We start from the raw sequence: 898,077 nt of genomic DNA, 5'->3' as shown, positions 1-898,077 counted from the left end.
CGCATTGCAGGGCGCCAGCCAGAAGCTCGACGGCATGCAGGGGCTCAACCCTTACATGCAGCGTGTCCGCGACGGCCTACAGGCGGTGCTCGGCTTCCAGTTCGGCGCCGCAGGGGAGAGGGTGCGTTCGGCTCGCAACGCCGCGGCAAACCTATCCGCAAAACCAACGCCCGCCTATTTCGAGCCCGGCGGAGCGCCGCAAGCGATCGATGGCCTGCCCAATCTTCGGATCTATGTGCTCGGGCCGCCGCGCGACAAGGCGGCGCTCCGGCTGGAGGAAAAGGCGAGCGAGATGTTCCCGCTCGCCAGCGGCGGGCCGTTCGCGCGGGCGCTCGCATCCGGGCTAAAGATGAACCAGGCCGACGATCCGACCTACATCGACGAGCTCAGCCCCTTCGAACGCAATATCGGCACGCCGCTCTCGACGGCGCTGAACGGCGACAAGGGCAGCGACACGGCCGTCGATATCGGCGCCTTTACCCGCAAGCACTATTCCGGACCGGTCTCCGGCGCGGCCCCCCTGGAGGACCGCGACCAGTCATGGCGCCGCATCGACGCGGACTGGATGGGGATCGCCGCCGACCTCGCGCTGCAGCTCGACCGCGGCGTCAACAACACCAGCCTGGTGCTCGCCTTCGAACTCATCGACAGCGGCAGGGTGTTCCTGTTCCCGGGCGACGCCCAGATCGGCAACTGGCTGAGCTGGAAGGACCTGAAATGGCCGGTCGGGCAGGGAACCGTCGCCACAACCGATCTCTTGGCGCGCACCGTCTATCTGAAAGTCGCCCACCACGGCAGCCAGAACGCCACGCCGCAGAAACAGGGGCTCGACCTGATGACGAGCCCGGACCTGTCGGCGTTCATTCCGACCAACAAGCTGGATGCGGTGAAGGTGCATTGGGGCGAGATGCCCTATGACGCGATCCTGACCGCGCTCGAAGCAAAGACCAAGGGCCGCGTCATCCGCGCCGACGATCCGTGGCTGGCCAATGCGGATGGAAAACCGGCTTTCGCTTCGCCGTCGGGTTCCATCCTGGCCGTACGCAGCGCGCAGCGTGATCCTGCCCGGGGACCGGGCGGGCTATGGGTGGAAGTGGATCTGGCCTGACAAGTTCGCCACCGAGTCGATTGCGGAAAATCGAAAACCGCTCTATGGAGCGAGCGGCTGAGTGAGGGCGGCCATCCATCTTATGTGATAGGTCGCCCCATGCCCGATGCCTTCTCTCGCGTCATCGCCTTCCTTGCCGTGGTCATGGCTCTGCTGTTTGCCGGGTTGCATTTCCATCAAGGCCACATCATCGCCACGCTCTATTTCATGACCGGGGCCATACTAGTGACGGCGGTGACGCATCTGATCGTGCGCAGAGGGCTGATTTAGGCGCCGGCGGCGTCGAGATTTTCAGAAGTTTCATGGGGCCAAGTCATCCAACATTCTCAGGAAGTTGGATGGTGGGCGATGCAGGGATTGAACCTGCGACCCCACCCGTGTGAAGGGTGTGCTCTCCCGCTGAGCTAATCGCCCGCCTGTGGCCCGAAGGCCGAAGCGAGCCGCGATATAAGGGAGGCGGGTGCGCGAAGTCAAGGCAGTGTGCCGACGATCTGCGACGATCGAATTTGCCGGGACTCGGCAGCCTTGAAAAGCCGGGACTCAGCGCGCCGCTGCGATCAGCCGTTCGGCCAGATCCGGCGTCAGCGTGTCGAAATGCGAGATCACCTGCGTCGGCTCGAACTCGCGCACATGGCGGTCCGTATAGCCGAAATCGACCGCCACCACCGGAATGCCGGCCGCCTTGGCGGTGTCGATGTCGGTCTGCGAATCGCCGACCATCAAGGCGTTGTGCGGATCGCCGCCGGCTAGGCGGATCGTCTCGGTGAGATGGCGCGGGTCGGGCTTGCGGAAGGCGAAGGTGTCCTGGCCGCAGATCGCGGCAAAATAGTTCGACATGCCAAGCGCGCCGATCAGCGTCGCGGAATTCGCTTCGTATTTGTTGGTGCAGACCGCCATCAGGTAGCCGGCGGCCTGGAACCGATCGAGCGCGGCGATGACGCCGGGGTAGGGGCGGGACTTGCCGGGAATGTTCAGCGTGTAATGGTCGAGGAAGAGTTTCAGCAGCCGGTCGTGTTCTTCCGCCATGAGCGATTTGTTCTGCGCCGCATGCGCGCGCTCGATCATGACGCGGCCGCCATGGCCGACGAAACGCCTGAAGCCGGCCTCGTCGACTGCAGCAAGTTCTCCGGCCGCCAGGCTGTGGTTGAGGCTGTCGAGCAGGTCCGGCGCGGTATCGATCAGCGTCCCGTCGAGGTCGAACACGATTATCGGTCGGGTCATGGCCAGTCCTGCAGCGGTTGAAATGCCGCAGCCGATACAAGCTGCGCGCTGGTCAAGCAAGCAGCCTCTATCGGTCCACAGGCGGAGCCTTTGACGGGACAGGCAAAAATGCTAGGACGCGCGCGAAACCAGAGAAATCGGGGCAAAAGCGTGGATGCAAGACAGCTGAAGGTCGAAGCCGCGCGGGCAGCGCTCGTCCACGTCAGTGACGGCATGCGGCTCGGCATCGGCACCGGCACGACCGCCGACGCGTTCGTGCGGCTTCTCGCCGAAAAGGTCGCAACCGGCCTCACCGTCATCGGCGTGCCCACATCCGAGCGCACTGCGGCACTCTGCCGCGAGCTCGGTGTGCCACTGTCGACACTGGAGGAGACGCCTGAGCTCGACCTCACGATCGACGGCGCCGACGAGATCGACCCGGCGCTGACGCTGATCAAGGGCGGCGGCGGGGCGCTGTTGCGCGAAAAGATCGTCGCGGCGGCATCCAAGCGCATGATCGTCATTGCCGACCAATCCAAGATGGTCGAGACCCTCGGCCGCTTCCCGCTGCCGATCGAAGTCAACAAGTTCGGCCTGCGCGCCACCGAGATCGCGGTTCGCGCGGCCGCGACGGGCCTCGGCCTTGCCGGCCCGGTTACATTGAGGATGACGGGGGGACAGCCATTTGTTACAGACGGCGGCCACTTTATCCTCGATGCATCTTTTGGCCGCATTCCGGATACAAGAGCGCTTTCGAATGCTCTCTTCGCCATTCCAGGCGTTGTCGAGCACGGTCTATTCATCGGGCTGGCGTCAACGGCCATCATCGCCGGCGGCGACGGCATCCAAACCGTCCATGCCGCCCGAAAACCAGGGAGTTCTATCGACCATGATGTTGCATAAACGGGTTCGCCGCCTTTCGATGTTTCTGGCGGCCTCAGCCGTCCTTGCGCTGTCCTCGCCGGCGTTTTCGCAGGATATCAGCGAATCGCATCTCAAGGCCGCGCGGGCCGCAGTTGTGGCTATCCACGCCACCGACCCGTTCGACAACATACTGCCGCAGGCGGCGGCCGCGCTCGAGAACCAGCTGATCCAGAAGAACCCCGACATGCAGGAGCTGATCGGAAAGACCGTCACCGAGAAGGCGATCGGCCTCGCTTCGCGGCGCGCCGACCTCGAGAAGGAAGCGGCGCTTGCCTACGCCAAGGTGTTCTCCGAAAAGGACCTCAACGATATCGCCACCTTCTACAGCTCGGATGCCGGCAAGAAGCTGCTCGACAGCGGCCCGGCGGTGACGCGCGATCTCGTGAAGGCGGCCGACATCTGGCAGAACGGAGTCGCCCGCGATCTCGCCCAGCAGGTCGGCGAGACGCTCGCCGCCGCCGCCAAGGCCGCGGCCCCGGCCAAGCCTGCGCAGGATGCGACTGCCCCGGCCGACAACTCGGCTCCTGCCGACGGTTCGGCTCCTGCCGACAACTCGCAGAACTGATCCGCCCAGTCATTTCGGCGGTCACCGCCGCTGGACCAGAAGAGCCCGGGTTTCCCGGGCTTTTCTTTTGGCGCTTGGCAGCCTACCTCTGGCGAACCCTTTTCACTTCCAGGAGCCCATCCGATGGCCGGTTACGACTATGATCTTTTCGTCATCGGCGGCGGCTCCGGCGGGGTGAGGGCGGCCCGTATGGCGGCGTCCCTCGGCAAGCGCGTCGCCATCGCCGAGGAATATCGTTACGGCGGCACCTGCGTCATCCGCGGCTGCGTGCCGAAGAAGCTCTATGTCTATGCCTCGCAGTTTCCCGAGCATTTCGCCGACGCCGCCGGCTATGGCTGGACGGTGCCCGAAGCAAGCTTCGACTGGCCGACTCTGGTCGCCAACAAGGACAAGGAGATCGCCAGGCTGGAGGCGATCTACAAGAAGAATGTCGAGGGCGCGGGCGGCGAGACCTTTCACTCGCGCGCCGTGCTCGTCGATCCGCATTCTGTTTATCTCACTGCCGAAGACCGCACCGTCAGCGCCGATCAGATCCTGATCGCCACCGGCGGCCGTCCGGCGCCGCATCCTGCGCTTTCCGGCCACGAATACTGCATCTTCTCCAACGAGGCCTTCGACCTCAAGGAATTGCCGAAGGCGATCATGATCGAGGGCGGCGGCTACATCGCCGTCGAATTCGCAAACATCTTTCATGGGCTCGGCGTCGACACCACGCTTGTCTACCGTGGCCAGGAGATACTCAGCCGCTTTGACATGGACCTTCGCCGCTCGCTGCACGAGACGATGGAGAAAAAGGGGATCAGGATCCTCTGCCACGCGGTTTCCGAACGGGTGCGGAAGAATCGCGAAGGCAGGCTGGACGTGCTGCTCTCCAGCGGCCAGACGCTGACGGTCGACCAGGTCATGCTGGCGATCGGCCGCATTCCCAATACGGAGAATATGGGGCTCGAGGGCGTCGGCGTGGAACTCGGCAAGACGGGCGCGATCGTCGTCGATGAATATTCCCGCACCAATATCGAGAACATCTGGGCGATCGGCGACGTCACCCATCGCGTGCAACTGACGCCGGTGGCCATTCACGAGGCGATGTGCTTCATCGAAACCGCCTTCAAGGATAATCCGACCTCGCCGGACCACGACACCATCGCGACGGCCGTGTTCTCGCAGCCTGAAATCGGCACCGTCGGTCTGTCCGAGGACGAGGCGGTCAAGCGCTTCCCGGAAATCGAGGTCTATCGCGCTTCCTTCCGTCCGATGCGGCACACGCTGTCGGGCCGCGACGAGAAGATGCTGATGAAACTGGTGGTCGACGGCGTATCGAGAAAAGTGCTCGGAGCCCATATTCTCGGCCCCGACGCCGGCGAGATGGCGCAACTGCTCGGCATTCCGTTGAAAGCCGGGCTGACCAAGGACGATTTCGACCGCACCATGGCCGTCCACCCGACCGCGGCCGAGGAACTGGTCACCATGTACAAGCCGACCTATCGCGTGAAGAATGGCGTGCGAGTCTAAAGCGCGTCGCGCTGAAGCGGATTCAGGCGACGCGCTTTAGGTCTTTGTTTTGATGCATGTCGTTCTCCCAAAACCGCTGCACACTTTTGGGCGACATGCAATAAGCTGTGGCTTGTGAGCCGCCGCCGGCAGAGCCGGCGACGGTGATGCCCAAGTTCAAAGCAGGGTGCCGCGCAGGATTACCAGCGCCACCGAGAAGTAGATCACCAGCCCGGTGACGTCGACCAGCGTGGCGACGAATGGCGCCGAGGCGCTCGCAGGATCGAAGCCGATGCGCTTCAACACGAAAGGCAGCATCGATCCCGACAGCGACCCGAAGGTGACGATACCGACCAGCGCGGCGCCCACCGTTGCCGCGATCAGCATCCAGTGCGGGCCGTAGTCGTAGAGGCCGAGATACTGCCAGAGCATGATGCGGCAGATGCCGACGATGCCGAGGATGGAGCCCAGCGCCAGCCCGGTCGGCAGCTCGCGCAGCGCCACGCGCCACCAGTCGCGCAGGCCGATCTCGCGCAGCGCCAGCGCTCGGATGACCAGCGAGGTCGCCTGCGAGCCGGAATTGCCGCCCGAGCTCATGATCAGCGGGATGAAGAGCGTGAGCACGATCGCCTTCTCCAACTCGCCTTCGTAGCTTTGCATGGCGTTGGCCGTCAGCATCTCGCTGAGGAACAGCGCGCAGAGCCAGCCGGCTCGCTTCTGGATCATCGCGAGGAAGCTCATCTTCATGTATGGCTCATCCAGCGCCTCCATGCCGCCGAAACGGTGCACGTCCTCGGTCGTCTCCTCGACCATCGTGTCGATGATGTCGTCGACGGTGACGATGCCAAGGATTTTGCCGTGATCCACAACCGGCAAGGCAAGCAGGTCGTATTTGGAGATCGTCTGCGCGAGCGTCTCGCGATCGGTGAGCGGCGTGACCGTCACCGGCATGCGATCCGGCGCCACCGACAGGATCGAGTCCTCCGGCTCGCCGGTGATCAGCCGGCGCAGGCCGGTCGCCCGCAGCAGGAGCTGCGTTTCCGGATCGGTGATGTAGATCGCATAGACCGTCTCGCGCGTCCGCTCGACCTTGCGGATGTAGTCGAGCGTGCGGCCGACGGTCCAGTCCGAAGGAACGCTGACGAACTCCGTCGTCATGATCGAGGCGGCGCTGTCCTCCGGATAGCCGAGGATGGAAAGCAGCGTCGCGCGCAGCGGCGGGGCAAGCGCGCCGAGCAGCTCGGAACGGGCCGGCTCGTAGAGCTCGCGCAGGATGTCGGCCGCGCGGTCGACCGACATGGCGGTCAAAAGCTTGCTCGCCTTGGAACGCGGCAAGGCTTCGGCGAGCTCCGGCGCGTTTTCGAGCTCGGGCTGGTCGAAGATTTCGACCAGCCGCTCGAACGGGACCGCGCAGAGCAGCTCGACGGCCGTCTCATGGGGTTCGTGGTTGAGGGCTTCGACGACGTCGGCGACGTGATCGTTGGCAAGAACACGGACGACGGCGATCGCTTCGTCGTCCAATACGGGTGCGAATTCGTTCATGGCTCACTCCTTGCCGTCCGGCAGGACGTGAGCCGTCAGGTCACGTCAAGGCGGACGGCGGTTGCGTTCGACTGTGACTGTCGCCAGGCATGGCGGGTTGACCTTTCTGCTCGCGGGTTAGCGCATGACCCCGAAAATCGGTTTCGATTTTCGGAAAGGATCATGCGCAAATTCTAAGTTTCTACAGCGTCCTTTGCGCGTCGAAGTGACGCGCGGCGCTGTAGGTTGAGAATTCTGCGAGCGGGCGCAACATAGGAGCGCGTTTTGCCAAGTCAATTGCGGAAAGCTCGGAAAATGAGCGGAGGGACGCCGGCTCGCGAGACTGTGATCGATCGCAGCGATCGCCGCGGCCGATGGGCGGGTCAAGGGCTTGGTATGATTGCTATTTCTGCTTCAACCGGCGGAAGCGCAGCCATTTGTCCTCGGCCGGCCGCGGCGGCTGGACGAGGATGGTCGTGAGCTCGCGCGGCAGGGTGGGGACCAGCGGCTTCTTGGTCGCCACGCCGTCGGTGATCGCGACGACGCTGTGGTAGAATTCCTCACCGGAGAGCGACCGCGGCGGCACGGCCTCGTGCATCACGCTGATCACCGTGACATCCGGGCAGTTGGCCTTGATCGCCTCGTGGAAGGCGATCTTGCCTTCAGGGTCGAGCGCGCCGGTCGCTTCGTCGAGGAACAGCAGCCCAGGCTGCCGCAGGATGATGCGGGCGACCACCAGCTTCTGCTTCTGGCCGCCGGACAGGACCTGATCCCAGATCTTGCCCTCGCGGCTCTCATCGGCAATGTGCTCGATGAATTCGCCGAGACCGGCCTTGTGCAAGGCCGCCGCGACCTGCATGTCGCTGTGGTCGTTCTCGGAACCCGGCAGGCAGACCAATTGCTTCAGCGAGACCTGCTGCAGCTTCACTTCCTGGGCGGCGTAAAAGCTCATCACCCCTTCCGGGAACACGATGGTGCCGCGGCCATAGGGCCACAGGCCGTTGATCGCCTTGATCAGCGAGGTCTTGCCGCAACCGGACTCGCCTTTGAGGAAAGTCCACTCGCCGCGGCGGAAGCGCAGATTGGCGGCGCTGAGGAAGGGCGTTGCGTCCTCGCCCTGATGCGCCAGCTCGAGCTTCTGGATGGTCAGGCCGAAGACGGGATTCTGGCTGGCGTAGCTGAAATCCGAACGACCGGTCTGGCGATAGAATTCCTGCGGCTGCTGCACGTTCTCGACCGCGTTGGCAAGCTCGGTCACGCGCTGGCTGTTGGCCCGGAGCGTCGCGATCGCCGGCATGACATGGATGAACCATGAGCACTGGCTGATCAGCTGGGCGACCATCTCGGAGCCGGTGATGTAACCCTTGAGGTCGAAGCCGTTGTGGATGAACGGCACGAGACCGGGTCCGTAGGCGACGATACGGGCGCCGATGAAATTGTAGATCAGCTCGAATGATGTGTAGCTGGTGTTGACGACGTTCAGCCGGCCCCAGGTCTTGTCGATGTCGACATAGAGCCTGTCGTGCATGGTCTTCTGCACATCCTCGCCATGCGAGGCGGCGACGTGGAAGCTGCGGCGCAGGAACGTCGTCAGCTCGGCGCGATAGCTGCCCTCGGCCTGCTGCATGCGTATGTTGAGGCGCTCGAGCATGCCGCCGAGCTTGACCGCAATCCAGGTGTTGAGCGGCACGTAGGTGGCGACCGCCAGAAAGGCGAGCACGGCGCTGCCATAGCTGCCGAGAAACTCCAGCCCTTTGACCTCCACGGAGGCTCCGACGAGATTCTCGCCGACGAAGTAGAGTGAGGTCGCGACACCCAGCACGCCCATGGCGAGGCCGATCGCGCCGCCAGTCATGTCCTTGATCGATTCCTGGATGCGCTGGTCGATGTTGTCGGGGGCGACGATGCCGCCGGCCACCGAACCATGTTGGGCATGGAAATGGGTATGGTTGCCGTCGAGCAGCGCCTGGTTGAACTGGCTGTTCAGCCAGCCGCGCCATTTGCGGTGCAACGTCGTCGAAACGAGGTTGCGCACGCCGGTAAAGCCGGCATCCTTGAGCACGACCAGCACCACCAATATGCCGGCATTGGTGAGAAGCGCCTGCAACGGATTGGTATTGGCGGCGTCGTGGAAAAAGGCGATCGAATTCACCAACTCGCCGGACGCCATGGCAAACCAGACGCCTGCCTTGCTGGAGAGCGCGGTGAGCAGCGCAATCACGAGGGTAAGGGTCCAGGCTTCCTTCCAGCGGTCGGAGAACCAGTAGGCTCGCATCAGCCCCCAGAAGGTACGCATCGACGATACCGGCGTCAGGCGCGAGGGCTTTGCCGCCTCGCCAGGTAGTTTTGCCGGTACTGTACGTCGCGGTCTGCCGACCCGAATCACGATCCCGCCCAAACCTTTCTTGTTTTGTTACACATGGTAACACCAATTGATCATTTTCCATTAATTTTCTGCCCCCGAATGTGAACAGGGTTACCCGCAGTGGCATGAGGGCAACAGGAGAGCATCGACGGCTGGGTGCCCTCAGCAGGGATTTTGTGTTTTATTCCAGAAGGTTGACGGAAACGGTCCAAGCGCCGCCGACTTTCCCCTAGGGAAACTAAAAACACGGCTTTGTGAACGGAAAAACGTGCCGGCCGGCCCGGTTTCGCTATTGGGCGGCAACTGGAATGCTCGAAAACCGCCGCCCTCGATTCGCTCCAACCGTCATTTTCGGAAGCCCAAGACGGGCAGCAGCCACGGCTTCTCGTCAGCAAAGCGAAGGTGACGGCAAAATAAATTTCAGCCCGCCGTTTCCAGTTCGCCGCGCGCCTTGGCCTGGGCGACCTGGCGGATGGCATCGGCAAGCGTGTCGGCGTCCTGCGCGCCCATCACGGCATATTTGCCTTCGAGCAGGAAGCAGGGCACGCCGGTGATGCCCATGCGCGAGGCGGTGGCGATCTCGTTGCGGACGGCGTCGACATCGGCGTCCGTCGGCAACAGCGTCTCGACCACCGAAGCGTCCATGCCTGCCTCGCGCGCGGCCTCGGCCAGCACGGCATAATCGCCGAGATCGGCGCCTTCCTCGAAATTCAGCTGGAAGAGGCGGCGCACCAGCCGGTTCTGCACATCCTCGTCGGCGGCTCCCGCCCAGCGGATGACGCGGTGCGCGTCCAGCGTGTTCGGCGCGACCTTGATGGCGCCGAAGGCGAAATGGATGCCTTCCGCTTCGCCGAGCGGTTCGATGCGCGTATGGATCTGGCGAATGCGCTCCTCGCTGCCGAATTTGCCCAGCATGTATTGGCGGCGATCCATGCCTCCTTGCGGAATGGTCGGATCGAGCTGGAAGGGCCGCCAGCGCACATGCACCCCGACGTCGCCGACAGCGGCAATCGCCTTATCCAGCCGCTTCTGGCCGATGAAACACCAGGGGCAGACGACATCGGACACCACATCGACGGTGATCGAGTTCTTGGCACTCATGGTCGTCTCCGCGTTTTGCGTCGGTCGGGGTTTGCGTCAGTTGGGCTTTCGCCACCATGCCGGCAGCTGATAGCCGAATATGGGGGTCTTCTGTGGATGTTCCAGGTAGCTCCAGTAAGCCAGCCACTGCTGCGTGTTGTATTGCATGGGCACGATGTAGTTGCCGGAGATCAGCAGCCGGTCGAGGACGCGCACCGCGGCGACGTAGTCCTCCTTGGCGCGGGCATTCAGCAGGGCGTTGATCGCGGCGTCGACCGCTGGGTCGGCGACACCGGCGAGGTTGAACGAACCTTCCTGCTTGGCCGCGACGGATCCCCAGCGCCCGACCTGCTCGCTGCCGGGCGAAAGCGAATTGTTGAAGCCGCTCGTGCCAATCAGAACCTCGAAGTCGAACCGCTGCTTGCGCGACTGGATCTGGTCGCCGTCGAGGCTGCGGATGGTAACATCGATGCCGATCTTCTCCAGCGTGCGCTGATAGAGCGCCGCAAGCCGCTCCTCATCCTGCGATGACGTTAGGATTTCGAAGCCGAAGGAGGCCCCTTGGGGATCGACCATTCTGCCGTCTTCTACGTGATAGCCGGCGCCTTTCAGCATCTCGAAAGCCGCTCGCAGCACCTTGCGGTCCTGGCCGGAGCCGTCGGTGACCGGCGGCCGCCAGCTGCCGTCCATGACCTCAGCAGGCACACGGCCGGGGTAGGGGGCGAGCAGCGCCTTCTCCCGCTCGTCGGCCGGATGGCCGAGCGCCGACAGCTCGGAGTTCTGCCAAAAGCTCATCGTGCGGTTGAACTTGCCGGCGAAGAGGTTCTTGTTCGCCCACTCGAAGTCGTAGAGCATGCCGAGCGCGCGCCGCACGACCGGATCGGCAAATTTCGGCAGCCTGGTGTTGAACAGGAAGCCCGTCACGACAGGCGGAATGCCGGTGTCGAAATATTCCTGCTTCACTTCACCCTTGCGAAAGGCCGGGAAGTCGACATCGCGGTCGCGCTTGACCGGATCGGTCTCGTCGTCGAGGGCGCAGATGCCCTTCTTGAAGGCTTCCGTCTTGGCGTTGGCGTTGAGGAAATATTCGATGGTGATCCGGTCGAAATTGTCGAAGCCGCGCTTCGAGGGGATGTCCTTGCCCCAGTAATCGGGATTGCGCTTGAAGACGATGCGCTGGCCGGGCTGCACCTTGTCCACCGTGTAGGGGCCACTGCCGATCAGCGGCTTCAGCGTGGTCTTGTCGAAGCTGTCCTTGTCGAAAGCGTGCTTGGGGATGATCGGCGTCAGCCCGACGATCAGCGGAAATTCGCGATTGGCCTTGTCGTTGAAGGTGAATTTCACGCTGTGGTCGCCGGTCTTCTCCAGCTTGGCGATCATGCTCATGCGGTCGCTGTAAGGCGGGCGGCCCTTGTCGGTGAAGACATCGTAGGTGAACAGCACGTCTTCCGGCGTCACCGGCTGGCCATCCGACCATTTGGCATTGGGGTTGAGATGGAACTCGATGCTCTTGCGCTCCGAGTCCATGTCGGCGCTGTCGGCGAGAAGGCCGTAGAGGCTGAAAGGCTCGTTGTAATTGCGCTGCATCAACGGCTCGAAGACGAGATTGCCGTAGACCGTGTCGATCATGCCGCGCGCGGTGGTGCGCAGGCTCTTGAGGATGAAGGGGTTGAGGTTGTCGAAGCTGCCGACGACGCAATAGGTGACGCTGCCGCCTTTCGGCGCATCGGGATTGACGTAGTCGAAATGCTGATAGCCCGCAGGCAGCGCCGGCTCGCCCTGCATAGCGATGGCGTGCTTCGGCTCCGACAAAGCCGGAAGCAGCGAGAAGGCCAGAAACGAGGTCGCGGCGATCAGCCGAACGAGAACGCGGTCCATGACCGTCTCCTTACCGGGCGGCTTTGTGATTCGACACGCACCCTAGAGCATTTCGCCCCCCGATTGAATCGGTGCGCCAATCGGAATTGGGTTCGGCCAGTCCATCGCCAATCGGGGGTTCGTGGTGTGGCTTCAAACCAAGAAGAAATCGCGGAAACCGGGCTGGATTCGGCGCCGCTGGCAGTGTAACACGCGCTCCGAAGTCATGCTGTTGCCTCATTTGGGCAACAGGTAGCGGGACCGCACGGCACGAAGAAGCCGGTCCCCGGGATCATTTGAGAGGAAAGTGCACCATATGACGAGCAATGCGTATCGCCTTTCGGTGCTGGCCGCAGGCGTGGTCGGCGTCCTGGGCGCCGGGCTTTTCACCGCCTCGGCCCAGCAGCAGCCGCAGATTCCGCAGGGTTGGTTCAAGGCCTGCACCAAGCAGGAAGACGTCGACATCTGCAATGTCCAGAACATCGTCACCGCCGGCAATGGCCAGCTCGTCACCGGCGTCAGCCTGATCGAGCTCAAGGGCAAGGTGAACCGCAAGGTGTTCCAGGTCACGGTGCCGACCGGGCGCCTTATTCCCCCGGGCATCGGCTTGCAGATCGACGCGGGCAAGGCGCAGAAGCTCGACTATGTGATCTGCTTCCCCGATCGTTGCGTGGCCGAAGTGCCGCTGACCGACCAGCTCGTCGCGTCCTTCAAGAAGGGCCAGGCGATCTCGCTCACTTCGATCAATTTCCAGAACCAGCCGAACCCGATCAAGGTCGCGCTGACGGGCTTCAGCGGCGCCTATGACGGCCCGCCGCTGCAGCAGTCGGACATCGAGGACCGGCAGAAGAAGCTGCAGGACTTCGTCGCCAAGAACAACCAGGACTTCGCCAAGAAGCTCAAGGAAGAGCAGGACAAGGCGAAGACCGCCAACTGATCGCCGGAGCATTTCTCCAGCATGCAAAAAGCGGGGCAAGCGCCCCGCTTTTTTTGTTGCCGCCTGTCGAGCCTTCAGTGCTTCGAGTGGCGTTTCGGTTCGTAGCGTCCATCGGGTAGTTTGTCGAACATCTCGCCGATCTGCGGATGCCGCACCGGCTCGCCCGACCGGTCCTCGAGCAGGTTCTGCTCGGATACGTAGGCGATGTACTCGGTCTCGGAATTCTCGGCGAGAAGGTGGTAGAAGGGCTGGTCCTTGTGCGGACGCATGTCCGCGGGAATGGCTTCGTACCATTCCTCGCTGTTGGCGAACTGCGGATCGACATCGAAGATCACGCCACGGAACGGAAACAGCCGATGGCGAACCACTTGCCCGATCGCGAATTTGGCCGTCTTCATCGCACTCACCACCTACAGCGCCGCGCGTCCGTTCGGACGCGCAAAGGACGCTGTAGCACCTTCATTTTGCGCATGATCCTTTCCGAAAATCGATTTCGATTTTCGGGGTCATGCGATGGACCCCGAGGCGCCCGTCAGTGGCTTGCGCACAAGGCGCCTAAGGTGTTGAATTTACACATCACGCAGCCAAAAATCGACCCCGACTTTCGGCTTGGTACCATTGGCGTAGACATTGCCGCAATTCCATGCCGGAGCGCTGTCGGTGAATGCAATGGTTTCGGAAAGCGCAAGGTCCAAATGTATCGCTCAGCGCGCGGCCTGTTTCCTGAAGCCGCCGGCGAGCGCGCGAAAGCCGCTGCCGGGCCGCAGGCCTTCGCGCATGAAGAAGGCGCGCAACGGCGCGAAGCTGCCCAGCACGTTGAGGCCGGCGCTGCGCGCCAACTGCGCCGGCAGCATGTCGGACAGCAGCGACATGTTGAGCAGGTTCACCGCGCTGCTGCGCGCAAAAATGTCGGGACGACGCCTTGTGTCATAGGCGGCGAGACTTAGCCTCGACCCTGGATCGTCGCGATTTTCGCTGGCGATTCCAATCAGATCGTCGATATCCCTGATGCCGAGGTTGAGGCCCTGGGCGCCGATCGGCGGAAAGACATGGGCCGCTTCGCCGACAAGCGCCACGCGATTCTGCGCGAAACGGCCGGGCGAGGCCGCCGACAGCGGATAGACCTGGCGGCCGGGCTCGACCGAAACCCGGCCGAGCATCGACTGCATCTGCTCCTCGACCCGGACGGACAGGGTAGCATCGTCGAGTGCCGCGAGTTCCTTTGCCGTCTCCGGCTTTACCACCCAGACGAGGCTCGAGCGCCTGCCCGGCAGCGGAACCTGCGTGAACGGTCCGGTCTCGGTATGGAATTCGGTTGAAATGAAACCATGCTCGCTGCGATGGCTGAAATTGAGAACAAGCGCCGACTGCGGATAGGGCCGAGCAGACGCCCTTATGCCCGCGGCTTCCCGTGCCGGCGACAGGCGCCCGTCGGCGGCGACCGCCAGCGACGCCGAGACCTCGCCGCCATCGGCGAGGCTGGCATGTGCCCGGTCGGCGTCGAGCCGCCATGTCTCGACCATCGACTTTCGCCAATCGATGCCGGCGCGATCGGCGACTGCCTTGGCAAGCACCGGGATCAGGACCTTGTTCGGCAGGTTGAGCCCAAACTGCTCCTCGCCGATCTCGCTGGCGCGAAAGGTCACGGTTGGGCTGCGGATCAGCCTGCGCGTCGCGTCGACGATCCGCATCACCTTGAGCGGCGCCGCCTGCGACCTGAGCTCGGCAAGCACGCCCAGCCGGTCGAGCACTTTCAGGGCAGGGTTCATGAGCGCGGTAGTGCGGCTATCGTTGGTCGTGGCCTCGGGGCCTGCCAACGTCACGGCAAAACCTGCCTCGGCAAAGCCCAGCGCTGCGATAAGGCCGGCCGGGCCGCTGCCGGCAACCAATATGCGGGCTTTGTCGTTCTGCTCCACGCGAGGCTTCCATAGTGATGGGCGGCCATCGGGCCTATCACCGGATATAGGGCAGATCGGCGGGCTTGATCAACGCGGCGATTCGGCCCATTCGATTGCCATGACCGGCCAGGAGCACGATTTCAGCCATCTCGACCGCGCCGGCCGCGCCACGGCAGGACTCGCGCGCAGCCCGCGCCTCGCGGTGACGCTCGCCATTGGCGCGGGCATCGCGCTTGCCTGGCTCATCCTCGCTGCCATGGCGATCCGCGGCGCCGAAGGCCGGGTTGCCGGCGGCGCTCCGGGCGATGCGCTGCTCAAAGACCTGCCGCGGCTGCCGCTGCCGGAATTCGTCGACCGCCTTTTCGCCCTGTGCCTTGCGCCGGCTCCGCTTGCAGGCCCGCAGGCGTTTGCGCTCGTCCTGATGTGGTTCCTGATGGCCGTGGCAGCGATGCTGCCTTCGGCGGCGCCGATGATCCGCACATATTGCGAGATTGCGGATACCGCTCGGATCAAGCGCGAGCCCGTCGTCCATCCACTGGTTCTGGTGGCCGGATACCTCTCAGCCTGGCTTGCAGCGTCGGCGGCATTTGCCGTACTGACACTTGCAATCTATCGCTTCGCCGCCGCGGGGCAGATGCTTGATCCGGTCGTCGGATTGGCTGGTGTTGCTGCGCTTGCGATTGCCGGCCTCTATCAATTCAGCGGCTTGAAACAGGCCTGCCTGAAGAAATGCCGGAACCCGTTCTCGATCCTGTTCGCCAACTGGAGCGCGCAACCGTGGCGCATTTTCCGTCTGGGCCTGCAGCAGGGCGTCTGGTGCCTCGGCTGCTGCTGGGCGCTGATGCTGGTGATGTTCGCCGTTGGCGCGATGAACATCTTCTGGATGGCGCTGATCGGCCTGTTCACCCTGATCGAAAAACAGACCACCGGCAGGGTGGCAAGCCAGACCGCCGGTGCGATACTGCTTGTGTGGGCTGCCGCCCTGCTATTAGTTTCGGCGTGAGGGGAGAATTCGATGACCGATCAAAGCTGGGCGATGAAGGGAGAGCTGGTACTCTCCTGCAATTGCACGGTTTTCTGCCCTTGCGTGCTGTCGCTCGGCAGCCATCCGCCGACCGAGGGCTATTGCCAGACCTGGGCAGGATTCCGCATCGATGCCGGCCATTTCGGCGAGGTGGACCTCTCCGGCGTCAATCTCGGGCTGATCATGGAAATCCCGGGCTATATGAGCCGGGGCAACTGGACCGCCGGGCTGTTCATCGACAAGCGTGCCTCGGTATACGCGGTGAAGGCGCTGACAAAAATCTTCACCGGCAAGGCCGGCGGCACCACATCGCTGCTGTCGATCCTGGTCGGCAAATTCCTCGGCGTCGAGCAGGTGCCGATCACCTATGAGACGCACGACAGGACACGCGTGTTCCAGATACCGCGGATTATCGACGGCGCGGTGACGCCTGTACCTGGCAAGGACCGCGAGAAGGATACGGTGATCAGCAATTCCGAATATTGGATCGCGCCGGAAATCATCGTGGCGAAGTCCGACAAGAGCAAGATGCGCGCCTTCGGCCGCAACTGGAATTTCGCCGGCCGCTCGGCCGAGATATGCAAGCTGGATTGGCGAGGCCCGTGAGCAAGAACACAGCGGCCCGTAAAGCGGCCAAAAAGATCGCGGAGCGGATTCCGCGACCGAAGAAGAAAGTGACATGGCCGCAGGCGCGCGCTTTTTCGGTGCACCTGCTCACCGCGTCCGGTTCGTTCCTCGCCTTCCTGTCGCTGGTCGCGGCCAGCGAGGAGCGCTGGACGGCGATGTTCTGGTGGCTGGGGCTGGCGCTCTTTGTCGACGGCATCGACGGCCCGATCGCCAGGAAGCTCGAGGTCAAGGAGATCCTGCCGACATGGTCGGGGGAGGTGCTCGACAACATCATCGACTATGTGACCTACGTGCTCATCCCGGCCTTCGCGCTCTATCAGCGCGGCTTCATGGGCGAGAACCTGTCGTTCCTGTCGGCGGCCATCATCGTGGTGTCGAGCGCGATCTACTATGCCGATACCGGCATGAAGACGAAGGAGAACTTCTTCAAAGGCTTCCCTGTCGTCTGGAACATGGTGGTGTTCACGCTCTTCGTCATCGAGCCGGGACAATGGGTTTCGTTCGCCGTGGTCGTGATCGCCGGCATCCTCACCTTCCTGCCGATCAACTTCATCCATCCGGTGCGGGTGGTCCGGCTCAGGTCGCTCAATCTCGGCATGATCCTTTTGTGGTGCGCCTTCGGCGCGCTTGCACTGGCACAGGCCGCACTCGCCAGCTTCTACAACCAGATCGGCGTCCTGGGTGAGCAGGTCAGCGACTTCACCAAGATCGGCATCACCATCACCGGGCTCTATCTCGCCTGCATCGGGGGCGTGATGCAGATGTTCCCCAATCTTGGCGCCAAGAAGCCCTGACCTAACTTTTGCTGGACCATGATCTTTTCCGAAAACCGGTTTTTCGGGATCATGCTCTAAATCCTATCCCTGTCCCGAGAGAATTGAGCGATGTCCAAGGCAATCCGCATTCACGCCCATGGCGGTCCACAAGTCCTGACCTATGAGGATGCCGATCCCGGCCAGCCGGGCGCCGGACAGATCCTGGTCAGGCATACCGCGATCGGCCTCAACTTCATCGACGTCTATCACCGTTCGGGCCTTTACCCGCCGCCGGGCGGCTTCCCGCTGATCCCGGGCAGCGAGGCGGCCGGGGTGGTTCTGGCCGTCGGCGCTGGGATCGACTGGCTGCAGCCCGGCGACCGCATCGCGTATGCGGTCAATGTCGGCGCCTATTCAGAGGAACGAGTCATCGCCGCCGACCGCGTGGTCAAGGTGCCGGACGGCATTAGCGACGAGCAGGCGGCGTCCATGATGCTGAAGGGCATGACGGCGGAATATCTGCTGCGCCGCACTTTTCCTGTGAAGGCCGGCGACACGATCCTCTACCATGCCGCGGCCGGCGGTGTAGGCCTCATCCTTGGCCAGTGGGCAAAGCATCTCGGCGCGACCGTGATCGGCACGGCAAGCTCCAGCGACAAGATCGAGCTCGCCAAAGCGCATGGCTTCGACCATGTCATCAATTACAAGGAGCAGGATTTCGTCGCCGGCGTCGCCGCCATCACCGGCGGCAAGAAATGCGATGTCGTCTACGATTCCGTCGGCAACGATACTTTTCCCGCTTCGCTCGATTGCCTGAGGCCGCTCGGCATGTTCGTCAGCTTCGGCCAGTCGTCGGGGCCGATCCCGCCATTCTCGATGTCGCTGCTGGCGCAGAAAGGCTCGCTCTATGCAACCCGGCCGACGATCTTCGTCTACAACGCAAAGCGCGAGGACCTGGTGGCGTCGGCTAAGGCTCTCTTCGATGTGGTGCTGAGCGGCGCCGTCGAGATCAAGATCAACCAGCGCTATGCACTGAAGGATGCGGCACGAGCGCAGTCCGATCTCGAGGGCCGCAGGACGACGGGTACGACCGTCCTCATTCCCTGAGCCGGCTGCCTTGCTCTTCAGCGCCTTGCCTTGGATTAGGGCACGGTTTGCCCAAAAGGCCCGCCGGTTTTTCGCAAGCTCCCAATAGGTGTATCTTACCCCTTGAGTTTCCGCTGGAATTCTTGAAGCTCTTTCAAGTTGGGTGCCGCTTTCCGACAGAAGCCGGCCGCGCATACGATACCAGCGGGAACACAGAACATATCCGGGTCACTGGATGGGAGGCACTGTGAGTGCAAATCATGACAGGGCGAACCTGCTCGAGGTTCGTGGCCTTACGAAGATTTTCGGCACGCTGACGGCGTGCGATCATATCGACCTCAACATCGCGAGGGGCGAAATCCATGCCCTTCTTGGCGAGAACGGCGCCGGCAAGTCGACGCTGGTCAAGATGCTGTTCGGATCGCTTGAGCCGAATTCGGGCGAGATCTTCTGGGACGGCCAGGCCGTTCAGATCACCAGCCCCGGTGTGGCGAAGAAGCTCGGCATCGGCATGGTGTTTCAGCATTTCTCGTTGTTCGAGGCGCTGACGGCGGCGGAGAACATCGCACTCTCGCTCAACGACGGCTCGCCGATCAGCACCATTGCCGCGAAGGCAAGGGCGCTCTCCTACAGCTACGGCCTGCCGCTCGATCCGGAATCGCTGGTCGGCGATCTGTCGGTCGGCGAGCGCCAGCGCATCGAGATCATCCGCTGCCTCTTACAGACGCCGCAGCTCATCATTCTCGACGAGCCGACCTCGGTGCTGACGCCGCAGGAAGCCGACAAGCTGTTCGAGACGCTGGAGAGGCTACGCTCCGAAGGCAAGTCGATCCTCTATATTTCGCACCGGCTGGAAGAGGTCAAACGCCTCTGCGACCGCGCCACGGTGCTGCGCCACGGCAAGGTCGTCGGCCATTGCAATCCGCGCCAGGAGACGGCCGCGTCGCTTGCCCGCATGATGGTCGGCAACGAGGTCAAGGCGGTGGTGCGCGCGCCGGCCGAAGGTATCGAGACCGCGCCGGCGCTGCTCGAGATCCGCGGGCTTACCCGCAAGCCGGCGACGCCCTTCGCCATCCCGCTCAAGAACATCAATCTCAGCGTGCGCGCTGGCGAGGTGATCGGCATTGCCGGCGTCGCCGGCAACGGTCAGGGCGAATTCTTCGAATCCGTCTCCGGCGAAGTGCTGCAGCAGGATGCCGGTTCGGTTCGCATCCGCGGCAAGGATGCCGGCGCGCTCTCCATCACCGGTCGGCGGCTGATGGGTGCCGCCTTCGTGCCGGAAGAGCGCCTAGGCCATGGCGCGGCGCCGCGCATGAAGCTCTCGGAGAACCTTTTGCTGTCGCGCCATGCCACCGACGGCAAGTCCTTCGTCGGCTCCGGCGGCATGGTCAAGAACGGTTCGGTCTACAGCGCCGCCCAGCGCATCATCACGGCAATGGACGTACGCAAGAGCGCGCCGGATCCGGAGGCTGCGGCGCTGTCCGGCGGCAATCTGCAGAAATTCATCGTCGGCCGCGAGCTCGATCGCAAGCCGAGCGTGATGGTGGTCAATCAGCCGACCTGGGGCGTCGATGCGGGTGCCGCCGCCCATATCCGACAGGCATTGATCGAGCTCGCCCGCAGCGGCTCGGCGGTTCTGGTCATCAGCCAGGACCTCGACGAATTGTTCGAGCTGTCGGACGCGATCGCGGTCATGCACAACGGCGAATTGTCCGCGCCGCTGCCCATCGCCGAAGCCACCTTCGAAAAGATCGGCCTGTTGATGGGCGGCGCCGAACCCGGCCACGCCGAACACACCATGGAGACGGCATGATGCGCCTCGAACTGGTCAAACGCCCGCAGCGCTCGGCGCTGTTTTCGGTGCTCTCCCCCTTCATTGCCTTCGCGCTGACTGTGATTGCGGGCGCTATCATGTTCGCGTTGCTCGGCGTCAATCCGTTCAACGCCTTCAATGTTTACTTTATTCAGCCGATCAGCGAGGTCTGGCAGTTGCACGAGTTGGCCATCAAGGCGGCACCGCTGATCCTGATCGCCGTCGGCCTGTCGGTCTGCTACAAGGCCAACATCTGGAACATCGGCGCCGAAGGCCAGTTCATCCTGGGCGGCATCTTCGGCTCGATCATCCCGGTGCTGTTTCCCCAATTCGAAGGGCCCCTTGTCCTGCCGCTGATGCTCTTGCTCGGCATGGTCGGCGGCGCCCTCTACGCGGCGATCCCCGCGCTCTTGAAGACCCGCTTCAGCACCAACGAGATCCTGACCAGCCTGATGCTGGTCTATGTGGCGCAGCTCTTCCTCGACTGGCTGGTGCGCGGACCCTGGCGCGACCCGCAGGGCCATGGCTTTCCGCAGACCATCCAGTTCGGCGACTCGGCCATCCTGCCGGAGCTGATGCCGGATGCCGGCCGCGCCAATTGGGGTTTCGTCTTCGCGCTGGTCGCGGCCGTGGCGGTGTGGCTGATGATGAGCCGCATGCTGAAGGGCTTTGAGGTCCGCGTGCTGGGCTCGAGCCCGAGGGCAGGGCGTTTCGCCGGCTTCGGTTTCAACAAGATGGTCTTCTTCACCTTTCTTTTGTCCGGCGCGCTGGCTGGCCTTGCCGGCATCTCGGAAGTCTCCGGCGCCATCGGCCAGCTGCAGCCGGTGATCTCGCCCGGCTACGGCTTCACCGCCATCATCGTCGCCTTCCTCGGCCGGCTCAATCCGCTGGGCATCGTCGCCGCAGGCCTGGTGCTGGCGTTGACCTATCTCGGCGGCGAGGCTGTGCAGAGCGCGCTCGGCATCTCCGACAAGGTGGCGCGGGTGTTCCAGGGCATGCTTCTGTTCTTTGTGCTCGGCTGCGACACGCTCATCCACTACCGCATTCGTCTGATCGGCTTTGCCGCCCCGAAACTCGAGGCTGCGCCCAAGCTGGAGGAGGCACGCTGATGGACATCACCATCAACATCCTTTTGACCATCGCCACCGCCGCGACGCCGCTCTTGATCGCGGCCATCGGCGAACTTGTGGTCGAGCGTTCCGGCGTGCTCAACCTCGGCGTCGAAGGCATGATGATCATGGGCGCGGTCGGCGGCTTCGGCGCCGGCTATCTTACCGGATCGCCCTGGATCGGCCTGCTTGCCGCGATCATCGTCGGCGCGCTGTTCTCGCTGCTCTTCGCCGTCATGACGCTGTCCTTGGCCACCAACCAGGTGGCGACCGGCCTGTCGCTCACGTTGCTCGGCCTCGGCCTCTCCGGCATGATAGGCACCAGCTTCGTCGGCCAGCCCGGCGTCAGGCTGCCGAACCTCGACATCCCCGGTCTGAGCTCGATCCCGGTCGTAGGCAGGCTGATCTTCGGCCAGGATCCGTTGTTCTACATCTCGATCGCGCTCACCGCCGCGGTGATGTGGTTCCTGTTCAAGACCCGTACCGGCCTCACGCTCCGCTCGATCGGCGACAGCCACTCTTCGGCGCATGCGCTCGGCATCAAGGTGATCCGCTACCGCTATCTCGCCGTGGTCTTCGGCGGCGCCTGCGCCGGCCTTGCCGGCGGCCACCTGTCGCTGGTCTATACACCGCAATGGGTCGAGAACATGAGCGCCGGTCGCGGCTGGATCGCGCTGGCCCTGGTGGTGTTCGCTTCCTGGCGTCCGTGGCGGGTGCTGGCCGGCGCCTACATCTTCGGCGCAGTGTGGATCGGCCAGCTTCATGCCCAGGCTTTTGGCATTCCGGTGCCTTCGCAGTTCCTTTCTTCGCTGCCCTATCTGGCAACCATCGTGGTTCTCGTTCTAATCTCGCGCAACAAGCGGCTGACGATGATGAACACGCCGGCTTCGTTGGGGCAGCCATTCGTTCCGGATCGTTGACGACAACAAAAAGACGGGAAGCTCCAAGGCTTAACTCAGAGAGGTAACACGATGAAAAAACTGCTCATTGCGCTTTTGACCACGACTGCGGCCCTGTCGCTGGCCGCGACCGCCGAGGCGGCCGACAAGCTGAAGGCTTGCTGGGTCTATACGGGTCCGATCGGCGACTTCGGCTATTCCTACCAGCACGACCAGGGCCGGCTCGAGGTGGAAAAGGCGCTCGGCGACAAGGTCGAGACCGCCTATCTCGAGAACGTCTCGGAAGGCCCCGACGCCGACCGCGCCTTCGAGCGCCTGGCGCGCGAGAAGTGCAAGATCATCTTCGGCACGTCCTTCGGCTTCATGGACGCCGAGGTGAAGGTCGCCAAGAAGTTTCCCAAGGTGATGTTCGAGCATGCCACCGGCTACAAGACCGGCGACAATCTCGGCATCTACAACGCGCGCTTCTATGAGGGCCGCTACGTGCTCGGCCAGATCGCGGCCAAGGAATCGAAGAAGGGGCTGGCCGGCTACATCGTCTCCTTCCCGATCCCGGAAGTGGTGATGGGCATCAACTCCTTCATTCTCGGCGCGCAGTCGGTCAATCCCGACTTCAAGGTCAAGATCGTGTGGGTGAACTCCTGGTTCGATCCGGGCAAGGAAGCCGACGCCGCCAAGGCGCTGTTCGACCAGGGCGCCGACATCATCGTCCAGCACACCGACTCGACCGCCGCCCTGCAGGTCGCCGAGGAGCGCAAGCTGCACGGCTTCGGCCAGTCCTCCGACATGATCAAGTTCGCGCCGAACGCGCAGCTGACCTCGCTTACCGACGAGTGGGGTCCGTACTACATCAGCCGTGTCCAGGCGGCTCTCGACGGGACCTGGAAGCCGGACAATGTGTGGCTCGGCATCAAGGACGGCGCTGTGAAGCTTGCGCCCTTCACCAACATGCCCGACGACGTGAAGGCCATGGCTGAGGCGACCGAGAAGAAGATTGCCGGCGGCTGGAACCCCTTCACCGGCCCTGTATCCAAGCAGGACGGCTCGCCCTGGCTGAAGGACGGCGAGGTTGCCGACGACGGCACGCTGCTCGGCATGAATTTTTATGTCAAAGGCATCGACGACAAGCTGCCGCAGTAAGCGACAACGAAATTTCGAACCGGAGAGGGCGCTTTGTGGCGCCCTCATTCGTTTGTAAGATCGATCGGCAAGATTTTCCTGCCCAAGGCGGACGCTGAGCTGGTTTTGGCAGTTGATCGCTGTACGATCTTGCGTGCCAAGTATTTAAGATAAATCTTGCTCTATCTTTTCTGAATTACAATTTTTCATGAAGTCGCCGCAGCATCCGCGACCGGTTCCGTGACCGTTTTCACATACGTCGACGGCTTCTACTTCCATGCTGATTACGCAAATCAGACGAAACCAGCTGGCGTGACAAGCGCCCGCAGAAGGGGGTCTTATGCAATTGAATAAAAAGCTTCTGGCGATTATCGGGAAACGCTTTCCCGCGATCTACGATGTCATCCCGCACGGACCACAAGGTGGGGTGCGTGTCGCGCTCAATCCACAGCCGCTGCCGCCGCATGAACTGGGCGCAGCGGTCGCTGACGAATTTGTCCGCCATGCCTGGGTGGCCGAGCGAGGCGGGCTCGACATGAAAGCGCTGTTGCGCGATCTCGATGACTGGTGCCCCACGCGACCGAAGATCCCAAAACTTCCCCCGTGGTGGGGACCATTTCCGGAGCCGGAACCGCGCCCGGAGTGGTTCGTCGACTACCATCTGGGATTTGCCGCTCGGCTGTCGGCGGTCGCAACGGGCACACGCCTCGATGAGACCCTCGATCAGGCGATCGACCGTTCGCTGGCCGCAATCGAGGCGGTGAAGCTCTGACGAGGGACGCTACTGAAGCCGAAAGGCTTTTCAAGAGCCTGAGGGCGCCGCAAGGCGCCCTTTTCATTTGCGGCTATCAGACCGCCGAACCGTAGAGGTCGTAAGCGTCGGCACGGTCGATCTTGACGGTGACGATCTCGCCGGCGCGCAGCGGCCGCCGCGACTGGATGTGCACGGAGCCGTCGATCTCGGGCGCGTCGTACCTGGTGCGGCCCTTGGCAGACGTGCCGTGTGCTTCGTCGATCAGTACCGGCAAGCGCTTGCCGACTTTCTTGGCCAACTGCGTTGCCGAGATCTTCTGCTGGCGCTGCATGAAGCGATGCCAGCGGGCTTCCTTGATCTCCTGCGGCACCTGCTCGAGGCCGAGATCGTTGGAGCGCGCGCCCTTGACCGGTTCGTATTTGAAGCAGCCGGCGCGGTCGATCTTGGCCTCGTCCAGCCAGTCGAGCAGCATCTGGAAATCGTCTTCGGTCTCGTCGGGGAAGCCGACGATGAAGGTCGAACGGATGGCAAGATCCGGGCAGACCTCGCGCCAGCCGCGGATGCGCTCCAGCGTCTTCTCGCCATGGGCGGGACGGCGCATGTTCTTCAGCACCTGCGGCGAGGCATGCTGGAACGGGATGTCGAGATAGGGAAGGATTTTCCCCTCCGCCATCAGCGGAATGACGTCGGCGACATGCGGGTAGGGATACACATAATGCATGCGTATCCAGATGCCGAGCTTGCCGAGTTCCTCGGCGAGGTCGAGGAATTTAGCCCGCACCTCGCGCTCGCCGAACAGGCTCGTCTGGTATTTGATGTCGATGCCGTAGGCGCTGGTGTCCTGCGAGATGACGAGGATTTCCTTGACGCCGGCCTTGGCGAGCCTTTCGGCCTCGCGCAGCACGTCCGCCGCCGGCCGCGAGACGAGGTCGCCGCGCAGCGCCGGGATGATGCAGAAGGTACAGCGGTTGTTGCAGCCCTCCGAGATCTTTAGATAGGCGTAGTGGCGCGGCGTGAGCTTCACGCCCTGCGGCGGCAGGAGGTCGACATAGGGGTCGTGGCTGGGGGGCGCGGCCTCATGGACCGCCGCCATCACGCTCTCATAGGCCTGCGGACCGGTGATCGCCAGCACGTTGGGATGCTTCTCGCGGATGACCTCCGGCTCGGCGCCGAGGCAGCCGGTGACGATGACGCGGCCGTTTTCCGAAAGTGCGGAGCCGATGGCGTTGAGCGACTCGTCACGTGCCGAATCAAGGAAGCCGCAAGTGTTGACGACGACGAGGTCGGCGCCGTCATGCTTGCGGGCGATCTCGTAACCTTCGGCGCGCAGCCGCGTGATGATGCGCTCGGAATCGACGAGCGCCTTCGGGCATCCAAGACTGACGAAACTGACACGAGGGGCAGACATAAGGTTTTCCAGGCTTTTCGGGATCGGCGGCGCCATACCACACTAATTGCGGCATTGGTATGGGCTGGCCCTTGCTGCGGCAAAACGCAAAGCGACGGGCCAGGTCATCGTTCGGCCGAAGCCGGCGCCAGGAGGCGTGGTCAGCTCACCGCGTTGTTGACGTGCGGCCAGACTTCCATCGCGCCCCTGTAGACCATGTCGAGCGCAACGTAGAGGATGATCGCCAGGCCGACATAGGCGATCCAGCGGTAGCGGTGCAGCAGGCGGGCAATGAAGCTCGCGGCAAGGCCCATCAAGCCGATCGACAGCACCAGCCCGATGATCAGAACCCAGAAATGATCCCGCGCCGCGCCGGCGACGGCCAGCACGTTGTCCAGCGACATCGACACGTCGGCAATGACGATCTGCAGCGCCGCCTGGCCGAGCGTCTTGCGCGGCGCCTTGCCGGCAACCGCGCTGTCGTTGTCGAGGTCGGAATTGGACAGCGCCTCCGTGGCCTCCTGTTCGTCGGCCTGCGAGGTGCGCAGCTCGCGATACATCTTCCAGCAGACCCACAACAGCAGGATGCCGCCTGCCAGCAGCAGGCCAACGATGGCGAGCAGCTTGACGGTGACCGCCGCGAACAGGATGCGCAGCACCGTCGCCGCCAGCACGCCGATTAGGATCGCCTTCTTGCGCTGCTCCGTGGGCAGGCCGGCGGCCGCCAGCCCGATGACGATGGCATTGTCGCCGGCAAGCACCAGGTCGATCGCGATGACCTGAAGAAGGGCGCTCAGGCTTGCCGCGCTGAAAATGTCCATCGTCTGGGAAGCCCTTTGCTGTTCGCCGAGCGCCGGTCGTCGAATATCCCGACGCCCTAACGTGTATCGTTCCCGCACGTCAAGAGAACCCAGCCGGAACAAGCGCTTGCACGTCGTGTTGTTCCACCGGAATCCATATGGAGTTTGCAATCGAAAAGGCTGACTTTGGCGCAGCCGACCGCAGGCGATCTGTCAGTCGTAAAGATTGTATTTTGCCCAGTCGGCTTCCGGGATTTCGTCACCGATCTTGTAGCGGAACTGCAGCACCTGCATGTGGTCGGGCGCGGTCTGGCACTTGAACTTCAGCCGGTACCATTGACCCTTGCTGCGAAACGCAGCGCCGGGACTCCTGATCGCATCGGCGCTCATCTGCGGCGTGGCGAAGGCATAAGCCACGACGCGATCGGCCTTGTAGTTGTGGTCGTCATGGCTGATCCGGTCGAGCACCTCGGCGTCGCAACGCTGCTCGAGACGGGTCTCAGGGTCGAGTTTCAGCAGGCCGGCGCGAAGCGCGTTGTCCATTGCGTTGGCCGGCCAGGCCAGCGTCAGGGACGCCAGAGCCATCAGGCAGAGCTTTTTCATGGGCGCGACAAGCAGCATATCTTGTCTGAGAAATCAACCAAACGCACGCGCTTGTGAGATTGATGCCGGCCAGGATTCACCGGCTCGTGATCCGGAATCCGCTGTCGGCCGAACGGATTAAAAAATGCCCGCCGTGACGAAATTCAGCCCGACTGCTTCGGGGGCCGCGTCAGCCGATGGCGTTCTCTCCTGCATCCTGATCCGCCGCCCCGTTGTCTTCGCTTCCTGTATCGGACACTCGGTTATCGCCTGAGCCGGCCGAGGGAAGTGCCGTGACGTCCATCCGAGCGATCCTGGATGCTGCCCGACCTTGAGCGCCCGGTTCGCTGTCGCCCGTCTCCAAAACGGAGGCTTTCGCGAGATGACCGACGCTTTCGGCGCTTTTACCAGGAAAAGTCGCCTCGGGTGCTGTCGGAAGTCTGATGGTACGCTGCACTGTTCCAGCGTTTTGCTGGCTTCCAATGGGAGAGGTCATGGCTGTGCTCCGGGTTGATGACCGCCGCCATTTAACACGGCTGGCTGGCGCCAACCTTGCGGATTTCAGCAATTGCTAATTAAGGCCGAGCGCGCGGGATACGCTGTCATCTGGCGGGTGAAGCAGAGCACGATGAAGACGAGTCTGTATCCGACGAAACTGCGGCTGGTCGTCCATCGCACGACCCAGTGGCCGACGGCATCGAAGAATTGTCGTTTATCTAAGAACTCGCTAATATAGCAATCTCGCCGCTGGAGGTCCGCCGATGTCGATCCACGAGGAACTGCAGGGTTTTTGCGATGCCTATGTGGCTGCCTATCGTGCTGGCGAGGCCAAAATATGCGGCGCGATGTTTACGGCCGACGCTGAATTGCATTCGCCCTACGCGCCTCCCGCTCGGGGCCGTGACGCTATCGAAGCTCTCCACGCAACTTGGACGCATGGCCACGGCGAGGCGACTGACAAGAAAATGACAGTGATACATGCGGGCAGATCTGGTGACCTGGCTTGGTGTCTGGCGACGTATACCGAGGGCTTGGAGGTCGGCAACGGCACCTCGGTCGACGTCTTCGAGCAACAGGCCGACGGATCATGGCTCATACGCATGTGCAGCCTTAACAGCTCCGACTGAGGAAGGTTGTTGCCGACTTGGCTGCGGCTGGAGGCGGTGGAAATGAAGCAACTCGACTTCTTCTACTTCTTCGGGAGCGGCTACGCATATCTGTCCGTGATGCGCATCGACGGCATGGCGAAACAGTCGGGCGTTGCCGTTCGATGGCGCCCCTTCAATGTCCGCACCGTCATGGCCGAGAACAACATCGCCCTCCGCACCCAGGCGGCAAAGGTAAAGTACATGTGGCGCGATGTGGAGCGGCGCGCGGCGACCCACGGCGTGCCATATGTCAGGGCGCCTTTCTGGCCGACCGATCCGGACCTTCTGGCCAACCGGGTTGCCATGGTGGCGGCCGAAGAGGGCTGGTGCGAGGCCTACTCCGTCGCAAGCTTCAGGGCGTGGTACTTGGAAGGCATGGAACTGGGCAGCCGCGCCCATCTGGAGCATGTGCTGTCTCCCCTCGGCCAGGATGTCGACGACGTTATTGCCAAGGCCGACGGCCGCCTCGCCCATGAGCGGCTCAAGGCTGAAACCGATGCGGCCCGCAGCTACGGCATTTTCGGCTCCCCGGCGTTCGTCGTAGATGGCGAAACGTTTTGGGGCGACGACAGGCTCGAAGAGGCGCTTGCCTGGGCCGCTGGCCGACGTGATCTGCAAACGTTGAACCATGATGGATAGGGCTGAGTGCGCGACGCATTTGGTGATAACCATGCGCCGATCATCAGTCCCAGGGGAAGATTCAAATGCCAAGCCGCTGGACCATTCTTGCAGTCCTGTTCGTCGCTCGAGCTGCCTTCGCCTTCCAGTTTGGCAGCGTAGGGGCCGTAGCGCCGCAGCTTAGCCAAAGCCTCGGCGCCAGCCTGGCTGACATCGGCATCCTTATCGGAATCTACTTTGCCCCGGGTGTCCTGCTCGCCTTCCCCGGCGGGGCCATCGGGCGCCGCTACGGCGACAAGGCGACGGTCCTCGCCGCAATCCTGGCGATGCTGGCGGGCGAATTGCTGATGACCTCGTCGGCATCCTGGAGCGTGCAGGTCGCAGGCCGACTGATCGCCGGGACCGGCGGCATTCTCCTCAGCGTCCTGATGACCAAGATGGTCGCCGACTGGTTCACCGGCCGCGAAATCGCAACCGCGATGGCCATTTTCGTCAACTCGTGGCCGGTGGGCATCGCAATCTCGCTCATGCTCCTGCCATGGATCGGAGCAAGGTTCGGGCTTCATCTCGTCAACCTCGCCGTCGCAGGGTGGATCCTGATCGGCCTCGTCCTCATGGCCATTTTCTACCGCGCGCCGGAGGAGGCGGCCGTCTCCGTTGTCGGCGAACGAGGCAGTCTGACCCCGGAAACGGTCTACGCGGTGATCGCCGCCAGCTCTATCTGGTGTCTCTACAATCTCGGCTTGGTGATGATCTTCAGTTTTGGCCCATCGATGCTCGTCGAGCGAGGCTGGTCCATGGCTGCAGCCGGATCAACGATCAGCATCGTCCTCTGGCTCGCGGCGATTTCGGTTCCCTTGGGGGGCTTCCTCGCCGATCTGACCAAACGCGGCGAAGCCATCATTGTCGCAGGCTGCATCGGCTTTGCGCTGCTGACGGTTCTCCTGTCGCGAAGCGGCCAGGTGCTTCCTGTCGTCATTGCCGTCGGGGCCGTTTGCGGCCTGCCCGCCGGCGCTATCATGAGCCTTCCAGCGCGCGTGCTCGAGCCGAAGACGCGGGCGATCGGGATGGGAATATTCTATACGGCCTTCTATGCCGGAAGCCCGGTTGGATCGGCGATCGGCGGAAAGCTTTCCACGTCACTTGGCTCCGCCAGCGCCGCGGTCGACTTCGGCGCGGTTCTGCTCCTGGCTTGTCCAGCCATTCTGTGGTTCTTCCGCCGCATCGTTTCTGGCCAGAACCGGTCTGCTATTCCATCGACATAACGCGAGAGCACTTGCCGAGTCGATCAACGTCGCAGTTGAGGCCGAGAGGCGTGGTAAGGCGGCTTGCCGAGTCCGGGCTCTCTGAGCGGGCCAAATAACAGGAAGGTTGGTCACTAACCGAAAATCACCAAACCCTAGGGTTTCCAAGACATTTTAGGGTTGACTGGCGGAGGGAGTGGGATTCGAACCCACGGTGAACTTGCGCCCACGCCGGTTTTCAAGACCGGTGCCTTAAACCGCTCGGCCATCCCTCCATCGTGATTCTTCACGAGGTGCTCCGTCCTGCTTGGACCGTTAGGCCGCGATGCCGACAGAGCACCCATCCTCTAGTGTGCCGTGCAAAGGCATGTCAATCGTTCGAAATCGGCCCGGCCGGTCATGCCTGAACTTGTCGGCCGGCGCAGGGACGGCGCTCAAGGTGTTGCGGCCAACGGCTTTATCAGGCGATAGCTAATATAGATGAGCCGAGTCATCCGTTCGACCGAGGCAGTCCCTGCAGAGGCTCATGCTAAGCTCTTGTTCGGCGCAGGAAATTCCAGCGCCATGAGCGCCGGTTGGAAAAAGGAAGTCCCCCCTCCAAAAGCTGCCCCTCCATCCGGCGCTCATCCTATAACGCTCATCCGCACCGGCAGTCCTCGCCATAATGTCGCCGGGTTCCGGCCATAATCGATTAACATCGTGATAAACAATTCCTGTGCAAAAGGGATTGGGGATCAAGGTGTTGCTGGCATTCGCGGGCGCTTTGGCTCCGACTGGTGGCGGCAAGACTGTAGGGGACAATCGAAAACATGCAGACCTCGGCGCGCCCGCGTCTTCGTCGCGCTCCTGCTTTTATGCTGTGCGCTCTGTCGGCGGTGCTGCTTGCCGCCTGCACCTCCACGCCGCAACCTAAGGCGATGGTCGACAAGCGGCCGCGCTCCAAGGAATATTTCGCCGAATCCGAATATGGCGTGAAGGCGAGCCCGCGCGTCAATTTCATGCGGCGCGGCGGCGGCCGCGACCAACTCGGCAAGCCGTATCAGGTACGCGGCAAGTGGTATTATCCGAAGGAAGACAAGCGCTACGCCAAGGTCGGTTTGGCGTCGTGGTATGGCGATGCCTTTCATGGCCGGCTGACCGCCAATGGCGAAGTCTACGACACGGCGCAACTGACGGCGGCGCACCCGACCATGCCGCTGCCGAGCTACGCGCGCGTCACCAATCTCGAGACCGGGAGTTCGATCATCGTGCGCGTCAACGACCGCGGCCCATACCATGAGGGCCGCATCATCGACGTCTCGGAACGTGCCGCGCAAATGCTCGACTATGGCAAGGTCGGCACCGCAAAGGTGAAGGTCGAATATGTCGGCCGGGCACCGCTCGATGGCAATGACGATCAGTATCTGATGGCCTCGTACCATCCGGGCAACAGGCGGCCTGATCCGTCCGACGGCCTGCCGACCGGCGTGATGGTGGCCATGAACGGCCCGTCGCCAAGCATGCAGACGGACGCGCCTCCGGCCGCCGTGCCGTTCCCTGGCCAGTTGACCAATTCGGGCGAGGCTTTCGCTGCGCAGCCAGGGCTGTCGGAGCAATCGGCGACACAGGCGCAGGTGCCAGGCGCCAGCGACGTCACTTTACCGGATTTCGGGCCGATCGTGCCAGAGCGGCCGGAGTTCAGGCTGCCGCCGAACTCGCCCTTTGCCATGGCCTCGCTGTCCTATGCGGATGAGCGCGTCAATCGCGCCGACGTCTTTGCCGCGCTCGATGGCAGCGGCATGTCGCCGGCCGACATTCTGCAGTCGTGGAAGAAATCGAACCGCCAGGAACAGACGCCGGCCCCGGACTATGTCGCTGCCGGCTCCTTCGACGACGTAGCCGAGGCAAAGCGCGTGGCTGCGGCGCTCGAGCCGTTCGGCAAGGCTGAAATCCAGCGGACCGAGCTCGACGGCAATGACTGGTATGCGGTCAACGTCTATCCGGATGGCCATGGCAGCATCGACGACCTGCTGCAGGCGGCCTGGTCGCACGGGGCGCCGGACGCTTTGGTTGTGCGAAACTGATCAATTTCGCGCGCTCGGTTGGTTCGGCTGAAAAAACCCTGATAGCTTGACCGGGCCAATGCGGCTAACGGGTCGATATTTCATGCTGTTCCGTGCTCTTCCGCCTTTCGCCGCACTTCTGGGATTGGTGCTGGTGCTGCTTTGCGCCGTTCCGGCGAGCGCGCAGCTTTTCGAGACCAAGGCGGCCCAGGCCTTCATGATCGACGCCGATACCGGCACCGTGCTGTTCGCCAAGGATGCCGACAAGTCGATCCCGCCGGCCTCGATGGCCAAGCTGATGACGATGGAAGTGGTGTTCAACGCCATCAAGGCGAAGCGGATGACGCTCGACGACACTTTCGTGGTCAGCGAAAACGCCTGGCGCACCGGCGGCGCGCCGTCCGGGACCTCGACCATGTTCGCCAAGCTCAAATCGGCGGTCCGCGTCGAGGATCTGATCCAGGGCGTGACGGTGCAGGCCGCCAATGACGGCTGCATCGTGCTCGCCGAAGGCATGGCCGGCTCGGAGGCGAATTTCGCCGCGCAGATGACCGAGCGTGCCCGAGAGATCGGCCTCTCGAAATCGACCTTCGTCAACTCGACCGGACTGCCGGCTAACGGCCAGCAGACCACGGTGCGCGAGTTGACGATGCTGGCGTTGCATATCTGGCGCGACTATCCGGAGTTCTTCCACTATTACGGCCAGCCGGATTTCACCTGGAACAAGATCTCCCAGAGGAACCGCAACCCGCTGCTGGCTATGGGCATCGATGCCGACGGCTTCGTAGCCGGGGCAAGCGAGTCCGCCGGCTTCGGCATCGTCGGCACGGTCAGCCACAACGGCATCCGCGTGATCGCGGCCCTGAGCGGCCTGGCCAGCGATCGCGAACGAGCCGAGGAGGCCCGCAAGCTGCTCGACTGGGGGTCGCGGTCATTCCAGAAGACGGAGATCTTCGCCAAGGACGAGGTGGTCGGCGAAGCCCAGGTTTTTGGCGGCGCCAAATCCGGCGTGGCCTTGAAAGCCAAGGGTCCGGTGGACATCTTTCTGCCGATAGCCAATCGCGACAAGCTGACCGCCAGGATCGTCTATGAAGGTCCGGTGGCGGCGCCGGTGGAGGAGGGGCAACCGGTCGGGGAGTTGCGCGTTTGGATAGGCGACACGCTGAGCCAGCGAACGCCGCTGTTCGCCGCGGAGCCGGTGAAAGTGGGTACGCTGCCGCAGCGCGCGCTCGACGCCGCCAAGGAACTGGCTGTCGGCTGGCTGCGTCAGAAGCATTTGTGATCGGGCAGGCGCGTGGACCTTTTGTCGGACGACAGCTATGACAGCGGCCAGCGCGGGCAAAGGCATTCTCGATTGGCGAGCGGATTTTTCATCACCTTCGAAGGCGGCGAAGGAGCGGGCAAGTCGACGCAGATAGAGCGGCTGGCGCGGCGCATGCGCGCCAAGAGGTACGAGGTTCTGGTGACGCGCGAGCCAGGCGGCTCGCCGGGCGCCGAGGCGGTGAGACATGTGCTTTTGTCGGGCGCGGCCGAGCCGTTCGGGCCCAAGATGGAAGCGATCCTCTTCGCCGCCGCGCGCTCCGACCATGTCGAGCAGGTGATCCGGCCGGCGGTCGAACGCGGCACGATCGTGCTCTGCGACCGGTTCATCGATTCCTCCCGCGTCTATCAGGGCGTTACCGGCGGGCTCGACCCGGATTTCATGGAAGCGCTGGAGGCGGTCGCCATCAACGGCATGGTTCCCGACATGACGCTGATCTTCGATATCGATCCGGCCGAAGGCCTGAAGCGCGCGGCGGCACGCCGCGGCGCCGGCGACAGCGCCGACCGTTTCGAGAAGGAGACGCTCGCCGTCCACCAGCGCCGGCGCGAGGCCTTTTTGGCGATCGCCGAGGCAGAGCCGGATCGCTGCATTGTGATCGATGCGACGGCCGACCCCGAAACGGTTGAAAACGTCGTCACCGCGGCCGTGTTCGCGGTGCTGGAAAAGCGCATGCCGGCGCAAAGCAGGCAGACGGCGCCGGCATGATCTTCGAACGTATCGCTCCCGAACAGCACGACACGCTGGACGGCGTTCCCGAGCCATCGGAAACGCCGCGGCTTATCGGCCATGCGCAGGCGGCAGGCATGCTTGCGGCCGCCTACCGCGCCGGCAAGCTGCCGCATGCGCTGATCCTCGCCGGGCCGCACGGCATCGGCAAGGCGACGCTCGCCTTCCACCTGGCCCACCATCTTCTCAAATATCCGGACTTCGCGGTAGCACCGGAAGCGCTCGCCGTTCCCGATCCGGCATCGTCGCTGTTTCGACAGATCGCCACCGGCGCGCATCCTTCGGTGCTGCATCTCACCCGTCCGGCCAACGACAAGACCAAGAGCTTCAAGACGGTGCTCACCGTCGATGAGATCCGCAAGGTCAGCCGCTTCCTGTCGATGACATCGCATGACGGCAGCTACCGTGTCGTCATCGTCGACCCGGCCGACGACATGAACACCAACGCCGCCAATGCCTTGCTCAAGAATCTCGAGGAGCCGCCGGTGCGTACCCTGTTCATCCTCATCGTGCATGCGCCGGGCAGCCTGCTGCCGACGATCCGCTCACGCTGCCAGATGGTGCGGCTGACGCCTCTTGCGCCTGACGAGCTGATGGCCGTGCTGGAAAATGTCGAGCCGCCACCGCCGGAAGATCCGGCGGCGCGGGCGGCGCTGGCCGAGCGGGCAGGGGGCAGCGCCCGCAACGCAATCCTGCTTACGCAATATGGCGGGCTGGAGATCGCCGGCGCGCTCGATGCCCTGGTGGCGGCGCCGAAGCCCGACATTGCCGGCGCGCACCGCCTGGCCGAAGCCGTCGCCGGCCGGGACCAGGCGATCCAGTTCGATATCTTCAACCGCCGCGCGCTCGATCTTTTGTCGGCGGCGGCCAGCGAAGCGGCTTTAGCCGGCGATCTCGCCAGGGCCAAAACGCTGTCCGAGGCTTGGCACGAGGCCCTGAACACGATATCTGAGGCTGAGACTTACAATCTCGACAAGAAGCAGCACGCCCTGACCATGATCGACCGCCTGAAGTCTGCGATGCGAATGTGACGGTTTTCTTGATGCATGCCGTTGCCCCAAAACCGGGGACCACTTTTGGGCGGCATGCATCGGGATGGCAATCGCCATGCCGATAGTTTATCCACCGCCACGGCTTCCATTCAGACATTCATGACGGTTCATTCATGTCACGCGACACATTCTACATCACGACCGCGATCTCCTACCCGAACGGCAAGCCGCATATCGGCCATGCCTACGAGCTGATCGCCACCGACGCGCTTGCTCGCTTCCAGCGGCTGGATGGCAAGGACGTCTTCTTCCTGACCGGCACCGACGAGCACGGCATCAAGATGCTGCAGACGGCGCGGAAGGACGGGATTTCGCCGCGCGAGCTCGCCGACCGCAACGCGGCCGAGTTCAAGCGCATGGCGAGCGCGCTCAACGCTTCCAACGACGATTTCATCCGCACCACCGAAGAGCGGCACTACGCGTCCTCGCAGGCGATCTGGAAGGCGATGGCCGCCAATGGCGACATCTACAAGGGCGGTTATGCCGGCTGGTATTCGGTGCGCGACGAAGCCTATTACGGCGAGGAGGAAACCGAGGTCCGGGCCGACAATATCCGCTACGGGCCGCAGGGAACGCCGGTCGAGTGGGTCGAGGAAGAGAGCTATTTCTTCCGGCTTTCGGCCTATCAGGACAAGCTTGTCGCGCTCTACGAAAGCCAGCCTGATTTCATCGGCCCGGCCGAGCGTCGCAACGAGGTGATGAGGTTCGTCAAGTCGGGCCTGAAGGACCTGTCGATCTCGCGCACCACCTTTGATTGGGGCGTGCCCGTTCCCGGTGACGAGAAGCATGTGATGTATGTGTGGGTCGACGCCTTGACCAACTACATCACCGGCATCGGCTATCCCGATGAAAATGCTGAGAAATGGCGCTTCTGGCCTGCGGACGCGCACATCATCGGCAAGGACATCGTGCGCTTCCACGCCATTTATTGGCCCGCCTTCCTGATGTCGGCCGGAATCCCGCTGCCGAAGCGCGTCTTCGGCCACGGCTTTCTGTTCAACCGCGGCGAGAAGATGTCGAAGTCGGTCGGCAACGTCATCGATCCATTCACCATGGTCGAGCATTACGGCGTCGACCAGGTGCGCTATTTCTTTCTGCGCGAGGTGCCGTTCGGCCAGGACGGCAACTACAGCCACGAAGCGATCGTCAACCGCACCAATGCCGATCTCGCCAACGGGCTGGGCAATCTGGCGCAGCGCTCGCTGTCGATGATCGCCAAGAACTGCGGCGGCGCGGTGCCGAAGCGCGGCGAACTGGCGGAAGCCGACAAGGCAATCCTCGACCAGACGGTAGAAGCGCTTGCCGTTTCCCGCAAGGCAATGGCGGAGCAGGGCATCCATCTGGCGCTGGCGGCAATCTTCGGCGTGGTGGCCGAAGCCGACCGCTACTTCGCGTCACAGGAGCCGTGGGCGCTCAGGAAGACCAATCCGGAGCGCATGGAGACGGTGCTGTGGACGACCGCCGAAGTCGTGCGGCGGGTGACGGTGCTTTGCCAGCCCTTCATTCCGGGATCGGCCGCGAAGCTGCTCGATCTCCTGGCCGTGCCCATGGACAAGCGCAATTTCGCGCATGTCCACGCGGAGCATGCGCTCGTACCGGGTACAGCACTGCCGGCGCCTGAGGGCGTGTTTCCGCGTTACGTCGAGCAGGACACCAAAGCCTGATGCTTATCGACAGCCACTGCCATCTCGACTTTCCGGACTTCGCCGAAGAGCGGGCGGCCATCGTCGCCCGCGCCCTCGCCGCCGGGGTTGGCCGCATGGTGACGATCTCGACGCGTGTGAAGCGCTTTCAGCAAATCCTTGAAATCGCTGAAACTTTCAACGAGGTCTATTGCTCGGTCGGCACTCATCCCCACAATGCAGCGGAAGAACTCGACGTGACCGCGGACGAGCTGGTGCGGCTTTCCAGCCACCCCAAGGTGGTGGCGATCGGCGAAGCCGGGCTCGACTATTTCTACGACCGCGCGCCGCGCGAGGCGCAGGCACAAGGGTTTCGCACCCACATCGCGGCAGCACGCCGGACCGGACTGCCGCTGGTCATCCACTCGCGCGACGCCGACGACGACATGGCGGCGATCCTCGAGGATGAGACGGGGAAGGGCGCCTTCCCCTTCATTCTGCATTGCTTTTCGTCCGGTCGCAGGCTGGCCGAGGTCGGCGTGGCGCTGGGTGGCTATGTTTCTTTTTCGGGTATCCTGACCTTCAAGAACTCGGCCGAGCTGCGCGCCGTCGCCGCCGACGTGCCGCGTGACCGGCTACTGGTCGAGACCGACGCGCCCTACCTTGCGCCGATCCCGTTCCGCGGCAAGCGCAACGAACCCGCCTATGTCGCGAACACGGCGAAGATGCTGGCCGAAACCATCGGCGTCAGCGAGACGGAGATCGCCGACATCACCACCGAAAACGTCTTTCGGCTGTTCACCAAGATGCCGCGTCCAGACGTGGCGACCACCTGAGACATGACGGACCGGCTGCGCCTTACCATTCTCGGCTGCGGCTCATCGCCCGGCACGCCGCGCATCACCGGCGACTGGGGCAATTGCGACCCGACCAATCCGAAAAACCGGCGCATGCGCACGGCGGCCCTCGTGGAACGGATCGCCGCCAATGGCGCCCGCACGACGGTCGTCATCGACACAGGCCCGGATTTCCGCGAGCAGATGCTGCTCGCCTCGGTCAGGCGCATCGACGCAGTGGTCTACACCCATCCGCATGCCGACCACATCCATGGCATCGACGACCTGCGCGGCTATGTGCACGAGCAGCGGCACCGCATCGATATCCATGCCGACGAACCGACGATGGGACGGCTGCGGCAGGCGTTCGGCTATTGCTTCGAGACGCCGCCGGGCAGCTCGTACCCGCCGATCGTGAAGCCGCATCTCATCGACCATGCCAGGCCAGTCGTGGTCGAAGGCGAGGGGGGTCCCCTCGCCCTCGAGCCGCTGCCGCAAATCCATGGCGACATCATCTCACTGGGTTTCCGCATCGGCGGGCTCGCCTATTGCCCGGATATCAGCGATTTTCCGGCCGCTACCGCCGAGCGGCTGAAGGGCCTCGACGTGCTGGTGATCGACGCGCTGCAGTACAACAACCATCCCAGCCATCTGTCACTTGGCCAGGCGCTGGGCTGGATTGACAAGCTGGCGCCCAAGAACGCCGTGCTGACGCATATGCACGTGCCGCTGGACTACGCCGTGGTGATGGCCGAGACGCCGGAGCACGTGGTGCCGGCATATGACGGCATGGCGATCGAAATTCCTTATGAGTCAGAGCGATAGCGGCGACTGCTCAGTTGGCGTTGCAGCCTCAATTACGAGATATTTTAGGGGATGTCCGCAAGGAGGACGCCACTGCGTTCGGCGCAAAGGCTACGCGTACGCTGCCACGCGGGGCGCGCCAGAGCTCTTGCGTAGTACGCGCTCAACTGCGGGTAGGGTTCCAGAAGATCGGTCTTGCCCACTTGCCGCAAGGCGGTGGCGAGCAGAATGTCTGCAACGGTGAACGTCTCGCAGGCGATCCACTCGCGGCCTTCGAGCCTGCGCTCCAACCCGGCAAACCATCGGCACGCGTCCTCGACGAGCACCGCTCGCCGCTCGAAGGCGCCCACGCCGCCCATGCCTGCGTCGATCCCATCGATCTGAGACAGCGGCCGCTCGACGGTGGTTAGCGCGGCAAAGCACCATTGCACGACTTGGGTGCGACCGGCGAAGTCGGCGGGAATTAGCTTGCCCGCCTTCTCGGCAAGATAGAGCACAATCGCGCCTGACTCGGCAACGATGACGCCATCGTCGTCGATCACAGGGACCTGACGGAAGGTGCTGACCCGGCTGTATGCCGGACTATCAAGGTCGCCGGCGATGAAGTCGAGGGCATGAAATCGATAGGGCAACCCGATTTCCTCAAGCGCCCATTGCGCGCGAAGATCGCGGCCGTGGCCAAGCATCTCGGGATAAACGCGTCCGAAGCCATAAAGCGTGATCATGAAACCCCTCGATTCGATATATGTCGGCGTCCATGTTCAAGACGAGGAAGGGTCCCCGGTTCCGACATTCGTTTTGAATTTCAATGCATCGATATCGCGAAGCTAAGTTCCATAATCTATCTTATGCGACTTGCGGACGTGACTGTGGAGACGATTCCAATTCCATCTGAATCTTTTCCTCTTCCATATGAATCCCGAAGTCTGTCACACGACGAACCGCGCCTGAACCCCAACCCGCTGAGCCGCCCAGGTGCGCAACCCCGAGCAGCCTCGACGGATCGGATCAGCCTGAGCGCCATGACGTTCGGTTCCCGAACGGCGCAGTTGCGCCAGAAGCAGTCCTTCCCGGGTTCCGGCTTGATGTCGTGGCGGGACGCTCTTGGAGCACTCGGTTCTGTGAATGCTCCACCGCCTAAAGGCGGTGGCTTCGGTTACGGCTCAAAGCCGGATCGGTCCGCCGCGGGCGGACTAGGCGCAAACTCACATTATGTTGGAGTCTCCCCCGTAGCCCCGTACTCACAGTTTCTGACCTTTGTGGCGCCGCAAATCTTGGTGACTGCCGAGCTCGTATGCTTCATGAGAGCCAATCCAAAGCGGACGGCGCTTCATCCCTGGCGCCTAAAGGCGTGGGGTTCCTGATCCCCTATCGGGGCTCTAAACCAGCGCCTCGCCCCGGAACATCGGGGTGCAACTGCCGCCGACGCGCGAGTGATAGCCATCTTCGGCGCGCCACGACGTCACCTTGAGCAAGCTCGGCCGGCCCATCTCGACGCCCTGAGTGATGGTGAAGGCGGCCTTGTCGTCGCCGTCGAGCGAGAGCAGCAGTGCGCCCAGCGTGGCGCTGGCACTGCCTGTCGCCGGGTCCTCCCAGGTGCCCGCGAGCGGTGCGAACATCCGCGCTCGGACCGTATCGCCGTCACGCGCATAGAGGAACAGTGACAAGCGTCCGGCCAGTTCGCCATGCAGCCGCACGAGCTTGCGAAAAGCGGTGAGATCGGGCGTCGCTCCGGCAAGAGCTTCCGGCGCGACCTGCGTCAGCACGAACTTGACGCCGACTGAGGCGTGCACCGGCTTGTGGGCCGCTGTAACGATATCGGGGACGGAAAGCCCGGCGCAGGCGGCGATCTCGTCGACCGGTAACTCCATGCCTAGGGACAAGGCCTGCGGCGCCGCGATAACCGCCCCTGTCACGGCTCCTCCTGCATCGCGCTCCACAGCGATCTCGACGGGGCCAGCCTTCTGCTCGAAGCGCAGCACGCCGTCGCGGTCGCGGCCCTGGCGCGCCAGCACACACGCCGTGCCGACATTAGGATGGCCGGCAAAGGGCATCTCGGCCGTGCGATGGAAGATGCGCACACGTACATCATTGGCTGGATCGTCGGCGGGCAGGACGAACGTTGTCTCGCTGTAGTTCATCTCCGCCGCCAGCGCCTGCATCTGCCCGTCGGATAGCCCACGCGCATCGGTGAAGACAGCCAGCGGATTGCCACCGAAGGGGCGGTCGGTGAAGACGTCTACAGTCTCGTACGGAAAGCGGGGCACGGCAGACTCCGAAGGCGGATCAGGATCAGCCAATCTCTACCAGCGCTGCCGGCTGAAAGCCAATGCAGCGATGGAATGTGACCGATCACCTTTGGTGATCGTAGCCGGCAGCATGACCGCATAAAGCGCGCCAGCCGTACCCCTCTGTTTGCCAGCGGCACCAAAGGCGGACGGTCCCCTCAATTGCAGAACGTATCTTCTCTCAATTAGGGCACGGTGCAACTGCGACAGCCTCGACCCCTCCGTCATGCCGGGCGTGGCGGCGCGCACGCCCGGCGGCCTCACCTACAGGCAGGTGATCGACCTGATCGCGAGCCTCGGCAAGCGGGCCAGGATCGCAGGGTTCGACCTCGTCGAATTCTATCCTCCCGCCGACATTGACGGCCTGTCGGCGCTGACCGCGGCCCGGCTTCTCGTCAATGTCATCGGCACCATCGTGAGGCAGGGTTAACCCGGCTTAGCATGACGGCCCGATAAGGTTCCCTGTCGTGGCTATCCGGATGGTCGCCTCGAGAATCATGCGGGAGGTGACCTCCCTACCCTAAGGCACTTTCGACGAGTTCCAATCTGCCAGCGCCGATGGCGACGCGGTGTCCTTTCAGCATTCGCCCTATCGTTGCCAGAAAGGCAGCTTGGCGATCTCTTCTTCCACCTGCCGTCTCGTCAAACCGATATCGTCGATCAGGTGGGGATCGTCCCTCGATATGCGCTTGAGTTCCCAGCGAAAGTGCGTTTGTTCGCGCCAACTCGCGATGGTGCTTCGCAGAGCCGCGAGAGTGTAGCGCCGGGGGGACGCATCCGGCCTCGCGGCCGTGCGCGTGCACACTGCCTGATGCGGCGCCGAGGCAAAAACATCGTTCATGGCAACCTCCTGATGGTTGAGTGCCCGGAGGCCTTCGACCTGAAAGAGGTTGAATTCTGCAGGATGCGAACCGCGTCGTAATTAAGCCCGTCCAAATAGTTCTCAAAACTTCCAAATCGGCTATAGATGCGGCGCATGCAGGGATCGCGCTTTGCCTTCGGCCCGTACGTACTTGATTCAGCTGCGGGAACGCTTCTGCGGAACGATGTCCCCGTCTCCGCTGGGTATCGCGGGATAAAACTGCTTGGCGCGCTCGTCGAACGCCCTGGCGAAATCCTGACCAAGACCGAGTTGATGGATGCAGCTTGGCCAGGCACGGCTGTCGAGGAAGGCAACCTCACCGTCCAGATCGCGCAGCTCAGGAAGCTGCTTGGTCCGGCCGCGGACGGCGGTGAATGGATCGCTACCGTTCCGCGCGTCGGCTACCGCTTCACGGGAGCCATCGAACAGCTCGGCGGCGCGGTGCGAAAGCCCTTGCCGCTGCCCGACAAGCCGTCGGTAGCCGTGCTGCCCTTCGTCAATCTAAGCAACGATCCCGAGCAGGACTCCTTCGCGGATGGGCTGGCCGAAGACCTGACCACCGACCTCTCCAGGATTTCCGGCCTGTTCGTCATAGCCCGCAACTCGGCCTTTGCCTACAAGGGAAAGGCGATGGATGTGCGCGATATCGCACGGGAACTTGGCGTGCGCTACCTTCTGGAGGGAAGCGCACGGCGCGCCGCGGGGCGCGTGCGCATCAACGCCCAGCTGGTCGATGCGGTGAACGGCGAGCATTTGTGGGCGGAACGCTTCGATCGCAGCCTGGAAGATATCTTCGCCGTTCAGGACGAGGTGACGGCCAAGATCGTGGAGGCGCTGCTCGGCCGGCTGCGCACACCGCCGCCGCGTAACCGGCCGAAGAATCTCGAGGCCTACGATCTCTGCGTGCGGGCGCGCAAGCTGATCGACGACTCGCCGCAGACGGCGCGGGAAGCGCATCTGATGCTCACGCGCGCGCTTTCGCTCGATCCGGGATACGCCGAGGCCTATCGCTGGCTCGCCATGAACCACTGGATGGGATGGGTGCATTGGGGGAACCCATCGAACCCAACCGTAGCCTTGCCTTGGAGCTGGCCCGCAAGGCTGTGGCGATCGACCCCAACGACGCCGGCTGCCGCTGGGTGCTTGCCAACCTGCTTGCCTATGAGCGTCGCTTCGACGAGGCGGATGCCGAATTCGCCAAGGCATTCGAGCTCGACCCGAACGAGGCCGACGCCTGGGCGACATTGTCGGATATTGAGGTCCTAGCCGGGCGGATCGAGGAAGGCCTCGAGCACATCCGCAAGGCGTTCCGGCTGAACCCGTTTCCACCGAGTTGGTACTATCTGACGCTCGGCGCGGCGCAATATGCGGCGCGCGACTACGAGGCCGCCGTCGAAACGCTGCGCCGGGACGAGACCTATCGAACCAGCTCACGCCGCTTCCTGGCGGCGAGCCTTGCGCAACTCGGGCGGTTGGACGAAGCCCGCGCAGAGGTCGAATTGTTCCTCGTGGCCAATCCGCATTTCACGACCAGCCACTGGGTCTGGACCGAGCCGTTTCGGGACGATGCCACGCTCGAGCATTCCGTCGATGGTTTTCGCAAGGCTGGTCTTCCGGAGTGATGCGCCCGCGTGAATGGTACGACCTACTCCTCGAAGCGGCTCGCCGCGTCCCGATCGCGCTGGTACCGCTTCGCGACCGGAAACGGCGGCAGCCATGACTCGCGACGGATAATCCAGCTTTCATAGGTCGGCTTCAGCTGATCGGGAGCATCCAGGGAGCCGAGGTGCACTTCGATTTCGTCCGCGGTGCGCGCGAAAACGGACGAGCCGCAGCGCGGACAGAAGAACCGCCCGGCATAGTCGCGTGTTTCGCCGTCGATCGTAACCGCTTCCTGAGGGAACACCGCGGCAGCATAAAAAAGGGCGCCATGGTGCTTGCGGCAGTCGAGACAGTGACAGATGCCGACCCGGTATGGGCGACCCGACGCCACAAGCCGGACGTTGCCGCACAGGCAACCGCCCGTGAACTGGTCCATGTTGCGTCTCCTCCAAAATCAATGGGCTGGAACGTTTACAACGAACCGCGTCGAGCCGTCCATGAACGCCGTGCCAGCCTCGCCGGCAATCTCGCGCGACACCGTCTCGCTTGCGCGGCCCACAAACCGAATTGCATAACGCGTCTCATGGCAGCCGGAATCTCTGAGCGGATAGCCGCTTTCGTCGAAGCTCTTCCATTGAAACCGGGACTGCGCGTCCTGGAGATCGGATGCGGCCCCGGCGTTGCCGCTCGCGCTGTCGCTCGCCGTATCGGCCCAGGCTTCATTCTGGCCATCGACCGTTCGGAAAGGGCAATCCGATTGGCGCGGGCGGGATCGGCCGATGAGATGGCTTTGGGCTGCCTTGATTTCAGGTGCGTAGCAGTCGAGGACTTCGCATTGAGGCCCGGCGACACCCTCTTCGATATCGCCTTTGCCATGCGGGTCGGCGCGCTCGACGGGCGTCACCCCGAGACTGGCCGGGCGGCGTTGGCGCGCATCAAAGCGGCGCTGAAGCCACATGGCCGGCTCTTCATCGACGGCGGCGATCCATTGAAGGAGATCGACCGTGGCTTGCCGTCCTAAAGCGGTTTACTGTTTCACGGAACAGCGAACCGCTCTATCTCCTTGTTTTTCCGGACGGAAAGCCGTTTCACACCTTTCCCGGAATTGCTCTAGAAAAACCCGTCGAGAAACGCCGCCGTCTCATCCGAGACGCCGACGATCTTGTTGGTCGCCTGGCGGTAGAATTTGAAGTTCAGCTCGGTCTCGGGCCGACCATCCTTCCAGTCCTTGAAACGCTTCAGCTCGTCACGGCCCAATCGCCGCGCGGCCAGCGCGGTGCGGCGGATCGAAACGCTCACGCGCGGCGTCTGCCGTTCGAGGTCAAGTCTCCTGGGAACGGCCTCGGACGACGTGACGATGCCACATGCGACGAGCCCCTGCCCGCCTTCGTTCTCGCTGGCGAACACGAAGATCGCGTCGCCATCGGCGATATGCTTGCCGCCATACATGGTTTTCTGCGCGGCGAATGAAAACGTCTGCGCCTGCGGATCCTTGACCTCGGCCTTGATCGCAAAGGCCATGCCTTACGGCCCCCGGCCGATGGCGATCCGGTAGCTCAGCGTGCGCTTCGCGCCAGGCTCGATCAGCATCACGCCCGGCTTGTCGGCAAATTCGACGTCGAAATCGACCGCGCTCGCGACGCCGTGCCATGGCTCGATGCACAGGAACGGCGCTCCGCCCGGCTTGGACCAGATGCCCAGCTCGTTGAATCCCTGCCACGACATTTCGATCGCTGGCCCGCGCTCGGCGGCATAGCGGACGCTGGCGCTCACCGGCCGGTCCAGAATGACGGCGTCATCATCGAACAGCCGCTCGGAGAGCGTGAGCGTCTTGCCTTCGATCGGCGTGGGTTGCGGCTGTGGCAGCATGAGCCCGTCTTTCAGGCGGCGGATCGGCGCCGGCTCATTGTCGGCAAAGGTCAGCCGGTAGGCTTCCTTGGGCAGTTCCGGCAGCAGCGGCCAGTTGAAGGCCGGGTGAGCGCCGATCGAGGCCGGCAATACCTCGTCGCCTGTGTTGATAACCTCGAATGTCACGCCAAGCTGCCGAGGCGCGAGGCTGTAGCTTACCGCCAGATAGAAAGCGAACGGGTAATGGACGCGGGTTTCGGCGTTGTCGATCAGGACCAGGGTGCACGAGGAAGGCCCCTGCTCCGCCCAGTCAAAACGCTTGTCGCGGGCGAAACCGTGCTGCGTCATCGGATAGTTTTGGCCGCGATGGCGCAACTGGTCGCCCTTGAGCCGGCCGACGATCGGAAACAGCACCGGAGAATGACGCCGCCAGGCGGGGCCTGCCTGCCACAACAATTCTGTGCCCTCGGCATCGCGGAGCGACACCAGTTCGGCGCCCTGCCCGACGATGGTCGCCGAAATGCCGTCGCCGTGAAGAGTGAAGCTTTCCTGTTCCATGCATCCTCGCGGCTGGCTGTGTGGACGGCAGGCTAGCAAATGGCTTTGCGTGAGCTCAAGAGCGGCAGGCATGCCGCGCTTCACACGGTTATCCTCTCTGAATTGTCGTCTCGCATGAAAAAATGGCCGGAGGTTTCCCTCCAGCCACGTCAAAGTGAGCAGCGTTGCCCGCCACGGTCCGGACTATTCGCGCTCGCCGGTGAAATTCAGCAACAGCTGGAAGATGTTGATGAAGTTCAGATAGAGCGAGAAGGCGCCGAAGACGGCGAGCTTCTGCTGCGATTCCGCATCGAAATTCTCGGCGTACTGCTCCTTGATCGTCTGCGTGTCCCAGGCGGTCAGGCCGATGAAGACGGCGATGCCGATCACCGAGATGGCGAACTGCAGCGCGGTCGAGCCGAGGAACAGGTTGACCAGGCTGGCGATCACCACGCCGATCAGGCCCATGATCAGGAAGGACGAGAACTGCGTCAGGTCGCGCCTGGTCGTGTAGCCGTAGAGGCTGGTGGCTCCGAACATCGTCGCGGCGATGAAGAAGGTGCGCGCGATGCTGGTGCCGGTGAAGACCAGGAACACCGAAGCAAGCGACAGGCCCATGACGGCGCAGAAGGCCCAGAACATGGCCTGCGCGCTTGCCGCCGACATCGTCTGCATCTTGAACGAGAAGAGCATGACGAAAGCGAGCGGCGCCAGCATCACCACCCATTTCAGCGGGCTGGAGAAGATCGGCACATAGAGCGTCGGCGTCGAGGCCACGAAAAGGGCGACAAGGCCGGTAACGACAAGGCCGAGGCCCATATAGTTGTAGACGCGCAGCATGTGCTTGCGCAGGCCCTCGTCATAGACCGCTCCGGCCTGGACGCCGGTGCCCATTCGGTATCCGAGATTGGGGCTGTTCATTTGGGTTCTCCTTGGTTGGATGTCTCAGTAAAGCGTCCGGGCCAGCTTTTCGGCGGCCCGATCGAGATCGCCGGCATCGCTTCGTCCAACGACGGCGTAAGCGACCTCGCCGATCTGGAAATAGGCGGATGAAATATCGCCAGAGGGCGCGACCGTCGGCTTCACCACGTCAAACGTGCCTGGCCTGATCGCAAACAGCGACACCAGCCCGAGGTCCTTCGTCTCGACCGCCATCTCGACGCTCGGCCCGAAGCGTGACGGATAGATCTGGACGTCGCGGATCTTCCAGTCGTCGGGCAATGACGGCATGACGATCGCGGTCGCGGCGCGGATTTCATCGGCATTGTAGCCCGGCGCTTCCCGCTGCGACGGCATCGTCTCGCGCACCAGCGTCGTCCGGTGTGCGCTCACCGCTTCCTCGACATAGGGGGGCGGCTGCGTCGAGGCGACCACCTTGGTGACGGCGATCGGCCCGAAGACGCCGTTCGCAAGCCAGCCTGCCGCCACCAACACGGCAGCGGCCGCAGCGCGTTGTAGCACGGAAAAGACACGATCCCTGGCAAGCGCCCTCTCCAGCCGACGCGCCGCCTCGGCCGCTGCCGGGCGCGCCATGCCGCCTGGCCCGGCCAGCGCCACGCGCAGTTCGTCGCGCGTTCTGAGATCGGACATCACGCGCGCAGCCACTTCCGGGCGCGTGGAAAGAAAGGCTTCGACCTCGATGCGGCGGGCGACGTCGAGCTGATCGTCGACATAGGCATCGATATCCGCGTCGGTCACGGGATCGACGATAGCGGTCATGATTCACCTCCCACGATCCTCAAGCGATTTTTGGCGCGCGCGGGAGCGCCATCCTCCATCTCGCGCAGCGCCGCACGCGCACGGCCGATGCGGGACATCAGGGTTCCAAGCGGCACGCCGCTGACTTCGGCCGCCTCGGCGTAGGTCAGCCCCTCGATGGCGACGAGATGCAGGGCGGAGCGCTGCTCTTCCGGCAGCGCCAGGAAGGCCTCGCGCACCTGCGCCAAGCGCACCGAATGGTCCTGGGATGCCGCTACGCTCTGATCGGCGAGATGGCCGGCCTGCTCGATGCGCGCCGCTTCCGACCGGCGCGAGCGCATGCGGTCGATGAAGATGTTGTGCACGATTGCGAGCAGCCAGGCGCGCGGGTTGCCGCCGGTGCGAAAGGTTGCGCGGCGCTCATAGGCGCGCACCAGCGCGTCGTGGACCAGATCCTCGGCATCGGCGTTGTCGCGCGTCAGCGAGCGCGCGTAGCGCCGCAGTGACCCTAGCTGCCCGACGATATCGAAGCGTGTCATCGACCGTTTCATGCCCTGTTTACGGAACAGGGCAAGGTTTTAATCCCGACGACAGGCAGTTTTCTGCGGGGGGCAAGCCCTCGCTCTTTGCAGCCGGTGCCCGCTGCTGGAAGGAAAGCGCTGGCGAAGCGCGGCCGATTTGCGTATCACTCCGCCGCCATTGGAGCCTGATCGATGTTCGAAACCCTGCAGCCAGCGCCCGCCGACAAGATCCTCGCCCTGATCGGCCTCTACCGCGCCGATACGCGCCCAAGCAAGGTCGACCTTGGCGTCGGCGTCTATAAAGACCGCGACGGCAGGACGCCGGTGATGCGCGCTGTGCGCGAGGCGGAGAAGCGGCTGCTCGCGAGCCAGGACACCAAGACCTATCTAGGCCTTGCCGGCGATACCGACTTCAACGCCGCGATGATCAAGCTTGCCTTCGGCGACAAGGCCGATCTTTCGCGTATCCGCGCTGCACAAGCGCCGGGCGGATCCGGCGCGCTCCGGCTGGTGGCCGAGCTTCTGCAGCGCACACGCCCCGGCGCGACAGTCTGGCTGTCCGACCCGACCTGGCCGAATCATCTGCCGGTGATGCGCGCAGCCGGCCTGCAGGTGCGCGACTATCCCTATTTTAACGCCGCTTCCGGCGCCGTCCGCTTCGACGACATGCTGGCAGCGCTCAAGACCGCCAACAGCGGCGATGTCGTGCTGCTGCATGGCTGCTGCCACAACCCGACCGGCGCCAATCTCGATATTGCGCAATGGGCGAAGGTGGCCGACGTCCTGGTGGAGCGCGGCCTGCTGCCCTTCATCGACATCGCCTATCAGGGCTTTGGCGAAGGCCTCGACGCCGATGCCGCCGGACTGCGGCTGCTCGCCGAAAAGGTGCCGGAGATGGTTGTCGCCTCGAGTTGCTCGAAGAATTTTGCCGTCTATCGCGACCGCGTCGGTGCCGCGATGATCATGACCAAGGACGGCGCGCAGGCGGATGTGGCGATGAGCCAGATGCTGGCCGCGGCGCGCGCCCTCTATTCGATGCCACCGGACCATGGCGCGGCGGCGGTTCGCATGGTGTTGGAAGACGCAAGCCTGAAGAAAGACTGGGAGTCGGAGCTCGAAGAGATGCGGCTGCGCATGCTCAGGCTGCGCGTCGCCTTCGCCGAGGCGTTGCGCCGGCAGTCCAACTCCGACCGCTTCGATTTCGTCGCCAGCCATCGCGGCATGTTTTCGAGGCTTGGGCTGACGGAGGCACAGGTCGAGCGCCTGCGCACCGAGCACGCCGTCTATATGGTGGGCGACAGCCGCATCAACGTGGCTGGACTGCCGGAGGACGGCATGGACGACCTCGCCAAGGCGATCGTCTCGGTGCTCGACTGAAGCCTCGCGCAACTGTGGACAATAGGCTTTTGCCAGCCGGCGGGATTGGTCCCCCGCCGCTACGCGCGTTAGGGTTTGTTGCATGAAACCCTCGAAAGACATTTCCCGGCTGATCGAGATCATGGCGGCGCTCAGGGCGCCGAAGACCGGCTGCCCGTGGGACATCGAGCAGAATTTTTCCACCATCGCGCCCTACACGATCGAGGAAGCTTACGAGGTCGCCGATGCCATCGCGCGCGGCGATCTCGACGATCTGCGCGAGGAACTGGGCGACCTTCTGCTGCAGGTCGTCTACCACGCGCAGATGGCCGAAGAGGCTGGCGAGTTCGCTTTCGGCGACGTCGTCGAAGCGATCACCACCAAGATGATCCGCCGCCATCCGCATGTCTTCGGCGACGAAAAGGCGCGCAGCGCCGGCATGGCCAAGGGCATGTGGGAGAAGATCAAGGCGGCGGAGAAGGCCGACAAGCGCAACGCCCGCATCGCGCGCGGCCTCGATCCGGAAGATCACGGCAAGGGTTTTCTCGACAGCGTTCCGGTTGCCCTCCCTGCCCTGACCCGCGGGCTCAAGCTGCAGGAGAAGGCGGCCCGCGTCGGTTTCGACTGGAGCGAGGCAGCACCCATCCTCGACAAAATAGAGGAAGAGATCGGCGAGCTGCGCGAGGCGCTGGCCACGGGTGACGCGGCACCCATCAAGGACGAGTTCGGCGACATGCTGTTTGCGGTCGTCAATCTCGGCCGCCATCTGAAGCTCGATGCCGAAGCCGCGCTCAGCGGCACCAACGAGAAATTCCGCTCGCGATTCCATTATGTCGAACGGGCATTGGAGGCTTCCGGCAGTTCTTTGGAAAAGGCGACGCTGGACGAGATGGAAGCGCTCTGGCAGCAGGCCAAAAGCGCAAAATAACCCGTGACTTAGCCGTGATTCCTGCGGTGCAGCCGGCTCTGGATCTCTTGTCGGGTGCTGTGTGTCGCCGTCAACGAGAGGGTGACGCTGCCATCCTCATTGTCGGCCCGCGAGACGACGTCGCCGTTGCGATAGAGCCAGTCGACCTGGCCGAGCTGGGCCGGGCTCAGCGTGACAGTCATGGTTTCCAACTCGCCCGACACCCGGGTCTCGATAAGCGCCTTCAGCGCATCGATCCCCTCGCCGGTCGCCGCCGATATCGCGACCGGCGGCGCCTTGCCGCCGGCGCTCTCGGCAAGCAGGCGCTCGCGATTGCCTTCGTCGAGCAGGTCGATCTTGTTCCACACTTCGATCACGCGGCCGGTGTCGGCGGCATCGACGCCGAGATCGCCAAGGATGCGCTCGACATCTTCCGCCTGCGCCGCCGTGTCCGGATCGGAAATGTCGCGCAGGTGCAGCACGAGATCGGCCTCGACGACCTCTTCCAGCGTCGCCCGGAAGGCCGCAACGAGATGCGTCGGCAGGTCCGAGATGAAACCGACCGTGTCGGACAGGATGATCGGCGTGCCATGCGGCAGCCGCACGCGGCGCAGCGTCGGGTCGAGCGTGGCGAACAGCATGTCCTCGGCCAATACCCCTGCCCCGGTCATACGGTTGAATAGCGTCGATTTTCCGGCATTGGTGTAGCCGACAATTGCTACAACCGGGAATGGCACCTTCTTGCGCTTGGCCCGGTGCAGGTCGCGTGTGCGGCGAACCGTTTCCAGCTCGTGCTTCAGCTTAGTGATCTTGTCCTGCAGGATGCGCCGGTCCGATTCGATCTGCGTTTCGCCGGGACCGCCGAGAAAACCGGCACCGCCGCGCTGCCGTTCGAGGTGGGTCCAACTGCGCACCAGCCGGCCCTTCTGGTAGTTGAGATGCGCCAGCTCGACCTGAAGGGTACCTTCCTTGGTCCTGGCGCGCTCGCCGAAGATTTCGAGAATCAGCCCAGTGCGGTCGAGCACCTTGGCGTTCAGTTCTTTTTCCAGATTGCGTTGCTGCACCGGCGTCAGCGGATGGTCGACGATGACAAGTTCCGCCTTGCGCTCCTTCACGATGTCGGCGAACTCCGCCACCTTGCCGCTGCCGAGCAGCGTTGCCGGGCGCGGGTCAGTGACCGTGACCACAGCCGTGTGGACCGGATTGAGATCGATGGCGCTGGCAAGGCCGACCGCCTCGTCGTGGCGGGCATCGGCCGAGCGGCTCAAGCGCGGGCGGCTCGAATCATCGTCGCCGCGCGGCTGACGCGTAAGCACCGGCACAATGACAACCGCCCGGGTCGGATCCTTGGCTTCCGGCCCGAGCTGATGTCCTTGTTTTCCGCGAACGCTGCGGTCCGCGTCCTTCTCACGTACCAATCAGGCGCCCTGGCTTTCCTCGCCATCGAACATCTGAACCGGCTGGCTCGGCATGATCGTGGAAATGGCGTGCTTGTAGACGAGCTGGGAATGCCCGTCGCGCCGCAACAACACACAGAAATTGTCGAACGAAGTGACGACGCCGGTCAGCTTCACGCCGTTGATGAGGAAGATGGTAAGTGGATTTTTGCTCTTGCGAACTGAATTCAGGAACAGGTCCTGAAGGTTTTGCGATCGTTCCGCCATTGTTTTTGTCTTTCGCCGATCCCCTTCGGTCTGCGGGCCAATGCGCCAAATTACGCGGCACCTGTCAAGCGCGCAAACCCCCTCTTGCCGTCTAAACGACAAGCAGAACGAGATAGTTGAGGTTCATTCCACCTTTGCGGTTATCAGGCTGGACTTTTTTCCGCAATGTCAAAAATGCCTGCCGCAACGAAAGTGTCATGGAGCCGGGGTGGCCGTTTGCGATCGGCGCGCCGTCGATCTCGACCACCGGCATGGCGATCGTCGTCGCGGAGCTGATGAAAGCCTCGCGCGCGGCCTTGGCTTCGGCGACCGAAAACCCGCGTTCCTCGATCTTCAGACCGAGCTTGGCGGCGACATCGAACAGTGTCGTGCGGGTGATGCCGCGCAGAATGCCGTGCTCGGCTGGCCGCGTCACCAGAACGCCGTCCCTGGTGATGATCCAGGCGTTGGACGAACCACCTTCCTTGACTGTGCCATCAATGTCGACGAACCAGGCCTCCTGGGCGCCGGCTTCCTTGGCCTTCTGCTTGGCCAGCACATTGGGCAAAAGGCCGGTGCTCTTGATGTCGACGCGGTCCCAGCGATTCTCAGGCACGGTGACGACCTTGATGCCGGTCTCGACCCGCTTGGCAGCGGCAGCGGGATCGGCTTTCCGGGCGGTTATCACCAGGGCTGACCTGGTGCCGGCTGCCGGGAAGACGAATTCGCGACTGGCGACGCCGCGCGTCACCTGGACATAGACGAGGCCGTTGACGACATGGTTGCGGCGAACCACCTCGCGCAGCAGCATCGGCAGGACGCCTTCCGAGACCGGCCAGGCAATCGACAACTCCTTCAACGAGCGCTTGAGCCGGGCAAGATGGCGCGGCATGTCGACGATAAAGCCGCGCGCCACCTCGCATACCTCATAGACGCCGTCGGCGAACTGGTAGCCCCGATCCTCGATATGAACACGGGCTTGGGCATGGGCGACGTAACGCCCGTTGACATAGGCAATGCGCGGCATGGAACACCTCAGGGGAAATGTCCGGCTTTCTTAGGCGATTCCGCCGCTGCCGTAATGAACAATCGGGTGGGCCAATAGTCGCTACACCCCCAGCGACTTCAGCTTGCGGTGCAAGGCCGAGCGCTCCATGCCGATGAACTCAGCCGTCTTCGAGATGTTGCCACCGAAGCGGTTGATCTGGGCGATCAGATAGTCCTTCTCGAACTGTTCGCGCGCCTCGCGCAGCGGAAGCGCCATGATGTGCTGGTCCGACTGGTTGGGCGTGCGCGGCATGACGTCGCCGATCTCGGACGGCAGAAGGTCGGCGGTGATCGGCGCATCTGCGTCGCCGCCGCGCGCCAGGATCATCAGCCGCTCGACATTGTTGCGAAGCTGGCGGACATTACCGGGCCAGTTATGCGCCTGCAGCACGGCTAAAGCGTCATCGCCGATGCGGCGCGGCTTGATGCCGGCCTGACGCGCGATCTGCTTCATGAAATTGTCGACAAGATAGGGGATATCCTCGCGCCGCTCGGCAAGGCCCGGCACCGTCACCGGAACCACCGCCAGGCGATGATAGAGGTCTTCGCGGAAACGGCCGTCGGCGATCATCGCCTCCAGGTTCTGCGCCGTCGAGGAGATGATGCGGACATCGACCTTGACCCGCTTGGTGCCTCCTACCCGCTCGAACTGCTGCTCGACCAGGACGCGCAGGATCTTGTTCTGCGTCTCGCGCGGCATGTCGGCGACTTCATCGATGTAGAGGATGCCGCGATGCGCCTCTTCCAGCGCGCCGACCTTGCGCTCGGTACCGTTCGATTCGGTGCCGAACAGCTCGATCTCCATGCGCTCGGGCGTGATGGTCGCAGCGCTCAGCGTCACGAACGGTCCTGCCTTGCGCGCCGAAAGCGTGTGGATGGCGCGCGCCGTCAGCTCCTTGCCGGAGCCGGACGGGCCGATGATCTCATCTCGGGCTTCGGGCGATGGGGCGAAGACGAGGGTCTGCGTATAATCCGTCGCCGACCCAGCCGAGCCTCAGTCGCGCGCCCGGGTTGAACCCGGCATAATTCCTGCCGGCCGACGGTGCGCTGGCGCACGGCTAGCGGACGTCGCGGCGTACGCACCAAAGGATATCACAGACCTCCGCAGGACCAGGGGCGGCTGGTGCTTCGTGCGAATGATCCCAGGTCCATGGGACCTGCCCGCGGCGCGAGCCATACCGGGCCGCCGAGCGCTCGGCCGAAGAGCTGCGATCGGCGTCAGCGGATTCTTGATCTCATGGGCGAGCGCCGCGCCAACGGTCCGCCCAGCCGAAAAGAGAGCTGCGCCTGGACGACATCGTGAATGTCGTCGAACGGTAAACGCGACATAGGATTCTCTTTCATCCGCTGCTTCGCGTCTGCCTCGACGGCGAGATGACTCTAAAGCGAACAACTTGAATTCGTGCAGTTCACGAGGCGCCGAGCGCTGGCGATATGCGTCCTCAGCAAGAGGCGCGTACTGGAGAAAGCCTGGTGCGCTGTCGCATCGGACTGGCGATCCCACGGGCGACTTCTCGAAACTGGAGAGCGCCCGCGCGAGGGCTTTTACCACGCGCTCTGCTGGGCAGGCAGACTCGGAGAGCACGATCTTATCTTGTGCGTACCGTCGGGACAAGATCGACCGGCAGAGGACCGGCGACAGAAATGCACCGACTTCCTCGGAAAGTTCGCTGTGTCGGGAGCAGTACGCGTCTTCTTCCGGGGCCGAGCGTGCGAACCGTTTCGGAGTAGCATGGGTTGGATCGCATGCGCCCCTCCCTCCCTGGAGTACCACGGAGAGGAATACCAAATAAAAGGTTTCCCCGCCCCCGCCAGAGCGCGCCGGAATTGACAACGGGCGGGTGGACCAGCCCAGAACCCTCGAGAAGCGCCGTCGCTCATGCCGAAACCTGCGACTGCGTCAAGTTCCATCCTCTTGGCTCCGAACAGATAGGAAGCCTCTGTTGCGCTGCGACTTGAGCGGCTCAGGAGCGGGATCTCAACATGGTTGCTAGGAGATCTGAGGAATGCAGGGTTCGGTGTCTGCGGCGAGAGGGCCGAGGACGACGGCCGTCGCGAACAGGGGTCGGACTGGCAAACGGCGGCTGAACTGGGCGAATCGGAGTTACTCACGTCCTGGCAGACTTTCGGGCCTCGGTGCGGGTCGCCCGCGCAGCAAAGCCCATAAGCGGAACAACGGTCGAAGGTGCTGTCACGTCGGGCGGCGTCCGGAAACGGAACCTGCGGGAGCGCAGCATCCCAAACCCGGGTCGGCAGCCAGACCACGCGCCAAATGCGCGTCTGGTCCGAGTATCGCCCATAACAAGGAGAAGGATCAGCCGTCAGCGAACAGGTACGCAGCGCGAAGGCTACCTGGGAGGTGCGGCGGTTGTCTTCGAGATTGCGGTATTCGTCAGTATTGGATTTGACGATCTGGCGCGCCCTGATCACCTCGGGGTCGACCAGCCGGATCGTATAGAGGTAAAGGCCCTCGATCTCGCGCAGCTTGACGATGGCGCCCATGATGTTGCGGGTGCGCGGCTCGATGAGCACCGGTTTGCCGTCGGCGGCCGTTTCGACAGCGCCCGATGGCGGTTCGGGCATGGCGAAGTCGGCGTCGGTCTTGGCGCTCATGACGAAAGAGCCGTCGGGCTTGATCAGCGCCGCATGCGCCAGCCCGCGGCCGACGGCTTCCTTGTTCATGAGGTCGAGGAACCCGGTGCGGTCGAGCCCATAGAGCGTGCGCGAGGCGTCGAGATCATAGGCCATCGACAGGGTCGTGCCCTGCAGGTTGCGCGCGTTTTCCTGGACATAGGCATCCGCGATCGACAGCGACGAATTGACGATGGTCTTGGTGCGGATCTCGAACCAGCGGTCGAGGCCGATATCGAGCGTGATCGAGGCGATGATCGCCACCATGATCGCCGGGATGGCGGCGACCAGCGCGAACATGGCGACGATGCGCACATGCAGCCGCGAGGCAGCCCTGCCGTGCCGGCGGGCCATGACGATGCGACGCACCTCGCGGGCGACCAGCGCGATCAGGAACAGGACGAAGACGGCGTTGAGGGCGATCAGCGCCCAGGTCGTATTGGCGTTCGGAGCGATCGGCGTCGCGCCGACCAGGATCGCAAACGAGATCGCAGCCGTGATCATGGCGCCCACGATCGCGACCACGCCGGGCAGCGCCAGCAACCGGCGACCGTCGCGAACGCCGGCCCGGCTGAAAAGCGGTTGGTTCAGTGTTGGAGCCTCAGCAGCCATATCGCCGTCTAGAGTCGGTCATAGCGTCGGATGTATGCAACGCATTGTGGCGATTATGCAACAAGTGTGGCTGGGACGGAAATCTTTCCCCGGCTCATCCCCAGAAGGTGAAGCCCCGACAAAGCGCGTTGCGCTGAATCAGGGCTGCCTGGCGGCCTTATAGACGTTGACGCCGAGCTCGCGGATCTTCTTGCGCAGCGTGTTTCGGTTGAGGCCCAGAAGCTCGGCCGCCTTGATCTGGTTGCCGCGCGTCGCCGTCATCGACGCCAGCACCAGCGGATACTCGACCTCGGCGAGGATGCGCTGGTAAAGCCCCGACGGCGGCAGTTCGCCGGCGAAGGAAGCAAAATAGCGCTGCAGGAAATGCTCGACCGCCTGGCTGATCGACAGATCGTCGGGGATGAGCGGTCCGACGCCCGGCACCACAGGCCTTTCGCCGGTCTTGAGCTCCGTCTCGATGATCTCGGCTGAGATCTCGTCCTGCGAATAAAGCGCGGCCAGCCTGCGCACCAGGTTTTCCAGCTCGCGCACATTGCCGGGCCACGGGTAGCGCTTCATCAGCTCGATGCCGCCCGCCGAAATGCGCTTGGTCTGCAAGCCTTCGCTGGCGCCTTGCTTGAAGAAGTGCCGCACCAGGTCGGGGACGTCCTCGGAACGCTCGCGCAGCGCCGGCAGCCTCAGCGGCACGACGTTCAGGCGATAGAACAGGTCCTCGCGGAACAGGCCCTGGTTGATCAGCGCCCTTAAATCCTTGTTGGTGGCGGCGACGATGCGCACGTCGGTCTTGATCGGCGTGCGGCCGCCGACGGTCGTATATTCGCCCTGCTGCAGCACGCGCAACAGGCGCGTCTGCGCCTCCATCGGCATGTCGCCGATCTCGTCGAGGAACAGCGTGCCGCCTTCCGCTTGCTCGAAGCGGCCGGTGGAGCGGTTCTGGGCGCCGGTGAAGGCGCCCTTCTCATGACCGAACAGCTCCGATTCGATGAGGTCGCGCGGGATCGCCGCCATGTTGATCGCCACGAACGGCCCGCCGCGGCGGCGGCCATATTCGTGCAGCGCGCGCGCCACCAGCTCCTTGCCGGTGCCGGATTCGCCGCTGATCATCACCGTCAGGTCGGTCTGCATCATGCGCGCCAGCATGCGGTAGATGTCCTGCATGGCGGCCGAGCGGCCGACCAAGGGCATCGTCTCCGGCTGCTCGTCGGCGCGAGAGTCGAGCTTCGGCCGCTTCGGCTCGGCCAGCGCCCGGTTGACGATGTTGAGCAGTTCAGTGAGGTCGAAGGGCTTCGGCAGGTACTCGTAAGCGCCTGTCTCTGAAGCGCGGATGGCGGTCATGAAAGTGTTCTGCGCGCTCATCACGATGACGGGCAGTTCCGGCCGCGCCTTCTTGATGCGCGGCAGCATGTCGAAGGCGTTCTCGTCCGGCATCACCACATCGGTGATGACGAGATCGCCCTCGCCCGCCGCCACCCAGCGCCACAGCGTCGAAGCGTTCGAGGTCACACGCACCTCGTGGCCGACGCGCGATAGCGCCTGGTTGAGCACGGTGCGGATGGCCGCATCGTCGTCGGCGACGAGAATATTGCCGCGAACGGTCATTTGCGGTCTCCTTCTGCTTCGTCGCCGGCGCCGGGCGAAGTCTCCTTCCAGGCCGGCATCAGGACGCGGAACGTGGTTCCGCGCGGCGTCGAATCGCATTCGATGATGCCGCCGTGCTCGCCGACGATCTTGGCGACCAGCGCCAGCCCAAGGCCCGAGCCGTTCGGCTTGGTGGTGATGAACGGGTCAAAGAGGATCGGCAGGATGTCCTCTGACACTCCCGGGCCGTTGTCGTGCACGCAGAATTCCAGCGGCAGCGAAACGCGATCCTGCGTTCCTGGCACCGAAACGCGGATGCCCGGCCGGAAGGCAGTCGACAGCATGATCTCGCCCTGTGGGTCGGCGCCGATCGCCTCGGCGGCATTCTTGACCAGGTTGAGAAAGACCTGGATCAGCTGGTCACGGTTGGCAAAGACCGGAGGAAGCGATGGATCATATTCCTCCAAAATCTTGATTCGCTTGGCAAAGCCGTTCTTGGCAATCGCCTTCACATGATCCAGAACGACATGGATGTTGACGGGAAAGCGCTCGATCGGACGCTCGTCGGAAAACACCTCCATCCGGTCGACCAGCGACACGATGCGGTCGGTCTCGTCGGTGATGAGCCGGGTGAGCGCGCGGTCCTCGTCGGAGGCCGACAACTCGAGCAACTGGGCGGCGCCGCGGATGCCCGAGAGCGGATTCTTGATCTCATGCGCCAGCATGGCGGCGAGGCCGGTGACGGAACGGGCGGCACCCCGATGCGTCATCTGGCGGTCGATCTTGTCGGCCATGGACCGTTCCTGGAACATAACCACGACCGAGCCCGGGAACTCCGGCACCGGCGCGACATAGAGGTCGACCATCTTCTCGATGCCAAGGCGCGGCGACGAGACATCGACACGGTATTCGTTGACCGGCGCACGGCGCTCGCGCACCTGATCGACCAGCGTCAGCAGCGGACTGCCGAACGGCACCAGCTTGGAGAGCGTGTTGCGGGCAAGCATGGTGGCGCTGGAGCGGAAGAAATCTTCGGCGTCCGCGTTGGCGAAGGTGATGAAGCCGTCGGGATCGACCATGATCACCGGCCGGCGGATCGTGTTCAGCACGATGTTGGCTGCGTCCGCCATGTCGGCATCTTGTGGGGCACTGGCCTTCATGCCGCGCTCCGAAGTTCATTCGACATGCCAATGTCGGCAAGGGCGTCGCGCAATCCAAGGATGACTTCAGCCGGCTCGAAAGAGGTGAGGACGCGCTTCCTCTGCTCCGCCGAAACACCGGCCGCGTGCCGGTCGAGATACCAGCCGAGATGTTTGCGCGCCTGGCGAAGTCCGCTCTCGATGCCGTAGAGCGAGAGCATGTCTTCGTAATGGGCAACGGCGTAGTCGGCGAGCGCTTGTGGCGTTTCGGGAATGCCTGGCGCAGATATGCCAGCGGCGGCCGCCGCGATGCTGCCCGCGATCCACGGCGCGCCGTAATGGGCGCGGCCGATCATCACTGCGTCGGCGCCCGACTGCTCCAGGATTGTGGCCGCCTCTTGCGGCGAGCCGACATCGCCATTGGCCACCACGGGGATCGAGACCGCTTGCTTGACGCGCGCGATCGCGCGCCAGTCGGCCTTGCCCTGATAGAACTGGCAGCGTGTGCGGCCATGCACGGTCACCATCTTGACGCCGGCCTCTTCCGCGCGGCGCGCCAAAATCGGCGCGTTGAGCCCGCTTTCGTCCCAGCCGAGCCGCATCTTGACGGTCACCGGCACCGCGACCGCGCCGACCACCGCCTCGATCAGCGACAACGCGTGATCGAGATCGCGCATCAGCGCCGAGCCGGCATAGCCGCCCGTCACCTTCTTCGCCGGGCAGCCCATGTTGATGTCGATGATGTCGGCGCCCTCGCCCGCCGCGATTCGGGCGCCTTCGGCCATATGCGCGGCCTCACGGCCGGCGAGCTGCACCATGTGGACAGGCAGCCCGGAATGGCGGATGCGCAGGTCGCAGCCGGCCCTGCCCTTGGCCAGTTCGCCGCTCGCCACCATCTCCGACACGACCAGCCCGGCGCCATGCGCATATGCGCGCCGCCGAAACGGCTCGTCGGTAATGCCGGACATCGGCGCAAGGAACACGCGGTTGCGGATCCTCGCACCGCCGATGTCGAGCAGCGAAGCCAAAGTGGTCAGTTCAGGCATGCACAAAAACCAAGCATGTACGATTGCTGCACATTCTCTAGCCAGATGCAAGTCATTGTGCAACGCGCAATGACGTCACATTAAGGCGCATTTTGGAAAATGCTGGCCTTCCCTTCGAGCCGCGACTAAGCCTCTCGCCATGACTGACGCAAGTGAAAAACAGGACGCGGACGGCAAGGTCGGCGTGGTCATCGTCGCCGCCGGCCGCGGCGCGCGCGCCGGGCAGGCCGACGGACCGAAGCAGTATCAGCGCATCGGCGGCCGCGCCGTCATCGCGCACACGCTGGAGCGATTCCTGTCGCATCCCAGTGTCGGACCGGTGGTCGTGGCGATTCATGCCGATGACCGCGAGCTTTTTGACCGCGCGGCGGGAGCCATTGCCGGACGGGTGCTTGCTGTCACAGGCGGTCCGTCCCGCCAGGCGTCCGTCCGTCTCGGGCTGTTGGCGCTGAGAGACCAGGCGCCGGCAAAGGTGCTGGTGCATGACGCGGTGCGCCCGTTCGTCGATGCCGGGCTGATCGACCGCACCATTGAAGCCATCGGCGAGCGCCAGGGGGCCCTGCCCGCGCTGCCCGTCGCCGACACGCTCAAACGGGAATCGGCAACGGGCATGATCGAGGAGACGGTTTCGAGGGCCGGTCTTCATGCCGCGCAGACGCCGCAAGGCTTTCCATTCTGGCCTCTGCTCGCCGCGCATGAGAAGGCACATCATCTGGGCAAGACCGAATTCACCGACGATGCTGCCATCGCCGAATGGGCGCATATTCCGGTCAAGATCGTCACCGGCTCGCCGGACAACATCAAACTCACCTGGGCAAGGGATATCGCGATGGCCGACCAGCGGCTTTCCAGCGCGCTGCCGCGCTTTCCGGACATCCGCACTGGCAATGGCTACGATGTGCACGCCTTCGAGCCCGGTGACCATGTCACGCTGTGCGGCGTCGCCGTCCCGTATGACCGAAAACTCTCCGGCCATTCGGACGCCGATGTTGGCCTTCATGCCCTCACCGACGCGCTGCTCGCCACCTGCGGCGCCGGCGATATCGGCACGCATTTCCCGCCGTCGGATCCGCAGTGGAAGGGTGCCGCCTCGAAGATCTTCGTCGAACATGCCGCAAAGCTGGTGCGCGAGCGTGGCGGGCGCATCGCCAATGCCGACGTCACGCTGATCTGCGAGGCGCCGCGCGTCGGGCCGCACCGCGCGGCGATGACGGCGGCGCTTAGCTCGATGCTCGGCATTGCGCCGGAGCGCATTTCGATCAAGGCGACGACCAACGAAAAGCTCGGCTTTGTCGGGCGCGGCGAAGGCATAGCGGCCATCGCCACCGCCAGCGTCGTCTATCCGGGAGATGTGCCGGCATGAGCAACGCAGAACTCGCAAACGCCCTGCTCAAGGCCTGCCAGCAACGCGGCATCATGCTGGCGACGGCCGAAAGCTGCACCAGCGGCATGATCATTGCAGCACTGACCGACATTGCCGGCTCTTCCGCCGTGGTCGACCGTGGCTTCATCACCTATTCCAACGAAGCCAAGATGGAGATGCTTGGCGTCTCCGCCGCAACGCTCGACGCGCATGGCGCCGTCTCGCGAGAGACGGTGCTCGAGATGGCGGCCGGCGCGCTGGCGCATTCGCGCGCGAGCCTCTCCCTTGCCGTCACCGGCATTGCCGGTCCAAGCGGCGGTTCGGCGGAAAAGCCGGTTGGCCTCGTCTGGTTCGGGATAGCACTTGCCGGTCAGCCGGTGGTTGCCGAGCGCCAGTTGTTTGGCCACAAGGGCCGCGAGTTTATACGTCACGAGACGGTGCGGCATGCGCTGCAACTAGGGTTGCGCACGTTTGGCGAAGATCCGGCGGGGTGAAGATCAGGCCAGCTTTGCGCCGTAGATCACGTCGGCGCGTTTCTCGAAGGCTTCGGAAAACATGCGGAAGGCACGGTCGAACATCGTGCCCATCAGCGCGCCGAGGATGCGGCTCTTGAACTCGTAGTCGATGAAGAAGTGGACCTCGCAGCCGCCTTCGGCCGGGTCGAAGCGCCAGATATTGCTGAGATATTTGAATGGGCCGTCGATGTATTTGACGTCGATGGCGTTCTCGTCGGGTTTCAGGAGCACCTGGGTCGTAAAAGTCTCGCGGATCGCCTTGTAGCCGATGCTCATGTCGGCGACGAGGATGGTGCGGCCGTCGCGTTCCTTGCGCGAGCGTACCGTCAGCGCCTCGCAGAGCGGCAGGAACTGCGGATAGGTCTCGATGTCGGCCACCAGCGCGAACATCTCTTCCGGCGTGTGGGCAACGCGGCGAGTGGCTTCGAATTTCGGCATCTAACCGGTCAGCCGGCTTTCTTGAGCTGCGCCTCACGCGCCGCGCGCAGCCTGGCGAAATCCTCACCGGCATGATGCGAGGAGCGCGTCAGCGGGCTCGACGCCATCAGCAGGAAACCCTTGGCCTTGCCGACCGTCTCGAAGGACTTGAATTCCTCCGGCGTGACGAAGCGGATCACCGGATGGTGCTTCTTCGAAGGCTGCAGATACTGGCCGATGGTCATGAAGTCGACGTTGGCCGAGCGCAGGTCGTCCATGAGCTGCAGGACCTCGTTCCGCTCCTCGCCGAGGCCGACCATGATGCCAGACTTGGTGAAGATCGACGGGTCGAGTTCCTTGACCCGCTGCAGCAGCCGGATCGAATGGAAGTAGCGGGCGCCTGGCCTGACCGTCAGGTAGTTCGACGGCACGGTTTCGAGATTGTGGTTGAAGACGTCGGGCCTGGCGGCGACGACGATTTCGAGCGCGCCGTCCTTGCGCAGGAAGTCTGGCGTCAGGATCTCGATCGTGGTCGAAGGGGCGGCCGCGCGGATCGCATGGATGACGTCGGCAAAGTGCTGCGCGCCGCCATCGGCGAGGTCGTCGCGGTCGACCGAGGTGATGACGACGTGGCTGAGGCCCATCTGCTTGACCGCATGGGCGACGCGCGCGGGCTCATCCGGATCGAGCGCGGTCGGGATGCCGGTGGCGACGTTGCAGAAGGCGCAGGCGCGGGTGCAGATCTCGCCCATGATCATGAAGGTGGCGTGCTTCTTGTCCCAGCATTCGCCGATGTTCGGGCAGCCGGCCTCTTCGCACACCGTCACCAGCTTGTGCGACTTCACGATCTCTCGCGTCTCGGCATAGCCCTTGGAAACCGGCGCCTTGACGCGAATCCAGTCCGGCTTGCGCAGCACTTCCTGGTCCGGCCTGTGCGCCTTTTCGGGATGCCGCGGATGCGGCGCATTGGCGATCGTGTCGAGAACAGTGACCATCTCAAACCCTTCGCGGCCGCCGGTGTCGCGGCCGCCTGTCTTTCGTCATCTAGGACTTTTCGGAGCAAAGAAAAAGGCCGCGCCGGCGCATGCCGCCACGGCCATTTTCGCATAGCGGTTTGTTCACGCGGCTCAGCGGCGCACGAGCCTCCCAACGAAGATCAGCAGGCAGGCGCCGATGAAGCCGGTGATCAGGTAGGCCACCCAGCCGACGCCAAAAGACTGGATGTTGAGAGCCTGCAGGATCGCATTCAGCACGACCGCGCCGACGATGCCCATGATAATGTTCATGAAGATGCCGGTGTTGCTCTTCATGACCATCTCGGCGAGCCAGCCCGCCAGGCCTCCGATGATGATGGCTGCGATCCAGCCGACGCCATTCAAGTGCATATGCCAACTCCTCCTGTGCCAGGTGAACATGCATCCGGATATGGGCGGCCCTGCCGTCAGGATTCTCCGGCTGCCGAATATGAGTCTCGCGCAGCCAATCTATCACCGATTGGCGATTTATCATGCGTTCAAAGCGCGGCCATAGGCGTCAAGCACGCTTTCCTTCATCATCTCCGACAGCGTCGGATGCGGGAAGATCGTGTGCATCAGCTCTTCCTCGGTTGTCTCCAGGTTCATCGCCACGACGAAGCCCTGGATGAGCTCGGTCACCTCGGCGCCCACCATATGCGCGCCGAGAAGCTGCCCGGTCTTCTTATCGAAGATGGTCTTGATGAAACCCTGATCCTCGCCGAGCGCGATGGCCTTGCCGTTGGCGCCGAACTGGAAGCGGCCGACGCGGATGTCCTTGCCTTCGGCCTTGGCCTTCGCTTCCGTCAGCCCGACCGAGGCGACCTGCGGGCTGCAATAGGTGCAGCCCGGGATCTTCAGCTTGTCGATGGCATGCACGCCGGGGAAATTGGCGATCTTTTCGATGCAGACCACACCCTCGTGCTCGGCCTTGTGGGCAAGCATCGGCGGCCCCGCCACGTCGCCGATGGCGTAGATGCCCGGCACGTTGGTCTTGCCGTAGCCGTCGACGACGACGCAGCCGCGCTCGGTCTTCACGCCGAGCGCTTCGAGGCCGAGGCCCTCGATATTGCCCTGCACGCCGACGGCCGAGATCATGCGGTCGGCGGTGATTTTTTCGACCTTGCCGTCCTTCATCTCGACATGCGCGGTGACCGAGTTGGCTGATTTCTCGACCTTGGTCACCTTGGCCTCGAGCAGGATCTTCATTCCCTGCTTCTCGAACTGCTTTTGCGCGAATTTCGAGACCTCGGCATCCTCGACCGGAATCACCGCAGGCAGAAGCTCGACCACCGTCACGTCGGCGCCCATGGTGCGGTAGAAGGAGGCGAACTCGATGCCGATGGCGCCCGAGCCCATCACCAGCAGCGACTTCGGCATCTCCTTCGGCACCATCGCCTCGAAATAGGTCCAGATCAGCTTGCCGTCCGGCTCGATGCCGGGCAAAGCCCGCGGCCTGGCGCCGGTCGCCAGGATGATGTGCTTGGCGGTGTAGGTGCCCTCGCCCTTTACGCCTTTCGGCACAGGCGGCTGCGGTTCCATCGGCTTCTTGGCGGTCTTGGAAACGACGATCTCGCCGGGTTTGGAAAGCTTCGCTTCACCCCAGATGACGTCGACCTTGTTCTTCTTCATCAGGAAGCCGACGCCGCCGTTCAGCCGCAGCGACACCTTGCGCGAGCGGTCGACGACGGCGGCCGTATCGGGGCTGACCTTGCCGTCGAGCTTCAGCCCATAATCCTTGAGGTGATCGGAAAAGTGCATGATCTCGGCCGAGCGCAGCAGCGCCTTGGTCGGGATGCAGCCCCAGTTCAAGCAGATGCCGCCGAGATGCTCGCGCTCGACGATCGCCGTCTTGAAGCCGAGCTGGGCGGAACGCACCGCCGTGACATAGCCGCCAGGGCCAGAGCCGATGATGATGACGTCGTAGTTCTCAGCCACGGGTTTTTCTCCCTGATCTTTCTGGGGGTTAGAGTGAGAGCATCACGCGCACGAGCGGGGCGAGCGCCTGGCCGATCCGGCGCGTGTTTTCCGCATCGAGATGGACGCCGTCGAGCGGCGTGGTCGTCGCCACGGTGCCGGCGTCGAAGAAGCCGCAGCCGGCCTCGTCGGCAAGCGCGGAATATTGCGGCGCCAGCCGCTTCGAGGCGTCGTCGCCGCCGGCGAACATTTCCTTGAACTCGGCATTGTCAGTGCGCGTCACCGCGGGCGGCGCGACGACGAGAATCTGCGGCGCCGGCCAGTCGAACGGATAGTCGTGGCCGCGCACGATATCGATCAGGCGCTGCATGCCTTGCTTGGCGGCGACCGGATTGCCGTGGATCCACGGCTTCATGTCGTTGGCACCGAGCATGAAGATGATCAGGTCGAGCGGGGCGTGGCTGGTCAGGACCGTCGGCAGCGTCCTCGCCCCATTCCGATCAGCACCGGCGAGGTGATCGTCAAAAGCGGTGGTGCGGCCGTTCAACCCTTCGGCGATGACCTCGATGCCGTCGCCCAGCGCCGCTTTCAGCACACTCGGCCAGCGCTCCTCGAGCGCATGGCGGCCAAGGCTGGCGGCGTCGTAGCCCCAGGTCAGCGAGTCGCCATAGCAGAGAATTGTCTTCATGCGCTTGTCCCACCTCTGCCGAACCCTGCCGCCGGGCGCCTGAGCCGCCAGCGCACGAAAAGCCATTGCACGATGATCGCCACGACGCTGGGCATGATCAGCCCGGCAACGATCGACAGGTTACTTGCGACCGCCCGTTTCTCGGCCGGCGCCGAAAACGTCCAGCCGGCGAGCGCAACCAGAATGATCGCGAAGATCGCGAGCAGCCACCACAGCATCCGGTCGACGGCCCGGACCGGCTCGGCCCGGAACTGGACCAGGAAGAAGGCGATCGTCACGACGATGATGATCATCACCGTCGCAGCGAAGACCAGAATGTATTCCTCGGTCGCACCGGTAAGCACGGCCAGTTCTTGAACGACCAGCCCGCCGGCCAGACCGGAAAGGAGGAAGGCGAAAAGGCTGGTGAAGAACTTCCGCACCGCCTCTCTTCCTTTCTAGACCAGCATGCCCATCGGGTTTTCGATCATGCGCTTGAAGGCGCCGAGCAGCTCGGCGCCGAGCGCGCCGTCGACCGCACGGTGATCGGTGGACAGCGTCACCGACATGACGGTGGCGATTTTGATCTCGCCATTCTTCACCACTGCCCGCTGCTCGCCGGCGCCGACCGCCAGGATCGTCGCATGCGGCGGATTGATGACGGCGGCGAAGTCCTTGACGCCGAACATGCCGAGATTGGAGACGGCCGTGGTGCCGCCCTGATACTCTTCGGGCTTCAGCTTGCGGCTGCGGGCGCGGCTCGCCAGGTCCTTCATCTCGTTGGAGATGACGGACAGCGTCTTTTCGTCGGCGTGGCGGATGATCGGCGTGATCAGGCCACCAGGGATCGACACCGCGACCCCGACATCGGCATGCTTGTGCTTGACCATGGCGCTGTCGGTCCAGGAGGCGTTGGCGTCCGGCACCGCCATCAGCGCCATGGCCATCGCCTTGATCACCATGTCGTTGACCGAGAGCTTGTAGGCTGGAACCTCGCCCTTCTCGGTCTTCTTCATCGGCGCTGCCGCATTGAGTTGCGTGCGCAGCGCCAAGAGCGCGTCCAGCTCGCAGTCGAGCGTCAGATAGAAATGCGGGATGGTGCTCTTGGCCTCGACCAGGCGGCGCGCGATGGTCTTGCGCATATTGTCGTGCGGGACGAGCTCGTAGGAGCCCTCGGCGAACAGCTTCAGCACCTGGTCGTCCGACATCGGCTTGGCCGAAGGGGTTGCTGCCGGCGCACCCGCGGGCGCCTTGGCGGCAGGCGCAGCCTTGGCACCGCCAGAGGCAATCGCCGCCTCGACGTCAATCTTCACCACGCGGCCATGCGGACCGGAACCGGACAGCGCCCCGACGTCGACCCCGGCGTCCTTGGCGATGCGGCGCGCAAGCGGCGACGCGAACACGCGTTCACCGCCGGCATGGCCGTTGGCGACAGGAGCGGGCTCGGCCTTCGCCGGCGCTGGGGCTGCGGCGGCCGGCTTCGGCGCTTCCTTGGGCGCTTCGGCCTTCGGAGCGTCCGCTTTCGGCGCTTCTGCCTTGGGCGCCGCGCCGCCGTCGGCTTTCGCAGCGGCACTGGCATCCTCGCCCTCACCGGCCAGGATGGCGATCACCGCGTTGACCTTGACGCCTTCGGTGCCGGCCGGAACGACGAGCTTGGCGACGGTGCCTTCATCGACCGCCTCGACTTCCATCGTCGCCTTGTCGGTCTCGATCTCGGCGATCACGTCGCCGGGCGAAACCTTGTCGCCTTCCTTGACCAGCCACTTGGCGAGATTGCCCTCTTCCATTGTCGGAGAGAGCGCCGGCATGGTGATGTTGATTGGCATGTTGTCCTCCCGACCGGCTCAGCGATAGGTGACGGCTTTGACCGCCTCGACGACCTCGCCGACATTGGGCAGGGCGAGCTTCTCAAGGTTCGCCGCATACGGCATCGGTACGTCCTTGCCGGCGATGGTGATGACCGGCGCGTCGAGGAAGTCGAAGGCGCGCTGCGACACCTGGCTGGCGATATGGTCGCCGACCGAGCTCTGCGGGAAGCCTTCCTCCACCACAACCAGTCGGTTGGTTTTCTTCACCGAGGCGATGACGGTATCGAAATCGAGCGGCCGGATGGTCCTGAGATCGATGATCTCGGCGTCGATACCCATGCCGCGCAGCTCGGCTTCCGCCTTGACGGCATAGGTCATGCCAATGCCGAAGGAGACGATGGTGACGTCCTTGCCCTGCTTGTGGATGCGGGCCTTGCCGATCGGCAGCACGAAATCGTCGAGCTTCGGCACGTCGAAGGAGTGGCCGTAGAGGATTTCGTTCTCGAGGAAGATGACCGGGTTGGGATCGCGGATCGCCGCCTTGAGCAGGCCCTTGGCATCGGCGGCCGTATACGGCATCACCACCTTCAGACCCGGGATATGGCTGTACCAGGCGGCGTAGCACTGCGAGTGCTGCGCGGCGACGCGTGCCGCCGCGCCGTTCGGCCCGCGGAAGACGATCGGCGCTCCCATCTGGCCGCCGGACATATAGAGCGTCTTGGCGGCGGAATTGATGATCTGGTCGATCGCCTGCATGGCGAAGTTGAAGGTCATGAACTCGACGATCGGCTTCAGGCCCGCCATCGCCGCGCCGACGCCGACGCCGGCAAAGCCGTGCTCGGTGATCGGCGTGTCGACGACGCGACGGGGGCCGAACTCCTGCAGCAGGCCTTGCGTGATCTTATAGGCGCCCTGGTATTCGGCGACCTCCTCACCCATGACGAAGACATCGCCGTCGCGGCGCATCTCTTCGGCCATGGCGTCGCGCAGCGCTTCGCGCACTGTGGTCGAGACCATCTCGGTGCCGGCGGGGATATCCGGATCGGCGGCAACTTCCGTCTTCGGCGCGGCCGCGACAGGCGCCGCAGCCTCGCTCTTGGCCGCGGCCGGCGCCGGCGCGGCTGGTTCAGTCTTAGCAGCCTCTTCGCCAATGCCTTCGCCGGCCTTGTCGACGTCCTCACCGTCGACCGCAAGCACGGCTATCACCGCGTTGACCTTGACGCCTTCGGTGCCGGCGGGAACCACGATCTTGGCAAGCGTGCCTTCGTCGACGGCTTCGACTTCCATCGTTGCCTTGTCGGTCTCGATCTCGGCGATCACGTCACCGGCGACGACCTTGTCGCCTTCGTTCTTCAGCCATTTGGAAAGATTGCCCTCTTCCATCGTCGGCGAGAGCGCGGGCATGAGAATTTCGATCGGCATGTCCTAGCCCTCTCCTTAGAGTACGATGTCGGTCCAGAGCTCGGACGGATCCGGCTCGGCGTCGTTCTGGGCGAATTCGGCGGCATCGGCGACAACGTCGCGAACCTCCTTGTCGATGGCCTTGAGCTCGTCCTCGCTCGCCCACTTCTTGTCCATCAGCCGCGCCTTGACCTGCTCGATCGGGTCATGCTCGGAGCGCATTTTCTGCACTTCCTCCTTGGAGCGGTATTTCGCCGGATCGGACATCGAGTGTCCGCGATAGCGATAGGTCTGCATTTCGAGGATGAGCGGGCCGTTGCCGGCGCGGCACCATTCGGCGGCGACATCGCCGGCGGCCTTGACCGCGCGGACATCCATGCCGTCGACCTGCATGCCGGGAATCTTGAAGGAGGCGCCGCGATTGGAGAAGTCGGTCTCGGCGGACGAGCGCGACACGGACGTGCCCATGGCGTAGCGGTTGTTCTCGATGATGTAGATGACCGGCAGCTTCCACAGCGAAGCCATGTTGAAGCTTTCGTAGACCTGGCCCTGGTTGGCGGCGCCGTCGCCGAAATAGGTCAGCGAGACGTTCTTGTTGTCGCGATAGCGGTTGGCGAAGGCGAGACCGGTGCCGAGCGACACCTGCGCGCCGACGATGCCGTGACCGCCATAGAAATGCTTCTCCTTGGAGAACATATGCATGGAGCCGCCTTTGCCCTTCGACAGGCCGCCGCGGCGGCCTGTGAGTTCGGCCATGACGCCACGCGGCGAAAGCTCCATCGCCAGCATATGGCCGTGGTCGCGATAGGCGGTGATCATCTGGTCGCCCTCGATGAGCGCCATCTTCATGCCGGTGACGACGGCCTCCTGGCCGATATAGAGGTGGCAGAAGCCGCCGATGAAGCCCATGCCGTAGAGCTGGCCCGCCTTCTCCTCGAAGCGGCGGATGAGCAGCATGTGCCGGTAGGCGGAAAGCTCTTCTTCCTTGGTGAATTCGGCTGGCTTGGGGGTGGAAAGGGTCGACGATTTGCCGTCGGATCTGGATTTGGACTTGGCAGGCGCTTTTCTGGCGGCGGTGGCCATGCATCACTCCCTGTTGGCGTCTCTTCGCGGACATTCAGGGAGAGCGACCGTCTCCCCACCGATTTGAGCGAGGCTAACATGCGAGGATGCATTGCGCCATGCTGAAAAATGCATGGCTGGCATGCATCTAAGCGATTAGAATCATTGCGAATAAGCGCGATTAACCGAAATTCGGTTATTTCGCCGGGGCGGGCAGCATGATGGTGATTTCGTCGGGCTGAGACAGATTGAGCGCCTTTCGGGCCTGCTCGTCAAGCATGTCCTTCTCCAGCGTGCCTTCATGCAAGAGCTGGACGCGGCGCTCGAAGTCGACCCGGCGCGCCTTGACGGCATCGAGCCGGGCCTGCAGTTCGGCCGCCAGGGCCTGCAGCCGATACTTGGAGTAGATGCCGAACTCGCCATGATAGGCATGGAAGCCGAAATAAGTGAGGAACAGCGCGCAGAGCGACGGAATGATCAGCCTGCCGGTGTTTCTCTGCTTATGCTGACGTGTCCACATGACCCGAACCCTCGCGGCCGCGAACGCAAGCGACCATCGAGTCTCTTTTCGCCCAATTGTGCTTAATGGACGGTTACGAAGCATGAAACTGGAGCGGCCCGGCAGGGATGTTGCCTCGATGCGTTGCGGTCGCGCAGCTTGGTCGCACAAAACAGTTGACGTTGCCATGAAGTTATATATGCATACGCTATGCAATTGTTGGACGCCAATAAACTCGGCGCGCTCGGCGCCATGATTCGCGACCGGACGGAAGCGTCGTTGAGAGAGCTTTCGCCGAGCGCGGCGGCGGTGCTGTCGATGCTGCACTTCAAGCCGGGGCTGACGACGACGGAACTCGCCGAGGTCGTCGGTGTCAGCCAACCGACTGCCGTGCGTTTGATCGACGGGCTGGAGCGGCAGGCGCTGATTGAGCGCGGCAAACCGGAGGGTCGTGTCACGCCGCTGGCGCTGACGGAGAGCGGCCACGGCCAGGTCAAGGAGATGCAGGCTCTCCGACTTGCCGTGCTCGACGGATTGCTGTCGGCACTGCGACCGGATGAGCGGCGGCGCTTTGTTTCGATGCTGGATAAGATTCTTGCCGGCGCAACAACCTCCCGCGCCTTCGCGCGGACAACGTGCCGCCTCTGCGAACATGACCTCTGCGGAGCTGAGGTTTGCCCGATCGGCTGTCGCGCGGCTGAGATCGAGAAACAGGAGAGCGAGCGATGATCATTTCTTACGCGGGGCATTCACCAGTGATCGATACCGATGCGTGGGTCGCTCCGGACGCCACCGTCTGTGGCGATGTCGCCATTGGCGCTGGCAGCCGGATAATGCATGGCGCCCGCCTTGTGGCGGAGGCGGGCGGCTCGATCCGCATCGGCCGCAACTGCATCGTGCTGGAGAACGCCGTGATCCGCGCCACGGCACGCCACCCTTGCACGATCGGGAACCATTGCATCGTCGGCCCCAATAGCCACGTGGTTGGCGCAGAAGTCGCAGACGAGGTCTTCATCGCTACGGGCGCGGCGGTTTTCCATGGTGCGCATATCGAGCGTGGCTCGGAGGTTCGCATCAATGGCACCGTTCACCTGCGCACCCACCTCGAGCCTGGCACGGTCGTGCCGATCGGCTGGATCGCGGTTGGCGATCCAACCCAAATCCTGCCCCCGGACCAGCACGAGGCAATCTGGTCCCGGCAGAAACCGCTCGATTTCCCAGGCTTCGTCTACGGCGTCGACCGAAGCCTTCCCGATGTGATGCAGAAAATAACGGGAAGCCTCTCGGCGGCGCTGGACGTGCATCGCACGGAAAGCGTGTGAGCGGCGGCAGCCTTCCACAGGATCGGTGCATGTCGCCAAAACGCGCCGCAGCCTGGCGGCGACATGCATCTAACCTCAAGGTGCGCCGCCTGAGGTCATGCGGCGCTCCCTGGTGGGCTGGACGAATGACCTGCCGTTACGTTCCCTGGAAATTGCTCAGAATCAGCCTTTGATCACCGATTTGCCAGCGTAGCGTGCCTGCTTGCCGAGTTCTTCCTCGATGCGGATGAGCTGGTTGTACTTGGCCATGCGGTCCGAGCGCGACAGCGAGCCGGTCTTGATCTGTCCGCAATTGGTCGCCACCGCAAGGTCGGCGATGGTCGAATCCTCGGTCTCTCCCGAACGGTGCGACATGACGGCGGTGTAGCCGGCCTTGTGCGCGGTCTCGACCGCGTCGAGCGTTTCGGTCAGCGAGCCGATCTGGTTGACCTTGACCAGGATCGAGTTGGCGACGCCCATGCGGATGCCGTCGCGCAGCCGCGCCGTGTTGGTGACGAACAGGTCGTCGCCGACGAGTTGGGTCTTCGTGCCGATGAGGTCGGTCAGGATCTTCCAGCCCTCCCAGTCGTCCTCGGCAAGGCCGTCCTCGATGGTGATGATCGGATAGTCGGAAGCGAGCTTGGCAAGGTATTTGGCCTGCGCCTTCGGATCACGCGTCTTCTTCTCGCCCTCATAGACATAATTGCCGTCCTTGAAGAACTCGGTCGCGGCGCAGTCGAGGCCAAGCGCCACGTCCTCGCCAGGCTTGAAGCCGGCCTTCTCGATCGATTCCATGATGAAATCGAGCGCCGACGGCGCGCTCTTCAGGTTAGGGGCGAAGCCGCCCTCGTCGCCGACATTGGTGTTGTGGCCGGCGTCCTTCAGCTTCTTGCGCAGCGTGTGGAAGATCTCCGAGCCCCAGCGCACGCCGTCGCGCAGCGTCGGCGCGCCGACCGGCAGGATCATGAATTCCTGGAAGTCGATCGGGTTGTCTGCATGGGCGCCGCCGTTGATGATGTTCATCATCGGCACCGGCAGGATGTGCGCCTTGGTGCCGCCGACATAGCGGTAGAGCGGCAGGCCGGCGGCCTCCGCCGCGGCCTTGGCGATCGCCAGCGACACGCCGAGGATGGCATTGGCGCCGAGCCGGCTCTTGTTCGGCGTGCCGTCGAGCTCGATCATCGTCTGGTCGATGTGGATCTGGTTCTCGGCCTCCATGCCGCCGATCGCCTCGAACAGCTCGCCGTTCACGGCCTCGACCGCACGCTCGACACCTTTGCCGAGATAGCGCGGCCCGCCGTCGCGCAGCTCGACCGCCTCATGCGCGCCGGTCGAGGCGCCCGACGGCACCGCGGCGCGGCCCATCGAGCCGTCTTCCAGCACCACGTCGACCTCGACGGTCGGATTTCCACGGCTGTCCAGGATTTCACGCCCGACTATGTCGACGATGGCGGTCATTGCGATGTCCCCGATTGATCGATTGAAGCGTCGCGCCCCTCTTAGCCAAAGCACCGCAAAAGGCAATCGGGCCGTCCGCAAATATTGCCGGCGGCTGGATTCACGAAGCGCAAATTTCTGTCATCATAAGTCATGCCCGCCAGGCGGGGTTCTGATTTATGTTCGAGTCTGCGCGGGGCGAAACAGGAGGAGTTTCGCCATGTCCCAGTTGAGCGGTATCGTGAGTTTGTTTCTGATCGCGGCGGCGTTTCTGACGTCCTGCGACAGCCAGAAGCCCCAGCAAAGCTCGATGGAGCTTTCTACCCTCCGCGCGGCGGAGTAGAGGACCAGATGCACGAAGGCCCCCGGATTTGAACTGACCCCGTAAAGTTGGACGGTTCATTGAGCTGGTAGATTTAAGGGCTGGGTCCTGTATTGCACAGGGGCCAGCCCTTTCAGTTTCAGTTTGATGCGGCGGTGGTTGTAATAGTCGATGTAGCCCTTGATGGCCGTATCGAGGCTTTGGACAGTGTCGAACCTTTCCGGATGGAAGAGCTCGGACTTGAGTGTGGCGAAGAAGCTCTCCATCGGTGCGTTGTCGAGGCAATTGCCTTTGCGTGACATGCTCTGTGCAAGGCCTCTGGCCTCCAGCCTGCGCTGGAATGCCGACATCTGGTATTGCCATCCCTGATCGGAATGCAGGATCGGCCGCTCGTCCTCGTTGAGCCGGGCGAAGGCTTTGGTCAGCATGTTGTCCACCAGTTTGAAGCGCGACCGGCGCGCCGTCTCGAAGGCGACGATCTCGCCATTGTAGAGATCCATGATGGGAGACAGGTAGAGCTTGTCGCCGGCCACGCTGAACTCCGTCACGTCGGTCACCCATTTGCGGTTGGCGCGGTCGGCGCCGAACTTGCGCTGCAAGAGATCGGGAGCGGTCCGCCCGATCTCGCCCCTGTAGGAACGATACTTCTTCGGCCTGACCAGTGACTTCAATCCCATCCCGGCCATCAGGCTCTGGACGGTCTTGTGGTTGACGCATTGGCCCAACTGGCGCAGTTGCACGGTCACCCGGCGATAGCCATAGCGGCCCTTGTGGCTGTCGAAGATGGCCTTGATCGCCTCCTTCAGCGCCGCATGACGGTCCGGGCGCGAGGCCGCCTTTTGCCTGTAATAGAACGTGCTGCGCGGCAGCTTCGCCAGGTCGAGCAGGTCCTTAAGCGGATAAAACGGCCTTAACGCTTGGACGGCTTGCGCTTTTTGGGCGCATGTTCCTGCGTTAAGGCCTTCAGTTTTTTTAGGTAGGCGTTCTCCATCCGCAACTGCTTCAACTCGGCCAGCAATTCTTCGCGGCTTTTGGCCTCGTCACTGGCTGCAACAGGCACCGCAGGGGCCGGCGGCTTTGACATGGGTCGTCCTCTAGGGCGGGGGCCGAGCGCCTCTATCCCACCCGCATGATAGTGCTTCTCCCAGCCCGTCAGGCAACCGGAATTGCGGATATTGAACAGCGTCGCCGTCTGGCGATGCGACAGACCGTCCTTCCACATCCGCTCGAGCACCGACAGCTTGAACGCCACATCGTAACGACCGTACTTCCGCGACAGCCCGGCATCGCCATGCGCCTGGTACAAAGCAACCCACTTGCGCACAGTCGCCGCGTCAACTCCACGCTTAGACGCCGCACTCGCGTAGCTTTCATCCCCGCACAAATAGCTATCGACAACCGAGCGCTTGAAACGCGCACTGTGTTTGGACATGCAAAACCCCCGAAGGTTGTGTCCAACTTTCGGGGGTCAGTTCAATTCCGGGGGCCTTTCGATTCCGATCCGCCGCTTAAGCGGTCAATGCCAGTAGGGCTTTATGTGGTAATATTCGAAGGACGCATCGCGCGCCGCTTCGCCGTCGGCGCCGGTCAGCTCCTTGATCGAGTACGCGGGTGCCGCCTTGAGCTGGTCCTTGGTGAAAGGCACGACGTAACCGCCCTTCTCCGGGTCGTAGTCGAGGCTCGCCCATGGGATGGCATGGTATTTCTCTCCCATGCCGAGGAAGCCGCCGAAGCCGATGACTGCGAACATGATGCCGTTCGACATCTTGTCGAGCATGACATCCTCGACGCTGCCGATACTGTCGCCTTCGGTGTTGTAGACCGAGGTGCCGATGACGCGCGTGGCGGCAATGGCTTCGGTGTGACCAGACGGGGTAGTCATAGGGGTGCTCCTCTCAATTGCTTGCCTGTCTGGACAATGAGAGGAGCGAACGAAGGTTCCAGACTTTCCGCTGGCGGCCTGATCCTAAAGCGCGTCGCGATCTTTCAGATTCGCTCCATGCGCTTAGCTTCTGATTTTACGCATGTCTTTGTCCCGAAACCGGTTCCCACTTTCGGGAGACATGTTTTAATCGGTGAGGATGAAGGTGACCTTCATGTTGACGCGATAGGCGGCAATCTTGCCGCCCTGGACGACGATCTTCTGGTCCTTGATCCAGGCGCCCTCGACGTTCTTCAGGGTCTTTGCGGCGCGCGCAATGCCCTCCTCGATTGCATCCTGAAAGCTCTTCGAGGACGACGACGTGATTTCGGTGACGCGGGCGACAGACATTGGCTTCCTCCTGCCAAGGCGCTCAGTTGCGCAGGCGAGCCTACAGCCGGCGGTTGCCAGCGACAAGCCATGAGAAGTTGAGGCTCATCGCCATTGTCACGCAGTCGCACTGCATGGCATTGTTGCGTCAGGGAGCTTGGGATGAGCCAAAAGCGCAATCGGCGGCAGGCTGCGGCGCAAGCGCCGGCGCCAACGATCGACGCCAACGCCGCCAATGCGTCCAGCGGATATTTCTTTGCCGGCACCATGGGCCTGATCGGCATCTTGATCGTCTGGTACTTCGAGCTTCCGCTCAACTTCGACGTCACCGATCGTGAATTCAACCCGCTGATCTTCATCCCGGTCCTGTTCGTCCTCATCGCGCTTTACGCACTGCTGAAGGCGATCCGCGACACGTTGCGGGTTCGCAAGTTCGGCGCGACGACACTGGTCGCCGGAGCGGCGACGCCTGGCAAGCGCTTCGAAGGTTCGCTGCGATCAAGCCGCGATCTGGCTCCGGACGGCGATTACAGGGTGCAACTGCGGTGCATCCGTACCTACCGGGTCGGCGGACCGATTGCGAGAACCAGCGGGACGCAAAAATCGACCTACAAGGATGAGCTGAGGTGGCAGGAAACGGTGGTCGTGCCACGCGCGTCGGTCCGGTCGAGCGCAGGCATTTCCTTCGCCTTCCAGATCCCGCCCGACGCGCTGCCGTCCAAAGGGCCGCCCGTATATGAGCGGGTGCATGACAATGTGCGATGGATCCTGACCGTCAGCGCTCCCATGCGGGGGCTGGACTATTACGCCGTCTTCGCAATCGACATGCTTGGCGCCGGCCGTAGCGAATAACGAGGGACGAGACTTTAGCGCCCCTTGGCGACGCGGTCGAACGCCATCAGCTTTTCCAGCAAAGCCGGCATGTCCTTGAGAGGCACCATGTTGGGCCCGTCGGAAGACGTCGAGTTGTCCGGATCATTGTGGGTCTCGATGAAGACGCCGGCAACGCCGACGGCGACGGCCGCGCAAGCCAGTGTTGCGACGAAGCGGCGTTCGCCGCCGGAGGACCCACCCTGCCCGCCCGGTTGCTGCACGGAATGGGTGGCGTCGAAAATCACTGGAGCACCGATCTCGGCCATGATCGGCAGCGCGCGCATGTCCGACACCAGCGTGTTGTAACCGAATGAGGCGCCACGTTCGGTGGTCAATACATTCGGGTTGCCGGAGCCGGTGATCTTGGCGACGACATTCTTCATGTCCCACGGTGCCAGGAACTGACCCTTCTTCACATTGACGACCTTGCCCGTCCGCGCCGCTGCGACAAGCATGTCGGTCTGGCGCGAAAGGAAAGCCGGGATCTGCAGGACATCGACATGCGGCGCCACGATCGCGCATTGCTCCTCGGTGTGGACGTCGGTCAGCACCGGCAGCGAAAACGTCTTGCGCAGATCGTCGAAGATCGGCATCGCCGCGTCCAGCCCGGCGCCGCGCGTCGCCGACAGCGAGGTGCGGTTCGCCTTGTCGTAGCTGGTTTTATAGACGAGGCCGATGCCAAGCTTGGCGGTCAACTCCTTCAATGCGCCGGCCATGTCGAAAGCGTGCTGGCGCGATTCGAGCTGGCAAGGGCCGGCGATCAGCGACAAGGGCGCATTGTTCGCGAAGACGACCTTGCCGACAGTTACCGATGCATTGGGCGCCAGGGGCTCGCTCATGGGATCTCCCGAAAGATGAAGGCCGCGCCCTGACCGGGCGCCGGCGGCACGACGATCTCGTCGCCGCTCATGTTGTGTTCGACCGCGTTGGCCGCAAGTAGATGCGTGGCGGCGGCAATGCTGCGAACCGCAAAGATGATGGCCGTAAATCGCAGGTCCGAAGGGCCGCCCGCCGAAACGCCGAAGCGCGAGGCGAAAGCGTCGGGCGACAAAACGGTCAAGGTCGCGTTGGGCAATCGAATCTTCTCATCGTCGTTCGCATCCTGCCCGGCGGCGGTCGACAGCAGGCCGGACTGGCTCGACGGCCTGTCGCTCACCGCGACGATCTCGACGATGCCGGTCGCCCCATTGGCATGCGCCTGCAGGGCCGTGCGGTCGATCTTCGGCGCATTGATCCGCTGGCAGGCGAAGAGGAATGCGTCCGTTGCTTTTCTCTCGGCCACGAACGCCAATTTGAACGATGCCGTGTCGCTTTTGCCCGCGGCGTCGGTGAAGGCGCGCGAAAAGCTCAGCATGTCTCCCGCCGACAATCCAGCCTCGGCATAGCGCGCATGGTCGGCATCGGCATCGGCGGTTCCGAAAACAACGGCGGAAAAACCCTCGTCGCCAAGCTTGTTGCGGTAGAGGCGGTCGCGCGCGACGAAGACGTTGCCCTCGCCTATCGCCTGCCCCGCCGTGCGTTCATCGCCGACGGCCAGCGGCTCCAGATAGGTGCCGTCAGCGAAAAAGACGCAAGCGTTCTCGGTTCCGAAAGGGTGGACGCCGATCGGCGCGACGACAAAGCCGAGAGACGAAAGGCGCTGCCTCGCGATCTCCAGGCTCTGCGTGGGCAGGACGAGATGATCGAGCGGGTGGGGCGAAGTTTTGATCATGCAGGCGCGATGTGCCTCATTCCGGAAACCGGTTCAAGCCCGGCGTTGGCGAAGCGAGCTGGATTGCCTCTGGCTCAGGCTGCGGCCACGACGTCCGCCGAATAGCGCAGCTCGCGCAACGGCTTCACCTTGCTGGTCGTCTCCGCATAGACAGGATGTGCTTTATAAGCGGCAAGCGATGCCTCGTCCTCGAACTCGGCGTAGACGACCACGTCGATCGCGTTGGAGAACAGATCGACCTTGGTGTTGAGCGTCACCTCGAAATGTTTCGAATGCGGGATCTTGCCCAGTGCCTGCAGGCCCGACCGCACGGCCTCCACATCCTCCTTGCGCCGCACGCTGAAGAAAACGATGTGCCGGATCAATCCAGCCTCCTTGATCGACGGATAAGCGCGTTTTTTGTGGGAGCAGGGTCGTCGCGTCAACCGGCAACGATGTCGCGCCCTGCCGTCGAGGCTCTGACAGTCAGGCCGCGCCGGTGACGTAGCGCACGATGCGCGATATCTCCCTGACGGTCGCATCGAGGTAGTAGCCCTGGTTGTAGAGGCCGTCCCAGATCAGGAAGAAGGTGATGGCAACGATGACGATCACATAACGCATGGCTAAAGCTAACCCATGTGGTTGGCCGGAACCAGAGTGCCTTGATGGCAATTGCTCCAACTCACCATTTTCTACCAACACATTTTAGCGATGCGATACGGCGCCGGCCGAACTGTCCGCCGCAGCCTCAAAGCATGATGCGGTATTTGGCGAAACCCGCCTCACCCTCGCCGGCCGGCTCGATTTTCAGCGATTTCACCTGATCGATGAAATCCTTCGCCCTGGGTCCGGTCTCGAAGACGACGCTGGTTCCAGGCAACGGCGCGAACGACCAGTTGCCGTCAGCCGACGGATTGATCGTGCCCTCGCTGATGACGTAGCGCACGATCACGTCGCGGTTGGTATCCGGCGCCTCGTAGATGATCTTCGAGGCGTTGATGTCGGGGAAATTGCCGCCGCCGCCGGCGCGGTAATTGTTGGTGGCGACAACGAATTTCGCTGCAGGATCAATAGGTTTGCTGTCGAATTGAAGGTCGACGATACGGTTGGAGCCGGCGTTCGCTATGCCGCCCTTCGAATCGTATTTCGGCGGCTGCGACAAGTCGATCCTGTAGCTGACGCCGTCGATGACGTCGAAATTATAGGACGGAAAATCGGTGTTGATCAGCGGCTGGTCCGCCTTGCCGGGCTCGATCCTGTTGAAGATGCCGGCCGACATCTCCAGCCATTCCTTCACCTGCGCGCCGGTGATTTCCACCGCCCGCACGGTGTTCGGGTAGAGGTAGAGGTCCGCAACATTCTTGATGGCGACGTCGCCCACCGGAACGTCGGTATAGTAGTCGGCGCCATTGCGGCCGCCGGCCTTGAAGGGCGCTGCCGCCGACAGGAGCGGCACATCCTTCCACTGGGTGCTCTTCAATATGTCCTTGAGATACCAGCTCTGCGCCTGATTGACGATCTGCACCGACGGATCGTCGGCAACGAGAGCGAAATAGGAATAGAGCGGCGCCGAGGTCTTGCCGACCGGACGTCGGACATAGGCGAGCGTCGCTTCATGGTCCTGCGCGAGCGCCGCGATGATGCGCTTGTCGTCGCCGACTTTCGCCTTGTTCTTGTTGTCGACGCGTTCGTAGATCGGCCGCGCCTCGGAGGTCGCGGAAACGACCCGCCATTTCGAGCCGTCGCGCTCCAGCAACAGGTCGATCAGGCCCATATGCGAGCCCCAGAAGCCGCCCATCACCGCCGGTTTGCCCTGCAGCGTGCCCTTCCCGGTATCGACGCCCTCTAGCGCCTGGAAATCCTTCTTGCCAGGGAAGACGAGGTGCTGGTGTCCGGTGAAGACCGCATCGATGCCATCGACGCCGGCGACGAAGAACGAGGCGTTCTCCATCTTCTCACCTTGCTTGATGTCGATACCGGAATGCGAGAGCGCGATGACGATGTCGGCGCCCTCTTCCCTTATCTGCGGGACCCAGGCCCTGGCCGTCTCGACGATGTCGCGCGTCTGCACATTGCCTTCGAGGTTCTTCAGGTCCCAGACCATGATCTGCGGCGGCACGAAGCCGATGACGCCGATCCGGATCGGCTGCTCGGCGCCTGCCCCGTCTTTGATCTTCTTGTCGAGGATGACATAGGGCTTGAGGTAGAGCTTGTCGTCGCGCGGATTTGTGGCAAGCGTGGTGCCGCGGATTAGGTTCGCACATACGAACGGGAAATTGGCGCCGGCCAGCACCTTGTCCATGAAGGAGAGGCCGTAATTGAACTCGTGGTTGCCGAGTGTCGAGCATTCGTAGCTGAGCAGGTTCATGCCCTTCATGATCGGATGCAGATCGCCATCCTTCATGCCCTTCTCATAGGCGATGTAGTCGCCCATCGGATTTCCCTGCAGCAGGTCGCCATTGTCGATCAGCATCGCGTTGGTGGCTTCCTTGCGCACCGCGTCGATCAGCGAGGCCGTGCGCGACAGGCCCATCGTGTCGTTCGCTTTGTCGGCGTAATAGTCATAGGGCAGCAGATTCACATGGATATCGGTGGTCTCCATGATCCTGAGATGCGCCTGATTGGCCTGAGCGCGGGCGGAGAACGGATGCAGCATGATCAGCGCTCCGCCGGCGACGGCTCCGGCCAGGAACTCACGGCGAGTAACGAACGGCTGTGACATTGCTTCCTCCTCCTCGACAACGCGACAGCCCCTGCCCCGAGCGCCGAGCATGGCGTCCGAGGCGCTGCGAGTCCACGTCTGTTGGAAGCCTGTTGATCACGACAAGGTGACGCGTCGATGAAACAGGCGCGGCGGGCAATCAGCCCTTGTCGGCGTCGCCCTGGGTGATCAGCCGGGCGCTGCGCTGCCCGGTGAAATAAATCCATAGCCAGCTAAGCGTAACCGCGAGCCGGTTGCGGAAATCGATCAGAAAATAGATGTGCGCAATCCCCCAAAGCCACCAGGCGAGCCAGCCGGTGAGCTTGATCCAGCCGAAATCGATTGCCGCGGCGCGCTTGCCGATCGTTGCCAGGTCGCCGTCATGCCGATAGCGGAACGGACGCGGCGCCTTGTCGCCGGCGAGCCGCGCCTTGATGGTCGAGGCAACATGCTTGCCCTGCTGCTTGGCTGCGGGTGCAACGCCCGGCACCGGCTTTCCATCCGGCCGCAACAGATGCGCCGTGTCGCCAATGACGAATATCTCGGGGCTGCCCGGCACGGTGAGATCCGGCTCGACCAGCACCCTGCCCGCACGGTCGGCTGTCGCTCCCAGCCATTCCGCTGCCGGCGAAGCGGCGACGCCCGCTGCCCACAGGATGGTCCTTGCGGGCAGATGGGTATCGCCAAAGACGACGCCTTCGGCGTCCAGATGCGTGACGGGGCGGCCGAGTTCGACTGTCACGCCAAGCCGCTCCAGCGCTTTCTGCGCATAGGCCGAGAGTTCCGGCGCAAAATTGGCAAGGATCCGGTCGCCGGCTTCGATCAGCACCACGCGCGCCTGGCGCGTGTCGATGTTGCGGAATTCGCCGCGCAGCGTGTCATGCGCGAGCTCGACAATGGTGCCGGCAAGCTCCACGCCGGTTGGCCCGCCGCCAACGATGACAAGCGTCAGCAGGGCCTGGCGCTTGGCGGGATCGGTCTCGCGCTCGGCCTCTTCGAACGCGAGCAAGATGCGGCGCCGGATCGTGGTGGCATCCTCGAGCGTCTTAAGCCCGGGCGCGAAAGGCTCCCATTCGTCGTGGCCGAAATAGGCGTGGCGTGCGCCGGTGGCGAGCACCAGCGTGTCGTAGGCGACCGAGCTGCCGTCCTCCAGCAGAACACGCTTGCCGGCGCGGTCGACGCCGGTGACATTACCCAGAAGCGTCGTCACGTCCTGGCGCCTGCGCAGCAGATGGCGGATCGGCCAGGCAATCTCCGATGTCGCCAGCGAGGTGGTCGCCACCTGGTAAAGCAGCGGCTGGAAAAGGTGGTGATTACGCTTGTCGATCATGGTGATGCGCACTGGCGCGCCGGCCAGCGCGCGGGTGAGCTCGAGGCCGCCGAACCCTGCGCCGACGACCACGACATGATGCTTGGCTTCGTCCATTTCAGTCACCTCGCCAAACCAACCTGACTAGATGTAAGCATTTTTGTGCACTGCAACAACACTGCTGCGGCCACATCCATGCCCCGGAGTCGTCGCCCGGTGTCGTGAACGCGCATGTCGCTCCCGGAGCGCCAGGTATAGCGTGGAGCAGAGGGATAGGAGTGACGCATGACTGACAATCGTGATGACGAAGGTCCGGCCCAATACGCCTCGCCGCCTTGTTTCATGCATGAGCTCGATCCGGCCTATCAGATGCCGCTCACCGACTGGACAGACGTCAGGCGCTGGCGCAAGGCGGAGCGCGAAAGGCTGATCGGCGGCCGACTTGCCGTCTCGGCAGACGCACGAGCGGCGATGTCGACGCGCATTGCGGTGGGCCTCGACGCGCTGGTCGGCGACGTTGCCGGGCGCATGGTCAGCCTCTATTGGCCGTTCCGCGGCGAGCCGGACCTGCGCGGCTGGATGGCTTCGGTCAACGCGCGCGGCGGCCGCACGGCGCTGCCCGTCGTCGTCGAGAAGGCGCGGCCGCTTGTATTCCGCGCCTACAAACCGGGCGACCGGCTGGAGAAAGGTGTCTGGAACATCCCGATCCCGGCCGAGGGCGATCCAGTGCTGCCGGACGTCGTGATCTCGCCTGTCGTCGGCATCGATCCCGGCAACTTCCGGCTGGGCTATGGCGGCGGCTTCTACGACCGTACGCTGGCCGCCATGCCGTTCAGGCCGCTGGTCATCGGTGTCGGCTACGAATTGCAGCGCATCGCCACCATCTATCCGCAGCAGCATGATATCCCGATGACAACTGTGGTGACCGAAGCCTCTGGGGTAAGTGACCGCTAGGCCATCTCCGGCCTCAAGCCGACCGCCGTCCTGTCGACGATTTCGCGCAAGGCGAAGGACGAGTTGATCTTCGTCACATGCGGCATGGCCGACAGCCATTCCTTGTGGATGCGCTCGTAGTCGGCGAGGTCCTTGGCCGCGATACGCAGGATGTAATCGTATTCGCCCGACATCAGGTGGCAGGAGAGCACGTTCGGGCAGCGCTTGATCGCCGCCTCGAAATCCGACAGCGTCTTCTCGAACTGCCCCGACAGCGATATATGCACGATCGCCGTCATCTGATGGCCGAGCGCGGCGTTGGAGAGCCTGGCGTGATAGCCGCGGATGGTTCCGGATTTCTCCAGATTATCGAGGCGCCTGGAGCAGGCCGATTGCGACAACCCTACCTTCTCGGCAAGTGCCGCGTTGGGTATCCGGCCATCCTTCTGCAAAGTCTCCAGAATGGCGATATCAATCCTGTCGAGCGGCATTTTTCGTGAATCCTGCGAAGATACGAGCATTTCGCGCAACGATTATCGAAGATGGTCCTTCGCCGCAAGTGCATTCGCAAACACATACGGAACGATTCGTGATTGACTGCGTCTACTGCATGTCGCCCGAAATCGCGCTGCGTTTTGGTGCTTGCTGCATGCACGAAATGTCAGGGAGAGCGCCCTTTCAAGGGCCGGACAGGAGAAGAAAATGCGCGTCGGCTGCCCCAAGGAAATCAAGAACCATGAATACCGCGTCGGCCTCACGCCCGGCTCGGTCCGCGAATATGTCGCTCACGGCCACGAAGTGTTGGTCGAGACTGGCGCCGGCGCCGGCATCGGCGCGGATGACAACGCCTATCGCGCCGCCGGCGCCACCATCGCCAAGACGGCCGCCGACGTGTTCGCCAAGTCGGACATGATCGTCAAGGTCAAGGAGCCGCAGCCCAACGAATGGGTCCAGTTGCGCGACGGCCAGATCCTCTACACCTATCTCCACCTCGCTCCGGATCCGGAACAGACCAAGGGCCTGCTGGCTTCTGGCGTCACCGCTGTCGCCTATGAGACGGTGACCGACGAGCGCGGCGGGCTGCCGCTGCTGGCTCCGATGTCGGAAGTCGCCGGCCGCCTGTCGATCCAGGCCGGCGCGACCGCGCTGCAGAAGGCCAATGGCGGCCGCGGCGTGCTGCTCGGCGGCGTCCCCGGCGTGCTGCCCGGCAAGGTCACCGTGCTCGGCGGCGGCGTCGTCGGCCTGCACGCCGCGAAGATGGCTGCCGGCCTCGGCGCCGACGTCACCATCATCGACCATTCGATCCCGCGCCTGCGCCAGCTCGACGACATTTTTGGCGGCCGCGTCCATACCCGTTATTCGACCGTCGAGGCGCTGGAGGAAGAGTGCTTCTCCGCCGACATCGTCGTCGGCGCCGTGCTGATCCCAGGCGCCGCCGCGCCCAAGCTCGTCACCCGCGAGATGCTGTCGGGCATGAAGAAGGGCTCGGTGCTCGTCGACGTCGCCATCGACCAGGGCGGCTGCTTCGAGACCTCGCATGCCACGACCCATGCCGATCCGACCTATGAGGTCGATGGCGTGATCCACTACTGCGTCGCCAACATGCCGGGCGCCGTGCCGGTCACCTCGGCGCATGCGCTCAACAACGCGACCTTGCATCATGGCCTGCAACTCGCCGACAAGGGCCTGAAGGCGCTGGTCGACGACCACCACCTGCGCAACGGCCTCAATGTGCACAAGGGCAAGATCACCAACCGCGCCGTCGCCGAAGCGCTCGGCTACGAAATGGTCGAGCCGAAGGCGGTGCTCGCCGCCTGACACCGGAGCAATCCCAGGGAAAAGTGTGTTGCGGTTTCCCGTCCGGAATTGCGCAAAAACAAAGAGATAGAGCGTATCTGCGTTTCTGTGAAACGATGATCCGCTCCAGACAAGAGCTTCCTCCTGTCGCGCCCGCCGGTCCTTCCGGCGGGCATTTTCTTGTTTGGAAAATCCGGGCAACAAAAAAGCGGAGCCAGAGCCCCGCTTCCTCGATGTTGCGACGTGCCGCCGGTCCATCCGCGGTCGGCAATCGATCAACGATTAGCTTTTAGCGCGTTTATACGACGGGAGTACGACAGTTTGCGAAAGCATGCGGTCGGCTCAGCCATGCAAGCCAATCGGTGCCCTCCATTGGTGCTCCTTGTGTGAAATGCTTCACATTCGGCGCCCAAGAAACCTGCCTAGACAGATTTCGTTACCTGATGGCTTCGGCCGCTCTCGGTTTCGGTGCAAACCGGCCCCGCTGGCGGCTTCGCCGAAGGCTTCTGTCACAGACTTCCAACGGCCCGCCAGACCATCGGCGGGCATTTTTTTGCTCCTCTCACTCCCGCTCGATGCGGCACTGGTAGCAATTGTTGCGCGCCGAGCGGACGTGGATGTAGGCGATGTCGTCGCGCTCGAACAAAGTCTCTGCGCGGGCCGCGATATCGCCGGTCGGGGTGACGGCGCCGCTGCCGTAGACGATGCGATCATCCTTGCCGTAGCCACGAACGATGTAGTCGCTGCTTTCGAGGATCTCGGGCAGCGCGTCCGCCTCCGCAGCACGCTCGCATTCGTCCACATGCAGGAAGATCGGCCCGGTTTCGGCGTAAGGCTGAAGCTCCGGGAACGGCCGGAACGCGAGGATGAGATAGCCATCACCGGCGGCAACGTTCTTCATGCAATGCCGGCACGGCACGCCGTCGCCGTCGGAAATCCTTCGTTCGGGCGTGTGGCCGTAGGCGTCGGGCCCTCCGCGCTGCAAGGCGCGCACGGCTTCGCTCGGCAAGGCTTTGAACTGGATGGTCATGGCGAAATCTCCGGTGTCGTCGGCCGGAAATTATGCCTGGGCGACGGCGTCTCCCACCCGATTCCTGCCAAGCGATCACGCGCGTCGCTCAGAGCGCAATATCAAAATATTACGAACCCGAAATCACGACACTGAAGTTATCGGACTCGCCACCCCGGGCGCTCCGCGCCATGATGATGGCAGAAAAAGGCTGTGACGCGCAGGCGGCTGGAGTTTGGCGATGGTCCGAGCATGATTACCGGGGGATGCCTGTGCGGCGCGGTCCGCTACGAAAGCCGCGCGGAGCCGATCACCGCGCGTTTGTGCTGGTGCCGTTTCTGCCAGTACATCGCGGCCGGCAATGCGGCGGTGAGCGTCTGCTTTCTGACGGCGCACATCAAGATTGCCGGCGAGACGCGCGATTACGAGAGCGTGGCCGACAGCGGCAACAGAATGCACCGTCGCTTCTGCCTGGCCTGCGGCGTGCACCTGTTTAGTGAAGCAGAATCGCGCCCGCATCTGATCTTCGTGCGCGGGGGTACGCTTGACGATCCAAGCATGATACGGCCCGCAGCGACGATCTGGACGATCAAGGCGCCTCCCTGGGCTTGCATCGACACCTCGCTGCCGACCTTCGAGGGCCAGCCGCCGGTGGCGTAAGCGGCATCGAGGCAGACGACTGTGCCGCTTCCCCTTGACTATGGCCGCATGACGCTTGCCGAGCGCTCGGCGAAAGTCAGAGGATGCACGACTTCCTTCTTCTGCGCCACCGGCGTAAAGCCGAGCTTCTGGTAAAGCGGCAGTGCTGCCGGATGGTCGAGCGTGCAGGTCTGGACCGTGACGCGCTTCGGCCCGTGCGCCCAGGCAGCCGAAATCGCAGCGCCGAGGAACCAGCGCCCGATGCCCTGGCCGTGCGCGTGTTGCATCATGCCGAAATAGGCGAGTTCCACTTCGTCCGGCAGATGCGGCTTGAGATCGAAAAAGCCGGCAGGGGAGCCGTCGAGGTAAAGCACCCTGATGTCGCGGTCCTCGCGGTGCAGGCCGGCGGCCAGTTCCTCGTCGCTCAGTCTCAGCACATTGACCCAGTGCCATTTGCGCCCAACCCGGTCGATCAGGTAGCGGTAAAAATGCAGCGGGATGTCCTTGGTCTTCAGCAGCGCGATCTGCCGGTTGTAAGGCAGCGGCGGCGACGAGGCCGGCGGCGCATGCATTTCGAGGAACGTGACCGTGACCTCGATATCCTTCGGCACACCGTTTTCCATCGCCGTCATTCCTTGCCCGTCACGACGGGCGTATCGCTCAGCCCGCCCCATTCGGTCCATGAGCCGTCGTACAGCCTGTTGTCGGTATGGCCAAGCGTCTCCAGCGCCAGCGTGATCGCCGCCGCCGTGATGCCCGATCCGCACGAGGTGACGACTGGCTTCGAAAGATCGATGCCGGCATCCTCGATGACCTTGCGCAAGCGGTCTTTAGGCAGCAATTCGCCATTTTCGCCAAGAGCGCCAACCGGAACGTTATGCGCGCCGGGCATATGGCCGGAGCGGACACCAGGACGCGGTTCCGGATCGGTTCCTGCGAAGCGCCCCGGAGAGCGCGCATCGGCGATCTGGCTTTCTCCGCTTCCAACGATCCGGCGCATCTCGTCGAGGCTGACGACCCGGCCTGCATCGAAATCGGCGTAAAAGACGCAAGGCGCAATCTTGGTCTGCTCGGCCGTCACCGGCCGCCCTTCCGTCTTCCAGCGATCGAGGCCGCCGTTCAAGATGTAGACTTGGAAGACGCCCATGACGCGGAACATCCACCACGCGCGCGGCGCAGAAAACAGCCCCGGACCATCATAGACGACAATGGTGTCGTCGGCAGAAACGCCCATGGAGCCGACATATTGCGCGAAGTATTGAGGCGACGCCAATGTATGCGGCAGCTTGGAATCCGGATCGGAAACCTCATCCTGGTCGAGGAAGAGTGCTCCAGGAATATGCGATGCGGCGTATTCGGCGTGGGCATTACGCTTCTGCGCCGGCAGGTACCAGGAGGCGTCTATGATGGTCAGCCCGGGTGTGCCGAGCCGCTTCTCGAGCCAGTCCGCGTCGACGATAAAAGGGCTGTCTTCGTCCATTTTCCTGCTCCTGCCCCGCCTCTCGCGACTTATCCGTCTTGGCCCGTCAGTTCGCCGGCATCGGCCCGAAGCGGATGCGGAAGCGTCGGTTTTCGCGGCCCTTCTTCTCGATCTTGCCGATGTGGATCTCGCCGACCTCACCCGTGCTCTTCACATGGGTGCCGCCGCAAGGCTGGCTGTCGATCGATGCGTTGTCGCCGATGCAGACCAGACGGATCCTGCCGGTACCGACCGGCGGCCGCACGTTCTTCGATTTTACAAGCCCTGGATTGGCCGCAAGTTCCTCGTCGGTGATCAGCCGGGTGAAAATCGGATGGTCGGCCCGCACCAGCTCCATCAGCCTCGCCGTCACGTCGTCCTTGGTGAAGCCGGCATCGGGAATGTCGAAGTCGACGCGGCTGTCGTCCTCGGCAACCGCCGCCCCGGTGATTGGAAACGGGCAGACAACAGTGAGCAGGTGGCAAGCGGAATGCATGCGCATCAGAAGATGCCGCCGCTCCCAGTCGATGGCGAGCCTCAGCTTTTCCCCGACCGCCGGCAAAGCCTGCTCAGGCGCCGGCACATGGATGATCTCGTCCTTGGTCTCGCCGGTGATGGCGGCGGCGATCGCGATGCGGTTGCCGTCGGCGCGTTCGAACAGGCCGGTGTCGCCGGGCTGCCCGCCGGAGGTGGCGTAGAAGATCGTCCGGTCGAGAAGAATGCCGCCGCGGTCGTTGATGGCAACGACTTGCGCATCCGCGGTCCTCAGATAAGCGTCGTCGCGAAACAGCGCTTCGGTCCTCTGCGCCATCACGCCACCTTTTCGAACGGCACCGAGATATCGGCTTTCTCTTCCATCCAGCCGGGCACCGGCAGGTTCTTGCCGCGCAGAAACTCTGGATTGAAGAGCTTCGACTGGTAGCGCGTGCCGTAGTCGGCGAGGATCGTCACGATGGTATGGCCGGGACCAAGCTCGCGCGCCAGCCGGATGGCGCCGGCTATGTTGATGCCGGTCGAGCCGCCGACGCAGAGCCCCTCTTCCTGGATCAGGTCGAAGATGATCGGCAACGCTTCCTCGTCCGGGATCTGGTAGGAGAAGTCCGGTGTGAATCCGTCGAGATTGGCAGTGATGCGGCCCTGGCCGATGCCTTCGGTGATCGAACTGCCATCCGCCTTCAGCTCGCCGCTGGTGTAGAAGCTGAAAAGGGCGGCGCCCAGCGGATCGGCGAGCGCTATTTTGACGTTGTTGCTCTTGCCTTTCAGCCCGATCGCAACGCCGGCGAGCGTACCGCCGGTGCCGACGGCCGACACGAAGCCGTCGACCTTGCCGCCAGTTTGGGCCCAGATCTCTTCCGCCGTCGTGCGGATATGGCCGTCGCGATTGGCGACATTGTCGAATTGGTTTGCCCAGATCGCGCCGTTCGGTTCCGAACGCGCCAGTTGCTCGGCGAGCCGCCCCGACAGCTTCACATAGTTGTCCGGGTTCTTGTAGGGCACGGCCGGCACTTCGATCAGCTCGGCGCCCAGGATCTTGATCGTGTCCTTCTTCTCCTGGCTCTGCGTGTCGGGGATGACGATGACGGTCCGGTAGCCAAGCGCCTTGGCGACCAGCGTCAGGCCGATGCCGGTGTTGCCGGCGGTCCCTTCGACGATGACGCCACCCGGCCGCAGCAATCCGCGCTGCTCGGCGTCCCTAATGATGAAGAGGCCCGCACGGTCCTTGACCGATTGTCCCGGATTCATGAATTCGGCCTTGCCCAGGATCTCGCAGCCGGTCGCGTCCGAAGCCTTGTTGAGCCGGATCAAGGGTGTGTTGCCGATCGCTTCGATCACATTACGAGGCATGAGGATTCCTTTATGCGTGCGGCGAGACCCTAGAAACCGGAAGCCTCGGTTTCAAGGCAAGATTTTGCCTGGTCCAGTCGCATTCCGGACGCTGCAATCCTCGCGATCATTTCAGCGATGCGCTCAAAAGCGCTCTTTTCATCCTATTTCTTCGCCGCTAGAGCACTACAGCTTTGCGCGTCCGACCGGACGCGCAAAGCTGTAGGATTTTAATCTGGCGCATGATTCCTTTCCGAAAACCGGTACCGGTTTTCGGGGTCATGCGCCGAGCCAGACAATTCGCAGGACTTTCAATGGCACTCTACCGGGCAAACCCGAAAGACGGTGTCGCCTGGATCACGGGCGGCAGCAGCGGTCTCGGTCGTGCGCTGGCCAAAGATCTCGCAAGGCAGGGCTATGCCATCGCGGTGACGGCGCTACCGAGCGATCCGGTCGACACGCTGCTGGTCGAGACGGCGCAGATGAGCGGCCATGTGAAATCCTTTCCCTGCGATGTGACCGACGAAGAAGGGATGGCACGGACGGCCGCCGCGATCGAGAACGAGATGGGGCCGATCGTGCTTGCCGTCTTCAACGCCGGCAACTACATCGCCACCCCCGGCGAGCACCTCGTGGTGCGCGATTTCCATCGCTCCTTCGCCGTCAATTATTTCGGCATCGTCAACGGCCTGGTGCCCGTGGTCGACTACATGCGCGCGCGGGGGCGCGGGCATGTCGCCCTTGTCGGATCGGTCACCGCCTATTCCGGCTGGCCGACCACGGCGGCCTATGGCGGCACCAAGGCGGCGATCAACATCCTGGCGGAGTCGTTGAAATACGACTTCGACAAGATGAACATCCGCATTCAGGTGATCAATCCGGGCTTCGTCGACACGCCGCTGACGGAAAAGAACACGCTGCCGATGCCAAGCCTGATGCCTGTGCAACGCGCGTCGCGCCGCATGGTGCGCGGCATCAGAAAAGGCGGCTTCGAAGTCACCTTCCCCTACCACATAAGCTGGCCCTTGAAGCTGCTTGGTCTGTTGCCGCGCCCGATCGGCCGCCTGGTCATCAGCCTGACGACCAGCTGGAAGGCACGGCCGCTGTTTTTCGATCGCAAGATACCGGGCGAGACGGGCCGATCATCGGACAAGGCGAAATAAGCTGGCGAAACCGCGATTGCCTGCCGGCGGATGCGGCCATAGGTTGAGGATTGTTGCTTGGAGTCGGCGATGGGGCGACGGATCGTGCTTGCGGTACTGGGTCTCGCCCTCCTTCTGGTCGCCGGTTTCGTTCTCGGGCCACGTGTTGCCGTCGACACGACGATCCGCTTCGATCCTTCGGTGATCGGCGACGATCCGCAGGCCTATCTGGCGCGCGAAGAAGCCGCCGTGCCCAATATCCGCGATGGGCTGGATAAGGAAATCATCTGGGCGAACCCGGTGATTCACGACAAGACGAAGTTTTCGATCGTCTATATCCATGGCTTCTCAGCCTCGAAGGGCGAGGTTCGTCCGCTGCCCGACGATGTCGCGGATGAACTCGGCGCCAACCTCTTCTACACGCGCCTGACCGGCCACGGGCAGGATGGCGCCGCCATGGCCGAAGGCAGCGTCAATGCCTGGATCAACGATTATGAGGAGGCGCTCGCCATTGGCCGCGCGATCGGCGATAAGGTGATTGTGATTGCCACCTCGACCGGCGCCTCGCTGGCAACTTGGGCCGCAACACAGCCGGGCGCCTCCGACGGCGTCGCGGCGATCGCGTTCATCTCGCCGAATTTCGGCGTCAAGGCGTCCGGCGCCGAGATCCTGACCATGCCCTGGGGCAGAGAGATCGCCGAGCTCGTCGGCGGCAGGGAACGCAGCTTTCCGCCGCGCAACGCGCTGCACGAAAAATTCTGGACCACCAGATATCCGATGTCGGCAACGCTGCCGATGGCGGCGCTCACTGAGCTCGCCTATGGCGCGCCGGTCGAGAAGGCGACCATCCCTGCCCTGTTCATCTTCTCGGATGCCGACAAGGTGGTGCGACCGGACCGCACGCGCGAGATCGCCGGCCGCTGGGGCGGCCCGCACGAGCTGGTTCCTGTCGACGACACCGGCGACCCGGACAACCACGTCATCGCCGGCGATGTGCTGTCGCCGCAGACCACGGGTTTTCTCACTGAGCGTATCGTGGTGTGGGTGAAGGCGCTGATGCAGCAGCAATCAAGCCAGTGAAATGAAAAGCGGCCGGAGCGTCACTCCGGCCGGTCTCTATTTCCGACAAAGCCTTGGCGATGAATTCAAGCCGCCCGGTTCGCCGGCCGCTTGCCGCCGAAGCGGCGCTTGTTGTTGCCCTTGAAGCGCTTGAAGCCGTCAGGCTTACGCTCGCCATTCGGCTTCGCGCCGGCCGGACGCTCGCCTTGCGGCGCGAATTGGCGCTCGCCATTGGGGTTGCCGCCGAAGCGTTTCTTGCCGTTGTTGCCATTGCCGGGACGACGCCCGTCACGACGGCCGCCATGATGCTCGCGGTCGTTGGCCGGTTCGAAATGGCGCTGGGTCTTCTCCTTCGGATCGCGCTGCGGATCAGGGCTTCCGAGATGATCGGCGATCACCGGAAGCTTCATGCGGATGATACGCTCCACCTGCCGCAGCTTGCCGTTCTCCGATGGATCGCAAAGCGTGATCGCTATGCCGTCCCTACCGTTGCGGCCGGTGCGGCCGATGCGGTGGACATAGCTCTCCGCCTCGTCCGGCAGGTCGAAGTTCACGACATGGCTGATGCCGGGCACGTCGATGCCGCGCGCGGCGATGTCGGTCGCGACCAGGATGCGCACCGAGCCGTCGCGGAAATCGTTGAGCGCTTTCTGGCGCGCGTTCTGCGACTTGTTGCCATGGATGACGGCGGCGTTGAAACCGTCGCGGGCAAGATCCTTGGTGACGCGGTCGGCGCCGTGCTTGGTGCGCGAGAACACGATCACCGAGCGCATCGCCTCGTCGGAAAGCATCTTCGACAGCACCTGGCGCTTTTGCTTGGTGCGGGCCAGCACCACGCTCTGCACGATCTCGGCCGCGGTCGTGCTCTGCGGCGCGACTTCGATACGAACCGGGTCCTTCAGCAGGCCCTTGGCGAGGTCGGCGATCTCGTTGGGCAGCGTCGCAGAGAACAGCGCCGTCTGGCGGTCGGGCGCGGTCGCCTTGGCGATGCGCTTGACGTCGTTGATGAAGCCCATGTCGAGCATGCGGTCGCCCTCGTCCAGCACCAGCCATTTGGTGTCGGCAAGAATGAGGTCGCCCTCGCGCACGAGGTCGGTCAGCCGGCCGGGCGTGGCGATCAGCACATCGACGCCGGGCGCGATCTTCTTCACCTGGCTGAAGCGCGAGACGCCGCCAAGCACGAGCGCGGTCGAGATGTGCGCGCCCTTGGCGAGCAGCTTGATGGTGTCCTCGATCTGCACGGCGAGCTCGCGCGTCGGCGCCAGAATCAGCGCGCGCGCCGTCTTCGGGCGGCGCTTGGTGCCGAGGCCGATGATCTTCGACAGGATCGGCAGCGCAAAGGCAGCCGTCTTGCCCGAACCGGTCTGGGCGATGCCGAATATGTCGCGGCCCTCGAGCTGCGGCGGGATCGCCTGCACCTGGATCGGCTTCGGATCGGTGAAGCCGGCGGCATTGGCGGCCTTGAGCAGCGCGCCGGCGATTCCAAGGGTAGCGAAACCGTTCTGTTGCGCCGTGTTTTCGTTGGTCAAAATAGTCTTCTTTCACGCGGCTCCGGGCCGCAAACAGCAATGGCGGCAGGGCGCAACCTGCCGTCGAAAATTGTCAGGAAACGACAAGGCGGCGGACGGAAGCGTCCGCGCGGCTGCGCTGTCGTGCCCGCGAGCTTCATGCTCCGGGGCTCTTTCGCCACCTTGCCGATCAACCGGAAAGAGGGAAAACAGACGCAACCAGTCTCATTCGTGGAGAAAGCCGGACAGAACCGGCCCAAGCGCCTATGCCGCCGCATATGGCCGAGTCCGGCCTAAAATGCAAGAGGTGATGTTGCAGTGCAGCAAATCCGCGGTCGAAACGCGCCGCTTGCGCTTGGCTGCCCTCGCCATTACCACAAATCACCTTTCCTTTTTGGGGGCAGCGATGAAGGACGTGCTGAAGGAACTCGAGCGCCGCCGCGAGATCGCCCGTATGGGCGGCGGCAAGGAACGGATCGAGGCCCAGCACAAGAAAGGCAAGCTCACCGCACGCGAGCGCATCGAGGTGTTCCTCGACGAGGGTTCTTTCGAGGAGTTCGACATGTATGTCGAGCACCGCTCCACCGATTTCGGCATGGAGAAGACCAAGATCGCGGGCGACGGCGTCGTCACCGGTTGGGGCACGGTCAATGGACGCCCCGTCTATCTGTTCGCCAAGGATTTCACCGTCTTCGGCGGCTCGCTGTCGGAGGCGCATGCGGAGAAAGTGGTCAAGGTCCAGGAGATGGCGCTGCGCAACCGCGCGCCGATCATCGGCCTCTACGATGCCGGCGGCGCCCGCATCCAGGAGGGGGTGGCCGCGCTCGGCGGCTATGCCGAGATTTTCCAGCGCAATGTGCTCGCCTCCGGCGTCATCCCGCAGATTTCGCTGATCATGGGTCCCTGCGCCGGCGGCGACGTCTATTCGCCCGCCATGACCGACTTCATCTTCATGGTGCGCGACACCTCCTACATGTTCGTCACCGGGCCGGATGTGGTGAAGACGGTGACCAACGAGACGGTGACCGCCGAGAGCCTGGGCGGCGCCACGGTGCACACGAACAGATCCTCCATCGCCGACGGCGCTTATGACAACGATGTCGAAGCGCTTCTGCAGATGCGCCGGCTGATCGATCTTTTGCCGGCCTCCAATACCGCCGAGATACCCGAGGTCGAATGCTACCAGTCGGTGACGGATCACGACCTGTCGCTCGACCGGCTGATCCCCGACAACGCCAACAAGCCTTACGACATCAAGGAACTGATCCTGAAAGTCGCCGACGAAGGCGACTTCTTCGAGATCCAGGCGAGTTTTGCCAAGAACATCGTCACCGGCTTCGGTCGCGTTGATGGTCGGACCGTCGGCTTCGTCGCCAACCAGCCGATGGTGCTGGCGGGCGTGCTCGATTCCGACGCCAGCCGCAAGGCGGCGCGCTTCGTGCGCTTCTGCGACTGTTTCTCGATCCCGATCGTCACCTTCGTCGACGTTCCGGGCTTCCTGCCCGGCACCGCGCAGGAATATGGCGGGCTGATCAAGCATGGCGCCAAGCTGCTCTTCGCGTATGCCGAGGCAACCGTGCCGAAGATCACCGTGATCACCCGCAAGGCCTATGGCGGTGCTTATGACGTGATGGCGTCAAAGCACCTGCGCGGCGACATGAACTATGCCTGGCCGACGGCGCAGATCGCGGTGATGGGCGCAAGGGGCGCGGTCGAGATCATCTACCGCAAGGACATCGGCAATGCGGAAAAGATCGCAGCCCACACAAAGGCTTACGAGGATCGCTTCCTGTCGCCCTTCGTCGCGGCCGAGCGTGGCTATGTCGATGAGGTGATCATGCCGCACTCGACGCGCCGCCGTATCGCGCGGGGGCTGCGCATGCTGCGCAACAAGGACATGCAGAACCCCTGGAAGAAGCACGACAACATTCCGCTGTGAGGCGTTCCGTCCAAGTCTCGCATCAAGTCGGCCAGCACTTCCATCAGAGATCTGTGCTTTCCAAATCATCGCCGCTTTGGAAGGTTGACAATTAGCATCTCCTGACGCCATTGATGCAGGAATGCTAATAACCTTGGCAACGAAGGGCGTTATTCCGTGCAAAGGCTATGGCGGGATAGAACGTCAGGTCGACTGGTTGGCCACTGAACTGGCCAGGCAGGGGCACCATGTCGTTCTCGTCGCCGGACCGGGATCTTCGCATCCACTGTGCGAAGTTAGGCATGCGGTGAGCGACGCCGAATGCCGCGCCGCGATCCCGCCGCACACCCAGATTGTTCACCTTCACGCGTGGAAGGTCGAAGTTCCCTTCCCGACCCTCAACACCGAGCGCGGCCATTTGCCGGACTATCCGCGGCCGCAACCGAACTGGAGCTTCATCAGCGCCCGGCACGCCCAGCTGCACGGCCGCAAGACCTTCGTCTACAACGGATTTCCGGTTGACGACTATCGGCCCGCCAAATCGAGGAACGACCATCTCCTCTTCATGGCGGCCATCGCACGTGCCGGAAAGGGCCTGAGCCGGGCAGTCGACCTTGCCAGGAAATTCGACTTCCCCCTCGATATCGCCGGCGGCTCGCGGTGGAAGCTGCTGGGCCGAAGCCAAACCCGCCGCGAGGGCGTCTTTTTCAAAAGTCTTCCTCGCCGCTATCGCTTCAACGGCGTCGTTGACGGCGAGGACAAGCTGCGCCTTCTCGGCGCATCGAAGGCCTTCCTCAATCCGATCGCCTGGGAAGAGCCCTTCGGCAATGCGCCGGTCGAGGCCATGCTGTGCGGCACGCCCGTTTTGACCACCCGGCGCGGCGCCTTGCCGGAAACGGTGGACGCGGACACCGGTCGGTTCTTCGAGAGCGACGAGGAGTTCGCCTGCGGTCTTGCCGAGATCGCGGACCTGTGTGCTCACAAATGCCGCGAATCGGCCGCCGACAGATTCCCGATCGCGAAAGCCGCGAAGGCCTATCTGGAACTCTACGCTCGCATCCTTGATGGCGAAGCGCTTCCGTGACAAGGAACCGGCGTGCCGGCCGTCCGCTGCGGCTGTGTCGGATCGAAAAGGTATCGCGCATTGCGCCCCATTCTCGTCTTCTGCTTGCCGGCAATCGGCGACTTCATCCGCTGCCACTCGGCAATCCAAATCATAGCAGCGAGGTTTCCCGGGCACCCGATCGATGTCGTCACCTCGCCGATCGCCGCGCCGCTAGCGCGATTGATGCCGCATGTCCGGAAAGCTTGGATAGTCGAAAGGCACTGGAGTCCCGGCCTCAGGGAACGGGCGCGCCTGGCGCGTGAACTCCGTCACGAGAACTATCAGACGGCCTATCTGCTCACCAGCAGCACCAAGGCGGCCCTGGTGCCATGGCTGGCGGGCATTCCCGAGCGCATCGGCTATCCGCGCGAGCTCCAGTTCGGCATCGTCAACCGGCTGCCGGCCGGATGGCTGCGAGCTATGGTGGCCTTCGGACCGCGCAAGACCAGGTTGTTCGAGCAGGTCTGCGCCGTCGCCATGTTGGGTGAACAGCCCGGCGGCGATATGCAGTTGCCCCAACCGCGAATGGTGGTTCCACCCGAGGATCTCTCAGCTTGGCGCGTCCGGCATGGGATCGACGCGGCAAGACCGGCACTGGCGCTTTACACTTCGGAATTCAGCAACTTCCGTTCATGGCCGGCGGAGCGTTTCATATCGATCGCCAAGGATCACGCCAGGCGCGGCTGGTCGGTCTGGATCGTCGGCGGCCCTCGCGAGCGCGAGGCCGCGGCCCGAATCAGAGCAGCGCTTCCGGAGGCAGTGGATTTCACATCGACTCCCGACATCGCCGACGCCATGTGCCAGATCGCCGCCTCGACCGTCTTTCTCGGCGTCGATGGCGGAATCTGCCATGCGGCAGCGGCTTTGAGGGGACCGTGCGTGCTCATCTTCGGATCAAACCGGTCTTATGAAACCGCGCCCGTGAACGACCACGTCCGGTTTCTAGAGCCGCCGGTATCGACGCCGAGTTGGGTCCGGGATACGCGCGGTGTCAGTGAGGAACGGGTGCTTGCGGCCCTGGCGGACGCTGTGGCGCACACTCCCCGCCTGCAAGGCGCCTGACCGGTCTACTTCTCTTCCGGCGCGCCAAAGCCCGCCCCCATGGTCGCGCGCTCGGCACTCGCCCAAGGCGTCGCATGGTTGTCGATGCGCATCTGGAACAGAAAGTAGGTCGGCGAGCAGAAGCCGATGCCCTTGACCTTGGCCGCGCCCGGCGTGTCGGACGGCAGCGACTGGCACATATAGTCCTCGCGGCAGAAATGCTCGGCCGAGCAGGCCGGGCGGTTGCCGCGATTGACGGCGCCGCCGAAACACTGGTCGAAATTGTTGGTCGCCACGCAGATGTCGAACTTCTTGCCGCCGACCAGGCCGCAGATTTCGCTCGGCATCGGCCTGCCGGCCTTGAAGGCGGAGAAGGCCAGATCCTTAGCGTCGCAGCCGCGATAGGCGAAGCCGCCTGGAACACCGATCTTGGGTGGACGGCAGGTATAGGCGGTGCGCGAAATCGCCGGCGCAAAGGCCGCGAACTGGCCGGTGATCTTGTAGCGGTCGTTGAAGGGCTGCGCGGCGTTGCTGGCAATGGTGCCGGTCAGGCAGGGATGGCCGGAAAACATCGCGGGACTGTCCTTGGGCAGCAGGCATTGCGCGAGTTTTGTTCGCACTCCTGACGCAGTCGCGATCGGCGTGCAAATCGTGCCGCTTCCGCATTGCCAACTGTTGCCAAAGCGAGCGGCGTCTTCCGGCACCAGGCATGGCATCGCGGTTTCTGCCGGCGCATAGGCGACCTCGCCGGTGTCTTTCCAGACCGCCGGCGGCGCGAAGGACAGCGGGCGAAATCGGTTGGGCTCCTTGCCCTCGGCCGTTGCCTGGAGCCACGCTTCGCGGCGCGGGATCTCGGCATGGAGATGCGGCGAGATGCCGACCTCGATGCGGTTGAGCGGCGAGGTCGTGCCGTCGTCGAGCCCGATGAAATGGAAACCAGCGGTCGAGCCCGCCTGATGGCAGCCCTGGCAGGCGCCGTTGTCGAGCCGTTCGACCAAGGCTTCCGGCGTGCGCGCCAGTGAAAACTTCGAATAGTCGAGGTCGGCAAACTCTTCCGGGTCGATGAGCGGCGTGAACGAATGGTTGGCCTGCCTGGCGCTGCCGAAGGTCGACCACGAGATGACTTTCTTCGCCAGGAATTCATCCGGGATTTCGTAGACGCCGAGATCGACCGCCGCAGCATTGGCGCGGACATAGTCGGCAAGTTTTGCTTTCAACTGTGCGTCTTCCGCAATGCGTGCGGTGTCGGGCGTGTTTTCCAGCGGCTTCGCGCTGACGGCTGCCCCGTCGATGCTGAAGATCCGCATGAGATAGGCGGCCTGCCCGCCGAACTCGGTCTCCTGGCCGGAAGGAAAGCGCACCACCTCGGCGTTGAGTTCGAGCTGCTTGAAGGAGAGGCTCGGTTTTTCCAGCGGTCCGCCGGTCAGCCAGCCGGCATCGACCGCCTCGTCGAGCTGGGGCGTCCACCGTCCGGCAGCACCGGTACAGCCGCCGTCGGCGTCCGCAGCGACGCGGTAGACGGCATTGAAGTTGAACGGCAGCCGCGAGGCCAAAACCTTGCCGCTCTTCTTGAAACTATAGGCAAGGCGGTAGACGAAACGCACCTCGCCGCAGCCAGGCTCCTTGCCGAGTTCCGCGAAGTCGCGCCGGTCGAGCCGGTTGACGACGCCGACGAGGCGGAAGCGCGCGGCGTTGGTCTTCAGCCAGCGCATGTCGATGATGCGGCCGACATTGCGGTCGGTGACTTCATAGAGCGGCCGGCCGCCGGCCTTCACGTCGGCGCGGAGTCCCGCGACGTCGGCGGACACGATGTCGATGATGGCGTGGTAAGCCGGCGCCGCGTCGTAGAGCGTTTTCAGGTCGTCCTTGCCGCCGGCACCGAAGATGCCGGCGAAGCCGAAGCCCTTGGCATCGAGCGCGGCGAGCACGTGCGGATCGTCCACGATCGTGACTGTACGACTGGCGGCATGAACCGCCCGCGCGCCAAAGACAGTAATGGCGGCGACCGCGACGAGGATCGACAGCCGCGTCATCGGGCGGCCATCCCGCTTTCCACCAACTCGCGCAGCACAGGCACCATGGCCAAAGGCAAATCTTCAGCGATCAGTCCGGGTCCGAACCGGCTGCCGGCTTCGGCATGAACCCAGACGGCAGCGCAGGCCGCTTCGAACGCCGGCATACCCTGAGCCAGCAGCCCGGCGATGATCCCTGCCAACACATCGCCGGAGCCCGCGGTGGCGAGCCATGGCGCGCCGTTGCTGTTGATGGCAGCGCGGCCATCCGGCGCGGCGATCACCGTATCGGCCCCCTTGTAGATGACGGTGGCATTGGCCCGTGCCGCCGCCGCTCGCGCCTTGGCGAGTTTCGAAAGCGCCTTGTCGTCCGCGATGTCAGGGAACAGCCGGCCGAGTTCACCCTCATGCGGCGTCATCACCAGCGCCGGCGCGCCGGATCCGCGGGCCGCCTGGAACAGTGTCTCAGGCTCGTCGCGAAACGAGGTGATGCCGTCGGCGTCGAGCACCAGCCCTTCAACGCCGGTGTCCCACGCTTGCCCGGCGCCGAGCAGCGCAAGGGCAAAATCGCGCGCCTTTTCGCCGACGCCAAACCCCGGGCCGAGCACAAAGGACGAAGGGCGGCGATCGGTGAGGAAAGCGCCGAGATCGGCAGCCGCATCGGCCTTGCGCAGCATGATCGAGGTCAGATGGGCGGCGTTCACCTGCATGGCGTTCGCCGGCGACAGAACTGTAACCGCCCCTGCCCCGCTTCTTGCGGCCGCCAGCGCCGACAAGCGCGCGGCACCTGTCGCGGAAGGTCCGCCGGAAAAGACGCTCGCATGGCCCCGCCTGTATTTGTGCGCATCGACAGCCGGGACCGGAAAGGTGGCCAGCCAGAGTGCCGGCCCGTTCTCGAAGGTTCGCGGCGCGATCCGGGCGATGACTTCGTCACCGATGCCGATGTCTGCAAGCACGATCTCGCCGCATTGCTCGCGGCCAGGCAAAAGCAGATGTCCGGGCTTTTTTCGCGCGAAGGTCACGGTCGTGGCCGCGCGGAACGCGCTGCCGAGGATATCGCCGCTTTCGCCGGAAACGCCGGAAGGCAGGTCTACAGCGACGACCGGCAAGCCGAGATTCGTCACGACCTGCACCGCCCTGGCGGCGTCGCCCGAAAGCGGCTTTGAGAGCCCTGCGCCGTACAGCGCGTCGACCACGAGCGTGCCGGGCTCGGCGGCGAAGGCGGACAGCGGTCGACGCTCGAGCGGGCAGTCGGCCGCGGCAAGCGCGGCGTCGCCGCCTGCCCGCGGCTCGCCTGACACCCACATCGCGACGTCGACGCCGCTCTCTTGGAGCAGCCGCGCCACGACATAACCGTCGCCGCCATTGTTGCCGGGGCCACACAGCACGTGCACCCGTGTCGCCGCCGGATAGCGTGCCAGGACCTCGGCCGCGACCGCCGCGCCGGCTCGGCGCATCAACCCGTAGCCGTCGAGCGGACCTTCCGCGATCGCCAGTCGGTCAGCCTTGGCCATTTCGGCCGGTGAAAGAAGTTCATTGTGCATGGGATTGCCGATCTCCATCCGATCAAGCATTGTCCGATTTGCGGTTCGAAGCAAACAGCAGCGGCCGAATGCCAGTCCAAAGCGGCGGCGCCTGGAGGGGAATCTGCCTGCAAATTGCGCTATATGCCCAAATTTTGCGCAGACGGATGGAGGAGCGATGTATAGGCTTTGGGCGTCGATGACGCATCCAATGCAGCCGATGACGCGAATTTGCATCCGGGTGCTGCATGGCATCTGAATCGCCCGATACCGTCTCCAACAACCTGGAATTGGCACGCTTCGTGCTTGATGGAGGCGCAAGCGGGGCGCACAACCCGTCTCTTTGGCAGTGGAGGCCACTTTCTACATGAAAAAAATCGAAGCGATCATCAAGCCATTCAAGCTGGACGAAGTGAAGGAAGCGCTTCAGGAGGCCGGACTGCAGGGCATCACCGTTACCGAGGCCAAAGGCTTTGGCCGGCAGAAGGGCCACACCGAACTCTATCGGGGTGCCGAATATGTCGTCGACTTCCTGCCCAAGGTGAAGATCGAGGTGGTGCTCGGCGACGATGCCGTCGAAGGCGCCATCGAAGCCATCCGCAAGGCGGCGCAGACCGGCCGCATCGGCGACGGCAAGATCTTCGTCTCCAACATCGAGGAAGTCGTCCGCATCCGCACCGGCGAGACCGGCATGGACGCCGTCTGACGCCATCCATCTTTCTGAACCGTCATCATCAAAAAACGTCATCACACAGGGATACATGACATGACGACAGCCAAAGACATCATGAAGCAGATCAAGGACAACGACGTGAAGTTCGTCGACCTGCGCTTCACCGATCCGCGGGGCAAGCTGCAGCATGTGACGATGGATGTCGTCGAAGTCGAGGAAGACATGTTCGCCGACGGCGTGATGTTCGACGGCTCCTCGATCGCCGGCTGGAAGGCGATCAACGAGTCCGACATGGTGCTGATGCCGGACACGGATACCGTCCACATGGATCCGTTCTTTGCCCAGTCGACCATGGTCATCCTGTGCGACATCCTCGATCCGGTATCCGGCGAGGCCTATAACCGCGACCCGCGCGGCACCGCCAAGAAGGCCGAGGCCTACATGAAGTCGGAAGGCATCGGCGACACCGTCTATGTCGGCCCGGAAGCCGAGTTCTTCGTGTTCGACGACGTCAAGTACAAGGTCGATCCCTACAACACCGGTTTCCGCCTCGACTCGACCGAGCTGCCGTCCAACGACGACACCGACTACGAGACGGGCAATCTCGGCCACCGTCCGCGCATCAAGGGCGGCTATTTCCCTGTGCCGCCGGTCGATTCCTGCCAGGACATGCGCTCCGAGATGCTGACCGTGCTTGCCGAGATGGGCGTGCGCGTCGAGAAGCATCACCACGAGGTCGCCGCCGCCCAGCACGAGCTCGGCATCAAGTTCGACACGCTGGTGCGAAACGCCGACAAGATGCTGATCTACAAGTATGTCGTGCACCAGGTCGCCAATGCCTATGGCAAGACGGCCACCTTCATGCCGAAGCCGGTGTTCGGCGACAACGGCTCGGGCATGCACGTCCACCAGTCGATCTGGAAGGGCGGCAAGCCGACCTTCGCCGGCAACGAATATGCCGGCCTGTCGGAGACCTGCCTGTTCTATATCGGCGGCATCATCAAGCACGCCAAGGCGATCAACGCCTTCACCAACCCGCTGACCAACTCCTACAAGCGTCTGGTGCCGGGTTACGAAGCGCCGGTGCTGCTCGCCTATTCGGCGCGCAACCGCTCGGCCTCCTGCCGCATTCCGTTCGGCTCGTCGCCGAAGTCGAAGCGCGTCGAGGTCCGCTTCCCCGATCCGGGCGCGAACCCCTATCTCGGCTTCGCCGCCATGCTGATGGCGGGCCTCGACGGCATCAAGAACAAGATTCATCCCGGGCAGCCGATGGACAAGGATCTCTACGACCTGCCGCCGAAGGAATTGAAGAAGATCCCGACCGTCTGCGGCTCGCTGCGCGAAGCGCTGCAGAGCCTCGACAAGGACCGCGGCTTCCTGAAGGCCGGCGGCGTCTTCGACGACGACCAGATCGACTCTTACATCGAGCTGAAAATGGCCGAGGTCATGCGCTTCGAAATGACCCCGCACCCGGTCGAGTACGACATGTACTATTCGGTCTAAAACTTTGATCGAATAGAAAATTCAGCCCTTGGAAGGGAAAGCTTCCAAGGGCTTTCATTTGCTCTATTTCGCCGCCCCATGGCGGCAACCGCACTCCTGGCATGCCGCACGAGATCGTAGAGCGGTTCACCGTTTCACGGAAACGCCGAACCGCTCTCTCTTTTGTGTTTTTACGCAATTCCGGACGGAAAACCGTTACACACTTTTCCTGGAATTGCTCTGGTGGCGTCATCGCCGACTGACCGCTGCGCGGCGGAACTCTCACCGATCCCCACGCAAAAAGCCCCGGCGTTTTTCCCACCGGGGCTTTTTTTGTCATTCACGTCACGCCGCGGACCTGCAGCCCGTGCCGATAAGAGGATCAGGCGGCCGCCGAGACCTTCGCGTCGGTCGGGACCTGCGAGATCGTCTTCAGGACCTGCGAGGCGATCTGGTAGGGGTCGCCCTGCGAGTTCGGGCGACGATCTTCCAGATAGCCCTTGTAGTCGTTCTTGACGAAGGAGTGCGGCACGCGGATCGAGGCGCCGCGGTCGGCGACGCCGTAGGAGAACTTATTCCACGGCGCGGTCTCGTGCTTGCCGGTCAGGCGCTTGTCGTTGTCCGGGCCGTAGACGGCGATGTGGTCCATCAGGTTCTTATCGAACTGGGCCATCAGCGCCTCGAAATAGGCCTTGCCGCCGACTTCACGCATATAGGTGGTGGAGAAGTTGCAGTGCATGCCCGAGCCGTTCCAGTCGGTGTCGCCGAGCGGCTTGCAGTGGAACTCGATGTCGATGCCGTACTGCTCGGTCAAGCGCAGAAGCAGGTAGCGCGCCATCCACATCTGGTCGGCGGCCTTCTTGGAGCCCTTGCCGAAGATCTGGAATTCCCACTGGCCCTTCGCCACTTCGGCGTTGATGCCTTCATGGTTGATGCCGGCGGCCAGGCAGAGGTCGAGATGCTCCTCGACGATCTTGCGGGCGACATCGCCGACATTCTTGTAGCCGACGCCGGTGTAGTACGGGCCCTGCGGTGCCGGATAGCCGCTCTCGGGGAAGCCGAGCGGACGGCCGTCCTTGTAGAAGAAATACTCCTGCTCGAAGCCGAACCAGGCGCCTTCGTCATCGAGGATGGTGGCGCGCTTGTTGGAGACATGCGGCGTCACGCCGTCGGGCATCATGACTTCGCACATGACCAGCACGCCATTGGTGCGGGCTGGATCTGGATAGACGGCGACGGGCTTGAGCACGCAGTCGGAGCTGTGGCCCTCGGCCTGGTTCGTTGAGGAGCCGTCGAAGCCCCACAGCGGCAGCTGCTCGAGCGTCGGGAACTCGGCAAACTCCTTGATCTGGGTCTTGCCGCGCAGGCTGGGGGTCGGGACGTATCCGTCGAGCCAGATATACTCGAGCTTGTATTTGGTCATTCCAGTGCCTCTCGTTGCTTGGACGCCGCAAGGCGGCATCAATGCATGGCCGTGCTGGCCGGCCTGCCGGTCGTTAAAATGCAATTCGTGTGCCACTCTCCCCGCGCCGGGTGCGGCAAAATGGTCGTCGCAAAGCGCTGAATTTGCTGAGCCGCCTCAGCAATGCGCGGTAATCGTCCAGGCGTGAGATATGCATAAATAATGGGCAAATACTGATCTTTTTGTGAGCATATTGCCTAAATGAATCGCAGAACCTATCTTGGGGAAAGATTGAATCGACAAGCTCCTGAAAAAGAAAGGAGGCCGCCAATGGAAGTCACCACGTCCCGTCCGTCGGCAAAGATTCTGATGTTCCCGCTTGCAGGCCGGGCGACTGCCTCAAATTTAGGCGCAAAGGCCAAATTCGCGGCAGAGCTTGCCTCGCTGCGCAATACGCACGCCGATTTCGACGGCTGGTACCATGAGGCGGCGATCGAGGAAGAGAACCAGCGCAAGAGCTGACTTCCTCCTGCAACGCTTTTCGCATGAAAAAGCCCGGCGCGAGCTCGCGCCGGGCTTTTCCTTTGCAGAGGATCGATCGCCTATTGCTTGGCGTGCAGGTCGGTGCCGAGCGTGTCCCTGACAAAGATCATGCCGATGATCAGCGACATCGCGGAGATCAGCACCGGATACCAGAGACCGTAATAGATGTCGCCCTTATAGGCGCTCAGCGCGAACACCGTCGCCGGCAGCAGGCCGCCGAACCAGCCATTGCCGATATGGTAGGGCAGCGACATGCCGGTGTAGCGGATGCGGGTCGGGAACATCTCGACCAGGATCGCGGCGATCGGTCCGTAGACCATGGTCACGAACACCACCAGGATGAACAGGATGCCGATGGTCACCGGCCAGTTAATGGCCGCCGGATCGGCCACCATGGCGAAGGGACCGCCGCCGGGGATGTTGTAGACGGCGATCTCGGGTGCGCCCGCGGCTTCCTCGGTGGTGAGCAGTTTGTCCTTGACCGCCTGCTCGGTCGGAACCGCTGCCTTCTCGCCGCCGCGGATCGCAGCCGCATCGAGCTTCAACTCCGGATTGGCCGCGACGAAGGCGTCGAGCTTCTGATCCGGCACCTTGATCGCGCCGCGCTTCAGCGGATAGCCGCCGTCCTGCAGCGACATGTTCACCGCCTTCTGGAAGGCGGCCTCCTTGGCCTTGGCCTGATCCCCTGCGGCGACGGCGTCGTAGGACGGCACCGTCTCGTTGCCGATCTTGACCGTGGCTGCGGCGCCAGGTGCTGCCGTCGATACGACGTCGTAAGGCACCGAGTTCTTGGTCAGAAACGAGGTCGCGATATCGCAGGATGTCGTGAACTTCGCCGTGCCGACCGGGTTGAACTGGAACCGGCAGTCGCCGGGCGCTGCCGTCACCGTCGCACGCGTGTTCTGCTGAGCGGTGGCCAAGGCCGGGTTGGCAGCCCAGGTCAGCGCCTTGAACAGCGGGAAGGTGCAGACGATGCCGAGCGCCAGGCCGGCCATGATGATCGGCTTGCGGCCGATCTTGTCGGACAGCCAACCGAACACGACAAAGAAGATCGAGCCGACAGCCAGCGCGATCGCGATCATGACGTTGACCGACCACGCGTCGACCTTCAGCACATTCTGCAGGAAGAACAACGCATAGAATTGGCCATTGTACCAGATGACGGCCTGGCCGGCGGTGAGGCCGAGCAGCGCGAGCAGCGCGATCTTGGCGTTCTTCCACTGCCCGAAAGCTTCGGACAACGGCGCCTTGGAGCCCTTGCCCTCGTCCTTCATGCGCTGGAAGGTCGGCGACTCCGAGAGCGACAGCCGGATCCAGATCGAGATGGCAAGCAGCAGGAAAGAGACGATGAAGGGAATGCGCCAGCCCCAGTCGGCGTAGGTTTCTTTGCTGAGCGAACTCTGGACGAGCAGGATGACGATCAGCGACAGGAACAGGCCGAGCGTCGCCGTGGTCTGTATCCAGGAGGTGTAGTAGCCGCGGCGATCGTCGGGCGCGTGCTCGGCGACATAGGTCGCCGCACCGCCATATTCGCCGCCGAGCGCCAGGCCCTGCAGCATGCGCAGCCCGATCAGGATCACGGGTGCCGCGATGCCCAAGCTCGCGTAGCCGGGCAGCAGGCCGACCAGGAAGGTCGACAGACCCATGATCGTCATGGTGACGAGAAAGGTGTATTTGCGGCCGACAAGGTCGCCGATGCGGCCAAACACCAGCGCGCCGAACGGGCGGACGAGGAAGCCGGCGGCAAAGGCCAGCAGCGCGAAGATGTTGCGCGTCGCCTCGGGGATGGTCGGGCTGAAGAAGGTCGCGCCGATGAAAGCGGCCAGCGAACCGTAGAGATAGAAATCGTACCATTCGAAAACGGTGCCGAGCGAAGAGGCGAAGATGACCTTCTTTTCCTCCCGCGTCATGCCGCGGCTTGTTCTGCCGGCGGTCGAAGCCATTACCATTGATATATCCTCCCGTGGATCCCGTCTGTCCTCGATGGCTGCGCGCCACCGTCCGCAATTCCTGCGAACGCGGACTCGAAAAACGCAACCAACGAAGGAAAAAATGGCAGAAAGCGCAGGCGAAAGGCACCGCGACGATGGGATTATGACTTTCGTATTAGGTGCAGCGCGAAAGCGGAGCAGAGCGCTTGGAGTGGCTCAGCTCCGGTGGATCGCTGATCCAGTCCAGGTTTTGCTTTACGCAATTCCAGACGGAAAACCGCTGCACACTTTTCCTGGAATTGCTTCTACGCTTTCAGCGCCTCGAGCAGGTCGACCGCCGCCACCATGTCGCGTTCGCGGGCAGAGCGGCGCGCGACGGCCTCGGCATCCTGGCCCCAATGCTCGATCTGCCAGTCCTCGTCGACATGGCCGGCCGCCCATGCTTCCTCGCCGTCGATCTCACCGAAATCGACGGCTAAAGCCAGCAGCGCCGATCCAGTGAGCGAGGTCATGACATGGATCGCCGCCAGACGCAGCGGCTCGCTGCGCTGGGCAAGATGGGCGCCAAGCACGGCGATCGTCTCGCGCGGCTGCTCGACATGGATGACGCCTTCGGCAAGATTGAAGCGCGCGCCAAGGCGGCTCCTCGCCCAATCGAGGACCGGGTCCCAGAGCTTGTTTTGCCGATCGACCAGTCCTTGCGGGCCATCGGCGCGGTAGCAGAGCAGGTCCGACGAAGCGAAGCGCAGGACATCCTCCAGCACCGCTTGCGGGTCGCTGGCGACGCCGTCGATGGCGGTGTTGGCAAGCCGCATGACCGGCATGGTGACCGGATCGATGACCTCGCTCTGCGCGGAGAATTCGTCCGCCACCAGCGTTGCGGCTCTTTCCGTCGGCAGCGCCAGCAGCGCCTTTCCCGGCGTGCGGACCGGCCTGCCGTCGAGATGGACGGCAAACCCACCTTCGACCGGCACGACCGAAACCGCCTTGTAGAAGCGCTTCGGCAGCGGCGTCTTCATCTGGATCTGGGCGCGGCGCACCGGATCGGGATCGGAGAGCAGTTTTCCCGCTTCGAGGTCTTCGAGGATGTCGCGCATGTCGAACTCCTTACACTGTGGGCTGCCTGCGCGCCGGGCGATTGACGATGATCAGCCCGGCGGCGATCAGCGCCAGCGCCAGGAAAATCCTGATCGTCAGCGGCTCGCCCAACAGCACCGCGCCACACAGAACGCCGAACACCGGTGACAGGAAAGCGAAGCTCGACAAGCCTGCTGCCGGATAGCGCGTCAGCAACCAGAACCACAACACATAGGTGAAGGCGACGATATAGAAAGACTGGAACATCAAAGCCAGTGTCGGCAATGCAGCGAACGCGCGGATCGGCGGTCCGGCGAACGGCATCACCAGGGCACCGACGATGGCGGCGCCCGCCAATTGATAAAGCAAGAGCTTCTCGGCGCTGGTCCCGACCAGCTTCGACCGCTTGATGACGATGCTGGTCAACGCCCAGAGGATGCCAGAGACGAGGCTGAGCAGATCACCCGTCAGCGTCGCGTCCTTGCCGGCGACGATGCCGTCGGAGAACACGGCCAGCAGGCCGCAAAAGGCCAGCACGAGACCGCCAAGCTTGCGCGCATTGATGCGCTCGCCGAGCAGGAAGTGGCCGCCGACCAGCACCCAGAAAGGCATGGTGTTGACCAAGAGCGTGTTGCGGGCAACGGTCGTGTACTCCAGCCCGATATAGAGGAACAGGAACTCGACACCGAAGAGCACCCCGACGGCAGCGCCGACGATCAGTGTCCCGTCCGCTTCGAACAGCTTGATGCCGCGCAGCCGGCACCAGCCGAGAACGCAGAGACCGCCGAGGATCGAGCGCGCGATCGACACGAACACCGGGTCGTAGCCAGCATAGGAGACCTTGGCGGCGACATAGTTCAGCCCCCAGGACAGCGTCAGCCCGACCATCATGGCGGCTGCCGTCATGTCGACCGTATCGCGGCGGTCCAGCATATCGGTGGCGCCACTCAATTGAAGTCCTCCGCGCTCTGCTCGTCGAAGCCGAGCAGGTTCCAGCTCTGGCGCATATGCGGCGGCATCGGCGCTGTGACATCGATGACGCCCTGGTCGGGATGGGGGATGACGATGCGGCGCGCATGAAGATGCAGACGGTTCTGGATACCGCCCGGAAATTCCCAATTGGTATCGGCCTCGAAATATTTGGGGTCGCCGATGATCGGGCAGCCGATATGGGCGGCATGGACGCGAAGCTGATGAGTGCGGCCGGTATAAGGCTCCATCTCCAGCCAGGACAGCGACTGCGCCGCCTGCTCGACGATGCGGTAGTAGGACACGGCATGGTCGGCGCCCTTCTCGCCATGCTTGGCGATGCGGACGCGGTCGCCGTCCGGCGTCGCCTCCTTGACCAGCCAGGTCGAGATCTTGTCCTCGCGCTTCGGCGGCACGCCCTTGACCAAGGCCCAATAGGTCTTCTTGGTCTCGCGGGCCCTGAACGCTTCCGACAGCTTCATCGCCGCAAGGCGGGTGCGGGCAACGACCAGCACGCCGGAGGTGTCGCGATCGAGGCGGTGGACGAGGCGCGGCTTCTCGCCTTTCTGGTTGCGCCAGGCCTCCAGCATGTCGTCGACATTGCGCGTGACGCCGGAGCCGCCCTGCACGGCCAAGCCGGCCGGCTTGTTGAAGACGAAGACTTTTGGATCCTCGTGCAGCAGCATCTTGGCCAGCACATCGGCATCGCCCTGGTTGCGGATCGAGTGGCCGGTGAGCGGGGCATCGCCCTTCTTGTCGACGTCGAGCGGCGGGATGCGGACGGTCTGGCCGGGCTCGACCCGCGTGTCTGCCTTCACCCGGCCGCCATCGATGCGGACCTGGCCGGAGCGCAAGAGCTTCTGCAGGTGGCCAAAGCCAAGGCCCGGATAGTGGACCTTGAACCAGCGGTCGAGCCGCATGCCCGCCTCGCCGGCTTCCACCGTGATTTGTTCAACACCTGCCATGGATACGCTTTTCCGTTTGAAAGCGGCGCCATAGCACTAAAGCAGGTCGCCCAAAAGTGCGGAGCGGTTTTGGGAGAACGACATGCTCAAAACAAAGACTTAAAGCACGTCGCCTGAATAGCTCAGCGCGACGTGCTTAAGGCAGGCGGGTTGCGAGCCACAGACCCAACAAAGCGCGACGATTACCCCAATCGTCGCGGATCGGTAGGTTTCTCCCGTCCAGTCAATTCTTCGAAGATGGCGCTGACACGGCACAGACCGTCGAGCGCGTCAGAAACCGCTTCTCGCGGCCATTGTCGAGCGAGAACATGCCGCCCCTGCCCGGCACGACGTCGATGATGAGGTCGGTGTGCTTCCACGCCTCGAATTGCGAGGCGCTGATATAGACCGGTGTGTCGCCGATCTCGCCCAACCTCACATCATTGTCGCCGATCATGAACTCGCCGCGCGGGTAGCACATCGGCGAGGACCCGTCGCAGCAACCGCCGGACTGGTGGAACAGCACCGGCCCGTGATCGGCGATGATCTCGGCGAGCAACACTTCGGCCTCGGGCGTGGCCGACACTTTGCCCAACGAGTCCTTGTCCATGCGATCCTCCTGTCATGACAGGAGGGTACGGCTTGCCGTACCCTCCCCTACGCGCCCCAGGAGGATCAGAAGAAGCCGAGCTTCTTCGGGCTGTAGCTGACCAGCATGTTCTTCGTCTGCTGATAATGGTCGAGCATCATCTTGTGCGTCTCGCGGCCGATGCCGGACTGCTTGTAGCCGCCGAAGGCGGCGTGCGCCGGATAGGCATGGTAGCAGTTCGTCCAGACGCGGCCGGCCTGGATGGCGCGGCCGAAGCGGTAGCAGCGGTTCGCGTCGCGGCTCCAGATGCCGGCGCCGAGGCCGTAGAGCGTGTCGTTGGCGATCGACAGCGCCTCGTCGTCATCCTTGAAGGTCGTCACCGACACCACCGGGCCGAAGATCTCTTCCTGGAAGATGCGCATCTTGTTGTTGCCCTTGAACACGGTCGGCTTGACGTAGTAGCCGCCGGCAAGGTCGCCCGGCAGATGGTTCTGTTCGCCGCCGATCAGCACTTCGGCCCCTTCCTGGCGGCCGATGTCGAAGTAGGAGAGGATCTTCTCCAGCTGCTCGCTCGAAGCCTGCGCGCCGATCATGGTCGCCGGGTCGAGCGGATCGCCCTGAACGATTGCCTCGACGCGCTTCAGGGCGCGCTCCATGAACCTGTCATAGATCTTCTCGTGCACCAGCGCGCGGCTGGGGCACGTGCAGACCTCGCCCTGGTTGAGCGCGAACATGACGAAGCCCTCGATCGCCTTGTCGAAGAAGTCGTCGTCCTCGACCGTCACGTCCTGGAAGAAGATGTTGGGCGACTTGCCACCGAGCTCGAGCGTCACCGGGATGAGGTTCTGGCTGGCATATTGCGAGATCAGACGGCCGGTCGTCGTCTCGCCGGTGAAGGCGATCTTGGCGATACGGTTCGACGACGCTAGCGGCTTGCCCGCCTCGAGGCCGAAGCCGTTGACGATGTTGAGCACGCCTTCCGGCAGAAGATCGCCTATGAGGTCGGCCCACAGCATGATCGTCGCCGGGGTCTGCTCGGCCGGCTTCAGCACGACGCAATTGCCGGCGGCCAGAGCGGGCGCCAGCTTCCAGCAGGCCATCAGCAGCGGGAAGTTCCATGGAATGATCTGGCCGACGACGCCGAGCGGCTCATGGAAATGATAGGCGACGGTGTCGTGGTCGATCTCGGAGATCGAGCCTTCCTGGCCGCGGAGCACGCCGGCGAAATAGCGGAAATGGTCGACAGCCAGCGGCAGGTCGGCCGCGGTCGTCTCGCGGATCGGCTTGCCGTTGTCCCAAGTCTCGGCGAGCGCCAGCAGATCGAGATTCTCTTCCATGCGATCGGCGATGCGATGGAGGATCAGCGCGCGCTCCGCTGGGCTGGTCTTGCCCCAGGCGTCCTTGGCCTTGTGCGCGGCATCGAGCGCTGCCTCGATGTCCGTCGCATCCGAGCGGGCGATTTCACACAAGGGCCGCCCGGTGACCGGCGAGATATTCTCGAAATATTTGCCAGAGTGCGGCGCCGTCCACTTGCCGCCGATGAAGTTGTCGTAACGCTTGGCGAAAGGAACCTTGGCTGCGCGCGAAAATTCTACCTTGTTCATAACTTCCTCCCAAAGAAGCACGCCGCGAGATGCGGCGCGTCAGGAGAAAGGGTCGCGGATAAGCTTCGGCTTGTCAGCCCGGAGCGAGACGATCGCGGCCGCCGAGTGTCGCAGAACTGCGACAGGCCACATCATGAAATCAATGCGGGCGGCGGATGGCGAAGCGGGCGAGCTTGCGATGCAGCGTCGCGCGCGAAATGCCGAGGCTTTGCGCCGCCGTCGAGACGTTGCCGCCGGCGCGCGCCAACGCCCGCTGCAGCACGCCGCGCTCGGCATCGTCGAAGTCTTCCCTGGCGCCTGGCGTGTCGCCGAGGATATCGGCTGCCAGCAGCCCCTTGGCCAGGACTTCGCGCGTTATGCCGAACGCCAGGCGCGCGCTGCGCGTCGCGCCGATCACCAGATCGTCCGCGTCGACCGCAATGAGCGCGCCGGCGGTGCGCTCGGCGGCCGGGGCCAACAGAATGCGGGCGCCTGAAAAAACCATGCGGAAATTCTCGGCCTCGATGCGACGCGCGGCATCGCCCACGGCGACAGCGATGAGTTGGACGAAACCCTCCGTCAGATCCGCCCGGCAAGACGACACGTCGAGTGCCGCCGCCAGATTGCATTCGTGATCATAGACCGGCGCCGTCGTGCAACTGAGCAGCGTGTTGCGGGAAAAGAAGTGTTGGTCGCGATGAATGGTGAGAGCCCGCTGGTCGGCAATGCAGGTACCGATCCCGTTGGTGCCCTCGCTCTCCTCGCTCCAGACCGTGCCGGTCCACAGGCCCCATTCGTCGAAGGTCTCGTCATCGGCAACGGCGCCCCTGCGCTCGAGGGGAATGCCGTCGCGGTCGGCCAGCATCACGCAGCAGCCGACACCGCCGACGGCGAGGTAAAGCCGGTTGAGGCTCCCTTCGGCGGCGCGGATCATTTGCTCCATGCGCTGCCGGGCCCCTCTCAGTTCGCCTTCGGTCAACCGCCTGGGCGCCTTGCGCTCCGCGGGATCAAGGTGATGCAATTGCAGGGAGCGCCGCCATGATGCGACCAGCGCCGAATGAGCCGCCTCGCTTTTCGCGATCGAGGCCTGGACCAGATCCGCATGCACGGCTGATTGCCGTCCGATCAACCTAATCCTCCCGGCGAGCGGAACCTCCTTCCGCTCCGTCGTCATGCTCGCATGAACATATCCGACACCAGCGGTTCAGCTTTCGATAATAGGGCTGGCCGCACAGGTCTTTGATTTTGCGCAATTCCGGACGGAAAACCCCTCCGAATTTTCGCAGAATTGCTGTGGAGTCCTAACGGTCCCGGCCTGCCGCCGCCATAAGACGTTGGTTTAAGACGGGCCAGATCGAGTGATGCTCCAACCTTCGGGTTCCGCCGGTGATCAGTTGGCGGCTGCCTTCTTGGCCTTGGACGAACCGATCATCTTCCAGTTCTTGTAGAACATGGAATTGATGCGCTCGACGCTCACCGAGACGACGGCGAGAAGGCCGGCGATGAGGCCGGGGAATGGCGATGGGCGGATGATGTCCATGAACACGCAGTAGCGGCGCCCGTCATACTCGTTGACCGAACGGTGAAGCAGGGTGTCGTCGAAAATGTAGAGCGGATTGTCGTGCCAGTAGTTCCTGGCGTTGTTGCACTCGACGAAAATCTCGGCCTTCACCGGCAACAGGTTGTAGAGGATGCGCAGGCTGAGCCGCAGCGGCCCGAAATGCCAGGAAGTCGATTCCTTGCCCCTGAAGACCGAGACCGCGATGGTCTTGATGTATTTGTAGTCCTTGTTGAATTCCGCGACGTTATCGATCTTGTGCTTGCCATACCACTGATAGACGTACATGCCGCGCCGACCGGTGCCGAAATTGGCGTCGATATCGGCGATAATCTCGTCCTTGCGAGCCTTAAAGACGTCGAGAACCTCGTTGACCTCACGCTGATAGTCGGCAGGAAACTGCTCCAGCTTCCATACGCCCGGGTTCCGGTAGCAAAGCAAGTCAACCAACAGGTTGAAGGGCGACAGCAGCCAGGTAAAGATGCCGTTGCCGAGGAAATAGCCGCGGAATAACGACAGGTCCTTGTTTGCATTGCGCAGCACGTCGATCAGACCGCAGACGATCCAGATCGTCGTCAGGATCGGGATGTAGTAAAAGCCGAGCGCGAGAAGTGGGACTGCGATTGCAGCCTGACGAAGGGTCTTACGGGTTTGCTTTGTCATAGTCTTTTGCGCGGGAGCGCGATCCTGTTCGCATGAGCCAAATCACGGCGACCCCCGTCGGCCGTGCGCCTTGATAGGATTTTTTGTTTCCCTGCACAATGCTGGCGCGATAGCCCCGAGGGTAACTAACAAATATCTGGAGTGTATCACTCCATTTCTGGTCAATGCACAGCCGGCAGGCCAAGCTCGTCCCACTTCTCCCGTGGCACGGGATCGCCGACGAGGAATTCGAAGCCGATGACGCTTTCGCCGTCCCGCGCCAGCGCGCAGTTGAATTTCAGCGCGTACCAGTTTCTCCGGCTGCGGAAGGCTGCGCCGTCGGCCATGACCGTGGTACCGGTGATCTTTTCCTCGGCCGTTGCATAGGCCACCACGCGATCGGGCTGGAAATCCGCCCTCCATTTGTGAATCTGGTCCATCGCCTCGATATTGCAAAGCTGGGTCATACGCTCGTCGGAGGCGAATGTCGCAAGATCGGCCCGGACCTGCCTGCTGCGCGGATCGGCAATCGTCTTGGCCGACAGCATTTCGGTCGCACGGATCATGCTGGGTTGGGCCGGAGGCTTTGCCGGGCTTGGCACGGGCTGCGGTTTTGGTGCTTGCAGCTCCGCGGTGGCTGGTTTCGGTGCCGGCCGGGTCGAACCCTCGAACTGCTGCGGCGTCAGGATGTCCACCGACACGCGCTCTTCCTCCAGCTGCTTCGGCCATTTGGGCAGTGGCATCAGGGCGAGAGTCGCGGCGAGCAAGGCGTGGAGCGCGACTGAGGCCGAGATGCCCCATGGCGAAGCTTCGCTGCGGGGCGCCAGGCTCGCCGGGCCGCGCAAGCAGTTACTCCCGCTCTTTACGCAGCTTTGCCCAATATTCCAGCCGTTTTCGGATATCGCGCTCGAATCCGCGCTCCGGCGGATCGTAGAAAGTGTGGCGGCCCATCTTTTCCGGGAAATAGTCCTGGCCCGAAAAGGCATCCGGCTCGTCGTGGTCGTAGCGGTAGCCGGCGCCGTAATCCTCTTCCTTCATCAGCTTGGTCGGCGCGTTGAGGATGTGTTTCGGCGGCAGCAGCGAGCCGAATTCCTTGGCCGCCTGTGTCGCCGCCTTGAAGGCAGTGTAGACGGCGTTCGACTTCGGCGCGGTGGCGAGATAGACGGTGGCCTCGGCAAAGGCGAGCTCGCCCTCGGGCGAGCCCAGATAGTCATAGGCGTCCTTGGCGGCATTGGCGATGACCAGTGCCTGCGGGTCGGCAAGCCCGATGTCCTCCACCGCCATACGCACCAGCCGGCGCCCGAGATAGAGCGGATCCTCACCGGCATCGAACATGCGGGCAAGGTAATAGAGGGCGGCATCGGGGTCCGAGCCACGCACCGATTTATGCAGCGCCGAGATCAGATTGTAATGACCGTCCTGGCCCTTGTCGTAGATCGGCGCGCGGCGCTGGATGACGCGCTGCAGACCCTCCGGCCCAAACACCTCGCCGGGCTTGGCGGCGCGCCAGACTTCCTCGGCCAGCGTCAGCGAGGCGCGGCCGTCGCCATCGGCCATGCGGATCAGCATGGCGCGCGCCTCGTCGTCCAGCGGCAGCGCCCTGCCCTCGGTTTCTTCCGCGCGCGCCAGGAGTTTTGCGATGCTCTCCTCGCCCAACGAGCGGAAGACGAGCACGCGCGCACGGGACAGAAGCGCGGCGTTCAGTTCGAAGGACGGGTTTTCGGTGGTGGCGCCGACCAGCACCACCGTGCCGTCTTCCATGACCGGCAAAAAGCCGTCCTGCTGGGCACGGTTGAAGCGATGGATCTCATCGACGAAAAGCAACGTCTGGCGGCCGTTGGAGCGCCTGAGCTTGGCCGCCTCGAACACTTTCTTGAGGTCGGCAACGCCGGAAAACACCGCCGAGATCTGCTCGAAGGCAAGATTGGTCTCGCCGGCAAGCAGCCGCGCCACTGTCGTCTTGCCGGTGCCGGGCGGCCCCCAGAAGATCATCGAGCCGAGCGAGCCTGAATCGATCAATCGCGTCAGCGCGCCGTCCGGCCCGGTAAGATGCTCCTGGCCGACAACCTCGCCAAGGTTTTTCGGGCGCAGCCGATCAGCCAGCGGCCGGCCGGTCGGCGCCTTCTCCGGTTCGTCTAAGCTGAACAGATCGGCCATGCATGTCTTCTGGTTGGAGCGCGATCCCCGCTCCTTTTGGAGCATGATCTTATCCGAAAATCGGTTCCCACTTTTCGGGATCATGCTCTAAATGGGAAGATCGCCTCAATAACGCAACACTTGGCGCAGTGTCTGCCCGCCGCGCTCGACGGTAAAGCGCCACCAGCGCGTGTCCTGCTGGGCGATCTGTGCCAGCGTTGTCGCCGTATCGATGCTCGTGCCGTTCACCTCCCGCACGATGTCGCCCGGCTGGAAGCCGAAATCGGCGGCCGGTGAATCGCGGTTGATGTCAACCACGGTGACGCCCTTCAAATCGGTGCGCAGGCCAAGCCGCTGGGCAAGGCGCGGAGACAGTTCCGCCACCTTGGCACCCGAGAACGGGCTGCGACCGTGCAAAGTGACTTCCGCGGCCTTGGCACCCTCCGGCGCGCGCTCCAAGGCAATCTCCAGCGTCGCCTGCTGGCCCTTGCTCAGCACGGCGAAGGTGGCCTTGGTGCCGATCGACAGCGTCGCCATGCGGTAGTCCAGCGCCTCGATGCTTTCGACCGGGGTGTTGTTGAGCGACAGCACGACGTCGCCCGGCTTGAGTCCGGCCTTGCCGGCCGGGCCGGTTGCATCGACCGAGGAGACCAGCGCGCCAGTCGGCTTTTCCATGCCCAGCGATTCCGCGATTTGCGGCGTCACGGCTTCAAATTCGGCGCCGATATAGGGCCGCTCGAAGAAGTCGAGGCCGGCCTTCGCCGCATCGGCGAAGGCGCGCACCATGTTCGACGGGATGGCGAAGCCGATGCCGATCGAGCCGCCGCTGCGGCTGTAGATCGCCGTGTTGATCCCGACCAGCTGGCCGCCCATGTTGATCAGCGCGCCGCCGGAATTGCCCGGATTGATGGCGGCATCTGTCTGGATGAAGTAGCCCGAATCCGAGACCCCGATATGGCTGCGGGCAAGTGCGGAAACGATACCGCTGGTGGTGGTCTGGCCGACGCCGAACGGATTGCCTATGGCCAGCACCAGGTCGCCGACCTCGAGCGCGTCGGAATCGCCGATGGCGATCACGGGGAACGGCTTGTCGGCCGCGATCTTGAGCACGGCGAGATCGAGCGTCTCGTCCTTGAGCATCACCTTCGAGGTGAATTCGCGCCCGTCGGCCGTCGCCACCTTCACTTCGTCGGCGTCCTTGATAACGTGATAGTTGGTGACGATGACGCCGCTCGGATCTACCAGCACGCCGGAGCCCAGCGAGGACTGGGCGCGCGGCTTGGCGCGGCCGAAGAACTCCTCGAAGAAGGGATCGCCTTCGAAGGGCGAGGTCACCTTGGCGGTCTGCGAGGCATAGACATTGACCACGGCGGGCGCCGTCTGCTTGACCAGCGGAGCGAAGGAAAGCTGCACCTCCTCGCGGCCGAACGGCACGCGCTTGTCAGGGCCCGAGGTGGCGTTCTCGCCTTCGACGCCGTGCAAAAGATCGGTCAGCACATCGGAGAGACCGGGATCGGCCGGCTTGGCGGCATCCTCGGCCAATGCCTGTCTGACGCCAGGTGCCGCGGCGAAAGCGGCGAGCGCGCAAACTGCAATGAGAAACAGCCGTTTGAGGTGCATTCCGAATCCTCCAGATCAGGCGCCATTGTCCCGACGATTGTGCAGAATGAAAGGCTAATGCACGGAAATCAGGCACTTGTTGCGCAAAAGCATGCGCTTGCGTGCGAAAATCCGCTCGCTCCGAGGCTTCGCCTCGAAATGCAAAAGGGGCCCGAAGGCCCCTCGAAGTCTTTCGTTGAAACCGAAGCCTCAGGCGGCCGCGGCTTCCTCGCTGCCGCCTTCGGCTTCGAGGCGGGCGCGGTCGGCTGCGCCCTTGGCCGAGGTGTCGCGGTCGACGAATTCGATCACCGCCATCGCGGCGTTGTCGCCCTTGCGGAAGCCCGCCTTCATGATGCGCAGATAGCCGCCGTTGCGCTGCGCGTAACGCGGCGCAATCGTCTCGAATAGGCGCTTCACGACCGGCTCGTTGCCGATCTGGGCGATGACCTGACGACGGGCATGCAGGTCGCCGCGCTTGCCGAGCGTGACGAGCTTCTCGACGATCGGACGCAGGTCCTTCGCCTTCGGCAGGGTGGTGACGATCTGCTCGTGCTCGATCAGAGACACGGCGAGGTTGGCGAACATCGACTTGCGGTGGCTTACGCTGCGGGCGAAGCGACGGCCTTTGAAACCGTGGCGCATGGCTCTTTTCCTTCTTCAGTTGTTCAAGAGGCCACGGCCTCTGATGGTTTTCCGCATGACCGTCGGATCGAGCGGCTCGCGCCGCCGATCCTTGGAATTCATGCTCAATATTGGTCTTCGTAACGTTTTGCGAGGTCTTCGATGTTTTCCGGCGGCCAGTCCGGCACTTCCATGCCGAGGTGCAGGCCCATCGCCGCCAGCACTTCCTTGATCTCGTTCAGCGACTTGCGGCCGAAGTTCGGGGTGCGCAGCATCTCGGCTTCGGTCTTCTGGATCAGGTCGCCGATGTAGACGATGTTGTCGTTCTTCAGGCAGTTGGCCGAACGCACCGACAGCTCGAGCTCGTCGACCTTCTTGAGCAGCGCCGGGTTGAAGGCGAGCTCGGTGACGGCCTCGGTGGCGACTTCCTTCTGCGGCTCGTCGAAGTTGACGAACAGGCTGAGCTGGTCCTGCAGGATGCGGGCGGCGAAAGCCACTGCGTCCTCGCCCGAGATCGAACCGTCGGTCTCGATGGTCATGGTCAGCTTGTCATAGTCGAGGACCTGGCCCTCGCGGGTGTTCTCGACCTTGTAGGAGACCTTCTTGACCGGCGAGTAGAGGCTGTCGACCGGGATCAGGCCGATCGGCGCGTCCTCTGCGCGGTTGCGTTCGGCCGGCACGTAGCCCTTGCCGGTGTCGACGGTGAACTCCATGCGGATCTCCGCACCCTCGTCCAGCGTGCAGATCACGTGGTCGGGGTTGAGGATCTCGACGTCGCCGACAGTCTGGATATCGCCGGCGAGCACGGCGCCCGGACCCTGCTTGCGCACGACCATGCGCTTGGGACCATCGCCTTCCATGCGGATGGCGATTTCCTTGATGTTGAGGACGATGTCGGTCACGTCCTCGCGCACGCCGGCGATGGACGAGAATTCATGCAGCACGCCGTCGATCTGCACAGCGGTGACGGCCGCGCCGCGCAGCGAAGACAGAAGCACGCGCCGCAGCGCGTTGCCGAGGGTGAGGCCGAAGCCGCGCTCGAGCGGCTCTGCCACCAGCGTGGTCAGCGTCTTTTTCTTCGACGAGAACTCGATCTTGTTCGGCTTGATCAGTTCCTGCCAGTTTTTCTGGATCATGTTGTCTTCCTTCCTTGGACCCGCCACCATCCAATCGTGGCGGGCAGCCTGGAATTGCCACGGAGGAGCGTCTCGGCGCTCACGCGGCGTTCAAATGTTAGACGCGACGCTTCTTGCGCGGGCGGCAGCCATTGTGCGGGATCGGCGTCACATCACGGATCGAGGTGATGGTGAAGCCGGCAGCCTGCAGGGCGCGCAGCGCCGATTCGCGGCCGGAGCCGGGTCCGCAGACCTCGACCTCGAGCATGCGCATGCCGTGTTCCTGGGCCTTCTTGGCGACGTCCTCGGCAGCCATCTGGGCGGCGAACGGGGTCGACTTGCGCGAACCCTTGAAGCCCTGTGCGCCGGCCGACGACCAGGCAATCGAATTGCCCTGCGCGTCGGTGATGGTGATCATCGTGTTGTTGAAGGTCGAATTGACATGGGCAACGCCCGACGAGATGTTCTTGCGTTCGCGACGGCGAACACGAGCGGCTTCCTTGGCCATGGTAGTCCTTTCAGTTGATCTCTACACCGCCGTAATGCCAGCGGCTCCACCTTGGAAGCGAGTAGCGAGTAGTGAGTAGCGAATAGAACCCTACTCGCTAATGACTACTCACTATTCGCTCAATTACTTCTTCTTGCCGGCGATCGCCTTGGCCGGGCCCTTGCGGGTGCGCGCATTGGTATGCGTGCGCTGGCCGCGGACCGGCAGCGAGCGGCGGTGACGCAGGCCGCGGTAGCAGCCGAGGTCCATGAGCCGCTTGATGTTCATCGAGACTTCGCGGCGCAGGTCGCCTTCGACCTGATAGTCGCGGTCGATCGTCTCGCGGATCTGCAGCACTTCCGCGTCGGTCAACTGATTGACGCGGCGGTCGGCCGGGATGCCGACCTTGTCGACGATCTCCTGGGCAAACTTCTTGCCGATGCCGTGAATATATTGAAGCGCGATGACGACGCGCTTGTTGGTCGGAATGTTGACGCCGGCTATACGAGCCATTTCTTCTCATCTCCATATGGGCCGGACAAGCCGGCGCTATCTAAGTTGCCCCGCGTCCGGTGGAGGCCGGCCCTTGCGGGAGTTTCCTGGTTCAAAACGACTGCCCTGCCCTTGCGGGCAAGCAAAGTCCATGCCTGACAGGAAGACGGGCCGCCATACCCCAACGGCTCCTTCCAGTCAAGCGCAATCGTTACTTGTCGGAACGGCCTACTTCGCCGTCACCGCGAGCACCTTCTCGATCTCCGCGGTCACCGCGTCGATGCTGGCCATGCCGTCGACGGTTCTCAGCCTGCCTTTGGCATAGTAATAGCCGGTTAGCGGCGCCGTCTTCTTGTAATATTCGCGCAGGCGCTCCTCGAATACCGCCGGGTTGTCGTCCTTGCGCACCGGCTGCCCGGCGGCCTTGGCGTCCTCGGCCCGTTTGACGATGCGCCCGACCAGCGCCTTGTCATCGACGACGAGCTCGATGACGCTGTCGAGCGCAATGCCACGCTCGGCAAGCATCGCTTCGACGGCGTCGGCCTGCACCAGCGTGCGCGGATACCCGTCGAGGATGAAGCCCCTGGCGCAATCGGGCTGGTCGATTCGCTCGGCGACGATCGCGTTGACGATCGCGTCGGACACCAGCTCGCCGGCATCCATCACCGCCTTGGCGCGCTTGCCGACTTCGGTCCCGGCCTGAACGGCGGCACGCAACATGTCACCCGTCGAAAGCTGGGGTATGCCGTGTTTTTCTACCAGTCTCTGTGCTTGCGTCCCCTTGCCCGCTCCTGGCGGCCCAAGCAATATCAGCCTCATCTGCTCCTCTTACCCCCGCGCAACTTCGACTTCTTGATCAGGCCCTCATACTGGTGCGCGATCAGGTGACCCTGAATCTGCGCCACCGTGTCGAGCGTGACACTGACCACGATCAGAAGCGATGTGCCACCGAGGTAGAAAGGTACGCCAGTCGCTGAAATCAGGAACTCAGGCAATAGACACACCAGCACCAGGTAGATGGCGCCGATGACGGTGATACGCGTCAGAACATAGTCGATATATTCGGCCGTGCGCTCACCTGGCCGATAACCCGGGATGAAGCCGGAATGCTTCTTGAGCTGGTCGGCCGTGTCCTTCGGGTTGAAGACGATCGCCGTGTAGAAGAAGGCGAAGAAGATGATCATCGCCGCGTAGAACGCCATATAGAGCGGCTGGCCGTGGCCGAGGGACGCCAGAACCGTGCTTGCCCAGGCCGGCAGGTTGGTCGTCTGCGAGAAGCCGGCGACCGTTGCCGGCAGGAGCAGCAGCGAGGACGCGAAGATCGGCGGGATGACGCCCGAGGTGTTGAGCTTCAGCGGCAGGTGCGAGGTATCGCCCTGGAACATGCGGTTGCCGACCTGCCGCTTCGGATACTGGATGAGCAGGCGGCGCTGCGCGCGCTCGAAGAACACGATGACCGCAATGACGACGATGGCGAGAACGATGATCGCGAGAATGAGGCCCGTGGACAGCGCACCTGTTCGGCCGAGTTCCAGCGTGCCGGAAATGGCGCGCGGCAGGCCGGCGACGATGCCCGAGAAGATGATCAGCGAAATGCCGTTGCCGATACCGCGCGCGGTGATCTGCTCGCCGAGCCACATCAGGAACATGGTGCCGCCGACCAGCGTGACGACGGTCGATATGCGGAAGAACATGCCGGGATCGTTGACGATGCCGTTGCCGCCCTCGAGGCCGATCGAAATGCCGTAGGCCTGCACCAAGGCAAGCAGCACGGTGCCGTAGCGCGTGTATTGGTTGATGATCTTGCGGCCCTGCTCGCCTTCCTTCTTCAGCGATTCCAGCGAGGGGATGACCGAGGTCATGAGCTGCATGATGATGGAGGCGGAGATGTAGGGCATGATGCCTAGCGCGAAGATCGCCATGCGCTGCACGGCGCCGCCGGCGAACATGTTGAACATGCCGAGCACGCCCTTGCTCTGCGAGGAGAAGGCCTGCGCGAAAGCGTCGGGGTTGATGCCGGGGAGCGGGATATAGGTGCCAAGGCGGTAGACGAGCAGCGCGCCGATGGTGAACCAGATGCGCTTCTTCAGATCCTCGGCCTTGGCGAAGGCCGCGAAATTCAGATTGGAGGCTAGTTGTTCAGCAGCCGAAGCCATGCCTGATTCTCCGCTAGGTCACGCTCGATGCCCGCAGCTCAGGCGGCGCGTGTCACCGAAGCTCACGAGATAAGCTCCGGACCGTAAACATGCAAGCGGCCGCGTTGACGCGGCCGCCTAATTGATCAGATCGAAACGCGGTTCGCCGGCAAAAACAAATCATTCCCGCCGGCCGCGCTTCAAATCGCCGTTACTCGGCGGCGGCCGCTTCCGGCAGCTTCACCGAGCCGCCGGCCCTCTCGATCTTCTCGATCGCCGCCTTGGAGGCGCCGGCGACGTCGAAGTTGAGCTTGGCCTTGAGCTCGCCGTCGGAGAGCACGCGCACGCCGTCCTTGGCGCGCCGGATGACGCCGGCAGCGATCAGGGTCTCGGCCGTCACGGTCGCCTTGGCGTCGAGCTTCTTGGCGTCGATAGCGGCCTGGATGCGGGCGAGCGACACGACGGTGAAGCTCTTGCCGAACAGGTTGTTGAAGCCGCGCTTCGGCAGGCGCCGGTAGAGCGGCATCTGGCCGCCCTCGAAGCCGTTGATGGCTACGCCGGAGCGCGCCTTCTGGCCCTTGACGCCGCGACCGGCGGTCTTGCCCGAGCCGGAGCCGATGCCGCGACCGAGGCGCTTCCTGGAGTGCGTGGCGCCGTCCTTGTCACGCAGATCGTTGAGTTTCATCTTCGTTCTCCTGCGGTTCCGTTCAGGCCTCGTCCACGACGCGGACGAGATGCTGGACGGCGGCGATCATGCCGCGCACGGAAGGGGTGTCTTCCAGCGTGCGCCGCTTGTGCATCTTGTTGAGGCCGAGGCCGACCAGCGTCGCGCGCTGCTCCTTCGGCCGGCGGATCGGCGAACCGATCTGCTCGACGGTGATGGTCTTGGTAGCTTTCTTGGCCATGGTCGAAATCCCTGGTCAGCGTCGACTATTCTTCAGTCGCGACGGCGGTGCCGCGGCGGGCCTGAAGGGTCGAGTACTTGATGCCGCGCGCGGCAGCCACATCCTTCGGATGCATCTGGCTTTTCAGCGCGTCGAAGGTGGCGCGAACCATGTTGTACGGGTTCGACGAACCCATCGACTTGGCGACCACGTCGTGCATGCCGAGCGTCTCGAAGACGGCGCGCATCGGGCCACCCGCGATGATGCCGGTACCCTGCTTGGCGGCGCGCAGCAGCACGCGTCCGGCGCCCCAGCGGCCCTCGACGTCGTGATGCAGCGTGCGGCCCGAGCGCAGCGGCACGAAGATCATGTCGCGCTTGGCCGACTCGGTCGCCTTGCGAATCGCTTCCGGCACTTCGCGCGCCTTGCCGTGGCCGAAGCCGACCCGGCCCTTCTGGTCGCCGACGACGACGAGAGCGGCAAAGCCGAAGCGACGGCCGCCCTTCACCACCTTGGCGACGCGGTTGATGTGGACGAGCTTGTCCACCATGCCGTCATCGCGCTCTTCACGCTCGCGGCCGCGGCCGCCTTCCCTACGTTCCTGTGCCATATCCTAGTCCTTGTTCTTTTCCGGAAGCACGGGTTGCTGAAATGCCGGCGCCTCTCGTGGGTTGCCGGCGGTGAAATTCATTTTTTCCATTGCATGATCTGGTCCGGAAAGTCTGCAACTTTTTCGCCGCGAGGACCTCCCGTTCGGGATCATGCTTAGAAGCTCAGACCACCTTCGCGGGCGGCCTCGGCTAGCGCCTTGACACGGCCATGATAGATGTAGGCGCCACGATCGAAGACGACTTCCTTGACGCCAGCCTTCGTGGCGCGCTCGGCGATCAGCTTGCCGACCGCGGCAGCGGCCGCGGTGTCGGCGCCGGTCTTGAGCGAACCCTTGAGGTCCTTCTCCAGCGTCGAGGCGGCGGCCAGCGTGCGGCCCTTCGCGTCGTCGATGACCTGGACGTAGATGTTCTTCGAGGTGCGGTGCACCGAGAGGCGCGGACGCTCGCCGGCGACCTTCTTCAGCTGGCGGCGCACGCGCTGCGCGCGGCGTTGGGTGGTTTCCTTGGGGCTTGCCATAATGTCAGTTCCTTGCCTTCAGAAAACGGGGGCAACCCTGTGCGGTAGGCCAAGCCTCCCGCGATCGCGCCCCGCGGCGTTACACTTCTCTGGCTTGGCTCTTTCCGAAAAGTCTGCAACTTTTCGGGGCCAAGCCTATTACTTCTTCTTGCCTTCCTTGCGCACGATCCGCTCGTCGGCATAACGCACGCCCTTGCCCTTGTAGGGCTCCGGACCGCGATATTCGCGGATCTCGGCGGCGACCTGGCCGACCTGCTGCTTGTCGATGCCCGAGACCGTGATTTCGGTCGGCTTCGGCACCGAGATCGTGATGCCCTGCGGCGTCTCATAGACCACGTCGTGGCTGAAGCCGAGCGCCAACTGCAGGTTCTTGCCCTGCATGGCGGCGCGATAGCCGACGCCGGTGATCTCGAGCTTCTTCTCGAAGCCGTCCTTGACGCCCTGCAGGATGTTGACGATCTGCGTGCGCGACATGCCCCACTTGGAGCGGGCGGTCTTCGACTGGTCGCGCGGCTCGACAGCGATCTCGCTGCCTTCCATCTTGACCAGCACTTCGTCGTTCACCACGAACTTCAGCTCGCCCTTGGGGCCCTTCGCCGTCACGGTCTGGCCGTTGACGGTCGCGGTCACGCCCTGCGGCAGCGAAACGGGTTTCTTTCCGATACGAGACATTTTGTTGTCCTCGTCACTTCTTTCGTTTCAGGTTCCAGTTCCCGGGCGCGATCCCGAGAACCGAAGCCCATTCATCAATCTCGCGCCGGATCAGAAGATCTGGCAGAGGATCTCGCCGCCGACATTCTGCTCGCGTGCCTCGTGATCGGCCATGACGCCCTTCGGCGTCGAAAGGATGGCGATGCCGAGGCCGTTGGCGACCTGCGGGATCGACTTGGCCGAGACATAGACGCGGCGGCCAGGCTTCGAGACGCGCTCGATCTCGCGCACGACCGGCGCGCCGTCGAAATACTTCAGCTCGATCTCGATTTCCGACTTGCCGTTGTCGAAGTCGGTCTGGCTGTAGTCGCGGATATAGCCTTCCGACTTCAGCACCTCGAGAACGCGGGCGCGCAGACGCGAGGCCGGGGTCGAGACGCTCGACTTCTTGCGGCCATAGGCGTTGCGGATGCGGGTCAGCATATCGCCGAGAGGATCGCTCAATGACATCTCAGTGTCTCCTTACCAGCTCGACTTGACCAGGCCCGGGATCTGGCCGTTGTTGCCCAGATCGCGAAGCGCGATACGCGAAAGCTTGAGCTTGCGATAGTAGGCGCGCGGACGGCCGGTGACTTCGCAGCGGTTGCGGATACGGATCTTGGCCGAGTTGCGCGGCAGCGCCGAAAGCTTCAACTGGGCGCGGAAACGCTCTTCCATCGGCTTGGACTGATCCATGACGATTTCCTTGAGCGCCTTGCGCTTGGCGGCGTACTGGCCGGCGAGCTTGCGGCGCCGGTTGTTCTTCTCGACTGAGCTGGTCTTTGCCATTTCAGATTTTTCCTTTTTCGCTGCCGTTACTGGCGGAAGGGGAAGTTGAAGGCCTTGAGCAGTGCTCTCGCCTCGTCGTCCGTCTTCGCCGTCGTACAAACGATGACGTCCATGCCCCAGACCTGATCAACCTTGTCGTAGTTGATCTCCGGGAACACGATGTGCTCCTTGATGCCCATGGCGTAGTTGCCACGGCCGTCAAAGCTCTTCGGGTTCAGTCCGCGGAAGTCGCGGACGCGCGGCAGCGCGATGTTCACGAGACGGTCGAGGAACTCGTACATGCGTTCCTTGCGCAGCGTGACCTTGGCGCCGATCGGCATGTTCTCGCGCACCTTGAAGCCTGCAATCGAGTTGCGGGCACGGGTGACGACAGCCTTCTGGCCGGCGATCAGCGCGAGATCCTCGGCCGCGACCGAGGGCTTCTTGGAATCGCCGGTCGCCTCGCCGACGCCCATGTTCAGCACGATCTTGTCGATGCGCGGAACCTGCATCTCGTTGTCGTAGCCGAACTGCTCCTGCAACGCCTTGCGGATGGTCTCCTGGTAGACCTTCTTGAGGCGCGGCTCGTTCTTGGCAGCCGCCTGCTTGGTTTCAGCCTTAGCCATTGATGACTTCTCCCGAACGCTTGGCGACGCGCACCTTCTTGCCGTCCTTCTGGATGGTGAAGCCGACGCGGGTCGGCTTGCCGTCCTTGGGGTCGGCCAGCGCGATGTTCGACAGGTGGATCGGCGCTTCCTTGGTGATGATCCCGCCCTCTTGGGACTGGGTCTGCTTCTGGTGACGGCGAATGAGGTTCACGCCGCGCACGAGCGCGGTGTCTTCCTTCGGCTGCACCGACAGGACTTCGCCCGAACGGCCCTTGTCCTTGCCGGCAAGCACGACAACCTTGTCGCCTTTTCTGATCTTTTGCATTGGTCCGGCTCCTTACAGCACTTCAGGCGCGAGCGAGATGATCTTCATGTGGTTCTTGGCGCGAAGCTCGCGCGGAACCGGCCCGAAGATACGCGTGCCGATTGGCTCTTTCTTGTTGTCGACGAGAACGGCCGCGTTCTTGTCGAAACGGATCACGCTGCCGTCCGGGCGGCGGATGTCCTTGGCCGTGCGAACCACGACCGCCTTCATCACATCGCCCTTCTTCACGCGGCCGCGCGGGATGGCTTCCTTGATCGACACCACGATGATGTCGCCGACGGAGGCATACTTCCGCTTCGAGCCGCCCAGCACCTTGATGCACATGACACGACGGGCGCCGGAGTTGTCCGCGACGTCGAGGTTTGTTTGCATCTGAATCATGACTGGCCGCCTTCTTCTTTTCTAACGGGACAGGCTCGAAGCCCCTCCCCGGTCTGTCCAAAATTCGTTTTCGTTCGCCCGGATCAAGCCTGATCCGAAGTGACGACGACCCAGCGCTTGTCCTTGGAAATCGGCTTCGATTCCTGGATGAACACCTGGTCGCCGACCTTGTGGGCGTTGTTCTCGTCGTGCGCCTTGTACTTCTTGGTCATGCGCACGGTCTTCTTCATCACGGGATGCGTGAAGCGCCGCTCGACCTTGACGACAACCGTCTTCTCGTTCTTGTCGCTGACGACGGTGCCCTGCAAAATGCGCTTTGGCATGGTCTTAACCCTTCTTGGCCGCGGCTTTTTCCGCGGCGATGGTCTTGATGCGCGCGATGTCCCTGCGGACCTGCTTCACGCGCGCGGTCTTCTCGAGCTGACCGGTGGCCTTCTGGAAGCGCAGGTTGAACTGCTCCTTCTTCAGGCTGGCCAGGTCGTCGGTCAGCTGATCCTGGGTCTTGGTCCGGATGTCTTCGGCTTTCATGATCGCCTGTCCTTATTCTGCGATGCGCTGCACGAAGCGCGTCTTGACCGAGAGCTTGGCGGCGCCGAGGCGCAGCGCTTCACGCGCGGTCTCCTCGCTGACGCCGTCGATCTCGAACATGATGCGGCCAGGCTTGACGCGCGCCGCCCAGTAGTCGACGGCGCCCTTGCCCTTACCCATACGCACTTCGGTCGGCTTCGAGGTGACCGGCAGATCCGGGAACACCCGGATCCAGACGCGGCCGGCGCGCTTCATCTCGCGGGTGATCGCGCGGCGGGCCGCCTCGATCTCGCGCGCGGTGACGCGGTTCGGCTCAAGCGCCTTCAGCCCGAAACCGCCGAAATCCAGGTTGGTGCCGCCCTTGGCGGTACCGTGGATACGGCCCTTGAACTGCTTGCGGAACTTTGTGCGCTTTGGCTGCAGCATCGTCCTAACTCCAAATTCTCAAATGTCTCAGGCGTTCTCGCGACGACGACCGCGCTCGCGCTCGCCGGCCTGACCGCCATGATCGCCTTCCGTCGCGCGACGCTCCGATGCCATCGGGTCGTGCTCGAGGATCTCGCCCTTGAACACCCACACCTTGACGCCGCAGATGCCGTACGCCGTTTGCGCCTCGGCCGTGCCGTAGTCGACATCGGCGCGCAGCGTGTGCAGCGGCACGCGGCCTTCGCGGTACCACTCCATGCGCGCGATCTCGGCGCCGCCGAGACGGCCGCCGCAGTTGATGCGGATACCTTCGGCGCCGAGACGCATAGCCGACTGAACGGCCCGCTTCATGGCGCGGCGGAACGCGATGCGGCGCTCGAGCTGCTGAGCGATCGACTGCGCGATCAGCGTGGCGTCGATCTCCGGCTTACGCACCTCGACGATGTTCAAGTGCGTCTCGGACTTCGTCATCTCCATCAGCTTCTTGCGAAGCTTCTCGATGTCGGCGCCCTTCTTGCCGATGATCAGGCCCGGACGCGCGGCATGGATGGTGACGCGGCACTTCTTGTGCGGACGCTCGATCACGACCTTGGAGATCGCGGCCTGCTTGAGTTCCTTCTCAAGATACTTGCGGATCTTGATGTCCTCATGCAGCAGCTGGCCGTATTCGCCGGTGTTCGCGAACCAGCGCGAATCCCAGGTGCGGTTGATGCCGAGACGCAGCCCGATCGGATTGACTTTCTGGCCCATTATGCGGCCTCCCCTTTTTCCTCGACTTCACGAACGACGATCGTGAGGTGCGAGAACGGCTTTTCGATACGGCTGGCGCGACCACGGCCACGAGCGTGGAACCGCTTCATGACGATCGACTTGCCGACATAGGCTTCCGATACGATCAGCGAGTCGACATCGAGGTCGTGGTTGTTTTCCGCGTTGGCGATCGCCGACTCCAGCGTCTTCTTGACCGTGCCGGAAATCCGCTTGGCCGAGAATTCGAGGTCGGAAAGCGCTGTCGCGACCTTCTTGCCGCGGATCAGCGCGGCAACCAGATTCAGCTTCTGCGGGCTGATACGGATCGTGCGCAGAACGGCGCGCGCCTCGTTGTCAGCAAGCCTGCGCGGAGCTTTGGCCTTGCCCATGATTATTTCCTCTTCGCCTTCTTATCCGCACCATGGCCGTAATAGGTCCGGGTCGGAGCGAATTCACCGAACTTGTGACCGACCATGTCCTCGTTCACCGAGACCGGGACATGCTTCTGGCCGTTGTAGACACCGAAGGTGAAGCCGACGAACTGCGGCAGGATGGTGGAGCGACGGCTCCACATCTTGATCACCTCATTGCGACCGCCTTCACGAACCTTGTCCACCTTCTTGAGAAGGTAGCCGTCGATGAAGGGGCCTTTCCAAATCGAACGAGTCACTTGGCGTTACCTCTTCTTAGCTCTTGCGCTGATGGCGCGAGCGCACGATGAACTTGTCGGTCGCCTTGTTGGACCGCGTCTTCTTGCCCTTGGTCGGCTTGCCCCAGGGCGAAACCGGATGACGGCCACCCGAGGTGCGGCCTTCACCGCCGCCGTGCGGATGATCGACCGGGTTCATGGCCACGCCGCGATTGTGCGGGCGTTTTCCCCGCCACACCGTGCGGCCGGCCTTGCCGTCGTTGATGTTGCCGTGGTCGGGGTTCGACACGGCGCCGACGGTGGCCATGCAGGAGCCGTGCACGACGCGCTGCTCGCCCGAGTTCAGGCGCAGGATCGCCATGCCCTGGTCGCGGCCGACGAGCTGGGCGTAACCGCCCGCCGAACGGGCGACCTGGCCGCCCTTGCCCGGCTTCAGCTCGATGTTGTGGACGATCGTGCCGACCGGCATGGAGGCCAGCGGCATCGCGTTGCCCGGCTTCACGTCGACCGCTTCGCCGGCCACGATCTTGTCGCCGGCGGCCAGACGCTGCGGCGCCAAGATGTAGGACAGCTCGCCGTCGTCATACTTGATCAGCGCGATGAAGGCGGTGCGGTTCGGATCGTATTCGATACGCTCCACAGTGCCGACGACGTCGTACTTCTTACGCTTGAAGTCGATGATGCGGTACGAACGCTTGTGACCGCCGCCGATGAAGCGGGCCGTGATGCGGCCGTAATTGTTGCGGCCGCCCGACTTGGTCAGGCCTTCGGTCAGGCCCTTGACGGGCTTGCCCTTGTAGAGGCCCGAGCGGTCGACGATGACCAGCTGGCGGGTGCTCGGCGTTACCGGGTTGAATTTCTTGAGTGCCATTGTCCTGTCCTCGCGGCCTTGCTCAGAGACCCGTCGCGACGTCGATCGACTGGCCGTCGGCCAGCGTCACAACCGCCTTCTTGACGTCGCCCTGGCGGCCAACCGTGCCGCGGAAGCGCTTGATCTTGCCCTTGCGGACGAGCGTGTTCACGGCCATCACCTTGACGCCGAAGAGCGCTTCGACGGCGGCCTTGATTTCCGGCTTCGACGCCTTCTTGGCGACGTTGAAGACGACCTGGTTCTGCTCGGAAGCCATGGTCGACTTTTCAGTGATCGCCGGCGAGACGATCACGTCGTAGTGACGAAGGTCGGTCATTTGAAGCGCTCCTCGAGAGCCTCGACGGCGGCCTTGGAAAGGACCAGCGTGCCGCGGCGCAGAATGTCGTAGACGTTGATGCCCTGGATGGGCAGCACGTCGATGTTGGGAATGTTGGTCGCCGCCAGCTTGAAGTTCTGGTCGAGCTCGGCGCCGCCGATCACCAGGGCGTTGGTGAGCCCGAGCGTCTCGAGGCTCGCCACCAGCGCCTTGGTCTTGGCTTCGGCCAGCTTCAGCTCGTCGACGATGATCAACGAGGCGCTCTTGGCCTTGGCCGAGAGAGCATGCTTCAAGCCCAGCGCGCGCACCTTCTTCGGCAGCTCGTGCTCGTGGCTGCGCACGACCGGGCCGTGCGCCTTGCCGCCGCCGCGGAACTGCGGAGCGCGAGCCGAATGGTGACGGGCGCGGCCCGTACCCTTCTGCTTGTACATCTTGGCGCCGGTGCGCGCGATCTCGGCGCGGCCCTTGGCCTTGTGCGTGCCCTGCTGCTTCTTGGCGAGCTGCCAGCGCACGACGCGCTGCAGGATGTCCTCGCGCGGGTCAAGGCCGAAAATCTCCTCGGAGAGTTTCACCTTGCCGGCGTCCTTGCCGCCGAGCGTTGTAATCTTGAGGTCCATTATTCCGCTCCCTCGGTGGCCGGGGCTTCGTTCTTGGCGGCAGCAACGCGGATCGCGGCAGGCTTCGGCGCATTGGCCGGCAGCGCGACCTTGGCCGCATCACGGACCAGGATCCAGGCGCCCTTGACGCCCGGAACGGCGCCACGGATCAGGATCAGGCCGCGGTCGGCGTCGGTCGAGACGACCTCGACATTCTGCGTGGTGACGCGAACGTCACCCATGTGGCCGGCCATCTTCTTGCCCTTGAACACCTTGCCGGGGTCCTGGCGCTGACCGGTCGAGCCGTGCGTGCGGTGCGAGACCGAGTTACCGTGTGTGGCGCGGCCACCACCCATGTTGTGCCGCTTGATCACGCCCTGGAAACCCTTGCCGGTCGAGGTGCCCGTCACGTCGACCTTCTGGCCGGCGACGAAGTGCTCGACGGTGAGCTCGGCGCCGACATCGATCATGTTCTCGGCGGAGACGCGGAACTCGGCAAGCTTCGCCTTCGGCTCGACGGAGGCGGCAGCGAAATGGCCGCGCATCGCCTTCGACGTGTTCTTCACCTTGGCAAGGCCAACGCCGAGCTGGACGGCGGTGTAGCCGTTCTTCTCCTGCGTGCGCTGCGCCACGACCTGGCAGTTCTCCATCTGGAGAACGGTGACGGGAACGTGTTCCCCGGCATCGTTGTAGATGCGGGTCATTCCCACCTTCTTTGCAATCACACCTGAACGCATCGGTTCAATTCCTTTAGAGTTCCCTGTCGGGGCTAGCGCCCCTCCACGCCTCTTGTTCCTTCAGAGTTCCGGGTCGCCCCGCCCTCTTGTTCCTTAGAGCTTGATCTCGACGTCGACACCGGCGGCCAGATCGAGCTTCATCAGAGCATCGACCGTCTGCGGAGTCGGATCGACGATGTCGAGCAGCCGCTTGTGGGTGCGCATCTCGAACTGCTCGCGGCTCTTCTTGTCGACGTGAGGCGACCGGTTGACCGTGAACTTTTCGATCCGCGTCGGCAGCGGAATGGGGCCGCGGACGTTGGCGCCGGTGCGCTTGGCGGTCGACACGATTTCGCGCGTCGAGGCGTCGAGCACCCGGTGGTCAAACGCCTTAAGGCGGATGCGGATATTCTGTCCGTTCATGCGTCAATTCCTTGTTCTGGCGCGGCGCGGGCATCCCGCGCCCGCGACAGATCGTTTCGGTCCAATTACTCTTTGATGGTGACGACGATGCCGGCACCGACGGTGCGGCCGCCTTCACGGATGGCGAATCGCAGCTTCTCTTCCATGGCGATCGGCACGATCAGCTCGACGTCGACGGTGATGTTGTCGCCGGGCATCACCATCTCGGTGCCGGCCGGCAGCGTCACGATGCCCGTCACGTCGGTGGTGCGGAAGTAGAACTGCGGACGGTAGTTGGTGAAGAACGGCGTGTGACGGCCGCCCTCGTCCTTGGTCAGGATGTAGGCTTCGGCAACGAACTTCTTGTGCGGCTTCACCGAGCCCGGCTTGGCCAGAACCTGGCCGCGCTCGACGCCCTCGCGGTCGATGCCGCGCAGCAGCGCGCCGATGTTGTCGCCGGCCTGGCCCTGGTCGAGCAGTTTGCGGAACATCTCGACGCCCGTGCAGGTCGTCTTGGCCGTCGGACGGATGCCGACGATCTCCAGCTCTTCGCCGACCTTGACCACGCCGCGCTCGACGCGGCCGGTCACCACCGTGCCGCGGCCCGAGATCGAAAACACGTCCTCGATCGGCATCAGGAACGGCTTGTCCAGCGGACGCACCGGCGTCGGGATGTAGGCGTCGACCTGAGCCATCAGCTCGCGGATGGCGTCCTCGCCGATGGTCTTGTTGGAGTCCTCAAGCGCGGCCAGCGCCGAGCCCTTGACGATCGGAATGTCGTCGCCGGGGAACTCGTTCTTGGTCAACAGCTCGCGAACCTCGAGCTCGACCAGCTCCAGAAGCTCGGCGTCGTCGACCTGGTCGACCTTGTTCAGGAACACCACGATCGAGGGCACGCCGACCTGACGGGCCAAGAGGATGTGCTCGCGGGTCTGCGGCATCGGGCCGTCGGCGGCCGAAACCACCAGGATCGCGCCGTCCATCTGGGCGGCACCCGTGATCATGTTCTTCACATAGTCGGCGTGGCCGGGGCAGTCGACGTGGGCATAGTGACGGTTGGCCGTCTCGTACTCGACATGCGCCGTCGAGATCGTGATGCCGCGCGCCTTCTCTTCGGGCGCCGCGTCGATCTGGTCATAGCGCTTGTATTCGCCAAAATACTTCGTGATCGCCGCCGTCAGCGACGTCTTGCCATGATCGACGTGGCCGATCGTGCCAATGTTCACATGCGGCTTGGTGCGCTCGAATTTACCTTTTGCCATGTGATGTCTCCATTCCTGCTTGCCCGTGCGGGGCTCAAATTAAGGTCTCGTGCAACCCGCTCGAGTTACGCGTATTTCTTCTGGACTTCCTGGGCGACCGCGGTCGGAACCGGTTCGTAGTGGTCGAACTGCATCGTGTACTGGGCGCGGCCCTGCGACATCGAACGCAGATTGTCGACGTACTTGAACATGTTGGCGAGCGGCACCATGGCGTTGATGACAACCGCCACGCCACGCGCTTCCTGGCCCTGGATCTGGCCGCGACGGCCGTTGAGGTCGCCGATGACGCCGCCGACATAGTCTTCCGGCGTCACGACCTCGACCTTCATGATCGGCTCCAGGAGCTGCACGCCGAGCCTCGGCGCCGCCTCTTTGAAGCAGGCGCGGGAAGCGATTTCGAACGCCAGCACCGAGGAGTCGACATCGTGGAAGGCGCCGTCGATCAACGTCGCCTTGACGCCGATCATCGGGAAGCCTGCGAACGGGCCGGAGCCCATGACGCTCTGGATGCCCTTCTCGACGCCCGGGATGTATTCCTTCGGCACCGCGCCGCCGACGATCTTGGACTCGAACACGAACTCTTCGCTCTCGGTGTTCGGCTCGAACACGATCTTGACGCGCGCGAACTGGCCGGTACCGCCGGTCTGCTTCTTGTGCGTGTAATCCTGCTCGTGGGTGCGGGTGATCGTCTCGCGATAGGCCACCTGCGGAGCGCCGACATTGGCTTCCACCTTGAACTCACGGCGCATGCGGTCGACGATGATGTCGAGATGCAGCTCGCCCATGCCGGCGATGATGGTCTGGCCGCTTTCCTCGTCGGTCTTGACGCGGAAGGACGGATCCTCAGCCGCCAGGCGATGCAGCGCGAGGCCCATCTTTTCCTGGTCGTTCTTGGTCTTCGGCTCGATGGCGATCTGGATGACCGGATCGGGGAATTCCATGCGCTCGAGGATGACCGGATGTAGCGGATCGCACAGCGTATCGCCGGTGGTCGTGTCCTTCAGGCCAGCCAGCGCGACGATGTCGCCGGCATAGGCTTCCTCGATATCTGCGCGCGAGTTCGCATGCATCTGCAGCATGCGGCCGATGCGCTCCTTCTTGCCCTTCACGGTGTTGTCGAGCGAGGTGCCCTTGGTGAGCTTGCCCGAATAGATGCGGGCGAAGGTCAGCGAACCGACGAACGGGTCGTTCATGATCTTGAACGCCAGCATCGACAGCGGCTCGTTGTCATCGGCGTGACGCTCGATCTCAGCATCCGTCTTGGCGTCCACGCCCTTGATCGCCGGCACGTCGATCGGCGACGGCAGGTACTCGACCACGGCGTCGAGCAGCGGCTGCACACCTTTGTTCTTGAAGGCCGAGCCGCAGAACATCGGGAAGAACTTGACCGCGATGGTGCCCTTGCGGATCAGCGCGCGGATCTCGTCGTTCGACGGCATATTGCCTTCGAGGTAGTTCTCGAGCGCGGTCTCGTCCATCTCGACGGCGGCCTCGATCATTTTCTCGCGATACTGCGCGGCCTTCTCTTTAAGGTCGGCCGGGATCTCGACGATGTCCCAGGCAGCGCCCAGCGTCTCGTCACGCCAGACGAGCGCGTTCATCTCGACGAGGTCGACGACGCCCTTGAACTCGGTCTCGGCGCCGATCGGCAGCTGCATGACCACGGCCTGCGCGCCGAGGCGCGAGCCGATCATTTCCACCGAGCGGTAGAAGTCGGCGCCGATCTTGTCCATCTTGTTGCAGAAGATCATGCGCGGCACATGGTACTTGTCGGCCTGGCGCCACACGGTCTCGGTCTGCGGCTCGACGCCGGCGTTGGCGTCGAGCAGCGCGATGGCGCCGTCGAGCACGCGCAGCGAACGCTCGACCTCAATGGTGAAGTCGACGTGTCCGGGAGTGTCGATGATGTTGAAGCGGCGCATCTTGCCGTCACGGCCCTTCCAGAAGGTCGTGGTCGCGGCCGAGGTGATGGTGATGCCGCGTTCCTGCTCCTGCTCCATCCAGTCCATGGTGGCAGCGCCGTCATGGACTTCGCCGATCTTGTGCGACTTGCCCGTGTAGTACAGGACGCGCTCGGTCGTCGTCGTCTTGCCGGCGTCGATGTGCGCCATGATACCGAAATTGCGGTAGTCTTCGATTTTGTATTCGCGGGCCATGGGAGGTGCCTCTCAGTCTCGTTCGCGCTTTACCAGCGGTAGTGCGCGAAGGCGCGGTTGGCTTCCGCCATCTTATGGGTGTCTTCACGCTTCTTGACGGCGGTGCCGCGGTTGTTGGCCGCGTCCATCAGCTCGCCGGACAGGCGGTCGACCATGGTGGTCTCGTTGCGGTTGCGCGCGGCGGCGATCAGCCAGCGGATGGCCAGCGCCTGACGGCGCTCGGGGCGCACGTCGACCGGAACCTGGTAGGTGGCGCCGCCGACGCGGCGCGAGCGCACTTCCACATGCGGCGCGACATTGTCGAGCGCCTGATGGAAGACGGTGACCGGCTCCTGCTTGGTCTTGGCCTGGACCTGGTCCAGCGCGCCGTAGACGATCGTCTCGGCAACCGACTTCTTGCCGTCATACATGACGGCGTTCATGAACTTGGTGACGATCAGGTCGCCGAACTTTGGGTCCGGGTTGATCTCACGCTTTTCTGCACTGTGACGACGGGACATGGCTCTTGTCTCTCAATCTCGGGGCACGGCGCAGTCAAAAAAAGCGCCGAAGCCGGAAACCCTTACTTCGGACGCTTGGCACCGTATTTCGAACGGCGCTGCTTGCGGTTCTTCACACCCTGCGTGTCGAGCACGCCGCGGATGATGTGATAGCGGACGCCCGGCAGATCCTTGACGCGGCCGCCACGGATCATGACCACCGAGTGCTCCTGAAGGTTATGGCCTTCGCCCGGGATGTAGCCGATCACTTCGAAACCGTTGGTCAGGCGAATCTTGGCGACCTTGCGCAGCGCCGAGTTCGGCTTCTTCGGCGTCGTGGTATAGACGCGCGTGCAGACGCCCCGCTTCTGCGGGTTCTGCTGCATGGCCGGGACCTTGTTGCGCTTCACCGGCGCCAGGCGCGGCTTGCGGATCAGCTGGTTGACGGTAGGCATTAAACCCTCTTGTCTCTCAATTCCGTGTCTTGCCCTGTCAGGGCCGCTCAAAGCGTCATTTCCATACGCAAATTCGGGCAACACACCGCGTCTCGCGGTCCTGCCCGAACAAATTGCAGAGGAAGCGGAAGCCGCTTCATGCGCGCCGGAGATGTCTTTTCGCTCGTAAAACGAACCCTGTTTGAGGCAAACTCCAAGGCGCGTCGCCTCGGAAAGGCAAGTCTCACATCGGTTCTGACGGGGCGGCTTCTACTCGCAAGGTCGCTATCCGTCAACCCCGGAACGGCAAATATTGCGCCCGATCCGGAGCTTGGCAGCCATGCGAGAAACGCATGTAATTTTCTTGCGCCTTTTTTCAAGGACGAGGAAGAAAGTGACCGGCTTCCGGCTGTCTTCTCAGCCGGCTTCGTGCAAGAAGGCGGCATGAATGGCAAAACCCCCTCTTCCGGAGGAATCAGCCCGTGAACGACAATGAAGAGCGTCCGGTCACCATCATCACCGGCCGGGTCTGGCGGCGCAAGGGCGGCAAGCCGGAAGGCGTGCATGTGATGCTGGTCGCGCCCGACGATGATTCTGCCGTGCGCCGCGCGCTCGAATCGCTCGCGGCCGAAGGATTCGCGGAAGCCGAGCTGGACCAGATCGGCGACATGGAGGGCGCGCCCGACGAAGAGCCGCATCTATCGGCTTATCAGGGCGCGCTGGAAGGCGAAGTGTCGATCGTCACCTTCGACGAACCGGTCTGATTCCCGAAGGCGATCGCGAGATCGCGATGCGTCTGGCTTGCCGGACCCTTTTTGTCTTGCCTAAGGCGCATCGCGATCTTTCAGTTTCGCTCAGCGCGCTTTAGGTTTTGATTTTGCGCATGTCTTCGCCCCGAAACCGGTTCCCGCTTTCGGGAGACATGCTTTAGAAACACCCACCTCTTCCAATCCTCGGAGTTCCCATGACCAGCAATCCCACCAGGCTCGGCCCCATCAAGCTCGGCATAGTCGGCGTGGGAAAGATCGTCCGCGACCAGCATCTTCCCGCCCTGGCGAAGGACGCCAACTACCAGCTAGCCGCCGCGGCCAGCCGCCACGGCAAGGTCGATGACATCCCGAACTATCCGACGATCGAGGCGATGCTCGAGGCCGAACCCGGCCTGGAAGCCGTCTCGCTCTGCATGCCGCCGCAGTTCCGTTACGACGCGGCGCGCACGGCGCTCGAAGCGAGGAAGCATGTCTTCCTGGAAAAGCCGCCGGGCGCAACCGTCAGCGAGGTCGAGGACCTCAAGGCGCTTGCCGTGAAGAACGGCGTCTCGCTCTTCGCCAGCTGGCATTCGCGCTATGCCCCGGCGGTCGAAGCCGCGCGCGCCTTCCTCGCCTCGGCCAGGATCAGCTCGGCCGCCATCAACTGGAAGGAAGACGTGCGCCGCTGGCACCCGAACCAGGAATGGATCTGGGCGCCGGGCGGTTTCGGCGTGTTCGATCCCGGCATCAACGCGCTGTCGATCGCCACCCACATCCTGCCGCCGATGTTCATCACCTCGGCCGTGCTCGACTTCCCCGAGAACCGCGCGTCGCCGGTCGCGGCGCATGTCAGCTTCCGCACCTCGAACGGGCTGCCGGTGACGATGGAGCTCGACTGGCTGCAGACCGGTCCGCAGAGCTGGGACATCCTGGCCGAGACCGACAAGGGCAAGATGGTGCTTTCGGGCGGCGGCGCAAAGCTCGCCGTCGACGGCAAGATCGTCCATGACGAGCCGGAAGCCGAATATCCGATGCTCTACAGGCATTTCGCCGAGATCGTGCGGGCCGGCGTCTCCGACGTCGACCTGGCACCGCTGCAGCATGTCGCCGATGCCTTCATGCTCGGCAAGCGCAACGTGGTCGAGGCATTTTTCGATTGAGTTGACGGGACTGGCGGGCCAGTCAGTCCACGATGGCGATGGCGAAGCCGTCATAGCCCTTGGCGCCGACGGTCTGGATGGCGGTGCCGTCCAGCCGCTTTTCGCTGCCAATGAAGGAAAACGCTTCGCGGGCGCCCTCGACATTGGCATCGCCGCTGTCCTTCTTCACGACCGCGCCGTCGCGGATGACGTTGTCGCAGACGATCACAGTTCCCGAGCGTGACAGCCGCATGGCCCAGGTGAGATAATTCGGGTTGTTCGGCTTGTCGGCGTCGATGAAGATCAGGTCGAACGGACCGGCATTTTCGCTGGCCAACGCCGCGAGCGACTGAAGCGCGGGGCCGAGACGCAGATCCACCTTATCGGAAACCCCTGCCCGCTCGAAGTTCAAGCGCGCGACCTCGGCGTGATGCGGGTCGAGCTCCAGCGTCACGACCTTGCCGTCTGCAGGCAATCCCCTTGCCATCCAGATGGTCGAATAGCCGCCAAGCGTGCCGATCTCGAGCACCTTTTTCGCACCGCGTATCCGCACCAGCAGCGACAGAAGCTTGCCTTGCGCGGCGGAGACGTCGATCGCCGGCAGGCCCTGGTCCCGGTTGGTTGCCAGCACCGCGTCGAGGGCGGGATCGGTCTCGAAGAGCGAGGAAACAATGTAGTCGTCGACAGCCGTCCAGGTCCTGCTGCTCATGGTTCTCTTCCTCGCTGAGCCAAAATGCGGAAAGGGGCCACGCGGGCCCCTTTCCTTCTTTTCTTCTCGTCCCGCGCTTACTGCGCGGCATTGACCATGTTGGTCAGCATCGGCTCGGCGACCTCGACGCCCGAGGCCTTGCGGCGCTCGTCGATGATGAGCTCGTCGCGCGAGGTGGCGATGCGCCGGATCTGGCTCATCGTGCCGCCGGTGCCGGCCGGGATCAGACGGCCGACGATGACGTTTTCCTTCAGGCCCTGCAGCATGTCGGTCTTGCCGGCAACTGCAGCTTCGGTCAGCACCCTGGTCGTCTCCTGGAAGGAGGCGGCCGAGATGAAGGACGGCGTCTGCAGCGAGGCCTTGGTGATGCCGAGCAGCACCGGCTGGCCTTCGGCCGGCTTCTTGCCGTCCTCGATCAGCCGCTCGTTGACCTCTTCCAGCTCGATCACGTCGACGTGGTCGCCCGGGATGTAGGTCGAGTCGCCCTGCGTGGTGATCTCGACCTTCTGCAACATCTGGCGAACGATCACCTCGATGTGCTTGTCGTTGATCGACACGCCCTGCAGGCGGTAGACTTCCTGTATCTCGTTGACGAGGTAGGACGCAAGCGCCTCCACGCCCTTGATGGCCAGGATGTCGTGCGGCGCCGGGTTGCCGTCGAGGATGTAGTCGCCCTTCTCGATGACGTCGCCGTCCTGGAGGTGGAACGGCTTGCCCTTCGGGATCAGGTACTCGACCGGCTCCAGCGTCGAGTCATGCGGCTCGATGATGATGCGGCGCTTGTTCTTGTAGTCGCGGCCGAAGCGGATCGTGCCATCGATCTCGGCGATGATGGCGTGATCCTTCGGACGGCGAGCCTCGAACAGTTCGGCCACGCGCGGCAGACCACCGGTGATGTCCTTGGTCTTGGCGCTTTCCATCGGGATACGCGCAAGCACGTCGCCCGGACGGACATGGGCGCCCGGCTCGACCGAGAGGATGGCCTCGACCGAGAGCAGGAAGCGCGCATCGCCGCCCTTCGACAGCTTGCCCACCTTGCCCTTGGCGTCCTGAACGACGATCGCCGGCTTCAGGTCGCTGCCGCGCGGCGTCGAACGCCAGTCGATGACCTCGCGCTTGGTGATGCCGGTCGACTCGTCAGCCGTTTCCTGAACGGAGATGCCGTCGACCAGATCCTCGAACGCCACCTTGCCCTCGATTTCGGTGAGGATCGGGCGGGTGTAAGGATCCCACTCGGCGATGCGCTGGCCGCGCTTCACCTTGTCGCCATCGTCCACGAAGATGCGCGAGCCATAAGCGACGCGGTGCGTGGCGCGCTCCTTGCCGGCCTCGTCGAGGATCAGAACCGCCATGTTGCGGCCCATGACCATCTGCTGGCCTTCGGAGTTGCGCACCACGTTGCGGTTGCGGATCTCGACCTTGCCCTCATAGGAGGCTTCGAGGAACGAAGAGTCCACCACCTGCGCGGTGCCGCCCATGTGGAAGGTGCGCATGGTGAGCTGGGTACCCGGCTCGCCGATCGACTGCGCCGCGATGACGCCGACAGCCTCGCCCTGGTTGACGGGCGTGCCGCGGGCAAGATCGCGACCGTAGCAGACCGCGCAGACGCCGGTCCTGACCTCGCAGGTCAGCGCCGAGCGGATGCGCACCGACTGCACGCCGGCCTTCTCGATCTGCTCCACGTCGCGCTCGTCCATCAGCTTGCCGGCCTTGACCAGCAATTCGCCGGAAACCGGGTGGTTGATGTCGTCGAGCGCCGTACGGCCCAGCACACGCTGACCGACCGAAGCGACGATCTGGCCGGCATCGACGATCGGCTGCATGGTGAGGCCCTTGTCGGTGCCGCAATCCACCGAATTGACGATGCAGTCCTGCGCCACGTCGACCAGACGACGGGTGAGGTAACCCGAGTTCGCCGTCTTGAGCGCGGTGTCGGCCAGACCCTTGCGGGCGCCGTGGGTCGAGTTGAAGTACTCGAGCACGGTGAGGCCTTCCTTGAAGTTCGAGATGATTGGCGTCTCGATGATCTCGCCCGAAGGCTTGGCCATCAGGCCGCGCATGCCGGCGAGCTGGCGCATCTGGGTGGGCGAACCGCGCGCACCCGAATGCGACATCATGTAGATCGAGTTCATCGGCTTCTGACGGCCGTTGTCCTCGAACTCGACGGCCTTGATGCGGGCCATCATCTCGTCGGCGACCTTTTCCGAGCACTTGGCCCAGGCGTCGACCACCTTGTTGTACTTCTCGCCCTGGGTGATCAGGCCGTCATTGTACTGCTGCTCGTACTCCTTGGCCAAAGCCTCGGTGTCGGAGACCAGCTTCAGCTTGGTGTCCGGGATCAGCATGTCGTCCTTGCCGAACGAGATGCCGGCGCGGCACGCATGGGCGAAGCCGAGGGCCATGATGCGATCGCAGAAGATGACCGTCTCCTTCTGACCGCAGTGGCGGTAGACGGTGTCGATCATCTTGGAGATGTTCTTCTTGGTCATCTCCTGGTTGGCGGTCTCATAGGGCACGTTGACGTTCTTCGGCAGCAGCTCGCCGATAATCATGCGGCCAGGCGTGGTGTCGTAGATCTTCGACACAACCTTGCCGTCGGCGTCGACCGTGCGGAAGCGGCCCTTGATCTTGGCGTGCAGCGTCACGGCCTTGGTCTCCAGCGCATGCTGGAGCTCGCCCATGTCGGCGAACACCATGCCTTCGCCCGGCTCGTTCTGGTTGACGATCGACAGATAGTAGAGACCGAGAACCATGTCCTGCGACGGCACGATGATCGGCGCGCCGGAGGCCGGGTGCAGGATGTTGTTGGTCGACATCATCAGCACGCGGGCTTCGAGCTGCGCTTCCAGCGACAGCGGCACGTGGACCGCCATCTGGTCGCCGTCGAAGTCGGCGTTGAAGGCCGTGCAGACCAGCGGATGCAGCTGGATCGCCTTGCCTTCGATCAGGATCGGCTCGAACGCCTGGATGCCGAGGCGGTGCAGCGTCGGCGCGCGATTCAAGAGCACCGGATGCTCGCGGATGACCTCGTCGAGGATATCCCAGACCTCCGGACGCTCCTTCTCGACCAGCTTCTTCGCCTGCTTGACGGTCGAGGAGAAGCCCTTGGCGTCGAGGCGGGCGTAGATGAAGGGCTTGAAAAGTTCCAGCGCCATCTTCTTCGGCAGGCCGCACTGATGCAGCTTGAGCTCCGGACCGGTCACGATGACCGAGCGGCCGGAATAGTCGACGCGCTTGCCGAGCAGGTTCTGGCGGAACCGGCCCTGCTTGCCCTTCAGCATGTCGGACAGCGACTTCAGCGGACGCTTGTTGGCGCCGGTGATGACGCGGCCGCGGCGGCCGTTGTCGAAGAGCGCGTCGACGGCTTCCTGCAGCATGCGCTTTTCGTTGCGCACGATGATGCCCGGCGCGCGCAGCTCGATCAGCCGCTTCAGGCGGTTGTTACGGTTGATGACGCGGCGATAGAGGTCGTTGAGGTCGGACGTCGCGAAGCGGCCGCCATCCAGAGGAACCAGCGGGCGCAGGTCCGGCGGGATCACCGGAACCACCTTCATGATCATCCATTCCGGACGGTTGCCGGATTCCATGAAGTTCTCGACGACCTTGAGCCGCTTCAAGAGCTTCTTCTGCTTGAGCTCGGACGAGGTCGAAGCCAGCTCCGAGCGCAGGTCGCCGGCGATCTTCTCCAGGTCCATGCCGGCAAGCAGGTCGTGGATGGCCTCGGCGCCGATCATGGCGGTGAACGAATCCTCGCCATACTCGTCGACGGCCAGCATGTACTCTTCCTCGCTGAGCAGCTGATGCTCCTTCAGCGCGGTGAGGCCGGGCTCGGTGACGATGTAGTTCTCGAAGTAGAGGACGCGCTCGATGTCCTTCAGCGTCATGTCGAGCAGCGTGCCGATGCGCGAGGGCAGCGACTTCAGGAACCAGATGTGGGCGACGGGCGCGGCGAGCTCGATATGGCCCATGCGCTCGCGGCGGACGCGCGACAGCGTGACTTCGACGCCGCACTTCTCGCAGATGACGCCCTTGTACTTCATGCGCTTGTACTTGCCGCACAGGCACTCATAGTCCTTGATCGGACCGAAAATGCGCGCGCAGAACAGACCGTCACGCTCCGGCTTGAAGGTGCGGTAGTTGATGGTCTCCGGCTTTTTGATCTCGCCGAACGACCAGGACAGAATCTTCTCAGGGCTGGCGAGCGAGATCCGGATGGAATCGAACACCTGCGCAGGCGCCTGGGGGTTGAAGAGATTCATGACCTCTTGGTTCATGCCGTTCTCCTTTTCGGGGTCCTCGAAAACCCCTTGCATCGAGCGCGGACCGAATGCCCGCAGACTGGCCGGCCTGACCGGCCGAGAATTTGAGGGGCGCGCCGCGTGGTTTTGCGGCGCGCCATTGCCTTACTCGGCTGCGCCCCTATTCGGCAGCATCTGGCAGCCGGACCTGGGCTTCGTCGAACTTGGTGTTCTCCAGTTCGACATTGAGGCCGAGCGAGCGCATTTCCTTGACGAGAACGTTGAAGCTCTCGGGGATGCCCGCTTCGAACGTGTCGTCGCCTCTGACGATCGCTTCGTAGACCTTGGTGCGTCCGGCGACGTCGTCCGACTTCACCGTCAGCATCTCCTGCAGCGTGTAGGCGGCGCCGTAGGCTTCGAGCGCCCAGACCTCCATCTCGCCGAAGCGCTGGCCGCCGAACTGCGCCTTGCCGCCCAGCGGCTGCTGGGTGACGAGCGAGTACGGACCGATCGAGCGCGCGTGGATCTTGTCGTCCACCAGGTGGTGAAGCTTGAGCATATAGATGTAGCCCATCGTCACCTTGCGATCGAACGGCTCGCCGGTGCGGCCGTCATAGAGCTGCGACTGACCGCTGGTGTGCAGGCCGGCCTGCTCCAGCATGGTGTTGATGTCGGCCTCGTGCGCGCCGTCGAACACCGGGGTCGCGATGGAGACGCCGCGGCGCATCTGCTCGCTGAGGCGAACGATGCTCTCGTCGTCGTAGTTGCGGATCGGCTCGTTGCGGTCGTTGGAAGGCATGAAGCTTTCCAGCGTCTTGCGCAGCGGCTTGATGTCGCCGCCCGACTTGTAGGCGTCGATCAGTTCGCCGATCTTCCTGCCCATGCCGGCGCAGGCCCAGCCAAGATGCGTCTCCAGGATCTGGCCGACATTCATGCGGCTCGGCACACCCAGCGGGTTGAGCACGATATCGGCATGCGTGCCGTCCTCGAGGAAAGGCATATCCTCGACCGGAACGATGCGCGACACGACACCCTTGTTGCCGTGACGGCCGGCCATCTTGTCGCCCGGCTGCATCTTGCGCTTCACCGCCACGAAGACCTTGACCATCTTCATGACGCCCGGAGGCATCTCGTCGCCGCGCTGCACCTTCTCGACCTTGTCCATGAAACGCTGCTCGAGCGCCTTCTTGGAGTCGTCGTACTGGCCGCGCAGCGCTTCCAGCTCGCTCTGGAGCTTCTCGTTCTCCACGGCGAACTGCCACCACTGCGAGCGCGGATACTCGTCGAGCGTGTCCTTCGACAGCTTCGAGCCCTTCTTGAAGCCCTTCGGTCCGGCGATCGCCTCCTTGCCGACAAGCATGTCGGAAAGGCGCGAGTAGACGTTGCGGTCGAGGATCGCCTGCTCGTCGTCGCGGTCCTTGGCCAGGCGCTCGATCTCCTCCCGCTCGATCGCCATAGCGCGCTCGTCCTTCTCGACGCCGTGGCGGTTGAAGACGCGCACTTCGACGACCGTGCCGAAGGTGCCCGGAGGCATGCGCATGGAGGTGTCGCGAACGTCGGACGCCTTCTCGCCGAAGATGGCGCGCAACAGCTTTTCTTCCGGCGTCATCGGGCTTTCGCCCTTCGGCGTGATCTTGCCGACCAGGATGTCGCCCGGCTGCACTTCCGCGCCGATATAGACGATGCCGGCCTCGTCGAGGTTCTTCAGCGCTTCTTCCGAGACGTTCGGAATGTCGCGCGTGATTTCCTCCGGCCCGAGCTTGGTATCGCGGGCCATGACCTCGAACTCCTCGATATGGATCGAGGTGAAGACGTCGTCGGCCACGATGCGCTCGGAGAGCAGGATCGAGTCCTCGTAGTTGTAGCCGTTCCACGGCATGAACGCGACCAGCACGTTGCGGCCGAGCGCCAGATCGCCGAGCTCGGTCGACGGACCGTCGGCGATGATGTCGCCCTTGTTCACCCGGTCGCCCACACGCACCAGCGGACGCTGGTTGATGCAGGTGTTCTGGTTCGAACGCTGGAACTTCATCAGCCGGTAGATGTCGACGCCGGACTTGCCAGGGTCGAGATCTTCCGTGGCGCGGATGACGATACGGGTGGCGTCCACCTGGTCGACCACGCCGCCGCGGCGGGCGCCGATGGCGGCGCCCGAGTCACGGGCGACGACCGGCTCCATGCCGGTGCCGACGAACGGCGCCTCGGCGCGCACCAGCGGCACGGCCTGACGCTGCATGTTCGAGCCCATCAGCGCGCGGTTGGCGTCGTCGTTCTCGAGGAACGGAATGAGCGCCGCTGCCACGGACACCATCTGCTTCGGCGACACGTCCATCAGGTCGACGTTCTCGCGCGGCGCCATCATCACCTCGCCGGCATTGCGGCAGATGACGAACTCGTCGACGAAGCTGCCATGCTTGTCGAGCTCGGCATTGGCCTGCGCGACATGGTGCTTGGCCTCTTCCATCGCCGACAGATAGACGACTTCGTTGGTCAGCTTGCCGTTGACGATCTTCCGGTACGGGCTCTCGATGAAGCCGTACTTGTTGACGCGCGCGAAAGTCGCGAGCGAGTTGATCAGGCCGATATTCGGGCCTTCCGGGGTCTCGATCGGGCAGATGCGGCCGTAATGCGTCGGGTGCACGTCGCGCACCTCGAAGCCGGCGCGCTCGCGGGTCAGACCGCCCGGTCCAAGCGCCGACAGCCGGCGCTTGTGGGTGATCTCCGACAGCGGGTTGGTCTGGTCCATGAACTGCGACAGCTGCGAGGAGCCGAAGAACTCGCGCACGGCGGCGGCCGCCGGCTTGGCGTTGATCAGGTCCTGCGGCATGACCGTGTCGATCTCGATCGAGGACATACGCTCCTTGATCGCGCGCTCCATGCGCAGCAGGCCGACGCGGTACTGGTTCTCCATCAGCTCGCCGACCGAGCGCACGCGGCGGTTGCCGAGATTGTCGATGTCGTCGATCTCGCCCTTACCGTCGCGCAGTTCCACCAGCGTCTTGACCACGGCCAGGATGTCTTCCTTGCGCAGCACGCGCACGGTGTCCTCGGCCTTGAGCTCGAGGCGCATGTTCATCTTGACCCGGCCGACGGCCGACAGGTCATAGCGCTCGCTGTCGAAGAACAGCGAGTTGAACATGGCTTCGGCGGTCTCGAGCGTCGGCGGCTCGCCCGGACGCATGACGCGATAGATGTCGAACAGCGCGTCCTGGCGACTCTCGTTCTTGTCGACGGCCAGCGTGTTGCGGATGTAGGCACCGACATTGACGTGGTCGATGTCGAGGATCTGGATCTCGTCCTCGCCGGTGCCGAGCAGCACTTTCAGCGTCTTGTCGTCGATCTCGTCGCCGGCCTCGAGGAAGATCTCGCCGGTGGCGTAGTTGACGATGTCCTCGGCCAGGTAGTTGCCGAGCAGGTCCTCGTCGGTCGCCTTGATCGCCTTCAGGCCCTTTTCGCCGAGCTGGCGGGCCTGGCGGGCGGTGATCTTCTTGCCGGCCTCGACGACGATCTCACCCGTGTCCGCGTCGACCAGGTCGCCGACGGCCTTGAGGCCGCGGAAACGCTCGACGTTGAACGGGATGCGCCAGTGGTCGCCGGCGCGCTTGTAGGTGATCTTGTTGTAGAAGGTCGACAGGATCTCCTCGCCGTCCATGCCGAGCGCCATCAAGAGCGACGTCACCGGAATCTTGCGGCGGCGATCGATGCGGGCGTGCACGACGTCCTTGGAGTCGAACTCGATGTCGAGCCACGAGCCGCGATAGGGAATGACGCGCGCGGCAAACAGAAGCTTGCCCGACGAGTGCGATTTGCCCTTGTCATGGTCGAAGAAGACGCCCGGCGAGCGGTGCATCTGCGAGACGATGACGCGCTCGGTGCCGTTGACGATGAAGGTGCCGTTCGACGTCATGAGCGGCATGTCGCCCATGTAGACGTCCTGCTCCTTGATGTCCTTGATCGACTTGGCGCCGGTATCCTCGTCGATATCGAACACGATGAGGCGCAGCGTCACCTTCAGCGGCGCGGCATAGGTCAGGTCGCGCTGACGGCATTCGTCAACGTCGAATTTCGGTCCTTCGAACTCATACTTCACGAATTCCAGCATCGAGGAGCCGGAAAAATCGGAGATCGGGAAGACTGACTTGAAAACAGCCTGCAGTCCTTCGTCAGGACGACCGCCCTTGGGCTCGTCCACCATCAGGAACTGATCATAGGATGCCTTTTGAACCTCGATCAGGTTCGGCATCTCCGCAACTTCCGGGATCTTTCCGAAGAACTTGCGTACGCGTCTGCGGCCATTGAAAGTCTGGGTCTGGGCCATCGTCGCTCCTTAGCTCAAAACTCGGGACGAACCTCGCCGCGGTTCGCCTTGCACCAACGGGCCGCCTCGCCGGCTGCCCCTGTCTGTTTTTCCGGCTGCCGGTCCAATTGCTTGGCGGCTGCCGGCTAAAACGGGAGAAAACCCGTTTCCTGAAGGCCGCTTCCGGCCCTCAGGAAAGAGGTTTTCAAACGCCTCGCGCAACGCATGCCTCCCTTCGTCAAGGGAGGGGGGCGGACGGCGCGAGACCGTCCGCCCTCGCCTGTTACTTCAGCTCGACCTTGGCGCCAGCTGCTTCCAGCTGAGCCTTGAACTTGTCGGCGTCGGCCTTGGAAACGCCTTCCTTGACCGGCTTCGGAGCCGCTTCGACCAGGTCCTTGGCTTCCTTGAGGCCGAGGCCGGTGATGGCGCGGACTTCCTTGATGACGTTGATCTTCTGGGCGCCGGCGTCGGCGAGAACGACGTCGAATTCCGTCTTCTCTTCGGCCGGAGCGGCAGCAGCGCCAGCACCACCAGCAGCAGCGGCAACAGCCACCGGAGCGGCGGCCGAAACGCCCCACTTCTCTTCCAGGAGCTTCGACAGCTCGGCCGCCTCGAGGACGGTCAGCTTCGAAAGGTCATCTACGATCTTCGCGAGATCAGCCATTTGTATATTCCTTTACTAGGTTCGAACGTGTGTTGTTGACAGCGAGGAACGGCCTCATGCCGCCTCGTCCTTCCGGGCGTAAGCGCCGATGACACGCGCGACCGAAGCCGCGGGCGCATTGACGATCTGGGCGATCCGGGTTGCCGGCGTGGCGATCATGCCAACCAGCTTGGCGCGCAGCTCGTCGAGCGACGGAAGTGTGGCGAGTGCCTTCACACCGTCGGCATCGAGCGAGGTCGAGCCCATCGCGCCGCCGAGAATGACCAGCTTGTCATTCCCCTTGGCGAAATCGGACGCGACCTTCGGCGCCGCAACCGGATCCTCCGAATAAGCGACCAGCGTCTGTCCCTTGAACAGATCGATGATCGATGCGGAGTCCGTGCCCTGAAGAGCGATCTTGGCGAGACGGTTCTTCGCGACTTTGACGGTGCCACCGGCGGCGCGCATCTTCGACCGAAGGTCGTTCATTTGCGCGACGGTGATACCGGCGTAGTGGGCCACGACGACTGAACCCGCGCTCGAGAACGCTTCGTTCAGGCCCGTGACGAGTTCGCGTTTTTCCGCTCTGTCCACTGCCTATCTCCAGTTGACCCCTGCCTCATTCACGAGGTCAGAAGTCGGGTTGCCTTTTGCCGGCCGGGCCATCCAAAAAATGGATCTCCCGAACGGCGCTCGAGGATCCTGCCCCCTTTCGCCACACCTACGGCCAAGCCGGCGATGCGCTGACAAAAGGCAAACACGGTTCGAACCTTTCATTGGAGCTTGTCGCTCCTTTGTCGGGTCTTCACCCGTCTCATGCAGGCCCATGCGAATTAAGGCTTTTGGGCCGCCTGCAATCTCGGACAGGATATCCGGAAACCTTTCGGCTTCCGGGGTACCGGGCCGCCGACGGATCGGCGGTCCGGAATTCTTCTTTGTTGGAGCATGATCTTTTCCGAAAACCGGTTCCCACTTTTCGGGATCATGCTCTAGCGACCGGCCGAAGCCGGTCAGGCGACACTTACGACGCGGCGAGCGTCGCGATGTCGAGCTTGAGGCCGGGGCCCATCGTCGAGGTGACCGACACCTTCTTGACGTAGTTGCCCTTAGCGCCGGCGGGCTTTGCCTTGTTCACCGCATCGGCGAAGGCCCGGACATTTTCTTCCAGCGCCTTGACGTCGAACGAGACCTTGCCGACGCCGGCCTGGACGATGCCGGCCTTCTCGACGCGGAACTCGACGGCGCCGCCCTTCGAAGCCTTGACGGCGGCCGCGACATCGGGGGTCACGGTGCCGACCTTCGGGTTCGGCATCATGCCGCGCGGGCCGAGCACCTTACCCAGACGGCCGACCAGCGGCATCATGTCCGGGGTGGCGATGCAGCGATCGAAGTCGATCGTGCCCTTCTGGACGATCTCGACAAGGTCCTCGGCGCCAACGATATCGGCGCCGGCGGCCTTGGCTTCCTCGGCCTTGTCGCCGCGCGCGAACACCGCGACGCGAACCGAGCGGCCGGTGCCGTTCGGCAGGTTGACCACGCCGCGGACCATCTGGTCGGCATGGCGGGGATCGACGCCGAGGTTCATCGAAATCTCGACGGTCTCGTCGAACTTCACCGTGGACCGGTCCTTGAGCAGCTGCAGCGCCTCGTTGAGGGCGTAAGCCTTGTTCGGATCGATGCCTTCGCGACTCTTGGCAACTCGCTTTGCAATCTTTGCCATGATCTTAGCCCACCACTTCCAGGCCCATCGAGCGGGCGGAACCCTCGACCATGCGCATGGCCGCCTCGACGTCGTTTGCGTTCAGGTCCTTCATCTTCTGCTCGGCGATCTGGCGCACCTTGTCGCGCGAGATCGTGCCGGCCTTCACCTTGCCCGGCTCCTTCGAGCCCGACTTCAGATTGGCGGCCTTTTTCAGGAAGTAGCTCACCGGCGGCGTCTTCATGACGAAGGTGAACGACTTGTCCTGGTAGTAGGTGATGACGACCGGGATGGGCGAGCCCTTCTCCAGCTCCTGGGTCTGCGCGTTGAACGCCTTGCAGAACTCCATGATGTTGATGCCGCGCTGACCAAGCGCCGGGCCGATCGGGGGCGACGGCGTGGCTGAGCCCGCGGCAACCTGGAGCTTGAGCTGGCCTGCAACTTTCTTAGCCATCTCTATTCCTGCCTTTTCTCATGCCGGCCCCACCATCTGGGAAATGCCGGCGGTTGCAGTCTGGTGGTGCGGTTCCCGCGGCCGGCTAAGCCGCTTTCGCCTCCCACCCGTTGATGGCAGCGCTTTGCTTCGCGCCGCCGACCCCTTTTGCCTGTCGACTGAGGGATCTTCGGATCAGCCCTTTTCGACCTGTCCGAATTCCAGATCGACGGGCACCGCGCGCCCGAAGATCGAAACTTCCACCTTGAGGCGCGCCCGCTCCTCGTCCACTTCCTGGACGAAGCCGTTGAACGACGCGAACGGACCGTCCGACACGCGGATCGCCTCGCCGATCTCGAAGGTGACCGACGGCTTCGGCCGCTCGACGCCTTCCTGAACCTGGTTCAGGATGCGCTGCGCCTCGGTCTCGGTGATCGGCACCGGCTTGGAGTCGCCGAGGAAGCCGGTGACTTTCGGCGTGTTCTTGACCAGCGAGAACACGGCGTCCGTCAGGTTGGCCTTCAGAAGCACATAGCCCGGGAAGAACTTGCGCTCGGCATCGACCTTGCGGCCGCGGCGGATCTCGACGACCTTCTCGGTCGGCACGACGATCTGCTCGATCTCGCCGGACAGGCCCTTCTGCTTGGCCTTGTTCTCGATGTCCTCGGCGACCTTCTTTTCGAAGTTCGAATAAGCGTGGACGATGTACCACCGCGCAGTCATTTCACGACCTCTCCGTAATCGCCGAACTTAATGTCCGAGGCCCAATATCCACTCGATCGCATAGCCCATGGCTATGTCGGCGGCGAAAAAGAAGATCATGGCGATGACCGCGAACACCAGGACCATCACCGTCGAGATCATGGTCTCGCGGCGCGAGGGCCATGTCACCTTGGCCGTCTCCGCACGAACCTGCTGGAGAAAGGTGAAAGGATTAGTGGTTTTCGAAGCCATGTGCCGCCTGTCTTCGAGACCCGTTGGCCGGGCCTCCTGGATGATCCCGCTGGCCGGGACGTGCCGCCTGGGCTTCGTGCCGGCGCCGAATCAGCGCCACCATTTCGCCCACGCAAATCAGACGCGTAAAGCCGGCTTCCCAGCTCCACGCGTCGCGTGTCTGTTCAGTCTACATAAAACCGATTCTTGGTCCACGCAAGTGGCAAGTGTTCCGCTTTATGTTCGAGCGCCGCCTCGGAACCATCCAGTCGTTCCGTTCCGGCTATGCGAGGCCTTATGCCCCAGTTTTCCCTATATGGCAAGCCACCCGCCTGTTTTCAACGGCGAAGCAACCGGCACTTGGGGGATGGCACGGGCAGCAGGGCTCGAACCTACGACCTGCGGTTTTGGAGACCGCCGCTCTACCAACTGAGCTATGCCCGTATACGGGCGCTGCTATTTCACAAAGCTGATGAGAACTCAAGTGCCCTTTTGAGGCGTGTCGACCGGAAGTGGCGGTCGCTGCCATCCAAGCCACAAGGCCCAGATGCAAATCACGAGCTCAAGCCCAAAAGTCCAGTTCAGAACGAAGCTCAGCACCCAGTTCCCGTATCTGGCCGGAACGATCACGATCTCAAAAGGATGATGGCTGAAGGGCGCCAGCCACATGAGCGGCGATACCACCGTGTCGAGCGCCATGTGCAGCATGGCTCCAGCAAATAAGACGGCGATCAATGGCAGATGCAATGAACCGAGCAACCGGCCGACCGACAGGCTTACGGACCCAATCGCTGCCCAGAACAACGGCCAATGCGTGATGTAGGCGTGGTGGTGAATGCGACCGAAATCGATCAGATGGAAATAGAGCATGTCGATGTCCGGGATGACGCTGCCGAGCATTGCAGCAGTCACGATGCCAGGCTCATCCCGCCACCGTCTTCGCGCGAATTTTCCCAGAATATAGCCCGAAGGGAGATGGGCGATCAGCATGCAAGGCCGCCCCGCATTGATGCGGGGACCGTGCCGTGTCTTTGCGGCGTCATCTTCTCGTAATTTTGCAGAAACCCAGCATCTTCCGCTACGATTTCCCCGCCGGCGGCTTGTATGGCCCGCCAGGTACGCCCCAGCCCCAGGCCGGCATCGGCTCGGTCTCCGGGTCGCAGGTCTCGCCGAGATTGGAATTCATCTTCGCCAGCCGCGATCCCCATTCGACATAGCCCATGAAGGCTGAACGGAATTCGGGATCGTCGGGCAGGCCGACCGCGTCCGCGGCATCGGCCAGGAGATTGATCCAGCGCCGCCGCTGGTCCTCGCTCAGGTGCTTGCCGAGATGATGCATGACCATCTCGCGGTGGCCGCCATGCTTTTCGCTGTAGGTCTTCGGTCCGCCAAAAACCTCGCCGATGAAGGCGGCGACATGCGCGGGATGATCCGGCGACATATGCCTGAACACCGGACCGACGATCGGGTCCAGGGCCACCTTGTCGTAAAAGGTCTGCGTCAGCCGGTTGAGCGCTTCCGCGCCGCCGGCCCATTCGAACAAAGTCGGGATATCCTCGCTCATCGCTGGTCCTCCTCGAGCCTATCCGCCTCGACAGGCCGCGGAGGATAACGCAAGCCCTCCCCGGCTCAACCTGCCTCGATGGCCAGCTGGCGCATCCGCGCTTACAGCTTCGCCGGCGCCTCCGCCTCGGCATTGGCGGACGGCAGAACACGGCAATTGTCGGGCTTGGGCGACGACTTGCAGATGGTGGCGCCCGTGAGCGCGTCCACAGATTGGCGTCCGGTCGTCAGTCCGAATTTTTGCATCTCGTCCTGGCTGAGCTCGCGGTGGCTCGAATAGAGCACCGACTGCATGGTCGAGAACAGGGCCGACCCGACCGCCATCTCGTCGAGATACGCCATGACCTTGTCCGCCATCCCCAGCGAATGCAGGCTGAGATGCGCGCTGGCGCCGACGAGGCGCCTGGAGCCGCCGGCGATCATCACGGCGCACGCCGAGTCACATTCGGCGCCGGCATCGACGGTGAGCCCGGTGTGGAAGCCGTCCTTGGCGGCGCACCCCGCGGCGCCCGGATCGCAATCGAGAAAGTCGGTGCGGGCGACCGCGACATCCAATCCGCGCTCGCGGATCAGCCGGCCGGCGGCAAGCGCGCCCTGCACGTCGCCGCCCGGCGAGTTGACCACGACGGGCAGCCGGCGTCCGCCGGCCGTATCGAGCAGCTCGCGCAGCCTGTCCGGCGTGCCGGCGGCAATCGTCCCTTCCGCCGAAATCCATTCCGGGCAGTCGGGATTGCAGAGCGGGTTGCTGCCGCGAACCAGCACGAAGCGCATCTCCTGTTCCGGCTTGAAGGATGGTGCAGCCTCTACCGATTGAGGAGAAGTCGGCTTGACCTCGACGGTTGCAACCTCGGCCGGCTTGGCGTTGCCGTCCGCCGGTGTTTCCCTGCAGTTCGCCGGCACGGGACTGCGTTGGCAAATGGTCTTCCCGGTTAGAAGGTCGAGCGTATCGAGGCTGGTGACGAGCTTCATCTCCAGCATATCCTCGGGCTCTATCTGCCTTATGTCGGTTGCTGGCGTCGCCTTCATCACGTCCAGCACGCCCTGCTCGACGCCCATTTCCCTCAGATAGCCGGACAGCCGTTTCTCGACCGCCTTGCTCATCTCATAGGTCTTGTAGCTGCCTGCATTCTTGCGGCTGACGATCTTGGTGCTGATGACCTTCTTCTTGCCGTTCACAATTCTGTAGGTGGTGCGGTAGAGCAGCTTTTCCCGGTGATAGGTCGTGGTGATCTGATGGACGCCAAGAAAGGCCCACTCGCCGACGACGCGGCGCATGCCTCCGGAAAACATCAGCGGACAGGCCGAGTTGCACATGGCGCCGCTGTCATAGGCGATGCCGAGATAGGGCGCGGCCTTGCTGTCATCGTCCTGGCAGTTCTTCATCTCCGGCGAGCAGCCGGAAAACTCCGTCGTGCCCACGGCGATGTCGAGCTTGTTCTTGCGGATCATGCGGCCGAGCTGAATCGCGGCATCGACATTGCCGCCCGGAGAATTGACCACGACCGGCAACTGCCGGCCGCCGAGCGTCTTCAAGAGGTGCCTGAACAGCGCCGGCGTGCCGGCCTCGATGGTGCCTTCCGCCGAAATCCATTCCGGGCAATTGGGCTCGCAGCCCTGCGCGCTGCTGCGTACCACGGCAAAGTGCATCGTCGGACCGAGATCGGGCGCCTGTTCCTTGGCCTCCACGACGAAGCTGGCCAAGCCGATCGCGGCGACCAACCCCAGACGGAAGAGCCCGCGCCACCACCGAATGCTGTCTGAACGGCGTTCCGAAACCACGCTTGCGAAGCCCCCACGGGTACAACCCATACTAGTTGGGGCGATGCCGCTTGCAAACAGCTTTGAAAGACGTGGCGCAACACTTGGCCTGCGGAGCGCCGGAAACGAAAAAGGGCGGCCCGAAGACCGCCCTTTCCTTTCGAACCGGCGAATGCCGGATCGATTATTCCTTGATGGTGACGACGATGCCGGCACCGACGGTGCGGCCGCCTTCACGGATGGCGAAGCGCAGCTTCTCTTCCATGGCGATCGGCACGATCAGCTCGACGTCGACGGTGATGTTGTCGCCGGGCATCACCATCTCGGTGCCGGCCGGCAGCGTCACGATGCCCGTCACGTCGGTGGTGCGGAAGTAGAACTGCGGACGGTAGTTGGTGAAGAACGGCGTGTGACGGCCGCCCTCGTCCTTGGTCAGGATGTAGGCTTCGGCAACGAACTTCTTGTGCGGCTTCACCGAGCCCGGCTTGGCCAGAACCTGGCCGCGCTCCACACCCTCGCGGTCGATGCCGCGCAGCAGCGCGCCGATGTTGTCGCCGGCCTGGCCCTGGTCGAGCAGCTTGCGGAACATCTCGACGCCCGTGCAGGTCGTCTTGGCCGTCGGACGGATGCCGACGATCTCCAGCTCTTCGCCGACCTTGACCACGCCGCGCTCGACGCGCCCGGTCACCACCGTGCCGCGGCCCGAGATCGAGAACACGTCCTCGATCGGCATCAGGAACGGCTTGTCCAGCGGACGAACCGGCGTCGGGATGTAGGCGTCGACCTGAGCCATCAGCTCGCGGATGGCGTCCTCGCCGATGGTCTTGTTGGAGTCCTCAAGCGCGGCCAGCGCCGAGCCCTTGACGATCGGAATGTCGTCGCCGGGGAACTCGTTCTTGGTCAACAGCTCGCGAACCTCGAGCTCGACCAGCTCCAGAAGCTCGGCGTCGTCGACCTGGTCGACCTTGTTCAGGAACACCACGATCGAGGGCACGCCGACCTGACGGGCCAAGAGGATGTGCTCGCGGGTCTGCGGCATCGGGCCGTCGGCGGCCGAAACCACCAGGATCGCGCCGTCCATCTGGGCGGCACCCGTGATCATGTTCTTCACATAGTCGGCGTGGCCGGGGCAGTCGACGTGGGCATAGTGACGGTTGGCCGTCTCGTACTCGACATGCGCCGTCGAGATCGTGATGCCGCGCGCCTTCTCTTCGGGCGCCGCGTCGATCTGGTCATAGCGCTTGTATTCGCCAAAATACTTCGTGATCGCCGCCGTCAGCGACGTCTTGCCATGATCGACGTGGCCGATCGTGCCAATGTTCACATGCGGCTTGGTGCGCTCGAATTTACCTTTTGCCATAGTCTCTTTCCTTGGGCGGCCTTTGACCTTCAGTTCAGTCGAATGCGGGGCGATTAGCGACAACGGCCGCAAAACACAAGTGCCTTGTGGCTGAGCGTTCTGGCGCTCGACCCGAACCTATGATCCGATTTCAGGATATGGCGCGGATATAGGATTGCCGCAGACGAATTCAAATGGGCGTGGTTCAACGCCTCGGCTCCTCATCAACAGCTTCCCGCGGATAGCAGCAAGATCGACCGGAACTGGCCCATTGCCGCCGCGACGCGCCTCTGATTTCTTCGGCAAATGCAGTTCATTCCGGCAAATATCCGCGGTCCGCTGTTCATGATCGTCTCGACGGGGTCCTACCTCGTCAACGACACGATGATGAAGCTCGCGACCGCAGGACTGCCGCCTTATGAGGTGCTTCTGCTGCGCGGCGCGGCCGCGACGCTATGGGGCATGCCGCTGCTTTTCATGCTGGGCTACGGCAGGCAGATCCCGCTGCTATTCGAGCGCAAGGTGCTGCGCCGGAACGTTTGCGAACTGGCCGCGATCCTTTGCTACGTCGTTGCCTTGGCCAACATGCAGATCGCCGATTCGACGGCGCTCGGGCAGATCACGCCGCTTATCGTGTTGGTCGGATCCTCGATCCTGTTCGGCGAGAAGATCGGCGCCGCGCGCATGGCGCTGATCGGCCTCGGCTTTGTCGGCGCCGTCATGGTCGCGCAGCCGACGATGCAAGGTATTTCCATCTATGCCTTGCTGGCGCTCGGCAACGCGGCCATGGCCGCGGCGCGCGACCTCGCCGGACGCAAGGTGGGCGCCGAGGTGCCCGGCATGATCGTCGCCATCTCTGCTGTCCTGGTGGTGCTGATCGGCTCAGGGATCGCGCACGTCGTTTCCGAGCAGTGGGTGGTGCCGGAGGGTCGCCACCTGCTGCTCATAGCCGGCGCCGGCCTGTTCCTGATCTTCGGCCATTTCTTCATCTTCATGGCCTATCGCGTCGGACCGACAAGCGCGGTGGCGCCCTTCTACTACTGCTTCACCGTCTGGGCGGTGATTTCCGGCCTGCTGGTCTTCGGCCAATTCCCGAATGCGCTCGCGGTCTTCGGCATCCTCTTGGTGATCGGCAGCGGCCTTGCCATCGTCTCGCTCGACGAAAGGCGTCGGCGGCTGGCGGTGGTCGCCTGAGGCTGCCCTGTCCGCGGAGCCTGGCGCTCTACCGGCTTCCAGCGGACGCCGGGCAGGGATCGCTGGCCAATGCGCCGCCATACGATCGCGCCGCGACCGGGCCAAAACATCACGATCGCCCGCAGCCGGAAGGGCTGTGAGCCTATCCGGTTACAGCGTGCGCTTGCCGGAGAACTGGTGATAGGCCCACAGCACGACGACCGAGCCGATGACGGCGACGATCAGGCTCCAGATGTTGAGGCCGGTGACGCCCGATGCGCCAAAGGCGCTGAAGATCACCCCGCCGACGATGGCGCCGACGATGCCGAGCACAATGTCCATTATCATGCCCTGGCCGGTCTTGTTGACGATCTTGCTGCCGATGAAGCCGGCGACGACGCCGAGAATGATCCAGCTGATGATGCCCATTTTTTCCCTCCAATCCCCGCCATGACAATCATTTTCATATGATTGTCAAAAGCTCAAGACAGCTTGAAATTCCCCCCGGTTGCGCCATTCTGGCGCCGGGGCGGACTTGATAGGAGATCCACGATGGGCCTTTTTGACAACGCCGTCCCCGGCGGCAACATCACCAAACCGCTGATGATCGCTCTCGGTGCGCTGCTGGTCGGCAAAATGCTGAGCGGCAGGAGCGAGGAACAGCCGGCCGAACCTCAAGCCCCGGTACCGACTCCCGCCGGAACCGGAACCTCCGCCGATGGCGGCCTGCTCGGCGGACTGGGAGGGCTGCTCGACAAGCTCAAGGATGCCGGGCATGGCGGCGTTGCCGATTCCTGGGTCGGCACCGGCCAGAACCAGCCGATCAACGCCAACGACCTTGGCGCAGCGATCGGCCCGCAGGTCATCCGCGAGATCGCGCAGCGGACGGGTTTGAACGAACAGGAGCTGCTGCAGCAATTGTCCGCGGCGCTGCCCGGTATCGTCGACAAGCTGACGCCGAACGGCCAGATCCCGCAGAACCATCAGGTCGCTTCGGCCTTCAACAGCTAGGCGGCAGGGACCAAAAGGGGAATGCTCATTCCCTCTTCACCTCGAAAACCGATTGCATTTTCGTATCACTGACGGTACAGGAAACCAATTGCGAAATGCAATCGGTTTTCGAGGTGAACAATGATGCTGCAAAACAAGGTGGCGATCGTCTACGGCGGTGGCGGCGCGATAGGCGGGGCAGTTGCACGCGCTTTTGCGAAAGAAGGAGCCGAACTTTTCCTCGCTGGCCGAACAAAGGAAAAGCTGGATGCGGTCGCAGATGACATTCGTAGCGTAGGCGGTCGCGCCGAGGTTTCTGTCATCGACGCCCTCAACGAGAAGGAGGTCGCACTGCATTCAGCGCGGGTTGCTGCCAAGGCGGGCGGGATTGACATCGCGTTCAATGGACTTGGCATAAATCATGTGCAGGGCATCCTTCTCAAAGATTTGTCGGCAGCAGACTTCCTTCATCCGATCACGGCCTACGCGACGGCATACTTCATCACTGCCCGAGCCGTGACGCCGCACATGGCGTCTCGGGGCTCGGGCGTTATCATGATGCCATCGACACCGGGCGCTCGAATGCCCGGCACAGGATTTCTCGGCTACGGAGTTTCCTGTGCCGCCACGGAGGGCATGACACGGCTGCTGGCCGCAGAACTCGCTCCGGCCGGTGTCCGGGTCGTGTGCATACGGTCGCACGCAATTCCAGAGGCTGCGGCCATGGGATCTCACTCCCGCGATGTGTTCGAGCCTGTCGCCCGAAGCGCAGGCATCAGCCTCGAGGAGATGATGGAGGGAGTAGCGGCGGGAACGATGCTAAGGCAGCTTCCCACTCTTGATCAGGTGGCGAATGCCGCCGTATTCGCTGCCTCACCGCATGCGGCGTCAATGACCGGGGCCGTCATCAATCTCACCGGCGGCGCGGTGGTAGACTAGATTTCCTCCGGCCAGTGCAGATCAGCGAATGTCGCAGAAATCCCAAACTCACGACATGGCGAATTTCAGGATTACCGCGACCATAGCTAGCTAGTTCCCATCGGACGCGCTGGAGCGCGTCGGCCCTGCGATGAAGATAGCCGATGACACAAGTGCTCATTGACGCCACCATATCGCTGGACGGTTTCATGGCCGGCCCCAACGTCAGCGTCGCGCACCCAATGGGTGAGGGCGGCCTGCGGCTGCACGAGTGGCTGTCTAACAGCTCGTCCAGCCCGGTCGATGCCAAAGCCGAGAGCGACAGCCACGAGGCGACGGGCGCGGTGGTGCTGGGCCGGCGCACTTTCGACGTCGGCTACGGGGTGTGGAACGACACGCCGTTCGCGACCCCGTGCTTCGTGCTCACCCACGCCCCGCTGGAGCCGCGGGTCGAGAAGAGTGGCACGTTCACCTTCGTCACCGACGTGAAGGACGCTTACGCGCAGGCCGTCGCCGCGGCCGGGGACACGGTGGTGCGACTGATGGGCGCCGAGGTGTCCCAGCACTTCCTCAAGGCCGGGCTCGTCGACGAGATCCGGGTGCAGATCGCGCCCGTGATGCTCGGTTCCGGCACGCGCCTTTTCGAGCACCTCGGCGTAAAACATATCGAGCTGGAGCAGTTGGGGGCGGTCCAGTCGCCGTACGTCACCCACCTGCGCTACCGCCCGAAGCCGTGACCCGACCTCTCCTGGGGCGGTCGGCCTTCCCTTTGCCGGCTGGCGCCAGGAGAGCAACCTCGACGAAGACATTGCTCGACGCCAGCGGCTGCGATCCGGCATGGACCCGCCTTCGCCTCGGGAGACCGCAAGCGAATGCGCTGCGCGCTACGGCGCGTGGCATTTTCGTGCGATCAGCGATGCTAACTGAAATCTGGAGCGGGTAGCGGGAATCGAACCCGCATATTCAGCTTGGAAGGCTGCTGCTCTACCACTGAGCTATACCCGCGCCTTACACTGAAGTACCGGATTCACCCAAAAAGCGCCATGCACTTTCGGTCCGAGACTTTTCGTTTCAGGGCTTCCGGGCCGGCAGTGGTGGAGAGGGTTGGATTCGAACCAACGTAGGCTAAGCCAACGGATTTACAGTCCGTCCCCTTTAACCACTCGGGCACCTCTCCAGTCTGCCGCCGGAGCCATGCAACGAGGCATTCATGCCGATCCGGAGCCCGAGTAAGGATCTTCTCCGAAATCAGCGAAGCGCCTTATGGCGGCAAGGCCGGTGGGTGTCAACCGGCGTGGCCAGGGTTTTTCGAGGATGTTCGGCATTCATTTTCGCAGCCGGTATCCTTAGCCGGACGGGACGGCTATAGAAGCCGCATGAGCGACAACAAAAGCAACAAGCCGGGTACGCCAAAGGATACCCACTACGCCAAACTTAGGCGCGCGCATCGCGACCAGAAGGCCGGCGGCGCGCCCGCATTCCGGCCGCGCCAGCCGGTGCCGCCGGGTGAAGGACCCGCCGAGGGGTTGGTGCGGCTCTATGGCCTGCACACGGTGCGGGCGGCGCTCGACAATCGGCGGCGCAAGATCAAGAAAATGCTGGTGACGCGAAACGCCGCCGAGCGCTTGGCGATCGGCGATCTCTCCGCCCTGCCCTTCAAGACCGAGCTGGTCGAGCCGAAGGACATCGACAGGATCACCGGCTCAGACGCCGTGCATCAGGGCGTGCTGATCGAGGCCGAGCCACTCAAGCCTAAGCGCCTCGACGCGCTCGGCGACACCAGGCTCGTTCTTGTGCTCGACCAGGTGACCGATCCGCACAATGTCGGCGCGATCCTGCGCTCGGCTGTTGCCTTCGGCGCCGGCGCGCTGATCACCACGGCGCGCCACAGCCCGCAGGAATCGGGCGTACTGGCGAAATCCGCCTCCGGCGCGCTCGAGCATATCGACCAGATCGAGGTGAAGAACCTGGCCGATGCGCTCGGCCAATTGCACGAGGCCGGCTTCCAGACGATTGGGCTCGATTCCGACGGGCCGGCGGAGTTGGAGAAAACATTCGCTGGCGACAAGATCGCCCTGGTGCTGGGTGCCGAAGGCAAAGGCTTACGCCAGAAGACGCGCGAGACCGTCGCCGCGCTCGCCCGTCTCGACATGCCCGGCGCCATCCGCTCGCTCAACGTGTCGAACGCGGCGGCTGTGAGCCTTTATGCGGCGAGGAAATTCCTGGCGAATAGCGAATAGCGAATATTCTGAACACGATGACTTTGGGCCTTCAATCCCCTATTCGCTACTCGCTATTCGCTATTCGCTTCTACGCCACTTCGTGGCCCGCCATCCGCTCCAGCGCCCTGACCAGCGCTGAATGATCTTCCTTGGCGCCGCCATTGGCGGCGCAGGAGTTGAACAGCTGCTGCGTGGTCGAGGTGTTGGGCAGCGAAACGCCGAGCGTCTTTGCGCCTTCCAACGCCAGGTTGAGGTCCTTCTGGTGCAGCTCGATGCGGAAGCCGGGCTCGAAGGTGCGCTTGATCATGCGCTCGCCATGCACTTCGAGAATGCGCGAGGCGGCGAGCCCGCCCATCAGCGCCTGCCTGACCTTGGCCGGATCGGCGCCCGCCTTCGAGGCGAAGACGAGCGCTTCGCCGACGGCTTCGATGGTCAGCGCGACGACGATCTGGTTCGCGACCTTGGTGGTCTGGCCGACGCCGTTCGGGCCAACCAAAGTGATGTTCTTGCCCATCTTCTCGAACACCGGCCTGGCGCGCTCGAAGGGCTTTTCCTCGCCCCCGACCATGATGGTAAGCGAGGCCGCCTTGGCGCCGACTTCGCCGCCCGACACCGGAGCGTCGAGATAGTCGCAGCCGAGCTTGTTGACCTTCTTCGCGAATTCCTTGGTCTCGATCGGCGAGATCGAGCTCATGTCGATGACGAGCTTGCCCTTCGACAGGCCCGAAGCGACGCCATTCTCGCCGAACAGCACGTCGGCCACCTGCGGCGTATCCGGAACCATGGTGATGATGATGTCGGCAGCCTTGGCCACGGCATCATTGCCGGTCACGGTCTTCAGCCCTTTGGCGACGAGATCGGCCGGCGGCTTCGAGCGATGGTCACTGGCGACGACCGGATAGCCGGCATTGAGCAGGTGCCCCGCCATCGGCGCGCCCATGATGCCCAGTCCGATGAAGCCTATGGTTTCCATGATTTTTGCTCCTGAACGTCCTTCTTCAAATGTATCGAAGGTCGGCGCCGCCCCTCATCCGCCTGCCGGCACCTTCTCCCCGTATAGTGACGGGGAGAAGGGGACGACCGCAACGCTGGCGATCCCCTCTCCCCGTTCTTCACGGGGAGAGGGTAAGAGTGAGGGGCAGCGCCGGCCGTGGTTGGAAATCCGCCTAAGCCGCCGCACTCCCCTGCCCGGCAAATTCCCGGAACCAGCCGAGCCCTGCCTCCGTGCCGGCCTTCGGCTTGTATTCGGCGCCGATCCACCCGGAGTAGCCGAGGCGGTCGATGTGCTCGTAGAGGAAGGGATAGTTGATCTCGCCCGTCCCCGGCTCGTTACGACCGGGATTGTCCGCAAGCTGGATATGCGCGATGCGGCCGAGGTTTGCCTCGATGGTACGGGCGAGATCCCCCTCCATGATCTGCATGTGATAGATGTCGTATTGCAGGAACAGGTTCTTCGAACCGATGCGGTCGATCAGCGCCAGCGCATGGTCGGTATGGTTCAGGAAGAAGCCCGGAATGTCGCGTGTGTTGATCGGCTCGATCAACAGCCTGATGCCGGCCTGCTCCAGCTTCTCGGCCGCGAAGGCAAGGTTCTCGGCAAAGACGTTTTCCAACACGGTGCGATCCGCGCCCTGCGGCGCGATGCCGGCAAGGCAGTTGATCCGCTCGCAGCCCAGCGCGTGGGCGTAAGCGATCGCCTTGGCGACACCCTGGCGGAATTCCGGCACGCGGTCGGGCAGCGCGGCGATGCCGCGCTCGCCCTTCGCCCAGTCGCCCGCCGGCAGATTGAAGAGAACCTGGGTCAGGCCGTTCTTCTTCAGTCGCGCGGCTACGACATCCGGCGCATGGTCGTAAGGGCCGATATATTCGACGCCCTTGAAGCCGGCGCGGGCGGCGGCATCGAAGCGGTCGAGGAACTCGTGCTCGCCGAAGAGCATCGAAAGATTGGCTGAAAAACGCGGCATTCTTTTTCTCCTTCTCTGCGCCGGACTTAATCGAGCATCACGATCGCTGTCGGCGCATCCTCATGGCTTTCGGCAAGCTCCTCGAATTCCGTGATCTTGTCGATTTCGGCACCCATGGAAATGTTGGTGACGCGCTCGAGGATGAATTCGAGAACCACCGGAACCTGGTACTCCTTCATCAGCCGCTGCGCTTCCTTGAAGGCGCCGGCGAACTCTTCGGGCTTCCTCACCCTCACCGCCTTGCAGCCCATCGCCTCGGCGACCGCGACATGGTCGACACCATAGCCGGCCTCGGGATCGTCGGCGCGGTTGACGTTCTCGAAGGCGAGGCTGACCTCGTAGTCCATCGAGAAGCCGCGCTGCGCCTGGCGGATCAGGCCGAGATAGGCGTTGTTCACGACGACGTGGATATAGGGCAGCTTGTGCTGGGCGCCGACCGCCAGCTCCTCGATCATGAACTGGAAGTCGTAGTCGCCGGAGAGCGCCACGATATCCCGATCCGGATCGGCGGCACGCACGCCGAGGGCTGCCGGCAGTGTCCAGCCGAGCGGGCCGGCCTGGCCGCAATTGATCCAGTTGCGCGGCTTGTAGACATGCAGGAACTGCGCGCCGGCGATCTGCGACAGGCCGATCGTCGTGACATAGGTAGTGTCGCGGGCAAAAGCCTTGTTCATCTCCTCATAGACACGCTGCGGCTTCAACGGCACCTGCTCGAAATGCGTCTTGCGCTTCATGGTCTTCTTGCGCTGCTGGCATTCCTTGGCCCAGCCCGACCAGTCGCGCAGCTTGCCGGCTGTGCGCCATTCGGTGGCGACGTCGAGCAGGATCTTCAGCGCAGCGCCCGCATCCGAGACGACGCCGAGGTCGGGCGCAAAGACGCGGCCGATCTGCGTGGGCTCGATGTCGACATGGATGAATTTTTTCCCCTTGGTGTAGACGTCGACGGAGCCGGTGTGGCGGTTGGCCCAGCGGTTGCCGATGCCGAAGACGAAGTCGGAAGCCAGCATCGTCGCGTTGCCGTAGCGATGCGAGGTCTGCAGGCCGCACATGCCGGCCATCAGCCGGTGGTCGTCGGGGATCGCGCCCCAGCCCATCAGCGTCGGGATGACCGGCACGCCGGTGACTTCGGCGAACTCGATCAGCAAATCGGAAGCATCGGCGTTGATGATGCCGCCGCCGGCGACGATCAGCGGCTTTTCCGCCTGGTTGAGCATCGAAAGCGCTTTCTCGGCCTGGGCGCGCGTCATCGCCGGCTTGAATGGAGCGAGCGGCTCATAGGCATCGATGTCGAACTCGATCTCGGCGAACTGAACGTCGAGCGGCAGGTCGATCAGCACTGGGCCCGGCCGCGAGGAGCGCATCAGATGAAACGCCTTCTGCAGCGCCATCGGCACCAGATAGGGCTCCATGACGGTGACCGCCCATTTGGCGACGGGTGCTGCGATCGCGGCAATGTCGACGGCCTGGAAATCCTCCTTGTTGAGGCGCGCGCGGGGAGCTTGGCCAGTTATGCACAAGATCGGAATGGAATCCGCCGAGGCCGAATAGAGCCCGGTGATCATATCGGTGCCGGCCGGACCGGATGTGCCGATGCACAGCCCGATATTGCCGGCCTTGGCCCGCGTAAAACCTTCAGCCATGTGCGAGGCGCCCTCGACATGGCGCGCAAGCACATGGCGGATGGTGCCCCTCGCCTTCAGCGCCGAATAGAGGGGGTTGATCGCCGCGCCCGGCACGCCGAAGGCGTTGGTGATGCCTTCTTTTTCGAGAACGAGAACCGCTGCGTCGACAGCGCGCATCCTGGCCATATCCAGCCTCCACGTCGTTGGTTGGCTTGAGAATGCCAGTGCGCTCCGGATTTTTCAATTTTTTCAGAATATTTTTTCATTTCTAGAAAAGCGCTGTTATTCTCTGATTCCGCTTCGCTTTTCGTTTTCCAGAAAATCGCATTGGGAAATCAGTGAAAAACTTTTTCATTGCGCTTGGCGGGAAATCGGCCAGAGTACGCGCGCATGGAAACCACGGAGAAACGCCAGCGCGGGCGGCCGCGCGCCTTCAACGGTCCGTCGGAAGCGGCCTCGGTGCAGTCGCTCGACCGGGCGCTTCGCATCCTGGCGATCGTCGCCGAGGCGAGCGGCCTGTCCTTGAGCGAGATCGCAGCGCGCAGCGGCATTGCGGCCTCCACCGCCTACCGCATGCTGACGACGCTGGAGAACCACGGCATGGTCGAATTCGATACGACGGACCAGCTATGGTCGATCGGGGTCGAGACCTACCGCATGGGAGCGGCTTTCCTGCGCCGCCGCAAGCTGGTCGACCGCGCCCGCATCGTCATGCAGGAACTGATGGAGAAGACCGGCGAAACCGCCAATCTCGGCGTCGCCGAGGACGATTGCGTGGTGTTCGTCAGCCAGGTCGAGACGCACCAGGCGATCCGCGCCTTCTTCCGGCCGGGCACGCGCAGTTCCTTCCATGCTTCGGGCATCGGCAAGGCGGTGCTGGCGCATCTCGAGCCCGAGCGAGTGGCCGCCATCCTGCGCAAGGCAGGCCTGCAGCGCTACACCGACAAGACGCTGTCCGATATTTCCGCCCTCGCCCACGATCTCGCGACCATCAAGCATCGCGGCTGGTCGGTCGACGACGAGGAACGCCATCCCGGCATGCGCTGCGTGGCCGCCGCCATCTTCAACGAGTTCGGCGAACCGATCGGCGGCGTTTCGGTGTCAGGCCCGACCGTTCGGGTGACGCCCGAACGTCTTGCCGAGATCGGCCCGCTGGTACGCGAGGCCGCGGCGGAAGTGACAAAGATGATTGGCGGTGTGACGGCTTGATCAGGACGCGCCCGGCAGGGCGCTTTTGGCCGCTATGTCGAAGAAATCGAGCAGGATCGCCAGCCCAACGCCGCAGGCGGTGCAGACCAGGCCGACAATGAAGATCCGGTTGGCGCGCGCATAGATCGGCCGCTGCAGCGATCTTGTGTCGAGCAGCATGGCCAGCGCCCGCATTTGCAGGGCGATGCCGACGAGGATCGGCACCACGGCAAGCAGATGGTAGGTTTGCCAGGGGATCGGGTTCGCCGCCCAATGCGTGATGAAGCCCAGCGAGAAGGCCAGCAGGATACCGACAGTGGTGACCGTGCCGTTGCGAAAAACCGGCTCGATCAGGTCTTCCTTCGGATCCTTCTCGTCCAAGCCACCCTCCCCTCGATTGGCGTCAAAGCCAGATTAAACGCTCGCAAAATCGCTGTACACCATTGGCTGCTTGGCAAAGGCCGACCAAACCACAGCCAAGCTGGGCGCAGCGGCTGAGCCTTGCCCGCCTTGCCGCGGTATTAGAATGCGTGCGAAAGGGCATGGATGCGGAAAACGGTTCAGCTTTTGCTCGCCGCCTCACTTTGCGGATGCGTGGCGGCGGCACCTCAGCCCGATGCCGGCGGTCAGCGCGTCGATCCTATTCCGATTTCGCTTGCGCTGGAGGAGATCATCACCACCGGCATCCGCCAGCGCTTGCATGATCCTGCCTTCGCCAAATTCGGGACGATGCTTGCCGGCGAGCGGGCGCTGAACGGCCACCAGGAGATCGTGGTCTGCGGTACTGTCAACGCTAGGAGCACTTCAGGTGCCTATGGCGGCGACGAACCTTTCATCGCCAAGATTTTCCCGGATGCCGGAAGCAGCTTCGAACTCGTCGCTATGGGCGACGGGTCGCCGAATGGCAGGCTTGTCGTCGGCGCAGCCTGCCGCACGGCCGGATTGCCGATACTCGACCTTGGCCCGAAGACTTAACTCTAAACACTTGTTTCAAGACGAAAAAGGGGCTGCGTGCAGCCCCTCTTCCCCTCGTTGTTCCGGCTCCTCTCAGAGGCGGCAATAGTGCGGATAGCCGTCGTAGCCGATATAGGTGTCCGAGCCCGGATCGTAGCTGGCATAGCGGGCGAGGCAGCGGCGAACGTGCCAGGAACCATCGTAGCCGTCCTCGACATAGACGGTGCGCGGCTGCTGCTGGGCGAGCAGGCTGCCCAGGACGAAACCGCCGACGCCGGCGGCGATGCCGACGCCGAGCTCGCGGCGGTGATGATGGCCGTGGGCGGCCGAGGGCTGGACGGTGCCCGCCAGGGTGCCGGCGGCGACGGTGGTTGCGATGAGGGTCGAAACGAGCGTGCGCTTGAACATGATGATCTCCTTGGTTTCGTGACCGAGGCGATCCATCCGCCTCTTGATCATCTGTCGTCCGACCCAGGAAAAAGGTTCGAAGATTTTTCCGATTTTTTGAGAACCGAAGAAATAGCCGCTTCCGATAGGCGAACGAAAAGGGCGGCCCGATGGCCGCCCTCCGAAGGCAAAAGGTCTTCTCGTCAAAGGAAGATGATCACCTTGCCGTGGTGATGGTGGTGATGGTTGTGGTGCCACCACCACCAAGGCTTCTTGTGATGATTGTGGTGATGATGGTGGTGATGATTGCCGTGAGCCGAGGACGTCTCGACCGTGGCGGCGAGCGCGCCGGTGGCGACGAAGACGGCGACGAGGCCGGACGTAAGCATACGCCTCAACATGATGATCTCCTGGATCCTTGATCGAGGCGACCATTCGCCTCTGGAGATCAGTCGCGGCGAAGCGGCAAAAGGTTCGAGGAATTGAGCGAATAGGGAGTAGCGAATAGCGAGTAGGGAAAGGGCGGCATGCGCTGAACCCTATTCGCTACTTCCTATTCGCTCTCTTTCATCCCATCCCCGTGATATGTCGCAGCCAGAAGGCCAGCGCGATGAAGCCGACGATGGTGGCAACGCCCGTCCAGTCGATATTGGCTTTCTTCAAATCGCTGACGGCCTTCACCAGGAGAAGCCAGGTCACGACGACGAGCGGCAGGATGATGACGAATCTGATCATGCGACACCCCCTACGGAGCAATTGCACCTGACAGAGATGTAGGAGGCGACGCGCCGCATTTCACCATGCCGGCTAAGCCACGCGGTCTATTAGCAACCCAAAACGGAGTTTTGTCTTTACTGGCGCACGGAATGTGCTACCGGAGCGCCGTGCCCTTGTAGCTCAGCTGGTAGAGCAGCGGTTTTGTAAACCGAAGGTCGCGGGTTCGATCCCTGCCGGGGGCACCATCCTTCGCTCTTCGAGCTTCGGATGGCGGGCCAACAGAAAGTCGACAGACGAAGGCGCGTCCGCGCCTCACTCTTCGGGGTTTCCTGGTGGGTAAGCGGCAGCGTGCGCTGCGATTGCGTCGCCTTGTCGGCGGCAGCTCACGAGGGAAGTTCATCCCGCCATTTGATAGCTTCCATCTCGACGCGGACCGCGTCCTGAATGTCGATGACTTGATGGACGTCGAATTGGAGCGCCGGGAAGGTCGAACACGTTTTGTGGACTACCAGCGGGTCATCTGCCTCGCAGAGCATGCTACCACCCCATTCGCCCACGCGCACCACGAAGGCATGCACCTTGACTTCGCTGGGTATCTCCCAGTGCTGGAAGATTTTCAGGATGCGCTTTTGGACGTTCTCGTATTCAATCGCCGATCCCTGTGGCCGCTCGTTCCAATTTACCAGGTATTTCATAATCTCCTCCCTCTCGGGTGACCGCGAATTCCGAGCCCCATTTTAGCTCCCGAGGCGCACTTCCGATCGTCTCCTCGTCTGCTCCGATAGAGGTAGGCATCACGACACGAAGGTGGTGAATCTGTCCGACATTTGAGGGCGATCCGATTTCAGCGCCGCGGAGCGGCACAAGCTACCTGCAAACAGCTAGAGCAGCCCATTACTAGGCAGCAGCAACCTGACCGACCGCCAGTCCGCCGAAGGTGTTCCGCACCCTGACGGACTTGTAGACGTAGGCAACCCAAATCCCGGTCACAGCAAATGACGCGATTGCGGCGACCAGTGCGTTTCCGGCAAGGACTCGGCTCATCGGAGCGCCGAGAATAGTGGATGTCCAAGCGGAGTCGAGGATGAACACTACGGGAATCGCAATCCACTGATAGAGGAACAGCCGCTTGAAGCTAGGGCTGCGCCGCAGCATTGCGAAGAGAACAACCACCTGAAGCACTGCAAACGCCAACAACAGCACGATTTCGCCACAGACGGCCAAAGGACCATTGGCCAGCGGCATGAGCTGTTGGTAGCCCTCGCTCGAGGAGAACAGCTCGCCCAGTGTGCGGAACGGTGACAAAGCCTGACCGATTGCTAGCAGCATAAGCCAACCGCCAAACCCAACCAGACTGTCCGGATTCTGTGACGGCTTGGTCGCCGAGCGAACGGCAAAGAAAACAGGCACGCCGATAATCAGCAGCACTATCGCCCAATGCCAAATAGAAAACGCCCCCATTTACTCCCTCCCATATGCTCTCAAAAGTTGTATCAGATTTCAATCTCAACTCAAGAGGCAAGTGGCCGGCACCGCCTTGTTAGTCGATTAAACGACTATTTTCTCCCGCCCTCTCCAGACACCCTCTCACCCCGATCGCCGTCACCAAAATCCGGTTCCGCCGCCGTAACGCCGCGCGCAGCTCAGGTATCTTCCCTCGTCGCGCTTCACGAGTTCGATGAACACATGTTCATGCCGGCGGGCTGGCGACCACCCCTCACTCGGCATTCGTGGCGATGCTTCGAAGAGCGCTATCTCGTCAAAGATTTGGGCCCCTCCGGCATGGTTGGCATCATCATTGGGCAACATGTCGCCGTCTAGGATTTCGTATCGCCGTTGGGATTTGGTACCGGTGCCTCCCGACAGTCTCGTGGGGGCGGATCGGCGTGCCCAGGCTCTGGCGACGCTTCCTCGTCGGGACGACGGACAGGAGGCTTCTTCGGGTCGGGCTTCCGCTGGATCTCTTTGACCTTGGTTGGCATATCCAATTAACCGGCATCGCCAGTCCCTTGTTCCCGATAAATGCCAAAGGTTCGGCCGCCAGAGCAGCCGTGTTTTGCGGAAAAGCGCCTTTCGCGGCCTAAGTGGCGAGAGTGGCCCAGATAACCGAAAAGCCGGAAGCGGGCTTCGAACCCTGGCCCTGCCTGCAAGACCCGTCGTCACTATATTTTTGCCAGGAAGCTCTTCCCGGCAGGATGCCGCCATGTCGCGCACACTGATCGTCGTTGGTCTCTGCATAGTAGCCATAGGCCTGCTGTGGCCCTGGGTGAGCCGCATCGGCCTCGGCAGGTTGCCTGGTGATATCGTGATCGAGCGCGAGAATTTCAGGCTCTACGTTCCGATCACCACGGGAATACTGATCAGCGTCGTGGTCTCGACCATCCTATGGCTGATCAACCGTTAGAGGCGCGGCCGGCAGCGCTTTCCCGAAAGCCGGCTCTTGTGCTCGCTCCTGGCGTCGTCACACCCCGATCGCCGCCACCAGCACCCGGTTCTGCCGTCTTATCGCGGCGCGCAGGTCCGGTATCTTCGCCTCGTCGCGCTTCACGAACTCGATGAACATCATGTTCATGTTGTTGAAGATCAGCTCGCCCACCGCCGGGCCGTCGATGTCGGCGCGCACAAGGTCGATCTCCTGCAGGCGGGCGATGAGGGCGCGGATCTGTTCGGTCAGCGCGCGGTCGAGCGCCGTGTAGGCCTGGCCGAACGGGCTGTCGGGCAACTGCGTCGAGATCGCCATCGCCTGGCGCCACATTTCCTTGCTCAGATAATTGAGCGAATGCTCGATATAGATGCCGATCAGCGTATCCAGCGCATCGCCGACATTGGCCGGCGGATCGGCGACCACCCCTCGCCCGGCATTCAGCACCTCGTTGACTTCCATGGAAACGATGGCGCCGAGGATGTCGCCCTTGTTCTGGTAGTAATTGTAGATCGTGCCGATCGAGACCTCAGCCTGTGCGGCGATGGCCTCGATCTTGGCGCCCTCATAGCCGGCGTCGCGGAACAGCGCCGTCGCCGCATCGATGATGCGGCGGTGCCGGTCCGCCTTCTGTCTTTCGCGCAATCCGCTCATATCCGCCTCTTTGCCAGAAAATCATAATTGACTCAATTTTAGAATTGGTTCAAGTTTTCTCCAACAAGCCAGCAAGGCAGGGAGAACACTCGATGACCGTCAACGCCCGGAATCCGCTTTCCACCCTGAAGTCCCGCCTCGCCGCAGCATGCGCGGCCGCGGCGCTGCTCGTGGCCGCCGGCAGCGCTCAGGCTGCCGACCTCAACGCGCTGATCTGGTGCGACCATGCCGATCCGGCGCTGCTGCAGCCCTTCGAGGAGGCCAACAACGTCAAGGTCAACGTCAAGGAGTTCGAGGGCACCGGCGCCGGCCTGGCAATCGTCGAGCAATCGCAGCCCGGCGACTGGGACGTGATGGTGATCGATTCCATCGACGTGCCGCGCGGCGTCGAAAAGGGCCTGTTCGAGCCGCTGCCGGAGGACAAGCTGCCTGTCGGCGACCTCTTCCCGGAAGTGAAGATGGACAAGTCCACCATCGTCGACGGCAAGCGCTACGGCATCACCGAAAAGTTCGGCTACAACACCATCGGCTTCAACAAGACCAAGGTCGATCCGGCCGACATGCAGTCGCTGGCATCGCTCGCCAGCGAAAAATACAAGGGTAAGGTCGCGATATACGACTATTACCTGCCGGTGATCGGCATGGCGGCTTTGGCCATCGGCAAGAAGACCGCCGATCTCACCGAGGCCGACCTGTCCGCCCTCAAGGTGGAACTCCTCAAGATGAAGGCCAACGCCAAGCTGGTCGGCGAAGTCACCGCCAGCCAGACCGCTTTGGCCACCGGCGAGGTCGACATCCTGGTCGGCGGCGGCGAGTGGGTCACAGCGGGGCTCGCCAAGGAAAACCCGGCGCTCGACTTCTCGATCCCGAAGGAAGGCGCGGTGCTGTGGTCGCAGTCGCTCGCCATGTTCAAGGATTCCAAGAACAAGGACATGGCGCTGAAGTTCATCCAGTACATCATGAGCCCGGAAGGCCAGGCGCGGCTAGCTACCTCCTCCTGCTACTGGGGCATGCCCGCGAACAGCAAGGCGGCGCTGAGCGACGAGCAGAAGAAGATCCTGCGCTTCGACGAGCAGCCCGGCTTCCTCGCTCGCGCCCAGGCCTATCCGGCGCCGAACACTGATCTCGACAAGAAGATGCAGGACATGTGGACCGAAATGCTGCAGGCGCAGTAACGGGTTCGCTGTGGGCACTTCGGGAAATAAAGGGTGTGCCCTGCCCTGGGCGCTGGTCACGCCGGCGCTGGCATGGACGCTTCTCTTCTTCGTGCTGCCCTTCATCGCCATGGGGTTTTCGAGCCTGACGGCGCATGAAGGCGGCGGCTGGACGCTCGCCAATTACAGCCAGTTCTTCACCGACCCGTCCTATTGGCGGGCGATGGTGAATTCGCTGGAGGTGACGGCGATCGTCACCGTGATCTCCATCCTGCTCGCCTACCCCTTCGCCTGGATCCTCGCCGAACAAGTGCCGGAGCGCTGGCAGCGGCTGGCGCTGATGCTGGCCGTGCTGCCGTTCTGGACCTCTTATGTCGTGCGTTCCTATTCCTGGCTGCTGGTGCTGGCACAAAACGGCGTCGTCAACCGGGCGCTGACTGGCACCGGCCTCATTAACGAGCCGCTGCAGCTCGCCAACACGCGTTTCGCCACCGTCACCGGCTTCGTGCACTTCTTCGTCATGCTGCTGACGCTGACCATCTTCGCCAACCTCAAGCAGCTCAGCCCGAGCTACCGCAAGGCCGCCGCCGACCTCGGCGCCGGACCGGTGCGCACCTTCGTGCATGTCGTGCTGCCGCTCACCTTGCCCGGCATCATGGTCGGCGCCTTCCTCACCTTCGTGCTCTGCGTCGGCGACTACATCACGCCGCAGATCCTCGGCGGCAACAATGAGCTGGTCATGCCGCAGCTGGTGATGATGCAGATCGGCCGCCGCGGCGATTTCCCGCTGGCTTCGGCGCTGTCGATCATCCTGATGGCCGTCGTCACCATCGCCTATCTCGCCTGCGCCCGCTGGCTGAAGATCGAGCGAGCCTGACCATGCGCACCATCGTCCGCTTCGCCGCCCGGCTCTACGCCATCTTGATCTACGGCTTCATCTTCCTGCCAGTGGTCGTGCTGGTGCTGTTCTCGCTGCAGGCGACCTCCTTTCCGATCCCGCCCTTCACCGGCCCGTCGCTGCGCTGGTACCAAGCTGTTCTGTCCGACACGCGGCTCACCTCGGCGCTGGTCAATTCGCTGCTGGTGGCGGTGCTCTCCTCGTTCGCTTCGGTCACGCTCGGCTTCCTCTCCGCCTGGGGGTTCGCGCGCTTCGTGCTGCCGGGCTCGGCGCTGCTGCGCGGCCTGATCACGCTGCCGCTCACGGTCAGCTATCTCATCATCGGCATGGGCTTGCTGGTGCTGTTCAACTGGGCCGGTGTGCCGAAGTCGCTGCTTGCCGCCGGTATCGGCCATGTCGTGATCAACCTGCCGCTTTGCTTTGCCATCATCTACAGCCAGATGGGCGACCATCAGATCAACATCGAGCGCGCCGCCCGCGACCTCGGCGCCGCCGAATGGAAGGTGCTGCTGATGATTACCGTGCCGGTGATGGCGCCGGCGATCTTCGCCGGTTTCTTCCTGTCGATGACCTTTTCGTGGGACGAGTTCGTCATCTCCTTCCTGCTCACACGCTTCGAGACGACGCTCCCAGTGGAAATCTGGAATCTCTTGCGCTCCGGCCTCAATCCCAAGACCAATGCCGTCGGCTCGCTGGTCTTTGCCGTCTCTATCGTCCTGGTGGTATTTTTCGAACTGACGCTGTTGCGGAGAAAGCCGGCATGAGCGCGCCCCTTGTCGACATCCGCAACGTCTCGCATCGCTTCGGCCAGCTCCCGGTGCTGAAGAACGTCTCGCTGACGATCGAGCCCGGCAGCTACACGATCCTGCTCGGACCGTCAGGCTCCGGCAAGACGACGCTGCTGTCGATCCTTGGCGGCTTCGTCACGCCCAGCGAAGGCAAGGTCTTTATTCGCGGCGAGGACTGCACGTCCGTGCCGCCGGCCAAGCGTCCGACGACCACCGTCTTTCAGGACTACGCGCTGTTCCCGCATATGAGCGTCGGCGGCAATGTCGGCTTCGGGTTGCGCATGCAGGGCGTCGACGGCACGATGCGCGCGGCGAAATCGCGCGAGGCGCTTGCCCTTGTGGGCCTGGCGGCGGCCTTCGACAAGAAGCCGCATCAGCTCTCCGGCGGCCAGCGACAGCGCGTGGCGCTGGCCCGCGCGCTGGTCATCGAGCCGGTGGTGCTGCTGCTCGACGAGCCGCTCGGCGCGCTCGACCTGAAACTGCGCCGGCAGATGCAGGATGAATTGAAGGCGATCCAGAAGCGCGTCGGCACCGCCTTCGTCCATGTCACGCACGATCAGGAAGAAGCGATGGCGCTGGCAGACCATTGCGTGGTGATGAATGACGGACGCATCGAGGACGAAGGTTCGCCCGAGCGCGTCTATGCGCGGCCGAAGACGCGCTTCTCCGCCACCTTCATGGGCGAAAGCACGATCCTTGCCGGCAAGGCCAGCGATTGCCGGGATGGGCGTGTCACGGTCACCACGGAGCTCGGCCCGATCGCGCTGCCCGGCAGGTCACCCGCCGGCGCAGGCGTCGCGCTCGCCATCCGGCCCGAGCACCTCATCCTTGGCGAAGTGAAAGGCGATGTCATGCTGGGCATGGCCAAGATCAGCGATGTCGTCTTCCAGGGCAGTTTCAAGCGCGTGCTGGCCGCATCGATCCAGGACCCGGCGCTGCAGTTCATCGCCAAGGCTCCGGCATCGGCCACCGTCCAGGCAGGCGACACGATCGCCGTTTCGTGCAACGCTCAAGACATCATCCTGCTGGCGGACTGAGCCATGAGCATGCTTCCGGTCATCGAGGCTCCGGACTGGTACGAGACCATCCGCATGAGCGACGACGTCACGCTGATCCACGAGCCATGGATAAAACCGTTCTTCCGCTGCAATATCTGGCATGTGCGCGGCCGAGACCGTGATCTGCTGTTCGATACCGGGCTTGGCCATTTCAGCCTCAGGCGCCATGTACCGCTGGTCGCCGAGCGCAAGCTTACCTGCGTCGCCAGCCACACGCATTTCGACCATATCGGCTGCCATCACGAATTCCCGGACCGCTGCGTGCATTCGGCTGAGGCGGACATCCTTGCCGACCCGCGCAACGAATGGACGGTCGCCGACCGCTACGCCAATGAGGAGATGTTCGATCGTTTGCCGGAGGGCTGGGACACGGCGCGCTACCGCATCCTACCCGCGCCTGCCGGCCACCTGCTCGAGCATGGAGACGTCGTCGACCTTGGCGACCGTGCCTTCGAGGTCATCCACACGCCCGGACACTCGCCGGGCGGCATCGCGCTCTTTGAGAAGAAGACGGGCATCCTTTTGTCCGGCGACATCGTCTATGACGGGCCGCTGATCGACGACGTCTACCGCTCAGACATCGAGGACTATGTGGAGACGCTGCTTGCCATGCGCGACATCGACGTCTCGGTCGTGCATGGCGGCCATTTCCCGAGCTTCGGCAAAGTGCGCTATCGCCAATTGATCGATGAGTATCTGGCGCACAAGCGCAAGGCCGGCTGCCACCTGCAGCAGAGCAGCTGAACGACGCTATTGCGATGCTGACTTAAAGCGCCCTTTGCGGACAGGGCGTTCCGGCGGCGTCGCCGCAACGGGAGACCGTGGGCTGCTGCGGCCGCAAACTCATCTCTTCCGAATGCCGCACCAGTTCGGCGAACATGAGGGCGAAACTTCCCATCATCAGGAAGACTATGATCAGACGCGTCACCGGCAATAGACAGGTCTCTCGACTGGCTAGCCCCCGCCAACCCATCCACTGCCGGCTAACATGATCGATCCGGCTTTACGAGTGTTTAAGCTTCGTCTTAACCATTCCGGTCATCACATTCGTTGCACGCCTGTCACGAAGCGCGATTGCGCCTTCCCTTCGAGGCACGGCAGCCGCCCTTTGCAGAGGCCTGCGCCCATGCTACGCCGTCGCCGGCGCGGCCATGCAAGCGGTCGCCCCCTGGGAGCCATGAGCAAAGAAACCAGCCGCTTCGCCTTCGTCTCTTCCGACACCGACGACGCCCGCGCGGCGCTGGATACCTTGTCGACGCGCTATGGGCAGATGCCTGTCGCGGATGCCGAGATCGTCATCGCGCTCGGCGGCGACGGATTCCTGCTGCAGACGCTGCGCGACACGATGAGCACCGGCAAGAAAGTCTACGGCATGAACCGTGGCACCATCGGCTTCCTGATGAACGAATATCGCGCCGGCGGTCTTGAGGAGCGCATCGCCAGGGCGGTGTCCGAAACGATCCGCCCGCTGGAGATGGTCGCGGTCACGCATGACGGAGAATCCGTTTCGGCTTTGGCGATCAACGAAGTGGCGCTTTGGCGCCAGTCCTATCAGACGGCGAAAATCCGCATCACCGTCGACGAGCAGGTGCGGATCGAGGAACTGAACTGCGATGGCGTGATGATTGCGACGCCGGCAGGCTCCACCGCCTACAATCTGTCGGCGCACGGGCCGATCCTGCCGCTCGATGCGCCGCTTCTGGCGCTGACGCCGGTGAGTCCCTTCCGGCCCCGGCGCTGGCGCGGCGCGCTTCTCTCCAACAAGGCGACCGTGCGCTTCGACATATTGGAGTCGGACAAGCGCCCGGTGAACGCCGCCGCCGACCACACCGAGGTCAAGGCGATTGCCTCAGTCACGGTCCGGGAATCGCCGACCGCGACGGCGACGTTGCTGTTCGACCCCAATCATTCGTGGAACGAGCGTATTCTTGCCGAGCAATTCCGCTATTGAGCCGGCGCAGGGACAAGACCACGATTAAGCATCGCGATTAAGGTTACGTCTTCACAATCGCTGGATTTTCCGGCCGTTTCTGTTGACAAATCGCGGACTTGCGCCTAACTGCAACCGCGATCTTGCAGGCGCGCGGCGCCTGCCGCAACGCGTGTTGCGATTTTCCCGAACCAGCCAAAGACAGCCATCACTTGTCCTCAGACGCCCAGACCGCTCAAGAAGCGTTGACGTTCACAGACCTCGGCCTGTCGCCGAAGGTCCTCTCCGCAGTCACCGATGCCGGCTACACCAAGCCGACCCCGATCCAGGCCGGCGCCATCCCGCATGCGCTGCTCGGCAAGGATGTGCTGGGCATTGCCCAGACCGGCACCGGCAAGACCGCTTCCTTCGTGCTGCCGATGCTGACCAGGCTGGAAAAGGGCCGGGCGCGGGCCCGCATGCCGCGCACGCTGATCCTCGAGCCGACGCGCGAACTGGCGGCGCAGGTCGAAGAGAACTTCATCAAATACGGCAAGAACCACAAGCTCAACATCGCGCTCCTGATCGGCGGTGTCTCATTCGATGAGCAGGACAAGAAGCTGGAGCGCGGCGCAGACGTCTTGATCGCGACGCCCGGCCGGCTGCTCGACCATCGCGAGCGCGGCAAGCTCTTGCTCAACGGTGTCGAGATCCTCGTCATCGACGAAGCCGACCGCATGCTCGACATGGGGTTCATCCCCGACATCGAGCGCATCTGCGAGATGATCCCGTTCACGCGCCAGACACTGTTCTTCTCGGCGACCATGCCGCCGGAGATCACCAAGCTCACCGAAAAATTCCTGCACGCGCCGGTGCGCGTCGAGGTCTCAAGGGCCGCCTCCACCGCGACAAGCATCACGCAGCGCCTGGTGAAGTCAGGGTCCAAGCCGTGGGAGAAGCGCGAGACGCTGCGCAACCTGATGAAGGCTGAGAGCGACGGGCTGAAGAACGCCATCATCTTCTGCAACCGCAAGGTCGAGGTGTCGGAGCTTTTCCGCTCGCTGCTGAAGCATGATTTCGACGCCGGCGCGCTGCATGGCGACATGGACCAGCGCGCGCGCATGCAGATGCTCGCCAATTTCCGCGACGGCAAGCTGCGTTATCTCGTTGCCTCGGACGTGGCCGCCCGCGGTCTCGACATTCCCGACGTCAGCCATGTCTTCAACTATGACGTGCCGATCCATGCCGAGGACTATGTCCATCGCATCGGCCGCACCGGCCGTGCCGGCCGCTCGGGCAAGTCCTTCACCATCGCGACCCGCTCAGACACCAAATATGTCGACGCGATCGAGAAGCTGATCGGCACCAAGATCGAGTGGCATGACGGCGACCTGTCGACGGTGACCGAGAGCGTAAGCGAGGACGCCCCCCGGCGTGGCCGCGGCGCCCCGCGCCGCGCCGGCCGCAAGGACGAGGACCGCAAGCCGCGAGGCGAGCGCCAGAAGGATCGTCACGCGAAGCATGACGAGGCGCCCGACGCCGCACGCGAGGAGCGACCGGTCGCCGAGGTCGCCGACATCGCCGAGCGGCGCGCCCGCAAGGACGCGATCCGTTCCGAGAACGACCGCAAGGGTTCCGCCAACCGCAACGAGCAACGCGGCGATGGCCGTCCGCAGCGCGACCGCCCTGCCCGCCACCGGCAGGAAGAAGACGACGCGACCGTCGGCTTCGGCGACGATGTGCCGGCCTTCATGCGGATCGTCGCCAAGGTCTGACCTTCGACACACAGCGTCGGCGGAAACGAAAACGGCCCCGAGCAGGGCCGTTTCTTCTACCGTTGCTTCGCCTGAAGGCTTCAGCCAAACGCTTTTCTGCCCTGCTGCCCTTACATAGGCCCTGGCATCATCTTGGTCGGCTTTTCCAGCATCGGGAACTCGGCCTTGTTGCATTTCACCTTCGGGTTCGTCGGGCTGAACATGCCGTTCGGATTGTCGCTGAACAGCCAGGCGTGAAGATCGTAGTGCACGAATTCCTTCGGAATGAGCGGGTAGTGCCCCTCCATCGGCCCCATGAATTTCTGGCCGAACAGGCTCGGGGCTTCCTTGACGTCCGGCGTCAGCGGCACCAGCCATTCCACGCCGACCAGTTTCAAGCCCTTCTTCGTCGGCTCGTAGATCAGGACGTTGGGCTTCATCGGGTCTAGTGGCTTGCCAATGCTCGGGACGTTGACGAAATGGACGCCCATCGCGCCTTTCGGATAGTCCATCGTGCCCGGTATCTTTTCACCGCTGTAGTAGACGCACCCTTCGGTCGATAGATAGAGATCGCGCAGGGCGGCCGTGTAGTCCTCATATTTGGCGAGCGATTTTTTCAGGGCCTCGAGGTCGGCCTTATTGGCGTCTTCGGCCCGCGCCGTAGCGGCGCCAAGCCATGCCCCCAAAAAACCGGTTAAAACGAGGACGCCGCAGCGCCCAAGGCGAGCTGTTCTTGTCATGCATTCCTCCCAGACTTTGATCTGGCCGTGCAAGATCGAGGCGGAAAAATGCTGATGGCGCGGCCAGTTACCGCCTCATCCCCTCTGGAACAGCATCGATGCTAGTCCTTTCCATCGCTCTGGAAAAGTATCAATTAGAGCAAGCTAATAGCCTAAGACTTTTGACCTAACTTGAGGTACGCCAAACGAAAACGGCCCCTTCCAGGGCCGTTTTGCTTAGTGGACTTGCTCCGTCGTGAGTCGTTTCTCTCAGGTGAGCGGCGACAGCTGAATCTCGACGCGACGGTTCTGCGCGCGGCCGGCGGCCGTCGCGTTGGAGGCGACAGGGCGCGTCTTGCCGAAGCCGGTGACGGCGAAGCGGCGGGAATCGACGCCCTGGCCGGAGAGGTAGTTGGCGACTGCCAGCGCGCGCCGCTGCGACAAGTCGAAATTGTGTTCGTCGCCGCCGGTGGAGTCGGTGTGGCCGAACACATCGACGGTGGTCTGGCGGAATTTGTTCAGCACCAGCGCCACCGAGTTCAGCACCGGGTAGAAGCCCGGCTTCACCGCGTCCTGGTCGACGTTGAAGGTGATGTCGGACGGCATGTTGAGGATGATCTGATCGCCGCTGCGGGTGACGCTGACGCCGGTGCCCTGCAACTGACGGCGCAGTTCCGCCTCGTTCTGATCCATCGTCGCGCCGATCGCGCCGCCGGCAAGCGCGCCGATGCCCGCGCCGATCAGTGCGTTGCGGCGATCATTGCCGCCGGCCAGCAGACCGAGGCTGGCGCCTGCCAGGGCGCCAAGGCCGGCGCCGGCCGCCGTGTTGGAGATCTTCTGGTCGCCGGTATACGGATCGGTGGTGGTGCAGGCGCTCACGAGCACAGCCGTCGCCACGACGACGAGCACGGTCTTCTTCATAAGATGGTCCCTCTCCAAATCGCGGCCGTTGCAGCCGCGCCAAATCAGCCCTTCCGCATGCCTTGTAACATGAATTGCGGCAAAAAGCGGAACGGCAAAGCGTGCTACCAGAGGTTCTTGCCGTCGATCACCACCACCTCGACCTTGTCCAGGTCAAAATCGTCGAACAGGCGGGAATTGACGCTGATCTTCGGGTTATCGAAGTCGGGCTGACCAGTCGACCAATCGGGCGTTTCGGTAAAGGTGCCGCAGCCGCAGGTGGCGCAGAAACCGTGCTTGATGGTTTTCGAGCCCCAGCGGTAGAAGGAGACGTTCTCAGGCGGGCTGGTGAGCTTGAATTGCGATGGGACGTAGTAAGCCCAGAGCGCTCCGCGCTTGGAGCAAAAGGAACATGTGCATTGCGTGACTGTCCGCGGCGCCTCGGACACTTCGAATGTCGTCGCCTTGCAGTGGCAGCTTCCCTTGATGGTCATGAGCGTCACCTCTCCGTCGTCTGCCGCCCCCTGGATCACGCAATTCCAGGCGGAAACCGCTGCGGAATTGCTTTAGCGGCAAGGCAACATAAAGAAGCGGTCCTGACAACTGTCTGCCAGCAGGTTTGGCCGTTCGGCGGTCGACCCTAAAGCGCGTCTCGATCTTTCAGATTCGCTCCTTGCGCTTTAGGTTTTTGATTTTGCGCAAGTCTTTGTCCCGAAACCGGTTCCGACTTTCGGGAGACATGCTTTAGTAGGAACGCGGCGGCACGAATAGGCAGATTGTCTTGCCGGCATCTAAACCAGCCTGATGCGCGCACCAATGGAATTCACCGTCCGGGCTATCCTTTACCCGCTTGTCGGTCATGGGAACAACTTCACCGGTTCCGGCAATTACATACCCTTCGGGTTTCTCAAGGACCTCACCCGTGTGGGCAGTGCGGCAATCGTAGTTGGCGCAGCAGGCAAAGGGATAGCTCCAGCCCTGTGGCATGGCGGCCGTAGGCTTGGCGTCGTGCGCGAAAGCAGGCGCAGTCAGAACCGCGACCACGCCGGTGACGAACAGGGAAAACAGGAGTCGGCCGGCCGGATGAACGGCTTGGGCCGATCTTGACTTGGCAGCAGACATCGAAGCGTTCCTTTCGAGCATCAAGCGTTTTCGCTTGCCCGTTCCCGGAACGTGTCTTCCCAGTGGCCGGATCGTCAGTCGCAGATATGCCGCGTCCGGCCATAAATGCTTCTATCCCCCAGCCCAAATGCTGAGCTGATTCCTTGGCCGGCGCAAGAAGTGGGCGCGCCCTTCGGATCGCACCGGGGCTTCAGCATCGGCCGCAGAAAAGGGTGCGCCGACTTGGTTAACGAGAATTAAACGACAAGCCTGCGACCAGGGTGCCTAAGAACGAAATTCTGCTGACGGAGGTTCCGGCCCTCAGCCGGTGACATGTTCACGATATTGCGGCAGGTCGTCCGTAATCGTGAACCATGACGCCTTGGAACCGACGAAGATGTGTGCATTCGGGCGAACGCTTGGATCGTCCATCAGCGTCCCCATGGCGACATGGACGTAGGCGCCCTCCCGCACCAATGAATAGAGCAGAGAGCCGCATTGCCCGCAATGCGCGTCATGGCCGCTGACATCGCCGTAGATCAGCAACTTGCGGTCGCCCGCGGTGAGACGAAACTTGTCGCGCTCGATGCCGGCGAAGGACTTGAAGGCGGAGCCCGTGGTGCGGCGGCAGTTGGAGCAATGGCAATTGGCCGCGTAGACGAATTCGTCGGCCACCTCGTAGCAAACTGCGCCGCAGAAGCACTTTCCTGTAAGTGTTCGAACCATTGGCTCCTCCGTCGCTGTGATGCGTAGGCCCTAGTCGAGGTCCGCCACCGCCTCCCCGGCGCCGCCCTCGATACGGTGTGACAGCGAAGCCTCCATGAACTCATCGAGATCGCCGTCGAGCACGCTTGACGGGCTGGTGCTTTCGACGCCGGTGCGCAGGTCCTTCACCAACTGATAGGGCTGCAGGACATAGGAGCGGATCTGGTGGCCCCAGCCGATATCGCTCTTCGACGCCTCGGTGGCGTTGGCCACCGCCTCGCGCTTCTTCAGCTCTTCCTCGTAGAGCCGAGAGCGCAGCATTTCCCACGCTTTGGCGCGGTTCTTGTGCTGCGAGCGCTCCGCCTGGCAAGCGACCGCGATGCCGGTCGCGAGATGGGTGATGCGGACCGCCGAGTCGGTGGTGTTGACGTGCTGCCCGCCCGAGCCCGAGGAACGATAGGTATCGATGCGGACGTCGGATTCAGAAACGTTGATCTCGATCGAGTCGTCGATCACCGGATAGACCCAGACGCTGGCGAAAGACGTGTGGCGACGCGCATTGCTGTCGTAAGGCGAGATGCGCACCAGGCGGTGGACGCCGGACTCGGTCTTGAGCCAGCCATAGGCGTTGTGGCCCTTGATCAGCACCGTGGCGGACTTGATGCCGGCTTCTTCGCCGTCATGAACTTCCAGCACCTCGACCTTGAAGCGGCGCCGCTCGGCCCAGCGCGTGTACATGCGCAAAAGCATCGAGGCCCAGTCCTGGCTCTCGGTGCCGCCGGCGCCGGCATGGATTTCGAGATAGGTGTCGTTGGCGTCGGCCTCGCCCGAGAGCAGCGTCTCGACCTGGCGGGCCTTGGCCTCGCCCTGCATGGAACGAAGCGCGGCTTCGGCTTCGGCGACGACGCCTTCGTCACCCTCTTCCTCGCCAAGCTCGATCAGGCCGATATTGTCCTCGAGCGCCTGGGTCAGCCCTTTGACCGCCCCGATGCCTTCCTCGAGGCTCTGGCGCTCCCGCATCAGCTTCTGCGCTTCCACAGGGTCGTTCCAGAGGCTGGAATCCTCGGCGCGCGAGTTCAGGTATTCAAGCCGCTTGATGGCTTGATCCCAGTCAAAGATGCCTCCTCAGCAGGGTTATCGCCTGCCTGATCTCGTCGACAATGTTGAGCGTTTCCGCGCGCATGGGTCTCGTGCTGTCCTGTTCTTCTCGTTCTTTTCGGAATCGGCGCGATACATAGGCATGCCACCGCCGCCTGTAAAGCGAAATGGGCCGGCATTAACCTGCCGGCCCATTCCGAAATTTGGAAATTTAGTAGAGGCCGCCGCCGCCGTCCTGGATGGCCTGAGTGGCCTGCGGCGACAGCGCGCCGCCGGCGCCGTTGGAGCCGTCCGCGCCCATGCCGATGACCCAATAGCTGTCGGCCGGGCCGGTGCCGGGCTTGAACGCTTCGATGATGGTGTTGGGATCGCCCTCGGCCGCGCGCATGCCGGTCTTGCGGTTGATGGCGATCAGCTTCATGCCTTCTGGAACCTGGAAGTCGACATTGGGCGTGCCGTCGAGCGCGACGCGCATGAAATCCTTGAAGATCGGCGCGGCGAGACCACCACCGGTGGCGCCCTTGCCGAGGCCGCGCGGCGTGTCGTAGCCCATGTAGAGACCGACGACCAGGTTCGGCGTGAAGCCGATGAACCAGGCGTCCTTCTCATCGTTGGTCGTGCCGGTTTTGCCGGCGATGTGGCGGCCGAGCTCGGCGATGGTGGCGCCGGTGCCGCGTTGCACCACGCCCTCCATCATCGAGGTGATCTGGTAGGCGGTCATCGGGTCGAGCACCTGCTCGGAATTGTCGACCAGTTCGGGCTCGGGCTGGTTCTTCCATTCGGTGGCGTTGCAACCCTCGCAGCCGCGTTCGTCCTGCTTGAACACGGTCTTGCCATAGCGATCCTGGATGCGGTCGATCAGCGACGGTTTGATCGACTTGCCGCCATTGGCCATGATCGAATAGGCCGAGACCATGCGCATGACGGTCGTCTCGCCGGAGCCCAGCGCCATTGGCAGGTAGGGCGCGAGATGATCGTAGACGCCGAAGCGCTCGGCATATTCCACGACCAGTTTCATGCCCATGTCGTTGGCGAGCCGCACCGTCATCAGGTTGCGCGACTTCTCGATGCCGGAGCGCAAGGTGGCGGGGCCGGCGACCGTGCCGTCATAGTTCTTCGGCGTCCAGGTGGTGTTGCCGCTCTGGATGGTGATCGGGCCGTCCATGATCACCGAGGCCGGCGTGTAGCCGTTGTCCAGCGCCGCCGAATAGACGATCGGCTTGAACGAGGAGCCCGGCTGGCGCATCGCCTGCGTGGCGCGGTTGAACTCCGACTGCGCATAGGAGAAGCCGCCGACCATGGCCAGCACACGTCCGGTATGGGGATCCATGGCAACCAGGCCGCCTTCGACTTCGGGCACCTGGCGCAGGCTGTAGGCGTTGTCGGAACCGTCGTTCTTCTGCACGAAGATGACGTCGCCCGGCTCCAGCACCTCCGCCGGAGATTTCGCCCTGACCGACTTGCCGTTGACGAAGTGGCGCATGGCAAAGCCCATGTCGTCCTTGCTGACGGTTCCCTCGACGCGGTCCTTGACGAGATCGCCCGAAACCTGGCGCGCCGGCTGAATGCCGATCGTCAGACCATCGGCCGAACTGTCGAGCACCACGGCCAGCGTCCATTCCGGCACGTCCTCGAGACCCTTGACGTTGCCCAGCGGAACGCCCCAGTCGCCGGAAACGTCGATATGGGTCGCCGGTCCGCGATAGCCGCGCAGCATGTCGTATTTCAGCAGCCCGTTCTGCATCGATTTGCGGGCGATCAACTGGATCTTCGGATCGAGCGTCGTACGCACCGACAGGCCGCCCTCATAGAGCGCGTTCTCGCCATAACGGGCGATGATCTGGCGGCGCACCTCCTCGGTGAAAAACTCGCCCGCGAACAAATAGGAGCCGTTGCGGCGCGGCTTAACGCCGAGCGGCTCGGCCTTGGCCTTGTCGCCCTCCTCGCGCGTGACGTAGCCGTTCTCGACCATCTGGTCGATGACCCAGTTGCGGCGCTCCAGCGCGCGATCGGCATGCTTGAAGGGATGATAGTTGTTGGGGCCCTTGGGCAGCGAAGCGAGATAGGCAGCCTCGGCGACGGTCAGTTCGTTGACCGACTTGTCGAAATAGGTGAGCGCAGCACCGGCGACGCCGTAAGCGCCGAAGCCGAAGAAGATCTCGTTGAGATAGAGCTCGAGGATGCGATCCTTCGAATAGGCCTGCTCGATGCGGAAGGCCAGGATCATCTCCTTGATCTTGCGCTCGTAGGTCTGGTCCGAGGAGAGCAGGAAGTTCTTCGCCACCTGCTGCGTGATCGTCGAGGCGCCGACCTGGCGCCTGCCGGAGCCGAAATTCTGCAGGTTGACGATGATGGCGCGGCCAAGGCCGGTGATGTCGATGCCGGGGTGGTTGTAGAAGTTCTTGTCCTCGGCCGACATGAAGGCGGCCTTGACGCGATCCGGGATCGCCTGGATCGGCAGATAGAGGCGCCGCTCGCGGGCGTATTCAGCCATCAGCGAGCCGTCCGAGGCATGGATGCGCGTCGTCACCGGCGGTTCGTATTTGGCCAGGACTTCGTAGTCGGGCAGATCCTTCGTCAGGTGGCCGATGTAGATGGCCAGGCCGGCGGCGACCAGCAGCGCCAGCGTCGTGCCGATGCCGAAGAAATAGCCGATGAGACGAATCATGCCCGCTCCAGTCCGAGGTTCGGGATTTTCCTAAACGAAGCCGACAGTCGCGCAAGCTTCACGGGGCGGTCCCAATCCGCAATGAAAAACCCATGTCGCCACCATGTGGACAAAATACGGCAGCGCGAAATTTCAGGACTCGGTCCGCCAAATAATAACGCCACGTGTTCTCGTCATGCAACGCCGCTTGTGGTTGTAGAACGGCTCATGGTTGTGGGCGGGTGCAGCCCGTCAGCCGCCAGCCCTGGCTCCGGCTTTCGCCGCGGCGAACAGGGCAACGGCATTGGTTATGCTCTGGGCCGCCTTGCCGCGCCAGTCGGCGCTGAGCAGCTGCGCCTCGTCCTTGCTGTTGGAGAGATAGCCAAGCTCGACCAGCACCGAGGGAACGTCAGGCGCCTTCAGCACCTTGAAGCCCGCCGAGCGCTGCGGGTTGTTGATCAGGCCGACGCTGGTCGACAGCTGGCCGACCAGCGTGTGGGCAAAGCTCATCGAAAAGCCGTGCGTCTCGCGGCGGATCAGGTCGATCAGGATGTCGGTGACCTCCTTGTTGTCGTCCTCGATCTTCATGCCGGCGAACTGGTCGGACAGGTTTTCGCGATCGGCGAGCGCCTGGGCCTCGGGGTCGGAGGCCTTGTCCGAGAGTGTGTAGACCGTGGCGCCCCGGAGGCCCTTGACGGCGATCGTATCGGCATGGATGGAAATCAAAAGATCGGCTTCGTGCTGGCGGGCGATGCGCACGCGGTCGTCGAGCGTGAGGTAGACGTCGTTTTCCCGCGTCATGTACACATCATATTTGCCGACCGCGGCCAGCTTGCCGCGCAATTCGGTGGCAAAGGCCAGCGTGACGTTCTTCTCGACCGTGCCGCCGGCGCTCTCCGCGCCGCCGTCGACACCGCCATGGCCGGGGTCGATGACCACCGTAAAGCGATGGCCGGGCGCCGAGATCGGCCCGGTGCCGACGCGGCCGCCCTTGTCGGCGGAAACGGTCGAGCCGGTCGTCAGCGACTGGTTGGCGAGGGCTTCGTCGAATTCGCGTTCCGACGCAGCCGACATGTCGATGGCAATGCGATAGCCGCTGCCGTCGTCGTTCTTCAGCACGTCGAGCTTGTCGACGGCGAACGGCCCCTTGCCGGTGAGGATCAGCCGCGAGCCCTGGCCCTGGTCGCCAAAGCGAACGGCGCGCACCAGCCCGCGCGGCTTCACGTCCTTGGCGTCGAGGGCGAATCGCGTGCGCGGCAGATCGACGACAAGGCGGTTGGGGCCGCGCAGCAGGAACCACTTCACGTCCGGCTCACGGTCGAAGGTCATGACGATGCGCGTCTTGGTGGCGTCGCCGGCCATCTTGTAGCCGGTTGCGCCAAGCAGCCCATCGGCCCGCGCGGCGGCGGCCAGGCCAAACAGGACCGCCAGCAGGAAAAGCGCCCTGGCCATAAGCCGGAGAGGCCCAGCGGCGCCACGCCCCTTGTCTGCGGTGCCTGCCAGTCCCATCTCTTGTCCGTCGCTCCCGGTTTGGCGCCTTGCGCCGGGTCGTTTCGCAGAAGGGCCTGTCTGGCAGCCAACTCGATTAACGATTGGTATCCAGAGAAGGTTAACCAAGCCTTTTCATGCAGCAGGTGGAGCGCGATCTTCCCCAACGGAAGCGCATTTTGCCGGCATCCGGAATCGGGGTTGCCTTCCATCACGCCAAATCATAAAAGCGACATTGGATCACTGCAATCCTGGAACCGTCCGCCTCCGCAATTTCCCGCCAGGGATAAGAGGCGCTTCCGGGTTTCAGGCGATCGCGACGATTTTCGCAGGCGTGCTCCCGTGGCGGGGGAATCGCTTGCGCGATGAAAACGGCCGGGATGTCCCGCGCCGGCTCTGTGTGAGCAAACAAGCTGGTCCGGCTCAGCCCGGGCTTTGGTTCAAAAAGGTTCTGCTGGGTGCCGATGGCTTCAAGCGCAATCATGGAAAGGTCCGCATCGAACCGCGCCATTGTGGCTGCGGGCGGCACCGCCATCGCGTTGAAGCAGCGGCCGGCGGACATTCAATTATCCGGCATCCTCATAAATCCAGGCACACAGCGGCGGGGTCTGCCTCGCCAGCTGCGGCTGATGGCTGCCGGGAGGAAACGAAATAATGCCCAACAAGATGCTGATAGACGCCTCCCACCCGGAGGAAACACGCGTTGTTGTCGTTCGCGGTAACCGCATCGAAGAATTCGACTTTGAATCCCAGGACAAGAAGCAGCTCAAAGGAAACATCTATCTCGCCCGCGTAACCCGCGTCGAGCCTTCCCTTCAGGCGGCCTTTGTCGAATATGGCGGCAACCGTCACGGTTTTCTCGCCTTCAGTGAAATTCACCCCGACTATTACCAGATCCCGGTCGCCGACCGTCAGGCCCTGCTGCGCGCCGAAGCGCAGGAGGCCGAGGACGAAGACGACGAGGAGGCCGAGGCCGGCGAGGAGCAGCAGGCGCGCGATCGCGGCAACCGCCGCGGCCGCCGGCGCGGCGGCAAGAACCGCGACCGCGCCGAGCAGAAGCGCGGCGCCGACGCTGCCGGTTCCGAGGAAACCAACGAAAACGCCGAGCACGTCGCGGCATCGGGAGAAGCTGGCAATGAGGCCGGCGAAGCAACCGATGCCCCGGCGGAGAACGCCGAAGCGGCCGCCGAAACCATTGAGGCCGTAGCCGCGGCAGCCGGCGAACAGGAAAGCAAGGCGCCCGACGCCAGCAGCGACGCTGCCGAAGGCGAATCCGCCGAGCATGAGGACGAACAGCCTTCCGAAAGTGGCCCCACCTCGATGGCTGCGAGCGTCGATGCGGATGTGATTTCCGAAGCGATGCCGCAGGCTGAATCCACCAGCGAGGCCGCCCCCGCCGACGAAGCCGCTCCCAGCGACAGCGATCGCGGCATGCTCGAAGAGATCTCATCCGCGCATTCGGACGAGCACGAGATTGAATCGGTCGGCGCCGAGGACGCGCTGGAAGAGGTCCGCAACCGCCGCAAGCCGGTCCGCCGCCAGTACAAGATCCAGGAAGTCATCAAGCGCCGCCAAATCCTGCTGGTCCAGGTCGTCAAGGAAGAGCGCGGCAACAAGGGTGCGGCGCTGACCACCTATCTCTCGCTCGCCGGCCGCTATTCGGTGCTGATGCCTAACACCGCGCGCGGCGGCGGCATCTCGCGCAAGATCACCAACGCCCAGGACCGCAAGCGGCTGAAGGAGGTCGTGGCCGACCTCGAGGTGCCGCAAGGCATGGGCGTCATCCTGCGCACCGCCGGCGAAAGCCGCACCAAGGCGGAGATAAAGCGCGACTACGAATATCTGATGCGGCTTTGGGAAAACGTCCGCAATCTGACGCTGCAATCCTCGGCCCCTGCCCTGGTCTATGAGGAAGGCAGCCTGATCAAGCGCTCGGTACGCGACCTCTACAACAAGGATATCGACGAGATCCTGGTTTCCGGCGAGGACGGCTATCGCGAGGCCAAGGACTTCATGCGCATGCTGATGCCGAGCCATGCCAAAGTGGTTCAGCCTTATCGCGACACGACGCCCATCTTCGTGCGCAACGGCATCGAGGCGCAGCTCGACCGCATGCTGCAGCCGCAGGTGACGCTGAAGAGCGGCGGCTACATCATCATCAACCAGACCGAGGCGCTGGTTTCGATCGACGTCAACTCCGGCCGCTCCACCAAGGAGCATTCGATCGAAGACACCGCGCTCCACACCAATCTGGAGGCCGCGGAGGAAGTCGCGCGGCAGCTAAGACTGCGCGACCTTGCCGGCCTGATCGTCATCGACTTCATCGACATGGAGGAGAACCGCAACAACCGCTCCGTCGAGAAGCGGCTGAAGGATCACCTCAAGAACGACCGTGCCCGCATCCAGGTCGGCCGCATCTCGCATTTCGGCCTGATGGAGATGTCGCGCCAGCGCATCCGCGCCAGCGTGCTGGAATCGACGATGAAGCCGTGCCCGCATTGCGGCGGCACCGGCCATGTGCGCTCCGACTCTTCGGTGGCGCTGATGGTGGTGCGGGCAATCGAGGAATTCCTGCTCAAGGATTCGCGCAGCCACATCACCGTGCGCACGCCGGCGGCGACCGCGCTCTATGTGCTCAACCACAAGCGCGCCAATCTGGTCGAGCTCGAGGCCCGGTTCGGCCTGACGATCACGCTCGAAGCCGACGAGACGCTGGGTGCACAGCACTACGCGATCTTCCGCGGCGCCGTCGCCGAGAAGCCGGAAGGCTTCGTCGAGGTGCGCAGCCTGCCGACCTATGCCGAGCCGGAAGAGCCCGAGGACGAGATCGTCGTCGAGGAGGAGGAAGAGGTTTCGGTCGAGGCCGAGCAGTCGCGTCACCCGCAGCAGGGCCAACACCAGCAGCGGTCCGAGGAGGGCGAAGGCCGCAAGCGCCGCAAGCGCCGGCGGCGGCGCGGCGGCAAGGATCGCGATCGCGAGCATCAGGCCCATGGTGAAGCCGTTTCGGCCCCCGTGCAGGCGGATGCCGCCGCACAGGAAGGCGAAGCGACAGCCGAGTTGAAGGCCGACGCGCCGGCCGACACGGAAGACACCGTGGAGTCGTCGGAGGACGGTCCCGGCAAGAAGCGTCGTCGCGGCAAGCGTGGCGGCAAGCGCAATCGCCGCGAAGACGGCGAAATCGCCGCCGATGCCGCCAGCGAGGCGGCCGATGGCATCGAAGGCGAGGAAGCGGAAAAAGAAGCTCCCGAAGGCGCGCCGCCGGTAGCAGCAGCCGAAGGGCAGGCGGCGCCCTCGCCCGCCAATGACGATGCTACAGCCGCGGAGAAGCCGAAGAAGCCGCGTCGTGCATCGCGGGCCAAGAAGACTGCCGAGCAAACAGTGACTGAGACCGCGCCCGAGCCGGTCGCGGAGCTTGCCGCCGCGCCTGCGGTCGCCGAACCGGCGCCGTCAGCCGAGGCCGAGGCGTCGGTCAATGCGCACCCGACGCGGCGCAGGCCCCAATCGAGCGACGCGCCGGCCGTCCCCGTCGTTTCATCCAATGTCACCGATGAGGCCAAGGCCGAAGAAAAGCCGAAGCGCGCCGGCTGGTGGCAGAGAAAGGGCTTTTTCTAAACCGTTTCAGCCTGTTAAGATGATCTGTTAGCAAAAAGTCCCGCGCTGCCCAGCGCGGGATTTTTCTTTTCCGAACCCGCCGCTCAAGGCGCGAAGATCGACCAGTTCATCATCCTGGCGAGCTTCTCCAGCGCGATCGAGCCGAGCTTGGAGTTGCCGTTCTCGTTAAGGCCGGGCGACCAGACGGCAAGCGAGGCCACGCCCGGCACGATGCCAAGAATGCCGCCGCCGACGCCGCTTTTTCCCGGAATGCCGACATGGAAGGCGAAATCGCCGGAGCCGTCATAATGGCCGCAGGTCAGCATCAGCGCGCCGATGCGGCGCGCCCGCTCGGTCGACACCACCGAATGCCCGGTCGCCGGATTCCGGCCGCCATTGGCGAGGAAGCGGCCGGCCATGGCCAGCTGCCGGCAGCTCATGGCAATGGCGCAATGATGGAAGTAGACGCCCAGCGCCAGCTCCGGCTCGTGATGGAGGTTGCCGAAGGATTTCATGTAGTTGGCCAAGGCGAAATTGCGGTAGCCCGTCGCGCGTTCGGAGGCTGCGACCTCGCGGTCGATGATGATCGTGTCGTCGTCGGCGAGAAATTGGACGAAGCGCAGAATCTCGCCGATCGCCTCGCGCGGCTGATGGCCGGCAAGCAGGATGTCGGAGATGACGATGGCGCCGGCATTGATGAATGGGTTGCGCGGAATGCCGTTCTCATGCTCGAGCTGGACGATCGAGTTGAACGGATTGCCGGAGGGCTCACGGCCGACACGGTGCCAGAGCGCATCGCCGACCTTGCCCAGCGCCAGTGTCAAGGTGAACACTTTCGAGACGCTCTGGATCGAAAACGGCTGATCGGCGTCGCCGGCGAGGATGACGCGGCCGTCATTGGTCACGGCGGCAATGCCGAATCTCTTCGGATCGACCTTGCCGAGCTGCGGGATATAGGTGGCGACATCGCCGCGATCGGTGCGCTCCGCCATTTCGGCGGCCACTTCGGCCAGCGCTTGCTCGAGTTCGGGCATGGCGTCTATTTCAGCCAGCGTTCGATGCGCGCCAGCGCCTCGACCATGTCGTCATGGCTGCCGGCATAGGAAAACCGCATGGTGCGGTGGCCCTGGAGCGGATCGAAGTCACGGCCGGGCGTCGCGGCTACATGCGCCTCGGCCAGCATCTTGCGCGCGAAGGCCATGCCGTCGTTGGTGTGCCTGGTGACGTCGCAGAAGGCATAGAAGGCGCCGTCCATGGGTGCGGCGAGCGCGAAGCCGAGTTCCGGCAGGCGCTTCATCAAAAGGTCGCGGTTCCAGGCATAGCGTGCCTTCACCGCTTCAAGTTCTTGCGTGGCCTTGAAGGCCTCGATCGCGGCGATCTGAGACAGTTCCGGCGGCGAGATGTAAAGGCTCTGGGCAATGCGCTCGACCGGCCGCACCAATTCCTCCGGCAGCACCATCCAGCCGATGCGCCAGCCGGTCATGCAGTAGTATTTGGAGAAGGAGTTGATCACCGTCACGCCGGCGCCATAGGTCAGCGCGCTGACGTCCGGCGCAGCATAGGCCAGCCGGTGGTAGATTTCGTCCGATATCACCGCGATGCCAAGGTCCTCCGCCGTTTTCACCAGCGCGGCAAGCTCATCCGCTGGAATGACCGCGCCGGTCGGGTTGGCGGGGCTGGCGAATAGCACGCCTTTCAAGGGCTTCTCGCGATGCGCGCTCTTCAAGTGATCGGCATGCAGATAGGCATCCGAACCGAGCTCGATCTCGACGATCTCGATGCCGAGCGCGGCCATGATGTTGCGGTAGGCCGGATAGCCGGGCGCGGCGATGGCGACGCGGTCGCCCGGGTCGAACATAGCCAGGAAAGCGAGATTGAAGGCGGCGGACGAGCCGGTGGTGACGGCGATTCGGGTCGGCGCAACGTCGATCCCGTAATGCTCGCCATAGTGCGCGGCGATCGCCTTTCGCAGCTCAGCCAGCCCCAAAGCGTCGGTGTAGCCGATGCGGCCGTGCTTGAGCGCCAGAGCCGCGGCTTCCCGGACACCGGCCGGCGCCGGGTCCGAAGGCTGGCCGACCGCCATCGAAACCACGGGAACGCCGGCAGCCTTCAGCCGGTTGGCTTCGGCCAGGATGTCCATGGCGTGGAATGGCTCGACTTCCCCCCGGCGCGAAAGCGAAACGACCATTTGACCTCTTCCAACTGCCTTTATCCGGCGAAATTCCGGACGGAAACCATCTCAGGCCTGCCCGTGAGCTGCCGCGGTTCGACGGCAGCGCCGCACAAATGCCCGATTGATGTGGGGATCACAAGCGCGCAGGAAGTTATCGGCGCCGACTTTTCATCCTTCGCCCGCTCGTCTACCAGTGGACCAGTCATGTTGAGCCGACCCGAACTATGATTGCCAGATCGACAATAGGGCGAACCGCGCGCGGCTTCGCGACACTCCTGCTTGCCGCCGCCGTCGCGGTATCGACTTCGGTGAACGCTTTCGCGCAGGGCGTGCCGGTGGTGCGTGACGCCGAGATCGAGGCGCTGGTGCGCGACTATGCCCGGCCGATCTTCAAGGCGGCGGGCCTCGCCAATGACGGCATCGACATCGTTCTCGTCAACGATCAAAGCTTCAACGCCTTCGTCACCGGCCGCCGCCTGTTCATCAACACCGGTGCGCTGGTGACGGCCGAAACGCCGAACGAGATCATCGGCGTCATCGCGCACGAGGCCGGCCATATTGCCGGCGGGCACCAGCAGAAATTGCGCGACCAGCTCGACCGCGCCAAGACCATGGCCATCATCGCCACGCTGCTCGGCGCGGGCGCGATGGTCGCGGGCGCCACGACCAACAGCCGCGGCCTTGCCGGCGCCGGCATGGGCGTCGCCGCCGGCGGCGGCGAGATGGCGCAACGCAGCATCCTAGCCTATCAGCGCGGCGAGGAAATCACCGCCGACCGCTCGGCGATCACCTATCTCAACGCCACCGGCCAGTCCGGCATGGGCATGCTGAAAACCTTCGGCCGCTTCCAGAGCGCGCTGTCGCTGTCGGGCACCCAGCTCGACCCCTACCGGATCAGCCATCCGATGCCGCAGGAGCGCATCGCCAATCTCGAGGTTCTGGTCAAGGCGAGCCCATACGTCAACAATGTCGACTCGCCGGCGCTGCAGCAGCGGCACGACATGATGCGCATCAAGATCGCCGCCTATATGCAGGGCCAGGCGGCCGTGGCTCGGCTGATGCGCAAGAACCCGACCAGCCTCGCCTCGCGCTACGGCGACGCGCAGCAGACCTATCTTTACGGCAATCCGGGCGCCGCGCTGACCAAGACGGCGGCGCTGATCAAGGAACAGCCGAAGAACCCCTATTTCCAGGAACTGCGCGGCGACATCCTGATGAAGGTCAACAAGCCCAAGGACGCCGCCGATGCCTATGCCAAGGCCGTGAGCCTGGATCCGGTGCGGTCCGGATTGCTCTTGGTTTCGCTCGGCCAGGCGCTGATGGCGGTCGGCACGCCCGATTCAGCGAAGAAGGCGGTGACCCAACTCAACAGCGCGATCGGGCGCGACAAGGAAAATGCGGAAGCCTATCGCTATCTGGCGCAGGCCTATGGCGAATTGGGACAAATCCCGGCCGCCGATCTCGCCACCGCCGAAGGCCATTTCTATTCGGCCGACTACAAGAACGCGAAAATCTTCGCCATGCGCGCTCAACAGAAGCTGAAGCGCGGCGAGCCCGGCTGGCTTCGTGCGCAGGATATCATAAACTACACGCCATCGAACAAACTCAAATGAACGTCCCGGCCGTGCGCGGCGACTAAAATGGACCGGGACAGGCAGAAGGAATTGATCATGAACAAGGCAATCCTGCTCGGCAGCGCCGGCGTGGCGGTAGCGCTCGGCATGCTGGCATTCGGCTTCGTGGCAGGAAGCCCGCAGGCCGCGAAGGCCGATACGACGCAAGCCATTCAGGTGGCTTCCGCCGACACCAAGGTCGACCGCAAGGAGGTCGAAGGCATCATCCGCGACTATCTGTTGAAGAACCCGGAGGTCCTGCTCGAGGTCCAGGACGCGCTCGAGGCCAAGCAGAAGGAAGAGCAGCGGCTCGCGGCGCTCGGCGTCATCAAGGATGCGAAGGACGAGATCTTCAACTCCACCTTCGACGGCGTCGTCGGCAACCCGCAGGGCAAGGTCACCATCGTCGAGTTCTACGACTACAATTGCGGCTACTGCAAACGCGCCATCGAGGATATGAAGGCGCTGACCAAGGCCGATCCGGACCTGCGCTTCGTGCTCAAGGAATTCCCAATCCTCAGCCCGGATTCGCAAAAGGCGAGCGTGGTGTCGATGGCCTTCCACCTGATGATGCCGGAGAAGTACGGCGAATTCCACACCGCGCTCCTCGGCGGCCAGGGCCGCGCCACCGAAGCGACCGCCATGAAGGTCGCGCTTTCGCTCGGCGCTGACGAGGCGAAGCTGCGTGAGAAGATGAAGGATCCGAGCATCAACGAAGCGCTCTCCCGGACCTACGACCTCGCCACCAAGCTGTCGATCACCGGCACGCCGTCCTATGTGGTCGGCAACGAGGTGGTGTTCGGCGCGCTCGGACAACAGGTTCTGGCGGAAAAGATCGAGCAGGCAAAGAGCGCGCTCTAAGTAGCTGCAGGCCGCGCCGGCAGGCGGTTTTCCGCCTGTTGTGGACAGCGAAAGAACGCACTTGCGCTCTTTTCGCGGGCGGCTATGCCCATTATAGAGGTCCGGCGCGCCGGCTTGAGGCCGGCGCCGAAGAGGTCGGCATATTTGAAAACGATTTTCGTCCTGAACGGTCCCAATCTCAATGCACTCGGCAAGCGCGAGCCGGGCATCTATGGCGGCAAGACGCTTGCCGCCATAGCCGAGGACTGCAAGGCCGCAGGCAAGGCGCTTGGGCTCGCGATCGATTTTCGCCAGTCCAATCACGAGGGCGATCTCGTCGACTGGATCCAGGAAGCCGGCGACAAGGCCGCAGGCATCGTCATCAATCCCGGCGCCTACAGCCACACCTCGATTGCGATCCACGACGCCATCCGGGCGATCGCGCCGCTGCCTGTCGCTGAAGTCCATCTTTCCAACATCCACGCGCGGGAGCCTTTCCGCCACGTCTCCATGGTCGCGCCGGTCGCCGTCGGCATGATCTGCGGGTTCGGGCCGCTCGGCTATACGCTTGCGCTGCAGGCACTGGCGGCACGCCTGTGACCGGCTCCCAAACAGAAGGCTCGAACATGTCGATAAAGAAGAACGGTGTTGACCAGCAGCTGATCCGAGATCTGGCGGGCATACTGAACGACACCAACCTGACCGAGATCGAGGTCGAGCTCGGCGACCTGAAGGTGCGCGTGTCGCGCCAGTCGCAGGCCGTCCATGCGGTTGCCGCGCCGCTTCCTATCCCGGCCGCGACGGCGGTTGCCGCGCCGGCCCAATCGGCAGTGGCTGGGGCGGTAGCAGACCCTTCCAAGAACGCGGTGCCCTCGCCGATGGTCGGCACTGCCTATCTGGCGCCCTCGCCCGACGCCAAGCCGTTCGTCGAGATCGGCCAGAAGGTGAAGGAAGGCCAGACGCTGCTCATCATCGAAGCGATGAAGACGATGAACCAGATCCCGTCGCCGCGTGGCGGAACGGTAACGGCGATCCTGATCGAGGACGCCCAACCGGTCGAATACGGCATGCCGCTCGTGGTCATCGAGTAGAGCCGGGAACAGCGGCAGATGTTCCAGAAGATCCTCATCGCCAATCGCGGCGAAATCGCACTCCGGGTGCTGCGCGCCTGCAAGGAGCTCGGCATCCAGACGGTGGTTGTCCATTCGACGGCCGATTCCGACGCCATGCATGTGCGGCTTGCCGACGAGAGCGTCTGCATCGGCCCGCCGCCGTCGCGCGAAAGCTATCTCAACATCCACCAGATCGTCGCCGCCTGCGAGATCACCGGCGCCGACGCCGTGCATCCGGGTTACGGCTTCCTGTCGGAAAACGCCAAGTTCGCCGACATCCTCGCCGCCCACAACATCACCTTCATCGGCCCCTCGGGCGACCATATCCGCATCATGGGCGACAAGATCGAGGCCAAGCGCACGGCAAAGCGCCTCGGCATCCCGGTCGTGCCTGGTTCCGATGGCGCGATCAGCGACGAGAAGGAAGCAAAGCGCGTCGCCGCCGAGATCGGCTATCCGGTGATCATCAAGGCTTCGGCCGGCGGCGGCGGCCGCGGCATGAAGGTGGCGCGCACGGAGGCCGATCTCGAGGTGGCGCTGCAGACGGCAAAGTCGGAAGCCGGCGCCGCCTTCGGCGACGACGCCGTCTACATCGAGAAATATCTGGAAAAGCCGCGCCATATCGAATTGCAGGTGTTCGGCGACGGCGCCGGCCGCGGCGTGCATTTCGGCGAGCGCGACTGTTCGCTGCAGCGCCGCCACCAGAAGGTCTGGGAAGAAGCCAACTCCCCCGCTCTCAATGCCGAGGAGCGAGCCCGAATCGGCGGCATCTGCGCCAAGGCGATCGCCGATCTCGGCTATTCCGGCGCCGGCACCATCGAATTCCTCTACGAGAACGGCGAGTTCTATTTCATCGAGATGAACACCCGCCTGCAGGTCGAGCATCCGGTGACGGAAGCGATCACCGGCATCGATCTAGTGCACGAGCAGATCCGCGTCGCCTCCGGCGGCGGGCTGTCGGTCAGGCAGGAAGACATCAAGTTCAACGGCCACGCCATCGAGTGCCGCATCAATGCCGAGGACCCGCGCACCTTCACGCCTTCACCCGGCACGATCACGCATTTCCACACGCCGGGCGGCCTCGGCATCCGTGTCGATTCGGGAGTCTATTCCGGCTACAGGATCCCGCCCTATTACGACAGCCTGATCGGCAAGCTGATCGTGCATGGGCGCAACCGGGTCGAATGCATGATGCGGCTGCGACGCGCGCTCGACGAGTTCGTCGTCGACGGCATCAAGACGACGCTGCCGCTGTTCCGCGACCTGGTCGGCAATCCGGACATCGCCAATGGCGACTACGACATCCACTGGCTGGAGGAATATTTGGCCAAGGCCGATTAGAGTCTATCGATATTCAGGTGATGCCGGCCTGCAAATAGCGGCTTCCTGCGCTTCCGGCCTTCGCCGGCCGAAGCGCTCATGAGTAGCGTAGCAGTTAATTAAGGCTACGGCCGGCGTAGGCCGGTACTCACGTGCGTTAAAAGCGCATCGCTCTGAAACAGATTCAGGCGACGCGCTTCAAATGTTGTTTTGATGCGTGTCGTTCTCCCAAAACCGCTGCGCACTTTTGAGCGACATGCGTTGTGGTGTTGCGGTTATAATGGCGCAATGACTCGTCCCTACGCGCCCGGCTACCGCATCCCGACCGACCTGCTGCTGAAAGCCTATGCTTCGGGCGTATTCCCGATGGCTGAGAGCGCGAACGACCCGGAAGTGTTCTGGGTGCGGCCGGAAACGCGCGGCATCATCCCGCTAGACGGCTTCCACACGCCGCGCAGCCTGAAGAAGACGATCCGCAGGCACCCGTTCGACATCCGCTACGATTTCGACTTCGAGGCGACGATCGACGGCTGCGCCGAAAAGCGCGACGAGCGGCGCTCGACCTGGATCAATGCCCCGATCCGCGAAGCCTATATCGATCTCTACCGGCTGGGCCACTGCCATTCCGTCGAGGCGTGGCGCGCGGGCCGGCTGGTCGGCGGCCTCTATGGCGTTTCGCTCGGGCGCGTGTTCTTCGGCGAAAGCATGTTCGCCCGGGAAACCGACGCCTCGAAGACCTGCCTCTACTATCTCGTCGAGCGGTTGAACGAACGCCGCTTCGCGCTGCTCGATACGCAGTTCACCACGGAGCACCTCAAGCGCTTCGGCGCCATCGACGTGCCGCGCAGCCGCTATGAGAAGATGCTGGCCGAGGCCTTGAAGGGCGAGGCGACGTTTTATCCCTGAGCCTCAGCTCCTGCATCGATCGGTGTCTGCGCATGGAACATCATCTTCCAGCCGTCGGCGCGATGGACATAGCCGGTGCTGACAAGAGCGGCATAGGGCTCGCCGTTTTCCCGTGTCGCGCGTGCCTCGTAGGTCAGCATGATGATATCGCTGCCGGGTTCGACCATGCCCTTCAGCCTGATGTCGAGATTGCGCCAGCGGTTGGGCTTGCCTGCGGTCTTGGCCAATTCGGTATTGGTCATTCTCTTTGCCATCTCTGGAAAGGCCACCAGGCACTCCGCATCGGCATTGGCCGCGAAGTACGCGGAATCGCCCGTCCAGAAACCTTTCTCGAGATCCAGAAGCTCTTGCTTGCTGGCGGTGATCGGCCTCGTCTTGCCCATAGCAGAATCCTCCTGCGCCTGTCGTCGATTGGAACGGACAACAGAGGGGCAGGTTCCGATAGGATCAGTTCGTGTCGGTGGTGTCGTCGCCCGAGCTAGGATCGGCCGCGTCGGGAGCAGTACCAGTCGGCTCGGGCGCAGCTTCGGCCGGCTGATCCTGCGCAGGCGCCTTCGGCTTGGCGTTCGTCTTCGGCTTGCCCGTATCGGCCTTCGCGGCGGTTGGCGGCGGCACGTCAGACTTCTGCTTGCAGGCCTTCAGCCAGACGTCATAGACGGCATGCTCGACGGCGTTGAGGCCGGGGCTTTCGGCGAACATCCAGCCGGTGAAGATGCGGCGGATCTTGCGGTCGAGCGTGATCTCGTCGACCTCGACGAAGGAATCGGTCTTCGGCTGCTCCGTCTCCGGCCGCGAGTAGCAGACGCGCGGCGTCACCTGCAGGGCACCGAACTGCACCGTCTCGTCGATATAGACGTCGAAGGTGATGATGCGCCCGGTGATCTTGTCGATGCCGGCGAATTCGGCCACCGGATTGGTGACGCGGTCGGAGGTCGGCGGCGGCGCAGGCGCCTGCGCGGCGGCGAACACGGCAGTCGAGGCTGTCAGAACCGAAGCTGCTGCGAACAATCCCGTCGAGATACGGCTTGCAATCTTTGCCCGCAATTCCGGACGGAAAACCGCTACGCACTTTTCCTGGAATTGCTCGAAAATGCTCATGCAAGGATACCGGTGGTTGCGCCCGGGTGATTCTCTCAATCGCCCAAGGCTAGTCATGGCTGCGATATCAGCAAGCAGCTAAACGCCAATTGTGGCGACAAAGGACCGAAAAACGCGTTTACGAACCGGGAGTCCAAGCGTCGTAATCGCCAGTCACCTGCGGGCGGTGCTGGTTGGTCAAGATGGAACCCTGCGGGCGATAGGCGCCGGGCGTTCCGGTCAGGTTCGGCCGATGCGGCTTCTGCCACTCACGGGCCTTATAGCTCTCGCTCGGCGGAGGCGTGTCGACCCGATGATGGATCCAACCATGCCAACCCGGAGGGATCTTCGAAGCTTCGGAATAGTCGCGATAGATGACCCAGCGGCGGGTGCGGCCTTCCGAATCGACGCCGCCTTCATAGTAGACGTTGCCGGTCTCGTCCTCGCCGACCTTCTTGCCGAATCGCCAGGTGTGGAAGCGCGTGCCCAGCGTCTGGCTGTTCCACCAGGTGAAAAATTGCAGCAGGAAAGTCTTCATCCAGATCCTCGTGGCGGCAGCGGCCGCGCTGTTTCCTGCTTATGGCGTCAGGCCATCGCGAAGGCAAGAGTTTTGCCGCGCCGCACGATGTAAATGCTTCGTGCGCTAAAGCGCGTCGCGCTGAAATCGATTCAGGCGGCGCGCTTTAGTTTTGTTCTTATGCATGTCGTTTCGCAAAACCGCTGCGAACTTTTGCGCGACATGCATTAAATCGATACACGCGCGGAGATGTCGCCACCTCGGCTTGCCAAGCGTTGCCTGGGTTTCTAAAGCTCGCACGCGCCCATCAAGCGGGCATCCGGCCCGCGCCGGTCGAGGAGGTGACGATTGGCCCCAGAACGATCCACCGGCAATCGGATCGGCGCCGAAGACATCCGTCGCCGCAAGGGTGGCGTGCCGATCGTCTGTCTCACGGCCTATACCTATCCGGTAGCCCGCATGCTCGATGCGCATGTCGACCTGCTTTTGGTCGGCGACAGCGTCGCCATGGTGCTGCATGGCCATCCCACGACGCTCGGCGCCTCGCTTGAGATGATGATCGCGCATGGACAAGCGGTAATGCGCGGCTCGACAAAAGCCTGTGTCGTCGTCGATATGCCGGCGGGCAGCTACGAGGCCTCGGCGGCGGAGGCCGTTGCCTCGGCTCGACGAATTGTCGAGGAAACCGGCTGCCAGGCGGTGAAACTCGAGGGCGGCGTCGACGTGGCCGAACAGATCGCGGCCATCGTCGCCGAAGGCATCCCGGTCATGGGCCATATTGGCCTGCAACCGCAATCCGTGGAAAAAGACGGCGGCTACAAGATCAAGGGCCGGACCGAGGAAAACATCGCCGCTCTGTTTCGTGACGCCGAAGCGGTCGAAAAGGCCGGCGCCTTCTCGGTCGTCATCGAAGGCACGGTGGAGGCAGTGGCCTCGGACATCACCCGCCATATCGCCATTCCAACCATCGGCATCGGCGCCAGCGGCGACTGCGACGGCCAGATCCTGGTCATCGACGACATGATCGGCATGACCGTCGACCGCGTGCCGAAATTCGTCAAGGAATACGCACACCTGCGCGATACAATTTCGGATGCGGCGGCGCGTTACGCCGCCGAAGTGCGCGGCCGCGCATTTCCGGGACCGGACCACGTCTTTTCGGCGACATCGGGCAAGGACAAGGTATGAGTGGGCCAATCGTTGTCGACAGCGTCGCAGCACTTCGCGCGCAAATCCGGGACTGGCGCCAAGACGGTCAGACGATCGCCATGGTGCCAACCATGGGCGCCCTGCATGACGGCCACATCTCTTTGATCAGGGTCGCGCTCGAAAAGGCCGAGCGCTGCGTCGTCTCGATCTTCGTCAATCCGACCCAGTTCGCGCCGACAGAGGACCTGGATAAGTATCCACGCCAGCTCGTCCGCGATCTCGACCGGTTGCGGGAAGCGGGCGCGCATCTCGCCTTCACACCAGGCGTGACGGAAATGTATCCGGCGGGCTTTGCCACCAAAATCTCGGTGGGCGGCCCCTCTTCCGGCCTGGAAACGGATTTCAGGCCGACCTTCTTCGACGGTGTCGCCACGGTGGTGACCAAGCTTTTCCTGCAGGCGGCACCCGATTGCGCCGTGTTCGGCGAGAAGGATTATCAGCAGCTTTGCGTCGTCAGGCAGCTTTGCCGAGATCTCGATCTGCCGGTCGAGATCATCGGCGCGCCGACCGTGCGCGACCCGCACGGTCTCGCCATGTCGTCGCGCAACGCCTATCTCAGCGAGGTCGAACTTGGCGTCGCGCGCAAGCTCAACTTGGTCTTGCGTCAAACCGCTGCGAAACTGGCCTCCGGCGGGGATGAGGCAAGTGCTGTGGGCGAGGCCGCGGAAGCGCTCGTCCGGGCGGGCTTTCGAAAGGTCGATTACGTCGCCGCACGCGAAGCCGTGACGCTCGGCCCCCGGCGGCAGGATCGCGGCGGACGCCTGCTCGCCGCGGTCTGGCTCGGGACGACCAGGCTGATCGACAATATCGAGATTTCCCCCGCCTGATCGGGGTTTACTGGTCGGCGATGCCGAGCTTGGCCTTGACCAATTCGTTGACCGCCTGCGGGTTCGCCTTGCCGCCGGTCGCCTTCATCACCTGGCCGACGAACCAGCCCGCCATTGTCGGCTTGGCGCGCGCCTGCTCGGCCTTGTCCGGATTGGCGGCGATGACCTCGTCGACCGCCTTCTCGATGGCGCCGGTATCGGTCACCTGCTTCATGCCGCGGCTTTCGACCAGCTGACGCGGATCGCCGCCTTCGTTCCAGACGATTTCGAACAGGTCCTTGGCGATCTTGCCGGAGATCGTGCCTTCCTTGATCAGGTCGATGACGGCACCAAGCTGCTCAGGCGAAACCGGGGCGCTTTCGATATCTTTTCCGGCCTTGTTGAGAGCACCCAACAGGTCGTTGATAACCCAGTTGGCGGCAAGCTTGCCATCGCGCCCGGCCGCCACCTTCTCGAAATAGTCGGCAACCGGCTTCTCCGACACCAGCACCGATGCGTCGTAGGTCGAGAGGCCGAGCGACCCGATCAGGCGCGCCTTTTTGTCGTCGGGCAGTTCCGGCAGATGCTGCGCCAAGGCCTCGACATAGGCCTGGTCGAACTCCAGCGGCAGAAGGTCGGGGTCCGGGAAATAGCGGTAGTCATGCGCCTCTTCCTTGGAGCGCATCGAGCGCGTCTCGCCCTTGTTGGCATCGAACAGCCTTGTCTCCTGCTCGATCGCGCCGCCGTCCTCCAGGATGGCGACCTGCCGGCGGGCTTCGGACTCGATGGCCTGGCCGATGAAGCGGATCGAATTGACGTTCTTGATCTCGCAACGCGTGCCGAAGGCGCCGCCGGGACGGCGCACCGAGACGTTGACGTCGGCGCGCAGCGAACCTTCGTCCATGTTGCCGTCGCAAGTGCCGAGATAGCGCATGATGGTGCGCAGCTTGCTGACATAGGCCTTGGCCTCGTCGGCGGAGCGCATGTCGGGCTTGGAGACGATCTCCATCAGCGCCACGCCGGAGCGGTTGAGATCGACATAGGACATGGTCGGATGCTGGTCGTGCATCGACTTGCCGGCATCCTGCTCCAGATGCAGCCGTTCGATGCCGACCTCGATGTCCTCGAACTCGCCCTGCCGGTCGGGCCCGACGGAGACGATCACCTTGCCCTCGCCGACGATCGGCTGCTTGTACTGCGAGATCTGATAGCCCTGCGGCAGATCCGGATAAAAGTAGTTCTTCCGGTCGAAGACGGACTTGTGATTGATCTCGGCCTTCAAGCCCAGCCCGGTGCGGATCGCCTGCTTGACGCATTCCTCGTTGATCACCGGCAGCATGCCGGGCATCGCCGCGTCGACCAGGCTGACATTGGCGTTGGGCGCGGCGCCGAAGGAGGTCGAAGCGCCGGAGAAGAGCTTTGCCTCGGACGTCACTTGCGCATGCACTTCAAGCCCGATGATGATCTCCCAGTCGCCAGTGGCGCCGGAGATCAGGCGTTTCGGGTCGGGCGTGCGGGTATCGATGATGCTCATTGAGGCCTACAGACTTAGAATTCTCGTATATGCATGAGACGCATATTTTGGTGTGCAACTTCGCTAGTGCAAACCGCCCGGCGAGACAAGCGCAAAGCCGCATGCTGGCCTTTTCCGCCGCCTTCGCCTATAGGAAATCCATCCCAATGGAGAGTGGATGTCCACTTACTCTCAGTCCCGGTAAGGCCCTGGCCTCCTAGCGAGGCAGGGCGACAAAACCTGAAACCCCGTGCCGCGGTTTCGCGGCGGCGGCTTTTGTTGTTTTCCCGGGAATTCTCCAATGGACATTTCGCGCAACGAACAGCGCATCCTGCATCTGCTCGCGCAAGGCGGGCGCATCGAAATCGAAAAGAACGACAGCAAGAAGATCGCTTCGGTCCAATGCCTGACCCGCGACGGCTGGCATTATCCGGGCCTCGACCTGAACCTCTTTCGAAAGCTAAGGCGGAAGAAGGCCGTATCTTCGTCAGCCGGCGGACCCTACCGCATCACCAGACGCGGGCTGGAACTCGTCCGCGCCGAGCTCGACAACAGATAGAGGCTTGCATGCCCCGGTTCCGCCGGCCGGCAGTGGCCGGCGGTTCCCTCGCCCGCCTCAAGCGGTGGCGATATAGGCCCGGATCTCCTCGGCCTCGCGCTCGACGTCCTCGATGCGGCGCTTGACCACGTCGCCGATCGAGACGATGCCGTCGAGCATACCGTCCTTCTCCACCGGAAGATGGCGGAAGCGACCCTTGGTCATGATCTCCATGACCTCGTTGACCGTGTGGTTCTCATTGCAGATCTTGACCTTGGGAGTCATGGCCGAACGCACCGCGATATCGAGCGCTGCCGCCCCTTCCCTGGCGAGCACCCGCACGATGTCGCGTTCCGAGAGGATGCCGACGATCTTGCGGTCGCCGTTGGTGATGACAAGCGCGCCGATCCTGTTTTCGGTCAGCATCCGGATGGCTTCGCTCAGCTTTTCGTTAGGCCCGAGCGTGAACACATCATGGCCTTTTTGCTCGAGAATTGCCTTCACAGTCATGGCGTCCTCCTATGCCTTGCCTGCCGGCTCCTGCCCTGACCGGCATTCACGTTCCGGTGAACATCGTGCGCCGTGATTCGTTGCATTTCAAGTGCGGCGGGGCTCACGCCACCTGCTCGGGGCGGTCGAAAAAGCGCAGGCCGAAGAAGCCGGCGACAAAGCCACCGATATGGGCCTCCCAGGCGATCTGGCCGTCGATACCCGGCGCGAAGCCGAGCAAGCCGGTGGCGAGGTTGATCGCCATCCAGACGCCGAGGAAGGTCATGACGCCGCGCAAGCGCAAAACGATTGCGATCGGCAGCGGCTCGCCGGCGAAGGCAGCCCGGCCGGACGAGCGGTCGATGCGGAAGCCATAGCGCGCCGCCGCCCCCATCATACCCGAGATCGCACCCGAGGCGCCGACGAGCGGCATCTCGCCATACGGGTGCATTGCCCAGAACAGCGCAACCGAAGCCAGCCCGGTCGCGGCGTAGAACACTGCAAAGCGGGTTGCGCCCAGACGATTGGCAAGCGGCGAGCCGAAAGCGGCGAGCCAGATCATGTTGATGGCAATATGGGCAAAACCCCCATGCATGAAGGCATAGGTGAAAGGGCGCGTGAACAGGAACCAGTCGAAGCCGTACTGGCCGGTGTAGAGCACCGGAATGAAGGCTCCATCGTAGAGCAGCGTCATTTGCTGCGTGTCGTTCAGCACATATTGCTGCAGCAGGAAGACGATCGCGCAGATCCCGATCACCGCCAGCACGATCGGCGGCAGGTTGAACACCGGCTCGCGACGCGGCTCCGGCGCCTCTTCGTCCTGCTGTGGTTCGGGTTCTGTCGGGTTTACCGGCTCGCTCATGCGCCCCTTGCAATTGGCTGGAGACTCGATTGTCGGGCGAGCATGTAGTTCACGCCCGATCGAATCACAAACCGCGAATCGACCCAAGCAGAATCAGATGGGCTCGAATCAGAAGGAGGGCGAATCAAAAGAAAGCCGTCCAGGGTTTCCCCTGAACGGCCGGTCGAGTCCCCTGCTCCCCCTAAACCCTTTGACTGAAGTGCTGCCGATCGCTGCTGAAACGACCGTTTTGGAGTGATTTTTGGTGTGCCACAGGCCCCAACGCCGCGCAATGTAAACCACTTCTTAACCTTAACGGCCTCGACCCGTGAACAAACGTTAACGATGCTGGCACGCATCCTGCTCCGCACCGCATGAAGGTCATCGGAGGGCGCCCTGTCTGTTCGCCGATGGGACAACAAAAAAGACAGATTGCTCGGAGCGGAATGGAATGAATCAGAACGGATCAATCACGCTGTTCCAATATTGGAACCAGCTCCGTGATGGCCGCCCTGCCCCGAAGCGCTCGGAAGTCGAGCCGGCGGACATCAAGTCGCTTTTGGCGGACACGTTCATCCTGGAGCGCGACACACGCGGCGAAGCCGTGTTCCGGCTGGCCGGCACCAGGCTCTGCGCCTGTTACGGCCGCGAGCTCAAGGGCTTCTCCTTCCCCTCGCTTTGGCGCGAGAAAGACCAGCGGCTGATGTCGCGGCTCATTCACGGCGTTTTCGATCAGAAATCGGTCCTGCTTTTGACCTATGAAGGATTCAGCCGAAACGGCCGTTCCAACAAGTTCGAACTGCTTGCGCTGCCGCTGGACGGGGGCGTCGAAAGCCCGCGCTGTCTCGGCATCGTCAGCGCCGCGGAAAGACCGTTCTGGCTGGGTGCCGACCCGCTCGCCGATGCGCTGATCGACGCGATCAGGGTCATCGATCCCGACAAGGAGCCGATGTTCCTGAAAAACCGGCCCGCGATCGACGTTCCGTCGCTCGTTCCGACTGAGTTCGACGCGCCCGAGACCGTCTCGGCGCTCGGCCGCGTGCGCCGGATCCGGCACCTTGTCGTCTTCGACGGCGGGCGCAACGAGTAAGGCGGATCTCGAAGCTTGTTCGCCCCTGATCGGACCTCGCTTTTTGCCTTGCGCGAACGTGCGATCCCAAGCCATTTAGGACCGGCTTTTTCCCCTTTGTTAACCTGCCTTGCTGTAGCTTTTTCCGGCGAAGTTCCGCGCAACGTCGCGTGGGATGCCAACGGGGTGTAGGCAGTCATGAGGTCAGCGGCGGTAGAATACGCGCCGTCCCGAGCAGAGCGGCGCAATTTCCAGCGCGTCCGGGTGAAGATATACGGACGCTTCATGCTGGAGGACCGCACAGAGCATGCGTGCCAGGTGATCGACATGTCGCCCGGCAATGTCGCCTTGCGCACCGATCGCGTCGGCATGCCCGGCGAAAAGGTCATTGCCTATATCGACCATATCGGTCGCATCGAAGGCATCGTGACACGGACCTCGCAGGACGGTTTCGCCATGACCGTCATCGCTTCCGACCGCAAGAAGGACAAGCTTGCCGCGCAGCTCACCTGGCTCGCCAACAAACATGAGCTGGACCTGCCGGAAGACCGCCGCCATGAGCGCGTCGCGCCGCGCAATCCGATGAGCGTGCTGCAGCTTACCGACGGGCGCCAATATCAGTGCCGCATCATCGACCTGTCGCTTTCGGGCGCGGCGATCGAGATCGACGTCAAGCCGGCGATCGGCGTGCAGGTCATGCTGGGGACGATGCGCGGCCAGGTGGTGCGTCATTTCGAGGATGGCGTCGCCATCGAATTCGCCGTCATTCAGCGGCCGGAAACTTTGGATTCGGAATTCAACGCGCCGCGGTCCTGACCGGTACCAAATCACGCAAGCCCCAAACCGGCCCGCCGCGGCCGGTTTTTCGTTGGCCAGACCGGCTCCTTTTCGCAGGCGGGCGGCATGTCGAAACGCCGAGAAGCGGGAGGGCGCGCGCGCGGCGAAACCTCAACAATCCGAAATCGAGATAGTTCAAATTTTATATTTATTCTACGGGCGTTTTACTCAATATCTACTTCGGGTTTTTGCGTCAAATAAATCCCAACGTGGCACAGTCTCTCTCAAACGGGGAGACTACCATAATGAAAATGAAGAGGGGCAAGCTGTTGCTCTTGGCAATGGCGATGCAGCTTTCCGCGTGGGGCACGGCAAGCGCAGGGCCGGTATTCATGCATACGGGGGGCCGCACCACCCAGCCGGTCGGCCACTACGAATTCTGCGAGCGCATCCCTGTCGAATGCAACGAGCGGACGCCGAAAGGGTCTCCGGTCGAGTTGACCCGCAAGCTGTGGGCGACGATCATCAACATCAACAATTCGGTGAACACCCGCGTCAAGCCGCGCACCGATATGGAGATCTACGGGGTCGAGGAATACTGGGCCTATCCCGGCAACGGCTATGGCGACTGCGAGGACTATGCGCTGGAGAAGCGCCGCGAGCTGATGGCCGTAGGCGTTCCCGCCGGCGACCTGTTGATGACGGTCGTGCGCCAGCCGAACGGCGACGGCCACGCGGTGCTGACGGTGCGCACCAGCCTTGGCGAATTCATCCTCGACAACCTCGAGCCGAAAGTGCTCGCCTGGAATGACACGGTCTACACCTACCTCAAACGTCAATCGAGCGAGAATTCCGGCGTTTGGGTAACGATCAACGACGGCCGCGAGGACGCCGTCGCTAGCGTCCGCTAAGGGCGCAACCAAAAAGCCCGGTCGAGTCCCCACCCTCCCCGTCCCCAACGACCGGGTTTTAGGAGCCGGCCCTGTCCCCGGGCCGGCTCCGCCATTTCTGGCGATGCCTATCGAGGGAACCAGCCGACAGGCCTTCCTGATTGCGGTGGTTAGGCGCAATATGGCCATTCATTTCGGATGGAAGGCGATGCTGGAAATCCCTGAGGATCGCTGCGAGCGCCACCGACTGTTCAAGGCCATAGACGACGCCTTCAAGGCGGGCGACTTCGAGGCCCTTGCCAAGGCGCTCGGCGGCTCGGCGCGCTGGTTCGATGAGCGGATGCCGTTCGAGCTCGGCCTTGGCCATCCACTGGAATACGCGATCTATTGGAGTCCGACGGCTTTCATCTCGACGCTGCTCGATGCCGGCTCGAATCCGAACTACGACGATCAGGCCGGCTTTCCTTCGATCATTGCGGCGCTATCGACCGAACGGCCGGACAGGCTGGAAGTCGTCCGGTTCCTGCTGGAACATGGCGCCGACCCGAACATGCGCGGCGTCAACGATTGGACGCCACTGCACTATGCGGTGTCGCTGCGCGACGCCGAGGCGATCCGACTGCTCTTGGCATCGGGCGCGGATCCGTCGCTCAGAACCCGCATCGATGATTATGAAACCGCCCTCGAAGGCGCCGACCAGGCCGGCTTCGAAGCAGGGGCGTCGCTCCTGCGCGATGCGATATCCGGGCGCGGCTGAGCCGACGGCAAAGCCGCGGCTGGGCCGACGGCAAAGCCGCGGCTGAGCCGACGGCAAAGCCGCGGTTTAACCGACGGCAAGCCGTGACGCGAAACCCCGGCCGTCTCGCTCTCAAGCCTGCTTCAATCCAGCCTTGAAGCGTTTGCCGTTGGCGACATAATGCGCAGCCGAGACGCGCAGCCTCTCGATCGCCGCCTCGTCCAGCACCCGTATCACCTTGGCGGGCGAACCGACGATCAGGGAATTGTCCGGAAAAACCTTGTTTTCGGTCACCAGGGCGCCGGCGCCGACCAGCGAATTATTGCCGATCCTGGCGCCGTTGAGCACGATGGCGCCCATGCCGATCAGGCTGTTGTCGCCGATCGTGCAGCCATGCAGCAGCGCTCGATGACCGATGGTGCAGCCCTGCCCAATGGTGAGCGGGTAGCCCGGATCGGTGTGCATGATCGTATGTTCCTGGACATTGGTATCGGCGCCGATCGCAATCGGCTCCCCGTCGCCGCGGATGACGACACCGAACCAGAAGCCGGCATTGCGGCCTATCCTGATATTGCCGATCAGCGTGGCGTCCGGCGCGATCCAATTCGTCTCGACATCGTCGAATCTCGGCGCTTTCCCGTCGATCGCGTAGATTGGCATTTTCGTCTCCGATTCGTTTCAAGCCGGGAAATCAGCCGAACCTAAAGCATGTCTCCCGGAAGTGTGCAGCGGTTTCGGGACAGAGACATGCTTAAAATCAAAGACCTAACGACCGGTCGCCCAGGAGGCAACGGTGATCAGCACAATGCCGAGCGCCAGCGCCCAGGCCACGGCCGTGCAGCCGCAGGAAAGCAGCGCCAGCGTGCCGATGCGCCCCTCGCGCCGGGCAGCCAGCGCATCATTGGTGAGCATGAACGGGCCGGCGCAAGCAGTCGCCGCGAGCGAGCGCGCAATATGGGCGGGCGACACATAGGGCTCAGCAAAGGCCAGCCGGCGGCCGCAGACGATTTCCATGGCCGAGCCAGCCAGGCCGCAGGCCGTGAGGCCGACCGCAAAAGCGTAGAGAGGGAGCAACATCGGATCCATCTTTACCAACCATTTACCATGAAATCGCACAGTCGTGCCGACGCGCTGCAAGAGCCATGCCGTGCGCGCTGTGCCACCTGAGGACAGGTGAGCGGATCGGGGATCGCGATGAGAGAGGCAGCCGCCGACAGCCCGGACTTCGAGGTCGTCGACTCGACCTTCATGAAGCGGGTCTTTTACGCCTTCGCGGCGCTGGCCCTGCTTTCGGTGGCCATCAGCGTCGGCGGCAAATGGCTTGGCCGGTCGATCGCCATGGCCGGCTATACCGACGACACCACCGGCCGCCAGGTCGTCATGGGCAACAATGTGATCAGCGTGCCGGCCAACTTCATCCGCTTCGACCAGGCCAGGCGCGACGGTATCGCATCGCGCCTCGACCTGTATCTGCGCTATCCCGAGATGGACGGCTACAGCACCGCCGCGCGCGACGACTTCAACCACGCCACGACCAAGAAGATCATCTTCCTGTCGTTCGAGCCGCGGATGATGTCGCGCGACATGAGCGGCCGCTTCGCGCCGATCTACAGCGCCCTGATCGTCAAGCAGGGCACGCTCGGCCCGAGCGGGACGACGCTCTACGGCTTCACGGAGAAATCCGGCTATCTCAACGAAGTGCTGGCGGTTGCCGACCGGCCGGGCAAAGACCCGTTCGTCGCCCGCTGCCTGAGCGGACCGAGCGCCGAGGAACCGCTGGCGCCGTGCGAGCGCGACATCCAGGTCGGCGACGATCTCAGCCTCACCTACCGTTTCCCGCGCGAACTCCTCGGAAATTGGCAGGCGCTCGACGCCGCGATCGCCACCAAGGTGGCAGGCATCCTGAAGACGGGACACTGAGTCGCTCCGCCGGAGCAGTGTGCCCGCTGCCTGCTGTGTCCCTTTCCAACGGCTAGAGCCGGATGATTTCAGGTCGAACCGACCTGAAATCTGAATCCGGCTCTAAATCAAAGAGATAGAGCATGATGCCGAAAACCGCTTCACACTTTTCGGCATCATGCTCTAGCCTGGCTCAAGATATCGGCACGACGGGCGCCAAATACGGTCTGGCATCGGACTGACAGGGCGCGCTAATGGTCAATCATGATGCCAGACTATCTCGCTTTCGATCCCGCCAGCCGCCGCCTGCGGCTCGGCCCGCACACGCCAGCCTTCGTGCAAAACCCCTATGAGGCCTATGCCTTCCTGCACGGCGTCTCGAACGCCTTCTTCTGGGAAGACTACGGCTTCTGGTGTTTTGGCGGCTTCGACGACGTCAACGGCCTGTTGCGCGACCGCCGCTTCGGCCGCCAGAGTCCAGCCGGCGTGCCCGACAGCCGCGGCGTCGGCGACGACCGCTCGCATCTCACCGCTTTCGACGGCATCGAAGCCAATTCGATGCTGGAACTCGAGCCGCCCGTACACACCAGATTGAGGACGCTGGTCAATCGCGCCTTCGTCTCGCGCCAGGTCGAACGGCTGCGGCCTCGCATCGAGGTGCTGGCCAATGAGCTGATCGATCGTTTCGAGCCGGGCAGCGTCGATCTTCTGCCCGCCTACGCCACGCCTTTGCCGATCACCATCATCGCCGAGATGCTTGGCGTTCCGGTCAAGATGGGGCCGCAACTGCTCGACTGGTCACACCGGATGGTCGCCATGTACATGCACGGCCGCACCCGCGAGACCGAGGAGACGGCGAACTGTGCGGCGCGCGACTTTTCCGACTTCCTGCACGGCTACGTGGCCGAGCGGCGCAAGAAGCCTGGCGACGACCTGCTTTCGCTACTGATCGAGGCGCAGGACAACGGCCAAAAACTTTCCGAGGACGAGCTGGTTTCCTCGGCGATCCTCTTGCTCAATGCCGGCCACGAAGCAACCGTGCACCAGACCGGCAATGCGGTGCGCTCGATCCTGGCGCAAGGCGGCGATCCCCGCCGCTTCTTCGAGACGCCGGAGAGAAACGCCGCGACGGTCGAGGAATGCCTGCGCTATGACGCGCCGCTGCACATGTTCCTGCGCTATGCCTATGAGGAAATCGAAGTGGCGCCGGGCATTCTGCTGAAGCCCGGCGACAAGATCGCGCTGTTGCTCGGCATGGCCAATCACGACCCGTTGGTGTTTGCCGCGCCCGCCATGTTCAACCCGGCGCGCACGGATCAGAAGAACGTCTCCTTCGGCGCCGGCATCCATTTCTGCATCGGCGCGCCGCTGGCCAGGCTCGAGCTGCAGATGTCATTGAAAACGCTGTTCGAGCGGCTGCCGGAACTGCGGCTGGCTGTGGAGCCGCGCTTCCGTGACACTTATCACTTCCATGGGCTGGAGAGGCTGGCGTCGGTGTTTTGAGTTGAAGCCTGCCCAACTTCGTCATCCTTGGGCGTAGCGACACGGAGCGGAGCGGAGACCCGAGGATCCATTGCGTGACCTTGGTCAAAGGATGCAGCGGAGCAGAATTCTGCATCGCTGCAACGCTTCAAAGTCACAGAATGGATCCTCGGGTCTGCGCTGCGTCGCTACGCTCCTTGCTCCGCCCGTGGATGACGAAACGATAAACGCCTCGGCCAATCTCGAACGTATTCAACACAGGAACCGGAGGCGCTTCAGAGCCGGATCACATATTCCTTGCGGGTGGTCTCGATCACTTCCCAGGTGCCCTTGAAGCCCGGCCGTAGTACGAAGCTGTCGCCGGCCCTCACGGTGCGGGCCTCGCCGCCGTCCTCGGCAATCACCGAAACGCCGGACAGGATGTGGCAGAATTCCCACTCGTCATAGACGATGCGCCACTTGCCGGGCGTCGCTTCCCAGATGCCGGCATAGAGGCCGCCATCGCGCTCCTCGACATTCCAGGTGCGGAATTTCGGATCGCCGGAGATCACGCGATCCGGGGCCGGCGCGCCGGCCTCCGGCTCGACGGCTTCGGTATTGACCGCGAGAAAGGCGGACATCGCGCTCAGACCTTGCTCAGCGCCTGTTCCAGATCGGCGACGATGTCGTTGACGTCCTCGATGCCGATCGACAGGCGGACCGTGTCCGGCCCGGCGCCGGCCTTGATCTTCTGCTCGTCGGAAAGCTGGCGGTGCGTTGTCGAGGCGGGGTGGATGACCAGCGACTTGGTGTCGCCGACATTGGCGAGGTGCGAGAACAGTTCCAGCGCCTCGACGAATTTGACGCCGGCCTCGTAGCCGCCCTTGAGGCCGAAGGTGAACACCGCGCCCGCGCCCTGCGGCGAGTATTTCTTCTGCAGCGCGTTGTTCTTGTCGCTCGGCAGTCCGGGATAGTTCACCCACGCGACTTTCGGATGGTTCGAAAGCCAGGCCGCGACGCTCACTGCGTTGTCGCAATGGCGCTGCATGCGCAGCGGCAAGGTTTCCAGGCCGGTCAGGATCAGGAACGCGTTGAAAGGCGAGATCGCCGGGCCGATGTCGCGCAGGCCGAGCACGCGCGCGGCGATCGCAAAGGCGAAGTTCCCAAAAGTCTCGTGCAGGACGAGGCCGCCATATTCGGGGCGCGGTTCCGACAGCATCGGATATTTGCCGGACTTGGACCAGTCGAAAGTGCCGCCGTCGACGATGGCGCCGCCGATCGAATTGCCGTGGCCGCCGATGAACTTGGTCAGCGAATGCACCACGATGTCGGCACCGTGCTCGATCGGCCGCACCAGATAGGGCGAGGCCAGGGTGTTGTCGACGATCAGCGGCAGGCCGTGCCTGCGGGCGATGTCGCCGATCTTCTCGATGTCGACGAAGATGCCGCCCGGGTTCGCGAGGCTCTCGATGAAGATCGCCTTGGTCCTGTCGTCGATCTGGCTCTCGAAGGTCGAGATGTCGTTGGTGTCGGCCCAGCGCACCTGCCAGTCGAAATTCTTGAAGGCGTGGCCGAACTGGTTGATCGAGCCGCCATAGAGTTTTGTGGCGGATACGAAATTGTCGCCCGGCCGCATCAGATTGTGGAAGACCAGCACCTGCGCGGCGTGGCCCGAGGCGACGGCAAGTGCGGCCGTGCCGCCTTCGAGCGCGGCTATGCGCTCCTCGAGAACCGCCTGCGTCGGGTTCATGATGCGGGTGTATATGTTGCCGAATGCCTTCAGCCCGAACAGCGAGGCGGCATGGTCGGCGTCATCGAAGACGTAGGAGGTAGTCTGGTAGATCGGCGTGGCGCGTGCGCCCGTCGCCGGATCGGGCTTGGCGCCGGCATGGACGGCGAGCGTGTTGAAACCGGGCGTACGGGTCATCGAGACCTCCCTCCAAATCTTTCGAAAATCGCCGGGCATTCTTGGCGAAGCGCGGTCATGAATGCAAAGAAGAAAATACCTTTCGGCGCACGATTTGCGGCGAGCGCCGGGGAAAATCCAATTCTTCCCGGAATAAATTTGCACAGCCGAAGGTTGGCTTATTTTTGCCGCACGCCGAAACTCTGGAAGCCCTGCCGCATCAAAGGCTTCTTCGACGACAGCACGCCGGAATTGACGCCGGTCCAGCCGATCTCGCCCGACAGCTTGCCGTATTCGATCTTCGGGCAGCGGTTCATCACGACCTTGATGCCGGCTGCCTCGGCGCGCGCGGCCGCCTCATCATGGCGCACGCCAAGCTGCATCCAGACGACCTTCGGCAGCGGATCGAGCTTCAGCACCTGGTCGACGATGCCCGGTATGGCTGCCGAACCGCGAAACATGTCGACCATGTCGACCGGATGCGGCAGGTCGGCAAGGCTGGCATAGACGGTGCGGCCCAGGATCTCCTTGCCGGCATGACCCGGGTTGATCGGAAACATCGAAAAGCCTTTGGCCAAAAGGTATTTCAGCACGAAATAGCTCGGCCGCACGTCGTTGGGCGAAGCGCCGACCATGGCGATCGTCTTCACCGAGTTGAGGATGCCGGCGATGTAGGTGTTGTCGTAGGTGTCGTGATTCATGGCTCGTCCTCATACAGCGCTTCGGCGAGAAAGGCAGCCGGATCGCTGCAGAAGTCGCGCATCATGCGAAAATGATCGGTGTCCTGAAAGTCGACCGGGTCCAGGCCGAAGCGGCTGATGCGGAAGAGTCGCGCGTTCGGACAGGCCATCAGCAGCGGCGAATGCGTCGCCATAATCACCTGCGCGGTCCCGGATCGCTCCATCCGCTGAAGCAGCTTCAACAATTCGATCTGGCGCGTCGGAGACAGCGCACTTTCGGGCTCGTCGAGAATGTAGATGCCCTGGCGGCGGCAGCGCTCCTCGAAGAAGCGGATGAAGCCTTCGCCATGCGACCATGACAGGAAATCCGGTGGTGCAGCGCCAACATCCAGCGCCGAACGATCGAGATAGCGGGCTACGGAGTAAAAGGATTCGGCGCGAAAGAACCAGCCCGCGGTGACCTTCGGAAGCCAATGGGCACGTAGTGCCCGAGCCAGCGCCGCGCCGCTCTTGTCGACGGCGCCGGAATGATCGACAGGCATGTAGCCTTTGCCGCCCCCGGCCTCGTCATAGCCGGCCAGCGCGCCGATGGCTTCGAGCAGCGTCGATTTGCCGGTGCCGTTCTCGCCGACGACAACGGTGATGGCCGACGCAAATTCGAACTCGAATTCGCGCTCCTTAAAGATTGGCAGGTTCCAGGGATATTGGTCCCAGTCCGCGACCCGCGACGGCTCAAGCAGGATGCGCCTGAGATAGGGCGCCTTCAGCCGCGTCGGTTGCTTGCGGGCAGCCACGTCGGACCTTCAACGATGGAAAAGCGCAGCTCCATCCCGGACCAGCTATTCGTCTGTCCATTCCGGCTTGCGCTTGCCGATGAAGGCGCCGATGCCTTCCTCGGCGTCGCGTGCCAGCATGTTTTCCACCATCACGCGGCCGGTATAAGCGTAGGCGTCGGCCAACCCCATCTCGGCCTGCGCATAAAACGCTTCCTTGCCGGTCTTGACGACGAAAGACGATTTGGAAGCAATGGTTTGGGCGTATTTGTTGACAACCTGATTCAGATATTCGCGCGGCACGATCCGGTTGACGAGACCGAATTCCTTGGCCGTCGCCGCATCGATCGTCTCGCCGGTGAGCAGCATTTCCATCGCCTGCTTGTGCGAGACGTTGCGCGACAGCGCCACCATCGGCGTCGAGCAAAACAAGCCGATGTTGACGCCGGGCGTGCAGAAGGTCGCCTCATGCGAGGCAATCGCAAGGTCGCAGCTGGCGACGAGCTGGAGGCCGGCGGCGGTGGCCAGGCCGTCGACCTCGGCGATCACCGGCTTCGGATGGCGCACGATCGTCTGCATCAGGCTCGCGCAAGCAGCAAAGGTCTTTTCGAAGAAGGCTCTGCCGCGATCGGCATCGGCGCGGTGCGCGGTCATTTCCTTGAGGTCGTGGCCAGCGCAAAACACTTTTCCGGACGCCGCCAGAATGATCACGCGAACGGACTTGTCGGCCTTTACGCGGTCGAATTCTGCCTGCAACGCCGCCATCGTTGCCAGGGAGAGCGCGTTGGCCGGCGGGCTGGCGAGCGTCAAGCGCAGCACGGCCTTCTCCTGGCTGACGAGAACGGGGCCGTCGGCGGCGGCGGGCTTGATGGCGACAACTTCAGCCACTTCTAAAACCTCTCTCGATCGGCGTCCGCGGCTCATGGAGCAACAGAACTAGCACGCTGCCGGTTGAAGAACAGCCGCGAGACGTGTTTTCTCCGTCGCACCGTTTGGTCCAGGCGCCCGCGCCTGGAACTTCCCCGTATATAGGAGTCGCGCATGGCCGCTCAAAGCAATCTGAAGCCGGTGCTCACCGCGGCGGAGGTCAACGCGCTGATGGCAAGCGTCTATCCGCAGCTCAACGACCAGTTCTCTTTCTACGAAGCAACAGAGGTGTTTCCGGGCGGTTGCACGGTTCGGCTCAACGCCGACGAGCGGCATCTGCGCCCGGGGGCACCGTCTCCGGCCCCTCGCTGTTCACGCTGGCCGATATCGGCGGCTATGTCTGCGTGCTGAGCCACGCCGGGCCGGATGCGCTTTCGGTGACCACCAACCTCAACATCAATTTTGTCCGCAAGGCAGAGGCCGGACCGATCGACGGCCATTGCCGGATCCTGAAGCTCGGAAAGAGCCTGATGGTATTCGACATCGACATCGTCGCCGGACCGGACAAGCACACCGTGGCGCATGCGACAGGCACCTATTCGATACCGCCGAAGCGAACCAGTGATGCGGTAAATAATACCGCCTTTCTATCCGATTGTTTTTGCTTAATTTTCAGCGCCGGATGGCTTTTAAGTCGCCTTGACGCATTTGGCGCCCTCGCCTATAAGCCCTCGCGAAGCAGCGGTCCGCAACGGCCGCCGTTTTTGTTATTGGCGGATGGTTCCGGCCGCTCCGTTAATTCAAGCAACAAAAAACGCCTTTCCTTGTCTTTCGCGGATGAGGGAGGTCAACCTGAGAGCAAAACCATGGCTACCTTTTCGCAGAAGCCTGCGGATGTGGTGAAGAAGTGGGTGCTGATCGACGCCGAAGGTCTCGTCGTCGGCCGCCTCGCCACTGTCATCGCCAACCATCTGCGCGGCAAGCACAAGCCCACCTTCACCCCGCATGTCGATGACGGCGACAACGTCATCGTCATCAATGCCGACAAGGTGGTGTTCACCGGCAAGAAGTACACCGACAAGGTTTACTACTGGCACACCGGTCACCCCGGCGGCATCAAGGAGCGCACCGCGCGCCAGCTGCTCGAGGGCCGTTTCCCCGAGCGCGTCGTCGAAAAAGCCGTCGAGCGCATGATCCCGCGCGGCCCGCTCGGCCGCCGCCAGATGAAGAATCTCCGCGTCTACGCAGGCACTGAGCATCCGCACGCCGCCCAGCAGCCCGTCACACTCGACGTGGCCAAGCTAAATTCCAAGAACAAGAGGGCCTCGTAATGGCTGAGCTTTCCTCGCTCGCAGAACTCGGGACCGCCACTGCCGCCGCGCAGCCGGCCGCGCCCGTCCATGTCCAGAAGCTCGACAAGTCGGGCCGCGCCTACGCCACCGGCAAGCGCAAGAACGCCATCGCGCGCGTCTGGGTCAAGCCCGGCTCCGGCAAGATCACCGTCAACGACAAGGAATTCGCGAGCTATTTCGCGCGTCCGGTCCTGCAGATGATCCTCAACCAGCCGATCGTCGCCGCCAACCGCGCCGGCCAGTACGACATCGTCGCCACCGTCATCGGCGGCGGCCTCTCCGGCCAGGCGGGCGCCGTGCGTCACGGCATCTCCAAGGCGCTGACCTATTACGAGCCGGCGCTGCGCTCCGTGCTCAAGAAGGGCGGCTTCCTCACCCGCGACAGCCGCGTCGTCGAGCGTAAGAAGTACGGCAAGGCGAAGGCCCGCCGCTCCTTCCAGTTCTCGAAGCGCTAAGCTTTACGGCTTACGGATTTCTCGAAAGGCCGCCTCCGGGCGGCCTTTTGTTTTCATCACCACCGGCCTGCCGGCGTTTTGATGTAATCGATGAAGGCCCGCAGCGGCGCCGGCACCAGACGGCGGCCGGGATAGTACAGAAACGGCCCAGAGAATTCCTGCCACCACGGCTCCAGCACAGGTTCCAGCACGCCGTTCTCGAAATGCGGGCGCACCCAGTCCTCGAAGAGCCAGAGAATGCCGACGCCGGCGATCGCCGCATCAATGGCGAGATCGACGCCTCCACCGATGCTGACGACCAATGGCCCCGTGGTATCGACCCGCACCACCTCGCCGTTGCGTTCGAATTCCCAAGGCGTCATGACCCCGCTGGGAAAGCGACCGCGCACGCACGCGTGGCCAAGCAGGTCACGCGGGTGTTGCGGCCGGCCGTGCCGATCAAGATAGGTCGGAGAGGCGGAGGTGGTAAAGCGCTGGACGCGTGGCCCGATCGGCACGGCGATCATATCCTGCTCCAACCGCTCGTCGTAGCGGATGCCGGCATCGCAGCTGGCCGCCAGCAGATCGACAAAGTTCTCCTCCGCGATCACCTCCAGCCGGATAGCCGGATAGGCAGCGAGAAATCCCGGAACGATTTTTGGCAGGACTAGCCGCGAGGCGCTGATCGGTACATTGAGGCGCAAGGTCCCGGCTGGCCTGTCGCGAAAGCCGTTCACGACGTCGAGCGCGGCCTCCACCTCACCCAGCGCAGGGCCAAGACGTGCCAGCAGGCCAGCGCCTGCCTCGGTCAGCGCGACACTGCGCGTGGTACGATTGAAGAGCCGCACACCAAGTTGGGTTTCCAGACGGCGAATGGCTTCACTGAGCACGGACGCGCTGCCTGCCGTCACGCGGGCCGCTTCGCGAAAGCCGCCGGCGCGTGCCACGGCCATAAATGCCCGGAGATCGTTGAGATCGGCCGCCATTGTTCTTAGTTCCGCACAGGTCGTGCTGGTTATACCCGGTTATCGGGACAGCGGCTATGCCCTATCTCACTCGCCGACGGCGAAGGAGAACCACGATGTCCAGTCTAGACAAATCCGGTACTTACAAACTTGGCGACCGATCGGTTCGCCGCCTCGGCTACGGCGCCATGCAGCTTGCGGGCAAAGGTGTGTTCGGTCCGCCGAAGGACCATGACGCGGCCATCGCCGTGCTGCGCGAAGCGGTAGCGCAAGGCGTGGACCATATCGACACCAGCGATTATTACGGGCCGTACGTCACCAACAAGCTGATCCGCGAGGCGCTGGCGCCCTACCCCGACGACCTCACGATCGTCACCAAGATCGGCGCCCGTCGCGGCGAAGACGCCTCCTGGCTGCCGGCCTTCACAGCCGATGAGCTCGAGCAGGCCGTGCACGACAACCTTCGCAATCTTGGCCTCGAGGTGATGGACGTCGTCAATCTGCGCATCATGTTCGGGGTGCATGGTCCAGCGGAGGGCTCCATCGAGGCGCAAGTCACCAAGCTTGCCGAGCTTCAGCGCAAGGGCCTGGTCCGCCACATCGGCCTGAGCAATGTCACTCGCACCCAGATCGAGGAAGGCCGCCGCATCTGCGAGATCGTCTGCGTGCAGAACCAGTACAATCTGGCGCACAGGCAAGACGACGCGCTGATCGACGAGCTTGCCCGCGACGGCATCGCCTATGTGCCGTTCTTCCCGCTCGGCGGCTTCAGCCCGCTGCAGTCATCGACCCTGTCGGGCGTCGCGGAAGGGCTCGGCGTGACGCCGATGCAGGTTGCGCTGGCGTGGCTGTTGCAGCGGGCGCCGAACATCTTGCTGATCCCGGGCACGTCGTCGGTGGGACATCTGCGGGAGAATCTGGCGGCGGCGGAACTGGAGCTGTCGGACGAGGTGCTGACGGAACTGGATGGCGTGGCGAAAGCGGCGTAGGGCGCCGAGCTAATCTCCCCCTTTGAGGGGGAGATGTCGCCAAAGGCGACAGAGGGGGTCGGTTCGACTGGACTCGACGCCGCAGATAGAGGTTGGCGCTTTGCGCGAGGCGACCCCTTCTGGCCTGCCGGCCATCTCCCCCTCAAGGGGGGAGATCGCAGTTCCAGCCCCGACTCCTAGTTAATACTGGCGGTATGCGCAGGCTCAGCCGACTTTATGTCCGTCGTGTAAGGCACACGAAAACCATTAGCCGCGAGCCATTCGATCGCCGCCTTCGGCTCGTCGGTCTGGATGATGGTGGCGCCGCGGTCGGCCCAAAAACCCCAGGCTTCGCGCGGCAGGCTGGCGGCGACCGCCAGTTCGTCGCCGCGGCCGCCGGCGAGGAAGCCGCCCGGCTTGTTGACGATGGCGTAGGTGTCGGCCCAAAGATGCCAGTCTCCGCGCACGGCAGAGGCCCGCATGCGGGTGCTGAACAGCGGCCCGCCGGTCGCGGTCAGCGTCTCGGCGCCATTGCGCCAGTCGATCAGCTCGATGGCACGCGGCGCAAACGCTTTGTCGACCTCACCGGCAAACGCAGCATCATGCACGGCGTCGTCGGCAAGGATCGGCATGAACTGGAAACCGCCGCCGGCCTTGGCGAGTGCCACCTTCGCAGCATCGATGCGCTGGCGGTTCCACAGGTTTTCCTTGACGATCACCTGATCGGCCATGCCGAGATCGCGGGCGATCGCGATCATGCCGGGCAGGTCCGTCACCTCCAGCTTGTTGTCGAGGTTGATCAGGATTCTGTCCTTGGTCTCCGCCAGCATTTCGCGCAGCGTCGATACCGGCTCGTCGGTGACGGTGCCGGTGCCCTCGATCACCAGCCGGCATTTCTTCAGCTCGGCCAGCGTATATTTTACCACCTCGCCCTTGCAGGTGGTGGTGCGGTCCAGCCAGCTGTCATGCATGATGACGAACGCACCATCCTTCGAGCGCCTGACGTCAACCTCGACGATCTCGGCGCCGATCGCGATCGAGCCCTCGACCGCGGCCAGCGAGTTCTCGGCATAAAGCGTCTTGCCGGCCTGCATGCTGCCGGCGCGGTGCGCGGCGATCATCACATGATCGCGCCACTGGTTGGCGTGCTCGAAGCGGTCGAGGATCTGGCTGGCGCGTGTCTCGCCGGCTAAACTTTGGCTTGTGGCGACAGCAAGCGTAGTGGACAGAAGAAGGCTCAGCCAGAGTGTTCGCATCAGGGAATCGCTCCGTTCCGGGTCGTGACCCGGTTAGGCGATGCCCATGACAGGGCGGTGAACGAAGCCGGCTAGCTGTTTGGTCAAATCCGCTTGGAAAGGCGACGGAACCAGGCCAGCGCCGGCATCTCGACAAAGCGCCAGGTGAACCAGGATGCGACGATGACGGCGATCAACATGGCTATGATCGCGGCGAGGCCGATCCACGGCGAGCCGACACCGAAGCCGGCCACCTGATCGCCGCGCAGCGTCATGTCGCCGACAATGCCAAGCCCGAGCTTGCGCTCGATCAGGCCGCCGACATTGATCAAACGCGCCTGCACGAAGATGTGGACCATGTAGATCGAGTAGGAGAGCGAGCCGAGCAGCAGCATCGGGCGGCTGCGCAGCAGCGCGCTGATCAGGCCGCCCTCATGGGCGAAGAGGTAGAGGGCCAGCGCGAAGACGACAGGTGCTGCAATGCCGGCGTCATTCGTGCCGGCGGCGGAGACGAATAGCCCGATCACCACGATCATGGCGAGCTCGGCCAGCGTCCAGGCGACGCGCCCTGCCCCGCCGCTACGTGCCTGTCGCGCCTCTGCAATGGAATCATGCTGAAACCACGCAAGCAGCGCTCCAAGCGAGAAGCCGTACAGGCAGCGGATGAAGCCGAAATCGAAGGACACGTCCATATGACGGGTCGAGAGGGCCAGCAGGAAGAAAGGCGCCGTGACAGCCGCGGCGACAAACCATATCCAGGCGCGGCGGCCGGCCGCGAACACCGCGCCGGCAAACAGCAGATAAGTGAAGAACTCGGCCGAAATGCTCCAGCTCGGCGCGTTCCAGCTCAGACGACCCTCAACCCCCATGCCCTGCAGCAGAAAGAGATTGGCAATGAGGCTTCTCAGATCGAAGCCGCCGGTGAAGGGCGCGCCGCCGGTTCCATGCACGGCCGGGAGCACAAGCCGTACCGCCTCGAAGCCAGCGAAAGCGGCAAGCATCAAAAGATGCAGCGGGTAGATGCGGCCGAAGCGCACCAGCGCGAAACGGGCGAGCCCGTCCGGCTCGCTCAGCCGGCTGCCATAGGAGCTGGCGATGACGAAGCCGGAAAGCACGAAGAAGAAGTCCACGAACAGATAGGAGCCGCCGACAAAGGCGCTCTGCGAGATCGTCGACGTCGTCGGAAAATGGAACAGCGCCACCAAAAGCGCACAGATGCCGCGCCAGGAATCCAGCACCAGGAAGCGCTCGCCAGCCACCGTGCCGGCGCGGATCGCCGCCCGCGGGGGTGCGAGGTTGAGCAAGGCAGCCTCGGTCATAATGGTACAAATCCTGTGTTGCCATGGCACTCGGCGAGCGCCATTCCGTCTCCGCAAGCTGTGACTGGCATGTTGCGTGCCGGTTCTGTAGTTGTGGCTGCCCGATGACAACCGAGGACCCGTAATGGCGAATAAAGAGATCGACCACGCCTTCACCGCCCGTTCAAGGACGGGCGCGTCGTTCGAGCCGACCTATGCCGGCGCGCTGTCGTTCATGCGGCGCAAATACACGAAGGACGTGAAGGGTGCGGACGCCGTTGTGTGGGGCATTCCTTTCGACGCCGCCGTCACCAACCGTCCGGGCGCCCGCTTCGGGCCACAGGCGATCCGCCGCGCCTCGGCGATCCTCGACAACGATCCGCAATACCCGTTCTCGCGCGACCTGTTCGAGCAACTCGCGGTGGTCGACTATGGCGATTGCCTGCTCGACAGCGGCAACCACCAGAAGACCCCCGGCACGATCGAGCGCGAGGCGGTCAAGATCCTGAAGTCAGGCGCTTTCCTTTTGACGCTCGGCGGCGATCATTTCGTCACCTGGCCGCTGCTCAAGGCGCATGCCGCGATCCACGGGCCGCTGGCCTTGGTGCAGTTCGACGCGCATCAGGACACATGGCCGGACGACGGCAAGCGCATCGACCACGGCTCCTTCGTCGCCCGGGCGGTGAATGAGGGCATCATCGATCCCGACCGCTCGATCCAGATCGGCATTCGTACGCATGCGCCGGACACCTTCGGCATCAAGATCCTCTACGGCCATGAGGTCGAGGAAATGCGGGCCTCCGACATCGCCTACGCGATCGTCGACCGCACCGGCGGCAGGAAGACCTATCTCACCTTCGACATCGATTGCCTCGACCCGGCTTTCGCGCCCGGTACCGGCACACCGGTGGCCGGCGGCCCGTCCTCGGCCAAGATGCTCTCGACGCTGCGCCAGCTCGGCCAGGTCGATATCGTCGGCGCCGACGTCGTCGAGGTTGCGCCGGCCTATGATCATGCCGATATTACGGCGATCGCCGGATCGATCATCGCCATGCACTATCTCGGCCTGGTGGCGGAGCGGAAGGCGAGGCTCGAGGACCTGAACAACGGCACTCATGCCGTGATGCATAACGCTCAAGGCATATAACTTTGGAATCGCAGGGAATTTGGTAACCGATGAAACCGAAAATCTTCATTGACGGCGAGCATGGCACGACAGGCCTACAGATCAGGGCACTGCTGGCCGACCGCGACGACCTGGAGATCATCTCCATTCCCGCCGACCGCCGCAAGGAAGCCGCGGCCCGGGCCGAATTCCTCAACGCCGCCGATGTCGCGATCCTTTGCCTGCCGGATGCCGCGGCCAAGGAAAGCGTGTCGCTGATCGAGAACGACACGACAAAAGTCATCGACGCTTCGACCGCGCACCGCGTGGCCGAAGGCTGGGAATACGGCTTCGCCGAAATGGACAAAGACCAGGCGAAGAAGATCGCCAGCGCGAAACGCATCGCCAACCCCGGCTGCTGGCCCCAGGGGCCGATCGCGACGCTCCGCCCGCTGGTTTCCGCCGGCCTGCTGCCCGCCGATTTCCCGGTCACCGTCAACGGCATTTCCGGCTATTCCGGCGGCGGCCGCCCGATGATCGAGGACTATGTCGGCAAGGGCGAGGATGCGCCCGAATTCCTGCCTTATGGCCTGACGCTGCAGCACAAGCACGTGCCGGAACTCAGGACCTATGCGAAGCTGTCGCATGATCCGATCATGCAGCCGGCGGTCGGTAATTTCGCGCAAGGCATGATCACGGTGGTGCCGCTGCAGCTCGGCGGCCTCGACCGCGTGCCGACGGGCGCCGAGCTCCACGCGGCGATCGCCGACCACTTTGCCTCCATCGATGGCGGCGTCGTCGAGGTCGCGCCCTACACGCATATGGAGCGCATGCCGGAGATCGATCCGGAGGTCTATAACGGAACCAACCGGATGAAGGTCTATGTGTTCGCCAATGACGATCGGGCGCAGGCCCTGCTCTTGGCGGTCTATGACAATCTCGGCAAGGGTGCCTCGGGTGCGGCCGTGCAGAACCTGGACCTGATGCTCGGCATCAAGCACTGAGCGAGCTATCGGTCCACCTCTCCGTGTTACATCGGCGGGAAGGACAGGCTCAGCCCCTTTGCAATTAATGCCACGCCGACGCCAACGAGTAGCGCATATCTGCGTTTCATAGGTGGCCGCGTTGGCAAGGGATAAGCGCCCTTGGTGCCGCGCCAGTGCGCGGCGGCAAAGCCAAGCAAGACCAGCGCGATCGCCTGATGGGTCAACGCCATGTGCAGCGGCACCTGCATCACCAGCGTGCCGATGCCGATCGAGGCCTGGACCAACACCAGTAAAAACAGCAGCGTGGCGCGGCGGGCATGCGTGGTGCCGGGCTGGCGGCGCCATGTGGCGATCATGTGCCAGAGCGCCACGACAAAGAGCGTATAGGCGCCGACCCGGTGCACGAATTGCACCGTCTTCGGATTCTCGAAGAAGTTCCGCCATGCCGGTTCGAGCAGCAGCAGGTCGGATGGGATCACCTTGCCGTCCATAAGCGGCCATGTGTTGTAGCTCATGCCGGCATGGAGGCCGGCAACCAGCCCGCCCAGATAGATCTGGATCAGCGCCAAAAGCACGATGAAGCCGGCGAGCCGCTGTGTCGGGCGGTCGGCGGCCGGCTCCGAATGCGGCGCAAGGCCCCGCGCGACCACCATGGTCGCGGTGAAGATCAGCGCGGCGATCGTCAGGTGCGTCGCCAACCGGTACTGGCTGACCGAGACGCGGTCGACCAGGCCCGACGCCACCATCCACCAGCCGATGGCGCCCTGCAGGCCGCCAAGCAGAAGGATGCCGGCCAGTTTCGGCCCGAGGCCGCGTTCGATGCGGCGCGTCGCCCAGAAGAACAGCAGCGGCAAGGCGAAGACGACGCCGACGCTGCGCGCAAGGATACGGTGCACCCACTCCCACCAGAAGATCGACTTGAAAGCCTCGATGCTCATGCCCTTGTTGAGCTCGGTGTATTGCGGGATCTGCTGGTAACGCTGGAATTCTTCCTGCCATTCGGCATCGCTGAGCGGCGGGATCACGCCGTGGATCGGCTGCCATTCGGTGATCGAGAGGCCGGAACCGGTGAGTCTGGTGGAGCCTCCGACCAGGACCAGCGCAAACAGCACGATGACCACGAAATACAGCCAGCCGCGCACCGGTGCGCGGTTACGCAGATCGCGATCGCGGGCGGCGTATGAAGCCGTGGCGGTGATGGCAGCCATGGGACGTTTCCCGGCAATTTAAATCGCGGGATTGGTGGACCAAGGCAGGCCCGGTGGCAAGACCGGACAGCGCGGCACGCCGTCGCGCCGAAGCTCCAGAGTTGCGCGCACCGCCCAATCAGCCTAAGCGAAGCTGCTCAACGGGACCGCGACATGCCCATTCGCCTGAAAAAGCTGATTGGAACCATCCTGCTGGTGGCGCTGGTCATCATCTACGCGCTGATCGCTTCGGCCATCGCGGTGACCAGGCTCGCGGAATATGGTTCGATGGCGCACTTCCTGTTCTTCCTGCTCAGCGGCCTGCTCTGGGTGCTGCCGGCGATGGGCATCATAAAATGGCTGATCCTGGAGCCACCTCGGAAGGGCTAAGGCGCCTCAGATCGTCACCACCATCTTGCCGGCATTGGCGAGCGGCGTCGTGACGCCCGAGAGCATCGTGCGGATATGGGCGACGCTCTGGTAGCGGCCGTTGACCGAGATGCGCGGCAGCGCGTGCAGGAAGCCGGCATGCTCGGCTCTGAGCACCCCGTGCCGGGTCGTCACCGCCGAGACATAGCCGGCGTCGCGGACCAAACCCACCTCGCGGCAGCCGACCGCTCTGGCATAGCCGTACGGGTAGGCGAAATGGCGCGGCTCCTGCCCGAGCCTTTCCTCGAGGATGCGCTTCACATCGCCGATTTCATGCCGCGCATCCGCCTCGGAAAGTCGCTTCAGGTTGCGGTGATTGATGGTATGGGCGCCGATCGTCACCAGCGGATGCGCGGTCATTCTCCGGATCTCGTCCCAGTTCATCAGGATGCCGGGACGGCCGGTGCCCAGTTCGATCCCGTTGGACCGCGCCAGTTCGCGCAGCGCCGCACCCTGCGCTTCCTCGCGGACCTCGAGGGTCAGCCAGGCATTCAGCCGGGCAACGGCCTGAATCTTTCTGCCGGGTGTCGAGCAATCGACGACCGTCGACCCGCTCGCCGTCTTCAGCGTAAGCCGCGAGCTCGTATCGACGATATCCTCGACCAGGTCCCACCACAGGTCGGCCGCGCCGTCGATCAAGCCGGGCGCGACATAGATGGTGATAGGCGCGCCGTGCTTTTCCAGCACCGGAAGCGCCTCCGTCATGTTGTCGCGATAGGCATCGTCGGCGGTGATTGTGGCGAACTGACCGCTCTTGCCGCCAATCTTGATGCGCTCGATCGCTTCATCAAGGGTAACAAAGGCATAGCCCCTTGCCTTCATGTCGGCGATCAGCTTGTCAAGGAATGCAGGGGCGATGTTCAGATGGCGATTGACACTGTTCGGCTTCTCCGGCGTCGCGGTGACGCGATGCAGCATCAAGATGGCGCCGATGCCGCCGACAAACGGCTTCGCGAGCGGAGCGAGGCCGGTGTAGCGGGCAACGTTCAAGGCCAGTTTCCGGATCGCCTCGCCCCCGTCGATCATTCCTTCACCTTTTGCGCCTAGGCTCATCCAAGCACGACGCCTATGCGAACCCCAGGTTGCAACCAATACGTCTTAAGGATTGAGGGATGGTTGACGCCGCCGCTTCATTTGACGGCAATCGGGTCGCGGCCAACGAAGCGCCGGCGCGTGCGCCTGCCTCGAGCCAGGGCCGGCTGACGGCAGCGGTGAGCGACGGGCTAGCGGACTATGCGGAGTTCTGCGCCTCGGCGCTGTTTGCCCCGGCGCAGAGCCCGTCCTGGGTGCGCAACTGGGCGGCCGAGACAAAGGCCGATATGGTGATCGCCACGCTGAACACCGACAGCCGACCGGCGCTTTCGCTGGCGCTGGAAGTCGTCCGAACCGGCCCGTTCCGCGTCGCCCGGTTCGCGGGCGGACGTCATGCCAACGGCAATTTCCCCGCCGCCGACCCGCGGTTTTTGCCGGCCATCGACGGTCCGGCGATCCGCTCGTTGTTCTCGGCCATCGCCAAGGCGCGGCCGGGCATCGATCTCGTTTCGCTGGAGCGGCTGCTGCCCGATCTCGACGGCCTCGCCAATCCGCTCGCCGCGCTGCCGAATTTTCCGAGCCCGAACCTTGCGCTCGCGGTCGATCTCGACGGAGGATTCGATGCGCTGCTCGCCCGTGCGAGCGGCAAGCGCAAGCGCAAGAAGCATCGCTCGCAGACACGCAAATTCGAGGCCGTCGGCAGCTTCCGCCGCATCGAGGCGCGAAGCCGCGAAGAGGTCGACAGGCTTCTCGACGCCTTCTTCGACATGAAGGAGGTGCGCTTCGCCAAGATGGGAATCGCCAACGTCTTCGGCGACGAAGAGGTGCGTGCCTTCTTCCGGGCGCTGTTTGCCGATGCGCTTGCCGAGGAAAAGCCATCCTTCCTGCTGCATGGCCTGGATGTAGCGGGCAAACTTCGCGCCGTTACCGGCGCCAGCCGCTCGGGCAAACGCCTGATCTGCGAGTTCGGCGCGATCGCCGAGGACGATCTCGCATTCACCAGCCCCGGCGACTTCCTGTTCTTCGACAACATCCAGGAAGCTTGCGAGCTCGGTTTCGCTGCCTACGATTTCTCGGTCGGCGACGAGCCTTACAAGCGGCTCTGGTGCGACATCGAGGTCCAGCATTTCGAGGCGCTTGCGCCGTTGACGCTGAAGGGCCGGGTGCTGGCAACGGGGCTTAGGCAAGGCGCGCGGGCAAAGGCGTTCATCAAGAACAATCCGACGGTCTGGAAGCTGACCAAGATGCTGCGCCGGAAGACTGCCGGACAGGCCGCACCTGCTGTTGTCGAAGACGACAGCTAGTTGAGAGCGGCCTGGTAAGGCGCTGTTTGGGCGTGCTTTTTGAGACGCAGCGCCGCTGCTCATCATGGTGCGGGGCGCCGCTGTATGCTGGCAGGGTTCAAGTCTAACTACGCCGCCTGAACGATCTCGACCAGTTCAACGTCGAACACCAGGTCCTTTCCGGCCAACGGATGATTGCCGTCGAGCTTGACGCTGGCGTCATCTGCGCCGACGACCGTTACTTGCATGGGGCGCCCTTCCGGAGTGCGGGCTTGCAATTGGGTGCCAATATCGACGTTGACGTTTTCCGGCACGCTGGCGCGGTCGATGATCACCACGGCTTCGGGGCGATGGGGACCATAGGCGGCGTCGGCGGGAACGGTGATGGTACTTTTGGCGCCAACCTCCATGCCCTCGACATGGGTTTCGAGACCGGGAATTACCTGCCCTTCACCCAGTGTAAATTGCAGCGGTTCACTGCCGGAGGAATCGAATTGAGTGCCGTCGACCAGACGTCCAGTATAGTTGATGCGTACAGTGTCGCCATTCTTGGCCTGTGTCATAGCAGCCATCCTTTTGGGAGTTTTTGAGGGACCGGCCTAGAGCTCACGGGTCCCGTTCTCGATCATCCACGCACGAAAGCGCGCGGCGCGAAACACAAAAACTAGGTGCTCCGCTGCTGATGTAAAGTGCTGGAGCTGCCGAGAAATGTCCTGGTTCGGTCTTGTACCTAAGGACTGTCATGCCCGACCCCGACTGAACCGTGCTCGATTCGTCGCGGTCTCGGTCTCTTTCCCCGGTACCTCGGGGCAATCGTTGGCGGCGCGGCGCAGAACAACCCTTCTGGCGCCCGGCCTCAGGCCGCCGAGCGACGTCCGGGCAATGGATTTCCCGGCTCGTGACCGCCCGGGGTCACCAGCGTGACATCCGGGTAGCCGTTCTCGATCAGCTTCACCGCCGCCTGCGTCACCTCGTCATCGGCTTCGAGCATCGACAGGAAGACTTCCGCGCCGTCGCCGACGAGGCGGCTGATGCCTTGCGCGTCGGCCGGACCGCATTCGACGACGACGAGGTCGTAAGCCGTGGTCAGCGACTGCATGATGATCGGCAGGCGGTCGGCGGCGCGCATTGCGCGGACCGGATCGGCGGTGCCGACCGGAATGACGTGGGCGTCGGAATAGAGATCGGGGTGAATGACGTCGCTGAACTGCGCTTCGGAGGCAAGCAGATTGGTGATGCCGGGGAAAAGCCCGCTCTCCAGCATCGGGCGCGAGGCGGCGCCCGAGGCGGTGAGATCGAGCAAGAGCACGCGCAAGCCCGCATCCGACACCTCGCGCGCCACCAGCACGGCGGTGGCGGCAGCCTCATCGCCTTCCGGGGAGACGAAGATGGCGCGCGCGGCACCCGAGGCGATCAGCTTTTCCGCCGCCTTGTCGACATCGATCTCGCCCAGCCTGGACTGCCACGGCTGAGGCGATTCCGCCTCTGCCGGCTCGCCAGGCGCCGCCACCATCGTGGCGCCCTGCCCGATCCGGTCTTCGGCGACCGAATCGTCGCTGTCTTCGTCCTCGGCTTCGGCGACTGTCGGCTCGGTCCGCGCCACCGGCATCGCCACCTGCTCGATCGGTTCGAATCTGGCGCCTGCGGCCGGCCGCATGGCACGGCCGGAGAACAATTCCTTCAGAAGCGTGCCGATCGCCATCAGCAGCAGCGACGCAACCGCTGCTGCGCCCGTGATCGGACCGATCTTCGGGAAATAGGGTTCCGTCGGCACCTGCACTTTCGAGAGCAGACGGGCATCCACCGGCAGATAGTTGCGGTCGGCGCGCGAGGCCGCCTCGCGGTAGCTCGCCATATAGGATTCGAGCTGCTGGCGTTGCGCATTGGCGTCGCGCTGCAGCGCGTCGAGTTGCACCTGCTGTTCGCCGGCACGGGCCGAGGCGGCCTTCAGCTGGTTGACCTCCTCGACGAGCTGGTCCTCGCGAGCCTTGGCCGTCTGCGCCTGTGTCGTCAATCCCTTCAGGATCTTCTGCGCCTCGTTGCGTATCTGGCCGCCGAGATCGGCAAGCTGCGACTTCAGCGCCCGGATGCGGGGATGGTTGTCGAGCAAGGTCGTCGACAGGTCGGCAATGTTGGTCCTGAGTTCCACCTGTCGCTCGAGCAGGCGCTGGATCAATTCGGAAGACAGAACTTCCGGCACGCTGTCGAGCGTGCCGCCATTCTGCAGCGCCTTGCGCACGCTGTCGGCGGTCGCCTCGGCGGCGGCACGATTGGCACGCACTCGCGAAAGCTCGGTCGACAGTTCGGAGAGCTGCTGAGTCGCGAGCACCGAATTGTTGCCGCCCATCAAAAGGTCGGATTGCGCGCGGTAGGCGGCGACCTTGGCTTCGGCCTCCTTCACCCGATTCTGCAGATCGGTGATTTCCGGGCCGAGAAAGCCGGTGGCGGCGGTGTTCGATTCCTTCTTCGCGTTGCCCTTTGAGGCAAGGTAGGCCTGGGCGATGGCGTCCGCGACCTGCGCGGCAAGCTTTGGATCCCTCGAAGAGAACTCGACGGCAATAACACGAGATTTTTCAACGCCGTAGACGTTGAGCTTATCGTGCATTGCATTGAGCACCCGCTCTTCCGGCGGAATGTCGAAGGGATCGCTCTTCAGGCCGACAAGGACAAGGGCGCGGCTGAGCGCCGACATCCTCAGCGTCTCGTCGAATTCGGGCAATTTCTCCAGATTGAGGTCCGCCGCAACCTTCTTGAGGATGTCGGGGGACGATATGATCTGGACCTCGGTGGCCACCGCCTCCTCGTCGGTTGCAGGCTTGTCGTCGCTGGTTGAGCCGGCCGGCCGCGTGAACACCGATTCGCGCGGCCCGATCTCCAACTTGGCCACCGCTTTATATTGCGGCGTGGCGAGCCAGGCGAATGCAAACGCCAGCCCGGTGACCACGAGCGTGACGAGAACGATGCGCAGCCAGTTCCTCGCCAGGCTGGCGAAGAGCTGTCTCAGGTCGACATCGACATCTGCGGCCGCGGACTGAACGGACATGCATCCTGCTCCGGAACTTTGAGTCGAGGATGGACCGTAAACAACTATGGTAACTCAGCCGTTAAGATCAGAATGCGCACTTATTAGACAGCACTCAAAGAACATCGGCTGAAAGCAATAGAACAATTGGTTTTTTTACCGGCCGTCATCGCTTTCGGGCGCAGCCCTTTACCGGCCATTAACCCTAACAGGATGATAACGGGCGCACTTCCTGGGGTGGCCGCAGCACTGGCGGCGAGAGCGACGAAGGTTCGTGTCCGATCATGAAAAGCACTGCTCATCTCTTTCGCGCCATGCTTGCCCTGTCGCTGCTTACCGGCTGTTCCAGCTACCGCCCGACGCCCGCCGCCTTCCATGAAGTGCTCGACCAGCCTTACAGACTCGGCGCCGGCGATCGCATCCGCGTCACCGTGTTCGAGCAGGACGGGCTGACCAACACCTACAGCGTCGACCAGTCCGGCTACATCTCCTTCCCGCTCGTCGGCGCCGTGCCGGCGCGCGGCCACACCGCCCAGCAGCTGGAAAAGGAAATCGCCGACAAATTGCGCCAGGGCTACCTGCGCGATCCCGACGTCTCGGTCGAGATCGATCGCTACCGGCCGATCTTCGTCATGGGCGAGGTCGGCGCCGCGGGGCAGTATTCCTATGTACCGGGCCTCACCGTGCAAAAGGCGATCGCTATCGCCGGAGGCTTCACGCCGCGCGCCAACCAGGAAAGCGTCGACATCACCCGCGATATCAACGGCAAGGTCATGACCGGCAGGGTGCAGACATCCGACCCGCTCCTGCCGGGCGACACCGTCTACGTCCGCGAACGGCTGTTCTGAAAACCGACGTGGCGGCACACCTGCGCATCGTCCACTGCTTCCGCTCACCTGTCGGAGGAATTTTCCGGCACGTGCGCGACCTGACCGAGGCGCAGGTCGCCGCCGGCCATTCCGTGGGCATCGTCTGCGATTCGACCACGGGCGGCGACTATGAGGAGCGGCTGTTCGACGCTATGAAAGAGAGCCTGGCGCTCGGCATCCATCGCACGCCGATGCAGCGACACATCGGGCCGGGCGATCTTGCGGCGGCCTGGCGCACTTATGGAATCATCAAGGAATTGCGGCCGGACGTGCTGCACGGGCACGGCGCCAAGGGTGGCGCCTATGCCCGTCTGTTCGGCTCACTGTTGCGGGTTTCAAGGTCTCGCGTGGCCCGCCTTTATTCGCCGCATGGCGGCTCGCTTCACTATGACGAAACGACGGCCACCGGAAAGCTGTTCTTCGCGCTGGAGCGTTTCATGGCGCGCTTCACCGATTGCCTGCTGTTCGTCTCCGACTATGAGCGGAAAACCTATCGTCGGAAGGTCGGCGAGCCGCCTATCCCCAACAGGCTGGTCTATAACGGCCTGCGGGCTGTCGAGTTCGAACCGGTGGCGACGGCGGCGGATGCCGCCGATCTCTTATACATCGGCATGATGCGCGACCTCAAAGGTCCGGACATCTTCATCGACGCGCTGGCGCTGGCCGGCAGCGAGCTTGGCCGCCCGCTGAGCGCGGTGATGGTCGGCGACGGCGATGACCTGCCGCGCTATCACGCGCAAGTGGAACGACTCGGACTAACGAACCATGTCCGTTTCGTCCCACCGATGCCGGCCGGAGAAGCCTTCGCGCTGGCCGAGCTGATCGTCGTCCCGTCCCGCGCGGAGGCCATGCCTTACATCGTGCTCGAGGCGCTGGCCGCCGGCATGCCGATGATCGCGACCGCGGTCGGCGGCATTCCGGAAATCTTCGGCGAAGGCTCCCCTGCCCTGATATGGCCGGATGCCGGCCGGCTCGCCGACAGGCTCAGAACGGCTCTCAACGATCTCGGCGCTTACCGGAAGCTGATGCCGCAGGGCGGCGAGCTGAAGGCGCGATTCGGCGCCGACGTGATGGCAGCCGAGATCGAGAAGGCTTATTTCGCGGCGCTGACACTTTAGAATTTACTAATTTTCTTGCGCCATGAGAAGAACGTCAGTCCTCACAGGCAACAATACGCATTCAAAACCGCCGGTTGTTTCAAGGCTTTCTTAGCTCTCTTTTGCTATCCACTTTTGCGTAGCTTGCGGACAATCCCATGAACGAGATCGATCCCGCGCGCCGCTTTTCCATGGATGCGGTGCGCAAATTCGACGGCCCGGCCGAGGGCGAAGCGCCCAGCGGCATCAATGATGTCGCGCGCCAGGTCGCTTCCCAGTATCGGCGCGATACGATGTCGCCGATCATGGTCAGCGGCGTGCTGCGCATGGTCGAATTCGCGGTGCTGTTCCTTTCGGGACTCGGCCTCTATTTCTATTTTGTCGGCTTCTTCAACTATCTCGTCTGGCAATATCCGCTGACCATCGCGGCTTCTTCGTTCCTGGCGGTGGTGCTGCTCGACGTCACCGACAGCTACCAGATCGCGGCGCTGATGCGCCCCCTCGCCAATTTCGGCCGCGTACTGCTCGTCTGGGCCGGCACCTTCGCGCTGATGGCGCTCACGGCCTTCGCCATGAAGGCCTCGGAGGACTATTCGCGCCTGCTGTTCGGCACCTGGTTCGTGGTCGGCTTCGTGCTCATCTTCGGCCTGAGACTGGTGATGTCCAGGCTGATCAGGCGCTGGGCGCGCGACGGCCGGATGGAGCGCCGCGCCGTCATTGTCGGCGGCGGCAAGTCGGCCGAAATGCTGATCCGGTCGGTCGAAAAACAGCCCTACAATGACATCCGTATCTGCGGCATCTTCGACGACCGCGGCGACAAGCGCTCGCCGCCGATCGTTGCCGGCTACCCGAAGCTCGGCACGATCTCTGAACTGATCGAATTCGCCCGCATAGCGCGCATCGACATGCTGATCGTGTCGCTGCCGCTGACGGCCGAATCGCGCGTGCTGCAGCTTCTGAAGAAGCTCTGGGTGCTGCCGGTCGACATCCGGCTCTCGGCGCATTCCAACGCGCTGCAGTTCCGGCCGCGCGCCTATTCCTATATCGGCTCCGTGCCGATGCTCGACATTTTCGACAAGCCGATCAACGACTGGGATTCGGTCGCCAAGCGCAGCTTCGACATCATCTTCTCGCTCGTCGGCATCGTCCTCTTCTCGCCGGTGATGCTCGCCACCGCGTTCGCCATCAAGCTCGACAGCAAGGGCCCTGTGCTGTTCAAGCAGAAGCGGCACGGCTTCAACAACGAGATCATCGAGGTCTACAAGTTCCGCTCGATGTATACCGACAAATCGGATCCGACGGCCAAGCAGACGGTGACCAAGAACGATCCGCGCGTCACCCGCGTCGGCCGCTTCATCCGCAAGACCTCGATCGACGAGCTGCCGCAGTTCTTCAACTCGCTGTTCGGTTCGCTGTCGCTGGTCGGGCCTCGCCCGCATGCGATCGCCGCGCAGTCGCACAATTTGCTCTACAACGAGGTGGTCGACGGCTATTTCGCCCGCCACAAGGTCAAGCCCGGCGTTACCGGCTGGGCGCAGATCAATGGCTGGCGCGGCGAGATGGACACCAATGAAAAGATCCGCATGCGCACCGAATACGATCTCTATTACATCGAGAACTGGTCGATGCTGTTCGACCTGCGCATCCTTTTCCTGACGCCGGTCCGCCTGCTCAACACGGAAAACGCCTATTGAGCGCGGTCGCACATGAACTGCCAGCGTCGGCGGTCAACGCCAAGCTGATCGCGCTGATTTCGTCGGCAGCGATCGCCGTCGGCATCCTGCTTTCCGGCTTCGTCATCAGCGAGCCCGCGCCTTACGAGCTCTACATGGCCGGGCTGATCGCCGTCTGGGCGCTGTTCGGACTGAAAATATCGCGAGCGATAGTGCCGCTGCTGTTGCTGCTCGTGGCGATGAACATCGGCGGCATGATCGCAATGACGCAAATGGCGGATCTCGCCAACACGCCGCTCTATCTTGCGGTCTCGCTGTTTCTCGCCTTCAGCGCGGTTTTCTTCGCCTCGGTGACATCGGTCCAGCCCGACCTCTACCGGCTGATCTTCGTCGCCTATGTGGTCTCGGCCGTCGCGACCTCGCTGCTTGGCATCGCCGGCTATTTCCATGCCTTTCCGGGCGCGGAGATGTTCACCAAATACGACCGCGCCGCCGGCGCTTTCCAGGATCCGAACGTGTTCGGGCCGTTCCTGGTATTGCCCGGCACCTACCTGCTCTACCTGCTGCTCACCGGCCCGGTGTCGCGCATGCCGCTGCTTGCGGTGCCGCTGCTGATTATCACCGCCGGCATCTTCTTCTCCTTCTCGCGCGGCGCCTGGGGTATGTTCGCGGTGTCGGCGGTGCTGCTCACCGCTTGCCTCTTCCTGCAGAGCGCCAGCGGCATGTTCCGGCTGAGGGTCGTGGTGATGACGATCGCCGCGTTGGCGTTACTGGTCATCGCCATCCTCGTCATCCTGCAGCTGCCCGGCGTGTCGGACATGTTCACGCAGCGCGCGCAGCTCGAGCAGAGCTACGACACGGCGCGGTTAGGCCGCTTCGCCCGCTACACGATCGGCTTCCAGCTGGCGCTGGAGCACCCGTTCGGCATCGGCCCGCTGGTTTTCGGCACGATCTATGGCGAGGACACGCACGACATCTGGCTGAAGGCGCTGATGGACTATGGCTGGCTGGGCTTCGTCTCGTTCCTGACGCTGACCCTATGGACGATCCGTGCCGGCTTCCGCATCCTCCTGCGCGACCGGCCCTGGCAGCCCTACCTGCTTTGCGCCTATGTCGCCTATCTCGGCAATATCGGGCTTGGCACCTTCATCGACATCGACCACTGGCGCCATCTCTACCTGCTGCTCGGTCTGATCTGGGGCGCGATCGCGCTGGAGTACCGGCATCAGAAGGAATTGCGGCTGGCGCGGCCCGTTGCTGTCCCTGCAATATGATCGGCAAGATAGCCGCCGAATTCGGTTGACCGGCACGGGGTTATCACGATACATCGCCACCCGGTCCGGAGTGTAGCGCAGCCCGGTAGCGCACTTGACTGGGGGTCAAGGGGTCGTCGGTTCGAATCCGGCCACTCCGACCATCATAAAATCAAGGACTTACCCCCAAAGTCCGACGTCCCGAAATCGCTGAAAAATCCACCCTGGGGAGGTTCTGGGTGACAAAAACCCGGAACCCGAAGCCTCCGGGAATTTGCGGCATCGGGCTCGCCATCGCGGAATAAGAAAACGCCCGCCACGTTTTCGCAGCGGGCGCTAGTTCGGGAGGAAATGAACGCGCGCGGCCAGGGGCGTCCCCTTGCCCATCTGACGAGGGTACGCCTCGCCTGGCTGGATAATAAGCGCGCAGCAGTTGAAGCGCCGCATATTCGAGTTGCGTGACTTTTCTGCCACAGAGACAAGAACGCCGGGGCTCGCGGGGAGGTCAGACAAATAGATCATATGACCATCCACTGGTCATTTGCGGCTCCGAAACTACGTGCCCGCCTCGGCCGCCGGTATGGAATTCATTCCCGAGAATGGTGGCGGTGCTGGCATAGGCTGAGGAAGATTAGCGTCTAAGCGCCAAGGTGCCCCTGGCTACCAGCCCAAGTGGATTATCTGCGAAAGATCGGCGATATCGCCATAGATCATCGAACCTTTGACGAGAAAACACCTGCCATCCAGGACCTCGATGAGTGAACTTGACGCGGTGCAAACCGGCGGGACCTTACGATCCTTGGCTTCGGCATAGCCGATGCTGATCGCGAGGATAGCGATAGCAACGAGAGTGGTCTTGCTCATATCTAACCCCTAAAGCCACTGGCTTCTTGGGCCGCAAAACCGGGTTGCCGCCTCTTAAGTAGCATCGGGCCGTGACGGGGCTTCATCATCGATTGGATGACGCGGGCTCATCTATTTGCCGTAGGCGCAAAGAGGAGTCCAATCGCGTTCACCTACTATATTAGCAATAGCTTGCATTTTGAGGCGGCCGTAGCCTGCGCGGCTTTCAGGCGCTTGTGGCGGAGGTTTCGATGCGCATGATTCTAGCTATGGCCGCGCTCTCTAGTTGTTTCGCTCTGTGGGATCGATTTGCGAATGACGGGATATATAGCACCGCCCTGCAACGAAACATTCTTGGTGCAGCGCTTCCTGGGTGATCACCGGCAGTCGCTAAGCTCTCTGGATCCGTGACGAGCGACCAGGAGAGAGATCGCAGTTCTCCTACTGGCAGACATCGACCCATACGGCACCGACCAGATCGGCCATTCGTTGCGGCGCGATGCGCACGGCGGCGTTGGTGGCGCCGGCGGCGGGAACAACCTCATCGAACGCTCTCAGCGTCACGTCGCAATAGACCGGCAGCGGCGCCGGCAGGCCGAAGGGGCAGACGCCGCCGGGCGGATGGCTGGTCGCGGCAAGCACCTGCTCCCCGTCGAGCATGCGCGGCTTGCCGCCGAGCCTGTCCTTGCACTTGCGGTTGTCGAGCCTGGCGGTGCCGCTGGTCACGACCAGCATGGTTTCATCGCCGACGCGCAGGCAGATGGTCTTGGCGATCTGCGCGGGCATCACGCCATGAGCCTCCGCCGCCAGCGCCACGGTCGCAGAGCTCGCGTCGGTGACCAGAACCTCGATGTCGGGCGCATATTCGGCAAAGAAGGCGCGGACCGATTCCAGGCTCATGAGCGAAACCTCGTCAGACGTATTAGCTGGTGCCGTCGAATCGCGGCACCGGCCGGGATTGGCACATGGCGCCACGGCTTTTGGCAAGAGCCAGGAACCATGCGTCGAAGGCGAAAAAAAGCCCGCCAAGGCGAAGCCGTGGCGGGCTCTTCATGCGGACGCTTCTTGCGTCTCTATTGCTGTGTGGGCCGATTCTCTTCGGTCGGCACCATGATCAATTCCTCTTCCGGCACCTGGAGTGCGGAAGCGATACGCCTGAGCTTGGCGGGATCGGCGTCCTTGCCGTCCTCGATGTCGACAATCTCGCCCACGGCCAAGCCGCAGGTCAAGGAAAGCTCCTCGATCGTATATCCCCTCGTTTCGCGCACGGCCTTCAGCGGATTGAGGCCGTTCGCGGCAATGATGTTGTTGGAAACAGCGTTTCGTGCGGTGTTGGGCATGGCAACTCCTTGGGATGAAACAAGACAGATGAAATGTGGCGTTGCCTGAGACGGGCGGGAGAATGGCCGTTAACGATTGATTTGCCAAGAGGGACCGTTGCGGCCGTCACGCCATCGTGAACCGGTCCCGGGGGCCGAGGCTCAGGCTAGCAACATGTAAGATGGTGCGACGCGCAATCAAGTTCTTTTGAAGCGCTGAAGGCCGGACCCGCCGGCATTTTGCCCGCTCCAGTTCGTTAAGTCTCTGTCACTGGTCGACGGCGGGCGGCGTCAAACCCTTTTGGAAGGATCGGATGCCATGAAACTGAAGTTATTCGCGATCGTGCTCGGCACGATTTCAGGTTTTGCCGTTTCCGCGCAGGCCGAGAGCGTGCGCGTGCGGGGCACGGTGGTCGACCACGCCGGAACGGCGCTGACGGTAAAAGCCCACGACGGCAAGACCGATACGGTCACCCTTGCTCCCGACTGGATGATCTCCGGCGTCGCCAAGGCGTCGGCCGCCGATATCAAGCAGGGCGATTTCCTCGGCATCGCATCGGTATCCAAGGCCGACGGCGGCAGCGGCGCGCTGGAAGTCGTGATCTTCCCCGCCGCATTGAAGGGCACCGGAGAAGGCGATCGCGATTGGGATTTGCAGCCCAACAGCCGGATGACCAACGGCACCGTCGCCGACGTGACCGAGATCAACGGACGAACCGTGACGCTCACCTATAGCAATGGCCAGAAGAAAGAGATCGCCATCCCGCAATCGACGCCGATCGTGAAATTCGCGACCGCCAAGCCGGCGGATCTCAAGCCGGGCATGACGGTGTTCGTCAGCGCCGAGCGCGGCAGCAACGGCAAGCTCGTCTCGCGCCGCGTTGTGGTCGGCAATCATGGCATCGCCCCGCCGATGTGAGCGAAGAGGCCGGCGTACCGGCCGGCAGGTTTCAAAAGATCATGGTGCCGCAACGCCCGCTGCGCGTCCCTTCGGACGCGCGGCGCCGTCGGAGTTCAGCCGGAAACAATCCAGAAACAAGAATCTACAGTTGGGAAAAATTGTCGAAAAAATCCAGGAGGATAGTCCCGATCGCGAGGCTTGGGTCACCGATTTGGTCCGGTGAATCTCCGAACGCCCGCGTAAAAAGGAAACGAAGTCATGAAGAAGTCCCTCCTGTCCGCGCTCGGGCTGGCTCTGGCCCTGGCGTTCACGATGCCGATCCTCGGCACGACCAGCGCCGACGCGGCTCCGATGAAGAAGCATCACCATCATCACCGCAAGCATCATCACCGGCACCACCACCGCCACCATCATCATCGCCACCACCACAAGGTCGTTGCGAAGAAGGCCTGATCCTTTTCTCCTCCGATGGGAAGGCCGGCCTATGTTGACCGGGCGCGGCCTTCCCATCGGATTTCCGCTTTGCAGGCCAAGCCCACCAGCTTTGGCGTCAACTGCCCATCAAACGCACAGTCGCGTTCGACCCTCTTCGTTGCAATCTCGACCTCTTGCCCGCACCGGTATGCGCGACCGGCTGGCTTTGAGTCCGCAGCGGTTTATGCTGCCGATCGAGCATCACCGGCGCCTCTACCAATCCACCTATCTCAGACGGCCGCGCCGCGGCATCGGGGTGCCTCTACGCCGAGGCGCTGCTGGCCAGAAGCACAGCCCGGGCTGCAAGCGAATCCGACGTCTGACACCTTCCAAAACAACGCGCACATCTGCCCGGCGAAAAAATCGCATGGGATGTGAACCTTTCCCATTGGACGCGGCACCAAGCGGTCATGGGCGCCATGAAGGCGCTCCTCAACCCACCGGGATGCCAGGAAGGCGATCCCAACAACCAATGGAAGGAAATGCTCAATGACCAACTTCAAGCGTGTCGCGCTCGCCGCCGCCCTCGTCGTCTCGGCTTTCGGCTCGGTTTCGGCCCCAGCTTTCGCCGGCACGCATCCGACGGGCGACGGCGGCGCGGTCTGCAAGGGCTCGGGCTCCTGTCTGGTGCTGCAGCTCGACTGCAAGGGCACCTACACCGACGCCACCGACAAGAACGGCACCGTCTACGGCAAGTGCAGCCAGGTCATGAAGGTCGACCCGAAGACCCGGCTCAAGCTCGCCAACTGATCGAGGCTGGAGCCTGTTCCACCTCGATGAAATGCGGATGGGCTGTATCTCTTTGCTTAGATGCAATTCCGGACGGGAAACCGCTCTCGTGGCGCGGAAATGGCGGTCGTCGCGAACGGCCGCCATTTCTATTTCGCAGTCGGGTGAAAGTCAGCGCCGGCTGACGAGAAGGCTGGCAAGCAGCCCGACCACAACCAACCCTACCGCTGCCGCGGTGGCCGGATGATCGCGCGCGGTGCGCTCGATCGCCCTGCCCCTGCGCCTGATTGCCGGCAGCGTCTCATGGAGGCGTTCGGCGAGTCGCGAATAATAGTCGGACGCCGCCTCTCGGCCGTCCTCGTAATAGGCGTCGCCGCGTTTGGCGAGGGCTTTCCTGAGATCGTCGAACTGCCGTGAGAGCGCCGCAAACTGCTTGTCCAGATCACGATCGGTCGCAAACAACGCCATGCCAGGTATCCTTCCTTCGCAGAGAAGGCCTAACGCGTGGGCGCGATGGCAGTTCCGACCTTCAGAGACGCTGACCGCTCAGGTCGCAGGGCCGGCGACCGAAGCTCAACGCACCTGGTCGAGCAGCCGTTTGCACTCCAGGAGGTCAAAGAGCGCTTCCTGCAGCAAAGCCCGGTTGTCGCGCGACAATTTCGAGGAGTCCGGCTGCACGGGACCTTCGTCGTCGCTTTTGGCGAGGCCGAAGAAACGGCGGCTGGGCTTCACCTTGGGCTGGCCGACAAGCGCATCCTCGTCGCCGCGCGGCTGGGCGGCCGCGGTCAGCGGCACCTGATCGGCCTGCCGGCGTTGCGCGATCGCCTCGACCGCGGCCATGTCGCCATTGCCGATGGCGACCAGGAAATGGTTGCCGTTCTCGCGCAGCAGCTTCTGCACGCCCTTGATCGTGTAGCCCTGATCGTAGAGCATGTGCCGGATGCCCTTGATCAGTTCGACATCCTGCGGCCGGTAATAGCGGCGGCCGCCACCACGCTTCATCGGCTTGATCTGGTTGAAGCGCGTCTCCCAAAAACGCAGCACATGCTGCGGCAGGTCAAGATCTTCCGCGACTTCGCTGATGGTGCGGAAGGCATCGGGGCTCTTGTCCATGGACGAATCCTCACGCTGGACGACGACCCGGCATTTATGCCGAATCGGGTCTTATTTCAGCGATTTATGAAACAATATTCAAGCCCGGCGTCAAAGCTGACGGCGGTTTTTCAACCGTATTTGCCGGTGCGCTATTTGCCGCCCTTGGCCTTGCTGTTCTGGTGCGAGCGCAGGATGCGGTTCTTCAGCACGTTCGACGACTTGAAGGTCATCACCCGGCGCGGCAGGATCGGCACTTCCTCGCCGGTCTTCGGATTGCGACCGATGCGCTCATTCTTGGAGCGGACATGGAAGGTTGCGAAGGACGACAGCTTCACCGTTTCACCGCGAACGATGGCCTCGCAAATTTCATCCAGCACGGCCTCGACGAGCTCGGCCGATTCAGTTCGCGACAAACCAACCTTGCGATAAACGGCTTCGGCAAGGTCGGCACGCGTAAGTGTCTTTCCCCCATGCAACCGTCCCATCAGCTCAAAAAACGTAAATCGATACAGCCAGCGGCAGAGCCTAAGTAATTGATCCGGCAAGGTCAAGGACCGAACCCGCGCGTTCGGCACTTACCAGCGGAGCAACACCGCGCCCCAGGTGAAACCTCCGCCCATCGCCTCGAGCAGAACCAGGTCGCCCTTCTTGATGCGGCCATCGGCGACGGCCACCGACAAAGCGAGCGGCACGGAGGCAGCCGAGGTGTTACCGTGCAAATCGACGGTGACCACCACTTTCTGTTCGGCAATCCCGAGCTTCTTGGCGGAAGCGTCAATAATCCGTTTATTGGCCTGATGCGGCACGAACCAGTCGAGGTCTTGCGCCGTGATGCCAGCCTGCGCAAAGGTTGCCTCGATGACGTCGGTGATCATGCCGACCGCGTGCTTGAACACCTCACGGCCTTCCATCTTGAGATGGCCGACCGTGCCCGTCGTCGATGGGCCGCCGTCGACGAAGAGCTTCTCCTTGTGGACGCCATCCGAGCGCAAGCTGGCCGCCAGCACGCCGCGATCGGCGATGCCGCCCGTCCCCTGCGCTGCTTCGAGCACAACGGCCCCGGCGCCGTCACCGAAAAGCACGCAAGTCGAGCGGTCGCTCCAGTCGAGGATGCGCGAGAAGGTTTCCGAGCCGATCACCAGCACGCGCTTTGCCAGGCCGCCGCGGATATAGAGGTCGGCGGTCGCAACCGCGTAGACGAAGCCGGAACACACGGCCTGCATGTCGAAGGCAAAGCCATGATGCATGCCGAGCCGGTTCTGGATATCCACCGCGGTCGCGGGAAACGTGTTGTTGGGCGTCGACGTCGCCAGCACGATCAGGTCGATGTCGGCAGGCGTCAGACCGGCGCTGTCGAGCGCGGCGCGCCCCGCGGCCTCGCCCAGCGAGGCCGTCGTCTCGTCATCGGCAGCGACGTGGCGCTGGCGAATGCCGGTGCGCTGCACGATCCACTCGTCGGAGGTCTCGACCATGCCTTCGAAGTCGGCATTCTTCATGATGCGGCGGGGCAGCGCGGCACCGTTGCCGCGCACGATTGATCTGATCAAGGTTCGTTCCTATTCCTCGGCGTCGACGGCGACGCCGGATTTCCTGTTTGCCTGGGCATTCGGGTTGCGCGCATGGAACAGATCGAGATCGGCCTCGATCCGGTCAAGCAGATTGTTGCGCACCATGTCGTAGCCGAGCTCGATCGCCGCCGCGAAGCCGTCCGAATCGGCGCCGCCGTGGCTCTTCACGACGATGCCGTTCAAGCCCAGGAAGACGCCGCCATTGGAGCGGCCGACATCCATCTTCTCGCGCAGCCGGTCGAAAGCGCCCTTGGCGAAGACATAACCGATCTTGGCCATCAGCGTGCGGCTCATGGCGGCGCGCAAATAGCCGGCGATCTGCTTTGCCGTGCCCTCGGCGGTCTTGAGCGCGATGTTGCCGGCAAAGCCTTCGGTGACGACCACATCGACCGTGCCCTTGCCGATGTCGTCGCCCTCGACGAAGCCGCGATAGTTCATCGAGGCCATGTTGGCCTCGCGCAGCATGCGCCCGGCGTCCTTGACCTCTTCCTGGCCCTTGATCTCCTCGACGCCGACATTGAGCAGGCCGACGCTCGGCCGCTCGATGCCGAACACCGAACGCGCCATGCCGGTGCCGAGGATGGCGAAATCGACGAGCTGATGCGCATCCGCGCCGATGGTCGCGCCGACGTCGAGCACCACGCTCTCGCCGCGGGTCGTCGGCCAAAGCGCTGCGATCGCCGGGCGGTCGATGGTGGCCATGGTGCGCAGGCAGAATTTCGACATCGCCATCAGCGCGCCGGTGTTGCCGGCCGAGATGCAGGCCTGCGCGGCGCCGTTCTTCACCGCCTCGACCGCCTTCCACATCGACGACTTCCAGCGGCCGTGGCGCAGCGCCTGGCTCGGTTTGTCGTCCATCCGGACCGCGATCTCGCAATGGACGAACTCGCTGACCTCGGCCAGTTTGGGAAACTTGGCCAGTTCGGGACGCACAGCGTCCTCGCGGCCATAGATGACGAAGCGGATGTCAGGGCGGCGGATGGCGACCGTCATCAGCGCCGGGATGACGACGCCTGGTCCGTGATCGCCGCCCATGGCATCGATGGAAATCCTGATCACGCGGTGTTTTTCTCACGGTTTGCCTGGCTGGCGGCGTGCGCCTGCCGAGGTAAGGGGGCTCGCGAAGGTCCGGCGAAAATAGCGGTTTTGGGCAGCCGCACAACCAACTTTTCCAAAATCCCAGCCGCCTTCAGGATTTTCCGAGCAGCGAACGCAGCTTTTTCTGGAATTCGCTTTCCTCAGGCTGATCGTCGCCCTCGGCATCGAGCGAGGCTCCGGGCTTGCGCGGATAAGGATCGATCGCCAGGCCGAAAAATTGCTCGGCGAGCGCACCGACATCGATGGTGTCGCCGGAAAAAGTTTCGGGACTGTCCGGTCCGTCGGCATCGAGAACGATCTCGCCGCCGCTTTCGAACCCTTCGCGCCCGAGCTTCGACTGCTCCGGCAAGAACAGCGCCTCGACGGGCTCGTCGATATGGGCCGCGACCGGATCGAGGGTGACGATGCAGGCCTGGGTGATGTCGGCTTCGACGCGACCGCTGACCTTGACGCCGTTGCGTTTCCAGGACGCCACCAGGAGTTCGGCGCGGTAGCTCTCGACCGACAGCAGGTCGTATTCGGCGGCAAGGGCCGCGCGCTGGCGTTCGTCGGCCGCGATCACAACCGGCAGGCCCTTTTGCGGCAGGCGGGCGACGTTGGCGACGAAAGATACGGGGCTCTGCGGTTCGGCGTGTTTCATTCTCGCCTCCTTCACACGGCTCCGGCGACCGGAAACGCCACGGTGCCGGCCGCGATCGATTCGGTCGGCTGCGCGGCAAGCTGCCGGGACGCTGAGGAAACATAGCCCGCCAGCAGCGGCGCCTCGATCCACTCGCCGGCATCGGGCCTGACGTTACGGGCAAGTGCCATGCTAAGGGCGGCGCGGTCGTCGTCCCGCAAGGCGTCGTCATAAGCCGCGGTGCGGCCATAAAACATCTTTGCCAGCTTCTTCATGCGCTTCGGCACGCCGACGTCGCTGATGCCGAGTTCCCTCAGCGAATGGTCGACATCGAGGAAGAACTCGTCGATCAGCACCTGCCCGATCTCAGTTGCCGCACCGCCCTCCCCGCGCAGCCGGTGCTGGAACAGGAACATATGCAGCGCCAGCATCTCGAAGCGGCCGAGCGGCGTATCCGGCACATTCCAGTCGGAATAAAACACGGTTTGCCGCGCCGCCGCCACGATTTGTGCGTAGAGCGCCTCGGTGATGGCGCGGTTGGCATGACGTTCGCGGCCAAAAAGGCGCTGGAACATTGAGGGTGGTCTCCCGGGGACCTTGTGTTTGATTTGGCCTTGTTGCATCGGCATGCAAGCTGGTTTACCGGTTTTGCGGCCCAGCGCAAGTTGCGGGGATGTGATGGAGAATTGTTGTTGGGTGCGCTGAAATTCAAGTCGTTTCTTACGCCCCTGCCGGCGGGCGTAGCTTCTCTGCTGGTGGCGGTGTCCGCACTTTCTGCCTGCAATTCATCCAAGATGATCGGCGATCTCAGCCCGAGCGAGACGCTGACGCAGGGCTATGTCATCGACCAGGCGGCGATCGACTCGGTGCCGGTCGGCTCAAGCCGCGAGCAGGTGCTTCTGGCGCTGGGCACGCCGTCGACGACGGCGACCTTCGACAACGAGGCGTTTTACTACATATCGCAGACACGCAAGCGCTATGTCGCTTTCGACAAGCCGCGGCTGGTCGACCAGCACGTGCTGGCGGTCTATTTCGGCGCCGACGGCCGCGTCACCCAGATCGCCAATTACGGTCTGAAGGACGGCAAGATCTTCGACTTCATCTCGAGGACGACGCCGACGGGCGGCAAGGACCAGAACTTCCTCAGCCAGATCATCAACGGCGCCAGCAAGCTGGCGCCCGGTATCCCGGGCGGCGGCACGCCCGGCACCTGATCTTCTTTCGGCGTTCTCTTCGGAAGCTTCAACATCTCAGGCAATGAAAAACCCGCGGGAGCGATCCCGCGGGTTTTTGCCTTTTGAGCGATGCGTGCCGTGTTCAGCCGTGCGCGAGCACGGCAAGCAACAGCAGAGCGACGATGTTGGTGATCTTGATCGCCGGGTTGACGGCCGGGCCGGCGGTGTCCTTGTAGGGATCGCCGACGGTGTCGCCGGTCACCGATGCCTTGTGCGCCTCGGAGCCCTTCAGATGCTTGACGCCGCCCTTGTCAGTAAAGCCGTCCTCGAACGACTTCTTGGCGTTGTCCCAAGCGCCGCCGCCGGAAGTCATCGAGATAGCGACGAAGAGGCCGTTGACGATGACGCCGAGCAGCGAGGCGCCGAGCGCGGCGAAGGCCGAGGCTTTCGATCCCGAGATCAAGAACACGCCGAAATAGACGACCAGCGGCGCCAGCACCGGCAGCAGCGACGGAATGATCATCTCGCGGATCGCGGCCCTGGTGAGAAGGTCGACGGCGCGCGCATAGTTCGGCTTCGACGTACCGGCCATGATGCCCTTGTCTTCGCGGAACTGCTTGCGAACCTCCTCGACGATCGAGCCGGCGGCGCGGCCGACGGCGGTCATGGCGATGCCGCCGAACAGATACGGGATCAGGCCGCCGAAGATCAGGCCAGCGACGACATAGGGATTGGAGAGGTCGAAGGAGACCTCGCCCATGCCCTGGAAGTAGGGATATTTGTCGCCATTTGCGGCAAAGAACTTCAGATCGTTCGAGTAGGCCGCGAACAGCACCAGCGCGCCCAGGCCGGCGGAGCCGATGGCATAGCCCTTGGTCACCGCCTTGGTGGTGTTGCCGACGGCGTCGAGCGCGTCTGTCGAATGCCGCACTTCCTTGGGCAGACCGGACATTTCGGCGATGCCGCCGGCATTGTCGGTGACCGGACCGAAGGCGTCGAGCGCCACAATCATGCCGGCCAGGCCGAGCATGGTGGTGACGGCGATCGCCGTGCCGAAGAGGCCGCCGAGCTGATAGGTGGCGATGATGCCGCCGACGATGACGAGCGCTGGAAGCGCCGTCGATTCCAGCGAGACCGCGAGGCCCTGGATGACGTTGGTGCCGTGGCCGGTCACCGAAGCCTGGGCGATCGAATTCACCGGGCGCTTGTTAGTGCCGGTGTAGTATTCGGTGATCACCACAATGAGTCCGGTCACCAAGAGGCCGATCAGGCCGCAGATGAACAGGTTCTTGCCGGTGATGGCGATGCCGCCGACATTGCCGATCTCACCCCAACCCAGCGTCGCCGAAGTGGCAGCGGCCAGGCCGACGATGGACAGCAGGCCGGTGACGATGAGGCCCTTGTAGAGCGCGCCCATGATCGAGCCGTTGGACCCAAGCTTGACGAAGAAGGTGCCGACGATGGAGGTCAGGATGCAGGCACCGCAGATGGCGAGCGGATAGAGCATCGCCGCACCTAGAACGGCAGTGCCGCCGAAGAAGATGGAGGCCAAAACCATGGTGGCGACGACGGTCACCGCATAGGTTTCGAACAGGTCGGCGGCCATGCCGGCGCAGTCACCGACATTGTCGCCGACATTGTCGGCAATGGTGGCCGGGTTGCGCGGATCGTCTTCCGGAATGCCGGCTTCGACCTTCCCGACAAGATCGCCGCCGACGTCGGCGCCCTTGGTGAAGATGCCGCCGCCGAGACGGGCGAAGATCGAGATCAGCGAAGCGCCGAAGCCGAGCGAGACCAGCGAGTCGATGACGACGCGGTCATTGGGCTGCAGGCCCATCGGGCCGGTCAGAATGAAGTAATAGATCGAGACGCCGAGCAGCGCCAGGCCCGCGACCAGCAGGCCGGTGATGGCGCCGGACTTGAAGGCGATGTCGAGGCCGGCGGCGAGGCTGTTCGACGCGGCCTGCGCGGTGCGCACATTGGCGCGGACCGAGACATGCATGCCGATGAAGCCGGCAGTGCCCGAGAGCACGGCGCCGATCAGGAAGCCGATCGCGGATGTGATGGACAGCAGCCACCAGGCAAGCAGAAGCACGACGATGCCGACGACGGCGATGGTGGTGTATTGGCGCGCCAGATAGGCTTGGGCGCCTTCGCGGATGGCGGCGGAGATTTCCTGCATGCGCTGGTTGCCCTGATCGGACGCAAGGACCGAACGTGTCGCCCAGATGGCGTATAGAACTGACAGCAAGCCGCAGGCGATGACGGCGGTAATGATGGTCATTGCCGGATTTTCCTCGATTGATGGCCCAAAAGAACCCCTCCCTGGGCCGTTGGAACGGGAATGAATGCCGCGCACGGAATCCACCCCTTGGCTGCGGTGTATGCGAAACAGGGCTCGGAACGTCAAGATATTGTTCGGTTTTTGCCCGGCTTTCGCCCAAAAGACGAGGATGGCGATTCACCGCTAGCCGCCACCGTCCTTTTAGATCGATTGAAATGACGTGGCGTAGTTCAGCCCTTGCGCAAATCGCCGTCGGGCTGGATGACGAAAATCAGCACAGCGAGCATGGTCATGTAGAACATGAACGCCTTCTGCTGGCCGTTCCAGATGCTCGACTGCCACATGGCGAACCATTCGCCGCCTACGACCATGAAGCCGAAATACCAGATCAGGAAACCCATCGTGGCGGCGATGACGGTAAATTTCTTGGCGTCGTTGAAGTCCTGCGCGCTCGCCTTGCGCGCCCGCCAAAGGCTCCAGGCGGCGGCGAGATAGAGCAGGCATGTCAACGCCTCGCCGAGGATGATCAGCCAGTAGCCGGCTGTCCACAGCGCCGGGTTGGTGATCGAGCGGTACATCAGCGCGTTGCCCGGAAAGGTGGTGTCCATGCTCAGCACATGCTGGACAAAGGCGAAGTTTGAGCCGTAATCGGTGATGTTGCCGAAAGCGACCAGAAAGGCGAACGCCGCGAGACACAGACACATGACGATCTTGGAGAGACGCAAGGTCATGGCAAGAACTCCTGCTGAAAGATCGGGGCATCGGGAAGATCAATCGCCGAGTCCCGAAGATCGCGCAACTGGGGGCTCAGTGTCGGTCACGCTCACTGCCAGCGCGAAACATTATGCCAGCAAGCAAGAAATCGCCGGACTGGTCGAAACGCTCGATCTCGGCAGCGATTGCGCCGTCGGCGATCTTGTTTCACTGGAGACTGCCGGCGCCCGGCACGACTTCGCTGTCATTCGTCGCCGCTGGATCATCGGCACGCGAGGTGGCTCGATGCTCGAACTGACGCTGGACCACCCTGCCCGTTCGAGCTGACGTTGGACCCAGTGCGCCCCCTCTACTCCGCTTCCCGCCCCATCCGGCGCGCGGCGTAGCGCTCGATTGCCGACAGGCCGTCATAGATCAGCACCGCAAGCGCCGCGACGATCAGGCCGCCCTGCAGCACGAAGGCAAGATTGTTCGAGATCAGGCCGGCGATGATCACCTCGCCCAGCGTCTTGGCAGCCACCGTCGAGCCGATGGTGGCGGTGGCGAGGCTGATGACCACGGAGAGCCGTATGCCGCCGAGGATCACCGGGGCGCTCAGCGGCAGCTCGACCTTCATCAGCCTTTGCCAGCCGGTCATGCCGGCGCCGCGCGCCGCCTCCATGACGTTGCCTGGCAGCGTGGTGAGCGCGGTCAGCGCGTTCTCGAAGATCGGCAGCAGCCCATAGAGAAAGAGCGCGATCAGCGTCGGCTTCTCGCCGAAGCCGACCGCCGGCACGGCAAGCGCCAGCACCGCGACCGGCGGAAAGGTCTGGCCGATATTGACCAGGCTGCGCGATAGCGGCAGGAACTCGGCGCCGGCGGGCCGGGTGACAAGGATGGCGAGCGCGACGGCGACGATCGTCGCTGCCACCGTGGCGGCGAGCACAGTCCTCAGATGCAGCAATGTCAGCGTCAGCAGGCTGCCCTGGTTGTAGATCGCCGGCGCGCCGTTCTCGGTCAGCGGTCGGAGCAGTGGCTCGAACCAGCCGGGACTGGCGATGAAAATTACCAGCAGCACCAGAAGCGCCAGCCTCAACAGCGCGGGCAGCCAGGCCTTCATGCCGGCCTCGCGCGCTTCACCAGCCCTTCCACGGTGACGCGCCCGAGCGGCTTGCCGTCGGCGTCCTTCACCGGCAGCGCCGGACGGCCCGTCCATAAGAGCTCGGCCAATGCATCGCGCTGGCTGGCGTCGCCCGGAATCGCCTCGCCTTCGGCGCCGCCGGGCTCCACGGCATCGCGCGCGCGGCCAAGCGACAAGAGCCGGAACGGCCGCTCGCTGGAGCCGACCAGGGTTTCGACGAAGCCATTAGCGGGCCTCGCCAGGATCTCCGCCGGTTTGGCGTATTGCAGCACCTTGCCGGCATCCATGACGGCGATCTTGTCGCCCATATGCACTGCCTCCTCCATGTCGTGGGTGACAAGGATGACGGTGGTGCCGAAACGCTTCTGGATTGCCAGCAGGTCTTCTTGCGCCTTGGTGCGGATGATCGGGTCGAGCGCGCCGAAGGGCTCGTCCATCAGAAGCACATTGGGCTCGGCGGCGAGCGCGCGGGCAACGCCGACGCGCTGCTGCTGGCCGCCGGAAAGCTCATGCGGATAGCGCGGACCATAGGCCTGCGGGTCGAGCTGGTAGAGCATCATCAATTCTTCGACGCGTGCCTTGATGCGGTCCTTGTCCCAGCCGAGCAGCAGCGGCACTGTGGCGATGTTTTGCGCCACCGTGCGATGCGGAAACAGGCCATGGCCCTGGATGGCGTAGCCGATGCTGCGGCGCAGCTGGTAGCCGGGCAGCGAGCGGTTGTCGGCGCCGTCGAGCTTGATCACGCCGGACGTCGGCTCGACCAGCCGGTTGATCATCCGGAGCAGCGTCGTCTTGCCCGAGCCGGAAGTGCCGACAATGACGGCGATGGTGCGCGGTTCGATGACCATCGACACCTCGTCGACGACGGCCGTTCCGTTATAGCGCTTGGTGATGCCTTCGATCTCGATCATGCGGGGTCCGCCCTGCGCGTGGTGGAGGTCATTTCGATGACTGCGTCGAGGATGATGGCCGCGGCAAAGGCCAACGCCACTGTGGGCACCGCGCCGAGCAGCACAAGGTCCATCGCCGTCTGGCCGATGCCCTGGAAGACGAACACGCCGAAACCGCCGCCGCCGATCAGCGCCGCGATCGTGGCCAGTCCGATGTTCTGCACCAGCACGATGCGGATGCCGGTCAGGATCACCGGAAAAGCGAGCGGGAACTCGACATCGAACAGGCGCTGGCGATCGGTCATGCCCATGCCTCGCGCGGCATCGTTGGCGGCGCGCGGCACGCCGGCAAGCCCGACCACGGTGTTGGCCACGACAGGCAGCAGCGAATAGAGAAAGAGCGCAACGAAGGCCGGCGCGGTGCCGATGCCTCTGATGCCGAGAGCGCCTGCGCCCGGCACATGCGCGGCAACCCAGCCGAGCGGCGCGATCAGCAGGCCGAACAGCGCGATCGACGGAATGGTCTGGATGATGTTGAGCACATTCAGCACCCCTGCCCGCAGCGGCTCGACGCGGTGGCAGAGGATGCCAAGCGGAACTCCGGCGACCACCGCTGCCGCCAGCGAGCCGAGTGCCAGCGTGATGTGCTTGGAGCCTTCGGCCCAGAAACTGTCGGCGCGGCTGGCATATTCCTTGAGAATGGAAAGGCTGTTCCAATTTCCCGAGACCAGCAGCGCGCCGATCGCGAGCGCAGCGACAATGAGGACGCCGACACGCGCCCAGGGCGAAAGGTTAAGCCTGGTCAGCACATCGGCCAGAAGCAGCGTGAAAGCAAAGATCAGCAGCCAGAAACCCGAGGCCGGCGCGACGCGGGCGAACGTGTTGCCGGCGGGCGTCAGGAAACCGCCGGCGGTGCCGATCAGGATCGCGAGCGCAACCAGCGCAATCATGCTGGCGACGAGCCTCAGGATCAGCGACGTCCTCAGCAGCGCGACAATGCCGCCGGCAATGACAATCGCAAGCAGCAGCGCGCCAAGCGTGGGCGGCAACGCTTCGAGGATCGAGCGCGCCTGTCCGGGCACGATGCGGTTGGCGCGGAACGTGGCGAAGGGCGCCACGAAGGCGGCATAGGTGACGATCACTGCGATGACGACGCCGAGCTTGTCGAAGCGGAGGGTCATGAAGAGCGGTTGCGCGAGGCGCCCCCCTCTGGCCTGCCGGCCCTCTCCCCCTCAAGGGGGGAGATCAGATGTCGCGAACGCTTTCGCCAACTCCGGATGCTGGAGAACGAAGCACGGCGCAGCAGCTGCCAATCTCCCCCCTTGAGGGGGAGATGTCCGGCAGGACAGAGGGGGGCGCCTCGCACCGGCGTCACTTTTTCGGCGCGGGAGCTGACTACTTCAAAAGCCCGTTCGTCTTCAAAAAGTCCTCCGCCACCGCCTTCGCGGGCTCGCCACCCAGTTGCACGCGGCCGTTGAGCTGCTGCAACGTGGCGAGATCGAGCTTGGCGAAGACGGGCTTCAGCAGCGTCTCGATTTCTGGATGTTCCTTCAAGACCTGCTCGCGGATGATCGGCGCCGGCTGGTAGACGGGCTGCACATTTTTGTCGTCCTGGAGCACGACGAGGCCGGAGGGCTGGATGCCGCCGTCGGTGCCGTAGACCATGGCGGCGTTGGCGCCGTTGGTCTGGTTGGCGGCGGCGGCGATGGTCGCGGCCGTATCGCCACCCGAGAGCGTGATCAACTGGTCCGGCTTCAGCTTGAAGCCGTAAGTGGTCTGGAAAGCCGGCAGGGCCGCCGCCGAATTGACGAACTCGGCCGAAGCGGCGAGCACCACTTTGCCGCCGCCCGAGACATACTTGCCGAAGTCCGACAGGGTGGTGAGCTTGTTCTCGTCGGCCACCTCCTTGCGCAGCGCGATCGCCCAGGTGTTGTTGGCCGGCGACGGCGACAGCCAGACGATCTTGTTGGCATCATAGTCGAGCTTCTTGGCGGTCTCGAAGGCCTTGGCGGCATCCTTCCACACCGGATCGTCCGCCTTTTGGAAGAAGAAGGCGGCGTTGCCGGTATATTCGGGATAGATGTCGATCTCGCCGGCGGCGATGGCCTTGCGCACCACGGGCGTGGCGCCCAGCTGGATGCGGTCGGTGGTCTTGATGTTGTTGGCGTTCAAGACCAGCTGGATGATGTTGCCGAGCACACCACCCTCGGTGTCGATCTTCGAAGAGACGACCACCTGGGCATGTGCCGAAGCTGCGGTGATGCCGAGCGCGATCGCTGCTACGGCGAGCTTTCCGATTGAAAACATTATGAAAATCCCTTGCTGTGAACCGATGGGTCGGAGGCGGCATATGAGCATGGCGTTAACGCGCCGTCGGGGCACACGGTTTCATAACTAGCGGGATGCGTGCAATAATTTTGTTCCCGACGCGAATGACGCGCAGCGCCGGGTCCCGACAGCGTGATGTCAGTTGGCGGCGCGCAAGCCCGGCAGCTTCAAGGCACCGAGTGCCAGGAAGCAGAGCACGACAACCGGAAACACCAGCCAATTCAGCATGGTCCAGCCCCAGGCGTTGTAGACCGCGCCCGACATCAGCGAAGCGAAGGCGACGGAGCCGAACAGGACGAAGTCGTGGAAGCCCTGAACCTTGCCTTTTTCGGATGGATGGTAGCCGGCGGCGACCATGGCGGTGGCGCCGATGAAGCTGAAATTCCAGCCGAGGCCGAGCAGGATCAGCGCCGTCCAGAATTGCCATAGCGCAAGGCCTGAAAGCGCCACCACCGCACAGCCGATGAGCAGGACCAGCCCGACGGCGACGATGCGCTCGGCCCCAAAGCGGTGGATCAGCGAACCGGTGAAGAAGCTCGGCCCGAACATCGCCATGACGTGCCAGGAAATGCCGAGCGTCGCGTCGTCGGTCGAGAGCCCGCAGCCGACCATGGCGAGCGGCGCACCGGTCATGACGAAGCTCATCAGCGCGTAGCTGCCGACGGCGCAGAACAGCGCCGCGACGAAGCGCGGCTGAGTGGCGATCTCGGCCAGCGGACGGGCATCGCTTTGCTCGGTTGTCGCGACCCTGCCCGCCGGCACAGTCGCGTGCAGGAAGGACAGGACGACGGCGCCGACTGCCGCTAGCACGAGGATCGAAGCAAAAGACCCGGCAAACATCACCGGCGCCAGAAGCTCGCGGGTATAGATGACGATCTGCGGTCCGAGGATAGCGGTGACGATACCGCCCGCCAGCACGAAGGAAATGGCGCGCGCCTTGAATTCAGGCGGCGCGTTGTCGGCGGCGGCGAAGCGGAACTGCTGGACGAAGGCGCCGCCGACGCCGATCACGCCGAGGCCGACGGCGAACAGCCAGAAGCTCGCCTGATAGAGCGCCAGCGTCGCGATCAGGCCGCCGAGCGCGGTGATGACCGTGCCGGTCATGAAGCCGCCGCGATGGCCAAGCCGGCGGATGACGGCGGCCGCAGGCAGCGCGCCGAGCGCCACGCCGAGATTGAAGCCGGTGACCGGCGCCGTCGCCAGCGATTTGTCGGGCCCGAGCAAATATTGTCCGGCAAGCGCTCCGAGCGAAATGGCGATCGGCGCGGCGGAACCGACGATCGCCTGCGCCGCAGCGAGCAGCACCGCCGTGCGGCGCGCTTCCCTGCCAACGCCAGCGACAACTGCCGTGGCGGTCACGATGCGTCCTTGCCGCGACCCTCGCCGCGCACCCGGCGCGAGACACGGTCGAGAACGGCGTTGACCAGCTTCGGTTCGTCTTCCTCGTAGAAGGCCTTGGCGATGTCGACATATTCCGACACGATCACCGCCACCGGCACGTCGTCCCGCTTCATCAATTCATAGACGCCAGCGCGCAGGATGGCGCGCAGCGTCGAGTCCAGCCGCGACAGCGGCCAATCCTCGGTCAGCGCCTGGCGGATGACCGGATCGATGATCTTCTGGTTCTCGACGACGCCGGTGAGGATGGCGCGGAACCATTGCGCGTCCGCTTCGCGGTAGAGCGCGCCGTCAACTTCCTTGCCGAGGCGGAAAGTCTCATACTCGGCAGTTGTTTCGAAGACACCGCTGCCGGCGACATCCATCTGGTAGAGCGCCTGGACGGCGGCAAGGCGTGCGGCACCCCGCTTGTTGGCGTGGCGCACAGTCGGCTGGCCGGGCGAAGCAGGTTCGCTCACGATTGTGCTCCGAATTTCTCTTTCAGCGCGATCATGGTCAGCGCCGCACGCGCGGCGAAACCGCCCTTGTCGCCTTCCGCGCGCCTGGCGCGCGTCCAGGCCTGCGCATCGTTCTCGGTGGTCAGGATGCCGTTGCCGATCGCGATCGCTTCCTGCACCGAGAGGTCCATCAGAGCGCGGCTCGATTCATTGGCAACGATGTCAAAATGATAGGTGTCGCCGCGGACGATGGTGCCGAGCGCGACGAAGCCGTCATAATGCGTGCCGCCTTCGGCGGCGCCATCCAGCGCGAAGGTGATGACGGCCGGTATTTCGAGCGAGCCCGGAACGGTCACGACGTCATAGGTGGCGCCGGCGTCGTCCAGCGCGCCGGTCGCGCCCTCGAGCAGCGCGTCGGCGAGGTCGTCGTGGAAACGCGCCTCGACAATAAGCAGATGCGCCTTCGCCTTCGGACGAATGAACGCTTTGCCGTGTTGGGATATGCCAGCCATAAAAGTCTCCGGGGGTTGCCGGTGACTTAGGCCGAAGCCGGATTGATCGCAAGCGGAAGATGTTGCACGCGACGTTCTGTGATCTATTCGGGTCGAGGCGTTACACGCTTTGTCCGGTTGACCCAAGCCAAGACTTCCTGGTGGTCAATCACTCGACCGGCATCAACATCCGCCAGTGCCTCAAGGGTCATCTGTCGACGGTCGGCGAGCTTGCCGTTTCCCAATTGAACCATCACAGCCCCTCTTTCGCCGCTTCCGCCAGGCGCGCGGCGTATCGGGCCATGGTGTCGATCTCGATGTTGACGCGGTCGCCGGCCTGGCGTTCGCCCCAGGTGGTGACGCTCAGCGAGTGCTGGATCAGAAGCACGTCGAAGCGGGTGCCCTCGACCTTGTTCACGGTGAGCGAGGTGCCGTCGAGCGCGACCGAGCCTTTCGGCGCGATGAATTTCGCCAGATGCCGTGGCGCCTCCAGCGTGAAGCGCACGGCGTCACCCTCCTCCTTGCGTTCGACGATCTCGGCCGTGCCGTCGACATGACCGGAGACGATGTGGCCGCCGAGCTCGTCGCCGATCTTCAGCGCGCGTTCGAGATTGACCCTGGTGCCGGATTTCCAACTCGAGGCGGAGGTGAGTCTGAGCGCTTCCTCCCATGCCTCGACCTCGAACCAGCGGGCGTTGGTGCCATGTTCGGGCAGCGCGGTTACCGTCAGGCAGACACCGCCGCAGGAAATCGAAGCGCCGATTGCAATGGTCTCTGGATCGTAGGCCGTGTCGATGCGCAGGCCGACGCCTTCGCTGAGAGGTTTCACCGAGGCAACGGTACCCACATCAGTCACAATTCCAGTAAACATCAGATCGTGTCTTTCAGTTTGACCATGATCTTATCCAAAAACCGGTTCCCATTTTTTGGGATCATAGTCGTACCCACTCGGCGTAGCTGTCTTCGCCGAAGCGCATCTCGCGCAATTTGCGGAAACCTGGCGGGATATGGTCAGCGTCGATGGGTGATGCAATGCCGTCCTCGCCGATCGCGTCCGGCCCCTGAAACAGGATGATGCGGTCGACCAGGTCTTCTTCCAGGAAGGCCTTGGCTACCTTGGCACCACCTTCGACCAGCACGCTCGCCATGCCGAGCGCGGCCAGATCCTCCAGTAATTCCGGCAGGGCCACTTCGCCTGAATAGGTTTCCGTGCCGATGAAGCGCACGCCGGCGCGTTCGAGGGTCGCGCGCCGATGCGGGTCGGCTTCGAGGCAGGCGGCGACATAGAGTGGCACGCGGTCGACGCCGGATACCAGCTTCGACGCCTCCGGCAGCCGGATCTGGCGATCGAGGATGATGCGCGCCGGCGAGCGGTTCTCCAATCCCGGCAGGCGCACGGTCAGCGCCGGGTCGTCCTCCAGCGCCGTGCCGATGCCGACCAGGACGGCGTCCGCTTCGGCACGCATCAGATAGACTTCACGCCGCGCGAGCTCGCCGGTTATCGCGACCTGTCCGGCGCCCTTCCGGCCGATCTTGCCGTCGCTCGAAAGCGCAAGCTTCAGGGTCACTTCGGGGCGTTTTTTCAAAGATCGAGTCAAATAGCCGGCCATCTGCTCGGCGGCTTCGGCAGCAAGCACCTTCTCCACCACCTCGACGCCGGCGGCACGCAGAATGGCGTAGCCCTTGCCGGAGACGCGCGGATCGGGATCGCTCGCCGCGCCAACGACGCGCGCAATGCCGGCATTGACCAGCGCGTTGGCGCAAGGCGGGGTGCGGCCATGATGGGCGCAGGGTTCGAGAGTAACGTAAGCCGTAGCACCACGCGCGAGCTCGCCGGCTTCGGCCAGCGCCTCGGTCTCGGCGTGCGGGCGGCCGCCGACAGCCGTCACGCCGGTGCCGACGATCATCGGGCCGGCGCCGTCGTCGCGCACGACGATGGTGCCGACCGAGGGGTTGGTCGAGGTGCGGCCGGCATTGCGGCGCGAGAGCCTGATGGCCGCGGCCATGTAACGGCGGTCAAGGGTCGCCTGCCCGGCCTCGCTCAATTGAGGTTTCGCCATGGTCAGCCGGCGTCCTCTTCGGTCTTTTCCTCGTCGCCCTTCAGCTCGCCCAGCAGCTCATGGAAATCCTTGGCCTCGCGGAAATTGCGGTAGACGGAGGCGAAGCGGACATAGGCGACGTCGTCGAGCGACTTCAGCGCTTCCATGACCAGCCGGCCGACCTCGCCAGACGCCACTTCCGTCTCGCCGGAGCTTTCGAGCTGGCGCACGATGCCGGTCACCGCGCGGTCGATGCGCTCGGGATCGACATTGCGCTTGCGCACGGCGATCTCGACGGAGCGCAAGAGCTTGTCGCGATCGAACGGCACCTTGCGGCCGGACTTCTTGATGACGACGAGGTCGCGCAACTGCACGCGCTCGAAGGTGGTGAAGCGGCCGCCGCAATCCGGACAGACGCGGCGCCTGCGGATCGCCGCGCCGTCCTCGGCGGGGCGCGAATCCTTCACCTGCGTATCTTCGGACTGGCAATAGGGACAGCGCATGGAGAGCCTTGGGTTCGCGATTCTGTGGGCGAAAGGCTTAGAGCCTTTTGTGCCTCAGAGATAGCGAGACGCGAGCAAGATTGCCAGCGCCCTGCCCCAGCCGCCGTCAGTGTCAGGGCGCAACATCCTTGGTCGCGAAACCACAGGATGCGCCGAGATTGCGATAGGCCTTGGTGAAGCCGTCCATCGGGATGCTCGCGACGGTCTGCTTGCCGAAGACGACATCGAGCGAGGTGACTTTGCGCATCGCGCGCAGCAGGGCGAGACTGGTCTTGGCCTGGTTGTCGACCAACCAGCTGGGTCGGCCATTGACGCCATTATTGGAATAGACCGTCGCGGAAACCTTTATGCCGGGATCGCCGAAGGTCGCCGCGATCTTCTTGCCGGTCGGCAGATCCTTGTTGTCGACGCTGATCATGATGGCGGGATAGGCATCGGGCGGCAGGGCGTCGCCTGTCGAGATCGACAGTGTCAGCGTGCCCGCATTGCCGATGCCGTCGACGAAAGCCGTGGAGGCTGCGCAGGTCTTGTGCGAATCCTGCCCGGTATCGAGCGTGTCGATGATTGTGGTCCACCTGCCGAAGGTACTGGTGGCCGGCAAATTCGGATCCGGCTGCGTCTGCTCCTGGGCAACCGCGCCGGACGCGGCGAAACCGGCCAGCGAACCAAGCAATGCCAGGGCGGCAAGACGGAAAGTGCGCATCATCAAGTCTCCAACAAGCCGCGCCGCCCGTTCAAGGCGGCGCACGGCGCAGGATAAAAGATGACGCGCAACGCCCCGTCAACCAAGAGAGGGTCAACCGAAAGAGGAGGTCAACCGAGATAGGGATAAAGCGGGAACCGATCCGTCAAAGCCGTGACCTTGGCCTTGACCGCGGCCTCGACAGCAGCATTGCCCTCATCGGAGTTGGCCACCTTCAGCCCGTCCAGCACCTCGGCGATCAGCTTGCCGATTTCGCGGAATTCGGCCTGGCCGAAGCCGCGCGTGGTGCCGGCGGGGGTGCCGAGACGGACACCGGAGGTGACGAAGGGCTTTTCCGGATCGAAGGGGATGCCGTTCTTGTTGCAGGTGATGTTGGCGCGGCCGAGGGCCGCTTCGGCACGCTTGCCGGTGGCATTCTTCGGCCTGAGGTCGACCAGCATCAGGTGGTTGTCGGTGCCGCCCGAGACGATATCGAGGCCGGTTTCCTGCAGGCTGGAAGCCAGCGCCTTGGCGTTGGCGACGATGCTTTCGGCATAGGCCTTGAAGCTCGGCTTGAGCGCCTCGCCGAGCGCCACCGCCTTGGCGGCGATGACATGCATCAGCGGGCCGCCCTGCAGGCCCGGGAACACCGCCGAGTTCATCTTCTTGGCGATCTCCTCGTCGTTGCTCAGGATCATGCCGCCGCGCGGTCCGCGCAGCGACTTGTGCGTGGTCGTGGTCACGACATGGGCATAGGGCAGCGGCGACGGATGCATGCCGCCGGCGACCAGGCCGGCGATATGCGCCATATCGACCATCAGATAGGCGCCGATCGAGTCGGCGATCTCGCGGAAACGCTTCCAGTCCCAGACGCGCGAATAGGCGGTGCCGCCGGCCAGGATCAGCTTCGGCTTGGTCTCATGCGCGGTCTTCTCGATCGCATCCAGGTCGAGCAGGTGATCGTCCTTGCGAACGCCGTAGGAGACGACCTTGAACCACTTGCCGCTCATGTTGACCGGCGAGCCGTGGGTCAGATGGCCGCCGGAATTCAAGTCGAGGCCCATGAAAGTGTCGCCGGGCTGCAGCAGCGCCAGGAACACGGCCTGGTTCATCTGGCTGCCGGAATTCGGCTGGACGTTGGCGAAGTTGCAGCCGAACAGTTTTTTTGCGCGCTCGATGGCAAGCTCCTCGGCCACGTCGACGAACTGGCAGCCGCCATAGTAGCGCTTGCCCGGATAGCCCTCGGCATATTTGTTGGTCATGATCGACCCTTGAGCCTCGAGCACGGCGCGGGAAACGATGTTCTCCGAAGCGATCAGCTCGATCTCATGGCGCTGGCGGCCAAGCTCGTTGCGGATGGCGCCGAAAATTTCCGGGTCGGCATCGGCAAGCGTGGTCTCGAAGAAGGATTCGAATTTGCTGGAGGCTGCCGCGGCATTTGACATGGCTTGCTTTCCCTTGGGGCCGGAGGTCTTGCGAGGTCGCCGCGCCAATAACACAGTTGTTTGGAGCCCGCCACGTTTGCGGCGCGAAATTTGCTGGCCGGATTGCGCCAAGCAGATCGGCTGAAACGTTATTTCCTGTCCTGCCGGCTCTTGAACAGGGCTTCGGTCAGCGTGATCTCGGACAGCAGCGCCCGCATCGTGTGGTCGTTGATCTCGCGGCTGCGGAACATGGCGCGCACGGCGGCGCGCTCTGCCTCGATGCCGGCATGCCTCAGATCGAGCTCCAGCCGCCCGGCCTCGCGCGCCTCGGCGCGCGCCTCTTCGGCCTCGTCGGACGCCGCGATGCGGCGGCGGTAGCCTGCGACGATGCTGTCGGCGACCGCAAGCCGGGCTTCCGCCGCCTCGCCTTCCTCGCCTCCGTCACCGGCGAGGCTCTCGATCCTGGCGATCGCTGCATTGGCGGCGCCGACACGCGCCCGCCGCTCCTCGGCCGCACCCGGGTCCTCACCCGGCTCGACCAGTCCGCGCGCGATTCCCGGCAAAGCGAGGCTGGCGATGATGAGCGAGCAGATAATGACGCCGGCGGCGAGGAAGATCACCACGTCCCGCGCCGGAAAGGGCGAGCCATCCTGCAGCGCGAGCGGCAGCGACAGGATGCCGGCAAGCGTGATTGCCCCGCGCACGCCGGCTACCGATCCGGCAAGCCTGACACGGAAACCGAAGGGCTCGGCCTTGCGCTTGCCGAGCCGGGCGGCGACCACCGACGCCATGTCGCCGATCCAGATCCAGAGGAAGCGCAGGCCGACCAGGCAGAGCGTCAAAATGAGCACGGTCAGCGCCGGCTCGAACAGCCAGTGCCGGCTGGTGAGCTCCGGCGGAACCTTGCGGATGATGTCGGGTAGCTGCAGCCCGAGCAGGATGAAGAGAGCGCCGTTGAAGACGAAGGTCAGCGTCGACCATAGCGACATCGCCTGGATGCGCGCCGACACCGACAAAAAGCGAAAAATGCCCGAAGTTCCGGTGAGCAGGCCGGCGGTGACCGCGGCCAGGATGCCGGAGGCGCCGGCATGCTCGGCGATGAGATAGGCGACGAAGGGCAGCAGGGTCATGACCAGCACCTGCGCCTCCGCCGGCGTGCCGCCGATGCGGCGAAGGATTTGCAGCGCCTTGGCGGCGATGAACAGCGCCGCGATGCCGGCGAGGACGCCAGCCGCCACGGCATAGACGAAGGTGAGTGAGGCGGCGGCGAAGGAGAAGCTGCCAGTCAGCGCGGCCGCCACGGCGAAGCGGAACATGACTAGGCCGGAGGCGTCGTTGAGCAGGGATTCGCCTTCCAATATGTGCATCAGCCGCGCCGGAACGACATTGCGGTCGACGATCGAGGACACGGCGACCGCATCGGTCGGCGACAGCACGGCGGCTAATGCGAAAGCGACCACCAGCGGGATGCTCGGCACCAGCCAGTGCAGGGCGTAGCCGAAGCCGACGATGGTGAAGAAAACCAGTCCGATGGCAAGATCGAGGATCGGCCCGCGCAGCTCGATCAGCTCGCGCTTCGGCGCCGCGAAGGCGTCACCGAACAGAAGCGGCGGAATGAACACCAGGAGAAAGAGTTCCGGATCGATCTCGACATGCAGGCCGCCCGCCGGCCAGGCAAGGGCGGCGCCGATCGCGATCTGCAGCACGGGCAGAGGCACGCGCACCAGCCGTACCAGCGCGCCGGAAAGCGCCACGAAAGCGAGCACGACGAGAATGAAGACGGCGACTTCCATGATGCGATTCCGGCTCTGAGGCCGACCATGCGCAATTGCCGGCGTCGCGTCCAGACGGTCGACGAACTTGTCATCGGCCCGTCGATAGATGCCGCAGCTGCCGATCGATCTGAAGCGGCTGATAGAACAAAAAAGGCCGCCTCGAGGACGGCCTTTTTGATCTGAATGTCAAACGCTTACAGCGAAGAAGTGATCTGCAGCTGCTCGTTGCCGTCGAGGCCGTAGATGTCGTCGCGGAACTGCACGACGCCGGGGCCCGTCGACCATGCCGACAGATAGAGGAAGTGGACCGGCACCGGATTGACGACCTGCACCGGGGTGTTCTCGCCGGTCTTGATCGTCGCCTCGAAATGCTGGCGGTCCCAGCCGGGCGTGTCGCGCAGGATCCAGGTGACGAGGTCGCGCACGTTCTGGACGCGCACGCAGCCGGAAGAGTCGAAGCGCATCAGCTTGCCGAACAGGCTCTGCTGCGGCGTGTCGTGCATATAGACGCCGTCCGGGCTGGGGAAATTAATCTTGACCGAAGCCATGGCGTTGCCGGCGCCCGGATCCTGGCGGAACCGGTATTTCTCCGCATCGTCCGTCGACCAGTCGACGGTCATCGGATCGACCTCGCTGCCGTCCGGCGCGAACAGGCGGATATGACTGTCCTTGAGGTAGTTCGGGTCCTTCCGCATCAGCGGAATGATGTCCTTGCGCACGATCGAAACCGGCGCGTTCCAGTAAGGATTGACGATGATCTCGTTGATCTTGGAATTCACGATCGGCGTCTGGCGGTCGATCTTGCCGACGATTGCGGTGTGGCGAAGCACGACGCGATCGTTCTCGACCGCTTCAATCTGCGCCCCTGGGATGTCGACCAATACGTAGCGGCTGCCCAACGTGCCGGCCTTTTCCTTCAGGCGCTGCAGGTTGGTCTGCAACTGACCGAGGCGGATCTGCGCCGAGACGTTCATCGCCGCATAGGTGTATTTGCCCATCGCGCCATCGGCCGGCAGGCCGTGGCGAAGCTGGAAGCGCTTGACCGCCGAGTCGACATAGGAATCGAACGCCGTCGAAATGCCGGCGCTCTGCGCCAGGTCGCCCGAGATCATCAGCCGCTTGCGCAGCGGCACGACATCCGGATCGTCGACGCCGAGCTGCAATTTCTTGGTCGCCGGAACCTGCTCCCAGCCGCCCTGGCCGGCGATGTTCTGGTACTGCGCCACCGCCTGCTCGGTGAAGGCGACGGTCTGCAGGCTGAAGATCGGCAGCGTGGAGGCTACCTTGCCGGTCTGACTGGCGCGGGCGTCGAACTGGTCGTCCCAATTGCCGCGGCCCGAGGATTTCAAGATATCCCCGATCACGTCCTGCGCGCTGGCATGGCCGGCGACCACGGCGGCGGCGAGAGCGGAGGCTCCGGTAAGGAAGAAACGGCGGCTGGTTCTCATGGACGTTCCAGACATTCTAGCTGTATCAAATCTCGCTCAGTTCGCTCTACTGGCGGGTTGCCCGCACTCTAGGGTCGGCAATCTTAACAATTAGCCAACCATGTCCCGCATCGCCCGGCTGCCAGAAAGGCGCGGCCGCAGCGCCGGGTCCAATGAGCGCAGGGCATCGGCCCGCAGCATCACCCGCACCCTCGCTTTCACCGCGATTATGGCGGCAACGTGGCCTTGGCCCGCGATTTGCTTGAGGCGAGAAGATGAAGGGAAAGGGACCGATGCATTTTGGCATCGCCGGTCGCGGACGGTTCGGCGAATGCCTCATAAGTTTTCGGCTCGTCCTACTTCACCCGGTTCGGGCACAGGGCTTTGAATTGATCCAGCGTATAGTCGTAGCCGGAGGCGCCCGAGCCATCGAGCACCACGTTCTCGTCCGTGTCGGCAATCAGATAGTCCGTCGCAGTACCGGCGGGGCTGCGCCCCTGAAACAGCATGTTGGCGCCATAAAACGTCGTGAACTTGCCGGTCTTGCAGTCCGCGGTGATCTCCAGATGCAGGGGCGTTCTCATTTCCCTGGCAATGCAATCCTCGGTCACCTGGCCGACATAGTCGCGGCAAAAGCCGATTGCATTTTGCCTGGTGTGCTTCGTCAACACGCTGGCATGCGACGTGCCGATGCCAGATTTTTTGACGATTGTGAGCTCCATGCCGGCTCTGGAGCCGTAGTAGAGCGTCTTGGCGCCAGCCGGCGAAGCCGGGATCAAAGCGGAAAGCACAAGCAGGAAATAACGCACGACACCCCTCCCCGTTGGCAGGAGAGCTTCCACACGCGCTGCCCCCTGGTCAACTCCCCAGGGCCTTCCCTTCGCAACAAGAAAAAGACCGGCACCTTTCGGCACCGGTCCCCTTATTGTTTCCCCCGGGCCGCGCTTCTTCGGCGCGGCTTTGATGTCTCAGGTTTCGAAGGCGCCTACATCCGGTAAGCAATGGTGTCGTTCCAGAAGCGATCCAGGCGCTGCAGGGCGCGGTTCATCTGCTTGAACTCGTCGGTGTTGATGCCGCCGACCGCCTCGATCGAGCCGACATGGCGCTCGTAGAGGCCCGCGACTACGTCGGCCACCTCGTTGCCCTTCGGCGTCAGCGAGACGCGGACTGAGCGGCGGTCGATGCGCGAGCGCTGATGGTTGATGAAGCCGAGATCGACCAGCTTCTTCAGGTTATAGGAGACGTTCGAGCCGAGATAATAACCACGCGAGCGCAGCTCGCCGGCGGTCAGCTCCGAATTGCCGATGTTGAAGAGCAGCAGCGCCTGGATGGCGTTGATGTCGGAACGGCCGTTGCGGTCGAACTCGTCCTTGATCACGTCGAGCAGACGGCGATGCAGACGCTCCACCAGCTGCAGCGATTCCATGTACAGCGAACGGATCGCCTCGCGGCGGTCGTCGGATACGTTAGCGGTCTTCGCCGCCGGACGCGAATTGATCATTGTCTTTGCCTCTCGTTTGTCGCCCGGTGATTTTTGTTCTTCACCTTGATCGCGACACTATCGAATACTCATAAAATTCGACTTAAACGCCAAGGCTAACAAGAGCTTACCGGTAAGAGGTTTCGAAAGAGGCTTAACGAACGGTCACGCGAGCAAGAACAATTAACCTAAAGGTTTAGCCAATGGCTTTTGGGCAAATCGCTGAGCCGAATCTAGGCCTCTGGAGCCGCTTGGCAACCTACTGCCGGAGCCGACGCTTCTGCAGCCAGATGGTCACCCGGAAGACGACATAGAGCAGCGCCGCGCAGGCATGCGAGACGACGATCAGCAGCCTGTGCCCGAAGAGGCCGGGAAAGCCGGCATACATGACGGTTTCGGTCGCCGCGCAGATGAACCAGATGACGGGCCCCCAGGAGGCGAGCATCCAGAGGCCCGCGGCGGCAAAGGGAAAGAAGACGGCAAGCGTGGCCGCGGCCACCTGCCAGTGCACCGGCATCAGGTCGAAGCGCCAAAGCTCGCCGGGATAGATGCCGATCAGCCGGATCCAGTAGAGGACACCGAAAAGCAGGCAATAGCCGGCAATGACCCGCTGGAACCAGGCGAAAATGACCTCGGTGGTCGAGGGCTGCAGCACCACGCGCCTGGAGGTGACCTCGCTCACAGCTCGAGCTCCCCGGCTCCGAGCGGCGCGAAATAGGCATCGACATCGGCGACGCTCACCGCATCGAGACTGGCGGGCCGCCACTCAGGCATCGAGCCCTTGTCGATGATGGCGGCGCGGATGCCTTCGTAGAAGTCGTGGCCGGCCAGCATGCGGTTGAGGATGCGGAACTCCATCTTCATGCACTCGTCCATCGACAGCGCCAGTCCGGCGCTGATCTCGCGCCAGGCGACGTTGAGGCTGGTCGGCGAGCGCATCCTGATCGTCGCCAGCGTCTTGGCTGCGAAAGCACCTTCGGCGGCGGCCCGCTCCAGGCTGGAGATGGTGTCGGCCAGCGAGGCTTGCGAAAAGTGATGGGCGATCGCTTCCAGGTCCTGTCGTTCCGTCTCGCGCTTGGCAGGCGTGAAGAAAGAGCGCAACTCCGACTCCGGATCGCCGGAAACTGCGATCTCATCGAGCAGCCCCGCCTGGTCCTCGGCCTTGATGGTCTGCGTGGCCAGGCCCGACCACAGCGCATCGCCATAGCGGATACGGTTTCCCGTCAGCCCCAGATACATGCCGAAGCTGCCGCCGAGATCGGGCAAGAGATGGCTGGCGCCGACATCGGGGAAGAAGCCGATGCCGACTTCCGGCATGGCGAACTGCGCGTTCTCGGTCATCACGCGATGCGAGCCGTGGAAGGAAATGCCGACGCCGCCGCCCATGACGATGCCGTCGATCAGCGCGACATAGGGTTTCCTGAAACGCGCGATGCGGGCGTTGAGCCGGTACTCGTCGGCGAAGAAGTCGACCGGCGGCTTGCCGGCGCGGCCGGACTCGTAGATGTGCAGGATGTCGCCGCCGGCGGAAAACGCCCTGCCCTCGGCCTTGACGACGACGGCGCTGACGCCGGCATCGCCCTCCCAGGCATCGAGCGCCTTGCCGAGCGCCTTGATCATGCGATGGGTGACGGCATTGAGCGCCCGCGGCCGCGTCAGCGTGACGACGCCCGCCTTGCCCAAACGCTCGAAGCGAATCTCGTCGCCTCCGTCAAAATCCATCACCAGAGAATCCTTGTCTCCGCCCTTTCGGGGGACTGAAGTGCTAAAGGCGGCATAAGGATGCGTCAATGCCAGCGGGTCATCACACTGGCGGCTGGGCGCGCCAGATGTTACGAAACCGGCAAACGATTGCGCCCGCGCGGCCCGACAGATTTCGAGCAAATCGACATGGCTGGATTTCCTCGTCTCGTGGCTGGATTGGCAGGACTCCTTTGGCTGGGAGCTCCGCCGGCCATTGCCGCGACGACCGACGAACTCTACCAGGCGCAGACCATCGTCACCGGCACCGGCGAGCCGAACCGTGAGATCGGCTTCAAAGCTTGCCTGGACAAGGTGCTGGTCAAGGTTTCCGGCGACCAGCGGCTGACGCAGAAGCCGGAGATGCTGGCGCTGCGCGACAAGGCGGCCGACTTCGTCCAGTCCTTTCGCTACCATGACCGGCTGGAAGGCGTGCCGATCCATGACGAGCAAGGCACGCATGACAGGCCGCACGACCTGACGTGCCTCTACAAGCCCGCCGTGGTCGACAAGCTCCTGGCGCAGCTCGGCAGCAGACCCTGGCATGGCGAGCGACCGACGCTCGCCGTCTTCCTCACGACCGAGCAAGGCGCGAGGCATTTCGTGCTGACGGCCGACGAGGATCGCGGCGAGACGATGCGCGAATCCTTCGCCAATGCCACCGGCCCGCTGCTGATGCGCGTCACCTTTCCAAAGGCCATGCAGCTTGCCGGGCTCAACGACAAGACGCTGCGCACCGCCGACATGGCAAAGCTCGACCGGCTCGCCAAGGGAATGGGCGCCAGCAAAACGCTCGCCGGCAGCATCGTGTGGAGCGACAAGGAACTTGGTTGGATCGCCGACTGGCGGCTGGCCGATCGCGGCAAGACCTACCAATGGCAGGTGCGCGGCGTCAGCTTCGACGAAGCTTTCCGCGTGGCTGTGAAGGGCGCGGCGCAGATCCTGTCGGGGAATGGGCAGCCGTAAGGCGCCCCCACGAAGTGGGGGAGAGGTGGCTCGGCGAAGCCGATACGGAGAGGGGAGCGCCCTACGAAGGCCCCCTCTCCGTCCACTACGCGGACACCTCTCCCCCGCCTCCGGCGAGGGGGAGGAACTTGCACTCGGCTCCTGGCACAATCGTGTCGCATTGGTCAGCGGCGGGGGCGCGTGGTAAAAGCCGGAACAAAGAAGAGTTTTGGCGATGAACAGATTCACTCCCGCAAAGCCTGCAGGCGCGCGCAGCGTCGACGAGATCACCGGCAGCCGGCGGCTGCGGCGCATGCGCAAGGCCGACTGGTCGCGCCGGCTGGTGCAGGAAAACCAACTCTCGGTGAACGACCTGATCTGGCCGATCTTCGTCGTCGACGGCAAAAATGTGCGCGAGCCGATCGCCGCCATGCCGGACGTCTATCGCCTCTCCGTCGACCTCGCGGTCAAGGAAGCGGAACGCGCGGCCAAGCTCGGCATCCCGGCGATCGCAACCTTCCCCAATGTCGAGCTTTCGCTGCGCGACCAGACCGGATCGCACATCCTCGACCCCGAAAACATCATCAACCGCACTACCCGCGCCATCAAGGACGCGGTGCCGGAGATCGGCATCATTACCGACGCCGCGCTCGATCCGTTCACCAGCCATGGCCATGACGGCATTTTGCGCGACGGCATCATCGTCAACGACGAGACCGTCGAGCAGGTTACCGCAGCAGCGGTTATCCAGGCGGCGGCGGGCGCGGACATCATCGCGCCGTCCGACATGATGGACGGCCGCATCGGCGCCATCCGCGACGCGCTCGACGCCAACGGTTTTCAGGACGTGGCGATCATGTCCTATGCGACGAAATTCGCCTCGGCCTTCTATGGGCCCTATCGCGAGGCCGTCGGCACCGCCGGCCTGCTCAAGGGCGACAAGAAGACCTATTATATCGACCACGCCAATTCCGACGAGGCGGTGCGCGAGGCCGAGCAGGATCTCGCCGAAGGCGCCGACATGCTGATGGTGAAGCCGGGGCTGCCCTATCTCGACATCATCCGCCGGCTGAAGGACGAGCTCCGGATGCCGACCTTCGCTTACCAGGTGTCGGGCGAATATTCGATGATCAAGGCGGCCAGCGCCAATGGCTGGATCGACGGCGAGAAGGCGATGCTGGAATCGCTTCTCGCCCTCAAGCGCGCCGGCTGCGATGGCATCCTCACCTATTTCGCGCCGGTGGTGGCGGAGATGCTGAAGGGCTGAGCTTCCTTCCCTATCGCCTTCTTGCTGCATTTATCGGGACGCGCCCACTCGGGTGGGGTGATTTTGCGCCCAGCAAATACCGCTTGCATTACGCAATCAGTTAAGCTACCTCATAACCGCTTTCATATTACAACCAGTTTAGGAGGCAATGATGTCCAGGCTGCGTGTCAACGCTTTCACCTTGTCGCTCGACGGCTACGGCGCCGGTCCCGATCAGACCCTCGAAAACCCGCTCGGCGTCGGCGGCGAAGATCTGCATAAATGGATGATCGGCACCCGCTCCTTCCACCAGATGGTCGGCAAGGATGGCGGTACCACCGACATCGACGACGGCTTCACCGTGCGCAGCTTCGAGAATGTCGGCGCCTGGATCCTCGGCCGCAACATGTTCGGGCCGGTCCGCGGCGAATGGCCGGACGAGAGCTGGAAAGGCTGGTGGGGCGACAACCCGCCCTATCACGTGCCGGTCTTCGTGCTCACCCACCACAAGCGCGCGCCGATCGTCATGGAAGGCGGCACGACCTTTTATTTCGTCACCGACGGCATCCATTCGGCGCTCGAGCAGGCGAAGGCGGCGGCCGGCGGCAAGGACGTTCGGGTCGGCGGTGGCGTTTCGATAGTCCGGCAATATCTCAAGGAGAAGCTCATCGACGAGATGCACCTCGCCATCTCGCCGATGCTGCTCGGCTCTGGCGAGCACCTCTTCGCCGGCCTCGACATGCTGAAGCTCGGCTATCGCTGCACCAGCCAGGTCGCGACGGCCGATGCGACGCATGTCGTCATCAAACGCAATTCCTGATCGCAAGATGCCGGAACGCGAGCTGGCCGCGTTCCGGTCGTGCCCTCAGCCCTTCGGTAGATAGGAAATCGTCCCCGCCAGATCGGTGTTGTCGATCAGCTGGAAACGGCTTTCGCTACCGGCCTGACGCGCGGCAAGATACGGCGCGTATTGCGGATCGCTGGCGAAGGCCTGCGCCGCCGTCGCCGTCGGAAACGCCATCAGCGCGATCAGGCTGGTGTCCAGCGGGTTGCCCTCAAGCGTCTTCACATTGCCGCTGCGCGCCAGATATCTGCCGCCATGCTTGTGCACCAGCTCGTGCACCGAAGCGGCATAGGCCGGCACCCACTTGTCGTCCGTCACCTTGATGTCGGCGATCACGTAAACGGTCATGGTCAAAAGTCTCCTCTTGTTGTCGGCACCGAACCGCCCGGTGACGTGACCGCTGCCTCGCATGGCAAGGCCGAAACGCTCCAGTCTGCCATCTGTACTGGCCGGTACAGCTTCTGTACTGGCCGCAAGGGGCGCCTGAGGATTATGGTTCGGCTTCAATCGGTGGGAGGCCAAACAGATGACGCAACCCGGATATAAGCAGTTCTGCCCGCTCTCGATGGCGGCGGAGCTGTTGTGCACACGCTGGACCATGGTGCTGCTGCGCGAGCTGGTGGCGGGCTCGACCCGCTTCAACGATCTGCGTCGCGGCGTTCCGAAAATGTCGCCGACACTTCTGTCGCAAAGACTGAAAGAGCTGGAGGTCGCAGGCATTGTCGAGCGCGCCGAGCTCAAATCCGAGAAAGGCGTTTTCGAATACAGGCTGACCGAGGCCGGCAAGGATCTGCGCCCCGTGGTCGAGGCGATGGGTTTCTGGGGCCAAAAATGGGTCGAAGCCCGGCTGTCGCTCAAGAACCTCGATCCATCGCTGCTGATGTGGGATATGCGACGCAACCTGAACCCAAGCCCGCTGCCCGACGGCCGCACGGTAATACAATTCCTGTATCACGACCTGCCGGCGTCAAAACGCTCCTGGTGGCTGATCGTCGAGAAGTACGGCGATGTCGATCTGTGCTGGTACGATCCGGGATTTGAGGTCGATCTCTATGTCTCGACCGACCTCTGCACCATGACCTCGATCTGGATGGGACTGACAACAGTCCACAAGGAGCGCGAGAAGGTAGCGCTGACCGGAAACCTCGACATCGCCGCCAAGATGCAGACGTGGCTCGGCCTCAGCCCATTTGCCGTCATGCCGAAACGCGTAGCCGCGTAGAGGGCCTCAATACTTCGCCGGCACGTAGAGTTCGCGCGGCAGCACCTGACGCTCGTAGGACGGGTTGAAGACGCGCTCGGGCAGCGTGATCTCCTCATGCGGCACGTCTTCGTAAGGCATCTGCTGCAAGAGGTGGTCGATGCAGTTCAGCCGCGCCCGCTTCTTGTCGTTGCCCTCGACGATGAACCACGGGGCTTCCTTGATGTTGGTGCGGGCAAAAGTCTCTTCCTTGGCCTTGGTGTACTGCTCCCAGCGCACGCGCGACTGCAGATCCATGGGCGACAGCTTCCACTGCTTCATCGGGTCATGGATGCGCATGAGGAAGCGCATCTGCTGCTCCTCGTCGGTGATCGAGAACCAGTATTTGACCAGCGTGATGCCGGAGCGCACCAGCATGCGCTCGAATTCCGGCACGTCGCGGAAGAACTCTTCCACCTGCTCGGCATTGGCAAAGCCCATGACGCGCTCGACGCCGGAGCGGTTGTACCAGGAGCGGTCGAACAGCACGATCTCGCCGCCGGCAGGGAGATGCGGCACGTAGCGCTGGAAATACCATTGCGACTTCTCGCGCTCGGTCGGCGCGGGCAGCGCCACGACACGGGCGATGCGCGGGTTGAGGCGCTGCGTGATGCGCTTGATGACGCCGCCTTTGCCGGCGGAGTCGCGGCCCTCGAAGATCACCACCAGCTTCTTCTTGTGGTAGGCGACCCAGGACTGCAGCTTGATCATTTCCGACTGCAGCCGCAGCAGCTCGCGGAAATAGGTCATCCGCTCGATGGAGGGTGGATGCGACTTCTTGTAGATTTTGGCGATCTCGAGCGAGAGCGCAGGCTCGGAAATCTCCAGCTCATAATCCTCGTCGAGCGTGTCCTCGAGCTCGGCTTCCAGCCAGTCCTTGGCTCCGGAATTCGGCCCGGAATTCGGTTTGAGTTCGTTCATCGCGCTGCTCCTGCCTGTCAGCCACCCTGTCTTTGGATGCGTTCCGGCATGCCGCAAACGCAACTCCGTAAGCCGACTGAGATACAGGCCTGCAATGACGGTTTTATTGCAAGCTCGCCCGGCAACCAGTGGACTAGCCGTTATGTGATCGACCCGTATCGATGCCGGGGCGACAAGCCGCCGGAATTGTCCTACAAATACCTCGCTTCTTTCCGGCGCCCGCCACGGCGCGCCCCTGCAAAACAAAAATCGCGAGGACCTGACATGGAATACCGCACCCTTGGCCGTTCCGGCCTGAAGGTTTCGACATTGACGCTTGGCACGATGACCTTCGGCGGCACGGGCCCGTTCGCCGCCGTCGGCAATTCCGATCTTTCCGAAGCCAAGCGCATCATCGACACCTGCATCGATGCCGGCATCAACCTCATCGACACCGCCAATGTCTATTCGAACGGTCTGTCCGAGGAGATCGTCGGCGAGGCGCTCGGCGGCAAGCGCAAGAACGATGTGCTGATCGCGTCGAAGGCGCGCATGCGGATCGGCAACGGCCCCAACGACGAAGGCCTGTCGCGCCATCATCTGATCCGCGAATGCGAGAGGAGCCTGAAGCGGCTGAAGACCGATGTCATCGACATTTACTTCCTGCACGAATGGGATGGCGTCACGCCGCTGGAGGAGACGATCGCAGCGCTCGACACGCTGGTCGGCCAGGGCAAGATCCGTTATGTCGGCTGCTCCAACTACTCGGGCTGGCAGGTGATGAAGGCGCTCTCGATCAGCGAAAGCCATCATCAGCCGCGCTTCGTCACGCAGCAGATCCACTACACGCTGGAAGCGCGCGAGGCCGAATACGAGTTGCTGCCGATCTCGGTCGACCAGGGCCTCGGCGTGCTGGTGTGGAGCCCGCTGGCCGGCGGCCTGCTTTCCGGCAAATACCGCCGCGACAGCCCGACGGCGCGCCAGTTGGGCGGCTGGTCGGAACCGCCGATCCGCGACGAGGACAGGCTGTGGCGGATCGTCGACGTGCTCTCCGAGATAGGCAAGGCGCGTGGCGTTTCGGCGGCACAGGTGGCGCTTGCCTGACTGCTCGGCCGCCCGGCCGTCAGCTCGCTGGTGATCGGCGCCCGCAACGAAGCCCAGCTCAAGGACAACCTTTCCGCGGCAAGCCTGACACTGTCGCTCGACGAGCGCTTGCGCCTCGACGCCGTCAGCCGGCCGCCGTTGCTTTATCCCTACTGGCACCAGCAGCTCACCGCCAAGGACCGGTTCGGCCCGGCCGACCTGGTGCTCGACCGCAGCGATATCTGACAACCGTCAGCCTGTGATGTAGCGCCAGACTTCCGCGTCGGGTTTGATCTGGCCGCTCAGCACGAAATATTTGTAGAGGACGAGCAGGGAAACGGCCCGCTCGTCCTTTTCGTTGCTGAACCGGCGACAATAGGCGTTGGCCGCCGCTATGATACGCTGGGCCTCCGCCGGACGCCTTTCGAAATAGGCGATCTTGTCGGCGACATCCGAAAAATCCGGCGCCAGCGGCACATAGTGGACATTGGCCTCGACCTCAGCTTCGGCGAACCAGGTCTCGTAGGTGGGAGGCGGCATCAGGCAGAGCGAGTTCGAGCTCATGATCCATTTCAGGTTCGTCGCCACGTCGTTGCCTTCGAGCGAGACGATGTAGCGGAACTGCAGATGCTGCGGGATCGTGAGATAAGGCTTGCGGTAGTTCTCCGGCGCGCTCGGCTTGGGCGAGCCCGCATCGCAAAGCGGCAAACCGCGCACGGCGTCGACGAACCGCTTGCGGATCGGATTGTTGAGATCGCCACGCCAGACCGCCATCGGGCGTTTGTCGGCGAAAGACAACCGATCGCGAGGGAAGCGGAAATGGCGGAACTTGTCGAGCTTCATGATCACGGCGTTGCCGTTGTCGTCACGGATCGGCCGATCTTTCACGATCGCCGGCATCTTGGGCACGTCGACGACATCGCCGAACTCGAGATCGATGAGCAGGTCGCGATCGAAGTAGCGGGCGAACTCCTTCAGATCGTAATAGTACATGCTCCCGAACTTGGGTATTTGACCGGCCGGCACGGCCGCCGCGCTCGGCACGAAGCTATGGTCGAGCCTGTTGTAATAGTTGACGCGGTCGCGGACCGTTTTGCTGGAGAGCCTCGCCTGCTGCAGCCGGCTGGCCAGGCAATGGCGAAAGAGAGCCTGCGGCGCCACATCGCGCGTGATGTTGCGTACGAAATAAAATACCCGCGCTGCGGTGCGTAAGGGCGAAGCCATGCGTCCGTCGTTTCAAAGATGCGGAGTTGTTCCCCGCGTCTCCTACAGCATTGTGCCGAACATCTTGCAAGCCCGCACAACCGGACGAAATTGTGAGAGTCCAGTATTCGACGACGTTTGCGGGGTCAGGCAGCGACAACGGCAAAGCCCCTGGCGCGCAGGCCGCGCCGGTCGTCATGCAGCGAAGTCACCAGCCGGTCGCGGCTGCCGGCGATATGCGCCGAGAGCAGTCGCGCCGCCTCGTCGGCATCACCCTTTCGCACGGCCGCCAGGACCGCATGGTGCTCGGCCCATGCACGGCCGAGCGCCGCCTCGTCGCGCACTTCCAGCCAGCGGGCGCGCGACAGCCTGGTCATCGCGTCGCGCACGGCTCTGAGCAGAAATTCATTGCCGGAAAGCCTGGCCAGCTCGATGTGAAAATCCATGCCGACGCGGTGCCATTCCACGCGCGGCGTATCGGCGTCACAGGAATCGAGCATCGCCGCGATCACCTCGACCCCACCGCGATCCTCGAGCGCCGCCGTCAACCTCACCGCCGCCACCTCGACCGCCTCGCGGTAGACGGCGATCTGACCAAGCTCGGCGAGGTTGATGGGCGCTACCGTCCAGCCGCGGCCGTCGCGGCCGATCAGCCCTTCGGTCTCGAGGCGCAGCAATGCGGCCCTGACCGGGGTGCGCGAGGCGCCGAAGCGGCTTTCGATCCAACGCTCGGTCAGCCGCTCGCCCGGCCCGATCTCCAGCCCGAGGATCATCTCGCGAAGCTGCCTTTCGACATTCTGCATCTGCGACATTGTCGTTCCGCTTTTTCGGCTCCGCATTGACAGCGGCTGGGTTGAGGTTCATGACGGATACCACCTTGGTATCCCAAAATGGTATCCGGAACAACCCGGATGATCTTGCAGGCATGACATGGCGAACGACACTCCTGAACAGAGCGGCTACAACATCCATTGGCGGCGCAATCTCGCGGTCTGCTTCGCCGGCTCGTTCAGCACGCTGATTGCCATGACGCTGCTGTTGCCGTTCCTGCCGCTCTACGTCGAACAACTGGGCGCCGAGGGGCACGCGGCGATCGTGCAATGGTCGGGCATCGCCTATGGCGCGACCTTCTTTGCCGCGGCGCTGGTCGCCCCCCTGTGGGGCCGGCTCGGCGACCGTTACGGCCGCAAGCTGATGCTGGTGCGCGCCTCGTTCGGCATGGCGATCTGCATGTCGCTGACAGGCATGGTCGAGAGCGTCTGGCAATTGGTGTTGCTGAGGCTCCTTATCGGCTTTGCCGGCGGCTATTCCTCGGGCTCGACGATATTGGTGGCGATGCAGACGCCGAAGGACCGCTCCGGATGGGCGCTCGGCGTGCTCTCGGCCGGTATCACGGCGGGCTCGCTGGTCGGCCCACTGCTAGGCGGCGCGCTGCCGCCGGTGATCGGCATCCGCGCGACATTCCTGCTATCCGGCGGCGTGATCTTTCTCGCTTTCCTGGCCACGACTTTCCTGATCAAGGAAAACCCGCGCCCACCCGCGGTCAACGCCGCTTCGCCGGCGAAACCGAAAAGCGGCTGGTCGCAAATCCCCGACAAGCGCCCGGTCGTCGCCATGCTAACAACCGGCATGCTGCTCGCCTTCGCCACCATGTCGATCGAGCCGATCATCACCGTGTATGTGCAGCAGCTCGTCGAGGACCAGAGCAAGGTGACAATGGTCGCCGGCGTGGTGATGTCGGCGGCAGCACTCGGCACCATCCTGTCCTCGTCGTGGCTGGGCAAACTCGCCGACCGCGTCGGCCATTGGAATGTCGTCGTCGGCGCGCTCGCCGTCTCGGCGTTGCTGCTTGTTCCACAAGCTTTCGTCACCGACGGCTGGCAACTGATCGGGCTGCGCTTCCTGATGGGCCTGGCGCTCGGCGGCTTGCTGCCCTGCATCACCAGCGTCATCCGCCACAACATCCCGGACGGCGTCGGCGGCAATGTGCTTGGATTGTCGATCTCGGCGCAATATGTCGGCCAGGTCGCTGGCCCCCTCGCCGGCGGCTTCGTCGGCGGCCATTTCGGGATGCCGGCGGTGTTTTTGGGCACATCGGTGCTGATGGCGCTCGGGGCGGTCTACAACTGGATTGTCCAGTCGCGGCGGGCGCGGCATATGCTGCTTGAGGCCGGCGAGTCCTGATTGGCGCCTGCCCTGCCGAACACGGAGCATCGAAATGAGCCTTGCGGGGCAATCCTCAAACGGCGGCAGCCCTGTCCTCGTGCTGGCGGGCGGCCTTGTCGGCGCGGCAGGCGTGGCGCTGTCAGCGGCGGCCGCGCATCGCGGCGGCGCCTTCACCGGCACGGCCGCATCCTTCCTGTTGATGCATGCGCCGGTCTTTCTCGCCATCGGCCTTATCGGCGGCAACCGGTGCCTCCGGATCGCAAGCCTGGCGCTGCTCGTCGGCCTGCTGCTGTTCTCGGGCGACCTGCTCGCCCGGGATTTCCTGGGTTCGCGGCTGTTTCCGATGTCGGCGCCGATCGGCGGCACGCTACTTATCGCCGGCTGGCTGGCGATCGCGGTCTCGGCGCTGTTGCGTCCACGGTCCTAGACCTATCTCTTCCATCGGTGAGGCCGTCGAGCACGGGGACGCGCCGGGATTACCGGCGCCCCGGGCGCAGTCTCCGCTTGCGCGTCGCCGGCTCGGCCGCGCGCGGCCGTTCCGGCCGGTCGGTCGCCGGCGAGATGCCCCAATAGTTGCGATAGATGTCCTGGAAAAGATGGCTGATCGGATGCATGACTGGCTCCTTGAATTGAATCGATCCAATTGATCGATGCGAAAAAGGCTGATTTTTCAGGCGCTCTTGCGCTCCACGATGAAGCGCGGCTCACGCTTCCACGGGCTTGCCCTGCCGCGGCGCCGCTCGCTCCGCGCGACCGAGGCAATGCCCCAATCGTTGCGGTAGACGTCTTCAAACAGATAGTTGACCGGATGCATGGCACCCTCCTTCTCGAACTTTGCTCCCAATCGTCGAAGCAAACTTGGATCGATTCAAGTCATATGCCTCACACCACTGGAGTCAAGCAAAAATTTGAATCGATCCAAGAAAAATGTTAGATGACCGGCAACCATTCCGCGGTCATGTTCGCTGTGTGACCGGATTCGGAGGAACGACATGGCATCACCCATCGAAGGCCAAGCACGACCCATCCGGCTGGCGGACATCGCCAAGGCGGCTGGTGTCTCGCATGGCACGGCCTCCAACGTCTTCAGTCGCCCGGAGATCGTGCGCGCGGAAGTGCGCGAGCGGGTCAAGGCGGTGGCGGAGGCGATGGGTTATGCCGGCCCCGACCCTAAGGGGCGCCTGCTGCGGGCGGGCAAGGTCAACGCCATCGGCGTCGGCACGACCGAGCCGCTCTCCTATTTCTTCGAGGATCCCTTCGCCCGCGTCATGATGGCCGGCATCTCCGAAGCCTGCGACGCCACCGGCGCCGGCATCGCCCTGGTTTCGGCCGCCAACCAGGAAAAGCTTGCCTGGAACATCCAGAGCGCGCTGGTCGACGGCTTCATCCTGTTTTGCATCGAGGGCGGCTCGCGCCTCGTCGACCTGACGCGCGAGCGCAGGCTGCCTTTCGTCGCGCTGGAGCTCGGCTTCGAGGACGAAACAGTCTCGGCGATCGGCGTCGACAATGTCGCCGGCGCCAGGCTCGCAGCGCGCCACCTTGCCGAGCTCGGCCATCGCCGTTTCGCGGTGCTGTCGCTGGCCTTTGCCGACGGTCGCACCGGCTTCGCCACACCGGAAATCGTGCGGAGCGCGCTCTACACCGGAACGCGTGACCGCCTTGCCGGCTATTTTGAGGAACTCTCCCGTTTCGGCATCGATACGGCGAAAATCCCGGTCTACGAGACGGAGAACGAGGAGAAGAGCACGAGAGCCGGGCTCGAGGCGATCTTTGCCGGCGGCGAGCGGCCGACCGCCATCCTGGCGATGTCGGACAGGATGGCCCTCATCGCCATCGAGTGGCTGACCGAGCGAGGTCTCAAGGTGCCGCAGGAGGTTTCCATCGTCGGCTTCGACGGCGTGCCGGACGGCGCGCTCTGCGACCCGCCGCTGACCACGATCGCCCAGCCGATCACGGAGATCGGCCGGCGGGCCGCGCGCATGATCCTCGACTTCGACGGCGCGGTGCGGCGCGAGACGATGGGCGTCGAGCTGGTCGTCAGGGCCTCCACCGGCCCGGCGCCGAGAACCTGACAAGCCCTCAGTAGCCGCCAACCCTCGCCGGTACAGGCTGCGCGCCAAACGTGGGGCGCGCAATCTCGTCGCGCGCCGGCTTGGCGCGGGCCGGGCCGAGACCGGCGAGCCATTCGAGATACAGCGCCAGCGCGAACTGCATGGCGATGCCGGCTGCGATCAGCAGCGTGTCATAGGCGAGGCCGCCCGGATTGATCAGCTTCAGCACCTGGGCCGCCATGGCGATCACCGTTCCGGCGACGAACACCGGCAGCGAGCGCTTGCCGAGGATCGCCAGCGGGTTGTCGGGCCTGGCACGGAAGAGGTTCGACACGGCCGGCAGGGCGACGACCAGGTAGCTGACCGAAAGGATATGCAGCAATCGCGGCAGCGACAGGAAGGTCTTGTCGAAACCGCCGATCACCACCGGCAGGTCGAACCAGGTGATATGACCCCACAATGGGCTGTGCACCCAGACCGCCGCGCCGACCACGTAGACGCCGGCGAAACCCACCAGCCACCGGTTTACGGGAATGGCGCCGCCGCGCTTGACGTGCAGCATGGCGGCAAGGCCGATGTTGAACAGGAACTGCCAAGATAGCGGGTTCAAGAACCACAGACCCGGCTCGGGATAGTTGGGCGGCGCGATCTGCCAGATGCCGGCAACCAGCCACAGCAGGCCGGACACCGTCAGCGCCGCCGCGGGCCTGTAGCTGACGGACAGCACAAAGGCCGGCGCCGCCAGAAGCAGCGCGGCATAAACCGGCAGGATGTTGTTGTAGCCGAGCTGATGGCCGAGCGTGACGATGCCGAGCAGAACCTCCGGCGTGTTCTTCATCAGCGGCTCGATGTTGATCATCTTCAACAGTTCCGGCCGGTGGGCAAACACCGCCGCGGCACAGAACATCGCGATCACCGCCATGGTGATGACGATGTGGGTGACATAGAGCACGCCAGCGCGCCGCCACATCTTGAGCGTCGCCAGCAGCCTGCCGCCCGGCTTGAACTTGCTGCCATAGGCGAGCGCCACCGAAATGCCGGAGATCAGCACGAAGGCCTCGGCCGCATCGGAGAAGCCGAGATTCTTGTAGGTCAGGTTTTCGAAGACGGTGCCCGGCACATGGTCGACGAAAATGGTGAGCAGCGCGAGCGCGCGCAGCACGTCGATACGCGTATCGCGATCTTTGATACGCGTATCGCGATCGTTGATACGCATGTCGCGATCGTTGATACGCGTATCGCGATCTTTGATACGCGTATCGCAATCATGGATACGCGGGTCGCGCTGAGAAACGGGGATGGTCATCGACAAAAGGCCTCAGAGCTGGTGTTTCATCTCCAGCAATGCGACCCCCGACGCACCGCTTCGATTCCTCCCGTCGGGAGTGTATCGGCGCAGAAACGGTCTGAAATGCGCCCGGTTCAATCAACTTTCGCGGAACTTGAAAACATTCCGTTTTGAAGCCGGCAAATCAGCGAAATCTCCGTAAAATCAAAAGGATGTGATCATGTCCGAACATGCCAACAAAAACAGCGTGCTGCGCCATGATCTGCCTTTCCCCTATCGCTTGACCGTACCGGCAGATGCGAGCGGCGAATGCCTTTTCGTGCTGCACGGATCGGGCGTGGACGAAACGACGCTGGTGCCGCTGGCGAGGCAGATCGCGCCGCGCGCGGTGCTCGTCGCGGCGCGCGGCCGCATCGCCCAAGAGGACGGTTTCCGCTGGTTCGAGCGAATCACGCCGACCAGTTTCGACCAGTCGAGCATCCGCGTGGAAACGGCCGCGATCGCTCAATTCGCAACCGAAGCCGCGCGACGCCACGGGCTCGACCTCGGGCGCGCGACCTTCCTCGGCTATTCCAACGGCGCCAATCTGATTTCCACGCTGATGCTGCTTCACCCCGGGCTGGTGAGGCAGGCGGCGTTGCTCAGGGCGATGCCGGTGCTCGATGACGCGCCGGCAACCAACCTCGCCGGAACGCGGGTGCTGGTCATCGCCGGCGCGGCCGACCAGACCTACGGCCCCTTCGCCCCGTCGCTGGTGACGCTGCTGAGCGCGCGCGGCGCCGAGGTCGATGCGCGCATCGTCGCTGCGGGCCACGAGTTCGGCGACGCGGACGCAGCGATCGCCCGGCAGTGGCTTGCAGGGCCTGCGCGGGCTGCCTGACGGCTTAATGCATGTCGCGCAAAAGTGCGCAGCGGTTTTGCGAAAACGACATGCATAAAAACAAAGACTTAAAGCGCGTCGCCTGAATCCGTTTCAGCGCGACGCGCTTTAGGAGCCGCTGCGATCGGAACGCGCCCCCTCAGAAGCGGCTGGGAGCTCAGCCGGGCACGTCCTACCCCTGCCCCATCCGGTTCCAAGCATCCAGGCCGGCGATCTTGTAGGCCTCGGCCAATGTCGGGTAGTTGAAAGTGTTGTTGACGAAGAAGTCGACCGTGCCGCCGAGATTGATCACGGCCTGGCCGATATGGATGAGCTCGGTCGCGCCCTCGCCGACGATATGGGCGCCGAGCAGTCGGCGCGTCTCGACCGAAAAGAGCAGCTTCAGGAAGCCCGAGTTGACGCCCATGATGTGGCCGCGCGAGGTTTCCCGGAAGCGCGCGACGCCGACCTCATAGGCGATCCCGCTCTCGCGCACCTGCTCCTCCGACTGGCCGACGGTGGAGATTTCCGGCACGGCGTAGATGCCGTACGGAAAAGTTTCCGGCGGCGGCGGCAGCGCCACGCCAAAGGCATGGCAGGCGGCCACCCTGCCCTGTTCCATCGAGGTCGAGGCCAGGCTCGGGAAGCCGATGACGTCGCCGGTAGCGTAGATGTTGGACACGCTGGTCTGGAACGTGTTCGGATCGACCTTTATGCGCCCCCTGGAGTCCGCCTCGATGCCGACCACGTCGAGACCGAGGCTGCCGAGATTGCCGCTGCGGCCGGCAGCGTAGAGAACGATCTCGGAGCGGATGGTGCGGCCGTCGGCAAGCGTCACCTCGGCATAGTCTGGCTTGGAGGCGATTTCCTTGACCGTGCTGCCGAGCCGAATGGTCATGCCGCGGTCGCGCATCTGGTGGATGAAGTCGTCGACGATCTCGCGGTCGACGAAATCGAGGATAGTGTTGCGCGGCTCGACCAGCGTCACCGGCACGTCGAGCGCGGAAAAGATGGTCGCGTATTCGACGCCGATGACGCCGGCGCCGATGACGGTCAGCGTGCGCGGCAGCCGGTCGAGCTCCAGCATCTCGTCGCTGTCGAAAATGCGCGTCTTGTCGAAAGGCACGTCGCGCGGCCGGTGCGGCCTGGTGCCCACGGCGATAAGCGCGTTGGCGAAGCCGACCTCGCTGTAGTCGCCACTGTCGGTCGTCAGGCTGACCTTGTTGGCGCCGAGGAACTTGGCCGTGGCGCGCGCGCTTTTGACCGCGTTGCGCATGAATTGATGCTGCAGCACCTCGACCTCGTGGTCGAGTGTCTTGTGCAAGCGCTCGACCAGGTCGCTGACGGAAATGTCCTGCTTGACCCGGTAGCCGCGCCCGTAGAAGCCACGCTCGCGCCAACCCGAGAGGTTGAGCACCGTTTCGCGCAGCGTCTTGGACGGAATGGTGCCGGTGTGCACGGAGACGCCGCCGAGACGCCTGCCCCTATCGACCACCAGTACCGATTTGCCAAGCTTGGCCGACTGCACCGCGGCGCGGCGCCCAGAGGGGCCGCTGCCGATGACAAGCATGTCGTAGTCCATATTCCCCTTCCCCTCGGCGTCTTGTTGCGCCGCAGCAAGCTAACGCGATCCGCGCCATGAATTCAACCGCCGCAACCGCGCTCGCCACGGCTTGCCGAGCATGCATCACGAGCCTTCGACCTTGATTCCGCCATCGGCTTTCACCATTTCAGTGGCGAATGGCCGACACCTATGTCCGGCCTGTTACGAGGGCATGACATGAACACGCGCGTGCTTGACGGCGAGATCATCACCACGAGGTTCGAGGATACGCGCGCCTATCGCGGCGTGCGCACCAGGCGCGTCTTCGCCTTCATCCTCGACTATTTCATCGTTGCCGTGCTCACCATCCCCTTCGCGATACTGGTCGCTGTGCTCGGGCTTTTGACCTTCGGTCTCGGCTGGGCGCTGTTTTCCGTGCTGGTTCCAGCGGTTGCCATCCTCTACATCTGGAACACGCTGGGTAGCCGCGACCAGGCCACGACCGGCATGAAGATGATGGGCATCCGGCTCGACAAGCTCGACGGCACGCGCATCGACGGCCTGACCGCGGTGGTGCATTCGGTGCTGTTCTGGGCCGCCAACGTCATCCTGACGCCGCTGGTGCTGCTGGTCACGCTGTTTTCCGATCGCAAGCGCACGCTGCATGACCTGCTTCTCGGCACGGTCGTCACGCGCACCGACCTCTGACGGTGCCGGCGCGCCGTCGCCGCGCCGGTTGTGCTAGAATATGAACAGCCTGGGCCGGCCGCGGCCGCACAATCCTGTTGAATTTTTCGCCGGCCGGGCCAAAGGTAGGGCGATTCGCAGGAGTGTTTCCAAGGATCGATGACGCAGCATCCGACCCAGTCGCCGCAGTTCTTCCTGACCGCGCCGTCGCCGTGCCCCTATCTGGAGGGCCAGTTCGAGCGCAAGGTGTTCACGCACCTTGTCGGCGACAAGGCGCCCGAGATGAACGACCTGTTGACCCAGGGCGGCTTCCGGCGCTCGCAGAACATCGCCTACCGGCCTGCCTGCGAGTCCTGCCGGGCGTGCGTGTCGGTGCGCATCCTGGCGCAGGAATTCACCGCCAGCCGCAACATGCGCCGCGTCATCCAGCGCAATGCCGACCTGATCGGCGCAATGCATGACGCGCAGCCATCGACCGAGCAATATTCGCTGTTCCGCGCCTATCTCGACGCCCGCCACCGGCGCGGCGGCATGTCCGACATGACGGTGCTCGACTATGCGATGATGGTCGAGGACACGCATGTCGATACCAAGATCATCGAATACCGGCGCCGCGGCCCGGATACCTTCATCACCGGCAAGGGCCACGGAGAATTGATCGCGGTGGCGCTGACCGACAAGATGGCCGACGGGCTGTCGATGGTCTATTCCTACTTCAATCCCGATTTCGACGACCGCTCGCTCGGCACCTTCATGATCCTCGACCACATCGCCCGCGCCAAGGCGATGGGATTGCCCCACGTCTATCTCGGCTACTGGGTCAACGGCTCGCGCAAGATGAGCTATAAGATGCGCTTCATGCCGCAGGAGCATCTCGGCCCGAAAGGCTGGGAACGCTACGACCACGAAGCGGTCAGTCGCTGACCATTTTTTCCAAAGCCCAACCTTAAACTGTTTCAAGGGGCAGGAAGCTGGTGTTTCCGCCACTCGATGGACGAGTGTGCCATCAAGCCAGCCGTCTGCAAACCATTGCGAAACCTATCATGTCTTCCTACCATGACCACCAGAAAGGCCTGCTGATCACCGCCATCGGCGGGTTGACGCTGACCGTCGACATTCCGCTGATCCGGCTCGCCGACGGCAGCCCATGGACCATCATGATGCTGCGCACCGGCACCACGCTCGTCGCCGCGCTGGCGATCTGGGCCGTCTGGCGCGCGTTGCGCGGCAATGCGCCACAACTCATCCCGGGCTGGTCGGGACTTGCCGTGGCTCTGTGCTACGGGCTCACCGGCGTCACCTTCGTCACCGCCGTCTATCACACCTCGACCGCCGACCTCGTCTTTATCCTCGCCTTCAACACCGTGTTCGCGGCGCTGCTGTCATGGCTGTTCCTGCGCGAAAGGCCCCGGCTCGGGACGGTGATCGCGATGCTGGCGATGATCCTCGGCGTGCTGATCATCGTCGGCGGCTCGGTCGGCACCGGGCATCTGTTCGGAGATTTCATGGCGCTGTGCTCGGCGCTGTTCGTGGCGATCGCCATCACCATCTCGCGCGCCAGCGGCAAGGATATGGGCTTCACCGCGCTCGTCGGCGTCATCCTGCCGCTGGCGGTCGCCGTCTTCATGGTCTCGGGCGAAGGCTTTCACGTCAACCAGCCATGGTGGATCATCTTCAACGGCGCCGTGATCATGCCGATCTCGTTCTTCTGCCTCGCCAACGGACCGAAATACATCTCAGGGCCGGAGGTGGCGATGTTCTATGTGCTGGAGACGGTTCTGGCGCCGGTCTGGGTGTGGCTGATCTTTGCCGAGACGCCGACGCGCAACAGCCTGATCGGCGGCACGATCCTGATCGTGACGCTGGTCGCGCATTCGCTGTGGCAATTGCATGAGGGGCGCAAGCGCCGCGCCGCCCTTGCGGTCGGTTACCCGGCCTGAATTTTCCTGGCTTCGGGCGCCGCCTCGATCCGTGGCGGTCCGTTCTCGTCGGCACCGGCAGGCGCCTGTTCGTCCATCATCTCGACCTCGCGCAGCCATTCGCGCCAGATGGCGACGAGCAGCGCCATCAGCACCGGGCCGATGAAGAGGCCAAGGAAGCCCATTGTCTTGACGCCGCCGATCAGGCCGAAAAAGGTCGGCAGGAACGGCAGCTTGATCGGCCCGCCGACCAGCTTCGGACGCAACGTCTTGTCGACGATGAAGAGCTCGACCGCGCCCCAGATGAACAGCGCCATGCCGGCAAACAACTTGCCGCTGGCGGCGAGATAGATCGACACCAGCGTGAAGGAGAGCGGCGCGCCGCCCGGGATCAGCGCCATGATGCCGGTGAGCGCGCCAAGCGTCACCGGCGACGGCACGCCGGCCAGCCAGTAGGCGACGCCCAGCACGAGGCCTTCGCCGATGGCGATGACGGTCATGCCGGTGACGGTCGATGAGATGGTGGCCGGCACGACGCGCGAGATCCGCTCCCAACGCGTCGGCAGGATCCGCTCGCCGAGACGATCGACCTGTGCCGCGAAAGCTTCGCCGTCGCGATAGGCGAAGAACAGCGCGATCAGCATGAAGAGCAGCGTGAGCAGCAGGCCGAAGGCGCTGCCGCCGGCGGCCAGCGCGCCGCGGTAGATGGTGCCGATGTTGGAGCCGCTCACCATCTGGATCAATTCGCCGATGCCGCCGGGATGGCCGAGATTGGTTGTCCACTGCTGGTTCAGCCACTCGCCGATCACCGGCATGGTGGCGATCCATTGCGGCGTGGCGGAACCGTGGCGGTTGGTCTCGATCGCCCACACCACCCATTCGCGGAGCTCGTTGATGGCATAGGTCCCGGCAAGGGCGATCGGCACCACCAGGAAGGTCAGGATGAACAGGATGGCCAGCGTCGCGCCGATGGTGCGGTTGCCGCCGACGGCGACGAGCAGCCTGCGGTAGAGCGGCCAGCTGGCAAAGGCGATGACGAGCGCCGCCAGCACCGGGAACAGGAAGCCGTGGAAGAAATAGACACCGGCGGCGACGATCAGCACCAGAAGCCAGCGCGCCGCCGAAAGCGGCGGGATGACGGCTGCCCTGAGCGGCGTCGACAGACCGAACAGACGCTGCCCCGGCTTCTGGATTTCAGCCCGCTTCAACCCGGCGTTTCTCCCCTGCCCGGCAATTCGATGGATGCTTATGCACCATCATAGTGCAGCAATCGTGACGATAGTCCAAATGAATGGTTTCACCCCCTTGAGGGGGAGATGGCCGGCGGGCCAGAGGGGGTCGCCGCGCATGGAGCGCCAACTTTCTCCGCTGGCGAAGGGGGTAGAGCCAGGACGAACCGACCCCCTCTGTCGCCTTCGGCGACATCCTCCCCTCGAGGGACCCTCGAGGGGGGGAGATTTGGCGCTACCCGAACTTCCCCGTCCTCGGGAAACCCTTCGGCACCATGCGGCCGGCGGCGGCGCGGGCGCCGATCCATTCGGCCAGTTCCTCGCGCGACTTGGTGAAGGTGCGGTCGGCAGAGTCCTGCCAGGTGAGCCCCGTTTCCAGCGTGAAGGTCTTCAGGTCCAGCACGCCGCCGTCCTTGTATTTTTGCAGGCGCACGCCCTTGCCGCGCGCCATCTCCGGGATCTCGGCGAGCGGGAAGACCAGCATCTTGCGGTTCTCGCCGACGATGGCGAGATGGTCGCCGGCGATCGGAATGCAGCGCTTGGCCTCGTCCGGCGCCTTGACGTTCATCACCTGCTTGCCCTTGCGGGTGTTGGCGACGACCTCGTCCTCGGAAACGACGAAACCGTTGGCGTCATAGGAGACGAGCAGCAGCTTGCGCTTCGGATCGTGGACGAAGGCGGTGACGATGTCCTGGTCGTTCTCCATGTCGACGATGATGCGGATCGGCTCGCCGTGGCCGCGCCCGCCCGGCAAACGGTCGGCGCCGATGGTGTAGAACTTGCCGCCCGTGGTGAAGACCAGGATCTTGTCGGTGGTCTGGGCATGGAAGGCGAGCTTCAGGCTGTCGCCCTCCTTGAAGGCAAGCTGCGAATGATCGGTCAGATGACCCTTCATGGCGCGCAGCCAGCCTTTTTCGGACACCACGACAGTGACCGGCTCGCGCTCGATCATGGCATGGGCGATGTCGGTCAGGTCATGCTCGGGCGCGTCGGCGAACTGGGTGCGGCGCTTGCCGAGCTCGGTCTCTGGGCCGAACTGATCGCGGACCTTGGTGACTTCCCACTTGATCGTCGCCCATTGCTTGACGTCCGACGCCAGCAGGGCCTCGATCTGCTTCTTCTCCTCGGTGAGGCCGTCATATTCCTTGCGGATCTCGATCTCTTCGAGCTTGCGCAGGGCGCGCAGCCGCATGTTGAGGATGGCTTCGGCCTGGTTGTCGGTGAGCGACCAGCGGGCCATCATCACCTGCTTGGGCTCATCCTCCTCGCGGATGATCCTGATGACCTCGTCGATGTTGAGATAGGCGATCAGGTAGCCGGCGAGGATTTCCAGCCGCTTCTCGATCTCGCCCAGCCGATATCTCGAGCGGCGGATCAGCACGTCGCGGCGGTGGTCGAGCCACTCCTTCAGCACGCCCTTCAGCGACAGGACGTTCGGCACCTTGCCGCGCGACAGAACATTCATGTTGAGCGGGAAGCGGCTCTCGAGCTCGGTGAGCTTGAACAGCGATTCCATCAGGATGCCGGGGTCGACCGTGCGGCTTTTCGGCACCAGCACGATGCGGATGTCCTCGGCGCTCTCGTCGCGGATGTCTTCGAGCAGCGGCAGCTTGCGCGCCATCAGGAGCTCGGCGATCTTCTCGATCAGCCTGGCCTTCTGCACGCCATAGGGGATCTCGGTGACGACGATGCTCCAGGTGCCCCTGCCTTGGTCCTCCTGGCTCCATTTGGAGCGCATGCGGAAACCGCCGCGGCCCGTCTCATAGGCTTCGAGGATCGATGCGCGGCTGTCGACGATGATGCCGCCGGTCGGGAAATCCGGACCCTGGACGAAATCCATCAGCTTGGCCACCGGCGCGTCCGGATGCTCGATCAGGTGCAGCGCGGCCTCGCAAAGCTCGGCGGCGTTGTGCGGCGGGATCGAGGTTGCCATGCCGACCGCGATACCGGACGAGCCGTTGGCAAGCAGGTTCGGGAAGGCGCCGGGCAGAACGACCGGCTCCTCGTCCTCTTCGTTATAGGTTGGCCGGTAGTCGACTGCGTCCTCGGTGATGCCGGCAAGCAGCTCGGTCGCCACTTCCGTCATGCGCGCTTCGGTGTAGCGCATGGCGGCGGCGTTATCGCCGTCGATGTTGCCGAAATTGCCCTGCCCGTCGACCAGCGGGTAGCGCATCGAGAATTCCTGCGCGAGGCGCACCAGCGCATCGTAGATCGACTGGTCGCCATGCGGGTGGAACTTACCCATCACCTCGCCGACGATGCGGGCGCATTTGGCAAAGCCCTGGTCGGGGTTGAGCCGCAAAAGCCGCATGGCGTGCATGATGCGGCGATGGACCGGCTTCAGTCCGTCGCGCACATCCGGCAGCGCCCGATGCATGATGGTCGACAGCGCATAGGCGAGGTAACGCTTCTCAAGCGCTTCCTTCAGGTCGACCGGTTCGATGTTGTCGCCGCCGTCATTGTCTTCAGGCGGCAAATGCCTTTTTCCCATGGATTTGGACTAGCCGAGCGGGTGATTCGCGGCAAGCGCCGGGTTGGAAGTCGGCGGATTCGTCGCGCAATGTGGTCCGCAAAGCCGCACCCGGTGATGTGAAGGATTTCACGGAAGCGGCAGGGCGAACATTCCAGTTTGCCGCCCATCTGCAACAGGCATCGGCTGCAAGCGGGGATGCCGGCCAACATCAATCTGTTACATGCGCCCTCTATCCGGGCATGCAATGCGATCTGGGCATGCAAACGGGCGCAGGAGAGCCGCGGTCTTCATGACAAATTCACCGCACCGTGCAAAGCGTGCCGGCCCGCATTTGCTTTTCGTCGCCGTTTTCGACAAATGGGCCGGAGATCGCCTTTTTCCCGTCCCGTTCGTCACGGAATGGTGACGGTGCAGGAATTCAAAACACTTTTCAGGACAGGGAACTCGCCATGACAATTCAACGCTCATTAATGCTCAAGAAACTGGCTTTTTCAACCTTTCTGCTGACCCTGCCGCTCAACGCCGCGTTTGCCGCCGATCCGGCCGTGGCCGAGCGCGTCAAGGCAACGCTTGCCGCCCAGGGCGTCGACATTTCCTGGACCGGGGCCTCGGGTGACGATTCGAACGTCGTCTTGCAGGGCGTGTCCATCAAGCCGGCTGCCGAGAAGGAAGCGCTGCCGATCGGCGACGTGAAGCTGGAGGGCGTCACCGAGGCCAATGGCGGCTTCGAGATCGCGACCGTCTCGACCTCCGCCCTGGAGCACTCCAAGGACGGCGTGACGCTCAATCTCAGCCCCTTCGTCATCCACGACATGAAGGTGCCGGCCGAAGGCAGCACCGATCCGCTCGGCTCACTGATGATGTACAAGTCGGCCGAGCTCTCCAACATGACGGTCAAGGTCGGCGACAAGACCGCCTTCTCGATGGACGGGCTCGCCGTCCAGATCACCCCGCCGGCCGACGGCAAGGCGATGGATTTCACCGCCAATACCGAAAAGTTCAATGCCGATCTGACGCTGGTCGACGACCCGAAGTCGAAGGAAGCGATCGAGGCGCTCGGCTACCAGAACATCTCCGGCACCGTCTCGATGGCGGGCACCTGGCAGCCTAGCGACGGCAAGATGGAGCTGTCGAAATACGACATATCGGTCGACAAAGCCGGCACGCTCGGCATGACCTTCAACCTCGGCGGCTATACGGTCGACTTCATCAAGTCGATGCAGGCCATGCAGAAGCAGCTCGCCTCGCAGCCGGAGGGCGCCGACAATTCAGCGCAAGGCATGGCCATGCTCGGCCTCTTGCAGCAGCTGTCCTTCAACGGCGCCTCGGTTCGCTTCGACGACGATTCGCTGACCGGCAAGGTGCTCGACTATGTCGGCAAGCAGCAGGGCATGTCCGGCAAGGATGTCGCCAACCAGGCCAAGGCGATCGTGCCGTTCGGCATGGCGCAGCTTAACAACCCCGAACTGACGGCCGAAGTCTCGGCGGCGGTCAACAAGTTCCTCGACGACCCGAAGAGCCTCGAAATCTCGGCCGAGCCACCGTCATCGGTGCCGTTCGCCCTGATCATGGCCGGCGCCATGTCGAACCCGCTCGACCTGCCCAAGACGCTGGGTGTCAAGGTCAAGGCGAACGAGGACTGATCGAGCGCAACGCTCAGGCAAAGAAGCCCGACAGCGATGCCGGGCTTCTTTTGTTCAAGACCGATTCATTTAGCAGAAGCAACCGCTTCGGCGCTGTTCCTAACCTTCCTTCTTCGCCACCGCGACGCGCAGCGACAGCTCGCGTAGCTGCTGCGGGGTGGCTTCCGAAGGCGCGTTCATCAACAGGTCGTAGGCCTGCTGGTTCATCGGGAACATGGTGACCTCGCGCAGGTTCTTGGCGCCGACCAGAAGCATGACGATGCGGTCGATGCCCGCCGCCATGCCGCCATGCGGCGGCGCGCCATACTGGAAAGCGCGGTAGAGGCCGCCGAAGCGCTCCTCGACCGTAGCGCGATCGAAGCCAACCATCTCGAAGGCTTTGACCATGGTTTCCGGCAGGTGGTTGCGGATGCCGCCGGAGGCGATCTCGAAACCGTTGCAGACCATGTCGTACTGGAACGCCTTGATGCCGAGCGGCTCCTGGCCGCCGAGCGCATCGATGCCACCCTGCGGCATCGAGAACGGGTTGTGGGCGAAGTCGATTTTCTTCTCGTCCTCGTTCCATTCGAAGAATGGGAAGTCGACGATCCAGCAAAGCTCGAAGCGATCGCGGTCGACGAGGTTCAATTCCTCGCCGGCGCGGGTGCGCGCGGCACCCGCGAAGGCGACGAACTTCTTCGGGTCGCCGGCGACGAAGAAGGCGGCGTCGCCATCGGCGAGGCCGAGTTGCTGGCGGATAGCCTCAGTGCGTTCCTCTCCGATGTTCTTGGCGATCGGGCCGGCGCCCTCGAGCTTGTCGCCCTCCTTGCGCCAGAAGATGTAGCCGAGGCCCGGCTGGCCTTCGCTTTGCGCCCAGGAGTTCATGCGGTCGCAGAAGGCGCGGCTGCCGCCGGTCTTGGCCGGGATCGCCCAGACCTCGGCTTTCGAGTCGTTGGCCAGGATGTTGGCGAAGACCTTGAAGCCTGAATCGCGGAAGTGATCGGAGACCGCCTGCATCTCGATCGGGTTGCGCAGGTCCGGCTTGTCGGTGCCGTAGGTGCGCATCGCTTCGTCATAGGGGATGCGGCGGAATTTCTGGTTCACCGGCTTGCCGTCGGCGAAGGTTTCGAAGACGCCGCGAAGCACCGGCTCCATGGTCGAGAGCACGTCGTCCTGCTCGACGAAGCTCATCTCGAGGTCGAGCTGGTAGAATTCGCCGGGCAAACGGTCGGCGCGCGGATCCTCGTCGCGGAAGCAGGGCGCGATCTGGAAATAGCGGTCGAAGCCGGAGACCATGATCAGCTGCTTGTACTGCTGCGGCGCCTGCGGCAGCGCGTAGAAGGTGCCGGGATGGATGCGCGAGGGCACCAGGAAGTCGCGCGCGCCCTCCGGCGAGGAGGCCGTCAGGATCGGCGTCGAGAATTCGGTGAAGCCCACCTCGCCCATGCGCCTGCGCATCTCGGCGATGATCCTGGTGCGCGCCACGATGTTCTTGTGCAGCGTTTCGCGGCGCAGGTCGAGGAAGCGGTATTTCAGGCGGATGTCTTCCGGATAGTCCGGCTCGCCGAACACCGGCAGCGGCAGTTCCTTGGCCGCCGACAGCACCTCGATCTCACGTGCGAAAATCTCGATCTCGCCGGTCGGCAGATTGATGTTGACGGTCTCCGGCAGGCGCGCCTTGACCTCGCCGTCGACGCGGATCACCCATTCGCCGCGCAGGGCCTCGGCGGTCTTGAAGGCCGGTGAATCCGGATCGGCGACGATCTGGGTCAGGCCGTAATGGTCGCGCAGATCTATGAAGAGCAGCCCGCCATGGTCGCGCACGCGATGCACCCAGCCCGACAGGCGGACGGAATTGCCGACGTCGCTCTTTCTCAACTGGGCACAGGTATGGCTGCGGTAACGATGCATTGTCATTGGTGAAGTCCGGAATTGCGGGCGAAAGCCCGGCCCTGAAAATTGGCGCGAAAAGCGCATGAGAGGCCGGCTTTGTCAAGGTAACCGGTCACACAGGGCAAGCAGTCACACAGGCGCGCGCGGCTTCGGCCCTTCAACAGAAGTGGACTTCAGCGCCCTGTCGCTGGAAATCGGCAAGCACGGCGGCGGGCGCGGACCTTTCGACCACCAGATGCCTGATCGCGTCGGGCGCTGCGACACGGAAGGGAGCCGCGGTGGCAAGCTTGTCGTTGGTGGCGGCGATGACGATGCCGGCGCTGTTCCTCGCCATGGCCCGCTTCACCTCGGCTTCGGCCGAATCGAAAGCCGTGACGCCGCGCGAGGCATCGAGGCCGCAGGAGCCGAGGAAGAACAGATCGGCGCCGAGCTGCGCCACGGCGGCCAGCGTGTCGCCGCCGACGCAGGTGCCGAGGTCGCGGACATACCGGCCGCCGAGCATGATCAGCTCGACCAGGGGCAGATCGGCGAGAGCCGATGCGACGCCGAGCGAGTTGGTGGCCACCGTCAGCTCGATATCGCGCGGGATTGCCCTGGCGATCGCCTCATTGGTGGTGCCGCCGTCGATGAACAGGGTCTGCCCCGAGGTGAGCACGCCGACCGCCACTTTCGCCAGGCGCAGCTTTTCCTCGACCGCATGGCTGCCGCGCTGGCTGATCGTTGCCGCCGCAAAAGGCGCCGACGCGACCGCGCCGCCATAGACACGGCGCAACTGCCCGGCTTTCGCCAGCTCGCGCAGATCGCGGCGAACCGTATCTTCCGAGACCCCAAAGCGGCTGGCGAGCTCGCCGGCCAGCACCCTTCCCTCCGCCGCCAACCGGTCGCGAATGAATTGGTGTCGTTCCTCGGTGAGCATGCACGATCCTATTTCTTTGTGCACATTCTTGCATGTTCTGCATGTTTATGCAAGAAATAGCGTGATGGACTGGCGATGCCGTCCCACCCCTCCCATCGGAAGTGCCGTAATGACCCTTGGCTTGAAACTCGCCCTCAGCACCGCGTCTATGCCGGTTTCGCGATCTACTCTTTCGCCATGGGCAACATTTTCCCGCGCCTGCCGGATATCAAGCGCGCCATGGAAATCGAGGACGGCACGCTGGGGCTCAGCCTGATCGGTACGCCGATCGGCACCTTGACCGCGCTGACGCTGGCGACCCCTGTCCTGGAGCGTGTCGGCTTTCGCCGGGCGCTGCTTTGGCTGGTGCCGCTGATCGCGCTCGTCTATTCCGTCGCCGTGCACGCGCCGGGACCGGTCGCGCTGTTCCTGATGCTGCTGCCGGTCGGCCTGATGATCGGCAGCGTCGAGATCATCCTGAATGTCGAGGCCGACAGGACGGAGTTCCTGCTCAAGCGCCGCATCATGAACCGGGCGCATTCCTTCTGGAGCGCGGGCTTCTTCGGTGCCGGGCTGTTCGGCGGCGCGATGGCGCATTTGGGTCTTTCGCCGCAACTCCATCTGGCGCTGGTGGTGCCGATGGTGGCGGTTTCGATGGCGTTGTTCCTCGGCGGCTTCGACCCGGCGCCGGCCCGCCACGCCGGGACCGACCAAAAGGCGCCGATGTTCGCGCGGCCGACGCTGCCGATCCTCGTCCTCGTGGCGGTGACGCTTTCGGCGATGCTCTTGGAAGGCGCCAGCATCGACTGGTCGGCGATCTATATGCGCACCGTGTTCGAGTCCGGCCCCTTCGTCGCCGGCTTCACGGTGGCGCTGTTTGCCTTCTCGCAGGCAACCACGCGCTTCTTCGCCGACTCCTTCGTCGACCGCCACTCGCCAAGCGGGGTGGCGCGCGTGCTGCTGGCAGCGATGGCGGCGGGTGTGCTCATCGTCTTCTTCTCGCCCCTGCCGTTCGTCTCGATGCTGGGTTTTGCCCTGTTGGGCATCGGCAGCAGCGCCCTTTTCCCGCTGGCGATCTCCGCCGCAGCGCAACGGACGGACCGGCCCGCGGCGATCAATGTCGCGGCGCTTTCGCAGATCTCCTTCATCGCCTTCCTGCTCGGTCCGCCGCTGCTTGGCTTCGTGTCGGACCATTGGGGCATCCGCTCGGCCTACGGGATCGGCATCCCGTTCGTCGCGCTCAGCCTGCTGACCGCGGGCTCACTTGGCCGGCGGCCGGCCGCAGAGGCCATCAACGCGATTCCAGGCGAGGCGCCGTCTACGGTCGTGCAGGAGATGGAAATACGAGCCGGCAAAGCTTAGGGGCTCCTGCCCGATTGATAGCCCCATGTCCCTCGGCCGGATGCAGGAACGTGGCCCGTCTTCATGTAAGCATTTGCCACTGGCATTGGCGGGTTCGATGGTCCAAGAAGGATCACTGAAACGTGATTGCCTTCCCTGAATGTCTTCCATTCGTCCGCTGATCCCGCTCCTCATTGCCGCAGGCATCCTGCTTGGCGGTAATGGGCTGCAAAGCACGCTGATCGCGCTGCGTGGCGCGCAGGAGGGCTTTTCCGCCACGGTGATCGGCCTGATGGGCACGTTCTACTTTGCCGGCTTCCTGCTCGGCTGCCTGGCGATCACCCGCATCCTCAAGGCCGTCGGCCATGTCAGGACCTTTTCGGCGCTTGCCGCCATTGCCTCGGTCGGCACGCTGCTTCTGGTGCTGGTCATCGATCCGGTGATGTGGTGTGCGATACGCTTTGCCGGCGGCTTCTGCTTCGCCGGCCTGTTCACCGTGATGGAAGCCTGGCTGAACTCCGGCGTCACCAACAAGGACCGGGCCCGGGTGCTCGCAATCTACCGCATGGTCGACATCGGCTCGGTCACTGGCGCGCAATTCCTGATCCCGGTCTTTGGCGCAGGCGGCTTCGCTATTTTCGCCGTCATGTCGATGATGATCACCTTCTCGCTTGTGCCGGTCTCGCTCGGCGACCGCTCCAACCCGGCGCCGCCCGAAGAGGTCAAGCTCGACCTGCCGCGTGTCTGGCGGATCTCGCCGCTTGGCTCGATCGGCTGCATAGCCGTCGGCGTCACCAATAGCGCCTTCCGCACGCTGTCGCCGGTCTATGCCGAGGAGATCGGCATGTCGGTGGCCGATGTCGTTACCTTCGTCAGCGTCGGCATCTTCGGCGGGGCGCTGATCCAGTATCCGCTGGGCTACCTTTCCGACCGCTGGGACCGGCGCTCGGTGCTGCTGACCACAACCTGTTGCGCCATGGTCGCAGCGCTGACGCTTGCTTTCGTGGCGCACGGCGATCCGTTCCTCAACTTCGTCATCGTCTTCATCTTCGGCTGCTTCGCCATGCCGCTCTACTCGCTGTCGGCTGCACACTCCAATGACCGTGCCGACAAGGGCGAGTTCGTGCTGATCAACGCGGCGCTGATGCTGTTCTATTCCTTCGGCGCCATTGGCGGCCCGTTCGCGGCATCGGCGGTGATGCAGTATTTCGGACCGGGCGCCCTGTTTGTATTCAGCGCCACCGTCTACGCCATTCTCATTGTCGTGATCCTCTACCGGATGCAGGTGCGATCGGGTGTTCCGGCAGGCAAACGCAGCCGCTTCACGGCACTTTTGCGCACCTCGACACTATTCGCGCGGCTCGCGCGGAGAAGCGGCGATTCGGACACGGCCGACGAATGATGACGTGGCGCCGGCTTGACGAAAGCGCGCGCGACTGAAATTGAAAGAGGCCTAAAAAATGATGTCAAAAGCGATTTGATGCACGTCATCACCACCCAGAAAGAACTCGAGAGCGCCATCGCGGCGTTCGAAAAGTCGGAATTTGTCACCGTCGACACCGAATTCATCCGCGAAACGACCTTCTGGCCGATCCTCTGCCTGATCCAGATGGCCGCGCCCGGGGTGACGGCGCTGATCGATCCGCTGTCGCCTGACATCGATCTCAAACCGTTTTTCCGGCTGATGGCCAATGAAGCGGTGGTCAAGGTTTTTCACGCCGCTCGCCAGGACATCGAAATCATCGTCCATCTGGGCGACCTGGTGCCGCATCCTGTATTCGACACGCAGGTGGCGGCCATGGTCTGCGGCTTCGGCGACAGCGTCTCTTACGACCAGCTGGTGCAGCGCATCACCGGCGCCCGGCTCGACAAATCCTCGCGTTTCACCGACTGGCGGCACCGGCCGCTCTCCGACAAGCAGCTCGAATACGCGCTCGCCGACGTCACCCATCTGATCAAGGTCTACCAACATCTCAGCGCCGAGCTGAAGCGGGAGGACCGCGCCCATTGGCTGAACGAGGAGATGGATGTTCTCACCTCGCGCGGCACCTACGATCCGCATCCGGAGGACGCCTGGAAGCGGCTGAAGATGCGGCTGCGCAAGCCGCAGGAGCTGGCGATCGTGCAGGCGGTGGCCGCCTGGCGCGAGCGCGAGGCGCGCGAACGCGACGTGCCGCGCGGCCGCGTGCTTAAGGACGACGCGATCTACGAGATCGCGCAACAGGCGCCGCGCGATGCGACAGCCCTCGGCCGGCTGCGCACGACGCCGAAGGGCTGGGAACGATCCGCGACCGCGACAGCACTGCTCGGCGCGGTCAATACGGCGCTTGCCATGCCGAAGGAAGCGATGCCGAAACTGCCGAAGACATTCCAGCCGCCGGAGGGCTCGAGCGCGGCGGCGGAACTGCTCAAGGTGCTGCTCCGGATCGTCGCCGAAAAGGAAGGCGTCGCCTCCAAGGTGCTCGCCTCCAGCGACGACATCGACCGCATCGCCGCCGAGGGCGACGCCGCCGACGTTCCAGCGCTGCAGGGCTGGCGGCGTGCCGTGTTCGGCGACCAGGCGCTGAGACTGGTACGTGGCGAGATCGGCATCAAGTTCGACAAGCGCAGGATCGCGGTGTTCGATCTTTAGCACCCCTCCTTCTCCCACAAGGGGAGAAGGAAAGGGCCTCACACCGCGCCAAGCAGGTGCAGTGCGAACCAGATCCAGGCGATAAGAAGTACGCCCGCGCCGACGAAGAAGGCGCGGCTGCGGTACAGCAGGTAGTTTCTGCTGAGATGCACCCAGGCGTGGACATAGCGCGTGACGACGAAGAGCCACATCAGCGCGAGCGTCAGGTAGTTGACGCCATTGGTGACGAAGAGCGCCAGGCACAGCACATGAAAGAGAACCGGCAGCTCGAACTGGTTGATCAGATTGTTGGCGACGGTGACGCTCGACGCCGGCTCGGTCGAGCGGACCTTGTACTGGCTGATCTTGGCCTCGCCGGACTTCACGGCGAAGTAGCGACGTTTAAACATCACCAGATAGACGACGTAGACCAGAAGCACATGCGCCAGCATGGGCCAGAAGATGGCGGTCTGATTCATCCCCTGCCCGCTCAGCGCCGTCGTACCGCCAGCGCGAATACCGCGACGACCGCGACGGGAACGGCCAGAAGCGCGAACTTGGTCACGGTCAGCGACGAGGCGAAGGACAGTGAATCGGGATTGGCCAACTGGAAATCGGACAGCAGCCGCGCGATTGCGAAGTTCTGCGCGTAATCGGCGAGTGTGTAAGGCAAGACCAGCACCAACGCCGACAGCGCCTGCAACTGCGCCGGCAAGGCGCGGAAGTTCCTCAGCCGACGGCCAAAGGCCAGGATCAAGCTAAGCAAGGTGAGCGACAGCAGCGCCGGGAACAAAAGATCAAAAGTCAGATAGTGCCAGACGATGATGATCTCGCCGCCGCGCCGGCCGAGCGCTGTCAGCCATGCCATGCCCTGATCGGGCGTGAAGCCCGTGACGCGCATGTCGAGCGAGGGGAGCCCGCTGCTCAGGCGGCGAAAATAGAAAAACTCCAGCGCCGTCATTGCAATGAAGACCGTCGCGGACGCGATGGAGAGCGCCGCCGCGTGACGCGACAGGCGCAGCACCGCCACGGTCAAGCCACGCCACAAGCTTAGACGGTCCGGCTGTTCGCCAGCCTGATCAAAGTCCGCCCGGATAGTTCGGGCTCTCGCGGGTGATCGTGACGTCATGGGCGTGGCTTTCACGAAGTCCGGCGTTCGATATGCGCACAAAGGTGGCGCGCTCGCGGAACTCGGCAAGATCGCGCCCACCGACATAACCCATAGCGGCTTTCAGGCCGCCTGCAAGCTGGTGCAGCACGCCAGCCACAGGTCCTTTATAGGGAACCTGCCCTTCAATGCCCTCCGGGACCAGTTTCAGGGTGTCGCGCACCTCGGCCTGGAAGTAGCGATCGGCCGAGCCGCGCGCCATGGCGCCGACCGAGCCCATGCCGCGATAGGCCTTGAAGGAACGGCCCTGATGCAGATAGACCTCGCCCGGGCTCTCGTCGGTTCCGGCAAGCAGCGAGCCGATCATGGCGGCACTGGCGCCCGCGGCGAGCGCCTTGGCGAGGTCGCCCGAATATTTGATGCCGCCATCGGCAATCACCGTCACGCCCGCCTTGTCGGCCGTCTCCACCGCCGACATGATCGCCGAGAGCTGCGGCACGCCGACGCCGGCCACGATGCGCGTGGTGCAAATGGAGCCCGGGCCGATGCCGACCTTGACGGCGTCGGCGCCGGCATCGATCAGCGCCCGCGTGCCTTCTGCAGTGGCGACATTGCCGGCCAGGATGCGCACGGAATTGGAAAGCTTCTTTGCCCGCGTCACGGCATCCAGAACGCGCTGCGAATGGCCGTGCGCGGTGTCGATGACCAAAAGATCGACGCCGGCGTCGATCAGGCGTTCGGCGCGCTCGAAGCCGTCGTCACCGACGCTGGTGGCCGCGGCGGCGCGCAAGCGCCCCTGCGCGTCCTTGGTGGCATGAGGGTTGAGCTGCGACTTCTCGATGTCCTTGACGGTGATCAGGCCGACGCAATTGCCCTTCCGGTCGACCACGACCAGCTTCTCGATGCGGTGCTTGTGCAGGAGGCGCTTGGCCTCGTCCTGGTCGACATTTTCTTTGACCGTGATCAGGTTCTCACGGGTCATCAATTCGTAAACCTTCTGCGACGGATCGGAAGCGAAACGCACGTCGCGGTTGGTGAGGATGCCGACCAGCCGGCCCACCGTGTGGCCGCCGGTGCCGCCGTTTTCCACCACCGGAATGCCGGAAATGCCATGCGCGCGCATCAGCGCCAGCGCGTCGGCGAGCGTCGCGTCAGGGCCTATGGTGACGGGATTCACCACCATGCCGGATTCGAACTTCTTCACCTGCCTGACCTGCTCGGCCTGCTCGGCCGGCGAGAAATTGCGGTGGATGACGCCGATGCCGCCGGCCTGCGCCATGGCGATCGCGAGCCTCGCCTCGGTGACGGTGTCCATGGCGGCCGACAGGATCGGCACGTTGAGATCGATGTCGCCGGCGATGCGGGTGCGGATGTCGGTCTGGCCGGGCATGACCTCGGAATGGCCGGGCTGCAACAGCACGTCGTCGAAGGTCAGCGCCAGCGCGCCGGTGGACGTCTCGATGATTTTGCCATGGCCAGTCCTTTTGAATGCGGAAAAGGCGCTGGACCGAAATGGCCAGCGCCGACTCTCATCTTCCCTTTCAGGATTGGCGCTGGCTGGTAACACGTCCTGCCGCGGTTGAAAAGCCGATCGTTGCGAGACGCTTCAGGTTCCTATTCCGCACCCAGAAGAGCATCCAGCAAAGCGTGCCGCGGCGATGCAAAAGGATTGACGACGGTTACACCGCCCCACGTGAAGCCCTCCTGCAGATCTTCCGACAGGAGTAGCCGGCAACCCGTTTGCGAAGCAGTGGAAAGAATGACGGCATCCCAGATGCCGAAACGATGGTCCGCCGCAACATCGACAGCCATCATCATCACTTCCGACGTCGTCCCGGCAACCGGGAACGCGTCGCTCCAGCTAAGCAGCTTATCCCGAGCTTCCTGGGGGGACCTTCCGGCCTTGCGGACGAGAACATTGAACAGTTCGCCCAGCACCTGGACCGGAATAACTGCGGCCTCTCGTGGAATACTGTGTAGCAGTTCGAGAACGACGTCGCGTTTCTCCGCGTTGTTAACGCCCTCAGCATAGGCCAGGACATTGGTGTCGATCGCGACCTTCACCGATCGTCCTCATAAAGTTCATCACGGGTCCAGCGTCCGGCATTGAGGATCGGCTGCCGTTCGAGGCGTGACAGCAATGCCGCGTGCGAGCGGGAGGCAACGCCTTCGTGCTTCTCCGCAGACACGATCCGGGCCACAGGGCGCCCGTGGCTGGTCACGACGTAGCTGTGGCCGTCGCGCACCTCACGTAAGATATGAGAGAATCTGCGATTGGCATCGGCTGCCGAAACGGTTTCGTCCATGGCTGCACCTGATCTGTAGTAGTTATTTTCACTACAATAGTGGCAGGATCCGCATTTGGCAAGCCATGACAGTCCACCACCATGGTTGCGGTCGCACAAAAGTGACAGCAAATTAATGCGACATCCGGGCCAATGCGTGATAACCGCCCGGGCGTGCCGGCTCGCCCCCAGCCAGGCCTAGAATCGCGAAGTCAAATCAGGGCGCTTCCCCTTGAACCGCATCATCCCGCTCATCCTGGCGGTCGCTCTTTTCATGGAGAACATGGATTCGACCGTGATCGCTACCTCGCTGCCGGCGATCGCCATCGATATCCACACCAGCCCGATCGCGCTGAAGCTGGCCCTGACGGCCTATCTGGTGTCGCTGGCGATCTTCATTCCGATCAGCGGCTGGATGGCGGACCGGTTCGGGGCCAAGAACGTGTTCCGCGCCGCGATCGCCGTCTTCATCGCCGGCTCGATCGCCTGCGCCTTCTCCAACTCGCTGCCGGCCTTCGTGGTGTCGCGCTTCCTGCAAGGCATGGGCGGCGCCATGATGACGCCGGTCGGCCGCCTGGTGCTGGTGCGCGCCACGCCGAAGAGCGAGCTGGTCGCTGCCATGTCCTGGCTGACGGTGCCGGCGCTGGTCGGGCCGCTGGTCGGCCCGCCGATCGGCGGCTTCATCACCACCTATTTCACTTGGCACTGGATTTTTCTCATCAACGTGCCGATCGGGCTCGCCGGCATCTGGCTCGCCACCCGTTATTTGCCGGAAACCGAGCCCACAGAGACGCCGCCGCTGGATTTCCCCGGCTTCGTGCTCAGCGGTCTCGCCGCCTCCGGCATTGTCTTCGGCCTCTCGGTGGTCAGCCTGCCCGCTTTGCCGCCGATCGCCGGCTTCATCACGGTTGCCGTCGGCCTGGTTTCGGGCACGCTTTACCTCCTGCACGCGCGGCGCGCCAAGAACCCGCTGCTCGCGCTGACACTGTTCCGCAACCAGGTGTTCCGCTCCTCCGTGCTCGGCGGCTCGCTGTTCCGCATCGGCATCGGCGCGGTGCCTTTCCTGTTGCCGCTGATGTTCCAGATCGGCTTCGGCCTGACGCCGTTCCAGTCCGGCATGATCACCTTCGTCTCGGCGATCGGCGCCATGGGCATGAAGTTCGTCACCGCGCTGCTGTTCCGGCTCGCCGGCTTCCGCCGGGTGCTGATCTGGGGCGCGCTCATCGCCGCCAGCTCGATCGCGATCTACGGCCTGTTCACGCCCGAAACACCCTATGCGCTGATGCTCGCGATACTGCTGGTCGGCGGCTTCATCCGCTCGATGTTCTTCACCGGCGTCAATGCGCTCTCCTATGCCGAAGTCTCGACCGCCGACACCAGCAAGGCGACGCCGATCGTTGCCGTGTTCCAGCAGCTGTCGATAGCGCTCGGCGTGGCGCTGGCCGGCGGCATCCTGGAAGTGTCGACCTCGATCCATGGCGGGCCGCTGACGCTGAGCGACTTCCACATCGCCTTCTTCATCGTCGCGGCGGTGTCGGCGATCGCATCGGTGACCTTCATGCAGCTGGCGCCCGATGCCGGCAACGCGGTTTCGGGCCACGGAAGATTGACGACGCCGAAGACGCTGGAGACGGTGGGGACTGCGGGGAAGTAGCTCACGGTACCGCCCCTGCGTGACTTCGTCATTCTAGGGCGGAGCGCAGCGAAGCGAAGCGTAGACCCTAGAATCCATGCCGTGATGTTTCCATGCCGCTGCAGTGCAGAACTCGGAGCAGCTCTGGCGAATATCGGATACGAATTCTGGACCGTGGTATTCCTTGGCCAAGGTAACGGAATGGATTCTAGGGTCTGCGCGCGTCGCTTCGCTCCTTGCTCCGCCCTAGAATGACGAAGTGCCAGGACCCTTGAACTCCTTCGCCAGCAAATACAGCTCCACCGATTCATCGCGCGAAGCCGGCGGCTTCACATGGTGAACCGAGCGAAAATTCTGCTTCAGCCGCGACAAGAGCTCGTTCTCTGCCCCGCCCTGAAAGGTCTTGGCGAGGAAATGTCCGCCGGGCTTCAAAACCTGCAGCGCGAAATCGGCCGCCACTTCGCACAGATGCATGGTGCGCAGATGGTCGGTGCGGCGGTGCCCGGTGGTCGGGGCCGCCATGTCCGACAGCACGACGTCGGGCTGGCCGCCGAGCGCTTCCGCCAGCTTTTGCGGCGCTTCCGGATCGAGGAAATCCATCCGCAGGATGACGGCGCCCGGCACCGCGTCCATGTCGAGATAGTCGATGCCGACGACATGCGGATTTTCCGCCGTTGACTTCGTCCGCGCGGCCGCCACCTGGCACCAGCCGCCGGGAGCGGCACCCAAATCGATCACCTTCATGCCGGGCTTCAAGAGATGGTGTTTGTCGTCGATCTCGGTCAGCTTGTAGGCAGCGCGGGAGCGATAGCCATCGGCCTTGGAGCGCTGCACATAGGGATCGTTCATATGGCGCTCGAGCCAGCGGCGCGAGGACTCCTTCAGTCCGCTCTTCTTCTTGATCCTGGTTTTCAGCACCCGCATGCCGGCCGAGCCCGACTTCTCTGGCTTCTTGCTCATTACCGGCCACGCCCGTCATGACGCCAGACGCCGTCGTCGGCCATCAGCTCGCTCAATATGCCCTCGCGCAGGCCGCGGTCGGCGACGCGCAAGCGCTCGGACGGCCACACGCCGCGGATCGCTTCCAGGATGGCGCAGCCGGCAAGCACGAGGTCGGCGCGATCGGCGCCGATGCAGGGATTGGCGACGCGCTGCTGGAAATCCCAGCCGATCAGTTTTTCCACCATGCGGTCGACGCTTGTGCGGTCCATCCAGAGCCCGTCGACCCGGCGGCGGTCATAGCGTTCGAGGTCGAGATGGACGCCTGCCAGCGTCGTCACCGTGCCGGACGTGCCAAGCAGATGGAATTGGGGGCTGGCGAGCACATGCGCGAGCCGGTCGCGCCCATCGAAGGCCTTGAGCCGCATCGCGACGTCGTCGACCATCGCTGAGAACGTCTCGCGCGTCACCGTGCGGCCGCCGAAACGCTCGGCAAGCGAGACCACACCCACGGGCAGCGACGTCCAGGAGACGATGTGGTTGGCGAGCCGCGGCGAGCGCTGGCCGCGCGTGAGGTCGATCAGCGCGATCTCGGAGGAGCCGCCGCCGATGTCGAACAGCACCACGCCGCGCGTGTCGCGCTCGACCAGCGAGCCGCAGCCGGAAACCGCAAGGCGGGCCTCGGTCTGGCGATCGATGATCTCCAGCTTCAGCCCGGCCTCGCGTTCGACGCGTTCGAGGAACTCAACGCCATTCGCAGCCGAGCGGCAGGCCTCGGTGGCGATCAGCCTGGCCTTCCTGATCTTGCGGTTGCGCAGCTTCTCGCCGCAGACCTTGAGCGCCTCGACGGCGCGGTCCATGGCAGCCTGGCCGAGCCGGCCGCTGGTGGAGAGTCCCTCGCCCAGCCTGACGATGCGCGAGAAGGCATCAATGACGCGGAACTGGCCGTGCCGGCCCGGCACCGCAACCAGAAGCCGGCAGTTGTTGGTGCCGAGATCGAGCGCGGCAAATACCGGCAGTTCGTGCTGCGGCGGACGCGGCACGCTTGAAACCGGCAGCCGCGGCTGCGGCACGATCGGCGCAGGCTCGGGCATGCGGCTGGCGGAATTGGCGGCGGGTGCCGCGTGCGGTATGGCGCCGTTTTCATCGCGCGCGAAAACCTTGCGGCCGCGCCTGCGCTTGCGGCGCTTGCGCGTCTTGCCCTTCTGGTTCTCGCCTTGATTGTCGGCATGTTTTGCATGCGCGCCCGCATGGCGGCTGAACCGTCCCGCGGACGGGCCCGCCGGCTCCGCCGGCGATGCCCCGGACATGCCCACTGCCGACGCGCCCGCGCCGGTATCGTGGTCTTCCACTTCAATTCCTTCCGGCGCCGCGCGAACCGGGAAGGACGCAGCAGGCACCTCGATTTGTTTCAAGTTGAGAACAGACTAGCAGCGCTATCTGCAATCACCAAGAGCGCATGGTCCGATTTTTGGCACCGTCACGCCGGGGCAATCTCATGCCGGTTGAATAGCCGGCTTCGATCAGGCATTTCTCAAGCGAGGGATAGAGAGGCCGGGCAACAGCAACTCATGAGCAGCAACGCATGACGATCTCGCCATGAACTGGAGGCGTTATTTCTGGCCGGTCATCGGCATAGCGGCCGTGGTGTTCTCGCTCTGGCTGCTCATCCACGAACTGCGCGGCATTTCACTCGACGACGTCTGGGCCGGTATCATCGCCATTCCGCCGCGCGGCTGGATACTGGCGGCGCTGAGCTCGGTCGTCGCCTATGCCTCGCTCGCCGGCTACGACCACATCGCGCTGCTCCATATCGGCAAAAAAGTGTCGTGGCTGTTCGTCACGCTGTGCTCCTTCACCACCTATGCGCTGTCGCACAATATCGGCGGCTCGGTGCTGTCGGGCGCGGTGATCCGCTACCGCGCCTATGGCACGAGAGGCCTCACCGGCCAGGATGTCGGCGTGCTGGTGGCGATCTGCTGGATCACATTCGTGCTCTCCAGCCTGCTCGCGGCCGGCCTCGTGCTGGTGCTGGAGCCGCAGATCGTCGACCGCTTCTCCGGCGCCCCGCATCACGGACCGGCGATAGCCGCGGGCCTCGCCATGCTGATCCTGGTCGGCGCCTACGTCTTCGGCAGCTGGCTGCATCTCAAGCCCCTCAAGATCGCCAGCTTCCAGCTGCATTATCCAGCGCTGCCGATCGTGGCGCGGCAGTTGCTGATCGGTCCGATCGAATTGCTGGCGGCCGCCGCGATCATCTTCTTTGCCCTGCCCGCGGCGGGCAATCCCGGCTATTTCGTCGTGCTCGGCGTGTTCGTGGTGTCGTTCTCGGTGGCGCAGCTCTCGCACGCGCCAGGCGGGCTCGGCGTGTTCGAGGTCGTCTTCCTCGCCGGGCTGTCCGACATGGACCCGGTCGGCGTGCTGGCAGCGCTGCTGGTCTTCCGCCTGTTCTATCTCATCATCCCGCTGCTCATCGGGCTCTGCGTGGTGCTGTTCTTCGAGCATTCGCAATACAGCCGCGGCGAAAACTGAGCCTTCCCAAGCGCTCGGCGACCAAGCGAGAAAAAAGCCTGCGATTGAAACGCCGCGCGGGGTTGACTATTTTCCGGCGGCGGCTACAAGGCAGCGCTCGCGGCGCTTGAGCCGCCCGCTTCGCGCGGCACAAACCGCGCCTGCTGGGGAATAGGTTAACGGTAGACCCACGGACTCTGACTCCGTTAGTCCTGGTTCGAATCCAGGTTCCCCAGCCACTCAAATAATCAAGCAGGAACAATGCTTTATCTGAAAACATGGTCTCCGGACCGTGTTACATCGCCTTTGCAACACGCTTTCACCTAAGTCCTTGTTTTTCCGTGCATTACAAAACATTCCCGCTCACTCCATGGAACACGGAATCGCCGTGACGTTCTCGGCACGTTCTTGAATTAGCGGACACTAATGGGTCTGTGAGTTCTGTCACAGACGCACCGGAGCATCGGCCTAGCTTGTGCAGCGTTGAAGGGAGTACCCCGATGCTTGTGAACCTTCCTATGCTTGTGAACCTTCCCCTTGTCGTAGCTGGTCCCGTTGTCGGTTGGTTCGGCCGCCGAGCCGATCAGAAGGCGCTGTTGAAGGCAACGGACGATCTGAGCGACTCACCGGACGACATGCTCAGCGACATGGGGATTTCCCGTGACGACATCGAGACCGCGCGCTGGCGGTCCTGCCGGAGAGTGGGCTAACGAAAAAGGCCCGGAAGCCGAAGCCCGACAGCCTGGATTGCCATCGCCCGAATCGGAAGCGCCCGCTACGTTGCCGCAGCGAGCGCTCCAGTGACCCCTCGCCGGCAGGACGGTACGCCCCGCTAAGATGGATAATAAGCGCGCCCTAGTTGAAGCCCCGCATATTAAAGCCGCGTGACTTTTCTGCCACTAGACACATGAAGGCCAGACCGCCGGAGCCGCTTAGCCGTGAGGGTTAGATGTCAGAAGACGATTTGCAGCAAAAAATCCGCCGCCAAATGGAAGAGGATTTCCGCTCCGATCCGCGAAGGGCGATAAAGCAATTTGGGCTGGAAGCCTCGCTACGACGCGGGGTCGTGCGCAGCATTGTAGCGTCGGCTGTCATTTTGGCGGGATTTCTAATCTGGACCGCCATCCGTCACTGACAGCCCTGCCACCGAAGCAGCCGGGCCTTCAAGTGTCCGAAGGACAATTGATCAGCCGAGCCGCGTCACCACAAGGACATAGCCGTGCTCATGGCTGATATCGATGCGGCAGCGCTCGCCGTGCAGGGCTTCCATCAAGTGTGCCACGTATTTGGCAGCAAGCTCGATTTCGGCGAGCTTCGCCGTAGCCTTGGTGGTTGCCTCAGCGGCCATCTTGGCGATGATGTCAGTCGCCATAAGCTGGCACCTCCGCCATATCGCCAGCGCCGGAGGGCATGAGCCAGGCCGAATCCGATGTTTGGCTCGATATCGTCCGGTGCCTACCTCCTGACTTCATTGACTACGCCCAACGGTCCTGATGGGCTCGTATTTCCTTCGGCTGAAGGAACGCCACTCAACCACCAGAACATCATCAATCGTATCTGGAACCCGCTCCAGATAGCCGCCGGCTTGTTTACGCTCGACCCCGAGCGCAGGGACGACGATGGCTCTCCGGTGTGACTGTAGGCGTTGACAATGGGAAACTAGGGACCGATTGCCACTATTCGACGCCGGTGGGAAGCTTCACAGTCTCGAAGTCGGGTGGCTCCGGGAATTGTGATCCGACTGCGCCGGCGCCAAAAGGAATCGGCGGCAGCTATGGCGGCGGCGGCCGCCGCTGAAAGAAAGTCATCCAGCCGGTCCAAGGTTTGGCACTCCTTCGACTACGGGGCTTTGTGTGAAATGAAGCTAGTAAGGAACATCACGCTTACCCCGGAAGCTGAGGAATTTATCAAGCAGCGCTATATCGAGCCGGACGTCGCCAGTTATTCTGAGCTTCAGTTCATGCCAAGGTTTATTTGGGTGATAGCTTACAAGGACGCCGATGGAAAGATAATGGAAGGAGAGACCGTAGGCTACAAGCTATCTAGATCGCCGGTATCCTTCCTAGCTGATTCGGTGATCGCTTCATTTGACGGCGGTCGCAAATTCTTCGCTGTTGAATTCAACGCGGATGGCGAAAAATACGATGCCGACGCGCATTATACGATCGAACATTTCGACGATATTAACTACATCATCAAGCTGCCTAGCGAGGCGAACGAACGCAACGCCTAAGTGGATTTCACTGCGATGACGCTGCCAAGGACCATTTTGTTTCCTGAGCCAGTGCATTGATCAATGCTGCCCCACTGCGTGTTCCGATAGCCAATCTCTTTCATAAGCACCTGCAATTCGGCTGGAGGTGCTAGGCAGAAAGTTCGAAAAGCTTCCAAGAACCCCAGCCAAACCGGATGCCCTGCGGACAACTTGGTTCCACAAGCCCCTTCGATCGCCGCAGCCGCCAGCGCATCGGCCTTGTCGGTTACTGTGACGAGACGAACAGGATATAATGCTTTTGGCAGCAGCTGGTCGAGGAAAGCCTCACCGTCGTGAAACCGATGAACGAAAAGCATCTTGCGGTTCTACGCAGGCACATGGTCGAGATGATTGCCATCCATGCCGATCTTGCAAGCGAAGAACTCGGCAAGGCAACGCTCGATGAGCGGGTGATGGCATCGATGCGGCGGGTCCCGCGACATCTCTTCGTGCCAGCTGCGGTCGCGCCTTATGCCTACCAGGACATGCCGCTGCCGATCGGCTTCGATAAGACCGTGTCGCAGCCCTTCATTGTCGCTCTGATGACCGATCTCCTAGCTCCCCAACCGCACGAAACGGTGCTCGAGATCGGGACTGGCCTGGGCTATCAATCCGCGATCCTCGCGGAACTCGCAGGACAAGTTTGGAGTGTCGAAATCATCGAGGAATTCGCAAGCCATGCCGAGGCTCTGCTGCAGGGCCTTGGCTTCTCGAATGTCGCCATTCGTGTCGGAGACGGGTCTCGCGGCTGGCCCGAGCACGCCCCATTCGACAAGATCCTGGTTAGCGTGGCGGCTGAGCGGGTGCCGCCGGCTTTGCTGAATCAGCTCAAGCCAGGGGGACGCATTGTTCTGCCTTTGGCGTCTGGAGAAGTACAGTTTCTGACTATCATCGACAAGGATGCTGCTGGGCAACTCGAGACTCGGAAACTCATCCCGGTTCGGTTCAGCCGGCTTGAAACCATCTAAAGCGCGTCGCGATCTTTCAGATTCGCTCCGTGCGCTTTAGGTTTTTGATTTTACGCATGTCTTTGTCCCGAAACCGGTTCCCACTTTCGGGAGACATGCTCTAACGGAGTGCGCACAACTGGCGCGCCTTCGCTTTTCCGACCGTCAGCCGGATGCCGGCAGCTCCGCATCCTTCTCGTCGCAATACTCCGACTGTCAAACTCGATCCTCGTAGAACTCAATGGGGAGACCGTCGGGGTCTGCCACGAAAGTAAACGAACGTCCTGTGTGAGGGTCTATGCGGATAGGCTCAACTTCGATGCCTCGTGCCCGAAGCAACCGGGCTGTCGCCTCTACTGAGTCCACCGAGAATGCTACGTGTCGTAGTCCGCATGCCTCAGGCCTGGTCGGCCGGCTGGGTGGCATGGGAAAACTGAACAATTCGATCTGGACAGGACCATGCCGCAAGTCGCATTTCCAAGATTGCTTTTCGGCTCGCCAATTTTCGTCGACGATGACGAAATCGAGCTTGTTGTAGAACTGCTTCGACAGCTCGTAGTCACTGCAGATGATTGCAATATGATGGATTCCTAGAAGCAACGAACTAACCCCATTATGAGCACGGACAAGCCCGACGCCCCCTCCCACCTGCAAGCTACATTGGCGCCTGCTTGCACTCAATCTCCGCCAAGACGATCAGTTCGGCCGGTCCTGGCGCATAACGCCGTAGAGGAGCAGGCCCGCCATTAGAGACACGACAGCGCCCAACATGTCAGAGCCAGTCAGCCCTGAATAGTATGCGAAAGCGAATGCCAACTCGGCCATGATTTTCCACCAGGGTATGCTGGACTTACCTCAGAGAAACCTTATGGGCGCGCTAATGTTCCGCTTGAGGAATGAGCGACCGTCGCGGTTCCAAGACTAGGGACAGGTGTCCGCCGGTTGCGCCTTTTTCCGGCAGCTACACCTACAACTTCGAGGACAAAGGCGGAAACTGGGTCGGGTCGCTTGACGACTGAATTCGTTTTGAGGGCACGAACCAAGCTGCGCGCTGGCGGTTGCTTCACGTGTCTCATTTCAGGACGGGAATTGCTGGCACCGGGCTTGCACTGAAGCTGTTGCCGGTTTGATCCCCGGCAGCTCGTCGGGCTCTTAGAGGCAGTTGTTGGGGGCCTCGCCCGGCGAGTTTTTCGCTTATATTAGCGATTGCTTGTAAACTGAACGAAGTAGGAAGATAATGGCGTTGCGAGGAGCCCTGAGGAGGGTCCTATGCGATGGCCTTTGGTCGTGATCGCGCTGATTGTTGGTTTGATCCTTTGGGACCACTTTGCCAATGACAACGCCTATACCGCCGACGTCGAGCGCAGCTTTGCGTCCTTGCAGATGCCGGGCGGCTGGAGAGCCCCCGCCATTGCCTTCCACGACCCGCTCGACCAGTGAGCGATCTAGAGCCCTAGCAGCGGGATAGAGCCGTCCAAATCTCTTAAAGCAGCTCGCGTGAAAAGGGTTCACGCGAGCTGCTTTAAGTTCTTGATTTTAAGCATGTCTTCGTCCCGAAACCGGGCCCACTTTCGGGAGACATACTTTAGACGTAAAGCGGCAACGGAAGGCTCGGCACGGCATAGACCCGATCGCCGAGCGAAGCCGCAGGCGTGGAAGCTGATTGGCGTGGCGGTATGGCCGGCGCGACCGGTCCGTCAGCCCTTCCAAGCCATTGTCGTTGTAGCGTGTGAGGATCTTGTAGCCCGTCTTGCGCGAGATATCGAACTCCGGCAAAGCACCGCATCTTCTCGCCGTCCAGCAGCCGGGCGATGAACTTCAGCCGCTCTTCCATGGGGAAGGCAATTCCAATGACTTGCTCCTGCGCTTTTCTTGCCAGGAACTGCGCCAGCAAATTCCAGGCGAGACGTTCCGAAGATGCGGTTAGTTGCCTTCTAAATCGCCAGCCGCCCCTGCGTGGCGCATCATGCGACGGAAGCTCATCGAGATGTGGGCGCGCCTGATATGCCCGATCGATTCCCAGTCGCCGATCTCGGCGGCGGCCAGGACCTCCTCCATTTCGCGCCGGAACGCGGTGAACTCCTCCACGAGGCCCAGTTGCGGCATCATCTTGAGGACGACGCGCGCTACCTGGAAATACAGTCTTTCGCTGATCTCGCGCAGCGGCTGGTTGCCGGTCATGCCGGACAGCTCGGTGAAGAAGTCCATGTTGAGCTGCAGGAAGGCGCGCTGATCCGGATTGAGCATGTCGGAATCGCAGCGCGCAATGAGCTCACGGATCCGATCAAGGTCGGCGGCCGTGCGTGGAATCGGCGAAAGCTTGCCGACCAGCAGCGCCAGTTCCAGGCGCAGGTGATAGACCTGCTGCAATTCCTCGATGTCGACGTCGGTGACGATCGTGCCGACGCCATGGACGGATTGAACCAGGCCTTCGGACTCAAGGCGCGCCAGGACGCGCCGGACCGGCGTACGGCTGATCTCGAATTCCTGGGCGAGCTCTTCCTCGGAAAGCCGGCTTCCCGGCGGGTAGTCGAGCAGGCAGATGCGGTCGCGCAGGATCAGGTAGATGCGTTCGAACCGTTCTCGCGCCGAAAGCGGACGCGGGGGCGACGCGGTCACGGTCGCGGCCGAGGCATCCGTCTCGAGCGTCATCCAGCCTCCAGGACGGCGTGCAGGAATTGCCGCGTCCGCTCATTCTTCGGTGCGCCGAACAACGCGCTCGGCGATCCCTGTTCGCAGATCTTGCCCTGATAGAAGAAACAGACCCGGTCTGAAAATTCCTTGGCGAAGCCCATCTGGTGGGTGACCATCAGCATGGTCAGGTCATGCTCACGGCCGAGCTGCCTTATCACCTGCAGCACCTCGCCGACAAGCTCCGGATCGAGCGCCGAGGTCACCTCGTCGAACAGCATGATCTTCGGCCGCATGGCGCAAGCGCGGGCAATCGCGACGCGCTGCTGCTGGCCACCGGAGAGCTGCGAGGGATAGTGGTCCTTCTTCTCCGACAGGCCGACCATGTTGAGCAACTCGGCCGCGCGCTCCTCCGCATCCTTCCGCTTCATGCCGAGAACCGTTATCGGCGCCTCGATGCAGTTCTGCAACGCAGTCATGTGCGGGAAAAGGTTGAACGACTGGAAGACCATGCCGATCTTGGCGCGAACGCGGCGGATATGGGCAAGATCGGCCGGCACGAGCTTGCCGTTCTTCTCCATATGCGTGAGAGGTTCGCCTTCCACCCAGATGACGCCGTCATTGATGGTTTCCAGCGTCATCAGCATGCGCAGCACGGTGGTCTTGCCGGAGCCGGACGGGCCTATGATGGAGACCTTCTCGCCACGGGCGATGTCCAGGCTCAATCCGTCGAGAACGGTCAGCGCGCCGTAGCGTTTGGAGACGTTGTCGAAACGGACCATCGGTTGTTCGGTCATCGCACGGTCCTCCGGTTGAGAAAGCGCTCAAGCGCACGGATAAGCGCGGCCGATACCAGGCTCATCGCCAGAAAGAACAGGCCGACCAGCGTCATCGGCTCGGTGTAGCGGAAGGTCTCGGAACCGATGATCTTGGCAGTCTGCATAAGTTCCAGCACCGCGATCGCCGAAAGCAGCGGCGTTTCCTTGAACAGCGCGACCAGATAGTTGCCGAGCGCCGGCACGATCGGCGGGATGACCTGTGGGATGATGATATCGCGGAAAGTTATCCATTGCGGGAGATTAAGAGCGATCGATGCTTCCCATTGGCCGCGGTGGATATTGTCGAAGCCGGCGCGGTAGACCTCCGAGCAATAGGCGGCGTAATGGACGCCGATGGCGACAACGCCAGCGGTGAACGCATCGATCACGAGGCCGAATTTCGGAAACACGAAATAGATAAAGAAGATCTGGATGAGCAGCGGCGTCGAGCGGATCAGCTCGACCAGCACCGAGATCGTCCAGCCGGTCCACGGCACGGCGATGCGGACCACCGCCAGGACAAGGCCGAGCGAGGCGGCGATGACAAAGCCGAGCAGCGTTGCCTCGATCGAGATGATTGCCGCGTGCGCCAGCACCGGCAGGATCTGCAAGGTAAAACCCCAATCCCAGATCATGCCGCCCTCCCCCGCGCCAGGCCGAGCGAGGCCCGCCTCTCAAGAAGCCGCATGCCGATGGAGACGACCAGCGACATGGCGAGATACATCAGCAGCACCAGCGTGAAGATGGGAATGGTCTTGAACGTGGTCTGGTTCATCTGCTGCGCCTTGAAGGCAAGGTCGGTGAGCGTGATCAGCGAGACCAGCGCCGTCGCTTTCAGAAGCTCGATGAACAGATTGCCCCAGGGCGGGATCATGGCGATGAAGGCCTGCGGCAGGATGATCCGGCGCAGCATCTGCGACCGGCTCATGTTGAGCGCCGTTCCCGCTTCCCATTGGCCGCGCGCGACCGACTGGATGGCGCCGCGCACGACCTCCGACCCATAAGCCCCGACATTCAGGCCGAGCGCCAGCACGGCGACGAGGAAGGCGTTGAGCGTGACGCCGAATTGCGGCAGCACGAAAAAGAGCCAGAACAACTGCACCAGCGCCGAGGTGCCGCGGAAGATCTCGACATAAACGGTCGCCAGCCACCTGAGCGGCGCCGCTCCGTACATGCGCGCGAGCGCCGCAAGCACGCCCATGACGATCGCCAGCAGGCTGCCAAGGATGGCAATCTCGATCGTCAGGAGTGCGCCCTGCAGCAGACCCGGCAGGAACAGCCTATAGGATTCTTGCGTCGCCAGCACGCCGATCACGGCGAGCGCGACAACCAGCATGGCAACTAACGTGCGGATTCCCATCTGCCCTCCAGGAAAAAAGAGGGCGGCGCTTTCGCGCCGCCAGCAGTTGGGAACTTATTCGCCCTTGCAGAGCTGCGCGGTGGTCTTGTTCGGCAGATAGTCCTTGCCGAATCCGAGCGGCTCGACCAGCGCGATATGCTCAGGCGATCCGATGAACTTCTTCAGCTCGGCGTTGAACGCTTCCTGCAAATCGGTGTCTTCCTTGCGGAAGCCGAAGCCGCCATGGCCCTTGATCGACTTGCCGGCAACCTCGCCGAACGGCTTTGTCGACTCGACGCCATCGGCCTTCTTGGCCATTTCGGCGATCGAGAGCGCCGTCAGCGTGGCCGCATCGGCGCGACCCGACTGGACGGCGGCAACCAGGCTGGACTGGTCGGGCAAGGTGACGAGCTGCGCGTCGCCGACGCCTGCGTCCTTGGCAATGCCGCCCTCGACGGCGCCTGCCATCACGGCGAGCTTGAGATCAGGATTGTCCTTGATGCTCGAATAGTCCTTCAAGCCTTTCGGATTGCCCTTCGGCACCAGCATTGCCTCGCCGATACCGTAGGACGGCTCCGAGAAATTGATCTCGGCGCAACGCTTCGGATTGATGAACATGCCGGCGGCGATGATGTCGAAGCGGCCGGCCTTGAGGCCCGGGATGAGCGAGCCGAACTCGGTCAGCACGCCGTCCACCTGCTGGATGCCCATCTTGGCGAGCACCGCCTTGGCGACCTCGGGCGCTTCGCCGGTCAGCTTGCCGTCGGGCGTCGCGAAACCGAACGGCGCCTCGTTGGCAAAGCCGACGCGGATGTAGCCGTCCTTCTTGGCGCGCTCGAGGGTCGTCTCCGCCTTGGCCGGCAGCGACGTGAATGCGGTCGCGGCGAGCGCAAGGCAGGCGGCGGCTTTCACAACCGCGCGGCGGGATATCTGTGACATGAACATGCGTTCCCCTTTGCTTTCAATGATTGCTTGGCTCGAACGACGTTTCTCCTCCATCGCTCAGCTCATAAGACGTATACAACTCATCTGGACATATCGCAAGATGCGCTGTACGAATCTCGAAAAATAGCCGTTGTCGCACCATCGACCGGCCCAAGCATTGAACAGTTGTGCACAATTACAGGCGATTTTCCTGAAATTGCGGGCTGCGAGTCGCGTTCGGCCGCGGCAATAGGAGGAGACGGTTTTGAGCGGGTCCGGCGGGTTCACCAAGGCGGAATATGCGCGGCGCCTGGCCGACGTGAAGCACCGCATGGAAAAGGCCGGCTTCGATCTCATCATCTGCCAGGACCCCGCCAACATGTGCTGGCTGACCGGCTATGACGGCTGGTCCTTCTACGTGCCGCAATGCGTGCTCGTTCATCTGGAGGAAGACCGCCCGATCTGGTTCGGCAGGGCGCAGGACGCCAAGAGCGCCCGCATGACCACAGGCCTGCCCGAACAAAACATCGTCCCGTTCTCGGAGCGGCTGGTGCAGCACCCGGTCGAGCATCCCTATGACGAGCTCGCCGGGCTGATCAGGGCGCGCGGCTGGGACCGAGCGCGCATCGGCGTCGAGATGGATGCGCATTACTATACCGCGCGCTGCCACGCCCATCTCGTTAATGGCCTGCCCGGGGCGCGCTTCGCCAACAATCACGACCTGGTCAACTGGGCGCGCCTGGTGAAATCGGACGGCGAGATGGCGCTGATCCGCGAGGCGGGCGCGATCTGCAGCAACGCCATGAACCGCGCCATCGAAAAGATGCGGCCCGGCGTGCCGCAAAACCATGTCATCGCCGAGATCTATCACGCGCAGATCATGGGCGTGGCTGGCGCCGGCGGCGACTATGCCGCCATCTGTCCGTTGATGCCGGTCGGCGAAGGCACGAGCACCCCGCACCTGACCTGGTCGGACGCGCCGCTTCCAGACAGCGGGCTTGCCATCGTCGAGATCGCCGGCGTACGGCGGCGCTACCATGCGGCGCTGACCCGGACGGTGCATTTCGGCAAGCCGCCGGCCGCCCTCTCCGACATGGCCAAGGTGATCGTCGAAGGCGTCGATGCAGGGCTCGAAATGGCGCGGCCCGGCAACACCGCCGAACAGGTTGAAGCCGCCTGGCAGGCAGTGCTGCGCCGGAACGGACTGAAGAAGGAAAGCCGGGTCGGCTACCCGGTCGGCCTCGCCTACCCGCCGGATTGGGGCGAACGCACCGCGAGCTTGAGGCCCGGCGATAAGACCGAGCTCGAGCCCGGCATGTGCTTCCACTTCATGGCCGGCGTCTGGCTCGACGATTTCGGCGTCGCCATTTCGGAGTCCTTCGTCGTGGCCGAACATGGCGGCGAGCGGCTCTGCGACGTGGCCCGCGATCTCATCGTCATCAACTGACCACCCCTGCAACAGGCATTTTCGAGGATCTAGAATGGACCGCAATCCCTTTACGGAAGCCGAGATCGCCGGCCGCCTTTCGAAGGTGCGCAAGGCGTTGGCCGAGCGCGGGCTCGATGCCGCCGTCTTCGCCTCGCCGGAGAACATTTTCTATCTCACCGGCCTCGACCATTGGGGCTATTTCGCGCCGCATCTGCTGATCGTCACAGTCGACCGGCAGCCGGTGCTGGTCACCCGGTCGATGGAGAAGGTGACGATCGAGAACCAGGTGAAGGCAGCGCAATTCCGCGGCCATTCCGACAGCGAGACGGCCGCCGATCTCGCCGCGCGCGTGCTTGCCGAACTTGGCCTGACAGGTAAGCGCATCGGCCTCGAACACTGGACCTCGGGCCTCAGCCACGGCCTCGCGCTGAAGCTCGAGGCGCAGGCCGACGCCAAGTGGAGCGACGTCTCCGGCCTGGTCGACAGGATGCGGCTGGTGAAGAGCGCCGAGGAACAGGCGCTGATGCGCCGCGCCGCCAAGGTCACAGATGCCGCCGCGGGCGCCGCGATCGCGGCGATCCACGACGGCGCCGCCGAGCAGGAGGTCGCCGCGGAATGCGTGGCGGCAATGGCGCGCGCAGGCGGCCATGCGCCGGGCTTCGGCCCGTTCATCCGCCCGGCCGCTCGGCTCGGCGAAGAGCACACGACCTGGGGCGATGGCATCTATCGCCGCGGCGAGCCGGTTTTCGCCGAACTGTCCGGCTGCGTCTCGCGCTACCATGCGCCGCTTGGCCGGCTGATCCGCATCGGCGTCATCAAGGACGAGGACGCCGCCATGGCCGAGGTGACGGCCAAGGCGTTCAATGCCGTCGTCGAGGCGCTGAGGCCAGGCGCCAGGGCGCGCGAGGTCTACGCCGCCTGGCAGGGCGTCGCCGACGAGGCGGGCCTGTCACACTATCGCCGCCATCATTGCGGCTATCTCGTCGGCATCGGCCAGCCGCCGTCCTGGACGGGCGGCAATTCGGTGACGGGCCTGAGGCACGATTCCGATCTCGAGATCGAGACCGGCATGAGCTTCCATATCCTGTCCTGGCTGATGGGCACGGGCCGCGGCGACGATTTCATCTCCAACACCGTGCTTCTAACAGAGACCGGCGCCGAAGTGCTGACGCGCACTCCGACAGGCCCGATCGTTCGCTAGACGATGACCATGCGCTACTCGGCGTTCTCGATTTTCCGCAACGGCCTGTCCGGCCAGAAGAACTGGCAGCGCGCCTGGCGAGCCGCCGAGCCGAAGCCGGCCTACGACGTGATCATTGTCGGCGGCGGCGGGCATGGCCTCGCCACGGCGTTCTACCTGGCCGAGAACCACGGCATCCGCAATGTCGCGGTGCTGGAGAAAGGCTATGTCGGCGGCGGCAATGTCGGCCGCAACACCACCGTCATCCGCTCCAACTACCTGCTCGACGGCAACACCCAGTTCTACGAATTCTCGGTCAAGCTGTGGGAAGGACTGTCGCAGGCGCTGAACTTCAACGTGATGTTTTCGCAGCGCGGCCAGATCGTCACCGCCCATTCGGCGGATCAGCTCGACACGTTCAGCCATCGCGCCAACATCATGCGGCTGAACGGCATCGACGCCGATATCCTCGACCGCGAGGAGGTGCGGCGGCTGGTGCCCTATCTCGATTTCTCCGACACGGCGCGGTTTCCGATCCATGGCGCGATCCTGCAGGGGCGCGCCGGCACCGCACGCCACGATGCTGTGGCCTGGGGTTATGCGCGCGCCGCCGATGGCCATGGCGTCGACATCATCCAGAACTGCGAGGTGACCGGTTTCGTCCGCGACGGCGACAGGATCGTCGGCGTGGAGACGAGCAAGGGCCGCATCGGCGCCGGCAAGGTCGGTCTGGCCGTCGCCGGCCATACGTCGGTGCTCGGCCAGAAGGCCGGGCTGGAACTGCCGATCGAAAGCCACGTGCTGCAGGCCTTCGTCACCGAGCCGCTGAAACCGGTGGTCGACCATGTGGTGGCCTATGGCGCCGATCACTTCTATGTCAGCCAGTCCGACAAGGGCGGGCTGGTCTTCGGCGGCAATCTCGACGGCTACAATTCCTACGCCCAGCGCGGCAATCTCGGCGTCGTGCGCGAGGTGGCGGAGGCGGCAATCGCGCTGATGCCCTGCATCTCGCGCGTGAGGCTGCTGCGCCATTGGGGCGGCGTGATGGACATGACGCCCGACGCCAGCCCGATCATCTGCCCGACGCCGATCGACGGGCTCTATCTCAATGGCGGCTGGTGCTATGGCGGCTTCAAGGCCACGCCCGCCTCGGGTTGGTGCTTTGCGCACACGCTGGCGACCGGCAAGCCGCATCCGCTGATCGCCGCCTATCGCCTCGACCGTTTTCGCACCGGCCGCACGCTCGACGAAGCCGGTGTCGGCCCCTCGGCCTGGTTGCAATAGAGAGCAAGAGAAAATGCTTCGCATCGAATGCCCGTGCTGCGGCCCGCGCGACCATGACGAGTTCCGCTATGGCGGCGACGCTTCGGTGGCGCGTCCGGCGCATGACGATCCCGATCCGGAAGCCTGGTACCGCTATGTCTATGTGCGGGACAATCCGGCCGGATCGCACCGCGAATTCTGGCAGCACGTAACCGGCTGCCGGCAATGGCTGATCATCGAGCGCGACACCAGAAACCACGTCATCGCATGGGTCGGCTTCGCCCGGAAAACGGCCAGGAAAATGCCCGCATGAACAGGATCGGAAATCGCCTCGCCACCGGCGGCCGCATCGACCGCGCGCAGCCGCTGGGCTTTGTCTTCGATGGCCGCGAGCTCACCGGCTATCAAGGCGACACGCTCGCTTCCGCCCTGCTCGCCAACGGCATCACGCTGACCGGCCGCAGCTTCAAATATCACCGGCCGCGCGGCATATTTTCGGCCGGTCCGGAGGAGCCGAACGCGCTGGTCACGCTCGGCACCGGCGGACGGCGCGAGCCGAACCTGCCGGCGACGACGCTCGAGCTGGCACAAGGCATGGCTGCCGAAAGCCAGAACCGCTGGCCTTCGCTCGCCTTCGACATGCAGAGCATCAACGGGCTGTTCGCGCCCTTCCTCTCCGCCGGCTTCTACTACAAGACGTTCATGGGGCCGACGCGGCGCGCCTGGATGTTCTATGAGCATTTCATCCGCAAGGCGGCGGGTCTGGGTCGAGCCGGCACCGAGCCGGATCCCGGCCGCTACGAGGCACGGCACGCCTTTGCCGACGTCGCCGTCGTCGGCGGCGGCCCTGCCGGCCTCTCGGCGGCGCGCGCGGCTGCGGCCGCTGGCGCCAGCGTCGCTCTCATCGAGCAGGACTTTTTCCTCGGCGGCCAGCTGCTGTCCGAGCGCCCGGACGCAGATGCGGCCGCCTGGCTGAGCGCGGTCGAGGCAGAACTGGCGGGCCTCGACGACGTCACCCTGATGCGCAGGACGATGGCGTTCGGTACCTTCGACGGCAATACGCTGGGGCTGATCGAGCGGCGCGACGGTCCGGCAGCGGAAAGCGCCGCGCGCCAGGTCTTCACCATGCTTCACGCCCGCTCGATCGTCTTTGCTACAGGGGCCATCGAGCGGCCGCTGATCTTTTCCAACAATGACCGGCCGGGCGTCATGCTGGCGTCCGCCGCCCGGAGCTACCTCAACCGTTTCGCCGTCCTGCCGGGCAAGAAGATCGTCGTCGCCACCACGAATGACGGCGCCTACCGCGCCGCTTTCGACCTCGCCGCCGCCGGCGCCGAGGTGATTATCGCTGATCAGCGCGGCGCGCCGGCCGCCGCGCTGGCGGTGGAAGCCCGGCGCCTGAACATAGCGATCCGAACCGGCAGCCGGATCGCCGATCTGCGCGGGGGCCATGCGGTGAAGGCCGCGGGACTTGCCGGACCGGACGGCAATCTGGAAATTGCCTGCGACCTAGTCTGCCTGTCCGGCGGCTGGTCGCCGAGCGTGCATCTCACCTCGCATCTCGGCGTCAAGCCGGTCTATCGCGGCGAGATCGATGGCTTCGTTCCTGGCGGCTTTGCGGCGGGCCAGTTCGGCGCTGGCGCCATCATGGGCCGCTTCTCGACCGCCGACGCCATTGAGGACGGCCACCGCGCCGGCATTGAAGCAGCATCGTCCTGCGGAAAATCGGCAGCGGTGCCGGCGCCTTTGAAACTCGATCTCGGCGAATCCGCAGCCAATGCGTTCCGAGCGATCCCATCCGCCGGGCGCGGCAAGGCCTTTGTCGATTTCCAGATGGATGTGACCGCGAAGGACATCGAGCTCGCCCACCGCGAAGGCTATGAATCGGTCGAGCACCTGAAGCGCTACACCACACTCGGCATGGGTACCGACCAGGGCAAGACCAGCAATTTCGCCGCGCTCTCGGCCATGGCGCTGCTGCGCCAGGCGACGGTCGCGCAAACCGGGACCACGACCTTTCGCCCGCCCTATGCTCCGGTCGCCATCGGCGCGCTCGCCGGTCGAGCCGTCGGCCATCATTTCAAGCCGATCCGCCGCACGCCGATGCATGACCGGCATATAGCCGACGGCGCCGAGATGCTCGAGGTCGGGCTGTGGATGCGGCCCTATTTTTACCGCGCCGCCGGACGCGACGTGAACGAAGCCTATGTCGCCGAGATGCGCACCGTGCGCCAGGCAGCCGGACTGATGGACATCTCCACCCTCGGCAAGATCGACGTGCAGGGGCCGGATGCCGCCGCCTTCCTCGACCGTGTCTATGCCAACGGCTTCGCCAAGCTGCCGGTCGGCCGCGCGCGCTACGGCGTCATGCTGCGCGACGATGGCATCGTCTTCGACGACGGCACGACCACGCGGCTTTCGGAAACCCAGTTCTTCATGACAACCTCGACCGCCAAGGCGGCCGATGTGCAGTCGCGGCTGGAATTCCTGCTCGACACCGCATGGCCGGAGCTGCGAGTCGCCGTCACCTCGGTCAGCGACGAATGGGCGGCGATGTCGGTCGCCGGCCCGAAGAGCCGCGACGTCCTGGCCGCCGCATTCCCGGGGATCGACGTCTCGAACGAGGCGCTGCCGCATATGGGCTTCATCGAGGCCGCGTTCGACGGGCGGGCGCTGCGCATCATCCGCCTCAGCTATTCCGGCGAACGCGCCTACGAGATCTATGTCGGCGCCAGCCGCGGCGAGCGGCTCTGGAGCCGCCTGATCGAGGTTGGCGCGCCATTCGGCCTGAAACCCTACGGGGTCGAGGCGCTCGGCGCGCTGCGTGTCGAGAAGGGCCACGTCGCGGGGCCGGAGATCGACGGCCGCACCACGCTCGACGATCTCGGCCTTGGCCGCCTAGCCGGCAAGCGCGCCGGCTTCGTCGGCGAAGTCCTGCGGCATCGCCCGGCATTTCTTTCGCCCGACCGCCAGCGACTGGTTGGACTGGAATGCATCGAAGAGGGCAAGCGGCTGCGCGGCGGGGCGATCTTGTTCCTGCCCGGCGATGCCATCGCCGGCCACGGACGTGGCCGGATCACCTCCGTCACCTTCAGCCCCGAGCTCGGCCGCTATGTCGGGCTGGCGCTGCTCGCCGGCGATGTCGCGACCGAGGGAAGCGAGCTCGTCGCCGCCTATCCGATGCGGGCCGAGACGGTCCGCGCCAGGATCGTGTCGCCCGTATTCCTCGATCCCAAGGGAGAGCGACTGCATGGTTGAGCCTCTGTCATTGAAGGACTTCAACCTGTCGCCGGCCGATTGCCCGATCGTCCAGATCGAAGGCTGGGACGCAACGCTGGCAAAATTCGAGGCGAGCGTCTCGCGGGCATTGGGCGCCCCCCTGCCCGCTGCGGTTGGCGAGACGGTCCGCCATGCCGAAGTCCTGATCGTCCGGGTCGCGCCGCGGCGCTTCTGGTTGATGTCAGAGGCCGGCGCAAAACCGCTGACCATCGATCCCGAACTTGGCTGTTCGGTCTCTCTTGGCGAAGGCCGGCTGCGCCTCAGGATGGACGGGACGCGGCTCCCCGAAATTCTCTCCAAATGCGTCGCGGTCGACTGGTCGTCGCCCGCCGCGGCGCCGGGCCGCGCCTGGCAGACTGCCTTTCACCACGTACCGGTGCTTCTGCTCCGCACAGCCGAAACCGCCTGCGACCTCATCGTGCCGCGCAGTTTCGCGAAGAGCCTGACCGACTGGATCGCCGACAGCGCCGCGGGGTGAGGGGTGTCGAACTGTATCGCGCAACGTTGCAGGCGGTGACGGCGGATGCCGCATCTGCCGGTGTTTTTGCCGCCACCGGTTTTTGAGAATCGGATTAACGAATCGTAGACCGCGCTGTCCTATTCTGAGACAGCGCGGTTCTACACCCATCGCCCGCGCAGGCGGCTCCGGCTCTCAGGCACCCTACCCCTAGTCGGAGCCGCCACTTTGTATACTGCCATCAAGGGTTGAATCAACTCTTACCAAGCATCCTTGCTAGTGTATTTTGCCGATCGCTAAATTTCGAAATATCAATGAGCCCCGCTATGCCAGCGAACTCGCCATCGACTTTGGTTGCCTTGCGCCGGGCTTTGATTTGCTTTCGTCTCCCACCGGCGCGGGCGACCTGGCCTGGGGGATTTGCGACGAATATTAGCAGGCAACGATATATTAACGGCTAGGGCGCAGCCTTTCCATATCGGGGACGAAAACTGCCCCCTGATCGACGATCCGGTACTCCATGTGCCGAGACGTTCGACCGATGCGGAGCAAAACGCATGAGTGTCGAAACAGCGCTGGCGCAGCTGTTGCGCATGCTTCACCGTCGAGCCCTGAATTTGGCAAGCTTGCCGGACGATGAAAGAGACCCGCACTACGATCGCATCCGCCGTTCATGCTGCGGAGCAGCCGAACATATCGGCCAGAGCCCCGACAACGCAGCCATGACGGCCAACAGCATGGTCGAATTTACGCGCGCCATGGTCGGGATCATCGAGGCAAGGCGCGGGTAAGACGGCGGCGCCAGCACCTTCGCCTTGCAAGCGGGCTGCGGTCGCAGCGCAGATCGGAAGGATGGAGTCAGCCCGCGGGCAGGCCGCACCATCGCGGCATTACAGCAATTTTTCCCAAGACCCGGAACCCACAACGCTGCGACGATATGGCGGCGATCTTCCAGCGTCTTATCGCTGCTCGCCTATCCGTCGGAGAAAAATCATGACGATTTCGCCTTTTCTCGCTGCTCTTGGATCTGAAGGTCAGCCTGCAGACCGGGCGAAAGACATGGACCTCTATGGGTGGCTAATCGGAAGCTGGGAAATGGAGACGGTCCACCACCGCGACGACGGCACGATCGAGAAATGGAATGGAGAATGCCATTTTGGCTGGGTGCTCGAAGGCCGGGCGATTCAGGACGTCTGGATCAGGCCAAAGCGCCCTGCGCCATCCACCATGTACGGCACGACTTTGCGTGTCTTCGATCCCGGGATCGGCGGCTGGCATATCATCTGGAGCGATCCGCTCAACCAGGATTACTCGCGCCAGATCGGGCGGGCCGAAGGCAAGGACATCGTCCAGATCGGCGACGACTCACGCGGCCTGCAAACGCGATGGCGGTTCACCGAGATCACTGCCGACAGTTTCCATTGGATCGGCGAGGAACGATCTGCCGAGAGCGACCCTTGGCGGGTGACGTATGAGCATTTTGCGCGGCGGATAAATGCCTGAGCTGGTCGCCTGGAGTCTGTTGGAGCAGCTCAAAATTGTAGAGCGCGGCCGAGACCCCGCCCCGATCAAATCGTATGGCAGTTGGCGCTTGGCGTTTGCTTAGCGCGAAAGCCTACTCCGCCGCCTGATACCCCGCGATGCCCTTGATCTCGAGGAAATCCTCCAGCCCGTATTCGGCGTATTCGCGGCCGTTGCCGGATTGCTTGTAGCCGCCGAAGGGCAGGCCGGCGTCCCAGGTCGGATAGTTGATGTAGACGTTGCCGGAGCGCATGCGGGCGGCCGCCTGGCGCGCCTTCTCGATGTCCTTGGCCTGGATGTAGGAGGCAAGGCCGAAGACGGTGTCGTTGGCCTGCTCGATCGCCTGCTCGACCGTGTCGTAAGGCATGATCGACAGGACCGGCCCAAAGATTTCCTCCTTGGCGATGCGCATGTCGTGCGTGACGTTGGCGAAGACGGTCGGACGCACATAATAGCCGCGGTTGAGTTCTGCCGGGCGGCCGGGGCCGCCGGCCACCAGGGTTGCGCCCTCGTCGATGCCGCTCTGGATCAGTCCTTGAATCTTGTCGAACTGCAGCTGACTGACCACCGGACCGAGCTTCACGCCCGGCGCATCGGCCGGGCCGACGGTGAATTTCTCCGCCGCCGTCTTGGCATAACCTGCCGCCTCGTCATGCCGGTCGCGCGGCACGAACATGCGGGTCGGCGCGTTGCAGGATTGGCCACTGTTGCCGAAGCAGCCGGCGACGCCCTTGGTAACGGCCCTTGCGAGATCGACATCCGGGAACAGGATGTTGGCCGACTTGCCGCCAAGCTCCTGATGCACGCGCTTGACCGTGTCGGCGGCCGCCTTGGCGACCAGGATGCCGGCGCGCGTCGAGCCGGTGAAGGACATCATGTCGACATCCGGATGGCTGGCCAAAGCCTGGCCGACGGTCGGGCCGTCGCCATTGACGAGGTTGAAGACGCCCTTCGGCACGCCGGCTTCGTCGATGATCTCGGCGAAGATGATGGCGTCGAGAGGCGCGATCTCGGACGGCTTCAACACCATGGTGCAGCCGGCGGCGAGCGCCGGGCCGACCTTGCAGGTGATCTGGTTGAGCGGCCAGTTCCACGGCGTGATCAGGCCGACGACGCCGATCGGCTCCTTGACGATCAGCGACGAGCCTCTGACATGGCGGAACTGAAACGTCTTCAGCACCTCAGCCATCTTTTCCAGATGCGCCTGGCCGACGCCGACCTGGCTGTCCAGCGCCATCTGGCGCGGCGCGCCCATCTCGCGCGAGACGGCGAGCGCGAGGTCCTTGCTGCGCTTCTTATAGATTTCGATGACGCGGTCGAGGATCTCGAGCCGCTCCTCGACCTCGGTGAAGCCGAACGTATTGAAGGCGCGCTTGGCGGCGGCCACCGCCTTGTCGACATCGGCCTTGGTGCCGAGCGAAATCTGCGCGAAAGCGTCCTCAGTTGATGGGTCGATGACGTCGAAATTGTTCGGCACCACAGGGTCGACCCAGGCGCCGTCGATATAGAACTGCAGATCGTGTGACATGCTTTCGCTCCCTGTGGGCCGCCGGGCTTCGATTGCGGTGAGGCGATCGTCGTATATCGTCAGAGATAACGATGCGGCAACCGCCCTGTCAAACACAAGCGCAGGTGACTGAGCCACGTTGAATTCCCGATGCATACCGCCCGAAACTGTGCAGCGGTTTCGGGAAAACGACATCCATGAAGACAAGACCTAAGGCGCGTCGCGATCTTTCAGATTCGCTCCGTGCGCTTTAGTTTTTGACTTTACGCATGTCTTTGTCCCGAAACCGGTCCCACTTTCGGGAGACATGCTTTTAAGGCGCCAACCGCTTGCTCATGTAGACCGTCGTTCCGTTCATGAACGGTTCTTCGCGGTCGATCGTGTAACCGTGCTTGCGATAGAGCAGCACATTGGCTTCAAAGGCGCCGTTGGTCAGCAGCCGAAGTTCCGTGCGGCCGGCTTCAACGGCCTTGCGCTCGGCGCTGTCAAGCAGCTTCCGTCCAATACCCCTGCCCTGCGCTTCCGGCGCCACGGCGACATTCTCGATCCAGATGTGATCGTCATGCGCCATGGTTTCGATCAGGCCGACGATGCGGCCGTTCTCGACGGCGAGCTCAAACTGGTGCTCGCCCAGCGCCTTGTCGTAGTCGGCGCGCATCGGCAAAGGCTCGCGGCCGATCACTGGCACCCATTTGGCATAGGCGGCCTGCACAATGGCTTTGACGGCATCGGCATCCGCTGGCGCGGCCGGCCGAAATTCGATGGAAGAAACGACGTTCATTCAGAGACTCCAAAATGCAAAAAACCCGCCGATCGTTGCGATGGGCGGGGCTGGGATAGACGAACCGGATGGCTTGCTAGCCGGCCTTTGTCCTCACGCAATCAGCTTGCCGCTCCTTCGAACGGCGACGTCGCTGCGGATTTGCGAAAAAGGCGGCCATGGCGCGACGCTGGACCGGGCGCCGGGGCGCTGTCAAGCCAGCCTCGCCGACGACGCGATTGCATCGCTCCATCCTGGCGATCTGTCTGCGTGACCAAATCGTTCTGGAAACTCGATCATTATAACTCGAATAATTCGTTGGAAAGATTGGTTCTGGAATGCCATTTCCCCGGCGAACTCGCCTGGAGAATTCAGTTGTCTTTCCTGCCCGCCACCGCGAACGATCTTCCAAACGGCCTGAATTCGGCCAGACCCGTAGGCAGGGGCCTGGCCTCGCTTTGGGCCGTCATCGTGCCCGGTATCGTGCTCGTGGCGATGATCACCAGCGTCGCCTATTCGGCGCGCAACCTCTCGGGGCTCACCCTGTTCAGCCCGATGATCCTCGCGGTCGTCGCCGGCATGGTCTACTCCAATGTGCTGGGCACGCCCACGCACGCCAAGGCCGGGATCGCTTTTGCGCAGCGCCGGCTGTTGCGCTTCGCCATCGTGCTGCTCGGCTTCCAGCTCACGCTCGGCCAGGTGGCAGGCATCGGCTTTGGCGGCGTCGGCATCGTTGCGGCGACGCTCGGCGCGATCTTCTTCTTCACCGTGACACTGGGGCGGCTGATCGGCGTCGATGCCAAGCTCGCGCAGCTGATTGCGGCCGGCACGTCGATCTGCGGTGCCTCGGCGATCGTCGCCACCAACATCGTAACCGATGCCCGCGACGAAGACGTTACCTACGCCGTCGCCGCGATCACACTGTTCGGCACCGTCGCCATGCTCGGCTTCCCGCTGCTGGCGCCTCTGTTCGGCCTCGGCCAGCACACGTTCGGCCTGTGGGCCGGAGCCTCGATCCACGAGGTGGCCCAGGTGATCGGCGCCGGCTTCCAGAACGGCGCTGTAGCTGGCGAGACCGCGACCGTCGCCAAGCTGACACGCGTCGCCATGCTGGCGCCGATGGTGATCGCGCTTGGCCTGATGGCGCGCCGCGGCAGCACTGACGCTTCCGCCGCCAAGCCGCCGATGCCGTGGTTCGTCGTGGCCTTCGTCGCGGTGGTGGCGCTGAACAGCCTGGTGGCGATCCCGGCGCAAGTTCATTCGGCGGTTGCTCTTTCCGCACAGATCATGCTGACCATGGGGCTCGCCGCCATGGGCCTTCAGGCCGACATCTCGGAGCTGCGCTCGCGCGGCCTGCGTCCGCTGATGCTGGCCTTGTCGGCCTTCATCTTCATCGCGGGCTTCAGCCTATCGTTGGTGAAGCTCGCCTAGCCCTCAAGGGAACTCGCAGCAACATAGATCGCTGCCAGCTTCTCGATCCCGGCCTGGTCTTCCTTGTCGAAGCGGCCAGGCAGCGGGCTGTCGAGGTCGAGCACGCCGAACACGCCGTCCGCATCGCGCAGCAGCACGACCAGCTCGGAACGCGAGTCGGCATCGCAGGCGATGTGGCCGGGAAAATCGTGCACGTCCTTGATCAGCATCGACATGCCGAGATCGACGGCCGTGCCGCAGACGCCCTTGCCGACCGCGATGCGCACGCAGGCGGGCTTGCCCTGGAAGGGTCCCAGCACCAGCTCTTCGTCGGATTGCAGGAAATAGAAGCCGGCCCAGTTGAGGTCGGGCACCATCTGGTAGATCAGCGCCGAAGTGTTGGCGGCGTTGGCGATGGAGTCGCCCTCGCCTTCCAGCAGCGCTTTCAGTTGCGTGGCCAACTCATTGTAGAAGGCCGGCTTGTTGCTCGTGTCGATGGCGGTTGCCGCAAACATCGTGGTCGTTTCTCCGTTGCAAGGGCGCTGACGCGCCCGCTACAGTCCCGCCCTCTCTGCCACCAAAGCCGCCGTCAGGAAACAGCCTATCGTGACTTCCAGCGATGCCAAGACCGTCGGGGTCAGGACGATTCGGATCGCCGCCGCCGTGATCCGCGACGACAGCGGCAAGCTGCTTCTGGTGCGCAAGCGCGGCACCAGCACCTTCATGCAGGCCGGCGGCAAGATCGAGCCGGGCGAGGCGCCAGCCGCCGCTCTTGCACGCGAATTGCAGGAGGAATTGGGCATCGTCGTCGACCCAACGATCGCTTCGCATCTGGGTTCCTTCTCGGCGCCCGCCGCCAACGAACCGGATGCCCGCGTCGAGGCCGAGCTTTTCGAGTTGGCAATTGCCGGCAAGCCGATGCCGGCAGCCGAGATCGAGGAAATGATCTGGCTGAGCCCGGAGCTGGCAAGCGGCATGGAGCTCGCGCCGCTCACCGCCGACATCGTGCTGCCGCGCTACGGCCGCCAGTCATGACTGCGCCGAACCATGCAAAACCGTCGGGGAGCGAAGCGCCCGTCACCTTCGCGGTGCTGGTCTTTCCCGGCTTTCCGATGATGGCGTTTTCTTCCGTCATCGAGCCGCTGCGCGGCGCCAACATTCTTGCCAGGCGCGACTGCTACCGCTGGGTGATCGTCGGCGCCGATCCTGGCACCGTCGAGGCATCGAACGGCGTCATCATCCAGCCCGGCTTTTCCGCGGCGGACGCGCCGAAGGTCGATCGCATCGTCGTTTGCTCCGGTGGCGACGCCGACCACGTCGTGGCCGACGAGGCGATGAGCTGGATCAGGAAGAGCCTGCGCGGCGGCGCGCATATCGGGGCGGTTGCGGACGCGGCGTTCTTCCTCGCCCGCGCGGGCCTGCTCGACGGGCACGCCTGCACGTTGCACTGGACCAGCCAGGCTGCTTTCACCGAGGCTTTTCCGGACATTGATCTCAGACGCGATCTCTTCGTCATCGACCGCAAGCGTTTCACCTCGGCCGGCGGCGTCGGCAGCCTCGACATGATGCTGGAGATCATCACGCGCGATTATGGCGCCGAGCTTGCGGCGGGCGTCGCCGAATGGTTCGTGCACTCTCCCTTGCGGTCGAGCGTCGACCGCAAGCTGATGCCGCTTCGCCTGCGCACAGGCGTCCAGAACGAGCTGGTGCTGTCGGCCATCGCCATCATGGAAGACGCGGTGGAGGAAAGGCTCGGCATGGCCGACCTCGCCGAGCGTCTGGGCGTGTCGTCCGACAAGCTCGAGCGCAATTTCCGCGCCGAGCTGGATATCTCGCCCAATGGCTACTACCGGCGGCTGCGGCTGAAGCGCGCTGCAGACCTGTTGGCGCATTCGACGCTGATGGTGCGCGATGTCGCTTTGGCCTGCGGATTTGCTTCGATGTCGAGCTTTGCAAGGGCGTTTCGCGAGGAGCATGGGCAGGCGCCGAAGGCGATGCGGCGGCATTAGGTGGTGCGCGCTGTCGTGGTGAGACGTCGGCGGGACAGCGCGCCCCTCTGTCCTGCCGGACATCTCCCCCACTTGGGGGGAGATTGGCAGCTTCGGCGCCGGCTTTCCCTTTTCGACGCTGGAGATTGGCGAAAGCGGCTGTGATGGCTGATCTCCCCCCTTGCGGGGGAGATGGCCGGCAGGCCAGAAGGGGGGTGCTGTCCCGCCAGCGTTGGGTGACGAAGCCGTTGGTGCGGCACTCAGCACAACATCTGCGGAATTCCGCACGGCGATCTTCCATGGCACGGCTATGTTCGCGAGAACAGGAGGCCTCCCATGAGCATCGTCGTATTCGATCCCGACAGCACCGAGGATGTGGACTTCAAGGACCGCATGCGCCATCCGGCGGCGGCCGATCCCGCCGGCGGCATGTGGCTTTCCGATACCGAGCCGTCCTTCATCGACGCCGACGCGCTGCGCAAGGGGCGGTTGGCCAAGCTACGCGCATGGATGCGCGAGGCGGGCTATGGCGCGGTCGTGCTGTTCGATCCCTACAACCAGCGCTACGCCACCGGCTCGCGCAACATGTTCGGCTATTTCCTGCGCAATTCGACCCGCTATTTCTTCATCCCGACCGAAGGGCCGGTCGTGCTGTTCGAATATCCGCAGAGCAATCATGTCTCGATGGTGCTCGACACGATCGACGAGGCGCGGCCGTCGAAGCTCGTCTGGTCATCCGTCTCCGGCCGCGACGACGAGACCGCCGGGCCGTTCGCGGACGAGATCACCGAGCTTTTGAAGAAGCATGGCGGCGGCTCGATGAAGCTCGGCCTCGACCGCTGCAGCCACCTGCAGGCGCTGGCGCTGGAAAAGCGCGGCTGCGAGGTGAAGGACTGCCAGGGCGAGATCCTGGCGGTGCGCGCGGTGAAGACGCCGGAGGAGGTGAAGTGCCTGCAGACCTCGATGGCGGGCGCTGAAGCCGCGGTGGCCGCCGTGCGCGAGGCGATCAAGCCGGGCGTTTCCGAGAACGAGCTGTTCGCCATCATGTATCACGAGGTGATCCGCCAGGGCGGCGAGTTCATCGAGACCCGGCTGCTCACCTCCGGACAGCGCACCAACCCATGGTTCAACGAGGCGAGCGGCCGCAAGATCAGGCCGGGCGAACTGGTCGCGCTCGATACCGACACGATCGGCTGCTACGGCTATTATTCCGATTTCTCGCGCACGTTCCGCTGCGGCCCGGGCAAGCCGACCCCTTACCAGAAGTCGCTCTACCGCATGGCGCACGACCAGGTGCAGCACAACATCGGGGTCGTGAAGCCCGGCATGGCGTTCCGCGAGATCGCCGAGAAGGCGTGGAAGATCCCGGATCGCTTCGTCGACCAGCGCTACACCTCGGTCATGCACGGCGTCGGCATGCATGGCGAGACGCCGTTCATCGCGCATTCGATGGATTACGAGACCTACGGCCGCGACGGTATCATCGTGCCAGGAATGGTGGTGAGCGTCGAAAGCTATATCGGCGAGAAAGGCGGCCGCGAGGGCGTCAAGCTCGAGGACGAGATTCTCATTACCGAGACGGGGACGGAGCTGCTCTCGCATTTCCCGTATGAAGACGAATTTCTTGACAAGTAGCACCCACGCACCGACAGCACATTCCGCATGAAAACGCCCATTTCCATTCGGCGCGGCACGGTGGCCGCGGTGTTCATCGATCTCCAGGAGGAGCATCGCAAGGACAAGCGCTATCTGGTCGAGGGGTTTGCCGACATCCTCGCCAACGTCCAGCGGCTGCAAGACGCGGCGCGGCGCAATTTCGTGCCGCTCCACCATTGGGCCTATATTGTCGACCTGGCCGAAGCGCGGCCGTTCCATCCCGTTGACGAGAGCGGCAAGTCGGCTTTCTCCGACAAGGACGATCCGCTGACAGCGATCTGCCATGAGGTCGCGCCGCAAGACGATGAAACGATACTGTTCAAGCAGGAAGCCAGCGCCTTCGGCAAGAACGACTTCGCCGACAAGCTCAAGGCATCCGGCATCGAATGGCTGGTCATTGCCGGCGTGTGGACCGAAGCCTGCATCGACGCCACGGTGAAGGACGCGGTGGCGCGCGGGTTTCGCGTTCTGCTGGTCAAGGACGCCTGCGGCAGTGCTAGTGCCGCCATGCACCAGACCGGCATCCTCAACCTCGCCAATCGGCTCTATGGCGGCGCCGTCACCAACACGCTCGACGCCTGCCGGCTGATGGCCGGCGACACGGTGAGCGTGTGGCAGGTCGAGGGCTCGGTGCCGCTGCGCTTCACCTTCGAGAACGCGGCGCGGCTATACGCCGAGCTCTGACGGCGATGACCAGCGACCCAGCCGATCCGGTAAGGCGCGGCAAATATGCCGCCCTGCTCGATCCGGAGCTCTGGGACTATATCGACAAGGTCAATAGCTGGTACCCGCAAGAGATCGTCGCCGCTCCGATCGCGGAGCAGCGCGCGGTCTATGACCGGATGTGCGCCGCATTTCACCAAGGGCGTCCGGAAGGTGTGGCGACCCGTGACGGTCTCGTCGCAACGGCGGCGCATGCGATCCCGATCCGTCGCTATCAGATGGCAGACAAGGTGGCAGCGGCAGTCGTCGTCTACTATCACGGCGGCGGCTTCGTGCTCGGCGATTTCGACAGCCATGACGACATCTGCGCCGAAATCTGCGCCAGCACCGGCTTCGAGGTGATCTCGACCGACTATCGGCTGGCGCCGGAGCATTTGCATCCCGCTTCCTTCGACGATGCGCTGGCGGTGTTCGAGTGGGTCGCGGCGACGAGCAAGCTGCCGATCGTGCTGTGCGGCGAGAGCGCCGGCGGCAATCTCGCCGCGGCGGTAGCGCAGGCGACGCGGCATCATCCAAGGCATGCCATCGGCCAGGTGCTGATCTATCCCGGACTGGGCGGCGACGAGACCGGGCGATCCTATATCGAACACGCCGAGGCGCCGTTGCTGACGCTCGCCGATATCGACTTCTACCGCCGCGTCCGCTCGGCGCCCGGGCAGTCACTCGACGACCCGACGTTTTCGCCGCTCAGGGATCGCGATTTCTCCGGCCTGCCGCCGACGGTGATCGTCACCGCCGAGTGCGACCCGCTCTCCTCCGATGGCGAAGCCTATCGCGACCGGATTCTAGCTGCCGGCGGGCGGGCCTGGTGGCGCGAGGAGAAGCGGCTGGTGCACAGCTTTTTGCGCGCTCGCCCGACGGTGCCGCGCGCGGCAGAAGCGTTTGCGAGGATTATCGCGGAGGTCGGAGCGCTTGGGCGGGGCGAGTGGCCGTATTGAACGGCGCTCCCCTCACCCAGCCTCCGCTTCGCTCGGCTGACCTCTCCCCGAGTGGAGAGGAGTCTGTCAGCGCCGGCGCGAATCTCTTCTCCCCAGTTGGGGAGAAGGTGGCCGCGAAGCGGCCGGATAAGGGGGCGACGCCGTCTAGGCCAACTTTCTCGCCCTGCGGAACAGCGCACAAGAACTGCGGAAAACCAAACATTTCGCTGCGGAAAGCGGACCTATCATTCCTCGGCAGGCAACGGCGCCCCGGCGGTCGCATCCGCCCTGTACCTGGCGACACCGCGCGCCCAACCAAGAGGGAACGACGATGAAATTCATGCTGACCGACAGAAAACTGCACCCGCGGGCGAAGCCGACCGCCGACGATTTCAAGACAGGCGCGATCAGCCGGCGCGAATATCTGGCGCTTATGGCAGGCCTCGGCGTCAGCGCCGCCGGCGCCCTGGCGCTGGGCGGCCTTGCCCCCTCGCCCGCCCGCGCCGAGGAGCCGAAAAAGGGCGGCGTGCTCCGCGTCGCCATGAACGTCAAGGGATTCAAGGATCCGCGGACATTCGACGGCGTCGAGATGTCGAACGTCGCGCGCCACTGCAACGAATATCTGGTGCGCTGGAAAACCGACTTCGCCTTTGAGCCCTGGCTGCTCGAAAGCTGGGAGACCAGCGACGACGCCAAGACGATCACGCTCAATGTGCGCAAGGGCATCACCTGGTCGAACGGCGACACTTTCAATGCCGACGACGTGATCCACAACCTCAACCGCTGGTGCGATGCTTCGGTCGCCGGCAATTCGGTCGCCGCCCGCATGGGTGCGCTGGTCAACGCCGACACCAAGAAGCCGGTCGACGGCGGCATCCAAAAGGTCGACGACTACACCGTCAAGCTCAACCTGCCCAAGCCCGACATCTCGCTGATCGCCGGCATGGCCGACTATCCGGCGCTGATCATGCACCGCTCCTATGAGGGCGACGCCGACCCGAAGAAGGCTTTGGCCATCACCACCGGCCCTTGCGAGTTGGTGAGTTGGGACGCCGAGACGGGCGCCGAGGTGAAGCGCAAGGACAAGCCATGGTGGAAGGGCGACTTCTATCTCGACGGCATCAAATGGGTCGATTACGGCTCCGACCCCAACGCCATGCTGTCGGCCTTCGAATCCGGCGAGATCGACACTGACCACGAGACCGCTTCGGACGCCGTGTCGCAGACCGAGCAGATGGGCCTGCAGAACTCCGAGATCGCCACCGGCTCGACCATCGTCGCTCGCTTCAATGTCGGCAATGCGCCCTATGACGACGTCAAGGTGCGCCGCGCCGCCCAGCTTGCCGTCGACAATGCGGCCGTGCTGAAGCTCGGTCTCGACGGCAGGGGCAAGCCCGCCGACAACCACCATGTCGGACCGATGCATCCGGAATTCGCCGATATCGGACCGGCCAAGCGCGATGTCGATCAAGCCAAGAAGCTGCTCTCCGAATCCGGCAAGGCCGACCACGAATACGAGCTGATCTCGGTCGACGTCGAATGGCAGAAGAGCACCGCTGACGCCATCGCCGCCCAGATCCGCGAGGCGGGCCTCAAGATCAAGCGCACCGTGCTGCCGGCCGCGACCTTCTGGAACGACTGGAGCAAGTTCCCCTATTCCTGCACAGAATGGCTCGGCCGTCCGCTCGGCGTCCAAGTGCTGGCGCTCGCCTATAAATCGGGCGCGGCCTGGAACGAAAGCGCCTATTCGAACAAGGAGTTCGACGAACTTCTCGACAAGGCGCTGGCGACGCCCGACGCGGCGGCGCGCAAGGAGATCATGGCCAAGATCGAGCAGAATTTGCGCGACTCCGGCGTCATCATCCAGCCCTACTGGCGCTCGGTCTACCGCACCTATCGCAAGGGCGTGAACGGCTGCGAGCAGCACCAGGCGCTCGAGCAGCATTTCGAAAAGGTCTGGCTGGAGTCCTGATCCCCCAGGGACTGGCTCGGCCGGCGTGGCTCAGCAGAGCCGCGCCGGTCGGTTTGCACCTGCTTTCATGAGTCGGATCGATCGCCCGATTGGCTCGGGCGACTGCCTACCGACATCCGTTCGATGATCGTCGTCGGCAGGACGATCCTCTCGGGCGGCCGATCATCGCCCTTCAGGCGGCGGATCAAGAGCTCCGCCACGGATTTCCCCAATGCATAAACCGGCTGGTCGATGACGGTGATCGGCGGCGTCGTCACACTCGTCCAGTCGGCGTCGTGGAAGGTGATCAGCGATATGTCGCTCGGAATGCTGAGCCCGCATTCGCGGATCGCCTTGAACAGATCGAGCGCCACGACGCTGTCGGACGCAAGGATCGCCGTCGGCCGTCCGGCATCCCGGAGCAGACGTTGCAGCACCGCGTGCGCGCTGTCCGATCGCCCGCTGCCGAAATGAATGTTGCGCTCCGCCCCCTGTACGCCGGCTTCGCGGCAGGCTTCGAGGAAGCCCAGGATGCGCTCGCGCACAGTGGAGGTGTTGATCCTCGACTCGGCGCCGCGAAAATCCCCGGACAATAGAGCGGCGGTCACATAGGCGATCCTGCGGTGCCCGGCCTGCGTCAGCATGCGCGTGGCCCGCAGGGCCGCATTGCGGTCATCGACGGTGACGGTGTCGACATCGAGCTCCGGCAATGCCCGGTCGAGCAGTGCCAACGGGCAAGCAATCTCCCTGAGGTGGGCGATATCTCCGGACTGGGCGGGCGTCACGATCAGGCCGTCGACCTGCTTTGCCAACAGAACGCGTATCGCGCTCTTCTCGGCTTCGATCTCCTCGCCAGAATTGGCCAGGATGACGTTGATGCCCGACAGGCGCGCGACGTCGCTTATGCCGCGCACCGCAAGCGAGAAGAACGGGTTCTCGATGTCGCCGACGACGACGCCGATGCTGCCCGACCGGCCGGTGGTCATGCTGCGCGCCAGCTCATTCGGCCGGTAGTCGAGCGCCTTCGCCGCTTCGAGCACGGCAGCGCGGACCGTCTTGCTCACCCGGCCATAGCCGCCAAGCACCCGCGCGGCGGTCGCCTTCGAAATCTTCGCCGCGCGGGCGACGTCGCTGACGGTGACGGAGGGGGCCTTGGGTGGGCGCTTCATTGTGGAAAAGTCGCTTTCAAATTCGTTTGACGGATCGTCGTTCCCGTGCCTACAAATGTCAAGAGACCGGTCTCACTCGCACTTGAGACCGGTCTCACAAGAAAAAGAACGCCCGAAGCGTCGGATCGCAGGCCGTATCGAAATTGTTCGCTGCGCCCCGCGCACGAACTGATCGTCAGAGTGGAGAACAGCCATGAACATCAGAGGTCTTTTCACATCGAGCCGGCGGCAGCGCATCGGCTCTTTCGTCTTCGCAGTCGCGCTTGCCGCCCTGTCGCTGCCCGAGGCTTGGGCGGCGGACAACCCGTACAATCTTATCGATGCCAAGACGATCAGCGTCGGCACGATGGGCGATGCCAAGCCCTATGCCTTCACCACCACCGACGGCAAGTTTACCGGCTTCGACCTCGAATTCTTCCAGAACGTGGTGGGCCGGATGGGCTTCAAGCCGGATCAGGTGACCTTCACCGGCCAGGAATTCTCGGCGCTGATGCCCTCGGTCGCCAACCAGCGCTTCGACGTCGCGGTCGCGGCAATAGGAACGACGGAGCAGCGCAAGAAGACGGTCGATTTCTCCGACGGCTATCTCGCCGGCTACCTGTCGGTGCTGACGTCCGACCCCAAGATCACCTCGCCGGAGGGTTTGGCCAGCAAGCGCCTCGGCGTCGTCCAGGGCACGCTGCAGGAGATCTACGCCAGCAAGAACTTCAAGAACACAGACCTGGTGAGGTTCCCGGACAACAACTCGGCCATAGCCGCGCTCAACAACGGCACGGTCGACGGGCATTTCCTCGACTATGAGGCGGCAAAACAATATGGCGAACGCTATCCTGCCCTGAAGATCGCGATCAACATCCCGTCTTTCGACGCTCCCGCGGGCTTCGTCGTGCGCAAGGGCAACGACGCCTTCCGCGAAGCACTCAACAAGGGCATTCACGAAGCCATGCAGGACGGCACCTGGCGCGACCTCTACCAGAAATGGTTCCCCGGATCGCCGATGCCGGAGCAATATCTCCCCAAGAAGAACTGAGCCGCGCTCGGCCGCCGGCGCGAATGCCGGCGGCCCCTTTCGGCAGGCCGTGAGAGATCGCGCGCGGTGGTCGCGCCGCCGCGCAAGGCAGGTTGACGGATGGATTGGTTAGAAAATCTTCAGCGCAGTTTCTTCGACTGGGATGCGATGGCCTCGGTGCTGCCGGCGCTGCTTGCGGTCGGGCTGAAGAACACCCTGATCCTCGCCGCGGCATCGACGGTGCTCGGTATCTTCATCGGCATGGTGCTTGCCGTGATGGGCATCTCACGCTCGGCCTGGCTGCGGCTCCCCGCGCGCATCTACACCGACATTTTTCGCGGGCTGCCGGCAATCCTCACCATTCTTCTGATCGGGCAAGGCTTCGCCCGCATCGGCCGCGAGATTTTCGGGCCCTCCCCTTACCCGCTCGGGATCGTGGCGCTCAGCCTGATTGCCGGCGCCTATATCGGCGAGATCTTCCGCTCCGGCATCCAGAGCGTCGAAAGCGGCCAGATGGAAGCCTGCCGCGCGCTCAGCATGAGCTACGGCCAGGGCATGCGGCTGATCGTGATCCCGCAGGGCGTGCGCCGCGTGCTTCCTGCCCTGGTCAACCAGTTCATCGGCAACGTCAAGGATTCCAGTCTCGTCTACTTCCTCGGCCTGCTCGCCTCCGAGCGCGAGATCTTCCGCATCGGCCAGGACCAGGCGGTGGTCACCGGCAATCTGTCACCGCTGCTCCTGGCCGGCATGTTCTACCTCATCATCACCGTGCCGCTGACCCACGTCGTCAACCACATCGACAACCGCCTGCGGCTCGGCAAGCAAAAGCCTGGCGGCGTCGTCAGCGGTCTCGTCGAGGTCGGCGAGTTGAAGGACACGGCGGGCAAGCCCCGGCACGAGGTGGCACGGCCCGCCATCAAGGCCGGCGGCCTCGAAGTGCGCGATCTCGACATGGCCTATGGCGAGTTGCAGGTGCTGAGAAAGATCCGGCTCAAGGTCGAGCCGGGAACCGTCACCTGCGTCATCGGCCCTTCGGGCTCCGGCAAATCGACGCTGCTGCGCTGCCTCAACCGGCTCGTCGAACCCAAGGCCGGCGACGTGCTGCTCGACGGCGAGAGCATCCTGGCGATGAAGCCGGAAACGCTGCGCCGGCGCATCGGCATGGTCTTCCAGCATTTCAACCTGTTCCCCAACCATACGGCGATCGAGAACGTCATGCTGGCGCTGACCAAGATCAAAGGCATGGCGGGAAGCAAAGCACGGCGCCTGGCCGAAGCGCGCCTCTCCGAGGTGGGCCTTGCCGCGCGCGCGGAGTACCGGCCGAGCCGCCTGTCGGGCGGCCAGCAGCAGCGCGTGGCGATCGCCCGCGCGCTGGCCATGGACCCCGAGGTCATCCTGTTCGACGAGGTGACGAGCGCGCTCGACCCCGAACTCGTCAAGGGCGTGCTCAACCTGATGGCCGATCTCGGCCGGCGCGGCATGACGATGATCGTCGTCACCCATGAGATGGCCTTTGCCCGCAAGGTGGCGGATCAGGTCGCCTTCATGGACGAGGGCCGCATCGTCGAGGTCGGCCCGCCGGCGGAAATCTTCGACAGGCCGAAGAGTCCCCGGCTCAAGCAATTCCTCGCCGAGGTGCTGTGAACGATGCCGTCGCGCGGCCGTACCCGAGCATAATCCCGAACACCAACTGTCTGATCATCGAAAGCTGCATTCATGACTTATAAATCCGCCCTCAAGGTCGCCGTCATCGGCGGCGGCATCTTCGGCGTTTCCACAGCCGTCCATCTCGCCCGGCTGGGCGCGGAGACGACCATCGTCAATGATGGCCCGGTCGCCAACGGCGCATCGTCGCGCTCGCTCGCCTGGCTAAATTCGGCGCGAAAGCGGTCGGTGGCCTACCACAAGCTCCGCATGCAGGGTATCGAGCGCTACAGGGCATTTGCGACAAAGCACGACTGCGGCGCCTGGCTGCGCCTCGATGGCGGGCTCACCTGGGACGCCGACGACGCTTCCAACCAGATCAAGGAAATCTTCCGTCACGAACAGGAGATCGGCTATGAGACACGACTGCTCGCGCCGGGCGAAATCGCCGCCGTCACGCCGGGTGTCGACGCCGGCGCCGTGTCGCCGCAGGGTGCGATCTTCAATGCCGGCGAAGGCTGGGTCGATCTGCCGTCGCTCATCGCCCTGCTGCTCGGCGAATTCCACGAGCGTGGCGGCCGCATTCTAACCGACGCCGGCTCCGCCGACGTCGCCCTCACCAATGGCCGCGTTGGCGGCGTGAAGACGGTCTCCGGCCAGACAATCGATTGCGATGCTGTTGTCGTCGCGACGGGCCCGGCCGTCCCCGGCATGGCGGCCAAGGTCGGCAAGCGCATCGGCGATGGCACGACGCGCGCACTGCTCGTCTTCAGCAAACCGGTCCGGCATCCGCTGAGCGCCGTGCTCAACACGCCGCGCGTCGCCATCCGGCCGACGCCGAACGGCGCCTTCGCGCTCGACTCGGCCTGGTCCGAGGATGAGGTCATCGTGCACGACGACGGCACTTACGAGGCAAAACCGTCAACGATCGCCGGGCTACTCGAGGAAGCCTCGAAAGTGCTTGAAGGCAACCCGACGCTGGCGCTGGAAAGTCATCACATGGGGCCGAAACCAATTCCGGCGGACGGCGAGCCGGTGATCGGGCAACTGACCGGCATTCCCGGCTACCATGTCGTCTTCAGCCACAGCGGCGCAACGCTTGGCCTCGTCGCGGGCGAATTGCTCGCCAGCGAGATCGTCAGCGGCACGCCCAGTCCGTTGCTCGAGCCGTTTCGTCCGGCACGGTTCGATAGCTGAGAAGCGTTTGCGCCACGCCACGCGCTGGCCGCACTTCTCCTTGACCAGGGCCACGCAGAGGAAGCCTGTCGCGACGACCTTGGCCTCAGCGGCGCAGTCCAGCGCTGCGCGGAGCACCCGGACAATGTCTGGGCGCTGCACGGGGTGGTCGAATGCCTGAAGCGGCGCGGCGAGAGCGAGGAACTGCCCGGCCTCGAGGCGAAACTTGCCACAGCACTTGGCAGGGCGGATGTGCCGATCACCTCGTCCTGCCTATGCCGCACGAGCGTGCGATCAAGGCACGGCTGCTGTCACTGACGTAGCTGGCCGCCGCCCTCATCGGAGGACGGCGGTGATCGCTTCGCTACGAGAAAATCTCCGCCAGTTCGTCGACGCTGGTGCCTTCCTTGACCTGGCGCAGTTCGACATAGCTGACGGCCGTCGCCGTGGACATAACCGTCGACATCACCGCGGAAACCACGGCGCCGACTACGGAACCGATAATGCCGGCGCCAAAGAGATAGACGAAGGTGCCAAGAACCGCCTGGATGACCATTGCCAGTATGAAAAGGATGACGAACAGGCCGAAGAGAGACCAACGGTTGCCCTTGGCCAGCGCCCGACTGCGCGACATCGAGCCGAAAACACCGCGACGCTCCTGCACCAGAACGGGTACGGATACCGACCAGCCAAGCCACAAGATGATGCCGGGCACCAGCAGCGCTAAGGAGGCGATGCCGGTGCCGAGGGCGACCAAAATTCCGATGCCGATCGTGGGCAAAAGGCACTGAAGGGCAATCTGAATGCTGTCGCCGAAGCCGGGCTTCTTGCCGTTCAGGTCTTCGATCGTTGCCCTGACCAGGGCCGACTGCAGCAGTAGCGATAGAAGGAAATAAACAAGACCAAAGGCAAAGGTGAAGAGTGAATCCCGGATCACCACATTCGGGTCGGCCAGCGCGAGGTTGGACGAATCGACGCCTGCCAACTTACCCATCCGAGCTTCATTCCAGAGCTGAAAAAGAAATGTCGGCAGCCCCGAAAAGAGCAGGGCCAATCCAACGCAAAGCCCGATGTTGCGCGTAATCACACCGAAAGTAGTGTTGAACACCCTGCCGATCTCGAATCTGCCGGGTCGTCCCAATGTCGCAGTGGTCATGATAGTTTCCCCCGAGCCGCCGCATCCAATTCGGCGACTTCAAAGTAAATTTGCCAAGATTGACGGGCCGCGTCCAGTGCACTTGCAATTGTCTAGGCATATTGCCAGTGTCGGAGCCGAACCGCAGGTTGCAGGGGGAACGCGCGGGTGACAGAGCCGGGCACGGCCGACGCCGAATGGCTGGCCAAGATGCACAAGCAGCTGCTGGCGGACGATTCCATCCAGTTCGACCTGCCGGCGCTGGTGCGGCCGGAGCCGCCGGAATGGCTGAAGCCTTTGCTGGAAGCTTTGGCGAAAATCGGCCCTTACATGATCTATCTGTTCTGGGGCGCGGTGATCACCGGCGTCGCGATCATCGTGTTCCTGCTCATCCTCGAAGCAAAGGGTGTCGCCTGGCGGCTGCCGTGGCGGCGCGCCCGCAAGGAGGCGGAGGCGCAAGAAGAATGGCGCCCGGATGCAGGCGCTGCGCAGACCCTGCTCTCCGAGGCCGATGCGCTCGCCGCGCGCGGCGACTATGACGAGGCGGTGCACCTGCTTTTACGCCGCAGTGTCGCCGACATCGCCACCCGCCTGCCCGATTTCCTGCGCCCATCGCTGACCGCGCGCGACATCGCCGCCGCGGGTTCGATCCCCACCCGCCCCCGCACGGCCTTCAGCGAGATCGCGCGCATCGTCGAGGCCGCGCTGTTCGCCCGCCGGCCGGTCGGCGCCGAAGGCTGGCAGCAGGCGCGCGGCGCCTACGAGCGCTTCGCCTTCCGGGATGCCTGGGCATGAGCGCGGAGGCGACAGACGCAGCCGAGGCGCCGTTCAGCCGCAGGACGCTGTTCTGGGGCATCTTCGCCAGTCTGCTGGCGGCCGCCGGATTCTTTCTCCTCTCGACCTACGCCCCGGATTTCCGCCAGCCCGAAGGCGGGGGCACGCCGCTTTCCAAGGGCGGCACCGGCTATGCCGGGCTTGTCGAATGGCTGAAGCTTACCAACGGACAGGCGCCGCCGATGGCGCGCGGCGAGAAGGACCTGGAATCTGCTTTGGCGTCCACCTTCCTGCTGATCGTCACCATCGCGCCGGAAAGCGACCCGGCCACGCTCCAGCGCATCGTCAAGCTGCGCTCGGGCAAGGACACGCTGTTCGTGCTGCCCAAATGGCAAACCATGCCATTGCTGGGCCATGACGGCTGGGAGACAAAGGTCGAGCGGCTGCCGAGCACGGTGGTCAACGACTGGCTCGGCCGGCTCGACAAGGCGAAGCTTGGCGAAGGCAAGCCAACGGTCGATCGGATCGACGTTCAAGGCCGCAAGATCGCTGTGCCTGATGAACTGCAATGGGTGGCCGACGAGCATCCGCTGATCTCGGCGGGCGATGGCAAGGCCATTCTGACCGAGCTCGACAACGAGCCCTTCTACATCCTGACCGATCCCGATTTCATCAACAACGCGGCGCTGAAGGATCCCCAGAAAGCCGCCGCGGCGCTCGACATGATCGCCATGCTCGAGCCTGCGAAAGGCGCGGTGATGTTCGACCTGACGCTGCACGGTATCGGCCAGAATTACGATCTCGCCAAGCTCTTGGTCGAGCCGCCCTTCCTGGCGCTGACACTGTCGGTGCTGACGGCGGCGGCCCTTGCGTTCCTGCATGGGCTTGGCCGGTTCGGCCCGCCGCGAACCGAAGGCCGCGCCATTGCCTTCGGCAAGCGGGCGCTGGTCGACACCACGGCGATGTTGTTGAAGCGTGCCGGCCGGCTGCAAGAACTTGGCGACCGTTACGCGGCGCTGATGCGCCAACGCGCCGCCGCGTTGCTCGGCGCGCCGCACGGGCTGCAGGGCGAGGCGCTCGACCGCTGGCTGGATTCCCGCGACAAAAGCGAAACGAACGGCTTCACAGCGCGCTTCAAGGTGGCGAACGATTCCAATAGTTTGGCCGGAATGCATGAAGCAGCGGAAGAGCTGCATGACTGGACGGCAAGGAGGCTCGGTGAACGTCGATGAAGTGAAGGCCCTGGCGACCGCGATCAGGGAAGAAGTGGCGAAAGCGATCACCGGTCAGCGCGACACGGTCGATCTGATGCTGACGGCGCTGTTCGCGGGCGGGCATATATTGCTCGAAGGTCCGCCAGGCACCGCCAAGACGATGACCGCGCGCTGCTTCGCGCAGGCGCTGGGCGTCGCCTATGGGCGCATCCAGTTCACGCCCGACCTGATGCCCGGCGACATCGTCGGCTCCAACATTTACAATTTCCAGACCGGCCAGTTCACGCTGACGCGCGGCCCGATCTTCTGCGACCTCTTGCTCGCCGACGAGATCAACCGCACGCCGCCGAAGACCCAGGCCGCACTGCTGGAAGCCATGCAGGAGCACGCCGTCACCTTCGACGGCACGACGCACTCGCTCGGCAAGAACTTCATGGTGGTGGCGACACAGAACCCGATCGAGCATCAGGGCGTCTATCCGCTGCCCGAGGCGCAGCTCGACCGTTTCCTGTTCAAGCACCGTGTGAGCTATCCGGATGCGCAGGAAGAACGCGCCATCATCGTCCATCACGGCGGCGGCTCGGTCTCGCACAATATCGAGCAATACGGCATCACGGCGCGGACCGACCGCAAGACGCTCGAGGCGGCGCTTGCCACGGTGGGCGACGTCACGCTGGTCGACGATGTCGTCGGCTACATCGCGGCGCTTGTGCGCGGCACGCGCGAAAGCCCGGACCTTGAAGTCGGCGCCAGCCCGCGCGCGGGCGCCATGCTGGCCCGGGCGGCGCGCGCCAGGGCGGCGCTCGACGGCCGCAACTACGTCATCCCCGACGACGTCAAGGCGCTCGCAGTGCCGGCGCTGCGCCACCGCGTCATCCTTTCGCCGGCAGCGCAGATCGACGGTCGGCTGGTCGAGCAGATCGTGTCCGACCTCGTCGACCAGACGGAAGCGCCGCGTTGATCTATCCGAGCGGCAGAGCGGTGTGGGCAGCGGCGGCGGGGGCGATTCCCGCCTTCCTGATCGCGCTCGCGCTACCGCATGTCTGGTATCTCGGCCTGTTGTGGATCTGCGTGCTGCTTGCCTTCCTGGCGGTGGATGCGGCGGCAGGGCGCGGCCGCGCCTCGCTCAGCGCCACGCTGACCGCGCCGCCGCAGGTCGGTGTCGGCGGGCGTTTCACGCTGCACATCGCGGCCGGTCTCGGCGCAAAGGCGCGCCGGCTGCAGGCGCGCGTCGGGCATGACCAGCGGCTGGCGCCGGTCAACGGCACGGGCGGCGATCTGCCCGCGAATGGCGGCATGCTCGACCTCGAATTCGACGCCATCCGGCGCGGTATTGCCAGCTTCGATCGGCTGTGGCTGCGCTGGCAGGGGCCGTTCGGGCTGGTCTGGAACCAGGTCGTGCTGCCGATGGACCGCAAGGTTGCGGTGCTGCCCGATGTCAGCCGCGCGCGCGACGAGGCGATCACGCTCTTGCAGCGCTCGGCCCTTGCCGACGGCCATGCGCAAAAGCGCGCCGGCCAGGGCCGCGAGTTCGAGGCGCTGAAGGACTATCAGCCGGGCATGGGCCGGCGCATGATCGACTGGAAGCGCAGCGCCCGCCACGGCAAGCTTCTGGCGCGCGAGTTCCGCATCGAGGAGAACAACAACATCGTTTTAGCCATCGATAGCGGCCGCCTGATGTGCGAACCGGTCGACGGCGTGCCGAAGGTCGACCGCGCGGTGACGGCGGCGCTGCTGTCGGCCTTCATCGCGCTCAAGGGCGGCGACCTCGTCAGCCTGTTCTCCTTCGACGCCAGGCCCCGCGTCTCCAGCGGCGCGGTGCGCGGCTCGCCAAGCTTCACCATGATCCAGAAGCGTGCGGCCGAAATCGACTATTCGACCGAGGAGACCAATTTCACGCTGGCGCTGACGACGCTGTCGGCAAAGCTCGACCGGCGCTCGCTGGTCATCGTCTTCACCGATTTCGTCGATCCGATCAGCGCCGAACTGATGCTGCGCACCGTCGGCCGGCTGACCGAGCGGCATCTGGTGCTGTTCATGCTGATGAAGGACGTCGAGTTGGAGACGCTGGCCGACATGGCGCCGGCCATGCCGGAAGACGTGGCTCGAGCGGTGACCGCGGGCGACTTGCTCAGGCAGCGGCAGGTGGTGATCGGACGGCTGCGGCTGCTCGGCGCGCATGTCATCGAGGCCGACCACCAGCGGCTCGGCCCGGCGCTGGTCGAGCGCTATATCCAGCTCAAGGAGGAAAACCTCTTATGACGCTGCCCGCCGGCACAGATGCCGTCCGCCAGTCCCTGGCGAGCTTCCGCCAGGAACGCGAGGCCGACTGGAAGGCGTTCGAGGCGCTGCTTGCCCGCGTCGAGAAGCGCGCGCCGCGCACGCTGTCGGAAGACGAACTCTTATCGCTGCCCCTGCTCTACCGCTCGGCGCTGTCCTCGCTTTCGGTGGCGCGCGCGACCTCGCTCGACAGCGCGCTCATCGCCTATCTCGAAGCGCTTTGCCTGCGCGGCTATTTTTACCTCTATGGCGCGCGGCGATCTATAAGAACGCGCATCGGCGACTTCTTCCTGCACGACTGGCCGGCGGCTATCCGCGACCTGTGGCGCGAGGTGTGGGCGTCGGTCTCGCTCACCGTGATCGGCGCCATTGCCGGCTATTGGCTGGTCGCCTCCGACAAGCGCTGGTACGACGCCATCATCGCGCCGAGCCTGGCCGGCGGGCGCAATCCGGATTCGTCCGCCGAGATGCTGCGCAGCGTGCTCTACGGCGATGGCGGCGGCCATTTCCTCTCGGGCTTCGCCGCCTATCTCTTCACGCACAACACGCAGGTGTCGATCCTCGCCTTCGCGCTCGGTTTCGCCTTCGCGGTGCCGAGCGTGCTGATCATCCTGATGAACGGCTGCATGCTCGGCGCCATCTTCCAGATCTACGCCGCCAAGGGGCTCGGCTTCCAGCTCGGCGGCTGGCTGTCGATCCACGGTACCACCGAGCTCTTCGCGATCGCGATCGCGGGTGCCGCCGGCATGCGCATCGGCACCAGCATCGCCTTTCCCGGCGAATTGACACGCATGGCCGCGGCCGCCCGAGCCGGACGGGTTGCGGCGACTGCCATGGTCGGCGTCGCGGTGATGCTCTTGTTTGCCGGCCTGCTTGAAGGCATCGGCCGGCAGACGATCACCAGCGACGTCGCCCGCTATTCGATCGGCGGCGGCATGCTGGCGCTCTGGATCTCTTATTTCTACCTGTTCCGGACGGTGCGGCATGGCAACGGCTAGGAACCCTGCCGCGCTCGTGCGTCCTCTGGTCACGCCGGAGGGCGTGGATCTTCGCGTGAAACTGGCGGATGCCGGCACAAGGGCTTCGGGATTCCTGCTCGATGTGGTGATCATCATCGTCGCCGCGGTCGTCGTCAGTCTCGTCGCGATCTTCGGACTAGGCGGCCTCGGCGTGCAGGACGCGGAGCCGCTCTTCATCGTCTGGATTATTTTCATCTTCCTGCTGCGCAATGTCTATTTCATCGCCTTCGAGGCGGGCCGGCGGGCAGCGACGCCGGGCAAGCGGATGGTCGGCGTGCGGGTCGCATCGCGCAGCGGCGCGGGCCTTACCCTCGACCAGGTCATCGCGCGCAATTTGATGCGCGAGATCGAGGTGTTCCTGCCGCTGTCGATCCTTGCGGCGCGCGGCAGCGCCGGCGTCGCCGACACGCTGTCGACGATCTTCGGCTTGGTTTGGGCGCTGCTCTTCTCGCTGTTTCCGCTCTTCAACCGGGACCGGCTGAGGATCGGCGACTTGCTTGCGGGAACCTGGGTGGTCGAAGCGCCGAAGGTGGCGCTGGTCGAGGATCTTTCGCTGCGCAAGGATCCGGTCGCGGCCCGCTTCCAGTTCAGCGCCGCGCAGCTCGACGCCTATGGCATTGCCGAGCTGCACAAGCTGGAGGAAGTGCTGCGCCGCGACGACTATTTCGCCATGAAAGCGGTGGCGGAAACCATCGGCCGCAAGATCGGCGCCAAGGTCGAACCGGTCGATTCAAAAGCCTTCCTCACCGCCTATTACGGCGAGCTCAGGGCACATCTGGAACGCAAGCTGCTGCTCGGGAACCGGAAGGCGGATAAGCACGCGCGGTGAGCCAGAAGCCTGGCGATAGCTGAGAAACGTCGGCGCCGCCCCTCATTGCCCTGCCGGGCATTTCTCCCCGTATAGTGACGGGGAGAAAGACGCTGTCGCGGATGATTTCGCCAATCTCCAGCACTGCAAGAAGGGCGGCGAGACCGCCCCATCTCCTTCTCCCCGTCACTATACGGGGAGAAGGTGCCGGCAGGCGGATGAGGGGCGGCGCCTACTTACGCAAGAAGGCCGACACTACGCGGCTGCCCTCGCCTATCCCACCCACTTCTCGTAGTCGGACACCAGGAGGTGAACCGGCGCGACGTCCTCGTCGATGTTGGAGAAGCGGCCGATCGGCTCGCGGAAGACGTTGTCGGTGAGGTCGTCATTGACGGTCGAAACCTCGCCAATCAGCACGTCCTTGCCCTCGGCCCAAAAGGCGTGCCAGACGCCGGGCAACAGCGTGACGCTCTGGCCCGGATCGAGCTTCAGGAGCCCGCCCGCCGGCAATCTGGTCATGGTGCCGTCGACCGGCACCGATACTTCGGCCTTCGGGTCGATGCCGCCGTCGCGGTCGTGCATGAACAGTTCCAGCACCAGCTTGCCGCCGCCGCGGTTGATGATGTCCTCGGCCTTGATGTTGTGGCGGTGCATCGGCGAGAGCTGGTCCTTGCGCGAGATCATGATCTTCTCGGCGTAAAGCATGCCCATGCCGAGCTTCATGTCCTCGTATCGGCCGTTGCGGACGGTGAACAGGAAGAGGCCGAGCTCGTCGAACTTCTCCTGGCCGTAGTCGGTGATGTCCCAGCCGAGGCGCGAGGTGAAAATCGCCGCGGAGTCGCCCTTGTGCGCCTTCATCTCTTCCGGGCTCCAATAGGCGAAGGGCGGCATGATGTAGCCGAAGGAGCGGATGAAGGCGTCGGCGTCACGGATGATGTCGTTGATTTTGGAGCGTTTCATGGTCCTGTTTCCTTCCGGCCGCTGCCTGCTGAAATCCGCCAACCCGAATAGCCCAATGCCGTTCCGCTGTCGACGCAAACTGACGGCTCTGGCCCGGTGACATCCGGCCGGATCAGGCCCATAACCTCCACCGGTCTTTTGATTTTTTGTGCATGTCCTTGTCCCGAAACCGGTTCCCACTTTTGGGAGACATGCTTTGAACGGTGATCTTCATGGCAAGCATAGACGACCTCGACACGCCGGCGATTTTGATCGATGCGGCCCGCGCCGAAGCCAATATCAAAAAGGCGCAGGCGCATGCCGACCGCCACGGGCTGAAGCTCCGGCCGCACATCAAGACGCACAAGCTGCCTTACTGGGCAAGGAAGCAGGTCGCGGCCGGCGCCGTCGGCATCACCTGCCAGAAGATCGGCGAGGCCGAGGTAATGGCCGATGCAGGACTAACCGACATTTTTCTACCCTACAACATTCTTGGCCGCGCCAAGCTGGAACGCCTGAAGGCGCTGCACGGCCGCGTCACGCTCTCGGTGACGGCGGACAGCCACGAGACGCTGGAAGGGCTTGCCGCCATCTTCACCGATGCCGGCCATCCGCTACAGGTGCTGGTCGAGTGCGACACCGGCATGGGCCGTTGCGGCGTGCAGAGCCCGGCCGAAGCGCTGGCGTTGGCGAAAGTGATCGACCAGGCCAAGGGCCTGACCTTCGGCGGGCTGATGACCTATCCGGCGGCTGGCCGCGCCGCCGAAGCGGAGGCTTGGCTGAGAAGCGCGCGCGACGCGCTCGCCGCGGCCGGGCTCGAATGCCGGCGCATCTCCAGCGGCGGCACTCCGGACATGTGGCGCTCGGGCGAGGACAGCGTCGTCACCGAATACCGGCCCGGCACCTATATCTATCTTGACCGCTACCAGGTCGCCAAAGGCGTCGGCACGCTCGACGACTGCGCGCTGACGGTGCTCGCAACCGTGGTCAGCCACCCGACGCCGACCCGCGCCATCCTAGACAGCGGCAGCAAGGCGCTGTCCTCCGATACACTGGGATTGCCCGATTTCGGCGAGCTGCTCGGCATGCCCGGCGCCCGCGTCACGGGCCTCAGTGAAGAGCATGGAAATGTCACGCTCGCGGAAGGCGCCAGGCTTCGCATCGGCGAGCGTGTGCGCGTGGTGCCCGACCATTGCTGCGTGGTGACGAATTTGTTCGATCAGGTGCATCTGATCGGCGGCGACAAGGTGCTGGAATCGCTGCCGGTGGCGGCGCGTGGCAGGATGGGGTGACGAAGAAGCGCCTTTCCCTTCTCGCCCTGTGGGAGAAGGTGGATCGGCGCGCAGCGCCGAGACGGACGAGGGGTGTTCCAGCGGAGTGAGGCGTTGGCGTTCCCTGGAACACCCTCATCCGTCGCCTTCGGCGACACTACCCGGCCCTTCGCTGGCTCAGGGCGTTCGAAGCTCGAAAAGCCAAGCAATTGGCTTTTCGTCCGCTACGCGGACCGCTTCTCACCCCACAAGGGGAGAAGGGGGAGCCCTCTCCGCCTGCCTCGCCGCAACCCTGCGCATCGCAGTCACGCGTCGGCGGAAGATTTCCGTACGTATCGCCATCAGGTGCAGCGCGAAGAACAGCACGGTGAAGCCGAGCGCCATCACCGCAAGCGGCCACAGCATCGAGGGGTCGATGCTCGGGCCGCCGAGGCGGAAGACCGAGGCTGGCTGATGCAGCGTGTTCCACCAGTCGACCGAGAACTTGATGATCGGGATGTTGATGAAGCCGACCAGCGTGATGATGGCGGCGGCCCAGGCGGCGCGGCCGGCGTCATCCAGCGCGCGCGTCAGCGCGATGATGCCGAGATACATCAGGAAAAGCACGAAGACCGAGGTCAGCCGCGCGTCCCACACCCACCAGGTGCCCCACATCGGTTTGCCCCAGATCGAGCCGGTGATCAGCGCCAAGGCCGTGAAGGTGGCGCCGATCGGGGCGGCCGATTTCAGCGCCACATCGGCCAGCGGATGGCGCCAGACCAGCGTGCCCAGCGCCGAGATCGCCATGATCGTGTAGCACATCATGGCGAGCCAGGCGAAAGGCACATGGATATACATGATGCGCACCGTGATGCCCTGCTGGAAATCTTCCGGCGCGGTGAAGCTCATATAGAGGCCGACGCCGAGCAGGATGGCGGCAATCGCCGCCAGCCACGGAATGACCTTGTCGGCCAGCCCGACGAAGCGCGTCGGGTTGGCGAAATCGGTCCAGCCTGAGAGGCGTGAGGTGGTGTCGCTCATGCCGACCTAAATAGACCGGCAATGTGCCCGGGGCAATTGGACGGTTGTCGCAGGGCTACTACGTTCCCCCTTGTGGGGAGGGTCGCTGCGAAGCAGCGGGGTGGGGGGCGGCGCCGACCCCCACCCCGGACCTTCGGTCCGACCTCCCCACAAGGGGGAGGTAGAAAGGGGGCTTACGCCGCTTCGTTGACCGGGCGGCTGAGGCGGCGGACTTCCTCGTCGTTCAGCAGGCCGCCGGCGCGCAAGAGGGCGGCGAAGCGGCCGTTGCGCAGCGACAGCTCGGTGAAGCCGCCATATTCGACCACCTTGCCCTTGTCCATGAAGACCACCAGGTCGGCGTCGCGGACCGTGGTCAGGCGGTGAGCGATGATGAAGGTGGTGCGGTCGCGACGCAGCTCGTCGATCGCTTCCTTGACGCGGTCCTCGGTCTCGACGTCTAGCGCGCTGGTCGCCTCGTCGAGCACCAGGATCGGCGCATCCTTCAGCACGGCGCGGGCAATGGCGATGCGCTGGCGCTCGCCGCCCGACAGCTGGCCGCCGCGCTCGCCGACGACGGTGTCGTAGCCGCTGCTCTTGGCCAGGATGAAGTCCTGCGCGGCGGCGGCGTCCGCCGCGGCGTGAACCTCGTCATTGCTCGCATCGGCGCGACCGACGCGGATGTTGTCCTCGATCGAGCGGTTGAGCAGGCCGGCGTCCTGGAAGACGGTGGCGATCGAGTGGCGTAGCGACTTGCGGGTGACCGTGCGGGTGTCAATGCCGTCGATCAGGATGCGGCCGCTGGACGGCGTGAAGACGCGCTGCAGCAAGTTGATGAGCGTCGTCTTGCCGGCGCCGGTCGGGCCGACGATGGCGACGGTCTTGCCGGCCGGCACCTCGAATGACACGTCCTCGATGCCGTGGCCGGAGTTGGCGAACTCAAAGCTGACGTCCTCGAACCGCACATGTCCGGTGACGTTGGTCAGCTCGCGCAGGCCATCGGGCTCGACGGTTTCGGCGGCCGAGTCCTCGAGGCGATAGAAGTCCTCGAGCTTGGCGCGCGCCTCGGAGATCTGGGTGGTGAAGGCCGACATCTGATCGAGACGGGCGATCAGCATTCCGGCAAAGCCGGTGAAGGCGACGACATCGCCGACGCGCAGCTGGCCACGGGTGACGAGATAGGCGCCGATCGACAGCACGATCATCATCGAGATGGTCGACGACAGGCGGTTCAACGCATTGGCGATCGCCCACCAGTCGAGCACAGGGTTCTGCGCGTCGAGCAGGTTTTTGACGTAACGCCTCAACGTGGCGGTCTCATGGCCGATACGGTTGTAGCTCTGCAGCACGGCGACATTGCTGACGCTGTCGGACACATGGGCAAAGACGGTGTGGTAGTGGCGCTCGACGGCGGTCTGCCCCGACTTGGTGCGGCGCATGACGATACGGCCGATGGCAACGTAGAGCACGCCGAGGCCGAGCAGCACGATGGTCATGCGGATGTCCATGGCGAGCGCGGTCGGCACCAGCAGCACCAGCGCGATGGCCGTCGACAGATGCACGCGCATGAATTCGAGCCACAGGCTGAACAGCGTTTCGACGGCGCGCAGCAGCGTATGCAGCGAATTGGAGGTGCCGCGCTGGTGATGCCAGGCAAGCGGCATGGTGATGACGCGCTCGAAGGACTGGCACAGCACCTCCGAGCGGCGGGCATGGGCGAAGCGATCGGCGCCGCGTGCCACCAGCACGAAGGCGACGACATTGAAGGCACCGAGAGCGGCCCAGACGGCGAGCGTCGAAAACACCGGACCTTTTTCGGAGATGGCACCGATTACCCGGCCGAGCAGGATCGGCTCGAGGATTGCGATGGCAGCCAGCGCGACGTTGGCGACGCAGATCAGCGCGACGCGCTTCTTGTCAGCCGCCAGATAACCCAGTGCTCGCCAGTAGATTTGCAGAAGTGACACTTCAGCTACTCCGCCAAACTCTTGTTTGTGTGCTCAATTCCGGCATTGTGCACTGCAGCATTCATTGACACGTACCGGTTAACGCGTCGCAAAACAATGCCCGTCTATCGCTTCCGTTCCCATTTAGCGAACAAAAGATGACGACGGTGCGAAATCTGGCGTGATCACCTAACGGTTTGAGATAAAAGGTGAAATGTCAGCCTTGCGGCAAAATAATGGCACTTGCCGCGCGCTGCCACATTTTTAATCATCAGGCGCTTGCTTAGCCGGGTCTAAAGGAGCTTGAAGGACGCTGACCGGGTCGCGCCCAAGTAAAACGCCAAGCTTGGCCGCGCATCTTTGGGGACGCGCGGCCTTTGAGCCAAATCGTTGATTTTACGCAGGTATCTTGACGACCACCTCGGTCTTCTCGCCGGCCTTCGGCTCGAAAGATCCCGATTTTGTCTTCGAACCATTGACTTCGAGCGAGATCGACTTGGTCTTTTTGTCGCGGATGACGCGGACCTTGATTTCGCCGTCGAGCAGTTTGAGCGTCGCCGCGTAGCCGTCCCAGTGTCCAGGCAGCTTCGGCCTAAACGTGATCTGCTTGCCGCGCCGCTCGATGCCCAGGATTCCCTCGACAGCCGCCCGGTAGAGCCACCCTGCCGAGCCCGTGTACCAGGTCCAGCCGCCGCGCCCGCCTTTTCCTTCGCCGGCGTAGATGTCGGCCGCCACCACATAAGGCTCGACGCGGTAATGCTCGGCCGCGGCCTCGTCCGAGGCGTGGTTGACCGGGTTCAGCATCGAGAAGCAACGATAGGCCTCGTCGGTGCGACCCATCTCGGCCAGCGCGATCACGAACCAGGTGGCGGCATGCGTGTACTGGCCGCCATTCTCGCGCACGCCGGGCGGGTAGCTCTTGATGTAGCCGGGATCCTGCTCGCTGTTCGAGAAGGGCGGCGTGAACAGCTTGACGATCTTGAGCTTGTCGTCGACGAGCATTTTCGTCGCCTGCTCCATGGCCGTGGTCGAGCGCGCCGGGTCGCCCTCGCCAGAGAGCACGCTCCAGGATTGGGCGATGGAGTCGATCTTGCACTCGTCGGAGCTTCGCGAGCCGAGCGGCGTGCCGTCGTCGAAGCTGCCGCGCCGGTACCACTGACCATCCCAGGCAGTGCTCTCCAGCGCCCGCTTCAACACCTCCGCGTGCTTCGCCCAGGCCTGCGCCCGCTTGGCATCGCTCTGTCCCTTGGCGACTGGGGCGAAGTCGCCCAGCGTCTTCAAGAGGAACCAGCCCAGCCACACGCTCTCGCCCTTGCCGCCCTCGCCGACACGGTTCATGCCGTCGTTCCAGTCGCCGCCCAGGATCAGAGGCAAGCCGGCCGGGCTGCTGCGCTTGATGGCAAGGTCGAGCGCCCGCGCGCAGTGGTCGTAGAGCGAAGCAGTGGTCTTGGTGATCTCGGGCGTGAAGAAGGCGTCGTGCTCACCCTCGCCGAGTTCCTGCCCGTCGATGAAGGGGATCTGCTCCTTGAGGATCGCGGCATCGCCCGTCACCTCGACGTAGCGGGCGGTGGCGTGCGCCAGCCAAACCACGTCGTCGGAGATCATGGTGCGCACGCCGGCATCGGTGCGCGGCAGCCACCAGTGCTGCACGTCGCCTTCCTGGAACTGCCGGCGGGCGGCGTTGAGGATCTGATCGCGCGCCAGCTTCGGATCGTGCGACAGCAAGGCCAGCGTGTCCTGCAACTGATCGCGGAAGCCAAAGGCGCCGCTCGCCTGGTAGAAGGCCGAGCGGGCGCGGATGCGGCAGGCAAGGCTCTGGTAAGGCAGCCAGTGATTGACCATGGCGTTGAGCGCCTTGTCCGGCGTCTCGACCTGGATGGTGTCGAGGAAGCCGCGCCAGACGCGTTCGTTGTCGGCCAGGCGATGGTCGAAATCCTTGCCGCGATGGGCTTGCACCAAGGCGCTCGCCTCGGCAGTGGTGGCCGCGTCGCCGAGCAGCCAGAACAGCGTCACGTCGCCGCCGGCTGGAATGTCGACGTCGCTGGCGATCACCGCGCAGGGATCGTCGCCGGCCTCGACGCGGCCGGACAGGGCGACTCCGCCGAGCACGGCCTGCGGATATTCGGTCGTGCCGTGCCTGCCGATGAACTCCGCGCGATCGGCGGTCACCGAATGGACAGGAGCCGTGGCGGCGAGGAAAGCCACCCGCTCGCCGAAATCGAGCCCATAGGGGTTCTGCGCCAGCATGGCGCCGGTCGCGGCGTCCCGCGACGGCACGATGGTCGCCGCCGTGCGCGAGCGATGGCCGCCGAGCACCCATTCGGCATAGGCATAGACGCGCAGCCTTGCCGGCGCCGGGCCGGCATTCTGGATGCGCAGCCGGGTGATCTTGACCGGATCCACCGGGTCGACCACCTGCGTCAGGTCCATCGACAGCGGCCCGCGCTTCGAGCGGAAGGTAGAAAAACCCTGTCCGTGCCAGGTCTCGTAGGTCATCGAGGGATCGCGCACCACGGCGGCCATGGGTGAGAACGCCTTGCCGCTCAACTGATCGTAAATATAGAAGCCCTCACCAGGCTGGTTCGACACCGGGTCGTTGGACCAAGGCGTCAGCTGATAGTCGCGGCTATTGCGACTCCAGGTGAAGCCCGCGCCTTCGGCCGAAACGTGGAAACCGAAGGAAGCATTGGAGATGACGTTGATCCAGGGCTGCGGCGTCGTGCGGCGTCCGGTCAGCCGCGTCACATAGTGGCGGCCATCGCCCTCGAAGCCGCCGAAACCGTTCCAGAGGGTGAGGCCGGCGCCGTCGGCCGCGATATCGGCTCCCTGGCTTGCCGGCGTCGGCTCAGGCAATGATGGCGACGGCTGGCGGGCCGGAATGCCTTCCCCTTGTTGCAGGGCGTCGCGGGCCTGCAATGCCGCCGTCTCCGCTCGCTCGAGCTGGTCGAAGATGGTGCCGTTGCGGGTGTGGAGCGCGACGCGCGCGACCGACAACAAGGTCTTGTAGGTCGGCTCGTCCATCAGGTCGCGGCGCACGGCGAAGATGTGCTGGCGGGGCCCAAGCTCGCGGCCACGCAGGCGGCTGTTCTCGCACAGCGTTTCCACCGCGCGCTGCAGATCCTGCACGTAGGAGGAGGCCTGCTCGTTGACGACGACGAAGTCGATCATCATGCCGCGGGCGCGCATATACTCCTGGAAGCGCAACGCCTGGGCGACGATCTCGAGATCGGCGACGTCGCCGATGCGCACCAGGAAGATCGGGAAATCGCCGGAGATGCTGGTCGGCCAGAGGCTCGACTGGCGGCCGAGACCGGACGCGATGGATTCAGCCGGCAGGCGCAGGAACGGATCGGGATAGATCAGGTAGCGCGCCAGCTTCTGCACATTGGCGGCGTCGGTCAGGCTGAGGCCGAGATGACGCGTCTGCACCTGGCTGCGCGTCCAGGCGAGCATCGCCTGGCGGGCGAAGCTTTCCTGATGGTCGAGGCGGCCGATCGCCTCGTCGAGTTCGCCGCGGTTGGCACCGACGACGGTCCAGAAGGTCAGTGAGATCTTCTTGTTCGCCGGCACGCGCACCTGGCGGCGGAGCGCCGCCACCGGGTCGAGCGTGAAGCCCTGGTTGCCGGCAAGCCTGAAGCCGGGATCGAAAGCCACGGCATCCGCAATGGTGCGGCCGCGGCCGATGAAGGCGCGCCGGTCGGTCTCGGCCTCGGCGTCGCGCGAGGGGCCCGACGGATCGGTGACGAAATGCACCATGGTGAGGTCGGGTTCGTTCTTGTCGCGCTTGCGCCTGGTGGCGAAGATCGCGCCGTTGTTCGCGGCGATCTCGGTCTCGACGAACATCTTCGAGAACGCCGGATGGGCGTTGTCCGAGGCCTCGTTGCCCAGCACCAGCTCGGCGAAGGAGGTCACCTCGATATGCCGGTCGGTGGCGCCGTCATTGTAGAGCGTGATGCGGCGGCCCTCGCCGTTGCCTTCCGAAATCACGATGCATTCGACTTCCGAACGCAGCGCGCCGACCGACTTGGTGAAGCTCGCCTTGTCGTCGGCGAACAGCGTCTGCACGCGTTCGTTCTCGGCGCGCTTCGGCTCGGCCGTCGCCGACCACCAGTCACCGGTCGCGGCGTCGCGCAGGAAGATGTAGGAGCCCAGGCGGTCCACGCTCGGGTCCGGCTGCCAGCGGGTGACGGCCAGCTCGCCGAAGCGGCTGTAGCCGGAGCCGGTGGCGGTGACCATGACCGAGTAACGGCCGTTGGACATGACGTTGGTCGCGCGCAGCGCCTTTATCGGATCGAGGATGATGCGGCTGTCGGGGCTCTCCGTCTCGGTTTCGTCCTTCGACCGCTCGTCGGCCTCGGTCCGGACCGTGGCGGCCGGGATGTCGCGCGGCGCCTTCTCCTGCAGGAGCAATTCGGCCGACTCGATCACCGGATCGCTGTGGAAGCGCTCGCGCAGCCGGCCCTCGAATATGGCATCCGCCACGGCGGCGATCGACATGCCGGAATGGTGGGCCATGTAGTTCTGCACCACGGCGTGGTCGGTGCCTTCCGGCACGCGCTGCGGCGTGAAATCGACCGCGTCGTAAAAGCCGTGGCGGCCGAGCGCGCCGATCGAGCGCAGCCGCATCAGATTCTGCACCGCCTCGCGCGGGTTGAACTGCGCCGCTAGGATCGTGGCGTAAGGCGCGATCACGGTGTTCTGGCCAAGGCCGCGCTTCAGGCCGAGGCCGGGCACGCCGAAATTGGTGTACTGATAGGTGAGCTCGCGGTCGCGGGCATTATAGGCCGCCTCAGAAATGCCCCAGGGCACGTTCTTCGAGCGCGCATACTGGATCTGGCGCTTGATGATGAGCTTGCTGGTCTGGTTGAGGATCGAGCCCGGCGCCTCCTTCATCACCAGCGGCGGCATCAGATACTCGAACATCGAGCCCGACCAGGACATCAGCGCGCCCCGGAAGCCGATCTCGACGATCGGGCGGCCAAGCCGGAACCAGTGCTCCGTCGGCAGGTCGCCCTTGGCGATGGCGAACAGGCTGGTCAGCCGCGCCTCGGAGGCGAGCAGGTCGTAGCAGCTTTCGTCAAGCTGGTGCTCCTCGACACGGTAGCCGATCGACAGCAGCTTGCGCTCCTGCCGCATCAGGAAGGAGAAATCCATCTCGAAGGCATAGCGGCGGCAACGCTCGCGCAGCGCGAGCAGCTTGGCGCGGAGCGCCGATACCGCGCTTTCGTCATTGTGCGAATCGTGCACATGCGCCTCGCACGTCGCCTCCAGCCTCGCCGCCCAGTCGGCGATGACATCGCTCTTCGGCGACGCCGCCTCGGTGTGGATGGCGGTGGCGAGCTTGCGGATCTCGCCGGCAAGCACCGCGAGGTTGATGGTGCGGATCGAGGCCATCTCGGGCTGCGCCTTGATGGTCATCACCGCGCGGCGCATGCCGTCGAGGCGGTCGGCAAGCCGCTGGCGCAGCGGCCGCAGCTGCCGGCGGTCGTCGGGCAGGTCTTCCAGGCTTTCGTCGAGGATGGTGACGGTGTCGAGGATGCCCTCGAAATCGCCCTGCAAATGGACGGAAGGCGCCTCGGCCCATTCGGCGCAGGCGGCGGCGACCGCGACCAGGTGGCCGGCAAGGTTGCCGCTATCCACCGCCGAAATATAGAGCGGATAGAGCGGCTTCAGCGTCGTCGTGTCGTACCAGTTGTAGAGATGCCCGCGGTCGCGCGGCATGCTCTCGATGGTGGTCATCGTGGCGTCGATGCGGGTGATGGCGTCCGACAGGCTGACCCAGCCGAAATCGCGCGCCGACACGATCGACAGCAGGTAGACGCCGATATTGGTCGGCGAAGTGCGCGGCGCCACCACCGGCGCCGGGCTTTCCTGGAAATTGTCGGGCGGCAGATGGTGATGCTCGGCCGTCACGAAGGTTTCGAAATAATGCCAGGTGCGGCGCGCCACGGTGCGCAGCGCATGGATGTCGGAGGCCGAAATGCGCAACCTGTCCTCGGTTTCGGCCGAGCGGCTGATCCAGCAGGCGACGGCGGGCGAGCCGATCCAGAAAATCGCGAAGAAGAAGGCGACGAACGCGCCGGTGGAATCGGCCAGCACCGGAACGGCAAGGCCAACGACGCCGATGATCACGGCGCCGTACATCATGCTGTAATAGGAGCCGAGATCGCTGCCGCCGCTCTTGTGCGCCTGCGATGCGGTGCGCCACTCCAAAAGGTTCTGGCGGCTGACGAAGAGCCTGTAGAGCGTACGGACGACAGCGTCGCCCATCATCCAGGCGAGATGCGCCATCAACAGCACCTTCAACGCCACCAGCGCGGTGCCGAACACGGTATCGCGGGCTAAAGCCGAGAAATGGCCGCGCGGGGTCTGGTCCCCGCTCTTGGGCAAGATGCCATTCACGATGTCGAAGGTCGGCGCCATGAACAGGCTGAGGATCAACAGCGCCTGCCACTGCGCGGCCTGCGTGAAAGGCAGCAGCGTCCAGCCGGCGATACAGGCCATCACCCAGAAGATCGGGGTCAGCGAGCGACGCAGATTGTCGACCATCTTCCAGCGCGACAGCGCCGGCACGCCGGAGCGGGGGTCGAACATGAAGCCGAGCAACTGCCAGTCGCCGCGCGCCCAGCGATGATGACGCGAGGCGTCGACGGAGTAGCGGGTCGGATAGTCCTCGACCAGCTCGACGTCGGTGACGAGCGCCGCGCGCGCCAGGGCGCCTTCGAGCAGATCGTGGCTGAGGATGGTGTTTTCCTCGATGCGGCCCTTCAGCGCCGCTTCGAAGGCATCGACATGGTAGAGGCCCTTGCCGGTGAAGGAACCGTCGCCGAAGACGTCCTGATAGACGTCGGAGACGGCAAAGACGTAAGGGTCGAGGCCGCGATTGGCCGAGAAGACGCGCTGGAAGAAGGAGGCGTCGTCGCCGCTGGTAAGCGATGCCGTGATGCGCGGCTGCAGGATGGTATAGCCGGCGCTGACAACACGCTTCGCCGCGTCGAAATGCGGACGGTTCAGCGGATGCGAGAGCTTGCCGACCAGCGTCGAGACGGCGTCGCGCGTGGTACGCGTGTCGGCATCGAGCGTCATGACGTAGGTGACTTTTTCCGGCAGCGGCACATCGAGCGGCAGGAAGGTGGTGTCGCTGTCGCCGCGCAGCAGGAGATTGAGCTCGTGCAGCTTGCCGCGCTTGCGCTCCCAGCCCATCCAGCAGCCCTGCGCCTGGTTGTAGAGCCGGCGGCGGTGCAGGAGATAGAAGCGGGGCGCGCCTTCGGACGGGTAACGGGCGTTCAGCCTGGCGATCTCGTCGCGGGCATATTGAAGGATCTCGATGTCGGCGGCGTCGATCTCGGTCTTGGAATCCGGCCAGTCGGACAGCAGCGCGAAATGAATTTCTTCCGCCGTGTTGGCGAGATGATGCACCTCGATGTTGCGGATGTTTTCCTCGACGTCGTCGCGCGAGCCGATCAGCGAGGGCACCACGACCAGGGTGCGCGCCTCCGCAGGGATGCCGTGCTTGTAGTCGTAGCCGACGAGTCGCGTCGGCTTGAGGAAGAGCGCCACGACGGTGTTGAAGAAGGCCAGTGCGCCTTCGCTGGCAGGCACCGCGAACAGGGCCAGCATCAGCGTGATCGACTCCGCCGAGAGGCCGAGATGGGCAAGCGCATTGCCGGACAGCACAAGCAGCAGCACCGTCAGCAGGAAGACCGGCACGACGATGCCCAGCCAGCCGGTGGCGGCAAAGGCGCGCTTGAGGGTGACATAGAAGGGAGCCCGGTAGCCGATCGCCTGCTCCAGTTCCTGGCGACGCGGCCCGACCAGGAAGAAGCCGACATCGGTATGCACGGAGGGATCGGCAGTCTCGGGCACGCCGGACGCATCGGTGAGCCCGGGCGTGTGGCCTGCAAGCTCGATCGCCTTTTCGGCGACGCGGTATTCGGAAAGTTCGGAACGGCGTGCGAGCTGCTCGATCGCGGTGCGGTACTGGTCGCGCGAGAAGAAATCGAGCGCGGCGAAGTCGGTCTTCTGGCGCAGCAAGGTGTCGATGCGGCTGACGCCCTCGAACCAGACCGTCCAGTCGACGTCGTTGATGAGACGCAGACCGCGGATGATGTTGCCGGTGGTGACGTTGCCGCTGGACAGCGTCTGATGCTCGGAGATGATGATCTCCTCGGCGTCGGAGCCGGTCTTCTCGAGCTCGCCCTCCAGCCATTCCAGCGCCCGGCCGGCATTCTGCGAGCCGTCGCGCAGGCGGTAGAGGAGCTGGGTGGCGAAAGTCGTGTCCTGCGCATGCGTTGCATAGTGCGACAGGATCCTGGTCCGGTCGGCATTGTCGTCGGTCGCGAGCACGCGGTCGGCGACCTCATTGGCGATCTGACGCATCTGCCTGGTGCGGTTGACGCGCACCGCGATGCGGCGGAGATTTTCGATCAGCACGAATCGCAGCAGCGACGGCAGCGCCCAGAGCTCGCCGATCTTCAGCGGCTCGACCGACTGGAAGCCCTCGACGATGGCCTTGAACATGGTCGCCGAGACCGCGCTGTCGGAATGCTGGACATAGCTCCAGGCGACGGCAAAGGCGCGCGGCAGGACGGTGCCGTCGGCAAGCTTGAGCGTCGGCAACTGACGGTAGAAGCGGCGCGGCAGGTCGCGCTTGACCTGGAAGATGGTCTCCTCGACCAAATAATTGTTGTCGAGCAGCCATTGCGCGGCGGGCGTGATCGTCTCGCCCTTGGCCTGCGCGGCATTGGTCGAACGGTAGACTTCGAGAATCTTCTTGGCGCTGTCGCGGATGCGGGCCTGGAACTCGAATGGCGAGAACCCGAACAATTCCCTGACTTCGCCATCGGCGAGCGCGGCGCCCAGGGCGCGCAGCCGGTCTTCTGGCAGGAAATTGGAGCGTACCGGCGCTTCCGTGACAATCGGGAAGCCAGCGCTTGTCTGTTCGATCTTGGTGGGGTTCGTCTGAATGTTCATCGATTATTCCGTAAGGCGGGCGCGATGCGGCGTGACCGCCACGGCAATGGCCCTAAAACCGGTTCAAATGCAATTGGTTGCATGGCAGGTCCGGTCGAAAGTTTGTTGCGCTCCACGATAGGGGCGTCCCCTTTCGACAACTCAAGGGCGAACGCCCCTCGCTTCCCGCCCCGGGTCCGTTCAGGGAAAGGATTCAGGCTTTTTCGTGATACATGCAAGGGGCCGGGCGATAATTCGCCCCTGCCGCGATCATGTTTGGCAACAGCCGTTAACCGTTGACGGCGAGATCTAAGAGTCTGACGACGAACAGATGCCCCTGCCCTTCGGGCTGCAGCCGCAGTTCCGGGCTATCCCGGTCGAGGATGAGCGCGTCGAGCGGGCCGAGGCTCGATACGCTGTCGGCAAAGACTTTCACGCCGCCATCGACCGGGAGAACGAGAGTCGTGCCGACGCTGTGCTCAACCCGCATTTCGTCCGAGAGCGACAGGCGCTCGACCGTGTGGGTCATCCGGCTCCGGCGAGTCATGACGTTGAGGTCGGTGATCGCGCCGCCGATCAGGGTGGCGCCGGTCGGCACGTCGCCAGGAAAGGACAGCGGCGCCGAGGCTGCGGTCAGCCACGACGCCGACCTGCCGGCAATCTCGAGCACGATGCCCTCGCCTTCCAGCACCGATAGAGTACGGTCGATGCCGGCAAAGCTGGAGAAGGGCCCGCTCGTCTCGACGCGGGCCATCGAGATGCGCCAGTCAAAATCGTCGAGCCCGGCACTGTGCGGCGAGACGGCGATCTCGGTGGTCGTGCCGCCACCATTCTTCCACGGCATGACGCGGTAGCCGGCGGCACGAAGGATACGCATCGCTTCAGCCCAGAATGCCCGGGAGATTGAGCTGATGCTCTTTGGCGCACTGGATGGCGATGTCGTAGCCGGCATCGGCATGGCGCATGACGCCGGTCGCCGGGTCGTTCCAAAGCACGCGCTCCAGGCGCCTCGCCGCATCGGCCGTGCCATCGGCGACGATCACCATGCCGGCATGCTGCGAGAAGCCCATGCCGACGCCACCGCCGTGATGCAGCGACACCCAGGTGGCTCCGGAGGCGGTGTTGAGCAGCGCGTTGAGCAGCGGCCAGTCGGAAATGGCGTCGGAGCCATCCTTCATCGCTTCGGTCTCGCGGTTCGGTGAGGCGACCGAGCCGGAATCGAGATGATCGCGGCCGATGACGACCGGCGCCTTGAGCTCGCCCTTGGCCACCATCTCGTTGAAAGCGAGGCCGAGCCGATGGCGGTCGCCGAGGCCGACCCAGCAGATGCGCGCCGGCAGGCCCTGGAAAGAGATGCGCTCGCGGGCCATGTCCAGCCAGTTGTGCAGGTGCGTGTTGCCGGGGGTGAGCTCGCGCACCTTAGCGTCGGTCTTGTAGATATCCTCCGGGTCGCCGGATAGGGCTGCCCAGCGGAACGGGCCGATGCCGCGGCAGAACAGCGGACGGATATAGGCCGGCACGAAGCCGGGGAAGGCAAAGGCGTTCTCAAAACCTTCGTCCTTGGCGACCTGGCGGATGTTGTTGCCGTAGTCGAGCGTCGGCACGCCGGCATTCCAGAACGCCACCATCGCCTCGACATGCTCGCGCATCGAGGCGCGTGCGGCCTTCTCGACTGCCTTGGGGTCCGAGACGCGCTTCTCGCGCCATTCGGCCATGGTCCAGCCCTTCGGCAGATAGCCGTTGATCGGGTCGTGCGCCGACGTCTGGTCGGTGAGGATATCGGGGCGGATGCCGCGCTTGAACATCTCCGGCACGATCTCGGCCGCATTGCCGAGCAGGCCAACCGATTTCGCCTCGCCGGCCTTCGTCCAGCGCTCGATCATTTCCATCGCCTCTTCGAGCGTCTCGGCCTTCTCGTCGACATAGCGGGTGCGCAGGCGGAAATCGATCGAGTCCGGATTGCATTCGATGGCGAGGCAGCACGCGCCGGCCATGACGGCAGCCAGAGGCTGGGCGCCGCCCATGCCGCCAAGGCCAGCGGTCAGGATCCACTTGCCCTTGAGGTTGCCGCCATAATGCTGGCGCCCGGCCTCGACGAAGGTCTCGTAGGTGCCCTGCACGATGCCCTGCGTGCCGATATAGATCCAGGAGCCGGCCGTCATCTGGCCGTACATCATCAGGCCCTTCCTATCGAGCTCGTTGAACTTCTCCCAGGTTGCCCAATGCGGCACGATGTTGGAGTTGGCGATGAGCACGCGCGGCGCATCTTTGTGGGTGCGAAAGACGCCGACCGGCTTGCCGGACTGGACCAGCAGCGTCTCGTCCTCGCCGAGCGTCTTCAGTGAAGCGGCGATGCGATCGAAATCATTCCACGTGCGCGCGGCCCGGCCGATGCCGCCATAGACGACCAGCTCGTTCGGGTTCTCGGCGACTTCGGGATCGAGATTGTTCATCAGCATGCGCAGTGGCGCTTCGGTCGTCCAATAGCGGGCGTTCAGCTTGTCGCCTCGCGGCGCGCGTACTTCGCGGATGTTGTGGCGTGGATCGGTCATATGGTCGCTTCCCTTTCGATGAGGTGCGGCGGGCGCGTCAGCGCGCTGCCCAGGCAATCGCGGTTTCGAGGATCTTCTTCAGCCTGGCGCGGATCGGCGCGGCGTAGGTGGCGTCGTAAGGCACCGGCCAGTTCTCCGGCGCCCCCTTTTCCGTGGGCTCGCGCATATAGCCGCGGTTGGAAAGCTCCATCTGCAGCGCGTGGACACCGTTCTGGGGTTGCCCGAAATGGCGCGTGATCCAGCCGCCCTTGAAGCGGCCATTGACCACCCAGGTCTCGCCGGTCGCGGCAAGGATGGCCGCTACCTTTTCCTGCAGCACCGGATCGCTGCTCTTGCCGTCATTGGTGCCGAGGTTGAAGACTGGCAGCGTGCCTTCGAACAGGCGCGGCAGCACCGAGCGGATCGAGTGGCAGTCGTAGAGAACAATCTTCTCGTGCATGCCGCGCAGCCGGTCGATCTCCGCCTGCAGGGCGGCGTGGTAGGGTTTGAAATAGGCCTCGCGGCGCCTGTCGATCTCGGACGGTGTCGGCTCCTCGCCCATGCGATAGAGCGGATCGCCGTCGAAGGTATCCGTCGGGCACAGGCTAGTCGTCGCCTGTCCGGGATAGAGCGAAACGCCGGATGGGTCGCGGTTGACGTCGATGACGGTGCGCGAGATGGCGGTGTGGACGACCGTGGCGCCAAGATCGGTGGCGAAATCATAGAGCTTGTCGATCCACCAGTCGCAATCGCGGCGGCCGAGCCAGGGCGAGACCAGCCGGGCTTCGAGGCCGGCGAGCTCGATGCCGGTGTGCGGGATCGAGACCAGCAGGGGTGCTGTGCCACGTGTGATGGTGAGCCAGTTGGGCGAGGTCATGAAAGATCTCCCTGCGCTGGAGCTCTACGGCGCCCCCCTCTGCCCTGCCGGGCATCTCCCCCACTTGGGGGGAGATTGGCCGTCACCTTGGCTTTCGCCAATCTCCAGCGTCGCAGGAATGAGCGGGGCGCCGAAACCGCCAATCTCCCCCCTTGTGGGGGAGATGTCCGGCAGGGCAGAGGGGGGCGCGAAGGATCGCGGCCTATCAGGGCGTTCGATCTCACGACGCAATTCCCGGCAGCTTCACCCCACTTGCCGCATTCACCGCCGCGCCGCTGCGCACCATGGCGATCGCCTTTTCCATGTCCGGGTGGAAGTGCCGGTCGTTGTCGAGATGCGGCACCTCCGCCCGAACCAGCTTGCGCACCGCCTCCAGAGCATCGCTCGAAGCAAGCGGGGCGTGGAAATCGCAACCTTGCGTCGCCGCCAGGAGTTCGATGCCGATGACGGCGGTCGCATTCTCGATCATGCCGAGCAGTCGGCGCGCGCCATGCGCGGCCATCGAGACATGGTCTTCCTGGTTGGCCGAGGTCGGGATCGAATCGACGCTCGCCGGATAGGCCTTCTGCTTATTTTCCGAAACAAGGGCGGCCGCCGTTACCTGCGGGATCATGAAACCGGAATTCAGGCCCGGCTTCGGCGTCAAAAAGGCCGGCATGCCGGAGAGCGCCGGATCGACCAGCATGGCGATGCGCCGCTCCGACAGCGAGCCGATCTCGCAGACGGCGAGCGCGATCATGTCGGCGGCGAAGGCCACCGGTTCGGCGTGGAAATTGCCGCCCGAGAGCGCGGTGTCGTCCTCGGCGAAGATCAGCGGATTGTCGGTGACGCCGTTGGCTTCAGTCTCGAGCGTGTCGGCCGCCTTGCGCAGCACGTCGAGGGCAGCACCCATCACCTGCGGCTGGCAGCGCAGGCAGTAGGGGTCCTGCACGCGCTCGTCGCCGACCCGGTGCGATTCACGGATGGCGCTGCCGGCCATCAGGTTGCGCAGCGCATCCGCCGTCTCGATCTGGCCGCGATGCTTACGCAGCAAATGAATGCGCGGATCGAAGGGGGCGTCGGAGCCACGGGCGGCGTCGGTCGACAGCGCGCCGGCGACCAGGGCCGACTGGTAAAGCGTCTCGGCATCGAACAGGCCGGCGAGCGCGAAGGCGGTCGAAAACTGCGTGCCGTTGAGCAGCGCCAGGCCTTCCTTGGCGCCGAGCGTCACCGGTTCGAGCCCGTGCGAGACGAAGGCGACCTTGGCGGGGAAGCGGCCGTGCGGAGTGAAGCATTCGCCGACGCCGATCATCACCGACGTCATATGCGAGAGCGGCGCGAGGTCGCCTGAGGCGCCGACCGAGCCTTGCGCCGGCACCACCGGGATGACATCGTTGGCGAGCATCCCCTGAAGCAGATCGATGGTCGCGGCCTTTACACCGGACGCGCCCTGGGCGAGGCTGGCAAGCTTCAGCGCCATCATCAGCCGCACCACCGCGACGGGCATCGGCTCGCCGACGCCCGCGGCATGCGAGAGCACGATATTGCGCTGGAGCGTTTCGAGATCGTTTTCCGGGATGCGGACGCTGGCCAATTTGCCGAAGCCTGTGTTGATGCCATAGACCGGCTCGCCCTTGGCGAGGATGCGCGCGACCGCCTCCGCGCTGGCCTTGATCTTCGGCCGGCAGGCATCGTCGAGCTTTGGCACGGCGCCGCGATAGATGGCGCGCCAGTCGGCAAGCGTCGCGCTGCCGGGCTTCAGGATCAGTTCGGTCATTGTCCTCTCCAGATGCGGGCATGGAGCGGGTTGAAGCCCATGCGGTAGACGAGTTCGGCCGGACGCTCGATGTCCCAGATGGCAAGGTCGGCCGATTTGCCGGCTTCCAGCGTGCCGGTCTTGTCGAGCAGACCCAGCGCGCGGGCCGCCTCGCGGGTGACGCCGGCGAGGCATTCGTCGACGGTCATGCCAAAGAGCGTCGCGGCCATGTTCATGGTGAGCAGCAGCGAGGTGAGCGGCGAAGTTCCTGGATTGCTGTCGGTGGCGACCGCCATTTTCACGCCGTGGCGGCGGAACAGGTCGACCGGCGGCTTCTTGGTCTCGCGGATGAAATAGTAGGCGCCGGGCAGGATCGTCGCCACGGTGCCGGCCTTGGCCATCGCCGCGGCGCCCTCCTCGTCCGTATATTCGAGATGGTCGGCCGACAGCGCGCCATAGTGCGCGGCAAGTGCCGCGCCATGCAGGTTTGACAACTGGTCGGCGTGGAGTTTCACCGGCAGGCCGAGGGCCTTCGCCTTGTCGAAGACGCGCGCGATCTGCTCAGGCGAAAAAGCGATGCCCTCGCAAAAACCGTCGACGGCATCGGCGAGGTCTTCGGCGGCAATGGCAGGCAGGATCGTGCCGGCGACGAGGTCGATGAAGGCGTCCTTGTCACCCTTGGCCTCGGGCGGCAGCGCGTGGGCGGCGAGACAGGTCGTGCGAACCGTGACCGGCCGCTCGCCGTCAAGCCGGCGGGCGGCGCGCAGCGATTTCTTCTCGTTGTCGGCATCGAGGCCATAGCCCGACTTGACCTCGACGGTGGTAACGCCTTCGGCGATCAGCGCGTCGAGGCGCGGCAGCGTCTGGGCGACGAGTTGGTCTTCGCTCGCGGCGCGCAGCGACTTGACGGAGGAGATGATGCCGCCCCCAGCGCGGGCCACTTCTTCATAAGTGGCGCCGGCCAGCCGCATTTCGAATTCGTTGGCCCGGTTGCCGGCATAGACAAGATGCGTGTGGCAGTCGATCAGGCCCGGCGTGATCCAGCGGCCCTCGCAATCAACGCTCTCGACGCCTTGCCCGAATGAGGCCGGCATGTCGGCTTCGGCTCCAGCATAGACAATGAGCCCATCGCGCGCGGCTATTACACCCTTTTCGACGATGCTGAGGCCCGCGCTCTCGGCCATGGTCGCCAGCCGCGCATTGTGCCAGAGACGAAAGCCGCTCTTCCCGTTTGCTCCACCCATCATCTTTTCCATTTGAAAGGATGACGATTATGTATATACATATTGGAGCGCGACGCAAGTGATAATGTCGCTCGGGCATTCAGATTCGGGAGTTTGACGTGACGGCGATCTTTGCGGAACAGGCGCTGCTGCCAGAGGGCTGGCAAGGCAATGTGAGGATCGCTTTCGACGGCGGACGCATAAGCGCGGTCGAAGCCGGCGCCTCTCCGCAGGCCGGCGACGAGCGCCATGCCATTCTGCTCTCCGGCATGCCCAACCTCCACAGCCACGCCTTCCAGCGCGGTATGGCGGGGCTGGCCGAATTGCGCGGACCTTCGGCTGACAGCTTCTGGAGCTGGCGCGAGGTGATGTACCGCTTCGCGCTGTCGATGACGCCGGACCAGGTCGAGGCAGTCGCGGCGCAGCTTTATGTCGAGATGCTGGAGGCGGGCTTCTCGCGCGTCGGCGAGTTCCATTATCTCCATCACGACCGCGACGGAACGCCTTATGCCAACATCGCCGAGATGGCGGAGCGGATCGCCGCTGCGGCCGGCGAGACCGGCATCGGGCTGACGCTGCTGCCGGTCTTCTACGCCCATTCCGCCTTCGGCGGCGCCGCGCCGAATGAGGGACAGCGGCGATTTTTCAATGATGTCGAGCGGTTCGGGCGTTTGCTTGAGAAAAGCCTCGAAAGCGTCTCTGGGCTGGAGCAAGCGGTCGTCGGCGTCGCGCCGCACAGCCTGCGCGCAGCGATCCCGGACGAGATCAATGCGATTGCGGCGATGGCGCCGAATGGCCCGATCCACATCCATGTCGCCGAGCAGATCAAGGAAGTCGAGGACTGCGTTGCCTGGTCCGGTGCTCGGCCTGTCGAATTCCTGCTGTCCAACGCCAAGGTGGATCAGCGCTGGTGCCTGATCCACGCCACGCATATGACCGAGGCCGAGACGATCGCTATGGCGAAGATTGGCGCGATCGCCGGGCTCTGCCCGATCACCGAGGCCAATCTCGGCGACGGCACCTTTGCCGCGCCGCAGTTCATCGAACAGGGCGGCCGTTTCGGTGTCGGCTCCGACTCCAACGTGTTGATCGGCCTGCCGGACGAGCTCAGGCAACTCGAATATTCGCAGCGGCTTGCCCATCGCGCCCGCAACGTGCTGGCGCGCGCCGGCGGCTCGACCGGCCGCGCGCTGTTCGATGCGGCGCTTGACGGCGGCAGTGTGGCGCTCGGCGCTGGTCTGTCAGCTATCACTGTCGGCAATCCGGCCGACCTGGTTTCGCTCGATGCCAGCCATCCCTCGCTTGCCGGCAAGTCCGGCGATGCGATCCTCGACGCTTGGATCTTCGCCAATGGCAGCAAGGTCGATTGCGTCTGGGTGCATGGGAAAAAGCATGTGAGCGGCGGTAGGCACGCGAAGCGCGAAGCGATCGCCCAGCGGTTCCGCGCGGTGATGACCGCCCTTTCCCAAGGCTGAGCAGGAAAAGCCCGATGAGCCTGGTTGAAACGGATGACGTGGAAGGTGGCGAGAGCATTTCGCTGCATCGGCGCATCCTGTCCGACATCCGCGAGAAAATCCTGTCCGGCGCCTGGGCGCCGGGCCACCGCATTCCGTTCGAGCACGAGTTGACGGCCGAATACAAATGCTCGCGCATGACGGTGAACAAGGCGCTGTCGCAGCTTGCCAAGGCTGGGCTGATCGAGCGCCGGCGCCGCTCGGGCAGCTTCGTGCGCCAGCCGCAGTCGCAGGCGGCGGTGCTGGAACTCCACGACATCAGGATCGAAGTCGAGGCGCTAGGCCTGCCCTATCGCTACGAGCGGCTGGAACGGCTGAAACGGCGCAGCAGCGCCGAGGACCGGTCGCTGCTCGGGCTTGCGGTCCCGGGTCCGGTGTTGTGGCTGGAAAGCCTGCATTTCGCCGGCGAACGGCCGTTCGCGCTCGAGCAGCGGCTGATCAATCTTTCAGCCGTAGCCGAGGCAGCCGGGGAAGAATTCCTCGAAATCGCGCCCGGCCCCTGGCTGATCGGCCGCGTGCCGTGGAGCGAAGCCGAGCACCGCATCCGAGCCATGGCCGCAGACGACACCATCGCCGACGCGCTCGACATCGACCCCGGCGCGCCCTGCCTGGTGGTCGAGCGTCGCACCTGGAGCGCGGAGCATCCAGTCACGCATGTGCGGTTCATCTATCCGGCGGAAAGCCACACGCTGGTGGCGCGGTTCACGCCCTCGCAGGGGTAGCGCAACATCCCTTCTCCCCTTGTGGGAGAAGGTGGATCGGCGCGCAGCGCCGAGACGGATGAGGGGTGCGCGACGGAGCTCGACATCAAAAAATCGTAGAATCGCAAGCGCTTACTCTTGCCACGCCGCGCTCCCGTCCAACACCCCTCATCCGGCCGCTTCGCGGCCACCTTCTCCCACAAGGGGAGAAGGCGAGGCCGGCGCTAAATCGCCGCCGTAATGATAATCTCGACCAGATATTCCGGGCCGGCAAGCTTGGCTTCGCCGGTGGCGCGGGCGGGCGTGTGGCCCTTCGGCACCCACTTGTCCCATTCGGAGTTCATTTCGGCGAAGGTGCTCATGTCGGCCAGCCAGATGATCGCCTGCACGATCTTGGTCTTGTCGGTGCCGGCCTTGGCCAGCAATTCGTCGATGGCCTTCAGGATGTCGCGGGTCTGCGAGGCGACATTGCCGCCCGGCTCGCCGACCTGGCCAGCCAGATAGACGGTGTTGCCGTGGATGACGATCTGGCTCATGCGCGGGCCGACATCGATGCGACGAATGCTCATGGGAGGTTCCTTCGTTATGGAGTCGCGCCTGTTTAGAGTCCGTGCCGGCTTCGGGCAAGGTCGATAGACGCGAAACCGCTTGAGCCAACCGCCCTTCCAGGCCCGGCTTATACACGGCGAGTTGACCGCCCGAGACCAATTCCGCCCGACCGACATGTTGACTAATGTAATAACATCACATATCGACAAGACCCCTTGAGTTTCACGGCCCGCCAGGATCGTCCGATGACCAATGCCTGCCTGACCTTCCGCGACCTGACGCTCGGCTACAACAGCCATCCCGCCATCCATCACCTCAACGGCATCGTCAGAAAGGGCTCGCTGACCGCCGTGGTCGGCGCCAACGGCTCGGGCAAGTCGACGCTGATGAAGGGCATTGTCGGCGTGCTGAAGCCGATGGAGGGCACGGTTGTCCGCGCTCCGGGCGTGCGCACCGCTTACTTGCCGCAGCAGTCGGAGCTTGATCGCAGCTTCCCCGCGCGCGTCGTCGACCTCGTATCGCTGGGTCTCTGGCCAAAGCGCGGCATGCTCGGCCGTTATACGAAGGAGGATCGCGAATCCGTCAGCAAGGCCCTGATGGCGGTCGGGCTCGGCGGCTTCGAGACGCGGCCGATCGACACGCTTTCCGGCGGCCAGCTGCAGCGCACGCTGTTTGCTCGCGTGCTGCTGCAGGACGCCGACCTCATCCTGCTCGACGAGCCGTTCAACGCCGTCGACGCCAAGACCGTCGGCGACCTCATCCAGTTGATAAAACGCTGGCATGGCGAGGACCGCACGATCATGGTCGTCGTGCACGACCTCGACCTCGTGCGGCAGAATTTCCCAGAGACGCTGCTGCTCGCCCGCCAGCCTGTCGCCTGGGGCGAAACGCGCGAGACGTTGCGGCCGGAAAACCTGCTCAAGGCCCGGCGTTTTCACGAGGCCTGGGAGGAGAATGCACCCTGGTGCGAGCCCAGCGAGCACGACCACAGCCATGGCGATGGGCATGATCACGACCATCATGATCACGCGCGCACGCAAGACCACCATCACGACCATGGCTCCGGGCCGAGGGCTGCATGATGGATTTCCTCTACGGCCTGCTCATCGCGCCCTTTGCCGATTTCGCCTTCATGCAGCGGGCACTGTTCGGCTCGCTGATGCTGTCGCTCGGCGCCTGCCCGGTCGGCGTCTTCCTGATGCTGAGGCGCATGAGCCTCTCGGGCGACGCTATGGCGCATGCCATCCTGCCGGGCGCCGCGGCCGGCTTCCTGCTCTATGGGCTCGAAATCCTGCCGATGACCATTGGCGGGCTGATTGCCGGCATCATTGTCGCGCTCGGCGCCGGTGCGGTCTCGCGCTTCACCATCCAACGCGAGGACGCCTCGATGGCGGCCTTCTATCTCATCTCGCTTGCGGTGGGCGTGCTGATGGTATCGATCCGGGGCTCCAGCGTCGACCTGATGCACGTGCTCTTCGGTACCGTGCTTGCGCTCAACAACGAGGCGTTGTCGCTTATCGGCGGCATCGTGGTGGTGACCTTGGCCAGCCTTGCCATCTTCTGGCGCGCGCTGGTCGCCGAATGCCTCGACCCGCTCTTCCTGCGCTCGGTGAGCCGCATGGGCAGCCCGGTGCATTTCATCTTTCTCGGGCTGGTCGTGCTCAATCTCGTCGGCGGCTTCCAGGCACTGGGCACGCTGCTGTCGGTCGGGCTGATGATGTTGCCCGCGGCCGCCGCCCGCTTCTGGACGGTGCGCGTCGAGCCGATGTGCGTGCTGGCGGTGCTGATCGGTTTCGCCTCCTGCATCGCCGGGCTGCTTTTGTCCTATCACGCGTCGCTGCCGTCCGGCCCGGCGATCATCCTTTCGGCCGGCGTCGTCTATTTCGTCTCGATCATGTTCGGCTCGCGCGGCGCGTTGCGCGCCCGCATCGTGCACCACCGCCACCGGACCGCCTGACCCCAATCCCCAAGCAAGGAGACCTTCGCAATGCTGAAATCCATCCGTGCCGCCCTGGCGATGAGCGTTATAACATTAAGCGCCTTCGCGACGTCTTCAGCCTTCGCGGCACCGCTCAAGGTGGTGGCGAGCTTCACCGTCATTGCCGATTTTGCGAAAAATGTCGGCGGCGACCGCGTCAACATCACCACCATCGTCGGGCCGGACGGCGACGCGCATGTCTATGAGCCGAGCCCCGCCGACGCGGTGGCGATGGCTGGCGCCGACGTGGTGCTGGTCAACGGCCTGCATTTCGAAGGTTTTCTGCAGCGTCTGGTCGATGCCAGCGCCACCAAGGCCTCGATCGTCACCTTGACCAAGGGTGTCACGCCGATCGACTTCAAGCCGGAATTCGCCGATGCGGACGCCGCCGAAGGCGCCGACACCGGCGGCAAGACCGTCACCGACCCGCATGCCTTCCAGTCGATCGCCAACGCCAAGATCTATGTGAAGAATATTGCCGACGCATTCTGCACGGCGGACAGCGAAGGCTGCGAGAGCTACAAGGCCAACGCCGCGGCCTACACCACGAAGCTCGATGCGCTGGAAGGCGAAGTGAGGGCGGCGATCCAGTCGATCCCCGAGGCCAAGCGCGTGGTCATCACCTCGCATGACGCCTTCGGCTATTTCGAGCACGAATATGGCCTGACGTTCCTGGCGCCGCAGGGCATCTCGACGGATTCCGAGCCTTCGGCCGCCGACGTCGCCAAGCTGGTCGAGCAGGTGAAACAGGACAAGGCGGCGGCGATCTTCGTCGAGAACATCACCAATCCGCGGCTGATCGAGCAGATCGCCGGCGAAACCGGCATCAAGGTTGGCGGCACGCTCTACTCGGACGCGCTGTCCCAGCCCGACGGTCCGGCCTCGACCTATATCGACATGATGCACAACAACATCACGCAGATAAAAGGCGCGATCCTCGGCAGTTGAGCGGTTCGTGATCCAACCGGGCCAATTGGCCCGGTTGGATTTTCCGGTCCGGCATCGCTATTTGGCAGAGAAATCCTACGGCACGCATTGCCGCCCCTGCCCCGGAGTGGCATGACTGCCGCCAAAGAAGATTGCGAGGATAAGATCATGGAATACCGCCAGATCAGCGACGACTATTCGGTCTCCGGCCAGATCCAGCCCGAGGACATCGCCGCCATCAAGGATGCCGGCTTCAGAAGCGTGATCTGCAACCGGCCGGACAACGAGCAGCCGGGCCAGCCTCCGGCCGACAGCGTCAAGGCCGCAGCCGAAGCCGCCGGCCTTGCCTTCCGCTACATTCCAGTGATCAGCGGCCAGATCACCATGGACAATGTCGAGGACCAGGCAGAGGCGCTGGACGAGCTTGAAGGGCCGGTGTTTGCCTACTGCCGCTCCGGCGCGCGCTGCACCAACCTCTATGGTCTGATCCAGCAGGAGAGGGGTTGAAGCTGTCTGACTGACAGCCAATCTCGCAGTCTAGCGATCCGTCACACCCCCTCTGGCCTGCCGGCCATCTCCCCCGCAAGGGGGGAGATCAGCAGTTCGGCCGCCGGCTCCCACATTCAACGCTGGCGGTTGGCGAAAGCCGAGCGACAGCTAATCTCCCCCTTGCGGGCAGGGCTGTCCGGGGAAAATCTTTGCACAACGCAGACGAGTCTTTGCTCGCGCTTTCGCAACCTTCGATGGGCGCGATGTCCATTGTTTTTGCCGGCCAGCCGCAGCAGGTGCGGAAGAAGGAGCACCGATTGGGGTCCAAAGCTCGAAAAATGCAATCGATGCGAGTCCTCCATGGCCCTGTTCGCAACCGAAAAACTTTCCCCGGACAGCCCTGCCTTGCGGGGGAGATGGCCGGCAGGCCAGAGAGGGGTGCTGTCCCTCCAACATATCCGACGAGGTCCGCTGAATTAAATCGGCAGCGCGCCGGTTTCCTTCAGCGTCTCCAGCACGATCGCCGTTTTCACATGCTGCACGGATTCATGCGGCAACAGCACGCCGTTGACGAACTCCGACAATGATTTGAGGTCGGGCGTCACCACCTTCAGGATGTAATCCATCTCGCCGGTCAGCGCGTGCGCCTCCTGCACCTCGGGCAGGCGCGCCACCAGCTCGCCGAAGCGGCGAGCATTGTCGCGGTTGTGGGTGGCCAAGGTCACCGAAATCACATTGACCAGTGAGAAGCCCAGCCGGTCGCGATCGAGCACGGCGCGGTAGCCTTTAATATAGCCATCCTCCTCCAGCCGCTGGCGGCGGCGCGAGCATTGCGATGCCGACAGGTTGACCCGCTCCGAAAGGTCGTTGTTGGTGAGCCGCGCGTCATCCTGCAAAAGCGCCATTATCTTGCGGTCAAATTGATCGAGGCGCGCATCTTCCATGGATTTTCCTCCGATCATGCACGGTCCGCGCACATCAAGAACATTTCAAGCGGTTGAATGCAAGCACCGTGCGGCCGCTCCGCGCTATCATCGACAAAACTGGCCAAGCTTGGCCTCAACCGTTTTTGGAGGAACTGCCATGGGCCCCTTCCCGCACGACGCCCCGCCCGCCAAGATCAGCAAGACGAATCCCGCCGGCACCGACGGTTTCGAGTTCGTCGAGTTCGCGCATTCGGAGCCGGCAAAACTCGCCGAGCTCTTCACCCGCATGGGCTATGTCGCGGTAGCGAAGCACCGAGCCAAGGATATCACCGTCTGGCGCCAGGGCGACATCAACTACGTCGTCAATGCCGAGCCCGGTTCGCATGCGATGAAGTTCGTCGAAAAGCACGGCCCCTGTGCCGCCTCGATGGCATGGCGCGTGGTCGATGCCAAGCATGCCTTCGATCATGCCGTATCGAAGGGCGCGACGCCCTATGAAGGCACCGACAAGGCGCTCGACGTGCCGGCCATCGTCGGCATCGGCGGGTCGCTGCTCTATTTCATCGAAGCCTATGGCGAGAAGGGCTCGGCCTACGACGCCGAGTTCGAGTGGCTAGGCGAGCGCGACCCGAAGCCGGAAGGCGTCGGCTTCTACTATCTCGACCACCTCACCCACAATGTCTATCGCGGCAACATGGACAAGTGGTGGGACTTCTATCGCGACCTGTTCGGCTTCAAGCAGATCCATTACTTCGACATCGACGGCAAGATCACCGGCCTCGTCAGCCGCGCGATCACCTCGCCCTGCGGCAAGATCCGCATTCCGCTGAACGAGTCCAAGGACGAGACCAGCCAGATCGCCGAATATCTCAAGAAGTACAATGGCGAGGGCATCCAGCACATCGCGGTCGGCACCGATGCGATCTACGAGGCCACCGACAAGCTTGCCGCCAACGGGCTGAGGTTCATGCCCGGCCCGCCGGACACTTATTACGAGATGTCGCATGAGCGCGTGCACGGCCATGACGAGCCGATCGAGCGGATGAAGAAGCACGGCATCCTCATCGACGGCGAAGGCGTCGTCGATGGCGGCACGACCAAGATCCTGCTGCAGATATTCTCCAAGACCGTAATCGGGCCGATCTTCTTCGAATTCATCCAGAGGAAGGGCGACGAAGGTTTTGGCGAGGGCAATTTCCGCGCGCTTTTCGAATCCATCGAGCAGGACCAGATCAAGCGCGGCGTGCTGAAGGTGGGCGGCAAGGCGGCGTAAAGCCGGGCCTGCTTGCGACTCGACCAATTATGACCTAAATTATGGTCATAAAGGGTCCGATAATGAACATACCAATGGCGAAAGCAAAGGCCCAGCTCTCAGAGTTGGTAAAGCGTGCCCAAGCTGGTGAAGAGATCAATCTGACCCGGCATGGGGAAATTGTGGCAACCTTGAGCGCCCCTGCTCGGCCTGGCGGGAGCAAAGGCCTGTTTGGAGCTCTGAAAGGTAAAATCTGGATATCGGATGATTTTGATGAACTCGGTCCCGAATGGGACGAGTACATTAAATGAGCTGCAAATATCTAGTCGATACCCATATTCTACTCTGGGTACTCAACGCGGATTCACACCTTTCTGACCACCATCGCGACATTTTTCTCGCGGGCGAGGAAGTGATCGTCAGCGCCATCTCGGTGGCAGAGATCGCCATCAAGAAATCGCTCGGCAAAGTCTCGCTCACAGGCAACATCGTCGAAATCTTGCAGTCGAACGGCATTCCGATCCTCGGTGTAAATGAATTGCACGCAGCGAGGCTTGAGCATCTGCCGCTTCATCATCGTGATCCATTCGACCGTCTGCTCATCGCGCAGGCTCAAATTGAGGGCCTGACGATGGTCACCGCGGATCGGCATTTCTCAGCCTACGACGTGCCGCTGATCTGATCATCCAGCCCCAGCCGCTCAACCTCCGCTTTCCTCAGCTTGATGTCGTAATCGAGCAGGAACTCATCGAGCTGCGGCGGCGGGACGGAAGTGCCGGAAAGCATCGCGTGCACTTGGCCGCGATGGTGGATGTCGTGCAGGAAGACATGGGCGAGGATGTCACCGATCCTCTCCGGGATCATGCCGTCCTCGCGCCGGTCGGTGATGACGCGCCGGTCAAGATCGGCTTCCGACAAGCCGCCGCAGAAGGCCATGAGCTTACGGTCGAAATCGGCCTGTGCCGCAGCCAGGCTTGCCACATCATCGAACGGCACGAAGGTGTCGTAGGCCGCGGCGCCTAGTCCGCCATCCGTCAGGAAATCGAGATAGAGACGATCGACCGCGATGATATGGTTGAGCGTCTCCTTGATCGACGGGAAGAAGCTGGTGCGCTTGGCCTCGAACTCGCCGGGCTGGAGCGCCAGTACGGCGCGGTAGAGCCGATCGTTCGACCATAAATTGTTGCGCGCCATACGGCGCAGGTGCTCGAGCAGGGTCACCCTTTCAGGTTCCTTTCTCCCCCTCGTATTTCTCGACCTTCTGTTCGATGGCGCCGAAGATCGAATGGCCGGCCTTGTCCTTCATTTCGATGCGCACCGTGTCGCCGAAATGCAGGAAGGACGTCTTCGGCTCGCCGCCCTCGATGGTCTCGATCATGCGCAGCTCGGCGATGCAGGAATAGCCGGCGCCGCCCGCGGCTACCGGCTTGCCCGGCCCGCCGTCGAGCTTGTTGGAGACGGTGCCGGAACCGATGATGGTGCCGGCGGCGAGCGGCCGTGTCTTTGCGGCGTGCACGATCAGCGCCGGGAAGTCGAAAGTCATGTCGATGCCGGCATTTGCCCGTCCGAACGGCTTGCCGTTGAGGTCGACCAGCAGCGCAAGATTAACCTTGCCGCCGTCCCAGGCATCGCCCAGCTCGTCCGGCGTCACCGCGACCGGCGAGAAAGCCGAAGACGGTTTTGACTGGAAGAAGCCGAACCCTTTTGCGAGTTCCGGGCCGGTGATGGCGCGCAGCGTCACGTCGTTGACCAGCATGACGAGGCGAATCGCTTCGCGCGCCTCGTTCAGCCCGGCGCCCATCGGCACATCGTCGATGATGACGGCAACCTCGGCCTCCATGTCGATGCCGAAGGCCTCGTCCGCCATGCGGATCGGATCGCGCGGCGCGATGAAGGAGTCCGAACCGCCCTGGTAGATCAGCGGATCGGTCCAAAAGCTCGCCGGCATCTCGGCGCCGCGCGCTTTGCGCACCAGCTCGACATGGTTCACGTAGGCCGAACCGTCCGCCCACTGATAGGCGCGCGGCAGTGGCGAATGCGCGTCATGCTCGTGGAAGCGCGCCGAGGGCACGGCGTTGGTCTCCAGCGACTCCGCCATCGCCGCGAGATGCGGCGCAATCCGCCGCCAGTCGTCGAGCGCCGCCTGCAGCGTCGGCACCAGGAAGGAAGCATCGGTGAACCGCGTCAGATCGCGCGAGACCACGACCAGTTTTCCGTCGCGCGTCCCGTTCTTCAATGTGGCAAGCTTCATGCGGTTTCCTCTCCTGACGCGGTATATGCCGCTGACCCCACAACAAGGCTGTTACGGGCGATCGTCAAGCCGCCCGTTCAAGTTTTCCTGACACTGATACTGCGGGTCAGGTCCAGTCGCCCTCCGGCGTGCCGTTGAAACGCTTCTTCAGGTCGGCCCAGCAGTCGATGTAGTTTTCCTGCAGCGTGTCGAGCTCTGCGGCATAGCGCGTCAGCATCTGGGGAAAACGCGTCTCGAACATGAAAGCCATGGTGTTGTCGAGCTTGACCGGCTTCAGGTCCGCGCGGGTTGCTTTCTCGAAGCCGGACGCATCAGGCCCATGCGCCAGCATCTGGTTGTGCAGGCTGATGCCGCCGGGAACAAACCCTTCCTCCTTGGCATCATACTGGCCGTGGATCAGGCCCATGAACTCGCTCATGATGTTGCGGTGGTACCAGGGCGGTCGGAAAGTGTTTTCCGCCACCAGCCAGCGCGGCGGGAAGATGACGAAGTCGACATTGGCGGTGCCCGCCTCGCCGCTCGGCGCCGTCAGCACGGTGAAGATCGACGGGTCGGGGTGGTCGAAGAGGATGGCGCCGACCGGCGAAAAGGTCGACAGATCGTATTTATAGGGCGCGTAGTTGCCATGCCACGCGACCACGTCCAGCGGCGAGTGGCCGAGCTCGGTGACATGGAAAGTGCCGCACCATTTGACGATCAGCCGGCAGGGCGTTTCCTTTTCCTCGAACCAGGCGCAGGGCGTCTTGAAGTCGCGCGGATTGGCGAGGCAATTGGCGCCGATAGGCCCACGATCGGGCATGGTGAACTTCGCGCCATAGTTCTCGCAGACATAGCCGCGCGCCTCCTTGTCCGCGAGCTCGACCTTGAAGACGAGGCCGCGCGGCAGCACGGCGATCTCGCCGGGCCTGAGCTCGATGACGCCCATCTCGGTGACGAAGCGCAGCGCGCCGACCTGCGGCACGATCATGAGCTCGCCGTCGGCATTAAAGAAGTGGTCGTCGACCATATCGCGGTTGGCGACATAGACATGCGCCGCCATGCCCGACTGGCCGACGGCGTCGCCGGCCGTGGTCATGGTGCGCATGCCGGAAATGAAGTCGGTCGGCTCGGTGGGCATCGGCACCGGGTTCCAGCGATACTGGCCGAGCGCCAGCTCATGATCGCCGATGTTGGGGGCGGTCTTCCACCTGGGATAGCTCACGCCGTTGAAGCGGCCGGTGTGCCGGACGCTCGGGCGGATGCGATAAAGCCAGGAGCGCTCATTGGTACCGCGCGGCGCGGTGAAGGGCGAGCCCGAAAGCTGCTCGGCATAGAGGCCGTAGGCCGGCCGCTGCGGCGAGTTGCGTCCCTGCGGCAGCGAGCCTGGCAGCGTCTCGGTCTCAAAATCGTTGCCGAAGCCCGGCATGTAGGAAAAGGCCATCGCTTCCTCCTCGCGGATTGTCCGCCAGCCGCATCATCCAGAGCGTACGGTTTCGCGGATGTTGACCAAACTGGTTTCATTTGTAACCATTGAAAATGTAACTATCAACGGCGAACGATTGTCGATGGTGGGCCTGATGGAACCGGAAATCCTGGAGTTGGAAAGCTTCCTGCCCTACCGCCTCTACCGGCTGGCCGACACCGTGAGCCGCGAATTCTCGAAGATCTACAGGGAGCGCCACGGGCTGACGCGGCCGGAATGGCGCACGCTGTCGGGCCTCGGCCAACTCGGCACGATGACTGCGACGGAGCTCGGCGAGCAGTCGGCCATGCACAAGACCAAGGTGTCGCGGGCAGTGGCCGAGCTCGAACGGCGGCGATGGTTGACGCGGACGGCGGACGAGAAGGACCGCCGCGTCGAGCACCTGACGCTGACCAAGGCGGGGCTTGCCGCCTATCGCAAAATGGTGCCGCTGGCGAAGGCGTTCGAAAGGGAGTTGCTGGAGAAGCTGAGTGTGGAGGAGCGGGCGGCGATTGTCAGCGGAGTGGCCGCGCTGGAAGGAGCGTTATCCGCAGCGTAGCGATCCTTCACACCCCCGTCTGTCCTGCCGGACATCTCCCCCGCAAGGGGGGAGATCGGACTTTGCGAAGACTTTCGCCAATCTCATCCGTTGCAGAAATGGCGAGGCGTTGACACAGGCAATCTCCCCCTTGCGGGGGAGATGGCCGGCAGGCCAGAGGGGGGGCTGTCCCGCCGGCATTTCTAATGAACTACCAGTCCATAACCACCTTCCCGGAACTCCCGCTCCTCATCGCGTCAAACCCAACCTGGAAATCGTCGATGCCGATCCGATGCGTAATGAGCCCGGAAACATCGAGCGGGCCCTGCACCAGGGCGATCATCTTGTACCAGGTCTCGAACATCTCACGCCCGTAAATGCCTTTCAGGTGCAGCATCTTGAAGATGACCTTGTTCCAGTCGATCTCGAAACCGGTTGGCGCGATGCCAAGGATGGCGATCTTGCCGCCATTGTTCATGGCGTCGATCATGTCGCGGAAGGCGGGGGCTGCGCCCGACATCTCAAGCCCGACGTCAAAACCTTCGGTCATGCCGATCGAAGGCATCACATCGCGCAGCTTCTCCTTCGAGGCGTCGACGACGTGTTGGACACCGAGCTTGCGCGCCAGATCCAGCCTGACCGGATTGATGTCGGTGATGACGACTTTGCGCGCGCCGACGCATTGCGCCACGAGCGCGCCCATAATGCCGATGGGTCCGGCCCCGGTGACCAGCACGTCCTCGCCGACCAGATCGAAGGACAATGCGGTGTGAACGGCATTGCCTAGCGGATCGAAGATCGCGGCGATCTCGTCGGGCACGTCGTCGGGGATGGGCACGACATTGTGCTGCGGGATCGCCATGTATTCGCCAAAAGCGCCCGGACGGTTGACGCCGACGCCGAGCGTGTTGCGGCACAAATGCCCCCTGCCGGCGCGGCAGTTGCGGCAATGACCGCAGACGATATGGCCCTCGCCCGAAACGCGCTGGCCGACCTTGTATTCGGTGACCGCCGCGCCGTAGTCGGCAACCGTGCCGACGAATTCGTGACCCGTCACCATCGGCACCGGTACGGTCTTCTGTGCCCACTGGTCCCAGTTGTAGATGTGGACGTCGGTGCCGCAGATCGCGGTCTTGTTGACCTTGATCAGCACGTCGTTGGGGCCGATTTCAGGCACCGGCACCTCTTCCATCCAGATGCCCGGCTCGGCCTTGGCCTTCACCAGCGCCTTCATCATGTTCGACATTCTGGACTCCGATTATCCAACTACACCGAGCTCACGCCCGATCGCGCCAAACGCCTCGACGGCGCGGTCGATATCGGCGCTGGAGTGGGCCGCCGACATCTGCGTGCGGATGCGCGCCTGGCCTTTCGGCACCACCGGGAAGGAGAAGCCGATGACGTAGATGCCGCGCTTCAGCATGCGTTGCGCCATCTCCTGCGCAAGGGCCGCGTCGCCCAACATCACCGGGATGATCGGATGATCCGCGCCGGCAAGCGCAAAGCCGAGCTTGCCCATCTCAGACCGGAAACGTTGCGCATTGGCATATAGGCGCTCGCGCAGCGCGCCGCCATTGCGGACCAGCTCGAACACTTTCAGCGAGGCGCCGGCGATCGCCGGCATCAGCGTGTTGGAGAAAAGATAGGGACGCGAGCGCTGACGCAGCCAGTCGACCACCTGTTTCTTCCCCGACGTATAGCCGCCGGAAGCGCCGCCCAGCGCCTTGCCGAGCGTGCCGGTGATGATGTCCACCCTGCCCTCGACGCCGCAATGCTCGGCCGAGCCGCGGCCGTTCTTGCCGACAAAGCCGACCGCATGGCTGTCGTCGACCATGACCATGGCATCGTATTTCTCGGCGAGATCGCATACCCCCTGGAGGTTAGCGACAATGCCGTCCATCGAGAACACGCCGTCGGTGGCGATCAGCCGGAACCGGCAGTCCTTCGCCTCCTTCAGCCGCGCTTCGAGATCGGCCATGTCGTTGTTGGCGTAGCGGAAGCGCTTGGCCTTGGAGAGCCTCACACCGTCGATGATCGAGGCATGGTTCAACGCGTCCGAGATGACGGCGTCCTCCTCGCCGAGCAGCGTCTCGAACAGGCCGCCATTGGCGTCGAAGCAGGAGCCGTAGAGGATGGTGTCCTCCATGCCGAGGAAGGCCGAGATCGTCGCCTCGAGCTCTTTGTGTTCCTCCTGCGTGCCGCAGATGAAGCGCACCGAGGCCATGCCGTAGCCGTAGCGGTCGAGCGCCTGTTTCGCCGCCTCGCGCAATTCGGGGCTGTCGGCGAGGCCGAGATAATTGTTGGCGCAGAAATTCAGCACCTTCTGGCCGGCAACCTCGATCTCGGCCGACTGCATCGAGGAGATGACCCGCTCGGACTTGTAGAGTCCGGCCGATTTCAGCCCCTGAAGCTCGTTGTCGATATGGGAGAGAAACACTGCGCTCATGATCTGGCCCTGTTCGTTTGACGCGGACTGTCGCGCCACGGACAAGAAAAATCCATCGCAAAAACGACCGCTTCGGTGGCGTCGCGAAAGCTTTGCGATCAGGGCGGGATGACGATGCACTCAAATGCCAACTACGCCCGAAAGGACGCGATAACCATCTTGTCAGCTTTGTCACGCCGTCGGGATGAGCGCCGCGCCTGCTTGCCGAGCTGTTAACCCTTTCACGTCAAGGGTCTTCCCGCCACGAATCCACGGCAGGAATCCGTCGACCGGAGGGGTCACCAAGTTATGTCGCAGCAGCCAGTGCAGAGCGTTTCGCGCAAGCTGATTCTGCTCATCAAGACCGGCTACTGGCTGGCGCTCATGATCATCGCCGCCATGGTGATGGCGTCCTTCGTCCTTCTGCAGCAATTGATGGCGCAGCAGCAGCACAATGATGCGCTGCTCGATATCGTCTCGACGCAGAAGGCGCTGTCGCAGCGTGTCGTCTTTCTGGCCAGCGCCACCGGTGCTGCCTCGCGCGACAAGCAGCCGGCGCTTGTCACCGCGCTCAAGCAGGCGACGGCCGAATTCGAGACCAACTACGAGCGGCTGCTCAAGGAGACCGGCGCCGATCCGCTGTCGCCGGCACGCAACGATCCGAAATCGATCGAGTATGTGCTGTTCAGCAAACCGTTCCACCTCGACTATTTCTCGGTCGGCCTGATCGCGAATGGCGATCGATTGGTATCGTCTTTCGAATCGCAGCTCGGCATGAAAAGCGACGGCTACAAAGGGGGCGGTGAACGCGTTGGCCTCGACGCCTCCGTCGCCAACGCGACCCTGTCCGGCTATGCCGCGCTCGGCCAGCGCATCAGCGCCTTTGCCAACGAGCGGTCTGACGAGATGCTCGACCTGCACCGCACGCTGTTCTTCGCCACCATCGGCGTCATCGTGCTGGTGGCGCTGTTCATCTTCCGGCCGATGTCGAAGGCGATCCTGCGCAAGACGCATGAGCTGGTCGACGCGCGCAATTCGATGGCCTTCATCGCCGTGCATGACGGGCTGACCGGCCTGCACAACCGCACCTTCCTCACCGATCACTTCGACACGCTGATCAAGGGCGCGCAGCGCCGCCGCGAGCGACTGGCGGTGATCCAGTTCGACCTCGACCGCTTCAAGCAGATCAACGACACTTTGGGGCACGCAGCGGGCGACTATGTGCTTGTCGTCACCGCCCAGCGCATGCGCGATTCCTGCCGTGCGTCGGATCTTTGCGCCCGGCTCGGCGGCGACGAATTCGTGATGATCCTCAACGGCGCCGGCTCCACCGAGGACATCCATGCCCTGGCCAAGCGCATCCTCGGCGAAATCAACGAGCCGATCATCTTCCAGGGCACGACCATCATGCCCGGCGCCAGCGCCGGCATCGCCGTCTACCCGATCGATGCCGACAATGCGCAGGACCTGCTCGTCCATGCCGATCTCGCGCTCTACTCCGCCAAGAAGCTCGGCGGCGGCAGCTTCTCCTTCTTCTCCGAAGAACTTCGGCGCGAGCTCGACTACCGCAAGCAGCTCGAACAGGACATCCGCACGGCGATCGCGGAAAAGACCTTCGAGGTCTATTTCCAGCCGCAGGTGTCGCTGACCAGCGGCAAGATCAGCGGCATCGAGGCGCTGGTGCGCTGGAAGCATGCCGCGCGGGGCATGATCTCGCCCGGCGAATTCATCCCTGTGGCGGAGAAATGCGGCTTCATGCCGGATATCGGCCGCATCGTGATCACCAAGGCGATCAACGAAGCCGCCGAGTGGGACCGCGCCGGCATCGACTTCGGACGCATCGCCGTCAACGTCTCGGGCACCGAGCTGCGCGAGCCGGACTTCGACCAGTTCCTGTTCGGAACGCTGGAGCGGGCCGGGCTCGCGCCGCAGAAATTGTCGCTGGAAATCGTCGAATCCGTCATCCTCGACGACGAAAAGACCGGCATCGCCGCCAAGCTCAGGCATATCCGCGCCGCCGGCGTGCACCTCGAGCTCGACGATTTCGGCACCGGCTATGCTTCGCTAAGCCACGTCAACCCGAACGAGATCGACCGGCTGAAGATCGATCGCCGCTTCGTCCAGAACATCAACGAGAACGGCGACAACACCAAGATCGTGCGCGCCATTACCGAGCTTGCCCGGGGTCTCGGCATCTCGATCGTCGCCGAAGGCGCCGAGACCGAGGCCGAGCTCGATTCCCTGATGGCGATCGGCTGCGACCAGGTGCAGGGCTATTCGATCGCCTTTCCGATGCCCCAGGACAAGGCGCGCGAATGGCTGCTGGCGCGCAGCCCGAAGAAGGCGAAGCTCAAGGTGCTGCAAGGCAGCCTGGCCTGAGATGCGCCGATATTCAGGTGAGGCCGGCCTACAAATGGCGGCTTCCTGCGCTTCCGGTGCTCACGTACGTTAAGTACGCTCCGCTCCGGCCTTCGCCGGCCGAAGCCCTCATAAGGGTCTCCTCTCTATGAAGGCTACGGCCGGCGAAGGCCGGTTCTCGGAATCCGCCATTTTCGACTCGGCCTGACCTGAATCTCAACGCATCTCGGCACCTAGCCATGCTTGACAAGATCGGCGCGAAAATAGCGGCTCGCCGTGATTGCAACCGGATTTCGCGGATGCTGTTTCGTCTCGTCCTGTTATTCCTGCTGCTCGTCGCATCGCCGGTTCTGGCCGCCGACCGCATCGTTTATCTCACCTTCGATGACGGTCCGCTCGCCGGCACCGCCAACATTCTGGACGTGCTGCAGGCAGAGCAGGTGCCGGCAACTTTGTTCATGGTCGGCATGCATGCCGAGGCCAACGCGACCAATCGGGCGCTGGTGCAGCGGGCGAAGTCGATGCCGCTGGTGACGATCGGCAATCACAGCTACAGCCACGCCTATAATCACTACCGGCATTTCTACGGCGACACCGAAGGCGTGGTCGCCGACATGCTGAGGGCGAATACCGTGCTTGGCCTAAAGCCCGCCGTACACGCGCGGCTGCCCGGGCGCGACGTGTTCCGGCTGCCGTCGATGTCGAAGGACGACAACTCGCTCGGGCTGGCGCAGGCCGGACGCGAGGATCCCGACTACGAGTTCGTCGCCGCGTCAGGCTTCTGGCTCTATGGCTGGGACCATGAGTGGGTGCATGAGGACAGCGGCAAGCCGGTGCAGAGCGTCGACCATCTGGTCAGCGAGATCGACCATCTGTTCGGCTACGGCCATTTCGTCAAGCCGGGCAAGCTGATCCTGTTGATGCATGACGAGATGTTCCAGGACGCCTTCGACGGCAAGGCGAAGCTCACGGCGCTGATTGCGGCGCTCAGGCTGCGCCGCTACGCTTTCGGCGCCATCCAGACCTATGATTGAGGCGGTTTAGTCCCCGACATTCCCACGTAGTGCTGCAAGCACGTCCGCGAACTCGACCAGCCTCTCATCGGCAATTCCCGCCCGCAGCCGCTTGTCGAAGGCGATCGCTGCCATCCGTAATCTCTCGAACATGGCTTCGCCGGCCTCGGTCAGCGCCACCTGGTGGACCCTGCGGTTGTCCGGATCGCGGCGGCGCGTCAGCAACCCTTGCGCCTCCATGGAGTTGAGATGATGCGTCAGCGTCGCGCCCTGGATGCCGATCATGCCGGCAAGCTCGCGTTGGTTGGCAAGTTCCTTGGACTTGACCGAGAGCAAGGTCAGCCAAACCGGCAGCGTGCCACCGGCCTCCACCAGGGCGGCGTCGAAGGCTTGCGCCACCACCTTGGCGGTGCGGGCGAGATTCATGCCGACGGGCGGGCGATCAAAAGGCGTCATGGCCGGACACTAGAACAAGCAACGGATCGGCGGAACTCTGCATGAGGAATTGACATCTAACCATTAGATATCTAACTTTTGTCCTATTGATGGTGTTGCCAAAGCGACTGACAGCGAAAGCGGCACGCCGGCGGCGGGCGAACGAGAGGAATGCGGTCATGCAATATGTCTACATCGTCGTTATCGGCCTGCACGTTATGGCCGGCGTTTTCTGGGCCGGCACGACCATCGCGGTTGCCCGCGATTCGGAGATCAAGGCAGAGCACTTCATCCGACCGCAACTCGGTGCCTCCGGCGTGGTTTTTCTGACCGGCCTACTACTCTGGTATTTCTTCCACCAGGGTGCTTTCGGCTCGATGGAGGTAGTGCTCGCGCTGGGCATTGCGGCGGCGCTGATCGCCACGGGTGTGCAAGGCGCCCTTGTGGCCTCTGCCAGCCGGCAATTGGCCGGCGCCGATGCGGCAAAGCAAACCCAGCTGCGCGCAAAGATGACCAGAGGCGAACGCATTGCCGGCCTGCTGCTGGTCATCACCGTGTTTTGCATGGCGACCGCCAGGATGTTCTAACCAAGGCCAAATCGCACGGCACCGGCGCAGGCTGGCGACCGTGCGCGGCGCACCGGACCAACGCGGCAGGTGGCTCTCCTTGCGAAGGTCCGGTGCGTTTCTCCAACCCGCGGTGGTTCGGCGTCAGAGCAGTTCGGCGTTTCACAGAATCGCTGAACCGCTTTGAGTATTTGTTTTCGCCCAATTCCGGGCGGAGGGCTACGGCGAAGTCGCCGAGCCTAAACGTTACACACTTTTCCTGGAATTGCTCTAGATCACCTCGACCGAACCGCCACGCAGATTTTCCCGACGCAGCTTTATGTAGGCGCGCATGTTTGGCGCGATGCGAAAACCTTCCAGCTTGGGCTCGTGCAACGCGGCCGCCCACGCCTGCGTCTCGTACAGACTGCCATAGGTTTCTATGGTCGCGGCCAAGCGCTCACGACCCAGGCGTCTGGCGAGGATAGCGCAAGCCGTGATCCGCGATCCTATCGACCGGCCATATTTGGGCGCGAATGCCAGCCCTCCGTCAGCCAAGTCATCGATCTCGTGGGCAAGCCGCAGAAACAGGACGTCCTCGTCGCCTGCCGGCACACCTTTCTCTACAAGGCGCTCGGGATCTCCAGTGTCGAACTTCATTGCATCGACCCGCGCGACGAGACCTTCCACCGTGGCTCCGATCTTTTGCTCCAGCCACCTGCGATGCGCATCGCTGCGCCGGCTGGACTTGCCGTCCGGATACTGGCCGCTGTCATACGCGGCGTGAAACATCGCCGCGATGACAAGATCAAGGTCCTTGTCGAAATGCGCGACCGATGACGCTGCCCCCACCGCATGGCAGATGAAAGGCCGTCCCGTCTTGCGGTAGCGGCCGTTGAACATTGCACACCCCACGCGGTAGGCCTTTTGGACGCGGACGATATCGTCCACCGCATGCCCGGCTTCGTAAAGTTGCATATAAAGCGCCGTGTTGGTCTGGCGCGGAACAAATAGTTCGGTCAAGCAAGCCCCCGACTGTGCAGACCCTTCAGCACAGGTTGTGCCTCCCCTGGATCGGCGCCAGAAAATTGCAGATACAACCAACCGAGTCCAGTCTTGCTGAATGCAGTGTGGCCAAGTCCAGTCTGACCCGCTTGGCCTGCTTAGACTCAGATCCGGATCCCGAACCTGATGCCGTCATAGATGGCGGCGTGGATGTTGCGCGAGGCGACCGCGTCGCCGATGCGGAACAACACGAAGCCGCCTTCGGGATTGCGCTGCGGAAAAATATCGCCGCCGCCGACCAGCCGCTCGTAGTCGACCGCGCCGCCATTCTTCGACAGCGGCTTCAACGAAAGATAGAGGTCGTCAAGGGGGGCCGTGCCATGCTCGACCACCACTTGGTCGACGCGCCGCTCGCCGCGCCAGCCATCGGCGAAGTCGGACGCCAGCTCGGCGATGAGCTGGTTGCCCTCGCGGCGCACGGAGCGCAAGCGGGTGTTGATGGTGACGGTGACGCCTTTCTCGTGGAAGGCCCGGATATAGGGCACATGGTTCAGGCCGCCCATTTCCGGCGCGAAGAAACGCTCGGGCGAGACCAGCTCCAGCTTCGCGCCGCTGTTGGCGATGAGTGCCGCCGCGCCCATGCCCTGATGGCCGCCATTGTCATCGTAAAGCAGGACATTCTCGGCCGGCTTGACGCTACCTGCCATGATGTCCCAGCTCGAGGTGACGAGATTGTCGCCCGCCGTCAGCGGCGGATTCTGCGGCAGGCCGCCTGTCGCGACGATCACCACGTCCGGCGACAGCGCGAGAACGTCGTCCTTCTCGGCCCAGGTGTCATAACGGATCTCGACGCCAAGGCGATCCAGTTCTGCCAATCGCCAGTCGACGATCCCAATCAGTTCCTTGCGGCGCGGGTTCTGGGTTGCGAGCCGCACCTGGCCGCCTGCCTGGCTGGACGCTTCGAGCACCGTCACCCGATGGCCGCGTTCGGCCGCGACACGCGCGGCTTCCAGGCCGCCGACGCCGGCGCCAACGACCACCACCCGCTTCCTCGGTCCTTCGCTTTTCGCGATGACATGCGGGATCGTCGCTTCGCGGCCGGTCGCGGCATTGTGGACGCAAAGCGCCTCGCCGCCTTCATAGATGCGGTCGAGGCAGTAGGTTGCGCCAACGCAAGGACGTATCTCGTGCTCACGGCCCTCCATCACCTTCTTGACGATATAGGGGTCGGCAATGTGGGCGCGCGTCATGCCGACCATGTCGAGCTTGCCGGTGGCGATCGCATGGCGCGCGGTAGCGACGTCGGAGATGCGCGCCGCATGGAAGGTCGGGAACTTGGTCGCCGCCCTCACCTCGCCGGCGAAGTCGAGATGCGGCGAGGAACGCATGCCGGTCACCGGGATGACCTTGGTCAATGCCGCGTCAGTCTCGATCGAGCCGCGGATGATGTTGAGGAAATCGACTTTGCCAGACTTGGCCAGCCGCCTGGCGATCTCGACGCCCTCCTCCTTGGGCAGGCCCTTCTCGAAATCCTCGTCGGCGACCATGCGGATGCCGACCACGAATTTTTCGCCGACCGCCGCGCGCACCGCGTCCAGCACCATGTCGGTGAAGCGCAGCCGGTTGTCGAGCGAGCCGCCGAATTCGTCATCGCGATGATTGGTCGCTGGCGACCAGAAGCCGTCCATCAGATGGCCGTAAGCTTCGAACTCGATGCCGTCGAGGCCGGCCGCCTGGCAGCGCTGAGCGGCCGCCGCATAGTCGGCGACGATGCGCTCGATGTCCCAATCCTCGATGGTTTTCGGAAAGGCGCGATGCGCCGGCTCGCGCACCGGCGAGGCCGAAAGCACCGGCAGCCAGTCGGCCTTGTTCCAGCCGGTGCGGCGGCCGAGATGGGTGATCTGGATCATCACCTTGCAGTCATGCTCATGGCAGGCCTCCGCCAGCTCCGCCAGCCACGGCACGATGCGGTCGTCATAGACATGCAAATTGCCGAAGGCGGCCGGGCTGTCGCGCGACACGATCGCGGAGCCCGCCGTCATGGTCAGCGCCATACCGCCCTTGGCCTTCTCGGCATGGTAGAGCCGGTAGCGCTCCTTCGGCATGCCGTCCTCGGAATAGGCCGGCTCATGGCTGGTCGACATCACCCGGTTCTTCAGCGTCAGGTGCTTGAGCTGGTACGGTTGGAGAAGCGGGTCGTTGCTGGTCATCGTCTTCCTGCCGTTTTCAAATTGTGCGGGAGCAACGTGCGGCTCCTGTTTCCGTTTCACGCATCGGACCACCCGAAAAACCGCTGCACATTTTTCGGTCTGGTGCTAAGGAGCGGCAAAAACCAAGAAGGCTCCGCCCCATGACTGATGCAAAGAACCTCACCCAGCTCGGCAAGCACGTCGAGACGCCACAGAGCCCGGAACAGGCGGTCTTGGAGACCGTGCCGTTCCAGCGCGGCGACGGACCGCCGGCGATCGTGCGCTTCACCTGCCCGGAATTCACCTCGCTCTGCCCGGTCACCGGCCAGCCGGACTTCGCCCACATCGTCATCGACTACGCACCCGACGAGACGCTGGTGGAATCGAAGTCGCTGAAGCTGTTCATGACCTCGTTCCGCAACCACGGCGCCTTCCACGAGGAATGCACGGTCATGATCGGCCGCCGCATCGTGGAGGCGACCAAGCCGCTCTGGCTGCGCGTCGGCGGCTACTGGTTCCCGCGCGGCGGCATCCCGATCGATGTCTTCTGGCAAACCGGCGCGCCGCCCAAGGACGCCTGGCTGCCTGACACCGGCGTGGCGCCCTATCGCGGTCGTGGTTGAGTTCCGCAGCGAGACGCTGGCGGGACAGCGCCCCCTCTGTCCTGCCCGTCCTTCGCAACAGCTGCGCTGCAGCTACGGAGGGTGGACCGGACATCTCCCCCACAAGGGGGGAGATCGGCAGCTTCGGCGCCCTGCTTATCCTGCAACGTCGGAGATTGTCGAAAGGCGGCGTGACATCTGATCTCCCCACCCGTGGGGGAGATGTCCGGCAGGCCAGAGGGGGGCGCGAAGGATCGCCGACGCTGATCTTTAATCACTATCATTCGCACTGGTATTGGCTGAGCGCCCATTCGCCGGTGACCGACAACAGGTCGGCGATCTTCCAGGCGCCGCCGACCTTCCTCAACTTCCATTCGAGCCGATGCTGGTGGCCTTCGACGACGAAGGCCACGACCACCTTGGCCTCGCCGCCATTGACGGCTTCGATGGTGCGCAGGCTCTTGTCGATGGCGAGCTTGTCGTAGTCGGCATTGTCGAACGCCATGTTGGGGTCGAGGCATTCGCCCTGCCCCGAGGCCCGCAGCGCATCGCTCTTGTCGAGGACGCTCTTGGCCGGATCGATGAAATTCTTGCGCTGGGCCGGATCGAGCTCCAGTCCGAGATGCTCGTAAAAAGGCTTCACCACCGCCGTCGGCGAACCAGGCAGGACGGGCGCGGCAGGCGCTGGTTCGGCCGGCTTGGTTTCCGGCGCGGCGGCGGGCGGCGGCGAGCCGAAGAGCCCCTGCGCGCAAGCGCCGCCGTTCAGACCCGCGGCCAGCATCGATGCACCTGCCAGCGCGAAAGCGAGGCGGCGAAGCATAGGATCACTCCGTCGAGGAGCCGCATCCCAGCGCGCTGAGCGTCCAGTCGCTGGTCTTGGAGGTGATGTCGGCGATCTTCCACTTGCCGTCCACTTTCTTCAGCGACCACACCATTTCGCGTTTGGAGTCATCGCCTTCCGGGAAAAGATTGAAGCTTGCCGTCACCTCGGCGGTATCGCCATTGACGGTCTCGGCAAGCTTCAGCGTCTTCGACACGGTCTTCTGGTCGAAATCCTGGGCGTCGAGGCCAGGGTCGAAATCGATGCAGGATACCTCGTCGGGCTTCTCCTTCTGTGCCTTGTCGTTGAGCTCGAAGAGTTTTGTCACCGGCTCGGTGAAGCGGTCACGGTATTTCGCGTCCGCCTCGAACTTCACTTCAGGCACATAGAAGAACTTCACAGCTTTGGAGGCCGGCCCGGCAAGTGCTGCGGCGGGCAAGGCGATCGACATGGCAGCGGCCAGCTCTATCGGTCTCATGCAGGATCTCCGGATGTTCGGCGGCGTGGCGGCAAGATCGCCACCACGCATCCTGCATATCGGCTTTTTCGCGGCGCATGAAGTCCTTGCGCCGCCCGTCTCAGGCCTCCAGCCAGACGTTCTGGAAATCCATTTCGTAGGTCTGGTGCATCGAGTAGTTCTTCACCTTCTTGTTCATGTGGCAGTAGAGCTTCTGCCAGAACGGCTGGATGATGACGCCGGAGTCCTGCAGGATCTGCTCGACGTCCTTCATCACCTCCTTGCGCTTGGCGACGTCGATCTGCGACAGCGCCTCCTTGAGCTTGGCGTCGAAGTCAGGGTTCGAGAATGCGGTCTCATTCCAGGCCTCGCCGCTGCGGTAGCCCAGCGCCAGCACCTGGACGCCGAGCGGGCGCATGTACCAGATGGTCATGGAATAGGGGTATTTCGTCCAGTCGTTCCAGAAGGTCGAGCCCGGCAGCACCGTGCGCTTCACCTTGATGCCGGCATCGCGCAGCTGGCCGGCGATCGCATCGCCGGTGTTCTTCTGCCATTCGTCCTCGACCGTGATCAGGTCATGCTCGAAATCGGCCTGGCCTGCCTCCGCCATCAGCTTCTTGGCGCCGGCGGCATCGCGCTCTTTCTTGGGCAGCGGGTAGTACTCGGGATGGATCGGGCTGACGTGGTGGTTCTCACCGACCGTGCCGCGCCCGGCGTAGCCGAGCTGCATCACCTGGCTGTTGTCGACCGCCATCTGCAGCGCGTTGCGCACCCGTTTGTCATCATAGGGTTTGTGGGTGACGTTCGTGCGGGCAACGAGCGTCGTCGCCGTTGCCACCTCCGATTTCACCAGATCCATCTTGTCGAGGGGGTCGATGAAGTCGGCCGGCGTCTCGAAATCGAGGTCGATCTCGCCGGAGTCGAAGGCATTGAGCGTAGCGTTGAAGTCGGTGCCGTAGTCGATGAACTCGACCCCGTCTAGCGGCGCTTCGCCACCCCACCACTTGCCGTTCTCGCGGCGCTTGACCACTGCCTTCTGGCCAACGTCGTAGGATACCAGCTCGAAAGCACCTGTGCCGATCGGCTTCTTGATCGGGTCGGCGCCATCCTTGTCGAAGTCGCGATGCACGACCAGCGCCGGGTAGTCGGTGAAACCCGGTATGATCGCGATATCGGCTTCGTTGAGCTTCAGCTTGACCGTATGGTCATCGACCTTGGTGATCGCGCCATCCCTTGCCTTGCCGGTCTTGGCGTCGACCAGCGCGCCGACACGGGCGGCCATGGAATTGCCGGAAGCCCCTTTCTCGCACCAGCGATTCAGGTTGAAGACCACGTCATCGGCGTTGAAGGCATCGCCATTGTTCCAGGTGATGCCCTTGCGCAGATGCAATGTGTATTCGGTGGCGTCGTCATTGACGTCCCAGCTCTCGAGCAGCACCGGCTCGAAGGTGAACTGGTGCGTGTAGCGGACGAGCGGCTCCAGCCAGGTGCGGGTGACGTTCGCCATCTCCGTCCAGTCATAGGTGCGCGGATCCTTCTGCGCCTTGACCGACATCGAGACATGCAGCGTTCCGCCTTTCTTCGGCTCGTCGGCTAGCGCCTTGGTCGGCGCGGCAAGGCCGATCATGCCGTAGGCGAAAGCCGTCGATGCGCCGAAGGCGCTGGCCAGAGCCAGGAATTCGCGCCGGTCGACGCGGCCTGCACGTGCCTCTTCCGCTATCGCCTCGATGGCGGCGGGGACTCGATCACCGTTGCTTTTGAAGATTGTCATTTTCATTCTCCCATTGGTTCCGTCGGGTCTTTGCCCGTTTTCTCTCAACTAACGCTGTCCGGCAGTTTTTCCTCACGCCGCGCGATAAAATCCGCGAGAGCCTCGGCGACGCCCTCGTCCAGCTTCGGCTCCTGGTAGTCGGCGAGCATGTTGCGCGCCTTTTCGAGGCCGCGCGTGTCGTGATCCTTGGCGCCTTCGGCGCTCCATTGCTCGAAGGAGTTGAAGTCCATGATGCTCGGCATGAAGAAGGCGCGCTCGAAATGCTCGAGCGTGTGCTGCGTGCCGAGGAAATGCCCCTGCGGGCCGACCTCGCGGATCGCCGCCATCGCTTCCTTGAAATCGTCGAAGGGGACGCCGCCGGCATATTTGTACCAGCCGACGAGCTGCTCGCAGTCGGTGGCGAATTTCGAGTAGCCGCAGGTGAGACCGGCCTCGAGCCAGCCGGCCGAATGCCAGATGTAGTTGGCGCCGGCGAGGATCGCGGCATGCATCAGCATGTTCGCCTCGTAGCCCGCCTGGGCGTCGTTGAGCTTGGAGCCGACATGGAAGCCGGACGTACGCCACGGCAATTTGTATTTCCGCGCCAGCGCGCCCATCAGATACATCATCTGGGCAGCCTCCGGCGTGCCGCCCATCGGCGCGCCGGTCTTCATGTCGACCGTCACCATGAACTGACCGTAGATCTGCGGCGAGCCCGGGCGGATGAGCTGGGTCAGGGCTACGCCGGCAAGTGCCTCGGCGTTGACCTGCGCCACCGCGCCGACGGCGGAAGCCGAGGTCGAGGCGCCGCACAGCGCGAAAGGCGCCAGGATCAGCGGCTGATTGTGGCTCGCATAGACCCGCATGGCGTCGATCATGGTGGCGTCCCACACCAGTGGCGAATTACAGTTGGTGATCGCCACCAGCACAGGGTTGTCGCGCACGAACTCCTCGCCGAAGACGATGCCAGCCATCGCCATCGTGTCCTCGGCGCGCTCCTTCGACGTCACTATGCCCATGAACGGCTTGTCGGAATGCTTCAGCGCCGAGTGTATGATGTGGAGGTGCCGCTTCGGCACCGCGATTTCCATCGGTTCGCAGATGACCGAGCTCGATGAATGCAGCGCCGGCGCCATATAGGCGAGCTTGTGGAAATTGTTGAGGTCGGTAAGCGTGCCGTAGCGCCGCTTGTTGTCGAGGTCGCGGATATAGGGCGCGCCATACATCGGCACGAAGATCGAGTTCTTGCCGCCGACGCGCACCGTGCGCTCAGGGTTGCGGGCATTGAGCGTGAACTCCGGCGGGACTTTCGAGACCAGTTCCATCAGCAGCGCGCGGTCGATGCGAACACGCGTCTCCCTGACATCGGCGCCGGCCGCCTTCCAGAGCGCGATTGCCCCGTCGTCGCGGAATTCGCAGCCCACCTCCTCGAGGATTTTGAGCGACTCCTCGTGGATCAGCTCCACCGCCTCGTCGGGAACGATCTCGTAGACCGGAATCTGCCGGACAAGCGTCGGAAACGACGCGACCGGCGCGCTTCTCAGCGCCTTGCGCCCAAGACGGCCGCCGCCGCGGCGGTGGGTCGGTTCGATCGTTTCAGCGGCTGGTGCGTTCATGGGGTCTCCTTCTTCCCGCCCCGCCAAGTTAGCGAGACGAAATATGGCTGTGACGCTGGAAAATCCTGATCTCTTGTATAAGCTGTACTTATGCGAAGCCTACGACACCTCCTGCCCTCGGCAGGCAGCCTTATCGTCTTCGAAGCGGCGGGCCGGCTGTCCAGCTTCACCGCCGCCGGGCGCGAGCTCGGCATGACGCAGGCGGCCGTTTCCTATGCGGTGCGCGGGCTGGAGGAACAGCTCGGCGCCAAGCTGTTCCAGCGCCGCCACCGGCAGGTGCTCCTGACGGAAGCGGGTGAGCGCTTCCATGCCGACGTTTCGCTGGGCTTGTCGCATATCCGCAAGTCGGCCGAGGACCTTCGCCTGCAGGTGAGCGGCGGTCATGTGACGCTTGCCGCCTCGACCGCATTCGGTTCCTTCTGGATGATGCCGCGCCTGCAGCAGTTCCGCGACGCGCTGCCCGGCATTGATCTGCGCATCCAGACGGCCGACCGCGACCTCGACATCATCGCCGAAGGCATCCCGCTCGGCGTGCGCGGCGGCGTGCCGGGACACTGGCCGGATTATCATTCGCTGCCGCTCTCCGACGAGGAGATCTTTCCGGTCGCGGGCCCCAGCTATCTAGCCAAGTTTGGCCGGCCGGAGACCGTCTCGGAACTCGCCACGCACCGGCTCATCCATCTCGAGGAGCCCTACCGCGAGGCCCCGAATTGGGACGAATGGTTCGCTTCGGCCGGAACCAGTCTGCGCAATGCCGAGCGCGGCCTGCGCATCAACGACTATGCCTTGGTGATCCAGGCGGTCATGGAGGGGCAAGGCATCTCGCTCGGCTGGCGGCATCTGGTCGAGCGGCTGGTGGCATCAGGGCTGCTGGTGCCGGTGACCGATCATGTGATGAGGACCGGCATCGGGTTTTACGTCATCTGGCCGAAGAACCGCGAGCTCAGCGACAACGCGCGCAGGGTGAGGGACTGGCTGGTGGCCCAGGCGTGACATTGTGCCTCCACAAAATCCGTGCGTTCATGCCCAAGGCATGTTCATATTAACTAGATTAATCCCTTTTTTAACTAACACTTTTCCATTTTCGTGCCAAACGGCGCTAATTGGACCATCCTGAGAAATAACCAGCGCAATAGCGGTTTTATTCTGGCTTACGAATTTTAACGCAGATCGGTGCCGCATACCAAATTGCTCGACGTCACACTCTTTATAATTTCTTTTCATTTCATCAATCACTTCAAATATATTAACGCCTGGCGCGACCTCCGCTCTTATCTCCCCGCCAAAGCCAATTATTTTCAAGTCATCGCAGACAACAATCGACCCATCACACCCGGAGAGGCTTGCCACAAGCCGTGTAGCCTCCACTAGCATCTCATAATTATCACCGAGTTCCAATTCGGCCTTGTACATTACTCCTTCAGGAACCCAGTGCCCGTCTTGAGACAATTCGTGGTAATCGCCGATCTGATGTCGTTTATTAATATATTTTATGAATTCATTCTGCAAGTTATTTGATTGCATATTATATTTTACTCTGATGTTTTCCGTTTTATATCCATCCGCCGAATTGGTTATTATCAACATACCCCCATGCTCAGCCATACTGATTGCGTTTGCAATCGCAGCAAAGGTGTTTATTGCAGCGATGAATTCAAATCCTTCGTACTCCTTCGGATGCTCATAGGCGGGCGGATCAATCAATTCACCCATCTTTGCCAATCCGTTGCTAGCAACTTTATGCAGAACAAGGTTGAATTCGAATTTACTGGCGAACGCAACTCCATCTGTAAGTGACGCGATATGGTATGGCCCCTGGTATACTCTCAAACGGCCTGGTCGATCCACTTGGATAAATAGATTATTCGGCGATCTATACCTATATTCAAGGCCGCTTCTCGCGCGATGCCATGAAGTTCCTAAGTCGAAAATACCTTCAATTTGCCATTTCCGCTTATCCCAGACGACCAATATCGCCGATTTTTTCATGTCAGTGGCCGGAGCGAGCCTACGGAGTTCGCTAACGCTCAAGGGTCGCGGCCGCGAAAAACGGTACGTCTTTCCAACAGCCTCGGATATTTCCTCACCATTTTTCGGCAAGGCGATAACGTTAAATTGTGGATAACGCGCCTCTTCCGGTGCACTTGCCGTGAGGTAGCAATTCTCTAATAGTTGCCTCAAGAGTGGCAGTGGTGGGCATAGCGGAAGCTCGTACTCACCCGCCACCATGTTAGGCCATCTTTCGAACACAACCTTCGCAAGTTCTTTGGGAAACGAAGCCAAATGGACCTCAATGGATTTTAGAGCGTGACTCGCCCCCGGGGTGCTGGGCGCAACTCTACGAATCCATGTATGCTTTAGAGCGTGACTCGCCCCCGGGGTGCTGGGCGCAACTCTACGAATCCATGTATGCTAAAGCCATGCCCATCCGCCAACTTTCCGAAACGATGATCAACCAGATCGCCGCCGGCGAGGTGATCGAGCGTCCGGCGAGCGTGGTGAAGGAACTGGTCGAGAACGCACTCGACGCCGGCGCATCCCGCGTCGAGATCGTCACCGCCGGTGGCGGGCTCTCGCTTATCCGCGTCACCGACGACGGCTCGGGCATTGCCGAACCGGAATTGTCGCTGGCGGTTGCCCGCCACTGCACCTCGAAGCTTTCTGACGACATCCACGATATCCGCTCGCTGGGGTTCCGTGGCGAGGCGCTGCCCTCGATCGGTTCGGTGGCGCGGCTCTCGATCCGCTCGCGCACGGCAAGAGGCGACAGCGCGGCCGAGATCGGCATCGAGGGCGGCCGCGTCTCCGCGGTGAAGCCGGCGGCGGCCAATCAGGGCACAACTGTGGAAGTGCGCGACCTGTTCTTCGCCACGCCCGCACGGCTCAAATTCATGAAGGGCGAGCGCGCCGAAAGCTCGGCCACCAGCGACGTGGTGAAGCGCATCGCCATCGCCTTCCCTTCGGTGCGTTTCACGCTCGCCGGCGCCGATCGCTCGACGCTCGAATTGCCGGCAACCGGCGACACGCCGGACGGCAGGCTCGCCCGCGTCGCGCAGGTGATGGGCAAGGACTTTCCCGACAATGCCATTGCCATCGATGCCATGCGCGACGGCGTGCATCTTGCCGGCCACGTCTCGATCCCGTCCTACACGCGCGCCAACGCGCTGCAGCAATATGCCTATGTCAACGGCCGGCCGGTGCGCGACAAGCTGATTGCCGGCGCGATCCGCGGCGCCTTCGCCGATGTGTTGCCGCGCGACCGTCACGCAGTGACCGTGCTGTTCCTGACGCTCGATCCGGCGACGGTCGACGTCAACGTGCACCCGGCCAAGGCGGATGTGCGCTTCCGCGATCCGGGCCTGGTTCGCGGGCTGATCGTCGGCGCCATCCGCGAGGCACTGGCCGGCGCCGGCATCCGCGCCGCGACCACCGGAGCGACCGGCATGATGGCGGCGTTCCGGCCGGGCGCGGCGCCCTACGCGCATCCCGGGCCGACCAGCGGCCACCGCAGCTACGAGGCCGCCTACCACGCCTCAGGCTCCAGCGGTTTCGACCCCTCGCGCTCGCCGCACCGACCGCTCGATATGGGCTACAGCGAGATGTGGCCGCAGCGAAACGGCTTCGCCGAGAGCGAGCAAGCCGCCTTCGACACCGGACCGCTTGCCAGCGCCGACACGCGTGCCGGCACAGCCGAGCCGGCCGAAGCGCTGCTCGGCATGGTGCTGGGCGCGGCGCGCGCGCAGGTACACGAGAACTACATCGTCGCCCAGACCAGGGATTCGCTTGTCATCGTCGACCAGCATGCCGCGCATGAGCGGCTGGTCTACGAGGCGCTGAAGAACGCGCTGCATTCGCGCGCCGTGCCTTCGCAGATGCTGCTTTTGCCTGAGATCGTCGACCTGCCGGAAGAAGACGCGGAGCGGCTGGCAATGCATTCGCAGACGCTCGCCAAATTCGGACTTGGCCTGGAACGCTTCGGCCCTGGGGCGGTCGCGGTGCGCGAGACGCCCTCGATGCTCGGCGAGACCAATGTGCAGCAACTGGTGCGCGACCTCGCCGACGAGATCGCCGACAACGACACGGTCGAGACGCTGAAGGAAAGGCTGGACAAGATCGCTGCCACCATGGCCTGCCACGGCTCGGTGCGCTCAGGCCGCTTGCTCAAGGCCGAGGAGATGAACGCGCTGCTGCGCCAGATGGAGGCGACGCCCGGATCCGGCACCTGCAACCACGGCCGCCCGACCTATATCGAGCTCAAGCTCGCCGATATCGAACGGCTGTTCGGGCGGCGGTGAGCATCCCCTGGCTCGTTGCGCAACAGCGGGGCTGGCGGCTGAATATCACTTCTTCAGATGGTATTTTTTTGACTTCGGGTTGAGGACATACTCGTCCGCGTCTGCGAATTTGCCACCGCCAAAATCTACTGAAATGATGCCCTTGCCTCCCTCCACCCATTTTTGCACGTTCATATAAATGGGCGTCGTCGACATACCGGCGTTGCAGTCCGGATCGTCGAAGCCGATCTCCTGAACGACTTTCTGTTTCTTCTTGTTGATCACCTGCATTTTCGTCATGCAGATACCGGCGTTGGTTTTCGTGTAGACGCCGGCAAAACGGTCGATAGCGGTCTCGGCCCAAAAGGGAATCTCGAAGTTTCCGACGATTTTTCCCTCGCCGGTGTTGTCCAGGGTCGCCACCTTTTTCAGCGTGACCGGAAATTTGTCCGTGCCCTTGCTCCAGGTCCCTGTCGCGCCGCTCTCGCCGAGATCGAGAGACAATGGACATCCGGTGGTGTCGACGGGAATCTTCGATCCCATCACCAACACGCGTTGAAATTCCTTGTCGTCTGCGATCTCGCACAAGGTGAGCTTTGGGCCATCAGCCTTGCCGTAGATCGCGATGGGGCTCTGCTTCGCGTCGTAGAAATAGCTTCCTTCGACAGTGATGCCGCTGCCGAAGCTGGCATATCTCTGCAGGGAGAGATGGACCGGGTTCGGTCCGATCGATCCTTCGTAGTTTTCCACCTGGTACCAGCCCGCGAATGCCTTTTGGCTTAGCAGCAGCAAACAGCCAACCGCGGCGATCAACCCTCTTCGCATCCCGAACCCCTCCGTCAAGCCGGATCAAGATAGCTTGCCTCATGCGCGCATCAAGAGCTGACGACTGACGAGGTGCAACTTACCAATTTGAGTCGGAAAACAGTCGCAAACCTCTGATTTACCGCTTCAAATTCACCACGATCACGCCGCCCAGCGCCAGCGCGCCGCCGAGGATGCCGAGCAGTGACGGCACTTCGCCGAGCCAGAAGAAGCCGATCAGGGCGGAGGTCGGCGAGACCAGGTAGAGGAAGTTCGAGGCGCGCGCGGCCGGCAGGCGGGACAGCGCCGTCGCCCAGGCGGCGTAGGCGATCAGGCTCGGCACGACGCCGAGATAGATGACGGCGCCAAGACCGGCGTTGTCGGCGATAGCAGCCTGACGGAAGGCCTCGGGCAGGAAAGGCGACAGGCAGAGCGCGCCGAGCACCATGTTCGAAGCGGCGATCGTCAGCGGATGATGGCGGGCAAAGAGCGGCTTCTGGACGATGGTGTTGACGGCCGAGCAAAGCGCCGAACCCAGCACCAGCAGCGCGCCGGCGTTGAAATGCAGGCCGTGTCCGTCGGCGACCGCGATGATGCCGATGCCGGTAAACGAGATCACCGTGCCTAGCCAAGCCAGACGCGAGAAGCGCTCGCCGAGCAGCGCCATGGCCATGATTGCCGTGAAGATCGGGCTGACATTGATGATGAAGCCGGCGGCGCCGGCCGAGACGGTCAGCTCGCCGAAATTGAGCATGGCGGTGTAGAGCGCGACGAAGATGGCGCCGCCGAAGCCGAAGCGCCAGAGCTCGTCGATCCTCGGCAGCGCCGGGCGCTTGACCGCGAGGAAGATCGCTGCCGGCACGGCCGCGATGGCGAAGCGAAGCGCGCCCAACTCCAGCGGCTGGAAGGCGGCAAGGCCGGCGCGGATCGCCGGGAAGGCAGAGGCCCAGCCAACGACCGTCAGCGCCACCGCGACTGCAGCGGCGGTATCCATGCGCTGTGTCTCATTCAACGTGCCGGTATAAGCGCTCATTGTCGAATCCTCGTCTTCCAGTGCCATGAAGACAGAAAACGCCATTGCCGGCCGATTGACAAACGAGCAATTCGAGGGTCAGCTGTGAGCATGGATCACAGCTCAAACCAGATGTTGCCGTTGGAGACCTTGCGCGCCTTCGATGCGGCGGCGCGCACCGGGAGCTTTTCCGCCGCGGCCGAAAAGCTCAACCTCACCCATGGCGCGGTGAGCCGCCAGATCGCCAAGCTGGAGGACTGGCTGGGGCTCAAGGTGTTCGAGCGCAACGCGCGCGGCGTGACACTGACCAATGAGGGCAACCGGCTGCATCTGAGGACCACCGAGGCCTTCGCGCTGATCTCGGTCAATTCCGACCGGTGGGTCGAGCCGCGCGGCACCGCCGTGGTGCGGCTGGCCTCGATTCCCTCGGTCAGCGGGCTGTGGCTGATGCCGCGCATGGCGGCGCTGGAAAACAGCCCGACCCGGCTGCGCATCGTGCTCGATGTCGACAACCGCCAGGCAGACCTTGCCGACGAAGGCATCGACCTCTCGGTGCGTTGCGGACGCGGCCGCATTCCGGGCCGCGTCTCGGTGCAGCTTTTCGAGGAGCACATTTTTCCGATCGCGTCGCCGGAACTGGCGAAGGAGATTGGCCAAGGCGACCCGGCGCGGCTGCTCAAATTCCCGCTGATTAACGATTCCGACGCATCCGGCTGGCGCGCCTGGCTCGCGGCGCAGGACGTCGACTACCGCCCGCGCCCGCAGGACCGGCGCTTCGAGGACTATAATCTCGTGCTTGACGCCGCGGCGCACGGCTTGGGCGTCGCGCTGGCGCGACCGCCGCTGACGCAGGACCAGCTCAAATCCGGACGAATCGTCGCCGTCGACGAGCGCGTCGCGCTCAACCCGGTGTCTTACTGGCTCGACCGACCGGTCGGGCGGCCCCGCGCCGCCGCGGCCGATCTTGCCAGGCGCATTGCCGAACAAGCCGGGCTGGCGCCGGAAAAGCTCGAGGCCTTCCTGCAGGACGACGAGTAGGGTCGGTCGGACTCAGCGAAGCAGCAGCAGCACGATCGTGGTGGTCGCAGCAGAGACGATGGCCGTCACGATCGATATCATCCATAGCGACGGCTGGCCGGATTGAGATCGCGGAGCATGGCCTGTCGGCCGGGCCGACGCACCCCGCCGTTGCGCCGCGTTGGCGTTGGCCGCAACCAGCACCCCGGCAGCATTGGACGGGGAGAACGAAGACGGCGGCGGGGCCGCCGCGGCCCTGGCAGTGTCGGCCGCGACCGCCGGTTGCGCCTCAGCCACCATTCGCGAAGGCTGATCGGTATCAGCCGCCGGCCTACGTGCCAGGGTCCTCGGCGCAGCAGACTCCTTGCCGGCATCCGGTTCCATGACGGCCCTGTAGGCATTCTCGATCTCGGCGGAGGACAGGCGCTGGGACGATTGAGCAGGCGGCCTGGCCAGGGAGCCGTTCAGCGCCTGCGCGGCGAACTGCGCCGATTGCACCGTTTCGGGCGCCGGCGGCTGGACGAGCGCCTTGACCAGCGCGGCGGTCGCCGGGTCGGGCCTGGCCGACGGCACGGCCTGCGGGGTGAGCGCCTCCTTCAGCAGGGACGTCATGCTGGCATTGGCGATGTCCATGGCGCTTCCTGACAACCATTGTGCCGGCACAGCAATATTACATGAGCATTGCGCCAAGCTTGACCTTGCCCGCGATTTGTGGCGATTGAACCCACATGAACCCAAGCGTCATTCCATGATGAACCGTTTTGAAGGCCCCGGCGGCAAGGAAGCACGCATCCGCTATCTCGACGGCGACTTCCAGGTGACGAGCCCCGGCGCGTTCGTGCGCTGCGCGGTGACCGGCGAAAGCATTCCGCTGGACGAGCTCAAATATTGGAGCGTCGCTAGGCAGGAGCCTTATGTGAACGCTACCGCGTCTCTGCGCCGCGAGATCGAGGTGCATCCGGAGATGCGCAAGCGGGGGTAGAGGCCTCAACTTCGTCATCCCAGGGCGGAGCAGGAGCGAAGCGAAGTCGCGCAGACCATCGGATGACGACCTGGTAGGCGTTTCCGCCAATCTCCGAGGCATGCGACCTTCCGCGCTAAGTGTCTAGACTAGGGTCTGCGCTGCTTCGCGTCGCTCCGCCCTAGGATGACGAAGTACCCCGCATCTTCCGCAGCCGCCATGCATCGAGCGTCTCGCCGATAATGCGTTCCGGCACATGGTCGAGCTCAAACACGGCGTCGATGTCCAGCACGTCGAGCTGGTCGAGGAAGCCGGCTGGCGCCGTGCCGTGGCGGAGCCGCGCGGCGTCCTTGGCGGTGGTTACAAGGCGCAGCCCCTCGCGCCGCGCAAGCGCCGCAAGATCGGCGAGCTCGTCCGCGGCGTAGAAATGATGGTCAGGGAAGGCGCGCGACAGCGCGACCTCGCCGCCGGCGGCGCGCACCGTGTCGAAGAATTTTTCCGGATGGCCGATGCCGGCGAAGGCGAGGAATCGGCCGCCGGCGAAGCGCGCCGGGTTCGCCGGCTCGACATGCGCCAGAAAGATTGGCCGGCCGGCGCGCGCCGCCTGGCGCACCACCGTATCGGCAGCGCTCCCCTCGCCCATCTTCAGCAATGCGCTGGTGAAGACCAGCTGGTCGACGACCTTGGCCCGGAGCGGCCCGCCTGGAATGACGCGGCCGTTGCCGACGCCGAAGCGCGCATCGACGACGACCAGCGCGTAGTCGATGTGGATGCGCGCCGACTGGAAGCCATCATCCATGATCAGGAAATCGCAGCCATGCTCTTTCATCAGCAGTTTCGCGCCGGCGGCGCGGTTGGCCGTTACGGCCACCGGCGCGTGTTCGGCCAAAAGCAGCGGCTCGTCGCCGACATGCTTGGCGGCGTCGTGATGCGCATCGACGACATGCGGCTTGGCGAAGGAGCCGCCATGGCCGCGCGACAGGAAGCCGGGCGAAAGCTGCATGCGCTTTGCCTGTTTCGCCAGCGCGATGGCGACCGGCGTCTTGCCGCTGCCGCCGACGGTGAAATTACCGACGCAGAGCACAGGTGCTGCGACCCTCTCGCGCGGCGCGTGCCGCATGCGGCGGCCCGCCACCATCCCGTAGACCGCCGACACCGGCGACAGCGCCAGCACGCGCCAGTCCGGCTTTTCCCACCAGAAGGGCGGCGCTTCGCTGGTCATGACGCCACTTCCATGGCGCATGATCCTTTCCAAAAATCGGTTCCGATTTTTGGGGCCATGCGCTAACGCCCGTTGGCGCCTTTCAGGCGCGCTTTGACGACCAGCGGCTGGATGTAAGGCTCGAGCGATTTCAGCGTGCGCTGAAGCGCGCCACGCATCTCATCGACGGTCGCGGCACCCGCCGCCATCATCTCGTGGCGCGCCGCCTCGTTGGTCAAAAGGAAATTGACGGCGCCGGCAAGCATGTCGCGGTCGCGCACCAGCTTGGCGCCGCCGCGGTCGAGCAGGCGCTGATAGGCCTCGCGGAAATTCTGCACGTTGCGGCCGGCAAGCACGGCCGTGTCGAGCATCGCCGGCTCCAGCGGGTTCTGGCCGCCTTGCGAGGTCAGCGAGCGGCCGACGAAGGCGATCTCGGTCAGCCTGAGATAGAGACCCATCTCGCCGATCGTGTCGCCGAGCAGGATATCGGTGTCGGGCGTAATGCGATCGCCCTTGCTGCGCCGCGCGACGGTCAACCCCATGCCGGTAATCTGCGCGGCTAGCGCGTCGGCACGATCGGGATGGCGCGGCACGACGATGGTCAACAGGCCGGGGTGGCGCCTGTGCAAGGTGGCATGGACTTCCGCGGCGACCACCTCCTCGCCATCATGGGTCGAGGTCGCCGCCCAGGTCGGGCGGTTGCCGATCTGGCGCTGCAGCGTCGCCAGCGCGCGCTCATCGACCGGCGGTGGATTGGTGTCCACCTTGAGATTGCCGGAGACGGTGACCGGCCGGGCGCCGAGGGCGCGGAAGCGCTCGCCGTCGACATCCGACTGGGCAACGACATGGGCCAGGTTCTCGAACAGCGCCTCGGCAACGCTGGCGCGCTTCTTCCACGAGCGGAAGGAGCGGTCCGACAGCCGCCCGTTGACCAGGACCTGCGGCACGTTGCGGGCGCCGAGCTCCAGAATGGTCATCGGCCAGATCTCCGATTCGGCAATGATGGCCAATTCCGGCCGCCAGTGATCGAGGAAGCGGCTGACCGCCGGCTTGAGGTCGAGCGGCACATATTGGTGGATGATGCGGCTCCCCAGCCGCTCGTCGGCAACCTTGGCCGAGGTCACCGTGCCGGTCGTCAACACGACGTTGACGCCGTAGTCGAGGATGCATTCGACCAGCGGCACGACGGCGATCGTCTCGCCGACGCTCGCGGCGTGGATCCAGATCACCGGGCCCTCCGGGCGCGGCCGGCCGGCGACGCCGTAGCGCTCGCGGCGGCGAACGCGGTCTTCCTTGCCGCGCGAGGCGCGCCAGGCGACATAGGGTCCGATCAGCGGATAGGCGGCGGCCCCCGCATAGCGGTAGGCCCCCAGGGCCGCGCGCGCCCAGCGCTCGCTCATTTGTCGCCGTCCACGAGGCGATAGGCCTCGGCCGTCGCGGCGTTGAGGGAAGCGGTAACTTCCTGACGCTTGCGCTCCATCTCGGCGTCGTCGGCATCGGCCGGCACGAAGACGGGCGTTCCGACGATGACCGCGGAGCGGCCGAACGGCAGGTTGATGGTCGTCTTGTCCCAGCTCTTTTCCAACACCTTGCGGCGGCTGGTGGCGATCGCGGAGGGGAGGATCGGCCGGCCGGACAGCCTGGCCAAAAGCACGATGCCCAGCCCCGCGTCGCGCGGCGTGCCATGCGGAATGTCGGCGATCATAGCGACATTCTTGCCGGCGACCAGCGCTTTCTTGAGCGCGATCAAGGCTTTGGCGCCGCCTTTGTCGAGATGCCTCGAACTGTCGCGGCCGCCCGAGCCGCGCACCGCCTCGATGCCGAATTTCTCGATCATCAGCGCGTTGAGCTCGGCATCGGCGCTGCGCGAGACCATGGCGACCAGCGGCCGGCCTTTCGGGTAATAGGCTGGAGTGAGAAGATGCTGGCCGTGCCAGAGCGCGATGATGCCGGGCTCGAGATGCGCATAGGCGCCGCCGGCAACCTGCGTCGATCCCTTGATCAGCGGGCTGGTGATGCGAATCAGGCGCACGAACCAGGCGAACAGGCTGGCGATGAAATTCTTGACGAATCGCGACTGGGCGAGCGGCTCGCGGATGCGGCGCCACAGCGTGCGCGTCCCGCCCCGCCTGGCGGCGCGCCCCGTTGCCCCTTTCACCGCTTCATGCTCCATCGATGTCAACCGGCTGCCTTTGTTTCCGGGTCGAGCAACCGGTGCAGGTGAACGACGAAATAACGCATATGGGCATTATCGACGCTGGCCTGCGCCTTTGCCTTCCAGGCGGCGTGCGCTGATTGATAGTCGGGGTAGATACCGACGATGTCGAGCGCGTCCAGGTCGCGGAACTCGGTTCCACCCAGCTTTTTCAGCTCACCGCCGAACACCAGGTGCAAAAGCTGTTTCTTTCCGTCTTCCACGGCCATGCCGATCCTTCGCAGATTCATGAATTTTGTGAAACGTTTAGACCAAAGCAGCCGGTTTTGGAACTGTGGGCCCGCTCACCCTTCGTCAGCTCCGGCGATGACACCGGCCAGGACGTCGAGCAACTCGCCGCTGCCGGCGGCGAGCGCGCCGTGGTTGATCACCTCGCCGGCATAACACGGAGGCAGCCCGCTGCGGTCGAACAAGGCGCCGCCCGCTTCTTTCAAGATGAGGTCGGCAGCGGCGATGTCCCAATCATGCGCATTGGGCTTGACGAAGGTCGCGTCGATCTTGCCGTTGGCGATCATCGCCAGCCGGTAGGCGAGCGAGGGAATATAAGCGATGCGGCGCAGCCGGCCCTGCCAGGCTTCCGGCATGAGGTCGACCAGCGGTTTTGGTCCGCCGATCTCGACAGTGTCGCCGAGCGGCCGCACATGGATGCGCTTGCCGTTGAGAAAAGCGCCCTCGCCCGGCAGCGCCCAGTAGGTCTCATGCTTTGCCGGGCATTCGAGCACGCCGGCCAGCGAGCGGCCGTCCTCAACCACGGCGACGCTGACGCACCAGGAATGCAGGCCGTCGAGAAAGCCTCGAGTGCCGTCGATCGGATCGACGACGAAGGTGCGGCGGGCCGAAAGCCTGGCATGATCGTCGGCGGTCTCCTCCGACAGCCAGCCGTAATCCGGCCGCGCCTTGAGCAAGGTCTCTCGCAGATAGGCGTCGGCGGCATGATCGGCCTCGCTGACCGGCGAGGTGCCGCCCTTCATCCACACTTGCGGATTGTTGCCGAAATAGCGCATGGCGATCGCCCCGGCCTCGCGGGCCGCATCGCGCAGCAAAGCGAGGTCCTCGCGCGCCCCAGCTGAGATGACCGCGTCAGGCACCGGCAAGGGTCATCCCCTCGATCAGCAGCGTGGGCGCGGCGGTGCCGAAATTGCGGTCGAGGTCGCTTGCCGGCACCATGTTGAGGAACATGGTCTTCAGGTTCGAGGCGATCGTCACCTCGGCCACCGGATAGGCGAGCGCGCCGTTCTCGATCCAGAAGCCGGAGGCGCCGCGGCTGTACTCGCCGGTCACCATGTCGACGCCCTGGCCGAACACCTCGGTGACGTAGAAGCCGCGCTGCAGCGAGGCGATCAGTTCCTCCGGAGCGCGCTCGCCGGGTTCGATGGCGAGATTGGTCGAGGACGGCGAAACCGAAGAGCCGCTGCGCGAGCCGCGGCCGTTGGTGGTAAGGCCGAGCTCGCGCGCGGCCGACGTCGACAGAAACCAGTGGTTGAGCACGCCCTTGTCGACCATCAAAAGCTTCCCACCCTCGACGCCTTCGCCGTCGAAAGGCCGCGAGGCCTGGCCGCGGCGGCGGAGCGGCTCGTCGGTGACGGTGATCGCAGTGGAAGCCACCTGCTTGCCCATCATGTCGCGCAGGAAGCTCGTCTTGCGCGCCACAGCAGCGCCGTTGATGGCGCCGGCGAGATGACCGGCAATGCCGCGCGCCACGCGCGGGTCGAACACGACGTCGACCGGGCCGGTCGCCGCCTTGCGGGCGCCGAGCCTGCGCACCGCGCGCTCGCCGGCCTTGCGGCCAATCTCCTCGGGCGCGTCGAGGTCGGCGAAATGCTGGCGTGAGGAAAATTCATAGTCGCGCTCCATCGCCGTACCCTCGCCGGCGATGACGCTGGTCGAGCGTGAGAAGCGTGAGGCGACATACTGGCCAAGGAAGCCATGCGAGGTGGCGAGCACCAGCCCGCCCAGCCCGGCGCTGGCGCCGCTGCCGGCCGAATTGGTCACGCCTTTCACGGCAAGTGCCGCCGCTTCCGCGGCAAGCGCCGCTTCCTTCAACTGATCGGCCGAAACCTCGGTCGGGTCGAAGAGGTCGAGATCGCGCAGATTGCCGGCGAGCAACGCCGGATCGGCGAGACCCTGGAACGGGTCCTCGGGTGAGACTTTCGCCATGGCGACGGCGCGCTCGGCGAGCGCCTTCGGATCGGAAGCGGCGGTTGCCGAAACGCTCGCCACGCGCTGACCGACGAAGACGCGCAGCGAGACATCCTCGCTCTCCGACGATTCGGTGCCTTCGACCTTGCCCAGCCGCACCGACACGCCGGCCGAACGGCCACGCACCGCGACCGCGTCGGCGGCGTCCGCTCCGGCGCGCTTCGCCGCGTCGACAAGCGCTGCGACGCGGTCAGTCAGTTTCGCTGCGTCGAGCGTATCGGTCATGCGGTTAGTCCTGTTTGTTCGAAGCTGTCCGGGAGGCAGATGCTGCACACCATCTATGGATGCTACCGCACCATCTATTGTTCGGCCGCCGCTTGTGCAATGGGCGAAGGCCAATCAGGTTGCCGCGACCGAATCGCCCAAAGCGCCTGGAATGGCCAGCCGCTGCATTATTACCTGTCCGGAGCTCCCGCATGACGCCCTTCCACCTCGCCTTCCCGGTCCGTGATCTCGACGAAACCCGCGTTTTCTATGGCGAGGTGCTTGGCTGCGCGATCGGCCGCTCATCGGCAAGTTGGGTCGATTTCGACCTCTTTGGCCACCAGATGTCGGCGCATTTGCGGCCGCAGCCGGCCGAGGCCACCCGTGACGGCAAGGTCGACGGCGTCGCAGTGCCGATCCCGCATTTCGGCGCTGTGCTTCTGATAGACGAATGGGAACGGCTCGCCGCGCGGCTCGAAGCCCGCTCCGACATAGATTGGCTGGAACGGCCGATGGTGCGCTTCAAGGGCGAGCCCGGCGAACAGGCGACGCTGTTCATCCGAGACCCTTCGGGCAACGCGCTCGAGTTCAAGGGTTTCCGTTCACTGGAGCAGGTGTTCGCGCATTGAGTGGCAAAGGATCGCGAAGGTCGGCGCTGCCCCTCACCCTTACCCTCTCCCCGTGAAGGACGGGGAGAGGGGGCACCAGCGCTGGAGCGCGTCCCTTCTCCCCGTTCTTCACGGGGAGAAGGTGCCGGCAGGCGGATGAGGGGCAGCGCCGACATCCGCCGCATCACTCGGCCACCGGCGCCCAGATCACATCCTCGATCTTCTGTGCTCCCGTCGCCAGCATCACCAGCCGGTCGAAGCCAAGGGCCGAGCCGCTGGCCTGCGGCATGATGGCAAGCGCTGCTAGAAAATCCTCGTCCAGCGGATAGCGCTCGCCATAGATCCGCTGCTTCTCGTCCATCTCGGCGACGAAGCGGCGGCGCTGCTCGGCCGGATCGGTGAGCTCGCCAAAGGCGTTGGCGAGCTCGACGCCGCAGCAATAGAGCTCGAAGCGCTCGGCAACGCGTGGGTCCGCAGCACTCGGACGGGCAAGCGCGGCCTCCGACACAGGATAACCGTAGAGGATGGTGGCGCGCCCCTGCCCCAGCGCCGGCTCGACCTTTTCCACCATCGCCCGGCTGAACAGGTCGGCCCAATTGTCATCGGGCGCCGTGCGCAGGCCGGCGCGGACCAGCGCCTCGTGAAGCGCGTCGCGGTCGGTGCTGCCGTCGGCGGCGACGGTCGCCAGCAGGTCGATGCCGGCATACGCTAAAAAAGCTTCGGCGACGCTCAACCGCTCCGGCTCGGCGAAAGGATCAGCCTCGCGGCCACGGAACCGGAAGCGCTTTGTGCCGGCCTTTTCCGCGGCGAGCGCCAGGAATTCGGCGCAGTCGGCCATCAGACTCCGGTAGGTCTCGCCGACGCGGTACCATTCGAGCATGGTGAATTCGGGATGGTGCAGCGGCCCACGCTCGCGGTTGCGGTAAACCGCACCAAGACTGAAGATGCGCTTCTCGCCGGCGGCAAGCAGCTTCTTGCAGGCGAATTCCGGCGATGTGTGGAGATAGAGCGGCTGGCGCGATGCGTCCGGCCCGATCGCCTCGGTGGCGAAGGCGGCCAGATGCGCCTCATTGCCGGGCGAGACCTGCAGCGCCGACGTCGTCACCTCGACGAAATCGCGCGTCGCGAACCAGCTACGCAGGTCATTCGCAATGGCGTTGCGCGCCATCAGCCTTGGCCGGCGATCGGCATGAATATGCGGCGTCCACCAGGGCGAAGCGCCGGTCATGAGCGGGAAAATCGCCGAGAAGACTGGCGGTTCGACGCAAGATGCGCTAGGGCGCACGCGAAGGCCGCCGTCGCCGCTTCATGGGCATAGACGCTTGCAGGCCGAAAAACTCGATTGGGATTGAATATCGTGGTCAAGGTCATCGCCAGCTCCTTACGCAAAGGCAACGTCGTCGATAAGGACGGCAAGCTCTATGTCATCCTCTTTGCCGAAAACATCCACCCTGGCAAGGGCACGCCGGTAACGCAGCTCGACATGCGCCGCATCGGCGACGGCGTGAAGGTTTCGGAGCGCTACCGCACCACCGAAATGGTCGAGCGCGCCTATGTCGAGGAGCGCGAGCACACCTTCCTCTATTCCGACGGCGAAGGCTTCCATTTCATGAACCCGGAAAGCTACGACCAGGTCGTGGCTACGGAAAGCGTGGTCGGCGACATGGCTCCCTACCTGCAGGAAGGCATGGCGGTGCAACTGGCGCAGTTCAACGACGTACCCATCTCGCTGGTGCTGCCACAACGCGCCACTTTCGAGGTCGTGGAGACGGAGCCGGTCACCAAGGGCCAGACCGCGTCCTCGTCCTACAAGCCCGCAGTGCTTTCCAACGGCGTGCGCACCGCCGTGCCGCCGCATATCAGCGCCGGCACGCGCGTGGTGGTGATGACCGCCGACGGCTCCTACGTCGAGCGCGCCAAGGACTGAGGGTTCCGGCCTGATTAGCATGGCCCGCCCGCCAGGTGGGCATCAGCACGGTTTGTCCGCCGTCTGAGTGTGGATTTGACCTAAAGCGGATCTACCTTTGCCGCGACGTTAACGGCAGATTTGCGCCCCACGTCAGCCGTCCGGATTTGCTTTGCGGCTTCCTCAAAGCGGACACAATGAGCTCCAGTTCCTCAAGTGTGGTTGCGTGACACCGGTCGCAAAGGCGGGTTCGACCGCCGTTACCTCACTCCAATTCAATTGTCCCCTCAATGCCGATCTTCTTCGCAGGGAAGGAACCTTTGATCCAATCCGCGAAGGCCTGGGCGGCAGCGGATGGGATTGAAAGCCGAGGAAGTAGAAGGTGGAAAGCATGACGGACGACTGGCCTGGCGTTGACGGGTTGAATGAGCGTCCCGTTCGCGAGGAATCTCTGAACCAGCGGCGGACCGATCAAGGCAAATCCCTGACCTTCGAGCGCGGCCTGAACCAGGTTCGTATAGGAATTCACGGTTATTCCGGCCTTCGCTCGTGCCAGATCGAGGCCGTGAACGCGTAGCCATGTCGACCACCTGGTATGTTCGTCATATGGACCCTCCAGGTGAATGAGCGGATAGGTCAGGAGTTCGGACGGCTCGAGCATCGTGCCCGCGGGCAGAAATGTGTTCGCGCAGGTAGGACTTATCTCTTGCCGAACAAGGAATGTCGTCTCGGCGTCATCAAACGGTGGGGAGCCGTATCGGATCGCGAGGTCCATGTTGTCCTCGAACTGCAAGTTGCTGTCGGAGACGATAAACCTCAGTTCGATGTCGGGGTGGATCGCCCTGAACTCACCGAGTCTCGGTGATAGCCAATAGGTCATGAAACCCGGCGTGGCGCCAACATTGACGACGTTGGTGTCGGAGCGCCGGCTGATTTCAAGCGTCGCGCGCAGCGCTCGTTCAAGGACCTCGGAGATGGCGCGGTGATACCTCTCTCCTGTCCTTGTCAACCGAACCGAGCGTTGCAGCCGTTCGAACAGCGGCACACCGAGAAATCTCTCCAGGGCATGAATCTGCTGGCTGACGGCGACGCGTGAAACATTCAGTTCCGACGCCGCTTTGGTAAAGCTGAGCTGACGTCCCGCGGCTTCGAAAGTTATAAGAAAATTGGGCGGCGGCAGCTGGTGGCGAAGTTTTTGCATAAAGCCCAGCTTACCCATTGCGTAGGAATTAAGCAACTTGCCAACTGTCCGCCGGGACGTAATCTGGCTTCTGCTTAATAAGCCGAAAAAACACCTGATCGCGCGCCGCGGGGAGGCAGCAATGCCGCTCGCCGCGAATGGTCAGGCACAACTTCGCCAAAGGGGAATGACATGAAATCTCTTCTTGCAGCAATCGGCATGATCGGCGCGAGCTTTTTGGCAGGCGCATCGCCCGCCAGCGCCGCCTGTGGCACTGTGACGATCACCGAAATGAACTGGGCCTCGGCCGCCGTGGTGACCGCCGTTTCGAGCTTCCTGATGGAGCAGGGTTACGGCTGCACGGTGAAGAAGGTGCCGACCTCGACGGTCCCGGCGCTTACTTCGCTTGCCGAAACGGGGCAGCCCGACATTCTGACAGAAGTCTGGCCCGGTGTCGCGGACATCTATTACAAGCTTGAGAAGGAGGGCAAGATCGTCAAGGTCGGCGATGTCCTCACCGACGGCGGCATCGATGCATGGTGGATTCCCGACTATCTCGCGGCGGCCCATCCCGAATTGAAGACGCTTGACGGGATCCTGGCAAACCCGAAGCTTGTGGGCGGCCGGTTCAACAACTGCCCTGTCGGCACGGGCTGCCGCCATTCGAACGACAACCTGGTCAAAGCTTTCGAACTCGAAAAGCACGGAATCGAGATTTTCAATCACGGGTCTCTTGAGACGCTCGCGACATCCATCGCATCGGCCTATGCGGCGAAGGAGCCCTGGTTCGGCTATTACTGGGCTCCGACCAGTGTTCTCGGCAAGTACAAGATGGTCCAAGTCGACATGGGACCTGTCGATAAGGACAAAGCCAAATGCAACGCTACCGCCGATTGCGCGACTCCGGGCAAGACCGGGTGGCCCAAGGCCACGGTCATGACCACGATGTCGAAGGATTTCCACGACAAGAACCCCGAACTGGTTGCTCTCATGAGCAAGGTAAGCTTCAACAACGACACCATGAACGAGCTTCTCGCCTGGCAGGAAGAGAATAAGGCCACCGCCGACGAAACCGCCGTGCACTTCCTGACAAAATACAAAGACGTTTGGCCGAATTGGCTGTCGGAAGACGCCAAAGCGAAGGTCACCGCTGTCGTGCAGTAACGTTCTGGGTCGCGGGCATATATGTCCGCGACCCATGTCGTTCTTCTTTGGTTTTCGAGATGACTTCGCGCGTCAATCGACGCCAGATGGAAGGCACTCATGGCTTTTTACGACGGACTATTCAATCAGCTCGGACTTCGTGGGTGGTGCGACGCCTCGGATTCCGCAGGGCCGATGAGCATTGCCGAACTGCTCAAGAAGAGCAAGGAAGCCAATGCGGGCGGGCACTCTGCGGCGAACGTCCCGTTCCCTTCGCTCGACGCGCTGCATGACGCCTGTCGCGCCGTGCCGCGCACCAGGGAACTCACTACCGGCATCGAGAACAGCTTCCTCCACGTGCGGGTCGCGTTGAAGACGGTGCTCGATCCTCTGACGCAACCGCGTCGGAGCGCACGACCTTGCCGGCCGCCTCCTCCATTCGGATCTCGATCATCTGGGCGGCATAGTTCCACTCGTAGACGGCGGAGGAGACGTCGAGCCCTTCATAGCATTGAAGGCGGATCAGCCGGCGGCCGAGCGCATCGGCCAGCACCTTGGCGATCTCGGTCTTGCCAACGCCCGCCTCGCCTTCGAGGAACAGCGGCCGCTTCATGCGCAGCGACAGGAACAGCACCGTCGCCAGCGAGCGATCCGCGACATAATCCGCGCCGGTCAGGAGATCGAGCGTCTCGTCGATCGACTTCGGCGCGGGCCGCGGCACGGTCATTTTGTCTCCGTGGATCCCGCGCACCCGTTTCACAGAACGTGGTAGTCGCGATTGTGGTAGATCAGCGGCCGCAAATTATCGCCGATGCGCAGGCCTGTCACCTTGCCAAAAAGCACACGGTGGGTGGCCAAATCCTTGGCATCGACGATCTGGCAATCGAACACGGCGAGCGCCCCTTTCAGTGTCGGCGCGCCTGTCGAGATCACGTCCCATTCGCCGAGCGCAAAGCGTTCTTCGGGCGGCAGGCCGGTAATGCCGGAAAAGCCCACGGAGATCGCCTCCTGGTCCGAGGCGAGCGTGTTCAGCGCAAAGTTGCCATTCCTGATGAACGGTTCGTTCTTCGGATTTTCGCGGTTGAGGCAAACAAGCACGGTGGGCGGCGTGTCGGAGACCGAACAGGCGGCAATCACCGTTGCGCCGCGTTTGCCCGCCGGGCCGTCCGTGGTCACCACATGCACATGGCCGGCAAAATGCGCCATCGCATCGCGATAGTGCTGTGGCCCGATGTCATTGATCTTCAGCACCCGATGATTCCACCTGTCAAAACCAAGTCCGTTATATATGGCCACATATTGCACGCCACAAGTTGCCTAGCATGGGCGAAGTGCTTGACCGCAGTCCTGAAATTCGCGTGTTGCGCCGGGATTAGCCAGCCTTTAGGTCTTTGCTGGAATAGTGCCGGACTGTAACTCCGGCATAGGGGAACCTCTTCGCCCGAATGCGCCATATCACGACGACATTAGCCGCGCTGTTCTGGCTGTCGCTGGCCGCGAGCGCCAATGCCGATATGTTGGTCGGCGTCGCCGCGCCGCTCTCCGGGCCGTCGGCGATCCTCGGCAAGCAGATCGAGGCAGGAAGCGGGCTGGCGGCGGAGGCCCAAGGCATCACGGTCAATACCGTCGACGACGCCTGCACCGCCGACGGCGGCGCGGCGGCCGCCAGGCAATTCGTGGACGCCAAAGTCAGTGTCGTTGTGGGCTTTCTCTGCACCGAAGCGATCGAGGCGGCGTTGCCGATCCTGAAGGACGCCAATATTCCCGTCGTCACGATTGGCGTGCGCACCGAAAGCCTGACCGACAGGCGCGCCAAGACCGGCTGGCCGGTCTACCGGCTCGGGCCGCGCGGCGACGACGAGCGCAATGCCGTGGCCACGATCCTCACCCGGCTTTGGCAGAACGACTTGTTCGCCATTGTCGATGACGGCACCATTTATGGCCGAGAGGTCGCCGAGACCTTCCGCACGGCCGCCGAACAGGCGGCGCTGAAGCCGGTCTTCGTCGACACCTTTCGGCCGCAGCTCGACAACCAGATCGGGCTGATCGGCCGTTTGAAGAAGGCAGGCGCGACCAAGGTGTTTGCCGGCGGCGATGGCGACGACATCGCCATCATGGGGCGCGACGCCGCGCAGCTCGATGTCGGCATCACCTTCGCCGGCGGCGAGACGTTGCGGACGCCGACCGGCGATGTTCCCTATGCGGTAGGCACGCTGATGATCGCATTGCCGGAATGGGCGGAAATCGCAGACCCCAAGGTCGTGCAGGCCTTTGGCGAAAGGAAGATCGTGACGGACGGCTATACCTTGCCGGCCTTTGCCGCGGTAGAGGTGGCGAAAGCGGCAAAGGCCGATGCGGAGAGCTCCGGCAAATCGCTCGCCGAGGCCCTGACCGGGCATGACTTCGCAACCGCGATCGGCACCATCCGCTTCGACGAAAAAGGCGATCTCAGCCAGAACCCGTTCCGCGCCTTCCGCTTCGACGGCACGCATTTCGTTCCGCTGGAGGAAAAGTAATGTTCCGCACCGGACCTCGTAACCTGATCACCGATGTCGCCGGCCTCAGCGTCGGCAATGCAGACGACGCCAGGCTGAAATCGGGCGTGACGGTGGTGCTCTGCGAGGAGCCGGCGGTGGCCGGCGTCCAGGTGCTGGGCGGCGCGCCCGGCACGCGCGAGACCGATCTGCTCGAGCCGCAGAATTCCATCGAGGCCATCCACGCCGTCGTGCTGTCCGGCGGTTCGGCCTTCGGCCTCGATGCCGCTTCCGGCGTGCAGGCAGCGTTGCGGGAGAAAAACATCGGCGTCGAGGTCGGCGGTTTTCGCGTCCCGATCGTGCCGGCGGCGATCCTGTTCGACCTGCGCAATGGCGGCGATAAGGGCTGGAGCCGTTACCCGCCCTATCGCGAGCTCGGCTACGCGGCGGTTCAGGCGGCAACGGCCGGCTTCCCGATCGGCACTGTCGGCGCCGGCACCGGCGCGCTGACCTCCGGGCTGAAAGGCGGGCTGGGGTCGGCCTCGAGCGTGCTCGACAGCGGCGTCACCATCGGCGCGCTCGCCGCCGTCAACCCGACCGGCTCGGTGACGGTCGGGCGCAGCCGCCACTTCTGGGCGGCGCCTTTTGAGATCGGCGACGAATTCGGCGGCCTGGGCTATCCCGACCCGATGCCGGAAGACGCCAGAAAATCCTTTTGAAATACCGCGACCGGCATGTCGGGACACAAGCGGAAGGCGGCAGCACAACGATTGCGGTCATCGCCACCGACGCGATTCTGACCAAGGCCGCCGCCAAGCGGCTGGCGATTGCGGCGCATGACGGGTTTGCCCGCGCCGTCTGGCCGACACACACGCCGGCCGACGGCGACCTGGTCTTCGCGCTGGCGACCGGCAGCAGCGGCATCGAGCTCAGCGCCGACGCAGCGATCGACCTCTATGCGGCCGCCGGCGCCACCATGGCGCGCACCATCAGCCGCGGTGTCTATGCGGCCACGCCCGCCGAGGGCGATTTGTTTCCGGTCTGGTCGTCCCGCTGACGATCGTCCGCGGATCAGGTCGGGTCGGACTTCTCTTCCTCGAACGTCACCGCGACATCCGAATTCGCCGACAACCAGACTTTTTTCTCGTCGATTTCCGCGACGAGACTGAGCGGAATGTAGTGGTGGTGGCCTCTATGCCTGCCCATGCCGCTGTCGGCCTTGGTCAGCTTGATGCGCTGCCCATCGACCTTGTCGACGGTGCCGATATGAACGCCATCGGCGCCGATCACTTCCATGTGCTCGCGTATCCTGCTGATGTCGGTGGTCATGCTGGTCCTCCGTTGGATGGCCGCGCCCCCGTCGACTTGAGACGGCCGACAATAACAAACGAGCGCCGGATTGGATGCATCGAGCGCCACGTCTTGTTCACCATGGCGTGATAGGCATGACGCCAATGAGACAGACTGCATCGCCAGCGACACGCAACCTGAACGGCCATTCGCCATGCGACGTGGCCTGCTGCCCGTGACGCCGCTGCGGCCAAGCTCTTTGCGCCTCGGAAACCGCCTGCGCGATGCCCTACCCTCGACGGGCACCGCTGGCGTTGGCGCCTTGCTCTGGGGCATGGCGATGGGCGCAAGCGCGTTCCGCAACCTGCTGCTCTATAACTGGGAGACGTCGGGCAGGATCCGCCTCGTTGTGTTTCTGTATTTCATCGGCGGCGCGCTGGCCTTTCCGGTCGGGCTGACGCTTGCCAGGCTGGTATCGCGCGGCCGGCACTGGCAAACCGCTTTTGCCGCCGCCTTCGTATGCCTGCTTGCCACGACGCTTGGCTTCACCGGCGGCCTTTTCGCGCTGCAATACCGTTCCTATTACGCCGAGTAGCACGCGCCTGCCTTCACGCTGACCTGGGCATTCGAGTACGTCTTCACCGTGCTGACGGCGCTCTATCAGTTCGTCGTCCTGGGTGTGCGGCTCTATTTCCCGCTCGGCTTCCTCGCCCTTGCCGTGGCCAGCATCTGGTTCGCGCGCCAGCGGCGTTGAGCATTTGGCCCGCCTCTGTTAGGACGCGGCCAAAGCTTCTCCCAGGCAGGACTTGGAAACGATGATCCCTCGCTATTCTCGACCGGAAATGGTCGCCATCTGGTCACCCGAAACCCGCTTCCGCATCTGGTTCGAGATTGAGGCGCATGCCTGCGACGCGCTGGCCGAGCTCGGTGTCATCCCGAAGGAAGCGGCGAAAACCATCTGGGAAAAGGGCGGCGCCGCCAAATTCGACGTCGACAAGATCGACGAGATCGAGCGCGTCACCAAACACGATGTGATTGCTTTCCTCACCCATCTTGCGGAATTCGTCGGCCCGGATGCCCGCTTCATCCATCAGGGCATGACCTCATCCGACGTTCTCGACACCTGCCTTGCAGTGCAATTGACGCGCGCCAGCGACATCCTGCTTGCCGACATCGACGCGCTGCTTGGCGCCCTGAAACGCCGCGCCTTCGAGCACAAGGACAGCATCACCATCGGCCGCAGCCACGGCATCCATGCCGAGCCGACGACCTTCGGCGTCAAGCTGGCGCAGGCCTATGCCGAGTTCTCGCGCTGCCGCGAGCGGCTGGTGCATGCAAGGGAAGACATCGCCACCTGCGCCATCTCGGGCGCCGTAGGCACCTTCGCCAACATCGATCCCTATGTCGAAGAGCATGTGGCAAAGAAGCTCGGACTGAAGCCGGAGCCGGTGTCGACGCAGGTCATCCCGCGCGACCGCCACGCCATGTTCTTCGCCACGCTCGGCGTCATCGCCTCGTCGGTCGAGCGGTTGGCCATCGAGATCCGCCATCTCCAGCGCACCGAGGTGCTGGAAGCGGAAGAGTATTTCTCGCCGGGACAAAAGGGCTCGTCGGCGATGCCGCACAAGCGCAACCCGGTGCTGACCGAAAATCTCACCGGCCTTGCCCGCATGGTGCGTTCCTACGCCATGCCGGCCATGGAGGATGTCGCGCTCTGGCACGAGCGCGACATCTCGCATTCCTCAGTCGAGCGTATGATCGGCCCCGATGCGACAGTGACGCTGGATTTCGCGCTATTGCGGCTGACCGGTGTCGTCGACAAGCTGCTCGTCTATCCTGACAACATGCTGAAGAACATGAACAAGTTCCGCGGCCTTGTGCATTCACAGCGCGTGCTGCTGGCGCTGACGCAAGCCGGCGTGTCACGCGAGGACGCCTACCGCCTGGTGCAGCGCAACGCCATGAAGGTATGGGAACAAGGCGCTGATTTCCTTGAGGAACTTCTTGCCGACAAGGATGTCACGGCAGCGCTTCCCGAGGCCGAGATCCGCGAGAAATTCGACCTCGGCTACCACACCAAGCATGTCGACACGATCTTCAAGCGAGTGTTTGGAGAGGGCTGAGACAAGCTTCCTTCTCCCGTATAGTGACGGGGAGAAAGGCGCTTTCGCCGACGGCTTCGTCAAGCCTTGCCTGGCACAGTCCTGATCACCGTCCCCCACGGGTCTTCCCGCACAGTCTCGGCCTTCACATTGTCCGAGCGCATCTCGACCCAGGCGAGGCCCGAACGGGCCGGATCGCGGCGGCCGGCGCCGGCGCTGTGCCAGGCGTTGGCGCCGATATGGTGGTGGTAATGGCCGGACGACAGGAACACGGCCTGGCCGCCATATTTGGCGACGGTGTCGAAGCCGAACTCGTCATGCCACCAGGCTTCCGCCTCTTCCGGACGACCGACCCGCAGATGGACGTGGCCGACGACGGTGTTTTCCGGCGCGCCCTGCCAGCCGGCATCACCCACCGGCACGCTGGCAACGACCGCAGGCAGGTTCAGCCGCTCGGTCGCCATGGCTATTTTGTCGCCATTCCATCTCCAATCCTGCGGGCGGCGGTCGGAATAGATCTCGATGCCGTTGCCCTCGGGGTCGGTGAGATAAAGCGCTTCGCTGACCAGATGATCCGACGCGCCCTCGATGCCGATCCGGTCGGCGGCGGCGTGGTTGATCCAGCGGCCGAGATCGGCGCGCGACGGCAGCAGGAAGGCGGTGTGGAAAAGGCCGGCGCTGCGCGGATCGTCGGGCTTGGCCGAGGCATCCTGCTCCAGCACCAGCAGCGGACGGTTGGCGGCGCCAAGCGTGATCGCGCCCTCTGCGCGGCTCAGCTCTTGCAGGCCGACGACCGCGCGGTAATAGGCGGCAAGGTTTTCGGCGTCGCGCGCCTTCAGACCGACACGCGAGACGCTGACCGGCGTGGTCGCGGCAAAAGGCAGTTCGCTCATCAAACTCTCCGTTCTGGCGGCGACCTCCCGGTAGCGGCCACACCAGCTTTTATTAGGTACTTCTGTTTCCTGCCTCAGATTGTCCATCGCGATCGTTCACACAAGATGGAAAGAATCGAACACGTTGTTCACATTTGTGATCCGCTGCGCCCGACCGCCACGGTTGCATGAGACAATGCCGCTCGCTACATCGGCGCCATGAAAGTCAAGGACGCAGATATTCTCATCGTGCCGGGCTACACCAATTCCGGCCCCGAGCACTGGCAGACCCGTTGGCAGTCGAAGCTATCGACGGCGCGCCGGGTGGAGCAGGCCGAATGGTCGAAGCCAGTGCGCGAGGACTGGACGGCACGCGTGGCGAAGGCCGTCAACGAGGCCGAGCGGCCCGTCGTGATCGTCGCGCATTCGCTGGGCGTGGCGGCGGCGGTGCAGGCCATTCCGCAATTCGAAAGACCAGTCGCCGGCGCCTTTTTCGTGGCGCCGCCCGATGTCGCCAATCCTGAGATCAGGCCGAAGCACCTGATGACCTTCGGCCCCTATGCGCGCGAGCCCCTGCCCTTTCCGTCGATCGTGATCGCCAGCCGCAACGATCCGTTCTGCGCTTTCGACGTCGCTGAGGACATTGCCGCCGCCTGGGGGTCGCTGTTCATCGACGCCGGCGAGGCCGGCCATCTCAACGCGGATTCAGGCTTCGGCCCCTGGCCGGAAGGCTCGATGACCTTCGCCAAGTTCCTGACCGAGCTGAAGGAGCCTTGAGCAAAGCCAAGACGATATGGCGCGCTCAGGCGCCGATCGAATCCCGCATGCTCTTCAGAAGCGTCTTGGCGCCGAGCGAGATCAGCGTGTGGTCCGAGCCCATGGCGAGCAGCCGGTAGCCCATCGACACGACGCGCCCGGCGACGGCCGGTTCGATGACGTAGATCGCGGCATGTTTGCCCGCCTTGCGCGTCCGCTCGGCGATCGAGGCGACCGTCTCCATCATGCTTTCCAGCGTCGAATTGACCGTGGTGCCGTTCGACCAGGCGATCGAGAAGTCCGACGGGCCGACGAAGATGCCGTCGATGCCGGGCGTCTCGAGGATGCCGTCCAGCGCCTCGAACGCCGCCCGCGTCTCGACCATGGCAAAGGCCATGGTGCGCTGGTTCGAGTCGCGCAGCCATTCGGCGTGGTCGCCCTTGCCGTGGCGCGGGAAGGCATAGGTAGGGCCCCAGGAGCGCTCGCCCATCGGCGGATACTTCATCGCGGCGGCGAACTGCCTGGCATCGGCGACGGAGTTCACCATCGGGGCGATCACCGCCTCGGCGCCGAAATCGAGCGCCCGGCTCGCCATGTCGAAGCGGCCGACCGGAATGCGCACCAGGGCCGGCTTGTTGGCGGCCAGCACCGGCACCAGGCCGCGCAGCACGCTGTCCTCGTGGTGCCCGCCATGCTGCATGTCGAGGGTGACGGCATCAAAGCCCTGCTTGGCGATGATTTCGACTGTCAGCGCGTCCGGCACGCCGGACCAGGCGGTGAACAGCGTTTCGTCGGCAGCCAGGCGGGATTTGAGCGACATCGGAACTTCCCTTGTTAACAACGCATCGGCCCGAAAATCGGATCGATTTTCGGAAAGCACGATGCGAAGACCTAAAGCGTTGGAGCGTATTTTGTGCGTCCAAAAGGACGCATGTCGCTCCAACGCAGTTTCAGCCGGAAACGGCGGCAAGGCAAAGAAAAACCGCCCGACTCGGCCGGGCGGTCGATTGGTCCAGCTAGAGCATGATGCCGAAAAGTGTGAAGCGGTTTTCGGACGACATCATGCTCATAAAGACTCAGGCGTTCTTGATCTGCTCGATCGCCTGCGCCATCAGCTCGTCCATGGTGCGGCGGATCTGATGGTCCGACTGGTTGACGCCGGCCGCGTCGAAATCCTTGCGGATCTTGCGGAAGACGTCGTGATCGCCGGCTTCCTCGATGTCGGAGACGACCACCTCCTTGGCGTAGGTCTCGGCATCGGCGCCGGTTTTGCCAAGCTTTTCGGCGGCCCAGAGGCCGAGCGCCCTGTTGCGGCGCGCCGAGGCCTTGAAGCGAAGCTCTTCGTCGAAGACGAATTTGCGCTCGAAGCCCTCTTCGCGGTCTTTCATGCTGCTCATGACGTCCCTCCGGTCAAATCGATTCGCTTGGCGATGAATATGTGTGCTTACCCAGCACAAACCAAAAGGCTGCCGGCCGGTCAATACGCTACATCGTATGCTGCGCTGCGGCATTTCAGTCCCGAAACCGGTTGACCGGCTGGATTTGCCGATTGAGCAAACATTACGATTGCTATAGACACCGGCATTGAACGCCACCGTCGCCGCAACTAATTTAGGCAGACGGACAGGAACCGGTCGCTTGCCGCCTGCCCGCCAATCCAGAGAAAAAATCAGATGAAAAATCGCCGCCGCATTTACGAAGGCAAGGCCAAGATCCTCTATGAGGGGCCTGAGCCGGGAACGCTGATTCAATTCTTCAAGGACGACGCCACCGCCTTCAACAAGAAGAAGCATGAGGTGGTCGACGGCAAGGGCGTGCTCAACAACCGCATTTCCGAGCACATCTTCAATCACCTCAATCGCATGGGCATCCCGACACACTTCATCCGCCGGCTCAACATGCGCGAGCAGCTGATCAAGGAAGTCGAGATCATCCCGCTCGAAGTGGTGGTGCGTAACGTTGCCGCCGGCTCGCTGGCGAAACGCCTCGGCATCGAGGAAGGCACGGTGCTGCCGCGCTCGATCATCGAATTCTACTACAAGGCCGATGCGCTGGACGATCCGATGGTGTCGGAAGAGCACATCACCGCCTTCGGCTGGGCAAGCCCGCAAGAAATCGACGACATCATGGCTTTGGCCATCCGCGTCAACGACTTCCTCTCCGGCCTGTTCCTCGGCGTCGGCATCCAGCTGGTCGACTTCAAGATCGAATGCGGGCGCCTGTTCGAGGGCGACATGATGCGCATCGTCGTCGCCGACGAGATTTCACCGGATTCCTGCCGGCTGTGGGATGTCGCTACCCAGGACAAGCTCGACAAGGACCGCTTTCGCCGCGACATGGGCGGTCTGGTCGAGGCTTACCAGGAAGTCGCCCGCCGTCTCGGCATCATGAACGAGAACGAGCCGCCGCGCCCGACGGGTCCGGTGCTCGTCGCCTCCTCCGAGCCGCCCAAGGGCATGAAGCACTGATTACAAGCGGCCTGCCGGCAACGGCAGGTCCGCCGCCAGCGCCACCGACCACCCAGGAGTATCGATGAAAGCCCGCATCACCGTCACCCTCAAGAACGGAGTTCTCGACCCGCAGGGCAAGGCGATCGAGCATGCGCTGTCGGGGCTGGGCTTCGACGGCGTCGGCCAGGTGCGTCAGGGCAAGGTGTTCGACATCGAGCTCGACGGCACCGACAAGGCCAAGGCCGAAGCCGACCTCAAGGCCATGTGCGACAAGCTTCTGGCGAACACAGTGATTGAGAATTACGCGGTGGAGATCGCCTGACAATGAAATCAGCCGTCGTCCTCCTGCCTGGCCTCAACCGCGACCGCGACATGATCGCGGCGCTGACCAAGATTTCCGGACAGGCGCCGGCGACCGTCTGGCAGACCGATACCGAGATCCCCGATGTCGACCTGATCGCCATCCCCGGCGGCTTCTCCTTCGGCGACTATCTGCGCTGCGGCGCGATCGCAGCACGCATGCCTGTCATGCGGGCGGTGGCCGAAAAAGCCGCCAAGGGCGTCATGGTTGTCGGCGTCTGCAACGGCTTCCAGATCCTGGTCGAGGCGGGGCTGCTGCCCGGCGCCCTGATGCGCAACGCCTCGCTGAAATTCGTGTGCCGGCAGGTGAAGCTCGAGATCGCCAACGCCAACACCATGTTCACCCGCCGCTATCAGCCTGGACAGATCATCCGCTCGCCGGTCGCGCACCACGACGGCAACTATTTCGCCGATGCCGAAACGCTGGCGCGCCTCGAAGGCGAAGGCCAGGTGGTGTTCCGCTACGCCGAAGGCACCAATCCCAATGGCTCGATCAACGACATCGCCGGCATCGTCAGCGAAAAGGGCAACGTGCTCGGCCTGATGCCGCATCCGGAGAACCTGATCGAGGCCGCGCATGGCGGCAGCGACGGCCGCGCGCTGTTCGAAGGCGCGCTTGGCGTCGCCGCTTGATCCTTTCCGGACATTTCCTTCAGACCAATTATTTCAGAGCAACGGGCGGCCTGACCATGAGACTGACGACTGCCCGCCTTGCCATCCTGGCTGCCGCCGGACTTGCGTTGGCCTCTTGCCAGTCCGGCTCGAAGTCCACCCCGGCGCCTGCAGGCAAGAGCGCCTCGCTGCTTGCCATGGAGCAGGTTGCGATCGCCGCGCATAAATGCTGGATCGCCAGCAAGGATCCGGCCTTCAAATCCTACCAGATGGCGAACGAGCTCAACTCCTACAGCGGCACGCCGCGCTTCCTGCTGGTGCCGGCCAAACATTATGGCGGCAAGCCGCTGCTGGTCGTGCAGGCGCAGGGCAATTCCAGCAAGGTGGACGTATTCGGACCGCTGATGGCCGAGCCGCTCGGCGCGCGCATCGGCTCCGACATCGCCCGCTGGCAGGCCGGCAATCCGTCCTGCGCAGCCGCCGCGTGAGCCTGCCATGGGCCGGTTCCTGCAGAAAGCGGGACTTGTCATTGGGCTGATAGGGCTGGTCCTGCAGTTCGCGATCACCATCCCGGCGTCGATGGCGGCGGGCCGCGGCCTGCTCGGCCCGATCGTCTTCTATTTCAGCTTCTTCACCGTCCTGACCAACATCGCCGCGGTGCTGGTGCATGCTTCGCTGGTCTCGCCCGCCGGCTATGCCTGGTTTCCGGCCTTTGCCGGTAAGCGCGTGCGGGCCGGCGTCGCGGTGGCCATAACGCTGGTTTTCATCGTCTATCACACCGTGCTGGCGCAGCTGTGGCAGCCACAGGGCCTGTTCCTGTTTTGCGATATTCTGCTCCACGACCTAACGCCGCTGATCTTCGCGCTGTGGTGGCTGATCGCAGGCGCCGACGGGAAAACGCGCTGGCGCGACATCTCCTGGTGGATGATCTATCCGCTCGCCTATCTCGCCTATGCGCTGATACGCGCGCCATTCGCTGGCGAGGTGCCCTACCCGTTCCTCGACGTGGCGAAGAACGGCGCGGCCAGCGTCACCATTTCGGCGCTGGCCACGACCGCGCTGTTTCTCGGTCTATGCGTGCTCGCCGTGCTTGCCGATCACGGCGTCGCCCGCCTGCGGAAGTGATCCGCAGCCGCTCCGGAAGCGATTAGTCCCAGAACGGCCTGATGCCTTCGCGATGGGCGTCGCAGCGTGAGACACCGATATCCTTGAGCTGCTCGTCGGTCATCTCAAGCAGCGCAAGGCGCCCGCGACGGCGCTCGAGCATCCGCCCGATCTGCCTGGCGACGGAACGAAGCACAAGCGCCAGCCGGCCGACGAAGCCGCGCCGAACCGACGAATGGCCATACAATTCAGCGCCGCCGCTATGGAATGCATCAATTGTATTCATATCTCGTTCTGCCAAACTAATGAATTGTACCCTTCCCACCCGTGATGTCATATCGATTGACTCATCGCGCGGTGCAATATAGAAAATTGTCACCATGACAAATTGGCTCCCCGATCTTTCCGCTGGATCCGGCCCCCTGTATCAGCGTCTTGCTGACAGCATTGAGTCAGATATCGACAAGGGTGTCATCGATGCCGGTGCAAAACTGCCGCCGCAGCGCGACCTCGCCTATGACATCGGCACCACTGTCGGCACCATCGGCCGGGCCTATCAGTTGCTGCGAGAACGCGGGCTGGTGAGCGGCGAGGTCGGGCGCGGCACCTATGTACTCGCGCAACGCACGGAGATCCCGAAAGCGGATATCGAGCCCGCCGTCCAAGGCACGCGCCCCATCGATGCCCCGACGGGCAAGCTGCGCTTCGACAGTACCGCGGCACCCGATGTCGGCCAGGGCGCCGTCATCGCGGACTTGCTGGCGCGCACTGCGCAGGAACATCCACACGACATAGCGAGCTACACCAGGGATTTTCCCGAACGCTGGTATGAGGCCGGCAGCCGGTGGCTGTCGCGCAACGCCTTCCACCCCTCGCCCGATTCGATTGTTCCGACACTCGGCACCCATGCCGCCGTGATGGCGGCGATCGCCGCGCTCACCACGCCCGGCGACTATGTCGTCTTCGAGCATCTCACCTATTCGCAGATCTCGCGCAGCGCCGGGCTGATCGGGCGCCGCACGGCACTGGTGTCGGCGGATGATGAAGGCATCGACCCTGACGATTTCGAGCGCGTCTGCGCGCAGAAGCACCCCAAGATGATGTTCGTGATGCCGACGGCGAAGAACCCGACGCTGGTGACGCTGTCGGCGGAGCGGCGCCAGGCGATCGCGCGTATTGCGCGCGAGTACAATGTCGTCTTGATCGAGGACGACCTCTATGGCGAATTGACTGACGATCCGACGCCGCTGCTTGCCGAATATGCCCCGGAGCGCACGATCGTCGCCGGCGGTCTGTCGAAATCTGTCGCGGCCGGCGTGCGCGGCGGCTGGCTTTCCTGTCCGCCCGCCTACCGCCACCGCATCCGCGTCGCCCACAAGATGATGACCGGCGGCCTGCCCTTCCTGCTGGCGGAGGTTGGAACCAGGCTGGTGATGTCCGGCCGGGCCGGCGATATCCGCCAACGCTGCATTGCCGAGATCCAGGCCCGTCTCCAGGTTGTGCGCGAGACGCTGGCGGGGTTCGACTTCAAGACAAGGGACAATGTGCCCTTCGTCTGGCTGACTTTGCCGGACCCGTGGCTGTCGGGCACCTTCAAGAATGCCTGCCTGGCGCAGGGTGTGCTCATCGACGACGAGGATGAATTCAAGGCCGGTCGTTCCGAGCAGGTCTTTCACAGCGTCCGCTTTGGCGTATCGCAGCCGCGGCAGAGCGAGGATGTCGCCCGCGGCGTCGCGGTCATCCGCCGCTTGCTTGACGAAGGCCGCGCCGGCTACGACAGTTTTTCCTGACCCGCCCAGCGCTGTCGGTCGAGCACGCGCCGACGCAGTGGTTTTCTGGCGTTTTTTCGTTATCCGGTGGGGTGTATCGCGCGAAAGCTTGCGATAAGAGGAGACTCGAAAAATCCCCTCTCCCACGGATACCAATCGCCGCCCATGACCATTTCCAATTCCGTGCCGATCACTCCCGAGCTCGTCGCCGCGCATGGGCTGAAGCCCGACGAATACCAGCGCATCCTCGATCTGGTCGGCCGCGAGCCGAGCTTCACGGAGCTCGGCATCTTCTCGGCGATGTGGAACGAGCACTGCTCCTACAAGTCGTCCAAGAAATGGCTGCGCACGCTGCCGACCAGCGGCCCGCAGGTTATCCAAGGGCCGGGCGAGAATGCCGGCGTGGTCGACATCGGCGACGGCGACTGCGTCGTCTTCAAGATGGAGAGCCATAACCATCCCTCCTATATCGAACCCTATCAGGGCGCGGCGACCGGCGTCGGCGGCATCCTGCGCGACGTCTTCACCATGGGCGCGCGGCCGGTTGCAGCGATGAACGCGCTGCGCTTCGGCGCGCCGGACCATCCGAAAACCCGGCATCTGGTCGCCGGCGTCGTCTCCGGCGTCGGCGGCTATGGCAACTCCTTCGGCGTGCCGACGGTGGGCGGCGAGGTGAATTTCGACGCGCGTTACAACGGCAATATCCTGGTCAACGCCTTCGCGGCCGGCCTCGCCAAGACCAACGCCATCTTCCTGTCGCAGGCCAAGGGCGTCGGCCTGCCGGTCGTCTATCTCGGCGCCAAGACCGGGCGCGACGGCGTCGGCGGCGCCACCATGGCTTCGGCCGAGTTCGACGACAAGATCGAGGAGAAGCGGCCGACCGTCCAGGTCGGCGACCCCTTTACCGAAAAATGCCTGCTGGAAGCCTGCCTCGAGCTGATGGCGTCGGGCGCCGTCATCGCCATCCAGGACATGGGTGCCGCCGGTCTCACCTGCTCGGCCGTCGAGATGGGCGCCAAGGGCGATCTCGGCATCGAGCTCGATCTCGACAAGGTGCCGGTGCGCGAGGAGCGCATGAGCGCCTATGAGATGATGCTGTCGGAAAGCCAGGAGCGCATGCTGATGGTGCTGCGCCCCGAAAAAGAGGAAGGGGCCGAGGCGATCTTCCGCAAATGGGGCCTCGACTTCGCCATCGTCGGCAAGACGACCGACGACCTGCGCTTCCGCGTCCTCCACCAGGGCGACGAGGTCGCGAACCTGCCGATCAAGGAACTGGGCGACCAGGCGCCGGAATATGACCGCCCGTGGGTTGAAGCGAAGAAGCCTGCGCCGCTCGCGGCCAGCGATGCGCCGAAAGCCGATGTCGCGGACGCGCTGCTGAAATTGCTTGGCGGGCCGGATCTCTCCTCGCGCCGCTGGGTGTGGGAGCAATACGACACGCTGATCCAGGGCAATTCGCTGCAGCTTCCGGGCGGCGACGCCGGCGTGGTGCGCGTCGACGGCCATCCGACCAAGGCGCTGGCCTTCTCCTCCGATGTGACGCCGCGCTATTGCGAAGCCGATCCTTACGAGGGCGGCAAGCAGGCCGTCGCCGAGTGCTGGCGCAATCTCACCGCCACTGGCGCGCTGCCGCTCGCCGCCACCGACAACCTCAATTTCGGCAATCCGGAGCGGCCGGAGATCATGGGCCAGTTTGTCGGCGCGGTGAAGGGCATCGGCGATGCCTGCCGCGCGCTCGACTTCCCGATCGTCTCCGGCAATGTCTCGCTCTACAACGAGACCAACGGCCGCGGCATCCTGCCGACGCCGACCATCGGCGGCGTCGGATTGATTGCCGACTGGTCGAAGATGGCCCGCATCGGCTTCGCCGCCGAGGGCCAGATGATCGTGCTGGTCGGCGCGCCGGCAAGCTGGGGCAGCCATCTCGGCCAGTCCGTCTATATGCGCGACATCCACGGCCGGACCGACGGCCCGCCGCCGCCGGTCGATCTCGAACATGAGAAGCGCGTCGGCGACCATGTCCGCGCGTTGATCGCCTCCGGTATCGTCACCGCCGCGCACGACGTATCCGATGGCGGCCTTGCCGTGGCGCTCGCCGAAATGGCGATGGCGTCAGGCATCGGCGCCACCATTCCAGGGCTTACCGGCACCGACCCGATCCCGGTCTGGTTCGGCGAGGACCAGGGCCGCTACCTGCTGACGCTCTCGATCGACCCGCAAAGCGGCGAATGGGACAGGATCCGCGAGGAGCAGGGCATGCTCGGCATCTTCGCGCCTTGGATCGGTACGACCGGCGGTCGCGAATTGAAACTCGGCGAAGCGCGCACGATCCCGGTCAGCGAATTGACCGCCGCCCATGAGGGCTGGTTCCCGCGCTTCATGGATCAGGCGGTTTGACCAGATTGGCGGTCCGGGCGCTGCTTGCAGCCGTCTTCTGGCCGTCGCTGTTCTTTTTCTGGTTTCTCGGGCCGTTCGTCTTTCTGCTGCTGTCGACGACCTCGAGCGAGGTTTGTCCGCGGCTCGAAACGCGGGTCGAATTCCTTGCCGCGGCCAACGGCACAATTCCGATGCTGGCCGTCCAGAGCTTCGTCTACACGATTCCGGTTTTGTGCCTGGTCCTCTGGGAGCAGCTTTTGCCGGAACCGACTCGGGCAAGGCAGATCGTCACCTGCGTCAAGCTCTTAGCTGTGACCGTCGTCCTCGGAGCGCTGTGGGCCTATGGTTCCTCGCTTATGTGCGATGGGTACGGCCAGTCGTTCTTTTCCCCGATGTGGCAGTGGACCAGTTACTTGCCCATGGTCGGTATCGCGATCAATGTCCCGCTCTATGTGCTGACCTTCAGCCTCGGTCGCGCCTACTCGATGCGTGAGGACGTGCCCGCCGCCGACGCGGCTCATCTGGATCAGAACATGTCGTGAGCCGTCGGCGTGGACGGAACCGCTTCAATCCGGGCCGGAAAGGCTCTACGCTTAGCGCCGACTCTCATCGTACGGGCTGCACCGCTCCCCGCTCGAAAACAGGATTTTTGTCATGGCAATGGACGCGCGCGACATCGAACGGTTGATCAAGGAAGGCATTCCGGACGCAAAGGTGACGATTCGCGATCTGGCAGGCGACGGCGACCATTACGCGGCCGAAGTGGTGGCCGAAAGCTTCCGCGGCAAAAGCCGGGTGCAGCAGCACCAGATGGTCTATGACGCGCTGAAGGGCAAAATGGGCGGCGTGCTGCACGCGCTGGCGTTGCAGACCAGCGTTCCCGACTGAGCCCGGCCACCAACCAAGCTTAAAAAGCATGTCTCCCGAAAATGGGAACCGGTTTCGGGACAAAGACATGCGTAAAATCAAAAACCTAAAGCGCATGGAGCGAATCTGAAAGATCGCGAGGCGCTTTAGCCCAAAACGCACCATCCCTTGCGCCATTCCGTTGGCGTCGTGGCTAACGTCTTGTTTCAGCCAACCTATGGGTTTATTTGATGGACATGTTTCGAGCCTGACTCCCACAGGCGTGAAAGGATCGTCCATGACCGGCATCAACGACTACATCGACAATGAAGTGAAGAGCAACGACGTCGTGCTCTTCATGAAAGGCACGCCAGGCTTCCCGCAATGCGGGTTTTCCGGCCAGGTTGTGCAGATCCTCGATTATATCGGGGCCGACTACAAAGGCGTGAACGTGCTCGACTCGGCAGAGCTGCGCCAGGGCATCAAGGACTACTCCAACTGGCCGACCATTCCGCAGCTCTACGTCAAGGGCGAGTTCGTCGGCGGTTGCGACATCGTGCGCGAGATGTTCCAGGCCGGCGAGTTGCAGGATTTCCTCGTCGAAAAAGGCGTCAGCGTCAAAGGCGCCGCCTAAGTTCGCGCGGGCCGGCAATTTAGCCGGCAGATGCAAGGCACCCGGGGCCGCCCCCACCTCGGCAATGTAGTTCCCGACTTCGGGGAACGAGACGAACAAATGCGCCGGTCCACCGGCGCATGTTCGTTTGCAAGATCGGATTTTGCCGTGGACAAGCAGATAGAAGCGTCGCAACGGGCTCTGCCCATTCCGCGCTGGGAATTCATTGCGCTCTGCGCGGCGCTGATGGCGCTCAACTCTCTGGCCATCGATATCATGCTGCCGGCCCTGCAGCAGATCGGAGCCTCGCTCGGCGTCGAGAACGAAAACCACCGCCAGTACGTCATCACAGCCTATATTCTCGGCTTCGGCAGCGGACAGCTCTTCTTCGGTCCGATCTCCGATCGCTTCGGGCGCCGCGCGCCGCTGGTTGCCGGCCTGATCATCTATGTCGCGGCGGTTGCCGCCGCCGCCGTCGCGCCCACCTTTGCCATCCTGCTTGGCTGCCGTGTCGTGCAAGGCCTCGGCGCCGCGGCGACGCGCGTCATCGCCGTCTCGATCGTGCGCGACACGTTCGAGGGCCGCCGCATGGCCGAGGTGATGTCGCTGATCTTCATGGTGTTCATGGCGATCCCGGTCGTCGCCCCCGGCATCGGCCAGTTCATCATGCTCTTTGCCACCTGGCACTGGATCTTCGTCACCATGGCCGTCGGCGCGCTGGTCGTCTCGAGCTGGTCGCTGCTGCGCCTGCCGGAAACGCTGCATCCGGAATACCGCCGGCCGCTGACGGTCAATGCGGTTGTCGGCGGCTTCCGCATCGTGCTCACCAACCGCATCGCGCTTTGCTATGCCTTTGCCAGCACCTTCATCTTCGGTGCGATGTTCGGCTTCATCAATTCGGCGCAGCAGATCTATCTCGACGTCTTCCATGTCGGCGAGCTGTTCCCGCTGATCTTCGCCGGTGTCGCCGGCGTGCTTGCTTTCTCGAACTTCCTCAACGCGCGGCTCGTCGGCAAGATCGGCATGCGCCGCCTGTCGCAAAGCGCGCTGCTCTTGTTCCTCGCCATCAGCCTGATCTGGCTTGTCGTCTCGCTCGAAATGCAGATGCCGCTCTGGCTGTTCATAACCTTCTTCGCCGGCGCGATGGTGCCGTTCGGCTGCCTCGGCGCGAACTTCAACGCGCTTGCGATGGAGCCGCTCGGCGAGCTTGCCGGCACGGCGTCCTCCATCCTCGGCTTCATGCAGACTTTTCTCGGCGGCCTCCTCGGCACGCTGATCGGCCAGGCCTATAACGGCACGGTCACGCCCCTGGCGGCCGGCTTCTGCAGCGTCTCGGTCGCGGCCCTGCTGATGATCCTGATCGCCGAGCGCGGACGGCTGTTCCAGCCGCACAATCCGCCGGTGTGACGCAAGGAACGTCGGTCTATTCGGCCCAAAGCTCGAGGCGCAATTCGTCCCAGCTTTGCTTGTCCGGTGCGACGAGCAGCCCGCCGTCGACATGCGACGGCAGATAAGGATCGCCGTCGATGCGCGCGGCATAACCGCCAGCCTCCGCATGGATCAGCACGCCAGCCAGGTGATCCCAAGGCATCAGCTTGTTGTAGACGACGAAGTGGCCGTGGCCGCTCGCCAGCAACCGGTATTCATGCGCCGCGCAGCGATAGCCGAACTGCGACAGCGCCTTGGTTTGGTTGCGCGCCAGCCGGGAGCGCTCCGGTTCCTTGAGATATTGCCACGATACCGCGCCCGTCATCTGCGAGATCGGCACCGGCTCGGCGACCCGCACCTTCTCCAGCGCGCCATGCGCGTGGCGGATATGGCTGCCGGCCCCCTTGGCGCCGATCAGCCAGTCTTTGCCGACCGGGTCGTGGATGATACCTGCAACCGTCTCGCCTTTGACGACGACGCCCAGCATGACGCCGAAGAGCGGCACGCCGGAGGCGAAGTTGAAGGTGCCGTCGACCGGATCGATGACGAAGGCAAGCTCGGCGTCACCCAGACCGGCAAGCAAGGCCGGATTGTCGGAGCAGGCCTCCTCGCCGACGATCATCGCTGAAGCGTAGCGCTCGCGCAGCCTGGCTGCGATCAGCCTCTCGGCATTGACATCCGCTTCGGTCACCAGATCGGCGGCCGACGTCTTCTGGCGGACATCGCCCTCGCCCAGCCGGCGGAAGCGCGGCATGATTTCGGCCCTGGCTGCGTCGGCGAGAAGGTCGGCCAGCCAGTCGATCGCACGATCGTCAAATGTCATCGGAAATGTCTTGCCCTGTGATGAAGCGCGCATCGAGCGCGGCGAAGTCGAACAGTTTTCGGTCAAGCAGGTGTGAGGGCCGCACATTGGTCATGGCGCGGATCATCGTGTCCTTGCGGCCGGGCATGCGCTTCTCGATGTCGTCGAGCATCGCCTTCATGGCGTTGCGCTGCAGCCCTTCCTGGCTGCCGCAGAGGTCGCAGGGGATAATTGGGAACTTCATGGCGCCGGCGAATTTCTCGAGATCGGTCTCCGCGCAATAGGCGAGCGGGCGCAGCACCATGACGTCGCCCTCGTCGTTGATCAGCTTGGGCGGCATGGCGGCGAGACGCCCGCCATGGAAGAGGTTCATGAAGAAGGTCTCGAGGATGTCCTCGCGGTGGTGGCCGAGCACCAGGGCGGCGCAGCCCTCCTCGCGCGCGATGCGGTAGAGATGGCCGCGCCTCAGCCGCGAACAGAGCGAGCAATAGGTACTGCCCTCGGGCAGCTTATCGGTGACCACCGAATAGGTGTCCTGGTACTCGATGCGGTGCGCAATATCGTTGGCATTGAGATAGTCGGGCAGGATGTGTTTTGGAAAATTCGGCTGGCCCTGGTCGAGGTTGCAGGCGAGCAGCTCGACCGGCAGCAGGCCGCGCCATTTGAGGTCGAGCAGCAGGGCGAGCAGGCCATAGGAATCCTTGCCGCCGGAGAGCGCCACCAGCCAGCGCTCGCCGGGCTTCACCATGGCGAAGTCTTCGATCGCCTGGCGGGCAAGCCTCAAGAGCCGCTTGCGCAGCTTGTTGAACTCGACCGAGGACGGCACGTCGCGAAAAAGCGGATGAAACCCGCCCTCCTCCTCGCCGGCGATCGGTTCAAGCGATTTGACGCCAAGTGATTTGGTATCTGGCAGCATGTTCATGGCACTGGTGCCCAGTGGTCGTTGTCGCCAACCGGATTAGCGGACACGGCCGACAAAGAAAAGGCCGCCTCGAGGGCGGCCTTCGATTGCTTGCTGCTGGATTTCCGATCAGCGCGAATAGAATTCGACCACCAGGTTCGGCTCCATCTGGACGGCGAACGGAACGTCCGACAGACCGGGAACGCGGGCGAAGGTGGCGGTCATCTTGTTGTGGTCGGCCTCGATGTAGTCCGGCACGTCGCGCTCGGCGAGAGCGACCGATTCCAGCACGATGACGAGTTGCTTCGACTTCTCGCGCACCTCGATGACGTCGCCCGGCTTGCAGCGGTACGAGCCGATGTTAGTGCGCCTGCCGTTGACGTTGACGTGACCGTGGTTGACGAACTGACGGGCGGCGAAGATGGTCGGCACGAACTTGGCGCGATAGACGATCGCGTCGAGACGCGACTCGAGCAGGCCGATCAGGTTCTCGGAGGTGTCGCCCTTGCGGCGGTTGGCCTCTTCATAGACCTTGCGGAATTGCTTTTCCGAAACGTCGCCATAGTGGCCCTTCAGCTTCTGCTTGGCGCGCAGCTGCAGGCCGAAGTCGGAAAGCTTGCCCTTGCGGCGCTGCCCGTGTTGGCCGGGGCCGTATTCACGCTTGTTGACCGGGGACTTCGGGCGGCCCCAGATGTTTTCGCCGAGACGGCGGTCGATCTTGTATTTCGCGGATTCGCGCTTGCTCATCGCATTCCCTTTCAAAACAATATACCCAGAACCCCATGGCTCCGGGTGAAGGAAACGCGCCCTCCTCTGGCCTCCGCTTTCGAGACCTGACAGGGTTTTCCACGCAACGCGACGGAAAACCCACGGGACACGTCAGTTCAAACAAGACCGCCGACAGGCCGGTGAGGTCTTGCCATGCAAAAGAAACCACCGGGCGTCGCCACCCGGTGTTGGTGGCCTGTTAAACAGAGATTTAACCGCTGTCAAGCTTATGACTGGCGACGCAGCGGCCGACCCTATACCGTTCTGCGTTGCATGCGGTGCCGGATGTGGCGGATGCCGACGGCATCAGGGCGGGGTGCAACCATTTTGGGACGTAAGCTCGCCCTGACACTTGATGAAGGGACTGGAGCAGAGGAGTCCGAAATTCCCATGAAGAAGTTCTTCCTTACCCTGACGGGAGCCGCGGTATTGGCGGGGTCGATGGCGGTCATGATGCCGGAGCCGGCAATGGCGAGGCACTGGTATGGCCACAAGCAGGTCTGCCGCGTCGTGGTGAAGAAAAGGGTCGTGTGGCGGCACGGCCACCGTCAGGTCATCCGCTACAAGGTGCGGCACTGCTAGTGGCGCCGGTAATCGACTGCGAATAGTCATCGAGACGGAGCCCGCAGCCCATAACCGCGGGCTTTTTTTCAGGCAGGCAACGCCAGATGGCGGTGTGCGTCAAGATTTCTTCTTGGGCAGGCTCTTGCGCTTGGTCTCGGCGAATTCTTCCAATTCCTTCTCGCTCATCGACTCGTACATCCCGCGCGAGGCGCCCTTGAGCTCGCTTTTCTTGATCTCGCCGCGTTTGGCGGCAAGCGCCGCGCCGGCCGCCTTTTGCTGAGCTTGTGATGTGGCAGGCATGGTGAGTTCCTCCTTGCTGTGAGAAGAAACGCTGCGCCATAGGCCACAGTTCCGGCGCTAGCGCATGTCTCCCGAACGTGGGAACCGGTTTCGAGACAAAGACATGCGTAAAATCAAAGACCTAAAGCGCACTGAGCGAACCTGAAAGATCGCGATGCGCTTTAGCGCGCGGTCAGGCCAAAGCCCTGAATGAGTCGCCTCGTGGCGAAATCCACCTTGCCGGAGGTGAAGACGGCAATGTCGGGTTCCCCCTCGCCCGACGGCTCGCCGACAGGTTCGAGCAGCGACATGGCCCGCCGCGCGATGGCTTCCGCCGGGTCGATCCAGTCGACGGGCCAGGGCGCCGTCTTGCGCATGCGGTTGGCGAGAAACGGATAATGCGTGCAGGCGAGCACGACGATGTCGGTGCGCTGGCCGTCACGCTCGATGAAGCACGGCGCGATCTCGGCGCGCACGGCCTCCTCGTCGACAAAGCCCTCCCGCATGTAGATTTCGGCCAGTCCGGCAAGCCTGTCGCTGCCGACCAGCCGGACATGGCACTTCTGCGCCCATTTGCTGATCAGGTCGCGCGTGTACTGGCGCTTCACTGTGCCCGGCGTCGCCAGCACCGACACCAGGCCGGAACGCGTGCGCTCAGCAGCCGGCTTGATCGCCGGCACAGTGCCGACAAAGGGGTGGCCGGGAAATTTTTCGCGCAGCGCATCGATCACCAGCGTCGAGGCGGTGTTGCAGGCGATCACCGAAATCGCCGGCTGCAAGCGGTCGAGCAATTTGCCGAACAGCGCCAGTATGTGTTCCTTGAGCGCTGCTTCCTCCCATGCGCCGTAGGGGAACGCCGCGTCGTCGGCGACATAGACGAAGCGCCGGTCCGGCATCAGCACGCGCGCCTCGCGCAGTACGGTCAGTCCGCCGACACCGGAATCGAACATCAGGATCGGGCGCTGGCTTGATCGATCGCTCATTGTCATCCGACCACAGGAAGGAGTTGGCCAGTGATTTGGCCAACGGCGCTTCTATCCTGAACGATCATGGTCTTGAAGTGGCAAATGCCAGCAGCTTTTGCGCAGGTCAGCTCAGAGCCCACGCTTGCCGAAGCCCGCAGGTCGCGGCCGGCCAAACGGCTGCGGCGCCGGCGACGGGCGCGCGGCTGGCGCCGCGCTGTGAGGGGCCGAGGCGGCTGCGGCTGTCCGGTCAGTAGCTGTTGGCAGCACGGAACCGTCGAAGTCGAAGACGGATGTCAGCTCGTCGATGTCGCTGCCGGCGACAGGCTTTGCCCACAAGATCGTGGCCCAGAGGCCGAACAACGAGAGACCGAGCAGGTTCAAGCCGCTTGGGGCGCTTTCCGGATTGCCGAAATCGATCACCAGCAGCGTGCCGGCCTGCAAGAAAGCATAGATGGCGGAGAAGACGATGTAGGCCCAAAGGATCCACTTAGGCCCATTGGCGTCGCGGCTGCGGCGCCAGGCGATATTGCCGCGCAGCACGACGAAGATCAGAGACACGATAAGAGCAGCGCCGGCCAGGCCTTGCCGTGACGGCCCCGGCATCGAATTGATCAGCCCCGCGAAACCGATCGTCACGGCAATGCAGAGCATGATCGCCACCGCCTCCGCCATGAACAGGCCGAGCGAATAGAAGAAGAAACGCAGACGGCCAATATTGGACGTGAACATCTGCTACCCCACCGTTTCAATAACGATGGATCAAAACCGCATAATATTCGGTTACTTTGAAGGACCGGAGCTTACAGATTTAACTTTCTTTGTCCGCCGCTCTCTTCCGCGCAGCCGGTAACCGCCTCGGGTCGTCGCCCGGCGAACCGTCGCCACGCGGCATTGCCGGCGAAAATCGGTCGAGAGACGAGATGATGCCGCGCAGCACTTTGAGTTCCGGTTCGGCGAAGCCCGCCCGCGTCAGCACGGCGCGCAGATTGTCGACCATCTTCGGCTTCTTTTCTTCCGGGCGGAAATATCCGCGCGCCTCGAGAGCGCCTTCGAGATAGGTGAACAGGCTGTGCAGTTGTTCCTTGGTCGCCGGCACCAGCTCGGGCCCTGAGAAGTTGGTCGCGGTCTCCTCGGCAAGGCCGGACTTCATCCATTCATAGGACATCAAAAGCACCGCTTGCGCGATGTTGAGCGAGGAGAAGCTGGGATCGACCGGGAAGGTGACGATCTCGTCGGCGAGGCCGACCTCGTCATTGTAGAGGCCGAAGCGCTCGCGGCCGAAGAGAATTCCGGTGCGCAGCCCGGCCTGCCCGCGTGCCCGGAGCGCCCTGCCCGCCTCCACCGGGCCGCGCACCGGCTTGAAGCCGTCGCGCTCGCGCGCCGTGGTGGCGAAGACGAAGTTGAGGTCGGCGACCGCGGAGGCCAGATCGTCGAACACCTTTGTCGCATCGATGACATGGTCGGCACGGCTGGCGGCCGCGCGCGCCTTCTCGCTCGGCCAGCCGTCGCGCGGATTGACCAGCCGCAGCTCCGAAAGGCCGAAATTCGCCATGGCGCGCGCGACCATGCCGATATTCTCGCCGAGCTGCGGCTCGACGAGGATGATCGCCGGTCCGATGGCGTTGGCGGGGTCTTTTGCGGCTGGCATGGCTCTCCGTAACCAGGGTTTGCGGCGTTTCGGCGTCCCCTGCCACATCCGGCCCGGAAAATGAAGCATTCACAACAGCAGTACCCGTCCATAGTGGTACGGATCGCGGTTTGCGCGCTCAAAAAGGCTTTGATATACGCTCCGCAACCCCGGCCGAAACCATGCGGGCAAGGCCGTTCAGATCCCCCAGCAACGAGGCATTCTTTCCATGGCGAAGATCAAGGTGGCGAACCCGGTCGTCGAGCTCGACGGCGACGAGATGACCCGCATCATCTGGCAGTTCATCAAGGACAAGCTGATCCACCCCTATCTCGACATCAAGCTGGACTATTTCGACCTCGGCATCGAGAACCGCGACGCCACCAACGACCAGGTGACGATCGACTCGGCCAACGCCATCAAGAAATACGGCGTCGGCGTGAAATGCGCGACGATCACCCCCGACGAGCAGCGCGTCGAAGAATTCAAGCTGAAGAAGATGTGGAAGTCGCCGAACGGCACCATCCGCAACATCCTCGGCGGCACCATCTTCCGCGAGCCGATCATCATGAAGAACGTGCCGCGCCTGGTGCCGGGCTGGACCAAGCCGATCGTCGTCGGCCGTCATGCCTTCGGCGACCAGTACCGCGCCACCGACTTCCGCTATCCCGGCAAGGGCAAGCTGACGATCAAGTTCGTCGGCGAGGACGGCACAGTGATCGAGCATGACGTCTACGACGCGCCGAGCGCCGGCGTCGCCATGGCCATGTACAATCTCGACGAGTCGATCCGCGAATTCGCCCGCGCCTCGCTGAACTACGGCCTGCTGCGCAACTATCCGGTCTACCTCTCGACCAAGAACACCATCCTCAAGGCCTATGACGGCCGCTTCAAGGACATCTTCCAGGAAGTCTACGAGAAGGAATTCGAGACCGAGTTCAAGGCGCGCAAGCTCTGGTACGAGCACCGGCTGATCGACGACATGGTGGCCTCCAGCCTAAAATGGTCGGGCGGCTACATCTGGGCCTGCAAGAACTATGACGGCGACGTGCAGTCCGACACGGTGGCGCAGGGTTTCGGCTCGCTCGGCCTGATGACCTCGGTGCTGATGACGCCGGACGGCAAGACGGTGGAAGCGGAAGCCGCGCACGGCACCGTCACCCGCCACTACCGCCAGCACCAGAAGGGCGAGGAGACCTCGACCAACTCGATCGCCTCGATCTTCGCCTGGACGCGCGGCCTCGCCCATCGCGCCAAGCTCGACGACAATGCCGAGTTGAAGCGCTTCGCCGAGACGCTGGAGAAGGTCTGCATCCAGACCGTCGAGTCCGGCTTCATGACCAAGGACCTGTCGCTGCTGATCGGCCCCGACCAGCCCTGGCTCTCGACCAGCGGCTTCCTCGACAAGATCGACGAGAATCTGCAGAAAGCGATGGGGTGAAAAGTGCCGAGCATTGTTGCCAGCGAAAGGGTCCGCCTTTGCGCTGGCAATAACGCCGATCTCTGTCAGGCTATTTTCAAGGCGCATGGGCTAAGTGATCTGAGGAGTGACTTCGTCTGGTCCAGCGACCGGCAAGCACCTCCTTACTACCCCAATGTCGCTACTCTGGATGCCGATGCCGTAACGGTCCAACTTGCGGAAATAGCCAGACTGACATCCGTCCTTGCTACCGGCTTTTCGGTCAAGGACGGGTTCTGCCGTCTCGATCTCCAACCGCTCGGGTTCAGTCAGCTCTTCGAAGCAAGCTGGATCTGGGCGGACCTAAGTCATCCGGCGACGACGCCTTCCGGTTGGGAGCGTGTTGAGGACGCTGCCAGCTTGGAGATGTGGGAATTTGCCTGGGCGGATCGCGCAAGTCCCTCCAACGGCCGTGTCTTTCCAGCGGCAGTCCTGGCCGACCCCGCAATCGCTATCCTTGGCCGACGGACGGCTGACGGCTTTGCCGCCGGCTGCATAGCCAATAGATCCGAGTTGGTGACTGGGTTGTCAAATGTCTTTGCCACGGATGGCAGTCCGACATATCAGGATGCAGTGCGGGCAGCAGCCAATGCGTTTGCTGGATGTCGCGCGCTGGTAGCGTATGACCGCGACGCCGGGTTGGATGAAGCACTGGCCTGCGGCTTTCAGGCCACCGGCCCGCTGCGCATCTGGATACGGGACAGCCAAGACAAAGAGGAGTAGCAAATGACCAAGCCGATCCTCTACGGCGCCGATTACAGCGTCTACGTGCGCATCGCGCGCATGGCGCTGGCTGAAAAGGGCGTCGACTACGAGCTTGTCCCCCTGGACATCTTCGCGGCCGAAGGCATTCCGGCCTGGTATCTCGAACATCACCCGTTCGGCCGCATCCCGGCCTTCGAGCATGACGGTTTTCGTCTCTTCGAGACCGGCGCGATCGCGCGTTATGTCGACGAGGCCTTCGATGGCCCGGCCCTGCAGCCAGATGATCGGCGCCTCCGGGCGCGGATGAATCAGATCATCGGCTTGCTCGACGCCTACGCCTATCGAGCCATGGTGTGGGACGTCGCCGTGGAACGGCTGGAGAAGGCGGCGCCGGACGAAAAACTGATCGCAGGCGCCCTCAAGCAGGCGGAGACAGTGCTCAAGGTTCTGGCCTCGCTGAAAGCAGAAGGACCATGGCTGCTCGGCGACCAGCTGACGCTGGCCGATCTGCACGCGGCATCGATCATCGGCTATTTCCTCAAGGTCGAGGAAGGGCGGAAGCTTCTTGCCCGCTTCCCCGTCTTGCAGGACTGGTGTGATCGTATCGTCGTGCGGACAAGCTTCTCCAATGGGTGAGCTATCCCGCCGCGAGGCGCTGACCGTGGCCAGGATAGTCCGGGTCAACCACGCCGGCGAATTTGGAGCAATCAGGATCTATTCGGCGCAAATCCTCGTCGCCCGGCGCTTCTCGCCCGATTGCGTGCCGTCTTTGTCGGAGATGCTTGGACATGAGCGCCAACATTGCGCCGCCTTCCGTGCCGCCATGCCGGCGCGAAATTCGCGCCCATGTCGCGTGATGCAATTCTGGAGCTGGGGTGGCTGGTTATTGGGCTCTCTCACCGCTCTGCTCGGCCCGCAAGGCATTTGGGCATGCACCGCCGCCGTCGAAGCGACAGTGCACCGCCATCTCGACGACCAGTTCCACTATCTAGCCGAGCGCGACCCCGGGCTGCATGCCATCATCCTGTCGATCCGCGAGGAAGAGCTGGCCCATCTCCATCACGCCGAGGAGCAGCTGCGAGCGCCAGGCCCGCTGCTGCAACTCCTGCGCGTGATGATCGCCGTCGCCACGGATTGCCTCATCTGGCTGTCCACCTGGGGCGACTCCGTCAGAATGGCGCGTGCCCTGAAAGCGGCAAAGCTTTCCTGACGCCCCGGACTAAGCAGCCTCCAGCGCCGCCCTTACCGCCGCGATCGCGTCATTGGCCCTGGAGGCATCGGGGCCGCCGGCCTGGGCCATGTCGGGACGCCCGCCGCCGCCCTGCCCGCCGAGCGCCGCTGAGGCGACGCGCACCAGATCGATGGCGCTGAAGCGGTTGGTCAGGTCCTCGGTGACGGCGACCACCACGCTCGCCTTGTTGTCCTCGCCGGCGCCGACGAAGACGACAACGCCTGAGCCAAGCGTCTTCTTGCCGGCATCGGCGAGAGGCTTCAGGTCCTTCGGCGCGACGCCGCTGACCGCCTTGCCGAGGAAGCCGACACCGGCAACGGTCTCGTTGGTCGGCGGAGCATCGGACACGGCCGTGCCGGCGCCAAGCGCCAGCTTCTTGCGCGCTTCGGAGAGCTCCTTTTCGAGCTTCTTGCGCTCATCGAGCAGCACCTCGACGCGAGCCGGCACGTCGGCCGGCGAGATCTTCAAGGTCGCCGCTGCGGCCTTCAGCCGCTTGTCCTGCTCGTCGAGATGCCTGCGCGCGGCCTCGCCGGTCAGCGCCTCGATGCGGCGCACGCCGGCCGCCACCGCGCTGTCCGACAGGATGCGCACCAGGCCGATATCGCCGGTCGACCGGACATGCGTGCCGCCGCAGAGCTCGACCGAGTAAGGCCGGTTGGCCCTGGCGCCATGCAGGCCCGTGCCCATCGAAACCACGCGCACCTCGTCGCCGTATTTCTCGCCGAACAGCGCCATGGCGCCTTCGGCGATCGCATCGTCGACCGACATCAGGCGCGTCGTCACCGGGCTGTTCTGCACGACGATCTCGTTGGCCATGCGCTCGACATCCTCGAGCTCTTCCGGCGAGATCGGCTTATTGTGCGAAATGTCGAAGCGCAGCCGGTCGGGCGCGACCAGCGAGCCCTTCTGCGCGACATGGGTGCCCAGCACCTCGCGCAGCGCCTCGTGGATGAGATGCGTCGCGGAATGGTTGGCGCGCAGCTTCGAGCGCCGAGCATGATCGACCTTCAGCTCGACAGACGCACCCGTCTTGACCGTGCCGCTCGCCACCTTGCCGATGTGCACGAAGAGGCCATCGGCCTTCTTCTGCGTGTCGGAAACTTCGACCGAGAAGCCGTCGCCGGAGATCACCCCGGTGTCGCCCATCTGGCCGCCGGATTCGCCATAGAACGGCGTCTGGTTGACGACCACGGCAACGGCATCGCCCTGGCCGGCGCTGTCGACGGTCTTGCCGTCCTTGACCAGCGCCTGGACCAGGCCTTCCGCCTCCTCCGTCTCGTAGCCGAGGAAATCGGTCGCGCCCACCTTCTCGCGGATAGGGAACCAGACCGTCTCGGTCGCTGCCTCGCCGGAACCCGCCCAATGCGCGCGCGCCTCCGCCTTCTGCCGCTCCATCGCATTGGTGAAGCCGGCCAGATCGACCGAAATGTTGCGCTGGCGCAGCGCGTCCTGCGTCAGGTCGAGTGGGAAGCCGTAGGTATCGTAGAGCTTGAAAGCCGTCTCGCCATCCAGCATGTCGCCGGCGTGGAGCGTCTCCGTCGCATCCGCGAGCAGGCCGAGACCGCGCACCAGCGTCTTGCGGAAGCGAGTCTCCTCGAGCTTGAGCGTCTCGGTGATCAGCGCCTCGCCGCGCACGAGCTCGGGATAGGCCTGGCCCATCTCGCGCACCAGCGCCGGAACCAGCTGCCACATCAGCGGTTCCTTGGCACCCAACAACTGCGCGTGGCGCATGGCGCGGCGCATGATGCGGCGAAGCACATAGCCGCGGCCTTCGTTGGACGGCAGCACGCCGTCGGCCACCAGGAAGGAGGTCGAGCGCAGATGATCCGCGATCACGCGGAAGGATCCGACGTTCTCCTGGTTGTGACCGTGCCCGAGCGCCGAGCATGCCGCATCGATCAGATGCTTGAACAGGTCGGTCTCGAAGACACTTTCAACCCCCTGCAGGATGGATGCCATGCGCTCCAGGCCCATGCCGGTGTCGATCGACGGGCGCGGCAGATCGATACGCTCATCCTTCGTCACCTGCTCATACTGCATGAACACCAGGTTCCAAAATTCGAGGAACCGATCGCCATCCTCTTCCGGGCTGCCGGGCGGGCCGCCCCAGATGTGCTCGCCGCGGTCGATGAAGATCTCCGAGCACGGCCCGCATGGGCCGGTGTCGCCCATCGCCCAGAAATTGTCCGAGGTCGGGATGCGGATGATGCGATCGTCGGAGAAGCCGGCGATCTTTTTCCAGTAGCCGGCCGCCTCGTCATCGGTGTGATAGACGGTGACCAGGAGCTTGTCCTTCGGCAGGCCGAATTCCTTGGTGATCAGGTTCCAGGCAAGCTCGATCGCGCGCTCCTTGAAGTAGTCGCCGAACGAGAAATTGCCGAGCATCTCGAAGAAGGTGAGATGGCGCGCGGTGTAGCCGACATTGTCGAGATCGTTGTGCTTGCCGCCGGCGCGCACGCTCTTCTGCGCGGTCGCGGCGCGCGAATAGGCACGCTTCTCCAGGCCGGTGAAGACGTTCTTGAACTGCACCATGCCGGCGTTGGTGAACATCAGCGTCGGATCGTTGCGCGGCACCAGCGGGCTGGAGGCGACGATCTCGTGACCCTCCTTGCGGAAGTAGTCGAGGTATGTCGACCGGATGTCGTTCACGCCACTCATGAGTACTGCCTTTTCGCGAGAACCGCCGGCTTGGCCGGCGGCAAATGGGCTTTCGTGTTTCAGACGATAGGTGGCCTTTTAGCCGTAGCTCTTGACCCTGTCCAGAAACACGGAATTGGGCCAATTCACGAGCTGTCCGTGCATGTGTACCGCCCCCGAAACGCAAACCGCCGGCACAAGGCCGGCGGTTCGGGACGCAATACTCAAGAACGCGATTACATAAGCATATACAGATATAATAGGATTGTGGCCAAACTCCGGCCAAGCCGACTAATTGCCTTTGCGCAATTCCGGACGGAAACCGCTGCGCACTCCCCCGGAATTGCCTGGCCTTACATCGCGCCGGCTTCGTCCTCAAAACCGTCGCCGCCGCCTTCGGAACCGCCATTCTCGAGGAATTTCTCCGCAATCAGCCCGGCATTCTGACGCAACGCCAGTTCGATCTCGCGCGCGGTGTCCGGATTGTCGCGTAGGAACAGTTTGGCGTTCTCGCGGCCCTGGCCGAGACGCTGCGAATTGTAGGAGAACCAGGCGCCCGACTTTTCGACCACGCCGGCCTTGACGCCGAGATCGACGAGCTCGCCGGTTTTCGACACGCCCTCGCCATACATGATGTCGAACTCGACCACCTTGAAGGGCGGGGCCAGCTTGTTCTTCACCACCTTGACGCGGGTCTGGTTGCCGACCACCTCGTCGCGGTCCTTGACCGAGCCGATGCGGCGGATGTCGAGGCGCACCGAGGCATAGAATTTCAGCGCGTTGCCGCCGGTGGTCGTCTCGGGCGAGCCGAACATGACGCCGATCTTCATGCGGATCTGGTTGATGAAGATGACCATGGTGTTGGAACGCGAGATCGAGGCGGTCAGCTTGCGCAGCGCCTGGCTCATCAGCCGGGCCTGCAGGCCGGGAAGCGCATCGCCCATCTCGCCCTCGATTTCGGCACGCGGCGTCAGCGCAGCGACCGAATCGACCACCAGCACGTCGATGGCGCCGGAACGCACCAGCGTGTCGCAGATCTCCAGCGCCTGCTCGCCGGTGTCGGGCTGCGAGATCAACAGGTTTTCGAGATCGACGCCGAGCTTGCGGGCATAGACCGGATCGAGCGCATGCTCGGCATCGACGAAGGCACAGATGCCGCCCTTCTTCTGCGCTTCCGCAACCGTATGTAGCGCCAGCGTCGTCTTGCCCGAGCTTTCCGGCCCGTAGATTTCGATGATGCGGCCGCGCGGCAGACCGCCGACGCCGAGCGCGATGTCGAGGCCGAGCGATCCCGTCGGCACGGTTTCGATCTCGACCACCTGCTCGTTGGCGCCGAGCCGCATGATCGAGCCCTTGCCGAAAGCGCGCTCGATTTGCGACAGCGCCGCATCCAGAGCCTTTGATTTGTCCACTGCCTTATCCTCTACAAGCCGCAAAGAATTCTGAGCCATGATACATCACCCCTTGGTCGTCAATGAAGGCCGGACAATCCGTAATCCTTGCCATTTTGTACCTTTTTTGTTCTCATTTGGCAAGAGGCAGCAAATAACTGAAAAATAATCGATATCCGGATTTGTTCTATTTTTGTCTCACTAGAACTGGTGCGCGCCAACACCGCTGGCCCAAAGAGACTTCGATTTCCAGCCGGCCCGAATCGCGACCCGATTGCGGGGCGATGCGGGGAAACCTAGTGTGCGCACGCGAACAATCAACGAAGGTCACCTCTCCCGCATGCCGACATCCCCGAAAATTCTGGCGCTGGGTGGCGCCCATATCGATAGGCGCGGCCAGGTATCGGGCGCCTATGTGCCCGCCGCCTCCAATCCCGGCGTCATGCGCGAGGAGGTCGGCGGCGGCGTCTTCAACGCGCTGCGCAGCGTGGTGAAGCGCGGCGTGTCGGCCTCGCTGCTTTCCGTGCGCGGCGGCGACGCGGCGGCCGAAACGGTCGCATCGGCGATCGCTGGGGCCGGCATTGACGACCTTTCTGTGGTGTTCCTCGACCGCACGACGCCAAGCTACACGGCACTGATCGACAGCGAGGGCGAGCTGATTGTCGGCTTTGCCGATATGGGCCTCTACGACCTCGCCTTCCCCAAGCAGATCCGCCGCGCCAAGGTGCGCGAGGCGATCGCCGAGACGGACGTGATCCTTTGCGACGCAAACCTGCCGACGGCGGCGCTCGAGCGCCTCGTGGCGCAGGCTGGCGAGAAGCCCATCTTCGCCATCGCCATCTCGCCGGCCAAGGTCGTGCGGCTGGCGTCGCTGCTCGACGATCTCTCGCTGCTGTTCATGAATCGCCGCGAGGCGGCAGCGCTTGCCGGCGCCGACCTGTCCGGCCAGGATCTTGTCAATGAGTTGAGACGGGTGGGATTGCGCGCCGGCGTGGTCACGGCCGGCAGCGCTGCGGTGCTGGGCTTCGACCAATCCGGCGTCTTCGCCATCGACCCTCCACCACCGCGACGGGTCGCCGACGTCACCGGAGCCGGCGATGCGCTGACAGGTGCCACGGTTGCCGCGCTGCTGCGCGGCCTGCCCCTGCGGGCAGCACTGCGCGAAGGTGTTGCCGCGGCGATGCTCGCCATCGAGAGCGCCGAGGCGGTGCCGTCCTTCACGGCCGCCAGTTTCGCGCAGGCGCTTGCCCTTGTGCCGGATGCGCGGGAAGTGGCATAGGACCGGCACGCCAGATCAGCTTGCCGGAGCATGCTCCGGATCGGAGACAACCATGACACCCGAAACCGCTCACCCCTTCATCGACATCCATCCGCCGGTGGCGGAGGCGCTCGCCGCCGGGCGGCCGGTGGTGGCGCTGGAAAGCACCATCATCACCCACGGCATGCCCTATCCCGACAATGGCGCGATGGCGGCGAAGGTCGAGCAGATCATCATCGATGGCGGGGTGGTACCGGCGACGATCGCAGTGGTCGACGGCCGCATCAAGATCGGGCTGTCCGACGGCGAGCGCGAATCGCTCGCCATGACCGGCGACGCCATGAAGCTGTCGCGCGCCGATATCGGCTTTGCCGTCGCCCAAAAGCGGACCGGCGGCACCACCGTTGCCGCGACCATGATCGCCGCGCACATGGCGGGCATAAAGGTGTTCGCCACCGGCGGCATCGGCGGCGTCCACAAGGGCGCCGAAAAGAGTTTCGATATCTCGGCCGATCTTGACGAGCTGGCGCGCACGCCGGTGATCGTCGTCTCGGCCGGCGCCAAGGCGATCCTCGACATCGAAAAGACGCTGGAAGTGCTGGAAACGCGCGGCGTGCCGGTCATCGGCCATGCTTGCGAGACCATGCCGGCCTTCTGGTCCCGGCAGTCGCCGTTCCGCGCGCCGCTGACGCTGCATGCGCCTCAGGACATCGCGCATTTCTACCGGACGCGGCAGGCGCTGGGCCTGAGCGGCGGCATTCTGGTCGCCAATCCGGTGCCGCGGAATGACGAGATTCCGGCCGCCGAGATGGACGGCTACATCCACGCCGCGCAGCAAGCAGCCGAGGCGCAGAATGTCACCGGTAAGGCGGTGACGCCGTTCCTGCTGTCAAAGATCCTGGAACTCACCGGCGGCCGCAGCCTCAAGACCAACATCGCGCTGGTAGAGAACAATGCGCGGCTGGCGGCGGAGATCGCGAAGGCGCTGTAGAGGTTATCGAGTTCAAGCGTTGAGCAAGTCCAGCCAACCACGATAGCCTCGTTCCTTCACACCCCCCTCTGGCCTGCCGGCCATCTCCCCCGCAAGGGGGGAGATTGACGTCGCCGCGGCTTTCGCCAATTGCCACCGGTGCAGGAAGAGCGCCTTCAGCGACGTTGCTGATCTCCCCGCTTGCGGGGGAGATGTCCGGCAGGACAGAGAGGGGTGGGCGGGAACTCGACGTTTCCAAAAGTCGCCTCAACCCAAACGTCACTTCCCCGCTCTTCGCCCCGCCTCATAGGCGCGCCGCGCCCAGACGGCCATTTCGTCGGGATCATCAAACGCGCTGTCCGGCACGCTCCAATAGGGCATCGCCACCTCCTTGCCGTGACGTGTGCCCGTATAGGTCCACTGGCTGCAGCCGGCGGCCTCGAAATGCGGAACGCTCTCTTCGTCGGCCTTGAGCATCAGCTCGCCGCGAACGACGACCGCGACGATGACGCCGTCGCAATAGATGCCCTTGCCGCCGAACAGCTTTCGGATGCTGATTAGCCCGAGGCTGTCGAACAGTTCTTCAAGGCGGTCATTGTCCATATCGCAATCATCTCATCCGGCATGGGCCTTGTCATCGCCGCAACCAAAAGCATGCTGACAGGTTGAGACCTGGAAACGGAGTTCCCGCCATGCCTGTCCTGCTCAAAGGCTCCTGCCGCTGCGGCGCTGTCGGCTTCGAAGTGCAAAGCCACACGCCGGTGCCGTTCATGCTCTGCTACTGCTCGATCTGCCGCAAGCAGCAGGGCGGCGGCGGTTTTGCGATCAATCTCGGCGCCGACTACGAGACGATGAGCATCAAGGGCAAGCGCAATCTCGGCGTCTACCGCGCCGAGATCGAGGATGATGAGCATCCGCATTGCGAGGTCTCGACCGGCGAGCGCAATTTCTGCCGTAAGTGCGGTGCGGCACTCTGGCTCTACGACCCGACCTGGCCGGACCTCGTGCATCCCTTCGCTTCGGCGATCGACAGCGATCTGCCTAAGCCGCCGGAAAAGGTGCATCTGATGCTGAAATACAAGGCGAACTGGGTCGAGCCGGTGATCGGCAAGAAGGACAAGGTGTTCGAGGTCTATCCCGAGGAATCGATCGCCGACTGGCACAAGCGGACTGGGATGTGGGTGGACTAGCCTTCTTCTCCCCGTAAACGGGGCGAAGGAAAATCAGGCCGAAGCGCGCGCCTCGGCAAGCGCCTTGAGGTCGGCCGGCTTCAGTTCGACCGATTCGCCGCAACCGCAGGCCGAGCTCTGGTTCGGGTTCCTGAAGGTGAAGCCGGTGCGCAACGTCGTCTGCTCGAAGTCCATCTCGGTGCCGAGCAGGAAGAGCGCCGCCTCCGGCGCGACATAGACATGTGCGCCGTCGCGCTCGACGTGGTCGTCCTTGGGGTTCGGCTCGGACACCAGGTCGATCGTATATTCCATGCCGGCGCAGCCGCCCTTCCGGATGCCGAGGCGAATGCCGTTCGCATTCGCGCGCGTGGCAACGATCTCGCGCACGCGATCCGCAGCCTTGTCGGTCATCGTTATGACGGCGAAGCGTCCCATGTCATTCTCCACGTTCGCGCGGGTTCAAGGCCCGCGGAATGAGTCTGCCCTTAAGATGGTAAAGTTTGACCTAGGGTACAAGTCAACCTCAATACCACCCGACCGCGACCTGCGCCTCTTCCGACATGCGGTCGGGCGTCCACGGCGGGTCGAACACCATGCTGACCTCCACGCCGGAAACGCCTTCGACGGCGCCAACGGCGTTCTCGACCCATCCCGGCATTTCGCCGGCAACCGGGCAGCCCGGCGCAGTCAGCGTCATGTCGATCTTTACCGTGCGGTCGTCTTCGATGTCGATCCTGTAGACGAGGCCGAGCTCATAGATGTCGGCCGGAATTTCGGGGTCGTAGACCGTCTTCAGCGCCGAGACGATGTCGTCGGTCAGCCGAGCCAACTCGTCGGCCGGGATCGCCGAGGCCGAGACGATGCCGTTGCCGGCGGTTTCCGGAGCGGTCTCTGCATTGGTGCTCACATCGTCCATGGTCGTCATCCGAAGAACTTCCGCGCCTTTTCCAGCGCATCGGCCAAAGCGTCGACTTCGGCCCTGGTGTTATACATGCCGAACGATGCCCTGCATGTGGAGGTAACGCCGAAGCGTTTCAACAGCGGCTGGGCGCAATGCGTGCCCGCGCGAACCGCCACGCCCTGCCTGTCGATCACCATCGACACGTCATGCGCATGGATGCCCTGCAATTCGAACGAGATGATGGCGCCCTTGCCGGGCGCATCGCCGAAGATGCGCAGCGAGTTGATCGCCCGCAGCCGCTCATGCGCGTAATTCTTGAGGTCCGCCTCGTGTGCTGCTATGCGCTCGCGGCCGACCTTCTCCATATATTCCAGCGCCGCGCCAAGCCCGATCGCCTGCACGATCGGCGGCGTGCCCGCCTCGAAACGGTGCGGCGGCTCGTTATAGGTGACGATGTCTTGCGTCACCTCCTCGATCATCTCGCCGCCGCCCATGAAGGGGCGCATCTCTTCCAGTCTGTCCTTCTTGCCGTAGAGCACGCCGATGCCCGACGGGCCGTAGACCTTGTGACCGGTGAAGACGAAGAAGTCGCAGTCGAGGTCCTGCACGTCGATCGGCATGTGCACGGCGCTCTGGCTGCCGTCGACCAGCACCGGAATGCCGCGTTGATGCGCGATGCGCACGATCTCCTTGATCGGCGTCACCGTGCCGAGCGCGTTGGACATGTGGGTGATGGCGACGAGCTTCGTGCGGCTGGTCAGCCGCTTCTCGAATTCCTCGATATGGAAGGCGCCGAGATCGTCGACCGGCACCCAGACGAGCTTCGCGCCCTGCCGCTCGCGAATGAAATGCCAGGGCACGATGTTGGAGTGATGCTCCATGATCGAGAGCACGATCTCGTCACCCTCGCCGATCCTAGGCATGCCCCAGCCATAGGCGACCGTGTTGATCGCCGAGGTGGTGTTGGAGGTGAAGACGATGTTGTCGGTGCTCGGCGCGTTCAGAAACCTCTGCACTGACTTCCGCGCGCTCTCATAGGCGTCGGTCGCGGCATTCGACAGGAAATGCAGGCCGCGATGGACGTTGGCATATTCCTGGGAATAGCAGTGATGGATGGTATCGAGCACCACCTGCGGCTTCTGCGCCGAGGCGCCATTGTCGAGATAAACCAGCGGCTTGCCGTAGACCTGGCGCGACAGGATCGGGAAATCGCGGCGGATCGCCTCGACGTCGTAGGGAGCGGTTTCGATCTTCTGGTCCATCACAAGCTCAAAGCCTCATTCCTTCACCCACCCCTCATCCGTCTCGGCGCTTCGCGCCGATCCACCTTCTCCCACAAGGGGAGAAGGTCCGGCGCTCTCCCTTCTCCCCTTGTGGGAGAAGGTGGCCGCGAAGCGGCCCGATGAGGGGTATGGTCGAGGCATGCCTCGACCATTTCACCCGTGCGTCAAAAACCAGCCGTCGAGCCGCGCTTCGAGCGCGTCGACCAGCGCCTCGTCGTCCAGTTCCTCGATCACTTCGGCGACGAATGCCTTCACCAGCAGGCCTCGCGCCGTCTTCTCGTCGATGCCGCGCGCCATCAGATAGAACAGATGGTTGTGGTCGATCTCGGTGACGGTCGCGCCATGGCCGCAGACGACGTCGTCGGCGAAGATCTCCAGCTCCGGCTTGGTCGAGAACTCGCCGTCGTCCGACAGAAGCAGCGTGTTGCAGGCCATCTTGGCGTTGGTCTTCTGCGCGTATTGGTGCACGTTGATGCGCCCTTGGAAGACGCCGCGCGCCTTGCCGGTCACCACGTTGCGCATCACTTCGGTCGAGGTCGTATGCGGCACCGTGTGGTCGAGCACCATCGTGGTGTCGGTATGCGTGTCGCCGGCCAGAAGGTTGATGCCGCGCAGCTTGAAGTCGGCGCCTTCGCCCGTGGTCCTGACCACGACCTCCTGGCGCACGAGCTTGCCGCCGGCATTCATGACGAAGAGCGTCAGCTTCGCATTCTTGCCGATATGCGCCTTGAACTGGGCGAGATGGGTGGCCGTATCGGACTGCTCCTGCACGATCAGCCAGGTCACCTCGGCGCCTTCGTCGAGAACCAGCTGGCTCACCGAGCTGACGAGAGCATCGCTGCCCTCGCCTGCCTGGCGCTCGACGACGATCGCCTTGGCGCCGGCGCCGACACGCGCCAGCAGCCGAACATGCGCCTGGCCGCCGGCCTGCAGGTTCTGCAATTCAATCGGCTTTTCCAGTTGAGTGCCGTCGGCGATGTCGACGAAATAGCCGTCGGCGACGAAGGCCGTGTTCAGCGCGCCGATCGCATCGTCGGCACCGTAACGATCAAGCCCTGGCGCGACGCTGCCGTCGGTCAGCTTTTCCGACAGGCGCTGCACCGTGACGCCTTCGATCTCGGGCAGCTTGGCGTTCGAGACGCCGTTCAGCACCGGCAAAACGGCTGAGCCGCCGAGAACCGGCTCGAGCGCCTTCGCAACCGCCGCGGCTTCGAAGACCGGCACCTTCGTCAGCATTCGGCGCAGGTCGGTATAGTGCCAGGATTCAATGCGCCGCGTCGGCAGGCCGTGCTTGATGGCCTCGATCGCGTCGTCGCGCTTGACCATCACCGCGCCGTCGCCGGGCAGCAGCGACAGCCGCTCGCCGAAGGCATCGATCAGCGCCGTCTCGGCCAGTGTCCGCTGGGGCTGTGCGTGCATGTTCATTGCTCTCGCCTTATTTGGCCCATCTCACGCGGCTTCACCGATCACACCGGCATAGCCGTTGGTTTCGAGATCGAGCGCCAGCGACTTGTCGCCCGACTTGATGACCTGCCCCTTGTAGAGCACGTGCACGCTGTCGGGCACGATGTGCTCGAGCAGGCGCTGGTAGTGGGTGATGACGACGATGGCGCGGTCCGGCGAGCGCAGCGCGTTGACGCCGTCGGCGACGATCTTCAGCGCGTCGATGTCGAGGCCGGAATCGGTCTCGTCGAGCACGCAGAGTTTTGGCTCAAGCAGCTTCATCTGCAGGATCTCGGCGCGCTTCTTCTCGCCGCCGGAGAAGCCGACATTGAGCGGCCGCTTCAGCATGTTGATGTCCATGTTGAGCGAGGCGGCTGCCTCCTTCACGCGCTTCAGGAATTCCGGAACCTTCAGCGGCTCCTCGCCGCGCGCCTTGCGCTGCTCGTTCATCGCCACCTTCAGGAATTCCATCGTCGCGACGCCCGGTATCTCCATCGGATACTGGAAGGCGAGGAAGATGCCGGCAGCGGCGCGCTCGGCCGGATCCATTTCGAGGATCGACTGGCCGTTATAGAGGATGTCGCCTTCGGTGACCTCATAGTCCTCGCGGCCGGCGAGGATATAGGACAGCGTCGACTTGCCCGAGCCGTTCGGGCCCATGATGGCCGCGACCTCGCCGGCTTTGACCGTCAGGTCCAGCCCACGGATGATCTCGGTGCCGTCATCGACGATGCGGGCATGCAAATTCTTGATCTCAAGCATATTTTTTTCCTGAATATCTTTTGCGGTCAGCCGACCGAACCCTCTAGGCTGATACCGATCAGCTTCTGCGCCTCGACGGCGAACTCCATCGGCAGCTGCTGGATGACGTCCTTGACGAAGCCGTTGACGATCAGAGCGATCGCCTCTTCCTCGGGGATGCCGCGCTGCATGACGTAGAACTTCTGGTCCTCGGAGATCTTCGACGTCGTCGCCTCGTGCTCGAACTTCGCCGTCGCGTTCTTGGCCTCCATGTAAGGCACGGTGTGCGCGCCGCACTGGTCGCCGATCAGAAGCGAGTCGCAGTTGGTGAAGTTGCGGGCGTTGGCCGCCTTGCGGTGCGCCGAGACCTGGCCGCGATAGGTGTTCTGCGAGAAGCCGGCGGCGATGCCCTTGGAGATGATGCGGCTCGACGTGTTCTTGCCGAGATGGATCATCTTGGTGCCGCTATCGACCTGCTGGTATCCGTTCGACACCGCGATCGAATAGAACTCGCCGCTGGAATCGTCGCCGCGCAGGATGCAGCTCGGATATTTCCAGGTGATGGCCGAGCCGGTCTCGACTTGCGTCCACGAGATCTTCGAGCGGTCGCCGCGGCAATCGCCGCGCTTGGTGACGAAATTGTAGACGCCGCCCTTGCCCTCGGCGTCGCCAGGGTACCAGTTCTGCACCGTCGAATATTTGATCTCGGCATCGTCGAGCGCGATCAGTTCGACCACAGCCGCGTGCAGCTGGTTCTCGTCCCGCTGCGGCGCCGTACAGCCCTCGAGATAGGAGACATAGGCCCCTTCCTCGGCGATGATCAGCGTGCGCTCGAACTGGCCGGTATTGCGCTCATTGATGCGGAAATACGTCGACAGCTCCATCGGGCAGCGCACGCCCTTCGGCACGAACACGAACGAGCCGTCGGTGAACACGGCCGAATTCAGCGTTGCATAGAAATTGTCCGTGGTCGGCACGACCGAGCCCAGATATTTCTGCACCAGTTCCGGATGCTCGCGGATCGCTTCCGAGATCGAGCAGAAGATGACGCCGGCTTCCGCCAGTTCCTTCTTGAAGGTGGTGACGACGGAGACGGAGTCGAATACGGCGTCGACCGCGACGCGGCCGGACTTGTAGACGTTGTCGTTGGCTTCCTCGAATTCCGAGTCGTCGGTCTTCTGGACGCCGGCCAGAATCTCCTGCTCCTTCAGCGGAATGCCGAGCTTCTCATAGACCTTCAAGAGTTCGGGGTCGACCTCGTCCAGCGACTTCGGACCCGGCGTGCTCTTCGGTGCCGCGTAGTAGTGGATGTCCTGGAAGTCGATCTTCGGATATTTGACGCGCGCCCAGCTCGGCTCTTCCAGCGTCAGCCAACGCCGATAGGCGCCCAGGCGCCATTCCAGCATCCAGTCCGGCTCGCGCTTCTTCGCGGAGATCAAGCGAATAATGTCTTCGTTCAGGCCCTTGGGGGCCTTGTCCGTCTCGATCTCTGTCTGGAATCCGAATTTATACTGGTCGACGTCGATCTTTCGGACTCGATCGATCGTCTCCTGCACAGCAGGCATAAGCGTTCTCCATCCTCGCCGGGGTCAAGGCCCGACAGTTTTCAAACTATGGCACCGCGAAAGGGCTGCTCGTGGCAACCCAGGCGGCGTAGTCTGCATATAGTGTGTTTCCGCCGGGAATTCACCCGGCCAATTTGAAGCACACCACTCTACCAGGCCTACGGCCTGGATTCCGGTCGCCGCCTCAGGCGGCTTTTTCCTTGCCGGCCCGCCGAGCGACGATTCCCGCCAGCGCTGCCCGAAACGCCTCGATCTCCTCGGCACCGGTGGCGCGGCCGATCGAGACGCGCAAGGCGCCAAGACTGTCGCCGCGACCCATCGCCTTCAGCACATGGCTTGGCCCGACTTTCCCCGACGAGCAGGCGGAGCCGGCCGACAGCGCCACGCCTGCAAGATCGAAGGCGATCTGCGCCGTCTCGGCTTTGATGCCGGGAATAGCGAAGAATGTCGTGTTGGCAAGCCTTGGTGCCGCCGCTCCAAAGATTTCCGCGTCCGGAGCGAGTTCCCTGACGATCGCCTCGATCTCGTCGCGATGTCGCGCGATCGCTTCCATGTCATACAGCCCCACGAGCGCCGCCCGGGCCGCGGCGCCGAAGCCGGCAATGCCGGGGAGATTCTCGGTGCCGGCGCGATGACCCTTCTCCTGGCCGCCGCCATTGATCAGCGGCTTCGGCATCATCAGGTCGGACTGAGCGACGATGGCGCCCACGCCCTTCGGGCCGCCGATCTTGTGCGAGGACAGGATCAGGTAGTCGGCGTAACCGGCTGACATGTCTATCGGAATCCGCCCGGCAGCCTGCACGGCGTCGACCACGAGCACACCGCCCGCGGCCTTGACGATCTCGGCGATGCTGCCGACCGGCTGGACCACGCCCGTCTCGTTGTTGGCGACATGGATCGCGACCAGCGGCAGGCCGTCGGCCTGGTCATGAGCTGCGAGCGCCTTGGTCAGCGCCTCGAGATCGGCAATACCGTTGCGATCGACACCGATGCGCGTCACCTGCGCTACCGGAAAGCGCCCGCCGTCGAGCACGCAGGGATGATCGGCTTCCGAGGCATAGAGGCGGCTCATGCGGACCGCGCCGCGCCCCATCTGCCAGTCAGGAGTAAGCAGTGTCGAGGCGGCCTCGGTCGCGCCCGAAGTGAAGACGACATGCTCGGGCCTAGCATTGACCAGCCTCGCCACGTCGCGCCTGGCATCCTCGATCAGCCGGCGCGCCGCGCGGCCCTCGGCATGGACCGACGACGGATTGGCGGCATCGAGCGCGGCGACCATCGCCGTCCGCGCCTCTGCAATGAGAGGCGCGCTGGCGTTGTAGTCGAGATAGGCGCGGGTTGCGGCCATTTTTCCTTCAGTCGATCCCGTCAGCAGCCATTCCGCGAGGATAGCGCGTTATTTCCTTGAAATTGCAAGGCAAGCCGTCCTATTTACCCGGCTTGCGGCGCGGGCGGCCGGACTATTGCGTTTCGGCCACCCAGTTTTGAACAATTCTAAACTAGCTTCTAGGAAGACGCTTGCCCGGCGTCAAGGCCGCAGAGACGGGCCAAGGAAGTTCCGGGCTCGCGCCTTCGTATGCCACGTGGAGTATTTTATGCCTGAGGTCATTTTCGCCGGTCCGGCTGGTCGCCTGGAGGGCCGTTACCAGCCTTCCAAGGAAAAGAGCGCGCCAATCGCCATTGTGCTGCATCCGCACCCGCAATTCGGCGGCACAATGAACAACAAGATCGTCTACGACCTCTTCTACATGTTTCAGAAGCGCGATTTCACCACGCTGCGCTTCAATTTCCGCGGCATCGGCCGCAGCCAGGGCGAGTTCGACCACGGCACCGGCGAACTGTCGGACGCGGCCGCCGCGCTCGACTGGGTGCAGTCGCTGCATCCCGATTCCAAGAGCTGCTGGGTCGCCGGCTATTCCTTCGGCTCGTGGATCGGCATGCAGCTTCTGATGCGCCGGCCGGAGATCGAGGGCTTCATTTCGGTCGCGCCGCAGCCCAACACCTACGATTTCTCCTTCCTGGCGCCCTGCCCTTCATCAGGTCTCATCATCCACGGCGATGCCGACAAGGTGGCGCCGCCCAAGGACGTGCAGACGCTGGTCGACAAGCTGCACACGCAAAAGGGCATCACCATCACGCAGAAGACGATCCCCGGCGCCAACCATTTCTTCGCCAACGATTCCGAATTGCTCATCCAGGAATGCGCCGATTACCTCGACCGGCGGCTGGCGGGCGAGCTCGCCGATCCACGGCCGAAGCGGCTGAGATAGACCGCGGGCGGTAGGAACCCTCTAAGGGTGGTCGGCGGTCAGGTGCTCGCCGCTGCGGCGTGCCGCCGATATTCTGCTCTTCGCCCCGCTGGACCGTAGCAGCCGGAATGTGCGTTTGGGCATCGGTCTGGTCGATGACGGCCGCCGGAAGATGAAGCCGAGCCGCGCGAAGACCAGCCCTGTGACGATCGCAAAGGCGAGGCCAAGCCCGAAGCCGGCCACCGTGTCGCTCGGATAATGCGCGCCGACGAAGACGCGCGTCGAGGCAATGCAGGCGGTGACCGCCAGCGCGATGTGCCAGCGCTTTGGGAACAAAAGCAGCAGGATGCCGAACACTGCGCCCATCGTCGTGGCATGGCCGGACGGAAAGCCGGCGAAGCGCGCATCCATGGCGAAGGGATGCAGCGACAGCACGCCGAAGTCGTTGAAATAGAGCGGCCGCGCCCGGCCGATGCCGTATTTCAGCAGGTTGACCGCCAGCCCGGAAAGGCCGACCGCGCAGAGCACCAGGAACGCGAAGCACGTCCAGTTGTAGACCATTATCCGCGCCTGCCGCGAAAGGCGCCGCCAGTCGGTCAGATTGGCCGCGACGAGGCAGAGAGCCGCGGGAATGAGATACCAGCCACCCAGGCCGAAATCGGTGAAGAAGTCGGTGAAATGGACGAAGCCGGGCGTCCACTGTCCGCGCATCCTGCCGGCGGCGCTATCGAGGCTGAGGAATACGGCCGCCGCCAGAAGCACCCAAGCGAGTGCCCAGACCGACCAAGCGATCTCGGGGTAGCGCGCCGGGCGCACGGCAAAGCGCCGCCTCACGATGCGCATCGTGTCGAGGAAATTGCCGAGCGAACGGCGATAAAGAGCTACGGCGGACATGGTTGGTGCAGAGTCTATAGAGGCACTCGAAGCTCGAGACTATTCCTCACGGGGCCACCCGATAAAGGCCGAGCGCCAGCTTGTCTCCTGACGAATAGTTGAGCCCGTCGATCTCGGTAAGCCGCTTCGCCGACTTGCCCTGCCCGGCAAGCAGTTCGTTGAGCTTCTGCTCTTCCTTGACCGGCGCGAGCCCCAGCGCGCAGGCCGGATCGGCAGCTAAGTGTTTTGCGACGCCGTCGACATCGGTCAGCACGGTGTTGGTGCCGACCAGGAACACCAGGCTCGGCTCGTGATAGGGAGACGAGGCGAGCACGGTTGTATCGCAAGGGCGGTTGGCATCGACCGCAGCCTTGATGGCGGGGCTCAGCCAGATCGGCTTCAGCGATGGCGCGATGACCCCGAACAGCAGGCTGAAGGTGATGCCCGCGCCGACCGCGATTGCCGCGATGCGTCCGAGCGGCACCTGCAACTGGCGCGGGAAAGCCAGATAGCCGGTGACCAGAGCGGCGATCGCCGCCGGAATGCTCCACCAGGAAAAAGCCTTGGCGAAATAGATCGGCGCCCCGAGGCAAACCGCCGCCAGCCCGATCGACACGACGACAACGCCGAAGGCGGTCGACCACCACAGCCAGCTCTGCCAGCGCTTGAGTGGGGCGTTGGCCTTGTCCGCCGGCAAGGTGAGCAACCAGCCGATCAGCAGCGCCATGCCAGGATAAGCCGGCATCACATAATGCGGCAGCTTGGTCGGGATCGCCTCGAACACCAGCCAGAACGGGATGTACCAGGCAAGACAGAAGCGCAGGCGGGGATCGTCCCAGAAGCGGTTGATCGCCTGCAGCCCGGCGCCGACCGCGATCAGGCCGAAAGGCCACATGAACAGCGAATAGGTGAGCATGTAGAAGCCGGGCGGCAGGCCGTGCGACTCCTCGCCCTGCGCCACCTTGTTCAGCATGTCCTTGCCGACCGCTTCCTGGAAGAAGGCGCCGCCGCTCTTCCAGCTGATGAGGATGATCCAGGGCAGCACGATGACGAGCACGATTATGACGCCGCGCACCAGCTTCAGCTTCAAAAGCCAGCGCCAGTCGCGCTCGAAGGCGAACAGCGCGGCGGCAGTCAAGAGCGACAAGAGCGGTGCCACCGGCCCCTTGATCAGGATGCCCAGCCCCTGGGCGATCCAGAAGATCCAGGGCAGATGGCCGGCAACCGGCTCTTTGCGGCGCGCGGCCAGATAGACCTGCGCCAGCGCGCCTTGCGCGGCCACGCAGCAGGCGAGCAACATGGCGTCGGTCTTGGCGTCGCGGCCCTCGAAGGCGGTGGCGAAGATCGCCGCCATCATCAGGCCGGCGGCCAGGCCGGCATTGGCGCCGAAGAGTTTCGTGCCCGTCCAGCCGATGCCGACGACGGCGAGCGCGATGCCGAGCATGGAGACGAGGCGGTAAACCCAGATCGGCGCTTGCGCCCCCTCGCCGCTCAGCGCCACGGCCGCCGCTTGCAGCCAGTAGATACCGATCGGCTTCTTGTAGCGCGTCACGTCCTGCAGGCGGATGTCGATATAGTCGCCCGTCTCGACCATCTGCTTGGTCGACTGGACGAAGCGGGATTCGTCGCGGTCGACCGGCGGCAGGCTTGCCAGCCCGCTGACGGTCATGACGATGCTGAACAGAAAGAGGATGAGATAGTTCCTGTTCATCGCGGGAGCTTGTCCGATCTGATCTGCGGGATGGCCCCCGTCGCGGCGCATGGGGCGCGCTGCCCTTGCGCGGGCGCCTCATTACGCCAGCAAAAGGGGCGAAGCAAGAAGTGGCCCTCTCTCCAGGGCAATCGCTTCAGTCCAATGACAGTTTCCAACTTTGTGGCTGAGCGCACCAACTGTCGAAGTCGGTGCCGCCCCTCATCGCCCTGCCGGGCACTTCTCCCCGTATAGTGACGGGGAGAAGGGGGCTGGCCGCAACGACGGCGACCTTCTTGCGACGCTGATGATTGGCGAAACCAGCGATGGGAGCGCCCCTCTCCCCGTCACTATACGGGGAGAGGATGCCGGCAGGCAGGTGAGGGGCGGCACCAGCGCTCGGAAAATGGCGACTGAGGCGAATTCGACCTGCCCTGCTACTCTCGCCCACGCGGCGCGGGAGTGGCGCGCGACCGGACGCAAAACAGGAAACCACTTTTGCTGATCGCGCTTTCTGAGTGGCGGGCGATCGGACGCAAAACCGGAAACCACTTTTGCTGATCGCGCTTTCTGAGTGGCGGGCGATCGGACGCAAAACCGGAAACCACTTTTGCTGATCGCCCGCTGATGCTAAACGCGCCCCTTCACGTCAGGCTCGGCAGAGTGCCGGGCGATCTCCGGGAAGAAAAAATGTCCGCCTTCAAGTCCGATTTCCTGCGCATCATGAGCGAGCGCGGCTTCATCCACCAGATTTCGGATGAAACCGGCCTCGACCAGCTTTTCGCCAAGGAAACGGTGAGCGCCTATATCGGCTTCGACGCGACGGCCAAGAGCCTGCATGCGGGATCGCTGATCCAGATCATGATGCTGCACTGGCTGCAGCAGACCGGCCACCGGCCGATCGCGCTGATGGGCGGCGGCACCTCGATGATCGGCGACCCTTCCTTCAAGGACGAGGCGCGCAAGCTGCTGACGCCGCAGGACATCGACGACAATCTCGTCGGCATCCGCCGCAATTTCGCGCCTTACCTCAAATTCGGCAGCGGCGCCGGCGACGCCATCATGGTCAACAACGCCGACTGGCTGATGGAGATCAACTACGTCAATTTCCTGCGCGATGTCGGCCGGCATTTCTCCGTAAACCGCATGCTCGCTTTCGATTCCGTGAAGCTCAGGCTCGACCGCGAGCAATCGCTGTCCTTCCTTGAATTCAACTACATGATCCTGCAGGCCTACGACTTCGTCGAGCTTTACAAGCGCTTCGGCTGCCGGCTGCAGATGGGCGGCTCCGACCAGTGGGGCAACATCGTCAACGGCATCGACCTTGGCCATCGCATGCAAGGCGTGCAGCTATTTGCGGTGACGACGCCGCTGCTCACCACCGCGTCCGGCGCCAAGATGGGCAAGTCGGCTTCGGGTGCCGTCTGGCTCGACGGCGACATGCTGTCGCCTTACGAGTTCTGGCAGTACTGGCGCAACACCGAGGACGCCGATGTCGGCCGCTTCCTGAAGCTCTACACGACGCTGCCGTTGGATGAGGTGGCGCGGCTCGAAAAGCTCGACGGCTCCGAGATCAACGAAGCGAAGAAGATCCTCGCCACCGAGATCACCGCCATGCTGCATGGCCGCGAGGCCGCCGAGACGGCAAGCGAAACCGCCCGCAAGACTTTTGAGGAAGGCGCGCTTGCCGACACGCTGCCGAGCGTCGAAGTGGCCAAGGCCGATCTCGAGGCCGGTATCGGCATCCTGTCGCTGTTCGTGACTGCAGGGCTCGCGGCGTCCAATGGCGAAGCGCGGCGGCACATCCAGGGCGGCGCTGTGCGTCTCAACGACCAGCCGGTCACGGACGACCGGCGCATGGCAACCCTTCAGGACCTGGGCACGGAGGGTGTCGTAAAACTCTCGCTCGGCAGGAAGAAGCACGTTCTAGTGCGACCGGTCTGATTAACCGCCCGTTTTACCTGTACTCGAAGATCGATCTGAATATCCCGGGCGCCACCACGGACAGCGGATTGATGTTGAGGGTCGGCTTGTTGGCGTTGCCGCGCAGCCGGTAGGTGACGCCGATCAGGCCGCGGTCGCGGCCGTTGCCGAGCAGCGGGCCGAACAGCGGCAATTCGCCGAAGATGCGGTTCAGCCCATAGACCGGCATGAAGGTGCCGGTCATGTCCATGTTGTTGTCCTGGTCGTAGAGCGTGCCCTGGAAAGTGGTGCCGATGCGCGGACCGCGCAGCAGGCCGTTTGCCAGTCTGAGATAGCCGGAGCCCTTGTCGATCTCGGCGAAGCCGCGCTCGAACTGCACCCTTGAAGTATCGATATCGGCCTTCACCGCCTGGTTGAGGCTGCGGGTGTCGCCGGCCGGCTTGGTCGACACGATCGATGCAAGCTTCGGCTCGTTGACGACGTAGAAATTGTTGGCGTCGACCTGACCCTTCATCGGCCCGTCGGCGCCGCCCGCGAGCGAAAGCGTGATCGCCCCGCCCTCCATGTGCTCGTAGATGTTGAGGAAACGCAGGATGGCGCCGGCGTCGGCCGATTTCATCCTGAGCGAACGGCCGCCGTCGCCGGTGGTGTTCCTGACGGTGATCGCCGCACCGGAGCTCGCCGTCGCGCTGACATCGAGGCCGTTCACCTTGGCGCCGGCAGCGCTGTAATTCAGCTTCAGGTTCGACAGCGCCTCGTCGTGAAAGCCGGTGAGCGACTTCACGTCGGCGCTGACCGAGATCGCGCCGGCGCCGGCGCCTTTCGTGGCCGTGTCGACGTCGGAGGTGAACTGCTTGATCAGCGAGCGGGCATCGAGGGAATCGCCGCTGACATCGACCGCGTAGCTCTTGCCCGATCGCTTCACCGAGACGGCGACGTCGTCGCCCCGGTTGAGCGCGACCTTGCTGAAGCGGGCCGAAGACAGCGCCCCATTGACCAGCGTCACCTCGCCGTTGACAGAAAAGCTTTTTCCATCGAGATCGAAGTCGGACAGTGTGGTGGTGCTGCCGGACTTCGCCATCGTGAAAGTGACCTTGGCCGGAATGCCGGCGCCCTTGCTCCATCCCGCCCACGGGATGTCGAGCCTGGCGTTGGTCAGGTCGGCCGAGACTTCCTGACCGCCTTCGCCGCTCTTGTCGATCGCCACCTTGATCGTCCCGGCAAGCAACGGCGACAGCCCTGGCATCGTCGCGTCGCGCGTCTTGTCGTCGAGCACCAGCGCGACCTTGCGGCTGCGCGGCGGCCCGTTGTCCTCGAGTGGCTCGACCAGGTCGAGTTCCGCAGGAATGCCGTTCAGCTTCGCCTTGGCCGATATCACCGCGCGGTCCGGGCTGACGATGATCGACCCATCGGCTTCGGTCACCGTCTGGTCCTCGAACGGCTTGGCTAAAGACAGGTCCTGGTAGTCCAGCGCCACCAGCCAGTCGAGCGTCGAGGTGTCGACGTTGGAGGTCAGCGGAATGTCGGCCCGCACATGGCCGGTGACGGTGCCGCTCAAATCCTCCGGCGCAAGGCCGACATGGCGCATGGCATTGATCGGCTCAAAGGAGGCAAGCTCGGCGATTGCCGGCGCCTCGCCGGCGACGTCGATATCGAGCGCGCCGATAACCGGCGAACGGTTCGCCTCCTTCACCGTCAGCGTGCCGCCGCTTGCCGCCACGGTGCGGCCGCTCGGCATGTAGACGCTGCCCGAAGACAGGCTGATGTCGACGTCGTTGCCGTGGAAGGCGACGACGCCGACCGCGTCGCGGATCGGCGGAATGCGGCCCGCCGTGTCGAAGCGCGAACCCTCGACCTGGAAACGGCCGAACACCTCGTCACCGGAAAGCGGAACGCCGTTGCCGAGCCGCCCCGGCACGACCTGGAACTGCAAATTGGCGTCGACCACGCGGCCGCCGAACAAATTGTCCAGCACCCAAAGCCGCGCGTTGCGGGCGGAGAACCATGGCCACAATTGCTTGACATGCGAGACCGGCATGTCGTGGACGTTGAGCGAAAGCGACACGCCCGGCGGGCCGTTGCCGATGAAGGCGAGTGACGCCGTGCCCAGCACCTCGCTCGAACCGCCGGAGCGGACGCCAATCTGCTCGGCGACGAGCTTGCGGCTCTTGGTCTGGTAGACGCCAGCGACGCGGGCGAGGAACTGAAGCGCCGGTTCCGGCGATTCCGAAGGGGCGAGCGTCGAGCCGTCGCTGACGAGGTCATAGCGATAGGACGGCTCCTCGCCCGCGGCTGCCGGCTTCGGCCCAATCGAGCCGGTGAAATCGAAGGTTGAGCGGCCGGTCCTGATCAGCAGCTTGTCAACCGAGATCTTGTTCGACCCGGCCACAAGCGTGGCATTGGCATCGACGTCGGCCGGCAGCAGCCCGCGCGAGCCGAGATCGAGCACCGAGCCGCCGAGCGACAGCGAGGCCGCCAATCGCGACGGCGTTTCGCCGGAGGCTTCAGCGCCCGAAAGCTTCAGCGCAATCGAGCCAAGCTTGCCGCCCTGGGCGGCGGAGTTCCCATCGCCGGAGCCTTGCTCGGCCAGTTTTCGGCCGGCGTCCGCCACCTCAAGGCTGGCTTCGAGCGATGCGATCCGCCTGGCGCTCGCGTCACGTACAGCGGACGCCTTCAGGGTCGCGTGCCGGCCGTCGACATCGGCATCGTAAGAAAGTTGGATGCTGCCGGGGCCGGTCTGGGCAACAGTTGCGTCGGCGACCCTCACCCGCTTGACCGGTCCGCCGCCCGGCAATTCGAATTCGACGTTGCTGAGGTCGACCTGACGCATCGAATCCTCACGCACCGCATCGAGCGCGTCGTTGACACCCGAAAACACGGCAGCCGACACTTTCTCCGGATCGACGAGACCATCCTCGTTGCGCAGCGCCGCTGTCCAGTCGCCGCCGCCGGACGGCATTGCGGCAACCATGATGTGGGCATCGGAAAACCGGGCGCTGGTCAACCGGACCTCGCCGGACAGCAGCGGCAGCAGGCGCATGCCGAAGCGGACACGCCCGACATCGGCCATCGGCTTGCCGTCGGCGGTCTTCAGGCTGACGTCGCTGACCTGCAGAGCGACGAAGCTCGATCCGTCGAGCGTCAGCCGCGCCGGTCCGACCGTGACGTTGACATCGACGCCGGCGAGCTTCTCGATCGCCGTCTCGGCTTCGGCTCGAAGCCGCTCCGTGCCGATGCCTGACGTGCCGAGCACATAGACACCTGCCGCCGCCAGAAGCACCAGCGCGCAGAGCCCGGCAAACACCCGGCCGATGATGCGGAAGCGGCGGCGAACCGACGCGCGGCCGAGCGGCGGCACGCCGCACGCGGACGGAAACGTCCCCAGGTCGGTGATCTCGTCACGCCTGAACCTGATCTTCTCGTGCTGCGGTTGCTCCTGATCCACGCAATATTCCGTTATAACGAACTCGTCGTGGACGAATCTCCGCCTCACGTTATATCGATGCTCGATCCGCGCGTAATCTCAGACAAAGGCATCGACATGGCTGATCTTGCAGTGGGCGACATTGCGCCGCAATTCGATCTTCCGCGCGACGGCGGGGGCTCTCTCAGCCTCGCCGCATTCCGCGGAAAGCCTGTCGTACTCTACTTCTATCCGCAGGACGACACCACAAGTTGCACCAACGAGGCGATCGGCTTCTCGCAGCTGAAGCCGGAATTCGAGAAGGCCGACGCCGTGGTCATCGGGCTGTCTCCCGATAGCATCAAGAAACACGACAAATTCAAGGCGAAGTACGATCTCACCGTCGATCTCGTCGCCGACGAGGAGCGCAAGGTGATCGAGGCCTATCATTTGTGGGTCGAGAAGACCATGTACGGCCGCAAATACATGGGCGTCGAGCGCGCCACCTTCCTGATCGGCAAGGATGGACGGATCGCCCGCATCTGGCGGCAGGTGCGTGTCAAGGGCCACGCCGAAGAGGTGCTGGAAGCGGTGCACGCGCTCTGAAGCGGGGAACGCAGTCTTTCGCCGCACCGCCGGACGGTTCTTGCTAGCCTCTCGCTCCTGCAACCCGCCACCCGCAATGCGGGAATTGGTTACGCCGACAATGCGGCCAGCAAAACTTTGTTAACCCTAATAATGTGTAATTCGAGCTGTCGTTGGAGTCGTAACGAAAGCTCGGTCCCGTGAAACCAACCGGTCAGTCAGCGGTCTTCGGCAGGCGTAAGGAGCCCCATACGGTCATCATTGCACGGGGCAATGAAATAAGGCATTTCACCGTTCGCCCCTGGCTTGCCGCGTTCATTGGATCGGCGCTCGCGGCGATCGCCATCGGCTATCTGCTCGCCACGTCCTATCTTGTGCTGCGCGACGACCTGATCGGCGCCACGACGGCAAGGCAGGCGCGCATGCAGCAGGCCTATGAGGACCGCATCTCCGCGCTTCGCGCCCAGGTCGACCGCATCACCAGCCGCCAGCTTCTCGATCAGCAACTGATGGAAACCAAGGTCAGCGAGCTACTGGCCAGGCAGACCCAGCTCAGCCAGCGCCATGGCCGCCTGGGACCGATCCTCGAACGCGCCGAAAACGAGGTCGGCGACGTGCCCGCCGCAAGCGATGCGCCGGCGAAGCCCGACGCCGAAATCACCGGTAGCCTTTCGCAGGCCCCGACCTACTCCGTCGCCAGTCTGAGCGCCGGCGACACCAGGCCCTTCTCGCTGTGGTCGACACGCTCCGATCCGCTCGACAACGAAACGGCCGCGGATCGCGCCGACAAGCTGTTCGTGTCGATCAACGCGTCGCTCAAGGCCATCGAGAACCAGCAGCTTACCCGTATCACCACCCTCGCCGATAATGCCTATAGGAATGCCGATGCGATCTCGCAGGCATTGGAAGCGGCAGGCCTGCCGGTGGACGCCGAGCTCGACAAGAACGATGTCGGCGGGCCGCTGGTCCCGCTCGATTCCTCGATGATCTTCGACAGCAAGGTCAAGGAGCTGGACGAAGCTCTTGATGCGCTTGATCAAGTCAAGAAAGAGGCGCGCAAGCTCCCGCTGACCAATCCCGCCCCAGGTCGCGCCGTCACCAGTCCGTTCGGCGTGCGCACCGACCCGATCCTCGGCACGGCCGCGTTGCATACGGGAATGGATTTCAGGGCGCCGATCGGCATGCCGGCCAAGGTCACGGCCGCCGGTGTCGTCACCAAGGCCGGCTGGAACGGCGGCTATGGACGGATGGTCGAGGTCGACCACGGCAACGGCTTTGCCACGCGCTATGGCCATCTAAGCGAGATCGACGTCACCGTCGGCCAGAAGCTCGCCGCCGGCGACGTGATCGGCAAGACCGGCAGCAGCGGTCGCTCGACCGGCCCGCATCTCCACTACGAAGTGCGCCATAACGGCGAGGCGGTCGATCCGTTGCGCTTCCTCGCCGTCGGCAAGAAGGTCGCGCAGTATCTTTAGCCGTTCGCTCGTCTCGCGGTCGAGCAACGATCCACATCTTCGTCTGCGAAGGACGCCATGGATTGACTTGGATTAAGTTGTAGGATGATATGTATCACCCTATGACTAACATCGGTCCGCGACCTTCAAATGACCGTTCACAGCCTCACGCCGGACATTCTCAGCGCCCTCGAAGGCGCCGTCGGGCGGAACGGCCTGACCGCAGAGCCCGCCGGTATGGCAAAGTATCTTGGCGACTGGGCGGGGGACTATCATGGCGGTGCTCTGGCGGTGCTGCGGCCCGGTTCGGTCGCCGATGTGGAAGCATCGATGCGGCTTTGCAGTGAGCTCGGCCTCGGCGTCATTCCGCAGGGCGGCAACACCGGGCTGGTTTCAGGGGCCATTGATACCAATGGCACCGGTATGGTCGTCGTCAGCCTCGAACGGCTGAACGCCATCCGCCGCATCGACCCCGTGAACTTCGTGCTGCAGGCGGATGCCGGCTGCGTGCTGCAGGCGATCAAGGATGCAAGCGAGGCACGGGGGTGCCTGTTTCCGCTGGCGCTCGGCGCGCAAGGCAGTTGCCAGATCGGCGGCAATGCCGCGACCAATGCCGGCGGCGTCAACGTGCTGCGCTACGGCATGGCGCGCGATCTGATCCTCGGCCTGGAAGTCGTGCTTTCAGATGGCGAGTTGTGGAACGGCTTTTCCGGCTTGCGCAAGAACAACAGTGGCTATGACCTGAAGCAGCTTTTCATCGGCTCGGAAGGCACGCTCGGCATCATCACCGGCGTCGAGGTCAAGCTGTTCCCGAAACCGGCCCAGGTCGAAACGGCCTATCTCGGCCTCGCCTCCTTCGAAGCTGCGATCGCGTTGTTCAACCGGGCGCGCCGTGACTGTTCCGATCTGATCTCGGCCTTCGAGATCATTGGCGCGGAATGCATCGAGCTTGCGCGGTTGATCGAGCCTGGAATGACGGCGCCGGTCGCGGCACCGGTCCAGGTTCTGATCGAATTGTCATCGGGGCCGGCAATCGACCTCAACGGCATGCTTGCCGGCTTCCTGGCGGATGCGATGGAAGAAGGCCTGGTAACCAACGCGGTCCTCGCGACCAGCAGCGCGCAGGCAAAGACCTTCTGGGCGATCCGCGAAGGGCTGGTCGAGGGCCAGGCGAAGCGCGGCTACCATGTGCGCACGGATCTGTCGGTGCGCATCTCGGACATCCCTGCCCTGATCGAGCGCGCCCGCCGCTTAGTCGCGACCGAGCATCGCGGCTGGATTTCCCTCGCCTATGGCCATGCCGGCGACGGCAACATCCATTTCAACGTGCTGCCGCCGCTCGATCTCGGTGCGACCGAAGCCCGAGCTCGCGGCGCGGAGGTCACGGCGGGACTTTACGACATTGCGGTCGACCTTGGCGGCTCGATCAGCGCCGAACATGGCATCGGCCGCAGCCGCCGGCACGAATTCTGGGACGCGCTCTCGCCGACGCATCGCCGCATGATCACTGCGCTGAAGACCGCGCTCGATCCCAAGGGCCGGATGAATCCCGGCTGCCTGCTGCCCTCGACGGAGACTTTTCCATGAAACAAAGACTGGCCGCCATTGGCACCGTCGAAACCCTGCCGCACCGGGTCGCGTCCTTCCTCAGCCGAGAGATCGAATCCGGCGAGTTGAACCCGGGCACGCGCCTGCCAACTGAGCAGGAACTGTCTGAAAAATTCGGCGTCAGCCGCAATGTGGTGCGCGAGGCGATCGCGCAGCTCAGGGCCGACGGCATGATCGAGGCACGGCAAGGCATCGGGGCCTTCGTGCTGGCGCCTGAACAAAGGGCCGCGATCCGCATCGACCGCGAGGCGCTCAAGGACAGCCACAATATGGAGCGGTTGTTCGAGCTGCGCTGCATCCTCGAGGCCGAGTCCGCCGCGCTCGCCGCTGCGCGCCGCAAGCAGGAGCATCTCGATTCGATCAAGGCGGCGCTCGACCGCATGGGCGGCGAGGAACGTTGGGAGGAAGGCAGCATCGACGCCGACCTGCTCTTCCATCGCGAGATCGCGCGCGCCACCGGCAACAGCTACATCCACACCTTCATTTCCTTCGTCTGCGAGCAGATCCGCCACTCGATCCACTACGCCCGCCTCACCAACCCGCTGCACGACTTGGTCGAGGTGAATGTCGGCGAGCATGTGCGCATCTACGAGGCGCTGGTGGCGGGCGATCCGGCAGCGGCGGAAGCGGCGATGCGGGCCCATATCGTCGGCGCCGCCAACCGCGTTGGCGTCAAGCTGCCGCTCCCCAAATCCAGCGGAGCGAAATAGCCATGCCAGCGAACGTTACCCGCATCTCCGACGTCTGCCTGCTCGTCGAGAACATCGATCGTACGGTCGACTTCTATGTCGAGAAACTCGACTTCCGCCTGCGCCGCCGCGCCGAGGGTTTTGCCGATTTCCATGGCGAAGGCGTGACGCTGGCCGCCTGGGAGCTCGACCACATCAACCGGCACACCGGCGTCTCAAACCTGAGATCGCCGCGCCAGGCGCACAAGGTCTGCGTCGCCGTCCAGCTCGACGCGCCTGCCGATATCGACCGGCTGCATCGCGAATTGAGCGCCAAGGGAGTGCCCTTCTACGGACCGCCCGAAAACTACGTCTGGAATGCGCGCTGCGCCTATTTCACCGACCCGGACGACACGCTCTGGGAGCTTTACGCCTGGCTCGACGGCGGCCCTGGCGACTACCACCACGAACAGCCGTAGACGACGCCGCGCCGGAGGGAGCGGCGCTTGGAAAGAAGAGACAAGAAGTCTGCAACAGGAGCGAAAAATGAGTGGGAACCGAGACTACGAATTCAACCGCCGTACTTTCGTGAAGACCGGCCTCGCAGCGGTTGCGGCCGCATCGGCGGGCATGCAGCTGGTGCTTACACCGGGCGCGAAAGCGGCCGGCAAGGTGGTGATCCAGTATGATTGGCTGATGTCCAACGGCCAGATCGGCGACATCGCGGCCGTTGCCAACGGCTATTTCAAGGATGCCGGGCTGGAGGTCGAATTCAGCCCCGGCGGCCCCAACGCCTCGACAGTGCCGCCCGTCGTTTCGGGCGCGGCGCAGCTCGGCCAGTTTTCCGAGACACCGCAGCTCTATTCGGCGCGCGCCAGCGGCGTGCCGGTGAAGATCATCGCCTGTGGTTTCCGCACCGGCCCCTATGCGCTGACCTCCAAGCCGGGGAAGCCGATCCGCAATGTCGCCGACCTCAAGGGCAAGAAGATCGGCATCCAGCCTACGGCGCGTTTCGTCATTGACGAGATCCTGGCCAAGAACGGCATCGCCCCGTCTGAGGTCACCATCGTCAATGTCGGCTTCGACAAGGGCCCGCTGGTGCGAGGCGATGTCGACGCCATCGGCGGCTGGATCACCAACACGCAGGCGCTGAGCGTCGTCGGCGACGACCGCATCGACCTCTTGGTGCGCGACCTCGGGCTTAGTTCCTACGCCGATGTCTACTTCGCCACCGATGCGGCGATCGAAAAGGATCCCGAGACGCTGGCGAAGTTCATCGGCGCCGTCGGCAAGGGCTGGGGCTGGGTGCACGCCAACCCGCAGGAGGCGGTGAAGAAAATGGTCGCCGCCTATCCGGAAATGGATCTCGGTTGGGAAGAGAAGACCGTCAACCTGGTGCTGAAACTCTCCTTCGACGGTGCGACCGCCAAGGATGGCTGGGGCACGTTCGACCCCGCCTCGATCGAGGAGCAACTGGCGCTGCTCGACAAGGTTGGCCAGTATCCGAACGGGCGCCCGGCCGCCAAGGATGTCTACACCACCAAGATCCTGGAACTTTCGGCCGACGACCGGCCCAAGCTCGATGCCCCCGCAGCCTAGAGCATGATCCTGAACCGAAGGTCAGCGCAGCAAAAAGTGAAAACCGGTTTTCGGAAAAGATCATGCCCCAACAAGGAATTAGATCAGCATGACGACCAAACGTCATGCTGATCTAATGGCGAACGCGATCGAAGCCCACAAGCTCGATGTCGGCTATGGCGGCCGGCAGACGGCCGTCAAAGTGCTCGCCGGCCTCGACCTCACGGTCGCGGCCGGCTCCTTCCTGTCGATCATCGGCCCATCCGGCTGCGGCAAGTCGACCTTGCTGCGGGTGGTGGCCGATCTGCTCGATCCGCTCGGCGGCATCATCAGCGTGCTTGGCGCCACACCGCACGCGGTGCGCTCGCGCCGCGATGTCGGCTTCGTCTTCCAGGATTCCACCCTGCTCCCCTGGCGCACGGTGCGCGACAATGTGCGCTTGCCGCTGGGCGTCGGCCAGGGCAGCCTGACGCGCAAGATCGAGGACCGCAGCGCTGAATTACTGGAGTTGATGGGGCTCAGCGGTCTCGGCGAGCGGCTTCCGCATCAGCTTTCCGGCGGCCAGCGCCAGCGCGTGGCGATCGCCCGCGCTCTGCTCGGCGAGCCAAAACTGCTTTTGATGGACGAGCCGTTCGGCGCGTTGGACGAGATCACGCGCGACCGCCTCAACGACGAATTGCTGGCACTCTGGCGGCGCACCGGCACGACCATTCTATTCGTCACCCATTCGATCGCCGAGGCTGCCTATCTCGGCGAACGCGTCATCGTGCTTGCCGCCAATCCGGGGCGCGTGGTGAAGGACCTCGACATGCGGCCCTACAAGCAGGACGGCAACCGCTGCTCGCGCGAGGATCCGGCGATCTTTGGCGCCATGGCCGAACTGCGGGCAGCACTGGAGCGCGCATCGTGAGACCGGCGCCGCTTTCCCCGCAAATGACCATTGCGCTGCCGGTTCTGGGCGCCGCTTCGATCCTGGTTGCCTGGCAGTATCTCCTGCCGCTCTTCGGCGTGCCCGCCTATATCGTGCCGACGCCGACGGCGATCTTCGGCGTCTTCCAGAAGAATTTTCCGCTGCTCATCGACAATTTGAAACCGACGATGATCGAGGCGCTGGCCGGCTTCGTCATCGGCAATCTGGCCGCCGTGCTGCTTGCCGTGCTATTCGTGCACAGCCGCATCCTGCAGGCGGCCTATTTCCCGATCGTCCTGTTCTTCAACACTATCCCTATCCTGGCGCTGTCGCCGATCATCATCCTGATCTTCGGTATCGGCATGACGCCGAAGATCGTGATCGCGGCGGTGATCTGCTTCTTCCCGACGCTGGTGAACATGATCCGCGGTCTCGATTCGGCCAGCGACAACGAGCACGAGCTGTTCCGGGTGCTGTCGGCGACGCGCTCGGAGATTTTCTGGGGCCTGCGCCTGCCCCGCGCCCTCCCGATGCTGTTTTCCTCGCTGCGCATCGCCTCCGCCACGGCGGTGATCGGCGCCATCGTCGGCGAATGGATCGGCTCGGACAAAGGCCTCGGCGCGCTGATCATCCAGGCGACCTTCAACTACCAGTCCGACCGCCTCTATGCCGCGATCGTGCTGTCGTCGTCGCTGTCGATCGCGCTGTTCTGCGTCGTCGTGCTGATCGAGCGCCGGGCTATCAGATACTGAACAGGCGCACGACCGGCCCGTGCAAAACCCTGCATGAGCGGCTGTTCGCCTTGGTCGCGGCGCCTACCTTTAATGCCCCTCATCGACACGAAACCTGGGATGGTGCGGTTCGACAGTTCCGGATTGCGATGCAGATGGCGCCGGATCTCGATCATCTGGTCCAGAATGCCGGCGTAGATGTTGGCCGCAGCGGCACTCCCGGCAGCACCTGCCATCGCCCCGCCTTCACGGTTTGACATGGACCTCTCGCGGGAACTTGGTCAGGGTCTCATGGCCGGTTTCGGTCACCAGGATGGTCTCGCTGATCTCGATGCCCCAGCCATCCATCCACATGCCGAGGATGGAATGAACGACGTTGCCGGGCGTAAGCACGGTTTTGTCGCCCGGCCTGAGGCTGATCGTGTGCTCGCCCCAATCCGGCGGATAGGCGACGCCGATGGAATAGCCGATGCGCGATTCCTTCTTCAGCCCGTGGCGTTGGATGACCTTGCGCCACGCCCCCTCGACTGCTTCGGCCGATGTTCCGGGCCTGACCGCGTCGAGCACCGCATCCATGCCCTCGATCACCGCCTTGGCGGTGTCCGAGACACGCGTCGGCGTCTTCCCCAGCTGCATCGTTCTTGCCAACCCGGCCGCGTAGCGGCGGCAGACGCCGGCGAGTTCCAGCGCAATCGTCTCATTGTCTCCGAACCGCCTGTCGCTCCACATGATGTGCGGGGCCGAAGCGTTCTCGCCGCCGAGGATGGTCGGCGGAAGAGCTGTTATATCGCCCGCGAAGTCCGGACTGCCGGCGATCTGCGCCGCCTGGATGGAAGCAATGGCGTCGCACTCGCGAACGCCCGGCGCAATGATTTCAAAGGCTCGCGCGACGGCGGCTTCGGCGAGCGTCGAGGCCTTGCGCAGATAGGCGATCTCGGGCGCGGATTTGACCGCGCGGATCCAGTTCACCAGGAGATCGGCATCATGCCATTTCGCGTTCGGAAGCCCGGCGACAAGCCGGGCATGCCCCTTCGGGGAGAAATAGTAGGCTTCGAGTTCGATGCCGACGTGCCTGTTTCCCCAGCCTTTGCCGACGATCCAGTTCGCGATCCAGTCCATCGGGTGGCGATCGACACGCTGAACATGATCCTCCGGGAAACCGACCACATTCTCAGGGCTCATCCAGGCCGTCAGAAGACCGCCCGCCGCATCCATGGCGCGACCGATCCAGACCGGCTCGACCTCCTCGATCGGAACCAGCACCACCTGCGGCGTATAGAACGACCAGCCATCGTAGCCGGTGATGTAATGCTGGTTGGCAACGTCGTTGACGATCAGGAGTTCAAGGCCACGCTTCGCCATCTCGGTGCGGATCTTGCGAAGCCGCTGCTGGTATTCGTCGCGGGCAAACGGCAGTTCGATCATTTCTGCTCCGTGCTTGTTGGATCAACGGCGGCTGGCTCAAACACCATTGGGGCGGCTGCAACAAGGAGGCAATCGGCCAGCGGCGGCAGGTGGACAGGTCCCATCGGTCCTGTCCTTCCCCGGCCCCGGAGTCTACCGTCAATTTATTTTTGAATTCCATTTGACTGAATAAATATTCTCTGCGAACCTTGCGTCAACTGGGAGCGCAAGCCATGGCGTTGCGGGGAACCAATCAGGAGTTCGGGCGGCCGTACAACCGGCGCATCGTGCTCGAGTCCATCCGCCGCTTCGGTCCCATCGCCCGCGGCGAGATCGCCCGGCATGTCGGGCTCACCGTCCAGACGGTGTCGACCATCGTTAGAGAATTGGAGGAGCAGGGTTACATCCTGTCGGTTCGCGAGGAGCCGAAGGGCCGCGGCCTGCCGCCGGCGACGCTGCGCATCAATCCGGAAGGCGGCTATGCCGTCGGCATCCATCTCACGCCGCTCGGCATCGACGCGGCGCTGATCAATCTCAGCGGCGACGTGATCGAGAGCGCGCATCGCGAGGCGCCCCATGCGGCGCCCGACGAAGCGTTCGAGGCGATCGGCGCCATGGTCGCCGAATTGACCGGTCGCCGCTCGGGCGGCCGCGTCATCGGCATCGGCATGGCGCTTCCGGGACCTTTCGGCGTCGAACCGATGAGCTTCGTCGGCCCGACGACGATGGCCGGCTGGCAGGATGTTCCGCTGCGCGAGCGGTTGACATCGGTCACCGGCCTGCCAGCCTTCTTCGAGAACGACATGGCTGCCGCGGCGATGGGCGAACGCTTCTATGGCCTCGGTGCCAAACATTCCGAATGTTATTATCTCTACTTCGGCGTCGGGCTAGGCGGCACCATGCTGCATGACGGCAGCGCATTGCGCGGCGCCTGGGGCAATGCCGGAGAGATCGGCCACATCCCGGTCGTTCCGGGCGGCGAGCTTTGTCCTTGCGGCAACCGTGGCTGCCTAGAACGCTACGTCTCGCTGGACGCGCGCGGGCGCTGGAAAGGTAACGATGCCGACTGGGTGAGCGAGGTCACGCCGGTCTTCCGCAACGCAATTGCCATCATAGAAAACCTCTTCGATCCCGAGACGATTGTTCTCGGCGGACTTGCCTCGCCTGCCCTGCTCGAACGGCTGGCGACGTCGGTGCAGCCGCTGCACAATTCGGTCTCGGCCCGCAAGGACCGCGTGGCGCCAAGAATCCTCGTTGCGCAGGGCGGCCAGCACGCGGTGCTGCGAGGGGCGGCAGCGCTTGCCGTTTCCGGTGTGCTTTCGCCGCGATTCGGCCAGATCTTCACCGCCAAGCGGCAACGCGAGGGCGACGTTCTCAAAGGCGGAGATATCGCGGCATGAGCGAACCCCTGCTGGTCCTCGACAACGTCGCCAAGAACTACGGCGCCATCCAGGCGCTGCGCGGCATCAGCTTTTCGATCGGGCGCGGCGAGGTGGTGGCGCTGCTCGGCGACAATGGCGCCGGCAAGTCGACGCTGGTGAAGATCATCGCCGGCGGGCTCGAGCCGACTTCGGGCCGCATGCTGTTCGAGGGCAAGGAGTTCCTAGCCAAATCCCCCGCCGAGGCCAAGGCCGCCGGCATCGAGACGGTCTACCAGGACCTCTCGCTCTGCACCAATGTCGATGTGGTGGCGAACTTCTTCATGGGGCGCGAGATCACCCGTAAGGTGCTTGGCGTTCCGGTGCTCGACGAGCGCGCCATGGAGGCTGTGGTGGCCAAGGCGCTGGCCAATGCCGGCACGCGCATTCCCTCGCTGCGCACCAAGGTCGAGCATCTCTCGGGCGGCCAGCGGCAGGCGATCGAGCTCAACCGCTTCGTCCATTGGGGCGGCAAGCTGGTGCTGCTCGACGAGCCCTTCGCCGCGCTCGGCGTCGAGCAGACGCGCCGCGGCCTCGACATGATCCGCCAGGTGGCGAGCCAGGGCATCGGCGTCGTCATCATCACCCACATCATGCAGCAGGCCTTCCAGGTCGCCGACCGGATCGTGGTGATCCGCCAGGGCGTCGTGGCGGGCGACGTTGCCCGCAACAAGACAAGTCCCGATGCGGTGATCAACATGATCACCGGAGAGACGCTCGCCGGTGCCGGACCGGCGGGCTGAGGGACAAATGAGGGGTCCGGCTAAAGAGGAGCGAACGACATGAAGCGAATGCTACTTTCTGTCTTCGGTATCCTGGCACTGGCAATTGCCACGCTCACGCCGGCATTCGCCCAGTCGAAGGGTACCGTCTATTACCTGGTGCCGACACTGCTCGACGAATTCCAGACCGGCTCGGTGAGCGCGCTGGAGCTGTTCCTGAAGCAGGTCGGCTACGAGATGAAAACGCTGAACGCCGACAACAAGACCGACGCCCAGCAATCGCAGATGAACGACGTCATCGCGCTGAAGCCGAAGGCGATCATCCTCGCCGCGGTCGATTTCAACGCGCTGAAGCCATCTGTTGAAGCCGCCCGCGCGGCCGGCATCCCCGTGGTCGAGTTCGACCGCCAGATCACCGCCACGCCTTCCGACTTCACCTCGGTCGCCGGCACGGTCGAGATCGGCCATATCGCCGCCGAGCAGGCCGAAGCGCTGCTGAAGGCCAAGAACGGCTCGGTGAAGGGCAAGATCCTGCAGGTCCTCGGCGATCCCGGCGACCCCTACACGCTCGACATCCAGAAGGGCTTTGAGGAAAAGATGAAGGCGTTTCCGGACGTCAAGATCATCTCGCTGCCGGCCATGCAGTGGGAAGCGAGCAACGCCGGCACCATCGTCGCCGACCAGATGCTCGCCAATCCCGACATCGATCTGATCTTCAGCCACGCCGCCCATCTTTCGGTCGCCGCCGTCGCTTCGCTGGAAGCCGCCGGCAAGAAGCCGGGGGACGTGATGCTGATGAGCTCGAACGGCGCGCCGGTCGGCCTCGACCTGATCCGCAAGGGCTGGCTGAATGTCGAGGTCGAGCAGCCGCTCTATGCGCAGGCGGCCGCGGTCGCCATGTTCATGGACAAGGTCGCCAACAAGCAGGAAATCAAGCCCGGCGACTATGACGTGCTTGGCCTGAAGTCGGTGGTGACCAAGGAAGCCTGGGGCCCGAACATCAAGATCCCGGGCGCCGCGATCACCAAGGAGAACGTCGACAACCCGGCCTTCTGGGGCAACCAGAAGCCGCCGACGGATACGGTGAAGTCCGTCGAATAGGCTTGCCCGCAAAGCTCCGGGCCACCGCGACCCGGAGCCACCCTGCGCGTCCGCACCAGGTGGCCGCGCAGATCGCCCTGGCGCCAACCGGATCAGCCCCAACCGGATCACACGATGAGCCCACGCACCCGCCATATCCTCGAGCTCGTGCTCGACAATCTCGTCTGGTTCATGCTGGTCTTCGTGCTGGCGGTCTTCTCGATCTTCATTCCCAACTTCTTCCAGCTCGGCATCTTCGCCAACATCGTCGAGGCTTCCAGCGTGCTCGGCGTGATGTCGATCGGCCTGGCGCTGGTCATCATCGCTGGCCACATGGACCTTTCGGTCGAATCGGTCGCCGCGCTCAGCGCCATGGGGGTCGGCATCATGTTCTGCTCGTCCGGCATCGGTATCGGCCTGCAGCTGCATCCGGACTGGCTGATGGTGCCGGTGTCGCTCGCCATAGCGTTGGCGGTCGGCGCCGTCATCGGCGTCATCAACGGCTTTCTCATCGTCAGGCTGAAGATGAGCGCCTTCATCATCACGCTTGCCTCCTACATCTGGGTGCGCGGGCTGGTGCTGGTGGTTTCGGGCGGGCGCTCGGCGCAGGATTTGGCGCCCGCCATCCGCTGGTTCGGCATCCAGCGGCTCGTCGGCCTGCCGCTCACCGCCTGGATCGCCGTCGGCTGTTTCGTGGTCTTCTCGCTGATTCTGGCCAAGACGCCGTTCGGCCGGCATCTGGTGATGATCGGCGGCAACGAGACCGCGACCTTCCGCGCAGGCATCCGCGTCAACCGCAACCTGATCATCGCCTTCGTGCTTGCCGGCGCCATTGCCGGCCTGGCCGGCTGGCTGCTTGCCATCCGCACCTCCGGGGCGACCGCGAATTTGGGGGTAGGCCTGCTCTTCAACGCCTTCGCCGCCGTCGTCATCGGCGGCGTCAGCCTCAAGGGCGGCGTCGGCACCCTGCCCGGCGTCTATGCCGGCGTGCTGCTTCTGTCGGCCATCAACACCGCCATCAACCTGATGGGCCTGCCGGCCAACTTCACCCAGGTCATCCACGGCTTGCTTGTGCTGGCGGCCGTGCTGCTCGACGCATTCAAGCAAACCATTCGCCAAAGACTCGCATGACAGGATGGCTCGCATGACCGGACGCATCGAAGGCAAGGTGGCGGCGATCGTCGGCGCCGCGCGTGGCATCGGCAAGGGCATAGCCCAACGCTTCGCCGAAGAGGGCGCAAAACTGGTGCTTGCCGACAGCGAGGCCGAAGCCGGCAAGGCGAGCGCCCGCGAGCTGGGCGCCGCCTTCATCCATACCGACATCTCGAAGATGGCCGACGCGGAAGCCGTCGTGGCATTGGCGCTGGAGCGCCACGGCCGCCTCGACATCATCGTCCAGAACGCCGGCATCTATCCCTGGCAGCTGATCGAGAACACCAGCCCGGAAGATTGGGACCGCGTCATGGCGGTCAATCTGCGCGGCAGCTTCAACGCCGCGCGCGCAGCACTCACGCCGATGAAGGCGCAGCGCAGCGGCCGCATGCTGTTCACCTCCTCCATCACCGGCCCGCAAGTGAGCAGCCCCGGCCATGGCCACTATTCGGCGAGCAAGGCCGGCATCAACGGCTTCATCCGCGCCGCCGCGCTCGAGTTTTCCGGCTACGGCATCACCGTCAACGGCGTCGAGCCCGGCAACATCCTGACCGAAGGCATGAAGCTGCATCGCGATGCCGCCTTCATCAAGAGCATGGAGGACGCCGTGCCGCTCGGTCGCCTCGGCACGCCGCGCGACGTCGCCAATGCCTTCCTGTTCCTGGCCTCGGACGACGCCAGCTATATTACGGGAACGACGATCGTCGTCGACGGCGGCCAGCTCCTACCCGAAGGCCAGGATTTCCGCCTTACGCCGCCGTGATTCTTGATTGGTGCCAAAAAGCTGGCGGACGAAACTGGTGGGCGATGACGGGCTCGAACCGCCGACATCTTCGGTGTAAACGAAGCGCTCTACCAACTGAGCTAATCGCCCGCTCCGGGCCGGACCTTTAAGCAGTTAGGGCTCCATTCGCAAGGCCCAATGAACAGCCGGGGTCAACCGCTGTCAGGCGGATTTCCCCAATGCCGGCGCACTTGTCAAAAAACCTTCTCCAGTTTGCTGTTATGCTTGAATGCCGCGCTTGACACCCGCAAACGAACCCCTTATCCAGCGCCCCAACGACGAACACGCCTGACACGTGCTCGTCAGTGCGCGGGTGTAGCTCAGTCGGTTAGAGTGCCGGCCTGTCACGCCGGAGGTCGCGGGTTCGAGCCCCGTCACTCGCGCCATTTAAATCAGAGGCTTACGGCCGCTCGTCGCCTTCGGTTTCCATTTTTTCCTCCGCCGAGTTTCGACTTTTGTATTCTTTGTGTTCCTGGCTTAGGAGCTTGCGGCCCTTGCGACGATGTTCACTAGCTGCGCGAACCGCAACCAGATTGACCGGCGTGTAGGTCCGCTGCAGGGCTTTGTTCCCATCTATCGAGTTGCCCATCTTCGCCGAGATAGATTCGACGGACGCCCCGCATGCGCTCGCTTCCATGTCCATAGCGCGCCCTTGCGAATGGCGCTCAGCGTCGTTCCCGCCACGGCAGGTTAGTTCGTCATTGGGACTTTCCCAATGAGTAGTTACGCTTGTGCGGCCAATCAGATACAAGCGCTGATAAGCGCAAGCCTATTTTATTGTGGAGTTGATCATGCCGTCGATCATCTTGAATAATATCCCCTTTCCAGACACCGATATTTCCGATGACCATCCGAATTTGGCTCTAGGTAGGTTGATGACCGCTTGGGGGCAGATAGAGGTAGTCTGCAACTTCCTCTTCCGTAGGCTCACCGATCTCCATGTCGATGCTGCAACGATAGTTTTCGACATTGTCGGAAACAAAGAGCAAATTGAAATGCTAATCGGCTTAACCGAATTGCTGCCGCGAGAAGATCAGCGAAAAGTGCTCTCTGATCTCTTATCTTCGGTCAAAAATTTAAGCACCAAGCGAAACAAAGTCATTCATGCGAGTTGGGGAAAGCTGGACGGGAATCCGGCGCGCTTCTGGTCAGGGCTCACGTCAGCACATTTTGATGACATAATGTCGGGATCTCAAAAGGGCGGGAGCCATCTCCAAAATCACGTCCACACCGTGCCTCAGATAGAAAGCATTTTTTCCAAAATGGTCGAGTTGCGCGGACAGCTCGAGCAAGCTCTAGATTTCGAGATGCCTGAAGGGCCTTCTAGCCGGCGTCAGCGAGAGATGTTCGAAGAAATGGTTAGAAGACGGGAGCTACTTCAAGCTCTTGCCTCATCGCCCGATAAACGCGAATAGCCAGATCCCGGCAAGCGCGAGGCGACATTGGCGGATCAAGCACTGTGTCCAGCATCAGTTCGCTAGCATCGGCCATTGCGGGTGCGATTTCATCGATCTCATTTGCAGGTTTGTCACCAAGAATCATTCGATAGTATCCTTCAAACGCAGACGGAATCGGCTATCTGCGACCACTCTGAATATAGTTTCGGACCGGATCATCAAATGCCCAATATCGACAAATATTCAGTATCAACCGTCCCCCTTGAGATGTTTTTCAACCAAACGAACCTTTCGCAAGGCACCGGGTTCATTTGGCAGACTGAAAATGACTTTTTCTTGATAACCAACTGGCACAACGTTTCTGGCAAGAATCCGTTCACTGGGAAGCATTTGTCGAACACATTGGCCGAGCCAAACATCGTCAGGGCGTGGTGGAACGTACGCGGTCAGTTGGGCAGCAAGCGCAGTGTTGATCATCCTCTCCGAGACAACAACGATCGCCCGCTTTGGTTCGTTCACCCCGCGCACGGCCGAAAAGTTGATGTCGTTGCACTCCCCGTATCTCCCAACGATCATCTGGAGGCCTACCCCATTACGGCCATGGAACAGATTGACCTTCAAATCGAAATCGGAATGGATGTGTTTGTTCTTGGTTATCCGTTTGGAATTGCCCAGCAGGGTGGGTTGCCAATTTGGAAGCGAGCGAGCTTGGCATCTGAACCAGAGGTGGCGGGCGCCGGCGGAGACCTACACATGCTACTCGACACAGCCTCACGACCAGGCATGTCGGGTTCTCCAATCATTCGACGGTCATGGGGAACCGCTCTGATGGCCAACGGAGGCGTTGGCATGATGACCGGAAGCGCAACCAAATTTGTGGGGGTCTACTCTGGACGAATCATGGCCCAAGATCCACTCGACGCACAGCTTGGCATAGGCTGGCCAGCGTCTCTCGTTGGAGAGATAGTCGCCGGCAAGCGCGGAGATGATCCATGACCCGACAATCCCGCAACCGCATAGCTGCCGCCACATGGCGCTCGTTACGCGGCACAAGATTTAGTGGGCATTCTTGCTTTCAGCGCAAGCTGTGGTATTATCGCGGGGACTGTCGAGCGGAGACCAACATGGTGAAAAAACCGAGAAGGAGACCATCTACAGAGACTCTGAAACAGGGCGAATAATGACGGAGGACTACGCAAAGCGGCACCCAGGGACGACCGAGAAAGAGCGGGTAGTCGTCGTTCCACCGAAAAAGAAGAAATAGGAGGATTGAGCAATGGTCGACAAAACTAGGATAGTTGGCACCACACCAGTACGCGTGTCCACCGAACAGAAAAGTGCGATGCCAATCACGACAGCGCCGGGCCGTGGCGAACAAGCCTCACAGAAGCCCGCGACAACAGGATCGGGCAACGGTGGAAATCCTCCGAAAGTCAGGCGTTAGGCCTTTCTTTTCCGCGGCTTATTCTTCCACGATATATCCATCTGCCTGATCTGTTCGCGCGGAATATATGTGATCGTTTCGAAACCCGAGTTGTTCCCCTGTTCAAAGTCGTCGGTTGTGCCGTCAGCGTGGTGAATGGCCGTCACGTAGATAGCAACGCCGTCTTCATTTAACACGACGCCCTGCAGCGGGCGCGTGTCTGCTAGCTTAGGAAAGTGGCTCTCCAGAACTTTTCCGCCCTCAAGTTGAATCTGCACGCAATCCCAAAGAGCCGGCGCTGCTGTAATCGAATTCCATACGCTCGGCTCATGGTCGTCACGGTACACGCCGAAATGCTGCATTATTTCGCTGTAAAACCGAGAACCATGGGTACGCCAAACCATCGCCGAAATTATCGCAAAGACAACTATTGCAGCCGAATGGGCTATTGAAAAGTTGTCACCTTGCAGACTCCATCCGAAATCTTGGACGCGCCAAACGGCTTCGGCCAGGAAGGTAAGAAGTCTTCCTGCGAAGCCGTACGCCACGACTTTCAGTATCAGTTCTTCGGTGGTGTCTGATTGGACCTTACCAATAACGGCTGTCTTGTATGCTAAATAACCCGATACGAGTAAAATCTGCAGATCAAGCGATAAGCCTATCAAGTCAGTCATAGCTTTGCCCTACACCCATTAAGGTGTTTTCTAGCAGCAACTTCTGTTCCGAGCCATAAGGCTGGCTATCCGATCGCTACCGCTGGCCACCTCGACAGGAAAAGTGATTTTGCTGCCGGTGTTTGACAGGTTACGGTGCGTCACCACCATGACGGAGGATGATGATGAAAGCCTTCCTTGCAACAGTCGCAGTGCTGGGCCTGTCGGTATCAGCCGCATCTGCGGAGTGCCCGTATCATCAGTCTATGGCATCGGCGGCACAGGTCGACACGACGAAGACGGCCAGCGTCGAAAAGACCGACATGACGAAGGCTTCGGACGCGCAACAGATCAAGAAAGAACCGCCGCCAACGACCGAATAGCGCTTATCGGATCCCCCGCAACCGCATCGCCGCCTCTGCCTTTTCGATCATTCGGCGCCGAGCATTAGCCGCGTTGTCGGAGCCCGAAAGCGTTGCCGATGTCTGCGGGTAGCGGAGTCAGTGTAATCTCCCACAACACCGCCTCCTCAACCGTGCGCAATGGTAGCTGCCCGTCATAGCCTTCTTCCCAAGTCTCGCGCACTACGGTGAAGCCAAACGAGCAGCCCGCCACGTCGCGACGGCGCACAGGTATGGAGTCGTCTGCGTAAAGTGTGAAGTCCAGCCCGACACGGTCGGGGCGAAGCTCGAGCGTGCCGGCCGCCGTTCTACCAAGAACACGATCGTAGTTATGATTCCAGAGCGCAAGCACGTCTGGGTATTCGCGCAAGCTCTTGTCGAAGGCGCCTGGGGCGGTCTTCTCGCGGAACGCCCCGGCAATGTTGGTTTCGCTGTTGAAGACGCCGGCGTAGCCGGAAATAAAATCAGCCATTCCGCTTTGCCCGCCGCTCCATTATTGCCAACTGAATTCGTTTCGCGATGAGTGCTGGGGTTTCGTCGCTACGGGGCGCCCTTGAAATGCCCGGCGTCCAGTTCATCCCTGGGAATGGCGGTGGCGCCGGCGTGGGGTCGAGAAAGGCTTGATCGTCAAGCGCTTCTCACCGATTGCCCCCTCGCGGGAAGGCACTGCTCACGCCGGCAGCCATTTTGTGAAGCGCGTATAGTCGTCAGCCGTTCGGATAGTAGCCGCCGTCGGCGCCGTCACCCATATAGGTTCCCTGGCCGGTGGCATTCTGAAGCCGCTGATCCAGCTCGTTGATCTGCCCCAGCTTCGAACGGCCTGAAGTCGACGCGGTGTGCTGGATGGTATCCGCCCGCTGCATCAGGTCGCGGGCCTGGTCTTGTGTGATCTTGCCGGCCGCCCTGGCTTGACGGATCCCCTGCCTCACATTGAGCAACTGCTCCACCGCCGCTCTCGCTTGCGGGTCCATCGGCACCGATGCCGTGGTCATGGTGTCGACCTGTGCCCTGTGGTGACGGTGCACCGCATAGGCGCTCGAAAGCGGTATGGCCGCGAAGACCGATGCGGCAATAATGATTTTTGGCACGAAAGAGCGCATGATGACATCTCCCTATGACGAGGAAGCGGGTATACCGCTTTTCCTCCCAAATGGGCCGTCCGGTCGCGTCGTGTCGCGGTGCAGCCACTCACCGCCGGCGGTTCTCGGCCCAGGGACGACATATAGAGGCGCCCCGGCATTGAGCTGGAGACGGGAACGCAAACGTTATCCGATGTGATCGAGCGTTGAATCGTGGCTGCACATACGCTGGCTATCCGGTCGGTTTGGGCGAATACGGGGCGCCGCTCGGTAGTGCATGTCGCGCAAAAGCGCGACGCGCTTTAAGCGGCCTGTGCTCCACCTTCCCCTGAACTGCCTCAAGAAAAGTTGGCTGCCACTAGGCCATAGCTGTCGTCGTCTTTTTCAGGATGCCTCACGTGCCTGCTTTCCCGTTCTCCGAAGCGAACCCGATTCAATATCCCGGTCCCCCGCCGAAAAGTTCGGATGTGGTGATTATCGGCGGCGGTGTCATCGGCGTGACGACGGCGCTTTTTCTTGGGCGGCGCAATTTCCCGGTGACGCTGGTTGAAAAGGGGCGGATAGCGGCCGAGCAATCCTCTCGAAACTGGGGATGGATCAGAAAGCAGGGGCGCGATGCGGATGAGCTGCCGATCGTGATCGAGGCATCGCGTCACTGGCGGCAACTGGCTGAGGAATGCGGCGAAGACATCGGCCTGAAGCAGACAGGTGTGACCTATCTGGCAAGCTCGGACGACAAAATGGCCGGCTTCGAAGAATTCATGAAGATCGCCGCCGCCCATAAGATCGATACTCGCCTTCTGAACGCCCAGGAAACCGCTGGTCTCATCGAAGGCATGTCAGGCAGTTTCAAGGGCGCGATGACGACACCTTCCGACATGCGGGCGGAGCCTTGGGTGGCCGTGCCCGCGCTCGCTCGGCTTGCGGCCCGCGAAGGCGTCAAGATCGTGGAGAATTGCGCGGCGCGAACCTTGGAAATCTCGGCCGGCAGGGTCAGCGGCGTGTGGACCGAGGCGGGTCACATTGAGACCTCCAGCGTTCTGCTCGCCGGCGGTGCGTGGTCTTCCCTGTTCCTGAGAAGACATGGCGTTTCCATTCCCCAGCTCAGTGTCAGGTCGACCGCCGCGGCAACGGAGCCGATGCCTGAAATCCATGCAGGTGCCGCGGCAGGAGAGCATATCGCCTTCAGACGCAGACAGGATGGCGGATACACGCTGGCCCCGGGAGGCAGCCATTTGCTTTACCTGGGGCCCGACGCATTCCGGCACGCAACGAAATACCTTCCCGCCCTCATGGCCAATCCTTTCGGCTCACGCTATTCGCCGGCCGCGCCGGCGGATTACCCGGACGGCTGGTCGACGCGGCGTCACTGGGCGCCGGATTCCCAAAGTCCTTTCGAAAGAATGCGGGTGCTCAATCCGGCTCCCGAACGTTCCGGTCTGCGTGCGATCGAACGCAATTTCAGGCGCCTGTTCCCGCAGCTCGGGGCGGTCCGCCTGAAGGCGAGCTGGGCAGGCATGATTGACGCGATGCCAGACGTCGTCCCCATAGTGGATCGGGTGCAGGCGATCGCCGGCCTTATCGTCGCGACGGGCATGAGCGGTCACGGCTTCGGCATCGGGCCGGGAATCGGTCGGGTCGTCTCCGACATGATCCAGGGAAATGAGATCGGGCACGATCTGACCCGCTTTCGCCTGTCGCGCTTTTATGACGGCAGCGCCATTCGGCCAGGCCCGGCCCTTTGAGCGTTCTGCAGCCAAGCGGGATCGCTTGACGCCTCAGAAATGCGGGCAAACAAAGAGATAGAGCACGGCGCTGAAGCTCCGCTCGTTGCTGATGGCGCCGAATATCGTGCTGGCTCTCGAAGTCCTTGCGCCGGAACCATTCCGCCATTGCCTCGTTCCGCCCAAGGGCCGAAAACGGGAGAGACAGATGGCTGTGAGATGTCGCGTTTCGATTGATGACGCCAGGGATGTGGACGAGCTCGCGTTCCAGGAACTGCCGCGGGTGGGTGAAAGCGTATCCATGCCCGTCGAAGGATCAAATATGGACCTTCGCGTTCTGCGTGTCGTGCATATGCCCGGCAGCGAGCAAGGCGCAACGACGAAGCTGGAACTGACCAGCAAGATCCTTTGAGCAGCATCCCGTCTTTCTGGCTTACTCGCCCAATATGACGCCGGAGGCGACGATCTGGGCGGTTCGCGCGGTGAGCTTCTCGCGCTTTACGAGCGTAGGCTTTTCATAGGGCTTTTTCATCGCGCCGTTCCGGAACCGGGCTGCCTTGTGGTTGGTCAAGACAGTGAACGCGCTCGCATCGCTTGCGTTCCGGGCGGTGAGATCTCGCAGGCTTCAGCCGAAGCCAGTCTTCAAGCCCTCGCCAGCAGCGCCTCGACTTCCCGGAGCGTCGGCATGGAGGGCGCTGTCCCCGGGCGCGTCACCGAAATACCAGCGACGGCGCAGGCAAAGCGCACCGCCTCAAGCGGCTCGATCCCTTTCGCAAGTGCTGCCGCCAGGCCGCCATTGAAGGCGTCGCCCGCTCCGGTGGTCTCGACCACCGGGCCGGCATTGACGGCGCCGACATGGTCGGAACGGTCCTTGGTGTGCAGCAGCGCGCCCTTCTCGCCAAGCGTCACGATAACGGTGCCGACCCCTTTCGCCAGCAGATTGTCGGCGGCGCGGCGCGCATCGTCGATCGACGAGACTGTGATGCCGGTCAGTCCTTCGGCCTCGGACTCGTTGGGCGTGACGTAGTCGCAGAGCGTGTAGATGCGCTCCGGCAGGCTGGCTGCCGGCGCTGGATTGAGGATCGTCGTCACCCCTGCCCCGCGCGCGACCTCAAGTGCCTTCAATGCTGCGTCGATCGGCTGCTCGAGTTGGGTAACGAAGACACCGGCCGAGCGGATCAGGCTGGCATGCGCCTCTATATCGGTGGGCGAGATCAGCATAGCCGCACCCGGACTGACGATGATGGCGTTGTTGCCGCTGCCCTCTTCCACAAAAATGTAGGCCGCGCCCGTGTAGCTGTCCGGCGTTTCGATCGCGGCGCTTTTCACGCCCGCTGCTTTCCAGGTCTGCCTGGCCATGTCGGCGAAAGCATCGACGCCGAGCCTCGTCAGGAAAGTGATGTCGGCACCGAGCTTGCCGGCGGCCACGGCCTGGTTCGAGCCCTTGCCGCCCGGCCCGAGCTTGAACGAGTTGCCGAGGATCGTCTCGCCCATGCGCGGCTGGCGGTCGGCGCGATAGGCGGTGTCGGCGACGAAGACACCCAGGATAACGACGGGCTTGCCGGCGGCCATATCCCTACTCCGCGTCCGGCGGAATGACGCCCTTGCGGAAGGCGAAGCAGCCATAGAAGCGGCGTTCGCCTGTCTGGATGACGCAGTAGGCCTTCTTGGCGCGCTCGTAGAAGGCGTAGCGTTCGATCGAGATCATCGGCCAAGCCTTGCCCTCGGCCGCATCGATCTCCTTCTGCACCTCCTTCTGCACCGGCGGGATCTCGTTCGGCTTGCCGACGATCTCCATTCGGGCGGCCGCGTCGTTGACGAAGCTGTCCAGCGGATAAAGCGACAGAACCGCCTTCGCCACCTCGGCCGCCGGCGCATCGATGCGCAGCAGCTTGCCGAGCACGGTCTGCTTGGCAACGGAGTCGGATGGGAAATTGGTGTCGGCGATGATCAGGTCGTCGCCGTGGCCCATCGCCCGCAGCGCCTGGAGCACGTCGGCATTGAGCAGCGGATTGATCCCTTTGAGCATGGTTTCCTCTTGGAAGTCTGTTTGCGGTCTGGAGCAATTCCAGGAAAAGTGTGAGCGGTTTTCCGTCCGGAATTGCGTAAGGCTCTAGAGACGCTTGCCGGTCCCTGCGTCGAAGAGATGGACGTGATCGAGCCGCGGCCTGAGCTTCAACGTATCTCCCGGCTTGAAGTCGTGACGCTCACGAAACAGCGCCACCATCTCGCCCTCGCCGAAGCGCACGAACACCAGCGTCTCCGAGCCTGTCGGCTCGACCACCGAAATCGTGGACGCGACGCCGTCGGGATGGATTTCCAGGTGCTCCGGCCGCACACCGTAGACGACGGCCTGTCCGTCCTCGGTCGAAATGCCGGCAGGCATCGGAAAGGCCGAGCCTGCAATGTCGACCACGGGCTTCTCACCCTTTTTCAGGGTGCCCTTGAGCAGGTTCATCGCCGGCGAGCCGATGAAGCCGGCGACGAACAGATTGGCAGGCCGGTCGAACAGTTCCAGCGGCGCGCCGACCTGCTCGATGCGGCCATCGCGCATCACCACGATCTTGTCGGCCATGGTCATGGCCTCGATCTGGTCGTGCGTGACGTAGATGGTGGTGGTCTTCAGCCGCTGGTGCAGTTCCTTGATCTCGGTGCGCATCTGCACGCGCAGCTTGGCGTCGAGGTTCGAGAGCGGCTCGTCAAACAGGAACACCTGCGGATTGCGCACGATGGCGCGGCCCATGGCGACACGCTGGCGCTGGCCGCCGGAAAGCTGGCGTGGATAGCGCTTCAGATAGGGGGCAAGGTCGAGGATGTCGGCCGCCCGCTTCACCCGCTCGGCGACCACGACCGGATCGGTGCCGCGCAGCTTCAGCGCGAATGCCATATTCTGCTCCACCGTCTTATGCGGATAGAGAGCGTAATTCTGGAACACCATCGCGATGTCCCGCTTTGCCGGCGGCAGGTTATTGACGACGCGGTCGCCTATCGAAATCGTTCCGCCCGAGACCGTTTCCAGACCCGCCACCATCCTCAAGAGCGTGGATTTGCCGCATCCCGAAGGGCCGACCAGCACAACGAATTGGCCGTCGGCAATGTCGACGCTGACCTCATGCAGAACCTTGACGGTTCCGAATGCCTTGGCCACATTGGTGATAGCGACTTGAGCCATCGTCTCCCCTATCTTTTTCGGTGAAGCTAGCCATTGCCAACGGCAAGGGCAAGTCGGTATCTTATAGATAAAAAGCCATTCTTGTTGACAAGGTAATCGATTACGCGAATAGTTGCGAGTGCCAATCCGACAGCCGGTCCCTGTCCCGGAAAATCGGAGTTCCAGGCGACGCAGGGTGGGGTCCCACGTCCCCCTATGGTATAGGAGAACCACAGACGTTTCGGCGTACGAGATTGGCAATTCAATTCGCGACTGAAGTTCTGGGAGGAACCTTGAGATGAGAGTCGATCTTTACGAAAAACTAGTGCGCGCCGGGGCGACCCGCCGCGATTTGTTGAAGGGCGCCGCCAGCATGGCCGCGCTCGCCGCGGCGTCCGGCGCCGGGCTCGGCGCGCTGACGAGGCCGGCTGCTGCGGCCGACGATCTGCGCGCGAAACTTCTGCAGATACCGGGCGTCGGCAAGGGCCAGCCGACGGATGCCGACTTCCAGAAAGTCGGCGAACTTTGCCTGGAAGCGACCAAGGCCAACGTCAAGGAAGGTGAATTCGCCGGCGTCGAACTCACCTTCATGGGCCTCAACAACCAGAACCTGCATAACGTGCTGTTCCGCGGTTTCCTGAAGCCGTGGGAAGCTTACACCGGCGCCAAGATCAATTGGATCGATCTGGCACAGGCCGACTACAATCCACGCCTGCAACAAGCCATCGCAACCAATACGATCGATTTCGATATCCTGGAGATGGGCGCGCCCTTCGAAGGCGATGTCTGCGGCAAGGGCCTCACTTCCGAAATGCCGGACTGGGTCAAGAAGCAGATCGACATGGATGACCTGGTGGCGTACCTCAAGCCGCCTGTCGGCACCTGGAACGGCAAGCAGTATCGCGTGACCGTCGACGGCGATACTCATAATTTCAACTACCGCACCGACGTGTTCTCCGACGCCGATCTGGCGGCAGCCTGGAAAGCCGACTCCGGCGACAAGGCAGGCCTGGCGGAATGGGGCGTGCCGAAGACCTGGCAGCAGGTGCAGGCCGTGACCAAGTTCCTCAAGGGCAAGCAGGTGAAAGGCCAGGACGTCTATGGCTACCTCGACGCGCCCAAGCCCTGGGGCGGCTTCGGCTTCTACTTCCTCGGCAGCCGCGCCAGCGCCTATGCCAAGCACCCCGACGACAAGGCATGGCTGTTCGATCCGGACACAATGAAGCCGCGGGTGAATAACCCGGCCTGGGTGCGGGCGATTCAGGATGTGATCGACGCGCTGCCTTCCGAGCCGCAGGATCAAATCAATGCCGACCCGAACCAGACTGCGTTCAGCCAGTTCCTTGGCGGCACAGGTTCGATGGTAGCTTGGTGGGGAGACGTCGGCTCGAACGTCAAGACCAACGACTCCTCGGTCGTTGGCGACGTGACCGGCTTCTCGATCCTGCCGGGATCGGACGACGTCTATAATTCGAAGACCGGTAAGTGGGACAAGCTCGCCAGCGGACCGAATTATGCGCCGAACTGCGCCTATCTGGGCTGGGGTGTATATGTCATGGCCCGCGTCGACAGCGACGAGAAGAAGAAGAAGGCGGCATGGTCGGCGGCGGCCCATCTCGGCGGCAAGGATTTGTCGCTGTGGTGCGCGGCCTATCCATCGGGCTTCCAGCCCTACCGCAACTCCCATTTCAACATTCCGGAATGGGTGGCGGCCGGCTATGACGAGGCCTTCATCAGCTCGTATCTGAAGTCGGAAGGCGACTCTTATAACCATCCGAACGCGGCGATCGAGCCGCGCATCCCCGGCATCTTCCAGTATTACAGCGCCGCCGAGGACATCCTGGCCAACACCTTCGCCGGCAAGATGAAGGCGCAGGAAGGGGCCGACGCGATCGCTGCCGCCTGGGAGAAACTGACCGACCAGATCGGCCGCGAGAACCAGATCAAGCTCTACAAAGCCTCCCTCGGCATGTAGGCTGTCTCAGGAGAAGTCGCGGCCCGGCGACAGCTCGTCGCCGGGCCGTATGTTGACCGGCTCTGGCCGGTGGTTGAGCAAGAGGCGACAGGCGTGGCTGACCAGACTTCGACCGCCAATGCGTGGCCGGCAAATTCCACAGCGGCCGATCTGATCCCGCCCGGCCGCAAGCGCCTCGGCTGGGCTCTGCTGACTGCCGCGACGCTCGTGCTGCTGGCGGCGATCGTGATGCAGATCCTCTACAAGACCGAAGTCGACACGGTCGGCTTCTATACTTGGCGCCCCGTGGTCTACGCCTATGTGCTGTGGGGCGTAGCACTTGGCGCCTGGCAGGTGCTGACACGCGGCGAGGACGGCCAGCGCGCGCTGTTCCTGCTGCCGGCGCTGCTCTTCACCATTGCCATGGTGATCTTCCCGACGCTGTTCGGCTTCTATATCGCGCTGACCGACTGGAACCTCAGCTCCTTTTCCGGCCGCAGGTTCAACGGGCTCGACAATTTCTGGCAGATGCTGGGCGACCCCTACTACCGCAATGCGCTGTTCAACATGGTGCTCTATGTGCTGGCGGTTCTGGTCGAATATGTCATCGCCTTCGGATTGGCGCTGCTGCTCAACGCGCAGATCCGCGCCAGGAAATTCTTCCGCGTGGTCTTCCTGCTGCCGCTGATGCTGTCGCCGGTCGCGGTTTCCTGGATGATCGGCAAGTCGCTGATGGAATACCGCTTCGGACCGGCGGCGACGCTGGCGCGGCATCTCGGCTGGGACAATCCCGCTTTCTTCTCTGACCCGGTCATCGCGCGCATCTCGATCATGGTGCTCGACGCCTGGACCTTCATCCCGTTCATGATGATCATGCTGCTCGCCGGCCTGCAGGCCATGTCGCGCGAGGTGATCGAGGCGGCTCGCGTCGATGGCGCAAATACCTGGCAGACCTTCTGGCAGGTAACCTTCCCGCTGATGCTTCCGGTGTCGGTGACCGCGGTGATCCTGCGCATCATCTTCAAGCTCAAGCTTGCCGACATCATCATCACGGTGACGTCCGGCGGCCCCGGCGGCGCCACCGATTCCGTTTCGAGCTTCATCTACCGCGAGTATCGCGACCGCTCGAATGTCGGCTACGGCACCATGCTGGCCATGGCCTATCTCGTCATCATCATCGTGTTCGTCACCTGGCTGCTGAAGCTCGCCAGCCGCTTCGTGCGCAACGTCAACTGAGCGGCATCATGAGCGTCCAGACCACCGACTACACCGTTTCCGAGATCCGCTCACCGGCGGGCTTCATCACCAGCCGCGTCTTCATCTATGGCGCGCTGGTGTTCTGGTCCTTCGTCTGCCTGTTCCCGATCTACTGGACCATCACCACCTCCTTCAAATCCGCGGTCGACGTCACGCAAGGGCACCTCATCCCCTTTGTCGACTTCCAGCCCGACTGGAAAGGCTGGCGCTCGCTCGGCCTGTCGCCGGATTCGATCTTCCAGACCTCGACCGTGCGCGACGAATTCCTCAAGCGCTTCATGAATTCGGTCATCACCTCGGTCGGCGCATCGAGCCTCGCCATTGTCATCGGCAGCCTCGCCGCCTACGGCCTCACCCGCTACCGCTATCACTTCGCCTGGTTCAAGAACGAGGACATATCCTTCTTCTTCCTGTCGCAGCTGATCCTGCCGCCGGTCGTGCTGGCGCTGCCTTTCCTGGTGCTCTACCGGGAAGTGGCGCTGCTCGACACACGCATCGGGCTCGTGCTCCTCTACACGCTGATGGTGCTGCCGATCGTCATCTGGATCATGCGCGACCAGTTCAACTCCATTCCCGTCGAGCTTGAGGAGGCGGCGCTGGTCGACGGCTTGTCGATCTGGGGCGCCTTCTTCCGCATCGTCATGCCGATCGCGCTTCCCGGTATGGTCGCCGCTTTCATCCTGGCTATGGTGCTCTGCTGGAACGAGTATTTCTTCGCTGCCCTTCTCACCTCGACCGATGCCAAGACCATCCCCGTCATGGTGGCGAGCCAGACCGGCTCGCAAGGCATCAACTGGTGGTCGATGGCAGCCCTTGCCACGGCGGCGATTGCGCCGCTGGCAATCATCGGCATCGCGCTCGAGCGTTATCTCATCATGGGCATGACGGCGGGCTCGGTGAAATAGCGAGGACTCGACCGACACCTCACGCATGTCGCCCAAAGCGGGCCGGTTGGTCCGCCGCTATATAGCTTCGGCTGGCGCAAAGAAGCAGTTCTCGTGCTCCTCGGTCGGATGCAAGCAGATGTGAAAGTTGTCATCACCGGACGGAATGACACTGTCGTAAGGAACGAGATAGCGGTTCTGGTGAGTGACCTTCCGATGATCTCCCGGCCGCAGGATGATCACGAAGCCATCCGGGCTTGGCGTGACAGTGGTGCTGGGGATACTGCTGCATTCGCCTGTCATTGAATCGCCGTGACAGCAGGCCGGCGGATAAGTCCAGCCACTGCCGGCGCTGTGCGCAAACGCAGAGACATCCTGGAGCGCTGCAGCCGTGGCGACTACGCCTGCAAACCTCGCTCCGCGTCGTATCCCGGCCGCGTTCACTGAAAGCCCCTGAGGCTCCGAGCACAATTGGCGCTACAATATACCTTATTCTGGCTTGCTAATATATTGGTTAGAGGACTTCCTGATATCCTCCTTCAAAAAGAACCCGACTAAAGCATGTCTCCCGAAAGTGGGAACCGGTTTCGGGACAAAGACATGCGAAAATCAAAAACCTAAAGCGCATGGAGCGAATCTGAAAGATCGCGACGCGCTTTAGGCAGAAAGCGTCGTCCGCAAATGCTCCAGGATCATGGCGACGCCCTTTTGCCCGAGCTCGGCCGACGCCTCCGGCGCGCTCTTCGTGTACCAGCCGGTATTGTCCGCGAAATGGGCTGCATCCACCGCTTCGGGGCATAGCGCCAGCATCAGCGACGTCTCGCCGATGCCGGCATGGTCGAACGGGTATTTGCCGCTCATGGCGGCCGGCATCAGCGGATGCACCTGCACCCAGTTGAAGACGTTCTCGCCCTGGGCATGGCCGGCATAGTAGTCGGCCATCTTGTCGGAGCCCCACCAGCCCTCGCCGCGCTCCATTTCCAGGAAGCGGAAGATCGCCTGACGGCCGGCGGTCTTAAACGCGAGATCGGTCGGCATGCCGGCAACGAAATTCTCGGTCTGGTGATGGATGATGGCGTGGATGTTGCGGAAACCGATGCGCAGCAGGCCGTAGAAAAGCTCCTCGGCGAAGGGCGCCAGCACCGGACCGCCGACCTGCACCGAACCGCTGCCTTCCGGTGGCGCCACGGCATAGCTCGCCGCGCCATAGTAGAACGGCGGCAGGATGACGATGTCCCTCTCCTTCTCGAACAATTCCAGGGTTTTGATCACCACCAGAGTGTCCATGCCGACCGCCATGTGCTCGCCGTGATATTCGAGCACGCCGAGCGGCAGCGCGACCAGCCAGTTCCCCTCGATCGCCTTGCGTATCTGGTGCGGCAGCATCAGCTCGTAGCGCATGTCCCTACTCCATGTTGGTGTGCCGGGCGCGCATTGCCTCCGCCGTCGCGCCGGTCAGCGCCTTGAGCTTCAGCACCATCACCTCGAACAGCAGGAACAGCGCCCCTTCGAACAGCGAGCCCATCGGCAGCACCGAAGTTTTTGCCGCGCCCTGGTCGCTGGCCATGGTCTGGGCCGGAACGAGCAGCGTGAAGTCGGCGAGCTTCGCCGCGCTGCCGGCCGGTTCGGCCGTCAGCAGCAGCACCTTGGCGCCGGCCGCGCGGGCCACCCGCATCAAGGCGAGAACGGTGGTGGTCTCGCCCGGCCCGGAACTCGCAAGCAAGACATCGCCCTGCGCGAGCGGCGGCGTGGTCATGTCCCCGACCACCGCGACAGGCAGGCCGAGATGGTGGAGCCGCATGGCGAAGCCTTTGACCTGCAGCGCTTCGCGGCCGCAGCCATAGACGACGATCTTGCCGGCGCCGGCAAGCATTTCGCAGGCGGCGTCCACCCGGCCGTCATCGACGCGCCTCACCACGGCGCCAAGCTCGTCCAGCGCGATCTCGAATATCTCCGACCCGGCTTGCGTCATGTCAATTCGTCCTGTCTGCCGAAGGTTGGAAACACTTGATTTTGTTCATGCTATCACCGCGAAAATTTGCGTCCAAGGAGCCTCGGCGCTTTTGCTGTACCGCCAGCGTGATAGTGTCATGTCAGACAAATCAATCCGGGACATCGTGAGCTATGAAGACACGGCATTTCGACCGCATCGGCAATGGCGGCATCACCTTCACCGAGCTCGGCTTCGGCACCGCGCCGCTCGGCAACCTCTACCGCGCCGTCTCCGATGAGGACGCCCATGCCACGCTGGAGGTGGCATGGGAGACCGGCTGCCGCTACTTCGACACCGCGCCTCTCTATGGCCTCGGCCTGTCGGAAACCCGGCTCAACCCCTTCCTGCGCGGCAAGAAGCGGGATGACTACGTGCTGTCGAGCAAGGTCGGTCGCATCATGCGCGTCTGCCCGCCCGACCAGCGCACCGGCATCGGCAAGTTCTTCGACACACCCTCGCGCAGGGAAGTCTACGACTACAGCTATGACGGCGTGATGCGATCCTTCGAGGCCTCGCTGGAGCGTCTCGGCGTCGATCGTATCGACATCCTCTACGTGCACGATGTCGACATCTTCACCCATGGCAGCAAGGAGGCGTCGGACCTGCGCATCGAGGAATTCATGTCCTCTGGCTATTACGGGCTGCTTTCGCTGCGCGACCAGGGCGTGATCAAGGCCTTCGGCGGCGGCATCAACGAGTGGCAGGTCTGCCAGACGCTCGCAGAGCGTGGCGATTTCGACCTCTTCCTGCTTGCTGGCCGCTATACGCTGCTCGAGCAGGAAGCGCTGGGCTCGTTCCTGCCGCTCTGCGAAAAGCGCGGCATCGGCATCGTTCTCGGCGGCCCTTACAATTCCGGCATCCTGGCGACGGGGCCGAAGCCTGGCGCTTTCTATAACTACACCGAGGCGCCAAAGGACGTGCTGGACCGCGTGGCGCGCATCGAGGCGGTCTGCAAGCGCCATGGCGTGCGGCTGATCGAGGCCGCATTGCAGTTCCCGCTGCAGCATCCATCCGTGATGTCGGTGATCCCCGGCGGCCAGCGGCCGGCCGAGGTCGAAAGCAATCGCGCGCTGCTTGACGTCAAGATCCCGGCGGCCCTGTGGGCGGATCTCAAGCAGGAAGGCCTGATGCGCGCCGACGCGCCGACCGCCTGACTGCAGATATCCTGCCGCCGCAGGGCAAAAGAAAAGCCGGGCAAGCCCGGCTTTTCTGGCTTTTCTGATAAAGAAAAAAGGTCTTAGTTGACCGCGTCCTTGAGGCCCTTGCCGGCCGAGAACTTCGGCACGGTGCGCGCCGGAATCTTCACTTCCGCGCCGGTCTGCGGATTGCGGCCGGTCGAAGCAGCGCGTTTTGACACGGTGAAATTTCCGAAGCCGACAAGCCGGACATCGCCGCCCTTCTTCAGTTCGCCAGTGATCACGGAGAACACCGCATCGACGGCGGACTGCGCATCAGCCTTCGAAATGCTTGCGGAGTCGGCGACAGCGGACACCAGTTCGTTCTTGTTCATCAAAATTCCCTTCCATGAGAAAACCGGAACTACGACTCATCCGGCAGGAAACGGACTTTAGAAAGAAGCGTTGAGGAACCCAAGCCGAAAACCGCAGAATTCCGGGCTTTTCTGCACTTTTTCGGAGATTTTTCACATGAAAAAGCCGGGCTGGAAGCCCGGCTCTCTCTTTGTGCGCTGCAACGTTAGAACATTCTAATGAGCAAGCGATTTCCCGGCATCGTCGCCGGCATCCACGCCGGTTGGTGGAACCACCGGCTCGACCCACTCGATCGGCTCCGGCATCCTGACCAGCGCGTGCCTCAGCACCTCGCCGACCCGCGACACCGGAACGATCTCCATGCCGTTCTTCACATTGTCCGGAATCTCCGCCAGATCCTTGACGTTTTCTTCCGGGATCAGCACCTTCTTGATGCCGCCGCGCAGTGCGGCAAGCAGCTTCTCCTTCAGACCGCCGATCGGCAAGATGCGGCCGCGCAGCGTTATCTCGCCGGTCATCGCCACATCAGCCCGGACCGGAATGCCCGTCAGGACCGAGACGATGGCCGTGGCCATGGCAGCACCTGCAGACGGACCATCCTTCGGCGTGGCGCCTTCCGGCAAGTGCACGTGGATGTCGCGCTTGTCGAACAGCGGCGGCTCGACGCCGAAATCGATAGCGCGCGAGCGGACGTAAGAAGCCGCCGCCGAGATCGATTCCTTCATCACGTCGCGCAGGTTGCCGGTCACCGTCATGCGACCCTTGCCGGGCATCATGACACCTTCGACCGTCAGCAGCTCGCCGCCGACTTCCGTCCAGGCGAGACCGGTGACCACGCCGACCTGATCGTCAGCCTCGACCTGACCGAAGCGGAAGCGCGGAACGCCGAGATAGTCGGCAAGGTTGTCCGCGGTGATCTTCACCGTCTTCTTCTTCGTCTTCAGGATCTCGGTCACCGCCTTGCGCCCGAGCTTCATCAGCTCGCGCTCCAGGCTGCGCACGCCGGCTTCCCTTGTGTAGGTCTGGATGATGCCGCGGATCGCGTCCTCGCCGACCGAGAACTCGTTCGGCTGCAGGGCGTGGTCGCGGATCACCTTGGGCATCAGGTGCCGCTTGGCGATCTCGATCTTCTCGTCCTCGGTATAGCCGGCGATACGGATGATCTCCATGCGGTCCATCAGGGGCGCAGGGATGTTCAGCGTGTTCGCCGTCGTCACGAACATCACGCTCGACAGGTCGTATTCCACCTCGAGGTAATGGTCCATGAACGTCGAGTTCTGCTCCGGATCGAGCACCTCGAGCAGGGCCGACGACGGGTCGCCGCGGAAGTCCTGGCCCATCTTGTCGATCTCGTCGAGCAGGAAGAGCGGATTGGACTTCTTGGCCTTCTTCATCGACTGGATGACCTTGCCGGGCATCGAGCCGATATAGGTCCGCCTGTGGCCGCGGATCTCGGCCTCGTCGCGCACGCCGCCGAGCGCCATGCGGATGAACTCGCGGCCGGTCGCCTTGGCGATCGACTTGCCGAGCGAGGTCTTGCCGACGCCGGGCGGGCCGACGAGGCACAGGATCGGCCCCTTCAGCTTCTTCTGGCGGCTCTGCACGGCGAGATACTCGACGATGCGCTCCTTGACCTTGTCGAGGCCGAAATGGTCGGCGTCGAGCACGTTCTGCGCGAAGGCGAGATCCTGCTTGACCTTGGAGTTCTTGCCCCACGGGATCGACAGCAGCCAGTCGAGATAGTTGCGCACGACGGTGGATTCAGCCGACATCGGCGACATCGACCGCAGCTTCTTCAACTCGGCTTCCGCCTTCTCGCGGGCCTCCTTGGAGAGCTTGGTCTTCTTGATGCGCGCCTCGATCTCGGCGGCCTCGTCGCGGCCGTCCTCGCCCTCGCCGAGCTCCTTCTGGATCGCCTTCATCTGCTCGTTGAGGTAGTACTCGCGCTGCGTCTTCTCCATCTGGCGCTTGACTCTGCTGCGGATGCGCTTCTCCACCTGCAGCACGGAGATCTCGGCTTCCATGAAGCCCATCGCCTTCTCGAGACGCTCCTTGATGGAGAGCGTGGCGAGCATTTCCTGCTTCTCGGGGATCTTGATGGCAAGATGCGAGGCAACAGTGTCGGCGAGCTTCGAGTAATCGTCGATCTGGCTGGCCGCGCCAACAACTTCGGGCGAGATCTTCTTGTTCAGCTTGACGTAGTTTTCGAAGTCGGTGACGACCGAGCGGGCAAGCGCTTCGATCTCGACCTCCTCCTCCTCCGGCTCGACCAGCGCGGTGGCGCGGGCTTCGTGGAAGTCGGCACGGTCGGTGAACGAGACGATCTTGGCGCGCGAGGCGCCCTCGACCAGCACCTTCACGGTGCCATCGGGAAGCTTCAGGAGCTGCAGCACATTGGCGAGCGTGCCGATGTCGAAAATGGCATCGGGCTCAGGATCGTCGTCGGCTGCATTCATCTGGGTGGCAAGCAGGATCTGCTTTTCCTGACCCATCACTTCTTCCAGCGCCTTGATCGACTTTTCGCGCCCGACAAAGAGCGGGACGATCATGTGCGGGAACACGACGATATCGCGCAGTGGGAGGACTGCGAAAACGCCGTCGCCGGAAGCCTTGGATATCTTGGCCATTGTCCAACCTTTCATGTCGCGGCCGCTAATTTTAGCCAACCGCGAATCTCATATTAACGACCGAGTGTCGTTCCGCCTACCACCGTTTGTGACGGGAGTTTTACAGCACAGAATTCGGCGCTTCGGCCTTCCGCTGTTAGGTGGATGCGGGCGGGGCAAAGATCAAGGGTTAACATGGTCCGCTCATCCACTCCGTCACCTGCCGATACCCCTTCACAGCAAAACGGCGCCACGCGGGCGCCGTTCCATGAAAAAATGTCGAGTCAGCTGCCATGTCAGGCGCTGACATTGCCCTTCTTTTCCTTCTGCTCGGAATAGATGTAGAGCGGCCTGGCATTACCCGAGACCACCTCTTCCGAGATCACCACCTCGCGCACGCCTTCCAGCGCCGGCAGCTCGAACATGGTGTCTAGCAGGATCGCTTCCATGATCGAGCGCAGGCCGCGCGCGCCGGTCTTGCGCTCGATGGCGCGCTTGGCGATCGCCGAAAGCGCGTTCTCGTGGAAGGTGAGATCCACATTCTCCATCTCGAACAGCCGCTGATACTGCTTGACCAGCGCGTTCTTCGGCTCGGTCAGGATCTGGATCAGCGCCGGCTCGTCGAGGTCCTCGAGCGTCGCCAGCACAGGCAGACGGCCGACGAATTCGGGGATCAGGCCGAATTTCAGCAAATCCTCGGGCTCGACCTGGCGGAACAGGTCGCCGGTGCGGCGATCCTCGGGCGAGGCCACCGTGGCGCCGAAACCGATCGAGGTCTTACGGCCGCGATCCGAGATGATCTTGTCGAGGCCGGCAAAGGCGCCGCCGCAGATGAACAGGATGTTGGCGGTGTCGACCTGCAGGAACTCCTGCTGCGGATGCTTGCGGCCGCCCTGCGGCGGCACGGAAGCGACCGTGCCTTCCATGATCTTCAGAAGCGCCTGCTGCACGCCCTCGCCCGACACGTCGCGGGTGATCGAGGGGTTGTCGGACTTGCGCGAGATCTTGTCGATCTCGTCGATATAGACGATGCCGCGCTGGGCGCGCTCGACATTGTAGTCGGCCGACTGCAACAGCTTCAGGATGATGTTCTCGACGTCCTCGCCGACATAGCCGGCTTCGGTGAGCGTCGTGGCGTCGGCCATGGTGAAGGGCACATCGATGATGCGGGCGAGCGTCTGCGCTAGCAGCGTCTTGCCGCAGCCGGTCGGACCGATCAGCAGGATGTTCGACTTCGCCAGCTCGACGTCGTTGTTCTTGCCCGCATGCGCAAGACGCTTGTAGTGGTTATGGACGGCTACCGACAGCACCCGCTTGGCGTAGGGCTGGCCGATGACATAGTCGTCGAGGACCTTGAGGATCTCCTGCGGGGTCGGCACGCCCTCGCGCGACTTCACCATCGAGGTCTTGTTCTCCTCGCGGATGATGTCCATGCAGAGCTCGACGCATTCGTCGCAGATGAAAACCGTCGGACCGGCAATCAGCTTGCGCACTTCGTGCTGGCTTTTGCCGCAAAACGAGCAATAAAGCGTGTTCTTTGAATCACCGCCGTTGTTGCTGACCTTGCTCATTTTTCTGTCCTTTCACCGCCTGCCTGCCGATCGTCTGGCTGCATGGGCGTCTCACCAATCTATCGCGGGAATCCGCCACCGCCAGTGTTCCGGCTCACACAGCGCATTCCGTACGAAACCCAAATCAGAAAACGCGACAATGATTCGCAGCAACCCCATGCAAAGCTAAGCCGTCGAAAATCAACATAGCCTTAACGTAGGCAATCCCGACCTTTGAGGGAACAGGCAATTGTGGCCGAAATGCCGCAAGCCGCGCCAAAAGCGCGTTATCCCGCCATTCAGCTGCCAATCAGAGCCTACGCGGCGGCGGTTTCGCCCAGCTCGCGCGTCGTGATGACCTTGTCGATCAGACCAAAGTCCTTGGCCTCGTCGGCGGTCATAAAGTGGTCGCGGTCGAGCGTCCGCTCGATCTCGTCATAGCTCTTGCCGGTATGCTTGACATAGACCTCGTTCAAGCGGCGCTTCAGCTTGATGATGTCCTGCGCATGACGTTCGATGTCCGAAGCCTGACCCTGGAAGCCGCCGGACGGCTGATGGACCATGATGCGCGCGTTCGGCGTGGCAAAGCGCATGTCCTTGTGGCCGGCGCACAGCAGCAGCGAGCCCATCGAGGCCGCCTGGCCGATGCAGAGCGTCGACACGGCAGGCTTGATGAACTGCATGGTGTCGTAGATCGCCATTCCCGAGGTTACGACACCGCCCGGCGAGTTGATGTACAGGTTGATTTCCTTCTTGGGGTTCTCCGCCTCGAGGAACAAAAGCTGTGCACAAACCAGCGTCGCCATGCCGTCTTCGACCGGGCCGGTGATGAAGATGATGCGTTCCTTCAAGAGGCGGGAGAAGATGTCGTAGGCGCGCTCGCCGCGATTGGTCTGTTCGACCACCATCGGAACGAGGTTCATGTAGGTTTCGACGGGGTTCTTCATGGACTACCCTTATTGGATGGATTCCGGCGCCATTAAATATGAGAAATTGGGCGGAATCGGTTCTGGATCGTTAGGTCCTAAATAGGATGTCGGCTCACCCTAGCGCAAGGCCGCCCCTCCTAGCCATCTGGTTAAGTCGAATCAAGCGCCTCGGCCCAAAGGAATGCCGGCGGTTGCGCCTGAAAAATATCCGAGATCGGAGAGCGTGACGCCAAGGTAGCAGTTTCTTAACCGCCCTGCTTAACGACAAGCCCTGAAATCCCTGTCCGGCGGCGGACCTTCCGATACACTCCTGCGTTGAACCGGCGTCATTTTTCAACGGGGGGAATGTCATGTTTCGCCAGAGTTCCATTCGCAAGAGCTCCGCATCGCTCGCCACAGCCAGCCTCGCAATGCTTGCCACCGTGTCGCAAACCGCCGCCGGCGGCCGTACGCTCGAATGCTACGAGCCGGTGCGCCGGCCTGCGCTTTACGACACCGTCTACGAAGACGTGATGGTGAGCCCCGGCGGCCAGATCGTCGACTACGACCCGCCGATTTACGGCACGAGCGAAGGCTTGGAGCAGATCGCCCCGCCCCGCGTCGCCTATGAGGTCGTGCCAGCCGTCACGCGCACCGTCTACCACACGGTCAAGGTCGACGATGGCGGCTACGCCTGGGAATGGCGCGTCATCCATGGCCGCAAGGTGCTGTGCAAGGTGTGGCGCAAGGCCCGCTACGCACGGGTTGCCGAAACCGTGATCGTCGAGCCCGAGCGCGTCCGGCGCGTCGTCCTTCCGGCGGAATATGAAGGCGTTGCCCGCGAGGTGCTGGTGCGGCCTGAGCGGCGGCGCATCGCGGAAATCCCGCCCTCATACCGGACGGTAGCGCATCGCGTGGTGGTGCGGGAAGGCTCGACCCGCTGGCGGCGGGTGCATATCCCGCGGCACTGCCCGGACTAGGATCGACCGGAATCGTTTGCATCTGCGGACGGCAAGCCGATCTTTCGGCATTTCGCTGGTCCTACCCTATGGTAGCTTCGACATCGAACCAGCGGACGCGACGAATTGCCAGGAACCCGATGAATGCGGCCTTCAGACATCCCCGTTGTCGGCATGCTGCTTGCTGGCGACCGATCGTACCCGAGCTTCGGCTCTTTCTGCGACGCAATCCGAGAACTGGGCTACGGGGACGGTGAGAACATCCAGATCGAGCCCCGCTTTGCCGACGGTCATCTCGATCGCCTTCCAAGCCTTGCAGCCGAGCTCGTTCAGCGCCGAGCCAAGATCATCGTCGCCATTGGGGCTGTGAGCTACTTGGCTGCTCGCGAAGCGGCGCCCGATTTGCCGATCGTCTTTGCCATCGTGCTCGATCCGGTATCGGCGAAAATCGTCCAAAGCGCCGAGCGGCCCGGTGGCCACACGACAGGATGCACGAACTTCGACCCCGGCCAAATCGGCGAGCAGGTGCGGATGTTGAAGCAGGTGGTGCCAGACCTGAAATGCCTGGCGGTTTTGGGCGACGCGGGGGTTCCAGATATCCTGCCGAAGCTTTCGAAGGCCGCCGCCGAAGCGGAAGGGCTCAACATCTCCGTCCACCTGCTTGGCCGCGAGGAAGACCTGGAGACTGCCTTCGCCGCATTCGCGGCCGCCGAGGCGGGCGGTCTGCTGTGCCTGGAAGTTCCGCGAACCACGACATACGGGGCCAAGATCGTCAAGATGGCGAACGACGCCCGGCTGCCCGCCATCTTCGGCAGGGATCATGCAAGATACGGTCCGCTGATGGCCTACGGCACGAGCCTTGCCTCTGCCGCGCGTCGAATGGCCAGCCAGGTCGACATCATCCTCAAGGGAGCCGACGCCGGCGCGCTTCCAGTCGAATATGTCCGCCGGCCCGAGTTGATCGTGAATTTGAATGCTGCGCGGAAAATGGCAGTCACGTTCCCCGATCGTCTCTTGAGGTTGGCCAGCCAAGTCGTCGGATAACTGCCGGGGTGGGTGCGATATGGCTTAAGCCACCTCCGCTCGCAGCCTTCCTTGACTTAGGAACGTCGCCGCCCGCCCGGCTGGCCGGAGGAGGCTCGACCAACTGGCGGAGGGTACACATCCGGCAGCATTGCCGGACTAGGGAGCAATTCGCTGGGAGTCGCTTAGGCCAGGTCGATGTCGAGGATCGCCATCGAGAAATTGTAGTCGCCGTCGTCCTCGTCCTTGAAGACGATGCCGAGGAACTCGTCGCCGACATAGACCTCGGCCGAGTCCTCCTTGCGTGGACGCGCCTTCACCTGCAGCTTGGGATTCTGGAAGACGCGCTTGAAATAGGCGTCCAGCTTTCTGATCTCGTCGGGCTTCAAAGTCTTCTCCGAATGCGGCTGTTCGTTGGGACGCGCTTCTGACACGCCGACGATGGCGATGTAAAGGCAAGCGGGCAGGATAACACGGGACAGCCGGCACGTGAAACGGCAGCCGGAATCCGGCCGCCACCGATGACGGCCGAATTCAGATGTCGAAGCTGACGACGTGGTCCATCGTCTGCGAGGGCAGGAGCTGGTCCATCTGCCGCGAAGGCTGGTCGCAGCCGGTCTCGCCGACGACACGCGCCGGCACGCCGGCGACCGTCTTGTTGTGCGGCACGGGCGACAGCACGACCGAACCGGCCGCGATCTTCGAACAGTGGCCGATCTCGATATTGCCGAGGATCTTGGCGCCGGCCCCGATCAGCACGCCGCGGCGGATCTTCGGATGACGGTCGCCGCTGGCCTTGCCGGTGCCGCCAAGCGTCACGCCATGCAGGATCGAGACATCGTCCTCGATCACGGCCGTCTGACCGACGACCAGGCCGGTGGCGTGGTCGAGGAAGATGCCCTTGCCGATACGGGCGGCCGGATTGATGTCGGTCTGGAACACCGAGGACGAGCGGCTCTGCAGATAGAGCGCAAAGTCCCTGCGGCCCTGGTTCCAGAGCCAGTGCGCCAGCCGGTGCGTCTGGATGGCATGGAAACCCTTGAAATAGAGCACCGGCATGATGAAGCGGTCGCAGGCCGGGTCGCGATCATAATAGGCCTGGATGTCGACGCGCACCGTCGAGCTCCACTCGGGATCGTCGGCAAGCATCGCCTTGAAGGTTTGCCGGATGAGGTCGGAGCCGATATCCTGATGTGCCAGGCGCTCGGCCAGCCGGTGGATCACCGCTTCCTCCAGGCTCTCCTGGTTGAGGATGGTGGAATAGAGGAAGGCGGCAAGCAGCGGATCGCGGTTCACCGCTTCCATCGCCTCATCGCGGATCGAACGCCAAATCGGGTCGACCGGCTGCACCATGCTGGGGCGGGCTATCATAACGCTGTTCATCGGCGGTCTCCGGCCTGCTCATTCATCCGGCGGCACATATAGGCCAGATCATAGCATGGTTGAACTCAATTTTCCTTAGTGCTTTGTCAAATGGACTTGGTTCACGGAAATTCAAGCCGCGATGGAAAACGAACCCTTGATCGACGATGTGCTCAAAACCGAGCTTTCCGCGCTCTATCAGGCCGGGGACCGGCACTATCACAGCCTCGTTCATATCGAAGCCATGCTGGCGCTGGCCGGAGAATACCGGCGCTTGCTCCATGACCCGGAGGCCGTCAAGGCTGCGATCTGGTTCCACGACGCGATCTATGACAGCCGCGCCAAGGACAACGAGGCGAAAAGCGCTGATCTGGCGAAGAAAAAGCTCGCCGGGCGCGCCAGTCCCGATCGCATCGCCCGCATCGCGGCGATGATCGACGCCACCGCCACGCATCAGTTGCCGCAGTTCGGCAACGAGAAGGCGACAAGCGACGCAGCCCTGTTCCTCGACATGGACCTGGCGATCCTTGGCGCCGAGCCGGGTGCCTTCGATGCCTATGAAAAGGCCGTCCGGCGCGAATATGGCTGGGTCGAGGAGCCGATGTGGCGCGCCGGCCGCGCGGCGATGCTGAAGAGCTTCCTCGCTCGCCCGCATATCTTCCACACGGCCGAGTTCCGGCAGCGTTTCGAACCCCGGGCAAGGCAGAATCTGGAACGATCGCTCGCGGCGTTGGAGGATTGACCAGCCCTAATCGGGAAAGGTTTCCATCCGCTGCTCATAGGCCTTGAAACCCGCCCGGCCATAAACCGACTGCGCCGCCGGATGATCATAGGTATCGGTGTGGAGCCAGAGCCTTTCGGGCTGGTGCGACCATGCCGCGCGCAACGCCGGCTCGAGCAGGAGCGGCCCCAGCCGCCGCCTCTGGAATACAGGAACCAGCCCGAAATGAACGAGTTCGACGGCCGGCTGGCCGACATCGTTGAACTCGCAGAAGCCGGCGGCTTCGCCGTCGACGCGCAGCCACATGGACGTGTGTCGAAGTGCTGGCGAGCAGCGTTTCGAGCTCAGCCTCGGGCATACGCAAGCGCTGGTCCCACTGCACTGGGCCGCCGACGGCGCGATAGAGGCTGACATAGCTCGGCAGATCCGGTAGCTCGCGCATGACGACGGCACCGGGTATGGGTGCCGCAAGCGGCTCGCCGGACGGCGGCTCGGTCATCTCCATATAGGTGACGAGAAGATCGACCATGATCGTTTTGAGCCAAGCCGTGGCGCTTAAAGCGGATTTTCGGCGTAGAACTCGAGCACGCGCTGCTTGAAGCTCTTATCGCCGACGGCAAGCATGTGGTCGCGGCTCTCGATGTGAAAGGCTTTGGCGTTCGGCATCAGCGCGGCCAGTTCGTCGGGCGAGCCGGCGATGTCGTCCCTGGTCCCGACGGCAATCAAGGTCGGCTGGGCAATGCGCGCGACATCGTCCTCGCTCATAGATGCGCGCGAGCCGACGATGCAGACGGCGAGCGCCCGGCGGTCGCTGCGCGTCTGGTCGGCGAAAGCGCGAAACGAGCGGCCGCGCGCATGGCTGATCGTGCCGGGGTCCTCGGCCAGAAGCGCATCGGCGATCGGGTCCCAATCGCCGACGCCGTCGACAAGGCCGATACCGAGGCCGCCGAACACCAGCGTCGCCACCTTGTCCGGATTGGACAACGCCATGAATGCGGATACCCGCGCGCCCATCGAATAGCCCATGACATGGGCGCGTTCGATGCCGAGATGATCGAGCAGCGCGGCTGCGTCCGAGGCCATCTTGGCTGGCGTGTAGTCGGCCTCGTCGTAGCTTTTCGATGAGGAGCCATGGCCGCGATTGTCGAAGGCGATGGCGCGGTACCCGGCGTCGTTCAGCGTCTTGAACCAGCCGGGCGAGACCCAATTGACGTAGTGGCTGGAGGCGAAGCCGTGGATCATCAGCACAGGATCGCCCTCTCCGGGCGCGGGCTGGCGATCGAGATAGGCAAGTTCGAAGTCGTCGTGGGAAAAATATTGCATCGGCGCTGCCGCAGTCAGTTGGAACCGGCGCCCGAGCCCTGGGCGATCGCAGGGTGGCGCAAGAGGTCGCCGTCCTTGAGACCGTCCTTCGCGGCCGTTCCCGCCTTCAGCTCGAGCACGAAGCTCACCGGCTGTCCGGGCGAGATGATCGCCTCCGACTCCGGTTCGCCGCGCTTGATGGCCTTGATCCTGCCGTCCTGGCCGATAAAGACCAGGTCGAGCGGCATCGGCGTGTTCTTCATCCAGAAATTCACCTCGCCGGGCCTCTCGAACACGAAGAGCATGCCGTGATCGTCGGCCATGTCTTTGCGAAACATCAGCCCGGCCTCGCGCTCTTCGGACGTGTCGGCGATCTCGATGGAGAAAGAATGCGTGCCGGAGCCGGTCACCGCGACCAGCGGCGTCGGATCGACCTGCAGCATCATGGCCTGGCCGTCCGCTGAGCTCGGGTTCGAGGTGCCGAAATAGGAAGCCAAAACGATGGCGACGCAAAGCGCGCCTGCAGTCAGCCAGTTGCGATGAGCCATTATGATACCTCGTCCAGATCTCGTCCTAGACCATGATCCACGCGAGTGGAACCGGTTTTCGGACAAGATTGGCCTCGCGGGGAGATAAGGCTTTCCAGACGGTGTCTGGAAAGTCCCAAGATCTGTTGAGAGTCCTTAGTGCGAGACCGGCAAGGTGCCCATATCGGGGTGAATTTCGGCGGCCATAAGGCCTTTGTCGCCGCGCCCGAAGCGGACCAGAACGACCTGACCGGGCCTCAGTTCGGTGATGCCGTAACGGCGCAGCGTCTCCATGTGGACGAAGATGTCCTCGGTGCCCTCGCCCCTGGTCAGGAAGCCGAAGCCCTTGGTGCGGTTGAACCACTTCACCAACGCCCGCTCGAGCCCGCTCTCCGCCGTCACCGTGACATGCGTGCGCTGCTCCTGCTCCGCCGGATGAACCGCCGTCGAGGCATCCATGGAAAGAACGCGGAAAGCCTGCAGGCCGCGATCGCCCTGCTTGACGAGGCAGACGACGCGCGCGCCTTCCAGCGCGGTCTGGAAGCCGTCCCTTCGAAGACAAGTCACATGGAGGAGAATATCACCCGAGACGCCGTCGTCCGGAAGAATGAAGCCGTAGCCCTTTGCCACGTCGAACCATTTGATAGCGCCGGCGATTTCGACAAGCTCGGCGGTCTCGCCGCCACTGTCTCGCGTCAAGGCGTCGTCAAGGCTTCCGTCCCGCCTCATGAAAGAGGCTTTTTCCCCCATAAGAATGCCCCCTTTTCCAACTGCAACCACAACTGATTCTTGCCAAGAGATTAACACCGCGGCTTCCGGGGTGTGCAAGACCTGACGTGCCTTTTTTCACTGTTGAACACCGGAAAGCCGCAATTGTTGTTTGCCGGCGCTGCCGGATACGCAATAGCACGGCCTGAAATCGGCCGCTTCGTCCGTTTTGTCGGACGATTGCCCTTTGGCGGAGCGGCTCCTATGGTGCGCCGCAACGCAACGCATCGAGGAAACCGATATGCGCTATCTCCACACCATGGTCCGCATCGCCGACATCGATCGATCGCTCGATTTCTACTGCAACAAGCTCGGCCTCAAGGAAGTGCGTCGCTACGAGAACGAGCAGGGGCGCTACACGCTGATCTTCCTCGCTGCGTCGGAAGACGAGCAGAGCGGCATCTCCGAGAAGGCGCCGCTGGTCGAGCTGACCTACAATTGGGATCCGGAAGACTATAAGGGCGGCCGCAATTTCGGCCACCTCGCCTATGAGGTCGACGACATCTACGCCACCTGTCAGAAGCTGATGGACAACGGCGTGACCATCAATCGGCCGCCACGCGACGGCAACATGGCCTTCATTCGCTCGCCGGACGGCATCTCGATCGAGCTCTTGCAGAAAGGCCCGGCAAAGGCCAAGGCCGAGCCGTGGGCTTCGATGCAGAACACGGGAAGCTGGTAGGCCGCTCGCTCTAATTTGACCGGCAATCTTATGGCGTTCGGCAGGAGGCTGCCTATCTATCTGGTTATGGCGCCAGCCTGGAGGGGTTGGCGTTTTTCTTGATCCGCCAGGAGAATTTCATGCCGACCAGCCGCGCCGACGTCGCCACCGAACACGCCAGCCGCTATCTGCAGCAGCTTTGCAAGCATTGGGCGCACAAGTTCCCGGTCGAGTTCGATCCGCATCACGGCGCGATCCAGCTTTCGCTCGGCCGCACCGTCATGGATGCCGACGACAAGGCTCTGCATATTGCGGTCGCCGCCGACGACGCTGCCGCGCTCGAGCGGCTGGAAACCGTCGTCGCCGACCACATCAAGCGCTTCGCCTTCCGCGAAGAGTTGACCTTCGACTGGCAGAAGGCCGCCTGAAGGTTCGAATTTCAGCCGCCGGCCTTGCCCGCCATGTCGAGCAGGGCAAGCACGCTGCGCCAGTTGCGCGCCGTGCCCGGCACCTTGAGCGTTCGCGGTATGAGGTTGGCGAACACCGACTTGCCGAGTCCGTCCGGCGCATGGAGGTAAAGCGCGTCTTCCTTGATCTCGAAGCGCTCCGGGCCGGTGCACTTTTCCGCAAGCCGCTTGGTCTCTTCCGCGGTCGGCTCGCACTCCAGCGCATAGGCATGCAGCTTGGTCGGCTCGCCGGCAACCTCCGGATAGGGATTGTCCTTCACCAGCCGCTCGAACCAGCCGGCATCGCGCACCATGATGCGGGAGTTAAAGCCCCACTTCTTCTCGAAGGCCGCTTCAAGCTGCTTCGTCAGCCAGGCTGCATCGCCCTTCTTTGCCCGAAACACCACATTGCCGCTTTGCACATAGGTCGCGACATCGGTGAAGCCTAACTCCTCGAAGAACGACCTCAGTTCCGCCATCTTGACGATGCGGTTGCCGCCGACATTGATGCCGGAAAACAGCGCGACGAAGACCGTCCCTTTTTCGCTCCTTTTTGGCCCGCTCATATGATGAACCCCGCCAGCGTCTCGTTGTCGGTGATGTCCTGATACTGCACGCCCTCGGCGTCGAAATTTGCTTTCAGGAGATCGAAATTGCGCCGGTCCTTGGTCTCGATGCCGATCAGCACCGAGCCGAAATTGCGCGCCGACTTCTTGAGGTATTCGAAGCGCGCGATGTCGTCGTCCGGGCCGAGCATTTCGAGGAAATCGCGCAGCGCGCCCGGCCGCTGCGGGAAGCGGATAACAAAATACTTCTTCAGACCCTCGAAGCGCAGCGCGCGCTCCTTCACGTCCGGCAGGCGCTCGAAATCGAAATTGCCGCCGGAGACGACGGCGACAATGGTCTTGCCCCTGATCTCCTTGCGCGAAAAATCCTTGAGCGCGTCGATGGCCAGCGCGCCGGCCGGCTCCAGCACCACGCCCTCGACATTGAGCATCTCGATCATCGTCGCGCATAGCCGGTTTTCCGGGACGAGGCGTACCGTATCGGCGGTGAATTCTTTGAGATGGCGCAGCGGCTCACGGCCGATCTCGGCCACCGCGGCGCCGTCGACGAAATTGTCGACTTTGGCGAGCTTGACCCGCTTGCCGCTGGCGAGACTTTCGCTGAGGCTCGGCGCGCCCGCCGGCTCGCAGAACACGAAGCGCGTGTCGCGGTGCTGATCGGCGAAATAGTGCGTCACCCCGGCGGCCAGGCCGCCGCCGCCCACCGGCAGCATGACGATGTCGGGAACGCGCCCGCCTGGCACCTGGGCCGCGATCTCATAGGCGACCGTCGCCTGGCCCTCGATGATGTCCTTGTGGTCGAAGGGCGGCACCATATGCGCGCTGGCGGTCTCGGTGAATTCAAAGGCGGCGCGGTAGCAATCGTCGAAGAAGTCACCGACCAGCCTGATCTCGACGAAATCGCCGCCGAACAGCCGCGTCTTGTCGATCTTCTGCTGCGGCGTCGTCACCGGCATGAACACGACGCCCTTCTTGCCAAAGTGGCGGCAGACGAAGGCGAAGCCCTGCGCATGATTGCCGGCCGAGGCGCAGACGAACAACTCGGCATTGTTGCCGGCGGCGAGCGCCTTGCGGAAGAAATTGAAGGCGCCCCTGATCTTGTATGAGCGAACCGGCGTCAGATCCTCGCGCTTTAGAAGAATGCGGGCGCCGGTCTTCTTCGACAGATAGTCGTTCTCCTGCAGCGGCGTTTCCGGAAATATCCCACGGATCGCCTCGGCAGCGGCGACGACGCGGGAAGAAAAACTGTTCATAAGGCAACCGCCCTCGGATTGCATGGCGCGAAACGCTGCCTATCGCACAAATCGACGCCTGCGGCCACCGATGCGGCGGCGCGGCATATCCTGGCTTTCGCGCAACAGTGCCAAGGCCGTCGTCAACCGCTGAGCAAGTTTCCGCTGGACACGACTTACTTCCGCCGCACTTCGCCTGTCCGGGAGGTTTCGCGGAGGTGGATGGCCAATTGCGGCCGGAGTGGATTTGTTCGACGTGCATGTGAAGACGCTTTTGATCATTGCCTTGGCACTGTTGACGGCAGGCTGCGCGGGGCGCCAGACGCAGGAGATCCTCGGCAGCGTCGTCGTGCCGACGACCGCGACCGAGATCGCCGGCAACCATTCGATCTTCATCACCACCACACGCAAGCGCTCCGACGACCCGAACAAGGTCTTCGACGGCGAGCGTTCGGCGACACTGAACTATGCCCGCGTCAACGTCACCGTGCCGCCGGTCCACCAGACCGGCCAGATCGAGCGGCGCTCGCGCGGCAAGTCCAACGACCCGACCAAATATTTCATGGCCTCCGAGGTTGTCGGCTACGACACCCAGCCGAAATTCGCCAGCGCGCTCAACGCCGATATCGACGCCCGCGGCGGCCGCGTCATGGTCTTCGTCCACGGTTACAACACCGGCTTCGACGATGCTGTCTACCGGCTGACCCAGATCGTCCACGATTCCGGCTATCCCGGCACGCCGGTGCTGTTTTCCTGGGCTTCGGGAGCCAAGACGACGGACTATGTCTATGACAAGGAAAGCGCTGCCGCCGCCCGCGACCAGCTGGAGGTGACGCTGAGAATGCTCGCGCAAACCGGTGCGCGGCGTATCGACATCGTCGCGCATTCGATGGGAACCTGGGTGACGATGGAAACGCTGCGTCAGCTCGCCATCACCGGCGACCGCGATCTCAGCGGCAAGCTCGGCGACGTCGTTCTGGCCTCGCCCGACATTGATGTCGACGTCTTCAAGAGCCAGATGCGCCGCTACGGCAAGCCCGACAAGCCCTTCATCCTGCTGCTGTCGGACGACGACCGGGCGCTGAGGCTCTCCGGCCTGATTGCCGGTTCGCGGCCGCGCGTAGGCGACTATAGGGACGCGGCCGATCTCGCTTCCTATGGCGTCACAGTGGTCGACCTCTCCAAGGAGAAGGGCAGCGACAGCTTCAACCACACCAAATTCGCCGACAACCCGGTGCTGGTGAAGATGATCGGTCAGCGGCTGCGCGAGGACGACGGTTTTGCCAGCGATCGCGACGTCACCGACCGCATCAGCCAGCTCGCCACCCAGTAACCGTGTCGACGTGGTTGCTGCCCTGCATCGACTTTGAACTGGACCGGGCCGCCCTCTGGCTTTATCGAAGTAGCCGGAGAGGTTTGCCGCCCTTGGGGGACCCCGGGTGATCGTGCGTTCGAAGATCGTCCTTGGCCTTGCCTTTGCGCTCGCCCTGACGGGCTGCGCCGGCGGAAATACGCATGATCTTCTGAACAGGAAGACGGTTGCGGTACCGGCATCCGATATTGCCGCCACCCATGAAATCTTCGTCGCCACGACCCGCCAGCAGGCGACCAAGGATCCGCGGCAGGTGTTCGACGGCGACCGTTCGCTGACCACCAGCTACGCCCGTGTCGATGTCACGGTTCCAAAAATCCACCAGGTCGGCGCGATCGAGCGCGCAAAGGGATCGGCCGACAGCAATCCGGCCAAGCAGTTCACCGCGACCGACGTCGTCCACTATGGAGACGCCTCGCAATTCGCCAAGGCGGTCGGCGCCGACATCTCCATGCGCGGCGACCGCGCCCTGGTGTTCGTGCACGGCTTCAACAACGGCTTCGACGACGGTGTCTATCGTCTGACGCAGATCGCTCACGACACGAACTACCCCGGCACGCCGGTCCTGTTCTCCTGGGCCTCGAGCGGCAAGACGACCGGCTACATCTATGACAAGGACAGCTCCACCGCCGCGCGCGACGATCTCGAGGCGACGCTGAGGATGCTTGCCAAATCGCGCGCCAAAAGCATCGACATCATCGCCCATTCGATGGGCACCTGGCTGACGATGGAAGCGCTGCGGCAGCTCGCCATCACCGGCGACCGCGATCTCAACGGCAAGCTCGGCTATGTCATCCTCGCCTCGCCCGACATCGACGTCGACGTGTTCAAGAAGCAGATGATCCGCTACGGCAAGCCCGACAAGCCGTTCGCCATCCTGCTCTCGGGCGATGACCGGGCGTTGAAGCTGTCCAGCTTCATCTCCGGCGACAAGCCGCGCGTCGGCGACTACGGCAACGCGGCCGATCTCGCAAGCTACGGCGTGGTCGTAGCGGATCTGACCAACACCAAAGGCGGCGACCGTTTGAACCATGCCAAATTCGCCGACAACCCGGTCCTGGTGCAATTGCTTGGCGACCGGCTGCGCACGCCGGCCGCCCTGCGGGCGGACGAATCGCAGGGAGCCGGATTGGACAATATCGGCCAAGGTCTCGGCAAGGCCGTGGGATCGGTCGCCGAGGTGGTCATCACCACGCCGTTCAAGGTGCTGACCATTGCCACCGGCGGCGAGTGATCAGCCAGCGTCGCTCACACAAACAGCTCGACCTTCTGGAACGTCGTCACGTCGACCAAACCGACGTCCGAGATTCTGAGTTCCGGAATGACCACCAGCGCCAGCAGCGAATGCTGCATATAGGCGTTGTTGAGCGAACAGCCGACCTTGCGCATTGCTTCCGTCAGTTGCTCGGCCTTGGCGGCGACGATCTCGGCGCGCTCGTCCGACATCAGCCCGGCGATCGGCATTTCGACCAGCGCCAGTTCCTTGCCCCTGGAGTAGAGCACGACGCCGCCCCCAACCTCGCCCAGCCGGTTGACGGCCAAAGCCATGTCTTCCTTGTTGGTGCCGACGACGATGATGTGGTGCGCGTCATGCGCCACGCTGGAGGCCATCGCGCAATCTTCCATGTAGCCGAAGCCGGAGACGAAGGCGTTGGTGACGCCGCCGGTGCCCCTGTGGCGTTCCACCAGGGCGATCTGGCAGATGTCGTTGCGGCGGTCCATGGCAACCAGGCCGTCCTCGACCGCCAGATCGGCCTCGAGCGCCCGCGTCGGCGCCTGGTTCTCGATCACGCCGATCACCCGCGCCCGCACCTCGTTGGCGCCCTGGGGCGCGGCGATGTCGAAATCCGCGGCCTCGAGCTTCTTGCCGAGCTTGACCGTGTTCTTCGCCGTTGGCGGATAGTCATAGGCCGGGATGTCGATTTCGAGCTTGCCGGCCTTCGCCAGCCTGGCTCCGCGGCCGTAGACCTCGTCTATGGTCATCTGGGCGAGATCGGAAACGATCAAAAGGTCGGCCAGCCGCCCCGGCGCGATCGAGCCGATCTCGCGCTCCAGCCCAAAATGCTGGGCGGTGTTGAGCGTCGCCATCTGGATCGCCGTCACCGGCTTCAGGCCCTGGCTGATGGCGTGCCGCACCACGCGGTCCATATGGCCTTCATGCACAAGCGTGCCGGAATGGCTGTCGTCGGTGCACAGGATGAAGTTGCGCGGATCGATGCCGCCTTCGGTCACCGCCTTGATCTGCGCCGCGACGTCGTACCAGGCCGAGCCTAGCCGCAGCATTGCCTTCATGCCCTGGCGCACCCTGGCGATCGCATCTTCGGCGCGCGTCCCTTCATGGTCGTCCTCGGCGCCGCCGGCGACATAGCCGTGGAACGGCAGGCCGAGATCGCGCGAGGCATAGTGACCGCCGACCGTCTTGCCCGCCTTGACCGTCTCGGCGATCTCGCCCGACATCACCGGATCGTTGGCGGCGACACCTGGAAAATTCATCACCTCGCCGAGACCGATGATGTTCTCCCAGGTCATCGCCTCGGCGACGTCGGCGACCGTAAGCTCGGCGCCGGCATGCTCCAGTCCCGGCGCCGACGGCACGCAGGACGGCATCTGGACATGCACGTTGATCGGCATCGCGACGGCCTCGTCATGCATCAGGCGAACGCCCGGCAGACCCAGCACATTGGCGATCTCATGCGGATCGATGAACATCGAGGTGGTGCCGTGCGGGATCACCGCGCGGCAGAATTCCGTCACCGTCACCATGCCGCTCTCGACATGCATGTGGGCGTCGCAGAGGCCAGGCACCAGATAGCGTCCGCCGGCATCGACCACCTTGGTCCCCTGCCCGATGGCGTGGCCGGCATTCGGCCCGCAATAAGCGAAGCGTCCGGCGGTAATCGCAATGTCGGTGCCGGGAATAATCTCGCCCGAATGGACATTCACCCAGCGCCCGTTGCGGATCACCAGATCGGCCTGCTTGCGCCCCATCGCGACGTCGACCAGATGCGTCGCCACCTCGGTCCAGGGCTTTGGTTTCATCTTGTTCGCGCTTCCCGCCATGACGGACTCCTGTTTGCCCGACTGTGCCAAGCGGGCGCGGTTTTGACCAGTTGGCAAAACTGGTTTGTTTTTAAGGCAGATATCTCCTCCGGCAGGGCGAAAATCGCCTAAACTGGAGGCTCTGGCCACCGTTCGGGGCGCGGAAGAGATGGCACAAACGATCCGGTTCGCAATTTTCGCGCTGTCGGCATGTTGCGCCGGCCTGGCCTTCCTCACCTTGCACTCGTTCTGGGCATGGGCCGCGCCGATCACCATTGTCATCGCCGGCTCGTTGCTTGCCGAATATGCTTTCGGTCGGCTGGCCCCGCCCGAAGAAAAACAGCACGACCTGGAAGACCGCGTCCGCAACCCACCGACGTAAACCACTGTTGCAGACATGCAATTCCGTTTTGCGGCGAAAAACGCTAGGTTGCACCGAGGAGTCATTCGAAACCGCCATTCGGAGCGCTCTATGCACCGCCTGACGCTTGCCAGTGCCGGCTTTTTCGCCCTGTTGTCCGGGCCGGCTTTGGCCGCGGACCTAGGTACCGATTTGCCGATGACCGCGCCCGGCTTCGACTGGACAGGCTACTATGCCGGCCTCCAGGCCGGCTATGGCTGGGGTTCTTCCGACATCTCCGGCACGGAAGGCGAGCCGTTCGCCGCTTCGCCCGATCTCGACGGCGGCTTTGTCGGCGGCCATGTCGCCGGCCTATGGCAGTTCAACCAGGCGGTGATCGGCGCGCGGGCCGAGCTCAACTATTCCGCGATCGACGGCTCGGCCCTGCTCGAACCCGGAAATTCCGTCGGCACCGACATCAAATGGCTCGGATCGATCAATGCCGAGGCCGGCCTGGCGGTCGACCGCTGGCTGATCTACGGCGTCGGCGGCGTCGCCTTCGCCGGTATCGAGACCTCGCAAGATGCCGGGACCAGCTTCGCCAAGACACGCACCGGCACCGGTTGGACGATCGGCGCCGGGGTCGACTATGCGCTGAGCAACAACATCGTCGTCGGTGCGCAATACCGCTACTACGATTTCGGCAAGGAGCATTTCGACGTCCCGGACGACTTCTCCGACCGCGACCAGGACGTGAAGCTGCACACGCTGGGCGTGAACTTCAGCTATAAGTTCTGAGAGGAATTAAGGCCGGCGGCCCGCAGGGGGCGGGGGAATGGGTAGGGCCTGATGGACGCCGGCCTCGGCGGATCAAATCTGCCGCGAGAACAACCTTAACGTCCGACGCGGAATCCGTAATTCCGCGATCGCGCCACTAGCCGATCCATCGCTGGGTGCCGAAGCGAAAAAAGCAGCCCAACGCCGCCAATTGTGCGCTGTCGTTCTCCTGGATGACCGCACGCCCCTAAACATGGCTTGACGGCTGCCGGCTGGCATCTGAAAAGGGCTCGCCTGCGGACGTGGCGGAATTGGTAGACGCAAGGGACTTAAAATCCCTCGATCTCTGATCGTACGGGTTCGATTCCCGTCGTCCGCACCACATTGAAATTGCTTGCACATGTGGGTAGCCAGATCGCTCATTTGCTCGGGCATTCGCTTTACAAGGCCGGCCCCGGATGCATCGTCAGGCCTCAAAGCCACTTGCACACCGTGCCCGGCGAGTCTTCTTTCAGCAACCGCTAAGAACTGGTGCGAAGACGCCAGTCGATGGGGATTCACATCCGCCTTGTTCCGATCTAGAATCTGGGAATGGAACACGCGCTTGATGAACTCGCCCGTATCCTGAGAACCCCGCAGACCACGCTGCGGGAGCGCTACGGCGCAATCGTGCTGCGCCTAGTTGAAAGCCTCGCCACCGGGCTTGCGATCGGCATAGGCTTCGCCATCGTCCACGCTTTAGCTGGCTAGAGCCAACTGGCCGCAACCACGCGGATGACAGTTCCGCTGCAGCTCAGCCGACGATCGGGTTCAATTTCAGATGCTGGATCAGGATGATGGTCTTGGCGTCGACGATACGGCCGTCGGCAATGCCGGCCAGCGCCTCGTCGAGCGGCATCTCCAGGACCTCGATGTCCTCTCCCTCTTCCGGCGCCCCGCCGCCGTCGGAGATGCGGTCGGCCGGCGAGTAGCGCGCGGTGAAGAACCAGAGCCGTTCCGTAACGCTACCGGGGCTCATATAGGGCGCGAACAGCCGCTCGACGTCCTTCAGCCGGTAGCCGAGCTCCTCTTCCGCTTCCTTGCGGATGCAGGTTTCCGGATCGTTTTCGTCGAGCAGGCCGGCGCAGGCCTCGATCAGCGGCTCGCGATGGCCGGTGACATAGGCTGGATAGCGGAACTGCCGCACCAGGAGCACCGTCGAGCGCTGCGGATCGAAGGGCAGGATGACCGCGCCGTCGCCGCGGTCGTAGGTCTGGCGGGTCTGCGTTTCCCAGCGCCCATCGCGGCGGCGATAGTCGAGCACCGTCTTCTTCAGCACCGCCCAGTCGTCGGACAGGACTTCCTCAGAGCGGATACGGACGCGATCTTCCATGGCGGACTCCGTGCTGTCGGCGGCAAAGGGTTAGCCGCGAAGCTTCGCCTGCGCAATCCTGGAAACCGACTGGTCCAGCAGGACTTTCACCGGCTCGTGTCTGGCGCGAAGCCCCGCGGCTGCCTAGATAGCGATATCTCTCCCAGGAGCCCGTTTCATGACATCTTCGCTTTTCCAGCCGATCACCCTCGGCGGCCTCACCTTTCCCAACCGCATCGCTGTGGCGCCGATGTGCCAGTATTCGGCCGAGGACGGTTCCGCCAGCGACTGGCATCTCCACCATTGGATGAACCTGGCCATGTCCGGCGCGGGCATGGTGACCGTCGAGATGACTGACGTCGAACGGCGCGGCCGCATCTCGCATGGCTGCCTTGGCCTCTACTCCGAGGACAACGAGGCGGCGGCCAAGCGCACGCTCGATGCAGCCAGGCGCGTCGCCGCGCCCGACACCAAATTCGGCGTCCAGCTCGCCCATGCCGGCCGCAAGGCCTCTTGCCAGCGCCCATGGGAAGGCGGCGGGCCGCTGAAGCCGGACCAGGATCCCTGGCCGATCGTGTCGGCCTCGGCGATTGCCTACGACACGGGCTGGCAGGCGCCGCATGCGCTGGAGGAGGACGAGATCCAGCAAGTCATCCAACGTTTCGCAGAGGCGGCCAAGCGAGCCGAGCGCGCCGGCTTCGACTTCATCGAGCTGCACGCCGCGCACGGCTATCTGATCTTCCAATTCCTGTCGCCGCTTTCCAACCGGCGCACCGACCGCTGGGGCGGCTCGCTGGAAAACCGCATGCGCTTCGCCGTCGAGATCGCCAGGGCGGTCAAGAAGGCCGTTCCGAACCTGATGCTCGGCGCGCGCCTTTCGGTGAAGGAATGGGTCGATGGCGGCTTCGATGTCGAAGAGGCAATCGAAGTGGCCAAGGCGCTGAAGGCGGAAGGCGTCGCTTATCTCTGCTGTTCCAGCGGCGGCAATTCGCCATTGCAGAAGCTGCCCAGCGGTCCCGGCTATCAGGTGCATCTGGCCGAAGCCGTGCGCAACGGCGCCGGCATTCCGACACGCGCGGTGGGGCTGATCGACGATCCGAAGCAGGCCGAGGCGATTTTGGCCGACGGCCGCGCCGACATGGTCGCGCTGGCGCGTGCCTTCCTTGCCGATCCGCGCTGGGGCTGGCGTGCGGCGGCGACGTTCGGCGAGCAAATCCGGCCGGCGCCGCAGCTGGCGCGTTCGGTGACGACGATGCAGCATTGGATGAAGGCGGCCGGCTGAACGGCTGTCTGTGCTGGTGACGCAGGGGCTGAGACCTTTGGGCGCAGGCCTGCCGCCACGATTGCAACCAAATTGGCCGCTTTGCGTTGGCGGCCATGACAGACAGCAAGCCGTTTGAAAAGCCGGTGGTGGTCGAACTCGGCCATGTCGGCAAATATCGCCAAATAAGCAGCACCCGCGAAGCCGCCGAGTGCCTGATGACCGTTTGGCCGCTCAATCGCGGTCAGCGGCATCGTGATGCTCTCGACACTTGCCTCCAGGCGCTGGAGGGGTATCGTTCGACGGCGGACGCACGCCGTGCCTTGATCGAGGCAGCCGAGGAATCCGAAGTGCTGGTTCCCGAAGACAGGTTGCCTGACGGAAAGCTGCATTGAGCTAGCGGGAGTGTCTCAACCGGAGGATTCCATGGCGAAACTGACTTATAAGATCGTCGAGCATGACGGCGGGTGGGCCTATAAGGTCGGCTCGACTTATTCTGAAACATTTCCCACGCATCAGGATGCGTTGCGCGCCGCCGAAATTGCTTCGGCCGAACAGCAGGTCGCCGGAAACACGGACGGTATCCAGTATGAGGATTCCGAGGGCGTCTGGCATGACGAACTGGCCGACGGCCGCGATCGCCCACAGACCGAAGTTTCGGATTAATGACCGAAGTCTCGGATTAATTCTGCCGCATCATTCCCGCGCCGCGGCCGACGAAGTCCCAACCTTCATGCATGTCGCCGCAGCGGTTTTGGGAGAACGACATGCAAACAAGGACTTAAAGCGTGTCGCCTGAATCCGTTTCAGGGTGACGCGCTTTGACGTCGGCCGCCCGCCGGCACATGGTTTACTTACCGCAATACTGGTCGTTGACGTTCGGACCGGCATTTGCGTCAGGGCCGGCCGTATCCGAAGCGCATGGACCGACGGCCCCATTACCAAAGCTGTTGAGCCCTCTGACATCGCGATCCGAATAGATGCTGCCGGTGGTGTAGGGGTCGACCGGGGCTTCCTCGCTGTAGACCGGGCGGTCACGGTGCCACCACCACCACGCATCGGACGACTGCGCCATAGCCGAGGTGCCCATTGCCAGCATGAGCGCCGAAGCTGCAAGAATTTTCGTAAGCATGGGAGTCTCCATTGTGTCGATCGCCGAAGTATTGACGGCGACGCGAATGAAACCCTGGGTTGGGCGCAAAGTTCCGAGAGAAAATCGGCGAAGGGCAAGATGCGCGACACGTTTGTGTGACTGTGCCGTGAGCCGCCGGAACATTCGACTTGGCTGAAATTCAGGTGGGGCGCGCCTTACCCGCGACCGCCTCTGCCACAAGAGCCCTGCCCTGCTTGCGCATTGCGGCCGGCTGCCCGCCGCGTTATCTCAGGCGACCTGCAGCCGGAGTGAGCCATGCCTGAAATCGTCACCGCCGCCATGCTCGTCATCGGCGACGAGATCCTCTCCGGCAGGACCAAGGACAAGAACATCGGCCATCTCGCCGACATCATGACGGCGATCGGCATCGATCTTAAGGAAGTGCGCATCGTTCCCGACGAGGAGGACGAGATCGCCGCCGCCGTGAACGCCCTGCGTACCCGCTACACTTACCTCTTCACCACCGGCGGCATCGGCCCGACGCATGACGACATCACCGCGGATTCGATAGCCAGGGCCTTCGGCGTGCCTTGCGAATACGATGCCAAGGCCTATGCCATGCTCGAAGCAAGCTATGCTGAGCGCGGCATCGAATTCACCGAAGCGCGCAAGCGCATGGCGCGCATGCCGCGCGGCGCCGACCACATCGACAACCCGGTATCGATCGCGCCCGGCTTCCGCATCGGCAACGTTCACGTGATGGCCGGCGTGCCGTCGATTTTCCAGGCGATGCTCGATAATGTCGTGCCGACGCTGAAGGCGGGCACCAAGATGCTGTCGGCCACGGTGCACTGCCCGTTTGGCGAAGGCCTGATCGGCGGGCCGCTGGCAGACATCCAGAGGGCGCATCCCGACACCATCATCGGCTCCTACCCGAAATATGGCGACGGCAAGTTCTGGACCGAGCTTGTGGTCCGCGCCCGCCGCGAAGAGGCTCTCGAGGTCGCGCGCAAGGACGTGGAGGCCATGGTGGCAGGCTTGTCGGCCGCAAGCTGATCCCCGGAACCAGAAAGGGTACACTGACGTTTCTGGCACAGCACTTTCGTGCCAACCATTGAGGGGGACGTCATGCGCTTCAAGACAATCGTCGCCATTCTGCAGAACGAACAGGACGCCGAGCGGGTGCTCGACTGCGCCATTCCGCTCGCCGAGCGGTTCGAGAGCCATCTCGTCGGCATCCACGCGGAGGCGCTTCCGGTCCCTTACACGTCGGCCACCGGTTTCCCCGATACGGAATTCCTCCAGGTCTCGGCCGAGATGAACAAGGAGCGCGCCGACAAGCTGCAGGCTGTCTTCTTGAGACGCATCGAGGATTCCGGCCTCTCTTTCGAGTGGCGCAGCCTGGAAAGCTTCTCCGGCGACAGCGCGCTGACCGGCATATCGAGCGTGCGGGCCGCTGACCTGATCATCGCCGCGCAGCGCGATACGGGTGGCGATCCGGGCGCCGATGTCGACACGCTGGTCTACGACGCCGGCCGGCCGGTGCTGGTCGTTCCGCATGCGGGGCCGCTCGTCACCACCTTCAGGCGCGTGCTGCTTGCCTGGAACGGCAGCAAGGAGGCGGCTCGCGCCGCGTTCGACGCCCTGCCCTTCATCAGCGAGGCGGACAAGACCGACATTCTCGTCATCGATCCGCCGGAGACACTCGACGAGGCTCCCGAGGCGGCGGGCGCCGAGATTGCGGCTGCCTTGTCCCGCCACGGCGCCAATGTCAGTGTCTCGGTGCAGAAATCGGGCGCAGCCTCCGTCGACGACATCATCCAGGATAGGATCGCCGAATCCGGCGCCGACCTGCTGGTGCTCGGCGCCTACAGCCACTCCTGGCTGCGCCAGCTTCTGTTCGGCGGTGTCACCCGCACCGTGCTGCGCAGCGCAAACATTGCGGCCTTCCTGTCGAGGTAAGCATGTCTCCCGAAAGCGGGACCAGTTTCGGGACAAAGCCATGCGTAAAATCAAAAACCTAAAGCGCACGGAGCGAATCTGAAAGATCGCGACGCGCTTTAAGTCCACAGCCATCGCTGCTGGCACCTTGCCAAGACTGGCGCTTTCCGGCTAATTCCGCCTGCATTCCATCGTGTCTGCGCGCTGCGGCGCGCGCTTGCGGAGTGCGCGAACCATGTCCCTTCCCGAAAAAGCCTTCCCGGTCTCCTGGGACCAGTTCCACCGCGATGCCCGCGCGCTTTCCTGGCGGCTGTCCGGCGCCAACAAGGGACAGTGGAAGGCGATCGTCTGCATCACACGCGGCGGCCTGGTGCCCGCCGCCATCATCGCGCGCGAGCTCGGCATCCGCGTCATCGAGACAGTCTGCGTCGCGTCCTACCATGACTATACCAGTCAGGGTCAGTTGCAGGTGCTGAAGGAGATCACACCTGCACTGCTTGCCGACGACGGCGCCGGCGTTCTCATCATCGACGACCTCACCGACACCGGCAAGACGGCGGGTATCGTGCGCGCCATGATGCCGAAGGCGCATTTCGCCACCGTGTATGCCAAGCCGAAAGGCCGGCCTCTGGTCGATACATTCGTCACCGAGGTCAGCCAGGACACCTGGATATACTTCCCATGGGACATGGGCTTCACCTACCAGAAGCCGATCGCCGACGATCACGCCGGCTGATTCGTTGGAAGCCGCAATTTTCGGTTCCAGCGCCCGCTGACGAGCAATGTTTGCTGCATAAATAGAGCCGTCGGGCACGATATTTCGTAAAATTAATCCGCCCGGGTCGAATTTAACCAATCCGAGTGAAGTTTTTTACTTTTATTGCCCACGATACGTCGTAAGATTCGTTTGACGGCAAACGATTCTGGAGGCTGGGGCAGCTTCTCCGATGTTGACGAGGCCAACGACGCACAACCAAATGACCGAAAGAGTCCGGCGGCTCTTCGGCACCGCGCCGTGCCGCCTGCAGGTTGCAGCCTTGCCTTGGCGCGAGAATGAGAACGGCGTCGAGATCATGCTGATCACCAGCCGCGATACCGGGCGTTGGGTGCTGCCGAAAGGCTGGCCGGAAGCCAGGGAACCGCTCTGCGAAGCCGCCGCCCGCGAAGCGGGCGAAGAAGCGGGATTGCACGGCACCGTCTCGCATCTCGACGCCGGCCGCTATTTCTACGGCAAGGTCCTGGCGTCCGGCGAGGAAGTACCTTGCGAGGTTCTGGTATTCCCGCTCAAGGTCGACCGCGTTGCCGACCGCTGGAAGGAGAAGCGCGCCCGTACCCGCAAATGGGTCGGCTCCGCGGAGGCCGTTCGCATGGTCAACGAACCTGATCTTTGCCAGATCATCGCCTATTTCTGCGCCGACCCGCATAAATTCGCCTGAGCGTGATCATATAACCACATATGCGGTCTGACGAGCGGCCCGCGTATTGCCGTGGGCGAAGATCGGTGCTTTGTTTGCTGTCGCAATGCCGATTCGGCTGGAGCAATTCCAGGAAAAGTGTGAAGCGGTTTTCCGTCCGGAACTGCGTAGAAACAAAGAGATAGAGCGATCCGGCGTTTCCGTGAAACGATGGACCGGTCCGACGGCGTCGATCGATGATGAACCCCGCGCAACCACTCGAAGAGACCTCCGGCGAACACCGGCGTGAGCACCGCCAACGCGTGCTCAAGGGCGGGACGATCATCACCGGCATCCAGAATTCCGAGGTGAGCTGCACCTTGCGGAACCAGAACGAGGGCGGCGCCGAGCTGAAGGTCGCGCCGGAATCGCGCGTCCCCGATCGTTTCCTGCTCTATGTTCCGGTCGATGGCGTGGCCTATCGGGCAGAGGTCCGCTGGCGCCGCAACGACCGCGTCGGCGTCAAGTTCACCGGCACCGAACCCAAGCCCAAACTCCATTACGGCTAACAGTCTGCTTGTTGGAACAAAGGCATCCGGCCGAGGCCGGATGCCGCTCACTTTACATGACGAGCCCCTTGGTCAGCTCGAGCGCCTGGCGCTCGAACAGCCGCCGATAGATGCCGCCATTCAGCCGGATCAGCTCGTCATGCGAGCCTTCCTCGATGATGCGGCCGCGGTCGAAGACCAGCAGCCGGTCGAGCGCACGCACGGTAGAAAGCCGGTGCGCGATGACCAATGTCGTGCGCCCGACCATCAGCCGCTCCATCGCCTTCTGGATGAGCACCTCCGATTCGGAATCGAGGCTCGATGTCGCCTCGTCGAGGATCAGGATGCGCGCATCGGCCAGGAAGGCGCGCGCGATCGCCACGCGCTGGCGCTCGCCGCCCGACAGCTTCACGCCGCGCTCGCCGACCAGGGTTCCGTAGCCCTTGGGCAGATTGGCGATGAAGTCGTGCGCGCTGGCGAGCTTCGCCGCATGCTCGATCTCGGCCTGGGTGGCGCCCGGCCTGGCATAGGCGATGTTCTCGGCCAGCGACCGGTGGAACAGGATCGGCTCCTGCTGCACGATGGCGATCTGGCTGCGCAGCGATGCCTGCTCAACCCGCGAAATGTCCTGGCCGTCGATCAGGATCCGACCCGCATTCACGTCATAGAGGCGCTGGATCAGCTTGACGAAGGTCGTCTTGCCCGATCCCGAATGCCCGACCAGTCCGATGCGCTCGCCCGCCGCTACGTCGACCGAGAAGTCGCGATAGAGCGGCAGCCGATGATTGCCGTAATGGAACGTCACCCTGTCGAAGGCGATACGGCCGTCGGTGATCCTGATAGGCTTGGCGCCTCGCCGATCCTCGATGCCGAGCGGTTCGGACTGGAAGTCGACCAGTTCCTCCATGTCGTTGATCGAGCGCTGCAGGTTGCGGATATGCGTGCCGATATCGCGCAGATAGCCCTGCAGGACGAAGAACGACGTCAGCACGAAGGCGATGTCGCCGGCACTTGCCTCGCCCCACGTCCAAAGCATGAGCGCCAGGCCGATCACCGCGGCCCGCATCAGCAGCAGCATCGCCCCTTGCGTGGTGCCGTTGAGCGTGCCGCGCATCCAGGTGCGGCCGGTGCGCAGGCGCCATTTGGCCACGACCGTGGCAAGGCGTGCCTCCTCGCGGGTCTCGGCGCCGAAACCCTTGACCACCGCGTTGCAGCTCACTGCGTCGGCCAGCGCGCCGCCGAGGCGCGTGTCCCAACTGTTGGCAAGACGTGCCGCCGGCGCGACATGGCCTAGCGACAGCATCGCGGTGATGGCAATGAAAAGCACCGAGCCGATGGCGACCACCAATCCCATCATCGGCCAGAACCAGCCGAGCAGCAGCGTCGATCCGACCAGCATCACAACCGACGGCAGCAGCGCGATCAGGATCGTGTCGTTGAGCAGGTCGAGCGCCCACATGCCGCGCGTGATCTTGCGCACGGTCGAGCCGGCGAAGCTGTTGGCATGCCAATCCGTCGAAAAGCGCTGCACGCGGTGGAAGGCGTCGGCGGCGATGTCCGACATCATCTTCAACGTCAGTTCGACGATCCATAGGAAGGCGGCGTTGCGCAGCACGACGCTGGCCAGCGCCAGCGCGATCAGGATGGAGAACGCCGTCATTGCGGCGTGCCAGGCGACCTCATCGGCGCCGGCGCTGCTGGCGACCGCATCGACCAGCCGCCCGGAGTAGAGCGGTGTCAGCACGTCGGCGAGCGTCGACAGCAGGAACGCGCCCATGATGAGCGACAGCCGCCACGGCTGCCGCCGCCAGTGGCCGAACGTAAAGCCGAGCACGCTGCGAAAGGCGCTGGCGCGCAGATCGATCTTGAAACGAGCCATGATATCATCCGGGCGCGAACGTGCCCGGTCCCGGTAAAGTCAAATTGGAAAACCCGCGGCGGCGCCTTGGCGCCTTGCAATGCGGAGGTTCAGTATGGCTGGCCGCTCGCCCGAGGCGGCGACCTGCAGCGGCGAAAGCCCCTCCTAAGTCCTGCCTTGCTCCGAAAGTGCTTCGGAGCGGCGGGGACCTAGGCCTCGCGGCCTCGCATAACGATGTCAAATCCTGCCATACGGTCCTCCCGATCGGGAATCGCGAAGAGGCTCTTATAGAGGTGGCCCACTACCTCGCCAAGGCAGGCTGTCCCCAAAACAACATCTGGTCCAAGCACTGGTACTATTTTGCAACAACGGCGGGTTGTGGCGATCCTGCAAATTCAGGCTGCGGGATTGCGTTCCAGTCGCATATAGCGCCCGTCGATCTCGAACCCGAACTTCTGATAGAGGCTGTGGGCGTCGTTGGTCGAGAGGCTCCAGTGAGACACGGTCTTCAGGTCTGGATGGTCGATGAGCGCCTGCACGAGCCGAATGCCGATGCCTTGTCCGCGATGCTCCGGCCAGATGATGACGTCGGCAAGGTAGGCAAAGACCGTATAGTCGGTGATCGCGCGGGCGAAGCCGACCTGCTTTCTATCGATATAGGCGCCGACGCAAAGTGAGTTGGCGAAGGCCCGATGATGCGCCTCATCGCTGCGCGCGCTCCCCCAATAGCTCGCCATCAACTGGTCCGAGGTCGCCCGGAAATCGATCCGTGACGGGTCAAAGCTGATTTCAACGTCAGGCGTGGGCTGGGCCGACATACTGAGATACGCTAGCCGCGATCCCGAAACCGGTTGGAGATCGGGTAGCGGCGGTCGCGGCCGAAATTCTTCCTGGTGATCTTCACGCCGGGTGCCGCCTGCCGGCGCTTGTACTCGGCGATGTAGAGCAGATGCTCGACACGGTTGACCGTTGCACGGTCATGGCCGCGCGCGACGATATCGTCGACGCTCATCTCGTTCTCGACCAGGCATTCTAGGATGTCGTCCAACACCGGATAGGGCGGCAGCGAATCCTGGTCGGTCTGGTTCTCGCGCAGTTCCGCCGACGGCGCCTTGTCGATGATGTTCTTCGGGATCACCTCGCCCGATGGCCCGAGCGCGCCGGGCGGCACATGGCTGTTGCGCCATCGCGAGAGCGCGTAGACCTGCATCTTGTAGAGGTCCTTGATCGGATTGAAGCCGCCGTTCATGTCGCCATAGAGCGTGGCGTAGCCGACCGACATCTCGCTCTTGTTGCCTGTCGTGACCACCATCGAGCCGAATTTGTTGGAGATCGCCATCAGGATCGTGCCGCGCGCCCGGCTCTGCAGGTTCTCCTCGGTGATGCCTTCCTGGGTGCCTTCGAAAAGCTGAGTGAGTGCATGCCTGAAACCTTCGACCGGCTCGAAGATCGGCACGATATCGTAGCGGCAGCCGAGCGCCCGGGCGCAGTCCTCGGCATCCTTCAGCGAGTCCTTCGACGTGTACCGATAGGGCATCATGACCGTGCGCAGCCGCTCCTCGCCGAGCGCGTCGACGGCCAATGCGGCGCAGATAGCGGAGTCGATGCCGCCGGAGAGGCCGAGCACCACGTTCTTGAAGCCGTTCTTGTTGACGTAGTCGCGCAGGCCGAGCATGCAGGCACGGTAGTCGGCCTCTTCCCGGTCGGGGATTTTCGACATCGGCCCTTCCGAGCAGACCCAGCGATCGGAATTATTTGCATTTTGCGCGCCTGCGGCGACGCGGCTTCTCTTCCAGGTGGTGACGGCGACCGCGTCCTCGAACTGGCTCATCTGGAAGGCGAGCGTCTTGTCGGCGCCGATGGCAAACGAGGCGCCGTCGAAGATCAACTCATCTTGGCCGCCAAGCTGGTTGGCATAGATTATCGGCAAACCGGTTTCGATGACCTGGCGGATGACGACCTGGTGGCGGACGTCGATCTTGGCGCGATAGTAGGGCGAGCCGTTCGGCACCAGGAGGATCTCTGCGCCGCTTTCGGCCAGCGTCTCGCAGACGGCGATGTCGCCCCAAATGTCCTCGCAGATCGGGATGCCGATGCGCACGCCGCGGAAATTCACCGGTCCCTGCAGTTCCGGCCCGGCCTGGAAGACGCGCTTCTCGTCGAACTCGCCATAGTTCGGCAGGTCGAGCTTGTAACGCTCGGCGATGATCTTGCCGCCATCGGCGAAGACGATCGAATTATGCGTGCCCGACTTGCGCTTGAGCGGTGTGCCGATGATGACGCCCGGACCGCCATCGGCCGTGTCCTTGGCGATATCTTGCGCCGCCTTTTCGCAAGCTTTCAGGAAGGCCGGCTTCAGCACCAGGTCTTCCGGCGGATAGCCGGCAAGGAAGAGCTCGGTGTAGAGCACGAGTTCGGCGCCCTGGCGGGCCGCATCCGCCCTCGCCTCGCGCGCCTTGGCGAGATTGCCGGCGACATCCCCGACAGTCGGGTTCAATTGAGCGACGGCGATGCGCAGGATGTCGGGAGCGGTCTGGGTCATGACTTGGGTTTAGCGTGGTGGAATTCGCCGGGCAATGGCGATTGCTTGTGCCACCTCGGCCATGATCGGCGAAGCCATGATTCCGGCCGAGAACCGAAGGCGGTCAGGCTTGCTCGCCCATATATTCGCGCAGCGTCTCGGGCGAATGGTTCTCGCCGATCGACATCGCCAGGATGCGCGAGATGTGCCGCCGCGGCAGCGCGGTTTCGGCTGCCCATTTGTTGAGTTGGGTCTGGATCTTGTCGAGATCCCGCTTCGAGGTCGGGCTTTCGGCGATATCGAGGCCGGCGTCCCGCAACGCGGCCGCCATGTCGGATGAGACGATGAAGGTGTCCCACTCCAGCCAGCGCAGGAAATACTGGCCAGTGTTGCCGCCGAGCCGGCTGCCGTGCTTGCCGAGATAGGCGGTGAGCCCGACCTGATCGTCGGCCGGCCATTCGGCGAGGAACTTGCCGAAGCTGCCATGCTCCTTCGAGACGCGGTCGACGAAGGCCGCATTGTCCCGAATGGATTTGATCTTTTGCGGGTTGCGCACGATGCGCTTGTCGGATGCCAGCTCGTGCCAGAAATCGTCCGGCTGGAACAGGAGCCGCTTCGGCTCGAAGCCGAGGAACGCCTCCTCGAAGCCCGGCCATTTCTGCTCGATGACGCGCCAGACGAAGCCGGCGGCAAAGATCCGCTCGGCCATGGTGGACAGGATGCGGTCGTCGGGGATTTTCGCCACCGCCTGATTGTCGGGCATCGGTCCAAGCAGCGACGCCAGCGCCTCTTCACCACCCTTGCGCTTTGCCGCCCGGGCACGAATCTTCTGGAAATCGGCCATCTCTGCCCTCGCCTGTTCCGACCAATCTATCACTTCCCGTTCTGGCCGACAGCCTCTACCTCTATGAGCAATTCCAGGAAAAAGTGCGCCGCGGTTTTCCGTCCGGAATTGCGTGAAAAATGCGGGCCTGACGATGGAGAGGACGATGAACAAGACGGTCGAGGATCTGGCGAACCGCTGGCTGAAGCGGAAGCCTGACGGTCTTAGCGCCCTGGAGAGCCGGGTGCTGCAAAGCGCTATCGATCGCACAACCGTCACCCGCGACACCAACAAGGCCGTCGCCTTTCACCAGACCTATGGCGACCGCATCGCCGACACCATCGCCAGGGTCGGCGGCTCATGGTCCTTCATTCTCGGCTTCATCGCCTTTCTGATCCTGTGGACCTTCGGCAATGCCTGGCTGCTGATGCGCGACGCCTTCGATCCCTACCCGTTCATCTTTCTCAACCTCGTGCTCTCCATGATCGCCGCCCTGCAGGCGCCGGTGATCATGATGTCGCAAAACCGGCAGACCGAACGCGACCGCATCGACGCCGCACACGACTACGAGGTCAACCTGAAGGCGGAGATCGAGATCATGGCCCTGCATGAGAAGCTCGACGAACTGCGCCACAGCGAGATCATCGGCATGCGTCACGAGATACTGCGCATGGCCGAGCAGATCAGGCGCATCGACGAGAAGCTCTCGGCGCGGCCGGCAAGCTGATGACCGAAGCCATCCACCGTCTCATCGAGCAATACGGGCTGGTCGCGGTCTTCCTGGGCTGCGTCGCCGAGGGCGAAAGCGCCGCCATCCTTGGCGGCTTCTTCGCGCATCAGCAGATATTCGTGCTCTGGCAGGCCTTCCTGGCCGCGTTTCTCGGCGCCTTCGCCGGCGACACGTTCTTCTTCACTCTCGGCCGCAGCTTCGCCGACCATCCCTATGTCGTCGGGCTGCGCAAGCGGCCCGGTTTCCGGCGCGCCTACCGGCTGCTCAACACCCACCCCAACATCTTTGTGCTGACCAACCGCTACGTCTACGGGATGCGCCTTGTCGGCGGCATCGCCGCCGGGCTGTCGACCGTTTCGGTGCCGCGCTTTGTCATCCTGAACGCCATCTCATCGGCGGTCTGGGCGGCCTTGTTCGGCACCGTCGGCTACGTCTTCGGATTGGGCGCGGAACGCATGGTCGGCCAGGCCTTCGCCCGTCACGAGCGCCTGCTGATTGCGCTGGCCGTTGGTCTAGGGGTGGCGATCCTTGCCTGGCTGGTCGCCCGCCACTTTGCCCGAAGGGAACGCGTCAAGGACGCGAGCGATGGTCAGGCAAATCGCTGATCAGAGGGCAGCGCCTATGATCAGATCGGCGCCCCTGCGATGCGCTCGATGACAGCGATGACCCAGACACCGGCGGCAATCAGAATCGAAAGCAGCACGGCGAGCGAGCCGCAGTCCTTGGCGAGCTGTATGTCGATATGGAACTCGCGGGAGATGGCGTCGCACGCCGCCTCGAGGCCGGTGTTGATCACCTCGACCACGATCAGGAGCAGAACCGCGCCGATCAGCAAGGCATAGCCGCGCCAGGATACCGAGATGAACCAGCCGGCCGGCAGGGCGAGCGCCAGGAGCATCAGCTCCTGCTGAAATGCTGTTTCGGTGGCCGCCAGCCTGCGGAAGGCCCGCACCGAATTGATAAAAGCGTCGATCAGCCGCTGCATGCCCAGCCCCGTTTCGAATCACAGTCAGGGGGATATCGCAACGTCCAGATCAAGGGAATAAGACAGCCGCCGCAAAAATCATTCGTCCGCGACCTTTATCGATGGCGTCGACTTCTCGAATTGCGGCAATCCGTCGTCGATCGCGTAGTAATCTCCCTTGTCGCCGACAAAGATATGGCTCTCGGCCGACAGACCGCTCGGCCTGTCGAACGAACCTGCCATGATCGAGATGGTGTCCAGTTCGTTGTGCTTCCAGAACAGCACCGAGCCGCAACTGCGGCAGAAGCCACGTTTCGCAACTTCGGAAGCGCCGTACCAGGTGAGCGCATCAGCTCCTTCTATGTCGATGTCGGCATCCTTCGAGGAAGTCGCGGCAACGAAATGGCCGGTCTGCTTGCGGCATTGCGAGCAATGGCAATAGACCACGCCGCGCAAAGGGCCCCTCGTCCTGAAGCGCACCGCTCCGCACAGGCACGATCCACTGTGATTTCCATCCATCCCGGCCTCCTCTTACATCGCTTGTCTCGATCGTTGCCGGACAGAATTCCAGCTTTCCGGTCGCCGGGCGCAGGCAAATGCGACACCGAAAAGCCACGTTTCAAAAGCCATGTCCGCTCCGGATTACAGCCTGTGGTAGCAGAGAGGATGAGGAAATGCAGGCCATTAAGGAAACTTTAGCGCAACTGCATCTATGATTCCTGCAAGCGAAGGTCGTGTTGGGGACACGCCCTCGCATTCACGATTCCGATTCAATCCCCGCGTGGGCGACTCCCGGTGGTGGCAGGTCTCCGGTCGCACTGAAGGGTAGTGAACAGACTATGCAGCCGGCAGCCGTCCCGACCGACAGGAATAGCGACATCGCCAGCGCCGTTGTGGCGACCATGCGCCAGCTTGGCGTGCTCGGCCTGCCGCGCAACTACGAGATCTTCTACGAGGCGCTGAGCGGCAGCAATCACGAGCTCAGCCTTGCCGTCGTCTCGCTGAGCAACCGGCCGACGCAGGAGGACCTCGACCACATCGGGCGCACTTTCTTCCCGCAGCACCACGGTCCTGCCATCGTCGAGCACGCCCGCGAGATGGTCGCCAAGGAGCTCGAGGACATCGCCGCGCTGTTGCGCAGCGAGCGCACCCATATCGAGAAATACGGCCGCATCCTCGACGAGACGTCGAGCGGCTTGAGCAATCGCAGCCTGCTTTCCCAAGACCTGCTGCAGAAGATCGCCGGCGCCATGTCGACCGCCACCAGCTCGACGCTGGACCACAACCGCCAGGTCGCCAGCACGCTCAGCGAAAAGACTGCGGAGCTCGAAAGCGTCAAGTCGAAGCTCGAGGAATACAAGCGGCTCGCCGATACCGATCCGCTGACCCAGATCTGGAATCGCCGCGCCTTCGACAAGGAAATCACCCGCATCTACAACAGCAACCGCGGTATCCTGTTCAATGCGCTCATCCTTGCCGACATCGATCGCTTCAAGGACATCAACGACCGTTACGGCCACCCGGTCGGCGACAGGATCATCCAGATCGTCGCCGAGATCTTTCAAACCAGCATCCGCGCCGACATGTTCGTGGCCCGTACCGGCGGCGAGGAGTTCGCGCTCATCGTCGAAGGCGCCAGCGAGGACGCCACTTACCAGATCGCCGAGCGCATCCGCGTGCTGATCGAACAGACCCCGTTCACCAGCAGCCAGACCGGGATGAACTACGGCACGGTGACGGTCTCGATGGGCATCTGCATGGCCTCCGAGGCCGACAGCCCCGAAGACCTCTACACCAAGGCCGACCGCGCGCTCTACCGCTCCAAGGTCAACGGCCGCAACCGCGTGACCAGGCATTCCACCATGGCCGGCCGTGCCGGCAAGGGCTGGCTGCTCTACAAGAAAGACTGATCGACGGGCGAACCCATCCTTCAGACCCGCCCCTTTCCAAATGAATTTTTGTGGACTATATTTTCCACAGAAATAAAAGGGTGCGCTAAATGCAACGTCCAGTCGCTGCCGCGACGGCGGCGGAGAATGCCGTCATCACCAAGGCCACGCTGCGCGCGGCCGACCTGCTCGACATCACCGCGAGAACACTGGCGCTGGTCATCGGCGTCTCGGAAGCGACGGTCTCGCGCATGCGCAAGCAGGAATTCCTGCTCGAGCGCGGCACCAAGCCGTTCGAGCTCGCGGTGCTGTTCGTCCGGCTGTTCCGCTCGCTCGACGCCATCGTCGGCGGCGACGAGACCGTCGCCCGGGCATGGCTGAAGAACCCGAACACGGCGCTCGACGGCATGCCGCTCGAAAAGATCCTGACCATTGCCGGACTTGTCGATGTCATCGCCTACCTGGACTCCCGACGCGCTCTCGTCTGAGGCCGTCAGGCTCGAAGGCAAGTATTGGCGGATGGTCGAGGCGCAACACCGCGTCTCGACGCTGAAGCTTGTCGACACGCTCGACGAGCAGGGCCTGCTGGAGGACCTCATCGAGGAGACCAAGCCGCAGATCCCGCTCGAATGCCGCCATCTTCATTATCTGCTCGCGACGCCCTTCCGCTACGGTTCTATCTATCCGTACGGCTCGCGCTTTCGCCGCGCGGGCAAGACGAAAGGCGTCTACTACGCCGCCGAGACGGTGCTGACGGCGGTGACGGAAATGGCCTTCTACCGCCTGCTGTTCTTCGCTGAATCGCCGCAGACGCAATGGCCGAACGACGCGGCCGAATACACGGCCTTTGCCGCTTTGATCAAATGCGAGAAGGCTGTCGACCTCACCCAGCCACCGCTCGACCGCGACGAGAAGGCGTGGACGCATCCGACCGACTATGCCGCCTGCCAGGCCATCGCCGACGTCGCGCGCGAAGCCGAGATGCAGGCGATCCGCTACCGCTCGGCGCGCGATCCGAAAGGCGCCAACATCGCGCTGCTGACCTGCAGGGGTTTCGCCAAGGCCAAGCCGTTGGAGCCTCACACCTGGCGCATTCGCATCGGCTCGCTCGGCGTCCAGGCGATCTGCGAATTCCCGGACAAGCGGCTCGAGTTCTCGCGCACCGCTTTTGCCGATCCAAGGCTGGCGACCATGCGCTGGGAGCGCGCACGTTAAGCTAAAATGTTGACGGCGCGCGCCGCCACCAGCGCGATTGTCAGCAGCGAGATCATCGCCTCGGCCATCATCAGCAGCTTGGCGCGCTGGCTGAGCGGCAAGGTGTCGGTCGGCGAGAACGCCGTCGCGTTGGTGAAGGCGAGGAACACGTAGTCGACGAAGCCGGGCAGCCAGTCCCGCGTTTCGCGATCGGGCAGCGTCATCTGCGGGAACAGGAAATCGGCATGCGCGCGCTTGACTAGGCCACAGGTCGGCGGGCCGCCGCGATCGGTGCTCCAGAACCATAGCGCGAAGACGATGACATTGGTGACCCAGATGTTCAGCGCATCGACGAGCAGCGTCGTGCCGGCGCCGGCATGGCCCTCGAGCAGCTTCTGGACCAGAAAGACCAGCGAGCCGCAATTCATGATGCTGATGACGCCGGTCATCACCAAGGCGGTGCGGCGAATGAAGACGCGAAACCGGCCGATCGCGTACCAATGTTCGTGGTCGACGGCGTTCTGCGTCGCCATTTGCGTCCAAGCCGTCGCGATCGACAAAGGCACGAGCAGCGCCGCCTCTATCGCAGGCGCAAGCCAGCGCGGACCGAACGACAGGTCGTTGATGACCAGAAGCTGCAGGCAGATGACGACGAGCACCGCCGCGCGCGCCGACCAGAAATCGATTGCGCGATGATGGATGATGGCGTGCTGGTGGCGCATGGTGGAACCTGAATCCTGCGCGCGGCCTCTCGGCCGCGGCGGCGACACCTCCACCTTAATCTTGGTCTCGCGATGGTCGCGTAACTATAAATTTTCGTAAGGTTTGGCTGACGTCGCCTCGCGGGACCGGTCCCAAACGAAAGAGCGCCGGATTTCCTCCAGCGCCCGGGTTCGATCGCCAGCAAGTGGCTTAAAAGCATGTCTCCCGAAAGTGGGCCCGGTTTCGGGACGAAGACATGCTTAAAATCAAGAACCTAAAGCGGGTCGCGTGGATCCTTTTTCGCGCGACCTGCTTTAGGCGCTGGCGGCCTGCTTGTGCTCGACCGGATGGCTCTTCTTCAGAAGGTCCGAGACCAGGAAGGCCAGCTCGATCGCCTGGTCGGCGTTGAGGCGCGGATCGCAATGGGTGTGGTAGCGGTCCTGCAGGTCTTCCGCCGTGATGGCGCGGGCGCCGCCGGTGCATTCGGTGACGTTCTTGCCGGTCATCTCGACATGGATGCCGCCCGGATGCGTGCCCTCGGCGCGGTGAACCTCGAAGAAGGTCTGCACTTCCTTGAGAATGCGGTCGAAGGGCCGCGTCTTGTAGCCGGCCGCCTCGATCGTGTTGCCGTGCATCGGGTCGGACGACCATACGACGTTTCGCCCCTCCTTCTTCACCGCCCGCACCAGCTTCGGGAGATGCTCGGCGACCTTGTCGGAGCCGAAGCGCGCGATCAGCGTCAGCCGGCCGGGCTCGTTCTCGGGATTGAGCAGGTCGATCAGTTCGAGCAGGCCGTCCGGCGTCAGCGACGGGCCGCATTTCAGGCCGAGCGGGTTCTTGATGCCGCGGCAATATTCGATATGCGCATGGTCGGGCTGGCGGGTACGGTCGCCGACCCAGATCATGTGGCCGGAGGTCGCGTACCAGTCGCCGGAGGTCGAGTCGACGCGCGTCAGCGCCTCCTCGTAGCCCAGCAGCAGCGCCTCGTGGCTGGTGTAGAAATCGGTCTCGCGCAGCGCGAAATTGGTTTCCGACGTTATGCCGACCGCGCGCATGAAATCCATCGTCTCGGTGATGCGGTTGGCCAGCGACTCGTATTTCTCGCCCTGCGGGCTGTCGGCGACGAAGCCCAGCATCCAGCGATGCACGTTTTCCAGGCTGGCATAGCCGCCCTGCGCGAAGGCGCGCAGAAGATTGAGCGTCGCCGCCGACTGGCGGTACGCCATCTCCTGCCGCGCCGGATCCGGGATGCGCGAGGAAGCATCGAATTCGATGCCGTTGATGATGTCGCCGCGATAGCTCGGCAGCGTCACGCCGGCCTTGGTCTCGTTGTCGGAGGAGCGCGGCTTGGCGAACTGGCCGGCGACGCGGCCGACCTTCACCACCGGCTGTGCGCCGGCGAAGGTGAGCACCACCGACATCTGCAGGAAGACGCGGAAGAAGTCGCGGATGTTGTCGGCGCCATGCTCGGCAAAGCTTTCGGCGCAGTCGCCGCCCTGGAGCAGGAAGGCTTCGCCGGCGGCGACCGCCGCCAGTTGCTTCTTCAGCTTGCGCGCCTCACCGGCAAAAACCAGCGGCGGATAGGTGGCGAGCCGCGCTTCCGTGGCCCGCAGCGCCGCAAGGTCCGGGTAGGCCGGAACCTGCTTGATCGGCTTTGCTCTCCACGAATTCGGCGACCATTTCGTCATCGCTGCACCCAACGCCCTTTCAGAGCAATCCCAGGAAACGGTTTCCCGTCCGGAATAGCGTCAATAACAAGCAGGCGCCCTCGCCTGCAAAATCTGCCCTGTACCCAGGATCGCGGCTCCTTACACGAAGCCGATTTCCTATTCTAGCCGGGAATTTCAGCAGTGGCGAATGCCTTGGCCACCCGAGGTAGGTCGAGATTCAGGTCAGGCCGAGCCGAAAATGGTGGTTTCCGAGAACCGGAGCGGAGCGTACTTGAAAGTACGTGAGCACCGGACGCGCAGGAAATCGCCATTTGCAGGCCGGCCTCACCTGAATATCGACCTGCCTTAGGCGGCTTTGTCGACCAGCCGCGCCAACTGCGTCATCACAACCGCGGAGCCGGCCAGGCGTTTCTCCGCGTTCGGCCAGTCGCGGATGAAGACGACGCTGTGGTCGGCCCTGATCTTGGCCAATGAGCCCTGCTCGCCGATGAACTTGACCAGCCCGACCGGATTGGGGAATTCGCGCTTGCGGAAATGGATGACCACTCCCTTGGGGCCGGCGTCGAGCTTCTCGACATTGGCCCTGCGGCAGAGCGCCTTGATGAAGACGATCTTCAGAAGATGCGTCACCTCTTCCGGCAGCGGCCCGAACCGGTCGATCAGCTCGGCGCCGAAGCCATCGATCTCCTCGGTGGTTTCGAGATCGCCGAGGCGGCGATAGAGCGCCATCCTGAGCTGCAAATCGGGCACATAGCTTTCCGGGATCATCACGGCGGTGCCAACGGCGATCTGCGGCGACCAGCCGCCATCCTGCACTTCGCCCGAATCCTTCACCTCGGCCACAGCCTCTTCCAGCATCTGCTGGTAAAGCTCGAAACCGACCTCCTTGATGTGGCCGGACTGCTCTTCGCCCAGCAGATTGCCGGCGCCCCGGATGTCGAGATCGTGGCTGGCAAGCTGGAAGCCGGCGCCGAGCGTGTCGAGCGACTGCAGCACCTTCAGCCGCCGCTCGGCGGTGTCGGTGAGCTTGCGGTTGGCCGGCAGCGTGAACAGCGCATAGGCGCGCACCTTGGAGCGGCCCACACGACCGCGCAGCTGATAGAGCTGCGCCAGGCCGAACATATCGGCGCGGTGGATGATCAGTGTGTTCGCCGTCGGGATGTCGAGGCCGGATTCGACGATGGTCGTCGACAGAAGCACGTCGTACTGGCCGTCGTAGAAAGCGTTCATGATGTCGTCGAGCTCGCCGGCCGGCATCTGGCCATGGGCGACCGCCACCTTCAGCTCCGGCACGGATTCTCTCAGGAAATCATGGATTTCCGAAAGATCGCTGATGCGCGGCACCACATAGAAGGAGTGGCCGCCGCGATAGCGTTCGCGCAGCAGCGTCTCGCGGATGACCAGCGTATCGAAGGGCGAGATGAAGGTGCGCACCGCCATGCGGTCGACCGGCGGCGTGGCGATCAGCGACAGTTCGCGCACGCCGGTCAGCGCCAGCTGCAGCGTGCGCGGGATCGGCGTCGCCGACAGCGTCAGCACATGCACGTCGTTCTTCAGCTCCTTCAGCCGCTCCTTGTGCTTGACGCCGAAATGCTGCTCCTCGTCGATGATCAGCAGGCCGAGATTCTTGAACGAAATCGAAGACCCGAGCAACGCATGGGTGCCGACGACGACGTCGACCGTGCCTTCGGCGACACCCTTCTTGGTTTCGGCCAGTTCCTTGGAACCGACCAGGCGCGAGGCCTGCGCGATGCGGATCGGCAGGCCGGAGAAGCGCTGCGAGAAGGTCTTGAAGTGCTGCCGCGACAACAGCGTCGTCGGCACGACGACCGCGACCTGGAACCCTTCCAGGGCCGCGATGAAGGCGGCGCGCAGCGCCACTTCCGTCTTCCCGAAACCGACGTCGCCGCAGACCAGCCGGTCCATCGGCTTGCCAGCGCCAAGATCGTCCATCACGGAATCGATCGCCGTCTGCTGGTCGTCGGTTTCCTCGTAAGGAAAGCGTGCCGCGAACTCGCCATAGAGGCCTTCGGCCGGGATCATGGCGGGCGCCGCGCGCATCTGCCGCTCGGCGGCGATGCGGATCAACTGTCCGGCCATGTCGAGCAGGCGTCGCTTCAGCCGCGCCTTGCGCGCCTGCCAGGCGCCGCCGCCGAGCTTGTCGAGTGGGGCCTCGGCCGAATCCGAGCCATAGCGCGACAGAAGCTCGATGTTTTCCACCGGCAGGAACAGCCGGTCGTCGCCGGCATAGTGGATTTCCAGGCAATCATGCGGCGCGCCCACCGCTTCGATGGTGCGCAGGCCGATAAATCGCCCGATACCGTGATCGGTATGGACGACAATGTCGCCCGACGACAGCGACGAAGCCTCGGCGATGAAGTCGGACGCGCGCTTCTTGCGCTTCGCGCGGCGGATCAGCCTGTCGCCAAGGATGTCCTGCTCGGCGACGACGAGCAGCTTGTCGGTCTCGAAGCCGGATTCGAGCGGCAGCACGGCAAGCCCCGCCTGCCCCGTCTCCAGCTTTTCAACCTCGGCAAGCGTGGCGACGGGCTTGAGGTTGCCGAGATGGTGTTCGGCGAGGATCTGACCAAGACGGTCGAGCGAGCCTTCGGTCCAGCCGGCGACGATAACCCGGCGGCGCGCTGCACGCTCGTCGGCAATATGCTTCACCACCACGTCGAAGACGTTGGTGTTCGGGTCGGCGCGCTCCTCGGCGAAGCTGCGGCCATGCCGTGAGCCGGCATGAAAGACCTTCTTGGCTCCGACATCCGGCGCATCGAAGACGGTGAAGTCGATGTCCTCGCGCGGGCCAAGCGAAGCCCTGAGGTTCTCCGGCGACAGATAGAGCAGGTCCGGCGCCACCGGCTTGTAGGGCACCGCGTCCTTGAGCGCGGCGTCGGCCTGCTTGCGGCGCGCCTCATAGTGGTCGAGGATCAGCGTATGGCGCTCGGCCAGCGCCTCATGCGCCAAGTGATCAAAGACGACAGGCGCATCCGGCAGGTAGTCGAAGACGGTTTCCAGCCGCTCGTAGAAGAAGGGCAGCCAATGCTCCATGCCGGCAAAACGCCGGCCTTCGCTGACCGCGGCATAGAGCGCATCGTCGCGCGACGGCGCGCCGAAGGCCTCGATATAGGAGCGGCGGAAGCGGCTGATCGTCTCCGGCATCAGCGCCACTTCGCTCATCGCCTGCAGCGCCATCGACTTGCGCTGCCCGGTGGTTCGCTGGGTCGCGACGTCGAAGACACGGATCGATTCCAGCGTGTCGCCGAAAAAGTCGAGCCTCAGCGCCTCGCTCCAGCCGGGCGCGAACAGATCGAGGATGCCGCCGCGCACCGCGAATTCGCCAACGTCGCGCACGGTCGGCACGCGCTCGAAACCGGAATTCTCCAGCCGCGCGATCAGCACGTTCATGTCGATCTGGTTGCCGGGCTTGGCATGGAAAGTCTGCGCTTCGATCAACGCGGCCGGCGGAATGCGCTGCAGGAGCGCATTCGCCGTTGTGAGGATCACGGCGCGATGCGGCTTCCTGGCGAGCGCAATGATGGCGGAAAGCGCATCGAGCCGCCGCGCTGCGGCATCCGCGCCCGGCGAAACACGGTCGTAAGGCAGGCAGTCCCAGGCCGGCAGTTCGAGCACCGGCAGGCCGGGTGCCGCAAAGGCCAGCGCCTCGATGATCGCCGGCAGCCGCTGGCCGTCGCGCGCGACGAACAGCACCGGCTTGTCGGGCGCGATCTCGTGCGCGGTCCGCACCAGTGCGAAAGCTTCGTAGCCGTCGGCGACGCCGTCGACGATGAACTGGCCGGCGCGGCCCTTGGGCAGGCCGATGGAAGGAATGAGGCTCATCGATATGCGTTTTTCAAAATGTCATGGTCCGGCGCGACGCCAGGATCTTTTGCAGCACCGTGCAATCGATATCGGGCGGAACCGGACGTTCGCCGGTGACCATCGGCAGGAATTCAGTGTCGGGGATTTCGAGGAGCTTTTCATATTGGTCGATTTCGTCGCCGGTCAAGGCGCCGATCTCGGCATCGGCGAAGGAACCCAGGATCAGGTCCATCTCGCGCATGCCGCGATGCCAGGAGCGGAACAGGAGCTTGCGGCGGCGGGCGTCCAGCCCCTCGCTTGATCGCTGTGTTCCGGTCATCGCGCCGCATCCCTGTTCGAAGCGGCGCATATAGCGTGGATAGCGACCGGTGTCAGCCTTTGCGCTGCGGCCGTCGCGACATAAGCTGACAACATGCGTCCTTCCATCCTCGATCCCTTGTTTGTCCCGATAACCTCGCTTGCCGGCATCGGCCCGAAAGTCGGGACCATGATCGAACGGGTCGTGCCCGCCGACCTCGGCGACCGTCCCGCACGCGCCGCCGACCTATTGTTCGTCTTACCCAACACGGTGATCGACCGCCGCAACCGGCCTGGCATCGCGCTTTCGGCCGAAGGCCAGATCGTCACGCTCGAGGTACGTGTCGACCGTCATCAGCCGCCGCCCCCGCGCAACAAGTCGGTGCCCTACCGCGTCTACGCCCATGACGACACCGGCGAGATCGCGCTGACCTTCTTCCATGCCCATGCCGCGTATCTGCAGAAGATGCTGCCGGAAGGCGAACGTGTCGTGATCTCCGGCCGCATGGAGTGGTTCAACGGCCGCCCGACCATGGTCCATCCCGACCATATCGCGCCGATCGACGAGGCCGAGGGTCTGCCGCTGGTCGAGCCGGTCTATCCGCTCACCGCCGGCCTGTCGGCCAAGGTGCTGCGCCGCGCCATCGGGCAATCGCTCGGCCGCCTGCCGGAACTGCCGGAATGGCAGGACGACGCCTTCATGCGCCGGCACACCTTTCCCGCCTTCGGCGATGCGCTCACCCGCATCCATAACCCAGCCGACCCGATCGACGTCGCCGTCGAGGGTTCGGCCTGGCGTCGCCTTGCCTATGACGAGTTCCTGGCCGGCCAGGTATCGCTGGCGCTGGTGCGGGCCAAAATCCGCCGCCTTTCGGGCCGGCCGCTGGTCGGCGACGGCCGCATCGTCGAAAAGCTGCGCGCTGCCCTGCCCTACAAGCTTACCCCCAGCCAGGAATTCGCGCTCGGCGAAATCAATGCCGACCTCGCCGATCCCGAACGCATGCTGCGCCTGCTGCAGGGCGATGTCGGCTCCGGCAAGACGGTGGTCGCCCTGCTCGCCATGGGACGCGCGGTGGAGGCAGGCGGTCAGGCGGCCCTGATGGCGCCGACCGAGATCCTGGCGCGCCAGCATCTGGCGACAATCGCGCCGCTCGCGGAAGACGCCGGGCTGCGCACGGCGGTCCTGACCGGGCGCGAGAAGGGCCGCGAGCGCACGGAGACGCTGGAGGGACTCGCCAGCGGCGCCACCGACATCGTCGTCGGCACCCACGCGCTGTTCCAGGAAACGGTGACGTTCCACGACCTCGTGCTTGCCGTGGTCGACGAGCAGCACCGCTTCGGCGTCCACCAGCGCCTCGCCATCACCGCCAAGGGCGATGCGCCCGACATGCTGGTGATGACGGCGACGCCCATTCCGCGCACGCTGGTGCTCACCGCTTTCGGCGACATGGATGTCTCGAAGCTCACCGAAAAACCCGCCGGCCGCCAGCCGATCCGCACCGTCACCTTGCCGATGGAGCGGCTGGACGAATTGGTCGGGCGCATGGTTGACGCCGTCGCCGAAGGCCAGAAGATTTATTGGATCTGCCCGCTGGTCGAGGAATCCGAAGAGATCAAGCTGATGTCGGCGGAGGACCGTTTTGCGTCGCTGAAGCCGCTTTTCGGCGACCGGATCGGCCTCGTGCACGGCCGCATGAAGGGCGCCGAGAAGGATGAGGCGATGCGCGCCTTCAAGCAAGGCGAGACGCGCATCCTGATCGCGACCACCGTGATCGAGGTCGGTGTCGACGTGCCGGACGCTACGATCATGGTCATCGAGCATGCTGAGCGCTTCGGCCTGGCGCAACTGCATCAGCTGCGCGGCCGGGTTGGGCGCGGCGACAAGCCGTCATCCTGCGTGCTGCTCTACAAGGACCCGCTCGGCGAGACGGCGAAGCGCCGGCTTTCGGTGATGCGCGAGACCGAGGACGGCTTTCGTATCGCCGAGGAGGACCTGAAGCTGCGCGGCGAAGGCGAGCTGCTTGGCACCCGCCAGTCCGGCACACCCGGCTTCCAGGTGGCGCGCATCGAGTTCCACGCCGACCTGCTCGAAGCCGCGCGCGACGATGCCCGCCTGATCTTGTCGCGCGATCCGGAACTGCAGTCCGAACGTGGCGAGGCGCTCCGGCTGCTGCTTTACCTGTTCGGACGCGATGAAGCAGTGCGCTTGCTGCGCGCCGGCTGAGGCCCGGCGCCGAGTGGTGGGTTGGCAAGCGGGCCCTCTATCCGTTCGCCGTTCAGCGTCACCAGCTTGGTCTTGACCTCCGGCGCCACCATGCCGGCCGAGACGATCAGCTTGGCGCCATCCTCGATGGTCATGTCGAGCGGCACGATCTCGGATTTCAGCACATACATCAGGAAGCCGGTGGTCGGGTTCGGCGTGCACGGCATGAACACCGCGATCAGCGGATCGCCTTCCTGGTCGAGCTTCTGGTTGATCTCGGTTTCCTTCTCGCTGGCGACGAAGACCAGCGACCAAACCCCTTTTCGCGGGTATTCGACCAGGCCGACCTGGCGGAACAGGTCGCCCTTATTCGACAGCACCGTCTCGAAAATCTGCTTCAGCGAACCGTAGATGCCGCGCACCAGCGGCATGCGGCCGAGCAGCCGCTCGCCGAAATTGACGATGGCGCGGCCGACGATGTTCGCCGTCAGGAAGCCGATCAGCGTGATCAGCACCAGCGCCACGATAAGTCCGAAGCCGGGCACCGGGAATGGCAGATAGGTGTCGGGATTGTAGCGAGCGGGAATATAAGGCTTCACCCAGGAATCGACCCAGCCGATGAGGGACCAGGCGATATAGGCGGTGATCGCCAGCGGCGCGCAGACGACGAAGCCGGTCAGGAAGTAGTTCCTGAGCCGGGTCATGCCAGAGGTCTTCAGGGCGTCGGACATGGGATCACCGCGGCGCAGGTTGCGACGCTGAGATTAGTGAACCGCGAGCCGGTTTGGAACTGCGAAGTTTTTAAAGATGCCCGCTAAGCCGCCGCATCCATCGGCACGATCTTCTCAAGTTCCGCCGCGATCTTTCTCGCCTCGGTCTCGAGTTCGTAGGCCTTCTGGAAGTTCATCCAGAACTCGGGCGTGGTGTTGAAGAACCTGGCAAGGCGAAGGGCGGTATCCGGAGTCAAGCCGACCTCCTCCTTCACGATTCGTTCGATGCGGGTCCGCGGGAGATTAAGTTTCTTCGCAAGTGCGCCGGCACTCATGCTTAGCGGCACCAGATACTCCTCGCGTAGGAATTCCCCGGGGTGGATAGGGCGTGCGAACTTGACCATAGCTCAGTATCCTCAATGGGTTAGGGGTGGGTGCCCTTCCCCACGACGTGTATCATGCTATGATACAAAGCCAAACGGAAGCTGCTTCCGTTGGGATTAGCCGAGACATCCTTCCTTTCGTCATCCACGGGCGAAGCAGGAGCGCAGCTCCTGCGCAGACCCGAGGATCCATTCCGTGACGTCTGCCGAAGGATACAACATCTCAGAATAGTCACCTGATCAACCATCCGTTATTCTTCATGCATGACGGGATATGTCTATATGACAGCAAGCAAGAAGCGCGGCACCATCTACACTGGTGTCACGAACGATCTTGGCCGTCGGATGCCGGAGCACAGGTCCGGCGAAGGCTCGCGCTTTACCGGGCGCTACGGCGTGCAGCGTCTGGTCTGGTACGAGGAATATTTCGACATCCGCGATGCCATCCAGCGCGAAAAATCGCTGAAACGCTGGCCGCGCCAGTGGAAAATCGAATTAGTCGAAAGGACCAATCCGGAGTGGTTCGAGCTTTTTCGCGGCACCGGCTGGTAGCGCCTAATTCTGCGATGCTTTGATCGCTCCAACGTCACGGAATGGATCCTCGGGTCTGCGCAGGAGCTACGCTCCTGCTCCGCCCGTGGATGACGAAAGAAGGGGCCGCAGCGCCGAGAACCTACTCCACCGTCACCGATTTCGCCAGATTGCGCGGCTGGTCGACGTCGGTGCCCATGAACACGGCGGTGAAATAGGCGAGCATCTGGATCGGCAGCGCGTAGATGATCGGCGAGATGATCTCCGGCACGTCGGGCAGGATGATCGTCTCCATCGTCTTGATGCCCGCCTGCGCCGCCCCCTTGCCGTCGGTGATAAGGATGATCTTGCCGCCGCGCGCCGCCACTTCCTGCATGTTCGACACCGTCTTTTCGAAGATGCGGTCATGCGGCGCGATCACGATCACCGGCATGTTCTCGTCGATCAGCGCGATCGGCCCGTGCTTCAGCTCGCCGCCGGCATAGCCCTCGGCATGGATGTAGGAGATTTCCTTGAGCTTCAGCGCCCCTTCCATGGCTAAAGGGAAATTGGTGTCCCGGCCGAGATAGAGCACGTCCTTGTAGCGGGAGAGCTCGCGCGAGATGCGTTCGATCTGCTCGTCGAGCTTCAGCACCTGGGTGGCGAAGCGCGGCGCCTCGGAAAGCTCGCGCACCAGCTGCCGCTCCTCATCGCGCGAGATCGTGCCGCGCGCCACGCCGGCGCGCACGGCAAGAGCAGCGAGAACCGACAGCTGGCAAGTAAAAGCCTTGGTCGAGGCGACGCCGATCTCCGGCCCGGCCAGCGTCGGCAGCACGACGTCGGATTCGCGCGCCATGGTCGATTCGCGCACATTGACGACGGCGCCGATCTTCATACCGGCCTGGCGGCAGTAGCGCAGCGAAGCCAGCGTGTCGGCGGTCTCGCCCGACTGCGAGATGAAGAAGGCCGCATCGTTCGCTGAAAGCGGCATCTCGCGGTAGCGGAATTCGGAGGCGACGTCGATGTCGACCGGCAGCCGTGCATAGCGCTCGAACCAGTATTTGCTGATCAGCCCGGCGAGATAGGCGGTGCCGCAGGCCGAGAGCGCCAGCCGGCCGATCCTGGCGAAGTCGAACGGCAGTTCGAGCGGCTTCGACACGCCGGAGACGAAATCCACGTAATGCGCCAGCGTGTGCGAGATCACCTCCGGCTGCTCATGGATTTCCTTTTCCATGAAATGGCGGCGGTTGCCCTTGTCGACCATGAAGCTGGTCGACAGCGACTGCTGCCGCTTGCGGTCGACCTTATTGCCGTCGATGTCGTAGATGGTGACGCTGTTGCGGCGCACTTCCGCCCAGTCGCCGTCTTCCAGATAGGTAACCGCGTTGGTGAAGGGCGCCAGCGCGATGGCGTCGGAGCCGAGGAACATTTCGCCGTCGCCATGGCCGACGGCCAAAGGCGGACCGTTGCGGGCGCCGACGATCAGATCCTCGTCGCCCTTGAACATGATGGCCAGCGCAAAGGCGCCGGAGAGCCGCTTCAGCGCCTGATGCGCCGCCTGGACCGGCTGCAGCCCCTTGGCGAGCTCCCGCGCCACCAGATGGGCGACGACCTCGGTGTCGGTCTGCGAGGAGAAGGTATAGCCGTCACGGACAAGCTCGTCGCGCAGCTCGGCAAAATTCTCGATGATGCCGTTGTGGACGATGGCAACGCCCTCGGAAAAATGCGGATGCGCGTTGGTCTCGTTCGGCACGCCATGTGTTGCCCAGCGCGTGTGGCCGATGCCGATCGTGCCGTCGAGCGGCTCTTCCTTCAGCCGGCGTTCCAGATTGATCAGTTTGCCTTCGGCGCGGCGGCGGCCGAGCGCGCCCTTCTCGATGGTGGCGACGCCGGCCGAGTCATAACCGCGATATTCCAGCCGCTTCAGCGCATCGACGATGAGCGGCGCGACCTGCGAATGGCCGACAATTCCAACGATACCGCACATGCGCTGCCCCCTATTCCCTGCGGAAACCCAGCGCTATCTAGGGATTGCCGGATTGCCGCGAAAGTCACTTTGCGTTTCGTTCCGTGTCAGCCGGAACGGTTTTGCACCGATGCACCATGACAGGGCGCGCTTGCAATCCGGTTACCGCAATTGCTTTGGTTTTTCGCAGCGCAGGTCCCCGATTGTTCATCGGCACCGGTCGCGTCAGCACGGAAACCGCCTTTACTTGTCACACTGCCGCCTTCTTCCGCACCGCGGCGGCCGAGGCGAAGCGCTCGCGCAATTCCTTGCCTTTGCCGGGCAGCGTCTTCTGGCGGGCGCGGCCGAAGGCCAGCGCATCGTCGGGCACGCTTTCGGTGATCACGCTGCCCGAGGCGATGTAGCCGCCCTTGCCGATCGTGAGCGGCGCCACCAGCGAGGAGTTCGAGCCGACAAAGGCGCCCTCGCCGATGTCGGTGAAGAATTTCGAGTAGCCGTCATAATTGCAGGTGATGGTGCCGGCACCGATATTGGCCCCGGCGCCGACACGCGCGTCGCCGATATAGGTCAGGTGATTGACCTTGGCGCCCTCCTCGACCGTCGCCTGCTTGACCTCACAGAAATTGCCCACTTTCGCCCTCTGCTTGAGATCGGCGCCCGGCCGCAGCCGCGCGAACGGCCCGACGTCGCAATTCGAAGCGATCGTCGCCCCTTCGACATGACTGAAGGCGTGTATCCTGGCGCCCGAGGCGATCTTGACGCCAGGACCGAACCAGACATTCGGCTCGACGATCGTGTCGGCGCCGATTTCGGTGTCGTGTGAGAAATAGACCGTTTCGGGCGCGATCAGCGTCGCGCCGGAAAGCATCGCCTCGCGCCGCCGGCGCGCCTGCCAGATGCCTTCCGCCTCGGCCAACTCGGCCCGGTTGTTGATGCCGAGCGCGCTCTCGAAACTGGCCTCCGTGGCGACGACATCGAGGCCTTCCGCCCCCGCGATCTCGACGATGTCGGTGAGGTAGAACTCGCCCTTGGCATTGCTGTTGCCGACCTTGTCGAGCAATCGAAGCGCATGCTTGCCGGCCACCGCCATCATCCCGGCATTGCAGAAGCCGATCTTCTTCTCCGCCTCGGAGCAGTCCTTCTCCTCACGGATGGCGACCAGCCGGCCGCCTTTTTCGATCAGTCGGCCATAGCCGGTCGGATTGGGCGGGCGGAAGCCGATCACCGCAACGGCCGTGCCCTCCGCCAGTTTCTGCCGCGCGGCGGCCAATGCCGCCGCGTCGATCAGAGGCGTGTCGCCGAACATGACGAGAATGTCGTCATAACCCTTTGATATAGCTTCACGGGCGGCAAGAACGGCATGTGCGGTGCCGAGCCGCTTGTCCTGCACGAAGGTCTCGGCCTTCGGCGCGAATTTCTGTGCCGCCTTTCTCATCTCGTCGGCGCCATGACCGATCACCAGGGCCAAACCCGTCGCCCCGGCAGCCTCGGCCGCCTTCACCACATGCGCCACCATCGGCAGGCCGGCGATGGCGTGCAGCACCTTGGGCATGGCACTTTCATGCGCGTGCCTTCGCCGGCGGCGAGGATGACGGACAGGCAGGATCTCTGGCTCATGGATCGGCAACCGTATGAAATTGGATCAGGAATGGAAAACGCTTAGCATCTGGCGGCATGCTGCACCAATGCGGTTAAATTCCGGTGAGATGGAAGAGCAGCTGACTCTTAATCAGCGGGTCTCTGAGGGCAACCGTCCCTACGCCAAGCCGTGCTTCTTGAATTCCGCCTGCTCGTCGCCGGCGATCCAGCCAAATACCTTCAGGCTACCGTCGCGCCGTTCTAGGAGATAATCGACCTCGAAATCGATGGTCACGGGACTTTTGTCCTTGCGCTCATACTCGCCCGACCATTGCACCTTGGCCACGCAATGGTCCTGGTCGATCGGCGTTACCGATACCTCCTTGCAGGTCATCTTCTTGCTGCCCATCGCGCGATAGGCCTCAAAACCCTTCTTCATAATGTCTTTCAACTGTTGGCCGTTCTCGCCGACCATGACCCCTGCGGGCGTCACCGAGACAAAGCCGGTCGAGTAGTTTCCGGCAACGTCGTTTAGATTGACGTTGCCGGCGATCGCATCGTTGTAGACCTTCTCATACGTCTTGAAGAACGTCTCGGCGTCTGTCTTGGATATCATTTCGCTCCCCACGAAAGTCGCAAACACACGAATTCCGCTGACCAACGCGACCGCTCGGTCATCGTTCCTGCGCTGGCGGAACTACCCCAGCCTCCCCAGCGCCGGAAAATTCTCGAGCAGCCAGTACGACGCGCTCTGCACTCCGCCGGTCAGGAAGAACACGCCAGCGACCACCAGCAGCGCGCCGATCGCCTTCTCGACGCGGCCGAGATGGACGCGGAATTTGCCGAGGAAGCGCATGAAGGCGCCGGAAAACAGCGCCGCGACTAGGAAGGGGATGCCGAGGCCCAGCGAATAGGCGGCGAGCAGCAACGCGCCCTCGCCCACCGTCTCGCGCCCGCCGGCTAACGTCAGGATCGGCCCCAGCACCGGGCCGATGCAGGGCGTCCAGCCGAAAGCGAAGGCCAGTCCCATGACATAGGCGGCGATCATGCTGGCGGGCTTGCCCTGCGACTGGAAGCGCGCCTCTCGCGACAAAAGCGGAATGCGCAATATGCCGAGAAAGTTCAGGCCCATGACGATGATCAGCGCGCCCGCTACCATCGCCAGCGGTTCCTGCCAGACGCGCAGCAGCCTGCCGATGGTCGAGGCGCCTGCGCCGAGCGCGACGAAGACGGTCGAGAAGCCGAGCACGAAGGCCAAAGAGGCATAAAGCAGCGCGCCACGCGTGCCGTCACTTGCCGTCATGCCTTGATTGCCGCGGAAATCATCGACGGACACGCCCGCCATGTAGCAGAGATAGGGCGGTACCAGCGGCAGCACGCAAGGCGACAGGAACGAGATCGCCCCTGCCCCGACCGCGCTGACATAGCCGATGTCCAATGCCATCTCATAAGACCCCGATTGTGCTGGCGCCGATATAGCGATGCCGGAGCCCTCGTGCCAATCACCATTGTGTGGCACGTGGTCGCCCGGCCGAGGAAGAAACGGCCTCCCCTGTGCGTTGACTGAACGGGCGCGCGATTGCCGCGCTTGTTCTCAGGGAGGTTTATCATGAAATCGATTGCGCTTGGATTCGCGGCTCTGTTGCTTGGCACGGCCGCATCCCATGCCGCCGAGGCGTGGAAGGAGGCCGAAGTCGGCGGCAAGAAGATCTATACCGATGCCATGGGCATGACGCTTTACACCTATGACAAGGACGAGAAGGGCAAATCCAACTGCTACGACAAATGCGCCGCCAACTGGCCGCCGTTGAAGGCCGAGGCCGGCGCCAAGGCGGATGATGAATGGACGATCGTCGATCGCACCGACGGCACCAAGATGTGGGCCTATGACGGCAAGCCGGTCTACACCTTCGTCAAAGACAAGAAGGCCGGCGATATGACCGGCGAAGGCGTCGCCGGCGCCTGGCACGTCGTCGCGGCCGATTGATTTCTTTTGGGCGGGCTGGCTGCCGGATCTTTGGCCGGCAGTCAGCCATCCCATCTCCTCCCCAAAAATGTGATCTTCGCCATACACTCTTAGAGTGTATCGCTTGCGCCGGGTCCGCAAATTGGGCCCTTCCCCTTGACCGATTGCAAAAGCACGGCCATGTGAGCGACGAAAAGAGTGGGATTTCGTCGTGCGCCGCGGAGTTCTTCCGCCGCCTCACAGCTGATAAGAGACCTCATGGACGTCGTCGTCGTCGAATCGCCGGCCAAGGCAAAGACAATCAACAAATATCTGGGCAAGAACTATAAGGTCCTGGCCTCGTTCGGCCATGTCCGCGATCTTCCGGCCAAGGACGGCTCGGTGCGTCCCGACGAGGACTTTGCCATGTCCTGGTCGGTCGACACCGCCTCCGGCAAGCGCCTCGCCGACATCGCCAAGGCGGTCAAGGATGCCGACGGGCTGATCCTCGCCACCGACCCGGATCGCGAAGGCGAGGCGATTTCCTGGCATGTGCTGGAAGTGCTCAGGCAGAAGCGCGCGCTGAAGGACAAGCCGGTCAGCCGCGTCGTCTTCAACGCCATCACCAAGTCTTCGGTGTTGGAAGCCATGGCCAATCCGCGCCAGATCGATGCGCCGCTGGTCGATGCCTATCTCGCCCGCCGCGCGCTCGATTATCTGGTCGGCTTCACGCTCTCGCCGGTGCTGTGGCGCAAGCTGCCGGGCGCGCGCTCCGCCGGCCGCGTCCAGTCGGTGGCGCTGCGCCTCGTCAGCGACCGCGAGTCCGAGATCGAGCGCTTCATCCGCGAGGAATACTGGCAGATCGCCGCCATCCTCAACACGCCGCGGAACGACAGCTTCGAGGCTAGGCTGACCGCCTATGCCGGCAAGAAGCTGCAAAAACTCGACATCGCCAACAAGGCGCAGGCCGACGACATCAAGGCGATGCTGGAAGGCGCGACCTTCAAGGCCTTGTCGGTCGAAGCCAAGCCCACCAAGCGCAATCCGGGTCCGCCTTTCACCACCTCGACGCTGCAGCAGGCCGCGTCCTCGCGGCTCGGCTTCTCGGCCAACCGCACCATGCAGGTCGCCCAGAAGCTCTATGAAGGCATGGATGTCGGCGGCGAGACCGCCGGTCTCATCACCTATATGCGAACCGACGGCGTGCAGATGGCGCCTGAGGCGATCGAGGCCGCGCGCGATGCCATCGTCAGCGAATTCGGCGCAAAGTACCTGCCTGAAAAGCCCCGTTTTTACACAACGAAGGCCAAGAATGCCCAGGAAGCGCACGAGGCGATCCGCCCGACCGATTTCAAGCGCACACCGGCATCGGTCCGGCAATATCTCGATGCCGATCAGGCGCGGCTTTACGAGCTGATCTGGAAGCGTGCCATTGCCAGCCAAATGCAGCCGGCCGAGATCGAGCGCACCACGGTCGAGATCGAGGCCGTCAACGGCGCCCGCACCGCCGAGTTGCGCGCGGTGGGCTCGGTCGTGCGCTTCGACGGCTTCATTGCCGCCTATACCGACCAGAAGGAAGAGGACGCCGAGGACGAGGAAAGCCGCCGCCTGCCCGAGATCCGAGCCGATGAGCAGCTTGCCCGCGAGGCAATCAACGCCACTCAGCACACGACCGAGCCGCCGCCGCGCTACTCCGAGGCGTCGCTGATCAAGAAGCTGGAAGAGCTCGGCATCGGCCGGCCCTCGACCTACACGGCAATCCTGAAGACGCTGGAGGACCGCGACTACGTCGCCATCGACCGGCGCAAGCTGGTGCCGCAGGCGAAGGGACGGCTGCTCTCTGCCTTCCTCGAAAGCTTCTTCGAGCGCTATGTCGAATATGACTTCACCGCTTCGCTCGAGGAAAAGCTCGACGAGATTTCCGACGGCAAGCTCGCCTGGAAAGACGTGCTGCGCGACTTCTGGAAGGATTTTTCCGGCGCCGTCGACGACATCAAGGAACTCCGCGTCGCCGACGTGCTCGACGCCCTCAACGACGAGCTGGCCCCGCTGGTGTTCCCGGCGCGCGAAGATGGCTCGAACCCGCGCATCTGCCCGAAATGCGGCTCAGGCAACCTGTCGCTGAAGCTCGGCAAGTTCGGCGCCTCGTCGGCTGCTCGAACTATCCGGAATGCTCCTACACCCGTCAGCTTGGCGACGCCGCCAATCCCAATGGCGAGAACGGCAATGGCGAGGACGGCGTCAGGCTGCTCGGCAAGGATCCGTACACGGCCGAGGAGATCACGCTGCGCAGCGGCCGCTTCGGCCCCTATATCCAGCGCGGCGAAGGCAAGGACGCCAAGCGTTCCAGCCTGCCCAAGGGCTGGACGGCAGAATCGATCGACCATGAGAAGGCGATCGCGCTGTTGTCGTTGCCGCGCGACGTCGGCAAGCATCCGGAGACCGGCAAGATGATTTCGGCCGGCCTCGGACGCTACGGCCTTCGTGCTGCACGACGGCACCTATGCGAATCTCGAAAGCAACCGTTTCTCGATCGGCTTGAACCGCGCCGTCTCGGTGATCGCCGAGAAGCAGCAAAAGGGCAAGGGCCGGCAACCGGCGCCACGGCCCCGCGGCGCTGAAGGAGCTTGGCGACCATCCCGACGGCGGCGGCAAGATCGTCGTGCGCGACGGCAAGTACGGCCCCTATGTCAACTACGGCAAGGTCAATGCGACGCTGCCCAAGGGCAAGGACCCGCAGTCGGTGACGATGGAAGAGGCGCTCGCCTTGATCGCCGAGAAGGAAGCCAAGGGCGGGGGCGGCAAGAAGCCGTTCCGCCGGGCGGCGAAGAAAGGATAGCAGGACGTGGCGCGCAGGATCTCCGGAAGAAGCCACGGCGATCCGCGCAGCGCCGACACCCGGGCCAAGGTCAAGGACGACTACCGGCCCTCGCGTGACGAAATCCTGCGCTACATCGCCGAAAATCCCGATCGCTCCGGAAAGCGCGAGATCGCCAAGGCCTTCGCGCTGCGCGGCCAGGACCGCATCTGGCTGAAGGACCTGCTGCGCGACCTTCAGGACGAAGGCCTGCTGACCAAGGAACGTAAGCGCCTCACCCGTGCGGGCGCCTTGCCCCACGTCGCCGTGCTCGACATTGTCGGTCGCGACGCCGATGGCGTGCTGCTCGCCAATCCGAGCGAATATACCGGCGCAGGCTCGCCGCCCGTCATCGCCATCCGCATGTCGCGCGGCGCCAGTGGCCCTGTCCCCGGCATCGGCGACCGCGTGCTCGCCAAGACCTTCCGGACCGACGACCCATCCGGCCCTGCTTACACCGGGCGGGTCATGAAAATCTTCGAGAAGCGCAGCGAGGCGGTGCTCGGCGTCTTCCGCGTGCTGAAGGACGGTTCTTTCCGCATCGAACCGGTAGAGCGGCGCCAGCCCGAACTAATCGTCGACAAGGAATTCCAGAACGGCGCCAAAAACGGCGATCTGGTCGAGGTCGAGCCGGCCCGCGCGTCGCGCTACGGCCTGCCGCGTGCCAAGGTGCTGGCGGTGCTTGGCTCGCTGACCAGCGAGAAGGCGGTCTCGATGATCGCCATCCACGCCCACGACATCCCGCACATCTTTCCGGCCGACGTGATCGCCGAGGCCGAGGCGGCGAAGCCCGCGACGCTTGCCGGCCGCGAGGATTGGCGCGATTTGCCGCTGGTCACCATCGACCCGGCCGACGCCAAGGACCATGACGACGCCGTCTTCGCCACGCCCGACACGGACGAAAAAAACCCGGGCGGCGTCATAGCCACCGTGGCGATCGCCGATGTCGCCGCCTATATCCGCTACGGCACGCCGCTCGACCGCGAGGCGCTGAAACGCGGCAATTCGGTCTATTTCCCGGACCGTGTCGTGCCGATGCTGCCCGAGCGCATCTCCAACGATCTTTGCTCGCTGCGCGAAGGCGAGGATCGTCCGGCCATCGCCGTGCGCATGACCTTTTCCGCGGAAGGCCGCAAGCTCAGGCACTCCTTCCATCGCGTCATGATGAAATCGGCGGCCAAGCTCGCCTACCCGCAGGCGCAAGCGGCGATCGACGGCGTGCTGGACGACAAGACCGGGCCGATCCTCGATAGCGTTCTGAAGCCGCTGTGGGACGCCTATGCAGTGCTGAAGCGCGGCCGCAATGCCCGCCAGCCGCTGGAGCTCGACCTGCCGGAACGCAAGATCCTGCTCAAGCCCGACGGCACCGTCGACCGCGTTGTCGTGCCGGAGCGCCTCGACGCCCACAAGCTCATCGAGGAGTTCATGATCCAGGCCAACGTCGCGGCCGCCGAGACACTCGAAGGCAAGAAGGAGCCTCTCGTCTTTCGCATTCACGACGCGCCTTCTCTGGCCAAGCAGGAATCGCTGCGCGAGTTCCTGCAAACGCTTGGCCTGTCGCTGGCGCGCGGCGCGCAGATGCGGCCAGGGCAGTTCAACGGCATTCTGGAGCGCGTGCGCGGCGCCGACAACGAGGCGCTGGTCAACGAGGTGGTGCTGCGCTCGCAGAGCCAGGCCGAATATTCGCCGAAGAATATCGGCCATTTCGGGCTTAATCTCAGGCGCTACGCGCATTTCACCTCGCCTATCCGCCGCTATGCGGATCTCATCGTGCATCGCGGACTGATCGCCGCGCTCGGCCTCGGTCCCGGCGGCCTGACCCAGCAGGAGGCCGACCGGCTGGAGGAAGTCGCAGCACTCATCTCGGCCACCGAACGCCGCGCCATGGCCGCCGAACGCGATACCGTCGACCGGCTGATCGCGGCTTACCTGGCCGAGCGCATCAACGACACCTTCGACGCGCGTATCTCCGGCGTCACCAAGGCGGGACTCTTTGTCCAATTGCCGCAATACGGCGCGGATGGTTTCATCCCGGTGTCAAGTTTGAACGGCGACTACTATATCTACGACGAAACCGCTCGATCGCTGTTCGGGGAACGCACCGGCAAGGGTTACCAGCTTGCCGACCGCGTCGAGGTTCGGCTGCTCGAGGTCGCGCCGATGGCCGGCGCGATGCGTTTCGAGATGCTGAGCGACCCGAAGCCGCTGCCAGGCTCGCGACGGTCGTTCCACAAGGCCAAGGGCCGCGCCCGCGCATCGCAGTCGCGTTTCGGGCCTCGCGGCAGGAGAAGGTGATGCCAAAGGAATTTGGTATGGAACAACGGGTTTTCGGCGGCGAGAATCACTCCGGCCGCGCCGCGCGTCCGCTGTGGACGGCGATCAAGCGCGGCATGCTCGGCCGCTGCCCGCATTGCGGCGAAGGCAAGCTGTTCTACGCCTTCACCAAGTCCGTCGACACATGCAGCGTCTGCGGTGAGGAGCTTCATCACCATCGCGCCGACGACCTTCCCGCCTATCTGGTGATCGTCATCGTCGGCCACATCGTGGTTGGCGCCTTCATGGGTGTGGAGGCGACCTCGACGCTCACGCTGTGGCAGCACGCGCTGATCTGGGTGCCGCTGACCTTTGGTCTGGCCATCGCGCTGCTGCAGCCGGTCAAGGGCGCCGTCATCGGTCTGCAATGGGCGCTCTATATGCACGGCTTCGGCGGCGAGAAGGACGAGTTTGAACCGCATTCCTAGGCCTGGAGCGGCTCAGCCAACGCCGTCCGCTCCAAACATTGGTTTTTACGCAATTCCGGACGGAAAACCGCGGAAAACTGCTACGCACCTTTCCTGGAATTGCTCCAGCAGCGACGTTTCGTCCGAGGCTGGTGCAAAGATACGAACCCGCAAGCCACTTTCGCATTCGAGAAGTTTCCGCTAGGTCGAGCCCATGGAAGGAATGACCAAGGCGGATGTCGATAAACTCGATAAAGGCTTGGCCGTGCACGGCGGTCGGCCGCTTCGTCCGCGCGATGCCGCAACCTTGATCCTGCTGGACCGGAGCGGCAGCGACGTTCTGGTGCTGATGGGCCGGCGCCATGCCGGCCACGCCTTCATGCCCGGAAAATTCGTCTTCCCCGGCGGCCGAACCGACCCCGCAGACAGCCGCATTCCGGTGGCTGCCCCGCTGCACCGCGAGGAAGAAACCAGGCTTGCCAGCGGTCCCCGCCGCGCGAGCACCGCGCGGGCGCGCGCCATCGCCCTGTCGGCAATCCGTGAGACCTACGAGGAAGCCGGCCTGCTGATCGGCCGCAAGGGCCCGTTCGCGACCGCCAAGCGCGACTGGCAGGGTTTCGTCGAACACGGCGTGATACCGTCGCTGGATGCCTTGCGCTTCATCGCCCGCGCCATCACTCCGCCCAACCGCGTGCGTCGCTTCGACACCCGCTTCTTCAGCGCCTGGCGCGAGGACGTCGCCGTGGAATTGCCGGAGGGCGGCCCGACCAACGAGCTGGAAGAGCTCGTCTGGCTGCCGCTCGCGGAAGCCCGCAAGGCCGACATTCCCGACATCACCCGCATGATCCTGGAAGAACTGGAAAAGCGGCTCGCCCACGATCCCTTGCTGCGTCCGGGCGGCGCAGTGCCGTTCTTCCGGCTCGTCCGAAACCGCTTCGTCCGCGAAGTCCTTTAGAAACAGAGCATCCATATCCCATGACGGTCGATACCCAGCAAAAGGGCGACGAACGCGTACACTGGCTGCCGATGATCGCGGCGATCTCCTCGATCAGCGTGGTCGGCATCGCTATCGGCCTCGGCATGCCGCTGCTCAGCGTCATCCTCGAAACGCGCGGCCACTCGGCCTCGATGATCGGCCTCAACACGGCGGTCGCCGGCCTCGCCTCGATCGCCGGCGCGCCGCTTGCCACGCCGCTCGCCATGCGGCTCGGCGTCGCCTGGACAATGCTTTTGATGATTGCCGCCGGCGCGCTTGCCTTCGTCGGTTTCCATTTCGCGCCCGCCTTCTGGATGTGGTTCCCGCTGCGCGTCGCGCTGCACATCTCGCTGACGGTGCTGTTCATCCTGTCGGAATTCTGGATCAGCACCTCGGCGCCGCCGCATCGTCGCGGCCTAGTGCTCGGCATCTACGCCACGGTGCTGTCGCTGGGTTTCGCCGCCGGCCCCTGGCTATTTGCCCATCTCGGCTCGAGCGGCTTCCTGCCGTTCGGCGTCACCATAGCGCTGGTGACGCTCGCGGCCATTCCGGTGCTCGCTGCCCGCAACGAGAGCCCGGCGATCGTCGCCGACGGCGAAACCAGCCATTTCCTGCGCTACGTCTGGCTGGTGCCGACCGCGACCTTCGCCGTGCTGGTGTTCGGCGCCGTCGAGACCGGCGGCTTCTCGCTATTCCCCGTCTACGGCAACCGGATCGGCTATTCCGAGGCCGACGCCGCGCTGCTGCTCACCATGATCGGCCTCGGCAACGTGCTCCTGCAGATCCCGATCGGCATGATCAGCGACCGCATCTCCGACCGCCGCTATCTGCTCCTGGCCTGCGCCACGGTCGGGCTCATCGGCACCGTCTTCATGCCTTTCTTCGCCCAGAATTGGCACCTGATGGCGGCTCTTCTGTTTGTCTGGGGCGGCGTGGTCGCCGCCATGTACACGATTGGGCTTGCCCATCTCGGCTCGCAGCTTTCCGGCCATGAGCTCGCCTCCGCCAACGCCGCCTTCGTGCTCTGCTATGGCGTCGGCATGGTGATCGGCCCACAGGCGATCGGCATCGGCATGGACGCCTTCGGCCCCTCGGGCTTCGGCTGGTCGCTCGCGTTGTTTTTTGCCGCTTATATGCTCCTGGTCTTGGTCCGGTTGGTGCGAAAGATTCTCTAGAGCATGATGCCGAAAAGTGTGAAGCGGTTTTCGGACGACATCATGCTCTATCTCTTTGATTTAGAGCCGGATTCAGATTTCAGGTCGACTCGACCTGAAATCATCCGGCTCTAGCGAGAAATATCGCCGGTCATCGGGCTATGCTGACATCACCGTGTCAGCAGCACCCCTGCTATACCCTCGCTCCAATGCAGGTATAGCGAGGAGAGATCGGATGATCGACAGCGGCTTTGAAACCAAATCCCTCAGGATGGAACTGCTTCTGCTCGTCACCTTCCAGGCGCCGGCTGCCGATGTCGAGCGCATCATGGAGGCCGTGGTGGCGATCGCGCCGCTGCGCATGGGCGAATATGACGGCAACGCCTACCAGTCGGCGCAAGGCATAGAGCGCTACCGGCCGCTGGAAGGCGCTGCCGCGGGCGCCGAGATCGAATTGCGCCGGCGGCCGGGCACGGTCGAGGTGTCGTTCGAACTGCCCGACGACCAGGGGCTTGCCGCGCGCGTCGTCGAGGCCATATTCCAGGCTCACTCCTATCAGGAGCCGGTCATCCGCATCCAGCCGCTGCTGACCAGCCGTTCCAAGGGCCTCGACGACCGCGCCAATCCGAACCGTTGGTGGAACACGACAGGCGACTGGAAGACCGCGCCGCGCCCGGAAACGATAGCCGCCGAGTGACATCGGAGCCGAGTTCGCCGCCGGAGGAAGTTGCCTATGAATGACGAGGCAGACCGCGTGCCGGCGCGCGATCCTCAGGACCTGGCGCGGTTGTTGGTTTCTCGCGAGCAGGCGGGAGACGCCGAAGGAATGGCGGCCCTCTACGAGCCCGATGCCGTCCTCGATATCGGCGGCGGACAGCTGGCCCGCGGCAGGGATGCTATCCGCGCGTTCTACGCTGAGTTGGTGGCAGCCGGGCAGAGGTTTGAGCTTGGTGATCAGCGCCCGGCTATCGTCAACGGAGATCTGGCGTTCACTTCCACGCGCCTTCACGATGGTACCGTGACTGTGGAAATTGCCCGCCGGCAAGGTGACGGAACATGGCTGTGGGTGATCGATCAGCCGTCGATTCTCCCATGAGCTAAGGCTCGGCACTCGAAGCCAAGACACCGCCCGAGAGCCCTCGGGCTTGACTTTCCGGGCGCGTTCTTTATGTGTCGCGCCAAGTTTCCCGCGTCCGGGTGTTTTCCCCGTGCTCCAGCGGCCAAAACTCCACGAACATTAACGGACGAACATCATGGCCAAAGCCGCAAACATCAAGATCAAGCTTCTGTCGACCGCCGACACCGGTTTCTTCTACGTGACCAGCAAGAACAGCCGCACCAAGACGGACAAGCTGTCGTTCCGCAAGTACGACCCGGTCGCCAAGAAGCACGTCGAATTCAAGGAAACCAAGATCAAGTAATCTGGTTCATCCTGAAATGCCGAAACGCCGCCCACTCGGGCGGCGTTTTTGTTTGGCGGCATTTGTGATTCGCGGCAACCTAAGCAGGTACCGCTGGCTTGGCTCCCTACTTCCCTTGCAGGAAATCCATGATCGGTGGGAAGGTGAGGAGAATCCCGACAAGGAGCAGCGCAAACGCGGCGACATTGACCCTGCCCATTGCCACTGTCTTGTATCCCCAACGCCGGGCGAAGATGAACCACGCCACCAGCCAGACGATGATGGCGACGGTCGTTACCCCGGAAAGTGCTCCTGACGGCTTGTAGAAGGTCAGCAAGCTGTTGATGGCCTTCGATGCGTCGCCGGCGAGAGCCAGGATGCCGATGGCGGCGCAACCGATGCCTGCAGCCAGAATGGCTGCCGCCCCGGGACCATTGGGTATGCTTTCAGGGATCGTTTCCACGGGTTGACTTTGGCCGACGACCGGCTTCTGCGAAATGGTCATGGCTGTTCTCCTTCAGGCTGCGCGGCCGATGGCTGCACTCCAGGTGTTTGGGCTGGTGCTTGCGCTCCCTCCGGCTGCTCTCCTTGTATCAATACGATCGATTGGCCACCGCGGACGGGAGCGTATTTGTTGAGGAACGCACCCAGCGCACCGGCTGCGCCCGTCGCGAAGAAGGCCGCGACCGCAAAGGCCAGCACCGAGATGCGCATGCTCCGGTGTTGAACGATCGCTCGTCCGTACTTCATGGTGACATAGGCCACCATGGTCATTGCTATTGGCGCCAGCCAAGCGACATGCTCTTTCCATTCCATGCCGAGAGAATGCCACTCAGATGTTCTCGGGCTCGACAGGAGAAGGCTCCGCGGATAGCTCGAAAGATCGGTCACCCCGGCCGGTGGAACGGCGCGATACCATGGATAGACGCTGTAGGCGCCGGAGAACACAGTGAGCCAGGAGAGAACCACCATCGCAACAAGCCAAAAGTTGAGCAGCGACTGTTCCCTTGTGCTCATTGGCGGCGCCCCTGGTGCTGACATTCTATAGAGACCGGCAATGGCGCCGGAAAATGCGAGCATGAAAAGGGCGCCGAAACCCATTCCATGCAGCACCGTCATCAGATCGCGAGTGGTGATTTCCATCGATTGTCTCCTTCCCTTTACCCCCTCCGTTTTTGCTTTCTAATTTAGTTGATCATTATAGAGAGACGGACACAGCCTTTATTGACGTGGATCAAAAAATTAGCCGGCTTGCGGAAGCCTAGATTTCCCGTGTCACCCGCATCTCGACGGCGACTGGCTCAACGCCACACTGTGAGTGGTCCGATATCAGCGGGATGCCTGGTTCGGGGCCGGTCGGGTGGTGCGGGTCGAAGGGCTCGGTCGATGTCGCGCTCAAGCTCTAAGAGGGCGTGAGGCTGCCCGGCTCCTACCAGCGGAATTGCTGCTCGGCAGCGACCAGGGCACGATCCCGCGCGGCCTTGCGATCGATCCGATCGGGCAATTCTTCACAACGCCCGTCGACAACGGCGCGTTTGGCTTCAAGTCTCCGAAGGCCCGGATACCGGACTTTGGCTGGAGCCTGACGTCATCTTTTGGAAAAAAGGGGGCCGGTCGGCGGTTGGCAGCGGTACGAGGAGGCCACTATGTGCCAGCGCCGGCCGGCCGACCCCACGGACCCAGGAGATGCGGCGGACCTGAGCATCATGGGGTATTTTTCGGATCGAGCCGGGCAGTCTACCCTCGTGCCGGCTTCGTCTTCGGTCTATGCGAAGCAGATTTGCGCAAGAACGTATGAAAATCAACCATTTCTTAACCACGGCTCGCGAATCGCTTGGGTTAAGGTAAATTCCTAACCTTGCCGGATGACCGGATATTAGCTGCCTCTACAATGCATATCGCTCAAAAGTATGTGGCGGCTTTGAGAAAACGGCATGCATAAATCAAAAGGCCTAAGACGCGTCGCCTGAATCCGTTTCAGCGCAACGCGCTTCAAAAGCATGTCTCCCGAAAGTGGGAACCGGTTTCGGGACAAAGGTGTGCGTAAAATCAAACCTAAAGTGCATCCAGCGATCTGAAGGATAGCGACGCGCTTTAGGCGGCCTTGGCGACAACCCGGTTGCGGCCGCCGCTCTTGGCCTCGTAGAGCGCAAGGTCGGCACGCTTCATCAGCGCCGCGACCGTATCGGCTCCTTTCAGCACCGATGACACGCCCACGCTGACTGTCACTTCAATCGTCTTCCCTTCGGTTCCGATTGCAAATGGCAGCTGTGCGATCTCGGCACGGATGCGTTCGGCCACCTTCTCGGCAATCAGCCCATCGGTGTCCGGCATGACCACGACGAACTCCTCGCCGCCGAACCGGCAGGCGAGATCGATGCCGCGCACGTTCTTGCGCAGCCGCCTGGCGAATTCGCGCAGCACGTCGTCGCCGCCATCATGGCCGTGGGCGTCGTTGATGGATTTGAAGCGGTCGAGATCGGTGATCATTACCGACAGCGGTCGCCGCCGCGCCACAGCGCGGTCGAACAGTGTCTGCAGGTGGCTGTCGAGGTAGCGGCGGTTGTGCAGACCGGTCAGTCCGTCGGTCACCGCCATCTCGATCGTCTGGGTAACGCTGGCGCGCAGCTGGTCGTTGTAGCGCTTGCGCCGCACCTGCGTGCGCAGGCGCGCCGTCAGCTCGTGCTGGTCGATCGGCCGTGTCAGATAGTCGTTGATGCCGAGTTCGAGGCCGCGGATGATCCGGCCCTCCTCGCCCTCGTCGGCCAAAAGGATGATCGGCAGGAAGCGGGTGCGATCGAGCGAGCGCAGTTGCGAACAGAGTCTCAGCGCATCGAAGTCGGCGAAAGCCGTCGAGATCAGCACGCACTCATAGGCTGTTTCGGCGGCCTGGAAGAAGCCGGCATTCGGATCGGTCGCGACATCGAGCTCGGCGCTGCCGCGCAGCATCTTCCGGATGCGCTCGATCGACGACTTGCGCTCGTCGACCAGAAGCACCTTGGGCTTGGTGTCTTCCGTCGCGAAGTTGCGGCTGAGCAATTCCTCGATGCCGATGTTGCGCGTGGTCGAGGCGCGCAGGCGCAGCTCGTCGGTCAGCGACTTCAGCCGGACCAGGCTCTTCACCCGCGTCATCAGCTGCAGGTCGTTGACCGGCTTGGTGAGGAAATCGTCGGCGCCGGCCTCGAGGCCGCGCACCCGGTCCGATACCTGGTCAAGCGCGGTAATCATGACGACCGGGATATGCGAGGTCGCCGGATCGCTCTTCAGCCGCTTGCAGACCTCGAACCCGTCCATGCCGGGCATCATCACGTCGAGCAGCACCACATCGACCTTGCCGTTCTCGCAGGTCTCGATGGCGTCCGGGCCGTTGCCGGCCGTCAGCACCTCGAAATATTCGGCCAGCAGCCGAACCTCCAGCAGCCGCACATTGGCGGGGATGTCATCGACGACGAGGATCCGCGCGGTCATCTCAAAGGCTCCGGCTCGGCATCAGGCATCGCCCAGGTAGGATTTGATCGTCTCGATGAAGCGCGGCACCGAGATCGGCTTGGAAATATAGGCCTCGCATCCGCCCTGGCGGATGCGCTCCTCGTCGCCCTTCATCGCGAAGGCGGTGACCGCGATCACCGGGATCGAATGCAATTCGTCGTCTTCCTTCAGCCATTTGGTCACTTCCAGGCCCGACACCTCGGGCAGCTGGATATCCATCAGGATCAGGTCCGGCCGGTGCTGGCGCGCTAGGTCCAGCGCTTCCAGGCCATTTCGCGTGCGGACCGTCTCGTAACCGCTGGCTTCGATGAGGTCCCGAAAGAGCTTCATATTGAGCTCATTGTCCTCGACGATCATGACCTTCTTAGCCATCAATTTCCCGTCCCGACCGCCTTCGAAGCCGAAGACCGCCGTTATGCGTCCCTTCCGGATCGCACCCAACCCTTTTTCACTCTACGCCAATATCATTGACGAAACGGAAACCGGACGTTGGAAAAGCGCCGGGATTCCATCTGCGGGTGCAGGAGCTGAAGCGGCTGAGACTTGCCGCAAGCGACGCTTGCCATTACTGCGGAGCAAAGACTCACATCCACACCGATAAAAGGTAATGATGGCAAACGCAGCGTCAATGCGCGAGGAGGCGGAAACCCTTGCCGTCAGGGCGTTAGGCTTCGTCGCCGCCGATCCGGAGCTTCTGCCCCGCTTCCTGGCAATCACCGGCATCGAGGCGCATTCGATCAGAAGGGCGGCTGAAGAGCCTGGCTTCCTTGCCGGCGTGCTGCAGTTCATCCTCGCCCACGAGCCGACGCTTTTGCGCTTCGCCGAGGAGACCGGCACGCCGCCGGCCGCTATCGGCAACGCCTTGCGGGCGCTGCCGCTCGGCAATGACGATCACGATCGCTCGACATGAGCGACGATCCCGAAACCACGCGCCAGATCGAGGAGTTGGCCGCCGACGACCGGCCGCTGTTGGTGCTCGACGTCGACGATGTCGTGCTCGAATTCGTCCGACCCTTTCCGCATTTCCTGAAAACGCGCGGCTTCCGGCTGACGCTCGCCTCCTTCCGCCTGACCGGCAACATCGCCGAGACGGCATCCGGCCGGCTGATCGAGCAGGCCGAGGTCACGGCCCTTCTCGGCGATTTCTTCGATGTCCAGGCCGATTGGCAAAGCATCACCGACGGCGCCGCGGAGGCGCTGGCGACGCTCGGCCAGCGTGCCGAGATCGTGCTCCTGACCGCCATGCCGCACAAGCATCGCGCCGTGCGCCGGGCGCATCTCGACGCGCTTGGCCTGAACTACCCGTTGCTGACCACGGAAATGGCGAAAGGGCCGGCCATCGCCAAGCTGCGCGGCGCCAAAGGCAGGCCTGTCGCCTTCGTCGATGACCAGCCGTCCAATCTGATGTCGGCGCGCAACGCGGTCGCCGATGCGAACCTCTTCCACCTGATGGCGGACAATTCGCTGCGCGCCTTCCTGCCGCCGACGCCAGACGACATCGTCTCGGTCGAGAACTGGCGCGAGGCGGCCCCGAAGATCGCGAGCGCGCTGGGGCTTTAGCGAGCGTTCAGGGCTGCAGTTTTGCCCCTGCTCCGCCATTGTCGCCGCCGTCCGAATCGTCGCCTCCGGTTGAATTGTCCGTTCCGTTCGCGCCGTCATCGCCGTTCGAATTGTCGTCCTGACCCGCGCTGTCGTCCTGGACAGCATCAGCGCCTTTCAACATGGCGCCGTTGACCGTGACGGATCCATCGGCCTTGGTGTTGATCACCCACTCCAGCCGGCCGTCCGGCAGCGTTTTGCCAAAACCTTTGACGGCCAAAGCAAACGGGAAGGCCTGCGCCATTTGCTCATCGCTCTTGGCGCCCTCCTGCAGCGCCTGCACGATCTTGTCGTAGCCCGCGACATCGACGGTCATGGTCGCATCCGGCTTTTTGCCCGGAAACGTCATCTCGCCTTCCATAGCGACCTCGATGTCGCCGTTCTTCACCGTGCTGTGTCCGAGCACGAATTTGGGCGTCTTGGCCAGGAAATCGGCGACCAGAGCGTCGCCGAATTGATCCGACAGCGGCGGATTCTTATTGAGATCAAAGGCTTCGATCGCTTTCTTCGCCATGGTGTCGAGATCGATGTTGGCGCCGCCGAAGTTGAGGTCGACATCCGTCGGCAGCAGCGCGACGCTCCAGCCGGGCAGCGTCTGCTGCGGGATCGTCAGACCGGAGGCCTTGATCGCGTAGTCGACTTTGCCGTTCTGGGAGACGCCGTCCATGCCGAACGCGGTGCTGAACTGCTTGGCCCCGAATTTGCCGACGGGGCTCTCCACCTCGAAATCCTTGAAGCCGTAGTTGCCGTCGATCCTTTCCCAGACGGGCAGCGCGGCCTGCAGAAGCGTCTTGAGCTCTGCCTGGTTGGCCTTGAGCTTGGCTTCGTCCTCGTTGGCCACGGCAAAGGCAAGCAGGTCGAGCAACGGCTTCGTCCGCACACCCTTGCCGTGCGCATCCACCGACAGTTCCGGCGTCCTCAGCGTGATCGGAAAATTCATTCCGTTGTCGGGATCGTCGATCTTGATCGTTTCGACGAAGCTCGAGACTTTCTGCGTCGCCGTGAAGTCGACGCCGCCATTTGCCGATTTGGTGGCCGCAATGGTCGCGGTGCCGGCGCCGGCGGTGACGTCGGCTTGCTGCTTGGCTTCCCGTGACGTCATCGTCATGCCGGCCATCGAGCTTGTGCCGCTGGTAAAGGCGGCAAGCCCCGGATCGTAGACGCCGGCGCCCTTGCCGTCCTTGATCGTGAATTGCATGCTTTGCGGACCTTCCGGCCCGTTGAATTCGAAGGACATGCTTTGCGAAAAATCCGAGGCGACGTCCCATGATCCGTCACTGCGCGGCTTCACAATCAAGGCATAGGGCGCCAAGTCGAATTTCAGCGGCTTTTGGTCCGGCAGGGCATCGACCAGCGCCTTGATGTCGAGCACAATTTTGTAGGCACCGCCTTCGGCCGAAACCCTGAGCACGCCCATATCGAACACTTGCTTGCCGAAATAGCGCGCCAGATTGTCGGAGAGCAGCTTCGCGCCCTGGCTGTCGACCGTCTGGGCCACAGCAGGCACGCTGAACGCAAGAGCTGCAACAACTGGCAAAATACGCTTCACGTCGGTTCTCCGTTCTCGGAAGGCGAAAATCGTTTCGTGCTTCTGGTAGGAAACAAGCGTTACAGCCGCAAGACGGCGACTGTACGCCAAAAGCCCGTGCCGCTAAAGCACCAGCCGCATCAGCGGCCGGCCGGGCTTGCGCTCCAGAAGCCTCTCGAACCCTGCCTTCTCGAACACCCGCGACGAGCCGACGAACAGCCCGATCGAGCGCGAGTCGCGCGAAAGATCGATCGGGCAGGCTTCCAGCAGCCTGGCGCCGTTGTCGCGGGCAAAGGCGATGCCGCCGTCGACGAGGCGATGGGTGATGCCCCTGCCCCGCGCCCTGACGCGGATGAAGAAGCAGGAGATCGCCCAGACGCTCGCGTCGCCGGCGTCCGCCGGATCGACCGGCGCCGAGCCCCTGCCCTGATTGTTCCATTCGGGCACGTCGGCGCGCGGCCCGATCTGCATCCAGCCGACCGCCTTGCCGTCCTCGAAAGCCAAAAGCCCCGGCGGCGGACCGGCTTCGATACGCGCCTTGATGTGGTCCTTGTTGCGCTCGCGGTCGCTGGCGCGGCGCTCCGCCGGCGTCAGCCGAAAATGCGTGCACCAGCAACCGTAACAGGCGCCTTGCTTGCCGAAGAGATCCTCGAAATCGGTCCAACGCTCTGGCGTAAGCGGCGCTATGGTCGTGCTCATGCGTTCTCCCCAGGCCAGCCTTGTTGCCGGCCTTGCGCTGTCGTACCATTGCGTTTGTTCTCTTTATGTTCGCAGCAATGGCGGCTCCTGTCAACAATCCCGAACACGGTTTCTGCCGCGACTGCCTGGCTATGCAGCGCAGCGAGACACGCCGCTGCGAGCGCTGCGGCAGTCCGCGTCTTGTCCGCCATCCCGAACTCTACCGGCTGCACATCGCCCATATCGACTGCGATGCCTTCTACGCGGCGATCGAAAAGCGCGACAATCCGGTGCTGAAGGACAAGCCGGTGATCGTCGGCGGCGGCCGGCGCGGCGTCGTCTCCACCGCCTGCTACATCGCCCGCATCCAGGGTGTGCGCTCGGCGATGCCCATGTTCAAGGCGCTCGAGGCCTGCCCCGAGGCCGTGGTCATTCCGCCCAACATGGAAAATATGTCCAGGTCGGCCGCGAGGTGCGCGCGCTGATGCAGAAGCTGACGCCGCTGGTCGAGCCGCTTTCGATCGACGAGGCATTTCTCGACCTCGCCGGCACCGAGCGGCTGCACGGCATGCCGCCTGCGCTTGTGCTGGCGCGCTTCGCGCAGACGGTGGAAAAAGAACTCGGCATCACGGTTTCGGCCGGCCTTTCCTATTGCAAATTTCTGGCCAAGATCGCGTCGGACTTCCGCAAGCCGCGCGGCTTCTCGGTCATTGGCGAAGCGGAGGCGCCGAGCTTCCTCGCCGGACAGCCGGTGACGCTGATCTGGGGTGTCGGCAAGGCGCTGGCCGCAACGCTGGAGCGCGACGGCATTCGCACCATCTCCCAGCTGCAGCGCATGGAGCGCGGCGAGCTGATGCGGCGCTACGGCGTGATGGGCGACCGGCTCTACCGGCTTTCGCGCGGCGAGGACGACCGCCGCGTCGACCCCGACGGCGACGCCAAGAGTGTCTCGGCCGAAACCACCTTCGACACCGATATCGCCTCCTTGGCCGAACTGGTGCCGGTGTTGCGCGGCCTGTCGGAAAAAGTTTCGGCGCGGCTGAAGAAATCCGGCATTGCCGGGCGCACCGTGGTGCTGAAGCTGAAGACGCAGGATTTCAAGCTCCGCACCCGCAACCGCCAGCTTGGCGATCCGACACGGCTGGCCGACCGCATCTTCCAGACCGGGCTCGACCTGTTGCGCCGCGAGGCCGACGGCACGAAGTTCCGCCTGCTCGGCATCGGCGTCAGCGATCTCTCCGACGACGGCAAGGCCGATCCGCCAGACCTGGTCGACGTCCAGTCCCGCAAACGCGCGCTGGCCGAAACCGCCATCGACGAGCTGCGCGACAAGTTCGGCAGGAAGGCCGTCGAGACCGGTTACACTTTTGGCAAAGGCCGTGCCGCCAATCCGCCCGAGCCGCTCGAGGATTGAGACTGGCCCGGCATTCATGCAGGGATGATCAGCTGCGCTGCAAGTCGATCCGGCTCGTCACCATGGTCTTGCCGGTTTTTGGATCGGTGTCGGTCACCGTCAGCCGCATGCTGTCGCCGCCGGTCTTTTCTACAGTCAATTGCGCCTTGCGATCGCCGTTGACCTCCTTTGCCCAGCGAATGCCGAGATTGAGCGCGTTTCCCGAACGGCGCCCGTTCAACCGCGCCGGTCCCGTGCGCGAACCGATATAGACGCCGGTGTAGCCGGCGCCGCTGGCCTTGAGGTCGGCGCTGATCGCCCGCGTCATCAGGATCAATCCACGGCATTTGCCGTCGAGCGACAGCGAGGTCGAGGTGGCGCCGGATTTGAAGGTGCAGGCAATATTCACCGTCGGCGCACTGGCGCTCACCTTGAGGGTGCCGTTGCCGGCGAAGCTGCCCTGGAACGAGCGCAGGAAATCGGCATCGTCGGCGCGGGCGTCAGCCACTGTCGCCGTCAGGCAGCCGGCGAGCACAAACAGCATCATCGATTTCATTGGAAATCTCCCCCTCGGCATCGGACGTGCCAAAGCTTGCGAACACAACGACTCGGAACGCCTGCGACGGCCGCAGGTTCCGCCTTCAACATGACTGTTTTTTAACGCCGGTTTTTAACGCCGCCGGGCTGGCCCACACGAATGCGGCGACTAGCGGTTGCGGTCGCACGTCCGGCTTGCGAAATAGCGCGCATGACACCCGCTCCCTCGATCACCAAGGCCGCGCTCTGGATGGCGTTGTCGATCGCCTCCTTCCTGGCGATGTCGGTCGCCGGCCGCACCGCGACGGCCGCGCTCAATGTCTTCCAGGTGCTGGAGCTGCGCTCGGTGATCGGCTTTTTCATCCTGCTGCCGCTGGTGATGGCGGGGGGCGGCTTCAAGGCGATGCGCACAGAGCGCCCGCTCGCCCACGTCGCCCGCAACCTCGTCCACTATGCCGGCCAGGCCGCCTGGCTCTATGCGCTGACGTTGATTCCGCTGGCGGTGCTGATCTCGATCGAGTTCACGACCCCGATCTGGACCGCGATCCTGGCGGTGAGCTTTCTCGGCGAAAGGCTGTCGCGGCCGAGGCTGACGGCGATCATGCTGGGGTTGATCGGGGTGGTGATCATCGTGCGCCCTGGCGCGGGCTCCGTCGATCCCGGTCATCTCGTCGTGTTGGGGGCCGCGATGTGCTTCGGAGTCTCGGTGGTCATGGTCAAGTCGCTGACGCGAACCGACAGCGTCGTGCGCATCATCTTCTGGATGCTGATCATCCAGTCCGCGGTCGGCCTCGTCCCGGCGCTCTACGTCTGGCGCAACCCGGCGTTCGAACTCTGGCCGTCGATATTCCTGGTCGCCTTTACCGGCATGTCTTCGCATTACTGCATGGCGCGCGCGCTCAGCCACGCCGATGCGACCGTCATTTCGCCGATGGACTTCCTGCGCGTGCCGCTATCGGCGCTGATCGGCTGGCTGCTTTACAACGAGCAGATCGATATCTTCACCGCCGGCGGTGCCTTGCTGATCCTGACCGGCAACCTGCTCAACCTGCAGCGGAAAGCGCCGCAGCCCGCCGAAGTCGCCACCTCCTAGGCAGACGTGCGCGGATAGGTTTCGTCGTCCTTCTCGGTCTGTGGGGCGGCGTCGCTTTCGGGGATTCCGGACCATGGCTGCTTTGGGTGGGCCAACCGGCCCTTGGCCCGGCGTTCCCGGGCATCGGTGCAGCCGCTCTCGTCCTCTCCTTGCCATCAGCAAGGGTGATTTTCGTCTCGGCTTTCATTAAAAAAAAGGTAATGCCGCTTAATTTGATAGCGCCGCTGCCTCGCCACCGGTAGTTTCTTCATTCTGAACGGGGCGTGAGCAAGTTTTCCGGAGGGCCTCGATGAATACTATTAAGCATGCATTTCATCTGGTAAACGTTCTCGGCAATATAGTTCCCCACGCTGGCAGGCGCTTTTTGCTGGATAGGCTCGGATTGGGCAAGGTTTTGCAGCGGGCGTCCAAGGGGAGCATCGATCAGGTCAAACTGCCAAACGGTTACGACCTCTTCTTCAACCCCATGCTGCACTGGAACGCAACCAACCCAAAAAATCACGAGCCAGAAGTCACCGCTCTGCTCCATCGCTATCTGGAGCCAGGGGCGGTTTTCTACGATATTGGCGCCAATATCGGATTGCATTCGCTGATCGCGTCGAAGATTGTGGGCCCAACGGGTCGAGTGCTTGCGTTTGAGCCCGGTGAGATCAACCTTAGGTATTTCCGCCGGACTCTGGAAAACGGTGCCCCCAACGTATCGCTGCACGAATTCGCGATTGGTGCTGCCGACGAAGCGAGGGTGTTCGACCTCAGGGGTGGCGCAATGTCGGGGAAGCTAGTCGGGTCCGGGGAGAAAGCCGTCGATCCTGTGAGCGTGCAAGTCAGGTGCATCGATAGCCTCGTAGCTGAAGGCTACCCACGCCCCGACGTGATAAAGATAGATATCGAGGGAGGCGAGGCAGACGCCCTGCAAGGAGCAACGAAAACGTTGCAGACACATCCGGTCGTGATCTGCGAGATGCATGATTTCGCGCCCGAGGAAGTGAGACGGGCCATGAGGGTGCTGATAGAAGCCGGCTATCGCTTGACCCGGCTCCCGGATAGATCGCCATCGGATCATACGCCCAGTCATCATATCGTGGCGGTGCGGGGTGACAGCGCTTGAATTCGGCCAAAGCAAGCTTGGTGGTGTCCCGACTAACCGTCCTGGGCGACCAGGTTTTCAACTGGGGACATTCCCACCGTGCGTCCATTCGCAATTTTGGACTCGTAGTGGCGATATCGATTTTTGCCGGCGGGCTGCTGTTGGCCATCCAAAGCATGCCTGGCCTGATCGAACGGCTTAACGCAACTCCATTTGTCTTCCTTGTCCTGGTCGCGGTGCCGGCTACGGCGGCGCTGAATGCGCTTGAGCTCCAGATCATGGCAGCAATGGCAAAGAAGAACATGGCCTGGGCAAACGCATTCGAAATTGGCGTCTTTTCAAGTGCCGCCAATATGCTGTTTTTACCGGCTGGCCTACTATCGCGCGCTGCGGCGCTACGAGCACACGGAGTCGGACTGCAACTTGGAGGCAGCCTGATTCTCGTATTCATGGCGTTGTGGTTTGGGGCAGCGTTTGGCTATTCGGGCCTATTCCTTCTTGCGCTCGGCCATATCAAAATCGGCGCAGGCTTTGTCGCTGTCGGATCGCTGTGCGCTGGAGTCAGCATCGTCTTCCTGGTCCGTCTCCGACCCGGCTGGAGACTGGTCGTTTCGGCATTGGCGGTAAAGCTTGCCGGCTTGGTCCTCGAGGCCTTTCGGCTCTGCCTCGCGGCAAGGGCGCTCGGGATCGGCCTCGGCTTCAATCAGGCTTCGACCTTTTCGATAGCCTCCATAATCGGAACGCTAACCTCTCTCGTTCCGGCAGGCTTGGGGATCACGGAGGCGATAACCGCATTGCTCTCGCCGCTTGCCAATATCGATGCCGTCGCAGGTTTCGTGATTGCTGGAACCAACCGAATTGCCGTAGTGCTGGGTTTGCTTTTGCTGGCGGTCTTTCTTGTGGGAACAAGGCGATTGAGATCCCCATCTGACTAGTATCGGCCGTATACATAGAAATCGGCAAAGGATGTGTTGTCGGGATCGCGCGGATCGAGCGGATAAGCGTTCGGAGTCACCGAACAAAGTTTCCACTCCGGTAGATTGACCTCGATCCAGTTCGTAAACCTACGATGCTTGACGTGCGGTTCCGGGGTCGATTCGGTTGAATTGCTTGAATACAGAATGACAAACCGCTCCGAAGCAGAGAACAGGTTACGCATATACGTATCAAAAACCCTGTCTTCCACGAGGTGATATACTACGTCCAACGACAGCGCGAGATCGTGGTGACCCGGGTCGCTGTCGACAAGCTTGAAGCGTTTGGTCGGATCATTCGCGAACCGCTCCCGGCACCGTGCGACCGCCGAAGGAGCATTATCGAGCCCTAAGTACTTTGGATATTCTGCCAGGGCCAGTTGCATCCCGTCGCCGCAGCCGAACTCAACGACCGACTGAATTTCATGATCTGCTACAAAACGGTTGAGAAAATCGGCCTTAAACCGCGCGAGACGGTTAGCTGAGCCGGCACCCGACGTGCCGCCAGCCCTGTAGCGCTTTTCCCAATAGTCGGCAGAATTTCGAAATTTCAGCGCGGCCAAGGCAAAATATACCTGCCGAACGAGCGGTCCCGCAAGCCAACTCTTTTTTGCCCATTTCTTCAACGACATAATTTCGCTCGACGCCCTTCTATTCGAAATGCCGGTAACTTGCGCAGCATCAATGGGTTCATCTTTCGGTTGATAAAATTCGCCGATAGATCTCGTGGAATCGTTCGGCGGTCTTGGCCATCGTACCCTCCGACAGGACCCATTCCTTGGCGCTGGCGGCCAGGCCTGTTGCAAAGCTCCTATTTGCAACCATCCTCTCCACCGCGTCCGCGATTTCTCCCGGAGATCGCTCGGCAACCAGAAGCCCTGTCTCCTCATGGCGAATGATGTCGACAAGACCGCCGCTTCGCGACGCAATCACAGGCAGATCATGGAGCATCGCTTCGAGCGGCACGACGCCCTGCGCTTCCATTGTGCCATCTGCCGCACGGCGGGAGGGAACGATCAGAACATCGCTTCTGCGCATCCAATGGCTAACGTTCGCCGGCTGAAGCCAACCCGTAAACAATATGCGGTCGCGCACCTCAAGAGACGCGGCCTTTGCCTCGAGCGTTTGCCGTTCCGGCCCATCGCCCACGACAACGAGTCTTGCGCCCGGCAGACGGCTTTGCAGCGATGCGAGCGCGGCGACTGCGTCCTCTGCTCCCTTACAGTCAATTAGCCTTCCGACGAAAAGCAAGAGCGGGTTTGCTTCGTCGGCGAATCCACATTTCCAGGACGGGATCGTTGCCTCACGAGTTCGAGGAGATGCTCCGATCGGAACGATCTGGACGCGATCGGGGTTTGCGCCCAACATGCGTAGGGCAGCCGCCGTGGCGGCAGAATTAGCTGTCAGGACCGATGCATGCCGCGCGACAAGCTGTTTCGCCCACATCGGCAGGCGTCCCTGCAAGCCGAGAACGTCACTGCCATGCGCACTGACGACGAGGGCCGTTCGATCGAGGCAGGAAGGCAATGCCGTGATTCCTTGCGGGACCACCCAATGTGCATGGATCAGACGGTGGCGACGCGACCTGGCTAGCTGATAAGTAGCAGCAGCTTGCGCGACCGCGATGAGTGGCAGCTTTATCGCTTTTGATGGCTTCGACTTGATGTTTTCGAGCGCCCCTGCGCCATAGAAGACGTTTTCCATCTTTTCAGGCCAGGCATATCGAAAGCGATGAACGGTGACCCCGTTGCCCAGGTCCTCGAACGTCTTGCTGCCGGGCGCATGGGGAGCCAACACGTCCAGTTCTATTCCCCGGGCGGCGAGCGCGAAAACCAGATCGGCCATGAAGGGGGTGACATTATCGCCATGAAAGCGAGGAAAAGTAGACGTTGAGATCAGGACGCGCAAACCAGCAGACCCCTCACCTAGAATCCGGTGAAGATCGCCGTTGGCGGCTCGCGCGCGGGAACCGGCAGGTTCCGTCCGCGGCGTAACGCGGCAACTCCGCCCCGATAGCTATGCGTACCCCCAGCGAGTTCGACAACATCGCCCGGCAGGACCAACCGCCGATCAATTTCAACCGGTGCATCGGCCGTCACAGAATAGGGTCCCGGAATGTGGATCGCGAATGTGGCTTCACTCCCGCCTGTAGCGGGCAACTGCTTTCCCGCGATCCAAATTGGACCCCAATGCCGGACATAATTCTCCTTCAAAGCCGCTATGTCGGCTGGGAGCAATCCTTCGTCCGCATCGATCGATACAGTGCCGGGTTCCAGCGCAGCCGAAAGCGCCGGACCCGAGACAATGACGAAAAGCGGTCTTTCTTTTTCGATCGCATGCAGAAGCACGGGCTCTTCTCGATCGCGATATTCTTCAATTCCCCAAGTGCTCATCAAAAATCCCGCATGGGGATAGGATGCAACCATGCCCGTTTGAGCAATATAGGGTACCGGATCCGGGAAGAGTTGATGCACGGCGGAGATCAGTGATTGCTGAGCCGATTGGCCTCGCTGAAATTCTGGAATCGCATGCCCCACGGCCAACGCGACGAATATCACGGGGATTGCCCCTAAAATTTTTGATAGGGAACCAAGCTTATCCGCGGCCAACGCTCCGACCACCGCCACGGGTGCCATCATGAACACATAGAAGTAGGGAAAGCTGTTTCTATAGAAGATAACGCACAACAACGGTAAGGCGAAGCTAAGTATAGTCAATGCGCGGAGCCTCTCCGCGCCGCTATTGGTGATTGTCCGAGCCACAGCCAGGCCGATTCCGGCGCAGATCACCGACCATTGCAGCGCGTCTACCGCCAGCGAGTACGCCAGAAATCTCGCCCCGTAGAAGAGATTGCTATCAACCAGTTGCTTGTTGTAGACGGAGGTCAGCGTGTTCCCAGCCTGAGATACGACCTGCGCCAGGCTTGCCGAGTGACAAAGAAACAAGATGGCGAATGCCGCGACGGCTATCGCGAGCGCGATGACCATATTCCGCAGCAATACCTTGTCGTGGATGCGCACCAGCTGCAGGACCGCGACCATTGTTATGGTCGGGACATAAAAGACCGCTTTTATCGAGATCAGGCCCGCAAACGTTACCGCCAGCGCAGAAAGGATGAGCAGCCTGAGCGGGAGGCGGTCGCGCGTCAGGCCGAATAGTGCCCCCATCAGAAGCGCCGTGATGATCGGGTCGGCACGGAAGCTCGTCGCGCTCCGCATCACGAAACTCAGCGTGGCGTAAAGCACCGTCGCCCATAAAGCCCCGCGAATGGAAACGAGGCTCTCGGCCGTCTTGAAGAGGAACCAGAGCGTGGCCAGGTGAAGAAGCCACATCAGGCAGCGCGCAATGGCAATTGCACCTATTTCGTCGGTGGGCAGCAACGTCAGCCAAGAAAACAAATGGACGTGAAACGTCTGCAGGGCAAGACTAAGCGAAGCACGCTTGTATTCGAAAACCAGCGACAGGAAATGGAATTCGTCCCAGTTAATTTCCCGAAATAGCGCCGTAGCCAGTTCCAGTGCTGCGATTGTCCCGAACAGGATAAGAATTGTCCATCGATCAATCCTGACAGGAGCTTCAGGCCTCGTATCGAAAAATCCGTCCAAACTCGTCATCACTCGACCCGGTCCATCCGCTCTTCGATTTTCCGGAGCTTGAAAAGTGTCATCTCGAGCATTTGCCGGTTGCGCCCGATGAGGTCGGCGACAATTGCGAAAAGCAAAGTGATAAAACCGACAATGATCAATACGCCGCCAAGCACCAGCGATTGAATGTGGCCTCTATTGTCTCCCACCAGAGACAACCATAGAAAACGAAATATTGGTAACGATCCTATGAAAAAAATTACGCCGCCGATGAGCAAAAAGGCGTTAAGTGGATTATAAAGCGCATATGATCGTACGATTGTGACGCCGGTGTTGAAAATAAAATGAGGTATGCTTTTGAATAAGCGCGATCGCCGCATGGGCGCGTTGGTTCGAATGGGAACCGATGCCACCGCCAATCGCCTCTTGCCGGCCAGGATCAGCATTTCCGTTGTATAGGAAAAGCGCGACACAATGTTTATCTGCATCGCGGCATCGCGACTTATCGCGCGAAATCCACTAACTGCGTCGGGAACGTCGATCCCCGCCAAATGACGAACGACACGAGTCCCGATGCGTTGCAGGAACTGCTTGCCTGACGAGAAATGGTGATTTGTGCGCACTTGGCGGTCGCCAATGACGATGTCGGCTTCGCCACGCACGATAGGCCCAATAAGCAGCTCTATGCTCGACGCGTCATATTGGTTGTCGGCGTCGGTATTGACAATGATATCGGCTCCCGCGCGAAGGCTGGCGTCTATCCCCGTCTGAAACGCAGCCGCCAAGCCGCGATTGCGGCGATGGCTGACCACGTGATTTACATTGAGGCTTCTCGCAACGTCGGCAGTCCCGTCGGTGCTGCCATCATCGATCACAAGAATGTCGACGCTGTCTATTCCCTCGATCTTGCACGGTATTGCCGTAACAGTGGCCGCAAGACTCTCTGCCTCATTGTAGCAGGGAATCTGGATAACCAGTTTCAATGCCAAGATCGTCTCCCCACGCCCTATACCATCTATAAGCCAAGCGCTTTATTTTACAACGCGGCGGGTTACCTCTGGTTAACCGAACACAAAACCTATGACGTTACCGTTTATTGCCGCGTGTTTTTTGAGCCAGATTGGCAGCTTGGTTTGCCACTCACTCACGACAATTGCCGACGCAAGCGGCCCGCAATCGTCGGCGCGCTGCCCATCCGGATCAGTCTGGACTATCGCGAAATTCGACTTGTCGACCATCGTGCCCCGCTCCTGCCCAATCGTCAGCCTAACCGACAAACTTAGGCAAACGCCCCCAGCATTTCCGCAGCCTGGCTGCAACACTAGCAAGAACAAGTTAGTCAAAGATATACAAAGCCGTACGCCGTTGAGCGAATGACGTGGTTTGGCGAGTACTTGGTGAGAGCAGGGTGATGCGGCCTGAATTAGCGGCGACGCCCCGCGCTAGAGCATGATGCCGAAAAGTGTGAAGCGGTTTTCGGGCGACATCATGCTCTATCTCTTTGATTTAGAGCCGGATTCAGATTTCAGGTCGGTTCGACCTGAAATCATCCGGCTCTAAGGCATTTCAGGAAAAGCGTGCACCGGTTTTTCGTTCGGATTGCGCGAAAACAAATAGTTGAGGCGTCTACACCAGTTCCACGTCCACAACGCCCTGCACCGCCCGCATGGCGGATGCTATTTGTGGCGAGACGCGATAGCCGCCTTGCAGAGCGATCTCGACCTCGCCCTGCGCCTCTCCCTTGAGGACGATGATGCTGACCTGACTGTCGCCACGCTGTTTGAGCTGCGACTGAATGATCGACGAGGGCCTATCGTCTCTGACAAAGATGCGCAGTGCCTTCTGGATGCGGCTTGCCTCGTCCTCCAGCGACTGCACCGTCTGGATGCGCAGATTGATGCCTTCCGGCCGGTCTTCAGCCTGGACGGTGATGACCACCGAGCGGCCGGGCTCGAGCATGTCGCGATATTGCGCCAGGCCCTCGGAGAACAGCACCGCCTCGTACTGGCCCGTCGTGTCGGAGAACTGCACGACGCCCATCTTGTTGCCGGTGCGGGTCTTGCGCTCCTGCTTGGTGGTGACGGTGCCGGCGAGCCGCCCGGCCGCGGCGCCGCGTTTGACCGCAGCCGAGAATTCACCCCAGTTCTGGACCCGCATTTTTTGCAGCGCGGCCTTGTATTCGTCGAGCGGATGCGCCGAGAGATAGAAGCCGACCACCTGGAACTCGCGATGCAGCCGGTCGGCGGCAAGCCAGGGATCGGTTGTCGGCAGATTGAGCGCCTGCGACTGGCTCCCGAGCGAAGCGCCGAAAATGTCGGCCTGGCCGGAGATGGCGTTCTGCTGCGCCAGCGAGGCCAGCCCCATCATCCGCTCGACGCCGGCCATCATCACGGCGCGGTCGTGCCCGAAGCAATCCAATGCGCCGGCCATGATCAGGCTTTCGAAGACGCGCTTGCCGACGATCTTCGGATCGACCCGCTCGCAGAAATCGGCGAGGCTCTTGAATGGTTTTTCGCCGCGCACGGCCACGATATGTTCGACCGCCGCGTCGCCAACGCCCTTGAGCGCCGCCAGAGAGTAAAAGATCTTGTTCTCGCCGACCTCGAAGGGACGAAAGCTGGTCATCACCGACGGCGCCACCACCTCGATGCCGAGGCGCAGCGCGTCCTGGCGGAAATCGGCCAGTTTGTCGGTATTGCTCATGTCGAGCGTCATCGACGCCGCCAGGAACTCGACCGGGTAGTGTGCCTTGAGATAGGCGGTCTGGTAGGACACCACCGCATAGGCGGCGGCGTGCGACTTGTTGAAGCCGTAGTCGGCGAATTTGGCCAACAGATCGAAGATGAAGTCGGCCTGCGGCTTGCCGACGCCGCGCTCGACCGCGCCGGAAACGAAGCGCTCGCGCTGCTTGTCCATCTCGGCGCGGATCTTCTTGCCCATTGCGCGGCGCAGAAGATCGGCTTCACCCAGCGAATAGCCGGAAAGCTCCTGCGCGATCTGCATCACCTGTTCCTGGTAGACGATGACGCCTTGCGTCTCCTTCACCAGGTGGTCGATCTTGGGATGGATCGAGGCCATCTCCTCCTCGCCATGCTTTCTGGCGTTGTAGGTCGGGATGTTCTCCATCGGGCCGGGGCGGTAGAGCGCGACCAGCGCGATGATGTCCTCGATGCAGTCCGGCCGCATGCCGATCAGCGCCTTGCGCATGCCGGCACTTTCAACCTGGAACACGCCGACCACCTCGCCGCGCGACAGCATGGCGTAGGTGTCCTTGTCGTCGAGCGGTATCGTCGCAAGATCGATGTCGACGCCTCGCCGGCGGATGAGCTTCACCGCGGTTTCCAGCACGGTCAGAGTCTTCAGGCCGAGGAAGTCGAATTTTACCAACCCCGCCTGCTCGACATATTTCATGTTGAACTGGGTGACCGGCATGTCCGAGCGCGGATCGCGATACATCGGGACCAACTCGGACAGCGGTCGGTCGCCGATGACGATACCCGCGGCATGCGTCGAGGCATGGCGATAGAGGCCTTCGAGCTTCTGCGCCGTGTCGAGCAGCGTCTGGACGATCGGCTCCTTCTCCGCCTCCTCGGCAAAGCGCGGCTCGTTGGCGATGGCGTCGGCCAGCTTGACGGGATTGGCCGGGTTCTGCGGCACCATCTTGGAGAGCTTGTCGACCTGGCCGTAAGGCATCTGCAGCACGCGGCCGACGTCGCGCAACACGGCGCGCGCCTGCAGCGTTCCGAAGGTGATGATCTGCCCCACCTGGTCGCGGCCGTATTTCTGCTGGACGTAGCGGATGACCTCCTCGCGCCGGTCCTGGCAGAAGTCGATGTCGAAGTCCGGCATCGAGACGCGGTCGGGATTGAGGAAGCGCTCGAACAGCAGCGAGAAGCGCAGCGGGTCTATGTCGGTGATGGTGGTCGAATAGGCAACCAGCGAGCCGGCGCCCGAACCGCGGCCCGGCCCGACCGGAATGCCTTGCGACTTGGCCCATTTGATGAAGTCGGCGACGATCAGGAAGTAGCCCGGGAACTTCATCTTCTCGATGATGCCGAGCTCGAATTCGAGCCGCTCGCGATATTGCTCGACTGTATAGCCTGGCGTCGGTCCATGCGCGGCAAGCCGAGCCTCGAGCCCTTCGCGCGCCTGGCGCGCAAGTTCCGCCGCCTCCGCTTTCTCGGCCGCCTCCTTGTCGGCGGCGTCGGCACCGGTGAAGCGCGGCAGGATCGGGCTGCGGTTCTTCGGATAGTAGGAGCAGCGCATCGCGATCTCGACCGTGTTGTCGATCGCTTCCGGCAGGTCCGAGAACAGCCGCGCCATCTCGGCCTGGCTGCGCAGGAAATTGTCAGGCGCGAGCCGCCGGCGATTGTCGGCCGCCACCACCGAGCCTTCGGCAATCGCTATCAGCGCGTCATGCGCCTCGTAGTCTTCGCGCTTGGAGAAGAAAGCCTCGTTCGTGGCGACCAACGGCAATTCGTGGCTGTAGGCAAGGTCGACCGTCGACTTCTCGACCATACGGTCATAGCCGGCGACCCGCTCCAGTTCGACATAGAGCCTGTCGCCAAACAGCATTTTCAGCGTCAGCAGCCGCTGCTCGGCCAGGTCGCGGCGGTCTGCCTTGAGCGCGCTGCCGATCGGGCCGCGCGGGCCGCCGGTCAAGCAGATCAAACCATCGCAATGGCCTTCCAGCATGACGCTGGTCAAATGCACCGGCTCACCGGACGGCGTCTCCAGATAGACCTTGCTGATCAGTCGAACGAGATTGGCGTAGCCCGCCTCGCTGGCGGCGATCAGCACCATAGGCGCCATCCCCGGCCCGTGCCGGCGGCGGTCACGCTGGGCTTCATTCGCCTCGCCGGCAAAGGCGAGGTCGATCTGGCAGCCGATGATCGGCTGGATACCGTCCTTGACCGCCTTCTGGGCGAATTCTAGCGCGCCGAACAGGTTGTTGGTGTCGGTCACCGCAATGGCCGGCGCCTGGTCCTTGGCCGCGTGGCCAACGATGGTGCCGAGCTGCAGGGCGCCCTCGAGCAGCGAATAGGCCGAGTGCACGCGCAGATGGATGAAGGTCCGCGCCGGCGCTTCCGGCTGCGCGGCCTTCACGGCTGCTTCGCGCTGCAGCGGGTCGCGTGGAAGTCGTTCATCCGCCATGGGGCTCTTGTCGCTCGAAAGGACTCAACATCGGTGAGAGATGTATTGTCCGGGAGCGCGCTATGCGAGTCCAGCGCTCACCTGTGCACAGCAAAGCCCATCAGGCGAATTCCATGATCACCGCGTCGACCGCAAGGCTGTCGCCGGGTTTGGCGTTGAGCTTCGCCACGGTGAGGTCGCGCTCGGCGCGCAGCACGTTTTCCATCTTCATCGCCTCGACCACGGCCAGCGTCTCGCCGGCCTTGACCTCTTGGCCTTCGGTGACGGCGATCGAAACGACGAGGCCCGGCATCGGGCATAGCAGCATTCTCGAAGTATCCGGCGGCAGCTTCTTCGGCATCAGCCTTTCAAGCTCCGCGATGCGCGGCAGCATGGCTTGAGCGGTCACCGCCATGCCGTTCCAGGCGATGCGAAGGCCGTTCAGCGCCGGCCGGACCTGCGCTGCGATCCGGTTGCCGCCGACCGTGCCGTGCCAGATCACATCACCCGGCCGCCAATCGGAGGCGACCGTCAGCGGCTTGCCGCCATCGATCGCCAGATCGACCTCCATTGGAATGGAGACCATTCCGTCGACGATGCTCACGCCGAGATAGTCCGCGCCGATTTTCACCACCCAGTCGCGCTTGAGATGGCCGGAATGCGGCGCCAGCCGTCCGCTGAGGCGGTCGAGCCTGTCCCGGCGCAGCAGCTCGATCGCAGTGGCGATCGCGGCGAACACCGCCCTCTCCCCACTGTCCGGCACGATGGGCGCGAAGCCGTCCGGATATTCCTCGGCGATGAAACCGGTCGACAACCGACCCTCGCGCCAGCGCCGATGCCGCATCAGCGCCGAAAGGAACGGAATGTTGTGCTCGATGCCGTCGACGACGAAGCTGTCCAAGGCTTCGGACATGGCGTCGATCGCCTCGAGTCTCGTCGGCGCCCAAGTGCACAGCTTTGCCACCATGGGATCATAGAACATCGATATCTCGGAGCCTTCGGCGACACCGGTGTCATTGCGGATCACTATGTCGCCGAACGTCCCCTCTTGCGGCGGCCGGTAACGCGTCAGCCGGCCGATCGATGGCAGGAAGTTGCGGAAAGGGTCCTCGGCATAGAGGCGGCTTTCCACCGCCCAGCCGTTGAGCTTCATGTCGCCCTGCTTGATGCCGAGCTTCTCGCCGGCGGCAATACGGATCATCTGCTCGACAAGATCGATGCCGGTGACGAGCTCGGTCACCGGATGCTCGACCTGCAATCTTGTATTCATTTCAAGGAAATAGAAGTTCTTGTCCTTGTCGACGATGAACTCGACCGTGCCCGCGCTCTGGTAGTCGACGGCCTTTGCCAGCGCCACGGCCTGCTCGCCCATGGCTTTTCGGGTCTTGGCATCGAGGAACGGCGACGGCGCCTCCTCCACCACCTTCTGGTTGCGGCGCTGGATCGAGCATTCGCGCTCGCCGAGATAGAGCGCATTGCCATGCGCGTCGGCCAGCACCTGGATCTCGATATGACGCGGATCGACGACGAACTTCTCGATGAAGACCCGGTCGTCGCCGAAGGAGCTTTTCGCTTCCGAACGGGCGCGTTCGAAGCCATCGCGGACTTCCGCCTTGCTCCAGGCGATGCGCATGCCCTTGCCGCCGCCGCCGGCCGAAGCCTTGATCATGACCGGATAGCCGATCTCGCCGGCAATCTTCTCGGCATGGTCGGCATTTTCGATGACGCCCAGCCAGCCGGGCACGGTCGAGACCTTGGCCTGGCTGGCGAATTTCTTCGATTCGATCTTGTCGCCCATCGCGCGGATCGCCTTGGGCTTCGGCCCGATGAAGACGATGCCCTCTTTCTCCAGCGCTTCGCAGAAGGAGGCGCGCTCGGACAGGAAGCCGTACCCGGGATGCACCGCTTCGGCGCCGGTCTCCTTGCAGGCGGCGATGATCTTCTCAGGCTGCAGATAGCTCTGCGCGGCTGGCGACGGGCCGATATGCACGGCCTCGTCGGCCATTTCGACATGCACGGCATCGCGATCGGCATCCGAATAGACCGCCACCGTGGCAATCCCCATCTTGCGCGCCGTCTTGATCACGCGACAGGCGATCTCGCCGCGATTGGCGATCAGGATCTTCTTGAACATTCGGACGTCGTTCCTCCGGCGAAGCCGTCCAGTTCTATGGACAATTCCGGCGGGTCTCAAGTGTCTGAAGCCCCTGCCCTCGGCGCCTGATGCCGATTGCAGAAACCGCGCCGAAAAACGTCGCAAGAGACGTTGGCCGTCACCCCCGAACCCGGTAAGGTGACCATGGGCTTACACAACGGCGGGCAGTCGGCGATCTCGTATCGCCTGGCAAACTAGCGGCTTGCCGCAACTTGAAACTTTGAAAATTGCCTTGGGAGGAATGCCTCATGAAAACGCGAGCCGCAGTAGCCGTTGGCGCCGGAAAGCCGCTGGAGATCATGGAGGTGGACCTCGAGGGCCCGCGCGAGGGCGAGGTGCTGGTCGAGGTCAAGGCGACCGGCATCTGCCACACCGACGAGTTCACGCTCTCGGGCGCCGATCCGGAAGGCATCTTTCCGGCCATCCTCGGCCATGAGGGCGCCGGCATCGTCGTCGATGTCGGCAAGGGCGTGACCTCGGTCAGGAAGGGCGACCATGTCATCCCGCTCTATACGCCCGAATGCCGGCAGTGCCCGTCGTGCCTGTCGAGGAAGACCAATCTGTGCACCGCCATCCGCGCCACGCAGGGCCAAGGCCTGATGCCCGACGGCACCTCGCGCTTCTCGGTCAATGGCGAAAAGCTGTTTCACTATATGGGCTGCTCGACCTTCTCCAACTTCACCGTGCTGCCCGAGATCGCTGTCGCCAAGGTCAATCCGGACGCCCCCTTCGACAAGATCTGCTACATCGGCTGCGGGGTGACCACCGGCATCGGCGCGGTGATCAACACGGCACGAGTCGAGCAGGGCGCGACGGCTGTCGTCTTCGGCCTCGGCGGCATTGGCTTGAACGTCATCCAGGGCCTTCGCCTTGCCGGCGCCGACATGATCATCGGCGTCGACATCAACAACGACAAGAAGGCCTGGGGCGAGAAGTTCGGCATGACGCATTTCGTCAATCCGAAGGAGATCGACGGCGACATCGTGCCTTACCTGGTCAACATGACCAAGCGCGGCGCCGACCAGATCGGCGGCGCCGACTACACCTTCGACTGCACCGGCAACACCAAGGTGATGCGCCAGGCGCTGGAGGCCTCGCATCGCGGCTGGGGCAAGTCGGTCGTCATCGGCGTTGCCGGCGCCGGCCAGGAGATCGCGACCAGGCCGTTTCAGCTGGTCACCGGCCGCAGCTGGATGGGCACCGCCTTCGGCGGCGCGCGCGGCCGCACCGACGTGCCGAAGATCGTCGACTGGTACATGGAAAAGAAGATCCAGATCGACCCGATGATCACGCATACGCTGACGCTCGACGACATCAACAAGGGCTTCGACCTCATGCATGAGGGCAAGTCGATCCGCAGCGTCGTGGTTTACTGAAGCAATGCCACCGGCCGCGGGCCATCATGCCCGCGACCTCTGTGGTCAACATGGGAGGAAGTAGGAATGGCGGAAAAACTGCATCACTCGATCGACAACGGCCTGCCGAAGGAAAGCGCGAGCTTCTCGGGCGGCACGCTGGTTTGCCTCTGCACCAGCAATCCGGTGAAGGTGAAGGTCAAGGGCCAGATCGCGCATAACCATGCCTGCGGCTGCACCAAATGCTGGAAGCCGGACGGCGCGATCTTCTCGGTGGTTGCCGTTGCCGGCACCGGCGACGTCACCGTCACCGAGAACGGCGACAAGCTGAAGGTGGTCGACCCGGCCGCGCTGATCCAGCGCCATGCCTGCACCGGCTGCGGCGTCCACATGTACGGCCCGGTCGAGCGCGACCATCCCTTCAAGGGCCTGTCCTTCATCCATCCGGAGCGCTTCGAGGAGGACGGCTGGTCGCCGCCGGGCTTTGCCGCCTTCGTGTCGTCGATCATCGAATCCGGCGTCGACCCGAGCCGCATGGCCGGCATCCGCGGCCAGCTGAAGTCGATCGGGCTCGAACCCTATGACTGCCTCAACCCGGGCCTGATGGACTACATCGCCACCTGGACGGCGAAGAAGTCGGGAGCCTTGGCGGCCTGACAAGTCCCGTGATTTCTGCCATGGGGCTGGCTGACACGCCGGCCCCATATTCGTTTGGAGAGACGATGCCCGCACCCGTCGTCTATGTCGACGCCGACGCCTGCCCGGTCAAGGCCGAAGTCGAGAAGGTGGCGGAGCGCCATGGCATCGGCGTCACCTACGTCTCCAATGGCGGCCTGCGACCCTCGCGCGATCCGATGATCCGCAACGTCGTCGTCTCCAAGGGAGCGGATGCGGCGGACGACTGGATCGTCGAGAATGCCAGGGCGAACGACGTGGTGGTGACGGCCGACATCCCGCTTGCCGCGCGCACGGTGGCGCTCGGCGCGCATGTGCTGGGGCCCACCGGCCGCCCCTTCACGCCAGGGACCATCGGCATGGCTGTCGCGATGCGCGATCTCAAGCAGCATTTGCGCGAGACCGGCGAAAGCCGCGGCTACAACGCCGCCTTCACGCCAAAGGACAGGTCGAACTTTCTCGGCGAGCTCGACCGCATCTTGCGGCGGGCGCTCAAATCCGTCACACCGGACTGATCCGAGGGTCTTTCCGAGGCCGGCCATGGATGACGATATATCCCTCAGCACGCCGATGTATCGGCACGTGGAATTCGCCTTAGCCGCGGCCATTGGCATCGTCGCGCTGCTTGTCGCCATGTTGTTCAAGGCGCCGCTCCCCTATTCCATCGGCGCCAACGCCTTTTTCTTCGCCTATATCGCTCTGGTGTTGGCCTTGATGCCGAAACTCACCGGACGTTATCTGAGCAAGAACGCTCGCTCCACCGACCTGCCGGTGCTGCTGATCTTTGCCGTCACGCTCTTCGTGGTGGGAATCGCCATCGGCTCGCTGTTCCAGCTCATCAACCGGAAGGATGCCGCGCATCCGTGGGAGATCCTGTTCGCGATGCTGTCGATCCCGCTTGGCTGGTTCACCATTCATGCCATGGCGGCCCTGCACTATGCGCATGTCTATTGGATGGGCGGTGATCAGGTCGACGAGAGAACCAAGACGAAGATTCCGGTCGGCGGACTCGACTTTCCCGGCGACAAAAGGCCGGAAGGTTGGGATTTCCTCTATTTCGCAACCGTCATCGGCATGACCGCGCAGACGGCCGACACTGCGATCACGACCTCGCACATGCGCCAGGTCGTACTCATCCATTCGATCCTGACGTTTTTCTTCAACACGGTGATCGTTGCCGCCGCGGTCAATCTCGCGGTCAGCCTGGGCGCTCCGTAATAAATCCGTGATCGCATGAAACATTGCCTTGTGCGGCGACGTATTGGGGGGAAGACAATGACCTGAAAAGGCCGCTTGGATCATGCGGCCGGAGGACGGAATGGATTCTGCTGCCACGAGCCAGCCCGCCACCGAAGCGAAGGCGAAGGACACGACCCTCATCTACCGGCAGTCGCGCTGGACGCGGCTGACCCACTGGCTATGGGCCTTCGCGCTGTTCTTCATGCTGCTTTCGGGCCTGCAGATCTTCAACGCGCGTCCGCAGCTCTATATCGGCAAGGAATCGGGCTTCGCCTACAACAACACCATCCTCGAAATCGGCGCCGAGAATACCGACAATGGGCCGCGCGGCTTCACGAAGCTCTTCGGTCATCGCTTCGACACCACCGGCGTGCTTGGCTGGTCCGGGCCGCCTGGACAGGAGACGCCGCGCGCCTTCCCGGCCTGGGCGACGATTCCCTCCTACTATGACCTCGGCACCGCTCGCGTCGTGCATTTCTTCTTTGCCTGGGTGCTCTCGGCCACCTTGCTGGTCTGGCTGATCACCGGCCTCATCAACGGCCACATCCGTCGCGATCTGGCGCCGCGTGTCGAGGATCTGCGCAAGCTGCCGCGCGACATCGTCGACCATGCGAAGCTGAAGTTCCACCACACGCGCGAATACAACACGCTGCAGAAAATGGCCTATGGCGGCGTGCTCTTCGTGCTGTTGCCGCTGATGATCGTCACCGGGCTTGCGATGTCGCCGAGCATGAATTCGGTGCTTCCCTGGCTCAATGAAATCCTCGGCGGCCGGCAGACGGCGCGCACCATCCACTTCACCGTCATGGTGCTGCTCGTCCTCTTCTTCATCATCCACATGCTGATGATCCTGGCAGCCGGCCCGATCAATGAGCTGCGCTCGATCATCACCGGCTGGTACCGCACCGACCCGCCCGCGAAGCAAGACGAGCCGGCCGAGAGGAGCGCCTGACATGGCAAAATTCCAGATCAGCCCCAAGTTCCAAATGAACCGAAGGAAATTCCTGACCTCTGCCAGCCTCGGCCTGTCAGGCATCGCGCTGTCAGGCTGCGATGCCTTCGACAGCGGCCTTGGCATCGGCGGGGGCTTGCGCAGCTTTCTTGAAAACGCCAACGGCCTGACCTGGCGCGCGCAGCGCCTGCTTGCCGGCCGCGAGGCGCTGGCGCCGGAATTCACCGAGGCGGATATCCGCCAGCCGCAGCGGCCGAACGGCGTCACCGCGCCAGACGACGACACCTACAAGGGTCTTCTCGCCAACAATTTCGCCGACTGGCGCCTGGAGGTCGCCGGCCTGGTCGAGAAGCCGCTGTCGCTCACCCGAGAGCAGCTCCAGAACATGCCGAGCCGCACCCAGATCACGCGACACGACTGCGTCGAAGGCTGGAGCTGCATTGCCAAATGGACCGGCACGCCGCTGTCGCTGGTGCTCGACCAGGCGGTGGTGAAGCCTGAGGCGCGCTACGTCATGTTCCACTGCCTCGACACGATCGAGCAGAGCCTCTCAGGCGATATCAAATATTACGGCTCCATCGACCTGATTGATGCCCGCCACCCGCAGACCATCTTGGCCTATGGCCTCAACGGCAAGCCGCTGCCGGTGGAAAACGGCGCGCCGCTGCGCGTGCGGGTCGAGCGCCAGCTAGGCTACAAGATGCCGAAATATCTCTACAAAATAGAGCTGGTCGACAGCTTCACCGCCATCGGCGGCGGCCGCGGCGGCTATTGGGAGGACAATGGCTACGACTGGTATGGCGGGATTTGATGACCCCTCGCCTGCAGGCCGAACACGATCTTCGGCCGGCCGAACTCAACGCGATCGAGGAACGCCTCAACGGCGACAACCGGCTTCGCACAGGCCGCGATGACGACCGGGGCCTCGTTTTTGCGTTGCGGGACGAAGCCGGACACGCAATCGGCGTCGCCGCCGGCTATTCCTGGGCGGGGATCGCCGAGCTCAAATTGATGTGGGTCGAGGAAACCTATCGCGGCCGAGGCCATGCAAAGGCGTTGTTGAACGCCTTCGTCGCCGGGGCCGCCGCTCGAGGCGCGCGGCGGATTTGGGTCTCGACACACGACTTCCAGGCGCCAGGCTTCTACGAAAAGGCCGGCTTCGAGCGTATGGCCGAATTCGCCGGGTGGCCCGAGGGCCATTCCAACATCATCCTTTGCAAGACGATGGCTCCCCGATAGGCATCAGCCGGATGGCTGCGCGATCATTCGTCGTCCTGTGCGTCGTCCGGATTATCCACCATGCAGCCGACGCCGTGGCATCCCTGATAGTTGCCGTGCGTATCGAAATTGGGGTTGCCGTCCTTGTCGAATTGCGGCGTCGGGTCGATCCATTGATCGTCGCGGCGCGGCTTGGGCCTCGGATAGTAATTGTCCGAATGATGGCCGTGCTGGTTGTTGTTGTCGAGGATCGCGCCGACAATGCCTCCGACGATGATCGCCGCCGCCGCGTCGCCGGGAGACGGCCTGCGGCCGGAGCCTGCGACCAGGAATTCCGCCGAGCAGCCATCGTCCACCCAGATGCCGGCGCCGTCGTAGCCCCAGCTTCTGCCGTACTGGCAACGCGACTTCGACAGCCGGTTGGTCAATTGCACGCCGCCGCGCGTGTCGACCCCGCAATAGGAATAGCGATAATCCGCGCTTGAGCAGACCACGCGTTTGGGGCCTGCGGCCTGCGCGGCATCAGGCAGAAGCGACAGCTTTGCCGGATTGCCGAAGGCGCAGGCCAGGAACATCATCGAACCGGTAACTGCCATCCGCACCGACATTTGCAAATCTCCGTCAGGGTCCGCTATCGACAGAATGGCACCTCTGTGTAAATCTGACAACCAGAGGGGCCAGCAGCGAGGTTATATTCATGCGCGCTAAGATAATCGCCGCGATTATACTTGCTCTTTCTGCCTGGTTGACTCTTTTGCCGGCTCGCGCCGACGACAGTCTCAAGCGCGTTATCGACCAGAAGACGCTGACGGTCGGAGTTGCAATCAATCCGCCGTGGATCCTCAAGAAGGCCGACGGGAAGTTCGCGGGCTACGATGTCGATCTGACCAATGCGCTCGCCTCGGATCTCGGCGTCGAATTGAAGCTGGTCGAGGTGCCCTGGAACGACCTGAAAGCGCGGTTGCTGAAGGGCGACTTCGACCTGATCGCGGCCGGCTACGCGAACACACCGGAGCGTGCCCGCGACGTAGTATTCTCCAATCCGACAGGCGCCGCCGACATCCGCGTGGTTGCCTCCATTGCCAGCCTTGGCAAGCGGCCGAGCAAGGCGTTGACGGCGCCCGGCTACAAGATCGCCGTGCTCTCCAATTCCACCGACGAGGCGGCTGCCAAGGAGGCCTTCCCGAAGGCGGAAATCCTTTCGTTCAACAACACCACCGATGTTTTTGCCGCCCTCATCGGAGGCAATGCGCAGGCCCTGGTGGCCACGTCGCCGACGCCGCAAATGGCGGCCAGGCTTTATGATGCGAAGTTCAAGCTGGTGGGCGGCCCGCTGCTGCGCACGCCGGAAGCCTTTGCCCTGCGCCCCGACGACATCCGCCTCGTCCAATACGTCAACGACTGGATCGGCGCGCGCACCGCCGACGGCACCATTTCGGGGGTCCGCCGCTACTGGTTCGGCGGCTTCAAATGGATGTCGCGCTTCGACACCGGCGCCAAGCCGGAACAGGCCAAGCCGAAGCAGTAGCCTCAAGCCACTTTATTTGGATGTCGCTGGGAGGTGACAAGGTGTCGCCGACGGGCTATGGATGGCGCGTCGAGGATTCAGGTTACTGAGTCCTACCTGTTTGCGGGAGAGAACAGCGAGAGCTGTCGCCGAAGGGGAAATCGCCCGAAATCTCTCAGGCAAAAGAACCGTGGACGGGAAAGACAACTCTGGAAAGTCGGGAATCTTCCCGCGCCGAAGGTGTAAGCGCTGCCGACAGAGTTACGGGGCGCGAGTCTCTCAGGCTTCAGACAGAGGGGCACGGACTAGACCGCCGGTGGCGGTCGATTGCGTGCGACTCTGGAGAAGACATGACGGACGAAGACACCAAACATCTACCCCTCGAGGATTTGCATAACGCGGCAGGCGCGCGTTTCGGCGCGTTCGCCGGCTGGTCGATGCCGCTGACTTATCCAGCGGGCGTGATGAAGGAGCACCTTCGCACGCGCGAGCATGCCGGCCTGTTCGACATCTCGCATATGAAGCTGTTCGAGGTCGTTGGCCCGGGCGCCGCCTCGCTTCTCGACCGCGCCTGTCCGCTCGATGCCGGCGCGCTGGAGATTTCCCAGTCCAAATACACCTTCTTCCTCAATGAAGCGGCCGGCATCATCGACGACCTGATCGTCACTAGGCTCGGCGACAGTCGCTTCATGGTGGTTGCCAATGCCGGCAACGCGGTCGAGGACGAAAAGCACCTCAGCGCGCTGGCCGCGGATTTCGACGCCAAGATCGAGCCCCTCGACCGCGTCTTCCTGGCCATCCAGGGACCGGACGCCTGGGCCGCGCTTGCGAGGGCCGGCATCGAAACCGGCTCGCTGCTCTTCATGCATGGTGTCGAGCCCCGGCAAAACTGGTTCATGAGCCGCTCTGGCTACACCGGCGAGGACGGTTTCGAGATCGGGCTGCCGGAGGCGGATGCTCGCGATCTCGTCGCGAAGCTGCTGAAGGACGAGCGCGTGCAATGGATCGGCCTTGCCGCCCGCGACAGCCTGCGGCTCGAGGCCGGGCTTTGCCTGCACGGCCAGGACCTGACACCCGAGATCGATCCGGCAAGCGCCGGCCTGATGTGGGCCATCCCCAAGGAGGTCCGCGCCTCCGGTCATTTCATCGGCGCCGACGCGCTGCGCTCGATCCTCGAGCGTGGCCCGTCGCAGAAGCGCGTCGGCCTGAAGCCGGACGGCCGTCAGCCGGTGCGCGGCGGGGCGGCGCTGGTCGACGCCGACGGCAATCCCGCAGGCCATGTCACCTCGGGCGGCTTTGGCCCCTCGACAGGCCACCCGGTCGCCATGGGCTACGTCAACACCGCGCTGGCCAAGCCCGGCGCCAGACTGTTCGCCGACGTCCGCGGGACGAAAATCCCGATCGACGTCACCTCGCTCCCCTTCACGCCACATCGCTACCGCAAAGGATGAATTCCCGATGGCAAACACCTATTTCACTCAAGACCATGAATGGCTGCGCGTCGAAGGCGGCGTCGCCACCGTCGGCATCACCGACTACGCGCAGGAGCAGCTCGGCGATCTCGTCTTCGTCGAACTGCCCGAAATCGGCCGCAAGCTCGCCAAGGGCGACACTGCGGTCGTCGTCGAATCCGTCAAGGCGGCGTCGGACGTCTACGCGCCGGTCGACGGCGAAATCACCGAAGCCAACACGTCGCTGTCATCCGACCCTTCATTGGTCAATTCGGCGGCGACCGGCGACGGCTGGCTTTGGAAGATGAAGCTTTCCAACGAAAGCCAGCTCGCCAGCCTCATGGATGAGGCCGCCTATAAAGCCCATATCGGCTGATATCGGGATTTTGCAAATGACCGCAGCACCTATTCCTTTCTCAGCCCGTCATATCGGCCCCGGCATCAACGATGTCAGAGCGATGCTCGCCGTGATCGGCGTTCCGTCCGTCGAGACGCTGATCAGCCAGGCCGTGCCGAGATCGATCCGGCTCGACCAGCCGCTCGACCTGCCCGCCGCCGCCAGCGAAGCGGAAGCCCTGGCCGAATTGTCGGAGATGATGGCGAAGAATACGGTGCTGAAGAGCTTCATCGGCGCCGGCTACCATGGTGTCTTTGTGCCGCCGGTAATCCAGCGCAACCTTTTCGAGAACCCGGCCTGGTACACGGCCTATACGCCCTACCAGGCCGAGATCAGCCAGGGCCGCCTGGAAATGCTGTTCAACTTCCAGACTTTGGTGACCGAACTGACCGGCCTTCCGGTGGCGTCCGCCTCGCTGCTCGATGAAGCCACCGCCGTCGCCGAAGCCGTCGGCATCGCGCTTCGCCATCATCGCGACAAGCGCACCAAGGTGGCGCTCGCCGGCACGCCCCACCCGCAGACGCTCGACGTCGTGCGCACCCGCGCCGAGCCGCTCGGCATCGAGGTCGACGGCGAGACGATCGACGACAACACCGCCGCCCTGCTCGTCTCCTGGCCGGACACGTTCGGTGTCTATGGCGACCACAAGACGGCGATCGAGAAAGCCCACGCCACCGGCGCGCTGGTCGTCTTCATAGCCGATCCGCTTGCCCTCACGCTGACGGATGCGCCGGCAAAGCTCGGCGCCGACATCGCCGTCGGTCCAATGCAGCGCTTCGGCGTGCCGATGGGCTTTGGCGGCCCGCATGCCGCCTATTGCGCCGTCTCCGACAGGCTGACCCGCCTGATGCCCGGCCGCCTTGTCGGCCAATCGACCGATACCATGGGTCGCCCGGGCTACCGGCTGGCGCTGCAGACGCGCGAGCAGCACATCCGTCGCGACAAGGCCACCTCCAACATCTGCACCGCGCAGGCGCTGCTCGCCAACATGGCGACGGCCTACGCCATCTGGCACGGTCCCACCGGCCTGCAGGCGATCGCCGAGCGCATTCACTCCCTCGCCAACCGGCTTGCGGCGGGGCTGAAGGCGGCGGGCGTGACACTCCTGGGCACGCACCGCTTCGACACGGTGACAGCGGAAGTGAAGGGTAAGGCCGCGGCAATAGCCGCCGCCGCCGAGAAGACCGGCCGGCTGCTGCGCGTCATCGATGCCGACAAGATCGGCATCGCCTTCGACGAGACCTCGACGCAAGCCGACCTGGAGGCGATCGCGGCCCTGTTCGGCGCCAAGTCCGGCACGGTGGAAGCGAGCTCCATGCCCGGCAAGCCGCGCGGCAAGGAATTCCTTACCCAGCCGGTTTTCCACGAGAACCGCTCCGAGACCGACATGATGCGCTTCCTGCGTCGGCTGGCCGACAAGGATCTCGCGCTCGACCGCGCCATGATCCCGCTCGGTTCCTGCACGATGAAGCTCAACGCCGCCGCCGAGATGATGCCGGTGAGCTGGTGGAATATCGCCAACCTGCATCCCTTTGCCCCTGCCGGCCATTCGGCCGGCTACCGCGCCATGATCAGCGACCTGGAGACCTGGCTGTCGGAGATCACGGGTTTCGACGCAGTCAGCCTGCAGCCCAATGCCGGCAGCCAGGGCGAATATGCCGGCCTGCTCGCCATCCGCGCCTATCACCGCTCGCGCGGTGAGGGCCATCGCACCGTCTGCCTGATCCCATCCTCCGCGCATGGCACCAATCCGGCGAGTGCTGCGATGGCCGGAATGAGCGTCATCGTCGTACGCTGCGCCGAGGACGGCAGTATCGACATGGACGATTTGAGGGCCAAGGCCAACGAGCATTCCAAGAACCTCGCGGCGCTGATGTTTACCTACCCCTCGACGCATGGCGTGTACGAGGAAGGCGCGCGCCACCTCTGCGCCCTGATTCACGAGCATGGCGGCCAGGTCTATTTCGACGGCGCCAACCTCAACGCCCTGGTCGGCCTTGCCCGACCCGGCGATATCGGCGCCGACGTCTGCCACATGAATTTGCACAAGACCTTCTGCATCCCGCATGGCGGCGGCGGCCCGGGCGTCGGCCCGATCGGCGTCAGGGCGCATCTCAAGCCCTATCTGCCGGGTCATGTCACTGAAGGCTCGGCGCATGCCGTGGCCGCCGCTCCTTTCGGCAGCGCCTCGATCCTGCCGATCACCTGGATGTACATCCGCATGATGGGCGGCGCAGGGCTGAAGCAGGCGACCGAGACGGCGATCGTTTCCGCCAACTACGTGGCGACCCGGCTCGCGCCGCATTTCCCGCTCGTCTACAAGGGCAGGAGCGATCGCATCGCGCATGAGTGCATCCTCGACACCCGCGTGCTCAAGGAGAGCGCCGGCATCAGCGTCGACGACATCGCCAAGCGCCTCATCGACTACGGCTTCCACGCGCCGACCATGTCGTTCCCGGTTGCCGGTACGCTGATGGTCGAGCCGACCGAGTCCGAGCCCAAGCGCGAGCTCGACCGCTTCTGCGAGGCGATGATCGCGATTGCCGGCGAGGCGGCGAAGGTGGCGAAGGGCGAATGGCCGCTCAACGACAACCCGTTGGTCAATGCCCCGCACACCGCGGCAGAGGCGCTTGCCGGCGCCTGGACCCATCCCTACTCGCGGCTGGAGGCAGCCTATCCGGCGGGTGACGCCGATCTGGCAGCAAAGTACTGGCCGCCGGTGTCGCGCATCGACAATGTCGCCGGCGACCGCAACCTTGTCTGCTCCTGCCCGCCGCTGACGGAATATCTCGGCGCCGCCGAATAACCGAAGCGGATTCAGGCAGAACGCAAGGTCGGCCCGGCGTCGGACTGGCCGGCCTTTTTCTGAACGACGACGCGATTCCTGCCGCCGCGCTTGGCCACGTAGAGCGCGGCGTCTGCGTCGGCCAGCACCTCGTCCAGGGTTCGGCCGTCTACGGCGCCAAATCCCATGCCGCCGCTGACGCTGCTGCGCAGCGGGCCGCGATGGGTCGGAACGATCTCGGTGCCGAAGGCGACGCCGATCCGGCTGGCCATGTCATGTGCCTTTTCCGGCGTCATGCGCGACATGACGAGCGCGAATTCCTCGCCGCCCAGCCGGAAGGCGTCGACCCCGGTCCGGCCGTATTTCTTGATCACCGCCGCGAAGCGGCAAAGCACCTGATCGCCGACCGGATGGCCGAAGACGTCGTTGGTCGCCTTGAAATGATCGAGATCGAACATCGCGACCGCCATGAACGGACCGAAGCTGCGATCCCCGTAAAGCTCGCTGAGCGCCCTGCGGTTCATCAGGCCGGTCAGCGGATCGGTCATCGTCTCGGCCTTGAGCTCGATCTGCGCCTGCAGATGGTGCAGCGAAAGCGTCAGCGCGCCGAGGCCGGTCATGCAGGCGACCGCCACGACGGAGTTCAACCGCTCGGCCCAGTTGTCGGGCGCGGCGCCGAGAACCCATTGCCCCTGCACAAGCAGCACCAGGCCGCAAAGCGCGAACGACACGCCACAGGCGCCGCTCAGGAACGAAACGACGAGCAGGATCCGGCGGTCGTGATCCCCCTTCATCCAGAACATCGTTCCGATCGCCGCGAGCAGCGCCGTAACGGCCGCGTAAGTGATCTGGAAGCCGATGCCGTCGAAACCGAGATAGGTGAAAGCGGCGCAAGCGGCCATGGCTGCAAGCGTCGGCAGGATCGCGCGGCGGTAGTCGCGGAAACCGAGATACTGCATGGCCGACAGGCAGATGACCAAAAAGCCGAGGCTCAGCAGCGCAAGCACGATCTGGCAGAGCCGGGGGTCGGCATCCTTGGTGTAGCGCCAGAACAGGACGACATGGGCAACGAGCACGAGTATGCCGCACGCCACCGTCAGCACGAAGCTCGCCCGCGGAGCCGTGAACCAGATCGCCAGCATGGTGATGCTGAGGCACGTGCCCGACAGCGCCGCCGCGAGCAGGAGCGAACTGAAATCCAACATTGTTGAGCCGCAACCTCTTGGGAGTCGTCAGTTACGCTGCATTCTAGGTTAACGGCGGCCCGCCGATACCGTTTTCAGCTAACCTTTCGAGCCAACCTTCCGACAAGGTTTACAAAGCATCCACTACTGCGTCTGGCAGACGCAAAGACTAGAAATTTTTGGTTTATATTGAAACAGTTCTTTCCACGAGCGCGAGGCGATCCGCGCGAAAAACGGCATTCGCCGGTGTTGCTTTGATTTCGCCAATCGACAACCAGGGAGGAACCTGTCCCGTTTCGCAGAAACGGCGTTCGACCAGTAGCCGGTGAATTCTGCCAGAGCCGATTCAATCCAAGCCCGATAGGCTTTAGCTCTTGTCGAGCAGCGCCAGGTTGGCATTGACCACGGTCTGGTCGGCCAAGCCGGCCTTGGCTTCGAGCAGCAGAGCCCTTGCCTTCTTCTTGTTGCCGCGCAGGAGCTGCGAATAGCCCATATTGTTGACGATCTGCGGCTTGCGCCCGGCGACCCTCAGCAATTGGGCATAGGCGCGGTCGGCGAAGTCGAAGCGGCCGAGCTCGTCATAGGAGGCGGCAAGCCCCATCCAGGCTTCCGCATTGTCGGCCTTGAGCTCCACCGCCTTGCGGAAATGCTGCTCGGCAAGGCCGAAATTCGCCTCGCGGAACTGCGCCTTGCCCTCCACCAGGTCGCTGGCGCTGATGTCCTTGGCCGTTGGCTGGATCGCGGTGGTCTTGGTCGTGTCGACGTTTGCGTTCGTCGTGCAGCCGGTGATCATCAAGACGGCCGCCAACACCGCCGCTGCCGTGGGAAGTCCGTGACGCATGCCCCTGCCCCATCGCCCGATTTGCCGGGTCGTTCTTCAGCAAGGACCATAAAGCACAGCGATTAAGCTTCAGTGCCGAAATGCAGCTAAATTTTTGTTGCGCGCAAAGGATGCGTTAACCAGCGCCGGCAGCGTCAGACGTGCCTGGATTCAGGTCAGGCCGAGTCGAAAATGGTGAATTTCGAGAACCGGCCTACGCCGGCCGTAGCCTTCATAGGGCGGAGACATTTGTGAGGGCTTCGGCCGGCGAAGGCCGGAGCGGAGCGTACTTATAGTACGTGAGCACCGGCCTACGCCGGCCGTAGCCTTAACTGCTACGCCACCTCTCATGTCATGGATGCTTAGGCCGGAAGCGCAGGAAGCCGCCATTTGCAGACCGGCCTCACCTGAATCCCTAGTGCGCCGTCAGCTTCACGACGATGGGAATAATCGCGACCATCAGCACCACCGGCAGGATGCACATCGTCACCGGCACCGACATCTTGGCCGGCAAGGCATGCGCCTTCTCTTCGGCAAGCGACATGCGCTTGTGGCGCATTTCGTCGGAAAAGACGCGCAGCGCGCCCGACAGGCTGGTGCCTAGCTCCTTGGACTGCTGCAGCAGCGTTGCAAAGGAGCGCACCTCGTCGAGGCTGAGGCGGTCGGCGAGCGCCTTCAATGCATCGTCGAGGCTGCGGCCGGCCCTGAGCTCGAGCGACACCAATTGCAGGTTCTGGCTGAGCGATGGATAGGTCCTGGCGAGCTCCTTCGAGACTCGCTCGATGCCGGCCTCCATGCTCATGCCGGCGTCGGAGCAGACGATCATCAAGTCCATGAAATCGGGAAAGCCGTTGCGATATTCGCGCATCTTTTCCCGCACCTTCTGCGTCAGCACCAGACCCGGCAGGAAATAGCCGGCCGCTCCCGACAGGATGATGAAGGTCCAGCGGCTGGTCACGGTCGACTCGGCGCTGGCCGCCCAGTGGTTGATCAGGAACGCGCCAAGTGCTGCGCCGACCAGCGCGGCAAAACGGATCAGAAAGAACATGCCGACGGCGCGCGGCTCCATATAGCCGGCCTGGATGAGCTTCAGGCGCAACCGCGCGACGTTTTCCGGGTCGCTCTTGGCGTAGAATTCCTGCGCCCGCTTCACCGCCTTCTCGCGCACGGCGTTTGCGTTCTTCCTTGGCGCCGGCTCCGCCTGCTCGATAGGCCGGGCCGCCTCGACCTTCAGCCGGCGCTTGACTTCGTTGCGATCGCCCTTGGCGACGACCAGCGGCCAGGCTACCGCGCCGCCGCCCAGCACCAGCAAAAGCACCGCCACCGGCATCAGCGATGTCGGCGCGAGCGAGGCGAGGAAGCGGATGATGTCTTCCATCTCAGAACTTGAAATTCGACATCTTGAACATGATGGCGTTACCGAGCAGCAGCCACAGGATGGAGCCGCCCAGCATGTACCAGGTCTTCGGTATCCCCCACACATCGCGGTAGAATTGCGGCATGAGCACCATGATGGCGGTGAACAGAAGCACCGGGACGGCGGTGAGGATGTAGGCCGACATGCGGCCTTCGGTCGAAATGGCGCGTACCTTGCGCCGCAGCTTGCCACGCTCGCGGATGGTCGACGACAGCCCATCCAGGATCTCGCGCAGGTTGCCGCCGGAACTGGTCTGGATCGACACGGCGGTGACGAACAGCGGCAGATCCTCGTGGCCCACCCGTTCGAACAGGTTGTTGAGCGCCGAAACCAGATCGGAGCCATAAGTCACCTCGTCGGCCACGACGCCGAACTCGGTGCCGATCGGATCGGCCATCTCACGCGCCACCATTGCGATTGCCACCGGCACCGGATGGCCGGCCTTGAGGCCGCGCGTGATCAGCTCCAGCGCCTCCGGCAACTGCAGGCCGAAGCGCTTATGCCGGCGCTTGCGCAGAAAACGCATCGCCATCACCGGCAAGACCGGCGACAGCACCAGGAACAAGCCCAGGCCGAACAGCAGAGGCAGGCCGTACCAGACGGCAACAAGCGCCAGAGCGAAAGCCACGCCCGAGGTGATCATGAGGAATTTGGGCAGCGGCATGATCATGCCGGACTGAGTGCGCAAGGCGCGAAAGCGATCGAAGGAAAACAGGGACATGCCGCCTTCGACGCCGCGCTCCTTGCGCAACTGGATCAACACCTGCTCCTGGCTGATCTTGTTCTCCGCCAGCTTCATGCGGCGGTTGATCGCCGTGCGCTTGTCGCTGCGGCCGGCATAGAGCAGGTAGCAGCCTTCGGCGATCATGATGCCGGTGAGCGCCGCCGCGGCGTAGACAGCGTAGATCGGGCTGAACCCCTCGAGCACCGGCTACTCCTGCGGCCGGCCGGGTTCGAAATATTTGCCCGGAAATTCGATGCCCATGTTGCGCAGGTCCTCGAGGAAGCGCGGGCGAATGCCCGTCGCTTCGAAATGACCGATGATCTTGCCGTCCGCCTCCATGCCGGTGCGCACGAAGCGGAAGATCTCCTGCATCTGGATGACGTCGCCTTCCATGCCCGTCACCTCGGCGACGCTGGTCACCTTGCGCTTGCCGTCGGACAGACGCGTCAACTGCACGATGATGTCGAGTGCGCTGGCGATCTGGCTGCGGATCGACTGCACCGTCATCGGCATGCCGGTCATGCCGAGCATCTGCTCAAGGCGCGAGATGGCGTCGCGCGGCGTGTTGGCGTGGATGGTCGCCATCGAGCCTTCATGGCCGGTGTTCATCGCCTGCAGCATGTCGAAAGCTTCTTCGCCGCGGCACTCGCCGAGGATGACGCGATCGGGACGCATGCGCAGCGCGTTCTTGACCAGGTCGCGCTGCTTGAGCTCGCCATGGCCCTCGATGTTGGCCGGGCGCGTCTCCATGCGCGCGACATGCGGCTGCTGCAGTTGCAGCTCGGCGGCGTCCTCGATGGTGATCAGGCGCTCGTCCTCGGGAATGAAGGCCGACAACGCGTTGAGCATCGTCGTCTTGCCGGTGCCGGTGCCACCGGAGATGATTGTGGTCTTGCGGGCATGCACGGCCGCCGCCAGCACCTCGGCCATGTTCTGCGTGATGGCGCCGAACTCGACCAGCTTGTGCAGGCCGAGCTTGTTCTTGGAGAATTTGCGGATCGACACCAGCGGCCCGTCGACGCCGACCGGCCGGATGGCGGCGTTGAAGCGCGAGCCGTCGAGCATGCGGGCGTCAACCATCGGCTGCGATTCATCGACGCGGCGGCCGACGGCTGCGACGATTTTGTTAATGATTCGAAGGAGATGCGCCTCGTCCTTGAACGGGATGTGGACTTGCTGCAGCTTGCCGCGCTTTTCGACGAAGCAGTTCTGATGGCCGTTGATCAGGATGTCGTTGATCTCCGGATCCTTGAGCAGCGGCTCCAGCGGGCCGAGGCCGACCATCTCGTCGACGATGTCGTCGACCAGCGCGTCGAGCTCGGCGGTATTGATCGCCATCCGCTCCTCGCGCGTCTTTTCCGAAACGAACTCATGCACCTGGCGGCGCATTTCGTCCTTGGGCAGCCGCTCCAGCGCGACGAGATTGATCTCCTCGAGCAGCATGCGGTGGATGCGCACGCGCGCGTCGAGCACCTTGTTGGCGCTTTTCGCAGGCGCGTGGTCCGGCTTAGGCGCGGCCGGCTTGCGGGTCGTCGGAATGACCACGGCATGATGCGCGACAGGCGCTGGTTCGGGAGGCCGCTGCGGATGGGCGTCGCGGTTCTGCAGGGTGGAGAAGCGACTCATCCCGCTTTCCTCTTCAAGAGGCCCTTGCCGAGGCCGAAAAGCGACTTCGATTTTGCCGTCGTCGTCACCGCCTCCTCCGGCAGGATGATCTTCTTCAGGTCGTTGACGACATTGGCGTTGGGATCGATGTCGTGCAGCGGCACGCCGCGGTCGACGGCCTCGCGCACGAGCCGGTAGTTGTTGGAGATGCCGCCGACGAAATGTTCGCCGAGAATGTCCTCGACGTCGGCCTGCTTGATGCCGCTGTCGAACATCTTCTGCTCGAAGCGATTGACGATCACGCTGGGCTTCACTTCCCGGCCGGCAGTCTCATAGATGGCCTGGATAAGACGCTGCGTATGCCTGAGACAAGGCACCGTCATCTCGGCGACGATATAGAGCTTGTTGGAGCCGAGCAGCACCGTCTCGGTCCATGGGAACCAGGTGCGCGGCATGTCGATGACGACATTGTCGAAATAGGCCGAGACGAGGTCGAGCATGCGCACGACGACATCGGTCTTGAACGAGCGCATTTCCGAAGGGCGCGTGGGCGCGGCAAGCACGCAGAGCCCGCTCGCATGCTTGGAGAGCATGACATCCAGCAGCTGCCGGTCGAGGCGTTCGGGCTGGTTCTCGATTTCGGTGATGTCGAAGCGCGGTTCGAGGTCGAGATATTCGGCGCAGGCGCCCTGCTGGAAATTGAGGTCGACCACGCATGTCGAGGCGCCGCGCGTCACCGAATGATGCAGCTGGAAGGCGGTCTGGAGCGCCAGCGTGGTGGTGCCGACGCCGCCGGCGGCCGGCATGAAGGTGTAGATCTGCGACTCGGTGTTTTCCTCCCGCCCCGGTCCCTGCAGCGCACGGATGACGGAGCGCACCAGGTCGGCGGTGGTGATCGGCTTGACCAGGAAGTCGGCGACCTTGAGCTGCACCAGGATGCGCACGGCCGCCGCGTTGAATTCCTGCGTGACGACGACCACCGGAACGCGGCCTTCGAGCCGGCGCATGATGCGCTGCAGCGATTCGATCTCCTCGAGCTTGGCCGCATCCATGTCGACGATGACGGTGCCGAAATCGGCTTCCAGAACCTCGCCGCGGAGTTCGTTGACGCTCTTCTCGACCGTCGAGATCTCGATGACCTCGGAGGCGGCGAAAGCCGTCCGCGTGTCCTGCGAAAACGTCCTGTCGGTGGAAACGAGGAGGATCTTCTTGGTCTTGGTGCCGGATGCCATGGTCGTTAGTCCATCACTCGGATGCCGTTGATGCCGATGTCGTTGATGCCGACTCCGAACCGGCTTTCGCCCCGGCGGCAATGGTCGTGGAGCTCGTGCTCTGAGCCGGCACCAGGAGCCTGGTGTTCTGGACGCCGTACCGCCAGGGATCGACCATCTGCATGACGGTGTTGGACGCCTGCGCGTTGCCGGCCGCCGGCGTCACGCCTTCGGTGCGCACGTAGTCATCGCTGGTGCAGCCGCTGGCTGAGCCGGCGAGGATGACAGCAATGCAAAGTGCTGGGCGCATGGGCTTCAGTCCTTGGGCAGATCGAGGAAGTGGCCGGACGTCGTGGCGGCCACCGGACGGGCCGCGCTGCCGTCGGCCAGCGCTACCGGGCGCTTGGACGCCGAGGCGTCCGCTTCCTCGGTGTTGTTCAGGAAATAATCGGCCGGACTTGCCGGCCGCGTCCCGTCGGTCGGCTCGACCATCTTCTTCGACGGATCGACCGGCTTGACCAGGTAAGGCGTGACGATGATCACCAGGTCGGTCTCGCGCCGCTGATAGGATTTCGAGGAGAACAGCGAGCCAAGCACCGGCAGCTTGCCGAGCCCCGGCAGGCGCGAGGTGGTGATGTCGTTCTGCGACTGCAGAAGGCCGGCGATCATAAAACTCTGGCCGTTCTTCAGGTCGACCGATGTCTGGGCGCGACGCACGATGAATGCCGGAATGGAAATGCCGCTGCTGACTTCGATGGAGGCGGAAGTGTCGATCGAGGACACTTCCGGCGCGATGTCGAGGCTCACCAGCCCGTCCTTGAGCACGGTCGGCGTGAAATCTAGGCCGACGCCGTATTTCTTGTAGGTGACGCTGATCTTGCCGTTGTCCTCGGAGACCGGGATCGGGAACTCGCCGCCGGCGAGGAAGCTCGCCGTCTGGCCGGAACGGGCGATCAGGTTCGGCTCGGCCAGCCGCCGGGCCAGCCCGCGCTCCTCCAGCGCCTTGATGGCGATGTCGATCGAAACGCCGTTGGAGAGCAGCCGGCCGATGATCTCGCCGGTGCCGGCCGTCGGCACGGTGCCTGGATCGATGATGACGTCGCGGCCGCCGATGCCGAAGGCGAAGTTGGCGCCGTATTTGGCGCCCAGATCCTGTCCCGCCTGGCGGTTGATCTCGACGAAGCGGACATTGAGCTGAACCTGCTGCGAGGACGAGATGTTGACCGAGTTGATCACTTCCTCGTTGCCGGAAAAGCGCGACGCGATCTTGCTGGCCTTCTCGGCCGCGACCGCATCCTCGGCCTCGCCCGACAGCACCACGCGGCCATTGGCCGAACCGACCTTGATCTTGGCATCCGGCACGCTGGCGCGGATGGTGTTTGCGAGCTGATCTGTATCCAGCGTCACCTCGACGTCGATGGTGCCGACGAGCTGCTTGTTCTGATCGAACAGCGCGATACCCGTGGTGCCGAGATTGTTGCCCAGCACATAGAAGGATTTGTCGGTCAGCGGGTTGACGTTGGCGATCTCCGGGTCGCCGATGACGATCTGGTAGAAGGCGGCGCTCGTCATGATCGTCTTGGGCTTGCCCTTGGCGACCTTGATCGAGGCGTTACTGGTCGCCGAGACGTAGACGACGTCGTTATTTGCCTGGGCCGGCGCCCCAAAGGCAAGCATTCCGGCAGTTGCCAGCAAGGCACTCGCCGCCATCGCACGCAGAAGGCGCAGCCCTCTCGTTGTCCATTCTTTATTCAACACAGGCATTGTCACGTCCCCGGCCGGTCCCCACCGGCTATTATTCTTGTTCCTTGGAAGGAACGACGTCTCCCTCGGCTCGCTTGGAGGGAACCTTGTATTCCTCGACCTTCGTCCCGCGCGACACGATCACCGTCTTGAACTTCGGCTCTTCCGGCTCCTTCGCTACCGCGTTGACCAGCGAGGCAGCGCTTGTCTCCGCGCTCGCGGCGACCGAACCGCCGAAGGAGGAGATGGTGGTGAGCCCGTTGCTGCTGGCGCTGGCGTCGGCGGCGGACCGCAAGGACAGCGACAATGTGCCGACGGTGCGGGCTAAAGCGACTTTCTGCGCCCCTTCGTTCGTCACCTCGAGGGTCACCGAATTGGCGATCTGCGGCTCGGTCTTGCGCTCGTCCGCGCCCTGCCCGACCGAAAGCACCTTCGCATCGGAGACCACGATCTCGGACGTGACCGTCGAGCCGGATGCCCCTTGAGCGTTCTTGGCCACTTCCTGGATTTCGCCCGCGTCGCGCGTCAGCACGACGTCGACCCGGTCGCCCGGCGTGATGAAGCCGCCGACGCCGGCGATCTCATCGGTGCGGATGGTGACGGCCCGCATGCCTGGCGACAGCATGTTGGAGAGCGTCGCGCGACCGTTCGGCCCCGACAGCTTGGTGAGCAGCACCGGCTCGTTGACCTCGATCGGCGACAGCACGACGCGGCTGCCTTCGGCAAGCAGCTTGTCGATGGTCGGGAAGGCGCCCTGCGGCAGGGAATCCTGCGGCCACGGGATTTCGGTGAGTTGCGATCGATCGAGCTGCATGCCGTAGCGCAGCGGAGCATTGGCCACCACGATGGTCTTGAACTCGACCTTGGGCTCCTGCGGCGCCGCGATCGATGCCACCTTTTGCTCGGACTGGGCCCTCGCCTGGCTTTTGACCCAGAAATCCGCGGCAAAGATCGAGATCGCGCCGAAAACGGCGGCGATGCCGATCATGGTTATGGCCCTACCCCTCACAACGAAACCCCTGACGCCCCGTGGTCTTTTGTTTGTTGCCACTCACGCTAGGCGTCATTGTTAAAGAATCAGGAATCCAAACATATGGAGACCGCCCTATTTCCGGCGGCTTGGTTATCGAATGGTTTTAGAATAAGAGAGACTTTGATCCCTGAACGGAACAGGAACTCGTTCGCCCGCCAAAAGCGTGGCAGTATCGAGGAGTGATTCGCAGTACCGGACTTAATGGCCAGCATGGACGACACCAGCGATCTTTTCGGCAATCAGGAAAAGCAGCCCCAGCAAGGGCGCGCGCCCTCGCGTCCGGCTGATCCGCTGGTTCAGGCGGCGAAGCGTTCGACCTCCGCCCGTGACGGCAGCGAGAGCTACAGCGCCGCCGACATCGAGGTGCTGGAAGGGCTGGAGCCGGTGCGCCGCCGCCCAGGCATGTATATCGGCGGCACCGACGACAAGGCGATGCATCACCTCTTCGCCGAGGTCATAGACAATTCTATGGACGAGGCGGTCGCCGGTCACGCCACCTTCATCGACGTCGAACTCTCGGCTGATGGCTTCCTGACGGTCACCGACAACGGCCGCGGCATCCCGATCGATCCGCATCCGAAATTCAAGAAGCCGGCGCTCGAAGTCATCATGACGACGCTGCATTCGGGCGGCAAGTTCGACTCCAAGGTCTACGAGACCTCCGGCGGTCTGCATGGCGTCGGCGTCTCCGTCGTCAACGCGCTGTCCGATCACCTCGAGGTCGAGGTCGCGCGCGGTCGCCAGCTCTATCGCCAGCGTTTTTCGCGCGGCATTCCGGTCAGCGGTCTCGAGCATCTCGGCGAGGTCCACAACCGACGCGGCACGAAGACCCGCTTCCATCCCGATGAGCAGATCTTCGGCAAGGGCGCCGCCTTCGAGCCGGCGCGGCTCTACCGCATGACGCGCTCGAAAGCCTATCTGTTCGGCGGCGTCGAGATCCGCTGGACCTGCGATCCGTCGCTCATCAAGGAGAAGGACCAGACCCCGGCCAAGGCCGAGTTCCATTTTCCCGGCGGCCTGAAGGACTATCTCAAGGCGACCCTCGGCGACGAATTCCAGGTCACCCGCGAGGTCTTCGCGGGAAAAAGCGACAGGCAGGGCGGCCATGGCTCGCTCGAATGGGCGGTGACCTGGTTCGGCGGCGACGGTTTCCTCAATTCATACTGCAACACCATCCCGACCGCCGAGGGCGGCACGCATGAGGCGGGCTTCCGCAACGTGCTGACGCGCGGGCTTCGCGCCTATGCCGACCTGATCGGCAACAAGCGCGCCTCCGTCATCACCACCGAGGACGTGATGATCTCGGCCGCGGGAATGCTGTCGGTGTTCATCCGCGAGCCGGAATTCGTCGGCCAGACCAAGGACAGGCTGGCGACCATCGAGGCGATGCGCATCGTCGAAAGCGCCATCCGCGATCCTTTCGACCATTGGCTGGCCGACAATCCGCAGGAAGCCTCAAAACTTCTTGAGTGGGTGATCGCGCGCGCTGACGAGCGCGTGCGCCGCCGCCAGGAAAAGGAAGTCTCGCGCAAGAGCGCGGTGCGCAAGCTGCGCCTGCCGGGCAAGCTCGCCGACTGCACGCAGAACGCCGCGGCCGGCGCCGAGATCTTCATCGTAGAGGGCGACTCGGCCGGCGGCTCGGCCAAGCAGGCGCGCGATCGCGCGAGCCAAGCCGTGCTGCCGCTGCGCGGCAAGATCCTCAACGTCGCCAGCGCCGGCAACGACAAGCTTGCCGCCAACCAGCAGATCTCCGACCTGATCCAGGCGCTCGGCTGCGGCACGCGCTCGAAATACCGCGACGAGGACCTGCGTTACGACCGCGTGATCATCATGACCGACGCCGATGTCGACGGCGCGCATATCGCTTCGCTGCTGATCACCTTCTTCTATCAGGAGATGCCGAACCTGATCCGCGGCGGCCATCTCTACATGGCCGTGCCGCCGCTCTATTCGATCCGCCAAGGCGGCAAGGTCGCCTATGCGCGCGACGACGCGCACAAGGACGAATTGCTGCGCACCGAATTCACCGGGCGCGGCAAGGTCGAGATCGGCCGCTTCAAGGGCCTTGGCGAGATGATGGCCTCGCAGCTCAAGGAGACCACGATGGACCCGAGGAAGCGCACGCTGCTCAGGGTCGATGTGAGCGAAGCCGAGGCGGCGACCAAGGACGCGGTCGACGCGCTGATGGGCACAAAGCCCGAGGCGCGCTTCCGCTTCATCCAGGAACGCGCCGAGTTCGCCGAGACCGACGTGCTGGATATCTGAACGCGGACCGGTCCATAACAGGCTTCGCTATGCATGTCGCCCAGAAGTGTGCAGCGGTTCTGGGACAACGACATGCATCAAAACAAGGACTTAAAGCGCGTCGTCTGAATTCGTTTCAGGCGACGCGCTTTAGGGAGACTTGAATGTGGCCTGGACGCGGCTGAAAGATCTTGCCGGGATACCGCTGAACGGCCTGACGCAACCGACGCGCTCGGACTGGATCTTTGCCCTGCGCACGGTCTCGGCCGGGCTGACCGCGCTGTTTGCCGCCTACGCCCTCAAGCTCGACCATCCGCAATGGGCGATGATGACGGTGTTCATCGTCGCGCAGCCGGTGGCCGGCATGGTGCTGGCGAAAGGTTTCTACCGGCTGCTCGGCACACTCGCCGGCGGCCTTGCTGCGATCGGCATCACCTTGCTGTTCGGTACCAACCCGTGGCTTTTGGTGACGGTGCTGGCGCTATGGATCGGCGTCTGCACGCTCGTATCCTCGCTGCTGCGCAATCCGGAGGCCTATGGCGCGGCACTTGCCGGTTACACGGCGATGATCATCAGCCTGCCCGCCTTCGGGCAGCCGCATCTCGTCGTCGATCTCGCCATTGCACGCTGCGCTGAAATCGTGCTCGGCATCGTCTGTGCCGGCGTCACCAGTCGACTGATCCTGCCGAAACTTGCGGCGGACGCCATCATCTCGAGACTGAAGCGCAGCATCCTCGATCTTGCCGAATACGCCTCGGGCGCCTTTTCCGGCGGCGATCCGGCCGGGCTTGCCGCCCTCCAGCGCAAACTTATCGGCGATGCCCAGACGCTTGCCGAGATGCGCACCTATGCGCGCCTCGAGGCGCCGAGCTTCGCCACGCGCGCCCATCCGGTGCGGCGCACGATCGGGCAACTCCTGTGGGCGCTTTCGGCGGCGCGCGCGCTGCACACCCATGCCGCGCCGAAGAACGCGGCGCTCATCCCGGTGCGCGGCGAGTTGAAGACCTTGGTCGGCGAACTGGCGGCGACGCCAGGGGCGCTTGACGACACCGGCCCGTGGGTAGCGCGGCTCGATGCGATCGCGAGCAAGGCAAGAGAGGCGCCGCCTGTGCCTACCGACCCCAGCGAAGACAAAGTCGGCACCATCACCCGCCTCACCATCGCCGCCGATTTCGCGGAGGCGCTGAAGCAGGTGATGCGTGGCCTGGATGCGCTTCGCTCGCCGATTTCCAGGTCGTCCCGTGAACGACAGCAGCCGGCGCTGGTCGTGCATCGCGATTATCACGCCGCCTGGCGCAATGCCGTGCGCGCCGCGCTCGCCACGCTGCTGGTGGCCGCCTTCTGGCTCACGACCAAATGGTCGGAGACCGCCGGCACCGTCATCCTCGTCGCCGTCGTCTCCAGCCTGTTCGCAGCGCGCCCCGATCCGGTCCAGTCCGCCTGGGGTTTCTTCAGGGGAACGCTGCTCGCGCTGCCCTTCGCCTTCCTTGTCGGCCAGATCGCCTTGCCGGCGCTCCCCGGCTTCGGCTGGTTCACGCTCTTTGTCGTGCCCATCATGGTGCCGGCGGCGCTCGGCATGGCCAATCCGCGCTATGTCGGCGTCGCCACCGCCTTCGCCATCAATTTCTTGGCTTTTCTCAGCCCGCACCAGCTGATGACCTATGATCCCGGCCCGTTCTTCGCCGGGTCGGCGTCGATCCTGGTCGGCATCCTGATCGCCATCGCCGTCTTCATCGTCGTGCTGCCGGCCAACCCTTGGGTCACCGTCGAGCGCATCTCGCAGGCGATGCGCGAGGACCTGGCGCGCCTTTGCCTGCATGAGCGCATCCCCAGGCGTTCGGCCTTCGAAAGCCTGGCCTATGACCGGATCAACCAGTTGATGCCGCAGTTGCAGCAGGCAGGCAGGAAGGGCGATCCCATCCTCGGCGGCAGCATCGCCGCCGTCACCGTCGGGCTCGAAGTGCTGCGGCTGCGCGGCGCGCAGCTGAATTCCGCGCTCCCGCGCGAGACGGTGGAGTCGGTCGGCAATTTCCTGCGCGGCCTGGCGCGGGAATTGCTGTTCAGAAGACATGGCGAACCGCAGACGTCGACCGTTGCCGTGGCGAGGCAATATGCGGCGAGCATCGCCGATCGCAGCGACCGCCCCGAAATGCTGCAGGTCGCAGCCTCGCTGCGCATCATCGCCGCGGCGATGGAGGATTATCCGGATTTCTTCGCGAAGGGTCGCGGCTGAGGGCTACGCTGCAGCAATTGCCAGCGCATGTCCGCGCGCGTTCTCACGCAGCGCGTCGAGGTGGATCGACTTCACCAGCCCGGCAAGATCGCCCTCGGCCGATTGCCCGCCGAGATCCTTCAGCATCAGCCAGCTCACTTCCTGGACGCCCGCGACGCGCTTGCCATTGGCAACCTCGCGCCAGATCTTCAGCGCCCGCAGGATGATACCGTGCGTGGCGCCGGCAAGGCCGGCGTTGCGGAACAGCGCCTGCAACGCCACGTCGTGACCGCCGGCCAGCAGCGCCCTCACCCGCTGCTCGGATTGTTGGGCAAGCGCGACCAGCGCCGAGCCGAAGAAGTCGACCTTGCCGTGCGCGATGGTGCGGATGATGAAACCAGCGGTGAGATCGCCGCGCAGCCTCAGATGCTCGATCAGCGCGGCATGCTCCTCGGCGCGCGTGCCCTCAATCAGCGTGACGGAGGCTTTCACGCAGGCGTCGCGCATCACGCGGTCGGCGCGGGCAGCCCCCATCAGCGCCAGAACCAGCGGCGAACCCTTCAGCGTCTCGCCAAGCTTGACCAAAAGCATGTGCCGGCAGTCGGCAGGCAGACGCGCGTCGGAGATCAGCGCTTCGCGCACCAGCGGCAGATGGCCGTGGCGTTCGGCCATGCGGCGGAAGCTCAGCGATGCAATATCGGCGCCGCTGTTGGCGACGAGCGTGGCGCAGGCTTCCGGTTCGCCGATCTCGGCGATCGCTGCCGCCAGCGCCATCGAGACGACGGGGCGGTTGGCGATCAGCTTCTGGGTGGCCTTCTGTCCGCAAGCGACGCGGTCGATGAGATCGGCATCGGTAAGCAACGGCGAACGCGCCAGCACCAGCGCCGCCACTTCCGGTTGGTCGGAAGCCAGCGCGGCTATCACCTGCGGCGGCGCGTGGTGGCTCATCGACAGCGCTTCGGCGAGCGACTGCCGGACCTTGGCGGAAACGTCGTCGAGCAGCAGCGTCAGCGCCGCCTCGGCGGCGCAGCGATCCTCGAACGGCAGGTCGGAGTTTATGTAGGCGCGGGCCAGCGCGCTCGCGGCGGCTGCGCGCTCGGAAACCCTTGCCGTATCAATCCATTTTAGGAAATGCGAAACAATCATGCCGACCAGCTACGCCCTTGCCGGAATGTTCCCCGGCCCCGTTGTGAACGGTAGGCTGGAAATGGTTTACGAACGGTTCACCATGTTTCTTAACCGGCTTGATGGAACCGCGACCAACGCCTATCAAGCAAGCGTAAGCGGAGGAGATCGGACATGGCCGGGCTTTATCTTGAGGAGTTCGTCGCCGGCCACGTCTTCCGGCACGCATTGCGCAAGACCGTCACCGAAAGCGACAACATGCTGTTTTCGGTGATGACGCTGAACCCGCAGCCCCTGCATATCGATTTCGACTTCGCCGCGAAGAGCGAATGGGGCAAGCCCTTGGTCAATTCGCTGTTCACGCTCGGCCTGATGATCGGCATTTCGGTGAACGACATCACGGTCGGCACAACCGTCGCCAATCTCGGCATGAAGGAAACCGTCTTCCCGCACCCGGTCTTCCACGGCGACACCATCCGGGTCGAAACCACTGTCGTTTCGGTGCGCGAGTCGAAGTCGAAGCCTGATCGCGGCATCGTCGAATTCGAGCACCGCGCCTACAACCAGGCAGACGTTCTCGTCGCCAAATGCACGAGGCAGGCGATGATGATGAAGAAGGCCGCCTGATGCGCTCGCTGCTCTTCGTTCCGGGCGATTCCGAGCGGAAGCTGGAAAAGGGCTTTGCCGCCGGCGCCGACGTGGTGATCGTCGACCTTGAGGATTCCGTCGCCGCCGCCAACAAGGCGCAGGCGCGGGCGATTGCGGCGAGCTTCATCCCAAGCAAAAGGCAGCAGACCGGTTCCGCCGTCTATGTGCGCGTCAACGACCTCTCGACCGGCCTGACCGACGACGACCTCGCGGCTCTTGTCCCGGCGAGGCCCGACGGCGTCATGCTGCCGAAGTCGAACAGCGGCCAGGATGTCCAGCAGCTGGCGGCAAAGCTTCGGGTGCACGAAGCGGAGAACGGACTGCCGGACGGCAGCATAAGAATCCTGCCGATCATCACCGAAACGGCGGCCGGTTTGTTGGCGGCGGCGAGCTATGCTGGGGCAAGCGCAAGGCTTGCCGGCCTGACCTGGGGCGCAGAGGACCTGTCGGCGGCGATAGGCGCACGTTCGGCGCGCGACGAGAGCGGCCGCTACACCGACGTGTTCCGCCTGGCGCGCACGATGACCATCCTTGCGGCTGGCGCGGCCGAGGTCGCGGCGATCGATACCGTGTTTCCGGATTTCCGCGACATGGCCGCTTTCGAGGCCGAATGCCGCGAGGCCGAACGCGACGGCTTTACCGGCAAGATGGCGATCCATCCGGCGCAGGTGCCGGTCATCAACGCCGCCTTCACGCCGTCGGCCGAGGCGGTCTCGCGATCGCACGCGATCGTCGCGGCCTTCGCGGCGGCGGGAAATCCCGGCGTGGTCGGCATCGACGGCAAGATGTATGACCGGCCGCACCTGCGGCTCGCCGAACGGCTGCTGGCCCGCGCCAGGGCGGCAGGAATTTCCGCCTGATCTTCCGGCCTGCTACCAGACAAGCGGGATCAGCCTGTAGCGCACATGGGCCGCGTAGTCGTCATAGCCCCGCAACCCCGTCCGCAACGTCTTTTCTTCGATGAAGGTGCGGATTGCGAGCAGAACGATGAAGACAAGCACCGATGCCAGCCCCCACCAGGAGCCGAGCAGCAGCGCCGTGCCGGCGAAATAGAGTATGGCGCCGCCATACATCGGGTGGCGGACGTAGCTGTAAGGACCTGTCGTGATCACCCGCTGCCCGCGCTCGTCCTGGATCTTCACGACCGGCGCCGCGAAGCTGTTTTCCAGCATCGTGAGATAGCAGATCCAGATACCGACGAGCAGGACCAGCGCGCCGATCGCCTGCACCCAGGCGGAAACCGGCGACCAACCGAAACGGAAATCGAACCCCATCAAGGCCAGCCAACCGAAGATGCCGAGCAGCAATATGCTCAGCAATATTTTGTCGGCCGCGGTCTGGTTCTTCTGGATCGGAGGGCGGAGGCGCTCATTCATCAGGCCCGGATCGCGCCGAGCAAGCGCCACACCCATGGTAAGGCTTAGTCCGACCATCACGACAATGTACACCCAGGCACCGGTCCAGTGCAGCGTGCCTGCCGACACAAACAACAGTGTGCCCATGAAGCCGAACCACAGGAATGTCTGGACAACCAATTTCGAGACCATGACCCAACCTTCCGTGACATGCCCGCCGCTATTGGTCGAATCCGACCAGTGGTCTATTATACCGACCAATGGTCTGTTCTCAAGCCTTATCGGCACTCGGGCATCTGGACGGGAACGGTCGCGGCGTGCAGAAGGTTCACCATGCCACGCGTTATCAAGCACCCGGAACTCAGGCGAGAAGAACTGCTCGACCAGGCCCAGGCCTTGTTCCTGACCCATGGCTACGACAAGGCGAGCCTCAATGACGTGATTGCCGCCGCCGGTATCTCGAAGGGCGCTTTCTATCATTATTTCCCCTCTAAGGAGGCGCTGCTGGAAGCCCTTGCCGAGCGCTTCGCGAAACAGGCGCTCGCCGGTGTCCAGGACATACTCGCCGATCCGGCGCTCGATCCGCTCGGGCGGCTCAATGCCCTGCTCGCGAAATCGCGGCAGGCCAAGATCGAGACCGCGGCGGAGGCCTGGGCGCTGTTCGAGACGCTGTTTCGGCCGGAAAACCTGGTGCTTTTCCACCGCATCAATCTGGCGGCCAGCGCCTCGTTTTCGCCCCTGCTGGTCGAGATCATCCGGCAAGGCGTCAAGGACGGCACGTTCCGCACATTCGACCCGGAAGGCGTCGCCGACATCGTCATGCAATTCGGCATGGCCACGCACGACGTCATCGCCAAGGCGTTCGCCAGCGGCAGCGATGCCGACATGGAAATCGCCATCGAAGCCCTGGAGAAGCGCGTCAGGCTTTACGAGATCGCCCTCGACCGCATCCTCGGTCTCCCAGACGGCAGCATCCGGATCGGCGAGCCTGGCTATGTGCGCGCCGTCATGACAGCGCGCCGCGCTAATCCTTCGGCCAGCGCGGCCGCCGCATCGAAAAAATCTCGTTGACGCTGGCATAGTCCATATAGCCGAGCCGGCCCACATTGCCGGCTCTGACGATGTCGAATTGGCCGTCCTTGAGATAGGCGTCGTCGATATGGACGCCGACGACTTCGCCGGCGACGACGACGGCGCTGGTTTGCGTGCCGTCCAGCGCCCGTGGCCGGAATATCTCCGTAACCCGGCATTCGAGTGCCGCCGGCGCTTCCGCCACGCGTGGCGGCGCGACGAGGCGCGACGGCGCCATGGCGAGATCGGCATAGCCAAACTCGCTGACGCCGCGCGGCGCATCGACGGCTGTGCGGTTCATCTTCTCGGCCAGATCGCGGCTGACGAGGTTGGCGACGAATTCGCCTGTCTCTTCGGCGAAGGTGGCGCTGTCCTTCGCGCCTTCCGATGAGAACCAGACGATGAATGGGCGCGTCGAAAACGCATTGAAGTACGAATAGGGCGCAAGGTTGATCTCGCCGGCCCTGTTCAATGTCGAGATCCATCCGATGGGGCGCGGCGCCACGATCGCCTTCGATGGATCGTGCGGCAGGCCATGCCCCTTCGAAGGCTCGTAGAACATCTTAGCCGACCCAGGGCCCTGTGTAGTCGGCGTAGAGCTTCGCCGGATCGGGCCGCGGCCGCTCGGGCGCCGGCCCCTGGTAGGAGCCGATATGGACGAAGCCGATGACGCGCTCCTGTGGCGACAGCCCGAGGATCGCCCTGCCCTCGGGAACGTCGGAATACCAGTTGCTGATCATGTTGGTGCCATAACCCAGCGCGTTGGCCGCGATCATCAGATTCATAGCCGCCATTGCGCCCGACAGGAACATCTCCCATTGCGGGATCTTGGGGTTCTCCCGCGGCACCGACACCACTCCGATCACCAGCGGCGCGCGCGAGAAGCGCGCCAGTTCCTGGTTGCGGCGCCCCTCCGGCAGCGGCCCTTCGCGTTGCTCGGCAAGCGCCGCGAGCTTCTTGCCGATCTCGACCCGCGCTTCGCCACGGTAGAGGATGAACCGCCAGGGCTCGAGCCGGCCGTGATCGGGAACGCGCGAGGCGGCTGCGATCATCGTGGCGATCTCCGCATCGCTCGGCGCCGGTTCCTTGAGGTCGGGTATAGGCGCGGAATTGCGGGTCAGCAGGAAGTCGATGATCGGCGACGCCATGGACGCAAGTCTCCTAGAAACATTCAATTTTGAGCTGAAGCGCGCCATCGGGAGGTCGGGCGGCTCGGGCAATGACGCATTATGCGCCGGATAAAGAGCCCTGGCGGGACGCGGCAGGCTCTTGAGCCTTGAAATTGCCACCGCCTTGGGCTTCAACGCAAGGCATGTTTGAGGGGACTCTGCGCCTTTTCGTGATCGGGCTCGTCGCCGCGCTGTTCGCGGTGCCGGTTTCGTTCGCGCTGGCCCAGAGCGCCAACGACGTCGGTGATATCAAGTTGCCGGGTATTTCGAGCTACACGACGCCGAAGAGCGAGAGGTCGCTTGCGCTCGGCAGTGGCGGCGCGATCACCCTTTCGGCGCAACTGACCGACAAGGGCGTCGACATCACCCGCGGCATCGTCTGGCGCGTGTTCAGGCCGGAGCCGGCCGGCGACGGCAAGCTGCCCATGGTGGCGTCCGCGCATGGCGGCACGGCGGTGTTCCAGCTCGATCCAGGCAGCTACCTTGTCCACGCCTCCTATGGACGGGCCGGCGCCACCAAGCGCATTACCGTCGGCAAGGACGCCAAGCGCGAAAGCCTTGTGCTCGACGCCGGCGGCCTGAAGCTTGACGCCGTGACGTCGGGCGGCGCGCATATCCCGCCGAAGAAGCTCCGCTTCGCGATCTATGAGGGCCAGGCCGAGGCCAATGGCGACCGTGCGCTGATCGCCCCCGACGTCGCACCCGATACAGTGGTGCGGCTGAATGCCGGCACCTATCACGTCGTCTCCACCTATGGCGCGGTCAACGCCGTGATCCGCTCCGACATCCGCGTCGAGGCCGGCAAGCTGACGGAGGCCACCGTCGAGCACCGCGCGGCCGAGATGACGATGAAGCTGGTGCGCGAGGCCGGCGGCGAAGCCATTGCCGATACTTCCTGGTCGCTGCTCAACGAATCCGGCGATCCGATCAAGGAAGCCGTCGGCGCCTTCGCCTCGATGGTGCTGGCCGAGGGCCAGTACACCATCATCGCCAAGAACCGCGACCGCATCTACCAGAAGGATTTCACGGTGGTCGCCGGCCAGAACCAGGAAATCGAGGTCGTGGCCAACGAATCGTCCGCCATCGATCCCGAGGAAGGCGCGGACTGACGGCTCAAGGCGTCAGGACTTCTTAATCGAAATGATAGTTCAGCCCGATGCGAGCCGTCTGTTCGTGATATTTGGCTGACACGTTGAAATCGATCGGCGTGTTAGTGGCAGCCGTGAAGGCACGCTTGCCAAGGTCGACGTAAAGATATTCGGCCTTCACGCTCCAGTTCGGCGCCAACATTGTTTCGACGCCGGCTCCCACCGCCCAGCCGGCATGTGTCCCGGAGGCGGTATGATCGCCGCAGATGGTTGCATCAGGAATACAGCCGGCGGTTACGTCGACCTCGCTGTAGCTTAGGCTGGTTTCGCCGAAGGCAAGACCGCCCGTTGCATAGACGAGCCATTGCGGATCGACGAGGTACCCTGCCCGACCGCGCAGCGTTCCGAACCAATCGATCTTCTTTTCGACGCTCGTGCTTGTCGTGTCGAAAAATTCCGGGAACCTTGCTTCCGACTTCGATCCACTGATGCCTGAGGCCTGCAGATCCGCCTCGATGCCAACAACCCAGCCGGATGGCAGCTGCCAGTTGTAGCCGGCCTGACCGCCGCCGATCACACCCTGAGCCGAAGGGGATATGGCCGAAGGAAAGGAGCCAGAAGCAATGATGTCGTCCAGGAAATCCTGCAGCTCCGGGACATCAGTGCTTGGCGACAAACCGACCTTGCCCGAATCCCAGCCATAGCCGAGATTGGCGCCTATATATGCGCCACTCCATGAGGGAGTGGCATCGCCCGCATTGGCGCAACCAACGTTGATGAAGACTGACGCGCCCAAGGCCAGGCTCGTCAATACAAGTGTCTTCGCAATATTCATCGATTTGCCCCAAACCCAAACCTTTGATAGCAAATCGCACAACCTATGACTGTGGCCGTTTGGCTACAGTCGCATTAATATCCACCAAGTATTCAAGCAGAAGCTAAAGTACCGTCCGTTTGAAAGCCAACTAATGTTGGCAGGTCAAGCCGCCTTGCGCATCCGCTTCGGCAGGAACGGCACGCGCCCACGCTGCGCAGCCGGCGTCGCAAGGTCGAAGACCGCGCGATAGAGGCGATCGAGCAGCGCCTTGCGGTCGCGCAGCGGCTCGAGGTCGCTCCATCTCAGCACGACGCCGATGCGCACCTCGATCGCCTTGCCCGACAGGCGGGCGAACTCGCGGATGAGCAGTGAGGTGCGCAGCGTCAGCGATGCCTTGCCGATGAACTTCGCCACGCGGTTGTCGCGCTCGGCCATGTTCATCGGGCCGCTGACGAGATGGAACAGGCGGCCGTTCTGGCCGGAGAAATGCATCGGAATGACCGACGCCTTGGCGTCCTGGATGAGCTTGGCCGGGAACATCTTCCACGGCAGGTCGACGGCGCGGCCAAAACCCTTCGGCGCAGTGGCGACGCCGCCGGCCGGAAAGACGACGATGGTGACGCCCTCCTTCAACAACCGCACCGCTTCGTGGCGCACCGCCATGTTGTTCTTCAGCGCGTCCTTCGTCTCGGAAAAATCGATGGGCAGCGAATAGGGCTCCATCTCGCGGATCCTCAGCAGATCCTTGTGGATCATGACCCGGAATGGACGGCCCAGCTGTTCGGCGAGCGACAGCACCGCAATGCCGTCGCCGATACCGAAGGGATGGTTGGCGACGATGACCAGCGGTGTCTCCGGCAACTCGGCCGGCGGCCACTGAACGGCGTTGCGGACCTTGACGTCGATCAATTCCAGCATGCGACTGAACACGCGGTCGCCGGTTGGCACCACCTGCCGGCGCCAGAAATCATAGAGTACGGCGAAGCGGTCGCGGCCCGACAGGCCCTCGACGGAATGGATGAACCAGCGCGTCAGCACCGGTTGATGCGCATTGGCGTAGGAGAGCTCGGGAAACCGTCTTTCCCGCAGTTTCAATTTGAGCATGGCGGCTCGTTACAGGGCTGGCGTGACAGGCATATGAAAATGGCGGTGGACCGGCCACCGCCATTTCAGGACGTGCTGGTAAGTCAAGCCGCGCGACGCTTGCGATCGGGCGAAACCGCCTCCTCGGCGAGAGCCTTCACCGCATCGGCAAGCTTCAGCGATTCCTGGTCGCGGGAACCCAGCCGGCGGACATTGACGGTTTCCTCCTCGGCCTCGCGCTTGCCGCAGACGAGGATGACCGGCACCTTGGCCAGGGAATGCTCGCGCACCTTGTAGTTGATCTTCTCGTTGCGCAGGTCCGCTTCGGCGAGCAACCCGGCCGCCTTCAGCCCAGCGACGACCTTCATTGCGTACTCATCGGCATCGGAGGTGATCGTCGCCACCACCACCTGCAGCGGCGCGAACCACAGCGGGAAATGGCCGGAATAGTTCTCGATCAGGATGCCGAGGAAGCGTTCCATCGAGCCGCACACCGCGCGATGCACCATGACCGGCTGCTTCTTCTCCGAATCCGAGCCGATATAGAAGGCACCGAAACGCTCCGGCAGGTTGAAGTCCACCTGCGTGGTGCCGCACTGCCATTCGCGGCCGATGGCGTCCTTCAGCACATATTCGAACTTCGGCCCGTAGAAGGCGCCCTCGCCCGGATTGATCGAGGTCTTGATGCGGTTGCCGGAGCGCGCGCGGATCGTCTCCAGCACGTTGCTCATGATCGCCTCGGCGTGGTCCCAGGCCTCGTCGGTGCCGACGCGCTTGTCCGGCCGCGTCGACAGCTTCACGGCGACCTCGTCGAAGCCGAAATCGGCATAGGTCGACAGGATCAGGTCGTTGATGCGCAGGCACTCCGCGGCCAACTGCTCCTCGGTGCAGAAGACATGCGCGTCGTCCTGCGTGAAGCCGCGCACGCGCATCAACCCATGCAGCGCGCCCGACGGTTCGTAGCGATGCACATTGCCGAACTCCGCAAGTTTTACGGGCAGTTCGCGGTAAGACTTCAACCCGTGCTTGAAGATCTGCACATGGCCGGGACAGTTCATCGGCTTCAGCGCGAAGATGCGCTCGTCGTCGGTATCGTCGCCGGCAACAGTCACCTTGAACATCGCGTCGCGGTACCAGCCCCAGTGGCCTGACGTCTCCCACAGGCTCTTGTCCAGCACCTGCGGCGCGTTGACTTCCTGGTAGCCATGCTCGTCGAGGCGGCGGCGCATGTAGTTGACTAGGTTCTGGAACATCTTCCAGCCCTTGGCATGCCAGAAGACGACGCCCGGCCCCTCTTCCTGGAAATGGAACAGGTCCATCTCGCGGCCGAGCTTGCGGTGGTCGCGCTTCTCGGCTTCCTCCAGCAGCGTCTGGTAGGCATCGAGCTGCGCCTGGTCGGCAAAGGCGGTGCCATAGATGCGCGTCAGCATCGGGTTGTTGGAATCGCCGCGCCAGTAGGCGCCCGCCACCTTCATCAGCTTGAAGGCATTGCCGACCTGCCCGGTCGAAGCCATGTGCGGACCGCGGCAGAGGTCGAACCAATCGCCCTGCGCGTAGATCTTGATGTCCTGATCTTCCGGAATGGCGTCGATCAGCTCGACCTTGTAGCGCTCGCCCTTCTCGGCGAAGACCTTCTTAGCCTTCTCGCGGGACCAGACTTCCTTGGTGAACGGCTTGTTGCGCGCGATGATCTCGCGCATCTTCTTCTCGATCGCCGGGAAATCGTCCGGTGTGAACGGCTCGTTCCTCGCGAAGTCGTAGTAGAATCCGTTCTCGATCACCGGCCCGATGGTAACCTGCGTTCCCGGCCAGAGCTCCTGCACGGCTTCGGCCAGCACGTGTGCCGCGTCATGGCGGATGAGTTCGAGCGCGCGCTGGTCGTCGCGGGTGATGATCTCGACCTTGCCCGACTTGCCGAGCGGATCGGAAAGGTCGCGCACAGTGCCATCGATCGCATAGGCCACGGCTTTCTTTGCCAGCGACTTGGAGATCGATTCGGCAAGACCGGCGCCGGTCATCGCCGCGTCGTAGTCGCGGACGGAACCATCGGGAAACGTCAGGGAAACGGAATTCAGCATCAGAGTTCTCCTATCCAGTCCCGCAAACGAGCGCGGGTGGTGAAATGCATGTCGCGGGAATGCGCTGGAGCATGCAGAGGTTGGCCGGAGGCGCCTATCACATGGGCGCTGGCCGGCGGCAGTCTTTTATGAGGAGTTTCCGCCGCCGTAAAGCCGCAAGCCGTTCTATTTGATGAGGCCGGGCAGGTCCTTCAAGAACGCCGCCCGCGTCGCCAGGCCCTTCGGCATGTCGCCGCGCTTGGCGTCGACAACCAGCCGGGCGAACACGATGCGGCGACCATCCTTCTCGGCCCAGCCGACGAACCAGCCGAGTGACCGCTTGTTCTTGTCGAGCGCCGTGCTGCCGGTCTTGCCCTGCACGGTCCAGTCCCCCGCCTCGAAGGTTGGGATGATCGCTTTTGTCATCTCATGCGCCTTGGCCGAAACCGGCATTTTGCCGGCAAGCAGCCGGCGCAGGAACGCCGTCTGCTCGACGGGCGAGATTTCGAGCGAGGAGTCCACCCAGGAATTGGTCAGGCCGTCATTCTTGCCGGCGCTGCCTGAGACATTCGCATTGCCGTAACCGAATTTCGCAACATAGCCGGCGAAGCTTTTCGAGCCGAGCCGGCGTGTGATCTCGCGCGAATACCAGATGATGGAATCGCGTTCCCAGATCGTCGGATCGACGGTTTTCCGATCGCGCTTCACGGCGTTGAACTCGGGCTTGTAGTCCCAGCTCGGCGTGTGCTGGTCGCTCAGGATTCCGGCATCATAGCCGATCAGCGCCAGAGGCACCTTGAAGGTGGACGCCGGGCTGACGCGCTGGTCGCACACACCATCCTGGTAAAGCGTCGCGCCGCTCGTCGCATCCTGGATCAGCGTGCAGTGGATGTCCTCGAGCGGTGCCGATTGCGCCCGCATCGGCAGGCCGAGCATCCAAGCCAGAAGGAACAGAATAACGGCGATAAAGAAGGGGTAGCGGTCCATCTGGCGCATCGAAGCTCACTCTTGGAAGGAATTGCGGAGAGCGGCTTAGCGAGGCGTCTTGTCTCGATTTTGTCTCAAATTCGCAGAGTTTGTGCAGGCTGTCGTTAACCCTACCGGATCGTAAACGAAGCCCGCGAAAACGCCGATGCGATCAGCCGTCGGCCTCACGGCTTTTCCTGCCGATCCGCCAGTAGCGCCACGGCATGAACCAGACATAGCGCGCCGCAAGCGTCTCCGGCACCCGGTCGATGCCATGCGTCCCGAAAGGCCCGCAGCGCGAAACCCGGAACAGCGCCATCCAGCCGCCGGCCCACAGGCCATGGCGGGCGATCGCTTCATGCGCGTATTCGGAGCAGGTCGGCAGGTGCCGGCAATTGTTGCCGACGAAGCCGGAAAGCGTCAACTGGTAGAGACGCACGAGCGACGTGCCGAGTAGACGGCCCGGCGTCTTGCGCCAAGGTCCCGGCCAGTTACGCCCGCGCTGGATACGCCGGGCGCTGTGCATATGCCCATGGTGGTCAGCCAACCAATCTGCTCCGCAGTGTTTCGCTGCGCGATAGATGTGGGCTTCAGGCGGGGAACGCAATGTTCTTTTGCCATCATGGCCTGGTGCGACGGATGGGATGCCTGTCGGTCCACGGTGCATGATGCAAGGAAGCATCTGAATGATCATGGCAACAGCGGCTGCGCGAGGCTTCGCCACGCCACTGAAAGGTGGCGATCCGCATGACGTCGTTCAAAATGGCCAGGAACTGATTCATGGCAGTGCTCCTTTGGGCACCGATTAGACTGCCGCTGGCCTTCGTCCTCAAACGAGTATAATTTCCGCATCGGATAACTTGAGGTTATGCGAGAATGAAGCGTGGCCGGCTGCCATTGACGGCGCTGAGAAGCTTCGAAACCGCCGGCCGGCACTTGAGCTTCAGCCGCGCGGCCGAGGAGCTCTATGTCTCGCAGGCTGCGATAAGCCGGCAGATCAGGGAACTCGAAGCCTTCCTCCGTCAGCCGCTGTTTCTCCGCCTCCATCGCCGCGTCGAACTGACCGATGCCGGCCGCCGGCTGCTCGACCAACTAGTGAGGAGCTTCGACGACATCGACCGGGTGCTGTCGGAACTGGCGACCACGCCGGCGCAGTCGATGGTGCGCGTTAGCGTCGAACCCTCGCTTGCCGCGGTATGGCTGGTGCCGCGGCTCAACCGCTTTCGCCAGTTGCGTCCCGATATCGATGTCTCCCTGGACGTCGATCCGAGATTGATCGAGTTCCGCAGCGACCAGCCTGAGCTTGCCTTGCGCTTCAGCCCGCGCGCGACCTCGTGGCCGCGCAGCGATGCCGAGCGCCTGGCCTCGACCGTCGATTCACCCGTCCTGTCGCCGGCGCTGCTGGCATCCGGCCCTCCCCTGGAGAAGCCGGTCGACCTTCGCCACTACACGCTGTTGCATGAGGAAAACCGCCAGGGCTGGGCGCGCTGGTTCGAAGCGGCCGGCGTGCCGGCCGACGCGGTGCCCGCGCGCGGCCCGATGCTCGCCGACGCTTCGCTCTCGAAGCAGGCGGCATTGCTCGGGCATGGCGTGGCGCTCGGCGATCTCTTGCAGATCGGCGACGAACTCGCCTCCGGCGCGCTGGTCAAGCCGTTCGACATCGACGTCGCGTCGGGCGCCTACTGGCTGGTGGCGAGAAATTTGCAGGATCTTTCCGAGCCGGCCACGGCTTTTGCCGACTGGATAAGAGGCGAGTTCGCCGCGACAAGGGGAGCGATTTAGGCGCTTGTGATCAAGCCGCCTCTCCGGCGCGCTTCTTCTCGATCTGGCCGATCGCGTCGACCACCGCGTCGAAGGTCAGCATAGTCGAGGCGTGGCGCGCCTTGTAGTCGCGCACCGGCTCCAAATATTTGAGGTCGGCGAAGCGGCCCTCCGGAGGCGCGCCGTTTTCTTTCAGCATTTTAAGCATGATGTCGCGCACCGCGCGCAGTTCATCGGCGTTCGCGCCGATCACATGCCGGGCCATGATCGAGGAGGAGGCCTGGCCGAGCGCGCAGGCCTTCACGTCATGGGCGAAATCGGTCACCACATCGCCGTCCATTTTCAAGTCGACGGTGACGGTGGAGCCGCACAATTTGGAATGCGCCCGAGCGGTCGCGTCGGGGTGGTCGAGCCGGCCGATCCGCGCGATATTTCCGGCGAAACCCAGAATTTTCGCATTGTAGACATCGTCGATCATATTTTTCCAATCCGTCGCCGCCGAGTGAACAGGCTTTGCCGCTGTTGCGTCTTCCTTTCGCTCTGCACGAGCATATATAATGCTGGCAGCCGGGCATCGACAAGGCAACCTCAAGCCATTGTCATTGCTCATCTGTTCACGCCGCTTGCGGGCTGGAAACCGGGCGAGTTTCACCCGAAAGGTCGTGGTCCGTTCAACTCGTCCCACCTTTGAGTGGGACTACGGGAGACGCCTTTTATGGATGCCGTCATCAAGAAATTCATGCCCCCTTCCTCCTATATGGAGAAGCCCGTCACGGATCGGCCGAGCGAGGCCGAGGTCGAGGCCGCCGTGCGCACGCTTTTGCGCTGGACCGGCGACAACCCGGATCGCGAGGGCCTTGTCGACACGCCCAAGCGTGTCACCAAGGCCTTCCGCGAGATGTTCAACGGCTACGATATGTGCCCGGCCGAAGAACTTGGCCGCACTTTCGAGGAAGTGGCCGGCTATGACGATCTCGTGATCGTCAGGGACATCAAGTTCCATTCCCATTGCGAGCACCACATGGTGCCGATCATCGGCAAGGCGCATGTCGGCTACCTGCCGGACGGCAAGGTTGTCGGCCTGTCCAAGATCGCGCGCGTCGTCGACATCTTCGCGCATCGCCTGCAGACGCAGGAAGCGATGACGGCGCAGATCGCCGGCGTCATCCAGGACGTGCTCAACCCGCGCGGCGTCGCGGTCATGATCGAGGCCGAGCATATGTGCATGGCCATGCGCGGCATCCGCAAGCAGGATTCGACCACGCTGACCTCGACCTTCACCGGCGTCTTCAAGGACACGCCGGAGGAACAGGTGCGCTTCGTCACCATGGTGCGCAGCTGATCACCGGCCATCACCTCCCAAAGGCGGGTTGAGGTTCAGGTCAGGTTGAGTCGAAAGTGGTGGTTTCCGGGAACCGGAGCGGAGCGTACTTAGAGTATGTGAGCTTCGGGAGCGCGGGAGGCCGCCATGTGGAAGCCGGCCTCGCCTGAGTATCAACACGTCTTTAAATCAAACAAGGACCGGCGATGTCGGCTGTGCAATTTCCCAAAGCTCCAGCAGACAAGAAGGCGCTGGAGGAAGGCACCGTCCTTTCTCCGCGCTTCGATGCCGCCGGCCTCGTTACCGTGGTCGTCACCGACGCCGGCGACCGCATGCTTTTGATGGTCGCGCATATGAACGCCGAGGCATTGGCGCTGACGCTGGAAACCGGCATCGCGCACTACTGGTCGCGTTCGCGCAATGCGCTCTGGAAGAAGGGCGAGACCTCGGGCAATTTCCAGCACGTCGTCGAGATGCGCACGGATTGTGACCAGGACGCGATATGGTTGAGCGTCAAAGTATTGGGCCACGACGCAACTTGTCACACTGGCAGACGTTCCTGCTTTTATCGGACGGTGGGGCTCAGCGACGGCAAGGCGACGCTTGCCGACGATGGCAGCAAGCCGCTGTTCGATGCGGACCAGACGTATCGGAAGCCGGTGTGAACCATTCAATATTCACAAACCACTCATATTCACTATTCTCAAACATCCTTGTGGTAGAAGGGATACGGGACAAGGGGAGATCATGATGCTCGAATGGGCGTCATTGCGCAGCAAACCTGACGTTCAGGAAGCCAACGGCCCTGCATCGTCCGGCGGTGTGCCCAACCCGAAGTCGGCGAAGAAGGCGGGCATTTCCCTGGCGCTCGGCGGCGGCTGTGCCCGCGGCTGGGCCCATATCGGCGTGCTGCGCGCGCTGGACGAAGCCGGCATCGAAGTGTCGATGATCGCCGGCACCTCGATCGGCGCGCTCGTTGGCGGCTGCTATCTTGCCGGCAAGCTGGACGAGCTGGAGGAATTCGCCAGGAGCCTGACCAAGCGCCGCATCTTCGGGCTTCTCGATCTCAATCTGCGTGGCAGCGGCCTGTTCGGCGGTATGAAGCTCGATGCGCGTCTGCGTGAGCACGTGGACGGTATTCGTTTCGAGGACCTGTCGAAGCCGTTCGTCGCCGTCGCTTCCGAAATCCGCACCGGCCACGAAATCTGGCTGTCGAACGGCTCGCTGATCACCGCCATGCGCGCGTCCTATGCGCTGCCCGGCGTCTTCTCGCCCGTGAACTGCAACGGCCGCATGCTGGTCGATGGCGCGTTGGTCAATCCGGTGCCGGTGTCGGTCTGCCGTGCCTACGAGCAGCCGCTCGTCGTGGCCGTCAACCTCCACTACGACCTGTTCGGCCGTGCCGCGGTCATCAAGCACAGCGCGGGCGAGCTCGTCATCGAGAGCGACGCGCCGCGTCCCGGCCAGGTTAACCCTCAGCACCAGCCGCACCAGACGCGCCTCGGCATTACCGGCGTCATGGTCGAGGCCTTCAACATCATCCAGGACCGGATTTCGCGCGCCAGGCTTGCCGGCGATCCGCCTGATATGTCGCTGCAGCCGAAGCTCAGCCATATCGGCCTGACCGAGTTCCACCGCGCCGACGAGGCGATCCGCCTCGGCTATCAGGCAACGATGTCTCAGATCAGTGAATTGACGCGGCTGCAGACGGTGCTCGCCTGAGTTTCCTTTGCGCAATTCCGGACGGAAAACCGCTTCACACTTTTCCTGGAATTGCTTCAAGCAACCGCGGCATCCGTGATGCGGAATTGCACCGTCCGGTTGCCGTTCCAGTAATTGCCCGACAGCGAACCGGCGACATGCACGGTCTTTCCCCTGTTCTTGAACAGGAATTCGCCGAGCGCGGTGTCGACGGCGCGGAATGCGATCGCCTGGAGATTGCCGCCGCTTTGCGACTGCAGGTCGGCGCGGATGTGGTTGGTGCCGATCGGCCGCGCGTCGGTGAGCCGGTGGCGCGGCAGCACGAACACCGGCGCGATGTGCCCGGCGCCGAACGGGCCGGCTTTCTCCAGCGCGTCGAGAAGGGAAAGCGTCGCGCCCTCGGCGGCTAAAGCGCCGTCGATCGCCAAGCTCTCCTCGCTTTGCAGCCGGAACACGTCCGCCGCTGCGCGTTCCTCGAAGAAGGCTCTGAGCGCGCCGAGCTTGGCCCGCTCGACGGTGATGCCCGCCGCCATGCCGTGGCCGCCGCCCTTGACGATCAGCCCGGCCTCGGCCGCCTCGCGCACCAGCCGGCCGAGATCGAAACCGGAGACCGAGCGCCCCGAGCCGGTGCCGATGCCGTTGGCGTTGAAGGCAATCGCGAAAGCCGGGCGGCGCGCATGCTCCTTGAGCCGCGAGGCCAAGAGCCCGACGATGCCCGGGTGCCAGCTGTTGCTGGCTGTGACGACGATGGCCGGACCGTTGCCGCCGGCAAGCTCGGCATCGGCTTCGGCGCGCGCCTGCGCCAGCATCTCCATTTCCATCTGCTGCCGTTCCTGGTTGAGGCGGTCGAGCGTCTCGGCAATGCTTGCGGCCTCGACTGGATCGTCGGTGGCCAAAAGCCGGCTGCCAAGCGCGGCATCGCCAATGCGCCCGCCGGCATTGATGCGCGGCCCGATCAGATAGGCGAGATGGAAGGTATCGATCGGCTCGCCGATGCGCGAGACCCGCGCCAGGGCCGCCAGCCCCTCGTTCTTCTGCTGGCGCGCTACCTGCAGCCCCTTGACCACGAAAGCGCGGGTTCACGCCCGGGTAAGCGGCACCACGTCGCACACCGCGCCGCGCGACCAGGTCGAGCAGCGACCCGGCGCGGCGTTCGCAACTTCTCGCGCAGCACCTTCGCCGTCTGCACCAGGCAGAGGAAAACCACGCCGGCGGCGCAAAGATACCCCTGCCCCGAAAGGTCGTCCTCCCGGTTCGGATTGACCACCGCATCGGCCGCCGCCGGCAGCGCGCCGCCGACCTGGTGATGGTCGAGCACCACGACATCGGCGCGCCGGCTTCTCTGGCCGCCTCGACCGATGCGGCGCTGTTGGTGCCGCAGTCGACCGTGACGATAAGCTTCGCGCCGCGTGAGATCAGCTCGCGCATGGCTTCCGGATTGGGGCCGTAGCCTTCGAAGATGCGATCCGGAATATAGATTTCGGACGGCACCGAGAAATGCGCAAGAAAGCGCTTCAGCAGCGCCGACGAAGCCGCGCCGTCGACATCGTAGTCGCCGAAGATCGCCACCTTTTCGCCGGCCACGATTGCATCCGCCAGCCGCGCCGCCGCCTTTTCCATGTCGGTCAGCGAGGCAGGATTCGGCAAAAGCTCGCGGATGGTCGGATCGAGGAAGCGCTCGGTCTGCTCGACCGTCACGCCGCGCCCGGCGAGCACCCGCGCGACGATGTCCGGCACCCCATGGCCCTGCGCGATGGCCAAGGCAGCCATGTCCTGCCGCTCGGTCAGCCGATGCTCCCAGGAGACACCGGTCGCCGACTGCCTGACATCGAGGAAGAACCGTCTTTCGCCCGTCACGCGAGGCGCCGTCCGCACATCATCCCTTGGCAGATATCAATATGCGACGGCGGTAGCAATTCCAGGAAAGCGGGCAACTAAAGGAAACTGTGGAACGGTTTTCCGTCCGCAATTGCGTCGAAGGGGCCCACGCTGCACGGAATCAAAATTTTTCCAGATCCTGGTGACGCGCCTTGATCTCGCGCACGGTGCGCGAAGACGAGCGCAGAACGATGGTGTGGGTGGTAATGAAGGTGCGGCCGAACTTCACCCCGTCGAGCAAATTGCCGTCGGTGACACCGGTTGCCGCAAACAGGACGTCGCCGCGTGCCATGTCCTGCGCGCGATAGACCCGCTTAGGATCCGAAATGCCCATCTTTTCGGCCCGCGCCACCTTCTCCGGCGTATCGAGGATCAGCCGGCCCTGCATCTGCCCACCGGTGCAGCGGAGCGCCGCCGCGGCCAGCACCCCTTCCGGCGCGCCGCCGGTGCCGAGATAGATGTCGATGCCGGTCTCGTCCGGATCGGTGGTGTGAATGACGCCTGCGACGTCGCCGTCGCCGATCAGCCGGATCGCTGCACCAGTGGCGCGCACGGCGTCGATCAGCTTGGTGTGGCGCGGCCGGTCGAGGATGCAGGCGGTGATGTCGGACACCGCGACGCCCTTGGCCTTGGCGAGGTTGGCGATGTTCTCGACCGGCGGCGCATCGATGTCGATGATCCCCTCGGCATAGCCCGGACCGATGGCGATCTTGTCCATGTAGACGTCGGGCGCGAACAGCAGGCTGCCTTTTTCCGCGATGGCGATGACGGCGAGCGCATTGGGCAGGTTCTTGGCGCAGATCGTCGTGCCTTCGAGCGGATCGAGCGCAATGTCGACGGCGGGACCTTTGCCGGTGCCGACCTCTTCGCCGATATAGAGCATCGGCGCCTCGTCGCGCTCGCCCTCGCCGATCACCACGGTGCCCTTGATGGCGAGCCGGTTGAGCTCCTGGCGCATGGCATCGACCGCGACCTGGTCGGCGGCCTTCTCGTCACCGCGACCGCGCAGCCTCGCGGCGGCGACCGCGGCCCGTTCGGTGACGCGCACGACTTCCATTGTGAAGATACGGTCGAGGCCGGTTGCGATGTTCTGGGCCATGTTCATAAATGGGCATTCCTCGTTGGTACTGCACCGGGCCTCCCGCCAGAGGCGCGCTTCTTCTGGCAAAGCTCCATGACAACGGCAAGACTTGCCCTGGCAATTTTTGAAATTGCAGTAATATCAATCGATTGAAGGCGAATTGTGACTAAGCATGTCTCCCGAAAGTGGGAACCGGTTTCGGGCCGAAGGCATGCGTCAAATCAAAATTAGCGCTATTCCGCCCGCTCGATGCGGATCACCTGCGGCTTGTCGGTCAGATGGCCGTCCTTGGTGACACCTTCGACCGCCTTGCGCACCGCGGCTTCCGTCGTCTCGTGGGTGACAAGGATCACCGTCTTCTGCGCCTCGATTTCCGGCCCAGCTGCTTGCTGCACGATCGATTCCAGCGAAATGTCGTTGTCGGCCATGCGTTTGGCGATCGCGGCGAAGACGCCGATGCGGTCATGCACGGTAAGGCGGATGAAATAGCCGCCGGCATGGCTGCGCATCTGTGCCTTCTTGTAGGGCTTCAATTCCTTCGCCGGCCAGCCGAAGACCGGCCCGTGCTGGAAGCCCGGTCGGCTCTTGGCGATGTCGGCGATGTCGCCGACCACCGCCGAAGCCGTGGCGTTGCCACCCGCGCCGGGACCCGAGAGCAGCAGCTCGCCCAGAATGTCGGTCTCGATCGCCACCGCATTGGTGACGCCGTGTACCTGCGCGATGACCGATGCCGTCGGCACCATGGTCGGGTGCACGCGCTGCTCGATGCCGCTGTCCGTGCGCTGCGCGACGCCGAGCAGCTTGATGCGGTAGCCGAGCTCGGCCGCCGCGCGGATGTCGGCCTGGGTGATGTTGGAGATGCCTTCCATATAGATGTCGTTGGCGGCGATCCTCGTGCCGAAGGCAAGGCTGGTCAGGATCGACAGCTTGTGCGCCGTGTCGTGGCCCTCGATGTCGAAGGTCGGGTCGGCTTCGGCATAGCCCAGCCGCTGCGCGTCCTTGAGGCAGGCGTCGAAGGAGATGCCTTCGGCCTCCATGCGGGTCAGGATGTAGTTGCAGGTGCCGTTGAGGATGCCGAAGACGCGGGTGACCTGATTGCCGGCCATCGCCTCGCGCATCGTCTTGATGACCGGTATGCCGCCGGCCACGGCCGCCTCGTAGTTGAGCAGCACGCCCCTCTTCTCGGCGATCTCAGCGAGCTGCACGCCATGCTTGGCCAAGAGCGCCTTGTTGGCGGTGACGACATGGCGGCCGGCCTCGAGCGCCGCCTTCACCGATGCCCGCGCTGGTCCCTCGTCGCCGCCGATCAATTCGACAAAGACATCGATGTCGGCTCTCTCGGCCATCTGCGCGGCGTCGTCGAACCATTTGGCGGCGCTGAGATCGACGCCGCGGTCGCGCTTCGGGTCGCGCGCCGAGACGGCGGTGACGACGATGTCGCGGCCGCACTGGCGGGTGAGTTCGGCGGCCTTTTCGTTGAGCACGCACGCCACCGAGGCGCCCACCGTGCCAAGGCCGGCAATTCCAACACGCAACGCTTCAGCCATGTCCGGCGACGCCCCTCAAAGATCGATCGGTGTGATGTGCGGCAAGCTTATCGGTGGGCCGAAAGCGGCACAACATTGTTGGGCTGCTTGGCGGTCGCGGCCAGGAAGCGCTTGATGTTGCGCGCCGCTTGCCTGATCCGGTGCTCGTTCTCGACCAGCGCCACGCGGACGAAGTCGTCGCCGTGCTCGCCGAAGCCGATGCCCGGCGCCACCGCCACGTCGGCATGCTCGATGAGCAGCTTGGAGAATTCGAGCGAGCCGAGCTGGCGGAACTGCTCCGGGATTGGCGCCCAAGCGAACATCGAGGCCGCGGGCGCGGGAATGGTCCAGCCGGCGCGGGTAAAGGAATCGACCATTACGTCGCGCCGCTTGTGGTAGACCTCGCGCACCTCCTCGATATCGGCGCCGTCGCCGTTCAGCGCATGCGCCGCCGCCACCTGGATCGGCGTGAAGGCGCCGTAGTCGAGATAGGACTTGACCCGGGTCAGCGCCGCGATCAGCCGCTCGTTGCCGACCGCGAAACCCATGCGCCAGCCGGGCATGGAGAAGGTTTTCGACATCGAGGTGAACTCGACGCAGACGTCGATCGCGCCCGGCACCTGCAGCACCGAGGGCGGCGGGTTGCCGTCGAAATAGATCTCCGAATAGGCAAGATCGGACAGGATGATGATGTCGTTCTTCTTCGCGAAGGCGACCACGTCCTTGTAGAAATCGAGCGAGGCGACCAACGCGGTCGGGTTCGACGGGTAGTTGAGGATCAGCGCCAGCGGCTTCGGGATCGAGTGGCGGATGCCGCGCTCGACCGCCGGGATGAAGCCGTCATCGGGCTCCACCTGCAGCGAGCGGATGACGCCGCCCGACATGATGAAGCCGAAGGCGTGGATCGGATAGGTCGGATTGGGGCACAGGATGACGTCGCCGGGCGCGGTGATCGCCTGCGCCATGTTGGCGAAGCCCTCCTTCGAACCCAGCGTCGCCACCACTTGCGTGTCGGGATTGAGCTTCACGCCGAAGCGGCGCTGGTAGTAGGCGGCCTGGGCGCGGCGCAGGCCCGGAATGCCGCGTGAGGAGGAATAGCGATGCGTGCGCGGGTCGCGCACCACTTCGCATAATTTGTCGACGATGGCCTTCGGCGTCGGCAGGTCCGGATTGCCCATGCCAAGGTCGATGATGTCGGCTCCGCGCGAGCGGGCGCTGGCCTTCAGCCGGTTGACCTGCTCGAACACATAAGGCGGAAGCCGGCGGACCTTGTGAAATTCTTCCATTGGAGTTCCAGACGGTGAAAGTTTCGGCGCGCGATATAGACCTAATTGCAGTTAGGGTCGAGGGCGGGATCGCATTTGGCCTCGATCTGCTTCAGCGTGTCGTCGCCATGCGTCCTGGCGAGCGTGCTGAGCGCGGCCGTGTCGGGGGCTGGTTTCGCGCTGCCGCCCTTGGCAAGCTGCGCCTGCTGCTCGGCCTTGAGCTCGCCGAGCCTGGCGGCGGTCTCTTCCTTGGACAGTTGCTTGGCGGCCACCTGCGGCCGAATGTTGAGGTTCGGATAGGAGCCGGTGTCCTTCGGTCCCGCGGTCAGCGCCGTCGGCGCCGAATTGTTGGTGTTGCTGGTGGCGCAACCGCCCGTAAGCAACGGCGCGCACAGCACCGCGGCCGCGACAGCGATGCGGCAAATCGAACCGACGCCGAGAAAATAAGTCCCGCCAACATTAATCGTCATATTGTTTTCCTGGCAGCCGGGTTAGAGCGTGTTGGACCCGGTCAGATGTCCCATGATAATATGTCAAGAAAACGCTCCGGGAGGAACCCCGCGAACCATGTCCAAAGCGCCCGATTCGGACAAAGCGGAAAATGGCGGACCTTCGACCGTCGAGCAATATCTGGTGAAAGACCCCGAGCGTTTCGCGTTGAACATGGCGCGCATGATCGAGCAGGCCGGCAAGGCAGCCTCCGCCTGGGCCGAGCCGCGCGAAAAGGGTGAGGTGCGCGACCATGTCGCCGAGCCCGTGGTCGACATGGTCAAGACCTTCTCCAAGCTCTCGGAATACTGGCTGGCCGATCCGCAGCGCGCTTTGGAAGCGCAGACGCGGCTCTTCGCCGGCTACATGACGGTCTGGGCGAACGCCATCCAGAGGGTCAGCCCGAACGCCGAAGCCCCCGAGGACGCGGTCAAGCCCGAGCGCGGCGACAAGCGCTTCCAGGACCCGGAATGGGGCCGCAACGCCTTCTTCGATTTCCTGAAGCAGGCCTATCTCGTCACCTCGCGCTGGGCCTCGGACCTCGTCGAGCATGCCGAGGGCCTGGACGAGCACACCCGCCACAAGGCGAGCTTCTACGTCAAGCAGGTCTCCAACGCGATCGCGCCGTCGAATTTCATCCTGACCAATCCGGAACTGTTCCGCGAGACCGTCGCCTCCAACGGCGAGAACCTGGTGCGCGGCATGAAGATGCTGGCCGAGGACATCGCCGCCGGCAGGGGCGACCTGAAGCTGCGCCAGGCGGATTACGCGCCGTTCGAGATCGGCAAGAACATCGCCACGACGCCCGGCAAGGTGATCGGCCGCAGCGACGTCGCCGAGATCATCCAGTACGACCCGGCGACGGAGACGGTGCTGAAGCGCCCCCTGCTGGTCTGCCCGCCCTGGATCAACAAATACTACATCCTCGACCTCAACCCGCAGAAATCCTTCATCCGCTGGGCGATCGAGCAGGGCCACACGGTCTTCGTCATCTCCTGGATCAACCCGGACGAGCGCCACGGCGCCAAGGGCTGGGAGGCCTATATCCGCGAAGGCCTGCAGTTCGGCCTCGACATGGTCGAAAAGGCGACCGGCGAGAAGGAGGTCAATTCGATCGGCTATTGCGTCGGCGGCACGCTGCTGGCGGCAGCGCTTGCGCTTCTGGCGCAGGAAGGCGACCACCGCATCAAGTCGGCGACCTTCTTCACCACCCAGGTCGACTTCACCTACGCCGGCGACCTGAAGGTTTTCGTCGACGAGGACCAGGTTGCCGCGGTCGAGCGCTCGATGAGCGAGAAGGGCTATCTCGAAGGCACCAAGATGGCCACCGCCTTCAACATGCTGCGCTCCGGCGACCTGATCTGGCCCTATGTCGTCAACAACTACATGCGCGGCAAGGACCCCCTGCCCTTCGACCTGCTCTATTGGAACGCCGATTCGACCCGCATGGCGGCGGCCAACCATTCCTTCTATCTGCGCAACTGCTATCTCGAGAACAATCTCTCGCGCGGCACGATGGAGCTTGCTGGCCGCACCGTCTCGCTGGCCGACATCACGATCCCCGTCTACAACCTGGCCACGAAAGAGGACCACATCGCGCCGGCGCTCTCGGTGTTCCTCGGCTCGCGCTATTTCGGCGGCGACGTCGAATACGTCATGGCGGGCTCCGGCCACATCGCCGGCGTCGTCAATCCGCCGGCGGCGCATAAATACCAGTTCTGGACGGGCGGCAGGCCGGTGGGCGATTTCAACACCTGGTTCGCTGGGGCGCACGAGCATGCTGGTTCGTGGTGGACGCACTGGCAGCACTGGATCGAAAGCCAGGACAATGTGCATGTGCCGGCCCGCAAACCGGGCAAGCGTATGAAAACCTTGGGCGATGCGCCGGGCACCTATGTCAAGGTGCGTGTGTAACGGACTGTAATGTCTGGTGAGTTGACGGCCCGCCAAAACAGGGCGAAATGGTTGCGTTAATCGTTTTCGCAGCCTCTGTTCGCCTTCAGACGCAGTAAATCAGAGGCTTTGCAGATCGATACAGATCCCGTTTCCGGTTCGGGAACAGGAGGTCGTCGCCAGGGGCACTGGAGCGCCACGGCGATGATGAACGGACCGGATGCTGAGGGGGAATTCTATTTTGAAACCAGCAGGTTGGCGTCTCGCACGAAGGGAAAGCCGCAGCATTGTGGCAGCGCTTTTCTCCGTGCTTCTGGCCTCCTGCACCTCGACCGGCGATCCGACGATGTCGGTCGTCACACCGGCCTACAATTCAACCGCCACCGAGATGAGCGCGGCGTCCGGCGCCACGCCCGCGGCCGCGGCCGATTCGACCTCGCAGGTGGCGTCGGCCACCCCAGAGGCGGCATCGACCGTGATGAGCGAGGACGACAAGCCGCTGCCGGAAAAGATTGCGTATGTGCCGGAGACCCGGCCCGGAGCCGCCGCTTTCCCCGCCGTCGCCGTGCCTGACGGCGCCACCTCGATTGCAGGCAACACGCCGCAACCGCTGGTACAGCCGTCGCAGACGGCCGACGAGACGAAAGCCGCCGCCGAGAAGGTCGCTGCCGGCGACGCTACTGCGGTCGCATCGCAAGCGCAGGCGACCACGCAAGCCATGAACAATGGCGTCTATGTCACGGCGGGCGAGCCTCAGCAGCAGCCGATCGCCGCGCCGAGGAAGGGCCTGTTCGCCTCGCTGTTCAGCACCACGCCGGCTTCCGCGGCGCCCGCGCCGCTGATCAACAACGCGCGCTCCGGCGACCAGCCTGCCGCCCAGGCCAAGACCACGCCGCCGCCTGCCAAGCCGATCGTGACGCTCGCCTCCGCGACGCCGGGCGACAAGCCGGTGCAGCTCGCGTCCCTCGGCGACGATAGCGGCAACCACATCACCGGCGCCGATGCCTTGCCCGGCGTGCGCCAGACGGCGCTGTTCGAGATCAAGCGCAAGTCCGGCATCGACGACGAAAGCGACGTCGACCTCAACGAGGACGAAGGCGGCGGCTCCTATCAGGTGGCGTCCGCCGCCGGCATGGCGAGGCTCGCGCCCAACGGCCTCTTGAAGCAAAACGAAAGCGTCGACGTCGCCTGCCTCAAGCCGTCGCTGGTGCGCGTGCTGAAGACGATCGAGGGCCATTTCGGCCGCAAGATGGTCGTCACCTCCGGCTATCGCGATCCCTCGCGCAACCGCCGCGCCAACGGTGCCAAGAACTCGCTGCACATGTATTGCGCCGCCGCCGACATCCAGTTGCCCGGCGTCTCCAAGTGGGAGCTGGCGAGCTATGTACGCTCGATGCCCGGCCGCGGCGGCGTCGGCACCTACTGCCACACCGAATCGATCCATGTCGACGTCGGCCCCGAGCGCGACTGGAACTGGCGCTGCCGCCGGCGCGGCGGCGGTGGTGACGGCTGAGCCTCGACAGTCGGCGGCCCACCGCCTTCGTTGCGACGAACCTCGCAGTGCCAAACGTTGGCGATTAGCCGAAGCCCCTCCGAACTTCGTCATCCACGGGCGAAGCGGACGCGAAGACCCGAGGATCCATTCCGTGACCTTGGCCGAAGAATGCAGCCGAGCAGAATTCTGCACCGCTGCAACGCTTCTAGGTAACGGAATGGATTCTATGGTCTGCGCCGCGTCGCTACGCTCCTTGCTCCGCCATAGAATGACGACCTCGAGTGGCGTTCCAGCCAATCTCCAAGGATGCACGAGCAACTGGGCGCCGCAAACCGTGTCATGACTCGCCAAAATCGTCCTTTTTGCCACGCTTGAAAAAAGTTGTCGCATGTGGCTGCGCATGGGTTGCCGGTTGCGAACAACGCAATTATAAGCCGCTTCGTCTGAGCGCGCCCATCGTCTAGCGGTTAGGACACCGCCCTTTCACGGCGGTAACAGGGGTTCGATTCCCCTTGGGCGTACCAGAATCTCCCGCGAGAATACAAAATCGACAACGGGCACGAGATCATCTGTATCGAGTGTAGGCGAAAACACGCCGTTAACCTCGTTCGCAAGTGACGGTAGGTCAGCCTCAACCCGAAAGGGTAGAACTATACACGCTCTCAGCCGTGGAGGCGCGGAGATGAACTTGGCCCGGATAGCGCTCTTGTGCACGGCCATGATCAGCCTGGCAGGACTGCAGGTTGTCCGTGCTGAGGATCAGCCTGCTACCCAAAGCGGTGAAGCGGCGCAAGAACAGCCGGCGGTGCACTGCGAGGGTCAGAATTGCCTGCCCCCGAAGGACAACCCTGTCCAGGAGTGCAAGGGGCAAGATTGCACGCCGGCGCCAGCAACTGACAAACCGCCGGCTCCGGTGATTGAACAGGTCAAATAAGCAACCTCGATGGCGCCGATTCCATTAGGAAACGGCGTCGAAAATCACCGTCTGCAGCAACCCTCCCCCCTGCCGGTTCTCCAGCCTGATCGTCCCGCCATAGCGCTCGATGATCTCCTTGGCGATCGCAAGCCCCAATCCCGCCCCTGGAATGAATTGCGTGCGCGCCGGATCGGCCCGGAAGAACGGCTCGAACGCCTTGTTCAAGAGGTCCGGCGGGATGCCGGGGCCACGGTCGGCGATGGTGAGAACCGCCTGGCCGTTCAGCGCGGTGAGCGCGATGACGCAGCCCTTGCCATGCGTGGCGGCATTGACGATCAGGTTGCGCAGCGCGCGGCGCAGGCCGAGCGCCCCGGCCTTGACCGAGACCCAGTCGAGGTGGTCGATCGACACCGCATGACCGAGAGACGTCATCTCGGTCTCGATATCGCGGATCAGCCTGTCCAGTTCCACCGCCTCCACCGCGTCCTGGTTCACCTCCTCGCGCACCAGGCGGATGGCGCTGTCGGCGATGCGGTCGAGCTCGTCGAGATCGTGCAACCATTTCTCGCGGTCCTCGTCGAGAAATTCGGCGCGCAGCCGCATCCTGGTCATCGGCGTCCTGAGGTCGTGGCCGGCGGCCGCGACCAGGCGCATGCGGCTTTCCATGGTGGTTTTCAGCCTGGCGGAGAGCTGGTTGAGCGCGTGCGCGGTGGCCCTGACCTCCGCGGATCCTTCCTCCGGAACCGTCGCCAGCACGCCGTCCGGACCGATCTTGCCGACCGCGGTCTCCAGCATTTCGAGCGGTCGCACCAGCACCGCCGTGAAATAGATCGCGACGGCAGTGGCGCCGAGCACGATGAGGATGATCCAGCCCGAGAGCACGAACCAGGCATCCCTCGGCGGGCCGAAGTCCGGCACGTCGATGATCATCCATCGATTACCGGGCAGCGAGACCGAGGCGACCATGCCGGGCCGATCCGGATTGCGGCTGACGATAGCCGAAAGGTCCAGGCCGTCGCGATGCAGGATCTCGTTGAGCACCTGCGTGTGCTCGCGGTCCTCGAAACCGTCGGCGCGATGGTCGCTGATGGTGATCGGGGCCGCGCCGGCGCCTGCCGGATGGCCGGGAACCAGTTGCACCATCAGCTGGATCTGGCGCGCGACTGGCCCCATGCTCCGTTCAGGGGAAGGCCCGCCCAGCACCTTGATGGCGACGATCGTGGCGAGCCCGACGACGCCGACGATCGAGACCACCAGCAGGACGATCAGCCGCCTGCGCAGCGACCTCATGGTTCGGTCTCCGCGGTTTCGACGCGCGCGGTGAGCTGATAGCCGCCATTGCGCACGGTCTTGAACAGGTTCTCCTCGCCGGCATCGGCGAATTTCCGCCGCAGCCGGCTCATCAGCACGTCGACGGAGCGCTCGAGCGGATCGCGCTCGCGCCCTTGCGTCAGGTCGAGCAACTGGTCGCGCGACAACAGCCGCCCGGGCCGGTCGAGAAAGACCTGCAACAGGTCGAATTCCGCACCGGTGAGATCGACGATCTCACCGTCGGTATCCACCACCTTGCGCGTGTCCGGCTCCAGCCGGTAGCCGGCGAAATGGTAGACGCGCACCTTGGGCGGCGCGGCTTCTTCCGGCGCGGAGCGCCTCAGCACCGCGCGGATGCGCGCCGAGAGCTCGCGCGGATTGAACGGCTTGCCGAGATAGTCGTCGGCGCCGAGCTCCAGGCCGATGATGCGGTCGACATCCTCCTTCAGCGCAGTGAGCAGGATGACCGGAATATGCGGCTTGCGGTCACGCAAGCTGCGGCAGATGTCGAGCCCGGAGCCGTCCGGCAGCATGACGTCGAGCACGATCAGGTCGAACTGGCCGGTGGCGAGCTTCTGCTCGCACTCGCGCCGGTCGGCCGCCACGGAGACTCTGAACCCCTGCCCGTCGAGATAACGCCCGAGCAGCGTCCTGATCTCGCGATCGTCGTCGACGACAAGGATATGGGATTGTGCCTGCATGTCTGCCCGCTTGCCTTTATGCCTGGGATTATAGGGAGAGCCGCCGCCAAGCGGCACGGAAAATTGCAACGGAATGTTTCCGCGGGGACGACGGAAACATTCGGAAACAAATCTCCTTTTTGCGGAAACCTTCGGCAACGCGCCGAAGCAAAGCGGCAAAAAACGCTTCCTATCCTCCTGCCATCCGAAGCATGAGAGGAAAGGATCACGTCATGCGAAGCAGACTTTTGGCGCTCGGCCTGTTCTCGGTCGCGGCCATCCATCCCGTGCTGGCCGCCCAGCCCGACCCCGGCGCGGCATCCGGTGACGAGGCGCCGGCGATCACCCGGCAGGACGATGCAGGCCCAGGCCCGATGCCCTGGCCCGGCCCGCATGGCCCGATGCGGCACGGCCCGCAGGGGCCGGAGGGTTTTGGCTTCCGCCGCATGGGACCGCCACCGCCGGAAATGCTTGCCGCCCGGCTTTCGGCGCTCGAGACCCGCATCGGCATCCGCTCCGAGCAGCTCGATGCCTGGCGCGACTATACCAGCGCGCTGCAGGCGGTGCTGGCGCCGCCGCGGTTCGGTCGCGGCCCCGGCACTCGCGACGGTCCTGAAGCAGGCGGGTCGCCTCCCCCGGCGGCCCGGATCAGGCGCAGCGCGACCCCTTCGCCTTCCAGGAGCGACTGGCTGACGAGGTCACCAAACGCGCCGCTTCGGCCGCCAAGCTGAAGGACGCCATTGCCGCACTGCGCAGCAAGCTGACGCCCGAACAAATCGAAATCCTCGCTTCGGCGGATCGGCCGCTCGGCCCGCCCCCCGGTCCATGGGGCAATCCGCCGGACGATGCAGCCGGCCCCGGAGGTCCGCATGAACATGGCGGGCAGCAGCCACCCCTACCCCGGAATGGCGAGCAACTCTGACCGGCTGCGCCGGCCGGCCCGTTGACTCACCCGTTCACGGGCCGGCCGGTTTTTTCGAATTGGCGATGCCCCGCGCGGTCGCGACGAGCGCATGGAGAACCAGCATGTGGGAAGCACTGATGATGCTGCGGCTGATCGCATCCGTCGCCCCAAGCTTCCCCATCGGACAGCACGCTCCGCAGCCCATCCTGCCGATCACCAGGATCAAAGGCGCGATCCGCTTGAGCTTCGCCGGCTATCGCCTCTCGCTGCCGATCCCATCGGAAAACGTCCAAAATCATGATCAGAAGATCGCGTAGGACTCGTTCCTGTGGAGAAAACGTCGCCGCGACGACAATTCGCGGGAGCCGTTCCGGTGGCCGGCAGGACACTTGGCTTATCGCCGCTGATCGGCATACTGCCGGCGGTGGGCAATGCGGCCAAGCACTCGACTCTGCCGTCGAGTGCGATTGGCTGACCGGAACGAGCGCGACATGAGCCGCTTCGACGCACTGCTCGACAAGGACCTACCACAAACCAATGGCGCTTCCTTCGATGGCGCTTTGCTTTGCTCGTATCCCCGGTCACCAATGCCCTTCTTGATCAGGTCGAGGGACCGGATCGTGCCGCAACGTTCCTCCATCGCAAACCGCAGCGAAAGATGATCCCGACCATGCGAATTCCATCTAACCAAACTTCCCTGCCGACACGTCGACAAGCAATTTTGGTGGTGCTTGGCTCTGCCCTTCTTCTGGTCGCTTGCTCGCAGGAGAAGAGCCAGGTTCCGCCTGGCATGGGCGGCGTCGGCCGGCCCGAAGTCGGCGTCGTCACGCTGCATCCGCAATCGGTCGCGATCACCGCCGAATTGCCCGGCCGCACCGCGGCCTCCCTCATCGCCGAAGTGCGCCCGCAGGTCGACGGCATCATCCAGCAGCGCCTGTTCCAGGAAGGCGTCGAGGTGGTGCCGGGACAGCCGCTCTACCTCATCGATCCGGCGAGCTACCAGGCTGCCTATGACAGCGCCGTCGCCGCCCAGCAGAAGGCCGAAGCAGCGCTTCCCACCGCACAGGCCAAGTTCGACCGCTATTCCGGATTGCTGAAGCAGAACGTGGTCTCGAAGCAGGATTACGACGATGCCGCCGCGACGCTGAAGCAGGCCCAGGCGGACGTGGCCTCCGCCAAGGCCAGCGTCGAGACCGCGCGTATCAGCCTCAACCGCACCTCGATCACCGCGCCGATCGCCGGCCGGATCGACAAATCCACGCTGACGCCGGGAGCGCTGGTTACCGCCAACCAGGAAACGGTGCTGACGACCATTCGCTCGCTCGACCCGATCAATGTCGACGTCACGCAGTCCAGCACCAATCTGCTCAACCTGCGCCAGGCGATCAACGAAGGCCGGCTGAAGTTCAGCGGGCCCAATGTCAGCGTCAAGCTGAAGCTCGACAACGGCACCATCTATTCGCGAACCGGCAAGCTGGAATTCGCCGGCGCCAATGTCGATCTGTCCACCGGCACCTTCGCGCTCAGAGCCCAATTCCCCAATCCCGACCGCCTGCTGCTGCCAGGCATGTATGTCCGCGCCATCGTCGAGGAAGGTGTCGCCCAAAACAGCTTCCTGGTGCCGCAGCGCGCCGTCAGCCGCAATCCCAAGGGCGAAGCGACGGCAATGGTGGTGAATGCCCAGGGCAAGGTTGAATCGCGCATCTTGAGCGTGCGCAACAGCGTCGGCAACAATTGGCTGGTGGATTCCGGCGTCGGCGACGGCGACCGCGTCGTGGTCGAAGGCGTGCAACTGGTGCGCGCCGGCGGCGACGCGACGCCGGTCGAGGTGACCATCGACGAGGCGACCGGCGAGATCAAGGATCGCGAGCAGACCTCCGCCACGGTAGAACCGGCCGGTGGCAAAGCCCCCGGCACCGGCAAGCAACCGGCGTCTGGCGCAACCGGGAACTGAGGCGATGTCGACTTTCTTCATCAACCGCCCGATCTTTGCCTGGGTGATCGCCATCGTGATCATGCTGGGCGGCCTGCTCGCGCTCCGGTCGCTGCCGATCTCGCAATATCCGCAGATCGCCCCCACCACGGTGAACATCAGCGCGAACTATCCCGGCGCCGACGCCCAGACGGTCGAGAACTCGGTGACCAAGGTCATCGAGCAGGGCATGACCGGCATCGATAATCTCGACTATATGACGGCGACCTCGACATCGACCGGTTCGGCCTCGATCACGCTGACCTTCACCAGCGCCGCCAATCCCGACACCGCCCAAGTGCAGACCCAGAACAAGTTGCAGCTTGTGCAGTCGCAGCTGCCGCAGGTCGTCCAGAGCAACGGCATTACCGTCTCCAAATCCTCGACCGGCTTCCTGATGGTCATCGGATTCGTCTCCGGCGACGGCAAGATGAACTCGACCGACCTTGCCGACTATGTCGACAGCACGGTCAACGACACGCTGAAGCGCGTCGAAGGCGTCGGCTCGACGCAGCTCTTCGGCTCCGGCTATGCGATGCGCATCTGGCTCGATCCCGACAAGCTCGCCCAATATGCGTTGATGCCGAGCGACGTGGCGACCGCCATCGAGGCGCAGAACACGCAGGTCTCCGCCGGCCAGCTCGGCGGCCTGCCGGCGCGCAAGGGGCAGCAGCTCAACGCCACGGTGACGGCAAAAAGCCGGCTGCAGACTGCCGAGCAGTTCCGCAGCATCATCCTGAAGAGCAACACCGACGGCTCGCTGGTTCGGCTGAACGACGTCGCCAAGGTCGAGATCGGCGCCGAAAGCTACACCACGGCGGCCTTTTACAACGGCAAGCCGGCGGCCGGCGTCGCCGTCAATCTGGCGACCGGCGCCAACGCCATCAGCACCGCCGAGGCGGTGCGCGCGACGATCGACCGGCTCAGCTCAACATTCCCGCAAGGGGTCGAGGTCGTCTACCCATACGACACCTCGCCCTTCGTGCGCTTGTCGATCGAGGAGGTGGTCAAGACGCTGGCCGAAGCGATCGTGCTGGTGTTCCTGGTGATGCTGCTCTTCCTGCAGAACCTGCGCGCCACCATCATCCCGACGATTGCCGTGCCGGTGGTGCTGCTCGGCACCTTCGGCGTGCTTTCCTTCTTCGGTTATTCGATCAACACGCTGACCATGTTCGCCATGGTGCTCGCCATCGGCCTGCTCGTCGACGACGCCATCGTCGTGGTCGAAAATGTCGAGCGCGTGATGCAGGAGGAAGGCCTGCCGCCGAAAGAGGCGACGCGCAAATCGATGAACGAGATCACCGGCGCGCTGATCGGCATCGCCACCGTGCTTTCGGCCGTCTTCGTGCCGATGGCTTTCTTCGGCGGCTCCACCGGCATCATCTACCGGCAATTCTCGGTGACGATCGTCTCGGCCATGGTGCTCTCGGTGCTGGTCGCGCTGGTGCTGACGCCGGCGCTCTGCGCCACGATCCTGCGGCCGCCCAGGGATCACGCGACGCAGCGAGGTCCATTCGGCTGGTTCAACCGTGCCTTCGACCGTGGCACGACGGCCTATCGCGACGGCTCGCACGGCATCATCAACCGGGGCAAGCGCTTCCTCGTCGTCTTCCTGGCCATCGTCATCGCCATGGGCTGGATGTTTGCCCGGCTGCCAAGCTCATTCCTGCCGGAAGAAGATCAGGGCATTCTGATCACCAGCGTGCAGCTGCCGACGGGCGCGACGCAGGACCGGACCGAGCGCGTGCTCGCCAAGGTGACCGACCATTACCTCAACGAGGAGAAGGACGCTGTCGAAGGGGTCTTCACGGCTTCCGGCTTCGGCTTCGGCGGGGCCGGTCAGAATGTCGGCATCGCCTTCGTCCGGCTGAAGGATTTCGACAAGCGCACGTCGCCGGCGCTCGCCGCGCAGGCGGTCGCCGGCCGCGCGATGGGCGCTTTTTCCAAGATCAGGGATGCGCAGGTCTTTGCGCTCGCCCCTCCCGCCATCCAGGGTTTCGGCAATACCAGCGGCTTCGACTTCTACCTGCAGGACGTCAATGGCGCCGGCCATGAGGCGCTCATCCAGACGCGCAACCAGTTGCTGGGTCTCGCCGCACAGAGCAAGCTGCTTGCCAACACCCGCCCCAACGGCCAGGAGGATCAGCCGCAATTCTCGGTCGACATCGACCAGGAGAAGGCGAGCGCCCTCGGCATCGGCCTCGCCGATATCAACAACACGCTCTCCACCGCCTGGGGCAGCGACTACGTCAACGACTTCATCGATCGCGGCCGGGTGAAGCCGGTCTATCTGCAATCAGATCCCGACTTCCGCATGCAGCCGGAAGATCTGGACAAATGGCAGGTCCGCAATTCCGGCGGCGCCATGGTGCCGTTCTCGGCATTCGCCTCCAGTCACTGGACATACGGCTCGCCCAGGCTCGAGCGCTACAACGGTTCGGCCGCGGTCGAGATCCAGGGCGCGGCGGCTGCCGGCGTGAGTTCGGGCGCCGCCATGGACGAGATCGACAAGCTGGTCGCGCAACTGCCTGCCGGGTACGCGCATGAATGGACCGGTCTGTCGCACCAGGAGAAGCTTTCCGGCAACCAGGCGATGGCGCTCTACGCAATCTCCGCGCTCGTCGTCTTCCTTTGCCTCGCCGCCCTCTACGAAAGCTGGTCGATCCCCTTTGCCGTCATGCTCTCGGTGCCGATCGGCATCTTCGGCGCGCTGGCGGCGGCGAGCCTGTTCGGGCAGACCAACGACGTCTATTTCAAGGTCGGACTGCTGACCACGATCGGCCTAGCCTCCAAGAACGCCATCCTGATCGTCGAGTTCGCCATCGAGCGGCAGGCGGCGGGAATGGGGTTGGTCGAGGCGACGCTGGAAGCGGCGCGACAACGTCTACGGCCGATCCTGATGACGTCGCTGGCCTTCATTCTCGGCGTCACGCCGCTTGCGATCGCCAGCGGCGCGGGCTCGGGCGCACAGAACTCGGTCGGCATCGGCGTGATGGGCGGCATGATCGCGGCAACCGTGATCGGCGTGTTCCTCGTGCCGCTGCTCTTCGTCTCGGTGCGCCGCATCTTCAAGGGTAAGGCCGCCAAGCAGGATTCTGGGCAGGATACGGGCGGGACGCCAGCCACAGCCACTCAGCAATAAGGGTTCCTCACATGACAGGTTTCGAACGCGGTCTGCGGACCGCGAAGGGGCTGCTTTTGCCCGTGTTCACCGCCGCTCTGCTTTCCGGCTGCGTCGTCGGCCCCGACTATCGGACGCCTTTGATGGTCGTGCCGGCGACCTGGAGCGACCGGACGGGGACAAAGCCGGCCAAGCCGGCGGAATTGTCCAAATGGTGGCTGAAGCTCCGCGATCCCGAACTCAACGCGCTGGTCGAAGAAGCCGTGGCCGGCAATCTCGACGTCGCCACCGCAAAGGCCAAGATTCGAGAAGCCCGCGCAAGCTACCGCCAAAGCGCGGGCGCATTGGCGCCATCGCTGGACGGGTCCGCGTCGGCTACGCGCAACAAGTCGGCCGCGACCACCTCGGGCTCGAATTCCGTTTATAGCGAATACCAGGCCGGGTTCGACGCCAGCTGGGAACTTGACCTTTTCGGCGCCAACCACAGAGCCGTCGAGGCCGCACGCTATGGCCTGGACGCTTCGCAAGAAGAGCTCCGCTCGACCCTGCTGACCCTGGTTGGCGATGTTGCCTCCAACTATGTCCAGGCACGCGGCTACCAGACCCGCATCGCGCTCGCCCGGCGCTCGGCCGCATCGCAAAGGCAGACCGCCGAACTCACCCGCACGATGGCTTTGGCCGGCACGGCTACCGCTGCCGACGTCGCCAAGGCCATGGGACAGGCAAGCAGCACGGAAGCCGACGTTCCGAGCCTGGAGGCGAGCTATGCCGAAGCGGTGCATCGTCTTTCGGTGCTGACCGGGCGGCCGCCGGCGACGCTCGTCGGGCGGCTGAAGCGCCCCACACAGATCCCGACGCCGCGCCTGCCGATCCCGACCGGCATTCCGGCCGACATCCTGCTTACCCGCCCGGACGTGCGCATGGCCGAGCGGCAGTACGCTCAGTACACAGCCAGGGTCGGCCAGGCCGAGGCGGCACGCTATCCGAGCGTGAGCCTGACGGGTGACATCAGCACCGCCGCCTTGAAGCTCGGCGATCTCGGCAAGAACTCCACCATCGGCTGGTCCTTCGGCCCGACGCTCAGCGTGCCGCTGTTCAACGCCGGCCAGTTGCTGGCTGCGGTCGACGTCGCCAAAGCCCAGCGCGACCAGTATTTCATTGCCTACAAGTCCGCCGTGCTGACGGCGCTGGAAGACGTGGAAAACACCACGGTTTCGTTGTCGCAGGAGCGCATCAGGAACGGCAAGCTCGCCTCTTCCGCGAAATCCTATGGCGACGCCGCGCGGCTCGAAAGAACGCTCTACAAGGCCGGCGAGACGAGCCTTCTCGACGTGCTGGACGCCGAGCGATCGGCCTACTCGGCCGACGACACTTTGCTGCAAAGCCGGGTGTCGATCGCCACCGACTACATCGCCCTCAACAAGGCGCTCGGCGGCGGCTGGGACGGCACGATCGACAGCACTAGCCCTGAAGTCGTCGATGTCGGCGCTGGTCCGCGGCTGGCATCGAGCACGCAGTGATACGAAGCCGAGCGTCTGTCTGAACGCTCTAAACAAATCTCCGTGAGCGATGGCCGGAAGCAATCACACAACTATATCATAAACTCATCGAGGTAATGAGATGTCGGGCGCTTACGATCTTGGAACCGATTTGGTCCGTCGCATCTATGAAAAGCGCATAGACGCACCAGCGATTCTTGATATCAGCACGCATTTTCCTAACGCAGCGAAGTTCGCGGCTGCCTGGCAGAGTATTCGCGACGAAGCGCTGTCGGTGCAGCTGAACCGGGTACCGCGCTTCCACGACATCATGCCGGAGCAGGCCGAGATTTCGGCCAAAGACGGCCTCGATTGGCGCATGTTCGTGCTCAAGGCCTATGACATGACGATCCCGCAGAACCTCGCGCGCATGCCTACCCTCAGCCGGCTGCTGTCCGAATGCCCCGAGGTCAAATCGGCGGCTGTCTCATTCCTGGCGCCGCGCAAGCACATCCCTGCCCATCGCGGCCCCTTTCGCGGCATTATGAGATTTCATCTCGGCCTGGTCATCCCGAAACAGCCTGACGGCCGCCCGGCGACGATCATGATGATCAACCATGAGGAGAGGCGGATCGCCGACGGCGAGTGCCTGCTGTGGGACGACACTTTCGAGCACGAGGTCATGAACAACGCCGACCAGGGGCGCATAGCGTTGCTGCTTGATGTATGGCGACCGGAGATGCCGCTGGATATGGAAATCCTATCGCGCCTGATCGTCCGCGGCGTACAGGTGGGAATGCACTACAGGGGCGTGTCTTTCGGTGGTTGAGGCTACGCATGTCTCCCGAAAGTGGGACCCGGTTTCGGGATAAAGACATGCGTAAAATCAAAAACCTAAAGCGCACAGAGCGAATCCAGAAGATCGCGATGCGCTTTAGATCCGCGCCTCGCGAAACCCCTTGCGCTGCCGCCGCGCTTGACTGGCAGCATCATATCCCTGGCAAGCAGACCGCTTACACGGCAGAAGGCCATGAATGCCCGGCAGGCTTCCTCGGTGCCCGCCACGTCGACCGTTGCACCGAAGCAGGCGTTGAAGGCGGCGTCATAGACTTTGCCCTGACGGCGCCTGGGCCAATCCTGGAGGAAGTCGAGCGCCTGCTCGACGCTGTAGATTTCCTCGACCGGCAGGCCTGGCGCGGGCGTGATGCGCACCGGCACCTCGAATTGCAGTCTGTCCATTCCCTGTCTCCCGAACCGGCGCAGTTGGAGCAACGCCGTTCGTTCTGAAAAGTTGCTTTCGGGATCTCCTGGCGCAGGAATGTGACCTCAGTACGGTGCGCGGATCCACCATTGGTGCGGCAGATCGGCGCTTGTCACCTTGTGCATCGATATACCTCTTGGTTTGACAGGGCGATGCAACCGGCATCGCCCGTCACAAGTATCCGCATGCCAGTCAGTCTACTGGTTCGCCGGGTCGGTCTCCGCCTCATAGGCCATGCGTGAGACCACCATCAGCAGATAGGCGGACGGTCCGGCGAAGATGACGGCGAGCACGATCGCCGCCGTCCCTTCCATGCGAAGCGTCGCCGCGACCGCCCAGTAGACCGTGCCGATGCCGATGGTTGCCTGGACGGCGAGGAACGAGGCTGCCGCGGCAACGCGCGTAAGCGTTTTGAATGTCTTGATGCGTTGCATCGAGAAATGTCCGAATTGGCGCGCCACGCAACGGGCGGACGGCCGATAGCCATCGCCAGGTCGCGGCGCAAAGGAATGTTTGGGTGTGAAAGCTGCGGTCGGCGACCGCCGGGCTCAGACGGCGGGTGGCGCCCGAGGCTGATTGGCGTGCGAGAGCGGCGCGGCCGCAAAGGCAGGCACGATGCTCGGCTGCGCCGGCAAGGCCTGGCCAGCAACAAGGAAATCGCCTGCTGGGTGGAGCGCGCCTGGGTTTCCACTCACGAGCTTTATGGGCAGCGGCCGCCCGGCGCGGACCTCGACGGCTTGCGCCTTGCCGGTGATCCTCAGCAGTGCAAGCGTTTCGCCCTGCCGCGTTGCGCTGATGCCGGCGCCGCCCGAGGCCGTGGCTGTCGAGGCGGCGATTTCAGCCTGGGCGAAGCCCACCAGCGCAAGCACGAGCAGCGCCATCAGGGCCGAGCATGCGGTCCTTAATGGCAGCAGCGTCGATCTGGCGCGTTCCGATGCCGTCAACGGCATAAATCTCCTATATCCAGACCCGCCCTACCCCATGGGGCGGCGAAAGGAAAGCTTGGCAGGTAGCCTGACGCGCCAACCTTGCGCCAGCAAATAATCCCTGCGGCGGCCGGTTGAGGGCACTTCGTCCTTGAACCTTGCGGCATCCAGTGCCAAATCTGGAGAAAATTTTCCGCATCGGCTCGCATCAGGAGCCAACCCAAAAACGGACAAGAATGGTTACCTATCTCGACGCCGCAACGGCCCCCTTGAGAAACACCGGCCAGATCCGCCTCTATGGCGAGGAAGGCTTTGCAGGCATGCGCAAGGCCTGCGACCTCACCGCGCGCTGCCTCGACGAGCTGGTCCCGATGGTGAAGCCCGGCGTCACCACAGAGACCATCGACCGCTTCGTCTTCGAGTTCGGCATGGACCACAACGCCCTGCCGGCGACCCTCAACTATCGCGGCTACACCAAATCGTCCTGCACCTCGATCAACCACGTCGTCTGCCACGGCATCCCCGACAACAAGCCGCTGAAGGACGGCGACATCGTCAATATCGACGTCACCTATATCCTCGACGGCTGGCATGGCGATTCCTCGCGCATGTATCCGGTGGGCACGATCAAGCGCGCCGCCGAGCGTCTGCTCGAGGTGACTCACGAATGCCTGATGCGCGGCATTGCGGCGATCAAGCCCGGGGCCCGCACCGGCGCCATCGGCGCGGCGATCCAGACCTATGCCGAAGCCGAGCGCTGCTCTGTGGTGCGCGACTTCTGCGGCCACGGCGTCGGCCAGCTCTTCCATGACGCGCCGAACATCCTGCATTACGGCACGGCCAATGAAGGCGTCGAGATGCGGCCCGGCATGATTTTTACCGTCGAGCCGATGATCAATCTCGGCCGCCCGCATGTGAAGGTGCTGTCGGACGGCTGGACCGCCGTGACGCGCGACCGTTCGCTCTCGGCGCAGTACGAGCACACGATCGGTGTCACCGATACCGGCTGTGAGATCTTCACGCTTTCGCCGAAAAAGCTCGACCGGCCCGGTCTGCCGGCGTAGGGCGGTTCATCGTTTCACGGAAACGACAAACCGGCCTACTTCTTGTTTTGCCGCGATTCCGAACGGAAAACCGCTTCACACTTTTCCTGGAATTGCTTTAGTCTCCCGGCCGGAAGCCTTCTGGGGGAATAGGCAGGCCATGGGGAAAGTCGACGACGAGCGGGCCTTCTTTTCAGAAGCCTGGACTGAACCGCCGCAGACATCACAGAAAAAGGCCGTAGCAGCGGAAAAGCCGCACTACCACGGCCACCGCGACCGCCTGCGCGAGCGCTTCGTTGCGGGCGGCGCAGATGCCCTGCCCGACTATGAATTGCTCGAACTCCTGCTTTTCCGGCTGATCCCGCGCGTCGACACCAAGCCGATCGCCAAGGCGCTGATCCGCCGCTTCGGCTCGCTGGCCGAAGTGCTCGGCGCGCCGGCGTCCCTGCTCGAGGAAGTGAAAGGCATAGGACCGGCAGTGGCGACCGATCTCAAGGTCATCGCAGCGACCGCCCAGCGCATGGCGCGCGGCGAAGTGCGCGGGCGCGAGGTGCTGTCGAACTGGACACAGCTTCTCGACTATTGCCGCTCGGCCATGGCCTTCGAGACGCGCGAGCAGTTCCGCATCCTCTTCCTCGACAAGAAGAACGGGCTGATCGCCGACGAGGTGCAGCAGACGGGCACCGTCGACCACACGCCGGTCTATCCGCGCGAGGTGGTCAAGCGGGCGCTTGAACTCTCCGCCAGCGCCATCATCCTGGTGCACAACCATCCGTCAGGGGATCCTACACCTTCCCGCGCGGACATCGAGATGACCAAGCAGATCATCGATACGGCCAAGCCGCTCGGCATTGCAGTCCACGACCACATCATCATCGGCCGCAAGGGCAACGCCTCGATGAAGGGCCTGCTGCTGATTTGAGGCGTGTGTGGCGTCGATCAAGCCGCATCCTGCGATGGCGCCAATCTGGCCAGGCATGCGTGCTTGACCGAATGAACGATACGACGGCAACGAATGCAGGGCGCGTCGAATGACGCATATGGTCATGCTCATGCGACTCTCCCTGCTCGCTTTCGTTTGACAGCGCGCTGCAGCGACTGCGCGCAACACGCGGGCAAATCGCTCGGCGTCCGGGAGGAAGGGCTCGGGCCATTCGGGATCGCCCTGTCGCGTGCCCTGCGGAGCGGAGCCGTCCGCCTTCCCCAAGTTGTGTTAAGCTGGGTAAAATCCCACCGCCCGCGTGCGTTTGTGCCTTATGGGTGGCCGGCATGAATGACGGACGGAGTGGAATGAACAAGGTCCTCCTCATCGACGATGATGTCGAGTTGACGACGCTGCTGCAGGAATATCTGGTCGAAGAAGGGTATGACGTCGCGACAGGCACGGATGGTGGCACAGCAATTGCTGCCGCCGCGCGCAACTCGGTGGACCTGATCGTGCTCGATATCATGATGCCTCGAATCAACGGGATCAAGGTTCTGCAAAGGATCAGGAAGCTGAGCCAAGTTCCCGTGCTGATGCTGACGGCGAGAGGCGATGACATCGACCGGATATCCGGCCTGAACCTCGGTGCCGACGATTATGTAACGAAGCCCTGTTCGCCAGGAGAACTCGCGGCTAGGGTGCGCGCGATCCTTCGTCGTGCGAACCAGCCCGCGGTCGGCGCGGCCATCGACACGCTAAGAGCCGGGCGGCTGGTGGTTCATCCAGGCAACAGAACCGCCGAATGGGACGGACAGCCGCTGGAGCTTACCGGCACGGAGTTCAGCCTGCTCGAAGTTCTCACTCGCAATGCCGGCCAGCTGGTATCGAAGCAGGACATCTCGAAACGGACTTTTGGAAAGCCGCTGACCCCGTTCGATCGCCGCATCGACGTCCATATCAGCAGCGTGCGTCAGAAGCTCGGGCTCAGGGAGGATGGACAGTCACGGATAAAGTCTGTCCGCGGCCAAGGCTATCAACTTCTTTTGGACTGACATGCCCCGGCTGTTTAAGAAGTTCTTCCTGATAACCTGGCTGACGCTGGCCGCGTCCGTCGCGATCATAATCCTGACGCTCAACTTCTTTGAGACACTTCCTTCCGCTTCGAAACTGGAACGTCAGAAGCGGGAAGTCGTCCTCAACCTGACTGAAAACCTTCTCGCCAAGGACGGTGAAGATGCCGTTCGGCGCTTTGCCCGTACAAGCGAGGATACGGTACCGGTCGGCCTCACGATCTCCGAGATCGCGGAGTCCGGCGCATGTACCGATAGGAGCACGGCGGAGACAAGAACCGTCCTGAAGGATGGGATTTGCTACCGGATTTCCGTGCCTCAGCGATACAGTGTCATTCTCGACAAGCTTGGTCCGTTTGTACCGGCGTTCGGTATTCTGATTTCGAGCGCGATATCGGCGGCCGCGCTCGCCCGATATCTAATTCGCCCTGTTGTGCACCTTCGCGACGGCCTGAGCGCGCTCGCCCACGGCCGTTTCGACGTCCGCATCGGGCACAAGATGGCAGGCCGGAAGGATGAGGTCTCTGCGCTCGCGCACGATTTCGATTCCAGCGCCGCGCGGTTGCAGGAGCTGCAGGATGCCCAGCAGAGACTTTTCCACGACGTGTCCCATGAGCTGCGCTCCCCGCTGTCACGTCTGCAGGCCGTTGGGGGCGTCCTTCGGCAGAGTCCGGCGAAACTCGATGCCATGCTGGACCGCATGGACCGGGAGGTCGAACGGCTCGATGCGCTGGTCGGCGAAGTGCTGACTCTCGCCAGGCTGACAGCCGGCTCCCGTCTCCCGCTGAAGACACAGACGCTGGACGTCATCGATCTCCTGAACGAAATCCTGGGGGACGCAGCGTTCGAAGCCCAGGCACGCGAGGTTTCGATCACCACCAATGTCGACGACAGCTTCCTTGCCGAGGTCGAAGGCGAGCTGATCTGCCGGGCGCTGGAAAACGTCATTCGCAACGCCGTCAAATACACTGCCGAACATTCGCACATCACCGTGCAATGCGAGACGACAGCCGACCTCCTCAAGGTGTGCGTCGCGGATCAGGGGCCGGGCGTCAGGCGAGACGAACTCGAACGAATCTTCCAGCCATTCTCCCGCGGGAACGACGCGGCACCGAGAGGCGGATACGGTCTTGGCCTTGCGATCGCCAGACAGGCCATCGAGCGCCATGGTGGGCGAGTATACGCATCGCTGCCGGACGTCGGCGGCTTGGCCATCATGCTGGAGATTCCCCGGCGGCCGGCGATGCGCAGTGCGGCGAACGATCGAGGCTGATCACAAGTTTTACCCAACTTTACACTGCCTTTACGGCCATTAACGCTGACATCGCTAAGGCTGAGCCGTGATCCCGGTTTTTCAAATGCGACAGAGCGGACCAATGTCGGTGTCCACGGCGGTGTTTCAGCAGGGCAAGAGGATGCGTTTCCTCTGGCTGGCCGTCCCATTGCTTCTGATGCCGATCCTATTGTCGCGGAGCGCTTGGCCGCCAGAGACTGGTCCTCGCCAAAGCATAGAGTTTGTGGGGTCCGCATTTATCATCATTTGTGTCGCCGGGCGGTGCTGGGCATCGCTGTATATAGGCGGACGCAAGAATCGAGAACTCATTACGAACGGCCCTTACAAATACACCCGCAATCCGTTGTATTTCTTTTCGTCCCTGGGGCTTGCCGGCATCGGCCTGACTTTCGGCTCACTCGCGATTGCGGCCGTCCACTTCTTGTTTGGCTATCTGGTATTCGCTTATGTCTCAGCCCGCGAATCGACTGCCCTGGACGAGCTTTTCGGCGATGCTTACCGGGAATATTGCCACGAGGTTCCCGCCTTCTTTCCTCGCCTTGGACGACGCGCCGGCGACGGCGCACATCAATTGCCTGTGTCGTTCAACCCAGTTGCGCTGAAGCGTACTGCTATCGACAGTTCTTGCTTTCTCCTGGCAATCCCCGCGTCCCAACTCATCGATTCGTTGCGCTTTGCAGGGCTGCTTAAACCGATGTTGCGCGTCTTTTGATAGCTGGGTTGCCCGCCCGGTGAAACAGTTTCCCCGAGCCTGCGTGCGGTTGTTGAGGCAAATCAGGCGAAGACAGCAGATCGCATTGAAGAGAAAGTTTGCCGCGGGCCTGCGTCGCAATACTTGCCTCAGTCCGCTTTGCCGTAGAGGGACACTACCCGGGGCCAAACGCCCCGCGGCCGCAAGGCCACTGGCTTTGCCGGCAGCCGGCGACATATGCGCCGGCTGAAGATCGAGGCTGATCGTAAGTTTTACCTAACTTTACACTGCCTTTACCGCCATTAACGCTGGGGCCGCTAAAGCCTGAACCATGAACCTGGTTCAGGCGATTTGACAATGATCTGGAAGCTTCGACGACTTGAAACGCGGCCGCGAGCAGCGCTCTGCGTGGCCCTCTTCTCATGGTTGTCCGCCTGCACGAGCGTGCCCTTGCGCGAGGGCGCGTCTCTCGGTTCCTACGCCGGAATGAGCCCATCGGGCGGCACCCTCACGCAAGCGAAATTGCGTGTAGATTCGGCGCCGGTGCTCGCCGCAAAGACGGTGCGCATTGTACCGACCTCGACGCAGATCGGCAGCCGTGGCTTCGAGCCCAAAGACCTGGCGCTGGTCACCAACGCGATCGACCGGGCACTCTGCACCGACCTTGGCGACCGCTTCCAGGTCGTGGCCCCGAGCCAGCCAGCAGACCTCGTCATCCACGCAACGGTCACCGACATCGTTGCGACGAACCGTACGGCAGCGGCGAGTTCCATCGTTGCGTCGCTCGGCGGCTCGGTGGCGGGGCTCGGGGTTCCAATCCCTCGACTACCGATCGGCCTCGGCGGCCTGGCCATCGAGGCCGAGGCGGTCGACAAGGATCGTTCGCAGAAGGCAGCCATGGTCTGGTCGCGCGGTGCGAACATAATCACGACAAGGGCTCGGGTGTCCGCAGTGGGGGATGCGTATTCCCTCTCTTCGGCCTTCGCCTCTGACTTCAGCCGCATGCTGCTCAAGGGCAAGGACCCGTTCAAAGGAATGCCGGCGATACCATCGATGCAAAGACTCCGGGCCTCGCTCGGTGGCGATCCGAAATACGACGCCTGCAAGGCGTTCGGAACGGCTCCCGGCATTCCGGGAATGGTCGCCGCCCGATTTGGCCTGCCGCCCACCTGGACCGACAGGGGCGCCGCAGTCTCCCGATGACCGCTGATGGCAGACGGCCGGCAACCCCGCCGAGGGCGCGCTGCTGATTTGAGGCGTTTGCCCGACTTCCGAAGTTTGCAGGCGCGAACAACATCGTCCCCATCGGATAGTCGGCTCTGGAATTTCAACCGGAAATCGAGCATGATGCGGCTTGGTATTCCGTTGGAAGCTTCGCACTCCTGTGAAATACCGGAGGACGGGACATGGCCATTGCGCTTGTACTCGTTTTGATCGTCGTGGGCTCGGTGTTGTTCCACTTCCTGAGCCCATGGTGGTGGACGCCGATTGCCTCGAACTGGGACTATATCGACAACACCATCATCATCAGCTTCTGGATCACCGGCGTCGTCTTCAGCGCCGTCGTGCTTTTCATGGCCTATTGCGTGTTCCGCTTCCGCCATCGCGAAGGCAATCGCGCGGTCTATGAGCCGGAGAACAAGCGCCTCGAATGGTGGCTGACGGTCGTCACCGCCGTCGGCGTCACCGCCCTTCTGGTTCCAGGCCTGTTCGTCTGGAGCCGCTTCGTCAACGTTCCAAGCGAGGCGGCCGATATCGAGGTTATCGGCCAGCAATGGCAATGGAGCTTCCGCTTGCCCGGCAAGGACGGCAAGCTCGGCACTTCGGACACCCGCGACGTCACCGCTGACAATCCGCTGGGCGTTGATCCTAAAGATCCCAACGGCCAGGACGATGTCCTAGTCGAGGCCGCCGATCTGCATCTGCCGGTCGGCAAGCCTGTCAAGGTGTTATTGCGCTCGGTCGACGTGCTGCACGATTTCTACATCCCGGAGTTCCGCGCCAAGATGGACATGATCCCGGGTTCGGTCACTTATTTCTGGTTCACCCCGACCAGGACCGGAACCTTCCAAGTCTTATGCGCCGAGCTATGCGGCCAGGGACACCCGCTGATGCATGGCGTGGTGATGGTCGACACAGAGCAGGATTATCTAGCCTGGCTCGGCCAGCAGCAGACTTTCGCGCAATTGTCGGCGCCCAAGCAAACAGGCTCGGCAAGCCAACCGTCAGGAAAGGCGTCCGGTTTGGACGTCGCGGCAAGAATCGAAACGCTCGAGGCCCGCTGAACAGCGGCACGGAGGCGCTCTTATGGTCGACGTCACACCCGCAGATGCCGTTCCGCCCGCCGAAGTTGCAGAGGTGGAACTCTACCATCCGCACAGCTGGTGGACGAAATACGTCTTCTCGCAGGATGCCAAGGTCATAGCGGTCCAGTATTCGGCAACGGCAACGGCCATCGGCCTTGTGGCGCTGGTGCTGTCCTGGCTGATGCGCCTGCAACTCGGCTTTCCCGGCACGTTCGACTTCATCACTCCGGAGGCCTATTACCAGTTCATCACCATGCACGGCATGATCATGGTGATCTACCTGCTTACCGCGCTCTTCCTCGGCGGCTTCGGCAACTATCTGATCCCGCTGATGGTCGGCGCCCGCGACATGGTCTTTCCCTATGTCAACATGCTGAGCTACTGGGTCTATCTGCTCGCCGTGCTGGTCCTGGTCTCGAGCTTCTTTGCGCCGGGCGGGCCGACGGGCGCGGGCTGGACGCTCTACCCGCCGCAGGCGATCATGACCGGCACGCCGGGTGGTCAGGACTGGGGCATCATCCTGATGCTCTCCTCGCTCATCCTGTTCATCATCGGCTTTACCATGGGCGGCCTGAACTATGTCGTGACGGTGCTGCAGGGGCGCACGCGCGGCATGACCTTGATGCGCCTGCCGCTCACCGTCTGGGGCATCTTCACCGCCACCGTCATGGCGCTGCTCGCCTTCCCGGCGCTGTTCGTCGCTTGTGTGATGATGCTGCTCGACCGCCTGCTCGGCACCTCTTTCTTCATGCCGGCGATCGTCGAAATGGGCGAGCAGCTGCAGCACAATGGCGGCAGCCCGATCCTGTTCCAGCATCTGTTCTGGTTCTTCGGCCACCCGGAAGTCTACATCGTAGCGCTGCCGGCCTTCGGCATCGTGTCCGACCTGATCAGCACCCATGCGCGCAAGAACATCTTCGGCTACCGCATGATGGTCTGGGCCATCATCGCCATCGGCGCGCTGAGCTTCTTGGTCTGGGCGCACCACATGTACGTCAGCGGCATGCATCCCTATTTCGGCTTCTTCTTCGCCACCACCACCTTGATCATCGCCATACCGACCGCGATCAAGGTCTATAACTGGGTGCTGACGCTGTGGCGCGGCGACATCCACCTGACGATACCGATGTTGTTCGCGCTGGCCTTCATCGTCACCTTCGTCAATGGCGGCCTCACGGGCCTGTTCCTCGGCAATGTCGTCGTCGACGTGCCGCTGTCCGACACGATGTTCGTCGTTGCTCATTTCCACATGGTCATGGGCGTCGCGCCGATCCTGGTGATCTTCGGCGCGATCTACCACTGGTATCCGAAGGTCACCGGCCGCATGCTCGACGAGACGCTCGGCCGCTTCCATTTCTGGGTCACCTTCCTCGGCGCCTACCTGATCTTCTTCCCCATGCACTATCTCGGCCTGATGGGCATTCCGCGGCGCTACGCCGAACTGACCGACATGACCATCATGACGGAGTCGGCGCACCACCTGAACTCGTTCATCAGCATCATGGCCTTCATGGTCGGCTTCGCCCAGATGGTGTTCCTGTTCAACCTGATCTGGAGCATCCGCCATGGCCGCGAGGCCGGCGGCAACCCGTGGCGGGCAACCACACTCGAGTGGCAGACGCCTGAAACGCCGCCTGCGCACGGCAATTTCGGCAAGGAACTGCCGATCGTCTATCGCTGGGCCTATGACTACAGCGTGCCGGGCGCCAAGGAGGACTTCATCCCGCAGAACGTGCCGGGCTCTTTCGGCCCCTCCAGGGAGCCGGCATGAGCGTCATCCTGGTCTTTCTGCTGGTGATCGCCGGCTTTGCCGGATGGTGGCTTTCGCATCAGCGGCTGCTGGCGAAGCCCTGGCTCGAGCAAGGCATGGCCGGGGATTTCGTCGGCCTCGACCGGTCGGCCCTGCCCACTGCCAAGATCGGCCTTGGTGTCTTCCTCGCCGTCGTCGGCTGCCTGTTCTCGCTGTTCACCAGCGCCTACTTCATGCGCATGGGCCTGTCGGACTGGCGGCCACTGCCGCTGCCGCGCCTGCTCTGGCTGAATACCGGCGTGCTGGTGCTGAGCAGCGTCGCGCTGCAATGCGCCGTCGTCGCCGCGCGCAGAGGCCAGATCGACATGGTCAGGCTCGGTCTTGCAACGGCCGGACTGACCGCCCTCGCCTTCCTGGCCGGCCAGTTGACGGCATGGAGGGAACTGACCGAGGACGGCTATTCGCTGGCATCCAACCCGGCCAACAGTTTCTTCTACCTGATCACTGCAATGCACGGCCTACACATACTGGGCGGGCTGGTCGGCCTTGGCAGGACGAGCGTCGGCGCCTGGAACGGCGCGCGGCCGGAGCGGCTGCGCCTCAGCGTCGAGCTCTGCGCCATGTATTGGCATTTCCTGCTTTTCGTCTGGCTCGGCATCTTCGCCGTCCTGGCCGGTTGGGCGGCGACGCTCATCGACATTTGTCAAAGGCTGCTGACCTAGGAGACCGGCGATGGCCGAGACGACGCATTCCAGCCCAATGGCCCGCCCCGACGGCTTGCGCGGTATCGCCGCCGACTGGGCCTCGGATCAGCGCGCGTTCAAGAACGTGTCCTGGGGCAAGGCCATGATGTGGATCTTCCTGCTCAGCGACACCTTCATCTTCGGCTGCTTCCTGCTCTCCTACATGACGGCGCGGATGTCCACGCGCGTGCCATGGCCGAATCCGAGCGAAGTCTTCGCCTTGCGCATCGGCGGCTCGGAGATCCCGCTGATCCTGATCGCCATCATGACTTTCGTTCTGATCTCGAGCAGCGGAACCATGGCCATGGCGGTCAATTTCGGCTACCGGCGCGACCGCCGCAAAACCGCGATCCTGATGCTTTTGACCGCAGCGCTCGGCGCGACCTTCGTCGGCATGCAGGCCTTCGAATGGACCAAGCTCATCACCGAAGGGGTCCGGCCTTGGGGCAATCCCTGGGGCGCGGCGCAATTCGGCTCATGCTTCTTCATGATCACCGGCTTCCACGGCACCCATGTGACGATCGGCGTGATCTTTCTGATCATCGTGGCGCGAAAAGTCTGGCGGGGCGACTTCGACACCGGGCGGCCCGGCTTCTTCACCAGCCGCCGGGGTCGTTACGAGAATGTCGAGATCATGGGCCTCTACTGGCACTTCGTCGACCTCGTCTGGGTGTTCATCTTCGCCTTCTTCTATCTTTGGTGAGAGGCAGGCTTTGTTGAGAGGCAGATATGGCTGAAGCAACCGCAAACGGTCTCGGACAACACGCACTGCACCCCACCCATGACGCGGCCGCCGTCGCCAAGGCGGAGACGCATCAGGAACACCCGATCAAGCTCTATTTGATGGTCTGGGCGTGGCTGTTCATTCTCAGCACCTGCTCCTATTTGGTCGACTATTTCGGCCTCCACGGCTACCTCAGATGGTCGCTGATCCTGATCTTCATGATGCTCAAGGCAGGACTGATCGTCGCCGTCTTCATGCATATGGCCTGGGAGCGGCTGGCGATGATGTATGCGATCATCCTGCCGCCGGTACTGGTTCTGGTTTTCGTGACGATGATGGTCTTCGAGGCCGACTATACGCTGTTGACCCGCATCGCGTTTTTCGGGCCCGGCCCCTGACACGCGATCTGAATCCAGCCGCAGCATAACCGGTCCGAAACGACGGACGCCCGTGCCATGAAACAATAAGGCCGCCAATCCATTTTGGTTTGGCGGGTGCATCGTGAACTCAAGCAAAGGAGGCGGAGATGACGATAGCAAACAGGTTGAGGGATTTTATCGACGGCAAGGGAATCCCCTACGACACCGTCGCGCACCATCGGACCGCCACCAGCAGACAGAGCGCCATCGCAGCGCATGTGCCCGGCGGCATTATGGCGAAGTCCGTGCTCGTTCACCACGAACTCGGCTATGCGTTGGCGGTGGTTCCAAGCACCCACAGGATCGAGCTCAACAAGCTGCAGGACGTCATGGACAAACGCCTCGGGCTCGCTTCCGAGGACGAGGTCGTATCGCTCTTCGATGATTGCGACATCGGCGCCGTACCGCCGATCGGCGCGGCTTATGATGTGCCGGTCATTCTGGACGAGAGCCTCGGCGACGCCGCCGATATCTATTTCGAGGGCGGCGACCACAAGACGCTCGTACATGTCAGCGGCAAGGATTTCCGCAACCTGACCACGGGCGCGCGTCAGGCGCGGTTCAGCCACCCGGCCTACTAGAGCCGGGATGATTTCAGGTCGAACCGACCTGAAATCTGAATCCGGCTCTAAATCAAAGAGGTAGAGCATGATGTCGCCCGAAAACCGCTTCACACTTTTCGGCATCATGCTCTAACGGCGCTTGCGTCGTCGCCGGCACGCAATGACGGGAACCTGCTCAGTTCGCCGGCCGGGGGGTGGCCGGCGGTTCCACGACCTTGCGATAGACATGCCAGGTGGCGTGACCGAGGATCGGCAGCACCACCGCCAGCCCCGCGAATACAGGCACTGAGCCGACGATCAGGGCGACGGTGACGATCAGCCCCCAGACAGCCATTACAATCGGGTTCGCCAGCACCGCGCGCACCGAAGTATGGATGGCTTCATAGGCGCCGACGTCCCGGTCGAGCAACAGCGGGAAAGCAATGACCGTGGTGCACAAGACCACGACAGCGAAAACGAAGCCGATGGCGTGCCCCAGGATAATCAGCGTCCAGCCACGTCCGGTGGCGAATATCTCATTGATGAAGCTGGATATCGATTCCGGCGGAGCTGCGCCAAAGAGGTACTGGTAGAACATCTGCGCCGTCAAAAGCCATGTGATGAAGATTGCGAACAGCATGACCCCGACCGCCGCGATCGCCGGCAACGCCGGAGAATTCCTGACCTCGAAAGCATGCCGCCAGGAAGCATCCAGCCCTGCTTCCCGCCTGCGGCTGATCTCATAGAGGCCGATCGCCGCAAACGGACCGATCAGCGCAAAGCCCGACACCAGCGGAAACAGCAGAGGCAACGCGTTTGCTCCCGATGTCCAGGCGGCGAGCACGACGCCGACGAGCGGGTAGATCAGGCAGAGAAAAACGATATGCGAAGGCTTGACCATAAAATCCTCGACGCCGCGCCTGAGCGCGTCGAAGAGGTCGGATACACCGATCTTCCGAATTCTCGTATGCTCCAGCGTCTCGCTGGCACCTGCAATCACGTGGAAGCTTGCCATGACCGTTCCTCCAGATCAGGTCCGGCAAGGTCGCGGGTTCTCACGGTGCTACCGCTCTGCATGGCTGGCCACGCAAACCGCGACCTGCACCGACGCAAAACATACTCCGTTGCGCCCGATTTGTCGCCTGCTGGCCGGCGCCGGCCCAAAAGCATGTCTTCCGAAAGTGGGAACCGGTTTTGGGACAAAGACATGCGTAAAATCAAAAAAGCTAAAGCGCACGGAGCGGACCCGAGAGATCGCTGCGCGCGCTTTAATGCATGTCGCCCAGAAGTGTGCAGCGGTTCTGGGGCAACGACATGCATCAAAACAAAAACTTAAAGCGCGTCGCCTGAATCCGCTTCAACGCGACGCGCTTTACGTCGGCCGCAGCAGCGTGCTGGCTCCGAAGGTTCTTTTTCGGTATTCTTAGAGTGCGAAGGTGAACGTCATGGACACGCGGACGCTTCTCATACTCGGCCTTGGCATAGTTATTCTGCTGCTGTTGGGATTTTTTGCGCTGCCGGCGTGATGGCGCCGAACACGATATTCAGCAGCGCAGTTGCCGACCGTCCTCCTTCGGAATAAGCAGGCGGCCACCAAATGGGGCCTGGCAGGCCTTGCTTACTTGGAAAACTGTTTCAGGTAAGCGATGACGTTGGCTATGTCCTTGTCGTCCTTGAGGCCGGCAAATGCCATCTTCGTCCCTTTGACCATGGCCTTGGGGTCGTGAAGATACGTTGTCAGTGTGGGCTCGTCCCATTTGACGCCGGATTTTCCAGCCGCGATCATGGCCGCGGAATAGGTGAAACCGGGATGCGTGCCCGCCGTGCGCCCGATGACGCCGTTCAACGATGGACCAACCTTGTTCTGGTCCTTGTCAGCGACATGGCACACCTTGCATTTGGTGAAGACCTTCTCGCCTGCGGCGGCATCCTGCGCCTGCGATGGGCTCGCGAAAAATGTCGTGGCGGACAAGACGATGAAAAACGCAGTTGCACGCATGGCACGTCCTCCCTGATCGTCGTTTGCGTCGGACCATCCGCACCACGCCAGCCCCGCTGGCGTGCCCACACCGGCAGAGCGGAATATCCGCGCCTCTTCAGTGGAATTGCGGCACCTACATACCACAGAATCGTCTCAATGGGTAGAAAAAGCCAGTTTTTGCGAAGGCTTAAGACGTACGCGAATGATGAGGGACGCCGAGATTGCGAACCTCTTCCAACGGCAACGATCAGGGCGGATCGGTGTTGCAGCTCGCGGCAATCTGGCCGACCGCTTCCGGGAGTCCGGCGAGATCGAAATCTGCCTCGCCACGTCCCGACAGCAGGCCAAAGCGCCATGACAGCAACAGCCGGCTCGCCGAAACCAGCCGTTTGATGCCGTCATCGCCTTCCCTGACCAGCAATTTGCCGCGCGGACCGACAGACCAGCTCTCGTCGAATTTGCTGCTGCCGTCGACCATGACCGACATGGTGATCTTGCGGCTGGCCGAAACCGCATCGTTGAGCTGCAGCCATTCGCTCCAGCGTGGTTCGCCGTCCGACCGGCAGGCCAGTGTCAGCACCGGACTGTAGCCCAGCGCCCCATTGCCAGTGATCAGCTTGTTGGTGGCGTAAAGCGAGGCCGTCACCTGGCCGTCGCTGGCGGCATCGACGCGCCAGTTGCCGAGATCGGACCCCGCCTGAACCACACGGACGGCGGCAAGCAAGAGCACCGCGGCAACCACCACGCCCCTCAACTTGAATACCACTGTCACCTGTGCCTCCAAACGACCCTGCGAAATGCGATATCGCGCAGATAATCATCAACGTTCGGTATCGCCAGCAGCGGCCATTCATCTGAAGTTGGTAGTGTTGCCGCGCCGCAACAACAAAGAACAGCAACGAAAAAGGCCGCATCGAGGGCGGCCTTTCGAAATCAGGTTATTGAGCCGTTTTTACTCGGCGTCCTTGGCGGCCTTCTTCTTCGGCGCGGCCTTCTTCTTGGGCTCTTCGGCCCCGCCGGCGGCTTCGCCCGCCTTTGCTTCACCTGCCTTGGCCTCGGCCTTCTTCGAGGAAGCCTTCTTCGCCGGCTTTGCCTTGGTCGCGGTCTCTGCCTCCTCGTCGTCGGCCATCAGCTCTTCCTTGCTGACCTTGACGTCGTCGACCGAGATTTGGCCGAGCAGATAATCGACGACCTTCTCCTCGAACATCGGCGCGCGCAGCGAATTGATCGCCTCGGGGTTGCTGCGATAGAACTCGAAGGCTTCCTGCTGCTGGTTGGCCGGGAAGCGGCGGACCTGCTCGAACAGGCCGCGCTGCAGCTCTTCGTCCGACACGGTGACGCCGGCCTTCTCGCCGATCTCGGCCAGAACCAGGCCGAGCCGCACGCGGCGTTCGGCCAGGCGCATATACTCGGCGCGCGCCTCTTCCTCCGTCGTCTCCTCGTCGGCGAAGGTGTGGCCGGCGGCTTCGAGATCGCGGTTGACCTGCGCCCAGATGTTGTTGAACTCGGCCTCGACGAGCTTCGACGGCGCCTCGAACGAATAGGCGGCATCGAGCTGGTCGAGCAGCTGGCGCTTCACCTTCTGGCGGGTCATCGAACCGAACTGGTTCTCGATCTGGCCGCGCACGATATCGCGCAGGCGCTCCAGCGATTCCAGGCCGAGGTTCTTGGCCGTCTCGTCATTGATCTCGAGCGCGCCGGGCTTCGCCACGTCCTTGACGGTGACGTCGAAAGTGGCTTCCTTGCCGGCCAGATGCGCCGCCTGGTAGTTCTCGGGGAAGGTGACGGTGACCTGCTTCTCGTCGCCCGCCTTGGTGCCGATCAGCTGGTCCTCGAAGCCTGGGATGAATTCCTTGGAGCCGAGCACCAGCGGCTGATCGGTACCGGCGCCGCCGGAGAAAGCCTCGCCGTCGATCTTGCCGACATAGTCGATGCTCACGCGGTCGCCTTCGGCGGCCTTGCCGTCCTTGGGCTCGTAGCTGCGTGCCGATTCGGCGACCCGCTTCACCTGGTCTTCGACTTCCGTCTCCGGCACGTCATAGACCTGACGCTTCACCTTGATGTCGGAGAAATCCTTGATCTCGATCGCCGGGATGACCTCATAGTTGAGGCGGAATTCGAAGTCGGCGCCGCCGGCCAGGATCTTCTCGGCTTCCTTCTCGTCCTCGGTCATGATCACTTCGGGCTGCATGGCGGCCTTCTCGCCGCGGCCCGAGATGATCGAGCGGGTCGAGTCGTTGAGGATCTCGTTGACGACCTCGGCCATGAACGACTTGCCGTACATCTTGCGCAGGTGCTGCACCGGCACCTTGCCGGGGCGGAAGCCGTTGATCCGCACCTTGTCGCGGGCATCGTTCAGCCGCGCCATGAGCTTGGCTTCCATGTCACCGGCCGGCACGGTGATCTTGATCTCGCGCTTGAGACCGGAATTGAGCGTTTCGGTGACCTGCATCCTAAAACCTTTGTTTTCACCAATGAGGCTGCCAAACGGTTCTTAGCCGTTCACAGCCTGCCGGTATAATCTTGCCGGAAATGGCTTTTCGTACGGAACCTGGCGATTTGACCGCTAATGCGGCTCAAACTCTCCTGAACTGCGCTTCCAAAAATGTGAAGAAGTCTTTGTTTTTCCTACTTCTTCTTACATTCTGCAGAAGCGGATAGTCGCGTCCCGTCACATTCGACACGCCTTTTGTCACAGGCTAGGCTAATTTTCAACCATCTTCGCGATTACGCGAATGACCGTGATCTGGACCCCGACATTGACAGAATGATGGCTACATGGGATTGCCGGGGAACGCGGATGTGGCGGAATTGGTAGACGCCCTGGATTTAGGTTCCAGTGCCGAAAGGCGTGGGGGTTCGAGTCCCTTCATCCGCACCACCCTTCGCTCTTCGAGCTTCGGGCGGCGAGCCGCCCGACAGATTAGTGGACAAAGGGGCCTCCCGAAGTCTGGCAAGGAGGACCGGAGGCATCAACTCCTGGCGGCGCAAGCGAGGCGCTTACGCTCGCGAAGACAATCCCGCTTTTGCGCTCCGATGCCCTTGAAATAGCCCGTTAACAGGTTCTTACTTGCAACAGGCAGGTTGGGGCTCTGTCAGATTGTGCGCGTAGTTTCTCTGGTTCTGGGGGCTGGGTCGGTTGTCGCGGCAGCGACATGTCAGGTTGACGCCTTAGAGTACATGTCGGCTTCCTCTCCGGGCCGGCAGCCAATGCTTGTTGTCTCCGGTGAGTTTGGCGCCAATGAACCCCTGAACGCCTTTGACGACGCGGTTGCGAGCAGCAGGGCCAGGGTGATCGTATTCAACTCCCCCGGCGGCAACGTCGGCAGTGCGATTCGCTTGGGACGCATGATCCGCGCGGCAGGGTTGGATACTCTTCAGCTTCGCCAATTGCAGTGCGCCTCAGCCTGCTCACTGGCCTTCTTGGGTGGCGTCCACCGTGTTGCCGAGCCAGGCTCCATCGGCATTCATCGGCCGTCCCTCAAACCGGCTGACGGGATGTCCAATGAAGAAGCGAAGGCCCGTGTCCAGTTCGGCACGGCCGCAATCATAGCCTATGTAATCGAGATGGGAGTGGATCCCAAGCTGATGGAATTGGCTTCGAGCTATGACAGGCATGACATAAGGTACTTATCGGCCAGCGAAATGGCAGAGTTGCGTGTGACCAATGCCGCAGCGAACCAGTCGCCAGCAGATGCATCGCAGGTGTCAACGACACCAAATCCTGCGCCCGCGCCTGCTCCTGCACCCGACGCCAGGCAACAGCCGGAAAGCGTTGCGGTCGCCTTCGTCAGGGATCTCATCGAGCATCATGGCGACAACAACGATTTCGCTCTTGCTCAAGTTCAGGCGTCCTACGCTCCCACGGTCGACTATCATGGCAAGTTGACGAACCTCAGTTCGATCGTTCAGGACAAGAGGAACTATTACCAGCGATGGCCTGAACGGGCATATAAGATCCGCAATGACAGCATTGTGGTCAGTTGCGCCATCGACCGCTGCATGGTCTCGGGCATCTATGACTGGATTGTGCGCAGGCCCTCGACACACAAACAGGAAAAAGGCGTAGCGGACTTCAGCTACACGATCTCGATCGGTCCCTATCCCAAAATCATCGCCGAGACAGGCGATGTCCAGCGATAACCGGGACCATCGCTAGGCGAACCGTCGCGCTGGCGCCGCGGCCTATATACCCTAATAAAGCGGCTCCTCGAACAGCGCCTTGTCACCGTCCATCAGCGCCTTGATCTGTGGCGTCCCGTTGGCCGAGAGCGCCAGCTTGATGCCGAATGGCCGCACGCGCATGTCGGTTTGGATCGCCATGCCCTCGCCTTCCGGCAGATAGAAGCGATCGATCCCGTATTCCGGCGCGATCGTCGCTTCCGGATCACGAAGGCCCCAACCCTCGGCGACATGGCCGGCAATGTCTGCCTCATCCGGGCCTGCCGGTGCCGGCGCCTGGCCGAACCACGCCGCCGTCGGCTGCCAGTAGCCGTCGGCACCCTTTTTGAGCCGGACCACGATCGAGGTGTCGTCGCTGGATAACTTCCCTTGCGGGATGTTGGCGATCAGCTTCACCGGGATCCGCGATATGTTGTTGCCGATCGCAATATAGTCGCCGCGCAGGAGATCGCGCGGATCGACGGGCTCGATCTTGAGCAGGACTTCCTTGCCGTTGCGCAGGATGGCCGCGCGCCCGGCGATGATCCAGCTGAGGAAACCGACCTGGACAAGTCCCAGCACCAATGCCGCGATGATCAGTCGTTTCCCGGTCATGCCGCTGCTCCTCGTGGCGCCCTCATGCGTCTTTCAACGCGGATGATTATCAGCGCCAGGATGCCGAGCAGCACGGCAGCGGCGAGGAAGAAGCCGGCCGTGTCGAGCATCGATTGCAGCATCACCACATAGATGATGGCGAGTTCGAATGCGAAGCCGGCATAGGCCACCCAGCGCAAGCCCCGGCTCTCGCGGCCGCCGAGCATGATCGCCGCGACGATGCCGGCAAGCGCAACCGCCGAGGCAATGGCAAAGCCGCTGTTGTAGCTCGCCTCGTCGGCCAGTTCGAACTGGACCATTGCCAGGCCGGCAAGAAAGCCGATGAGCGCATGCAAGGGCAGCCGGCCGCCGAGTTGCACGATCCTGTCGACAGGTTCGGCTGCGAAGATCGCAGCCGCGAACAGCAGCGCCGAGACGAGCACGAGCGGAATGGCGACCTGGAGTGTGTTGTGGTCGATCGCCAGCAGGACGAGATAGAACAGGATCGACAGGACGATCAGGTGCCGCGCCGCCTGGCTGCGTGTCCAGAAAGAAATGGCAAACAGCACGAGCGCAAGCGCCGCAAAGAGATACGGAAACTCGGCCCGGCGGAAAAATCCGCCCCATTTGAGGAACAACCACGCGTCGGCGATGCCGACGGAGGCGACGGTGAGCGGGTTCGAGCGCAATGCCACCGCTGCCAGCGTCGTACCGGCGCACCAGGTCAGCAGCGCCGAGGCCTCGTCGCCCGACAAATGATACATCTGGCCGATCAGCGCGATCGATCCGCCGAAGGCCGCGGCGGCGACGATCCAAAGCGCCTCGCCGATCGCCGCGTGATCGCGTGTCTTCAAGAATGCGCCGCCGACATAGCCGCCGAGAATGACGGCAAACAGCGCCGCCACGCGCGCCAGCCGCGGAATGGCTTCCCAATTGGCTGCGACGAAGATCAGGATCGCGGCGCCGAACAGAAGTGCGGCCATCATCGCCAGGATCGAGCCGAAGCTCAGCGAGGTGCGCTCGTTGGCGGCCACGTCGCGCGCCAAGGCGTCTGCCGTCGCCGCGTCGATCAGGCCCGCGTCCCGCCAGCGGGCGATATCCGCCCTCACCTTCGCCGCATAGCCCGCCATGCGCTTCCCCCGAGCTTGGTCATTCTTTTAGCCGGAACAGCCAAACCGTTGACGCGGCGGCATTTTCCGATTCGGCCTTCTTTGCGTCGCAAGCGTGAACGGCCGTTAATGTTGCATTGCACAATTTGCATTGCTGCCATGCGCCAATCGCACTTTTAAACCGATATGACCCCACCTATTTTCTGTTCGTACACAAACGGAATGATCCGAACCAAAGACGAAACGAGCACTACCATGAACCTGATCCGCAACTACCGCAACTGGCGCCGCTACCGGGAAACCGTTTCCGAGCTGAGCCGCCTGTCGAACCGTGAACTGACCGACCTCGGCATCAGCCGCAGCGACATCCACTACGTCGCCCGCAAGGCGGTCTAACCCGCTTCGGACCGCGAATGGTCCGAACCAGTTTTGAAAGAGTAAGGCAATGAACCTGATCCGCAGCTACCGCAACTGGCGCGTTTATCGCGAGACGGTTTCCGAGCTGGGTCGGCTTTCGAACCGCCAGCTCCATGATCTCGGCATCGTCCGTGACGAGATCAAGATGATCGCCCGTAAGGCGGTCTAAGCAAGGAATTTCGCCAGGGTCGACCTCCTCCCCGACCCTGACGGATACGGTCAACCTTTACCTCCTCCCAAAGGTTGACCACCGAAACGGCGCCCGCCGGACCTCCTCCCCCGGCGGGCGTTGTTTTCAAAAAGGATCCGCCCCTTTTCAATTGGCGGAAGGAATTTCGTCAAAGCCGACCTCCTCCCCGGCAATGACGAATATGGTCGATCTTCACCTCCTCCCGAGGATCGACCCCAAAAACGACACCCGCCGGACCTCCTCCCCCGGCGGGTGTTGTTCTTTTTGGAGGGCAGTCTTCCGCTTCAGCCGGGTCGAATCCGGCAATTGCATTCGCCGCGCCAAGCGACTATTTCGGCGCTCATGAGCAAAAATCCTGTACACGTCATCGGCGGCGGCCTCGCCGGCTCCGAAGCCGCATGGCAGATCGCCGAGGCCGGCGTTCCGGTCGTGCTGCATGAAATGCGCCCGGTGCGCGGCACCGACGCGCACAAGACCGATGGATTGGCGGAGCTCGTCTGCTCCAATTCCTTCCGCTCCGACGATGCCGAGACCAATGCGGTCGGCCTGCTGCATGCCGAAATGCGGCTCGCCGGCTCACTGATCATGAGCGCCGGCGACGCGCACCAGGTCCCGGCTGGCGGCGCGCTTGCGGTCGACCGCGACGGGTTTTCCGATGCGGTCACGGCGAAGATCGAGGCGCATCCGCTGATCACTATCCAGCGCGAGGAAGTCCCTGGACTGCCGCCGGTGGAGTGGGATCAGGCAATCATCGCCACCGGCCCGCTGACAGCGCCATCGCTGGCGCAGTCGATTGCCGAGGCAACAGGCGCCGATGCGCTGGCCTTCTTCGACGCCATCGCGCCGATCGTGCATTTCGACACGATCGATATGAACATCTGCTGGTTCCAGTCGCGCTACGACAAGGTCGGTCCGGGCGGCACCGGCAAGGACTACATCAACTGCCCGATGGACAAGGAGCAGTATCTCGGCTTCGTGGCGGCGTTGCTGGAGGGGCAAAAAACCGAGTTCAAGCAGTGGGAAGGCACGCCCTATTTCGACGGCTGCCTGCCGATCGAGGTGATGGCAGAGCGCGGCGTCGAGACGCTGCGCTACGGACCGATGAAGCCGATGGGCCTGACCAATGTCCACAATCCGTCGGTCAAGGCCTACGCCGTGGTGCAGCTTCGCCAGGACAATGCGCTGGGCACGCTCTACAACATGGTCGGTTTCCAGACCAAGCTGAAGCATGCCGAACAGGTGCGCATCTTCCGCACCATTCCGGGACTCGAAAACGCCGAGTTCGCCCGCCTCGGCGGCCTGCACCGCAACACCTACATCAACTCGCCGACGCTGCTCGATCCGTCGCTGCAGCTGAAATCACGGCCGGGCCTGCGTTTTGCCGGCCAGATCACCGGCTGTGAGGGCTATGTCGAAAGCGCAGCGATCGGACTGCTTGCCGGCCGTTTCGCCTCCGCCGAGAGGCTCGGCCAGGCAGCTTCGCTGCCGCCGCCAACCACCGCCTTCGGCGCGCTGCTCAACCACATCACCGGCGGCCACATCGTTTCGGACGACGAGCCCGGCAAGCGATCCTTCCAGCCGATGAACGTCAATTTCGGCCTGTTCCCGCCGGTCGAGGCGCCGAAGGTCGAGGGAAAACGCCTGCGCGGCAAGGACAAGACCGTCGCCAAAAGGCATGCGATCACAGCGCGCGCGCTGGCGGACTGCCGCGCGTGGCTAGGGCTACCGGCACAGGCGCAAGCGGCAGAATAAGCTTTTCGGTTCCGGTTGGACGCCCCATATAAAGTAGGATATCGTCCTACCTTATGCATGGAGGCATGCTATGGAAACCGCTGAGAAACTGTCGATCACCGTCACGCCAGCCATGGCACGCATGATCCGCGAAAAGGTCGAGGACGGCTCCTTCGGATCGGCGAGTGAGGTGATCCGCGCCGCCTTGCGCGCCTTCCAGCGCGAGGAGGAAGAATATGCTGAGCGCATCGCGTCGATCCGGGCACGCGTGAAGGCGTCGCTCGAGGACAAGAGGCCAAACCTTTCCGGGGAAGAGGTTCGCACTCGATTGGAAAGATACGCCGCTCAATATTCAGGCCGTAACGATGATTCGGCGGCTTGAGGTTGAGTATCGTGAAAGCGCCAACAACGATCTCACCGATATTTTCCGGCATATCGCCGGGGCCAGCGGGAATCCTGATCTCGCGCTGAAATTTGTCCTGCGTATCGAAGACCGCTGTCAGAGTATCGGTAATGCCCCTCATGGCGGACGCTCGCTCGATCATATCGTTCTAGGACTGAGAATGGTCCCGTTCGAACATTCCGCTGTTATCACCTATGTCATCGAAAGCAGTGTCGTGCGCATCGTCAATGTCTTCTATGGCGGGCGCGACTACGAAGCTTTGATGCGAGGCGGTGAACCGTCTTAACAGAATAGCTACTCTGCCGGCTCAGCGCCCGCTGCCGGCAGCCCCGGCTTACCCGCCTCGGACGGATTTCTCCTCACATAAGCCGCCTTCAGCGTCCCGGACGTGTCGCGCGAGCCGTCATGGCTCCAGCCAGGCGGCTGGATGAGGTAGTTGAGCCGCTGGCTCAGCGTCAGTCCCGGCGTCAGCGCATCCTCGAACATGCCTATCCATTCGTGGAACGCCACCTTCAGCGGATTGAAGGTGCCGATGTTCTTGACGATGCCGTAGCGCGGCCGGTCCGCCTCCAGTTCCTCGACGAAGGTGCCGAACATGCGGTCCCAGATGATCAGCGTGCCGGCGAAGTTCGCGTCGAGATAGCGCGGATTGGTGGCGTGGTGGACGCGGTGGTGCGATGGCGTGTTGAAGATGAATTCGAACCAGCCCCACATCTTGCCGATCGTCTCGGTGTGGATCCAGAACTGCCAGACCAGGTTGAAGCCGAAGACGAAGGCGATCACCGCCGGGTGGAAGCCGAGCAGCACCAGTGGCGCCTGCAGGATGAAGGTGAAGGTGAAGAGGCCGGTCCAGCTCTGCCTGAGCGCGGTCGAGAGGTTGTAGTGCTGGCTGGAATGGTGGTTGACGTGCTCGGCCCACACCCAGCGCACCCGGTGCGCGATGCGGTGATAGACGTAGTAGCGCAAATCATCGAGCAGGAAAGCGGCGACAAACACCCAGATCGACAGGCCGAGATTGAAGAAGCGAAACTGCCAGAGCCGCAGCAGCGCCCAGTAGGACACGACGCCGAGCAGCAGGCCGGCAACGACATTGCCGGTTCCCATCATCAGGCTGGCCAGCGTGTCGCGCGTCTCGAACGAACCCTTGGCGCGGCCGGTGCGCACCAGCCAGAGCTCGATCAGGATCGCGGTGACGAAAAACGGAATCGCGAGCTGGGTGACCTGCGGAAAATTATAGTCGTCCATCACGCGGCTGCCTTTTGGGTTTGATCGTGAACCTGCAGCATCGCTGCCACCGCCTGCGCGTCAGCCTTGTCGGCAAAGTCAAACTTCCCGCCCTTCCAGGTGAAGTCGTTCAGCCTGAGGGTCACAACGTTTCCTTCCCTCGTCAGCGCGAGAACGTCGTGCCGTGTGACGATGCGCGTCAGGAAACAGTCGCCGATGCTCTGAACGATGCCGCAGCGACGCGGGCCGAGCTCGAGGAACGCTGCGTGCCTGTCCGATGTCAGCCGCACAGCATGGGACTTTTCGTCAGGAAAATCCTCGCCGAAACGCGCGAGCGCTTGGTCCGTGCTCGAAAGCGTCGCGGTCGTCGTGCCGCCGGTGAAATGCACGGCCGCGACCGACAGCGCGATGCCGAACACGACAAGGACGACCAGGACTGGCAGGCTCATGGAAACGCGGCTCCTCCGGCGGCTCGCATTTCTTTGACGCGAGTCCACGCGGCAGAACCCCTAGCACAATTGACGTTTACGTCAAAGGGGCGTCCAGCCGCGCATGGCATGACGCAAGAGCAGCCAGTGCCGGCGCAAGGTTGAGAGCGTCGCAGTGTCTGCGAGTGGGGATCGACCCGCCTTTTCCATCTTGTCGAGATAGGCGCGTGTCAGCGCCAGCGGCAGGAAGGCGGGGCGCAGCGACACGGGGAGCGCCGACGCGCCTCTCTCGAAGGCGCCGAGATGCTCCCGCGCCAACGCGATCATCGCCGCCACCGCTCGCTCCGCGGCAGCATCGCCCTCGCCTTTGACGAACTCTTCCGGTGTTGTCCCGGCTGCCACCAGGATGTCGGCTGGCACGTAGCATTGGCCCCGCCTGCGGTGCAGCGGCAGCAAGAGCAGCAGGCCGGTAATGGCCTGCGCGCAACCGGCCCTGCCCGCCAGTTCGGCAAAGCGCGGCGCGGCAGTTGGATCGAGCGCCATCGCTGCAAGCTGGATCAGCGCGGCGGCCGTCTCACCGCAATAGCCTTCGAGATCCGTCCGCGACGGCATCGGATCGTCGTAAAGATCGAAGATGCGCGCCTCGAGCATGTTGTCGAAAGCCGCCTTCGGCAGACGATAGGCGGTGATCGCCGCCCTCAGCGCATCGGCGCTCGGATGGCCTGTGTCCGCTTCGCCCTCGGCCATGATGACGTCGCGCCACCACTGCAGCCGAACCTCGCCCGGCAGCGGCTCGTGGATGCGGTCGCGCACGCTGGCGATCTCGGCATTGAAGGCATAGAGCGCGAACAGCGCGGCGCGCTTGCCGGCCGGCGCATAAAGCGCCGAGAGATAGCGGTCAGGGTCGGCGGCGCGCACCGCGTCCACGACGATGGTTGAACCGACGGCCATTCAATCGACGGCAATCAGCGCCGCGGCCACGGCGCGATCCTCGGCCAGAAGCACGTTGTAGGTGCGCACCGCCGCGCCCGTCGACATCGGGTCGGCCGAGATACCGGCCTCCTTGAACGCGGCGCGCAACGCCGCCGGCAACGGCCGCAGATCCTTGCCGGTGCCGACCAGCAGGATCTCTATCCTGTCGGCTTCAGCCAACAGCTTGTCGAAGTCCGAAGCTTTCAGCGCCAGCGGATCGGCCGGCTCCCAGCCATGAATGCCGGACGGCAGGAACAGAAGCGAGCCGCGATGCGACATGTTGGCAAAGCGGAAGCCGCCATTACCGTAGGCTTCGATCGGCGCCCTGCCCGGGAAATGCGCCTCGCGGATGACGATGCCTTTGGCCATGGGTCTAGAGCATGATGCCGAAAAGTGTGGAGCGGCTTTCGGACGACATCATGCTCTTTCTCTTTGATTTAGAGCCGGATCATTTCAGGTCGTCACGGCCTTGCCGTTCGCCGGCTTCTGCTCCTCTTCGGCGGTCGCGCCCTGCGGCCTGAGCTTGAAGAGGATCAGCAGCGGCGCGGCTATGAAGATCGACGAATAGGTGCCGAACACCACGCCGAACAGCATCGCCAGCGTGAACGAACGGATCACCTCGCCGCCGAACAGCACCAGCGCCAACAGCGCCAGCGATGTCGTGACCGACGTCAGCGTCGTCCTCGACAGCGTCTCGTTGATTGCATTGTTGAGAAGCTGCGGCAGCGGCATCTTCTTGTATTTTCTGAGATCCTCGCGAACGCGGTCATAGACGACGATCGTATCGTTCAGCGAATAGCCGATGATGGTCAGGATCGCCGCCAGCGATGACTGGTTGAATTCCAATCCGGATATGACGAAAAAGCCGATCGTCATCACCACATCGTGCACCGTGGCGACGATGGCGCCGACCGCGAACTGCCATTCGAAACGGAACCAGACATAAAGCAGGATGCCGACCAGCGCGATCAGCATTGCGATCGTGCCCTGCTTGGCCAGCTCTCCGGAAACCGTCGGACCCACCACTTCGACGCGGCGGAAGTCGTATTGATCCTGGAGTTCGCCCCTCACCTTGTCGATAACCGTCTGCTCGGCATTCTCGCCGGCATCTTGTGTTCCGACGCGGATCAGGACGTCATTCGGCGCGCCGAACTGCTGTACCTGGATCTCGCCGATATTGAGTTCGGACAACCTGGCGCGGATGTCGCCGAGATCGGCGTCGCCCTGCTTGGACTGCACCTCGATCATCGAGCCGCCCTTGAAGTCGATGCCGTAATTGATGTCGATGGTCAGGAACCCGACGACCGACAGGATCGACAGCACGCTGGACAAAGCGAACGTCCAGCGGCGGATCCCCATGAACGGAATCTTGGTGCCCGGCGGAATGAAGGTGACCGGCGCCCTTGGCAATTCCTTCGGGCGGGCGCGGCGCAACCAGATCGCGACCAGCATCCGGGTGAAGGTGAAGGCGGTGAACACCGTGGTCAGGATGCCGATGGCGTAGGTGATGGCGAAGCCCTTGACCGGACCGGTGCCAAGAAAGAACAGCACCACGGTGGCGATCAGCGACGTCACGTTGGAGTCGACGATCGTCGCCAGCGCCTTGGAGAAACCGGTGTCGATCGCCTGGATCACCGAGCGGCCATTTCGTCGCTCTTCGCGGATGCGCTCGTAAATCAGAACGTTGGAATCCACAGCCATGCCGATGGTGAGCACGATACCCGCGATACCTGGCAAAGTGAGCGTTGCGCCAAGCAGTGACAGCGCCCCCACGATCATCGCAACGTGCACGGCCAAGGCCACATTGGCGAGGAAGCCGAGGAAGCCGTAGGCCACGAACATGAAGGCGACGACGAGGATCGAGCCGATCACGCCCGCGATCTTGCCGGCATGGATCGAATCCTGACCAAGGCCCGGCCCCACCGTGCGCTCTTCGATGATGGTAAGTTTTGCCGGCAAGGCGCCGGCGCGCAGCAGCACGGCGAGATCGTTGGCGCTCTCGGCTGTGAAGTTGCCTGAAATCTGCCCCGTGCCGCCCAGGATAGGTTCACGGATGACGGGCGCCGAAATGACCTGATTGTCGAGGACGATGGCGAAAGGTTTACCGACATTCTGCTGGGTCGCCTGGCCGAACCGGGTGGCGCCTCGCGAATTGAACGTAAACGAAACCACTGGCTCGTTTGTCTGCGAATTGTAGGTCGGGGTCGCCTGCGACAGGTCTTCGCCCGACACGATGACGCGGTTCTCCACCAAATAGGGAACTGGAGGATCGTCCTGAGAATACAGGATCGAGTCGCCAGCCGGCGGCCGGCCTTTCATGGCGTCCTGGACCGGCATCGAGGTGTCGACCATCTGGAACGTCAGCTTGGCGGTCTGGCCGATAATGTCCTTGAGCCGCTGAGGGTTCTGAAGGCCAGGCACCTGAACGAGAATGCGATCGTCACCCTGCCGCTGCACAATCGGCTCGGTCGTGCCAAGCGCGTTCACGCGTCGTTCGACAACTTCGATTGCCTGTGACAACGCCGTCGTGGTCCGGTACTTGAGGCCGGCATCCGTGACGGTAAATTTCAGCAGCCCAGGCTCTGAATCATCCAGTGTCATCGACTGAACGGAACCGCCGGTGAATAGACCGGCATTTACCGGATTTGTAATGGGTTTCAGCGCTGCCTTGGCCGCATCGACCTGGCTCTGGTCGCTGATGCGCACCTGCACGGTGCGACCGGTGCCCGAAAGCCCGGTATAGTTGATCTTGGCTTCGCGCAGCAGGGTCCTGATCTCGTCGCGCGTCGTCTCCAGTTGGTCTTTGATCAGATCGTTCTGATCCATCTGGAGCAGGATGTGCGAGCCGCCCTGAAGGTCGAGGCCGAGCGTCATCTGCCGCTTCGGCACCCAGTTCGGCAGTTGCGCCAGCGTGCTTGCCGGGAACAGGTTGGGCGCGGCGAGGATCACTGTGACGGCTACGGCCAGCCAGATCAGGACCATCTTCAGGCGCGAGAAATACAGCATTCGTTCTTATCCGTTCAGGCGTACAAGCGGCAGCGTTCCGCCATCGAGGTGATGATTACTTCTTGGCGTTCTGGTTCGCCACCGGCTCGCCCTTGACGCGCACGTCGGAGATCGTCGAGCGCAGCGCCGTCACCTTGGTTCCGCCGCCAAGGTCGATCTCCAGCTCATTGTCGTCGATCACCTTGGTCACCTTGCCGACGAAGCCACCGCCGGTCACCACCGTATCGCCGCGGCGCACCGCGGCCAGCATTTCCTGGCGCTTCTTCAGCTGCGTGCGCTGCGGCCTGATGATCAGAAAATACATGATCACGAAAATCAGGACAAACGGCAAAATGCTGATGAACATATCGGGCGAGGTGCCGACGCCTTGGGCGTATGCCGGTGTGACGAACATCAAGAAACTCCTGGATGGTAAAATACCGCCGCTGCGGCCCCGCGAAAATTTGGGCGGAATATAGTCGGTAAAGTTGCCAATGCAACTGCGCGACCCGCCGAATCCGTTGCTTTTCCAGCCGTTTGGCGCGTGCTAGAGCGTCGCAGCCGGAAGCCGCTTGGAGCCGGCCCGAAAAGATCGTGCTCCAACAAAAGCTTGCAGTTGGTCCTTGGTGCGCAATCATGGACCCGCTTCACGTTGCGAGATGCCAAAGCGAAAAGACCGGAAATGACCGATAGCCTGGATGCCCTGAACAAGAAGCTCGACCGCCTGATCGAAGCGGTCTCCCGCCTCGCCCCGCCACCCGTTCCCGAGACCGATCTCGGCCTGGCCGACTGCTTCGTCTGGCAGGCCGACCCCGGCTATCTGGAGCCGGTGCGCAAGGTCAACCGCGTCGACATCGGCCTGATCCGCGGCGTCGACCGGGTCCGCGACATCCTGCTCGACAACACCGAGCGCTTCGCTTCCGGCTTCGCCGCCAACAACGTGCTGCTCTGGGGCGCGCGCGGCATGGGCAAGTCGTCGCTGGTCAAGGCCGTGCACGCCCGGGTCAATGCCTCGGAAAAGCTCGACCGACCTTTGAAGCTGATCGAGATCCATCGCGAGGACATCGATACGCTGCCGAAGCTGATGGGCCTGCTGAAGGCTGCCCCCTATCGCTTCATCCTGTTTTGCGACGACCTCTCCTTCGATCACGACGACACCTCCTACAAGTCGCTGAAGGCGGCGCTCGAAGGGGGCGTCGAGGGCCGCCCGGCCAATGTCATCTTCTACGCTACGTCGAACCGGCGGCATCTGTTGCCGCGCGATATGATCGACAATGAGCGCTCGACCGCCATCAACCCGTCGGAGGCCGTGGAGGAAAAAGTCTCGCTTTCCGACCGCTTCGGCCTGTGGCTCGGCTTCCACAAATGTTCGCAGGACGAATATCTCGACATGATCGACGGCTATGTCCGCTATCACGGCCTTACCATCGACCCCGAGAGCCTGCGCGCGGACGCACTGGAATGGGCGACGACACGCGGCAGCCGCTCCGGCCGCGTCGCCTGGCAATTCACGCAGGATCTCGCCGGCCGGCTCGGCAAGTCGCTCAAGGATTGAAGCGTGAACGTCACTTGGGCGGCTGCGCCCGTCGCAAGTCACGCGGCGTCTGGCCGGTTTCGCGGCGCATCCAATGCGCGAGATGTGACTGGTGCGCAAAGCCCGTCAATGCAGCAACCTCGCTTGTGCTGAGATCGCGTCGCCGCAGCAGAACGCACGCCCTTTCCACGCGACGTCGCAACACGTAGCGATGCAAGGTGACGCCCATCGCCGCTTTGAACCATGTGCGCAAATGCGAGCTGCTCGCGCCGGCAACCTGGCTCAGGCGGTCGATCGAAAGCGGCTCATGTAGAGCGGACTCGATGTGTTCCAGGACACGCTTTAGCTGCGCGTCCGACAACCGGTTCACTCGAACTGCGTCTGGGCCATCGAGGCCAAGCAGCCTCACCGCAAGCGCGGCGCCGATGCCCTCGGCAAACAAAGGGCCACTCGGCGCGTCTGCAGCGAGATCGCTCTGCAGTGCTCGAGCGAGATGCTCGATGCGCTGGTCACGAAGCAAATGGCGGGTGTCGAGCCGTGATGCTCGCGCCCTGCCCCCAAGTTCTGCGGCGACCCTTTCCATCAAGGCGGGCTGCAAGACGATCTCCATCGTGTCGAACGGGGTTTCGGCCTCAAAACCGCCCTCCTCGCCAGCCGGCACCAGGTCGATATCCCCGGCGCGCCTGACGAAATATCGCCCAACCTGATTGCAGTAGGAGCGCGTCGCCGCGCTTGCATGCACCATGATGCGATGGTGTGGCGCCCGGGGCAGCAGATGGACGCCTGCCTCAACATGCCGGGAAACCATCGTTACGTCGGACAGGGTCGAGCCGGAGGGAATTGCGGACACATGCTCTCTCGATTCATGGCGGAACCTGTTCAAGATTTGGCAATTCCCGCGCGATTTTCAACGCCGCGAACTTGTACTCCCGCCTCTCCATCAAACTTGGAAGAGAGGTTGCCATGAGTTTGTATGTTGTTGTCGGCGCGGGCCCGGTTGGGCGGGAGACAGCTCGCCTTCTTGGCGAAGAAGGCCATGATGTCATCCTTACAAGCCGAAGCGTCGGTTCGCATGCGCTGCGGAACGTGCGAGCCGTACAAGCCGACGCCACGGACGCCTCGGCGCTGTCGTGTGTCTGCCGAGGCGCCGATGCCATCTTCATGTGTGCCATGGCCGCATATCATCGCTGGCCAACCGACTTTTTCCCCATAATCGACGGCGCCGTGCAGGCGGCGGAAGCGGTCGGCGCGAAGCTCATCGTGCTCGGAAACCTCTATGGTTATGGCGAAAATACCGAAAACCCGCTTCGCCCTGACTTGCCTCTGGACCCGAGTTCGAAGAAGGGGACCGCCAGGACGATCATGTGGCAGCGGGCGGCCCGTGCCAATGCGCCGGCGATCGAAATACGCTCCAGCGACTATCTGGGACATGGCGCGATCAGTTACTTCTCACTGGTCGCGCTGCCCTCCGTCATCGAGGGCAAGCCTGTCGCCTTCATTGGAGACCTCCATGCGACTCATGCCTGGACCTTCACCAAGGACGTCGCCAGGACGCTTGTCGCCGCCTCCCGCTACACGGGTGAATGGGGACGGGCGTTTCATGTCCCCTCGCAACACGCCTCCCCCCGCGAGCTGATCCGGAAAACCGCGGCAATGCTCGGACGAGAGGTTTCAGAGGCACGCTCCTATTCCATCCCCGAGATGGAGGCGCTGGGCATGCATGAACTCATCGAGATGAAGTACCTCTTCGAGAGCCCCCTGCTGGTCGATTCCTCCGACGCCGAGACGCTTCTAGGCGTGAAGGCCAGCAGCCTTGAAGAGATGATCGCCGACACGCTCCAAGATCATCTTTGAGCCGTGCGTCATGCATCTTCGGCAACTGAAAAAGCCCGCTCCTGACGGAGCGGGCTGAAGCCGGCGGGCCGGACTGGAGGTCAGGCGGCCCGCAAGTTGTTCTTGTTCTATTCGAGATAGCCGCTCGGATCGACCGGGGCAGAGTTCTTGCGCACTTCGAAGTGCAGCTTAGGCGAGTCCGTCGTCCCGCTCATGCCGGACAGCGCGATCTCCTGGCCGCGCTTGACCTTCTGGCCGCGCTGCACCTCGATCGAGCTGGCGTGGCCGTAAACAGTGACCAGCCCGTTCTCGTGGCGAACCAGCACAGTGTTGCCGAATTCCTTGAGGCCGTCGCCGGCATAGATGACGACACCGTTCTCGGCCGCCTTGATCGGCGTTCCTTCCGGCACCGCGATGTCGACGCCGTCCTTGCCCGAACCGAAGCCGGAGATGACGCGGCCGCGCACCGGCCAGCGCATCTTGCCGATGCCGGTCGCATCCGGCGCCACCGCATCGTCGTCCTCGGCCTGCTGAATGACCTTGGCGTCCTTCTTCGGCGGCGTGTAGGAAGCGAGCGTCTGCGACGGCGTGGTCTTTGCCGGCGGCTGCGTCGTCGCCGTCGTCACCGGGTCGACGGACGGCTTGGTCGCGGCAGGGTTGGCGGCGGCGACGGCAACGGTGCCGCCGGCCGGAACCCTGAGCGTCTGGCCGATCTTCAAGAGCCCGTCCTTCATGCCGTTGGCCTGCTTGAGCGCCGTGACGCCGACGCCGGTCTTGCGCGCGATCGAGGACAGGGAGTCGCCCTGCTGGACAGTGTAGGTGCCGCCGGCGCCGGCCGGCTTTGCCTCGGCCATCTGTGCGGGCTTGGCGTTCTTCGAACCGCTGGCGGCCGCCGATGCGTCAACCTGCGCGGCCGACTTGCCGTCCTTGAGCTTCGGCTGCTGGGGCAGCACGGCAACCTTCTCCGGCGCGCCGGCAGGCTGCTTCGGGGTGTTCACAGGCTTGGTGGCGTCGGCAACCTTGGGCTCGGCCTTGCTCGAATAGGCATAGGCCGGGATGACGATCTTCTGGCCGGTTCTGATGCCCTTGTTGGCATCGAGCCCATTGACCTTGATGATCGCATCCGCCGGCACATGATATTGCCGCGCGAGGCCCGAAATCGTCTCGCCTTCCCTGACGACGATCTCGGTGGCGTGCGGCGCAGCGCTTGCGTTGCGCACGGCATCGGGCTCGGCGGTCTTGAACGGCTTCGCTGCCGGCGCGACCGTGCCGGTGGCCGTCTTGTCGAGATGCGGCGCCGCGGGAGCCGGAGCGAGCGCCGGGGCCGAGGCGGTCCGCATCGGCTTGGCCGGCGCCGCGGCCGCCTGCGAAGGCGGCGGCAACTGCTGGGACGTCACCGGCTCGAGGCTGGAGCGGCTCACCGACTGAGTGTGGCTGCCGTCGACAGGCGCCGGCGCGACCGTATCGCCCGGATAAGGCTGGTCGGCATTCTGCTTGTTGATGATGGCGCGCTGGTTGTTGGTGGACGAGGTAAAGACGTCGTCGACACCGTTGAAGCGCATGGCCTGCGAGCTGCACCCGGCCGCGGCGCCCGCGATCATGAGGACGGCGCAGCCACGCGCCAGATTGCGTCCGTTTGCCTTCAAACCATTGAATTGCATCGCACTAACCCGCACAGACCCGGTACAAACTGGTTCTGATTAAAGCGCGTTAATGTTACTGGCCGGTTAACCCATTAGAATCCGGCGAAAATTTTCTTAAAACATTGGAGGAAATTTTGGCCGGGCCGTTGGCGCCGCTATATCACCGCGGCGACGCTGCGCAGGATCGGCTGCAGCCTGACCATGCCGATGTCCTCGCGCTCGAAGCGGCTGCCGACCTTGGTGAGCTTGGCCAGCACCTGCTCGCCCTCCTCCGGACCGATGGGCGCGATGACGATGCCGCCGCTCGACAATTGATCGAGCAGGAATCGCGGCAGGCTGTCGAACGCCGCCCAGGCGAGGATGCGGTCGAACGGCCCTTCGTTGGGCAGGCCGTTGGAGCCGTCCGCCTGGCGCGCGATGACGTTGCCGATGCCGAGCGCCTCGAAGCGCTGCTTTGCCTGTTCGATCAACGTCTTGTAGCGGTCGACGGTGACGATGCGCGCGGCGAGCCTGGACATCACCGCAGCGCTATAGCCCGACCCGGTGCCGATCTCGAGCACGCGGTTGCCCGGCTCGATGGCCAAAGCCGCGATCACCCCCGCCTGCAGGTCCGCGCCCTCGATCGCCTCGCCACATTCGATCGGCAGCATGCCCTCCGACCAGGCGATCGAATGGAACTGCGCGGACAGGAAACCCCGCCGCGGCGTCGCCTCGAAGGCGGCGATCAGCGCTTTCGGCGCCGTGCCCCTGCCCCGCAGGCGAAGCAGGAAAGCGGCAAAGCCTTCGCGATCGTCGATAGTCATGGTCATGACAGCGCCTTGGTCAGCTGGTCGCGGAGTTCATGAGCGGTGAGGTCGAGCTGCAGCGGCGTCACCGACACCAGCCGGTTGCGCAGAGCATAGAGGTCGGTGCCCTTCTTGCCTTCGACCGGCTCGCGGCCGAATCGCAGCCAGTAGTAAGGCAGGCCGCGGCCGTCACGACGTTCGTCGACCCACAGGCTGTGCACGAGCTTGCCTTGCGAGGTGACGACCGTGCCCTCGATTTCGTCGGGCGCGCAGTTCGGGAAATTGACGTTGAGCAGTACGCCTTCCGGCAGCGGCGTCGCGATCAGCTTCTTCAGCAGCGCCGGCGCCAGCGCCTCGGTCGTCTCGTAAGGAACGACGCGATCCTCGCCAACATAGGAGTAGGCTTGGCTCACCGCGATCGAGCGGACGCCGAGCAGCGCGCCCTCCATGGCGCCGGCAACGGTGCCGGAATAGGTGACGTCGTCGGCGATGTTGGCGCCGGAATTGACGCCCGACAGGATGAGGTCCGGCGGCCCGGGCAGGATCTTTTTCGTGCCCATGATGACGCAGTCGGTCGGCGTGCCGCGCACGGCATAGTGTCTTTCGCCAACCGTCCTCAGCCGCAGCGGCTCCGAGATCGAGAGCGAATGCGCATAGCCGGACTGGTCCTGCTCGGGCGCCACCACCCAGACGTCATCCGAGAGCGCGCGGGCAATGCGTTCGAGCGACGCCAGCCCCTCGGCATGGATGCCGTCATCGTTGGTCAGCAGGATGCGCATGGACTCATTTCGATTCGATCTTGGCGAGGCCACTCATGTAAGGTCGCAGCGCTTCAGGAATGGTTACGCTGCCGTCCTCATTCTGGTAGTTTTCGATGACGGCAATGAGAGCGCGGCCGACCGCGGTGCCGGAACCGTTCAACGTATGGACGAAGCGGTTGCCCTTGCCGTCCTTGTCCTTATAGCGGGCGTCCATGCGGCGCGCCTGGAAATCGCCGCAGACCGAGCAGGACGAGATTTCGCGGTAAGCGTTCTGGCCCGGCAACCAGACCTCGATGTCGTATGTCTTGCGCGCGCCAAAACCCATGTCGCCGGTGCAGAGCGTCACCGTGCGGAACGGCAGGCCGAGCCTCTTCAGCACCTCTTCGGCGCATTCAGTCATGCGCTCATGCTCGGCGAGCGAGCTTTCCTGGTCGGTGATCGACACCAGCTCGACCTTGTAGAACTGGTGCTGGCGAAGCATGCCGCGCGTGTCGCGCCCGGCCGAGCCCGCTTCCGAGCGGAAGCACGGCGTCAGCGCCGTGTAGCGCAGCGGCAGCTTTTCATGCGCGGTGATCTCCTCGCGCACGAGGTTGGTGAGCGGCACTTCGGCGGTTGGAATCAGGCCGAGGCGCCCGTCGCCATGCGGCGTGAAGAAAAGGTCGAGCTCGAATTTCGGCAGCTGGTTGGTGCCGAAAAGCACTTCGTCGCGCACCATTAGCGGCGGCTGGATTTCCTCATAGCCGTGCTCGGTCGTGTGCAGGTCGAGCATGAACTGGCCGAGTGCGCGCTCCACGCGCGCGAGCTGGCTCTTCAGCACCGTAAAGCGCGAGCCCGACAGCTTCGCCGCTCGCTCGAAGTCCATCATGCCGAGCGCTTCGCCGATCTCGAAATGCTCCTTCACCCAGTTCGGCCGCGTCGGCACCTCGCCGACGATGCGCTTGACGACGTTGTCGTGCTCGTCCTTGCCGATCGGCACGTCGTCGAGCGGCACGTTGGGCAGCACCGCGAGCGCATCGTTCAGCGCCTTGTCGAGTTCGCGCTCGCGCGCCTCGCCGTTCTGAATGAAGGCTTTGATATCGCTGACTTCGCCCTTGAGCTTTTCTGCGAGCGTGGCGTCGCCCGAACGCATGGCGTTGCCGATCTCTTTCGAGGCGGCGTTGCGGCGTTCCTGCTTGACCTGCAGTTCGCTCAGATGCGCGCGCCGCGCCTCGTCACTGGCGATCAGGTCGTCGACCGTGGACTGCGCATCATCCGCCGACCACGAGCGCTTCACCAGCGCATCGACAAGGACCTTCGGGTTGTCGCGAATCCATTTGATGTCAAGCATGGTCGATCCGTCCTCAAAGTAAGGTTCGAGGGCGTAAACCGCATCCTTGATCGATGCAAGACAGACGGGGCCGCCTGTCGCGTTTTTCCGGCTTTCGCCTAAGCATGTCTCCCGAAGGCGACGCGCTTTAACCTGGCGCCTGCGTTGAAGAGGCGTCCGGTGTCTTTTCGGCTACGGTTTCTCCACTCTCACGCGCCTCGCGCGCCAGTCGGTCGCGCTCCTGGCCACGCTCGATGAGGCGCGATGCGAAGATGGCGACCTCGTAGAGCACGATGGTCGGAAGGGCGAGGCCGATTTGGCTCATCGGATCGGGCGGGGTCAGCACCGCTGCGACGACAAAGGCGATCACGATCGCCCATTTGCGCTTCTCGGCCAGCGCCTGCGACGACAGCAGGCCGACGCGCGTCAAAAGGCTGGTCACGACCGGCAGTTGGAACACCAGGCCGAAGGAGAAGATCAAAGTCATGATCAGGCTGAGATATTCCGACACCTTCGGCAGCAGCGAGATCTGCACCTGGTCGTTGGTGCCGACCTGCTGCATGGCGAGGAAGAACCACATCACCATCGGCGTGAAGAAGAAATAGACCAGCGAAGCACCCATCAGGAACAGGATGGGCGACGCGATCAGGAACGGCAGGAAAGCGCTGCGCTCGTTCTTGTAGAGGCCCGGCGCGATGAACTTGTAGATCTGCGTGGCGATCAGCGGGAAGGCGATCACCATGCCGCCGAACATGGCGAGCTTCACCTGCGTGAAGAAGAACTCCTGCGGCGCCGTGTAGATCAGCTCGACCTTGTGAGGGTCGAGCCCGGCCCATTGCGTCGCCCATTTGAACGGGACGACCAGAAGGTTGAACAGGCGCTTGGCGAAGAAGAAGCAGACGAGGAAGGCGATGAAGAAGCCACCCAGCGACCAGATCAGCCGCCGGCGCAGCTCGATGAGGTGCTCGATCAGCGGCGCCGACGATTTCTCGATCTCGTCTCTTTCCTGATCCGAAACGCTCACTTGGCGGCTCCTGCCGTCTTCTTGGCTTCGGCTGACTTCTTCGCGGCCGGCTTCTTCGCCGCAGCGGGCTTGGCCTCGGTCTTGGGCGCTACCTTCTTGGCGGGCGTTACAGCCTTTGCCGCTGCAGCCGCGGACTTCGCCGGGGCTTTCGCCCCCGCAGCCTTGGCGGATGCCGTCTTCGCCTTCGATGTCGCCGACTTTCTTACCGGCTGGGCCGGCACGGCGGTCTCCGCAGTTGGCGCGGTCAGGGAAGCATCGGTCATGGCGGGGAAGATCGGCGCGGCCGCAGCCGCCTCGGTCCCGTTGACGCCGGGCATGTCCGTCGCGCCGTTTTTGAGCGGCTCGGCGGCCTGCGGCGTCGATGCTGCCGGCGCCGCCGGATCGGCGGCCGGTTTGGGCTTCATCATCGTATCGACGCCGGAGCGAACATCCGCCGCAGCCTGCTCGAACGGATTGAGCTGCTTGCGGACCTCGTTCATCGGATTGAGGCCCCGAAGGCTGTCGATCGAACTCTTGACGTCGTCGAGTTCGGCTTCCTTGAGCGCGTCATTGAACTGCTTCTGGAAGTCGCCCGCCATGGCACGCAATTTGGCCGCGGTGCGGCCGAAGGTTCGCAGCATGCTGGGCAAATCCTTCGGCCCGACGACCACGATCATGACGACCGCGATCACCAGCAGTTCGCTCCAACCGACTTCGAACATGGCATCTATTCCGACTAGTGCATGCCGCCCAAAAACGCGGAGCGGTTTTGGGCTAACGGCATGTACAAACCAACAACCGGGCTCAGCTCTTGCTGACCTTTTCCTTGCCCGGCGAAACGGTCTCGTCGGCACGATGCTCGACGGTGCGCTTGTCGTCGGTATCGTCGTCAGCCATGCCCTTCTTGAAGCTCTTGATGCCCTTGGCCATGTCGCCCATCAGTTCGGGGATCTTGCCCCGACCGAACACCAGAAGCACGATGACCAGTACGATCATCCAGTGCCAAATCGAAAATGAACCCATAACCATCTCTCTCGAATGTTTTCCCTCGGCGATGATCTATGCGTTTTCGCTCGGGGATTCAAACACAACCGCAATGAAGTTGATAAAATGGCTAGCGGATGTCACGCACTTTCGGCGTGAGCGCCTTGCTACGAATCCGCGCAGCCCTTGCTAATAGACCATTCGCGGCAAATTCAAGGTCACTCTTCCGTGACGCGCGGTGTGAGCAACCCGAGTTCCTCGAGGTCGATATCGGTCAGCGCATCCTCATCCTCGGCAGGTGCCTCCGGATCGGCCGGCGGCACCGGCATGGAGAAATTGGACGGCATGCGCGTCGAGAGCAATCCGGCGCCCTTCAGCTCTTCCATGCCAGGCAGATCGCGGATTTCCTCCAGCGCGAAGTGATCGAGGAAGGCATCGGTCGTGCCATAGGTCACAGGACGGCCAGGCGTGCGGCGCCGGCCGCGCATCCTGACCCACTCCGTTTCCAAGAGCGTGTCCAGCGTGCCCTTCGAGGTCTCGACGCCCCTGATGTCCTCGATCTCGGCCCGCGTCACCGGCTGGTGATAGGCAATGATCGCCAGCACCTCGAGCGCCGCGCGCGAAAGCTTTCTCTGCTGGACGGAGTCCCGGCTCATCAGGAACGCGAGGTCGCCGGCGGTTCGGAACGCCCAGGCGTCGCCGACCCGCACCAGGTTGACCCCGCGCTTGGCGTAGATTTCCTGTAGATCGGCCATTGCCGCCGCTATGTTGACGCCCTCGGGCAGGCGCGCCACCAGCTGCCTTTCGCTCACCGGCTCGGCGCTGGCGAAGATGATCGCCTCGGCCATGCGGACGGCTTCCGACAATTGCAGCCGCTCGGCGGGGTTCGCAACAGAGCCCTGTTCGGCCATCTCGTCTTCCGGCTCGTCCTCGACCTTGAACGGGATGACCGAAGCGTTGGCGCGCTCGCTCATGATACCACCTCGACTGCCTTGACCCCTTGTGCGCGCCCGCGCAGGTAGATCGGCGCGAAAACCTGGTCCTGCCGCACTTCCAGCTTGCCCTCGCGCACCATTTCGAGCGTCGCCGCGAAGGAACTGGCAACTGCCGTGCGTTTCTCTTCCGGCGCCGCCAGATATTGGATCAGGAAGCTGTCCAGCGCCGTCCAGTCGCTCAGCGTGCCGACCAGCCGCGCCAGCACGTCGCGCGCGTCCTTCAGCGACCAGACAGCGCGTCTGGCGATCGTCACGTTGTTGATCGCCTGCCGCTGGCGCTGCTGCGCATAGGCGGTCAGCAGATCGTAGAGCGAGGCCGAATAGGCGTTGCGCTTCTCCACGATCACCATCTCCGGCATGCCGCGCGCGAAGACGTCGCGGCCAAGCCGGTTGCGGTTGACCAGCCTTGCGGCCGCATCGCGCATCGCTTCCAACCGCTTCAGCCGGAATTGCAGCACCGCCGCCAGTTCCTCGCCGCTCTCGCCCTCTTCCCCCGGCTGCTTCGGGATCAGCAGCTTCGATTTGAGGAAGGCGAGCCACGCCGCCATCACCAGATAATCGGCCGCAAGCTCCAGCCTCAGCGCCCTCACCCTCTCGATGAAGGCCAGATATTGCTCGGCGAGCGCCAGGATCGAGATGCGCGCCAGATCGACCTTCTGGTTGCGGGCAAGGTGCAGCAGAAGGTCGAGCGGGCCTTCGAAGCCTGCCACGTCGACCACCAGCGACGGATCGCCTGTCAGGCGTGAATCGTCGTTCTCGGCCCATAGACGGTCCATCGGTGCGGCCTTCGCGGCCTTGCTGTCCAATGTTTCCGCCACTTGCCTTTCTTTCCCTTCGGTTCAGGCCACCGCTTCGAAATAGGTGGCGAATTCCGCGCGTATCGCACTTTCGTCGGCGACGTCGCGGCTCTTTATATAGGTCAGCGCCCGCTCCGCTCTCGCCAAGGACTTGCCTTCGAGCGCCGTCGTGCGCGACGCGATCCCTGACATTTCCTCGAAAACGCCGTTGCAGTGAAGGACGAGATCGACGCCGGCCGCAAGGATCGCGGCCGCCTTTGTCGGGAAATCCCCAGAAAGTGCCTTCATCGACGTGTCGTCGCTCATCAAGAGCCCGTCGAAGCCGATCTCGCCGCGGATCACCTCGTTGACGACCTTGGCCGAGGTCGTCGCCGGATTGTCCGGGTCGACGGCGCTATAGACGACATGCGCCGTCATCGCCATCGGCAGGTGGTTGAGCGCCTTGAACGGGGCGAAATCATGTCGCCGCAACTCGGCGAGCGGCGTGTCGACCGTCGGCAGCGCAAAATGCGTGTCGGCGAAGGCGCGGCCATGGCCAGGAATATGCTTCATGACCGGCAGGACGCCGCCCGACATCAGGCCTTCGGCCGAAGCCCGGCCAAGCTCGATCACGGCATTGGGCTCTTTGCCATAAGCGCGCGCGCCGATCACGTCGCTGGCGCCCTCGACTGGAACGTCGAGCACCGGCAGACAATCGGCGGTGATGCCTAAACGGGAAAGATCGAAGGCGTGCAGCCGCGCCAGCAGCCACGCGGCGCGGTGGCCGGCCTCGCGATCGTCGCGCCAAAGCGCGCCAAGCGCGCCACCGGCAGGGTAGTTCGGCGCCAGAGGCGGCCGCAGGCGCTGCACCCGGCCGCCTTCCTGGTCGATGAAGACCGGAGCATCCGGGCGCCCGACGCAGCCGCGCATCGAGGAGACCAGATCGCGGATCTGCTCGGCCTCGCCGATGTTGCGCGCAAACAGGATGAAACCCCAGGGGCGTTCATCGCGGTAGAAGCGGATTTCATCAGGGGCGAGCGATTTCCCGGCGCAGCCGAGGATCATGGATTTTGATTCGGTCATAGAGGGAAGCTTAGGGCTTTGGGAAAGCAAAGGGAATCACCCCTGCCCCGCAGCGCCCGAATGCCGAAAGCCGTCCACAACGAAAAGCCGGCGCGGCCCTGAGGGCAGCGCCGGCTTTGGGACGCTCGGGATGGTCAGCGCGACACGAAGCAGGTGCCGCCGGCCGCCTTGTAGCTGGTGCACAGGTTGATCGCATCGTTGCGCGACTGCGCCGGAACGCGAACGCGGTAGAACGTGCCCTTGCCGGCGATCTCGGCCTTGACGATGTTGGCGGTACGCCCGGAAAGCACGCTGCCGTAACGGCGCTGCAGGTCCTGGTAGGTCGACTGGGCGCTTTCGACCGTCGGCTGCGAGGCGACCTGCATCGACCACGAGCCGCCGCCTGCCGCCGCCGGGTCGATGGAAGCGACCTTGTCGGGCTTGACTTCGCCGACGATGTCGACCGGCTGGTCGGACGGGCGCGGCGGCGCCACCGGCACTTTCGCCGGCGTGTTGGCCGACTGGACCTTGGCTTCGGCTTTCGGCGCGGCAGTCGGCTTCGCCGGCTTGGCGGTCTCATCCTGACCGGAATCGGCCTGATCCGCGGACTGGTCGGCGGCCGGCGTGACGGTTCCCGTCGGCTGGGCATCGCCCTGCCCGGCCGGAGCGACATGCTGCGGCGCCGGATCGGGAGGCTCCGTCGCCGCAACTTCCGGCGCGGGAGCCGGGTCCTCGCGCGGAACCAGCGAGCCGTCGGGCTTCACCATCATGGTCTTGACCTTGCGCGGTGCCACGGCGACGACGTCGTTGTTGGCCCCCTTGTCGGCCTCCTGCAGCACCTGGGCGATGCGGTCTTCCGACTTCGGCGCAGGAGCGGCCGGCTGCGCGCTCTCAGGCGCTGCCGCCTGGGCACCAGCCGGCACTGAGGCGTCTGCAGTCGGCGCTGCTGCTTCTGCTTTCGGCGCGGCGGCGTTCGGATTGCCAACTGCGTCAGTACCGGGCGCTGCGTCGGTATCGTCAGGCGAGAGGTCGACGATCCGGCTCTGCGGCGGTTCCTTCGACGCCACGTCGATCGGCTCCTCGGTGTTGGTCACCAGTTTCTGCTGCACAGGCTCAGTGGGCTTGGCCGCCCCACCCTTCGCCACCGCGTCATAGACCTTGTTGTCCTGGTTCGGCACAACGGCTCCGCCCGGATTTTCCGGCTTGACCTTGATCGGCGAATTGTCGGCCTTGACGATTACGGGCGCTTCGCTGCCGCCCTTGCCGCCGAAGGAGAAGGCAAGAGCGCCGAGCCCGCCGGCGATCACCGCGGCGCCGACGAGCGCGGCAACCATGAAGCCGCGGCTGCGCGGCTTTGCGGCTTCGCGCTCGGCAAGGCCCGGCACGGTCATCGCCTCGTCGAGCTCGGGATCGTAGTCGAGCTCGTCGACTGCAAAGCCCTCGGCTTGCGAAACCGGGCGGCTGCCGGGCAAATCGTCGGCATCGAATTCGCTCGCGGCCGCGGCATAGGAGGCGGCCGCCGGAGCGGTGGGCGTCTCCGCGCGAAGCTCGCGACGATCATAGCCGGTCTTGAACCCGGCATTGTAGGAATCGTCCTCATAGCCCCGGCTCTGCACGGGCGCCTGAGCGATCTCGGTCGCGTTCATCTCGCTAAGCAAGCCTGCAAACTCGGCATCGAGATCGTCATAGACGGGCGCTGCCGGCTGATCCTCCTCGAAGCTGAGCTCCGGAATATCGAGATCGTCGGCCAGCGTCACGACGCGCTCCGGCACGTCGACCGTCTCGACATCGGGCATTTCCTCCTGATGGCGAGGCTGCGGCGCCGAGGCTGGCTTGGCGTAGGTGGAATAGTCCTTCGCCGGCTCGTCACCATAGGCAGGCGCCGCCATCTGCAACGTCGGCTTGGCGTAGGCGGAATAGTCCTTCACCGGCGCGTCACGATAGGCGGGAGCCGCCATTTGCGGCGCTGAGGCCGTCGGCGGCTGCGACGCGAACGAGGCCTGCGCAGGTGCGGCGACCGGGGTCACGCGGCTCCACGACCGGGCCGGTTCGGCGACCGACGCGTCCTGCTCGATGCCCTTGGCAAAAGCTGCATCGAAAGCCTCGTCATCGAAATCGATGCTCGGCTCGGCATTCTGTTCAGCCGCCGTGTCTTCGAAGCCCTGCCGGTCGAGTTCGCCGGCGAGCAGCGCATCGAGATCGGCATCGGCAGGCTGATCGGTCTCCTCGCTCCGCGCAAGCTCGTGCTCATCGAGATCCCAATCGAGATCATCGGCTGCCACGGCAGCGTGCTGGCCGGTGTAGCCGGCCGGCTGCGGCGCCGGAGCGGGTTCCTTGGCGACCGGAGTGGGGGCGACCGGAGTGGGGGCGACCGGAGCCGGCGCGGCCGGGATGGGCCGTGCGGTCATAGCGCCGAGCAGCGCGTTGAGCTCGTCTTCCAGGCTCCGCTCGGCAGAGGTCGCAGTCGGCTTGGCTGGCTCGACTGCCGCAATCGGCGGAACCGGTGCCGATACGGCCGGAGCAGGCTCCGCGAATGATGGCTCAGCCGCAGCCACGGGCTCGACAGCAGGAACTACCGGCTCCTCGGCAAGAGCGTCACCGAAGTTGAGTTCGAAATCGTCTTCGAAGACCTGATCGGTTGCGGCCCGGTGGTCAGCGACGGATTCAGGCTCCGCGGCGGCAGCTTCCGGCTCCTCGGCAAGGGCGTCACCGAAGCTGCGTTCGAAATCGTCTCCAAACACGTGATCGGTTGCAGCCCGGTGGTCAGCAACGGGTTCAGGCTCCGCGGCGGCAGCTTCCGGCTCCTCGGCAAGGGCGTCACGGAAGCTGAGCTCGAAATCGTCTTCGAAGACCTGATCCGCGGCAGGCTCGCGATCGGCAACAAGCTCGGGATCGATGGCGGGCTCGGGATCAGCGGCGAAATGCGCTGCCTCAACAGGCGCCTCGACAGCCACCGGCTGCTCGGCATCGACCAGTTCCTGTTCCAGGATCGGCTGATCGAGATCCATGTCGACATCGGCCATCGCCTGGTCAAATGGGGCCTGATCGAACTGGACCTGATCGAACTCGCCGTCGAAATCTCCGTCGGCGATCGGCTGGTCGGCAGCGGGGTGAGCCTCGACCGGCTGAACGTCAGCGGCCTCGGACTGCCCGGTCTCGCGGTCATCGAACGCCAGCTCGTCCTCGAGCGACATCTGAACGGCGCTGTCGAAATCGGCATCGAATGCCGCCTCGGCCGCAGGCTCGACAACGGCGGGCTCGACAGCGGCAGGCTCGGCGGCGGCGACGGCGCCACGGCCCGCATCGGGCTCGTGATGGTCGACCCGGAAGCCCTCATCCAGCGATGCCGCCATTTCCTGGTCGACGGAAAGGTCGTCCTCTAGAGGCGAGACCTCGTCCTCCAGAGGCGAGACTTCGTCCTCCAGCGGCGAGACCTCCAAGGAGCCCGCGACCGCCTTGTCGAAATCATCGTCGGCGGCCGGCTCCGGCGCACGAGGCGTGGCAAAATGGGCGTGATCGACAGCGTCGTCAAAGACGAAATCCTGCTCAAAGGAAGCGGCAAGCTCGTCGTCGGTGAGAGCGGCATTGGCGGCTCCGTAGGCCGGCTCGTGCCGAGCTGTCTGCTGCACGACCGGCGCGCTTTCCTCGGCAACGTCGAATTCGCCCATCAGCTCCTTTTCGAGGTCGATGTCGAAATCGCCCTCTTCCGCAGCCTGGTTTGCGGGGGCAGCCTTTGCGGCCGCTGGCGTCTGCGGCCTGACCGGCTGGCGCGGATCGAAACCCATGATGCGGGTCAGTTCCGCGAACGGATCGTCTTCGGCGATGTGGTTGTTTGCGGCTACTTTCAGCTGGGTTCTGTCTGCCATTATTGTTCCCGAACTCGCACACAGTCGGACGCCATGGACGTCGCGCAGGGTTGGCCCTTACCAGCGCAATGTGGGCAAAAGGTGACAGGTTTTTTAGTCAAACCTAACGCATTTCGGTAGGCGCATCAGCTCCTATCAGCGTCAGGCCGGAGGTCAAAACATCCGAAACAGCCTGCACCAGCCCTAGTCTGGCATACGTCAATTGTGGGTCGTTAACCTTAACAAAACGTAAGTCTGGGTTGTCGGTGCCCCGATTCCAGTGTGCGTGGAAGCTCGACGCCAGATCGTAGAGGTAGAATGCCAGCCGGTGCGGCTCCAGCGCAAGTGCCGCGGATTCAATCAGCCGTGGATATTCAGCCAGCTTCCGGACCAGGCCGATCTCGCCCTCATCGGTCAGCGACGCAACCGAGGCCACGAGCCGGTTACGATCGAAATTCGCCTCGCCCAATTGCTCGCTCGCCTGCCGGAAGACCGAGTGGCAGCGCGCCGAGGCGTACTGCACGTAAAACACCGGATTGTCCTTGGACTGCTCGGTGACCTTGGCGAAGTCGAAATCGAGCGGCGCGTCGTTCTTGCGGTAGAGCATCATGAAGCGGATCGGGTCGCGGCCGACCTCCTCCACCACGTCGCGCAGCGTGACGAAATCGCCCGACCGCTTAGACATCCGGACCGGCTCGCCATCGCGGAACAGCTTGACCAGTTGGCAGAGCAGGACCGTGAGCTTGACCGTGTCGCCGGCGACCGCGCGCGCCAGCGCCTCGAGCCGCTTGACGTAGCCGCCATGGTCGGCGCCGAGTACATAGATCAGATCGACGAAGCCGCGCTCGACCTTGTCCTTGAGATAGGCGACGTCGGCGGCGAAATAGGTGAACGAGCCGTCGGACTTGACCAGCGCCCGGTCCATATCGTCGCCGACGGCGGTCGAGCGGAACAGCGTCTGCTCGCGGTCCTCCCAATCGTCCGGCTTCTCGCCCTTCGGCGGCGGCAGCTTGCCCTTGTAGATATGGCCTTTGAGCGTCAGGTCGGCGATCGCGGCCCGGATCTTCTTGGCATTGTCGGCATGCAGCGTGCGCTCGGAAAAGAACACGTCGTGATGCACGTTGAGCAGCGCCAGGTCCTCGCGGATCATCGCCATCATCGCATCGACCGTGCGGTCCTTGACGATCGCCAGCGCTTCGTCTCCCGGCATCTCCAGCAGGCCGAGGCCGAACTGCTCGGCCAGCGCCTGGCCTACCGGGACCAGATAGTCGCCCGGATAGAGGCCTGGCGGGATCTCGCCGATGTCTTCGCCGAGCGCTTCGCGGTAGCGCAGCATGGCCGAGCGGCCGAGCACGTCGATCTGCGAGCCGGCGTCGTTGATGACATATTCCTTGGTCACGTCGTAGCCGGCGAAGGCCATCAAATTGGCGAGCGTGTCGCCGACGACGGCGCCGCGGCAATGGCCGACATGCATCGGGCCGGTCGGGTTGGCCGAGACATATTCGACATTGGCCTTGCGGCCGCCGCCGATCTTCGAGCGGCCATAGTTGCGGCCCTCGCCGAGCAGCACCGCGAGATGCGCCTGCCAGAACCCGTCCTTGAGTCTCAGATTGACGAAACCCGGCCCGGCGACATCGGCAGACGCGATGTCGGCATCGGCGCGCAGCGCTTCGGTCAGCTTCTCGGCGAGAGCGCGCGGGTTCTGGCCGGTGGGCTTGGCCAGCACCATCGCCGCATTGGTGGCAAGATCGCCATGGCTGGCGTCGCGCGGCGGCTCGACCGCGATACGCGACAGATCCAACGCTCCGCCGTCCTTGTCTTTCAGATCAAGGGCTTCGACAGCTTTTACGATCCGCGCGTTGAAATCGGCGAAGATATTCATCTGTGTGCTCTGGGCTTTAAGAGGCGACCGGGTTTTCTTGGCCGGCAAGATCGAGGCTCGCCCTAGCTTAAATCCGGCGTATGGTCAAACAGACGCCTATGCTCCTTGAGCGCATAGGTATCGGTCATGCCGGCCAGGAAATCGGCGACGCTGCGCGCCTTGATGCGGTCTTCCGCTCTGTCGAGCCCTTCGCGCCAGCCGTCCGGCATGGCGCGCGGGTCGGCGAAATAGACGCCGAACAGATCGCGGACGATCTGTTCGGCGTCCGCCCGCACGCGCATCACTTCGGCATGCCGGTAGAGATGCTTGTAGAGGAAGGCCTTCAGTTCCTTTTCGGCCGCGGCCATATCGGCTGAGAAGGTCACCATCGTCTCGCCCGCCGCGCGCACCGCGTCGGCGCTATCCGGCTTGAGGCGCTCGATGTTGGCGGCGGTGGACGCGATGACATCCTCCACCATCAAAGTGATCTGCCGACGCATCAGCTCATGGCCGGTGCGCACGCCGTCGAGCCCCGGATAGCGGGCGCGCACTGCCTCGAGGATCGAACCCGGCAGGCCGACATCCTCCAGCATTTCCAGCGTCAGGAAGCCGGCGCGCAGGCCGTCGTCGATGTCATGGGTGTTGTAGGCGATGTCGTCGGCGATCGCGGCGCACTGCGCCTCGATGCCGGCGAAGCGGTCGAGTTCGAGGTCGTGCAGTTCGGAATAATCGCGGATCGCCTGCGGCACCGGGCCCTTCAGCCCCCTCCCACTCGCGTCGGTGAGCGGACCGTTGTGCTTGACCAGTCCTTCCAGCGTTTCCCAGGTGAGGTTCAGCCCGTCGAACTCCGCATAGCGCCGCTCGAGCCGCGTCACCACGCGTAGCGACTGCGCATTGTGGTCGAAACCGCCCCAACCGGACATCTTCTCGTTCAGCGCCTCCTCGCCGGTATGGCCGAAAGGCGTGTGGCCGAAATCATGCACCAATGCCACCGCCTCGGCGAGGTCCTCGTCGCCGCGCAGCGCCCGCGCCAGGGCCCGGGCGATCTGCGCCACCTCGATCGAATGCGTCAGCCTGGTGCGATAGTGGTCGCCCTCATGCGCGACGAACACCTGCGTCTTGTGCTTCAGCCGGCGAAAGGCGGTGGAATGAATGATGCGGTCGCGGTCCCGCTGGAACGGCGTGCGGGTCGGGCTTTCCGGCTCATCGAACAGGCGGCCGCGCGAACGCGCCGGATCGCTGGCATAGACGGCGCGCGGCCGGTAGCCGAATCCGATATCGTCGAGAGCATCCTTGCCCATTCACCCACCAGTTGACTGTGTCACCCACCGGTTGACTTGCCCGCGCCCGCTTCATACCTATCATAGGAAACCGAAAGCAAGGTGACGCCGATGGGCGCGGATGCCAAGACTGCCATGAAGGTCGAGATGACCGACGCCGCCGCGAAGCGGATCGCCAGGATCCTGTCCGGCGAGCCCGGCAAGACCGCGCTGCGCGTTTCCGTCGAAGGCGGCGGCTGCTCCGGCTTTTCCTACAAGTTCGATCTCGTCGATGGTCGCAACGACGACGACGTCGCCATCGAGAAGGATGGCGCGACGATCCTGATCGACGACCTCTCGCTGGTCTATATGGGCGGCTCGGTGATCGACTTCGTCGATGACCTAATGGGTCAGTCCTTCCAGATCAGGAACCCGAACGCCGTCGCCTCCTGCGGCTGCGGTACCAGTTTCTCCATCTGACCTCCGATGCCTCCGATCGGCGCCGTCCGCCAGGTCGCGCTGTCGGCCGGGCGCGATCTCGATACGACGCTGGCCTTCTGGCAAGACGTGCTCGGCATGAGCGTGCATGCGCGCTACGACCCGCCGGGCATCGCCTTCATCATGGCAGGGGCCGTGCGGCTGTTCTTTGCCGACGGCGTGCCGCCCGGCACCGTCTATCTCGACATTGCCGGTCTCGAGGCTTTCCATGCCGAGGCGAAGGCCGCCGGTGTTCCTTTCACCGCGCAGCCCGCGCTCGTCCATCGTGACACCGAGGGTAGGTTCGGTCCGGCGGGGGAAAGCGAATGGATGGCCTTTCTAAAGGACCCCGCAGGCAATACGATCGGCCTCGTCGAGCGCCTTGCGCCGGAACGAGATTGAGGTCCCCATGAAGATCGTCACCTGGAACATCAACGGCGTTCGCGCCCGCATCGGCAACCTCACCCACTGGCTGACCGAGAGCGCGCCGGACATCGTCTGCCTGCAGGAGATCAAGACCCTCGACGATCAGTTTCCGCGCGCTGAGATCGAGGCGCTTGGCTATAATGTCGAGACCAACGGCCAGAAAAGCTTCAACGGCGTCGCCATCCTATCGAAGCTCCCCTTCGACGAGGTCAATCGCGGCTTGCCCGGCGACGATGCCGACGACCACGCGCGCTTCATCGAAGGCGTATTCTCGACCGACAAGGGCGCCTTGCGCGTCGCTTCGCTCTATTTGCCGAACGGCAATCCGATCGATGACGAGAGGAAGTTTTCCTACAAGCTGTCATGGATGGCGAGGCTCGAGCGCTGGGCTGAGGAGCGGCTCAGGCTCGAGGAAGCGCTGGTGCTGGCCGGCGACTACAATGTCATTCCGGAGCACGCCGACGCCAGGTTCCCCGAGAACTGGCTCGGCGACGCGCTGTTCCAGCCGCAGACGAGGCAAGCCTTCCGCCGCCTGAAGAATCTCGGCTTCACCGAGGCCGTGCGCGCCGTCACTGACTCCTCCGACGTCTATACTTTCTGGGACTATCAGGCCGGCGCCTGGCAGAAGAACAACGGCATCCGCATCGACCATCTTTTGCTGTCGCCCGAAGCCGCCAACCGCTTTTCCTCGGCCTCGGTCGAAAAGCATGTGCGCGCCTGGGAAAAACCCTCCGATCATGTGCCGGTGGCGATCGATCTCGACCTGCGGCCGACCTGAAGAAGCTATTCAGCTAACTCTCGCAGAACCCTGATATCGCCACAAATCGCGCGTTTGATGCGGGTTGTTGCGGGGGTTCAATGACGATCCGATTTGTTCTTTGCCCGATCGGCTTTGCGCTGGCGTTCGCCGCGCCGGCGCCGACGCTCGCCCAGGCATGCCTTGCCAACGGCAAATCCTTCAAGGTCGGTGAGACGGCCTGCCTGACTGTTGCCGGCGAAAGTCACCTCGCGCGCTGCGACATGGTTCTCAACAACACCTCCTGGACGAAGGTGAAGGACGACTGCCCTGGCGAGAACCAGGCGCCGAAATTGCACCCGACCTCGACGCCGAGCACGGTGCCGACGGAGCCTACCGACAACTGAAAGCCGCCGCTTACTGGTCGCCGTTGTTGCCCTTGGTCAGAATGTCGTCGGCGAGCGAAATCGCCGTGCGGCGGTCGGCCTCGCCGGCGGCGGCGAAGGCCTCTTCCTGCATGCTGCGGATCCAGGGCTGATCGGCGGGCGGAGCACGCTCGAGTGCGGCCGTCATCATCGCCAGGCCGCGCACGATCTTGCCGCTCTGGAAGAGCAGATTGCCGAGCGTCGCCTGGGCGCCGGCATGGCCTTTTTCGGCTGCCAGTTGCAGCCAGCGCCCGGCCTGCTTGACGCTGGCCTTCACGCCGCCCTCGCCCTTGAGGAACATCTGGCCGATCTCGAACTGGGCGTTCGGATTGCGGTAGTTGGCGGCGGCGCGCATGTAATATTCCTGCGCCGCGACCTCGTTTTCCTCGACCGGACTGCCCGGGATGCCTTTGCGCAGATAGTCGCCGAGGGCGACGAGCGCGTCGGAGACGTAACTTTCCTCCGGCGAGCCGGGCTCGACGTCCTGGTCGACGATCTCCGAGAAGAACTTGAAGGCCGCGTAGTCGTCGCGCGCCACGCCGTCGCCTTGGGCATACATGCGCGCAAGCTTCCAGGTGGCGCCGATCTGGCCGTTCTCAGCGGCGTATTTATAGGCCTCGACCGCCTGGTCCTTATGGCCGTTTTTGTAGGCGGAAAAACCGAACTGGAACACCGCCCACGGGCTCGACTGCGGCTTCACTCCGGTCTTGTCGTCGAACACCTTGTCGTCGAAGGCCATGGCCTGCCCGACGGCTACCAAGGTCGCAACCGCGACCAGTGCCGAAAAGACAGATGACCTCAACACCTCAAATGTCCGCATAGCAGTGTGTTTCTTTCGCACCGCCCGGATGGGTGACCGCGCCGTCGCGGGCCGACCCTACGGTCTGCGCATATTTCCAGATTGCGCCGGACTGATAATCGGTCTCGCGCGCTTTCCATTTCTTCGCCCGCGCTGCGAGCTCGGCATCCGACAGCGCCACCTCGATCGTGCCTTTCACGGCGTCGATCGAGATCACGTCGCCATCCTTGATGAGCCCGATCGGCCCGCCGACCGCCGCCTCCGGCCCGACATGGCCGATGCAGAAGCCACGTGTAGCACCGGAAAAGCGTCCGTCCGTGATCAGCGCCACCTTGCCGCCCATGCCCTGGCCGTAAAGCGCCGCCGTCGTCGACAGCATTTCGCGCATGCCCGGACCGCCGCGCGGCCCCTCGTAGCGGATGACAAGGACCTCGCCTTCCTGGTAATTGCGCAGCGTGACCGCTTCGAAGCACTCCTCTTCCGAATCGAAGCAGCGCGCCGGGCCTGAGAATTTCAGCTCCGACATGCCGGCGACCTTCACGATCGCGCCTTCGGGGGCAAGGTTGCCCTTCAAGCCCACAACGCCGCCCGTCTTGGTGATTGGCCGATTGGCGGGACGCACAACATCCTGGCTGTCATTCCAGGCAACGTGCTGCATATTTTCGGCCAAAGTGCGGCCGGTGACGGTGAGGCAATCGCCGTGCAGATAGCCGTGGTCGAGCAGCGTTTTCATCAAGAGCGGAATGCCGCCGGCCTCGAACATGTCCTTGGCGACATATTTGCCGCCGGGCTTGAGGTCGGCGATGTAAGGCGTCTTCTCGAAGATCGCCGCGACATCGAACAGGTCGAACTTTATGCCGGCCTCATGCGCGATCGCCGGCAGATGCAGCGCCGCGTTGGTCGAACCGCCGGTGGCGGACACGACAGTTGCCGCATTCTCCAGCGCTTTGCGGGTGACGATGTCGCGCGGCCGGATGTTCTTGGCGATCAGCTCCATGACCTTTTCGCCGGAGGCGAAATTGAAGCGGTCGCGCATTTCGTACGGCGCCGGCGCGCCGCAGGAATAGGGCAAGGCCAGGCCGATCGCCTCGGCGACGGTCGCCATGGTGTTTGCGGTGAACTGGGCGCCGCAGGAACCCGCCGACGGACAGGCCGCCTGCTCGATCTCGAGCAGTTCGTCATCACCTATCGTGCCGACCGAATGCTGGCCGACAGCCTCGAACACGTCCTGCACGGTGATCTGCCTGCCGCGATAGCTGCCGGGCAGGATCGAGCCGCCATAGATGAAGATCGACGGCACGTTGAGGCGGACCATCGCCATCATCATGCCGGGCAGCGACTTGTCGCAGCCGGCAAGCCCGACCAGCGCGTCGTAGCAATGGCCGCGCATGGTGAGCTCGACCGAATCGGCGATCACCTCGCGCGACACCAGCGACGACTTCATGCCCTGGTGGCCCATGGCGATGCCGTCGGTGACCGTGATGGTGCAGAATTCGCGCGGCGTGCCGTTGGCGGCCGCGACGCCCTTCTTCACCACCTGCGCCTGGCGCATCAGCGAAATGTTGCAGGGCGCGGCCTCGTTCCAGCAGCTGGCGACGCCGACCAACGGCTGCGCGATCTCGGCCGCCGACAGTCCCATGGCGTAGAGGTACGAGCGGTGCGGCGCGCGCGCCGGACCAACGGTCACGTAGCGGCTGGGCAGCTTGGCCTTGGAGATCACCCTGGCGTCCATACTCGTCCTTGCCGCACACCCCGCGGCCTACCCCCTTCGCCGCGCCAACCTGGCACGCATTCCCGGGACCTATCCGGGTTGCTCCGCGTTTATGGCGGGAAATGGGCAGTTCCCTCGGCTAGCCTTTTAGCGCCGGGGTTGTTCATAAACTGTTGCTAAAACGTCACAATCGTTTGGAGCGCCGGTTGTGACACCAGTTTGCAACAATGCATCGGCCAATCGGGCCAGGCGGTTGATTGCGCAATGAAAAAGGCCGGGCGATGCCCGGCCTTTTTCTTGAATTTGCGGAAGCTCAGAACTTGATCTTGAGGCCGCCCGAAATCGCGGTGACCAGATCGTTGCCGAAGTCGTAGCTGGCGTCAGTGCCAGCCACATAGCCGTTCTCGCCAGCGATCGTCCCGGAATGGCCACTGGTCATGACACCGACCGCACCCGCCAGGCGCACTTCGATATTCGGCTTCGGCGTATAGGCGACACCGCCGCCAAACGTCCAGGTGTCGGTCTGCGAACCGTAGCCATGCGAAGTGCCGCGATCCCAGGAAAGCTGGCCGGCAGCGCTCCACTGGTCATTGAACTTATGGCCTATGCCGCCTGAAACCGTCCAACCGTCACGATACATCAGGTCAAGCGAGGTTACCTGAGCTGAGTGAGCGTCATCGCCCGTAACGCATAGCGCAGCAGGAGTACCCACTACACAGATAGGAACGCTCTGCAGAACACTCCAATTGACCCATTTGATCGAACCGAAGGCGAGCCATCCGGGTGCGATACCCGACTGCAGCTTCAATTCTACCACATCCGGCATGTACTGCGTTGAGCCGTAGATCGGCAGGACAACCCCGCCGACATTCGTGAGATCGAGCGTGCCCGAGATGTTGTCGAGCTTGACCTTCGAATTGTAGACGAGGCTCGCGCGCAACGCGATGTCGGGGATCTCGTAGGCAACGCCAGCGCGCCAGCCCCAGCCGTTGCTCGTCAGATCGACACGACCGGTACCGCCGAAGTCGGGCACCAACGGTGACACCAGGCTTTCCTTGAAGCCGTAGACCTTCTGGTAGAAGACACCGCCGATAAAGCGGAGCTGGCCCTTGCCTGCATCCATTTTGTAGGAGCAAGTAGCCGCGTAGTTGTCGCTCTTGATATCGGTTTCCATGTTGGAAAACGCACCATTCCAGACCCCGGGCGCTGTGTGCGCACCCCAAGGTTGCGAATAGTCGACCATACAGTCGATGCCTTGGACAACCTGAACCTTGGCGCCAATGCGCGGAACCCAATAATCCTCGGCCCCATCGGCCGTCGTGCCAAAGCCGAGGTCGAGCCCTCCCGGACCGCGCGCATTCTTGTATTTACGATCCGGCATCACGAAGGTCGCTTCCGCTTCCGTCGCGAAAGGCGACGGATCGAACAGCAGGTCAATATCGTAGCCGCCGCGCTCCAGGCCGCCGGCATGCGCCGGATGCATCGCCGCTCCGACCAAAGCTAGCGAAAAGCACCCCGCGCCCAGCAGTGCTTTGAGCCGCAAAAAATTCATGGAGTCCCTCCCCGAAATACCAGTGGGGCAAGCTAGAACCAATTCGGGTTAACGGCGCAACTACGAATTCAAGAGTTGTACACGTACACCTTGACAGCTCGCATTTTTGCCATGGTGCCCGGCCGCGAAATCGAGCCTAATCGCGGCTTAACAGGCATCAAATGGCAGGAAAAAGCTGCAAAAACCTTTCAATACAGCCCAAAAACACGCCATTTTGGGAGAAATGGGCCCCATTGTTACATTATGGCAACAATGGGGCTCAAAGTTTCCGTTTACGTCAAAATTAACGCAACGGCATGCCTATCTCCGATTGAGATTCCGCTCCGGAAAGCTGCTCTCCGACGGGGCGAATCTTGTCCCTCAGCCGGCGTCGCGAACCCTGGTCAGGGCGAGCAAAAGCTTCTCTTGCGCCTCGCGATATTCGGCGAGCTTCTCGCGCTCGGCCTCGACCACCTCTTCCGGCGCGTTGGCGACGAACTTCTCGTTCGACAGCTTCTTGTGCAGGCGGGCGATCTCCTCGGTCACCTTGGCCAGTTCCTTCTGCAGGCGCGCAGCCTCGGCTTGCAGGTCTATCAAGCTGCCGAGCGGCAGGCAGATGGTCGCTTCGTTGAGGACGATCTGGGCCGAGCCCTTGGGCGGCGTTTCCGCCAGCGATATGCTGCCGACACGGGCCAGGCGCTTGATTGCCTGATCGTGGCGTTCGAGCCTCTCGCGCGTCGTCGCGTTGGCGCCGATCACCGCCAGGGGCGCGATCGCCGCCGGCGGCACGTTCATTTCAGAGCGCACCGAGCGGATGCCGGAAACGAGGTCGACCAGCCAGTTGATGTCGGCGGCCGCGTCGTCGTCCTCGAAATCCGGCGACGGCCAGGCGGCATGGCAAAGCAGCGACTCCCGCTCCTTGCCCTCCCCCGCGGTCTGCGCCCACAGCTCCTCGGTCATGAACGGCATCATTGGATGCAAGAGCTTGTAGATCTCGTCCAGCACGAAGGCGACGCAGGCCCGGCTTTCCGCCTTGGCCGCCTCGTCGGTGCCCATGAACACCGGCTTCAGCAGTTCCAGATACCAGTCGCAGAACAGGTTCCAGACGAAGCGGTAGGCGGCGCTGGCCGCCTCGTTGAAGCGGTAGGTGGTGATGCCCTCGGTGACCGCGCGGGCCGCCCGCGTCAGCTCGGTCAGGATCCAGCGGTTGACCGCGAGCTTGGCGTCGTTCAGCCAGAAATCGTCGTTCCTGGCGACTTCGTTCATCTCGGCGAAGCGCGTCGCGTTCCACAGCTTGGTGCCGAAATTACGATAGCCGGCGATGCGCGCCGGATCGAGCTTCACGTCGCGCCCCTGCGCCGCCATGACGGTCAAGGTGAAGCGCAGCGCATCGGCGCCGTATTCGTCGATCAGGTCGAGCGGGTCGATAACGTTGCCTTTCGACTTCGACATCTTCTGCCCGTTCTTGTCGCGCACCAGCGCATGGACATAGACCGTGTGGAACGGCTCCTCGTCCATGAAATGCAGGCCCATCATCATCATCCGGGCCACCCAGAAGAAGATGATGTCGAAGCCGGTCACCAGCACGTCGGTCTGGTAGTAGGTCTTGAGCTCCGGCGTCTGGTCGGGCCAGCCCAGCGTCGAGAACGGCCACAGCGCCGAGGAGAACCAGGTGTCGAGAACGTCCTCGTCGCGCGTCAGGATCTCGCCAGGCTGGAAATTCTCCAGCTTGTCCTCGACCCAGGCCTTCCAAGGGCCTTCCAGCGCCAGATAATATTCGATCGCTGCGGCGAGCGCCTCTTCCTCGGTCTTCTCGACGAAGACGCGACCGTCCGGCCCGTACCACGCCGGAATCTGGTGGCCCCACCAGAGCTGCCGCGAGATGCACCAGGGCTGGATGTTCTCCATCCAATCGAAATAGGTCTTTTCCCAGTTCTTCGGCACGAAGTTCGTGCGGCCCTCACGCACCGAGGCAATGGCCGGCTTGGCAAGCTCGGCCGCGTTGACATACCACTGGTCGGTCAGGAACGGTTCGATCGGCACGCCGCCGCGGTCGCCGTGCGGCACGGTGTGGCGATGCGGCTCGACCTTTTCCAGGAAGCCGCCGGCTTCCATCAGTTCCACGACCTTCTTGCGCGCGGCGAAGCGGTCCAGCCCGTCGAGCTCGTCCCAGACGGCCTGGCGCTCCGCCGTCACCTCGAGACCGGCGAGGAAGTCCTCATTGTCCTTGAGCTTGACTGCGGCTTCGACGGTCAGGATGTTGATCGCCGGCAGCTTGTGGCGCTTGCCGACCTCGAAGTCGTTGAAGTCATGCGCCGGCGTGATCTTGACCGCGCCGGAGCCCTTCTCCGGGTCCGAATATTCATCAGCGACAACAGGAATCCGCCGGCCGACGATCGGCAGGATGACGTTCTTGCCGACCAGACCTCGAAACCGTTCGTCCTCGGGATGCACGGCCACCGCCGTATCGCCGAGCATGGTTTCGGGGCGCGTCGTGGCGACGGTGATGAACGTCTTCGGGTTCTCAGGGTCGAACACCGTGCCTTCGACCGGATAGCGGAAGTGCCAGAGATTGCCGTTGACCTCGTGCTGCTCGACCTCGAGGTCGGAAATGGCCGTCAGCAGCTTCGGATCCCAGTTCACAAGGCGCTTGTCCTTGTAGATCAGGCCCTCCTTGTAGAGCGTGACGAAAACCTCCAGCACCGCCTTGGACAGACCCTCGTCCATGGTGAAACGTTCGCGCGACCAGTCGGCCGAGGCGCCGAGCCGCTTCAGCTGGTTGAAAATCGCGCCACCGGATTCGGCCTTCCACTCCCAGACCTTTTCGATGAACTCCTCGCGCGTCAGGTCGCGGCGGTGGATCTGCCTTTCCATCAGCTGGCGCTCGACCACCATCTGCGTGGCGATGCCGGCATGGTCCATGCCGGGCTGCCACAGCACGTTCTTGCCGCGCATGCGCTCGAAGCGCACCAGTATGTCCTGCAGCGTGTTGTTGAGCGCATGGCCCATATGCAGCGAACCGGTGACGTTCGGCGGAGGGATGACGACGGTAAAGGCCTCCGCCCCTTCCTCCGCCCCGGCGCCGGCGCGGAAAGCGTCGGCCTCTTCCCAGATTTTGGCGATCTTCGGCTCGACGGTCTTGGCGTCGTAGGTTTTATCAAGCATGGAGGAAGTCCGAACTGTCGGGAACAAGCGTCCGGTGTAAATCGGAAGCTCTTGGCCGAGTCAACCGCGAGAAGGATAGGCGCGCCTCGCCCAGATAGGCTTGCCGCGATCGACGGCAATCCCGCGCCTCATCGCAAAACGATCCCGAGGCTGCATTTGCCGGAACAAAGACGCCGCCCGATGGCGGCGCCTTTTACCTCGAACGATCTGGCGAAATCACTGTGCGCCGCGCGCCACGCGCTCAATTTCCTCGCGCACCAGCCGCTCGACCAGCGTCGGCAGGTTGTTGTCGAGCCAGTCCTGCAACATCGGCCGCAGCATCTCCTCGGCCATCTCGTCGAAGGTCTTCTTGCCGCGGCTGGCGAAGGCATCGGAAAGCTCGCCGAACGCCGCCGCGACCTGACGGCCCACATGTTCGGACAGGATCGCCGGCCGGGCCGGCGGCAAATCGGCCGAGGATGGCGCCGAGACCTTGCCGGGCACCACGGTTTCGGCAGTTGGCGTGGCAAGATCCTCCTCGTCGATCTCGACTTCGGGCGCCGCTTCCGGAGGGCGAGTCGCCACCTTCGCTTTGACCGAGCTTCCGCCAACGGCAGCGATCTCGCGCCGCCAGTCGGCGACGATGGTATCGGCACTTTGCGGAATCCCTGCTGCTGCGGCCGGAGCGCCGGGCTCGGCAGCGACGTTGGCCCCGACTTCCGCCAGGGTGGTGGGCGCAGGCGCGGTCTTCACTGGCTCGGGGCGCGTCTCGCCGCGCTCGACCGCCGAGTCGGAGGCCGCGAGCTGGGCCTGGATCTCTGCCAGGCTCACCGGCTTCCTGGGAGTGGATTCCGCGTTGAGCTCGGAACGGAAAGCGTCAACATCGGCGGCCGGCGCCGCCGCCGTCGGCTGCAGGTCCTGGCGCAAGTCGCCGCTATCGGTCGCGGGCTGCTTGCGGCCGGTGTCGCTATCCTCGATGATCCTTCGGATGGAAGCAAGGATCTCTTCCATGGAAGGTTCGCGCTGTGCGCTGCTTGCCGTCGCCATCGTCACATCCGCCGCCCTTGTGACCTATTGCAGATTTCCATTCCGGCCCGGCCGGAATTCGAATCAATGGCGACAGCGTAACCGACCGATCGTCATCCGAGAATCCCCAATCTGGGGGGACATTGGATTTCAACAGATTAGCCGCCTCCGACGCCAGCAGCCGACCGGTTGGCTTTCAAATGCAAAAACGCCGCGCATCCATCGGATACGCGGCGCTTTTGGAAGCTTACAGGAAGGATCAACGGCCGTCCGGCGTGCGCAGTCCGATCCACTTGTCCTTGACGGCGTTGTAGTGCTCTTCCGGCTTGTATTTCGTGACCGCTAGGCCCAGCCGGTCGACCGACAGCCGGCCGATCGCCGACAGGATGGCGTAGCTCGCCACGACGACGTCTCGCTCGGAGCTGGCCTGGTTGATCTTGGCCGTGATGACGGCGTTCTGCGCGTTGAGCACGTCGAGCGTGGTACGCTGGCCGACATTGCGCTCCTCGATGACGCCGTTGAGCGCCAGTTGCGCGGCGGCTATCACCTGCCTGTTGGCATCCACGCTTTCGCGGGCCGCGGTGTATTGCGTCCATGCCGAAGCCACGGCCTGGCGCACCTGGTCGCGGCTGACGTCGACTTCGATACGGGCCTGGCTAAGCGATTCCTTCGATTGGCGAACCAGCGCCGAGGTGCGGCCGCCCGAATAGATCGGCACGGTGAGCGTTGCGCCGATATTGGCCGAATTCGTCGTCCCTTCGGACGACGACGATGCAAAAACGCCGGGCGTGGTGTTGCGGTACTGGCTCGAAATCCCGGCACTGGCTGAAAGCTGCGGCAAAAGCGCCCCTTCGGCCGATTTCACCGAAAACGCAGCGGCGTCGACAAGATGTTCCGTGGCAAGGATGGCCGGGTGCTCCGCGGCGGCAACGGTGAAGGCCGAATCGAGGCTCGCCGGCAATAACCTCCCAACCGGCGCGGCCGCCTTGAGCTTGCCCGGCTCGTCGCCGATGATCTGGTGGTAGGTCGCGGCACTGGCTTGCGCCGTCGCGCGGGCGGCACTGAGCTGGGCTACCGCGGTGGCGCGCGAGGCGTCGGCCTGAGCGACGTCGGTGCGGGTGCCCTCGCCGACCTCGAAGCGCGACCGTGCAGCGCGCGCCTGCTCGGTCAGGAACTGCAGGTTCTGTTCGGTCAGCACCGCGATCTGGCGATCGCGGATCACGTCCATATAGGCGCTTGCCGCGTTGAACAGGATGTTCTCTTCGGTGTTGCGCAGGCTTTCTTGCGAGGCGCTGACCTGCGCTTCGGCGGCGGCGACATTGTTCTTGGTCTGAAACCCGTCGAACAGCGTCTGGTCGATCTGAACTCCAAAGTTGCCTGTAGTGATGTTTAAGGTCTGACCCAGGCTGTTGGAGTGGCTGCTCGTGTAATCGATGCTCGCCGATCCCTTGATCGTCGGGCGGTAGCCCGATTTGGCGATGGCAACGCCTTCATCGGTAACGCGGGTGCCGGCGCGGGCGGAGTTCAACTGGGAATTGTATTGATAGGCCTTGGCGAGCGCGCCGGTGATGGTTTCTGCTGATGCGGTCAAGGGCGAAAGCGCTGTCGCCGAAACGAGAATGGCTGTTAGAAAAGTCTTGTGTAGGGGCGGCACGTATTATCCCTCATTCGTTTTGCATGGGAACCGCGCCACTCAGCCTCTCCTTCCAGATCAGCCGGCGACGCGTTGTTATCGTTCCCCCGCTGACTGCCCGCCGAAAGTCCGGTGAAGCAAATCAGCAACGATTGTTCAGGCGCAAGCGATCACGACAGCGCCTTCGCTGCAAGGCAAAACCGCTTAAAATTCGAATGCATGGGCACGTTCGAAGCCCGGTAGTGGCTTAATTGCCGCATTAAATGCCCGTCTTCCGGTTACAACCCCCCGGCCTTGAAAAATAGCCGGGCCACGCCAGAGTTGCCCTGCCCTTCGACCGCAACCAGCCGTCCGTCCTCGGCGAGCTGGCCGAGCAATGCCGCAGGCACTTCCTCGACGCTGCCGCCAATGAAGATGACATCATAGGGCGCCTTCGCGGCATGACCTTGCGGCAACGGCCCGGTCATCACCGTCACGTTCTGGCAACTCAGCGTCGAAAGCGTCGACTTCGCGGCTTCAGCCAATGCCGGGTCGCTTTCCAGCGCAACCACCGATTTTGCGATTCGGGAAAGCAGGGCGGCCGAATAGCCGGTGCCGCAGCCGACATCGAGCACCGAATCGGTGTCGCTGATCTCGGCCAGTTGCAAAAGCTTGGCGAGCGGCGACGGTTCCATCAGGTAGCGGGCGCCGCTGCCATTGGCGCCGCCGGAAACACGGATGTCCTCGTCGATATAGGCGAGATCGCGTTGGCCGGCGCCGACAAAGGCTTCGCGCGGCACGGAAAGCATGGCTTCGATCAGCGGCGCGCTGGTCACGTCGGTGGTGCGGATCTGGCCATCGACCATCTTCACGCGGCGTTCGGAAAAATCAGCGTTCATGTCCCAACCAATCCGCTTCCGCGCCAGTTCGCTACCCGCATGAAATCAGCGGGCCAATTCGACCGGAACCTGACGCTCCGGCGCGACGGCGCCGGAGCCCGGGCATTTGGAGGCCTCGCCCGGAATCGAACCGGGGTGCAAGGATTTGCAGTCCTCTGCGTAACCACTCCGCCACGAGGCCTTCCATGCTCCCGGCGTTCCGAGCGAACTCATTATGTTGGCGGTGAAAGGTCGTCAAGCACCGGAAAATCATTCCCGACGCTTTCCCATGCGTCATCGGAAACGATGGTTGCCGATCGCTTGCGGCCGGTCTCGACGGCGTGTTCCAAGCTTTCCGGGTCTCTCCCGTCAGCTTTCAGTCCGGCCGGCGCCGGCGCTGCCACCAGACGACGAAGCGCCGCCTGTGGCGACGCACCAGCGCGAATTCGTAGGACAGGACCAGCAGGCCGAGCGGGATCATCCAGAAGCCGAGAATCGGCAGAAAACCGAGAATACCGCCGACGGTGAGCAGCACGCCGATCGCGATCCGCGCCCCCCGCGAGCGGGGCATGGTGAATTCGCGGCCCAAGATCGTGATCTTCCGCGCCGGGGCGCTATCGTCGTCAGTTGCCGTCATTCAAAAACCAGATCCCATCTGCGTGGCTGAAGCCGTCGGTACCAAAGGCAACAACCGGCCGCTTTGTTCCGTGCGAGTGTGAACCCGTTCATATGTGGGCACGCCGAAACGATGCCACAAATGGCCGCACGAAAAACTGGAGAAAAAATGCGAATTGCTGCTTTGCAAAGCCGAAAGGTGTTTGCTATAGGCTGCGCCACTCACATCAGAGCCTCCGTTCCCCGGTAGCTCAGTGGTAGAGCAACCGGCTGTTAACCGGTTGGTCGCTGGTTCGAATCCGGCCCGGGGAGCCAACATTTCCAAGGTCTTCAGAGATTTTAGGAACGGCCAAAAAACGGCTGATCTACAGCATATCTACACAACTCGACTTCGCTAGGCGCCGATCTACACGGACCAGGAAGGAGAGAACCTACGATGGAACGCATTTTTGACGAGCTGATCGGCCTGCAGATGAAGCGGCCGGCACGCCGGTGGCGAGCCACGGCAACCGAGTTGGCGCTCCGAATAACCAGCAGCCTTGCGACTGATCTCGCGATTGGCGTCGGGATCGCGTTCGGTCTGGTACTCGCCGGAAAGCCCCTTAAAAATTCTCCGCGTGGACCGTATTTTTACCGAAGCAGCGCGTTACAATGTGGAAATGAGCAAAAAGGCTGAGACCATAGTCATAGCGGCCTTCACGGAAGAAGACGCCGCGCGTCTAACCGGCCTTTCAGTCCGCCAACTGCGGCACTGGGACCGGACGAACTTCTTTGCGCCAAGCCTGGGCAACGAGAATCGCAAGCTTGCCTACGCTCGACTGTATAGCTTCAAGGACCTTGTGGCGCTGCGTGTGCTCGACGAGCTTCGCAACGAGGCTCGGGTCTCGATGCAGCATCTTCGCGAGGTCAAGGACAAGCTCCTGGCGCTCGGAGAGCACTGGGCGTCGACAACCCTTTACGTGCTCAAGAAGAAGGTGGTTCTCGTCAACAACGAAACCAACCAGCACGAAGAGGTTGTTTCAGGCCAGGGAGTCTTACAAATCCCGTTGCAGGTGGTAGCTGGCGACATGCAGGAGCGTGTTAGGCTCTGGCGCCAACGCGATTCATCGGCCGCTGGCCGTATCGAGAAGCGTCATGGGTTCGGCAACACCTCGGTCGTTGCCGGAACGCGCATCCCGGTGGGAAACATCAAAGCCTTTGCGGAATCGGGCTACACGGTCGAGCAGATCATGCGTGAATATCCCACGCTGACCAAGTCGGACGTGGAAGCTGCGCTGGCATTCGACAGCGCTGCTTGAAGGCGCCGGCAGCTCATCTCATTTTCCTGCTGGACGCCAGCGCTCCCGAATCCGTTGCGCTGGCAGTCGAAAAGGCCGGGCACATAGCGATCCGGCATAGCGACGTGCTCGCCGAAGGTGCCTCGGACATTGTGGTATGTGAAACCGCGTTGGCCAACAGCGCGATCTTGATCGCCGTCGACAAGGATATGAAGCAGCTGACAAAACGCTTCAACCCTGACCAGGAGCGTTTCAAAAAGCTCAGCATGATCCAGATCGCCTGCAACGGTGTGATAGCATCAAAGCGGCTTGAGCAGGCCCTGAGCATGATCGAACATGAATGGGCGGTCAGCCAAAAGAAGGCCGCTTCCCGGCTCTGGTTCGAGATCGCCAATCACCGGATGACGACCTATCGGTGAGCCCGGCCGTGGAGCGACCGAGCACCCACCGAACAGGCACCAGCCTACACCACCGCCAAAAGCGGCAAACGGGCAAGCCTCTGATGGCCCAGGGAACATCTGCTCCCTGCAGTGGTAGAGCACTCCCTTACCAAGGGATTTATACTGGCGAGTCTTCAATGTCTTACGTTTCCTAGCGTTGCTCAACGATGCCTTGCAACGCCTTGGAAATCAACAACGTGGCGCGAAGTGCGAACCACTTGCGCGCCACGGAATTCTAGGCAGCCATCTCGAACAAGGCGCTCCGGGCGACATTGAGCGAGATGATGAGATAGGGAAGTGTGGGCGGTACGCTGTTCCCACACATTTGAACCTGTAGCTTACTGCTGAGCTTCCCCAGGGCTGTGTGGTCGATAATGTACTGACGTGGGAAGTCCATCGCCAGGAACAGCTCCGAAGGCTTTAGCATTCGCATGCGTATATCCACAATGCGATATAGCTCCCCGTGGACTGTCACCAAGCCGAACCGGTCGCGTGTCGTCACTGTATGCAACGGTTCATCAAGGCGAGGGTCTTGGTCAGTGCCCTGGTACTTTATCAGGAAGGCATGCACTTTCTCGCTGTTGTCGTTCGCAGCCTGTTCAACCTTGACCAGCTTGCCGGTTACCAAGGCGTGATGGTCAATGCACGTAACTGTTCCGGTTGGTGAGTCAGCCGGCTGACCGACTACTCCGCCGTAGTACTTAGCGAGCCAGGCTGTGACGATTGCGGACTTACCACCTCCGCCCGCTGTTACGGTGCCCAAGGGTGCATCTGCAGCGTTTCCACTGCTCTTGGTGAAGCTGCGCTTTTGTCTGCAACGCGCGGAAGGGCAATCGTCATGAATAAGCTCCGTAAGCCGCAAACCGACTTTACCCAGCTTCCGAATGCTCTGACGGTTCGTCCGTCGCCGGAGAATCCGGCGCTAATAATACTGACCTAAGCAAGACTGATATAACCAATATTCCCCCAAAGCCCCCAAGGGGGCGTGGCCGGGGTTCGATGAATTCTGGGACAAGTACCGGAACAAGGTCGGCAAGGTGAAAGCCGAAGCCGCCTGGAACCGTCTCAAGCCAGATCTCGCCCGAGTTCTGGCGGCGTTGGCCAGGTGGAACGCCTCGGATGGTTGGACGAAGGACGGCGGCCGGTACATCCCGCACCCGACGACCTGGCTGAACCGGGAGGGCTGGAACGACGTGGTGCCTGGCGAGACGCCCTCGATGTCGGCGGCCGATATGGCGGCTGCTCAGAAGCGCACTGACGAGGCCAAGGCGGCGCATGAAGCACAGATGGCGGCGCTCGCCCGGAAGCGGAGCGACGAGCTGTTGGGGGTGGGCAAATGACCGAATACGAAGCCCGGTGCCTCGCCGCCTACGAGTGGGAGTGCGCGATGTTGCTGGCGAAGCTGCTGCGTGAAGCGCGGAAGCCTGTGCCGGAACCGATAAACAATAGGAGAAACGAATGTGGAAAATGAAACGATAGCGATACTGAGTGTTGGCGCCCTGATAGGGGTCGGCATCAAGCCGACCTGGCGCATCCTCGTACGGATGTGCACTTCGCCTGAGCGGCGTCGTGAAAGACGGCGCGAACTAGAGATGCGATTGAAATTCCTGGAGGCCGACGTTGCCAAACTGCTCAAGAAGGCCAAGCTCTCCAGCGAACGCGACAGTTCGTACTTAGACATGCTGGCGAATCTTCGCAGATTCAACCTTCTCAGGCTCTAGCTCGCCTGCCGGTACGCCTGAAAGGTCTGAACAGCCTCAAGCAGCTCCGCCTCGGTTCTCCGGCCACCCTCGAACAGATTGACCAGCAGCAAGGCGGTGGCTTCGGCGTCTGGTGAGCCCGGCTGACAACCCCGCTCGGCGCAAAGCACATCAAACGCGCGCTTCAGCACGTCCAGGTCTTCGGGATTGAAACAAGCGCGTTGATTGAGGTGCTTCTGCATCTCTCTGCCTCCTTGGGGGATGGGCGAGAGAATGATGGTCGCTCCCAGCAGCGACGCCCATACAGTGGCCGCTGACCGAGACACCATGCGCCTTCGAAACCGGTCTGTCTGTAAACTTTGATGTAGCAGGGCGGATTCTGAGAAAGCGGATTGACTCTGCGGGCACTAAGAAGGAAAATATTCCTACCCTGCACCACGCCGGAGACAATCCCATGCCCGCCCGCCACAAAGGCATCCACACGGATGCCTACCTGGACCGTTTTTGGCCGTACCACGCCGTCATCCCTTGGGAGAACTGCTGCGAGCGTGCCTACGACAAGGCTCACAAGCGCGGCGACGAACTCGGCATGGCCTGCCGCCGCCAATACATCCGCCGCGACAACCGGGAATACCAAGCCTTCCGGTTTGAGAAGCCGGAGCAAGCCGAGGCGATGGCGGCCGAGTTCGGCGGTGAGACCTATTACGCGCCCGACCGTGGGAAGGGCTCTGGATGGGAGAAATGGCGTAAGAAGGCAAAATCGCCTCCGAAGGCCTAAACGCTCTCTGTGCCCCGCTCCGAGTCGAAGCGTCTAGTCGCTTCGTCACAGAAGCCCACTGAGCGCGTTTGTCGTACTCTGCGGTGTCCATGTCCCTAAATCGCCTAATTAGCGCTGTAGGGACATTCCTCGCTAAAGCGTGTACACGGCTAATTTTCCGGTAGTTGTCGCTGAATTCGTCGCAAGTTCAATCGCTTGTACGTCGTTTTGGTCGTTCACGCTGCGCTAACTCGTTTAGCGGTAATTTGTCCCTAAGCGTGTCTCTCGCTTGCAATTAGGAACGTTTCGACATACGTATTCGTTTGTAAATAAGGCGGTCTCCGCAAGCGTTAGGACTCTTCGCTCGTCGGCATGTGGGCGATGATAAAGTCTCAAAGCGGTGATAGTTCCGACACTGTCGGATGTGGGTTCGCTCTCATCAGACCGCCCTATTTCTCCCAATCGCGTCTGGTTATTTCGTCCAAACTGCGGTGATGCCGCGCGCGTGGCGCTTGGGAATTGCGGTCGTGCAGCTCCAGAAACCTTCGGGATCCCACTCCACCACAAGGTGAAGCCAATCGTTCTTGCACTGCGCGAGCAGGAGCAAGCGACCGTTCTCCTGCGTGGCAACCATGACGAAGTTGGCCGCGATGTACGCAACAAACTCCACGGCCGAGTTGAAGCCAAGGCCTTCGAGCTGACGCCCGCGCGGTATGTTGGCTTCGATATGCAACAGCCCGAACCCCTTGCCGTTCGGCGCCTGGAAACCCTCCAGCAAGCGAACAGGCCCGCTCTTGCACGCGGCAAGCGCTGCCATCTCCTCGGTGATATAGCCGAGGTCGCGCACGTCTCTCAGCGAGACGACGTGCCGATGCGGCGGGATGGGAGACTCAGCATTCATCAATTAAACGCGCTCTCGGTGTCCTTGTAGACGAGCTGGAAGCTCGACTTCAGGATGTTCAGCCAGAGTTCGCGTTCCGCCGACGGCCAGACAGTGCCGGACTTCGGCAGGCGGGCGATCAACCCCTTGATGATGGGGTCAATCTCGGGCGGCAGAGTCTCCGCCTCGGCCACCACCTTTACCTGTTTTTCCTCAACCCCTGCAAGGTCCGCGCCTTTGAAGTTGGCAACGGCGGGAATGACGAGCCGGTTGCGGCCATTGGCGAAGAAGCCCGCCTCCTCGGCGGAGCGCTCCAGCGCCTGGCGAGCGCGGGCGGCCTGCTTCGAGGCGACGCCCCACGTCTTGATGTCGCTTTCGAATGCTGCGGTGGGCGGGAGGATACCGCCCTTATAGTTCTCATAGACCAGCCGGTAGAGCGGCACGGTCAGAAACGCCTCGACTTTGGCCTTGGCGGCGCGGCTCGGGTCCACCGCGGCCCGGCCAAGGCTGGACAGGGTGTAAGTCCCGGTCGCGGGCGATTCGATAAAGCCGAACATCTTGGCGGTCGCCAAGCGCACCCTGAACCCGCTGCTGCGCGAGCTAAGCTTCATCCATGCGGCGAGCTGGTCTTCGCCGCATTCACCGAGGCCCACGTTGTCGTGCAAGGCCTTGGCCACATCCAAGGCGTCGGTCAGATTCATATAGGGGAAGCCGATGGTCGAGCGTTCCCGCTCACCGGCCCCGCCGTTCTCGTCGGCTGCTGCCGCTGCCGCTGCGGCTTCTGCTTCGGCTTCATCGCTCATGGGAAAACTCCACCAGAACCACGAAAAGGATCGAGCGACTCGCGCCGCCTCGGGAGCCTATATAGGGACACGCCGCAAAAAGTGCAAATTTCTTTTCACCGCTAACCACGAAAATGCATTACGCGTCCGGCCCAAACCGTTGGCGGGCGTCCCGACGCGCCCCCGGCCGGAGGCAATCGGCTCCTTGCGAGAAGGATTTTGTGGCGATGGTCAGTTCCCAAAAAACAGCGCCATCTGCGTGGATATGGCCTGTTTTACCCACATATTTGGGAAATCGGGGAAACTAATTGTACGCTCATGTGGACCATCCCTGTTGAGAGAGAGCCTCTGATTTGAGAGTGGGTACGTGTACGTATGCACCTCTGTATAGTGCGTTTAAACGCTCTCCCAATGCATATGCGCATAATCAGAGGATAGCGGGTACAGAATGTCCCTGTCTCAGAGGGGTGCATTTTGGGAGGTATGTCCTCCTGGGTGAGCCACGTAGTTGGGAGAGTGCGACTCTGAGCGCATGCAAAACTTCCCAATCCGATTTGCAACGTGTTGCAAGCAAGAGTGGTCAGCGGATTTTTGGCGCGATGTCATCCATCTGACATTTCAGGAGTTGGCAGAACCGCATCAACATCTGTGGGCTCGGCACCTTGCTTCCGTCCTCCAGGCCCTCGATGGAGTAACGCTTGCCAGCGCCGGGATAGATGATGTCCTGGAGCCGTTCGACGGTCAGCCCAGCCCGTATTCGAGCGGCCCGAAACCGCTCGGCGTCGAAGCGCCTGCCGTAAGTGGCGAGGCGCCGTGCCATCAGGGCGCTAGGCGTCTTCATGGCTCACCACCTTCATGTCGCCGGACAGGCGTTCGTTGATGCTGTCGGCCTTGGCATTACCCTCTTCGCGCGCGGCGGAGCCGTCGTAGTTATCGTTGTCGGCCGCATCGAGGTCGTGGGTGACGGCGGCAAAGTGCATTTTGCAGGCACGGCGCAGGCACGCCACCTTGGCCTTCTCGGTGTACCACTTGTTCCAAAAGCTACTGTCCTTAGCGCAGCCCCTTACCTTGTCGACTTCGGCCCGGTTCATGGTGATGACGTGGCTGACGCGGGCAGTCCCGGCGTCATAGGAGATTTGGGCATACACACCAATAATGTCGGTGTCAGACCGGTTGCCAAAGCAGTCCTTCCGCTCGTGCACCACCGTTTCAAGGAAGCCATCGCGCTTCACGGTCACGGGCTCGCCCTTGTAGACGCATTCGACCTGGGCGGCGAAGCCAGGCAAGCTCTCCTGGAGCCGGGCGAGATAGCCACGGTAGCCGATTTGGAGCGTCGCTACCCCGCCATAATTGATTATATGGACGTGCTGCCGGTGGTCGATTGAAAGCCGGAGCGCGGCGGCGCTGCGCATACAGGCCACTATGCTTTCCGGGTTGCACTTGGTTAGGTCGTTTTTGCCCCCGATAGAGCGGCGCACCTGGTCGAGCACGCTGATGGCGTATTCTCTGCCGCGCCCGGCGCCAAGGATGCTGTTCAAGCTCTTGATGGTTCCCCCGGCAATCACCTTCTGGCGGGTGATGTCGTAGGGGCTGAGCTGGTTGTCGTTCTGTGCGTTCACATGGGTTTCTCCTGTTGGTTTAATGAGCGAGATTGCGCTGTCCGATGGCGTGGGCCATCAAGCTTGCTGAAACGTGCCTGCGGAAGGACTTCTCCCCGACGCCTTTGACGTTCGTCGCCTCGTCCCACCACTTCTGCCGCGATGGCCAATAGTGGAAGCGGCGCGCGTAGCGGTGGTGGAGGCCGCGGTTGAAGACTTCGCAGAATACGCCTGGCACCGTGCTCATTTGGTCGGGCTGGCATTGTTTGCAGGCCCTCGGATAGCCGTAGGCCTTTTCCCGGTAGTCGCCGCCGCAATGCTCGCAAACGTGGCCGTGCAGCATCAGGTCAGCGAGGATGATTAGAGCGTCCATTAGCGCGTCGGCATGAAGCCGTAGTCGATGGACGGGGCGTGCATCTGGATGTCGGGATATGACCGGCAGTGCACGCGGTCGGGATAGGCTGGCCAAGGCACGTCGGCGCCGTAGCGCTCCAACATCGTGGCGTAGGTCTTGAGCGCCAGCCGGTAGGCTTTGCGGCCGATTTCTATGGTCTCGTCGCAAATGGTGGTGGCGTACACCTTGTGGGGGTAATCGCGCTGCTGGAAGACGAATACGAAGTCCTGGTGGTCGCCCAGGCCGAGGGCCTTCATACCGTCCAGGTAGAAGGCTGCCTGGATGTAGTAGCCGTATTTCACAATCTGCCGGTCAATCTCGCGCTCGCTGATGTCGGCAATGGTCTTATAGTCACGGTCATGCCGTGCTTCCGGCGGAAGTAGTCGTGGCGGCACCGGCACAGCACGCCGGTCTCCTTGTCCTCCCACACCATCGTCACCTCGGCCTCGCCGTCGGTGAAAAGCTGGGACACGTTCGGCATGGCCCGGATGGCGTCAATCGCCGCCATCATCTCGTTGTATTCGCCGCCGCCGACGAAGCCTGGCGCGCTGGATTGCTTTACGCCGTCCTTCACCGTGAAGCGCTTGGTGAACTCGTGCGGCTCCAGCAATAGGCAGTGGAAGGCGGAGCCCTTGCGGAGAGAGCTGGTGGATTTGGACGCGATGAACTCGTGGTTGGGATTGAGCGCGGATAGCGCCCAATAATCCAGCGGGCAGCTGAGTAGGCGCTTGATGCCGGTCGTGCTGACTGCCTTGTCTCGTTGATACACCTCGTTTGGAACGTCTCGGTGCAGGCCTATAGTTAGGGGTTTTGCGGGGATAATCACCTAGTATTACTTTCGTTATCTAGGTGTATTCTGCGAGTGCAAATAGTATACGTCAATAAACTTATAAAAATATATTTACAACTAAAATATGCGTCAGCCTATTTTCACAACAATGAAAGTAAAGACCATGACCTATAACCCCGTTCATCAGGTCGTTCGAACCATCGTCAGCGATTTCAAACATTTCGTCGGCCATTGCGTCCAAGCCAATATCGCGCGCCTGCGCGTACTGTGCGGCGAAACCTTCAACATCAACCAAAACCCATTGGCGAATCGTGGAAGGGTTTAAGCGGCGGTTTGAAGGCTTTGCCCTCTTCACAATTGCAGATGGTGCGTAACGACTTGCCCTCCATAAGCTCGCCCAAGACGAAGGCTGCCTTCTCAGGCGTATAAACCGTCTGGCCTCCCCTGGGCTTAATGGTGGTGGTTGCGGGCTCTTTATCGCTGGACACATTTAAAGAATAAGCCGAGTTGGCCAGTTGACACAATACCCTTTAAGACTCACGGTTATTTCGGGAATAACCCCACAACCAAATGAAAGAGCGAGAAATGTTCTTCGTAATTGCCGCCTTGGCTGTTTTTGCTGGCGTGGCTTCCATGCGCTTCAAACAAGGCCAGGCCAACCCCAATGCAGGAAACTTCTTCGAATCCAAGACTACCGCAGTGCAATAACGCACATGCACAATGAAAAGAGGCCCCGACAGGGCCTTTTGTTATGCCTGTTGTTGTAAAAGCGTCGAGCAGTTCCCAGATATCGCCGCGCCGGGATATTCAGACACAAGGCGCAGACGAATGAACAAATGGCCTATGACTTACATGCTGGCGGAGCGGGTCGCTCTTCGGAGGCCGATGCCGCCCGGCAGCTTCACGATTGACGAGACGAACGACTATTTCGGCATCCGGCTGCTCGACCCCAAGACCAAGCAGCGGTTCATCGCCAAGGGCGTCGTGCCCCAGGGGCTTATCGGTCTGTGGTTCAACGGCCACAGCGAGAAGGGCTATGAGTGCGTTATCCTGAAGCGCTACCTGCCCGAGTTCGATTTCCAGGGCGAGCACTACTACCACGGCTACACGTTCCGCACTGACAACCCGCTCCAGTACATCTGGAATTGGTTGTCCGGCCACGCCTACCGCTATGGCCTCTGGGACCGGTGGACGCAGGGCCAGTTCAATAAGCGCGGCCTGACCCGGCAGGACCGGATTCAGGTGCTGCGGCTCTTCGTCAACGAGACGGCGAAGAATGATGGGTTCCACGTCAGCATGTTCGGCTTGATGGAGCTTTTGTATACGCGCCGTTGGTTCCGCCATCCCGAGGGGGATACAACCAACAATTATTACGAGCTGGTGCTCAAGTCGCTTGCGGATTCCGGCGACTTGGAGGTTGCCGACCACGGCTTGAGGTACACGTTGAAGCCGCAGGGCCTGACCACCGTGGCCTCCTACGAACTGGAGGAACGCCGCCACCACGACAACATCAAGCAGCAGAGCCGCCTTGGCCTTCTGACGCTGGCGACCTATTACGCGCCGGGTGGCGCGGCGCCTGCGCAGCCTTCGGTTTCCGCTTCCAGGTAAGGCGGGTATACGGGCGCCAGGTCAGGAAACAGAAGCTAGGGAAGCGGAATGCCAAAACGCATCGGTTATCACTACTCCGACAAACTGTGGGAGATTGGTGAGGTTATCCCCGGATACGACAATATGCCCGGACTTCACCCAAGCCTGCACGCCGCAGAGGAGATAATTAGGTCCGCGCACCCGAACGGAACTGCAATACGGTCGAACGCCGTCTATGTGTGGGATACCGAGGAGCGTGCCAGAAAGCAGTGGGCAGCGGCGGGCGTGGTCAAGAAGGCGAAGAAATACCTTTACAAGGTTGAGTACGAGGTCGAGGAACGCCTTCATAAAGGCGATCTGAGCCACTACAGCGAAGCGCTCCACCAGCGTGGCGGAGTCGAGCAAGCTAAAGCGTCTGCGGCGCGCTATTGGAGCGGCGAACCACACCCGACTGAATCACCACGTTTTGAGGTGCTGGTGCCAACAGCTACCGTTTTAGAGCGCGAGGATTTTAAGCCCGCGCCTCTAAAGCCGATAGATGAAGATAGCGACTACCCATTTCTGAATACGCTACCTGAAAACGAAGACTAGGGCTCCGCCCTCCGCACCCGCAAGCTGCCTTCCGCCCGGCGATGCCGGTTCCCCGCGAAGGAGCTTGTGGCTTGTCACCCGCTGTTCGCCACGAGGCAGGGATGCGGGGCACCCTTAGTACCATTTGTTGTCGTCTCTGAACTTCTCCACAATGCGCGCATCTATTACTTTTTGCCGGGTGGCGTCATCGCACTCGTTGAACCAGCAATCGGGCTTCCCGAACAACTCGACATATTTGGCCTTCAGGATAGGGTCGAGCATCATGTAGATATTAGGTTGATCATCAGGCGCGTAAGAAATCTCCAGTTTACAGACACGATTCTTGTAGAGCATGTCCGAAGGCATCGCCTCTGTGAGCATCGTAGCGCCAGGCCTATGGCACTCTTGTGTCTTTATGTTTACGTGGCCTGGCTCAAAACCAGCTGACGCCGGCACGGCGTAGGACGTCTCGTTTTGACCATGCAGATCGGCGGGCAGGTACCCGTACGAGGTCTGTCCCAGCTCAGAGATAAACTGGTCGGCTACGGCTTTCCATGTCGGTCCCTGATTGTATTTGTCACTGTAGATGCCAGTGTATGAAGCAGTTAGGAGATACGTACCGTAGAAAGTTGCCGACAACTCGCCGGTATTTGTATCCCGAACATCGCCAAGGTTGTTTGGAGCCTGACCCTTGGCTTGGAGACTGACGAATTGGTCGGTTGTCGCATAGAGCGCGTTTACCTTTCCGCCGTTCATACCGTATACGCTAAGTTTTACAGGCGTCAGGGTCGCTGCATCGCCTTGCTTCTCAAGAGCGGCTTTTGCTGCCTTAGAATCGGCGCCGTTGAGCAGGCCGCTTATTGCTACCTTTGCTCCTTTTTTGGACAGCCCTGGAAGTTGTTCACCTGAGAGGTCTACCTTCTTGACCTCTCCTCCCGACGGGCCGCAACCCGCGAGTACATTCATCGAAACCAACAATGCGGCTAGTGTCTTTGCCGTATTCATTCTAATCCCCCAAGTTCGGCCCGCTATTTGGCAAGGTCTATGGTGCGGAGCGGGGGCGGTCAAGACGGTGGAGAAATCTGCTCAACACCCATGGAACCGTCGAGAGCACCATCGCTCCCGAGTGCACCTGGACTCTTCATGTCTGCGGGTCCAGCCCAGATGCTGGGCGGCGCGGAGGTAGGCGTGGTCGGTGATGAACAAGGGTCGGCTTTCTGTTGCCGACCCTTATGCGTTGGGCACCTAACCTGCCTGACAGCCTTCCTGACAGGAACGTCGCTGCTTTCATGGCGTTATTTCCAGGAGATAGGAATCGGAGCATGACATGACCCGGCAAGTGAACAGAGACCGAGACGAGCAGGCGAGACGGGCGGCAGATGAAATCATGCACGCCGAAAGGACGGAGCGAGCTGAAAAGACGGCTAGGTTGAGGGAAGCCCGCTTGGCGCGTGATGCGTCGGCTAAGCCGGAAGCGACCAAACCGGCTCCAAGCCGTCGCCGCAAGTAGGAAATTCTAAAGCCTACATCATTTGTTCGTATACAAATCAGTTCTCTTCCCCTACGTTGCCGCATGCCGTAGGGGAAGAGTATGGCGCCGCACGAACATCACTCCGTGGAAATAATCAGGGACGCCAAATGGGCGGTGCGTGTCACCGCCTATGGCAATACCCTGACCTTCCCGTTCGCGGCTGAGGAATATGCACGGTCATATGCGGACGGGCAGGCATTCCGACTTGGCGTGCAGGTGATTGAGCTTAAGAAGACCGCTTAGCGGTTTCAGGGCGTTTTACCACAACCCGCTTGGCCTCCAGGCCGAGGACAGCGAGCAGCTTGCGGGTTGCCTGAGAATGCCCGTTCAGGGCGCTACTGACGGCGCTCTGTTTGATGCCAAGCGCCTTCGCCGCCTGCGTCTGGCTACTCGGGCGGCTGCTCGTAGAACTCGCCGCGAGCGTGGCCTTGTGCCGAGAGGGATATCCGCACGCCCGCCTCCGGTGCTGCGGCGGGCTCGACGATTACGATACGCGGCTGTCCGACATAGTCGACCTCATAGAGGCCTGGGCCGGCGTAGCGCCGGCCGCGTGGCGCCTTCCGATATCACAGGCCTCCGTTTGCTGACGAGGCGACTGATGACGGTGTGGCGTAATGCCGATCTATAAGAACGAAAGTTGGGGATAGCCACTCCCGCCAGTTGATCTCCTTTAGGGACCGCGCGTGTACTGTGAAGGCCAAAACGCGGAGGGATAAATGGCAAAGAAATCTAATGAAACTACGAGCAAGAAAGTCGCATCTAAGGCCGGCAAATTGCTGACCTCAAAGAGCACGTCGAAAGCAGTTAAATCGGTCGCCGCATCTGCACTCACCCAACGAGTAAAAAAGAAATAGGGCCGAGTCGTTTGTGAGAAAGATCGCCCGCTCCAAGCGGGCAGCCTTTCGGTTCGAAGAGGTAAGCGTTGACTGTCGTCGTGTTGCTCGTCGCTTTGCTGCTCGCCGTAGCTTGGGTTGGGCTGAAGTTCTCCGGGTTCATTTCTGCTCTTTTCAGCGACGCTGCTCGTGGTCCTGGTCTTCAACCTATTTCTCACGATGATCGGTCGCAACAATGGACACTGCTTTGGCAGCAGGTTTGCTAGGCGTCTGACATGTGGCTTTGGAAAGATGGAAACTGGATCGTCGCCTTGGGGATGGTGGTCTTCGCTAAGATCTCCGGGCTGATGTGGTTCACCTATCACTGGGATTTCGGCGACCTCTGCGCCGCCAACGAAATGGGAGCCGAGTGTGTGCGCGAATGGATAGGTGCGTTCAGCGGATGGTTTGCAGTGATCGCGGCGGCCGCCAGCCTTCCCTACCTGATCGGTCAATGGCAAGAGGCTCGGCGACAAACAAGGTTTACGATCGGAGACGAAGACCCCACGCTCGACGTGATCGAACATCTCAAGGAAGAAAACCGATTGGTGGTCCGCATCGTCAATTGGAACCGACGGGCCGTTTTCGTGACAGGAATTTCCGCAACCACGAAGACCAGACCAGAGCATATGGACGCCAACATCGGAATTTGGCAGGTCGAGACCATAGACGGCGTAGTTGAAGGGGCAGAACTGCTCCCCATTCAAATCAACGGATGGGAAGATCGTGCCTCCCGGCCTCGATTTGCACGCATCGATCTGTTGTTGCTCCGAAAGGTCGCCGGAAGCGAACCGGGTTGGGATGCGGAAGAGAAAGTCCCGTTCCCTCGCGATGCAAAGATCTCGGCAAAAATTCGCATGCTGGGCAATGTGCACCGGCTCTTCGAGCTTGAGGCTGACGCGTTCCCGCAAGACTAAGGACGGCATGCCCCTCGACGCCCGTCTCTCGCCGCAATCGCCGCCGCTTCGCATTCGCCCGTATGTCTTCGCGCCGGCGTTCCTCAGGCTCTGTCAGCACCCGGTAGGACGATATGAGCCCAGCAAAAATCAGGAGTTGCGCGCTTCTATGCTGGGTACGTCGGGGCAACGGGGGCTGCTCAAGTCATCGGCGACAACCTCAATCGGCAAGGTGTGGCCCTCAAGGTGATGGGTCGCAAAGCATGAGCGGAAACGTTCGCATACAAACAACTTCTGTATGTTTGTTGTGCTAGCGCTGGGAAAATCGAAAAAATTGCGTCCAGAACTTGGAAAAAGCCCTGCTCGCTAATATATCCTGATAGTTTCCGAGAATCGTCGGGAAATTGGGCGGCCCGGTCGGTGTGCAACCACCGCCGGGCCTGAAACACCACCGAAGCGGTGGAGAAGTGATCACTTGGCGCACAAATGGGATTCCTCCCCTCCCTTGTCAAGCACTTTCTGCACCGCACAACGACATCGTGAAAGGATCATGTCGTGAGCGAAGATGTTCAGAACCGGGGCAAGCGGACGCTTGTCCAAAAGCTAAAGCAAGGTGCGGCCGCGGCCGTAAGCATCGTAAAGGGCGTCGTTCCATTCGACGTCTTCGCAAAGTTCAAGTCGGGCGGGCGCGAGATCGATTTTCCCATCGATTTCGAAGCAGACACTGTCTGGGCCACTTATGACCAGATGGCCACGTTGTTCGGCACCCAAACGCCGGCCATCATAAAGCATGTGACCAACATCTACGCCGATGGCGAGGTGGCGAAGGAAGGAACTACTTCCAAAATGGAAGTGGTTCGCCGGGAAGGCGACCGTGATGTGCGCCGGACCCTCGAGCATTTCAATCTCGATGTCATTTTGGCGGTGGGCTACCGCGTCAGCGGTCAGAGAGCCACGGAATTCCGAAAATGGGCCGCCAAGATACTGAAGGGCTACATTGAGGACGGATATGCTCTAAACGGCAAGCGCCTCAATAGCGATCCGGCGGCGCTACTCCGGTTGGCACAGGAAGTCCGCGCCATCCGTACCTCTGAGAAGAACCTATACACCCAGGTTCGCGAAACCTTCGCCGAGTGCTCGATCGACTACGACAAAGATGATCCCGCCGCGCGAACCTTCTTTGCAACCAGCCAAGACACGTTTCATTTCGCGGCTTCGGAGCAGACCGCGGTGCAAATCATCATGTCGCGAGCTGATGCCTCAAAACCCAACATGGGACTGACCGCGCTCGGCAACCGCCTACCAACGGCGGCGGACATCACTGTTGCCAAGAACTACTGCTCGCCGGACGAGCTCCGGAAGATGGAGCTGATCGGCGAAGCCTGGCTGCTGTACGCCGAGGGCATGGCGATGCAGGGCAAGCAGGTTTCGATGCAACGGCTGCTCACCAAACTGAAGGATCTCGTTGCTCAGTATGAGTTCCCGGTTTTCAACGGGTATTCCTCGGGTCCGAAACGTGAGGACGCGAACCGTCACGCCAAGGCACAGTACGAGCTTTTTAAGCGAGGCGGCAAATCGCTTCCTCGTTCCGCTGCATAAATGTGAGAACCCGGCATCTGATAAGGTGCCGGGCTTCCTCCACCGAAGCGGCCAAGGATTGCAACCGACATGCATGGACCTTCTGCAGGCAAGGGAAAGTGGGCAAGCGCGGGCGTTCCTCATCGGGGGTGGCGCTGCGTAAACGTTGAAGATTTGGGCGAGCCGCAAATGACTTGCGAGATGTGCGAATCCGCCGAGATTAGGTATGTCCACTATATGCAGAACGACCGGTATCCTGGCACCTTGGCGTGCGGGGCAATCTGTGCTGGTCACATGGAATCGGATCTGCTGCGGGCAGAAGCCAGAGATAAGAAGATGCGAAGTGGCGCTTCACGGCGAAAGCGCTTCCCGAGTAGAGCCGGCTGGAGGATGAACGAAAAGGGCAACCATCTCCTGAAAGCCAACGGATACCGCATCACTGTATTCAGGAGGGGCTTGTTGTGGGGTGCAGTTGTCTCACGACCAACTCTCGATCACGGCTTTTTCACCAGAGAGAAATTTGCGACTGTTGAGGCCGCGAAGATGGCCGCATTCGATACGATGAACTTTATTGAGGAAAACGTGCCCAAACCCAACCCCTATCGTTTGCTCGAATAGCATCACAACAAGGCTTGGGAGGGTCCATCGGGACCTGGATCGATGCCTGCTCCGGTCATCGACGCGCTCGAAGCGCTGCGCCGATCGAGGCGGCTGACGACGCTCAAGGAAGCGATTGAGGGGTTGACGACCGAGCTGCTAACGGGCTCGTCGGTCTTTCAATTCCTTTTCGTGATCATGCGCCGGCATCTTAATTGAACTAGGACGTAGACCCATTACATATCCCTTCGTCGACGACACGCTCGACATGCCATTTCGTAATAAGTTTAGATGCCCATGCCACGCCCAATGCCAATACCGTGGCTGAACGCGAGTTCCGCGCCCAGGCGCCGGCCGGACTCCAGTTCGACGCCAAGCGCCTTTTTATAGTTGGCAAGCAGGGATTCAAGCTGTGGATCGCGTTCGAGGCTCTTGGCCATGTCGGACATGGCCGAGCGCGTTGACTTGTAGCCGGACATGTCGCCGGCCTGATATTGCTCCTGGCTTGTCCGGTGGAGCTTCTGCCAGCGCTGTACAAAACGGTCGGCGCGGCCGATCGGATCAGCTTCTAGTCCGGTGCGGATTTCGGTTTCAAGCCGGAGAGCGCGCACGATGCGGTTGACGCGACCGGTCCCCGCTTCATGAACCAGCTCGGGATTCTTGACGTAGGCCGCTTCTGCATCGCGCCAACCATGAGGCCGCACCTTCTCGAAAGCGTTGCGCGCATCTCTCAATTCGCGCATCTGCTCAGGAAACCCCTGCCCGTCCGCATTTCCACTGCTGATAATAGCGTCGAGAGCACGCGCGTGGCGCACAAGCGCCTTCGTGCGAGCGCTGCGCAGCGCCGCTTCCGGGTCCAGCGGCGCATCTGTTTCGCGCTGCGCTCCCATGGACGAGGCTTCTCTTCCAGACACAGCGCCCGCATCGCCGTTTTGCGCTCGACCATCGTCCCTTCCCGGCTGATGCCCACGATCCTGACCGGGCTCGGCGTCGGCGGGCAAGCGCAACCCGTCGAGCAGCCCGTCGATCCTGTCACGAAGCTTCTCCGGAACCAACCGGCGCACGATCTCGACCACACGCTGTCGAAACGTGATCCCGCGCCGCTCGGCATAGTGTTGCGCCGGATCGATCTGATCGTAATCCGACGCCATGTCCTTGGTGCGGTCGCGTGACAGCGTCCGGACGAGCCGGTCTCGTGCGGCAAAGTCATCGCCGCCGTAATACAGGTCCATGCCGTCACGATGCCGCGACAGGGCGACGTAGCTGCTGTGCGCATCCATGCCTGGCGTCGCCAGCACATGGGTGCGGTCGACCGTCATGCCCTGGGCCTTGTGGATGGTCGCGGCATAGCCGTGGTCGATGTGGACATAGTCTTTCAGGTCAAAGCGCACAGACCTGCCGTCGTCGATGCGTACGGTCATGCTCTGCGCGCTGACCTCTTCGATCACGCCGAGCGTGCCGTTCTTGACGCCGAGCGAGCGCTCGTTGCGCAGGAACATGATGCGGTCGCCGCTTGCGAAGTTTCTCGCACCGCGTTCCACATGGACCTGAACATCGTCGCCGAGATCGCCGGCAGCGACCATGCGCTCGCGCGCTGTCTTGTTCAGCGCGCGCACTTCGTCGTTTGTGTGGGTGAGAATGATCCGGCTTGCCTTTGGCTCAGCCTGCCTGTCGCGATCCCAGCGCTCGACGAGTTCAACTCGCGCCTCGTCGCGCGACGCAGCCTGATGCACCATGCCTTGCGCCTCGTACGCGCCGATCGCGGCACCGATCCTGCCGGTTGCCAGATCGCGCGTCGCGTCGCGTTGCCAGTCCTCGCGCTGCCGGCGCACCTCGCCGATCTCGACGCCGCCGTGGCGTTCGTGGATGGAACGGAATGCGGCACCTGCCTCGATCGCCTGCAACTGCTGCGGATCGCCAATAAGAACGACCTTTGCGCCAACGCCCGCCGCATGGGAGAGCACGCGCTCCAACTGGCGCGTGCCGACCATGCCGGCTTCGTCGATCACCAGGGCATCGCGCGCGGTGAGCAGGTCACGGCCCTGTCCCCAGCCGTGTTCCATGCTGGCGATAGTGCGCGATGAGATGCCTGATCCGCTTTCGAGATTCTCGGCCGCAATGCCGGAAAGTGCGGCGCCTCGAACCTCGTAGCCTGCTGCTGCCCAAGCCTGGCGCGCAACGCCGAGCATGGCGCTCTTCCCGGTACCGGCAAACCCGACAATGACGCCAAGGCCGCGTCCATCTGTGATGTGATCCAATGCATCGGTCTGCTCGCCTGACAAAACAAGCCCGCGCTGCCTGCCATGCGCCAATGCTGCCTCGCGGTGAGTGTCAGTCACCGCATGACGCTCCTGCCCGGCTATGCGTTCCGCCGCGCGATGCAGGCGCTGTTCGGTCTCGATCATCTGCCGCGTGGAGAAGCGATCTTCGCCGCGTCCATCCTTGCCGAGTTCGACGAGATCGGGCGCGTTACTAATGGCTCCCATGACATCGTTGAACTGGTCAATTCCATCGCTGTGCCGATGCGCAAATTTTGCGATGTCGCGGCGCGTGAACGTCGATTGCTGATGCGTGATTGCGTCTAGCGCCACGGATGGATCTGCAATGATGCGCACGCCATTGTTGCGCGCGATCTCGCGATGCTGTTCGGTCCGATCTGCTTCAACGCCGGCAGGGTTGAGGTCACTACACTCAATGCGCTGAGCCGTCGCGCCAATCTGGGTCTGCGGCTCCAACGCAATGCCCTGCGCCTCGAGGCTGCGATGATCGATGCGTGCGTCGATATCGAGTTCGGCAAGGCGTTCGTTGGCAAGCTCGGCCCATCGCTCGCGCCAGCGCTCGACCATCTGGGTAACATTCCAATCGCGCACCTTTGCGCCAAAACCATTCTCACCGACTGAGCGCATGGTGAGCATGACATGGGCATGCGGCTTGGGGCTGCCATCCTCTGCCCTGTCCCAGTGCACATTGAGATCGGCGACCATGCCCCGGCTGACAAACTCGACTTGTACAAAGTCGCGCGCCAGTTCGATGCCTTGCGCATGGCTGAGTTCGCGCGGCAAGGCAAACTCCACCTCGCGAGCAAGCTGCGCATCCTTGCGCACCTCGAAAGCCTCGACATCGTTCCAGAGCCGTTCGCGGTCGCTCCACGCACTCGGCGCATTGTCCGGCAGCATCACCTCGGAATGGACGACACCGCCCTTGGCGGAGAAGTCATGAGTGCTTTCGATCCGTTCGTCGCGCAACCGCGACGCCGCACGGTAGGCCGCGGACGCCACAGCACTCGAGCCTGCCTTGCGGCCAATGACCTTGACGTGAAGATGATAGATCGCCATCGCGACAGGATCAGTTGCACGCCAAAGCGCACGTCGGCACGACGTATAAGCGCGCCCTCCCTCGAAAAATTCTCGGGATGGACCAGCCCGTCCCGGGCTGTCTCGGCAACCCTGAAGCCTCCCGGCAGACGCTCCCCTATCATCCTCCGATCGACAACTGATGGAGACAGCACATGCGCAAACCACGTGACTTCGATGCCGAACTGAAGGCGCTGGAAGACAAAGCGCGAGAGCTCAAAACGCGAAAGGTGCAGCAGCTCGGTGAACTGGTGATCGCCACCGGCGCCGATGAGCTCACCGCCGATGAACTGGCCGGCGCGTTGGTCGCGATCGCTGAAACGAAAGATACCGCAAAGCGTGAAGCATGGGCCAGGCGTGGGGGGACGTTTTTCGAGAGCCGGTCGCGGCGAGCTGATCTGGCATCTCAGCGCAAGCTACGCAGCGCTCCAGCGCAACCGGGCAGTGCGCAATCGCCGGCAAGCGGCAATGGCTCGCAATGACATGCGCACCTGGCAGGTCGAGCGACGCCAGCGCACCCGACATCTGATCGAACTCGGTGGCCTCGTCGTCAAGGCAGGCATCGTCGAGCTGATCAATGATGATCGCGCCATTATCTACGGCGCTCTGCTCTGGATGGCCGACAAGCTGCAGAGCGATGAAGGCGAGCATGCGCGAGACCTATGGGCCGCGAAGGGAAAGCAGGCTTTCGATGCGGAACGGCATGAAGAGCACAAGGATTTGCGGCGAGACCGAGTTAGCGGGAGCAACAACAAAAATCGTCAGGGGGACCACCCGATTCGCAGCAAGTGAGGCGTTGCCGAGGGATCGGGGGACGGCGATTTGCTGGTGCTGGGGTGTGAGGCGGAGCCCTGTCCGCCCTGTCTTAGGCAAGACATCGTCAGCCGAAGGGCGACGGCGTGCAGCGGCTTCGGGCGCGTGCGCCTAGAGCCCGGTCCTGCTCAGCGGGATGACCCCACAAATCGTCAAGTAGTCTACGGATGGCTCAAAGTTTCTTCGTTGGCCTCTTGCGGCGAGACCTACGCTCTTCGACGATCAACTGAGCGGGCTTGGCCAAACGGGAAACAGCGGGCGCCTTAAGCGCTTTGAGTCTTTTGAGTTTTGCGTCAGGCTTTCCGTTGAGTTGGCATTCATATTCCTCGATAACCGTTGTTGCTAGTTCGACAAATCCGCGTAGCTTGTGTGTGCGATCCTTCAGCAGCTTCCGCTGCTCTTCGTCGGGATCGCTTGTGTCCGCGAGATCGCCGTCCGCAATAATGATCCGCAAGATCGGCAGTTCAATCTGCTCAAGGCCGGCCTTCTGGGCAAGCGCGACCCATTCCTTTGATTTGTCGATCGCGTTGTCTGCGGCGTTCGCCAGGCATTGCCTAATGAGGATGCGCGCGGAATAGTCGAGACGCTCCGCCAATTGCAGCCATTGTTGCGACACTTTGCTTTCCTTGGGTGCATCCCGGGGCGGCAATGGCGGTTGAAAATAGCGATACGGCCCGGCGTCAGTATGGAGCGACGCCAACGCTCTTAATATTGGTTCGAGTTCCTGAAACGGACGGCTGCCAGTTGGCAGCTCGTGCCTGTGTTGCCAAAACGCGAGGATCGCATCGCGGCATGCTATGACACGCTGCGGGTAGTCTTCCGCTGTCTTTTGCTCGGCATTCTTAATTTGCTCGGCAAGATAGTGGACCATCCAGCGCGAGAGCGTGTCATTGGTGTCGGCGAGCTTCAGTTCGGCGATGAGCTTTTTGCCAAGGGCCAGGATCGCGTCAGCATGTTTCGACACTTCCGTCGGCCCTGAGAAGGAAGAGTTGGACCGTGGGCGAGGTTTGCGTGCTGTCATCGTAGTCTCGGCTTTCATATCGAGAGTAGCTGCGCCGTCGCTCGATTTCCACTTCAACGATCATATCCATGTTGAGCTTGCGCAATAGCTCCCGGATGAATGACCGCGAAGCCTGAATCCGGCTTCCGCGCCTATCGCCAGCGTCCTCGTCATCCTGCTCATCAAACACGCCCCAGGTCTCACTAACGATGGCGGCGGGCTCTTTGTCATCTAACAGCCAGTTCCGGCCTTCGCGGTCGGCGGTCAATTTCATCGCAGAGATAACATCTCCCGATGGGCGCGGTGCCGGGTAGCGAATATCCCCCGCCCAGGGGTCTTTGCCGTCAATGCCCCGGTCTCGCGTGCGATCAACGATCCAGCCCTTCAACTGAAATGCCCCAAAGTCGATCTGGCAGTCATCTTCAGCATTCGGAATCAGGTAGTCATCGGGGTCATCAGCACTTTGCAGCGCGCGAAGCAGTGCTAATGCCCTCTCGGATGAAACAAGGGCGCTTCGGATCGTGCATTCTTCGCGTTGTCTGCCTGACGAAGCATTCCAGTGACCCCAAAGCGTTACCATTCCTGGCAATGGGAAAAACACGCGATCTATGTCTGTGCGGACAACGGATGACGGCCAATCGGCGTCTTTGATGTCATTTTTCCAAGAGAGGGTATCGAGGGGGATGGGGTCTCGGCGGTCGGCGAGCCAATAACCGTCCTTGCGGGATAAGTCGTGGTATGACCGGAACCATTCTGAAAAATCGTCTTCGGTCGAGTCGGGGCTACGATAGGTTGGCATCGTGTCCAGAAGCTGACCGGCCACAACCAGAATAGCATGGGAAGTCATATAAGAGCGGAGATCGTCGACGCTCGGAGATGATCCGTGCGAATGCCGTGTGTCGCTATAGTCGAACATTTTACGCCGGCTTCGCGCGTCCTCTTCCCAATGCAAGCGGCCGGGATAATGCCAATCGGAGGTTATGACCGCCTCCGCCCGCTGCTGAACGTCATTGCCCAAGAGGCCGAAGCACTTCGCCAGCGGCGGGAACCAGTAGGACTCCATGTCGTAATCAAAATAGAAACGGTCGTCGCCGCCCGTCTTTTGCGACGAACGCGCGCTTCCACGCTCATGGGAGTGTTCTTCAATCGCCGGGAACTGCGATACGTTCACGGCCAAGATTTGTGCGCGTAACCCCGGATCCAGCAATCCGGCATCGATCAGTGCGAGCGCCGCCCGCTTCGCCATTTCACGAATGACGACATGCGCCTCTGACGGGGCCACATGTTTGAGGATGAAATCGGCGTGGTTGGCAACAACATCAGGGCAATCCCTGGCAGCGCGCGCGAAAGCAATCAGCAGCCACTGGCGCGCATGCAGGTTATAGAAAAACAAGCCGGCATCGGCAAAGACGCCACCTGAATTGCCGTCGACAAACGCCACCAGGGCAGAAACGATCCTGCGATGCTGAAGCACGCAGAGACCGTGAACCACATGTGCGGCCTCCCAGCGCCTTGACGTGCGGGGCGAAGCGAGTGAGCCAAAGACATATCCTGCAACGGCGCCATCGATGTCACCTACCGGCGCAAGAGCCGCAGTCCATGGCCCATCGCCGTCGGTCTCTTTAAGGACCGCATCGAAAAGTTTCAGGCCAAAGCCAAGCGCGTCCAATGCCTCAGTGCGGCTTAGCTTGCCAGCAAGCAGCCCCACAAGCGTAAACAACCGGCCAACATCGATGATCTCCGTGACTTCACCGATGCCTGCCAGAACGACGTCAAGCACATCGCCTTCAGGAACACCGGCCAGTTGGCAGGCGGTCTTGAACGGCAACACTTCGTAATACCAGCCACGGGTTACATCCATGCAGTACCGGCGGCAGAAAGTGCGCAAGGTCGTTGCAATCGCTGCCTGCGCAGAAAGCCTCGTTTTCCATGCAACGGGGATGTTCTCGAGGAAGCTTCGCAGATGGTAAAGTTCAAATTCAGGCACTTCGGCCAATGCGGCTACAAACTCGGCTTCCTTCCCGGCGGGAATGCGCGCGATGGCCTGCTGGAAAAATTGATCCTGATAAAATGGCGGCTCGGAATTGCGGAACCGCTGCTGAGCTTGCGCTAGTTCATTAGCTACAGCAGGGTCGACGCCTCGGAAAATAGCGCGCCAATCCTTTTTGGCATCTTCCTTCCAGCGCTTCGACGGACGACCTTTTCCAGTCCCCTCTTCGTCGTCGCCCTTCTTTTCGTTGCGCTCTTGATGGTCTAGGCGCTGTTGGATGTCAGGCGCCACAATTCCGTGTTTGGCGAAGAGGTCTTTTAGCTTGCGCCACGACGAGACCGTGTGTCCCTGCATAATTATGTAGTGGTAGCCCAAGTCCGCAACACGCTGCTTCTCGGCCTTCGTCCCACAGGCATCAAGCGCGGAAGCGAGTACATCCGCCTCATCCCATTCCGCTCGGAACCCAATCAGGGGGAGGGCCTTGCGGGCGTCTAGCACTTTTCGTTCAATAAGGAACTCTACCGCTATCCGCAAAACCCTGCCGGCCCGGCCAAAGGCGCGGTCGCGCCACCGGCTCAATATCGCGAAGGATGATACAGGACAAAGAGCTGCGATGGCTTCAACTGTCCGATGCCAGTCGAAATGCTTGTCTCGCGCAACATAATCATAGGTCACTTCGGCGCAGCGAGCGAGGGTGTATGCCATTTCAGCAGAAGGCTGGGTCGGATTGGCGGCGGCCTCGGCTAAATCCAACAGCGCTGCCCAGCGGTCCGTATTTTCGTCGCCAACCTTGCTCGCTACTTCAACAGCTTGATTGAAATAAGCCTTGGCTTCCGACCTGCTCGCGGCGAGCACCGACCTTGCCAAGCTCACATACATTTCGGCTTTTGTATCAGCGCCGTCGCGTTCATCCTTTGTCAGGTTAAACGCTTGGCTTGCATAGTGAAGCGCCTGACCGGCCAGCCCCCCAACCCGTGCCATCGAGCGGGCAAGCCGCGCGAGCGTCGGCGTGTAAAGTGGTCGCTTTAACGCTGCAACCCAGTCCGTGAAATTCTGGATAGCGGTGCTGTTCGTGGCCTTGGCGCTCACGAGGATCGCCAACCACAATTCTGCAACCTGGTCCGCGGTGCGCCATTCTTCGCGGTAATTAATCCGTGCGGCTGAAGCGGACTCTTTGAGTGTCCGCGCAATCGCGCTCGCCAACCCTGCCTTACCTGTGTTCCTTACCAGGCGTTCCGCCCAAAGAGTGTGCCAGGGCAATAAGGCTCCGACGTCTTCTTTGAACTCCTGGGCTTCTTGCGAGTAGGAATGGTTGTTCTCCTTATCAATCTCCGCACGAAGCTCGGCATGCGCAAGATCAAGTAAGTCCAGTGTCTTCCCGAGCAGTGCTGCACGTAAGGCATAAGCTCGAAGCAGTGGCGACCGTGCGTCGTTGAAACGGGTCCCCAATCCGCGCGGAGGCTCCTTGGGCAGGTAGCGCGACAAAAGCTTTGCGAGCGCGGCCTTTGTGCCGATCGATAGCTGATGGCAGGCTTCGACCAACGCCGTGACGGCCATCAAAGGGCGTTCATGGCCGTTCCAATTCTCACCCGTGCTAACCATGAATGACGGTTTGCACAGTTGCTTGAGGCACCTTGCCAGCGCCTCCTTCGGCGGCGTCCGGCAAACCTCACGCAACTCCACGACGATAGCGAGCACGAGATAGACGTTATCACCTGCCGCAAGTGCAAGCTCGTCAAGGTCCTCGTAACGGCTGTGATCGACGAAGCGATGCGCAAGGTAGCGCCCAACGCTGAAAGGAACGAAGGGCGGTGTCCATCCCTCAAGGCTATTTACGCAAGCGCGCGCACCATGGATGTTAAAGTGTGCGATAGCCATTTCACCGATGTCATTGTCGGCCATCGTCTCGCGCGCGCGGTCCTTGTCGGGAAGCCGTGACCAGTTGCGCACCCATTCCACCGCCATTCGCAATCGGCTCCGCGCATCGCCTTGCAATTCGGCGTGGCCAGACATGAGCGCGGCTTCATAGGCATTGTGTGAGCCGACCCACCGCGAGCCAAAGATTTTACGCGAAACAAGTTCCTGAATGCGGTCCCCCTCCATAAGGGCCGAAACCAAATCCGTGTTTCCCTGCAGCACCGCCCGCTGGCGCTCATCACCTGCCGTCTCGCCGCCGGTCTTCAATGCGAGTTTAGCTGCGTCCAGATAGCGCTTGGCCCGGAGGCTCGCCTTCAGGGCAAATTGCAGGCGCTGAAGCTCGACGTCACGCCGGTCGAGCGGGTTGAGTTCCGGTAGCCCCTCCGATGACAATGCGAGCGCTACCAACTCGTCAAACTGCCCCGCCTCCAGCATAAGTTGCGGCAGCGCCGCTGCGACATAGGCGCTGCCGGACGATAGCGGCTTGATGCTGGCGATGAATGCGGTGAGATCGGCCGCTGTCGGTTTGAACCGTTCCCGGAACCAGCTTTCGGAAGGCTCGTCAAAAAACTGGATGGTTTCGCCCGTGACGATAAGCGGGCGCCGAAGGTCATATGCAAAACTCTTGATGGCCGACGCCGAAACCCCTGACATCGAAGACAGGACCGAAATCGGCACAAGCGGCCGCAATGCAGCAAGGGCTACACAGATGCGGTCGATCTGGGCTTTCTCTACGGAGCCGCCCTCATCGCGCAACTTGGCAATCGCGGCGGACAGCAGATTGCCAATTGCTTTTTCGACGGTGGTCGGGTTTGGGCCAAGCTCTCGGAGGATTTCTGGGAGCGTCCCGCCGGCTGAAAGGGCGAGCGCCTGGACACGCGGATTCTTGGAACTTAGGCGGTGAAATTCATCGATATCCTGTTCACTAGCGTAGGGGAATACCTGACGCAGATGGGCGGCGGTCTCGTCCCGGCTGAAGGATTCTAGTTCAAGGGATAGCGTGTTCGGCGGCGGGTCCAATTTCTCCTGGCGGTGAGACCTACAAAGGGCGACGATCCGGACCCCATCCGGTATCTGCTCCCTTAGCAAATCGCGGATGAAAGCACGCGCCTCGCCAATCTCTTCCGCCGCCATCTGTGCGTTGTCGGCGGCATCGATGATGATGCAAAGCACTGCATCGGGATTTTCCGCGCGAAGAAAGCCGGCGGCCTGCTCAAGGCGAAAGAGAAACTTCTTGAGGTAATCAACGGCCCCTGCCCGTGAAGTCGGGATCAAGAGGTGACACAGCGTCTTTCCGGCGAGTTCGTTGGCGATTTGAACGAGAGCGTCTTTGTGACGGTGGCGATAGCCGGTGGCGCTGCGGTATTGGCCGTTTCCGAAGCAATCGTAGAGGATGCTCGCAGAACCTAGTGGAAGCCCGAGATGAATGCGGCTGGCAAAGATCGACTTGCCAATACCTCCTTCGGCATGCACCACGACGGGCCGGTTTGCAGCACCGACAATCGCGTTGACGAGATCGCGCTCCTGTTCGCGCGGAACGGCGTTGCTTAACTGCTCGATGCGGCACGGCGCGGGATAAAGCCGTCCTTCGTCGGCCTTTAACGCCCGAAGCACATCCATGCGTTCAATGCTGGGATTGGATGCGGCCTGAGAGAGAGCCTTGCAGTTCACGAGCTCCTTAAGTTGGACTGGCGCATCGACATCCGCATCCGGCAAGTACTGGCTGACATCTTGGAAAAGAATATTCCTTTGATCCCATAACGCATCGTGCCTGCCCTCCAGCTTCAGCAATTTGCAAAAATCCGCGAGTTTAGTTCCCTTAAGACCAGTATATGTTTCTAGCTTCTTCAAGTCGGCCGGCTTGACAACAAGTCCTTTCGCCGCATTCTCGACTGCTGTAATCACCGCCGGGCTGATTGGCCGGTTCGATACGAAAACAAACTCGAGGGTGGGATAGCTACCATTCTTCGAAGAGCCAGCGAGAGTGGCTTTGTACCGTTTGGCAAAGCCGGCGATCGTGTTTTCAAGCCCGCTTGCTGGCCAGGGCTTGTTCGGCGCCTCGGTCGAATGTTTGAGCTGGATGTACCGGACAAGGGTTGCTTTCGCAAAATCACGGTCCCCAAAGTACTCGGCGAGATCGATCACTTCCTCTCCCGCTCTGATCGGTCCCTTTGCGGTCTTATCTGATGGGGATGCGCCCTCGACAGTTACCGATTTGAGGTCGGATTCAGGCGGCAGAAGATTGAGGCAGCGGCGAGCGGCCCACAGGTAGTGAAATTGGTCGCCGTCACGGCTCGGTCTGACCAAATTGGTCGTCGCGGCTTTCTTTTTCTCAGGCTTGCGCAAGGGACTATCAACTCGCCATGATGGGACTATTGGAATTTTGTGCGATTCCGATTCGCAATCATAGTCCGGACCAATACTTCCTGACGAAAACTTTCAACTAACCGCTTCAATTGGCTATAAATTACTCCTTCCAAGCGTGTTGGCCGGCTTGGGACGGCGGTAGCCTTTAGTGGGAACCCATATTGGAAACACTTGGTCGTAAGTTTCTTCTCCCGAAATTCGTTGCCTTGGATTCGTCCCATCTCGGCGCTATCGCCGGGGACAAGGCGAGCAAGGACAGCGCGCGCGTAAGGCGGGCCGAAGCCTTCGATCAGGCTTTCATGGAAACCGGTAGTGTTTTGCTGCTCTCCTGGCATCATTTTCAGGAGCTGTTTTCGCACCGAAGCGAGGAAGTGGCCGCGCAACGCGTCGCGTACCTTCAGTCGCTGCCCTTGGTCGCCTCTATCGCCTCGTTCCAGAAGGAAGACATTGTCGGCTCGGTCGGCAGCCTGCAATGCTTCGAAATTGCTGCCGCATTCCAATACCCTGCTGCGAGCGCTGCAGTGGTGCGCGAAGAAGCGGGGAAAAACATGTTTCGCCTCACCAGCGGCGCTGAGCTTGTCCGGCCGTTTCTCGAAAGCTGGACGGTTCTTCGCAATGGTTTTGTTCACAGCGAACAACGCACCCGCGAGGTCGTTGCAATTTCCAAATCCGACTTCGCCGGCAATGCCGATGCCAAGATCATGGACCTTCTGAAGGATCGGATTCGCGCGCCCGATGACATGTTGCAGCAGTTTCAGCGCCTCCATGGCCGCCTTGCAGAAGATATCCGGCAGCGCGGCGATAAACGCATTCCCGACGCGGACGATACATCGCGCGCCTTCATTGAAGACGTCATACGCATCGGCGCGGAAATCGTCCGCCCCGACAACCCGGGGCTTCGGATTCTGCAAGCTTGGGGATTTGATCTGTCAGATATCGGCCCTGACACAACCCTCGCCGACCTTGGCGATATGGCAGTTTTCCGCAGGAAGCTGGAAGTGCTGAACGTGCGGCTGAATCTACCCTGGCCGGAGCTCATTGCGCGGGTCAAGGAGGACCGATTGCCCTCGGACATCATCTACAATGCCATTCGACGCTTTCACCCAGACACGCACGAATGGGACGGCAGTGAACTGACAGACCGTTATCTAGCCTGCCTCGCCGCTTATTGCGATGTGATCTACGTCGACAAACGAACCTATGAAGCCTTCAGGCTTGCCCGGCAGAAATCGGAAACATTTGCCGCCCTCGCTCGACATGTGGAAAAGGCCGGAAGCTATGACGCGATACCCGGCCAGCTCGCGGCGCGATTTGCGCAAGCGGCGAGCACCTAACTTTCAAGCCCGTCATCAATACGGCACGTCGAGCACGGCGCCCGGCTCCCGGTCAGCCAATCCCCAAAACCGCGTTAGAGCGCGCACGTAACGCGTGAGGCCGCTGTCGGAGAGCTGAATGCCTTCGCTGAGAATGGCATGCTCTTCCGACTTTGCAGCGACGGTGCTGTCCGCATAATGCCAAAGGTGAGGAGCACGGTCACGCAACTTGGTCAGAGAGCCTCCGTCGCCATGCCGCGCGGCGTTTCCTAACAGATGCAATTCCTCGATTGTCGCCTTCACCTGCCCTGTTTCGAGATCGAGGCCATAACGCAAACCCACTCCTCGGACAAGTTTATTGATTTCCACAGTGGCAATACCTGGACGCCGATCGTCCGGGACATGCACCCTTGCCCAAATCCGCAGTTGGCGCTCAAAGAGGCCGTCAAGTGTGAGCGCGAAGCAGCGTCGCGCTTCGAAAGCGAGCATATTCGACGTGTGCGTTTGGGCGTGTTCAAGAAACTCCGCCATGGATGCCGCAGACCCGCTGGTCTTTACGCCGCTATGGATTGGCAGATTGTCCAGTGCAGGCAGCACGACGCTCGTGTAGAAACGATGGATGTCGGCCTGAAAAATTCGAGGCAATAAATCTTGGGGCATAGGTAACCGCTTGAATCGAAAATCGCTGTTGCATCGACCGTAGCGAAGATCCAGGCAGACGGCCACACGAGAGCCACGGCGCCAACCGACTTAGCCAACGGCCGCCATGGCATTAGCAAGCAGTTGGAACACCATCCGCCCTCACCAGCTTCCTCGATGGTGGCCGTATCTGCCTGACCATCAGCCGCAAAGCCTCTTTGCCGGCTCCGACCCATGCGGCGGCGAACGCGCCGCCGCATGTTTACGCTCATCGCAACCACAGACGATGCATGTCTACGGCCCCCCGCGGATGGTTACCGAGAAGGGCGCCAAATCGAGCGAGCCTGCATCACCCAGCTAATGCAGGCCCGACCGGAGACCTAGTGCTTAGGACCAGAGCCCGAACGGGTTCTTCGCCCGAACGGGGAGCGACGACATGGAAGCTTGCCCCGACCCGATCGGCGGCACCGTGGCAGCATGGGTGCCAATGCCGAGATGTAAGGTCGTAAGTCTTCGCATCAATTCCTACTCGTCCACCCGAAGCGTGCCTTTATGCGGCCTCAATTCACACGCCGCACGCTTCTTTGCTCCGATCCGGCGGCCACTTCAAAATTGCTTGCAAAGCAGCCACCTAACTCCGGGGAATCAAATCACCAGCTAGGTATGCTGGTGGAAGGCCAAGACCCACTCCCCGGTTTCAGGGTCTTGAACCATCTCTCGCTTACACTGCTTCTTGTAGCGCGGGTCTGGGTTATTGTGTGGGAGCATATCGGAGCGTTCGACCTGATGGACATATTTGAGGTAGGTCTCAATCTTCGAACTTCCGCGTACCTCACCATAGCGTCCGCCCATGCGTTAAAATCCCGATTTCGATCCCAACATAAATGGGGACGAACTGCGTGAGGCACAAGGATTTGCGGACCGGCCTAACGCGGCGACTTCAGCACCCCCGACGCGAGGCAAGGTACGCCAAAATGCTTCATCTGCCGTTTGATGTCCGCCGTTTCAGCGGGGCTTGCGTGAGGCGTTATCATCACTTGATTGATGAACGTCTTCGCCTCGATGTCGATATAGACACCCTCTCTCAGAGCCTGCTTGTCCAGCCAAAGGAGTCTCACCTCGTCTTCGAACCTGAAGGCGCGCCGCTTTTGCAACAGCATGGTCGCGGCCATCCGGGTAACTTCTTTCTTCGATCCTTCCGCGACCGACTGAGCCAGACGAACAAGCGTTTTCTCGCCACGATACTGGACGCGGCCTAGAAAAGCGGAACCGGCGCTGTTCTCGATGAGGCTTTTTGCCGCGTTCACCATCGCGTCCGCCCGACAGCGGATTCGGACAATAGGAGTTTCCTTGTCGGGACCAAAGCCTGCCATCCGCCAACGCGGCTCGTCATGTGCACCTGTGGTCCAACACGAACCGTACGGTTGAAATCCCGACAAGGGACCGGGGCGATTGAAAAGTTGATCGCACCACCACCGCTCATAGGGGTCCTGCCAACATCGAACGGGCGAGAGCCGCAGTTTGTTAGTTTCGAAAATCAGCTTGGCATAACGCCATTCCAGCATGTGATAGAGGAATGGTTTTGTGAACGCGGGGTCCCTCATCACTTTCCGGCCGTCAGCGCCGCGCTCAACGAGTGACCAAGAGATGGGATGCTTCTGGTCGATGATCATGAGAGATTCCCAAGAGCCCGCTCGGCACTCTAGTCGGCTATGAACTCCCTGTCATTTGGTGTCACGGGTCTGAACTCAGGCCATTCAGGCCTGGCGGCGCGCGAGGCAGACGGTGCGGCCTTGCTTCATCCCGGCCGATCGCTTAGAATAAATTTATGATTGATCTAGCAACTCATGCGGTTGAGCTCATCACGGCGCTACTTGGATTGGCAACTGCAAGCCTCCCTGCGCTCTTGCTTTTTAAAAATACCTAAAAAATCGATATCTGTTTTTTTCGTACAACCGAAAACGCCCTCGCCAGATCATAAATCTTGAAGGACATTGGCACAAAGGACTGGAAAGACCTTTGCGAGACTTCTGGCGCAAGCCAGGATGAACGGCCGACAGTCAAATCTCAGACCCAGAGTTTACCCGGGCGGTAGCGGCGGGGCAACCGGTCCCTCAGCTTTGGGGCGAATGGGGCGCATCCCTTAGCTAAATTCCCAAGATTGTCTGGGGTTTCTCCAAACTCAAGCTATTGCGGGCGCCAAACCTTAGTGCGAGCTTTGCGACCCAGAGGTTGGATCGGGACTGGAGAGGCGCAATTGACCGTTGCAGTGCAAAAAGAGCCAGAATTTGATTGGGACGCTCCAATCTTCCGAGTATTTCCGCTTTGGTTCTTCGAACAAGCGCTGCAAATGCGCTCGCTGACATTCGTTCGTCCTTCGCGCTGGGATGATCCCTTCGAAGATGTCAGTTCAAATGTCGCGATGACTGACGAAAGAACCGGGCAGCATCGGCATTTTACTGAATTTCTGACGCCGGCTTATGCTCAATGCTGGTCGTTTGAGAGCAATTCGGACACGCTGATTCGTGCCTACTCGCAGGTATCGGTGGATCCAGTGGTAGGACGGAATAGGACACCTTACGCGGAAGGGGTTAGGGTCGCATCCTCTCCTCGAAAAATAATCAAGGCGTTGAAGGACCAGTCTTCGAAACACCCGCGGGCCAATTTCTACGTTGGAAAAGTCCGGTACTGCTCAAGCGACGAGATTTCCCAGTTCGTCACCAATGGACTAGGTGCGATCGGCGCAGCTCGCATGGCGCTGCCCGATCACAGGGCAGATACGCTGTTTCTGAAGGATAGCTACTACCGCCATGAGAGCGAACTGCGAGTCTTGGTGATTTCGCGTGATCGAAGCGCGGGGCCGGAGTTTTTCAATATCGAATTCGATCCAAATCTCATGATCGATGCTGTGGAATTTGATCCCCGATTGAGGCTATTCGAACGGAACGAGAGAGAGGCAAAAGCTCGCACCTTGGGATATGTCGGTCCGTTCACCGGTGTGGAGAAGTCGTTGCGGAACATCTTCAATGTAGTGCTCCCGAATGGCTGGGGTCCGGATGAAGCGAAGCCTGAGAACAAAGATCCGGAGCCCCCAAAGCCCAAAGACGACGATTCCAAGCCAGCATCATCAGCCTAGGAGACCGTCTAACCGATCTTTCTGATTTAGATCAGCCGCAAGCGCGTCGCTATCGACCAAGTACAGGCGCTGAAGCCGACGCGCATGGCAACAGCGCCCCGTTACCAACGGATCACGCTACAGCGACTGCTGAGAAAAATACCCAGACCCTACTCAGCATGAGTTCCGGGCATTTGGAACGTCTCAATCAGTTCATGATAGTCGGCTCGTCGGAGCCTCTTGCCTACCGAGCGTATCGAACGTGGCCTTGACCAAATTTCTATCTGGCCGCTCGCGGACCTACCGCCCAGGTTTCTTTGCGCGGATGTTTCCAGCGGGAAAATGGAAGCTGACGCTCGACCCGAAGATCTCGGGGCATTTCCGGTTGACTCAAGATAGCGAGGCAGAGCTTAGCTGCCTCGACATCGTGTCGGTTTCGACAAATAAGGCACTGCTTTGGCACACCGTCGAGATACGAGCTCGCGACAGAACAGAAACCCTTTCGGCACTCTCCGGTGACGCGGCTTCACAGCTGACCTCCGACCTTCATGCCTTCATCAACACTCACCTCTTTGGGCTGATCGCCACCGAGAAGGATCGCCTGCTCGATGTCGACGAAAGGCTTCGTGAGCTTACCGAAGGCAACAGACAGTATCTTGCACAGGCCGATCTGGGCAGGGCTGTTGCCGGCGTCCCCGGCGCCGCAGCGGCCGCCCTCTCTCACCCGCTTCTAAACCCGGACATGATGCCGGCAGGACTCAAGGCCTCCCTCCCGGCCTCGTTCGCCATGATAACGGACCCGGCCGTTCGCCATGCCTACAACGAGGCCTTCGTCAGCTCGGAATTGACGAGGTTCCAACCGTTCTTCGACGATCTCGACCGGCGCTCGTTTTCCCATCAGCAGCGCGAGGCTTGTATCCGCCTGGAGGACAACAACCTGCTGGTGGCCTCGGCAGGATCCGGCAAATCCGCGACGATGGTCGGCAAGGTCGCCTACGTCCTGGAGAAACAGCTCTATCGGCCCGACGAGATCCTGCTTCTAGCCTTCAACAGAAACGCAGCCGATGAACTCAGGACGAGGATCGCGGCCCAGTTGCAGGTCGCGGAGGACTCCTTGGAGTGTCGCGTCACGACATTTCATGCGCTCGGGCGCGGTATCATTGAGGAGGTCGAGGGTCGGCCACCGCAGCTCGCCAACTGGGTGGATCATCCCGCCGGCGAAACCAGGATCATCGAGGCAATAATCCAGAACCTTGTCGAGAGCGATCCGGAATTTGCCCGGATGTGGGCCGAGCTTCTCGTCGTGCATCCCAAGGCCGACATCCCGATAGAGGTATTTGACGGGGAGGCCGACTACCGGCGCTACGTATCGGACACCCTCAGAAAGGGTAGCGCCACGATCGGTTCCTTGTCCGCCGTGATCGTAAAGTCGTTGCAGGAGAAGAAGATCGCCAACTGGCTTTGGCTGCATTCCGTCACTTTCGAATACGAACGGCAAATTGCAGTAGAGGAAGACGGTGGCACGGTCCGCCATCTGCATCCAGATTTCTACTATCCGCAGACCGAAACTGTGCATGAGCATTTCGCGCTCGATGCGGACGGAACCTCGCCCTTTGCGGACTACGCCGAGCACGCCGAGAACAAGCGGCAGGCATATCGCCGCAATGAGATCGATTTCTTCGAGACCACTTCCGCTCAAGCCAGCGACGAGACGCTGCTAAGCACGCTCGAGTCCGAACTGACGCGTCGCTCAATACCTTTCGAGCGAAAGAGCTACGCCGAAATCACCAAGGCGCTCGATCCGGTCGTTATCAAGCACTATCACCAGCTGATATCCACCTGCTTGAAGCACATACGTGCCAGCCACCTCACCCTCGACATGCTGCTCGAACGAGCCAAGACCTTGCATGACAAGGGGCGTGCGAAGCTGTTCGCGCGCGTGGTCTGGATGATCACTCAAGGGTATTCCCGAAAGCTCGAGGAAACGAAACGCATCGACTTCGATTCAATGATCGCGGATGCGGTCCGGCTGGTCGAGACCGGCCGATATCGAAGTCCTTATTCCCTCATTTTAGTGGATGAGTTTCAGGACATTTCCGAGCCACGCGCCAACCTGATCAAGGCACTCAAACAGCAGAAAGCGTTCAGCAAGGTGTTCGCGGTCGGAGACGACTGGCAGTCGATCTATCGCTTTGCCGGATCGGACATCACGATCTTTACACGGTTCGAAGCGAACTTCGGGACCAGTTGGCAAGGGCGCCTGGAACAGACGTATCGCTGTAACCAGCTCATTGCCGAAACGGCCGCCAAGTTCATCCAGCGCAATCCCGAACAGATTAAGAAGTCCGTCCGCTCGACGCGCCCGGCCGTCTCGCGATCGATCCGTGTCATTCCCGTCGACGACAAACGCGATAAGCCGGCCTTCACGGAGGCTTGTCAGCGCCTGCTCGAACGGCTGGATGCCGCTCTGGGGGGCATTGCCAACCGGTGGCGCGACGAAAAGCGCGACAAGCTTAAGGTTCTGGTTTTGTGGCGCTACAACGTTCTCGATCCTTTTGAAGGACGGCCACCGTCCTTTGCAAATATCGAGGTGGCCGGGCTGTCGTTTCATCGGGCCAAGGGCCTTGAGGCCGACTACACGGTCCTGCTCGACGTCAGCGAGGGCAATTACGGCGTACCAAGCCGCATCGAAGACGATGAGTTGCTAAACCTGGTCATCCCCCGCCCCGAGACCTTCGCTTACGCCGAAGAACGACGCCTGTTCTACGTGGCGCTGACGCGCGCGAGCCGCGGGGTCTACATGCTCACCAATCGCCGTCAGCCATCCCGCTATATCCAAGAGCTTTGCGAGATCGCCGGCGATGAAGTCCGTTTCGAGACGGTTGACGGCGCCGAATTGAGCCAATGTCCAACCTGTCTCGTCGGCCAATTGGTAGAGCGGCGCAACAAAGACGGATCGAAGTTTCGTGGGTGCAATCAATTTCCGGATTGCAAACACACTGAACCGAAAAGCGTAGTCCGAAGACGGTAATCGCCTGCACTCATTGTGACGGCGAACTGGGACCCTCTGCGACCTCGCGCTCCTAACGAGCATTGAGCTGAGCTAAGGCCGGACGGCGAAAGGAGCGGCTGGTAGATTTATCTCGGCATCGCTCAAAATTGCGATATACGAAAAGTGGGCGATGAAGATTTAATCCCATAACCAGGAGCGAGTATTTGAGTGATCAAAACGAAGCTGTGACGGCTGATTTGGTCGGGCTGACGGCAGACATTGTCTCTGCCTATGTCAGCCAAAATCCCCTGCCCGTCGCCGGGCTGCCAGACCTCATCGCGTCGATCCATTCGTCGCTTACAGGCCTTAGTCAGCCGAATGTGCCCGAGCCGTCTCAACACGAACCCGCCGTCAATCCGAAAAGGTCGGTAACGCCGGACTACATCATCTGCCTGGAAGACGGGAAGAAATTCAAATCGCTGAAACGTCACCTTGCCGTTCACTACGCGCTCACGCCAAACGAATACCGCGAAAAGTGGGGATTGAAGCCAGACTACCCGATGGTTGCGCCGAACTATGCGGCCCAAAGATCTACGCTTGCGAAAGCGGCGGGGCTCGGACGCAAACCGCAACCTACCCCGACCCGAAAGGCGCCTGCCAAACGAAAGCCTCGGGCTTCGTAAAGGCTGAGCCGCGTCAAACCTCGGGCGCGCCGCGAGGGGCATTTGGCCTATCGAGATCGTGGTCGATGCCACCTCATTTCGAGCGATCTTCGGCGACGTTTACGCTCTTGCTGACCGTCGCCGATAGCAGAAGAGTGCTTCTTCGATGGTGGGTCTTGCGATGTAGCGGTCTTAGGACTCGTTCTCCCGGCGTCGTGCCAATCTCGCTGAGAGCCAACCTCCCTCTCCCGCCGATTTGTCGCCGCTGGTGTCCATTTTCGCGACGACGAAGCATAGGCACTTCCATCAGATTCGAGTGCGATCCATCCGATGTTATGAACGAGCGTGAGCAGCCGTTCACCTCGCCGCCAGGACAGAAATCACGCGGCATGCACGGCTCGGGCATTCGTACTAAGGAGGCTCCCATGGATAAAGGTAAGTATCTGACCCCTGACGAAGTCGCAGATCGATATCGCGGGGGAATTTCTCTTGGCACACTGAGAAACTGGCGCTCGATGCGCATTGGGGCCAAGCTTTGTCAAAATCGGCAAAGCTGTTCTCTACCCCATTGGCGAACTGGACGCTTGGGACGAACAGCATCGTGTTGCCTGTCGTGCGTCGAAGCGACCTATCGAGAGCCTAGATGAATGACCTATCAGAGGGCAGCCACCTACATGTCCCGAACAGCGAAACCAATCCTTCAGTATGTTCAATTTTTATTAATGATATCAATTTCTTATTTGAGCAGCCAGCTCACTCCACAACAATCCCGCTCCATACCCCCACGGGCATGCTGGATTACAACGTTCGATGGCTCCTGCATTCTTGGCTATGTTACAGCCATGCCCGCATTTACTATCTCTCTCAGCGCCGAGCAGCTTGTGCGTTTTTGCAGTGGCTGTGCAGCCTCTTTAGCGCGTGCGTTTGCCCCACGCTAAATTAGAACACGGTGATTGACGACACGGTTAAGTTCAGTATAGTGCGACCATTGTAGGGTCTGCATGAGAAGCTCTGACTTTTCAAGATAACATAAGATCTGCAACTTGGATCGATTGCCTCGACCTAAGCATTATCTCGTTGTGCCTAAGTGGTGTCGCGTGATTGTCGGGGTACAGTGCATGTCAAAGCAGGTAACGGTGCCATCCTTTAATCGTCGAAGGGTGCTATTGTCCATCGCGACTACTGGTTTGCTTTCGCCTTTATTGATTGGCGGCGCGGAACCTCATCAAGGCAACGACAGACATCCAATCGCGTGCCGCCCCCCTGTCCCGGGAGCTGACATCATCATCGGCAAGCGAACCGACGACATTTTGACTTTCGATCCTCATGAAAACTCGTCGTCCACTGCCGCCGAAATCATCGGAAATCTTTACGAGACACTCATCACTTGGGATGGCACCGCCTATGCTCCTGGTATTGCGAGTAAATGGGGGAACCCATCGAAGGACAACCTGAATTGGGAATTTTACCTGTCCCCTGGCCACGTGTTTTCAACGGGAAATCCAGTAAGCCCTAACGACATCATCTATAGTTTCAAGCGCCTCTTCATAATTGGAAAGGCTCCGGCATCGGCTCTTGCTCCACTCGGTTTGACTTCAGAAAACATTGAGAAAAGCGTAAAATTCGTTGCACCGAATAAACTGACCGTTTCGCTGCCAGCGGGCGCCGCCACCCAGCTTCTCTTTCCATTCCTGGCCTCTGCAGCAGGAAGCATTCTGGACATCAAGGAGGTCAAAACTCGCCTATTGGTCGACACATCCAGCCCGCCTATGAAAGAATTCGATTGGCTCGACGCGCGCTTCGATCGAGGCGCGGGCTGGCTCAAGTCTTCAAGCGCGGGATCCGGTCCGTTCCGGCTAAACAATGCAGTCCGCTCCGACGAGATCGTGCTGCAAACGAACTGCTATCACGCGAGCTATGCAAAGGCGCATCGCATCGTTGTTCGCGACATACCGGACGGTCGAGAGCAGATTCGCCTGCTTCAAAAGGGGAAGTTGGATGTCGGGTGGAATGCAGAAAAACCGGACCCTTCGGTCGCAAATTCAAGGAAAGTAGCCTCGAGGAAGCAGGCGCAATCTAACCAGAATCTCCGTGACATCCTGGTGCCAAGGGCAAATCTCCTAGTGCTCGGCATGAACATAGGTGATGCCTCTCTTAGCGATCCAGTAAGGGAGGCGATCAAGATTTCGATTGATCGAACAAAGTTGGTGAGTAAGCAAAACGCCTCGCGCTGGTCGCCCCAGCAGCATTTCTGCCCCTCACCGCTACTGTCCCTCCCCACGGGTCAATCAGATGATCTGGCCCTCGACCCAGCGCGCGCCAAGACGCTTCTGAACGGTACCGCTACGCTTTCGCTCGCCTATGCTGAAGGAGCGGCCCTGTCGAGCGTAGTCCGTTCCCTAGCAGAACAACTCGCCGCCGTCGGCATCGCGATTAATCTCCAACCCTCTGTATCTGGTCGCGCATTTTTCAGGGGATTGGCTGAGCGAAACCATCAATTGGCACTCTTTAGCTGGAGTTCCGACTATCTAGATCCTTATTCAAACGCCTATGCGTTCTGCGTGAATGATGATCACGCTCCCACTCCGGCTTGGTACTGTCAGTGGCAAAATCCAACGATAGCTGAACAAGCACTCGCAGCAGCAGTCGAACCAGACACTGCTACGCGGACTAATCTATATCTGAATCTCGACAACACTCTCCGAATTGAAGGTCCATATCTTTTCCTTCTGGAGGAGACTGCCCAAGTCACCACCAAGACCAACATCCCAATGCAGGTCGGCGTCATCGACAATTTCACCCGTTATCCGCTCTCGCTTCACCGGTGAGTTGCATCCAACCTGCTTGCCTACAGTCCCGAGGCTCGCATGAACAAGATCTCCAGACGGGAATTCCTGGCAGGTGCCGGCGCGTCAGTGCTCGCTCCGGCATGCGCGTATGGCAACAATATCGAACCCCAACTTATTCAGGATAATGACCTTATCCTCCTGAAGATGGGCGGCAGCACGCTCTTGTCGGTCAATGCGAAATGCGCAGCTCCCGGCGGCCTCCTTCAGTCGTCGGTATCATCCCGCCATGCTACGATCGCCGGAAAGCTTGGCACTGTGATCGAACTGACCATAGATCAAACTGGAGATAAATGGTCGGTTTACTCGGCTTGGAATTTCTCATCGATCGGGGTACGCGTTTCAAGCAAGCCTGTGGCCCTGCGTCCGCAAATCCCGGTTGAACTAGTCACAGACATCCGTGGCCAGTCGCTAAAGCGATTGCTTGATTTGGTTGCCGGCAACAATTTGAAGGCTCCGGGCCGTTGCACATTGCGACTGAACGAGACCTCTGCCTGGCTTGACGCCGGCCGAGGCTGCTTCTCAGTCCTCAACGGGCATCTTGCCGGACGTCAGCTTGTGCTTTCAACTCGTGGGGGAACAACGGCAGAATTCGCAGATGAACTGCGGTCGAAGGCGTTCGTCATCGGCAAGAAGGCGCGCGTCAGCGCCTGGCTGAGTCCGGCTGCCCCACTGAAAGCCGGGTTTGACGTTAAAAAGCGTCTTTCGCTGGCTGGGCAGTTCAATCTGACGCTCAGAAACGGGAAAGATCAGATTGCTGATGTTCCCTGTAACCGGGCTCTGATAGGTTCGCAAAACGCGCACCGCTCTTGGCTGTTCAACACTGTCGACAAGCCATGGCGGCTCACTACACCGTTCACGGTCTTTGAAGTCGAAGCTCAAAAAACCGACTCTGCCGACAACGAGATCTCGCATCCGCTTGGACTTTCAATTGGTTCGGGCGGTATCCTCTCGGCCATCGACTGTGGCTTAACCGTCCTAGCTACAACTTTGGCCGTGGCAGACGCTGATCGGACCCGATTTGACCTGGCGAGTCCCTTACAGTTGGCGCTCATTGGAGCACCGGTACCTAAGTCAGTGAAAGGAAACCTAGCCAAAGTCCCGCTGAAACCCACGTTTGCCCTATCGGAACCAGCAACGCCGTTCAATCTTAACCTTGATCATGCGGCCTTGCGTGTTTGGCGCGGGCAAGACCTTTTCTGCCTCACGTTTCGTTTCCGGAACATGGGGCTATCGATTGGGAAGACGACGGCACTTGTTCCAATGCCGATCGCCGACACAGCTCCCAACGCCCCCGGCGAAGCACTTCTGATTGCTGAATTCCCGCCCCAGCATATCATGGAGCGGACGTTCCTTAGGCAGACTACACTGCTCCCCGATGTCGAGGTTGACATTGCGCCAGCAAGGCTTCGGCTGCTGCAGCGCCTAGAAGAGTCCGCGCGGAAGAACGGATCCAAACCCTCGAGTATTGCTGCGCCTGACTATTCCTGCGCATCTGAAAAAGAGAAGATGCTCCTCGATGAGGCAGACACGACTGACGCCAGTGTCATTCGGTACAATATCCGCAACGAAAAGTACTGCCGCGAGCAGAGGGATAATCCGGGCGGACCCTATGTATTCGCTGAGTTTGCAAAGGCATGGGATGATGCCCAACTAAGCAAACAATTTGGGCCATGGATTGGCCCCGCCGGTCTCTTCTCAATCGCGGCGCGCCGCGCCGCGCGTCAGCTGTCTGAGGCACGCCGGACAGAAGCTTTAGGCATCTTGAAGAGGAAATTGGACGATGGGTCCTTCGACAGCACGGATTTTCCAATGGCTGTCAACTCACTCGCACTTCCCGCTTTTCCACTTGGCCGAGGCGAAGCAAGGGCCTGGTTGGAGAGTTTGGATCGCGGCGAACGCCAATCGCCCCCTGAAGACGAGCATCTCGACGACTTTAAGAAGCTGATCAACGAGGCCGGCCGACGGTCGGACGATTTTGCCGAAGTCAAGAAGAGAGCGTTTCCCCCAGGAAATGCAAGTAATCCACCGCTTGAATCGCAGTTTGTATTGCTCCCTCAATGGCCATTCACCCAACAAGATAAGGACTTTATCTTCGCAGGTCGGACCGCTCCTGTGGTCAACATCCCACAGATGAAGATAGCAGTTCGGAACCTCGTCGAAGCCGAGTTGGTCGCCACCTTGGACACGGCCCACAACGATGAGGAAGCCGAGAAAGCGAAAGAGGCCTTCCGCCGGCCTGTTCAGGCGTGGATATCCGATCCGTCACGGGTTGCCTTTGCCGTCGGCGATGACCCCATTCAGCTGAATGTCGACAGTCTAACGAATTGGGCTTCGTACGAGCTTAGGGTCGTTCAACGTGCCAAGCGCCAATATAAGGAGACTAAGGACAAGAAATATGCGCCGGTCCCCGAAAGCAATCCGGAAATCATATTGAAGGAACAAGGAATATCCTGGGGACAGCCTGCTTCCGGCCAGCAGCGCATGAACGAAATTGTCAAAACGCTGATCCCTCCGCAAGAACATGATACGGCTCTGGAGGTTCCAACGGGGCTCACACTGTCTCCGGCACAGGATGCCCGCTGGATCACGCCGAGAAGGAACCTGCCAGACACTGTCGCTGCTCTGTCTGCGGGCCTAGCCAAGCCGGTATGGCAGGCTCGCCTGATCGAAGCTCAAAGGGCTCCGTCGCTTAGAGCTATTTGGTCGGACGAATTTGACCAAGTCATAAGAAGATTCGACGAAACGAATAAAGGGAGCGGGCCGTCCGACATATGGACCGCGCCGGACGACAACAAACCCTACCGAACAGCGATGAGTCCGGCGGATAGAGCGGAGCTGGTCGCGCTTTCATCAATATATGGCCTACCTGTTATTGCGGCCAACGACCAGAGTAAGAGTAGTCAAATAAAGGCGCCTGATCGCTATGTTACAGATGCCGCGAGTGAGCCAGCGGTGTTCATGCCCGTGCCCCTCCAGACTCGGCGCCTTGCCCTCGGATCGACCGGCGCGATGCTTGATCTGGACACGACCTTCCCCCTGGTCACAGCAGTCCGGAGGAAGAATGGTCTCCCACTTTACGACAGCTTCAGCTTGCAGCGCTGGCGCACTTTGATCAGTGACGGCAGCGATTCCATCACTGTTGTTGTGCGCGCAGGGTACCTGTTTCCTCTCGGACACAAGGCCTCGTTGGTGAAAGTTACTGAGCCGCGACTGCGGCCGATAGATCCTTTGCGACCCTCAGCCGGCTACTCGGTAGAGCAAGCAACACGAATCTACATTGAAGTGACTCGCGCATCGCAACAATATCCAGCCGTCGGACAGCTACATGATGCGCGCGATTACCAGGCGCGCGAGGTCAAGCTCCTGACGCTCCGTACGCCCGACCTGGTCGATCCCGCCGACGACAAACAGCCCCCTGAACAGAATTTCACCGGCACTTTACAGGAACGCGCGGCGGCGATCAGCGACGTACTTCAACAACCTCTGGTCGCAGGTCCGCATGGCGCAGTTCGCGGGTGGATAGACTCCAGCGCAAAGCCAGGAGAAGCATTGCCTGGTCGCCTCGTTGGAATTGTCTTTTGGCCTCGCACCGAGAAAGGAACCAAGGGAACGGTCCGTTTCCGCATGCAAGTAGATGGAGAAGCAACTCCAATCTCGATGCCGCTGATGTTTGCGGATCATCGGGCAGCAAGTGACCCAGCCACGATGAGGGCCCTATGCGACTACTATAAGGGCGGCAAGAGTAACGATAGCGACAAACCGAAAGACTGGAAGCGGGTCAACCATTTCGGCGCAATGCGCGCCTATGCGGAAGAACAGCGCAAGGGGCAATGCACCTTTGCGACCGATTGGCAGGACATTGAGGCCGTCGGTGGGGCGACCTCGTTCAACCTCGACGCTGCCTTGCTCGCTGCAGAGCAACCGCCTTTCTATCCGCAAATGCTTTCGGCGCAGGTGCGTCCACAGCAGATCCAGGGCCTTACCGGATCGACGGCTCCAGCTCTGCAAGTCTCATACGCCTGTGACTATGTGAGTTACGGCTTCACCCCTCCTATAGAATGCCACATCGCTGACCCTGACACTTATCTAGTGGTAAACAACAATCCTCGTGTCATGCTCGATATGGGGCCACATGGGGACCAGGGTGGTACTGTCGCGCGAAAGGCGGTGGAGATTTGCGGACTTAATCGGCGCTTCGGTCTCGCAGGCCCACCCATTCCTACCTGCACGGCATGCACGCCGGCGACGCCTCCTCAGAAGGCCGGCAGTCTCATGCTGGACTATCAGAAGACCGGGGCGCTGTCAGGACTATTGTCAAAAATTGCCTCGGTGCAGCCTGCTATCCCAGTTCGTCCTGGTTGCGAACGGTCATCGAGGGATCCAGACACCGTTCTGAACAAGGATCTGGCGGTCGGGCAACTAGCCGAAAATGCCACATTCCTGGGCCTTCTAAAGCTGCGCGATTTCATCATTGCAATCGCAGGCGACGAGATCTCGTCAAGCAATATTCCGGCCCTGGAAGAGATAACGAACTTCTCTGACCAGGCGTTCATTGAGGTTACCAACGCGCTTCGCCAACCGGTGAAGGATCTGGTTGCTCAGCTCAAGGCCAAGGCCGGTGATGTCATCTTCCCAAATTTTTCGGCGACTCTTGCCGAACTCGACTGTGTGCTGGACAGGGCGTCTCCGGTTCAGGGCTTGCCACCTCTGACCACAGAGGAGGAGATCGAAATCGCGACTCAAATCTGGGCTCTTGGACAGCAGGTCGCCAAAGAACTTGATGCAATAGCACGAACCCCGATTGGCAATATCGCCGAGCGATTGCGCGCCTACTTTGTCGACAGCCAGGGGAAGATCGTCGATATTTTCCAGAACCGGTTCGCGCCCTGGAATGACGTTCAACTTCAGCTTGCGACACTCGTCGCTGAAACGGCAGCGAAGATTCCGGACGGAATGGTGACATTCACCGATCCTGATCAGTCCGGGGAACTCGCGTCAGCAATCAAGAGTGCCGTTGCATTGCCGAGTGTATGGTGCGACCCAAACAAGCAACCGTTCGCCGCGATCGTCGAGAAAATCAAAGAACTCGGGCCGCCGCCGAACGCCGGGAAGCTCGAAGACGTATTGGTTGAGGGCCCACTCTACCCGATGGTAAATGACCTGCTTGCGATACTCCGACAGCAGGTGAAGGATTTCCAGTTTTCTTCCTTAATAGACGCGATGAAATGGGCGAGTGATGCTGTTGACAAGGCGCAAGCCCTCTATGAGAAGTTCCATACCCTTGCCAGCCTTGATCTGACAATTTGCAACGAAAGCGTTGCTGCTATCAATGACCTCCTTCAAGCAGCCGTCCCCAAATTCGACAGCGGGATAGCAGACAACGCCGCCAAGACGCTGACGCAAGCCCGCACCGACATCGACAAACTCCGCAACGACGTTGCTGCCGCGATCAGCAACTTCGGGCCTGTCGCCCAGCCATCGATTGACTACCTTACAAAACTTAAAGCGTTTCTGGACGGCTGGCTAAACGCACTCAGTACCCAGGTTATCGACGACCTGAAGGTTTTTTTGGCGGCCGCTTCGGCTGTTCGGAAGACCGTCGACGACGCCACCAGTTCTGGAAGCTGCGTTCAATTCGGTATCGAAACCGCGAGGGCAGTTGCCAGACTACGTGCGGCTCGGATGAACTTGCTGGCCGCTTGGATCAGTGTCGCAAACAAATTTCCCAATGCACCTCTTCCAGCACTCTGGCCGGAGGCCAATGGGACCATTACCGCCTTGTCGCAACAGGTTCGCGACCAGATCGAAAGCGTCGTCAAATCGACAATCAGTGATGCGATTAACTTTGTGGTGCTTTTCGCCCTGCATGCGGGTCAGCAAGATTGGGCCAGTGCACGTTCCCTTATCGCGAAGGATCCAGATCTCGTCAGGGTATACACGGATCTCGACGCAGAACTGAAGAAAATCGGCAAAGACTTCCAAGATAGGCTCGCCACCTGGCCGAATCCCTCGACGGGCGATGCAGCCAGTGCCCAGAAGCGGGCCGTCGACTTCATTGCATCCGTCAGCGCCATCGACACTCGTGCACTCGCGAAACTTGAAAAACAGCTTCTAGATGGTGCTATCCGGTCGGCGTCCGGAAGGCAGCTGAAAGAGATTGAGCCACAGCTGAATAATTACACCAAAGGAGTGCTCAACGGAATTGGGGTCTTCTATGACACCCTGATAGAGACCCGAGGAAAAGCCTATCAAGCCGTGCAAGACGCACTCGGCGATGACGGAATGAAGCTCACTAAAGATCTCTTTGGGCAACCGACGCAGGAACTCGTTGGAAACGACGGATGCCTCGACGACTGGCGCGACTACATCTTTCTGGTGCGTGGTCAGTCCAATGTCTGCAGCCCGCAGAAAGATGCTCTCACTGACGAGCGGGACGAGTTGAACGCGGGTACAAAGGATACACTGGTTTCAATTCTCAAACGCTGGGCGGATGGAAAGTCTGCGCCACAGAAACTTCTGTACCACGTCGATCATTTCGCAAGGCTTGGCGTGCGTGCCGCCATTCTGAGAGTGTTTGATGTCGAACAACTTCGACAAACGATCCTCGATGCCCTCGCGCGGGCGATCCCTACCCGCCGAACGCTGAAGAGCAAGCTGTCGCTGCCGCTTTCAACAACATCCGTCGGGATCGGCACCTTTCGTCCGATAGGTGGCGAGGGCACCCTCACCCTCGATACCACTGCTACCGTTGATCTTCTCAATGGAGGGGCTCCCGAAACCGACTTGAAGGGCATCGTGTCGCCCTTCGAGCTCGAAATTCTTTCGATCATGACGTTCAGTTTCCGTGACGGTCTTAGGTACATTAAGGGCCCGAAAGACGGCCGCGGCGATGTGACAGCTCGACTCGGCGCAGAGGATATTCAGTTCGGCGACAAGTTGTCTTTCCTGGCTGAACTGAGTAGCTCGCTCGGATTTGGAGGGGACGGCGACGGACCTTATTCGATCATCCACATAGACAGCCCCGCCATCGAGGCAGGTTACCGTATCGCTATTCCCGTCATCACGCTTGGCGTGACATTCACGAACATCCATTTTGCGGGCGCGGTCATTCTCCCATTCACATCAGGAGCTGCTCGCCTGCGTATGGCTCTGGGCTCTCTCGATTCCCCGTTCATGATTTCCGTTGGAATCTATGGTGGATCCGGGTTCATGGGTTTCGAGGCCAGCGCTCAGGGCATCGAACTGTTCGAAGCAAGCTTCGAATTCGGTGGGATCGCTTCACTGGGCTATGGTCCATTGCAGGGCACAGCTTACGTGACCACCGGTGCCTATGTTCGCACCGAGAAGGGCAACGGCTGCACGTTTGCCGCCTTATTTTCCGCGGGCTTTTGTGCGCACATTGCCTGTTTTGGTATTAGCGCTGCATTCACGTTGCGTCTTAGGAAAACTGACGGTGACAGCTCTGTCCAGGGCGAGGCACAGCTGACGTTCACTTTCTCCGTGTCCTTCGCAAAAGTGCACTACACGATTCGGGTGGCACGAACGATGCAGGCGGGCTTCGGCGGCGGCGGGCAGCAGGCCGCGTTCAATACCTTGCCTAGTGGTACGCGGCTGGCAGCTCTCAATGGTTTCCTTCCTGATTGCTATCCCTTTGAACAGAGCGCCGAGATTTGGACGGAGAGTTACAGTCCCGGCGAGACATGGTCGATCTTCGCCGCACAATTTGACCCGCAGTTTCAACCTGAGTTTGAGATATGAGCGACCTTCCGATCTCGACTGAGCCCGACACTGACGTAGACATCCCTTCTGGCGTTGCCTCTGGAGCAACGGTAGCGGTTGCCAGCTGTGTGGTCGCGGACGGATTTGTCGAAGTGTCGGACACTCGTTATGCACGCGCCACGCTTGTGGCGCGCCCGGTGGCGCCTACGGACGCAACAATTCAGAACGCTGATGTCGACCCAGCGGTCTGGCCCTCCAGAATAGTCGAGAAGCATTTTGCCCCATCCGGCCCCGACCGGATGAAAACGAAGGTACGGATACTACCGATCCCGGATGGGCTATCGAAGGACACGACTGCGGCCGAGATCGAAAGCTTCGCCGGCGTCATAGGTGCAGAAGAGATCGACGCCCATGTCCACTGGGGTCTAGATAAAGCCACTTCCATGAAGATCGACCGGTTCTGGCAATCGACAATGAACCCCGAGTCTACAGCCGGCGACCGTTCATTCTGGCATTTGCTGGTCGAGGCAATCAAACCGGCCCCGGGTGCCAAGCCGAGCGCGGTGCTGCCTACACCGCATCACGCGGCCGCCCTCGCCTTTTCGTTGTCCCGCGGGAAAATGGTGCTGGATGCTCTGGCGCGACCAGCATCCCCGCTAGCAAGCCGAGAGCGCGCTAAAGAAGCCAGCGTGAATAGACCGTGGTACCGTCAGCCGCCGCAGACCAGAGTTGCGAGCCTCGATCCTAGCATCGGCTTTGCCTCGACCCGGATGGCTTCCCCTGAAGACAACGAATACTGGTTGGCGCCCTATCGCGAGAGGACGGCCGCATTGCTGGCAGGCGACGCAAGCCAAAATTACTGGCCGGCGTCGCGCACCATCGCGAATGCAGTCCTCACCGGAGGTCAGGTGGCCGCAGACCTCGTTGAACAGGTTTATGCGGCGCATCATTTAACGACGCCTGATGGAAGCGAATCGCTGTTCTGCGCCACGCCAGAGCAGGAGTTGGCTATTGTTCAGCGTCGGCTCGGCGCTCTGCTTAGCCTGCCGACGCTGCAGCGGCTATTCGGCTTTGCTTTTGATCTTCATATCGAAAATCAGAAGATCCGAGCGGCACTGGCGAAATTGCGACCGGCCAGGTCAGCTGAATCCCCATTTGTTATTCTCGCCCCCGTTACCGACGAGCGCTTCAGCTGGACTTTGGCACGATACCAGCCAGATCCCAGTGATTCGCAACCCCAGTTCTTGCCAGCTTCGTGGGACGAGGTTGGCGGACAAAAATCAGCATCGATCAAAATGGGACTGCGCAACCTTAGCGACTGGGATGCGCCCCATCCCCGATATGACATAATTACTATTGATCCTCCACTTGCAACTGAGAGCAACATCAATCACGCCGCACGCGGTGCTGACGAGGGAGCTGCAATCGCCCCGGCTAGCGATGGTGTTCCTGTCCTGCACAACGGGGGCTTCCGAATCGTCGAGATGCCAGACAGTTGCGCCGCGCAAGCGCTCGCATCCAGCAATGAGCGCCAAATCGTCGCCGTTCAGGACGCTGATGCCTTGAAAGTGGGCGACCGGTTGATGATTGGCCTGAAGACGAAACAGGGCGTGCTGTGGCGGAGTCCAAATTACCGGATTGTTCGTTTCGAGGACCCCTCCGCAGGTTACCCGAAGGATTGGGTCGAAAAGGAATTGGCACGGCGATTTCATTTTTCCGGCGCGCAGCGTCGGATCGAGCTCGATGCGGTCACCACCGTATCCGCAGTACAGATGTGCCTTGACAGTACTATGCCAGTGCAGACACAGCAAAGCGATGATGGCGATGATAGCGACCCCGCCACTAAGCAAGCGATCAAGATCATTGTTGACAACACCATTGCTTTGTGGGGAAGCGAACCAGCCGGTGTTTCACCACCGGAAGTGGGCATAGACGGCCGGGTTATCACCAAGAAGAAAATTACGGTCGTCCAAGAATTAGACGTCACCCGACACTTCAGCGCTCCCAGCAGCCGCAATGGCAACCCGTCAGAGTTTTTGAGCCCAGCGCTGCGCTTTGGATGGCCGTACTTTGCTGTCGTCGCTCCCGTTTTTGACGGAGGCGGAAGCGTTCCTACCCACCAAGTTGGTAATATTGTCGACAAAAATCGTAAGTTGGCGCTCCCTCCTGTCACGGACGAGGGCGGCCGGCGCTTTTTGCGCCATGAGCGCCTGAACGCGCCTATGGTGCTCATCCTGGAAAGCGACGTCCGCGAACTTGACAAACTGAAGCCACCGCAGCGAGGGGCCGACATGTATGTCCGGACCACTTCCGACGGGAAGGCAGATGTAGTACGCAGCCGGCGCCTGATCGTGCCGCCCCCCGTTCCTTTACAGTTCGCAACTCTGCACGACGTTCTACGCGATCTCGGCCCCAATGTGACCGTTCCAAGTCAAGGACTGAGGGGCCTCTCCCTACTCGGCAAGCGTGACGACAATCTGCCAAGCCGCGTTCGGGTCGGTCGGGCGGGGTTCGAAGACTCCAAACGGCCTTTGTATTATCCGGATCCGGCAGCGAGTATTCTCATGCTTGGCCTCAAACTTCAGGCCGAGACTGGTTTGGCCGAACTCCCGTTCGTCGAGCCGCCTTTGCCCATTACGGTAGGAGCAAGTACCTGGCCAGATACCGGACAGCCAGACAACCCCAAGTGGCCGGATATTCTTCCCGTTCATATCGAACTAAAAGCCGAGACGGCTCCGGCCTTGAGGGGTCAGAAAAAGCCTAGGATCGTGGCGCTTGGACCCCGCTGGCTGATCGGCAACGAGAAGCTCGTGTCAAAGGCCCAACATGGTGCCGTCCAAGTACAGGCCGTGGAGGTTCACCTGTGTCCCGGAGAGAGTCTTCTTCTGCAGGCCTGGCTATGTCCCACAATCAATCAACTGGCCGAGTGGTTTGACGCTATTGAAGCAGCGGGCGTGCTCGCTTTGAACGATGGATCGGGCGATGTTGGGTTCACGGGCGATCCGCATTCTGCTTGCGTCGCAGCCCTTCAGAGACTGCTGGACGTTAAACTTGGCGCCGATGAGATTGCCAAGGCAAGCATGAATGCGTGCTCCGGTGCTGGCGGTCTCGCAGCGCCGCCAAGACAGACCATCCGTATGCTGGCTGGCCTTGTCTATCGTGAGTTGCTCCTACGTCCCATAGCGGCACTCTCGACGCCGCAGACGATGCGTCTGAACCATGCGGTCGACAATAAACTCATTCCAAAGCCGCGATTTGGTGACCGGCTTTCGGTGACCCGCCGGATATTCAGTGGCGGCAGCCCGGGAGACGGCTCGACACCCGCCGATCCATCCCACGCAGCACCGTCGGTCGCCTCGGAGACCCCGGCGGACTTTCTAACCAGGACCCCAATCACGGATTGGGGTCTTGGCAGCAATCAGGAAGGCGCAACGAATGTCTTGATTGGCGGGGAAATTAATTTCGACCCGGCGAGCACGGCGGGTCTCAATATCGAAGTGGCCTGTTCGGCACCTTTCGGAGACGCACTCGACCCAGGTACGGGACGCACGCCTAGCCAGCGGCTCAACAACCAATGGCCTGAGAATTTTGATCTCGAGGATCCCCGGTTTTATGGGTTCAAGATCGGCAAAGACCAAAGCATTGAATTTCCTATCAAGAGGGTAGTCGCCCTCAAATTGGATGGACTACCACTGCCGACGGACGGTCGTGCAGGGATGCGTAAGTATTTGCTTGAAGACCTAATGGCAGCCGCCTGGGGAGATGCTCATCCTTATGGAAAAGCCTTACGCGCAGCCCTTCCTTCGGTTTTCAGTGGGACTGGGGCGCGTCGACTATGGATGAGGGCCATCCCTATCAACCGACACGACGGCCTGCTTCTCGAATCCAGCCAACAGTCGGACAAGCCGGTCGAGAAATGGCCGAGGAAGGGAGATTCATTTCAGGTTTGGTTGCCGTCCACCACGCGGCCAGCACCCCCGGTCATCGACCACGTCAGCGTAGCCTTGTCAGTCAAAGCACTGGAGCCGACGACTGGACCCACTTCATTCACCGTTGGGATTGAACAAGCTACGATCCTGACTGTCTATCATTCTCGTCCATTTTTTAGTTCAGGTGAGGGCGAGAAGTTGGCACTCGTCTTCTGGCCGCCAGGCCTTTTTTCTCAAGGAGTTGAGAAGGATGATGAAGGCAACCCGCTATTATTTACTTCTTCTCGCGGCTCGGCAGAGGGGCCAGAGTTCTATGACGAAGATCTTGGTCCGGGAGGAAGGTATGTTACGAGGTGGGGAGCTGACCCATTAACGGGCGAAACAGTTGCCACCAAGGATTACCCAACTGGTCCGCTGGTAGACCCAGCGAGACTTTCTCCAGACGGCGTCCGCGTCCCTCGTGCCTACATGCCGGTGCCGGTATCAGACCAGAACTGGGCCCCACACGATCCATCCAAGGACAGCGCACCTCCTGCCGCTGCTTCTACTCCAACCCAGCCAAGCGAGGGTGGCGCTGGGTCTGGCTCGCCTTCCGGGATTGCTCAATCGACAGACCAACCGCCTTCCACATACCTTGCCGTTGCATTGCAGGCTTTTGAACCCCGCTTCGATCCCGTCGAAGAACTCTGGTACTTCAATGTCGCCCTTAGAACCGATCCACTGTCTTTCCCACGCGTCAGACTGGGTCTTGTACGATATCAAGCGAATGCCAGGGAGGATGATGTCCCGCTAGAGGGTACGGAGCCGGTGCGACTTCGTGTTTCGACGCCGGTCTTAGAGTGGGTAAAGCCGCTGCCCGGACGGCGAGCTACAGCAACCTGTCACCGTCGCGCCGACGGGTTCACCGATGTCACTGTCATTGTCGATGGTCCATCTGCCATCTGGCAAACTGAAGCGCGGGATCGTCAACCAGTTCGCCCGCACATGGTTGTCGAACTGATCCACCGCTGGAAGATCAACGGTATCGATCAAGAGGAAATCGTCACGGACAAGGATAGGCAGCCGGCGGTGTGCTCGACGTGGTCGATCAGCGATAGCGACAGCTCTTCCATTGGGTTGTTTAGACCCCTTCGAGACGGCTACAGTTGGACGTGCCTGTTCACGGTCAACAATTTCACCGACGAGGACAATTATTCGGTCGTTGTGCGAGAGGGTAGAGAAATCGCACGTGCCAGCAAGATTGGAGAGAAAGTTGGAGAAACCGGTCCAAATTTTGTTGCAGATATTCCATTGATGGTTAAGGCTACTCAAAATGAACGGTGACACTGGGCCATTTCTCGCTAAAGTATTCATAATTGTGCCGTTCAGTTAATCACATCGTAGGATTGTATCTTGTTGTTTATCTGAAATAAGGAGCTGTGACATGAATAGACGCATAGCACTTTTCGCAATTGCTGGGAGTTATAGCTGCTTCCGATCGGTCGCTAGTGCAAATGTTGTACCTCCGCCGAGTTGTGAAGGCATCAATGCTCTTGGCTGTGCAACCAAGATTAAAAATGCAATCGACAATGCCGCGACGGCCGAGGAAGCGTTGGAAGCATGGGGTGTCTGGTCCCAAGTCTACGAGGATGCGTATAGAAGTATGCAGGGCGCACCGGTTCCTCCTAGTGATCTTGATCGGTTCGAAGGTGAAATACAAGCGAAAATAGAGAAATTTACCAGCCCAGAAAACATAGCATTGGATCTGGCCATTGCGAGATATTTTCCCCAGCTGGCGGCCATACTTGCGCTCCCTGAAACAACTGTCGCCGTAGCCGTTTGGGCATTGCTAGCCCCGAGCCCAATAGAAACGCCACTCCAAGAACTACAATCCTCAAATACTGAATTGGCCGCCTCTCTGTCGCTAAAACTAGGTCCATTTTTGCGGAGCGATTGGCGGTCGGACTACGGCACTGACATCACCGACGCCTTGAATTCCGGCAGCCTGGGTCCAAAGCCATAGTAACCGCAAGCGGACGAAGTCGGAGCAAGGACGACCGCACATTTCCGGCTCGTCAGCCGTTGCTGGATGATGAGATCGCCGGCGCTACTCTTGACCAGGGGCGGCCGGTTGCGGAAATGACCATCTTAAGAGAATGCGTGCACGAAGCGGAACACTAGTTGGCGCGAATGCGACGGATTCCTGTTGAGCATCCCCCAATTGAGCGGGCCCCACTTCTCCGCGCCTCAGTGCTTCTTCGAAGAAACTCAGAACGTCTCTTTTTGCGAGCATTGAGATCGAAAGTGTGTTAGCAGTTGCTTCTAGACGTTACAATAGGAGCGGTCAATGAAGATGCGATCGGTGCTATTTGCTGCATTATCAAGCGTGCTCTTGGCTGCAACCTCGGCATCCGCAGATGAAAGTCCTTCAGATATTGCGGGGACAACAGGGTGCGGAATTCTGGCCTCCTTACTTAAAAATCCACAAGCGGCGGTAGGAGCGGCGGGCGCGTGTGCATATGGAACAATACTAGCCAAGAAAGCCGTCAGCAATCTCATAGATAAATATTTTGACAAAGAAGATCAGGATTTTGCCGACAAGTATTGCTTGACTATTGTTCGCGCGGACGGAACTAAAATAGAGCCAAAAGACAAGACAAATTGCTCTTAGTAATCCCAAAGGCGTTTCTTTGAATTGAGAATGATCTGGAGGCGCAAGCTCCCCGGTCATGAGCGCATATGTTTTGAACCGCCTGACGCGGTTCAGTTTGGGGATCTAACCCGCCTCGGCCATTCGACCACGGCAGGCTGTCGGCGGATCGTGCCGGCTACGAGCCGGCGGGCGCCATTTCTGGTTGCAAAGCCATCACTAGTCTTAGGACAAGCTTGTACCTGAACCTATGGTTGAAGGAGCGTAGTTTCTCTTCATCACGTTCGCTGCTTTCCCCAGGAGTTCGATTGATTCTGCCTCGAACTCTTTACCGGATAGCCGCCAGGCGGCTGCGCCAAGCTGTTGTATCCGGGAAAAATGCCTCACGACCCCATAGACCCCGCCATAGTTCACAAAATACCAGTTTCGGAAGAGCTCGATCAAACCTTCAGCCATCCGGTCTAGAATGGAAAATGGGTCTCCTTTGAAAATATCCACTGCGACCTTCCGGATGCCCTGCAGGCCATCAAAAATGATGCTTGGATCTGGCTCAAGGTCCGTATTCACGAGCTTCATAGATGCCCGAAGCGCCTGTCCGAAAGACTTCTCAATCTTCTCAAGTTCATCCGCGGCGTGGAGGGTTTGCGATTTGATAAGTTCCGCCTGCGCTGCTCGATGAGTCCGCAAGAGGTCTCGGTAGGGGCGGAAGGCCTTTCGCAGATCAAGGGCAATCAAGACGGCTTCATTCAGAGTGCTTGATTTCTGCAGTGTTATGCCAGCAAACGGCGGCATCGGAATGGTCCGGACATAGCCTGCTATTCGCCTCTGAACCTCACCCTCAAAGCTTTGGTTGAGCAGTAAATGCAAAGTGTTCTTGGCAGCCATCTCGACACTGACTGTATCGAAATAAGGCTCCTCAATCACGCTCTTGAACAAAAGCGTCCGCGCATCGTTCGCCAGATCGCGAAAATTCTTGGCATAATGATTGTAGACGTCCTGGTCATCCTCATGTGGGACCCGGTAGAGAGACCGCTGGTCTGAAGACATTGACTCGATTTTCTCAATTCCTTTGCGCAAACAGCTCACCGCCGTTCGCTCGAAGCGGGTCTCGCCCGTTTCCCGCGCATGCCGCCCCCAAAGAAGGACACCGGCTTCGTCACTATCGTTCAGCAGGGCCGGTTCGGCAAAGCCATCAGCAACGCCATCGAGGGCTGCTTGCCTAACCTTCGATAGATTGTCGTAGCGCTCGTCTGGCCACCCACTCGCGCAAAGTGCAAACGCATTTTGGTCGTAAGAGCTACCCTTCCATACATCTTCCTTGGAGCCACCCATCTTTGGGCCGTCGAAAACCCGGGCTTCAGGCCACCACAAGTCCACAATGCCTTCATCAACCAGCGGCTTAACCAGGGGCTCCGCATAGTGGTGCTGTACCATCGGAAAGGCGATCTTGTCGTAGAGGAGGAGCGCCTCAAAGACGGTGCATAGGTCGACCCAGTGAATGGCGCTCGTTGTCCGGAAGAAAAACACTCGCTGGGCTGATTCTATCAGGGCGGCGGTTAGCAAGCACGTGCCCGGGTCAAGCAGCGGCGCTCTCGGAAGCTGCGCTGTCATGGCAAACTCCTTCACACACCTACGCTTCCGCCTATTGGTACTCCTGCAATCGGTCCGGAGCAATCTTGTTGATCGCTAGCCGAGCTCCAAACGTTGCGGCCAATTCTGGCGATGAACCGCTGTTATCGTATTCCCCTACAGGACAATGGCTTTTGACTTAGACATCTTATTCGCGAAGCAGGATGGACTACCCGAACGATTGGTGGCGCACGGAGTCACCTCTCACGGCCGGGTGCTCGCTTCTCGAGGCGCCGTCCGAGTTCGATTAAATTTCTTGGCAGCCTCGATCCTCCCATCTTGCCTCCGCCGCATTGCAGAGTTGGATGCCTGGGACGTACAGAACCGTGTCGCTTGTCATGCGTCAAAGCGACTCATTGATAGCAAGGATGATCAGCCATGATGGTCTTCTTGGCGCATTCACAACCTGCCCCACTTGGCGGCACCAGTGCGCAGGTTGTGTTAAAATTACTGAACAAAATCAATCAGCTATAAAACTTCGTCAGCATCCTCCACAACCACCGCCAGCGAGCTCGCCCATCCACCCGAAGGGTCGGAGAAGACTGTCAGCATTCCTCGCCACGAAGGTTGACGGCACGCACAGCATTTATCTAAGGCCCGGCGCCGATAAGGTGTTGAACTCTTCAAATTGGCTTGGGAAGTTGTGTGCCAGGTAGCGCACCACCTTGGAATTATCCATCAGCCGATCAAAATAGCGACCGGCTGCCAACAGTTCCAGGCTCACAGAGCCACGCCGTTCCACGGCGCTCAAAAATTCACTGCTTAGCCTGCCAAGTTCTGGCGTCATCTTGCCCAGTTGATCTTCAGACACGTTGGTAATCGTCGTTGGATCGAAACCCTCGGCCAGCAGAGGGCGCGGCGTAAAGGCGACAAGGATCTTCGTGTATGTGAATGTGACCCGCTCCATGGCGACCATCAGTCGGGCAATTTCCATTTGCCTGGCCGGGAGCACATGCCGAAGCAGGCCGAAGATCTTCACCTTCACAAAGCAGTCCTGGAGGAAAGCGAGGACGTCCGGGCAAATCCCGCTGACCGGTTGCCGGCCCGCGCTGCTGCCTGCAAGCGACATGCCGGCATGCTTTGCTGTTGCCGTCTCTAACGTAGCATCGTCGTGTAACCTCTGCACCAGGCAGTTTGGGATGGTGGCAAATCCCTCGGACATGAGCAACGAGAGAAACTCTTTGTCATTCATTATCACGCGAAGCGCTTCGGCCAGACGGACCAGGCAATGTTCCGCTTCCTTGGTTTCTCGTATGCAATCGCGCTTGCGGCCGCACGCCGCCTTATAGGCCGGCAACAGTTTGGGCGCGAACAGCTTCTCCTTCGACCCTGGTTGATCGGCAGCAATTTCGCGGGCGTGTCTCTGGGCGCTGCCGTGCAAAGCCTTATAGGCAGCCTCGCGGGTCAAACGACGCTTCAGCCGCGCCATAGGGTCTCCGCACTGGCTCGCGCTGACAGCTTGACGAGTGGGCCGAGCGTGGAAAAGAGGTAGGTGTCCAGCTGCGCTCCATTGTTCGCGGCCAATTGCGATTTGCCGACGATTTCATGAGCGGGGGCAATGAGGTAGTCCCGAATGACCTGATCACCCGGGCGCATCCTGATCAGAGTGAAAACGTCGGCCACCGATTGGCGTTGGGTGTCTAGGCCGGAAAGGAGGCATCCCTTCCGGCCTGCCGTCTTTGTGGTCAATAATCGCCGTTGTAGTAGCGGTCGTCACAGGGCGCGGTGTAGATGCGGCCGTAACGGTCTTGGTAGCGGCAGAGCTGCTGACCGCGCGGCTGCGGGGTGGTGGCCGAACCGACGACGGCGCCGAGCAGCGCGCCGCTTGCCGCGCCCGATGACCGTGCTCTTGGTGTTGCCGCCGATCGCCTGGCCGACGAGCGCGCCGCCGGCGATGTGCCCGCACTACCGCTCGGTCGATTTCCCGGAGTTCGACATCTGCCGGGACCGCACCGAAGAGCAATACTCGATCGTCATCGCCGACCAGGTGCTGGAGCATGTCCAGCGTCCGCAGGCGGCGGTCGCCAACATCCACGCTATGACCAAGCCCGGCGGCTGGGCGATGGTGGCGACGCCCTTCCTGTTTCGAGTGCACGCCCGCCCGCACGACTACAACCGCTGGACGCCCGCGGGGCTGAAGCAGCTGATGGTCGAAGGCGGTTTTGGCGAGGACGACGTGCAGGCCTTCGGCTGGGGCAACAAGGCCTGCGCGAGAGCCCATATCGGCGGCCCGGTGCGCGACTACGGGCTGTGGCGGGATTTAAGCAACGACGAGGAGTACCCGCTGATGGTGTGGACTTTCTCCAAGCGGTCTTAGGCGCTTGCGTCAAACGGCCCAAGAGCGCACCTCCTTCAGCTGCTCAGATGTTCGCCTCTGGGAAGCGACTTTGTCGGGTTCACGTCCGAGATGAGGCCAACAAGCTGCTGTTCAAAACGTACGAAACTAGGAGGCGATGCCGCTGCGCGCCGTCAGAAGGGCAGTCGACGCCTGCCGAGTCGTCCAAAGGTCGGGCCCAGCGTCCCACTTCGCCCATAAGGGCGTGCAATTGAGGTTGAGGCGCGATCCAAAATGTTCGAAAAGCTTCCAGGAACCCCAGGCAAACTGGACTCTGGCGCAATTGGGCTGCCTCCTGGCAGGGTTTCTTCAGTGTCAGGCCTTCGTTTCGGCCTGAAACTCGCCTTCAATCATGACCTTAGCCGAGGCCGCGGCATTGGACTTTAGACCCGTCCTATTTGCCGCCGTCTCTACGTCGGGCTACGACGATGCGCAAAGCCCTCTTGCGCGCCCGTAACTGTCTCTCCTTTCTGGATCAGGAGCAGCCAGAAACAGCCAGTAGAAGGCAGCACGACCATGCCCGAACCAGACCGTATCATTCGCCTGAAAACCGTCCTTTCCCGGACCGGTCTGTCCCGGTCCACCATCTACCGCAAGATCGCCGAAGGCACGTTCCCACGCCAGATCCAGATCAGTATCCACGGTGCCGGATGGCATGAATCCGCCATCAGCCGCTGGATCGCCAATCCCGCTTCGTGGCGTCCGCAAGACCAGGGCGACAAGTTGTGATGAGGTGATCCACCCTGCGCGAAAGGCTGGCCTTTATCAAAACGCAGCGGTCATGGCGTCGCCGGATCGATATTCATGGTGGCGCGAGAGGTCACCCAGCACAGATCGGATATGCGGCCAGGGGAAATCGTCTGGATGTTCCCAGTGCTCACCGTCACGCAAGATGACCTTGAGCTTGGCCAAAATGCCTTCGATGGACGTGGCCGCTGTCTCCGGTAGATCATCCAGAAGTGCGCTTTCGGCTGTTTCCGATCGCCTGATCAGCTCGTCTGTTCTCGAATAGCCGATCTCATCATCAGCAGCGTCCCAGCGCGCCTGGTGCGCTGCAAAATCCGCAAGCGCCCTGCCCCATTCTACTTCGTTTTCAGGCGAGTAGGCATCGTTCAAGCTTTCGATGGAATGGAGCGTCACGTCCGTACCATCGGCAAGCCGCAGCTTGGCGCAGGGAAAGCCGACCGTCCTGGCGAGGTGTGTCTCCAACCGCTGCTGTTCGCGGCACAGCGCCAGTGTCTCATCGTGGACCTTTTGCCAGTTACCACACAGACGAAGAGCAGGATCGGCCGCGCTGCTGCCGTCCGTCAGTTCGGCGGCCCGCGACTTTACCTGGAAGGGCCATGCCGCCGCGGCCGTGGCCGTACCCGCTAGCAAGCGCCGCCGGGTGACGAAAAACGCACTCATGCTATTGTTGGAATCAGCCATGATCCGAGCTCCTAACAGCTGGGTTGTGGTGAGGCCGCATCGAATGTTCGCGCATTCGGTGCGGCCGCTTTCTGAAAACGAAAGGATTATTGGTTTTTAGAAAGCCACTGTCAACGTTTTCCGAAAAAGCTTGCGATTTTCATGAGTTATTACCAGTTTGCGACATGGATTCTGCTCAATGTCGCGCCGCACGAGCGCTGCTGAAATGGACGCAAGAGGACCTCGCCACCCGCTCCGGCGCGAGTGCTGTTACCATTCGCAATTTCGAAAACGATCGTTCTGTCCCTCAAACAGGAACGCGATACCTCCTCCAAAAAACGCTTGAGAATGCCGGCATCGAGTTCATTCCTGAAAATGGCGGTGGTGTCGGCGTGCGTCTGTCACGGCGTTCCGAAAGGACGTAAGGAGCGGTGAAGTAGCTCCCGGTAGGCAAGGCAAAGCGCGTCCATTAGCCGACGATCATTCGATTGCGGCGGCAGTCAGAGGGATCAAGATCAACCGCGAAGACTTCGGCGAGCAGCAGGAAGGATTCGGGTCGAACGGCGACTGCGCAGACCGGTTCATGCAACCTTCGCTGGCAGAAGTTCGATGTTGCCCTTGCCTGCAATAATGCCGGCAAGCCGATCGGCCCAAAGCTCCAAGGCGTCCCGTTTCTCGCTCATATAGTCGTAGCGCGCATATACCCGCGACGTGACCGTACTCTTGGTCACCGAAACGTGGTTCAACACTTGCCCGACGATGAACGGCGAAATGCCGATTTCTTCCATGCCCGTCGCAGCAGATCGCCGAAGGTCAGGCGGCGTCCACGGTGCAATGCCCATGATCATTGCTACGCCGCGCTCGCTGATCTCTTCTCGCTTCACTGCCTTCGGGACAGATGCGCCGGTGACGGCTGCACGGGCGCCCGGTCCGGGAAAAACGAAAGGCGGTACCGCCCTGCCCTTGCGCTCCGACAGCGCGTTCACGTCTGCGATCTGATCGCCGATGATCCGGATTGCCATTTCGCACAGCGGCACAACATGGTCGCGGCCGTTCTTCGCGCGCCTGGCTGGCATCGTCCAAAGGCCGCGTGTCAAGTCCAGTTCGCCGTGCTCCATGCCGGCGATCTCGCCAACACGCTGTCCGGTAACCAGGCACAGGCGCAGAATGCGGCGGGTGCTTTCCCGCATGTCGGCTTCGGGCAAGGCTGCCCACATCGTTTTGATCTCGTCGGCCGTCAGCACGCGGTTGCGCTCGACCGTTTCGGTCGGCCTCGCCATACCTTCGGTCAAGTTACTGTCCAGATCGCCACGACCGCGCCCCCATCGGATCATGGCGCGAATGTCCTCGAACACCCGGTTCGCCTCAACGGCCGCGCCCCGGTCCTTCACCGCGTCGATCGCCTTGGTGATGTCGCGACGATGCAGGTCCGCGAGCTTCACCTCGCCGATGCAGCCAGATGATGCCTTCTCGACCTTCTTTCCGTCAGCGTCATAGCCGGACACATTCTTGCGCAGCCGGCGCGCAATCTCATCGACCGACCGCCGCGATGATGCCCGGCGGGTGAGATAGCTCTCGACCAAATCAGAGACGGTCATCGAGGCGGCGTGCGCCTTCTTGGCGGCCACAGGGTCGCCGCCCTCTTGCACGCTTGCACGAGTGTCCTTGGCCTTCTGGCGAGCACCCTTGTCGGTGCCGAGCGGTGTCTCGGGATAGGTGCCGAGCTTCAACCATTGCCGCTTGTCGGGCGGCCCGTAAACCACGAACCAGGTCTTTTGCCCACCCGCCGAGACGCGCAGTACAAGACCTTTTACGGTCGTATCGAAATAGTCGGCTTTTCGGCCGGAACCGGCCTTGGCGGCCTGGCAGAATTTGTCGGTGAGTTCGAGTTTCGGCATCTGTCCAGCGACCAATCTTGCTACAAACGGTTTGCCCGGGTTCCGTGAGTGATCTACAGAATAATCTACAAAAAACCACGAGCTTTGTCGATACCGGCTGCGACAGGTCGCGACGGGATGAAGCGCTAATCACTTGTTATCCATAGAATTTTTAGAAATTCAGGCTGTCGCACGCTGATCCAGAAAATCGCATTGGAAACCCTCTGTTAACCGGTTGGTCGCTGGTTCGAATCCGGCCCGGGGAGCCAAGTTTTTCCAAGCGCTACGGATTTTACGCATTCTCAGTAGTTTGCGCATCGCTGCTCCGGGCAACGACTCGGGCAATACGGAACGACTCCTGCCTTTGCCTCTCGCCATCCTCCCTGGCTATCGGAGACGATCCTTTTGATGACTTATCGCACCAGCGTTCTCTGTTCCCCAAAAGACTGACCGCATGATGCTGGTGCACAACCAGTCGTGACTGATCGGCATGAGGCGCGTCTGTTCCCAACCGTTACTTTGCTGCTGGTGTGCCTCGTCCGGCCCGCTTGGGCCTGGCAGAACCCGGCTACGCTGGGTGACTGCCGGCTGTTCGAACGCCTGTTCGTCAAGGTCGCGGAAAACGTGCGTACCGATTCAAATGCCGCAGGGAACCAACCCGAGGGTGAGGAAGGGAGTTTATTGCCGGGCCGCCTTGGTCCGACGGCTATCTTTATCCGCGTACATCGCCTCGTCCGCTTCCGCTATCAAATCGTCGACAGATTTCAATGTTTCCGCTGTCGGATTGTGGTGGGCGAAGCCCAAACTGAGGGCTAGCGCCGGCTCCCCCGTCGCTTCGCGATTGTGATCCTCCACGGCGCTCGTGAGGCGGCGACGCAGAAGTTCGACGGCTGCCCCGTCGACGCCATCCGCCATCGCGATAAACTCGTCGCCGCCGATTCTGGCGATCACATCGGATGCCCGGAAAACGGAACGCAGAACCCCCGCGGTCCTGATCAACGCCCGGTCACCGACCTCATGGCCAAAACGATCATTGATGCGCTTCATGCCGTCCAGATCGACGAAGGTCACCACCAACCCCGTTCCGGTCCTGACGGCGCGCTTCACCACCTCTCTGGCGAGCGCTGCGAAGCCGCGACGGTTGTGAAGGCCGGTAAGGTCGTCGACAAGCGACAGGTCCCTTATCTGCAGCACCATTCTATGGCGCTCCCGGGCATAGCGGATGGCGCGCACGATTTGCTGCCCGTCGATTTGCCCTTTGACGAGATAGTCCTGCGCGCCGTCGCGAACAGCTTGAATCGCCGATCCTTCGTCGTTGAGGCCTGTCAGCACGATGACCGGGACGTCGGGGGCGGTCGCCTGAAATCGCCGAAGCGTATCCAAGCCCGTGCTGTCGGGGAGAGACAAATCGAGCAATACGAGATCGAAGCTCTGATCGGCGAACTGCTCTAGGCCATGGGCCAACCGATTCACTTCAGAGATCACGAAGCTCGTGCCGCTGCCGTCCGCGAGCAGTTCCCGGATCAGCCGAGCATCACCGGGATTGTCTTCAACGAGCAGGATGTTCAACGGGCTTTCGCTCAACTCGCATTACTCCGGCGGTAGCTTCACAATCGAGAGCCAGAAGTTCTCGATCCCCCGTACTACGCGTACAAATTCATCCAGGTCGACGGGCTTGGTGATGTAACAGTTGGCATGCAGGTTATAGCTGGTCAGGATATCTTTCTCGGCCTGCGAAGTGGTCAGCACCGCAACCGGGATACGTCGCAAGTTTTCGTCCGCCTTGATTTCGGCGAGAACCTGACGGCCGTCCATTCGGGGCAGATTGAGATCGAGCAGGATCAGGTCAGGACGCGGTGCGTTGGCGTAGCGCCCTTCCCGCCGCAGCAACGACATGGCCTCGACTCCGTCCTGCACGACGTTGAGTTCATTGCGCACCTTTGCGTCTCGCAACGCCTCGATCGTGAGCCTAGCGTCACCGGGATTGTCTTCGACGAGGAGGATGTTGATGGCGCGTTCAGTCGAGCTGATGTTCATACCGTATCCATTTGAGGTGTCGAAGATGTTGGAGCCACCTTCCGTGCTTGGCTGGTGTCCTCTATATCCCGGCAGGGAAGCGTGAAGAAGAAAGTCGAGCCATGGTTGACCTCAGACTCGACCCAAATTCGACCGCCGTGGCGTTCGACGACTTTCTTGCAAATGGCAAGACCGATGCCGGTCCCCGGATATTCGGCCCGTGTGTGCAAGCGCTTGAAAACGGTAAAAAGCGGCTCGATGTACTTGGCATCGATCCCGATGCCATTGTCCGCGATCGAAAATAGCCATTCCCGGCCGTCTAGTCGAACCGCGATCTCAATTTCCGGGGCGCGCTCGCCACGGAACTTGATGGCGTTGCCGATCAGGTTTTGGAACAGTTGAACCAACTGGAATCGATCGGCATCGATTTTCGGCAGCTCGGACTTTCGGATGATTGCGCCGCTCTCGATCAGCGCCGCTTTGAGGTTCGTCAAGGCGCGCTCGACCACCAGGTTGCAATCGATCGCCTCGAACGCGCTGCCCTGCGTGCTGACACGTGAGTAGACCAGCAGGTCGTTGATCAATGCCTGCATCCGCGCAGCGCCATCCACAGCGAAATGGATGAACTCGTCGGCATCGGCATCCAACCTTCCCTTGTAACGTCTGCCAAGCAGTTGGGTATAACTTGCCACCATTCGCAGCGGCTCCTGCAAGTCATGCGAGGCGACATAGGCGAAGCGCTCCAGCTCGATGTTTGACCGGGCCAACTCACTTGCCCTCAGGTCGAGCTCGCGTGTCTTTTCCGCGACGCGCTGCTCCAGGGTGGCAGCATGCGCTTGCAGCTCGGATTCCCGGCTTTTGAGCGCGGTCGTCATTCGATTGAAGGCACGCGCCAAACGGCCAAGCTCGTCGCTCGAGGACTCGGGCAGCACCACATCCCGTTCACCCGCCTCGACGCGTCTGGCGCCTGCCTCGATGCGCCGAATAGGGTTGGTGATGGTTCGCGATAACAATCCCGACGCTGCCGATGCGACCAGCAAAAGCAGGCCACCAGCGATCGCAAGGCTCTGGCCGAGTTGATAAACAGGGGCAAAGGCTTCGGCCTTGTCGAGTTTTGTGATGAGACACAAACCAAACTTCGGCATCCAGCGATAAACGGTGATCGCCGGAACGCCGCGGTAGTCATTCGACAGATCCAGCCCATCATTGTGGTCAAGGCAGAGCCGGGCCGCCACGCTTCGGTCCGAGGTAAGGATGCTCGCGTCGGCGTCGGTCAGCAGGCGCGGTCTGTTGACAAACTGCTTATGCGTGTCGATCAAGTATGCTTCGTCGGTCGCGCGCAGCCCCGCTCGTCGATCGACGGCACTAGCCAAACTCTCTGTTCCGAGACGGGCGACCAGAACGGCAACAAGTGCACCGTTGCGGGCACGAAGCGGCGTGGACAAGAACGGCGACAACAGGGGGAGGTTCCTTGAACGGTCCGGCACCAGGTACAGGCCAGTGCGGATCTTGCCGTTGGTGAAATAAGGCTCGCCCGCGCCCTGTCGGTCACGATCGGTGGGATCCGTCGCCGTCAGGACTCGGCCCGACTTCGGTTCCATCACAAAAAGGGCGACAAAGTCCTCGCCCCCTCCGGTGCGCGCCGCAAGATCGTCGCGGAAGTCAGCCCAATCGTCGGGCGTCGCATCCGCGGGAAGATCGGCAAGCTTGGTGAAGTCGTCGACAATGTGAGGCGATTCGCTGAGCCCGCGCAGCTCGCTCAGCTGCGCGTCGAGCCAGGACCCGATCGCGGCCTGTTTTTCCAAAGCTCGCGATTGGACCTCGGCAACAACGCTGCTCTCAAGCGCCGCCCTGCCCTGGTTGAAGGCCAGCCATCCGGTCGCGCCGAGAAGAATTGCAGCGAAGAGCGCAAAAAGCAGGCTAAGCTTTTGTGAGATCCCGAGCCGCAAGAGCGGCAAGGCCTCTTGCGGATCTACATGCGGTCGCATGCTCATTCCGCACTCGGCGGCGCGGCGCGGCGAAGCCACAGCAAACCGATCCCCAACCAAACGAGTGCCAGAGCTAGGAGGGCAGCGGGCAGCCAGATTTTCGCCGCCAATATACGCAGTCGGATCGAAGTCGCCGCGCTGAACAGGTCGGCCTTGGACTGCGCGGAATACCTAGCCTGCCAGACACTAAAGTCTCCCATCGACTTCCCCGTGGCCGGATCGACGAAAAAGCTGTGGCCATTATCCGTCATATCGACGAGGGTGCCTGAGACGGGCTCAACCCACAGAAAGCCTTCGCCGTCTGTCCCGACCCCGAAGCGCTCGGGTACGTCGGGAAGATAATCATAGGTCTTCGTCTCGTCGAGGCCCGCAATCGTGAAGCGGTATACTGCGAGCGCCAGACCATCGACCATCTCATTGCGATCGAAAGCCAGGTGTCGTGGACCGCCATAGTAAGGATCCCAGACCTCGTCAGCGACACCCCTCAACTGCGGCGGGAACATGAATTGCCCGCTGCGGCTAAGGTCGCCGTAACCCGCCACATTCTGGCGGGTCTTGCGATCAACGCCATAAAGGCCGGTGGTTTGATAGTTCACCTGACCGGTGTCAGTCGTCCAATCGATATGGCTCTGAACGATGGCAACGTCGCCGGTGGCGCTCAGCACTTGGTCGACACGACGGCCCTGCTGGTGGAACGCGGAGAAGGTCGTATCCGGCGTCTGCCGAAAGCGGCTGTCCGATTCGAGTATGACGCTACCGGTATAGTCTGCCGGCAGCCTCTCCAAGGCTGGTCCAAGGCTCAATCGAACAATCGCTGCGGCAACGATCAAGAACGCTGGTGGCGCAAAGACCCGCAGGAAAGGTATCGAGCGCCGCACCTGCGGCGGAGCGTTCACCATTGCCGATGGATGCGGGGCATCAGCTCCCATCGTTGCTCCTCGGCTCGACAACGGCAATCGCGTTTCGGCACGGATCGCCCCTATGCCGACCAATATTCCATGCGTGCGTTCAGTCTATCTGCGAGCGGTACTACGATATCTGCTTCTCACTAGGTGATCAAGATCAAGGATCTATTGCCCCTTGCGGATTCTCTTGTCTTATCTGCAGCATAGCTAATATTCTGCTTACGATTTCGCCCTCAAGTAATCAGACGGTCAAGTGCAGCGGGCCATCACCCATGTTTTCGACGGTCCGCTCCTGTAGGGGCTATCGGCCCGTTTCGAAATGACGCCATCAAGCCCGGTTTTCCCCATGGCGCGAAGGATCGCCAGCGCGTCGCCCTCAAAATGCTCGCTGTATTGGATCTTGCCGGCGCCAGGCTCAACCAATTGACGCAGCGCTTGCTTGCGCCGCAGCAAGGGCCAGGGGGCAAGATTGCGACCGTCGAGATGGAGGATGTCGAACGCGACGAACACCAGCCGGCTCTGCTCGTTCCAGATCGCAGCTTCCAGCACAGGGGAATCGGGCGTACCCTGCTCGCCTGATACAATCACCTCGCCGTCGAGAATGGCGGCCCGGCATGGCAGTTCGACTGCCAGGGCGATGGGCCAGTATTTTGCCGTCCAGTCCCGGCCGTTCTTGCTGTATAGATGTACGCCGCCCCTATCGATGATGATCTGCGTCCGGTAGCCGTCGAGCTTGGCCTCGTGAACCCACCCCTCATCTTCGGGCGGCTGCTCGACAAGCGTTGGCATCTGCGGCGGAATGAACTTGAGCCGTCCGCCGTCGACCTTGGCACGCTTACTCAATGACGCCACCACTTTGACGGACAAGGGTGGCGCGATCGGCACAGGCGGACCGATATTCCCCCCAACTTGGAAACCTGCCGCCTGTGCCGAGCCCCCGCTAAGCCATTCCGCAACGGAATGAACTCGAGCCGGCCGCCCCCGGCCTTGCACGCTTACTCAACTACGCCACCATCTTTGACGGATAGCGGTGGCGTGATCGGCACAGGCGGACCGATATTCCCCCCAACTTGGAAACCTGCCGCCTGTGCCGTGCCCCCGCTAAGCCATCACGAACATCTACGAATAAGGTCGCATTGTCGTTATCTTCGCATCCGAATACTTGTCCTGGCGTACATATCTCGCGTATCGGCACGGCATCGCTTTGTGCCGCCTCCGAGGGCTCATGCTAATTTGGATTGCCGCCAGCCCCGAAGTCCCGTCGCCCAATTGCGGCATTGCTGACTGGCAGCCGAGAGCATTCCAGGTGGCATTTTAATGAAACCGGTAGTGTCGGCGATCTCAACCGCCGGCGACGCGCTGCTCAGCTTCCAAGCGTCTTGAGCCAGTCTTCAAAGGAAGCAGTCTTTTCACGATTGCCGAGCGAAACAGAGTGGGCGGGGCGCGGCAGTACCATTGTCCTGCGGCCTTCGCGGGGGCTGTAACCGAATTCCTTGCTGAACGCTCGGCTGAAGTTTGCCGCTGAACTGAACCCGAAGGCTTCCGCAATTTCAACAATGCGTCGGCTGTCCGCCGGATCGCTAAGCGCAAGATGGGCTGCCAAAAGTCGGCGGCTTTGAATGTAATGGAGAACACCACCACTCGGTTCGAACAACTGATAGAGGCGAGATCGCGAAACGCCGAGCGCCCGGCACATTGAATCCGGTGTCAGGCGAGCCGCGTCCAGATTGTTTTGGACGTATCGACGCGCTCGCTCCATTAGTGCGACACTCGCCAGTTGTTCGGCCGCCGCGGCATGTTCCGCCGGCGGCGCAAGGCAGGCAATAATCATGCTGCGTGTTGCGTGCACGATGCGGGGCAGATCTTCCGCCGTGAGATTGCGCAGTCTTGTCACGATGCTGTTGATGTAGTCGATCAAAAGGTTAGCGAAGTTGCCGGACAGAATTGAGTTGTTGTTTGCGTCGAGGGTCCCCGCCGCATCGGCGAACAAATCACGCGGCAAATAAAGAAAGAGACTTTCGGATTCCGTTGTCCTTCCGCGAAACGGGTAGCCAAGAGATCTGATCTCCAATTTACCCGGCTGGCCCTCCGCGACGCGGCGATCGACCTCCGTCCATGACCGGCCAGTATGTGGCAATACGACATACCAATGATCGATCGAGCTGGACCTAAGCTTCGCGACAGACCGGATATAACTGTGCGCCGGCGCGCGCTGTTCAACGATCAACATGCCGCCAAGATTCCAAGCCGTGTGGTCGGCGGGAAAGCCGTCGTCCAGCGATTTGTTATCCGGCAACTTGGCCTCGACAAGCGGTGCCACATGCGCTTGCCAAGCGGCAAATTGATCTTTTGGCGCCAGTTCGAGCGTTGAAAAGGACAACGGTTCTAGCGCCGGCGCGAGTGGTAGAGCCGCCTCGTTGTCAGGCTGAACGTCGCGTGGCCAACGGCGTCGCTCACGCTCGGGCGTTTGCCTAGCATGCGCCTCGTCTTGCCTCTTAGCGTCGATCGCGCGTGGTGCCATATCCGATTCCGGTATGCCCATGCCCTCACAATCATGTGGTGTATCCCGGCATCTGGCAAGCCTGTCGGCCGCATCGGCGATCACGCTGGATTACAATAAGAAATGCATCCCGAGACAAGTTTCTGGATGCGACGATAACGACACTCTTCAAACTGGTCCGTATAGATTCCAGCATCGTGAAAGCGATGTTGAGGAGACCACGAAATGAACGAGAAGCTCAAAGGAGAAGCTCGCCGCAAGATAATCCTTGATGGATACGTTAATAACGAACCATTGAAAGACATTGCGGCAAAGCTCGGATGCTCACTGGCAAGCCTGAAAGTCAGCGCCAGCAAACTCGGTTGCACTAGAACTCCAAAGGAGGCGGCTGACTTTCGGCGCGGCTTTCGTATACCGGAAAACAAGCGGCAAGACTATTACCAGCTGATGACTTCAGGGCAATATAGATCTCGCGAATGCGCGCAGATTTTGGGACTATTGACAACGGAATCGTAGATCACCGAGCGATCTTACTACAATTCCGTTGACCATATTATCGCTCAAAGTCTCAGTGACAAGGCCCGCCGCAACGCACGGGCGGCGGGCCTGAAAGGGTCGCTAAAATGCTGCGTCAGCGTTTCAATCGCACCTGTCTTAGTCCTCTCGATCTGGCTGTATGCGAACGCGTGTTCAATCAGGTCTGCGCAGAGGAACAGCTCGATCCTTTGGACCAGGCCGCCGAAATTCTGGCGGTGATGGTTGTGGCCATTTTTCGAAATGCTCACACGAGCGAGCGCGAACTGCTGGAGGCGGTCAAATCCCTCCGGCAAAAGGCCACGGGAATCGGCCAACAGTGATCAGCGGCTCGAGGCGGCGCTGTTCGCCTGCTGGCCTGAAGACGGCTCGCGTTTCCAAAGACACCGCCGTTGCACTTGCGCGCGAATGCATGTCGCGCGATGGTCGCGCAATTTTCGGGGAGGATTCATGCGCAACATTCTGGCATCGGCGCTGCTGTTGGCGGCTGCCTCTTACGCAACCACCGCCAACGCGCTGGACAGTTCCGCCACGCCGGTCGTCGTGACGCCGCTTGCCTCCAAGACGACCACCGCGTCAGGCCAGCCGATCACGCTGCCGCAGAAGAACGTCGAGGTTCAGGTTTCGGCCTATCAGATCGCGCCTGGCGCGACGCTTCCGGTGCACAAGCACCCCTTCCCGCGCTATGCCTATGTCGAGGCAGGCACGCTCAAGGTCACCAATGTCGAGGCCGGCAGCAGCAACACCTACAAGACCGGCGATTTCATCGTCGAGATGATCGGGCAATGGCACCAGGCCACCAATATCGGCACCGATCCGGTGAAGCTCCTGGTGATCGACCAGGTCGAACAAGGCGCCAAGAATACGATCTTGAAGCAGTCGCCGGCAACGGGCTCGGCTGTCCGCGGTCGGGCGCCGCCCCAAGGCGGACGCCCGATCATCCATGTCAGCCCCAGGCGCCCACCGGCTGCCGGGTCGGCGCGTTCAGGCGGTTGAAGGCGTTGATCAGCGCAATCTGGATCACCAGCGCGGCAAGCGCCTTCTCGTCATAGTGGCGAGCTGCCTCGTCCCAGACATCGTCGGACACCGCATCGGAGCGGTCGGCCAATCGCGTCGCGGCCTCCGTCAACGCAAGCGCAGCCCGTTCAGCGCCGGTGAAGTAAGGCGTCTCCCGCCAGGCGGACACGGCAAAGATGCGCTCGTCCTTCTCGCCGGCCTTCTTCAGCTCGCGCGCATGCATGTCGACGCAGACGCTGCAGGCGTTGATTTGGCTGGCACGCAGATGGATGAGCTTGCGCGTCACGTAGGGCACCTCGGCGGCTTCGGTCGACTTGTCCAGCGCCAGCAACGCCTGCAGCGCGCCGGGAATGAGCATCACCGGGTTCTTCAATCTGGCTTCCATGACCTGTCTCCTTTGGTCGTGTTTTCACAGGCCCTAAATGCGCACTGCATCGGGGATTAGGCCTGGTTTGCTGTTGTCAGGGTTACGGCTAGCGCAATGCCGGGAATATCAGCCCTGCCCAGCCGCGACTTGTTCGAGCCGCTCCAGGATACGTGGCCAGCCGCTTCCCATGCCTTTGTAGCCAGGTTCGTCTTGCGGCCTGAAACCGGACTGCTCCATGCGCACCCGTGTGGACGGCCCCTCAGGCGTCAGCGACCAGGTAACAATGGTCTTCAAGCCGCTATCGGACTCGCTTCCGTCGCCCCAGCTGTAGGCGAGCAGATGCGGCGGCTCGACCTTCAGCACCACGCAGTTGACCACCCCTGACCAGCCGGGCATCGGCTTCGCGCGGAAAGTGAAGCGGTGACCTTCAACGGGTTCAAAATCGTTCTCCATCAGCCACTCGGCGACCAGATGCGGAGAGGTCAGAGCGCGCCACACCTTGTCGGCCGCGTGCGGAAGCAGCCGCTCGACAAGGATCGACTTGGTTTCGTTAGTCATCGGTCTTTCTGTGATGTCATTCACGGCATCCTCCTTGTCCGGTTCTCCAACAATGTCTCCTAGCGGAGACATGGCGCTGCTAGGCTGCTGCCTTAAGGAGCGGGTCTGACGAGGCCCATCTTCACCGCCCAGATCAATAACCTATCAGCTATGGATTTATCTATAACCATAGAGTTATTGATGTCAACCGGCTTTGCGCTGCTAGAAGTGGCAGCGCTCCATGGCTGGACCGATCGAAGCGGCTTTCGCGGCAGCCGACCCGATGCTAGGGCTGGTCACCCTATTGAAGCATGGATGGACACTTGTGATTGACGCCCGACAGCCGCTGATCGAAATCTGCGTCGAAGGCATCGATGGGCTGCTTGCCGCGCAGGCCGCCGGCGCCGACCGGGTCGAGCTTTGCGCCAGCCTGGTCGAAGGCGGCATCACGCCGAGCCTCGGCACGGTGCGCGTCGCGCTCGAACGCGCGACTATCCCGTTCCATGTCATCGTGCGTCCACGCGGCGGCGATTTTCTCTATAGCGAGGCGGAATACCGATCGATGCTCACCGATGTCGGGGCGCTCCGCGATCTCGGCGTGGCCGGCGTCGTCGTCGGTTGCCTGACCGCTGACGGCGCCATCGACGAGGCGCGCATGAGCGAGCTGGTGCGGGCGGCCGGCCCTCTCAACGTCACCTGCCACCGCGCCTTCGACATGACGCGCGATCCAACCGAGGCGCTCGAAGCGCTGATCCGCTGCAAGGTCGGCCGCGTGTTGACCAGCGGTCAGCGCGACACGGCGCTGGAAGGCGTTGACCTGCTGGCGCAGCTCGTTCGCCAGGCTGGCGAGCGTATCATCATCCTCGGTTGCGGCGGACTGGCGCCCGACAATATCGGCGAAGTCCTGCTGCGGACCGGACTGACCGAGATGCATTTCGCAGCGCTTGCCGACCTGCCGAGCGCCATGCGCTACCGCAACCCGCATGTCGGCATGGGCGGCGCCGATCTCGATCGCGAATACCGCAACACGGTGACCGACGAAACGCTGGTGGCGGCAACGATCGCGGCCGCGAGGGCTTGATGGTTGAGACGATGTCGAAGGATCGGCTGCCGATCGAACGCGTCTTGCCCGCCGACGAGCCCGCCATCCTCACCCTCAACAACCAGCATGCCGCCGAACTGTCCTGGCTCGAGCCTGAGCGGTTGTCGTTCCTGATCGGGCAGGCTTTCTACACGCGCCGCATCGGCGCGCTCGAAGCCTTCATCATGTGCTTCGATCAGGACGCCCGCTACGACAGCCCGAATTTTCTCTGGTTCCGCAAGCGTTATCCGCGCTTCGTCTATGTCGACCGGGTGGTGGTCGCGGCCGAGGCGCGTGGCCGTGGCCATGCCCGCCGGCTCTATGAGGATCTGTTCGGGCATGCCCGGCGCGCCGGCCACACGATCGTCACCTGCGAGGTCAATGCCGATCCGCCGAACCCAGCCTCGGACGCCTTCCACGCGGCGCTTGGCTTCGCAGAGGTCGGCGATGCCGTGATCCATGGCGGCAAGAAATCGGTGCGCTACTACGCCAAGCCCGTCGCCGGCTGAACCACAAACATCGCTGGCTCCGAAAACAAGCCAGAGCTAATGTAGCCGCTCGCTGGCTTGGGGCCTTGTCATGCCGAGCAATGTTTTTCGCTTTGACGAGAGCTGGGACATCCCGGAGGGGACACCGCAGGAAGTGTGGGATGTGCTGTCCGATGCCGAGTTGCTGCCGCGCTGGTGGGGCGACGCCTATAAGGAGGTCGAACCCCTCGACAAAAAGGGCAAGGGCGTCGTCGGTTCGAGGGCGAGAGCCAGGGCGCGAGGCGCCCTGCCCTATGAGCTGAATTTCATCATCGAGGCGGCCGAGCTCGAGCCGGGCCGTCTGGTGGTGGTGAAGACTTTCGGCGATTTCGACGGCCTATGGCGAGCGGAATTGTCGCCGTCCGGAACCGGAACGCGTGTGAAGCTCACCTGGCAGGTCATCGTGGAAAGGCCGATCCTCAAATTCCTGGCGCCACTGCTCAGGCCGGCCTTTGCCTGGAACCATCGCTGGACGACGCCGCGCGGCGAAGCCGGGCTTCGTCGCTATCTCGCCGCACAAAAGAACGGCAGGGCCTGAAACTCACCAATTGCGGTTGAGCCAGCCGCGGGCGGGTTTTTCGACGATGTAGTAGCTCGCCAGCGCGCAGGCGAAGACCGCGGCCAGCATCGGGATCGGTGTGACGTCCCGATCATAGACGAATTTGTAGAAGGGCTGCTGCCAGAGATAGAGCGAATAGGACCACAGCCCCAGCATCACCATCGGCCGCGACGACAGCAATCCGGTGAGATACCCGCCGGCGAAGTCGAGCATGTTGACGGCGAGCGCGAGCAACGGCACTCCCAGCAGATAGTGCACGGGCGTCGGCACCGGATCGAGGAACAGCAAGACCGCGCCCGCGGCCGCCGCCAGCGCCACATGCCGATTCCTGAGGAATGCCGGCAGCCGTCCGTCGGCCTTGAGCAGGCAGATCGCCGCCGAAAGCAGGATCGAGGCGATATGCACGTCGGTGCGCCAGTAGCTGGTCTCGTAGTCCATGCCGAAGGCCCAGTAGGAGATGGCGCCGTTGGCCATCGCCAGCAGCGACAGCGCCACAAGCAGCCGCACGACATTGGTGCGCCCCGACACCACCACGCTGATCAGCGCCAGGATGACATAAGAATGCTCCTCGATGGCGAGCGACCAGATATGGTCGAGCGCCCCAGCGCGGTTAATGAGAATGCCGGCATAATTGTAGGTGAAGGTCAGTGCCGTCAGCGCTGCCTTCCATTTGAAGGCGATGAAGGTACCTGAAAGGCCGACCATGGCGGCAATCACGAACACCAGCAGCGCCGGATAGATGCGCGAGAACCGGCGCTTGAAGAATTTCTTCAGCGGAAAGCGCTCGATGAACAGGATCTCACCCATCAGCCGGCCGCTGAGCACAAAGAAAAACTCGACGCCGAGAACCCCAAGGTTGATTCCCGGAACCGGAAAGAAATGGCCGATCAGCACGAGCGCGATCGACAGGCCGCGCCAGCCGTCGAGATAGGCCAGCCTTGTCCGTGCCGCTCTGTCGGCTGCGGCTCGCGGCAGGACACCGGCCGTCGCGGAGATGTCGGTCATGCCCGTCCTTCGCAACTCGAGGCCCCGGCACGGAACAGCCGTGCTCGGAACCGCTTCGTTTCCCGCCGCATTTATTTTGCAGTGCGGGATAATCTTGTGCAAGTGCGAAGCCGCGAATTCTCAGGTAATTCCTGCCAAGTTATTGCGAATACGAAAGAAAAAGGGGCCCGATGGCCCCTTCCTGCAGCCAGATTGAGAGCGTTCAGGCGTTGGCCGCGGCCACCGCGCGCTTCGCCATAACCGCGATCAGATTGGCGCGGTAGTCGGCAGAGGCATGGATATCGCTCATCAGGCCCTTCGCCGGCACCTTGAGGCCGTCGAGCGCCGAGGCGTCGAAATTCTTCGCCAGCGCCGCCTCGATTTCCCTGGAGCGGAAGACGCCGTCGTCGCCGGCGCCGGTCACCGCTGCCCTCACCCCATCCTTGCCCTTGGTCACGAACACGCCGACGATCGCGTAGCGCGAGGCCGGGTTGCGGAATTTTTCGTAGGCCGCCTTGGCAGGCGCGGTGAAGGTCACCGCCGTGATGATCTCGCCGTCCTTCAGCGCCGTTTCGAACAGCCCCTTGAAGAATTTGTCGGCGGCGATCTCGCGCTTGTTGGTGACGATGGTCGCGCCCAGCGCCAGCAACGCCGCCGGATAGTCGGCGGCAGGATCGTTGTTGGCGATCGAGCCGCCTATCGTGCCCTTGTAGCGCACCGCCGGGTCGCCGATCAGCGAGGCCATATGCGCGAGCGCCGGACAGGCCTTCTTCAGCTTCTCGTCGGCGGAGACATCGTAATGCGTCGTCGCGGCACCTATGGTGACCGTCTTGCCGGACACCTTGATACCTTGCAGCTCCTTCAGCCGCGACACGTCGACCAGGTCGGAAGGCGCCGCGAGCCGCGTCTTCATGGCGGGGATCAGCGTCATGCCGCCGGAGAGCAGCTTCGCGTCACCGCTCTTCAACAGCTTGGCGGCGTCGGCAACTGAGGCGGCGCGGTGGTAGTTGACGGAATACATGTCTTTTTCTCCCTTTGGGAGAAAGCGAGTAGGGTGTAGTGAGTAGCGAATAGAATTGCTCCACCTGCACTGCTCTCTGTCCCTATTCGCTACTCCCTATTCGCTATTCGCTTTTCAATGCTTCTTGGCGTGGATCGCCGACCACACGGTCGACGGCGACGCCGGCATGGCGATGTCGACGACGCCGAGCGCATCGGTGATAGCGTTGATCACCGCCGGCGGCGAGCCGATGGCGCCGGCCTCGCCGCAGCCTTTGACGCCGAGCGGATTGCCCGGACACGGCGTGTTCGAGGTCGACACCTTGAACGACGGCAGGTCGGCCGCGCGGGGCATCGTATAATCCATATAACTTGCCGTCAGCAGCTGGCCGCTGGCGTCATAATACGCGCCTTCGAGCAGCGCCTGGCCGACGCCTTGCGCGATGCCGCCATGCACCTGCCCCTCGACGATCATCGGATTGATGATATTGCCGAAGTCGTCGGCCGCGACGAACTGGATGATCTCCGTCAGGCCGGTTTCCGGATCGATCTCGACCTCGCAGATGTAGCAGCCGGCCGGGAAGGTGAAGTTGGACGGATCGTAGAAGGCCGTTTCCTTCAGGCCCGGCTCCATGCCGGCAGGCAGGTTGTGGGCGGTGTAGGAGGCAAGCGCCACCTGGAACCAGGGCAGGCTCTTGTCGGTGCCGGCGACCTTGACCTCGCCATTCTCGATGACGATGTCGCCCTCATCCGCTTCGAGCAGATGCGCCGCGATCTTCTTGGCCTTGGCTTCGACCTTGTCGAGCGCCTTGGCGACCGCCGACATGCCGACGGCGCCCGAGCGCGAGCCGTAAGTGCCCATGCCCATCTGCACCTTGTCGGTGTCGCCGTGGACGATCGAGACCGAATCGATCGGCACGCCGAAGCGCTGGGTCACCAATTGCGCGAAGGTCGTCTCGTGCCCCTGGCCATGGCTGTGCGAGCCGGTCAGCACCTCGATCGTGCCGACCGCGTTGACGCGCACCTCCGCCGATTCCCACAGTCCGACGCCGGCGCCGAGCGAACCCACCGCCGCCGACGGCGCGAGACCGCAAGCCTCGATGTAGCAGCTCATGCCGATGCCGCGCAGCTTGCCCTGCTTGGCGGCGTCCGCCTTGCGCTTGGTGAAGCCGGCATAGTCGGCGGCCTTCATCGCCGCGTCGAGAGAGGCGCCATAGTCGCCCGCATCATAGTTCATGATCACCGGCGTCTGGTGCGGGAACGATGTGATGAAGTTCTTGCGCCTGAGTTCCGCCGGCGACACGCCAAGCTCGCGCGCGGCGGTCTCCATCATGCGCTCGAGGACGTAGGTGGCTTCCGGCCGCCCTGCCCCGCGATAGGCATCGACGGGTGCCGTGTTGGTGTAGACGGTACGCACGTTGGCGTGGATGGCCGGGATGTTGTACTGGCCCGACAGCAGCGTGGCGTAGAGATAGGTCGGCACGCAGGACGAGAACAGCGACATGTAGGCGCCGAGATTGGCTATCGTGTCGACCTTGAGGCCGGTGATCCGGTTATCCTTGTCGAAAGCCATCTCCACGGTCGAGACATGGTCGCGGCCATGCGCGTCGGAAAGGAAGCTTTCGGTGCGGTCGGCGACCCATTTGACCGGGACACCGGTCTTCTTCGACGCCCAGAGACAGACGATCTCTTCCGGATAGATATAGATCTTGGAGCCGAAGCCGCCGCCAACGTCCGGCGCGATCACCCGAAGCTTGTTTTCCGGCGCGACATTGTAGAAGGCGCTCAGCACCAGCCGCGCGACATGCGGGTTCTGCGAGGTCGTCCAGCAGGTGTAATGGTCCTCAGCCTTGTCGTAGTGGCCAAGGGCAGCGCGCGGCTCCATCGCATTCGGCACCAGCCGGTTGTTGACGATCTTCATGCGCGTGACATGCGCCGCCGACTTGATCGCGGCGTCGGTTGCCTTGCCGTCGCCCAGCTCCCAGTCGAAGATCAGGTTGTTCTCGGCTTCGGCATGGACCTGCGGCGCGCCCTTTTCGAGCGCCTTGGTCGCCTCGACCACCGCCTTCAGTTCCTTGTAGGTGATCTCGACCGCTTCCGCGGCGTCGCGCGCCTGACCCTTGGTGTCGGCGATGACGATGACGACAGCGTCGCCGACATAGCGCACCTTATCCACCGCGAGGGGCGACCATGCGCCCATCTTCATCGGCGTGCCGTCCTTGGAATGGATCATCCAGCCGCAGATCAGGTTGCCGATGCCGTCCGCCTTGAGCTCCTTGCCGGTCAGCACGCCGACGACGCCGGGCATGGCTTGCGCTTGTCTGACGTCGATCTTCTTGATCTGTGCATGCGCGTGCGGGCTGCGCACGAACACGGCATGCTTCATGCCGGGCACCACCATGTCGTCGACATAGCGGCCGCCGCCGGTGATGAACCTCTTGTCTTCCTTGCGCGCCACGCGAGCGCCGACACCTTCGATACCCATTGCGGAAATTCCTCCCGAAAATAGCGAGTAGTGAGTAGCGAATAGCGAGTAGTGAATGGATGGAGCGAAGGGCAGCCGGAGGAACCGACTATTCGCTACTCCCTATTCGCTACTCGCTCAGTCTCACGCCGCTTGCCTAGCTTTACTCCTCGACCCCTTCGCCATCGCTTGCGATGCGGCAAGGATCGCCTTGACGATATTGTGGTAGCCGGTGCAGCGGCAGATATTGCCGTCGAGTTCGGCGCGCACGGTGGCCTCGTCGAGGCCTTCCGGATGATGCGCGATCATATCGGTCGCCGCCATGATCATGCCCGGCGTGCAGAAGCCGCATTGCAGCCCGTGATGCTCCTTGAATGCCGCCTGCACCGGATGCAGATCGGCACCGTTCGCCAGCCCCTCAATGGTGACGATGGTCGATCCAGAGGCCTGCACGGCGAGCATCGTGCAGGATTTCACGGCCCTGCCGTCGACATGCACGACGCAGGCGCCGCATTGCGAGGTGTCGCAGCCGACATGGGTACCCGTGAGGCCGAGATGTTCCCGTAGGAAATGCACGAGCAGCGTTCGGTCTTCGACGCTCCCGCTGACCCGTCTGCCATTCACCGTCAACGACACGTCCGACATGCAACCTCCCCTGGGTACTACCTTGGTTCATCGCGTTGCCGATGCCGTGCTTGTGCTTCGGCAGTGCGCTATTTTCGTACCGTACAACGGGCAAAACAGCGCTGCCAGCGCACCTTCCATTGTACTTTCGGTCATGGCAAAAGCGCTGTGCGGCGCAGCAACCGGCCCATTGCCAAAACCGGGATTGAAGGCAAAGATGCCTTCGACGCGCGCGTGCCTGGCACGCATAAAAAAGACACGCATAAAGACAGCGTCGGAGGAATTGGAGGAGAAGGCAAGCTGGCCAGTTCGAGCACGCGCTATGCATGCGGCCTCTCGGCGCTCACCACGGATGAGCCCGACCCAGATGCTTTTGCCAGGGCCATCGCGGCCGAAGCGGCAGCCGTCGATGCCGGCTTCGCGCTGCTCTTCTTCTCCCAAAGCCTCGTCGACGCGGCGGCACTTGCGCAGGCACTGAAGCTGCACGCGCCGTCGCTCGACTATGCCGGCTGCTCGACCGCAGGCGAGATCACTCCGCAAGGGCTCGAGGAAGGACATATCCTTGCCCTGCTTTTGCCTTCCGCCTCGTTCTCCGTCGTCAGCACTATGGTCGAGGACATCTCTTCCTCCGGCATGGACAGTATCACCGGCGAGGTCGCCGCGCTGAGGCGCCTGCTGCGCGGCCGCGTCGGCCAGGAGCGGGCCAAAAGCGTGTTCGCGCTCTGCTTCATCGATGGGCTCTCATATGCCGAGGAAGCGGTCACCTCGGCCATCCACTGGGGACTGGATGACATTCCGCTGATCGGCGGGTCGGCGGGCGACGACCTGAAATTCGAAACGACAAGGCTGATCTCGAATGGCAAGGTCGCTTCCGACAGCGCCATCGTCGTGCTGGTCGCGACCGAGATCCCCTTCCATGTCTTCAAGACCGACAATTTCATCCCCACCGACGAGAAGCTGGTGGTGACGGCGTCCGATCCCGATCATCGAATCGTACGCGAATTCAACGCCACCAACGCTGCGGAGGAATACGCCGCCTCCGTCGGCATGGTGCCGCAGGCGCTGACACCCTTAAGCTTCGCGTCCCATCCTGTCGTGGTGAAGGTTGGCGGCGAATATTATTGCCGCTCGATCCAGCGCATGCATGCCGACGGCTCGCTGTCCTTCTACTGCGCCATTGACGACGGCGTCGTTCTGTCCATCGCTCAGCCCAAGAACATGGTCGAGGCTACGCGCGCTGCCCTGCTGGATGTCGAGCGCAAGCTCGGCGGTATCGACATGGTGCTCGGCTTTGACTGCGTGCTGCGCCGGCTCGACGCGCGCAACCGCCAGGTCTTCCGCGATATTTCCGAGCTCTATCGGACCAGCAACGTCATCGGTTTCGGCACTTATGGCGAGCAGTACCGCTCGATGCATCTCAATCAGACCTTCACCGGCATCGCCTTCGGTGAGCGTCGGGCGGCCGAGTGAACTGCCATGCCGCTTCGTGATATCGACGACCTCGAGAAGCTGAAGAAAATCAACGCCGCGCTCGTTAGCCGCGTCGAACGCTCGATGGACCAGCAGGTCAACGCCTTCTCTTTGTTCCAGACCGCGATCTCGCTGGAGAACCAGGTGCGCACACGCACCGAGGAGTTGCATACGACGCTGCGCCGGCTCGAGCGGTCGAACATCGAGCTCAGCGCGGCAAAAGAAAACGCCGAGCTGGCGAATCTTTCCAAGACCAGGTTCCTCGCCGCTGCCAGCCACGACGTGCTGCAGCCGCTCAATGCCGCGCATCTGTCGGTCTCGGCGCTGGCCGAAGTGCAAACCAGCGAGGAAGGAAAAAAGCTTGTCCGCCAGGTCGAGCGCTCGCTGGAGACGATGGAAGACTTGCTGCGCACCCTGCTGGACATCTCGAAGCTCGACGCCGGTGTGGTGCAGCCGGAGATCGTCGACGTCAGCCTGGAGACCCTGTTCTCCTCGCTGCGCTCGGATTTCCTGCCCGAGGCGCAGATGAAAGGCCTGTCGCTGAAATTCCGGCCGGTGAACGTGGTTGTGCGCTCCGACCGCACGCTGCTGCGCCGCATCCTGCAGAACATCCTCTCCAATGCGCTGCGCTACACCCGCTCAGGCGGCGTTCTGGTCGGCACCAGGCATCGCGGCGACACCATCCGCATCGACGTCGCCGATACCGGCTGCGGCATCCCCGACGACCAGCGCGAGGCGGTGTTCGAGGAGTTCCATCGCGGCACCTCGACCCTTGTCGATGCCGGGCTGGCCGGCGGATTGGGCCTTGGCCTCGCCATCGTGCGCCGCATGGCGGCCGCGCTCGGCCACCCCGTGACCTTTTCCTCGAAGGTCGCGCGCGGCACGATTTTTCACATCGACGTGCCGGTCGGCATGGCGGCGGCTGAACCGGCGGCGACCGCCACCGACCTGGACCGGCCGCGCGGCTACGGCCTGTTCGGCACCAGGGTGCTGCTGGTCGAAAACGATGTCGACGTGCTGAGCGCCATGACCTCGCTGCTCGAGCGCTGGCAATGCCTGGTGCGCGCCGCCACTTCGACCGACGATGCGCTCGACCTGCTTGGAGACACCGCCTGGGTGCCGGACATCATCATCGCCGACCAGCATCTCGACGACGGCGATCTCGGCACGACGACCATCGCTGAAGTGCGCGATTATCTCGGCCGCCCGGTGCCGGCGCTGATCGTCACCGCCGACGGCTCCGAGCTCGTCGCCAAGGCCGCCCGCGCCGCCGGCATCGAGCTGATGCGCAAGCCGCTGAAGCCCGCGCAATTGCGCGCGCTGCTGGCGCATCTGCTGGCTTAAAGGCATGGCTCCCGAACGTGGGAACCGGTTTCGGGACAAAGACATGCGTAAAATCAAAAACCTAATGCATGTCGCCCAGAAGTGTGCCGCGGTTCTGGGGCAACGACATTCATCCAAAACAAAGACTCAAAGCGCACGGAGTGAATCTGAAAGATCGCGACGCGCTTTAGGACTGTCCCTCAAAACCCCGCCTGATCCCGAAACAGCTCCGCATTGTCCAGCTTCGAAACCTCGATCACGGCTTGCGTCCGGCTATAGACGTTGAGCTTGCGCAGGATCTCCGAGACGTGCGCTTTCACGGTGGTCTCGCCCACCTGCAGCTCATAGGCGATCTGCTTGTTGAGCATGCCCTGGCGCAGCATTTGCAGCACTCTCAGCTGTTGCGGCGTCAGCCTGGCCAGGCGCTGCACCATGTCGGCGCGGTCGGTGCTGTCGGCGTCCGGCGGCTGGCCCTCGTAGTTTTCCGGCACATAGACAGCGCCGTCCATAACCGAACGGATGGCGGCGGCGAGATCGCTCTTGCGCGCCGATTTCGGGATGAAGCCGGCGGCGCCGTAGGACAGCGCCTCGGAAATGATCTTCGGCTCCTCATAGCCCGACACGATCACCACCGGCAGCCGCGGATAGCGGGTCCTGAGCTGCAGCAGTCCCTCGAAGCCATGCACGTCAGGCATGCTGAGATCGAGCAGCGCCAGATCGAACGGCTTTGCGTCGGCCAGAAGTTCGATCGCCTCGGCGATCGACCGCGCCTCGACCGTGTCGACATCCGGGTAGGCCATCTGCACGGCGCTGTGCAGCGCCTCGCGAAACAGCGGGTGGTCGTCGATGATCAGGAAGCGGGCGCGATCGCTGACGGCGGTCATTTTATAGGTTCGGACATCGGTTCGGTTTTCAGGCACAGGATAGTCCCGTGACCATGGCCAGATTATTGCCAAATAGTACATCGCCGAAAGTTGCGGTGTCTGCAACACGACAGGGCCAATGGTTTCCGAGGCTTAGCGCATGACCCCGAAAATCGGAATCGATTTTTGCTTCGCTGACCTTCGGTTCGGAAAGGATCATGCGCCAAATCAAAGTGCTACAGCGTCCTTTGCGCATCCGAAAGGAGGCGCGGTGCTGTAGTGCCTTGCTCGCTCGTCGAAATCGGCCGAATGTGCGCGGGCAGATTCATGCCAACGCAGAGAAAGCCCATGCCAGACTTCGTCCTTCCGCCGCCAGCGATCGCTTCGGTTGCCGTCGCCGGCTCGGCGGAGCGGTTTGCCGTGCGCCGCATCTTCTGCGTCGGCCGCAATTACGCCGCACACGCGCGCGAGCTCGGCAATGACGAGCGCGACCCGCCCTTCTTCTTCACCAAGCCGGCCGACGCCGTGGTCGACAGCGGCGCCGAGATCCCTTACCCGCCTTTGACCTCAAATCTCCACCATGAGGTCGAGCTGGTCGTCGCGATCGGCGAGGCCGGATTCCGCATTCCCCGTGCCGAGGCGCTTGCCCATGTCTGGGGCTATGGCGTCGGCGTCGACCTCACCCGCCGCGACCTGCAGGACCAGGCCAAGAAGGCGGCGCGGCCGTGGGACTGGTCGAAGGCATTCGACCGCTCAGCGCCCTGCGGCCCGCTGCTTCCGGTCGCAAAGTCAGGCCATCCCGAAAAGGGCCGCATCTGGCTCGCCGTCAACGGTGACGTAAAACAGGATGGCGATCTCGCCGAGCTGATCTGGCCGGTCGCCGATGTCGTCTCGATCTGCAGCGAGGCCGTAGGGCTTCAGCCGGGCGACCTGATCTTCACCGGCACGCCGGCCGGCGTCGGCGCGGTTCAGGCCGGCGACAGAATCACCGGCGGCGTCGATGGTGTCGGCACCATTGAAATCACGATCGGCCAGCCGAGATCGTAAGCGATGAGCGACCTCGTCCTCCACAACTACTATCGCTCCTCCACCTCTTATAGGGTGCGGATCGCGCTGGAGATGAAGGGGCTGAGCTATACCTACGTGCCGCATCATCTGCGCCATGGCGAGCATCTCGAGCCCGCCTACCTCGCGGTCAACCCGCAAGGGCTGGTGCCGGCGCTGGTGCTGGACGACGGCACCCTTCTGACGCAATCGCTGGCAATCGTCGAATATCTCGACGAGATCGCGCCCGAACCGCCGCTGCTGCCCAAGGATGCGCTGGGGCGCGCGCACGTCAGGATGCTGGCGCAGATGATCGCCTGCGACATCCATCCGGTGAACAATCTGCGCGTGCTGACCTCGCTGCGCACGCTTTTCGGCGCCGGCGACGAGGATGTCGTCAACTGGTTCCGGCACTGGGTGAACGAGGGTTTCCAGCCGCTTGAGAAGATTCTGGCTTCGTCGCCTGAGACCGGCATTTTCTGCCACAGCGAAACGCCCGGGCTGGCCGACATCTGCCTCGCCGCCCAGGTCACCAACAACGCCCGCTTTGGCGTCGACATGGCGCCCTATCCGGTAATCTCGCGCATCCACGCCGCCTGCATGGCGCTGCCGGCGTTTCAGAAGGCGGCGCCCCAGAACCAGATCGATGCCGAATAACCTGCTGAAGGACTTCCCATGAAAGCTGTCGTCTTCGAAAAATTCGGCGAAGTGCCGACGATCCAGACCGTGCCCGATCCGAAGCCGGCGGCGGATGGCGTCGTCATCAAGGTCGAGGCGACCGGCCTTTGCCGCAGCGACTGGCATGGCTGGATGGGCCATGACGACGGCATCACGCTGCCGCATGTTCCCGGCCACGAGCTGGCCGGCGTCGTCGTTGCCGCCGGCAAGCAGGTGAGCCGCTGGAAGGCTGGCGACCGCGTCACCGTGCCCTTTGCCGTCGGCTGCGGCCGCTGCTTCGAATGCACCTCCGGCAACCATCAGATCTGCGAGCACCAGTCCCAGCCTGGCTTCACCGGCTGGGGCTCGTTCGCCGAATATGTCGGCATCGAGCATGCCGACACCAATCTGGTGCGCCTGCCCGAGGAGATGGAATTCGCCACCGCCGCCAGCCTCGGCTGCCGTTTCGTCACTTCCTTCCGCGCCATTGTCGACCAGGGTCGGGTGACACCGGGCGAATGGGTGGCGGTGCATGGCTGCGGCGGCGTCGGCCTCTCGGCGATCATGATCGCCAGCGCCATGGGCGCCAATGTCATCGCCATCGACTTGACCGACGAGAAGCTGGAGTTTGCCAAAAAGATTGGCGCGGTGGCGACCATCAACGCCTCGACGACGCCGAATGTGGTCAAGGCGGTCAAGCAGATCACCAATGGCGGCGCGCATATGTCGATGGACGCGCTCGGCCACCCGACCACCTCGTTCAACTCGATCGCCAACCTGCGCCGGCGCGGCCGCCACGTTCAGGTCGGGCTGATGCTGGGCGAGCACGCCCGCCCGCAGGTGCCGATGGACAAGGTGATCGCCTTCGAGCTCGAAATCCTGGGCAGCCACGGCATGCAGGCCTACCGCTATACCGCGATGATGGAAATGATCCGCACCGGCAAGCTGAAGCCTGAGCTTCTGGTCGGCAAGAGAATCAGCCTCGAGGAAGCGCCGGCCGCACTTATGGCGATGGGAGGATTCGAGGGCATCGGCATCGGCGTGGTGACGAAGTTCCAGTAGAAGCTGGCGCTGTCGCCTACCGCGCAAATTTCTTCGCCCCGAACACGCACGCCACCACGCCGAGCGTGACGATCACCATCAGCGGGCTGACCTGCTCGTGCAGCAGGCTCGCCGCGAGCGCCAGGCCGAAGAAAGGCTGCAAAAGCTGCAATTGCCCCACGGCCGCAATGCCACCTTGCGAGAGGCCCCGATACCAGAACACGAAGCCGATCAGCATGCTGAACAGCGAGACATAGGTAAGGCCGATCCATGCGCCGGAGCCGACGCTCGTGAAGGACGGCGGCAGCGTTACAAAGGTCAGCGCCAGCATGACCGGCAGCGACAGCGCCAGCGCCCAGCAGATCACTTGCCAGCCGCCAAGCTTGCGCGACAGCGCCGCCCCCTCGGCGTAGCCCAGCCCGCAGGCGATGATGGCGGCGAGCATCAAGCTGTCGCCGACCGGTGATGCGGTGACGCCTTGCGTCAGGGCAAAACCCGCAACAAGCGCGCTGCCCAGGCACGAAAACAGCCAGAAGGCCGGGCGCGGTCGGTCGCCGCCGCGCAGCACACCGAAGACCGCTGTCGCCAGCGGCAGCAGGCCGACAAAGATGATGGAATGCGCCGCGGCGACATGTTTGAGCGCCAACGCCGTCAGCAGCGGAAAGCCGACCACCACGCCCAGCGCAACGATAACCAGCGAAACTAGGTCCGCTCGCTCGGGGCGCTTCTCGCGGAACAGGAGCAGCATCGCGATCCCGAGCAGGCCGGCGATGGCGGCTCGGGCCGCGGTCAGGAAGGTCGGGTCGAAATCCATCACCGCCACACGCGTCGCCGGCAGCGAGCCGCTGAAGATCAGCACCCCGATAAAGCCGTTGAGCCAGCCGCTCAGACCCTTATCCATCCATCTGCTCCGTTTGCGCTTCCGTACCGGCGCAGGGCATGGTGTCGCCAGAGACAATGGAGTACAATTCTGCAAAACTGTAATGGTCTTCAGGGGAGTACAGATGGACACGCCCGACCCGAATGCCGGCGGCGGAACGCTCGTCGAGACGGTCATGGCGGCAATCCGGCAGCGGATGGCCGCGCGTATCCTGACGCCAGGCGCCCGCCTGCCCTCGATCCGCGCCTTCGCCGGCACCATGCAGGTATCGAAGTCGACGGTGGTGGAGGCCTATGAACGGCTTGCCGCTGAAGGCACGATCCGCTCGCGGCCTGGATCAGGTTTCTTCGCCGCCGGCCCGATCGCGCCGCTGTCGCTGTCTGAAATCGGTCCGCGGCTCGACCGCGCCGTCGATCCGCTGTGGGTCTCGCGGCAGTCGCTGGAAGCGGGCGAAGAGATGCTGAAACCGGGCTGCGGCTGGCTGCCGGCTTCATGGATGCCCCAGGCCGCCTTGCGCCGCTCCTTGCGCAGTGCCGCGCGCGCCGACGACGCGACGCTTGCCGACTACGGCACGCCGCTCGGCCTGCCGGCGCTGCGGCAACTTCTCGCCCGCCGCCTGTCGGCGCATGGCGTCGAGGCTTCGCCGGATCAGATCATGCTCACCGAATCCGGCACCCAGGCGATCGACCTTCTATGCCGTTTCCTGCTCGAGCCGGGCGATACCGTGCTGGTCGACGACCCCTGCTACTTCAATTTCCACGCGCTGCTGCGCGCCCACCGGGCAAAGGCCGTCGGTGTCCCTATGACGCCGTCGGGGCCTGATATCGACCTGTTCGCGCAGGCGCTCGCCGAGCACCGGCCGCGCCTCTACATCACCAATTCGGCGCTTCACAACCCAACCGGCGCGGTGCTTTCGCCGGTCGTTGCCCACAGGCTGCTGAAGCTCGCCGACCAATCCGATCTCGCCATCATCGAAGACGACATCTTTGCCGATTTCGAGCACACGCCGGCGCCGCGGCTGGCGGCATTCGACGGGCTCGGCCGCGTCATCCAGATCGGTTCTTTTTCGAAGACGTTGTCAGCCTCGGTGCGGTGCGGCTTTGTCGCCGCGCCCCGCGACCGGATGGAAGGGCTGACCGACCTCAAGATCGCCACCACTTTCGGTGGCGGGCGCCTCGCCTCGGAACTGGTGCTGACCCTGCTCAAGGACGGCAGCTACCGCAAGCATGTCGAGCAGTTGCGCGCCCGCCTGGCACGCGCCATGGCCGAGACCGCCGGCAGGCTGAAGGCGATGGACATCGTGCCCTGGATCGACCAACCGAATGGCATGTTCCTGTGGTGCCGCCTGCCGGAAAACATCGATGCCGCCGATGTTGCCCGCCACGCGCTGGCCGACAATGTCGTGCTGGCGCCCGGCAATGCCTTCAGCCTGTCACATACCGCCGGCCGGTTCATGCGCTTCAATGTTGCCCAATGCGAGGATGAGCGCATCTTCAGGGTGCTCGAAAAAGCGATGGCAAAGTGAGAGAGTGCGGCCTGCCGCTCAAGTTGCTGCCCGCTTGCGGCGCTCATACATCATCACCAGCGTCTCGGCGGTCAGCGCCGGCTTCTGCTCGCCTTCGATCTCGACGGTATTCGCCGCCTTCATCAGATATTGGCCGGGGCCGCGGTCTTCCATGGAAAGCAGCGTCGTGCGCAGCCTGATGCGCGCGCCGGACTTCACCGGCGCCAGGAAGCGCACCTTATCGAACCCATAATTGAAGGCGGCTTGCGTGTTTTCCGGCACGATGCCCATCTCCAGCGCCAGCGCGCCGATGATCGACAACGTCAGATAGCCATGCGCGATCGTGGTGCGGAACGGGCTCTGCCGCTTCGCCCGCTCGGGATCGACATGGATCCACTGATGGTCGCCCGTGCATTCGGCGAACTGGTCGATGCGCTGCTGGTCGACCGTCGTCCACTCCGACACGCCGATCTCCTGGCCGGCCATTGTCCGCAACTGTTCGAAGGTCGGCGGCGTTCTCGGCCGATTTTCCGTCATTCCTGCTTTCCCGGTGGCTTCTGCCAGACTCCCGACCATGAACCGGCGGCTCCTGTCAATTCACGGCCCCACGATTTCGCTCTTGGACGCGATTTCACTCTTAGAGTTGACGGTTTTACGGCAGGCAGGGAACGCGGAGCCGCGCGCTAGTTCAATTCCTGTCGTAGCCGGCGCGGATTTCCGCCATCGCGTCCTTGATCCTGTCACGCAGGATTTCGACCGATTCGGTGCCGGATTTCCGGACCAAGTCAGCGACCTCGCCGGCATTCTTCAGCGTTGTCTCGAAGGATTTCCTGGCGAATTCCACTTGCTTTGTCATCAACTCCGACGGATTGCCCGGGGCTTGGTAGTTCTGCGCCATCCGGGTGATTTCGCCGAGCGCCTCCTCCACCATCTCGTGCTGCCTCGACAGAACGGAGGACGCGCCGGCAGCACTTGCCCTGGCCGACTTTTCCAGAGCCTCGAGATTCTTGCGGTGATGATCGAGGATCGCCTGGACGTCGACCTTCGGCAGCTTCAGGTCGCGGCCGAACCTGCTGAACATGTCCAGGAAAGAATCGGATTCCGGTTGTCTTGCCATGTCGTCGCCTCCCGATCCGCCGCTTTTGCGGCGCCCGCTAGGGAGAATAGTGCGCGCCCGGCCCGCGTCAATTGAGGAGAAACAGCCTCTCGGCGGTATAAAGTACCAAGCCGGCCAGGCCGCCGATCACCATGCCGTTGAAGCGGATATATTGCAGGTCCTTGCCGATGTTCGCCTCGATCAGCCGCGTCAACTGAGCCAGGTCCCAGCGCTTGACCTGGTCGGCGATGAATTTGGACACACCGCTCTTCTGGCTCTCGACGAAGGAAGCGAGCGCCACAACGAAGCCTTGGTTCATGTCGGCTCTGATCTGCGCATCGTCGGCCAGATGCCTCCCGACCTCGACGAACATGTTGGCAAGGTGCTCGCGGATCATCGAATTCGGCGCGTTGGCGTCCTGCTCGATGAACAGGCGCAGGCTCGCCCACGTGTCGCCGGCCAGCGCCTGAACCTCCGGCCGGCCGAGGAAATCGCGCTTCAGCTTCTCGGCGCGCCTTGCATATTGCTTGGATGTCCTGAGCCGCTCGATGAAGGCGAGCGCGAAACGGTCGAATTCGGCGCGCATTGGATGATTGGGATCGGCCCGCACCTCATCGAGCAGTGACCCGGCGGAGGCGACGATCTTCTTCAAGAGATAGGCGTCGGCGCGAAACAGGTTGAAGAGCGACGGCAGCTCCTCGCGGATCTTTTCGCGCATCGTCGCCAGCGCCTTCTCGTCGTTCAGGAAACGACCGACCACCCTGGTGAACTCGTCGAACAGCTTTTGATGGCGGCGGTCGTCGGTGAGCGCCGTCAACAGCTCCGCGGCCAAAGGTGCCAGCGGCACCCTTTCGACCTGCTCCAGCATGCGGCTGGTGACAAAGTCGCGCAGTCCGGACTGCTCCACCGCGGCAAGTGCCTGCGGCACCAGCCGGGCGACGAAGCGCGACAGTCCGGCGGCCCGTTCGGCGTCGGCCAGCCAGTCGGCGACGAGAGCGGCAAAGTCGACCTCTGCGAGTTTTTCCCGCACCGGCTCCGGCGCCAGGAAATTGGCCTCGATGAAGCGCCCGAGATTGTCGGCAATGCGGTGCTGGTTCTCCGGGATGATGGCGGTGTGCGGGATCGGCAGCCCGAGCGGCCGCCTGAACAGCGCAACGACGGCATACCAGTCGGCGAGGCCGCCTATGGTCGCCGCCTCGGCGAACGCGGCGACGAAGCCGAGCCACGGATAATCGCCCTCGAAAGACTTGGCGAGCGCGAAGACCAGGATGCATAGGCCAAGCGCCGCGGCGGCGATGAACTTGGTCCGCCGCAATGCTGAGAGCTTTGCCTGCGCATCGGCGTCGAATCGAACCGGCGCGAGCACCTGAACTGATTGTGACATGGAAAGCCGTTTCCTCTTTGCACCCGGACTTATCTAGTGCCCGCGCCGGCGAAACGCTCGCTCAAAGCGCATTGGGGCATATCGAGCCGCCCTGCGCGTCGGCATGCACAAAAAGTTGACACGTTTATTCAGCTATGTGGCGGTCCAGTCTGGAATTGTTCCAAACTATGGGCCATATTCGGCCTAAGCTAATGTTTTCGCGAGGACTACCATGCGGCTCACGCGCCAGACCAACTATGCGATGCGCATCCTGATGTATTGCGCCGCGAACACCGACAGGCTGAGCCGCATCCCGGAGATCGCCGCCGCCTACTCGGTTTCGGAACTGTTCCTGTTCAAGATCCTGCAGCCGCTGGTCGAGGCCGGTCTGGTCGAAACCGTGCGCGGCAGGAACGGTGGCGTAAGGCTCGGCCGCCCGGCCGAGCAGATCAACCTGTTCGATGTCGTGCGCGTCACCGAAGAGAGCTTCGCCATGGCTGAATGTTTCGAGAACGACGCCGCCGAATGCCCGCTGGTCGACAGCTGCGCCTTGAATTCGGCGCTGCGCGAGGCACTCAACGCCTTCTTCGCCGTGCTGTCCCGCTACACGATCGCCGATCTCGTTGCCGCGCGCCCGAACGTGCGTCACCTGCTCGGTATCGACCTGCTGGAACAGCGCGCTCCGGCGGCTTGATCAAGCCCCGGCGGCTTGGTTCTCGAGGGGCGCCGCCGCCCATGACTTCGTCATTCTAGGGCGGAGCAAGGAGCGCAGCGACGCAGCGCAGACCCTAGAATCCATTCCGTGACGTTTCGGCCCCACAGCGACGCAGAACTAGCAGCAGCAGCGCCAGCACTCGTTCTGGATCGCTGCATTCTTCGGTCGATGTAACGGAATGGATCCTCGGGTCTCCGCGTCCGCTTCGCTCCCGCTCCACCCGTGGATGACCAAGGCGGGAAACCGTCATCGCCGCCAGGCCTAAGCCGCAGATTGCGGCAGCACGAACGGCATGTTTGCGGCCGGCAAGGCGCCGACTTTGAGGCGGCAGTCGAACACCTTCTCGATCAATTCGTCGTTCAGTACGTCCGTTGGTGAGCCGGCAGCCGCCAGCTGGCCGCCGTGCAGCACGAAAATCCGGTCGGCATACATCGCTGTCAGGTTGAGGTCGTGCAGGATCGCCACCACGCCGCCGCCGCGGCGGGCGAAATCGCGGGCGATGTTCATGATGATAAGCTGGTGCTTGACGTCGAGGCTGGAAACCGGTTCGTCGAGGAAGAGATAGCGCGGCCTGCCCTCCAGCACCGGCGCCCAGACCTGGCAGAGCACGCGCGCAAGCTGCACGCGCTGCTGCTCGCCTCCGGAAAGCTCCTGGTAGAAACGGCCGGCGAAGCCCTCGAGATCGACGCGCGCCAGTGCCCGCTCCGGCAGCCGCGCATCCTCGCCGGGCAGCACGCCGGAGCGGCCGCCGATCAGACCGAGGCGAACGATCTCGCGCACGGTGAACGGGAAGGACAACATGGTCGACTGCGGCAGCACGGCGCGAAGCGTCGCTGCATCCATCGGCTTCATCGCGGCAAGATCGCGACCGTTGAGGGTAACCGTGCCGCTATAGGAAAGCTCGCCCGTCAGCGCCTTGAGCAAGGTCGTCTTGCCGGATCCGTTCGGTCCGACGATTGCAGAGATCTCGCCCGGCAGCGCCGCGAAATCGACTTGCGACACGATGCGCTTGGCGCCGATCGCCACGGAGATGTCGCGCGCTTCAATCATGGACAGCTCACAAATCGACGACGCCGCGCTTGCGCAGCAGGATCCACAGGAAGAACGGCGCGCCGGCGACCGCCGTGACGATGCCGATCGGCAGTTCGGCCGGAGCGACGATGGTGCGGGCGACCGCGTCGGCGAGCAGCAGCAGCGAGGCACCGAGCAAGGCCGAGGCCGGCAAAAGATAGCGGTTGTCCGGACCGATCGCGAGGCGCAGCAGGTGCGGCACGACGATGCCGATGAAGCCGATGCCGCCGCTGACGGCGACCGACGCGCCGACCGCCGCCGAAACCCCGACGATGGCCGTGTATTTCAGGCGCTGCACCGGAATGCCGAGATGGCCCGCGGTCGCGTCCCCAAGCGCCAGCGCGTTGAGGCCGCGCGACAGGAAAGGCATCGTCGCCAGCGCCAGCACGATCACCGGTCCGACCGTGCCGATCTTCGGCCATGTCGCGCCGGCAAGCGAGCCGAGTTGCCAGAAGGTGAGGTCGCGCAATTGCCTGTCATCGGCCATGAAGATCAGAACGCCGGTCAGCGCCATGGCAAGGGCCGCGATCGCCAGGCCGGCGAGCAACATCGTGGCGACCGATGTCCGGCCCTGGCGCGTCGCGATGGCGTAAAGCAGCAACGTCACCGCCAGCCCGCCGAAGAAGGCCGCCAGCGGCAGGGCAAGCGTGCCGAGGGCGAACGTGACAGGCGCAAGCCAGGTCGTGCCGAGCACGATGATCGCCACCGCGCCGAGACTCGATCCGGCGGAGACGCCGATCAGGCCGGGATCGGCAAGCGGATTGCGGAACAGGCCCTGCATCACCGCGCCGGAAACGGCGAGCGCGGCGCCGATCAGCACGCCGAGCAGGACGCGCGGCATGCGGATGTCATAGACGATGAGCTGGTCGCGCGCCGCAAGCACGGCATCCGCCGGTACGGCTCCAGTGACCCAGTCGCGGATGACGCGGACGGCCGATGCGTCGGAAGCGCCCGCCGTCAGCGACAGGAAAACGGACAGCGCCAGCGCCACGCACAAGAGCGCGATGACAAACCTTGCGCGCGCCGAGCGGTCGCCATCGGCTGCCATCGCCCGGCTCGGCGCGCCTGCTATCGACTGTTCGGCCATCGCCGCTCAGTCCGCGACCTGATTGCCATAGAGCTCGACCGCAAGGTCGTGGATGGCTTCGGCGGTGCGCGGGCCGAAGCCGAGCAGATAGCCGCCCCACATGCTGACCATCTTGCGGTTCGTGCCCGCCGGTGCCGAAGCGACGGCCGGATTGGCAAACAGTTCCTCTTCCGAGATCGGCGGTCCGCCGCCCTTCATCGTCAGGATCACATCCGGCTTGGCGCTGACGATCGCCTCGTCCGTCATCCCCTTGTAGCCGGAAAAACCCTCGACCGCGTTGACCGCGCCGGCAAGCTTGATGATGCCGTCGGCCGCGGTGTCGTTGCCCGCGGCAAGGATCTTGCCGCCTTGCGTCGACAGCACGAACAGCACGCGCTTGCGCTCCTTGATCGCAGCCGTCTGCTTTTCCGCCGCCGTCAGCTTCGCATCCGTCTCCGCGGCAAGCTTCTCCGCTTTGGCCTCGACCCCCAGCGCCTTGCCGACGATGCGGATCTTCTCGAGGATGCCCTCGTGATTGTAATGGTCCGGCACCTCGATGAAAGGCACGCTCGACTTCTTCAGCACGTCCACCGCTTCCTTCGGGCCGCTGCCATGCAGCACAAGGATTCCGGTTGGATTGACCGACAGGACGCCTTCCGGCGACAGCGCGCGCATGTAACCGACATCCGGCAGCTTCGCCGCCGCCTCGGGATAGTTGCTGGTCGAATCGCGCGCCACGAGACGGCCTTCCTCGCCGAGCGCATAGACGATCTCGGTGATCGAGCCGCCTATGGAGGCGATTCGCGAGGTGTCCGAAAAAACGGTCGTGCCTTCTTCCGCCCTGGCTGTCTGCATGGCCACGGCAAGCATAACGCCAAGCATCGGCGCAAGCGCCGGGCGGAAACGGAAAACAACACGCATTGGGCCTTGCCTCATGCAGCGGTCGGGTTGGGAATGCGGGGCAGGTTCTCGGCGAGGAAACGCCAGTCTTCCCGCTCGCCCTCGCCTTCACGGCGCTTGCCGAAGAACTGGATGATCATGCCGCCCTTGGCGTCATAGGCCTCGAGCGAGGTGACATGGCCGTCCTTGGTCGGCTTGCGCACCGCCCAGACTTCATGGATCTGGTCGGTCCTGACATGCAGGTGGAAGGTCTCGTCCAGCACGTTGATCCACGGCCCCATCGGCTTCACCGATTTGATCGGGCCCGAATGAATCTGGATGCAGCCGCGGTTTCCCACGAAGCACATGATCGGCATCTCGCCTGCCGCAGCGTGGTGGAACATGGCGTTGACGGCATCGTTGTCGAGCAGCCAGGCGTAGTCCTGCCCGACCATGCGCACCGCCTCGCGGCGACTGAGCTTCAGCGTCTTCAGCATGCCGAAGAACTGATGCACGTCGGTCATCCGGCTCCAACGGTCACGCAGATCGTCGATGCTGGCAACCGACCCCCGGTTCTCCCCCTCGCCTTCCGGCACGCTTGAAGCGATCGCGACAGTCGGTTCCTGGTTCGACGATTCGAGGCTCGCCACCAGCTTCTGGTAGGCATAGAGATTGGACGCGGGCCTCAGATGCACCTTGTGCACCGCCTCGCCAGCTACATCGAAGAACTGCAGGCTGCGGCGGATCTCGCCGCCGTTGCGCTTCTCGACGGCAAAGCCATGCGCCCACACCTTCGGGAAGATGCGCAGGTCGATGTTCTCGCCGAGCACCATGGCATTGTGGTTGCCGGTGACGACCTTGTCGTAAACGCCGATCTTCTCGTGCACGGCGCTTTCGTTGCGGGTCAGCGCCATCACCTCGCCAACCGCCTCGAGGCCGGTCAGCAGATCGTTGACGCGTGGCTCGACGCGCACGGCGCCTTGCCCGCAACGCGCCGCGACCAGCTCTGCTTCCGAAATGCCGAGTTGGGCTGCGAGATCGCGCTCGCGCAGCTTCGGATTGTCTTCCCGTGCACGCCGGATCTCTTCCGGCGACGGCTTCACGCGCTGGTCCATGTCGTCCACCTGCCCACTTTTGTCTGCGCTATTCCGCTTGCAGATCGTGCTTACTTGTTGAGGATCAGCTTGCCCTGGCGGGTGATCTTCAGCCGGTAGAGCGCGCCGTGATGCTCGATGCCGATCTCGTGCTCGCCCTGGAACAGCGTGTTGCTGGAGAGCGTCCTCACCGCCATCGGCACCCGCTCGTAGCGCATCTGCGTGTCGTCTGAACGGCGGTCGCGATAGCGGAAGTCGTTGGGATTGTGCGTGTTCATCGGGTCGCTCCTTCTGCTTGCCGGCATCTGGCCAGGCGCCTCGTAAATTGCCGATTCAATTCTTGACTCGAATAGTCATGTTTACTAGTCAGTGCATTACCGGACTAAATGAGTCAACATTTAAGACGCCGGTCGTGATCAAAAATGCGAGCGAGCCCCGCGCCAGCCAGCATCGAGCCTGAAAATCTGGAGTTAGGGCATGGGGTTGGTGAATTGGGGACGGATGGGCCTGGCGGATGCGGGGCCAGGCTTCCGATCGACGGTAAGCGGCATTGCCATATCGATGGCCGGAGCAGCGGCAATCACGCTCGGCGTGCCGGCCGCGAAAGCGCAACAGGCCGCGCAGCCGGCCACCGGCCAGCAGGCCGATCAAAAGAAGGACGATGAAAAGGGCGCGGCCGAAGGAACTCTGCTCGACAAGATCCTGGTCATCAGCCGCACCGGCGAGACGGCGATCCAGTCGCTGGCATCGGCCAGCCACGTCGACCAAGAGCAGCTCGAGCGCCGCATGGCGACGACGCCGAACGAGATGCTGCTCGGCGTTCCCGGTGTCACCGTGCAGGCCGACGCGCGGCGCGTCAGCTCCAGCATCAACATCCGCGGCCTGCAGGATTTCGGCCGCGTCGCGGTGATCGTCGACGGCGCCAGGCAGGATTTCCAGCGTTCCGACCATGGCACGCAGTCGACCTTCTATGTCGATCCCGAGCTCATCAAATCCGTCGACGTGATCCGCGGCCCGGTCGCCAACACTTACGGCTCCGGCGCCATCGGCGGCGTCGTCTTCTTCGACACCAAGGACGCCGAAGACTTCCTCAAGCCTGAGGAAAGCTGGGCTGCCTCCGTCACCGGGCGCTATGAAACCAACGGCAAGGGCTGGACCACCAGCGCCAGCGGCGCCTACCGCTTCAACGAGAACTGGGACGCGCTGGGCAACATCGTCTATCGCGACTACGGCGACTACAAGAACGGCGGCGGCGACACCGTCGCCGGCACCGGCTTCGACGTGCTGAGCGGGCTGCTCAAGACCACCATCCGTCCGAGCGAGAACAGCGAGCTTAAGCTTGGCTGGGTCGGCTCCAGTGACGGATGGACGGAGACGAGCGGCGGCGTGCCGGCCAACGATGTCGACCTCAAGTCGAACACCTTCACCGCCCGCTACAACATCAGCGACGACGCCAAGAGCTGGCTCGACCTCCACATCAACGCCTCCTACAACAAGACAGTTCTCGATCTGACGACGCTCGTTCCGCAGAACCGGTTCGATCCGGTGACCGGCCTGCCCGTTGTGCTGCCGGCCGGCTCGCTGTCGACTTTCGATGTCGGGACGACCGGCATCGACATCTGGAACACGTCACGCTTCGAGACCGCCGGCATCGCGCATGAGTTGACCTATGGCGGCGACTGGGTCGGCGACGATGTCGAGACGGGCGGCACGACAGGCGGCGACAGCTTCTACACGCCGTCGGGCAAGCGCAACGTCTCCGGCGCCTATATCCAGGACAAGCTGACCTGGGAATGGCTCGAGGTCATCGCCGGCCTGCGCTACGACAGCTACAGCCTGAAGGACTCCGACCACGAAACATCGGGTGACCGGCTGTCGCCGCGCATCACCGTCGGCGTCTCGCCTTTCGAAAGCGCAGCCCTCGCAGGCCTGCAATTCTACGGCACCTATGCGGAAGGCTACCGCTCGCCCTCCCTGACGGAGACGCTGATCAGCGGCAACCATCCGGCCGGCGTCACCTTCCCGTTCCTGCCCAACCCCAATCTCAAGCCTGAGACCGGCAAGACCGTCGAGTTCGGTATCAACTACAAGCAGAACGACATCTTCGAAGCCGGCGACGCACTGCGGCTCAAGGCCACCTATTTCAACAACAATGTCGAGGACTATATCGACGGCGTCACGCTCTCGGCCTTCGACCCGACCAGCGGCTGCCCGTTCGGCCCGGGCATCCCGATCTGCTTCCAGTACCAGAATTTCGCCAAGGCCAAGATCAACGGCTTCGAACTGGAAAGCGTCTACGACGCCGGCTGGGGCTATGCCGGCCTCTCGGCCTCCATCATCAACGGCCACACCATCTCGTATGAAGGCGAGCGGGCCGACCTTGCCAGCATCCCCTCTTCCCAGGTGACGGCGCAGCTTGGCCTCCGCTTCCTCGAAGACAAGCTGACGGTCGGCGGCGAAGTTCAATACAACGGCAAGCCCAAGGGCAATCCGATCGCCAAGGATTATACGCTGGTCAATGCCTTTGCCAGCTACCAGGCGACCGACAATCTCAAGGTCGACTTCCGAGCCAACAATCTGTTCGACGTCAAATACACCAATCCGCTCAACGGAAGCTCGACCGCCGTCATCTATGAACCCGGCATCACGCTGAAGCTGGCGGCAACCATGCGCTTTGGAGGCTGATGAGAATGAAGAGCTTGATGACGTCCTTTCGTCTACTGACCTCGACGTTTGCGATGTCGCTTGCGACGGTGCCGGCGTGGGCTGAAACTCCCGCGCCGGCCCCTCAACTGAGCCTCGAGCTCAACGCCGCTCAGCGTTCCGACAAGGGTTGCCGGCTGACCTTCGTCGTCAACAACGCGCTCGGCGTCGACCTGTCGAAGGCGGCTTTCGAGATCGCGCTGTTCAACGAGGCCGGTGTCGTCGATCGCCTCGCCGTGCTTGATTTCAAGGATCTGCCGGCCGGCAAGACGAAAGTCACGCGCTTCGACCTGGCCGGCGCCGACTGCGGCAAGCTCAGCCGCGTGCTGATCAACAGCGCGACGGAATGCGCCGGCAACGGCGTCGAGCCGGCGGCCTGTATGCGCGGCTTGAAGACGTCGACCAGGGCCGCCATCGCTTTCGGTGCATAGAGGTGGGACTGCATCCTGCCCTCCCACGAGACGCCATTGCGTGGCCTGCCTGCGGTCTGCCGCCATGGGCGGCAACCGATCTTGATTTGACAATCACATGCCCTGCACGGCAGGTCTCGGCGCGAGACATGCAGGACATCAATCACCCCTTCGATACAGGCAGCGAACTGGCGATCACGCCGGCCGAGTCGCTTACTCAGCCGCCGCAATCGGCCCCGCATCGCAGATGGCCGGTGGCGATCATCGCCTCCGGCCTTCTCCACGGCGCCGCGGCGGCGGCGTTTCTGCTCGCGCCCCCCGGGACATTCGACGCCATGGATGCGATTCAGGCCGAGGGCACAGATCAATCCGGCGCCAACGTCACCGGCAGCGCCCTGGACGACCAGTCGTCCGGCGCCGTGGATGTCACCTTGGTGCCCGATCCGCAGCCGGTGAAACGCCAGGCCACGCAGCCCGCTCCGCCAGTCGAAGCGCAGCAACCGCCAAACGAACCCCCGACGCCTCAGCTTCCGCCGCAAGCCGTCAAGGAAGCCACTTCCGCGCCGGACATCCTGACGGCCACCAGCCCACGCCAGGATGACCAGAGTGTCCCCGCCGACAGCAAACCTGCGCCCGCGACCGAACCGCAAAGCGCTGAAACGCCCCCTGCCGAGCCTCAACCGCCGCCGGTCCCCAGTGCGACATCGAGCGCCCCAGCCGCATCGGCAGGGCCAAGCCAAACCATTGAAACGGGCGGCACGGCGGATGGCGATACGCGCGACGCGCCTGTTGTCGCCAGCAAGGGCAAGCAACAGGCCGCCGGCAATGCCCTGGAATCCCGCTACAGCGGTGAGATCCAGAAGAAGCTTGCCCGCGCCAACCGTCGCGTTTCGAAATCGGTCCAGGCCAAGGCTCGCAACAACGCCAGGGTGGTTTTCGTCGTCGCGGCCGACGGCAGCATCAGCGACCTGCAGCTCGCCGAAAGCTCAGGGTCTGCCGAGCTCGATCAATTCGCTTTGACGCTGGTGCGCAAGCAAGCCCCGTTCCCTCCCATTCCACCCGAGACGGGAAAATCAAGTTGGGTGTTCAAGGCGCGGATCGGCCCTTTTTAAAGCCTTCGCCATCCTAAACGTCAGAATTCGTTCATTCGAAAGGAACCCAATGTACATCGCCATGAACCGCTTCAAGGTCCAGAACGGCTCGGAAGAAGCCTTCGAGGACGTCTGGAAGAACCGCGACTCCAGCCTCTCCGACATGAAAGGCTTCAAGGAATTCCATCTGCTGCGCGGTCCGGTCAACGAGACCGAGGGCTACACGCTGTTCGCTTCGCACACCGTCTGGGCGAGCCAGGAGGATTTCGTCGCCTGGACGAAGTCGGAGAACTTCCGCGCCGCCCATCGCAACGCCGGTGGCTCGAAGGTCCACTATCTCGGCCATCCGCAGTTCGAGGGCTTTTCGGTCGTCGAGGGCGCCTGACCGCCGCTATCGCGGCAGCCGTTGGATAATCTCCGCTGTCGTTATGCAGCCGCGAGCAGGCTGGCGTTACCGCCCGCCGCCGTCGTGTCGACGCAGACCGCGCGCTCATGCGCATAGGCCGCAGGGTTCAGCACTTCGCTGACCAGCGGAACGATCGGCCCGGCGCGCTCGGCAATCACCTTGCGCACGATGCGCGCCGCTTCCGGCGTGCCGGAGAAGGCGACGACATCGACGCGCAGCGACCGCGCCTCGACCGGATCTGGGCGGCCATCGATCGCCGCAAGCGGCAGGCCCTTGCCGGTGAGTGCAGACAGCGCCGCCGGCGCGCCTGGCGCTACCGCCAGGACCGCGTTGCCGGCGGCGAGAGCCTGGATCGTCTGCGCAAGCAGCGTGTCGGCATCCGGCCCAAGGCAGAGCACCCGGCCGCGCGGCGAAAGCGACAGCGTGTTGGCCTCGCCGGTCGGGCCTGGCAGGTCGACCTGCCCGAAATCGAGACTGGCGGCGGCTGCAATCGCCGCAGCACCTTTGCCACGAAGATGTTTTCTCAGGATCGCCACGCGATCCGGGCGCGTCGACCAGCCGCCCAGCACCGGGTCCGGCAGATTGTCGGCAAGTTCGGTCGCCGTCACCTTGTGGCCTTCGCCTACCTCGGTGCCGGCCTCTGGTCCCTTGCGGAAGCGGCGCAGATAATGCGGCCCGCCGGCCTTGGGGCCGGTACCCGACAACCCCTCGCCACCGAAAGGTTGCGAACCGACGACGGCGCCGATCTGGTTGCGGTTGACGTAGATGTTGCCGGCGTGGATGCCGTCGACGAAATGCTGGACGCGGCCCTCGATGCGGGTGTGCAGGCCGAAGGTCAGGCCGTAGCCTTTTCGGTTGATGGCGGCAATCACTGCATCGATATCGTCGGCGTCGAACGTCGCGACATGCAGCACCGGGCCGAACACCTCGCGCTCCATCTCCTCGATGCCCTTAACGCGGAAGACATGCGGCGCGACGAAGCGGCCATTCTTCGGCGTCTCCAGTCTGGCGATCAGCCGGCCCTCCAGCCCCTTCTTCGCGCAATAGTCGCTGATCGAGCCTTGCGCCTCGTCGTCGATGACCGGACCGACATCGGTCGAGATCTGCCAGGGATCGCCGACGGTGAGCGCCTCCATCGCGCCCTTCAGCATCTCCAGCATCTTCTTCTCGACATCCTTCTGGACATAGAGCACGCGCAGCGCCGAGCAGCGCTGGCCCGCACTCTGGAAGGCGGAAGCGAGGATGTCGCGCACCGCCTGCTCGGGCAGTGCCGTGGAATCGACGATCATGGCATTGAGCCCGCCGGTTTCGGCGACCAGCATGGCGTCGGGCGCCGCGGTCTCGGCGAGTTGCTTCTCGATGAGCTTGGCGACCTCGGTCGAGCCGGTGAAGCAGACGCCGGCAATGCGCGGGTCCGCGGTGAGCGGCGCGCCGACCGAGGGGCCGTCGCCCGGCAGAAGCTGGATGACATCCTCCGGCACGCCGGCCTCGCGCAGCATCTCGACGGCGCGGAAGGCGATCAGCGGCGTCTGCTCGGCGGGCTTGGCGATCACCGAATTGCCGGTGACCAGCGCCGCGGCGATCTGGCCGGTGAAGATCGCGAGCGGAAAATTCCACGGCGAGATGCAGACGATCGCGCCGCGCGCTTGCGTGCCCGCTTCGGCATTCGCCGCCTCGGCAGCGTAGTAACGCAGGAAGTCGACCGCCTCGCGCACTTCGGCGACGCCGTCGGCCAGCGACTTGCCGGCCTCGCGGGTGGCCAAAGCGAAGAACTCGGCGGCATTGGCCTCGTAAAGGTCGGCGGCGCGGTTGAGGATCGCCGCGCGCTCGGCAACCGGACGCTTTGCCCAGGCCGGCTGCGCGTCGACGGCAATGCGCACGGCGGTCGCCACCTGCTTGGCCGCCGCTTCATGCACCGTGCCGACGACCTCGTCGGGCTTTGCCGGATTGACGACCTGGCGTTGCTTGCCGTAGCCGGCGGCGCGCGTGACCGGCTTGGCATGCCAGCGGTCTGCCCCTGCAAATTCCGCCCTCGCCCTATCAATGGCCGCAAGTGTCACCGGGTCGGTAATGTCGAAACCCTTGGAATTGCGTCGGTTGGCGCCGAAGATCGCCGCGGGACGCGCGATCGCCGGGTTGGAGGCTGAACCTTGTTTCTCAACCGCCTCCAGCGGGTCGCGCGCGATCTCCTCCGGCTCGACCTCCTCGTCGGTCAACTGATGGACGAAGGAGGAGTTGGCGCCGTTTTCCAGGAGCCGCCGCACCAGATAGGCGAGCAGGTCGGAATGCGCGCCGACCGGCGCATAGATGCGGCAGCGCGTCCCTTCAGCCTTGCGCACCGTCTCGTGCAGGGATTCGCCCATGCCGTGCAGGCGCTGGAACTCGAAGGAATCGCGGTCCTTCGTCATCAACAGGATCGCCGCCACGGTGTGCGCGTTGTGGGTGGCGAATTGCGGGTAGATGCGGTCGGTCATCGACAGCAATTTTCGCGCACAGGCGAGATAGGAGGCGTCGGTATTGGTCTTGCGGGTGAAGACCGGATAGCCGGACAGCCCAAGCGTCTGTGCCCGCTTGATCTCCGTGTCCCAATAGGCGCCCTTCACCAGCCGCACCATGATCTTGCGGTCGTATTTTTTCGCCAATGCATAGAGCCAGTCGACGACGAAGGCCGCGCGCGGGCCATAGGCCTGGACGACGACGCCGAAACCGTCCCAGCCGGCGAGTTCCGGTTCGGCCAGCACGCGTTCGATGACGTCGAGCGACAGATCGAGCCGGTCCGCCTCCTCGGCATCGATGTTGAGGCCCATGCGCGAATGCCGCGCGGCGAGCGCCAGCGACAGGAGCCGTTCTGCCATTACCGGCAGCATCTTGTCCTTCTGCGCCACCTCGTAGCGCGGATGCAGTGCCGAAAGCTTGACCGAAATGCCGTGATTGTAGCGAATGTCGGGTCCGTTCGAGCCGGCGTCGAGCGAGGAAATCGCGTCGGCATAGGCCTTGTGGTAGCGCAGCGCGTCGGCTTCGGTACGAGCCGCCTCGCCCAGCATGTCGAAGGAATAGAGATAGCTCTTCTGCGTCATCGGCCGGCCGCGCCTGACGGCCTCGGCGATGGTGCGGCCGAGCACGAACTGTTCGCCCATCTCGCGCATGGCCGCCGCAACGGCCTTGCGGATGACCGGTTCGCCCAGCCTGCGCACCATGGCGCGCAGGGTGCCTTCGATGCCGCCCTCGCCTTCGTCGAGCACGCGGCCGGTCAGCATCAGCGCCCAGGTCGAGGCGTTGACGAAGATGGAGCTCGAGCTGCCCGAATGCGCCGACCAGTCATGCGGCGCGATCTTGTCGGCGATGAGATCGTCCATCGTTTCGGCATCGGGCACCCGCAGCAGCGCCTCGGCGAGACACATCAGCGCCACGCCCTCCTTGGTCGACAGGCCATAAGCCGAGAGAAAGACCTCCATCAACCGAGGGTCCGATGAGCCGCGCACCGCGCGCACCAGATCGGCGGCTCGAGCCGAGATCGCCTTGCGCTCTTCCGCCGAAAGCCCGGCCGCCGCGGACAATCGCTTCACCGCCTCGTCTTCGTCGGGCAAATAATTGGCGCGGATCTGCTGGCGGATGGCATCGAGCGGCATGTCGGGTCCATGAAAGCGAGCGTGGGCGTGCGGTCTGGCGGTCACCGGACCGAATGGCGCAAGCTAGCATAGCTCCCAACTTCCATCGATCCAAAGAAATCGACAAGATAGTTCGATTGAACTATCATATAGGATACATTCCCGTCGTTTAGACTACCAGATCGATGACTGAAGACCAATTGGACCGCATAGATCGCAACATCCTGTCCGCGCTCGGGCGCGACGGCCGGCTTTCCATGTCGGAGTTGGCGGCCAAGGTCGGCCTGTCGAAGACGCCGGTGCAAGCGCGCGTGAAGCGGCTGGAGAAGGATGGCTACATAAGGGGCTATCGCGCCATCATCGACCGCGAGCGCATGGGCGAAGGCCATGTCGCCTTCGTGCAGGTGAAGCTTTCGGACACACGCTCGGCAGCGCTCGACGCTTTCAACCGCGCGGTGCAGGGGGTATCGGAGATCGAGCAATGCCACATGATGGCGTCGAGCTTCGATTACCTGCTCAAGGTTCGCACCACCGATATTGCCGCCTATCGCCGCGTGCTCGGCGAGCGCATCTCCGCCCTTCCCCATGTCGCCCAGACCTCGACCTTCGTGGCGATGGAGACGGTGAAGGACCGCTAACCTACTCCGACAGTGTCTTCAGGAACGCCACTAACGCTGCGCGCTCGCGATCGGAAAGATCAAGCGGGTGAACCTCCGAAACGCCTTCGACGCTGGGCGCCGCCTTCGAATAATGCGCGACCACTTCGTCGAGTGACGAAAACTGCCCGGCATGCATATAGGGTGCACGTGTAGCCGCTTCCCGCAGCGAAGGCGTCTTGTAAGCGCGCACCAGCTGCTGCCCGTCCTTCACCATGAAGCGCAACTCGCGGCAGGCGCTTGCGTCCCCGTCGCGGAACTTGCCGAAGCAGTTGAAGGGATCGGCCTGGACTTGAGCCACCGCATCGACACGGCCGCGATCCGGCGGCAGGTCCTTGACCGGCGGCACGCCGGTGTTGTGGAAAGCATTGTCGGTGAAGCGCGGCCCGTTGTGACAGGTCACGCAATTGGCCTTGCCGATGAACAGCTTCAGCCCGAGGGTCTCTTCCGGCGAGAAAGCGGCATCGCCTTGCGGCTCCGCGCCGGTAGCAAGGTCGATGGCGAAGCGATCGAAGCGTGTCTGCTCAGGCTCGATCGACCGCTCGAAGGCGGCGATCGCCTTGCCGATATTGGCAAAGACGCGGTTGACGTCGTCGGCCTGGCTGGCCGGCATGGCGTTCCAAGCTGCTTTCTCGGCATCGGTGCCGAGCGGGCTGGCATTGGCCGGCACGGTGGAAAGATCGGGAAGCGGTCCGAAGATGCGCTCATAGCGCTCGCCGAACCGGTTCTTGATGTAATGCGCGAAAGCGGCGCGATTGCCGGCTTGCTCAAGCGGGTTTTCGAGCGGCGTCAGCGCTTGCGCCCAAAGGCTGTCGCGCCGCCCGTCCCAGAAGAACCAGGGATCGCGCGCCACGCCGGCCAGCGGCATGGTGCGACGGTTGGTATGGCCGACGCCGACCGCCTGCGGCAGGTCGTCCTGGAATTGGCGGTCGATCTTGTGGCAGGTCGAGCAGGACACCGTGCCGTCGCGGCTCATGCCGACATCGAAGAACAGCGTCGATCCGAGCGCCGCTGCGGCCGGCATGTCGGCATATTGGTTCGTGGTGTCCACTTTAAGCGCCGGCAGCGTGTTCAGCGCCAGCGAGGCGATGGTCTTCTTCTCGGCGTCGCTGAACTGAGGCTTGCCGCAGCCGCCAAGCAGAGCGAGCACGGCCAGAGTGGCCAGGCTTGCGACGCGGGCGAGACGCCTCATCGGCCGCTCACAGCACGATGTTGAAGACGACGGAATCGGACCCCGCCGCCGCCGAGATGGCGAAGCGCAGCTGCCACCAGCCGCTCATGGTGAATTTCACGCCGTCGATGCGATAGCGTCCCTCGCCCAGATAGTCGGTCGCCTGCGGACTGGTCGGCAGGCCGTGATTGTGTTGCGGCATGCCGCCGAAAACAGTGATCGCAGCACCCTCCACCGGGGCGCCGGCGGCGGTTTTCAGCGTCAGCAGCCAGGACTGCAGCTCGCCTTGCCGGATGACGCCGCGTTCCGGCTCGAAGCTGGCGACGAACAGGCCGCTCGCCGTCTTCTTGGAGCGCGACGTGTCGGGACCCGGCGCCGAGTGCGGCGCCGTCAGATAGACGACTGCCAGGATGCCGACCAAAAGGGCAGCCAGACCGAGACCCGCAAGAATGTAACGCCATATCGATGCCAAACCGGTTCCTCTTCGGCTGATAACGTCCCGGGCTGCGCGCAGCATCCCGCCCCGCCTGTGGGAAATCGCTTCTGGCGCAAAATTCCGCCTGCGCCAAGCATGGCGCTGCCGGTTGCAAAAAGCTACAGCAGCATCGTTTCAGGAGGAACGAGCCCCATGACCGCCAATGGTATTGCTTCGATCGGCGAATGCATGCTCGAACTGTCAGGTCAGGCAGGACCGAACTGGCGCATGGGCTTTGCCGGCGACACCTTCAACACGCTGTGGGCGCTGCATGCGCTGAGTCCGGACCGGCCGGCGACCTATGTCTCGGCCTTCGGCGACGATCCTTTCTCGCGCGATCAGATCGATTTCTTCGCCCAGAACGGTGTCGGCATCGGCAACAGCCCGGTCATTGCCGGCGCCAGGCCCGGCCTTTACGCCATCACGCTCACCGGAGCCGAACGCGCCTTCACCTATTGGCGAAGCGACGCGGCCGCGAGACAGCTCGCCTCCGATCCCGTCGCGCTGGAAAAAAGCCTTGAAAACCAGGCGCTTGTCTATTTTTCCGGAATCACCCTGGCAATTCTGGACAATGCGGCACGCAAAACCCTGCTTGCGGCCATTGCGACCGCCCGTTCGACGGGCTCTCTCGTCGCCTTCGACCCGAACTACCGCCCCAGGCTCTGGCAGAGCCGTGAAACCGCGCAGGCCGCGATCCTGGAAGCGCTCGCCGTCGCCGATATTGCGCTGCCGACCTTTCCCGACGAGCAGATGCTATTCGCAGACGAGACACCGCAGGCGACCGCAGAAAGGCTCGGGAAGCTGGTCGGCGAAGTCGTCGTCAAGAATGGCGAGCAGCCCGCGTTGATTGCCATGAACGGCGAAGCGCAGACCGTTGAGGCCGTACACGTCGCGACGCCCGTCGACACCACCGGTGCCGGCGACTCCTTCAATGGCGGATATCTTGCCGCGAGGCTTGCCGGCCATGCCCCGGCCGATGCGGCTCGGCGCGCGCACAAAGTCGCCGCCGCGGTCGTACAAGTCCGCGGCGCGCTGGCTCCATTCGAGACGTTGAGAGCTGCGTTCGACAGTTAAGCGGTATCGAAGCTTAAGCAGACATCGCTTCAATAGCGTCAAACTTTAAGGCAGGCGGAACCGGTATTCCGTAACCTGATGATAGATTTGCCCAGGCCAGAGCGTGGCCTGGGGGAAATAGGGCCGGTTCGGCGCGTCCGGCCAGGCCTGCGCTTCAAGGCAAAAGCCGGAGAACGGCTTGTAGCGGCGGCCATCCAGCCCCGGCGACGACGGCGCGACATACTGGCCGATATAGAGCTGCAGGCCGGGCTCCGTCGTCCAGACTTCCATCTCGACGCCCGAATTGGCCCCTTGCACCCAGGCCGCCTGGTGAAGCGGTCCGCGGCTGGAGGCGAGGCAGAAATTCACGTCGTAGGGGAGCTGCTCGCCTTCCGTTTCCATGCGCAGCGGCCGCGCCTGGCGAAAGTCATAGGGCGTGCCGTCGACCGGCTTCACCACGCCGGTCGGGATCATCTCGCCATCGACCGGCGTATAGGCACCGGCATTGAGCATAAGCCGGTGGTCGAGGATGTCGCCCGCGCCGCCGTCCTCGAGGTTGAAGTAGGAGTGCTGCGCCAGGTTGCACAGCGTCGGCTCCTCGCAGGTCGCGGTCAGCTCCATGCTGAGCGTGCCGGGGATCTTCAGCCGGTAGGTGCAGGTGACGTCCAGCGCCCCTGGAAAGCCCATCGTGCCGTCCGGATCGTGCAGCGTCAGCGTCACGAAATCGCGTCCGTGCAGCGAGACGGTCCATGGCCGGTGGAAATAGCCTTCCGTGCCGCCATGCAGCGTGTGCTTGCCGAGAAAATTGCGCTCCGTCTGATAGCGCTTGCCGGCGATGGTGAAGCGGCCGTCGCGAATGCGGTTGGCGAAACGGCCGACAACGGCGCCGAAATAGGCGCGATCGGTTTCGTAAGGTTCGAAACGGTCGTAGCCCAGCACCAGCGGCGCGTCGTGGCCAGTGAGCCGCAGATCCTGGACGATTGCGCCGAGCCCGATGATGTTGGCTGTCAGCCCGCCGCCGCGGATGGTGAAACGGCGAACCGGCTCGCCCGCCTGCGTCGTGCCGAAGACCTCGCCATCCTTCATCGCTGTGCCCGAAACGTCAGTTCGTTGATCCGGGGACTTTGGCCGGCTTTGTCTCGTCCAGCAAGGCAGGCAACATGCCCGCCCTGCTCCTCGGGTAAGCTGTCAGAGCCCGAGCCCGCCGATGCAGACATATTTGGTGTCGAGGTAGTCCTCGATGCCCTGATGTCCGCCTTCCTTGCCGAGGCCCGATTCCTTGACACCGCCGAACGGCGCCTCGGGCGTGGTGATCAGGCCCTCATTGACGCCGACCATGCCGTATTTCAGCCCTTCCATGACGCGGAAGGCGCGGCCGAGATCGCCGGTGTAGAAATAGCTGGCAAGGCCGAACTCGGTGTCGTTGGCCAAAGCGATGGCCTCTTCCTCGGTCTCGAACTTGAACACCGGCGCGACCGGCCCAAAAATCTCTTCCTTCATGAAGCGCATCTTCGGCGTCGCATTGGAAATCACGGTCGGCTGGAAGAACGAGCCGCCGAGCGCATGGCGCTTGCCGCCGGCGACGACCTTGCCGCCTTTCGACGTCGCGTCGGCGATCAGTTCCTCGACCTTCTCGACCGCCTTCTCGTCGATCAGCGGCCCCTGCTGCACGCCTTCCTCCAGGCCCGAACCGACCTTGAGGTTGTTGCTGGCGGCGGCGAGCTTCTCGACGAACTTGTCATAGACGCCCGCTTGCACCAGGAAGCGGTTGGTGCAGACGCAGGTCTGGCCGGAATTGCGGTATTTCGCGGTGATGGCGCCGGTGACGGCACGATCGATGTCGGCGTCGTCGAAGACCAGGAACGGCGCGTTGCCACCAAGCTCCATCGACACTTTCTTGACCGTCGTCGACGATTTCTGGATCAGGATCTTGCCGACCTCGGTAGAGCCGGTGAAGGTGATCTTCTTGACCAGCGGATTGGCGCAGATCTCGTCGCCGATCTCGCCGGCTGAGCCGGTCAGGATGTTGATGACGCCCTTGGGGAAGCCGACCTCCTCGGCGAGCGCGCCCCAGGCGAGGCCCGAGTAAGGCGTCTGCGAAGCCGGCTTGACCACCGCCGTGCAGCCGGCGGCCAGCGCCGGTCCGAGCTTGCGGGCGAGCATCGAGGACGGGAAATTCCACGGCGTGATGGCGGCGATGACGCCGACCGGCTCCTTGGTCACCAGGATGCGGCGGTCGCCCCAGGGCGACGGCACGATGTCGCCATAGGTGCGGCGGCCTTCCTCGGCGAACCACAGGATGTAGCTCGCGGCCGAACCGATCTCGCCCTTGGATTCGAACAGCGACTTGCCCTGCTCGATGGTGAGAAGCTCGGCCAGCACGTCCTGATTGTCCATCATGGCGTCATGCAGCTTGCGCAACAGCTTCGAGCGCTCGAGCGCGGTGGTCTTGCGCCAGGTCTTGAAGGCTTCCTCGGCGGCCTCGATGGCGCGGCGGGTTTCGGCCTTGCCGGCCTTCGGCACGGTGCCGATCTTGAGGCCCGTTGCCGGATTGTTGACGTCGACGGTCTGGCCGCTGTCGGCCTGCACCCATTCGCCGTTGATGAGATTGGCCTGGCGCATGAAATGGCTGGTTTTCTGAAGCATGGTCTGGCCTCCGTTCGGCGCGCTGATCGGCCGTTTTTCTGGATATTCGATGGCGTGCATGGCCGCACGCTGGCGCATTGCTCTTACCTAGGGAAAGCCCGGCAAGCAATCACAAGATGGCATATAGGGGTTGGGCCAGCAAAAGCGAGCGCGGTGGCCTTGGCCGCTATCCAAAAATATGGACGACCACCGTCAGCCAGAAGGACGTGGTGAGCACCGCGCTCGCCGTGGCGATGGTCATCTGGTTCGACGCCAGCGCCTGGCCGGTGTTGAACTGGACGGCGATGAGGTAGGAATTGATGCCGGACGGCAGCGCGGCAACGACCACGGCGACCTTGGCCGTCAGCGGCGGCAGGCCGAGCAGCCAGACCAGGAGAAGAACAACCGCCGGCATCAGGAAGAGCTTGAGCGCCGACAGCGCGAGCGCCGGCCGGACGTTGCCGGAAATGCCGAAGCGGCGCAGGCTGAGGCCCATGGCAAACAGCGCCACCGGCCCGGCGGTATCGGCGAGCGCGTCGACCAGCCGCCCGATCAGCGCCGGCAGCGGCGCGCCGGTCAGGCGCCAAGCGAGCCCCGCCAATATCCCGATGATCAGCGGATTGACGAACAGCCGCCTGAGAAAATTCCTGATGACGCGCAGCGGATGCACCGGTTCGCTGCCGCCACGGCCGAACATCTCGAACAGCACGATCGAGGCCATCATCATGATCGGCAGGTGAACCGAGACCAGCAGCGACAGCACCTCGAAGCCGCTCGCACCAAAAATGCCGAGGATGAAGGGTGCGCCGAGCAGCACGACATTGGAATAGGCCGAGGAAACGCCGCCGACGATGCCGGCGCGGGCATCGCGGCCGAAGATGCGCGTCGTGACCAGATGGCCGGCGGCCCAGGTGATGGCCACCGCGGCGAAATAGGCGCCCCACAGCGGCCACGGCGCCACGCCGTGGAAATCCGACTTCACCATCGTCTGGAACAAAAGCAGCGGCATCGCCACGTTGACGGCGAATTCGGAGATGCCCTCGCCGCTCGCCGGCTTCAGATAACCGGTGAACCCGGCGAGATAGCCGAGCGCGACGAGACTGAAGACGAAGAGGACGGTTGCGACGAGCGGAGTCATTTTTGGGGCGGAGACATTTTTCCCGTGATAGGCGAGCCCCGATCGCCGTGCAATCTCGGCCAGCGGACCGCTTGCCGCCCACTCCACCGGCCCTCTGCTTGTTTTTCAGCCCGCTTTGCGGTCCCTATATGCCAGTCATGGCCCCGGTTCTCGGGCCGCCATAGGGACTTCTCATGCTGCGACTTGCCCTGGCGCTTTTCCTGCTTGCTGCTCCGACCCTCGCCCACGCGACCGACGCGGGCTGGGCGCTGCTGCGCGACGGCGGTCACATTGTGCTGCTTCGCCACGCCTTCGTCACCGGGACGACCGACCCGGCGAATTTCGACATTGGCAACTGCGCCAGCCAGCTCAACCTGTCGGAGCGCGGCAAGCAGCAGGCGAGCCGCATCGGCGCCCTTTTCGCGGCACGCGCGGCCCCGATCGATCACGTGCTGTCGAGCCGCTACTGCCGCTGCCTCGACACCGCCCGCATCGCCTTCGAGGCCGAGCCGGAACCGTTTGCGCCGCTCGATCTGCTGAAAGTTGATCCGGCTGAGAAGGCCGCTCAGATGGAGGCGATCATGAAGGAGATCCGCGGCTACTCCGGCTCCGACAATCTGGTGCTGGTCACGCATCTGGAAAACATCGAGGCGCTCACCGGCGTCGCGCCGCGCGAAGGCGAAGCCGTGGTGGTGGCGCCGGAGGGCGACGGCCTCAAGGTGCTCGGCCGGGTCACCTTCTGACGCATCGGCCTGCACGACTCAGCGCTGTGGCTGAAATGCCACAGCCGAAAGTAGCCGCAAATCCGCCGCGACAATGCCGCTTGCGACAACCCGTCGCAGGGTCTATAGGCGCGCTCCCGGTCACGAAAACCGAAGCGAGCACAACGGTTGGAGCTTTCGCCTCCGCCCGCGCAGACGGCCTTGCCGCTCTGTGTACGGAGCCGTTTCGGAGTGTTGGGCCTTGCGGGTGTAGCTCATGGAGAGCGTCGGGTTTGGGCCCGGAGGCAGGGTTCGATTCCCACACCCACGACACGGATAGCTCAGTTGGGTAGAGCATCAGACTCATAATCTGACGGCCGAAGGTTCGAATCCTTCTCCATTTGGCCTGATAAGCCAAGGCACCCTTTTACGGTGTTATCTGAAAAACGGTCCGGGGACCGGAATGCGAGGATTTCACGGACGGCAGGGCTTCGGCCGCGCCGGCCCGCGATGTCCTGCGCCATCGGCTCGCGGCCAGGCCCGCGGTGACGATCAAGGCGCGGCGACGCCGGCCAAAGGAGGCTTCGGCCTTCGGCGCCCGCTTCGCCGCCCCGCGATCCGCTCCCGAAGGCCCGTCGCTTGGCGATGCCACCGGCCTCCGGATCATTCGTGCCCGGAAAAGGAAACGAGAAACGAAAGGACGCTTCGACGCATGACGTGACGCCTCGCATGGGGCCATGCCCGACAGGAGTAAAGACAATGAAGACCATTCTCGAAAAGCTTCTCGGACGCCAGCGCGTCCTCGTGAAGGAAAATGAGCGTGCCGTCGCCCTCTACAAGGGCGAGATCCAGGCTGTCCTGATGCCGGGCGAACATTGGCTCGCCAACCGGCGCGGCAACCTCGAAGTCTCCAGGCATGACCTGAAGAACCCGGAATTCGTTTCGGCTTACGAGAAGGCGTTGTTCGACAAGCTCCCGGATGTGGCCGCGCGTCATTTCACCGTCGTTCGCACCGGGCGCACCGACATTGCCGTCGTCGAGCGCGACGGCGCCCTCCACGCCGTTCTCGTTCCGGACCGCAAGCTCGTGCTGTGGACGGATGCCGGCCCGTGGAAGGTGACGTCCGTCGACACCGCGGCCGATCTGGCCGTCGATCCGGCCTTGATGCGCCGGATCGGCCAGGCCCGGAAGGCGGAACACATGTTCCTGCATCCGGTCGTGGACGGCCAGGTCGGGCTGCTGTTCGTGGACGGCGTCTACGCCCGCACGCTTGCGGCGGGCGTGCACGCCTTCTGGAACGTCGGGCGCATGGTCCAGGTGAAGGTCGTCGACCTCAAGCGCCAGTCGCTCGATGTCGCCGGACAGGAAATGCTGACCAAGGATCGCGTGACGATCCGCGTCAACATCGCCGCCGAATACCGGGTCGTCGATCCGGTGACGGCGGTGAGCACGGTGAAGGACTTCTCCGAAGCCCTCTACCGCGCCCTGCAGTACGCCTTCCGCAAGACGCTTGGCGCGCTCACGCTCGACCAGATCCTCGACAAGAAGGTCACGGTCGACGAGGAGGCGGCCGCCAAGGTGCGTGCCGACATGGCCGCGATCGGCGTCGAGGTCAGCGATATCGCGCTCAAGGATGTCATCCTGCCGGGCGATATGCGCGAGATCCTCAACCAGGTGGTTTCGGCCGAGAAGCAGGCCGAGGCCAACGTCATCCGCCGCCGCGAGGAGACGAACGCCACGCGTTCCCTCCTCAACACGGCCAAGGTGATGGCCGAGAACCCGGTGATGCTGCGGCTGAAGGAGCTCGAGGCTCTCGAGGCCATCGCTGGCAAGGTCGAGCGCCTGACCGTCCACAATGGTACGGGCGGGCTGCTGAACGACCTGGTCAAACTCCGCGAAGGCTGATGCATGTCGCCCAAAAGTGGTCCCGGTTTTGGGGCAACGACATGCATCGAAACAAAGACTGACGTTAGGCCAAATGGAGGGGCCGCCGGTTTAACGGGCGGCCCTTCTTGCGCTCCAAAAGCCGGCATCCCATCTGCGCCCGGCGTATCAGGCCTTTTCCTGCCCGGAAAAACCGATTAGACAGCGCCCAAACAAAGATGCGGACAGATTCCGCCCGCAACCGAAGGAAGAGCCCTTGTCCACCACGTTCGAGAAAGTCGCCAAGATCATTGCCGACACCAGCGAGATCGATATCGACACCATCACGCCCGAAAGCCACACCATCGATGATCTCGGCATCGACAGCCTCGATTTCCTCGACATCGTCTTTGCCATCGACAAGGAATTCGGCATCAAGGTGCCGCTGGAGAAGTGGACGCAGGAGGTCAATGACGGCAAGGCCTCGACCGACGACTACTTCGTCATGAAGAATCTCTGCGCCAAGATCGACGCGCTGGTCGCGGCCAAGGCCGCCTGATGCCGGCTGGGTCGCGGTCTTGACGCGCCCAGCGCATGACCCCGAAAATCGGCACCGATTTTCGGAAAGGATCATCCGCAAAATCGAAAGCAACCTGACCCACAACATCCGCTCATGAGTTCCCACGACGTCGTCATCACCGGCATCGGCCTTGTCTCTTCGCTGGGAGAGGGTCCGGATGCGCATTGGCAGAAGCTCACCCAGCCGGGCCTTGAGCCGGTGCTCGACGCTACGCGCTTTGCGCCCTACACCATCCATCCCCTGCCCGAGATCGACTGGAACCTGCAGATCGCCAAGCGCGGCGACCAGCGCCAGATGGAGACCTGGCAACGGCTCGGCACCTATGTTGCCGGGCTGGCGTTGGATGATGCGGGCATCAAGGGCAATGATGAGCTCAGCACGACCATGGACATGGTGGTGGCGGCCGGCGGCGGCGAGCGTGACGAGGCTGTCGACACCGCGATCCTCGCCGCTTCCGAGAGCCGCAACGACCGCGACGTGCTGCTCAACGAGAAGCTGACCACGGAATTGCGGCCGACGCTGTTCCTCGCCCAGCTCTCCAACCTGCTCGCCGGCAACATCTCGATCGTGCACAAGGTCACCGGCTCGTCCCGCACCTTCATGGGCGAGGAAGGCGCCGGCGTCTCGGCCGTCGAGACCGCCGCCGCGCGCATCCGCTCCGGCCAGTCGACGCATGTCCTGGTCGGCGGCGCCTTCCAGACCGAACATTCCGACATGCTGCTGGGCTACGAGCTCGCCGGCTATCTGCATCGCGGTCCCTGGAAGCCGGTCTGGCAGCGGCAGGGGGCGGAAGGCGGCGGCGTGGTGACCGGCTCCGGCGGCGCCTTCCTGGTGCTCGAACAGCGCGAGCACGCGGTGAGCCGCGGTCGCAAGATCTACGCTGAGCTCGGTCCCGTGGTTTCCGGTCGGGCCAGGCGCCGTCGCGGTGAGTTGAATGCCGAGATCGCGGCGCTGCTGAAGCAGGCATCGCTGCCCGCCGGCGAATTGCTGACGATTTCCGGGACCTCCGGCGCCCATGCCGCCACCGCGGCCGAGAAGGAAGCGTTCGACGCGAATCCGGCGCTTGCCGTGCGCGCCTTCTCGACGCTGACCGGCCACATGAAGGAAGCGCAATTTCCCTTTGCGGTTGCGCTTGCCGCGCTCGCCGTCGACCGCAAGGCCCCCTACCCTGTCTTCGATGCCACAGCGGAGCGGCCATTCGAGGGCGCCCCCGGTTCCGTCCTTGCAACGGCGATCGGCTATCACCAATTCGAGGGGCTGGGGCTGATCAAAGCCGCTTAGACCGAGGCAATAAAACATGGCCAATCTCCGCAATCACATGGGCAGGCCGATCGTTGCCGTGACCGGCATCGGCGTCGTCACCTCGCTGGGCGTCGGCAAGACCGACAACTGGGCGGCGCTGACCTCGGGCAGATCCGGCATCCATCCGATCACCCGCTTTCCGGTCGATCACCTGAACACCCGCATCTCCGGCATGGTCGATTTCCTGCCCTCGAGCTCCAAGGGTGCCAGCCCCCTCACCTACGAATTGGCCGAGACAGCGGCTCAGGAGGCAGTATCGGAAGCTGGCCTCGATTCCGGAGATTTCGGCGGACCGCTGTTCCTCGCTTCGCCGCCGGTTGAGCTCGATTGGGCCGACCGCTTCTCGCTCTACAATTCCGACAAGCAGGAAAGCGGTTCCGAAAGGCTGCTGAGGGTCGCTCGCGGACTGAAGGAGCTCGACATCTTCGAGACCACGCAGTTCGGCTCGATCGCCGACCGCCTCGCTGACCGTTTCGGCACGCGCGGCCTGCCGATCACGCTGTCGACCGCCTGCGCTTCTGGCGCCACCGCCATCCAGCTCGGCGTCGAGGCGATCCGGCGCGGCGAATGCGACAAGGCGCTGTCGATCGGCGCCGACGGTTCAGCCACAGCCGAGGCGCTGATCCGCTTCTCGCTGCTCTCGGCGCTCTCCACCCACAACGACATTCCAGAGAAGGCATCAAAACCCTTCTCCAAGGACCGCGACGGTTTTGTCCTTGCCGAAGGCTCCGGCGCGCTGGTGCTGGAGTCGTTGGAGGCAGCACTTGCCCGCGGCGCGACCATCCTCGGCATCATGCGCGGCTGCGGCGAAAAGGCCGACGACTTCCACCGCACCCGGTCCAAGCCCGACGCTTCGCCGGCGATCGCCACGGTGCGCGCCGCCCTTGCCGATGCGGGCCTCAGCGAGGACGAGATCGACTACGTCAACGCGCACGGCACCTCGACGCCGGAGAACGACAAGATGGAGCATCTGTCGCTGTCGACCGTGTTCGGCGAGCGGATCGGCTCGGTGCCGGTCTCGTCGAACAAGTCGATGATCGGCCATACGTTGTCGGCGGCAGGCGCGGTCGAAGCCGCCTTCTCGCTGATGACGATGCGCGAAAGCGTCATCCCGCCGACGATCAACTACGACAATCCCGATCCGGCGATCGTGCTCGACGTCGTGCCGAACAAGAAGCGCAATGCCGAAGTCGGCACGGTTCTGTCGAACTCCTTCGGCTTCGGCGGCCAGAACACCTGCCTTGTCATGGCGCGGGAACCGGTCTAAGCGGACTTTTTTCCGCGTCCACAGCACCGACAGGCCAAATGCGCGCATTGCAACTTATCGAGGACCGCCGCCTTGAAACGGTGGACCTGCCGCCTCCCCCGCCGCCTTCGCTGGGCGAAGTGACTCTCCGCATCAAGGCGGTGGCGCTCAACCATATCGACGTCTGGGGCTGGCGCGGCATGGCCTTCGCCAAGCGCAAGCTGCCGCTGGTCGTCGGCGCCGAGGCCTCCGGCGAGGTCGAGGCGATCGGACCTGGTGTTTCCAACCTCCTGCCCGGGCAGTTGGTGTCGATCTATGGCGCGCGCACCTGCGGGCTCTGCCGCGCCTGCCGCGAAGGCCGAGACAATCTCTGCGAGCATGTCTCCGGCGTCCACGGCTTCCACCTCGACGGCTTCGCGCAGGAGAAGATCAACCTGCCCGCGCGGCTGCTGGTGCCCGCTCCGCCCGGCGTCACCGAAATCGGCGCGGCGGTCGCGCCCGTCACCTTCGGCACCGTCGAGCACATGCTGTTCGACAACGCGAAGATCGAGCCCGGCGAGACCATTCTCGTCCATGCCGGCGGCTCTGGCATCGGCACCGCCGCCATCCAGCTGGCGAAGCGCATGGGTTGCACGGTCATCACCACGGTCGGATCGAACGACAAGATCGACAAGGCGAAGGCGCTTGGCGCCGACCACGTCATCAACTATCGCGAGGACCGTTTCGAAGGCGTGGTGCGCAAGCTGACCAAGAAGAGGGGCGTCGACGTCGTCTTCGAGCATGTCGGCGCCGACACCTTCGCCGGCTCGATGCTGTGCTTGAAGCGCGGCGGCCGTCTCGTCACCTGCGGCTCGACATCCGGCGTGTCGACGCAGATCAACCTGATGCAGCTTTTCCAGCAGCAGTTGAAGCTGCTCGGCTCCTTCGGCTGCCGCATGGAGAACATGGCCAATGCCATGCAGAAGATGGCGGCTGGCCTCGTTGCTCCGGTCATCGATACCGAAGTCGGCTTCGACGACATCGATGCAGCGCTGAAGCGCATGGAAGGCCGCGACGTCTTCGGCAAGATCATCCTGCGCGTTTCGTAAGGCAGATGGTCGGCAAGGTGCTCAAGAAAGCCCGCCGGGACTTCATGTTCCGCTACGGCCGGCGGCTGCGCCAGATGGAGCACTGGCTGGTGGCGCGGCTTGCCATGTCGATGATCTGGCTCCTGCGCCTATTGCCGCCGGACAGGGCGCTCAACTTCGCCGACCGCGTCGCCCGCCGCATCGGGCCATTGGTCGGGCGGCATCGGGTGGCCGTGAACAATCTGCGTCTAGCCTATCCGGAAAAGAGCGATGCCGAGATCGAGGCCATCGCTTCCGATATGTGGGGCAATATGGCCCGGCTGGCGGCCGAATACATCTTCCTCGACGCCCTCTTCGATTTCGACCCGAATGCCACCAAGCCGGGCCGGGTCGAGGTTCGCGGCATCGACCATTTCGTCGAGATAGCCGGCGAGAAGAAGCCGCATATCCTGTTCACCGGCCATCTCGGCAATTTTGAGCTGCTGCCGGTCGCCGCCGCCACCTTCGGCATGAACATCACCGCGCTGTTCCGCCCGCCGAACAACCCATACCTTGCCGACTACATCCATTCGACGCGCCGCTCGACCATGGGGGCCTGCTGCCCTCCTCGACCGGCGCGTCGTTCGCCCTCGCGGCAATCCTGGAGAACGGCGGCAATATCGGCGTTCTGGTCGACCAGAAATTCACGAACGGCGTCGAGACGACCTTCTTCGGCCGCTCCTGCCAGAGCAATCCGGTGCTGGGCATGCTCGCCCGCCACTATGACTGCGATGTCTACCCGGCGCGCTGCGTCAGGCTGCCGGGAAATCGCTTCCGCCTCGAGATCGAAGACAAGCTGACCTTGCCGCGCACCGGAGGCGGCAGCGTCGATGTCCAAGCCACCACCCAGTTGCTCGCCGACGTCGTCGAACGCTGGGTGCGCGAGGACCCCGGACAGTGGATGTGGTTCCACAAGCGCTGGGAGATGAGCGGACGGCGCCGCAAACGCGGGCGGGCCAAAGAGGTCAGTTGAGCCTTCGGGTGATATCTCAAAACGCTCAGCGCCGTTTCTCCGACTTGATCAACTCAGCCCGAGGGCAAAAGTGCCGGTGTCTGCGCAAGGAAAAGCCGCGAAGATCGCTCTTCGCGGCTCTGATTTCAGGCGACCTGAACTGGCTGAGCTATCCTAGAGCCGGATGATTTCAGGTCGAGTCGACCTGAAATCTGAATCCGGCTCTAAATCAAAGAGATAGAGCATGATGTCGTCCGAAAACCGCTCCACACTTTTCGGCATCATGCTCTAGAGGAACGGTATCGTGAAGTTGGGTCGATACGTGTCCATCGTGGCGCCGTTGCGGTCTTCGGAGAGCAGCGTATCCGAACCGAAGCTTGCCCGCAGCCCGATCACATATTTGTGGATGTTAACGCTGCCCGAACCTTCCGAGAATGTCAGGTGGTCCAGTTGATAGCGGCCAAACGCTGACCAAGGGGTCCCCGAGAACCGATAGGTAGCCTGCAACGCCGCCGTGACAGTATCGAAATGCCCGCCAAAGCCGGACAGCCGCGAGAAGCCGAGTTCACCGTCGAAGCGCAGATCGTCCTGCGCGAAATACCGCACGACGCCACGGCCGCCCCAATTATCGAAATGCTCGGATGCGCCGCCTGCCCGCAACTGGCCGTAGTAGACTTGGCCGTAGAGTGTCACATTGCCGAAATAGGCCTGCGCTTCTGGGCCCACGGTGAAAGTGTACAGATCCGCATCGCTAATAAACTCATCGCCGCCATATCCGTTGATCGTGGCAAAGCCGCCGAGCGCATACGAGCTCGGATCGCGCCAGTAGCCGTGGATCGCGCCGCCGTAGCTGTAGATGTTCGTGCCTTCGATCCAGAGCGAATCGATCACCGCATCGGTCTGGATGTTCCAGCGGGCGTCGATCGGGAAATTGATTCGAGCGGCGCCACCGGCAGTCGTGCCGTCTGCGTCGTCCCCGGGAGTCGCGAAATAAATACCGCCGAGATAAACTTCGCCATAACCTGATATATGCGGTTGGGCGAGTTCCTGGTCCAGAACAACCGGAGTGTCCGCAGCGAAAGCCGAAGTCGCCGTTGCCGCGATAGCGGCGCTCAAAAGAAATCGATACATCATAGTCCCCAAGCAGCCAGAATTAACGCTTCGTATTTACCACCGCCGCGTCATGCAAACCAGCTTCGGCGATGATCAGTGACAGAGTAAACCGTTGTTTTTCGAGGCATGTGAGACATTGCTGCAACGCCCCGAAAGGACTGGCCGCAGGCAGCAATTGCTGCCTGCGGCCATCAGCGAGCCTTTTCCGGCCGTTTCAGTCGGTGACAACGATCCGCGTGTTGCCGAAGCCGATTTCCTTGACCATCGAGTAGAAAGTTGCGGCATTGACCGTGTGCAGGCGCACGCAGCCATGCGAGGCTGGGCGTCCGAGATACTTTACGGCGCCCGTGCCGTGGATGGCATAACCGCCGCGGAAGAACACCGAATAAGGCATCGGAGACATCTCGTATTTACGCGAGTACCACATCCGGGCCGTCCACTGCGGACGATAGCTGCCGCGCGGCGTGAAGTAGCCCTTGCGCGCGGTCGATACGTTCCAGCGGTAGAGCACCTGACCATATTTGCTGACGGTCATCGTCTGCGTGGAAACGTCGATGTTGGCGACCAGCGAGGCCGCCCGGCCGGCAAAAGATGTGCCAAGCAGCGCGGTTGCCAGCACGGCTGCCATGAGAACGGACTTCTTCATGCGATCAAACCCCTTCGATTGCCCCTTGCCATCACGTGGTTCTTTTCCATCATTTTGCCGGCAGGTGCGTTAAGTACCACACACTCCTTGACGAAACCGCCAATCCGATGCGGCGAATTTGAATGATTTTCCCGCCATAGTTGCCGGCACGACACGCACGCCCGAAGGTTTAGCCGGTCTTGGGCCATACGCGACCGTTATGTGGCAATGAGCGACTGGTTGCTTGCAAAAGCACCGAGTTCCTCCTTCAATCCGCCGCATGAATGAACGACTCCTCAAGGCCATTGATGACCGGGTCGACGACCTGGTCGCGCTGACCGCCGACCTGATCCGCTTTCCGACCGTCAATCCGCCCGGCGAGGCCTATCGGCCATGCGCAGAATATCTTGGCGCCCGCATGAGGAAGCTCGGCTTCGAGACCGAGTTCATCCGCGCCGAAGGCACGCCCGGCGACACCGACCGCTACCCGCGCGTCAACGTCGTCGCCCGGCTCAAAGGCCGCTCGCCCGGAGCCTGCGTGCATTTCAACTCGCATATCGATGTGGTCGAGGCCGGCGAAGGCTGGACGGTCGACCCCTTCGCCGGCCTGGTGAAGGACGGCAGGGTCTATGGCCGCGGCGCCTGCGACATGAAGGGCGGGCTCGCCGCTTCAGTCGTCGCCGCCGAAGCGTTCATGGAGGTCTATCCCGACTTTCCCGGCGCCATCGAGATATCGGGCACGGTCGACGAGGAGTCCGGCGGCTTCGGCGGTGTCGCGCATCTGGCCAAGCTCGGCTATTTCTCGAAGCCGAAGGTCGACCACGTCATCATTCCGGAGCCGCTGAACAAGGACCGCATCTGCCTTGGTCATCGCGGCGTCTGGTGGGCCGAAATAGAAACCAAAGGCGAGATCGCGCATGGCTCGATGCCGTTCCTCGGCGACAATGCGGTGCGCCATATGGGCGCCGTGCTGCAGGCCTTCGAGGACGAACTCTTCCCGGCGCTCGACCGCAAGGTGACGCGCATGCCGGTGGTGCCCGAGGGCGCCAGGCGCTCGACCATGAACATCAATTCGATTCATGGCGGCCAGACCGAGGATTTCCGGCCGGGACTGCCCTCGCCCAACGTGCCGGATTCCTGCCGGCTGACCATCGACCGCCGCTTCCTGCTCGAGGAAGAGCTGGCCACGGTCAAGGGCGAAGTCACCGGCATCCTCGAACGGTTGAAGCGCGAGCGGAAGAAATTCGACTACGAAATCCGCGACCTGATGGAAGTGCTGCCGCTGATGACAGAGCGCGACGCGCCGGTGGTGAAGGCTGTCGCGCAAGGCATCATGGAAATCTTCGACCGCGAGCCGGACTACGTGATCTCGCCCGGCACCTATGACCAGAAGCACGTCGCCCGCATCGGCCACATCTACGACTGCATTGCCTACGGCCCCGGCATTCTCGATCTCGCCCACCGGCCGGATGAGTGGGTCGGTATCGCCGACATGGTGGAATCGGCCAAGGTCATGGCGATCGGCCTCAACGTGCTGCTGCGCGGTACGGCTGATTGATCAGGAAAAACATTTCTCCCGGCGCTGCCCGGCAGCACGAAACGCAATTTACTCGCAAGGCAAATCAGGCTTCTATCCGCCGGGTTTGCGCAAAATCTCAGCCCATGGGAGTTCAGCGATGAAATTGTGGAAGACCATTTTCGCCGCGGCCGTGCTGTCATTCGCCGCCGCCGCGTCGGCGTTTGCGGCGCGCACCGATCTCGTCATCGGTATTCCGCTCGAACCCCCGCATCTCGATCCGACCGCCGGCGCCGCCGCCGCGATCGACGAAGTGCTCTACGCCAATGTCTTCGAGGGCCTCACCCGCGTCGGCCCGAACGGCGAGGTTCTACCCGACCTTGCCGAAAGCTGGACCATCTCGGATGACGGCAAGACTTACACTTTCAAGCTGCACACCGGCGTCAAATTCCACGACGGCAGCGACTTCAGCGCTGACGACGTGAAATTCTCGCTCGACCGCGCCCGCGCGGACAATTCGGTCAATGCGCAAAAGGGCCTGTTCGCGCAGATCGACAAGGTCGACGTCGTCGACCCGGCCACCGTCAAGGTGACGCTGAAGAACCCGCAAGGCTCCCTCCTCTACAATATGGGCTGGGGCGACGCGGTGATCGTGTCGCCGAAATCGGCCGACGCCAACAAGGAAAAGCCGATCGGCACAGGCCCCTTCAAGTTCCAGAACTGGGCCAAGGGCTCATCGATCACGCTTGTGAAGGCCGACAATTATTGGGGCGCGCCGGTGTTCCTCGACAAGGTCGAGTTCCGCATTGTTCCGGACGCCGCCGCCGCCGTGCCGGCGCTGCTCTCCGGCGACATCCAGGCCTTTCCCTTCTTCGATCCGGACAGCGTCTCCCAGGTCAAGGACGACCCGCGTTTCAAGGTGGTGATCGGCGCGACCGAAGGCGAGACGATTCTTTCGATCAACAACAAGAAGCCGCCCTTCGACAAGCTGCAGGTCAGGCAGGCGATCTCCTTCGCGCTCGACCGCAAGGCGATCATCGACGGCGCTTCGGCGGGCCTCGGCGTGCCGATCGGCTCGCATATGTCGCCCGCCAACAAGGATTATGTGGATCTCACCGGCCTCTATCCGCACAATGTCGACAAAGCCAAGGAACTGCTCAAGGAAGCCGGTCTCGAAAACGGCTTCAAGGCAACGCTGAAGCTGCCGCCGCCTTCCTATGCGCGACTCGGTGGCGAGATCATCGCCTCCGAGCTGCGCGAAGTCGGCATCGACCTGGAGATCATTCCGGTCGAATGGGCGCAGTGGCTGGATCAGGTCTTCACCAAGAAGGACTATGACCTGACCATCGTCTCGCATACCGAGCCGAACGACATCGATATCTATTCGCGCAAGGACTATTACTTCAACTACGACAACCAGACCTTCGACAAGATCATCGCCGACCTCAACCTCACCTCCGACGAAGCCAAGCGCAAACAACTGCTCGGCGAAGCGCAGAAGATCCTGGCAGACGACGCCGTGGTCGGCTTCCTGTACGAGCTGCCGAAGGTCGGCGTCTGGGACGCCAAGCTGCAAGGCCTGTGGGAGAATGCACCGATCCAGGCCAACGATCTGACCAAGGTGAAGTGGACGGATTGACGGCCTAAAGGCGAACTTTGCGCTCCGTCACACCCCCCTCTGCCCTGCCGGGCATCTCCCCCACAAGGGGGGAGATTAGCAACTTCACCCTTGCCGCCAGTCCTGCAACGTTGGCGATTGGCGAGAGCCGTTGCAAGAGCACAATCTCCCCCCTTGCGGGGGAGATGTCCGGCAGGACAGAGGGGGGTGTGAAGGAACGAAACCTTTGCCAGGCCTTTGCGAGCGCAAAGGCCGCAGGCTTCCCATGACCGCCTACCTCGTAAAACGTCTCATTATCGCGGCCATCACGCTGGTGCTGGCCTCGATGGTGGTTTTCGCGGTGATGGAAATCCTCCCTGGCGACCCGGCGCGCCTGATGCTGGGCTTCAACGCCAGCGCCGACCAGGTCGAGCTGCTGCGCAACCAGATGGGGCTCAACGCGCCGCTTGTCCTGCGCTACCTGCATTGGGCGGGCGGCCTGCTCAGCCTCGATTTCGGCCGCTCCTACACCTATTCGGTTCCCGTCATCGACCTCGTGCGCGAACGCGTCGTCGTTTCCCTGCCGCTGGCGCTGATCCCGCTGGCGCTGTCGACGATCATCGCCATTCCGGTCGGCCTGTTCTCCGCCGGCCGGCAAGGCCGGGCTGGCGACACGCTTGCCATGGGCGCGGCCCAGCTCGGCGTCGCCGTGCCGAATTTCTGGTTCGCGCTGATGCTGATCTATCTGTTCGCCGTGTGGCTGCGGCTGGTGCCGGCCGGCGGTTTTCCAGGTTGGGGTGCAGGCATCTGGCCGGCGGTTAAGTCGTTGCTGCTGCCGGCCGTCGCTCTGGCCCTGCCGCAAGCGGCGATCCTGGCGCGCGTTGCCCGCTCGGCGCTGATCGAGGTGCTCAACGAGGACTATATCCGCACCGCCCGCGCCAAGGGCCTGCCCTACCGCGCCGTGCTCTGGCGCCACGCGCTGCGCAACGCCATGATCCCGGTGCTCACCATCCTCGGCTTGCAATTCGCCTTCCTGTTGGCAGGCACCATCATCATCGAGAATGTCTTCTACCTGCCGGGGCTCGGACGGCTGGTGTTCCAGGCGATCACCCAGCGCGACCTGATCGTCGTCGAGAGCGTGGTGATGCTCCTGGTTGCCGCCGTGATCGCCGTCAACCTGCTGGTCGACTTCTCCTATGCCGTCGTCGATCCACGCCTGAGAGGCCGGCAATGACCATGCGCGTCGACCTGCCCGAGGAAACGCTTGCAGAGGTTCTGGCCAAGGCCTTCCGCAACCGCTCGTTCCTGATCGGCTTCGTCATCACGCTGCTGGTGGCCGCGGTTGCGCTCCTCTCCTTCGTCTGGACGCCCTACGACGTCACCAGATTGGTGATCGCCGACAAGACGCAGGCGCCCTCGCCGGCGCACTGGTTCGGCACCGATCATTTCGGCCGCGACATCCTGTCGATGATCATGGTCGGCGCCCGCAACTCGATCGCCGTGGCGCTGGTGGCGGTGGGCATCGGCATGGGCGTCGGCGTTCCGCTCGGCGCCTTTGCCGCCGCGCGTGGCGGCCTTGCCGACGAAGCGCTGATGCGCGTCAACGACCTCGTCTTCGCCTTCCCGGCGCTGCTCTCGGCGATCATGATCACCGCCATCTTCGGCCCCGGCGCCGTCAATGCCATCATCGCCATCGGCATCTTCAACATCCCCGTCTTCGCCCGCGTCGCCCGCGCCGGCGCTTTGGCGATCTGGCCGCGCGAATTCATCCTTGCCGCCCGCGCCGCCGGCAAAGGCATGACTGAGATCACGGTCGAACACATCCTGCCCAACATCGCGACGCTGCTGCTTGTCCAGGGCACCATCCAATTTGCGCTCGGCATCCTGGCCGAAGCCGGGCTGTCCTATGTCGGCTTGGGCGCGCAACCGCCGATGCCGAGCTGGGGCCGCATGCTGTTCGACGCGCAGACGCGCATGATGACGGCGCCCTGGATGGCGATCTTTCCCGGCATGGCGATCGTCGTCACCGTGCTCGGGCTGAACCTGCTCGGCGACGGCATCGCCGACATCCTCGATCCGAAATCGCGGCGGCAGCGATGAGCCTGCTCCATATCGAGAACCTGTCGCTGACGATCGGCGAGACGCCGATCCTGAAGGAAGTCGACCTCGCCATCGCGCCTGGCGAAGTGGTCGGCCTTGTCGGCGAATCCGGCTCCGGCAAGTCTATGACCGCACTGACGATCATGCGGCTGCTGCCGCATCTGGCGCGCGCCGGGGGACGCGTCACTTTCGACGGCATCGACCTCCTCGGCGCGAGCGAAGACCAGATGTGCGCGCTGCGCGGCGACGACATCGGCATGGTTTTCCAGGAGCCGATGACGGCGCTCAATCCGGTCAAGACCATCGGCGAGCAGGTCGCCGAAGGTATCCGCTGGCACACCAAGGCAGGCCGCGCGGAGGCCGAGGACCGCGCGCGTAAAATGCTCGACCGCGTCGGCCTGCCTGAGGCAAACTTTCCGCTGTCGCGCTACCCGCACGAACTGTCCGGTGGCCAGCGCCAGCGCGTCGTCATCGCGATTGCCTGCGCGCTGAAGCCCAAGCTCCTGATCGCCGACGAGCCGACGACGGCGCTCGACGTGGTGCTGCAGGCGCAGATCCTCGACTTGTTGCGCGAGCTGGTCAGCGAAAACCGCATGGGCCTGCTGCTCATCTCGCACGACCTCGCGGTGGTGACCGAGATGGCCGACCGCCTGACCATCCTGCGCCGCGGCGAGGTGATGGAAGCCGGCGACACTGCGTCCACGCTGTCGGCACAGCACCACCCCTACACCCGCGAGCTGGCGCTGGCTTCCATGCATGTGCCGGCGCGGCCTAAGACGCACCTCGCCGGCTCGTCAAAGCCGCTGCTCGAAGTTGAAGGCGTCAGCCGGGATTATTCGGGCCGGCGCAAATCGTTGTTCCGATCAGCAGAGCCGATCCGCGCCGTCGACAATGTCTCCCTGACCATCGAGCCCGCTCAGTCGGTGGCGCTCGTCGGCCGTTCCGGCTGCGGCAAGTCCACCCTTGCCCGCATGATCCTGGCGTTGGACAAGCCGACGGCCGGCGCGATCCGCTTTCGCGGCGAGACCATCACCGGCAAGGCGGAGGCGGCGCTGAAGCCGGCGCGGCGGGACATGCAGGTGGTGTTCCAGGATCCCTACGGCTCCTTCGACCCGCGCCAGAAGGTCGAGAAGCTGGTGGCCGAGCCGCTGCATCTCTTGGAAAAGCAGCCGGCCCGGGCCGAGCGCCGCGAGATGGTCGCGCATGCGCTCGACGAAGTCGGGCTCGGGCAGCGCGACATGGACAAATATCCGCATGAATTCTCCGGCGGCCAGCGCCAGCGCCTGTCGATTGCCCGCGCCATCATCACCCGCCCGAAGCTGGTGGTCGCCGACGAACCGGTCTCGGCGCTGGATGTCTCGATCCGCGCCCAGATCCTCGACCTCTTCGCCGAACTCAACCAGAAGCTCGGCATCGCCTATCTCTTTATCACCCATGACCTGACGGTTGCCCGTGCCATATCGGACGAGGTGCTGGTCATGCATGAGGGCAAGATCGTCGAGCGCGGCAGGACCACCGACGTGCTCGACAATCCACGCTCGGAAGCGGCACAGGCGCTGGTCGCGGCTGCGCCCGATCTTCACCGTGCGATCGCGCGGCGCATGCAGGAACAGGGTTGAGCGGCTAGCTCGCTCTCAGTCAGCGGGCTTCACCAAATCGACCGGGCTGATATCGAGCAGGTCGAGCGTGCGACGCAGGAGCTTCACCTCGCTTTCGGCAAGCTTGGCGTCGGCCTTGGCGATCTCCGCCATATGGCGTGCCAGCAGCTTGCGCCGTTCGATGTCGAGGTCGCGGAACAAGGCGATCGCCTGCGAGCCGTTGGTCTCGTAGCCAAAATCGTTGAGATATTCGATGACACTGTCGATCGAGGTTTCGGGGATGCCGAAGGCCTCCTTGCAGATGCGCCGGAAGGCGACCATCTCGCTCTCCGAGACCGCGCCGTCGGCAAGGATCATGCGAAACAGCATCAGAAGCTCCGCCGACAGCACCGGATCGTCCGCCACCTTGCGCACGCCCGGGTCGCCATCGAAGATCGAGCGTATCTGGTCCAGCAGCGCCATCGCCATAAGCCTCCCCTTGCGATTCCGCTCTGATTGTTAGCGTGGAATCGGTCTTGCGCAAACTGGTCGGGCATGATGGAAGCTGCGTCTTCCCTCGCAGAGCCCCCCGCCCGATGATCGACCTTACTCTCCAGACCGTCCTCATACTCACCGCCGCCGCTTTTGCGGCAGGCTTTGTCGATTCGATTGCGGGTGGCGGCGGCCTCATCACCATCCCTGCGCTGCTTCTGGCGGGCTTCTCCCCCGTCGCGGCCCTCGGCACCAACAAGCTGCAAGGCATGTTCGGCTCCGGTTCGGCCACCATCCACTATGCGGCCAAAGGCCAGGTCGATCTGCGCCGTCAGCTTCCGTCCGCGCTGCTGGCGCTCGTCGGCGGCGCCGTCGGCGCCCTGCTGGCGACGGTGGTGCCCGGCGACTTCCTGCGCGCCCTTTTGCCGGTTCTGTTGATCGCGATCGCGCTCTACTTCGCCTTCAAACCCAACATGAACGATGTCGACCGCGCCGAACGCCTCTCGCCGTTCCTGTTCGGCCTCATCATTCCGCCGCTGGTCGGCTTCTATGACGGCCTCTTCGGCCCCGGCGCCGGCTCCTTCTATATGCTCGCCTTCGTCAGCCTTGCCGGCTACGGCGTGCTCAAGGCGACCGCCCACACCAAGCTGCTCAACTTCGCCTCCAACATCGGCGGCTTCGTCGTCTTCGCCGCCGTCGGCGTCATCGACTGGAAGATCGGCCTGATGATGGGTGTGGCGCAGTTCCTCGGCGCACGCGTCGGCGCTAGCCTCGCCATCAAGATCGGCGCGAACCTGATCAAGCCGCTGCTGGTGATCGTCTGCGTGGCGCTGGCAGTGAAGCTGCTTGCCGACCCGGCCAATCCCCTACGCCAACTCATTGGTGTGTGACGATCCTGCTGGTAGAGTTCGTGCGTGCGAATCATGTTGGAGGGACAGACATGAATCTCAGTGCACCCACCCAGATCGTGTTCATTATTTCGTTGGTCATCGCCATCATCGGCCTTCTTGCCGCTCTTGGCCTTCTTGCGTTCATTCCTCTCGCGTCGGTGTGGATTATGCTCATCGCCTACATCGTGCTTGCCGCCGGCTGCCTGATGCGCGGCGCCTGAGCACACCAAATCTCCGGCAACTCGAAGCGCCCGGCCCTGCCGGGCGCTTTTGATTTGAGGGCACGGTCTGCTAGGCTTGAGCCATGTCCGACGAGACAGAGCGCCATAGACAAGACAATCAGTCCCCGGCCCTCCATTTCGAGATGGTCCGGCGCAAACCCGCCGCTTCGCTCGCGGGCATTGTCACCGATGTCTGCGGCTATCGCGAGATTTGGCCCGGCCATTTCCGCATCGTCGAATATGCCTCGCTCACCGTGCCGCTGGTGATCAGTTTTGCCGAAGCCTTCGCCATCGGGCTCGGCCGGAATCCCGGCGACAACGACCGTTTTGCCAGCTTCGCGGCGGGCCTCTATGCCGGCCCCGTCGTGATCGAATCCTTCGGCGGCTCCTGCTGCGTCCAGGTGAATTTCACGCCACTTGGCGCCAGGCGATTCTTCGGCCTGCCGATGAGCGAATTGAAGGACCGCATGGTCGGCCTCGACGATGCGCTGGGCTTCGAGGGCATCGCATTGCGCGAACGGCTAGGCGAAGCACCGGATTGGGACACGCGCTTTGCCATTGCCGAGGGTTTCGTGACCAGCCGGCTTGCGGAGGCCAACGGGCTTTCTTCCGAAGTCGCCTGGGCCTACGGGGCTGTTATCGCGTCGGGCGGCCGCACCCGGATTTCGGCGCTTGCCGGAGAGATCGGCTGGAGCCGCAAGCATCTGGCGGCAAAATTCACCGAAGCGATCGGCATCGGGCCAAAGACATTGTCGCGCATCGTGCGCTTCAACCGTGCGCTTTCGTTATCGAAGCGGCAACAAGACAACTGGGCCGGCATCGCCGCCGATTGCGGCTACGCCGACCAGGCGCATCTGGTGCGCGAGTTTCGTCAGCTCGCCGGCGAAACGCCGACGGCACTCGCCGCACTGGCTTAAAGCATGTCTCCCGAAAGTGGGAACCGGTTTCGGGACAAAGACATGCGTAAAATCAAAAACCTAAAGCGCACGGAGCGAATCTGAAAGATCGCGACGCGCTTTAGCGTCCGCTGCGGCAGGTAACATTTCTTCAAGACGCCGGAATGCTTTTGCCTGAGACTGGCTTCCATCAAGTCATCAGGGAGTTTGTCATGCCCACGGCAACGGAAGCACCTCGCATCTATCCCGCCCTGCGCTACAGGAACGCGGCCAAGATGATCGACTGGCTGTGCGACGCCTTCGGCTTCGAGGTGCGCGCCCGCTACGGCGAAGGCGACATCGTCCATCACGCCGAGCTTACCTTCGGGTCCTCGATGATCATGCTCGGCACCGCCCGCGACGACGACTACGGCAAGATGGTCGGCGAGCCTGGCGGCGGTGGCGGCAAGTCGACCTACATTGCCGTCGATGACGCCGACGCCGCCTATGCCAAGGCGAAGAAGGCCGGCGCCCAGATCATTCAGGAATTGGTCGACCGCGACTACGGCAGCCGCGAGTTCATCTGCCTCGACCCGGAAGGCAATGTCTGGTCCTTCGGCACCTATTGGCCGAAGGCCAGGGAGAAGGCTTGAAACCCTCAGCACCGACGCTGAAGGTTGGCGAAAGCATCCCAACTTCGTCATCCACGGGCGAAGCAGGAGCGAAGCTCCGTCGCGCAGACCCGAGGATCCATTCCGCTACTTTCGCCGAGGAATGCAGCGGAGCAGAATTCTGCGCGGTTGCAACGCCTTAAGGTCACGGAATGGCAACTGTGTTCATGCGAATGCGGTTTTGTCGCGGATGATGGCGTTGAGGACGACCAGGAGCTTCCTTGCTACGGCGATGATAGCAAGTTTCTTGGAGCCTGATCGGGCGGCAAGTGCGGTATAGAAGGACTTGAACCGGTCACAGGTTCTGATGGCTGTGAGGGCTGCCATGTAGAGGGCGCGGCGCACGCGTGATCGCCCGCCCTGGATCTGGCTCCTGCGTGTGAGCTTGCCGCTCTTGTTGTCGAACGGGGCAAGGCCGACGAGCGCGGCGATCGCCTTGGGTGAGCGCTGGCCGAGCTCGGGCAGGAGCGCCAGCAGCGAGAGCGCGCCGACCTTGGAGACACCGGGCACGGAGACCATCAGCGCATGGTCGCGAGCGGTGCCCTGGTTTTGACGAATGACTTCGGCAATCAGGCTCTCGAGCGCCTTGATGCGCGTGTCGAAGTGAGCGATCGTTTCTTCCAGATCGGCAATGACGATCTCATTGAAGGCCTCGGCGAGGTGCTTCTTCGCCGTTGCCCGCATATTGACCAGGTGATCGCGGTGGCCGGCAAGCGATTGAAGCCGCTCGACTTCTTCGCTCGGCGCCGGCTCGGCCTCAGGGTGATAGCGACGGCCGTAGTCGCTCAGCATCCTGGCATCGAGAGGATCGGTCTTGGCGCGCCGTCTCGTCGACTTGGCATAGTGGTGGGTATGGGCCGGGTTGTGCCGCGAGAACGGCACGCCGGCCTTGGCCAGCGCATGGCGCAGCAGCCGGTCATGCACCCCCGTCGCCTCCATGACGACAAAGTCCCGACTGGGATCAAGGCCCGCCACATAGGCCGCGATCGCGTCGGCCTGATTGTCGATGCGCCGGAAACGGCCGCTTGCCTCATCAAAAAAGTCCAGCCACTGCTTTGAGATGTCGCAGCCGACATAGTTCTGCATTATCATGTCCACGCCTCTTCCTGTGGTGCGGGGTCTGCTTGGAACAGCCCCGTGCAACTGTTCAGGTTGATGGTTCACCGGTGGGAAGGGACCGGGCCATGCCACGGCCTGTCCGAAAGGACGACCAGGATCCACTCGGTCTCCTTCCCACTTCAACCATACACCAGAACCAACACACAGGATTCTATGGTCTGCGCCGCGTCGCTTCGCTCCTTGCTCCGCCATAGAATGACGACCCAATGAGCGTTTTCGCCAATCTCAGACGTGTTGATGAGAGGTCTATCGCGCGAGCGCAAAAATCGCGTCGCAGTCGAGATGCCTCTCCAGTTCCGTCGCAACCTCGTCCAGCGCCTTCTCGACCTCGGCGCGGTAGTCGATGCCACCTCCTTTGACCCCCAGGCTCTCAAGATAAGCGGCGCGAAAAGCGTCGGCCGAAAACAGCCCGTGCAGGTAGGTTCCGATGACCTTGCCGTCGGCGGAGGTCGCGCCGTCCTCGACGCCGTTGATGATCGCCGACGGTCTCGCCGTGTCAGGACCGGTGGTGCGGCCGAGATGGATCTCATAGCCTTCGAGCGGCAGGCCGAACTGCACCGAACGCGCGCTTGAATTACGCACCGTCTTTTCCGGCTCCATCACCGTCTCGATGTCGAGCAGGCCGAGGCCTTCCGCTTCGGTGACGCCGCCTTCGATGCCGTCCGGATCGGCTACCCTCCGGCCAAGCATCTGATAACCGCCGCAAATACCGACCACATGGCCGCCGCGCTTGCGATGGGCGATGAGGTCGCGATCCCAGCCATTCTCGCGGAATTTTATCAGATCGCCGATGGTCGATTTGGAGCCGGGGATGACCACCAGCCCGGCATCCTCCGGCAGCTTATTGCCCGGCGGCACAAACACCACCTCGACCTGCGGCTCGGCCTTGAGCGGATCGAGATCGTCGAAATTGGCGATGCGCGAAAGCATCGGCACCGCCACCTTCAGCGCCCGCTTCTCGCCGGAGGCGAGGCGTTCGAGCACGACCGAATCCTCGGACGGCAGCCGCGCGGCAGCCTTCAGCCAGGGCACCACGCCGAAGCAGTGCCAGCCGGTGAATTTCTCGATTGCGCTTATGCCTTCGTCGAACAGCGAGACATCGCCGCGGAACTTGTTGATGAGGTAGCCGACGATCATGCGTCGGTCTTCCTCCGGCAGGATCAGATGCGTGCCGGCGACCGAGGCGATGACGCCGCCGCGGTCGATGTCGCCGACCAGCACCACCGGCACATTGGCACGCGTCGCAAAGCCCATATTGGCGATGTCGCGGTTGCGGAGATTGATCTCGGCGGGCGAGCCGGCGCCCTCGACGATGACGAGATCGGCGCCCTCCCCGACCTTCGCCCAGGAATCCAGCACCGCGTGCATCAGCCGGGCTTTCATCGCCTGGTAATCGCGCGCCCGCGCCTCGCCGAACACCTTGCCCTGCACCACGACTTGCGAGCCGATATCGCTCTGCGGCTTGAGCAGCACCGGGTTCATATGCACGGTCGGGGTCACCCCGCAGGCAAGCGCCTGCAGCCACTGCCCGCGGCCGATCTCGCCGCCGCCGGCTTTGTTGTCGCCGGGAATATCGGCGACGGCGGCGTTGTTCGACATGTTCTGCGGCTTGAACGGCCTGACCTTCAGCCCGCGCTTTTTCGCTGCCCGGCAGAGCCCCGCCACGAGAACCGTCTTGCCGACATCCGAGCCTGTGCCCTGTAGCATGATTGCCTTGGCCATCAGCTCCTGCCCTCCGAGCCGATGATCGACTTCTGTGCCAGCGGCCCATCCCGCCAGATATAGAGCGCCATCAATGGCTCCTTGCCCGTGCGCATGGCGTGACTGACATTGGACGCGTGGTGGATGACCTCGCCGGCCTCGCGAACCCGAAAACAGCCTTCGCCCATGCGCCATTCGGTGCCGCCGGTCAGCGGAATGTAGATCTCCTCGGCGGTGTGGTGATGGTCGGGATAGACGATGTCAGGCCCGAGGATCAGCAGCCCGGCCGCAACTGCGTCGTTGACGAAATACCCGCGCGTGCCGAACACCTCCAGCCAGCCGTAATTGTCGATGAAGGCCTGGCCGAAATCGGTGGCAGTGTAAGTCTGCCCCCAGCGCAATTCCTCCCGATGGTCGGCCACGAACCGCGCCAGCAGCCGCGCGCCCTGCGGCGCAGCCTCTGCGATGCGGTCGAGATGGCGGAGGCAGCTTAGCGGACGCGGTTCGAGCGGACGGGAGGGCATGTCCCAGTCGATGCGCGCGACCGCATCCGCGACCAGCGCGCTGTCGGCACCGTCGAGATAGAAGTGGAACCGGTCCAGCAACTGATCGGAAACTGTCGGCACGCACGGCTCCGTTGATCAATCCACGCACAGCCGGTCCGCGGGCGGCCGGGTTGCGCGGCGGCATCATTGGTCTAGATTGATTGTTGCGCAAAGCCAAAAACGACAGGCCACAAGGCCTGAAGCGACAGGGAGCACGCCATGGACGCGGCAGTCGATGCGGGCACTGGCCAATTCGAACTCACCGAGGAACAGCGCGCCATCCAGGAGATGGCGGAGGCTTTCGCGGCCGACCGCGTCGCGCCGAACGCGCTCGATTGGGATCGGGCAAAGCACTTTCCCGCCGATGTGATCCGCGAGACCGGGCCGCTCGGCCTCGGCGGCATCTATGTCAAGGACGATGTCGGCGGCTCGGCGCTGGGACGGCTCGACGCGGTGCTGATCTTCGAGGCGCTGGCGCGTGCCGATCCGGCCTTTTCCTCCTTCATCTCGATCCACAACATGGCGGCCTCGATGATCGACCGCTTCGGCAGCGACGAGCAGCGCCGGCGCTTCCTGCCGAAACTGACCTCGATGGAATGGCTGGCGAGCTATTGCCTGACCGAGCCCGGCTCCGGCTCGGATGCCGCCGCGCTGAAGACGCGCGCGGTGAAGAGCGACGGCGATTATGTCCTGAACGGCGCCAAGCAGTTCATCTCGGGCGCAGGCGACAGCGACCTCTACGTCGTCATGGCGCGCAGCGGCGGCGACGGGCCGAAGGGCATTTCGACCTTCGTCGTGCCCAAGGACGCGCCCGGCCTCTCCTTCGGAGCCAACGAGCACAAGATGGGCTGGCACATGCAGTCGACCCGCCAGGTCATCTTCGAGGATTGCAAGGTGCCGGCGGAAAATCTGCTTGCTACGGAAGGCGCCGGCTTCGGCATCGCCATGGCCGGGCTCGACGGCGGCCGGCTCAACATCGCCGCCTGCTCGCTGGGCGGCGCGCAATCGGCCCTCGACAAGGCGCTCGCCTACACCGCCGAGCGCAAGGCCTTCGGATCGAAGATCAACCAGTTCCAGGCGCTGCAGTTCAGGCTGGCCGACATGGAGACGGAACTGCAGGCAGCCCGCATCTTCCTCTACGCCGCCGCCTCGAAGCTCGATCGCAAGGCGCCGGATGCCGGCAAATGGTCGGCCATGGCCAAGCGCTTCGTCACCGATATCGGCTTCGACGTCGCCAACGAAGCGCTGCAGCTGCATGGCGGCTATGGCTACCTGCACGACTACGGCATCGAGAAGCTGGTGCGCGACCTGCGCGTCCACCAGATCCTCGAAGGCACCAACGAGATCATGCGCGTCATCATCGCGAGATCGCTGATTGGTAGGCAGTAGGCAGTAGGCAGTAGGCAGTAGGCAGTAGGCAGTAGGCAGTAGGCAGTAGGCAGTAGGCAGTAGGCAGTAGGCAGTAGGCAGTAGGGAAAGATGACCGGCAAGATCAACTCGTACAAGGATTTGATCGTCTGGCAGCAGGCCATGGATTTGGCTGTCGCGACCTACTCCTTGACCAAGGCATGGCCAAAAGAGGAATTGTATGGGCTGACCAGCCAAGTTCGCCGCTCAGCCACGTCTATCCCTGCAAACATTGCGGAAGGTTACGGCCGAGACAACACCGGCTCTTACCAACAGTTTCTCAGGATAGCCCAAGGCTCTCTAAAGGAGCTTGAGACGCATCTCCAGATCGCTGAACGCATCGGCCTGGCCACTCGTAATGAGGTCCATCATATGCTGTCAGCCACAGAAGCCATCGGAAAAATGCTTCGCCAGCTTATTATCAAACTCGCACCTGAATAGACCCCCTACTGCCTACTGCCTACTGCCTACTGCCTGCTGCCTACTGCCTACTGCCCAAATCACGGAGTACTACTATGACGACGATCGCCTTCATCGGCCTGGGCAACATGGGCAATCCGATGGCTGCCAATCTCGTAAAGGCGGGGCACGTTGTTAACGGCTTCGATCTAGTTCCAGAGAACCTGACTATTGCGAAAGAGCATGGCGTCACCGTCATGGCCAATGCCGTCGCCGCAGTGAAGGATGCCGATGTGGTGATCACCATGCTGCCTGCCGGCAAGCATGTGCTGTCGGTTTACGAGGACATCGCGCCCAAGGCGAAGAAAGGCGCGTTGCTCATCGATTCCTCGACCATCGATGTCGAATCGGCGCGCAAGGCGCATGCTATTGCCGCCCGGCATAACCTGCCCTCGATCGACGCTCCGGTCTCCGGCGGCACTGGCGGTGCTGCGGCCGGCACGCTGACCTTCATGGCCGGCGGCTCGGACGCGGCTTTTGCCGCCGCCGAACCGATCCTGAAGCCGATGGGCGGCCGCATTGTCCATTGCGGCGGCGACGGCGCCGGTCAGGCCGCCAAGATCTGCAACAACATGATTCTTGGCATCTCGATGATCGGTGTCGCTGAAGCCTTCGTGCTGGCTGAAAAGCTTGGCTTGTCGCACCAGGCGCTGTTCGACGTGGCTTCCACCTCCTCCGGCCAGTGCTGGTCGCTCACCACTTATTGCCCCGTGCCCGGTCCTGTTCCGGCATCTCCTGCAAACCGCGACTACAAGCCAGGCTTTGCCGCAGCGCTGATGCTGAAGGACCTGAAACTGTCGCAGGAAGCCGCGCAAAGCGCCGGCGCCGTCACGCCTCTCGGCGCCGAGGCGACGCAGCTCTACGCGCTGTTCAATGCGCAAGGGAATGCCGGTGTCGATTTTTCCGGCATTATTAATTTCCTGCGCGGCGACAAAAGCTAAATCATTGCTTTCACAGGTTTATCAGCGGATTTTTTCGACACAAAGCCGGCAAATTTAGATTTGCTTAAGTTCTCGATAACCCACCGGTAACGATGTGTCTTTAAAACGGGCTGCGAGGCGGACATCGCAACCGCCCGGCGCTCCGGATTAGGTCTCGCGTGCCGGAGCCCGTAAGTTTCGCAAGTCTCTCGTAGCGAAGCGCCATGCGTATCTGGCAAAGCCGCGTTCCCGTTGGGGCGCGGTTTTTGCGTTTACGCACTCTTTCTCGCAGACATCGTTGATAACGCCGCTCGGTCAGTTTGCCGCGATGGCATAGAGTCGCCGACAGGACAGAGGGGGGCGCGCAGGATCGCTACGGATATCATTCCGCAACGCTCCTTCGCCCCCTAGATGCCAGGGTCGCCTCGCTCAGCGCTTGCGTAGGTCCGCCTCGGCAAGATCGAGCGCCTTGGCGATGCGCTCGCAGGCCATGTCGATCGTGCCGCGCGTCCAGATCAGCGGCGGCGACAGGATCATCGTGTCGCCGGTCGCGCGCAGCATCATGCCTTGCGCGATCGCATGGTCGCGCACGATGACGGCGGCACTGCCCGACGGCAAGAAGCGTTCCTTGGTCGCCTTGTCCTTGACGATCTCGATCGCCCCCATCAAGCCGATCGAGCGCACCTCGCCGACCAGCCTGTGGCCGGCGATGCGCTCCTGCAGCGCCTGCGCGAAATAGGGACCGGTGTCGGTCCTGACGCGCTCGACCAGGCCCTCCCGCTCGATGATCTCGAGGTTCTTCAGCGCCACCGCGCATGCCACCGGATGACCGGAATAGGTGTAGCCGTGATAGAACTCGCCGCCCTTCTCGACCAGCGTCTTGCTGATGCGGTCGCCGACCAGCAGCGCCGATAGCGGCTGGTAGCCAGAGGTCAGCGCCTTGGCCGTGGTGATGGCGTCGGGCTCTACATCGAACGTCTGCGCTGCGAACCATTCGCCGGTGCGGCCATAGCCGGTGATGACCTCGTCGAGCATCAAGAGCACATCGTATTTGCGGCAGATGCGCTGCACCTCCGGCCAATAGCTCATCGGTGGGATCTTCACTCCGCCCGCGCCCATCACCGGCTCGCCGATGAAGGCGGCGACTTTGTCGGCGCCGGCTTCGAGGATCGCGTCCTCCACCGCCTTGGCCGCGCGGACGCCGAAATCATGGTCGCTTTCGCCGGGCAGCGCGAGCTCATAGGCATAGGGCATCATCACATGGACGATGTTGGGCACGGCGCCGCCGAGCTGCTTATGCATCGGCTCCATGCCGCCGAGCGAGGTGCCGGCGATCGTCGAGCCGTGATAGCCCATCTTGCGCGAGATGATGCGGTTCTTCTCCGGCTTGCCTTCGAGCGCCCAATAGTGGCGAACGAGCCGCAGCGCCGTGTCGTTGGCCTCCGAACCGGACGAGCCGTAGAAGACCTGGCCGACATGCTTGGGCGCCAGTTCGGCCAGCTTCTTCGACAACAGCACCGGCGTCGGCGTCGAGCATTTGAAGAAGGAATTGTAGTAAGGCAGTTCCTTCATCTGCGCATAAGCGGCGTCCGCCAGCTCGTCGCGGCCGTAGCCGACATTGACGCACCACAGGCCCGCCATGCCGTCGAGGATCTCCGATCCTTCCGAATCGTAGATGAACGGGCCATCGGCGCGGGTGATGATGCGCGAGCCTGCCTCGCGCAGTTCCTTGTGGTCGGTGAAGGGATGAAGGTGATGCGCGGCATCGATCTGCTGAAGCTGCTTCAGCGAATAGTTCTGATAAGTCATAGGTTTGATCTTTCCTCTTGAATCAATCCGGCAGCTGCCGGGGCGGATTCGTCAGAGGAAGGCGGGCGGCGAATAGCCGATGCGGGCGCACAGCCGCAAAAGCTCGGCACGCAGCGTGCGCGGTGACGGCGTCACCGCGACCCCGAAGGCGCCTGATGTGCTGATGCGAACCATGGCAGCACATTAAGCCGCCCATGGCCACGAATTCAAGCTGTACCGGGTTTTCAGTCGAGCACCGGATTTTCCGAAAACCGGCTTCCACTTTTCGGTTCGGTGCTCAGCGCCCGCTGCAGAAAGACATAGCGCATCGCCGTTTGCACCGCCTGCGGGCGGCGGTCGCCGCGTCCGCCATGTCCTCCTTCGGTTTCCTCGAAGAACATCGTCCTGCCGTGACCGGCGGCCTGCAGCCGCGCCGCCATCTTGCGCGCATGGCCGGGATGGACGCGGTCGTCGGCGGTCGAGGTCATCAGGAGCACGGGCGGATAGACGGCATCCGCCGCGACATGCTGATAGGGCGAATAGACGCCGAGCCAAGCCGCCTCCTCCGGCTTCGACGGGTCGCCATATTCGGCAATCCACGAGGCGCCGGGCGGCAATTCGGTGTAGCGCAGCATGTCGAGCAGCGGCACGTCGATGATGACGGCTCCGAAAAGGTCCGGCCGCTGTGTCAACGACACACCGGTGAGCAAGCCGCCATTCGAGCCGCCTTGTATGCCGAGTTGCGCCGCCGTCGTGATGCCGCGCCTGACCACATCCTCCGCCACCGCGGCGAAATCGTCGAAAGCCTTCTGGCGCTTGCCCTTTAGCGCCGCCTGATGCCAGGCCGGACCGAACTCACCGCCGCCGCGGATATTGGCCTGCACATAGGCGTTGCCCTTGTCCAGCCAGAGCCTGCCGCGGATGCCGGCATAGCCGGGCAAGAGCGGCACTTCGAAGCCGCCGTAGCCGTAAAGCAGCGCCGGCGCCGGCCCCGTCTGGTCCCGGCGCCGCACCACGAAATACGGGATCATCGTACCGTCCCTCGAGCGCGCCTCGAACTGCTCCGAAATGTAAGGCGAGGCATCGAAGCGCGCCGGCTGCGATTTCACCGTTTGAAGCATCTCGCCATCGTCGTCCGACCAGATGATCGAGCTCGGCGTCAGGAAATCGGTGAAGGAGAATGAGACGCTTGCGCCGAAATGCTCGGCATGGCTGATGCCGACATTGCCGTTGCCGGGCAGGCCGACCGGCTTCAGCGACCAGCCCTTGTCGGTGCGATCGCAAACGACGACCTTGCCGCGCACATTGTCCATCAGGTTGATAAACAGCCGGTCCTGCGTCCTGGCGAGCCCAGCGATCGAAACGCGATGGGCCGGCTCCAATAGAGTTTCCAAAGGTCCGAACGTGCCATTTTCGATCCAGCGGTCGAAATCCACGGAGTAGAGCCCGTCGGGCAGGCAGGGTGTGCCGTCGGGCGCCGTCCACGGACTGCGCACGCCGAAAACGAGCTGTCCCTTGAAGACCGCCGTGTCGGTGGCGTCGTCGGGCAGCGGAACGCGCCGGTTCTCGCCCGATGCCAGCCGCAGGAAGCTGTGCGAGGTGAAGAAGTCGATGGTCCTGCCAAGCAGCACATGCCGCTTGTCGCCATCGAACTCGACACCGCCGCCGACCGCAAGGTGATGCTTCTCGCCTTCGAAGATCGGCGTAGCGTCTTCCAGCTTCGTGCCGCGCCGCCAGAGCTTGATCACGCGCGGGTAGCCGGACTGGGTCTTGTCGCCCTCCTCGAACGCGGCCGAGACGATCACCGTGTCCTTGTCCAGCCAGGAAAAACCCGACTTCGAGGCGGGAGCGCGAAAACCGTCTTCAACGAAGGATTTCGTCGCGATGTCGAACTCGCGCATCTCGCTGGCGTCGCCGCCATCCGGCGACATGGAGAGCAGGCAGAGGTCGAAATCGGGATAGAGCCGGCTGGCGCCACCGAACACCCATTTCACGCCCTCCTTGGCCGAGAGCTGGTCGAAATCGATGATCGTCTCCCATTCGGGCTTGTCGGTCTTGTAGGAAGCGACCGTTGTGCGCCGCCACAGGCCGAGCGCATTGGTCTTGTCCTGCCAGAAATTATAGACATGGCCGGCGAGCGCCGCACCGACCGGGATATTGTCCTCGGCGGTCATCAGGTCGAGCGCGGTTTCGAACGCGCCCTGATAGGAAGGGTCGCCCTGCAATTCGGCGACCGTCACCGCATTCTGGCGATGAACCCAGTCGAGCGCTTCCTTGCCGTTGCGGTCCTCCAGCCAGAGGAAGGGATCCTCGGCCGCCAATTCGGGCTGGGTTTTCGTCATCGGGCTGGTCATGCAGGTCTCCGGGATCTCGTCTGGCAGGTCCTGCCTACATCGCGTTCGTCAAGCGAACATTCAAGAGCAGGCTCGACGGCTTCTCAGCCTACACCACTCGCCTGCGAAAGACGGTCGTTACGGCCAATGCCGCGCAGATCGCGCCGAGCGTCACCGGAAGGCCCGCCGCGCCAATCACGTCCATCACGCCACCGGCGAGCGGCGGCACGACGATGCCGCCGACACCCCACATCAGCGAGAAGGCGGCGTTGCCGGCGACCAGCGGCGAGCCCGCAAAACGCTCGCCGAGCTCGATGATCGACGTCGTGTAGATGCCGTAGGACACCGCGCCCCATATGAAGACGCAAGGCCAGATCAGCGGCGTCTCGATCAGCATCGGCAACAGCACGCAGCCGAGGATCGTCACCGAAACGCAGCCGAACCGCACCAGGCGGGCCGTCAGCCTTTCGGCGAGCAGGCCGAGCGGCACCTGCATGGCGATGTTGCCGGCAATCATCACCGACAGCAGCGCCGACATGCGTGCCTCGGGAATGCCGTAATGCGTGCCGTAGACGGGAAGCAGCGCCAGCACCGACTGCTCGAAACCGGCTGCGACGACGACCGCCGACAGAAGCAGCCAGGCGAGCGGCATGAAGCCCAGCACTGAAACGTTCTCGCCGGCCTGATCAACCTTGGGCAGGCGTTTGACCACGACCGCCAGGCAGGCGCCGCAGAAGAGGAAGGCAAGGATACCAACCAGGAAGGGCGGCCAGCCCTCGGTGCCGACGGCAAGCAGGCAGAGCGGCCCGGCCGCGAAACCCGCCGAGATGATGGTCGAATAGATGCCCATGACGCGCCCGCGCCGCGATGGCGGCGCCAGCGCGATCACCCAGATTTCGCTGAGCACATAAAGTGGATTGGTCACCACGCCGATCAGGAAGCGCAGCGGAAACCAGAAATAGACGTCTTGCGTCCAGCCGATCAGCGCCAGCACCAGCGCCGACAGCACGGCGCAAGTGAGCGCGGTGCGCCCTGCCCCGAACCGGCGCGCCAGCCCCGGGATCAGCGGCGAGGACAGGATGAAGCCGACCGGCGTCATCGCCGCCGACAGGCCGATCACGGCCGGCGACACGCCCTGTCGCTGCAGGATGAAGCTGAGCAGCGGATAGGAGAGCCCCTGCGCGATGGCGAACACCGACACCGTCGCGATCACGCCGGTGATCGCCGCCCATTGCATCCTCTCGCCGGTCTCTGATTTCGCCAGAGCCATCATCCCTGCTCCAATCGCTCGGAGCCTTAGCCGTTGTCGGCGATTGCCGTAAGGCCCACGGCTCGCGAAGGCGCATGCTCCAGCCAATACCTGTCAGGAGCGCCGGCGCTGCAAGGAGCGGTAGGATGCGAAACCCACAAGCAGCGCGTCGAGCCCGGCGATCACCGCCGGCAGCCCGACCGGTCCGATCGCCTGCATCAGCGCGCCGGCGCCAGGTGGGCCGACGACGCCGCCGACGCCCCACATCAAGGCGAAAGCGGCGTTGCCGGCGACCAAAGCCGTGCCCTTAAAGCGGCTGCCGAGCTCGATCAGCGCCATGGTGTAGACGCCGTAACCGCGCCCATGACCACGAGCACCGGCCAGACGAACGGCGTCGCGGCAACAGGTCTGCGCGTCGTCGTCTCAACCACGCCTTATGGAAAATACCGGGCGATCGCCCCCTTCTTGCCGTCGACATAGGGTTTAAGCCACTTGTCATCGATCGCTATTCCGTCGTCGTCCGACGGGCCTTTTCCGATCGTCCGGCGCCAGGCGCGGAATTTGTAGTGATCGAATACGTCGAGCATGTGCACCGCATACGCCGCCGCAAACGTCTTATCGCCCTCCACGATCACCAGGTTCTCATCGTTCTCGTAGGAAGCCTTGTAGCCGAGGTTGTGGCTGCCGGTGATCACGGTGGCGTTGTCTGCCATCGGGTCGATGATGACAATCTTGTCGTGCACAATGGCGTGGCCGATAGTGAGTACCTCCGCCTGGAAATCTCTGGCGATCGAGGCGGCGGTCAGGTTCGCCGCCCGCATGATCGAGACGTTCGGCAACTCCCAGACCTTTTCCGGATAGACGAAAGGTGCCTTGCCGTCCTTGTTCGACTTGTGGGTGACCGGATCCTTTGTCGGCGCGACGTAGTTGGGCATGGCGCTTTCATCGCTGATGGCGCCCTGCACGATTAGCTTCGGATTGGCCTTGGCTGCCGCGACCGCGTGGTCGATGATCGAATTGTCGCCGAGCACCGAGGGATTGAAGACCAGAAACAGCACCGCATCCTTCGCGGCCTTGATGCGGGCGAAAACATCGCCGAGGTCGACGGGCAGGACAGAAATGTCCTTCTTGTTGCGCTTGGGATCATTCGGCGAGAACCACACGGTAAGCCCATTCAACGGTGCCGTCGCGCCATTCAATGGGTTCGGTATGTGGTTTTCCGTACGAAACGGCGCGCCTTGCGTCTGCGCGACATGACCGGGCGCGCCTTCATTGACCGGCGGCGGAAAGGCGTCGGCCTTCATACGCTCCCAATAGGCGTTGAACACCTCCGCCATAGCCGGATCGTCGCGGACAAAAGCGTTGTTGGATTGTCCGCAAATACCGGTCGACGTCCAGTTGGTACTGCCGGTCATGACGGCTTGCGGCTTGCCTTGGGCGTCGCGGTAAACGGCGAATTTGTTGTGGCCGATATGGTTGTTGTTGAACAACCGGTCGGTGAGCGGCACGCCTGCGTCACGCAGCCGCTTTCTGAACGGGGCATTGCCGGCGTCCCAGACTTCGGAATTGTCGTCTTCGGGCGCATCGAAAGGACGGTCCTTGGCTGAATTGGAAAGAATGACCTCGACGAAATCCTTGGCGTCGGTGATCGCCTTGCACAATTCGTCGTCGCCCAGTTCATAAAGCGCAAGCCTGACGGTGCCGCCTTCGGCCTTGGCCCGTTTCATCAGGCTGGTCAGCACATCCGGCACGTCGCCATGAAGATAGGCCCGTATCTTGCTCGCCGGGTTCTGCAATTCCGCCCTGATCTTGTCGCGCTGCCCGACCTTGATGCCAGCTTCCGCCAGCGCATGCGACATCCATTGCGTCGACAGCACGCCATTGGTGAAGGCGACACGGGCCTTGCCGAACATTTGCCCGAGAAAGATCGGTGGGCTCGTGGCGCCCTGCCCAAGATAGCCGAGCGGCCGCGGTGCGCCTTCATATGCAGGTTTGCCGTCGACGACCTGGTCTGGGCGCACCGGCACCGGATCGAGGCCCGGTTTCATGTCGCCGACCGGCCGCACTCGATAGGCGATCCTCTCACCCTCCGGCCTTAGGTCGAGGCTATCGCGGCGCCGGCGCAGCGTAAGATCGCGCCAGAAGGTCTTCTGCACAGGCCACACGCCGGTGTCCTGGGGAATCCATCTTGGGTTGCGCTGTCCCTTGAACGGCACCCATGATGCCAGGCAACGCTCCTCGCCGGTATCCGGATAAATACGGACGATCTCGAAGCCAAGGCAGCCCGGGATTATCCCATCAATATCCCATGCCAGGAACGCGACCTCGTTGTTGGTCGCCGCACGCACCTTGATGACATCAGGCATCGTTACCCCCTTCGGATGCACAACGCACAAGTGTAGTAGAAGTAAAAGACAGAACTGTAACGGCCCTCACATTGCAGTGCTGACGGCACCCGGCTGCCGTTCCGTCATGTCGCTTCCCTCGCCCTAGTGGTCGCCGCCTCCTCACCGGCGAGATTGCCGCCGGTCCATTATGCCGGCCACTTTCGCATCCTCACGAGGCTTCTCATGACTGCCGCCCTTCATCCCGCCGAACCGGCATTGGCAACAGATCGCGCCCGCCGCGGCGGCCGTGCGGGAAAGCGCGCCGGCGGATCGGCGGCGTTCGAGCAGCCGCCGTTCCGGCAGCTCAAGAATCCGCTGGCGCCGACGAAATTTGTGTCCGACGACGAGCTGGAATCGATCCATCTCGCTTCGCTGCGCGTGCTCAAGGAGATCGGCGTCGACGTGCTGCATGAGGAAGCCCGCCGCATCATGAAGGCGCATGGCGCTGACGTGAGCGAAGGCAGCGAGCGCGTGCGCTTCGACAGCGACCTGATCCTCGATCTCGTTTCCAACTGCCCGCCGGAATTCACGCTCCATGCCCGCAATCCGGCGCACAATCTGCGCTTCGGCGGCAACAACGTCATCTTGGCCATGATGGCTTCGGCGCCCAATTGCTCTGACCTCGATGGTGGCCGGCGGCCCGGCAACCAGGCCGACTACCGCAACTTCCTGCGCCTGACGCAGATGCACAACATCCTGCAGTGCACTGGCGGCTATCCGGTCGAGCCGATCGACATCCATCCATCGGTCCGGCATCTCGAATGCATCCGCGACCTCGCCATGCTGACCGACAAGGTCTTCCACATCTATTCGCTCGGCAAGGAGCGCAATGTCGACGGCATCGAGATCGCCCGCATTGCACGGGGCGTCAGCCGCGAGCAGCTGATGCAGGAGCCGTCGGTCTTCACCATCATCAACACCAATTCGCCGCTCAAGCTCGACGTGCCGATGATGGAAGGCATCATCCAGATGGCGAGCATGGGCCAGGCGGTGATCGTGACGCCGTTCACGCTCTCCGGCGCCATGGCGCCGGTCACCATCGCCGGCGCGCTGGTGCAGCAGAATGCCGAGGCGCTTTCCGGCATCGCCTTCGCGCAGATGGTGAAGAAGGGCGCGCCGGTCGGCTATGGCGGCTTCACCTCCAATGTCGACATGAAATCCGGCGCGCCGGCCTTCGGCACGCCCGAATATATGAAGGCGCAGCTCGTCGGCGGCCAGCTCGCCCGGCGCTACAACATCCCCTACCGCACCTCCAACACCTGCGCCGCCAACACGGTCGACGCGCAGGCGGCCTATGAAAGCGTGTTCTCGCTGTGGGGCGCCATCCAGGGCGGCGGCAATCTGATGATGCACGGGGCCGGCTGGCTGGAAGGCGGCCTGCGCTGCTCCTACGAAAAGACCATTCTCGACATCGATCTCTTGCAGATGGTGACCGAGTTCCTCACCCCGCTCGATCTCTCGCAGGATGCGCTCGGCTTCGACGCCATCCAGTCGGTCGGCCCGGGCGGCCATTTCTTCGGCACCCAGCATACGCAGGAGCGCTACAAGACCGCCTTCTACTCGCCGATCGTCTCCGACTGGCGCAATTTCGAGACCTGGACCGAGGCGGGCTCGCCGACGGCGCTGGAGCGGACCAACAAGGTGTGGAAGGAACGCCTTGCCGCCTACGAAGAGCCCTACATGGATCCGGCGATCCGCGAGGAGCTCAACGACTTCGTCGAGAAGCGCCGCGCCGAAGGCGGCGCGCCGACAGATTTCTGATCATTGTTTTGACCTGATGAACAGTCGACCCCCACTCCGTCGAGCTTCGCTCGACACCTCTCCCCCGTTCGACGGGGGAGAGGAAAGGCGCGAGGCGATTCCAGCTGGCGCCCTTCCTCTCCCTCCGGAGGGGGGAGAGGTGGCGCCGCGAAGCGGCGACGGAGTGGGGGAAGCCCTCCGTGAAACGCGTAGTCGCCGCAAACAGGGCACGACCCAGCGAGCAAGAAACCTCAGGCAAGCCGGCAATCAGGCGGAAGCATTGCTTTGGCTTGAGCTGAAGTCACGCAAGCTCGGTGGCTACCGCTTCACGCGCCAGTTTTCCATCGGCCCCTATTTCGCGGATTTCGCTTGCCGCGAGCGTTGGCTTGTCGTTGAGGTCGATGGGCACCAACACGTCGACAGTTCATATGACCGCCGCCGCGACGACTTCATGCACACCCAAGGCTATTCGATCTTGCGTGTCTGGAACCATGATGTCCTGAAGCACTGCACTTCCGTCTGTGAAACCATCCTTGCCGCGCTTGATGGCAGGTTGGCCGAAAACATCGCTGTATCCGATCTCCGCTTTGTTTTTTCGCCCCGCTCACTCGATTCAGTCTCTTCAAAAACGGATCTATCTTCATGAAATCCCACGTAAAAGCGGTTGTCATCGGCGGCGGTGTCGTCGGCTGCTCGGTGCTCTACCACCTCGCCAAGGCCGGCTGGACCGACATCATGCTGATCGAGCGTTCGGAGCTGACCTCCGGCTCGTCCTGGCATGCGGCGGGCGGCTTCCATACGCTGAACGGCGACCCGAACGTCGCCAAGCTGCAGGCCTACACTGTCCAGCTCTACAAGGAGATCGAGGAGCTTTCCGGCCAGTCCTGCTCGCTGCATCTGACCGGCGGCGTGATGATGGCCGACACGCCCGAGCGCATGGACTTCCTGCGGCTGGCCCACGCCAAGGGCCGCTATCTCGGCATGGACACCGAGCTGATCACGCCTTCCGAGGCGAAGGCGATGTTCCCGCTGATGGACGAGAAGAATTTCGTCGGCGCCATGTGGGATCCGGTCGAAGGCCATCTCGATCCCTCCGGCACCACCCATGCCTATGCCAAGGCGGCGCGAAAACTCGGCGCCGAGATCGTGCTGCGCAACCGCGTCGTCGAGCTGACGCAAGAAGCCGACGGCACCTGGAACGTCGTCACCGAACAGGGCACGGTTCATGCCGAGCATGTCGTCAACTGCGGCGGCCTGTGGGCGCGCGAGATCGGCCGCATGGTCGGCGTCGAGCTGCCGGTGCTGGCGATGGAGCATATGTACCTGCTCACCGAGCCGATGCCGGAGGTCGAGGAATTCAACAAGTCGACCGGCCGCGAGATGATCGGCGTGCTCGACTTCAAGGGCGAGATCTACACCCGCCAGGAGCGCAACGGCATCCTGCTCGGCACCTATGAGAAGGCCTGCAAGCCGTGGTCGCCGGTCAACACGCCCTGGGATTTCGGCCACGAGCTGTTGCAGCCCGACATCGACCGCATCGCGCCGTCGCTGGAAATCGGCTTCAAGCATTTCCCCGGCATCGAGAAGGCCGGCATCAAGCAGATCATCAACGGCCCCTTCACCTTCGCGCTCGACGGCAATCCGTTGGTCGGCCCCGTCCAGGGCCTGACCAATTTCTGGTGCGCCTGCGCCGTTATGGCCGGATTCAGCCAGGGCGGCGGCGTCGGCCTCGCTTTGTCCAACTGGATGGTGCATGGCGATCCGGGCTTTGACGTCTGGGGCATGGACGTGGCGCGCTTCGGCGAATGGGCGAGCCTGCGCTACACCAACGCCAAGGTGCGCGAGAATTATTCGCGGCGCTTCTCGATCCGCTTCCCGAACGAGGAACTGCCGGCCGCGCGTCCGGCGCAGACGACGCCGCTCTACGACACCATGCTCGCCAACAACGCGGTCATGGGCGACTCGTGGGGCCTGGAAACACCGCTCTGGTTCGCGCCGAAGGGCACCGAGCCGAAGGACATCGTCTCGTTCCATCGCTCCAACGATTTCGGCCCGATCGGCGAGGAAGTGCGTGCCACGCGCGAGAAGGTCGGCGTCACCGAGATCGCCAACTTCGCCAAATACGAAGTCTCGGGTCCCGGAGCGGAGGACTTCCTCAACCGGCTGATGACCAACCGCATGCCGAAGATCGGCCGCATCGTGCTGACCCCGATGGTCAACGAATTCGGCAAGCTGATCGGCGACTTCACCATCGCCAAGACCGGCGAGGACCGCTTCATGATCTGGGGCTCGTCGGCGGCACAGAAATATCACATGCGCTGGTTCGAGAAGCACCTGCCGAAGGATGGTTCGGTGCGCATTCACCGTTTCGACCAGACGCTGGTCGGCCTGTCCATCGCCGGGCCGAAATCCCGCGATCTGTTGCAGAAGCTGGTCGATGTCGACGTCTCGACCAAGGCCTTCCGCTTCATGGACTTCCGCGAGATGGCGGTCGGCGGCGCGCCCTGCATGGTCAACCGCATCACCTATACCGGCGACCTCGGTTACGAGATCTGGATGGCGCCCGCCTACCAGCGCCTGGTCTACAAGGCGATCAAGGACGCGGGCGAAGAGTTCGGCCTCGTCGATTTCGGCATGCGCGCGCTGCTGTCGATGCGCCTGGAAAAGAACTTCCCGACCTGGTTCCGCGAACTTCGTCCGATCTACGGCCCCTTCGAAGGCTCGATGGACCGCTTCATCAAGCTCGAGAAGAACGACTTCATCGGCCGTGAGGCGTCGGCGAAGGAACAGGCCGAGGGGCCGAAGCTGCGCCGCGTCTCCTTCATCGTCGACGCGGCCGACGCCGACGTGATGGGCGACGAGCCGATCTGGGCCAAGGTCAGCAAGGATTACGGTACGGTGGAAAAGCCGCATGGCTATGGCGCGCCGCGCTTCGATGAGACGGGCAAGGAAGTCCGCGGCTCCAAGGCCGCCGAAGGCGCCTCCGCCGTGCGCGGCATCGTCGATGGCGAGTGGCGCGTCGTCGGCTGGGTGACCTCGGGCGGCTACGCGCATTATGTGCAGAAGTCGATGGCGCAGGGCTATGTGCCCGCGGCCCTTGCCGAGGACGAAAGCGCCGGCCTGTTCGAGATCGAGATCCTCGGCCACCGCCGCCCGGCCCGCATCAATGTCGAGCCACCCTTCGACCCGAGCGGCGAGAAGATGCGCACATAAGGAACCTGCACCTCTTTCGGATCTCGTGGGTGGCCGGCTATATTAGCAACCGGCCACCAACGCATTAGATGAGAAGACGACTTCCTTGCAGTTGCTAGAGAAATGGACCGACTGGCTCTGCGACGAACGGGTCGGCCCTCTCAGCGCCGCGATCGCACTCGCCCTCGCATACTGCCTTGTCCAGATCGTGGTGATGACGCTCTCGTCCCACTTCGTCGGCACGGGTGTCGGCGTCGACGACGCCGAACAATTGATGGCGATGCGGTTCCTCGCGGCCGGCTATGGCAGCTCACAGCCGCCTCTATACACCTGGCTCGGCATTCTCACGGCTTCGCTGGTCGGAACCAACATCCTCGCGCTCAAGATCGTCAAATACGTCCTGCTGGCCGGTGGGTTGATCGCATGCTTCGCCGCGGTGCGCCGCCTGGGCTACTCGAACCGCGCGGCCGCCGCCTCAATATTCGGCCTGCTGCTCTTTCCGCAGATCGTGTGGGAGATGCAGCACGCACTCACCCACTCGGTCGCGGTTTTTTGTTTTTCGGCGCTGCTGCTCCTGGCGTTGGTCGAGGTACAGAAACGGCGATCCGCAGTCGCCTATGTGCTGCTCGGCCTGGCGACCGCCGCGGCGATGCTGTCGAAATACAACATCGTCATCTTCATTGCCGCGCTGTTCTTTGCGGCTCTGTCCTTTCGCGAAACGCGGGAGGCGATCTTCGACCGTCGTTTCCTGATCAGCGTGGTCGTGGCGATCCTTGTGTGCCTGCCGACATTCTACTGGAGCCTCACGCATCTGGGAGACCTGTTGGCCCACAGCGGGGGCTTGGGCGTCGCCGAGGGTGGCGGCGCTGCGAAGACCTTGTCTCGCGGCATTCTCGGCCTCGGCAATGCGATACTCAATTTTGCCGGGCTTCCGGTGGCGGTCTTTGCCGTCGCGTTTTTCCTGGCACGCAAGAAACCCGCACCACCATCCGGACCTGGACCATGGCCCGAAAAGCTGCTCTGGCGCGCGATTGGCTTTGCCGTGGTGATCACGTTGGCGGTGGTGATCGCCGGCGGCGTCACACAGTTTCGCGATCGCTGGATGCTGCCTATGTTTGTGCTGCTGCCGGCTGCCCTTGCCATGCGCCTGGACATGATGGGAGAAAGGGGCAGGAAGACGCAAGCCACGATCGTCTTCGTCGGCGCCGTGATCGCCATCCTGGTGCTGCCGGTAAGCTGGTACATGCACGTCCATGGCGGCGACAACCGCGGCGGCATCGTGCGGATCGACTACGCTTCGCTCCATCGTCAGCTGACCGCCGACGGGCCCGTCGGTACAGTGGTTTCAAACTGGTTCTGGATCGGCAATCTTCGCCTGGTCGATCCCGATCTCACCGTGCTTGACGACGAGATACCCGATTTCGCCAAGTCGATTCGCGAGCCTGCGGTGCTTGTCCTGGCGGATGACGAAGAACCGGCTTCTGTCATTTTCGACAGGATCGCCGAGGCCGGCTATGTGATGGACACCGTCCATCGGCGCATCGCGGTGCCTCAACTGCTTGGCAGCGCACCGGCGACCCGCCAGGTCACGATCACCAGACTTCGCAGGATCAAGGCGCAATAGAGCGCCCGGGGGACCGCATGGACAAATTACGCTTCGGTCGCCACCGCAAGATCATGCCGTTCGAGCCAGGTTCGGTCGACGCGCTGCGCGAGGCCTCCCGCGAGAAGGCCGCCGCGCTCAACCAGCACGTGCTGGGCTATGGCGCGCAGGCCGAAGCCGAATGGGCGGCGGCCGGCATTGCCGCTCCCGACCTGCCGGCCATGCGAAGCTACCGGCTCGACCGCATCCGCGCCGAGCTCAAGCGCCGCGACTATGCCGGCGCCCTGCTCTACGACCCGGTCAACATCCGCTACGCGACGGACTCGACCAACATGCAGCTCTGGGTCGCGCACAACCCGACCCGCCATTGTTTCGTGGCGACGGAAGGTCCGGTGGTGCTGTTCGATTATTTCTCCTGCGAGCACTTGTCGGATCACGCCGGCGTCGTCGACGAGGTGCGCTCCACGGTATCGTGGATGTATCTCTACAGCGGCGAGCTGACCGACAAGAAAGTCCGCCGCTGGGCGACCGGAATCGCCGAGCTCCTTGCCGAGCACGGCGGCGGCAACCGGCGTATCGCCGTCGATCACATCAATCCGGAAGGCGTGGACGGGCTTGCCCGCCGCGGCATCACGGTCGGCAATGGCGAGGCGGTGATGGAGAATGCGCGCCTCATCAAATCGCCGGACGAAATCCTTGCCATGCGCCGCGCCATCGTCGCTTGCGAGGCGGCGATGGGCGAGATGGAAGCGGCGCTGAAGCCTGGCATTTCCGAGAACGAACTGTGGGCGGAACTGCATCGCGGCAACATCGCGCGCGGTGGCGAATGGATCGAGACCCGGCTTCTGTCGTCCGGCCCGCGCACCAATCCCTGGTTCCAGGAATGCTCGTCACGCGTCATCGAGGACGGCGATCTCGTCGCCTTCGATACCGACCTCATCGGTCCCTACGGCTTCTGCGCCGACCTATCGCGCACCTGGCTCTGCGGCGACGGCAGGCCGTCGAATGAGCAGCGCGACCTGTTCCGCATCGCCGCCGACCAGATCGCCCAGAACACCGAGCTGATGCGACCGGGCATCTCCTTCCGCGATCTCGTTGGCCGTTCGGCGGTGCCGCCCGGCGACTGTTTCCCGGCGCGCTACGGCGTGCTCTATCACGGCGTCGGACTGGCGGACGAATACCCGACCCTGCCGCATGCCAGCGACTGGACCGACGACACGCCCGACGGCGTGCTCGAAGCCGGCATGGTGCTGTGCGCAGAAAGCTATATCGGCCGGCTGGGCGGACGCGAAGGCGTCAAGATCGAGGAGCAGATCCTGATCACCGACCGAGGAAACGAAAAGCTCTCAAACTACCCGCTCGACGAAAGGCTGCTCGGCAACTGACCCCTCCAGGCCAAGGCCCGCGATGGCTTCCCACATGGACGCAACGACGTCCATCGGGGTTGTCCTGGCGGTGATGAACGGCAGGCCCTTGCGCCTTGCCGTCCAGCCGACCACCTTCACATGCTTCGCCGCCGGCTCGAAACGCTGCGCCAATGCCCAGCTCTGGCAGTCGATGGCAGCGATGTCGGCCCTGCCGTCGGCGACGGCGACGATCGACGACCGGTGGCCGCCGCTTTCGCCGCGGGACGCGAAGATGTCGAGACTTTCGCCCATCGCCTCCAGGTCGCGCGTCAATCCGAGCACCCCGGACATCGAATCCGGATTGTTGAAGACGAAACGCTTGCCGCGGATCAGATCGAGCGGAATGGCGGCCTTGCCGTCTGCGGGCGACGCAACCGATGGGCCGCCATCCGAAAACATCACCAGCGCGCTGGAATAGAGCTCGCCCTGCCCGCCTTCGAACGCATCGTAGCTTGGCTGGGCGACTACCTGCACATGCCGGGCCAATCCAAGCTCCATCGGACCCCAGCATGTTTGCCCGAAGAGCAGCGCCGGGCTCAGCCAAAGCTGGTGGAAATCGAACTCGTCCGGGGGCAGCGTCGCCGGATCGGGCGCAATCAGCTTTCGGGCGCCGTCGCGGATGCCACCGGGCACCGGCGGCAGGTCGCGATTGCTGCGTGCCATTCTCTCCGGCGCATCGATGCCCCTCTGCCGGAAGGCGTCGCGGAGCGGCACCCACTGCGCGTCGACCTCGCCACGCATCTCGGGCCAGTCATACATCGGCAGAGCCGCAACGAACTTACTCATGACAAATAGCTTCCAAAAAACAGGCGGCCATCGGCGCCTGCGTCCCGCGGCGAAAAAGCGGTCGCGGAAAGTCGAAATTATTCCTTGGGCGGTTCAGCCGGCACTGGAGCCGTTCCAAGTCCATTCACATTACGCGCCCTGACGCGCGGCTTGAAGGCGCGGCCGGGTTCCGGCGCGCGGCGCAGCACCGGATGCACCACCGGCTCCTTGGCCTTGAAGGCAAAGGATTTGATCAGTGCGAAATAATTCGGATAGACATAGCCGTTGTTCATCCGCAGCCATTCTTCGCGGCGATCGCGAAACATCTTCGGCAGTCTGTACCAGGCGACTGTCGGGCTCTTGTGGTGCACGAAATGCAGGTTGTTGTTGAGGAACAGGAACGAGAGCGGCGACCGCTCGACGATGATCGTGCGCCCTTCCGGATGTTCCGACCACTGATGCTCGGCATAGGTGCGCACCGAGATCAGCGACTGGCCGAGCCACACCGGCACCAATATGTAGAGCCACAGCGGGATGCCGAAGCCGAACGTCACGATCGGCACAACCACGGCAAGGCCGATGGCATGCAGCAGCCAGGCGTTGCGGATCGCCTTGTCGCCGGCGGCCATCTGCCTGGCGTCATCGATGAAGAAGCCGATCGACGACAACAACGGGCCGAGGATCAAGCGCCCGACCATGGTGTTGTTGATCTTGAGCAGGAATTTCATCGCCGGCGGCATTTCCTCATGCATCCAGAGCGCCTGATAATAGCTTTCCGGGTCGTCGAGCGGATCGGTCAGCCGCTCGTCGGCATGATGGCGAAGATGGATCGTCTTGAAGCGGCGGAACGGCCAGACCATGCCGATCGGCAGGAAGACGAAGGCTTCATTGATCCTGGCGTTGCGCGTCGGGTGCCCGTGCAGCACTTCGTGCATCAGCGAGGATTGCAGCGCCAGTATCAAGGCGAGGACTGCGAGCGCCAGCAGCGGATGGGAGGGCCAGAGCAGCAAGCCGGTGGCGAGCCACGTGCCGTAGCAGAAAAGTGCGAGGAATACCGTCGGCCATTCCACGGCCGGTGTGCTGCTGCGTCTCTTATTAATGCTCGTCTTTATGCTCGTCATGCTATCGACCACTGCCTTCCAGTCGCCGGAACCAATTTGATTCCTGACAACATTGTGTCAGGAGCCTTGCGTTGTCGCAACGCGACAAAGCGCACAAACTGTTGCGAATGCGCATTTTTGACGGCATATGTTATGTATTGTAAACAAACTTGGGGATTCATTTCCGCTGGTGCCGCGCTGTGACGCCAGCCGGCGCAAATTTTTCCTCCCTCGACCAGGAGCAGCGTGATGGACAAGCGTGATCTGTCGACGATCTTCCGGGAGCGTCTGAAATTGCTCTTGACACGCTCCGACTTGAACCAGTCGGCCTTCGCGACCGCCGTCGGCATCGACCGTTCGGCGCTCTCGCAACTGCTTTCGGGCGCCTCAACCCGCCTGCCCCGCGCCGAGACGCTTCTCAACATCGCCGCCGAGTTCAAGGTGTCGCTCGACTGGCTGCTGGGCTTGAGCCATGACGAAGGCGTCACCGGCGAGATCCGCGAGAGCCTGGAGATCGAGGAAGCGCCCGACGGCTTCGACCGCACCCTGCTCGCCAAATGGCATGCGGAGGCGGCCGGCACGAAAATCCGCTATGTTCCCGCCGGCATTCCGGACCTTTTGCGCACCGAGGCGCTGGTCGACTACGAGGCCGGCATCGCCAACAAGAGCCGCGAGGCGCAGGCCGGCGAAACCCAATACCGCATCGACTACAACAGGCGGCCCGAGACCGACATGGAAGTCTGCATGCCGCGCCATACGCTGGAGATCTTCGCGCGCGGACTCGGCGTCTGGGACCGCTTCCCCGAGGACGAGCGCCGCAAGCAATTGCTGCACATGGCGACCCTGCTCGACGACCTTTACCCGACCTTCCGCCTGTTCCTCTATGACGGCCGCATGCGCTATTCGATCCCCTACACGATCTTCGGGCCCTACCGCGCAGCAATCTATGTCGGCGACATGTATCTGGTGCTGAGCGCCACCCAGCCGATCCGCACCCTGACCAGCCATTTCGACAATCTGATCCGCGCCGCCGACGTCAACGCGCATGAGACGGCGAGCTTCACGCAGAAGCTGGCCGGTATGTCCTTCCCCTCAGGCTCTGTCTGAGCGCCGCCATCGTCGTCGAGGCCTCGATCAACCCACCTGGTGGCTATGTGACGTTGCGAGCGGAACAATATCTGCAGCTCGTCGTCACCGCCTGCCCTGTCGATCATCATCCGACCAATGGCGGCGTCTGCACCGAGATCGAGGTCGAGATCGTTCCAGGACCATAAAAGACAGCCGTCCGGCATGCCTCGCCGGCCGCAATTTCGTTGACTGGATATAAAGACTTCTTTATATCGTTATCCGAATTCAGGATACGAAAGCCAAAGCCATGACCGCGACCAATCCGATCGACGCGCTGATTGCTGAAAAGGGCGTGCTGCTGGCCGACGGCGCCACCGGCACCAATCTGTTCGCGATGGGCCTCGAGGCCGGCGAAGCGCCCGAGCTGCTCAACGAGACGTCGCCCGAAACCATCGTCAGCCTGCACCAGAATTTCGTCGATGCCGGCGCCGACATCATCCTGACCAACTCCTTCGGCGGCACCCGCCACCGGCTGAAGCTGCATCACGCCCAGGACCGGGTGCGCGAACTGAACAAGCGCGCCGCCGAGATTGCTCGGTCTGTCGCCGACAAGGCTGGCCGCAAGGTGATCGTCGCCGGCTCCGTTGGCCCGACCGGCGAGTTGCTGGTGCCGCTTGGCGCCATGACCTACGAGGATGCGGTCGATGCCTTTGCCGAGCAGATCGAAGGGCTCAAGGCCGGCGGCGCCGAAGTCGCCTGGATCGAGACCATGTCGGCGCCCGACGAGATCCGCGCCGCGGCGGAAGCGGCGATCCGCGTCGGCCTGCCCTACACCTATACCGGTTCCTTCGACACTGCCGGCCGCACCATGATGGGGCTTTTGCCGAAGGACATCCATGGTGTCGCCGACGGGCTGGCGCAAGCGCCGCTCGGTGTCGGCGCCAATTGCGGTGTCGGTGCCGCCGATATCCTGGCCTCGCTGCTCGACATGACCGAAGCGAAGCCGGAGGCCACCGTGATCGTCAAGGGCAATTGCGGCATCCCGGAATTCCGCGGCAGCGAGATCCATTATTCCGGCACGCCTGAGCTGATGGCCGACTATGTCCGGCTGGCGGTCGATGCCGGCGCAAAGATCGTCGGCGGTTGCTGCGGCACCTCGTTCGCCCACCTCGCCGCCATGCGCAAGGCGCTCGACGCGCATGAAAAGTCCGGGCGCCCGACCGTCGAGACGATCGTCGAGCGCATCGGCCCGATGCGCAACAAGACGGCGAGCGCAGGCGACGCAGGCGAAGGCCGCCGCGAGCGCCGGCGCAGCCGCGCCTGAAAATGGTCCTGCTTTATTCGCTGTTTTCAGCGTAGCGCGACAGCGCCGTATTGAGGTCTGTAGCGGCGCTGTCGCTGCTGTCGGCGCCCATCGTCATCAACGCGCCGGACGCGCGCGGATCGATGATCTGCTCCAGCATCACGCGGAAGCGATCGTTGTTGAGCGCGGAAAGCGCCGTGTTGCGGGCCGCGTCGACATCACTTTTGATGCGCGTGGAGTCGGCGGATGGCGCGGATGCTGCTCGCGCCGGGAGGTTGCCCGCCGTCGGTGTCGCGTTCCCGGTGATATGCAATTCCAGCCCCTCAAAGTCCTCTATCGGCTTTGACTAACAGGAGGGCATTGCGATGAGGTTCCGGAAAAGCCGTGCAATTTAACGATTGGCAAAAGGCCATCGGATTTCCCGCCGGCCCTTTGTTCAAATAGGCGGCGCTACTTGTTGGTTCCCAGCGACGACGCCAGGCGCACCAGCGACAGGAATTCGGCTCTGTAGCCGAACGGATCGGCGCCGCGGGCGGCGTTGGCGATCTCCAGGATCCGGTCGTAGCCGAAATTCGCCGTCTGATCCTCGTCGCGCAGCTTCTGCCCGAAGGCCGCGACCGCAACCGAGAAGCGCTGGTCGCTTCCTGCCTCGTCGAAAGACTTGACCTCGTTGGCCGCGGTCACCGGCGTGGTGATCAGCTTCGAAACATTCTCGTTCGGCAGCTTGTAGCGGATCTTGACGAAGGCATATTCGTCCGCGTTGGCAACGCCTCCATTGTCGACCTTCCCCTGGCCGTAGCGCAGCGGATCGACCTGTTCGGCGCCGCTGCCCTTCGGCGTGATCTCATAGACCGCCGTCACCGAATGGCCGGAGCCGATATCGCCGGCATCGACGCGATCATTGTTGAAATCCTCGCGCTTTAAAGCACGGGTCTCATAGCCGACAAGTCGGTACTCCGAGACCGTGGCCGGGTTGAATTCGACCTGGATCTTGACGTCCTTGGCGATGGTGAACAGCGTCGAGGACGCATCCTCGACCAGCACCTTCTCGGCCTCGGCCAGCGTATCGATATAGGCCGCCGTCCCGTTGCCGTTCTGCGCGATGGTCTGCATCATCTGGTCGTTCAGATTGCCGCGGCCGAAGCCGAACACCGAGAGAAACACGCCTGTCTTGCGCTCCCTCTCGATCAGTTGCTTGAGATCGTCGTCATCGGTCTGGCCGACATTGAAATCGCCGTCGGTGGCAAGCATCACCCGGTTGATGCCGTCCTTGACGAACGACTGCTGGGCAAGCTTGTAGGCTTCTTTGATGCCGGCCTCGCCGGCCGTCGATCCGCCGGGCGCCAGATTATCGATGGCCGAAAGGATTTTTTCTCTCTCGACCGCCTTGGTCGGCATCAGCACCGTGCCGGCATTGCCGGCATAGGTGACGATGGAGACGGTGTCGTCCGCTTTGAGCTTGCTGACCAGCAGCCGGAAGGCGGACTTCAAGAGCGGCAGCTTGTCCGGCTCGTCCATCGAGCCCGACACGTCGATCAGGAACACCAGGTTGGCCTTGGGCTGCTCGGCCGGCTTCACGTCAAAGCCCTTGATGGCGACATGCATCAGCTTGGTACGCTCGTTCCACGGCGTCGGCATGACGGTGACGGTCGAATTGAACGGCGTTGCGGCCGAGTCCGGACCCTTCCAGTCGTATGGGAAGTAGTTGATCATCTCCTCGACCCGAACCGTATCGGGGTCAGGCAGAGTGCCCTCTTTCAGCGAACGCCGCACGAAGGAATAGGAGGCGGTATCGACATCGATCGAGAAGGTCGAGACCGGATCCTGGGTGGTCTCGTGCACCGGATTGGTCTTGAAGGTCTCGATACGGTCGCGGTTTTCCTCCTGCGGCTGCAACTGATCGGCCGGCATCGGCGCTGGCTGCACCATCAGCCTGGAATCGGCGACCGCGCCGGCTGGCGCCTGGGCAGACTGCATCGCCGCTATGGGCGCTTGAGCATTCGCGCGTCCGCCGGACGCGAGTTGACCGCTCTCTGCCGGCGCAGCCGGTGGCGCCGGCATCGCCTCGGGCGCCATTTCCCGCTTGGCCAGGCTATCGACCTCTGTCGCCGGCTTCGGCGGCGATGCGGGCGCAACCTGCGCCTCGTCTTCGACGCGCCTTTCGCTGTCGGCGTCGGCCTTCTTCTCCTTGGCGGGCGCCGCGGCCAGCGGTTCGTTGATCGCCGGCTGCTCGACCGCTGGCTTCTGCGCCACCGGCTTGTCGGCCACCGTTTCGGTGATCTTCCCGTTGCCGCCGATGACGGGCGGCTGTTCCTTCAACATCTCAAAAGCGGCATATCCGGCAATAGGCAGCGCGACCAGCGCGGTGATAGCCGGCGTGGCAATGAGTTTCCGTTGCATGATCTCTCTCCAGAGCTTTTGTGCTCGCTCCGTGAGACGAAGACCTGCTGCCGTTCCTTGGGTGGCGGTCGAATTATTTTCTTGCCAGTCGAAGGCCTGCATTGCGGCGGCGAAAGCGCGGGCTTTCGCCTCGCCGTCGGGCGCCGGCACCGCGAGATCCCGCAGCCTTTCGAGTTCGTTGTCGTCGACCATGGTCACACTTCCCCGGCTGAGCGCATGAGCACCTTCAGCCGTTTCTTCGCTTCATGGATGTGCCAGGAAACCGTCGTTTCCGAGATCGCCATCACCTCGGCGGCCGCAGCGTGGCCGAGGCCCTCGCCATAGACGAGCAGCACCGCGTCGCGCTGCTTGTCCGGCAGCATGCGCACCGCCGCCCACAGCGCCTCGGTCGGGTCCTGGCTTTCCGCCGAGCCCTCTCCCGCAATCAGCGCATAGGTGCCAAAGGCTTCGGTCTTGGCGGTATCGCGTGCGCGCTTGCGCATCATGTCGCGCGCCGCGTTCAGCGTCATGGCGTAGAGCCAGGTCGTGAAGGCGCCGTTGCCCTGATAGTCGCGGATCGCGCGGCCGAGCCGCACGCAGACATCCTGGGCGATGTCCTCGGCGTCTGCCTTACGGCCGCACCAGCGATAGGCGGCGCGATAGACGAAGCCATAGTGCCTTTCGAGCAGTTTGCCGAAAGCCCCCCTGTCTCCGCCCCTCGCCCGCCCGATCAATTCGGCATCGGAGGCTTCGCTGTCGTCCAGCATCATCGCCGTCATTTGCCTGTTGGACGAAGGCTAATGGCCAATCCTTGGGGCGATGGAAAGATTTTTTTGCGGCAGCGCCTTCCTTCTCCCCGTTCCACGGGGCGGATGAGGGGCAGCGCGGCCATGCGAAGGCTCGCGCCAGGCGCGACATCCCGGCAATCGACCAGTGAAAACCCTATCCGAGTGCTTCACCGAAAAACGTCGTCAGCCGCTTCCAATGCCGCTCGGCGCCCGCTTCGTCATAGACGCTGTGGTCCTTTATGCACCAGCCGTGGCCGACGCCGACATAATTCTCGATCGTGTGGTCGACCTCGGCGATCCTGAGCGCCTCGGCCAGCCGCGCCGACTGCTCCGGCGGAAAGCTGCGGTCGATACCGGCGGTGCCGACATAGACGCGCGCCTTGATAGACGCCGCCTTGCGGTATGGGCTGTCAGGCGCATCGCTTGCCAGATTGCCGCCGTGAAAGCTGGCAGCCGCGACAATCCGGTCAGGATAAGTCGCCGCTGCGTTCAGCGCCCGCGCGCCACCCATGCAATAGCCGACGACGCCGATTGTGCCGATACCTTCGGCAGCCAACGCATCGAGAAAGGCCCCGCTGTCGCCTATGGTCATCTCCTGTGTTGTGCCCGAGACCAGCGCCATCAGCTTTGTCTTGGTCTCCTCCACCCTGAAAGCCGTCTTGGCATCGAACGGACCGTAAGGCGCATTGCGATAAAAGAGATCGGGAACCAGCACGGCATAGCCGTGTCCAGCGAGCCGCTCTGCCATATCATCGAGCGCCGGGCGCGGCCCAAAGGCATCCATGTAGAGGATGACGCCGGCTCTGGGCGCGGACGCCGGTCGGAACAGTCCGGCTTTCGCCTTGCCGTCCTTGGTTTCGATCTCAATCTCTTTTCGCGCCATGCTGCTCTCCGTCGGCCGTCGCGGATAGATATCTGGCTGGGGCGATGCGGCAAGACAATCCCGGAGCCCGCTGTTCAAGATTTCGTGCGGATGGCGTCTTACAGGCGCGCGAATGCCGCCATATGGAAAACCTGCACTTCCGGCGGATAGCGATAAGCAGCGCCATATGGACAGGCATTGCGGTCGAGGCATCCGCCGGCCCGGCAAGGCTCACCGCGAGGTCCGCGCACATGGCCGAGGCAGGCTTGATGGCCAAAACCCTGCTCGGAATAGGCATCGACCGGACAGGATTTTAGGCAGGGTTTGTCGGCGCATATGTCGCAAAGATGAATCGTTTGGTGAGGTTCGGGGAGGAATATCTCCTCCTCGAACAGCAGCGCGCCGCGGTAAGCGTGCCAGAGCCCATACTGCGGATGCATGAGGATGCCGAGCGGCGACGGCCTCAGCCCCTCCGCCCGCATCGCCCATTGCTGGAACGGCAGATAGGGCCTGTCGGAAGGCGACACCACGCGGGCGCCGAATTCCTGCGCGACCGCGCCGATCACTGCGCGCGACCAAGTGTCGAGCGGATTGGCGATGGCCTGCGGCGGCTGCCCCGCGAGCCAGCGCTGGAAATGCGGCCAGGGTGCCGCGCCAGCCTGCCCGACCAAAAGGGCGGACTTCGCGGGCGCACCGGAAAGCCCCGCAGGCGCGGCTTCATCGCTGGCAAAGCGGAACCCGCCGCGAAGGATCAGGCCATCGGCTGCCAGCGCGGCCGCGATTACATCAATCGTGCCGCGCGAAAAAATCATCCCTTCCGGTCCGGGTCGGAGAACGCGCTCCGCCAGACTTCCTTGTGAATGATGTTGGCGACTTTAGCCCGGCCTGACTCGGGCTCCTTTCAAGTGAAAGCGTCGGGCATCGAAGCTTTCTTGTTGGCGATGAAGTCCTTCAGCGCCTCGTCGATCGCCGGATCGAGATGCGGCGCTTCGTAGCTTTCCAGCCAGCGGCGGGCAAGCTCGTTGGCGCGCTGCGGCGCGGTCTTCTCGCCTTCAGCCAGCCACTGCTCGTAGGAATTGTTGTCGGCGATGTTGGAGCGGTAGAAGGCGGTCTGGAAATTCGCCTGCGTGTGGTCGCAGCCGAGATAATGGCTGCCCGGACCGACCTGGCGGATGGCATCCATCGCCTGCCCATTCTCCGACAGGTCGACGCCCTCCGAGAATTTCTGCTGCATGCCGAGCTGGTCGATATCCATCATGAATTTCTCGTAGCAGGAGGCTAGTCCGCCCTCGAGCCAACCGGCCGAATGCAGCACGAAGTTGGTGCCGGCAAGGATCGTCGAGTTCAGCGTGTTGGCGCTCTCATAAGCGGCCTGCGCATCCGGTATCTTCGACGCGCAGAGCGAGCCGCCGGTGCGGAACGGCAGGCCGAGCCGGCGCGCGAGCTGTGCAGCGCCATAAGACACCAGCGACGGCTCCGGCGTGCCGAAGGTCGGCGCGCCCGACTGCATCGAGATCGACGACGCGAAAGTGCCAAACAGCACGGGCGCGCCGGGGCGGATCAGCTGCGTGAACGAGGCGCCGGCGAGCACTTCGGCCAAGACCTGCGTCAGTGTGCCGGCGACGGTTACCGGGCTCATCGCGCCGGCCAGGATGAAGGGCGTGACGATGCAGGCCTGGTTGTGGCGCGAATAGACCTTCAGCGCGCCGAGCATGGTCTCGTCGAACACCATCGGCGAGTTGGCGTTGATCAGGCTGGTCAGCACCGTGTTGTTCTCGACGAAGTCGTCGCCGAACACGATCTTGGCCATAGCCACCGTGTCCTCGGCCCGCTCGGGCGCCGTCACCGAACCCATGAACGGTTTGTCCGAATAGCGGATATGGCTGTAGACCATGTCCAGATGGCGCTTGTTGACCGGCACGTCGACCGGCTCGCACACCGTGCCGCCCGAATGGTGGATCGACGGCGCCATATAGGCGAGCTTCACGAAATTCCGGAAATCCTCGATCGTGGCGTAACGGCGATTGCCGTCGAGGTCGCGCACGAAGGGCGGGCCGTAGACCGGTGCGAACACCGTCGCGTTGCCGCCGATCTGCACCGAGCGTTCGGGATTGCGCGCATGCTGGGTGTAGATCGAGGGCGCGGTCTTGAGCAGCGATCGGCAGAGCCCCTTGGGGAAATGCACGCGCTCGCCTTTCACATCGGCGCCGGCCTCCTTCCACAGCGCGAGCGCCTCGGCGTCGTCGCGGAAGATGATGCCAATCTCTTCCAGCACCGTGTCGGTGTTCTTTTCGATCAGCGCCAGACCTTCCTCATTGAGGACCTCATAGACGTTGATCTTGCGCTTGATGTAGGTGAGCTGGGTGCCGGGACCGCCGCCTGAACGGGCTGCGCGTCTGGCCGCCGCGCCGCCGCTGGCGCCGCGTCCGCGTCGTCCGCCCGACGCTTCCTGCTCGACTGCCGCGTTATCGCTCATGATCGTTCTTCCTATAGATTGGCCTGAATTGGCTCGCGGCCGCTTTGGCGCCGCTTCTTGCCGGATCGTAGCCATGCACCCTATTGGAAACGGCCCGCCAGCGCCAACGCCTGTCGCAAAATCGACAAGAAAAGCGCCAACTTTTCAGTCGCTTTCCTTTTGCGGGAAGTCGCAAATCAGCTATGGCTAGCTTGCCCTCGCGGGTTAGGTATTGGCGCATCGATTTTTAGGCTGCCGCAGTCATTCCGAGCAGCAAGGAGCCCGAGAAAAAATGTCCGACGACGAGATCATCCTTTCCGAGCTTTCCGACGAGGAACTCGTGCAGCAGATGCATGACGACCTTTATGACGGGCTGAAGGAAGAGATCGAGGAAGGCACCCACATCCTTCTCGAGCGCAATTGGGCGCCTTACAAGGTGCTGACCGAAGCGCTGGTCGAAGGCATGCGCATCGTCGGCGAGGATTTTCGCGACGGCATCCTGTTCGTGCCGGAAGTGCTGCTCTCGGCCAACGCCATGAAGGCCGGCATGGCGATCTTGCGCCCGCTGCTCGCCGCCACCGGTGCACCCAAGCAGGGCAAGATGGTGATCGGCACCGTCAAGGGCGACATCCACGACATCGGCAAGAACCTTGTCGGCATGATGATGGAGGGCGCCGGCTTCGACGTTATCGATCTCGGCATCAACAACGCGGTCGAGAAATATCTCGATGCGATCGAACAGCACCAGCCCGACATCATCGGCATGTCGGCGCTGCTCACCACCACCATGCCCTACATGAAGGTCGTTATCGACACGATGAAGGAAAAGGGCATCCGCGACGACTATGTCGTGCTGGTCGGAGGCGCGCCGCTCAACGAGGAATTCGGCAAGGCCGTCGGCGCCGATGCCTATTGCCGCGACGCCGCGGTGGCGGTCGAGACCGCCAAGGACTTCATGAAGCGCAAGCACAACGTTCGCGCGTCTGCCTGATCCCAGGGCATCAGGATGGACCGACAAGAAAAGCCGCGCCTTGCAGCGCGGCTTTTTTGTTCCCAGATGATGGACGAGGTTGCCGATCAGTTGACAGTGTCTTTGACCGCCCTTGCCGTCGATTTGACGTCCTTGCCGACGCCCCGGATGGTGTTGGCGCAGGCGGTAAGTGCAAGCGCGCAGGCAAGGATGGCCATCGGCGCGATGCGTAGCAGTTTCATGGACGGTGTCTCCCTCGACAGATATTAAGCCCCGCAGCGAAAGCCGGCCCGACTTGGTCAAAACGCAAAAAACGAAACCGAATCAAACAGACAGGCTGCTCGTCATCGCCTGCGGGATGATTGCGCGCGAAGTTTTGGCCGTCAAGCAACAGCTAAAGCTCGACCATCTCGAGCTGACCTGCCTGCCGGCCGAGTTCCATTTCTATCCCGACCGAATCGCGCCGGCGATGGACAAGGCGATCGAAAAGGCCAAGGCGGAAGGCTACGAGCACATTTTGTCGGCTATGCCGATTGCGGCACCGGCGGCTTGCTCGACCGCGTCATCGAGAAGCACGGCGTCGAGCGCATGGCCGGCCCGCACTGCTTTGCCTTCTACCAGGGCATGGACGCCTATGCGAAGGTCGCCGACGACGACATGATGTCGTTCTACATGACCGACTTCCTCTGCCGCCAGTTCGACGCCTTCTTCATCAAGCCGCTCGGCCTCGACCGGCATCCCGAACTGATCAAGGACTATTTCGGCAATTACGAGAAGCTGATCTACCTCGCTCAGACCGACGATCCGGAGCTCGACAAGGTCGCCGAACATGCCGCTCGCCTGCTCGGCCTCGCCTATGAGCGCCGCTCGACCGGCTATGGCGATTTGACGGGCGAACTGGCGCGGGCGGCCGCGCATCCTGTGGAAGTGAGTTAGCCCCGGGCTCCGGGTTATTCGCCTCCCGGTTGGGGATCCGACACGAAGTCGACAACGCGACCGCTTTCGAGCCGGAGTGGTCCCCTTGCGGATGGGTCTTTGTGCATCGCCTCAAAGATCATCGCTTCGACGGTGTCGAGGTTGCGCTGCAGAATTGAGCGGTCGCGGCTTTCCCAGTACCCGCCTTCGTCGAAAACATCGAATTTATCGAAAAGAGGCGCAACTTTGCAGAGCAACTCGATGACTTCGATATGCGTGTCAGACCCAGCAAACTGGGTCTTGCAATATTGCTGCATGAAGAGGTTTCGGTCGAACTCAAACCGCAATGGGTCCGACCTGGGGTGCGGCAGAACTTTTATTCCTGTGACCTGGCCGACATAGTCCACTTCGCGCTCATCGATCATCCGGGTGAGAGCCATTTCGACCTCTTCTATTTTGCGGACTGGCCAGCCTCGGATGACAGCAAACGCTTCGACTTCCTGCAACAGCGCGGCATATTCCCTTTCGCCGGGCAACTGCCCCTCAAAATGAATTGCCACCCCCACGCGCGCCTCCCGCGAAGACCTTCGTGACGATAGCCGCGCTTCTACTCGGCCGCCAGTGCCGCAAGCACATCGGCAAAACTCGTCTTGCAGACGAAGCCGAGCTTTTCCCTCGCCCGCGACGGGTCGTAGACGCGGTCGACCCAGGAAAACATCGTCCAGCCCTTTCTCGCATAGAGCCCGGGATAATCCGGAAAGTAGCGTACTACGACCGCCGGCGCATCGGCGATCAGCTCGGCGCAGTCCTCGGGCCGGAACGGCGTCGGCGCGGAGACGATGAAGATGTCGAAGCCGAGGCTCGGCGCCTTCTCCAGCGCCGCGACATGAGCTTCTGCCGCGTCCTCCACCGTCAGCCGGCGGAACAGCAACTCGTTCGCCTTCGTATTGGCGTCGGATTGCTCGATCGCATGCGCCATGTCGTCGGCCTCGGGAAAGAAGCGGGCCGTGCGCAACACCACTACCGGCAACCCGTGCTCGATATGATAGAGGCGGCAGAGATGCTCGGCGGAAAGTTTCGTCACGCCGTAGATGTTGCGCGGCTCCGGCGACATGTCTTCCGTCAGCCAAGCCGCCTTGCGCGCGCCGCCCTGAAAGCCGGCGCGGATCGCTTGTGAGATCATCAGCGATGTCGTCGAGGTGAAGACGAAGCGCTGGACACCGTGCGCCACCGCCGCGTCGAGCAGGTTGAGCGTGCCCTGCATATTCGTCGCGACGAAGTCAGCGTTTTCATAGTGTTCGATATTCGGCTTGTGCAGCGCGCCGCTGTGGACGATGGCCTCGATGCCGTTTTCGCTGACCGTCCGCAGGACGAGCTCGCGATCGGAAACCGAACCGACCACCACAGTCTGCGCCGACGGAACCGGGTCGAGGCCGGTCACTTCATGGCCGAGTGACTTCAGCCTCGGCGCCAGTGCGCTTCCCAACCAACCGGAGGATCCCGTGAGCAAGATACGCATCGATCACACCGCCATTTCCGCTCTCACGCTGTTAAGCACGGATGACAGCGGCCCGCGAACGGGTAAGTTGTGCGCCAGAAGACAAAACAGCTGTTCCAGCCACCGATCCGGGAAACACATCATGACCCGTCGCCTGCTGCTTGCCGCCCTTTGCCTCATCGGCTTCGCCCTGCCGGCCCATGCCGACGGCGAGGTGCAGAAGCTGATCACCGCCGCCGACAAGGCGCGGCTCGACAAATATGGCGAGACGCGCAAGGCCGCGCTCGAGGAAGCGAAGGTCGGCGATCCGGCCGAGGTCAGAGAGCTCGACGCGCTGCTTTCCAAGCCGCTGGTCGCCTTCTCCGACAAGGATCTGACCGGCAACTGGAAATGCCGCACCATCAAGGCCGGCGGGATCAGCCCGCTCGTCATCTATGGCTGGTTCAAATGCAAGGTGAGCGACGACGGTTCCGGCTGGCGGCTGCAAAAGATCAGCGGCTCGCAGCGGACCACGGGCCGCTTCTTCGACGACGGCGAGAAGCGCGCCATCTATCTCGGCTCGTTCTCGGTCAACGACGACAAGGCCAAGCCCTATGGCAGCGGCGCCGAAAGCGACCAGATCGGCTACGCCTTCCGCAACAGCGCCACCGAGTGGCGGATCGAATTCCCCGCGCCCTATTACGAATCGAAGCTCGACATCATGGAGCTCAAGCGCTGAGCCGGACCCTGCATGTCTGACTGAGGTCGCGGCACACCAAGGATTAACCCGCCCCGCGTAGCATCCAGCCGGTTTTCAGAGCGGGTGCTTGCCATGGCAGCGTCGGAATCCAGTCCGCGACCGATCGTGGTCGTCACGGAGGGCGGCCCGCATATCTGGGCGATCGTCAACGCCATCGCCGATCGCGTCGGCCCCGTCAGCGTTATCCTCGAAACCCCTGAATCCAAAAAGCGTTTGCTGCTCGGCCGCGCCCGCCGCCAGGGCTGGATCTCCGCTATCGGCCAGCTCGGCACCATGGTGCTGACCAGGCTCGGCAAGCGCTTCCTTGCCGGACATGCCGCGCGTCTGATTGCCGAGGAGAAACTCGAGACCGGGCCTCGCCCAGGCCAGGCGATCATCCATGTGCCTTCGGCCAACGGGCCGGAATGCCTCAAGGAAATTACAAACATCAAGCCGGGCGTCGTCCTGCTCGCCGGCTGCCGGCTGCTGTCGAAAGACACACTCGCGAAGATGCCCTGCCCGGTGCTCAATTATCATGCCGGCATCGCCCCAAAGTATCGCGGCATGAATGGCGGCTACTGGGCGCTGGCTTCCGGCGATAGAGAGAATTTCGGCACCACTGTCCACCTGGTCGATACCGGCGTCGACACGGGCGGCGTGTTGAAACAGGCGCGTGGCAAGCCAAAACCTGGCGACACCATCGCCAGCTACGCGCTGCGGCAGGCTGCATTTTCCCGCGATATCTGCGTCGCGGCGGTGAACGATGCGTTGGCCGGAAAGTTTGCGACGATCGATCCGGGGCTGCCGTCGAAGCAGTGGTTTCACCCGACGATCTGGTTCTATCTCTGGACCGGGCTGACGAAGCGCGTCTGGTAGCCCTGTTAGCCAAGTGAATTGTATGCTATTGTCATACAGAAGGTGAGGTTGACGATGTCCAATATGGCTCCCCTCAGCGTGCGCGTCACGCTGGGCGAACGCGAAATACTTGAAGCGGCCGCAAATCAGGCCAACACAAATCTCAGTGACTTCATCCGCCGCAGGGCCGTCGAAGCCGCCGAAATGGAGGTGCTGGACGGGCGCATAGTAACGATTCCTGCGGCCGACTGGGAAAAGTTCGAGGCCTGGGCAAAGTCGCCGCCGAAACCACTACCCGGTTTGCGAAGGCTCGCTGCGTCTCGTCCCGTATGGCAGGACTGACGCCGCCTCGACCGCTCGCGGCGGACGATGACAGAGACGCTTTCGATTGCGGTCGTGAGTCGCTCAACAACTGGCTTCGCCGCCATGCCTGGCGCAATCAGCAGGACGGCGTCTCACGCACCAGCGTCATCTGCGATTCCGCAAGCGGTCTCATTGCCGCCTACGTTGCCCTGAGTGCCGGTCAGATCGAGCGGGCATATCTGCCAAAGTCGGCGCAACGCAATCGCCCTGACCCGGTCCCCATAGTGTTGCTCGGCCAACTTGCCGTGGATCGTCGGTATCAAGGTCGGGGCTGCGGCCGCTCGCTTCTCCTCTTCGCGCTCAGAACCGCGGTTCGATACTCCACTGATATCGGCTGCTTCGGTGTCCTCACCCATCCGCTCGACGACGCCGTAAGAGACTTTTACCGCAGCTTCGATTTCGAAGACCTTCCATTCGATGCCAAGCGAAGCATGATTGTCCGTATCGCCGACTTGAGAGCAAGCGACTTCGGAAACGAATAAGGGCGACCCAAATCGCTTCCCATTCGACGAACCGGAACAACCTCAATTCCGCCCCAGGTCGAAAGCATTCGAGAGTATGTGCAGCGTCTGATCATCTGGCAGGAAACGCAATCGCCGATTCATCAGTCCTTTTGCCGCACAAGCAGCGTCGCTTTTGAAGGCGCGCGCGTCGTCCCATAACAAGCGGCCCCATGGCGCATGCGGCAATGCTCCGAACATCGAGGAGTGAGAATTCATGGCCGATTTGATCGTCGTCTATTGGCGCGATATCCCAGCCCAGGTCATCGTCCGCAGGGGCCGCCAGAACGCCAAGCGCGAGCTGCCCTTGCGCTTCACCGAGGCGATCGACATGTGCGCCATGCGCACCGGCGCCGGCGGCACCGACGACTACCTGGCCGAATGGCGCAAGGCCGATCCGGTTCCAGTTGGCGACGACATCGAGGCCGAGGTCGAGAAAGCCTACCAGGAACTCGACGCGAAATATGACCGCGAGCGGCTGGTCGCTCTGGTCAAGGCTGGCGGGAAAGAAAATGTCTGAGACAACTCCTGTCAAAGAAGGGGCGGCTGTTACCCAGGCCACTTTGGTCAAGAAGGCAGCGCCGAAATCCGACTACAAGCCTGCCGACGTGTCGCCGCAGCGGCGCGTCCAGCGCACCTTTGCGGTGCGTCTGTGGTCGATCCGCCATTCGCGATTGCTCGAATGGTTCTACAGCAGGTTCGCCGACGTCTTCCTGCTCTTGCATCCGCTGTGGAAAGGTGTCGGCTATGGCCGCGTCGAGGCGCCGGTGAAATTCGTCGAGAAGCGCGTCAAGGGCTTCATGTTCGACTGCCGCATGTGTGGCCAATGCATCCTGTCATCGACCGGCATGTCGTGCCCGATGAACTGCCCGAAGCAACTGCGCAACGGCCCTTGCGGCGGCGTGCGCGCCAATGGCAATTGCGAGGTCGAGCCGGACATGCCCTGCGTCTGGGTCAAGGCCTGGGAAGGCTCACGCAACATGAAGCATGGCGACAAGATCCTCACAGTGCAGAAGCCGGTCGACCAGTCGCTGCGCGAAACCTCAGCTTGGCTCAGGGTGACCGCGCAGGCCGCCGCCGCGCGGGAAACGACCCAGAATCCCGGAGCTTCGGCATGAACGCCCGCCAGCGCGACGAGAACCCGGCCGGCATCCACCTGCCGCTCGATCCTCTGCCCGGCCACACGTCGCGCGGCCGGCTGGAGCGCGTGCTGCGGCGCGGCGAGTTCGCGGTGACGACCGAGCTCAATCCGCCAGACAGCGCCGATCCCGAAGACGTCTACAACCGCGCCAAGATCTTCGACGGCTGGGTCGATGCGATCAACGCGGTCGACGCATCGGGCGCCAATTGCCACATGTCGTCGGTGGGTATCTGCGCGCTGCTCACCCGCATGGGGTATGCCCCGATCATGCAGATCGCCTGCCGCGACAAGAACCGCATCGCCATCCAGGGCGACGTGCTGGGCGGCGCGGCGATGGGCGTCGCCAATATGCTCTGCCTCACCGGCGACGGTGTCCAGGCCGGCGACCAGCCGGGCGCCAAGCCGGTGTTCGACCTCGATTCCATGTCGCTGCTCGAAACCATCCGCATCATGCGCGACAACGGCAAGTTCCTGTCCGGCCGCAAGCTGACCACGCCGCCGCAGGTCTTCCTGGGTGCAGCCGTCAACCCCTTCGCGCCCCCTTACGATTTCCGGCCGATCCATCTCGGCAAGAAGATAGCCGCCGGCGCGCAGTTCGTGCAGACGCAATACTGCTTCGACGTGCCGATGTTCAGAACCTTCATGCAGAGCGCGCGCGACCTCGGCCACACCGAAAAAGTCTTCGTCCTGTGCGGCGTCGGGCCGCTGGCTTCCGCCAAGACGGCGAAATGGATCCGCTCCAACGTGCCGGGCATCCACATTCCCGAAGCGGTGATCAAGCGGCTTGAAGGCGCGCAGGACCAGAAGAAGGAAGGCAAGCAGCTCTGCATCGACATCATCAACGAGGTGAAGGAAATTCCGGGCGTCGCCGGCGTCCATGTGATGGCCTACCGCCAGGAAGAGTATGTCGCGGAGATCGTCGATGAATCGGGCGTGCTGAAGGGCCGCCAGCCCTGGAAGCGGGAGATCCGCCGCGACGACCAGGTGGTCGCCGAGCGGCTCGACCACATACTGCATGACGAAATTACCGAAACCCAGGTGGACATGGTGAAGACCGCGCACTGAAAGCGTGGCCGATCACCATCCGCCTTGAACGAAATCAGATAACGATATAAAGAACTCTTTATATCCCGACGGAGAGATCGCATGACCCGCACCATCGTCGCCTCGGCGACCCGAGAAATCGTCATCGGCTTCGACCAGCCCTTCTGCGTGATCGGCGAGCGCATCAACCCGACCGGCCGGAAGAAGCTGGCCGCCGAGATGGTGGCCGGCAATTTCGAGACCGTCATCAAGGATGCGCTTGAGCAGGCCGCCTGCGGCGCCACCATGCTTGACGTCAATGCCGGCGTCACCTCGGTCAATCCGAATGAGACAGAGCCGGGCCTCCTGGTTCAGACACTGGAGATCGTGCAGGGGCTGGTCGATCTGCCGCTGTCAATCGACAGCTCCGTCACCGCGGCGATCGAGGCTGGACTGAAGGTCGCCAAGGGCCGCCCGCTGGTCAACTCCGTCACCGGTGAGGAAGAAAAGCTCGAGGCCATCCTGCCGCTGGTCAAGAAATACAACGTTCCGGTTGTCGCCATCTCCAACGACGAGACCGGTATCTCGATGGATCCGGACGTCCGTTTCGCCGTCGCCAAGAAGATCGTCGAGCGTTGCGCCGACCACGGCATCCCTTCGCATGACGTCGTCGTCGACCCGCTGGTGATGCCGATCGGCGCGCTGGGCGATGCCGGCCGCCAGGTCTTCGCGCTGCTGCGGCGGCTCCGCGAAGAGCTCAAGGTCAACACCACTTGCGGCCTCTCCAACATCTCCTTCGGCCTGCCGCACCGCCATGGCATCAACGCCGCCTTCATCCCGATGGTGATCGGCGCCGGCATGACGAGCGCCATCATGAACCCGGTCCGCCCGCAGGAAATGGAAGCCGTGCGCGGCGCCAATGTGCTCAACGGCACCGACGAGAACTGCACCAACTGGATTCGCACCTACAAGGACTACAAGCCTGCCGAAGGCGGCCACGCGGTCGCGGCTCCGGTGGCAGTGACCGCCCCCGGCGACGGCGCCGCCGCTGCCGGCGGTCGCCGCCGCGGCGGCCGGGAGGCCCGCATGGCGAGGGCATAAGGTAGAGATTGTGACTTTTTCGACAGAGGGAGGCATTTGCATATGAACCCTCCCCCGAACATAACCGATCCGCTCGTGCTGTTCATGCCGTCAGGCAAGCGCGGGCGGTTCCCTGTCGGCACGCCGGTGCTCGACGCCGCGCGCCAGCTCGGCGTCTATGTCGAGAGCGTGTGCGGCGGCCGCGCCACCTGCGGGCGCTGCCAGATCGAGGTGCAGGAAGGCAATTTCGCCAAGCACAAGATCGTCTCGTCCAACGACCACATCTCGCCCAAGGGCGCCAAGGAAGAGCGCTACGAGCGTGTGCGCGGCCTGCCCGAACGCCGCCGCCTGTCCTGCTCGACGCAGATCCTCGGCGATCTCGTCATCGATGTGCCGCAGGACACGGTCATCAATGCCCAGACCATCCGCAAGGATGCCGACACAAGGGTCATCGCCCGCGATACCGCGATCCGCATGTGCTATGTCGAGATCGAAGAGCCCGACATGCACAAGCCGCTCGGCGACCTCGACCGGCTCAAGATCGCTTTGATGAAGGACTGGGGCTTCAAAAACCTCGAATTCGACTTTTATCTGCTTCCGCAGGTGCAGGGCATCCTGCGCAAGGGCAACTGGACCGCCACCGCCGCCATCCACAAGGATGCCGACAGCGACATCGCGCGCGTCATCGCGCTGTGGCCGGGGCTGAAGAACGAGGCCTACGGGCTCGCTTGCGACATCGGCTCGACCACGATTGCCATGCATCTGGTATCGCTGCTCTCGGGCCGTGTCGCCGCCTCATCCGGCACCTCCAATCCGCAGATCCGCTTCGGCGAGGATCTGATGAGCCGTGTCTCCTATGTGATGATGAATCCCGACGGCCGCGAGGGTATGACGGTCGCCGTGCGCGAGGCCGTCTCCGGCCTCGTCGACAAGGTCTGCGCGGAAGGCAATGTCCAGCGCAACGACATCCTCGACGCGGTGTTCGTCGGCAATCCGATCATGCACCACCTGTTCCTCGGCATCGATCCGACGGAGCTCGGCGGCGCGCCGTTTGCGCTGGCGGTCTCCGGCGCCGTGCGTATCAAGGCTTCGGACCTCGGCCTGAAGCTGAACCAGGGCGCGCGCCTCTATATGCTGCCTTGCATCGCTGGCCATGTCGGCGCCGACGCCGCCGCGGTCACGTTGTCGGAAGGCCCGCACCGTCAGGACGAGATGATGCTGATCGTCGACGTCGGCACCAATGCCGAGATCGTGCTCGGCAACAGCACGCGCGTGGTTGCAGCCTCCTCCCCCACCGGTCCCGCCTTCGAGGGCGCCGAAATCTCCGGCGGCCAGCGCGCAGCGCCCGGCGCCATCGAACGCGTGCGCATCGACCCGGAAACACTGGAGCCGCGCTACCGCGTCATCGGCTCGGAGCTCTGGTCCGATCAGCCGGGCTTCGCTGAAAGCGTGCAGGCGACGGGCGTCACCGGCATTTGCGGCTCCGGCATCATCGAAGTGATCGCCGAGATGTATCTGTCGGGCATCATCTCCGAGGACGGCGTCGTCGATGGATCGCTCAGCATGCGCTCGCCGCGCATCGTCCCCAACGGCCGCACCTTCTCCTACGTGCTGAAAGAGGGCGAGCCGAAGATCACCATCACCCAGAACGACGTGCGCGCCATCCAGCTCGCCAAGGCAGCACTCTATGCCGGCACCAAGCTGTTGATGGAAAAGCAGCACACCGACCATGTCGACCGCATCCATTTCGCTGGCGCCTTCGGCTCCTTCATCGATCCGAAATACGCCATGGTGCTGGGTCTGATCCCCGACTGCGACCTCGACAAGGTCTCGGCCGTCGGCAACGCCGCCGGCGCCGGCGCGCGCATGGCGCTGCTCAATCGAGGTTACCGCCGCGAGATCGAAGAGACGGTGAGCAGGATCGAAAAGATCGAGACGGCGCTGGAGCCGAAGTTCCAGGAGCACTTCGTCTACGCCATGGCGCTGCCGAACAAGGTCGACCCCTTCCCGAAGCTGGCCGCCGCGGTAAAGCTGCCGCCGCGCAAGGCGGCGAGCGAGGATGGGTCCGCCGGCGATGCCACCCCACGCCGGCGCTCGCGTGAGGAACGCGCTGCACGCCGGGGCCGCGGATAGGCCTGCTTCTCACCGACACGCCTTTCGATTTCATTTGCATGCAAATGTTTCCGGATCGCCCCGATCCGGAAACCGAAACGCTGTTTTCGTGAAATCCGCTGGAAACATGTCGGGCGCATTTAGCCCGCCATCGAAGGGCTGGCGTGAAATGTCTTCAGGCCGGCGCGATCTTCCGGAGGAACCACAATGTCGATGTTCGATAATCTCGGCCGTTTTGGCGTCACCATCAGGCAGGCCCACGCCCGCAACAAGGCGATCCGCGCGCTCAACGACCTGCCGGCGCATGTCCAGAAGGATATTGGCTGGCCGGCCTCGCCGCCGAGCGACCCGCAGGCAGCCCTCCATGCGCTGCTTCTGGGCACGCCGCGCTGATGACCTTCGCCGACAAATGCAAGCTGCTCGGCAGGCGCCGGGGCCGGCGGGCGGCCTCGGCGACCGGCGACAACAAGCTGCGCGCCGCGCTGCTGCCGGGTCGACGGCGAGGCGGCCGCCCGTTGCATCACGTCGATGTGCCCGCGGCGAACCTTGACATTTTTAACTGAGGTACAATCTTCGGATAATAGGGGAATTCTCTTAGTCGGCTCGGCCGAAGTCCGTGTATCCGCATGCCCAGTTTGAAAAGCCACGTCGTCTCGTTCATTCTCAGGCACGGCCGCAAGAAGGCCTTTTCCAGCCCCGAGAATTTGCAGCGCTGGATTGCCTACGCCCGCAAGACCGAGGACTATCACCCGCCAGCCTTGCTGAAGGCACGGCTGGGCATCGCCGAGACCAGCGTCGACGGTTTTCCCGTCTATGAGATCGCGCCAAAGGCCGACGAGCGTCGGCGCATCCTCTATATGCATGGCGGCGCCTTCGTCTTTCAAATCACGTCCTATCACTGGGTGCTGATCGCCGAGATGGCGGAGCGGCTGGGCTTCGGCGTCACCGTGCCGATCTATCCGATCGCGCCGGAGCACAATTTCCATGACATGTTCGGCATGGTCGGCGAGGTCTATCGGCGCATGCTCGAAGAGACCAATGCCGAGGACATCGTCTTCATGGGCGATTCCGCCGGCGGCAACATGGCCGTCGTGCTCACTATGATGGCCGCCGAGAAAGGGCTGCCTTCACCATCGCGCCACGTGCTGATCTCGCCCGGCCTCGACATGTCGCTGTCCAATCCGGAGGTGTTCGAGGCGGAGCGCCGCGATCCGTGGCTCGGCATTGCCGGCGGGCTCGAGGCGATCCGGCTCTACAGCGCCGGCATCGACCGCTCCGACTGGCACATCAGCCCGCTCTATGGCGATCTCTCGGTGCTGCCGAAGACGCTGCTGCTCACCGGCTCGCATGACTTGCTCAGCCCCGACAATCTGATCTTCGCCGAACGGGCGCGCGCCGCAGGCGTCGAGGTCGACGTGGTCTATGAGGAAGGCATGTTCCATGTCTGGCCGCTGATCGAGATGCCGGAAGCGCGGCGCGCACGCGACAGCATTGTCGATTTCCTCACAGGCGAACCGGCACCGCAACGCGCCTACGCACCGCGCCGGACCGGAACTGCCTACGCGGCGCGGCCTGCGCCGGCGGCCGAATAGCTCAGAATTTTCCGGTTTCGCGGAACAGTTCGAAGGTCGCGCGGATGTGATCGGCGACCGCCTTCACCGGCGCGCTGGCATCCGGCGCCACGACCATGGCGAGGTTGTAGGTGCCGATATCCGGCATGCCGTCCTTCTGGCCTAGCTCCACCATATCGTCGCCGAGGAACGACTTCGGCAGCGGCGCGACGGCGAGATCGGCCATGATCGCGGCGCGCTGGCCGGCCGTATGGGCGCTCATATAGGCGACGCGGTAGTTGCGGCCCTCGCGGCCGAGCGCTTCCAGGGCGCCGGCCCGCCAGGCGCAGCCCTCTTCCCACAGCGACACCGGCAGCGGTTCGCGCAGATGCGCGCAGCCACCCTTGGCGCCGGCCCACACGATCGGCTCGGTGAGCAGCACCTCGGCGCCGACCGCGCTGGTCTTGTAGGAATTGGTGAGCAGCGTGATGTCGAGCGCGCGGTCGTCCATGCGGCGGCGCAGATTGACGCTCTGGTCGATGGTGACGTCGACGGCAATCGACGGATGCGACTGCGCGAAGCGCTTCAAGACGTGCGGCAGGATACGTTCGCCATAATCGTCCGGGGAACCCAGCCGCACCACGCCGACAATGTCGGGAATGATGAACTTCGACACCACCTCGCGGTTGATCGACAAAAGCCGCCGGGCATAGCCGAGCAGCATCTCGCCATCGGTGGTCAGCGTCACCGAGCGCGCGTCGCGCGCGAAGACGGAACGGCCGAGGATGTCCTCCAACTTCTTGATCTGCATGGAGACGGCCGAGGGGGTGCGGAACACGGCATTGGCGGCGGTGGTGAAGCTGCCGGTCTCGGCGATCGCCACGAAGGTGCGCAGCACGTCGAGGTCGAGCAGCGGCAGAGGATGGTTAAGCGGGGCGTTCATTGGAGCTTGCCTTCAATTTTTCTGATGCAAACGATCATCCCATTTCGTTTGATTGAACATCAGTTCGGGCGCATAGTCAACTCGATCGATGCAGGATGCTGCCAAATGCAGCCATCAAACGACCAGACACAGACCTGCAGTCGACATGAAATGAAGCTGAAACAGACCTGACGTAACGCATTGCCGGGCGGCCTCCCAGCCCGCATAGAGGAGAAAGAAATGTCTATCCTGTCATCCATCGGTCGGCTCGCGACCGAATTCAGCGCGGCCCGCGCCCGCTACCAGACCGAACGCGCAATCCATGCTCTGCCCATCGAACTGCAGAAGGATATCGGCTGGCCGGAAGCCGCCGATGCCAAGACCGGTGTGCGCCTCGGCGTCGGAACATGGGCCGGAGCAAAGTAGATAAAGTGTGTATCAAGTACTAAAGGCCTGCCGAGGTGTCAGACCGGCAGGCCTTTTTGTTTGTATTCAAACAAGTTTTCCAGCCATGCCGATAGCGCATGACGCATATGAACCACTCGCATAGCGCAGCGGTCTCCCACTTAACGCTTTGTAAAAAATGGTAAATTTCGGGCACGTCGCCCAAAGATGTCGCAATTGATGTCGCTTTTCATAACAAGCGCTTCGTTTTTGCGATTTAGTTTTGGCTGAAGCAAGCCTATATCACAGCCAGCCAAAACGAGCTGCCCCACTCCATTAAGCGAAGGCGACCCGTCTGAGCAACCAAATGGAGATGATGATGAAGCTCTTTGCCCGCCTGTTCACCCGCCGCGAAATGAACCTGACGACCGCTCTCGAGCGTCAGCGTCTTGCCAAGACCATGCCCGGCCAGACCGGCGCCATGGCCGCTGCTCGCCTCGGCTTCGTTGCCTGAGACAGCCGCTTTCAGACGGTATTCGCTGCCGTCGCGCTGAAGGAATTCAACGCCGCCTGGCCCTGCCGAGGCGGCGTTTTTCATTTTCATCAGGCTTTCGTTGCATGGATGGAGGCGCCGGCCTGGGACCAATTGCCCATTTGCGACCCGTGTCGCAAATTTAATCTTCACTTAGCCGCCTACCCGATTGACAGGAATGGTTTTTCCTGATGACGCTATGCTGTTCGCGACATTCTGTTCGCGTCATGGCCGCGTGAGGTTTCCCGTGAATGCCGTAAAGCACCCGATCAAGAGATCGTTTGTATTCTTCCTCATCCCCGACTTCACCATGATCGCCTTCGCGACGGCGCTCGACCCGCTCCGCTCGGCCAACCGGATGCTCGGCTACGAGGCCTATAGCTGGCGTTTGGCCAGCATCGACGGCAAGCCGGTGCGCGCCTCGAACGGCGTCGAATGCGCCGTCAACACCTCGCTGGAGGAAGAGCGCAGGAAGATGGCCGGGCCGGATAGGCCGAACATGGCGATCGTCTGCAGCGGCATCAATGTCGAGCGCTACCACAACAAGTCGGCCTTCGCCTGGCTGCGCGAGGAGTACAATCGCGGCGTCGCCGTCGGCGGCCTGTGCACCGGCGCCCATATCCTGGCGGCTGCGGGCCTCCTGTCCAACAAGCGCTGCGCCATCCATTGGGAGAACCTGCCGGGCTTTTCGGAGGCCTTCCCGAAGGCCAATGTCTTTGCCGACCTCTTCGAGGTCGACCAGAACGTCTACACCTGCGCCGGCGGCACAGCCGCGCTTGACATGATGCTGAAGCTGATCGGCGACGACTTCGACGAAAGCCTCGTCAACCGCGTCTGCGAGCAGGTGCTGACCGACCGCGTGCGCAGTCCGACCGATCGCCAGCGCCTGCCGTTGCGGGCGCGCCTTGGCGTGCAGAATTCCAAGGTGCTGACGATCATCGAACTGATGGAGGCGAACCTCTCCGAGCCGCTGTCGCTGATCGAGATCGCCGACCACGTCGATCTGTCGCGGCGGCAGATCGAGCGCCTCTTCCGCACCGAGATGGGCCGTTCTCCTGCCCGCTACTATCTCGAGATCCGGCTCGACCGCGCCAGGCATCTGCTCATCCAATCGTCGATGCCGGTGGTCGAGGTGGCGGTGGCCTGCGGCTTCGTCTCGGCCTCGCACTTCTCCAAATGCTACCGCGAGCTCTACGCCCGCTCGCCGCAACAGGAACGCGTCGACCGCAAGCAGTTGCTGGCGGCTTGAGCCAGTCAGGTGGCGGCTGCTTGGGCGGGCTGCGTCTGCGCCGTCCGCATGGCCTCGATGCGGATATCTTCGGTCAACCGCGCCTTGAGCGCCGAGAATTCCGGGCTGGTCTTCAGCGTGTAGTGGCGCGGGTGCGGCAGCTCGACCGGCACGTCGGATTTGATGCGGCCGGGCCGTGCCGTCATCACGATCACGCGCGAGGCCATGAAGATCGCTTCCTCGATATCGTGGGTGACGAACAGCACCGTCTTCTTGCGCCGCTCCCAGATGCCGAGCAGCAATTCCTGCATCAGCCCGCGGGTCTGGTTGTCCAGCGCGCCGAACGGTTCGTCGAGCAAAAGGATCGCCGGGTCGTTGGCTAAAGCGCGCGCGATCGCCGTACGCTGCTGCATGCCGCCCGAAAGCTGTTTCGGCCAATGGTTCTCGAAACCCTTCAGCCCGACGAGATCGACATAGGAAGCGACGATGTCGTTGCGCTCGCGCTCGGGCATGCCCCGCTCGCGCAGGCCGAAGCCGATATTTTCGGCGACCGTCAGCCAGGGGAACAGCGTGTACGACTGGAACACCATGCCGCGATCCGGCCCCGGCCGGGTGACGGCCTTGCCGTCGAGCAGCACGCGGCCGGTGCTCGGCGCCTCCAGCCCGGCGACGATCCTGAGCAAGGTCGATTTCCCGCAGCCTGACGGGCCGACGATGGTGATGAAATCATTGGCCGCGACCGCGAGGTCGACAGGCTGTAGCGCCTGCACCGGCTGGCCGCCCCTCACCCCGCCAAAGGTCCGCGAGACGCCTTCGATGACAAGCTTGCTCACGCCAGGCTCCATGGATAGAGCCGGCGGTTGAGCGCCTTGAAGGCGAAGTCGGACAAAAGCCCGATCAGGCCGATGACGATGATGCCGAAGATGATCTGTCCGGTCGCCAGCCGCGACTGGCTGTTGATGATCATGTAGCCGATGCCCGATGACGAGCCGATCAGCTCGGCGACGATGACATAGGTCCATGCCCAACCCAGCACGAGCCGCAGCGTCTCGGCGATCTCGGGCGCGTTGGCCGGCATGATTACGCGCTTGACGATGCCGTTGTCGGTCGCGCCCAGCGTATAGGCCGCCTCGACCAGGTCGCGCCTTGTGCTGCCGACCTTGACCGCGACGATCAGGATGATCTGGAAGACCGAGCCCACGAAGATCACCAGCAGCTTTTCCAGTTCCCCAATGCCGGCCCAGAGGATGAGCAACGGGATGAAGGCAGATGCCGGCAAATAGCGGGCGAAGGACACGAACGGCTCGAGGAATGCCTCGACCGGCTTCCAGGCGCCCATCGCGATGCCGATCGGCACGGCGACGATCGAAGCCAGCACAAAGCCGCCGAAGACGCGCCAGATGGTGATCAGGATGTCGAGCCAGAAACGGTCCTCGACCAAAAGTCGCCAGCCGTCCGTCAACATCGACAGCGGGTCGGCGAGGAAGATCCGGTTCACATGGCCGCCGAGCGTAATCCAGGCCCAGAACGCCACGAAGAGCACGAAGAAGGCGATGCCGAGCACGGTTCGAGTGCCCGGCGGAACGGGATGCAAGGGACGCAGCATCAGGGAAAGCCCTTGAAAGGAGCGATCGGCGGCGTGCCGCCGCCGATCGGGGAATGCGCGATCAGTTGGCCACCGCGCTGGTGTCGGCAAGCGTCGTCACGTCGGGCGCTTCCTTGATCAATCCCATCTGCAGCAATAGCTCCGCCGCGGTCTTGGAAAAGTCCTGGAAATCCTTGGTGAAGAACTGCTTGTTCTCCTCGCGGTCGGCCCATTTCAGGTATTTGGCCGAGTCCTCGAACTCCTTGGCCGACTGCTTCACGTCGGCGCCCATGATCTCGTAGGATTTCTGCGGCTCCTTCTTGATCATGTCGAGCGCGTCGAAATAGCTGTCGGCCAGCGCCTTGGCGGCATCGGGATTGGCCTTGAGGAAATCCGGCGTGCAGCCGACGGTGTCCAAAACCATCGGATAGTCGAGCGTGGTCGCCAGGATGTGCCCCTGGTCGGCCTTGCCGCGCACAGCGGATATGAAGGGCTCGTAGGTGACGGCGGCATCATTCTGGCCTGCGAGGAAGGCTTGCGCCGCCGCGTCCGGCTCCAGGTTGACGACCGTCACGTCCTTGGTCGACATGCCGTTCTTGTTGAGCACCCAGGCGAGCAGGAAATAGGGCGACGTGCCGGGCGCGGACGAGGCGACATTCTTGCCCTTGAGGTCGGCGACCGTCTTGATGTCGTTGCGCACGACGATGCCGTCGGCGCCGTAGGATTTGTCGAGCTGGAAGATCTGCTTGGTGGTGACGCCGCTGGCGTTCCACACCATCCACGTCTCGACCGTGGTCGCCGCGCATTGCAGGTCGCCGCTGGCAATCGCCAGCGGCCGGCTTGCCTGCGGAACCTTCTTCAGCGTGACGTTCAACCCATGTTTCTCGAAAATGCCAGCCTGCTTGGCTAAAGTCAGCGGCGCGAAGCCGGTCCAGCCGCTGATGCCGATGGTGAGCGACGTGGCGGCCATGGCCGGCGCCGATCCGACAACAGCCGTCAGAGCCGCCGCGAAAATGCTGGTCCTGTTCATTGAGGTTCCCCTTTTATGTGGTGAGAAGAAATTGTCTCACAGAGCCCAAAAGGCTTGTCAATGAAACAGGATCGGTCATGGACCATGGTCTAGCTCAGCGCGGGGAAGCGCCTTGCGCGCCGGACCGGTGCTGCCGCGCGCTAGGAACGACACCGGCTTCAATATCGGTCGCAATAGCACTCGGCCGACGAGATGCGGTCGTTCCAGCCGGAGCCTCCGAAATCGCGGACCCTGCGGTTGAGCTCGATCGAGCGGCCGCGCCTTTCTGAATTCTCATAGGCGACCAGCGTGCAGCCCCGGCGCACGAGCACCGAGGAGACGCGATCGTTCCAAAACCCGCCCCGGAAATTGACGGCATCGTCGGGGCCCATTTCGAGCGAACGTCCGCGGAAGTTTGCATTCTCGAACAGCACGCAGGCCGCTTCGCCGTAAAATTGGGCGCTGGCGCTGCCGGCAAATATTGTCGACGCAAGTGCCGTCAGGATGGCCAAACGTTTCATGTGATGCTTCCTCATTTGATCGCGTTGCGCGATGGCGCCGGCCCCACCATATTTTGCCATCGTGCCGCGCGAGGAAGCAAGTCCGCGCCACTCTGGTCGCCCCCCTCTGGTCTGCCATTGCCGGCGGTCAGCGGCTGTCCAGCATCCAGCCGCGGTTGCGCCACATCTTTTCGCCGGCCAGGCAATCGGCGGCCGGCCTGTCGTCGGCGAGCAAGACCGGCGGGTGAGCCGCCTCTTCCGCCGCCCATTGCGGCGAGGCCGGACCGGCAAGCTCGAGCACCAGCTTGCGGCGGATCGCTTCCGGGAATTGAGTCCAGTCATTGACCGGGATCATGAAGGCGCCGGGACCGCCGATGACGCAGTCGCTGTAGTAGCGGTCGAGATTGTCGACGTCGAAGACGCCGCTGAAACCGCCCCTTGTCATCAGCGGCAGTCCGTTGATGGTGATGCCCTGCTTCACCACCTCGTCGCGCGTGATATCGACCGGCGCGCCCTGGTTGTTGGGTCCGTCGCCCGAAACGTCGATGACGCGCTTGGTGCCCTGAAAACCGCTTTCGGCGAAAAGGTCGCTGCCGAATGTCAGCGCGCCGGAAATTGAGGTGCGTCGCGCGCTGTCCGGCGGATGCGCATTGAGCTGCGCGACGACCCGTTCGGCATCGGCGCGATTGGCGATCACCGTCCATGGCACGACGACCCGCTGCCATCTGGTGCCGGCCCACTCGACATAGGTGACCGCGATCTTGCCATAGACGCCGTCGGCGATGGCCTTGAGCACATTGTCATGCGTCAGTGCCGCCGCATAGCCATGACGCTGGATCTCGAGTTCGGCCGGCGACATCGAGAGCGAGACATCGACCGCCAGCACCAGCTGGACGTCGACCGGCTCGGCCGCGGTTGATCGCGCTGTCAGGCCAACGAGCAGCGCCAATGCGGCGGCGCCGGAAAGCCAATGCCCTGTTCGGCCGAAAGCGGACATGACGCAAGGGTAGGCGATAATCGCGCATGAACAAAGTAAAAAGGCCCGGCGTCGACCGGGCCTTTTTGCGTGTTCAGACGAGAACGCGCTCAGCTTCGCGGCTTGAGGTTCTCAGGGTCGTAAAGCGGCTTGTAGCCGACGCCGGCCACCTCGACCGGATAGGTCTCGCCGAAATATTCCACATTGAGCTTGCGACCCTCCTGGGCATACGTCCAGGGCAGGTAGGCAAGCGCGATGTTCTTGCCGATCGTCGGACCGTAGGCGACCGAGGTGGTGAAGGAGCGGCGGCCGAGCTCGTCGACCAGCGTCTCGCCGGTTGCCGGATCAAGCACGGGCATGATGCCGACCGGATAGCGGGCGACGCCCTTGGAATCGGTGTTCTCGGTCATCACCAGCGTGCAGAGCATCGCCGGCTGGTGCTCGCGGGCGCGGTATTCCAGATGCTTGGCCTTGCCGCAGAAGTCGTTTTCCTTAACCTTCGGACGGGCGAGGTCGGCTTCGAGCAGATTGTATTCGGTCAGGAGATCGGCGTTCTGCAGCCGCAGGCTCTTTTCCATGCGACGCGTGTTGGCATAGGTCTCGACGCCGAAAGGCATGACGCCGGTGGAGCGCAGCGCGTCCCAGACCGCAAGCCCGTCCTCGTAGCGCATATGCAGCTCCCAGCCCTGCTCGCCGACATAGGAGATGCGGAAGGCGGTGACGTCCTTGCCGGCGATGCGGATCGGCTTGATTGCGGCGAAGGGGAAGTTCTCCGGCGTCAGCCCGTTCGGTTCCTCGACCACCTTCTGCAGGGTCGTGCGCGCATTCGGGCCCCAGATACCTATAGTGACATATTTCTCGGTCACATCGGTGACGGTGACATCAAAACCTTTGTCCTGCGCGGTGCGCTGCATGTAGCGGAAGTCGCGCGGGCCGGCATCGGCGCCGTCGATCACCCGGCAGCGGTCGGCCATGCGGATGACGGTGAAGTCGGCGCGCACCATGCCTTCCTCGTCGAGGAAGTGGGTGTAGATGCCCTTGCCGATATTGTTGTCGCCGCCGATCTTGGCCGCGCACAGCCATTCGAGCAGCGCGACATGGTCGGGTCCCTCGACGTCATACATCGAGAAGTGCGAGAGGTTGACGATGCCGCAATCCTCGCTCATCGCCAGATGCTCGGCGTTGGAGACGCGCCAGAAATGGCGGTTGTCCCACTCGTTCTCGCGCACCGGCACGCGGTTGCCGTATTTTTCCAGGAGATGCTCGTTGGCGGCATAGCCGTGGGCGCGCTCCCAGCCGCCCAGTTCCATGAAATAGCCGCCCAGCTCCTTCTCGCGCTCCCAGAACGGCGAGCGGCGGACGTTGCGGCCCTTGGAGAACGGCTCGCGCGGATGAACCGCCGGATTGTAGACCTTCATCGCCGTCTCGGTGCAGCGATCCCAGATGAACTCTTCCTTCGTCTGGTGCGGGTAGAAGCGCGAATAGTCGATGGCGTGATGGTCGATCGAGGTGCGGCCGTCGGTCATCCAGTCGGCAATGAGCTTGCCCATACCCGGGCCGTCCTTGACCCAGATGGCCACGGCATACCACAGCCCCCTCACCTTCTGGCTTTCGCCCATCGACGGGCCGCCATCGGTGGTGACCTGCAGCAACCCGTTGAAAGAATGGCCTTCGTTGTAGCCGAGTTCGCCGAGAATCGGCGTCAGCTCCATGGCGCGCTCGAGCGGCGCCATGATCTGCTCCATGTCGAGGTCGCGCTGCGACGGCGACAGCCGCGCCTGGTCCTTCTCGAGCAGGTCGCGCGGGTGGCACAGACGCGGATTGGTCTCCTCGTAATAGCCCCACTCGATCTGCCCGCCCTCGGCGGTCTTGGGATCGCCGGTGTCGCGCATATAGGCCGAATTGCCCTGATCGCGCAGCAGCGGCCAGCCGATCTCCTTGCCGGTGCCGGCGAACTCGTTGTAGGGGCCGAAGAAGGTCAACGGATGGTCGATCGGCATGACCGGCAGGTCCTCGCCGACCAGTGCCGCAGTCAAGCGGCCCCATATGCCGGTACAGACGACCACATAGTCGGCCTCGATCGTGCCGCGCTCGGTCACCACGCCCTTGATGCGGCCATCCTCGACGATCAGCGACTTGGCCGAGGTGTTCGCGAAGGCATTGAGCTTGCCGGAGGCGACACCCTGGTCGACAAGCTTGCCGGCCACCGTCTGCGAGCGCGGGATGACGAGGCCGGCATCCGGGTCCCACAGGCCGCCCTGCACCATGTGCTCCTCGATCAGCGGGAACTTCTTCTTGATCTCGGCCGGTTCGATCAGCCGCGCGCGTGTTCCGAACGCCTTGGCCGAAGCGATCTTGCGCTTGATCTCGTCCATGCGGCCATCGTCGCCGACGCGCGCGACCTCGAGGCCGCCGATACGGGCGTAGTGGCCCATCTTCTCGTAGAAATCGATGGAATAGAGCGTCGTCCAGCAGGACAGAAAATCATGGCTGGTCGTATAGCAGAAGTCCGAAGCGTGCGCGGTCGAGCCGATGTCCGTCGGGATGCCCGACTTGTCGATGCCGACGATGTCGTTCCAGCCGCGCTCGATCAGGTGATGGGCGACCGACGCGCCGACAATACCGCCCAGACCGACGATGACGACCTTCGCCTTTTTCGGAAACTCTGCCATGGCCCGCGACTCCAAAGTGAAAAAGCGGGCGGACTATAAGGCGGAGCAGTGGGAGGATTGAAGCCTGTTTGCGACATTGCGAAAGAGCCGAGCGACCCTGACGAACGAACGCGCTTCCCCAGGCGCCAGCAATTGCGCCGGAACTAGGCGGAAGCCTCCATGAGCTTCTCGAAGACACGCTGCTTGGCTGCGCGCACGCTATCCTCAAGCGACTTCGCCTTGGCCAGATGTGCGGCGATCGCGCTGGCCAACATGCAGCCGGTTCCGCGCATCGATCCGGCAAGGCGAGGCATGTCGAAGCGAACGGGTTCCCGGTCGGGGCTCAACAGGATGTCGGTTGATCTTGCCCCTGCCGCGTGACCGCCCTTGAGCAGCAGCGCCTGCGGCCCAGCCGCAAGCAATCGCCTCCCCTGCCGCAGCACCTCTTCGTCGTTCACGGCCGAACCGGTCAGCACCGCCAGCTCAATGAGGTTCGGCGTAACCAGACGGCAAAGCGGCATGAGGTCACGCTTCATGACGTCTATGGCATTCGGTTCCACCAGCGGCCTGCCTGACGAGGACGCCAGTACCGGATCCAATACTGCCGGTATCCGCGGATTTTCGTTCAGCACGCCGGCAACGGCGGCAATGATTGAGGCGTTTGCGAGCATGCCGATCTTGATGGCCGCCACCTCGTTGGCCTGCAACGCTGCTCGCATCTGATCGGCGACCAGGCCGGGTTGCAGATGGAGGATGTCCTTTACGGCGCCATGTGTCTGCACCGTCACGGCGGTCACGGCGAGACAGGTCCGCAGGCCGATCGAGGAGATCGTCTCGATATCGCGCGCAATACCGGCCCCCCCGCTGGAATCCGATCCGCCGACGACAAGCACATGCAGCTCCCGGTTCAGCGCCATTGATGCGTCTTTTCGATCCATTCTCTGGTGCGCGCTTCGGGATCGGAATTCAGCGTTATGTCCGTGACCACCGCCGCGCTGTCGGCGCCGGCTGCGAAAACGCCGTCGAGCCGCTCGGGATTGAGACCGCCGATAGCGACCAGCGGGAGAGGCGCGATCCGGTCCTTCCATGCGCGGATCCGTTCCAGCCCCTGCGACGCCCATTTCATCTTCTTCAGGATGGTGGGATAGACAGGGCCGAGCGCAACGTAGTGGGGCTCCGCCGCAACGGCCGTTTCCAGCTCGGCATCATCATGCGTGCTCAGTCCGAGCCTGACGCCGGCCGCCTGTATCGCCGGAAGGTCGGCGGTTTGCAGATCCTCCTGGCCAAGATGGATGAAGTCGCAGCCCTCCTCGATCGCCAGACGCCAATGATCATTGATGATGAGCTGGCAACGGTGTCGGGCGCACAAGGTTCTTGCCTTGCGGATCTCCATGCGCAGCCCGTCCTCGTCCATGTCCTTGATGCGGAGCTGTACCAGCCTCACGCCAAGCGGCACCAGCCGCTCGATCCAGGCGGCGCTGTCGACGATCAGATAAAAGGGATCGAGCTTCATGAAAAAACCGCCCTGCCGAATGTCGGCGTCGATGGCACGGCGACATCGCGCGGCTCGATCAATCCCGAACCGAAGGCCTCGCGTCCGGCTTCGACCGCCTTGCTGAAAGCGCGCGCCATGCCGACCGGATCGGCCGCCTTGGCGACCGCGGTGTTCAGGAGCACAGCGTCAAAGCCGAGTTCCATGACGGTTGCCGCGTGCGACGGCCGTCCAAGCCCCGCATCCACAATCAGCGGAACATCGGGGAAATGTCCGCGCATCGAGCGCAGCGCCATGATGTTGACCGGCCCGAGCGCCGAACCGATCGGCGCGCACCACGGCATCAGGACCTTGCAGCCCGCGCCGAGCAGCCGCTCGGCGACGATCAGATCGTCGGTGGTATACGGGAACACCGTGAAACCGTCTTCGCACAGGATGCGGGCGGCTTCGACCAGGCCGAACACGTCCGGCTGAAGCGTGTCATGGCTGCCGATCACTTCGAGCTTGATCCAGGACGTGCCAAAAACCTCGCGCGCCATCTTCGCGGTCGTCACGGCTTCCTTTACGGAATGACAGCCGGCGGTGTTGGGCAGGATCCTCACGCCGAGCGAGTTAACCAGCGACCAGAATTTCTCGCCGCCCCTGCCGCCCGCCATTTCACGGCGCAGCGATACCGTCACCACCGAGGCGCCCGACGCCTTGACCGCTTCGGCCAGGATGGCCGGCGAAGGATACTGGGCAGTGCCGAGAAGCAGGCGCGAAGGCAGTTGGGTTCCAAGAAGGTCGAACATGGCTAACCTCCTTGCATGGGCGAAAGGATTTCGATCCGGTCGCCGTCGTTCAATCGGAATTCTGCTCGGTTGGCCTTGTGCACCACGTCGCTGTTGACGGCCGTCGCCAGCCAATCGCCTTCATAGTCAAGCTCGGCAAGCAGCGCCGCCAGCGTTGCCGCGGCACTGTCCAGCGCTTCTCCATTGACGATCAATCTCATGCGCAAGCTCCCACGCGTTTGTCGGGATTGAAGAGGATGTCGGCCGCCTGCCGCGCCATGGCGGGGGCAAGCAGGAAGCCATGGCGATAGAAGCCGTTGATCGCGACGCCGTTTGCGAGCGATTCGATGCGTGGCAAATTGTCGGCAAAGGCTGGACGGACCCCGGCGTTCGCTTCGACGATCGTCGCCTCGCCGAAGGCCGGATGCAGCGCACAAGCCGCGCCGACCAGTTCCATCATGGAACGGACGGTGACCGGGCCGGCCTCGTCGCTCTCGATCATCGTCGCGCCGGCCATGAAATGGTGATCGGCGCGCGGCACCATGTAGAGCGGAAAGCGCGGATGCAGCAGCCGGACGGGGCGAGACAGCGAGACATCCGGCGTGCGCAGGATCAGCATTTCGCCGCGAACGCCGCGCAACGCCGCATCGTCCGCAGCGATCCCCCGGCAGTCGACCTCGCATTCGAAACCTGGAAGGCCTTGGCCGTCGGTGGCGAAACGGAAGTCGACGCCCATGGCGACTAGCTTGTCATGAAGCGCCGCCATCGCACGGCGCGGGTCGAGATGCGCTTCGCAGGGGAAGAACAGCCCGCGCTTGAAACGGCCGGCGAGGTCGGACTCCAGCCTTGCGATGTCCTCCTCGCCGAGCCAACGATGGCCCGAGGCGCGGCTTGCGAAGCGGTCGAGCTCGCCCGCATCGCGCGGCGCAGCCACGACGAGCGTTCCCGCCCGCGTCACTTGGCCAGGCAAAACAACATCCCACCAGTCTGCGGCGCCGCGTCCGAGATCCAGCACCGGCTGCTCCGCGCTCTCGCGCTCGCACCATGGCGCCAGCATGCCGCCTGCAGCCCATGACGCATTGCCGCCCAGCTGAGGCCGGAGTTCGGCAACAGTGACCGACGCGCCGCGGTTCGCAAATTCGAACGCCGCCGTGAGGCCGGCCACGCCGGCCCCCTTGACCAGCACTCTCATCACGACTCGGCCGTGCTGGACGCGGCTTCGCTCACCGGCATATAGAGATCGCCGCCGGCGCGGTATTTCTCCGCCATCGCCGCCATCCCCTCTTTCTGCGCCTCGGCCCGGATATCATGGGAGATGCGCATGGAGCAGAATTTCGGTCCGCACATGGAGCAGAAATGCGCCACCTTGTGCGCTTCCTTGGGCAAGGTCTCGTCGTGGAACTCGCGCGCCGTTTCGGGATCGAGCGACAGGTTGAACTGATCTTCCCAGCGGAACTCGAACCGCGCCCGCGACAGCGCATCGTCGCGGACCTTCGCCGCCGGATGCCCCTTGGCGAGGTCGGCGGCATGCGCGGCGATTTTGTAGGTGATGACGCCGGTCTTGACGTCGTTGCGGTCCGGCAGGCCAAGATGTTCCTTCGGCGTCACATAGCAAAGCATTGCCGTGCCGAACCAGCCGATCATGGCGGCGCCGATGCCTGAGGTGATGTGGTCATAGCCCGGCGCGATGTCGGTCGTCAGCGGCCCCAGGGTGTAGAACGGCGCTTCGCCGCAGACGGCCAGCTGCTTGTCCATGTTCTGCTTGATCTTGTGCATGGGAACATGACCGGGGCCTTCGATCATCACCTGGCAGTCCTTTGCCCAGGCGATCTTCGTCAGTTCGCCAAGCGTCTCCAGCTCGGCGAACTGCGCCGCATCGTTGGCATCCGCGATCGAGCCGGGGCGGAGGCCGTCGCCGAGCGAGAAGGAGACGTCATAGGCTCGGGCGATGTCGCAGATTTCCTCGAAATGCTCGTAAAGGAAGCTCTCCCGGTGATGGTGCAGGCACCATTTGGCCATGATCGACCCGCCGCGCGAGACGATGCCCGTGACCCGGTCGACGGTCAGAGGGATGTAGTGCAGCCGCACCCCGGCGTGGATGGTGAAATAGTCGACGCCCTGCTCGGCCTGCTCGATCAGCGTGTCGCGATAGACCTCCCAGGTCAGGTCCTCGGCAATGCCGCCAACCTTCTCGAGCGCCTGGTAGAGCGGTACGGTGCCGATCGGCACCGGCGCGTTGCGCACGATCCATTCGCGGATGTTGTGGATGTTGCGGCCGGTCGATAGGTCCATCACCGTGTCGGCGCCCCAGCGGATCGCCCAAACCATCTTTTCGACCTCTTCGGCCATCGAGGAGGTGACGGCGGAATTGCCGATATTGGCGTTGATCTTCACCAGGAAATTGCGGCCAATGATCATCGGCTCGCTCTCCGGATGGTTGATGTTGGCGGGGATGATCGCACGGCCGCGCGCCACCTCGTCGCGCACGAATTCCGGCGTGACGAAATCCGGGATCGACGCACCG

Annotated in this window: 867 protein-coding genes, 16 tRNA genes, 22 pseudogenes and 1 riboswitch (2 of these 906 running past the window's edge); of the genes and pseudogenes, 411 read left to right on the top strand and 494 right to left on the bottom strand. The window is 63.0% G+C overall.

The window, feature by feature from the left end:
• Together EJ071_RS25645 and EJ071_RS38700 are read left to right on the top strand one after the other, a co-directional pair.
• Positions 1-1,108 carry the 3' portion of an MBL fold metallo-hydrolase gene (locus EJ071_RS25645; RefSeq protein WP_126100343.1) on the top strand. It extends 419 nt beyond the left edge of the window, so only the last 1,108 of its 1,527 coding nucleotides appear in the window; its start codon lies off the left edge, out of view; the stop codon is at positions 1,106-1,108.
• 99 nt (positions 1,109-1,207) lie between these two features.
• Positions 1,208-1,378, top strand: coding sequence for a hypothetical protein (locus EJ071_RS38700; protein ID WP_189521219.1), 171 nt, complete (start codon positions 1,208-1,210; stop codon positions 1,376-1,378).
• 69 nt (positions 1,379-1,447) lie between these two features.
• Here EJ071_RS38700 and EJ071_RS25640 read toward each other — a convergent pair.
• Positions 1,448-1,522: transfer RNA gene (locus EJ071_RS25640), tRNA-Val, on the bottom strand.
• A 126-nt stretch (positions 1,523-1,648) separates the two neighbouring features.
• The gene (locus tag EJ071_RS25635) at positions 1,649-2,329 is read right to left on the bottom strand and encodes a phosphoglycolate phosphatase (RefSeq protein ID WP_126100342.1); all 681 of its coding nucleotides are present in this window, start codon (positions 2,327-2,329) and stop codon (positions 1,649-1,651) included.
• A gap of 150 nt (positions 2,330-2,479) precedes the next feature.
• On the opposite strand from EJ071_RS25635, the gene rpiA reads away from it, so the two are divergent.
• From rpiA to gor, 3 genes are all read left to right on the top strand, one after another.
• On the top strand, positions 2,480-3,211 hold the full coding sequence (gene rpiA, locus EJ071_RS25630; RefSeq protein ID WP_126100341.1) for a ribose-5-phosphate isomerase RpiA: 732 nt from the start codon (positions 2,480-2,482) through the stop codon (positions 3,209-3,211).
• On the top strand, positions 3,198-3,797 hold the full coding sequence (locus EJ071_RS25625) for a DUF2059 domain-containing protein (protein ID WP_126100340.1): 600 nt from the start codon (positions 3,198-3,200) through the stop codon (positions 3,795-3,797). Before rpiA ends, EJ071_RS25625 begins: the two co-directional genes overlap by 14 nt.
• Before the next feature lie 123 nt (positions 3,798-3,920).
• A complete protein-coding gene (gor, locus tag EJ071_RS25620; protein ID WP_126100339.1) occupies positions 3,921-5,309 on the top strand; it encodes a glutathione-disulfide reductase in 1,389 nt (462 codons plus the stop codon).
• Positions 5,310-5,465: 156 nt separating this feature from the next.
• On the opposite strand, the gene mgtE is transcribed toward gor, so the two are convergent.
• The 4 genes from mgtE to EJ071_RS25600 all read right to left on the bottom strand — a co-directional run bounded on the left by mgtE (position 5,466) and on the right by EJ071_RS25600 (position 12,132).
• Entirely contained in the window at positions 5,466-6,830 is a 1,365-nt protein-coding gene (gene mgtE / locus EJ071_RS25615; protein WP_126100338.1) for a magnesium transporter, read from the bottom strand.
• Positions 6,831-7,212: 382 nt separating this feature from the next.
• Entirely contained in the window at positions 7,213-9,105 is a 1,893-nt protein-coding gene (locus EJ071_RS25610) for an ABC transporter ATP-binding protein/permease (RefSeq protein WP_189521217.1), read from the bottom strand.
• 489 nt (positions 9,106-9,594) lie between these two features.
• A complete protein-coding gene (locus tag EJ071_RS25605; RefSeq protein ID WP_126100336.1) occupies positions 9,595-10,275 on the bottom strand; it encodes a DsbA family protein in 681 nt (226 codons plus the stop codon).
• Positions 10,276-10,311: 36 nt separating this feature from the next.
• Positions 10,312-12,132, bottom strand: a complete 1,821-nt coding sequence (locus EJ071_RS25600) for an extracellular solute-binding protein (RefSeq protein WP_126100335.1) — start codon at positions 12,130-12,132, stop codon at positions 10,312-10,314.
• A gap of 286 nt (positions 12,133-12,418) precedes the next feature.
• Between EJ071_RS25600 and EJ071_RS25595 the strand changes: the two genes are divergently transcribed.
• Complete coding sequence (locus tag EJ071_RS25595; RefSeq protein WP_126100334.1) at positions 12,419-13,048, top strand: invasion associated locus B family protein; 630 nt, start codon at positions 12,419-12,421, stop codon at positions 13,046-13,048.
• 74 nt (positions 13,049-13,122) lie between these two features.
• On the opposite strand, the gene hspQ is transcribed toward EJ071_RS25595, so the two are convergent.
• Both hspQ and EJ071_RS25585 read right to left on the bottom strand, forming a co-directional pair.
• Entirely contained in the window at positions 13,123-13,446 is a 324-nt protein-coding gene (gene hspQ / locus EJ071_RS25590; RefSeq protein ID WP_059188585.1) for a heat shock protein HspQ, read from the bottom strand.
• A 306-nt stretch (positions 13,447-13,752) separates the two neighbouring features.
• Positions 13,753-14,964, bottom strand: a complete 1,212-nt coding sequence (locus tag EJ071_RS25585; protein WP_126100332.1) for a UbiH/UbiF family hydroxylase — start codon at positions 14,962-14,964, stop codon at positions 13,753-13,755.
• 100 nt (positions 14,965-15,064) lie between these two features.
• Between EJ071_RS25585 and EJ071_RS25580 the strand changes: the two genes are divergently transcribed.
• The 9 genes from EJ071_RS25580 (at position 15,065) to EJ071_RS25540 (ending at position 24,150) form a co-directional block, all read left to right on the top strand.
• On the top strand, positions 15,065-15,949 hold the full coding sequence (locus tag EJ071_RS25580; protein WP_189521216.1) for a DUF2182 domain-containing protein: 885 nt from the start codon (positions 15,065-15,067) through the stop codon (positions 15,947-15,949).
• 12 nt (positions 15,950-15,961) lie between these two features.
• Positions 15,962-16,576 (top strand): DUF1326 domain-containing protein, encoded by a 615-nt coding sequence (locus tag EJ071_RS25575; protein WP_126100330.1) that lies wholly within the window; start codon positions 15,962-15,964, stop codon positions 16,574-16,576.
• Positions 16,573-17,391, top strand: coding sequence for a phosphatidylcholine synthase (pcsA, locus tag EJ071_RS25570; RefSeq protein WP_126100329.1), 819 nt, complete (start codon positions 16,573-16,575; stop codon positions 17,389-17,391). The genes EJ071_RS25575 and pcsA overlap by 4 nt, the downstream gene beginning before the upstream one ends.
• Positions 17,392-17,481: 90 nt before the next feature.
• Positions 17,482-18,459 carry a quinone oxidoreductase gene (locus EJ071_RS25565; protein ID WP_126100328.1) on the top strand — a complete coding sequence of 326 codons (978 nt, stop codon included), beginning with the start codon at positions 17,482-17,484 and terminating at the stop codon, positions 18,457-18,459.
• A 214-nt stretch (positions 18,460-18,673) separates the two neighbouring features.
• Entirely contained in the window at positions 18,674-20,251 is a 1,578-nt protein-coding gene (locus tag EJ071_RS25560; protein WP_189521214.1) for an ABC transporter ATP-binding protein, read from the top strand.
• Positions 20,248-21,360: an ABC transporter permease gene (locus tag EJ071_RS25555; protein ID WP_126100326.1), complete on the top strand. Its 1,113-nt coding sequence runs from the start codon at positions 20,248-20,250 to the stop codon at positions 21,358-21,360. The genes EJ071_RS25560 and EJ071_RS25555 overlap by 4 nt, the downstream gene beginning before the upstream one ends.
• A complete protein-coding gene (locus tag EJ071_RS25550) occupies positions 21,360-22,280 on the top strand; it encodes an ABC transporter permease (RefSeq protein ID WP_126100325.1) in 921 nt (306 codons plus the stop codon). Before EJ071_RS25555 ends, EJ071_RS25550 begins: the two co-directional genes overlap by 1 nt.
• Positions 22,281-22,331: 51 nt before the next feature.
• Positions 22,332-23,399, top strand: a complete 1,068-nt coding sequence (locus EJ071_RS25545) for a BMP family ABC transporter substrate-binding protein (protein ID WP_126100324.1) — start codon at positions 22,332-22,334, stop codon at positions 23,397-23,399.
• A gap of 319 nt (positions 23,400-23,718) precedes the next feature.
• On the top strand, positions 23,719-24,150 hold the full coding sequence (locus EJ071_RS25540) for a hypothetical protein (RefSeq protein WP_126100323.1): 432 nt from the start codon (positions 23,719-23,721) through the stop codon (positions 24,148-24,150).
• Between the two features lie 76 nt (positions 24,151-24,226).
• Here EJ071_RS25540 and rimO read toward each other — a convergent pair whose 3' ends face one another.
• The 4 genes from rimO to EJ071_RS25520 form a co-directional block, all read right to left on the bottom strand.
• Complete coding sequence (rimO, locus tag EJ071_RS25535) at positions 24,227-25,540, bottom strand: 30S ribosomal protein S12 methylthiotransferase RimO (protein ID WP_126100322.1); 1,314 nt, start codon at positions 25,538-25,540, stop codon at positions 24,227-24,229.
• A 140-nt stretch (positions 25,541-25,680) separates the two neighbouring features.
• Positions 25,681-26,340, bottom strand: a complete 660-nt coding sequence (locus tag EJ071_RS25530) for a TerC family protein (RefSeq protein WP_126100321.1) — start codon at positions 26,338-26,340, stop codon at positions 25,681-25,683.
• Between the two features lie 192 nt (positions 26,341-26,532).
• Entirely contained in the window at positions 26,533-26,940 is a 408-nt protein-coding gene (locus tag EJ071_RS25525; protein ID WP_189521212.1) for a DUF930 domain-containing protein, read from the bottom strand.
• A 151-nt stretch (positions 26,941-27,091) separates the two neighbouring features.
• A complete protein-coding gene (locus EJ071_RS25520) occupies positions 27,092-27,397 on the bottom strand; it encodes a hypothetical protein (protein ID WP_189521210.1) in 306 nt (101 codons plus the stop codon).
• Between the two features lie 265 nt (positions 27,398-27,662).
• On the opposite strand from EJ071_RS25520, the gene EJ071_RS25515 reads away from it, so the two are divergent.
• The 3 genes from EJ071_RS25515 (at position 27,663) to EJ071_RS25505 (ending at position 29,932) form a co-directional block, all read left to right on the top strand.
• Entirely contained in the window at positions 27,663-28,028 is a 366-nt protein-coding gene (locus tag EJ071_RS25515) for a nuclear transport factor 2 family protein (protein WP_126100320.1), read from the top strand.
• Between the two features lie 42 nt (positions 28,029-28,070).
• On the top strand, positions 28,071-28,688 hold the full coding sequence (locus tag EJ071_RS25510; RefSeq protein ID WP_126100319.1) for a DsbA family protein: 618 nt from the start codon (positions 28,071-28,073) through the stop codon (positions 28,686-28,688).
• A gap of 65 nt (positions 28,689-28,753) precedes the next feature.
• A complete protein-coding gene (locus EJ071_RS25505) occupies positions 28,754-29,932 on the top strand; it encodes an MFS transporter (protein WP_126100318.1) in 1,179 nt (392 codons plus the stop codon).
• A gap of 164 nt (positions 29,933-30,096) precedes the next feature.
• Here EJ071_RS25505 and EJ071_RS25500 read toward each other — a convergent pair.
• Positions 30,097-30,186, bottom strand: a tRNA-Ser gene (locus EJ071_RS25500).
• A 534-nt stretch (positions 30,187-30,720) separates the two neighbouring features.
• Here EJ071_RS25500 and EJ071_RS25495 point away from each other — a divergent pair.
• From EJ071_RS25495 to EJ071_RS25465, 7 genes are all read left to right on the top strand, one after another.
• Entirely contained in the window at positions 30,721-31,974 is a 1,254-nt protein-coding gene (locus EJ071_RS25495; RefSeq protein WP_126100317.1) for a septal ring lytic transglycosylase RlpA family protein, read from the top strand.
• An 82-nt stretch (positions 31,975-32,056) separates the two neighbouring features.
• Positions 32,057-33,235 carry a D-alanyl-D-alanine carboxypeptidase family protein gene (locus EJ071_RS25490; RefSeq protein ID WP_126100316.1) on the top strand — a complete coding sequence of 393 codons (1,179 nt, stop codon included), beginning with the start codon at positions 32,057-32,059 and terminating at the stop codon, positions 33,233-33,235.
• Positions 33,236-33,307: 72 nt separating this feature from the next.
• Positions 33,308-33,982, top strand: a complete 675-nt coding sequence (gene tmk, locus EJ071_RS25485) for a dTMP kinase (RefSeq protein WP_126102716.1) — start codon at positions 33,308-33,310, stop codon at positions 33,980-33,982.
• Positions 33,979-35,034: a DNA polymerase III subunit delta' gene (locus EJ071_RS25480; RefSeq protein WP_126100315.1), complete on the top strand. Its 1,056-nt coding sequence runs from the start codon at positions 33,979-33,981 to the stop codon at positions 35,032-35,034. Before tmk ends, EJ071_RS25480 begins: the two co-directional genes overlap by 4 nt.
• A gap of 134 nt (positions 35,035-35,168) precedes the next feature.
• A complete protein-coding gene (gene metG / locus EJ071_RS25475; RefSeq protein WP_126100314.1) occupies positions 35,169-36,719 on the top strand; it encodes a methionine--tRNA ligase in 1,551 nt (516 codons plus the stop codon).
• Entirely contained in the window at positions 36,719-37,513 is a 795-nt protein-coding gene (locus EJ071_RS25470) for a TatD family hydrolase (protein ID WP_126100313.1), read from the top strand. Before metG ends, EJ071_RS25470 begins: the two co-directional genes overlap by 1 nt.
• A gap of 3 nt (positions 37,514-37,516) precedes the next feature.
• Entirely contained in the window at positions 37,517-38,338 is an 822-nt protein-coding gene (locus tag EJ071_RS25465; RefSeq protein WP_126100312.1) for an MBL fold metallo-hydrolase, read from the top strand.
• 44 nt (positions 38,339-38,382) lie between these two features.
• Here EJ071_RS25465 and EJ071_RS25460 read toward each other — a convergent pair whose 3' ends face one another.
• The gene (locus EJ071_RS25460) at positions 38,383-39,042 is read right to left on the bottom strand and encodes a glutathione S-transferase family protein (protein ID WP_126100311.1); all 660 of its coding nucleotides are present in this window, start codon (positions 39,040-39,042) and stop codon (positions 38,383-38,385) included.
• A gap of 654 nt (positions 39,043-39,696) precedes the next feature.
• Entirely contained in the window at positions 39,697-40,584 is an 888-nt protein-coding gene (locus EJ071_RS25455) for a PhzF family phenazine biosynthesis protein (RefSeq protein ID WP_126100310.1), read from the bottom strand.
• A gap of 220 nt (positions 40,585-40,804) precedes the next feature.
• Between EJ071_RS25455 and EJ071_RS25450 the strand changes: the two are divergent.
• Positions 40,805-41,035, top strand: a pseudogene (locus tag EJ071_RS25450) (arginase family protein); the annotation flags it as partial.
• Between the two features lie 159 nt (positions 41,036-41,194).
• Here EJ071_RS25450 and EJ071_RS25445 read toward each other — a convergent pair.
• The gene (locus EJ071_RS25445; RefSeq protein WP_126100309.1) at positions 41,195-41,446 is read right to left on the bottom strand and encodes a DUF1127 domain-containing protein; all 252 of its coding nucleotides are present in this window, start codon (positions 41,444-41,446) and stop codon (positions 41,195-41,197) included.
• Between the two features lie 135 nt (positions 41,447-41,581).
• Between EJ071_RS25445 and EJ071_RS25440 the strand changes: the two are divergent.
• Positions 41,582-43,089: pseudogene (locus EJ071_RS25440) on the top strand (winged helix-turn-helix domain-containing protein).
• Between the two features lie 23 nt (positions 43,090-43,112).
• On the opposite strand, the gene EJ071_RS25435 reads toward EJ071_RS25440, so the two are convergent.
• Positions 43,113-43,505 (bottom strand): GFA family protein, encoded by a 393-nt coding sequence (locus EJ071_RS25435; protein WP_126100308.1) that lies wholly within the window; start codon positions 43,503-43,505, stop codon positions 43,113-43,115.
• Between EJ071_RS25435 and EJ071_RS40285 the strand changes: the two genes are divergently transcribed.
• Positions 43,398-44,090: a methyltransferase domain-containing protein gene (locus tag EJ071_RS40285; RefSeq protein WP_348628112.1), complete on the top strand. Its 693-nt coding sequence runs from the start codon at positions 43,398-43,400 to the stop codon at positions 44,088-44,090. The two genes, EJ071_RS25435 and EJ071_RS40285, sit on opposite strands and share 108 nt — an antisense overlap.
• A gap of 89 nt (positions 44,091-44,179) precedes the next feature.
• Here the strand turns inward: EJ071_RS40285 and EJ071_RS25425 are convergent, their stop codons facing one another.
• From EJ071_RS25425 to EJ071_RS25405, 5 genes are all read right to left on the bottom strand, one after another.
• On the bottom strand, positions 44,180-44,590 hold the full coding sequence (locus EJ071_RS25425; protein WP_126100306.1) for a hypothetical protein: 411 nt from the start codon (positions 44,588-44,590) through the stop codon (positions 44,180-44,182).
• Between the two features lie 3 nt (positions 44,591-44,593).
• Complete coding sequence (locus EJ071_RS25420; RefSeq protein WP_126102715.1) at positions 44,594-45,475, bottom strand: aldose 1-epimerase family protein; 882 nt, start codon at positions 45,473-45,475, stop codon at positions 44,594-44,596.
• A gap of 183 nt (positions 45,476-45,658) precedes the next feature.
• Entirely contained in the window at positions 45,659-46,375 is a 717-nt protein-coding gene (locus tag EJ071_RS25415) for a Bax inhibitor-1/YccA family protein (protein ID WP_126100305.1), read from the bottom strand.
• 24 nt (positions 46,376-46,399) lie between these two features.
• Positions 46,400-47,173, bottom strand: coding sequence for an anti-sigma factor (locus EJ071_RS25410; RefSeq protein ID WP_126100304.1), 774 nt, complete (start codon positions 47,171-47,173; stop codon positions 46,400-46,402).
• Positions 47,170-47,691: a sigma-70 family RNA polymerase sigma factor gene (locus tag EJ071_RS25405; RefSeq protein WP_189521208.1), complete on the bottom strand. Its 522-nt coding sequence runs from the start codon at positions 47,689-47,691 to the stop codon at positions 47,170-47,172. The genes EJ071_RS25410 and EJ071_RS25405 overlap by 4 nt, the downstream gene beginning before the upstream one ends.
• Before the next feature lie 174 nt (positions 47,692-47,865).
• Here EJ071_RS25405 and EJ071_RS25400 point away from each other — a divergent pair, with 174 nt between their 5' ends.
• Both EJ071_RS25400 and mazG read left to right on the top strand, forming a co-directional pair.
• Positions 47,866-49,050: an amino acid aminotransferase gene (locus EJ071_RS25400; RefSeq protein WP_126100302.1), complete on the top strand. Its 1,185-nt coding sequence runs from the start codon at positions 47,866-47,868 to the stop codon at positions 49,048-49,050.
• 82 nt (positions 49,051-49,132) lie between these two features.
• Positions 49,133-49,957 (top strand): nucleoside triphosphate pyrophosphohydrolase, encoded by an 825-nt coding sequence (mazG, locus tag EJ071_RS25395; protein WP_126100301.1) that lies wholly within the window; start codon positions 49,133-49,135, stop codon positions 49,955-49,957.
• A gap of 8 nt (positions 49,958-49,965) precedes the next feature.
• Here mazG and hflX read toward each other — a convergent pair whose 3' ends face one another.
• The 8 genes and pseudogenes from hflX to dusB form a co-directional block, all read right to left on the bottom strand.
• Positions 49,966-51,354 (bottom strand): GTPase HflX, encoded by a 1,389-nt coding sequence (hflX, locus tag EJ071_RS25390; protein ID WP_126100300.1) that lies wholly within the window; start codon positions 51,352-51,354, stop codon positions 49,966-49,968.
• Complete coding sequence (gene hfq, locus EJ071_RS25385; RefSeq protein WP_006202172.1) at positions 51,355-51,600, bottom strand: RNA chaperone Hfq; 246 nt, start codon at positions 51,598-51,600, stop codon at positions 51,355-51,357.
• 91 nt (positions 51,601-51,691) lie between these two features.
• The gene (locus EJ071_RS25380) at positions 51,692-52,606 is read right to left on the bottom strand and encodes a D-amino-acid transaminase (protein ID WP_126100299.1); all 915 of its coding nucleotides are present in this window, start codon (positions 52,604-52,606) and stop codon (positions 51,692-51,694) included.
• Between the two features lie 81 nt (positions 52,607-52,687).
• A pseudogene (locus EJ071_RS25375) lies at positions 52,688-53,560 on the bottom strand (sigma-54 dependent transcriptional regulator); the annotation flags it as partial.
• 1,403 nt (positions 53,561-54,963) lie between these two features.
• Positions 54,964-55,869, bottom strand: a pseudogene (locus EJ071_RS25370) (PAS domain-containing sensor histidine kinase); the annotation flags it as partial.
• Between the two features lie 138 nt (positions 55,870-56,007).
• Positions 56,008-57,468, bottom strand: a complete 1,461-nt coding sequence (ntrC, locus tag EJ071_RS25365; protein WP_126100298.1) for a nitrogen regulation protein NR(I) — start codon at positions 57,466-57,468, stop codon at positions 56,008-56,010.
• Positions 57,465-58,607, bottom strand: a complete 1,143-nt coding sequence (locus tag EJ071_RS25360; RefSeq protein ID WP_126100297.1) for a nitrogen regulation protein NR(II) — start codon at positions 58,605-58,607, stop codon at positions 57,465-57,467. The genes ntrC and EJ071_RS25360 overlap by 4 nt, the downstream gene beginning before the upstream one ends.
• Positions 58,604-59,632 (bottom strand): tRNA dihydrouridine synthase DusB, encoded by a 1,029-nt coding sequence (gene dusB / locus EJ071_RS25355; RefSeq protein ID WP_126100296.1) that lies wholly within the window; start codon positions 59,630-59,632, stop codon positions 58,604-58,606. The genes EJ071_RS25360 and dusB overlap by 4 nt, the downstream gene beginning before the upstream one ends.
• Before the next feature lie 139 nt (positions 59,633-59,771).
• On the opposite strand from dusB, the gene EJ071_RS25350 reads away from it, so the two are divergent.
• On the top strand, positions 59,772-60,995 hold the full coding sequence (locus EJ071_RS25350; RefSeq protein WP_126100295.1) for a bifunctional 2-C-methyl-D-erythritol 4-phosphate cytidylyltransferase/2-C-methyl-D-erythritol 2,4-cyclodiphosphate synthase: 1,224 nt from the start codon (positions 59,772-59,774) through the stop codon (positions 60,993-60,995).
• Positions 60,992-61,489, top strand: a complete 498-nt coding sequence (locus tag EJ071_RS25345) for a CinA family protein (protein WP_126100294.1) — start codon at positions 60,992-60,994, stop codon at positions 61,487-61,489. Before EJ071_RS25350 ends, EJ071_RS25345 begins: the two co-directional genes overlap by 4 nt.
• A gap of 3 nt (positions 61,490-61,492) precedes the next feature.
• On the opposite strand, the gene EJ071_RS25340 is transcribed toward EJ071_RS25345, so the two are convergent.
• From EJ071_RS25340 to EJ071_RS25295, 10 genes are all read right to left on the bottom strand, one after another.
• Positions 61,493-61,948 (bottom strand): type II toxin-antitoxin system RatA family toxin, encoded by a 456-nt coding sequence (locus EJ071_RS25340; RefSeq protein ID WP_126100293.1) that lies wholly within the window; start codon positions 61,946-61,948, stop codon positions 61,493-61,495.
• Positions 61,949-61,956: 8 nt separating this feature from the next.
• Positions 61,957-62,922, bottom strand: a complete 966-nt coding sequence (gene lipA, locus EJ071_RS25335) for a lipoyl synthase (RefSeq protein ID WP_126100292.1) — start codon at positions 62,920-62,922, stop codon at positions 61,957-61,959.
• Positions 62,923-63,054: 132 nt separating this feature from the next.
• Positions 63,055-63,312: a GlsB/YeaQ/YmgE family stress response membrane protein gene (locus EJ071_RS25330; RefSeq protein ID WP_059188542.1), complete on the bottom strand. Its 258-nt coding sequence runs from the start codon at positions 63,310-63,312 to the stop codon at positions 63,055-63,057.
• Between the two features lie 120 nt (positions 63,313-63,432).
• Positions 63,433-64,878 (bottom strand): dihydrolipoyl dehydrogenase, encoded by a 1,446-nt coding sequence (lpdA, locus tag EJ071_RS25325; protein ID WP_126100291.1) that lies wholly within the window; start codon positions 64,876-64,878, stop codon positions 63,433-63,435.
• Positions 64,879-64,906: 28 nt separating this feature from the next.
• Positions 64,907-65,545 (bottom strand): SGNH/GDSL hydrolase family protein, encoded by a 639-nt coding sequence (locus EJ071_RS25320; RefSeq protein WP_126100290.1) that lies wholly within the window; start codon positions 65,543-65,545, stop codon positions 64,907-64,909.
• The gene (locus EJ071_RS25315) at positions 65,542-65,967 is read right to left on the bottom strand and encodes a hypothetical protein (RefSeq protein WP_126100289.1); all 426 of its coding nucleotides are present in this window, start codon (positions 65,965-65,967) and stop codon (positions 65,542-65,544) included. Before EJ071_RS25315 ends, EJ071_RS25320 begins: the two co-directional genes overlap by 4 nt.
• A 15-nt stretch (positions 65,968-65,982) precedes the next feature.
• Entirely contained in the window at positions 65,983-67,350 is a 1,368-nt protein-coding gene (locus tag EJ071_RS25310; protein WP_126100288.1) for a pyruvate dehydrogenase complex dihydrolipoamide acetyltransferase, read from the bottom strand.
• An 18-nt stretch (positions 67,351-67,368) separates the two neighbouring features.
• Complete coding sequence (locus tag EJ071_RS25305) at positions 67,369-68,754, bottom strand: pyruvate dehydrogenase complex E1 component subunit beta (RefSeq protein ID WP_126100287.1); 1,386 nt, start codon at positions 68,752-68,754, stop codon at positions 67,369-67,371.
• 15 nt (positions 68,755-68,769) lie between these two features.
• Positions 68,770-69,816 carry a pyruvate dehydrogenase (acetyl-transferring) E1 component subunit alpha gene (gene pdhA, locus EJ071_RS25300; RefSeq protein WP_126100286.1) on the bottom strand — a complete coding sequence of 349 codons (1,047 nt, stop codon included), beginning with the start codon at positions 69,814-69,816 and terminating at the stop codon, positions 68,770-68,772.
• Positions 69,817-69,991: 175 nt separating this feature from the next.
• Complete coding sequence (locus tag EJ071_RS25295) at positions 69,992-70,315, bottom strand: septum formation initiator family protein (RefSeq protein WP_126100285.1); 324 nt, start codon at positions 70,313-70,315, stop codon at positions 69,992-69,994.
• A 189-nt stretch (positions 70,316-70,504) separates the two neighbouring features.
• Here EJ071_RS25295 and EJ071_RS25290 point away from each other — a divergent pair, with 189 nt between their 5' ends.
• Together EJ071_RS25290 and EJ071_RS25285 are read left to right on the top strand one after the other, a co-directional pair.
• Positions 70,505-71,023 (top strand): MarR family transcriptional regulator, encoded by a 519-nt coding sequence (locus EJ071_RS25290; RefSeq protein ID WP_126100284.1) that lies wholly within the window; start codon positions 70,505-70,507, stop codon positions 71,021-71,023.
• Complete coding sequence (locus tag EJ071_RS25285; protein ID WP_126100283.1) at positions 71,020-71,616, top strand: gamma carbonic anhydrase family protein; 597 nt, start codon at positions 71,020-71,022, stop codon at positions 71,614-71,616. The genes EJ071_RS25290 and EJ071_RS25285 overlap by 4 nt, the downstream gene beginning before the upstream one ends.
• A 162-nt stretch (positions 71,617-71,778) precedes the next feature.
• Here EJ071_RS25285 and eno read toward each other — a convergent pair whose 3' ends face one another.
• Positions 71,779-73,053, bottom strand: a complete 1,275-nt coding sequence (eno, locus tag EJ071_RS25280; protein ID WP_126100282.1) for a phosphopyruvate hydratase — start codon at positions 73,051-73,053, stop codon at positions 71,779-71,781.
• 199 nt (positions 73,054-73,252) lie between these two features.
• On the opposite strand from eno, the gene EJ071_RS40100 reads away from it, so the two are divergent.
• Complete coding sequence (locus EJ071_RS40100) at positions 73,253-73,375, top strand: hypothetical protein (protein ID WP_278077365.1); 123 nt, start codon at positions 73,253-73,255, stop codon at positions 73,373-73,375.
• Positions 73,376-73,431: 56 nt separating this feature from the next.
• Here EJ071_RS40100 and EJ071_RS25275 read toward each other — a convergent pair.
• The 3 genes and pseudogenes from EJ071_RS25275 to EJ071_RS25265 all read right to left on the bottom strand — a co-directional run bounded on the left by EJ071_RS25275 (position 73,432) and on the right by EJ071_RS25265 (position 75,626).
• Positions 73,432-74,786 (bottom strand): annotated as a pseudogene (locus EJ071_RS25275) (IS3 family transposase).
• Positions 74,787-74,870: 84 nt separating this feature from the next.
• Positions 74,871-75,236 carry a PRC-barrel domain-containing protein gene (locus EJ071_RS25270; RefSeq protein ID WP_126100281.1) on the bottom strand — a complete coding sequence of 122 codons (366 nt, stop codon included), beginning with the start codon at positions 75,234-75,236 and terminating at the stop codon, positions 74,871-74,873.
• 186 nt (positions 75,237-75,422) lie between these two features.
• Positions 75,423-75,626 carry a dodecin family protein gene (locus EJ071_RS25265; RefSeq protein WP_126100280.1) on the bottom strand — a complete coding sequence of 68 codons (204 nt, stop codon included), beginning with the start codon at positions 75,624-75,626 and terminating at the stop codon, positions 75,423-75,425.
• Positions 75,627-75,767: 141 nt separating this feature from the next.
• Here EJ071_RS25265 and EJ071_RS25260 point away from each other — a divergent pair, with 141 nt between their 5' ends.
• On the top strand, positions 75,768-76,457 hold the full coding sequence (locus tag EJ071_RS25260) for a hypothetical protein (protein WP_126100279.1): 690 nt from the start codon (positions 75,768-75,770) through the stop codon (positions 76,455-76,457).
• A gap of 14 nt (positions 76,458-76,471) precedes the next feature.
• Here the strand turns inward: EJ071_RS25260 and kdsA are convergent, their stop codons facing one another.
• The 6 genes from kdsA to EJ071_RS25235 form a co-directional block, all read right to left on the bottom strand.
• Positions 76,472-77,317, bottom strand: coding sequence for a 3-deoxy-8-phosphooctulonate synthase (gene kdsA / locus EJ071_RS25255; protein WP_126100278.1), 846 nt, complete (start codon positions 77,315-77,317; stop codon positions 76,472-76,474).
• A complete protein-coding gene (locus EJ071_RS25250; protein WP_126100277.1) occupies positions 77,314-78,189 on the bottom strand; it encodes a VOC family protein in 876 nt (291 codons plus the stop codon). The genes kdsA and EJ071_RS25250 overlap by 4 nt, the downstream gene beginning before the upstream one ends.
• A 74-nt stretch (positions 78,190-78,263) precedes the next feature.
• Positions 78,264-78,554 carry a Dabb family protein gene (locus EJ071_RS25245; RefSeq protein WP_126100276.1) on the bottom strand — a complete coding sequence of 97 codons (291 nt, stop codon included), beginning with the start codon at positions 78,552-78,554 and terminating at the stop codon, positions 78,264-78,266.
• A gap of 100 nt (positions 78,555-78,654) precedes the next feature.
• Positions 78,655-78,789: a hypothetical protein gene (locus EJ071_RS40095; RefSeq protein WP_281058877.1), complete on the bottom strand. Its 135-nt coding sequence runs from the start codon at positions 78,787-78,789 to the stop codon at positions 78,655-78,657.
• Positions 78,790-78,916: 127 nt separating this feature from the next.
• Entirely contained in the window at positions 78,917-80,890 is a 1,974-nt protein-coding gene (locus EJ071_RS25240; RefSeq protein ID WP_126100275.1) for a bifunctional 2',3'-cyclic-nucleotide 2'-phosphodiesterase/3'-nucleotidase, read from the bottom strand.
• A gap of 139 nt (positions 80,891-81,029) precedes the next feature.
• Positions 81,030-82,295: an NAD(P)/FAD-dependent oxidoreductase gene (locus EJ071_RS25235; protein WP_126100274.1), complete on the bottom strand. Its 1,266-nt coding sequence runs from the start codon at positions 82,293-82,295 to the stop codon at positions 81,030-81,032.
• Between the two features lie 168 nt (positions 82,296-82,463).
• Here EJ071_RS25235 and EJ071_RS25230 point away from each other — a divergent pair, with 168 nt between their 5' ends.
• Complete coding sequence (locus tag EJ071_RS25230; RefSeq protein WP_126100273.1) at positions 82,464-83,132, top strand: 5-formyltetrahydrofolate cyclo-ligase; 669 nt, start codon at positions 82,464-82,466, stop codon at positions 83,130-83,132.
• Here the strand turns inward: EJ071_RS25230 and EJ071_RS25225 are convergent.
• Positions 83,129-83,602, bottom strand: coding sequence for an Lrp/AsnC family transcriptional regulator (locus EJ071_RS25225; protein WP_059188527.1), 474 nt, complete (start codon positions 83,600-83,602; stop codon positions 83,129-83,131). The genes EJ071_RS25230 and EJ071_RS25225 overlap by 4 nt on opposite strands.
• A 211-nt stretch (positions 83,603-83,813) precedes the next feature.
• On the opposite strand from EJ071_RS25225, the gene ald reads away from it, so the two are divergent.
• On the top strand, positions 83,814-84,929 hold the full coding sequence (gene ald / locus EJ071_RS25220; protein ID WP_126100272.1) for an alanine dehydrogenase: 1,116 nt from the start codon (positions 83,814-83,816) through the stop codon (positions 84,927-84,929).
• Positions 84,930-85,470: 541 nt separating this feature from the next.
• On the opposite strand, the gene EJ071_RS25215 is transcribed toward ald, so the two are convergent.
• Positions 85,471-85,938 carry a DUF1203 domain-containing protein gene (locus EJ071_RS25215; protein WP_126100271.1) on the bottom strand — a complete coding sequence of 156 codons (468 nt, stop codon included), beginning with the start codon at positions 85,936-85,938 and terminating at the stop codon, positions 85,471-85,473.
• A gap of 192 nt (positions 85,939-86,130) precedes the next feature.
• Between EJ071_RS25215 and EJ071_RS25210 the strand changes: the two genes are divergently transcribed.
• Positions 86,131-86,577 (top strand): GFA family protein, encoded by a 447-nt coding sequence (locus EJ071_RS25210; RefSeq protein ID WP_210211881.1) that lies wholly within the window; start codon positions 86,131-86,133, stop codon positions 86,575-86,577.
• A gap of 38 nt (positions 86,578-86,615) precedes the next feature.
• On the opposite strand, the gene EJ071_RS25205 is transcribed toward EJ071_RS25210, so the two are convergent.
• From EJ071_RS25205 to EJ071_RS25190, 4 genes are read right to left on the bottom strand one after another with little or no spacing between them, the layout of a single operon-like run.
• On the bottom strand, positions 86,616-87,179 hold the full coding sequence (locus tag EJ071_RS25205; protein WP_126100270.1) for a GNAT family N-acetyltransferase: 564 nt from the start codon (positions 87,177-87,179) through the stop codon (positions 86,616-86,618).
• 5 nt (positions 87,180-87,184) lie between these two features.
• Positions 87,185-88,036 (bottom strand): 3-mercaptopyruvate sulfurtransferase, encoded by an 852-nt coding sequence (gene sseA / locus EJ071_RS25200; RefSeq protein WP_126100269.1) that lies wholly within the window; start codon positions 88,034-88,036, stop codon positions 87,185-87,187.
• 46 nt (positions 88,037-88,082) lie between these two features.
• A complete protein-coding gene (locus EJ071_RS25195; RefSeq protein WP_126100268.1) occupies positions 88,083-88,826 on the bottom strand; it encodes an alanyl-tRNA editing protein in 744 nt (247 codons plus the stop codon).
• Complete coding sequence (locus tag EJ071_RS25190) at positions 88,826-89,860, bottom strand: cysteine synthase A (RefSeq protein WP_126100267.1); 1,035 nt, start codon at positions 89,858-89,860, stop codon at positions 88,826-88,828. Before EJ071_RS25190 ends, EJ071_RS25195 begins: the two co-directional genes overlap by 1 nt.
• Positions 89,861-90,153: 293 nt before the next feature.
• Between EJ071_RS25190 and EJ071_RS25185 the strand changes: the two genes are divergently transcribed.
• Both EJ071_RS25185 and EJ071_RS25180 read left to right on the top strand, forming a co-directional pair.
• A complete protein-coding gene (locus EJ071_RS25185; protein ID WP_126100266.1) occupies positions 90,154-91,002 on the top strand; it encodes an SDR family NAD(P)-dependent oxidoreductase in 849 nt (282 codons plus the stop codon).
• Between the two features lie 69 nt (positions 91,003-91,071).
• Complete coding sequence (locus EJ071_RS25180; protein WP_126100265.1) at positions 91,072-92,061, top strand: alpha/beta fold hydrolase; 990 nt, start codon at positions 91,072-91,074, stop codon at positions 92,059-92,061.
• A gap of 65 nt (positions 92,062-92,126) precedes the next feature.
• Here EJ071_RS25180 and EJ071_RS25175 read toward each other — a convergent pair whose 3' ends face one another.
• Complete coding sequence (locus EJ071_RS25175) at positions 92,127-93,569, bottom strand: DEAD/DEAH box helicase (protein WP_126100264.1); 1,443 nt, start codon at positions 93,567-93,569, stop codon at positions 92,127-92,129.
• 385 nt (positions 93,570-93,954) lie between these two features.
• On the opposite strand from EJ071_RS25175, the gene EJ071_RS25170 reads away from it, so the two are divergent.
• The 3 genes from EJ071_RS25170 to waaF all read left to right on the top strand — a co-directional run bounded on the left by EJ071_RS25170 (position 93,955) and on the right by waaF (position 97,633).
• Entirely contained in the window at positions 93,955-95,487 is a 1,533-nt protein-coding gene (locus EJ071_RS25170) for an acyl-CoA carboxylase subunit beta (protein ID WP_126100263.1), read from the top strand.
• A 286-nt stretch (positions 95,488-95,773) separates the two neighbouring features.
• Positions 95,774-96,550, top strand: coding sequence for a glycosyltransferase (locus EJ071_RS25165; RefSeq protein WP_245459967.1), 777 nt, complete (start codon positions 95,774-95,776; stop codon positions 96,548-96,550).
• A 60-nt stretch (positions 96,551-96,610) separates the two neighbouring features.
• The gene (gene waaF / locus EJ071_RS25160) at positions 96,611-97,633 is read left to right on the top strand and encodes a lipopolysaccharide heptosyltransferase II (RefSeq protein WP_126100261.1); all 1,023 of its coding nucleotides are present in this window, start codon (positions 96,611-96,613) and stop codon (positions 97,631-97,633) included.
• 5 nt (positions 97,634-97,638) lie between these two features.
• On the opposite strand, the gene EJ071_RS25155 is transcribed toward waaF, so the two are convergent.
• A complete protein-coding gene (locus EJ071_RS25155; protein ID WP_126100260.1) occupies positions 97,639-99,645 on the bottom strand; it encodes a hypothetical protein in 2,007 nt (668 codons plus the stop codon).
• Positions 99,642-101,168, bottom strand: a complete 1,527-nt coding sequence (locus EJ071_RS25150) for an NAD(P)H-hydrate dehydratase (protein ID WP_126100259.1) — start codon at positions 101,166-101,168, stop codon at positions 99,642-99,644. The genes EJ071_RS25155 and EJ071_RS25150 overlap by 4 nt, the downstream gene beginning before the upstream one ends.
• Before the next feature lie 346 nt (positions 101,169-101,514).
• Here EJ071_RS25150 and EJ071_RS25145 point away from each other — a divergent pair, with 346 nt between their 5' ends.
• Positions 101,515-101,853: a P-II family nitrogen regulator gene (locus tag EJ071_RS25145; protein WP_006205430.1), complete on the top strand. Its 339-nt coding sequence runs from the start codon at positions 101,515-101,517 to the stop codon at positions 101,851-101,853.
• 60 nt (positions 101,854-101,913) lie between these two features.
• Positions 101,914-103,323 carry a type I glutamate--ammonia ligase gene (gene glnA / locus EJ071_RS25140; RefSeq protein WP_126100258.1) on the top strand — a complete coding sequence of 470 codons (1,410 nt, stop codon included), beginning with the start codon at positions 101,914-101,916 and terminating at the stop codon, positions 103,321-103,323.
• A 361-nt stretch (positions 103,324-103,684) separates the two neighbouring features.
• Here glnA and EJ071_RS25135 read toward each other — a convergent pair whose 3' ends face one another.
• Positions 103,685-104,725 (bottom strand): glutamine synthetase beta-grasp domain-containing protein, encoded by a 1,041-nt coding sequence (locus EJ071_RS25135; protein ID WP_126100257.1) that lies wholly within the window; start codon positions 104,723-104,725, stop codon positions 103,685-103,687.
• A gap of 309 nt (positions 104,726-105,034) precedes the next feature.
• On the opposite strand from EJ071_RS25135, the gene EJ071_RS25130 reads away from it, so the two are divergent.
• A complete protein-coding gene (locus tag EJ071_RS25130; protein WP_126100256.1) occupies positions 105,035-105,226 on the top strand; it encodes a DUF2735 domain-containing protein in 192 nt (63 codons plus the stop codon).
• Between the two features lie 80 nt (positions 105,227-105,306).
• Here EJ071_RS25130 and EJ071_RS25125 read toward each other — a convergent pair whose 3' ends face one another.
• The 42 genes from EJ071_RS25125 to rpsL form a co-directional block, all read right to left on the bottom strand.
• Positions 105,307-107,196: an MFS transporter gene (locus EJ071_RS25125; RefSeq protein WP_126100255.1), complete on the bottom strand. Its 1,890-nt coding sequence runs from the start codon at positions 107,194-107,196 to the stop codon at positions 105,307-105,309.
• A 287-nt stretch (positions 107,197-107,483) separates the two neighbouring features.
• A complete protein-coding gene (locus EJ071_RS25120) occupies positions 107,484-108,275 on the bottom strand; it encodes an ATP12 family chaperone protein (RefSeq protein WP_126100254.1) in 792 nt (263 codons plus the stop codon).
• A gap of 10 nt (positions 108,276-108,285) precedes the next feature.
• Complete coding sequence (locus EJ071_RS25115; RefSeq protein ID WP_189521567.1) at positions 108,286-109,161, bottom strand: DMT family transporter; 876 nt, start codon at positions 109,159-109,161, stop codon at positions 108,286-108,288.
• A 41-nt stretch (positions 109,162-109,202) separates the two neighbouring features.
• Positions 109,203-110,189, bottom strand: coding sequence for an RluA family pseudouridine synthase (locus tag EJ071_RS25110; RefSeq protein ID WP_126100252.1), 987 nt, complete (start codon positions 110,187-110,189; stop codon positions 109,203-109,205).
• A gap of 223 nt (positions 110,190-110,412) precedes the next feature.
• Complete coding sequence (locus EJ071_RS25105) at positions 110,413-110,778, bottom strand: DUF779 domain-containing protein (protein ID WP_126100251.1); 366 nt, start codon at positions 110,776-110,778, stop codon at positions 110,413-110,415.
• A gap of 65 nt (positions 110,779-110,843) precedes the next feature.
• Positions 110,844-112,361: an aldehyde dehydrogenase gene (gene adh, locus EJ071_RS25100; protein ID WP_126100250.1), complete on the bottom strand. Its 1,518-nt coding sequence runs from the start codon at positions 112,359-112,361 to the stop codon at positions 110,844-110,846.
• A gap of 139 nt (positions 112,362-112,500) precedes the next feature.
• Positions 112,501-113,466: a helix-turn-helix domain-containing protein gene (locus EJ071_RS25095; protein WP_245460355.1), complete on the bottom strand. Its 966-nt coding sequence runs from the start codon at positions 113,464-113,466 to the stop codon at positions 112,501-112,503.
• Between the two features lie 264 nt (positions 113,467-113,730).
• Positions 113,731-114,561, bottom strand: coding sequence for an aspartyl/asparaginyl beta-hydroxylase domain-containing protein (locus EJ071_RS25090; protein ID WP_126100248.1), 831 nt, complete (start codon positions 114,559-114,561; stop codon positions 113,731-113,733).
• A 161-nt stretch (positions 114,562-114,722) separates the two neighbouring features.
• Positions 114,723-115,385: a DUF930 domain-containing protein gene (locus EJ071_RS39605; protein WP_245459966.1), complete on the bottom strand. Its 663-nt coding sequence runs from the start codon at positions 115,383-115,385 to the stop codon at positions 114,723-114,725.
• Positions 115,386-115,389: 4 nt separating this feature from the next.
• Positions 115,390-116,697: a replication-associated recombination protein A gene (locus EJ071_RS25080; protein ID WP_126100247.1), complete on the bottom strand. Its 1,308-nt coding sequence runs from the start codon at positions 116,695-116,697 to the stop codon at positions 115,390-115,392.
• Between the two features lie 105 nt (positions 116,698-116,802).
• Positions 116,803-118,296, bottom strand: a complete 1,494-nt coding sequence (locus EJ071_RS25075; protein ID WP_126100246.1) for a DegQ family serine endoprotease — start codon at positions 118,294-118,296, stop codon at positions 116,803-116,805.
• Between the two features lie 189 nt (positions 118,297-118,485).
• Positions 118,486-118,917 (bottom strand): 50S ribosomal protein L17, encoded by a 432-nt coding sequence (rplQ, locus tag EJ071_RS25070; RefSeq protein WP_126100245.1) that lies wholly within the window; start codon positions 118,915-118,917, stop codon positions 118,486-118,488.
• A gap of 104 nt (positions 118,918-119,021) precedes the next feature.
• Complete coding sequence (locus EJ071_RS25065) at positions 119,022-120,032, bottom strand: DNA-directed RNA polymerase subunit alpha (RefSeq protein WP_059188661.1); 1,011 nt, start codon at positions 120,030-120,032, stop codon at positions 119,022-119,024.
• 97 nt (positions 120,033-120,129) lie between these two features.
• Positions 120,130-120,519 (bottom strand): 30S ribosomal protein S11, encoded by a 390-nt coding sequence (gene rpsK, locus EJ071_RS25060; protein WP_006205444.1) that lies wholly within the window; start codon positions 120,517-120,519, stop codon positions 120,130-120,132.
• A 123-nt stretch (positions 120,520-120,642) separates the two neighbouring features.
• Positions 120,643-121,011 (bottom strand): 30S ribosomal protein S13, encoded by a 369-nt coding sequence (gene rpsM, locus EJ071_RS25055; protein WP_027170351.1) that lies wholly within the window; start codon positions 121,009-121,011, stop codon positions 120,643-120,645.
• Positions 121,012-121,218: 207 nt separating this feature from the next.
• Positions 121,219-121,809: an adenylate kinase gene (locus EJ071_RS25050; RefSeq protein WP_126100244.1), complete on the bottom strand. Its 591-nt coding sequence runs from the start codon at positions 121,807-121,809 to the stop codon at positions 121,219-121,221.
• Entirely contained in the window at positions 121,806-123,146 is a 1,341-nt protein-coding gene (secY, locus tag EJ071_RS25045) for a preprotein translocase subunit SecY (protein WP_126100243.1), read from the bottom strand. The genes EJ071_RS25050 and secY overlap by 4 nt, the downstream gene beginning before the upstream one ends.
• 190 nt (positions 123,147-123,336) lie before the next feature.
• Positions 123,337-123,810, bottom strand: a complete 474-nt coding sequence (gene rplO / locus EJ071_RS25040) for a 50S ribosomal protein L15 (RefSeq protein ID WP_126100242.1) — start codon at positions 123,808-123,810, stop codon at positions 123,337-123,339.
• A 22-nt stretch (positions 123,811-123,832) separates the two neighbouring features.
• The gene (rpmD, locus tag EJ071_RS25035) at positions 123,833-124,030 is read right to left on the bottom strand and encodes a 50S ribosomal protein L30 (RefSeq protein WP_027170355.1); all 198 of its coding nucleotides are present in this window, start codon (positions 124,028-124,030) and stop codon (positions 123,833-123,835) included.
• A gap of 25 nt (positions 124,031-124,055) precedes the next feature.
• A complete protein-coding gene (rpsE, locus tag EJ071_RS25030) occupies positions 124,056-124,619 on the bottom strand; it encodes a 30S ribosomal protein S5 (RefSeq protein WP_126100241.1) in 564 nt (187 codons plus the stop codon).
• Between the two features lie 155 nt (positions 124,620-124,774).
• Positions 124,775-125,137 (bottom strand): 50S ribosomal protein L18, encoded by a 363-nt coding sequence (rplR, locus tag EJ071_RS25025; RefSeq protein WP_126100240.1) that lies wholly within the window; start codon positions 125,135-125,137, stop codon positions 124,775-124,777.
• Positions 125,138-125,275: 138 nt separating this feature from the next.
• On the bottom strand, positions 125,276-125,809 hold the full coding sequence (gene rplF, locus EJ071_RS25020; RefSeq protein WP_126084111.1) for a 50S ribosomal protein L6: 534 nt from the start codon (positions 125,807-125,809) through the stop codon (positions 125,276-125,278).
• A gap of 90 nt (positions 125,810-125,899) precedes the next feature.
• Entirely contained in the window at positions 125,900-126,298 is a 399-nt protein-coding gene (rpsH, locus tag EJ071_RS25015) for a 30S ribosomal protein S8 (RefSeq protein WP_059188496.1), read from the bottom strand.
• 12 nt (positions 126,299-126,310) lie between these two features.
• Positions 126,311-126,616, bottom strand: coding sequence for a 30S ribosomal protein S14 (rpsN, locus tag EJ071_RS25010; RefSeq protein ID WP_095777623.1), 306 nt, complete (start codon positions 126,614-126,616; stop codon positions 126,311-126,313).
• A 26-nt stretch (positions 126,617-126,642) separates the two neighbouring features.
• Positions 126,643-127,221 carry a 50S ribosomal protein L5 gene (rplE, locus tag EJ071_RS25005; RefSeq protein WP_095777622.1) on the bottom strand — a complete coding sequence of 193 codons (579 nt, stop codon included), beginning with the start codon at positions 127,219-127,221 and terminating at the stop codon, positions 126,643-126,645.
• Positions 127,214-127,528 (bottom strand): 50S ribosomal protein L24, encoded by a 315-nt coding sequence (rplX, locus tag EJ071_RS25000; protein ID WP_126054440.1) that lies wholly within the window; start codon positions 127,526-127,528, stop codon positions 127,214-127,216. The genes rplE and rplX overlap by 8 nt, the downstream gene beginning before the upstream one ends.
• 12 nt (positions 127,529-127,540) lie before the next feature.
• The gene (gene rplN / locus EJ071_RS24995; RefSeq protein ID WP_006205457.1) at positions 127,541-127,909 is read right to left on the bottom strand and encodes a 50S ribosomal protein L14; all 369 of its coding nucleotides are present in this window, start codon (positions 127,907-127,909) and stop codon (positions 127,541-127,543) included.
• 83 nt (positions 127,910-127,992) lie between these two features.
• Positions 127,993-128,232 carry a 30S ribosomal protein S17 gene (gene rpsQ, locus EJ071_RS24990; RefSeq protein WP_042642192.1) on the bottom strand — a complete coding sequence of 80 codons (240 nt, stop codon included), beginning with the start codon at positions 128,230-128,232 and terminating at the stop codon, positions 127,993-127,995.
• A 4-nt stretch (positions 128,233-128,236) separates the two neighbouring features.
• Entirely contained in the window at positions 128,237-128,437 is a 201-nt protein-coding gene (gene rpmC / locus EJ071_RS24985) for a 50S ribosomal protein L29 (RefSeq protein ID WP_095807484.1), read from the bottom strand.
• Positions 128,438-128,449: 12 nt separating this feature from the next.
• A complete protein-coding gene (gene rplP / locus EJ071_RS24980; protein ID WP_027170364.1) occupies positions 128,450-128,863 on the bottom strand; it encodes a 50S ribosomal protein L16 in 414 nt (137 codons plus the stop codon).
• Positions 128,864-128,890: 27 nt separating this feature from the next.
• Complete coding sequence (gene rpsC, locus EJ071_RS24975) at positions 128,891-129,613, bottom strand: 30S ribosomal protein S3 (RefSeq protein ID WP_126100239.1); 723 nt, start codon at positions 129,611-129,613, stop codon at positions 128,891-128,893.
• Positions 129,613-130,002, bottom strand: coding sequence for a 50S ribosomal protein L22 (gene rplV, locus EJ071_RS24970; RefSeq protein ID WP_059188489.1), 390 nt, complete (start codon positions 130,000-130,002; stop codon positions 129,613-129,615). Before rplV ends, rpsC begins: the two co-directional genes overlap by 1 nt.
• A 2-nt stretch (positions 130,003-130,004) precedes the next feature.
• The gene (rpsS, locus tag EJ071_RS24965) at positions 130,005-130,283 is read right to left on the bottom strand and encodes a 30S ribosomal protein S19 (protein ID WP_006205463.1); all 279 of its coding nucleotides are present in this window, start codon (positions 130,281-130,283) and stop codon (positions 130,005-130,007) included.
• Between the two features lie 16 nt (positions 130,284-130,299).
• Positions 130,300-131,133, bottom strand: a complete 834-nt coding sequence (gene rplB, locus EJ071_RS24960; RefSeq protein ID WP_040970375.1) for a 50S ribosomal protein L2 — start codon at positions 131,131-131,133, stop codon at positions 130,300-130,302.
• A 22-nt stretch (positions 131,134-131,155) separates the two neighbouring features.
• Positions 131,156-131,449 carry a 50S ribosomal protein L23 gene (locus EJ071_RS24955; RefSeq protein WP_059188488.1) on the bottom strand — a complete coding sequence of 98 codons (294 nt, stop codon included), beginning with the start codon at positions 131,447-131,449 and terminating at the stop codon, positions 131,156-131,158.
• Positions 131,446-132,066 carry a 50S ribosomal protein L4 gene (gene rplD / locus EJ071_RS24950; protein WP_066989592.1) on the bottom strand — a complete coding sequence of 207 codons (621 nt, stop codon included), beginning with the start codon at positions 132,064-132,066 and terminating at the stop codon, positions 131,446-131,448. Before rplD ends, EJ071_RS24955 begins: the two co-directional genes overlap by 4 nt.
• Positions 132,066-132,782: a 50S ribosomal protein L3 gene (rplC, locus tag EJ071_RS24945; protein WP_126100238.1), complete on the bottom strand. Its 717-nt coding sequence runs from the start codon at positions 132,780-132,782 to the stop codon at positions 132,066-132,068. The genes rplD and rplC overlap by 1 nt, the downstream gene beginning before the upstream one ends.
• A 93-nt stretch (positions 132,783-132,875) precedes the next feature.
• Complete coding sequence (gene rpsJ / locus EJ071_RS24940) at positions 132,876-133,184, bottom strand: 30S ribosomal protein S10 (RefSeq protein WP_006205468.1); 309 nt, start codon at positions 133,182-133,184, stop codon at positions 132,876-132,878.
• A gap of 65 nt (positions 133,185-133,249) precedes the next feature.
• Positions 133,250-134,425: an elongation factor Tu gene (gene tuf / locus EJ071_RS24935; RefSeq protein WP_066989565.1), complete on the bottom strand. Its 1,176-nt coding sequence runs from the start codon at positions 134,423-134,425 to the stop codon at positions 133,250-133,252.
• 65 nt (positions 134,426-134,490) lie between these two features.
• Positions 134,491-136,581 carry an elongation factor G gene (gene fusA / locus EJ071_RS24930; protein WP_126100237.1) on the bottom strand — a complete coding sequence of 697 codons (2,091 nt, stop codon included), beginning with the start codon at positions 136,579-136,581 and terminating at the stop codon, positions 134,491-134,493.
• A 29-nt stretch (positions 136,582-136,610) separates the two neighbouring features.
• A complete protein-coding gene (gene rpsG, locus EJ071_RS24925) occupies positions 136,611-137,081 on the bottom strand; it encodes a 30S ribosomal protein S7 (protein WP_027170372.1) in 471 nt (156 codons plus the stop codon).
• A gap of 62 nt (positions 137,082-137,143) precedes the next feature.
• Entirely contained in the window at positions 137,144-137,515 is a 372-nt protein-coding gene (gene rpsL, locus EJ071_RS24920; RefSeq protein WP_006202128.1) for a 30S ribosomal protein S12, read from the bottom strand.
• A gap of 138 nt (positions 137,516-137,653) precedes the next feature.
• On the opposite strand from rpsL, the gene EJ071_RS38690 reads away from it, so the two are divergent.
• The 3 genes from EJ071_RS38690 (at position 137,654) to EJ071_RS24905 (ending at position 139,403) form a co-directional block, all read left to right on the top strand.
• The gene (locus tag EJ071_RS38690; RefSeq protein WP_189521205.1) at positions 137,654-137,980 is read left to right on the top strand and encodes a hypothetical protein; all 327 of its coding nucleotides are present in this window, start codon (positions 137,654-137,656) and stop codon (positions 137,978-137,980) included.
• Positions 137,977-138,258: a transcriptional regulator gene (locus EJ071_RS24910; RefSeq protein ID WP_126100235.1), complete on the top strand. Its 282-nt coding sequence runs from the start codon at positions 137,977-137,979 to the stop codon at positions 138,256-138,258. The genes EJ071_RS38690 and EJ071_RS24910 overlap by 4 nt, the downstream gene beginning before the upstream one ends.
• 200 nt (positions 138,259-138,458) lie before the next feature.
• Entirely contained in the window at positions 138,459-139,403 is a 945-nt protein-coding gene (locus tag EJ071_RS24905; protein ID WP_126100234.1) for a Gfo/Idh/MocA family oxidoreductase, read from the top strand.
• A gap of 22 nt (positions 139,404-139,425) precedes the next feature.
• Here the strand turns inward: EJ071_RS24905 and EJ071_RS24900 are convergent, their stop codons facing one another.
• The 14 genes from EJ071_RS24900 to tuf (EJ071_RS24835) form a co-directional block, all read right to left on the bottom strand.
• Positions 139,426-140,091: an O-methyltransferase gene (locus tag EJ071_RS24900; RefSeq protein WP_126100233.1), complete on the bottom strand. Its 666-nt coding sequence runs from the start codon at positions 140,089-140,091 to the stop codon at positions 139,426-139,428.
• A gap of 77 nt (positions 140,092-140,168) precedes the next feature.
• Positions 140,169-144,365: a DNA-directed RNA polymerase subunit beta' gene (gene rpoC, locus EJ071_RS24895; protein WP_126100232.1), complete on the bottom strand. Its 4,197-nt coding sequence runs from the start codon at positions 144,363-144,365 to the stop codon at positions 140,169-140,171.
• Between the two features lie 145 nt (positions 144,366-144,510).
• Positions 144,511-148,647 carry a DNA-directed RNA polymerase subunit beta gene (rpoB, locus tag EJ071_RS24890; RefSeq protein WP_126100231.1) on the bottom strand — a complete coding sequence of 1,379 codons (4,137 nt, stop codon included), beginning with the start codon at positions 148,645-148,647 and terminating at the stop codon, positions 144,511-144,513.
• A 262-nt stretch (positions 148,648-148,909) separates the two neighbouring features.
• Positions 148,910-149,290 (bottom strand): 50S ribosomal protein L7/L12, encoded by a 381-nt coding sequence (gene rplL / locus EJ071_RS24885; RefSeq protein ID WP_126100230.1) that lies wholly within the window; start codon positions 149,288-149,290, stop codon positions 148,910-148,912.
• A gap of 54 nt (positions 149,291-149,344) precedes the next feature.
• Complete coding sequence (rplJ, locus tag EJ071_RS24880; protein WP_126100229.1) at positions 149,345-149,863, bottom strand: 50S ribosomal protein L10; 519 nt, start codon at positions 149,861-149,863, stop codon at positions 149,345-149,347.
• Between the two features lie 427 nt (positions 149,864-150,290).
• Complete coding sequence (rplA, locus tag EJ071_RS24875) at positions 150,291-150,989, bottom strand: 50S ribosomal protein L1 (protein WP_126100228.1); 699 nt, start codon at positions 150,987-150,989, stop codon at positions 150,291-150,293.
• Positions 150,990-150,993: 4 nt separating this feature from the next.
• A complete protein-coding gene (gene rplK, locus EJ071_RS24870; RefSeq protein WP_059189557.1) occupies positions 150,994-151,422 on the bottom strand; it encodes a 50S ribosomal protein L11 in 429 nt (142 codons plus the stop codon).
• Positions 151,423-151,596: 174 nt separating this feature from the next.
• Positions 151,597-152,124, bottom strand: coding sequence for a transcription termination/antitermination protein NusG (nusG, locus tag EJ071_RS24865; protein WP_059189556.1), 528 nt, complete (start codon positions 152,122-152,124; stop codon positions 151,597-151,599).
• A gap of 27 nt (positions 152,125-152,151) precedes the next feature.
• A complete protein-coding gene (gene secE, locus EJ071_RS24860; protein ID WP_040974128.1) occupies positions 152,152-152,355 on the bottom strand; it encodes a preprotein translocase subunit SecE in 204 nt (67 codons plus the stop codon).
• A 347-nt stretch (positions 152,356-152,702) separates the two neighbouring features.
• Positions 152,703-152,778 (bottom strand) — tRNA-Trp (locus EJ071_RS24855).
• A gap of 36 nt (positions 152,779-152,814) precedes the next feature.
• Positions 152,815-153,324: a metal-dependent hydrolase gene (locus tag EJ071_RS24850; protein ID WP_126100227.1), complete on the bottom strand. Its 510-nt coding sequence runs from the start codon at positions 153,322-153,324 to the stop codon at positions 152,815-152,817.
• 88 nt (positions 153,325-153,412) lie between these two features.
• Entirely contained in the window at positions 153,413-153,898 is a 486-nt protein-coding gene (locus EJ071_RS24845) for a group II truncated hemoglobin (protein ID WP_126100226.1), read from the bottom strand.
• A gap of 101 nt (positions 153,899-153,999) precedes the next feature.
• Complete coding sequence (locus tag EJ071_RS24840; protein WP_126102712.1) at positions 154,000-155,544, bottom strand: hypothetical protein; 1,545 nt, start codon at positions 155,542-155,544, stop codon at positions 154,000-154,002.
• Between the two features lie 295 nt (positions 155,545-155,839).
• Positions 155,840-157,015 (bottom strand): elongation factor Tu, encoded by a 1,176-nt coding sequence (gene tuf, locus EJ071_RS24835; protein WP_066989565.1) that lies wholly within the window; start codon positions 157,013-157,015, stop codon positions 155,840-155,842.
• A gap of 285 nt (positions 157,016-157,300) precedes the next feature.
• Between tuf (EJ071_RS24835) and EJ071_RS24830 the strand changes: the two genes are divergently transcribed.
• A complete protein-coding gene (locus EJ071_RS24830; protein ID WP_126100225.1) occupies positions 157,301-158,188 on the top strand; it encodes a DMT family transporter in 888 nt (295 codons plus the stop codon).
• Positions 158,189-158,338: 150 nt separating this feature from the next.
• On the opposite strand, the gene EJ071_RS24825 is transcribed toward EJ071_RS24830, so the two are convergent.
• A complete protein-coding gene (locus EJ071_RS24825; RefSeq protein WP_059184786.1) occupies positions 158,339-158,596 on the bottom strand; it encodes a GlsB/YeaQ/YmgE family stress response membrane protein in 258 nt (85 codons plus the stop codon).
• A gap of 123 nt (positions 158,597-158,719) precedes the next feature.
• Here EJ071_RS24825 and EJ071_RS24820 point away from each other — a divergent pair, with 123 nt between their 5' ends.
• From EJ071_RS24820 to EJ071_RS24810, 3 genes are all read left to right on the top strand, one after another.
• Positions 158,720-159,178 (top strand): YidB family protein, encoded by a 459-nt coding sequence (locus EJ071_RS24820; RefSeq protein ID WP_126100224.1) that lies wholly within the window; start codon positions 158,720-158,722, stop codon positions 159,176-159,178.
• Between the two features lie 120 nt (positions 159,179-159,298).
• Positions 159,299-160,096, top strand: a complete 798-nt coding sequence (locus EJ071_RS24815) for an SDR family oxidoreductase (RefSeq protein WP_126100223.1) — start codon at positions 159,299-159,301, stop codon at positions 160,094-160,096.
• A 143-nt stretch (positions 160,097-160,239) separates the two neighbouring features.
• Entirely contained in the window at positions 160,240-160,812 is a 573-nt protein-coding gene (locus tag EJ071_RS24810) for a dihydrofolate reductase family protein (protein ID WP_126100222.1), read from the top strand.
• A gap of 194 nt (positions 160,813-161,006) precedes the next feature.
• Here EJ071_RS24810 and EJ071_RS24805 read toward each other — a convergent pair.
• Together EJ071_RS24805 and EJ071_RS24800 are read right to left on the bottom strand one after the other, a co-directional pair.
• Positions 161,007-161,080, bottom strand: a tRNA-Gly gene (locus EJ071_RS24805).
• Between the two features lie 87 nt (positions 161,081-161,167).
• Positions 161,168-161,252 (bottom strand) — tRNA-Tyr (locus tag EJ071_RS24800).
• A 199-nt stretch (positions 161,253-161,451) separates the two neighbouring features.
• Between EJ071_RS24800 and EJ071_RS24795 the strand changes: the two genes are divergently transcribed.
• Positions 161,452-162,315: an RNA methyltransferase gene (locus EJ071_RS24795; RefSeq protein ID WP_126100221.1), complete on the top strand. Its 864-nt coding sequence runs from the start codon at positions 161,452-161,454 to the stop codon at positions 162,313-162,315.
• Positions 162,316-162,385: 70 nt separating this feature from the next.
• Here the strand turns inward: EJ071_RS24795 and EJ071_RS24790 are convergent, their stop codons facing one another.
• The 3 genes from EJ071_RS24790 to gcl all read right to left on the bottom strand — a co-directional run bounded on the left by EJ071_RS24790 (position 162,386) and on the right by gcl (position 166,069).
• A complete protein-coding gene (locus EJ071_RS24790) occupies positions 162,386-163,270 on the bottom strand; it encodes a 2-hydroxy-3-oxopropionate reductase (protein WP_126100220.1) in 885 nt (294 codons plus the stop codon).
• A gap of 193 nt (positions 163,271-163,463) precedes the next feature.
• Positions 163,464-164,261 (bottom strand): 2-oxo-tetronate isomerase, encoded by a 798-nt coding sequence (otnI, locus tag EJ071_RS24785; protein WP_126100219.1) that lies wholly within the window; start codon positions 164,259-164,261, stop codon positions 163,464-163,466.
• A 26-nt stretch (positions 164,262-164,287) separates the two neighbouring features.
• On the bottom strand, positions 164,288-166,069 hold the full coding sequence (gene gcl / locus EJ071_RS24780; protein WP_126100218.1) for a glyoxylate carboligase: 1,782 nt from the start codon (positions 166,067-166,069) through the stop codon (positions 164,288-164,290).
• A gap of 204 nt (positions 166,070-166,273) precedes the next feature.
• Here gcl and bhcR point away from each other — a divergent pair, with 204 nt between their 5' ends.
• The gene (gene bhcR / locus EJ071_RS24775) at positions 166,274-167,092 is read left to right on the top strand and encodes an HTH-type transcriptional regulator BhcR (RefSeq protein ID WP_126100217.1); all 819 of its coding nucleotides are present in this window, start codon (positions 166,274-166,276) and stop codon (positions 167,090-167,092) included.
• On the opposite strand, the gene EJ071_RS24770 is transcribed toward bhcR, so the two are convergent.
• Positions 167,093-167,452: a hypothetical protein gene (locus tag EJ071_RS24770; RefSeq protein WP_126100216.1), complete on the bottom strand. Its 360-nt coding sequence runs from the start codon at positions 167,450-167,452 to the stop codon at positions 167,093-167,095. It lies immediately after the preceding gene.
• Positions 167,453-167,617: 165 nt separating this feature from the next.
• Here EJ071_RS24770 and EJ071_RS24765 point away from each other — a divergent pair, with 165 nt between their 5' ends.
• Complete coding sequence (locus tag EJ071_RS24765) at positions 167,618-168,046, top strand: hypothetical protein (RefSeq protein WP_126100215.1); 429 nt, start codon at positions 167,618-167,620, stop codon at positions 168,044-168,046.
• A 72-nt stretch (positions 168,047-168,118) separates the two neighbouring features.
• On the opposite strand, the gene EJ071_RS24760 is transcribed toward EJ071_RS24765, so the two are convergent.
• The 3 genes from EJ071_RS24760 to EJ071_RS24750 all read right to left on the bottom strand — a co-directional run bounded on the left by EJ071_RS24760 (position 168,119) and on the right by EJ071_RS24750 (position 169,147).
• Entirely contained in the window at positions 168,119-168,433 is a 315-nt protein-coding gene (locus tag EJ071_RS24760) for a BA14K family protein (protein WP_126102711.1), read from the bottom strand.
• A gap of 182 nt (positions 168,434-168,615) precedes the next feature.
• Complete coding sequence (locus tag EJ071_RS24755) at positions 168,616-168,813, bottom strand: hypothetical protein (RefSeq protein WP_126100214.1); 198 nt, start codon at positions 168,811-168,813, stop codon at positions 168,616-168,618.
• A 166-nt stretch (positions 168,814-168,979) separates the two neighbouring features.
• On the bottom strand, positions 168,980-169,147 hold the full coding sequence (locus tag EJ071_RS24750; RefSeq protein WP_126100213.1) for a hypothetical protein: 168 nt from the start codon (positions 169,145-169,147) through the stop codon (positions 168,980-168,982).
• A 151-nt stretch (positions 169,148-169,298) separates the two neighbouring features.
• Here EJ071_RS24750 and EJ071_RS24745 point away from each other — a divergent pair.
• Positions 169,299-169,374, top strand: a tRNA-Thr gene (locus EJ071_RS24745).
• 138 nt (positions 169,375-169,512) lie between these two features.
• Here EJ071_RS24745 and EJ071_RS24740 read toward each other — a convergent pair.
• Together EJ071_RS24740 and EJ071_RS24735 are read right to left on the bottom strand one after the other, a co-directional pair.
• The gene (locus tag EJ071_RS24740) at positions 169,513-169,824 is read right to left on the bottom strand and encodes a DUF3303 family protein (RefSeq protein WP_126100212.1); all 312 of its coding nucleotides are present in this window, start codon (positions 169,822-169,824) and stop codon (positions 169,513-169,515) included.
• Positions 169,825-170,026: 202 nt separating this feature from the next.
• Complete coding sequence (locus EJ071_RS24735; protein WP_126100211.1) at positions 170,027-170,590, bottom strand: DUF2569 family protein; 564 nt, start codon at positions 170,588-170,590, stop codon at positions 170,027-170,029.
• A gap of 742 nt (positions 170,591-171,332) precedes the next feature.
• Here EJ071_RS24735 and EJ071_RS24730 point away from each other — a divergent pair.
• On the top strand, positions 171,333-171,533 hold the full coding sequence (locus EJ071_RS24730; RefSeq protein ID WP_126100210.1) for a DUF2905 domain-containing protein: 201 nt from the start codon (positions 171,333-171,335) through the stop codon (positions 171,531-171,533).
• 57 nt (positions 171,534-171,590) lie between these two features.
• Here EJ071_RS24730 and EJ071_RS24725 read toward each other — a convergent pair whose 3' ends face one another.
• The gene (locus tag EJ071_RS24725; protein WP_126100209.1) at positions 171,591-172,205 is read right to left on the bottom strand and encodes a TetR/AcrR family transcriptional regulator; all 615 of its coding nucleotides are present in this window, start codon (positions 172,203-172,205) and stop codon (positions 171,591-171,593) included.
• A 92-nt stretch (positions 172,206-172,297) separates the two neighbouring features.
• Between EJ071_RS24725 and EJ071_RS24720 the strand changes: the two genes are divergently transcribed.
• From EJ071_RS24720 to EJ071_RS24685, 7 genes are all read left to right on the top strand, one after another.
• Entirely contained in the window at positions 172,298-173,380 is a 1,083-nt protein-coding gene (locus EJ071_RS24720; protein WP_126100208.1) for a spermidine/putrescine ABC transporter substrate-binding protein, read from the top strand.
• A 10-nt stretch (positions 173,381-173,390) separates the two neighbouring features.
• Positions 173,391-174,236, top strand: coding sequence for an ABC transporter permease (locus EJ071_RS24715; protein ID WP_126100207.1), 846 nt, complete (start codon positions 173,391-173,393; stop codon positions 174,234-174,236).
• Positions 174,237-174,238: 2 nt separating this feature from the next.
• On the top strand, positions 174,239-175,021 hold the full coding sequence (locus EJ071_RS24710) for an ABC transporter permease (RefSeq protein ID WP_126100206.1): 783 nt from the start codon (positions 174,239-174,241) through the stop codon (positions 175,019-175,021).
• Positions 175,018-176,082 (top strand): ABC transporter ATP-binding protein, encoded by a 1,065-nt coding sequence (locus EJ071_RS24705; protein ID WP_126100205.1) that lies wholly within the window; start codon positions 175,018-175,020, stop codon positions 176,080-176,082. Before EJ071_RS24710 ends, EJ071_RS24705 begins: the two co-directional genes overlap by 4 nt.
• A gap of 3 nt (positions 176,083-176,085) precedes the next feature.
• Entirely contained in the window at positions 176,086-176,847 is a 762-nt protein-coding gene (locus EJ071_RS24700) for an MBL fold metallo-hydrolase (protein WP_126100204.1), read from the top strand.
• A gap of 433 nt (positions 176,848-177,280) precedes the next feature.
• Complete coding sequence (locus EJ071_RS24690; RefSeq protein ID WP_126100202.1) at positions 177,281-178,054, top strand: NAD kinase; 774 nt, start codon at positions 177,281-177,283, stop codon at positions 178,052-178,054.
• Positions 178,055-178,245: 191 nt separating this feature from the next.
• Positions 178,246-179,787 (top strand): DEAD/DEAH box helicase, encoded by a 1,542-nt coding sequence (locus EJ071_RS24685; protein ID WP_189521203.1) that lies wholly within the window; start codon positions 178,246-178,248, stop codon positions 179,785-179,787.
• A gap of 110 nt (positions 179,788-179,897) precedes the next feature.
• Here EJ071_RS24685 and EJ071_RS24680 read toward each other — a convergent pair whose 3' ends face one another.
• The 9 genes from EJ071_RS24680 to EJ071_RS24640 all read right to left on the bottom strand — a co-directional run bounded on the left by EJ071_RS24680 (position 179,898) and on the right by EJ071_RS24640 (position 188,986).
• A complete protein-coding gene (locus EJ071_RS24680) occupies positions 179,898-180,506 on the bottom strand; it encodes a hypothetical protein (RefSeq protein ID WP_126100200.1) in 609 nt (202 codons plus the stop codon).
• A 249-nt stretch (positions 180,507-180,755) separates the two neighbouring features.
• Positions 180,756-181,406: an OmpA family protein gene (locus EJ071_RS24675; protein WP_059184805.1), complete on the bottom strand. Its 651-nt coding sequence runs from the start codon at positions 181,404-181,406 to the stop codon at positions 180,756-180,758.
• 104 nt (positions 181,407-181,510) lie between these two features.
• Positions 181,511-181,879, bottom strand: a complete 369-nt coding sequence (locus tag EJ071_RS24670) for a GFA family protein (RefSeq protein ID WP_126100199.1) — start codon at positions 181,877-181,879, stop codon at positions 181,511-181,513.
• Positions 181,880-182,129: 250 nt separating this feature from the next.
• Positions 182,130-182,507, bottom strand: coding sequence for a hypothetical protein (locus EJ071_RS24665; RefSeq protein ID WP_126100198.1), 378 nt, complete (start codon positions 182,505-182,507; stop codon positions 182,130-182,132).
• Between the two features lie 300 nt (positions 182,508-182,807).
• Positions 182,808-183,212, bottom strand: a complete 405-nt coding sequence (locus tag EJ071_RS24660; protein WP_126100197.1) for a GFA family protein — start codon at positions 183,210-183,212, stop codon at positions 182,808-182,810.
• A 30-nt stretch (positions 183,213-183,242) separates the two neighbouring features.
• Positions 183,243-184,374 (bottom strand): peptide chain release factor 2 gene (gene prfB / locus EJ071_RS24655; RefSeq protein WP_126100196.1). Its coding sequence is split into 2 segments (ribosomal slippage): positions 183,243-184,307 and positions 184,309-184,374, totalling 1,131 coding nucleotides; the frame shifts between segments, so codons are not numbered across the junction.
• A 126-nt stretch (positions 184,375-184,500) separates the two neighbouring features.
• Entirely contained in the window at positions 184,501-186,957 is a 2,457-nt protein-coding gene (locus EJ071_RS24650) for a penicillin-binding protein 1A (protein ID WP_126100195.1), read from the bottom strand.
• Between the two features lie 231 nt (positions 186,958-187,188).
• Positions 187,189-188,445 carry an N-acetylmuramoyl-L-alanine amidase gene (locus EJ071_RS24645; RefSeq protein WP_126100194.1) on the bottom strand — a complete coding sequence of 419 codons (1,257 nt, stop codon included), beginning with the start codon at positions 188,443-188,445 and terminating at the stop codon, positions 187,189-187,191.
• Positions 188,446-188,635: 190 nt separating this feature from the next.
• On the bottom strand, positions 188,636-188,986 hold the full coding sequence (locus EJ071_RS24640) for a hypothetical protein (RefSeq protein WP_126100193.1): 351 nt from the start codon (positions 188,984-188,986) through the stop codon (positions 188,636-188,638).
• A gap of 92 nt (positions 188,987-189,078) precedes the next feature.
• Between EJ071_RS24640 and EJ071_RS24635 the strand changes: the two genes are divergently transcribed.
• Entirely contained in the window at positions 189,079-192,036 is a 2,958-nt protein-coding gene (locus EJ071_RS24635) for a ribonuclease E/G (RefSeq protein ID WP_126100192.1), read from the top strand.
• An 83-nt stretch (positions 192,037-192,119) separates the two neighbouring features.
• Here EJ071_RS24635 and EJ071_RS24630 read toward each other — a convergent pair whose 3' ends face one another.
• Complete coding sequence (locus EJ071_RS24630) at positions 192,120-193,049, bottom strand: glutaminase (RefSeq protein ID WP_189521202.1); 930 nt, start codon at positions 193,047-193,049, stop codon at positions 192,120-192,122.
• Positions 193,050-193,054: 5 nt separating this feature from the next.
• Positions 193,055-194,203 carry an aminotransferase class I/II-fold pyridoxal phosphate-dependent enzyme gene (locus tag EJ071_RS24625; RefSeq protein ID WP_126100190.1) on the bottom strand — a complete coding sequence of 383 codons (1,149 nt, stop codon included), beginning with the start codon at positions 194,201-194,203 and terminating at the stop codon, positions 193,055-193,057.
• Positions 194,204-194,412: 209 nt separating this feature from the next.
• Here EJ071_RS24625 and EJ071_RS24620 point away from each other — a divergent pair, with 209 nt between their 5' ends.
• From EJ071_RS24620 to aat, 6 genes are all read left to right on the top strand, one after another.
• Positions 194,413-195,801 (top strand): M48 family metalloprotease, encoded by a 1,389-nt coding sequence (locus EJ071_RS24620; protein WP_126100189.1) that lies wholly within the window; start codon positions 194,413-194,415, stop codon positions 195,799-195,801.
• Between the two features lie 57 nt (positions 195,802-195,858).
• Positions 195,859-196,662 (top strand): DsbA family protein, encoded by an 804-nt coding sequence (locus EJ071_RS24615; RefSeq protein WP_126100188.1) that lies wholly within the window; start codon positions 195,859-195,861, stop codon positions 196,660-196,662.
• A 144-nt stretch (positions 196,663-196,806) separates the two neighbouring features.
• A complete protein-coding gene (gene aroQ, locus EJ071_RS24610) occupies positions 196,807-197,241 on the top strand; it encodes a type II 3-dehydroquinate dehydratase (RefSeq protein WP_126100187.1) in 435 nt (144 codons plus the stop codon).
• A 26-nt stretch (positions 197,242-197,267) separates the two neighbouring features.
• Positions 197,268-197,732 (top strand): acetyl-CoA carboxylase biotin carboxyl carrier protein, encoded by a 465-nt coding sequence (gene accB / locus EJ071_RS24605; RefSeq protein ID WP_126100186.1) that lies wholly within the window; start codon positions 197,268-197,270, stop codon positions 197,730-197,732.
• Positions 197,733-197,750: 18 nt separating this feature from the next.
• Complete coding sequence (gene accC, locus EJ071_RS24600) at positions 197,751-199,094, top strand: acetyl-CoA carboxylase biotin carboxylase subunit (RefSeq protein WP_126100185.1); 1,344 nt, start codon at positions 197,751-197,753, stop codon at positions 199,092-199,094.
• Between the two features lie 267 nt (positions 199,095-199,361).
• Positions 199,362-199,979, top strand: coding sequence for a leucyl/phenylalanyl-tRNA--protein transferase (aat, locus tag EJ071_RS24595; RefSeq protein ID WP_126100184.1), 618 nt, complete (start codon positions 199,362-199,364; stop codon positions 199,977-199,979).
• On the opposite strand, the gene EJ071_RS24590 is transcribed toward aat, so the two are convergent.
• From EJ071_RS24590 to EJ071_RS24580, 3 genes are all read right to left on the bottom strand, one after another.
• Positions 199,970-200,362, bottom strand: a complete 393-nt coding sequence (locus EJ071_RS24590) for a hypothetical protein (protein ID WP_126100183.1) — start codon at positions 200,360-200,362, stop codon at positions 199,970-199,972. The genes aat and EJ071_RS24590 overlap by 10 nt on opposite strands.
• A 64-nt stretch (positions 200,363-200,426) precedes the next feature.
• Positions 200,427-201,077, bottom strand: coding sequence for a DUF2155 domain-containing protein (locus tag EJ071_RS24585; RefSeq protein ID WP_245459965.1), 651 nt, complete (start codon positions 201,075-201,077; stop codon positions 200,427-200,429).
• 118 nt (positions 201,078-201,195) lie between these two features.
• Positions 201,196-201,594: an NADH:ubiquinone oxidoreductase subunit NDUFA12 gene (locus EJ071_RS24580; RefSeq protein ID WP_126100182.1), complete on the bottom strand. Its 399-nt coding sequence runs from the start codon at positions 201,592-201,594 to the stop codon at positions 201,196-201,198.
• A gap of 327 nt (positions 201,595-201,921) precedes the next feature.
• Here EJ071_RS24580 and panB point away from each other — a divergent pair, with 327 nt between their 5' ends.
• Together panB and panC are read left to right on the top strand one after the other, a co-directional pair.
• The gene (gene panB / locus EJ071_RS24575) at positions 201,922-202,761 is read left to right on the top strand and encodes a 3-methyl-2-oxobutanoate hydroxymethyltransferase (protein ID WP_126100181.1); all 840 of its coding nucleotides are present in this window, start codon (positions 201,922-201,924) and stop codon (positions 202,759-202,761) included.
• Positions 202,758-203,609 carry a pantoate--beta-alanine ligase gene (gene panC, locus EJ071_RS24570; protein WP_126100180.1) on the top strand — a complete coding sequence of 284 codons (852 nt, stop codon included), beginning with the start codon at positions 202,758-202,760 and terminating at the stop codon, positions 203,607-203,609. Before panB ends, panC begins: the two co-directional genes overlap by 4 nt.
• Before the next feature lie 7 nt (positions 203,610-203,616).
• On the opposite strand, the gene gatB is transcribed toward panC, so the two are convergent.
• Positions 203,617-205,122 (bottom strand): Asp-tRNA(Asn)/Glu-tRNA(Gln) amidotransferase subunit GatB, encoded by a 1,506-nt coding sequence (gene gatB, locus EJ071_RS24565; RefSeq protein WP_126100179.1) that lies wholly within the window; start codon positions 205,120-205,122, stop codon positions 203,617-203,619.
• Between the two features lie 280 nt (positions 205,123-205,402).
• Here gatB and EJ071_RS24560 point away from each other — a divergent pair, with 280 nt between their 5' ends.
• The gene (locus EJ071_RS24560; RefSeq protein WP_126100178.1) at positions 205,403-205,660 is read left to right on the top strand and encodes a YjhX family toxin; all 258 of its coding nucleotides are present in this window, start codon (positions 205,403-205,405) and stop codon (positions 205,658-205,660) included.
• A gap of 57 nt (positions 205,661-205,717) precedes the next feature.
• On the opposite strand, the gene EJ071_RS24555 is transcribed toward EJ071_RS24560, so the two are convergent.
• Together EJ071_RS24555 and EJ071_RS24550 are read right to left on the bottom strand one after the other, a co-directional pair.
• Positions 205,718-206,149 (bottom strand): CBS domain-containing protein, encoded by a 432-nt coding sequence (locus EJ071_RS24555; protein ID WP_126100177.1) that lies wholly within the window; start codon positions 206,147-206,149, stop codon positions 205,718-205,720.
• Between the two features lie 103 nt (positions 206,150-206,252).
• Positions 206,253-206,990: a rhomboid family intramembrane serine protease gene (locus EJ071_RS24550; protein WP_126100176.1), complete on the bottom strand. Its 738-nt coding sequence runs from the start codon at positions 206,988-206,990 to the stop codon at positions 206,253-206,255.
• Between the two features lie 430 nt (positions 206,991-207,420).
• Here EJ071_RS24550 and EJ071_RS24545 point away from each other — a divergent pair, with 430 nt between their 5' ends.
• The 4 genes from EJ071_RS24545 (at position 207,421) to EJ071_RS24530 (ending at position 210,462) form a co-directional block, all read left to right on the top strand.
• The gene (locus tag EJ071_RS24545; RefSeq protein ID WP_126100175.1) at positions 207,421-208,059 is read left to right on the top strand and encodes a PAS domain-containing protein; all 639 of its coding nucleotides are present in this window, start codon (positions 207,421-207,423) and stop codon (positions 208,057-208,059) included.
• A 177-nt stretch (positions 208,060-208,236) separates the two neighbouring features.
• Positions 208,237-208,854: a PilZ domain-containing protein gene (locus tag EJ071_RS24540; RefSeq protein WP_126100174.1), complete on the top strand. Its 618-nt coding sequence runs from the start codon at positions 208,237-208,239 to the stop codon at positions 208,852-208,854.
• 266 nt (positions 208,855-209,120) lie between these two features.
• Entirely contained in the window at positions 209,121-209,726 is a 606-nt protein-coding gene (locus tag EJ071_RS24535) for a transglutaminase-like cysteine peptidase (RefSeq protein ID WP_126100173.1), read from the top strand.
• A 160-nt stretch (positions 209,727-209,886) separates the two neighbouring features.
• Positions 209,887-210,462 carry an ankyrin repeat domain-containing protein gene (locus EJ071_RS24530; RefSeq protein WP_245459964.1) on the top strand — a complete coding sequence of 192 codons (576 nt, stop codon included), beginning with the start codon at positions 209,887-209,889 and terminating at the stop codon, positions 210,460-210,462.
• Between the two features lie 111 nt (positions 210,463-210,573).
• On the opposite strand, the gene EJ071_RS24525 is transcribed toward EJ071_RS24530, so the two are convergent.
• Together EJ071_RS24525 and EJ071_RS24520 are read right to left on the bottom strand one after the other, a co-directional pair.
• Positions 210,574-211,101 carry a gamma carbonic anhydrase family protein gene (locus EJ071_RS24525; RefSeq protein WP_126100171.1) on the bottom strand — a complete coding sequence of 176 codons (528 nt, stop codon included), beginning with the start codon at positions 211,099-211,101 and terminating at the stop codon, positions 210,574-210,576.
• 105 nt (positions 211,102-211,206) lie between these two features.
• Positions 211,207-211,527, bottom strand: a complete 321-nt coding sequence (locus EJ071_RS24520; RefSeq protein ID WP_126100170.1) for a hypothetical protein — start codon at positions 211,525-211,527, stop codon at positions 211,207-211,209.
• 108 nt (positions 211,528-211,635) lie between these two features.
• On the opposite strand from EJ071_RS24520, the gene EJ071_RS24515 reads away from it, so the two are divergent.
• Positions 211,636-212,361: a hypothetical protein gene (locus EJ071_RS24515; RefSeq protein WP_126100169.1), complete on the top strand. Its 726-nt coding sequence runs from the start codon at positions 211,636-211,638 to the stop codon at positions 212,359-212,361.
• A 243-nt stretch (positions 212,362-212,604) separates the two neighbouring features.
• Positions 212,605-213,843 carry a cytochrome P450 gene (locus EJ071_RS24510; RefSeq protein ID WP_126100168.1) on the top strand — a complete coding sequence of 413 codons (1,239 nt, stop codon included), beginning with the start codon at positions 212,605-212,607 and terminating at the stop codon, positions 213,841-213,843.
• A gap of 254 nt (positions 213,844-214,097) precedes the next feature.
• Here the strand turns inward: EJ071_RS24510 and EJ071_RS24505 are convergent, their stop codons facing one another.
• The 5 genes from EJ071_RS24505 to EJ071_RS24485 all read right to left on the bottom strand — a co-directional run bounded on the left by EJ071_RS24505 (position 214,098) and on the right by EJ071_RS24485 (position 218,048).
• Positions 214,098-214,442 carry a cupin domain-containing protein gene (locus tag EJ071_RS24505; protein ID WP_126100167.1) on the bottom strand — a complete coding sequence of 115 codons (345 nt, stop codon included), beginning with the start codon at positions 214,440-214,442 and terminating at the stop codon, positions 214,098-214,100.
• Positions 214,443-214,447: 5 nt separating this feature from the next.
• A complete protein-coding gene (locus EJ071_RS24500) occupies positions 214,448-215,728 on the bottom strand; it encodes an O-acetylhomoserine aminocarboxypropyltransferase (RefSeq protein ID WP_126100166.1) in 1,281 nt (426 codons plus the stop codon).
• Positions 215,729-215,886: 158 nt separating this feature from the next.
• Positions 215,887-216,408 carry a CoA-binding protein gene (locus EJ071_RS24495; RefSeq protein WP_126100165.1) on the bottom strand — a complete coding sequence of 174 codons (522 nt, stop codon included), beginning with the start codon at positions 216,406-216,408 and terminating at the stop codon, positions 215,887-215,889.
• Positions 216,405-217,181, bottom strand: coding sequence for an AAA family ATPase (locus EJ071_RS24490; protein ID WP_126100164.1), 777 nt, complete (start codon positions 217,179-217,181; stop codon positions 216,405-216,407). The genes EJ071_RS24495 and EJ071_RS24490 overlap by 4 nt, the downstream gene beginning before the upstream one ends.
• Positions 217,182-217,226: 45 nt before the next feature.
• The gene (locus tag EJ071_RS24485) at positions 217,227-218,048 is read right to left on the bottom strand and encodes an enoyl-CoA hydratase (protein ID WP_126100163.1); all 822 of its coding nucleotides are present in this window, start codon (positions 218,046-218,048) and stop codon (positions 217,227-217,229) included.
• Positions 218,049-218,201: 153 nt separating this feature from the next.
• Here EJ071_RS24485 and EJ071_RS24480 point away from each other — a divergent pair.
• The 3 genes and pseudogenes from EJ071_RS24480 to rpsI all read left to right on the top strand — a co-directional run.
• Positions 218,202-218,644: pseudogene (locus EJ071_RS24480) on the top strand (PaaI family thioesterase); the annotation flags it as partial.
• A gap of 249 nt (positions 218,645-218,893) precedes the next feature.
• Complete coding sequence (gene rplM, locus EJ071_RS24475; RefSeq protein ID WP_066989450.1) at positions 218,894-219,358, top strand: 50S ribosomal protein L13; 465 nt, start codon at positions 218,894-218,896, stop codon at positions 219,356-219,358.
• The gene (gene rpsI / locus EJ071_RS24470; RefSeq protein ID WP_059184835.1) at positions 219,358-219,834 is read left to right on the top strand and encodes a 30S ribosomal protein S9; all 477 of its coding nucleotides are present in this window, start codon (positions 219,358-219,360) and stop codon (positions 219,832-219,834) included. The genes rplM and rpsI overlap by 1 nt, the downstream gene beginning before the upstream one ends.
• 56 nt (positions 219,835-219,890) lie before the next feature.
• Here rpsI and EJ071_RS24465 read toward each other — a convergent pair whose 3' ends face one another.
• The gene (locus EJ071_RS24465; RefSeq protein ID WP_126100162.1) at positions 219,891-220,799 is read right to left on the bottom strand and encodes a LysR family transcriptional regulator; all 909 of its coding nucleotides are present in this window, start codon (positions 220,797-220,799) and stop codon (positions 219,891-219,893) included.
• A 95-nt stretch (positions 220,800-220,894) separates the two neighbouring features.
• On the opposite strand from EJ071_RS24465, the gene EJ071_RS24460 reads away from it, so the two are divergent.
• A complete protein-coding gene (locus tag EJ071_RS24460) occupies positions 220,895-221,767 on the top strand; it encodes an aldo/keto reductase family oxidoreductase (RefSeq protein WP_126100161.1) in 873 nt (290 codons plus the stop codon).
• Between the two features lie 176 nt (positions 221,768-221,943).
• Here EJ071_RS24460 and EJ071_RS24455 read toward each other — a convergent pair whose 3' ends face one another.
• Together EJ071_RS24455 and EJ071_RS24450 are read right to left on the bottom strand one after the other, a co-directional pair.
• Entirely contained in the window at positions 221,944-223,002 is a 1,059-nt protein-coding gene (locus tag EJ071_RS24455; protein ID WP_126100160.1) for a glycerophosphodiester phosphodiesterase family protein, read from the bottom strand.
• Between the two features lie 83 nt (positions 223,003-223,085).
• Positions 223,086-224,300 carry an acyltransferase gene (locus tag EJ071_RS24450; RefSeq protein WP_126100159.1) on the bottom strand — a complete coding sequence of 405 codons (1,215 nt, stop codon included), beginning with the start codon at positions 224,298-224,300 and terminating at the stop codon, positions 223,086-223,088.
• 124 nt (positions 224,301-224,424) lie between these two features.
• Between EJ071_RS24450 and speB the strand changes: the two genes are divergently transcribed.
• Together speB and argC are read left to right on the top strand one after the other, a co-directional pair.
• Entirely contained in the window at positions 224,425-225,426 is a 1,002-nt protein-coding gene (gene speB, locus EJ071_RS24445; protein ID WP_126100158.1) for an agmatinase, read from the top strand.
• A gap of 29 nt (positions 225,427-225,455) precedes the next feature.
• Positions 225,456-226,388 (top strand): N-acetyl-gamma-glutamyl-phosphate reductase, encoded by a 933-nt coding sequence (gene argC / locus EJ071_RS24440; RefSeq protein ID WP_126100157.1) that lies wholly within the window; start codon positions 225,456-225,458, stop codon positions 226,386-226,388.
• 26 nt (positions 226,389-226,414) lie between these two features.
• On the opposite strand, the gene EJ071_RS24435 is transcribed toward argC, so the two are convergent.
• Positions 226,415-227,578 (bottom strand): COX15/CtaA family protein, encoded by a 1,164-nt coding sequence (locus EJ071_RS24435; RefSeq protein ID WP_245459963.1) that lies wholly within the window; start codon positions 227,576-227,578, stop codon positions 226,415-226,417.
• A 153-nt stretch (positions 227,579-227,731) separates the two neighbouring features.
• On the opposite strand from EJ071_RS24435, the gene EJ071_RS24430 reads away from it, so the two are divergent.
• Positions 227,732-227,947, top strand: coding sequence for a DUF2842 domain-containing protein (locus EJ071_RS24430; RefSeq protein ID WP_126100156.1), 216 nt, complete (start codon positions 227,732-227,734; stop codon positions 227,945-227,947).
• 6 nt (positions 227,948-227,953) lie between these two features.
• Here the strand turns inward: EJ071_RS24430 and EJ071_RS24425 are convergent, their stop codons facing one another.
• Positions 227,954-229,012, bottom strand: a complete 1,059-nt coding sequence (locus EJ071_RS24425; protein ID WP_126100155.1) for a polysaccharide deacetylase family protein — start codon at positions 229,010-229,012, stop codon at positions 227,954-227,956.
• 86 nt (positions 229,013-229,098) lie between these two features.
• Between EJ071_RS24425 and EJ071_RS24420 the strand changes: the two genes are divergently transcribed.
• Positions 229,099-230,322 carry a GNAT family N-acetyltransferase gene (locus tag EJ071_RS24420; RefSeq protein WP_126100154.1) on the top strand — a complete coding sequence of 408 codons (1,224 nt, stop codon included), beginning with the start codon at positions 229,099-229,101 and terminating at the stop codon, positions 230,320-230,322.
• Between the two features lie 107 nt (positions 230,323-230,429).
• Here EJ071_RS24420 and EJ071_RS24415 read toward each other — a convergent pair whose 3' ends face one another.
• Together EJ071_RS24415 and EJ071_RS24410 are read right to left on the bottom strand one after the other, a co-directional pair.
• Positions 230,430-230,864 (bottom strand): peptidylprolyl isomerase, encoded by a 435-nt coding sequence (locus EJ071_RS24415; protein WP_126100153.1) that lies wholly within the window; start codon positions 230,862-230,864, stop codon positions 230,430-230,432.
• A 293-nt stretch (positions 230,865-231,157) separates the two neighbouring features.
• The gene (locus EJ071_RS24410; protein WP_126100152.1) at positions 231,158-233,344 is read right to left on the bottom strand and encodes an exopolysaccharide transport family protein; all 2,187 of its coding nucleotides are present in this window, start codon (positions 233,342-233,344) and stop codon (positions 231,158-231,160) included.
• Positions 233,345-233,607: 263 nt separating this feature from the next.
• Between EJ071_RS24410 and EJ071_RS24405 the strand changes: the two genes are divergently transcribed.
• The 5 genes from EJ071_RS24405 (at position 233,608) to EJ071_RS24385 (ending at position 238,379) form a co-directional block, all read left to right on the top strand.
• Entirely contained in the window at positions 233,608-234,171 is a 564-nt protein-coding gene (locus EJ071_RS24405) for a polysaccharide biosynthesis/export family protein (protein ID WP_059184846.1), read from the top strand.
• 8 nt (positions 234,172-234,179) lie between these two features.
• Positions 234,180-235,310: a glycosyltransferase gene (locus EJ071_RS24400; RefSeq protein ID WP_126100151.1), complete on the top strand. Its 1,131-nt coding sequence runs from the start codon at positions 234,180-234,182 to the stop codon at positions 235,308-235,310.
• Between the two features lie 137 nt (positions 235,311-235,447).
• The gene (locus EJ071_RS24395) at positions 235,448-236,983 is read left to right on the top strand and encodes an undecaprenyl-phosphate glucose phosphotransferase (protein ID WP_126100150.1); all 1,536 of its coding nucleotides are present in this window, start codon (positions 235,448-235,450) and stop codon (positions 236,981-236,983) included.
• Positions 236,980-238,236 (top strand): O-antigen ligase family protein, encoded by a 1,257-nt coding sequence (locus EJ071_RS24390; RefSeq protein WP_126100149.1) that lies wholly within the window; start codon positions 236,980-236,982, stop codon positions 238,234-238,236. The genes EJ071_RS24395 and EJ071_RS24390 overlap by 4 nt, the downstream gene beginning before the upstream one ends.
• 66 nt (positions 238,237-238,302) lie before the next feature.
• Positions 238,303-238,379, top strand: a tRNA-Pro gene (locus tag EJ071_RS24385).
• Between the two features lie 496 nt (positions 238,380-238,875).
• On the opposite strand, the gene EJ071_RS24380 is transcribed toward EJ071_RS24385, so the two are convergent.
• From EJ071_RS24380 to EJ071_RS24370, 3 genes are all read right to left on the bottom strand, one after another.
• Positions 238,876-239,079 (bottom strand): hypothetical protein, encoded by a 204-nt coding sequence (locus EJ071_RS24380; protein ID WP_126100148.1) that lies wholly within the window; start codon positions 239,077-239,079, stop codon positions 238,876-238,878.
• Between the two features lie 420 nt (positions 239,080-239,499).
• Complete coding sequence (locus EJ071_RS24375; RefSeq protein ID WP_126100147.1) at positions 239,500-239,958, bottom strand: YbaK/EbsC family protein; 459 nt, start codon at positions 239,956-239,958, stop codon at positions 239,500-239,502.
• A gap of 173 nt (positions 239,959-240,131) precedes the next feature.
• Positions 240,132-240,398, bottom strand: a complete 267-nt coding sequence (locus EJ071_RS24370; protein WP_126100146.1) for a helix-turn-helix transcriptional regulator — start codon at positions 240,396-240,398, stop codon at positions 240,132-240,134.
• Between the two features lie 298 nt (positions 240,399-240,696).
• On the opposite strand from EJ071_RS24370, the gene EJ071_RS24365 reads away from it, so the two are divergent.
• The 3 genes from EJ071_RS24365 (at position 240,697) to EJ071_RS24355 (ending at position 242,502) form a co-directional block, all read left to right on the top strand.
• On the top strand, positions 240,697-241,296 hold the full coding sequence (locus EJ071_RS24365) for a hypothetical protein (protein WP_126100145.1): 600 nt from the start codon (positions 240,697-240,699) through the stop codon (positions 241,294-241,296).
• Between the two features lie 240 nt (positions 241,297-241,536).
• A complete protein-coding gene (locus tag EJ071_RS24360) occupies positions 241,537-241,731 on the top strand; it encodes a hypothetical protein (RefSeq protein WP_126100144.1) in 195 nt (64 codons plus the stop codon).
• 510 nt (positions 241,732-242,241) lie between these two features.
• Positions 242,242-242,502 carry a hypothetical protein gene (locus EJ071_RS24355; protein WP_126100143.1) on the top strand — a complete coding sequence of 87 codons (261 nt, stop codon included), beginning with the start codon at positions 242,242-242,244 and terminating at the stop codon, positions 242,500-242,502.
• 150 nt (positions 242,503-242,652) lie between these two features.
• Here EJ071_RS24355 and EJ071_RS24350 read toward each other — a convergent pair whose 3' ends face one another.
• From EJ071_RS24350 to EJ071_RS24320, 7 genes are all read right to left on the bottom strand, one after another.
• Positions 242,653-242,949, bottom strand: coding sequence for a DUF883 family protein (locus EJ071_RS24350; protein WP_126100142.1), 297 nt, complete (start codon positions 242,947-242,949; stop codon positions 242,653-242,655).
• 105 nt (positions 242,950-243,054) lie between these two features.
• Positions 243,055-243,594, bottom strand: a complete 540-nt coding sequence (locus tag EJ071_RS24345) for a MerR family transcriptional regulator (RefSeq protein WP_126100141.1) — start codon at positions 243,592-243,594, stop codon at positions 243,055-243,057.
• A gap of 131 nt (positions 243,595-243,725) precedes the next feature.
• A complete protein-coding gene (locus EJ071_RS24340; protein ID WP_126102709.1) occupies positions 243,726-244,061 on the bottom strand; it encodes an integration host factor subunit alpha in 336 nt (111 codons plus the stop codon).
• A 90-nt stretch (positions 244,062-244,151) separates the two neighbouring features.
• Complete coding sequence (locus EJ071_RS24335; protein WP_126100140.1) at positions 244,152-245,123, bottom strand: beta-ketoacyl-ACP synthase III; 972 nt, start codon at positions 245,121-245,123, stop codon at positions 244,152-244,154.
• A 9-nt stretch (positions 245,124-245,132) separates the two neighbouring features.
• Entirely contained in the window at positions 245,133-246,203 is a 1,071-nt protein-coding gene (gene plsX / locus EJ071_RS24330) for a phosphate acyltransferase PlsX (RefSeq protein WP_126100139.1), read from the bottom strand.
• Positions 246,204-246,333: 130 nt separating this feature from the next.
• Positions 246,334-246,882, bottom strand: a complete 549-nt coding sequence (locus tag EJ071_RS24325; protein ID WP_126100138.1) for a DUF177 domain-containing protein — start codon at positions 246,880-246,882, stop codon at positions 246,334-246,336.
• 11 nt (positions 246,883-246,893) lie between these two features.
• Complete coding sequence (locus EJ071_RS24320; protein ID WP_126100137.1) at positions 246,894-247,436, bottom strand: ubiquinol-cytochrome C chaperone family protein; 543 nt, start codon at positions 247,434-247,436, stop codon at positions 246,894-246,896.
• Positions 247,437-247,553: 117 nt separating this feature from the next.
• On the opposite strand from EJ071_RS24320, the gene EJ071_RS24315 reads away from it, so the two are divergent.
• Positions 247,554-248,075: an outer membrane protein assembly factor BamE gene (locus EJ071_RS24315; protein ID WP_126100136.1), complete on the top strand. Its 522-nt coding sequence runs from the start codon at positions 247,554-247,556 to the stop codon at positions 248,073-248,075.
• 103 nt (positions 248,076-248,178) lie between these two features.
• Here EJ071_RS24315 and EJ071_RS24310 read toward each other — a convergent pair whose 3' ends face one another.
• Together EJ071_RS24310 and EJ071_RS24305 are read right to left on the bottom strand one after the other, a co-directional pair.
• The gene (locus EJ071_RS24310; RefSeq protein ID WP_126100135.1) at positions 248,179-250,320 is read right to left on the bottom strand and encodes a sodium-translocating pyrophosphatase; all 2,142 of its coding nucleotides are present in this window, start codon (positions 250,318-250,320) and stop codon (positions 248,179-248,181) included.
• 230 nt (positions 250,321-250,550) lie between these two features.
• On the bottom strand, positions 250,551-251,051 hold the full coding sequence (locus tag EJ071_RS24305) for a DUF2165 domain-containing protein (RefSeq protein WP_126100134.1): 501 nt from the start codon (positions 251,049-251,051) through the stop codon (positions 250,551-250,553).
• A gap of 79 nt (positions 251,052-251,130) precedes the next feature.
• On the opposite strand from EJ071_RS24305, the gene EJ071_RS39600 reads away from it, so the two are divergent.
• Positions 251,131-251,361 (top strand): hypothetical protein, encoded by a 231-nt coding sequence (locus EJ071_RS39600; protein WP_245459962.1) that lies wholly within the window; start codon positions 251,131-251,133, stop codon positions 251,359-251,361.
• A gap of 22 nt (positions 251,362-251,383) precedes the next feature.
• On the opposite strand, the gene EJ071_RS24295 is transcribed toward EJ071_RS39600, so the two are convergent.
• The 18 genes from EJ071_RS24295 to EJ071_RS24200 form a co-directional block, all read right to left on the bottom strand.
• The gene (locus EJ071_RS24295; protein ID WP_126100132.1) at positions 251,384-252,133 is read right to left on the bottom strand and encodes an ABC transporter permease; all 750 of its coding nucleotides are present in this window, start codon (positions 252,131-252,133) and stop codon (positions 251,384-251,386) included.
• The gene (locus EJ071_RS24290) at positions 252,130-253,065 is read right to left on the bottom strand and encodes an ABC transporter ATP-binding protein (protein WP_126100131.1); all 936 of its coding nucleotides are present in this window, start codon (positions 253,063-253,065) and stop codon (positions 252,130-252,132) included. Before EJ071_RS24290 ends, EJ071_RS24295 begins: the two co-directional genes overlap by 4 nt.
• The gene (locus EJ071_RS24285) at positions 253,062-254,225 is read right to left on the bottom strand and encodes an ABC transporter permease (RefSeq protein WP_126100130.1); all 1,164 of its coding nucleotides are present in this window, start codon (positions 254,223-254,225) and stop codon (positions 253,062-253,064) included. Before EJ071_RS24285 ends, EJ071_RS24290 begins: the two co-directional genes overlap by 4 nt.
• 214 nt (positions 254,226-254,439) lie before the next feature.
• Positions 254,440-255,351 carry an ABC transporter substrate-binding protein gene (locus EJ071_RS24275; protein ID WP_126100128.1) on the bottom strand — a complete coding sequence of 304 codons (912 nt, stop codon included), beginning with the start codon at positions 255,349-255,351 and terminating at the stop codon, positions 254,440-254,442.
• Between the two features lie 159 nt (positions 255,352-255,510).
• Positions 255,511-256,731 (bottom strand): MFS transporter, encoded by a 1,221-nt coding sequence (locus EJ071_RS24270; protein ID WP_126100127.1) that lies wholly within the window; start codon positions 256,729-256,731, stop codon positions 255,511-255,513.
• Complete coding sequence (nusB, locus tag EJ071_RS24265) at positions 256,728-257,228, bottom strand: transcription antitermination factor NusB (RefSeq protein ID WP_126100126.1); 501 nt, start codon at positions 257,226-257,228, stop codon at positions 256,728-256,730. The genes EJ071_RS24270 and nusB overlap by 4 nt, the downstream gene beginning before the upstream one ends.
• Positions 257,225-257,719, bottom strand: coding sequence for a 6,7-dimethyl-8-ribityllumazine synthase (ribH, locus tag EJ071_RS24260; RefSeq protein WP_126100125.1), 495 nt, complete (start codon positions 257,717-257,719; stop codon positions 257,225-257,227). Before ribH ends, nusB begins: the two co-directional genes overlap by 4 nt.
• 232 nt (positions 257,720-257,951) lie before the next feature.
• The gene (locus EJ071_RS24250) at positions 257,952-258,569 is read right to left on the bottom strand and encodes a riboflavin synthase (protein ID WP_126100124.1); all 618 of its coding nucleotides are present in this window, start codon (positions 258,567-258,569) and stop codon (positions 257,952-257,954) included.
• Positions 258,570-258,630: 61 nt separating this feature from the next.
• Complete coding sequence (gene ribD, locus EJ071_RS24245; protein WP_189521201.1) at positions 258,631-259,758, bottom strand: bifunctional diaminohydroxyphosphoribosylaminopyrimidine deaminase/5-amino-6-(5-phosphoribosylamino)uracil reductase RibD; 1,128 nt, start codon at positions 259,756-259,758, stop codon at positions 258,631-258,633.
• A 2-nt stretch (positions 259,759-259,760) separates the two neighbouring features.
• Positions 259,761-260,240 carry a transcriptional regulator NrdR gene (gene nrdR / locus EJ071_RS24240; RefSeq protein WP_059184872.1) on the bottom strand — a complete coding sequence of 160 codons (480 nt, stop codon included), beginning with the start codon at positions 260,238-260,240 and terminating at the stop codon, positions 259,761-259,763.
• Between the two features lie 112 nt (positions 260,241-260,352).
• On the bottom strand, positions 260,353-260,946 hold the full coding sequence (locus EJ071_RS24235; RefSeq protein WP_245459961.1) for a hypothetical protein: 594 nt from the start codon (positions 260,944-260,946) through the stop codon (positions 260,353-260,355).
• Between the two features lie 107 nt (positions 260,947-261,053).
• Positions 261,054-262,367, bottom strand: a complete 1,314-nt coding sequence (gene glyA, locus EJ071_RS24230; protein WP_126100123.1) for a serine hydroxymethyltransferase — start codon at positions 262,365-262,367, stop codon at positions 261,054-261,056.
• Between the two features lie 128 nt (positions 262,368-262,495).
• Positions 262,496-264,139, bottom strand: a complete 1,644-nt coding sequence (locus tag EJ071_RS24225; RefSeq protein ID WP_126100122.1) for a Na+/H+ antiporter — start codon at positions 264,137-264,139, stop codon at positions 262,496-262,498.
• Positions 264,140-264,315: 176 nt separating this feature from the next.
• Positions 264,316-265,569 carry a L,D-transpeptidase family protein gene (locus tag EJ071_RS24220; protein WP_126100121.1) on the bottom strand — a complete coding sequence of 418 codons (1,254 nt, stop codon included), beginning with the start codon at positions 265,567-265,569 and terminating at the stop codon, positions 264,316-264,318.
• A 335-nt stretch (positions 265,570-265,904) separates the two neighbouring features.
• Entirely contained in the window at positions 265,905-266,357 is a 453-nt protein-coding gene (locus tag EJ071_RS24215; RefSeq protein WP_126100120.1) for a hypothetical protein, read from the bottom strand.
• A 176-nt stretch (positions 266,358-266,533) separates the two neighbouring features.
• Positions 266,534-267,049, bottom strand: a complete 516-nt coding sequence (locus EJ071_RS24210; protein ID WP_040983294.1) for a MarR family winged helix-turn-helix transcriptional regulator — start codon at positions 267,047-267,049, stop codon at positions 266,534-266,536.
• Positions 267,050-267,287: 238 nt separating this feature from the next.
• Complete coding sequence (locus EJ071_RS24205) at positions 267,288-267,710, bottom strand: DUF6163 family protein (RefSeq protein WP_126100119.1); 423 nt, start codon at positions 267,708-267,710, stop codon at positions 267,288-267,290.
• Positions 267,707-268,750 (bottom strand): enoyl-CoA hydratase/isomerase family protein, encoded by a 1,044-nt coding sequence (locus EJ071_RS24200; protein WP_126100118.1) that lies wholly within the window; start codon positions 268,748-268,750, stop codon positions 267,707-267,709. The genes EJ071_RS24205 and EJ071_RS24200 overlap by 4 nt, the downstream gene beginning before the upstream one ends.
• 189 nt (positions 268,751-268,939) lie before the next feature.
• Here EJ071_RS24200 and EJ071_RS24195 point away from each other — a divergent pair, with 189 nt between their 5' ends.
• The 3 genes from EJ071_RS24195 to EJ071_RS24185 all read left to right on the top strand — a co-directional run bounded on the left by EJ071_RS24195 (position 268,940) and on the right by EJ071_RS24185 (position 271,779).
• Positions 268,940-269,734: a DUF2066 domain-containing protein gene (locus EJ071_RS24195; RefSeq protein WP_245460354.1), complete on the top strand. Its 795-nt coding sequence runs from the start codon at positions 268,940-268,942 to the stop codon at positions 269,732-269,734.
• A 214-nt stretch (positions 269,735-269,948) separates the two neighbouring features.
• Entirely contained in the window at positions 269,949-270,980 is a 1,032-nt protein-coding gene (gene hemB / locus EJ071_RS24190) for a porphobilinogen synthase (protein ID WP_126100116.1), read from the top strand.
• 151 nt (positions 270,981-271,131) lie between these two features.
• Positions 271,132-271,779 (top strand): dihydrofolate reductase family protein, encoded by a 648-nt coding sequence (locus tag EJ071_RS24185; protein ID WP_126100115.1) that lies wholly within the window; start codon positions 271,132-271,134, stop codon positions 271,777-271,779.
• A gap of 45 nt (positions 271,780-271,824) precedes the next feature.
• Here EJ071_RS24185 and EJ071_RS24180 read toward each other — a convergent pair whose 3' ends face one another.
• The gene (locus EJ071_RS24180; protein WP_126100114.1) at positions 271,825-272,151 is read right to left on the bottom strand and encodes a DUF1330 domain-containing protein; all 327 of its coding nucleotides are present in this window, start codon (positions 272,149-272,151) and stop codon (positions 271,825-271,827) included.
• Positions 272,152-272,329: 178 nt separating this feature from the next.
• Between EJ071_RS24180 and EJ071_RS24175 the strand changes: the two genes are divergently transcribed.
• On the top strand, positions 272,330-273,025 hold the full coding sequence (locus EJ071_RS24175; RefSeq protein WP_126100113.1) for a helix-turn-helix domain-containing protein: 696 nt from the start codon (positions 272,330-272,332) through the stop codon (positions 273,023-273,025).
• A 6-nt stretch (positions 273,026-273,031) separates the two neighbouring features.
• Here EJ071_RS24175 and ppk2 read toward each other — a convergent pair whose 3' ends face one another.
• The gene (gene ppk2 / locus EJ071_RS24170; protein ID WP_126100112.1) at positions 273,032-273,964 is read right to left on the bottom strand and encodes a polyphosphate kinase 2; all 933 of its coding nucleotides are present in this window, start codon (positions 273,962-273,964) and stop codon (positions 273,032-273,034) included.
• Positions 273,965-274,228: 264 nt separating this feature from the next.
• On the opposite strand from ppk2, the pseudogene EJ071_RS24165 reads away from it, so the two are divergent.
• Positions 274,229-275,272 (top strand): annotated as a pseudogene (locus EJ071_RS24165) (aldo/keto reductase).
• A 6-nt stretch (positions 275,273-275,278) separates the two neighbouring features.
• Here EJ071_RS24165 and EJ071_RS24160 read toward each other — a convergent pair.
• Positions 275,279-276,250, bottom strand: coding sequence for a glycosyl transferase family 90 (locus EJ071_RS24160; protein WP_126100111.1), 972 nt, complete (start codon positions 276,248-276,250; stop codon positions 275,279-275,281).
• A gap of 125 nt (positions 276,251-276,375) precedes the next feature.
• Complete coding sequence (locus EJ071_RS24155) at positions 276,376-277,041, bottom strand: GntR family transcriptional regulator (RefSeq protein ID WP_126100110.1); 666 nt, start codon at positions 277,039-277,041, stop codon at positions 276,376-276,378.
• Positions 277,042-277,159: 118 nt separating this feature from the next.
• Between EJ071_RS24155 and EJ071_RS24150 the strand changes: the two genes are divergently transcribed.
• Together EJ071_RS24150 and EJ071_RS24145 are read left to right on the top strand one after the other, a co-directional pair.
• Positions 277,160-278,413, top strand: coding sequence for a multidrug efflux MFS transporter (locus EJ071_RS24150; protein ID WP_126100109.1), 1,254 nt, complete (start codon positions 277,160-277,162; stop codon positions 278,411-278,413).
• Between the two features lie 34 nt (positions 278,414-278,447).
• Positions 278,448-278,822 carry a DUF423 domain-containing protein gene (locus EJ071_RS24145; RefSeq protein ID WP_126100108.1) on the top strand — a complete coding sequence of 125 codons (375 nt, stop codon included), beginning with the start codon at positions 278,448-278,450 and terminating at the stop codon, positions 278,820-278,822.
• Positions 278,823-278,871: 49 nt separating this feature from the next.
• Here EJ071_RS24145 and EJ071_RS38685 read toward each other — a convergent pair whose 3' ends face one another.
• The gene (locus EJ071_RS38685; protein ID WP_189521199.1) at positions 278,872-279,009 is read right to left on the bottom strand and encodes a hypothetical protein; all 138 of its coding nucleotides are present in this window, start codon (positions 279,007-279,009) and stop codon (positions 278,872-278,874) included.
• Positions 279,010-279,065: 56 nt separating this feature from the next.
• Positions 279,066-279,209 carry a hypothetical protein gene (locus tag EJ071_RS38680; RefSeq protein ID WP_189521197.1) on the bottom strand — a complete coding sequence of 48 codons (144 nt, stop codon included), beginning with the start codon at positions 279,207-279,209 and terminating at the stop codon, positions 279,066-279,068.
• Between the two features lie 178 nt (positions 279,210-279,387).
• On the opposite strand from EJ071_RS38680, the gene EJ071_RS24140 reads away from it, so the two are divergent.
• Positions 279,388-280,467, top strand: coding sequence for a substrate-binding domain-containing protein (locus EJ071_RS24140; RefSeq protein ID WP_126100107.1), 1,080 nt, complete (start codon positions 279,388-279,390; stop codon positions 280,465-280,467).
• A 7-nt stretch (positions 280,468-280,474) separates the two neighbouring features.
• On the opposite strand, the gene opgC is transcribed toward EJ071_RS24140, so the two are convergent.
• The gene (gene opgC, locus EJ071_RS24135) at positions 280,475-281,662 is read right to left on the bottom strand and encodes an OpgC domain-containing protein (protein WP_245460353.1); all 1,188 of its coding nucleotides are present in this window, start codon (positions 281,660-281,662) and stop codon (positions 280,475-280,477) included.
• A gap of 292 nt (positions 281,663-281,954) precedes the next feature.
• Between opgC and EJ071_RS24130 the strand changes: the two genes are divergently transcribed.
• Positions 281,955-282,614 (top strand): alpha/beta hydrolase, encoded by a 660-nt coding sequence (locus EJ071_RS24130; RefSeq protein WP_126100105.1) that lies wholly within the window; start codon positions 281,955-281,957, stop codon positions 282,612-282,614.
• Positions 282,615-282,786: 172 nt separating this feature from the next.
• On the opposite strand, the gene sthA is transcribed toward EJ071_RS24130, so the two are convergent.
• On the bottom strand, positions 282,787-284,175 hold the full coding sequence (gene sthA, locus EJ071_RS24125) for a Si-specific NAD(P)(+) transhydrogenase (protein WP_126100104.1): 1,389 nt from the start codon (positions 284,173-284,175) through the stop codon (positions 282,787-282,789).
• A 198-nt stretch (positions 284,176-284,373) separates the two neighbouring features.
• Between sthA and EJ071_RS24120 the strand changes: the two genes are divergently transcribed.
• The 3 genes from EJ071_RS24120 to EJ071_RS24110 all read left to right on the top strand — a co-directional run bounded on the left by EJ071_RS24120 (position 284,374) and on the right by EJ071_RS24110 (position 286,763).
• Positions 284,374-284,844, top strand: a complete 471-nt coding sequence (locus EJ071_RS24120; RefSeq protein ID WP_126100103.1) for an RDD family protein — start codon at positions 284,374-284,376, stop codon at positions 284,842-284,844.
• Positions 284,845-284,982: 138 nt separating this feature from the next.
• The gene (locus EJ071_RS24115) at positions 284,983-285,747 is read left to right on the top strand and encodes an arginyltransferase (RefSeq protein WP_126100102.1); all 765 of its coding nucleotides are present in this window, start codon (positions 284,983-284,985) and stop codon (positions 285,745-285,747) included.
• A 119-nt stretch (positions 285,748-285,866) separates the two neighbouring features.
• Positions 285,867-286,763: a DMT family transporter gene (locus tag EJ071_RS24110; protein ID WP_126100101.1), complete on the top strand. Its 897-nt coding sequence runs from the start codon at positions 285,867-285,869 to the stop codon at positions 286,761-286,763.
• On the opposite strand, the gene EJ071_RS24105 is transcribed toward EJ071_RS24110, so the two are convergent.
• Together EJ071_RS24105 and parC are read right to left on the bottom strand one after the other, a co-directional pair.
• Positions 286,751-287,950, bottom strand: a complete 1,200-nt coding sequence (locus EJ071_RS24105; RefSeq protein ID WP_126100100.1) for an AI-2E family transporter — start codon at positions 287,948-287,950, stop codon at positions 286,751-286,753. The genes EJ071_RS24110 and EJ071_RS24105 overlap by 13 nt on opposite strands.
• A 256-nt stretch (positions 287,951-288,206) precedes the next feature.
• Positions 288,207-290,462: a DNA topoisomerase IV subunit A gene (parC, locus tag EJ071_RS24100; protein ID WP_126100099.1), complete on the bottom strand. Its 2,256-nt coding sequence runs from the start codon at positions 290,460-290,462 to the stop codon at positions 288,207-288,209.
• Between the two features lie 431 nt (positions 290,463-290,893).
• Between parC and EJ071_RS24095 the strand changes: the two genes are divergently transcribed.
• Positions 290,894-292,087, top strand: a complete 1,194-nt coding sequence (locus EJ071_RS24095) for a hypothetical protein (protein WP_126100098.1) — start codon at positions 290,894-290,896, stop codon at positions 292,085-292,087.
• Between the two features lie 99 nt (positions 292,088-292,186).
• On the opposite strand, the gene aspS is transcribed toward EJ071_RS24095, so the two are convergent.
• Both aspS and EJ071_RS24085 read right to left on the bottom strand, forming a co-directional pair.
• A complete protein-coding gene (aspS, locus tag EJ071_RS24090; RefSeq protein WP_189521565.1) occupies positions 292,187-293,977 on the bottom strand; it encodes an aspartate--tRNA ligase in 1,791 nt (596 codons plus the stop codon).
• Positions 293,978-294,116: 139 nt separating this feature from the next.
• Positions 294,117-294,875, bottom strand: coding sequence for a DeoR/GlpR family DNA-binding transcription regulator (locus EJ071_RS24085; RefSeq protein WP_126100096.1), 759 nt, complete (start codon positions 294,873-294,875; stop codon positions 294,117-294,119).
• Between the two features lie 177 nt (positions 294,876-295,052).
• Between EJ071_RS24085 and EJ071_RS24080 the strand changes: the two genes are divergently transcribed.
• The 3 genes from EJ071_RS24080 (at position 295,053) to rnd (ending at position 298,827) form a co-directional block, all read left to right on the top strand.
• Positions 295,053-296,216, top strand: coding sequence for an MFS transporter (locus tag EJ071_RS24080; RefSeq protein WP_245459960.1), 1,164 nt, complete (start codon positions 295,053-295,055; stop codon positions 296,214-296,216).
• 139 nt (positions 296,217-296,355) lie between these two features.
• On the top strand, positions 296,356-297,597 hold the full coding sequence (locus EJ071_RS24075; protein ID WP_126100095.1) for an MFS transporter: 1,242 nt from the start codon (positions 296,356-296,358) through the stop codon (positions 297,595-297,597).
• A gap of 78 nt (positions 297,598-297,675) precedes the next feature.
• Entirely contained in the window at positions 297,676-298,827 is a 1,152-nt protein-coding gene (gene rnd, locus EJ071_RS24070; RefSeq protein ID WP_126100094.1) for a ribonuclease D, read from the top strand.
• 38 nt (positions 298,828-298,865) lie between these two features.
• Here rnd and EJ071_RS24065 read toward each other — a convergent pair whose 3' ends face one another.
• The 5 genes from EJ071_RS24065 to EJ071_RS24045 form a co-directional block, all read right to left on the bottom strand.
• On the bottom strand, positions 298,866-299,285 hold the full coding sequence (locus EJ071_RS24065) for an MAPEG family protein (protein WP_126100093.1): 420 nt from the start codon (positions 299,283-299,285) through the stop codon (positions 298,866-298,868).
• Positions 299,286-299,296: 11 nt separating this feature from the next.
• Positions 299,297-299,842: a hypothetical protein gene (locus EJ071_RS24060; protein ID WP_245460352.1), complete on the bottom strand. Its 546-nt coding sequence runs from the start codon at positions 299,840-299,842 to the stop codon at positions 299,297-299,299.
• Positions 299,843-299,885: 43 nt separating this feature from the next.
• Positions 299,886-301,379 carry an IMP dehydrogenase gene (gene guaB, locus EJ071_RS24055; protein WP_126102705.1) on the bottom strand — a complete coding sequence of 498 codons (1,494 nt, stop codon included), beginning with the start codon at positions 301,377-301,379 and terminating at the stop codon, positions 299,886-299,888.
• A gap of 149 nt (positions 301,380-301,528) precedes the next feature.
• Entirely contained in the window at positions 301,529-301,978 is a 450-nt protein-coding gene (locus tag EJ071_RS24050; protein WP_126100092.1) for a PIN domain-containing protein, read from the bottom strand.
• Positions 301,975-302,220: a type II toxin-antitoxin system prevent-host-death family antitoxin gene (locus EJ071_RS24045; RefSeq protein WP_126100091.1), complete on the bottom strand. Its 246-nt coding sequence runs from the start codon at positions 302,218-302,220 to the stop codon at positions 301,975-301,977. The genes EJ071_RS24050 and EJ071_RS24045 overlap by 4 nt, the downstream gene beginning before the upstream one ends.
• A 211-nt stretch (positions 302,221-302,431) precedes the next feature.
• Here EJ071_RS24045 and EJ071_RS24040 point away from each other — a divergent pair, with 211 nt between their 5' ends.
• Positions 302,432-303,853 carry an MFS transporter gene (locus EJ071_RS24040; protein ID WP_126100090.1) on the top strand — a complete coding sequence of 474 codons (1,422 nt, stop codon included), beginning with the start codon at positions 302,432-302,434 and terminating at the stop codon, positions 303,851-303,853.
• A 225-nt stretch (positions 303,854-304,078) separates the two neighbouring features.
• Here EJ071_RS24040 and EJ071_RS24035 read toward each other — a convergent pair whose 3' ends face one another.
• Positions 304,079-304,792: an RlmE family RNA methyltransferase gene (locus EJ071_RS24035; protein ID WP_126100089.1), complete on the bottom strand. Its 714-nt coding sequence runs from the start codon at positions 304,790-304,792 to the stop codon at positions 304,079-304,081.
• A complete protein-coding gene (locus tag EJ071_RS24030; RefSeq protein ID WP_126100088.1) occupies positions 304,792-306,123 on the bottom strand; it encodes a Ppx/GppA phosphatase family protein in 1,332 nt (443 codons plus the stop codon). Before EJ071_RS24030 ends, EJ071_RS24035 begins: the two co-directional genes overlap by 1 nt.
• A gap of 247 nt (positions 306,124-306,370) precedes the next feature.
• Between EJ071_RS24030 and EJ071_RS24025 the strand changes: the two genes are divergently transcribed.
• From EJ071_RS24025 to EJ071_RS24010, 4 genes are all read left to right on the top strand, one after another.
• Positions 306,371-307,303, top strand: a complete 933-nt coding sequence (locus EJ071_RS24025; RefSeq protein WP_126100087.1) for a lysylphosphatidylglycerol synthase domain-containing protein — start codon at positions 306,371-306,373, stop codon at positions 307,301-307,303.
• Positions 307,304-307,447: 144 nt separating this feature from the next.
• Positions 307,448-307,521: transfer RNA gene (locus EJ071_RS24020), tRNA-Gln, on the top strand.
• A gap of 261 nt (positions 307,522-307,782) precedes the next feature.
• On the top strand, positions 307,783-307,992 hold the full coding sequence (locus EJ071_RS24015) for a hypothetical protein (protein WP_126100086.1): 210 nt from the start codon (positions 307,783-307,785) through the stop codon (positions 307,990-307,992).
• Between the two features lie 239 nt (positions 307,993-308,231).
• Positions 308,232-308,417 carry a hypothetical protein gene (locus EJ071_RS24010; RefSeq protein ID WP_126100085.1) on the top strand — a complete coding sequence of 62 codons (186 nt, stop codon included), beginning with the start codon at positions 308,232-308,234 and terminating at the stop codon, positions 308,415-308,417.
• A gap of 51 nt (positions 308,418-308,468) precedes the next feature.
• Here the strand turns inward: EJ071_RS24010 and EJ071_RS24005 are convergent, their stop codons facing one another.
• Positions 308,469-308,654, bottom strand: a complete 186-nt coding sequence (locus EJ071_RS24005) for a hypothetical protein (RefSeq protein ID WP_126100084.1) — start codon at positions 308,652-308,654, stop codon at positions 308,469-308,471.
• Positions 308,655-309,056: 402 nt separating this feature from the next.
• Between EJ071_RS24005 and EJ071_RS24000 the strand changes: the two genes are divergently transcribed.
• Positions 309,057-309,515 (top strand): hypothetical protein, encoded by a 459-nt coding sequence (locus EJ071_RS24000; RefSeq protein WP_126100083.1) that lies wholly within the window; start codon positions 309,057-309,059, stop codon positions 309,513-309,515.
• Here EJ071_RS24000 and EJ071_RS23995 read toward each other — a convergent pair.
• Positions 309,512-309,853 (bottom strand): hypothetical protein, encoded by a 342-nt coding sequence (locus EJ071_RS23995; RefSeq protein WP_126100082.1) that lies wholly within the window; start codon positions 309,851-309,853, stop codon positions 309,512-309,514. The genes EJ071_RS24000 and EJ071_RS23995 overlap by 4 nt on opposite strands.
• Here EJ071_RS23995 and EJ071_RS23990 point away from each other — a divergent pair.
• The gene (locus EJ071_RS23990) at positions 309,830-310,504 is read left to right on the top strand and encodes a protein-L-isoaspartate(D-aspartate) O-methyltransferase (RefSeq protein WP_126100081.1); all 675 of its coding nucleotides are present in this window, start codon (positions 309,830-309,832) and stop codon (positions 310,502-310,504) included. The two genes, EJ071_RS23995 and EJ071_RS23990, sit on opposite strands and share 24 nt — an antisense overlap.
• Positions 310,505-310,699: 195 nt before the next feature.
• Here the strand turns inward: EJ071_RS23990 and EJ071_RS23985 are convergent, their stop codons facing one another.
• On the bottom strand, positions 310,700-311,083 hold the full coding sequence (locus tag EJ071_RS23985; protein WP_126100080.1) for a VOC family protein: 384 nt from the start codon (positions 311,081-311,083) through the stop codon (positions 310,700-310,702).
• Between the two features lie 669 nt (positions 311,084-311,752).
• Between EJ071_RS23985 and EJ071_RS38675 the strand changes: the two genes are divergently transcribed.
• Positions 311,753-311,923 carry a hypothetical protein gene (locus tag EJ071_RS38675; RefSeq protein WP_189521195.1) on the top strand — a complete coding sequence of 57 codons (171 nt, stop codon included), beginning with the start codon at positions 311,753-311,755 and terminating at the stop codon, positions 311,921-311,923.
• A 213-nt stretch (positions 311,924-312,136) separates the two neighbouring features.
• Here EJ071_RS38675 and EJ071_RS23980 read toward each other — a convergent pair.
• The 6 genes and pseudogenes from EJ071_RS23980 to ehuB form a co-directional block, all read right to left on the bottom strand.
• Positions 312,137-312,317, bottom strand: a pseudogene (locus EJ071_RS23980) (leucine zipper domain-containing protein); the annotation flags it as partial.
• A gap of 89 nt (positions 312,318-312,406) precedes the next feature.
• Entirely contained in the window at positions 312,407-313,135 is a 729-nt protein-coding gene (locus tag EJ071_RS23975; protein WP_126100079.1) for a GntR family transcriptional regulator, read from the bottom strand.
• Positions 313,132-313,911, bottom strand: coding sequence for an ectoine/hydroxyectoine ABC transporter ATP-binding protein EhuA (gene ehuA / locus EJ071_RS23970; RefSeq protein ID WP_126100078.1), 780 nt, complete (start codon positions 313,909-313,911; stop codon positions 313,132-313,134). Before ehuA ends, EJ071_RS23975 begins: the two co-directional genes overlap by 4 nt.
• On the bottom strand, positions 313,908-314,567 hold the full coding sequence (gene ehuD, locus EJ071_RS23965; protein ID WP_126100077.1) for an ectoine/hydroxyectoine ABC transporter permease subunit EhuD: 660 nt from the start codon (positions 314,565-314,567) through the stop codon (positions 313,908-313,910). Before ehuD ends, ehuA begins: the two co-directional genes overlap by 4 nt.
• Positions 314,564-315,292 (bottom strand): ectoine/hydroxyectoine ABC transporter permease subunit EhuC, encoded by a 729-nt coding sequence (ehuC, locus tag EJ071_RS23960; protein WP_126100076.1) that lies wholly within the window; start codon positions 315,290-315,292, stop codon positions 314,564-314,566. Before ehuC ends, ehuD begins: the two co-directional genes overlap by 4 nt.
• Positions 315,293-315,346: 54 nt before the next feature.
• Complete coding sequence (ehuB, locus tag EJ071_RS23955; RefSeq protein ID WP_245459959.1) at positions 315,347-316,210, bottom strand: ectoine/hydroxyectoine ABC transporter substrate-binding protein EhuB; 864 nt, start codon at positions 316,208-316,210, stop codon at positions 315,347-315,349.
• 250 nt (positions 316,211-316,460) lie between these two features.
• Here ehuB and EJ071_RS23950 point away from each other — a divergent pair, with 250 nt between their 5' ends.
• From EJ071_RS23950 to EJ071_RS23915, 8 genes are all read left to right on the top strand, one after another.
• Positions 316,461-317,642 carry a M24 family metallopeptidase gene (locus tag EJ071_RS23950; protein WP_126100074.1) on the top strand — a complete coding sequence of 394 codons (1,182 nt, stop codon included), beginning with the start codon at positions 316,461-316,463 and terminating at the stop codon, positions 317,640-317,642.
• Positions 317,643-317,676: 34 nt separating this feature from the next.
• Positions 317,677-318,825, top strand: a complete 1,149-nt coding sequence (locus tag EJ071_RS23945; protein WP_126100073.1) for a Xaa-Pro peptidase family protein — start codon at positions 317,677-317,679, stop codon at positions 318,823-318,825.
• Between the two features lie 9 nt (positions 318,826-318,834).
• The gene (locus tag EJ071_RS23940; RefSeq protein ID WP_126102704.1) at positions 318,835-320,088 is read left to right on the top strand and encodes a sarcosine oxidase subunit beta family protein; all 1,254 of its coding nucleotides are present in this window, start codon (positions 318,835-318,837) and stop codon (positions 320,086-320,088) included.
• 13 nt (positions 320,089-320,101) lie between these two features.
• On the top strand, positions 320,102-320,380 hold the full coding sequence (locus EJ071_RS23935; protein ID WP_126100072.1) for a sarcosine oxidase subunit delta: 279 nt from the start codon (positions 320,102-320,104) through the stop codon (positions 320,378-320,380).
• Positions 320,377-323,325, top strand: coding sequence for a sarcosine oxidase subunit alpha family protein (locus EJ071_RS23930; protein WP_126100071.1), 2,949 nt, complete (start codon positions 320,377-320,379; stop codon positions 323,323-323,325). The genes EJ071_RS23935 and EJ071_RS23930 overlap by 4 nt, the downstream gene beginning before the upstream one ends.
• Positions 323,318-323,824, top strand: a complete 507-nt coding sequence (locus EJ071_RS23925) for a sarcosine oxidase subunit gamma family protein (RefSeq protein ID WP_189521194.1) — start codon at positions 323,318-323,320, stop codon at positions 323,822-323,824. The genes EJ071_RS23930 and EJ071_RS23925 overlap by 8 nt, the downstream gene beginning before the upstream one ends.
• 536 nt (positions 323,825-324,360) lie before the next feature.
• A complete protein-coding gene (locus EJ071_RS23920; RefSeq protein ID WP_126100070.1) occupies positions 324,361-324,594 on the top strand; it encodes a hypothetical protein in 234 nt (77 codons plus the stop codon).
• Positions 324,595-324,655: 61 nt separating this feature from the next.
• Entirely contained in the window at positions 324,656-325,306 is a 651-nt protein-coding gene (locus tag EJ071_RS23915; protein WP_245459958.1) for a hypothetical protein, read from the top strand.
• Between the two features lie 112 nt (positions 325,307-325,418).
• Here EJ071_RS23915 and EJ071_RS23910 read toward each other — a convergent pair whose 3' ends face one another.
• Complete coding sequence (locus tag EJ071_RS23910) at positions 325,419-326,852, bottom strand: aldehyde dehydrogenase family protein (protein ID WP_126100069.1); 1,434 nt, start codon at positions 326,850-326,852, stop codon at positions 325,419-325,421.
• 292 nt (positions 326,853-327,144) lie between these two features.
• A complete protein-coding gene (locus EJ071_RS23905) occupies positions 327,145-327,612 on the bottom strand; it encodes a GNAT family N-acetyltransferase (RefSeq protein ID WP_126100068.1) in 468 nt (155 codons plus the stop codon).
• A 354-nt stretch (positions 327,613-327,966) separates the two neighbouring features.
• On the opposite strand from EJ071_RS23905, the gene EJ071_RS23900 reads away from it, so the two are divergent.
• The gene (locus EJ071_RS23900; protein ID WP_245459957.1) at positions 327,967-329,022 is read left to right on the top strand and encodes a YeiH family protein; all 1,056 of its coding nucleotides are present in this window, start codon (positions 327,967-327,969) and stop codon (positions 329,020-329,022) included.
• Here EJ071_RS23900 and EJ071_RS23895 read toward each other — a convergent pair.
• The gene (locus EJ071_RS23895; RefSeq protein WP_126100067.1) at positions 329,019-329,516 is read right to left on the bottom strand and encodes a GAF domain-containing protein; all 498 of its coding nucleotides are present in this window, start codon (positions 329,514-329,516) and stop codon (positions 329,019-329,021) included. The two genes, EJ071_RS23900 and EJ071_RS23895, sit on opposite strands and share 4 nt — an antisense overlap.
• Before the next feature lie 91 nt (positions 329,517-329,607).
• On the opposite strand from EJ071_RS23895, the gene EJ071_RS23890 reads away from it, so the two are divergent.
• From EJ071_RS23890 to EJ071_RS23860, 6 genes are all read left to right on the top strand, one after another.
• A complete protein-coding gene (locus EJ071_RS23890; RefSeq protein WP_126100066.1) occupies positions 329,608-330,036 on the top strand; it encodes an NUDIX domain-containing protein in 429 nt (142 codons plus the stop codon).
• Positions 330,033-331,010, top strand: a complete 978-nt coding sequence (locus tag EJ071_RS23885; protein WP_126100065.1) for a GlxA family transcriptional regulator — start codon at positions 330,033-330,035, stop codon at positions 331,008-331,010. Before EJ071_RS23890 ends, EJ071_RS23885 begins: the two co-directional genes overlap by 4 nt.
• A 315-nt stretch (positions 331,011-331,325) precedes the next feature.
• A complete protein-coding gene (locus EJ071_RS23875; protein WP_126100064.1) occupies positions 331,326-332,624 on the top strand; it encodes a Xaa-Pro peptidase family protein in 1,299 nt (432 codons plus the stop codon).
• Between the two features lie 27 nt (positions 332,625-332,651).
• Positions 332,652-333,329, top strand: a complete 678-nt coding sequence (locus tag EJ071_RS23870) for an isochorismatase family protein (RefSeq protein WP_126100063.1) — start codon at positions 332,652-332,654, stop codon at positions 333,327-333,329.
• 5 nt (positions 333,330-333,334) lie between these two features.
• The gene (locus tag EJ071_RS23865; protein WP_126100062.1) at positions 333,335-334,306 is read left to right on the top strand and encodes an alpha/beta hydrolase; all 972 of its coding nucleotides are present in this window, start codon (positions 333,335-333,337) and stop codon (positions 334,304-334,306) included.
• Between the two features lie 310 nt (positions 334,307-334,616).
• Complete coding sequence (locus EJ071_RS23860) at positions 334,617-336,257, top strand: ABC transporter substrate-binding protein (protein WP_126100061.1); 1,641 nt, start codon at positions 334,617-334,619, stop codon at positions 336,255-336,257.
• A gap of 65 nt (positions 336,258-336,322) precedes the next feature.
• On the opposite strand, the gene EJ071_RS23855 is transcribed toward EJ071_RS23860, so the two are convergent.
• Positions 336,323-337,405 carry a LacI family DNA-binding transcriptional regulator gene (locus EJ071_RS23855; protein ID WP_126100060.1) on the bottom strand — a complete coding sequence of 361 codons (1,083 nt, stop codon included), beginning with the start codon at positions 337,403-337,405 and terminating at the stop codon, positions 336,323-336,325.
• A 193-nt stretch (positions 337,406-337,598) separates the two neighbouring features.
• On the opposite strand from EJ071_RS23855, the gene EJ071_RS23850 reads away from it, so the two are divergent.
• From EJ071_RS23850 to EJ071_RS39585, 4 genes and pseudogenes are all read left to right on the top strand, one after another.
• Positions 337,599-338,435, top strand: a complete 837-nt coding sequence (locus tag EJ071_RS23850) for an ABC transporter substrate-binding protein (protein WP_126100059.1) — start codon at positions 337,599-337,601, stop codon at positions 338,433-338,435.
• Between the two features lie 99 nt (positions 338,436-338,534).
• Positions 338,535-340,058, top strand: a complete 1,524-nt coding sequence (locus tag EJ071_RS40090; protein WP_126100058.1) for an amino acid ABC transporter permease/ATP-binding protein — start codon at positions 338,535-338,537, stop codon at positions 340,056-340,058.
• Between the two features lie 72 nt (positions 340,059-340,130).
• Positions 340,131-341,255: an FAD-binding oxidoreductase gene (locus tag EJ071_RS23840; RefSeq protein WP_126100057.1), complete on the top strand. Its 1,125-nt coding sequence runs from the start codon at positions 340,131-340,133 to the stop codon at positions 341,253-341,255.
• Positions 341,256-341,267: 12 nt separating this feature from the next.
• A pseudogene (locus EJ071_RS39585) lies at positions 341,268-341,552 on the top strand (hypothetical protein); the annotation flags it as partial.
• Between the two features lie 46 nt (positions 341,553-341,598).
• Here EJ071_RS39585 and EJ071_RS23830 read toward each other — a convergent pair.
• Entirely contained in the window at positions 341,599-342,390 is a 792-nt protein-coding gene (locus EJ071_RS23830; RefSeq protein WP_126100056.1) for a hypothetical protein, read from the bottom strand.
• Between the two features lie 147 nt (positions 342,391-342,537).
• Between EJ071_RS23830 and EJ071_RS23825 the strand changes: the two genes are divergently transcribed.
• Genes EJ071_RS23825 through EJ071_RS23800 form a run of 6 tightly spaced genes read left to right on the top strand, consistent with a single transcriptional unit; the run spans position 342,538 to position 348,485 of the window.
• On the top strand, positions 342,538-343,164 hold the full coding sequence (locus EJ071_RS23825; RefSeq protein ID WP_245459956.1) for a DUF4129 domain-containing protein: 627 nt from the start codon (positions 342,538-342,540) through the stop codon (positions 343,162-343,164).
• Positions 343,161-344,375, top strand: coding sequence for a DUF4350 domain-containing protein (locus EJ071_RS23820; RefSeq protein ID WP_126100055.1), 1,215 nt, complete (start codon positions 343,161-343,163; stop codon positions 344,373-344,375). The genes EJ071_RS23825 and EJ071_RS23820 overlap by 4 nt, the downstream gene beginning before the upstream one ends.
• A complete protein-coding gene (locus tag EJ071_RS23815; protein WP_126100054.1) occupies positions 344,362-345,318 on the top strand; it encodes a MoxR family ATPase in 957 nt (318 codons plus the stop codon). Before EJ071_RS23820 ends, EJ071_RS23815 begins: the two co-directional genes overlap by 14 nt.
• On the top strand, positions 345,315-346,619 hold the full coding sequence (locus EJ071_RS23810; protein WP_126100053.1) for a DUF58 domain-containing protein: 1,305 nt from the start codon (positions 345,315-345,317) through the stop codon (positions 346,617-346,619). The genes EJ071_RS23815 and EJ071_RS23810 overlap by 4 nt, the downstream gene beginning before the upstream one ends.
• A complete protein-coding gene (locus tag EJ071_RS23805; RefSeq protein WP_126100052.1) occupies positions 346,616-347,635 on the top strand; it encodes a stage II sporulation protein M in 1,020 nt (339 codons plus the stop codon). The genes EJ071_RS23810 and EJ071_RS23805 overlap by 4 nt, the downstream gene beginning before the upstream one ends.
• Positions 347,622-348,485 (top strand): RDD family protein, encoded by an 864-nt coding sequence (locus EJ071_RS23800; protein ID WP_126100051.1) that lies wholly within the window; start codon positions 347,622-347,624, stop codon positions 348,483-348,485. Before EJ071_RS23805 ends, EJ071_RS23800 begins: the two co-directional genes overlap by 14 nt.
• A gap of 252 nt (positions 348,486-348,737) precedes the next feature.
• Here the strand turns inward: EJ071_RS23800 and EJ071_RS23790 are convergent, their stop codons facing one another.
• Positions 348,738-349,424, bottom strand: a complete 687-nt coding sequence (locus EJ071_RS23790) for a D-lyxose/D-mannose family sugar isomerase (protein WP_126100050.1) — start codon at positions 349,422-349,424, stop codon at positions 348,738-348,740.
• Between the two features lie 212 nt (positions 349,425-349,636).
• On the opposite strand from EJ071_RS23790, the gene EJ071_RS23785 reads away from it, so the two are divergent.
• Complete coding sequence (locus tag EJ071_RS23785; protein ID WP_126100049.1) at positions 349,637-350,695, top strand: D-TA family PLP-dependent enzyme; 1,059 nt, start codon at positions 349,637-349,639, stop codon at positions 350,693-350,695.
• 219 nt (positions 350,696-350,914) lie between these two features.
• On the opposite strand, the gene EJ071_RS23780 is transcribed toward EJ071_RS23785, so the two are convergent.
• From EJ071_RS23780 to hutI, 8 genes are all read right to left on the bottom strand, one after another.
• On the bottom strand, positions 350,915-351,694 hold the full coding sequence (locus EJ071_RS23780) for a heme ABC transporter permease (protein ID WP_126100048.1): 780 nt from the start codon (positions 351,692-351,694) through the stop codon (positions 350,915-350,917).
• A 173-nt stretch (positions 351,695-351,867) separates the two neighbouring features.
• Entirely contained in the window at positions 351,868-353,637 is a 1,770-nt protein-coding gene (locus EJ071_RS23775) for a glucan ABC transporter ATP-binding protein/ permease (protein ID WP_126100047.1), read from the bottom strand.
• 375 nt (positions 353,638-354,012) lie between these two features.
• Positions 354,013-362,589: a glucoamylase family protein gene (locus tag EJ071_RS23770; protein ID WP_126100046.1), complete on the bottom strand. Its 8,577-nt coding sequence runs from the start codon at positions 362,587-362,589 to the stop codon at positions 354,013-354,015.
• 268 nt (positions 362,590-362,857) lie between these two features.
• Positions 362,858-363,445, bottom strand: a complete 588-nt coding sequence (locus tag EJ071_RS23765; protein ID WP_126100045.1) for a HutD family protein — start codon at positions 363,443-363,445, stop codon at positions 362,858-362,860.
• Between the two features lie 4 nt (positions 363,446-363,449).
• A complete protein-coding gene (gene hutU / locus EJ071_RS23760) occupies positions 363,450-365,120 on the bottom strand; it encodes a urocanate hydratase (RefSeq protein ID WP_126100044.1) in 1,671 nt (556 codons plus the stop codon).
• A 37-nt stretch (positions 365,121-365,157) separates the two neighbouring features.
• The gene (gene hutG, locus EJ071_RS23755) at positions 365,158-365,976 is read right to left on the bottom strand and encodes an N-formylglutamate deformylase (RefSeq protein ID WP_126100043.1); all 819 of its coding nucleotides are present in this window, start codon (positions 365,974-365,976) and stop codon (positions 365,158-365,160) included.
• Positions 365,977-366,196: 220 nt separating this feature from the next.
• Positions 366,197-367,732 carry a histidine ammonia-lyase gene (gene hutH / locus EJ071_RS23745; protein WP_126100042.1) on the bottom strand — a complete coding sequence of 512 codons (1,536 nt, stop codon included), beginning with the start codon at positions 367,730-367,732 and terminating at the stop codon, positions 366,197-366,199.
• Entirely contained in the window at positions 367,729-368,955 is a 1,227-nt protein-coding gene (hutI, locus tag EJ071_RS23740; protein WP_189521563.1) for an imidazolonepropionase, read from the bottom strand. Before hutI ends, hutH begins: the two co-directional genes overlap by 4 nt.
• Before the next feature lie 98 nt (positions 368,956-369,053).
• Here hutI and EJ071_RS23735 point away from each other — a divergent pair, with 98 nt between their 5' ends.
• Positions 369,054-370,409: a formimidoylglutamate deiminase gene (locus tag EJ071_RS23735; RefSeq protein WP_126100040.1), complete on the top strand. Its 1,356-nt coding sequence runs from the start codon at positions 369,054-369,056 to the stop codon at positions 370,407-370,409.
• Positions 370,410-370,423: 14 nt separating this feature from the next.
• The gene (gene hutC, locus EJ071_RS23730; protein WP_126100039.1) at positions 370,424-371,170 is read left to right on the top strand and encodes a histidine utilization repressor; all 747 of its coding nucleotides are present in this window, start codon (positions 370,424-370,426) and stop codon (positions 371,168-371,170) included.
• Between the two features lie 203 nt (positions 371,171-371,373).
• Here the strand turns inward: hutC and EJ071_RS23720 are convergent, their stop codons facing one another.
• On the bottom strand, positions 371,374-371,718 hold the full coding sequence (locus EJ071_RS23720; RefSeq protein ID WP_126100037.1) for a RidA family protein: 345 nt from the start codon (positions 371,716-371,718) through the stop codon (positions 371,374-371,376).
• A 225-nt stretch (positions 371,719-371,943) separates the two neighbouring features.
• Between EJ071_RS23720 and aztA the strand changes: the two genes are divergently transcribed.
• The 4 genes from aztA to EJ071_RS23700 all read left to right on the top strand — a co-directional run bounded on the left by aztA (position 371,944) and on the right by EJ071_RS23700 (position 375,110).
• Positions 371,944-372,780 (top strand): zinc ABC transporter ATP-binding protein AztA, encoded by an 837-nt coding sequence (aztA, locus tag EJ071_RS23715; RefSeq protein WP_126100036.1) that lies wholly within the window; start codon positions 371,944-371,946, stop codon positions 372,778-372,780.
• Positions 372,780-373,655 carry a zinc ABC transporter permease AztB gene (gene aztB, locus EJ071_RS23710; protein WP_126102699.1) on the top strand — a complete coding sequence of 292 codons (876 nt, stop codon included), beginning with the start codon at positions 372,780-372,782 and terminating at the stop codon, positions 373,653-373,655. Before aztA ends, aztB begins: the two co-directional genes overlap by 1 nt.
• 30 nt (positions 373,656-373,685) lie before the next feature.
• Positions 373,686-374,624: a zinc ABC transporter substrate-binding protein AztC gene (gene aztC, locus EJ071_RS23705; RefSeq protein WP_126100035.1), complete on the top strand. Its 939-nt coding sequence runs from the start codon at positions 373,686-373,688 to the stop codon at positions 374,622-374,624.
• Positions 374,625-374,771: 147 nt separating this feature from the next.
• Positions 374,772-375,110, top strand: coding sequence for a TIGR01244 family sulfur transferase (locus EJ071_RS23700; protein ID WP_126100034.1), 339 nt, complete (start codon positions 374,772-374,774; stop codon positions 375,108-375,110).
• 458 nt (positions 375,111-375,568) lie between these two features.
• Here EJ071_RS23700 and EJ071_RS23695 read toward each other — a convergent pair whose 3' ends face one another.
• Complete coding sequence (locus EJ071_RS23695; protein WP_126100033.1) at positions 375,569-376,036, bottom strand: Lrp/AsnC family transcriptional regulator; 468 nt, start codon at positions 376,034-376,036, stop codon at positions 375,569-375,571.
• 139 nt (positions 376,037-376,175) lie between these two features.
• Between EJ071_RS23695 and hppD the strand changes: the two genes are divergently transcribed.
• The 3 genes from hppD to EJ071_RS23680 all read left to right on the top strand — a co-directional run bounded on the left by hppD (position 376,176) and on the right by EJ071_RS23680 (position 377,952).
• Positions 376,176-377,291, top strand: coding sequence for a 4-hydroxyphenylpyruvate dioxygenase (gene hppD, locus EJ071_RS23690; RefSeq protein WP_126100032.1), 1,116 nt, complete (start codon positions 376,176-376,178; stop codon positions 377,289-377,291).
• A 62-nt stretch (positions 377,292-377,353) separates the two neighbouring features.
• Entirely contained in the window at positions 377,354-377,581 is a 228-nt protein-coding gene (locus EJ071_RS23685; RefSeq protein ID WP_126100031.1) for a type II toxin-antitoxin system prevent-host-death family antitoxin, read from the top strand.
• Positions 377,578-377,952 (top strand): type II toxin-antitoxin system VapC family toxin, encoded by a 375-nt coding sequence (locus EJ071_RS23680; RefSeq protein ID WP_126100030.1) that lies wholly within the window; start codon positions 377,578-377,580, stop codon positions 377,950-377,952. The genes EJ071_RS23685 and EJ071_RS23680 overlap by 4 nt, the downstream gene beginning before the upstream one ends.
• On the opposite strand, the gene EJ071_RS23675 is transcribed toward EJ071_RS23680, so the two are convergent.
• The 3 genes from EJ071_RS23675 to hmgA all read right to left on the bottom strand — a co-directional run bounded on the left by EJ071_RS23675 (position 377,931) and on the right by hmgA (position 380,941).
• Positions 377,931-378,491, bottom strand: a complete 561-nt coding sequence (locus EJ071_RS23675) for a DinB family protein (RefSeq protein ID WP_126100029.1) — start codon at positions 378,489-378,491, stop codon at positions 377,931-377,933. The genes EJ071_RS23680 and EJ071_RS23675 overlap by 22 nt on opposite strands.
• Before the next feature lie 4 nt (positions 378,492-378,495).
• Positions 378,496-379,521, bottom strand: coding sequence for a fumarylacetoacetate hydrolase family protein (locus EJ071_RS23670; protein ID WP_126100028.1), 1,026 nt, complete (start codon positions 379,519-379,521; stop codon positions 378,496-378,498).
• Between the two features lie 106 nt (positions 379,522-379,627).
• Complete coding sequence (hmgA, locus tag EJ071_RS23665; RefSeq protein WP_126100027.1) at positions 379,628-380,941, bottom strand: homogentisate 1,2-dioxygenase; 1,314 nt, start codon at positions 380,939-380,941, stop codon at positions 379,628-379,630.
• A gap of 136 nt (positions 380,942-381,077) precedes the next feature.
• Here hmgA and EJ071_RS23660 point away from each other — a divergent pair, with 136 nt between their 5' ends.
• A complete protein-coding gene (locus EJ071_RS23660) occupies positions 381,078-381,521 on the top strand; it encodes a MarR family transcriptional regulator (protein ID WP_189521192.1) in 444 nt (147 codons plus the stop codon).
• A 190-nt stretch (positions 381,522-381,711) separates the two neighbouring features.
• Here the strand turns inward: EJ071_RS23660 and tdh are convergent, their stop codons facing one another.
• Both tdh and EJ071_RS23645 read right to left on the bottom strand, forming a co-directional pair.
• On the bottom strand, positions 381,712-382,746 hold the full coding sequence (gene tdh, locus EJ071_RS23650) for an L-threonine 3-dehydrogenase (protein ID WP_126100026.1): 1,035 nt from the start codon (positions 382,744-382,746) through the stop codon (positions 381,712-381,714).
• Between the two features lie 12 nt (positions 382,747-382,758).
• Entirely contained in the window at positions 382,759-383,946 is a 1,188-nt protein-coding gene (locus tag EJ071_RS23645; protein WP_126100025.1) for a glycine C-acetyltransferase, read from the bottom strand.
• Between the two features lie 288 nt (positions 383,947-384,234).
• On the opposite strand from EJ071_RS23645, the gene EJ071_RS23640 reads away from it, so the two are divergent.
• Entirely contained in the window at positions 384,235-386,304 is a 2,070-nt protein-coding gene (locus EJ071_RS23640; RefSeq protein WP_126100024.1) for an EAL domain-containing protein, read from the top strand.
• Between the two features lie 278 nt (positions 386,305-386,582).
• The gene (locus EJ071_RS23635) at positions 386,583-387,317 is read left to right on the top strand and encodes a polysaccharide deacetylase family protein (protein WP_126100023.1); all 735 of its coding nucleotides are present in this window, start codon (positions 386,583-386,585) and stop codon (positions 387,315-387,317) included.
• 6 nt (positions 387,318-387,323) lie between these two features.
• On the opposite strand, the gene EJ071_RS23630 is transcribed toward EJ071_RS23635, so the two are convergent.
• Complete coding sequence (locus tag EJ071_RS23630; protein ID WP_126100022.1) at positions 387,324-387,752, bottom strand: MarR family winged helix-turn-helix transcriptional regulator; 429 nt, start codon at positions 387,750-387,752, stop codon at positions 387,324-387,326.
• 158 nt (positions 387,753-387,910) lie between these two features.
• On the opposite strand from EJ071_RS23630, the gene EJ071_RS23625 reads away from it, so the two are divergent.
• Positions 387,911-388,318, top strand: coding sequence for a hypothetical protein (locus EJ071_RS23625; RefSeq protein WP_126100021.1), 408 nt, complete (start codon positions 387,911-387,913; stop codon positions 388,316-388,318).
• Positions 388,319-388,567: 249 nt separating this feature from the next.
• Here the strand turns inward: EJ071_RS23625 and EJ071_RS23620 are convergent, their stop codons facing one another.
• The gene (locus EJ071_RS23620; protein ID WP_245459955.1) at positions 388,568-389,299 is read right to left on the bottom strand and encodes a hypothetical protein; all 732 of its coding nucleotides are present in this window, start codon (positions 389,297-389,299) and stop codon (positions 388,568-388,570) included.
• A 146-nt stretch (positions 389,300-389,445) separates the two neighbouring features.
• Positions 389,446-391,491: an NADH:flavin oxidoreductase gene (locus EJ071_RS23615; RefSeq protein ID WP_126100020.1), complete on the bottom strand. Its 2,046-nt coding sequence runs from the start codon at positions 391,489-391,491 to the stop codon at positions 389,446-389,448.
• A gap of 140 nt (positions 391,492-391,631) precedes the next feature.
• Between EJ071_RS23615 and queF the strand changes: the two genes are divergently transcribed.
• The gene (gene queF, locus EJ071_RS23610; RefSeq protein ID WP_126100019.1) at positions 391,632-392,093 is read left to right on the top strand and encodes a preQ(1) synthase; all 462 of its coding nucleotides are present in this window, start codon (positions 391,632-391,634) and stop codon (positions 392,091-392,093) included.
• Between the two features lie 259 nt (positions 392,094-392,352).
• On the opposite strand, the gene EJ071_RS23605 is transcribed toward queF, so the two are convergent.
• The 4 genes from EJ071_RS23605 to EJ071_RS23590 all read right to left on the bottom strand — a co-directional run bounded on the left by EJ071_RS23605 (position 392,353) and on the right by EJ071_RS23590 (position 396,715).
• Positions 392,353-392,892 (bottom strand): hypothetical protein, encoded by a 540-nt coding sequence (locus EJ071_RS23605; protein WP_126100018.1) that lies wholly within the window; start codon positions 392,890-392,892, stop codon positions 392,353-392,355.
• Positions 392,893-392,896: 4 nt separating this feature from the next.
• The gene (locus EJ071_RS23600; protein WP_126100017.1) at positions 392,897-393,370 is read right to left on the bottom strand and encodes a DUF3828 domain-containing protein; all 474 of its coding nucleotides are present in this window, start codon (positions 393,368-393,370) and stop codon (positions 392,897-392,899) included.
• A 100-nt stretch (positions 393,371-393,470) separates the two neighbouring features.
• Positions 393,471-395,120 (bottom strand): ABC transporter substrate-binding protein, encoded by a 1,650-nt coding sequence (locus EJ071_RS23595; protein ID WP_126100016.1) that lies wholly within the window; start codon positions 395,118-395,120, stop codon positions 393,471-393,473.
• Between the two features lie 44 nt (positions 395,121-395,164).
• Positions 395,165-396,715 (bottom strand): trimethylamine methyltransferase family protein, encoded by a 1,551-nt coding sequence (locus EJ071_RS23590; protein WP_126100015.1) that lies wholly within the window; start codon positions 396,713-396,715, stop codon positions 395,165-395,167.
• Positions 396,716-396,805: 90 nt separating this feature from the next.
• Between EJ071_RS23590 and EJ071_RS23585 the strand changes: the two genes are divergently transcribed.
• Positions 396,806-397,708, top strand: a complete 903-nt coding sequence (locus tag EJ071_RS23585) for a LysR substrate-binding domain-containing protein (protein WP_126100014.1) — start codon at positions 396,806-396,808, stop codon at positions 397,706-397,708.
• A gap of 27 nt (positions 397,709-397,735) precedes the next feature.
• Here EJ071_RS23585 and EJ071_RS23580 read toward each other — a convergent pair whose 3' ends face one another.
• The gene (locus EJ071_RS23580) at positions 397,736-398,944 is read right to left on the bottom strand and encodes a putative sensor domain DACNV-containing protein (RefSeq protein WP_126100013.1); all 1,209 of its coding nucleotides are present in this window, start codon (positions 398,942-398,944) and stop codon (positions 397,736-397,738) included.
• 191 nt (positions 398,945-399,135) lie between these two features.
• Between EJ071_RS23580 and mutL the strand changes: the two genes are divergently transcribed.
• Entirely contained in the window at positions 399,136-401,010 is a 1,875-nt protein-coding gene (gene mutL / locus EJ071_RS23575; protein ID WP_126100012.1) for a DNA mismatch repair endonuclease MutL, read from the top strand.
• 45 nt (positions 401,011-401,055) lie between these two features.
• On the opposite strand, the gene EJ071_RS23570 is transcribed toward mutL, so the two are convergent.
• Both EJ071_RS23570 and EJ071_RS23565 read right to left on the bottom strand, forming a co-directional pair.
• Complete coding sequence (locus EJ071_RS23570) at positions 401,056-401,802, bottom strand: hypothetical protein (RefSeq protein ID WP_189521190.1); 747 nt, start codon at positions 401,800-401,802, stop codon at positions 401,056-401,058.
• A 130-nt stretch (positions 401,803-401,932) separates the two neighbouring features.
• On the bottom strand, positions 401,933-402,826 hold the full coding sequence (locus tag EJ071_RS23565) for an EamA family transporter (RefSeq protein WP_126100010.1): 894 nt from the start codon (positions 402,824-402,826) through the stop codon (positions 401,933-401,935).
• 90 nt (positions 402,827-402,916) lie between these two features.
• Between EJ071_RS23565 and EJ071_RS23560 the strand changes: the two genes are divergently transcribed.
• Complete coding sequence (locus EJ071_RS23560; protein WP_126100009.1) at positions 402,917-403,843, top strand: LysR substrate-binding domain-containing protein; 927 nt, start codon at positions 402,917-402,919, stop codon at positions 403,841-403,843.
• 12 nt (positions 403,844-403,855) lie between these two features.
• On the opposite strand, the gene EJ071_RS23555 is transcribed toward EJ071_RS23560, so the two are convergent.
• Complete coding sequence (locus tag EJ071_RS23555) at positions 403,856-404,455, bottom strand: hypothetical protein (RefSeq protein WP_126100008.1); 600 nt, start codon at positions 404,453-404,455, stop codon at positions 403,856-403,858.
• A 115-nt stretch (positions 404,456-404,570) separates the two neighbouring features.
• On the opposite strand from EJ071_RS23555, the gene EJ071_RS23550 reads away from it, so the two are divergent.
• Positions 404,571-404,804, top strand: coding sequence for a DUF2093 domain-containing protein (locus EJ071_RS23550; RefSeq protein WP_126102695.1), 234 nt, complete (start codon positions 404,571-404,573; stop codon positions 404,802-404,804).
• Between the two features lie 160 nt (positions 404,805-404,964).
• On the opposite strand, the gene lpxK is transcribed toward EJ071_RS23550, so the two are convergent.
• The 6 genes from lpxK to EJ071_RS23520 all read right to left on the bottom strand — a co-directional run bounded on the left by lpxK (position 404,965) and on the right by EJ071_RS23520 (position 410,623).
• Entirely contained in the window at positions 404,965-406,005 is a 1,041-nt protein-coding gene (lpxK, locus tag EJ071_RS23545; protein WP_126102694.1) for a tetraacyldisaccharide 4'-kinase, read from the bottom strand.
• A 62-nt stretch (positions 406,006-406,067) separates the two neighbouring features.
• On the bottom strand, positions 406,068-407,384 hold the full coding sequence (gene waaA, locus EJ071_RS23540; protein ID WP_126100007.1) for a lipid IV(A) 3-deoxy-D-manno-octulosonic acid transferase: 1,317 nt from the start codon (positions 407,382-407,384) through the stop codon (positions 406,068-406,070).
• Positions 407,381-408,157, bottom strand: coding sequence for a lysophospholipid acyltransferase family protein (locus EJ071_RS23535; protein WP_126100006.1), 777 nt, complete (start codon positions 408,155-408,157; stop codon positions 407,381-407,383). The genes waaA and EJ071_RS23535 overlap by 4 nt, the downstream gene beginning before the upstream one ends.
• Positions 408,158-408,162: 5 nt before the next feature.
• Positions 408,163-408,408 carry a DUF4170 domain-containing protein gene (locus EJ071_RS23530; protein WP_040973997.1) on the bottom strand — a complete coding sequence of 82 codons (246 nt, stop codon included), beginning with the start codon at positions 408,406-408,408 and terminating at the stop codon, positions 408,163-408,165.
• Between the two features lie 75 nt (positions 408,409-408,483).
• A complete protein-coding gene (locus EJ071_RS23525) occupies positions 408,484-409,293 on the bottom strand; it encodes a 3'(2'),5'-bisphosphate nucleotidase CysQ (RefSeq protein WP_126100005.1) in 810 nt (269 codons plus the stop codon).
• The gene (locus tag EJ071_RS23520) at positions 409,280-410,623 is read right to left on the bottom strand and encodes a TldD/PmbA family protein (protein WP_126100004.1); all 1,344 of its coding nucleotides are present in this window, start codon (positions 410,621-410,623) and stop codon (positions 409,280-409,282) included. The genes EJ071_RS23525 and EJ071_RS23520 overlap by 14 nt, the downstream gene beginning before the upstream one ends.
• A gap of 191 nt (positions 410,624-410,814) precedes the next feature.
• On the opposite strand from EJ071_RS23520, the gene EJ071_RS23515 reads away from it, so the two are divergent.
• Complete coding sequence (locus tag EJ071_RS23515) at positions 410,815-411,231, top strand: VOC family protein (protein WP_126100003.1); 417 nt, start codon at positions 410,815-410,817, stop codon at positions 411,229-411,231.
• 163 nt (positions 411,232-411,394) lie between these two features.
• On the opposite strand, the gene epmA is transcribed toward EJ071_RS23515, so the two are convergent.
• Positions 411,395-412,438, bottom strand: coding sequence for an EF-P lysine aminoacylase EpmA (gene epmA, locus EJ071_RS23510; protein ID WP_126100002.1), 1,044 nt, complete (start codon positions 412,436-412,438; stop codon positions 411,395-411,397).
• 129 nt (positions 412,439-412,567) lie between these two features.
• Here epmA and efp point away from each other — a divergent pair, with 129 nt between their 5' ends.
• The gene (gene efp, locus EJ071_RS23505; RefSeq protein WP_126100001.1) at positions 412,568-413,137 is read left to right on the top strand and encodes an elongation factor P; all 570 of its coding nucleotides are present in this window, start codon (positions 412,568-412,570) and stop codon (positions 413,135-413,137) included.
• Positions 413,138-413,381: 244 nt separating this feature from the next.
• On the opposite strand, the gene EJ071_RS23500 is transcribed toward efp, so the two are convergent.
• Positions 413,382-414,353, bottom strand: a complete 972-nt coding sequence (locus EJ071_RS23500) for a LysR substrate-binding domain-containing protein (RefSeq protein ID WP_126100000.1) — start codon at positions 414,351-414,353, stop codon at positions 413,382-413,384.
• 135 nt (positions 414,354-414,488) lie between these two features.
• Between EJ071_RS23500 and EJ071_RS23495 the strand changes: the two genes are divergently transcribed.
• Positions 414,489-415,460 (top strand): ABC transporter substrate-binding protein, encoded by a 972-nt coding sequence (locus EJ071_RS23495; RefSeq protein ID WP_126099999.1) that lies wholly within the window; start codon positions 414,489-414,491, stop codon positions 415,458-415,460.
• 385 nt (positions 415,461-415,845) lie between these two features.
• Here the strand turns inward: EJ071_RS23495 and EJ071_RS23490 are convergent.
• A pseudogene (locus EJ071_RS23490) lies at positions 415,846-416,166 on the bottom strand (MoxR family ATPase); the annotation flags it as partial.
• A gap of 29 nt (positions 416,167-416,195) precedes the next feature.
• The gene (locus tag EJ071_RS23485; protein ID WP_126099998.1) at positions 416,196-416,690 is read right to left on the bottom strand and encodes a flavin reductase; all 495 of its coding nucleotides are present in this window, start codon (positions 416,688-416,690) and stop codon (positions 416,196-416,198) included.
• Positions 416,691-416,884: 194 nt separating this feature from the next.
• On the opposite strand from EJ071_RS23485, the gene EJ071_RS23480 reads away from it, so the two are divergent.
• Together EJ071_RS23480 and EJ071_RS23475 are read left to right on the top strand one after the other, a co-directional pair.
• On the top strand, positions 416,885-417,955 hold the full coding sequence (locus EJ071_RS23480; RefSeq protein WP_126099997.1) for a branched-chain amino acid ABC transporter substrate-binding protein: 1,071 nt from the start codon (positions 416,885-416,887) through the stop codon (positions 417,953-417,955).
• Positions 417,955-418,970: pseudogene (locus tag EJ071_RS23475) on the top strand (P1 family peptidase). The gene EJ071_RS23480 and the pseudogene EJ071_RS23475 overlap by 1 nt, the downstream one beginning before the upstream one ends.
• Positions 418,971-418,984: 14 nt before the next feature.
• Here the strand turns inward: EJ071_RS23475 and EJ071_RS23470 are convergent.
• Complete coding sequence (locus EJ071_RS23470; protein WP_126099996.1) at positions 418,985-419,242, bottom strand: DUF2171 domain-containing protein; 258 nt, start codon at positions 419,240-419,242, stop codon at positions 418,985-418,987.
• A 175-nt stretch (positions 419,243-419,417) separates the two neighbouring features.
• On the opposite strand from EJ071_RS23470, the gene EJ071_RS40280 reads away from it, so the two are divergent.
• Both EJ071_RS40280 and purB read left to right on the top strand, forming a co-directional pair.
• Positions 419,418-419,798 (top strand): hypothetical protein, encoded by a 381-nt coding sequence (locus EJ071_RS40280; protein WP_348628111.1) that lies wholly within the window; start codon positions 419,418-419,420, stop codon positions 419,796-419,798.
• A 220-nt stretch (positions 419,799-420,018) separates the two neighbouring features.
• On the top strand, positions 420,019-421,326 hold the full coding sequence (purB, locus tag EJ071_RS23460) for an adenylosuccinate lyase (RefSeq protein ID WP_126099995.1): 1,308 nt from the start codon (positions 420,019-420,021) through the stop codon (positions 421,324-421,326).
• Between the two features lie 59 nt (positions 421,327-421,385).
• Here purB and EJ071_RS23455 read toward each other — a convergent pair whose 3' ends face one another.
• Entirely contained in the window at positions 421,386-422,198 is an 813-nt protein-coding gene (locus EJ071_RS23455) for a VOC family protein (protein WP_126099994.1), read from the bottom strand.
• Between the two features lie 198 nt (positions 422,199-422,396).
• Between EJ071_RS23455 and EJ071_RS23450 the strand changes: the two genes are divergently transcribed.
• Positions 422,397-422,954: an alpha/beta hydrolase gene (locus EJ071_RS23450; protein ID WP_126099993.1), complete on the top strand. Its 558-nt coding sequence runs from the start codon at positions 422,397-422,399 to the stop codon at positions 422,952-422,954.
• Between the two features lie 25 nt (positions 422,955-422,979).
• Here EJ071_RS23450 and EJ071_RS23445 read toward each other — a convergent pair whose 3' ends face one another.
• Together EJ071_RS23445 and EJ071_RS23440 are read right to left on the bottom strand one after the other, a co-directional pair.
• Positions 422,980-423,753, bottom strand: coding sequence for an HpcH/HpaI aldolase/citrate lyase family protein (locus tag EJ071_RS23445; RefSeq protein ID WP_126099992.1), 774 nt, complete (start codon positions 423,751-423,753; stop codon positions 422,980-422,982).
• Between the two features lie 256 nt (positions 423,754-424,009).
• Positions 424,010-424,330: a DUF1476 domain-containing protein gene (locus EJ071_RS23440; RefSeq protein ID WP_126099991.1), complete on the bottom strand. Its 321-nt coding sequence runs from the start codon at positions 424,328-424,330 to the stop codon at positions 424,010-424,012.
• Positions 424,331-424,606: 276 nt separating this feature from the next.
• Here EJ071_RS23440 and purC point away from each other — a divergent pair, with 276 nt between their 5' ends.
• The 5 genes from purC (at position 424,607) to EJ071_RS23415 (ending at position 427,480) form a co-directional block, all read left to right on the top strand.
• On the top strand, positions 424,607-425,401 hold the full coding sequence (gene purC / locus EJ071_RS23435; protein WP_124997632.1) for a phosphoribosylaminoimidazolesuccinocarboxamide synthase: 795 nt from the start codon (positions 424,607-424,609) through the stop codon (positions 425,399-425,401).
• Between the two features lie 64 nt (positions 425,402-425,465).
• Complete coding sequence (gene purS, locus EJ071_RS23430; RefSeq protein ID WP_126089007.1) at positions 425,466-425,705, top strand: phosphoribosylformylglycinamidine synthase subunit PurS; 240 nt, start codon at positions 425,466-425,468, stop codon at positions 425,703-425,705.
• 2 nt (positions 425,706-425,707) lie between these two features.
• Positions 425,708-426,376: a phosphoribosylformylglycinamidine synthase subunit PurQ gene (purQ, locus tag EJ071_RS23425; protein ID WP_126099990.1), complete on the top strand. Its 669-nt coding sequence runs from the start codon at positions 425,708-425,710 to the stop codon at positions 426,374-426,376.
• A 56-nt stretch (positions 426,377-426,432) separates the two neighbouring features.
• Positions 426,433-426,843, top strand: a complete 411-nt coding sequence (locus EJ071_RS23420) for a hypothetical protein (protein ID WP_126099989.1) — start codon at positions 426,433-426,435, stop codon at positions 426,841-426,843.
• 7 nt (positions 426,844-426,850) lie between these two features.
• A complete protein-coding gene (locus EJ071_RS23415) occupies positions 426,851-427,480 on the top strand; it encodes a Pr6Pr family membrane protein (RefSeq protein ID WP_126099988.1) in 630 nt (209 codons plus the stop codon).
• 22 nt (positions 427,481-427,502) lie between these two features.
• Here the strand turns inward: EJ071_RS23415 and EJ071_RS23410 are convergent, their stop codons facing one another.
• The gene (locus EJ071_RS23410; protein WP_126102693.1) at positions 427,503-427,745 is read right to left on the bottom strand and encodes a DUF1127 domain-containing protein; all 243 of its coding nucleotides are present in this window, start codon (positions 427,743-427,745) and stop codon (positions 427,503-427,505) included.
• Positions 427,746-427,839: 94 nt separating this feature from the next.
• Here EJ071_RS23410 and EJ071_RS23405 point away from each other — a divergent pair, with 94 nt between their 5' ends.
• The 6 genes from EJ071_RS23405 to EJ071_RS23380 all read left to right on the top strand — a co-directional run bounded on the left by EJ071_RS23405 (position 427,840) and on the right by EJ071_RS23380 (position 434,470).
• Positions 427,840-429,249, top strand: a complete 1,410-nt coding sequence (locus tag EJ071_RS23405; protein ID WP_126099987.1) for a PLP-dependent aminotransferase family protein — start codon at positions 427,840-427,842, stop codon at positions 429,247-429,249.
• 144 nt (positions 429,250-429,393) lie between these two features.
• Positions 429,394-431,625, top strand: coding sequence for a phosphoribosylformylglycinamidine synthase subunit PurL (gene purL / locus EJ071_RS23400; protein ID WP_126099986.1), 2,232 nt, complete (start codon positions 429,394-429,396; stop codon positions 431,623-431,625).
• Positions 431,622-432,146, top strand: coding sequence for a hypothetical protein (locus tag EJ071_RS23395; protein WP_126099985.1), 525 nt, complete (start codon positions 431,622-431,624; stop codon positions 432,144-432,146). The genes purL and EJ071_RS23395 overlap by 4 nt, the downstream gene beginning before the upstream one ends.
• Before the next feature lie 112 nt (positions 432,147-432,258).
• Positions 432,259-432,492: a BolA family transcriptional regulator gene (locus EJ071_RS23390; RefSeq protein ID WP_126099984.1), complete on the top strand. Its 234-nt coding sequence runs from the start codon at positions 432,259-432,261 to the stop codon at positions 432,490-432,492.
• 256 nt (positions 432,493-432,748) lie between these two features.
• On the top strand, positions 432,749-433,084 hold the full coding sequence (grxD, locus tag EJ071_RS23385) for a Grx4 family monothiol glutaredoxin (RefSeq protein WP_059185116.1): 336 nt from the start codon (positions 432,749-432,751) through the stop codon (positions 433,082-433,084).
• Positions 433,085-433,270: 186 nt separating this feature from the next.
• Positions 433,271-434,470: a multidrug effflux MFS transporter gene (locus EJ071_RS23380; RefSeq protein ID WP_189521561.1), complete on the top strand. Its 1,200-nt coding sequence runs from the start codon at positions 433,271-433,273 to the stop codon at positions 434,468-434,470.
• 16 nt (positions 434,471-434,486) lie between these two features.
• Here the strand turns inward: EJ071_RS23380 and EJ071_RS23375 are convergent, their stop codons facing one another.
• The 3 genes from EJ071_RS23375 to rpsD all read right to left on the bottom strand — a co-directional run bounded on the left by EJ071_RS23375 (position 434,487) and on the right by rpsD (position 436,941).
• On the bottom strand, positions 434,487-435,314 hold the full coding sequence (locus EJ071_RS23375) for an inositol monophosphatase family protein (protein ID WP_126099982.1): 828 nt from the start codon (positions 435,312-435,314) through the stop codon (positions 434,487-434,489).
• On the bottom strand, positions 435,304-436,215 hold the full coding sequence (ttcA, locus tag EJ071_RS23370; protein ID WP_126099981.1) for a tRNA 2-thiocytidine(32) synthetase TtcA: 912 nt from the start codon (positions 436,213-436,215) through the stop codon (positions 435,304-435,306). The genes EJ071_RS23375 and ttcA overlap by 11 nt, the downstream gene beginning before the upstream one ends.
• A gap of 108 nt (positions 436,216-436,323) precedes the next feature.
• Positions 436,324-436,941 (bottom strand): 30S ribosomal protein S4, encoded by a 618-nt coding sequence (rpsD, locus tag EJ071_RS23365; RefSeq protein WP_126099980.1) that lies wholly within the window; start codon positions 436,939-436,941, stop codon positions 436,324-436,326.
• A gap of 411 nt (positions 436,942-437,352) precedes the next feature.
• Between rpsD and EJ071_RS23360 the strand changes: the two genes are divergently transcribed.
• Positions 437,353-437,544, top strand: a complete 192-nt coding sequence (locus EJ071_RS23360) for a hypothetical protein (RefSeq protein ID WP_126099979.1) — start codon at positions 437,353-437,355, stop codon at positions 437,542-437,544.
• A 99-nt stretch (positions 437,545-437,643) separates the two neighbouring features.
• Here the strand turns inward: EJ071_RS23360 and EJ071_RS23355 are convergent, their stop codons facing one another.
• The 4 genes from EJ071_RS23355 to EJ071_RS23340 all read right to left on the bottom strand — a co-directional run bounded on the left by EJ071_RS23355 (position 437,644) and on the right by EJ071_RS23340 (position 440,418).
• Positions 437,644-437,826 carry a DUF3008 family protein gene (locus EJ071_RS23355; RefSeq protein WP_126099978.1) on the bottom strand — a complete coding sequence of 61 codons (183 nt, stop codon included), beginning with the start codon at positions 437,824-437,826 and terminating at the stop codon, positions 437,644-437,646.
• Between the two features lie 161 nt (positions 437,827-437,987).
• On the bottom strand, positions 437,988-438,788 hold the full coding sequence (murI, locus tag EJ071_RS23350) for a glutamate racemase (RefSeq protein ID WP_126099977.1): 801 nt from the start codon (positions 438,786-438,788) through the stop codon (positions 437,988-437,990).
• A 111-nt stretch (positions 438,789-438,899) separates the two neighbouring features.
• Complete coding sequence (locus EJ071_RS23345; protein WP_126099976.1) at positions 438,900-439,499, bottom strand: hypothetical protein; 600 nt, start codon at positions 439,497-439,499, stop codon at positions 438,900-438,902.
• Positions 439,500-439,578: 79 nt separating this feature from the next.
• A complete protein-coding gene (locus EJ071_RS23340) occupies positions 439,579-440,418 on the bottom strand; it encodes an RNA methyltransferase (protein WP_126099975.1) in 840 nt (279 codons plus the stop codon).
• Positions 440,419-440,626: 208 nt separating this feature from the next.
• On the opposite strand from EJ071_RS23340, the gene EJ071_RS23335 reads away from it, so the two are divergent.
• Genes EJ071_RS23335 through EJ071_RS23320 form a run of 4 tightly spaced genes read left to right on the top strand, consistent with a single transcriptional unit; the run spans position 440,627 to position 443,771 of the window.
• Positions 440,627-441,838, top strand: coding sequence for an NADP-dependent isocitrate dehydrogenase (locus EJ071_RS23335; protein ID WP_126099974.1), 1,212 nt, complete (start codon positions 440,627-440,629; stop codon positions 441,836-441,838).
• 3 nt (positions 441,839-441,841) lie between these two features.
• Positions 441,842-442,579 (top strand): hypothetical protein, encoded by a 738-nt coding sequence (locus EJ071_RS23330; RefSeq protein WP_126099973.1) that lies wholly within the window; start codon positions 441,842-441,844, stop codon positions 442,577-442,579.
• 3 nt (positions 442,580-442,582) lie between these two features.
• Positions 442,583-443,197: a glutathione S-transferase family protein gene (locus tag EJ071_RS23325; RefSeq protein WP_126099972.1), complete on the top strand. Its 615-nt coding sequence runs from the start codon at positions 442,583-442,585 to the stop codon at positions 443,195-443,197.
• Positions 443,190-443,771: a demethoxyubiquinone hydroxylase family protein gene (locus tag EJ071_RS23320; protein ID WP_126099971.1), complete on the top strand. Its 582-nt coding sequence runs from the start codon at positions 443,190-443,192 to the stop codon at positions 443,769-443,771. The genes EJ071_RS23325 and EJ071_RS23320 overlap by 8 nt, the downstream gene beginning before the upstream one ends.
• A gap of 9 nt (positions 443,772-443,780) precedes the next feature.
• Here EJ071_RS23320 and alaS read toward each other — a convergent pair whose 3' ends face one another.
• A complete protein-coding gene (alaS, locus tag EJ071_RS23315; RefSeq protein ID WP_126099970.1) occupies positions 443,781-446,450 on the bottom strand; it encodes an alanine--tRNA ligase in 2,670 nt (889 codons plus the stop codon).
• A gap of 332 nt (positions 446,451-446,782) precedes the next feature.
• Positions 446,783-447,880: a recombinase RecA gene (gene recA / locus EJ071_RS23310; RefSeq protein WP_126099969.1), complete on the bottom strand. Its 1,098-nt coding sequence runs from the start codon at positions 447,878-447,880 to the stop codon at positions 446,783-446,785.
• A 280-nt stretch (positions 447,881-448,160) separates the two neighbouring features.
• On the opposite strand from recA, the gene EJ071_RS23305 reads away from it, so the two are divergent.
• Both EJ071_RS23305 and EJ071_RS23300 read left to right on the top strand, forming a co-directional pair.
• Positions 448,161-449,099: a carbohydrate kinase family protein gene (locus EJ071_RS23305; RefSeq protein WP_126102692.1), complete on the top strand. Its 939-nt coding sequence runs from the start codon at positions 448,161-448,163 to the stop codon at positions 449,097-449,099.
• Positions 449,100-449,151: 52 nt separating this feature from the next.
• Positions 449,152-450,069: a pseudouridine-5'-phosphate glycosidase gene (locus EJ071_RS23300; RefSeq protein WP_126099968.1), complete on the top strand. Its 918-nt coding sequence runs from the start codon at positions 449,152-449,154 to the stop codon at positions 450,067-450,069.
• A gap of 258 nt (positions 450,070-450,327) precedes the next feature.
• On the opposite strand, the gene EJ071_RS23290 is transcribed toward EJ071_RS23300, so the two are convergent.
• Positions 450,328-450,651: a TfoX/Sxy family protein gene (locus tag EJ071_RS23290; RefSeq protein WP_126099967.1), complete on the bottom strand. Its 324-nt coding sequence runs from the start codon at positions 450,649-450,651 to the stop codon at positions 450,328-450,330.
• 89 nt (positions 450,652-450,740) lie between these two features.
• Here EJ071_RS23290 and EJ071_RS23285 point away from each other — a divergent pair, with 89 nt between their 5' ends.
• Positions 450,741-451,238, top strand: coding sequence for a GFA family protein (locus tag EJ071_RS23285; protein ID WP_126099966.1), 498 nt, complete (start codon positions 450,741-450,743; stop codon positions 451,236-451,238).
• A 33-nt stretch (positions 451,239-451,271) separates the two neighbouring features.
• Here the strand turns inward: EJ071_RS23285 and sufA are convergent, their stop codons facing one another.
• The 7 genes from sufA to EJ071_RS23250 all read right to left on the bottom strand — a co-directional run bounded on the left by sufA (position 451,272) and on the right by EJ071_RS23250 (position 458,495).
• Positions 451,272-451,652, bottom strand: coding sequence for a Fe-S cluster assembly scaffold SufA (gene sufA, locus EJ071_RS23280; RefSeq protein WP_126099965.1), 381 nt, complete (start codon positions 451,650-451,652; stop codon positions 451,272-451,274).
• An 88-nt stretch (positions 451,653-451,740) separates the two neighbouring features.
• The gene (locus tag EJ071_RS23275) at positions 451,741-452,133 is read right to left on the bottom strand and encodes an SUF system Fe-S cluster assembly protein (RefSeq protein ID WP_126099964.1); all 393 of its coding nucleotides are present in this window, start codon (positions 452,131-452,133) and stop codon (positions 451,741-451,743) included.
• Positions 452,134-452,138: 5 nt separating this feature from the next.
• Positions 452,139-453,380 (bottom strand): cysteine desulfurase, encoded by a 1,242-nt coding sequence (locus tag EJ071_RS23270; RefSeq protein WP_126099963.1) that lies wholly within the window; start codon positions 453,378-453,380, stop codon positions 452,139-452,141.
• A 174-nt stretch (positions 453,381-453,554) separates the two neighbouring features.
• Entirely contained in the window at positions 453,555-454,826 is a 1,272-nt protein-coding gene (gene sufD, locus EJ071_RS23265; RefSeq protein WP_126099962.1) for a Fe-S cluster assembly protein SufD, read from the bottom strand.
• A 24-nt stretch (positions 454,827-454,850) separates the two neighbouring features.
• Positions 454,851-455,606, bottom strand: a complete 756-nt coding sequence (gene sufC / locus EJ071_RS23260; protein WP_126099961.1) for a Fe-S cluster assembly ATPase SufC — start codon at positions 455,604-455,606, stop codon at positions 454,851-454,853.
• Positions 455,607-455,632: 26 nt separating this feature from the next.
• Entirely contained in the window at positions 455,633-457,150 is a 1,518-nt protein-coding gene (gene sufB / locus EJ071_RS23255) for a Fe-S cluster assembly protein SufB (protein WP_126099960.1), read from the bottom strand.
• A gap of 184 nt (positions 457,151-457,334) precedes the next feature.
• Entirely contained in the window at positions 457,335-458,495 is a 1,161-nt protein-coding gene (locus tag EJ071_RS23250; RefSeq protein WP_126099959.1) for a cysteine desulfurase family protein, read from the bottom strand.
• 247 nt (positions 458,496-458,742) lie between these two features.
• On the opposite strand from EJ071_RS23250, the gene EJ071_RS23245 reads away from it, so the two are divergent.
• Entirely contained in the window at positions 458,743-459,417 is a 675-nt protein-coding gene (locus EJ071_RS23245; protein WP_126099958.1) for an alpha/beta hydrolase, read from the top strand.
• 21 nt (positions 459,418-459,438) lie between these two features.
• Here the strand turns inward: EJ071_RS23245 and EJ071_RS23240 are convergent, their stop codons facing one another.
• Together EJ071_RS23240 and EJ071_RS23235 are read right to left on the bottom strand one after the other, a co-directional pair.
• Complete coding sequence (locus EJ071_RS23240; RefSeq protein ID WP_126099957.1) at positions 459,439-460,290, bottom strand: phosphatase PAP2 family protein; 852 nt, start codon at positions 460,288-460,290, stop codon at positions 459,439-459,441.
• A gap of 46 nt (positions 460,291-460,336) precedes the next feature.
• Positions 460,337-461,980 (bottom strand): glycosyltransferase family 39 protein, encoded by a 1,644-nt coding sequence (locus EJ071_RS23235; protein WP_126099956.1) that lies wholly within the window; start codon positions 461,978-461,980, stop codon positions 460,337-460,339.
• A 669-nt stretch (positions 461,981-462,649) separates the two neighbouring features.
• On the opposite strand from EJ071_RS23235, the gene tyrS reads away from it, so the two are divergent.
• Positions 462,650-463,903 (top strand): tyrosine--tRNA ligase, encoded by a 1,254-nt coding sequence (tyrS, locus tag EJ071_RS23225; protein ID WP_126099955.1) that lies wholly within the window; start codon positions 462,650-462,652, stop codon positions 463,901-463,903.
• Between the two features lie 13 nt (positions 463,904-463,916).
• Here tyrS and EJ071_RS23220 read toward each other — a convergent pair whose 3' ends face one another.
• Positions 463,917-467,327 (bottom strand): DUF3971 domain-containing protein, encoded by a 3,411-nt coding sequence (locus EJ071_RS23220; RefSeq protein WP_126099954.1) that lies wholly within the window; start codon positions 467,325-467,327, stop codon positions 463,917-463,919.
• A 96-nt stretch (positions 467,328-467,423) separates the two neighbouring features.
• Between EJ071_RS23220 and EJ071_RS23215 the strand changes: the two genes are divergently transcribed.
• The 8 genes from EJ071_RS23215 (at position 467,424) to EJ071_RS23180 (ending at position 474,840) form a co-directional block, all read left to right on the top strand.
• Positions 467,424-467,891, top strand: a complete 468-nt coding sequence (locus tag EJ071_RS23215) for a peroxiredoxin (protein ID WP_126099953.1) — start codon at positions 467,424-467,426, stop codon at positions 467,889-467,891.
• 179 nt (positions 467,892-468,070) lie between these two features.
• Complete coding sequence (locus EJ071_RS23210) at positions 468,071-469,345, top strand: M23 family metallopeptidase (protein WP_126099952.1); 1,275 nt, start codon at positions 468,071-468,073, stop codon at positions 469,343-469,345.
• Positions 469,346-469,474: 129 nt separating this feature from the next.
• Positions 469,475-470,911 (top strand): FAD-binding oxidoreductase, encoded by a 1,437-nt coding sequence (locus tag EJ071_RS23205; RefSeq protein WP_126099951.1) that lies wholly within the window; start codon positions 469,475-469,477, stop codon positions 470,909-470,911.
• A complete protein-coding gene (locus EJ071_RS23200; RefSeq protein ID WP_126099950.1) occupies positions 470,908-471,642 on the top strand; it encodes a FadR/GntR family transcriptional regulator in 735 nt (244 codons plus the stop codon). Before EJ071_RS23205 ends, EJ071_RS23200 begins: the two co-directional genes overlap by 4 nt.
• Positions 471,643-471,644: 2 nt before the next feature.
• Positions 471,645-472,079: a VOC family protein gene (locus tag EJ071_RS23195; protein ID WP_189521187.1), complete on the top strand. Its 435-nt coding sequence runs from the start codon at positions 471,645-471,647 to the stop codon at positions 472,077-472,079.
• Between the two features lie 67 nt (positions 472,080-472,146).
• Entirely contained in the window at positions 472,147-473,199 is a 1,053-nt protein-coding gene (locus tag EJ071_RS23190) for an ABC transporter substrate-binding protein (protein WP_126099949.1), read from the top strand.
• 115 nt (positions 473,200-473,314) lie between these two features.
• On the top strand, positions 473,315-474,088 hold the full coding sequence (locus EJ071_RS23185; protein ID WP_126102689.1) for an ABC transporter ATP-binding protein: 774 nt from the start codon (positions 473,315-473,317) through the stop codon (positions 474,086-474,088).
• Entirely contained in the window at positions 474,085-474,840 is a 756-nt protein-coding gene (locus tag EJ071_RS23180) for an ABC transporter permease (protein ID WP_126099948.1), read from the top strand. Before EJ071_RS23185 ends, EJ071_RS23180 begins: the two co-directional genes overlap by 4 nt.
• Here EJ071_RS23180 and EJ071_RS39580 read toward each other — a convergent pair.
• Together EJ071_RS39580 and EJ071_RS23170 are read right to left on the bottom strand one after the other, a co-directional pair.
• A complete protein-coding gene (locus EJ071_RS39580; RefSeq protein ID WP_245459954.1) occupies positions 474,753-475,055 on the bottom strand; it encodes a hypothetical protein in 303 nt (100 codons plus the stop codon). The two genes, EJ071_RS23180 and EJ071_RS39580, sit on opposite strands and share 88 nt — an antisense overlap.
• A 10-nt stretch (positions 475,056-475,065) precedes the next feature.
• On the bottom strand, positions 475,066-476,244 hold the full coding sequence (locus EJ071_RS23170; protein ID WP_126099947.1) for a M24 family metallopeptidase: 1,179 nt from the start codon (positions 476,242-476,244) through the stop codon (positions 475,066-475,068).
• A gap of 212 nt (positions 476,245-476,456) precedes the next feature.
• On the opposite strand from EJ071_RS23170, the gene EJ071_RS23165 reads away from it, so the two are divergent.
• The 5 genes from EJ071_RS23165 to EJ071_RS23145 all read left to right on the top strand — a co-directional run bounded on the left by EJ071_RS23165 (position 476,457) and on the right by EJ071_RS23145 (position 481,358).
• Positions 476,457-477,623, top strand: coding sequence for an ROK family transcriptional regulator (locus EJ071_RS23165; RefSeq protein ID WP_126099946.1), 1,167 nt, complete (start codon positions 476,457-476,459; stop codon positions 477,621-477,623).
• Positions 477,620-478,384: an ATP-binding cassette domain-containing protein gene (locus tag EJ071_RS23160; RefSeq protein ID WP_126093568.1), complete on the top strand. Its 765-nt coding sequence runs from the start codon at positions 477,620-477,622 to the stop codon at positions 478,382-478,384. Before EJ071_RS23165 ends, EJ071_RS23160 begins: the two co-directional genes overlap by 4 nt.
• A 39-nt stretch (positions 478,385-478,423) precedes the next feature.
• On the top strand, positions 478,424-479,464 hold the full coding sequence (locus EJ071_RS23155) for a sugar ABC transporter substrate-binding protein (protein ID WP_126099945.1): 1,041 nt from the start codon (positions 478,424-478,426) through the stop codon (positions 479,462-479,464).
• A 114-nt stretch (positions 479,465-479,578) separates the two neighbouring features.
• Positions 479,579-480,574, top strand: coding sequence for an ABC transporter permease (locus EJ071_RS23150; protein WP_126099944.1), 996 nt, complete (start codon positions 479,579-479,581; stop codon positions 480,572-480,574).
• A gap of 13 nt (positions 480,575-480,587) precedes the next feature.
• Complete coding sequence (locus EJ071_RS23145; RefSeq protein WP_126099943.1) at positions 480,588-481,358, top strand: SDR family oxidoreductase; 771 nt, start codon at positions 480,588-480,590, stop codon at positions 481,356-481,358.
• A gap of 35 nt (positions 481,359-481,393) precedes the next feature.
• Here the strand turns inward: EJ071_RS23145 and EJ071_RS23140 are convergent.
• A tRNA-Val gene (locus EJ071_RS23140) sits at positions 481,394-481,469 on the bottom strand.
• 219 nt (positions 481,470-481,688) lie between these two features.
• Here EJ071_RS23140 and EJ071_RS23135 point away from each other — a divergent pair.
• Positions 481,689-481,765, top strand: a tRNA-Asp gene (locus tag EJ071_RS23135).
• Between the two features lie 14 nt (positions 481,766-481,779).
• Here the strand turns inward: EJ071_RS23135 and EJ071_RS23130 are convergent.
• Entirely contained in the window at positions 481,780-482,022 is a 243-nt protein-coding gene (locus EJ071_RS23130; RefSeq protein WP_126099942.1) for a hypothetical protein, read from the bottom strand.
• Between the two features lie 148 nt (positions 482,023-482,170).
• Between EJ071_RS23130 and EJ071_RS23125 the strand changes: the two genes are divergently transcribed.
• Together EJ071_RS23125 and EJ071_RS23120 are read left to right on the top strand one after the other, a co-directional pair.
• On the top strand, positions 482,171-482,794 hold the full coding sequence (locus tag EJ071_RS23125) for a hypothetical protein (RefSeq protein WP_126099941.1): 624 nt from the start codon (positions 482,171-482,173) through the stop codon (positions 482,792-482,794).
• Between the two features lie 204 nt (positions 482,795-482,998).
• Positions 482,999-483,772 (top strand): trypsin-like peptidase domain-containing protein, encoded by a 774-nt coding sequence (locus EJ071_RS23120; RefSeq protein ID WP_126099940.1) that lies wholly within the window; start codon positions 482,999-483,001, stop codon positions 483,770-483,772.
• 444 nt (positions 483,773-484,216) lie between these two features.
• Here EJ071_RS23120 and EJ071_RS23110 read toward each other — a convergent pair whose 3' ends face one another.
• Complete coding sequence (locus EJ071_RS23110) at positions 484,217-484,873, bottom strand: hypothetical protein (protein ID WP_126099938.1); 657 nt, start codon at positions 484,871-484,873, stop codon at positions 484,217-484,219.
• 158 nt (positions 484,874-485,031) lie between these two features.
• Here EJ071_RS23110 and EJ071_RS23105 point away from each other — a divergent pair, with 158 nt between their 5' ends.
• The gene (locus tag EJ071_RS23105; protein WP_245459953.1) at positions 485,032-485,235 is read left to right on the top strand and encodes a DUF680 domain-containing protein; all 204 of its coding nucleotides are present in this window, start codon (positions 485,032-485,034) and stop codon (positions 485,233-485,235) included.
• A gap of 64 nt (positions 485,236-485,299) precedes the next feature.
• On the opposite strand, the gene EJ071_RS23100 is transcribed toward EJ071_RS23105, so the two are convergent.
• Together EJ071_RS23100 and EJ071_RS23095 are read right to left on the bottom strand one after the other, a co-directional pair.
• Positions 485,300-485,725, bottom strand: coding sequence for an HK97 family phage prohead protease (locus EJ071_RS23100; RefSeq protein WP_245459952.1), 426 nt, complete (start codon positions 485,723-485,725; stop codon positions 485,300-485,302).
• A 235-nt stretch (positions 485,726-485,960) separates the two neighbouring features.
• A complete protein-coding gene (locus EJ071_RS23095) occupies positions 485,961-486,353 on the bottom strand; it encodes a hypothetical protein (RefSeq protein ID WP_126099937.1) in 393 nt (130 codons plus the stop codon).
• A 377-nt stretch (positions 486,354-486,730) separates the two neighbouring features.
• On the opposite strand from EJ071_RS23095, the gene EJ071_RS23090 reads away from it, so the two are divergent.
• Positions 486,731-488,077, top strand: coding sequence for an FAD-binding oxidoreductase (locus EJ071_RS23090; RefSeq protein ID WP_126099936.1), 1,347 nt, complete (start codon positions 486,731-486,733; stop codon positions 488,075-488,077).
• 85 nt (positions 488,078-488,162) lie between these two features.
• Entirely contained in the window at positions 488,163-488,468 is a 306-nt protein-coding gene (locus EJ071_RS23085; RefSeq protein WP_245459951.1) for a hypothetical protein, read from the top strand.
• Between the two features lie 21 nt (positions 488,469-488,489).
• Here the strand turns inward: EJ071_RS23085 and EJ071_RS38670 are convergent, their stop codons facing one another.
• From EJ071_RS38670 to ugpC, 4 genes are all read right to left on the bottom strand, one after another.
• Positions 488,490-488,588 carry a putative RiPP precursor gene (locus EJ071_RS38670; RefSeq protein WP_189394066.1) on the bottom strand — a complete coding sequence of 33 codons (99 nt, stop codon included), beginning with the start codon at positions 488,586-488,588 and terminating at the stop codon, positions 488,490-488,492.
• Positions 488,589-488,698: 110 nt separating this feature from the next.
• Positions 488,699-489,628 (bottom strand): ribokinase, encoded by a 930-nt coding sequence (rbsK, locus tag EJ071_RS23080; RefSeq protein ID WP_126099935.1) that lies wholly within the window; start codon positions 489,626-489,628, stop codon positions 488,699-488,701.
• Between the two features lie 4 nt (positions 489,629-489,632).
• Complete coding sequence (locus EJ071_RS23075) at positions 489,633-490,085, bottom strand: RbsD/FucU family protein (RefSeq protein WP_126099934.1); 453 nt, start codon at positions 490,083-490,085, stop codon at positions 489,633-489,635.
• 84 nt (positions 490,086-490,169) lie between these two features.
• On the bottom strand, positions 490,170-491,228 hold the full coding sequence (ugpC, locus tag EJ071_RS23070) for a sn-glycerol-3-phosphate ABC transporter ATP-binding protein UgpC (protein ID WP_126099933.1): 1,059 nt from the start codon (positions 491,226-491,228) through the stop codon (positions 490,170-490,172).
• 277 nt (positions 491,229-491,505) lie between these two features.
• Between ugpC and EJ071_RS23065 the strand changes: the two genes are divergently transcribed.
• The 3 genes from EJ071_RS23065 to EJ071_RS23055 all read left to right on the top strand — a co-directional run bounded on the left by EJ071_RS23065 (position 491,506) and on the right by EJ071_RS23055 (position 495,323).
• Positions 491,506-493,182 (top strand): sugar ABC transporter substrate-binding protein, encoded by a 1,677-nt coding sequence (locus EJ071_RS23065; RefSeq protein ID WP_126099932.1) that lies wholly within the window; start codon positions 491,506-491,508, stop codon positions 493,180-493,182.
• Between the two features lie 93 nt (positions 493,183-493,275).
• Positions 493,276-494,397 carry a sugar ABC transporter permease gene (locus tag EJ071_RS23060; protein ID WP_126099931.1) on the top strand — a complete coding sequence of 374 codons (1,122 nt, stop codon included), beginning with the start codon at positions 493,276-493,278 and terminating at the stop codon, positions 494,395-494,397.
• Positions 494,398-494,405: 8 nt separating this feature from the next.
• Positions 494,406-495,323 carry a carbohydrate ABC transporter permease gene (locus EJ071_RS23055; RefSeq protein WP_126099930.1) on the top strand — a complete coding sequence of 306 codons (918 nt, stop codon included), beginning with the start codon at positions 494,406-494,408 and terminating at the stop codon, positions 495,321-495,323.
• A gap of 636 nt (positions 495,324-495,959) precedes the next feature.
• On the opposite strand, the gene EJ071_RS23045 is transcribed toward EJ071_RS23055, so the two are convergent.
• Together EJ071_RS23045 and hxlB are read right to left on the bottom strand one after the other, a co-directional pair.
• Positions 495,960-496,703, bottom strand: a complete 744-nt coding sequence (locus EJ071_RS23045; protein ID WP_126099929.1) for a creatininase family protein — start codon at positions 496,701-496,703, stop codon at positions 495,960-495,962.
• Between the two features lie 4 nt (positions 496,704-496,707).
• Positions 496,708-497,274, bottom strand: coding sequence for a 6-phospho-3-hexuloisomerase (gene hxlB, locus EJ071_RS23040; protein WP_126099928.1), 567 nt, complete (start codon positions 497,272-497,274; stop codon positions 496,708-496,710).
• Positions 497,275-497,426: 152 nt separating this feature from the next.
• Between hxlB and EJ071_RS23035 the strand changes: the two genes are divergently transcribed.
• Positions 497,427-498,449 (top strand): aldo/keto reductase, encoded by a 1,023-nt coding sequence (locus EJ071_RS23035; RefSeq protein WP_126099927.1) that lies wholly within the window; start codon positions 497,427-497,429, stop codon positions 498,447-498,449.
• Between the two features lie 83 nt (positions 498,450-498,532).
• Here EJ071_RS23035 and hupB read toward each other — a convergent pair whose 3' ends face one another.
• From hupB to clpP, 4 genes are all read right to left on the bottom strand, one after another.
• Complete coding sequence (gene hupB / locus EJ071_RS23030) at positions 498,533-498,805, bottom strand: DNA-binding protein HupB (protein WP_027166452.1); 273 nt, start codon at positions 498,803-498,805, stop codon at positions 498,533-498,535.
• Positions 498,806-499,000: 195 nt separating this feature from the next.
• A complete protein-coding gene (gene lon / locus EJ071_RS23025; protein WP_126099926.1) occupies positions 499,001-501,412 on the bottom strand; it encodes an endopeptidase La in 2,412 nt (803 codons plus the stop codon).
• A gap of 275 nt (positions 501,413-501,687) precedes the next feature.
• On the bottom strand, positions 501,688-502,962 hold the full coding sequence (gene clpX, locus EJ071_RS23020) for an ATP-dependent Clp protease ATP-binding subunit ClpX (RefSeq protein ID WP_059185169.1): 1,275 nt from the start codon (positions 502,960-502,962) through the stop codon (positions 501,688-501,690).
• 296 nt (positions 502,963-503,258) lie between these two features.
• On the bottom strand, positions 503,259-503,888 hold the full coding sequence (clpP, locus tag EJ071_RS23015) for an ATP-dependent Clp endopeptidase proteolytic subunit ClpP (RefSeq protein ID WP_126099925.1): 630 nt from the start codon (positions 503,886-503,888) through the stop codon (positions 503,259-503,261).
• Positions 503,889-504,220: 332 nt separating this feature from the next.
• Here clpP and EJ071_RS23010 point away from each other — a divergent pair, with 332 nt between their 5' ends.
• Together EJ071_RS23010 and EJ071_RS23005 are read left to right on the top strand one after the other, a co-directional pair.
• On the top strand, positions 504,221-504,829 hold the full coding sequence (locus tag EJ071_RS23010; protein WP_189521185.1) for a hypothetical protein: 609 nt from the start codon (positions 504,221-504,223) through the stop codon (positions 504,827-504,829).
• Positions 504,830-504,952: 123 nt separating this feature from the next.
• Positions 504,953-505,852 (top strand): ABC transporter substrate-binding protein, encoded by a 900-nt coding sequence (locus EJ071_RS23005; protein WP_126099924.1) that lies wholly within the window; start codon positions 504,953-504,955, stop codon positions 505,850-505,852.
• 164 nt (positions 505,853-506,016) lie between these two features.
• Here the strand turns inward: EJ071_RS23005 and EJ071_RS23000 are convergent, their stop codons facing one another.
• Together EJ071_RS23000 and cysE are read right to left on the bottom strand one after the other, a co-directional pair.
• On the bottom strand, positions 506,017-506,220 hold the full coding sequence (locus EJ071_RS23000; RefSeq protein WP_027166457.1) for a DUF3126 family protein: 204 nt from the start codon (positions 506,218-506,220) through the stop codon (positions 506,017-506,019).
• Positions 506,221-506,365: 145 nt separating this feature from the next.
• On the bottom strand, positions 506,366-507,214 hold the full coding sequence (gene cysE, locus EJ071_RS22995) for a serine O-acetyltransferase (protein WP_126099923.1): 849 nt from the start codon (positions 507,212-507,214) through the stop codon (positions 506,366-506,368).
• Positions 507,215-507,335: 121 nt separating this feature from the next.
• On the opposite strand from cysE, the gene EJ071_RS22990 reads away from it, so the two are divergent.
• The gene (locus EJ071_RS22990) at positions 507,336-507,935 is read left to right on the top strand and encodes a hypothetical protein (protein WP_126099922.1); all 600 of its coding nucleotides are present in this window, start codon (positions 507,336-507,338) and stop codon (positions 507,933-507,935) included.
• 6 nt (positions 507,936-507,941) lie between these two features.
• Here EJ071_RS22990 and EJ071_RS39575 read toward each other — a convergent pair whose 3' ends face one another.
• From EJ071_RS39575 to EJ071_RS22970, 4 genes are all read right to left on the bottom strand, one after another.
• Positions 507,942-508,220, bottom strand: coding sequence for a GNAT family N-acetyltransferase (locus EJ071_RS39575; protein ID WP_245459950.1), 279 nt, complete (start codon positions 508,218-508,220; stop codon positions 507,942-507,944).
• Between the two features lie 249 nt (positions 508,221-508,469).
• Positions 508,470-509,237: an alpha/beta hydrolase gene (locus tag EJ071_RS22980; protein ID WP_126099921.1), complete on the bottom strand. Its 768-nt coding sequence runs from the start codon at positions 509,235-509,237 to the stop codon at positions 508,470-508,472.
• A 14-nt stretch (positions 509,238-509,251) separates the two neighbouring features.
• Positions 509,252-509,764 (bottom strand): DUF192 domain-containing protein, encoded by a 513-nt coding sequence (locus EJ071_RS22975; RefSeq protein WP_126099920.1) that lies wholly within the window; start codon positions 509,762-509,764, stop codon positions 509,252-509,254.
• Positions 509,765-509,899: 135 nt separating this feature from the next.
• Positions 509,900-510,472: a cold-shock protein gene (locus EJ071_RS22970; RefSeq protein WP_189521183.1), complete on the bottom strand. Its 573-nt coding sequence runs from the start codon at positions 510,470-510,472 to the stop codon at positions 509,900-509,902.
• 280 nt (positions 510,473-510,752) lie between these two features.
• Between EJ071_RS22970 and gloA the strand changes: the two genes are divergently transcribed.
• Complete coding sequence (gene gloA, locus EJ071_RS22965; RefSeq protein ID WP_126099918.1) at positions 510,753-511,193, top strand: lactoylglutathione lyase; 441 nt, start codon at positions 510,753-510,755, stop codon at positions 511,191-511,193.
• Between the two features lie 119 nt (positions 511,194-511,312).
• Entirely contained in the window at positions 511,313-511,600 is a 288-nt protein-coding gene (locus tag EJ071_RS22960) for a DUF2218 domain-containing protein (RefSeq protein WP_126099917.1), read from the top strand.
• Between the two features lie 11 nt (positions 511,601-511,611).
• On the opposite strand, the gene EJ071_RS22955 is transcribed toward EJ071_RS22960, so the two are convergent.
• Both EJ071_RS22955 and ilvA read right to left on the bottom strand, forming a co-directional pair.
• Entirely contained in the window at positions 511,612-512,184 is a 573-nt protein-coding gene (locus EJ071_RS22955; protein ID WP_126099916.1) for a DUF1697 domain-containing protein, read from the bottom strand.
• Positions 512,181-513,437, bottom strand: a complete 1,257-nt coding sequence (gene ilvA / locus EJ071_RS22950; protein ID WP_126099915.1) for a threonine ammonia-lyase IlvA — start codon at positions 513,435-513,437, stop codon at positions 512,181-512,183. Before ilvA ends, EJ071_RS22955 begins: the two co-directional genes overlap by 4 nt.
• Positions 513,438-513,672: 235 nt before the next feature.
• Here ilvA and EJ071_RS22945 point away from each other — a divergent pair, with 235 nt between their 5' ends.
• Together EJ071_RS22945 and EJ071_RS22940 are read left to right on the top strand one after the other, a co-directional pair.
• Positions 513,673-514,749, top strand: a complete 1,077-nt coding sequence (locus tag EJ071_RS22945) for an alpha/beta hydrolase (protein ID WP_126102684.1) — start codon at positions 513,673-513,675, stop codon at positions 514,747-514,749.
• A 106-nt stretch (positions 514,750-514,855) separates the two neighbouring features.
• Positions 514,856-516,022, top strand: a complete 1,167-nt coding sequence (locus EJ071_RS22940) for an alpha/beta hydrolase (RefSeq protein ID WP_126099914.1) — start codon at positions 514,856-514,858, stop codon at positions 516,020-516,022.
• 14 nt (positions 516,023-516,036) lie between these two features.
• Here EJ071_RS22940 and ade read toward each other — a convergent pair whose 3' ends face one another.
• Entirely contained in the window at positions 516,037-517,848 is a 1,812-nt protein-coding gene (gene ade, locus EJ071_RS22935; RefSeq protein ID WP_126099913.1) for an adenine deaminase, read from the bottom strand.
• A 148-nt stretch (positions 517,849-517,996) separates the two neighbouring features.
• Between ade and EJ071_RS22930 the strand changes: the two genes are divergently transcribed.
• The 4 genes from EJ071_RS22930 to EJ071_RS38665 all read left to right on the top strand — a co-directional run bounded on the left by EJ071_RS22930 (position 517,997) and on the right by EJ071_RS38665 (position 519,694).
• Positions 517,997-518,209 carry a hypothetical protein gene (locus EJ071_RS22930; protein WP_126099912.1) on the top strand — a complete coding sequence of 71 codons (213 nt, stop codon included), beginning with the start codon at positions 517,997-517,999 and terminating at the stop codon, positions 518,207-518,209.
• Between the two features lie 90 nt (positions 518,210-518,299).
• Positions 518,300-518,965, top strand: coding sequence for an outer membrane protein (locus tag EJ071_RS22925; protein WP_126099911.1), 666 nt, complete (start codon positions 518,300-518,302; stop codon positions 518,963-518,965).
• Positions 518,966-519,240: 275 nt separating this feature from the next.
• Positions 519,241-519,326: transfer RNA gene (locus tag EJ071_RS22920), tRNA-Leu, on the top strand.
• Positions 519,327-519,535: 209 nt separating this feature from the next.
• Complete coding sequence (locus tag EJ071_RS38665) at positions 519,536-519,694, top strand: hypothetical protein (protein ID WP_189521181.1); 159 nt, start codon at positions 519,536-519,538, stop codon at positions 519,692-519,694.
• Between the two features lie 43 nt (positions 519,695-519,737).
• Here the strand turns inward: EJ071_RS38665 and EJ071_RS22915 are convergent, their stop codons facing one another.
• Positions 519,738-520,316 carry an NUDIX domain-containing protein gene (locus EJ071_RS22915; protein WP_126099910.1) on the bottom strand — a complete coding sequence of 193 codons (579 nt, stop codon included), beginning with the start codon at positions 520,314-520,316 and terminating at the stop codon, positions 519,738-519,740.
• 157 nt (positions 520,317-520,473) lie between these two features.
• Here EJ071_RS22915 and EJ071_RS22910 point away from each other — a divergent pair, with 157 nt between their 5' ends.
• The 3 genes from EJ071_RS22910 (at position 520,474) to EJ071_RS22900 (ending at position 522,222) form a co-directional block, all read left to right on the top strand.
• Complete coding sequence (locus EJ071_RS22910; RefSeq protein WP_126099909.1) at positions 520,474-521,577, top strand: NADH:flavin oxidoreductase/NADH oxidase; 1,104 nt, start codon at positions 520,474-520,476, stop codon at positions 521,575-521,577.
• A 95-nt stretch (positions 521,578-521,672) separates the two neighbouring features.
• Positions 521,673-521,951 carry a DUF982 domain-containing protein gene (locus tag EJ071_RS22905; protein ID WP_126099908.1) on the top strand — a complete coding sequence of 93 codons (279 nt, stop codon included), beginning with the start codon at positions 521,673-521,675 and terminating at the stop codon, positions 521,949-521,951.
• 31 nt (positions 521,952-521,982) lie between these two features.
• On the top strand, positions 521,983-522,222 hold the full coding sequence (locus tag EJ071_RS22900) for a DUF2188 domain-containing protein (RefSeq protein WP_126099907.1): 240 nt from the start codon (positions 521,983-521,985) through the stop codon (positions 522,220-522,222).
• Between the two features lie 184 nt (positions 522,223-522,406).
• Here the strand turns inward: EJ071_RS22900 and EJ071_RS22895 are convergent, their stop codons facing one another.
• Positions 522,407-522,688 (bottom strand): hypothetical protein, encoded by a 282-nt coding sequence (locus EJ071_RS22895; protein ID WP_126099906.1) that lies wholly within the window; start codon positions 522,686-522,688, stop codon positions 522,407-522,409.
• 276 nt (positions 522,689-522,964) lie between these two features.
• Here EJ071_RS22895 and EJ071_RS22890 point away from each other — a divergent pair, with 276 nt between their 5' ends.
• From EJ071_RS22890 to EJ071_RS22865, 5 genes are all read left to right on the top strand, one after another.
• Positions 522,965-523,705, top strand: coding sequence for a competence/damage-inducible protein A (locus EJ071_RS22890; RefSeq protein ID WP_126099905.1), 741 nt, complete (start codon positions 522,965-522,967; stop codon positions 523,703-523,705).
• 72 nt (positions 523,706-523,777) lie between these two features.
• A complete protein-coding gene (locus EJ071_RS22885) occupies positions 523,778-524,611 on the top strand; it encodes a universal stress protein (protein WP_126099904.1) in 834 nt (277 codons plus the stop codon).
• Between the two features lie 214 nt (positions 524,612-524,825).
• On the top strand, positions 524,826-525,326 hold the full coding sequence (gene gpt, locus EJ071_RS22880; protein WP_010909158.1) for a xanthine phosphoribosyltransferase: 501 nt from the start codon (positions 524,826-524,828) through the stop codon (positions 525,324-525,326).
• A 211-nt stretch (positions 525,327-525,537) separates the two neighbouring features.
• Positions 525,538-526,026 (top strand): NUDIX hydrolase, encoded by a 489-nt coding sequence (locus EJ071_RS22875; protein ID WP_126099903.1) that lies wholly within the window; start codon positions 525,538-525,540, stop codon positions 526,024-526,026.
• Positions 526,027-526,241: 215 nt separating this feature from the next.
• A complete protein-coding gene (locus tag EJ071_RS22865; RefSeq protein ID WP_126099901.1) occupies positions 526,242-526,553 on the top strand; it encodes a PilZ domain-containing protein in 312 nt (103 codons plus the stop codon).
• 52 nt (positions 526,554-526,605) lie between these two features.
• On the opposite strand, the gene EJ071_RS22860 is transcribed toward EJ071_RS22865, so the two are convergent.
• The 4 genes from EJ071_RS22860 to EJ071_RS22845 form a co-directional block, all read right to left on the bottom strand.
• The gene (locus EJ071_RS22860; RefSeq protein ID WP_126099900.1) at positions 526,606-528,411 is read right to left on the bottom strand and encodes an ABC transporter ATP-binding protein; all 1,806 of its coding nucleotides are present in this window, start codon (positions 528,409-528,411) and stop codon (positions 526,606-526,608) included.
• Positions 528,412-528,785: 374 nt separating this feature from the next.
• On the bottom strand, positions 528,786-529,208 hold the full coding sequence (locus tag EJ071_RS22855; protein WP_126099899.1) for a GNAT family N-acetyltransferase: 423 nt from the start codon (positions 529,206-529,208) through the stop codon (positions 528,786-528,788).
• Between the two features lie 11 nt (positions 529,209-529,219).
• A complete protein-coding gene (locus tag EJ071_RS22850) occupies positions 529,220-530,932 on the bottom strand; it encodes an NAD+ synthase (RefSeq protein ID WP_126099898.1) in 1,713 nt (570 codons plus the stop codon).
• 103 nt (positions 530,933-531,035) lie between these two features.
• Entirely contained in the window at positions 531,036-531,755 is a 720-nt protein-coding gene (locus EJ071_RS22845; RefSeq protein ID WP_126099897.1) for a DNA-3-methyladenine glycosylase I, read from the bottom strand.
• A 145-nt stretch (positions 531,756-531,900) separates the two neighbouring features.
• On the opposite strand from EJ071_RS22845, the gene EJ071_RS22840 reads away from it, so the two are divergent.
• The gene (locus EJ071_RS22840; RefSeq protein WP_126099896.1) at positions 531,901-532,461 is read left to right on the top strand and encodes a DUF1003 domain-containing protein; all 561 of its coding nucleotides are present in this window, start codon (positions 531,901-531,903) and stop codon (positions 532,459-532,461) included.
• Positions 532,461-533,069 carry a DedA family protein gene (locus EJ071_RS22835; RefSeq protein ID WP_126099895.1) on the top strand — a complete coding sequence of 203 codons (609 nt, stop codon included), beginning with the start codon at positions 532,461-532,463 and terminating at the stop codon, positions 533,067-533,069. The genes EJ071_RS22840 and EJ071_RS22835 overlap by 1 nt, the downstream gene beginning before the upstream one ends.
• Positions 533,070-533,089: 20 nt before the next feature.
• On the opposite strand, the gene EJ071_RS22830 is transcribed toward EJ071_RS22835, so the two are convergent.
• Both EJ071_RS22830 and EJ071_RS22825 read right to left on the bottom strand, forming a co-directional pair.
• A complete protein-coding gene (locus EJ071_RS22830; protein WP_126099894.1) occupies positions 533,090-533,449 on the bottom strand; it encodes a diacylglycerol kinase in 360 nt (119 codons plus the stop codon).
• Positions 533,450-533,527: 78 nt separating this feature from the next.
• Positions 533,528-533,947, bottom strand: coding sequence for a GFA family protein (locus EJ071_RS22825; RefSeq protein WP_126099893.1), 420 nt, complete (start codon positions 533,945-533,947; stop codon positions 533,528-533,530).
• A 320-nt stretch (positions 533,948-534,267) separates the two neighbouring features.
• Here EJ071_RS22825 and EJ071_RS22820 point away from each other — a divergent pair, with 320 nt between their 5' ends.
• The 3 genes from EJ071_RS22820 to EJ071_RS22810 all read left to right on the top strand — a co-directional run bounded on the left by EJ071_RS22820 (position 534,268) and on the right by EJ071_RS22810 (position 536,532).
• Complete coding sequence (locus tag EJ071_RS22820) at positions 534,268-535,338, top strand: GGDEF domain-containing protein (RefSeq protein ID WP_126099892.1); 1,071 nt, start codon at positions 534,268-534,270, stop codon at positions 535,336-535,338.
• A gap of 89 nt (positions 535,339-535,427) precedes the next feature.
• Complete coding sequence (locus EJ071_RS22815; RefSeq protein ID WP_126099891.1) at positions 535,428-535,805, top strand: antitoxin Xre/MbcA/ParS toxin-binding domain-containing protein; 378 nt, start codon at positions 535,428-535,430, stop codon at positions 535,803-535,805.
• Positions 535,765-536,532: an RES family NAD+ phosphorylase gene (locus EJ071_RS22810; protein WP_126099890.1), complete on the top strand. Its 768-nt coding sequence runs from the start codon at positions 535,765-535,767 to the stop codon at positions 536,530-536,532. Before EJ071_RS22815 ends, EJ071_RS22810 begins: the two co-directional genes overlap by 41 nt.
• Here EJ071_RS22810 and EJ071_RS22805 read toward each other — a convergent pair.
• The 4 genes from EJ071_RS22805 to EJ071_RS22790 all read right to left on the bottom strand — a co-directional run bounded on the left by EJ071_RS22805 (position 536,529) and on the right by EJ071_RS22790 (position 543,027).
• Positions 536,529-537,233, bottom strand: a complete 705-nt coding sequence (locus EJ071_RS22805; protein ID WP_126099889.1) for a hypothetical protein — start codon at positions 537,231-537,233, stop codon at positions 536,529-536,531. The genes EJ071_RS22810 and EJ071_RS22805 overlap by 4 nt on opposite strands.
• A gap of 294 nt (positions 537,234-537,527) precedes the next feature.
• Positions 537,528-538,901, bottom strand: coding sequence for a 3-deoxy-7-phosphoheptulonate synthase class II (locus EJ071_RS22800; protein WP_126099888.1), 1,374 nt, complete (start codon positions 538,899-538,901; stop codon positions 537,528-537,530).
• Positions 538,902-539,228: 327 nt separating this feature from the next.
• Entirely contained in the window at positions 539,229-542,726 is a 3,498-nt protein-coding gene (mfd, locus tag EJ071_RS22795) for a transcription-repair coupling factor (protein WP_126099887.1), read from the bottom strand.
• A 13-nt stretch (positions 542,727-542,739) separates the two neighbouring features.
• The gene (locus EJ071_RS22790) at positions 542,740-543,027 is read right to left on the bottom strand and encodes a succinate dehydrogenase assembly factor 2 (RefSeq protein WP_126099886.1); all 288 of its coding nucleotides are present in this window, start codon (positions 543,025-543,027) and stop codon (positions 542,740-542,742) included.
• 93 nt (positions 543,028-543,120) lie between these two features.
• On the opposite strand from EJ071_RS22790, the gene recG reads away from it, so the two are divergent.
• A complete protein-coding gene (gene recG / locus EJ071_RS22785; protein ID WP_126099885.1) occupies positions 543,121-545,229 on the top strand; it encodes an ATP-dependent DNA helicase RecG in 2,109 nt (702 codons plus the stop codon).
• On the opposite strand, the gene EJ071_RS22780 is transcribed toward recG, so the two are convergent.
• Entirely contained in the window at positions 545,181-545,939 is a 759-nt protein-coding gene (locus EJ071_RS22780) for a DUF502 domain-containing protein (protein ID WP_126099884.1), read from the bottom strand. The genes recG and EJ071_RS22780 overlap by 49 nt on opposite strands.
• 83 nt (positions 545,940-546,022) lie before the next feature.
• Complete coding sequence (locus EJ071_RS22775; RefSeq protein WP_126099883.1) at positions 546,023-546,322, bottom strand: HigA family addiction module antitoxin; 300 nt, start codon at positions 546,320-546,322, stop codon at positions 546,023-546,025.
• A 243-nt stretch (positions 546,323-546,565) separates the two neighbouring features.
• Here EJ071_RS22775 and EJ071_RS22770 point away from each other — a divergent pair, with 243 nt between their 5' ends.
• Complete coding sequence (locus EJ071_RS22770; RefSeq protein WP_126099882.1) at positions 546,566-546,853, top strand: GIY-YIG nuclease family protein; 288 nt, start codon at positions 546,566-546,568, stop codon at positions 546,851-546,853.
• Between the two features lie 121 nt (positions 546,854-546,974).
• On the opposite strand, the gene glmS is transcribed toward EJ071_RS22770, so the two are convergent.
• The 4 genes and pseudogenes from glmS to EJ071_RS22750 all read right to left on the bottom strand — a co-directional run bounded on the left by glmS (position 546,975) and on the right by EJ071_RS22750 (position 551,799).
• Positions 546,975-548,798, bottom strand: a complete 1,824-nt coding sequence (gene glmS / locus EJ071_RS22765) for a glutamine--fructose-6-phosphate transaminase (isomerizing) (protein ID WP_126099881.1) — start codon at positions 548,796-548,798, stop codon at positions 546,975-546,977.
• Positions 548,799-549,027: 229 nt separating this feature from the next.
• Positions 549,028-550,394, bottom strand: a pseudogene (gene glmU, locus EJ071_RS22760) (bifunctional UDP-N-acetylglucosamine diphosphorylase/glucosamine-1-phosphate N-acetyltransferase GlmU).
• A gap of 139 nt (positions 550,395-550,533) precedes the next feature.
• Positions 550,534-550,971, bottom strand: coding sequence for a nuclear transport factor 2 family protein (locus EJ071_RS22755; RefSeq protein WP_126099880.1), 438 nt, complete (start codon positions 550,969-550,971; stop codon positions 550,534-550,536).
• A gap of 81 nt (positions 550,972-551,052) precedes the next feature.
• Entirely contained in the window at positions 551,053-551,799 is a 747-nt protein-coding gene (locus tag EJ071_RS22750; protein WP_126099879.1) for a cytochrome c biogenesis CcdA family protein, read from the bottom strand.
• 165 nt (positions 551,800-551,964) lie between these two features.
• On the opposite strand from EJ071_RS22750, the gene EJ071_RS22745 reads away from it, so the two are divergent.
• The 9 genes and pseudogenes from EJ071_RS22745 (at position 551,965) to rpmG (ending at position 561,428) form a co-directional block, all read left to right on the top strand.
• Entirely contained in the window at positions 551,965-552,342 is a 378-nt protein-coding gene (locus tag EJ071_RS22745) for a hypothetical protein (protein WP_126099878.1), read from the top strand.
• Between the two features lie 237 nt (positions 552,343-552,579).
• Positions 552,580-555,139: pseudogene (topA, locus tag EJ071_RS22740) on the top strand (type I DNA topoisomerase).
• Between the two features lie 6 nt (positions 555,140-555,145).
• On the top strand, positions 555,146-557,452 hold the full coding sequence (gene rnr, locus EJ071_RS22735) for a ribonuclease R (RefSeq protein ID WP_126099877.1): 2,307 nt from the start codon (positions 555,146-555,148) through the stop codon (positions 557,450-557,452).
• A complete protein-coding gene (locus EJ071_RS22730) occupies positions 557,452-557,898 on the top strand; it encodes a DUF983 domain-containing protein (protein ID WP_126099876.1) in 447 nt (148 codons plus the stop codon). Before rnr ends, EJ071_RS22730 begins: the two co-directional genes overlap by 1 nt.
• A 193-nt stretch (positions 557,899-558,091) precedes the next feature.
• Positions 558,092-558,832, top strand: coding sequence for an NUDIX hydrolase (locus tag EJ071_RS22725; protein WP_126099875.1), 741 nt, complete (start codon positions 558,092-558,094; stop codon positions 558,830-558,832).
• A gap of 20 nt (positions 558,833-558,852) precedes the next feature.
• Positions 558,853-560,028 carry an MFS transporter gene (locus tag EJ071_RS22720; protein WP_126099874.1) on the top strand — a complete coding sequence of 392 codons (1,176 nt, stop codon included), beginning with the start codon at positions 558,853-558,855 and terminating at the stop codon, positions 560,026-560,028.
• 214 nt (positions 560,029-560,242) lie between these two features.
• The gene (locus EJ071_RS22715) at positions 560,243-560,704 is read left to right on the top strand and encodes a hypothetical protein (protein WP_126099873.1); all 462 of its coding nucleotides are present in this window, start codon (positions 560,243-560,245) and stop codon (positions 560,702-560,704) included.
• A 36-nt stretch (positions 560,705-560,740) separates the two neighbouring features.
• Complete coding sequence (locus EJ071_RS22710) at positions 560,741-561,103, top strand: nuclear transport factor 2 family protein (RefSeq protein WP_126099872.1); 363 nt, start codon at positions 560,741-560,743, stop codon at positions 561,101-561,103.
• A 157-nt stretch (positions 561,104-561,260) separates the two neighbouring features.
• Complete coding sequence (gene rpmG / locus EJ071_RS22705; protein ID WP_006201775.1) at positions 561,261-561,428, top strand: 50S ribosomal protein L33; 168 nt, start codon at positions 561,261-561,263, stop codon at positions 561,426-561,428.
• A gap of 106 nt (positions 561,429-561,534) precedes the next feature.
• On the opposite strand, the gene EJ071_RS22700 is transcribed toward rpmG, so the two are convergent.
• The 4 genes from EJ071_RS22700 to EJ071_RS22680 form a co-directional block, all read right to left on the bottom strand.
• Complete coding sequence (locus tag EJ071_RS22700) at positions 561,535-561,912, bottom strand: hypothetical protein (RefSeq protein ID WP_126099871.1); 378 nt, start codon at positions 561,910-561,912, stop codon at positions 561,535-561,537.
• Positions 561,909-562,550, bottom strand: a complete 642-nt coding sequence (locus tag EJ071_RS22695) for a hypothetical protein (RefSeq protein ID WP_210211880.1) — start codon at positions 562,548-562,550, stop codon at positions 561,909-561,911. The genes EJ071_RS22700 and EJ071_RS22695 overlap by 4 nt, the downstream gene beginning before the upstream one ends.
• A gap of 951 nt (positions 562,551-563,501) precedes the next feature.
• A complete protein-coding gene (locus tag EJ071_RS22685) occupies positions 563,502-564,875 on the bottom strand; it encodes a PleD family two-component system response regulator (protein WP_126099870.1) in 1,374 nt (457 codons plus the stop codon).
• 21 nt (positions 564,876-564,896) lie between these two features.
• The gene (locus EJ071_RS22680) at positions 564,897-565,268 is read right to left on the bottom strand and encodes a response regulator (RefSeq protein ID WP_027166515.1); all 372 of its coding nucleotides are present in this window, start codon (positions 565,266-565,268) and stop codon (positions 564,897-564,899) included.
• A 238-nt stretch (positions 565,269-565,506) separates the two neighbouring features.
• On the opposite strand from EJ071_RS22680, the gene EJ071_RS22675 reads away from it, so the two are divergent.
• A complete protein-coding gene (locus EJ071_RS22675) occupies positions 565,507-565,806 on the top strand; it encodes a DUF3572 domain-containing protein (protein ID WP_126102683.1) in 300 nt (99 codons plus the stop codon).
• Positions 565,803-566,456 carry a hypothetical protein gene (locus EJ071_RS22670; RefSeq protein ID WP_126099869.1) on the top strand — a complete coding sequence of 218 codons (654 nt, stop codon included), beginning with the start codon at positions 565,803-565,805 and terminating at the stop codon, positions 566,454-566,456. Before EJ071_RS22675 ends, EJ071_RS22670 begins: the two co-directional genes overlap by 4 nt.
• Before the next feature lie 7 nt (positions 566,457-566,463).
• Here the strand turns inward: EJ071_RS22670 and EJ071_RS22665 are convergent, their stop codons facing one another.
• Entirely contained in the window at positions 566,464-568,044 is a 1,581-nt protein-coding gene (locus EJ071_RS22665) for a hypothetical protein (RefSeq protein WP_126099868.1), read from the bottom strand.
• Positions 568,045-568,146: 102 nt separating this feature from the next.
• A complete protein-coding gene (locus EJ071_RS22660; protein ID WP_126099867.1) occupies positions 568,147-568,722 on the bottom strand; it encodes a GNAT family N-acetyltransferase in 576 nt (191 codons plus the stop codon).
• A 65-nt stretch (positions 568,723-568,787) separates the two neighbouring features.
• On the opposite strand from EJ071_RS22660, the pseudogene EJ071_RS22655 reads away from it, so the two are divergent.
• Positions 568,788-570,115, top strand: a pseudogene (locus EJ071_RS22655) (DNA polymerase IV).
• Between the two features lie 28 nt (positions 570,116-570,143).
• On the opposite strand, the gene EJ071_RS22650 reads toward EJ071_RS22655, so the two are convergent.
• The gene (locus EJ071_RS22650) at positions 570,144-570,650 is read right to left on the bottom strand and encodes a hypothetical protein (RefSeq protein ID WP_126099866.1); all 507 of its coding nucleotides are present in this window, start codon (positions 570,648-570,650) and stop codon (positions 570,144-570,146) included.
• 192 nt (positions 570,651-570,842) lie between these two features.
• On the opposite strand from EJ071_RS22650, the gene EJ071_RS22645 reads away from it, so the two are divergent.
• The 3 genes from EJ071_RS22645 (at position 570,843) to EJ071_RS22635 (ending at position 573,746) form a co-directional block, all read left to right on the top strand.
• Positions 570,843-571,724: a DMT family transporter gene (locus tag EJ071_RS22645; protein WP_126099865.1), complete on the top strand. Its 882-nt coding sequence runs from the start codon at positions 570,843-570,845 to the stop codon at positions 571,722-571,724.
• Between the two features lie 289 nt (positions 571,725-572,013).
• Entirely contained in the window at positions 572,014-572,832 is an 819-nt protein-coding gene (locus tag EJ071_RS22640; protein WP_126099864.1) for an FkbM family methyltransferase, read from the top strand.
• A complete protein-coding gene (locus tag EJ071_RS22635; protein WP_126099863.1) occupies positions 572,829-573,746 on the top strand; it encodes a hypothetical protein in 918 nt (305 codons plus the stop codon). The genes EJ071_RS22640 and EJ071_RS22635 overlap by 4 nt, the downstream gene beginning before the upstream one ends.
• Here EJ071_RS22635 and EJ071_RS22630 read toward each other — a convergent pair.
• The 7 genes from EJ071_RS22630 to EJ071_RS22605 form a co-directional block, all read right to left on the bottom strand.
• Positions 573,743-574,417: a class I SAM-dependent methyltransferase gene (locus EJ071_RS22630; protein WP_210211879.1), complete on the bottom strand. Its 675-nt coding sequence runs from the start codon at positions 574,415-574,417 to the stop codon at positions 573,743-573,745. The genes EJ071_RS22635 and EJ071_RS22630 overlap by 4 nt on opposite strands.
• 58 nt (positions 574,418-574,475) lie before the next feature.
• A complete protein-coding gene (locus EJ071_RS22625) occupies positions 574,476-575,693 on the bottom strand; it encodes a glycosyltransferase (protein ID WP_126099862.1) in 1,218 nt (405 codons plus the stop codon).
• A gap of 17 nt (positions 575,694-575,710) precedes the next feature.
• Entirely contained in the window at positions 575,711-577,399 is a 1,689-nt protein-coding gene (locus EJ071_RS22620; protein WP_126099861.1) for a hypothetical protein, read from the bottom strand.
• The gene (locus tag EJ071_RS22615; protein WP_245459949.1) at positions 577,399-578,358 is read right to left on the bottom strand and encodes a glycosyltransferase family 2 protein; all 960 of its coding nucleotides are present in this window, start codon (positions 578,356-578,358) and stop codon (positions 577,399-577,401) included. Before EJ071_RS22615 ends, EJ071_RS22620 begins: the two co-directional genes overlap by 1 nt.
• Positions 578,359-578,430: 72 nt before the next feature.
• A complete protein-coding gene (locus EJ071_RS38660; protein WP_189521179.1) occupies positions 578,431-578,607 on the bottom strand; it encodes a hypothetical protein in 177 nt (58 codons plus the stop codon).
• A gap of 388 nt (positions 578,608-578,995) precedes the next feature.
• Positions 578,996-582,523, bottom strand: a complete 3,528-nt coding sequence (dnaE, locus tag EJ071_RS22610; protein ID WP_126099860.1) for a DNA polymerase III subunit alpha — start codon at positions 582,521-582,523, stop codon at positions 578,996-578,998.
• A gap of 100 nt (positions 582,524-582,623) precedes the next feature.
• Positions 582,624-584,636 (bottom strand): acetyl/propionyl/methylcrotonyl-CoA carboxylase subunit alpha, encoded by a 2,013-nt coding sequence (locus EJ071_RS22605; protein ID WP_126099859.1) that lies wholly within the window; start codon positions 584,634-584,636, stop codon positions 582,624-582,626.
• Between the two features lie 269 nt (positions 584,637-584,905).
• Here EJ071_RS22605 and EJ071_RS22600 point away from each other — a divergent pair, with 269 nt between their 5' ends.
• The 7 genes from EJ071_RS22600 (at position 584,906) to EJ071_RS22570 (ending at position 590,117) form a co-directional block, all read left to right on the top strand.
• A complete protein-coding gene (locus EJ071_RS22600) occupies positions 584,906-586,033 on the top strand; it encodes an S-(hydroxymethyl)glutathione dehydrogenase/class III alcohol dehydrogenase (protein WP_126099858.1) in 1,128 nt (375 codons plus the stop codon).
• 66 nt (positions 586,034-586,099) lie between these two features.
• Entirely contained in the window at positions 586,100-586,669 is a 570-nt protein-coding gene (gfa, locus tag EJ071_RS22595) for an S-(hydroxymethyl)glutathione synthase (protein WP_126098992.1), read from the top strand.
• Positions 586,670-586,734: 65 nt separating this feature from the next.
• A complete protein-coding gene (locus EJ071_RS22590; RefSeq protein ID WP_126099857.1) occupies positions 586,735-587,202 on the top strand; it encodes a YaiI/YqxD family protein in 468 nt (155 codons plus the stop codon).
• Positions 587,203-587,227: 25 nt separating this feature from the next.
• Positions 587,228-587,905: a DUF1345 domain-containing protein gene (locus tag EJ071_RS22585; protein WP_126099856.1), complete on the top strand. Its 678-nt coding sequence runs from the start codon at positions 587,228-587,230 to the stop codon at positions 587,903-587,905.
• A 100-nt stretch (positions 587,906-588,005) separates the two neighbouring features.
• The gene (locus EJ071_RS22580) at positions 588,006-588,878 is read left to right on the top strand and encodes a cytochrome b/b6 domain-containing protein (protein ID WP_126099855.1); all 873 of its coding nucleotides are present in this window, start codon (positions 588,006-588,008) and stop codon (positions 588,876-588,878) included.
• Between the two features lies 1 nt (position 588,879).
• Positions 588,880-589,689: a molybdopterin-binding protein gene (locus EJ071_RS22575; protein WP_126099854.1), complete on the top strand. Its 810-nt coding sequence runs from the start codon at positions 588,880-588,882 to the stop codon at positions 589,687-589,689.
• On the top strand, positions 589,689-590,117 hold the full coding sequence (locus EJ071_RS22570) for a GNAT family N-acetyltransferase (protein WP_126099853.1): 429 nt from the start codon (positions 589,689-589,691) through the stop codon (positions 590,115-590,117). The genes EJ071_RS22575 and EJ071_RS22570 overlap by 1 nt, the downstream gene beginning before the upstream one ends.
• 23 nt (positions 590,118-590,140) lie before the next feature.
• On the opposite strand, the gene EJ071_RS40275 is transcribed toward EJ071_RS22570, so the two are convergent.
• The gene (locus EJ071_RS40275; RefSeq protein ID WP_210211878.1) at positions 590,141-590,704 is read right to left on the bottom strand and encodes a DUF3011 domain-containing protein; all 564 of its coding nucleotides are present in this window, start codon (positions 590,702-590,704) and stop codon (positions 590,141-590,143) included.
• A gap of 89 nt (positions 590,705-590,793) precedes the next feature.
• On the opposite strand from EJ071_RS40275, the gene EJ071_RS22560 reads away from it, so the two are divergent.
• The 4 genes from EJ071_RS22560 to gcvP all read left to right on the top strand — a co-directional run bounded on the left by EJ071_RS22560 (position 590,794) and on the right by gcvP (position 596,257).
• Positions 590,794-591,624 carry a transporter substrate-binding domain-containing protein gene (locus EJ071_RS22560; RefSeq protein ID WP_126099852.1) on the top strand — a complete coding sequence of 277 codons (831 nt, stop codon included), beginning with the start codon at positions 590,794-590,796 and terminating at the stop codon, positions 591,622-591,624.
• A 93-nt stretch (positions 591,625-591,717) separates the two neighbouring features.
• Positions 591,718-591,804: riboswitch (glycine riboswitch) on the top strand.
• Between the two features lie 149 nt (positions 591,805-591,953).
• Complete coding sequence (gcvT, locus tag EJ071_RS22555) at positions 591,954-593,054, top strand: glycine cleavage system aminomethyltransferase GcvT (protein ID WP_126099851.1); 1,101 nt, start codon at positions 591,954-591,956, stop codon at positions 593,052-593,054.
• A gap of 7 nt (positions 593,055-593,061) precedes the next feature.
• Entirely contained in the window at positions 593,062-593,430 is a 369-nt protein-coding gene (gene gcvH / locus EJ071_RS22550; protein ID WP_126099850.1) for a glycine cleavage system protein GcvH, read from the top strand.
• Between the two features lie 16 nt (positions 593,431-593,446).
• Positions 593,447-596,257, top strand: a complete 2,811-nt coding sequence (gcvP, locus tag EJ071_RS22545; protein WP_126099849.1) for an aminomethyl-transferring glycine dehydrogenase — start codon at positions 593,447-593,449, stop codon at positions 596,255-596,257.
• Positions 596,258-596,268: 11 nt separating this feature from the next.
• Here gcvP and EJ071_RS22540 read toward each other — a convergent pair whose 3' ends face one another.
• The 9 genes from EJ071_RS22540 to cpaB all read right to left on the bottom strand — a co-directional run bounded on the left by EJ071_RS22540 (position 596,269) and on the right by cpaB (position 605,928).
• A complete protein-coding gene (locus EJ071_RS22540) occupies positions 596,269-597,441 on the bottom strand; it encodes a GGDEF domain-containing protein (RefSeq protein WP_126099848.1) in 1,173 nt (390 codons plus the stop codon).
• 346 nt (positions 597,442-597,787) lie between these two features.
• A complete protein-coding gene (locus EJ071_RS22535) occupies positions 597,788-598,261 on the bottom strand; it encodes a hypothetical protein (RefSeq protein WP_126099847.1) in 474 nt (157 codons plus the stop codon).
• A 394-nt stretch (positions 598,262-598,655) separates the two neighbouring features.
• Positions 598,656-599,618: a type II secretion system F family protein gene (locus EJ071_RS22530; protein WP_126099846.1), complete on the bottom strand. Its 963-nt coding sequence runs from the start codon at positions 599,616-599,618 to the stop codon at positions 598,656-598,658.
• A 1-nt stretch (position 599,619) separates the two neighbouring features.
• Positions 599,620-600,585 carry a type II secretion system F family protein gene (locus EJ071_RS22525; protein WP_126099845.1) on the bottom strand — a complete coding sequence of 322 codons (966 nt, stop codon included), beginning with the start codon at positions 600,583-600,585 and terminating at the stop codon, positions 599,620-599,622.
• Positions 600,586-600,588: 3 nt separating this feature from the next.
• Positions 600,589-602,007: a CpaF family protein gene (locus tag EJ071_RS22520; RefSeq protein ID WP_126099844.1), complete on the bottom strand. Its 1,419-nt coding sequence runs from the start codon at positions 602,005-602,007 to the stop codon at positions 600,589-600,591.
• Complete coding sequence (locus EJ071_RS22515; RefSeq protein ID WP_126099843.1) at positions 602,004-603,218, bottom strand: CpaE family protein; 1,215 nt, start codon at positions 603,216-603,218, stop codon at positions 602,004-602,006. Before EJ071_RS22515 ends, EJ071_RS22520 begins: the two co-directional genes overlap by 4 nt.
• Positions 603,219-603,231: 13 nt before the next feature.
• On the bottom strand, positions 603,232-603,507 hold the full coding sequence (locus tag EJ071_RS22510) for a hypothetical protein (protein ID WP_126099842.1): 276 nt from the start codon (positions 603,505-603,507) through the stop codon (positions 603,232-603,234).
• 5 nt (positions 603,508-603,512) lie between these two features.
• A complete protein-coding gene (locus tag EJ071_RS22505; protein WP_245459948.1) occupies positions 603,513-604,874 on the bottom strand; it encodes a type II and III secretion system protein family protein in 1,362 nt (453 codons plus the stop codon).
• A gap of 118 nt (positions 604,875-604,992) precedes the next feature.
• The gene (gene cpaB, locus EJ071_RS22500; protein ID WP_126099840.1) at positions 604,993-605,928 is read right to left on the bottom strand and encodes a Flp pilus assembly protein CpaB; all 936 of its coding nucleotides are present in this window, start codon (positions 605,926-605,928) and stop codon (positions 604,993-604,995) included.
• 255 nt (positions 605,929-606,183) lie between these two features.
• Between cpaB and parE the strand changes: the two genes are divergently transcribed.
• Complete coding sequence (gene parE, locus EJ071_RS22495; protein ID WP_126099839.1) at positions 606,184-608,238, top strand: DNA topoisomerase IV subunit B; 2,055 nt, start codon at positions 606,184-606,186, stop codon at positions 608,236-608,238.
• A gap of 145 nt (positions 608,239-608,383) precedes the next feature.
• Positions 608,384-610,450: an FUSC family protein gene (locus EJ071_RS22490; protein WP_126099838.1), complete on the top strand. Its 2,067-nt coding sequence runs from the start codon at positions 608,384-608,386 to the stop codon at positions 610,448-610,450.
• 3 nt (positions 610,451-610,453) lie between these two features.
• On the opposite strand, the gene EJ071_RS22485 is transcribed toward EJ071_RS22490, so the two are convergent.
• Positions 610,454-611,575, bottom strand: a complete 1,122-nt coding sequence (locus tag EJ071_RS22485) for a DUF2336 domain-containing protein (RefSeq protein WP_126099837.1) — start codon at positions 611,573-611,575, stop codon at positions 610,454-610,456.
• Positions 611,576-611,728: 153 nt separating this feature from the next.
• On the opposite strand from EJ071_RS22485, the gene EJ071_RS22480 reads away from it, so the two are divergent.
• Both EJ071_RS22480 and EJ071_RS22475 read left to right on the top strand, forming a co-directional pair.
• The gene (locus EJ071_RS22480) at positions 611,729-612,181 is read left to right on the top strand and encodes a MaoC family dehydratase (RefSeq protein WP_126099836.1); all 453 of its coding nucleotides are present in this window, start codon (positions 611,729-611,731) and stop codon (positions 612,179-612,181) included.
• Entirely contained in the window at positions 612,181-613,062 is an 882-nt protein-coding gene (locus EJ071_RS22475; protein ID WP_126099835.1) for a CoA ester lyase, read from the top strand. The genes EJ071_RS22480 and EJ071_RS22475 overlap by 1 nt, the downstream gene beginning before the upstream one ends.
• A gap of 12 nt (positions 613,063-613,074) precedes the next feature.
• Here the strand turns inward: EJ071_RS22475 and EJ071_RS22470 are convergent, their stop codons facing one another.
• On the bottom strand, positions 613,075-613,749 hold the full coding sequence (locus EJ071_RS22470; RefSeq protein ID WP_126099834.1) for an isoprenylcysteine carboxylmethyltransferase family protein: 675 nt from the start codon (positions 613,747-613,749) through the stop codon (positions 613,075-613,077).
• A gap of 141 nt (positions 613,750-613,890) precedes the next feature.
• Here EJ071_RS22470 and EJ071_RS22465 point away from each other — a divergent pair, with 141 nt between their 5' ends.
• Positions 613,891-614,628, top strand: a complete 738-nt coding sequence (locus EJ071_RS22465; RefSeq protein WP_126099833.1) for a TetR/AcrR family transcriptional regulator — start codon at positions 613,891-613,893, stop codon at positions 614,626-614,628.
• Here EJ071_RS22465 and EJ071_RS22460 read toward each other — a convergent pair.
• Together EJ071_RS22460 and EJ071_RS22455 are read right to left on the bottom strand one after the other, a co-directional pair.
• Positions 614,582-615,190 (bottom strand): flavin reductase family protein, encoded by a 609-nt coding sequence (locus EJ071_RS22460; RefSeq protein ID WP_126099832.1) that lies wholly within the window; start codon positions 615,188-615,190, stop codon positions 614,582-614,584. The genes EJ071_RS22465 and EJ071_RS22460 overlap by 47 nt on opposite strands.
• 1 nt (position 615,191) lies before the next feature.
• Positions 615,192-615,776 carry a nitroreductase gene (locus EJ071_RS22455; RefSeq protein WP_126099831.1) on the bottom strand — a complete coding sequence of 195 codons (585 nt, stop codon included), beginning with the start codon at positions 615,774-615,776 and terminating at the stop codon, positions 615,192-615,194.
• A 164-nt stretch (positions 615,777-615,940) separates the two neighbouring features.
• Here EJ071_RS22455 and EJ071_RS22450 point away from each other — a divergent pair, with 164 nt between their 5' ends.
• On the top strand, positions 615,941-616,906 hold the full coding sequence (locus tag EJ071_RS22450) for a hypothetical protein (RefSeq protein ID WP_126099830.1): 966 nt from the start codon (positions 615,941-615,943) through the stop codon (positions 616,904-616,906).
• 22 nt (positions 616,907-616,928) lie between these two features.
• Here the strand turns inward: EJ071_RS22450 and EJ071_RS22445 are convergent, their stop codons facing one another.
• The 5 genes from EJ071_RS22445 to yidD all read right to left on the bottom strand — a co-directional run bounded on the left by EJ071_RS22445 (position 616,929) and on the right by yidD (position 622,334).
• Positions 616,929-617,720, bottom strand: a complete 792-nt coding sequence (locus tag EJ071_RS22445) for an outer membrane protein (RefSeq protein ID WP_126099829.1) — start codon at positions 617,718-617,720, stop codon at positions 616,929-616,931.
• A gap of 144 nt (positions 617,721-617,864) precedes the next feature.
• Positions 617,865-618,806 (bottom strand): GNAT family N-acetyltransferase, encoded by a 942-nt coding sequence (locus tag EJ071_RS22440; protein WP_126099828.1) that lies wholly within the window; start codon positions 618,804-618,806, stop codon positions 617,865-617,867.
• Between the two features lie 83 nt (positions 618,807-618,889).
• Positions 618,890-620,863 carry a threonine--tRNA ligase gene (thrS, locus tag EJ071_RS22435; RefSeq protein WP_126099827.1) on the bottom strand — a complete coding sequence of 658 codons (1,974 nt, stop codon included), beginning with the start codon at positions 620,861-620,863 and terminating at the stop codon, positions 618,890-618,892.
• Between the two features lie 165 nt (positions 620,864-621,028).
• On the bottom strand, positions 621,029-621,838 hold the full coding sequence (gene blaOXA / locus EJ071_RS22430) for a class D beta-lactamase (protein WP_126099826.1): 810 nt from the start codon (positions 621,836-621,838) through the stop codon (positions 621,029-621,031).
• Between the two features lie 142 nt (positions 621,839-621,980).
• Complete coding sequence (gene yidD / locus EJ071_RS22425; protein WP_126102680.1) at positions 621,981-622,334, bottom strand: membrane protein insertion efficiency factor YidD; 354 nt, start codon at positions 622,332-622,334, stop codon at positions 621,981-621,983.
• 160 nt (positions 622,335-622,494) lie between these two features.
• Between yidD and EJ071_RS40085 the strand changes: the two genes are divergently transcribed.
• Entirely contained in the window at positions 622,495-622,617 is a 123-nt protein-coding gene (locus EJ071_RS40085) for a hypothetical protein (RefSeq protein WP_281058876.1), read from the top strand.
• 67 nt (positions 622,618-622,684) lie between these two features.
• Positions 622,685-623,590, top strand: coding sequence for a LysR substrate-binding domain-containing protein (locus EJ071_RS22415; protein ID WP_126099824.1), 906 nt, complete (start codon positions 622,685-622,687; stop codon positions 623,588-623,590).
• 10 nt (positions 623,591-623,600) lie between these two features.
• On the opposite strand, the gene EJ071_RS22410 is transcribed toward EJ071_RS22415, so the two are convergent.
• A complete protein-coding gene (locus EJ071_RS22410; protein ID WP_126102679.1) occupies positions 623,601-624,047 on the bottom strand; it encodes an iron-sulfur cluster assembly scaffold protein in 447 nt (148 codons plus the stop codon).
• A 237-nt stretch (positions 624,048-624,284) separates the two neighbouring features.
• Between EJ071_RS22410 and folE the strand changes: the two genes are divergently transcribed.
• The 3 genes from folE to EJ071_RS22395 all read left to right on the top strand — a co-directional run bounded on the left by folE (position 624,285) and on the right by EJ071_RS22395 (position 626,612).
• Complete coding sequence (gene folE, locus EJ071_RS22405) at positions 624,285-624,911, top strand: GTP cyclohydrolase I FolE (RefSeq protein WP_126099823.1); 627 nt, start codon at positions 624,285-624,287, stop codon at positions 624,909-624,911.
• Positions 624,912-625,096: 185 nt separating this feature from the next.
• Positions 625,097-625,555, top strand: coding sequence for a phosphoribosyl-AMP cyclohydrolase (gene hisI / locus EJ071_RS22400; RefSeq protein ID WP_126099822.1), 459 nt, complete (start codon positions 625,097-625,099; stop codon positions 625,553-625,555).
• An 85-nt stretch (positions 625,556-625,640) separates the two neighbouring features.
• Complete coding sequence (locus EJ071_RS22395; RefSeq protein WP_126102678.1) at positions 625,641-626,612, top strand: patatin family protein; 972 nt, start codon at positions 625,641-625,643, stop codon at positions 626,610-626,612.
• Between the two features lie 56 nt (positions 626,613-626,668).
• Here the strand turns inward: EJ071_RS22395 and recJ are convergent.
• From recJ to EJ071_RS22370, 5 genes and pseudogenes are all read right to left on the bottom strand, one after another.
• A pseudogene (gene recJ / locus EJ071_RS40270) lies at positions 626,669-628,448 on the bottom strand (single-stranded-DNA-specific exonuclease RecJ).
• Positions 628,449-628,590: 142 nt separating this feature from the next.
• A complete protein-coding gene (glpX, locus tag EJ071_RS22385; protein ID WP_126099821.1) occupies positions 628,591-629,574 on the bottom strand; it encodes a class II fructose-bisphosphatase in 984 nt (327 codons plus the stop codon).
• 209 nt (positions 629,575-629,783) lie between these two features.
• Positions 629,784-631,097, bottom strand: coding sequence for a homoserine dehydrogenase (locus EJ071_RS22380; protein WP_126099820.1), 1,314 nt, complete (start codon positions 631,095-631,097; stop codon positions 629,784-629,786).
• Between the two features lie 47 nt (positions 631,098-631,144).
• Positions 631,145-632,362: an LL-diaminopimelate aminotransferase gene (locus tag EJ071_RS22375; RefSeq protein WP_126099819.1), complete on the bottom strand. Its 1,218-nt coding sequence runs from the start codon at positions 632,360-632,362 to the stop codon at positions 631,145-631,147.
• Between the two features lie 41 nt (positions 632,363-632,403).
• Positions 632,404-632,811: a hypothetical protein gene (locus tag EJ071_RS22370; RefSeq protein ID WP_189521177.1), complete on the bottom strand. Its 408-nt coding sequence runs from the start codon at positions 632,809-632,811 to the stop codon at positions 632,404-632,406.
• 97 nt (positions 632,812-632,908) lie between these two features.
• Here EJ071_RS22370 and phaC point away from each other — a divergent pair, with 97 nt between their 5' ends.
• The 3 genes from phaC (at position 632,909) to EJ071_RS22355 (ending at position 636,742) form a co-directional block, all read left to right on the top strand.
• Positions 632,909-634,744 (top strand): class I poly(R)-hydroxyalkanoic acid synthase, encoded by a 1,836-nt coding sequence (gene phaC / locus EJ071_RS22365; protein WP_126099818.1) that lies wholly within the window; start codon positions 632,909-632,911, stop codon positions 634,742-634,744.
• A 268-nt stretch (positions 634,745-635,012) separates the two neighbouring features.
• Positions 635,013-636,236: a YcbK family protein gene (locus EJ071_RS22360; protein WP_245459944.1), complete on the top strand. Its 1,224-nt coding sequence runs from the start codon at positions 635,013-635,015 to the stop codon at positions 636,234-636,236.
• A gap of 431 nt (positions 636,237-636,667) precedes the next feature.
• Positions 636,668-636,742 (top strand) — tRNA-Glu (locus EJ071_RS22355).
• 434 nt (positions 636,743-637,176) lie between these two features.
• Here the strand turns inward: EJ071_RS22355 and EJ071_RS22350 are convergent.
• Both EJ071_RS22350 and EJ071_RS22345 read right to left on the bottom strand, forming a co-directional pair.
• Positions 637,177-638,424 (bottom strand): ATP-binding protein, encoded by a 1,248-nt coding sequence (locus EJ071_RS22350; protein ID WP_126099816.1) that lies wholly within the window; start codon positions 638,422-638,424, stop codon positions 637,177-637,179.
• Positions 638,421-639,146 (bottom strand): response regulator, encoded by a 726-nt coding sequence (locus EJ071_RS22345; RefSeq protein WP_126099815.1) that lies wholly within the window; start codon positions 639,144-639,146, stop codon positions 638,421-638,423. The genes EJ071_RS22350 and EJ071_RS22345 overlap by 4 nt, the downstream gene beginning before the upstream one ends.
• A gap of 212 nt (positions 639,147-639,358) precedes the next feature.
• On the opposite strand from EJ071_RS22345, the gene EJ071_RS22340 reads away from it, so the two are divergent.
• From EJ071_RS22340 to EJ071_RS22315, 6 genes are all read left to right on the top strand, one after another.
• On the top strand, positions 639,359-639,856 hold the full coding sequence (locus EJ071_RS22340) for a hypothetical protein (protein ID WP_245459943.1): 498 nt from the start codon (positions 639,359-639,361) through the stop codon (positions 639,854-639,856).
• Between the two features lie 310 nt (positions 639,857-640,166).
• Complete coding sequence (locus EJ071_RS22335) at positions 640,167-640,346, top strand: hypothetical protein (protein ID WP_245459942.1); 180 nt, start codon at positions 640,167-640,169, stop codon at positions 640,344-640,346.
• Between the two features lie 353 nt (positions 640,347-640,699).
• The gene (locus EJ071_RS22330; protein WP_126099813.1) at positions 640,700-641,983 is read left to right on the top strand and encodes an efflux RND transporter periplasmic adaptor subunit; all 1,284 of its coding nucleotides are present in this window, start codon (positions 640,700-640,702) and stop codon (positions 641,981-641,983) included.
• A 4-nt stretch (positions 641,984-641,987) separates the two neighbouring features.
• Positions 641,988-645,143 (top strand): efflux RND transporter permease subunit, encoded by a 3,156-nt coding sequence (locus tag EJ071_RS22325; protein WP_126099812.1) that lies wholly within the window; start codon positions 641,988-641,990, stop codon positions 645,141-645,143.
• Positions 645,144-645,154: 11 nt separating this feature from the next.
• Positions 645,155-646,642, top strand: coding sequence for an efflux transporter outer membrane subunit (locus EJ071_RS22320; RefSeq protein WP_126099811.1), 1,488 nt, complete (start codon positions 645,155-645,157; stop codon positions 646,640-646,642).
• 100 nt (positions 646,643-646,742) lie between these two features.
• Complete coding sequence (locus EJ071_RS22315) at positions 646,743-647,429, top strand: aspartyl/asparaginyl beta-hydroxylase domain-containing protein (RefSeq protein ID WP_126099810.1); 687 nt, start codon at positions 646,743-646,745, stop codon at positions 647,427-647,429.
• A 65-nt stretch (positions 647,430-647,494) separates the two neighbouring features.
• Here the strand turns inward: EJ071_RS22315 and EJ071_RS22310 are convergent, their stop codons facing one another.
• From EJ071_RS22310 to EJ071_RS22300, 3 genes are all read right to left on the bottom strand, one after another.
• A complete protein-coding gene (locus EJ071_RS22310; protein ID WP_126099809.1) occupies positions 647,495-647,839 on the bottom strand; it encodes a DUF982 domain-containing protein in 345 nt (114 codons plus the stop codon).
• Between the two features lie 219 nt (positions 647,840-648,058).
• Positions 648,059-648,295 carry a hypothetical protein gene (locus tag EJ071_RS22305; RefSeq protein ID WP_126099808.1) on the bottom strand — a complete coding sequence of 79 codons (237 nt, stop codon included), beginning with the start codon at positions 648,293-648,295 and terminating at the stop codon, positions 648,059-648,061.
• Between the two features lie 114 nt (positions 648,296-648,409).
• The gene (locus EJ071_RS22300; RefSeq protein ID WP_245459941.1) at positions 648,410-648,805 is read right to left on the bottom strand and encodes a hypothetical protein; all 396 of its coding nucleotides are present in this window, start codon (positions 648,803-648,805) and stop codon (positions 648,410-648,412) included.
• A 218-nt stretch (positions 648,806-649,023) separates the two neighbouring features.
• Here EJ071_RS22300 and map point away from each other — a divergent pair, with 218 nt between their 5' ends.
• From map to EJ071_RS22240, 12 genes are all read left to right on the top strand, one after another.
• Positions 649,024-649,851 (top strand): type I methionyl aminopeptidase, encoded by an 828-nt coding sequence (map, locus tag EJ071_RS22295; protein ID WP_126099807.1) that lies wholly within the window; start codon positions 649,024-649,026, stop codon positions 649,849-649,851.
• Positions 649,852-649,990: 139 nt separating this feature from the next.
• A complete protein-coding gene (radC, locus tag EJ071_RS22290) occupies positions 649,991-650,752 on the top strand; it encodes a DNA repair protein RadC (protein ID WP_126099806.1) in 762 nt (253 codons plus the stop codon).
• 368 nt (positions 650,753-651,120) lie between these two features.
• Positions 651,121-651,807, top strand: a complete 687-nt coding sequence (locus EJ071_RS22285) for a response regulator (protein ID WP_126099805.1) — start codon at positions 651,121-651,123, stop codon at positions 651,805-651,807.
• 1 nt (position 651,808) lies between these two features.
• Positions 651,809-653,098 (top strand): ATP-binding protein, encoded by a 1,290-nt coding sequence (locus tag EJ071_RS22280; RefSeq protein ID WP_126099804.1) that lies wholly within the window; start codon positions 651,809-651,811, stop codon positions 653,096-653,098.
• A 103-nt stretch (positions 653,099-653,201) separates the two neighbouring features.
• Positions 653,202-653,831: an isoprenylcysteine carboxylmethyltransferase family protein gene (locus tag EJ071_RS22275; RefSeq protein WP_189521175.1), complete on the top strand. Its 630-nt coding sequence runs from the start codon at positions 653,202-653,204 to the stop codon at positions 653,829-653,831.
• 336 nt (positions 653,832-654,167) lie between these two features.
• On the top strand, positions 654,168-655,013 hold the full coding sequence (locus EJ071_RS22270; protein WP_126099802.1) for a DUF3313 domain-containing protein: 846 nt from the start codon (positions 654,168-654,170) through the stop codon (positions 655,011-655,013).
• A 203-nt stretch (positions 655,014-655,216) separates the two neighbouring features.
• On the top strand, positions 655,217-656,095 hold the full coding sequence (locus EJ071_RS22265; protein ID WP_126099801.1) for a cytochrome c oxidase subunit II: 879 nt from the start codon (positions 655,217-655,219) through the stop codon (positions 656,093-656,095).
• A 22-nt stretch (positions 656,096-656,117) separates the two neighbouring features.
• Positions 656,118-657,887: a cytochrome c oxidase subunit I gene (gene ctaD / locus EJ071_RS22260; RefSeq protein WP_126099800.1), complete on the top strand. Its 1,770-nt coding sequence runs from the start codon at positions 656,118-656,120 to the stop codon at positions 657,885-657,887.
• On the top strand, positions 657,884-658,588 hold the full coding sequence (locus EJ071_RS22255) for a cytochrome c oxidase subunit 3 (protein WP_126099799.1): 705 nt from the start codon (positions 657,884-657,886) through the stop codon (positions 658,586-658,588). The genes ctaD and EJ071_RS22255 overlap by 4 nt, the downstream gene beginning before the upstream one ends.
• Positions 658,589-658,598: 10 nt before the next feature.
• Complete coding sequence (locus tag EJ071_RS22250; RefSeq protein ID WP_126099798.1) at positions 658,599-659,312, top strand: heme-copper oxidase subunit III family protein; 714 nt, start codon at positions 658,599-658,601, stop codon at positions 659,310-659,312.
• A 26-nt stretch (positions 659,313-659,338) separates the two neighbouring features.
• Complete coding sequence (locus EJ071_RS22245; protein ID WP_126099797.1) at positions 659,339-659,731, top strand: cytochrome C oxidase subunit IV family protein; 393 nt, start codon at positions 659,339-659,341, stop codon at positions 659,729-659,731.
• 128 nt (positions 659,732-659,859) lie between these two features.
• Positions 659,860-660,333 carry an aminoacyl-tRNA deacylase gene (locus EJ071_RS22240; RefSeq protein WP_126099796.1) on the top strand — a complete coding sequence of 158 codons (474 nt, stop codon included), beginning with the start codon at positions 659,860-659,862 and terminating at the stop codon, positions 660,331-660,333.
• Positions 660,334-660,490: 157 nt separating this feature from the next.
• Here EJ071_RS22240 and EJ071_RS22235 read toward each other — a convergent pair whose 3' ends face one another.
• The 4 genes from EJ071_RS22235 to tig form a co-directional block, all read right to left on the bottom strand.
• Entirely contained in the window at positions 660,491-661,309 is an 819-nt protein-coding gene (locus EJ071_RS22235) for a DUF2189 domain-containing protein (RefSeq protein WP_126099795.1), read from the bottom strand.
• Between the two features lie 603 nt (positions 661,310-661,912).
• The gene (locus EJ071_RS22230) at positions 661,913-662,293 is read right to left on the bottom strand and encodes a cytochrome c family protein (protein WP_126099794.1); all 381 of its coding nucleotides are present in this window, start codon (positions 662,291-662,293) and stop codon (positions 661,913-661,915) included.
• Between the two features lie 229 nt (positions 662,294-662,522).
• Positions 662,523-663,047, bottom strand: a complete 525-nt coding sequence (locus tag EJ071_RS22225; protein WP_126099793.1) for a hypothetical protein — start codon at positions 663,045-663,047, stop codon at positions 662,523-662,525.
• Between the two features lie 180 nt (positions 663,048-663,227).
• On the bottom strand, positions 663,228-664,727 hold the full coding sequence (gene tig, locus EJ071_RS22220) for a trigger factor (RefSeq protein WP_126099792.1): 1,500 nt from the start codon (positions 664,725-664,727) through the stop codon (positions 663,228-663,230).
• A gap of 344 nt (positions 664,728-665,071) precedes the next feature.
• Here tig and EJ071_RS22215 point away from each other — a divergent pair.
• Together EJ071_RS22215 and EJ071_RS22210 are read left to right on the top strand one after the other, a co-directional pair.
• Positions 665,072-665,156 (top strand) — tRNA-Leu (locus EJ071_RS22215).
• 329 nt (positions 665,157-665,485) lie between these two features.
• Entirely contained in the window at positions 665,486-666,418 is a 933-nt protein-coding gene (locus EJ071_RS22210; protein ID WP_126099791.1) for a hypothetical protein, read from the top strand.
• Between the two features lie 51 nt (positions 666,419-666,469).
• On the opposite strand, the gene EJ071_RS22205 is transcribed toward EJ071_RS22210, so the two are convergent.
• Both EJ071_RS22205 and EJ071_RS22200 read right to left on the bottom strand, forming a co-directional pair.
• Positions 666,470-667,051 (bottom strand): GDYXXLXY domain-containing protein, encoded by a 582-nt coding sequence (locus EJ071_RS22205; protein ID WP_126099790.1) that lies wholly within the window; start codon positions 667,049-667,051, stop codon positions 666,470-666,472.
• Positions 667,048-668,160, bottom strand: a complete 1,113-nt coding sequence (locus EJ071_RS22200) for a DUF2157 domain-containing protein (protein WP_126099789.1) — start codon at positions 668,158-668,160, stop codon at positions 667,048-667,050. The genes EJ071_RS22205 and EJ071_RS22200 overlap by 4 nt, the downstream gene beginning before the upstream one ends.
• 234 nt (positions 668,161-668,394) lie before the next feature.
• Between EJ071_RS22200 and EJ071_RS22195 the strand changes: the two genes are divergently transcribed.
• From EJ071_RS22195 to EJ071_RS22175, 5 genes are all read left to right on the top strand, one after another.
• Positions 668,395-668,535 (top strand): DUF1127 domain-containing protein, encoded by a 141-nt coding sequence (locus EJ071_RS22195; RefSeq protein ID WP_071031999.1) that lies wholly within the window; start codon positions 668,395-668,397, stop codon positions 668,533-668,535.
• 49 nt (positions 668,536-668,584) lie between these two features.
• Positions 668,585-668,725 carry a DUF1127 domain-containing protein gene (locus EJ071_RS22190; protein WP_071096637.1) on the top strand — a complete coding sequence of 47 codons (141 nt, stop codon included), beginning with the start codon at positions 668,585-668,587 and terminating at the stop codon, positions 668,723-668,725.
• A gap of 363 nt (positions 668,726-669,088) precedes the next feature.
• On the top strand, positions 669,089-670,498 hold the full coding sequence (gene trmFO, locus EJ071_RS22185; protein WP_126099788.1) for a methylenetetrahydrofolate--tRNA-(uracil(54)-C(5))-methyltransferase (FADH(2)-oxidizing) TrmFO: 1,410 nt from the start codon (positions 669,089-669,091) through the stop codon (positions 670,496-670,498).
• Between the two features lie 70 nt (positions 670,499-670,568).
• Entirely contained in the window at positions 670,569-670,859 is a 291-nt protein-coding gene (locus EJ071_RS22180; protein WP_126099787.1) for a type II toxin-antitoxin system ParD family antitoxin, read from the top strand.
• On the top strand, positions 670,843-671,166 hold the full coding sequence (locus EJ071_RS22175; RefSeq protein WP_189521172.1) for a type II toxin-antitoxin system RelE/ParE family toxin: 324 nt from the start codon (positions 670,843-670,845) through the stop codon (positions 671,164-671,166). Before EJ071_RS22180 ends, EJ071_RS22175 begins: the two co-directional genes overlap by 17 nt.
• A gap of 8 nt (positions 671,167-671,174) precedes the next feature.
• On the opposite strand, the gene EJ071_RS22170 is transcribed toward EJ071_RS22175, so the two are convergent.
• The 6 genes from EJ071_RS22170 to yajC all read right to left on the bottom strand — a co-directional run bounded on the left by EJ071_RS22170 (position 671,175) and on the right by yajC (position 676,904).
• Positions 671,175-672,125: a sterol desaturase family protein gene (locus EJ071_RS22170; protein ID WP_189521170.1), complete on the bottom strand. Its 951-nt coding sequence runs from the start codon at positions 672,123-672,125 to the stop codon at positions 671,175-671,177.
• Positions 672,125-672,553, bottom strand: coding sequence for a hypothetical protein (locus tag EJ071_RS22165; protein WP_126099785.1), 429 nt, complete (start codon positions 672,551-672,553; stop codon positions 672,125-672,127). Before EJ071_RS22165 ends, EJ071_RS22170 begins: the two co-directional genes overlap by 1 nt.
• Before the next feature lie 81 nt (positions 672,554-672,634).
• Positions 672,635-673,483, bottom strand: a complete 849-nt coding sequence (locus tag EJ071_RS22160) for a phytoene/squalene synthase family protein (RefSeq protein ID WP_189521168.1) — start codon at positions 673,481-673,483, stop codon at positions 672,635-672,637.
• Positions 673,484-673,873 carry an Mth938-like domain-containing protein gene (locus EJ071_RS22155; RefSeq protein WP_126099784.1) on the bottom strand — a complete coding sequence of 130 codons (390 nt, stop codon included), beginning with the start codon at positions 673,871-673,873 and terminating at the stop codon, positions 673,484-673,486.
• Positions 673,874-673,957: 84 nt separating this feature from the next.
• Positions 673,958-676,510 carry a protein translocase subunit SecDF gene (secDF, locus tag EJ071_RS22150; RefSeq protein ID WP_126099783.1) on the bottom strand — a complete coding sequence of 851 codons (2,553 nt, stop codon included), beginning with the start codon at positions 676,508-676,510 and terminating at the stop codon, positions 673,958-673,960.
• Positions 676,511-676,565: 55 nt separating this feature from the next.
• Positions 676,566-676,904: a preprotein translocase subunit YajC gene (gene yajC / locus EJ071_RS22145; RefSeq protein WP_067000009.1), complete on the bottom strand. Its 339-nt coding sequence runs from the start codon at positions 676,902-676,904 to the stop codon at positions 676,566-676,568.
• A gap of 267 nt (positions 676,905-677,171) precedes the next feature.
• Between yajC and EJ071_RS22140 the strand changes: the two genes are divergently transcribed.
• Positions 677,172-678,044, top strand: coding sequence for an ATP-binding protein (locus EJ071_RS22140; protein ID WP_126099782.1), 873 nt, complete (start codon positions 677,172-677,174; stop codon positions 678,042-678,044).
• Between the two features lie 10 nt (positions 678,045-678,054).
• Here the strand turns inward: EJ071_RS22140 and EJ071_RS22135 are convergent, their stop codons facing one another.
• The gene (locus EJ071_RS22135; protein WP_245459940.1) at positions 678,055-678,873 is read right to left on the bottom strand and encodes an AraC family transcriptional regulator; all 819 of its coding nucleotides are present in this window, start codon (positions 678,871-678,873) and stop codon (positions 678,055-678,057) included.
• A gap of 113 nt (positions 678,874-678,986) precedes the next feature.
• Here EJ071_RS22135 and EJ071_RS22130 point away from each other — a divergent pair, with 113 nt between their 5' ends.
• Positions 678,987-679,877 (top strand): NAD-dependent epimerase/dehydratase family protein, encoded by an 891-nt coding sequence (locus EJ071_RS22130; protein WP_126102673.1) that lies wholly within the window; start codon positions 678,987-678,989, stop codon positions 679,875-679,877.
• 107 nt (positions 679,878-679,984) lie between these two features.
• Here EJ071_RS22130 and EJ071_RS22125 read toward each other — a convergent pair whose 3' ends face one another.
• The 13 genes from EJ071_RS22125 to EJ071_RS22065 all read right to left on the bottom strand — a co-directional run bounded on the left by EJ071_RS22125 (position 679,985) and on the right by EJ071_RS22065 (position 696,178).
• The gene (locus EJ071_RS22125; protein ID WP_126099781.1) at positions 679,985-681,517 is read right to left on the bottom strand and encodes a LysM peptidoglycan-binding domain-containing M23 family metallopeptidase; all 1,533 of its coding nucleotides are present in this window, start codon (positions 681,515-681,517) and stop codon (positions 679,985-679,987) included.
• A gap of 137 nt (positions 681,518-681,654) precedes the next feature.
• Positions 681,655-682,308 carry a protein-L-isoaspartate(D-aspartate) O-methyltransferase gene (locus EJ071_RS22120; RefSeq protein WP_126099780.1) on the bottom strand — a complete coding sequence of 218 codons (654 nt, stop codon included), beginning with the start codon at positions 682,306-682,308 and terminating at the stop codon, positions 681,655-681,657.
• Entirely contained in the window at positions 682,305-683,063 is a 759-nt protein-coding gene (surE, locus tag EJ071_RS22115; protein WP_126099779.1) for a 5'/3'-nucleotidase SurE, read from the bottom strand. The genes EJ071_RS22120 and surE overlap by 4 nt, the downstream gene beginning before the upstream one ends.
• A gap of 4 nt (positions 683,064-683,067) precedes the next feature.
• A complete protein-coding gene (serS, locus tag EJ071_RS22110; RefSeq protein ID WP_126099778.1) occupies positions 683,068-684,372 on the bottom strand; it encodes a serine--tRNA ligase in 1,305 nt (434 codons plus the stop codon).
• A gap of 127 nt (positions 684,373-684,499) precedes the next feature.
• Complete coding sequence (gene tatC, locus EJ071_RS22105) at positions 684,500-685,375, bottom strand: twin-arginine translocase subunit TatC (RefSeq protein WP_126099777.1); 876 nt, start codon at positions 685,373-685,375, stop codon at positions 684,500-684,502.
• The gene (gene tatB, locus EJ071_RS22100; RefSeq protein ID WP_126099776.1) at positions 685,372-686,076 is read right to left on the bottom strand and encodes a Sec-independent protein translocase protein TatB; all 705 of its coding nucleotides are present in this window, start codon (positions 686,074-686,076) and stop codon (positions 685,372-685,374) included. The genes tatC and tatB overlap by 4 nt, the downstream gene beginning before the upstream one ends.
• Before the next feature lie 82 nt (positions 686,077-686,158).
• Positions 686,159-686,377, bottom strand: a complete 219-nt coding sequence (locus EJ071_RS22095) for a twin-arginine translocase TatA/TatE family subunit (protein WP_059185404.1) — start codon at positions 686,375-686,377, stop codon at positions 686,159-686,161.
• A 179-nt stretch (positions 686,378-686,556) separates the two neighbouring features.
• Complete coding sequence (gene scpB / locus EJ071_RS22090) at positions 686,557-687,312, bottom strand: SMC-Scp complex subunit ScpB (RefSeq protein ID WP_126099775.1); 756 nt, start codon at positions 687,310-687,312, stop codon at positions 686,557-686,559.
• A complete protein-coding gene (locus EJ071_RS22085; RefSeq protein ID WP_126102672.1) occupies positions 687,309-688,109 on the bottom strand; it encodes a ScpA family protein in 801 nt (266 codons plus the stop codon). The genes scpB and EJ071_RS22085 overlap by 4 nt, the downstream gene beginning before the upstream one ends.
• A 63-nt stretch (positions 688,110-688,172) precedes the next feature.
• On the bottom strand, positions 688,173-689,192 hold the full coding sequence (gene nagZ, locus EJ071_RS22080; protein ID WP_126099774.1) for a beta-N-acetylhexosaminidase: 1,020 nt from the start codon (positions 689,190-689,192) through the stop codon (positions 688,173-688,175).
• Between the two features lie 134 nt (positions 689,193-689,326).
• Complete coding sequence (locus tag EJ071_RS22075) at positions 689,327-693,037, bottom strand: SPOR domain-containing protein (RefSeq protein WP_126099773.1); 3,711 nt, start codon at positions 693,035-693,037, stop codon at positions 689,327-689,329.
• Between the two features lie 103 nt (positions 693,038-693,140).
• The gene (argS, locus tag EJ071_RS22070) at positions 693,141-694,898 is read right to left on the bottom strand and encodes an arginine--tRNA ligase (RefSeq protein ID WP_126099772.1); all 1,758 of its coding nucleotides are present in this window, start codon (positions 694,896-694,898) and stop codon (positions 693,141-693,143) included.
• Between the two features lie 62 nt (positions 694,899-694,960).
• Positions 694,961-696,178 carry a deoxyguanosinetriphosphate triphosphohydrolase gene (locus EJ071_RS22065; protein WP_126099771.1) on the bottom strand — a complete coding sequence of 406 codons (1,218 nt, stop codon included), beginning with the start codon at positions 696,176-696,178 and terminating at the stop codon, positions 694,961-694,963.
• Positions 696,179-696,268: 90 nt separating this feature from the next.
• Between EJ071_RS22065 and erpA the strand changes: the two genes are divergently transcribed.
• The 4 genes from erpA (at position 696,269) to EJ071_RS22045 (ending at position 698,182) form a co-directional block, all read left to right on the top strand.
• Entirely contained in the window at positions 696,269-696,616 is a 348-nt protein-coding gene (gene erpA / locus EJ071_RS22060) for an iron-sulfur cluster insertion protein ErpA (RefSeq protein ID WP_126099770.1), read from the top strand.
• Positions 696,617-696,622: 6 nt separating this feature from the next.
• Positions 696,623-697,015 (top strand): VOC family protein, encoded by a 393-nt coding sequence (locus tag EJ071_RS22055; RefSeq protein WP_126099769.1) that lies wholly within the window; start codon positions 696,623-696,625, stop codon positions 697,013-697,015.
• 7 nt (positions 697,016-697,022) lie between these two features.
• Entirely contained in the window at positions 697,023-697,817 is a 795-nt protein-coding gene (xth, locus tag EJ071_RS22050; protein WP_126099768.1) for an exodeoxyribonuclease III, read from the top strand.
• Between the two features lie 80 nt (positions 697,818-697,897).
• Positions 697,898-698,182, top strand: a complete 285-nt coding sequence (locus EJ071_RS22045) for a hypothetical protein (protein ID WP_126099767.1) — start codon at positions 697,898-697,900, stop codon at positions 698,180-698,182.
• 10 nt (positions 698,183-698,192) lie between these two features.
• On the opposite strand, the gene EJ071_RS22040 is transcribed toward EJ071_RS22045, so the two are convergent.
• The 9 genes and pseudogenes from EJ071_RS22040 to EJ071_RS22000 all read right to left on the bottom strand — a co-directional run bounded on the left by EJ071_RS22040 (position 698,193) and on the right by EJ071_RS22000 (position 709,538).
• Positions 698,193-699,020 (bottom strand): tetratricopeptide repeat protein, encoded by an 828-nt coding sequence (locus EJ071_RS22040; protein WP_126099766.1) that lies wholly within the window; start codon positions 699,018-699,020, stop codon positions 698,193-698,195.
• Entirely contained in the window at positions 699,007-700,731 is a 1,725-nt protein-coding gene (gene ilvD / locus EJ071_RS22035) for a dihydroxy-acid dehydratase (RefSeq protein ID WP_126099765.1), read from the bottom strand. Before ilvD ends, EJ071_RS22040 begins: the two co-directional genes overlap by 14 nt.
• 292 nt (positions 700,732-701,023) lie before the next feature.
• The gene (locus EJ071_RS22030) at positions 701,024-702,262 is read right to left on the bottom strand and encodes an OmpP1/FadL family transporter (RefSeq protein ID WP_126099764.1); all 1,239 of its coding nucleotides are present in this window, start codon (positions 702,260-702,262) and stop codon (positions 701,024-701,026) included.
• A 360-nt stretch (positions 702,263-702,622) separates the two neighbouring features.
• A complete protein-coding gene (locus EJ071_RS22025; RefSeq protein ID WP_126099763.1) occupies positions 702,623-705,406 on the bottom strand; it encodes a valine--tRNA ligase in 2,784 nt (927 codons plus the stop codon).
• A 216-nt stretch (positions 705,407-705,622) separates the two neighbouring features.
• Positions 705,623-706,432: a PopZ family protein gene (locus EJ071_RS22020; RefSeq protein ID WP_126099762.1), complete on the bottom strand. Its 810-nt coding sequence runs from the start codon at positions 706,430-706,432 to the stop codon at positions 705,623-705,625.
• Between the two features lie 238 nt (positions 706,433-706,670).
• Positions 706,671-708,065 carry a TolC family outer membrane protein gene (locus tag EJ071_RS22015; protein WP_126099761.1) on the bottom strand — a complete coding sequence of 465 codons (1,395 nt, stop codon included), beginning with the start codon at positions 708,063-708,065 and terminating at the stop codon, positions 706,671-706,673.
• Positions 708,066-708,248: 183 nt separating this feature from the next.
• Positions 708,249-708,922: pseudogene (locus EJ071_RS22010) on the bottom strand (protein-L-isoaspartate O-methyltransferase).
• Between the two features lie 107 nt (positions 708,923-709,029).
• Positions 709,030-709,103 (bottom strand) — tRNA-Cys (locus EJ071_RS22005).
• Between the two features lie 174 nt (positions 709,104-709,277).
• Complete coding sequence (locus tag EJ071_RS22000) at positions 709,278-709,538, bottom strand: hypothetical protein (RefSeq protein ID WP_126099760.1); 261 nt, start codon at positions 709,536-709,538, stop codon at positions 709,278-709,280.
• 218 nt (positions 709,539-709,756) lie between these two features.
• On the opposite strand from EJ071_RS22000, the gene EJ071_RS21995 reads away from it, so the two are divergent.
• From EJ071_RS21995 to EJ071_RS21985, 4 genes are all read left to right on the top strand, one after another.
• Positions 709,757-709,831 (top strand) — tRNA-Asn (locus tag EJ071_RS21995).
• Between the two features lie 121 nt (positions 709,832-709,952).
• Complete coding sequence (locus EJ071_RS38655) at positions 709,953-710,192, top strand: hypothetical protein (protein ID WP_189521167.1); 240 nt, start codon at positions 709,953-709,955, stop codon at positions 710,190-710,192.
• Positions 710,176-710,814: a DUF433 domain-containing protein gene (locus EJ071_RS21990; protein ID WP_126102671.1), complete on the top strand. Its 639-nt coding sequence runs from the start codon at positions 710,176-710,178 to the stop codon at positions 710,812-710,814. The genes EJ071_RS38655 and EJ071_RS21990 overlap by 17 nt, the downstream gene beginning before the upstream one ends.
• Positions 710,811-711,212 carry a DUF5615 family PIN-like protein gene (locus EJ071_RS21985; protein WP_126099759.1) on the top strand — a complete coding sequence of 134 codons (402 nt, stop codon included), beginning with the start codon at positions 710,811-710,813 and terminating at the stop codon, positions 711,210-711,212. Before EJ071_RS21990 ends, EJ071_RS21985 begins: the two co-directional genes overlap by 4 nt.
• A 256-nt stretch (positions 711,213-711,468) precedes the next feature.
• Here EJ071_RS21985 and EJ071_RS21980 read toward each other — a convergent pair whose 3' ends face one another.
• The gene (locus EJ071_RS21980) at positions 711,469-711,996 is read right to left on the bottom strand and encodes a hypothetical protein (RefSeq protein WP_126099758.1); all 528 of its coding nucleotides are present in this window, start codon (positions 711,994-711,996) and stop codon (positions 711,469-711,471) included.
• Positions 711,997-712,270: 274 nt separating this feature from the next.
• Here EJ071_RS21980 and EJ071_RS21975 point away from each other — a divergent pair, with 274 nt between their 5' ends.
• Genes EJ071_RS21975 through EJ071_RS21970 form a run of 3 tightly spaced genes read left to right on the top strand, consistent with a single transcriptional unit; the run spans position 712,271 to position 712,954 of the window.
• Entirely contained in the window at positions 712,271-712,573 is a 303-nt protein-coding gene (locus EJ071_RS21975; RefSeq protein ID WP_126099757.1) for a hypothetical protein, read from the top strand.
• Positions 712,570-712,704 (top strand): hypothetical protein, encoded by a 135-nt coding sequence (locus EJ071_RS40080; RefSeq protein ID WP_281058875.1) that lies wholly within the window; start codon positions 712,570-712,572, stop codon positions 712,702-712,704. Before EJ071_RS21975 ends, EJ071_RS40080 begins: the two co-directional genes overlap by 4 nt.
• Complete coding sequence (locus EJ071_RS21970) at positions 712,694-712,954, top strand: hypothetical protein (protein ID WP_126099756.1); 261 nt, start codon at positions 712,694-712,696, stop codon at positions 712,952-712,954. The genes EJ071_RS40080 and EJ071_RS21970 overlap by 11 nt, the downstream gene beginning before the upstream one ends.
• On the opposite strand, the gene EJ071_RS21965 is transcribed toward EJ071_RS21970, so the two are convergent.
• Positions 712,951-713,175, bottom strand: coding sequence for a hypothetical protein (locus tag EJ071_RS21965; RefSeq protein ID WP_126099755.1), 225 nt, complete (start codon positions 713,173-713,175; stop codon positions 712,951-712,953). The genes EJ071_RS21970 and EJ071_RS21965 overlap by 4 nt on opposite strands.
• 212 nt (positions 713,176-713,387) lie before the next feature.
• Here EJ071_RS21965 and EJ071_RS21960 point away from each other — a divergent pair, with 212 nt between their 5' ends.
• The gene (locus tag EJ071_RS21960) at positions 713,388-713,711 is read left to right on the top strand and encodes a hypothetical protein (RefSeq protein ID WP_126099754.1); all 324 of its coding nucleotides are present in this window, start codon (positions 713,388-713,390) and stop codon (positions 713,709-713,711) included.
• A gap of 451 nt (positions 713,712-714,162) precedes the next feature.
• Here EJ071_RS21960 and EJ071_RS21955 read toward each other — a convergent pair whose 3' ends face one another.
• The 7 genes from EJ071_RS21955 to EJ071_RS21925 form a co-directional block, all read right to left on the bottom strand.
• Entirely contained in the window at positions 714,163-714,594 is a 432-nt protein-coding gene (locus tag EJ071_RS21955; RefSeq protein ID WP_126099753.1) for a hypothetical protein, read from the bottom strand.
• Positions 714,591-715,373: a hypothetical protein gene (locus tag EJ071_RS21950; protein ID WP_126099752.1), complete on the bottom strand. Its 783-nt coding sequence runs from the start codon at positions 715,371-715,373 to the stop codon at positions 714,591-714,593. The genes EJ071_RS21955 and EJ071_RS21950 overlap by 4 nt, the downstream gene beginning before the upstream one ends.
• A 559-nt stretch (positions 715,374-715,932) precedes the next feature.
• A complete protein-coding gene (locus tag EJ071_RS21945; protein WP_126099751.1) occupies positions 715,933-716,193 on the bottom strand; it encodes a helix-turn-helix transcriptional regulator in 261 nt (86 codons plus the stop codon).
• Complete coding sequence (locus EJ071_RS21940; protein ID WP_189521165.1) at positions 716,180-716,971, bottom strand: RecT family recombinase; 792 nt, start codon at positions 716,969-716,971, stop codon at positions 716,180-716,182. The genes EJ071_RS21945 and EJ071_RS21940 overlap by 14 nt, the downstream gene beginning before the upstream one ends.
• Positions 716,972-716,990: 19 nt before the next feature.
• Complete coding sequence (locus EJ071_RS21935) at positions 716,991-717,323, bottom strand: hypothetical protein (RefSeq protein WP_126099749.1); 333 nt, start codon at positions 717,321-717,323, stop codon at positions 716,991-716,993.
• Positions 717,323-717,646: a PD-(D/E)XK nuclease-like domain-containing protein gene (locus EJ071_RS21930; RefSeq protein WP_245459939.1), complete on the bottom strand. Its 324-nt coding sequence runs from the start codon at positions 717,644-717,646 to the stop codon at positions 717,323-717,325. Before EJ071_RS21930 ends, EJ071_RS21935 begins: the two co-directional genes overlap by 1 nt.
• A complete protein-coding gene (locus EJ071_RS21925; RefSeq protein WP_189521163.1) occupies positions 717,643-718,113 on the bottom strand; it encodes a PD-(D/E)XK nuclease-like domain-containing protein in 471 nt (156 codons plus the stop codon). The genes EJ071_RS21930 and EJ071_RS21925 overlap by 4 nt, the downstream gene beginning before the upstream one ends.
• Before the next feature lie 184 nt (positions 718,114-718,297).
• Between EJ071_RS21925 and EJ071_RS38650 the strand changes: the two genes are divergently transcribed.
• From EJ071_RS38650 to EJ071_RS21910, 4 genes are all read left to right on the top strand, one after another.
• Entirely contained in the window at positions 718,298-718,459 is a 162-nt protein-coding gene (locus EJ071_RS38650; protein WP_189521161.1) for a hypothetical protein, read from the top strand.
• Positions 718,460-718,719: 260 nt separating this feature from the next.
• Positions 718,720-718,842 (top strand): hypothetical protein, encoded by a 123-nt coding sequence (locus EJ071_RS40075; protein WP_281058874.1) that lies wholly within the window; start codon positions 718,720-718,722, stop codon positions 718,840-718,842.
• 120 nt (positions 718,843-718,962) lie between these two features.
• Positions 718,963-719,742 (top strand): hypothetical protein, encoded by a 780-nt coding sequence (locus EJ071_RS21915; protein WP_126099745.1) that lies wholly within the window; start codon positions 718,963-718,965, stop codon positions 719,740-719,742.
• A gap of 48 nt (positions 719,743-719,790) precedes the next feature.
• Complete coding sequence (locus tag EJ071_RS21910; RefSeq protein ID WP_126099744.1) at positions 719,791-720,312, top strand: hypothetical protein; 522 nt, start codon at positions 719,791-719,793, stop codon at positions 720,310-720,312.
• A gap of 114 nt (positions 720,313-720,426) precedes the next feature.
• On the opposite strand, the gene EJ071_RS21905 is transcribed toward EJ071_RS21910, so the two are convergent.
• A complete protein-coding gene (locus tag EJ071_RS21905) occupies positions 720,427-721,296 on the bottom strand; it encodes a hypothetical protein (protein WP_126099743.1) in 870 nt (289 codons plus the stop codon).
• 586 nt (positions 721,297-721,882) lie between these two features.
• Between EJ071_RS21905 and EJ071_RS21895 the strand changes: the two genes are divergently transcribed.
• Positions 721,883-722,065, top strand: coding sequence for a hypothetical protein (locus tag EJ071_RS21895; RefSeq protein WP_126099741.1), 183 nt, complete (start codon positions 721,883-721,885; stop codon positions 722,063-722,065).
• Positions 722,066-722,492: 427 nt separating this feature from the next.
• Here EJ071_RS21895 and EJ071_RS38645 read toward each other — a convergent pair whose 3' ends face one another.
• The gene (locus EJ071_RS38645; protein WP_189521159.1) at positions 722,493-722,861 is read right to left on the bottom strand and encodes a hypothetical protein; all 369 of its coding nucleotides are present in this window, start codon (positions 722,859-722,861) and stop codon (positions 722,493-722,495) included.
• A 69-nt stretch (positions 722,862-722,930) separates the two neighbouring features.
• Here EJ071_RS38645 and EJ071_RS21890 point away from each other — a divergent pair, with 69 nt between their 5' ends.
• The 4 genes from EJ071_RS21890 (at position 722,931) to EJ071_RS38640 (ending at position 725,984) form a co-directional block, all read left to right on the top strand.
• Positions 722,931-723,611 (top strand): hypothetical protein, encoded by a 681-nt coding sequence (locus EJ071_RS21890; protein WP_126099740.1) that lies wholly within the window; start codon positions 722,931-722,933, stop codon positions 723,609-723,611.
• Between the two features lie 534 nt (positions 723,612-724,145).
• Entirely contained in the window at positions 724,146-725,189 is a 1,044-nt protein-coding gene (gene rhuM / locus EJ071_RS21885; RefSeq protein ID WP_126099739.1) for a RhuM family protein, read from the top strand.
• A 273-nt stretch (positions 725,190-725,462) separates the two neighbouring features.
• Entirely contained in the window at positions 725,463-725,786 is a 324-nt protein-coding gene (locus tag EJ071_RS21880) for a hypothetical protein (protein WP_126099738.1), read from the top strand.
• A gap of 42 nt (positions 725,787-725,828) precedes the next feature.
• Positions 725,829-725,984: a hypothetical protein gene (locus EJ071_RS38640; protein ID WP_189521157.1), complete on the top strand. Its 156-nt coding sequence runs from the start codon at positions 725,829-725,831 to the stop codon at positions 725,982-725,984.
• 68 nt (positions 725,985-726,052) lie between these two features.
• On the opposite strand, the gene traA is transcribed toward EJ071_RS38640, so the two are convergent.
• A complete protein-coding gene (gene traA / locus EJ071_RS21875) occupies positions 726,053-729,100 on the bottom strand; it encodes a Ti-type conjugative transfer relaxase TraA (protein ID WP_126099737.1) in 3,048 nt (1,015 codons plus the stop codon).
• Positions 729,101-729,273: 173 nt separating this feature from the next.
• Here traA and EJ071_RS21870 point away from each other — a divergent pair, with 173 nt between their 5' ends.
• Positions 729,274-729,600 (top strand): conjugal transfer protein TraD, encoded by a 327-nt coding sequence (locus EJ071_RS21870; protein ID WP_126099736.1) that lies wholly within the window; start codon positions 729,274-729,276, stop codon positions 729,598-729,600.
• Positions 729,587-729,910, top strand: coding sequence for a conjugal transfer protein TraD (locus tag EJ071_RS21865; RefSeq protein ID WP_245459938.1), 324 nt, complete (start codon positions 729,587-729,589; stop codon positions 729,908-729,910). The genes EJ071_RS21870 and EJ071_RS21865 overlap by 14 nt, the downstream gene beginning before the upstream one ends.
• A 193-nt stretch (positions 729,911-730,103) precedes the next feature.
• Here EJ071_RS21865 and avs3b read toward each other — a convergent pair whose 3' ends face one another.
• Both avs3b and avs3a read right to left on the bottom strand, forming a co-directional pair.
• Positions 730,104-730,895 (bottom strand): AVAST type 3 anti-phage proein Avs3b, encoded by a 792-nt coding sequence (gene avs3b, locus EJ071_RS21860; protein WP_126099735.1) that lies wholly within the window; start codon positions 730,893-730,895, stop codon positions 730,104-730,106.
• Positions 730,879-737,184 carry an AVAST type 3 anti-phage nuclease/ATPase Avs3a gene (gene avs3a / locus EJ071_RS21855; protein ID WP_126099734.1) on the bottom strand — a complete coding sequence of 2,102 codons (6,306 nt, stop codon included), beginning with the start codon at positions 737,182-737,184 and terminating at the stop codon, positions 730,879-730,881. The genes avs3b and avs3a overlap by 17 nt, the downstream gene beginning before the upstream one ends.
• Before the next feature lie 182 nt (positions 737,185-737,366).
• On the opposite strand from avs3a, the gene EJ071_RS21845 reads away from it, so the two are divergent.
• A complete protein-coding gene (locus EJ071_RS21845; protein ID WP_245459937.1) occupies positions 737,367-738,539 on the top strand; it encodes a hypothetical protein in 1,173 nt (390 codons plus the stop codon).
• Between the two features lie 15 nt (positions 738,540-738,554).
• Here EJ071_RS21845 and EJ071_RS21840 read toward each other — a convergent pair whose 3' ends face one another.
• Both EJ071_RS21840 and EJ071_RS21835 read right to left on the bottom strand, forming a co-directional pair.
• Positions 738,555-739,244, bottom strand: a complete 690-nt coding sequence (locus EJ071_RS21840; RefSeq protein WP_126099731.1) for a hypothetical protein — start codon at positions 739,242-739,244, stop codon at positions 738,555-738,557.
• 839 nt (positions 739,245-740,083) lie between these two features.
• Positions 740,084-740,830 carry a hypothetical protein gene (locus tag EJ071_RS21835; RefSeq protein ID WP_126099730.1) on the bottom strand — a complete coding sequence of 249 codons (747 nt, stop codon included), beginning with the start codon at positions 740,828-740,830 and terminating at the stop codon, positions 740,084-740,086.
• A 584-nt stretch (positions 740,831-741,414) separates the two neighbouring features.
• On the opposite strand from EJ071_RS21835, the gene EJ071_RS21830 reads away from it, so the two are divergent.
• The 9 genes and pseudogenes from EJ071_RS21830 to EJ071_RS21790 all read left to right on the top strand — a co-directional run bounded on the left by EJ071_RS21830 (position 741,415) and on the right by EJ071_RS21790 (position 763,073).
• Positions 741,415-742,293 carry a hypothetical protein gene (locus tag EJ071_RS21830; RefSeq protein WP_126099729.1) on the top strand — a complete coding sequence of 293 codons (879 nt, stop codon included), beginning with the start codon at positions 741,415-741,417 and terminating at the stop codon, positions 742,291-742,293.
• Positions 742,294-742,540: 247 nt separating this feature from the next.
• On the top strand, positions 742,541-745,303 hold the full coding sequence (locus EJ071_RS21825; RefSeq protein WP_245459936.1) for a UvrD-helicase domain-containing protein: 2,763 nt from the start codon (positions 742,541-742,543) through the stop codon (positions 745,301-745,303).
• A 185-nt stretch (positions 745,304-745,488) separates the two neighbouring features.
• Entirely contained in the window at positions 745,489-745,947 is a 459-nt protein-coding gene (locus EJ071_RS21820; protein WP_126099728.1) for a MucR family transcriptional regulator, read from the top strand.
• A 404-nt stretch (positions 745,948-746,351) separates the two neighbouring features.
• Positions 746,352-746,577 (top strand): annotated as a pseudogene (locus EJ071_RS39545) (helix-turn-helix domain-containing protein).
• 467 nt (positions 746,578-747,044) lie between these two features.
• A complete protein-coding gene (locus EJ071_RS21810; protein ID WP_126099727.1) occupies positions 747,045-748,754 on the top strand; it encodes an ABC transporter substrate-binding protein in 1,710 nt (569 codons plus the stop codon).
• Positions 748,755-748,793: 39 nt separating this feature from the next.
• A complete protein-coding gene (locus EJ071_RS21805) occupies positions 748,794-756,533 on the top strand; it encodes a hypothetical protein (RefSeq protein WP_126099726.1) in 7,740 nt (2,579 codons plus the stop codon).
• A gap of 260 nt (positions 756,534-756,793) precedes the next feature.
• Positions 756,794-761,746, top strand: a complete 4,953-nt coding sequence (locus tag EJ071_RS21800) for a hypothetical protein (protein ID WP_126099725.1) — start codon at positions 756,794-756,796, stop codon at positions 761,744-761,746.
• A gap of 100 nt (positions 761,747-761,846) precedes the next feature.
• Complete coding sequence (locus EJ071_RS21795) at positions 761,847-762,425, top strand: hypothetical protein (protein WP_126099724.1); 579 nt, start codon at positions 761,847-761,849, stop codon at positions 762,423-762,425.
• A 324-nt stretch (positions 762,426-762,749) separates the two neighbouring features.
• Positions 762,750-763,073 carry a hypothetical protein gene (locus tag EJ071_RS21790; protein WP_126099723.1) on the top strand — a complete coding sequence of 108 codons (324 nt, stop codon included), beginning with the start codon at positions 762,750-762,752 and terminating at the stop codon, positions 763,071-763,073.
• A 204-nt stretch (positions 763,074-763,277) separates the two neighbouring features.
• On the opposite strand, the gene EJ071_RS21785 is transcribed toward EJ071_RS21790, so the two are convergent.
• The 3 genes and pseudogenes from EJ071_RS21785 to EJ071_RS39540 all read right to left on the bottom strand — a co-directional run.
• On the bottom strand, positions 763,278-764,663 hold the full coding sequence (locus EJ071_RS21785; RefSeq protein ID WP_126099722.1) for a hypothetical protein: 1,386 nt from the start codon (positions 764,661-764,663) through the stop codon (positions 763,278-763,280).
• Between the two features lie 604 nt (positions 764,664-765,267).
• Positions 765,268-766,110 (bottom strand): plasmid partitioning protein RepB C-terminal domain-containing protein, encoded by an 843-nt coding sequence (locus EJ071_RS21780; RefSeq protein WP_245459935.1) that lies wholly within the window; start codon positions 766,108-766,110, stop codon positions 765,268-765,270.
• Between the two features lie 256 nt (positions 766,111-766,366).
• A pseudogene (locus EJ071_RS39540) lies at positions 766,367-766,574 on the bottom strand (glycine zipper domain-containing protein); the annotation flags it as partial.
• Here EJ071_RS39540 and EJ071_RS21765 point away from each other — a divergent pair.
• Both EJ071_RS21765 and EJ071_RS21760 read left to right on the top strand, forming a co-directional pair.
• Positions 766,519-766,998, top strand: a complete 480-nt coding sequence (locus EJ071_RS21765) for a methyltransferase domain-containing protein (protein WP_245460349.1) — start codon at positions 766,519-766,521, stop codon at positions 766,996-766,998. The pseudogene EJ071_RS39540 and the gene EJ071_RS21765 sit on opposite strands and share 56 nt — an antisense overlap.
• 534 nt (positions 766,999-767,532) lie before the next feature.
• A complete protein-coding gene (locus tag EJ071_RS21760; protein WP_126099721.1) occupies positions 767,533-767,745 on the top strand; it encodes an AlpA family phage regulatory protein in 213 nt (70 codons plus the stop codon).
• A gap of 36 nt (positions 767,746-767,781) precedes the next feature.
• On the opposite strand, the gene EJ071_RS21755 is transcribed toward EJ071_RS21760, so the two are convergent.
• Positions 767,782-768,444 (bottom strand): hypothetical protein, encoded by a 663-nt coding sequence (locus EJ071_RS21755; protein ID WP_126099720.1) that lies wholly within the window; start codon positions 768,442-768,444, stop codon positions 767,782-767,784.
• Positions 768,445-768,533: 89 nt separating this feature from the next.
• On the opposite strand from EJ071_RS21755, the gene EJ071_RS21750 reads away from it, so the two are divergent.
• The gene (locus EJ071_RS21750) at positions 768,534-768,848 is read left to right on the top strand and encodes a helix-turn-helix transcriptional regulator (protein WP_224675374.1); all 315 of its coding nucleotides are present in this window, start codon (positions 768,534-768,536) and stop codon (positions 768,846-768,848) included.
• A gap of 156 nt (positions 768,849-769,004) precedes the next feature.
• Here EJ071_RS21750 and EJ071_RS21745 read toward each other — a convergent pair whose 3' ends face one another.
• The 7 genes from EJ071_RS21745 to EJ071_RS21715 all read right to left on the bottom strand — a co-directional run bounded on the left by EJ071_RS21745 (position 769,005) and on the right by EJ071_RS21715 (position 777,730).
• Positions 769,005-770,321 carry a site-specific integrase gene (locus tag EJ071_RS21745; RefSeq protein ID WP_126099719.1) on the bottom strand — a complete coding sequence of 439 codons (1,317 nt, stop codon included), beginning with the start codon at positions 770,319-770,321 and terminating at the stop codon, positions 769,005-769,007.
• A gap of 657 nt (positions 770,322-770,978) precedes the next feature.
• Positions 770,979-771,869 carry a GGDEF domain-containing response regulator gene (locus EJ071_RS21740; RefSeq protein WP_189521155.1) on the bottom strand — a complete coding sequence of 297 codons (891 nt, stop codon included), beginning with the start codon at positions 771,867-771,869 and terminating at the stop codon, positions 770,979-770,981.
• A 21-nt stretch (positions 771,870-771,890) separates the two neighbouring features.
• On the bottom strand, positions 771,891-772,337 hold the full coding sequence (locus tag EJ071_RS21735; RefSeq protein WP_126099717.1) for a response regulator: 447 nt from the start codon (positions 772,335-772,337) through the stop codon (positions 771,891-771,893).
• A complete protein-coding gene (locus EJ071_RS21730) occupies positions 772,334-774,310 on the bottom strand; it encodes an ATP-binding protein (protein WP_126099716.1) in 1,977 nt (658 codons plus the stop codon). Before EJ071_RS21730 ends, EJ071_RS21735 begins: the two co-directional genes overlap by 4 nt.
• Positions 774,307-775,233: a porin PorA family protein gene (locus EJ071_RS21725; protein ID WP_126099715.1), complete on the bottom strand. Its 927-nt coding sequence runs from the start codon at positions 775,231-775,233 to the stop codon at positions 774,307-774,309. Before EJ071_RS21725 ends, EJ071_RS21730 begins: the two co-directional genes overlap by 4 nt.
• Before the next feature lie 225 nt (positions 775,234-775,458).
• Positions 775,459-776,076, bottom strand: coding sequence for a DNA ligase (locus EJ071_RS21720; RefSeq protein WP_245459934.1), 618 nt, complete (start codon positions 776,074-776,076; stop codon positions 775,459-775,461).
• Between the two features lie 496 nt (positions 776,077-776,572).
• Positions 776,573-777,730 (bottom strand): helix-turn-helix domain-containing protein, encoded by a 1,158-nt coding sequence (locus EJ071_RS21715; RefSeq protein ID WP_245459933.1) that lies wholly within the window; start codon positions 777,728-777,730, stop codon positions 776,573-776,575.
• Positions 777,731-777,934: 204 nt separating this feature from the next.
• Between EJ071_RS21715 and EJ071_RS21710 the strand changes: the two genes are divergently transcribed.
• The 3 genes and pseudogenes from EJ071_RS21710 to EJ071_RS21700 all read left to right on the top strand — a co-directional run.
• On the top strand, positions 777,935-778,225 hold the full coding sequence (locus EJ071_RS21710) for a hypothetical protein (protein ID WP_126099714.1): 291 nt from the start codon (positions 777,935-777,937) through the stop codon (positions 778,223-778,225).
• 107 nt (positions 778,226-778,332) lie between these two features.
• Entirely contained in the window at positions 778,333-778,566 is a 234-nt protein-coding gene (locus EJ071_RS21705; RefSeq protein WP_126099713.1) for a hypothetical protein, read from the top strand.
• Positions 778,567-778,693: 127 nt separating this feature from the next.
• Positions 778,694-779,122 (top strand): annotated as a pseudogene (locus EJ071_RS21700) (cupin domain-containing protein); the annotation flags it as partial.
• Between the two features lie 67 nt (positions 779,123-779,189).
• Here the strand turns inward: EJ071_RS21700 and EJ071_RS21695 are convergent.
• Together EJ071_RS21695 and EJ071_RS21690 are read right to left on the bottom strand one after the other, a co-directional pair.
• Positions 779,190-779,645: a carboxymuconolactone decarboxylase family protein gene (locus tag EJ071_RS21695; protein WP_126099711.1), complete on the bottom strand. Its 456-nt coding sequence runs from the start codon at positions 779,643-779,645 to the stop codon at positions 779,190-779,192.
• 108 nt (positions 779,646-779,753) lie between these two features.
• Complete coding sequence (locus tag EJ071_RS21690) at positions 779,754-780,185, bottom strand: SRPBCC domain-containing protein (RefSeq protein ID WP_126102664.1); 432 nt, start codon at positions 780,183-780,185, stop codon at positions 779,754-779,756.
• 262 nt (positions 780,186-780,447) lie between these two features.
• Here EJ071_RS21690 and EJ071_RS21685 point away from each other — a divergent pair, with 262 nt between their 5' ends.
• The 3 genes from EJ071_RS21685 (at position 780,448) to EJ071_RS21675 (ending at position 782,310) form a co-directional block, all read left to right on the top strand.
• Positions 780,448-781,245 carry a copper homeostasis protein CutC gene (locus EJ071_RS21685; RefSeq protein WP_126102663.1) on the top strand — a complete coding sequence of 266 codons (798 nt, stop codon included), beginning with the start codon at positions 780,448-780,450 and terminating at the stop codon, positions 781,243-781,245.
• Positions 781,245-781,754: a GNAT family N-acetyltransferase gene (locus EJ071_RS21680; protein ID WP_245459932.1), complete on the top strand. Its 510-nt coding sequence runs from the start codon at positions 781,245-781,247 to the stop codon at positions 781,752-781,754. The genes EJ071_RS21685 and EJ071_RS21680 overlap by 1 nt, the downstream gene beginning before the upstream one ends.
• Positions 781,755-781,824: 70 nt before the next feature.
• A complete protein-coding gene (locus EJ071_RS21675; protein ID WP_126099710.1) occupies positions 781,825-782,310 on the top strand; it encodes an SRPBCC family protein in 486 nt (161 codons plus the stop codon).
• A 3-nt stretch (positions 782,311-782,313) separates the two neighbouring features.
• Here the strand turns inward: EJ071_RS21675 and EJ071_RS21670 are convergent, their stop codons facing one another.
• The 4 genes from EJ071_RS21670 to EJ071_RS21655 form a co-directional block, all read right to left on the bottom strand.
• A complete protein-coding gene (locus EJ071_RS21670; protein ID WP_126099709.1) occupies positions 782,314-783,336 on the bottom strand; it encodes an acyltransferase in 1,023 nt (340 codons plus the stop codon).
• A 202-nt stretch (positions 783,337-783,538) separates the two neighbouring features.
• A complete protein-coding gene (locus EJ071_RS21665) occupies positions 783,539-784,336 on the bottom strand; it encodes a xanthine dehydrogenase family protein subunit M (RefSeq protein ID WP_126099708.1) in 798 nt (265 codons plus the stop codon).
• A gap of 114 nt (positions 784,337-784,450) precedes the next feature.
• Positions 784,451-786,799: a xanthine dehydrogenase family protein molybdopterin-binding subunit gene (locus EJ071_RS21660; RefSeq protein ID WP_126099707.1), complete on the bottom strand. Its 2,349-nt coding sequence runs from the start codon at positions 786,797-786,799 to the stop codon at positions 784,451-784,453.
• Between the two features lie 123 nt (positions 786,800-786,922).
• The gene (locus tag EJ071_RS21655) at positions 786,923-787,423 is read right to left on the bottom strand and encodes a (2Fe-2S)-binding protein (protein ID WP_126099706.1); all 501 of its coding nucleotides are present in this window, start codon (positions 787,421-787,423) and stop codon (positions 786,923-786,925) included.
• A gap of 261 nt (positions 787,424-787,684) precedes the next feature.
• Here EJ071_RS21655 and EJ071_RS21650 point away from each other — a divergent pair, with 261 nt between their 5' ends.
• Positions 787,685-788,872: an FIST N-terminal domain-containing protein gene (locus tag EJ071_RS21650; RefSeq protein ID WP_245460348.1), complete on the top strand. Its 1,188-nt coding sequence runs from the start codon at positions 787,685-787,687 to the stop codon at positions 788,870-788,872.
• 6 nt (positions 788,873-788,878) lie between these two features.
• The gene (locus EJ071_RS21645) at positions 788,879-790,216 is read left to right on the top strand and encodes a hybrid sensor histidine kinase/response regulator (RefSeq protein ID WP_126099705.1); all 1,338 of its coding nucleotides are present in this window, start codon (positions 788,879-788,881) and stop codon (positions 790,214-790,216) included.
• Positions 790,217-790,395: 179 nt separating this feature from the next.
• On the opposite strand, the gene EJ071_RS21640 is transcribed toward EJ071_RS21645, so the two are convergent.
• Positions 790,396-791,079, bottom strand: a complete 684-nt coding sequence (locus EJ071_RS21640; RefSeq protein ID WP_126099704.1) for a response regulator transcription factor — start codon at positions 791,077-791,079, stop codon at positions 790,396-790,398.
• 327 nt (positions 791,080-791,406) lie between these two features.
• On the opposite strand from EJ071_RS21640, the gene EJ071_RS21635 reads away from it, so the two are divergent.
• Genes EJ071_RS21635 through EJ071_RS21625 form a run of 3 tightly spaced genes read left to right on the top strand, consistent with a single transcriptional unit; the run spans position 791,407 to position 793,821 of the window.
• Positions 791,407-792,105, top strand: a complete 699-nt coding sequence (locus EJ071_RS21635) for a fumarylacetoacetate hydrolase family protein (RefSeq protein WP_126099703.1) — start codon at positions 791,407-791,409, stop codon at positions 792,103-792,105.
• Positions 792,106-792,108: 3 nt separating this feature from the next.
• Positions 792,109-792,759, top strand: coding sequence for a maleylacetoacetate isomerase (maiA, locus tag EJ071_RS21630; RefSeq protein WP_126099702.1), 651 nt, complete (start codon positions 792,109-792,111; stop codon positions 792,757-792,759).
• A gap of 18 nt (positions 792,760-792,777) precedes the next feature.
• Positions 792,778-793,821: a zinc-dependent alcohol dehydrogenase family protein gene (locus EJ071_RS21625; RefSeq protein ID WP_126099701.1), complete on the top strand. Its 1,044-nt coding sequence runs from the start codon at positions 792,778-792,780 to the stop codon at positions 793,819-793,821.
• Positions 793,822-793,837: 16 nt separating this feature from the next.
• Here EJ071_RS21625 and EJ071_RS21620 read toward each other — a convergent pair whose 3' ends face one another.
• Positions 793,838-794,701 carry a DMT family transporter gene (locus EJ071_RS21620; RefSeq protein ID WP_126099700.1) on the bottom strand — a complete coding sequence of 288 codons (864 nt, stop codon included), beginning with the start codon at positions 794,699-794,701 and terminating at the stop codon, positions 793,838-793,840.
• A gap of 103 nt (positions 794,702-794,804) precedes the next feature.
• On the opposite strand from EJ071_RS21620, the gene EJ071_RS21615 reads away from it, so the two are divergent.
• A complete protein-coding gene (locus EJ071_RS21615) occupies positions 794,805-796,205 on the top strand; it encodes a PLP-dependent aminotransferase family protein (RefSeq protein WP_126099699.1) in 1,401 nt (466 codons plus the stop codon).
• 18 nt (positions 796,206-796,223) lie between these two features.
• Here EJ071_RS21615 and EJ071_RS21610 read toward each other — a convergent pair whose 3' ends face one another.
• The 3 genes from EJ071_RS21610 to EJ071_RS21600 all read right to left on the bottom strand — a co-directional run bounded on the left by EJ071_RS21610 (position 796,224) and on the right by EJ071_RS21600 (position 798,664).
• Positions 796,224-796,721, bottom strand: coding sequence for a MaoC family dehydratase (locus EJ071_RS21610; protein WP_126099698.1), 498 nt, complete (start codon positions 796,719-796,721; stop codon positions 796,224-796,226).
• Between the two features lie 151 nt (positions 796,722-796,872).
• Positions 796,873-797,301 (bottom strand): phasin family protein, encoded by a 429-nt coding sequence (locus EJ071_RS21605; RefSeq protein ID WP_126099697.1) that lies wholly within the window; start codon positions 797,299-797,301, stop codon positions 796,873-796,875.
• 67 nt (positions 797,302-797,368) lie between these two features.
• Positions 797,369-798,664 (bottom strand): DUF445 domain-containing protein, encoded by a 1,296-nt coding sequence (locus EJ071_RS21600; protein WP_126099696.1) that lies wholly within the window; start codon positions 798,662-798,664, stop codon positions 797,369-797,371.
• 211 nt (positions 798,665-798,875) lie between these two features.
• Here EJ071_RS21600 and rirA point away from each other — a divergent pair, with 211 nt between their 5' ends.
• Positions 798,876-799,337, top strand: coding sequence for an iron-responsive transcriptional regulator RirA (rirA, locus tag EJ071_RS21595; RefSeq protein WP_126099695.1), 462 nt, complete (start codon positions 798,876-798,878; stop codon positions 799,335-799,337).
• Positions 799,338-799,619: 282 nt separating this feature from the next.
• Here the strand turns inward: rirA and EJ071_RS21585 are convergent, their stop codons facing one another.
• From EJ071_RS21585 to hemP, 5 genes are read right to left on the bottom strand one after another with little or no spacing between them, the layout of a single operon-like run.
• Complete coding sequence (locus EJ071_RS21585; protein WP_126099693.1) at positions 799,620-800,408, bottom strand: heme ABC transporter ATP-binding protein; 789 nt, start codon at positions 800,406-800,408, stop codon at positions 799,620-799,622.
• 7 nt (positions 800,409-800,415) lie between these two features.
• Positions 800,416-801,516, bottom strand: coding sequence for an iron ABC transporter permease (locus EJ071_RS21580; protein ID WP_126099692.1), 1,101 nt, complete (start codon positions 801,514-801,516; stop codon positions 800,416-800,418).
• A gap of 6 nt (positions 801,517-801,522) precedes the next feature.
• Positions 801,523-802,416, bottom strand: a complete 894-nt coding sequence (locus tag EJ071_RS21575; RefSeq protein ID WP_126099691.1) for a hemin ABC transporter substrate-binding protein — start codon at positions 802,414-802,416, stop codon at positions 801,523-801,525.
• Positions 802,417-802,427: 11 nt separating this feature from the next.
• Positions 802,428-803,489, bottom strand: coding sequence for a hemin-degrading factor (locus EJ071_RS21570; protein WP_126099690.1), 1,062 nt, complete (start codon positions 803,487-803,489; stop codon positions 802,428-802,430).
• Positions 803,490-803,539: 50 nt separating this feature from the next.
• Complete coding sequence (hemP, locus tag EJ071_RS21565) at positions 803,540-803,746, bottom strand: hemin uptake protein HemP (RefSeq protein ID WP_126099689.1); 207 nt, start codon at positions 803,744-803,746, stop codon at positions 803,540-803,542.
• Between the two features lie 199 nt (positions 803,747-803,945).
• Here hemP and EJ071_RS21560 point away from each other — a divergent pair, with 199 nt between their 5' ends.
• The 4 genes from EJ071_RS21560 (at position 803,946) to EJ071_RS21545 (ending at position 808,057) form a co-directional block, all read left to right on the top strand.
• Entirely contained in the window at positions 803,946-806,153 is a 2,208-nt protein-coding gene (locus tag EJ071_RS21560) for a TonB-dependent hemoglobin/transferrin/lactoferrin family receptor (RefSeq protein ID WP_189521151.1), read from the top strand.
• A 5-nt stretch (positions 806,154-806,158) separates the two neighbouring features.
• Positions 806,159-806,602: a hypothetical protein gene (locus EJ071_RS21555; RefSeq protein ID WP_126099688.1), complete on the top strand. Its 444-nt coding sequence runs from the start codon at positions 806,159-806,161 to the stop codon at positions 806,600-806,602.
• Between the two features lie 128 nt (positions 806,603-806,730).
• Positions 806,731-807,693 (top strand): energy transducer TonB, encoded by a 963-nt coding sequence (locus EJ071_RS21550; RefSeq protein WP_126099687.1) that lies wholly within the window; start codon positions 806,731-806,733, stop codon positions 807,691-807,693.
• A gap of 49 nt (positions 807,694-807,742) precedes the next feature.
• Positions 807,743-808,057 carry an antibiotic biosynthesis monooxygenase gene (locus tag EJ071_RS21545; RefSeq protein ID WP_126099686.1) on the top strand — a complete coding sequence of 105 codons (315 nt, stop codon included), beginning with the start codon at positions 807,743-807,745 and terminating at the stop codon, positions 808,055-808,057.
• Between the two features lie 41 nt (positions 808,058-808,098).
• Here the strand turns inward: EJ071_RS21545 and putA are convergent, their stop codons facing one another.
• Positions 808,099-811,707 (bottom strand): bifunctional proline dehydrogenase/L-glutamate gamma-semialdehyde dehydrogenase PutA, encoded by a 3,609-nt coding sequence (gene putA, locus EJ071_RS21540; RefSeq protein WP_126099685.1) that lies wholly within the window; start codon positions 811,705-811,707, stop codon positions 808,099-808,101.
• A gap of 164 nt (positions 811,708-811,871) precedes the next feature.
• Here putA and EJ071_RS21535 point away from each other — a divergent pair, with 164 nt between their 5' ends.
• A complete protein-coding gene (locus tag EJ071_RS21535; protein WP_126099684.1) occupies positions 811,872-812,324 on the top strand; it encodes a winged helix-turn-helix transcriptional regulator in 453 nt (150 codons plus the stop codon).
• 1 nt (position 812,325) lies between these two features.
• On the opposite strand, the gene EJ071_RS21530 is transcribed toward EJ071_RS21535, so the two are convergent.
• The gene (locus tag EJ071_RS21530; protein ID WP_126099683.1) at positions 812,326-813,534 is read right to left on the bottom strand and encodes a cytochrome c peroxidase; all 1,209 of its coding nucleotides are present in this window, start codon (positions 813,532-813,534) and stop codon (positions 812,326-812,328) included.
• A 7-nt stretch (positions 813,535-813,541) separates the two neighbouring features.
• A complete protein-coding gene (locus EJ071_RS21525; RefSeq protein WP_126099682.1) occupies positions 813,542-813,985 on the bottom strand; it encodes a FixH family protein in 444 nt (147 codons plus the stop codon).
• A 156-nt stretch (positions 813,986-814,141) separates the two neighbouring features.
• On the opposite strand from EJ071_RS21525, the gene EJ071_RS21520 reads away from it, so the two are divergent.
• The gene (locus tag EJ071_RS21520; protein ID WP_126099681.1) at positions 814,142-815,062 is read left to right on the top strand and encodes a sugar kinase; all 921 of its coding nucleotides are present in this window, start codon (positions 814,142-814,144) and stop codon (positions 815,060-815,062) included.
• Between the two features lie 45 nt (positions 815,063-815,107).
• On the opposite strand, the gene EJ071_RS21515 is transcribed toward EJ071_RS21520, so the two are convergent.
• The 3 genes from EJ071_RS21515 to EJ071_RS21505 form a co-directional block, all read right to left on the bottom strand.
• Positions 815,108-816,127, bottom strand: a complete 1,020-nt coding sequence (locus EJ071_RS21515) for an aldose epimerase family protein (RefSeq protein ID WP_126099680.1) — start codon at positions 816,125-816,127, stop codon at positions 815,108-815,110.
• A 102-nt stretch (positions 816,128-816,229) separates the two neighbouring features.
• Positions 816,230-817,687: an NAD-dependent succinate-semialdehyde dehydrogenase gene (locus EJ071_RS21510; RefSeq protein ID WP_126099679.1), complete on the bottom strand. Its 1,458-nt coding sequence runs from the start codon at positions 817,685-817,687 to the stop codon at positions 816,230-816,232.
• 166 nt (positions 817,688-817,853) lie between these two features.
• Positions 817,854-818,804, bottom strand: a complete 951-nt coding sequence (locus EJ071_RS21505; protein WP_126099678.1) for an AEC family transporter — start codon at positions 818,802-818,804, stop codon at positions 817,854-817,856.
• Between the two features lie 173 nt (positions 818,805-818,977).
• Between EJ071_RS21505 and EJ071_RS21500 the strand changes: the two genes are divergently transcribed.
• From EJ071_RS21500 to EJ071_RS21460, 8 genes and pseudogenes are all read left to right on the top strand, one after another.
• A complete protein-coding gene (locus EJ071_RS21500; protein ID WP_126099677.1) occupies positions 818,978-819,526 on the top strand; it encodes a histidine phosphatase family protein in 549 nt (182 codons plus the stop codon).
• A gap of 292 nt (positions 819,527-819,818) precedes the next feature.
• Positions 819,819-819,884 (top strand) — tRNA-Ile (locus EJ071_RS21490).
• Between the two features lie 359 nt (positions 819,885-820,243).
• A complete protein-coding gene (locus EJ071_RS21485) occupies positions 820,244-821,389 on the top strand; it encodes a slipin family protein (RefSeq protein WP_126099676.1) in 1,146 nt (381 codons plus the stop codon).
• Positions 821,390-821,624: 235 nt separating this feature from the next.
• A complete protein-coding gene (locus EJ071_RS21480; RefSeq protein ID WP_027167184.1) occupies positions 821,625-821,906 on the top strand; it encodes an acyl carrier protein in 282 nt (93 codons plus the stop codon).
• Positions 821,907-822,020: 114 nt separating this feature from the next.
• Positions 822,021-823,208, top strand: a complete 1,188-nt coding sequence (locus EJ071_RS21475) for a beta-ketoacyl-ACP synthase (protein WP_126099675.1) — start codon at positions 822,021-822,023, stop codon at positions 823,206-823,208.
• A 16-nt stretch (positions 823,209-823,224) separates the two neighbouring features.
• Entirely contained in the window at positions 823,225-824,496 is a 1,272-nt protein-coding gene (locus EJ071_RS21470) for a beta-ketoacyl-ACP synthase (protein WP_126099674.1), read from the top strand.
• Positions 824,497-824,534: 38 nt separating this feature from the next.
• The gene (locus EJ071_RS21465; RefSeq protein ID WP_126099673.1) at positions 824,535-825,563 is read left to right on the top strand and encodes a zinc-binding dehydrogenase; all 1,029 of its coding nucleotides are present in this window, start codon (positions 824,535-824,537) and stop codon (positions 825,561-825,563) included.
• A 5-nt stretch (positions 825,564-825,568) separates the two neighbouring features.
• A pseudogene (locus tag EJ071_RS21460) lies at positions 825,569-826,554 on the top strand (lipid A biosynthesis lauroyl acyltransferase).
• A gap of 267 nt (positions 826,555-826,821) precedes the next feature.
• Here EJ071_RS21460 and EJ071_RS21455 read toward each other — a convergent pair.
• Together EJ071_RS21455 and EJ071_RS21450 are read right to left on the bottom strand one after the other, a co-directional pair.
• Positions 826,822-827,667 carry a hypothetical protein gene (locus EJ071_RS21455; RefSeq protein ID WP_126099672.1) on the bottom strand — a complete coding sequence of 282 codons (846 nt, stop codon included), beginning with the start codon at positions 827,665-827,667 and terminating at the stop codon, positions 826,822-826,824.
• A gap of 193 nt (positions 827,668-827,860) precedes the next feature.
• Complete coding sequence (locus EJ071_RS21450) at positions 827,861-828,292, bottom strand: L,D-transpeptidase (RefSeq protein WP_126099671.1); 432 nt, start codon at positions 828,290-828,292, stop codon at positions 827,861-827,863.
• Between the two features lie 259 nt (positions 828,293-828,551).
• Between EJ071_RS21450 and EJ071_RS21445 the strand changes: the two genes are divergently transcribed.
• The 5 genes from EJ071_RS21445 (at position 828,552) to EJ071_RS21425 (ending at position 835,103) form a co-directional block, all read left to right on the top strand.
• The gene (locus tag EJ071_RS21445; protein ID WP_126099670.1) at positions 828,552-829,829 is read left to right on the top strand and encodes an acetylornithine deacetylase/succinyl-diaminopimelate desuccinylase family protein; all 1,278 of its coding nucleotides are present in this window, start codon (positions 828,552-828,554) and stop codon (positions 829,827-829,829) included.
• 118 nt (positions 829,830-829,947) lie between these two features.
• Positions 829,948-831,426, top strand: a complete 1,479-nt coding sequence (locus EJ071_RS21440) for an ABC transporter substrate-binding protein (RefSeq protein WP_126099669.1) — start codon at positions 829,948-829,950, stop codon at positions 831,424-831,426.
• 244 nt (positions 831,427-831,670) lie between these two features.
• Positions 831,671-832,618 (top strand): ABC transporter permease, encoded by a 948-nt coding sequence (locus tag EJ071_RS21435; RefSeq protein ID WP_126099668.1) that lies wholly within the window; start codon positions 831,671-831,673, stop codon positions 832,616-832,618.
• Positions 832,615-833,484 carry an ABC transporter permease gene (locus tag EJ071_RS21430; RefSeq protein WP_126099667.1) on the top strand — a complete coding sequence of 290 codons (870 nt, stop codon included), beginning with the start codon at positions 832,615-832,617 and terminating at the stop codon, positions 833,482-833,484. The genes EJ071_RS21435 and EJ071_RS21430 overlap by 4 nt, the downstream gene beginning before the upstream one ends.
• Positions 833,481-835,103 carry a dipeptide ABC transporter ATP-binding protein gene (locus EJ071_RS21425; RefSeq protein ID WP_126099666.1) on the top strand — a complete coding sequence of 541 codons (1,623 nt, stop codon included), beginning with the start codon at positions 833,481-833,483 and terminating at the stop codon, positions 835,101-835,103. Before EJ071_RS21430 ends, EJ071_RS21425 begins: the two co-directional genes overlap by 4 nt.
• 15 nt (positions 835,104-835,118) lie before the next feature.
• Here the strand turns inward: EJ071_RS21425 and EJ071_RS21420 are convergent, their stop codons facing one another.
• Complete coding sequence (locus tag EJ071_RS21420; RefSeq protein WP_126099665.1) at positions 835,119-835,550, bottom strand: TerB family tellurite resistance protein; 432 nt, start codon at positions 835,548-835,550, stop codon at positions 835,119-835,121.
• Between the two features lie 107 nt (positions 835,551-835,657).
• Between EJ071_RS21420 and EJ071_RS21415 the strand changes: the two genes are divergently transcribed.
• The 4 genes from EJ071_RS21415 (at position 835,658) to EJ071_RS21400 (ending at position 838,192) form a co-directional block, all read left to right on the top strand.
• The gene (locus tag EJ071_RS21415) at positions 835,658-836,443 is read left to right on the top strand and encodes a TSUP family transporter (protein WP_126099664.1); all 786 of its coding nucleotides are present in this window, start codon (positions 835,658-835,660) and stop codon (positions 836,441-836,443) included.
• A gap of 50 nt (positions 836,444-836,493) precedes the next feature.
• Positions 836,494-836,664: a hypothetical protein gene (locus EJ071_RS21410; RefSeq protein ID WP_126099663.1), complete on the top strand. Its 171-nt coding sequence runs from the start codon at positions 836,494-836,496 to the stop codon at positions 836,662-836,664.
• A gap of 83 nt (positions 836,665-836,747) precedes the next feature.
• Complete coding sequence (locus EJ071_RS21405) at positions 836,748-837,581, top strand: helix-turn-helix transcriptional regulator (RefSeq protein ID WP_126099662.1); 834 nt, start codon at positions 836,748-836,750, stop codon at positions 837,579-837,581.
• A 191-nt stretch (positions 837,582-837,772) separates the two neighbouring features.
• Positions 837,773-838,192 (top strand): VOC family protein, encoded by a 420-nt coding sequence (locus tag EJ071_RS21400; protein WP_126099661.1) that lies wholly within the window; start codon positions 837,773-837,775, stop codon positions 838,190-838,192.
• Between the two features lie 183 nt (positions 838,193-838,375).
• Here EJ071_RS21400 and EJ071_RS21395 read toward each other — a convergent pair whose 3' ends face one another.
• From EJ071_RS21395 to EJ071_RS21385, 3 genes are all read right to left on the bottom strand, one after another.
• The gene (locus EJ071_RS21395; RefSeq protein ID WP_245460308.1) at positions 838,376-839,302 is read right to left on the bottom strand and encodes an IS110 family transposase; all 927 of its coding nucleotides are present in this window, start codon (positions 839,300-839,302) and stop codon (positions 838,376-838,378) included.
• A gap of 273 nt (positions 839,303-839,575) precedes the next feature.
• The gene (locus EJ071_RS21390; RefSeq protein ID WP_126099659.1) at positions 839,576-841,051 is read right to left on the bottom strand and encodes a cobyric acid synthase; all 1,476 of its coding nucleotides are present in this window, start codon (positions 841,049-841,051) and stop codon (positions 839,576-839,578) included.
• Positions 841,051-841,656 (bottom strand): dimethylsulfonioproprionate lyase family protein, encoded by a 606-nt coding sequence (locus EJ071_RS21385; RefSeq protein ID WP_126099658.1) that lies wholly within the window; start codon positions 841,654-841,656, stop codon positions 841,051-841,053. Before EJ071_RS21385 ends, EJ071_RS21390 begins: the two co-directional genes overlap by 1 nt.
• 138 nt (positions 841,657-841,794) lie before the next feature.
• Between EJ071_RS21385 and EJ071_RS21380 the strand changes: the two genes are divergently transcribed.
• From EJ071_RS21380 to mmsB, 3 genes are all read left to right on the top strand, one after another.
• Positions 841,795-842,964, top strand: a complete 1,170-nt coding sequence (locus EJ071_RS21380) for an isobutyryl-CoA dehydrogenase (RefSeq protein ID WP_126099657.1) — start codon at positions 841,795-841,797, stop codon at positions 842,962-842,964.
• Between the two features lie 90 nt (positions 842,965-843,054).
• Positions 843,055-843,423 carry a four helix bundle protein gene (locus EJ071_RS21375; protein WP_126099656.1) on the top strand — a complete coding sequence of 123 codons (369 nt, stop codon included), beginning with the start codon at positions 843,055-843,057 and terminating at the stop codon, positions 843,421-843,423.
• A gap of 74 nt (positions 843,424-843,497) precedes the next feature.
• Complete coding sequence (mmsB, locus tag EJ071_RS21370) at positions 843,498-844,382, top strand: 3-hydroxyisobutyrate dehydrogenase (RefSeq protein ID WP_126099655.1); 885 nt, start codon at positions 843,498-843,500, stop codon at positions 844,380-844,382.
• A 408-nt stretch (positions 844,383-844,790) separates the two neighbouring features.
• Here the strand turns inward: mmsB and EJ071_RS21360 are convergent, their stop codons facing one another.
• The 6 genes and pseudogenes from EJ071_RS21360 to EJ071_RS21335 all read right to left on the bottom strand — a co-directional run bounded on the left by EJ071_RS21360 (position 844,791) and on the right by EJ071_RS21335 (position 852,097).
• Entirely contained in the window at positions 844,791-846,170 is a 1,380-nt protein-coding gene (locus EJ071_RS21360; RefSeq protein ID WP_126099653.1) for an aspartate aminotransferase family protein, read from the bottom strand.
• Between the two features lie 51 nt (positions 846,171-846,221).
• The gene (locus EJ071_RS21355) at positions 846,222-846,344 is read right to left on the bottom strand and encodes a capsid protein (protein ID WP_126088701.1); all 123 of its coding nucleotides are present in this window, start codon (positions 846,342-846,344) and stop codon (positions 846,222-846,224) included.
• A gap of 50 nt (positions 846,345-846,394) precedes the next feature.
• Entirely contained in the window at positions 846,395-848,503 is a 2,109-nt protein-coding gene (locus tag EJ071_RS21350; RefSeq protein WP_126099652.1) for a prolyl oligopeptidase family protein, read from the bottom strand.
• 88 nt (positions 848,504-848,591) lie between these two features.
• A complete protein-coding gene (locus tag EJ071_RS21345) occupies positions 848,592-849,752 on the bottom strand; it encodes an MFS transporter (protein ID WP_126102659.1) in 1,161 nt (386 codons plus the stop codon).
• A 93-nt stretch (positions 849,753-849,845) separates the two neighbouring features.
• Positions 849,846-850,126 (bottom strand): annotated as a pseudogene (locus tag EJ071_RS21340) (MFS transporter); the annotation flags it as partial.
• 39 nt (positions 850,127-850,165) lie between these two features.
• Complete coding sequence (locus EJ071_RS21335) at positions 850,166-852,097, bottom strand: phospholipase D-like domain-containing protein (protein WP_126099651.1); 1,932 nt, start codon at positions 852,095-852,097, stop codon at positions 850,166-850,168.
• A gap of 204 nt (positions 852,098-852,301) precedes the next feature.
• Between EJ071_RS21335 and EJ071_RS21330 the strand changes: the two genes are divergently transcribed.
• From EJ071_RS21330 to EJ071_RS21310, 5 genes are all read left to right on the top strand, one after another.
• The gene (locus tag EJ071_RS21330; RefSeq protein ID WP_126099650.1) at positions 852,302-853,879 is read left to right on the top strand and encodes a trimethylamine methyltransferase family protein; all 1,578 of its coding nucleotides are present in this window, start codon (positions 852,302-852,304) and stop codon (positions 853,877-853,879) included.
• Positions 853,880-854,018: 139 nt separating this feature from the next.
• Positions 854,019-854,504: a DUF559 domain-containing protein gene (locus EJ071_RS21325; protein WP_126099649.1), complete on the top strand. Its 486-nt coding sequence runs from the start codon at positions 854,019-854,021 to the stop codon at positions 854,502-854,504.
• Positions 854,501-857,071 (top strand): FAD-dependent oxidoreductase, encoded by a 2,571-nt coding sequence (locus EJ071_RS21320; protein ID WP_126099648.1) that lies wholly within the window; start codon positions 854,501-854,503, stop codon positions 857,069-857,071. The genes EJ071_RS21325 and EJ071_RS21320 overlap by 4 nt, the downstream gene beginning before the upstream one ends.
• A gap of 85 nt (positions 857,072-857,156) precedes the next feature.
• Positions 857,157-858,674 carry a glycosyltransferase family 39 protein gene (locus tag EJ071_RS21315; RefSeq protein ID WP_126099647.1) on the top strand — a complete coding sequence of 506 codons (1,518 nt, stop codon included), beginning with the start codon at positions 857,157-857,159 and terminating at the stop codon, positions 858,672-858,674.
• A 17-nt stretch (positions 858,675-858,691) separates the two neighbouring features.
• Complete coding sequence (locus tag EJ071_RS21310; protein ID WP_126099646.1) at positions 858,692-860,038, top strand: Xaa-Pro peptidase family protein; 1,347 nt, start codon at positions 858,692-858,694, stop codon at positions 860,036-860,038.
• On the opposite strand, the gene EJ071_RS21305 is transcribed toward EJ071_RS21310, so the two are convergent.
• Entirely contained in the window at positions 860,000-860,845 is an 846-nt protein-coding gene (locus EJ071_RS21305; protein WP_126099645.1) for a PhnD/SsuA/transferrin family substrate-binding protein, read from the bottom strand. The genes EJ071_RS21310 and EJ071_RS21305 overlap by 39 nt on opposite strands.
• A gap of 77 nt (positions 860,846-860,922) precedes the next feature.
• Positions 860,923-861,945 carry a fatty acid desaturase gene (locus EJ071_RS21300; RefSeq protein ID WP_126099644.1) on the bottom strand — a complete coding sequence of 341 codons (1,023 nt, stop codon included), beginning with the start codon at positions 861,943-861,945 and terminating at the stop codon, positions 860,923-860,925.
• 228 nt (positions 861,946-862,173) lie between these two features.
• Between EJ071_RS21300 and EJ071_RS21295 the strand changes: the two genes are divergently transcribed.
• Positions 862,174-863,031 carry a helix-turn-helix transcriptional regulator gene (locus EJ071_RS21295; protein WP_126099643.1) on the top strand — a complete coding sequence of 286 codons (858 nt, stop codon included), beginning with the start codon at positions 862,174-862,176 and terminating at the stop codon, positions 863,029-863,031.
• A 268-nt stretch (positions 863,032-863,299) separates the two neighbouring features.
• The gene (bmt, locus tag EJ071_RS21285) at positions 863,300-864,316 is read left to right on the top strand and encodes a betaine--homocysteine S-methyltransferase (RefSeq protein ID WP_126099642.1); all 1,017 of its coding nucleotides are present in this window, start codon (positions 863,300-863,302) and stop codon (positions 864,314-864,316) included.
• Positions 864,317-864,329: 13 nt separating this feature from the next.
• On the opposite strand, the gene EJ071_RS21280 is transcribed toward bmt, so the two are convergent.
• The 6 genes from EJ071_RS21280 to EJ071_RS21255 form a co-directional block, all read right to left on the bottom strand.
• Positions 864,330-864,608, bottom strand: coding sequence for a hypothetical protein (locus EJ071_RS21280; RefSeq protein WP_245459931.1), 279 nt, complete (start codon positions 864,606-864,608; stop codon positions 864,330-864,332).
• Positions 864,609-864,745: 137 nt separating this feature from the next.
• The gene (locus tag EJ071_RS21275; protein WP_126099641.1) at positions 864,746-866,887 is read right to left on the bottom strand and encodes a VWA domain-containing protein; all 2,142 of its coding nucleotides are present in this window, start codon (positions 866,885-866,887) and stop codon (positions 864,746-864,748) included.
• 2 nt (positions 866,888-866,889) lie between these two features.
• A complete protein-coding gene (locus tag EJ071_RS21270) occupies positions 866,890-867,453 on the bottom strand; it encodes an RNA polymerase sigma factor (RefSeq protein WP_126099640.1) in 564 nt (187 codons plus the stop codon).
• A gap of 163 nt (positions 867,454-867,616) precedes the next feature.
• Positions 867,617-868,345: a dienelactone hydrolase family protein gene (locus tag EJ071_RS21265; RefSeq protein ID WP_126099639.1), complete on the bottom strand. Its 729-nt coding sequence runs from the start codon at positions 868,343-868,345 to the stop codon at positions 867,617-867,619.
• 98 nt (positions 868,346-868,443) lie between these two features.
• A complete protein-coding gene (locus EJ071_RS21260) occupies positions 868,444-869,136 on the bottom strand; it encodes a hypothetical protein (RefSeq protein ID WP_126099638.1) in 693 nt (230 codons plus the stop codon).
• 89 nt (positions 869,137-869,225) lie between these two features.
• Complete coding sequence (locus tag EJ071_RS21255) at positions 869,226-870,800, bottom strand: trimethylamine methyltransferase family protein (protein ID WP_126099637.1); 1,575 nt, start codon at positions 870,798-870,800, stop codon at positions 869,226-869,228.
• Between the two features lie 271 nt (positions 870,801-871,071).
• On the opposite strand from EJ071_RS21255, the gene EJ071_RS21250 reads away from it, so the two are divergent.
• Entirely contained in the window at positions 871,072-871,770 is a 699-nt protein-coding gene (locus EJ071_RS21250; protein WP_126099636.1) for a B12-binding domain-containing protein, read from the top strand.
• Between the two features lie 86 nt (positions 871,771-871,856).
• Here EJ071_RS21250 and EJ071_RS21245 read toward each other — a convergent pair whose 3' ends face one another.
• Positions 871,857-871,991 carry an entericidin A/B family lipoprotein gene (locus EJ071_RS21245; RefSeq protein ID WP_036258641.1) on the bottom strand — a complete coding sequence of 45 codons (135 nt, stop codon included), beginning with the start codon at positions 871,989-871,991 and terminating at the stop codon, positions 871,857-871,859.
• Positions 871,992-872,044: 53 nt separating this feature from the next.
• Between EJ071_RS21245 and EJ071_RS21240 the strand changes: the two are divergent.
• Positions 872,045-872,685 (top strand): annotated as a pseudogene (locus EJ071_RS21240) (DUF1638 domain-containing protein).
• 14 nt (positions 872,686-872,699) lie between these two features.
• Here EJ071_RS21240 and EJ071_RS21235 read toward each other — a convergent pair.
• Positions 872,700-873,230: a hypothetical protein gene (locus tag EJ071_RS21235; protein WP_126099635.1), complete on the bottom strand. Its 531-nt coding sequence runs from the start codon at positions 873,228-873,230 to the stop codon at positions 872,700-872,702.
• Positions 873,231-873,271: 41 nt separating this feature from the next.
• Positions 873,272-874,183, bottom strand: coding sequence for an NAD(P)-dependent oxidoreductase (locus EJ071_RS21230; protein WP_126099634.1), 912 nt, complete (start codon positions 874,181-874,183; stop codon positions 873,272-873,274).
• Positions 874,184-874,304: 121 nt separating this feature from the next.
• Between EJ071_RS21230 and EJ071_RS21225 the strand changes: the two genes are divergently transcribed.
• The 12 genes from EJ071_RS21225 (at position 874,305) to EJ071_RS21175 (ending at position 883,546) form a co-directional block, all read left to right on the top strand.
• On the top strand, positions 874,305-874,880 hold the full coding sequence (locus EJ071_RS21225; RefSeq protein ID WP_126099633.1) for a DUF4893 domain-containing protein: 576 nt from the start codon (positions 874,305-874,307) through the stop codon (positions 874,878-874,880).
• A gap of 93 nt (positions 874,881-874,973) precedes the next feature.
• A complete protein-coding gene (locus EJ071_RS21220; RefSeq protein ID WP_126099632.1) occupies positions 874,974-875,756 on the top strand; it encodes a formyl transferase in 783 nt (260 codons plus the stop codon).
• A 54-nt stretch (positions 875,757-875,810) separates the two neighbouring features.
• On the top strand, positions 875,811-876,077 hold the full coding sequence (locus tag EJ071_RS21215) for a DUF1778 domain-containing protein (RefSeq protein WP_126099631.1): 267 nt from the start codon (positions 875,811-875,813) through the stop codon (positions 876,075-876,077).
• Entirely contained in the window at positions 876,065-876,580 is a 516-nt protein-coding gene (locus EJ071_RS21210; RefSeq protein WP_126099630.1) for a GNAT family N-acetyltransferase, read from the top strand. Before EJ071_RS21215 ends, EJ071_RS21210 begins: the two co-directional genes overlap by 13 nt.
• Before the next feature lie 235 nt (positions 876,581-876,815).
• Positions 876,816-877,118 (top strand): virulence factor, encoded by a 303-nt coding sequence (locus tag EJ071_RS21205; protein ID WP_126099629.1) that lies wholly within the window; start codon positions 876,816-876,818, stop codon positions 877,116-877,118.
• Complete coding sequence (locus EJ071_RS21200; RefSeq protein ID WP_126099628.1) at positions 877,111-877,716, top strand: methylenetetrahydrofolate reductase C-terminal domain-containing protein; 606 nt, start codon at positions 877,111-877,113, stop codon at positions 877,714-877,716. The genes EJ071_RS21205 and EJ071_RS21200 overlap by 8 nt, the downstream gene beginning before the upstream one ends.
• Positions 877,713-878,804, top strand: a complete 1,092-nt coding sequence (locus EJ071_RS21195; protein ID WP_126099627.1) for a methylenetetrahydrofolate reductase — start codon at positions 877,713-877,715, stop codon at positions 878,802-878,804. The genes EJ071_RS21200 and EJ071_RS21195 overlap by 4 nt, the downstream gene beginning before the upstream one ends.
• 81 nt (positions 878,805-878,885) lie before the next feature.
• On the top strand, positions 878,886-879,863 hold the full coding sequence (locus EJ071_RS21190; protein WP_126099626.1) for a methyltetrahydrofolate cobalamin methyltransferase: 978 nt from the start codon (positions 878,886-878,888) through the stop codon (positions 879,861-879,863).
• A gap of 42 nt (positions 879,864-879,905) precedes the next feature.
• Positions 879,906-881,975 (top strand): ASKHA domain-containing protein, encoded by a 2,070-nt coding sequence (locus EJ071_RS21185; RefSeq protein ID WP_126099625.1) that lies wholly within the window; start codon positions 879,906-879,908, stop codon positions 881,973-881,975.
• A 186-nt stretch (positions 881,976-882,161) separates the two neighbouring features.
• The gene (locus EJ071_RS21180) at positions 882,162-882,347 is read left to right on the top strand and encodes a hypothetical protein (RefSeq protein WP_059187048.1); all 186 of its coding nucleotides are present in this window, start codon (positions 882,162-882,164) and stop codon (positions 882,345-882,347) included.
• Positions 882,347-882,517, top strand: coding sequence for a hypothetical protein (locus tag EJ071_RS38635; protein WP_189521149.1), 171 nt, complete (start codon positions 882,347-882,349; stop codon positions 882,515-882,517). Before EJ071_RS21180 ends, EJ071_RS38635 begins: the two co-directional genes overlap by 1 nt.
• Positions 882,518-882,580: 63 nt before the next feature.
• The gene (locus EJ071_RS21175; protein ID WP_126099624.1) at positions 882,581-883,546 is read left to right on the top strand and encodes an alpha/beta hydrolase; all 966 of its coding nucleotides are present in this window, start codon (positions 882,581-882,583) and stop codon (positions 883,544-883,546) included.
• A 1-nt stretch (position 883,547) separates the two neighbouring features.
• On the opposite strand, the gene EJ071_RS21170 is transcribed toward EJ071_RS21175, so the two are convergent.
• A complete protein-coding gene (locus EJ071_RS21170) occupies positions 883,548-884,447 on the bottom strand; it encodes a LysR substrate-binding domain-containing protein (RefSeq protein WP_126099623.1) in 900 nt (299 codons plus the stop codon).
• A 219-nt stretch (positions 884,448-884,666) separates the two neighbouring features.
• On the opposite strand from EJ071_RS21170, the gene EJ071_RS21165 reads away from it, so the two are divergent.
• Entirely contained in the window at positions 884,667-884,852 is a 186-nt protein-coding gene (locus EJ071_RS21165; protein ID WP_040969852.1) for a hypothetical protein, read from the top strand.
• A 256-nt stretch (positions 884,853-885,108) separates the two neighbouring features.
• Here the strand turns inward: EJ071_RS21165 and EJ071_RS38630 are convergent, their stop codons facing one another.
• Positions 885,109-885,414 (bottom strand): hypothetical protein, encoded by a 306-nt coding sequence (locus EJ071_RS38630; protein WP_189521147.1) that lies wholly within the window; start codon positions 885,412-885,414, stop codon positions 885,109-885,111.
• A gap of 238 nt (positions 885,415-885,652) precedes the next feature.
• Here EJ071_RS38630 and EJ071_RS21155 point away from each other — a divergent pair, with 238 nt between their 5' ends.
• Positions 885,653-886,591: a GlxA family transcriptional regulator gene (locus EJ071_RS21155; protein WP_348628162.1), complete on the top strand. Its 939-nt coding sequence runs from the start codon at positions 885,653-885,655 to the stop codon at positions 886,589-886,591.
• A gap of 5 nt (positions 886,592-886,596) precedes the next feature.
• On the opposite strand, the gene EJ071_RS21150 is transcribed toward EJ071_RS21155, so the two are convergent.
• The 12 genes from EJ071_RS21150 to thiC all read right to left on the bottom strand — a co-directional run.
• Complete coding sequence (locus EJ071_RS21150; protein WP_126099622.1) at positions 886,597-887,403, bottom strand: ABC transporter ATP-binding protein; 807 nt, start codon at positions 887,401-887,403, stop codon at positions 886,597-886,599.
• Complete coding sequence (locus EJ071_RS21145) at positions 887,400-888,173, bottom strand: ABC transporter permease (RefSeq protein ID WP_126102657.1); 774 nt, start codon at positions 888,171-888,173, stop codon at positions 887,400-887,402. Before EJ071_RS21145 ends, EJ071_RS21150 begins: the two co-directional genes overlap by 4 nt.
• Before the next feature lie 64 nt (positions 888,174-888,237).
• On the bottom strand, positions 888,238-889,185 hold the full coding sequence (locus EJ071_RS21140; protein ID WP_126099621.1) for an ABC transporter substrate-binding protein: 948 nt from the start codon (positions 889,183-889,185) through the stop codon (positions 888,238-888,240).
• A 158-nt stretch (positions 889,186-889,343) separates the two neighbouring features.
• The gene (locus tag EJ071_RS21135) at positions 889,344-889,685 is read right to left on the bottom strand and encodes a beta/gamma crystallin-related protein (protein ID WP_126099620.1); all 342 of its coding nucleotides are present in this window, start codon (positions 889,683-889,685) and stop codon (positions 889,344-889,346) included.
• 127 nt (positions 889,686-889,812) lie between these two features.
• A complete protein-coding gene (locus tag EJ071_RS21130) occupies positions 889,813-890,661 on the bottom strand; it encodes a DUF1194 domain-containing protein (protein WP_126099619.1) in 849 nt (282 codons plus the stop codon).
• Between the two features lie 89 nt (positions 890,662-890,750).
• On the bottom strand, positions 890,751-893,312 hold the full coding sequence (locus EJ071_RS21125; protein ID WP_126099618.1) for an FAD-dependent oxidoreductase: 2,562 nt from the start codon (positions 893,310-893,312) through the stop codon (positions 890,751-890,753).
• 143 nt (positions 893,313-893,455) lie between these two features.
• The gene (locus tag EJ071_RS21120; protein ID WP_126099617.1) at positions 893,456-894,208 is read right to left on the bottom strand and encodes a hydroxymethylpyrimidine/phosphomethylpyrimidine kinase; all 753 of its coding nucleotides are present in this window, start codon (positions 894,206-894,208) and stop codon (positions 893,456-893,458) included.
• Entirely contained in the window at positions 894,199-894,804 is a 606-nt protein-coding gene (locus EJ071_RS21115; RefSeq protein ID WP_126099616.1) for a thiamine phosphate synthase, read from the bottom strand. The genes EJ071_RS21120 and EJ071_RS21115 overlap by 10 nt, the downstream gene beginning before the upstream one ends.
• Positions 894,801-895,574 (bottom strand): thiazole synthase, encoded by a 774-nt coding sequence (locus tag EJ071_RS21110; RefSeq protein ID WP_126099615.1) that lies wholly within the window; start codon positions 895,572-895,574, stop codon positions 894,801-894,803. The genes EJ071_RS21115 and EJ071_RS21110 overlap by 4 nt, the downstream gene beginning before the upstream one ends.
• A 2-nt stretch (positions 895,575-895,576) precedes the next feature.
• Entirely contained in the window at positions 895,577-895,774 is a 198-nt protein-coding gene (gene thiS / locus EJ071_RS21105) for a sulfur carrier protein ThiS (protein ID WP_126099614.1), read from the bottom strand.
• Entirely contained in the window at positions 895,771-896,745 is a 975-nt protein-coding gene (thiO, locus tag EJ071_RS21100; RefSeq protein ID WP_126099613.1) for a glycine oxidase ThiO, read from the bottom strand. Before thiO ends, thiS begins: the two co-directional genes overlap by 4 nt.
• A protein-coding gene (thiC, locus tag EJ071_RS21095; protein ID WP_126099612.1) for a phosphomethylpyrimidine synthase ThiC crosses the window boundary here: on the bottom strand, positions 896,745-898,077 show its 3' portion. The gene runs 488 nt beyond the window's last position; 1,333 of the gene's 1,821 nt are visible here — the last part of the coding sequence; its start codon lies off the right edge, out of view; its stop codon occupies positions 896,745-896,747. Before thiC ends, thiO begins: the two co-directional genes overlap by 1 nt.

It is taken from the genome of Mesorhizobium sp. M1B.F.Ca.ET.045.04.1.1 (genome assembly GCF_003952465.1).
Lineage (GTDB): Bacteria > Pseudomonadota > Alphaproteobacteria > Rhizobiales > Rhizobiaceae > Mesorhizobium > Mesorhizobium shonense.
The sequence above is the reverse complement of the archived record's forward strand: the minus strand, read 5'-3'. Positions and strand labels throughout refer to the sequence as shown.

Bases quoted from the DNA above. Each gene is read 5' to 3' on its own strand.
- EJ071_RS21510 (WP_126099679.1), bottom strand. From the start codon at position 817,687: ATGCTTCAGAAAACCAGCCATTTCATGCGCCAGGCCAATCTCATCAAC.
- EJ071_RS23455 (WP_126099994.1), bottom strand. From the start codon at position 422,198: ATGAGCGAACTGCCTTTTGCCGCGACCACGCCGGTCAGCGTCTCGCGT.
- rbsK (WP_126099935.1), bottom strand. From the start codon at position 489,628: ATGGCCGCCGGCAAGCCCGTCGTTATCCTGGGTGTCTTCGTCGCCGAC.
- EJ071_RS22915 (WP_126099910.1), bottom strand. From the start codon at position 520,316: ATGGAAGATCGCGTCCGTATCCGCTCTGAGGAAGTCCTGTCCGACGAC.
- EJ071_RS22480 (WP_126099836.1), top strand. From the start codon at position 611,729: ATGGCCGGGCTTTATCTTGAGGAGTTCGTCGCCGGCCACGTCTTCCGG.
- EJ071_RS24225 (WP_126100122.1), bottom strand. From the start codon at position 264,139: ATGGAAGTCGCCGTCTTCATTCTCGTCGTGCTCGCTTTCGTGGCGCTT.
- EJ071_RS23660 (WP_189521192.1), top strand. From the start codon at position 381,078: ATGGAACCGGAAATCCTGGAGTTGGAAAGCTTCCTGCCCTACCGCCTC.
- EJ071_RS23170 (WP_126099947.1), bottom strand. From the start codon at position 476,244: ATGATCGAACTGCCGTTTGCCCGCGACGAATACCAGCAGCGGCTTCGC.
- EJ071_RS25215 (WP_126100271.1), bottom strand. From the start codon at position 85,938: ATGACCATCCAGTTCAAAGCCTTGCCGAGCGAAGCCGTGCGCGCCTTG.
- EJ071_RS24690 (WP_126100202.1), top strand. From the start codon at position 177,281: ATGAGCAAAGAAACCAGCCGCTTCGCCTTCGTCTCTTCCGACACCGAC.
- EJ071_RS21310 (WP_126099646.1), top strand. From the start codon at position 858,692: ATGGACAAATTACGCTTCGGTCGCCACCGCAAGATCATGCCGTTCGAG.
- EJ071_RS22850 (WP_126099898.1), bottom strand. From the start codon at position 530,932: ATGACCCAGACCGCTCCCGACATCCTGCGCATCGCCGTCGCTCAATTG.
- EJ071_RS21425 (WP_126099666.1), top strand. From the start codon at position 833,481: ATGAGCCTGCTCCATATCGAGAACCTGTCGCTGACGATCGGCGAGACG.
- EJ071_RS23055 (WP_126099930.1), top strand. From the start codon at position 494,406: ATGAGCGTCCAGACCACCGACTACACCGTTTCCGAGATCCGCTCACCG.
- EJ071_RS21120 (WP_126099617.1), bottom strand. From the start codon at position 894,208: ATGGCGCTGAACCGGGAGCTGCATGTGCTTGTCGTCGGCGGATCGGAT.
- EJ071_RS25285 (WP_126100283.1), top strand. From the start codon at position 71,020: ATGATCATTTCTTACGCGGGGCATTCACCAGTGATCGATACCGATGCG.
- EJ071_RS24405 (WP_059184846.1), top strand. From the start codon at position 233,608: ATGAAAAGCACTGCTCATCTCTTTCGCGCCATGCTTGCCCTGTCGCTG.
- EJ071_RS38635 (WP_189521149.1), top strand. From the start codon at position 882,347: ATGACCTTCGCCGACAAATGCAAGCTGCTCGGCAGGCGCCGGGGCCGG.
- EJ071_RS24395 (WP_126100150.1), top strand. From the start codon at position 235,448: ATGAACGAGATCGATCCCGCGCGCCGCTTTTCCATGGATGCGGTGCGC.
- EJ071_RS21760 (WP_126099721.1), top strand. From the start codon at position 767,533: ATGCCCGAACCAGACCGTATCATTCGCCTGAAAACCGTCCTTTCCCGG.
- EJ071_RS25490 (WP_126100316.1), top strand. From the start codon at position 32,057: ATGCTGTTCCGTGCTCTTCCGCCTTTCGCCGCACTTCTGGGATTGGTG.
- EJ071_RS24430 (WP_126100156.1), top strand. From the start codon at position 227,732: ATGCCCATTCGCCTGAAAAAGCTGATTGGAACCATCCTGCTGGTGGCG.
- EJ071_RS24075 (WP_126100095.1), top strand. From the start codon at position 296,356: ATGTCTTCCATTCGTCCGCTGATCCCGCTCCTCATTGCCGCAGGCATC.
- scpB (WP_126099775.1), bottom strand. From the start codon at position 687,312: ATGAGCGAGCGCGCCAACGCTTCGGTCATCCCGTTCAAGGTCGAGGAC.
- alaS (WP_126099970.1), bottom strand. From the start codon at position 446,450: ATGAGTGGCGTGAACGACATCCGGTCGACATACCTCGACTACTTCCGC.
- EJ071_RS24110 (WP_126100101.1), top strand. From the start codon at position 285,867: ATGTCTTCCTACCATGACCACCAGAAAGGCCTGCTGATCACCGCCATC.
- metG (WP_126100314.1), top strand. From the start codon at position 35,169: ATGTCACGCGACACATTCTACATCACGACCGCGATCTCCTACCCGAAC.
- EJ071_RS21625 (WP_126099701.1), top strand. From the start codon at position 792,778: ATGAAAGCTGTCGTCTTCGAAAAATTCGGCGAAGTGCCGACGATCCAG.
- EJ071_RS22505 (WP_245459948.1), bottom strand. From the start codon at position 604,874: ATGCTTGCCTTTGGGGCGCCGGCCCAGGCAAATAACGACGTCGTCTAC.
- EJ071_RS23940 (WP_126102704.1), top strand. From the start codon at position 318,835: ATGCGCTACTCGGCGTTCTCGATTTTCCGCAACGGCCTGTCCGGCCAG.
- EJ071_RS24130 (WP_126100105.1), top strand. From the start codon at position 281,955: ATGTCCGAACATGCCAACAAAAACAGCGTGCTGCGCCATGATCTGCCT.
- EJ071_RS23630 (WP_126100022.1), bottom strand. From the start codon at position 387,752: ATGACGCCTTTTGATCGCCCGCCCGTCGGCATGAATCTCGCCCGCACC.
- EJ071_RS23945 (WP_126100073.1), top strand. From the start codon at position 317,677: ATGGACCGCAATCCCTTTACGGAAGCCGAGATCGCCGGCCGCCTTTCG.
- EJ071_RS22815 (WP_126099891.1), top strand. From the start codon at position 535,428: ATGCAACGTCCAGTCGCTGCCGCGACGGCGGCGGAGAATGCCGTCATC.
- EJ071_RS22570 (WP_126099853.1), top strand. From the start codon at position 589,689: ATGACCCCTCGCCTGCAGGCCGAACACGATCTTCGGCCGGCCGAACTC.
- EJ071_RS22805 (WP_126099889.1), bottom strand. From the start codon at position 537,233: ATGCGCCACCAGCACGCCATCATCCATCATCGCGCAATCGATTTCTGG.
- EJ071_RS22095 (WP_059185404.1), bottom strand. From the start codon at position 686,377: ATGGGTTCATTTTCGATTTGGCACTGGATGATCGTACTGGTCATCGTG.
- EJ071_RS22515 (WP_126099843.1), bottom strand. From the start codon at position 603,218: ATGGCATCCGGCACCAAGACCAAGAAGATCCTCCTCGTTTCCACCGAC.
- EJ071_RS24955 (WP_059188488.1), bottom strand. From the start codon at position 131,449: ATGACCGACCTTCGTCACTACGACGTGATCGTCTCGCCGGCGATCACT.
- EJ071_RS24465 (WP_126100162.1), bottom strand. From the start codon at position 220,799: ATGGCGGCCGATCTCAACGATCTCCGGGCATTTATGGCCGTGGCACGC.
- EJ071_RS21360 (WP_126099653.1), bottom strand. From the start codon at position 846,170: ATGACTTATCAGAACTATTCGCTGAAGCAGCTTCAGCAGATCGATGCC.
- EJ071_RS21765 (WP_245460349.1), top strand. From the start codon at position 766,519: ATGACCGTGCTCTTGGTGTTGCCGCCGATCGCCTGGCCGACGAGCGCG.
- EJ071_RS22040 (WP_126099766.1), bottom strand. From the start codon at position 699,020: ATGCGGACATTTGAGGTGTTGAGGTCATCTGTCTTTTCGGCACTGGTC.
- EJ071_RS21725 (WP_126099715.1), bottom strand. From the start codon at position 775,233: ATGGGAGCTGATGCCCCGCATCCATCGGCAATGGTGAACGCTCCGCCG.
- EJ071_RS21660 (WP_126099707.1), bottom strand. From the start codon at position 786,799: ATGGGTATCGAAGGTGTCGGCGCTCGCGTGGCGCGCAAGGAAGACAAG.
- EJ071_RS23185 (WP_126102689.1), top strand. From the start codon at position 473,315: ATGGCGAACGCGATCGAAGCCCACAAGCTCGATGTCGGCTATGGCGGC.
- secE (WP_040974128.1), bottom strand. From the start codon at position 152,355: ATGGCTTCGAAAACCACTAATCCTTTCACCTTTCTCCAGCAGGTTCGT.
- EJ071_RS23405 (WP_126099987.1), top strand. From the start codon at position 427,840: ATGACAAATTGGCTCCCCGATCTTTCCGCTGGATCCGGCCCCCTGTAT.
- EJ071_RS23670 (WP_126100028.1), bottom strand. From the start codon at position 379,521: ATGAAGCTTGCCACATTGAAGAACGGGACGCGCGACGGAAAACTGGTC.
- EJ071_RS21350 (WP_126099652.1), bottom strand. From the start codon at position 848,503: ATGACCAGCCCGATGACGAAAACCCAGCCCGAATTGGCGGCCGAGGAT.
- EJ071_RS22580 (WP_126099855.1), top strand. From the start codon at position 588,006: ATGGATTCTGCTGCCACGAGCCAGCCCGCCACCGAAGCGAAGGCGAAG.
- EJ071_RS23355 (WP_126099978.1), bottom strand. From the start codon at position 437,826: ATGCCTGCCACATCACAAGCTCAGCAAAAGGCGGCCGGCGCGGCGCTT.
- lipA (WP_126100292.1), bottom strand. From the start codon at position 62,922: ATGGTCACTGTTCTCGACACGATCGCCAATGCGCCGCATCCGCGGCAT.
- EJ071_RS21835 (WP_126099730.1), bottom strand. From the start codon at position 740,830: ATGATCATCGACCAGAAGCATCCCATCTCTTGGTCACTCGTTGAGCGC.
- EJ071_RS24525 (WP_126100171.1), bottom strand. From the start codon at position 211,101: ATGCCAATCTACGCGATCGACGGGAAAGCGCCGAGATTCGACGATGTC.
- EJ071_RS22075 (WP_126099773.1), bottom strand. From the start codon at position 693,037: ATGGCAGACAGAACCCAGCTGAAAGTAGCCGCAAACAACCACATCGCC.
- EJ071_RS25380 (WP_126100299.1), bottom strand. From the start codon at position 52,606: ATGCCGCGCATTGCCTATGTCAACGGGCGTTACGTCGCCCATGCCCAA.
- EJ071_RS24360 (WP_126100144.1), top strand. From the start codon at position 241,537: ATGAAGAAGTCCCTCCTGTCCGCGCTCGGGCTGGCTCTGGCCCTGGCG.
- EJ071_RS24340 (WP_126102709.1), bottom strand. From the start codon at position 244,061: ATGGGACGGTTGCATGGGGGAAAGACACTTACGCGTGCCGACCTTGCC.
- EJ071_RS22450 (WP_126099830.1), top strand. From the start codon at position 615,941: ATGTTTGAGGGGACTCTGCGCCTTTTCGTGATCGGGCTCGTCGCCGCG.
- EJ071_RS22165 (WP_126099785.1), bottom strand. From the start codon at position 672,553: ATGAGCCTGCCAGTCCTGGTCGTCCTTGTCGTGTTCGGCATCGCGCTG.
- EJ071_RS22590 (WP_126099857.1), top strand. From the start codon at position 586,735: ATGCCCGCACCCGTCGTCTATGTCGACGCCGACGCCTGCCCGGTCAAG.
- EJ071_RS22255 (WP_126099799.1), top strand. From the start codon at position 657,884: ATGAGCGTCATCCTGGTCTTTCTGCTGGTGATCGCCGGCTTTGCCGGA.
- rplM (WP_066989450.1), top strand. From the start codon at position 218,894: ATGGCTACCTTTTCGCAGAAGCCTGCGGATGTGGTGAAGAAGTGGGTG.
- EJ071_RS22970 (WP_189521183.1), bottom strand. From the start codon at position 510,472: ATGAGGCGGGACGGAAGCCTTGACGACGCCTTGACGCGAGACAGTGGC.
- EJ071_RS23515 (WP_126100003.1), top strand. From the start codon at position 410,815: ATGACGCCCTTCCACCTCGCCTTCCCGGTCCGTGATCTCGACGAAACC.
- EJ071_RS25540 (WP_126100323.1), top strand. From the start codon at position 23,719: ATGCAATTGAATAAAAAGCTTCTGGCGATTATCGGGAAACGCTTTCCC.
- EJ071_RS22020 (WP_126099762.1), bottom strand. From the start codon at position 706,432: ATGGCGACGGCAAGCAGCGCACAGCGCGAACCTTCCATGGAAGAGATC.
- EJ071_RS21205 (WP_126099629.1), top strand. From the start codon at position 876,816: ATGGCCGATTTGATCGTCGTCTATTGGCGCGATATCCCAGCCCAGGTC.
- EJ071_RS23765 (WP_126100045.1), bottom strand. From the start codon at position 363,445: ATGCGTATCCTTCGTGCCGCCGGCTACCGCGTCATGCCGTGGAAGAAT.
- EJ071_RS22440 (WP_126099828.1), bottom strand. From the start codon at position 618,806: ATGCTCAAATTGAAACTGCGGGAAAGACGGTTTCCCGAGCTCTCCTAC.
- EJ071_RS23275 (WP_126099964.1), bottom strand. From the start codon at position 452,133: ATGGACGATGTGAGCACCAATGCAGAGACCGCTCCGGAAACCGCCGGC.
- EJ071_RS21130 (WP_126099619.1), bottom strand. From the start codon at position 890,661: ATGTCCGCTTTCGGCCGAACAGGGCATTGGCTTTCCGGCGCCGCCGCA.
- EJ071_RS40075 (WP_281058874.1), top strand. From the start codon at position 718,720: ATGTTCTTCGTAATTGCCGCCTTGGCTGTTTTTGCTGGCGTGGCTTCC.
- EJ071_RS23785 (WP_126100049.1), top strand. From the start codon at position 349,637: ATGGCAAGCATAGACGACCTCGACACGCCGGCGATTTTGATCGATGCG.
- EJ071_RS38640 (WP_189521157.1), top strand. From the start codon at position 725,829: ATGCCTGCTCCGGTCATCGACGCGCTCGAAGCGCTGCGCCGATCGAGG.
- EJ071_RS21245 (WP_036258641.1), bottom strand. From the start codon at position 871,991: ATGAAACTGCTACGCATCGCGCCGATGGCCATCCTTGCCTGCGCGCTT.
- EJ071_RS21450 (WP_126099671.1), bottom strand. From the start codon at position 828,292: ATGAAGAAGTCCGTTCTCATGGCAGCCGTGCTGGCAACCGCGCTGCTT.
- EJ071_RS22520 (WP_126099844.1), bottom strand. From the start codon at position 602,007: ATGAGTCGCTTCTCCACCCTGCAGAACCGCGACGCCCATCCGCAGCGG.
- EJ071_RS22620 (WP_126099861.1), bottom strand. From the start codon at position 577,399: ATGACGAGTTTGGACGGATTTTTCGATACGAGGCCTGAAGCTCCTGTC.
- EJ071_RS38680 (WP_189521197.1), bottom strand. From the start codon at position 279,209: ATGCATCCGGTCAACTATCTGTTTGAAGACGTCTACCGCAACGATTGG.
- gcl (WP_126100218.1), bottom strand. From the start codon at position 166,069: ATGGCCAGGATGCGCGCTGTCGACGCAGCGGTTCTCGTTCTCGAAAAA.
- EJ071_RS22860 (WP_126099900.1), bottom strand. From the start codon at position 528,411: ATGGCTCGTTTCAAGATCGATCTGCGCGCCAGCGCCTTTCGCAGCGTG.
- rpsH (WP_059188496.1), bottom strand. From the start codon at position 126,298: ATGTCATTGAGCGATCCTCTCGGCGATATGCTGACCCGCATCCGCAAC.
- ehuA (WP_126100078.1), bottom strand. From the start codon at position 313,911: ATGACCGAACAACCGATGGTCCGTTTCGACAACGTCTCCAAACGCTAC.
- rpmC (WP_095807484.1), bottom strand. From the start codon at position 128,437: ATGAAAGCCGAAGACATCCGGACCAAGACCCAGGATCAGCTGACCGAC.
- EJ071_RS24045 (WP_126100091.1), bottom strand. From the start codon at position 302,220: ATGGACGAAACCGTTTCGGCAGCCGATGCCAATCGCAGATTCTCTCAT.
- gpt (WP_010909158.1), top strand. From the start codon at position 524,826: ATGTCCCTTCCCGAAAAAGCCTTCCCGGTCTCCTGGGACCAGTTCCAC.
- EJ071_RS24175 (WP_126100113.1), top strand. From the start codon at position 272,330: ATGACGCAACCCGGATATAAGCAGTTCTGCCCGCTCTCGATGGCGGCG.
- EJ071_RS21465 (WP_126099673.1), top strand. From the start codon at position 824,535: ATGCGCGCATTGCAACTTATCGAGGACCGCCGCCTTGAAACGGTGGAC.
- EJ071_RS22210 (WP_126099791.1), top strand. From the start codon at position 665,486: ATGCTTGTTGTCTCCGGTGAGTTTGGCGCCAATGAACCCCTGAACGCC.
- EJ071_RS25230 (WP_126100273.1), top strand. From the start codon at position 82,464: ATGACTGACAATCGTGATGACGAAGGTCCGGCCCAATACGCCTCGCCG.
- EJ071_RS25405 (WP_189521208.1), bottom strand. From the start codon at position 47,691: ATGACACGCTTCGATATCGTCGGGCAGCTAGGGTCACTGCGGCGCTAC.
- phaC (WP_126099818.1), top strand. From the start codon at position 632,909: ATGTCCAAAGCGCCCGATTCGGACAAAGCGGAAAATGGCGGACCTTCG.
- EJ071_RS21780 (WP_245459935.1), bottom strand. From the start codon at position 766,110: ATGGCGCGGCTGAAGCGTCGTTTGACCCGCGAGGCTGCCTATAAGGCT.
- EJ071_RS23100 (WP_245459952.1), bottom strand. From the start codon at position 485,725: ATGGCTGATTTTATTTCCGGCTACGCCGGCGTCTTCAACAGCGAAACC.
- EJ071_RS21320 (WP_126099648.1), top strand. From the start codon at position 854,501: ATGAAATCCCACGTAAAAGCGGTTGTCATCGGCGGCGGTGTCGTCGGC.
- EJ071_RS21515 (WP_126099680.1), bottom strand. From the start codon at position 816,127: ATGAAGGATGGCGAGGTCTTCGGCACGACGCAGGCGGGCGAGCCGGTT.
- EJ071_RS25480 (WP_126100315.1), top strand. From the start codon at position 33,979: ATGATCTTCGAACGTATCGCTCCCGAACAGCACGACACGCTGGACGGC.
- secDF (WP_126099783.1), bottom strand. From the start codon at position 676,510: ATGCTGTATTTCTCGCGCCTGAAGATGGTCCTGATCTGGCTGGCCGTA.
- clpP (WP_126099925.1), bottom strand. From the start codon at position 503,888: ATGAAGAACCCCGTCGAAACCTACATGAACCTCGTTCCGATGGTGGTC.
- EJ071_RS21470 (WP_126099674.1), top strand. From the start codon at position 823,225: ATGGCCAATCTCCGCAATCACATGGGCAGGCCGATCGTTGCCGTGACC.
- EJ071_RS23805 (WP_126100052.1), top strand. From the start codon at position 346,616: ATGACGCTGCCCGCCGGCACAGATGCCGTCCGCCAGTCCCTGGCGAGC.
- EJ071_RS23625 (WP_126100021.1), top strand. From the start codon at position 387,911: ATGCAATATGTCTACATCGTCGTTATCGGCCTGCACGTTATGGCCGGC.
- EJ071_RS23240 (WP_126099957.1), bottom strand. From the start codon at position 460,290: ATGTCCGCCGTAGCTCTTTATCGCCGTTCGCTCGGCAATTTCCTCGAC.
- EJ071_RS23065 (WP_126099932.1), top strand. From the start codon at position 491,506: ATGAGAGTCGATCTTTACGAAAAACTAGTGCGCGCCGGGGCGACCCGC.
- EJ071_RS24725 (WP_126100209.1), bottom strand. From the start codon at position 172,205: ATGAGCGGATTGCGCGAAAGACAGAAGGCGGACCGGCACCGCCGCATC.
- EJ071_RS24530 (WP_245459964.1), top strand. From the start codon at position 209,887: ATGGCCATTCATTTCGGATGGAAGGCGATGCTGGAAATCCCTGAGGAT.
- EJ071_RS25360 (WP_126100297.1), bottom strand. From the start codon at position 58,607: ATGAAGGCCAGTGCCCCACAAGATGCCGACATGGCGGACGCAGCCAAC.
- rplP (WP_027170364.1), bottom strand. From the start codon at position 128,863: ATGCTGCAGCCAAAGCGCACAAAGTTCCGCAAGCAGTTCAAGGGCCGT.
- EJ071_RS38675 (WP_189521195.1), top strand. From the start codon at position 311,753: ATGCGATGGCCTTTGGTCGTGATCGCGCTGATTGTTGGTTTGATCCTT.
- cysE (WP_126099923.1), bottom strand. From the start codon at position 507,214: ATGAACAGCGTTATGATAGCCCGCCCCAGCATGGTGCAGCCGGTCGAC.
- xth (WP_126099768.1), top strand. From the start codon at position 697,023: ATGAAGATCGTCACCTGGAACATCAACGGCGTTCGCGCCCGCATCGGC.
- lon (WP_126099926.1), bottom strand. From the start codon at position 501,412: ATGGCCAAGATATCCAAGGCTTCCGGCGACGGCGTTTTCGCAGTCCTC.
- tyrS (WP_126099955.1), top strand. From the start codon at position 462,650: ATGTCCGCCTTCAAGTCCGATTTCCTGCGCATCATGAGCGAGCGCGGC.
- EJ071_RS22825 (WP_126099893.1), bottom strand. From the start codon at position 533,947: ATGGATGGAAATCACAGTGGATCGTGCCTGTGCGGAGCGGTGCGCTTC.
- dnaE (WP_126099860.1), bottom strand. From the start codon at position 582,523: ATGGCGGATGAACGACTTCCACGCGACCCGCTGCAGCGCGAAGCAGCC.
- EJ071_RS21670 (WP_126099709.1), bottom strand. From the start codon at position 783,336: ATGACCGACATCTCCGCGACGGCCGGTGTCCTGCCGCGAGCCGCAGCC.
- EJ071_RS24505 (WP_126100167.1), bottom strand. From the start codon at position 214,442: ATGTCCGCCTTTCTCGCGGTCAATACCGAAGCCGTCGAGCCGGAGGCC.
- EJ071_RS22160 (WP_189521168.1), bottom strand. From the start codon at position 673,483: ATGGCCGTCGGTTCAACCATCGTCGTGGACGCGGTGCGCGCCGCCGAC.
- EJ071_RS24510 (WP_126100168.1), top strand. From the start codon at position 212,605: ATGATGCCAGACTATCTCGCTTTCGATCCCGCCAGCCGCCGCCTGCGG.
- purL (WP_126099986.1), top strand. From the start codon at position 429,394: ATGACCATTTCCAATTCCGTGCCGATCACTCCCGAGCTCGTCGCCGCG.
- EJ071_RS24815 (WP_126100223.1), top strand. From the start codon at position 159,299: ATGATGCTGCAAAACAAGGTGGCGATCGTCTACGGCGGTGGCGGCGCG.
- yidD (WP_126102680.1), bottom strand. From the start codon at position 622,334: ATGCACAGCGCCCGGCGTATCCAGCGCGGGCGTAACTGGCCGGGACCT.
- rpsK (WP_006205444.1), bottom strand. From the start codon at position 120,519: ATGGCCAAGGAAGCCGCTCGTGTTCGCCGTCGCGAACGCAAGAACATC.
- trmFO (WP_126099788.1), top strand. From the start codon at position 669,089: ATGAGCAAAAATCCTGTACACGTCATCGGCGGCGGCCTCGCCGGCTCC.
- secY (WP_126100243.1), bottom strand. From the start codon at position 123,146: ATGGCTTCGGCTGCTGAACAACTAGCCTCCAATCTGAATTTCGCGGCC.
- EJ071_RS39575 (WP_245459950.1), bottom strand. From the start codon at position 508,220: ATGTGGCTGCGCGTCGACGGCGAAGCCGCCGGCTTCTGCGAGTTCAAC.
- EJ071_RS21730 (WP_126099716.1), bottom strand. From the start codon at position 774,310: ATGAGCATGCGACCGCATGTAGATCCGCAAGAGGCCTTGCCGCTCTTG.
- glnA (WP_126100258.1), top strand. From the start codon at position 101,914: ATGACGACAGCCAAAGACATCATGAAGCAGATCAAGGACAACGACGTG.
- EJ071_RS23290 (WP_126099967.1), bottom strand. From the start codon at position 450,651: ATGGACAATGACCGCCTTGAAGAACTGTTCGACAGCCTCGGGCTAATC.
- EJ071_RS22930 (WP_126099912.1), top strand. From the start codon at position 517,997: ATGGCACAAACGATCCGGTTCGCAATTTTCGCGCTGTCGGCATGTTGC.
- EJ071_RS23130 (WP_126099942.1), bottom strand. From the start codon at position 482,022: ATGGACATGGAAGCGAGCGCATGCGGGGCGTCCGTCGAATCTATCTCG.
- EJ071_RS24220 (WP_126100121.1), bottom strand. From the start codon at position 265,569: ATGAGAACCAGCCGCCGTTTCTTCCTTACCGGAGCCTCCGCTCTCGCC.
- EJ071_RS24820 (WP_126100224.1), top strand. From the start codon at position 158,720: ATGGGCCTTTTTGACAACGCCGTCCCCGGCGGCAACATCACCAAACCG.
- EJ071_RS24765 (WP_126100215.1), top strand. From the start codon at position 167,618: ATGCGGAAAACGGTTCAGCTTTTGCTCGCCGCCTCACTTTGCGGATGC.
- rpsQ (WP_042642192.1), bottom strand. From the start codon at position 128,232: ATGCCAAAGCGCATTTTGCAGGGCACCGTCGTCAGCGACAAGAACGAG.
- EJ071_RS40275 (WP_210211878.1), bottom strand. From the start codon at position 590,704: ATGTCGGTGCGGATGGCAGTTACCGGTTCGATGATGTTCCTGGCCTGC.
- rplK (WP_059189557.1), bottom strand. From the start codon at position 151,422: ATGGCTAAGAAAGTTGCAGGCCAGCTCAAGCTCCAGGTTGCCGCGGGC.
- EJ071_RS22445 (WP_126099829.1), bottom strand. From the start codon at position 617,720: ATGAATATTGCGAAGACACTTGTATTGACGAGCCTGGCCTTGGGCGCG.
- EJ071_RS23120 (WP_126099940.1), top strand. From the start codon at position 482,999: ATGCCCAATATCGACAAATATTCAGTATCAACCGTCCCCCTTGAGATG.
- EJ071_RS21960 (WP_126099754.1), top strand. From the start codon at position 713,388: ATGCCCGCCCGCCACAAAGGCATCCACACGGATGCCTACCTGGACCGT.
- EJ071_RS24065 (WP_126100093.1), bottom strand. From the start codon at position 299,285: ATGAATCAGACCGCCATCTTCTGGCCCATGCTGGCGCATGTGCTTCTG.
- mfd (WP_126099887.1), bottom strand. From the start codon at position 542,726: ATGAGCCTCATTCCTTCCATCGGCCTGCCCAAGGGCCGCGCCGGCCAG.
- EJ071_RS23800 (WP_126100051.1), top strand. From the start codon at position 347,622: ATGGCAACGGCTAGGAACCCTGCCGCGCTCGTGCGTCCTCTGGTCACG.
- EJ071_RS22380 (WP_126099820.1), bottom strand. From the start codon at position 631,097: ATGGCTGAAGCGTTGCGTGTTGGAATTGCCGGCCTTGGCACGGTGGGC.
- EJ071_RS22895 (WP_126099906.1), bottom strand. From the start codon at position 522,688: ATGCTTACGAAAATTCTTGCAGCTTCGGCGCTCATGCTGGCAATGGGC.
- EJ071_RS25150 (WP_126100259.1), bottom strand. From the start codon at position 101,168: ATGCACAATGAACTTCTTTCACCGGCCGAAATGGCCAAGGCTGACCGA.
- EJ071_RS24740 (WP_126100212.1), bottom strand. From the start codon at position 169,824: ATGAAATACCTGGTAAATTGGAACGAGCGGCCACAGGGATCGGCGATT.
- EJ071_RS23830 (WP_126100056.1), bottom strand. From the start codon at position 342,390: ATGACCACTGCGACATTGGGACGACCCGGCAGATTCGAGATCGGCAGG.
- EJ071_RS25080 (WP_126100247.1), bottom strand. From the start codon at position 116,697: ATGGCCGATCTGTTCAGCTTAGACGAACCGGAGAAGGCGCCGACCGGC.
- EJ071_RS40280 (WP_348628111.1), top strand. From the start codon at position 419,418: ATGCGACGTGGCCTGCTGCCCGTGACGCCGCTGCGGCCAAGCTCTTTG.
- EJ071_RS21475 (WP_126099675.1), top strand. From the start codon at position 822,021: ATGAGTTCCCACGACGTCGTCATCACCGGCATCGGCCTTGTCTCTTCG.
- EJ071_RS24415 (WP_126100153.1), bottom strand. From the start codon at position 230,864: ATGACACAGGCCAAGAATGGCGACACTGTACGCATCAACTATACTGGA.
- nrdR (WP_059184872.1), bottom strand. From the start codon at position 260,240: ATGCGCTGTCCCTATTGCCAGTCCGAAGATACGCAGGTGAAGGATTCG.
- EJ071_RS21915 (WP_126099745.1), top strand. From the start codon at position 718,963: ATGAACAAATGGCCTATGACTTACATGCTGGCGGAGCGGGTCGCTCTT.
- EJ071_RS25260 (WP_126100279.1), top strand. From the start codon at position 75,768: ATGAGCCAAAAGCGCAATCGGCGGCAGGCTGCGGCGCAAGCGCCGGCG.
- EJ071_RS38665 (WP_189521181.1), top strand. From the start codon at position 519,536: ATGGAACACGCGCTTGATGAACTCGCCCGTATCCTGAGAACCCCGCAG.
- hupB (WP_027166452.1), bottom strand. From the start codon at position 498,805: ATGAACAAGAACGAACTGGTGTCCGCTGTCGCCGACTCCGCAAGCATT.
- EJ071_RS21895 (WP_126099741.1), top strand. From the start codon at position 721,883: ATGGCGCCGCACGAACATCACTCCGTGGAAATAATCAGGGACGCCAAA.
- EJ071_RS23195 (WP_189521187.1), top strand. From the start codon at position 471,645: ATGCCAGCGAACGTTACCCGCATCTCCGACGTCTGCCTGCTCGTCGAG.
- EJ071_RS22890 (WP_126099905.1), top strand. From the start codon at position 522,965: ATGCCTGAAATCGTCACCGCCGCCATGCTCGTCATCGGCGACGAGATC.
- EJ071_RS24845 (WP_126100226.1), bottom strand. From the start codon at position 153,898: ATGAGCGAGGATATCCCGACTTTGTTCGAATGGGCCGGCGGCGCGGAA.
- EJ071_RS23345 (WP_126099976.1), bottom strand. From the start codon at position 439,499: ATGTTCACGTCCAATATTGGCCGTCTGCGTTTCTTCTTCTATTCGCTC.
- rpsE (WP_126100241.1), bottom strand. From the start codon at position 124,619: ATGGCACAGGAACGTAGGGAAGGCGGCCGCGGCCGCGAGCGTGAAGAG.
- EJ071_RS21155 (WP_348628162.1), top strand. From the start codon at position 885,653: ATGATCGCCTTCGCGACGGCGCTCGACCCGCTCCGCTCGGCCAACCGG.
- EJ071_RS24495 (WP_126100165.1), bottom strand. From the start codon at position 216,408: ATGAATCACGACACCTACGACAACACCTACATCGCCGGCATCCTCAAC.
- EJ071_RS24150 (WP_126100109.1), top strand. From the start codon at position 277,160: ATGGCGAACGACACTCCTGAACAGAGCGGCTACAACATCCATTGGCGG.
- EJ071_RS22840 (WP_126099896.1), top strand. From the start codon at position 531,901: ATGAACAAGACGGTCGAGGATCTGGCGAACCGCTGGCTGAAGCGGAAG.
- EJ071_RS24650 (WP_126100195.1), bottom strand. From the start codon at position 186,957: ATGATTCGTCTCATCGGCTATTTCTTCGGCATCGGCACGACGCTGGCG.
- sufB (WP_126099960.1), bottom strand. From the start codon at position 457,150: ATGCCTGCTGTGCAGGAGACGATCGATCGAGTCCGAAAGATCGACGTC.
- accC (WP_126100185.1), top strand. From the start codon at position 197,751: ATGTTCCAGAAGATCCTCATCGCCAATCGCGGCGAAATCGCACTCCGG.
- EJ071_RS38650 (WP_189521161.1), top strand. From the start codon at position 718,298: ATGACCTATAACCCCGTTCATCAGGTCGTTCGAACCATCGTCAGCGAT.
- EJ071_RS23165 (WP_126099946.1), top strand. From the start codon at position 476,457: ATGGCGTTGCGGGGAACCAATCAGGAGTTCGGGCGGCCGTACAACCGG.
- purC (WP_124997632.1), top strand. From the start codon at position 424,607: ATGAAAAATCGCCGCCGCATTTACGAAGGCAAGGCCAAGATCCTCTAT.
- EJ071_RS24615 (WP_126100188.1), top strand. From the start codon at position 195,859: ATGAACAAGGCAATCCTGCTCGGCAGCGCCGGCGTGGCGGTAGCGCTC.
- EJ071_RS40085 (WP_281058876.1), top strand. From the start codon at position 622,495: ATGATCATGGCAACAGCGGCTGCGCGAGGCTTCGCCACGCCACTGAAA.
- EJ071_RS24535 (WP_126100173.1), top strand. From the start codon at position 209,121: ATGAAAATGAAGAGGGGCAAGCTGTTGCTCTTGGCAATGGCGATGCAG.
- EJ071_RS24085 (WP_126100096.1), bottom strand. From the start codon at position 294,875: ATGCTCACCGAGGAACGACACCAATTCATTCGCGACCGGTTGGCGGCG.
- tdh (WP_126100026.1), bottom strand. From the start codon at position 382,746: ATGTCGAACATGATGAAGGCGCTGGTGAAGGCCAAGGCCGAGCCGGGC.
- erpA (WP_126099770.1), top strand. From the start codon at position 696,269: ATGGGCGCGGATGCCAAGACTGCCATGAAGGTCGAGATGACCGACGCC.
- EJ071_RS23565 (WP_126100010.1), bottom strand. From the start codon at position 402,826: ATGAGCGCTTATACCGGCACGTTGAATGAGACACAGCGCATGGATACC.
- EJ071_RS25600 (WP_126100335.1), bottom strand. From the start codon at position 12,132: ATGGACCGCGTTCTCGTTCGGCTGATCGCCGCGACCTCGTTTCTGGCC.
- EJ071_RS23870 (WP_126100063.1), top strand. From the start codon at position 332,652: ATGAAAACGCCCATTTCCATTCGGCGCGGCACGGTGGCCGCGGTGTTC.
- ntrC (WP_126100298.1), bottom strand. From the start codon at position 57,468: ATGACCGTTCGCGGCAATATTCTCGTCGCCGACGACGATGCGGCCATC.
- rplX (WP_126054440.1), bottom strand. From the start codon at position 127,528: ATGCAAAAGATCAGAAAAGGCGACAAGGTTGTCGTGCTTGCCGGCAAG.
- aztC (WP_126100035.1), top strand. From the start codon at position 373,686: ATGCTGAAATCCATCCGTGCCGCCCTGGCGATGAGCGTTATAACATTA.
- EJ071_RS21890 (WP_126099740.1), top strand. From the start codon at position 722,931: ATGTGGCTTTGGAAAGATGGAAACTGGATCGTCGCCTTGGGGATGGTG.
- EJ071_RS23930 (WP_126100071.1), top strand. From the start codon at position 320,377: ATGAACAGGATCGGAAATCGCCTCGCCACCGGCGGCCGCATCGACCGC.
- EJ071_RS24450 (WP_126100159.1), bottom strand. From the start codon at position 224,300: ATGACCGAGGCTGCCTTGCTCAACCTCGCACCCCCGCGGGCGGCGATC.
- EJ071_RS22535 (WP_126099847.1), bottom strand. From the start codon at position 598,261: ATGCGTCACGGACTTCCCACGGCAGCGGCGGTGTTGGCGGCCGTCTTG.
- sseA (WP_126100269.1), bottom strand. From the start codon at position 88,036: ATGGACGAAGACAGCCCTTTTATCGTCGACGCGGACTGGCTCGAGAAG.
- EJ071_RS23470 (WP_126099996.1), bottom strand. From the start codon at position 419,242: ATGACCACCGACATCAGCAGGATACGCGAGCACATGGAAGTGATCGGC.
- EJ071_RS25065 (WP_059188661.1), bottom strand. From the start codon at position 120,032: ATGATCCAGAAAAACTGGCAGGAACTGATCAAGCCGAACAAGATCGAG.
- EJ071_RS21165 (WP_040969852.1), top strand. From the start codon at position 884,667: ATGTCTATCCTGTCATCCATCGGTCGGCTCGCGACCGAATTCAGCGCG.
- EJ071_RS25295 (WP_126100285.1), bottom strand. From the start codon at position 70,315: ATGTGGACACGTCAGCATAAGCAGAGAAACACCGGCAGGCTGATCATT.
- EJ071_RS21680 (WP_245459932.1), top strand. From the start codon at position 781,245: ATGGTTGAGACGATGTCGAAGGATCGGCTGCCGATCGAACGCGTCTTG.
- EJ071_RS25435 (WP_126100308.1), bottom strand. From the start codon at position 43,505: ATGGACCAGTTCACGGGCGGTTGCCTGTGCGGCAACGTCCGGCTTGTG.
- EJ071_RS25115 (WP_189521567.1), bottom strand. From the start codon at position 109,161: ATGACGGCAGCCGCCATGATGGTCGGGCTGACGCTGTCCTGGGGGCTG.
- EJ071_RS23605 (WP_126100018.1), bottom strand. From the start codon at position 392,892: ATGCTTCGCCGCCTCGCTTTCGCGCTGGCAGGTGCATCGATGCTGGCC.
- EJ071_RS21405 (WP_126099662.1), top strand. From the start codon at position 836,748: ATGTCCGACGAGACAGAGCGCCATAGACAAGACAATCAGTCCCCGGCC.
- EJ071_RS22925 (WP_126099911.1), top strand. From the start codon at position 518,300: ATGCACCGCCTGACGCTTGCCAGTGCCGGCTTTTTCGCCCTGTTGTCC.
- EJ071_RS24200 (WP_126100118.1), bottom strand. From the start codon at position 268,750: ATGGATTTTGACGGAGGCGACGAGATTCGCTTCGAGCGTTTGGGCAAG.
- EJ071_RS23150 (WP_126099944.1), top strand. From the start codon at position 479,579: ATGAGCCCACGCACCCGCCATATCCTCGAGCTCGTGCTCGACAATCTC.
- EJ071_RS24080 (WP_245459960.1), top strand. From the start codon at position 295,053: ATGGGCAACATTTTCCCGCGCCTGCCGGATATCAAGCGCGCCATGGAA.
- rplO (WP_126100242.1), bottom strand. From the start codon at position 123,810: ATGAAACTCAACGATCTGCGTGACAAGGACGGCGCCACGCACTCCAGG.
- EJ071_RS24625 (WP_126100190.1), bottom strand. From the start codon at position 194,203: ATGGTCGTTTCGCTTTCGCGCCGGGGGGAAGTCGAGCCATTCCACGCC.
- EJ071_RS22170 (WP_189521170.1), bottom strand. From the start codon at position 672,125: ATGGACGACTATAATTTTCCGCAGGTCACCCAGCTCGCGATTCCGTTT.
- EJ071_RS24250 (WP_126100124.1), bottom strand. From the start codon at position 258,569: ATGTTTACTGGAATTGTGACTGATGTGGGTACCGTTGCCTCGGTGAAA.
- EJ071_RS25505 (WP_126100318.1), top strand. From the start codon at position 28,754: ATGCCAAGCCGCTGGACCATTCTTGCAGTCCTGTTCGTCGCTCGAGCT.
- EJ071_RS22745 (WP_126099878.1), top strand. From the start codon at position 551,965: ATGAAATCGATTGCGCTTGGATTCGCGGCTCTGTTGCTTGGCACGGCC.
- aat (WP_126100184.1), top strand. From the start codon at position 199,362: ATGACTCGTCCCTACGCGCCCGGCTACCGCATCCCGACCGACCTGCTG.
- EJ071_RS24010 (WP_126100085.1), top strand. From the start codon at position 308,232: ATGTCAGAAGACGATTTGCAGCAAAAAATCCGCCGCCAAATGGAAGAG.
- EJ071_RS21115 (WP_126099616.1), bottom strand. From the start codon at position 894,804: ATGAAGCTCGATCCCTTTTATCTGATCGTCGACAGCGCCGCCTGGATC.
- EJ071_RS21260 (WP_126099638.1), bottom strand. From the start codon at position 869,136: ATGATTTTTTCGCGCGGCACGATTGATGTAATCGCGGCCGCGCTGGCA.
- EJ071_RS23205 (WP_126099951.1), top strand. From the start codon at position 469,475: ATGACCGTTCACAGCCTCACGCCGGACATTCTCAGCGCCCTCGAAGGC.
- EJ071_RS22140 (WP_126099782.1), top strand. From the start codon at position 677,172: ATGACCGATAGCCTGGATGCCCTGAACAAGAAGCTCGACCGCCTGATC.
- EJ071_RS22830 (WP_126099894.1), bottom strand. From the start codon at position 533,449: ATGCAGCGGCTGATCGACGCTTTTATCAATTCGGTGCGGGCCTTCCGC.
- dusB (WP_126100296.1), bottom strand. From the start codon at position 59,632: ATGCCTGAACTGACCACTTTGGCTTCGCTGCTCGACATCGGCGGTGCG.
- thrS (WP_126099827.1), bottom strand. From the start codon at position 620,863: ATGCTGAATTCCGTTTCCCTGACGTTTCCCGATGGTTCCGTCCGCGAC.
- EJ071_RS21600 (WP_126099696.1), bottom strand. From the start codon at position 798,664: ATGTCACAATCAGTTCAGGTGCTCGCGCCGGTTCGATTCGACGCCGAT.
- EJ071_RS21640 (WP_126099704.1), bottom strand. From the start codon at position 791,079: ATGACCGCCGTCAGCGATCGCGCCCGCTTCCTGATCATCGACGACCAC.
- EJ071_RS23925 (WP_189521194.1), top strand. From the start codon at position 323,318: ATGGTTGAGCCTCTGTCATTGAAGGACTTCAACCTGTCGCCGGCCGAT.
- gloA (WP_126099918.1), top strand. From the start codon at position 510,753: ATGCGCTATCTCCACACCATGGTCCGCATCGCCGACATCGATCGATCG.
- EJ071_RS22905 (WP_126099908.1), top strand. From the start codon at position 521,673: ATGACAGACAGCAAGCCGTTTGAAAAGCCGGTGGTGGTCGAACTCGGC.
- EJ071_RS23410 (WP_126102693.1), bottom strand. From the start codon at position 427,745: ATGAATACAATTGATGCATTCCATAGCGGCGGCGCTGAATTGTATGGC.
- EJ071_RS40090 (WP_126100058.1), top strand. From the start codon at position 338,535: ATGGATTGGTTAGAAAATCTTCAGCGCAGTTTCTTCGACTGGGATGCG.
- EJ071_RS25610 (WP_189521217.1), bottom strand. From the start codon at position 9,105: ATGCGTACCTTCTGGGGGCTGATGCGAGCCTACTGGTTCTCCGACCGC.
- EJ071_RS22630 (WP_210211879.1), bottom strand. From the start codon at position 574,417: ATGTCGTTGAAGAAATGGGCAAAAAAGAGTTGGCTTGCGGGACCGCTC.
- maiA (WP_126099702.1), top strand. From the start codon at position 792,109: ATGAGCGACCTCGTCCTCCACAACTACTATCGCTCCTCCACCTCTTAT.
- EJ071_RS22820 (WP_126099892.1), top strand. From the start codon at position 534,268: ATGCAGCCGGCAGCCGTCCCGACCGACAGGAATAGCGACATCGCCAGC.
- EJ071_RS24345 (WP_126100141.1), bottom strand. From the start codon at position 243,594: ATGGACAAGAGCCCCGATGCCTTCCGCACCATCAGCGAAGTCGCGGAA.
- EJ071_RS22415 (WP_126099824.1), top strand. From the start codon at position 622,685: ATGAAGCGTGGCCGGCTGCCATTGACGGCGCTGAGAAGCTTCGAAACC.
- EJ071_RS21905 (WP_126099743.1), bottom strand. From the start codon at position 721,296: ATGAATACGGCAAAGACACTAGCCGCATTGTTGGTTTCGATGAATGTA.
- grxD (WP_059185116.1), top strand. From the start codon at position 432,749: ATGACCGGCATCAACGACTACATCGACAATGAAGTGAAGAGCAACGAC.
- rplL (WP_126100230.1), bottom strand. From the start codon at position 149,290: ATGGCTGATCTCGCGAAGATCGTAGATGACCTTTCGAAGCTGACCGTC.
- thiO (WP_126099613.1), bottom strand. From the start codon at position 896,745: ATGAGAGTGCTGGTCAAGGGGGCCGGCGTGGCCGGCCTCACGGCGGCG.
- EJ071_RS24435 (WP_245459963.1), bottom strand. From the start codon at position 227,578: ATGGCTGCCATCACCGCCACGGCTTCATACGCCGCCCGCGATCGCGAT.
- EJ071_RS23495 (WP_126099999.1), top strand. From the start codon at position 414,489: ATGAAATCTCTTCTTGCAGCAATCGGCATGATCGGCGCGAGCTTTTTG.
- EJ071_RS25550 (WP_126100325.1), top strand. From the start codon at position 21,360: ATGGACATCACCATCAACATCCTTTTGACCATCGCCACCGCCGCGACG.
- EJ071_RS21485 (WP_126099676.1), top strand. From the start codon at position 820,244: ATGAAGACCATTCTCGAAAAGCTTCTCGGACGCCAGCGCGTCCTCGTG.
- EJ071_RS23340 (WP_126099975.1), bottom strand. From the start codon at position 440,418: ATGCCAGCCGCAAAAGACCCCGCCAACGCCATCGGACCGGCGATCATC.
- EJ071_RS21110 (WP_126099615.1), bottom strand. From the start codon at position 895,574: ATGTTCGACCTTCTTGGAACCCAACTGCCTTCGCGCCTGCTTCTCGGC.
- EJ071_RS21665 (WP_126099708.1), bottom strand. From the start codon at position 784,336: ATGTATTCCGTCAACTACCACCGCGCCGCCTCAGTTGCCGACGCCGCC.
- EJ071_RS21755 (WP_126099720.1), bottom strand. From the start codon at position 768,444: ATGGCTGATTCCAACAATAGCATGAGTGCGTTTTTCGTCACCCGGCGG.
- EJ071_RS21800 (WP_126099725.1), top strand. From the start codon at position 756,794: ATGAAAACGAAGGTACGGATACTACCGATCCCGGATGGGCTATCGAAG.
- rplR (WP_126100240.1), bottom strand. From the start codon at position 125,137: ATGGCAAGCCCCAAGGAAACCACCCAACGCCGCGCGCAGCGCGTGCGC.
- EJ071_RS22650 (WP_126099866.1), bottom strand. From the start codon at position 570,650: ATGAAATCGATGATGCTGTTTGTGCTCGCCGGCTGCCTGACGGCGACA.
- gor (WP_126100339.1), top strand. From the start codon at position 3,921: ATGGCCGGTTACGACTATGATCTTTTCGTCATCGGCGGCGGCTCCGGC.
- EJ071_RS22720 (WP_126099874.1), top strand. From the start codon at position 558,853: ATGACGGTCGATACCCAGCAAAAGGGCGACGAACGCGTACACTGGCTG.
- EJ071_RS21435 (WP_126099668.1), top strand. From the start codon at position 831,671: ATGACCGCCTACCTCGTAAAACGTCTCATTATCGCGGCCATCACGCTG.
- EJ071_RS22200 (WP_126099789.1), bottom strand. From the start codon at position 668,160: ATGGCGGGCTATGCGGCGAAGGTGAGGGCGGATATCGCCCGCTGGCGG.
- EJ071_RS21790 (WP_126099723.1), top strand. From the start codon at position 762,750: ATGAAGATGCGATCGGTGCTATTTGCTGCATTATCAAGCGTGCTCTTG.
- EJ071_RS22980 (WP_126099921.1), bottom strand. From the start codon at position 509,237: ATGCAATATTTTTCCCACGACGACTTCGAACTTGCCTATCTCGATCGC.
- EJ071_RS24750 (WP_126100213.1), bottom strand. From the start codon at position 169,147: ATGATCAGATTCGTCATCATCCTGCCGCTCGTCGTCGTGACCTGGCTT.
- tig (WP_126099792.1), bottom strand. From the start codon at position 664,727: ATGCAGGTCACCGAAACGCTCAATTCCGGTCTCAAGCGCGAGATCAAG.
- EJ071_RS24795 (WP_126100221.1), top strand. From the start codon at position 161,452: ATGAGCGACAACAAAAGCAACAAGCCGGGTACGCCAAAGGATACCCAC.
- EJ071_RS24180 (WP_126100114.1), bottom strand. From the start codon at position 272,151: ATGACCGTTTACGTGATCGCCGACATCAAGGTGACGGACGACAAGTGG.
- EJ071_RS23840 (WP_126100057.1), top strand. From the start codon at position 340,131: ATGACTTATAAATCCGCCCTCAAGGTCGCCGTCATCGGCGGCGGCATC.
- EJ071_RS24115 (WP_126100102.1), top strand. From the start codon at position 284,983: ATGACGCAGCATCCGACCCAGTCGCCGCAGTTCTTCCTGACCGCGCCG.
- opgC (WP_245460353.1), bottom strand. From the start codon at position 281,662: ATGCGTATCAACGATCGCGATACGCGTATCAAAGATCGCGATACGCGT.
- hfq (WP_006202172.1), bottom strand. From the start codon at position 51,600: ATGGCGGAACGATCGCAAAACCTTCAGGACCTGTTCCTGAATTCAGTT.
- EJ071_RS24720 (WP_126100208.1), top strand. From the start codon at position 172,298: ATGACCGTCAACGCCCGGAATCCGCTTTCCACCCTGAAGTCCCGCCTC.
- EJ071_RS22270 (WP_126099802.1), top strand. From the start codon at position 654,168: ATGATCTGGAAGCTTCGACGACTTGAAACGCGGCCGCGAGCAGCGCTC.
- EJ071_RS25075 (WP_126100246.1), bottom strand. From the start codon at position 118,296: ATGCACCTCAAACGGCTGTTTCTCATTGCAGTTTGCGCGCTCGCCGCT.
- rplA (WP_126100228.1), bottom strand. From the start codon at position 150,989: ATGGCAAAGATTGCAAAGCGAGTTGCCAAGAGTCGCGAAGGCATCGAT.
- EJ071_RS21865 (WP_245459938.1), top strand. From the start codon at position 729,587: ATGGCTCGCAATGACATGCGCACCTGGCAGGTCGAGCGACGCCAGCGC.
- EJ071_RS21225 (WP_126099633.1), top strand. From the start codon at position 874,305: ATGACCCGTCGCCTGCTGCTTGCCGCCCTTTGCCTCATCGGCTTCGCC.
- EJ071_RS21445 (WP_126099670.1), top strand. From the start codon at position 828,552: ATGAATGAACGACTCCTCAAGGCCATTGATGACCGGGTCGACGACCTG.
- fusA (WP_126100237.1), bottom strand. From the start codon at position 136,581: ATGGCCCGCGAATACAAAATCGAAGACTACCGCAATTTCGGTATCATG.
- EJ071_RS21295 (WP_126099643.1), top strand. From the start codon at position 862,174: ATGGACAAGCGTGATCTGTCGACGATCTTCCGGGAGCGTCTGAAATTG.
- EJ071_RS24235 (WP_245459961.1), bottom strand. From the start codon at position 260,946: ATGATGCGCACTTTCCGTCTTGCCGCCCTGGCATTGCTTGGTTCGCTG.
- EJ071_RS24590 (WP_126100183.1), bottom strand. From the start codon at position 200,362: ATGGGCAAGACGAGGCCGATCACCGCCAGCAAGCAAGAGCTTCTGGAT.
- EJ071_RS21520 (WP_126099681.1), top strand. From the start codon at position 814,142: ATGACCGCCAATGGTATTGCTTCGATCGGCGAATGCATGCTCGAACTG.
- EJ071_RS21210 (WP_126099630.1), top strand. From the start codon at position 876,065: ATGGCAGGACTGACGCCGCCTCGACCGCTCGCGGCGGACGATGACAGA.
- hutI (WP_189521563.1), bottom strand. From the start codon at position 368,955: ATGGGTGGAGCAAACGGGAAGAGCGGCTTTCGTCTCTGGCACAATGCG.
- EJ071_RS25635 (WP_126100342.1), bottom strand. From the start codon at position 2,329: ATGACCCGACCGATAATCGTGTTCGACCTCGACGGGACGCTGATCGAT.
- rplB (WP_040970375.1), bottom strand. From the start codon at position 131,133: ATGGCACTCAAGAAATTCAACCCGGTAACGCCGAGCACCCGCCAGCTG.
- nagZ (WP_126099774.1), bottom strand. From the start codon at position 689,192: ATGACCGAATCAAAATCCATGATCCTCGGCTGCGCCGGGAAATCGCTC.
- EJ071_RS38660 (WP_189521179.1), bottom strand. From the start codon at position 578,607: ATGGTCGACAAGTCGAATTTCGCGATAGTCCAGACTGATCCGGATGGG.
- rpsI (WP_059184835.1), top strand. From the start codon at position 219,358: ATGGCTGAGCTTTCCTCGCTCGCAGAACTCGGGACCGCCACTGCCGCC.
- tatB (WP_126099776.1), bottom strand. From the start codon at position 686,076: ATGTTCGAAGTCGGTTGGAGCGAACTGCTGGTGATCGCGGTCGTCATG.
- EJ071_RS24660 (WP_126100197.1), bottom strand. From the start codon at position 183,212: ATGGTTCGAACACTTACAGGAAAGTGCTTCTGCGGCGCAGTTTGCTAC.
- EJ071_RS24710 (WP_126100206.1), top strand. From the start codon at position 174,239: ATGCGCACCATCGTCCGCTTCGCCGCCCGGCTCTACGCCATCTTGATC.
- EJ071_RS25195 (WP_126100268.1), bottom strand. From the start codon at position 88,826: ATGGCGCAGAGGACCGAAGCGCTGTTTCGCGACGACGCTTATCTGAGG.
- EJ071_RS24755 (WP_126100214.1), bottom strand. From the start codon at position 168,813: ATGTTGAGGCGTATGCTTACGTCCGGCCTCGTCGCCGTCTTCGTCGCC.
- EJ071_RS21935 (WP_126099749.1), bottom strand. From the start codon at position 717,323: ATGGACGCTCTAATCATCCTCGCTGACCTGATGCTGCACGGCCACGTT.
- EJ071_RS21585 (WP_126099693.1), bottom strand. From the start codon at position 800,408: ATGATTGAAGCGCGCGACATCTCCGTGGCGATCGGCGCCAAGCGCATC.
- EJ071_RS24645 (WP_126100194.1), bottom strand. From the start codon at position 188,445: ATGGGACTGGCAGGCACCGCAGACAAGGGGCGTGGCGCCGCTGGGCCT.
- yajC (WP_067000009.1), bottom strand. From the start codon at position 676,904: ATGTTCGTCACACCGGCATACGCCCAAGGCGTCGGCACCTCGCCCGAT.
- ald (WP_126100272.1), top strand. From the start codon at position 83,814: ATGCGCGTCGGCTGCCCCAAGGAAATCAAGAACCATGAATACCGCGTC.
- glyA (WP_126100123.1), bottom strand. From the start codon at position 262,367: ATGTCAAATGCCGCGGCAGCCTCCAGCAAATTCGAATCCTTCTTCGAG.
- EJ071_RS23105 (WP_245459953.1), top strand. From the start codon at position 485,032: ATGATGATGAAAGCCTTCCTTGCAACAGTCGCAGTGCTGGGCCTGTCG.
- EJ071_RS24830 (WP_126100225.1), top strand. From the start codon at position 157,301: ATGCAGTTCATTCCGGCAAATATCCGCGGTCCGCTGTTCATGATCGTC.
- EJ071_RS21695 (WP_126099711.1), bottom strand. From the start codon at position 779,645: ATGGAAGCCAGATTGAAGAACCCGGTGATGCTCATTCCCGGCGCGCTG.
- EJ071_RS22230 (WP_126099794.1), bottom strand. From the start codon at position 662,293: ATGCGTGCAACTGCGTTTTTCATCGTCTTGTCCGCCACGACATTTTTC.
- EJ071_RS21605 (WP_126099697.1), bottom strand. From the start codon at position 797,301: ATGGCAAGACAACCGGAATCCGATTCTTTCCTGGACATGTTCAGCAGG.
- EJ071_RS25130 (WP_126100256.1), top strand. From the start codon at position 105,035: ATGGAAGTCACCACGTCCCGTCCGTCGGCAAAGATTCTGATGTTCCCG.
- EJ071_RS22410 (WP_126102679.1), bottom strand. From the start codon at position 624,047: ATGATCGACGATGTCTACAATGCGAAAATTCTGGGTTTCGCCGGAAAT.
- rplQ (WP_126100245.1), bottom strand. From the start codon at position 118,917: ATGCGCCACGGTTTCAAAGGCCGTCGCTTCGCCCGCAGCGTAAGCCAC.
- EJ071_RS25125 (WP_126100255.1), bottom strand. From the start codon at position 107,196: ATGGTAATGGCTTCGACCGCCGGCAGAACAAGCCGCGGCATGACGCGG.
- EJ071_RS21990 (WP_126102671.1), top strand. From the start codon at position 710,176: ATGAGCAAAAAGGCTGAGACCATAGTCATAGCGGCCTTCACGGAAGAA.
- EJ071_RS24735 (WP_126100211.1), bottom strand. From the start codon at position 170,590: ATGGGGGCGTTTTCTATTTGGCATTGGGCGATAGTGCTGCTGATTATC.
- recA (WP_126099969.1), bottom strand. From the start codon at position 447,880: ATGGCTCAGAATTCTTTGCGGCTTGTAGAGGATAAGGCAGTGGACAAA.
- sthA (WP_126100104.1), bottom strand. From the start codon at position 284,175: ATGGACTACGACATGCTTGTCATCGGCAGCGGCCCCTCTGGGCGCCGC.
- EJ071_RS23535 (WP_126100006.1), bottom strand. From the start codon at position 408,157: ATGGAGCATGAAGCGGTGAAAGGGGCAACGGGGCGCGCCGCCAGGCGG.
- waaA (WP_126100007.1), bottom strand. From the start codon at position 407,384: ATGAGCGAGCGCTGGGCGCGCGCGGCCCTGGGGGCCTACCGCTATGCG.
- EJ071_RS21745 (WP_126099719.1), bottom strand. From the start codon at position 770,321: ATGCCGAAACTCGAACTCACCGACAAATTCTGCCAGGCCGCCAAGGCC.
- rpsD (WP_126099980.1), bottom strand. From the start codon at position 436,941: ATGAGCAAGCGCGAATCCGCGAAATACAAGATCGACCGCCGTCTCGGC.
- EJ071_RS21500 (WP_126099677.1), top strand. From the start codon at position 818,978: ATGCTGCGACTTGCCCTGGCGCTTTTCCTGCTTGCTGCTCCGACCCTC.
- EJ071_RS21140 (WP_126099621.1), bottom strand. From the start codon at position 889,185: ATGAACAGGACCAGCATTTTCGCGGCGGCTCTGACGGCTGTTGTCGGA.
- EJ071_RS23530 (WP_040973997.1), bottom strand. From the start codon at position 408,408: ATGGCCGTGGAAGACGGAAAGAAACAGCTTTTGCACCTGGTGTTCGGC.
- EJ071_RS25205 (WP_126100270.1), bottom strand. From the start codon at position 87,179: ATGGAAAACGGTGTGCCGAAGGATATCGAGGTCACGGTCACGTTCCTC.
- EJ071_RS21190 (WP_126099626.1), top strand. From the start codon at position 878,886: ATGACCCGCACCATCGTCGCCTCGGCGACCCGAGAAATCGTCATCGGC.
- speB (WP_126100158.1), top strand. From the start codon at position 224,425: ATGGCGAATAAAGAGATCGACCACGCCTTCACCGCCCGTTCAAGGACG.
- EJ071_RS23270 (WP_126099963.1), bottom strand. From the start codon at position 453,380: ATGGACCAGAAGATCGAAACCGCTCCCTACGACGTCGAGGCGATCCGC.
- EJ071_RS22280 (WP_126099804.1), top strand. From the start codon at position 651,809: ATGCCCCGGCTGTTTAAGAAGTTCTTCCTGATAACCTGGCTGACGCTG.
- kdsA (WP_126100278.1), bottom strand. From the start codon at position 77,317: ATGAGCGAGCCCCTGGCGCCCAATGCATCGGTAACTGTCGGCAAGGTC.
- thiS (WP_126099614.1), bottom strand. From the start codon at position 895,774: ATGAGATTGATCGTCAATGGAGAAGCGCTGGACAGTGCCGCGGCAACG.
- EJ071_RS22275 (WP_189521175.1), top strand. From the start codon at position 653,202: ATGTCGGTGTCCACGGCGGTGTTTCAGCAGGGCAAGAGGATGCGTTTC.
- EJ071_RS23780 (WP_126100048.1), bottom strand. From the start codon at position 351,694: ATGAGCGACACCACCTCACGCCTCTCAGGCTGGACCGATTTCGCCAAC.
- nusG (WP_059189556.1), bottom strand. From the start codon at position 152,124: ATGACTGCGCGGTGGTACATCGTCCACGCTTATTCGAACTTCGAAAAG.
- EJ071_RS21685 (WP_126102663.1), top strand. From the start codon at position 780,448: ATGCTAGGGCTGGTCACCCTATTGAAGCATGGATGGACACTTGTGATT.
- rpoB (WP_126100231.1), bottom strand. From the start codon at position 148,647: ATGGCCCAGACCCAGACTTTCAATGGCCGCAGACGCGTACGCAAGTTC.
- EJ071_RS24095 (WP_126100098.1), top strand. From the start codon at position 290,894: ATGACAATTCAACGCTCATTAATGCTCAAGAAACTGGCTTTTTCAACC.
- EJ071_RS22250 (WP_126099798.1), top strand. From the start codon at position 658,599: ATGGCCGAGACGACGCATTCCAGCCCAATGGCCCGCCCCGACGGCTTG.
- bhcR (WP_126100217.1), top strand. From the start codon at position 166,274: ATGGAAACCACGGAGAAACGCCAGCGCGGGCGGCCGCGCGCCTTCAAC.
- EJ071_RS22285 (WP_126099805.1), top strand. From the start codon at position 651,121: ATGAACAAGGTCCTCCTCATCGACGATGATGTCGAGTTGACGACGCTG.
- EJ071_RS22955 (WP_126099916.1), bottom strand. From the start codon at position 512,184: ATGAGCGGGCCAAAAAGGAGCGAAAAAGGGACGGTCTTCGTCGCGCTG.
- EJ071_RS22800 (WP_126099888.1), bottom strand. From the start codon at position 538,901: ATGACGAAATGGTCGCCGAATTCGTGGAGAGCAAAGCCGATCAAGCAG.
- EJ071_RS22320 (WP_126099811.1), top strand. From the start codon at position 645,155: ATGACAGGTTTCGAACGCGGTCTGCGGACCGCGAAGGGGCTGCTTTTG.
- EJ071_RS21810 (WP_126099727.1), top strand. From the start codon at position 747,045: ATGTCAAAGCAGGTAACGGTGCCATCCTTTAATCGTCGAAGGGTGCTA.
- EJ071_RS22810 (WP_126099890.1), top strand. From the start codon at position 535,765: ATGTCATCGCCTACCTGGACTCCCGACGCGCTCTCGTCTGAGGCCGTC.
- EJ071_RS22775 (WP_126099883.1), bottom strand. From the start codon at position 546,322: ATGGTCAAGTTCGCACGCCCTATCCACCCCGGGGAATTCCTACGCGAG.
- EJ071_RS23680 (WP_126100030.1), top strand. From the start codon at position 377,578: ATGAGCTGCAAATATCTAGTCGATACCCATATTCTACTCTGGGTACTC.
- aztA (WP_126100036.1), top strand. From the start codon at position 371,944: ATGACCAATGCCTGCCTGACCTTCCGCGACCTGACGCTCGGCTACAAC.
- hutG (WP_126100043.1), bottom strand. From the start codon at position 365,976: ATGACCTCGCCCAACTGGCTCACCATCACACGTGGCACAGCACCCCTG.
- ade (WP_126099913.1), bottom strand. From the start codon at position 517,848: ATGGCGGGAAGCGCGAACAAGATGAAACCAAAGCCCTGGACCGAGGTG.
- EJ071_RS23320 (WP_126099971.1), top strand. From the start codon at position 443,190: ATGGGTGAGCTATCCCGCCGCGAGGCGCTGACCGTGGCCAGGATAGTC.
- EJ071_RS25555 (WP_126100326.1), top strand. From the start codon at position 20,248: ATGATGCGCCTCGAACTGGTCAAACGCCCGCAGCGCTCGGCGCTGTTT.
- EJ071_RS23450 (WP_126099993.1), top strand. From the start codon at position 422,397: ATGAAAGTCAAGGACGCAGATATTCTCATCGTGCCGGGCTACACCAAT.
- EJ071_RS24185 (WP_126100115.1), top strand. From the start codon at position 271,132: ATGTCCAGGCTGCGTGTCAACGCTTTCACCTTGTCGCTCGACGGCTAC.
- EJ071_RS22305 (WP_126099808.1), bottom strand. From the start codon at position 648,295: ATGCAACGCATCAAGACATTCAAAACGCTTACGCGCGTTGCCGCGGCA.
- EJ071_RS22465 (WP_126099833.1), top strand. From the start codon at position 613,891: ATGCCACGCGTTATCAAGCACCCGGAACTCAGGCGAGAAGAACTGCTC.
- ehuB (WP_245459959.1), bottom strand. From the start codon at position 316,210: ATGTCACAGATATCCCGCCGCGCGGTTGTGAAAGCCGCCGCCTGCCTT.
- EJ071_RS22190 (WP_071096637.1), top strand. From the start codon at position 668,585: ATGAACCTGATCCGCAGCTACCGCAACTGGCGCGTTTATCGCGAGACG.
- EJ071_RS21910 (WP_126099744.1), top strand. From the start codon at position 719,791: ATGCCAAAACGCATCGGTTATCACTACTCCGACAAACTGTGGGAGATT.
- EJ071_RS21715 (WP_245459933.1), bottom strand. From the start codon at position 777,730: ATGGCACCACGCGCGATCGACGCTAAGAGGCAAGACGAGGCGCATGCT.
- EJ071_RS25560 (WP_189521214.1), top strand. From the start codon at position 18,674: ATGGGAGGCACTGTGAGTGCAAATCATGACAGGGCGAACCTGCTCGAG.
- EJ071_RS25170 (WP_126100263.1), top strand. From the start codon at position 93,955: ATGAAGGACGTGCTGAAGGAACTCGAGCGCCGCCGCGAGATCGCCCGT.
- EJ071_RS25145 (WP_006205430.1), top strand. From the start codon at position 101,515: ATGAAAAAAATCGAAGCGATCATCAAGCCATTCAAGCTGGACGAAGTG.
- EJ071_RS24905 (WP_126100234.1), top strand. From the start codon at position 138,459: ATGACCAGCAATCCCACCAGGCTCGGCCCCATCAAGCTCGGCATAGTC.
- EJ071_RS25410 (WP_126100304.1), bottom strand. From the start codon at position 47,173: ATGACCGCTATCGTCGATCCCGTGACCGACGCGGATATCGATGCCTAT.
- EJ071_RS25445 (WP_126100309.1), bottom strand. From the start codon at position 41,446: ATGAACGATGTTTTTGCCTCGGCGCCGCATCAGGCAGTGTGCACGCGC.
- EJ071_RS21215 (WP_126099631.1), top strand. From the start codon at position 875,811: ATGTCCAATATGGCTCCCCTCAGCGTGCGCGTCACGCTGGGCGAACGC.
- EJ071_RS24310 (WP_126100135.1), bottom strand. From the start codon at position 250,320: ATGACCATCATTACCGCCGTCATCGCCTGCGGCTTGCTGTCAGTTCTA.
- EJ071_RS22710 (WP_126099872.1), top strand. From the start codon at position 560,741: ATGAATGACGAGGCAGACCGCGTGCCGGCGCGCGATCCTCAGGACCTG.
- EJ071_RS23920 (WP_126100070.1), top strand. From the start codon at position 324,361: ATGAGTGTCGAAACAGCGCTGGCGCAGCTGTTGCGCATGCTTCACCGT.
- purQ (WP_126099990.1), top strand. From the start codon at position 425,708: ATGAAATCAGCCGTCGTCCTCCTGCCTGGCCTCAACCGCGACCGCGAC.
- EJ071_RS21430 (WP_126099667.1), top strand. From the start codon at position 832,615: ATGACCATGCGCGTCGACCTGCCCGAGGAAACGCTTGCAGAGGTTCTG.
- EJ071_RS22330 (WP_126099813.1), top strand. From the start codon at position 640,700: ATGCGAATTCCATCTAACCAAACTTCCCTGCCGACACGTCGACAAGCA.
- EJ071_RS23250 (WP_126099959.1), bottom strand. From the start codon at position 458,495: ATGGCCGCAACCCGCGCCTATCTCGACTACAACGCCAGCGCGCCTCTC.
- EJ071_RS40100 (WP_278077365.1), top strand. From the start codon at position 73,253: ATGTCCCAGTTGAGCGGTATCGTGAGTTTGTTTCTGATCGCGGCGGCG.
- parE (WP_126099839.1), top strand. From the start codon at position 606,184: ATGGACGACACCAGCGATCTTTTCGGCAATCAGGAAAAGCAGCCCCAG.
- EJ071_RS21870 (WP_126099736.1), top strand. From the start codon at position 729,274: ATGCGCAAACCACGTGACTTCGATGCCGAACTGAAGGCGCTGGAAGAC.
- EJ071_RS25415 (WP_126100305.1), bottom strand. From the start codon at position 46,375: ATGAACAGCCCCAATCTCGGATACCGAATGGGCACCGGCGTCCAGGCC.
- rpsM (WP_027170351.1), bottom strand. From the start codon at position 121,011: ATGGCTCGTATAGCCGGCGTCAACATTCCGACCAACAAGCGCGTCGTC.
- EJ071_RS24585 (WP_245459965.1), bottom strand. From the start codon at position 201,077: ATGAGCATTTTCGAGCAATTCCAGGAAAAGTGCGTAGCGGTTTTCCGT.
- clpX (WP_059185169.1), bottom strand. From the start codon at position 502,962: ATGAGCAAGGTCAGCAACAACGGCGGTGATTCAAAGAACACGCTTTAT.
- EJ071_RS22310 (WP_126099809.1), bottom strand. From the start codon at position 647,839: ATGGACAGACTGCAATTCGAGGTGCCGGTGCGCATCACGCCCGCGCCA.
- EJ071_RS21380 (WP_126099657.1), top strand. From the start codon at position 841,795: ATGGACGCGGCAGTCGATGCGGGCACTGGCCAATTCGAACTCACCGAG.
- EJ071_RS22885 (WP_126099904.1), top strand. From the start codon at position 523,778: ATGCGCTTCAAGACAATCGTCGCCATTCTGCAGAACGAACAGGACGCC.
- EJ071_RS25235 (WP_126100274.1), bottom strand. From the start codon at position 82,295: ATGGACGAAGCCAAGCATCATGTCGTGGTCGTCGGCGCAGGGTTCGGC.
- EJ071_RS21230 (WP_126099634.1), bottom strand. From the start codon at position 874,183: ATGCGTATCTTGCTCACGGGATCCTCCGGTTGGTTGGGAAGCGCACTG.
- mmsB (WP_126099655.1), top strand. From the start codon at position 843,498: ATGACGACGATCGCCTTCATCGGCCTGGGCAACATGGGCAATCCGATG.
- EJ071_RS24035 (WP_126100089.1), bottom strand. From the start codon at position 304,792: ATGAGCAAGAAGCCAGAGAAGTCGGGCTCGGCCGGCATGCGGGTGCTG.
- EJ071_RS38685 (WP_189521199.1), bottom strand. From the start codon at position 279,009: ATGCATCCGATCAGCCATCTTTTCCAGGACATCTATCGCAACTATTGG.
- EJ071_RS22470 (WP_126099834.1), bottom strand. From the start codon at position 613,749: ATGGTCTCGAAATTGGTTGTCCAGACATTCCTGTGGTTCGGCTTCATG.
- EJ071_RS25180 (WP_126100265.1), top strand. From the start codon at position 91,072: ATGGGGCGACGGATCGTGCTTGCGGTACTGGGTCTCGCCCTCCTTCTG.
- EJ071_RS22030 (WP_126099764.1), bottom strand. From the start codon at position 702,262: ATGAATTTTTTGCGGCTCAAAGCACTGCTGGGCGCGGGGTGCTTTTCG.
- aspS (WP_189521565.1), bottom strand. From the start codon at position 293,977: ATGCATCGTTACCGCAGCCATACCTGTGCCCAGTTGAGAAAGAGCGAC.
- hutC (WP_126100039.1), top strand. From the start codon at position 370,424: ATGAGCCTGGTTGAAACGGATGACGTGGAAGGTGGCGAGAGCATTTCG.
- EJ071_RS24680 (WP_126100200.1), bottom strand. From the start codon at position 180,506: ATGACAAGAACAGCTCGCCTTGGGCGCTGCGGCGTCCTCGTTTTAACC.
- EJ071_RS40095 (WP_281058877.1), bottom strand. From the start codon at position 78,789: ATGCGTTATGTGATCGTCATCGTTGCCATCACCTTCTTCCTGATCTGG.
- EJ071_RS22265 (WP_126099801.1), top strand. From the start codon at position 655,217: ATGGCCATTGCGCTTGTACTCGTTTTGATCGTCGTGGGCTCGGTGTTG.
- serS (WP_126099778.1), bottom strand. From the start codon at position 684,372: ATGCTTGACATCAAATGGATTCGCGACAACCCGAAGGTCCTTGTCGAT.
- EJ071_RS23480 (WP_126099997.1), top strand. From the start codon at position 416,885: ATGCGCCATATCACGACGACATTAGCCGCGCTGTTCTGGCTGTCGCTG.
- mazG (WP_126100301.1), top strand. From the start codon at position 49,133: ATGAAACCCTCGAAAGACATTTCCCGGCTGATCGAGATCATGGCGGCG.
- blaOXA (WP_126099826.1), bottom strand. From the start codon at position 621,838: ATGCGCCAGATGGACCGCTACCCCTTCTTTATCGCCGTTATTCTGTTC.
- EJ071_RS21710 (WP_126099714.1), top strand. From the start codon at position 777,935: ATGAACGAGAAGCTCAAAGGAGAAGCTCGCCGCAAGATAATCCTTGAT.
- EJ071_RS24555 (WP_126100177.1), bottom strand. From the start codon at position 206,149: ATGACTGTGAAGGCAATTCTCGAGCAAAAAGGCCATGATGTGTTCACG.
- hppD (WP_126100032.1), top strand. From the start codon at position 376,176: ATGGGCCCCTTCCCGCACGACGCCCCGCCCGCCAAGATCAGCAAGACG.
- EJ071_RS24000 (WP_126100083.1), top strand. From the start codon at position 309,057: ATGGCGGCGGCGGCCGCCGCTGAAAGAAAGTCATCCAGCCGGTCCAAG.
- EJ071_RS21440 (WP_126099669.1), top strand. From the start codon at position 829,948: ATGAAATTGTGGAAGACCATTTTCGCCGCGGCCGTGCTGTCATTCGCC.
- EJ071_RS24500 (WP_126100166.1), bottom strand. From the start codon at position 215,728: ATGACCCGTACGCCCGGTTTCAACACGCTCGCCGTCCATGCCGGCGCC.
- EJ071_RS25135 (WP_126100257.1), bottom strand. From the start codon at position 104,725: ATGACCAAATACAAGCTCGAGTATATCTGGCTCGACGGATACGTCCCG.
- EJ071_RS24005 (WP_126100084.1), bottom strand. From the start codon at position 308,654: ATGGCGACTGACATCATCGCCAAGATGGCCGCTGAGGCAACCACCAAG.
- mgtE (WP_126100338.1), bottom strand. From the start codon at position 6,830: ATGAACGAATTCGCACCCGTATTGGACGACGAAGCGATCGCCGTCGTC.
- EJ071_RS24520 (WP_126100170.1), bottom strand. From the start codon at position 211,527: ATGGATCCGATGTTGCTCCCTCTCTACGCTTTTGCGGTCGGCCTCACG.
- EJ071_RS22640 (WP_126099864.1), top strand. From the start codon at position 572,014: ATGAATACTATTAAGCATGCATTTCATCTGGTAAACGTTCTCGGCAAT.
- EJ071_RS21610 (WP_126099698.1), bottom strand. From the start codon at position 796,721: ATGACGGAAAATCGGCCGAGAACGCCGCCGACCTTCGAACAGTTGCGG.
- EJ071_RS23595 (WP_126100016.1), bottom strand. From the start codon at position 395,120: ATGACAATCTTCAAAAGCAACGGTGATCGAGTCCCCGCCGCCATCGAG.
- aztB (WP_126102699.1), top strand. From the start codon at position 372,780: ATGGATTTCCTCTACGGCCTGCTCATCGCGCCCTTTGCCGATTTCGCC.
- EJ071_RS24630 (WP_189521202.1), bottom strand. From the start codon at position 193,049: ATGCCCGAACTCGAGCAAGCGCTGGCCGAAGTGGCCGCCGAAATGGCG.
- EJ071_RS21560 (WP_189521151.1), top strand. From the start codon at position 803,946: ATGGGGTTGGTGAATTGGGGACGGATGGGCCTGGCGGATGCGGGGCCA.
- EJ071_RS22045 (WP_126099767.1), top strand. From the start codon at position 697,898: ATGACGATCCGATTTGTTCTTTGCCCGATCGGCTTTGCGCTGGCGTTC.
- EJ071_RS24825 (WP_059184786.1), bottom strand. From the start codon at position 158,596: ATGGGCATCATCAGCTGGATCATTCTCGGCGTCGTCGCCGGCTTCATC.
- EJ071_RS23520 (WP_126100004.1), bottom strand. From the start codon at position 410,623: ATGACCGATACGCTCGACGCAGCGAAACTGACTGACCGCGTCGCAGCG.
- EJ071_RS22245 (WP_126099797.1), top strand. From the start codon at position 659,339: ATGGCTGAAGCAACCGCAAACGGTCTCGGACAACACGCACTGCACCCC.
- EJ071_RS22235 (WP_126099795.1), bottom strand. From the start codon at position 661,309: ATGGCAAGCTTCCACGTGATTGCAGGTGCCAGCGAGACGCTGGAGCAT.
- gcvH (WP_126099850.1), top strand. From the start codon at position 593,062: ATGGCAAACACCTATTTCACTCAAGACCATGAATGGCTGCGCGTCGAA.
- EJ071_RS22585 (WP_126099856.1), top strand. From the start codon at position 587,228: ATGGATGACGATATATCCCTCAGCACGCCGATGTATCGGCACGTGGAA.
- EJ071_RS23095 (WP_126099937.1), bottom strand. From the start codon at position 486,353: ATGCGCTCTTTCGTGCCAAAAATCATTATTGCCGCATCGGTCTTCGCG.
- EJ071_RS25525 (WP_189521212.1), bottom strand. From the start codon at position 26,940: ATGCTGCTTGTCGCGCCCATGAAAAAGCTCTGCCTGATGGCTCTGGCG.
- panC (WP_126100180.1), top strand. From the start codon at position 202,758: ATGAGTGGGCCAATCGTTGTCGACAGCGTCGCAGCACTTCGCGCGCAA.
- ttcA (WP_126099981.1), bottom strand. From the start codon at position 436,215: ATGAACATGCTGCCAGATACCAAATCACTTGGCGTCAAATCGCTTGAA.
- EJ071_RS21410 (WP_126099663.1), top strand. From the start codon at position 836,494: ATGAATCTCAGTGCACCCACCCAGATCGTGTTCATTATTTCGTTGGTC.
- EJ071_RS25345 (WP_126100294.1), top strand. From the start codon at position 60,992: ATGAGCAACGCAGAACTCGCAAACGCCCTGCTCAAGGCCTGCCAGCAA.
- EJ071_RS25110 (WP_126100252.1), bottom strand. From the start codon at position 110,189: ATGGCAGGTGTTGAACAAATCACGGTGGAAGCCGGCGAGGCGGGCATG.
- traA (WP_126099737.1), bottom strand. From the start codon at position 729,100: ATGGCGATCTATCATCTTCACGTCAAGGTCATTGGCCGCAAGGCAGGC.
- otnI (WP_126100219.1), bottom strand. From the start codon at position 164,261: ATGCCGCGTTTTTCAGCCAATCTTTCGATGCTCTTCGGCGAGCACGAG.
- EJ071_RS24675 (WP_059184805.1), bottom strand. From the start codon at position 181,406: ATGAAGAAGACCGTGCTCGTCGTCGTGGCGACGGCTGTGCTCGTGAGC.
- EJ071_RS38690 (WP_189521205.1), top strand. From the start codon at position 137,654: ATGCGCGCCGGAGATGTCTTTTCGCTCGTAAAACGAACCCTGTTTGAG.
- EJ071_RS24210 (WP_040983294.1), bottom strand. From the start codon at position 267,049: ATGATCAATTCGCGTCCGGCGGCGAAGACCGCTAACGTATCCGACGAC.
- sufC (WP_126099961.1), bottom strand. From the start codon at position 455,606: ATGCTTGAGATCAAGAATTTGCATGCCCGCATCGTCGATGACGGCACC.
- EJ071_RS25105 (WP_126100251.1), bottom strand. From the start codon at position 110,778: ATGGACAAGGACTCGTTGGGCAAAGTGTCGGCCACGCCCGAGGCCGAA.
- EJ071_RS21135 (WP_126099620.1), bottom strand. From the start codon at position 889,685: ATGAAACGTTTGGCCATCCTGACGGCACTTGCGTCGACAATATTTGCC.
- EJ071_RS22845 (WP_126099897.1), bottom strand. From the start codon at position 531,755: ATGGCCGATTTCCAGAAGATTCGTGCCCGGGCGGCAAAGCGCAAGGGT.
- radC (WP_126099806.1), top strand. From the start codon at position 649,991: ATGGGGAAAGTCGACGACGAGCGGGCCTTCTTTTCAGAAGCCTGGACT.
- EJ071_RS23445 (WP_126099992.1), bottom strand. From the start codon at position 423,753: ATGTCGCTCAAATCCCGCCTGGCTGCCGACGAAACGCTGTTCACCGCC.
- EJ071_RS21575 (WP_126099691.1), bottom strand. From the start codon at position 802,416: ATGCGTGTTGTTTTCCGTTTCCGCCCGGCGCTTGCGCCGATGCTTGGC.
- EJ071_RS25290 (WP_126100284.1), top strand. From the start codon at position 70,505: ATGCAATTGTTGGACGCCAATAAACTCGGCGCGCTCGGCGCCATGATT.
- EJ071_RS22455 (WP_126099831.1), bottom strand. From the start codon at position 615,776: ATGGCGTCGCCGATCATCGACTTCCTGCTGACCCGCAATTCCGCGCCT.
- murI (WP_126099977.1), bottom strand. From the start codon at position 438,788: ATGAGCGATCGATCAAGCCAGCGCCCGATCCTGATGTTCGATTCCGGT.
- EJ071_RS22340 (WP_245459943.1), top strand. From the start codon at position 639,359: ATGCGAAGCAGACTTTTGGCGCTCGGCCTGTTCTCGGTCGCGGCCATC.
- EJ071_RS23915 (WP_245459958.1), top strand. From the start codon at position 324,656: ATGGAGTCAGCCCGCGGGCAGGCCGCACCATCGCGGCATTACAGCAAT.
- EJ071_RS23245 (WP_126099958.1), top strand. From the start codon at position 458,743: ATGCCTGAGGTCATTTTCGCCGGTCCGGCTGGTCGCCTGGAGGGCCGT.
- EJ071_RS21530 (WP_126099683.1), bottom strand. From the start codon at position 813,534: ATGAGGCGTCTCGCCCGCGTCGCAAGCCTGGCCACTCTGGCCGTGCTC.
- EJ071_RS23125 (WP_126099941.1), top strand. From the start codon at position 482,171: ATGCCGTCGATCATCTTGAATAATATCCCCTTTCCAGACACCGATATT.
- ilvD (WP_126099765.1), bottom strand. From the start codon at position 700,731: ATGGACGCCAGGGTGATCTCCAAGGCCAAGCTGCCCAGCCGCTACGTG.
- tuf (WP_066989565.1), bottom strand. From the start codon at position 157,015: ATGGCAAAAGGTAAATTCGAGCGCACCAAGCCGCATGTGAACATTGGC.
- EJ071_RS21170 (WP_126099623.1), bottom strand. From the start codon at position 884,447: ATGAACGCCCCGCTTAACCATCCTCTGCCGCTGCTCGACCTCGACGTG.
- EJ071_RS21355 (WP_126088701.1), bottom strand. From the start codon at position 846,344: ATGGTTCGCATCAGCACATCAGGCGCCTTCGGGGTCGCGGTGACGCCG.
- EJ071_RS22335 (WP_245459942.1), top strand. From the start codon at position 640,167: ATGATGCTGCGGCTGATCGCATCCGTCGCCCCAAGCTTCCCCATCGGA.
- tuf (WP_066989565.1), bottom strand. From the start codon at position 134,425: ATGGCAAAAGGTAAATTCGAGCGCACCAAGCCGCATGTGAACATTGGC.
- EJ071_RS38700 (WP_189521219.1), top strand. From the start codon at position 1,208: ATGCCCGATGCCTTCTCTCGCGTCATCGCCTTCCTTGCCGTGGTCATG.
- argS (WP_126099772.1), bottom strand. From the start codon at position 694,898: ATGAATATCTTCGCCGATTTCAACGCGCGGATCGTAAAAGCTGTCGAA.
- EJ071_RS22725 (WP_126099875.1), top strand. From the start codon at position 558,092: ATGGAAGGAATGACCAAGGCGGATGTCGATAAACTCGATAAAGGCTTG.
- EJ071_RS21550 (WP_126099687.1), top strand. From the start codon at position 806,731: ATGCAGGACATCAATCACCCCTTCGATACAGGCAGCGAACTGGCGATC.
- EJ071_RS24015 (WP_126100086.1), top strand. From the start codon at position 307,783: ATGCTTGTGAACCTTCCTATGCTTGTGAACCTTCCCCTTGTCGTAGCT.
- EJ071_RS22605 (WP_126099859.1), bottom strand. From the start codon at position 584,636: ATGTTCAAGAAGATCCTGATCGCCAATCGCGGCGAGATCGCCTGTCGC.
- EJ071_RS22475 (WP_126099835.1), top strand. From the start codon at position 612,181: ATGCGCTCGCTGCTCTTCGTTCCGGGCGATTCCGAGCGGAAGCTGGAA.
- EJ071_RS23935 (WP_126100072.1), top strand. From the start codon at position 320,102: ATGCTTCGCATCGAATGCCCGTGCTGCGGCCCGCGCGACCATGACGAG.
- rpsC (WP_126100239.1), bottom strand. From the start codon at position 129,613: ATGGGCCAGAAAGTCAATCCGATCGGGCTGCGTCTCGGCATCAACCGC.
- EJ071_RS24515 (WP_126100169.1), top strand. From the start codon at position 211,636: ATGAGAGAGGCAGCCGCCGACAGCCCGGACTTCGAGGTCGTCGACTCG.
- EJ071_RS25605 (WP_126100336.1), bottom strand. From the start codon at position 10,275: ATGAGTGCCAAGAACTCGATCACCGTCGATGTGGTGTCCGATGTCGTC.
- ribH (WP_126100125.1), bottom strand. From the start codon at position 257,719: ATGGCTGGCATATCCCAACACGGCAAAGCGTTCATTCGTCCGAAGGCG.
- EJ071_RS22715 (WP_126099873.1), top strand. From the start codon at position 560,243: ATGATCGACAGCGGCTTTGAAACCAAATCCCTCAGGATGGAACTGCTT.
- gcvP (WP_126099849.1), top strand. From the start codon at position 593,447: ATGACCGCAGCACCTATTCCTTTCTCAGCCCGTCATATCGGCCCCGGC.
- EJ071_RS22350 (WP_126099816.1), bottom strand. From the start codon at position 638,424: ATGAGGTCGCTGCGCAGGCGGCTGATCGTCCTGCTGGTGGTCTCGATC.
- EJ071_RS25240 (WP_126100275.1), bottom strand. From the start codon at position 80,890: ATGTCACAGCCGTTCGTTACTCGCCGTGAGTTCCTGGCCGGAGCCGTC.
- EJ071_RS21615 (WP_126099699.1), top strand. From the start codon at position 794,805: ATGGACACGCCCGACCCGAATGCCGGCGGCGGAACGCTCGTCGAGACG.
- EJ071_RS25185 (WP_126100266.1), top strand. From the start codon at position 90,154: ATGGCACTCTACCGGGCAAACCCGAAAGACGGTGTCGCCTGGATCACG.
- EJ071_RS24155 (WP_126100110.1), bottom strand. From the start codon at position 277,041: ATGTCGCAGATGCAGAATGTCGAAAGGCAGCTTCGCGAGATGATCCTC.
- EJ071_RS24900 (WP_126100233.1), bottom strand. From the start codon at position 140,091: ATGAGCAGCAGGACCTGGACGGCTGTCGACGACTACATTGTTTCCTCG.
- EJ071_RS23550 (WP_126102695.1), top strand. From the start codon at position 404,571: ATGATGAACCGTTTTGAAGGCCCCGGCGGCAAGGAAGCACGCATCCGC.
- rpoC (WP_126100232.1), bottom strand. From the start codon at position 144,365: ATGAACCAAGAGGTCATGAATCTCTTCAACCCCCAGGCGCCTGCGCAG.
- EJ071_RS23560 (WP_126100009.1), top strand. From the start codon at position 402,917: ATGGATCACAGCTCAAACCAGATGTTGCCGTTGGAGACCTTGCGCGCC.
- pdhA (WP_126100286.1), bottom strand. From the start codon at position 69,816: ATGGCCACCGCCGCCAGAAAAGCGCCTGCCAAGTCCAAATCCAGATCC.
- EJ071_RS23420 (WP_126099989.1), top strand. From the start codon at position 426,433: ATGAGACTGACGACTGCCCGCCTTGCCATCCTGGCTGCCGCCGGACTT.
- EJ071_RS22685 (WP_126099870.1), bottom strand. From the start codon at position 564,875: ATGACCGCGCGGATCCTCGTCGTCGATGACATCCCCGCCAATGTGCGG.
- EJ071_RS23885 (WP_126100065.1), top strand. From the start codon at position 330,033: ATGACTGCGCCGAACCATGCAAAACCGTCGGGGAGCGAAGCGCCCGTC.
- EJ071_RS22575 (WP_126099854.1), top strand. From the start codon at position 588,880: ATGGCAAAATTCCAGATCAGCCCCAAGTTCCAAATGAACCGAAGGAAA.
- EJ071_RS23440 (WP_126099991.1), bottom strand. From the start codon at position 424,330: ATGAGCAGCATGAAAGACCGCGAAGAGGGCTTCGAGCGCAAATTCGTC.
- EJ071_RS22660 (WP_126099867.1), bottom strand. From the start codon at position 568,722: ATGAGCACGACCATAGCGCCGCTTACGCCAGAGCGTTGGACCGATTTC.
- EJ071_RS22025 (WP_126099763.1), bottom strand. From the start codon at position 705,406: ATGCTTGATAAAACCTACGACGCCAAGACCGTCGAGCCGAAGATCGCC.
- EJ071_RS22155 (WP_126099784.1), bottom strand. From the start codon at position 673,873: ATGGCCAAAGGCATCGTCATCCGCGAGGCGCATTTCCCGGGCAGGGCG.
- EJ071_RS24850 (WP_126100227.1), bottom strand. From the start codon at position 153,324: ATGCTGATCGCCCATCTCCCTTCGGGCTATATTCTGGGAAAATTCGCG.
- EJ071_RS23895 (WP_126100067.1), bottom strand. From the start codon at position 329,516: ATGTTTGCGGCAACCGCCATCGACACGAGCAACAAGCCGGCCTTCTAC.
- EJ071_RS25510 (WP_126100319.1), top strand. From the start codon at position 28,071: ATGAAGCAACTCGACTTCTTCTACTTCTTCGGGAGCGGCTACGCATAT.
- EJ071_RS21950 (WP_126099752.1), bottom strand. From the start codon at position 715,373: ATGAGCGATGAAGCCGAAGCAGAAGCCGCAGCGGCAGCGGCAGCAGCC.
- EJ071_RS24290 (WP_126100131.1), bottom strand. From the start codon at position 253,065: ATGATCGAGATCGAAGGCATCACCAAGCGCTATAACGGAACGGCCGTC.
- EJ071_RS21220 (WP_126099632.1), top strand. From the start codon at position 874,974: ATGGCAGCGTCGGAATCCAGTCCGCGACCGATCGTGGTCGTCACGGAG.
- EJ071_RS24285 (WP_126100130.1), bottom strand. From the start codon at position 254,225: ATGACCCTCCGCTTCGACAAGCTCGGCGTCGTCATCGCAGTGATCGTC.
- EJ071_RS23555 (WP_126100008.1), bottom strand. From the start codon at position 404,455: ATGGACATCGCCAATGCCAGCATGACGTCCCTGCTGAAGGAGGCGCTC.
- EJ071_RS25320 (WP_126100290.1), bottom strand. From the start codon at position 65,545: ATGAAGACAATTCTCTGCTATGGCGACTCGCTGACCTGGGGCTACGAC.
- EJ071_RS25350 (WP_126100295.1), top strand. From the start codon at position 59,772: ATGACTGACGCAAGTGAAAAACAGGACGCGGACGGCAAGGTCGGCGTG.
- EJ071_RS21345 (WP_126102659.1), bottom strand. From the start codon at position 849,752: ATGGCTCTGGCGAAATCAGAGACCGGCGAGAGGATGCAATGGGCGGCG.
- EJ071_RS23415 (WP_126099988.1), top strand. From the start codon at position 426,851: ATGGGCCGGTTCCTGCAGAAAGCGGGACTTGTCATTGGGCTGATAGGG.
- gatB (WP_126100179.1), bottom strand. From the start codon at position 205,122: ATGAGCATCATCGATACCCGCACGCCCGACCCGAAACGCCTGATCTCC.
- EJ071_RS22120 (WP_126099780.1), bottom strand. From the start codon at position 682,308: ATGACCATGACTATCGACGATCGCGAAGGCTTTGCCGCTTTCCTGCTT.
- EJ071_RS23010 (WP_189521185.1), top strand. From the start codon at position 504,221: ATGTTTCGCCAGAGTTCCATTCGCAAGAGCTCCGCATCGCTCGCCACA.
- EJ071_RS21250 (WP_126099636.1), top strand. From the start codon at position 871,072: ATGTCCGACGACGAGATCATCCTTTCCGAGCTTTCCGACGAGGAACTC.
- EJ071_RS22875 (WP_126099903.1), top strand. From the start codon at position 525,538: ATGTTGACGAGGCCAACGACGCACAACCAAATGACCGAAAGAGTCCGG.
- EJ071_RS23305 (WP_126102692.1), top strand. From the start codon at position 448,161: ATGCCGACATCCCCGAAAATTCTGGCGCTGGGTGGCGCCCATATCGAT.
- EJ071_RS24425 (WP_126100155.1), bottom strand. From the start codon at position 229,012: ATGATCGACGGGGGCGAGGCGATCCGGAAACTGGCCTTGAACGTTGCC.
- EJ071_RS24665 (WP_126100198.1), bottom strand. From the start codon at position 182,507: ATGTCTGCTGCCAAGTCAAGATCGGCCCAAGCCGTTCATCCGGCCGGC.
- EJ071_RS22960 (WP_126099917.1), top strand. From the start codon at position 511,313: ATGCCGACCAGCCGCGCCGACGTCGCCACCGAACACGCCAGCCGCTAT.
- EJ071_RS24140 (WP_126100107.1), top strand. From the start codon at position 279,388: ATGGCATCACCCATCGAAGGCCAAGCACGACCCATCCGGCTGGCGGAC.
- EJ071_RS23235 (WP_126099956.1), bottom strand. From the start codon at position 461,980: ATGAACAGGAACTATCTCATCCTCTTTCTGTTCAGCATCGTCATGACC.
- EJ071_RS21395 (WP_245460308.1), bottom strand. From the start codon at position 839,302: ATGATAATGCAGAACTATGTCGGCTGCGACATCTCAAAGCAGTGGCTG.
- EJ071_RS25090 (WP_126100248.1), bottom strand. From the start codon at position 114,561: ATGACAAAGCAAACCCGTAAGACCCTTCGTCAGGCTGCAATCGCAGTC.
- EJ071_RS24355 (WP_126100143.1), top strand. From the start codon at position 242,242: ATGACCAACTTCAAGCGTGTCGCGCTCGCCGCCGCCCTCGTCGTCTCG.
- EJ071_RS23860 (WP_126100061.1), top strand. From the start codon at position 334,617: ATGAAATTCATGCTGACCGACAGAAAACTGCACCCGCGGGCGAAGCCG.
- hemB (WP_126100116.1), top strand. From the start codon at position 269,949: ATGAACAGATTCACTCCCGCAAAGCCTGCAGGCGCGCGCAGCGTCGAC.
- EJ071_RS22730 (WP_126099876.1), top strand. From the start codon at position 557,452: ATGCCAAAGGAATTTGGTATGGAACAACGGGTTTTCGGCGGCGAGAAT.
- EJ071_RS23580 (WP_126100013.1), bottom strand. From the start codon at position 398,944: ATGGTGGCGGGTGAGTACGAGCTTCCGCTATGCCCACCACTGCCACTC.
- EJ071_RS24410 (WP_126100152.1), bottom strand. From the start codon at position 233,344: ATGTCCGTTCAGTCCGCGGCCGCAGATGTCGATGTCGACCTGAGACAG.
- EJ071_RS21570 (WP_126099690.1), bottom strand. From the start codon at position 803,489: ATGGACCAGCGCGTGAAGCCGTCGCCGGAAGAGATCCGGCGTGCACGG.
- EJ071_RS22065 (WP_126099771.1), bottom strand. From the start codon at position 696,178: ATGGGCAAGGATGCTCTCGACGATATCGGATTCGGCTACCGGCCGCGC.
- EJ071_RS21390 (WP_126099659.1), bottom strand. From the start codon at position 841,051: ATGGCCAAGGCAATCATGCTACAGGGCACAGGCTCGGATGTCGGCAAG.
- EJ071_RS23110 (WP_126099938.1), bottom strand. From the start codon at position 484,873: ATGACTGACTTGATAGGCTTATCGCTTGATCTGCAGATTTTACTCGTA.
- sufA (WP_126099965.1), bottom strand. From the start codon at position 451,652: ATGGGACGCTTCGCCGTCATAACGATGACCGACAAGGCTGCGGATCGC.
- EJ071_RS25225 (WP_059188527.1), bottom strand. From the start codon at position 83,602: ATGCCGCTCGACAGGATTGATATCGCCATTCTGGAGACTTTGCAGAAG.
- EJ071_RS23375 (WP_126099982.1), bottom strand. From the start codon at position 435,314: ATGACATTTGACGATCGTGCGATCGACTGGCTGGCCGACCTTCTCGCC.
- EJ071_RS21305 (WP_126099645.1), bottom strand. From the start codon at position 860,845: ATGAGTAAGTTCGTTGCGGCTCTGCCGATGTATGACTGGCCCGAGATG.
- ilvA (WP_126099915.1), bottom strand. From the start codon at position 513,437: ATGAACAGTTTTTCTTCCCGCGTCGTCGCCGCTGCCGAGGCGATCCGT.
- EJ071_RS21735 (WP_126099717.1), bottom strand. From the start codon at position 772,337: ATGAACATCAGCTCGACTGAACGCGCCATCAACATCCTCCTCGTCGAA.
- ehuD (WP_126100077.1), bottom strand. From the start codon at position 314,567: ATGATCTGGGATTGGGGTTTTACCTTGCAGATCCTGCCGGTGCTGGCG.
- EJ071_RS24420 (WP_126100154.1), top strand. From the start codon at position 229,099: ATGGTTGACGCCGCCGCTTCATTTGACGGCAATCGGGTCGCGGCCAAC.
- EJ071_RS22315 (WP_126099810.1), top strand. From the start codon at position 646,743: ATGTCGGGCGCTTACGATCTTGGAACCGATTTGGTCCGTCGCATCTAT.
- EJ071_RS23045 (WP_126099929.1), bottom strand. From the start codon at position 496,703: ATGCGCTACGAGCTGATGCTGCCGCACCAGATACGCAAGGCGATCGAG.
- EJ071_RS22855 (WP_126099899.1), bottom strand. From the start codon at position 529,208: ATGTCGGCCCAGCCCACGCCTGACGTTGAAATCAGCTTTGACCCGTCA.
- EJ071_RS23200 (WP_126099950.1), top strand. From the start codon at position 470,908: ATGAAACAAAGACTGGCCGCCATTGGCACCGTCGAAACCCTGCCGCAC.
- rplV (WP_059188489.1), bottom strand. From the start codon at position 130,002: ATGGGCAAGGCCAAAGCTCCGCGCAGGCTTGCTGACAACGAGGCGCGC.
- EJ071_RS25580 (WP_189521216.1), top strand. From the start codon at position 15,065: ATGACCGGCCAGGAGCACGATTTCAGCCATCTCGACCGCGCCGGCCGC.
- folE (WP_126099823.1), top strand. From the start codon at position 624,285: ATGGATGCCGTCATCAAGAAATTCATGCCCCCTTCCTCCTATATGGAG.
- EJ071_RS24540 (WP_126100174.1), top strand. From the start codon at position 208,237: ATGAGGTCAGCGGCGGTAGAATACGCGCCGTCCCGAGCAGAGCGGCGC.
- EJ071_RS22395 (WP_126102678.1), top strand. From the start codon at position 625,641: ATGCTCGAATGGGCGTCATTGCGCAGCAAACCTGACGTTCAGGAAGCC.
- EJ071_RS24380 (WP_126100148.1), bottom strand. From the start codon at position 239,079: ATGAGCAAGACCACTCTCGTTGCTATCGCTATCCTCGCGATCAGCATC.
- EJ071_RS24545 (WP_126100175.1), top strand. From the start codon at position 207,421: ATGAATCAGAACGGATCAATCACGCTGTTCCAATATTGGAACCAGCTC.
- EJ071_RS22485 (WP_126099837.1), bottom strand. From the start codon at position 611,575: ATGATTGTTTCGCATTTCCTAAAATGGATTGATACGGCAAGGGTTTCC.
- EJ071_RS38630 (WP_189521147.1), bottom strand. From the start codon at position 885,414: ATGAAAATGAAAAACGCCGCCTCGGCAGGGCCAGGCGGCGTTGAATTC.
- eno (WP_126100282.1), bottom strand. From the start codon at position 73,053: ATGACCGCCATCGTCGACATAGTCGGGCGTGAAATCCTGGACAGCCGT.
- purB (WP_126099995.1), top strand. From the start codon at position 420,019: ATGATCCCTCGCTATTCTCGACCGGAAATGGTCGCCATCTGGTCACCC.
- EJ071_RS21505 (WP_126099678.1), bottom strand. From the start codon at position 818,804: ATGACTCCGCTCGTCGCAACCGTCCTCTTCGTCTTCAGTCTCGTCGCG.
- queF (WP_126100019.1), top strand. From the start codon at position 391,632: ATGACTGATGCAAAGAACCTCACCCAGCTCGGCAAGCACGTCGAGACG.
- EJ071_RS23005 (WP_126099924.1), top strand. From the start codon at position 504,953: ATGCGGCCTTCAGACATCCCCGTTGTCGGCATGCTGCTTGCTGGCGAC.
- EJ071_RS22370 (WP_189521177.1), bottom strand. From the start codon at position 632,811: ATGACGATTAATGTTGGCGGGACTTATTTTCTCGGCGTCGGTTCGATT.
- mutL (WP_126100012.1), top strand. From the start codon at position 399,136: ATGCCCATCCGCCAACTTTCCGAAACGATGATCAACCAGATCGCCGCC.
- EJ071_RS21275 (WP_126099641.1), bottom strand. From the start codon at position 866,887: ATGGTCGACGACAACGAACTCGAAAGGCTGCGGGATCTCGCGGTGCCG.
- EJ071_RS24305 (WP_126100134.1), bottom strand. From the start codon at position 251,051: ATGACCTTGCGTCTCTCCAAGATCGTCATGTGTCTGTGTCTCGCGGCG.
- EJ071_RS22175 (WP_189521172.1), top strand. From the start codon at position 670,843: ATGATTCGGCGGCTTGAGGTTGAGTATCGTGAAAGCGCCAACAACGAT.
- EJ071_RS22130 (WP_126102673.1), top strand. From the start codon at position 678,987: ATGAGTTTGTATGTTGTTGTCGGCGCGGGCCCGGTTGGGCGGGAGACA.
- EJ071_RS23975 (WP_126100079.1), bottom strand. From the start codon at position 313,135: ATGACGCTCGAGACGGATGCCTCGGCCGCGACCGTGACCGCGTCGCCC.
- EJ071_RS21455 (WP_126099672.1), bottom strand. From the start codon at position 827,667: ATGATGTATCGATTTCTTTTGAGCGCCGCTATCGCGGCAACGGCGACT.
- EJ071_RS23635 (WP_126100023.1), top strand. From the start codon at position 386,583: ATGCTGTTTCGTCTCGTCCTGTTATTCCTGCTGCTCGTCGCATCGCCG.
- EJ071_RS22055 (WP_126099769.1), top strand. From the start codon at position 696,623: ATGCCTCCGATCGGCGCCGTCCGCCAGGTCGCGCTGTCGGCCGGGCGC.
- EJ071_RS23035 (WP_126099927.1), top strand. From the start codon at position 497,427: ATGAAGACACGGCATTTCGACCGCATCGGCAATGGCGGCATCACCTTC.
- EJ071_RS23720 (WP_126100037.1), bottom strand. From the start codon at position 371,718: ATGAGCATTCGTCGCATCGATGTCGGCCCGCGCATGAGCCAGATCGTC.
- rirA (WP_126099695.1), top strand. From the start codon at position 798,876: ATGCGGCTCACGCGCCAGACCAACTATGCGATGCGCATCCTGATGTAT.
- hxlB (WP_126099928.1), bottom strand. From the start codon at position 497,274: ATGACGCAAGCCGGGTCGGAGATATTCGAGATCGCGCTGGACGAGCTT.
- EJ071_RS22195 (WP_071031999.1), top strand. From the start codon at position 668,395: ATGAACCTGATCCGCAACTACCGCAACTGGCGCCGCTACCGGGAAACC.
- EJ071_RS21675 (WP_126099710.1), top strand. From the start codon at position 781,825: ATGCCGAGCAATGTTTTTCGCTTTGACGAGAGCTGGGACATCCCGGAG.
- EJ071_RS22680 (WP_027166515.1), bottom strand. From the start codon at position 565,268: ATGGCTAAGAAGGTCATGATCGTCGAGGACAATGAGCTCAATATGAAG.
- rpsG (WP_027170372.1), bottom strand. From the start codon at position 137,081: ATGTCCCGTCGTCACAGTGCAGAAAAGCGTGAGATCAACCCGGACCCA.
- surE (WP_126099779.1), bottom strand. From the start codon at position 683,063: ATGCGCATCCTGCTGACCAACGATGACGGCATCCATGCCGAGGGGCTG.
- EJ071_RS24365 (WP_126100145.1), top strand. From the start codon at position 240,697: ATGAAACTGAAGTTATTCGCGATCGTGCTCGGCACGATTTCAGGTTTT.
- EJ071_RS24810 (WP_126100222.1), top strand. From the start codon at position 160,240: ATGACACAAGTGCTCATTGACGCCACCATATCGCTGGACGGTTTCATG.
- EJ071_RS23865 (WP_126100062.1), top strand. From the start codon at position 333,335: ATGACCAGCGACCCAGCCGATCCGGTAAGGCGCGGCAAATATGCCGCC.
- EJ071_RS21335 (WP_126099651.1), bottom strand. From the start codon at position 852,097: ATGCCTGATGTCATCAAGGTGCGTGCGGCGACCAACAACGAGGTCGCG.
- EJ071_RS24560 (WP_126100178.1), top strand. From the start codon at position 205,403: ATGGACATTTCGCGCAACGAACAGCGCATCCTGCATCTGCTCGCGCAA.
- EJ071_RS23850 (WP_126100059.1), top strand. From the start codon at position 337,599: ATGAACATCAGAGGTCTTTTCACATCGAGCCGGCGGCAGCGCATCGGC.
- EJ071_RS24275 (WP_126100128.1), bottom strand. From the start codon at position 255,351: ATGTTTTCAATCGGAAAGCTCGCCGTAGCAGCGATCGCGCTCGGCATC.
- EJ071_RS25250 (WP_126100277.1), bottom strand. From the start codon at position 78,189: ATGATCAAAACTTCGCCCCACCCGCTCGATCATCTCGTCCTGCCCACG.
- EJ071_RS25530 (WP_126100321.1), bottom strand. From the start codon at position 26,340: ATGGACATTTTCAGCGCGGCAAGCCTGAGCGCCCTTCTTCAGGTCATC.
- EJ071_RS21580 (WP_126099692.1), bottom strand. From the start codon at position 801,516: ATGGCCGAACAGTCGATAGCAGGCGCGCCGAGCCGGGCGATGGCAGCC.
- EJ071_RS22205 (WP_126099790.1), bottom strand. From the start codon at position 667,051: ATGACCGGGAAACGACTGATCATCGCGGCATTGGTGCTGGGACTTGTC.
- EJ071_RS22755 (WP_126099880.1), bottom strand. From the start codon at position 550,971: ATGATATCCAAGACAGACGCCGAGACGTTCTTCAAGACGTATGAGAAG.
- EJ071_RS23285 (WP_126099966.1), top strand. From the start codon at position 450,741: ATGCCTGTCCTGCTCAAAGGCTCCTGCCGCTGCGGCGCTGTCGGCTTC.
- EJ071_RS22125 (WP_126099781.1), bottom strand. From the start codon at position 681,517: ATGCAATTCAATGGTTTGAAGGCAAACGGACGCAATCTGGCGCGTGGC.
- EJ071_RS23910 (WP_126100069.1), bottom strand. From the start codon at position 326,852: ATGTCACACGATCTGCAGTTCTATATCGACGGCGCCTGGGTCGACCCT.
- rnd (WP_126100094.1), top strand. From the start codon at position 297,676: ATGCACGTCATCACCACCCAGAAAGAACTCGAGAGCGCCATCGCGGCG.
- EJ071_RS24640 (WP_126100193.1), bottom strand. From the start codon at position 188,986: ATGTCCGCCGGCCGCTGCTTCAACGCGATGGCGGTGCCGCCCGCAGCC.
- EJ071_RS25420 (WP_126102715.1), bottom strand. From the start codon at position 45,475: ATGGAACAGGAAAGCTTCACTCTTCACGGCGACGGCATTTCGGCGACC.
- EJ071_RS21545 (WP_126099686.1), top strand. From the start codon at position 807,743: ATGTACATCGCCATGAACCGCTTCAAGGTCCAGAACGGCTCGGAAGAA.
- EJ071_RS24635 (WP_126100192.1), top strand. From the start codon at position 189,079: ATGCCCAACAAGATGCTGATAGACGCCTCCCACCCGGAGGAAACACGC.
- EJ071_RS21620 (WP_126099700.1), bottom strand. From the start codon at position 794,701: ATGGATAAGGGTCTGAGCGGCTGGCTCAACGGCTTTATCGGGGTGCTG.
- ppk2 (WP_126100112.1), bottom strand. From the start codon at position 273,964: ATGAACGAACTCAAACCGAATTCCGGGCCGAATTCCGGAGCCAAGGAC.
- EJ071_RS22975 (WP_126099920.1), bottom strand. From the start codon at position 509,764: ATGGCTCATCGCAACTGGCTGACTGCAGGCGCGCTTTGCGTCGCCATC.
- hemP (WP_126099689.1), bottom strand. From the start codon at position 803,746: ATGAACACGCACAATCCCAACGACTTCCGCTATCGCGACCGCCGTTCA.
- EJ071_RS22530 (WP_126099846.1), bottom strand. From the start codon at position 599,618: ATGGAAGACATCATCCGCTTCCTCGCCTCGCTCGCGCCGACATCGCTG.
- EJ071_RS21195 (WP_126099627.1), top strand. From the start codon at position 877,713: ATGAACGCCCGCCAGCGCGACGAGAACCCGGCCGGCATCCACCTGCCG.
- EJ071_RS23875 (WP_126100064.1), top strand. From the start codon at position 331,326: ATGAGCATCGTCGTATTCGATCCCGACAGCACCGAGGATGTGGACTTC.
- EJ071_RS21420 (WP_126099665.1), bottom strand. From the start codon at position 835,550: ATGGCGATGGCGCTGCTGGACCAGATACGCTCGATCTTCGATGGCGAC.
- EJ071_RS23585 (WP_126100014.1), top strand. From the start codon at position 396,806: ATGCGAAGCCTACGACACCTCCTGCCCTCGGCAGGCAGCCTTATCGTC.
- hmgA (WP_126100027.1), bottom strand. From the start codon at position 380,941: ATGGCCTTTTCCTACATGCCGGGCTTCGGCAACGATTTTGAGACCGAG.
- EJ071_RS25340 (WP_126100293.1), bottom strand. From the start codon at position 61,948: ATGCCGAAATTCGAAGCCACTCGCCGCGTTGCCCACACGCCGGAAGAG.
- EJ071_RS22460 (WP_126099832.1), bottom strand. From the start codon at position 615,190: ATGTTCTACGAGCCTTCGAAGGGGCATGGCCTGCCGCACGATCCATCG.
- EJ071_RS21400 (WP_126099661.1), top strand. From the start codon at position 837,773: ATGCCCACGGCAACGGAAGCACCTCGCATCTATCCCGCCCTGCGCTAC.
- EJ071_RS23640 (WP_126100024.1), top strand. From the start codon at position 384,235: ATGTCGCAGCAGCCAGTGCAGAGCGTTTCGCGCAAGCTGATTCTGCTC.
- gcvT (WP_126099851.1), top strand. From the start codon at position 591,954: ATGACGGACGAAGACACCAAACATCTACCCCTCGAGGATTTGCATAAC.
- EJ071_RS21175 (WP_126099624.1), top strand. From the start codon at position 882,581: ATGCCCAGTTTGAAAAGCCACGTCGTCTCGTTCATTCTCAGGCACGGC.
- EJ071_RS21300 (WP_126099644.1), bottom strand. From the start codon at position 861,945: ATGACGAGCATAAAGACGAGCATTAATAAGAGACGCAGCAGCACACCG.
- EJ071_RS25625 (WP_126100340.1), top strand. From the start codon at position 3,198: ATGATGTTGCATAAACGGGTTCGCCGCCTTTCGATGTTTCTGGCGGCC.
- EJ071_RS24455 (WP_126100160.1), bottom strand. From the start codon at position 223,002: ATGCGAACACTCTGGCTGAGCCTTCTTCTGTCCACTACGCTTGCTGTC.
- EJ071_RS23855 (WP_126100060.1), bottom strand. From the start codon at position 337,405: ATGAAGCGCCCACCCAAGGCCCCCTCCGTCACCGTCAGCGACGTCGCC.
- EJ071_RS25545 (WP_126100324.1), top strand. From the start codon at position 22,332: ATGAAAAAACTGCTCATTGCGCTTTTGACCACGACTGCGGCCCTGTCG.
- EJ071_RS25305 (WP_126100287.1), bottom strand. From the start codon at position 68,754: ATGCCGATCGAAATTCTCATGCCCGCGCTCTCGCCGACGATGGAAGAG.
- EJ071_RS21265 (WP_126099639.1), bottom strand. From the start codon at position 868,345: ATGGCGCGAAAAGAGATTGAGATCGAAACCAAGGACGGCAAGGCGAAA.
- sufD (WP_126099962.1), bottom strand. From the start codon at position 454,826: ATGAACATGCACGCACAGCCCCAGCGGACACTGGCCGAGACGGCGCTG.
- EJ071_RS23995 (WP_126100082.1), bottom strand. From the start codon at position 309,853: ATGCTTTTCGTTCATCGGTTTCACGACGGTGAGGCTTTCCTCGACCAG.
- EJ071_RS22990 (WP_126099922.1), top strand. From the start codon at position 507,336: ATGGAAAACGAACCCTTGATCGACGATGTGCTCAAAACCGAGCTTTCC.
- EJ071_RS25565 (WP_126100328.1), top strand. From the start codon at position 17,482: ATGTCCAAGGCAATCCGCATTCACGCCCATGGCGGTCCACAAGTCCTG.
- EJ071_RS22910 (WP_126099909.1), top strand. From the start codon at position 520,474: ATGACATCTTCGCTTTTCCAGCCGATCACCCTCGGCGGCCTCACCTTT.
- EJ071_RS24120 (WP_126100103.1), top strand. From the start codon at position 284,374: ATGAACACGCGCGTGCTTGACGGCGAGATCATCACCACGAGGTTCGAG.
- EJ071_RS25575 (WP_126100330.1), top strand. From the start codon at position 15,962: ATGACCGATCAAAGCTGGGCGATGAAGGGAGAGCTGGTACTCTCCTGC.
- EJ071_RS39580 (WP_245459954.1), bottom strand. From the start codon at position 475,055: ATGGCAGGTGCTGCCGGGAGTGCCGCTGCGGCCAACATCTACGCCGGC.
- EJ071_RS25120 (WP_126100254.1), bottom strand. From the start codon at position 108,275: ATGCGCGACATCCTCGAAGACCTCGAAGCGGGAAAACTGCTCTCCGAT.
- EJ071_RS25495 (WP_126100317.1), top strand. From the start codon at position 30,721: ATGCAGACCTCGGCGCGCCCGCGTCTTCGTCGCGCTCCTGCTTTTATG.
- EJ071_RS22645 (WP_126099865.1), top strand. From the start codon at position 570,843: ATGACACCCGCTCCCTCGATCACCAAGGCCGCGCTCTGGATGGCGTTG.
- EJ071_RS22085 (WP_126102672.1), bottom strand. From the start codon at position 688,109: ATGGACCGTCTATGGGCCGAGAACGACGATTCACGCCTGACAGGCGAT.
- EJ071_RS24350 (WP_126100142.1), bottom strand. From the start codon at position 242,949: ATGGCGTTGTTTGCGACCGATCGTGATCTGGACAAGCAGTTTGCGGCG.
- purS (WP_126089007.1), top strand. From the start codon at position 425,466: ATGAAAGCCCGCATCACCGTCACCCTCAAGAACGGAGTTCTCGACCCG.
- EJ071_RS24760 (WP_126102711.1), bottom strand. From the start codon at position 168,433: ATGTTCAAGCGCACGCTCGTTTCGACCCTCATCGCAACCACCGTCGCC.
- epmA (WP_126100002.1), bottom strand. From the start codon at position 412,438: ATGACCGGCGCTTCGCCCTGGTGGACGCCGCATATTCATGCCGATCGC.
- EJ071_RS24730 (WP_126100210.1), top strand. From the start codon at position 171,333: ATGTCGCGCACACTGATCGTCGTTGGTCTCTGCATAGTAGCCATAGGC.
- ugpC (WP_126099933.1), bottom strand. From the start codon at position 491,228: ATGGCTCAAGTCGCTATCACCAATGTGGCCAAGGCATTCGGAACCGTC.
- rplD (WP_066989592.1), bottom strand. From the start codon at position 132,066: ATGGACCTCAAGATTACAACGCTCGGCGGCAAGGACGCCGGCAAGGTG.
- EJ071_RS25050 (WP_126100244.1), bottom strand. From the start codon at position 121,809: ATGAGGCTGATATTGCTTGGGCCGCCAGGAGCGGGCAAGGGGACGCAA.
- EJ071_RS21200 (WP_126099628.1), top strand. From the start codon at position 877,111: ATGTCTGAGACAACTCCTGTCAAAGAAGGGGCGGCTGTTACCCAGGCC.
- hutU (WP_126100044.1), bottom strand. From the start codon at position 365,120: ATGACCGATCCACGCCACAACATCCGCGAAGTACGCGCGCCGCGAGGC.
- EJ071_RS23770 (WP_126100046.1), bottom strand. From the start codon at position 362,589: ATGAACATTCAGACGAACCCCACCAAGATCGAACAGACAAGCGCTGGC.
- rpsJ (WP_006205468.1), bottom strand. From the start codon at position 133,184: ATGAACGGACAGAATATCCGCATCCGCCTTAAGGCGTTTGACCACCGG.
- glmS (WP_126099881.1), bottom strand. From the start codon at position 548,798: ATGTGCGGTATCGTTGGAATTGTCGGCCATTCGCAGGTCGCGCCGCTC.
- EJ071_RS24620 (WP_126100189.1), top strand. From the start codon at position 194,413: ATGATTGCCAGATCGACAATAGGGCGAACCGCGCGCGGCTTCGCGACA.
- EJ071_RS23190 (WP_126099949.1), top strand. From the start codon at position 472,147: ATGAGTGGGAACCGAGACTACGAATTCAACCGCCGTACTTTCGTGAAG.
- EJ071_RS22700 (WP_126099871.1), bottom strand. From the start codon at position 561,912: ATGACCATTTCGCAGAAGCCGGTCGTCGGCCAAAGTCAACCCGTGGAA.
- EJ071_RS25515 (WP_126100320.1), top strand. From the start codon at position 27,663: ATGTCGATCCACGAGGAACTGCAGGGTTTTTGCGATGCCTATGTGGCT.
- EJ071_RS23590 (WP_126100015.1), bottom strand. From the start codon at position 396,715: ATGAACGCACCAGCCGCTGAAACGATCGAACCGACCCACCGCCGCGGC.
- ribD (WP_189521201.1), bottom strand. From the start codon at position 259,758: ATGGCGAAACCTCAATTGAGCGAGGCCGGGCAGGCGACCCTTGACCGC.
- EJ071_RS23075 (WP_126099934.1), bottom strand. From the start codon at position 490,085: ATGCTCAAAGGGATCAATCCGCTGCTCAATGCCGACGTGCTCCAGGCG.
- putA (WP_126099685.1), bottom strand. From the start codon at position 811,707: ATGCCGCTCGATGCCATCCGCCAGCAGATCCGCGCCAATTATTTGCCC.
- recG (WP_126099885.1), top strand. From the start codon at position 543,121: ATGCGTCCTTCCATCCTCGATCCCTTGTTTGTCCCGATAACCTCGCTT.
- lpxK (WP_126102694.1), bottom strand. From the start codon at position 406,005: ATGACCAGCGAAGCGCCGCCCTTCTGGTGGGAAAAGCCGGACTGGCGC.
- EJ071_RS24550 (WP_126100176.1), bottom strand. From the start codon at position 206,990: ATGAGCGAGCCGGTAAACCCGACAGAACCCGAACCACAGCAGGACGAA.
- EJ071_RS23615 (WP_126100020.1), bottom strand. From the start codon at position 391,491: ATGACCAGCAACGACCCGCTTCTCCAACCGTACCAGCTCAAGCACCTG.
- EJ071_RS23685 (WP_126100031.1), top strand. From the start codon at position 377,354: ATGAACATACCAATGGCGAAAGCAAAGGCCCAGCTCTCAGAGTTGGTA.
- EJ071_RS22510 (WP_126099842.1), bottom strand. From the start codon at position 603,507: ATGCGCCCAGCACTTTGCATTGCTGTCATCCTCGCCGGCTCAGCCAGC.
- EJ071_RS23905 (WP_126100068.1), bottom strand. From the start codon at position 327,612: ATGAACGTCGTTTCTTCCATCGAATTTCGGCCGGCCGCGCCAGCGGAT.
- bmt (WP_126099642.1), top strand. From the start codon at position 863,300: ATGACCGCGACCAATCCGATCGACGCGCTGATTGCTGAAAAGGGCGTG.
- rpmD (WP_027170355.1), bottom strand. From the start codon at position 124,030: ATGGCCAAGAAAGCTACCAAGACCATCACCGTCGAGCAGATCGGTTCG.
- EJ071_RS21270 (WP_126099640.1), bottom strand. From the start codon at position 867,453: ATGACGGCGATGATGCTGGACGACAGCGAAGCCTCCGATGCCGAATTG.
- EJ071_RS24840 (WP_126102712.1), bottom strand. From the start codon at position 155,544: ATGCACTTTGCCGTGGTACGCAGCAGCGCGCAGGGCTGCGAGCCCAAT.
- EJ071_RS22180 (WP_126099787.1), top strand. From the start codon at position 670,569: ATGGAAACCGCTGAGAAACTGTCGATCACCGTCACGCCAGCCATGGCA.
- EJ071_RS21965 (WP_126099755.1), bottom strand. From the start codon at position 713,175: ATGCAGAAGCACCTCAATCAACGCGCTTGTTTCAATCCCGAAGACCTG.
- rimO (WP_126100322.1), bottom strand. From the start codon at position 25,540: ATGTCTGCCCCTCGTGTCAGTTTCGTCAGTCTTGGATGCCCGAAGGCG.
- EJ071_RS22240 (WP_126099796.1), top strand. From the start codon at position 659,860: ATGACGATAGCAAACAGGTTGAGGGATTTTATCGACGGCAAGGGAATC.
- rpsN (WP_095777623.1), bottom strand. From the start codon at position 126,616: ATGGCAAAGACCAGCTCAGTCGAGAAGAACAACCGGCGCCGCAAGCTC.
- glpX (WP_126099821.1), bottom strand. From the start codon at position 629,574: ATGAACATGGCCCAGAACATCGCAACCGGCCTCGACCGTATCTTCACA.
- EJ071_RS21125 (WP_126099618.1), bottom strand. From the start codon at position 893,312: ATGGCAGAGTTTCCGAAAAAGGCGAAGGTCGTCATCGTCGGTCTGGGC.
- ctaD (WP_126099800.1), top strand. From the start codon at position 656,118: ATGGTCGACGTCACACCCGCAGATGCCGTTCCGCCCGCCGAAGTTGCA.
- EJ071_RS23215 (WP_126099953.1), top strand. From the start codon at position 467,424: ATGGCTGATCTTGCAGTGGGCGACATTGCGCCGCAATTCGATCTTCCG.
- EJ071_RS23360 (WP_126099979.1), top strand. From the start codon at position 437,353: ATGAAGAAGTTCTTCCTTACCCTGACGGGAGCCGCGGTATTGGCGGGG.
- cpaB (WP_126099840.1), bottom strand. From the start codon at position 605,928: ATGATCGGCATCGCCGCCGTTTTCGGCGCGATCTCGATCTTTGCCGCG.
- EJ071_RS24295 (WP_126100132.1), bottom strand. From the start codon at position 252,133: ATGAAGGCCTGGCTGCCCGCGCTGTTGAGGCTGGCGCTTCTGGTGCTG.
- EJ071_RS22560 (WP_126099852.1), top strand. From the start codon at position 590,794: ATGCGCGCTAAGATAATCGCCGCGATTATACTTGCTCTTTCTGCCTGG.
- hspQ (WP_059188585.1), bottom strand. From the start codon at position 13,446: ATGAAGACGGCCAAATTCGCGATCGGGCAAGTGGTTCGCCATCGGCTG.
- EJ071_RS21185 (WP_126099625.1), top strand. From the start codon at position 879,906: ATGAACCCTCCCCCGAACATAACCGATCCGCTCGTGCTGTTCATGCCG.
- EJ071_RS23645 (WP_126100025.1), bottom strand. From the start codon at position 383,946: ATGAGCGCAGTGTTTCTCTCCCATATCGACAACGAGCTTCAGGGGCTG.
- EJ071_RS22000 (WP_126099760.1), bottom strand. From the start codon at position 709,538: ATGACGGCAACTGACGACGATAGCGCCCCGGCGCGGAAGATCACGATC.
- EJ071_RS21705 (WP_126099713.1), top strand. From the start codon at position 778,333: ATGCTGCGTCAGCGTTTCAATCGCACCTGTCTTAGTCCTCTCGATCTG.
- EJ071_RS23700 (WP_126100034.1), top strand. From the start codon at position 374,772: ATGGAATACCGCCAGATCAGCGACGACTATTCGGTCTCCGGCCAGATC.
- EJ071_RS22670 (WP_126099869.1), top strand. From the start codon at position 565,803: ATGAGCGACGATCCCGAAACCACGCGCCAGATCGAGGAGTTGGCCGCC.
- EJ071_RS24375 (WP_126100147.1), bottom strand. From the start codon at position 239,958: ATGAGCCTGGAATCGGTCCGCGCCTTCTTTGCCGAATATGCGCCCGAC.
- EJ071_RS24700 (WP_126100204.1), top strand. From the start codon at position 176,086: ATGAGCATGCTTCCGGTCATCGAGGCTCCGGACTGGTACGAGACCATC.
- EJ071_RS24325 (WP_126100138.1), bottom strand. From the start codon at position 246,882: ATGAAACACGCCGAACCGCAGAGCCCCGTATCTTTCGTCGCCAACGTC.
- EJ071_RS23300 (WP_126099968.1), top strand. From the start codon at position 449,152: ATGACACCCGAAACCGCTCACCCCTTCATCGACATCCATCCGCCGGTG.
- EJ071_RS21635 (WP_126099703.1), top strand. From the start codon at position 791,407: ATGCCAGACTTCGTCCTTCCGCCGCCAGCGATCGCTTCGGTTGCCGTC.
- EJ071_RS21375 (WP_126099656.1), top strand. From the start codon at position 843,055: ATGACCGGCAAGATCAACTCGTACAAGGATTTGATCGTCTGGCAGCAG.
- EJ071_RS23160 (WP_126093568.1), top strand. From the start codon at position 477,620: ATGAGCGAACCCCTGCTGGTCCTCGACAACGTCGCCAAGAACTACGGC.
- rplN (WP_006205457.1), bottom strand. From the start codon at position 127,909: ATGATTCAGATGCAAACAAACCTCGACGTCGCGGACAACTCCGGCGCC.
- EJ071_RS23390 (WP_126099984.1), top strand. From the start codon at position 432,259: ATGGCAATGGACGCGCGCGACATCGAACGGTTGATCAAGGAAGGCATT.
- EJ071_RS23155 (WP_126099945.1), top strand. From the start codon at position 478,424: ATGAAGCGAATGCTACTTTCTGTCTTCGGTATCCTGGCACTGGCAATT.
- EJ071_RS21945 (WP_126099751.1), bottom strand. From the start codon at position 716,193: ATGAAGACGCCTAGCGCCCTGATGGCACGGCGCCTCGCCACTTACGGC.
- EJ071_RS21690 (WP_126102664.1), bottom strand. From the start codon at position 780,185: ATGACTAACGAAACCAAGTCGATCCTTGTCGAGCGGCTGCTTCCGCAC.
- EJ071_RS21805 (WP_126099726.1), top strand. From the start codon at position 748,794: ATGAACAAGATCTCCAGACGGGAATTCCTGGCAGGTGCCGGCGCGTCA.
- EJ071_RS21645 (WP_126099705.1), top strand. From the start codon at position 788,879: ATGCCGCTTCGTGATATCGACGACCTCGAGAAGCTGAAGAAAATCAAC.
- EJ071_RS25520 (WP_189521210.1), bottom strand. From the start codon at position 27,397: ATGACCTCTCCCATTGGAAGCCAGCAAAACGCTGGAACAGTGCAGCGT.
- EJ071_RS38670 (WP_189394066.1), bottom strand. From the start codon at position 488,588: ATGAAAAAGCCCTATGAAAAGCCTACGCTCGTAAAGCGCGAGAAGCTC.
- EJ071_RS21880 (WP_126099738.1), top strand. From the start codon at position 725,463: ATGGAATCGGATCTGCTGCGGGCAGAAGCCAGAGATAAGAAGATGCGA.
- EJ071_RS25265 (WP_126100280.1), bottom strand. From the start codon at position 75,626: ATGTCTGTCGCCCGCGTCACCGAAATCACGTCGTCGTCCTCGAAGAGC.
- map (WP_126099807.1), top strand. From the start codon at position 649,024: ATGGTTACCTATCTCGACGCCGCAACGGCCCCCTTGAGAAACACCGGC.
- EJ071_RS22780 (WP_126099884.1), bottom strand. From the start codon at position 545,939: ATGTCCGACGCCCTGAAGACCTCTGGCATGACCCGGCTCAGGAACTAC.
- parC (WP_126100099.1), bottom strand. From the start codon at position 290,462: ATGGGAAAAAGGCATTTGCCGCCTGAAGACAATGACGGCGGCGACAAC.
- rplC (WP_126100238.1), bottom strand. From the start codon at position 132,782: ATGCGTTCAGGTGTGATTGCAAAGAAGGTGGGAATGACCCGCATCTAC.
- EJ071_RS24460 (WP_126100161.1), top strand. From the start codon at position 220,895: ATGTCCAGTCTAGACAAATCCGGTACTTACAAACTTGGCGACCGATCG.
- EJ071_RS25155 (WP_126100260.1), bottom strand. From the start codon at position 99,645: ATGACGCGGCTGTCGATCCTCGTCGCGGTCGCCGCCATTACTGTCTTT.
- EJ071_RS22345 (WP_126099815.1), bottom strand. From the start codon at position 639,146: ATGCAGGCACAATCCCATATCCTTGTCGTCGACGACGATCGCGAGATC.
- EJ071_RS22695 (WP_210211880.1), bottom strand. From the start codon at position 562,550: ATGGAAATCACCACTCGCGATCTGATGACGGTGCTGCATGGAATGGGT.
- EJ071_RS23335 (WP_126099974.1), top strand. From the start codon at position 440,627: ATGGCGAAGATCAAGGTGGCGAACCCGGTCGTCGAGCTCGACGGCGAC.
- EJ071_RS23820 (WP_126100055.1), top strand. From the start codon at position 343,161: ATGAGCGCGGAGGCGACAGACGCAGCCGAGGCGCCGTTCAGCCGCAGG.
- EJ071_RS25190 (WP_126100267.1), bottom strand. From the start codon at position 89,860: ATGCCTCGTAATGTGATCGAAGCGATCGGCAACACACCCTTGATCCGG.
- EJ071_RS25425 (WP_126100306.1), bottom strand. From the start codon at position 44,590: ATGGCCTTTGCGATCAAGGCCGAGGTCAAGGATCCGCAGGCGCAGACG.
- EJ071_RS23145 (WP_126099943.1), top strand. From the start codon at position 480,588: ATGACCGGACGCATCGAAGGCAAGGTGGCGGCGATCGTCGGCGCCGCG.
- EJ071_RS40285 (WP_348628112.1), top strand. From the start codon at position 43,398: ATGGTGCTTGCGGCAGTCGAGACAGTGACAGATGCCGACCCGGTATGG.
- EJ071_RS24025 (WP_126100087.1), top strand. From the start codon at position 306,371: ATGAACTGGAGGCGTTATTTCTGGCCGGTCATCGGCATAGCGGCCGTG.
- EJ071_RS21555 (WP_126099688.1), top strand. From the start codon at position 806,159: ATGAAGAGCTTGATGACGTCCTTTCGTCTACTGACCTCGACGTTTGCG.
- EJ071_RS24580 (WP_126100182.1), bottom strand. From the start codon at position 201,594: ATGAAGACTTTCCTGCTGCAATTTTTCACCTGGTGGAACAGCCAGACG.
- EJ071_RS40080 (WP_281058875.1), top strand. From the start codon at position 712,570: ATGACCGAATACGAAGCCCGGTGCCTCGCCGCCTACGAGTGGGAGTGC.
- EJ071_RS25470 (WP_126100313.1), top strand. From the start codon at position 36,719: ATGCTTATCGACAGCCACTGCCATCTCGACTTTCCGGACTTCGCCGAA.
- EJ071_RS25460 (WP_126100311.1), bottom strand. From the start codon at position 39,042: ATGATCACGCTTTATGGCTTCGGACGCGTTTATCCCGAGATGCTTGGC.
- EJ071_RS22375 (WP_126099819.1), bottom strand. From the start codon at position 632,362: ATGGAAGAATTTCACAAGGTCCGCCGGCTTCCGCCTTATGTGTTCGAG.
- EJ071_RS24790 (WP_126100220.1), bottom strand. From the start codon at position 163,270: ATGGAAACCATAGGCTTCATCGGACTGGGCATCATGGGCGCGCCGATG.
- EJ071_RS24370 (WP_126100146.1), bottom strand. From the start codon at position 240,398: ATGCCCAACACCGCACGAAACGCTGTTTCCAACAACATCATTGCCGCG.
- EJ071_RS23790 (WP_126100050.1), bottom strand. From the start codon at position 349,424: ATGAAACGCTCCAAAATCAACGACATCATCCGTGACGCCGACGCCTTC.
- rplF (WP_126084111.1), bottom strand. From the start codon at position 125,809: ATGTCTCGTATCGGAAAGAAACCCGTTTCGCTGCCGCAGGGCGTGACC.
- rpsL (WP_006202128.1), bottom strand. From the start codon at position 137,515: ATGCCTACCGTCAACCAGCTGATCCGCAAGCCGCGCCTGGCGCCGGTG.
- EJ071_RS23695 (WP_126100033.1), bottom strand. From the start codon at position 376,036: ATGGAAGATGCGCGCCTCGATCAATTTGACCGCAAGATAATGGCGCTT.
- EJ071_RS38655 (WP_189521167.1), top strand. From the start codon at position 709,953: ATGGAACGCATTTTTGACGAGCTGATCGGCCTGCAGATGAAGCGGCCG.
- EJ071_RS21330 (WP_126099650.1), top strand. From the start codon at position 852,302: ATGACTGCCGCCCTTCATCCCGCCGAACCGGCATTGGCAACAGATCGC.
- EJ071_RS22750 (WP_126099879.1), bottom strand. From the start codon at position 551,799: ATGGCATTGGACATCGGCTATGTCAGCGCGGTCGGGGCAGGGGCGATC.
- EJ071_RS21655 (WP_126099706.1), bottom strand. From the start codon at position 787,423: ATGTCGGACGTGTCGTTGACGGTGAATGGCAGACGGGTCAGCGGGAGC.
- hisI (WP_126099822.1), top strand. From the start codon at position 625,097: ATGTCGGCTGTGCAATTTCCCAAAGCTCCAGCAGACAAGAAGGCGCTG.
- EJ071_RS22770 (WP_126099882.1), top strand. From the start codon at position 546,566: ATGACGGGATATGTCTATATGACAGCAAGCAAGAAGCGCGGCACCATC.
- EJ071_RS24670 (WP_126100199.1), bottom strand. From the start codon at position 181,879: ATGACCATCAAGGGAAGCTGCCACTGCAAGGCGACGACATTCGAAGTG.
- EJ071_RS21795 (WP_126099724.1), top strand. From the start codon at position 761,847: ATGAATAGACGCATAGCACTTTTCGCAATTGCTGGGAGTTATAGCTGC.
- EJ071_RS25465 (WP_126100312.1), top strand. From the start codon at position 37,517: ATGACGGACCGGCTGCGCCTTACCATTCTCGGCTGCGGCTCATCGCCC.
- EJ071_RS24145 (WP_126100108.1), top strand. From the start codon at position 278,448: ATGAGCCTTGCGGGGCAATCCTCAAACGGCGGCAGCCCTGTCCTCGTG.
- EJ071_RS22325 (WP_126099812.1), top strand. From the start codon at position 641,988: ATGTCGACTTTCTTCATCAACCGCCCGATCTTTGCCTGGGTGATCGCC.
- EJ071_RS21255 (WP_126099637.1), bottom strand. From the start codon at position 870,800: ATGAGCGATAACGCGGCAGTCGAGCAGGAAGCGTCGGGCGGACGACGC.
- EJ071_RS24705 (WP_126100205.1), top strand. From the start codon at position 175,018: ATGAGCGCGCCCCTTGTCGACATCCGCAACGTCTCGCATCGCTTCGGC.
- EJ071_RS22675 (WP_126102683.1), top strand. From the start codon at position 565,507: ATGGCAAACGCAGCGTCAATGCGCGAGGAGGCGGAAACCCTTGCCGTC.
- EJ071_RS21415 (WP_126099664.1), top strand. From the start codon at position 835,658: ATGATCGACCTTACTCTCCAGACCGTCCTCATACTCACCGCCGCCGCT.
- EJ071_RS22600 (WP_126099858.1), top strand. From the start codon at position 584,906: ATGAAAACGCGAGCCGCAGTAGCCGTTGGCGCCGGAAAGCCGCTGGAG.
- accB (WP_126100186.1), top strand. From the start codon at position 197,268: ATGTCGATAAAGAAGAACGGTGTTGACCAGCAGCTGATCCGAGATCTG.
- EJ071_RS24160 (WP_126100111.1), bottom strand. From the start codon at position 276,250: ATGGCTTCGCCCTTACGCACCGCAGCGCGGGTATTTTATTTCGTACGC.
- EJ071_RS22865 (WP_126099901.1), top strand. From the start codon at position 526,242: ATGATGAACCCCGCGCAACCACTCGAAGAGACCTCCGGCGAACACCGG.
- EJ071_RS22900 (WP_126099907.1), top strand. From the start codon at position 521,983: ATGGCGAAACTGACTTATAAGATCGTCGAGCATGACGGCGGGTGGGCC.
- EJ071_RS25270 (WP_126100281.1), bottom strand. From the start codon at position 75,236: ATGACTACCCCGTCTGGTCACACCGAAGCCATTGCCGCCACGCGCGTC.
- rplE (WP_095777622.1), bottom strand. From the start codon at position 127,221: ATGGCTAAGGCTGAAACCAAGCAGGCGGCTGCCAAGAACGAGCCGCGC.
- adh (WP_126100250.1), bottom strand. From the start codon at position 112,361: ATGAACAAGGTAGAATTTTCGCGCGCAGCCAAGGTTCCTTTCGCCAAG.
- ehuC (WP_126100076.1), bottom strand. From the start codon at position 315,292: ATGGGAATCCGCACGTTAGTTGCCATGCTGGTTGTCGCGCTCGCCGTG.
- EJ071_RS22835 (WP_126099895.1), top strand. From the start codon at position 532,461: ATGACCGAAGCCATCCACCGTCTCATCGAGCAATACGGGCTGGTCGCG.
- EJ071_RS24320 (WP_126100137.1), bottom strand. From the start codon at position 247,436: ATGTTCCAGCGCCTTTTTGGCCGCGAACGTCATGCCAACCGCGCCATC.
- hutH (WP_126100042.1), bottom strand. From the start codon at position 367,732: ATGACCGAACTGATCCTGAAGCCCGGCAGCGCGACGCTTGCCGACTGG.
- EJ071_RS23600 (WP_126100017.1), bottom strand. From the start codon at position 393,370: ATGAGACCGATAGAGCTGGCCGCTGCCATGTCGATCGCCTTGCCCGCC.
- EJ071_RS21535 (WP_126099684.1), top strand. From the start codon at position 811,872: ATGACTGAAGACCAATTGGACCGCATAGATCGCAACATCCTGTCCGCG.
- EJ071_RS22790 (WP_126099886.1), bottom strand. From the start codon at position 543,027: ATGACCGGAACACAGCGATCAAGCGAGGGGCTGGACGCCCGCCGCCGC.
- argC (WP_126100157.1), top strand. From the start codon at position 225,456: ATGAAACCGAAAATCTTCATTGACGGCGAGCATGGCACGACAGGCCTA.
- EJ071_RS25330 (WP_059188542.1), bottom strand. From the start codon at position 63,312: ATGCACTTGAATGGCGTCGGCTGGATCGCAGCCATCATCATCGGAGGC.
- gfa (WP_126098992.1), top strand. From the start codon at position 586,100: ATGGCGGAAAAACTGCATCACTCGATCGACAACGGCCTGCCGAAGGAA.
- EJ071_RS22540 (WP_126099848.1), bottom strand. From the start codon at position 597,441: ATGTTGGATTTCAGTTCGCTCCTGCTCGCGGCGGCGCTGTCGGGCACG.
- rpmG (WP_006201775.1), top strand. From the start codon at position 561,261: ATGGCCAAAGCCGCAAACATCAAGATCAAGCTTCTGTCGACCGCCGAC.
- EJ071_RS25310 (WP_126100288.1), bottom strand. From the start codon at position 67,350: ATGCCAATCAACATCACCATGCCGGCGCTCTCTCCGACAATGGAAGAG.
- EJ071_RS21180 (WP_059187048.1), top strand. From the start codon at position 882,162: ATGTCGATGTTCGATAATCTCGGCCGTTTTGGCGTCACCATCAGGCAG.
- EJ071_RS23325 (WP_126099972.1), top strand. From the start codon at position 442,583: ATGACCAAGCCGATCCTCTACGGCGCCGATTACAGCGTCTACGTGCGC.
- EJ071_RS25400 (WP_126100302.1), top strand. From the start codon at position 47,866: ATGTTCGAAACCCTGCAGCCAGCGCCCGCCGACAAGATCCTCGCCCTG.
- EJ071_RS21785 (WP_126099722.1), bottom strand. From the start codon at position 764,663: ATGACAGCGCAGCTTCCGAGAGCGCCGCTGCTTGACCCGGGCACGTGC.